The sequence below is a fragment of the Kribbella sp. C-35 genome (assembly GCF_046549195.1).
Lineage (GTDB): Bacteria > Actinomycetota > Actinomycetes > Propionibacteriales > Kribbellaceae > Kribbella.
Map to the genome: position 1 here is coordinate 1,558,399 of NZ_JAJPWG010000001.1, position 895,582 is coordinate 2,453,980.

890 protein-coding genes, 12 tRNA genes, 2 pseudogenes and 3 riboswitches (2 of these 907 running past the window's edge) are annotated in these 895,582 nt (G+C 68.3%); of the genes and pseudogenes, 411 read left to right on the forward strand and 493 right to left on the reverse strand.

What is annotated here, in order from left to right:
* Positions 1-496, forward strand: the 3' portion of a protein-coding gene (locus ACLJOO_RS07930; RefSeq protein WP_410786178.1) for a hypothetical protein. The gene continues 47 nt to the left of window position 1, outside the view; the window shows 496 of its 543 coding nt (coding positions 48-543); its start codon lies beyond the left edge, outside the window; its stop codon occupies positions 494-496.
* Positions 497-549: 53 nt separating this feature from the next.
* Here ACLJOO_RS07930 and ACLJOO_RS07935 read toward each other — a convergent pair whose 3' ends face one another.
* Positions 550-1,497, reverse strand: coding sequence for a hypothetical protein (locus ACLJOO_RS07935; protein WP_410786179.1), 948 nt, complete (start codon positions 1,495-1,497; stop codon positions 550-552).
* 188 nt (positions 1,498-1,685) lie between these two features.
* On the opposite strand from ACLJOO_RS07935, the gene ACLJOO_RS07940 reads away from it, so the two are divergent.
* Positions 1,686-2,129: a MarR family winged helix-turn-helix transcriptional regulator gene (locus tag ACLJOO_RS07940; protein WP_410786180.1), complete on the forward strand. Its 444-nt coding sequence runs from the start codon at positions 1,686-1,688 to the stop codon at positions 2,127-2,129.
* The gene (locus tag ACLJOO_RS07945) at positions 2,126-3,340 is read left to right on the forward strand and encodes an MFS transporter (protein WP_410786181.1); all 1,215 of its coding nucleotides are present in this window, start codon (positions 2,126-2,128) and stop codon (positions 3,338-3,340) included. Before ACLJOO_RS07940 ends, ACLJOO_RS07945 begins: the two co-directional genes overlap by 4 nt.
* Here ACLJOO_RS07945 and ACLJOO_RS07950 read toward each other — a convergent pair.
* From ACLJOO_RS07950 to ACLJOO_RS07965, 4 genes are all read right to left on the reverse strand, one after another.
* Complete coding sequence (locus ACLJOO_RS07950; protein WP_410786183.1) at positions 3,337-5,172, reverse strand: ABC transporter permease; 1,836 nt, start codon at positions 5,170-5,172, stop codon at positions 3,337-3,339. The genes ACLJOO_RS07945 and ACLJOO_RS07950 overlap by 4 nt on opposite strands.
* A gap of 69 nt (positions 5,173-5,241) precedes the next feature.
* Entirely contained in the window at positions 5,242-5,637 is a 396-nt protein-coding gene (locus tag ACLJOO_RS07955) for a hypothetical protein (RefSeq protein ID WP_410786184.1), read from the reverse strand.
* Positions 5,637-7,943 (reverse strand): CehA/McbA family metallohydrolase, encoded by a 2,307-nt coding sequence (locus ACLJOO_RS07960; RefSeq protein WP_410786185.1) that lies wholly within the window; start codon positions 7,941-7,943, stop codon positions 5,637-5,639. The genes ACLJOO_RS07955 and ACLJOO_RS07960 overlap by 1 nt, the downstream gene beginning before the upstream one ends.
* 49 nt (positions 7,944-7,992) lie before the next feature.
* Positions 7,993-8,547 carry a TetR/AcrR family transcriptional regulator gene (locus tag ACLJOO_RS07965; protein WP_327638263.1) on the reverse strand — a complete coding sequence of 185 codons (555 nt, stop codon included), beginning with the start codon at positions 8,545-8,547 and terminating at the stop codon, positions 7,993-7,995.
* A 115-nt stretch (positions 8,548-8,662) separates the two neighbouring features.
* On the opposite strand from ACLJOO_RS07965, the gene ACLJOO_RS07970 reads away from it, so the two are divergent.
* Positions 8,663-11,152 (forward strand): bifunctional FO biosynthesis protein CofGH, encoded by a 2,490-nt coding sequence (locus ACLJOO_RS07970; RefSeq protein WP_410787132.1) that lies wholly within the window; start codon positions 8,663-8,665, stop codon positions 11,150-11,152.
* Between the two features lie 31 nt (positions 11,153-11,183).
* Here the strand turns inward: ACLJOO_RS07970 and ACLJOO_RS07975 are convergent, their stop codons facing one another.
* Entirely contained in the window at positions 11,184-11,489 is a 306-nt protein-coding gene (locus tag ACLJOO_RS07975) for a hypothetical protein (RefSeq protein ID WP_410786186.1), read from the reverse strand.
* Between the two features lie 148 nt (positions 11,490-11,637).
* Between ACLJOO_RS07975 and ACLJOO_RS07980 the strand changes: the two genes are divergently transcribed.
* The gene (locus tag ACLJOO_RS07980) at positions 11,638-13,527 is read left to right on the forward strand and encodes a histidine kinase (protein ID WP_410786187.1); all 1,890 of its coding nucleotides are present in this window, start codon (positions 11,638-11,640) and stop codon (positions 13,525-13,527) included.
* Positions 13,515-14,168 (forward strand): LuxR C-terminal-related transcriptional regulator, encoded by a 654-nt coding sequence (locus ACLJOO_RS07985; RefSeq protein ID WP_410786188.1) that lies wholly within the window; start codon positions 13,515-13,517, stop codon positions 14,166-14,168. The genes ACLJOO_RS07980 and ACLJOO_RS07985 overlap by 13 nt, the downstream gene beginning before the upstream one ends.
* Before the next feature lie 442 nt (positions 14,169-14,610).
* On the opposite strand, the gene ACLJOO_RS07990 is transcribed toward ACLJOO_RS07985, so the two are convergent.
* Both ACLJOO_RS07990 and ACLJOO_RS07995 read right to left on the reverse strand, forming a co-directional pair.
* Positions 14,611-15,237, reverse strand: coding sequence for a hypothetical protein (locus tag ACLJOO_RS07990; RefSeq protein WP_410786189.1), 627 nt, complete (start codon positions 15,235-15,237; stop codon positions 14,611-14,613).
* Complete coding sequence (locus ACLJOO_RS07995) at positions 15,230-17,161, reverse strand: acyl-CoA dehydrogenase (RefSeq protein ID WP_410786191.1); 1,932 nt, start codon at positions 17,159-17,161, stop codon at positions 15,230-15,232. Before ACLJOO_RS07995 ends, ACLJOO_RS07990 begins: the two co-directional genes overlap by 8 nt.
* Before the next feature lie 100 nt (positions 17,162-17,261).
* Here ACLJOO_RS07995 and ACLJOO_RS08000 point away from each other — a divergent pair, with 100 nt between their 5' ends.
* The 9 genes from ACLJOO_RS08000 to ACLJOO_RS08040 all read left to right on the forward strand — a co-directional run bounded on the left by ACLJOO_RS08000 (position 17,262) and on the right by ACLJOO_RS08040 (position 28,527).
* Entirely contained in the window at positions 17,262-17,657 is a 396-nt protein-coding gene (locus ACLJOO_RS08000; RefSeq protein WP_131296616.1) for a molybdopterin-binding protein, read from the forward strand.
* Complete coding sequence (gene modA / locus ACLJOO_RS08005; RefSeq protein WP_410786192.1) at positions 17,657-18,433, forward strand: molybdate ABC transporter substrate-binding protein; 777 nt, start codon at positions 17,657-17,659, stop codon at positions 18,431-18,433. Before ACLJOO_RS08000 ends, modA begins: the two co-directional genes overlap by 1 nt.
* Positions 18,430-19,236 carry a molybdate ABC transporter permease subunit gene (modB, locus tag ACLJOO_RS08010; protein WP_410786193.1) on the forward strand — a complete coding sequence of 269 codons (807 nt, stop codon included), beginning with the start codon at positions 18,430-18,432 and terminating at the stop codon, positions 19,234-19,236. Before modA ends, modB begins: the two co-directional genes overlap by 4 nt.
* The gene (locus ACLJOO_RS08015) at positions 19,233-20,294 is read left to right on the forward strand and encodes an ABC transporter ATP-binding protein (protein ID WP_410786195.1); all 1,062 of its coding nucleotides are present in this window, start codon (positions 19,233-19,235) and stop codon (positions 20,292-20,294) included. The genes modB and ACLJOO_RS08015 overlap by 4 nt, the downstream gene beginning before the upstream one ends.
* A gap of 240 nt (positions 20,295-20,534) precedes the next feature.
* Complete coding sequence (gene lanKC / locus ACLJOO_RS08020) at positions 20,535-23,090, forward strand: class III lanthionine synthetase LanKC (RefSeq protein ID WP_410786196.1); 2,556 nt, start codon at positions 20,535-20,537, stop codon at positions 23,088-23,090.
* Between the two features lie 4 nt (positions 23,091-23,094).
* Entirely contained in the window at positions 23,095-23,232 is a 138-nt protein-coding gene (locus ACLJOO_RS08025) for a SapB/AmfS family lanthipeptide (RefSeq protein WP_130387812.1), read from the forward strand.
* A gap of 119 nt (positions 23,233-23,351) precedes the next feature.
* The gene (locus tag ACLJOO_RS08030; RefSeq protein WP_410786198.1) at positions 23,352-25,196 is read left to right on the forward strand and encodes a prolyl oligopeptidase family serine peptidase; all 1,845 of its coding nucleotides are present in this window, start codon (positions 23,352-23,354) and stop codon (positions 25,194-25,196) included.
* A 14-nt stretch (positions 25,197-25,210) separates the two neighbouring features.
* Positions 25,211-26,845, forward strand: coding sequence for an ABC transporter ATP-binding protein (locus ACLJOO_RS08035; RefSeq protein WP_410786199.1), 1,635 nt, complete (start codon positions 25,211-25,213; stop codon positions 26,843-26,845).
* Positions 26,842-28,527, forward strand: coding sequence for an ABC transporter ATP-binding protein (locus tag ACLJOO_RS08040; RefSeq protein WP_410786200.1), 1,686 nt, complete (start codon positions 26,842-26,844; stop codon positions 28,525-28,527). Before ACLJOO_RS08035 ends, ACLJOO_RS08040 begins: the two co-directional genes overlap by 4 nt.
* Here ACLJOO_RS08040 and ACLJOO_RS08045 read toward each other — a convergent pair.
* The gene (locus tag ACLJOO_RS08045) at positions 28,506-29,105 is read right to left on the reverse strand and encodes a response regulator transcription factor (RefSeq protein WP_410786201.1); all 600 of its coding nucleotides are present in this window, start codon (positions 29,103-29,105) and stop codon (positions 28,506-28,508) included. The two genes, ACLJOO_RS08040 and ACLJOO_RS08045, sit on opposite strands and share 22 nt — an antisense overlap.
* Positions 29,106-29,539: 434 nt before the next feature.
* Here ACLJOO_RS08045 and ACLJOO_RS08050 point away from each other — a divergent pair, with 434 nt between their 5' ends.
* A complete protein-coding gene (locus tag ACLJOO_RS08050; protein ID WP_410786202.1) occupies positions 29,540-30,166 on the forward strand; it encodes a transglycosylase family protein in 627 nt (208 codons plus the stop codon).
* A 129-nt stretch (positions 30,167-30,295) separates the two neighbouring features.
* Here ACLJOO_RS08050 and ACLJOO_RS08055 read toward each other — a convergent pair whose 3' ends face one another.
* The 3 genes from ACLJOO_RS08055 to ACLJOO_RS08065 all read right to left on the reverse strand — a co-directional run bounded on the left by ACLJOO_RS08055 (position 30,296) and on the right by ACLJOO_RS08065 (position 32,259).
* Positions 30,296-30,946, reverse strand: a complete 651-nt coding sequence (locus ACLJOO_RS08055; protein WP_410786203.1) for a hypothetical protein — start codon at positions 30,944-30,946, stop codon at positions 30,296-30,298.
* Between the two features lie 4 nt (positions 30,947-30,950).
* Positions 30,951-31,592: a Pr6Pr family membrane protein gene (locus ACLJOO_RS08060; protein WP_410786204.1), complete on the reverse strand. Its 642-nt coding sequence runs from the start codon at positions 31,590-31,592 to the stop codon at positions 30,951-30,953.
* A 118-nt stretch (positions 31,593-31,710) separates the two neighbouring features.
* Positions 31,711-32,259 (reverse strand): 2TM domain-containing protein, encoded by a 549-nt coding sequence (locus ACLJOO_RS08065; protein WP_410786205.1) that lies wholly within the window; start codon positions 32,257-32,259, stop codon positions 31,711-31,713.
* A 79-nt stretch (positions 32,260-32,338) separates the two neighbouring features.
* Here ACLJOO_RS08065 and ACLJOO_RS08070 point away from each other — a divergent pair, with 79 nt between their 5' ends.
* The 3 genes from ACLJOO_RS08070 to ACLJOO_RS08080 all read left to right on the forward strand — a co-directional run bounded on the left by ACLJOO_RS08070 (position 32,339) and on the right by ACLJOO_RS08080 (position 35,655).
* The gene (locus ACLJOO_RS08070) at positions 32,339-32,938 is read left to right on the forward strand and encodes a TetR/AcrR family transcriptional regulator (RefSeq protein ID WP_410786206.1); all 600 of its coding nucleotides are present in this window, start codon (positions 32,339-32,341) and stop codon (positions 32,936-32,938) included.
* An 82-nt stretch (positions 32,939-33,020) separates the two neighbouring features.
* The gene (locus tag ACLJOO_RS08075) at positions 33,021-33,533 is read left to right on the forward strand and encodes an AAA family ATPase (protein WP_131283438.1); all 513 of its coding nucleotides are present in this window, start codon (positions 33,021-33,023) and stop codon (positions 33,531-33,533) included.
* Between the two features lie 34 nt (positions 33,534-33,567).
* Positions 33,568-35,655, forward strand: coding sequence for a molybdopterin-dependent oxidoreductase (locus tag ACLJOO_RS08080; protein WP_410786207.1), 2,088 nt, complete (start codon positions 33,568-33,570; stop codon positions 35,653-35,655).
* Here the strand turns inward: ACLJOO_RS08080 and ACLJOO_RS08085 are convergent.
* A complete protein-coding gene (locus tag ACLJOO_RS08085) occupies positions 35,642-36,676 on the reverse strand; it encodes a LacI family DNA-binding transcriptional regulator (protein WP_410786209.1) in 1,035 nt (344 codons plus the stop codon). The two genes, ACLJOO_RS08080 and ACLJOO_RS08085, sit on opposite strands and share 14 nt — an antisense overlap.
* A 276-nt stretch (positions 36,677-36,952) precedes the next feature.
* On the opposite strand from ACLJOO_RS08085, the gene ACLJOO_RS08090 reads away from it, so the two are divergent.
* The 6 genes from ACLJOO_RS08090 (at position 36,953) to ACLJOO_RS08115 (ending at position 43,609) form a co-directional block, all read left to right on the forward strand.
* Positions 36,953-37,702, forward strand: coding sequence for a sugar phosphate isomerase/epimerase family protein (locus ACLJOO_RS08090; RefSeq protein WP_410786210.1), 750 nt, complete (start codon positions 36,953-36,955; stop codon positions 37,700-37,702).
* Positions 37,699-38,796 (forward strand): Gfo/Idh/MocA family protein, encoded by a 1,098-nt coding sequence (locus ACLJOO_RS08095; protein WP_410786211.1) that lies wholly within the window; start codon positions 37,699-37,701, stop codon positions 38,794-38,796. The genes ACLJOO_RS08090 and ACLJOO_RS08095 overlap by 4 nt, the downstream gene beginning before the upstream one ends.
* Positions 38,793-39,401, forward strand: coding sequence for an SGNH/GDSL hydrolase family protein (locus ACLJOO_RS08100; protein WP_410786213.1), 609 nt, complete (start codon positions 38,793-38,795; stop codon positions 39,399-39,401). The genes ACLJOO_RS08095 and ACLJOO_RS08100 overlap by 4 nt, the downstream gene beginning before the upstream one ends.
* Before the next feature lie 70 nt (positions 39,402-39,471).
* Positions 39,472-41,907 (forward strand): glycoside hydrolase family 2 protein, encoded by a 2,436-nt coding sequence (locus ACLJOO_RS08105; protein ID WP_410786214.1) that lies wholly within the window; start codon positions 39,472-39,474, stop codon positions 41,905-41,907.
* A 90-nt stretch (positions 41,908-41,997) separates the two neighbouring features.
* On the forward strand, positions 41,998-42,735 hold the full coding sequence (locus tag ACLJOO_RS08110) for a 3D domain-containing protein (RefSeq protein ID WP_410786215.1): 738 nt from the start codon (positions 41,998-42,000) through the stop codon (positions 42,733-42,735).
* A gap of 4 nt (positions 42,736-42,739) precedes the next feature.
* Positions 42,740-43,609: a polysaccharide deacetylase family protein gene (locus ACLJOO_RS08115; RefSeq protein WP_410786216.1), complete on the forward strand. Its 870-nt coding sequence runs from the start codon at positions 42,740-42,742 to the stop codon at positions 43,607-43,609.
* Here the strand turns inward: ACLJOO_RS08115 and ACLJOO_RS08120 are convergent.
* On the reverse strand, positions 43,596-45,056 hold the full coding sequence (locus tag ACLJOO_RS08120; protein WP_410786217.1) for an NAD-dependent succinate-semialdehyde dehydrogenase: 1,461 nt from the start codon (positions 45,054-45,056) through the stop codon (positions 43,596-43,598). The two genes, ACLJOO_RS08115 and ACLJOO_RS08120, sit on opposite strands and share 14 nt — an antisense overlap.
* A 34-nt stretch (positions 45,057-45,090) precedes the next feature.
* Positions 45,091-46,119: an MsnO8 family LLM class oxidoreductase gene (locus tag ACLJOO_RS08125; protein WP_410786218.1), complete on the reverse strand. Its 1,029-nt coding sequence runs from the start codon at positions 46,117-46,119 to the stop codon at positions 45,091-45,093.
* A gap of 303 nt (positions 46,120-46,422) precedes the next feature.
* Here ACLJOO_RS08125 and ACLJOO_RS08130 point away from each other — a divergent pair, with 303 nt between their 5' ends.
* The 4 genes from ACLJOO_RS08130 (at position 46,423) to ACLJOO_RS08145 (ending at position 54,004) form a co-directional block, all read left to right on the forward strand.
* Positions 46,423-49,374, forward strand: a complete 2,952-nt coding sequence (locus tag ACLJOO_RS08130; protein ID WP_410786219.1) for a type 2 lanthipeptide synthetase LanM family protein — start codon at positions 46,423-46,425, stop codon at positions 49,372-49,374.
* A gap of 40 nt (positions 49,375-49,414) precedes the next feature.
* Positions 49,415-49,624: a hypothetical protein gene (locus ACLJOO_RS08135; RefSeq protein WP_410786221.1), complete on the forward strand. Its 210-nt coding sequence runs from the start codon at positions 49,415-49,417 to the stop codon at positions 49,622-49,624.
* Between the two features lie 121 nt (positions 49,625-49,745).
* Positions 49,746-52,670, forward strand: coding sequence for an ATP-binding protein (locus ACLJOO_RS08140; protein ID WP_410786223.1), 2,925 nt, complete (start codon positions 49,746-49,748; stop codon positions 52,668-52,670).
* 104 nt (positions 52,671-52,774) lie between these two features.
* Positions 52,775-54,004 (forward strand): ROK family transcriptional regulator, encoded by a 1,230-nt coding sequence (locus ACLJOO_RS08145; protein WP_327638295.1) that lies wholly within the window; start codon positions 52,775-52,777, stop codon positions 54,002-54,004.
* Here the strand turns inward: ACLJOO_RS08145 and ACLJOO_RS08150 are convergent.
* Together ACLJOO_RS08150 and ACLJOO_RS08155 are read right to left on the reverse strand one after the other, a co-directional pair.
* Complete coding sequence (locus ACLJOO_RS08150) at positions 53,997-54,749, reverse strand: alpha/beta fold hydrolase (RefSeq protein ID WP_410786224.1); 753 nt, start codon at positions 54,747-54,749, stop codon at positions 53,997-53,999. The genes ACLJOO_RS08145 and ACLJOO_RS08150 overlap by 8 nt on opposite strands.
* The gene (locus ACLJOO_RS08155; protein ID WP_410786225.1) at positions 54,746-55,420 is read right to left on the reverse strand and encodes a DUF998 domain-containing protein; all 675 of its coding nucleotides are present in this window, start codon (positions 55,418-55,420) and stop codon (positions 54,746-54,748) included. Before ACLJOO_RS08155 ends, ACLJOO_RS08150 begins: the two co-directional genes overlap by 4 nt.
* A gap of 109 nt (positions 55,421-55,529) precedes the next feature.
* On the opposite strand from ACLJOO_RS08155, the gene lysX reads away from it, so the two are divergent.
* Together lysX and ACLJOO_RS08165 are read left to right on the forward strand one after the other, a co-directional pair.
* A complete protein-coding gene (gene lysX, locus ACLJOO_RS08160; RefSeq protein ID WP_410786226.1) occupies positions 55,530-58,886 on the forward strand; it encodes a bifunctional lysylphosphatidylglycerol synthetase/lysine--tRNA ligase LysX in 3,357 nt (1,118 codons plus the stop codon).
* A 176-nt stretch (positions 58,887-59,062) separates the two neighbouring features.
* Positions 59,063-59,854 carry a hypothetical protein gene (locus tag ACLJOO_RS08165; RefSeq protein ID WP_410786227.1) on the forward strand — a complete coding sequence of 264 codons (792 nt, stop codon included), beginning with the start codon at positions 59,063-59,065 and terminating at the stop codon, positions 59,852-59,854.
* On the opposite strand, the gene ACLJOO_RS08170 is transcribed toward ACLJOO_RS08165, so the two are convergent.
* On the reverse strand, positions 59,851-60,489 hold the full coding sequence (locus ACLJOO_RS08170; RefSeq protein WP_410786228.1) for a hypothetical protein: 639 nt from the start codon (positions 60,487-60,489) through the stop codon (positions 59,851-59,853). The genes ACLJOO_RS08165 and ACLJOO_RS08170 overlap by 4 nt on opposite strands.
* Positions 60,490-60,677: 188 nt before the next feature.
* On the opposite strand from ACLJOO_RS08170, the gene ACLJOO_RS08175 reads away from it, so the two are divergent.
* Positions 60,678-61,358: an alpha/beta fold hydrolase gene (locus tag ACLJOO_RS08175; protein ID WP_410786229.1), complete on the forward strand. Its 681-nt coding sequence runs from the start codon at positions 60,678-60,680 to the stop codon at positions 61,356-61,358.
* Here ACLJOO_RS08175 and ACLJOO_RS08180 read toward each other — a convergent pair.
* The 3 genes from ACLJOO_RS08180 to ACLJOO_RS08190 all read right to left on the reverse strand — a co-directional run bounded on the left by ACLJOO_RS08180 (position 61,351) and on the right by ACLJOO_RS08190 (position 64,243).
* Complete coding sequence (locus tag ACLJOO_RS08180) at positions 61,351-62,181, reverse strand: helix-turn-helix transcriptional regulator (protein ID WP_410786230.1); 831 nt, start codon at positions 62,179-62,181, stop codon at positions 61,351-61,353. The genes ACLJOO_RS08175 and ACLJOO_RS08180 overlap by 8 nt on opposite strands.
* Before the next feature lie 48 nt (positions 62,182-62,229).
* Positions 62,230-63,603, reverse strand: a complete 1,374-nt coding sequence (locus tag ACLJOO_RS08185) for an L-serine ammonia-lyase (RefSeq protein WP_410786231.1) — start codon at positions 63,601-63,603, stop codon at positions 62,230-62,232.
* 79 nt (positions 63,604-63,682) lie between these two features.
* Positions 63,683-63,787: riboswitch (glycine riboswitch) on the reverse strand.
* Positions 63,788-63,910: 123 nt separating this feature from the next.
* Complete coding sequence (locus ACLJOO_RS08190; protein ID WP_410786232.1) at positions 63,911-64,243, reverse strand: DUF3817 domain-containing protein; 333 nt, start codon at positions 64,241-64,243, stop codon at positions 63,911-63,913.
* Positions 64,244-64,341: 98 nt separating this feature from the next.
* On the opposite strand from ACLJOO_RS08190, the gene ACLJOO_RS08195 reads away from it, so the two are divergent.
* The gene (locus ACLJOO_RS08195) at positions 64,342-65,760 is read left to right on the forward strand and encodes an alpha/beta fold hydrolase (protein WP_410786234.1); all 1,419 of its coding nucleotides are present in this window, start codon (positions 64,342-64,344) and stop codon (positions 65,758-65,760) included.
* Between the two features lie 4 nt (positions 65,761-65,764).
* On the opposite strand, the gene ACLJOO_RS08200 is transcribed toward ACLJOO_RS08195, so the two are convergent.
* The 3 genes from ACLJOO_RS08200 to ACLJOO_RS08210 form a co-directional block, all read right to left on the reverse strand.
* Positions 65,765-65,992, reverse strand: coding sequence for a hypothetical protein (locus ACLJOO_RS08200; protein ID WP_410786235.1), 228 nt, complete (start codon positions 65,990-65,992; stop codon positions 65,765-65,767).
* A 181-nt stretch (positions 65,993-66,173) separates the two neighbouring features.
* Entirely contained in the window at positions 66,174-67,604 is a 1,431-nt protein-coding gene (locus ACLJOO_RS08205; RefSeq protein ID WP_410786237.1) for an aminopeptidase P family protein, read from the reverse strand.
* Between the two features lie 43 nt (positions 67,605-67,647).
* Positions 67,648-68,430 (reverse strand): GntR family transcriptional regulator, encoded by a 783-nt coding sequence (locus ACLJOO_RS08210; RefSeq protein ID WP_410786238.1) that lies wholly within the window; start codon positions 68,428-68,430, stop codon positions 67,648-67,650.
* Positions 68,431-68,520: 90 nt separating this feature from the next.
* Here ACLJOO_RS08210 and ACLJOO_RS08215 point away from each other — a divergent pair, with 90 nt between their 5' ends.
* The 3 genes from ACLJOO_RS08215 to ACLJOO_RS08225 are packed head-to-tail and all read left to right on the forward strand — an operon-like array spanning position 68,521 to position 70,714.
* Complete coding sequence (locus tag ACLJOO_RS08215) at positions 68,521-69,273, forward strand: LamB/YcsF family protein (protein WP_410786240.1); 753 nt, start codon at positions 68,521-68,523, stop codon at positions 69,271-69,273.
* Entirely contained in the window at positions 69,273-69,878 is a 606-nt protein-coding gene (locus ACLJOO_RS08220; RefSeq protein WP_410786241.1) for a 5-oxoprolinase subunit B family protein, read from the forward strand. Before ACLJOO_RS08215 ends, ACLJOO_RS08220 begins: the two co-directional genes overlap by 1 nt.
* Positions 69,875-70,714 carry a biotin-dependent carboxyltransferase family protein gene (locus ACLJOO_RS08225; protein WP_410786242.1) on the forward strand — a complete coding sequence of 280 codons (840 nt, stop codon included), beginning with the start codon at positions 69,875-69,877 and terminating at the stop codon, positions 70,712-70,714. The genes ACLJOO_RS08220 and ACLJOO_RS08225 overlap by 4 nt, the downstream gene beginning before the upstream one ends.
* Here ACLJOO_RS08225 and ACLJOO_RS08230 read toward each other — a convergent pair.
* On the reverse strand, positions 70,704-71,204 hold the full coding sequence (locus tag ACLJOO_RS08230) for a VOC family protein (protein ID WP_410786243.1): 501 nt from the start codon (positions 71,202-71,204) through the stop codon (positions 70,704-70,706). The genes ACLJOO_RS08225 and ACLJOO_RS08230 overlap by 11 nt on opposite strands.
* A gap of 111 nt (positions 71,205-71,315) precedes the next feature.
* Between ACLJOO_RS08230 and ACLJOO_RS08235 the strand changes: the two genes are divergently transcribed.
* Both ACLJOO_RS08235 and ACLJOO_RS08240 read left to right on the forward strand, forming a co-directional pair.
* The gene (locus tag ACLJOO_RS08235; protein ID WP_410786245.1) at positions 71,316-72,053 is read left to right on the forward strand and encodes a tetratricopeptide repeat protein; all 738 of its coding nucleotides are present in this window, start codon (positions 71,316-71,318) and stop codon (positions 72,051-72,053) included.
* A 106-nt stretch (positions 72,054-72,159) separates the two neighbouring features.
* Positions 72,160-72,513: a UBP-type zinc finger domain-containing protein gene (locus ACLJOO_RS08240; protein ID WP_410786247.1), complete on the forward strand. Its 354-nt coding sequence runs from the start codon at positions 72,160-72,162 to the stop codon at positions 72,511-72,513.
* A 16-nt stretch (positions 72,514-72,529) separates the two neighbouring features.
* Here ACLJOO_RS08240 and ACLJOO_RS08245 read toward each other — a convergent pair whose 3' ends face one another.
* From ACLJOO_RS08245 to ACLJOO_RS08265, 5 genes are all read right to left on the reverse strand, one after another.
* Positions 72,530-73,531, reverse strand: coding sequence for a proline racemase family protein (locus ACLJOO_RS08245; protein ID WP_410786248.1), 1,002 nt, complete (start codon positions 73,529-73,531; stop codon positions 72,530-72,532).
* Positions 73,528-74,445 carry a dihydrodipicolinate synthase family protein gene (locus ACLJOO_RS08250; RefSeq protein ID WP_410786249.1) on the reverse strand — a complete coding sequence of 306 codons (918 nt, stop codon included), beginning with the start codon at positions 74,443-74,445 and terminating at the stop codon, positions 73,528-73,530. Before ACLJOO_RS08250 ends, ACLJOO_RS08245 begins: the two co-directional genes overlap by 4 nt.
* Positions 74,442-76,235: an FAD-dependent oxidoreductase gene (locus ACLJOO_RS08255; protein WP_410786251.1), complete on the reverse strand. Its 1,794-nt coding sequence runs from the start codon at positions 76,233-76,235 to the stop codon at positions 74,442-74,444. The genes ACLJOO_RS08250 and ACLJOO_RS08255 overlap by 4 nt, the downstream gene beginning before the upstream one ends.
* Positions 76,232-77,392, reverse strand: a complete 1,161-nt coding sequence (locus tag ACLJOO_RS08260) for an NAD(P)/FAD-dependent oxidoreductase (protein ID WP_410786253.1) — start codon at positions 77,390-77,392, stop codon at positions 76,232-76,234. Before ACLJOO_RS08260 ends, ACLJOO_RS08255 begins: the two co-directional genes overlap by 4 nt.
* Positions 77,393-77,513: 121 nt before the next feature.
* The gene (locus ACLJOO_RS08265; RefSeq protein WP_410786254.1) at positions 77,514-78,119 is read right to left on the reverse strand and encodes a helix-turn-helix domain-containing protein; all 606 of its coding nucleotides are present in this window, start codon (positions 78,117-78,119) and stop codon (positions 77,514-77,516) included.
* Positions 78,120-78,247: 128 nt separating this feature from the next.
* On the opposite strand from ACLJOO_RS08265, the gene ACLJOO_RS08270 reads away from it, so the two are divergent.
* On the forward strand, positions 78,248-78,445 hold the full coding sequence (locus tag ACLJOO_RS08270) for a hypothetical protein (RefSeq protein WP_410786255.1): 198 nt from the start codon (positions 78,248-78,250) through the stop codon (positions 78,443-78,445).
* Here the strand turns inward: ACLJOO_RS08270 and ACLJOO_RS08275 are convergent, their stop codons facing one another.
* A complete protein-coding gene (locus ACLJOO_RS08275) occupies positions 78,446-79,498 on the reverse strand; it encodes an SDR family oxidoreductase (protein WP_410786257.1) in 1,053 nt (350 codons plus the stop codon).
* 70 nt (positions 79,499-79,568) lie between these two features.
* Here ACLJOO_RS08275 and ACLJOO_RS08280 point away from each other — a divergent pair, with 70 nt between their 5' ends.
* Positions 79,569-80,477, forward strand: a complete 909-nt coding sequence (locus ACLJOO_RS08280; protein ID WP_410786259.1) for a LysR substrate-binding domain-containing protein — start codon at positions 79,569-79,571, stop codon at positions 80,475-80,477.
* Here the strand turns inward: ACLJOO_RS08280 and ACLJOO_RS08285 are convergent.
* Entirely contained in the window at positions 80,427-80,615 is a 189-nt protein-coding gene (locus ACLJOO_RS08285; protein WP_410786260.1) for a DUF3099 domain-containing protein, read from the reverse strand. The genes ACLJOO_RS08280 and ACLJOO_RS08285 overlap by 51 nt on opposite strands.
* A gap of 1 nt (position 80,616) precedes the next feature.
* A complete protein-coding gene (locus ACLJOO_RS08290) occupies positions 80,617-81,066 on the reverse strand; it encodes a MarR family winged helix-turn-helix transcriptional regulator (RefSeq protein ID WP_410786261.1) in 450 nt (149 codons plus the stop codon).
* A gap of 118 nt (positions 81,067-81,184) precedes the next feature.
* Here ACLJOO_RS08290 and ACLJOO_RS08295 point away from each other — a divergent pair, with 118 nt between their 5' ends.
* Positions 81,185-82,360, forward strand: a complete 1,176-nt coding sequence (locus ACLJOO_RS08295) for an MFS transporter (RefSeq protein WP_410786262.1) — start codon at positions 81,185-81,187, stop codon at positions 82,358-82,360.
* The gene (locus ACLJOO_RS08300; protein ID WP_410786263.1) at positions 82,360-83,187 is read left to right on the forward strand and encodes an aldo/keto reductase; all 828 of its coding nucleotides are present in this window, start codon (positions 82,360-82,362) and stop codon (positions 83,185-83,187) included. The genes ACLJOO_RS08295 and ACLJOO_RS08300 overlap by 1 nt, the downstream gene beginning before the upstream one ends.
* Here ACLJOO_RS08300 and ACLJOO_RS08305 read toward each other — a convergent pair.
* Both ACLJOO_RS08305 and ACLJOO_RS08310 read right to left on the reverse strand, forming a co-directional pair.
* A complete protein-coding gene (locus ACLJOO_RS08305; protein ID WP_410786264.1) occupies positions 83,184-83,888 on the reverse strand; it encodes a class F sortase in 705 nt (234 codons plus the stop codon). The two genes, ACLJOO_RS08300 and ACLJOO_RS08305, sit on opposite strands and share 4 nt — an antisense overlap.
* A 46-nt stretch (positions 83,889-83,934) precedes the next feature.
* Positions 83,935-84,870, reverse strand: a complete 936-nt coding sequence (locus tag ACLJOO_RS08310; RefSeq protein WP_410786265.1) for a hypothetical protein — start codon at positions 84,868-84,870, stop codon at positions 83,935-83,937.
* A gap of 365 nt (positions 84,871-85,235) precedes the next feature.
* On the opposite strand from ACLJOO_RS08310, the gene ACLJOO_RS08315 reads away from it, so the two are divergent.
* Entirely contained in the window at positions 85,236-85,940 is a 705-nt protein-coding gene (locus ACLJOO_RS08315) for a TetR/AcrR family transcriptional regulator C-terminal domain-containing protein (protein ID WP_410786266.1), read from the forward strand.
* Here the strand turns inward: ACLJOO_RS08315 and ACLJOO_RS08320 are convergent.
* Genes ACLJOO_RS08320 through ACLJOO_RS08330 form a run of 3 tightly spaced genes read right to left on the reverse strand, consistent with a single transcriptional unit; the run spans position 85,937 to position 89,296 of the window.
* Positions 85,937-87,223 carry a dihydrolipoamide acetyltransferase family protein gene (locus ACLJOO_RS08320; protein WP_410786268.1) on the reverse strand — a complete coding sequence of 429 codons (1,287 nt, stop codon included), beginning with the start codon at positions 87,221-87,223 and terminating at the stop codon, positions 85,937-85,939. The genes ACLJOO_RS08315 and ACLJOO_RS08320 overlap by 4 nt on opposite strands.
* On the reverse strand, positions 87,220-88,206 hold the full coding sequence (locus tag ACLJOO_RS08325; RefSeq protein WP_410786269.1) for an alpha-ketoacid dehydrogenase subunit beta: 987 nt from the start codon (positions 88,204-88,206) through the stop codon (positions 87,220-87,222). The genes ACLJOO_RS08320 and ACLJOO_RS08325 overlap by 4 nt, the downstream gene beginning before the upstream one ends.
* 1 nt (position 88,207) lies before the next feature.
* Complete coding sequence (locus ACLJOO_RS08330; RefSeq protein WP_410786271.1) at positions 88,208-89,296, reverse strand: thiamine pyrophosphate-dependent dehydrogenase E1 component subunit alpha; 1,089 nt, start codon at positions 89,294-89,296, stop codon at positions 88,208-88,210.
* Between the two features lie 120 nt (positions 89,297-89,416).
* Between ACLJOO_RS08330 and ACLJOO_RS08335 the strand changes: the two genes are divergently transcribed.
* Positions 89,417-89,905 carry an Lrp/AsnC family transcriptional regulator gene (locus tag ACLJOO_RS08335; protein WP_131335678.1) on the forward strand — a complete coding sequence of 163 codons (489 nt, stop codon included), beginning with the start codon at positions 89,417-89,419 and terminating at the stop codon, positions 89,903-89,905.
* Here the strand turns inward: ACLJOO_RS08335 and ACLJOO_RS08340 are convergent.
* Entirely contained in the window at positions 89,902-90,864 is a 963-nt protein-coding gene (locus tag ACLJOO_RS08340) for a LacI family DNA-binding transcriptional regulator (protein WP_410786273.1), read from the reverse strand. The two genes, ACLJOO_RS08335 and ACLJOO_RS08340, sit on opposite strands and share 4 nt — an antisense overlap.
* A 241-nt stretch (positions 90,865-91,105) precedes the next feature.
* Here ACLJOO_RS08340 and ACLJOO_RS08345 point away from each other — a divergent pair, with 241 nt between their 5' ends.
* Entirely contained in the window at positions 91,106-92,422 is a 1,317-nt protein-coding gene (locus tag ACLJOO_RS08345) for a Gfo/Idh/MocA family protein (protein WP_410786274.1), read from the forward strand.
* On the opposite strand, the gene ACLJOO_RS08350 is transcribed toward ACLJOO_RS08345, so the two are convergent.
* The 4 genes from ACLJOO_RS08350 to ACLJOO_RS08365 all read right to left on the reverse strand — a co-directional run bounded on the left by ACLJOO_RS08350 (position 92,360) and on the right by ACLJOO_RS08365 (position 95,405).
* Positions 92,360-92,908 (reverse strand): AAA family ATPase, encoded by a 549-nt coding sequence (locus ACLJOO_RS08350; RefSeq protein ID WP_410786276.1) that lies wholly within the window; start codon positions 92,906-92,908, stop codon positions 92,360-92,362. The genes ACLJOO_RS08345 and ACLJOO_RS08350 overlap by 63 nt on opposite strands.
* A 10-nt stretch (positions 92,909-92,918) precedes the next feature.
* Entirely contained in the window at positions 92,919-93,335 is a 417-nt protein-coding gene (locus ACLJOO_RS08355; RefSeq protein WP_410786277.1) for a VOC family protein, read from the reverse strand.
* A 55-nt stretch (positions 93,336-93,390) separates the two neighbouring features.
* Positions 93,391-94,326, reverse strand: coding sequence for a hypothetical protein (locus tag ACLJOO_RS08360; protein ID WP_410786278.1), 936 nt, complete (start codon positions 94,324-94,326; stop codon positions 93,391-93,393).
* Between the two features lie 74 nt (positions 94,327-94,400).
* Positions 94,401-95,405, reverse strand: a complete 1,005-nt coding sequence (locus ACLJOO_RS08365) for a magnesium and cobalt transport protein CorA (protein WP_410786279.1) — start codon at positions 95,403-95,405, stop codon at positions 94,401-94,403.
* Between the two features lie 139 nt (positions 95,406-95,544).
* On the opposite strand from ACLJOO_RS08365, the gene ACLJOO_RS08370 reads away from it, so the two are divergent.
* On the forward strand, positions 95,545-96,510 hold the full coding sequence (locus ACLJOO_RS08370) for a 2-hydroxyacid dehydrogenase (RefSeq protein ID WP_410786280.1): 966 nt from the start codon (positions 95,545-95,547) through the stop codon (positions 96,508-96,510).
* Here the strand turns inward: ACLJOO_RS08370 and ACLJOO_RS08375 are convergent, their stop codons facing one another.
* Positions 96,511-97,134, reverse strand: a complete 624-nt coding sequence (locus ACLJOO_RS08375; RefSeq protein WP_410786281.1) for a hypothetical protein — start codon at positions 97,132-97,134, stop codon at positions 96,511-96,513.
* A 69-nt stretch (positions 97,135-97,203) separates the two neighbouring features.
* On the opposite strand from ACLJOO_RS08375, the gene ACLJOO_RS08380 reads away from it, so the two are divergent.
* Positions 97,204-98,619 carry a serine hydrolase domain-containing protein gene (locus ACLJOO_RS08380; protein ID WP_410786282.1) on the forward strand — a complete coding sequence of 472 codons (1,416 nt, stop codon included), beginning with the start codon at positions 97,204-97,206 and terminating at the stop codon, positions 98,617-98,619.
* 3 nt (positions 98,620-98,622) lie between these two features.
* Here the strand turns inward: ACLJOO_RS08380 and ACLJOO_RS08385 are convergent, their stop codons facing one another.
* Positions 98,623-99,507 carry an RNA polymerase sigma-70 factor gene (locus ACLJOO_RS08385; protein ID WP_410786284.1) on the reverse strand — a complete coding sequence of 295 codons (885 nt, stop codon included), beginning with the start codon at positions 99,505-99,507 and terminating at the stop codon, positions 98,623-98,625.
* Positions 99,508-99,674: 167 nt separating this feature from the next.
* On the opposite strand from ACLJOO_RS08385, the gene ACLJOO_RS08390 reads away from it, so the two are divergent.
* A complete protein-coding gene (locus tag ACLJOO_RS08390) occupies positions 99,675-100,163 on the forward strand; it encodes a carboxymuconolactone decarboxylase family protein (RefSeq protein ID WP_410786286.1) in 489 nt (162 codons plus the stop codon).
* Position 100,164: 1 nt separating this feature from the next.
* Here ACLJOO_RS08390 and ACLJOO_RS08395 read toward each other — a convergent pair whose 3' ends face one another.
* Both ACLJOO_RS08395 and ACLJOO_RS08400 read right to left on the reverse strand, forming a co-directional pair.
* Entirely contained in the window at positions 100,165-100,689 is a 525-nt protein-coding gene (locus ACLJOO_RS08395) for a DinB family protein (RefSeq protein ID WP_410786287.1), read from the reverse strand.
* A gap of 69 nt (positions 100,690-100,758) precedes the next feature.
* Complete coding sequence (locus tag ACLJOO_RS08400; RefSeq protein WP_410786288.1) at positions 100,759-101,169, reverse strand: VOC family protein; 411 nt, start codon at positions 101,167-101,169, stop codon at positions 100,759-100,761.
* 120 nt (positions 101,170-101,289) lie between these two features.
* On the opposite strand from ACLJOO_RS08400, the gene ACLJOO_RS08405 reads away from it, so the two are divergent.
* The 4 genes from ACLJOO_RS08405 (at position 101,290) to ACLJOO_RS08420 (ending at position 105,697) form a co-directional block, all read left to right on the forward strand.
* Positions 101,290-101,664, forward strand: a complete 375-nt coding sequence (locus ACLJOO_RS08405) for a VOC family protein (RefSeq protein ID WP_410786289.1) — start codon at positions 101,290-101,292, stop codon at positions 101,662-101,664.
* A 221-nt stretch (positions 101,665-101,885) separates the two neighbouring features.
* Positions 101,886-102,698 carry a GDSL-type esterase/lipase family protein gene (locus ACLJOO_RS08410; RefSeq protein WP_410786290.1) on the forward strand — a complete coding sequence of 271 codons (813 nt, stop codon included), beginning with the start codon at positions 101,886-101,888 and terminating at the stop codon, positions 102,696-102,698.
* A gap of 55 nt (positions 102,699-102,753) precedes the next feature.
* Positions 102,754-103,509: a hypothetical protein gene (locus tag ACLJOO_RS08415; protein WP_410786291.1), complete on the forward strand. Its 756-nt coding sequence runs from the start codon at positions 102,754-102,756 to the stop codon at positions 103,507-103,509.
* A gap of 295 nt (positions 103,510-103,804) precedes the next feature.
* A complete protein-coding gene (locus ACLJOO_RS08420) occupies positions 103,805-105,697 on the forward strand; it encodes a heparinase II/III family protein (protein WP_410786292.1) in 1,893 nt (630 codons plus the stop codon).
* A gap of 85 nt (positions 105,698-105,782) precedes the next feature.
* On the opposite strand, the gene ACLJOO_RS08425 is transcribed toward ACLJOO_RS08420, so the two are convergent.
* Complete coding sequence (locus ACLJOO_RS08425; protein WP_410786293.1) at positions 105,783-106,364, reverse strand: DUF664 domain-containing protein; 582 nt, start codon at positions 106,362-106,364, stop codon at positions 105,783-105,785.
* A gap of 60 nt (positions 106,365-106,424) precedes the next feature.
* Here ACLJOO_RS08425 and ACLJOO_RS08430 point away from each other — a divergent pair, with 60 nt between their 5' ends.
* Positions 106,425-106,895 (forward strand): NUDIX hydrolase, encoded by a 471-nt coding sequence (locus tag ACLJOO_RS08430; protein ID WP_410786294.1) that lies wholly within the window; start codon positions 106,425-106,427, stop codon positions 106,893-106,895.
* A 112-nt stretch (positions 106,896-107,007) separates the two neighbouring features.
* On the opposite strand, the gene ACLJOO_RS08435 is transcribed toward ACLJOO_RS08430, so the two are convergent.
* Positions 107,008-107,562, reverse strand: coding sequence for a GNAT family N-acetyltransferase (locus ACLJOO_RS08435; RefSeq protein ID WP_410786295.1), 555 nt, complete (start codon positions 107,560-107,562; stop codon positions 107,008-107,010).
* Positions 107,563-107,714: 152 nt separating this feature from the next.
* On the opposite strand from ACLJOO_RS08435, the gene ACLJOO_RS08440 reads away from it, so the two are divergent.
* The 7 genes from ACLJOO_RS08440 (at position 107,715) to ACLJOO_RS08470 (ending at position 111,466) form a co-directional block, all read left to right on the forward strand.
* Positions 107,715-108,074: a YciI family protein gene (locus ACLJOO_RS08440; protein WP_410786296.1), complete on the forward strand. Its 360-nt coding sequence runs from the start codon at positions 107,715-107,717 to the stop codon at positions 108,072-108,074.
* An 8-nt stretch (positions 108,075-108,082) separates the two neighbouring features.
* Positions 108,083-108,484: a hypothetical protein gene (locus tag ACLJOO_RS08445; RefSeq protein ID WP_410786297.1), complete on the forward strand. Its 402-nt coding sequence runs from the start codon at positions 108,083-108,085 to the stop codon at positions 108,482-108,484.
* Positions 108,485-108,506: 22 nt separating this feature from the next.
* Complete coding sequence (locus tag ACLJOO_RS08450; protein ID WP_410786298.1) at positions 108,507-109,052, forward strand: GNAT family N-acetyltransferase; 546 nt, start codon at positions 108,507-108,509, stop codon at positions 109,050-109,052.
* A 48-nt stretch (positions 109,053-109,100) separates the two neighbouring features.
* Complete coding sequence (locus ACLJOO_RS08455) at positions 109,101-109,670, forward strand: NUDIX domain-containing protein (RefSeq protein ID WP_410786299.1); 570 nt, start codon at positions 109,101-109,103, stop codon at positions 109,668-109,670.
* Positions 109,621-109,932, forward strand: a complete 312-nt coding sequence (locus tag ACLJOO_RS08460) for a hypothetical protein (protein WP_410786301.1) — start codon at positions 109,621-109,623, stop codon at positions 109,930-109,932. Before ACLJOO_RS08455 ends, ACLJOO_RS08460 begins: the two co-directional genes overlap by 50 nt.
* Positions 109,922-110,491, forward strand: a complete 570-nt coding sequence (locus ACLJOO_RS08465) for a DinB family protein (RefSeq protein ID WP_410786303.1) — start codon at positions 109,922-109,924, stop codon at positions 110,489-110,491. Before ACLJOO_RS08460 ends, ACLJOO_RS08465 begins: the two co-directional genes overlap by 11 nt.
* A gap of 261 nt (positions 110,492-110,752) precedes the next feature.
* Positions 110,753-111,466 carry a 2-phosphosulfolactate phosphatase gene (locus ACLJOO_RS08470; RefSeq protein ID WP_410786305.1) on the forward strand — a complete coding sequence of 238 codons (714 nt, stop codon included), beginning with the start codon at positions 110,753-110,755 and terminating at the stop codon, positions 111,464-111,466.
* A 505-nt stretch (positions 111,467-111,971) separates the two neighbouring features.
* Here the strand turns inward: ACLJOO_RS08470 and ACLJOO_RS08475 are convergent.
* From ACLJOO_RS08475 to ACLJOO_RS08490, 4 genes are all read right to left on the reverse strand, one after another.
* A complete protein-coding gene (locus ACLJOO_RS08475) occupies positions 111,972-112,436 on the reverse strand; it encodes a DUF4395 domain-containing protein (protein ID WP_410786306.1) in 465 nt (154 codons plus the stop codon).
* Positions 112,437-112,978: 542 nt separating this feature from the next.
* Positions 112,979-113,167 (reverse strand): hypothetical protein, encoded by a 189-nt coding sequence (locus tag ACLJOO_RS08480; RefSeq protein WP_410786307.1) that lies wholly within the window; start codon positions 113,165-113,167, stop codon positions 112,979-112,981.
* A gap of 15 nt (positions 113,168-113,182) precedes the next feature.
* Positions 113,183-113,362, reverse strand: coding sequence for a hypothetical protein (locus ACLJOO_RS08485; protein ID WP_410786308.1), 180 nt, complete (start codon positions 113,360-113,362; stop codon positions 113,183-113,185).
* 209 nt (positions 113,363-113,571) lie between these two features.
* Positions 113,572-113,647 (reverse strand) — tRNA-Thr (locus ACLJOO_RS08490).
* 723 nt (positions 113,648-114,370) lie between these two features.
* On the opposite strand from ACLJOO_RS08490, the gene ACLJOO_RS08495 reads away from it, so the two are divergent.
* The 5 genes from ACLJOO_RS08495 to ACLJOO_RS08515 all read left to right on the forward strand — a co-directional run bounded on the left by ACLJOO_RS08495 (position 114,371) and on the right by ACLJOO_RS08515 (position 115,710).
* Positions 114,371-114,443: transfer RNA gene (locus tag ACLJOO_RS08495), tRNA-Pro, on the forward strand.
* 260 nt (positions 114,444-114,703) lie between these two features.
* A tRNA-Arg gene (locus tag ACLJOO_RS08500) sits at positions 114,704-114,777 on the forward strand.
* Positions 114,778-114,893: 116 nt separating this feature from the next.
* Positions 114,894-114,967: transfer RNA gene (locus ACLJOO_RS08505), tRNA-Leu, on the forward strand.
* A gap of 72 nt (positions 114,968-115,039) precedes the next feature.
* Positions 115,040-115,486, forward strand: coding sequence for an HNH endonuclease (locus ACLJOO_RS08510; protein ID WP_410786309.1), 447 nt, complete (start codon positions 115,040-115,042; stop codon positions 115,484-115,486).
* A gap of 131 nt (positions 115,487-115,617) precedes the next feature.
* Positions 115,618-115,710, forward strand: a tRNA-Ser gene (locus ACLJOO_RS08515).
* Here the strand turns inward: ACLJOO_RS08515 and ACLJOO_RS08520 are convergent.
* Positions 115,685-116,491, reverse strand: coding sequence for a hypothetical protein (locus tag ACLJOO_RS08520; protein ID WP_410786310.1), 807 nt, complete (start codon positions 116,489-116,491; stop codon positions 115,685-115,687). The genes ACLJOO_RS08515 and ACLJOO_RS08520 overlap by 26 nt on opposite strands.
* Before the next feature lie 153 nt (positions 116,492-116,644).
* On the opposite strand from ACLJOO_RS08520, the gene ACLJOO_RS08525 reads away from it, so the two are divergent.
* The 5 genes from ACLJOO_RS08525 (at position 116,645) to ACLJOO_RS08545 (ending at position 118,421) form a co-directional block, all read left to right on the forward strand.
* Positions 116,645-116,735 (forward strand) — tRNA-Ser (locus tag ACLJOO_RS08525).
* A 119-nt stretch (positions 116,736-116,854) separates the two neighbouring features.
* Positions 116,855-117,682, forward strand: a complete 828-nt coding sequence (locus ACLJOO_RS08530) for an alpha/beta fold hydrolase (protein ID WP_410786311.1) — start codon at positions 116,855-116,857, stop codon at positions 117,680-117,682.
* A gap of 26 nt (positions 117,683-117,708) precedes the next feature.
* Positions 117,709-118,101 carry a methyltransferase family protein gene (locus ACLJOO_RS08535; RefSeq protein ID WP_410786313.1) on the forward strand — a complete coding sequence of 131 codons (393 nt, stop codon included), beginning with the start codon at positions 117,709-117,711 and terminating at the stop codon, positions 118,099-118,101.
* Positions 118,102-118,185: transfer RNA gene (locus ACLJOO_RS08540), tRNA-Tyr, on the forward strand.
* A gap of 113 nt (positions 118,186-118,298) precedes the next feature.
* A complete protein-coding gene (locus ACLJOO_RS08545) occupies positions 118,299-118,421 on the forward strand; it encodes a hypothetical protein (protein ID WP_272948948.1) in 123 nt (40 codons plus the stop codon).
* A gap of 86 nt (positions 118,422-118,507) precedes the next feature.
* On the opposite strand, the gene ACLJOO_RS08550 is transcribed toward ACLJOO_RS08545, so the two are convergent.
* The 8 genes from ACLJOO_RS08550 to ACLJOO_RS08585 all read right to left on the reverse strand — a co-directional run bounded on the left by ACLJOO_RS08550 (position 118,508) and on the right by ACLJOO_RS08585 (position 130,178).
* Positions 118,508-119,782, reverse strand: a complete 1,275-nt coding sequence (locus tag ACLJOO_RS08550) for an alpha-L-fucosidase (RefSeq protein WP_410787133.1) — start codon at positions 119,780-119,782, stop codon at positions 118,508-118,510.
* Entirely contained in the window at positions 119,782-121,140 is a 1,359-nt protein-coding gene (locus tag ACLJOO_RS08555; RefSeq protein WP_410786314.1) for an FAD-binding oxidoreductase, read from the reverse strand. Before ACLJOO_RS08555 ends, ACLJOO_RS08550 begins: the two co-directional genes overlap by 1 nt.
* 4 nt (positions 121,141-121,144) lie before the next feature.
* Positions 121,145-122,011, reverse strand: a complete 867-nt coding sequence (locus ACLJOO_RS08560; RefSeq protein ID WP_410786315.1) for a U32 family peptidase — start codon at positions 122,009-122,011, stop codon at positions 121,145-121,147.
* Positions 122,008-123,312 carry a DUF2088 domain-containing protein gene (locus ACLJOO_RS08565; protein WP_410786316.1) on the reverse strand — a complete coding sequence of 435 codons (1,305 nt, stop codon included), beginning with the start codon at positions 123,310-123,312 and terminating at the stop codon, positions 122,008-122,010. The genes ACLJOO_RS08560 and ACLJOO_RS08565 overlap by 4 nt, the downstream gene beginning before the upstream one ends.
* Complete coding sequence (locus ACLJOO_RS08570; RefSeq protein WP_410786317.1) at positions 123,312-125,114, reverse strand: IlvD/Edd family dehydratase; 1,803 nt, start codon at positions 125,112-125,114, stop codon at positions 123,312-123,314. The genes ACLJOO_RS08565 and ACLJOO_RS08570 overlap by 1 nt, the downstream gene beginning before the upstream one ends.
* Entirely contained in the window at positions 125,111-126,562 is a 1,452-nt protein-coding gene (locus ACLJOO_RS08575; RefSeq protein ID WP_410786319.1) for an aldehyde dehydrogenase (NADP(+)), read from the reverse strand. The genes ACLJOO_RS08570 and ACLJOO_RS08575 overlap by 4 nt, the downstream gene beginning before the upstream one ends.
* Positions 126,559-127,365, reverse strand: coding sequence for a fumarylacetoacetate hydrolase family protein (locus tag ACLJOO_RS08580; RefSeq protein ID WP_410786320.1), 807 nt, complete (start codon positions 127,363-127,365; stop codon positions 126,559-126,561). Before ACLJOO_RS08580 ends, ACLJOO_RS08575 begins: the two co-directional genes overlap by 4 nt.
* A 98-nt stretch (positions 127,366-127,463) precedes the next feature.
* Positions 127,464-130,178 (reverse strand): UxaA family hydrolase, encoded by a 2,715-nt coding sequence (locus ACLJOO_RS08585; RefSeq protein WP_410786321.1) that lies wholly within the window; start codon positions 130,176-130,178, stop codon positions 127,464-127,466.
* A gap of 144 nt (positions 130,179-130,322) precedes the next feature.
* On the opposite strand from ACLJOO_RS08585, the gene ACLJOO_RS08590 reads away from it, so the two are divergent.
* Both ACLJOO_RS08590 and ACLJOO_RS08595 read left to right on the forward strand, forming a co-directional pair.
* Entirely contained in the window at positions 130,323-131,003 is a 681-nt protein-coding gene (locus tag ACLJOO_RS08590) for a GntR family transcriptional regulator (protein WP_410786322.1), read from the forward strand.
* Complete coding sequence (locus tag ACLJOO_RS08595) at positions 131,000-131,404, forward strand: hypothetical protein (protein WP_410786323.1); 405 nt, start codon at positions 131,000-131,002, stop codon at positions 131,402-131,404. Before ACLJOO_RS08590 ends, ACLJOO_RS08595 begins: the two co-directional genes overlap by 4 nt.
* 2 nt (positions 131,405-131,406) lie before the next feature.
* Here ACLJOO_RS08595 and ACLJOO_RS08600 read toward each other — a convergent pair whose 3' ends face one another.
* Positions 131,407-131,745: a VOC family protein gene (locus ACLJOO_RS08600; protein ID WP_410786325.1), complete on the reverse strand. Its 339-nt coding sequence runs from the start codon at positions 131,743-131,745 to the stop codon at positions 131,407-131,409.
* A gap of 22 nt (positions 131,746-131,767) precedes the next feature.
* Between ACLJOO_RS08600 and ACLJOO_RS08605 the strand changes: the two genes are divergently transcribed.
* Positions 131,768-132,148, forward strand: coding sequence for a VOC family protein (locus ACLJOO_RS08605; RefSeq protein WP_410786326.1), 381 nt, complete (start codon positions 131,768-131,770; stop codon positions 132,146-132,148).
* Here ACLJOO_RS08605 and ACLJOO_RS08610 read toward each other — a convergent pair.
* From ACLJOO_RS08610 to ACLJOO_RS08655, 10 genes are all read right to left on the reverse strand, one after another.
* Positions 132,145-133,341: a Gfo/Idh/MocA family protein gene (locus ACLJOO_RS08610; protein ID WP_410786328.1), complete on the reverse strand. Its 1,197-nt coding sequence runs from the start codon at positions 133,339-133,341 to the stop codon at positions 132,145-132,147. The two genes, ACLJOO_RS08605 and ACLJOO_RS08610, sit on opposite strands and share 4 nt — an antisense overlap.
* Before the next feature lie 73 nt (positions 133,342-133,414).
* Positions 133,415-134,086 carry a glycerophosphodiester phosphodiesterase gene (locus ACLJOO_RS08615; RefSeq protein ID WP_410786330.1) on the reverse strand — a complete coding sequence of 224 codons (672 nt, stop codon included), beginning with the start codon at positions 134,084-134,086 and terminating at the stop codon, positions 133,415-133,417.
* 84 nt (positions 134,087-134,170) lie between these two features.
* Complete coding sequence (locus ACLJOO_RS08620) at positions 134,171-135,193, reverse strand: 2-hydroxyacid dehydrogenase (protein ID WP_410786331.1); 1,023 nt, start codon at positions 135,191-135,193, stop codon at positions 134,171-134,173.
* The gene (locus ACLJOO_RS08625) at positions 135,190-136,650 is read right to left on the reverse strand and encodes an FGGY family carbohydrate kinase (protein WP_410786332.1); all 1,461 of its coding nucleotides are present in this window, start codon (positions 136,648-136,650) and stop codon (positions 135,190-135,192) included. The genes ACLJOO_RS08620 and ACLJOO_RS08625 overlap by 4 nt, the downstream gene beginning before the upstream one ends.
* A 9-nt stretch (positions 136,651-136,659) precedes the next feature.
* Positions 136,660-137,460, reverse strand: coding sequence for a DeoR/GlpR family DNA-binding transcription regulator (locus tag ACLJOO_RS08630; protein WP_131283620.1), 801 nt, complete (start codon positions 137,458-137,460; stop codon positions 136,660-136,662).
* Positions 137,457-138,074 carry a histidine phosphatase family protein gene (locus ACLJOO_RS08635; protein WP_410786333.1) on the reverse strand — a complete coding sequence of 206 codons (618 nt, stop codon included), beginning with the start codon at positions 138,072-138,074 and terminating at the stop codon, positions 137,457-137,459. Before ACLJOO_RS08635 ends, ACLJOO_RS08630 begins: the two co-directional genes overlap by 4 nt.
* Positions 138,071-139,414, reverse strand: a complete 1,344-nt coding sequence (locus ACLJOO_RS08640) for an FGGY-family carbohydrate kinase (protein WP_410786334.1) — start codon at positions 139,412-139,414, stop codon at positions 138,071-138,073. The genes ACLJOO_RS08635 and ACLJOO_RS08640 overlap by 4 nt, the downstream gene beginning before the upstream one ends.
* A 139-nt stretch (positions 139,415-139,553) precedes the next feature.
* On the reverse strand, positions 139,554-139,787 hold the full coding sequence (locus tag ACLJOO_RS08645; protein WP_410786335.1) for a hypothetical protein: 234 nt from the start codon (positions 139,785-139,787) through the stop codon (positions 139,554-139,556).
* A gap of 299 nt (positions 139,788-140,086) precedes the next feature.
* A complete protein-coding gene (locus ACLJOO_RS08650; protein WP_410786336.1) occupies positions 140,087-142,729 on the reverse strand; it encodes a hypothetical protein in 2,643 nt (880 codons plus the stop codon).
* Positions 142,730-142,756: 27 nt separating this feature from the next.
* Positions 142,757-142,984: a hypothetical protein gene (locus ACLJOO_RS08655; RefSeq protein WP_410786337.1), complete on the reverse strand. Its 228-nt coding sequence runs from the start codon at positions 142,982-142,984 to the stop codon at positions 142,757-142,759.
* 119 nt (positions 142,985-143,103) lie between these two features.
* Between ACLJOO_RS08655 and ACLJOO_RS08660 the strand changes: the two genes are divergently transcribed.
* Complete coding sequence (locus ACLJOO_RS08660) at positions 143,104-144,507, forward strand: family 43 glycosylhydrolase (protein ID WP_410786338.1); 1,404 nt, start codon at positions 143,104-143,106, stop codon at positions 144,505-144,507.
* Here ACLJOO_RS08660 and ACLJOO_RS08665 read toward each other — a convergent pair.
* The 6 genes from ACLJOO_RS08665 to ACLJOO_RS08690 are packed head-to-tail and all read right to left on the reverse strand — an operon-like array spanning position 144,504 to position 149,960.
* Positions 144,504-145,274 carry a hypothetical protein gene (locus ACLJOO_RS08665; protein ID WP_410786339.1) on the reverse strand — a complete coding sequence of 257 codons (771 nt, stop codon included), beginning with the start codon at positions 145,272-145,274 and terminating at the stop codon, positions 144,504-144,506. The genes ACLJOO_RS08660 and ACLJOO_RS08665 overlap by 4 nt on opposite strands.
* Before the next feature lie 36 nt (positions 145,275-145,310).
* Positions 145,311-146,081, reverse strand: a complete 771-nt coding sequence (locus ACLJOO_RS08670) for a hypothetical protein (protein ID WP_410786340.1) — start codon at positions 146,079-146,081, stop codon at positions 145,311-145,313.
* A gap of 35 nt (positions 146,082-146,116) precedes the next feature.
* The gene (locus ACLJOO_RS08675; protein ID WP_410786341.1) at positions 146,117-146,887 is read right to left on the reverse strand and encodes a hypothetical protein; all 771 of its coding nucleotides are present in this window, start codon (positions 146,885-146,887) and stop codon (positions 146,117-146,119) included.
* Between the two features lie 51 nt (positions 146,888-146,938).
* Complete coding sequence (locus ACLJOO_RS08680; RefSeq protein WP_410786342.1) at positions 146,939-147,760, reverse strand: carbohydrate ABC transporter permease; 822 nt, start codon at positions 147,758-147,760, stop codon at positions 146,939-146,941.
* A complete protein-coding gene (locus tag ACLJOO_RS08685; protein WP_410786343.1) occupies positions 147,757-148,686 on the reverse strand; it encodes a carbohydrate ABC transporter permease in 930 nt (309 codons plus the stop codon). Before ACLJOO_RS08685 ends, ACLJOO_RS08680 begins: the two co-directional genes overlap by 4 nt.
* Complete coding sequence (locus tag ACLJOO_RS08690) at positions 148,683-149,960, reverse strand: ABC transporter substrate-binding protein (RefSeq protein WP_410786344.1); 1,278 nt, start codon at positions 149,958-149,960, stop codon at positions 148,683-148,685. The genes ACLJOO_RS08685 and ACLJOO_RS08690 overlap by 4 nt, the downstream gene beginning before the upstream one ends.
* A 275-nt stretch (positions 149,961-150,235) precedes the next feature.
* On the opposite strand from ACLJOO_RS08690, the gene ACLJOO_RS08695 reads away from it, so the two are divergent.
* The 3 genes from ACLJOO_RS08695 (at position 150,236) to ACLJOO_RS08705 (ending at position 152,881) form a co-directional block, all read left to right on the forward strand.
* The gene (locus ACLJOO_RS08695) at positions 150,236-150,952 is read left to right on the forward strand and encodes a hypothetical protein (RefSeq protein ID WP_410786345.1); all 717 of its coding nucleotides are present in this window, start codon (positions 150,236-150,238) and stop codon (positions 150,950-150,952) included.
* An 89-nt stretch (positions 150,953-151,041) separates the two neighbouring features.
* Complete coding sequence (locus tag ACLJOO_RS08700; protein WP_410786346.1) at positions 151,042-151,770, forward strand: hypothetical protein; 729 nt, start codon at positions 151,042-151,044, stop codon at positions 151,768-151,770.
* A 319-nt stretch (positions 151,771-152,089) separates the two neighbouring features.
* Complete coding sequence (locus tag ACLJOO_RS08705) at positions 152,090-152,881, forward strand: MFS transporter (protein ID WP_410786347.1); 792 nt, start codon at positions 152,090-152,092, stop codon at positions 152,879-152,881.
* Positions 152,882-153,026: 145 nt separating this feature from the next.
* On the opposite strand, the gene ACLJOO_RS08710 is transcribed toward ACLJOO_RS08705, so the two are convergent.
* Positions 153,027-154,607: a serine/threonine-protein kinase gene (locus ACLJOO_RS08710; RefSeq protein WP_410786348.1), complete on the reverse strand. Its 1,581-nt coding sequence runs from the start codon at positions 154,605-154,607 to the stop codon at positions 153,027-153,029.
* Positions 154,608-154,667: 60 nt separating this feature from the next.
* Between ACLJOO_RS08710 and ACLJOO_RS08715 the strand changes: the two genes are divergently transcribed.
* From ACLJOO_RS08715 to ACLJOO_RS08740, 6 genes and pseudogenes are all read left to right on the forward strand, one after another.
* Complete coding sequence (locus ACLJOO_RS08715; RefSeq protein WP_131464833.1) at positions 154,668-155,228, forward strand: RNA polymerase sigma factor; 561 nt, start codon at positions 154,668-154,670, stop codon at positions 155,226-155,228.
* Positions 155,229-155,254: 26 nt separating this feature from the next.
* On the forward strand, positions 155,255-156,484 hold the full coding sequence (locus ACLJOO_RS08720; protein WP_410786349.1) for an MFS transporter: 1,230 nt from the start codon (positions 155,255-155,257) through the stop codon (positions 156,482-156,484).
* Between the two features lie 45 nt (positions 156,485-156,529).
* Positions 156,530-157,534 (forward strand): dihydroxyacetone kinase subunit DhaK, encoded by a 1,005-nt coding sequence (gene dhaK / locus ACLJOO_RS08725; protein WP_410786351.1) that lies wholly within the window; start codon positions 156,530-156,532, stop codon positions 157,532-157,534.
* Between the two features lie 2 nt (positions 157,535-157,536).
* Positions 157,537-158,157 (forward strand): dihydroxyacetone kinase subunit DhaL, encoded by a 621-nt coding sequence (gene dhaL, locus ACLJOO_RS08730; protein ID WP_410787134.1) that lies wholly within the window; start codon positions 157,537-157,539, stop codon positions 158,155-158,157.
* Positions 158,154-158,555 (forward strand): annotated as a pseudogene (gene dhaM / locus ACLJOO_RS08735) (dihydroxyacetone kinase phosphoryl donor subunit DhaM); the annotation flags it as partial. The gene dhaL and the pseudogene dhaM, both read left to right, overlap by 4 nt.
* Positions 158,532-160,466 (forward strand): HPr family phosphocarrier protein, encoded by a 1,935-nt coding sequence (locus tag ACLJOO_RS08740; RefSeq protein ID WP_410787136.1) that lies wholly within the window; start codon positions 158,532-158,534, stop codon positions 160,464-160,466. The pseudogene dhaM and the gene ACLJOO_RS08740, both read left to right, overlap by 24 nt.
* Here ACLJOO_RS08740 and ACLJOO_RS08745 read toward each other — a convergent pair.
* Genes ACLJOO_RS08745 through ACLJOO_RS08755 form a run of 3 tightly spaced genes read right to left on the reverse strand, consistent with a single transcriptional unit; the run spans position 160,445 to position 162,413 of the window.
* The gene (locus ACLJOO_RS08745) at positions 160,445-161,095 is read right to left on the reverse strand and encodes a hypothetical protein (RefSeq protein ID WP_410786352.1); all 651 of its coding nucleotides are present in this window, start codon (positions 161,093-161,095) and stop codon (positions 160,445-160,447) included. The two genes, ACLJOO_RS08740 and ACLJOO_RS08745, sit on opposite strands and share 22 nt — an antisense overlap.
* Entirely contained in the window at positions 161,092-161,634 is a 543-nt protein-coding gene (locus ACLJOO_RS08750; protein ID WP_410786353.1) for a GNAT family N-acetyltransferase, read from the reverse strand. The genes ACLJOO_RS08745 and ACLJOO_RS08750 overlap by 4 nt, the downstream gene beginning before the upstream one ends.
* A 14-nt stretch (positions 161,635-161,648) precedes the next feature.
* Complete coding sequence (locus ACLJOO_RS08755) at positions 161,649-162,413, reverse strand: hypothetical protein (protein WP_410786355.1); 765 nt, start codon at positions 162,411-162,413, stop codon at positions 161,649-161,651.
* A gap of 170 nt (positions 162,414-162,583) precedes the next feature.
* Between ACLJOO_RS08755 and ACLJOO_RS08760 the strand changes: the two genes are divergently transcribed.
* Together ACLJOO_RS08760 and ACLJOO_RS08765 are read left to right on the forward strand one after the other, a co-directional pair.
* On the forward strand, positions 162,584-163,174 hold the full coding sequence (locus ACLJOO_RS08760) for an RNA polymerase sigma factor (protein ID WP_410786356.1): 591 nt from the start codon (positions 162,584-162,586) through the stop codon (positions 163,172-163,174).
* Complete coding sequence (locus tag ACLJOO_RS08765) at positions 163,161-163,994, forward strand: hypothetical protein (protein WP_410786357.1); 834 nt, start codon at positions 163,161-163,163, stop codon at positions 163,992-163,994. Before ACLJOO_RS08760 ends, ACLJOO_RS08765 begins: the two co-directional genes overlap by 14 nt.
* Here the strand turns inward: ACLJOO_RS08765 and ACLJOO_RS08770 are convergent.
* A complete protein-coding gene (locus ACLJOO_RS08770) occupies positions 163,987-166,392 on the reverse strand; it encodes a beta-L-arabinofuranosidase domain-containing protein (RefSeq protein ID WP_410786358.1) in 2,406 nt (801 codons plus the stop codon). The genes ACLJOO_RS08765 and ACLJOO_RS08770 overlap by 8 nt on opposite strands.
* A gap of 199 nt (positions 166,393-166,591) precedes the next feature.
* Here ACLJOO_RS08770 and ACLJOO_RS08775 point away from each other — a divergent pair, with 199 nt between their 5' ends.
* Positions 166,592-167,575 carry a LacI family DNA-binding transcriptional regulator gene (locus ACLJOO_RS08775; RefSeq protein WP_410786359.1) on the forward strand — a complete coding sequence of 328 codons (984 nt, stop codon included), beginning with the start codon at positions 166,592-166,594 and terminating at the stop codon, positions 167,573-167,575.
* Here ACLJOO_RS08775 and ACLJOO_RS08780 read toward each other — a convergent pair.
* Complete coding sequence (locus tag ACLJOO_RS08780) at positions 167,564-168,046, reverse strand: DUF1707 domain-containing protein (protein WP_410786360.1); 483 nt, start codon at positions 168,044-168,046, stop codon at positions 167,564-167,566. The two genes, ACLJOO_RS08775 and ACLJOO_RS08780, sit on opposite strands and share 12 nt — an antisense overlap.
* 197 nt (positions 168,047-168,243) lie before the next feature.
* On the opposite strand from ACLJOO_RS08780, the gene ACLJOO_RS08785 reads away from it, so the two are divergent.
* Positions 168,244-168,876: a hypothetical protein gene (locus ACLJOO_RS08785; RefSeq protein ID WP_410786361.1), complete on the forward strand. Its 633-nt coding sequence runs from the start codon at positions 168,244-168,246 to the stop codon at positions 168,874-168,876.
* A gap of 51 nt (positions 168,877-168,927) precedes the next feature.
* Here ACLJOO_RS08785 and purL read toward each other — a convergent pair whose 3' ends face one another.
* From purL to purS, 4 genes are read right to left on the reverse strand one after another with little or no spacing between them, the layout of a single operon-like run.
* Positions 168,928-171,189, reverse strand: coding sequence for a phosphoribosylformylglycinamidine synthase subunit PurL (gene purL / locus ACLJOO_RS08790; protein ID WP_410786362.1), 2,262 nt, complete (start codon positions 171,187-171,189; stop codon positions 168,928-168,930).
* Position 171,190: 1 nt separating this feature from the next.
* On the reverse strand, positions 171,191-173,221 hold the full coding sequence (locus ACLJOO_RS08795) for a hypothetical protein (protein WP_410786363.1): 2,031 nt from the start codon (positions 173,219-173,221) through the stop codon (positions 171,191-171,193).
* 50 nt (positions 173,222-173,271) lie between these two features.
* Complete coding sequence (gene purQ / locus ACLJOO_RS08800) at positions 173,272-173,940, reverse strand: phosphoribosylformylglycinamidine synthase subunit PurQ (protein ID WP_410786364.1); 669 nt, start codon at positions 173,938-173,940, stop codon at positions 173,272-173,274.
* Positions 173,937-174,206 (reverse strand): phosphoribosylformylglycinamidine synthase subunit PurS, encoded by a 270-nt coding sequence (purS, locus tag ACLJOO_RS08805; RefSeq protein WP_410786365.1) that lies wholly within the window; start codon positions 174,204-174,206, stop codon positions 173,937-173,939. The genes purQ and purS overlap by 4 nt, the downstream gene beginning before the upstream one ends.
* A gap of 112 nt (positions 174,207-174,318) precedes the next feature.
* Between purS and ACLJOO_RS08810 the strand changes: the two genes are divergently transcribed.
* From ACLJOO_RS08810 to ACLJOO_RS08830, 5 genes are all read left to right on the forward strand, one after another.
* Entirely contained in the window at positions 174,319-174,837 is a 519-nt protein-coding gene (locus tag ACLJOO_RS08810) for a PadR family transcriptional regulator (protein WP_410786366.1), read from the forward strand.
* Positions 174,837-175,511 carry an ABC transporter ATP-binding protein gene (locus tag ACLJOO_RS08815; protein ID WP_410786367.1) on the forward strand — a complete coding sequence of 225 codons (675 nt, stop codon included), beginning with the start codon at positions 174,837-174,839 and terminating at the stop codon, positions 175,509-175,511. The genes ACLJOO_RS08810 and ACLJOO_RS08815 overlap by 1 nt, the downstream gene beginning before the upstream one ends.
* Positions 175,511-176,836 carry a hypothetical protein gene (locus ACLJOO_RS08820; RefSeq protein WP_410786368.1) on the forward strand — a complete coding sequence of 442 codons (1,326 nt, stop codon included), beginning with the start codon at positions 175,511-175,513 and terminating at the stop codon, positions 176,834-176,836. The genes ACLJOO_RS08815 and ACLJOO_RS08820 overlap by 1 nt, the downstream gene beginning before the upstream one ends.
* Positions 176,836-177,456, forward strand: a complete 621-nt coding sequence (locus ACLJOO_RS08825; protein ID WP_410786369.1) for a CDP-alcohol phosphatidyltransferase family protein — start codon at positions 176,836-176,838, stop codon at positions 177,454-177,456. The genes ACLJOO_RS08820 and ACLJOO_RS08825 overlap by 1 nt, the downstream gene beginning before the upstream one ends.
* Positions 177,457-177,535: 79 nt before the next feature.
* Positions 177,536-178,024: a hypothetical protein gene (locus ACLJOO_RS08830; RefSeq protein ID WP_410786370.1), complete on the forward strand. Its 489-nt coding sequence runs from the start codon at positions 177,536-177,538 to the stop codon at positions 178,022-178,024.
* On the opposite strand, the gene ACLJOO_RS08835 is transcribed toward ACLJOO_RS08830, so the two are convergent.
* Entirely contained in the window at positions 178,021-178,896 is an 876-nt protein-coding gene (locus ACLJOO_RS08835; RefSeq protein WP_410786371.1) for a phosphoribosylaminoimidazolesuccinocarboxamide synthase, read from the reverse strand. The two genes, ACLJOO_RS08830 and ACLJOO_RS08835, sit on opposite strands and share 4 nt — an antisense overlap.
* Positions 178,897-178,941: 45 nt before the next feature.
* Positions 178,942-180,000, reverse strand: coding sequence for an FAD-dependent monooxygenase (locus ACLJOO_RS08840; protein WP_410786372.1), 1,059 nt, complete (start codon positions 179,998-180,000; stop codon positions 178,942-178,944).
* A gap of 53 nt (positions 180,001-180,053) precedes the next feature.
* Here ACLJOO_RS08840 and ACLJOO_RS08845 point away from each other — a divergent pair, with 53 nt between their 5' ends.
* On the forward strand, positions 180,054-180,632 hold the full coding sequence (locus ACLJOO_RS08845; RefSeq protein WP_410786373.1) for a TetR/AcrR family transcriptional regulator: 579 nt from the start codon (positions 180,054-180,056) through the stop codon (positions 180,630-180,632).
* Here the strand turns inward: ACLJOO_RS08845 and ACLJOO_RS08850 are convergent.
* From ACLJOO_RS08850 to ACLJOO_RS08940, 19 genes are all read right to left on the reverse strand, one after another.
* Positions 180,616-181,038, reverse strand: coding sequence for a hypothetical protein (locus ACLJOO_RS08850; RefSeq protein WP_410786374.1), 423 nt, complete (start codon positions 181,036-181,038; stop codon positions 180,616-180,618). The two genes, ACLJOO_RS08845 and ACLJOO_RS08850, sit on opposite strands and share 17 nt — an antisense overlap.
* A 139-nt stretch (positions 181,039-181,177) precedes the next feature.
* The gene (locus tag ACLJOO_RS08855; RefSeq protein ID WP_410786375.1) at positions 181,178-181,594 is read right to left on the reverse strand and encodes a hypothetical protein; all 417 of its coding nucleotides are present in this window, start codon (positions 181,592-181,594) and stop codon (positions 181,178-181,180) included.
* A gap of 2 nt (positions 181,595-181,596) precedes the next feature.
* Positions 181,597-183,618 carry a glycosyltransferase family 39 protein gene (locus ACLJOO_RS08860; RefSeq protein WP_410786376.1) on the reverse strand — a complete coding sequence of 674 codons (2,022 nt, stop codon included), beginning with the start codon at positions 183,616-183,618 and terminating at the stop codon, positions 181,597-181,599.
* A 1-nt stretch (position 183,619) separates the two neighbouring features.
* Positions 183,620-184,840 (reverse strand): glycosyltransferase, encoded by a 1,221-nt coding sequence (locus tag ACLJOO_RS08865; protein WP_410786378.1) that lies wholly within the window; start codon positions 184,838-184,840, stop codon positions 183,620-183,622.
* 63 nt (positions 184,841-184,903) lie between these two features.
* Positions 184,904-185,296: a hypothetical protein gene (locus tag ACLJOO_RS08870; RefSeq protein ID WP_410786379.1), complete on the reverse strand. Its 393-nt coding sequence runs from the start codon at positions 185,294-185,296 to the stop codon at positions 184,904-184,906.
* 1 nt (position 185,297) lies between these two features.
* Positions 185,298-185,654, reverse strand: a complete 357-nt coding sequence (locus ACLJOO_RS08875) for a hypothetical protein (RefSeq protein WP_410786380.1) — start codon at positions 185,652-185,654, stop codon at positions 185,298-185,300.
* Positions 185,655-185,657: 3 nt separating this feature from the next.
* Positions 185,658-187,085 carry an adenylosuccinate lyase gene (gene purB / locus ACLJOO_RS08880; protein ID WP_410786382.1) on the reverse strand — a complete coding sequence of 476 codons (1,428 nt, stop codon included), beginning with the start codon at positions 187,083-187,085 and terminating at the stop codon, positions 185,658-185,660.
* 24 nt (positions 187,086-187,109) lie between these two features.
* The gene (locus ACLJOO_RS08885; RefSeq protein WP_410786383.1) at positions 187,110-187,727 is read right to left on the reverse strand and encodes a hypothetical protein; all 618 of its coding nucleotides are present in this window, start codon (positions 187,725-187,727) and stop codon (positions 187,110-187,112) included.
* Positions 187,720-188,208, reverse strand: a complete 489-nt coding sequence (locus ACLJOO_RS08890; RefSeq protein ID WP_410786384.1) for a SigE family RNA polymerase sigma factor — start codon at positions 188,206-188,208, stop codon at positions 187,720-187,722. The genes ACLJOO_RS08885 and ACLJOO_RS08890 overlap by 8 nt, the downstream gene beginning before the upstream one ends.
* 78 nt (positions 188,209-188,286) lie before the next feature.
* Positions 188,287-189,564, reverse strand: coding sequence for a phosphoribosylamine--glycine ligase (gene purD / locus ACLJOO_RS08895; protein ID WP_410786385.1), 1,278 nt, complete (start codon positions 189,562-189,564; stop codon positions 188,287-188,289).
* Between the two features lie 289 nt (positions 189,565-189,853).
* A complete protein-coding gene (locus ACLJOO_RS08900) occupies positions 189,854-190,114 on the reverse strand; it encodes a hypothetical protein (RefSeq protein ID WP_410786386.1) in 261 nt (86 codons plus the stop codon).
* Complete coding sequence (locus ACLJOO_RS08905) at positions 190,093-190,368, reverse strand: hypothetical protein (RefSeq protein WP_410786387.1); 276 nt, start codon at positions 190,366-190,368, stop codon at positions 190,093-190,095. Before ACLJOO_RS08905 ends, ACLJOO_RS08900 begins: the two co-directional genes overlap by 22 nt.
* Positions 190,365-191,531 carry a hypothetical protein gene (locus tag ACLJOO_RS08910; RefSeq protein WP_410786388.1) on the reverse strand — a complete coding sequence of 389 codons (1,167 nt, stop codon included), beginning with the start codon at positions 191,529-191,531 and terminating at the stop codon, positions 190,365-190,367. The genes ACLJOO_RS08905 and ACLJOO_RS08910 overlap by 4 nt, the downstream gene beginning before the upstream one ends.
* A gap of 8 nt (positions 191,532-191,539) precedes the next feature.
* A complete protein-coding gene (locus ACLJOO_RS08915) occupies positions 191,540-192,214 on the reverse strand; it encodes a histidine phosphatase family protein (protein ID WP_410786389.1) in 675 nt (224 codons plus the stop codon).
* Positions 192,215-192,224: 10 nt separating this feature from the next.
* Positions 192,225-193,205, reverse strand: coding sequence for a hypothetical protein (locus tag ACLJOO_RS08920; RefSeq protein ID WP_410786390.1), 981 nt, complete (start codon positions 193,203-193,205; stop codon positions 192,225-192,227).
* A gap of 49 nt (positions 193,206-193,254) precedes the next feature.
* Positions 193,255-194,157: a phosphotransferase gene (locus ACLJOO_RS08925; protein ID WP_410786391.1), complete on the reverse strand. Its 903-nt coding sequence runs from the start codon at positions 194,155-194,157 to the stop codon at positions 193,255-193,257.
* A 312-nt stretch (positions 194,158-194,469) separates the two neighbouring features.
* Positions 194,470-194,658, reverse strand: coding sequence for a hypothetical protein (locus ACLJOO_RS08930; protein ID WP_410786392.1), 189 nt, complete (start codon positions 194,656-194,658; stop codon positions 194,470-194,472).
* Positions 194,659-195,001: 343 nt separating this feature from the next.
* Positions 195,002-195,925, reverse strand: a complete 924-nt coding sequence (locus ACLJOO_RS08935) for a hypothetical protein (RefSeq protein ID WP_410786393.1) — start codon at positions 195,923-195,925, stop codon at positions 195,002-195,004.
* 193 nt (positions 195,926-196,118) lie between these two features.
* On the reverse strand, positions 196,119-197,555 hold the full coding sequence (locus ACLJOO_RS08940) for a helix-turn-helix domain-containing protein (protein ID WP_410786394.1): 1,437 nt from the start codon (positions 197,553-197,555) through the stop codon (positions 196,119-196,121).
* A 124-nt stretch (positions 197,556-197,679) separates the two neighbouring features.
* Between ACLJOO_RS08940 and ACLJOO_RS08945 the strand changes: the two genes are divergently transcribed.
* A complete protein-coding gene (locus ACLJOO_RS08945) occupies positions 197,680-197,991 on the forward strand; it encodes an HD domain-containing protein (RefSeq protein ID WP_410786395.1) in 312 nt (103 codons plus the stop codon).
* Positions 197,992-198,285: 294 nt separating this feature from the next.
* Here the strand turns inward: ACLJOO_RS08945 and ACLJOO_RS08950 are convergent, their stop codons facing one another.
* The 3 genes from ACLJOO_RS08950 to ACLJOO_RS08960 are packed head-to-tail and all read right to left on the reverse strand — an operon-like array spanning position 198,286 to position 200,328.
* A complete protein-coding gene (locus ACLJOO_RS08950) occupies positions 198,286-198,726 on the reverse strand; it encodes an SgcJ/EcaC family oxidoreductase (protein WP_410786396.1) in 441 nt (146 codons plus the stop codon).
* A 43-nt stretch (positions 198,727-198,769) separates the two neighbouring features.
* A complete protein-coding gene (locus ACLJOO_RS08955; protein ID WP_410786397.1) occupies positions 198,770-199,414 on the reverse strand; it encodes a hypothetical protein in 645 nt (214 codons plus the stop codon).
* A gap of 53 nt (positions 199,415-199,467) precedes the next feature.
* A complete protein-coding gene (locus ACLJOO_RS08960) occupies positions 199,468-200,328 on the reverse strand; it encodes an alpha/beta fold hydrolase (RefSeq protein WP_410786398.1) in 861 nt (286 codons plus the stop codon).
* Positions 200,329-200,408: 80 nt separating this feature from the next.
* Here ACLJOO_RS08960 and ACLJOO_RS08965 point away from each other — a divergent pair, with 80 nt between their 5' ends.
* Entirely contained in the window at positions 200,409-200,780 is a 372-nt protein-coding gene (locus ACLJOO_RS08965) for an FKBP-type peptidyl-prolyl cis-trans isomerase (RefSeq protein ID WP_410786399.1), read from the forward strand.
* A gap of 59 nt (positions 200,781-200,839) precedes the next feature.
* Here ACLJOO_RS08965 and ACLJOO_RS08970 read toward each other — a convergent pair whose 3' ends face one another.
* The gene (locus ACLJOO_RS08970) at positions 200,840-204,523 is read right to left on the reverse strand and encodes a S8 family serine peptidase (RefSeq protein WP_410786400.1); all 3,684 of its coding nucleotides are present in this window, start codon (positions 204,521-204,523) and stop codon (positions 200,840-200,842) included.
* A 141-nt stretch (positions 204,524-204,664) separates the two neighbouring features.
* Between ACLJOO_RS08970 and ACLJOO_RS08975 the strand changes: the two genes are divergently transcribed.
* The 3 genes from ACLJOO_RS08975 to ACLJOO_RS08985 all read left to right on the forward strand — a co-directional run bounded on the left by ACLJOO_RS08975 (position 204,665) and on the right by ACLJOO_RS08985 (position 207,595).
* Positions 204,665-205,648 carry a transcriptional regulator TrmB gene (locus ACLJOO_RS08975; protein ID WP_410786401.1) on the forward strand — a complete coding sequence of 328 codons (984 nt, stop codon included), beginning with the start codon at positions 204,665-204,667 and terminating at the stop codon, positions 205,646-205,648.
* 54 nt (positions 205,649-205,702) lie between these two features.
* Complete coding sequence (locus ACLJOO_RS08980) at positions 205,703-206,287, forward strand: hypothetical protein (protein WP_410786402.1); 585 nt, start codon at positions 205,703-205,705, stop codon at positions 206,285-206,287.
* A gap of 129 nt (positions 206,288-206,416) precedes the next feature.
* Complete coding sequence (locus ACLJOO_RS08985) at positions 206,417-207,595, forward strand: glycosyltransferase (protein WP_410786403.1); 1,179 nt, start codon at positions 206,417-206,419, stop codon at positions 207,593-207,595.
* 9 nt (positions 207,596-207,604) lie between these two features.
* Here ACLJOO_RS08985 and ACLJOO_RS08990 read toward each other — a convergent pair whose 3' ends face one another.
* Positions 207,605-212,596, reverse strand: a complete 4,992-nt coding sequence (locus ACLJOO_RS08990) for an AAA domain-containing protein (protein ID WP_410786404.1) — start codon at positions 212,594-212,596, stop codon at positions 207,605-207,607.
* Positions 212,593-213,759, reverse strand: a complete 1,167-nt coding sequence (locus ACLJOO_RS08995; RefSeq protein ID WP_410786405.1) for a M48 family metalloprotease — start codon at positions 213,757-213,759, stop codon at positions 212,593-212,595. Before ACLJOO_RS08995 ends, ACLJOO_RS08990 begins: the two co-directional genes overlap by 4 nt.
* Positions 213,760-213,821: 62 nt before the next feature.
* Here ACLJOO_RS08995 and ACLJOO_RS09000 point away from each other — a divergent pair, with 62 nt between their 5' ends.
* A complete protein-coding gene (locus ACLJOO_RS09000) occupies positions 213,822-214,046 on the forward strand; it encodes a hypothetical protein (protein ID WP_410786406.1) in 225 nt (74 codons plus the stop codon).
* Positions 214,031-214,276 carry a hypothetical protein gene (locus ACLJOO_RS09005; RefSeq protein ID WP_410786407.1) on the forward strand — a complete coding sequence of 82 codons (246 nt, stop codon included), beginning with the start codon at positions 214,031-214,033 and terminating at the stop codon, positions 214,274-214,276. Before ACLJOO_RS09000 ends, ACLJOO_RS09005 begins: the two co-directional genes overlap by 16 nt.
* Before the next feature lie 93 nt (positions 214,277-214,369).
* Here ACLJOO_RS09005 and ACLJOO_RS09010 read toward each other — a convergent pair whose 3' ends face one another.
* From ACLJOO_RS09010 to ACLJOO_RS09020, 3 genes are read right to left on the reverse strand one after another with little or no spacing between them, the layout of a single operon-like run.
* The gene (locus ACLJOO_RS09010) at positions 214,370-215,260 is read right to left on the reverse strand and encodes an ABC transporter ATP-binding protein (RefSeq protein ID WP_410786408.1); all 891 of its coding nucleotides are present in this window, start codon (positions 215,258-215,260) and stop codon (positions 214,370-214,372) included.
* A gap of 4 nt (positions 215,261-215,264) precedes the next feature.
* Positions 215,265-216,302, reverse strand: a complete 1,038-nt coding sequence (locus tag ACLJOO_RS09015; RefSeq protein WP_410786409.1) for a FecCD family ABC transporter permease — start codon at positions 216,300-216,302, stop codon at positions 215,265-215,267.
* Positions 216,299-217,366, reverse strand: coding sequence for a FecCD family ABC transporter permease (locus ACLJOO_RS09020; RefSeq protein WP_410786410.1), 1,068 nt, complete (start codon positions 217,364-217,366; stop codon positions 216,299-216,301). Before ACLJOO_RS09020 ends, ACLJOO_RS09015 begins: the two co-directional genes overlap by 4 nt.
* Positions 217,367-217,482: 116 nt before the next feature.
* Between ACLJOO_RS09020 and ACLJOO_RS09025 the strand changes: the two genes are divergently transcribed.
* The gene (locus tag ACLJOO_RS09025; protein WP_410786411.1) at positions 217,483-218,286 is read left to right on the forward strand and encodes a siderophore-interacting protein; all 804 of its coding nucleotides are present in this window, start codon (positions 217,483-217,485) and stop codon (positions 218,284-218,286) included.
* A gap of 52 nt (positions 218,287-218,338) precedes the next feature.
* On the opposite strand, the gene ACLJOO_RS09030 is transcribed toward ACLJOO_RS09025, so the two are convergent.
* On the reverse strand, positions 218,339-219,526 hold the full coding sequence (locus ACLJOO_RS09030; protein ID WP_410786412.1) for an alginate lyase family protein: 1,188 nt from the start codon (positions 219,524-219,526) through the stop codon (positions 218,339-218,341).
* A 341-nt stretch (positions 219,527-219,867) separates the two neighbouring features.
* Here ACLJOO_RS09030 and ACLJOO_RS09035 point away from each other — a divergent pair, with 341 nt between their 5' ends.
* Positions 219,868-220,968, forward strand: coding sequence for a glycoside hydrolase family 88 protein (locus ACLJOO_RS09035; RefSeq protein WP_410786413.1), 1,101 nt, complete (start codon positions 219,868-219,870; stop codon positions 220,966-220,968).
* Here the strand turns inward: ACLJOO_RS09035 and ACLJOO_RS09040 are convergent.
* Together ACLJOO_RS09040 and ACLJOO_RS09045 are read right to left on the reverse strand one after the other, a co-directional pair.
* Entirely contained in the window at positions 220,962-221,357 is a 396-nt protein-coding gene (locus tag ACLJOO_RS09040; protein ID WP_410786414.1) for a PPOX class F420-dependent oxidoreductase, read from the reverse strand. The two genes, ACLJOO_RS09035 and ACLJOO_RS09040, sit on opposite strands and share 7 nt — an antisense overlap.
* 16 nt (positions 221,358-221,373) lie before the next feature.
* Positions 221,374-221,958, reverse strand: coding sequence for a TetR/AcrR family transcriptional regulator (locus ACLJOO_RS09045; RefSeq protein WP_410786415.1), 585 nt, complete (start codon positions 221,956-221,958; stop codon positions 221,374-221,376).
* A gap of 88 nt (positions 221,959-222,046) precedes the next feature.
* Between ACLJOO_RS09045 and ACLJOO_RS09050 the strand changes: the two genes are divergently transcribed.
* Positions 222,047-222,748: an SDR family oxidoreductase gene (locus tag ACLJOO_RS09050; RefSeq protein ID WP_410786416.1), complete on the forward strand. Its 702-nt coding sequence runs from the start codon at positions 222,047-222,049 to the stop codon at positions 222,746-222,748.
* Here ACLJOO_RS09050 and ACLJOO_RS09055 read toward each other — a convergent pair.
* A complete protein-coding gene (locus ACLJOO_RS09055) occupies positions 222,737-223,333 on the reverse strand; it encodes a DJ-1/PfpI family protein (protein WP_410786417.1) in 597 nt (198 codons plus the stop codon). The two genes, ACLJOO_RS09050 and ACLJOO_RS09055, sit on opposite strands and share 12 nt — an antisense overlap.
* Before the next feature lie 175 nt (positions 223,334-223,508).
* Between ACLJOO_RS09055 and ACLJOO_RS09060 the strand changes: the two genes are divergently transcribed.
* Positions 223,509-225,533: a sialate O-acetylesterase gene (locus tag ACLJOO_RS09060; RefSeq protein WP_410786418.1), complete on the forward strand. Its 2,025-nt coding sequence runs from the start codon at positions 223,509-223,511 to the stop codon at positions 225,531-225,533.
* A 5-nt stretch (positions 225,534-225,538) separates the two neighbouring features.
* Positions 225,539-227,380: a protein kinase domain-containing protein gene (locus tag ACLJOO_RS09065; RefSeq protein ID WP_410786419.1), complete on the forward strand. Its 1,842-nt coding sequence runs from the start codon at positions 225,539-225,541 to the stop codon at positions 227,378-227,380.
* Between the two features lie 27 nt (positions 227,381-227,407).
* Here ACLJOO_RS09065 and ACLJOO_RS09070 read toward each other — a convergent pair whose 3' ends face one another.
* On the reverse strand, positions 227,408-228,688 hold the full coding sequence (locus ACLJOO_RS09070; RefSeq protein ID WP_410786420.1) for an adenylosuccinate synthase: 1,281 nt from the start codon (positions 228,686-228,688) through the stop codon (positions 227,408-227,410).
* A 322-nt stretch (positions 228,689-229,010) separates the two neighbouring features.
* A complete protein-coding gene (locus ACLJOO_RS09075; protein ID WP_410786421.1) occupies positions 229,011-229,487 on the reverse strand; it encodes a VOC family protein in 477 nt (158 codons plus the stop codon).
* 56 nt (positions 229,488-229,543) lie between these two features.
* On the opposite strand from ACLJOO_RS09075, the gene ACLJOO_RS09080 reads away from it, so the two are divergent.
* On the forward strand, positions 229,544-230,362 hold the full coding sequence (locus ACLJOO_RS09080) for a DUF6597 domain-containing transcriptional factor (RefSeq protein ID WP_410786422.1): 819 nt from the start codon (positions 229,544-229,546) through the stop codon (positions 230,360-230,362).
* On the opposite strand, the gene ACLJOO_RS09085 is transcribed toward ACLJOO_RS09080, so the two are convergent.
* From ACLJOO_RS09085 to ACLJOO_RS09095, 3 genes are all read right to left on the reverse strand, one after another.
* Entirely contained in the window at positions 230,349-231,554 is a 1,206-nt protein-coding gene (locus ACLJOO_RS09085; protein WP_410786423.1) for an MFS transporter, read from the reverse strand. The genes ACLJOO_RS09080 and ACLJOO_RS09085 overlap by 14 nt on opposite strands.
* A 153-nt stretch (positions 231,555-231,707) precedes the next feature.
* Entirely contained in the window at positions 231,708-232,445 is a 738-nt protein-coding gene (locus ACLJOO_RS09090; RefSeq protein ID WP_410786424.1) for a 2-phosphosulfolactate phosphatase, read from the reverse strand.
* A 43-nt stretch (positions 232,446-232,488) separates the two neighbouring features.
* Entirely contained in the window at positions 232,489-232,896 is a 408-nt protein-coding gene (locus ACLJOO_RS09095; protein ID WP_410786425.1) for a DUF3151 domain-containing protein, read from the reverse strand.
* A gap of 143 nt (positions 232,897-233,039) precedes the next feature.
* Here ACLJOO_RS09095 and ACLJOO_RS09100 point away from each other — a divergent pair, with 143 nt between their 5' ends.
* The 3 genes from ACLJOO_RS09100 (at position 233,040) to ACLJOO_RS09110 (ending at position 235,262) form a co-directional block, all read left to right on the forward strand.
* Positions 233,040-233,489 carry an HNH endonuclease gene (locus ACLJOO_RS09100; protein ID WP_131335989.1) on the forward strand — a complete coding sequence of 150 codons (450 nt, stop codon included), beginning with the start codon at positions 233,040-233,042 and terminating at the stop codon, positions 233,487-233,489.
* Between the two features lie 105 nt (positions 233,490-233,594).
* Positions 233,595-234,245 carry a GNAT family N-acetyltransferase gene (locus ACLJOO_RS09105; RefSeq protein WP_410786426.1) on the forward strand — a complete coding sequence of 217 codons (651 nt, stop codon included), beginning with the start codon at positions 233,595-233,597 and terminating at the stop codon, positions 234,243-234,245.
* Positions 234,246-234,290: 45 nt separating this feature from the next.
* Entirely contained in the window at positions 234,291-235,262 is a 972-nt protein-coding gene (locus ACLJOO_RS09110) for a type IV toxin-antitoxin system AbiEi family antitoxin domain-containing protein (protein ID WP_410786427.1), read from the forward strand.
* Between the two features lie 65 nt (positions 235,263-235,327).
* Here ACLJOO_RS09110 and fbaA read toward each other — a convergent pair whose 3' ends face one another.
* Both fbaA and ACLJOO_RS09120 read right to left on the reverse strand, forming a co-directional pair.
* The gene (gene fbaA / locus ACLJOO_RS09115; RefSeq protein WP_410786428.1) at positions 235,328-236,353 is read right to left on the reverse strand and encodes a class II fructose-bisphosphate aldolase; all 1,026 of its coding nucleotides are present in this window, start codon (positions 236,351-236,353) and stop codon (positions 235,328-235,330) included.
* 192 nt (positions 236,354-236,545) lie between these two features.
* Positions 236,546-237,265 carry a GntR family transcriptional regulator gene (locus tag ACLJOO_RS09120; protein ID WP_130388014.1) on the reverse strand — a complete coding sequence of 240 codons (720 nt, stop codon included), beginning with the start codon at positions 237,263-237,265 and terminating at the stop codon, positions 236,546-236,548.
* Positions 237,266-237,404: 139 nt separating this feature from the next.
* On the opposite strand from ACLJOO_RS09120, the gene ACLJOO_RS09125 reads away from it, so the two are divergent.
* Both ACLJOO_RS09125 and ACLJOO_RS09130 read left to right on the forward strand, forming a co-directional pair.
* Positions 237,405-238,424 (forward strand): SIS domain-containing protein, encoded by a 1,020-nt coding sequence (locus ACLJOO_RS09125; RefSeq protein WP_410786429.1) that lies wholly within the window; start codon positions 237,405-237,407, stop codon positions 238,422-238,424.
* Between the two features lie 82 nt (positions 238,425-238,506).
* The gene (locus ACLJOO_RS09130) at positions 238,507-238,926 is read left to right on the forward strand and encodes a VOC family protein (RefSeq protein ID WP_410786430.1); all 420 of its coding nucleotides are present in this window, start codon (positions 238,507-238,509) and stop codon (positions 238,924-238,926) included.
* A 6-nt stretch (positions 238,927-238,932) separates the two neighbouring features.
* On the opposite strand, the gene ACLJOO_RS09135 is transcribed toward ACLJOO_RS09130, so the two are convergent.
* Entirely contained in the window at positions 238,933-239,868 is a 936-nt protein-coding gene (locus ACLJOO_RS09135; protein ID WP_410786431.1) for a GNAT family N-acetyltransferase, read from the reverse strand.
* Positions 239,869-239,933: 65 nt separating this feature from the next.
* On the reverse strand, positions 239,934-240,716 hold the full coding sequence (locus ACLJOO_RS09140; protein ID WP_410786432.1) for an IclR family transcriptional regulator C-terminal domain-containing protein: 783 nt from the start codon (positions 240,714-240,716) through the stop codon (positions 239,934-239,936).
* A 64-nt stretch (positions 240,717-240,780) separates the two neighbouring features.
* Here ACLJOO_RS09140 and ACLJOO_RS09145 point away from each other — a divergent pair, with 64 nt between their 5' ends.
* Genes ACLJOO_RS09145 through ACLJOO_RS09155 form a run of 3 tightly spaced genes read left to right on the forward strand, consistent with a single transcriptional unit; the run spans position 240,781 to position 244,485 of the window.
* Positions 240,781-241,869 carry a maleylacetate reductase gene (locus ACLJOO_RS09145; RefSeq protein WP_410786433.1) on the forward strand — a complete coding sequence of 363 codons (1,089 nt, stop codon included), beginning with the start codon at positions 240,781-240,783 and terminating at the stop codon, positions 241,867-241,869.
* Positions 241,870-241,885: 16 nt separating this feature from the next.
* Positions 241,886-242,758: an intradiol ring-cleavage dioxygenase gene (locus ACLJOO_RS09150; RefSeq protein WP_410786434.1), complete on the forward strand. Its 873-nt coding sequence runs from the start codon at positions 241,886-241,888 to the stop codon at positions 242,756-242,758.
* On the forward strand, positions 242,755-244,485 hold the full coding sequence (locus ACLJOO_RS09155) for an FAD-dependent monooxygenase (protein WP_410786435.1): 1,731 nt from the start codon (positions 242,755-242,757) through the stop codon (positions 244,483-244,485). Before ACLJOO_RS09150 ends, ACLJOO_RS09155 begins: the two co-directional genes overlap by 4 nt.
* Here the strand turns inward: ACLJOO_RS09155 and ACLJOO_RS09160 are convergent.
* The 3 genes from ACLJOO_RS09160 to ACLJOO_RS09170 form a co-directional block, all read right to left on the reverse strand.
* On the reverse strand, positions 244,474-244,662 hold the full coding sequence (locus ACLJOO_RS09160; protein ID WP_131336007.1) for a hypothetical protein: 189 nt from the start codon (positions 244,660-244,662) through the stop codon (positions 244,474-244,476). The two genes, ACLJOO_RS09155 and ACLJOO_RS09160, sit on opposite strands and share 12 nt — an antisense overlap.
* Before the next feature lie 93 nt (positions 244,663-244,755).
* A complete protein-coding gene (locus tag ACLJOO_RS09165; RefSeq protein ID WP_410786436.1) occupies positions 244,756-245,934 on the reverse strand; it encodes an alpha-amylase family protein in 1,179 nt (392 codons plus the stop codon).
* On the reverse strand, positions 245,924-246,589 hold the full coding sequence (locus tag ACLJOO_RS09170) for an FUSC family protein (protein ID WP_410786437.1): 666 nt from the start codon (positions 246,587-246,589) through the stop codon (positions 245,924-245,926). Before ACLJOO_RS09170 ends, ACLJOO_RS09165 begins: the two co-directional genes overlap by 11 nt.
* 494 nt (positions 246,590-247,083) lie before the next feature.
* Between ACLJOO_RS09170 and ACLJOO_RS09175 the strand changes: the two genes are divergently transcribed.
* On the forward strand, positions 247,084-247,512 hold the full coding sequence (locus ACLJOO_RS09175; RefSeq protein ID WP_410786438.1) for a MarR family winged helix-turn-helix transcriptional regulator: 429 nt from the start codon (positions 247,084-247,086) through the stop codon (positions 247,510-247,512).
* Here the strand turns inward: ACLJOO_RS09175 and ACLJOO_RS09180 are convergent.
* Complete coding sequence (locus ACLJOO_RS09180; RefSeq protein ID WP_410787137.1) at positions 247,509-248,129, reverse strand: TrmH family RNA methyltransferase; 621 nt, start codon at positions 248,127-248,129, stop codon at positions 247,509-247,511. The genes ACLJOO_RS09175 and ACLJOO_RS09180 overlap by 4 nt on opposite strands.
* Positions 248,130-248,189: 60 nt before the next feature.
* Between ACLJOO_RS09180 and ACLJOO_RS09185 the strand changes: the two genes are divergently transcribed.
* Positions 248,190-248,885 (forward strand): DedA family protein, encoded by a 696-nt coding sequence (locus ACLJOO_RS09185; RefSeq protein ID WP_410786439.1) that lies wholly within the window; start codon positions 248,190-248,192, stop codon positions 248,883-248,885.
* 16 nt (positions 248,886-248,901) lie between these two features.
* Here ACLJOO_RS09185 and ACLJOO_RS09190 read toward each other — a convergent pair whose 3' ends face one another.
* The 6 genes from ACLJOO_RS09190 to ACLJOO_RS09215 all read right to left on the reverse strand — a co-directional run bounded on the left by ACLJOO_RS09190 (position 248,902) and on the right by ACLJOO_RS09215 (position 255,410).
* Positions 248,902-249,312: a hypothetical protein gene (locus tag ACLJOO_RS09190; protein WP_410786440.1), complete on the reverse strand. Its 411-nt coding sequence runs from the start codon at positions 249,310-249,312 to the stop codon at positions 248,902-248,904.
* A gap of 92 nt (positions 249,313-249,404) precedes the next feature.
* A complete protein-coding gene (locus tag ACLJOO_RS09195; RefSeq protein WP_410786441.1) occupies positions 249,405-252,386 on the reverse strand; it encodes a BTAD domain-containing putative transcriptional regulator in 2,982 nt (993 codons plus the stop codon).
* A 217-nt stretch (positions 252,387-252,603) separates the two neighbouring features.
* Positions 252,604-253,452, reverse strand: a complete 849-nt coding sequence (locus ACLJOO_RS09200) for a LemA family protein (protein ID WP_410786442.1) — start codon at positions 253,450-253,452, stop codon at positions 252,604-252,606.
* Between the two features lie 37 nt (positions 253,453-253,489).
* Entirely contained in the window at positions 253,490-254,221 is a 732-nt protein-coding gene (locus tag ACLJOO_RS09205) for a DUF3137 domain-containing protein (protein WP_410786443.1), read from the reverse strand.
* Positions 254,221-254,763 carry an orotate phosphoribosyltransferase gene (pyrE, locus tag ACLJOO_RS09210; RefSeq protein WP_410786444.1) on the reverse strand — a complete coding sequence of 181 codons (543 nt, stop codon included), beginning with the start codon at positions 254,761-254,763 and terminating at the stop codon, positions 254,221-254,223. The genes ACLJOO_RS09205 and pyrE overlap by 1 nt, the downstream gene beginning before the upstream one ends.
* A gap of 32 nt (positions 254,764-254,795) precedes the next feature.
* Positions 254,796-255,410 carry a class E sortase gene (locus tag ACLJOO_RS09215; RefSeq protein WP_410786445.1) on the reverse strand — a complete coding sequence of 205 codons (615 nt, stop codon included), beginning with the start codon at positions 255,408-255,410 and terminating at the stop codon, positions 254,796-254,798.
* A 250-nt stretch (positions 255,411-255,660) separates the two neighbouring features.
* Here ACLJOO_RS09215 and tdh point away from each other — a divergent pair, with 250 nt between their 5' ends.
* The 7 genes from tdh to ACLJOO_RS09250 all read left to right on the forward strand — a co-directional run bounded on the left by tdh (position 255,661) and on the right by ACLJOO_RS09250 (position 261,261).
* A complete protein-coding gene (gene tdh / locus ACLJOO_RS09220; protein ID WP_410786446.1) occupies positions 255,661-256,710 on the forward strand; it encodes an L-threonine 3-dehydrogenase in 1,050 nt (349 codons plus the stop codon).
* A complete protein-coding gene (locus ACLJOO_RS09225) occupies positions 256,710-257,894 on the forward strand; it encodes a glycine C-acetyltransferase (RefSeq protein ID WP_410786447.1) in 1,185 nt (394 codons plus the stop codon). The genes tdh and ACLJOO_RS09225 overlap by 1 nt, the downstream gene beginning before the upstream one ends.
* 52 nt (positions 257,895-257,946) lie before the next feature.
* On the forward strand, positions 257,947-258,531 hold the full coding sequence (locus tag ACLJOO_RS09230) for a hypothetical protein (RefSeq protein ID WP_410786448.1): 585 nt from the start codon (positions 257,947-257,949) through the stop codon (positions 258,529-258,531).
* A gap of 39 nt (positions 258,532-258,570) precedes the next feature.
* A complete protein-coding gene (locus tag ACLJOO_RS09235) occupies positions 258,571-258,846 on the forward strand; it encodes a hypothetical protein (RefSeq protein ID WP_410786449.1) in 276 nt (91 codons plus the stop codon).
* Positions 258,846-259,256 carry a type II toxin-antitoxin system VapC family toxin gene (locus tag ACLJOO_RS09240; protein ID WP_410786450.1) on the forward strand — a complete coding sequence of 137 codons (411 nt, stop codon included), beginning with the start codon at positions 258,846-258,848 and terminating at the stop codon, positions 259,254-259,256. The genes ACLJOO_RS09235 and ACLJOO_RS09240 overlap by 1 nt, the downstream gene beginning before the upstream one ends.
* 32 nt (positions 259,257-259,288) lie before the next feature.
* Entirely contained in the window at positions 259,289-260,374 is a 1,086-nt protein-coding gene (locus tag ACLJOO_RS09245; protein ID WP_410786451.1) for a winged helix DNA-binding domain-containing protein, read from the forward strand.
* 62 nt (positions 260,375-260,436) lie between these two features.
* Positions 260,437-261,261, forward strand: coding sequence for an aldo/keto reductase (locus ACLJOO_RS09250; protein ID WP_410786452.1), 825 nt, complete (start codon positions 260,437-260,439; stop codon positions 261,259-261,261).
* Here the strand turns inward: ACLJOO_RS09250 and ACLJOO_RS09255 are convergent.
* The gene (locus ACLJOO_RS09255) at positions 261,258-262,151 is read right to left on the reverse strand and encodes a LysR family transcriptional regulator (protein ID WP_410786453.1); all 894 of its coding nucleotides are present in this window, start codon (positions 262,149-262,151) and stop codon (positions 261,258-261,260) included. The two genes, ACLJOO_RS09250 and ACLJOO_RS09255, sit on opposite strands and share 4 nt — an antisense overlap.
* A gap of 98 nt (positions 262,152-262,249) precedes the next feature.
* Between ACLJOO_RS09255 and ACLJOO_RS09260 the strand changes: the two genes are divergently transcribed.
* Both ACLJOO_RS09260 and ACLJOO_RS09265 read left to right on the forward strand, forming a co-directional pair.
* Positions 262,250-262,510 (forward strand): hypothetical protein, encoded by a 261-nt coding sequence (locus ACLJOO_RS09260; protein WP_410786454.1) that lies wholly within the window; start codon positions 262,250-262,252, stop codon positions 262,508-262,510.
* Complete coding sequence (locus ACLJOO_RS09265; protein ID WP_410786455.1) at positions 262,467-263,366, forward strand: LysR family transcriptional regulator; 900 nt, start codon at positions 262,467-262,469, stop codon at positions 263,364-263,366. Before ACLJOO_RS09260 ends, ACLJOO_RS09265 begins: the two co-directional genes overlap by 44 nt.
* Position 263,367: 1 nt before the next feature.
* Here the strand turns inward: ACLJOO_RS09265 and ACLJOO_RS09270 are convergent, their stop codons facing one another.
* Positions 263,368-265,578, reverse strand: a complete 2,211-nt coding sequence (locus ACLJOO_RS09270) for a N,N-dimethylformamidase beta subunit family domain-containing protein (protein WP_410787138.1) — start codon at positions 265,576-265,578, stop codon at positions 263,368-263,370.
* Positions 265,579-265,717: 139 nt separating this feature from the next.
* Positions 265,718-266,518 carry an SDR family NAD(P)-dependent oxidoreductase gene (locus ACLJOO_RS09275; RefSeq protein ID WP_410786456.1) on the reverse strand — a complete coding sequence of 267 codons (801 nt, stop codon included), beginning with the start codon at positions 266,516-266,518 and terminating at the stop codon, positions 265,718-265,720.
* Between the two features lie 52 nt (positions 266,519-266,570).
* Between ACLJOO_RS09275 and ACLJOO_RS09280 the strand changes: the two genes are divergently transcribed.
* The 4 genes from ACLJOO_RS09280 (at position 266,571) to ACLJOO_RS09295 (ending at position 270,473) form a co-directional block, all read left to right on the forward strand.
* Positions 266,571-267,209, forward strand: a complete 639-nt coding sequence (locus ACLJOO_RS09280) for a pyrimidine 5'-nucleotidase (protein ID WP_410786457.1) — start codon at positions 266,571-266,573, stop codon at positions 267,207-267,209.
* A gap of 94 nt (positions 267,210-267,303) precedes the next feature.
* A complete protein-coding gene (locus ACLJOO_RS09285; RefSeq protein WP_410786458.1) occupies positions 267,304-268,002 on the forward strand; it encodes a FadR/GntR family transcriptional regulator in 699 nt (232 codons plus the stop codon).
* Positions 267,999-268,448, forward strand: coding sequence for a GNAT family N-acetyltransferase (locus ACLJOO_RS09290; protein ID WP_410786459.1), 450 nt, complete (start codon positions 267,999-268,001; stop codon positions 268,446-268,448). The genes ACLJOO_RS09285 and ACLJOO_RS09290 overlap by 4 nt, the downstream gene beginning before the upstream one ends.
* Before the next feature lie 72 nt (positions 268,449-268,520).
* The gene (locus ACLJOO_RS09295) at positions 268,521-270,473 is read left to right on the forward strand and encodes a glycosyl hydrolase family 28-related protein (RefSeq protein WP_410786460.1); all 1,953 of its coding nucleotides are present in this window, start codon (positions 268,521-268,523) and stop codon (positions 270,471-270,473) included.
* A 21-nt stretch (positions 270,474-270,494) separates the two neighbouring features.
* On the opposite strand, the gene ACLJOO_RS09300 is transcribed toward ACLJOO_RS09295, so the two are convergent.
* Entirely contained in the window at positions 270,495-272,042 is a 1,548-nt protein-coding gene (locus tag ACLJOO_RS09300) for an MFS transporter (RefSeq protein WP_410786461.1), read from the reverse strand.
* Between the two features lie 122 nt (positions 272,043-272,164).
* On the opposite strand from ACLJOO_RS09300, the gene ACLJOO_RS09305 reads away from it, so the two are divergent.
* Both ACLJOO_RS09305 and ACLJOO_RS09310 read left to right on the forward strand, forming a co-directional pair.
* Positions 272,165-272,596, forward strand: coding sequence for a MarR family winged helix-turn-helix transcriptional regulator (locus ACLJOO_RS09305; RefSeq protein WP_410786462.1), 432 nt, complete (start codon positions 272,165-272,167; stop codon positions 272,594-272,596).
* Between the two features lie 10 nt (positions 272,597-272,606).
* Complete coding sequence (locus tag ACLJOO_RS09310) at positions 272,607-273,758, forward strand: pyridoxal phosphate-dependent aminotransferase (RefSeq protein ID WP_410786463.1); 1,152 nt, start codon at positions 272,607-272,609, stop codon at positions 273,756-273,758.
* On the opposite strand, the gene ACLJOO_RS09315 is transcribed toward ACLJOO_RS09310, so the two are convergent.
* The 10 genes from ACLJOO_RS09315 to dnaK form a co-directional block, all read right to left on the reverse strand.
* Entirely contained in the window at positions 273,755-274,219 is a 465-nt protein-coding gene (locus ACLJOO_RS09315) for a hypothetical protein (protein WP_410786464.1), read from the reverse strand. The two genes, ACLJOO_RS09310 and ACLJOO_RS09315, sit on opposite strands and share 4 nt — an antisense overlap.
* A 103-nt stretch (positions 274,220-274,322) precedes the next feature.
* Positions 274,323-276,944 carry a hypothetical protein gene (locus tag ACLJOO_RS09320; protein ID WP_410786465.1) on the reverse strand — a complete coding sequence of 874 codons (2,622 nt, stop codon included), beginning with the start codon at positions 276,942-276,944 and terminating at the stop codon, positions 274,323-274,325.
* The gene (locus ACLJOO_RS09325) at positions 276,941-277,495 is read right to left on the reverse strand and encodes a hypothetical protein (protein ID WP_410786466.1); all 555 of its coding nucleotides are present in this window, start codon (positions 277,493-277,495) and stop codon (positions 276,941-276,943) included. The genes ACLJOO_RS09320 and ACLJOO_RS09325 overlap by 4 nt, the downstream gene beginning before the upstream one ends.
* A 241-nt stretch (positions 277,496-277,736) precedes the next feature.
* On the reverse strand, positions 277,737-280,316 hold the full coding sequence (clpB, locus tag ACLJOO_RS09330) for an ATP-dependent chaperone ClpB (RefSeq protein ID WP_410786467.1): 2,580 nt from the start codon (positions 280,314-280,316) through the stop codon (positions 277,737-277,739).
* A 159-nt stretch (positions 280,317-280,475) separates the two neighbouring features.
* Complete coding sequence (locus ACLJOO_RS09335) at positions 280,476-280,655, reverse strand: hypothetical protein (protein ID WP_410786468.1); 180 nt, start codon at positions 280,653-280,655, stop codon at positions 280,476-280,478.
* Positions 280,656-280,692: 37 nt separating this feature from the next.
* Positions 280,693-281,229 (reverse strand): GNAT family N-acetyltransferase, encoded by a 537-nt coding sequence (locus ACLJOO_RS09340; RefSeq protein WP_410786469.1) that lies wholly within the window; start codon positions 281,227-281,229, stop codon positions 280,693-280,695.
* A 219-nt stretch (positions 281,230-281,448) separates the two neighbouring features.
* The gene (locus ACLJOO_RS09345) at positions 281,449-281,904 is read right to left on the reverse strand and encodes a heat shock protein transcriptional repressor HspR (protein WP_131464627.1); all 456 of its coding nucleotides are present in this window, start codon (positions 281,902-281,904) and stop codon (positions 281,449-281,451) included.
* On the reverse strand, positions 281,904-283,067 hold the full coding sequence (gene dnaJ, locus ACLJOO_RS09350) for a molecular chaperone DnaJ (RefSeq protein ID WP_410786470.1): 1,164 nt from the start codon (positions 283,065-283,067) through the stop codon (positions 281,904-281,906). The genes ACLJOO_RS09345 and dnaJ overlap by 1 nt, the downstream gene beginning before the upstream one ends.
* A 27-nt stretch (positions 283,068-283,094) precedes the next feature.
* Positions 283,095-283,790, reverse strand: a complete 696-nt coding sequence (gene grpE / locus ACLJOO_RS09355; protein ID WP_410786471.1) for a nucleotide exchange factor GrpE — start codon at positions 283,788-283,790, stop codon at positions 283,095-283,097.
* Positions 283,787-285,652 (reverse strand): molecular chaperone DnaK, encoded by a 1,866-nt coding sequence (gene dnaK, locus ACLJOO_RS09360; protein ID WP_410786472.1) that lies wholly within the window; start codon positions 285,650-285,652, stop codon positions 283,787-283,789. Before dnaK ends, grpE begins: the two co-directional genes overlap by 4 nt.
* Before the next feature lie 243 nt (positions 285,653-285,895).
* On the opposite strand from dnaK, the gene ACLJOO_RS09365 reads away from it, so the two are divergent.
* Both ACLJOO_RS09365 and ACLJOO_RS09370 read left to right on the forward strand, forming a co-directional pair.
* On the forward strand, positions 285,896-286,357 hold the full coding sequence (locus ACLJOO_RS09365) for a GNAT family N-acetyltransferase (protein WP_410786473.1): 462 nt from the start codon (positions 285,896-285,898) through the stop codon (positions 286,355-286,357).
* A 92-nt stretch (positions 286,358-286,449) separates the two neighbouring features.
* Positions 286,450-286,770, forward strand: a complete 321-nt coding sequence (locus tag ACLJOO_RS09370) for a hypothetical protein (RefSeq protein WP_410786474.1) — start codon at positions 286,450-286,452, stop codon at positions 286,768-286,770.
* A 182-nt stretch (positions 286,771-286,952) separates the two neighbouring features.
* Here ACLJOO_RS09370 and hutI read toward each other — a convergent pair whose 3' ends face one another.
* The 9 genes from hutI to hutH form a co-directional block, all read right to left on the reverse strand.
* A complete protein-coding gene (hutI, locus tag ACLJOO_RS09375) occupies positions 286,953-288,116 on the reverse strand; it encodes an imidazolonepropionase (protein WP_410786475.1) in 1,164 nt (387 codons plus the stop codon).
* Positions 288,113-289,492, reverse strand: a complete 1,380-nt coding sequence (locus ACLJOO_RS09380; protein ID WP_410786476.1) for a formimidoylglutamate deiminase — start codon at positions 289,490-289,492, stop codon at positions 288,113-288,115. Before ACLJOO_RS09380 ends, hutI begins: the two co-directional genes overlap by 4 nt.
* A complete protein-coding gene (locus ACLJOO_RS09385; protein WP_410786477.1) occupies positions 289,489-290,676 on the reverse strand; it encodes an allantoate amidohydrolase in 1,188 nt (395 codons plus the stop codon). Before ACLJOO_RS09385 ends, ACLJOO_RS09380 begins: the two co-directional genes overlap by 4 nt.
* A 7-nt stretch (positions 290,677-290,683) precedes the next feature.
* A complete protein-coding gene (locus ACLJOO_RS09390) occupies positions 290,684-291,607 on the reverse strand; it encodes an ABC transporter substrate-binding protein (protein ID WP_410786478.1) in 924 nt (307 codons plus the stop codon).
* A 79-nt stretch (positions 291,608-291,686) separates the two neighbouring features.
* Positions 291,687-292,337, reverse strand: a complete 651-nt coding sequence (locus ACLJOO_RS09395) for an ABC transporter permease (RefSeq protein ID WP_410786479.1) — start codon at positions 292,335-292,337, stop codon at positions 291,687-291,689.
* 1 nt (position 292,338) lies between these two features.
* On the reverse strand, positions 292,339-292,995 hold the full coding sequence (locus ACLJOO_RS09400) for an ABC transporter permease (RefSeq protein ID WP_410786480.1): 657 nt from the start codon (positions 292,993-292,995) through the stop codon (positions 292,339-292,341).
* A complete protein-coding gene (locus tag ACLJOO_RS09405) occupies positions 292,992-293,990 on the reverse strand; it encodes an ABC transporter ATP-binding protein (protein WP_410786481.1) in 999 nt (332 codons plus the stop codon). Before ACLJOO_RS09405 ends, ACLJOO_RS09400 begins: the two co-directional genes overlap by 4 nt.
* 128 nt (positions 293,991-294,118) lie before the next feature.
* Positions 294,119-295,774, reverse strand: a complete 1,656-nt coding sequence (gene hutU / locus ACLJOO_RS09410; protein ID WP_410786482.1) for a urocanate hydratase — start codon at positions 295,772-295,774, stop codon at positions 294,119-294,121.
* Positions 295,775-295,790: 16 nt separating this feature from the next.
* Positions 295,791-297,344, reverse strand: a complete 1,554-nt coding sequence (gene hutH, locus ACLJOO_RS09415) for a histidine ammonia-lyase (RefSeq protein WP_410786483.1) — start codon at positions 297,342-297,344, stop codon at positions 295,791-295,793.
* 107 nt (positions 297,345-297,451) lie between these two features.
* On the opposite strand from hutH, the gene ACLJOO_RS09420 reads away from it, so the two are divergent.
* Genes ACLJOO_RS09420 through ACLJOO_RS09430 form a run of 3 tightly spaced genes read left to right on the forward strand, consistent with a single transcriptional unit; the run spans position 297,452 to position 299,320 of the window.
* Entirely contained in the window at positions 297,452-298,348 is an 897-nt protein-coding gene (locus ACLJOO_RS09420; RefSeq protein ID WP_410786484.1) for a GNAT family N-acetyltransferase, read from the forward strand.
* Positions 298,345-298,536: a hypothetical protein gene (locus tag ACLJOO_RS09425; RefSeq protein ID WP_410786485.1), complete on the forward strand. Its 192-nt coding sequence runs from the start codon at positions 298,345-298,347 to the stop codon at positions 298,534-298,536. Before ACLJOO_RS09420 ends, ACLJOO_RS09425 begins: the two co-directional genes overlap by 4 nt.
* Before the next feature lie 25 nt (positions 298,537-298,561).
* Positions 298,562-299,320, forward strand: a complete 759-nt coding sequence (locus tag ACLJOO_RS09430) for an IclR family transcriptional regulator (protein ID WP_131283869.1) — start codon at positions 298,562-298,564, stop codon at positions 299,318-299,320.
* 9 nt (positions 299,321-299,329) lie between these two features.
* On the opposite strand, the gene rpsN is transcribed toward ACLJOO_RS09430, so the two are convergent.
* Entirely contained in the window at positions 299,330-299,635 is a 306-nt protein-coding gene (gene rpsN, locus ACLJOO_RS09435; RefSeq protein WP_410786486.1) for a 30S ribosomal protein S14, read from the reverse strand.
* The gene (gene rpmG / locus ACLJOO_RS09440; RefSeq protein ID WP_131283873.1) at positions 299,636-299,803 is read right to left on the reverse strand and encodes a 50S ribosomal protein L33; all 168 of its coding nucleotides are present in this window, start codon (positions 299,801-299,803) and stop codon (positions 299,636-299,638) included.
* A gap of 68 nt (positions 299,804-299,871) precedes the next feature.
* Between rpmG and ACLJOO_RS09445 the strand changes: the two genes are divergently transcribed.
* From ACLJOO_RS09445 to ACLJOO_RS09455, 3 genes are all read left to right on the forward strand, one after another.
* The gene (locus ACLJOO_RS09445) at positions 299,872-300,951 is read left to right on the forward strand and encodes a GTP-binding protein (RefSeq protein ID WP_410786487.1); all 1,080 of its coding nucleotides are present in this window, start codon (positions 299,872-299,874) and stop codon (positions 300,949-300,951) included.
* Complete coding sequence (locus ACLJOO_RS09450; RefSeq protein ID WP_130388072.1) at positions 300,948-301,193, forward strand: type B 50S ribosomal protein L31; 246 nt, start codon at positions 300,948-300,950, stop codon at positions 301,191-301,193. The genes ACLJOO_RS09445 and ACLJOO_RS09450 overlap by 4 nt, the downstream gene beginning before the upstream one ends.
* 193 nt (positions 301,194-301,386) lie before the next feature.
* Positions 301,387-302,808 carry an aromatic amino acid lyase gene (locus ACLJOO_RS09455; RefSeq protein WP_410786488.1) on the forward strand — a complete coding sequence of 474 codons (1,422 nt, stop codon included), beginning with the start codon at positions 301,387-301,389 and terminating at the stop codon, positions 302,806-302,808.
* Here the strand turns inward: ACLJOO_RS09455 and ACLJOO_RS09460 are convergent.
* The 7 genes from ACLJOO_RS09460 to kdpF form a co-directional block, all read right to left on the reverse strand.
* Entirely contained in the window at positions 302,805-303,647 is an 843-nt protein-coding gene (locus ACLJOO_RS09460; RefSeq protein ID WP_410786489.1) for a hypothetical protein, read from the reverse strand. The genes ACLJOO_RS09455 and ACLJOO_RS09460 overlap by 4 nt on opposite strands.
* Before the next feature lie 53 nt (positions 303,648-303,700).
* Entirely contained in the window at positions 303,701-304,378 is a 678-nt protein-coding gene (locus ACLJOO_RS09465; protein WP_410786490.1) for a response regulator, read from the reverse strand.
* Positions 304,356-306,935, reverse strand: coding sequence for a DUF4118 domain-containing protein (locus ACLJOO_RS09470; protein ID WP_410786491.1), 2,580 nt, complete (start codon positions 306,933-306,935; stop codon positions 304,356-304,358). The genes ACLJOO_RS09465 and ACLJOO_RS09470 overlap by 23 nt, the downstream gene beginning before the upstream one ends.
* Positions 306,936-306,952: 17 nt before the next feature.
* Positions 306,953-307,585 carry a K(+)-transporting ATPase subunit C gene (kdpC, locus tag ACLJOO_RS09475; RefSeq protein ID WP_410786492.1) on the reverse strand — a complete coding sequence of 211 codons (633 nt, stop codon included), beginning with the start codon at positions 307,583-307,585 and terminating at the stop codon, positions 306,953-306,955.
* A 15-nt stretch (positions 307,586-307,600) separates the two neighbouring features.
* Entirely contained in the window at positions 307,601-309,601 is a 2,001-nt protein-coding gene (gene kdpB, locus ACLJOO_RS09480; RefSeq protein WP_410787139.1) for a potassium-transporting ATPase subunit KdpB, read from the reverse strand.
* A gap of 77 nt (positions 309,602-309,678) precedes the next feature.
* Positions 309,679-311,340 (reverse strand): potassium-transporting ATPase subunit KdpA, encoded by a 1,662-nt coding sequence (kdpA, locus tag ACLJOO_RS09485; protein WP_410786493.1) that lies wholly within the window; start codon positions 311,338-311,340, stop codon positions 309,679-309,681.
* Positions 311,340-311,429: a K(+)-transporting ATPase subunit F gene (gene kdpF / locus ACLJOO_RS09490; RefSeq protein ID WP_327638555.1), complete on the reverse strand. Its 90-nt coding sequence runs from the start codon at positions 311,427-311,429 to the stop codon at positions 311,340-311,342. Before kdpF ends, kdpA begins: the two co-directional genes overlap by 1 nt.
* A gap of 280 nt (positions 311,430-311,709) precedes the next feature.
* On the opposite strand from kdpF, the gene ACLJOO_RS09495 reads away from it, so the two are divergent.
* The gene (locus ACLJOO_RS09495) at positions 311,710-312,333 is read left to right on the forward strand and encodes a hypothetical protein (RefSeq protein ID WP_410786494.1); all 624 of its coding nucleotides are present in this window, start codon (positions 311,710-311,712) and stop codon (positions 312,331-312,333) included.
* A 12-nt stretch (positions 312,334-312,345) separates the two neighbouring features.
* On the opposite strand, the gene ACLJOO_RS09500 is transcribed toward ACLJOO_RS09495, so the two are convergent.
* Positions 312,346-313,152 (reverse strand): PhzF family phenazine biosynthesis protein, encoded by an 807-nt coding sequence (locus ACLJOO_RS09500; protein ID WP_410786495.1) that lies wholly within the window; start codon positions 313,150-313,152, stop codon positions 312,346-312,348.
* Positions 313,153-313,278: 126 nt separating this feature from the next.
* Here ACLJOO_RS09500 and ACLJOO_RS09505 point away from each other — a divergent pair, with 126 nt between their 5' ends.
* Positions 313,279-314,373, forward strand: a complete 1,095-nt coding sequence (locus ACLJOO_RS09505) for a TIGR03118 family protein (RefSeq protein ID WP_410786496.1) — start codon at positions 313,279-313,281, stop codon at positions 314,371-314,373.
* 154 nt (positions 314,374-314,527) lie between these two features.
* Here ACLJOO_RS09505 and ACLJOO_RS09510 read toward each other — a convergent pair whose 3' ends face one another.
* Entirely contained in the window at positions 314,528-315,088 is a 561-nt protein-coding gene (locus tag ACLJOO_RS09510; RefSeq protein WP_134012000.1) for a cysteine dioxygenase, read from the reverse strand.
* Positions 315,085-315,987 carry an amidohydrolase family protein gene (locus ACLJOO_RS09515; RefSeq protein WP_410786497.1) on the reverse strand — a complete coding sequence of 301 codons (903 nt, stop codon included), beginning with the start codon at positions 315,985-315,987 and terminating at the stop codon, positions 315,085-315,087. Before ACLJOO_RS09515 ends, ACLJOO_RS09510 begins: the two co-directional genes overlap by 4 nt.
* A 116-nt stretch (positions 315,988-316,103) precedes the next feature.
* Between ACLJOO_RS09515 and ACLJOO_RS09520 the strand changes: the two genes are divergently transcribed.
* The 4 genes from ACLJOO_RS09520 (at position 316,104) to ACLJOO_RS09535 (ending at position 321,742) form a co-directional block, all read left to right on the forward strand.
* Entirely contained in the window at positions 316,104-317,114 is a 1,011-nt protein-coding gene (locus ACLJOO_RS09520) for a LacI family DNA-binding transcriptional regulator (protein WP_410786498.1), read from the forward strand.
* A gap of 170 nt (positions 317,115-317,284) precedes the next feature.
* Entirely contained in the window at positions 317,285-320,164 is a 2,880-nt protein-coding gene (locus ACLJOO_RS09525) for an ATP-binding protein (protein WP_410786499.1), read from the forward strand.
* A 48-nt stretch (positions 320,165-320,212) separates the two neighbouring features.
* Positions 320,213-321,217, forward strand: a complete 1,005-nt coding sequence (locus tag ACLJOO_RS09530; RefSeq protein ID WP_410786500.1) for a methyltransferase — start codon at positions 320,213-320,215, stop codon at positions 321,215-321,217.
* Between the two features lie 27 nt (positions 321,218-321,244).
* Positions 321,245-321,742: a hypothetical protein gene (locus ACLJOO_RS09535; protein WP_410786501.1), complete on the forward strand. Its 498-nt coding sequence runs from the start codon at positions 321,245-321,247 to the stop codon at positions 321,740-321,742.
* Positions 321,743-321,754: 12 nt separating this feature from the next.
* On the opposite strand, the gene ACLJOO_RS09540 is transcribed toward ACLJOO_RS09535, so the two are convergent.
* The gene (locus ACLJOO_RS09540) at positions 321,755-322,585 is read right to left on the reverse strand and encodes an SDR family NAD(P)-dependent oxidoreductase (RefSeq protein WP_410786502.1); all 831 of its coding nucleotides are present in this window, start codon (positions 322,583-322,585) and stop codon (positions 321,755-321,757) included.
* Between the two features lie 111 nt (positions 322,586-322,696).
* Here ACLJOO_RS09540 and ACLJOO_RS09545 point away from each other — a divergent pair, with 111 nt between their 5' ends.
* A complete protein-coding gene (locus ACLJOO_RS09545; RefSeq protein WP_410786503.1) occupies positions 322,697-323,245 on the forward strand; it encodes a helix-turn-helix transcriptional regulator in 549 nt (182 codons plus the stop codon).
* A 194-nt stretch (positions 323,246-323,439) separates the two neighbouring features.
* Here the strand turns inward: ACLJOO_RS09545 and ACLJOO_RS09550 are convergent, their stop codons facing one another.
* Positions 323,440-326,289 carry a M36 family metallopeptidase gene (locus tag ACLJOO_RS09550; protein ID WP_410786504.1) on the reverse strand — a complete coding sequence of 950 codons (2,850 nt, stop codon included), beginning with the start codon at positions 326,287-326,289 and terminating at the stop codon, positions 323,440-323,442.
* 279 nt (positions 326,290-326,568) lie between these two features.
* On the reverse strand, positions 326,569-327,780 hold the full coding sequence (locus ACLJOO_RS09555) for a hypothetical protein (RefSeq protein ID WP_410786505.1): 1,212 nt from the start codon (positions 327,778-327,780) through the stop codon (positions 326,569-326,571).
* 370 nt (positions 327,781-328,150) lie between these two features.
* Between ACLJOO_RS09555 and ACLJOO_RS09560 the strand changes: the two genes are divergently transcribed.
* Both ACLJOO_RS09560 and ACLJOO_RS09565 read left to right on the forward strand, forming a co-directional pair.
* Complete coding sequence (locus ACLJOO_RS09560; RefSeq protein ID WP_410786506.1) at positions 328,151-330,634, forward strand: GH116 family glycosyl-hydrolase; 2,484 nt, start codon at positions 328,151-328,153, stop codon at positions 330,632-330,634.
* A 16-nt stretch (positions 330,635-330,650) separates the two neighbouring features.
* Positions 330,651-331,136 carry a hypothetical protein gene (locus ACLJOO_RS09565; RefSeq protein ID WP_410786507.1) on the forward strand — a complete coding sequence of 162 codons (486 nt, stop codon included), beginning with the start codon at positions 330,651-330,653 and terminating at the stop codon, positions 331,134-331,136.
* Positions 331,137-331,182: 46 nt separating this feature from the next.
* On the opposite strand, the gene ACLJOO_RS09570 is transcribed toward ACLJOO_RS09565, so the two are convergent.
* Both ACLJOO_RS09570 and adh read right to left on the reverse strand, forming a co-directional pair.
* Positions 331,183-331,560 (reverse strand): DUF779 domain-containing protein, encoded by a 378-nt coding sequence (locus tag ACLJOO_RS09570; RefSeq protein WP_410786508.1) that lies wholly within the window; start codon positions 331,558-331,560, stop codon positions 331,183-331,185.
* A gap of 4 nt (positions 331,561-331,564) precedes the next feature.
* Positions 331,565-333,088, reverse strand: a complete 1,524-nt coding sequence (gene adh / locus ACLJOO_RS09575; protein ID WP_410786509.1) for an aldehyde dehydrogenase — start codon at positions 333,086-333,088, stop codon at positions 331,565-331,567.
* Between the two features lie 83 nt (positions 333,089-333,171).
* Here adh and ACLJOO_RS09580 point away from each other — a divergent pair, with 83 nt between their 5' ends.
* The gene (locus tag ACLJOO_RS09580) at positions 333,172-334,623 is read left to right on the forward strand and encodes a GAF domain-containing protein (protein WP_410786510.1); all 1,452 of its coding nucleotides are present in this window, start codon (positions 333,172-333,174) and stop codon (positions 334,621-334,623) included.
* A gap of 1 nt (position 334,624) precedes the next feature.
* On the opposite strand, the gene ACLJOO_RS09585 is transcribed toward ACLJOO_RS09580, so the two are convergent.
* On the reverse strand, positions 334,625-335,152 hold the full coding sequence (locus tag ACLJOO_RS09585) for a hypothetical protein (RefSeq protein ID WP_410786511.1): 528 nt from the start codon (positions 335,150-335,152) through the stop codon (positions 334,625-334,627).
* A gap of 189 nt (positions 335,153-335,341) precedes the next feature.
* Between ACLJOO_RS09585 and ACLJOO_RS09590 the strand changes: the two genes are divergently transcribed.
* From ACLJOO_RS09590 to ACLJOO_RS09610, 5 genes are all read left to right on the forward strand, one after another.
* Entirely contained in the window at positions 335,342-337,510 is a 2,169-nt protein-coding gene (locus ACLJOO_RS09590) for a (Fe-S)-binding protein (RefSeq protein WP_410786512.1), read from the forward strand.
* A gap of 87 nt (positions 337,511-337,597) precedes the next feature.
* A complete protein-coding gene (locus ACLJOO_RS09595; protein WP_410786513.1) occupies positions 337,598-338,395 on the forward strand; it encodes a hypothetical protein in 798 nt (265 codons plus the stop codon).
* Between the two features lie 97 nt (positions 338,396-338,492).
* The gene (locus ACLJOO_RS09600) at positions 338,493-340,064 is read left to right on the forward strand and encodes an alkaline phosphatase D family protein (protein WP_410786514.1); all 1,572 of its coding nucleotides are present in this window, start codon (positions 338,493-338,495) and stop codon (positions 340,062-340,064) included.
* Entirely contained in the window at positions 340,061-340,927 is an 867-nt protein-coding gene (locus tag ACLJOO_RS09605) for a hypothetical protein (RefSeq protein ID WP_410786515.1), read from the forward strand. Before ACLJOO_RS09600 ends, ACLJOO_RS09605 begins: the two co-directional genes overlap by 4 nt.
* A 16-nt stretch (positions 340,928-340,943) precedes the next feature.
* A complete protein-coding gene (locus ACLJOO_RS09610; RefSeq protein WP_410786516.1) occupies positions 340,944-341,906 on the forward strand; it encodes a phosphotransferase in 963 nt (320 codons plus the stop codon).
* On the opposite strand, the gene ACLJOO_RS09615 is transcribed toward ACLJOO_RS09610, so the two are convergent.
* Both ACLJOO_RS09615 and ACLJOO_RS09620 read right to left on the reverse strand, forming a co-directional pair.
* Positions 341,898-342,434 (reverse strand): hypothetical protein, encoded by a 537-nt coding sequence (locus tag ACLJOO_RS09615; RefSeq protein WP_410786517.1) that lies wholly within the window; start codon positions 342,432-342,434, stop codon positions 341,898-341,900. The genes ACLJOO_RS09610 and ACLJOO_RS09615 overlap by 9 nt on opposite strands.
* Before the next feature lie 58 nt (positions 342,435-342,492).
* Positions 342,493-342,566 (reverse strand) — tRNA-Gly (locus tag ACLJOO_RS09620).
* 357 nt (positions 342,567-342,923) lie between these two features.
* Between ACLJOO_RS09620 and ACLJOO_RS09625 the strand changes: the two genes are divergently transcribed.
* Both ACLJOO_RS09625 and dcd read left to right on the forward strand, forming a co-directional pair.
* Positions 342,924-343,364 carry a MarR family winged helix-turn-helix transcriptional regulator gene (locus ACLJOO_RS09625; RefSeq protein ID WP_130388106.1) on the forward strand — a complete coding sequence of 147 codons (441 nt, stop codon included), beginning with the start codon at positions 342,924-342,926 and terminating at the stop codon, positions 343,362-343,364.
* 144 nt (positions 343,365-343,508) lie between these two features.
* Positions 343,509-344,084: a dCTP deaminase gene (dcd, locus tag ACLJOO_RS09630; RefSeq protein WP_410786518.1), complete on the forward strand. Its 576-nt coding sequence runs from the start codon at positions 343,509-343,511 to the stop codon at positions 344,082-344,084.
* Positions 344,085-344,140: 56 nt separating this feature from the next.
* Here the strand turns inward: dcd and ACLJOO_RS09635 are convergent, their stop codons facing one another.
* The 4 genes from ACLJOO_RS09635 to ACLJOO_RS09650 form a co-directional block, all read right to left on the reverse strand.
* Positions 344,141-345,655 carry a hypothetical protein gene (locus tag ACLJOO_RS09635; RefSeq protein WP_410786519.1) on the reverse strand — a complete coding sequence of 505 codons (1,515 nt, stop codon included), beginning with the start codon at positions 345,653-345,655 and terminating at the stop codon, positions 344,141-344,143.
* Between the two features lie 207 nt (positions 345,656-345,862).
* Positions 345,863-346,108, reverse strand: a complete 246-nt coding sequence (locus tag ACLJOO_RS09640) for a hypothetical protein (protein WP_410786520.1) — start codon at positions 346,106-346,108, stop codon at positions 345,863-345,865.
* Positions 346,109-346,284: 176 nt separating this feature from the next.
* Positions 346,285-347,121 (reverse strand): DUF4097 family beta strand repeat-containing protein, encoded by an 837-nt coding sequence (locus ACLJOO_RS09645; protein WP_410786521.1) that lies wholly within the window; start codon positions 347,119-347,121, stop codon positions 346,285-346,287.
* Positions 347,118-347,894, reverse strand: coding sequence for a hypothetical protein (locus ACLJOO_RS09650; protein ID WP_410786522.1), 777 nt, complete (start codon positions 347,892-347,894; stop codon positions 347,118-347,120). The genes ACLJOO_RS09645 and ACLJOO_RS09650 overlap by 4 nt, the downstream gene beginning before the upstream one ends.
* Before the next feature lie 100 nt (positions 347,895-347,994).
* On the opposite strand from ACLJOO_RS09650, the gene ACLJOO_RS09655 reads away from it, so the two are divergent.
* The gene (locus ACLJOO_RS09655; RefSeq protein WP_410786523.1) at positions 347,995-348,789 is read left to right on the forward strand and encodes an SDR family NAD(P)-dependent oxidoreductase; all 795 of its coding nucleotides are present in this window, start codon (positions 347,995-347,997) and stop codon (positions 348,787-348,789) included.
* Here the strand turns inward: ACLJOO_RS09655 and ACLJOO_RS09660 are convergent.
* The gene (locus tag ACLJOO_RS09660) at positions 348,764-349,420 is read right to left on the reverse strand and encodes a TetR/AcrR family transcriptional regulator (RefSeq protein WP_410786524.1); all 657 of its coding nucleotides are present in this window, start codon (positions 349,418-349,420) and stop codon (positions 348,764-348,766) included. The two genes, ACLJOO_RS09655 and ACLJOO_RS09660, sit on opposite strands and share 26 nt — an antisense overlap.
* Positions 349,421-349,577: 157 nt before the next feature.
* Between ACLJOO_RS09660 and ACLJOO_RS09665 the strand changes: the two genes are divergently transcribed.
* Together ACLJOO_RS09665 and ACLJOO_RS09670 are read left to right on the forward strand one after the other, a co-directional pair.
* Positions 349,578-351,695, forward strand: coding sequence for a hypothetical protein (locus ACLJOO_RS09665; RefSeq protein WP_410786525.1), 2,118 nt, complete (start codon positions 349,578-349,580; stop codon positions 351,693-351,695).
* A 90-nt stretch (positions 351,696-351,785) separates the two neighbouring features.
* Positions 351,786-354,287, forward strand: a complete 2,502-nt coding sequence (locus ACLJOO_RS09670) for a polysaccharide lyase family 8 super-sandwich domain-containing protein (protein WP_410786526.1) — start codon at positions 351,786-351,788, stop codon at positions 354,285-354,287.
* Here ACLJOO_RS09670 and ACLJOO_RS09675 read toward each other — a convergent pair.
* Genes ACLJOO_RS09675 through ACLJOO_RS09710 form a run of 8 tightly spaced genes read right to left on the reverse strand, consistent with a single transcriptional unit; the run spans position 354,265 to position 359,996 of the window.
* On the reverse strand, positions 354,265-354,795 hold the full coding sequence (locus tag ACLJOO_RS09675; RefSeq protein WP_410786527.1) for a MarR family winged helix-turn-helix transcriptional regulator: 531 nt from the start codon (positions 354,793-354,795) through the stop codon (positions 354,265-354,267). The genes ACLJOO_RS09670 and ACLJOO_RS09675 overlap by 23 nt on opposite strands.
* A complete protein-coding gene (locus tag ACLJOO_RS09680; protein WP_410786528.1) occupies positions 354,792-355,391 on the reverse strand; it encodes a DJ-1/PfpI family protein in 600 nt (199 codons plus the stop codon). The genes ACLJOO_RS09675 and ACLJOO_RS09680 overlap by 4 nt, the downstream gene beginning before the upstream one ends.
* A gap of 45 nt (positions 355,392-355,436) precedes the next feature.
* Positions 355,437-355,826, reverse strand: a complete 390-nt coding sequence (locus ACLJOO_RS09685; RefSeq protein ID WP_410786529.1) for a type II toxin-antitoxin system VapC family toxin — start codon at positions 355,824-355,826, stop codon at positions 355,437-355,439.
* Positions 355,826-356,059, reverse strand: coding sequence for a hypothetical protein (locus tag ACLJOO_RS09690; RefSeq protein WP_133784356.1), 234 nt, complete (start codon positions 356,057-356,059; stop codon positions 355,826-355,828). Before ACLJOO_RS09690 ends, ACLJOO_RS09685 begins: the two co-directional genes overlap by 1 nt.
* A gap of 24 nt (positions 356,060-356,083) precedes the next feature.
* On the reverse strand, positions 356,084-357,256 hold the full coding sequence (locus tag ACLJOO_RS09695; protein WP_410786530.1) for an MFS transporter: 1,173 nt from the start codon (positions 357,254-357,256) through the stop codon (positions 356,084-356,086).
* Entirely contained in the window at positions 357,253-358,275 is a 1,023-nt protein-coding gene (locus tag ACLJOO_RS09700; protein ID WP_410786531.1) for a MerR family transcriptional regulator, read from the reverse strand. The genes ACLJOO_RS09695 and ACLJOO_RS09700 overlap by 4 nt, the downstream gene beginning before the upstream one ends.
* A gap of 34 nt (positions 358,276-358,309) precedes the next feature.
* On the reverse strand, positions 358,310-358,828 hold the full coding sequence (locus tag ACLJOO_RS09705; RefSeq protein ID WP_410786532.1) for an AAA family ATPase: 519 nt from the start codon (positions 358,826-358,828) through the stop codon (positions 358,310-358,312).
* A gap of 16 nt (positions 358,829-358,844) precedes the next feature.
* Entirely contained in the window at positions 358,845-359,996 is a 1,152-nt protein-coding gene (locus ACLJOO_RS09710; RefSeq protein ID WP_410786533.1) for an anhydro-N-acetylmuramic acid kinase, read from the reverse strand.
* 133 nt (positions 359,997-360,129) lie between these two features.
* Here ACLJOO_RS09710 and ACLJOO_RS09715 point away from each other — a divergent pair, with 133 nt between their 5' ends.
* The 3 genes from ACLJOO_RS09715 (at position 360,130) to ACLJOO_RS09725 (ending at position 362,526) form a co-directional block, all read left to right on the forward strand.
* Complete coding sequence (locus ACLJOO_RS09715) at positions 360,130-360,636, forward strand: SigE family RNA polymerase sigma factor (protein ID WP_410786534.1); 507 nt, start codon at positions 360,130-360,132, stop codon at positions 360,634-360,636.
* Positions 360,633-361,469, forward strand: a complete 837-nt coding sequence (locus ACLJOO_RS09720) for a hypothetical protein (RefSeq protein ID WP_410786535.1) — start codon at positions 360,633-360,635, stop codon at positions 361,467-361,469. The genes ACLJOO_RS09715 and ACLJOO_RS09720 overlap by 4 nt, the downstream gene beginning before the upstream one ends.
* 157 nt (positions 361,470-361,626) lie before the next feature.
* Entirely contained in the window at positions 361,627-362,526 is a 900-nt protein-coding gene (locus ACLJOO_RS09725) for an endo-beta-N-acetylglucosaminidase H (RefSeq protein ID WP_410786536.1), read from the forward strand.
* A 42-nt stretch (positions 362,527-362,568) separates the two neighbouring features.
* On the opposite strand, the gene ACLJOO_RS09730 is transcribed toward ACLJOO_RS09725, so the two are convergent.
* A complete protein-coding gene (locus tag ACLJOO_RS09730) occupies positions 362,569-362,787 on the reverse strand; it encodes a hypothetical protein (protein WP_410786537.1) in 219 nt (72 codons plus the stop codon).
* 61 nt (positions 362,788-362,848) lie between these two features.
* Positions 362,849-363,400 carry a histidine phosphatase family protein gene (locus ACLJOO_RS09735; RefSeq protein ID WP_410786538.1) on the reverse strand — a complete coding sequence of 184 codons (552 nt, stop codon included), beginning with the start codon at positions 363,398-363,400 and terminating at the stop codon, positions 362,849-362,851.
* 81 nt (positions 363,401-363,481) lie between these two features.
* Here ACLJOO_RS09735 and ACLJOO_RS09740 point away from each other — a divergent pair, with 81 nt between their 5' ends.
* The 5 genes from ACLJOO_RS09740 to ACLJOO_RS09760 all read left to right on the forward strand — a co-directional run bounded on the left by ACLJOO_RS09740 (position 363,482) and on the right by ACLJOO_RS09760 (position 369,542).
* Positions 363,482-365,341 (forward strand): acyl-CoA dehydrogenase, encoded by a 1,860-nt coding sequence (locus ACLJOO_RS09740; protein WP_410786539.1) that lies wholly within the window; start codon positions 363,482-363,484, stop codon positions 365,339-365,341.
* A 243-nt stretch (positions 365,342-365,584) separates the two neighbouring features.
* Entirely contained in the window at positions 365,585-366,799 is a 1,215-nt protein-coding gene (locus tag ACLJOO_RS09745) for a hypothetical protein (RefSeq protein WP_410786540.1), read from the forward strand.
* Positions 366,796-367,437: a hypothetical protein gene (locus ACLJOO_RS09750; protein WP_410786541.1), complete on the forward strand. Its 642-nt coding sequence runs from the start codon at positions 366,796-366,798 to the stop codon at positions 367,435-367,437. The genes ACLJOO_RS09745 and ACLJOO_RS09750 overlap by 4 nt, the downstream gene beginning before the upstream one ends.
* The gene (locus tag ACLJOO_RS09755; RefSeq protein ID WP_410786542.1) at positions 367,434-368,654 is read left to right on the forward strand and encodes a hypothetical protein; all 1,221 of its coding nucleotides are present in this window, start codon (positions 367,434-367,436) and stop codon (positions 368,652-368,654) included. The genes ACLJOO_RS09750 and ACLJOO_RS09755 overlap by 4 nt, the downstream gene beginning before the upstream one ends.
* A 117-nt stretch (positions 368,655-368,771) precedes the next feature.
* Positions 368,772-369,542 (forward strand): DUF4097 family beta strand repeat-containing protein, encoded by a 771-nt coding sequence (locus tag ACLJOO_RS09760; protein WP_410786543.1) that lies wholly within the window; start codon positions 368,772-368,774, stop codon positions 369,540-369,542.
* 8 nt (positions 369,543-369,550) lie between these two features.
* Here the strand turns inward: ACLJOO_RS09760 and ACLJOO_RS09765 are convergent, their stop codons facing one another.
* From ACLJOO_RS09765 to paaN, 10 genes are all read right to left on the reverse strand, one after another.
* Positions 369,551-369,799: a DUF6458 family protein gene (locus tag ACLJOO_RS09765; RefSeq protein WP_410786544.1), complete on the reverse strand. Its 249-nt coding sequence runs from the start codon at positions 369,797-369,799 to the stop codon at positions 369,551-369,553.
* 61 nt (positions 369,800-369,860) lie between these two features.
* Positions 369,861-371,648, reverse strand: coding sequence for an NHL domain-containing thioredoxin family protein (locus ACLJOO_RS09770; RefSeq protein ID WP_410786545.1), 1,788 nt, complete (start codon positions 371,646-371,648; stop codon positions 369,861-369,863).
* 47 nt (positions 371,649-371,695) lie between these two features.
* Positions 371,696-373,330 carry a hypothetical protein gene (locus ACLJOO_RS09775; RefSeq protein WP_410786546.1) on the reverse strand — a complete coding sequence of 545 codons (1,635 nt, stop codon included), beginning with the start codon at positions 373,328-373,330 and terminating at the stop codon, positions 371,696-371,698.
* Positions 373,331-373,480: 150 nt separating this feature from the next.
* Positions 373,481-374,380, reverse strand: coding sequence for a carbohydrate ABC transporter permease (locus tag ACLJOO_RS09780; RefSeq protein ID WP_410786547.1), 900 nt, complete (start codon positions 374,378-374,380; stop codon positions 373,481-373,483).
* Entirely contained in the window at positions 374,377-375,276 is a 900-nt protein-coding gene (locus tag ACLJOO_RS09785; protein WP_410786548.1) for a carbohydrate ABC transporter permease, read from the reverse strand. The genes ACLJOO_RS09780 and ACLJOO_RS09785 overlap by 4 nt, the downstream gene beginning before the upstream one ends.
* A 44-nt stretch (positions 375,277-375,320) precedes the next feature.
* Complete coding sequence (locus tag ACLJOO_RS09790; protein ID WP_410786549.1) at positions 375,321-376,598, reverse strand: ABC transporter substrate-binding protein; 1,278 nt, start codon at positions 376,596-376,598, stop codon at positions 375,321-375,323.
* A gap of 201 nt (positions 376,599-376,799) precedes the next feature.
* A complete protein-coding gene (locus ACLJOO_RS09795) occupies positions 376,800-377,831 on the reverse strand; it encodes a zinc-dependent alcohol dehydrogenase family protein (RefSeq protein ID WP_410786550.1) in 1,032 nt (343 codons plus the stop codon).
* Positions 377,832-377,841: 10 nt separating this feature from the next.
* Positions 377,842-378,360, reverse strand: a complete 519-nt coding sequence (locus ACLJOO_RS09800; RefSeq protein WP_410786551.1) for a flavin reductase family protein — start codon at positions 378,358-378,360, stop codon at positions 377,842-377,844.
* On the reverse strand, positions 378,357-379,739 hold the full coding sequence (locus ACLJOO_RS09805) for a serine hydrolase domain-containing protein (protein ID WP_410786552.1): 1,383 nt from the start codon (positions 379,737-379,739) through the stop codon (positions 378,357-378,359). Before ACLJOO_RS09805 ends, ACLJOO_RS09800 begins: the two co-directional genes overlap by 4 nt.
* The gene (gene paaN / locus ACLJOO_RS09810; RefSeq protein WP_410786553.1) at positions 379,732-381,402 is read right to left on the reverse strand and encodes a phenylacetic acid degradation protein PaaN; all 1,671 of its coding nucleotides are present in this window, start codon (positions 381,400-381,402) and stop codon (positions 379,732-379,734) included. The genes ACLJOO_RS09805 and paaN overlap by 8 nt, the downstream gene beginning before the upstream one ends.
* A 71-nt stretch (positions 381,403-381,473) precedes the next feature.
* Between paaN and paaI the strand changes: the two genes are divergently transcribed.
* From paaI to paaK, 3 genes are read left to right on the forward strand one after another with little or no spacing between them, the layout of a single operon-like run.
* Positions 381,474-381,893: a hydroxyphenylacetyl-CoA thioesterase PaaI gene (gene paaI / locus ACLJOO_RS09815; RefSeq protein WP_410786554.1), complete on the forward strand. Its 420-nt coding sequence runs from the start codon at positions 381,474-381,476 to the stop codon at positions 381,891-381,893.
* Entirely contained in the window at positions 381,890-383,092 is a 1,203-nt protein-coding gene (gene pcaF, locus ACLJOO_RS09820) for a 3-oxoadipyl-CoA thiolase (RefSeq protein ID WP_410786555.1), read from the forward strand. The genes paaI and pcaF overlap by 4 nt, the downstream gene beginning before the upstream one ends.
* Before the next feature lie 9 nt (positions 383,093-383,101).
* Complete coding sequence (paaK, locus tag ACLJOO_RS09825) at positions 383,102-384,400, forward strand: phenylacetate--CoA ligase PaaK (RefSeq protein ID WP_410786556.1); 1,299 nt, start codon at positions 383,102-383,104, stop codon at positions 384,398-384,400.
* A gap of 4 nt (positions 384,401-384,404) precedes the next feature.
* On the opposite strand, the gene ACLJOO_RS09830 is transcribed toward paaK, so the two are convergent.
* Positions 384,405-385,088 carry a hypothetical protein gene (locus ACLJOO_RS09830; protein ID WP_410786557.1) on the reverse strand — a complete coding sequence of 228 codons (684 nt, stop codon included), beginning with the start codon at positions 385,086-385,088 and terminating at the stop codon, positions 384,405-384,407.
* Positions 385,089-385,304: 216 nt separating this feature from the next.
* Here ACLJOO_RS09830 and ACLJOO_RS09835 point away from each other — a divergent pair, with 216 nt between their 5' ends.
* Positions 385,305-385,931, forward strand: coding sequence for a TetR/AcrR family transcriptional regulator (locus ACLJOO_RS09835; protein ID WP_410786558.1), 627 nt, complete (start codon positions 385,305-385,307; stop codon positions 385,929-385,931).
* Here the strand turns inward: ACLJOO_RS09835 and ACLJOO_RS09840 are convergent.
* A complete protein-coding gene (locus ACLJOO_RS09840; protein ID WP_410786559.1) occupies positions 385,928-389,176 on the reverse strand; it encodes an AfsR/SARP family transcriptional regulator in 3,249 nt (1,082 codons plus the stop codon). The genes ACLJOO_RS09835 and ACLJOO_RS09840 overlap by 4 nt on opposite strands.
* An 85-nt stretch (positions 389,177-389,261) precedes the next feature.
* Between ACLJOO_RS09840 and ACLJOO_RS09845 the strand changes: the two genes are divergently transcribed.
* On the forward strand, positions 389,262-390,614 hold the full coding sequence (locus tag ACLJOO_RS09845; protein ID WP_410786560.1) for a serine hydrolase domain-containing protein: 1,353 nt from the start codon (positions 389,262-389,264) through the stop codon (positions 390,612-390,614).
* 102 nt (positions 390,615-390,716) lie between these two features.
* Here ACLJOO_RS09845 and ACLJOO_RS09850 read toward each other — a convergent pair whose 3' ends face one another.
* The 6 genes from ACLJOO_RS09850 to ACLJOO_RS09875 form a co-directional block, all read right to left on the reverse strand.
* Positions 390,717-391,346, reverse strand: coding sequence for an NYN domain-containing protein (locus ACLJOO_RS09850; RefSeq protein ID WP_410786561.1), 630 nt, complete (start codon positions 391,344-391,346; stop codon positions 390,717-390,719).
* Positions 391,347-391,455: 109 nt separating this feature from the next.
* A complete protein-coding gene (locus ACLJOO_RS09855; protein WP_410786562.1) occupies positions 391,456-391,899 on the reverse strand; it encodes a VOC family protein in 444 nt (147 codons plus the stop codon).
* Between the two features lie 35 nt (positions 391,900-391,934).
* Positions 391,935-392,750 (reverse strand): ABC transporter permease, encoded by an 816-nt coding sequence (locus ACLJOO_RS09860; protein ID WP_410786563.1) that lies wholly within the window; start codon positions 392,748-392,750, stop codon positions 391,935-391,937.
* The gene (locus ACLJOO_RS09865; RefSeq protein WP_410786564.1) at positions 392,747-393,736 is read right to left on the reverse strand and encodes an ATP-binding cassette domain-containing protein; all 990 of its coding nucleotides are present in this window, start codon (positions 393,734-393,736) and stop codon (positions 392,747-392,749) included. The genes ACLJOO_RS09860 and ACLJOO_RS09865 overlap by 4 nt, the downstream gene beginning before the upstream one ends.
* Positions 393,737-393,832: 96 nt before the next feature.
* Positions 393,833-395,149 (reverse strand): MFS transporter, encoded by a 1,317-nt coding sequence (locus ACLJOO_RS09870; RefSeq protein WP_410786565.1) that lies wholly within the window; start codon positions 395,147-395,149, stop codon positions 393,833-393,835.
* The gene (locus tag ACLJOO_RS09875; RefSeq protein WP_410786566.1) at positions 395,146-395,877 is read right to left on the reverse strand and encodes a GntR family transcriptional regulator; all 732 of its coding nucleotides are present in this window, start codon (positions 395,875-395,877) and stop codon (positions 395,146-395,148) included. Before ACLJOO_RS09875 ends, ACLJOO_RS09870 begins: the two co-directional genes overlap by 4 nt.
* Positions 395,878-396,125: 248 nt before the next feature.
* Between ACLJOO_RS09875 and ACLJOO_RS09880 the strand changes: the two genes are divergently transcribed.
* The 3 genes from ACLJOO_RS09880 to ACLJOO_RS09890 all read left to right on the forward strand — a co-directional run bounded on the left by ACLJOO_RS09880 (position 396,126) and on the right by ACLJOO_RS09890 (position 399,162).
* The gene (locus tag ACLJOO_RS09880) at positions 396,126-397,511 is read left to right on the forward strand and encodes a S8 family peptidase (protein ID WP_410786567.1); all 1,386 of its coding nucleotides are present in this window, start codon (positions 396,126-396,128) and stop codon (positions 397,509-397,511) included.
* 216 nt (positions 397,512-397,727) lie between these two features.
* On the forward strand, positions 397,728-398,114 hold the full coding sequence (locus tag ACLJOO_RS09885) for a hypothetical protein (protein ID WP_410786568.1): 387 nt from the start codon (positions 397,728-397,730) through the stop codon (positions 398,112-398,114).
* A gap of 211 nt (positions 398,115-398,325) precedes the next feature.
* On the forward strand, positions 398,326-399,162 hold the full coding sequence (locus ACLJOO_RS09890; RefSeq protein WP_410786569.1) for a carbon-nitrogen hydrolase family protein: 837 nt from the start codon (positions 398,326-398,328) through the stop codon (positions 399,160-399,162).
* 106 nt (positions 399,163-399,268) lie between these two features.
* Here ACLJOO_RS09890 and ACLJOO_RS09895 read toward each other — a convergent pair whose 3' ends face one another.
* The 7 genes from ACLJOO_RS09895 to pdhA all read right to left on the reverse strand — a co-directional run bounded on the left by ACLJOO_RS09895 (position 399,269) and on the right by pdhA (position 405,858).
* Positions 399,269-400,099 carry an EamA family transporter gene (locus tag ACLJOO_RS09895; protein ID WP_410786570.1) on the reverse strand — a complete coding sequence of 277 codons (831 nt, stop codon included), beginning with the start codon at positions 400,097-400,099 and terminating at the stop codon, positions 399,269-399,271.
* Between the two features lie 279 nt (positions 400,100-400,378).
* On the reverse strand, positions 400,379-401,344 hold the full coding sequence (locus ACLJOO_RS09900; RefSeq protein WP_410786571.1) for an NAD-dependent epimerase/dehydratase family protein: 966 nt from the start codon (positions 401,342-401,344) through the stop codon (positions 400,379-400,381).
* Complete coding sequence (locus ACLJOO_RS09905) at positions 401,341-401,769, reverse strand: MerR family transcriptional regulator (protein WP_410786572.1); 429 nt, start codon at positions 401,767-401,769, stop codon at positions 401,341-401,343. Before ACLJOO_RS09905 ends, ACLJOO_RS09900 begins: the two co-directional genes overlap by 4 nt.
* A 34-nt stretch (positions 401,770-401,803) precedes the next feature.
* Positions 401,804-402,277, reverse strand: coding sequence for a hypothetical protein (locus ACLJOO_RS09910; protein WP_410786573.1), 474 nt, complete (start codon positions 402,275-402,277; stop codon positions 401,804-401,806).
* A 93-nt stretch (positions 402,278-402,370) separates the two neighbouring features.
* A complete protein-coding gene (locus ACLJOO_RS09915; RefSeq protein WP_410786574.1) occupies positions 402,371-403,714 on the reverse strand; it encodes a dihydrolipoamide acetyltransferase family protein in 1,344 nt (447 codons plus the stop codon).
* Positions 403,714-404,691 carry an alpha-ketoacid dehydrogenase subunit beta gene (locus ACLJOO_RS09920; RefSeq protein ID WP_410786575.1) on the reverse strand — a complete coding sequence of 326 codons (978 nt, stop codon included), beginning with the start codon at positions 404,689-404,691 and terminating at the stop codon, positions 403,714-403,716. The genes ACLJOO_RS09915 and ACLJOO_RS09920 overlap by 1 nt, the downstream gene beginning before the upstream one ends.
* Before the next feature lie 3 nt (positions 404,692-404,694).
* Complete coding sequence (gene pdhA, locus ACLJOO_RS09925; protein WP_410786576.1) at positions 404,695-405,858, reverse strand: pyruvate dehydrogenase (acetyl-transferring) E1 component subunit alpha; 1,164 nt, start codon at positions 405,856-405,858, stop codon at positions 404,695-404,697.
* Positions 405,859-406,316: 458 nt separating this feature from the next.
* Here pdhA and ACLJOO_RS09930 point away from each other — a divergent pair, with 458 nt between their 5' ends.
* Positions 406,317-407,255: an EamA family transporter gene (locus ACLJOO_RS09930; RefSeq protein ID WP_410786577.1), complete on the forward strand. Its 939-nt coding sequence runs from the start codon at positions 406,317-406,319 to the stop codon at positions 407,253-407,255.
* Positions 407,256-407,746: 491 nt separating this feature from the next.
* Complete coding sequence (locus ACLJOO_RS09935; protein ID WP_410786578.1) at positions 407,747-408,340, forward strand: hypothetical protein; 594 nt, start codon at positions 407,747-407,749, stop codon at positions 408,338-408,340.
* Between the two features lie 1,240 nt (positions 408,341-409,580).
* Here ACLJOO_RS09935 and ACLJOO_RS09940 read toward each other — a convergent pair.
* Positions 409,581-410,291, reverse strand: a complete 711-nt coding sequence (locus ACLJOO_RS09940) for an SDR family NAD(P)-dependent oxidoreductase (RefSeq protein ID WP_410786579.1) — start codon at positions 410,289-410,291, stop codon at positions 409,581-409,583.
* The gene (gene hisC / locus ACLJOO_RS09945) at positions 410,288-411,367 is read right to left on the reverse strand and encodes a histidinol-phosphate transaminase (RefSeq protein WP_410786580.1); all 1,080 of its coding nucleotides are present in this window, start codon (positions 411,365-411,367) and stop codon (positions 410,288-410,290) included. The genes ACLJOO_RS09940 and hisC overlap by 4 nt, the downstream gene beginning before the upstream one ends.
* Positions 411,368-411,523: 156 nt before the next feature.
* Between hisC and ACLJOO_RS09950 the strand changes: the two genes are divergently transcribed.
* Entirely contained in the window at positions 411,524-412,396 is an 873-nt protein-coding gene (locus ACLJOO_RS09950) for a dimethylarginine dimethylaminohydrolase family protein (protein WP_410786581.1), read from the forward strand.
* 13 nt (positions 412,397-412,409) lie between these two features.
* Here the strand turns inward: ACLJOO_RS09950 and ACLJOO_RS09955 are convergent, their stop codons facing one another.
* Positions 412,410-413,027: an S-layer protein gene (locus ACLJOO_RS09955; RefSeq protein WP_410786582.1), complete on the reverse strand. Its 618-nt coding sequence runs from the start codon at positions 413,025-413,027 to the stop codon at positions 412,410-412,412.
* Between the two features lie 19 nt (positions 413,028-413,046).
* Positions 413,047-414,663 (reverse strand): phage tail tip lysozyme, encoded by a 1,617-nt coding sequence (locus tag ACLJOO_RS09960; RefSeq protein WP_410786583.1) that lies wholly within the window; start codon positions 414,661-414,663, stop codon positions 413,047-413,049.
* Between the two features lie 173 nt (positions 414,664-414,836).
* Here ACLJOO_RS09960 and ACLJOO_RS09965 point away from each other — a divergent pair, with 173 nt between their 5' ends.
* Positions 414,837-415,505, forward strand: coding sequence for a GntR family transcriptional regulator (locus ACLJOO_RS09965; RefSeq protein ID WP_410786584.1), 669 nt, complete (start codon positions 414,837-414,839; stop codon positions 415,503-415,505).
* Between the two features lie 16 nt (positions 415,506-415,521).
* Here ACLJOO_RS09965 and ACLJOO_RS09970 read toward each other — a convergent pair whose 3' ends face one another.
* From ACLJOO_RS09970 to ACLJOO_RS10005, 8 genes are read right to left on the reverse strand one after another with little or no spacing between them, the layout of a single operon-like run.
* Positions 415,522-417,552, reverse strand: coding sequence for a hypothetical protein (locus ACLJOO_RS09970; RefSeq protein WP_410786585.1), 2,031 nt, complete (start codon positions 417,550-417,552; stop codon positions 415,522-415,524).
* Positions 417,549-418,763 carry an enolase C-terminal domain-like protein gene (locus tag ACLJOO_RS09975; protein ID WP_410786586.1) on the reverse strand — a complete coding sequence of 405 codons (1,215 nt, stop codon included), beginning with the start codon at positions 418,761-418,763 and terminating at the stop codon, positions 417,549-417,551. The genes ACLJOO_RS09970 and ACLJOO_RS09975 overlap by 4 nt, the downstream gene beginning before the upstream one ends.
* Positions 418,760-419,509 carry an SDR family NAD(P)-dependent oxidoreductase gene (locus tag ACLJOO_RS09980; protein WP_410786587.1) on the reverse strand — a complete coding sequence of 250 codons (750 nt, stop codon included), beginning with the start codon at positions 419,507-419,509 and terminating at the stop codon, positions 418,760-418,762. The genes ACLJOO_RS09975 and ACLJOO_RS09980 overlap by 4 nt, the downstream gene beginning before the upstream one ends.
* A gap of 10 nt (positions 419,510-419,519) precedes the next feature.
* Positions 419,520-420,329 carry a carbohydrate ABC transporter permease gene (locus ACLJOO_RS09985; RefSeq protein WP_410786588.1) on the reverse strand — a complete coding sequence of 270 codons (810 nt, stop codon included), beginning with the start codon at positions 420,327-420,329 and terminating at the stop codon, positions 419,520-419,522.
* A complete protein-coding gene (locus tag ACLJOO_RS09990; protein WP_134129831.1) occupies positions 420,316-421,203 on the reverse strand; it encodes a carbohydrate ABC transporter permease in 888 nt (295 codons plus the stop codon). The genes ACLJOO_RS09985 and ACLJOO_RS09990 overlap by 14 nt, the downstream gene beginning before the upstream one ends.
* Positions 421,200-422,471: an ABC transporter substrate-binding protein gene (locus tag ACLJOO_RS09995; protein ID WP_410786589.1), complete on the reverse strand. Its 1,272-nt coding sequence runs from the start codon at positions 422,469-422,471 to the stop codon at positions 421,200-421,202. Before ACLJOO_RS09995 ends, ACLJOO_RS09990 begins: the two co-directional genes overlap by 4 nt.
* 15 nt (positions 422,472-422,486) lie before the next feature.
* Positions 422,487-423,194: a FadR/GntR family transcriptional regulator gene (locus ACLJOO_RS10000; RefSeq protein WP_410786590.1), complete on the reverse strand. Its 708-nt coding sequence runs from the start codon at positions 423,192-423,194 to the stop codon at positions 422,487-422,489.
* Complete coding sequence (locus ACLJOO_RS10005) at positions 423,191-424,294, reverse strand: DUF4185 domain-containing protein (protein ID WP_410786591.1); 1,104 nt, start codon at positions 424,292-424,294, stop codon at positions 423,191-423,193. Before ACLJOO_RS10005 ends, ACLJOO_RS10000 begins: the two co-directional genes overlap by 4 nt.
* Positions 424,295-424,397: 103 nt before the next feature.
* Between ACLJOO_RS10005 and ACLJOO_RS10010 the strand changes: the two genes are divergently transcribed.
* Both ACLJOO_RS10010 and ACLJOO_RS10015 read left to right on the forward strand, forming a co-directional pair.
* Positions 424,398-424,784 (forward strand): phage holin family protein, encoded by a 387-nt coding sequence (locus ACLJOO_RS10010; protein WP_410786592.1) that lies wholly within the window; start codon positions 424,398-424,400, stop codon positions 424,782-424,784.
* Positions 424,784-425,200 (forward strand): low molecular weight protein-tyrosine-phosphatase, encoded by a 417-nt coding sequence (locus ACLJOO_RS10015; RefSeq protein ID WP_410786593.1) that lies wholly within the window; start codon positions 424,784-424,786, stop codon positions 425,198-425,200. The genes ACLJOO_RS10010 and ACLJOO_RS10015 overlap by 1 nt, the downstream gene beginning before the upstream one ends.
* On the opposite strand, the gene ACLJOO_RS10020 is transcribed toward ACLJOO_RS10015, so the two are convergent.
* Positions 425,191-426,402 (reverse strand): pyrophosphate--fructose-6-phosphate 1-phosphotransferase, encoded by a 1,212-nt coding sequence (locus tag ACLJOO_RS10020; protein ID WP_410786594.1) that lies wholly within the window; start codon positions 426,400-426,402, stop codon positions 425,191-425,193. The genes ACLJOO_RS10015 and ACLJOO_RS10020 overlap by 10 nt on opposite strands.
* Positions 426,403-426,474: 72 nt before the next feature.
* Positions 426,475-426,918: an Lrp/AsnC family transcriptional regulator gene (locus tag ACLJOO_RS10025; protein ID WP_410786595.1), complete on the reverse strand. Its 444-nt coding sequence runs from the start codon at positions 426,916-426,918 to the stop codon at positions 426,475-426,477.
* Positions 426,919-427,005: 87 nt separating this feature from the next.
* On the opposite strand from ACLJOO_RS10025, the gene ACLJOO_RS10030 reads away from it, so the two are divergent.
* Both ACLJOO_RS10030 and ACLJOO_RS10035 read left to right on the forward strand, forming a co-directional pair.
* On the forward strand, positions 427,006-427,902 hold the full coding sequence (locus ACLJOO_RS10030) for a DMT family transporter (protein ID WP_410786596.1): 897 nt from the start codon (positions 427,006-427,008) through the stop codon (positions 427,900-427,902).
* On the forward strand, positions 427,899-428,873 hold the full coding sequence (locus tag ACLJOO_RS10035) for a TIGR03560 family F420-dependent LLM class oxidoreductase (protein WP_410786597.1): 975 nt from the start codon (positions 427,899-427,901) through the stop codon (positions 428,871-428,873). The genes ACLJOO_RS10030 and ACLJOO_RS10035 overlap by 4 nt, the downstream gene beginning before the upstream one ends.
* On the opposite strand, the gene ACLJOO_RS10040 is transcribed toward ACLJOO_RS10035, so the two are convergent.
* The gene (locus ACLJOO_RS10040) at positions 428,832-429,845 is read right to left on the reverse strand and encodes an acetamidase/formamidase family protein (RefSeq protein WP_410786598.1); all 1,014 of its coding nucleotides are present in this window, start codon (positions 429,843-429,845) and stop codon (positions 428,832-428,834) included. The genes ACLJOO_RS10035 and ACLJOO_RS10040 overlap by 42 nt on opposite strands.
* A 120-nt stretch (positions 429,846-429,965) precedes the next feature.
* Here ACLJOO_RS10040 and ACLJOO_RS10045 point away from each other — a divergent pair, with 120 nt between their 5' ends.
* Positions 429,966-430,658 carry a response regulator transcription factor gene (locus tag ACLJOO_RS10045; protein WP_410786599.1) on the forward strand — a complete coding sequence of 231 codons (693 nt, stop codon included), beginning with the start codon at positions 429,966-429,968 and terminating at the stop codon, positions 430,656-430,658.
* Positions 430,655-432,253, forward strand: a complete 1,599-nt coding sequence (locus ACLJOO_RS10050; RefSeq protein ID WP_410786600.1) for a sensor histidine kinase — start codon at positions 430,655-430,657, stop codon at positions 432,251-432,253. The genes ACLJOO_RS10045 and ACLJOO_RS10050 overlap by 4 nt, the downstream gene beginning before the upstream one ends.
* Before the next feature lie 51 nt (positions 432,254-432,304).
* Here the strand turns inward: ACLJOO_RS10050 and ACLJOO_RS10055 are convergent, their stop codons facing one another.
* Positions 432,305-432,631, reverse strand: a complete 327-nt coding sequence (locus ACLJOO_RS10055; protein WP_410786601.1) for a MerR family transcriptional regulator — start codon at positions 432,629-432,631, stop codon at positions 432,305-432,307.
* Positions 432,632-433,281: 650 nt separating this feature from the next.
* Here ACLJOO_RS10055 and ACLJOO_RS10060 point away from each other — a divergent pair.
* The 3 genes from ACLJOO_RS10060 (at position 433,282) to ACLJOO_RS10070 (ending at position 436,005) form a co-directional block, all read left to right on the forward strand.
* Positions 433,282-434,685 (forward strand): S1C family serine protease, encoded by a 1,404-nt coding sequence (locus ACLJOO_RS10060; RefSeq protein ID WP_410786602.1) that lies wholly within the window; start codon positions 433,282-433,284, stop codon positions 434,683-434,685.
* Positions 434,686-434,786: 101 nt separating this feature from the next.
* Entirely contained in the window at positions 434,787-435,302 is a 516-nt protein-coding gene (locus ACLJOO_RS10065) for a DinB family protein (protein WP_410786603.1), read from the forward strand.
* Between the two features lie 4 nt (positions 435,303-435,306).
* Positions 435,307-436,005, forward strand: coding sequence for a pirin family protein (locus tag ACLJOO_RS10070; RefSeq protein ID WP_410786604.1), 699 nt, complete (start codon positions 435,307-435,309; stop codon positions 436,003-436,005).
* Here ACLJOO_RS10070 and ACLJOO_RS10075 read toward each other — a convergent pair.
* Positions 436,002-436,331 carry an L-rhamnose mutarotase gene (locus ACLJOO_RS10075; protein ID WP_410786605.1) on the reverse strand — a complete coding sequence of 110 codons (330 nt, stop codon included), beginning with the start codon at positions 436,329-436,331 and terminating at the stop codon, positions 436,002-436,004. The two genes, ACLJOO_RS10070 and ACLJOO_RS10075, sit on opposite strands and share 4 nt — an antisense overlap.
* A gap of 220 nt (positions 436,332-436,551) precedes the next feature.
* Here ACLJOO_RS10075 and ACLJOO_RS10080 point away from each other — a divergent pair, with 220 nt between their 5' ends.
* Both ACLJOO_RS10080 and ACLJOO_RS10085 read left to right on the forward strand, forming a co-directional pair.
* Positions 436,552-438,453, forward strand: coding sequence for a penicillin-binding transpeptidase domain-containing protein (locus tag ACLJOO_RS10080; protein ID WP_410786606.1), 1,902 nt, complete (start codon positions 436,552-436,554; stop codon positions 438,451-438,453).
* Between the two features lie 63 nt (positions 438,454-438,516).
* The gene (locus ACLJOO_RS10085; protein WP_410786607.1) at positions 438,517-438,846 is read left to right on the forward strand and encodes a zf-TFIIB domain-containing protein; all 330 of its coding nucleotides are present in this window, start codon (positions 438,517-438,519) and stop codon (positions 438,844-438,846) included.
* Here ACLJOO_RS10085 and ACLJOO_RS10090 read toward each other — a convergent pair.
* Positions 438,843-439,253 (reverse strand): PaaI family thioesterase, encoded by a 411-nt coding sequence (locus ACLJOO_RS10090; protein WP_410786608.1) that lies wholly within the window; start codon positions 439,251-439,253, stop codon positions 438,843-438,845. The two genes, ACLJOO_RS10085 and ACLJOO_RS10090, sit on opposite strands and share 4 nt — an antisense overlap.
* A 53-nt stretch (positions 439,254-439,306) precedes the next feature.
* On the opposite strand from ACLJOO_RS10090, the gene ACLJOO_RS10095 reads away from it, so the two are divergent.
* The 6 genes from ACLJOO_RS10095 (at position 439,307) to ACLJOO_RS10120 (ending at position 445,018) form a co-directional block, all read left to right on the forward strand.
* A complete protein-coding gene (locus ACLJOO_RS10095) occupies positions 439,307-439,771 on the forward strand; it encodes a GNAT family N-acetyltransferase (protein ID WP_410786609.1) in 465 nt (154 codons plus the stop codon).
* A 266-nt stretch (positions 439,772-440,037) separates the two neighbouring features.
* Complete coding sequence (locus ACLJOO_RS10100) at positions 440,038-441,042, forward strand: ATP-binding cassette domain-containing protein (protein WP_410786610.1); 1,005 nt, start codon at positions 440,038-440,040, stop codon at positions 441,040-441,042.
* Entirely contained in the window at positions 441,039-441,851 is an 813-nt protein-coding gene (locus ACLJOO_RS10105; protein WP_410786611.1) for an ABC transporter permease, read from the forward strand. Before ACLJOO_RS10100 ends, ACLJOO_RS10105 begins: the two co-directional genes overlap by 4 nt.
* Entirely contained in the window at positions 441,848-442,669 is an 822-nt protein-coding gene (locus ACLJOO_RS10110) for an ABC transporter permease (protein WP_410786612.1), read from the forward strand. Before ACLJOO_RS10105 ends, ACLJOO_RS10110 begins: the two co-directional genes overlap by 4 nt.
* A gap of 18 nt (positions 442,670-442,687) precedes the next feature.
* Complete coding sequence (locus ACLJOO_RS10115; protein ID WP_410786613.1) at positions 442,688-443,764, forward strand: DNA polymerase IV; 1,077 nt, start codon at positions 442,688-442,690, stop codon at positions 443,762-443,764.
* Positions 443,765-443,812: 48 nt separating this feature from the next.
* Positions 443,813-445,018 carry a Fic family protein gene (locus ACLJOO_RS10120; RefSeq protein ID WP_410786614.1) on the forward strand — a complete coding sequence of 402 codons (1,206 nt, stop codon included), beginning with the start codon at positions 443,813-443,815 and terminating at the stop codon, positions 445,016-445,018.
* 9 nt (positions 445,019-445,027) lie between these two features.
* Here ACLJOO_RS10120 and ACLJOO_RS10125 read toward each other — a convergent pair whose 3' ends face one another.
* Genes ACLJOO_RS10125 through ACLJOO_RS10155 form a run of 7 tightly spaced genes read right to left on the reverse strand, consistent with a single transcriptional unit; the run spans position 445,028 to position 452,624 of the window.
* The gene (locus ACLJOO_RS10125; protein WP_410786615.1) at positions 445,028-446,014 is read right to left on the reverse strand and encodes a phosphotransferase family protein; all 987 of its coding nucleotides are present in this window, start codon (positions 446,012-446,014) and stop codon (positions 445,028-445,030) included.
* Positions 446,015-446,884, reverse strand: coding sequence for an amidohydrolase family protein (locus tag ACLJOO_RS10130; RefSeq protein WP_410786616.1), 870 nt, complete (start codon positions 446,882-446,884; stop codon positions 446,015-446,017).
* Positions 446,881-448,398 carry a sugar ABC transporter ATP-binding protein gene (locus ACLJOO_RS10135; RefSeq protein ID WP_410786617.1) on the reverse strand — a complete coding sequence of 506 codons (1,518 nt, stop codon included), beginning with the start codon at positions 448,396-448,398 and terminating at the stop codon, positions 446,881-446,883. Before ACLJOO_RS10135 ends, ACLJOO_RS10130 begins: the two co-directional genes overlap by 4 nt.
* Positions 448,395-449,390, reverse strand: coding sequence for an ABC transporter permease (locus ACLJOO_RS10140; protein WP_410786618.1), 996 nt, complete (start codon positions 449,388-449,390; stop codon positions 448,395-448,397). Before ACLJOO_RS10140 ends, ACLJOO_RS10135 begins: the two co-directional genes overlap by 4 nt.
* A complete protein-coding gene (locus ACLJOO_RS10145; protein ID WP_410786619.1) occupies positions 449,387-450,457 on the reverse strand; it encodes an ABC transporter permease in 1,071 nt (356 codons plus the stop codon). The genes ACLJOO_RS10140 and ACLJOO_RS10145 overlap by 4 nt, the downstream gene beginning before the upstream one ends.
* Positions 450,454-451,542 carry a mandelate racemase/muconate lactonizing enzyme family protein gene (locus ACLJOO_RS10150; protein WP_410786620.1) on the reverse strand — a complete coding sequence of 363 codons (1,089 nt, stop codon included), beginning with the start codon at positions 451,540-451,542 and terminating at the stop codon, positions 450,454-450,456. The genes ACLJOO_RS10145 and ACLJOO_RS10150 overlap by 4 nt, the downstream gene beginning before the upstream one ends.
* The gene (locus ACLJOO_RS10155; RefSeq protein WP_410786621.1) at positions 451,539-452,624 is read right to left on the reverse strand and encodes a sugar ABC transporter substrate-binding protein; all 1,086 of its coding nucleotides are present in this window, start codon (positions 452,622-452,624) and stop codon (positions 451,539-451,541) included. The genes ACLJOO_RS10150 and ACLJOO_RS10155 overlap by 4 nt, the downstream gene beginning before the upstream one ends.
* 126 nt (positions 452,625-452,750) lie before the next feature.
* Here ACLJOO_RS10155 and ACLJOO_RS10160 point away from each other — a divergent pair, with 126 nt between their 5' ends.
* The 5 genes from ACLJOO_RS10160 to ACLJOO_RS10180 are packed head-to-tail and all read left to right on the forward strand — an operon-like array spanning position 452,751 to position 456,073.
* A complete protein-coding gene (locus ACLJOO_RS10160; RefSeq protein WP_410786622.1) occupies positions 452,751-453,455 on the forward strand; it encodes a GntR family transcriptional regulator in 705 nt (234 codons plus the stop codon).
* Positions 453,456-453,465: 10 nt separating this feature from the next.
* The gene (locus ACLJOO_RS10165; protein ID WP_410786623.1) at positions 453,466-454,314 is read left to right on the forward strand and encodes a fumarylacetoacetate hydrolase family protein; all 849 of its coding nucleotides are present in this window, start codon (positions 453,466-453,468) and stop codon (positions 454,312-454,314) included.
* A 34-nt stretch (positions 454,315-454,348) separates the two neighbouring features.
* Positions 454,349-454,951: a class I SAM-dependent methyltransferase gene (locus ACLJOO_RS10170; protein ID WP_410786624.1), complete on the forward strand. Its 603-nt coding sequence runs from the start codon at positions 454,349-454,351 to the stop codon at positions 454,949-454,951.
* A gap of 9 nt (positions 454,952-454,960) precedes the next feature.
* Complete coding sequence (locus tag ACLJOO_RS10175) at positions 454,961-455,338, forward strand: VOC family protein (RefSeq protein ID WP_410786625.1); 378 nt, start codon at positions 454,961-454,963, stop codon at positions 455,336-455,338.
* Positions 455,339-455,371: 33 nt separating this feature from the next.
* On the forward strand, positions 455,372-456,073 hold the full coding sequence (locus tag ACLJOO_RS10180; RefSeq protein WP_410786626.1) for a hypothetical protein: 702 nt from the start codon (positions 455,372-455,374) through the stop codon (positions 456,071-456,073).
* A gap of 3 nt (positions 456,074-456,076) precedes the next feature.
* Here ACLJOO_RS10180 and ACLJOO_RS10185 read toward each other — a convergent pair whose 3' ends face one another.
* From ACLJOO_RS10185 to ACLJOO_RS10210, 6 genes are all read right to left on the reverse strand, one after another.
* Positions 456,077-456,463, reverse strand: coding sequence for a hypothetical protein (locus ACLJOO_RS10185; protein WP_410786627.1), 387 nt, complete (start codon positions 456,461-456,463; stop codon positions 456,077-456,079).
* A 54-nt stretch (positions 456,464-456,517) separates the two neighbouring features.
* Complete coding sequence (locus ACLJOO_RS10190; protein WP_410786628.1) at positions 456,518-456,889, reverse strand: hypothetical protein; 372 nt, start codon at positions 456,887-456,889, stop codon at positions 456,518-456,520.
* The gene (locus ACLJOO_RS10195; protein WP_410786629.1) at positions 456,886-457,995 is read right to left on the reverse strand and encodes an alpha/beta hydrolase; all 1,110 of its coding nucleotides are present in this window, start codon (positions 457,993-457,995) and stop codon (positions 456,886-456,888) included. The genes ACLJOO_RS10190 and ACLJOO_RS10195 overlap by 4 nt, the downstream gene beginning before the upstream one ends.
* 63 nt (positions 457,996-458,058) lie before the next feature.
* The gene (locus ACLJOO_RS10200; RefSeq protein ID WP_410786630.1) at positions 458,059-458,622 is read right to left on the reverse strand and encodes a histidine phosphatase family protein; all 564 of its coding nucleotides are present in this window, start codon (positions 458,620-458,622) and stop codon (positions 458,059-458,061) included.
* Positions 458,619-459,374 (reverse strand): CbtA family protein, encoded by a 756-nt coding sequence (locus ACLJOO_RS10205; RefSeq protein ID WP_410786631.1) that lies wholly within the window; start codon positions 459,372-459,374, stop codon positions 458,619-458,621. Before ACLJOO_RS10205 ends, ACLJOO_RS10200 begins: the two co-directional genes overlap by 4 nt.
* 18 nt (positions 459,375-459,392) lie before the next feature.
* Entirely contained in the window at positions 459,393-459,590 is a 198-nt protein-coding gene (locus ACLJOO_RS10210) for a CbtB domain-containing protein (RefSeq protein ID WP_131284143.1), read from the reverse strand.
* Between the two features lie 36 nt (positions 459,591-459,626).
* Positions 459,627-459,758: riboswitch (cobalamin riboswitch) on the reverse strand.
* A gap of 181 nt (positions 459,759-459,939) precedes the next feature.
* On the opposite strand from ACLJOO_RS10210, the gene ACLJOO_RS10215 reads away from it, so the two are divergent.
* The gene (locus ACLJOO_RS10215; RefSeq protein WP_410786632.1) at positions 459,940-460,581 is read left to right on the forward strand and encodes a LysE family translocator; all 642 of its coding nucleotides are present in this window, start codon (positions 459,940-459,942) and stop codon (positions 460,579-460,581) included.
* Here the strand turns inward: ACLJOO_RS10215 and ACLJOO_RS10220 are convergent.
* The 4 genes from ACLJOO_RS10220 to ACLJOO_RS10235 all read right to left on the reverse strand — a co-directional run bounded on the left by ACLJOO_RS10220 (position 460,571) and on the right by ACLJOO_RS10235 (position 465,031).
* Complete coding sequence (locus ACLJOO_RS10220; RefSeq protein ID WP_410786633.1) at positions 460,571-461,935, reverse strand: MFS transporter; 1,365 nt, start codon at positions 461,933-461,935, stop codon at positions 460,571-460,573. The genes ACLJOO_RS10215 and ACLJOO_RS10220 overlap by 11 nt on opposite strands.
* Before the next feature lie 38 nt (positions 461,936-461,973).
* Positions 461,974-462,339 (reverse strand): DUF1304 domain-containing protein, encoded by a 366-nt coding sequence (locus ACLJOO_RS10225; protein ID WP_410786634.1) that lies wholly within the window; start codon positions 462,337-462,339, stop codon positions 461,974-461,976.
* Between the two features lie 15 nt (positions 462,340-462,354).
* A complete protein-coding gene (locus tag ACLJOO_RS10230) occupies positions 462,355-463,266 on the reverse strand; it encodes a phosphotriesterase (protein ID WP_410786635.1) in 912 nt (303 codons plus the stop codon).
* A 70-nt stretch (positions 463,267-463,336) separates the two neighbouring features.
* A complete protein-coding gene (locus ACLJOO_RS10235) occupies positions 463,337-465,031 on the reverse strand; it encodes a DEAD/DEAH box helicase (protein WP_410786636.1) in 1,695 nt (564 codons plus the stop codon).
* A gap of 192 nt (positions 465,032-465,223) precedes the next feature.
* Here ACLJOO_RS10235 and ACLJOO_RS10240 point away from each other — a divergent pair, with 192 nt between their 5' ends.
* Positions 465,224-465,733, forward strand: a complete 510-nt coding sequence (locus ACLJOO_RS10240) for a DinB family protein (protein ID WP_410786637.1) — start codon at positions 465,224-465,226, stop codon at positions 465,731-465,733.
* 3 nt (positions 465,734-465,736) lie between these two features.
* Here ACLJOO_RS10240 and ACLJOO_RS10245 read toward each other — a convergent pair whose 3' ends face one another.
* From ACLJOO_RS10245 to ACLJOO_RS10255, 3 genes are read right to left on the reverse strand one after another with little or no spacing between them, the layout of a single operon-like run.
* Entirely contained in the window at positions 465,737-466,405 is a 669-nt protein-coding gene (locus ACLJOO_RS10245; RefSeq protein ID WP_410786638.1) for a TetR family transcriptional regulator, read from the reverse strand.
* Positions 466,377-466,787, reverse strand: a complete 411-nt coding sequence (locus ACLJOO_RS10250) for a thiol-disulfide oxidoreductase DCC family protein (protein ID WP_410786639.1) — start codon at positions 466,785-466,787, stop codon at positions 466,377-466,379. Before ACLJOO_RS10250 ends, ACLJOO_RS10245 begins: the two co-directional genes overlap by 29 nt.
* Before the next feature lie 13 nt (positions 466,788-466,800).
* A complete protein-coding gene (locus ACLJOO_RS10255; protein ID WP_410786640.1) occupies positions 466,801-467,223 on the reverse strand; it encodes a hypothetical protein in 423 nt (140 codons plus the stop codon).
* A gap of 120 nt (positions 467,224-467,343) precedes the next feature.
* Here ACLJOO_RS10255 and ACLJOO_RS10260 point away from each other — a divergent pair, with 120 nt between their 5' ends.
* The 3 genes from ACLJOO_RS10260 (at position 467,344) to ACLJOO_RS10270 (ending at position 470,319) form a co-directional block, all read left to right on the forward strand.
* Complete coding sequence (locus ACLJOO_RS10260) at positions 467,344-468,378, forward strand: amidohydrolase family protein (RefSeq protein WP_410786641.1); 1,035 nt, start codon at positions 467,344-467,346, stop codon at positions 468,376-468,378.
* Entirely contained in the window at positions 468,375-468,734 is a 360-nt protein-coding gene (locus ACLJOO_RS10265) for a YybH family protein (RefSeq protein ID WP_410786642.1), read from the forward strand. Before ACLJOO_RS10260 ends, ACLJOO_RS10265 begins: the two co-directional genes overlap by 4 nt.
* 145 nt (positions 468,735-468,879) lie before the next feature.
* Positions 468,880-470,319 carry an ankyrin repeat domain-containing protein gene (locus ACLJOO_RS10270; protein ID WP_410786643.1) on the forward strand — a complete coding sequence of 480 codons (1,440 nt, stop codon included), beginning with the start codon at positions 468,880-468,882 and terminating at the stop codon, positions 470,317-470,319.
* On the opposite strand, the gene ACLJOO_RS10275 is transcribed toward ACLJOO_RS10270, so the two are convergent.
* Positions 470,285-471,388, reverse strand: a complete 1,104-nt coding sequence (locus ACLJOO_RS10275; protein WP_410786644.1) for a calcium:proton antiporter — start codon at positions 471,386-471,388, stop codon at positions 470,285-470,287. The genes ACLJOO_RS10270 and ACLJOO_RS10275 overlap by 35 nt on opposite strands.
* A 61-nt stretch (positions 471,389-471,449) precedes the next feature.
* Between ACLJOO_RS10275 and ACLJOO_RS10280 the strand changes: the two genes are divergently transcribed.
* Positions 471,450-471,950 (forward strand): GNAT family N-acetyltransferase, encoded by a 501-nt coding sequence (locus ACLJOO_RS10280; RefSeq protein ID WP_410786645.1) that lies wholly within the window; start codon positions 471,450-471,452, stop codon positions 471,948-471,950.
* Positions 471,947-472,786 (forward strand): SCO6745 family protein, encoded by an 840-nt coding sequence (locus tag ACLJOO_RS10285; protein WP_410786646.1) that lies wholly within the window; start codon positions 471,947-471,949, stop codon positions 472,784-472,786. The genes ACLJOO_RS10280 and ACLJOO_RS10285 overlap by 4 nt, the downstream gene beginning before the upstream one ends.
* Here ACLJOO_RS10285 and ACLJOO_RS10290 read toward each other — a convergent pair.
* Entirely contained in the window at positions 472,770-473,693 is a 924-nt protein-coding gene (locus tag ACLJOO_RS10290) for a LysR family transcriptional regulator ArgP (protein WP_410786647.1), read from the reverse strand. The two genes, ACLJOO_RS10285 and ACLJOO_RS10290, sit on opposite strands and share 17 nt — an antisense overlap.
* A 75-nt stretch (positions 473,694-473,768) precedes the next feature.
* On the opposite strand from ACLJOO_RS10290, the gene ACLJOO_RS10295 reads away from it, so the two are divergent.
* From ACLJOO_RS10295 to ACLJOO_RS10305, 3 genes are all read left to right on the forward strand, one after another.
* Complete coding sequence (locus tag ACLJOO_RS10295; RefSeq protein WP_410786648.1) at positions 473,769-474,365, forward strand: LysE/ArgO family amino acid transporter; 597 nt, start codon at positions 473,769-473,771, stop codon at positions 474,363-474,365.
* Positions 474,366-474,485: 120 nt separating this feature from the next.
* Positions 474,486-475,211 (forward strand): Abi family protein, encoded by a 726-nt coding sequence (locus ACLJOO_RS10300; protein WP_410786649.1) that lies wholly within the window; start codon positions 474,486-474,488, stop codon positions 475,209-475,211.
* Between the two features lie 95 nt (positions 475,212-475,306).
* On the forward strand, positions 475,307-476,002 hold the full coding sequence (locus ACLJOO_RS10305; RefSeq protein WP_410787140.1) for an MBL fold metallo-hydrolase: 696 nt from the start codon (positions 475,307-475,309) through the stop codon (positions 476,000-476,002).
* On the opposite strand, the gene ACLJOO_RS10310 is transcribed toward ACLJOO_RS10305, so the two are convergent.
* Positions 475,999-476,910 (reverse strand): SDR family oxidoreductase, encoded by a 912-nt coding sequence (locus ACLJOO_RS10310; RefSeq protein ID WP_410786650.1) that lies wholly within the window; start codon positions 476,908-476,910, stop codon positions 475,999-476,001. The two genes, ACLJOO_RS10305 and ACLJOO_RS10310, sit on opposite strands and share 4 nt — an antisense overlap.
* A 47-nt stretch (positions 476,911-476,957) precedes the next feature.
* On the opposite strand from ACLJOO_RS10310, the gene ACLJOO_RS10315 reads away from it, so the two are divergent.
* The gene (locus tag ACLJOO_RS10315) at positions 476,958-477,650 is read left to right on the forward strand and encodes a TetR/AcrR family transcriptional regulator (protein ID WP_410786651.1); all 693 of its coding nucleotides are present in this window, start codon (positions 476,958-476,960) and stop codon (positions 477,648-477,650) included.
* On the opposite strand, the gene ACLJOO_RS10320 is transcribed toward ACLJOO_RS10315, so the two are convergent.
* Both ACLJOO_RS10320 and ACLJOO_RS10325 read right to left on the reverse strand, forming a co-directional pair.
* Positions 477,572-478,492, reverse strand: a complete 921-nt coding sequence (locus ACLJOO_RS10320; protein ID WP_410786652.1) for a DMT family transporter — start codon at positions 478,490-478,492, stop codon at positions 477,572-477,574. The two genes, ACLJOO_RS10315 and ACLJOO_RS10320, sit on opposite strands and share 79 nt — an antisense overlap.
* Before the next feature lie 35 nt (positions 478,493-478,527).
* Entirely contained in the window at positions 478,528-479,730 is a 1,203-nt protein-coding gene (locus ACLJOO_RS10325) for an MFS transporter (RefSeq protein ID WP_410786653.1), read from the reverse strand.
* Positions 479,731-479,834: 104 nt separating this feature from the next.
* Here ACLJOO_RS10325 and ACLJOO_RS10330 point away from each other — a divergent pair, with 104 nt between their 5' ends.
* A complete protein-coding gene (locus ACLJOO_RS10330) occupies positions 479,835-480,710 on the forward strand; it encodes a hypothetical protein (RefSeq protein ID WP_410786654.1) in 876 nt (291 codons plus the stop codon).
* On the opposite strand, the gene ACLJOO_RS10335 is transcribed toward ACLJOO_RS10330, so the two are convergent.
* The 4 genes from ACLJOO_RS10335 to ACLJOO_RS10350 form a co-directional block, all read right to left on the reverse strand.
* A complete protein-coding gene (locus ACLJOO_RS10335; RefSeq protein WP_410786655.1) occupies positions 480,697-481,089 on the reverse strand; it encodes a GNAT family N-acetyltransferase in 393 nt (130 codons plus the stop codon). The genes ACLJOO_RS10330 and ACLJOO_RS10335 overlap by 14 nt on opposite strands.
* On the reverse strand, positions 481,086-481,838 hold the full coding sequence (locus ACLJOO_RS10340; RefSeq protein WP_410786656.1) for a phosphotransferase family protein: 753 nt from the start codon (positions 481,836-481,838) through the stop codon (positions 481,086-481,088). Before ACLJOO_RS10340 ends, ACLJOO_RS10335 begins: the two co-directional genes overlap by 4 nt.
* Positions 481,839-481,892: 54 nt before the next feature.
* Complete coding sequence (locus ACLJOO_RS10345) at positions 481,893-482,249, reverse strand: helix-turn-helix domain-containing protein (protein WP_410786657.1); 357 nt, start codon at positions 482,247-482,249, stop codon at positions 481,893-481,895.
* A gap of 183 nt (positions 482,250-482,432) precedes the next feature.
* On the reverse strand, positions 482,433-483,587 hold the full coding sequence (locus tag ACLJOO_RS10350) for a trans-sulfuration enzyme family protein (RefSeq protein WP_410786658.1): 1,155 nt from the start codon (positions 483,585-483,587) through the stop codon (positions 482,433-482,435).
* Positions 483,588-483,710: 123 nt separating this feature from the next.
* Between ACLJOO_RS10350 and ACLJOO_RS10355 the strand changes: the two genes are divergently transcribed.
* Positions 483,711-484,250, forward strand: coding sequence for an Lrp/AsnC family transcriptional regulator (locus tag ACLJOO_RS10355; RefSeq protein WP_410786659.1), 540 nt, complete (start codon positions 483,711-483,713; stop codon positions 484,248-484,250).
* Positions 484,251-484,296: 46 nt separating this feature from the next.
* Here ACLJOO_RS10355 and ACLJOO_RS10360 read toward each other — a convergent pair whose 3' ends face one another.
* From ACLJOO_RS10360 to ACLJOO_RS10375, 4 genes are all read right to left on the reverse strand, one after another.
* A complete protein-coding gene (locus tag ACLJOO_RS10360; protein ID WP_410786660.1) occupies positions 484,297-485,316 on the reverse strand; it encodes an LLM class flavin-dependent oxidoreductase in 1,020 nt (339 codons plus the stop codon).
* 133 nt (positions 485,317-485,449) lie between these two features.
* Positions 485,450-485,974, reverse strand: coding sequence for an NADPH-dependent FMN reductase (locus ACLJOO_RS10365; RefSeq protein ID WP_410786661.1), 525 nt, complete (start codon positions 485,972-485,974; stop codon positions 485,450-485,452).
* A gap of 45 nt (positions 485,975-486,019) precedes the next feature.
* Positions 486,020-486,406 carry a hypothetical protein gene (locus ACLJOO_RS10370; RefSeq protein WP_410786662.1) on the reverse strand — a complete coding sequence of 129 codons (387 nt, stop codon included), beginning with the start codon at positions 486,404-486,406 and terminating at the stop codon, positions 486,020-486,022.
* Positions 486,403-487,551 (reverse strand): M4 family metallopeptidase, encoded by a 1,149-nt coding sequence (locus ACLJOO_RS10375; protein WP_410786663.1) that lies wholly within the window; start codon positions 487,549-487,551, stop codon positions 486,403-486,405. The genes ACLJOO_RS10370 and ACLJOO_RS10375 overlap by 4 nt, the downstream gene beginning before the upstream one ends.
* A gap of 114 nt (positions 487,552-487,665) precedes the next feature.
* On the opposite strand from ACLJOO_RS10375, the gene ACLJOO_RS10380 reads away from it, so the two are divergent.
* Together ACLJOO_RS10380 and ACLJOO_RS10385 are read left to right on the forward strand one after the other, a co-directional pair.
* Complete coding sequence (locus ACLJOO_RS10380) at positions 487,666-489,912, forward strand: HelD family protein (protein ID WP_410786664.1); 2,247 nt, start codon at positions 487,666-487,668, stop codon at positions 489,910-489,912.
* A gap of 39 nt (positions 489,913-489,951) precedes the next feature.
* On the forward strand, positions 489,952-490,092 hold the full coding sequence (locus ACLJOO_RS10385) for a hypothetical protein (RefSeq protein ID WP_410786665.1): 141 nt from the start codon (positions 489,952-489,954) through the stop codon (positions 490,090-490,092).
* Here ACLJOO_RS10385 and ACLJOO_RS10390 read toward each other — a convergent pair.
* On the reverse strand, positions 490,089-490,661 hold the full coding sequence (locus ACLJOO_RS10390) for a hypothetical protein (protein ID WP_410786666.1): 573 nt from the start codon (positions 490,659-490,661) through the stop codon (positions 490,089-490,091). The genes ACLJOO_RS10385 and ACLJOO_RS10390 overlap by 4 nt on opposite strands.
* Entirely contained in the window at positions 490,658-492,277 is a 1,620-nt protein-coding gene (locus ACLJOO_RS10395; protein WP_410786667.1) for a histidinol-phosphatase, read from the reverse strand. The genes ACLJOO_RS10390 and ACLJOO_RS10395 overlap by 4 nt, the downstream gene beginning before the upstream one ends.
* Before the next feature lie 253 nt (positions 492,278-492,530).
* Here ACLJOO_RS10395 and ACLJOO_RS10400 point away from each other — a divergent pair, with 253 nt between their 5' ends.
* Positions 492,531-493,286, forward strand: a complete 756-nt coding sequence (locus ACLJOO_RS10400; protein ID WP_410786668.1) for a M23 family metallopeptidase — start codon at positions 492,531-492,533, stop codon at positions 493,284-493,286.
* A gap of 2 nt (positions 493,287-493,288) precedes the next feature.
* Here ACLJOO_RS10400 and ACLJOO_RS10405 read toward each other — a convergent pair whose 3' ends face one another.
* Entirely contained in the window at positions 493,289-493,738 is a 450-nt protein-coding gene (locus ACLJOO_RS10405) for a YdeI/OmpD-associated family protein (RefSeq protein WP_410786669.1), read from the reverse strand.
* 89 nt (positions 493,739-493,827) lie between these two features.
* Between ACLJOO_RS10405 and ACLJOO_RS10410 the strand changes: the two genes are divergently transcribed.
* A complete protein-coding gene (locus ACLJOO_RS10410; protein ID WP_410786670.1) occupies positions 493,828-494,184 on the forward strand; it encodes a VOC family protein in 357 nt (118 codons plus the stop codon).
* A gap of 226 nt (positions 494,185-494,410) precedes the next feature.
* On the opposite strand, the gene ACLJOO_RS10415 is transcribed toward ACLJOO_RS10410, so the two are convergent.
* Positions 494,411-494,599: a hypothetical protein gene (locus tag ACLJOO_RS10415; protein ID WP_410786671.1), complete on the reverse strand. Its 189-nt coding sequence runs from the start codon at positions 494,597-494,599 to the stop codon at positions 494,411-494,413.
* A gap of 246 nt (positions 494,600-494,845) precedes the next feature.
* Complete coding sequence (locus ACLJOO_RS10420; protein ID WP_410786672.1) at positions 494,846-495,601, reverse strand: SDR family NAD(P)-dependent oxidoreductase; 756 nt, start codon at positions 495,599-495,601, stop codon at positions 494,846-494,848.
* 95 nt (positions 495,602-495,696) lie between these two features.
* Here ACLJOO_RS10420 and ACLJOO_RS10425 point away from each other — a divergent pair, with 95 nt between their 5' ends.
* Both ACLJOO_RS10425 and ACLJOO_RS10430 read left to right on the forward strand, forming a co-directional pair.
* Positions 495,697-496,332, forward strand: a complete 636-nt coding sequence (locus ACLJOO_RS10425) for a MarR family transcriptional regulator (RefSeq protein WP_410786673.1) — start codon at positions 495,697-495,699, stop codon at positions 496,330-496,332.
* 61 nt (positions 496,333-496,393) lie between these two features.
* Complete coding sequence (locus ACLJOO_RS10430; protein ID WP_410786674.1) at positions 496,394-496,759, forward strand: VOC family protein; 366 nt, start codon at positions 496,394-496,396, stop codon at positions 496,757-496,759.
* On the opposite strand, the gene ACLJOO_RS10435 is transcribed toward ACLJOO_RS10430, so the two are convergent.
* Complete coding sequence (locus ACLJOO_RS10435) at positions 496,750-497,544, reverse strand: DUF3152 domain-containing protein (protein WP_410786675.1); 795 nt, start codon at positions 497,542-497,544, stop codon at positions 496,750-496,752. The genes ACLJOO_RS10430 and ACLJOO_RS10435 overlap by 10 nt on opposite strands.
* A 97-nt stretch (positions 497,545-497,641) precedes the next feature.
* On the reverse strand, positions 497,642-498,127 hold the full coding sequence (locus ACLJOO_RS10440; protein WP_410786676.1) for a GNAT family N-acetyltransferase: 486 nt from the start codon (positions 498,125-498,127) through the stop codon (positions 497,642-497,644).
* 48 nt (positions 498,128-498,175) lie between these two features.
* Between ACLJOO_RS10440 and ACLJOO_RS10445 the strand changes: the two genes are divergently transcribed.
* A complete protein-coding gene (locus tag ACLJOO_RS10445; protein WP_410786677.1) occupies positions 498,176-499,696 on the forward strand; it encodes an LCP family protein in 1,521 nt (506 codons plus the stop codon).
* A gap of 33 nt (positions 499,697-499,729) precedes the next feature.
* On the opposite strand, the gene ACLJOO_RS10450 is transcribed toward ACLJOO_RS10445, so the two are convergent.
* The 3 genes from ACLJOO_RS10450 to ACLJOO_RS10460 all read right to left on the reverse strand — a co-directional run bounded on the left by ACLJOO_RS10450 (position 499,730) and on the right by ACLJOO_RS10460 (position 501,900).
* Positions 499,730-500,497: an SDR family NAD(P)-dependent oxidoreductase gene (locus tag ACLJOO_RS10450; protein WP_410786678.1), complete on the reverse strand. Its 768-nt coding sequence runs from the start codon at positions 500,495-500,497 to the stop codon at positions 499,730-499,732.
* Positions 500,498-500,548: 51 nt separating this feature from the next.
* Complete coding sequence (locus tag ACLJOO_RS10455) at positions 500,549-501,265, reverse strand: VOC family protein (RefSeq protein WP_410786679.1); 717 nt, start codon at positions 501,263-501,265, stop codon at positions 500,549-500,551.
* A gap of 62 nt (positions 501,266-501,327) precedes the next feature.
* A complete protein-coding gene (locus ACLJOO_RS10460) occupies positions 501,328-501,900 on the reverse strand; it encodes a TetR/AcrR family transcriptional regulator (RefSeq protein ID WP_410786680.1) in 573 nt (190 codons plus the stop codon).
* Between the two features lie 103 nt (positions 501,901-502,003).
* On the opposite strand from ACLJOO_RS10460, the gene ACLJOO_RS10465 reads away from it, so the two are divergent.
* The 6 genes from ACLJOO_RS10465 (at position 502,004) to ACLJOO_RS10490 (ending at position 507,632) form a co-directional block, all read left to right on the forward strand.
* Complete coding sequence (locus ACLJOO_RS10465) at positions 502,004-503,581, forward strand: ABC-F family ATP-binding cassette domain-containing protein (RefSeq protein WP_410786681.1); 1,578 nt, start codon at positions 502,004-502,006, stop codon at positions 503,579-503,581.
* Positions 503,568-504,404 carry a virginiamycin B lyase gene (locus ACLJOO_RS10470; RefSeq protein WP_410786682.1) on the forward strand — a complete coding sequence of 279 codons (837 nt, stop codon included), beginning with the start codon at positions 503,568-503,570 and terminating at the stop codon, positions 504,402-504,404. The genes ACLJOO_RS10465 and ACLJOO_RS10470 overlap by 14 nt, the downstream gene beginning before the upstream one ends.
* 57 nt (positions 504,405-504,461) lie before the next feature.
* Positions 504,462-505,370: a UbiA prenyltransferase family protein gene (locus ACLJOO_RS10475; RefSeq protein WP_410786683.1), complete on the forward strand. Its 909-nt coding sequence runs from the start codon at positions 504,462-504,464 to the stop codon at positions 505,368-505,370.
* Positions 505,371-506,324: a prolyl aminopeptidase gene (pip, locus tag ACLJOO_RS10480; RefSeq protein WP_410786684.1), complete on the forward strand. Its 954-nt coding sequence runs from the start codon at positions 505,371-505,373 to the stop codon at positions 506,322-506,324.
* Positions 506,325-506,419: 95 nt separating this feature from the next.
* Entirely contained in the window at positions 506,420-507,229 is an 810-nt protein-coding gene (locus ACLJOO_RS10485) for a phytanoyl-CoA dioxygenase family protein (protein ID WP_410786685.1), read from the forward strand.
* Between the two features lie 67 nt (positions 507,230-507,296).
* The gene (locus ACLJOO_RS10490) at positions 507,297-507,632 is read left to right on the forward strand and encodes a cupin domain-containing protein (protein ID WP_410786686.1); all 336 of its coding nucleotides are present in this window, start codon (positions 507,297-507,299) and stop codon (positions 507,630-507,632) included.
* Here ACLJOO_RS10490 and ACLJOO_RS10495 read toward each other — a convergent pair.
* Both ACLJOO_RS10495 and ACLJOO_RS10500 read right to left on the reverse strand, forming a co-directional pair.
* Complete coding sequence (locus ACLJOO_RS10495; protein ID WP_410786687.1) at positions 507,629-508,213, reverse strand: YdeI/OmpD-associated family protein; 585 nt, start codon at positions 508,211-508,213, stop codon at positions 507,629-507,631. The two genes, ACLJOO_RS10490 and ACLJOO_RS10495, sit on opposite strands and share 4 nt — an antisense overlap.
* Entirely contained in the window at positions 508,210-509,175 is a 966-nt protein-coding gene (locus ACLJOO_RS10500) for a helix-turn-helix transcriptional regulator (protein ID WP_410786688.1), read from the reverse strand. The genes ACLJOO_RS10495 and ACLJOO_RS10500 overlap by 4 nt, the downstream gene beginning before the upstream one ends.
* Positions 509,176-509,262: 87 nt before the next feature.
* Between ACLJOO_RS10500 and ACLJOO_RS10505 the strand changes: the two genes are divergently transcribed.
* From ACLJOO_RS10505 to ACLJOO_RS10515, 3 genes are all read left to right on the forward strand, one after another.
* Positions 509,263-510,231 (forward strand): ATP-binding cassette domain-containing protein, encoded by a 969-nt coding sequence (locus ACLJOO_RS10505; protein ID WP_410786689.1) that lies wholly within the window; start codon positions 509,263-509,265, stop codon positions 510,229-510,231.
* Complete coding sequence (locus ACLJOO_RS10510; RefSeq protein ID WP_410786690.1) at positions 510,231-511,043, forward strand: ABC transporter permease; 813 nt, start codon at positions 510,231-510,233, stop codon at positions 511,041-511,043. Before ACLJOO_RS10505 ends, ACLJOO_RS10510 begins: the two co-directional genes overlap by 1 nt.
* Before the next feature lie 94 nt (positions 511,044-511,137).
* Positions 511,138-512,295: a zinc-dependent metalloprotease family protein gene (locus ACLJOO_RS10515; protein ID WP_410786691.1), complete on the forward strand. Its 1,158-nt coding sequence runs from the start codon at positions 511,138-511,140 to the stop codon at positions 512,293-512,295.
* Positions 512,296-512,306: 11 nt separating this feature from the next.
* Here the strand turns inward: ACLJOO_RS10515 and ACLJOO_RS10520 are convergent, their stop codons facing one another.
* The gene (locus tag ACLJOO_RS10520; protein ID WP_410786692.1) at positions 512,307-513,140 is read right to left on the reverse strand and encodes an NAD(P)H-binding protein; all 834 of its coding nucleotides are present in this window, start codon (positions 513,138-513,140) and stop codon (positions 512,307-512,309) included.
* A gap of 91 nt (positions 513,141-513,231) precedes the next feature.
* On the opposite strand from ACLJOO_RS10520, the gene ACLJOO_RS10525 reads away from it, so the two are divergent.
* Both ACLJOO_RS10525 and ACLJOO_RS10530 read left to right on the forward strand, forming a co-directional pair.
* Positions 513,232-514,164, forward strand: coding sequence for an AraC family transcriptional regulator (locus tag ACLJOO_RS10525; protein ID WP_410786693.1), 933 nt, complete (start codon positions 513,232-513,234; stop codon positions 514,162-514,164).
* A 92-nt stretch (positions 514,165-514,256) separates the two neighbouring features.
* A complete protein-coding gene (locus ACLJOO_RS10530; protein WP_410786694.1) occupies positions 514,257-514,436 on the forward strand; it encodes a hypothetical protein in 180 nt (59 codons plus the stop codon).
* On the opposite strand, the gene ACLJOO_RS10535 is transcribed toward ACLJOO_RS10530, so the two are convergent.
* From ACLJOO_RS10535 to ACLJOO_RS10545, 3 genes are read right to left on the reverse strand one after another with little or no spacing between them, the layout of a single operon-like run.
* The gene (locus ACLJOO_RS10535; protein ID WP_410786695.1) at positions 514,414-515,103 is read right to left on the reverse strand and encodes a dienelactone hydrolase family protein; all 690 of its coding nucleotides are present in this window, start codon (positions 515,101-515,103) and stop codon (positions 514,414-514,416) included. The two genes, ACLJOO_RS10530 and ACLJOO_RS10535, sit on opposite strands and share 23 nt — an antisense overlap.
* Positions 515,104-515,118: 15 nt before the next feature.
* Complete coding sequence (locus tag ACLJOO_RS10540) at positions 515,119-515,502, reverse strand: TIGR03618 family F420-dependent PPOX class oxidoreductase (protein WP_410786696.1); 384 nt, start codon at positions 515,500-515,502, stop codon at positions 515,119-515,121.
* A gap of 38 nt (positions 515,503-515,540) precedes the next feature.
* A complete protein-coding gene (locus tag ACLJOO_RS10545) occupies positions 515,541-516,131 on the reverse strand; it encodes a dihydrofolate reductase family protein (protein ID WP_410786697.1) in 591 nt (196 codons plus the stop codon).
* Between the two features lie 85 nt (positions 516,132-516,216).
* On the opposite strand from ACLJOO_RS10545, the gene ACLJOO_RS10550 reads away from it, so the two are divergent.
* Entirely contained in the window at positions 516,217-516,669 is a 453-nt protein-coding gene (locus ACLJOO_RS10550) for a winged helix-turn-helix transcriptional regulator (protein ID WP_410786698.1), read from the forward strand.
* On the opposite strand, the gene ACLJOO_RS10555 is transcribed toward ACLJOO_RS10550, so the two are convergent.
* Complete coding sequence (locus ACLJOO_RS10555; protein WP_410786699.1) at positions 516,666-517,478, reverse strand: phosphotransferase enzyme family protein; 813 nt, start codon at positions 517,476-517,478, stop codon at positions 516,666-516,668. The genes ACLJOO_RS10550 and ACLJOO_RS10555 overlap by 4 nt on opposite strands.
* 12 nt (positions 517,479-517,490) lie before the next feature.
* Positions 517,491-518,705: an MFS transporter gene (locus ACLJOO_RS10560; protein ID WP_410786700.1), complete on the reverse strand. Its 1,215-nt coding sequence runs from the start codon at positions 518,703-518,705 to the stop codon at positions 517,491-517,493.
* A gap of 91 nt (positions 518,706-518,796) precedes the next feature.
* Between ACLJOO_RS10560 and ACLJOO_RS10565 the strand changes: the two genes are divergently transcribed.
* The gene (locus ACLJOO_RS10565) at positions 518,797-519,699 is read left to right on the forward strand and encodes a LysR family transcriptional regulator (RefSeq protein WP_410786701.1); all 903 of its coding nucleotides are present in this window, start codon (positions 518,797-518,799) and stop codon (positions 519,697-519,699) included.
* Here the strand turns inward: ACLJOO_RS10565 and ACLJOO_RS10570 are convergent.
* Positions 519,696-520,526: an SRPBCC family protein gene (locus tag ACLJOO_RS10570; RefSeq protein WP_410786702.1), complete on the reverse strand. Its 831-nt coding sequence runs from the start codon at positions 520,524-520,526 to the stop codon at positions 519,696-519,698. The two genes, ACLJOO_RS10565 and ACLJOO_RS10570, sit on opposite strands and share 4 nt — an antisense overlap.
* Positions 520,519-521,082 (reverse strand): ArsR/SmtB family transcription factor, encoded by a 564-nt coding sequence (locus ACLJOO_RS10575; RefSeq protein ID WP_410786703.1) that lies wholly within the window; start codon positions 521,080-521,082, stop codon positions 520,519-520,521. Before ACLJOO_RS10575 ends, ACLJOO_RS10570 begins: the two co-directional genes overlap by 8 nt.
* Positions 521,083-521,274: 192 nt before the next feature.
* Here ACLJOO_RS10575 and ACLJOO_RS10580 point away from each other — a divergent pair, with 192 nt between their 5' ends.
* From ACLJOO_RS10580 to ACLJOO_RS10595, 4 genes are read left to right on the forward strand one after another with little or no spacing between them, the layout of a single operon-like run.
* Positions 521,275-522,345, forward strand: coding sequence for an ABC transporter ATP-binding protein (locus ACLJOO_RS10580; RefSeq protein WP_410786704.1), 1,071 nt, complete (start codon positions 521,275-521,277; stop codon positions 522,343-522,345).
* A gap of 9 nt (positions 522,346-522,354) precedes the next feature.
* Complete coding sequence (locus tag ACLJOO_RS10585; protein ID WP_410786705.1) at positions 522,355-522,792, forward strand: protein-tyrosine phosphatase family protein; 438 nt, start codon at positions 522,355-522,357, stop codon at positions 522,790-522,792.
* A 21-nt stretch (positions 522,793-522,813) separates the two neighbouring features.
* Complete coding sequence (locus ACLJOO_RS10590; protein ID WP_410786706.1) at positions 522,814-523,209, forward strand: RidA family protein; 396 nt, start codon at positions 522,814-522,816, stop codon at positions 523,207-523,209.
* On the forward strand, positions 523,206-523,742 hold the full coding sequence (locus tag ACLJOO_RS10595) for a GrpB family protein (RefSeq protein ID WP_410786707.1): 537 nt from the start codon (positions 523,206-523,208) through the stop codon (positions 523,740-523,742). The genes ACLJOO_RS10590 and ACLJOO_RS10595 overlap by 4 nt, the downstream gene beginning before the upstream one ends.
* Here ACLJOO_RS10595 and ACLJOO_RS10600 read toward each other — a convergent pair.
* Complete coding sequence (locus tag ACLJOO_RS10600; RefSeq protein ID WP_410786708.1) at positions 523,690-524,955, reverse strand: FAD-binding oxidoreductase; 1,266 nt, start codon at positions 524,953-524,955, stop codon at positions 523,690-523,692. The genes ACLJOO_RS10595 and ACLJOO_RS10600 overlap by 53 nt on opposite strands.
* A 57-nt stretch (positions 524,956-525,012) precedes the next feature.
* Here ACLJOO_RS10600 and ACLJOO_RS10605 point away from each other — a divergent pair, with 57 nt between their 5' ends.
* Positions 525,013-526,032: a helix-turn-helix transcriptional regulator gene (locus tag ACLJOO_RS10605; protein ID WP_410786709.1), complete on the forward strand. Its 1,020-nt coding sequence runs from the start codon at positions 525,013-525,015 to the stop codon at positions 526,030-526,032.
* Here ACLJOO_RS10605 and ACLJOO_RS10610 read toward each other — a convergent pair.
* Both ACLJOO_RS10610 and ACLJOO_RS10615 read right to left on the reverse strand, forming a co-directional pair.
* A complete protein-coding gene (locus ACLJOO_RS10610; protein ID WP_410786710.1) occupies positions 525,982-526,383 on the reverse strand; it encodes a hypothetical protein in 402 nt (133 codons plus the stop codon). The two genes, ACLJOO_RS10605 and ACLJOO_RS10610, sit on opposite strands and share 51 nt — an antisense overlap.
* Positions 526,380-526,874, reverse strand: a complete 495-nt coding sequence (locus ACLJOO_RS10615; protein WP_410786711.1) for a hypothetical protein — start codon at positions 526,872-526,874, stop codon at positions 526,380-526,382. The genes ACLJOO_RS10610 and ACLJOO_RS10615 overlap by 4 nt, the downstream gene beginning before the upstream one ends.
* Before the next feature lie 82 nt (positions 526,875-526,956).
* Here ACLJOO_RS10615 and ACLJOO_RS10620 point away from each other — a divergent pair, with 82 nt between their 5' ends.
* Complete coding sequence (locus tag ACLJOO_RS10620; RefSeq protein ID WP_410786712.1) at positions 526,957-527,589, forward strand: MerR family transcriptional regulator; 633 nt, start codon at positions 526,957-526,959, stop codon at positions 527,587-527,589.
* Here ACLJOO_RS10620 and ACLJOO_RS10625 read toward each other — a convergent pair.
* Complete coding sequence (locus tag ACLJOO_RS10625) at positions 527,586-528,059, reverse strand: MarR family winged helix-turn-helix transcriptional regulator (RefSeq protein ID WP_410786713.1); 474 nt, start codon at positions 528,057-528,059, stop codon at positions 527,586-527,588. The two genes, ACLJOO_RS10620 and ACLJOO_RS10625, sit on opposite strands and share 4 nt — an antisense overlap.
* Before the next feature lie 107 nt (positions 528,060-528,166).
* Between ACLJOO_RS10625 and ACLJOO_RS10630 the strand changes: the two genes are divergently transcribed.
* Positions 528,167-528,748 carry an NADPH-dependent FMN reductase gene (locus ACLJOO_RS10630; RefSeq protein ID WP_410786714.1) on the forward strand — a complete coding sequence of 194 codons (582 nt, stop codon included), beginning with the start codon at positions 528,167-528,169 and terminating at the stop codon, positions 528,746-528,748.
* The gene (locus tag ACLJOO_RS10635; RefSeq protein ID WP_410786715.1) at positions 528,745-529,107 is read left to right on the forward strand and encodes a DoxX family protein; all 363 of its coding nucleotides are present in this window, start codon (positions 528,745-528,747) and stop codon (positions 529,105-529,107) included. Before ACLJOO_RS10630 ends, ACLJOO_RS10635 begins: the two co-directional genes overlap by 4 nt.
* Positions 529,108-529,112: 5 nt before the next feature.
* Here ACLJOO_RS10635 and ACLJOO_RS10640 read toward each other — a convergent pair whose 3' ends face one another.
* Positions 529,113-532,247 (reverse strand): replicative DNA helicase, encoded by a 3,135-nt coding sequence (locus tag ACLJOO_RS10640; protein ID WP_410786716.1) that lies wholly within the window; start codon positions 532,245-532,247, stop codon positions 529,113-529,115.
* A gap of 345 nt (positions 532,248-532,592) precedes the next feature.
* Between ACLJOO_RS10640 and ACLJOO_RS10645 the strand changes: the two genes are divergently transcribed.
* Both ACLJOO_RS10645 and ACLJOO_RS10650 read left to right on the forward strand, forming a co-directional pair.
* Positions 532,593-533,915 carry an MATE family efflux transporter gene (locus ACLJOO_RS10645; RefSeq protein WP_410786717.1) on the forward strand — a complete coding sequence of 441 codons (1,323 nt, stop codon included), beginning with the start codon at positions 532,593-532,595 and terminating at the stop codon, positions 533,913-533,915.
* A 41-nt stretch (positions 533,916-533,956) separates the two neighbouring features.
* On the forward strand, positions 533,957-534,727 hold the full coding sequence (locus ACLJOO_RS10650) for a hypothetical protein (protein WP_410786718.1): 771 nt from the start codon (positions 533,957-533,959) through the stop codon (positions 534,725-534,727).
* Here the strand turns inward: ACLJOO_RS10650 and ACLJOO_RS10655 are convergent, their stop codons facing one another.
* The 10 genes from ACLJOO_RS10655 to ACLJOO_RS10700 are packed head-to-tail and all read right to left on the reverse strand — an operon-like array spanning position 534,728 to position 544,690.
* The gene (locus ACLJOO_RS10655; RefSeq protein WP_410786719.1) at positions 534,728-535,063 is read right to left on the reverse strand and encodes a YrdB family protein; all 336 of its coding nucleotides are present in this window, start codon (positions 535,061-535,063) and stop codon (positions 534,728-534,730) included. It abuts the gene before it with no gap.
* 2 nt (positions 535,064-535,065) lie between these two features.
* A complete protein-coding gene (locus tag ACLJOO_RS10660; RefSeq protein ID WP_130386388.1) occupies positions 535,066-535,443 on the reverse strand; it encodes a DUF4913 domain-containing protein in 378 nt (125 codons plus the stop codon).
* Positions 535,433-537,268 (reverse strand): type IV secretory system conjugative DNA transfer family protein, encoded by a 1,836-nt coding sequence (locus ACLJOO_RS10665; RefSeq protein WP_410786720.1) that lies wholly within the window; start codon positions 537,266-537,268, stop codon positions 535,433-535,435. The genes ACLJOO_RS10660 and ACLJOO_RS10665 overlap by 11 nt, the downstream gene beginning before the upstream one ends.
* Positions 537,269-537,274: 6 nt before the next feature.
* Positions 537,275-538,870, reverse strand: a complete 1,596-nt coding sequence (locus tag ACLJOO_RS10670) for an ATP/GTP-binding protein (RefSeq protein WP_410786721.1) — start codon at positions 538,868-538,870, stop codon at positions 537,275-537,277.
* A 34-nt stretch (positions 538,871-538,904) separates the two neighbouring features.
* Positions 538,905-540,413, reverse strand: a complete 1,509-nt coding sequence (locus ACLJOO_RS10675) for an SCO6880 family protein (RefSeq protein ID WP_410786722.1) — start codon at positions 540,411-540,413, stop codon at positions 538,905-538,907.
* The gene (locus ACLJOO_RS10680; protein ID WP_410786723.1) at positions 540,400-542,007 is read right to left on the reverse strand and encodes a hypothetical protein; all 1,608 of its coding nucleotides are present in this window, start codon (positions 542,005-542,007) and stop codon (positions 540,400-540,402) included. Before ACLJOO_RS10680 ends, ACLJOO_RS10675 begins: the two co-directional genes overlap by 14 nt.
* A gap of 1 nt (position 542,008) precedes the next feature.
* Positions 542,009-542,872, reverse strand: a complete 864-nt coding sequence (locus tag ACLJOO_RS10685) for a hypothetical protein (RefSeq protein ID WP_410786724.1) — start codon at positions 542,870-542,872, stop codon at positions 542,009-542,011.
* Positions 542,869-543,735 carry a hypothetical protein gene (locus ACLJOO_RS10690; RefSeq protein WP_410786725.1) on the reverse strand — a complete coding sequence of 289 codons (867 nt, stop codon included), beginning with the start codon at positions 543,733-543,735 and terminating at the stop codon, positions 542,869-542,871. The genes ACLJOO_RS10685 and ACLJOO_RS10690 overlap by 4 nt, the downstream gene beginning before the upstream one ends.
* A gap of 38 nt (positions 543,736-543,773) precedes the next feature.
* Complete coding sequence (locus tag ACLJOO_RS10695) at positions 543,774-544,052, reverse strand: TrbC/VirB2 family protein (protein WP_410786726.1); 279 nt, start codon at positions 544,050-544,052, stop codon at positions 543,774-543,776.
* A 14-nt stretch (positions 544,053-544,066) separates the two neighbouring features.
* Complete coding sequence (locus ACLJOO_RS10700) at positions 544,067-544,690, reverse strand: DUF6668 family protein (protein WP_410786727.1); 624 nt, start codon at positions 544,688-544,690, stop codon at positions 544,067-544,069.
* Between the two features lie 249 nt (positions 544,691-544,939).
* Between ACLJOO_RS10700 and ACLJOO_RS10705 the strand changes: the two genes are divergently transcribed.
* Together ACLJOO_RS10705 and ACLJOO_RS10710 are read left to right on the forward strand one after the other, a co-directional pair.
* A complete protein-coding gene (locus ACLJOO_RS10705; protein WP_410786728.1) occupies positions 544,940-546,355 on the forward strand; it encodes a hypothetical protein in 1,416 nt (471 codons plus the stop codon).
* A complete protein-coding gene (locus ACLJOO_RS10710) occupies positions 546,352-546,543 on the forward strand; it encodes a hypothetical protein (RefSeq protein ID WP_410786729.1) in 192 nt (63 codons plus the stop codon). Before ACLJOO_RS10705 ends, ACLJOO_RS10710 begins: the two co-directional genes overlap by 4 nt.
* 74 nt (positions 546,544-546,617) lie before the next feature.
* Here ACLJOO_RS10710 and rplI read toward each other — a convergent pair whose 3' ends face one another.
* The 5 genes from rplI to ACLJOO_RS10735 form a co-directional block, all read right to left on the reverse strand.
* Positions 546,618-547,064, reverse strand: a complete 447-nt coding sequence (gene rplI / locus ACLJOO_RS10715; protein ID WP_133784000.1) for a 50S ribosomal protein L9 — start codon at positions 547,062-547,064, stop codon at positions 546,618-546,620.
* 14 nt (positions 547,065-547,078) lie between these two features.
* Entirely contained in the window at positions 547,079-547,312 is a 234-nt protein-coding gene (rpsR, locus tag ACLJOO_RS10720) for a 30S ribosomal protein S18 (protein WP_012924539.1), read from the reverse strand.
* Between the two features lie 72 nt (positions 547,313-547,384).
* Positions 547,385-547,987, reverse strand: coding sequence for a single-stranded DNA-binding protein (locus ACLJOO_RS10725; RefSeq protein ID WP_410786730.1), 603 nt, complete (start codon positions 547,985-547,987; stop codon positions 547,385-547,387).
* Positions 547,988-548,051: 64 nt separating this feature from the next.
* Complete coding sequence (gene rpsF, locus ACLJOO_RS10730) at positions 548,052-548,342, reverse strand: 30S ribosomal protein S6 (RefSeq protein ID WP_130386399.1); 291 nt, start codon at positions 548,340-548,342, stop codon at positions 548,052-548,054.
* Positions 548,343-548,542: 200 nt separating this feature from the next.
* Positions 548,543-549,673 carry an MFS transporter gene (locus ACLJOO_RS10735; RefSeq protein WP_410786731.1) on the reverse strand — a complete coding sequence of 377 codons (1,131 nt, stop codon included), beginning with the start codon at positions 549,671-549,673 and terminating at the stop codon, positions 548,543-548,545.
* Positions 549,674-549,767: 94 nt separating this feature from the next.
* Between ACLJOO_RS10735 and ACLJOO_RS10740 the strand changes: the two genes are divergently transcribed.
* Complete coding sequence (locus ACLJOO_RS10740; RefSeq protein ID WP_410786732.1) at positions 549,768-550,277, forward strand: Lrp/AsnC family transcriptional regulator; 510 nt, start codon at positions 549,768-549,770, stop codon at positions 550,275-550,277.
* Positions 550,278-550,320: 43 nt separating this feature from the next.
* Positions 550,321-551,124 (forward strand): deoxyribonuclease IV, encoded by an 804-nt coding sequence (locus ACLJOO_RS10745; RefSeq protein ID WP_410786733.1) that lies wholly within the window; start codon positions 550,321-550,323, stop codon positions 551,122-551,124.
* On the opposite strand, the gene ACLJOO_RS10750 is transcribed toward ACLJOO_RS10745, so the two are convergent.
* The gene (locus tag ACLJOO_RS10750) at positions 551,117-551,686 is read right to left on the reverse strand and encodes a hypothetical protein (RefSeq protein WP_410786734.1); all 570 of its coding nucleotides are present in this window, start codon (positions 551,684-551,686) and stop codon (positions 551,117-551,119) included. The genes ACLJOO_RS10745 and ACLJOO_RS10750 overlap by 8 nt on opposite strands.
* Positions 551,687-551,714: 28 nt before the next feature.
* Between ACLJOO_RS10750 and ACLJOO_RS10755 the strand changes: the two genes are divergently transcribed.
* On the forward strand, positions 551,715-552,245 hold the full coding sequence (locus ACLJOO_RS10755) for an NUDIX hydrolase (protein WP_410786735.1): 531 nt from the start codon (positions 551,715-551,717) through the stop codon (positions 552,243-552,245).
* Here the strand turns inward: ACLJOO_RS10755 and ACLJOO_RS10760 are convergent.
* From ACLJOO_RS10760 to ACLJOO_RS10770, 3 genes are read right to left on the reverse strand one after another with little or no spacing between them, the layout of a single operon-like run.
* Entirely contained in the window at positions 552,214-553,422 is a 1,209-nt protein-coding gene (locus tag ACLJOO_RS10760; RefSeq protein ID WP_410786736.1) for an MFS transporter, read from the reverse strand. The two genes, ACLJOO_RS10755 and ACLJOO_RS10760, sit on opposite strands and share 32 nt — an antisense overlap.
* Positions 553,423-553,454: 32 nt before the next feature.
* Entirely contained in the window at positions 553,455-554,168 is a 714-nt protein-coding gene (locus ACLJOO_RS10765) for an SDR family NAD(P)-dependent oxidoreductase (protein ID WP_410786737.1), read from the reverse strand.
* Positions 554,165-554,731, reverse strand: coding sequence for a TetR/AcrR family transcriptional regulator (locus tag ACLJOO_RS10770; protein WP_131336563.1), 567 nt, complete (start codon positions 554,729-554,731; stop codon positions 554,165-554,167). Before ACLJOO_RS10770 ends, ACLJOO_RS10765 begins: the two co-directional genes overlap by 4 nt.
* Positions 554,732-554,854: 123 nt before the next feature.
* Between ACLJOO_RS10770 and ACLJOO_RS10775 the strand changes: the two genes are divergently transcribed.
* The 3 genes from ACLJOO_RS10775 to ACLJOO_RS10785 are packed head-to-tail and all read left to right on the forward strand — an operon-like array spanning position 554,855 to position 557,972.
* Positions 554,855-555,778, forward strand: coding sequence for an SDR family NAD(P)-dependent oxidoreductase (locus tag ACLJOO_RS10775; protein ID WP_410786738.1), 924 nt, complete (start codon positions 554,855-554,857; stop codon positions 555,776-555,778).
* A gap of 54 nt (positions 555,779-555,832) precedes the next feature.
* Positions 555,833-556,963: a lipid II:glycine glycyltransferase FemX gene (locus ACLJOO_RS10780; protein ID WP_410786739.1), complete on the forward strand. Its 1,131-nt coding sequence runs from the start codon at positions 555,833-555,835 to the stop codon at positions 556,961-556,963.
* 7 nt (positions 556,964-556,970) lie between these two features.
* On the forward strand, positions 556,971-557,972 hold the full coding sequence (locus ACLJOO_RS10785) for an alanine racemase (protein ID WP_130386410.1): 1,002 nt from the start codon (positions 556,971-556,973) through the stop codon (positions 557,970-557,972).
* On the opposite strand, the gene ACLJOO_RS10790 is transcribed toward ACLJOO_RS10785, so the two are convergent.
* Both ACLJOO_RS10790 and ACLJOO_RS10795 read right to left on the reverse strand, forming a co-directional pair.
* On the reverse strand, positions 557,969-558,616 hold the full coding sequence (locus ACLJOO_RS10790) for a LysM peptidoglycan-binding domain-containing protein (protein WP_410786740.1): 648 nt from the start codon (positions 558,614-558,616) through the stop codon (positions 557,969-557,971). The two genes, ACLJOO_RS10785 and ACLJOO_RS10790, sit on opposite strands and share 4 nt — an antisense overlap.
* 65 nt (positions 558,617-558,681) lie before the next feature.
* Positions 558,682-559,047, reverse strand: a complete 366-nt coding sequence (locus ACLJOO_RS10795; protein WP_410786741.1) for a helix-turn-helix transcriptional regulator — start codon at positions 559,045-559,047, stop codon at positions 558,682-558,684.
* A 134-nt stretch (positions 559,048-559,181) separates the two neighbouring features.
* Here ACLJOO_RS10795 and ACLJOO_RS10800 point away from each other — a divergent pair, with 134 nt between their 5' ends.
* The gene (locus tag ACLJOO_RS10800) at positions 559,182-559,904 is read left to right on the forward strand and encodes a methyltransferase domain-containing protein (protein WP_410786742.1); all 723 of its coding nucleotides are present in this window, start codon (positions 559,182-559,184) and stop codon (positions 559,902-559,904) included.
* Here the strand turns inward: ACLJOO_RS10800 and ACLJOO_RS10805 are convergent.
* The gene (locus ACLJOO_RS10805) at positions 559,901-561,058 is read right to left on the reverse strand and encodes an NAD-dependent epimerase/dehydratase family protein (protein ID WP_410786743.1); all 1,158 of its coding nucleotides are present in this window, start codon (positions 561,056-561,058) and stop codon (positions 559,901-559,903) included. The genes ACLJOO_RS10800 and ACLJOO_RS10805 overlap by 4 nt on opposite strands.
* 156 nt (positions 561,059-561,214) lie before the next feature.
* Here ACLJOO_RS10805 and ACLJOO_RS10810 point away from each other — a divergent pair, with 156 nt between their 5' ends.
* The gene (locus ACLJOO_RS10810) at positions 561,215-561,685 is read left to right on the forward strand and encodes a GtrA family protein (RefSeq protein ID WP_410786744.1); all 471 of its coding nucleotides are present in this window, start codon (positions 561,215-561,217) and stop codon (positions 561,683-561,685) included.
* On the opposite strand, the gene ACLJOO_RS10815 is transcribed toward ACLJOO_RS10810, so the two are convergent.
* The 8 genes from ACLJOO_RS10815 to ACLJOO_RS10850 form a co-directional block, all read right to left on the reverse strand.
* Positions 561,588-563,765: a glycosyltransferase gene (locus tag ACLJOO_RS10815; protein WP_410786745.1), complete on the reverse strand. Its 2,178-nt coding sequence runs from the start codon at positions 563,763-563,765 to the stop codon at positions 561,588-561,590. The two genes, ACLJOO_RS10810 and ACLJOO_RS10815, sit on opposite strands and share 98 nt — an antisense overlap.
* Entirely contained in the window at positions 563,762-564,661 is a 900-nt protein-coding gene (locus tag ACLJOO_RS10820) for an NAD-dependent epimerase/dehydratase family protein (protein ID WP_410786746.1), read from the reverse strand. The genes ACLJOO_RS10815 and ACLJOO_RS10820 overlap by 4 nt, the downstream gene beginning before the upstream one ends.
* Before the next feature lie 70 nt (positions 564,662-564,731).
* Entirely contained in the window at positions 564,732-565,076 is a 345-nt protein-coding gene (locus ACLJOO_RS10825) for a hypothetical protein (protein ID WP_410786747.1), read from the reverse strand.
* Positions 565,069-565,566 (reverse strand): hypothetical protein, encoded by a 498-nt coding sequence (locus ACLJOO_RS10830; protein ID WP_410786748.1) that lies wholly within the window; start codon positions 565,564-565,566, stop codon positions 565,069-565,071. Before ACLJOO_RS10830 ends, ACLJOO_RS10825 begins: the two co-directional genes overlap by 8 nt.
* A 556-nt stretch (positions 565,567-566,122) precedes the next feature.
* The gene (locus tag ACLJOO_RS10835; protein ID WP_410786749.1) at positions 566,123-567,142 is read right to left on the reverse strand and encodes an HD domain-containing protein; all 1,020 of its coding nucleotides are present in this window, start codon (positions 567,140-567,142) and stop codon (positions 566,123-566,125) included.
* Positions 567,139-569,595: an ATP-binding protein gene (locus tag ACLJOO_RS10840; RefSeq protein ID WP_410786750.1), complete on the reverse strand. Its 2,457-nt coding sequence runs from the start codon at positions 569,593-569,595 to the stop codon at positions 567,139-567,141. The genes ACLJOO_RS10835 and ACLJOO_RS10840 overlap by 4 nt, the downstream gene beginning before the upstream one ends.
* Positions 569,596-569,789: 194 nt before the next feature.
* Positions 569,790-571,613 carry a hypothetical protein gene (locus tag ACLJOO_RS10845; protein WP_410786751.1) on the reverse strand — a complete coding sequence of 608 codons (1,824 nt, stop codon included), beginning with the start codon at positions 571,611-571,613 and terminating at the stop codon, positions 569,790-569,792.
* Positions 571,606-572,229 carry a hypothetical protein gene (locus ACLJOO_RS10850; RefSeq protein WP_410786752.1) on the reverse strand — a complete coding sequence of 208 codons (624 nt, stop codon included), beginning with the start codon at positions 572,227-572,229 and terminating at the stop codon, positions 571,606-571,608. Before ACLJOO_RS10850 ends, ACLJOO_RS10845 begins: the two co-directional genes overlap by 8 nt.
* 335 nt (positions 572,230-572,564) lie before the next feature.
* On the opposite strand from ACLJOO_RS10850, the gene ACLJOO_RS10855 reads away from it, so the two are divergent.
* Positions 572,565-576,509, forward strand: a complete 3,945-nt coding sequence (locus ACLJOO_RS10855) for a GH92 family glycosyl hydrolase (protein WP_410786753.1) — start codon at positions 572,565-572,567, stop codon at positions 576,507-576,509.
* A 170-nt stretch (positions 576,510-576,679) separates the two neighbouring features.
* On the opposite strand, the gene ACLJOO_RS10860 is transcribed toward ACLJOO_RS10855, so the two are convergent.
* From ACLJOO_RS10860 to ACLJOO_RS10875, 4 genes are all read right to left on the reverse strand, one after another.
* Positions 576,680-576,994, reverse strand: coding sequence for a hypothetical protein (locus ACLJOO_RS10860; RefSeq protein WP_410786754.1), 315 nt, complete (start codon positions 576,992-576,994; stop codon positions 576,680-576,682).
* A gap of 48 nt (positions 576,995-577,042) precedes the next feature.
* Complete coding sequence (locus ACLJOO_RS10865) at positions 577,043-578,152, reverse strand: mannosyltransferase family protein (protein WP_410786755.1); 1,110 nt, start codon at positions 578,150-578,152, stop codon at positions 577,043-577,045.
* Positions 578,153-578,323: 171 nt separating this feature from the next.
* Positions 578,324-580,558: a transglycosylase domain-containing protein gene (locus tag ACLJOO_RS10870; RefSeq protein ID WP_410786756.1), complete on the reverse strand. Its 2,235-nt coding sequence runs from the start codon at positions 580,556-580,558 to the stop codon at positions 578,324-578,326.
* 126 nt (positions 580,559-580,684) lie between these two features.
* Positions 580,685-582,166: a short-chain fatty acid transporter gene (locus ACLJOO_RS10875; RefSeq protein WP_410786757.1), complete on the reverse strand. Its 1,482-nt coding sequence runs from the start codon at positions 582,164-582,166 to the stop codon at positions 580,685-580,687.
* A gap of 215 nt (positions 582,167-582,381) precedes the next feature.
* Between ACLJOO_RS10875 and ACLJOO_RS10880 the strand changes: the two genes are divergently transcribed.
* From ACLJOO_RS10880 to ACLJOO_RS10905, 6 genes are all read left to right on the forward strand, one after another.
* Positions 582,382-582,966 carry a PadR family transcriptional regulator gene (locus ACLJOO_RS10880; protein WP_130386421.1) on the forward strand — a complete coding sequence of 195 codons (585 nt, stop codon included), beginning with the start codon at positions 582,382-582,384 and terminating at the stop codon, positions 582,964-582,966.
* Positions 582,963-584,042 carry an inositol-3-phosphate synthase gene (locus ACLJOO_RS10885; protein WP_410786758.1) on the forward strand — a complete coding sequence of 360 codons (1,080 nt, stop codon included), beginning with the start codon at positions 582,963-582,965 and terminating at the stop codon, positions 584,040-584,042. Before ACLJOO_RS10880 ends, ACLJOO_RS10885 begins: the two co-directional genes overlap by 4 nt.
* A 67-nt stretch (positions 584,043-584,109) precedes the next feature.
* Complete coding sequence (locus tag ACLJOO_RS10890) at positions 584,110-584,652, forward strand: GNAT family N-acetyltransferase (protein WP_410786759.1); 543 nt, start codon at positions 584,110-584,112, stop codon at positions 584,650-584,652.
* 2 nt (positions 584,653-584,654) lie between these two features.
* Positions 584,655-585,485, forward strand: coding sequence for a DUF72 domain-containing protein (locus tag ACLJOO_RS10895; RefSeq protein WP_410787141.1), 831 nt, complete (start codon positions 584,655-584,657; stop codon positions 585,483-585,485).
* 245 nt (positions 585,486-585,730) lie between these two features.
* Positions 585,731-585,952 (forward strand): hypothetical protein, encoded by a 222-nt coding sequence (locus ACLJOO_RS10900; RefSeq protein WP_410786760.1) that lies wholly within the window; start codon positions 585,731-585,733, stop codon positions 585,950-585,952.
* On the forward strand, positions 585,949-587,010 hold the full coding sequence (locus tag ACLJOO_RS10905; RefSeq protein ID WP_410786761.1) for a hypothetical protein: 1,062 nt from the start codon (positions 585,949-585,951) through the stop codon (positions 587,008-587,010). The genes ACLJOO_RS10900 and ACLJOO_RS10905 overlap by 4 nt, the downstream gene beginning before the upstream one ends.
* On the opposite strand, the gene ACLJOO_RS10910 is transcribed toward ACLJOO_RS10905, so the two are convergent.
* The gene (locus ACLJOO_RS10910) at positions 586,970-588,022 is read right to left on the reverse strand and encodes an Lrp/AsnC family transcriptional regulator (protein ID WP_410786762.1); all 1,053 of its coding nucleotides are present in this window, start codon (positions 588,020-588,022) and stop codon (positions 586,970-586,972) included. The two genes, ACLJOO_RS10905 and ACLJOO_RS10910, sit on opposite strands and share 41 nt — an antisense overlap.
* Before the next feature lie 232 nt (positions 588,023-588,254).
* On the opposite strand from ACLJOO_RS10910, the gene ACLJOO_RS10915 reads away from it, so the two are divergent.
* Genes ACLJOO_RS10915 through ACLJOO_RS10940 form a run of 6 tightly spaced genes read left to right on the forward strand, consistent with a single transcriptional unit; the run spans position 588,255 to position 594,883 of the window.
* A complete protein-coding gene (locus ACLJOO_RS10915; protein ID WP_410786763.1) occupies positions 588,255-589,229 on the forward strand; it encodes an ABC transporter ATP-binding protein in 975 nt (324 codons plus the stop codon).
* Positions 589,226-590,230 (forward strand): ABC transporter ATP-binding protein, encoded by a 1,005-nt coding sequence (locus tag ACLJOO_RS10920; RefSeq protein WP_410786764.1) that lies wholly within the window; start codon positions 589,226-589,228, stop codon positions 590,228-590,230. The genes ACLJOO_RS10915 and ACLJOO_RS10920 overlap by 4 nt, the downstream gene beginning before the upstream one ends.
* Positions 590,230-591,180: an ABC transporter permease gene (locus tag ACLJOO_RS10925; protein ID WP_131284380.1), complete on the forward strand. Its 951-nt coding sequence runs from the start codon at positions 590,230-590,232 to the stop codon at positions 591,178-591,180. Before ACLJOO_RS10920 ends, ACLJOO_RS10925 begins: the two co-directional genes overlap by 1 nt.
* On the forward strand, positions 591,173-592,045 hold the full coding sequence (gene opp4C, locus ACLJOO_RS10930) for an oligopeptide ABC transporter permease (RefSeq protein WP_410786765.1): 873 nt from the start codon (positions 591,173-591,175) through the stop codon (positions 592,043-592,045). The genes ACLJOO_RS10925 and opp4C overlap by 8 nt, the downstream gene beginning before the upstream one ends.
* A gap of 28 nt (positions 592,046-592,073) precedes the next feature.
* Complete coding sequence (locus tag ACLJOO_RS10935; protein ID WP_410786766.1) at positions 592,074-593,696, forward strand: ABC transporter substrate-binding protein; 1,623 nt, start codon at positions 592,074-592,076, stop codon at positions 593,694-593,696.
* Positions 593,696-594,883, forward strand: a complete 1,188-nt coding sequence (locus ACLJOO_RS10940) for a M20 metallopeptidase family protein (RefSeq protein ID WP_410786767.1) — start codon at positions 593,696-593,698, stop codon at positions 594,881-594,883. The genes ACLJOO_RS10935 and ACLJOO_RS10940 overlap by 1 nt, the downstream gene beginning before the upstream one ends.
* On the opposite strand, the gene ACLJOO_RS10945 is transcribed toward ACLJOO_RS10940, so the two are convergent.
* Entirely contained in the window at positions 594,884-595,363 is a 480-nt protein-coding gene (locus ACLJOO_RS10945) for a MarR family winged helix-turn-helix transcriptional regulator (protein WP_410786768.1), read from the reverse strand. It abuts the gene before it with no gap.
* 95 nt (positions 595,364-595,458) lie between these two features.
* On the opposite strand from ACLJOO_RS10945, the gene ACLJOO_RS10950 reads away from it, so the two are divergent.
* Positions 595,459-595,893: a nuclear transport factor 2 family protein gene (locus ACLJOO_RS10950; protein ID WP_410786769.1), complete on the forward strand. Its 435-nt coding sequence runs from the start codon at positions 595,459-595,461 to the stop codon at positions 595,891-595,893.
* 77 nt (positions 595,894-595,970) lie between these two features.
* Here ACLJOO_RS10950 and ACLJOO_RS10955 read toward each other — a convergent pair whose 3' ends face one another.
* Together ACLJOO_RS10955 and ACLJOO_RS10960 are read right to left on the reverse strand one after the other, a co-directional pair.
* Positions 595,971-597,401, reverse strand: coding sequence for a pre-peptidase C-terminal domain-containing protein (locus tag ACLJOO_RS10955; protein WP_410786770.1), 1,431 nt, complete (start codon positions 597,399-597,401; stop codon positions 595,971-595,973).
* A gap of 101 nt (positions 597,402-597,502) precedes the next feature.
* Positions 597,503-598,960, reverse strand: coding sequence for a M12 family metallo-peptidase (locus tag ACLJOO_RS10960; RefSeq protein ID WP_410786771.1), 1,458 nt, complete (start codon positions 598,958-598,960; stop codon positions 597,503-597,505).
* Between the two features lie 157 nt (positions 598,961-599,117).
* On the opposite strand from ACLJOO_RS10960, the gene ACLJOO_RS10965 reads away from it, so the two are divergent.
* Positions 599,118-599,570, forward strand: a complete 453-nt coding sequence (locus ACLJOO_RS10965) for a YciI family protein (protein WP_410786772.1) — start codon at positions 599,118-599,120, stop codon at positions 599,568-599,570.
* Here ACLJOO_RS10965 and ACLJOO_RS10970 read toward each other — a convergent pair.
* From ACLJOO_RS10970 to ACLJOO_RS10985, 4 genes are all read right to left on the reverse strand, one after another.
* Positions 599,552-600,703, reverse strand: coding sequence for a zinc-dependent alcohol dehydrogenase family protein (locus ACLJOO_RS10970; RefSeq protein WP_410786773.1), 1,152 nt, complete (start codon positions 600,701-600,703; stop codon positions 599,552-599,554). The two genes, ACLJOO_RS10965 and ACLJOO_RS10970, sit on opposite strands and share 19 nt — an antisense overlap.
* Entirely contained in the window at positions 600,700-601,116 is a 417-nt protein-coding gene (locus tag ACLJOO_RS10975) for an acyl-CoA thioesterase (protein WP_410786774.1), read from the reverse strand. The genes ACLJOO_RS10970 and ACLJOO_RS10975 overlap by 4 nt, the downstream gene beginning before the upstream one ends.
* Positions 601,113-601,958 carry an SAM-dependent methyltransferase gene (locus tag ACLJOO_RS10980; RefSeq protein ID WP_410786775.1) on the reverse strand — a complete coding sequence of 282 codons (846 nt, stop codon included), beginning with the start codon at positions 601,956-601,958 and terminating at the stop codon, positions 601,113-601,115. The genes ACLJOO_RS10975 and ACLJOO_RS10980 overlap by 4 nt, the downstream gene beginning before the upstream one ends.
* Before the next feature lie 465 nt (positions 601,959-602,423).
* On the reverse strand, positions 602,424-602,810 hold the full coding sequence (locus tag ACLJOO_RS10985) for a VOC family protein (RefSeq protein WP_410786776.1): 387 nt from the start codon (positions 602,808-602,810) through the stop codon (positions 602,424-602,426).
* A 31-nt stretch (positions 602,811-602,841) separates the two neighbouring features.
* On the opposite strand from ACLJOO_RS10985, the gene ACLJOO_RS10990 reads away from it, so the two are divergent.
* A complete protein-coding gene (locus tag ACLJOO_RS10990; protein ID WP_410787142.1) occupies positions 602,842-604,170 on the forward strand; it encodes an MFS transporter in 1,329 nt (442 codons plus the stop codon).
* Here the strand turns inward: ACLJOO_RS10990 and ACLJOO_RS10995 are convergent.
* The 4 genes from ACLJOO_RS10995 to ACLJOO_RS11010 all read right to left on the reverse strand — a co-directional run bounded on the left by ACLJOO_RS10995 (position 604,072) and on the right by ACLJOO_RS11010 (position 608,394).
* On the reverse strand, positions 604,072-605,259 hold the full coding sequence (locus ACLJOO_RS10995; protein WP_410786777.1) for an ABC transporter permease: 1,188 nt from the start codon (positions 605,257-605,259) through the stop codon (positions 604,072-604,074). The genes ACLJOO_RS10990 and ACLJOO_RS10995 overlap by 99 nt on opposite strands.
* A 110-nt stretch (positions 605,260-605,369) precedes the next feature.
* Positions 605,370-606,059 carry an ABC transporter ATP-binding protein gene (locus ACLJOO_RS11000; protein ID WP_410786778.1) on the reverse strand — a complete coding sequence of 230 codons (690 nt, stop codon included), beginning with the start codon at positions 606,057-606,059 and terminating at the stop codon, positions 605,370-605,372.
* Positions 606,056-607,351, reverse strand: coding sequence for a peptidoglycan-binding protein (locus ACLJOO_RS11005; protein ID WP_410786779.1), 1,296 nt, complete (start codon positions 607,349-607,351; stop codon positions 606,056-606,058). The genes ACLJOO_RS11000 and ACLJOO_RS11005 overlap by 4 nt, the downstream gene beginning before the upstream one ends.
* A complete protein-coding gene (locus ACLJOO_RS11010) occupies positions 607,348-608,394 on the reverse strand; it encodes a hypothetical protein (RefSeq protein WP_410786780.1) in 1,047 nt (348 codons plus the stop codon). The genes ACLJOO_RS11005 and ACLJOO_RS11010 overlap by 4 nt, the downstream gene beginning before the upstream one ends.
* Positions 608,395-608,506: 112 nt before the next feature.
* On the opposite strand from ACLJOO_RS11010, the gene ACLJOO_RS11015 reads away from it, so the two are divergent.
* The 4 genes from ACLJOO_RS11015 to ACLJOO_RS11030 all read left to right on the forward strand — a co-directional run bounded on the left by ACLJOO_RS11015 (position 608,507) and on the right by ACLJOO_RS11030 (position 612,698).
* The gene (locus ACLJOO_RS11015) at positions 608,507-609,205 is read left to right on the forward strand and encodes a response regulator transcription factor (RefSeq protein ID WP_410786781.1); all 699 of its coding nucleotides are present in this window, start codon (positions 608,507-608,509) and stop codon (positions 609,203-609,205) included.
* Positions 609,195-611,084, forward strand: a complete 1,890-nt coding sequence (locus ACLJOO_RS11020; RefSeq protein ID WP_410786782.1) for a sensor histidine kinase — start codon at positions 609,195-609,197, stop codon at positions 611,082-611,084. Before ACLJOO_RS11015 ends, ACLJOO_RS11020 begins: the two co-directional genes overlap by 11 nt.
* 527 nt (positions 611,085-611,611) lie before the next feature.
* Positions 611,612-612,034: an MmcQ/YjbR family DNA-binding protein gene (locus ACLJOO_RS11025; protein ID WP_410786783.1), complete on the forward strand. Its 423-nt coding sequence runs from the start codon at positions 611,612-611,614 to the stop codon at positions 612,032-612,034.
* A gap of 22 nt (positions 612,035-612,056) precedes the next feature.
* Positions 612,057-612,698, forward strand: a complete 642-nt coding sequence (locus ACLJOO_RS11030; RefSeq protein ID WP_410786784.1) for a hypothetical protein — start codon at positions 612,057-612,059, stop codon at positions 612,696-612,698.
* On the opposite strand, the gene ACLJOO_RS11035 is transcribed toward ACLJOO_RS11030, so the two are convergent.
* The 6 genes from ACLJOO_RS11035 to ACLJOO_RS11060 are packed head-to-tail and all read right to left on the reverse strand — an operon-like array spanning position 612,695 to position 618,136.
* Positions 612,695-613,639 (reverse strand): LLM class F420-dependent oxidoreductase, encoded by a 945-nt coding sequence (locus ACLJOO_RS11035; protein WP_410786785.1) that lies wholly within the window; start codon positions 613,637-613,639, stop codon positions 612,695-612,697. The two genes, ACLJOO_RS11030 and ACLJOO_RS11035, sit on opposite strands and share 4 nt — an antisense overlap.
* A complete protein-coding gene (locus ACLJOO_RS11040; RefSeq protein ID WP_410786786.1) occupies positions 613,640-614,383 on the reverse strand; it encodes an SDR family oxidoreductase in 744 nt (247 codons plus the stop codon).
* An 8-nt stretch (positions 614,384-614,391) separates the two neighbouring features.
* Complete coding sequence (locus ACLJOO_RS11045) at positions 614,392-615,045, reverse strand: histidine phosphatase family protein (RefSeq protein ID WP_410786787.1); 654 nt, start codon at positions 615,043-615,045, stop codon at positions 614,392-614,394.
* Positions 615,046-616,095 carry a phosphotransferase family protein gene (locus ACLJOO_RS11050; RefSeq protein WP_410786788.1) on the reverse strand — a complete coding sequence of 350 codons (1,050 nt, stop codon included), beginning with the start codon at positions 616,093-616,095 and terminating at the stop codon, positions 615,046-615,048.
* Positions 616,096-616,100: 5 nt separating this feature from the next.
* The gene (locus ACLJOO_RS11055) at positions 616,101-616,898 is read right to left on the reverse strand and encodes an SDR family oxidoreductase (protein ID WP_410786789.1); all 798 of its coding nucleotides are present in this window, start codon (positions 616,896-616,898) and stop codon (positions 616,101-616,103) included.
* Entirely contained in the window at positions 616,895-618,136 is a 1,242-nt protein-coding gene (locus ACLJOO_RS11060) for an acyl-CoA dehydrogenase family protein (RefSeq protein ID WP_410786790.1), read from the reverse strand. Before ACLJOO_RS11060 ends, ACLJOO_RS11055 begins: the two co-directional genes overlap by 4 nt.
* A gap of 57 nt (positions 618,137-618,193) precedes the next feature.
* Here ACLJOO_RS11060 and ACLJOO_RS11065 point away from each other — a divergent pair, with 57 nt between their 5' ends.
* A complete protein-coding gene (locus ACLJOO_RS11065) occupies positions 618,194-618,781 on the forward strand; it encodes a TetR/AcrR family transcriptional regulator (protein ID WP_410786791.1) in 588 nt (195 codons plus the stop codon).
* Between the two features lie 42 nt (positions 618,782-618,823).
* Here ACLJOO_RS11065 and ACLJOO_RS11070 read toward each other — a convergent pair whose 3' ends face one another.
* Together ACLJOO_RS11070 and ACLJOO_RS11075 are read right to left on the reverse strand one after the other, a co-directional pair.
* On the reverse strand, positions 618,824-619,540 hold the full coding sequence (locus ACLJOO_RS11070) for a hypothetical protein (RefSeq protein ID WP_410786792.1): 717 nt from the start codon (positions 619,538-619,540) through the stop codon (positions 618,824-618,826).
* 26 nt (positions 619,541-619,566) lie between these two features.
* On the reverse strand, positions 619,567-621,018 hold the full coding sequence (locus ACLJOO_RS11075; RefSeq protein ID WP_410786793.1) for a M81 family metallopeptidase: 1,452 nt from the start codon (positions 621,016-621,018) through the stop codon (positions 619,567-619,569).
* Positions 621,019-621,149: 131 nt separating this feature from the next.
* Between ACLJOO_RS11075 and ACLJOO_RS11080 the strand changes: the two genes are divergently transcribed.
* Genes ACLJOO_RS11080 through ACLJOO_RS11090 form a run of 3 tightly spaced genes read left to right on the forward strand, consistent with a single transcriptional unit; the run spans position 621,150 to position 623,142 of the window.
* Positions 621,150-621,560, forward strand: coding sequence for a hypothetical protein (locus ACLJOO_RS11080; RefSeq protein WP_410786794.1), 411 nt, complete (start codon positions 621,150-621,152; stop codon positions 621,558-621,560).
* Positions 621,561-621,571: 11 nt separating this feature from the next.
* Positions 621,572-621,949: a YciI family protein gene (locus ACLJOO_RS11085; protein WP_410786795.1), complete on the forward strand. Its 378-nt coding sequence runs from the start codon at positions 621,572-621,574 to the stop codon at positions 621,947-621,949.
* Between the two features lie 2 nt (positions 621,950-621,951).
* Complete coding sequence (locus ACLJOO_RS11090) at positions 621,952-623,142, forward strand: RNA polymerase sigma factor (RefSeq protein ID WP_410786796.1); 1,191 nt, start codon at positions 621,952-621,954, stop codon at positions 623,140-623,142.
* Here ACLJOO_RS11090 and ACLJOO_RS11095 read toward each other — a convergent pair.
* Positions 623,139-624,155 carry a LacI family DNA-binding transcriptional regulator gene (locus ACLJOO_RS11095; RefSeq protein ID WP_410786797.1) on the reverse strand — a complete coding sequence of 339 codons (1,017 nt, stop codon included), beginning with the start codon at positions 624,153-624,155 and terminating at the stop codon, positions 623,139-623,141. The two genes, ACLJOO_RS11090 and ACLJOO_RS11095, sit on opposite strands and share 4 nt — an antisense overlap.
* A 114-nt stretch (positions 624,156-624,269) precedes the next feature.
* Here ACLJOO_RS11095 and ACLJOO_RS11100 point away from each other — a divergent pair, with 114 nt between their 5' ends.
* On the forward strand, positions 624,270-626,165 hold the full coding sequence (locus ACLJOO_RS11100) for a discoidin domain-containing protein (protein WP_410786798.1): 1,896 nt from the start codon (positions 624,270-624,272) through the stop codon (positions 626,163-626,165).
* Here the strand turns inward: ACLJOO_RS11100 and ACLJOO_RS11105 are convergent.
* A complete protein-coding gene (locus tag ACLJOO_RS11105; RefSeq protein ID WP_410786799.1) occupies positions 626,156-627,391 on the reverse strand; it encodes an amidase in 1,236 nt (411 codons plus the stop codon). The two genes, ACLJOO_RS11100 and ACLJOO_RS11105, sit on opposite strands and share 10 nt — an antisense overlap.
* A 68-nt stretch (positions 627,392-627,459) precedes the next feature.
* Here ACLJOO_RS11105 and ACLJOO_RS11110 point away from each other — a divergent pair, with 68 nt between their 5' ends.
* Positions 627,460-627,909, forward strand: coding sequence for a GNAT family N-acetyltransferase (locus ACLJOO_RS11110; protein ID WP_410786800.1), 450 nt, complete (start codon positions 627,460-627,462; stop codon positions 627,907-627,909).
* On the opposite strand, the gene ACLJOO_RS11115 is transcribed toward ACLJOO_RS11110, so the two are convergent.
* Positions 627,906-628,517: a hypothetical protein gene (locus ACLJOO_RS11115; RefSeq protein ID WP_410786801.1), complete on the reverse strand. Its 612-nt coding sequence runs from the start codon at positions 628,515-628,517 to the stop codon at positions 627,906-627,908. The two genes, ACLJOO_RS11110 and ACLJOO_RS11115, sit on opposite strands and share 4 nt — an antisense overlap.
* A gap of 19 nt (positions 628,518-628,536) precedes the next feature.
* Between ACLJOO_RS11115 and ACLJOO_RS11120 the strand changes: the two genes are divergently transcribed.
* On the forward strand, positions 628,537-629,298 hold the full coding sequence (locus ACLJOO_RS11120; RefSeq protein WP_410786802.1) for an aminotransferase class IV: 762 nt from the start codon (positions 628,537-628,539) through the stop codon (positions 629,296-629,298).
* Here ACLJOO_RS11120 and ACLJOO_RS11125 read toward each other — a convergent pair.
* Positions 629,295-629,777, reverse strand: a complete 483-nt coding sequence (locus ACLJOO_RS11125) for a hypothetical protein (protein WP_410786803.1) — start codon at positions 629,775-629,777, stop codon at positions 629,295-629,297. The two genes, ACLJOO_RS11120 and ACLJOO_RS11125, sit on opposite strands and share 4 nt — an antisense overlap.
* An 11-nt stretch (positions 629,778-629,788) precedes the next feature.
* The gene (locus ACLJOO_RS11130) at positions 629,789-631,213 is read right to left on the reverse strand and encodes a CCA tRNA nucleotidyltransferase (protein WP_410787144.1); all 1,425 of its coding nucleotides are present in this window, start codon (positions 631,211-631,213) and stop codon (positions 629,789-629,791) included.
* 63 nt (positions 631,214-631,276) lie between these two features.
* Between ACLJOO_RS11130 and ACLJOO_RS11135 the strand changes: the two genes are divergently transcribed.
* From ACLJOO_RS11135 to ACLJOO_RS11175, 9 genes are all read left to right on the forward strand, one after another.
* Positions 631,277-633,565 carry a hypothetical protein gene (locus ACLJOO_RS11135; RefSeq protein WP_410786804.1) on the forward strand — a complete coding sequence of 763 codons (2,289 nt, stop codon included), beginning with the start codon at positions 631,277-631,279 and terminating at the stop codon, positions 633,563-633,565.
* Positions 633,558-635,204: a murein biosynthesis integral membrane protein MurJ gene (gene murJ / locus ACLJOO_RS11140; RefSeq protein WP_410786805.1), complete on the forward strand. Its 1,647-nt coding sequence runs from the start codon at positions 633,558-633,560 to the stop codon at positions 635,202-635,204. The genes ACLJOO_RS11135 and murJ overlap by 8 nt, the downstream gene beginning before the upstream one ends.
* Before the next feature lie 102 nt (positions 635,205-635,306).
* Positions 635,307-636,968, forward strand: coding sequence for a protein kinase family protein (locus ACLJOO_RS11145; RefSeq protein ID WP_410786806.1), 1,662 nt, complete (start codon positions 635,307-635,309; stop codon positions 636,966-636,968).
* Positions 636,965-637,693 (forward strand): RNA polymerase sigma factor SigM, encoded by a 729-nt coding sequence (gene sigM, locus ACLJOO_RS11150; RefSeq protein ID WP_410786807.1) that lies wholly within the window; start codon positions 636,965-636,967, stop codon positions 637,691-637,693. Before ACLJOO_RS11145 ends, sigM begins: the two co-directional genes overlap by 4 nt.
* Positions 637,694-637,808: 115 nt before the next feature.
* Complete coding sequence (locus tag ACLJOO_RS11155; RefSeq protein ID WP_410786808.1) at positions 637,809-638,570, forward strand: anti-sigma factor family protein; 762 nt, start codon at positions 637,809-637,811, stop codon at positions 638,568-638,570.
* A gap of 119 nt (positions 638,571-638,689) precedes the next feature.
* A complete protein-coding gene (gene trxB, locus ACLJOO_RS11160; protein WP_410786809.1) occupies positions 638,690-639,673 on the forward strand; it encodes a thioredoxin-disulfide reductase in 984 nt (327 codons plus the stop codon).
* Positions 639,674-639,705: 32 nt separating this feature from the next.
* On the forward strand, positions 639,706-640,023 hold the full coding sequence (gene trxA / locus ACLJOO_RS11165) for a thioredoxin (protein ID WP_410786810.1): 318 nt from the start codon (positions 639,706-639,708) through the stop codon (positions 640,021-640,023).
* Between the two features lie 48 nt (positions 640,024-640,071).
* Complete coding sequence (locus ACLJOO_RS11170; protein WP_327638874.1) at positions 640,072-641,196, forward strand: N-acetylmuramoyl-L-alanine amidase; 1,125 nt, start codon at positions 640,072-640,074, stop codon at positions 641,194-641,196.
* Positions 641,197-641,272: 76 nt separating this feature from the next.
* Positions 641,273-641,623, forward strand: coding sequence for a VOC family protein (locus tag ACLJOO_RS11175; protein ID WP_410786811.1), 351 nt, complete (start codon positions 641,273-641,275; stop codon positions 641,621-641,623).
* Between the two features lie 4 nt (positions 641,624-641,627).
* Here ACLJOO_RS11175 and ACLJOO_RS11180 read toward each other — a convergent pair whose 3' ends face one another.
* Complete coding sequence (locus tag ACLJOO_RS11180; RefSeq protein WP_410786812.1) at positions 641,628-643,754, reverse strand: MMPL family transporter; 2,127 nt, start codon at positions 643,752-643,754, stop codon at positions 641,628-641,630.
* A 73-nt stretch (positions 643,755-643,827) separates the two neighbouring features.
* On the opposite strand from ACLJOO_RS11180, the gene ACLJOO_RS11185 reads away from it, so the two are divergent.
* Positions 643,828-644,154 carry a PadR family transcriptional regulator gene (locus ACLJOO_RS11185; protein ID WP_410786813.1) on the forward strand — a complete coding sequence of 109 codons (327 nt, stop codon included), beginning with the start codon at positions 643,828-643,830 and terminating at the stop codon, positions 644,152-644,154.
* On the opposite strand, the gene ACLJOO_RS11190 is transcribed toward ACLJOO_RS11185, so the two are convergent.
* From ACLJOO_RS11190 to ACLJOO_RS11205, 4 genes are read right to left on the reverse strand one after another with little or no spacing between them, the layout of a single operon-like run.
* The gene (locus ACLJOO_RS11190; protein ID WP_410786814.1) at positions 644,134-644,772 is read right to left on the reverse strand and encodes a permease prefix domain 1-containing protein; all 639 of its coding nucleotides are present in this window, start codon (positions 644,770-644,772) and stop codon (positions 644,134-644,136) included. The two genes, ACLJOO_RS11185 and ACLJOO_RS11190, sit on opposite strands and share 21 nt — an antisense overlap.
* A 29-nt stretch (positions 644,773-644,801) precedes the next feature.
* On the reverse strand, positions 644,802-645,188 hold the full coding sequence (locus ACLJOO_RS11195) for a DUF2784 domain-containing protein (protein ID WP_410786815.1): 387 nt from the start codon (positions 645,186-645,188) through the stop codon (positions 644,802-644,804).
* Between the two features lie 4 nt (positions 645,189-645,192).
* Positions 645,193-645,846: a GNAT family N-acetyltransferase gene (locus tag ACLJOO_RS11200; protein WP_410786816.1), complete on the reverse strand. Its 654-nt coding sequence runs from the start codon at positions 645,844-645,846 to the stop codon at positions 645,193-645,195.
* A 51-nt stretch (positions 645,847-645,897) separates the two neighbouring features.
* Positions 645,898-646,098 carry a hypothetical protein gene (locus tag ACLJOO_RS11205; protein ID WP_410786817.1) on the reverse strand — a complete coding sequence of 67 codons (201 nt, stop codon included), beginning with the start codon at positions 646,096-646,098 and terminating at the stop codon, positions 645,898-645,900.
* A gap of 193 nt (positions 646,099-646,291) precedes the next feature.
* Here ACLJOO_RS11205 and ACLJOO_RS11210 point away from each other — a divergent pair, with 193 nt between their 5' ends.
* The 4 genes from ACLJOO_RS11210 (at position 646,292) to ACLJOO_RS11225 (ending at position 649,971) form a co-directional block, all read left to right on the forward strand.
* Positions 646,292-647,602 (forward strand): PLP-dependent aminotransferase family protein, encoded by a 1,311-nt coding sequence (locus ACLJOO_RS11210; RefSeq protein WP_410786818.1) that lies wholly within the window; start codon positions 646,292-646,294, stop codon positions 647,600-647,602.
* 133 nt (positions 647,603-647,735) lie between these two features.
* Entirely contained in the window at positions 647,736-648,683 is a 948-nt protein-coding gene (locus ACLJOO_RS11215; protein ID WP_410786819.1) for a D-alanine--D-alanine ligase, read from the forward strand.
* Positions 648,684-648,817: 134 nt separating this feature from the next.
* Positions 648,818-649,621 (forward strand): SURF1 family protein, encoded by an 804-nt coding sequence (locus ACLJOO_RS11220; RefSeq protein WP_410786820.1) that lies wholly within the window; start codon positions 648,818-648,820, stop codon positions 649,619-649,621.
* Positions 649,618-649,971 (forward strand): DUF3817 domain-containing protein, encoded by a 354-nt coding sequence (locus ACLJOO_RS11225; protein WP_410786821.1) that lies wholly within the window; start codon positions 649,618-649,620, stop codon positions 649,969-649,971. The genes ACLJOO_RS11220 and ACLJOO_RS11225 overlap by 4 nt, the downstream gene beginning before the upstream one ends.
* A gap of 603 nt (positions 649,972-650,574) precedes the next feature.
* On the opposite strand, the gene ACLJOO_RS11230 is transcribed toward ACLJOO_RS11225, so the two are convergent.
* From ACLJOO_RS11230 to rpmH, 9 genes and pseudogenes are all read right to left on the reverse strand, one after another.
* Complete coding sequence (locus tag ACLJOO_RS11230) at positions 650,575-651,342, reverse strand: dihydrofolate reductase family protein (RefSeq protein ID WP_410786822.1); 768 nt, start codon at positions 651,340-651,342, stop codon at positions 650,575-650,577.
* A 225-nt stretch (positions 651,343-651,567) separates the two neighbouring features.
* Positions 651,568-652,533: a ParB/RepB/Spo0J family partition protein gene (locus ACLJOO_RS11235; RefSeq protein ID WP_410786823.1), complete on the reverse strand. Its 966-nt coding sequence runs from the start codon at positions 652,531-652,533 to the stop codon at positions 651,568-651,570.
* Positions 652,534-652,648: 115 nt separating this feature from the next.
* A complete protein-coding gene (locus ACLJOO_RS11240) occupies positions 652,649-653,584 on the reverse strand; it encodes a ParA family protein (RefSeq protein WP_410786824.1) in 936 nt (311 codons plus the stop codon).
* 500 nt (positions 653,585-654,084) lie between these two features.
* Positions 654,085-654,753: a 16S rRNA (guanine(527)-N(7))-methyltransferase RsmG gene (gene rsmG, locus ACLJOO_RS11245; RefSeq protein ID WP_410786825.1), complete on the reverse strand. Its 669-nt coding sequence runs from the start codon at positions 654,751-654,753 to the stop codon at positions 654,085-654,087.
* 10 nt (positions 654,754-654,763) lie between these two features.
* Positions 654,764-655,273 (reverse strand): protein jag, encoded by a 510-nt coding sequence (locus tag ACLJOO_RS11250; RefSeq protein WP_410787146.1) that lies wholly within the window; start codon positions 655,271-655,273, stop codon positions 654,764-654,766.
* Positions 655,274-655,594: 321 nt separating this feature from the next.
* A pseudogene (gene yidC, locus ACLJOO_RS11255) lies at positions 655,595-656,575 on the reverse strand (membrane protein insertase YidC); the annotation flags it as partial.
* A 9-nt stretch (positions 656,576-656,584) separates the two neighbouring features.
* The gene (gene yidD, locus ACLJOO_RS11260) at positions 656,585-656,899 is read right to left on the reverse strand and encodes a membrane protein insertion efficiency factor YidD (protein ID WP_311136377.1); all 315 of its coding nucleotides are present in this window, start codon (positions 656,897-656,899) and stop codon (positions 656,585-656,587) included.
* Positions 656,896-657,237, reverse strand: a complete 342-nt coding sequence (gene rnpA, locus ACLJOO_RS11265) for a ribonuclease P protein component (RefSeq protein WP_410786826.1) — start codon at positions 657,235-657,237, stop codon at positions 656,896-656,898. Before rnpA ends, yidD begins: the two co-directional genes overlap by 4 nt.
* A 26-nt stretch (positions 657,238-657,263) precedes the next feature.
* A complete protein-coding gene (gene rpmH, locus ACLJOO_RS11270) occupies positions 657,264-657,401 on the reverse strand; it encodes a 50S ribosomal protein L34 (RefSeq protein ID WP_130386492.1) in 138 nt (45 codons plus the stop codon).
* A gap of 1,728 nt (positions 657,402-659,129) precedes the next feature.
* Here rpmH and dnaA point away from each other — a divergent pair.
* The 6 genes from dnaA to ACLJOO_RS11300 all read left to right on the forward strand — a co-directional run bounded on the left by dnaA (position 659,130) and on the right by ACLJOO_RS11300 (position 666,360).
* Positions 659,130-660,725 carry a chromosomal replication initiator protein DnaA gene (dnaA, locus tag ACLJOO_RS11275; protein ID WP_410787148.1) on the forward strand — a complete coding sequence of 532 codons (1,596 nt, stop codon included), beginning with the start codon at positions 659,130-659,132 and terminating at the stop codon, positions 660,723-660,725.
* A gap of 463 nt (positions 660,726-661,188) precedes the next feature.
* On the forward strand, positions 661,189-662,334 hold the full coding sequence (dnaN, locus tag ACLJOO_RS11280) for a DNA polymerase III subunit beta (RefSeq protein ID WP_410786827.1): 1,146 nt from the start codon (positions 661,189-661,191) through the stop codon (positions 662,332-662,334).
* 25 nt (positions 662,335-662,359) lie between these two features.
* Entirely contained in the window at positions 662,360-663,283 is a 924-nt protein-coding gene (gene gnd / locus ACLJOO_RS11285) for a phosphogluconate dehydrogenase (NAD(+)-dependent, decarboxylating) (protein WP_410786828.1), read from the forward strand.
* Position 663,284: 1 nt separating this feature from the next.
* Positions 663,285-664,424: a DNA replication/repair protein RecF gene (recF, locus tag ACLJOO_RS11290; RefSeq protein ID WP_410786829.1), complete on the forward strand. Its 1,140-nt coding sequence runs from the start codon at positions 663,285-663,287 to the stop codon at positions 664,422-664,424.
* On the forward strand, positions 664,417-664,968 hold the full coding sequence (locus ACLJOO_RS11295; protein WP_410786830.1) for a DUF721 domain-containing protein: 552 nt from the start codon (positions 664,417-664,419) through the stop codon (positions 664,966-664,968). The genes recF and ACLJOO_RS11295 overlap by 8 nt, the downstream gene beginning before the upstream one ends.
* 48 nt (positions 664,969-665,016) lie before the next feature.
* Positions 665,017-666,360 carry a hypothetical protein gene (locus ACLJOO_RS11300; RefSeq protein WP_410786831.1) on the forward strand — a complete coding sequence of 448 codons (1,344 nt, stop codon included), beginning with the start codon at positions 665,017-665,019 and terminating at the stop codon, positions 666,358-666,360.
* A 10-nt stretch (positions 666,361-666,370) separates the two neighbouring features.
* On the opposite strand, the gene ACLJOO_RS11305 is transcribed toward ACLJOO_RS11300, so the two are convergent.
* The 3 genes from ACLJOO_RS11305 to ACLJOO_RS11315 are packed head-to-tail and all read right to left on the reverse strand — an operon-like array spanning position 666,371 to position 668,165.
* On the reverse strand, positions 666,371-666,928 hold the full coding sequence (locus tag ACLJOO_RS11305; protein ID WP_410786832.1) for a hypothetical protein: 558 nt from the start codon (positions 666,926-666,928) through the stop codon (positions 666,371-666,373).
* Positions 666,925-667,533, reverse strand: a complete 609-nt coding sequence (locus ACLJOO_RS11310; RefSeq protein WP_410786833.1) for a hypothetical protein — start codon at positions 667,531-667,533, stop codon at positions 666,925-666,927. The genes ACLJOO_RS11305 and ACLJOO_RS11310 overlap by 4 nt, the downstream gene beginning before the upstream one ends.
* Positions 667,530-668,165 carry a hypothetical protein gene (locus ACLJOO_RS11315; RefSeq protein ID WP_410786834.1) on the reverse strand — a complete coding sequence of 212 codons (636 nt, stop codon included), beginning with the start codon at positions 668,163-668,165 and terminating at the stop codon, positions 667,530-667,532. Before ACLJOO_RS11315 ends, ACLJOO_RS11310 begins: the two co-directional genes overlap by 4 nt.
* 353 nt (positions 668,166-668,518) lie before the next feature.
* On the opposite strand from ACLJOO_RS11315, the gene gyrB reads away from it, so the two are divergent.
* The 6 genes from gyrB (at position 668,519) to ACLJOO_RS11345 (ending at position 674,560) form a co-directional block, all read left to right on the forward strand.
* Entirely contained in the window at positions 668,519-670,579 is a 2,061-nt protein-coding gene (gene gyrB / locus ACLJOO_RS11320; protein ID WP_410786835.1) for a DNA topoisomerase (ATP-hydrolyzing) subunit B, read from the forward strand.
* A gap of 42 nt (positions 670,580-670,621) precedes the next feature.
* On the forward strand, positions 670,622-673,273 hold the full coding sequence (gene gyrA, locus ACLJOO_RS11325; RefSeq protein WP_410786836.1) for a DNA gyrase subunit A: 2,652 nt from the start codon (positions 670,622-670,624) through the stop codon (positions 673,271-673,273).
* Entirely contained in the window at positions 673,273-674,121 is an 849-nt protein-coding gene (locus tag ACLJOO_RS11330) for a DUF3566 domain-containing protein (RefSeq protein ID WP_410786837.1), read from the forward strand. Before gyrA ends, ACLJOO_RS11330 begins: the two co-directional genes overlap by 1 nt.
* A gap of 108 nt (positions 674,122-674,229) precedes the next feature.
* Positions 674,230-674,303: transfer RNA gene (locus tag ACLJOO_RS11335), tRNA-Ile, on the forward strand.
* A gap of 39 nt (positions 674,304-674,342) precedes the next feature.
* Positions 674,343-674,474, forward strand: coding sequence for a DLW-39 family protein (locus ACLJOO_RS11340; protein WP_238150739.1), 132 nt, complete (start codon positions 674,343-674,345; stop codon positions 674,472-674,474).
* Positions 674,475-674,484: 10 nt separating this feature from the next.
* A tRNA-Ala gene (locus ACLJOO_RS11345) sits at positions 674,485-674,560 on the forward strand.
* Between the two features lie 93 nt (positions 674,561-674,653).
* Here ACLJOO_RS11345 and ACLJOO_RS11350 read toward each other — a convergent pair.
* From ACLJOO_RS11350 to ACLJOO_RS11365, 4 genes are all read right to left on the reverse strand, one after another.
* Positions 674,654-675,256, reverse strand: coding sequence for a DUF664 domain-containing protein (locus tag ACLJOO_RS11350; RefSeq protein WP_410786838.1), 603 nt, complete (start codon positions 675,254-675,256; stop codon positions 674,654-674,656).
* 131 nt (positions 675,257-675,387) lie between these two features.
* On the reverse strand, positions 675,388-675,738 hold the full coding sequence (locus ACLJOO_RS11355; protein ID WP_410786839.1) for a hypothetical protein: 351 nt from the start codon (positions 675,736-675,738) through the stop codon (positions 675,388-675,390).
* 62 nt (positions 675,739-675,800) lie between these two features.
* The gene (locus ACLJOO_RS11360; protein ID WP_410786840.1) at positions 675,801-677,015 is read right to left on the reverse strand and encodes an RNA polymerase sigma factor; all 1,215 of its coding nucleotides are present in this window, start codon (positions 677,013-677,015) and stop codon (positions 675,801-675,803) included.
* A complete protein-coding gene (locus tag ACLJOO_RS11365; RefSeq protein ID WP_410786841.1) occupies positions 677,015-677,431 on the reverse strand; it encodes a YciI family protein in 417 nt (138 codons plus the stop codon). The genes ACLJOO_RS11360 and ACLJOO_RS11365 overlap by 1 nt, the downstream gene beginning before the upstream one ends.
* Before the next feature lie 215 nt (positions 677,432-677,646).
* Between ACLJOO_RS11365 and ACLJOO_RS11370 the strand changes: the two genes are divergently transcribed.
* A complete protein-coding gene (locus tag ACLJOO_RS11370) occupies positions 677,647-678,024 on the forward strand; it encodes a YciI family protein (RefSeq protein ID WP_410786842.1) in 378 nt (125 codons plus the stop codon).
* 70 nt (positions 678,025-678,094) lie between these two features.
* The gene (locus ACLJOO_RS11375; protein WP_410786843.1) at positions 678,095-678,598 is read left to right on the forward strand and encodes a DinB family protein; all 504 of its coding nucleotides are present in this window, start codon (positions 678,095-678,097) and stop codon (positions 678,596-678,598) included.
* Between the two features lie 3 nt (positions 678,599-678,601).
* Here the strand turns inward: ACLJOO_RS11375 and ACLJOO_RS11380 are convergent, their stop codons facing one another.
* Both ACLJOO_RS11380 and ACLJOO_RS11385 read right to left on the reverse strand, forming a co-directional pair.
* A complete protein-coding gene (locus tag ACLJOO_RS11380; protein ID WP_410786844.1) occupies positions 678,602-679,249 on the reverse strand; it encodes an alpha/beta hydrolase-fold protein in 648 nt (215 codons plus the stop codon).
* Positions 679,250-679,254: 5 nt separating this feature from the next.
* Positions 679,255-679,731, reverse strand: a complete 477-nt coding sequence (locus ACLJOO_RS11385) for an NUDIX hydrolase (RefSeq protein ID WP_410786845.1) — start codon at positions 679,729-679,731, stop codon at positions 679,255-679,257.
* A 38-nt stretch (positions 679,732-679,769) separates the two neighbouring features.
* Between ACLJOO_RS11385 and ACLJOO_RS11390 the strand changes: the two genes are divergently transcribed.
* The gene (locus tag ACLJOO_RS11390; protein ID WP_410787149.1) at positions 679,770-680,099 is read left to right on the forward strand and encodes a nucleoside triphosphate pyrophosphohydrolase family protein; all 330 of its coding nucleotides are present in this window, start codon (positions 679,770-679,772) and stop codon (positions 680,097-680,099) included.
* A gap of 3 nt (positions 680,100-680,102) precedes the next feature.
* Here the strand turns inward: ACLJOO_RS11390 and ACLJOO_RS11395 are convergent, their stop codons facing one another.
* Genes ACLJOO_RS11395 through ACLJOO_RS11405 form a run of 3 tightly spaced genes read right to left on the reverse strand, consistent with a single transcriptional unit; the run spans position 680,103 to position 681,875 of the window.
* Positions 680,103-680,666 carry a DinB family protein gene (locus ACLJOO_RS11395; RefSeq protein ID WP_410786846.1) on the reverse strand — a complete coding sequence of 188 codons (564 nt, stop codon included), beginning with the start codon at positions 680,664-680,666 and terminating at the stop codon, positions 680,103-680,105.
* Between the two features lie 10 nt (positions 680,667-680,676).
* Entirely contained in the window at positions 680,677-681,153 is a 477-nt protein-coding gene (locus tag ACLJOO_RS11400; protein ID WP_410786847.1) for an NUDIX hydrolase, read from the reverse strand.
* A gap of 20 nt (positions 681,154-681,173) precedes the next feature.
* On the reverse strand, positions 681,174-681,875 hold the full coding sequence (locus tag ACLJOO_RS11405; RefSeq protein WP_410786848.1) for a VOC family protein: 702 nt from the start codon (positions 681,873-681,875) through the stop codon (positions 681,174-681,176).
* Positions 681,876-682,049: 174 nt separating this feature from the next.
* Here ACLJOO_RS11405 and ACLJOO_RS11410 point away from each other — a divergent pair, with 174 nt between their 5' ends.
* The 5 genes from ACLJOO_RS11410 (at position 682,050) to ACLJOO_RS11430 (ending at position 685,823) form a co-directional block, all read left to right on the forward strand.
* A complete protein-coding gene (locus ACLJOO_RS11410; RefSeq protein WP_410786849.1) occupies positions 682,050-682,700 on the forward strand; it encodes a cutinase family protein in 651 nt (216 codons plus the stop codon).
* Positions 682,701-682,844: 144 nt separating this feature from the next.
* The gene (locus ACLJOO_RS11415; RefSeq protein ID WP_410786850.1) at positions 682,845-683,627 is read left to right on the forward strand and encodes an LLM class flavin-dependent oxidoreductase; all 783 of its coding nucleotides are present in this window, start codon (positions 682,845-682,847) and stop codon (positions 683,625-683,627) included.
* 68 nt (positions 683,628-683,695) lie between these two features.
* Positions 683,696-684,310 carry an FMN-binding negative transcriptional regulator gene (locus ACLJOO_RS11420; protein WP_410786851.1) on the forward strand — a complete coding sequence of 205 codons (615 nt, stop codon included), beginning with the start codon at positions 683,696-683,698 and terminating at the stop codon, positions 684,308-684,310.
* A gap of 35 nt (positions 684,311-684,345) precedes the next feature.
* Positions 684,346-684,984: an SDR family oxidoreductase gene (locus ACLJOO_RS11425; protein ID WP_410786852.1), complete on the forward strand. Its 639-nt coding sequence runs from the start codon at positions 684,346-684,348 to the stop codon at positions 684,982-684,984.
* A 56-nt stretch (positions 684,985-685,040) separates the two neighbouring features.
* Positions 685,041-685,823 carry a putative hydro-lyase gene (locus ACLJOO_RS11430; RefSeq protein ID WP_410786853.1) on the forward strand — a complete coding sequence of 261 codons (783 nt, stop codon included), beginning with the start codon at positions 685,041-685,043 and terminating at the stop codon, positions 685,821-685,823.
* 161 nt (positions 685,824-685,984) lie between these two features.
* Here ACLJOO_RS11430 and ACLJOO_RS11435 read toward each other — a convergent pair whose 3' ends face one another.
* The 3 genes from ACLJOO_RS11435 to ACLJOO_RS11445 are packed head-to-tail and all read right to left on the reverse strand — an operon-like array spanning position 685,985 to position 688,234.
* On the reverse strand, positions 685,985-686,605 hold the full coding sequence (locus tag ACLJOO_RS11435) for a response regulator (protein ID WP_410786854.1): 621 nt from the start codon (positions 686,603-686,605) through the stop codon (positions 685,985-685,987).
* Positions 686,602-687,819, reverse strand: coding sequence for a sensor histidine kinase (locus ACLJOO_RS11440; protein WP_410786855.1), 1,218 nt, complete (start codon positions 687,817-687,819; stop codon positions 686,602-686,604). The genes ACLJOO_RS11435 and ACLJOO_RS11440 overlap by 4 nt, the downstream gene beginning before the upstream one ends.
* Before the next feature lies 1 nt (position 687,820).
* Entirely contained in the window at positions 687,821-688,234 is a 414-nt protein-coding gene (locus tag ACLJOO_RS11445) for a hypothetical protein (protein WP_410786856.1), read from the reverse strand.
* 298 nt (positions 688,235-688,532) lie between these two features.
* Here ACLJOO_RS11445 and ACLJOO_RS11450 point away from each other — a divergent pair, with 298 nt between their 5' ends.
* Positions 688,533-689,177: a VanZ family protein gene (locus ACLJOO_RS11450; RefSeq protein ID WP_410786857.1), complete on the forward strand. Its 645-nt coding sequence runs from the start codon at positions 688,533-688,535 to the stop codon at positions 689,175-689,177.
* A gap of 62 nt (positions 689,178-689,239) precedes the next feature.
* Here ACLJOO_RS11450 and ACLJOO_RS11455 read toward each other — a convergent pair whose 3' ends face one another.
* Entirely contained in the window at positions 689,240-689,851 is a 612-nt protein-coding gene (locus tag ACLJOO_RS11455) for a pentapeptide repeat-containing protein (protein ID WP_410786858.1), read from the reverse strand.
* Between the two features lie 104 nt (positions 689,852-689,955).
* Here ACLJOO_RS11455 and ACLJOO_RS11460 point away from each other — a divergent pair, with 104 nt between their 5' ends.
* Together ACLJOO_RS11460 and ACLJOO_RS11465 are read left to right on the forward strand one after the other, a co-directional pair.
* Positions 689,956-690,846: an NAD-dependent epimerase/dehydratase family protein gene (locus ACLJOO_RS11460; RefSeq protein WP_410786859.1), complete on the forward strand. Its 891-nt coding sequence runs from the start codon at positions 689,956-689,958 to the stop codon at positions 690,844-690,846.
* A gap of 12 nt (positions 690,847-690,858) precedes the next feature.
* The gene (locus tag ACLJOO_RS11465; protein ID WP_410786860.1) at positions 690,859-691,614 is read left to right on the forward strand and encodes a protein phosphatase 2C domain-containing protein; all 756 of its coding nucleotides are present in this window, start codon (positions 690,859-690,861) and stop codon (positions 691,612-691,614) included.
* On the opposite strand, the gene ACLJOO_RS11470 is transcribed toward ACLJOO_RS11465, so the two are convergent.
* Genes ACLJOO_RS11470 through ACLJOO_RS11480 form a run of 3 tightly spaced genes read right to left on the reverse strand, consistent with a single transcriptional unit; the run spans position 691,602 to position 694,745 of the window.
* A complete protein-coding gene (locus tag ACLJOO_RS11470; protein WP_410786861.1) occupies positions 691,602-692,555 on the reverse strand; it encodes a DUF4328 domain-containing protein in 954 nt (317 codons plus the stop codon). The genes ACLJOO_RS11465 and ACLJOO_RS11470 overlap by 13 nt on opposite strands.
* Positions 692,556-692,595: 40 nt before the next feature.
* Positions 692,596-694,128 (reverse strand): glycerol-3-phosphate dehydrogenase/oxidase, encoded by a 1,533-nt coding sequence (locus tag ACLJOO_RS11475; protein ID WP_410786862.1) that lies wholly within the window; start codon positions 694,126-694,128, stop codon positions 692,596-692,598.
* Positions 694,125-694,745, reverse strand: a complete 621-nt coding sequence (locus tag ACLJOO_RS11480) for a TetR/AcrR family transcriptional regulator (protein WP_410786863.1) — start codon at positions 694,743-694,745, stop codon at positions 694,125-694,127. The genes ACLJOO_RS11475 and ACLJOO_RS11480 overlap by 4 nt, the downstream gene beginning before the upstream one ends.
* A 115-nt stretch (positions 694,746-694,860) precedes the next feature.
* Here ACLJOO_RS11480 and ACLJOO_RS11485 point away from each other — a divergent pair, with 115 nt between their 5' ends.
* On the forward strand, positions 694,861-696,441 hold the full coding sequence (locus tag ACLJOO_RS11485) for an FAD-binding oxidoreductase (RefSeq protein ID WP_410786864.1): 1,581 nt from the start codon (positions 694,861-694,863) through the stop codon (positions 696,439-696,441).
* A gap of 39 nt (positions 696,442-696,480) precedes the next feature.
* Here the strand turns inward: ACLJOO_RS11485 and ACLJOO_RS11490 are convergent, their stop codons facing one another.
* Entirely contained in the window at positions 696,481-696,672 is a 192-nt protein-coding gene (locus ACLJOO_RS11490) for a hypothetical protein (protein WP_410786865.1), read from the reverse strand.
* 124 nt (positions 696,673-696,796) lie between these two features.
* On the opposite strand from ACLJOO_RS11490, the gene ACLJOO_RS11495 reads away from it, so the two are divergent.
* Positions 696,797-697,516, forward strand: a complete 720-nt coding sequence (locus ACLJOO_RS11495) for an SDR family NAD(P)-dependent oxidoreductase (protein WP_410786866.1) — start codon at positions 696,797-696,799, stop codon at positions 697,514-697,516.
* Positions 697,513-698,517 (forward strand): S-adenosylmethionine:tRNA ribosyltransferase-isomerase, encoded by a 1,005-nt coding sequence (locus ACLJOO_RS11500; RefSeq protein ID WP_410786867.1) that lies wholly within the window; start codon positions 697,513-697,515, stop codon positions 698,515-698,517. The genes ACLJOO_RS11495 and ACLJOO_RS11500 overlap by 4 nt, the downstream gene beginning before the upstream one ends.
* A gap of 308 nt (positions 698,518-698,825) precedes the next feature.
* Here ACLJOO_RS11500 and ACLJOO_RS11505 read toward each other — a convergent pair whose 3' ends face one another.
* The 5 genes from ACLJOO_RS11505 to ACLJOO_RS11525 all read right to left on the reverse strand — a co-directional run bounded on the left by ACLJOO_RS11505 (position 698,826) and on the right by ACLJOO_RS11525 (position 702,509).
* The gene (locus ACLJOO_RS11505) at positions 698,826-700,001 is read right to left on the reverse strand and encodes a hypothetical protein (RefSeq protein WP_410786868.1); all 1,176 of its coding nucleotides are present in this window, start codon (positions 699,999-700,001) and stop codon (positions 698,826-698,828) included.
* The gene (locus ACLJOO_RS11510) at positions 699,994-700,503 is read right to left on the reverse strand and encodes an RNA polymerase sigma factor (protein WP_410786869.1); all 510 of its coding nucleotides are present in this window, start codon (positions 700,501-700,503) and stop codon (positions 699,994-699,996) included. The genes ACLJOO_RS11505 and ACLJOO_RS11510 overlap by 8 nt, the downstream gene beginning before the upstream one ends.
* Before the next feature lie 72 nt (positions 700,504-700,575).
* Positions 700,576-701,055 carry a GNAT family N-acetyltransferase gene (locus ACLJOO_RS11515; RefSeq protein WP_410786870.1) on the reverse strand — a complete coding sequence of 160 codons (480 nt, stop codon included), beginning with the start codon at positions 701,053-701,055 and terminating at the stop codon, positions 700,576-700,578.
* A 106-nt stretch (positions 701,056-701,161) separates the two neighbouring features.
* A complete protein-coding gene (locus ACLJOO_RS11520; protein ID WP_410786871.1) occupies positions 701,162-701,905 on the reverse strand; it encodes a rhomboid family intramembrane serine protease in 744 nt (247 codons plus the stop codon).
* A gap of 61 nt (positions 701,906-701,966) precedes the next feature.
* Positions 701,967-702,509, reverse strand: a complete 543-nt coding sequence (locus ACLJOO_RS11525; protein WP_410786872.1) for a peptidylprolyl isomerase — start codon at positions 702,507-702,509, stop codon at positions 701,967-701,969.
* A 239-nt stretch (positions 702,510-702,748) separates the two neighbouring features.
* Between ACLJOO_RS11525 and ACLJOO_RS11530 the strand changes: the two genes are divergently transcribed.
* On the forward strand, positions 702,749-703,624 hold the full coding sequence (locus tag ACLJOO_RS11530) for a hypothetical protein (RefSeq protein WP_410786873.1): 876 nt from the start codon (positions 702,749-702,751) through the stop codon (positions 703,622-703,624).
* Between the two features lie 83 nt (positions 703,625-703,707).
* Here the strand turns inward: ACLJOO_RS11530 and ACLJOO_RS11535 are convergent, their stop codons facing one another.
* Both ACLJOO_RS11535 and ACLJOO_RS11540 read right to left on the reverse strand, forming a co-directional pair.
* Positions 703,708-704,022 (reverse strand): hypothetical protein, encoded by a 315-nt coding sequence (locus tag ACLJOO_RS11535; protein ID WP_410786874.1) that lies wholly within the window; start codon positions 704,020-704,022, stop codon positions 703,708-703,710.
* A gap of 115 nt (positions 704,023-704,137) precedes the next feature.
* The gene (locus ACLJOO_RS11540; protein ID WP_410786875.1) at positions 704,138-704,611 is read right to left on the reverse strand and encodes a methylated-DNA--[protein]-cysteine S-methyltransferase; all 474 of its coding nucleotides are present in this window, start codon (positions 704,609-704,611) and stop codon (positions 704,138-704,140) included.
* A gap of 166 nt (positions 704,612-704,777) precedes the next feature.
* Between ACLJOO_RS11540 and ACLJOO_RS11545 the strand changes: the two genes are divergently transcribed.
* The 3 genes from ACLJOO_RS11545 to ACLJOO_RS11555 all read left to right on the forward strand — a co-directional run bounded on the left by ACLJOO_RS11545 (position 704,778) and on the right by ACLJOO_RS11555 (position 708,546).
* Positions 704,778-705,446 carry a DUF4328 domain-containing protein gene (locus ACLJOO_RS11545; protein WP_410786876.1) on the forward strand — a complete coding sequence of 223 codons (669 nt, stop codon included), beginning with the start codon at positions 704,778-704,780 and terminating at the stop codon, positions 705,444-705,446.
* A gap of 208 nt (positions 705,447-705,654) precedes the next feature.
* A complete protein-coding gene (locus ACLJOO_RS11550) occupies positions 705,655-707,751 on the forward strand; it encodes a DUF4328 domain-containing protein (RefSeq protein ID WP_410786877.1) in 2,097 nt (698 codons plus the stop codon).
* A gap of 12 nt (positions 707,752-707,763) precedes the next feature.
* Entirely contained in the window at positions 707,764-708,546 is a 783-nt protein-coding gene (locus ACLJOO_RS11555) for a sugar phosphate isomerase/epimerase family protein (RefSeq protein WP_410786878.1), read from the forward strand.
* Here ACLJOO_RS11555 and ACLJOO_RS11560 read toward each other — a convergent pair.
* Entirely contained in the window at positions 708,513-709,073 is a 561-nt protein-coding gene (locus tag ACLJOO_RS11560; protein ID WP_410786879.1) for a TetR family transcriptional regulator, read from the reverse strand. The genes ACLJOO_RS11555 and ACLJOO_RS11560 overlap by 34 nt on opposite strands.
* Positions 709,074-709,159: 86 nt before the next feature.
* On the opposite strand from ACLJOO_RS11560, the gene ACLJOO_RS11565 reads away from it, so the two are divergent.
* Positions 709,160-710,302, forward strand: coding sequence for an FAD-dependent oxidoreductase (locus ACLJOO_RS11565; protein WP_410786880.1), 1,143 nt, complete (start codon positions 709,160-709,162; stop codon positions 710,300-710,302).
* On the opposite strand, the gene ACLJOO_RS11570 is transcribed toward ACLJOO_RS11565, so the two are convergent.
* The gene (locus tag ACLJOO_RS11570) at positions 710,299-711,297 is read right to left on the reverse strand and encodes a LacI family DNA-binding transcriptional regulator (RefSeq protein ID WP_410786881.1); all 999 of its coding nucleotides are present in this window, start codon (positions 711,295-711,297) and stop codon (positions 710,299-710,301) included. The two genes, ACLJOO_RS11565 and ACLJOO_RS11570, sit on opposite strands and share 4 nt — an antisense overlap.
* Positions 711,298-711,563: 266 nt before the next feature.
* Here ACLJOO_RS11570 and ACLJOO_RS11575 point away from each other — a divergent pair, with 266 nt between their 5' ends.
* The 7 genes from ACLJOO_RS11575 to ACLJOO_RS11605 all read left to right on the forward strand — a co-directional run bounded on the left by ACLJOO_RS11575 (position 711,564) and on the right by ACLJOO_RS11605 (position 719,983).
* On the forward strand, positions 711,564-713,069 hold the full coding sequence (locus ACLJOO_RS11575) for an alpha-N-arabinofuranosidase (RefSeq protein WP_410786882.1): 1,506 nt from the start codon (positions 711,564-711,566) through the stop codon (positions 713,067-713,069).
* Between the two features lie 19 nt (positions 713,070-713,088).
* Complete coding sequence (locus ACLJOO_RS11580) at positions 713,089-715,299, forward strand: family 43 glycosylhydrolase (RefSeq protein ID WP_410786883.1); 2,211 nt, start codon at positions 713,089-713,091, stop codon at positions 715,297-715,299.
* Positions 715,296-716,189, forward strand: coding sequence for a glycoside hydrolase family 43 protein (locus ACLJOO_RS11585; protein ID WP_410786884.1), 894 nt, complete (start codon positions 715,296-715,298; stop codon positions 716,187-716,189). The genes ACLJOO_RS11580 and ACLJOO_RS11585 overlap by 4 nt, the downstream gene beginning before the upstream one ends.
* 67 nt (positions 716,190-716,256) lie before the next feature.
* On the forward strand, positions 716,257-717,183 hold the full coding sequence (locus ACLJOO_RS11590) for a hypothetical protein (protein ID WP_410786885.1): 927 nt from the start codon (positions 716,257-716,259) through the stop codon (positions 717,181-717,183).
* A 61-nt stretch (positions 717,184-717,244) separates the two neighbouring features.
* Positions 717,245-718,171, forward strand: coding sequence for a hypothetical protein (locus ACLJOO_RS11595; protein ID WP_410786886.1), 927 nt, complete (start codon positions 717,245-717,247; stop codon positions 718,169-718,171).
* An 80-nt stretch (positions 718,172-718,251) separates the two neighbouring features.
* Positions 718,252-719,121, forward strand: coding sequence for a hypothetical protein (locus ACLJOO_RS11600; protein ID WP_410786887.1), 870 nt, complete (start codon positions 718,252-718,254; stop codon positions 719,119-719,121).
* A 1-nt stretch (position 719,122) separates the two neighbouring features.
* The gene (locus ACLJOO_RS11605) at positions 719,123-719,983 is read left to right on the forward strand and encodes a hypothetical protein (RefSeq protein WP_410786888.1); all 861 of its coding nucleotides are present in this window, start codon (positions 719,123-719,125) and stop codon (positions 719,981-719,983) included.
* On the opposite strand, the gene ACLJOO_RS11610 is transcribed toward ACLJOO_RS11605, so the two are convergent.
* Positions 719,970-721,334 carry a PLP-dependent aminotransferase family protein gene (locus ACLJOO_RS11610; protein ID WP_410786889.1) on the reverse strand — a complete coding sequence of 455 codons (1,365 nt, stop codon included), beginning with the start codon at positions 721,332-721,334 and terminating at the stop codon, positions 719,970-719,972. The two genes, ACLJOO_RS11605 and ACLJOO_RS11610, sit on opposite strands and share 14 nt — an antisense overlap.
* A gap of 18 nt (positions 721,335-721,352) precedes the next feature.
* On the opposite strand from ACLJOO_RS11610, the gene sigJ reads away from it, so the two are divergent.
* From sigJ to ACLJOO_RS11625, 3 genes are all read left to right on the forward strand, one after another.
* Entirely contained in the window at positions 721,353-722,297 is a 945-nt protein-coding gene (gene sigJ, locus ACLJOO_RS11615; RefSeq protein WP_410786890.1) for an RNA polymerase sigma factor SigJ, read from the forward strand.
* 82 nt (positions 722,298-722,379) lie between these two features.
* Positions 722,380-723,555 carry an NAD(P)/FAD-dependent oxidoreductase gene (locus tag ACLJOO_RS11620; protein ID WP_410786891.1) on the forward strand — a complete coding sequence of 392 codons (1,176 nt, stop codon included), beginning with the start codon at positions 722,380-722,382 and terminating at the stop codon, positions 723,553-723,555.
* 53 nt (positions 723,556-723,608) lie between these two features.
* Positions 723,609-724,292 (forward strand): pyridoxamine 5'-phosphate oxidase family protein, encoded by a 684-nt coding sequence (locus ACLJOO_RS11625; RefSeq protein ID WP_410786892.1) that lies wholly within the window; start codon positions 723,609-723,611, stop codon positions 724,290-724,292.
* On the opposite strand, the gene ACLJOO_RS11630 is transcribed toward ACLJOO_RS11625, so the two are convergent.
* The 5 genes from ACLJOO_RS11630 to ACLJOO_RS11650 form a co-directional block, all read right to left on the reverse strand.
* Positions 724,289-725,089 (reverse strand): ABC transporter permease, encoded by an 801-nt coding sequence (locus ACLJOO_RS11630; protein WP_410786893.1) that lies wholly within the window; start codon positions 725,087-725,089, stop codon positions 724,289-724,291. The two genes, ACLJOO_RS11625 and ACLJOO_RS11630, sit on opposite strands and share 4 nt — an antisense overlap.
* The gene (locus ACLJOO_RS11635; RefSeq protein WP_410786894.1) at positions 725,086-726,030 is read right to left on the reverse strand and encodes an ABC transporter ATP-binding protein; all 945 of its coding nucleotides are present in this window, start codon (positions 726,028-726,030) and stop codon (positions 725,086-725,088) included. Before ACLJOO_RS11635 ends, ACLJOO_RS11630 begins: the two co-directional genes overlap by 4 nt.
* Positions 726,031-726,163: 133 nt before the next feature.
* Positions 726,164-726,688, reverse strand: a complete 525-nt coding sequence (locus ACLJOO_RS11640; RefSeq protein WP_410786895.1) for an EXLDI protein — start codon at positions 726,686-726,688, stop codon at positions 726,164-726,166.
* A 119-nt stretch (positions 726,689-726,807) separates the two neighbouring features.
* A complete protein-coding gene (locus ACLJOO_RS11645) occupies positions 726,808-727,416 on the reverse strand; it encodes a hypothetical protein (protein ID WP_410786896.1) in 609 nt (202 codons plus the stop codon).
* Between the two features lie 334 nt (positions 727,417-727,750).
* Complete coding sequence (locus tag ACLJOO_RS11650) at positions 727,751-728,011, reverse strand: cell division protein CrgA (RefSeq protein ID WP_410786897.1); 261 nt, start codon at positions 728,009-728,011, stop codon at positions 727,751-727,753.
* A gap of 102 nt (positions 728,012-728,113) precedes the next feature.
* On the opposite strand from ACLJOO_RS11650, the gene ACLJOO_RS11655 reads away from it, so the two are divergent.
* Together ACLJOO_RS11655 and ACLJOO_RS11660 are read left to right on the forward strand one after the other, a co-directional pair.
* Entirely contained in the window at positions 728,114-728,884 is a 771-nt protein-coding gene (locus ACLJOO_RS11655) for a DUF881 domain-containing protein (RefSeq protein ID WP_410786898.1), read from the forward strand.
* Between the two features lie 8 nt (positions 728,885-728,892).
* Positions 728,893-729,510, forward strand: a complete 618-nt coding sequence (locus ACLJOO_RS11660) for an aminodeoxychorismate/anthranilate synthase component II (RefSeq protein ID WP_410786899.1) — start codon at positions 728,893-728,895, stop codon at positions 729,508-729,510.
* A 62-nt stretch (positions 729,511-729,572) separates the two neighbouring features.
* Here the strand turns inward: ACLJOO_RS11660 and pknB are convergent, their stop codons facing one another.
* From pknB to ACLJOO_RS11690, 6 genes are all read right to left on the reverse strand, one after another.
* Positions 729,573-731,423 (reverse strand): Stk1 family PASTA domain-containing Ser/Thr kinase, encoded by a 1,851-nt coding sequence (pknB, locus tag ACLJOO_RS11665; protein ID WP_410786900.1) that lies wholly within the window; start codon positions 731,421-731,423, stop codon positions 729,573-729,575.
* A gap of 125 nt (positions 731,424-731,548) precedes the next feature.
* Positions 731,549-733,003: a peptidoglycan D,D-transpeptidase FtsI family protein gene (locus ACLJOO_RS11670; RefSeq protein WP_410786901.1), complete on the reverse strand. Its 1,455-nt coding sequence runs from the start codon at positions 733,001-733,003 to the stop codon at positions 731,549-731,551.
* A complete protein-coding gene (locus tag ACLJOO_RS11675; protein WP_410786902.1) occupies positions 733,000-734,397 on the reverse strand; it encodes an FtsW/RodA/SpoVE family cell cycle protein in 1,398 nt (465 codons plus the stop codon). Before ACLJOO_RS11675 ends, ACLJOO_RS11670 begins: the two co-directional genes overlap by 4 nt.
* Positions 734,394-735,797, reverse strand: coding sequence for a protein phosphatase 2C domain-containing protein (locus ACLJOO_RS11680; RefSeq protein WP_410786903.1), 1,404 nt, complete (start codon positions 735,795-735,797; stop codon positions 734,394-734,396). Before ACLJOO_RS11680 ends, ACLJOO_RS11675 begins: the two co-directional genes overlap by 4 nt.
* A 10-nt stretch (positions 735,798-735,807) precedes the next feature.
* The gene (locus tag ACLJOO_RS11685; protein ID WP_410786904.1) at positions 735,808-736,290 is read right to left on the reverse strand and encodes an FHA domain-containing protein; all 483 of its coding nucleotides are present in this window, start codon (positions 736,288-736,290) and stop codon (positions 735,808-735,810) included.
* A 10-nt stretch (positions 736,291-736,300) separates the two neighbouring features.
* Positions 736,301-737,143 (reverse strand): FhaA domain-containing protein, encoded by an 843-nt coding sequence (locus ACLJOO_RS11690; RefSeq protein WP_410786905.1) that lies wholly within the window; start codon positions 737,141-737,143, stop codon positions 736,301-736,303.
* Positions 737,144-737,312: 169 nt separating this feature from the next.
* On the opposite strand from ACLJOO_RS11690, the gene ACLJOO_RS11695 reads away from it, so the two are divergent.
* The 3 genes from ACLJOO_RS11695 (at position 737,313) to ACLJOO_RS11705 (ending at position 740,159) form a co-directional block, all read left to right on the forward strand.
* Positions 737,313-737,396: transfer RNA gene (locus ACLJOO_RS11695), tRNA-Leu, on the forward strand.
* 187 nt (positions 737,397-737,583) lie between these two features.
* A complete protein-coding gene (locus tag ACLJOO_RS11700) occupies positions 737,584-738,339 on the forward strand; it encodes an ABC transporter ATP-binding protein (protein WP_410786906.1) in 756 nt (251 codons plus the stop codon).
* Positions 738,324-740,159: a hypothetical protein gene (locus ACLJOO_RS11705; protein ID WP_410786907.1), complete on the forward strand. Its 1,836-nt coding sequence runs from the start codon at positions 738,324-738,326 to the stop codon at positions 740,157-740,159. Before ACLJOO_RS11700 ends, ACLJOO_RS11705 begins: the two co-directional genes overlap by 16 nt.
* Here ACLJOO_RS11705 and ACLJOO_RS11710 read toward each other — a convergent pair.
* Entirely contained in the window at positions 740,098-740,286 is a 189-nt protein-coding gene (locus tag ACLJOO_RS11710) for a hypothetical protein (RefSeq protein ID WP_410786908.1), read from the reverse strand. The genes ACLJOO_RS11705 and ACLJOO_RS11710 overlap by 62 nt on opposite strands.
* Before the next feature lie 186 nt (positions 740,287-740,472).
* On the opposite strand from ACLJOO_RS11710, the gene ACLJOO_RS11715 reads away from it, so the two are divergent.
* A complete protein-coding gene (locus ACLJOO_RS11715; RefSeq protein WP_410786909.1) occupies positions 740,473-741,450 on the forward strand; it encodes a helix-turn-helix domain-containing protein in 978 nt (325 codons plus the stop codon).
* 51 nt (positions 741,451-741,501) lie between these two features.
* On the opposite strand, the gene ACLJOO_RS11720 is transcribed toward ACLJOO_RS11715, so the two are convergent.
* Positions 741,502-745,104 carry a S8 family serine peptidase gene (locus ACLJOO_RS11720; protein WP_410786910.1) on the reverse strand — a complete coding sequence of 1,201 codons (3,603 nt, stop codon included), beginning with the start codon at positions 745,102-745,104 and terminating at the stop codon, positions 741,502-741,504.
* Positions 745,105-745,252: 148 nt separating this feature from the next.
* Here ACLJOO_RS11720 and ACLJOO_RS11725 point away from each other — a divergent pair, with 148 nt between their 5' ends.
* Positions 745,253-746,038 (forward strand): PrsW family intramembrane metalloprotease, encoded by a 786-nt coding sequence (locus ACLJOO_RS11725; protein WP_410786911.1) that lies wholly within the window; start codon positions 745,253-745,255, stop codon positions 746,036-746,038.
* Here the strand turns inward: ACLJOO_RS11725 and cysS are convergent, their stop codons facing one another.
* The gene (cysS, locus tag ACLJOO_RS11730) at positions 746,039-747,514 is read right to left on the reverse strand and encodes a cysteine--tRNA ligase (RefSeq protein WP_410786912.1); all 1,476 of its coding nucleotides are present in this window, start codon (positions 747,512-747,514) and stop codon (positions 746,039-746,041) included.
* A 335-nt stretch (positions 747,515-747,849) separates the two neighbouring features.
* On the opposite strand from cysS, the gene ACLJOO_RS11735 reads away from it, so the two are divergent.
* Positions 747,850-748,968 carry an endonuclease gene (locus tag ACLJOO_RS11735; RefSeq protein WP_410786913.1) on the forward strand — a complete coding sequence of 373 codons (1,119 nt, stop codon included), beginning with the start codon at positions 747,850-747,852 and terminating at the stop codon, positions 748,966-748,968.
* 3 nt (positions 748,969-748,971) lie between these two features.
* On the opposite strand, the gene ACLJOO_RS11740 is transcribed toward ACLJOO_RS11735, so the two are convergent.
* Positions 748,972-751,563, reverse strand: coding sequence for an AAA family ATPase (locus ACLJOO_RS11740; protein ID WP_410786914.1), 2,592 nt, complete (start codon positions 751,561-751,563; stop codon positions 748,972-748,974).
* 181 nt (positions 751,564-751,744) lie between these two features.
* Here ACLJOO_RS11740 and ACLJOO_RS11745 point away from each other — a divergent pair, with 181 nt between their 5' ends.
* The 3 genes from ACLJOO_RS11745 to ACLJOO_RS11755 all read left to right on the forward strand — a co-directional run bounded on the left by ACLJOO_RS11745 (position 751,745) and on the right by ACLJOO_RS11755 (position 754,732).
* Positions 751,745-752,791 carry a hypothetical protein gene (locus ACLJOO_RS11745; protein ID WP_410786915.1) on the forward strand — a complete coding sequence of 349 codons (1,047 nt, stop codon included), beginning with the start codon at positions 751,745-751,747 and terminating at the stop codon, positions 752,789-752,791.
* On the forward strand, positions 752,791-753,840 hold the full coding sequence (locus tag ACLJOO_RS11750; protein WP_410786916.1) for a hypothetical protein: 1,050 nt from the start codon (positions 752,791-752,793) through the stop codon (positions 753,838-753,840). The genes ACLJOO_RS11745 and ACLJOO_RS11750 overlap by 1 nt, the downstream gene beginning before the upstream one ends.
* A gap of 70 nt (positions 753,841-753,910) precedes the next feature.
* Positions 753,911-754,732: a siderophore-interacting protein gene (locus tag ACLJOO_RS11755; RefSeq protein ID WP_410786917.1), complete on the forward strand. Its 822-nt coding sequence runs from the start codon at positions 753,911-753,913 to the stop codon at positions 754,730-754,732.
* Here the strand turns inward: ACLJOO_RS11755 and ACLJOO_RS11760 are convergent.
* From ACLJOO_RS11760 to ACLJOO_RS11775, 4 genes are all read right to left on the reverse strand, one after another.
* Positions 754,729-755,676, reverse strand: coding sequence for a hypothetical protein (locus tag ACLJOO_RS11760; protein WP_410786918.1), 948 nt, complete (start codon positions 755,674-755,676; stop codon positions 754,729-754,731). The two genes, ACLJOO_RS11755 and ACLJOO_RS11760, sit on opposite strands and share 4 nt — an antisense overlap.
* A gap of 144 nt (positions 755,677-755,820) precedes the next feature.
* A complete protein-coding gene (locus ACLJOO_RS11765; RefSeq protein WP_410786919.1) occupies positions 755,821-756,528 on the reverse strand; it encodes a hypothetical protein in 708 nt (235 codons plus the stop codon).
* 60 nt (positions 756,529-756,588) lie between these two features.
* The gene (locus ACLJOO_RS11770; RefSeq protein WP_410786920.1) at positions 756,589-757,368 is read right to left on the reverse strand and encodes a Fic/DOC family protein; all 780 of its coding nucleotides are present in this window, start codon (positions 757,366-757,368) and stop codon (positions 756,589-756,591) included.
* Between the two features lie 8 nt (positions 757,369-757,376).
* On the reverse strand, positions 757,377-757,610 hold the full coding sequence (locus ACLJOO_RS11775) for a hypothetical protein (protein WP_410786921.1): 234 nt from the start codon (positions 757,608-757,610) through the stop codon (positions 757,377-757,379).
* A 27-nt stretch (positions 757,611-757,637) separates the two neighbouring features.
* On the opposite strand from ACLJOO_RS11775, the gene ACLJOO_RS11780 reads away from it, so the two are divergent.
* Together ACLJOO_RS11780 and ACLJOO_RS11785 are read left to right on the forward strand one after the other, a co-directional pair.
* The gene (locus tag ACLJOO_RS11780) at positions 757,638-758,558 is read left to right on the forward strand and encodes an aminoglycoside phosphotransferase family protein (protein WP_410787150.1); all 921 of its coding nucleotides are present in this window, start codon (positions 757,638-757,640) and stop codon (positions 758,556-758,558) included.
* Positions 758,559-758,570: 12 nt separating this feature from the next.
* On the forward strand, positions 758,571-759,029 hold the full coding sequence (locus ACLJOO_RS11785; RefSeq protein ID WP_410786922.1) for a group II truncated hemoglobin: 459 nt from the start codon (positions 758,571-758,573) through the stop codon (positions 759,027-759,029).
* On the opposite strand, the gene ACLJOO_RS11790 is transcribed toward ACLJOO_RS11785, so the two are convergent.
* Positions 759,026-759,673 (reverse strand): hypothetical protein, encoded by a 648-nt coding sequence (locus ACLJOO_RS11790; RefSeq protein ID WP_410786923.1) that lies wholly within the window; start codon positions 759,671-759,673, stop codon positions 759,026-759,028. The two genes, ACLJOO_RS11785 and ACLJOO_RS11790, sit on opposite strands and share 4 nt — an antisense overlap.
* Positions 759,674-759,802: 129 nt before the next feature.
* Between ACLJOO_RS11790 and ACLJOO_RS11795 the strand changes: the two genes are divergently transcribed.
* Genes ACLJOO_RS11795 through ACLJOO_RS11805 form a run of 3 tightly spaced genes read left to right on the forward strand, consistent with a single transcriptional unit; the run spans position 759,803 to position 763,760 of the window.
* The gene (locus ACLJOO_RS11795) at positions 759,803-760,858 is read left to right on the forward strand and encodes a quaternary amine ABC transporter ATP-binding protein (RefSeq protein ID WP_410786924.1); all 1,056 of its coding nucleotides are present in this window, start codon (positions 759,803-759,805) and stop codon (positions 760,856-760,858) included.
* Positions 760,858-762,810: an ABC transporter permease gene (locus tag ACLJOO_RS11800; RefSeq protein WP_410786925.1), complete on the forward strand. Its 1,953-nt coding sequence runs from the start codon at positions 760,858-760,860 to the stop codon at positions 762,808-762,810. The genes ACLJOO_RS11795 and ACLJOO_RS11800 overlap by 1 nt, the downstream gene beginning before the upstream one ends.
* On the forward strand, positions 762,807-763,760 hold the full coding sequence (locus ACLJOO_RS11805) for an ABC transporter substrate-binding protein (RefSeq protein ID WP_410786926.1): 954 nt from the start codon (positions 762,807-762,809) through the stop codon (positions 763,758-763,760). Before ACLJOO_RS11800 ends, ACLJOO_RS11805 begins: the two co-directional genes overlap by 4 nt.
* A gap of 458 nt (positions 763,761-764,218) precedes the next feature.
* Here ACLJOO_RS11805 and ACLJOO_RS11810 read toward each other — a convergent pair whose 3' ends face one another.
* Positions 764,219-767,047: a BTAD domain-containing putative transcriptional regulator gene (locus ACLJOO_RS11810; RefSeq protein WP_410786927.1), complete on the reverse strand. Its 2,829-nt coding sequence runs from the start codon at positions 767,045-767,047 to the stop codon at positions 764,219-764,221.
* Positions 767,048-767,089: 42 nt separating this feature from the next.
* On the opposite strand from ACLJOO_RS11810, the gene ACLJOO_RS11815 reads away from it, so the two are divergent.
* Positions 767,090-767,950 carry an NAD(P)-dependent oxidoreductase gene (locus ACLJOO_RS11815; protein ID WP_410786928.1) on the forward strand — a complete coding sequence of 287 codons (861 nt, stop codon included), beginning with the start codon at positions 767,090-767,092 and terminating at the stop codon, positions 767,948-767,950.
* On the opposite strand, the gene ACLJOO_RS11820 is transcribed toward ACLJOO_RS11815, so the two are convergent.
* Both ACLJOO_RS11820 and ACLJOO_RS11825 read right to left on the reverse strand, forming a co-directional pair.
* Entirely contained in the window at positions 767,934-768,185 is a 252-nt protein-coding gene (locus ACLJOO_RS11820) for a hypothetical protein (protein ID WP_410786929.1), read from the reverse strand. The two genes, ACLJOO_RS11815 and ACLJOO_RS11820, sit on opposite strands and share 17 nt — an antisense overlap.
* On the reverse strand, positions 768,182-768,703 hold the full coding sequence (locus ACLJOO_RS11825; protein ID WP_410786930.1) for an RNA polymerase sigma factor: 522 nt from the start codon (positions 768,701-768,703) through the stop codon (positions 768,182-768,184). Before ACLJOO_RS11825 ends, ACLJOO_RS11820 begins: the two co-directional genes overlap by 4 nt.
* A 259-nt stretch (positions 768,704-768,962) precedes the next feature.
* Here ACLJOO_RS11825 and ACLJOO_RS11830 point away from each other — a divergent pair, with 259 nt between their 5' ends.
* Complete coding sequence (locus ACLJOO_RS11830; protein ID WP_410786931.1) at positions 768,963-769,559, forward strand: ParA family protein; 597 nt, start codon at positions 768,963-768,965, stop codon at positions 769,557-769,559.
* Between the two features lie 6 nt (positions 769,560-769,565).
* On the opposite strand, the gene ACLJOO_RS11835 is transcribed toward ACLJOO_RS11830, so the two are convergent.
* From ACLJOO_RS11835 to ACLJOO_RS11855, 5 genes are read right to left on the reverse strand one after another with little or no spacing between them, the layout of a single operon-like run.
* Positions 769,566-770,774 carry an ROK family protein gene (locus ACLJOO_RS11835; protein ID WP_410786932.1) on the reverse strand — a complete coding sequence of 403 codons (1,209 nt, stop codon included), beginning with the start codon at positions 770,772-770,774 and terminating at the stop codon, positions 769,566-769,568.
* Between the two features lie 20 nt (positions 770,775-770,794).
* Positions 770,795-771,646 (reverse strand): oxygenase MpaB family protein, encoded by an 852-nt coding sequence (locus tag ACLJOO_RS11840; RefSeq protein WP_410786933.1) that lies wholly within the window; start codon positions 771,644-771,646, stop codon positions 770,795-770,797.
* Between the two features lie 52 nt (positions 771,647-771,698).
* Positions 771,699-773,348: a PHP domain-containing protein gene (locus ACLJOO_RS11845; protein WP_410786934.1), complete on the reverse strand. Its 1,650-nt coding sequence runs from the start codon at positions 773,346-773,348 to the stop codon at positions 771,699-771,701.
* Between the two features lie 33 nt (positions 773,349-773,381).
* Entirely contained in the window at positions 773,382-773,933 is a 552-nt protein-coding gene (locus tag ACLJOO_RS11850; protein WP_410786935.1) for a GNAT family N-acetyltransferase, read from the reverse strand.
* A gap of 9 nt (positions 773,934-773,942) precedes the next feature.
* Positions 773,943-775,238, reverse strand: a complete 1,296-nt coding sequence (locus ACLJOO_RS11855; protein ID WP_130386590.1) for an XRE family transcriptional regulator — start codon at positions 775,236-775,238, stop codon at positions 773,943-773,945.
* 228 nt (positions 775,239-775,466) lie between these two features.
* Here ACLJOO_RS11855 and ACLJOO_RS11860 point away from each other — a divergent pair, with 228 nt between their 5' ends.
* Complete coding sequence (locus tag ACLJOO_RS11860; protein ID WP_165546409.1) at positions 775,467-775,640, forward strand: hypothetical protein; 174 nt, start codon at positions 775,467-775,469, stop codon at positions 775,638-775,640.
* A gap of 374 nt (positions 775,641-776,014) precedes the next feature.
* Here ACLJOO_RS11860 and ACLJOO_RS11865 read toward each other — a convergent pair whose 3' ends face one another.
* Positions 776,015-776,413: a hypothetical protein gene (locus tag ACLJOO_RS11865; protein ID WP_410786936.1), complete on the reverse strand. Its 399-nt coding sequence runs from the start codon at positions 776,411-776,413 to the stop codon at positions 776,015-776,017.
* A gap of 28 nt (positions 776,414-776,441) precedes the next feature.
* On the opposite strand from ACLJOO_RS11865, the gene ACLJOO_RS11870 reads away from it, so the two are divergent.
* Positions 776,442-776,873, forward strand: a complete 432-nt coding sequence (locus tag ACLJOO_RS11870; RefSeq protein ID WP_410786937.1) for a MarR family winged helix-turn-helix transcriptional regulator — start codon at positions 776,442-776,444, stop codon at positions 776,871-776,873.
* On the opposite strand, the gene ACLJOO_RS11875 is transcribed toward ACLJOO_RS11870, so the two are convergent.
* Positions 776,870-777,883 (reverse strand): GNAT family N-acetyltransferase, encoded by a 1,014-nt coding sequence (locus tag ACLJOO_RS11875; protein WP_410786938.1) that lies wholly within the window; start codon positions 777,881-777,883, stop codon positions 776,870-776,872. The genes ACLJOO_RS11870 and ACLJOO_RS11875 overlap by 4 nt on opposite strands.
* Positions 777,884-777,900: 17 nt before the next feature.
* Positions 777,901-779,349, reverse strand: coding sequence for an MDR family MFS transporter (locus ACLJOO_RS11880; protein ID WP_410786939.1), 1,449 nt, complete (start codon positions 779,347-779,349; stop codon positions 777,901-777,903).
* A gap of 166 nt (positions 779,350-779,515) precedes the next feature.
* Here ACLJOO_RS11880 and ACLJOO_RS11885 point away from each other — a divergent pair, with 166 nt between their 5' ends.
* Positions 779,516-781,765: an NACHT domain-containing protein gene (locus ACLJOO_RS11885; RefSeq protein ID WP_410787152.1), complete on the forward strand. Its 2,250-nt coding sequence runs from the start codon at positions 779,516-779,518 to the stop codon at positions 781,763-781,765.
* Here the strand turns inward: ACLJOO_RS11885 and ACLJOO_RS11890 are convergent.
* Both ACLJOO_RS11890 and ACLJOO_RS11895 read right to left on the reverse strand, forming a co-directional pair.
* Complete coding sequence (locus ACLJOO_RS11890; protein ID WP_410786940.1) at positions 781,755-782,420, reverse strand: hypothetical protein; 666 nt, start codon at positions 782,418-782,420, stop codon at positions 781,755-781,757. The two genes, ACLJOO_RS11885 and ACLJOO_RS11890, sit on opposite strands and share 11 nt — an antisense overlap.
* A gap of 118 nt (positions 782,421-782,538) precedes the next feature.
* Positions 782,539-783,576: an MFS transporter gene (locus ACLJOO_RS11895; protein ID WP_410786941.1), complete on the reverse strand. Its 1,038-nt coding sequence runs from the start codon at positions 783,574-783,576 to the stop codon at positions 782,539-782,541.
* Between ACLJOO_RS11895 and ACLJOO_RS11900 the strand changes: the two genes are divergently transcribed.
* Positions 783,575-783,748: a helix-turn-helix domain-containing protein gene (locus ACLJOO_RS11900; RefSeq protein ID WP_410786942.1), complete on the forward strand. Its 174-nt coding sequence runs from the start codon at positions 783,575-783,577 to the stop codon at positions 783,746-783,748. The genes ACLJOO_RS11895 and ACLJOO_RS11900 overlap by 2 nt on opposite strands.
* Here the strand turns inward: ACLJOO_RS11900 and ACLJOO_RS11905 are convergent.
* Genes ACLJOO_RS11905 through ACLJOO_RS11940 form a run of 8 tightly spaced genes read right to left on the reverse strand, consistent with a single transcriptional unit; the run spans position 783,721 to position 794,190 of the window.
* The gene (locus ACLJOO_RS11905) at positions 783,721-784,332 is read right to left on the reverse strand and encodes a TetR/AcrR family transcriptional regulator (RefSeq protein WP_202871027.1); all 612 of its coding nucleotides are present in this window, start codon (positions 784,330-784,332) and stop codon (positions 783,721-783,723) included. The two genes, ACLJOO_RS11900 and ACLJOO_RS11905, sit on opposite strands and share 28 nt — an antisense overlap.
* The gene (locus ACLJOO_RS11910) at positions 784,325-785,881 is read right to left on the reverse strand and encodes an AMP-binding protein (RefSeq protein ID WP_410786943.1); all 1,557 of its coding nucleotides are present in this window, start codon (positions 785,879-785,881) and stop codon (positions 784,325-784,327) included. The genes ACLJOO_RS11905 and ACLJOO_RS11910 overlap by 8 nt, the downstream gene beginning before the upstream one ends.
* A gap of 13 nt (positions 785,882-785,894) precedes the next feature.
* Positions 785,895-787,052, reverse strand: a complete 1,158-nt coding sequence (locus ACLJOO_RS11915; protein ID WP_410786944.1) for an acyl-CoA dehydrogenase family protein — start codon at positions 787,050-787,052, stop codon at positions 785,895-785,897.
* Positions 787,049-789,022 (reverse strand): acetyl/propionyl/methylcrotonyl-CoA carboxylase subunit alpha, encoded by a 1,974-nt coding sequence (locus tag ACLJOO_RS11920; protein ID WP_410786945.1) that lies wholly within the window; start codon positions 789,020-789,022, stop codon positions 787,049-787,051. The genes ACLJOO_RS11915 and ACLJOO_RS11920 overlap by 4 nt, the downstream gene beginning before the upstream one ends.
* A gap of 5 nt (positions 789,023-789,027) precedes the next feature.
* Positions 789,028-790,581 (reverse strand): acyl-CoA carboxylase subunit beta, encoded by a 1,554-nt coding sequence (locus tag ACLJOO_RS11925; RefSeq protein ID WP_410786946.1) that lies wholly within the window; start codon positions 790,579-790,581, stop codon positions 789,028-789,030.
* Positions 790,578-791,699 (reverse strand): acyl-CoA dehydrogenase family protein, encoded by a 1,122-nt coding sequence (locus ACLJOO_RS11930; protein WP_410786947.1) that lies wholly within the window; start codon positions 791,697-791,699, stop codon positions 790,578-790,580. The genes ACLJOO_RS11925 and ACLJOO_RS11930 overlap by 4 nt, the downstream gene beginning before the upstream one ends.
* A complete protein-coding gene (locus ACLJOO_RS11935) occupies positions 791,696-793,405 on the reverse strand; it encodes an acyclic terpene utilization AtuA family protein (RefSeq protein WP_410786948.1) in 1,710 nt (569 codons plus the stop codon). Before ACLJOO_RS11935 ends, ACLJOO_RS11930 begins: the two co-directional genes overlap by 4 nt.
* Entirely contained in the window at positions 793,402-794,190 is a 789-nt protein-coding gene (locus tag ACLJOO_RS11940) for a TIGR03084 family metal-binding protein (RefSeq protein ID WP_410786949.1), read from the reverse strand. Before ACLJOO_RS11940 ends, ACLJOO_RS11935 begins: the two co-directional genes overlap by 4 nt.
* Positions 794,191-794,446: 256 nt before the next feature.
* On the opposite strand from ACLJOO_RS11940, the gene ACLJOO_RS11945 reads away from it, so the two are divergent.
* The 4 genes from ACLJOO_RS11945 to ACLJOO_RS11960 all read left to right on the forward strand — a co-directional run bounded on the left by ACLJOO_RS11945 (position 794,447) and on the right by ACLJOO_RS11960 (position 798,145).
* Positions 794,447-795,166, forward strand: a complete 720-nt coding sequence (locus ACLJOO_RS11945) for a GntR family transcriptional regulator (protein WP_410786950.1) — start codon at positions 794,447-794,449, stop codon at positions 795,164-795,166.
* 49 nt (positions 795,167-795,215) lie between these two features.
* Positions 795,216-795,854 carry a hypothetical protein gene (locus ACLJOO_RS11950; protein ID WP_410786951.1) on the forward strand — a complete coding sequence of 213 codons (639 nt, stop codon included), beginning with the start codon at positions 795,216-795,218 and terminating at the stop codon, positions 795,852-795,854.
* A 61-nt stretch (positions 795,855-795,915) separates the two neighbouring features.
* Positions 795,916-796,815 carry an N-acetylglucosamine kinase gene (locus tag ACLJOO_RS11955; RefSeq protein ID WP_410786952.1) on the forward strand — a complete coding sequence of 300 codons (900 nt, stop codon included), beginning with the start codon at positions 795,916-795,918 and terminating at the stop codon, positions 796,813-796,815.
* Positions 796,816-796,885: 70 nt separating this feature from the next.
* Positions 796,886-798,145: a hypothetical protein gene (locus ACLJOO_RS11960; protein ID WP_410786953.1), complete on the forward strand. Its 1,260-nt coding sequence runs from the start codon at positions 796,886-796,888 to the stop codon at positions 798,143-798,145.
* Here the strand turns inward: ACLJOO_RS11960 and ACLJOO_RS11965 are convergent.
* Complete coding sequence (locus tag ACLJOO_RS11965) at positions 798,142-800,205, reverse strand: YhgE/Pip family protein (RefSeq protein WP_410786954.1); 2,064 nt, start codon at positions 800,203-800,205, stop codon at positions 798,142-798,144. The genes ACLJOO_RS11960 and ACLJOO_RS11965 overlap by 4 nt on opposite strands.
* Complete coding sequence (locus tag ACLJOO_RS11970; protein ID WP_410786955.1) at positions 800,202-800,900, reverse strand: hypothetical protein; 699 nt, start codon at positions 800,898-800,900, stop codon at positions 800,202-800,204. Before ACLJOO_RS11970 ends, ACLJOO_RS11965 begins: the two co-directional genes overlap by 4 nt.
* A 56-nt stretch (positions 800,901-800,956) precedes the next feature.
* Here ACLJOO_RS11970 and ACLJOO_RS11975 point away from each other — a divergent pair, with 56 nt between their 5' ends.
* Positions 800,957-801,568: a TetR/AcrR family transcriptional regulator gene (locus ACLJOO_RS11975; RefSeq protein ID WP_410786956.1), complete on the forward strand. Its 612-nt coding sequence runs from the start codon at positions 800,957-800,959 to the stop codon at positions 801,566-801,568.
* Here ACLJOO_RS11975 and ACLJOO_RS11980 read toward each other — a convergent pair.
* A complete protein-coding gene (locus tag ACLJOO_RS11980) occupies positions 801,549-803,084 on the reverse strand; it encodes a molybdopterin-dependent oxidoreductase (protein WP_410786957.1) in 1,536 nt (511 codons plus the stop codon). The genes ACLJOO_RS11975 and ACLJOO_RS11980 overlap by 20 nt on opposite strands.
* A 91-nt stretch (positions 803,085-803,175) precedes the next feature.
* Positions 803,176-803,727, reverse strand: coding sequence for a MarR family winged helix-turn-helix transcriptional regulator (locus ACLJOO_RS11985; protein WP_327639027.1), 552 nt, complete (start codon positions 803,725-803,727; stop codon positions 803,176-803,178).
* A gap of 256 nt (positions 803,728-803,983) precedes the next feature.
* Here ACLJOO_RS11985 and ACLJOO_RS11990 point away from each other — a divergent pair, with 256 nt between their 5' ends.
* From ACLJOO_RS11990 to ACLJOO_RS12000, 3 genes are read left to right on the forward strand one after another with little or no spacing between them, the layout of a single operon-like run.
* Complete coding sequence (locus ACLJOO_RS11990) at positions 803,984-804,775, forward strand: hypothetical protein (protein ID WP_410786958.1); 792 nt, start codon at positions 803,984-803,986, stop codon at positions 804,773-804,775.
* Positions 804,776-804,786: 11 nt separating this feature from the next.
* Positions 804,787-806,109 carry a hypothetical protein gene (locus ACLJOO_RS11995; protein ID WP_410786959.1) on the forward strand — a complete coding sequence of 441 codons (1,323 nt, stop codon included), beginning with the start codon at positions 804,787-804,789 and terminating at the stop codon, positions 806,107-806,109.
* 57 nt (positions 806,110-806,166) lie between these two features.
* Positions 806,167-806,949, forward strand: a complete 783-nt coding sequence (locus tag ACLJOO_RS12000; protein WP_410786960.1) for a metallophosphoesterase family protein — start codon at positions 806,167-806,169, stop codon at positions 806,947-806,949.
* Positions 806,950-807,027: 78 nt separating this feature from the next.
* On the opposite strand, the gene ACLJOO_RS12005 is transcribed toward ACLJOO_RS12000, so the two are convergent.
* On the reverse strand, positions 807,028-807,660 hold the full coding sequence (locus ACLJOO_RS12005) for a GNAT family N-acetyltransferase (protein WP_410786961.1): 633 nt from the start codon (positions 807,658-807,660) through the stop codon (positions 807,028-807,030).
* A 52-nt stretch (positions 807,661-807,712) separates the two neighbouring features.
* Here ACLJOO_RS12005 and ACLJOO_RS12010 point away from each other — a divergent pair, with 52 nt between their 5' ends.
* Both ACLJOO_RS12010 and ACLJOO_RS12015 read left to right on the forward strand, forming a co-directional pair.
* Positions 807,713-808,639 (forward strand): hydroxymethylglutaryl-CoA lyase, encoded by a 927-nt coding sequence (locus ACLJOO_RS12010; RefSeq protein ID WP_410786962.1) that lies wholly within the window; start codon positions 807,713-807,715, stop codon positions 808,637-808,639.
* Between the two features lie 31 nt (positions 808,640-808,670).
* A complete protein-coding gene (locus ACLJOO_RS12015) occupies positions 808,671-809,504 on the forward strand; it encodes a helix-turn-helix transcriptional regulator (RefSeq protein ID WP_410786963.1) in 834 nt (277 codons plus the stop codon).
* Here the strand turns inward: ACLJOO_RS12015 and ACLJOO_RS12020 are convergent.
* On the reverse strand, positions 809,491-810,186 hold the full coding sequence (locus tag ACLJOO_RS12020; protein WP_410786964.1) for an EcsC family protein: 696 nt from the start codon (positions 810,184-810,186) through the stop codon (positions 809,491-809,493). The two genes, ACLJOO_RS12015 and ACLJOO_RS12020, sit on opposite strands and share 14 nt — an antisense overlap.
* Before the next feature lie 104 nt (positions 810,187-810,290).
* Between ACLJOO_RS12020 and aat the strand changes: the two genes are divergently transcribed.
* Complete coding sequence (gene aat / locus ACLJOO_RS12025) at positions 810,291-810,971, forward strand: leucyl/phenylalanyl-tRNA--protein transferase (protein WP_410786965.1); 681 nt, start codon at positions 810,291-810,293, stop codon at positions 810,969-810,971.
* Here the strand turns inward: aat and ACLJOO_RS12030 are convergent.
* Positions 810,964-811,650 (reverse strand): TetR/AcrR family transcriptional regulator, encoded by a 687-nt coding sequence (locus tag ACLJOO_RS12030; protein WP_410786966.1) that lies wholly within the window; start codon positions 811,648-811,650, stop codon positions 810,964-810,966. The genes aat and ACLJOO_RS12030 overlap by 8 nt on opposite strands.
* Before the next feature lie 111 nt (positions 811,651-811,761).
* Here ACLJOO_RS12030 and ACLJOO_RS12035 point away from each other — a divergent pair, with 111 nt between their 5' ends.
* Positions 811,762-812,229, forward strand: a complete 468-nt coding sequence (locus ACLJOO_RS12035; protein WP_410786967.1) for a nitroreductase family deazaflavin-dependent oxidoreductase — start codon at positions 811,762-811,764, stop codon at positions 812,227-812,229.
* On the opposite strand, the gene ACLJOO_RS12040 is transcribed toward ACLJOO_RS12035, so the two are convergent.
* Complete coding sequence (locus tag ACLJOO_RS12040) at positions 812,226-814,013, reverse strand: ABC transporter ATP-binding protein (RefSeq protein WP_410786968.1); 1,788 nt, start codon at positions 814,011-814,013, stop codon at positions 812,226-812,228. The genes ACLJOO_RS12035 and ACLJOO_RS12040 overlap by 4 nt on opposite strands.
* Complete coding sequence (locus ACLJOO_RS12045; RefSeq protein WP_410786969.1) at positions 814,000-815,622, reverse strand: ABC transporter ATP-binding protein; 1,623 nt, start codon at positions 815,620-815,622, stop codon at positions 814,000-814,002. Before ACLJOO_RS12045 ends, ACLJOO_RS12040 begins: the two co-directional genes overlap by 14 nt.
* Positions 815,623-816,359: 737 nt before the next feature.
* On the opposite strand from ACLJOO_RS12045, the gene ACLJOO_RS12050 reads away from it, so the two are divergent.
* Positions 816,360-817,424, forward strand: a complete 1,065-nt coding sequence (locus ACLJOO_RS12050; protein ID WP_410786970.1) for an adenosine deaminase — start codon at positions 816,360-816,362, stop codon at positions 817,422-817,424.
* Here ACLJOO_RS12050 and ACLJOO_RS12055 read toward each other — a convergent pair.
* The 5 genes from ACLJOO_RS12055 to ACLJOO_RS12075 all read right to left on the reverse strand — a co-directional run bounded on the left by ACLJOO_RS12055 (position 817,416) and on the right by ACLJOO_RS12075 (position 822,341).
* Positions 817,416-818,183 (reverse strand): ABC transporter permease, encoded by a 768-nt coding sequence (locus ACLJOO_RS12055; RefSeq protein ID WP_410786971.1) that lies wholly within the window; start codon positions 818,181-818,183, stop codon positions 817,416-817,418. The two genes, ACLJOO_RS12050 and ACLJOO_RS12055, sit on opposite strands and share 9 nt — an antisense overlap.
* Positions 818,180-819,160: an ATP-binding cassette domain-containing protein gene (locus ACLJOO_RS12060; protein ID WP_410786972.1), complete on the reverse strand. Its 981-nt coding sequence runs from the start codon at positions 819,158-819,160 to the stop codon at positions 818,180-818,182. The genes ACLJOO_RS12055 and ACLJOO_RS12060 overlap by 4 nt, the downstream gene beginning before the upstream one ends.
* Before the next feature lie 145 nt (positions 819,161-819,305).
* Complete coding sequence (locus tag ACLJOO_RS12065) at positions 819,306-820,001, reverse strand: PadR family transcriptional regulator (protein WP_410786973.1); 696 nt, start codon at positions 819,999-820,001, stop codon at positions 819,306-819,308.
* Positions 820,002-820,058: 57 nt separating this feature from the next.
* Complete coding sequence (locus ACLJOO_RS12070; RefSeq protein ID WP_410786974.1) at positions 820,059-821,108, reverse strand: acyltransferase family protein; 1,050 nt, start codon at positions 821,106-821,108, stop codon at positions 820,059-820,061.
* Positions 821,109-821,387: 279 nt separating this feature from the next.
* Entirely contained in the window at positions 821,388-822,341 is a 954-nt protein-coding gene (locus ACLJOO_RS12075) for a GlxA family transcriptional regulator (RefSeq protein ID WP_410786975.1), read from the reverse strand.
* Positions 822,342-822,423: 82 nt separating this feature from the next.
* Here ACLJOO_RS12075 and ACLJOO_RS12080 point away from each other — a divergent pair, with 82 nt between their 5' ends.
* The gene (locus ACLJOO_RS12080; RefSeq protein WP_410786976.1) at positions 822,424-822,687 is read left to right on the forward strand and encodes a hypothetical protein; all 264 of its coding nucleotides are present in this window, start codon (positions 822,424-822,426) and stop codon (positions 822,685-822,687) included.
* On the opposite strand, the gene ACLJOO_RS12085 is transcribed toward ACLJOO_RS12080, so the two are convergent.
* Positions 822,675-823,850: a DUF418 domain-containing protein gene (locus ACLJOO_RS12085; protein WP_410786977.1), complete on the reverse strand. Its 1,176-nt coding sequence runs from the start codon at positions 823,848-823,850 to the stop codon at positions 822,675-822,677. The two genes, ACLJOO_RS12080 and ACLJOO_RS12085, sit on opposite strands and share 13 nt — an antisense overlap.
* Positions 823,851-823,934: 84 nt before the next feature.
* On the opposite strand from ACLJOO_RS12085, the gene ACLJOO_RS12090 reads away from it, so the two are divergent.
* On the forward strand, positions 823,935-824,759 hold the full coding sequence (locus ACLJOO_RS12090) for a class I SAM-dependent methyltransferase (protein WP_410786978.1): 825 nt from the start codon (positions 823,935-823,937) through the stop codon (positions 824,757-824,759).
* On the opposite strand, the gene ACLJOO_RS12095 is transcribed toward ACLJOO_RS12090, so the two are convergent.
* Complete coding sequence (locus tag ACLJOO_RS12095; RefSeq protein ID WP_165546414.1) at positions 824,753-824,893, reverse strand: hypothetical protein; 141 nt, start codon at positions 824,891-824,893, stop codon at positions 824,753-824,755. The two genes, ACLJOO_RS12090 and ACLJOO_RS12095, sit on opposite strands and share 7 nt — an antisense overlap.
* A 102-nt stretch (positions 824,894-824,995) precedes the next feature.
* Here ACLJOO_RS12095 and ACLJOO_RS12100 point away from each other — a divergent pair, with 102 nt between their 5' ends.
* Both ACLJOO_RS12100 and ACLJOO_RS12105 read left to right on the forward strand, forming a co-directional pair.
* Positions 824,996-825,853, forward strand: coding sequence for a DNA-formamidopyrimidine glycosylase family protein (locus tag ACLJOO_RS12100; RefSeq protein ID WP_410786979.1), 858 nt, complete (start codon positions 824,996-824,998; stop codon positions 825,851-825,853).
* A 9-nt stretch (positions 825,854-825,862) separates the two neighbouring features.
* Entirely contained in the window at positions 825,863-826,306 is a 444-nt protein-coding gene (locus tag ACLJOO_RS12105) for a DUF2871 domain-containing protein (RefSeq protein ID WP_410786980.1), read from the forward strand.
* Here ACLJOO_RS12105 and ACLJOO_RS12110 read toward each other — a convergent pair.
* Positions 826,280-827,116 carry a hypothetical protein gene (locus ACLJOO_RS12110; RefSeq protein WP_410786981.1) on the reverse strand — a complete coding sequence of 279 codons (837 nt, stop codon included), beginning with the start codon at positions 827,114-827,116 and terminating at the stop codon, positions 826,280-826,282. The two genes, ACLJOO_RS12105 and ACLJOO_RS12110, sit on opposite strands and share 27 nt — an antisense overlap.
* A gap of 103 nt (positions 827,117-827,219) precedes the next feature.
* Here ACLJOO_RS12110 and ACLJOO_RS12115 point away from each other — a divergent pair, with 103 nt between their 5' ends.
* The 3 genes from ACLJOO_RS12115 (at position 827,220) to ACLJOO_RS12125 (ending at position 831,974) form a co-directional block, all read left to right on the forward strand.
* Positions 827,220-827,543, forward strand: a complete 324-nt coding sequence (locus ACLJOO_RS12115) for a rhodanese-like domain-containing protein (protein ID WP_131284789.1) — start codon at positions 827,220-827,222, stop codon at positions 827,541-827,543.
* Positions 827,544-827,680: 137 nt separating this feature from the next.
* Positions 827,681-831,055, forward strand: a complete 3,375-nt coding sequence (locus ACLJOO_RS12120) for a phosphodiester glycosidase family protein (RefSeq protein ID WP_410786982.1) — start codon at positions 827,681-827,683, stop codon at positions 831,053-831,055.
* 10 nt (positions 831,056-831,065) lie between these two features.
* A complete protein-coding gene (locus ACLJOO_RS12125) occupies positions 831,066-831,974 on the forward strand; it encodes an LD-carboxypeptidase (protein ID WP_410786983.1) in 909 nt (302 codons plus the stop codon).
* Here the strand turns inward: ACLJOO_RS12125 and ACLJOO_RS12130 are convergent.
* From ACLJOO_RS12130 to ACLJOO_RS12140, 3 genes are read right to left on the reverse strand one after another with little or no spacing between them, the layout of a single operon-like run.
* Entirely contained in the window at positions 831,946-833,724 is a 1,779-nt protein-coding gene (locus tag ACLJOO_RS12130; RefSeq protein ID WP_410786984.1) for an alpha/beta fold hydrolase, read from the reverse strand. The two genes, ACLJOO_RS12125 and ACLJOO_RS12130, sit on opposite strands and share 29 nt — an antisense overlap.
* Before the next feature lie 60 nt (positions 833,725-833,784).
* Positions 833,785-835,563 carry an ABC transporter ATP-binding protein gene (locus tag ACLJOO_RS12135; RefSeq protein WP_410786985.1) on the reverse strand — a complete coding sequence of 593 codons (1,779 nt, stop codon included), beginning with the start codon at positions 835,561-835,563 and terminating at the stop codon, positions 833,785-833,787.
* Complete coding sequence (locus ACLJOO_RS12140) at positions 835,560-837,320, reverse strand: ABC transporter transmembrane domain-containing protein (protein WP_410786986.1); 1,761 nt, start codon at positions 837,318-837,320, stop codon at positions 835,560-835,562. Before ACLJOO_RS12140 ends, ACLJOO_RS12135 begins: the two co-directional genes overlap by 4 nt.
* Before the next feature lie 164 nt (positions 837,321-837,484).
* Between ACLJOO_RS12140 and ACLJOO_RS12145 the strand changes: the two genes are divergently transcribed.
* Positions 837,485-838,894 (forward strand): MFS transporter, encoded by a 1,410-nt coding sequence (locus ACLJOO_RS12145; protein WP_410786987.1) that lies wholly within the window; start codon positions 837,485-837,487, stop codon positions 838,892-838,894.
* Here ACLJOO_RS12145 and ACLJOO_RS12150 read toward each other — a convergent pair.
* Positions 838,881-839,894 carry a GTP pyrophosphokinase family protein gene (locus ACLJOO_RS12150; RefSeq protein ID WP_410786988.1) on the reverse strand — a complete coding sequence of 338 codons (1,014 nt, stop codon included), beginning with the start codon at positions 839,892-839,894 and terminating at the stop codon, positions 838,881-838,883. The genes ACLJOO_RS12145 and ACLJOO_RS12150 overlap by 14 nt on opposite strands.
* 148 nt (positions 839,895-840,042) lie before the next feature.
* On the opposite strand from ACLJOO_RS12150, the gene ACLJOO_RS12155 reads away from it, so the two are divergent.
* The 5 genes from ACLJOO_RS12155 (at position 840,043) to ACLJOO_RS12175 (ending at position 845,098) form a co-directional block, all read left to right on the forward strand.
* Positions 840,043-841,236, forward strand: a complete 1,194-nt coding sequence (locus tag ACLJOO_RS12155; protein WP_410786989.1) for an ATP-binding protein — start codon at positions 840,043-840,045, stop codon at positions 841,234-841,236.
* Positions 841,237-841,284: 48 nt separating this feature from the next.
* Positions 841,285-842,148 (forward strand): DUF3152 domain-containing protein, encoded by an 864-nt coding sequence (locus ACLJOO_RS12160; RefSeq protein ID WP_410786990.1) that lies wholly within the window; start codon positions 841,285-841,287, stop codon positions 842,146-842,148.
* Between the two features lie 30 nt (positions 842,149-842,178).
* Positions 842,179-842,985 (forward strand): hypothetical protein, encoded by an 807-nt coding sequence (locus tag ACLJOO_RS12165; protein ID WP_410786991.1) that lies wholly within the window; start codon positions 842,179-842,181, stop codon positions 842,983-842,985.
* On the forward strand, positions 842,982-843,641 hold the full coding sequence (locus ACLJOO_RS12170; protein ID WP_410786992.1) for an alpha/beta fold hydrolase: 660 nt from the start codon (positions 842,982-842,984) through the stop codon (positions 843,639-843,641). Before ACLJOO_RS12165 ends, ACLJOO_RS12170 begins: the two co-directional genes overlap by 4 nt.
* Before the next feature lie 18 nt (positions 843,642-843,659).
* Positions 843,660-843,777: riboswitch (TPP riboswitch) on the forward strand.
* Entirely contained in the window at positions 843,773-845,098 is a 1,326-nt protein-coding gene (locus ACLJOO_RS12175; RefSeq protein ID WP_410786993.1) for a purine-cytosine permease family protein, read from the forward strand. It overlaps the preceding riboswitch by 5 nt.
* On the opposite strand, the gene ACLJOO_RS12180 is transcribed toward ACLJOO_RS12175, so the two are convergent.
* Positions 845,095-845,799 carry a flavodoxin family protein gene (locus ACLJOO_RS12180; RefSeq protein WP_410786994.1) on the reverse strand — a complete coding sequence of 235 codons (705 nt, stop codon included), beginning with the start codon at positions 845,797-845,799 and terminating at the stop codon, positions 845,095-845,097. The two genes, ACLJOO_RS12175 and ACLJOO_RS12180, sit on opposite strands and share 4 nt — an antisense overlap.
* Before the next feature lie 109 nt (positions 845,800-845,908).
* Here ACLJOO_RS12180 and ACLJOO_RS12185 point away from each other — a divergent pair, with 109 nt between their 5' ends.
* On the forward strand, positions 845,909-846,592 hold the full coding sequence (locus tag ACLJOO_RS12185; protein WP_410786995.1) for a class I SAM-dependent methyltransferase: 684 nt from the start codon (positions 845,909-845,911) through the stop codon (positions 846,590-846,592).
* A gap of 90 nt (positions 846,593-846,682) precedes the next feature.
* Here ACLJOO_RS12185 and ACLJOO_RS12190 read toward each other — a convergent pair whose 3' ends face one another.
* Positions 846,683-847,249, reverse strand: coding sequence for a methylated-DNA--[protein]-cysteine S-methyltransferase (locus ACLJOO_RS12190; protein WP_410786996.1), 567 nt, complete (start codon positions 847,247-847,249; stop codon positions 846,683-846,685).
* Entirely contained in the window at positions 847,242-847,733 is a 492-nt protein-coding gene (locus tag ACLJOO_RS12195) for an RNA polymerase sigma factor (protein WP_410786997.1), read from the reverse strand. The genes ACLJOO_RS12190 and ACLJOO_RS12195 overlap by 8 nt, the downstream gene beginning before the upstream one ends.
* Positions 847,734-848,048: 315 nt before the next feature.
* Between ACLJOO_RS12195 and ACLJOO_RS12200 the strand changes: the two genes are divergently transcribed.
* From ACLJOO_RS12200 to ACLJOO_RS12220, 5 genes are read left to right on the forward strand one after another with little or no spacing between them, the layout of a single operon-like run.
* Positions 848,049-848,591, forward strand: a complete 543-nt coding sequence (locus ACLJOO_RS12200) for a flavin reductase family protein (RefSeq protein WP_410786998.1) — start codon at positions 848,049-848,051, stop codon at positions 848,589-848,591.
* Positions 848,584-849,627, forward strand: coding sequence for an ABC transporter substrate-binding protein (locus ACLJOO_RS12205; protein WP_410786999.1), 1,044 nt, complete (start codon positions 848,584-848,586; stop codon positions 849,625-849,627). Before ACLJOO_RS12200 ends, ACLJOO_RS12205 begins: the two co-directional genes overlap by 8 nt.
* Positions 849,624-850,460, forward strand: coding sequence for an ABC transporter permease (locus tag ACLJOO_RS12210; RefSeq protein WP_410787000.1), 837 nt, complete (start codon positions 849,624-849,626; stop codon positions 850,458-850,460). Before ACLJOO_RS12205 ends, ACLJOO_RS12210 begins: the two co-directional genes overlap by 4 nt.
* Positions 850,436-851,146, forward strand: a complete 711-nt coding sequence (locus ACLJOO_RS12215) for an ABC transporter ATP-binding protein (protein WP_410787001.1) — start codon at positions 850,436-850,438, stop codon at positions 851,144-851,146. The genes ACLJOO_RS12210 and ACLJOO_RS12215 overlap by 25 nt, the downstream gene beginning before the upstream one ends.
* Positions 851,143-852,480, forward strand: a complete 1,338-nt coding sequence (locus tag ACLJOO_RS12220; RefSeq protein WP_410787002.1) for an LLM class flavin-dependent oxidoreductase — start codon at positions 851,143-851,145, stop codon at positions 852,478-852,480. The genes ACLJOO_RS12215 and ACLJOO_RS12220 overlap by 4 nt, the downstream gene beginning before the upstream one ends.
* Before the next feature lie 33 nt (positions 852,481-852,513).
* Here ACLJOO_RS12220 and ACLJOO_RS12225 read toward each other — a convergent pair whose 3' ends face one another.
* The gene (locus tag ACLJOO_RS12225) at positions 852,514-853,491 is read right to left on the reverse strand and encodes a zinc-binding alcohol dehydrogenase family protein (RefSeq protein ID WP_410787003.1); all 978 of its coding nucleotides are present in this window, start codon (positions 853,489-853,491) and stop codon (positions 852,514-852,516) included.
* A 39-nt stretch (positions 853,492-853,530) separates the two neighbouring features.
* Between ACLJOO_RS12225 and ACLJOO_RS12230 the strand changes: the two genes are divergently transcribed.
* From ACLJOO_RS12230 to ACLJOO_RS12240, 3 genes are all read left to right on the forward strand, one after another.
* On the forward strand, positions 853,531-854,355 hold the full coding sequence (locus ACLJOO_RS12230) for a glycerophosphodiester phosphodiesterase (protein ID WP_410787004.1): 825 nt from the start codon (positions 853,531-853,533) through the stop codon (positions 854,353-854,355).
* 240 nt (positions 854,356-854,595) lie between these two features.
* Entirely contained in the window at positions 854,596-855,012 is a 417-nt protein-coding gene (locus tag ACLJOO_RS12235; protein WP_410787005.1) for an ATP-binding protein, read from the forward strand.
* Positions 855,013-855,051: 39 nt separating this feature from the next.
* Positions 855,052-856,023, forward strand: a complete 972-nt coding sequence (locus ACLJOO_RS12240) for a DUF5926 family protein (RefSeq protein ID WP_410787006.1) — start codon at positions 855,052-855,054, stop codon at positions 856,021-856,023.
* A gap of 202 nt (positions 856,024-856,225) precedes the next feature.
* Here the strand turns inward: ACLJOO_RS12240 and ACLJOO_RS12245 are convergent, their stop codons facing one another.
* Positions 856,226-857,440, reverse strand: coding sequence for an arginine deiminase (locus tag ACLJOO_RS12245; protein ID WP_410787007.1), 1,215 nt, complete (start codon positions 857,438-857,440; stop codon positions 856,226-856,228).
* Between the two features lie 91 nt (positions 857,441-857,531).
* The gene (locus tag ACLJOO_RS12250; protein ID WP_410787008.1) at positions 857,532-858,122 is read right to left on the reverse strand and encodes a dihydrofolate reductase family protein; all 591 of its coding nucleotides are present in this window, start codon (positions 858,120-858,122) and stop codon (positions 857,532-857,534) included.
* Between the two features lie 249 nt (positions 858,123-858,371).
* On the opposite strand from ACLJOO_RS12250, the gene ACLJOO_RS12255 reads away from it, so the two are divergent.
* Together ACLJOO_RS12255 and ACLJOO_RS12260 are read left to right on the forward strand one after the other, a co-directional pair.
* Positions 858,372-859,169 (forward strand): glycosyltransferase, encoded by a 798-nt coding sequence (locus ACLJOO_RS12255; RefSeq protein ID WP_410787009.1) that lies wholly within the window; start codon positions 858,372-858,374, stop codon positions 859,167-859,169.
* Positions 859,159-860,697, forward strand: coding sequence for a DUF2029 domain-containing protein (locus ACLJOO_RS12260; RefSeq protein WP_410787010.1), 1,539 nt, complete (start codon positions 859,159-859,161; stop codon positions 860,695-860,697). Before ACLJOO_RS12255 ends, ACLJOO_RS12260 begins: the two co-directional genes overlap by 11 nt.
* On the opposite strand, the gene larC is transcribed toward ACLJOO_RS12260, so the two are convergent.
* Positions 860,694-861,959 carry a nickel pincer cofactor biosynthesis protein LarC gene (gene larC / locus ACLJOO_RS12265; RefSeq protein WP_410787011.1) on the reverse strand — a complete coding sequence of 422 codons (1,266 nt, stop codon included), beginning with the start codon at positions 861,957-861,959 and terminating at the stop codon, positions 860,694-860,696. The genes ACLJOO_RS12260 and larC overlap by 4 nt on opposite strands.
* On the reverse strand, positions 861,959-862,675 hold the full coding sequence (gene larB, locus ACLJOO_RS12270) for a nickel pincer cofactor biosynthesis protein LarB (protein ID WP_410787012.1): 717 nt from the start codon (positions 862,673-862,675) through the stop codon (positions 861,959-861,961). Before larB ends, larC begins: the two co-directional genes overlap by 1 nt.
* 113 nt (positions 862,676-862,788) lie before the next feature.
* On the opposite strand from larB, the gene ACLJOO_RS12275 reads away from it, so the two are divergent.
* Positions 862,789-863,268, forward strand: a complete 480-nt coding sequence (locus tag ACLJOO_RS12275) for a DUF4446 family protein (RefSeq protein ID WP_410787013.1) — start codon at positions 862,789-862,791, stop codon at positions 863,266-863,268.
* Between the two features lie 77 nt (positions 863,269-863,345).
* Here ACLJOO_RS12275 and ACLJOO_RS12280 read toward each other — a convergent pair whose 3' ends face one another.
* Positions 863,346-864,905, reverse strand: a complete 1,560-nt coding sequence (locus tag ACLJOO_RS12280; protein ID WP_410787014.1) for a diacylglycerol kinase family protein — start codon at positions 864,903-864,905, stop codon at positions 863,346-863,348.
* Between the two features lie 127 nt (positions 864,906-865,032).
* Between ACLJOO_RS12280 and serS the strand changes: the two genes are divergently transcribed.
* Positions 865,033-866,307 (forward strand): serine--tRNA ligase, encoded by a 1,275-nt coding sequence (gene serS, locus ACLJOO_RS12285; RefSeq protein WP_410787015.1) that lies wholly within the window; start codon positions 865,033-865,035, stop codon positions 866,305-866,307.
* 5 nt (positions 866,308-866,312) lie between these two features.
* Entirely contained in the window at positions 866,313-867,098 is a 786-nt protein-coding gene (locus tag ACLJOO_RS12290) for an HAD family hydrolase (protein ID WP_410787016.1), read from the forward strand.
* Between the two features lie 132 nt (positions 867,099-867,230).
* On the opposite strand, the gene ACLJOO_RS12295 is transcribed toward ACLJOO_RS12290, so the two are convergent.
* Complete coding sequence (locus ACLJOO_RS12295) at positions 867,231-867,785, reverse strand: WhiB family transcriptional regulator (protein ID WP_410787017.1); 555 nt, start codon at positions 867,783-867,785, stop codon at positions 867,231-867,233.
* A gap of 587 nt (positions 867,786-868,372) precedes the next feature.
* Here ACLJOO_RS12295 and ACLJOO_RS12300 point away from each other — a divergent pair.
* On the forward strand, positions 868,373-869,182 hold the full coding sequence (locus ACLJOO_RS12300) for an HAD family hydrolase (RefSeq protein ID WP_410787018.1): 810 nt from the start codon (positions 868,373-868,375) through the stop codon (positions 869,180-869,182).
* Positions 869,183-869,186: 4 nt separating this feature from the next.
* Here ACLJOO_RS12300 and ACLJOO_RS12305 read toward each other — a convergent pair whose 3' ends face one another.
* The 6 genes from ACLJOO_RS12305 to ACLJOO_RS12330 form a co-directional block, all read right to left on the reverse strand.
* Positions 869,187-869,795 carry a bacterial proteasome activator family protein gene (locus ACLJOO_RS12305; RefSeq protein WP_410787019.1) on the reverse strand — a complete coding sequence of 203 codons (609 nt, stop codon included), beginning with the start codon at positions 869,793-869,795 and terminating at the stop codon, positions 869,187-869,189.
* An 85-nt stretch (positions 869,796-869,880) separates the two neighbouring features.
* Entirely contained in the window at positions 869,881-870,411 is a 531-nt protein-coding gene (locus tag ACLJOO_RS12310; protein ID WP_410787020.1) for a CGNR zinc finger domain-containing protein, read from the reverse strand.
* Between the two features lie 169 nt (positions 870,412-870,580).
* The gene (locus ACLJOO_RS12315) at positions 870,581-873,193 is read right to left on the reverse strand and encodes an FtsX-like permease family protein (RefSeq protein ID WP_410787021.1); all 2,613 of its coding nucleotides are present in this window, start codon (positions 873,191-873,193) and stop codon (positions 870,581-870,583) included.
* A complete protein-coding gene (locus ACLJOO_RS12320) occupies positions 873,193-873,909 on the reverse strand; it encodes an ABC transporter ATP-binding protein (protein ID WP_410787022.1) in 717 nt (238 codons plus the stop codon). Before ACLJOO_RS12320 ends, ACLJOO_RS12315 begins: the two co-directional genes overlap by 1 nt.
* Complete coding sequence (locus ACLJOO_RS12325) at positions 873,906-874,493, reverse strand: PadR family transcriptional regulator (protein WP_410787023.1); 588 nt, start codon at positions 874,491-874,493, stop codon at positions 873,906-873,908. Before ACLJOO_RS12325 ends, ACLJOO_RS12320 begins: the two co-directional genes overlap by 4 nt.
* A 33-nt stretch (positions 874,494-874,526) precedes the next feature.
* Positions 874,527-875,099: a TetR/AcrR family transcriptional regulator gene (locus ACLJOO_RS12330; RefSeq protein WP_410787024.1), complete on the reverse strand. Its 573-nt coding sequence runs from the start codon at positions 875,097-875,099 to the stop codon at positions 874,527-874,529.
* Between the two features lie 73 nt (positions 875,100-875,172).
* Here ACLJOO_RS12330 and ACLJOO_RS12335 point away from each other — a divergent pair, with 73 nt between their 5' ends.
* The gene (locus ACLJOO_RS12335) at positions 875,173-875,589 is read left to right on the forward strand and encodes a VOC family protein (RefSeq protein ID WP_410787025.1); all 417 of its coding nucleotides are present in this window, start codon (positions 875,173-875,175) and stop codon (positions 875,587-875,589) included.
* Here ACLJOO_RS12335 and ACLJOO_RS12340 read toward each other — a convergent pair.
* From ACLJOO_RS12340 to ACLJOO_RS12350, 3 genes are read right to left on the reverse strand one after another with little or no spacing between them, the layout of a single operon-like run.
* Positions 875,579-876,556, reverse strand: a complete 978-nt coding sequence (locus tag ACLJOO_RS12340; protein WP_410787026.1) for an NAD(P)H-quinone oxidoreductase — start codon at positions 876,554-876,556, stop codon at positions 875,579-875,581. The genes ACLJOO_RS12335 and ACLJOO_RS12340 overlap by 11 nt on opposite strands.
* Before the next feature lie 16 nt (positions 876,557-876,572).
* Complete coding sequence (locus tag ACLJOO_RS12345) at positions 876,573-877,433, reverse strand: phosphotransferase family protein (protein WP_410787027.1); 861 nt, start codon at positions 877,431-877,433, stop codon at positions 876,573-876,575.
* Positions 877,434-877,465: 32 nt separating this feature from the next.
* Positions 877,466-878,005, reverse strand: a complete 540-nt coding sequence (locus ACLJOO_RS12350; RefSeq protein WP_410787028.1) for a molybdenum cofactor guanylyltransferase — start codon at positions 878,003-878,005, stop codon at positions 877,466-877,468.
* A gap of 60 nt (positions 878,006-878,065) precedes the next feature.
* On the opposite strand from ACLJOO_RS12350, the gene ACLJOO_RS12355 reads away from it, so the two are divergent.
* The 5 genes from ACLJOO_RS12355 to ACLJOO_RS12375 all read left to right on the forward strand — a co-directional run bounded on the left by ACLJOO_RS12355 (position 878,066) and on the right by ACLJOO_RS12375 (position 882,905).
* Positions 878,066-878,857, forward strand: a complete 792-nt coding sequence (locus ACLJOO_RS12355; RefSeq protein WP_410787029.1) for a carbon-nitrogen hydrolase family protein — start codon at positions 878,066-878,068, stop codon at positions 878,855-878,857.
* Between the two features lie 55 nt (positions 878,858-878,912).
* Positions 878,913-879,977, forward strand: a complete 1,065-nt coding sequence (cobC, locus tag ACLJOO_RS12360) for an Rv2231c family pyridoxal phosphate-dependent protein CobC (protein ID WP_410787030.1) — start codon at positions 878,913-878,915, stop codon at positions 879,975-879,977.
* An 88-nt stretch (positions 879,978-880,065) separates the two neighbouring features.
* Positions 880,066-880,641, forward strand: coding sequence for a BatC protein (locus tag ACLJOO_RS12365; protein ID WP_410787031.1), 576 nt, complete (start codon positions 880,066-880,068; stop codon positions 880,639-880,641).
* Complete coding sequence (locus ACLJOO_RS12370; RefSeq protein ID WP_410787032.1) at positions 880,638-881,939, forward strand: cupin domain-containing protein; 1,302 nt, start codon at positions 880,638-880,640, stop codon at positions 881,937-881,939. The genes ACLJOO_RS12365 and ACLJOO_RS12370 overlap by 4 nt, the downstream gene beginning before the upstream one ends.
* Before the next feature lie 54 nt (positions 881,940-881,993).
* Complete coding sequence (locus ACLJOO_RS12375) at positions 881,994-882,905, forward strand: sucrase ferredoxin (protein WP_410787033.1); 912 nt, start codon at positions 881,994-881,996, stop codon at positions 882,903-882,905.
* 60 nt (positions 882,906-882,965) lie between these two features.
* Here the strand turns inward: ACLJOO_RS12375 and ACLJOO_RS12380 are convergent, their stop codons facing one another.
* From ACLJOO_RS12380 to ACLJOO_RS12390, 3 genes are all read right to left on the reverse strand, one after another.
* A complete protein-coding gene (locus ACLJOO_RS12380; protein WP_410787034.1) occupies positions 882,966-883,565 on the reverse strand; it encodes a gamma carbonic anhydrase family protein in 600 nt (199 codons plus the stop codon).
* Between the two features lie 246 nt (positions 883,566-883,811).
* On the reverse strand, positions 883,812-885,029 hold the full coding sequence (locus tag ACLJOO_RS12385) for an MFS transporter (RefSeq protein WP_410787035.1): 1,218 nt from the start codon (positions 885,027-885,029) through the stop codon (positions 883,812-883,814).
* A 76-nt stretch (positions 885,030-885,105) separates the two neighbouring features.
* Positions 885,106-886,344, reverse strand: a complete 1,239-nt coding sequence (locus ACLJOO_RS12390) for an MFS transporter (protein WP_410787036.1) — start codon at positions 886,342-886,344, stop codon at positions 885,106-885,108.
* Between the two features lie 241 nt (positions 886,345-886,585).
* On the opposite strand from ACLJOO_RS12390, the gene ACLJOO_RS12395 reads away from it, so the two are divergent.
* Positions 886,586-886,674 (forward strand) — tRNA-Ser (locus ACLJOO_RS12395).
* A gap of 425 nt (positions 886,675-887,099) precedes the next feature.
* Here the strand turns inward: ACLJOO_RS12395 and ACLJOO_RS12400 are convergent.
* Positions 887,100-888,185 (reverse strand): hypothetical protein, encoded by a 1,086-nt coding sequence (locus ACLJOO_RS12400; RefSeq protein ID WP_410787037.1) that lies wholly within the window; start codon positions 888,183-888,185, stop codon positions 887,100-887,102.
* Positions 888,186-889,090: 905 nt separating this feature from the next.
* Positions 889,091-889,354, reverse strand: a complete 264-nt coding sequence (locus ACLJOO_RS12405) for a hypothetical protein (RefSeq protein ID WP_410787038.1) — start codon at positions 889,352-889,354, stop codon at positions 889,091-889,093.
* A 56-nt stretch (positions 889,355-889,410) separates the two neighbouring features.
* On the opposite strand from ACLJOO_RS12405, the gene ACLJOO_RS12410 reads away from it, so the two are divergent.
* Both ACLJOO_RS12410 and ACLJOO_RS12415 read left to right on the forward strand, forming a co-directional pair.
* Positions 889,411-889,638 (forward strand): hypothetical protein, encoded by a 228-nt coding sequence (locus tag ACLJOO_RS12410; RefSeq protein ID WP_410787039.1) that lies wholly within the window; start codon positions 889,411-889,413, stop codon positions 889,636-889,638.
* 229 nt (positions 889,639-889,867) lie between these two features.
* On the forward strand, positions 889,868-891,028 hold the full coding sequence (locus tag ACLJOO_RS12415; protein WP_410787040.1) for a helix-turn-helix domain-containing protein: 1,161 nt from the start codon (positions 889,868-889,870) through the stop codon (positions 891,026-891,028).
* Positions 891,029-891,349: 321 nt separating this feature from the next.
* On the opposite strand, the gene ACLJOO_RS12420 is transcribed toward ACLJOO_RS12415, so the two are convergent.
* Entirely contained in the window at positions 891,350-891,742 is a 393-nt protein-coding gene (locus ACLJOO_RS12420) for a hypothetical protein (RefSeq protein WP_410787041.1), read from the reverse strand.
* A 545-nt stretch (positions 891,743-892,287) separates the two neighbouring features.
* On the opposite strand from ACLJOO_RS12420, the gene ACLJOO_RS12425 reads away from it, so the two are divergent.
* Entirely contained in the window at positions 892,288-892,851 is a 564-nt protein-coding gene (locus tag ACLJOO_RS12425; protein WP_410787042.1) for a dihydrofolate reductase family protein, read from the forward strand.
* A gap of 40 nt (positions 892,852-892,891) precedes the next feature.
* On the opposite strand, the gene ACLJOO_RS12430 is transcribed toward ACLJOO_RS12425, so the two are convergent.
* Positions 892,892-893,680, reverse strand: coding sequence for a phosphotransferase (locus ACLJOO_RS12430; RefSeq protein ID WP_410787043.1), 789 nt, complete (start codon positions 893,678-893,680; stop codon positions 892,892-892,894).
* 232 nt (positions 893,681-893,912) lie between these two features.
* Between ACLJOO_RS12430 and ACLJOO_RS12435 the strand changes: the two genes are divergently transcribed.
* Positions 893,913-894,233: a hypothetical protein gene (locus ACLJOO_RS12435; protein WP_410787044.1), complete on the forward strand. Its 321-nt coding sequence runs from the start codon at positions 893,913-893,915 to the stop codon at positions 894,231-894,233.
* On the opposite strand, the gene ACLJOO_RS12440 is transcribed toward ACLJOO_RS12435, so the two are convergent.
* The gene (locus ACLJOO_RS12440) at positions 894,211-894,924 is read right to left on the reverse strand and encodes a DinB family protein (RefSeq protein ID WP_410787045.1); all 714 of its coding nucleotides are present in this window, start codon (positions 894,922-894,924) and stop codon (positions 894,211-894,213) included. The genes ACLJOO_RS12435 and ACLJOO_RS12440 overlap by 23 nt on opposite strands.
* Before the next feature lie 127 nt (positions 894,925-895,051).
* Here ACLJOO_RS12440 and ACLJOO_RS12445 point away from each other — a divergent pair, with 127 nt between their 5' ends.
* Positions 895,052-895,582, forward strand: partial view of an acyltransferase domain-containing protein gene (locus ACLJOO_RS12445; protein WP_410787046.1) — the 5' portion only. The gene runs 468 nt beyond the window's last position; the window shows 531 of its 999 coding nt (coding positions 1-531); it begins with the start codon at positions 895,052-895,054; its stop codon lies off the right edge, out of view.

An 895,582-nucleotide genomic window follows, 5' to 3' on the forward strand; every position in this document is an offset into this window, starting at 1 on the left:
CATCCTGCCGCTCAACCAGCTCCGTGTGCACTACCCCGACCTCTACGAGCGCCACTTCAAGAAATACGCGGATCGCCCGCACCGCGTGAGCGCTCCGGTGTATCCGCTGGACTGCACCTGGGCCGACGTGGTCTTCCTGTCACCCGTCCACCCGGCCCCGATCTTCGAGGCACTGCACGAGTCCGGACGGATCGGCCCGGCCGTGATCAACTACTGGACCCTCGACGCCGACCTCCTCGACCCGGCGAAAACCTGCATCCTGCTCAAACGCCACGACCCCGAACTCCGCCCGCAACCGGCCGAGGACTTCATTCCCTACACCCCCGAAGCGGCCGCCGCCCTCTCCACACCCTCCGAACGCGCCCTGCACCGCCTCCGCAACCTCAACGCCACCGAGCCCCTCTACCCCTGGGCCGACATCCCCCACATCCTGCACCGCGGCCCGATCCCACTCGCCGCGTTCCGCACCGCAGAAGGCAACCCGATCACCGGCTGAACGTGACAAAGCCCAGGACACCGATGGCGTCCTGGGCTTTGTCGTGGAGAGAGTTACTCGCCGACCAGCTGGTCGTAGTGGGTGGTGACCGACACGTGGCTCACACCGCCGTAGACCTCGGGGATCTTGCCGTACGACGTGATCGCGGTAGCGGAACCATTCGCCTTGCTCATGGCGTACTGGTAGCCGGAGTCCGTGTCGTGGTCGACGGCAACGATCAGCGAACCGCCGCGGCTGCCGCAGCCCTGGACGACCAGGGACTCGTAGGCCGACCAGCCCGAGGAGCGGATCAGCTTCATCACCGGCTTGGCCCCGGCCGCGACCGGGATGTGGGCGGTCCACAGCGCGCCGGCGTTCGTGGTCATCAGCAGCGTGTCGTACGTCGCGGTCTCGCTGATCACCGTCATCGCCTTGAAGCCACGGAAGCCCGGGATCGGGCCGAGCCCACGGAAGCCGGTGCCGACCATCTGGTACCGGTACAGGCTGCCGTTGGTGTTCAGGCCGTACAGGTACGCGTGCTTCGGGGAACCGACGCTGTAGTTCGAGGTGGCGATCGACTTGAAGCTCGTCCAGCCGGGTCCGACCTTCTTGAACGTCGGAACCCAGGTGCCGCTCTCACGCAGGTACGTCGTGTGCCGGTACAGGTTCCCGCCCTGCAGCAGCAGGCCGTAGTAGTAAACCTGGGTGCCAGAGGCGTTCACGGCGCCGTACCAGGTCGAGTCCGCGCGGGTGCCGACGAACTTGAACGGCGTGTCCGAGGCGGACTGGATGGGCCGCCCCGGCATGCTCAGGATCTCCTGAGAGTTGCCCGCCGCGTCCGGCGCCATGACGTCGCTGACACACGGCTCGTCGGCGGCGGCCGACTTGATCGTGTTCGGGGTCATGGACTTGGCAAAAGAGTGCGGCTTCGGGCTCGGCTGTGCGGAAGCCGGGGCGGAAGCAGCTGCGGCGGCGAGCAGGCCCGTGCCGGCCAGTGCAAGCGCAAGGCGCTGCAGTTTCATACGAGTTCCCCTCTGGAAGCGTCTCGAAGAGTTCGAGTGCGCGCTGATCATCGCCGAGCCCGCCAACGAGTGGCCGGGCCGGGCAGCAATGTGCACATCGTTGGCGGACGCCCGGCCGTTACAGATTCGGTGATCTGCTTCACTTTCGAGCAAGATGCATAGCTTTGCTATGTATATTGGTGCGTGTGATGGCAACTGATCTGACCGGTCTCGGAGAAGACATCGTGGTCGCGTCGACGCGGTTGGCGCGGCTGGCGACCCGGAACGTGAACACGCTGCCGCACGCCGCGATGCGCGTGCTGGGGCGACTGGACGAGCTCGGGCAGGCCCGGATCAGCGAGCTGGCGAAAGCCGATCGGTGTTCGCAGCCGACCATGTCCAACCTGGTGCAGCGCCTCGAGGAGCAGGGCTGGGTGCGCCGCGCCCAGGACCCCGCCGACTCGCGCGCCAGCCTGATCAGCCTCACCGACGCAGGCCTCGCCGAGCTGCGCAGCGCCCGCCACCAGGCCGGCGCCGCCTTGGCCGCGCACCTGAGTCAGCTCCCCGCGTCCGACCTCTCCACCTTGGAGGCCGCCGCCCACATCATCCACAAACTCCTCACCCTCGAGCCTTTGGAGGACACGCCCCGGTGAGTAAGTCGTCGTTTCTGAAGCAGCCCAAATCCGTTTGGGCGGTCGCGTTCGCCTGCGTGATCGCCTTCATGGGCATCGGCCTGGTGGATCCGATCCTCAAGCCGATCGCCGAACAACTGCACGCGAGCCCGTCCCAGGTGTCGCTGCTGTTCACCAGCTACATGGCGGTCATCGGTGTCGCGATGCTGATCACCGGCGCGGTCTCCAGCCGGATCGGCGCCAAGCGCACCCTGCTGATCGGCCTGGCCATCATCGTCGTGTTCAGCGCGCTGGCCGGCCTGTCCAACAGCATCGGCATGATCGTCGCCTTCCGGGCCGGCTGGGGCCTGGGCAACGCGCTGTTCATCGCGACCGCGCTCGCCACGATCGTGAACTCGGCCGCGGGTTCGGTCGCCGAGGCGATCATCCTCTACGAAGCCGCCCTGGGCGTCGGCATCGCGGCCGGCCCGCTGGTCGGCGGCGAACTCGGCACGATCTCCTGGCGCGGCCCGTTCTTCGGCGTCGCCGTCCTGATGACGATCGCCCTCGCCGCCACCGCGTTCCTGCTGCCCGCATCGCCGCCGGAAGCACGCCGTACGTCGGTCCTCGAGCCGTTGAAGGCACTACGGCACCGGTCGCTCGCGACCGTGGCGGTCACCGCGTTGCTGTACAACTTCGGGTTCTTCACGCTGCTCGCGTTCACCCCGTTCCCGCTGGCGATGTCGGCGCGGGAGATCGGGCTGATCTTCTTCGGCTGGGGTATCTGTCTCGCGTTCACCTCGGTGTTCGTGGCGCCGCGGCTGCAGCGGCGGTTCGGCACCCTCCCGGTGGCGATGACCGTGCTGCTGCTGTTCGGCGCGGACCTCGCGGTGATGGGTGTCTACGCGCACCACAAGCCCGTGCTCGCGGCCGGCGTCATCGTGGCCGGCCTGTTCCTGGGCATCAACAACACGCTGATCACCGAGGCCGTGATGGCGGCTGCTCCGGTCGAACGCGGTACGGCGTCCGCGGCGTACTCCTTCGTCCGCTTCTCCGGCGGCGCGGTCGCACCATGGCTGGCCGGCAAGCTCGGCGAGGAGTTCAACATCCAGCTCCCGTTCTACGTCGGCGCCGTCGCCGTCCTCCTCGCGGTCGGCGTCCTCGCCAGCGGTTGGAAGCCCCTCTCCCACCTCCGCGTCCCCACCACCCACTCCGAGTCCGAAGCCGAAGCCCTCACCACAGCCGACGCTTAGGCGACCGGCCCTCTGGACGTGAGCCGGTGAGACGCGCGACCGGCAGTTAGCGCCGCCGCGGCCCCGACGACCACCAGCGCCGAGGCGAAGATCAGTCCGAGCAGCCGCCACGGAATCGCCAACGCAGCAAGGCCGTAAGGCCCCGCTGCGACCCCGGCGAGGGCTGCCGCGGCGACCAGCGATCCCAGCAGTACGCCGACCACCACCACGGTCCCGGACTCCACGAGCGCGACCATGACGACCTGCGCCCGCGTCAGCCCGGCCAACCGTGACAAGTTGAACTCCTGCCGCCGGTCAGCCGTCGACATCACGACTGCGTTGACAACCGCGACCGCGGTGAAGATCCCGGCCAATCCAAGCAGCGCGGCGAACAGTCCCGAATTGCTGCGCTGCTGCGCCTCACCACGCGCCTCCGCCCACTGCTCGACGGTCTGACCGTCCAGCGTCGCACCAGGCGCCAGCTTCACCAGCGTCTCGGTCCGCCCACCGGCCGGCAGCAGACTCCTCGGAACGAAGAAGTTCTCGCTCACGTCGAGCGTCTCGGGCATGATCGCGACGACCTTCACGGCGATTGATCTGTTGCCCAGTGCAACCTTGAGAGTCGATCCGAGCTTGTACCCCTCGGCCGCCATTCCCGGTCCGATCGCGATCGTCCGCCCGGTCAGCCGATCCAGCGATCCTTTCCGCGGCCGCAGCTTGTGGGTCTGCTGGTACGCCACCGGATCGATCCCGATCGCCTCGGAGTACAGCGTTTTCCGTCCCCGCGTCACCGCGATCGGTACGGCGGTCTGCGCCGAGGCCGCCACGATCCCCGGCCCGGGCCGGACGACGTGATCGACTACGACATCCGCCGTGATCAACTGTTTCTGCTCGACCCCGACCGCTTTCGCCAGCGACCCGAACGTGCCCCACAGCCCGATGACCAGCCCGACCAGCACGATCAACGGCGCCGCGGTCGCCGCGCTCCTACGTACCGCATGCAGCACGCCGGCCCGGGCGAGATCCGCGATCAAGTTGCCCCGAACAACGATCGCGGGCAGCCGGCCGACCAGCGGTACGACGACGGGACTCAACTGGCTCAACGCCACGGACCCGCTGATCATCACGACCAACCCGATCATCAGCCCGGCCACGAGGTCCCGCGCCGCCTGCGCCACGATCACCAGCAGCACCGTGCCGAACGCCGCCGACAGTCCCCAGAACCACCGCCACCCCGTCATCACCCGCCGCGCCGCCTGCCCCTCGACGATCGCCTCGAGCGCATTGACCCGCGACGCCCGCCAGGCCGCGGCGAGTACGCCGGCCAACGCCGTACTCACGCCGACGATCATCGCCGCCCACACCGCGCCCTGATCCCACGGCGCCTCGAACCACTCGGGCAGCATCCCCAACCGGACGAGCAACCACGACTGCGCCCAGGTCGCCAGCACCCCCAACGGCAACCCGACCACACTGCCGACCATCCCGAGCAGACCGGCCTCCGTCACGACCATCAAGCACAGGTAACCCCGCTGCGCGCCGACCAGCCGAAGCAGTCCGAACTCGCGCCGCCGCCGCACCGTCATGAACCCGAACGTCGTACTGACGATGAACACGCTCAGGAAAACGGCCAGCATGACCGACATTCCGAGCAGCGTCGCGGCCCCGACGTACCCCTCCCGGACCTTGGCCCGGTCGTACGCCGACAGTCCCGCAGGCAACACCGGCATGTCGGTCGCGGCCAGCATCTGTAACCCGGACTGCACCAACCCGACCCCGAGTGCAACAGCAACCACCGCACCGGCGAACAGTTGCCACCTGGTCCGCAGCGCCCCGACAGACAACCTCAGCATGCACTCAGCCAACAGCCTGCGACTGCACCAGGCCCTGGCCTCAGCACCCGACCATAGGTAGCTCGCGCGCTACTGTGCTGACAGTAGAAGGCTGATCGTGCTGTGGTTGGCGAGCCCGCCGAGTGCGCCGAGAGCGCGGAAGGTCAGGGTCACGTCGACGACCGTGGGCGAGTCGAGCAGGACCCGGAACGCCGCCTCCTGACGATGCTCACCGCTCAGTTCGTGCACCGGCAGGTCCAACTGGAGTCCGCGGACCGGTTCGGCCTCGACGGCCAACGGCCCGGTGACGAAACCGTCGTTGACGACCGTCACGGCGAGCGTGTGCCACTCGCCTGGCTTCAGGGTCCCGATCGGCGCACCGCTGCGGGCAACGTTCACGCGCGCCTCCGGGTTGATCGTCACGGCGAGCGGCGCATCGGTGTCGACCGGTCCGCAACAGCCGATCGCGGGTGCCTGGTGCGTCATCAGTCGACCTCACATTCTTCGCCTCGCGAGCGGTACGCAGCCTGCGCCTCGTCGTACGCCTGCCGCGCGGCGTCCCGCTCGCTCTCCCGGATGAATCCCGACTTCACCTTCCACAGTTGGTCGACGGAGTCGTGCAGCCACTGAGCGCTGCGGCGGGACGCCCGGATCGGGCGGCCGCCGACCTCGAGGAAGATCGGCTGGGTGTGCACGCTGCGCAGGATCCGCAGCGCCAGCCAGGACGAGCGCTCGACCGGCAGGTCGAAGGAAACCTGCTGCTCGGTGCCGTCGGCAACCAATTCCTGCGTTGCCACCGGGACGCCGTTGAGCACGACCTCCAGCAGGACTTTCCGGGACGTTCCGATCCGGGCACGTTCGAGGTGCCAGCCCATCGGCGCGCTGTACACCAGCCGCCCCGGCGGCGCCGGCGGCGGCTCCTCGGGCAGCCACGCGGCGACGGTCGCGCTGACCCGCACCGGGCCGGGCCCGTCCATCGGGTGCTCACGGCTGACGTCACCGTCGACGGCCAGGTCGAACACGTGACTGCGGCCGTCACCGAAGTACGACGCGCCCTCCCGCAGACCGGTGTTCCACGCCTCGATCGCCTGTGGTCCGGTCGGCGGCTCGGCCAGTCGCACGTACGTCCGCCCGACTCCCGGGCCGTCGTCGTAGATGCACGGATAGTCGGTCTCGCCGAGCATCAGGGTGCGGTAGCCGACGCTGAGCAGGTGGTACCAGATGTTCAGCTCGGCCGCGGGTGCGAACTGGGTGCCGCACTGGAAGTCGGCCGTTCCGAGCGGTACGTCGACGACGATCTCGTTGGAGCCGATGCCCTGGAACGACGGGACGATGTAGTTCGGGAGTTCCTCGGTGCCGACGCCCAGCCCGATTCCACAGTGCGCGTATCCGACCAGTGCCCCCTGTTCCTTGGCCCAGCGCAGTACCGGCAGGTTCCAGGACGGCCAGTCCTCGATCAGATTCGTTCCGGGGTAGTCCTGGTCGGTGAGGCCGAGCAGAATCAGATGGCCGGAATGACTGGACGGAAACCCGGAAACTTCCACGTCGTACCGCAGGGTGCTTTCCCCGTCCCGATCGGTCGGCTGCGGGGCCCAGGTCATGCCCTGCGCGGCCTGCATCGCCGGATCTTCCAGGTCGGCCGGCGGGCTGATCGCCGCACCGGTGAAGAACTGTTTCTGGTGGTAGTAGCAGGGCGCCCAGGTGAGCACGCTGCCGAGCCACAGGCCCTCGCCGCGGACGTGCCGGATCATCGTTTCCGGCGTGACGCCTTCGCTCGGAACGTTGTAGTGCGAGCAGCCGCCGGCGTGGATGTGCGGGTCGCCCGAGTAGTAGCCGCGGCTCGCCGGATCGACCCAGCGGTCGAGCATGATCGGAATTTCCGACGTTTCCGCGTCGACGTCGGCGTCCAGCAGCACCGGCCGATACTCAGGCCCGCGGATCGCGGAAATCTCGTACCGCCCCGCGGGCAGCCGGATCATCTCGCCTGTCGCCCGGTACACGTGCTCGTGGAAGAACATGTCCGGCGCCAGCCGCATCGCCTTCGACGGGTACGTACGCCCTTGCGCGTCCCGGACCGTGATCGCGGCCATGCAACTCCGCCCGTCGGGCTCGCGGACGTCGATCCGGATCTCGTCTGCCGGCGCGCAGTCGAACTCGAACGACGCGGCGTACTCGCCCAACTCGAAGCTCGTCCGCTGGTAGGCGAGCCCCTGCGGCGTCCGGCTCAGACTGTGATGGTTGTGCTCGTCCTCGGCGACCAGCATCAACCCGCCCGACCGGACGCCGCCGTCGCGGCTGTAGAGGCTGATCACCTTGTATTCGACCTCGAATCCGGACAGCTCACCGGGCCCGGCGAGCTTCGCGTCCAACCACGCGTTCTTGATCCGCGGCACGACGGTCAGCGTGTCGGCCAGCGCGATCCGCGCGGAGTGGCTGTGGTAGTCGATCAGCCCGTACACCCCGCCGTTCCCCGTGCTCAGGTTGGCCTCGAGCCGATGCGGATTGGACACCCGCACCAGGAAGCTGCGCCAACCGTGCTGGACAAGTCGCGGCGGCGCGGCACCGGGCGCGCACAGCGCCGTCCCGCGCTCGTCGATCGACACGTCCAGCAGGACGAACGGCCGCAGCAGAGTCTCGAGCTGCGTACGGCGCTCCGCGTCGCTCAGCGAGCTGCTCTCCAGCTTGGACAGCTGAGTGACCGCCTCGGCGGGCAGCGGATCGCCGAGGTCCTGCAGTTTCCGGACGGCGCGGGCTGCGGATGCGAACAATGGCTGTACTGGGGGCTCTGACACCGAGGACCTCCCTGTTGGCGAGTTCCTTCGCGACCCTACTCGGCGTGGTCTACCTCAGCACCTCTAATAACGCGGCGACGTCGGCCTGGTCCAGGTCGCGGGCGCCGATCAGCGCCTGCATCAAGAGGCCGTCCAGGGCGGCCACCAACAGCCTCGCCTTCTGGGGATCCGCGGTGAACGCCCTGGCGATCTCGGTCAACGGCTCCAACCACGCGCCGGCCGTCTCCCGCAGGTCCGGCCGCCGAGCCGCGTACAGGTACAACTCGTAGAGCGCCAGCGTCCGGCCACGTCGCCGTACGACGCTGTGCTCGATCAGCCGCGCCAACTCGTCGGCGGGTCGCGCACCCAGCTCGCTCCCGCGACCGTGCAGCTCGACGGCGAGGTCCTCCGCGGCCGACTGGAGGGCCGCGACCAGGAGGTCGTCCAGTGTCGGAAAGTGATAGGTGATCGAGGCGACCGAGACATCGGCCACCGCAGCCACCGCGCGATGACTCACACCTGCGACTCCGTCGCGTTCGATCACGGTCAAGGTCGCCGCGAGCAGCTCGCTCCGGCGCTGCTCACCGCGCGCCCGGCGCCCGTCGACACCCCGCCTGACCTGCACGAACAGCAAACTATCAGGACATCTGTACGGATTGATTTTGCTGTCCGGAATCGCGGGATCCAGCGTTTTCCGCGACTTAGGCTCGGATTTCGTGGCCCCTGAACTGACGACAGCGATGCGGCGCGCCCTGAAGCGCGCGGACGACGGCAAGACCCTCGACCCGGTGGAGGTGGAGGTGCTGCTCGGCGCGACCGGCGACGCGCTGACCGCGCTGATGACCACCGCGGCAAGGGTCCGCGACCAAGGGCTGGCCGACGCCGGCCGGCCGGGGATCATCACGTACTCGAAGAAGGTCTTCATCCCGCTGACGCGGTTGTGCCGGGACAGGTGCCACTACTGCACGTTCGCGACCACGCCCGGCCGGGTGCACGCGCCGTACCTGTCGCCCGACGAGGTGCTGGAGATCGCGCGGCAGGGAGCGGCGCTGGGCTGCAAGGAGGCGCTGTTCACGCTGGGCGATGCGCCCGAGGAGCGGTGGGACGCGGCGCGGCAGTGGCTCGACGAGGCTGGGTACGACAGCACGCTCGACTACGTCCGGGCGATGGCGATCCGGGTCCTCGAGGAGACCGGTCTGCTGCCGCATCTGAACCCCGGCGTGATGTCGTGGCAGGACCTGCAGCGGCTGAAGCCGGTCGCGCCGAGCATGGGGATGATGCTGGAGACCACGTCGCGGCGGCTGTTCGAGGAGAAGGGCCAGCCGCACTTCGGGTCGCCCGACAAGGACCCGGCGGTCCGGCTCCGGGTGCTCGAGGACGCCGGGCGGTCGAACGTGCCGTTCACGACCGGGCTGCTGATCGGCATCGGGGAAACGCTGCCGGAACGTTCCGACTCGATTTTCGCGTTGCGGAAAATCGCCCGGCAGTACAACGGCATCCAGGAAGTCATCATCCAGGGTTTCCGGGTGAAGCCGGACACCGCGATGCGCAACGACGCCGACGTACCGCTGGACGAGTGGCTGGCCGCGATCGCCGTGACGCGGATCGTGCTCGGGCCGCGGGTCCGCGTCCAGGCGCCGCCGAACCTGGTCGACCTCTCCGAGTGCCGTGCGCTGCTCGACGCCGGCGTGGACGACTTCGGCGGGGTCTCGCCGCTCACCCCGGACCACGTGAACCCGGAGCGCCCGTGGCCGCAGATCGACGACCTCGCGAAGGTGACCGCCGACGCCGGGTTCACCCTTCGGGAGCGGCTGACGGCGCATCCCGAGTACCTCCGCGAGCCATGGCTCGACCCGCGACTCATCTCCCACGTGGAGGCTTTGGTCGATCCTGCCACGGGTCTCGCGAACGAGGAGGCGCGGCCGGTCGGCCTGCCGTGGCAGGAGCCCGACGGCGGCTGGGACAGCGTCGGCCGCACCGACCTCCACACCGCAATCGATACCGAGGGCCGGCGTACGGAAACGAGGTCCGACTTCGACGCGGCGTACGGCGACTGGGATGTACTGCGCGAGCAGGTCGCCGGTCGTTCGGCACCTGAACGGATCGAAGGTGATGTGAAAGAAGCTCTCGCCGCCGCTGAGCGTGACCCCGCCGGGCTTTCCGATTCCCAGGCGCTCACGTTGATGACTGCTACCGGGCCGGCGCTCGACCAGCTCGCGGAGATCGCGGACAACTTGCGGAAGGCAACAGTCGGGGACGACGTCACCTATGTGGTGAACCGGAACATCAACTTCACCAACGTCTGCTACACCGGCTGCCGGTTCTGCGCGTTCGCCCAGCGCCGTACCGACGCCGACGCCTACTCCCTGTCGATGGACGAGGTCGGCCAGCGCGCCGAGGAGGCGTGGGTGATCGGCGCGACCGAGGTCTGCATGCAGGGCGGCATCCACCCCGACCTTCCCGGTACGGCGTACGCCGACCTGGTCCGCGCGGTCAAGGACCGGGTCCCGGAGATGCACGTCCACGCGTACTCGCCGATGGAGATCGTGAACGGCTCGGTCCGCACCGGCCTGTCGATCGAGGAGTTCCTGATCTCGGTGAAGGAGGCCGGCCTGGACAGCATCCCCGGCACCGCGGCCGAGATCCTCGACGACGACGTGCGCTGGATCCTCACCAAGGGAAAGTTGCCGACGGCAAGCTGGATCGAGGTGATCAGCACCGCGCACAAGGTCGGCCTGCCGTCCAGCTCGACGATGATGTACGGCCACGTCGACGCGCCGCACCACTGGGTCCAGCACCTGCGCACGATCGCCGCGGTGCAGGACGAGACCGGCGGCTTCACCGAGTTCGTGCTGCTCCCGTTCATCCACCAGAACTCGCCGATCTACCTGGCCGGCGTCGCCCGGCCGGGCCCGACGTACGACGAGAACCGGGCGGTGCACGCGATGGCGCGGATCATGCTGCACGGGCGGATCGACAACATCCAGTGCTCGTGGGTGAAGCTCGGCGTGGACGGCTGCGTCGACGTACTGAACGGCGGCGTCAACGACATCGGCGGCACGCTGATGGAGGAGACCATCAGCCGGATGGCCGGCTCCAAGCACGGCAGCCGCAAGTCGATCGCCGAACTCACCGCGATGGCCACCGCCGCCGGCCGCCCGGCCCGCCAGCGAACCACGACGTACGGCGACGTCCCGGCCCGCCCGGCGACCGAGCTCGAACTCGCCTGACGCTCCTCCTCCGGGAGCGCCAGGCGACTGGTCACTTGACCGGGTCGAGGTCGACGGCCCGGTTACGGCGCTTGCTGCCGACCCGGTGCCCGAGCGCGACCAGCAGGTTGCCGACGACGTAGATGCTGCCCGTGACGACGAAGTACCCGAACGGCCAGGCGTTCGGATCCGCCGGGAACGCCTGGCTGTGGTCGCCGACCCAGCTGCGCATCAGGTACACCAACTGGAACGTGAAGCAGTAGCCGAAGATCGCGACGTACGCGACGTAGGCCGACAGCCGGTTGCGCAGGAAGAAGCCGAGCGGAAAGGCGAACAGGACGGTGGCGATGGCGATCACGGGAATCCCCTCCTCGAGTAGTTGACCCCCTCACGATCGCTTCGCCGCACTGCCTTCCACATCGGTGCTGTCGCCGGACTTCGGTCGTGGCCGGCCACTAAGTGCTGGCACTGGTGCGCGAGCGGCGCTCCGCCGTCATCATGTGGTTGTGCTCCGGACTCGGCGTCTGGTCGTTGCCGCGACGGCCCTGTTCGTCGCGGCCGCCGCCGTACGCGCGGTGCTCGCCTACGGCCCGCCCTCGATCGATTCGCCCGGGTACTGGCCGCTGACGACGGCTCTGTTGCTGCCGGCGCTGCTCCTCGGTTGGCTTGTCGCCGTTCGGGTACCGGCGAGTCCGATCGGGCCCGCGCTGACGCTGACGGCCACGACGCCCGCCCTGGTCTTCCTGGCCGAGGACTGGGGCGCGACAGCTCGAACCTCGACGCCGTGGCCGTCGGCCACCACTGTGGACGAGGTCGCGGTTGGCGCATGGCCGTGGCTCTTCGTCGGGTTCGTCACGTTGGTGCTGCTGTTTCCGGACGGTTTGCTGCCGGGGCGCCGGTGGCGGTGGATCTGGGCGGCGATGCCGGTCTCGGCCACGTTGGTGACCTACGTCGTCGGGCGTGAGGGCCCTCTGACCCCGGTGCCGGTGATCCTGATCGTCGTCGCCTTCGGGGGGTTCCTCGCGACGTTGCTCGCGGCCGCGTCCAGCCTTGTGGTGCGGTACCGGCGGGGCGATCAGCTCACCCGGGAACGGTTGCGTTGGTTGATGGCCGCGGCGCTCTCCGTGCCGATCCTGCTCGCCGCGAGTTGGCTGGCGACCGCGCTCGGCGTGCCCGGGACGTTGGCCTACACCTGGTTCCTGATCGCCATGCTCTTCCTCGTCCCGGCCGCGATCACCGTCGCGATCCTGCGGCACGACCTGTTCGACATCGACCGGCTGCTCGGCGCGACCGTCAGCTGGCTCGTCACCACCCTGATCTCGGCGAGCGTGTTCGCGGTCGTGGTCCTGGTGGTCGGCGGATACTTCCCCGACCGGGTCGGCATCACGACCGCGGCCTTCGTCACCGCACTTGTCCTGCTTCCGCTGTACCACTGGATCCACCGCGCGATCGGCAGGCTGGTCGACCCGGACCGGACCGTCGCGCTGGCTCGGATCCGCGCCTTCGTCCGGCGAGTCCGCGACGGGGAGGCCGAGCCGGAGCAGATCGAGTCCGTTCTGCGCTCCGCGCTCGACGACCCCGGGCTGCGGGTGCTGCTGCGTCGCCCCGGAGCGGAACTCGTCGTACCCGACGACGCGATCCCGTTGCAGACCGGCGACTCCGTGGTCGGCGCGTTGGTCCTCGGTACGACGTCTGCGCGGCGGGTCCGGCGGGCGCGCGAAGCGGTCGTGGAGGCCCGGCTGCCGATCGAGGTCAGCCGGTTGCGCCTGGAGCTCCGGGAAGCGCTGGCCGAGGTGCGGTCGAGTCGGGCCCGGCTGATGGACGAGGTCAACGCGGAGCGACAGCGGCTGGAGCGCGATCTGCACGACGGCGCGCAGCAGCGGCTGATCGCGATCGGGATGCGGCTACGGTCAGTGCAGTACCAGTTGTCGCCCGGCGTACCGGCGTACCGGGAGCTCGACGAGGTGGTGGAAACGCTCGAGCACACTGTCGCGGAGCTCCGGCGGATCGCGCACGGCGTACGGCCGAGTCGGCTCGACGACGGTCTTGCCGTCGCACTGCGGGAGCTGGTCGCGGACAGCACGCTGCCGGTCGATCTCGTCGTACCCGAACTGGAAGTCGGTGAGAGTGCGGCGACGACGATCTACTTCACGGTCGGCGAGGCGATCGCGAACGCGCTCAAGCACGCGCGGGCGACCCGGATCTCGATCTCTGTCGGCGTGACCGATCAGGTACTGCGGGCCGTCGTACGTGACGACGGTGTCGGCGGGGCCCGGGAGGGGTTCGGGCTGACGTCGATGCGAGACCGGGTCGCTTCGGTCGGCGGAGAGTTCACGGTCGACAGCCCGCCCGGGGCCGGGACCTCGATCACCGTGGAGATCCCGTGCGCATCGTGATCGGCGAGGATTCCGCCTTGTTCCGTGAGGGTCTGAGCCGGCTGCTGACCGAGAACGGGCACGACGTCGCCGGTACGGCGGAGACCGCGGACTCCCTCGTCGACGTCGTGAGAGCGGTGGATCCCGACCTGACCATCATCGACGTACGGATGCCGCCGACGATGACGGACGACGGAGCGCGGGCCGCGGTCACGCTGCGCGCGGAGCGGCCGGACCGCCCGATCCTGATGCTGTCGCAGCACATCGAGACGCGGCACGTGGTCGGACTCGTCGGCACCGGCGGGTTCGGGTACCTGCTCAAGGACCGGGTGCTGCGTGTCGGCGACTTCCTGGACGCGATGCGCCGGGTCGTGGACGGTGGATCGGCGCTCGATCCGGCGATCGTCGCCGCCCTCGTGACGCCGACGCGGGCCGACGACCCCCTGGCCGCGTTGTCCGCGCGGGAACGCGAGGTGCTCGCACTGGTGGCGGAGGGGCGCTCGAACGGCGCGATCGCCGCGCAGCTGGTGCTCGCCGAGCGGACCGTCGAGAGCCACATGCGGAGCATTTTCCAGAAGCTGCGCATCGACGACGCCCCGGACACCCACCGCCGCGTGCTCGCCGTCCTGACCCAGCTCGCCAATGAGCACAGGAAGTCTTGACGAGTGGTTAGTTGTTGCAGAAGGCAACATCTGCACGGAAAGTGAGGGAATTTTTACTGAGCGTTGCTTACTTCAAAGGCAATGCAAATGTTTGAACCGGAGGATTCCCGGTACGCGGGGCCGCGTGACAACGTTCTCTTGTCGGCGGCGGACGGGTCGCCGGCATCAGGTCCAGGTGGATTTCGCAGTACTCCCGTCCGCGACCGGACTGTACCTCCCCTGCCGGTCACGGAATGAGACGCGGGACCGCCCTCCTTCGGGCCACTGCCCTCTCGGGGCAACAGCAGGACGCCGGCCGTGCCGGTGGGGTGTTGGTCGCCAGTGAGGTGGCGACCAACGCCCGGCACGGTCGGCGTTTCTTACTGAAGACCGCCTCTCTGTACTGGTGCTGCTGGGGACCAGTACAGCGAGGCGGTTCTGTTTTCCGGGCCTGTTTTCCGGCCTAGTAGGGGTAGGTGTCGTCCCGCCGGGTGGGATCCAGATCCCACAGGGAGAACTCGACGATCTTGTGGGACTCCTCGCCGCCGCCGGGGATGAGCCCGAACGACTCGTACTCCTTCGAGCCCAGCCCGTCGAGGTAACAGAGCAGCTCGAACGCCGACTGGGCGTCCTCGATGTCGTCGATCACCTCGTCGTTCTGCGCCTCGTCCGCGCGGCTCCGCACGTACTGCACGAAGGCGTCCGGGTCCGTCACCACGTAGTCGTACCTCGCCTGGTAGCTGAGCCGGACCCCGCTCTCCGGCAGCAGCGGCTCCTCCAGCTCCTCGAGGTCGTCCAGGGACCCGCCCTCGACGATCTCCCGGTAGTCCGCGGGGTCGTCGAAGTCGTCCGGTCCCAGCGGCAGGTCGTCCAGCTCGTCGGGGTCGTACGAGTCGATCCCGAGGAAGATGTCGCCCCAGCCTCGTTCGTGCACGGCGTCCGCGAGCGCCCGGGCCTGGACCCGGACGTTCTCGATCGCGCCGGTGGCCCGCAGGTCGTGCAGGTCCAGAGCGTCAGCCTGCTCCAGCAGCACCCGGGCTAGTTCACGGGCGGCCTCGGCAGCCGACGCGGGTTCGATCGGCTCACTCATGCTGCGACGGTACAACCATGGGCACCTCCGTTGCCGAGCCCGGTACTCCGAACGCGTCGATGAGCTCCACCGCGGCCGGACGGACGACCGCGCACAGCTCGTTGACGAGCGCGGTGATCGCCTTCGATCGCCCGGGTGAGAGCCGCCCGTGCTCGAGGTACCAGGCGCGCTCCGCCTCGATCGTCGCCAGCGCGTGCAGGTCGTACACATCCTGCAACTGGGGCCGGATCTCCTCCGGCGCGTTCCGCACCGCGGACTGGAACGCCTCGAGAACGATCCGGTCCACATGCGCCCGGCCGGCCGCGATCACGTGGTCCTGGCACCGGTTGAACACGTCGAACGGATCGTCGCCGGCATCGATCCCACCCTTCAGCCGCCGCGCCACTCCCGACAGCATGTGCTCCTCCCGGAACCGCAACAGCCCCGAGTGGTACGCGTCGTCCCGCAACCCGGCATCCGGATCCCCTGTGTCACTCCGGTCGCTCCGATTCGGTACGACGTCCCGCAGCCGCTCGATCAGCGGACGCAAAGCCGCCTTCTCGACCGCGATCTCCACCGCCTGCGCCGTGACGAACCTCGCCATACCCAACGGGTCCAACTTGCCGAACGACTCGCGGTAGTCCGTCAGCAGTCCCTTCGCCACCAATTGCAGCAAGACCGTGTTGTCGCCCTCGAAGGTGGTGAACACGTCGGTGTCCGCCTTCAGCGTCGCCAACCGGTTCTCGGCCAGGTATCCCGCGCCGCCGCACGCCTCCCGGCACATCTGGATCGTCTCGGTCGCGTGCCACGTCCCGAGCGCCTTGGTCCCCGCTGCCTGCGCCTCCAACGCCCGCCGGTCGTGCTCGCCCTGGTCGTCGTCGAACACCCGGGCGAACTCCTCCACCAGCTCGGCCTGCGCGAAGTGCAGCGCATATGTCCGCGCGAGCAACGGCAGCAGCCTGCGCTGATGCATCCGGTAGTCGAGCAGGATCGCCTCCTCGTTGCTTCCCGGAGCACCGAACTGACGTCGCTGAGCGCCGTACCTGATCGCGATCGTCAGCGCCACCTTGCTCGCGTTGATCGCCGCGCCACCGACGGACACCCGGCCCTGCACCAGCGTGCCGAGCATGGTGAAGAACCGGCGGTCCGGGTTCTCGATCGCGCTGCTGTAGTTGCCGTCCGCATCGACCTGGGCGTAGCGGTCGAGCAACGCCTCCCGTGGCACCCGGACCTGGTCGAAGACGACCCGCCCGTTGTCGACCCCGTTCAGCCCGAGCTTCGGCCCGCAGTCCGACAAGGTCACGCCCGGGAGCGCGGCACCGTCCGCACCCCGGATCGGCACCATCAGGCAGTGCACACCGTGGCTCTCGCCGCCGACGATCAACTGCGCGAACACGGCCGCCATCCGCCCATGCCGTGCCGCGTTGCCGATGTAGTCCTTCCGCGCCGCCGCCGACGGGGTGTGGACGACGAACTCTCCCGCCGCCTCGTCGTACGTCGCCGTGGTGCCGAGCGCCTGCACGTTCGACCCGTGACCGGTCTCGGTCATCGCGAAGCAGCCGAGCAGCCGCCCGCTGATCGCATCCGCCAGATACCGCTCGTGATGCTTCTCGGTCCCGAGGTGCAGGATCGCGCCGGCGAACAGACCGAACTGCACACCGGCCTTCACCATCAGCGACAGGTCGCCGAAGGCCAGCGTCTCGAACGCCGCGATGAACCCGCCCAGGTCCGCCTCGCCGCCGTACTCCTTCGGATAGCCCCGCGCGGGCAGCCCGTCCGCGGCCGACTGCAGCAGCAGGTCGAGGATCCGGTCCCGGTACTCGTCCCGTGGCAGCCGGACCGCCAGGTCGCCCAAGTCAGCGTGTGCGCCCAGCCCTGCCCGCACGACGTCCCGCGCCGCCTTGTGCGGCCCGTCCAAGTAGTCCCGCATCGCCGATGTCCTCATGCCCTATAACTTACGAGGAATCGCCACTACTTTCCGTCACCGCTTCGCGACTGTGGAAAACCTGGCATCAATCCGCATCTGCGGCGGTAGGCTGTCTCTCGTGCCGAACTTGCGGATCAGTGAGGCGGCCGCGCTCCTGGGGGTCAGCGACGACACGGTGCGGCGCTGGATCGATCAGGGCCGATTGCGGTCGAAGCAGGAGAACGGACGGATGGCCGTCGACGGGCAAGCGCTCGCCGCGTTCGCCCAGGAGCTGGCGGACTCACCGGAGCCGGGGCATACCGCCGCGGCCTCGGCGCGCAACCGGATGCGGGGGATCGTCACCCGGGTGCTCAAGGACGGTGTGATGGCCCAGGTCGAGATGCAGGCCGGGCCGTTCCGCGTCGTGTCGCTGATGAGTCGCGAGGCCGCCGACGAGCTCGGCCTCGAGCCCGGCGTGGTGGCCGTCGCCTCCATCAAGTCCACCCATGTCGTCGTCGAGATCCCGGAGGCCTGATGTTCCGCCGTACCGCGTTGGCCGCCCTCGCCGCTGTCGCCGCGCTCGCCCTCGCGGCATGTGGCGACGAGACCCCGGCGGCATCGTCTCCGTCGAACAGCACGCCCGCCCTGTCGGGCACGGTGAACGTCTTCGCCGCCGCCTCGCTGACCGGCACGTTCACCCAGCTGGGCAAGGACTTCGAGGCCGCGCATCCCGGCGTGAAGGTGACCTTCAACTTCGCCGGCAGCTCGGCACTCGCGAAGCAGATCAACTCCGGCGCGCCCGCGGACGTCTTCGCGTCGGCGGCGCCGAAGAACATGGACGACGTCACGGACAAGGGCACTCCGACGAACTTCGTGAAGAACACGCTGGAGATCGCCGTACCGAAGGGCAACCCGGGCAAGATCACTGGGATCAAAGATTTCGCGGACAAGGACAAGAAGATCGCGATCTGCGCCGCACAGGTGCCGTGCGGCGCGGCGGCCGCGAAGGTGTTCGCGGCGGTCGGCATCACCGCGCAACCGGACAGCCTCGAGCAGGACGTGAAGGCAGCGCTCACCAAGGTCAGCCTCGGTGAAGTCGACGCGGCCCTCGTGTACAAGACCGACGTACTGTCCGCCAAGGACAAGGTCGAGGGCATCGAGTTCCCGGAGTCCAGCAAGGCCGTGAACGAGTACCCGATCGCCACGCTGACCAAGGCTCCGAACCCGGACGGCGCCAAGACGTTCGTCGACTACGTCTTGTCCGACAAGGGCAAGGCGGTCCTGACCGCCGCGGGATTCGACGCACCGTGAGTCGTCGTGGCAGGAGCACTAGCGGGCGGCTGCCCCTGGTACTCCTGCTGCCTGCTCTGCTCGGGCTGGCGTTCCTGCTCGTCCCCTTGGTCGGTCTGCTGATCAAGGCACCTTGGTCGACGTTGCCGGGGCGCCTGTTCAGTGCCGACGTGTGGCAGGCGCTGCGGTTGTCACTGGTGTGCGCGACTGCCGCTACTGCGCTGTGCTTGGTATTAGGTGTTCCGCTGGCGTGGTTGCTCGCCCGCGGCGGGCTGCCGGGGCGGAGTGTGATCCGCGCGTTCGTAACTGTTCCGCTGGTGCTGCCGCCGGTGGTTGGTGGCGTTGCGTTGTTGCTGGTACTCGGACGACGCGGTCTGGTCGGTCAGCACCTCGATACGTGGTTCGGCATCTCACTACCGTTCACGACTGCCGGTGTGATTGTTGCTGAGGCCTTTGTGGCTATGCCATTCCTGGTGATCTCCGTGGAGGGCGCACTGCGTGCCGCTGACCCACGGTACGAGGAGGCGGCCGCAACACTCGGTGCCGGACGGTGGCTGACGTTCCGGCGCGTGACACTGCCTTCGATCGCACCTGGCGTTGTCGCCGGGACAGTGCTCTGCTGGGCGCGTGCACTGGGTGAGTTCGGCGCCACCATCACCTTCGCCGGCAACTTCCCGGGCCGTACGACGACCATGCCGTTGGCCGTGTACCTGGCGTTGGAGACTGACCCCGACGTGGCCGTCGTACTGAGTCTGGTGCTCCTGCTGGTGTCTGTCGTCGTACTGGCATCTCTCCGCGAGCGCTGGATCGGTGGACTCCGATGACTCTGTACGCCGATGTTCAGGTGAGCCGCGGCTCCTTCGAGCTCGCACTGGACCTGACTGTCGAGCCAGGTGAGGTTGTCGCACTTCTCGGCCCCAACGGAGCCGGCAAGACCACAGCGCTCCGTGCCATCGCCGGACTGCTCGCAGTGGACCGCGGACGCATCGCGCTGGACGACACGGTGTGGGACGAGCCACCGCGCACGTTTCGTACGCCGGACCGCCGGCCGATCGGTGTGGTGTTCCAGGACTACCTGCTGTTCAACCACCTGAGCTGCTTGGAGAACGTAGCGTTCGGCCTTCGCGCCCGCGGTGTGGAGAAGCAGACCGCCCGGCTGGAGGCCACGCGCTGGCTGGAAACGGTCGGCTTGTCGGAATACGCCCGTACTCGTCCGCGCGCGCTGTCCGGCGGACAAGCGCAACGCGTGGCCCTGGCCCGGGCGCTGGCCACCGACCCCGAACTCCTGCTGCTCGACGAACCACTAGCCGCACTGGACGCCGGTACGACGCTTCACGTCCGAGCCGAACTGGGCCAGCACCTCAACCGCTTCGAAGGCCGCACCCTCCTGGTCACACACGACCCGCTGGACGCCATGGTGCTGGCCGACCGCCTGGTCATCATCGAGAACGGCCAGGTCGTCCAGGAAGGCAAACCCACCGAGGTGGCCCGCCGCCCCCGCACCGACTACGTGGCTCAGCTAGTAGGCCTCAACCTCTACCGCGGGGACGCTTCAGGCACAGCAGTCAGGCTGCCCGAGGGCGGCACAATCACCCTTGCCGAACCAGCCACCGGCCCAGTCCACGTAGCCTTCCCACCCACCGCCGTCAGCCTCTACGTAGAACCCCCGTCCGGCAGCCCCCGCAACACCTGGCCGGCTGTAGTCACCGGCATAGAGCAACACGCCCACACAGTCAGAGTCCGCCTAGACGCCTCCCCCACCGGCCCCGCCGACCTCCTAGCCGACATCACCCCCGCCGCAGTAGCCGACCTCCACCTAACCCCCGGCCAACCCCTCCACACCACCCTCAAAGCCACCGAGGTGCACACCTACCCGGTGTGAGTCGTCCCGGGCACGACGCATCCGCCTCGGAGTTACGGGCTGTGATGTTGTTGGGGTGGATTGACATGTTGTCTCGGGGGGATTCACGCTCGGGATTCGCGGTTCGGTAACGAAGAGTGTTTAGTTACTCACTCGTAGTGCGTGGGTTCTTCACACGAGAGTGATGACATCGTGCACTACGCCGACCCCGGTCGAGGCGCCCAAGATGTGGCGGGGCCACGAAAGGGGGGTCGGACAGTCATGCATGAGAGTTACGAGTTCTACTGCCTTGCGGATCGGCGGTTCTACGAGACGCCGGCCAACCGTGGTGCGCAGCATCCGGACTTCGCGATCACCCAGCGGCCCGTGCCGAGCGGGTGGCAGCACGTACCCGGTGAGCAGTGGATGCACTACGCGCCGGACGGTCTCCGGCTTCCCCAGCAGGGCTGGAAGATCCACGTCTCGGCCCGCCTCCAGGATGTCGAGCGGACCCTCGAGGCCGTGTGGGAGTACTGCGTCCCGCGCGGCATCGCGTTCAAGTTCCTGCGCAACGAGGCCGTCCTCGTGATGACGAACTCGAAGGCTGCTCCCCGCGGGTCGAGCGGCAAGCTGGTGACGATCTACCCGACCGACGACACGCAGCTCAAGCTCCTGCTCAAGGAGCTCGACGAAGTCCTCCAAGGTGTCGAAGGCCCTTATATCCTGAGCGATCTGCGCTACGCCGAAGGTCCGCTGTTCGTCCGGTACGGCGCCTTCGTCAGCAGGCACTGCCTCTCTCCGACCGGCGAACGCGTCCTGGCGATCGAGGACGCGCAGGGCAATCTCGTCCCGGACCACCGCGGCCCGACCTTCGTCCTGCCGCCCTGGGTCCAGCTCCCGGACTTCCTGCGGCCGCACCTCGACGCACGCAACGCGGTCACCACCAACGACCTCGCGTACACGATCGACGGCGTCATCCAGTTCTCCAACGGCGGCGGCGTGTACCTCGGCCACCACAACGAGACCGGCGACCGCGTCGTACTCAAGGAGGGCCGCCCGCACGCGGGTCTCGACATGGCCGGGCGGGACGCGGTCGCGCGGATCGCCCACGAGCGCGACATCCTCGAGCAGCTGGACGGCCTGGACGCCGTACCGAAGACGCACGACTACCTGCAACTGGGTGACCATCACTTCCTCGTGCAGGAGCACATCGACTCGGTGTCGCTGCAGCGCGAGCTGGTACGGCGTTATCCGCTGACGCATCCGGATGCATCCGAGGCCGACAAGGCGGCGTACGCCGAATGGGCGACCGCGATGATCGCCAAGGTCGGCGAGGCCGTCAGCCAGTTGCACGAGCGCGGTGTGGTGTTCTGCGACCTGCACCCGGACAACCTGCTGCTCGACGTGAACGGCAAGCTGACGCTGATCGACTTCGAGGTCGCGACCCGGGCCGAGGACCACGCCCGCTCGACGCTCGCCCATCCTGGGTACGCCGCTCCGCAGGACCGGCAAGGTGTCGACGTCGACCGGTACGCGCTCGCCTGTATCGCGCTCGGCGTTTATGCGCCGCAGGCAACGATCTTGCTGAATCTCCATCCCGGCAAGGCGTTCCAGCTCGCCGACATGATCGCCGACACCTTCCCGGTGCCACGGGCCGCGCTCGACGAGGCGGTCCGGACGATCGTCGGCGCCAACACCGCCAATGAGCTCGAAGACCTGGCGCTGCCCGGCAAGGCCGAGTGGACCGACGTACGCGCGGCGCTCACCAAGTCGATCGTCGCCGCAGCGACCCCGGAACGCACCGACCGCCTGTTCCCCGGCGACATCGCGCAGTTCCGCGACGGCGGCGGCATCAACCTCGCCACCGGCGCGGCCGGCGTCCTCTATGCGCTCGCCAAGACCGGCGCCGGACGCTTCCCGGAGTATGACGACTGGCTGCGCAAGCAAGCCCTCAACACGGCGACCGGCCCCGGTCTGTACGACGGTCTGCACGGTGTCGCCCACGTCCTCGACGAACTCGGCCACCGGCAGGACGCACTGGACCTGGTCGAACGCACTCTCGCCGACGACTGGAGCTCCCGCGAGCTCGGGCTGCACTCCGGCCTGGCCGGCATCGGCCTGAACCTCCTGCACTTCGACACCGAGCCGATGCTCCGCGCGAAGGCGGTCCGGGTCCTCGACCTGGTAGCAGACCGCCTCGACCAAGACGTACCGGAGATCAGCGGTGGTCAGCATGCCCGCGCCGGTCTGATGTACGGCGCCTCCGGGCCGGCGTTGCTGTTCCTCAACGCGTTCGAGCAGCTCGGAGACACCGGTCTGCTCGACCTTGCGGAGATCGCGATCCGGCAGGACCTCAAGCGCACCGTGCTCACCGAGGACGGGATGCGCCAGGTCAACCAGGGCTGGCGAACGCTGCCGTACCTCGAAGAGGGCTCGGCCGGCGTCGCCCTCGTCCTCGAGCGCTACCTGCGCCACCGCCCGTCCGAAGAGCTCGCCGTCACGCTGCAAGAGCTCAAGCGGGTCACGCACTGCTCCTATTACGTCCAGCCCGGGCTCTTCATGGGTCGCGCCGGCATTCTCCTCACCGCCGCCGCCCTCGACGATCAGGTCGATGACCTGGTGCACGGCCTGGGTTGGCACGCGATGCCGTTCGAGGGCGGCCTCGCGTACCCGGGCAACCAGCTGCTCCGTCTCTCGATGGACCTGGCCACCGGATCGGCCGGCGTCCTGCTGGCTCTGGGTACGGCGCTGCACGACGCGCCGGTGTCCCTCCCGTTCCTCGGACCTCCCCAGTGGTCCGAGTCTTCATCCCGACGATCTGCACCGAAGGAGGTGTAAAAACATGGCACTTCTCGACCTTCAGGGTCTGGAGACCCCGGGTTACGGCCACGGCGGCCACCACCACGGCGGCTCCACGCTGACCGTGCTGGGCTGCGCTTCGCAGACCCCGAGCAACCTGAGCCTGCTGCTCTGCCACTGATACGGCACCTGTATGTCAGGTAGTGAGGCCCTGGGTGGGCGTAGGCCTACCCAGGGCCGACCTGTCTCCGGGTAGCTCCGAGCCCGCGGGCTCGTTGTGTTGTTGGGAGAGAGAGTGAGGTGATCGACTCCGTGCAGGCTTATCCATGCGCCGAGCGTCTGACGCTCGTGGAGCAGGTGCACGGTTGTACCGTCGCGGACCCGTACCGCTGGCTCGAGAACGCTTCGGCGTCCGAGCACTGGCTGCGGGACCAGGACGACCTGTGGCTGACGTACGCCGCGTCACTGCCCGGCCGGTTCCGCTGGAAGAACCGCGTCCGGCAGTTGTCCGACGTCAGCAGCGTGTCCACGCCCGTGTGGCGTGGCGATCGCTGCTTCACCTTGCGCCGCGAGACCGGCCGGCAGTACGCCGTGCTGTACGTCGACGAGACACCGCTCATCGACCCGAAGCAACTCGATCCGAGCGGTCTGACCACGCTCGACGCCTGGCAGCCCTCTCCGGACGGCACCAAGCTGGCATACCAACTCTCCCGCGGCGGCGACGAGCGCTCGTCGCTCCACGTCCTCGACGTGCTGACGGGCGAGCTGATCGACGGCCCGATCGACGGCTGCCGCTACTCCCCCGTGGCTTGGCTCCCGGACGGCGACACCTTCTACTACGTGCGCTTCCGTCAGGTACGCCGCCACCGCCTGGGCGACCCCGACGACGCCACGATCCTCGCCGGCGAGGCGTCGTACGGACTGGAGATCAGCGCGGACGGTCGTTGGCTCGCGATCTGTACGACGACCGACGTGTGGCTCGCCGACCTGACGACGGACGCGCCGCCGCAGCACCTCCCGCAGGACGCGACCACGATCATGTCGGTCGGTCCGGACGGCCGTTTGTACGTCGTCACCACGCAGGACGCGCCCACCGGCCGGATCTGCGTCGGCGACCCGACCGAGCCGAGCGTCTGGCACGACTACATCCAGCCGAACGCGCCGCTGACCGGCCTCGCCGTACTCGACGACGTCGTCCTGGTGAGCACCGCAACCGAGATCACCATCCACGACCGGCCAACCGGCCGACGGCTCCGGACCCTCGAGCTCCCGGGCCACGGGTCCGTCGGATCGCTCACCGCGCACGGTAATCGCGCGTGGTTCAGTTACACAGACAGCGTCACGCCGCCGACGGTCTGCTCCCACGACGCGAGCACAGGGCAAACGACCCAGCCAACCAAATCCCAGGACCTTGAAACACACCAGCTGACCACCAACTCCGATGTCGAGTTGCGGGTGATCGGCCAGCCCGGACCGCGTCCAACGATTCTCTACGGGTACGGCGGGTTCGGGCAGTCGCTCACCCCGACGTACTCCGCCTTCGCGCTGGCCTGGGTCGAAGCGGGTGGCTCCTTTGTCACCGCGACCCTCCGCGGCGACGGCGCAGCGGGCACCCGCCACACCAAGCAGGACACCGTCGACGACTTCATCGCCGCCGCCGAGCACCTGATCGCCGACGGCTGGACCACCGCCGACCAGCTCGCCATCTGCGGCGAGTCGAACGGCGGTCTGCTCACCGCGGCCGCACTCACCCAACGCCCGGAGCTGTTCGCGGCCGCGGTCTGCTCGGCGCCGCTGACGGACATGATCCGCTACGAGCTCTCAGGTCTCGGCGAACGCTGGACCGCGGAGTACGGCTCGGTCAAGAACCCGGACGACTTCAAGACTCTGGCGAGCTACTCGCCGTACCACCGCGTCGCCGACGGCGTGAAGTACCCGGCCGTGCTGCTGACGGCGTTCGGGAACGACACTCGCGTGGACCCGCTGCACGCGAGGAAGCTGTGCGCGGCGCTGCAGCACGCGACGGCGAGCAGTCGGCCGGTGCTCCTGAGGTTCGAGCCGGACGCCGGACATACGACCGGCGGCATCAACCTCGCCGCCGACATGCTCGCCTTCCTCGCCAACGAGACGGGCCTGGGCCAATGATCACCTTCAATCAGGTGGCCAAGCACGGTCGGGGCTGGTTGCCGTTGATCGGGGTCAACGCGCTCATCGGCAGCGCCGTCACGCTCGCGCTCCCGACCATCCTCGGCCGTTCGGTCGACTCGATCGTGGCCGGCACCGGCTACACGCGCTGGCTGGTCGTCGCTGCCGCGCTCATCGGGCTCGGCATCGCGGCGAGCATCGTCGACGCGTTCGCCGGCGCGGCCTGTGTCGCCGAGACCACGGCCTGGCTGCGCCATCGACTGGTCCGGCACGTCGTCCGCGGCGGCCCCGGCGGTACGCGCGACTTCGAGACCGGCGACCTCGTCACCCGCGTCTCGGCCAACGCCACCGACGCCGCTCAGGCCGGACCGGCTGCGGTGACCGCGATCGCCGCCATCGCGCCCCCGCTCGGCAGCCTCGTCCTGCTGGCAGTGATCGACCCCTGGCTGGCCGCCGCGTTCTTCGGCGGCGTCCTGCTCGTGGTCCTCGTCCTCTGGACCTTCGCCAAGCGGACGGCCGACGTCAGCCTCGCCTACCAAGAAGCCCAGGGCCGCATCGCCGCCCTGCTGTCCGAGTCGCTCACCGGCATCCGCACGATCACGGCCGCCGGTACGACGGAACGCGAGGAGCGCCGCATCCTCGGCCTCCTCCCCGAACTGCACCGCAACGGCGTCGTAACCTGGCGGATCCTGGCTCGCTCCGGCGCACAGGCCGCGGTCGTCGGCCCGCTCGTCCTGGTCGCAGTCCTGGCCGTCGGCGGACTGCAGCTCGTGGCCGGCAACATCACCGCGGGCGAGCTGTTCGCCGCCTCGCAGTACGCCGTACTCGGCGCCGGGCTCGGCAACCTGACCGGTGTCCTCGGCGAGCTCGCCCGCGCCAAGGCCGGCGTCCAGCGGTCTGCCGAGGTGATCGCGGTCGAGCCCGTCGCGCACGGCACCTTGACGCTGCCGGCCGGTACCGGGCAGCTGACGTTCGACGGGGTCAGTGTGGTCGCGGACGGGAACGTCCTGCTGGACAACGTGAATCTCGATCTTCCGGGTGGAATCACGATCGCGGTCGTCGGCCCGAGCGGCGCCGGCAAGTCGGTCTTCGCGGCGGTTGCCGCGCGGCTGCGGGATCCGTCGACCGGCCAGGTCTCGCTGGACGGCGTACCGCTGCAGGCCGTCAGCCGGCGCGCGCTGCGCAGCGCGGTCGGGTGCGCGTTCGAGCGCCCGCAGCTGGTCGGCCGCACGGTCGGCGAGGCGCTCGACCCGCACGCGGTCAGCCCGATCCGGACCCTCGCCGCTGCCCGCGCCACGCACGCCCACGACTTCGTCAGCCGCCTGCCCGACGGGTACTTCACTTCGTTGCGCAAGGCACCGATGTCCGGCGGCGAACGGCAACGCCTCGGTCTGGCCCGCGCCTGGTCGGCCGGTCGCCTGCTGGTCCTCGACGACGCGACATCGAGCCTGGACACCGCGACCGAACGCCAGATCAGCCGCACCCTCACCGAGGACCGGCACCACCGCACCCGCCTGATCGTCACCCACCGCCCAGCCACGGCGGCGCGCGCAGACCTGGTCATCTGGCTCGACCACGGTCAGGTCCAAGCCATCGCCCCCCACGCCGACCTCTGGCACAACACGTCGTACCGAGCCGTGTTCGGATGAGGCGAGAGCTGTCGTACGGCGCTGCCGCGTTGCGGAAGCGGGCCACGGTCAAGTTGATCGGGTGGTCGGTTCCGGAGATCCTGCCGACGGCGGTGTACGGGATCGCGGTGGCGCGGGCGACGGACAGCTTTCTCGACGGGCATGCGTGGCAAGGAATCGCCTGGCTGGGCGGGCTCGTCGCGACGGCTGGCCTAGGGGCGGCCGGCGCGCGGCAGGTGTACGGGCGGCTCGGTGAGCTGGTCGAGCCGTTGCGGGACGATCTGGTACGCCGGGTTGTCGGCGGCACGCTCCGGTCCGGGGACGACGGGGCGGTTGCGCGGCTGAACCGGCAGGTGGAGATCGTCCGCGACACGTTCGCGGGGCTGGTCCTCGTACTGCGCAGTTTCGCGGTCACGCTATTCGGCGTACTGACCGGGTTGTTGTCACTCGCCCCGCTCGTCGCCGCGTTTGTCGTACCGCCGTTCTTGCTGGGGTTCGTGCTGTCGCTCGCGGTCCTCGGGATGGCGGCGGACCGGGTGCGCGCATCGCTGACCGCAGACGAGGAACTCGCGTCGTCGGCCGGCATGGTGTTCAGCGGGGTGCGCGACATCTCCGCGTCCGGGACCGAGGAGTACGCCGAGTGGCTGGCCGGCCAGCCGATCGAGGCGCACGCAGCGGCGGAGCGCGCGCTGGCGAAGGTGTCGGCGCTGCGGACGTTGTGTTTCGCGGTCGGCGGATGGCTGCCGCTGCTGATCCTGCTCGCGACCGGGCCGTGGCTGGTGGGGCGTGGAGTCAGCACGGGCACGCTCCTCGGCGGGCTCACCTATGTCCTGATCGGCTTGCAACCGGCGCTGAACACGGTGATGAACGCTCTGGGCGACAGCGGCCTGCGGTACGTGATCACGCTCGGCCGGATCCTCGACACCTCGGCACCGACCGAAGAACCGCGACCGGTCGACGAGCTGAACGGCTACCAGGTCCGGCTGCGCGGGCTGACGTTCGCGTACGGCCCCAAAGCCGAGCCGGTACTCGACAACCTCGAGCTGACGATCCCCGAAGGCGAACACCTCGCCGTCGTCGGCCCCAGCGGCATCGGCAAGTCGACGCTGGCCGGCCTGGTCTGCGGAATGCTGACACCGACTGGTGGGCGGGTGCTGGTCGGTGGTGCACCGCCGACGGACGTGACCACGGAGCGGCTCGCCGAGACGCGCGTGCTGATCCCGCAGGAGGCCTACGTCTTCAGCGGGACCGTGCGCGACAACCTCACGTATTTGTTGCCCGAAGCAACAGATCACCAGCTCGAGCTCGCCGTCAAAACCGTTGGCGCCGACCAGCTCGTCGAACGCATCGGCGGCCTGCACGCCGACCTCCGGCCGAACGCACTCTCCGCCGGCGAGAAGCAGCTGATCGCACTGGTGCGCGCGTACCTGTCCCCCGCTCCGCTCGTCGTACTCGACGAAGCGACCTGCTTCCTCGACCCCGAGGCCGAACGCCAGGCCGAGGAAGCCTTCGCCAAGCGCCCCGGCACGCTGATCGTGATCGCGCACCGGATCAGCTCGGCCCTGCGCGCCAAGCGGATCCTTGTCCTCGACGGCAGCCAGGCCGCCCTCGGCAGCCACACCAGGCTGATGCGCACGTCCCGCATGTACCGCGACCTGCACGGCAGTTGGACGCCCGCGACTCAGATCCAGCCGGCGTCCTGAGCCTTCCGGATCGCCTCGATCCGGCTGCGGGATCCGGTCTTGGCGAGGATCCGGGACAGGTAGTTCCGCACCGTGCCCGCACTGAGGCTGAGGGTGCGGGCGACCTCCTGCGCCGTCGCGCCGGTAGTGACGTGCCGCAGTACCTCGCACTCACGATCGGTCAGCGGGTTGTCACCGGCCTTCAACGCCGCCACAGCCAGCCGTACGTCGACCACGGGCAGCCCCTTCGCCACATCGCGCACCGCCTGCACGAGGAGGTCCGTGGTCGCATCGGTCGCGATCAACCCGATCCGCGGCGCCTGCTTCACCAGCGCCAGGCTGGTCGCCGCGATCGCCTCGTGGTCGATCAGCACCAGCACACCGCGCCCGGCGAGTTTGCGGCAGAGCTCCTCGATCCGGAGCCGGCCGGGCAAGTGCGGGTCGAGCAGGAACACGTCCGGACGCCGCCCGGCCACCTGGAGGACGTCCTCCGAGCGGTCCAGCTCGGCCACCACGTCCAGGTCGTTCTCCCTTGCCAGCACCGCGGCCAGTGCACCACGCACCAACGTGCCGCGATGGCCGAGAGCCACTCGGATCACCGCTTCTGCCCCCATCACATCCGTCGCCTCATCCGCCGGCTGCCGCGCCCCCGATCGCCAGGCGGCGGCACCCGTGTCTCGATCAACGAGCGAACTCTCCGGACGACACGGGAACACCCCGTCGAAGTGCTCCCGAAAGCCCGTTCCGGGCGGTGGTAAACCGATCGGTTCCATCCCTGTGGCTATCGGCGTGTCGAGCCCGGAAACCGTTCTGTTGTTGGGGTTTCGGAATGTCAGACCATGGAAAAAGTTCGGGGCAGATCCGAATCTGGGGTTGCGTTTCCGCCGAACCTCGCACAGGATGACTCAGGTCGCGCCGTTACCGGGGCGTGACCGTTCGGACGCCGTCCTGTGACCTGTCCGAGTGCCCCTCCCCCTGCACGGGGGGCCTGGTGCGTCCCACCATGCCCAAGCTCACAAGGAGCGCTTTTCAGATGTCCAAGGCCCGACATGCGCGCACCCGGCGAAGTACCCGCCGGGTGGCTCGAACCCTCTCCATCGCCGGTCTGGGAGCCGGCATCACCGCAGCCGGCGCCGGTGCGGCGTTCGCGACCGACTACCAGGTCAAGGCCGGTGACACCCTCTCCGAGATCGCCCAGGCCAACGGCGCCGACTGGCACGAACTGGCCCGGATCAACAACCTGAAGGACCCCAATCTCATTCTGATCGGGCAGACCCTCTCGCTGGACGGCGTGAAGAAGGCCGCCACCACAGCGCCGAAGAAGGTCACCAAGAAGTCCGAGGCGAAGAAGTCCGAGAAGACCGAGCGCAAGGCCCGGACCAGCCGGTCCGAGGACCGCCCGTCGACGAAGAGCGGCAAGGCCAACCTGAGCGGCGCCTGGGCCAAGGTCGCGAACTGCGAGTCCAGCGGCAACCCGCGCGCGGTGAACCCGGCCGGCTACTACGGGCTGTTCCAGTTCGACCTGCAGACCTGGCGCAGCGTCGGCGGTTCCGGCAACCCGGCGAAGGCCTCCGCGGCCGAGCAGCTGATGCGCGCGAAGAAGCTCTACGCGCAGCGCGGCGCCTCCCCGTGGCCGGTCTGCGGCAAGTACCTCCGCTGACCCGGCGGCCGGGCGGGTCGGTGGTAGACCGTCCTCCCGCCACCTGCCCGGCACCCCTGGATCGCTTCCCGCTCATCGTGACGGGTTAGTGCGCAACTCATCCGTAAGCGCGATGAGCGGGAAGCACCATCAGGCCCGAGTGATGACCAGCATCTCGTCGGCGCCGACCTGGAACTCGTAGGGCACCTTGCGGATCTCGTAGGTCACGCCCTCGAGCGACTCCAGCAGTTCCGGCAGCCAAGGGATCGGCTCGCCGGCTCCTTGCAGCACCAGCGGGAAGATCCGCACCTCGGCGTTGCTGACCCGGATCAGCTCACGCAACGCGGCCTCGTGCCAGCCCCGGTCGTACTTGTCGGCCCACGTGAACAGCAGGTGCGAGCACAGCACCAACTCGAACCGCCGATCGCCGAACGGCAGATCCGGCAGCCCCGCGGCGACGTACCGCTCCGGCGCGGCCGCGACATCCTGCAGGAACCGGTCGGCCGCCTCGATCCGGTACTGATCCTTCCGCTCCGGCGACCCGTACCAGTGCCAGACGAAACTTCCCTCGTGCTCGCCGATGATCCCCGACGTCGCCGGCAGGCTGCGCCGGACGCTGTCGACGAGTTCGGGATGATCCAGCTCGTACGCCGGATCGGCGGCGATCGCGTCCACGCCACGGGCCGCGGCCTCGGCGGTGAAGCCGGAGCCACCCGCGCAGCAGTCGAGCACGGAGTCGGGGAGTTCCTTCAGGTCGAACATCGCTTCGTACTCGGCGTACGAGCGCGAGGTCACCAGCACGGGTCTACCTTTCGACGGTTGTCTTCCGGCGCAGCCTGCCGTCGAGGGTGGTCGCCCCCGCCGCCAGAGCCAGGAACAGTACCGCCACCAGCAGACAGTTCAGTAGCACCCGTCCGTACCCGTGCTCGTCGACGTTCACGAACGGGTACGGGTAGAAGCCGACGAACGCGCCGCGGACCAGCGTGAACACGAGCCACAGCACCGGGTACACGATCGACCACCCGACGATGCCCCAGTCGGTCCGGCTGCGCGGCCCGAAGAGCAGCCACCCCAGGACGCCGACCACCGGCGCGGCGGTGTGCAGCAGCAGGTTCGCGACCGAGGCCCAGCCATGCAGGTCGTCCGTCCCGGCCAGTACGGCGTGGTAGACGATGCCGGTCACCGCGATACAGAGCACGCCGTTCAGCCGCAGCGTGTCGAACAGCCGGCTCCGCGGGCGATCCGGCTGCGCCGCCAGCAGCAGCGCGGTCCCGCCGAGCAGCAGGTTCGACTGGATCGTGAAGAACGCGAACACGTTGAACACCCGCTCCGGGTTGTCCGGGAAGAACCCCTCGTGCCCGTTCGCCGTCACCAGCAACTGGATGACGATCCCGCACACCACGACCGCCGCGGTCACCGCAGCCCAGACCCGCCCAACCACTGTCATGCCCGAAATCTACGACGCGCAGCCCCGTGATCCCGGGAGGTCAGCAACCCGACTTTGAGCCCCTACCAACCATTCTCCGGCCCGCGAAACGGTTGGTGGGGGCTCAAAGTGGAGTTCGTCAGACGGGCTCCTTCTCGCGAGGGGTGGGGGTGCTGCGGTCGAAGGAGTAGCTGAAGGAGATGACGGCGTCGATCGCGAGCACGAGCGTCCAGGTGCCGGCCGGGGCGAGCACTGCGTCGTACCCGCGACCGGAGAGCAGGCCGAGGCCGATCATGATGCCGACGCCGACGCCGTACGCGAGCAGATGCCGGAACCAGCCGGCGCGTTCGCGGCGGGCGCGCTCCGGGCCCTTCTTCGGCGGCTTCACCGGACGCGGCGCGCCGCCCATGAAGTGCGCGGCCCACTGGTCGGCCCACTTCAGCGTCTGATGCCCGAACCCGACGCTGACGCCGATGAAGATCGCTGCCAGCGAGTGCTTGAACGACGGCTCCGCTCCCCGCTGGATGTCCAGGACGCTCGCGACCAGCATCACGACATCGACCAGCGGTACGCCGGCCAGCAGCACGAGACCGGCCTTCGGCTGCCGCAGCAGGTAGCGCGTCACCAGGCCGGCGGCGAGCAGGACCCAGAATCCGATCTCACACGCGGCGATCACAGCGATCAGCACAGCGGTCCCCTCCCGAGAAAGTTTTCAGTACGACTGTGTTGTAAAACGAGCCTAACACAGCTGTGCTAAAAAGGACCACATGCCGAAGATCGTCGACCACACCGCCCGTCGCGAGGAGATCGCCGAGGCGCTCTGGCGGGTGGTCCGCCGGGACGGGATCCGGGCGGCGTCGGTGCGCACCATCGCCGCCGAGGCGGGCTGGTCCGCGGGCGCGGTCCGCTACTACTTCCCGGACCAGGACGGGCTGCTCAGCTTCGCGATGGATCTGGTGTCGCGCCGGGTGACCGAGCGGATCAGCGCGATCGAGCCGAAGGGCACCGCGACCACGATCGCGCTGCGGTACCTCGAGGAGGCGCTCCCACTGGACGCCGAGCGGCGCGCGGAGTTCGACGTCTGGATCGCGTTCATGGCCCAGGCCCAGGCCGAGACCGGCGCCGGCAGCCTGCACGAACACGTCGACACCGTGCACGACGGACTCCGCCGGCTGTGCGAGTCGCTGCTGAACGTCCTCGCCAACGACGGAGCTCTCAAAGACGGTCTCGATCTGCGCCGCGAGGCCGAACGTCTGCATGCCCTGATCGACGGCCTCGCCCTGCACGCCGCGATCCAGCCGGAACGCACCACCCCGACCCGCCTCCGGCAAGTACTGCGGCACCATCTCGAGACTCTGATGGTCTAGGTAACCCCTTACAAACCTGGGTTTTCGGAGAAGAATCGCCGAGACCGGACTAAAACGTCGCGGCACGTGGCACGATCACCGCATGGAGTCCGAGGGGGTGATCGTCGTCAGTGGAATCATGGCGGCGGGGAAGTCGTCGGTGTCCCAAATGCTCGCCGAGAGATTCCAGTACGGCGTGCATCTTCGGGGGGACGTTTTCCGGCGAATGATCGTCAGCGGTCAGGCCTCGATGGCCGACGATGTGCTCGAGGCGCAACGCCAATTGCAACTGCGTTACCGGCTGGCCTGTAAGGCCGCCGACGAATACGCGAACGCCGGGTTCACAGTGGTCCTGCAGGACGTGGTGATCGGTGAATTGCTGCGCGAATTCCTGGACGGCATCCAGACCCGGCCGCGGTACCTCGTCGTCCTGACGCCGCGCCCCGAGGTCATCTCGACCCGGCTCGGCGGCGCGCATCATCTGGTCGACGAGCTCGACTACGAACTGCACGCGTTCAGCCCGCGGCGCGGGTTGTGGCTGGACAACTCCGATCTGTCGGTCGGCGAGACCGTGGACGCGATCCTCGGACGTCTCGACGAGGCGCGCTTCGACTGATGCGGTAGTCGCTACCCGAGGGTAGTTTGAGTGGATGACCGTACGGCGGACGTCCTGCAATCTCTGTGAAGCGATCTGCGGTGTCCTGGTGACCGTCGAGGACGGGCGCGTCACCGACATCCGCGGCGACGAGTCCGACCCGCTGTCGCGCGGTCACATCTGCCCGAAGGCGGTCGCACTCCGCGATCTCCAGGACGACCCCGATCGACTGACCACGCCGGTACGACGTACTCCCGACGGCTGGCAGGAGATCGGGTGGGACGCGGCGTACGAGCTCGTCGTCGACAAGCTCACCGGGATCCAGCGCGAGCACGGGCGGAACGCGGTCGGGGTGTACCTGGGGAACCCGAACGTACACAGTCTCGGCGCGCTCACCCACATGCCGACGATGGTCCGGCAGTTGCGGACCCGGAACCGGTTCAGCGCGACCTCGATCGACCAGTTGCCGCACATGCTGGCGTCGTACCTGCTGTACGGGCACCAGTTGATGGTCGCGGTGCCGGACATCGACCGGACGTCGTACCTGTTGATGCTCGGCGCGAATCCGCTGGCGTCGAACGGGAGCATGATGACCGCGCCCGGATTCGGAAAACGGTTGAAGGAGTTGCGGAAACGCGGCGGAAAGCTGGTCGTCATCGATCCCCGCCGGACCGAGACTGCAGCGGTTTCCGACGAGCATCATTTCGTCCGTCCGGGCACGGATGCGGCGTTTCTGCTCGCGCTGATCCATGAGGTGATCACGCAGGGCTTCGCGCGGCCGGCGGCGTACGTCGACGGGTTCGAGGCGGTGGAGGCGGCGGTCGAGGCGTGGACGCCGGAGCGGGCGGCGGGGATCACCGGAATTCCGGCGGACGTGATCCGGCGGATCGCGCAGGAGTTCGCGGCGGCCGAGCGGGCGGCCTGTTACGGGCGGGTCGGGGTGTCGACGCAGCAGTTCGGGGCGATCTGCCAGTGGGCGATCCAGGTGCTGAACATCATCACCGGAAACCTCGACCGAGTCGGCGGGACGATGTTCCCGCGGCCGGCCGTGAACACGTTGCTCGGGCTGGGACGCGGGCATGTCGGCGTCTGGAAGAGCCGGGTGCGTGGGTTGCCGGAGTTCGGTGGTGAGCTGCCGGTGTCGACGATGGCCGAGGAGATCCTGACGCCGGGCGAGGGCCAGATCCGCGCGATGGTGACGGTCGCCGGGAACCCGGTGCTGTCGACACCGGACGGGCGGCGGCTGGACGAGGCGCTCGAGTCACTGGACTTCATGGTCGCGGTGGATCCGTACATCAACGAGACGACGCGGCACGCCGACGTGATCCTGCCGCCGGCGCCGCCCCTGGAGCGGGACCACTACGACATCGTGTTCCACCAGCTGGCCGTGCGGAACACGGCGCGGTGGAACGACGCCGTACTCCCGAAGCCCGCCGAGGCGCGGCACGACTGGGAGATCTTCCGGGATCTCGGGCTGGCCTTGGTACGGCGTACTCCGTGGAGCCGGCGTCGCGTCAGGACGACGGCACGGCTGCGGTTGTCCCCGCGGCGGATCGTGGACGCGGGGCTGCGGATCGGGCCTTATCGGTTGTCCGTCGGGAAGTTGCGGCGTTCGCAGGGCGGGATCGATCTGGGGCCGTTGCAGCCCGCGTTGCCCGGGGCGCTGCACAAGAAGTCGAAGCGGATCGACCTCGCGCAGCGGATGATCCTGGACGACCTGCCGCGGCTCGACGCGTTGACCACTGTTGCGGTCGACGAGCTCCTGCTGATCGGCCGGCGGCACCTGCGCAGCAACAACTCCTGGATGCACAACTCCGCGCGCCTGGTGAAAGGAAAGCCGCGCCACCAGCTCCTGATGCATCCGCACGACCTGGCCGACCGCGAGCTCGCCGACGGCCAGGTGGTGACTGTCACGTCCGCGGCCGGCTCGATCTCGGTAGAAGTTGCTTCTAGCAACGACATCATGCCGGGCGTGGTCAGCCTCCCGCACGGCTTCGGTCACAACCGCCCCGGCGCGAAGCTGTCGGTGGCGAACCAGGTGGCCGGCCCGAGCGCGAACGATCTCACCGACGCGGCATTTACCGACCACGTCGCCGGCACCGCCGCGGTCAACGGCGTACCGGTCACCGTCACCGCCCGATGACCCCCACCGCACCGAGCGGAGGAGCCGAGCTCTCGCGAATGATGAGCAGCGGCGTCGAGTACAGGTGGGGCTGGGGTTGGGCTCCTGCCAGGACGTCCAGCAGGCGATGCATCACCTCGGCGCCGTAGCCGACCACGTTGTGACTCAGAGCCGTGAGGGTCGGATGCGTGATCCGGCACAGCGGCGAGTCGTCCCAGGCGACCAGCGTGATGTCGTCGGGGATCCGGAGGCCGAGCGCCTGGATGACGGCCAGACCGGCCACCGCCATCAGGTCGTTGTCGTAGATGATCGCCGTGGGCCGTGGGATGGCGGCCAGTACGTCGCGGGTCGCATCGGCGCCCTGCGTCGCCGAGTAGTCGGTGTGATGGACCGAGGCCGTGAGCGCGAGCCGGCGGGCAGCCACGTCGTACGCCTGGTCACGGATCCAGACGTCGCCGAACTCGGGCGGACCGGCGACCCGCGCGACCACCCGGTGCCCGAGGGACTCCACGTGATCGAGCGCGGCGGTCATCGCCGCGGTGGCGTCGGTCCAGACGCACGTCATCCCGTCCGCGAGTGCGGGATCGCCGACCAGAACGGCCGGCAGACCGAGCTTGCGCAGTACCGGGATGCGGGGATCGGCGACCCGAAGGTCGACGACGATCACGCCGTCGACGCGGCGCTCGGCGGCCCATTTCCGGTACGTCGCGACCTCCTCGTCGAGGTCGGCCACGACCTGCAGGGCCAAGGCGAACGACTTCTCCGACAGGACCGATTCGACGCCGCCGACGAAGCCCATGAAGTACGGCTCCTCGATCAGCGTCTGCGCGGACCGCGCGAGCACCAGCCCGAACGTCTCACTGCGCGCGGCGGACAGCTGCCGCGCGGCCCGGTTCGGCACCCACTCCATTTCGGCCGCGACCTTCAGCACGCGCGCCCGGGTCGCCTCCGACACCCCGGGCTGATTGTTGAGCGCGTACGACACCGCTCCTTGGGAGACCCCACAACGCCGGGCGATCTCCTTGATGGTCACACGAGACACGACGACACCCTCCTCACGGGCGGCCGGATCGCTGACGGTCGATCCAGCACCCTTCAGTGTGACGCCGATTCAACCCTCTGTCATCACCTAAGCACACAAAGTGACCGTTTGATCAAACCCGGGGCAGGCGTCAGGTGACCGCCCAGTCGTTGGGCGGAGGGTGGTGTGGACGGGGCGGGTTGGGATACGGTTTCCTTCGTTACTTAACCGGTTCGGCTTATCAGTCGGCGTCAACCCCAGGGCAGCGGGTCACGGCGCCGCCGACAAGGAGAAACCATGGTCGCAAAAGACCACCTGTCCCTCCAGCTCTACACGGTCCGGGGCAAGCTCGAAGAGGACTTCGACGGCACCCTGGCCCGGATCGCGGAGATCGGCTACACCAAGGTCGAGCCCTTCGGTGTCACCGCCTTCGCGGACCGTCTGGCCGAGGCGCTGCCCAAGCACGGACTCTCGGCCCCGACAACGCACGCCGGCCTGCTCCGCGAGGACAGCGCCCCGATCTACGCCGCCGCCGAGCGGCTCGGCATCACCACGGTGATCGACCCGCACACCGACCCGGCGCGCTGGCAGTCGGCCGACGAGATCAAGGTCATCGCCGACGGCCTGAACAAGGCAGCGGTCGAGGCCGCCGGCCACGGCATCACGGTCGGGTACCACAACCACCACTTCGAACTCGAGTCGAAGATCGGCGGCGTGCACGCGCTCGAGATCCTCGTGGACAACCTGTCCGACGACGTGATCCTCGAGGTGGACACGTACTGGGCCGCGGTCGGCGGCGCCGACGTACCGGCACTGCTGAAGAAGTTCGGCGACCGGGTCACCGCGATCCACGTCAAGGACGGCGACGGCACCCTGGACAACAAGGCCCAGGTCGCGGTCGGCGACGGCAGCATCGCGGTCCGGGACATCCTGGCCGCGGCCCCGCAGGCGCTCCGGGTGGTCGAGCTGGACGACTTCTCCGGCGAGATCCTCGACGCGGTCGCCGGCAGCTACGCGTTCCTCACCGGAGAGGGTGCACCTGAATGAGCGCTGTCGGTGTTGGTGTGGTCGGCGCGGGAGTGATCTCCGACGCCTACATCAAGAGCATGCAGAGCTTCCCGGACCTGAAGGTCGTCGCGATCGGCGACCTCCGGCCGGAGGCCGCCAAGGAGAAGGCCGAGCAGTACGGTATCGAGACCCACGGGGGTCCCGAGGCGGTGCTGAGCAACCCGGACGTCGAGATCGTGGTCAACCTGACCATCCCGATCGCGCACGTCGAGGTGGCCCTCGCCGCGGTCGCCGCCGGTAAGCACGTCTGGAGCGAGAAGCCGTTCTCGCTCGACCAGGAGAGCGGCCTGAAACTGCTGGCGACGGCACAGGACGCGGGCGTGCGGCTGGGCTGCGCACCCGACACCATCCTGGGCCCGGGCCTGCAGGAGTCCCGCCGGATCATCGAGCGCGGTGACATCGGTACGCCGTTGACCGCGCTGACCCTGATGCAGTCCCCCGGCCCGGAGTCCTGGCACCCGAACCCGGCGTTCCTGTTCCAGGAAGGTGCAGGCCCGCTGTGGGACATCGGCCCGTACTACCTGACCACGCTGGTCCAGCTCTTCGGTCCGGTCGCCGCGGTCGCGGGGATCGGGTCGAAGTCGAAGGAGAAGCGCACCATCGGCTCCGGTCCACTGGCGGGGACCGACTTCGACGTGACCGTGCCGACGCATGTCAGCGCGATCGCCAAGTTCGAGTCGGGTCAGTCGTCGCAGAGCATCTTCAGCTTCGACTCGCCGCTGTCGCGGGGCGGGTTCGTCGAGATCACCGGATCCGACGCGACCCTCGCCGTACCGGACCCGAACGGGTTCGACGGTGCGATCAAGATCCGTCGGCGCGGTGCGGAGGACTGGGACACGATCGCCGACACGAAGGCGGTCGCGCAGCGCGGTACCGGCGTGCTCGAGATGGCGCGCGCCATCCGGGCCGACCGGCCGCACCGGGCGACCGGGGCGTTGGCGTTCCACATCGTCGACGTGATGGCCTCCATCACCGACTCGATCGACACCGGCGCGTTCGTGGACGTGCAGAGCACGGTCGAGGTCGCGGCGATCCTGCCGGACGACTGGGACGTGACCGCAGCAACGCTATGACCAGCCTCCTTCTCGATCCCCGGCGGACCGTGGTGTTCGCCGGGGACTCGGTCACCGACTGCGGCCGCCGTACCGACCCGGAGCGGTTGGGCGGCGGTTACGTCCGCACTCTGTACGACGACTTCGGTGAACGTCGGCCGAAGATCGTCAACGCCGGCATCAGCGGCAACCGGGCGGTCGATCTGGCCGCCCGGTGGGGCGCCGATGTGCTGGCCCACGACCCGTCGCTGGTGTCGATCCTGATCGGGATCAACGACACCTGGCGGCGGTACGACGAGGACGACCCGACGACAGCTGAGGACTTCGAGGCGTCGTACCGGGCCTTGCTCGATCCGCTCTCGTGTCCCGTGGTTCTCATGGAGCCGTTCCTGCTGCCGGTGAAGGACGGGCAGGAGGAGTGGCGGGAGGACCTGGACCCGAAGCTCGACGTAGTGCGGAAGCTGGCCGTCGAGTACGGCGCGATCCTGGTGCCGACCGATGTCGAGCTGACCAAGCAAGCAGTATCCGTCGGGCCGGCGGTGCTGGCCGGCGACGGCGTACACCCGTCCGCCGCCGGACATCGTGCCCTCGCCGAGCTGTGGCGACGGTACGTCCTGGACACCTGACCTCCCACCGCTTCCTTTCGTGCGGAGCGGCGCTGTTCTACTAAACCGGTTCACCTCCTGGAGTCCGACTGTGACCTCACTCAAGACGCTCGACCTGACCACCGACGGCGGGGCTGCCTGGACCGTGCAAGCGGTCGACGGTCCGGCACCTGACGGCCTGATCGGCCGCGCCGTCGCCGCGACCGTGCCGGGCGAGGTGCACACCGACCTGCTCGCCGCCGGCGAGATCCCGGACCCGTTCGACGGCGACAACGAGTCGGCGCTGCACTGGATCGGCCGCACCCGCTGGAGCTTCCGGACCGCGTTCAGCTGGGTCGCCGACGGCAACGAGCGGCAGGAACTGGTGGCCGAAGGTCTGGACACGGTCGCGACCGTCACGCTGAACGGCCAGGAGCTCGGCCGGACCGCGAACCAGCACCGCTCGTACCGGTTCGACGTCAGCAGCATCCTGGTTGCCGGGGACAACGAGCTGGTGATCGAGTTCGAGGGTCCGGTGGCGGCGGCCGAGGCGGAGCGGGCGAAGGTCGGCAGCTGGCCGCACACCAATCTGCACCCGTACAACGAGCTGCGGAAGATGGCCTCGAACTTCGGCTGGGACTGGGGACCGGACGTCGCCACCGCGGGGATCTGGCGGCCGATCCGGATCGAGTCCTGGTCCGGCGTACGCATCGACTCGGTTCGCCCGCTCGCGGGCGCCGACGGCATTCTGAACACCTTCGTCTCGCTGGTCTGGGCCGACACCGCCGCCGAACACGCCACCGTCACCGTCGACGTCGGCGGGACGACGCAGTCCGCGAGCGTCAAGCCCGGCACCGACACCGCCGTCGTCACCAACAGGGTCCCTGCGGTGGACCTCTGGTGGCCGCGCGGATACGGCGAGCAGCCGTTGTACGACGTGACAGTGACGCTGGCCGACGACGCGTGGACCGGCCGGGTCGGCTTCCGGGACATCAGCGTGAACGTTGCCCCGGACAACGACGGTACGCCGTTCGTGCTGTCCGTGAACGGCAAGCCGATCTACGTCCGCGGCGCGAACTGGATCCCGGACGACGCGTTCGTCACCCGCCTGAACGCCGACACGTACCGGACCAGCATCGAGGACGCGGTCGACGCCGGCATGAACCTGCTGCGCGTCTGGGGCGGCGGGATCTACGAGAGCGAAGACTTCTACGACGTCTGCGACGAGCTGGGAATCCTTGTCTGGCAGGACTTCCTGTTCGCGTGTGCGGCGTACTCCGAGGAAGAGCCGCTCTGGAGCGAGGTCGAGGCCGAGGCGCGTGAGGCCGTCACGCGGTTGAGCCGGCACGCCAGCCTCGCGGCGTGGAACGGCAACAACGAAAACATCTGGGGGTACGTCGAGTGGGGCTGGCGGGTCCCGCTCGCCGGGCGGCCGTGGGGCGCGGGGTACTACCTCGATCTGCTGCCGAAGATCGTCGCGGAGCTCGACCCGCGGACGCCGTACTCGCCCGGTAGCCCGTACTCGTTCGACCAGTTCATCCACCCGAACGACGACCGGCACGGGACGATGCACATCTGGGACGTCTGGAACCAGGTGGACTACACGACGTACCGAAAGTACAAGCCGCGGTTCGTGTCGGAGTTCGGCTTCCAGGGGCCGCCGGCGTGGTCGACGCTGACGTCGGTTGTGCACGACTCGCCGCTGGACCCGTACGGCCAGCAGATGCTCGTGCACCAGAAGGCGTTCGAGGGCAATCTGAAGCTGGAGCGAGGGCTCGGCGATCACCTGCCGGCCTGGAAGGACATCGACGACTGGCACTGGACGACGCAGCTGAACCAGGCGCGGGCGGTTGCCTATGGCATCGAGCACTTCCGTAGCCTGTTCCCGTTGAACACCGGCGCGGTCGTCTGGCAGCTGAACGACAACTGGCCGGTGGTCTCCTGGGCGGCCGTCGACGGGCACGGGATCCGGAAGCCGTTGTGGTACGCGTTGAAGCGCGTGTACGCCGACCGTCTGCTGACCGTGCAGCCGCGGGAGAACGCGCTGGTCGTTGCCGCACACAACGACACCGACTCGCTCTGGTCGACGGAGGTGACCGTCACGCGACGCTCGACTGCCGGCGATGAGGTGCTGGCCCGGGAGACGTTCGCGGTCGAGATCGCACCGCGGTCGGCGATCGTCAGCGAGCTTCCGGAGTCGGTTGCTGTCACCTCGAACCCGCGCGCCGAGTACCTGGAGGTGCGCGGCGCCGACGGCGTCACGGCGTACTGGTACTTCGTCGAGGACACCGAGTTGCAACTCGCGGGCAATGCCTACACGGCCGCGATCACGCCGACCGAGGGCGGGTACGACGTGACGGTGACCGCGACCGCACTGGCGAAGGACCTGGCGCTGTTCCCGGACCGGCTGGACGCGGCGGCACGGGTGGACTCGTGCCTCATCACCCTGTCCGCGGGCGAGAGCCACACGTTCCATGTGACGGGCGCCGCGACCCCGGAGGAGGTCGGCGTACCGGTGCTGCGTTCGGCGAACGACTTGCTGAACTGACTTACGTCGAGACCTTGACTAAAGGCGGGGCGGGACCGCTACTTGGCAGTGAAACCCCAGGTCCCGCCCCACCTCGGAGGTCTTGCTGTCATGCGCTTCCTCGCTGTCGTTCTCCTGAGTTTCACGTCGCTTCTGGTCGCTCCGGCGACCGCATCGGCCGCATTGCCGGCTTGTCAGCACTTCTACACCGGACCGATCCCCGACCGACCCATCTCCGGCGGTCACGGCAACGGCACAACAGCACCGCCGTACGACGTCAGCGGCCGGCTGCCTGCGCCGGGCGGGATCGACGGCGGTCTCGGTACGGACGGAAAGGTGACGTTCACGTTCAACCGGGTGGCCGGTGCCAAGGCGTACCGGGCGTTCCGGAACGGGCAGGCGCTGCAGTGGATCAGCGACTGGGGTCAGGCGACGCTGCAGGTCACTGACGCGAGCCCGTGCGACGGTGCGCACTACCAGGTGTATGCGATGACGGCCGAGGACACTGCGGCGTCGTCGATCGGTCAGCTCAGTACGTCGTACCGGCTGGACGCTTCGAACCGGTTGGCGGCGTACCGAGTGCCGGCCGGGACCTCGCTGAACTACCGCGTCTCGGCGTACAACGACGTCGCGCAGACCGCGCTCGGCTACAACGCGGGCACCGGTATCTGCGCTGTGGACGCCCGGATCGTCCCGTGGGGCACGCGGCTCTACGTGCCTGGCTACGGCCACTGCTACGCGGCGGACATCGGCAGCTGGATCAAGGACGACATCGTCGACGTGTGGTTCCCGCCAGGCCCGGACGCGGACAACTGGGGCATCCAGAGACTCACCCTGACCGTAGAGTGAGGACGTGACCTGGGGGAAGCGTGTAGTTGTCGGTGCGTTGCTGCTGGCAGTTGTCGTCGGATGCGGTGACACCAAGCCGACGGCCGGAGTGGTGAGCGAGACACCGCAGCTCCAGCCGACCACCCTCAGACCGTGGAAGCCGGGCAGGCCGACGGTGACGCCGGTCCAGGCGCGGCCAGGTGCGTCCAGCAACGCGAACCTGATGCCGGTGCTGGACCACGGGCCGCGGGACAAGAAGCAGGTCGCGTTGACGTTCGACGCCGACCTCACCGCGCTCATGCGGAAGCGGCTGGTGTCCGGGAAGGTCAAGTCCTACTACAACAAAGCACTGGTCGACAGGCTCCGGTCGCTGCAGGTGCCGGCGACCATGTTCCTCACCGGGATGTGGATGGAGCAGTACCCCGACATCACGCGACAGCTGGCCAAGGACCCGTTGTTCGAGCTGGGGACGCACACGTACGACCACCGCGGTTTCACCAAGCACTGCTACACCCTCGGGACAGTGCCGCGCGGCCAGATGCTGGCCGACGTACGGCGGGCCGTCGTACAACTGGACCAGCTGGATCCACACGCCACCAGGTGGTTCCGCTTCCCCGGCGGGTGCTACGACGCCACCGCACTGCACGAGCTGGCGCCGGCCGGTGTCACCGCCGTCGGGCTGGACGTGCCGGGCGCGGACGGGTTCGCCAAGTCAGCACAGCCGATCGTCAAGCAGGTCCTGGACCACGTGCAGAACGGGTCGATCGTCGTACTCCACATGCACGGCGGCGACAACGCGCCGTACACCGCCCAAGCCGTCGGTCCGATCGTGCGGGAACTCCGGGCGCGCGGCTACGAGCTGGTGACCGTGACCCAGTTGGTCAGTCGACGTTGACCGCGACGTACTTGACGTCCAGGTACTCGTCGATGCCGACGGTGCCGCCCTCGCGGCCGAGGCCGGACTGTTTTACGCCGCCGAACGGTGCGGCGGGGTTGGACACGATGCCCTGGTTGAGGCCGATCATCCCGGCCTCGAGCCGTTCGGACACCCGGAGCGCGCGGCTCAGGTCCTTGGTGAACACGTAGGACACCAGGCCGAACTCGGTGTCGTTCGCCATCCGCACGGCCTCGTCCTCGGTGTCGAACGCGGTCAGCGGCGCGACCGGCCCGAAGATCTCCTCCTTCTGCAGCCGGGCAGTCCGCGGTACGTCGGCCAGCACCGTCGGCTGGAAGAAGTACCCGTTGCCCTCGGCAACCGCTCCGCCGGTCAGCGTGCGAGCGCCCTGCGCGATCGCGTCGGCGACCAGATCGGCCACCTTGTCCCGCTGCTTCCCGTCGATCAGCGGGCCGACGTCGACGCCGTCCTCGGTGCCGCGGCCGACGTTCAGCGCGGACATCCGTTCGGTCAGCCGGGTCGCGAACTCGGCCATCACCGACGAGTGCACGTAGATCCGGTTGGCCGCCGTACAGGCCTCACCGCCGTTGCGCATCTTGGCCAGCATGGTGCCTTCGACGGCCTTGTCCAGGTCCGCGTCCTCGAACACCAGCAGCGGGGCGTTCCCGCCGAGCTCCATGCTGGTCCGCAGCACCTGTTCCGACGCCTGCTCGAGCAGCTTGCGGCCGACCGGGGTCGAGCCGGTGAACGAGAGCTTGCGGGCGCGACCGTCGCGGATCAGCGGTTCCATCACGCCGCCCGCGTCGTTCGTGGTGACCACGTTGAGTACGCCGGCCGGGAGACCGGCCTCGGTCATCAGCTCGGCCAGTTTGAGCATCGACAGCGGCGTCTGCGCGGCCGGCTTGATCACCATCGTGCAGCCGGCCGCGACCGCCGGGCCGATCTTTCGGGCGCCCATCGCCGCGGGGAAGTTCCACGGCGTGATCAGCAGGCACGGGCCGACCGGCTGTCGCATCACCAGGAAGCGGCTCGCACCGTTCGGCGCGATCTGGTAGCCGCCGTCGATCCGGACCGCTTCCTCGGCGAACCAGCGGAAGAACTCGGCCGCGTAGGCGATCTCGCCCTTCGACTCGGCGACCGGCTTGCCCATCTCGAGCGTCATCAGCAGCGCGAGGTCGTCGGCCCGCTCGGTCATCAGCTCATAGGTACGGCGGAGGATCTCGCCACGTTCCCGTGGTGCCGTCGCGGCCCATTCGGCCTGTGCGGCGACCGCGGCGTCCAGAGCAGCCAGGCCGTCCGCCGGGCTCGCGTCGGCCACGTCGCAGAGCGCCGTACCGGTGGCCGGGTCCTCGACAGCGAGGGTCCGGCCGCCCTCGGCCGCCACCCACTTGCCGCCGATGAACAACTCGGTCGGACACGCCTCGACGACTTCGCGCTCTCGTGACATGAGCCTGCCTCTCAACTAGATGGCAGTACCCAGATTAGGCCGTGGCGATGAGGGGTGGTGCGGACCTCGGGACCGTGCGGACGACCCGGGTCAGCGCGGCCGCGACGTTGCGGAGGATGGACGACCGGATCAGTCCGTCGAAGGCCAGTGGAACGAGCATGATCTCGTCGGCGGTGGTCTCGACGACCAGCTCGCCCAGCGCGGCCGCCACGGTCGCGCGGGAACCGACGATGTGCCCGGGATAGTCCAGCAGCCGTTCAGCTCGGCCGCGCTCGCGTCCGGTCAGCGGGGGCTCCAGCAGCGCCATCAGCTCCCCGGGCGTCGCGCGTGGTCCCGCAGCGGCGAGGCGCGTCTGCACCCGGACGTACTCGGCGAACCGGATGACCGCCTCCTCGTCCGAGTCCGCTGCCACCACTCCGACCGTGGCAGCGATGTACGGCCGCGTTTTCGGCCCGGTCGGCTCGAAGTGCTCGCGGTACGCCGCCATCGCGGCAGGTGTCGTCTCCGCCGCGCAGTGATGCGCCAAGAACACCGGCAACCCACGTGCGGCGGCCGTCATCGCACTAGCCGGGCGATCGGCCAGGACGAACACAGGCGGTGGCTGGCCGGCCAGCGACAGCCGTACGTCGCCTACCGGCGCACGGCCTGGCGTGCCGTCGCGCAGGAAGCCGCACAGGTCGTCCAGCCGCTGCGGAAACGTGTCGCGCGCACCACCGGCGAGTGCGGCCGCCGTACTAGGTGTAACGGTGCTTTGCTCTGCCACACCGAGGTCGATCCGACCCGGGTACGCCGCAGCGAGCGCAGCAAACTGTTCTGCCACGACCAGTGGCTGGTGATTGGTCAGTAGAATCCCGCCGGCTCCCAGCCGGATGCGGTCCGTTCGTGCAGCCAGGACGGCTGCCAGCACCGCCGGTGCTGCACCGCCGACGCCTCGGACACCATGCTGCTCCCCTATCCAGAACCGGCGGTACCCGAGGTCATCAGCGGCCAGTGCGACCTCCGCCGTTTCCCGGAGCGCGGCCGCAGCCGACTGACCGGGCAGCTGCGGTACGACGTCCAGCACAGAGTGAGCCGAGACAGGCAGACCGGGAACGGGTGGAGTGAGCACCAGCCCACGGTCGCAGCGACGGGACCGATCCGCATGGGTGTTCGGCCCCCAACTTCCGCGCCGCCTACCCCCATCCATACGGGGTGTTTCCGCAGCGTGAATATGGGTGTCCGGGGCTCTTGTTCCGGACGGTACTGCGCAGGCATCGTTCCGGTCTACCGGCCTGCGCCACCACAGGCCGGTAGGTGCTGATTACAGCGAAAATATGGGGGCTTACTACCCATGCCCGGGCACAGGGGGCGGTGGCAGCCTGAGCGCGTGCTCAACTCCGCGATCCGCACCGACCAGCCAGATGTCTGGTGGTCCGCGGGCCTGCGGCCGCACGAGCTGATCCACGCCCTCACCCGGTCCGCACCGGCCTGGGCCGAGTACGTGGAACGCAGCATCTCTCTCCCACCGAGCGCGCCTGCCGCCGGTCGAGACCCTGCAGGGACCGGTGTCACCGGCGGCCACACTTCAGGTGGGGCGGCCGCGGCAACGGATGGGTCCGGCACGGACTGGCGGCAGGCGCTTATGCGTTGCCTGGAGCCGCTACTCGACTCGGCTCGCCAGGACCTGACCGCGGCCGGTCACACCGGAGCCGTCGCCGAGGAGTTCCTGCACCGGCTGGGGCTCCGGCTGGTGCAGCTGGCCTCGCGGACGCTCGTCCTGGAGCTGGCCCGCGCCCGGGACCGCGGCGAACTGGCCGGTGACACCCCGGCCGCACGCTTCCTGGACTTCACCGACCGGCTCGTCGGAGGCAGCGAGCTGGCGGAGTTCCTGGCCGCCTACCCGGTGCTGGCCCGGGTCCTGAGCGAGTCGTGCAGGCAGAGCGTCGAGGGACACCTCGAGCTACTGGCACGGCTCGCCGAGGACCGCGAGTCACTCGTCACCGGACTGCTGGATGGCCGGGACCCTGGTGCCCTGACAGCGATCGAGCCCAGTGGCGATCCGCATCGCGGCGGACGCTGCACGGCGATCCTCACCTTCTCGGACGACCGGCGGGTGGTCTACAAGCCCCGGCCGCTCGAGTTGCACGGGCACTTCAACACCTTCGTGGACTGGCTGAACACCAAGGCGTCGCTGGGCATCCGCACGGTCCGGCTGCTCCCCCGTGACGGCTACGGCTGGTTGGAGTACGTCGTCCACGAGCCGTGTTCCGATCCGGCCGGGGTACGGCGGTTCTACCAGCGGCAGGGCGCCTTGCTGGCGTTGCTCTACGTGCTCGACGGCACGGACATGCACTTGGAGAACCTGATCGCCGCGGGCGACCAGCCGGTGCTGGTGGATGTCGAGACGCTGTTCCACCCCAGTCCGGTGCCGGTGTCCGCGTTGAACCTCGATCCGGCGCACCGATCGCTCGTCGGATCGGTGTACCGCACGGCGCTGCTGCCGCTGCTCGTGCCGGGTGAGCACGGTGTCTCGGACCTGTCCGGGCTGGGCGGGCACCCCGGCTCGGTAACACCCTCGAGTGTGGTCGACTGGGCCGACGCCGGTCTGGACTCGATGCACCTGGTACGGCGACCTGGGCAGACGCGGAGCGCCGCCAACCGTCCGATGCTCGACGGACAGCTGATGGAGCCACGGGATCACGAGACCGCCCTGCTCACCGGATTCCGGGCCGCGTATGAGGCGATTGCCCGGCACCGTGACGAGTTCCTGGGGCCGGACGGCTTGCTGGCGGCCTGTGCTGCCGACCAGATGCGGTTCGTGGCCCGCCCTACGAGCCTGTACCGGAGCCTGCTGGACGAGTCGACGCATCCGGACGCGCTGCGGGACGCGGCGGGCCGGAGTCAGCTGCTCGACCTGCTGTGGGACGCGGACGAGTCCCTGCAGGCGATCGTCCCGTTCGAGCTGGCCGACCTGTGGGCGGGCGACGTACCGCTGTTCACCGCTCGCCCGGACAGCCGGGACGTGTGGGCGTCCGACGGCACGCGGGTTGCCGATGTCCTCGCCACCGAAGGCCTGGCCGCGGTCGAGGCGAAGGTCGCGAGCCTCGGCGACATCGACGAACACCGCCAGACGTGGCTGATCTCCGCATCGCTCGCCACGCGCCCGGAGCCGATCACGCATGCCGCCGGTACCACCCGGCCACACGTCGGCGCCACCGCACCGGACCCCGAGCAACTCCTGGCCGCGGCCGTGGACATCGCCGACGAGGTCATGGCGCAGGTGATCAGCGAGCCGGGCGGGGCGGCCAACTGGCTCGGCCTCGAACTGCTCGACGACCACCATTGGGCCGTCCATCAGATGGGCGCCGGCCTGTCCAACGGCTACACGGGTACGGCGCTCTTCCTCGCGCAGGCCGGCGTACTGACCGGAGCGGACAAGTACTGCGAGCTGGCCCGGGACGCGATCCGGCCGCTCCCCCATCTGCTCGAAGCCCTGGCCGGCGACCCGGAGTCCGCCCGCCTGGTCGGCGCGGGCTTCCACGGGCTCGGAGGGATCAGCTACGGGCTCAACCGGCTGTCCGCGCTCCTCGCCGACCCCGAGCTCGCCAACTGGCTGGCCGCGTCGCTGGAGCTCAGCGAACGGCTCGAACCGGACCCCACCGAATTCCCGTCGTACGCCGAAGGCGCGGCGGGCGGGCTGGCCGCGATGCAAGCAGTGCAAGGCTTTCCGGCCGCCGGCCGGCTGGCCGAGCGCTACGCGAATCACCTGGTGACAACCGTCGAGAGCGGACTCCGTGGCCGAGTAGCAGCGGACCACGGCTTCGCTCGCGGCTTCCAGGGAATCGCGTGGTCGCTCGGCCAGTACGGCGAACCCGGCGACCGGTACCTGGACGCGGCGCGTACGGCGGCTGACCTGGACCGCCGCGACGGTCGCACAGGGCATGGTGGACCCGGCTGGTGCTCGGGTGACGCGGGAACCGCGCTGGCGCGGGCCGCGACCGGAGTACCCGCGGACCTCGACGCCTATCTGAGGGCCGCAACAGAACGACCGGTGCTCGCAGACCTGAGTCTGTGCCATGGCGAGCTCGGTGCGGTGGAGTCACTCGCGTGGCTCGCCGGACGTGAGCACCCGACCGCAGAGGCGGCACGGCGACGCCGTGCCGGGTTGGTGCTCGCGGCAGTACAGCAGTACGGACCGCAGTGCGGGACACCTCGTGCCATACCGTCTCCAGGCCTGCTGACCGGTCTGGCAGGGATCGGCTACGGGCTGCTCCGTCTTGCGTTCCCCGAACGGGTTCCGTCCGTGCTGCTGCTCGAACCAACCGCCGGGCCGCGGTGAGGCACAGCGCCAAAGCCCACATTGTGACAAGGGGAACAGCATGACCGCCCAGCACCACGATGTTCAGCACCACCATCCGGCTGACGAGCAGTCCGCGGCGCCGGACCGCACCGACCCGCTCGGCCCGATCGCGTTGCCGATGCGGCGCAAGGTCGGCGCCCGGGCGATGGCCCTCGTCGGGGTCGTCGGCCTGAGCGCGGCGGCGGCCGCCGTCGTGGTCCCCGACGGCCTCCCGTTCGGGACGACCTAGGCCCGACGACCTGCTGGACGACACCAGCGAGCGTTTGACGTAGTGGCCGGCCGCCCGTCAGTGGCCGGCCACCGGTCGAACTGCCTGCGGTGACAACCATCAGTCGTTACAGTTGGCAACCATGCAGACCCGTTCGCCTACGGTGGTCGGCAGAGACCTGGAGATCGAGAGCCTTCACCGCCTGCTGGCCGGAGCCCGCGACGGTCGCGGCGGTGCGATCTTCCTCGTCGGCGAGCCTGGCATCGGCAAGAGCCGACTGGCCGCGACCGCCACCGCCCAGGCCCTCGACGCCGGTATGACGATGCTGCGCGGACGCGTCGGCGCGATCGGGACCATGGTTGCGTTCCGCCCGTTCACCGAGGCGCTGCTCTCGTTGATCCGGCGCGGTGAGATGCCCACGACGGAGAGCCTCGGCCCGTACCGGCAGGTTCTCGGACGGCTGGTGCCGGACTGGGACGACGGCAGCGCACACGACACCGCTGCGTCACCGGTCGTACTCGGTGAGGCAGTGCTGCGGCTACTGGCTCTGGTGGCCCGGGACCACGGTTGCCTGCTGGTTCTCGAGGACCTGCACGGCTCCGACCCGGAAACACTGGCCGTGATCGAGTACCTGCTCGACAATCTGGACGAGCAACCGATCGCGCTGGTCGCGACGCTGCGGTCCGAGACCTGCGCGGCGTACGAACTGGCACAGTTGTCGGCACAGCGCGGTGCCGCCGAGCTGACCGAGCTGCACCCGCTGGGCCGGCGCGAAGTGGCGGAGCTCGCTGCGGGCTGTCTGGAGGTTTCGGTCAGCGGCGTGCCCGAACAGCTGGCGGACCAGTTGTGGAGCGACAGCGCCGGAATCCCTTTCATCGTCGAGGAACTGCTGCAGGAGGCAAACCGCAGCGGGCAGTTGGTGTCCGGGCCGGACGGCAGCGTGCAGGTGGTCGACGACCTGCAGACGAACGTCCCGCCCGCGGTGGTGCGCAGTATCAGCAGCCGTACGGCGCAGCTCGGGTCGCAGTCGCGGGACATTCTCGTGCTGGCGGCGGTGATCGGGCACCGGTTCCCGCTGAGCGTCGTACGCAAGGCGACCGGAACGGACGAACGGTTGCTGCTGGCAACGCTTCGGGCCGGCCTCGCCGCGCAGCTGGTGGGTCCGGACGAGCCGGCCCCGGACTGGTACGCGTTCCGGCATCCGCTGACCGCCGAATCGCTGCTCGCCGGCCTGACGCCGACCGAACGATCGACCTTGGCCAGTCGCTGCGCGGACGCGGTCGAGGAACTGCATCCCGGTCTGCCGGGCGAGTGGTGCCCGATGGTCGCCGAGCTGGCCGAATCCGGTGGCGACAGCATTCGCGCCGGGCGGTTGTTCGCACTGGCCGGGCGCCGGTCGTTCGACGACGGCTCGACCGGGTCGGCGGCCAACCTGCTCGAGCGCGCGAACACCCTGCTCGGTACCGATCCCGACATCGGCCACCGGGCCGACGTCCTCGGTGCGCTGCTGCTCGCGCTGAGCGCGACCGGCCGCTTCGAGCACATCGCCGCGCACGCCGCGACCGTCGACGAGCTGGCGGACCGCAACCTCGACAGCCGCAAGGTGGCCGCGCTGCACGTCCAGCTCGCGAACGCCGAGATGATGGCCGGTCGCTGGTCGGCCGCGCTGGCCCACGTCGCGACCGCCCGGTCCCTGCTCGGCAGCGATGCCGGGGACGCCGACCTCGCCCCGGTCGACGCGATCGCGGCGAACCTCGAGCTGGGCCGCACCAGCCCCGGCCGTCTCAAGGCCGCGACCGAGCTGGCCACCCGCGCGGCCGCGGCGGCCGAACGCGCAGAGCTGCCCGAGGTGGCCTGCGAAGCCCTGCAACTGCTGGGGATCCTGGCTCGCGAGCACGACCTGGACCGGTCGATCGACTACTTCCATCGGGCCCGGCAGATCGCCGAGGACCACGGGATGACGTACCAGCGGGTCGGCTCGCACTTCTTCCAGGCAGGCACCATCGTGCTCGCGAACGGCAGCACCGTCGAGCTCGAGCGGGCCCGCCAGCAGGCGCTGCGGATCGGCGCGATCCCGTTGATGTACGAGGTGGACGGCATCCTCGGCCAGCAGGCGGTCCTGCGGTCCGAGTACGCGCGGGCCGCCGAGATCATCGCCGAGTGTCTCGAGGTCACCCGGCGGCTGCGGATGGGCCGGGCGGCGACCTACTTCCTGGTGATCAAGGCGATCCTGGAGGCGCACCAGGGCCGCCGGGCCGCGATGGAGGCGACCCTGAGCGAGGTCGCGAACTGGGGTGGCGAGCGGGCGTCGTACGAGCTGCCGTACTCCTACGGGCTGGCGCGGGCGTTCTGCGCGTTGCTGGAGGAGAACCGCGAGCTGGCCGACTCCGATCTGGCGCAGGCGCTCGCGTACGACGCTCAGAACCCGACCACCCTGCACCTGACGGGCAAGAACGGGCTGGGCCTGCTGCTCGGCGTACTGTCCGGGCGGAACGGCTGGGCGCACTTCGAGGTGGTCACCGCGACCGCCGCGAGTGGCATGCGCTGGAACAAGCAGTTCGTCCAGCTGGCGCACGCCGTACTGCTCGGACGGGACGGGCAGGTCGAACAGGCCAACGCCAAGCTGCTGGAGGCGACGGAGACCGCGTCGCTGTACCCGATGGCGCACCACCTCGGTCTGCGTCTGGTCGCTGAGCCCGCCCACGCGGACGGGTGGGGTGAACCGGTCGCGTGGTTGCGGCGCGCCGAGGACTACTTCCACAACGCCGACATCCAGGCAGTGGCGAGTGCGTGTCGCAGCCTGATGCGGCAGCTCGGTGCGACAGTGTCACAACGGCGGAGCGGTTCGGAACAGGTTCCGGCGTACCTCAGGCAGATGGGCATCACCACCCGCGAGTACGAGGTCTGCCGGCTGCTGGTGGACCGGATCGGGAACAAGTCGATCGCCTCCCGGCTGCACATCTCGCCGCGAACCGTCGAGAAGCATGTGGCCAGCCTGATGACCAAGACGCAGCAACCGGACCGGGAGGCGCTGAGCAGTTTCGCCCGGACCGTACTTCAGGACTAGGTTGTCGACTCACGCACCGATATCCGCCAATCGGTGTGGTCAATGGACAGTATTTACGAACGCTCGCTATCTATACTGTGCGGGTGGCAGGCAAGGGGTCGGACATGAGCAAGGGAACGGTCGGCGGCGGCGGTACGACGATGCTGCGGCGGATCAACGTAGCCGCGGTCCTGGACGCGGTTCGCCGCTCCGCGCCCGCACCGTTGCGCGTCGCCGAGCTGGTCGAGCGCACCGGTCTGGCCAGGCCGACGGTCGCCCAGGCCGTCGACGAGCTGCTCGACGCCGGCTGGCTGCAGCAGCACGGCCCCGACTCGGCGGACCGCTCGCTCGGTCGCCCGGCCATCCGCGTCTCGCTGCGTGGCCGCGCCGCGCCGGTACTCGGACTCGACGTCGGCCCGCACCGGGTCACCGTCGGCGTCTCGGACCTGGCCGGCCGCAAGCTGTCGCTGGTACGTCGCTCCGGACCCGGATGGACCGCGCAGGAGCTGCTCGGCGTCATCGGTGAGGTCATCAACGAGGCCCTGGCCGAGGCCGAGGTGCCGGCCGAGGACATCGCCGCCGTGGTCGCCGCGAGCCCGGGCATCGTCGACGAGCACACCGGCCGGGTCCAGCTGGTCCCGAGTGTGCCGGGCTGGTCGGCGATCGACCTGATCAAGCACGTCCGCGGTCTGCTCGACTGCCCGGTCATGCTGGACAACGACGCCAACCTGGCCGCGCTGGCCATCGCCGCCGCACGCGGTGGGACCGGCACGCTACTCGCCGTCCAGTGGGGTGAGCGGCTCGGTGCGGGCATCGTCATCGACGGCCGGTTGCACCGTGGCACCGGGGCCGCCGGTGAGATCGGCTTCATCGCCACTGACACGGACGACGTGATCAACCCGGAGGACAGCCGCGGCCCCTTGGAGCGTGCGGTCGGTTCGGAGGCGATCGCGGCGCTGGGTCGTCAGGCCGCGTTGGACAACCCGCAGTCGCGGCTGGCCGAGCTGGGTGGTGAGCAGCTGGACACCGCGGACGTGTTCGCCGCTGCGGCAGAGCGGGACCCGGTGGCGCAGGCCGTCGTACAGCAGGTCGCCCGGACGTTCGCACGGGCACTGGCTCCGTCCGTGCTCGTGCTGGACCCGACTGCGGTGGTCATCGGTGGCGGTGTCGCTCGCGCCGGCGCCGTACTGCTGGACGCCATCTCGGACCAGTTGCGCCTACTGACGCTCAACCACCCGAAGCTGGAGCTCTCCGCCCTGGCTGAGGACGCCGTGGTCACCGGCGCCATGCGCATGGCCCTCGACGAGGTCTGGCAACGCAAGCTGCCGACTCCGGCGATGACCAGCACTACCTAGCCAGAACGGCCGCGGCGATGGCGTCGGGGCGGTCGAGGTGGACCAGGTGAGCGGAGTCGGACAGGACCTCGACCGTTCCGCCCAGCGCGTCAGCCAGGCGTTGCTGGCCGGCCAGCCAGCTGTTGGCGGTGAAGCGCGACGTACCGCCGGTCGCTACCAGGAGAGACGTCGGAGCGATTGCGCCGACCGGACCGGCGACGAGCTTGGCCACCTCTGCGGCCAGCTCCCAGCTGCCCGCGAGCTCGTCCCAGAACAGCAGCCACGACCGGTCCCCGCCGTACCGCGCCTTGGCCGTTGCTTTCGACAACAGGTCGTGGTTCGACGTGCTACCGAGCCGCACGATCAACCGTCGTACCGCAGGTCCGAACAGCTGCGGTACGCCGACCCGTCCGAGGAACCGCGCCACTGCGCGAACCACCCGGTCGCCACGCTTCCCGGGGTAGAACGCACGCAACCCCGTCTCCGACGTGAGGCTGCTGTCGACCAGCACCAACCGGGTGACCTCGAGCGGCCGCGTCAACGCCCAGCGCAGGGCGGCGAGTCCACCGATCGAGTGCCCGATCAGTCCGATCTCCGCATCGGGCCGTACGCCGACAGCCGCCCGCAACACGTCGACGTCCGACGTGATCGGCGTACACCACGGATCGATGACGCGAACATCCTCGCCCGGGAGCAACTCGACAAGCCGGCTGAACTCCTCCGGAGTCTCAGCCAGCCCAGGCACCACGATCCACGTCACGCTCATTGGGATAAAGCGTGCCTCAGAGCTGGTAACACTGTCCCCAGCATTAAGCAGACGAGCGCGATCGAGACGCGTTGCAGGATGCCTGGGGCGTCCAGTTCGTTGCCGGTGAGGACGTCGCTCCCGGTCTGTAGACCGAGCCACGTCTGCGTCAGTGCGACCGCTCCGGCCAGTACGGCGACCGCCTTGCCCCAGGGACCGCCCCAGCCGTTCTTGCGGAGTACGAGGACCGCGAAGACGCCCATGGCGATGCTGCCGAGACCTGCGAGGGTCGAGGTCACCTCATGGAGCACCAGCGCCACTCCGACCTGTCCGTTCGCCTCTGCCGCGCGGCACGCCGCACTGGCCGACGGTGCGCAGTCCATCGGTGAGAACGAGTCGAACAACGTGCCGAGGCCGAACACCGCCGTACTGATCAGCAGACCGGTCAGCTCCCGCTGCGCCCGCGCTGCGGGCCTGGCCAGCAGTACGGCGACCAGCAGCAACACGCCCGTGGCCAAGTCCATCCCACGCGCGTAGAGACTCGTGGACTGGTCCCGCGCCCCCAGCTCGCTCAGGAACGAGTTCTGGACGTCCAACGGATAGCCTGCCGCCGCCTCGAGCAGCAGGCTGCAGTAGAGCACGCCTGCGGCAAGCATCAGGTTGCGGATGAGGCGGTACGGGACGGCGGCCATACCCAACACCGTCGCATGTCAACCAAAGTATTGACTGTGGCGTCAGCTGTACTGTCGAGGTAGTGCTAGGTCGACCGAAGTCGCAGCGAACTAATGGGATGATCGGCTGGTGCGGTCGGAACAAGCAGCAGTGATCCCGGTGTGGCAGCACCGGGCCGCGGTCTGGGTGGGCCGCGTTGTCGTGCTCGCCTCGGTGTGGTCCTTCATCGCCATTCCGCTGCACGTGGGCGCGCCGAGGTTCGTCAAACACGTCGACCTGGCGTTCGACTTCGTCGGCATCCCGGCCGGGCACACGATCTTCTCCGCCGTCTACCTCGCGGTGGTCGGCAGCGCGCTGCTGCGCGGCAAGCGCGCCGCGCTGCTCTGGGTGCTGTGGGTCTTCGAAGCGCTCTGGTTCCTCGCCCAGGTCGCCGGGATCGCGTTCACCAGCGTCCGGCTGGCCAACCCGACGGACGCGGACCTGCTCCGCGACTTCGGGCCGGCGAGCGTCGAGGACCTGGAGTGGGGCATCGTCCAGGCGGTCGTGGTGGCTGCGATCGTCATCCTGCTGTGGAAGATCCGCGGCGCCTTCCCGGCCCGGCTCGCACCCGGTAGCCGCCGGCTCGCGGTCGGCGCGCTGGTGTTCGGCATGCTGATCTCGATCGCGGTCAGCGTCACGCTCACCCAGATCTTCCCGCGCACGCTCAGCGGGCAACGGCAGAAGATCGGCTGGGCCGTGATCGCCGCGCTCGGCCAGTCACGCAGCAAGATGGGCGGGCACGAGGGCCACGGCTGGATCGGCCTGACCGTCGGCGCGATCTCGGCCGCCTCGCTGGTACTGGCGTTCTGGATCTTCCTCCGCTCGGTCCAACGGGTCCGGTACCTGACTCAGCCCGAGGAACTCGAGGTACGGCGCCTGCTCCTGCTGCACGGCGAGCGGGACTCCCTCGGGTACTTCGCCACCCGCCGGGACAAGGCCGTCGTGTTCGCACCGGGCAACGACGCCGCGATCGCCTACCGGGTGGTGAACGGCGTCAGCCTGGCCAGTGGCGATCCGCTCGGCGACCCGGTCGCCTGGCCGGCCGCGATCCAGCGCTGGCTCGCCGAAGCCCGCCGGTACGGCTGGTCGCCGGCAGTCCTGTCGGCCAGCGAGGAGGCGGCACAGGCGTACGTCGACGCCGGCCTGCGCGCGCTGTCGATGGGCGACGAGGCGATCATCGACGTCGCGGACTTCACCCTCGAAGGCCGCACGATGCGACCGGTGCGGCAGGCCGTGACGCGCGTACAGCGGGCCGGGTACCACGCCGAGGTCGTGCGGCACGGAGACCTGTCCCCGGAGACGTTGGCGCAGTACGTCCACCTTGCGGAGAAATGGCGCGGGGCCCGGACCGAGCGCGGGTTCTCGATGGCGCTCGGGCGGCTCGGCGATCCGGCCGACGCGCGCTGTGTGATGGTGATCGCGCGGGACGCCGACGGCGTCGTCCGCGGGCTGCTGTCGTTCGCCCCGTGGGGTGTCCGGGGTGTGTCGCTGGACCTGATGCGACGCGATCCGGAGTCCGTGAACGGCTTGATGGAGTTCATGGTGACCTCGCTGATCGACGCCTGCGGCGATCTCGGCGTCCACCGGATCTCGCTGAACTTCGCGATGTTCCGGGAGATCTTCAGCGACGCGGAGCGGGTCGGCGCGGGACCGGTACTGCGGCTCACGAACGCGTTGCTGACCGCGGGATCGCGCTTCTGGCAGCTGGAGAGTCTGTACCAGTCGAACGAGAAGTACTTGCCGCGCTGGTCGCCGCGGTTGATGTGCTACTCGCGCGGCGCGTCGCTCGCGCAGGTGGTGCTGGCGGCCGGTACGGCGGAAGGCTTCCTGCCTGCGCCGCGGCCGTGGACCCGCGTCGACAGTGTCGAAACGGCGGAGCGGCACGCGATCATGGCCGCGGACGGCCGCGCGTTCGCCACCGCCGTCAACGAGCAGGAAGTGGAGTTGCTGCGGCCGGCGTTGCCGACGCGGAAGCTCACCGAGCAGGAGCAGATCCGGCGTACGAAGCTGGCCGAGCTCGTTGCTGCTGGCATCGATCCGTATCCGGTCGAGGTGCCGCGGACGGAGACGCTGGAACGGGTCCGGGAGCTGTACCCGAATCTGCCGCCGGACCATCACACCGGGCACACGGCGTCCGTGACCGGCCGGGTGCTGCGGATGCGGGGCCACGGCGGTCTGGCGTTCGCGCAGTTGCAGGACGGGCTCACGCAGTTGCAGGTGATGCTGACGGCCGATTCCTGCGGCGACGTACAGCTGGAGCAGTGGCAGCGACTTGTGGACATCGGCGACCACGTGAGCGTCACCGGCGAGGTTGTCACGAGCCGCCGGGGTGAGCTGTCGATCGCCGCGACGTCGTGGGTGATGGCGGCGAAGTGCCTGCACCCGCTGCCCGACAAGCGGAAGGGTTTCACCGACCCCGAGGCGCGCGTCCGGCAGCGGCACCTCGACCTGGTGATGAACCCGGACTCGCTGCGGATGATGCAGCAGCGCAGTGCCGCGGTCCGGGCCCTGCGCAACGGTTTCGAGACGCGTGGGTTCATCGAGGTCGAGACGCCGATGCTGCAGGCGGTGCACGGCGGTGCGAACGCGCGACCGTTCGTCACGCACATCAACGCCTACGACACCGAGCTGTTCCTGCGGATCGCGCCGGAGCTGTTCCTGAAGCGGCTGAGCGTCGGCGGGATGGGCAAGGTCTTCGAGCTGAACCGGAACTTCCGCAACGAGGGCGCCGACGCGACCCACAACCCGGAGTTCACGTCGGTCGAGGCCTACCAGCCGTACGCCGACTACCACGTGATGCGCGAACTCACCCGGGAGCTGCTGATCGAGGCCGCCACCGCGGTGTACGGCAAGCCCGTCGTACGGCGTGACGGCGAGGAGATCGACATCTCGGGCGAGTGGCCGGTCGTCACGGTCCACGACGCGGTCGGCCAGGCCGCCGGTACGGCGATCGACTCGGAGACTCCCGTCGACCAGCTCCGGGCGTTGTGCGCGGAGCACGGCGTCCATACGACGTTCGAGATGTCGGCCGGCGAACTCGTCCTGGAGCTGTACGACGAGCTCGTCGAACCGAACACCACGGTGCCGACGTTCTACACCGACTTCCCGCTCGAGACGTCCCCGCTGACCCGCAACCACCGCACGAATCCGCGGCTCGCCGAGCGCTGGGACCTGGTCGCGTTCGGGGCCGAGATCGGTACGGCGTACTCCGAGCTCGTCGACCCGATCGAGCAGCGTCGCCGGCTCACCGAACAGTCCCTGAAGGCCGCCGCCGGCGACCCCGAGGCGATGTCGCTGGACGAGGACTTCCTGTCGGCGCTCGAGTACGCGATGCCTCCGACCGGCGGCCTGGGCATCGGCGTCGACCGGGTCATGATGATGCTCACGGGCCAGAACATCCGCAGCACACTGGCCTTCCCCTTCGTCCGTCCCGCACCACGCGACTGATGCTTTACCCTTGACCCTCACGGGTTGGGGACCTGGGGGTTGGGGTGGGGATGAAGTGCTGGGTTGCGCTCTGTGCTGGGGTGGGTCTGGTGGCAGGTTGCGGTGGGGAGCCGGAGCCTGCGCCGAGTCCTGTCGCGACTTCTTCGAATAGTGCCGCGCCGGCGCCGACAGCATCGGTGCCGGTCGCGGGGCCGTTGGGTACGACGGCGTATCAGGCCGAGCTGAGCCGGATCGATCAGGTGCTGGCCGGTCCGACGCGCGCGCTGACCCGGGTCCGGACGGCCGAGGGTCTGAGCGAAGCGGTGAGCACGCTCGCGGAGTCGCTCAACACGGTCGCGGTCCGGCTGTCCGCGCTGACGGTGACGTCCCGGCTGACCGGCGTACACGCGCTGCTGCAGGAGCGCATCGGGGTGGCGGCGACGCGGCTGACGAGCTCGGCGGAGAAGACCGAGGAGGACGCGCGCTGCGGTGGGACGGCGTACACCTCTCAGCAGGTGCAACGGCAGTTGCGTACCGACCTCGGCCCCGCGCTGGTGCTGCAGCAGCAGCTCAAGCTGACGTTCGGCCGGACGCTTCCCGATCCCGGGCCCGCGCCGAAGCAGGTCCAGCCCGACAACGGCGAGGTCCTCGTACGGCGTGATCCGGAGGGGATGGGGCGGCTCAAGATCACCAACGGTACGACGAAGGACGTCGCGATCTCGATCGTCAGCGACGGCAAGCCACCCGGCACTCCACAGGTGATGGTGTATCTCCGGGCAACCCAATCCACGACCGTGAACCGGATCGGCGGCGCGTACCGCCTCTACTTCAAGAGCGGCGCGGACTGGGACGCGGACCGGCACAAGTTCCGTTCGGACTGCTCGTTCAAGAAGTTCGACCAGACGTTCGGCAAGAACCAGTCCTGGCAGGTCAACCTCCAACCCCGCCCAGGCGGCAACGCCGACACCACCGAGGTCGAGGCGTACTAGAGCCCCAGTTTGTCGAGCAGGTGGCCGAGGATGCCGCCGAGGCCTCCGGGCTGGTCCGGGTCGTCGGGATCATTGGGCGTCGTCGGCGGGGTGCTCGGGGTGGTGCTGGTGGGCGGCGCGGTCGGGGTGGTCGAGCTGGTGGGGCGGCTCGTCGGCGCGGTGGTGGGGTTCGTGGGAGGCACGGTCGGGGGTCGCTTGGTCGCGGGCGGGACCGTGGGTCCGGTGGTCTCGACGATCTGCGGCGTCGGCGTCCCCGGGACGATCGTCGGGTACGGCGTCGTGGTGACACCGACCGGGGGCTGCGTCTCGCCCGGCTTGGTTGCTGTCGGCAACGGCGTCACTACGGCGGTGGGAAGCACGCCGGGTGTCGCGGCCGGCGTCGGGGTGGTGGTCTGCGGCGGGAGTACGGCGACGTTCTGCGTCGGCTCGCCGGGCTGCGGGCCGGCGATCGGCGTGGCCGGCTCCGGTCCGCCGCCGGGCAGCGGCAGGAACCCGGCGCCGATCCGCGGGCCGCCGAGAAGGGCGACGACGACCAGCACGAGGTAGCCGAGCAACAGGATGCCGACAGTGGCGGCAGCCTGGCGGCGACGCCGCGGGTTCTGCCAGGGCGGGCGGCGGGAAGCCGTGGCAGACATCGGATTCACAAGTCCCGCAGGGTATCGGTAGATGAGTCGTTTCAAACAGCCCTTGGAAGAAATTCCACGCCAAACAGAAATGTTCCGGGAATTCTATGCCGCTTACGCGACCGTAGGAATGCAGTGCGTTAGCTGACAACGCGCCGACCGGCACGGCAGCATCCGCCTTCCTCTGCCAGCCTGCTCTCATGGCGAATCTGGTGCTGCTCCACGGTCTCGGAGCCAACGGCCGCGTCTGGGACACCTGGCCGGACGCCAACGACGCTCCGGATCTCCCCGGCCACGGCTCGGCCGCCCCGCTCCCGGCGTACACCTTCGCTGCCATGGCCGCGGCCGTCGCAGCAGATCTCGCGGTACGCCGGAACCTCGTCGTACTCGGCCATTCGCTGGGCGGCGTGATCGCCCTCGAACTGGCCAGCGGCCGGTACGACGTCACCGTGAGCCGGGTCGTCGCGCTCGGAGTCAAGGTGAGCTGGACCGCGGACGATCTGGGTCGAGCGAACGCGCTGGCCCAGAAGCCTGCCGCCTGGTTCGGCACCCGCGACGAAGCAGCCGCGAGGTTCCTCAAGGTCTCCGGCCTCCAGGGACTCGTCGACCCGGCCGACGCCGTCGTCGACCACGGCCTGCTCGAGCAGGACGGCCACTGGCGCCTTGCCATGGACCCCGGGACGTTCGGCGTCGGCGCACCGGACATGCCCGCGCTGATCGCGGCGAGTCAGGCCGACGTCGTGCTGGCGCGCGGCGAGCGGGATCCGATGAACACCGACGTCGAGCTGCACGCCCTGCACCACCAGGCCGTCACGCTGCCTGGCCTCGGGCACAACGCCCAGGTCGAGGACCCTGCGGCGGTCGCGGCGCTGCTCACGTGAGAGCCTGCAAGCCGATCACCGACAACAGCCGGAGCTTCTCGGCGGCCTCGGTGTTCGGGGCGGCGGTGTAGACGACCATGCGCAGGTCGCTGCCCGGGACCGCGAGCACGTCGCAGTCGATGTCGAAGGTGCCGACGTCCGGGTGCCGGATCGTCTTCCGCTCGGACTGATGGAAGCCGACGACCCGCTGGGACCACAGGTGCGCGAAGTCGTCGTGCCCGGCCCGGAGCTCCTCGATCAACGCCTTGAGGTCCGGGTCGTGCGGGTACCGGGCGAGGGACGCGCGCAGATCGGTGACCATCGCGTTCCGGAAGTTCTGTTGCTGCTCCGGCGTCATGACGACGCGATCGCCCGGCTCCACGAAATGCTTGTAGAGGATGTTCCGCCGGCGCCCCGGCCACTCCGACGGGTCGCCGATCAGGGCGGCGAACATCGGGTTCCAGGTGATCATCGTCCAGGCGGCGTCGGTGACGCACAGCGGCGCGCCCTCCAGCTGGTCGACGATCCTTTGCACGCCGGGCGGGATGTACGCCGACATTCGCCCGGGCGACGGCTCGACCTCGCCGGCGAGCACGAACAGATGGTTGCGCTCGGCATCGGACAACCGGAGCGCGCGGGCCAGCGCGGTCAGGACCTGGGCCGACGGCGAGTCCGACCGGCCCTGCTCGAGCCGGACGATGTAGTCGACCGACAGCCCGGCGAGATGCGCCAGCTCCTCGCGCCGCAGCCCGGGAGCCCGCCGCTTCCCACCGGCCGGCAGGCCGACCTCCGAGGGCGTGACGCGATCACGCCACGCGTGCAACGTCCGTCCGAGCTCGCCCATCTCCCCAGTATCCCGGGCGGAACACGAATCAGCCTGGTACTGCCGTTACTAGCATTCGATGACGTTGACGGCCAGGCCGCCGCGGGACGTCTCCTTGTACTTGACCTTCATGTCGGCGCCGGTCTCGCGCATGGTCTTGATGACCTTGTCGAGGGTGACCACGTGGACGCCGTCGCCGTGCATCGCCATCCGGGTCGCGTTGATCGCCTTCACCGACGCCATCGCGTTCCGCTCGATACACGGGATCTGCACCAGTCCGCCGACCGGGTCGCAGGTCAGGCCGAGGTTGTGCTCCATCGCGATCTCGGCGGCGTTCTCGACCTGTTCCGGCGTACCGCCGAGCACCTCGCAGAGCCCGGCGGCGGCCATCGAGCAGGCCGACCCGACCTCGCCCTGGCAGCCGACCTCGGCGCCGGAGATCGACGCGTTCTCCTTGTAGAGCACGCCGATCGCGCCGGCGGCCAGCAGGAACCGGACCACGCCGTCGTCGGTCGCCCCGGGCACGAAGCGCCGGTAGTAGTGCAGTACGGCGGGAATGATGCCGGCGGCACCGTTCGTCGGGGCGGTGACGATCCGGCCGCCGGACGCGTTCTGCTCGTTGACCGCGAGCGCGAACAGGTTCACCCAGTCCATCACCTTGAGCGGATCGACCGACCACGGGTCCTGGGTGAGCTTCTTGTGCAGGGCGTGCGCCCGCCGCGGCACCTTGAGGCCGCCGGGCAGGATGCCTTCGGTCTCGCAGCCCTCGCGGACGCAGTCCTGCATCACCTGCCAGATGTGCAGCAGCCCGTCCTTGACCTCCTCCTCGGTCCGCCAGGCGAGCTCGTTCGCGAGCATCACCTCGCTGATCGAGAGCTGCGACTCACGGCACCGGTCGAGCAGCTCCGCGCCGGTGGTGAACGGGTACTTCAGCGGGGTGGTGTCCGGCACGATCCGGTCACCCGCGGCGGCGGTCTCGTCGACGACGAATCCACCGCCGACCGAGTAGTAGGTGCGCTCCCGCAGTACTGCGTTATTCGCGTCGTGGGCGACGAAGATCATCCCGTTCGGGTGGTACGGGAGCGCCTTGCGGCGGTGCATGAGCAGGTCGGTGTTCTCGTCGAACGTGATCTCGTGGGTGCCGGCCAGCAGGATCCGGCCGCGTTCGCGGATCGTCTCGACGCGGGCGTCGACCGAGTGCGTGGCAACCGTTTCCGGGTCGGCCCCCTCGAGGCCCAGCAGGACGGCCTTGTTACTGCCGTGCCCGTGCCCGGTGGCACCGAGCGAGCCGAAGAGCTGGGCCTCGACGGTCGTCGTCGCGGCCAGCAGGCCGTCGTCCGCGAGCCCGCGTGCGAAAGTGCGGGCCGCGCGCATCGGTCCCACGGTGTGGGAGCTCGACGGGCCGATCCCGATACTGAACAGGTCGAAGACGCTGATCGCCATCGTGTGGAGGTTCCTTCCGGTCGCCGTTGACCGTTTGGTGTCCTCCCCGCTCTGTCAGGCGGATGCCTTCCAGAGGTGCCTCGCCCGTGCGGTGAAGGTGCCTGAGAGATTCTTGGGGAGAGTTGCTCCTACGGCGCCCGGCCTGCGGAAACGTTCCGGCCCGGGTCTCTCCCGCACGGGTTCATGCGGCTGTTGAATTGACCAGGTTGTGTCTCTCGACCCCACGCCGTAGCGAGCAGGTGCTCGGCGGAGTGCCTCGGTGCGCGCCGAGTGCCGCGCAGTAGGCGTGGGGTCGAGAGACACAACCTCACGTTGTGGACGGTACGGGGGTCTGCTGGGCGGCGTCAATCCGGCCCGTCCGGACCGCCCAGATCTCGAAGAACCAGGTGAACAGCGGGGGAATGCTGGCCGCCAGCGCGGCCAACGTCACCGGCCACGGCCACCGCAACGGGCCGCGCACCACCAGCACGGTGATCACGTACGCGATGAAGATGCCGCCGTGGATCGGCCCGAAGATCTTCACCCCGATCTCGTTGTCCGACAGCACGTATTTGAACAGCATCCCGATCAGCAGTCCGGTCCACGAGATCGCCTCGGCGATCGCCACCGTCCGGAACCACGCCGCATGTTTGGTACTCATCAAGGCCCGACCCTAACAAGTCCCCCAAGCCGCGCTCGGGGTCGCACGAGGGCGGCTCCCTGATGCCGGTAGCAAGCGATTGCCGAAGGATCGGCGGCATGACGTTCACCCAGCGCGCCGTCACCGGCGCTGTACTGCTCGGCGTCGCGGCCGCCGGGCTGTCCACGCTGCCCACAGCAACAGCCACCACGAGCCGCGTGCAGTGGACCGACTGCAAGCCCGAGGGCAAGGACGACCCGGCCGAGGTTCTCGGCTCGCAGTGCGCGACGCTCCGGTTGCCGGTCGATTGGCGCGACCCCGGCGGTCCCCCGTTCGACCTCGCGATCGCCCGCCGTACGGCGAAGGTCCCGAGCGAACGTGTCGGCGTCCTGGTGTTCGGCCCGGGCGGTCCAGGCGACTCGGGCGTCGACCGGATCAAGACCGGGATCGACCGGTTCAGCACCGACCTGCAGGACCGCTTCGACATCGTCAGCTTCGACCCGCGTGGTGTGGCGCGCAGCAACCCGGTGCGCTGCTCGGCGGAGCTGCTCAACAAGCAGCCGTCGCCGATCATCAAGAGCGCGGCGGAGTTCACCGCCACGATCACCTACAACCGGCAGCTCGCCACGGACTGCCGCGAGCACACCGGGCCGTTGTACGACCACATCGACACCTGGCAGACGGTGCGCGACGTCGACGCCGTACGGCGAGCTCTCGGCGAGTCCACGATCTCCTTCCACGGCAGCTCGTACGGGACGCTGCTCGGAGCGCAGTACGCCGAGACGTACCCGCATAGGGTCCGCGCGATGGTGCTGGAGAGCGTGAGCGACCACAGCTCGCCGACGACACGTGATTTCCTCGACGACCAGGCGGCCGCGGGCCAGGACTCGTTCGACGAGTTCGTGAAGTGGTGCGACGCCACAACGACCTGCGCACTGCACGGTCGCGACATCCAGGCGCTCTGGGCGGACCTGCTGGCGAAGTCGCCGGACCTGTTCACGCTGAGCTTCACTGTGTTCCGGCTGCTCTACGGACCGCAGTGGTCCGTGCTCGCCGACATGCTGAAGGCAGGCGGTACTCCGACCAAGCCCGTGCAGACCGGAGTCGCGCAGTACCCGCTGGCGGTGTTCTGTCAGGACTGGAACCTGCCGGTCCGCAGCTACCGCGAGTACGCCGGACATCTCCAGCGGCTCGCCCGGAACAACCAGGACCTGCGCTACCCCGGTCAGCTGATGGCTGTGTCCATCTGTCTCGGCTCACCGCCCGCGAACAACCCGCAGCACCAGCTGAAGGTCCGTGGGCTCAAGACGCCCGTACTGCTCGCCAACGCGATCCACGACCCGGCCACCGGCTACAGCTGGGCGCAGAGCGTGGAGCGTCAGCTCGGACGGTACGGCGTACTGCTGACGTACGAAGGCTGGGGACACGGGAGCTACGGAAAGAGCCCGTGCATGCAGAGCACGATCGACGACTACCTGATCGCGCGGGACGTACCGGAGCGCGGCAGCAGCTGTGCCGCCGTACTGCCCGCCGGGTGACGGGTCAGACCGGTACGCCGGTCACTTCGAGAACGCGGTCGAGGTGATCGCCGCGGACCAGCCGGCCCGCCATCAGCCGGAGCTCGGAGCAGGCGCTCTCCAGCGCCTGTGCCTGGGTCCGGCAGTTGTCGACGAACCAGAACGGGTCGTCCGGTTGCGGATCGTCGGCGTCGTCGATGTCGGCGTACCAGTGCCTGCTGCCGCAGTTCATGACTCGCACTCGTAGGTTCATGCTGACTACTCCCCGTACCCAGGGATCCTGGGTCCCCCCTGGCCCCAGTTCGAGGCCGACTCGGCCGGGCGCGTGATACGCGGCCCCCCACTTGCCACGCGCCGGGCCGAGTCGACCCTCCCCCCGCCCTGTACATCGTCGGGCAGCGACGAACGTTACTGCTTGTGACGGGTAATTTTGATTACTTAGCGTCGAGGTGGGAGCGGGTCCACTGCTCCAGGCCGTCGGTGGTGATCGGGAGGTCCTCGGTGAGGATCTCCAGCCGGTCCTGGTGGACGACGACGTTGTCCTCGATCCGGATGCCGATACCGCGCAGCTCCGGCGGAACGGTCTCGTCGTTCGGGTGGAAGTACAGCCCCGGCTCGACCGCGAGCGCCATACCGGCCTCGATGGTGCCGGCGAAGTACGCCTCCGGCCGGGACGCGTCGCAGTCGTGCACGTCGAGGCCGATGTAGTGACCGGTCCCGCACACGATGTACCGGCGGTGCTGCTGCCCGTCCGGGCCGAGCAGCTCGTCGAGCGAGACGTCGAGCACGCCCCAGTCCCGCAGCCCCTCGGCCAGCACCCGCAGCGCTTCGTACTGGAAGGCCCGGTACGGCGCTCCCACCTTGACCGCGTCCAGCGAAGCGAGCTGTGCCTTGTGCACCAGGTCGTGCACCTGCCGCTGCGCCGCGGTGTACTCGCCGCTGGCCGGGAAGGTACGGGTCACGTCGGCGGTGTAGAGCGTGCGGGTCTCGACGCCGGCGTCGAGCAGGATCACGTCGCCCTCGTTCACGGCGCCGTCGTTGCGGACCCAGTGCAGCACCGGCGCGTGGTTGCCAGCAGCAACGATCGACGCGTACCCGACGCCGTTGCCCGCGGTCCGCGCGCGCCGGTCGAAGGTGCCCTGCAGCCAGCGCTCACCGCCGCCGCGGATCGCCTCCGGCAGCTCCCGCGCCACATCGCCGAACGCGAGCACGCTGGCCGCGACCGCTTCCCGCAGCTGGTCGAGCTCCCAGTCGTCCTTGATCCGGCGCAGCTCGGCGAGCGTCTGCCGCAGTGCGTTGCCGTCGGTGGGGGACGTCCGTACCAAGGCGTCCAGCATCGGCTCGACACCGGGCACCGACAGCATGAACGGGACCGCGCCGCGGACCGCCGCCGGCAGCTCCTCGATCGGGCGGCAGGCGATCTGCAGCGCGTCCGACCAGTCCTTCAGCCCGGGCACCGGGCCGATCCACAGCTCACCGTCGCGGGCGTTCGAGAAGAAGTCCGCCTCGTCCGGCCCGGCGGTCTCGCGGAGGTAGAGCGTCGCATCGCCGTCCGCCGAGATGACCAGGACCGAACCCTCGGCCTGGCAACCGGTCAGCCAGACGAAGTCGCTGTCGGCGCGGAACTGGTAGTCGGTGTCGTTCGACCGGACCGGCGCACGACCGGCCGCGAGCGCGATCCGGCGGCCCGGCAGCGCGGCGGCGAGCTTGCGCCGGTGCTCCGCGGCGGCTTCCGCGAGCCCCTCCGGCACCGACACCGACCGGTCGACCGGCCCCCAGCCACGCGAGATGAACTCCCGGAATCCCTTGGCGTCGATAGGGCGGTAGGACTTCGGCGTCTGGTCGGTCCGGTCGTCATCGGTCATGAGCTGAGCTCCCCTTTGCAGCTGACGTTGTCAGTTCATCAACTCAGGTTGTCGCCTGGCCGCGCAAGCCCTTATCCCGGAACGCGGCGAGGATGCCCTGTTCGGAGTCGAGCAGGTACTGGTGCAGGTCGGCGGCGGCCTGCTCGTACTTGCGGGCCTCGAGCAGTTCGAACAGCCCGCGGTTCCGCGCGATGTACGGCTCGTGCAGCTCGCGCGGGGTCGCGATCACATGGAAAAGGAGCCGCAGCTCCGCGAGCAGCCGGCCGGTCATCGCGTCCATTCGCGCGCTGTCGGCGAGCCCGATCAGGTGCTGGTGGAAGCGCATGTTCGCCGTACCGACAGCCGGCCAGCGGTCTGCGCTGGCAGCCGCCTCGGCAGCTTCGACATCGTCGTGCAGGGGCTCCAGCCGGCCGGAAGGAAGCTCCGGATCACGCTCCGCCAGGCCGCGGACGACGTCCACCTCGAGGACGCGCCGCAGCCGGTACAGGTCGATCACGTCGTGCTCGTCGAGCTCCGGCACGAAGACACCACGGTGCAGCTTGTAGACGAGGAGGCCCTCATGGGTCAGCAGCCGGAAGGCCTCGCGCAGCGTGTTCCGGCTGACCTCCAGGACCTCGGTCAGCTCGACCTCGGAGAGCTGGGCGCCGGGCGGCAACGCGCCCTCGGTAATACTGCGGCGCAGGATGTCCGCGGCGCGCTCGGCCGAACTGCTCCGGTCCAGTCGCGCGACGTCGGCGGCGACGGTCCGCAACCAGGCCTGCCTGCCGGTGTCCGGCGCAGTGTCCGCTGCTGTGTCCTCGGCGTCCTCGGCCCCACCCGTGCTCATGGCGGCATCATCTCAGCTGGGCAGGAAAAGTGGAACAAGCCTCTTGCAGGATTGTTCAACAATCCCTACGCTCGGGCCAGGAGGTGGCAGATGGACCTCAACGCGGACATGGGTGAAGGATTCGGCTCCTGGTCGATGGGTGACGACTCGGCGCTGCTCGACGTCGTGACCAGCGCGAACGTGGCCTGCGGCTTCCACGCCGGCGACCCCTCGATCATGCGCCGGGTGACGGCCGAGGCGGTCGAGCGCGGTGTCGCGATCGGTGCACATGTCGGGTACGCCGACAAGGCCGGCTTCGGGCGCCGGTTCGTGGACATCGAGCCGGCCGCGCTGCGCGACGAGATCGTGTACCAGATCGGCGCGCTGGACGCGTTCGCGCGGATCGCGGGCGATCGGGTCAGGTACGTGAAGCCGCACGGGGCGCTGTACAACACGATCGGCCGTGATGTGGAGCAGGCGGGCGCGGTAGTCGCGGCCGTCGCGGAGTACGACAAGACCCTTCCCGTGCTGGGGCTTCCTGGCTCGGAGTGGCTCCGGCTCGCGGCCGAGGCCGGTCTGACCGCAGTGCATGAGGCCTTTGCGGACCGCGCGTACACGCCTGCCGGCACGTTGGTGTCCCGGCGCTCGCCCGGTGCGGTGTTGCACGACGCGGACGAGATCGCCTTGCGGTGTACGGCGATGGCGACCGGGCAGCCGATCCGCGACATCGAGGGCGGCTCGCTGGTGGTCGACGCAGCATCGATCTGTGTGCACGGTGATACTCCGGGAGCCGTGGAGATCGCCCGCCGGGTGCGTGGCGCGGTGGAGGGAGCGGGCGTGACCTTGCGCCCGTTCACCGGCTGATGCGTCTTCTCCCCTCGGGTGATCGGGCGTTGCTGGTCGAGCTCGACGATCTCGACGAGGTGCTCGGGTACTACACCGCGCTGACCGCGGATCCGCCGGCGGATGTCGTGGACGTCGTACCGGCCGCGCGGACCGTGCTGGTCACGACGTCGGGAAGTCTCGACGTACTGTCCCGAGCGCTGCGCGCGGTCACCCCGATCGCCGGGGCGCGGACGGCAGCAGACCTGATCGAGATCCCGGTTGTCTACGACGGCGAGGACCTGTCGGACGTGGCGGAGCTGCTCGGGTGTACGGCGGCCGAGGTGGTCGCCCGTCATACCGGGGACGAGTGGACGGTCGCGTTCTGCGGTTTCGCGCCCGGGTTCGGGTACCTGACGTCCGCCGGCTCGTGGGACATCCCGCGGCGCGAGTCGCCGCGGACGAAGGTGCCGACCGGCGCGGTCGCGCTGGCGGGAGAATTCAGCGGTGTGTATCCCCGTGAGTCGCCGGGCGGGTGGCAGTTGATCGGCCGTACGCCGGTGCGGATCTTCGACTCCTCCCGGGACCCCGCCGCGCTGTTCCACCCCGGGCGCCGGGTCCGGTTCGTCGACGCGGGTCGTGGATGAGCAGCCTGACCGTTCTCGAACCGGGGCCTTTGGCAACGATCCAGGACCGCGGACGATCCGGCCAGGCCGCGCTCGGCGTACCTGCGTCGGGCGCGTGCGATCAAGCGTCCTACTTGCTGGCGAATCGGCTGGTCGGCAATCCCCTCGGTGCGGCCGCGATCGAGGTGACGTACGGCGGCCTGGTGGTGCACGCCGACACCGATCTCGTCGTCGCGATCACGGGAGCGCCGTGCACCGGCGTACCGCTCAACGCGCCGACCATGCTGCGCGCGGGTCAGGTACTGCGTCTTGGCGCGCCGGCGGGCGGGCTACGGACGTACGTCGCTGTCCGCGGCGGGATCGACGTACCCCTGGTCCTCGGCTCCCGCTCCACTGACTTGCTGTCCGGCCTCGGACCGGCGCCACTCTTCGCGAATCAGACGCTGCCGGTCGGGTCGTCGGTCGAACCGATGCCCGGCGTGGACCTGGCTCCCGTCGCGCATCCTGCCGACGGGACGGTCGTACTGCGGGTTACGCCGGGGCCCCGACGCGACTGGTTCACCGATGCGGGATGGGCGTCGCTCGTGTCGCAGGTCTATGCGGTGAGCAGCAACAGCAACCGCGTCGGCGTACGGCTCGACGGGGAACCCCTCGAACGCGCCCGCACCGGCGAACTCGCCAGCGAAGGCATGGCCCGCGGCGCAATCCAGATCCCACCCTCCGGCACGCCAGTCATCTTCCTGGCCGATCATCCCGTGACCGGCGGCTACCCGGTCATCGCGTACGTCGCCTCGACGGACCTGGACGCGTGCGCCCAGGTCCGCCCCGGCCAGCCGGTGCGCCTGCTCAGTTCGTAGTGCGCCTGCGCATCTCGTCGGCGAAGGTGTCTTGGGCGTGGCGCATCTTGGCGGCCTCTTCGGGGTCGCCGAACAGGGCCGGGATGGTGCTCGGGTCGACGTCTTCGACGTGGGTCTGCAGCCACCAGATGTTGCCCAGCGGGTCCCTCACCCGGCCGCCGCGGTCGCCGGTGATCCCGGAGGACATCAGGTCGGTCACGACGGTCGCGCCGGCGTCGATCGCCCGCTGGAAGGTCCGCTCGACGTCGTCGACGTACACGCTCAGGAAGCTCGGGGTGTCCGGCCAGTCCGGTGCCGCGTCGAACGTCATCAGGACCGAGGCGCCGACGGTGATCTCGGCGTGGCCGATTGTGCCGTCCTGATTCGGGAACCGTCCGCTCGTCGTGACCTCGAACGTCTGCTCCACGAACTCAAGGAACTTGCCGGCGCCCTTCACCACGACGTACGGCGTGATGGTCGACTTACCGCCTGGGATCTGCTGTGTTGTCATGCATCCAGTCTGAACGAGGTAGCGGACAGGTTCTGTCCTCTTATCCGTCAGGCTCGTGGACGTTGATGGACGTTCGTCAACTGTTCGTCTTCGTCGGGTTGGGTCGACTGCGTGACTGACGATCTGGACCCGATGGCGCTGGTCGACCGTGCCGACGGGCTCGCCGAGGAGGGACGGGAGGACGAGGCCAGGGCACTGTTCGCGCAGGCGATCGCGTCCGGCGTACCGGCGGCGGTGTCGGAGTCGAAGGCGCTGCTCGGCGCGATGCTGATCTCGTCCGGCGACGTCGACGGCGGGCAAGCGCTGATCGCCGAGGGCGTCGCGGCCGCCCGGCCGCCGGACAACGGGCGGGCGCTGACCGTACGGGGCCGGGCGCTCCAGCACCTCGGCGACAACGCCGGTGCGGAGGTCGCTTGGCGGGCCGCTGCGGCGTCGGGCCATCCGGACCGGGCTCCTGAGGCGGGGATGCTGCTGGCCGAGCTTCTGGTCGAGCTCGACGACACCGACGGCGCGCGGGCCGCGTTCCAGCAGGTGATCGAGAGCGGGCACATCCTGTACGCGCCGAAGGCTGCGCACGACCTCGGGTTCGAGCTGCTCTACACCGCGCGCGACGCCCAGGGGGCTTACACCGCCTGGAAGTCGGCGGTGGACTCCGGTCACCCCGAGTACGGCCCGCTGGCCGGCGTACATCTGGGCAAGCTGCTGCACGAGGGTGGTGATCCCGAGAACGCGCGCGTGGTGTGGCAGTGGGTGGTCGACTCGCGGCACCCGGTCGTCGCGGCGGAGGCGGCGGAGAACTTGCGGCTCACCGCCCCACCGAAGAAAGGCTGGCGACGGCGCCGCTCCTGACCACGTTCTTGAAGCGCCGCAGCTACTCCGTTGGCGTCGCGACGAGGTGGCGGACAGTCCGGGGGTTGCTTGTCCAGGGGCCTGGGGACGGGACAGGATGGGCGGTATGACGGAGAGTTCTGGAACGCCAGGCATCGACAGCACAGTTCCCCCGAGCGGCACCGGATGCGTTGAGTGTCTGCAGGTCGACGGCTGGTGGTTCCACCTCCGCCGGTGCGCGCAGTGCGGTCACATCGGCTGCTGCGACTCCTCCCCCGCCCAGCACGCCTCCGGCCACGCGAGCGAGACCGGCCATCAGATCGTCCGCAGCTTCGAGCCCGGCGAGGACTGGTTCTGGCACTACGGCGAGTCCCAGTACTACGACGGCCCCACCCTCGCCCCACCAGCCTCCCGCCCCGAAACCCAACCCGTCCCCGGCGGCAAAGTCCCCACCAACTGGCAATCCCAACTCCACCGCTGACCCGCGCGAGCTGGGCCTAGAGGACGAAGCCGGTGGGGAACGGGTCGTCTGGGTCGAGCAAGTAGTTGGCGGTGCCGGTGATCCAGGCCCGGCCGGTGACTGTGGGGATGACGGCGGGGTGGGGGCCGACGGTGGTTTCTTCGATCAGGCGGCCGGTGAAGCGGGTGCCGATGAAGGACTCGTTGACGAAGTCGGTGTCGAGGGCGAGTTCGCCTCGGGCATGGAGTTGCGCCATCCGGGCCGACGTACCGGTGCCGCACGGCGAACGGTCGAACCAACCCGGGTGGATCGCCATCGCGTTCCGGGAGTCGGCGCCGTCGAGACCGGGTGCGGTGAACTGCACGTGCTTACAGCCGTTGATCCCGGGATCGAGCGGATGCACCGGACGATCGGTGGCGTTGATCGCGTCCATGATGTCCAGCCCGGCCTTCAGGATGCGGTCCTTCTCGGCGCGATCGAACGGGATCCCGAGCTGCTCCAGCGGCAGGATCGCGTAGAAGTTCCCGCCGTACGCCATGTCATAGGTGACCTCGCCCAAGCCGGGCACCTCGACCGAGGCGTCCAGAGCATGCGAGTACGACGGAACGTTGCGCAACGTCACGTGCTCGGCGCGACCGTTGCTCACGGCAACGTCCACGACGACGAGGCCGGCCGGCGTGTCCAACCGGACCTCCGTCACCGGCTCCGTCACCTCGACCATGCCGGACTCCACCAGAACGGTCGCAACGCCGATCGTGCCGTGCCCACACATCGGCAGCAGTCCGGAGACCTCGATGTACAGCACGCCCCAATCCGCGTCGGCCCGCGTCGGCGGCTGCAGGATCGCGCCGCTCATCGCCGGATGACCGCGCGGCTCGTTCATCAGGAACAACCGCAGGTCGTCCAGGTGCTTGATGAAGTACTCGCGCCGCTCGGCCATCGTCGCGCCGGGGACCACACCGACCCCGCCGGTGACGACGCGGGTCGGCATGCCCTCGGTGTGCGAGTCGATCGCGGTGATGGTCCGGACGGACCTCATCCCTGCGCTCCACCGCTCAGGGACTCCACTGCCTTCTTCATGTCCTGCTCCAACTGCGCGACGTGCTCGGGAACCAGCGGCCCGCGCGGCGGCCGGCACGGTCCACCGAACCGGCCGACGTAGTCCATGCCGTACTTGATCGCCTGGACGAACTCGGGGCGCGAGTCCCACCGGAACGCGGCGACCAACGGCTCGTACAACGCGCGGGCCTCCTCCAGCTTGCCCTGCGTGGCGAGCTCGAACAACTGAACGGATTCCTTCGGGAACACGTTCGGGAAGCCGGCGAACCAGCCGGTCGCGCCCATCAGCAGCGCTTCGAGGGTCAGGTCGTCGGCACCGGCGATCACCGCCAGGTCCGGCGCCAGCTCGCGGATCTCCAGGATCCGCCGTACGTCACCGGAGAACTCTTTCACCGCAACGATGTTCTCGATCTGCGCGATCTCCGCGAGCAGGTCGGGGGTCAGGTCGACCTTGGTGTCGAGCGGGTTGTTGTAGACCATCACCGGCAGCCCGGCCTTCGCGACCTCGGTGAAGTGCGCGATCACCTCGCCCCGGTTCGCGCGGTACATGGTCGGCGGCAGGCAGAGCACACCGTCCGCGCCGTCCTCGGCAGCCTTCTCCGCCCAGGCGCGGGCCTGGTGGGAGCCGACGCCGTGGACGCCGATCACCACGACGCCGTCGTCACCGACAGCCTCGATCGCGGTCTTCGCCACGGCGCGACGCTCGTCGTCGGAGAGCGACGAGTACTCACCGAGTGACCCGTTCGGCCCGACGCCGCGGCAGCCGTTGTCGACCAGCCAGCGGCAGTGCTCGGCAAACTTGTCCAGGTCCGGGCGCAATCCCGCCGGCGCCGACGCGTCCTCGGCGTACGGCAGCGCGGTCGCGACGATCACGCCTTCCAGCTTCTCGCTCATTGTTGTTCCTCCATGGTGTCCAGCACGGTTTCTGGTGATTCCGCGACCTCGGCGTCCGCCAGATCCCGCAGCCTCACTGGTACGGCGATCGGTCGTTTCATGCTTGGTTCCGGTACGTCGCCGGGCGCGGCCAGCAGGGCTGCGACGGTGCGCGAACACACCCGCCCCTGGCACATCCCGAGCCCTGCGCGACTGCTCAGCTTCATCGCCCGCCCGTCGTCCAGCCCGCGCTCCTGTGCGGCGGCTTCGATCTGTCCGCGCGTCACTTCTTCACACCGGCAGACGAGGGTGTCCGCAGTACTCCAGCTCTTCCACCCGTCCCGCACGGGATAAGCCCGAGCCAACGCGGCAGCAAACCTCCGGCCCCGCTCAACCGCTTCCCGAACAGCCTCAGTCCCAGATACTTCTGATCCGGTCAGGGCGTGGTGGGCGGCGGTGGTGCCGGCGAGGGTGCCTTCTGCGGTGGAGAGGGCGGCTCCCCCGATGCCGGTGAGTTCGCCGGCTGCGAAGACGCCGGGGGTGCTCGTCTGCTGGTTTGCGTCGACGGCCACGGCTGGCCCGCCGTCGGGGCCGGTGGTGATCGTGCAGCCTGCGGAGACGGCGAGCTCCAGGTTCGCGGTGAAGCCGAAGCCGACGCAGACGGCGTCGACCTCCACCCGGCGTTCGCTGCCACGGATCGGACGCCAATCGCTGTCCAGGCGGGCGATCGTGGCTGCCTCGACGCGGTTGGTGCCGTGTGCGGCGACCACGGTCCACCCGTGGCGGAGCGGGATGCGATGGCGGGCGAGCAGCGCGCCGTACCCGACGGCTTCCCGGAGCTTGCTCGGGGCAACTAACGGATCGCTGGACCAGCCCTTGCGGACGGTTGTGAGCGAGTTGGCTTCGAGGAGCGCGACGACGTGCGCACCGACGCCGACCAACGACTCGGCGACGGGCAGCAGGAACGGGCCGGTGCCGGCGACGAGGACGCGGCGGCCGACAGCGATCCGCTGGCCCTTCGCGAGCGCCTGCGCGGCACCGGCGGTGTAGACGCCCGGAAGATCCCAACCAGGGAAGGGAAGGACCCGATCGTAGGCACCGGCGGCCAGTACGACGGATTGTGCGTCGATCGGGAACGGTTGCCGGCCGCTGGCGTCTGCCGGACCGGTCTGGGCCCAGAGCCTGAGGCCTTCGATCGCCCAGACCGAGGTGTCGGGCAGGTACGTGATCCGCGGATGATTGAGGAGCCGGTCCCGCTGCTCAGCGAACACCTTCCACTCATGCTGCAGCCGATCCGGCCGCCGAGCCTCAAACTCCACCGGCAACTGCCGGTTGTATTGCCCCCCAACCCCCCGCCCGTTATCCACAACAAGCACCTCAACCCCCGCATCCCCCGCCGCAACCGCAGCCGCAACCCCCGCCGGCCCAGCCCCCACCACAACAACCTGAGAGACCCTGCCCACAACCTCCCCCACAGTTACTGCTGTGGAGGAGGTTGTGGGTAGGACTGCGCCTTTCTGGGTTGTTATTGCGTCGCCGGGGGTGATGGTGCGTTGGCAGGCTCGGATGTCAGGGAGGCCGTTGACTGTGATCAGGCAGTCTTGGCAGGCGCCGATTCCGCAGAAGATGCCTCGGGGGCGGTCGTGGACGCGGGTCGTCCGCCAGGTGTCGCGCCCGTTGGCCAGTAGTACGGCGGCCACCGTCTGACCCGCCTGTGCCGTGACCGCCTGCCCGTCGACGGTCACGTCCACTGCCGTCGGCGTACCGACCTCGGCCGGGTCACCGGAGCGCGGGCGAAGGTAGGCGCTCATGCGGCGATCACCGCCGGCCGGTCGACGCGGAACGGGGTCGGGTCAACGTGCGGAGTGAGGCCCAAGAACTGTTCAGTGATGAGGCGACCGGTAGAAGGAGCCAGACCGATGCCCGCACCTTCATGTCCTGTCGCGTGCCACAGCCCGGTCACGCGCGGATCCGCGCCGATCACCGGCAGATGATCAGGTGCATACGGACGAAACCCGCCGTACGTCCGCATCACCGGCACATCGCCGAGGAACGGAAACAAGCCGACAGCCTTCCGCGCCAGCTCCCTTAGCACCCGCACGCGGACCGCATCGTCGAACCCGATCCGCTCCCGGCTCGATCCGATCAATACCGTCCCGGCCCGCGTCGACTCGACCACAGTGGATGTCTGCAGGTCGGCGTCCCCGCTGCCGACCGCACCGACGTAGTCCGCGTCGTACACCTTGTGGCGCACGCACTCGGGCAGCGGCGCCGTCACGAGAATCATCCCGCGCCGGGGCAGGATCTCGATCGGCGCACCGGCCGCCGTACTGAATGCGCCCGCCCACGGCCCGCACGCGTTGAGCACCGCACCACACGCGATGTCGCCGTCCGACGTGTCCACACCGACAACGCGACCCCGCGACTGCCGGATCCCGAGCGCGGTGACCCCCGATCTCACCTCGCCGCCGCGCTCGCGAACTGCTGCCAGCAACGCCGTTGCCGCCAGCACCGGCTGCACCTGCGCGTCGTCCGGGTAATGGACCCCGACCGTCACCCGTGGCGTGACCAACGGCTCGAGCTCGAAGACCTCCGCGGGCGTGATCACCCGCGCGGTGACTCCGGCCGCGCGCTGCTTCGCCGCGAACGCGGTCAGCGGCTCCGGGTCCCCGGTCGCCACCACGACGCCGCCCTTCGCCTCCCACTCCACGTCGGCGACCCGCTCAGGCAGCCGGCCGCGGACGGTCTCCCACTCGACCCGGGACGCGACAGCGAGCTCCAGCTCCGGCCCCGGCTCCTTGTCCGACACCAGCACGTTGCCCTCGCCGGACGCCGTCGTCCCCGCGGCGGGGCCGTCGCGGTCGATCACCAGCACTCGCACGCCGGCCGCCGACAGCGCCTCCGCGCACGCGGCCCCGACCATGCCCGCGCCGACCACCACCACGTCGGGTGTCGCGGACCGGTGCATGGCAGGCCTCCTCGGCAGGCGTTCGCTAAAATGAACGATACCGAGCGTACGCGTGCTCCCGGCGACCGGTCAATGCACTCAACCCGACCTCATCCGGACCTTTTCCGGAACCAGCCCGGAACTATCCCGGCAGGTGCGGCCCGCCGGCCGCCGTCGGGTACACGTCCGGCGGGTACTCGAGCAGCAATACCGACCGGACCGGCCCGTCCACGGCCTCGTACGAGTGCGGCCCGGCCGCCCGGAACGCCAGGTAGTCGCCGGGCCCGAGTTCCTCGATCTGCCCGTGAGCGTTGATCCGCAGGCATCCGGACAGGACGATGTGGTGCTCGGTCCCCGGATGACCGTCGGAGTGCTGGACCGCGTCCGGCCGGATCTCCTGGTTGTAGATCTCGAACAGCCCGCCCGGATGCTCGAGCCGCCGCAGCATCCGCAGGTCGATCGCGTCACCGGACAGCACGTCGAGGTCCGCGGACCGCACGAGCACCACGTCGGAGGCCGGCGAATCCGCCAGCAGAGCCGATACCGGTACGCCGAGAGCGTTCGACAAACTGAACACTGTCTCGATCGTGGGGTTGCCCGCGCCGGACTCGAGCTGTGACAGCGTGCCCTTCGCGATCCCGGACCGCCGGGCGAGCTCGGACAGTGAGATGCCCTGTTCGTCCCGCCGCGCCCGCAGGTTCGTCCCGAGAAGTTTTCCCGCACCCATCGCCGTCACAGCCCGGAGCATGCCACATCTGCAAGGTAACTTCGGATCCGTTGCGCGCATCAACCCTCAGTGAGAGGAATGGTGACGATGCGACCGCCTGCACGATGGACCTCGACCGGGCAGACCGGCGGCTTCAGCGCCGTGGAGACGTGGGCATTGCTCGGCCAGTCGAGGTGAGCACGCTGCTGACCGCGATCGACAAGGACACCGGCGCTGCGTACCTGTATGCCATGAGCCACGCGAACGGCCCGTCGACGGTCATCAAACTGCTCGGCAAGCTCCCCGGCACGTACACCGACCCGATCTACTTCCTCCGCACCCACGGGACCGATCTGCGCGGCGAGTGATCACGGGATGATGCGGCGCCTGCGCAGGTCGGCGAAGATGCCGTAGAACATCTGCTCGGTGTCGACGTACTCGTGGAAGCCGGCCCGGCGCGACTTCGACGCGTCGGCGAAGAAGTCGTAGTCCCACCCGAACACGAAGTCGGCGAACGGCCAGGACGACACCTCGGCGAACGACGTCGAGGTCAGGTCATGAGACGCCTGCAACTGCTTCCAGGCCGGCTCCTTGTCCGCCATCACGTCCTGCAGGGACAGCTGCAGCGGCGGCGCGACCTCCAGGCCGAACCACGCGCCGAGCTTCGGCCACAACTCGCTCCAGCGGAACAGGTCGCCGTTCGTGATGTTGAACGCCTGATTCGCCGCCGCCGGCGCGGTCGCCGCCCAGACCGTTGCCTTCGCCAACAGTCCGGCGTCGGTCAGTTCGAGCAACGAGTGGTACGCACCGGGCTTGCCGGGGAAGCGCAGCGGTACGCCGAGTTCCTTCGACAGCGACGCGTAGACGGCGATCGCGACCGCGAGGTTCATCGGGTTGCCGAGCGCGGACCCACCCACCACGGACGGGCGCAGCGCCGACCACGTCCACGCCTTGCCCTGCTGACGTTCCTCCAGGAAGCGCTGCTGATCGACGTTGAACTCCGGCGGCAGATGCGGCGGATCGTCCTCCCGGGCGGGCGTCTTGAACGGCCCGAGGTGCGCGCCGTACACCTTGTAGCCCTGCATCAGGCTGATGTGCCGCAGTCCGCGCGCGACCGGCTCGATCGCGTCGACGACGTTGACCAGCATCGCGAGGTTCGGCGCGACCAGCTCGGCCCAGGTCGGCCGGTCCTGGTACGCGACATAGAAGACGTGCGTCACGTCGGTCAGCCCGGACAGCTTGTCCCGGGTGTCGTCCGGGTCGAGCAGATCGACGGCGACCTGTCGCACCCGTCCGGGTACGTCGGTGCCGCCGCGACGCGACAACCCGATCACCCGCCAGTCGGGCAGCGACGCCAGATGCTCGACCAGATTCGTCCCGATCACACCGCGGGAACCGACCACCAGCGCAACGTTCTCCATGCCGACAGCCTTGCTGACCTGCGGAGATAAAGCCAACGCATAGTTTTCACCGAACCCATAAGCTAAAGACATGGCAACGCTCAGGCAGCTCGAGTACCTCGTCACCGTGGTCGACCAGCGCTCGTTCACGAAGGCCGCCGAGCTCCTGCACGTCACCCAGCCCGCGCTCTCCCACCAGATCCGGGCCCTCGAACGTTCGGCCGGCGGACCGCTGCTCGAACGACTCCCCCGCGGCGTCCGCCTCACGCCGACAGGCCGCGCGATGCTCCCGCACGCCCGCGCCGCCCTGGCCGACGCGGAACGGGCTCGCTGCGCCGCCCGGCAAGCCGCCGGACTCGAGGTCGGCGAACTGCAGATCGCGACGCTCTACTCGATCACCTTGGGCGTGCTGCCTGCCGCGCTGCGCGAGTGGCGACGGACCCGCCCGAACGTCGGCATCCGATTGTTCGAGCACCGGCATACCGCCGAGCTCGTCGACGCGATGAACGCCGGGGAAGCCGACCTCGCCGTCGGCCCCGACCCCTCGAACTGGTCCGGCGTCACCCGCGTGCTCGGCACCGAAGAACTCGTCGTCGTGGTCGCCGCCGACGATCCCGCCGCCACCGGAGACACGGTGAAACTGCAGGACCTGGCGGACCGTTCCTGGGTCCACTACGCACCAGGTCACGGCCTCGCCGACGTCCTCGACAACGCTTGTGCACAAGCAGGATTCGAGCCGCGCATCGCCGTACGGACCGAACAGACCGCCGCCGCGCCCGCGTTGGCCGCGGCAGGCCTCGGCCCCGCACTCGTCCCCGACAACATCCTGCCGAAGGACTTCGACGGCCACATCCTGCACCCGGAGCCGGCGGTACGCCGGACGCTCACGGCGTACACGCGCGGCGAACCAGATCCCCTCGCCGCCGCCTTCATCGACGTACTGCTGCGGTCAGCGTTTGTCGTGGCCCCAGTTCGCGACGATGGCGGCGATCGGGGGTAGTACGGCGGCGACTGCGCTCATCCCGACGGCTACCGGTATCGAGAACAGGCGGACGACGAACCACGCCAGGATGATGAGCGTGAGGCAGCTGCCCATCAGCAGGATGTACAGCTTGCGGTTGTCGTAGCGGCGGGCCATGTCACACCGTCAGCGGGAGTTTCCCCAGCGCGGTGACCAGCGGGGACAGCTCAGGTAGCTCGGCGGCACGCTCCAACGCAGACGTCAGTACGGCGTCGTGGGTCGGCTGCGCCTGGTCGAGCAGCTCGCGGCCGGCCTCGGTGACCTCGGTGTAGATGCCCCGCCGGTCCGTCGGACACAGGTACCGCTGGAGCAACTTGCGGTCCTCCAGCCGGTTCACCAGGCGAGTAGTGGCGGACTGGCTGAGCACCACGGCGTTCGACAGCTGGTTCATCCGCAGGTGGTAGTCGTCCTGCCGCGCCAGCACGTCCAGCACGCTGTACTCACTCACCGACAGCCCGTGCTGCTTCTGCAGGGCGCGCTCCAGCTCGTCCTCGATCCGGGCGTGCAGCGCCGCCAGGGTTCGCCACCCCTGCGCCCGCGCCTCCGCGGCGTCATCCGGTAGTCCCACGACACCTCCACTTGAACTTCATGCTTGCATGCGCAATCATAGCGCTTGTGCAATAGCCCGCGTGTGCAACTATCGCGCACGCCGGTAATAGTCATCAGCTTACCTTCGAAGGAGCGTCATGCCAGCGGCTCTGCTCGCACTCGCCATCGGTGCGTTCGGGATCGGCACCACCGAATTCGTCATCATGGGGCTGCTGCCCGAGGTCGCCACCGACTTCGGCGTCAGCATCCCGTCCGCCGGACTGCTCATCTCCGGCTACGCGCTGGGCGTCGTGGTCGGCGCCCCGCTGCTCACCGCGATCGGCTCCAAGGTCTCCCGCAAGACCGTGCTGATCGCGCTGATGGGCGTCTTCATCGCCGGCAACCTGGTCTCCGCGCTCGCTCCGTCGTACGGCGTTCTGATGACCGGGCGGATCGTGGCGGCACTGTCCCACGGCGCGTTCTTCGGTGTCGGATCCGTGGTTGCGGCGTCGCTGGTCCCGAAGGCGAAGCAGGCGAGTGCGATCGCGTTGATGTTCACCGGGCTGACGGTCGCCAACGTGCTCGGTGTACCGGGTGGGACCGCGCTCGGTCAGCAGTTCGGCTGGCGGTCGACGTTCTGGGGGGTGACTGCGCTCGGTGTGATCGGGCTGCTCGGCATCGTGTTCCTGGTGCCGCGGCAGGACACCACGGAAGGCCCTGGGCTGCGTAGCGAGTTGGCGGTGTTCAAGAACCTGCAGGTGTGGCTGGCGTTGGCGATGACCGCACTGGGCTTCGCAGGGGTGTTCGCATCGTTCACCTACATCGCACCGATGATGACCGAGGTCGCGGGCTTCTCCTCCGGTGCGGTGACCTGGCTGCTCGTGCTCTTCGGCGGTGGGCTCGTGGTGGGCAACCTGCTGGGTGGCAAGGCAGCGGACCGGGCGCTGATGCCGAGTCTGTACCTGATCCTGGCGCTACTGGCCGCCGTACTGGTCGTCTTCGTGTTCACCGCGCACGCCAAGCTCCCCTCTGCTGTGACGATCGCGCTGTTCGGTGCTGCTGGGTTCGCCACTGTCGCTCCGCTGCAGAAGCGCGTGATGGATAAGGCGAAGGGCGCTCCGGCGCTGGCGTCCGCGGCCAACATCGCCGCGTTCAACCTGGGCAACGCTGCCGGCGCGTACCTCGGTGGACTCACCATCGAGCACGGCCTCGGCTACACCGCCCCTAACTGGGTCGGCGCTGCACTGGCTGTTGCCGGTCTGCTTGTCGCTCTCTTGTCCGGCCTGCTCGACCGCGGCCGGGTCCCCGCACTAGTACTTGAAGGAAGCCACTGATGATCCCCACCGTGAAGCTCAACAACGACATCGAGATGCCTCAGCTCGGGTACGGCGTCTTCCAGGTCCCGAACGACGAAACGGCTGCTGCCGTGACGCATGCGCTAGAGGCCGGCTACCGCAGTATCGACACTGCAGCGGCGTACCAGAACGAAGCAGGTGTCGGGCAGGCGCTCGCTGCGTCCGGAATCGGCCGGAGCGACCTGTTCATCACCACCAAGCTGTGGAACGCGGACCAGGGCCATGACTCCACCCTGGAGGCTTTCGACCAGAGCCTGTCCCTGCTGGGCCTGGAGTACCTGGACCTGTACCTCATCCACTGGCCGACCCCAGCACGCGACCTGTACGTCGACAGCTGGCGCGCACTGGAGCAGCTGTACGCCGACGGACGCGTCCGCGCGATCGGCGTCTCCAACTTCCAGCCGGAGCACCTGGACCGTCTCGCGCAGTCCTCCCGCATCACCCCGGCCGTCAACCAGGTCGAGCTGCATCCGTACCTGCGGCAGGACGAGGTCCGCGCGTACGGCGGTGACTTCGGCATCCGCACCGAGGCCTGGAGCCCGCTGGCGAAGGGCGGCGCACTGCTCGACGAGCCCGCGATCGCCAAGCTGGCCACACTTTACGACCGCACGCCGGCCCAGATCGTCCTCCGCTGGCACCTGCAGCTCGGCAACATCGTCATCCCGAAGTCCGTCACCCCGTCCCGCATCCGCGAGAACCTGGACGTCTTCGACTTCACCCTCACCGACGACGACCTCACCACCATCAGCACCCTCGACCGCAACGAACGCACCGGCCCGAACCCCGACACCTTCAACGCCGCCTAGTGAGTCTTGGGGACGGCAATCACCACGGCGTTGCTGAGGTAGCCCGTTCCGTCCCAGTCTTCGCAGGTGACGAGCACGAGTCGTCCCCGGACACCCTGGCTGAAGATCTGCTGGGCCTGCTTGGCCAGCGCCTTCTTGCGATAAATGGTCACCGCCGTGACGACGTACTCGATCGTCCCGTGCCGAGTCCTCACGGAGACTCTGTCACCCGCCCTTAGCCGGTCCAGGTCGTCGAATGCGCCTCCGCCGGTGTGCACGGTGTGACCGGTGATGACCGCGGAACCCTTGGTCGCTCCCGGCCGGGCACCATCGGACCACCAGCCGACCAACCGCGGGTTCGACGGCGGGATGAGTGAACCACCACGGGCGCGGATCGAGAGCACGCGCGCGGACACCCCGAGGCTGGGCACCGACAGCGAGATCGGGTCTCCGGACCGGACCGGCGCAGTACTCAGGACCTCCGCCGGGGGTGTGTCCTGCGGCGTCGTCGGCTGACTGGTCGGCTGACTCGTCGGCTGCGAGGTGGAGCCGGGTGATGACGACCGGCCCGGTACGACGGACGTCGTACCGGGCCGCTGCGTCGCTGAAGACGAGCCGGCAGCGGTCTGCTGCCGACCCTCGTCAGAGTTGTTCATCCTGACCTGGACGTATCCGCCGATCAGGAGGAGTACGACGCCGACCGCCAGAGCCGAGATCGTCAACCACGACGACCGGGCACGACCCTGGCGGCGGCGCTTGCCGGATACCTCAGGCAGAGTGCTGCCCGCGACGCTGCCGAGCCTTCAGGACACCGGCGAACACAAGCAGACCGCCGAGGGTCAGCAACGCAATACCCCAGATGCTCTGACTGCTGGTGGTCGCGGACGCGTTCTTCATCCCACCGGACAGACCAGCATCGACATCGGTCGGAACCCCGACGCCGGGAGTGCTCGACGTGCTGGTCGGGTTCACCGACGGCGTCTCGCTCGGGGACTCCGACGGAGACTCGCTCGGAGACTCGCTCGGGGACTCCGACGGGGTGGTGGTCGGCTCGGTGGTCGGCGGAGTCGTCGGCTCGGTCGTGGGCGGAGTCGTCGGCTCGGTGGTCGGCGGAGTCGTCGGTTCCGTGGTGGGCGGAGTCGTCGGCTCGGTGGTCGGCGGAGTCGTCGGTTCCGTGGTGGGCGGAGACGTCGGCTCGGTCGTGGGCGGAGTCGTCGGTTCCGTGGTCGGCGGAGTCGACGGCGTGGTGCCCTCTCCGACGCAGAAGTTGACGTGGCTCAGTCCGTAGAACGGATGCTGCTTGTTCTTCTCGTTCACCGGCGGGTGCAGGTTCACACCGGCGACCTGACCGCCCGGGCGGTAGTCGTAGAAGTTCGCGAAGTCGCCGCCCTTGACGATGGCACCAAGCACGGTGCCGCCGACGGCGGTGAAGTCGACAACCGTGTTGCCGGTCTGGTCACCCTCGTGGTCGGGGTCATCGACGAGCAACGGATGCACAGTGAGAGTCACCGTGACACCGTTCTTGATCTGGACACCCGAGTTCGGCGGGTCGAACTTGAACTCGGTTGAGCCCGGCACCAGTTCGGCGCACGTCGGGTTGTCCGGCTTCACGATGCCGTCGGCCGAGGCCGACGGGGCCATTGCGAGGGTGACGCCACCCAGGGCGAGCGCTACCGCGCCGGCTCCGCCGAGTAATGCGACCACGCGTGAGTTCTTGGAGCGTCCACGTGCGCCCGCCGAAATGTCTTTCACAGTCTCCCCTAGTTCTGAGGCCGGTCCTGCGCGACCAGCAGATCGCCGGTGGGCCCAGAGCGGTGTCCCGCAGCAGGACCGGGCGGTACAAGCCATTCGTCGTTCCTCGAGCCGGTCGAACCGGCCTCCCCCCAAAGGAACCTGACCTTCGAGAGTGTCGTGATCCACGCCACCAAGCGCAAGTCTCACCGCCGCGACTCGCCGTGTTCCTTACGTTTCGCGACACACCGTCGCCGATACGGACGAGGAGTAGTTGCCGGTTGCCACTAAAACGGCGTTTTAGGCTCTGAGACGCTGTATTCGCTATGCTCCGGCGGGTGGCGCGCGAAGCGGATCGGAAGACCGTGCTGGGGTCGGTGTGGCTGCGAGAGGAACCAGCACCCGTCCGGGCGCAACTGAGCCGGGACGACATCGTCCTGACGGCGATCAAGGTGCTGGACCGCGAAGGTCTGGACGCCTTCTCGATGCGGGTGATGGCGGCTGAGTTGGGTACTGCGGCGACGTCCGCGCTGTACTGGCGGATCGCGACCAAGAACGATCTGCTCGAGCTCGTCGTCGACACGGTGCTCGGCGACGCATTGATCCCTGCCGAGGGCGACTGGCGGGAACAGGTGACTGCTGTGGTGCAGGCGGCGTACCAGGCGCTGTGGGAACACCCATGGGCCGCGCAGTTGCTCCCGACGCACGCGGGGCTCGGGCCGAACTACCAGGCGCTGACCGAGCGGGTGCAGTCCATCCTCAACGACGCCGGTTTCAAGGGCACTCACCTGGATTCGGCGCTGTCGGCGATCTTCCACTACCTGATCGGGTCGGCGGTGACCGACTCGGCCTGGCTGTCGGTGGTGCGGCGAAGTGGGCTGAACGAACTGCGCTGGGCGGCCCGGTCGGCGGACCGGATGGGGGTCGACGCCGCACACCTCGCCGCGTACCTCAACCGCGAAAGCACCGCCGGCCCGGAGGCACGCTTCACCTCCGGGCTACGGGTAATCCTCGTCGGCCTCCGCCCACGCCAGATCTCTTAGAGGTCGGCGAAGGCTGAGGTGGGGTTTTCGAAGGCGTCGGCGACGAAGCGTAGGAAGGCGGCTGCCGTGCCGCCGTCGCAGACGCGGTGGTCGAACACCAGCGACAACTGGGTGAGCTTGCGGATGGCGAGCTCACCGTCGACGACCCACGGACGGTCGATGATCCGGCCGACGCCGAGGATCGCGACCTGCGGGTGGTTGATGATCGCCGCGCTGCCGTCGACCCCGAAGCTGCCGTAGTTGTTCAGCGTGAACGTCCCGCAGGTCAGCTCCTGCTGAGTCAGCCGGCCGTCGCGCGCCGACGCGGTCAGGCGACGGATCTCGGCGTCCAGACCACGCGTCGTCAGCGCATGAGCGCCCGCGACAGCCGGGACCATCAGACCCCGATCCGTCTGCGCCGCGAGGCCGAGGTTCACGCCGTCGTACTGGACGAGTTCCTCGCGCTCGGTGTCGACGTACCCGTTGAGCTCCGGATACTTCAGCAGTCCCGCGACCACGAAGCGCGCCATCAGCGCAAGCAGGCCGGGTCCGGGGTCCGTTGCTGATCGCAACGATTCGCGGAGTTCGACGAGGGCGGTCGCGTCCACGTCGACCCAGGTGGTCGCCTCGGGGATCTCCGCCCGACTCCGGCTGAGCGTGGCGATCACAGCCTTACGGAACCCACTCATAGGAGTACGCCGCAACTCAGGCAACCCGGTCCGCGCCTCAGCCGACTGCACTACGGAAGGCTGGGACAGGGCGGGCTGGGGCTCCGTCAGCGTGCGGTGAGCGATTGCGAGTTCGACGTCGCGGCGGACGATCAACCCGTCGGGGCCTGAGCCCGTCAGTGCGCGCAGATCCACCTCGGCGTCGCGTGCCAACCGGCGTACCAACGGGGAAACCACCAACGGAACGCGCCTTTCCGGAACTTTTTCCGCAGCAGGCGCAACATTTGTTCCGGAAAGCCGCGGTCGACGCCGCCTCCCAGCCCCGGAAGACTCGGAAGTCCCATACCCGACCAGCACGTTTCCCGATCCGGCCCGCTCCTCAGCGCGGTACGCCGCCCCGGCCGGATCGCCGACCGTGATCAGCGGCTTCCCGACCGGCACCGTAGTACCGGCCTCCCCGTGCAGCTCCTCGATCACCCCGGCATACGGACACGGCAGCTCAACGATCGACTTCGCGGTCTCGACCTCCGCAATCGGAGTGTCGACGGCAACCACATCACCGACCTTCACCAGCCACCGCACGATTTCCGCCTCGGTCAGCCCTTCACCGAGATCAGGAAGAAGGAACGTGTTCACGAGTCCTCCCACTGCAGATCGTCAACGGCGTCGAGGATCCGGTCGACGCTCGGGAGCTGGTACTTCTCCAGCTTCGGCGGCGGGAACGGGATGTCGAACGCCGTCACCCGCCGCACCGGCGCAGCCAGCGAATGGAAGCACTTCTCGGTCACCCGGGCAACGATCTCCGACGACACGCTCGCGAATCCGCTCGCCTCGGCCACCACGACAGCCCGTCCGGTACGCCGTACCGCCGCGCACACCGTCTCGTCGTCGAACGGCACCACCGACCGCAGATCCACCACGGTCAGCTGCCGCCCCTCGGCCGCGGCAACCTCGGCCGCCTCCAACGCGACCGGAACGGCCGGACCGTAAGCGATCAACGTCGCGTCCGCACCGTCCCGACGGACGACGGCCGTGCCGATCCCCGGCTGCGACTCGGTGAGGTCGACCTCTTCCTTGGCCCAGTAGAGCTTCTTCGGCTCCATGAACACGACCGGATCCGGAAATTCGATTGCCTTGCGCAACAACCCGTACGCGTCGGCGACCGTAGCCGGTGTCACCACGGTCAGCCCGGGCGTGTGCGCGAAGTAGCTCTCCGACGAGTCGCTGTGGTGTTCGACCCCGCCGATGCCTCCGCCGTACGGGATCCGGATCACCATCGGCAGCTGCACGCGGCCGCGGGTCCGGTTGCGCATCTTGGCGACGTGCGAGACGACCTGCTCGAACGCCGGGTACCCGAACGCGTCGAACTGCATCTCGACGACCGGGCGCATCCCGTTCATCGCCATGCCGACCGCCATACCGACGATGCCGGCCTCGGCCAGCGGGGTGTCGAAGCACCGCTTGTCGCCGAACTCCGCGGTCAGCCCGTCCGTGATCCGGAAGACACCACCGAGCGCGCCGACGTCCTCACCGAACATCACCACCGACTCGTCGGCCGTCATCGCGTCCCGCAGCGCCTGGTTGAGCGCCTGCGCCATCGAGATCTTCGTGTGCGTCATCTCAGGCCTCCTCGCGGGCGAGCTCGTCTCGGAGGAATGCGGCCTGCTCACGCAGTTGCTGGGTTTCCGAAGCGTAGAGATGCGCGAACAGGTCGGCCGGGTCGACGGATGGCTCCGGCATCAGCCCGTCACGCAACTGCGCGGCGACCTCCACTGCGCCGGCCTCAGCAGTCGCCCGAATGTCGTCGTCCAGCCAGCCCTGCTGCTCGAGGTACGTCGTGAGGCGCTCGATCGGATCGCGGTCCAGCCAAGGGGCGACCTCGGCGTCCTCGCGATACCGGGACGCGTCGTCGGCGTTGGTGTGCGCCTGCACGCGATAGGTGTGCGCCTCGATCAGCTGCGGGCCCTCACCGGCACGGGCCTTGTCGACGGCCTGTCCGAGTACGGCGAGCAGCCCGGCGAGATCGTTGCCGTCGGCGCGTTCGCCCGGGACGCCGTACCCGATGCCCTTGTGCGCGAGGGACGGTGCCGCGCTCTGCCTGGCGAGCGGCACGGAGATCGCGTACTCGTTGTTCTGGATGAAGAACACGACCGGCGCCTGGAAGACCGCCGCGAAGTTCAGCGCCTCGTGGAAGTCGCCCTCGCTGGTGCCGCCGTCGCCGACGAGCGCCATCACGACCGTGTCCTCGCCCTTCAGCCGGGCCGCGTGCGCGACACCGACCGCGTGCGGGAGCTGGGTCGCGAGCGGGGTCGCCTGCGGCGCGACCTTGTGTTCGTACGGGTCGTAGCCGCAGTGCCAGTCGCCCCGGAGCAGTGTCAGCGTTTCGACCGGGTCGACGCCACGACTCATGATCGAGACAGTGTCGCGGTACGTCGGGAACAGCCAGTCGCCGTCGCGCAGCACCATCGTCGCCGCGAGCTGACATGCCTCCTGACCGAAGGACGACGGGTAGACCGCGAGCCGACCCTGGCGGACCAAAGCGCTCGCCTGATCGTTGAACCGGCGACCCCGGATCAACTGTGTGTAGCCGTCGAGCAGGGCTTCCTTGGTGGGCAGCCGGTACGACGGATGGTCGTGCGGTACGCCGTTCTGATCGATCAGACAGACGGGTTCCGCGGACGGGAGCAATTGCTCCTCGACGGTGGTCATGGACCCTCCAGCGCAGGAGACGGACGGTAGCCACATCGTCGTCCCTCCTGGCCAAGTGGATCTAGAGCTGGAATTATTGAGAGACGTTTGGCCTGCACCCGAGCCGAGGAGATCGCACGAATGTCCGACGAGGTGATCGTCCACCGGGCCGGTCCTGGACAGATTGTCGTCGCTCCGGCGCTCGACGAGATCGATCGGCAGATCATCGAGGCGCTCGGGCGGGACGGACGGCTGTCGATCCGGGCCCTCGCGGACGAGGTGCACATCTCCCGCGCGAACGCGTACGCCCGCGTCGAGCGGCTCACGAACACCGGTGTGATCACCGGTTTCACGGTCACCGTCGACCCGCTCAGACTCGGCCTGGCAACGTCGGCGTACGTCACTCTGAGTCTCCGGCAGAGCTCCTGGCGCACCCTCCGCAAGCAGCTCCAGGCGATCCCGGAGATCAAGCACATGGCGCTGGTCGGCGGCGACTTCGACGCGATCCTCCTGGTCCGCGCCGCCGACAACGAGGGCCTCCGCCGCCTGGTCTTGGAGAAGCTTCAGGCGATCCCCGAGGTCCTGGCGACCCGTACTGCGCTGATCTTCGAGGACGTCGGGACCCTCTAACAGCCGCAGGACCTGCGCAGGATCAGTTCTGTCGGGACGGTCAGGGCCTCCATCGTGTCCTCACCGTCGATCAGCCGGCGGACGGCCTCGCGCGCCACCAGCTCGACAGGCTGGCGTACGACGGTCAACGGCGGCCAGGTGTACTCCGTCTCGGGAGTGCCGTCGAAGGCCACGACCGCGATGTCCTCCGGCACGCGCACACCGGCCTCGTGGAGCGCCCGCAGTACACCGATCGCTTGCAGGTCGGAGCTGGCGAAGATCGCGGTGGGCTCGGCCGGCAGCAGCGTTTGCGCTGCGCGATAACCGCCCTCGCGGGAGAACGTCGCCCGCGCGATCGGCCCCTCAGGGAGACCCGCGGCGGTCAGCGCGTCGCGCCAGCCGAGCTCGCGTTCCGGGTGGCCCGCGCCTCCGATCACCAGACCGATCGCGCGATGACCGTGCTCAATCAGGTGCTCTACTCCGCGGCGGGCGCCCTCGCGGTACGCCGGCCGCACCGAGCTGACCGTCGGCAGGACCCGGTTGATCGCGATCACCGGGACCTCGACGTCGTCCAGCGACGGATCCGCGGTCGGCGCGACCAGTACGAGTCCGCTGACCTGGCGCGTGAGCAGCTCGGCGAGCTTCGCGCGCTCGGTGGCCGGATCCCCGTCGGTGCTCGTCTGCAGTACGACGTACCCGCGCGCCGCCGCCTCCCGGTCGACCGCCTTCGCGAGCTCCGCGAACAGCGGATTGCCCCCGTCCGGGGTGATCAGCCCGAACGTCCGCGTCGTACCCATCCGCAACGCCCGCGCGGTCGCGTTCGGCCGGTACCCGAGCGCGCGGATCGCGTCGAGCACCCGCTCCCGGGTCTCCGGGGCGACCTTCCGCGGGCCTTCGTTCACGACGTAGCTGACGACGGCCGTGCTGACCCCGGCGTACTCCGCCACATCGTTGCGGGTCACCGGATCCTTAGAGGGCATCTGAGAACCCTGCGCCTACTGCGCGGCGCTCGGCGGGCACATCGCCGCGTTGGAGGACGAGGCACGGAGAACCCCACTCCGAGCCTCGTCCTCCGCCTTGCGCTGCACTCCGCCGAGCACCTGCTCGCGACGGCGCAGAGTTCTCAGACACCCTCTTTGGCATGCAGTGATGGTACGACGGTTGACCGTCCTGGAAAGCGATTGCTAGCGTCGGTGTCTACACGAGTAGAAGGAGTCCACCGTGGCCAGACGATATGCAGTCGCCGGGACCGGTTCGCGAGCGCAGTCGTACATCCGCGCGATCCTCCAGCAGCACCCCGAGGAGGCGGAGCTGGTCGCCCTGCTCGACCCGAACCCGGGCCGGCTGGCGTTCCACCAGGGCAAGCTGACCGAGCTCGGCGGCCCCGAGCTCCCGCAGTACGGCGCCGACGACCTGGAGCGGATGGTCAAGGAGCAGGCCGTCGACCGCGTCGTCGTGACCAGCCCCGACTACACGCACGCGGCGGTCGTGGCGCGACTGCTGCGGGCCGGCGCGGACGTCATCGTCGAGAAGCCGCTGACCATCGACGCGGACGGCACGCGGCAGATCGTCGACGCGATGCACGAGTCGGGCAAGTCCGTGGTCGTCACGTTCAACTACCGCTACTCGCCGCGGAACAGCGCGCTGCGGCAGCTGATCCAGGACGGCGAGATCGGGCAGGTCACCAGCGTCGAGTTCCAATGGGTGCTGGACACCCGGCACGGCGCGGACTACTTCCGCCGCTGGCACCGCGAGAAGAAGAACTCCGGCGGTCTGCTGGTCCACAAGGCGTCCCACCATTTCGACCTGGTGAACTGGTGGATCGCCTCGACGCCGACCCGTGTGTTCGCGTCCGGCGGGCTCGCCTTCTACGGGTCCGAGAACGCGGCGGCTCGCGGCCTCGGCGAGCGTCCGGCGCGCGGCACGATCGACGGGGCCGCCGACGACCCGTGGCTGCTCGATCTGCGCACCGACGACACGAACCGGCAGTTGTACTACGAGAGCGAGAAGTACGACGGGTACCTGCGCGACCAGGACGTTTTCGCTCCGGGGATCACGATCGAGGACAACATGTCCGTGATCGCGGAGTACGCGAACGGTGCGCGGCTGAGCTACTCGCTGAACGCGCACTCCCCGTGGGAGGGGTACCGCGTCTCCGTCAACGGCACGCTGGGCCGCGCCGAACTGGAAGTGGTCGAACGGGCCGCGGTCGTCGACGACCAGATCGACCCGAGCTACCCGTCCGACCGCGTCATCGCCGGCGACGTTCGCACCAACGGCGAGCGGCTCGTGCTGCAGAAGCACTGGGCGCCGGCCGTCGAGGTCGAGATCCCGCGCGGCGAAGGCGGCCACGGCGGCGGCGACAAGCTGATCTACACCGACCTTTTCGTTGGCCCTGACAACGATCCGCTGAAGCGCGCGGCCGACGTGCATGACGGCGTCCGTGCGGTGGCGGTCGGCATCGCGGCCAACCAGTCACTCGCTTCCGGTCAGCCGGTCGTCGTCGCCGACCTCAACCTCGGCGGCTGGGGCGCGTAACCCGGTCTCGGTCAGGATCTGCTGGACGGTCGCGTCGAGCGAACTCGACTCGTCGATCACCGTCTCGTGCGGCCGCTCCAGCAGATCCCTCGGCCGGTACCAGTCGGCCATGTCCTCGGCAGTCAAGGCGCTCGCCTTGTCGCGGGTCGCGTGCCGGCGGACGGTCTCCTCGAACGGGATGTCCAGGTAGTAGAAGTGCCCGCCGTGGTCACGGGCGAGTGCCGCGAGCATCCCGCCGTACCGGACCGTCGGCAGGATTCCCTCGATCACAGCGTGAAATCCGCGGGCGAGTGCGTACCGCGCCATCTGCCCGATGAGGTCGATGTTCGCGCCGTCGGGCTCAGCCAGCTCCTGGAAGACGGTACGGCGTACGTAGTCCTGCTCGATGTAGGCGATGCCGTGACCGTACTGCCCGCGGATCCCTTCCACGATGGAGCTCTTGCCCGATCCGGAGTTCCCTCTGATGACGATCAGCCGCGAATCCACACAGGCATTACTACCAGGCGGCGGGGAGGCCGGGGCGGTGTGTGCCGAAGGTCCATTCGTAGCCCTCGGGGTCGGCGACGCGGCAGCGGTAGTTGCCCCACTCGGTCAGTTCAGGTTTCCACACCACGTCTGCTCCCGCGGCGGTTGCCTTTGCGAAGATGGCGTCGACCTCGTCCTGCGTGTCGAAGGCGACGTACATCCCGTGGCCGACGGTTTCGCCTTTGCGGGCGGGCCGGTCGTAGCCCTCCTCGTCGGTGAACAGCGTGAACGAGACCCCGCCATACCGCATCTCGGAGTGCATGATCCCGCCCTGGTCGTCCGGGACCTCCATCGTGGTCTCGAACCCGAACGCCTTCTCGAGCCAGCGGAGTGCGCCGGGGGCATCGCGGTAGCCGAAGTACGCGTGGAACGTCGCTGTGTTGGTCATGCATCCAGCATCGACGGGGTAGCGGACAGGACGTGTCCGCTACCCCGGCCGGTGATTATTTCCGGAACTGGCCCGGGCCGAGCACCTGCCAGCCCTTGGCGGCCGGCGTCTGCAGCGAGCTCAACGGCATGCTGAACGTATGCACCAGCCGATTCGGCCGGCTGATCGCCCAGAAGGTCGGATGCCGCGGGTCCGAACGGTCCCACGCGATGCCCTGGCCCTGTACGTCGGGCAGCTCGACGGTCGCGATCCAGCGCAGCTCGGAGCCCGCGACCGGCAGTTCCATCACGTAGGCCTCACCCAGGTCGTGGCCGGTGAGCCAGAGCCGGCCGTCCGGTCCCCAGGAGCCGCCGGAGTTCGACATCGGCTTGAAGCGGTCCAGGATCGGCTTCGGGATCGTCCAGGACGCGAGCGGTTCGAACTTGTCGTTCAGCTTCACGATCTGCGTGTTGTACGTCTGACCGTACGGCTGGTTCGTCTCGTCCGAGATGTCGTCGTAGTTCGCGAACCCGGCCCACCACGCCCCGTCGTGCCGGTCCAGCCAGGTCAGCGAGCCACGGTAGATCCCGAACGAGTACGAGTCGACGTGGCGCATCGTCTTCGTGTCGAACACCTCGATCGAGCTCTCCATCGGCCACTCGGGGTAGTTCGAGTGCACGGCGTACAGCTTGGAGCCGACGACCGCTCCACTGTCCATGTGCACGAACGGGCCGTCGGTGTCGCCGGCGAACTGCAGCAGCGGCGCACCGGTGCGGCGGTCGTGCTTGGTGATCGTGCGGTTGTTGACGGCGTAGAAGTACTTCGCGTCAACAGCGACTGCCTGGTTCGCGTCGAAGGCCGGGTACGACGTGAGCGGGGTGGCGTCGTACGTCGGGGGCGTCGCGATCGTCGTACTGGCCTCAACGGTTCGCACCGGGACGGCCGACGCGGGGGACAGGGCGACTGCCGCTAACACTGCTGTCGCGAGGGCGAGGGCGGGGAGCTTTCGCATCACAACCTCCAGGGGACGTGGTTCTTGCTCCCGACCCTCGGTTCACCGTCGGAACACCGCGTGAATCCGATCCGTCAGGTAGCTTGCCGTCGGGCTGCTCGTTGACGGCGGAACCAGATCGCCAGAGCGATGCACGGAACCAGCAGTCCGCCGATGCCCAGGGCGAGGAAGTCCCATTCCGCGCCGATGTGGTCGACCAGCCAGCCGAAGTTCTGGCCGAAGAATCCGGTGACGAACGTCAGCGGGAGGAAGACCGTGGCGAGGATGGTGAGCTGCTCGATCGTCGCGTTCTGCCGGACGCTGACCTTGGTCTGCTCGACACCGATCACCGCCATGTTCGCCTCCAGGACGGTCGCGAGCAGGTCACGCTGAGCGGCGACCTCCTCGTTCACCAGGACGAGGTGGTCGTGCACATCGCGGAAGTACGGCAGGAGCGCGGTGTTGCGGGCGTCGCGCTCGAGCGTCGCGAGTACGGCGATCAACGGGTGTACGGCGCGGTAGAAGTCGGTCACCTCGCGGCGCAGGAAATAGATTCGCTCGGTCGGGGCGACCGAACCGGCGAACACCGTCCGCTCGACCTCCTCGATGTCCCGCTCCAGTTCCGCGACGACCGGTCCGTACCCGTCGACGACCTGGTCGAGGATTGCCCAGAGCACCGAACTCGTACCGCATTCCAGCAGCTCGGGCCGTTGCTCGAGCCGGATCCGCGCGCCGTGCAGGTCACTCGCCACACCCTGACGGACGGTGATCACGAACGCCGGCCCGACGAACACGCTGACCTCGCCGAAGTCCACTTCCTCACGTTCGTCGTCGTACCGGGCGGTGCGCAGGATGACGAGGCGGATGTCGCCCTCGTACGGCTCGACCTTGGGGCGGAGGTGAAACGTTTGCGCATCCTCGACGGCCAGCTCGTGCAGGCCGAAACTCTCCCGGACCTCGGTGAGTTCCTCGGCGGTGGGCTCGTACATGCCCAGCCAGACGAACCCGCCGGCCCGGCAACTCGCGGCGGCGTCCGCGACCGACATCGCCTCGACGTGCTGGCGGCGTCCGTCCCGGTAGTAAGCGCAGTCGATGATCATGGTGACCTCCTCCCCTGATCGTCGTCTTTTCAGCCGCCGGGGCAAGTGGCGTCGGGCGAAGCGGGGGTGAACTTCGGTTCTGGTTCAGATGCTGGTCGGGTTCCTGGCACGGGTCGCGGCCGTCGACAAAGATGAGGCCATGGGACTACCAGTCGTACTGATGCCAGGACCGATGCACGAAGCCGTCGCCCCCGGGCTGGACGGTCACTGCGAGCTGATCCGGCTCTGGGAGGAGAGCGACCCGGACGCCGTACTCGCGGCCCGCCGGGACGAGATCGTCGCCGTCGCCACGGGCGGTACGGCGATCGACGGCCCGTACCTCGACCGCCTGCCCGCGGTCCGCCTGGTCGCGAGCTTCGGCGTCGGCTACGACCGCATCGACGCGACCGCCGCCGCTGAGCGCGGGGTCATTGTCACCAACACGCCGGGCGTCCTGGACGACGAGGTCGCCGACACCGCGCTGGGCCTGCTGCTGATGACGGTCCGCGAGCTGGGGCAGGCCGAGCGCTATCTCCGCGACGGCAAGTGGGCCGGCGGCGGCCCGTACCCGTTGACCCGCGCAACCATGCACGGCCGCCGGATGGGCATCCTCGGCCTCGGCCGCATCGGTCAGGCGATCGCGGACCGCGTCCAGCCGTTCGGCATCACCGTTGCCTACCACAACCGCAGCCCGAAGGACGTCTCCTACCAGTACTATCCGTCGCTCGTCGAGATGGCCGCCGACGTCGACATCCTGATGATCGTCATCCCCGGCGGCGACACCACCCGCCACCTCGTCAACGCCGAAGTACTGAAGGCCCTAGGCCCCGACGGCATCGTCATCAACGTCGCCCGCGGCACCGTGGTCGACGAACAGGCCCTGGTCGACGCCCTCCGCACCAACACCATCCACGCCGCCGGCCTCGACGTCTTCGAACACGAACCCAAGGTCCACCCCGACCTCCTCACCCTCCCCAACACCGTCCTCCTCCCCCACGTAGGCTCCGCCACCATCCCCACCCGCGAGGCCATGGCCAACCTAGTAGTCCGAAACCTCACCACCTACCTAACCAAAGGCACTCCCGTAACCCCGGTCCCCGAATCCACCCACCTGAAACAGCTGTAGTCACAGCGAGATCGGGGGGCCGTACTGGGCGACGTACGACTGTTGGGTTGGGGTCAGTGGGGTTTTCTCGACGGCAACTTGGTAGAAGGTTTCGTTGTCCATCCACCAGCGCCAGGTGAATTCGGCGAAGGAGTTGGCGACTACGACGTACTCGTTGGGTTGCTGGCGGTCGTCGTCGGGGTCGGGGGTGAAGCCGGTGGGGGAGGTTGTGCCGAGTACGGCGGAGGTGCCGTCGTCGGCTAGGTAGAGGAGCCAGTGGTAGACCCATTGGGAGTCTGAGATCAGGTGCAGGAGGCGGCCGCCTTCGACGGCGACGGTGAAGTCGCCTAGGTCGAAGTACGAGTCGGTGGCGCTTCTCAGGCGGTCGCGGAGTCCTTCATCCAGGAATCGCGCGAAGTCGTCGGGCACGGTGGCGCGGTCCCCGAGCAGATCGGCCACAGCCTGCACCGACAGATCCCTGACGGCGTCGGAGGAAGCGCTCGCCAGGTAGTCCTCGGGATGGCGGGGCGCGTCGCGCAGCCATTGGAGGTCGGCGACGTCGGCGGGCGCGGGCGGGAGTTCGTCGTAGCCGACGTACGTGGCGAGGATTCGCTCCGTGGACGTGCCGGGAACCTGGATGGTCACCCACCGACGAGGCAACTGGGACAGAAAAAGCACAGGCCTACCGTCCCACAGCGTTGTTAGGGTTTCTGGATGCGTGCCCTGTTGCCGCGCTCGACGCCCGCCGCGTCAGGTGTGTCGGCCCGTTCGATCATCGAGCTGCTGGACGAGCTCGAAGCACAAGCCGTCGAGTGTCACTCGATCATGGTCGTACGTCGCGGTCACGTCGTCGCGGAAGGCTGGTGGGCGCCGTACTCCGCCGAACGCCCGCACCTGCTCTACTCGCTGACCAAGTCCTTCACCTCGATCGCGGTCGGCCTCGCGATCACTGACGGGCTGCTCGCGCTGGACGACCGGTTGGTCGACGTGCTGCCCGACCACGTTCCGGATGACGTCTCGGAGCAGGGACGCCGGATCACCGTTCACCACCTGCTGTCCATGACGGCCGGCCACGCCGAGGACAGCCTCGACGAAGCCTGGCGACTGGAACCGGGCGATCTGGTGAAGGGCTTCCTCCGTACGCCGTTTGCCGCGCCGGAGGGCACCCAACACACCTACGACAACTCGACCACGTTCATCCTGGCCCGGATGGTGGAACTCGTCACGGGCCGCGGTCTCCCGGAGCTGCTCGACGAACGCATCTTCCAGCCGATGGGCATCGACCACGCCGAATGGGACCGAGTGGCGAGCGGCGCCGCGTTCGGATTCCACGGACTGCACCTCACCACCGAGGCCGTCGCCGCGTTCGGTGAACTGCTGCTACGCGGCGGCGTCTGGCGCGACCGCCAACTCGTCCCGCGCGAATGGGTCGAGCTGGCCACCAGCCGGCACATCGACACCCTCCCCCTCCCGAACTGGAGGCGGAACCCCGACTTCCTGTACGGATACGGCTACCAGTTCTGGATGTCGCAGCACGGCTACCACGGCAACGGCGCGTTCGGTCAGTACTGCGTAGTTGCTCCGGCTCACGATCTGGTGATCGTCGTGACCGGCTCCATCGAGCAGGAACACGCGCTGCCCGGCCTGTTCTGGAATTGTCTGCTGCCCAGCCTGGATAAGGCGGGAAACGCCGAGGACGACGAACTACTCGCCGAGCGGCTGCGGCAGTTGTCCTTCACACCGGTACAGGGTTCGGCCGCCCCGGACCGTTCCGTCAAGGCGATGCTCGACGGCACCGCGGCGGACTCCCCGCTGCCCGACGGAACCACCGTGACCGTCGATCCCGTGGCCGGTGGATGGCGCCTGCGACTCGGGTCGCTCCTCGAATTCGAGGTCGGTCACGGCGAATGGCGGGAGAGTTCGCCGCTAGGTCGTCCTGTCGTTGCCGCCGGCGCCTGGCAGGGCGAGACGTTCGTCGCCGAGCTGTTCGTCATCACCACCCCGCACCGGGTCCGCCTGGTAGTAGAAGCAGGGACTGCGGTGGCGACGTGGAACACCCTGCCGCTGACCGGCCCGAACCTGGTGCTGCATGTGCAGTCACCACTGATGACCCGGCCCGACGTCTCCTAGGACTCAGCGAGTCAGGATCGTCTCTTCCGTGAGGTGCGCGAGCTTGGCCGGATTCCGTACGGCGTAGAGGCCGGCGATCTTGCCGTCCTCCACGTGGAGCACGGTCACGGTGTCCACCTCACCGGTGAAGCGGAGCAGCAACGCGGGTTGCCCGTTGATCTGGATGACTTCGAGGGAACCTTCCGCTAGGCGCTCGACAGCCAGGGCGAGGAGGCGGGCAACCTTCTCGGCGCCGACGACCGGGCGTGGAAGGGCCTGAACCACGCCGCCGCCGTCGCCCAGGAAGACCACGTCCGGGGCGAGGATGTCGACGAGGCCTTGGATGTCGCCGGTGTTGACCGCGCGCTGGAACGCTGCCAGGGCGTGGCGGGTCTCGTTGGCGGAGACGACGCCGCGCGGGCGGCGGGCGGCTACGTGGGAGCGGGCCCGGTGAGCGACCTGGCGGACGGCTTCGGGGGTCTTGTCGACGGCCTCGGCGATCTCGGCGTAGTCCAGGCCGAACACCTCGCGGAGCACGAACACGGCGCGTTCGGTCGGTTTGAGCGTTTCGAGGACCAGCAACATCGCCATCGAGACGCTGTCGGCGAGTTCGACGTCCTCGGCGACGTCCGGCGCGGTGAGCAGCGGTTCCGGAAGCCACGGGCCGACGTACGACTCCTTGCGGCGGCCGAGGGTGCGGAGGCGTTGGAGGGCCTGGCGGCTGGCGATCCGGACCAGGTACGCGCGGTGGTCCTGCACCGTGTCGAGGTCCACCTTGACCCAGCGCAGCCAGGTCTCCTGCAGGACGTCCTCGGCGTCCGCGGCCGAGCCGAGGAGTTCGTAGGCGACGGTGAACAGGAGGTTGCGATGGGCAACGAAGGCCTCGGTGGCCCGGTCCGTACCGGTCATGTGCTGGTCTCCTCGTCCGCGCGTAGGTCACCCACCAGATGCCGCTCGGCCGGATTCTGTGACACCTCTGGCGGTATGGCGCTCGTCACGTCGTCAGATCGTCACGGGAGTCGCGCCGGCGGCATCTCGTGTTCGTCCAGTAGATCCCATGAGTGAGGACGACGACGATGGAACCCCGTATCGACCTGATGCAGAACGAGCTCGGCACCAAGTTGGCGAAGCGGCTGTTCGCGGTCCACGCGCTGCTGCAGCAGACCGGCCTGCCGGCGGCGACCCAGAACCTGGTGATGCTCCGGGCCAGTCAGATCAACGGTTGCGGACACTGCATCGACATCCACGCGAAGGAGGCCGCCGCCGAGGGTGAGACCACGACTCGCCTGAACCTGGTCGCCGGCTGGCGCCACTCGACGGTGTTCACCGAGGAGGAGCAGGCCGCGCTGGCGATGACCGAGGAGGCGACCCGGCTCGCCGACGCGTCCGAAGGCGTCTCGGAGGAGACGTGGGCCCGCGCAGCGAAGTACTACGACGAGAACCAGCTGATCGGGCTGGTCACGCTGATCGCCATGATCAATGCGACCAATCGGATGGCCGTCACCCTCAACCAGCTCGGCGGCTCCTACGAACCCGGTCTGATGGCGGCCGCGGTCAACGGCTGACCTACTCCGACGCGGCGGCCGGGGCCGGAAGGTCCCAGATGCGCTCGGTCTCCCAGGCGTACTCCCAGGCCTGGATGTCGGGCGGCTCGATGTCCATGCCGGTGAGGATGGCGCAGACCTGTTCGCGGTGGTGGTTGGCGTGGTTGATCGCCTGGGCGACGAAAATGCCGGCGCGGGTGCCGCGGGTGTTGTCGTCGACGATGATCACGCGTTCGACGTCGAACGGCTGGGTGAGGAAGTACTCCCACAAGGCGCCGGCCTCGGCGTTCCAGGTGGCCAGCGTTTCCAGGTCGGTCGCCGGTTCGCTGTCGACGTACTCGAGAGGCCGGTCGGCGATCCGGCGCAGGTAGCTGCCGTCGCAGCGGACGATGTGGTCGAGGGTGGCGAGAATGCCGCCGTACGTGCCGACGCCGGTGACCTCGAGCTGCTCAGCGGTCAGGTTCTGGGCGAGGCAGAACCTGATCAGGCTCCCGGTCGCCCAGTTGTTGTGCCGGATGGGGTCGAAGAGCAGGTCGTTGAGTCCCATGCGGTCCAAGCTAGCCGCGTACGCCGTGCCCGGGGTACTGGATTTCGTCCCCGGGCACGACGTACGGCGTCAGCTCGCCTCGACGTTCACCATCCAGTTGATGCCGAACCTGTCGGTGACCATGCCGAACTCGTCGCCCCACACCTGCTTCTCGAGCGGGACCGTCACCTTGCCGCCGTCGGCGGACAGCTTCTCGTAGTAGCCGCGCAGCTCGTCGCCCCCGCCGCTGAGGCTGATCGCGATGTTCTCGCCCGGGTTGTAGGGCATGCCCTGCGGCGTGTCGGCGGCCATCAGCGTGAACCCACTCGGGGTCTCCAGCATGCTGTGCATCAGCTTCTCGTCGTCGTCCGGTCCGTGGCTGGCGCCGAACTCCTTGAAGGTGTTCGTGGACAGATCGCCGCCGAAGACCCCCTGGTAGAACTCCATCGCCGCACGCGCGTCGCCGTCGAACTGGATGTACGGATTGAGCCGAGATGCCATCGAACTGTCCTTCCCCCAATCGGCCGGACCCTCTGGCCCGGCGCCCATGTCCCGCACAGTAGACCCGGCCGCCGACAGTTCGCGACCCCTTGAAACCGACCGTCCGGTTAAGGTCTCCGAATGAATCTGCGACACATCACGATCGATGCCGGAGACCCCTACAAGCTCGCGCAGTTCTGGAGTACCGTGACCGGCTGGCCGGTGGCTGACGGCGACGTACCGGGAGACGACGAGGTCCTGGTGCAGGCGCCGGCGCCGATCCCTGGGCTGCTGTTCATCGCGGTCCCGGAAGGGAAGACCGTGAAGAACCGGGTGCACCTCGACTGGGGCCCGACGGAGCGTACCCGGGACCAGGAGGTCGAGCGGATCCTGTCGCTCGGCGGCACGATCCATGAGGACCACCGGGTCCCGGACGGCCGCGGCTGGGTCACGATGAAGGACCTCGAAGGCAACGAGTTCTGCGTCGAACGCAGCGACGCGGAGCGCGCCGGCTGAATTCTGCAACCTCCACCCGTCGTGATCGAACGCCCACGTCCCGTCACTCGCGGCCGCAACCTGTCCAGGGTTGGGGTCTTCGGGGATCCTGGTGTGGGGAACCGGGGGGTTCGCTCCGGGGTGTTGGGGGTAGGAGCATGCAGCGAAATCGGGGGTCACCGCGTCATGTCGGTGTAGGGACACGGCGACGGAGACTGGGGGGCGTCGAAATGTTGCAACAGGTGGGTCATGCGCATCACAGGAAGCCATCCGCGCTGCGGGCGTTCCTGGGGTCGGTCGTCGCGATCGTCGTGACGCTGCTCGTAGTGGCGTTGCTCGGCGGCGTGCTCGTCGTACTCGAGCCCCGGTCGACGAGCGCCGACACCACGGTCGGCGGGTCGTACAGCGTTCCGTCGAGCGGGCCCGGGCGCTACGGATCGGGCACACTCGGGCCGTGGCAGAAGCTGATCCACCGGATCAGTCCTGAGGACCAGATCCGCGAGGTGCTCGCGTTCGACGGGGTCTTCATGTTCGGCGACAGCATCGCAGTCCAGGACAGTGCGGCGCTCGAGCGATTGCTGGCGGATCGCACCGGCGACTCGATCGCCTTCCACGACTGGTCCGGGCAGTCGTCGTCGGCAGCGGTCGACGCGCTCGAAGAGTGGTCGCGCAGCTACGGTCTGCCGCGGCGGATCGTGATGGCGGCCGGTACGAACGACATCTTCGACCCGCCCGCGTTCGCGGCACAGGTCGAGCGCGCGCTGCGGATCGCCGGACCTGACCGGACGGTGTACTGGGTGAACGTGTACGTCGACCGCACCAAGCAGCCGGCCGCCGTACGGCAGGCCGATCTCGCCAACAGCGCGTGGATCAACCAGCAACTGCAGGACGCCGCGCTCCGGCACCCGAACCTGCGGATCATCGACTGGTCCGGGTTCCTCATGTCCCATCCGAACCGCCCGGCGCAGTACCTCCGCGACGGCGTCCACACCAGTCAGCCGGCCGGCGGATCCGCCCGCAACGAACTGATCGCGGACGCCATCAGAAATCGCTAACCGACGTGCCAACCTGAGGGCCGGCCTCCGCGTGAAGAGAGCTGAGGAGGTAGGCATGTTCATCAAGCGCTGGTCGACCTCGGCTGCCATCATCGTGGTCCTGACCGCGTTCCTCTTGGCTCTGCTGCATCTCGAAGCGCCGACCGCGCATGCGAAGGCCGCAGCCCCGGTCGTCAGTTCGGGAACCTACGGATCCGGTGCGCTGGGATCCTGGCAGGCCAACAACCGCGTGATCTCGAGCAGCACGGAGGTCCGCCATGTCGTCGCGTCCGACGGCGTGGTCCTCTTCGGGGACAGCATCGCCGTACAGGACGGTGCGGCTCTCGGCCGGCTCCTCGGACAACAGCTGGGTACGTCGTTCGCGCAGTACAGCTGGGCCGGCCAGCCGACGTCCGCCGCGGTCGACGCGATGGCAGCCTGGGCCGGCGAGTACGGCCTCCCGCGGCGGATCGTGATGGCGGTCGGGTCCAACGACATCTTCGACCCGCCCGCGTTCGCGGCACAGGTCGAGCGCGCGCTCCGGATCGCCGGCCCGCAGCGGACCGTGTACTGGGTCGACGTACAGGTCTCCCGGACCGATGAACCGACCGCGGTCCAGGTCGCCGACCAGCGCAACAGCGAATGGATCAACCTGCAACTGGCACAGGCGGCACTGCAGCATCCGAATCTGCGGATCGTCCATTGGGCCGAGTTCCTCGCGGCGAATCCCGAGCGACTGCACACCGACCTGCGCGACGGCCGGCACACAACCGTGCCGGCCGGCCAGAACGCGCGGAACGCCCTGATTCTGCAGGCGATCCGGCCCAACTGACGCTGCCCTTCCGGGCATCCGGAACCGAAGTCGCCGATCCGCGCAACTTTTCGGACCACTCACGACATCTATGAGGTAGAGGAAACAATCTGACCTCGGGGGGGGAACCGATGGCGACGTACCTGGCAGGAGCTGACCGGCAGAACTGATGCCGGGTGCAACCTTCGACGACTCGCTCCGCGTTTCTGAAGTACTCACCGACACAACCACTTGACTCTGTCACCGGGATCGCCCTACCCGAATTCAGGTCTAGGCCAGAATAGCCATGCCTTCGGGTATGCGGGGAGGACCAACGATGCCTGCGAGACATCTCCGCACGTCCAGTACGACGCTGCGACTCACGATCGCGTTGCTCGCGAGCGTCGCCGTACTGGGCGCCGTGCTGATGATCCCGTGGGGTGGCTCCGAGCCGGAGGCCGCTCCGGACCCGACCGTGAGCCACACGCCCGAGCCGCCGACCCCGCCGCCGGCACCGGTGCGGCAGAACGTCTACACGTGCCCGGCGTACAGCGGGATCGACCACGCGAACCCGGTCGCCAACCTCTACAAGGACACATTCACGTGGGGTACGACGCCGCCGACCAAGGTCGGTGACGGTAAGGGGAACATCAACTGGCGGATGAACCCGCCGAACAACCCCAGCTGGTACATGTGGCTGCACTCGCTTCGTTGGCTGGGGCAAGGAATCGACGCCGCCGCGGCCGGCGACAAGGCCGCGCTGCAGCGGGTCAGCGCGATCACGCGCGACTGGGTCAAGGACAACCCGTACTCGTGGAAGTCCGACGTCGGCGCGTACGAGTCCACGATGCACCGCACCAACGTGCTGATCTGTCTGCGGCAGGCGGTGCTGTCGGGGCTGCACGTGGCGCGACTGCCGCTGACGTACGCGTGGCTGGACAAGGCGCTGATGGAGCACGCGTGGTTCCTGCAGAAGAACTACAGCGGCGACTGGAACCACGGCACCGACGAGAGCCTGGCGTTGTTCGGGATCGGGTGCACGCTGCAGCGCGACGATCTGAAGAAGATCGCGTCCGACCGGCTGACGAGTGCGATCAAGACGTCGATCGACACGCAGGGGTCCACGAACGAGCAGTCGACGGCGTACGCGCAGTTCAACTACGTGCTCTGGGGGCGCGCGATCGACGTACTGCGGAAGTGCGGCGTCGACCCCGGTACGACGATCACGGCGCGCCGGCGGGAACTCGCGAAATGGCTCGCGCTGGCGACCAACTCGCTCGGGAACCTGCCGCAGCTCGGCGACTCCGAGGTGGTGCGGACGGTACCCGTCACCGGGACGGTCCTCGAGTACGCCGGTACGCTCGGCGAGCGCGGGATCCGGCCGACGCAGCGGATCGGGATCTTCGACGCCGGGTACATCTTCGGGCGGACCGGATGGGGCGAGAAGCGGCCGTTCACGCAGGAGTCGACGTACAGCATCCGGTTCGGGCCGTCGCAGAAGCTGCACGGGCACAACGACCACACGTCGATCACGTACACCTCGCGCGGGCGCGACATCCTGATCGACGGCGGGCACGCCGGGTACAAGGTGGACGACTGGCGGTTCTGGGCGAAGAGCCAGTTCGCACACAACGAGATGGTCGTGAAGTCGGCGACCGGGCACCCGGAGACCAAGCTGGTGCGGTCGTCGATCAAGGCGACGTCGGAGTTCTACGAGCTGCACGACTCGCCGGGCGCCGGGATCGACCGGACGCGGGACGTGCTGGTGCTGAAGGATCCCGATCTGATGGTGGTGCTGGATCGCGGGGCGTCGGCCGCGCAGCAGGAGTACTCGACGCTGTGGCATCTGCCCGCGGACCAGAAGGTGGTTGTCAGCGGCAACGACCGCGCGGTGGCCGCGCGGCCGGGTGACAAGGTGAAGACGACGCTGCTGCAGATCCCGTTCCAGCAGGCGGCGACGCCGATCGAGGTGACGACCGGGCAGCAGGATCCGATCCAGGGCTGGCACTACACGACGATCGACAAGCGCCTGCCGTCGCCGGTGGTGAAGTTCAACCGGTCCGGGCAGAACGCGAGCATCCTGTCCGTGATCGCTCCGACCCGCACGAACGCGACGGTCTCGTACACGACGTCCTGGCAGGGCTCGCGAATGGTCGTGAACCTGACGGTCGACGGGGTCACGACGGTGATCGGCGTCGCGGCGGACGGGACTCTGCAGCGGATCAAGTAGGTGGCGGTCCGCCGCGCAGGCAGAAGTCGGCTTTGAGCTTGGATTCCGCCGACTTTGACGGGTTCTGCCTGCGTGGCAGTCCGCTTCAGGACTTGGCGCCGACGGGTTTCCAGTCGCGGGGCGGGTCTTCGCCGACGCGGCCGTCGACGGCTTCGCGGATCAGGTCGGCGTGGCCGGTGTGGCGGCCGTACTCCTCGATGAGGTCGCAGACTAGGCGGCGAAGGCTCGCGTGCCGCCCGTCCGGCCAGGTGATGTCGGCCGGCTGGTCGAGCCCGCCGTCGGCGATCGCCGCCGTCAAGGTCTCCCGGGACCGGGCGACCGCGCCGTCCCACAACGCGTACAGCTCGGCCGGCGTGTTGTCGGCGGCGGAGTTGAACTCCCAGTCGTTGTCGTCCCGCCAGCCGTTCTCCAGCCACGGCCCGCTCATCGGCTTCCCCTGGAACTTCACGTCGAACAGGTAGTCCTCGTTCGCGGCGAGGTGCTTCAGCAACCCGCCGAGCGTGATCGACGACGCCCCGATCCGCGTGTTCAACCCGTCCGCGTCCAGTTCGTCGACCTTGTACCGGAACGTCGTACGCAACCGGTCCAGCGCCCCGACCAGATGCTCGACATCACTCCCCGCCAACGGCGGCTCCCACCACGGCGACACCCATGTACTTTCACTCATGGCAGCACGGTAGATCCGATTCCGGACGCTCTTCTTCCGGAACCTGAAATACTCGACCGCATGCAGCGATACGCGGGTGTGATCGCACGGTACGACGGGATGGTCGCGGTGGTCCGGGAGCAGTACGAGGCCTGGGATGCGCCGTACTGGAACCTGCCGAGCGGGGCCGTCGAGGACGGGGAGACTCCGGCAGACGGCGCGGTGCGAGAGCTGCGCGAGGAGTCGGGGCTGGTCGCCGCGGCGGAAGATCTCGAGCTGGTGTGGACGACGCGGACGACGGCCGACGGTCGCGTGACGTCGCGGTCGTGGAACTACGTCGTGGACGTGAGCGATCCCGCGTTCGCGGTCGATGACCCGGACGGGTCGGTGCTGGAGGTTCGGTGGGTTCCGGTCGAGGACGCCGTACTGCTCCTGGGCAAGATGCCGTACCCGCCGATCGCCGTACCCGCGGTCGACTACCTGGCGTACGGCATCCGCGGGCGGGACTGGGGATTCACTCTGTACGGCGAGACGTGGAGCTGGGACGAGTGAGCCAGCCGGTGCGTTCGTAAATGTTGCGATCGCCTAGCCAGTCGCGGTTGCGAACCCGTCCGCAGGCGGGCCTCGGCGCGAGCGGCGCGTTCGGCTCGGTGTTGGGCGGTGTTCACAGCGTTCGGCGTACGACGACGTTGCGTTTGGCCGTCGTACGGTCCTCGGCGTACGTCGTGAAACCGGCGGCGAGGAACGTGCTGAGTACGCCGCGGCCGGGGTCACCGGGCATCGCCTTCACCGGGTATGCCTCCACGATCCGCGCGCCCGAGTTCCTCGCGTACTCGACGGCCGCGTCGACCATCGGCGACGTCAGCCCTTGCCCGCGGTACCCGGCCTTCACGAACAGGCAGTTGATCGCCCAGATCGTCTCGTCCTCGGGCTCGTCGATCGGCAGCGTCCGCGAGTGGACGATCGCGTAGTACTCCGTCCGCGGGGCGACGGCGCACCAGACCGCCGGGCGCTCATCGACGTACCCGATGAGCCCGACCGGGACACCGGCGTCGACGAAACCCTCAAGTGCGGCGCGGTTCTCGGCGCTCCCGTTCGCGGCAACAGTTGATGCCGGCAGCCGGCGGGCCATGGACCAGCATCCCCGCGTCCCACCGCTCGGGCCGAACAGCTCGACCAGGTCGTCCCACCGCGCCTGGTCAACCGGGTGCGCCTCCATCCGCGCATTCAACCACGCAGTGCCGGCCTGGTTGACTGGGCTGTGGCCGACTTCGAGAGATTCTGCGGGTGTCCTGTCGGATCCTGGGTTGGCCGTTCGTTGCAGGGGTGAGCGGCGGCCCGAGGATGGGCGCCGAGACGAGGAGTGGTGAGATGCCCCGGTACCTGATCTCGTTCGAGAAGGGCGCGATGGACCACATCCCGGAGGAGGACTTCCCCGAGGTGGGCAAGGCCTCGCACGCGGTGTGTCAGGAGGCGAAGGACGCCGGCGTGTTCCGCTTCGGCGGCGGTTTGAGCTACGACGACGGCGACGTGGAACACGCGGTGGTCGGCACCGACGGACTGGTGACCGACGGCCCGTACCTGGAGGGCAAGGAACTCATCGGCGGCTTCATGACCGTCGACGTCCCGACCCGCGAAGAGGCCCTGCAGTGGGCCGCCAAAATCGCCGCCGCCTGCCGCTGCCCCCAGGACGTGCGTAAATTCCTGCACGACCCCGACCTGATCGAATGAGCTGAGAGATGCTTCCCGACCTCCACGAGGAAATCACCACCCAGGCCGGCCCAGAAGCTGTCGTCGACCTCGAGCTGTTCTTCGACGGGAACGACGATCCCGCCTCGATCGGCTGCAACCTGGCCGATCACCCGGGTCCCGCACGCTTCTACGAAGTGCTCAGCGCGATCCGGGACCGTCCCGAGGTCGAGAGCGTCTGGGTCGGCATCACCGAGGTGATGGACGCGGACGAGTGGCCGTTCAGCGATCACGTCTACGTCGTGACGACAGCGTCGCCGGACGACGTCCGTTCCTGGGCTGGTGCGCTGGATCCGGAAGAGCCGGGCGACAGCTGGTGGCACGGAGTACCTCCGCTGCGGGAGATCGACGTACCGCCATCGTCTCGCCTTGTCACACTCTGGTGGGACTGAACCGCAGATACTGTTGGCGGCGATGAAGACCGAACTCGAGTCCGTCGCCTGGCCGCCTGAGCCGATCAAGACCGAGCGCCTCGTGCTGCGCGAGCCCGAGGCGCGCGATCGTACGGCGATCATCGAGCTGCTCGCCTCTCCGGAGGTCGGCACGTACATCGGCGGCGCGCAGTCCCGCGACGATCTCGAGGGCACGATGCCGGAGGCACCACGACGCCGTACCGGCCTGTTCGTCGTCGACCTCGACGGAGCGACGATCGGCATGGTCACCCTCTACACGCGCGACCCGAACCACCCCGACCAGGTCCGCCCGGACCTCGCGTCGGTCGAACTCGGCTACCTCTTCCTACCGACCTCCTGGGGCCACGGCTACGCCACCGAAGCCTGCACCGCCGCCCTCACCTGGTTCACCACCGCCCGCCCCAACGAACCAGTAGTCCTCACCACCCAGTCCGCCAACCAAGCCTCGATGCGCCTCGCAACCAAACTAGGCTTCACCGAAGCAGCCCGCTACGAAGCCTGGGACGCCGAACAGTGGCTAGGCCTCTGGACCCCACCCCACGCCTGACAGACCCGGGCCAGCAGACGGGTACGCGAGCTGTGGTTGGCTGGCAGCGTGAGTGATGACGTTCATTTCACCGCCAGATTCGCCACCAAACGGATGGCGGCGGACTGCTTGTTCACGGATCAAGCGAACCGGCTGCTCGTGCTCAAGCCCCCTTACAAGCCGACCTGGGACATCCCCGGCGGAATGGTTGAACGCGACGAGTCACCGCGCCTCGCCGCTCAGCGCGAGGTCCAAGAGGAGATAGGCCTCTTGGTGGAGCCTGGCAGCCTCCTCGCCGTGGATTGGATACCGCAGGCAGGAGACTTCACTGAGATCGTCGCGTTCCTGTTCGACGGCGGGGTGTTGGCACCGGCCGACATCGACCGGATCGTGCTCCAGCCGACAGAGGTCACCTCCTCCAGGTTCGTCACACTCGACGAGGCCAGGCACCTCCTCGACCCAGAACAGTTCGCACGCGTCGCAGCCGGTGTCAGGAGCCGACGGACTCCGGAAGCCGTGTATCTGGAGAACGGCGTTCCACCCGGCGTTGCGAGTACCTCGGCACCCGTCGTACGCGAGGATCATGCTCATGGAGATCAGTCCGCGGTTAACCCGCTGGATCAACCGCCAGTTTCCTGAGGGCAGCGCGGAGAGGGTCCTGTCGGAACTTCGTGAGTTGCCCGAGCAGGTCATCGGCGGCCAAGACCCCGAACGCATCCACGCTGCACTCGTGATCCGCACAGCCGGCAACTGGTACCGGTTCCAGCAGTACGTCGCCCTCGCCAAGTCGGACTGGAGAGACGCCTTGATGGGCGCCGACCTGGGCCACGAAGACTGGCCGGATCGGCTCGACGCAGTGCTTGGAACCGACAAGAGGGATTCAGGACGGAATGAGCGCTGACGCTGAGAGATACCCAGACCTCGACGCCGATGAGCGCACCACGCTCAGCCAGTTCCTCGATCAGTACCGTCGCCGGGCGCTTTCGCGCCTCGAACGGCTGACGAACGCGCAGGCGCGAACGAAAAGCCTCCCGGCTACAGACCTGACGCCGGGTGGGATCGTGAAGCATCTCGCACACATGGAAGATCATTGGTTCATCGCACGAGTCGGAGGCGGCGAACTCCCTGACCCGTGGGCGTCGGCGCCGCTCGCCACCCAACCGCAGTGGACGTTCGAGTCCGCGGCCGACGACACAGTCGAAGAGATTGCCGCGCTGTACCGGGCGGCTTGCACCCGTAGCCGCCAGGTCACCAGCCGGCTTCCCACACTCGACACGACCGCGCCCCGCCCCTCATTCGGGAAGGGCCCCGTGACACTTCGCTGGGTCATGGTGCACATGCTCGAGGAGACGGCCTGCCACGTAGGCCACCTCGATCTACTCACCGACGCCCTCACCAAGCAGGCCCGCACCACGCACGACCTCGAAAGAGAACCCCCAGCGCCAGAAAGTAGCCTCTGACCTGGGGGTCTGGTGGAGCCGCCTGTCGGAATCGAACCGACGATCTTCTCATTGCGAGTGCCGCGACCGGCGTCCACGGCACGAGACGATTGGCTCCGGTGCGCCCGTCCCGGCGCGGTCCGGTCCACAGATGTCTACCCCCGTCTGCCGTCTTGTTAGCAAGGTTGTTAGCAGACGCGGAGGCCCGACAGGTACGGCAGGCGGAGCCTCCCCAAGCCAGATTTCGGGGCGGCGACCATCCCGATCCGGCATGATGTGTAGATGCGTTCGAACTTCATTGGGATCGCTGACGTGCATGAGGTCCCCAAGCTAGCTGTCGTCATCGACGTGATGAGGGCATTCACGGTGGCGGCCTGGGCGTTCGCGAGCGGTGCGCAGAGGATTGTCTTTGCGGAGACATTGGATTCCGCACGCGACTTGAAGGCTCGTCACCCGGACTGGCTGGCTTTGCAGGATGGAGCGCCGCTACCCGGCTTTGACCTAGTGAACTCCCCTGCGCTGCTGCGATCACGCGACTTGGGAGGGCGCACCATCGTGCAGAAGACGACGGCAGGGACTGTTGGCGCACTCTCGGTGGCCGATGCCGAAATGGTCCTATGCGCCAGCTTTGTCGTAGCCGAGGCCACGGCCGGCTTCCTTCTCGATCAGAAGCCGGACGAGGTGACGTTTGTTGTCACCGGTGACGACGGCAAAGCCGAGGAGGACCTGGCATGCGCCGAGTACATCGCCAAGCGAACTGCGGTTCCGGAACTGGATGCAGCTCCCTACATCGAGCGCGCGAGGAACTCGACCGCTGCTGGCAAGCTGGCCGAAGGCGCACGGCACGGATACCGCGGCATTCATCCAGACGACGTGGACCTTTGCCTAGATCTGAACAGGTTTCCATTCGTCATGTCGGCTACAAGGGAGCTCTCGCAGATGGTGCTACGGCCGACTCACCTGGACCTCGACGCCACACCTGCACCGTCCCCCTGATAGCTGCCAAACCCAGGCCAGCGCGGCGCACGTCAAGAGTCGGCTTGCCGATCCGTAGGACGCGAAGCGCTCTTGACGTGGGTCGTGGTGGCCGGACAATCGAGCGGCCAGGGGGCGGGGCTAACCGGCGATCAGACGCCAGGACTCGGACGTGCAGAGTGCCTCTGCGCACAAGATGTGCCGGGTCCGTCTCCGCGCGGGGTGGGCGAGGTTCGGCCGGCAGGCCGCATGGGCTCGCCCACCCCGCGCGGGAGGCGCGCCGAAGGCGCGCCCTTGATTTCTTAAGAGGTCAATCCGGCAGACGAGGCGCCGAGCTAGATGTCCTCCGTCGACTGATGTGCGACACCCATCCGCCAAGTGATCTGCGACAGTCACTGGTTCGGCCAGTCTGGGTTCGACGTCTCCGTGGGGCGTCGGTGACTCAGGAGGCCGGGATTGGCACTGGCTGTCTTGTCGGTGGTAGAGCAGCGCCTGGACATGTGGTGGGGTTCGCGGTCGACCAGACTCAGGCCGGTTTCGGTCGGCGGATCAGATGGTAGGCCTTGCAGCCCAAACACAGCCCGGTGGATGCGTTGAGGGCTGCCACGCCGAAGGCGAGACTGGTGAGGCCGTAGCCGGCGACATCGACGCCGAGTACAAAGGTGGTCAGCGCCAGACCGGTAAACACGAAGCCGACGAATTGGGCGAATCTCGGCGGCCGAGCATCCTCCAACTCGGCTGGCGCTCCGATCCGCGGCCAGATGACACGGGCGAAGATCTGCGCCCACAACGACCACTGAAAACTCACGAACGCGGTGAACGCAAACACGGCGACCTGGGAGGCGAGCAGGCCGAGACCCAATGGTCGAGCAACGTCAACGATGAGCAGCACGACGGCGAGCACGCTCGCTGTGGCCCCGGCGCTGAATCGCAAGAGGCGCGGATCGACATGGGCGCGGAGCGGGCACGCGCCATTACTGGTGCCGCGCATGTGGTTCTCCGGAGAGTGAGATGCCAGCTAGTCCGATGCAGGTCAGGATACTCGGCCCACACCTGCATCTGCTCGGACCAGTGTTTGAACCAGGGCGCCGCCGGATGCGAGCCCGCAAAAGGCAAGACCGCGGTGCAGGCGCCCGCTCTCGCACCGTGCTCGTGTCCGAGACGACCCTGGCCATCGAGCTGCCCGGCAACGACGACCTGGTCGTGCGCCACAGCACCACCCAAGCCGTGCGTAGCATCAACGGTCAGCGGCCACGGACCGCCAACCCCTCAGTTTCCTAGGCCATGTGTCGCACATCAGGTGCCGAACATGTGTCGCGGATCTGTTGTCGGATCACAAGGCGCCGAGCTAGACGTTCTCCGTCGGGTGATGCGCGACGATCGTCCGCCGTGATCTGCGACGGTCGAAGGCGCAGATCGCGGCAGATTCGGTAAGCGAAGGCCGGCAGTCCAGGTCGGACGTGTACGCGGCGGAATGACGCAGCTCATCCAGGCCGTGTTGCGGTATCCCTATGGCAGGCGGCGGCTCGAAGATCAGTTGCCGCTGCCGTACGGGCGGGTGAGGATCTCCAGCCAGTGCCCATCAGGGCCCTCCCAGTAGAGGCCGCGGCCACCGTCGCCGTGGTTGATCTCTTGCGGCTGGCGCTTGAAGGGGTCGGCCCACCACCGGCGGCCGTCGTCCCGCAGGCGACCCAGGATGAGGTCGAACTCCTCCTCACTCACAAGGAAGGCGTAGTGCTAGCCATGGATCTCGCCCTCCGTGTCCATGAAGTCCAGGCTCGCCGCGTTGTCCAACCTCAGCTCGGCGAACGGTCCGTACGCTCTCGCCTCCGGCAGACCGAGTACCTCGCCGACATCGCGAGCAGCGGCCCATCGGTCCTTCACGTGCACGATCGTGTGGTTCAGCTCGATACTCAACGGGCTCTCCTCGCGGATACCGGTACTCAACTGGCGCCTGGTCCCCAGGCTGCACCCCGAACCCGTTCCCGTGAAGACCTCCACGTTGTTCCACACCTAGGCGTTCAGGTCGTGTCCGAGCACGGTGAGGCGCATTACGGAGCGTGCGCATGGGGTCGACCGCGGTTCCCCGAGGACACGAGACCCCCAGGTCATGACCTGGGGGTTGGTGGAGCCGCCTGTCGGAATCGAACCGACGACCTTCTCATTACGAGTGAGACGCTCTGCCGACTGAGCTAAGGCGGCGGGTGCCGAGGCAAGAGTGTAGCGGGAGGAGGGGGAGGATTCCGAATCGGTTCCTTGGGGAGGCGTACGGCGGGGTGCGGGGCCGGGGTGGGGGTCACCGGGTGGACGGGTGTTTGCGGTGCGCCCGCGGCGAGCAGCGTCGTACGGCGGAACGGGCGCACGGCGGCGTACCGGAACCGGGGCGAGACGGGGCACGGCGCGGCGGCGTACCGGAACCTGTGTTGGCCGGTGTGCGTCGGAGGGGTGACGGAATTGTGGGGGAATGATTGTTTTGGGAAATGCGTTGACTTAGGCGTCGGTGGTGGGTGAGACTAATTCCCGCAAGACCAAGACCTTGAGGAGAAGATCGTGTACGGAACGGACATCTTGAACGAAGCCTGGCGGCCCGGCCGCGTGGCTTTGTCGGCGTGCCTGCGATCCGTGGGCGACGAGACCTACTACCACCAGCTCAGCCTGTGCATGGGCGGCCCGCCTGGGTGATCTCCGACTGGGAGACCTCCAGGAGCCGTCTGAGCCGGGTACCGGCAGCAGGCGGCTCTTTTCTTTTGCCCGAATACGGGCCATCGCCGGTGTGCAATGGTTGCGGACCGGATTCCAAACCCGCGTCATGAGGGTTCGATTCCCTCCATCGGTGCTTTCCGGTATTCACGGATATCGGCACGAACAATGACAACTGGACATTCATCGCATTTTCTCCCGGCCCGTCCAAGGGCTGGGAGAGGACCAGCTGTAGGCCAGTGGCCAGGCCGCCTCATTTGGGTTGAGGAGATCGGAGGTTCGAGTCCTCCCAGCTGGACTAGGGGGTGGCTGACGGTTCCGCGCCGTCGCGAGGAGGTGCTCGGTGCGGTGCATCGGCGTGCGGGGGCGAAGGTCTCGATGCGGAGCATCGTGGCCCTTGCACCCGTGCGGCGAGGTGCCGTGCCGAGTGCCCCGCAGTAGGCGGGGAACCGTCAGCCACCTCCTAGGCGCCCGCAGGATGCTCAGCTACCGGCCGAGCGGGCGCCGCAAGCGTGCCCTGCGGCGGAAATCCGCACTACATCCGGCGCAGGGCACCGAACGCCCGTGGCTCAACCGGACAGAGCGCCTGCCTACGAAGCAGGAGGGTGCAGGTTCGAATCCTGCCGGGCGTGCTGTGTCCGAAGCAGAAGGGGGCGATGCGCCGGGACGTGACCCCGGAGAAAGCGGGTTCGAGCCCCGCCGGACACCCTCGAGTACGAGGCGCTCACGGAGCGTACGTCGTACGCCCGCGGCTCTGGCCCAACTGGGAGAGGCGCCTGGCTTAGAACCAGGAGGTTCAGGGTTCGAATCCCTGGGGCCGCACGGACTGACCGACACCGAGATCGCCGACCTGCTGACCGTGGGTCGGGCACACTGGAAGGGAGGAGGAACCACATGAGCGGTGTGATCGTTCTGAACGCCTCGTACGAGCAGCTGCACGTCGTGTCGATCCCGCACGCCATCCGGATGCTCGTCCGGGAGGTCGCCGTCGTCGAGGAAGCGCACGACGGCGCCAGCATCGGTCCGTTCCCCCTCCCCCGCGTCCTGCGCCTCGTCCGGTACGTCGTGATGAAGTGGCGCTACGCCTCCGGCCGCCTGCAGTACACGCGGGCCGGCGTACTGAAGCGCGACAAGTACACGTGTGCGTACTGCGGCAAGCTCGGCGCCACCACGATGGACCACGTGATCCCACGATCACGCGGCGGCCGTGGAGAGTGGCTGAACGCCGTCGCCGCCCACGCGGAGTGCAACGAGAAGAAGGGCTCGCGAACACCGGAAGAGGCCGGCATGCCACTGCGTTGGCAGCCGTGGGTCCCTTCCCGTGCCGAGATAGCGCTCTGACGCGACACCCACCGGTGCCGCCGACGAGCGCGATGCCAGGTGGGCGCCGGTGACCCACCCTCGGTTCTGACCCGAGGCCCCGCAGGTTCGACCCCTGCCCTGGCAGCTCTACGCCGTCGCGGTGACGGCCTGGCAGAGTAAGCCGAGTTTCGGCCTAACGGCAACCGTCTCGAAAACGGTCTGTCCCTCAACGGGGCGTCAGGGTTCAAGACCCTGCTCTGCCGCTCGAAGGCGCCACTTGCGCACTGAAACACTGGAGACGCTTCGGCCGAGAATCCGCGCAGCCTCAGACTGGCCGTGCGTCAGGACGATCAGATCGTCGGCTCTCGTCCACGGCTTGCGAACGACTCCGTATCTGCCGGCCTTGTCCGCTGCGGGCCGCCACAAGGCCACCTGTTCAGCAGCCTCCTTCTTGCGCTCCAGGCCTAGCACGTCGGGGGAATACCAAGCCCAGGCTGCGAGGCGTGCCGCTGCAACGTTCAGCACAAGGATGTTGTAGACGCCGTCGCGCTTGTTGGGACGAGCAGTTCGGACTACTCCACACACTTTACGAACGGTGTCGCAAAGGAAGCCTGCAAGAGCAGGGCTCGCAGTCACCATGCTCACGTACGGCTCATCCTTCCGGGTGAATCCGACGGAGCCGTCTCCGTCCAGCAGTCCGCGCAGGTAGTCAGGAACTGCAAGCGGGCCGACTGGCGGAACTACGACGGCGGCCTTCCTACCCACCGGAATACCAGCGGCAGCCGCGGAGCGGCGAGTTGGCTGGTCGTAGAACCGCAGTATCGCCGTCTCGTAGTTGTCTGCGAAGTTCGTCGTCCGAGTTCGGTGCCCGATGGACGAGTAGCAGGGCAACAGAGATGCGACCTTGGCAAGGATGTCCTCATCTCGAACCGCGAGTTCGAGCGAGATGCGTCCCTTGCCGTCGAGACTTCCCGAGTGTGTGCCGTCCGTTTGGAGCAACCCGATCGCGTAGGCGACTTCGGGGCGCTCCAGATCATCGAACATGCGAGCAGTCAACCACCTGAGCAGGAGTACACCGCGCAGAACCAGGCCGTCATGCTCGCGCTGGTGATGCACGCGGTTGGTACGCCGTCCGCAGGCTCGGTGTGAAGGGGGACAGGTTCCTGCCGTGGTCAGGGGACACGGCAGGAACCTCGAGGTGAGGTCCGCCTGTTGGTAGAGGCAGCGGTTTGCTAAACCGTCGGTCGGCTGGCATGTCGGCCCGTGAGTTCGAATCTCACTCTCACCGCTGGGCGGTCGGGAAGGACCGGCCGCCCTGCCAGGTACGTGGTTGTTCGCAGTTCCGACGACAGCGTTTGGGTAGTTCTTCGGAAGCGGAAGCACGTCGCCGAGACCTACCTTGATGGGATGACGGTACGTGAGCGGCTGCTCCAAGGGCTGCCTGTGGACGAGCGGCGGATCGACGTCGGTGGCGTGTCCACAGTTGTGCTCGAGGGTGGGGACGGGGCGCCGCTCGTTCTTCTGCACGGCGGCATCGAGTGCGGCGGGGTCTATTGGGCGCCGGTGATTCCGGCGCTCGCGGAGCAGCATCGCCTCGTCGTACCTGATGTGCCGGGCCTCGGCCAGTCCGATCCGGTCGCTCGGTTGGACCAGGCGACCTTCGACCGCTGGCTGGAGGCACTGCTCGAGCTGACCTGCGATCGGCCCCCGATGGTGATCGCGCACTCGCTCGTCGGGACCTTGGCCGCACGGTTCGCGGCGACTCACGGCGAGCAACTGCAGCGGTTGGTGCTCTACGGCGTGCCTGGCATCGGGCCGTACCGGATGCCGATCGGCCTGCAGCTGATGGCTGTCAGGTTCGCACTCCATCCCTCCGAGGCGAACATGGAGCGGTTCGAGCGGTGGGCGTTCGCCGACCTCGATTCCGTACGACGCCGCGACCCGGACTGGATGCGCGCATTCACCACGTATACGCGGAGCCGCGCCCGCGTGCCGCACGTCAAGCGGACGATGCGCTATCTGGTCACCACCTGCACCAAACAGGTCCGCGACCAGATCGACGTACCCACAATGCTCCTCTGGGGCGCGAGGGACCGGTTCGTACCGCTGGCCCTTGCCGAGGAGGCCAGCAGCAGACTCGGCTGGCCGTTACAGGTGCTCGACAACGCCGGGCATGTCCCGCACATCGAACGGCCCGGCGCATTCCTCGAGGAAGTCACACGAACACCGCGCTGACGAACATCCCGATCCCCGAAGCGAGCGTGGCCGGGATCGCAGCCGGCCTCGCGCTCGAGCAGGTGCGTCCGTGGCGGGTCAGACGACGCTCGTCCGGGTGGGCGTTGATCGCTACCGGCGGCATCGTCATCGCCGGCGCGTTGCAGGCAGCAGCAGCCAACGATCTCGCCCGGCCCGAACGGCTCGTCACCAGCGGGCCGTATGCGCTGAGCCGGAATCCGATGTACGTCGGCTGGGTCCTGGCGCAACTGGGGATCGGGCTGATCACCGGCTCAGGCTGGATCCTCGCAACTGTGCCGGCCGTCGGGGCGGGGTTGCACCGGGACGTCGTACGCGAGGAGCGGCGACTGGCCCGGACCTTCGGGGACGAGTACGAACGCTACTCGGAAAGGGTCGGTCGCTACCTCCCCAGGCGATGAGCAGGAGCGCCGTCGTGGGAGGGGCGGGGCGGGCTGTAAACCCGTTGCCTTCGGGCCTAGCAGGTTCGAATCCTGCCTTCTGCACGTAAGACACCAACAAATATGAGAAGAGAGGAGGACCGGCCATGGCCGACCTCAGGAACAGGAAGCGAGTGCCTGGCGGCAGGACCGGTGCTCCGGTCCAGCAGGGTCACTCGATGCGACGCGTGCTGCTCGCCTGCGGGCATGTGCAGCGCGACCGGATCGCGCACCGCGGGGATCACGTGTGGTGCGAGGCCGAATGCTCCGACTGGATCCGCGTGGTCTCAGTCCAGGAGTAACGCACCCGAAGAAGTTCCCCCTGGTGACGGAATCTCGCCGGGCCCTCCGAAGGCTCGGTTCCTGGTTCGACTCCAGGCAGGGGGACTCAGCCGATGGTCGGGTCGTGGTGGACGGACAGCTCCACCGCGGCCTCGCCTCGGGTGGAAAGGATCCGGACGCGTACGTCGTCGACGGTCAGCGGCTCGCTCAGCGGCAGCAGACGTCGGTGGCCGATCGTCGTGCCGCGCGCGATCTCCCGCCAGGCACCTTCGACGAGTGCATCCACGGCGAAGGTTTCGACCTGTTGCCCAGACTCGATGTTCTCCCGGAGGTCGAGCACGTTGATCGTTGCCGGAAGCACCAGCTCCGTGGCGTAGTACTCCCGCACCGCCGCACCAAACGCAGCCAGCGCCTCCACATCCGGATCCGCGAACAGCCCTCGCCGATCAGGCGGGATGTTCAGCAGCAGTACGGCGTTCCGCCCGACCGACTTGCGATAGATGTCCAGGAGCTCCGGCACCGACTTCACCGCCGCGTCCTCGGACGCGTGGTAGAACCATCCGGGCCGGATCGACACGTCGACCTCAGCCGGATACCACCGCAACTCGTCAGCGCGAGCCAACTCATCAGGCCCGGCCACAGACGGCGCAGTTTGTGAGGCCACCATCTGCCCGTCGACGAACGGTACGACGCTCCACTCGGTCTCCCGCGCGAACCCGTCCTCGTTGCCGACCCATCGCACATCCGGCCCACCGATCGCAATCGTCGCGTCGGGCGCGAGCCGCCGGATCAGGTCGAACCACGCGTCGTACGCATAGCTCTGCGCACTGCTCGTCGGATTCGCCCCGTCCAGCCAGACCTCGGCGATCGGCCCGTACGACGTCAGCAGTTCGTGCAACTGGTTCAGGTAGAACCGGTTGTAGTCGTCCACGACGTACGAGAACTCGCCGATCTGCGAAGCCACCGCAGGACTGCCGTTCCCGTAGTACCCACCGGGTGCCTTCTCCTGATAGAGATCCGCCGGCGACAGGTACACCCCGAACCCGAGCCCACCGGCCTGGCAAGCAGCCGACAGCTCCGCGACGACATCACCCCGATACGGCGACGCGGCAACGGTATGCGGCAGGTACTTGCTCGGCCACAAACAGAATCCGTCGTGATGCTTGGCCGTTAAGATCACGCTCTTGAAACCCGCGGACGCCAACGCAGCAACCCATTTTGAGCAGTCCAACGCCGACGGATCGAACACCGCCGGATCGTCGACGCCGGTCCCCCACTCCAGGTCGGTGAACGTGTTCGGCCCGAAATGCACGAAGGCGGTCAGCTCCTGCCGCTGCCACGTGACCTGCCGCGGCGACGGGCGTACGGCGGAAGCATCCATCACAACAGCACCTTTCCAGGATTGAACAGGTTCCCAGGATCGAACGCGGCCTTGATCCGCCGATGCAGCTCCAGCCCCACCGGCCCGAGCTCGGTCTCCAGCCAACGCGCCTTCAACGTCCCGATGCCGTGCTCCCCGGTGATCGTCCCGCCGAGCCCCAGCCCCAGCTGCATCACCGCGCCGAACGCCTCCAGCGCCCGCGCCTCGGCCGCCGCGTCGGCGGGGTCGAAGACCACGGTCGGGTGCATGTTCCCGTCGCCTACATGCCCCGGGCAACAAATCAGTACGTCGTACTTCGCGCCGATCTCCGCGATCCCGCGCAGCAGCGTGATCAGCTGCGACCGCGGTACGGCGACGTCGTCGATCAGCGTCGTACCCAACGGCTCCAGCGCGGAGTTCACCAGCCTGCGCGCCTCGAGCAACATGCGGGACTCTTCCGCGTCGGAGGCCTCGGCGACCTCGATCGCGCCATGCGCCGTGCAGATCTCCGCGATCTGTGCGACGTCCTCGGCCGCCCGCGGACCCCGGTCGGACTGGGCGAGCAACATCGAGCCGACATCCTCCGGGAGACCCATGTCCCGGTAGTCCTGGATCGCCCGCAGTGTCGGCTGATCCAAGAACTCGAGCAACGACGGACGCAGACCCGACGCCATCACGGCGGCAGCGGCCGCGATCCCGTCCTCGATGGACCGGAAGGTCGCCGCCGCGGTCAAAGCCGCCTCGGGTGCCGGGCGCAACGCCAGCGTCGCCTCGGTCACCACCCCGAGCGTGCCCTCGGACCCGACGATCAGCCTGGTGAGGTCGTACCCGGCGACGCCTTTCGCCGACCGCCGCCCGGTGCGCACCACCTCACCGGACGCCAGCACCACTTCGAGTCCGCGCACGAAGTCCGAGGTCACGCCGTACTTCACACAACACAGACCGCCCGCGTTCGTCGCGATGTTCCCGCCGACCGTCGACATCTCCCACGACGACGGATCCGGCGGATAGAACAGGCCCTGGTCCAGCACAGCGCGCGACAACTGAGCGTTCACGACGCCCGGCTGGACCACGGCGACCTGGTCTTCGACCGAGATCTCCAGGATCTGCGACATCCGCGCAGTCGACAGCAACAAGCACCCGTCGATCGCGTTCGCCGCACCCGAGAGCCCCGTGCGAGCGCCCTGCGTCACGATCGGAACGCCGAGCTCACCAGCAGCCCGAACCACCTCGACGACCTCCGCCGTCGACGAAGGACGCACGAGCGCCCGCGGCATCCCAGCGGTGCAGAACTTGGCGTGATCGTTGCGATGACTGTCCAGTACGTCGGGATCGTCGACGACCGCATCGTCTCCGAGGACCGACCGCAGCCGGTCCACGAACTCATCCCTCATCTTGCTCGGCAAGCAACCGCAGGATCAGCTCGGCCCGGCGCACACGCTCCCGTCCGAGGGCTTCCGCAGTACCGATCAGATGCGCCCCGACCGGGTAGATGTTCGGTGCGTTCCGCAGGCCCATCTTGAGGTACACGGGCGCCGCGGTCCGGACGATCTCCGGTACGTCGTAGAAGCGGACGTGGCCGCCCTGGTCGTCGGGGACCTCGATGTACATGTCGATCGGGACCGTCGTCACCGAGCGGATCTCCGCGAGCACCGGCACCGGCAGGTCCGTCGACACGTTCAGACTGGTCGCGCCGAGCCGCTCGTACAGCCGGGCAGTCGGTGCGTTCGGCAACGGCATCAACACCGAGGTCTTCAGCACCAGATCCGCGGGCAGCTCACCCTCGATCTTCAACTGTCCCAGGATCTCGAGTACGCCGATGTCGCCGACCAGCAGGCTCCGTACGCCGAGCTCGACCGCGCGGAACGCGTCACACAACGACGCCGCCACCTGATCGTTGCCTCGCGCAACACCACCGACCGCGGCCGACACCTTGGCCTGACCGCCGATGTCCCAGGAACCCCGCGGCCCGAGGAACAGGCACACCTCGACGCCCGACGAGGCGCCGAGCGACAGCATCTCCTCGATCTCGCCGTCGGTCAGCATCATCACGCCGCTGCCCTGCGACACCCGGTCGATCGTGACGCCGCGGGACTTGGCCTCCTCCAGCACCGCGGTCATCACCCGCGGCCCTTCACAGGAAGGGATCTCGACCTTGTACGGCGACCCGTCGGAAAACGTTTTCGTCGACGTCTCGCCCGGCCGGAAACCGCGGTCGGCCAGCAGGGCACGTGCTTCGCGAAGGTTCATGTCTCGCTCCAAGGTCCGAGTCGCCCGGCCGGCGTCAGGTCCCGCGCCGTACCGGTGATCTCCAGGTCGAATCGTTCGGCCGCCTCGGTCAGCAGGGCCGGTGTCACCATCAGCTCGTTCGGCGACAGCGTGTCCTTGATCCGGGCCAGCCGGAGCTCAGACCAGTGCCGCCGTCCGCACATCGTCACGGCCGCGAGTACGGCGGCCTCGTCGTCCTCCATCACCATCGGCAACCGCGAACGGCGCGCACCGCCGGCGCCCGAGGTGAGCGCGTTCACGTAGCTCGCCCGGAGGTCGATCTGGTCCAGCAACCGCGCCGGAATCACGTCCGCGAGGCCGAGTCCCGAGGCGTTCCCGTGCGAGGCCGGCGACAGCGAATGCACGCTGATCGCGGCGATCGACGGCGACTCGAACTCGGGAATCCCGTGCACCCAGCACCGGCCGATCACGTTGGTGTCCATACCGGCACCGGACTTGTCCTTGCCCAGCTCGTCGACGACCAGGACGTCGAGCTCGTCGAACGGCAAACGTCCGAGGAAGCTGGAAGCCCTTTGGAGCAAGGCGATCTCGGCTGCTTCGGCGATCCCGTCGGCCTGGAGCAGTTCGACCGAGGCGGTCTGCTCTTGGGCGTTCTCCAGGATCGCCAGGCCGCCGAGGATCTTGCCTTGCGCAACTACCATCCGGGCGGCGGCCTCGATGTTGGCGCCGAGCGACGGGATGCCGCCGGCGTGCAGCGAGGCAGCGCCGAGGTGGTTGCCGAGTCCGATCGCGAGGATCTTCGCGATCCCGCTCTCGATCGGGCCGCGGAAGTCGGTGTGCGGCTTGACGCGGTTCACCAGGAGTACGCCGTCGGCCTTGGCGGCGATCGCGTCGTGGTGGACCTCGGTGCCGTCCGGCAGGGCGCCGACGACCACAGTCTCCATCGTGGCTTCGATGGGACAGCCAACTGTTTCCGGGGTGATGCCTAGGCCTTCGAGCATCTCCCGCTGGCCGTCGGCGGTCGCGCCCCCGTGCGATCCCATCGCGGGGATCACGAACGGCGCGGCACCGGCGTCCCGCAGCCAATCCACGGCCGCCTTCACCACGGGCACCAGGTCGTGAATCCCGCGGCTGCCCGCGGTCACCGCGATCCGGGCATCCGGCACGATCCGTTGCCGGAGTGGTTCGAGTGCCGCCCGCGCGTCGGCGTACGGATCGGCCGACACCGGCAGATCCGTGAGAATCCGCCGGATCGGCGTCACCTGCGGGAGGGTCCCCGACGGCCGAAGCCCCCGGATCGCCTCGAACGGTCCCCAGCTCATCAGTGGCTCTGGCGGCCGACTGCGGAGCCGGTGCGGCCGACCAGGAAGTCGAGGTCGCAGCCTTGGTTGGCCTGGGTTACGTGGTCGACGTACAGGCGGGCCCAGCCTCGGTTCGTCGGTGGTGTCGGCGGTTGCCAGTCGGCGCGGCGCTTCTCCAGCTCCTCGTCCGGTACGTCGAGATGCAGCCGCCGCGCTGGTACGTCGAGCTCGATCCAGTCACCCGTCCGCACGAGCGCCAACGGCCCACCGACCGCGGCCTCCGGCGTGACATGCAGTACGACGGTGCCGTACGCCGTACCGCTCATCCGCGCATCCGAGATCCGCACCATGTCGTCGACGCCGATCTCGGCGAGCTTGCGCGGGATCGTCATGTTGCCGACCTCGGGCATCCCCGGGTACCCGCGCGGCCCGGCGTTCTGCAGCACCAGCACGGTGTCCTCGTCGACGTCGAGATCCGGGTCCTCGACCGCCTTGTCGTACTCCTCGATGCTGCTGAACACCAGCGCCTTGCCACGATGCCGCGACAGCCGCTCGGACGCCGCCGACTGCTTGATGACCGCACCGTCCGGCGCGAGATTCCCCTTCAGTACGGCGGTTCCCGCGCCACTGCCGAGCGGATCGCCGACCGGCCGGATCACGGCGTACGTCTCGCTGCCGGGAGCGGCACCGGGATACGTCGCCTCGATCCGCTCGGCGTTCGCGACGTTCTCGCCGATCGTCTTGCCGGTGACCGTGATCGCGTCGGTCTTGAGCAGCGGCAGGATCTCCTTCAGCACCGCGGGCAGGCCGCCGGCGTAGTAGAAGTCCTCCATCAGGTACTTGCCCGACGGCTGCAGGTCGACCAGCCACGGGACGCCGCGCGCCCACTCGTCGATGTCGTCCAGCGTCACGTCGACGCCGACCCGGCCGGCGATCGCGAGCAGGTGGATGACGAAGTTCGTCGAGCCGCCGATCGCCGCGTTCGCGCGGACCGCGTTCGCGAACGCGTCGCGGGTGAGGATGTCGCTGATCTTCAGGTCTTCCTTGACCATCTCGACGATCCGCTGCCCGGTCTTCTGCGCGATCACGTACCGGCGGGAGTCGACTGCCGGGATCGCCGCGGACCCGGTCAGCTGCAGGCCGAGCGCCTCGGCCATACAGGCCATCGTGGACGCCGTACCCATCGTCATGCAGTGGCCGTTGCTGCGCGACTGGCCGGCCTCGGCCGCTGCGAAGTCCTCGGCGGACATCCGGCCGGCGTTCAGGTCCTGCGTGAAGCGCCAGACGGCCGTACCGGAGCCGATGTCGCAGCCGCGGAATTTACCGTTCAACATGGGACCGCCGGTGACGACGACGGTCGGCAGGTCGACGCTGGCGGCGCCCATGATGGAGCCGGGCGTCGTCTTGTCGCAGCCGGTCAGCAGGACGACGCCGTCGATCGGATTGCCGCGCAGCGACTCCTCGACGTCCATGCTGAGCAGGTTGCGGAACAGCATCGCGGTCGGCCGCAGCAGCGTCTCGCCGAGCGACATGACCGGGAACTCCAGCGGGAACCCGCCGGCCTGCCAGACCCCGCGCTTCACCGAGTCGGCGAGCCGGCGCAGGTGCGCGTTGCACGGGGTGAGCTCGGACCAGGTGTTGCAGATCCCGATCACCGGGCGCCCGTCGAACGCCTCCTCGGAGAACCCCTGCGACTTCATCCAGGACCGGTGAATGAACCCGTTCCGGCCCTTCTCGCCGAACCAGTGGTCGAAGCTCCGCAGCCCGATCGGCTGGTCCGGCTCGTCGACGGCGCGGTCGTCCGTCGGTGGCACCTCAGTCATCGCGACACCTCACCTGTCGTCACGGTTCCGTTCACCCGGCGGGTGATCCCGGCCGGGTTCGAGTCCTTCAGTACGTCGGGCAGCACCGCATCCGGAGCGTCCTGGTACACGACCGGACGCTGGAACCGCCGCGCCGCGGTCACCCCGACGCTGGTATGGATCGAGCCGACCGTCGACGGGAACGGCCCGCCGTGATGCTGGGCCCACGACACCGCGACCCCGGTCGGCCAGCCGTTCCACAGCACACGACCCGCACGGGCGGTCAGCAGCGGGAGCAGGTCGCGTGCGAGTCCGGCGTCGGCGTCCTCCGCGTGCAGCGTCGCGGTCAGGTTGCCGTCGAACGCCTCGACGGCTGCGCGCAGCTCGTCGAGCGAGGAGTACTCGACGACGATCGAGACCGGGCCGAAGCACTCCTCGAGAATCTCGTCACGCCGGGCGAGCAGCTCGGCCACCGTGGTCTGCAGCAGGGTCGCGCCGCCGGAGGCCCAGACGCGGATGCCGTCGACCTTCTCCAGCCGGTCGAGGCCGGAGCTGAAGCCGTCCTTGATGCGGTCGTTCAGCATCGGCGCCTCGGCGACGGCACCGGCCGCCTCGGACAGTTGCTCCTGCAGGCCGTGACCGGACGGGAGGAAGAGCAGGCCGGGCTTGGTGCAGAACTGCCCGACGCCGAGGGTGAACGAACCGACGTACCCGCTCGCGATGTCCTTGCCGCGGGCATCGATCGCGGCTTGCGTGACGAAGACCGGGTTGAGGCTGCCGAGCTCGCCGTAGAACGGGATCGGCTCCGGGCGCGTCACTGCGATCTCATGCAGTGCCTTGCCGGCCGGGACCGAACCGGTGAATCCGGCGGCGGTGATCCGCGGGTCCTTGAGCGCCGTGATGCCGATGTCGAAGCCGGCGATCAGGCCGAACGTCCCGTCCGGCGCACCGACTGTCTTCAGCGCCTCGATCATCACCTCGGCGGTGCGGGCGGAGAGTTCCGGGTGGCCCGGGTGCGCCTTGACGACGACCGGACAGCCGGCCGCGAGTGCGGACGCGGTGTCGCCACCGCAGACACTGAACGCGAACGGGAAGTTGCTGGCGGCAAACACCAGCACCGGGCCGAGCGGGACGAGTACGCGACGTAGATCCGGCCGTGGTACGGGCTTGGCCTGCGGGTCGTTCGTGTCGATGGTGACTTCCAGCAGCGAGCCCTCTTCGAGCGCGTCCGCGAACATCCGCAACTGCCCGGTACTACGGGCGACCTCACCGGTCAGCCGAGCCTGCGGCAGCGAGCTCTCACGCATCGCGATCGGCACCAGCTCAGCGGACGCCGCGTCCAGCGCGTCCGCGACGGCGCGGATCCATCCCGCCCGGACGGCTGGCTCGGAGGAGCCGAAGACGGGCGCAGCCGCAGCAGCCGCCGCAAGCACCTGCTCGAGCTGAGCAGGCGTGGTGTCCGGGGTCATCGGAGTCCCTCCAGGTTTTCGGTGGCCAGGAATGCGAATGGGTCCCGGCCGGTGGCTACGGGGTTGGTCAGGGTGCCGAGCTCGTCGATGGTGATGGTGATGACATCGCCTTCGGCCAGGGCGAAGTCCAGTTCGGGGACGATGCCGGTGCCGGTCGCGAGGATCACGCCGTCGGGGAAGTCGTTCGGCAGGAACAGTACGTCGATCAGGTCCTGGAGCTCGCGCACCAGCTTCTCGGTGGACGTCGTACCGCTGAACACCTCGTCGCCGCCGCGACGGATCACCAGGCTGATCCCCAGCTTCTTGGGGTCCGCTACCTCCCAGACCGGACGGATCCCCGACGCCAGTGCACAACCGCCCGCGAACAGCTTCGCCTGCGGCACGTACAGCGGGTTGACGCCCTCGATCGACCGCGAGCTCATGTCGTTGCAGACCGTGAACCCGACGATCTCACCGTGGCTGTTGGCAACGACCGCCAGCTCCGGCTCGGGTACGTCGTGACCGGAGTCGGTCCGAATCCCGACCGGCTCGCCGTCGACCACCACCCGCCAGGCCGGCGCCTTCTGGAACAGCTCGGGCCGGTCGGCCGTGTAGACCTTGTCGTAGACCGACTGCTCGCTGCTCTCCTCCATCCGGGCGCCGCGCGAGCGCTCGTACGTCACGCCCGCGCACCACACCTCGCCGCGTCCGTCGATCGGCGGCAGGAACTTCAGCCCTTCGACGGGCAACGCCTCACCGGCCTTGTCGACTTCCGCCCGCAGGTCCTCCAGGGACAGCCGGAGCAGTTCGGCGAAACTGTTCACCCCCGGCAGCGGAGCCACCGTCTCCCCGGTGCGTACACCGGGAACAGGTCGGCCGTCGACGGGAGACAGATAGCGGACCAAATGCATGGACAGGCCTTTCACATTGACGTACCGAGCAGACCACGGGTGATCTGGAAACCGACGTTGCCGGAGGCAACCGCCTTGGGGACGAGCCGGCGACCGGCGACCGCAGCGACGACGTCGAGCCCGATCTGCGCCTGCTCGGACGCGTCACCGGTGGCCACCGCGTCCAGGTCGTCGCCGTACGTCGCGACCGTCTCCGGGTCGTTGCTGAACTCGACGACCGGGACGAACCGCTGCGCCGACAAGGTGCCGCCCGCGACATGCGCCAGGATCTGCTGGACACCCGTCGCACCGAAGCCGGTCGCGGTCTCCATCCAGTCCGTTCCAGGCATCCGCATCACGTGCCACCCTGGCTCCGCGAACCGCTGCCCGTGCGCGATCGTCGGGCCCACCGGGTCCGCCGATCCGAACGCCGCAGTACGGAATCCGTCGTGTGCCAGCAACGGTCCACGCGACGACAGTACGACGGATCCGCCGGAGCCGACGATCTCGCGGCCGATCAGCGCGAGAGCCTCGGCGGTCTCGTCCGAGAACGAGCCGCGCGCCTCCAGCCCGATCGTCAGCGCGCCGAGATCACCGGACTGCGCGACCGGAGCCGGCAGGTCGAAGCTGCCGAACCAGTCCTTCACTCTGCTGCCGACGGCGTCGAGTCCGCCGTCGGCCTGGATGCTCGCCCAGCCGAAGCGGGACGGATCCGCACCGGCCTCGACCAGCCGGGACCGGAAGTAGTCGTTGTGCGTCTTCTCGCAGCCGTGCTCGAGCAGCAGGGCCATCCGCGTGTTCGGGTGCAGGAGGTAGCCGAGCATGATCCGCGCGAACGTCTCCTCGGACGCGCCGCCGCTGCTGCCACAGCCCTCGGTGTGCGGGAGCGCGACCATCCGGGTGACCGCGTCGCCGGCCCACCTCTCCAGCTCTGCCTGGGCTGCGATCCGCAGGGCGATCTGGCCGGAGCAGAGGCTCGTCGGCAGGATCAGGCCGACGGCCTCGGGGACCAGGCGGTTGTCGACCTTCAGCAGTTCGGCGAGCGTGCGGCCGTCGGACGTCAGGCCGCGGTGCGGCAGCCCGTCGAGCGGGGCGTCGCGGTCCTCGCTCGGGAGGTCGGCGAGCTTGCGGCTCATCCGGCCGTCGGTGGTGATCGAGATGCCCTCGCGCGGGCCGGTCTGCTTCCAGTTCCGCCAGATCGAGACCTGGCTGTGGCCGGCCCGCTCGCCCGCGCTCTTCGCACCGGATGCGACGCGCACCACGAGATCGAAGGTCTCCGCGGTCAGGTCCGCCATCGACGTACCGGTGAGGTACTTGCCGGCGTCGACGTCCATCTCGGCGTGCAACCGCTCGTACCTGGCGCTCGTGGTGACGAACTTCAGCGTCGGGACGAACGGGAAGTTGGTGATCGATCCGTTGCCGGTGGTGAAGAAGATCAGGTTGCAGCCGCTGCCGATCTGGCCGGCCACCGACTCGAGGTCGTTACCGGGGCTGTCCATGAAGATGTAGCCGTCGCCGGGCAGCGGTTCGCCGTAGTCGATCACGTGGTCGAGCCGGACCTCGCGCGGCAGCTTGCGGGCGGCGCCGATCGACTTCAGCACGATGTTGTAGAGCCCGCGGTACACGTTGCCGCCGGACGGGTTGCCCTCCGCCGTGTGCCCATGCCAGCCGACGCGTTCCTTGAACGACTTGATCGTGGCCAGAAAACGTTTCGCGGTCGCCAGGTCGCGGACGTTGTTCAGCACATACGGCTCGGCGCCGATCAGCTCGTCCGTTTCCGCGAGCACCGCCGTACCGCCGTGCCGGATGACCTCCGCGCTGACCTGGCCGGCCAGCGGGTTCGCGGAAATTCCGGAAAACGCGTCAGAGCCGCCGCACTGCAAGGCGATCTTGAGGCCCGCGAGCGGGACCTCCTCGCGCTGCTGCGCGTCGACGACCGGCAGCCAGGGCTCGATCAGCGCGCCGGCGGCCGTCAGGTCGTGCTCGAAGCCTGCGCTGCGGGTGAAGTACGCGTGCGGGACCTTGATCGACGGGTAGCCGTTCTCGGCCAGGAAGTTCTTGATGGCCTCGCCGGAGACCACATCGCCCTCGGTGTCGACGATCAGGACGGCGCCGACGTTCGGGTTCAGCGTGAAGCCGCCGAGCGTGGCGAGCAGGAAATGCAGGTTGTTCGGGACCTCGTCCTCGCCGCCCTCGGTGTGCGCGACCGGTACGACGCCGTCGCCCGCGGCCGCGCCGTCGAAACGCCGCGCCAACTCGGTGACGAACCCGCTGCTACGCGAACTGGTCGCCAGCAGTACGACGTGATTTCGCGTCCCGGCCGGGCCCTGCTCACGGGGATAGCCGAGGAACGTGCCGGGCTGCTCGACGCTGGTCACCTGGGCGCCGAAGTGCAGCGCCGACTCGTCCAGCTCGAACGGGTCGAGCGGCTCGTTGGTCGCACTCGGCTCCTCGGGCAAGCCGTCCACGCCGCGAGCGGTGACCGCCGCGAGGCTGGTCGGCGTACAGACGTAGTCGCCGGGGACCAGGTCACGGGAGGCGCGCGCGAACGCGGTGTTCCACGAGGTCAGCGCGTCGCCGGTAGCGACCGGTACGACCACGAAGCGGTGTCCTTCGAGCACGGTGTGCGGCAGCGTCATCGTCGTACCGTCGAGCTCGACCTCCGTGCCGGCCTCGAGCCGCCGCGAGGCGATCGCGACGTTGTCACCGGGCTCGGGCAGGACGCCGATCTGTTCGAACCGCACCATCGTTCGCGACCTTCCCATAGCTTGCCTGTGGCTCGACCATAGCTTGCACGGCCCCAAATCGTGCATGATGCATGATTGCCAGTGTTACCCTGCCGAAACCTGACCGGTGGGGTCAAGACCGCGACCAGAATCCGGAGACACCTGATGAGCGAGCCAGTGGCGCCGGTGGACCGGCGGCTGCTCCGGCGGCAGATGCTCGCCGACGACGTGTACGAGGCCATCAAGACGATGCTGATGGACCACGTCATCCGGCCCGGGGCGCGGATCTCGATCGACGGGCTCGCGCGGGAGTTCCAGGTGTCGTCGACGCCGGTGCGGGAGGCGCTGGCCCGGCTGGAGTCGGAAGGCCTCGCGGTCAAGGAGCCCCTGAAGGGTTATCGCGCGACTCCGCTCCTGTCGCTCGAAGAGTTCGACGATCTGTACCGGTTCCGGCTCCTGCTCGAGCCGTGGGCGGCCCGGCGGGCGGCCGAGCTGATCAGTGACGAGGGTCGCGAGCGGCTGCGGGCCGAGCTCGCGAACGCGGTCGAGCCGACCTCGATCGACTACGCCGGGTACAAGTCGCTCACTGTGCATGACAACCGGTTCCACTCGCTGATCGCGTCGCTGTCCGGGAGCGAGCAGGTTCGATCGGCTTTCGAGCGGACCCACTGCCACCTGCACATCTTCCGGTTGCACTACGACCGCGACATCGGCCCCGAGGTCCTCACCGAACACCGTGTACTGGTCGAGGCGATCACATCGGGCGATCCGGCCGCCGCCGAGACCGCGATGACCCGGCACATCGAGAACTCGATGACCCTGCGGTTGCGCCGCATCTACGAATGACCCGCCGCCCTTTCCCGCTGGCGGTGCCACCGGAACTCACGGCGTACATCCTCGACTTCCACTGGGACCTCGAACGGCTGCACGCCTTGGACCTGCCGACGGTCGATCTGCCGGTCGCCGACCTGGCTCACCATCTCGACCTGCCGTTCTGGGCGTACGACGGGCCCTTCCAGGTCACGCCCCGCCAGGTCGCCGCGGATCCGGTCACCTACCGGGCGCAGTACGAACGCACCCTCGCCGCCGACCTGCGCCACCCCATCGACGTCGTCCACCGCCCCGACGACCGCATCACCATCCTGGACGGCGTCCACCGACTACTCCGGGCAGAACTCGAACGCCGCACGACCATCAGCACACGAGTTCTCCGCTGGTCCGAGCTGGACCGCATCGCCGTACCGTAACGTCACTCGACCGGCGCGCCGCCGTACGAGACCTCGTTCCCGTCCGGATCGAAGAACGTCGCATGCCGTACGCCGTTCTCGTACGTCTCCCGCACCGCGGGCTCGAGGCCGCGCTCGGCGATCGCACCGAGCACAGCCTCGAAGTCCTCGACGAACAACGTGTGCTGCGCGTGGCCGGCATGCTCCGGGACGACCTCGATGTAGAGGTACTGGTGCTCGCCGACCTCCCACACCGCCTCGATGTCGTTGGGCAGAAAGCTCGGCGGCCCACCGAGAAGCTTCTCGTACCAGGCGACCGCGGTCTTGTAGTCGCTGACGGAGATCCCCGCAAACAGGTCCATACCCGATGGTATAGATGAGCGGGTGCATGTGAATCGGCTGGACCATCTCGTGCTCACGGTCGCTGATGTGGACGTGACCGTGGACTTCTATCAGCGCGTGCTGGGGATGGGGGCGGTGACGTTCAAGGGTGGGCGGCGGGCGCTCACCTTCGGGACGAGCAAGATCAACCTGCATCAGATCGGCCACGAGTTCGAGCCGAAAGCGGAGCATCCAGGAGCGGGGACCGCGGATCTGTGCTTCATCGTGGACGAGCCGATCGAGCAGGTGCAGGCCGAGTTGGTCGCGCACGGTGTCCAGATCGAGGAAGGCCCGGTCGAGCGCACTGGCGCAACCGGGCCGATCCTCAGCCTGTACTTCCGTGACCCCGACCGGAACCTGATCGAGCTCAGCAACTACCTCTAGACCGGGGCGTCGCCGTGGTCGGGGATTTCGAGTTGTACGCCGCCTTGGAGGGCGGACTGGTGGGCGTAGATGCCGGGGAGGGTGTAGCGGGCGGAGACCCAGGCGTTGATCGGCGGGAGGGTCTTGTCGGAGACCGCGCGGACGAAGTCGTCGGCGAGGAAGTGGTGCGAGCCCTCGTGGCCGTTGTGCAGCCCGGCGAACTCCTCCGGGAGGCGGGAGCGGTCGTGGACCGGCGACAGCCCGGACCGGAACGCGTCCCGCAGCGCCGGGTCGACGTTCGCGAGGTCCGCGTCGTCGAGTGAGCTGCTCGGCTTCGTCTCCATCAGGTGGCTGACGTCCTCGACGCCTTCCTTGTTCTGCCACAGCGTCGTCGTCGCGAGCTGCTCGAAGCTGCCCTCGGTGCCGAACACCCGCAGCCGGGACTCCCGGATGTGCGACGGGTACCCGACCCGGCGCATCTCGTTCGTCCGCATGATCCCGCCGTCGGCGAGCTTGAACAGCGCGGTCGCGTTCGAGAAGTCGTTGTCGAACTGGCTGATCTCCTTGTCGAAGACGCCGTCGCCGCGGTCGTCCTTGACTCCGATCGCCGACACGTGGGTGGCGTGCTGACCGGTCACCGAGAGCACGTTGCCGACGGCGTGCGTCGGGTAGAGCAGCGGCGGGAACGACGCGGTCTTCTTCCAGTCGTCGCCACCGGAGTACTGGTACGCCGCGTAGAACCCGAGGTCCATGTCGTGGACGTAGTCGCCCTCGCTGTAGAACACCCGGCCGAACGAGCCGTCGGCGAGCTTCTGCCGGCAGTACACCGACGACGGGTAGTAGTAGCTCGTCTCACCCATCATGTAGGTGAGCCCGGTCTCCTTCACCAGCTCGATGATCCGCGCGATCTGGTCCGCCTCGATCGCCATCGGGACCGTCGAGTACACGTGCTTGCCGGCTTCGAGTGCCTTGATCGCCATCTCGCCGTGCAGCCACCGCTGCGTGAAGATCGCGACCGCGTCGACGTCCGACTCGAGCATCTCCTCGAACGACGCCGTCGTCACCGCGATCCCCTGCTTGGCCGCCATCTCCGCTGTCCGCTCCGGGATGACGTCGGTCAGCCGCACATCGGACACGTCCGGGTGCGCGGACCACAGCCGCAGGAACGAAGGGGCGAACTGGCCGGCTCCGACCACACCGATGCTGATTCCCATGCGGAAGAGCCAATCACACATTTATGTTCCACGGAAGAACATATTCAGACGTTGGAACGTGTGACCTGCGCCGCTAGCCCTGGAGGAGGTGCGGGTTGTCGGTCGTGATGCCGTCTGCGGCGAGGGCGGTGGCTTTGGCGAGGGTGTTCGCGTCGGGGACGGGCCAGGCGGTCACGGAAAGGCCGGCTGCGTGGAGGTCGGTGACGGCTTGTGGGGTGAGGCCGGAGATGCCGCAGAGGGACCAGTTTGCGCCGGCTGTGCGGGTGCGGGTGATGACTTCGGCGGTGTCCGGCGTACGGCCGAAGATGTGGCCGGTGGTCACGTCCGGGAACGCCTCGCGGATGGCGAGCAGGATCTCCGGGTGGAACGACGTGACCAGGGTCCGCTCGGCCAGCGACGGGTCTGACTTCAACGACTGGGCGAGCAGCGGTACGGCGGCGTCGGCCTTGATCTCCGCCTGGAACCGTACGTCGATTGCCGCGACGGTCTCGGACCACGTCGGGACCTGCTCCCCGAGACCGGCATCCAACGCCCGCAGCTCCGTGAGCGTCAGCTCCTCGACCGCACCCGATCCCGACGTGGTGCGGTCGACGGTGGCGTCGTGCATGATCACGAGTTCGCCGTCCGCGCTGACGCGGAGGTCGAGCTCGATCTCGTCGCAGCCATCCGCGACCGCCCGCCGGAACGAGCGCACCGTGTTCTCCGGTTCGGTCCCGAGTGCGCCCCGATGGCCGGTGATGATCACAGCACCTTCTCCTCGTAGATCTACACCTTGAGCGCGCACCGATCATTTCGCGGCCTCGGAAACGGTTGATGGGTGCTCAAGGTCCTACTGCGCGGAGACGAGCCCCACAGGGTGCTTTCTGTTGAGGAAGGCGGCGACGGCCTCCGCCGCGATCGAGCCGGCGCGGTGGGCGGTCTGTCGCGTGGCGCCGGCGAGGTGCGGTGTCATGACGATGTTGGGCGCGGTCAGGAGCCGCGATCCCGCGGGCACCGGCTCGGACGGGAACACGTCGAACGCCGCCGCTCCCAGCTGCCCCGACTCCAACGCGTCCACCGTCGCGTCGTAGTCGAGCAAACCACCACGAGCAGTGTTCACCAGTACGGCGCCGCGCGGCATCGCGGCGATCTGCTGCGCACCGATCATCCCGCGGGTCTGATCGGTCAGCCGCGCATGCAGGCTGACCACGTCCGACTGCCGCAGCAACTCGTCGAGCTCGACGAGTTCGATGCCCTCGGGCGCTTGTTCGACGTACGGATCGGCGACCAGGACGCGGGCGCCGAACGCCAGCATCACCCGGGCGACCCGTTGCCCGATCGCGCCGTACCCGACCAGGCCCACGGTCGACCCGTCGAGCTCGAGCCCGCACTCGTCGTACGCGTAGAGATCGGAGCGCCACTCGCCCTGCTCGAGCGTCCGCTGCAACCGCGGAAGGTTGCGCAGGGCACCCATCATCAGTGCGACCGCATGCTCCGCGGCCGCGACCGCGTTCCGTCCGGGCGTCGAGGCCACGGCGATCCCCCGATCGGCCGCCGCGGCCACGTTCACGTTCACCGGACCGCCACGGCACACGACCAGGAACCGCAGGTCGGGGGCGGCGTCCAGGACCCGCTCGGTGAACGGCCCCATCTGCGTGACCGCGAGCTCGACCCCGGCCAGCGCCTCGATCAGCTGGTCCTCCGCATCACTCGCCTCGTCCACCTCGGCAACCCGCCCGTACGGCGTCAGCGGCCAGGGCAGCGTGACCTCACGGAACTCGAACGCGACGTCCGGAATCGTGCTCAAAGCAGCGGCCAGCAGATCGTTCCGCACGAAATGGTCACCGGCGAGCAGCGTCTTGACGGTTCTCATCGAACTCCTGTGAAGGTAGGTGCTGGGTCGGTCCAGCGCGGGCGGGCCGACTCGATGCGGCGCAGGTAGTGGGCGTAGCCCTCGGCGTAGAAGGCGGCGCGGGCCGGGTCCGGGTCGACCTGGCGGGTCTCCGCGATCCATTCGGCTCCGGCGCTGTCCGGGTCGATCGCGCGCCGCGCGCAGATCACCGCACCCCGCGCGGCGACCTGCTCGGCCTCGGCGGTGTGCAACGGCGCGTTCAGTACGTCGGCCAGGATCTGTGTCCACTCGCTACTCCGGGCGCCACCGCCGCACACGGTGACGCGACCGGTCCAGCCGGCTGCGTCGAGGCAGTGGCGTGCCGCGTACGCGATGCCTTCGCAGGTCGCACGGACCAGGTCGGCCGTCGTCGTGGACAGCGAGATGCCGTCGATTGTTCCGCGGGCGCGAGTGTCGACGAACGGTGCACGCTCGCCCGCCTCCGACAGGTAGGGCAGGACCGTGACACCGGACGCGCCGGGCGGGCTGTCGGCGAGCAGCGACGGCAGCTGGTCGGTGGTGACACCAACGAGCGCGAGCACCCGGTCGAGGGCCGCCGTACCGACCATCGCGGGCATCGCACGGAGCCAGACTCCCGGCGTCCACGTGCCGAGGAACAGGCCGGCGGGCTCGCCGTCGACGGGCAGTTCGCGGGTGATGACTTGGCAGGCCAACGTGGTACCGACGGTCAGCAGGGCGTCGCCGGGCTCGGTCACGCCGGCGCCTGCCGCGGCGGCCGGAAGATCGTACGGACCTGCGGAAACACGTGTTCCGGGCGCCATACCGGTCGAGTCGTCGCGCAGCTCACCGACCGGCCCGGCAGCGGCGACCGGCGCAAGCAACCCACGCGCGCCCGACAACCCCGTGGCTGCCAACGCTTCCTCGTCGTACTCACCGGTCCTGGGATCGAGGAACGGCGCCGAGGCATCGGAAACGTCCGTCGCCCGTACGCCGGTCAGCGCCTGCATCACCACGTCCTTGCAGTACGCCGCCGTACCGGCCCGCTCGATCACCTCGGGCTCTTCCGCGAGTACCGCGGCCAGCAGCGGACCGGATGCGCCCGGAAACATGCGGTTTCCGGAACGCCGGAACACGTGTTCCGCGACCCCGTCCGCGGTCCACCGCTCGAGGATCGTGCTGCTGCGGGCGTCCAGCCACGAGATCGCCGGGCGGACCGCCGTACCGTCTGGATCGACCAGCCAGAGGCCGTCGCCCTGGGCGGTGATCGCGAGGACGTCGGGACGGGTTCCGATTGCGGCAGCCAGCTCACCCACTACCTCGCGGACCGAAGCGACGACCTCGGCGGTCTCGTGCTCGAATCGCCCAGGGCTGTGATGCAGCAGGCGAGTCGGGCGGGAGGCCTCAGCGAGTGGACGGCCGGTGGCGTCGAACGCTACGGCCTTGGTGACGGTGGTGCCGACGTCGACGCCGACGTCCATAAGCCCCTCCTAGAGTTTGGCGACCTCCACGGTGGCGCCGTGGTCACGCAGCGGTTCGATCAGGTCCTTCGGGGTCTTCTCGTCGACGATCACGACGTCGAAGTCGGTCAGCGGCGCGAGCCGGTGCAGGGCCGTGCGCTGCAGTTTGGCGTGATCGACCAGCAGCACCTTGGTCCTCGCCGAGCGCAGCATCGCCCGCTTGACCAGGACGATCTCCTCCTCCTGGTGGAAGGCGTGCGTCGACGACACCGCGGACACCGAGCAGAACAGCAGGTCGGCGTGCAGCGCCTCGACGGCCTCCGCGCACGGCATGCCGCCGAACGAGTCATGGGTCGCCGAGTAGATCCCGCCTAGGGCCAGCAGCGTGACGTCCCGCAGTTGCGCCAGTTTGGTGATCGCCGGCAGGAAGTTCGTTGCCACGGTCAACGGAGCGATGTCCTCGAACAGGTCGACCAGGGCCAGCGCGCTGGTCGAGTCGTCGAGCATCACCGACATCCCCGGCTCGATCATCGCCCGCGCGTGCCGGGCGATCGCGGCCTTCTCCGCGTGTGCGGTGTTCAGCCGGTACGCGACGTTGCTCTCGAACACGCTGGTCGGCTGCGCGCTGACCCCGCCGCGGTACTTCCGGACCACGCCCTGCCGCTCGAGCTCGTCCAGGTCGCGGTGCACGGTCATCACGCTCACGCCGAACGCCTCGACCAGGTCGTTCGCCGACACCGAGCCGTGTTTCACGACGTACGCCGCGATCTCGGCCTGCCGGCGCGCGGGACGACTCAGTTCGGTGGTGTCGCCGTCGACATCCGTTGTCATGCCAGGGTCTCCATTCGCACAGGAGGAACGTTGTACGCCTCGAGACCCACTGTGCCGTCCTGCCAGCGCAAACGCACCAGCGCCGCGGGACCGAGCGCAGGTAGCAGTCTGCGGTAGTCGTTCAGTCGCAGACCGAGCACCCTGCACACGAGCAGCCGGATGAGCGTGTTGTGCGCGACGACAAGGACCTTCTTGCCCTGGTGCCGCTGCCCGATCTCGTCGAAGACCTCGCGGACCCGATCGGCCGCCGCGGCCGGGTCCTCGCCGCCCGGGAAGTGGTTCCGCACCGGGTCGAGCTCGAACGCCTTGCCCACCGCCGGCGGCAGCTCACTCAGCATCTTGCCCTCGGCCGAACCGAAGTCGACCTCGCGCAACCGGGCGTCGACGGTCGGCTGGATCTTCAGGGCCTCCGCGATCGGCGAGATGGTCTGACGGGCCCGGAGCATTGGGGAGCACCACAGCGCGTCCGGTGCGTAGCCGAGCGCCCAGTCCTTGACCTGTTGCGCCTGCCGGACGCCGACCTCGTCGATCGGGAGGTCCGTGGAACCGGTGTACCGGTTGCCGTGGTGCCATTCGGTCCGGCCGTGGCGGGCCAGCACGATCGTCGTTCTCATCCCCTGTACCCCCGGCGGTCGAGTTCGGCGACGAACTCGCCGTACAGATCGTCAAGTCGGTCGCCGCGCGGCTCCAAGACGTGGTCGACGCGGACCATCCGTCGCGCCGTCCCGGTGAGATCGGTCCCGCCGGACGCGGCCAGGACCGCCATGCCGTACGCCGGATCCGGGACAGCGGGGAGCTCTACCGGTACGCCGAGAACGTCCGCGCGGAGCTGGTTCCAGTACCCGGCCCGGGTGGCGCCGCCGGTGAGCGAGACCGAGCGGACCGGGTCGGCGCCGAGCGTCTCCAGGTGCTCGAACGCGAGTCGCTCGATGAACGCGACACCTTGCAGCACAGCGGCGTACGTCTGCAGGTCGTCGGAGGTGGTGCCGAGTGTGAACCGTTCTGCCTGCGGTGCCACGAAGGGGAACCGCTCACCGGTTTTGGTGAGCGGATAGGTGACGGCAGCGATCGGGCCCAAGGCACGGGCTGCGCTGTCGAACGCGTCGAGGTCGGCGCCGGGTAGCAGTTCGGTGAGTACGCCGGCGCCGGTGCTGGACGCGCCGCCCGGAAGCCAGCCGCCGTCGGGATGACGGTGGCTGTAGACGGCTCCGGTGGGGTCGGTCAGCAGCTCGGTGCTGACGCCTTTGAGGACGAGGGTCGTGCCGAGGACCGAGTTCCACGCGCCGGGAGCGAGGGCGCCGGCGGCGATCTGGGCCGCGCAGCCGTCTGTCATCCCGGCGTACACAGGCACGCCATCGGGTGTGCGGCCGAGCTCGGTGCCGGGCCGAACCACCTCGGGAAACGCGGCGAGCGGGAGACCGAGTTTGTCGAACGCGGCGGCCGGCCAGGCGTCGGCGATCAGGTCGTAGCCGGTCTTGAGGGCGTGGCTGGTGTCGGTCGCGACCGGGTGGCCGACGAGGTGCGCCGCGACGAAGTCAGCGCTGTGGACAATGCGGCGGTCAGTCAGATCGAGATCGAGGATCTTCGGGAGCGCCCAGGTGGGTTGCATGCTCGTCGCCCAGCGATCCGGGTCGGCGTCCACGATGTGGTCGCGACGGGCGGCTGCGCGCGCGTCGTCGTACATCAGGGCCGGTGTGACGGGGAGACCGGCGCGGTCGGTCAGGAGGAAGGTGCCGGAGGTGGAGCAGATCGCGATGCCGTCGAGCTCGGTTGCTCCGACCTCCGCGAGGACCGCGTCGACGGCGGTCAGCCAGGCCTGCGGGTCCTGCTCGTGACGGACGCCGTCACGGTGGCTGGCGAGCGGACGCGTTGCACGGGACAGAACCTGACCCTTGGCATCGGCCAGCACGGCACGCACACTTTGCGTGCCGAGGTCTAGCCCGATCCAGCCCACGAAGCGCCTCCCAGGTGAGTGTTATCTGCATTGATAACATAACACCAGAAGACGATAAGAACGCACCAGCCCTTGACCGAAGGCGGACATGAAACAGCTCCCGCAAGCCGGTCGGTCTGCGGGAGCCAGAAGCGTTGGATCAGGAGTGCATGAGCACCAGGGCGGGGTCGACCGTGGCCAGCTCGACCCGGCCGGCATCGACCGCGCCGTACGCGCCGATCGGGCCGCTGCTGCGGCGACCGTTCCGGTTGAGCCAGAAGCGCCAGCCCGCGGGAGCCTCGGGCCAGGTCGGGTCGGGGGTCCAGCCGAGCGGCGGACGCCAGCCGGCCGTCGGCGGCTGCGGCCACTCCGGTGGCGGGTTGAACTTGTGCACGGGCGGTCCCTCCGGATTCCCCAGCGATCCGCTGAGCGTGATCTGTCTGACAGATCAACGATCTGGCGCACCGATTGTCACGGATAAATCTTCGTAAAGTTTCATCTGCGTACGGGGACCTATCCCAGCACCGAAACAGCGCCTCGGCAACCGTTCTCTCAACCACCGGACTGCACGTGCATCGGCAGAGGCATTAGTTGCCTCCTCCACAACCAACACCCCAGTTGTCCACAGCAACCGCCTGCCTATCCACAGCTCAAGCTCGTTATCCACAGGCGAATCTGTGGACATCCGGCCTGTTACTCGTCGTACAGGCGGGCGTGCACGCGGTGATGGTCGGTCAGGGACTGGGCGAGGGTGTGGCCCAGGGAGCGGTAGGCCTCGAAGTCCCACTCGTCGTAGAACTGGTCGCCGGTGGTACGGCGGGGGAAGTCGGCGTGCTCGGCGGCGTACTGCTCGAGGTCCCAGTCGAGGTGGCCGGCGAGGACGGCCTTCACGAAGAAGATCTCGGTCTTGTACGGCTTCTCCTCACCTTCTTCCAACGGGTGCGTCGCGATGCCGTAGGCCCACGCCCGGTCCGCGCGGGACTTGCCGCCGCGGATCATCGGGGACGGGTCGAGGTTGATCTCGATGCCGTGGTCCATCCGGGCGGTGGCGATCGCCTCGGCGAGCGCGGTGAAGCGGTCCTCAGCATCGTTGGAGGCATCGATCACGATCACCTGCGCGGGCTTGCGCCGCAGTGCCTCGACCAGGCCGAGGTTGTCGTAGTGGCCGCCGTCGGTCACGTAGATCCGGCGTTCGTACATCGACGGCGACCCGACCGCTTCGTGCAGCAGCCGGTACGGTCCGGGCTTGTCGATCACACTGCCGACGTACCGCCGTACCTTCGGGACGAAGCCGGTCCGGTCCGGGAAGGCGGGCTCCGCGCGGTTGTTCCAATAGGGGTTCGGCAGCCACACGCCGAGCCGTGCGTTGAGTACGGCGAGCAGCAGGCGCACCGGCCGCGTCCGGGCGTTCACCCGGCCGGTCAACGGGCTGAACGCGGCGCCGCTGATCGCCATCGCGGCCGGCACCGTGACCTCACGCTTGAGTACGTCGGCCTCGCGCTCGTAGTCGGCCGTCTCGCGCCGGCCGCCGTCCGGCAGCGACCGGTCCCCGACGATCCCGATCTGCTCGGCGTCGAACACGAACGGCACGCAGTCGCGCTGCGTCGGCACGAAGTCCGGGTCGTCGACGTTCGCGACACCGGCGATGACGAGCTGCGGCCCGCCGTCGATCGGCTTCGCCCAGTCCGAGTACCGCAGCCGCAGGTGGTAGTCGAGTCCGACCGCGGCGCCGTTGTCCTGCCGCTTCACCAGGAACGCGCGCGACAGCCGCTCCCGGTAGAACGAGTGCAGCGAGGTCCGGTTCGCGTCGGTGAGCACCTTGATGGCGAGCGCGATCGCGACCAGGATCAGCGCGACGTTCCAGTCCTCCTGGTACGTCGTGTCGGTCGCGTAGCCGCCGGTCCAGCGCAGTAGCACGATGACGGCGGCGATCACGATGATCGCGCTACCGGCCCACGGCGCCAGCTTGGTGCGCGCGAACATCAGCAACCGCGCCCGCAGTCCGGTCGCCGCCTTGCCCTCGACGGTCAGTCCGTTCCAGACCGATTTGCCGAGGCCGATCAGTACGACGACCAGCGCGCTGAACGACGCGACACCCTGCTTCGTTGGGTCGACCAACGCCAGTAGTGCGGACGGCAGACTCGGCTGGTCGATGGATTCGCCGGGGACTTTCCCCAACAGATAAAGGCCTCCCGGCACACCGAGCAGCAGGACAGCAACAGGTACGCCGTACCGCAGGGTCACGTTGCCGATCGTGGTGAGGATCGTGCGAACCAGATCCGGCATCCGCGCCCAGCGGTCCCAGACCTTCTCGATCAGGAACGTCAGCGCGCTGACCGCGAGCAGGAACACGGACATGCCGACGAAGAACCAGGAGTCGTTCGGCCGCCAATCCACCTGCAGACCGGTCGTGATCACCTTCTGGTCGGCGAGGAACCACCCGAGGACCCAGGCGATCGCGCGCAGGGTGATCCCGATCAGCAGCAGGTTCACCACCAGACCGAACAGCACCGACAACGCCGCGCGGAACATCGCCCGACCGCCGGACAGCAGGTAGCGGGTCTGCCGGCGCAGGCGGGCCAGCTCGGGTGATCCCGGCGAGAACGGGTCGGCGCAGGTACGACGAAGTACGTGGAAGGCCGCGGCCATGTACCCGCCGCCGCTGACGCCGATCACGGTCGACGCCTTGTCGTACAGGCCGCGTTCGCGCAGCAGCTGCAGTGCGCCGAGGCAGAACGACGCCGAGCGGATCCCGCCGCCGGAACAGGTGATGACGAGGCGGCCGGAGTCCTTGTCGTCACGCTTCGCCCGGCGGAACGTCGCGGGCGCGGTCGGCTCCACGCCGTACCACCGCCGCTGACCGAAGCGGCTCGTCGCGAGCAGGCTGACGGCGAGGACCAGTACGCCGGCCAGGACGACGACCCGCGTCAACCAGGTGAACCAGCCCGTGGAGAGGTCGGCGCACGGGGCGGAACCGAAGTCGCCCCAGAGGGTCAGGTTCTCGGCGATGTCGAGGACGGCGGCGACCAGCACGGCCCAGGATCCGACGGCCGCGACCCGCTTCCAGGACTGGAGGTTCAGGAACTTGACGTACTTGTACGCCCGGTACGCCGCGTACACGCCGGCCACCACGAACGCCGAGTCGACGAGGATCGAGAGCCGCCCCGGCGCCTCACAGCCGGCCGCCGAACCGGCCGCCTCGTGGACCGCGGCGCGCATCGGCACCTGCACGATCGCGAGGACGACGGCGAGCTGGAGCGTCTTGGTGAAGGTCCGCCGGCGGCCGATCTGCTCGATCGTGGCTTCGCCTTTGGTGCCGTCCGAGTCCCCGAGCATCGCCCCATCATGCCGGGGCCTGAGGGTCTAGGCGGCGTTGGCGCGGGTCTCGCTGATTCGGGGCGGTGCGTCGCCGCCGGCGACCGCCTGGTCGAGCGCGGCGAGTTCGGTGCAGGCGAGGGCGATGGCCTCGGCCTGGGTACGGCAGCCGTCGGCGTACCAGAAGGGGTCGTCGGGCTGCCGATCATCGGCGTCGTCGATGTCGGCGTACCAGCAATCGTGCCGGTAGTGCACGACCCGAACCTTGAGCTTCATGTCCGGTGAGACGCCGGCCGGAGGGCGAAGGTTCCTACTCAAAGGGTTTACAACGTTGGAAGTTATCCGGTACAACCGAGAGCGAGACCGGTCCGCCCCCAGGTTTCGAGAGGTGTGTCATGAGGATCTTCCGTGCCGCCCTGGCCGCCGTAGTGCTCTGCGGCCTACTTGCTCCGACCGCATCCGCAGCCGATCAGCAGGAGAACGCAGTGGCCTCCCAGACGTTCCGGAATCCGCTGAACCCGTCCGCGGATCCGTCGCTGATGTTCTACAACGGCAGGTACTACGTCGCGACCACGCGTGGCGACCGGATCGGGATTTGGTCGTCGACCAGCGTGGCGACGCTGCTCGTGCAACCCGAGCAGGTGGTGTGGCGGGACTCGGACACGAGCCGCAACACGCAGATGTGGGCGCCGGCGTTCCGGCATGTCGGGAACCGCTGGTACATCTACTACACGGCCTCCGACGGCGTGGACGCCAACCACCGGATGTACGTGCTCGAGTCGGCCGGCGACGACCCGCTCGGCCCGTACAGCTTCAAGGCGAAGATCGCGGACTTCGGTGAGTACGCGATCGACGGCGAGCCGATCACGGTCAACGGCCAGCAGTACTTCGTCTGGACCGGTCCGGGCCGCGGACAGGGCGGACCGGCGCAGCTGTACATCGTCCGGATGAGCAACCCGTGGACCGCGACCGGCGACCGCGTCGCGATCCCGGCCGACGGCGGCTGCACCGAAGTACGCGAAGGGCCGACCCCGCTGTACGGCGCGACGCGCACCTTCCTGACCTACTCGACGTGCGACACCGGCAAGCCCGACTACCAACTGTGGATGAAGAGCATCGCGAACGGCGCCGACCCGATGGTCGCGGCGAACTGGGTGCAGCACCCCGGCCCGATCTTCTCCCGCAACGACGAGACCGGCGTGTGGGGTCCCGGACACCACTCGTTCTTCAAGTCACCGGACGGGACCGAGGACTGGATCGCCTACCACGGCAAGAACACCAGCACCTACACGTACTCGTACCGCACGACGCGGGTCCAGAAGATCACCTGGAACGCCGACGGTACGCCGAACCTCGGCCGGCCGCTCGCCGCGGGCGCGACCCAGAACCTGCCGTCGGGCGACCCGGGTTCGTCGAACTACTGGATCAACGACACCGACGCGGTCGTCGCCTACACCGGTGCGTGGAGCTCCGGATCCGGCTGCGGCAACCAGTGCTTCTGGGGCAACGACCACTGGAGCTGGGAGCCGAACGCGACCGCGACGATCCAGTTCACCGGCACCCGGGTGGCTCTGCTGAGCGTCGCGGACACCGGCAACGGGATCGCCGCCATCTCGGTCGACGGCGGACCCGAGCAGCGGATCGACTGCTACAGCTCGATCCGTGTCGGCGAGCAGCTGATGTACATCAGCCCGGCCTTGCCGTCCGGCCCGCACACCCTGAAGGTGCGCGTGACCGGCGACAAGAACCCCGCGTCGACCAGTGCGGTCATCAGCCTCGACCGCATCGAGGTGTATTAGAAGAACGTCTTGACGACGGTCTTCCCGTTCACCATCCGCAGGTGGCCGTCGTCAGTGAGCTGGAGGACGCTACCGGCGCGGCGGGTCTGATAGAAGAAGGTGAGGTCCCCGAAGCCGTTCACGGTGCCGAACGCGCCGTCCGGGCCGACCCATCCGTACGCGCCCGGGGCATTCTTCACGCCGGTACTCCAGAGCGTGGTGGTGCCGTTCTTCAGCAACACCAGATTGCCGGTGGTCAGGAACTTGAGCGTGTAGATCCGGTTCACCGAGTACATGATGACCTCGTCCCAGGCCGCGTCCGGACCGGCGAGTTTGCTCTGCGGCATCAGCGTCCCGATCACCATGTGCCGGTTCCAGTTCGCCTTGCCGCGGGCGTTGTAGATCGCCAAGTTCCCGTTGTCCGGCAGCACCAGCTTCGCGCCGGCGCTCCTGATGCTCATCGACCAGACCTTCGTCCGGCCGTAGATCACCTGGAGCGTCCCGTCCGTGCCCATCACCAGCACCGAGTTCGGCCGCCAGGTACCTGAGGCCCACAGCGGAGCCTTCACTCCGCGCTGGTACAGCTTGACGTCTCCGGCGGGCTGCACGATCAACGTGAACACCCCGCTCTTCGAACGGATGTACTGCCCGGGCAGGAGCTTCTGACCCGGCAGCAGGGTGTCCGATACCGCTACCGTCCGCGCCTCGGCCTGGGTGCTTCCCACGACCGCGGCCCCGCCCAGGAGTGCTCCGACTGCCACAACCCCGGCCAACAACCGACGTACCATGCCGATCCCCCTTCTGTTTGTTTGTGAGTGCACAGATTAGAAGAACGTCTTGACGACGGTCCTCCCGTTCACCATGCGGAGGTGGCCGTCGTCGGTGAGCTGGAGGACGCTGCCGGCGCGGCGGGTCTCGTACATCCAGGTGATGTCGCCGAATTTGTTGAACGTGTAGAACGTGCCGTCCGGTCCGACTGACGCGTGCGACTCCGGCGCGCCCTTCGGCCCGGTGCTCCACAGCTGGGTCGTGCCGTTCTTCAGCCCCACCAGAGCGCCGGTCGTCAGGAACTTCACCGTGTAGATCCGGTTGACCGAGTACAGAATCACTTCCCGGCCGGCCGGATCCGGGGCATGGAGCTGGCTCTGCGGCATCAGCGTGCCGATCACCATGTGCCGGTTCCAGTTCGCCTTGCCGCGGGCGTTGAGGATCGCCAGGTTCCCGGTGTCCGGCAGGACCAGCTTCGCGCCGGCGCTCTTGATGCTCATCGACCAGAACTTCGTCCGGCCGTAGATCATCTGGAGCGTCCCGTCCGTGCCCATGACCAGCACGGCACCCGGGCGGAAGGTCCCGGAGCTCCACAACCGCCACGACACCCCGCGCTGGAACAGCTTCGCCTCGCCACGCGTGTCCATGATCAACGTGAAGACCCCGCTCTTCGAGCGGATGTATTGCCCGGCCAGCAGCTTCTGACCCGGCAGCAGCGTGTCCGACACCGCCACCGTCTTCGCCTCGGCCGGTGCGCTTCCGACCAGGACTGCCCCACCCAGTAGCGTCCCGACGGCCAGGACCCCGGCCAGCAGACGACGTACCATTCATGCCCCCTTGGTTCGATTGTGAATGCTCAGTGTTAGACGAACGTCTTCACGATGGTGCGGCCGTTGATCAGCAGGAAGTGGCCGTCGTTGCGGATCTGGACGACAGTGCCCGGCCTGCGGGTCGAGAAGTCCCACGTCCCGTCACCGGCGCGATTGTAGGTGGCGAAGAGGCCGTTCGGGTCGATGTTCGCGAACGACTCCGGATACCCGGTCTTGCCGGTGCTCCACAGCACGGTCGTGCCGTTCTTCTGGAAGACCATGTTCCCGTTCGTCAGCAGCCTCAGCGTGTAGACGTGGTCCAGGGAGTACAACGTCACGTCGCGGCCGAGTGCGTCCGGTGCGTGCAGCATGGCGCCCACCATCAGCGTGCCGATCACCATGTGCCGGTTCCAGACCGCCTTGCCGCGGGTGTTGTAGATCGCCAGCAGACCTGTGTTCGGCAGTACCAGTTTCGCCTGCGGGCTGGCCGCGCCCATCGACCAGACCTGGGTCCGCCCGTAGATGATCCGCATCGTGCCGTCGGCCGCCATCACGAGCACGGACCCCGGCCAGTACGTTCCGGACATCCACAGCGCCTGCCCCACGCCGCGCTGGAGCAGCGTCACGTTCCCGTTGCGCTGCATGGTCAGCGTGAACACACCACTCGCCGACTTGATCGACTGCAGCGCCATCAGCTTCTGACCCGGCAGCAGGGTGTCCGACACCGCCACCGTCTTCGCCTCGGCCGGTGCGCTTCCGACCAGGACTGCCCCACCCAGTAGCGTCCCGACGGCCAGGACCCCGGCCAGCAGACGACGTACCATCCCACTCCCCCTCTGTTCGTTTGTGAGTGCTCAGTGTCCTAGGCGGAGAGGTCATCCCTTCAATCCGGAGGCGAATCCGCGGATCACGTAGCGCTGCAGGACGAGGAAGAGCAGCAGGATCGGCAGCGCCGCGAAGATCAGTCCGGCGGCGACCAGGCCGTAGTTCGACGTGTACTGGTTGACGAAGGCGAACACCCGCACCGGAACCGTCTCGTGACCGGAGCCGCCGAGGTACAGCAGCGGCGTGAAGAAGTCGTTCCAGATCTGTACGGCGTTGAGGATCAGGACCGTCCCGGTGATCGGCCGCAGCAGCGGGAAGATCACGTGCGCGAACGCCTGCAGATGCGACGCGCCGTCGATCAGCGCGGCGTTCGTGTAGTCGGCCGGCAACGAGCGGATGAAGCCGGTGTAGAGAAAGACCGTGAACGGCAACTGGATCCCCGTGTAGAACAGGATCATGCCCTGGTAGGTCCCGAGCAGCCCGAGATCGTCGACCAGTTGGTACAGCGGGATCATCCCGAGCTGGAACGGCAGGATGATCCCGACCAGGAACCCGATGTAGAGGCTGTAGCTCAGGCGGGTCGCCGTACGGGCCAGGAAGTACGCCGCCAGCGAGCCGAGCGCGATCAGCAACAGCACACTCACGACCGTGATCAGCGTGCTGTTCAGCAACGCCGATCCGAGCCCCGCCGATCGCCAGGCCTCGCCGAAGCTCCCGAGACTCGGCGGCGACGGCAGCGACAACGGCTTGTTCGCGATCTGCTGGGGATCCTTGAACGCCAGCGTGACCAGGACGTACACCGGGAACAGGAACCCGATCGCGACCGCGATCATCACCAGTTCCAGCACGAACGTCCGGGGGCGATATCTCATGCCGTCGTCTCCCTCGATCGCAGATACCCGATCTGGATGAACGACACCGCCGCGACGAAGATCGCCAGGACCAGCGCGACCGCGGTGCTGTACCCGAACTTCCCGTACACGAACGCCTGCTTGTACAGGACCGTCGACAACGTGTCGGTGGCGTACCCCGGCCCGCCGTTCGTCATCGCGATGATCTGGGTGAACAACGTCAACCCGCCCACCGTCGACAGCATCACGTTGATCGTCACGGCCGGCGCCAGCAACGGCCAGGTGATGTGCCGGAACCGCGCGAGCGTACCGGCGCCGTCGACCATCGCGGACTCGAGCAACTCGGCCGGGACGCCTTCGAGGCCGGCCAGGAAGATCACCATCGAATACCCGGCGCACTGCCAGATCACCGTGAACGCGACGGACCACAACGCGATCGACGGATCACCCAGCCAGTCCTGGCGCAACGATCCGAGGCCGACCGCGCCGAGGCCTGCGTTCAGACCCGCATCCGGCGCCGGGTTGTAGACGAACTTCCAAAGGAACGCGACCATCACCGGACTCACCACGACCGGCGCGAAGAACACCAGCCTGAGAATCATCCGGCTCTTGATCCGCGTGTGGACGCCGAGCGCCAGCAGCAGCCCGATCCCGTTCTGGATCACGACGATCGCGACCGTCAGCAGCAGCGTGTTCCGCAACGCCCCGAGCGCCTGGTCGTCGTGCAGCAACTGCTTGAAGTTGGCCGCGCCGACGAACGCCTTGGCGTTCCCGACCCCCGACCAGTCCGTGAACGCCGACCCCGCACCGGCAATGCTCGGATACAGCACCACCACCGCGTACACCACAACCGCCGGCACCGCGAACCACCACGGCGGCACAATCCCACCGCGCCGCCGGGTCCGTTTCACCGCTTCCGGCGCGACCGCCGCCACCGAAGCCGTCATGCGCCCTTCTTGTACGCGTCGTCCATCTTCTTCAGCGCGTCCTGCACTGTGGTCTTGCCGCCGAGGAGTTGCTGTACGACGGCGAAGTGGGTCGGTTGTACTTCGGCGTTCGGCCACCGCTGGTCCATGAACGGGACCGCCTTGTTCGCCTTCAATGCCGGGAGGAACGACGTCAGCGCGGGATCGACCTTCGCGTCGCCGTACAGCGGGACGCAGGAGACCGCCTCGGCCCAGGTGTTCAGGTTCTCCTGCTGACCGCAGAAGTCGAGGAATCCCTTGGCGCTGTCGGCCTGCTTGCTCTTGGCGCTGACCGCGATGCCGACCACCACACCGGCCGGGATCCAGTTGTCAGCGGCCACATCCGTCGCCGGGAACGGGAACATCGACAGGTCGTCCGGCGACGGCGCCGCCGCCCGGAACGCCGACAGCACGGCGGAGACCTGGACCGCCATCGCGGCCTTCCCGGTCCCGACCATCGAGGTCGCCTGCTCGTACGTCGTACCGTTCGGGTTGTCGTTGAAGTACCCCTTCTTCTGCAGTTCGAGGTACTTGTCCATCGCGTCGACCCAGCCGGAGTCCGCGAACGAGGCCTGCCCGGCGCTCATCTTGTCGTCGAAGTCGGGCGTCTTCGCATAGACCGTGCCGGGCACCAGCGCGTACGGAATCAGCTGCGTGATCCACGGCGTCTGCGCGCCGAGCGCGATCGGCACGATGCCCTTCGCCTTCAGCTTGTCGCAGACAGCCAGCAGCTCGGACCAGGTGGTCGGCGGCTGGACGCCCGCGGTCGCGAACGCCTTCTTGTTGTAGATCGCGCCGAGCATGCTCGAGCCGGGCGAGAAGATGTACGTCTTGCCGTCGTTCTGGAACGCGCCCTTGAACCCGGCCGGGACCTTCTGCGTCCAGGACTGGCTGCTCAGGTCGGTGAGCAGTCCGGCCTTGCTCAGCTGAGCCATCGACATCGCGCTGCCGTTTCCTGGATAGACCACGTGTACGTCGGGTGCGTTGCCGCCACCGAGCTGCGTCCGGAGCGCGGTCTGCACCTGGTCCGCGGGCGCGAACGAGAGGTTGAAGTCGAAGCCCGAGTGCGACGACTTGTAGGAGTCGAGCACCTTGCGCAGGCCTGCCTCCTGGTCGCCGACGCCGATCACCTTCAGCGTGCCGCCGGACGACGAGCTGCCGTTGCCGCCGCCGCAGGCCGACAAGGCGCCGGCCAAGGTCGCACCACCGGCGAGTTGCAGGAGCCGCCTTCGGCTGACGGACCGATCGAGTGCCATGGTTCCTCCTGAGCGCCGACGTACCGGCCAAGGATGTGAAGTAACCGCAAGATCGTGTTACTTTTGTCACGCGGGACGCTACGTACGGCCCGGGAGGGTGTCAAGACCTCGTTGAAAGGATTCAGTCGGGAGGGTGTGAAAAGGGCTCCACCGGGGTTTGGGGAGCGGCCCACCTGGCCTGAGAAGATGGGCCCCGTGCCCGTGACCGCCTTCCCGCATCCGGCCGGTACGACGTCTGTCGTGCCGCCCGCGTCGACGTGTGGACGGGTGCGAGCGTGAGACGAGTCCTCCTGGCCGGCCTCCTGCTGCTGGCCCTGGCGCTCGGCGCCGGCAGTGGCTACTACGCGGGCGACTACTTCGACACCCCGCAACCAACCGCCTCCGGCACCGCCGGTCCCCTCGGCGATGTCTCCCCGTCCCCCACGCCGACGCCGACCGAACCCTCACTTCCGGTGAAGACCCCGATCCCGAGCAATCTGGAACCCCTCGAGAACGGGCTGGACTACACCAACCGCACCTTCACCGTGACCCCGAAGGACGCGGAGCCCGTCCAGCTCTCGATCGAGATCCCGCAGGGCTGGAAGATCGCGCCCAGGGACCCGAAGCGCCCTGGCGAGGTCAAGTACCTCGACAAACTCAGGGAACGCGGCGTCCGGGTCGAGGCAGTCGCACCGGCCGAGGAGACCCCTGCGGACGAGATGGCCCAGCTCATCGTCGACCTCAAGAAGAGCCAGGCACCGGAGAACGACGTACGCATCGTCAGCAACACCACCGACGTGGTCACCGGCGACGACGGCGAGTCCCGTTCGGTCGCCACGCTGATCTACACCTTCATCCCGAACGAGACCCTGCGCTACGTGATCGTCCGCTGGATCGCGATCAACGGCGGACTCACCAACGTCGAGATGAGCATCACCGGCCTCCCCCAGGACGCCCAGGGCCTCGACGAGGTCCTCCAGCGGGCAACCGCCTCGGTCAGCGAGGTCGGCTGAGCCTTTTCACAGAATCGTTACTTATCCGGTGCAACCTCTGCGAGGGCTGAGGTGTCTTCTGTAAGTAGACCTGGGGAGGTGGTGGGGGCATGGCGAAAACGGTGAGCAGGCGCGCGATGCTCGGCGCCAGTCTGCTGACGCTCGCGGGGGTGGGCGGCGCCGGAGGCTACGGCGTCGGCCTGTTCCTCACCAAGGAACCAAGCCTGGCGGGTACGGCGGCACCGCTCGCGGTCCGCCCCACGCCAGGTACGACGCCTACCCCAACGCCGACACCGACCGGCCCGCCGCGCAAGGTCACGTATGACAAGTCGCCCGCTCTCGAGGCCGACGACCTGAACTACGCGACCCGGACCTTCACGGTGACCGACATGGTCAAGTCTCGGATCTCGGTCCGGGTGCCGTCGGACTGGGCGTACACCAAGCAGAATCCGCCGAAGAGCGGCCGGTTCACCGACCGGACCAAGAAGCGCTGGATCCGGGTCGAGGCCGGTTTCACGATCACGCGGCCGCCCGCCGACTCGCTGGCAGCCCGGCTCAAGCAGCTCGCCGGCATCTCCGAGCGCCAGATGGTGAAGATCCTTTCGCAGGACGTGGAAGAGAACTTCGCCACGCTCACCTACACCTACGTGCCGGACGAGGAACTCTCCCCCGAGGGCGTCCTCCGCTACGTCGTCGTGCGCTGGGTTGCCGACGACAGCGGCAACTGCGCCGTCGAGATGAGCTCCACCGGCCTTCCCCAGGACAAGGACGCGTTGCTCGACGTGCTGGACCACGCGACTGACAGCGTCGAACGCCGCGACACTCCGCTGTCGGGTTAGAGCAGTTCCGCGAGACCGCGGCGGCCCGCTCTGAGGCAGTTCCCGTCGTCAGCTGCGATGCCGGCGGCGCGTCGTGGAGATGGCTAACCGCAGGCGGGCAGGGTGTTGCGCGAGAAGTCGCGCACGTTCGCGACTCCACCCGCACCGAGGAGAACACCTCGGCTGGGTGCGGATTTTGTGCAGGTCGACAGTACGTATACGTCCACTGTCGGGCGATTCGGTCTGCCGCCCGGTGCGCGGTGGCGGGTAGTAGACATATACGTACTGTCGAGCTGCAGCCAGTCCACTCCCACGCTTCGGTGTTGGCCGAAGCAGTGGAATGGGAACTTGGCTTGCAGGGCTTGGGGTTTTCGGCTGCGCCTCGTTGGCTTGCGGGGTGGCGCCAACGATCGGGCTGCTCGTCGCGGCGCGGGCAGTTCAGGGTGTCGGCGCCGCGCTGCTGTTGCCAGGCACGTTCGCCGTCATCAGCGACCTGTACGTCGACAGCGCGGCCAGGGCTCGTGCTGTCGGCATCTGGTCGGGCGCCGGGGCGTTGGCGTTACCGTCCGGGCCGCTACTCGGTGGCGCGCTGGTGAGTGCACTGGGCTGGCGGGCGGTGTTCCTCATCAATCTGCCGATCATCGCCATCGCATTCCCGTTGGCCTGGCGGCTCGTACCGCAGCGGCAGGTCGAGCAGGAGCGCGCGAAGACCCGGCTGCGGATCGGTCCGAACTTCATCGGCCCCAACCTGATCGCGGGTCTGATGAACTTCGTCGGTCTCGGCACGGTCCTGGTGCTGACGCTCTATCTGCAGGAACACCTTTCACAGAAGGCGTTCCGGGCCGGGCTCGAACTCATCCCGCTCTTCCTCCCGCTAGCGGTGCTAGGACCCGTCTCCGGCCGCATCACAGCCCGCTACGGTCCCCGCCTCCCCATGTCCATCGGACTCGCACTCGGAGCCGTCGGGTCGGCGTTCCTGCTCGGCGTGAACGACCGGAGCGGCTACAGGCTGTCGGCGCACTCGGAGTCGGCGTGTACGGCGCTACGCTCGGCCACTCCCCCAGCTTCGTCAGGGGGCTCCACGTGCTCGGATGGCTCGGAGCCGCCCTGTGGGCTGTCGCCCTGGGCATGACCTGGCTGACCGTCGAGTGATCTCAGTCGGCCGGCCAGATGGTGCGGAAGATGGTGGAGCGCAGCCGGTAGAACCTGCGGCGGGCGGACTGGAGCAGCGCCGGCGACGGCCGGAGCCGTTCGGTCGGAAAACGCATGGGGACTTCCTAGGACGTGTATTGCACCGAATCGGCGATCTCCGTCGCCCGGAGGACATCCGATCCTGGTACGACCACCTGAACGAGTAGCGAGCCGCCGTCCCCGTGATCGACGACCCGTTGGAGGAGCACGATATCGGCACCGAAGCAGTCGGCGGACAACCGGTCGGTGACTGGGAATTCGCGGACCATGTGCGGCTGCAGCGTGCCTTCGTTGCCGCACTGCTTGCCGTCCGGAACCGCCAGCTTCGACTTCGACACCCCGATGAACACGCCTGGCGTCTTCCCCGACCAGTCCGGATCACGGCTGACCCGGAACGCCGGAGCGCTACCGGTGCCGCCAGGTGCGGTCCAGTCCGACTGAGCCATCGACTGCGCCCAGGCCTCGGGCAGCGTCACCGAGAATTGGCCCTCTGAGACCTGAATCATCTTGCGGCCCGTGAGGTACCAGTGGCCGCCGTACCCGACGCCGCCACCGACCAGCAGCGCCAGCAGAGCGGCCACCACCCATCGCCCGCGCCGCCGCTTCCTGGGCGCCGCCGTCTCGACCGCGACGGTCTCAGCCTCAGCAGCAACAGGCTCACTGGCACCAGCGTCACTGGCAGCAGGCTCCACCGCGGCGCTCTCGACCGCGACGGTCTCAGCCTCCGCGGTCTCCGACGGCTCGGAGGTTTTCACGAGCGTCGGCTGGTTCTCGTCGCTGAGCGCCGTCTTCGCGTCCAGGTCGTCGGACGCGACAACTACCGTCTCGCGGGTCGACAGCGGGAAGTCACGCGTGGTCTCGTCGAGCGCACCCACGAGCTGCCGCGTGAACGACTGCACGTCCGGCCAGCGCTTCTCCCGGTCCGGGTCCAGCGCCCGGACGATCGCCGCGTCGACCTGACCCGGCAGCTCGAATCCGAGCGAGCTCGGCGGCGGGGCCACCTTGACCCGGCTCGCGGCGCCCAGCCCGTCGACCTGGTGCGGGGACCGCCCGGTCAAAGCGGCGTACGCGACCGCGCCCAGCGAGTACTGGTCGGCGCGCTGGTCCAGCCGCTCCCCGAGCGCCTGTTCAGGAGCGACGTACGACGGGGTGCCACCGGGCATCGTGATGCGGGAGATCTCGTCGAGGGACTTGCCCAGCCCGAGGTCGGACAGCACCGCCCGCTCGCCGTCGTCGGTGCTGCGGAACAGGACGTTCGCCGGTTTCACGTCACGATGCAGCAGACCGCGCCGGTGCAGCGCCTGCAGGCCGCGACCGACCTGGACGACCACGTCGACGGCCTCGGGCAGCTCCAGCGGCGCCTTCTTCAGGCGGTCGGCGAGCGTGCCGCGGTCGGCGTACGTGAGCACCAGGAACGGCCGGCCGTCCTCGAGTTCGCCGACGTCGTGGACCTGGACGACGTGCTCGGACTCGACGCGGCGCAGGAACCGGCCCTCCTCGAGGAACCGTTTCCGGACCGAGTCGTCGTGCCCCCAGTTGTCGGCGAGCACCTTGATCGCCACCTCGGCGTCGAGCTGCTCGTCATGAGCCAGCCACACCGTGGCGAAACCGCCTGAGCCCAGGCGTCGGCGCACGACGTACCGACCGAGTCTGGTTGGGACCCCCATACAGGGCATTATGGGTCATTGGAGTGTCCCTACCGGGGCCGATCGAGAGCAAAGGCGCAGATGAGCGAGAGCACCAGTCCGACCGACGACCTCGCCACCCTCGCGGAGCAGGCGCAGGCGGGCGACAAGAACGCGATGGACGACCTGCTGCGGCAGGTGTATCCGCGCGTCCTGCGGATCTGCCGCAGCGTCCTGCCGTATTCGGCCGACGCGGAGGACGCGGCTCAGGAGGCGCTGCTCAACATCGCCACCAAGATCAACTCGTTCTCCGGCCGGAGCAGCTTCTCGACCTGGGTCCACTCCGTCGCGGCGAACTCCGCCCGCTCGACGTACCGCAAGCTGAAGCGCACCGCGCAGGCCGCGCACAACCCTGAGCAGATGGAGAAGCCGGACCCGCGCACCACGAGTGTGATCGCCGGCACCCGCCTAGACCTCCTGGAGGCCCTGGAGACCCTGGAGCGGGACCGCCCGCAGATGGTCACTCCGCTGGTACTGCGGGACGTCTACGGCCTCTCGTACGAGGAGATCGCCGCCGAGGTCGGCGCCCCGCTCGGCACCGTCAAGTCCCGGATCCACGACGCCCGCGAGGTCGTCCGCCCGCTGCTGCGCCCCAAGGACTGACCTGACACCGGCATACCCTCGCGGTTATGACCGCCCGGGGGTTGCTGCACAACGGTGACTACCTGAAGCTCCTCACCGGGCAGACGATCAGCTCGATCGGCTCCTCGATGAGCTCGTTCGTGTTCACGCTGCTCGGCCTGGCCATCACCGGCTCCCCGGTGCAGGCAGGTCTCGTCGGTACGTCGGCCGCGCTCGGCACGATGCTGGCGGCGCTGCCGGGCGGCGCGCTGGCGGACCGCTGGAGCCGGCGCAAGATCCTGATCGGGTACAGCCTGGTCGGCTCGGTCCTGTTCGGCTCGGTGGCCGTCGCGGGCTGGCTCGGCCACCTGACCCTCCCGCACCTGATGGCCGTCGCCCTGGTCAACGGAGCGGGCTACGGCCTGTTCATGCCCGCAGAGACGGGCGCGCTCCGGCAGATCGTCCTGCCTGAAGACCTAGGTACCGCGCTCGCCGCCGCCCACGGCCGGCAGAACCTGGCACAGTTGGCAGGAGCGCCGCTCGGCGGCCTGCTCTACTCGATCGGCCGGGCGATCCCGATCGCCGTCGACGCGGTCTCGTACCTGGTGATGGCGATCATGCTCACCACGATCCGTCATCCACTGCCCGCCACGAAGCCCGAGGGCGGCGCGCACGAGCCGATGCTGAAGGCGATCCGCACCGGGTTGACCTGGCTGTTCCGCCAGCGCGACCTGCGAACGATCGCGATCGTCGCGACGCTGCTCAACTTCGCGGCGAACGGGACGATCCTGGTGCTGATCCTGAGCATGCAGCAGCGCGGCGTACCGGCCTCCGTGATCGGCCTGCTGGAGACGGCGATGGGGGTGGGCGGCCTGGCGGGCGCGTTCGCGGCGCCCAAGCTGCTGGCCAGGTTCAGCACCGGCCGGATCACGATCGTCGGCGCCTGGATCATCACGGTCATGTTCGCGAGTACGGCGGCGAGCACACAACCCGTCGTACTGATCCTGCTCCCGGCGCTCGCGATCTTCCTGCTGCCCGCACTGAACTCCGGCCTGTTCGGCTACCAGATGCTGATCACGCCGAACCACATACAGGGTCGGGCGCAGAGCGCGTTCATGTTCATGGCCAACGGCGCGGCCCCGCTGGCGCCGTTCCTCGGCGGCCTGTTCCTGGAAACGCTCGGTGCGCGGGGTGCTCTGCTGATCTTCGGCGGGCTGCTCGCGATCGGCTCCGTACTGCTCACGATCAGCCGGTCGATCCGCTCGATCCCGTTGCTCTCCGAGGTCGAAGCGGCCTGATTCGGGGGCTCCCGTTCCGGGCCCGGGTGTGCTCAGATGGGGAGCATGAAGAAGCTCATCAACGACCCGGCCGATGTTGTGAGTGAAGCGCTGCAGGGGATGGCGGCGGCGCATCCGGACCGGCTCCGGGTGGACCTGGAGAACCGGATCGTCTACCGCAAGGACGCGCCGAGACCCGGCAAGGTCGGACTGATCTCCGGTGGCGGGTCGGGGCACGAGCCGATGCACGGCGGGTTCGTCGGGCTCGGGATGCTGGACGCGGCCTGCGCGGGTGAGGTGTTCACCTCCCCGGTGCCGGACCAGATGATGGCCGCGACGAAGGCGGTCGACGCCGGCGCCGGCGTACTGCACATCGTGAAGAACTACACCGGCGACGTGATGAACTTCGAGATGGCTGCCGAGCTGGCCGCCGCCGACGCCGGCACCGAGGTGCTGTCGGTCGTGACGAACGACGACGTCGCCGTCCAGGACAGCCTCTACACGGCCGGTCGCCGCGGCGTCGGCGTGACCGTACTGCTGGAGAAGATCGTCGGCGCGGCCGCCGAGGAGGGCCGTCCGCTGCAGGAGGTCGCGGACCTCGCTCGCAAGGTGAACGACAACGGTCGCAGCATGGGTATGGCGCTGACGTCGTGCACCGTCCCGGCCGCGGGCAAGCCGACGTTCGAGCTGGCTGAGAACGAGATGGAGGTTGGGATCGGCATCCACGGCGAGCCCGGCCGGCAGCGGCTGCCGCTGGCCCCGGCGCGCGACATCGCCGCGATGCTGGTCGACCCGGTGGTCTCGGATCTTCCTTACCAGCAAGGCGATTCGGTGATCGCGTTCGTCAACGGCATGGGCGGTACGCCGCTGCTCGAGCTGTACCTGATGTACAACGAGGTCGCCCAGCTCCTCGACCGCGCGGGCATCACGGTCGCCCGCTCGCTGGTCGGCAACTACATCACCTCACTGGAGATGGCCGGCTGCTCGGTCACCCTCCTGAAGGCGGACGACGAACTGGTACGTCTCTGGGACGCCCCGGTGAACACCCCCGGCCTACGCTGGGGCGCGTGAGCATGGGAGTCGATTCTTTCGTCAGCTGGTTGCGTGACAGCGCTCAGAGTCTGCACGAGCAGGCGGCGTACCTGACCGAGCTGGACTCGGCGATCGGGGATGCCGATCACGGCGCGAACATGGATCGCGGGTTCCAGGCGGTGGTCGGGATGCTCGACGAGACGTCGTTCGACGGCGCCGACGAGCTGCTGAAGAAGGCCGGGATGACGCTGGTCAGCAAGGTCGGCGGGGCGAGCGGGCCGCTGTACGGGACGTTCTTCCTGCGGTTCGGGACCGCGCTCGCCGGGGCCGATCTGACGCCGGAGGCGATCGGCAAGGGGCTGCACGCCGGGGTCGAAGGGGTGCTTGCCCGCGGCAAGGCGGAGCTCGGCGACAAGACCATGTACGACGCCTGGGCGCCGGCTTTGGAGGCGTACGACGGCGCGGTGGCGGGCGGATCGGATCTCGGTACGGCGCTGACCGCTGCCGCCGAGGCCGCCGCGAAGGGCCGGGACGCGACGATCCCGCTGGTCGCGCGGAAGGGCCGCGCGAGCTACCTGGGTGAGCGGAGCGCGGGGCATCAGGATCCGGGTGCGACCAGTACGACGCTGATCTTGGAGTCCGCGGCCCGAACGCTGTCATGATCGGGATCGTGGTGGTGTCGCACAGCCGGGCGCTGGCTGATGCGGCGGTCGGGCTCGCCGCGGAGATGGTTGCCGAGGACAAGCGTCCGGTGATCGCGGTCGCGGCGGGCCTCGATGCAACGACGTTCGGGACCGACGCGATGGCGGTCTCGGAGGCGATTGGTGCGGCGGATAGTCCGGACGGCGTACTGGTGCTGCTCGATCTGGGGAGCGCGGTGTTGAGCGCTGAGATGGCGCTGGAGTTCGTTGATCCCGAGGTGGCTGCGCGGGTGCGGCTGACTAGTGCGCCGTTGGTCGAGGGGCTGGTGGCGGCAGTTGTGACCGCCTCTACCGATGCGTCGTTGGATGCGGTTGCTGCGGAGGCTGAGCGGGGGTTGGTCGGTAAGCAGGATCATCTCGGCGTCGTCACGGCTGATGCTCCTCCGGTTGTTGAGGCCGATCGGAGCGTCGACGTTGTTGTCGGTAATGAGCATGGCCTGCATGCGCGGCCGGCGGCGCGGTTGGTGGGGCTGGTCAACGGGTTCGACGCGGTTGTGACGGTCACCGATCTGGACACCGGTAAGGGGCCTGTGGACGCGGGCAGTTTGAGCATGGTTGCGACGTTGAACGCGCAGCAGGGGCATCGGGTGCGGGTGGGGGCGAGCGGTCCGCAAGCGGCCGAGGCGCTGGCAGCAGTCGAGGAACTGGCGAAACAGAACTTCGGCGACGACCCGGGGCCCGCTCCGGCGGAGGCGGTCAGCTCGGCTTCGGGTGGGTCCGGCTTGGATGTGGCGATCGGGCCGGCGGTTGTCGCGGGGGCTCAGGTCGATCTGGATAATTATGTTGCTGGGGACAACGAACTTGGCCGGCTGGACGACGCGCTCGCGGTCGCGGGCGACCAGCTCCGCGAACTGCGGGACATGCACGGTGACATCTTCGCGGCGCATCTCGCCTTGCTGGACGATCGCAAGGTGCTCGACGACGTACGTGCTTCAATCGCCGCTGGTGCATCGGCCCCGGGCGCGTGGCAGCAGGTGTACGACGAGCTGGCTGCTGCCTTTGAAGGGCTTGACGACGAGTATCAGCGTGAGCGGGCGCAGGACGTCCGCGCAGTACGGGATCGGGTACTGCGACTGCTCGTCGGAGTGGCTGAAGAAGCACCGACGCACGGCATTCTCGTCGTACCGGAGCTGGATGCGGCGACTGCTGCCACCATCGACGCGACCCGGGTTGCGGGGATTGCCGTTCGGGCGGCTGGGACGACCGGGCATGGGGTGATCGTGGCTCGGTCGCGAGGGATCCCGTTGATCACCGGGATCGGGGACGTCGACGTGCCGCGGGGCGCGGTCGTGTCTTTCGACGCTCGGACCGGGTCGTTCGAGGTCGCGCCGGACGAGGAGCGGGTCCGCGCGACGATCACCGAGCGCATGGGCGAGCGGGCGCAGGCGATCGCGGACGCCGACCTGCCCGCCACCACCCGCGACGGCCGGACGATCGACGTACTCGTGAACGTGGGCGTCGTCCAGGACGCTGTCGACGCGCGCGGCGCGGACGGGTCCGGACTGGTGCGGACCGAAGTGCTGTTCGGGGATCGCCGTACGGCGCCGACCGTCGACGAACAGGTCGACGCGTTCCGCGCGATCGCACAGGCCCTCGGCGGCAAGCCGATCACGATCCGGACCTGGGACATCGGCGGCGACAAGCCGCTGCCGTTCCTCCCGCAGGACCGGGAGGCGAACCCGTTCCTCGGCGAGCGTGGCCTCCGCGTCTTCCACCGCCGCCCCGAACTGCTCCGCGATCAGCTCGAAGCGGTCCGGCGTACGGCGGCCGAAACGCCGGTGCACGTGATGTTCCCGATGGTGACCACCGCCGACGAGGTCGCGTGGGCGTTGCAGGAGCTCGGCCCGCGGGACGGTCTCGAGGTCGGGATCATGGTCGAGGTTCCCGCGGCCGCGTTGCGGGTCGGCAGTCTCGCCGCGGAGCTCGACTTCGTCAGCATCGGAACCAACGACCTCACGCAGTACACGACGGCTGCCGACCGGACCAACGCCGCGGTCGCACCGCTCGCCGACGGTCTCGATCCCGCCGTACTCCAGCTGATCGACCATGTCGTCCGCAACGCCGGCGTACGCGTCGCGGTCTGCGGTGACCTGGCCAGCGACCCGAAGGCCGCCGTACTGCTTGCTGCCCTTGGTGTGAGCGAGCTGAGCGCTGTCGGACCACAGGTGCCGTTGGTGAAGGCCCAGCTACGGCAGGCCGACCTGGGTCGGGTCAACACTGCCGCTGTGCTGGCGGCTCGGGACGCGGCTCAGGTGCGCGGGCTGCTGTAGTAGCGCAGCTCTACCAGATTGAAGCCGGAGGTGCGCTCTGGCTTGGCGGGGAGCGTGTAGGTCTCGCCGGGCTCGAGGTAGGTGACGTCCGGGCTGGCCAGGTCCAGGTCGACGACCAGAGCCGGGTAGGCGCCGGTGCGCCACGTGTACGACTCGCCTGCCTCAGGGGTGACGTGCTGGACGCGTACGTCGTCCTCGTCGACAACCACCTTGGCGGGGATCTCACCGGCCTGCTCGAAACCTGCCTTAGCTGTGTCAATCCCGAAGTACGGGTCGCCGGAGGCCTCCTCGCCCAGGTCGAGCACCTCGATGAGGCGGTTGAGGTACAGCGCGTCGCCGTCGTTGGTGAGCATGTGCACCGGCGACACGGGACGGTAGACCGAGCCGCCGACCGTCTCGCTCAGCTGCCGCGCCGGGCTGCCGTCCAGCCAGTCCATGTGGCAGGGCGACGTCGACAGGCACAGGACGACGTACGGGTTGTGGTGCAGGTGCCAGCCCTGGGCCTCGCCGGGCTGCAGCTCCACCTCCCAGACGCGGACGCGCGAGTTCTTCAGCAGCACGCGGGTCCCGATCTCGCCGAGGACGACCTCCGTGCCGTCAGGGGCGGTGACACTAGTACCGGCGGTCATGCGATCTCCTCAAGTGGTCGTTCCATAGCGACACCGGCCAGGGTGATGCCGTCGGGCATCGGTAGCTGGGCGGGCTCCACCTCGGTGAAGCCGAAGGCCTTGTAGAGCGGTACGCCGGGCAGGGTCGACATCAGTGCGAGCCGGGTGAACCCCTCCGCGCGGGCCGCGTCGGTGCACGCGGTCAGGATCGCCCGGCCGAGTCCACGCCGCGTCCAGTCCGCCCGGACGAACATCGCCCTGATGCGGGCCGGCTCCGTTGCAGGGTCGAGGAGCCGCTCGTCTGCTCCCGCCGTACTCGCATTGAACAACTTGTTCCGCCGGCTCCACCCACCGCAGGCGACGACCTCACCACCCGCCTCCAGCACGTAGTAGGTGCCGTCGTCAATCAAAGCGGTGTCCAGTGTCGTGATGTGCTTGGCCGCACTGGCCGTCTGCTCAGCGTCGTAGTACGCCGGGAACTGGGTCTCCACCGCGGCCCGAGCCAGCTCAGCCACCGCAGGCCCGTCCGCCGCCACCGCCAACCGCAACACAGCCTCCACGCCCACAGGCTAGTTCACTCCGAACGGCGCTTCTTGGCCCAGTCTCTATACGCCAAGAACATGTTGCCACCCGTCACCACGAGCAGAACCAGCAGCAACACCATGCTGGGGTTCGTGAAGATGATGACGCCCGCGAACACCACCCCGGCCCCGAAGATCTTCGCCAGGCTCACGACCAACTCACGGTCCAACCGTGCCGGCGCAGCCGCGAACTTCACCGCGGGCTCCGGACGGGGCTGTGGACGGGGCTGTGGACGCCGCCGTACCGCTGGTTGACCTCGCCTGCCGCTTCCGCCGAACTTCCAGGCCAAGGCGCCGACGGCAACGATGACGAACAGCACCGCAGTGGAGAGATCCGCATCCCCGGACGCGATGGATCCACCGATGATCAAGCCCACGATCAGAACCGGCAGCAGCATCCAGCCGATCAGCACCCAACCTGCCCGCCGCGCCTCCCCCGGGTCCGCCGACTGGGGTTGCCGGGGCCGGATCGTTTCGGCAACGGTCGCGGCGAACAGCTTTCCCATCGTTTTGAGTGGCGAGTTGGTGAGGTCGAGCATCACACCCAGGCGATCGGTGCCGGCCTGGGTCAGTTCGTAGTCTTCGGGGGCGCCGTCCTGCGGGCGCCGTACGACGAATGCCTCGCTGACCAGCGTGGCCAGGGTGGCCTGGACGCGTTGGTTGCTCGCACCGGTGCGGCGTACCAGCTCCGCGCGGGTCAACGGCGCGAACCGTAGGTGCTCCAGGAGCATGTTCTCCAACGCCGGATCGTTCCCCACAGATTTCCCCCTCAACTGGCCCCGGCCTGATTCTCGCAGGTACTCGTGGTCATCGAACCCACACAGAAAGCTGCAGGAAGCTGCAATCTCGGTGGGGTGAAATGGGTGGACGGGCTGGTGGACATCTACCGGGTATGACGCTGATACCGATCGAGGCTCGGAGTGGGCCGGTGAGTGAGGGAGTCGTGCACGACCCACCACCAAACGCGCGCCGGGAGCGGTTCGAGCAGGTCTTCGCGACGCATCGGGAGGCGGTGCTCGGGTACCTGCGCCGCCGGACCGACAGCGGCCACGACGCCGCCGACCTGCTCGCCGACACGTTCCTGGTCGCCTGGCGCCGGCTGGACGACGTACCGCTCGACCCACAGACCAGACCATGGCTGTACGGCGTAGCGCGCCGGGTACTCGCCAACCACCGCCGCGGTGAGGGCCGCCGGCACGCACTGGCCACCAAGCTGCGTGGCGAGCTCAGCGACGACGCACCGGCGCACCCGCTGCTGGAGGACACTCCCGCGGCACGTGCCTTCCGCGCCCTGCCGGAGCAGGACCGGGAGCTGCTGTCGCTGGTCGCGTGGGAGGAGCTCGACACAGGCCAGATAGCCACCGTCCTCGGCATCTCCCGCAACGCCGTACGCATCAGGCTGCACCGTGCCCGGAAGCGGTTCGCCAAGTTGCTCACCGCCCCACTCGCGAACCGCATCGTGGTCGCTCTCAGCACTGCGTCCACCCTGAAAGAAGGGGTTTCCCATGAAGACGCATGACATCGACGCCGCTGTCCGCGGCCTCAACCCGCAGCAGTCCACTGACAGCGTCTCGGACACCGCCTGGAGTGAACTGGCGGACGCCGTCACCACAGACGAGTCGACTCCGGTAGTACGCCCCCTACGCCGCTCACAACCCCGCCGTCTCGCGCTGGTCGCCGCGTGCACCCTGCTGATTGCCGGCGTGGTCGCCGCGACCGTGGTCAACCGCCCGGACCAGAGTCAGCCGCAGGCGCTGTCCTTCACCGAACGCGGCGACAAGTTGATCGTCCGGGTGGTCGACCCGAATGCGGACCCGAAGCGCTACAACGCCGAGTTCAAGAAGATGGGCCTGGATGTGACGGTCGAGAGCGTCGCGGTCAGCCCGCCGTGGGTCGGCAAGATGATCAGCTACACCGGCCGCAACGACAAGGACATGAGCCAGATCCGGATGCTGGAGCCGGGTGAGCTGTGCAACGGAACGCTGAACGCCTCGGACCCGGGCTGCCAGGAGGGCGTCGAGCTGCCGAAGAACTACGACGGCACGACCGAGATCCAGTTCGGCCGCGTGGCGAAGCAGGGCGAGATGTACATCCACACCTCGTCGTCGGCGACGGACAAGGGTGAGGTCTTGGCCGGGCTGACGGTGAAGAACAAGACCATCGACCAGGTCCTGCCGCTGGTCAGGTCCCGCGGCGTCCGCGAGATCGAGTACCTGACCAGCGACGGTCCCAACCAGGAGCCGGTGAAGTCCCCGCCCGGCAACTGGTACGTCGACGACGCCTCGACGTACGCAGAGGGCGAGGTCTCCTTATACGTCAGCCCGACACCGGTCAAGTAACCAGGAGCTGCAGCAAGCCTCCGGAGTACGTCGGACGCAGTACGGCCTCCACCCGGACGTACTGCGTCCGCACCGGTGTGAACGTCGTCGTATTGAGCCGATCCACCGCCACGTCGTACGGCGTGGTGTTCTGGACCGGCCGCCACGTCTCACCGTCCCGCCACAGCACCTGCCACGACTGCGGGACGCGACATTGACCGGAGCCGGTGTCGTCGAACCAGTACGCCGAGACCTCGGACAGCTCGCGTATCGAGCGCAGGTCGTACTCGATCCATTCCGTCGTACCGCGGCGGTCCCACCAGGTGAAGCGCGGAATCGACGTGTCTGCAGAGGATTCCGGCGTACGTCGGGAGTCCGGCGCCTCGAGCGAGTCACCGTCGTTCACGTGGGACGCGGTGATCCTGGTGCGGTAGGTCCACTCCTTGCCGTCTGGAGCGACCTGTGGGAACGAAGTGACCCGCAGGCGGGCCGCACCCATCGGAATGAGGGTCACGGTCTCCACAGGTTCGTCTGACAGCGCAGGCCCCGGCTGGAGCAGTCCGACCACGTCCTCGGTGTCTGTCTCCCACTGCGGGATCCGCCGGGCCAGTGTGGTCAGTGCGAGCGGCACACCGTCCGTGGTGAACGGGTTGTCGCCCACCTCCCGTCGTACGACATCGATCGGCGCGTCAGCGACCAGCCCGTAGTTCCACGGCGATTCCGGGTAGACGGAGAGCTCCGGCCACTCGTCCGTACCGCCGATGCGCTCGTAGCGCTCGTCGATCTGCAGCGAGTAGCTCAGCGGGCCGCGGTCGACGGACACCGAGTGCTGGTTGTCCTCCCACACCCGCGTCGTGGTGCGCATCGGCAGAGTGAGCTCGACGCGATCACCTGTGTGCCAGGTGCGGTCCAGCTTCATCCAGTCACCAGAGGTCTGCACCTGCTGTCCGTTGACCTTCACAGTGGCGCCGGTCGCCCAGCCAGGACGCCTTAGATAGAAGGGGAATCGGACCGGTCGCTGCGTCTGCACTGTGAACGTAATGGTGTCCGAGAACGGGTACTCCGTGTCCTGAACGACACTGACCGTCTCACCCGCTCCGACCGTCGCAGTAACCTTGCTGGCGGCGTACATCGACGCAGCGAGACCGTTGTCCGTCGTGGCGAGCCAGAGCTCCTGCACGTAGTACGGCCAGCCCATGCCGTAGTTGTGCGGGCAGCAGCGGTACTGGTGTACGCCGTACTTGTAAGACTGCATCGGGAACGGGTTCTGGAACTGCCCATGCTTCGGCCGGTCGTCGAGCTGCACGCTGTTGGCACAGGTGATGTAGTGCATGACCTGCTGCTGCGGGTCGTACGACGCCGACAGCGAGTTGAACGCCAGCTCCTCACATCTGTCCGTCCACGCTACGTCACCGGTGAAGCGGGTGAGCAGCTCGCAGCTGTGCATCAGCTCGACGATCCCGCACGTCTCGAACCCCTGTCGCGGGTCACCGAACCCGGGCCGCGAGTTCTCGTCGCCAGCGAACCCGCCACCCGGGAACTGGCCGTACAACCCCATGACCGTCGCATAGTTCCGGTACGTCGCCTCTCGGTGCTTGGCGTCTCCGGACAGCAGCCAGTACTGCAGCGGCTCCCGGAACCCCTGCGCCAGGTTGACGTTGTGCCAGTTGGGAATGCCGCTGACGTAGTCCGCGGACCCGTTGTGCATCTTCGTCACCAGGTCGAGCAGCCGCTGCTCTCCAGTGCGGTTGTAGAGCCAGTAGGCGCTGTCGATGTTGTCGCCCCAGCGGAACGCACCCCACGACCGGTTGAACACCTCCGGCGGCTGCGTGTTCTGGAACCGCAGGTACTTCGTCATGAACGGAATGACCCGCTCGTCACCGGAGTACTCGTACCAGGACCGGAACGCGGCCAGCAGCGGCATGCCCGGCCAGAAGTCCGGTCCGTTCTCCAGCGACGTCCGCAACCGCTCCGGACCGAACCACCCATCGGCTGCTTGTGTCGCGAGGATCCCGTCCATCCACCGCTGCGTCCGGGTCAGTACGCCGCTGTCGCCGGTGACGTACCCGAGGTCGCCGAAGCCACGCAGCCAGTACGGCAGCTCCTCCCACGCTCCCAGCGCCGGGTCGACCCAGCCGTTGGTCTCGTAGATCAGGAAGTCCGAGATCTCGTCGTACCGGCCGCAGAGCCCGTCGACCTGCAGCGCGAGTTGCTGCGCGAGCCAGCCGCGCGGCTCGATCGCACCGGGCGGGAGCTTCTGGAACGGGACCGGTCGGAGCGGGGCGCGCTGCGGGACGTAGTGCCCGCCGCGGCCGGCCGGCGGTCCGGACGGTCGGGCGGCCTCGGCAGGGGCTGGGTCGAGGGCAGTCACGACTGCCGCCGCGGCGAGGGAGACAGCAAGGAAGTCACGTCGGGGCATTCCTTCTGGAGTGGGTTCGGGCATGGCGAGGCCTTTCGAGTGACGGGGGCGGACATCACTGCGACGGAAAGACCGCACACGTTTTCCGTCGTTGACAACGTAGGACTGCCCGGCACGTCGGTCAAGATCAAAGCGCAGGTCAGAAAGGTCTCCAGGGCGATCCTGATAGGCTTCGCCGAACGACCGGAAGGAAACAATGATGAAGAGGCCAGGCGTGCGGATGGTCGATGTTGCCGCACTCGCCGGGGTGTCCGCCGGGACCGCGTCCAAGGCGCTCAGCAACACCGGCCAGCTGAGCCAGGAGACCAGGGACCGGGTACGCCGGGCCGCGGCGACGCTCGGGTTCACGCCAGATGCCCGCGGTCGTGCGCTCTCGTCCGGCCGGACGTACACCGTGGCGCTCCTGACCACCGACAGCTCGGGCCGCTTCAGCATCCCGATCATGCGCGGTGTCGAGGACGTGCTGAGCGCGGGCGAGCTGGCGACCGTCCTCTGCGACACCCGCGACGACCCGCTGCGCGAGCAGACCTACCTGCGTTCCCTCGTCGCGCGCGGCGTCGACGGCATCGTCGTCACCGGCCGCCGGACCGAGCCGCGGGCGCGCATCGACGTACCGCTGCCCGTTGTCTACGCACTCGCCGCCTCGACCGACCCGGCGGACGCCTCGGTCATCGTCGACGACGCCGGAGGCGCCGTCGCCACGATCACCCACCTGCTCCGCCTCGGCCGCTCCCGCATCGCCCACGTCACCGGCCCCGCCCACCACCGCTCCGCCGCCGAACGCGCCCAGGCCGTCACCACAACGGCCGGCACTGCCCTCTGCGGCGAGCCCCTCTACGGCGACTGGAGTGAACGCTGGGGCCGCCAGGCCACCGACCTGGTACTGCGTCAGAACCCGGACGCGATCAGCTGCGGCAGCGACCAGATCGCCCGCGGCGTCTGCGATCGCCTCCGCGAACTCGGCCACTCGGTACCCGAAGACATCGCGGTCACCGGCTACGACAACTGGCCCGTCATGGCGCTCGCCAGCCGCCCGCCGCTCACCACCGTCGACCTCCGCCTGGAAGACCTCGGCCGCCGCGCCGCCACGCTCCTCCTGGAAGCAATCGACGGCAAACCGCATCACGGCGTACTGGAACTCCCCACGCAGCTGATCACGCGCGAGTCGACCCTAGGAACCTGACTCCCGCCGCGGCTTGGACGCCCACCGATACGCGTACGCAACCCAGACAACCGCCGGTACGCCGAAGATCGCCGCCGCAATCTCCCGCCCGAACACCAGGAACAACAACCCCGCCAACACGAACGGCACCGCGAGCCACACAGCCCCGGCAAACGCCGCCCACCGCCACTTCCCCGGCTTCCGCGCCGGCGGCGCGTACAACGAGGACACCGGCAACCCAGCCAAGGCAGGCTCCAGCTCCCCATGGGTCGTCGCGGTGTTCAGCAGGTCGACCCGCCGATGCAGCTCCGCCTCGTCCAGCCGCCCGATCGCGAACTGCTCGGCCAATTCGTCCGCAACGACCCGCCGATCCTCGTCGGTCAACCGAATCGCAGCCATCCGCCGCCGAGCCGCGACCACCCGGGCTTCCTGCCCCGCAGCCGCAGCCATCCCCACCAGATCGGACGGCTTCACCGGTCGCCGCTCCACCATCCGCCTCACCTCACGCTCGTCCCTTCGAGTGTGCCAGACGCCCCGGAAGGCGTCTTCTGACGCTACGTCCCAGGTACTTGGTTGCCGGGTCCCGCAGAGACGCTGATCACAGATCCGGCACTCAACGCCGCAGCCGCACCAAGCCATCTCTGATCCCGACGGGCCGAACGGAGCCCCTGAGATTGGAGACGAGAACCATGAAGAAGACCCTCACCGCTCGCGTTCTGGCCGGCGCCGCGATCATCGGCGCCGCGGGCCTGTTCGTCGGGATCGCGCCGAGCGATGCAGCAGTACCGGCCCGGACGGCAGCCGTCAGCGCGCACGCCAAGCCCGCGCTCAAGCCGGCGAACCTGCGCTTCGCCTACAAGTGCTGGGGTAACGGCAGCCACTGCAACGTCGCGGTGTACGCGCCGACCGGGTGGAAGTTCACCCAGCTCAGCCGGCTGCAGGCGAAGTTCACCGACAGCTCGAACACCTGGATGCTGCGCGTCAACGGCGGCCTGGACGGCAAGGTCAGCACCAGCCGCGCCGCCGACCAGCGGGTCCACGCTCTGCACGGCGTGACCGGCTTCAAGCTGGTGTCCCGCAGCAACGGCAGCGCGCCGTCGAAGGTCGGCTGGGACGTGCCGCGGGTCGCCTACACGCAGATCACCTACACCTACCGCGACGGCGCCCGTGGTCAGCGGCTGGTCTCGACCCGCTTCGTCGACACGTTCGAGAACGGCCGGCGTGCGTACGTCGAGCTCACCGTCTCCGGTCGTACCCAGGACCGGGCCGGACTCGACAAGGTCCTGACCGTAGCGACTGAGCGGGTGGCGCTGGTCGGCTGACCAACCACAGCTCGCGGTGACCCGGGCAGCAGCGCCCGGGTCACTCACCGCTCAGTTCAGGACGGACGGGAGGGTTGCCGTCCAGGCCTCGCGGAGTTCGGTGAGCGGGACCTCGAACTGGTCCTGGACGTCGAGGGTGTCGCCGGTGATGACGCCGATCTTCGCGTGCGGGAAGCGGCGGGCGGTGCACATGTCGGTGAACCGCACCTCCTCGGTCCGCGGTACGGCGACGACCGCGCGGCCGGCCGACTCCGCGAACAGGAACAGGAACGGGTCGAGCCCGTCCGGCGCCCAGACCCGCGCGCCGACGCCGCCGCGCAGCGCGGACTCGACCAGCGTCTGGGCGACGCCGCCGTCGCTGATGTCGTGCGCCGCGTCGATCAGCCCGTCGCGGGACGCGTTGATCAGGATGTCGGCCAGCTGCTGCTCGGCCGCCAGGTCCACCGCCGGCGGCCGCCCGCCGAGGTGGCCGTGGACGACGTGCGCCCACTCGGACCCGGACAGTTCCTCCTCGGTCTCACCGAGCAGGTACAGCTGGTGGCCCTCCATCTCGGCCGTGAACCCGATCGGCGTACGGCGGGTGACGTCGTCGATCACGCCGAGCACACCGACCACCGGGGTCGGCAGGATCGCGGTCTCGCCGGTCTGGTTGTAGAACGACACGTTGCCACCGGTGACCGGGATGCCGAGCTCCTTGCACCCGTCGACCAGGCCGCGGATCGCCTCGGTGAACTGCCACATCACCGCCGGGTCCTCCGGCGAGCCGAAGTTCAGGCAGTCGGTGACCGCGACCGGGCGGGCGCCGGTGGTCGCGACGTTCCGGAACGACTCTGCGAGCGCGAGCTTGGCTCCGGTGTACGGGTCGAGCTTGGCGAACCGGCCGTTGCAGTCGGTCGACACCGCGACGCCAAGGCCGCTGGTCTCGTCGACCCGGATCATCCCGCTGTCCTCGGGCTGCGCGAGCACCGAGTTGCCGAGCACGTACCGGTCGTACTGGTCCGTCACCCAGGACTTGTCACACAGGTTCGGCGAGGCGACCAGCGTGAGCAGCGTGTCCCGCAGCTCCGCGCCGCTGCTTGCCCGCGGCAACTTCTCGGCGCCGTCGGCCTGCAGCTCGTCCTGCCAGGACGGCCGCTCGTACGGGCGGTTGTACACCGGACCTTCGTGCGCGACGGTCTCCGGCAGTACGTCGACGACCCGCTCGCCGTGCCAGTCGATCTCCAGCCGCCCGGTGTCGGTCACCTCACCGATCACATCGGCCTGGACGTCCCACTTCTCGCAGATCTTCAGGAACGCCTCGACGTTCTCCGGCGTGACGCAGGCCATCATCCGTTCCTGCGACTCGCTCATCAGGATCTCTTCGGGCGACAGCGAGGCATCCCGCAGCGGGACCTTGTCCAGCGACACCCGCATACCGCCGTCGCCCGCGCTGGCGAGCTCGGAGGTCGCACAGGACAGGCCGCCGCCGCCCAGGTCCTGGATGCCCTCGACGACGTTCGCGGCGAACAGCTCGAGCGTGCACTCGATCAGCAGCTTCTCCATGAACGGGTCGCCGACCTGGACCGCCGGCCGCTTGGTCGGGCCACCCTCCGCGAAGGTCTCCGACGCCAGCACCGACACTCCGCCGATACCGTCGCCGCCGGTCTTGGCGCCGTACAGGATCATCTGGTTGCCGACGCCGGTCGCGTTCGCGAGGTGCAGGTCCTCGTGCCGCATGACGCCGATGCAGAGCGCGTTCACCAGCGGGTTGCCCAGGTACGTCGGGTCGAAGACGACCTCACCGCCGATGTTCGGCAGGCCGAGGCTGTTCCCGTAGCCGCCGACGCCGGACACGATCCCCGGCAGCACGCGCTTGGTGTCCGGGGCGTCCAGCGGGCCGAACCGCAGCGGGTCCATCACCGCGACCGGGCGGGCGCCCATCGCGATGATGTCGCGGACGATGCCGCCGACCCCGGTCGCCGCGCCCTGATACGGCTCGACGTACGACGGGTGGTTGTGCGACTCGACCTTGAACGTGACGGCGTACCCCTCGCCGATGTCGATGACGCCGGCGTTCTCACCGATCCCGGCCAGCATCTTCCCGGCCGGCGTCTCCTGCGGGATCTCACCGAACCGCTTCAGGTGCACCTTGGACGACTTGTACGAGCAGTGCTCGCTCCACATCACCGAGTACATCGCCAGCTCGCAGCTGGTCGGGCGCCGCCCGAGGATGTCCCGGATCCGCTGGTACTCGTCCGGCTTCAGCCCAAGCTCAGCCCACGGCTGCTCGACGTCCGGGGTACTCGTGGCGTTGCTGACGGTGTCGGTGGACACGTTAGGACTCCTGCACTAGGTGGGACTCAGGTGAAACGGTAGCGGGCTGACGGGAGTCCATCAGATGGGCCACCAGCAGAGGGAGGGCGAAGCCGGTCATGATCGCGGGGAGGGCGACGCCGGCGTCGTTGAGGAGCATGCCGACGAGGCCGCAGGTGGAGAGCGCCAGCAGGGTGGGGCGGATCATCGGGAGGCTGTCGTAGAAGGTGCGGTACGCCTCGGACGGCACGCGGTGCGGCAGCAGCGTGGCCAGCATGCAGAGGAGGACCACGATGAGCATGAGCCATCCGGCCGGACCGCTGAAGAACTGCACTGCCATCTCCAGCTTGCGGATCAGTACGTCGCTGACGTCGCCGTCGAGGAGGCGGGCGACGAACGCGCCGAAGTGACTGCGCTGGTCCGGCGGACGCAGATAGTCGAGGAAGGCGACCGCGGACACAGCCAGTACGCCGGTCACACCCACACCGATCAGTGCGCGCAGTGAAATGCTCCCGCGCCACGTCAACCAGGCCATGAGCAGCACAGCCGGGGTCAGCGCGATGATGCCGCCGAAGTCCGTGCCCCAGCCCGGTCTGCCGTCCACAACGATCGCAGCGCCGCCGACGACCAGCACTGCGATCGCAGCCTGCACCCTGCTCTTGCTGATGAGCTTCTGCGCCGCGAAGCCCGCAGTGACGAGTGCCCCGACCGCCAGCGTCGCAAAGGTGGAGTTCCCGAAGCCGTAGAACCGTCCACCGATCACAGGCCCGTCAGCAAACATGCTGCCGACCTGCAGCGGCGTACCGAGCACGCCGTCGACCAGCAGGATCAGGTACGCCGCCATTGCGAGGCCGAGGTACGCGTACTTCTTCAGCACGACCTGTGCCGCCAAAGCGGCCAGCGCACTGATCCCCATGATCACGCAGTACAAGGAGAAACCGGGTGACGGCCAGCGCCACCAGACGGTCAGTGTGGACAGGAAGACCGCGAGGTAGAACCCGCCCTGCATCAGCAACGTGAACACCGCGGTACGCCGGGACGCGGGCGAGCGCCGGAACCAGAACCAGAGCAGCGCGAGCACCTCGGCCGCAACGATCGTCAGCGACACCGCGAACAGCATCGGCCGCGGCTGCTCGAACCGCTCGTTGGCGTCCAGCCGGTCCTCGATGACGGCCGCCGCGTCGGTGTGACGGTCTCCGGTGAAGTGGATCTCGTTACCGTCCAGCGGTCCCGCGTCGGCGGACCCTGCGGGATCGACGTTCGCCGGAGTCCGGCCCTTGAGGACGGTCGCCGTCACGTCGGTGAGCTGGATGAGCCCGGGGCGGCGGGTGCTGTCGCTGGTCAGCCAGCGCGGTCCGTTGTCCGGGGGCAGCTGCATGGCGACCAGCGACTCCTGGTGCGCGTTCGCGAGCTCCTGGCTGACACCGACCAGCAGGACCCAGCCGCCGGCCGCACGGGCCTGCGCCACCAGCTGAGCGACCTTCTGGCGCGCGTCCGCCCGTCCTTCCCGGGGCGGCAGCGCACCGGCGTCGACGATCGCGTCGCCACAGTCCGGCTTCGCCAACACGGAGGCATCGAACTCAGGCTGCCAGTTGGCCACAGAGCCGTCCGTCCGGGCCAGTGCGATCGCAGCACCCGGACCGAAGCCGCAGATGGGGTACCCGGTCTGGCCGAGGCGTCCGATCGGTGCGCCCGTGTGGTGCTCGGCCTGGCGGTCGACGTACGTCTGCCAGTCGCTCACCTTGCCGTTGGTCACCGCAGGCAGGTCACCGCACGGCTGGTCGGCCACACTCCCCCACGCCCGGGTGCCCGCACTGATCGTCAGCCACCCGTCGACCGGACAGGTGTGCGGACCGGCCGTCTTCACCGAGATCGAGCCCACGTGCGACTGGTTCACCAGCGCGGTCAGCTCCGGCGACGCCTTCACGTCGTTCCAGGTCAGCCCGGGTACGCCGATGACCACGACCTTCGCGAACAAGCTGGAGGGCGCCGCGTTCGCCGGCGCGACTGTCCCGATCACCGCGGCGGCGGTCGCGGCCAGCAGCACGGCCACCCGGAGAAGGGCCTGGTAGGGCCATGACCGCCCCACCCACAACCGCTTCATCAGGAGGCGACGACGGCCTTCAGCACCGAGGTGAAGAAGCCCAGGCCGTCCGTGGTCGGACCGGTGAGTGTCTCGACGGCGTGCTCCGGGTGCGGCATCAGGCCGACCACGTTGCCGCGCTCGTTGGTGATCCCGGCGATGTCGCGGTACGAGCCGTTCGGGTTGCCCAGGTAGCGCGCCACCACGCGGCCCTCGCCCTCCAGCCGGTCCAGCGTCGCCTCGTCGGCGACGAACGAACCGTCCTGGTTCTTCAGCACGATGGTGATCTCGTGGTTCGCGTCGTAGTCGCTGGTCCACGCGGTGCTGTTGTTCTCGATCCGCAGCACCTGGTCCTTGCAGACGAACTTGCGGTGGTGGTTCTTGATCAGCGCGCCGGGCAGCAGGTGCGACTCGCACAGCACCTGGAAGCCGTTGCAGATACCGAGCACCGGCATCCCCTCGCCCGCCCGCTTGATGATGGTCTCCATCACCGGCGCGAACCGGGAGATGGCACCGGCGCGCAGGTAGTCGCCGTACGAGAACCCGCCGGGCAGGACGACCGCGTCCACGCCGTGCAGGTCCTCGTCGCCGTGCCAGAGCGCGACCGCCTCGGCGCCGGCCACCGCGGCCGCGCGGCGGGCGTCGGCGTCGTCCAGCGAGCCCGGGAAGGTGACGACCCCGATCTTCACTGCCCAATCTCCGCGGTGTGGTCAGCCTCCACGTGCAGCGTGTAGTCCTCGATCACCGGGTTGGCCAGCAGCGTGTCGGCGGCCTTCCGGATCTCGGCGACCCGCTCCTCGGTCGCCTCACCGTCCAGGGTGATCTCGAAGCGCTTTCCCTGCCGGACGTCGGCCACGCCGTCGAAGCCGAGCCGGCCGAACGCGCCGTGCACCGCCTTGCCCTGCGGGTCGAGGATCTCGGGCTTGAGCATGACGTCGACGACAACGCGAGCCACTGACTACTCCAGGTTCGTTGCGGGGTGACGGCTGAATCCTACCGACCGACGCGAGGATTGCCGCATCCTGGACTATTCACTGAGTACATACACGCGATGTATAGTTCTGGCCATGGCCACTGCTGAGCTCGTCCTCGGGCTGCTGTCCGCCGGCCCGGCGCACGGGTACGACGTGAAGCGGGGCCATGACGCCTGGTTCCCGGACAGCCGGCCGCTCGCCTTCGGACAGGTGTACACGACACTTGGGCGACTGGAGCGGGACGGACTCGTCGAGGTGGTCGACAAGACCTCCGGCGGCGGACCGGACCGGACGGTCTACGCGTTGACGAGCAAGGGCCGCGATCACCTGAGCGACTGGCTCAACGACCCGGTGCCCCCGGCCTGGGGAAGCGCCGACGAGGTACTGCGGAAGCTCGTGGCAGCCATCCGGACCGGAGGCGACGCGGAGGGGTTCCTCGCCCGCCAGCGCGCCAGTCACCTGCGCCGGATCCGTGAGCTGCGGGAGACCCCGGCCGACAACGACCCGACCTCGCCCCTGGTGCGCGAGTACATCGTGGCTCACCTGGACGCTGATCTGCGCTGGCTGGACGGCGCACTGGACCGCATCTCCGAGCAGAGGGGGACTCGCTGATGAATGCTGCTCTGGAACTGGAACGAATCGAGTACGCCTACCGACGGAACACGGCCCTCCGCGGCGTCAGCCTGCAACTCAAGCCGGGTGAAGTCGTCGCGGTGACCGGTGCGAGCGGATGCGGCAAGTCGACGCTGCTGCACTGCGCGGCCGGCATCCTCACTCCGGACGCCGGTGCCGTGCACGTGGACGGCCAGGACCTGGCTGCTCTGCCGGAGGAGCAGCGTGCGGCGCTGCGCCGTACGAAGGTCGGCATCGTGCTGCAGTTCGGGCAGCTGGTGCCGGACCTGCCACTGGTCGACAACGTGGCGCTGCCGCTCTTGCTGGGTGGTCATGAGCGCGGTGAGGCCCACAAAGCCGCGATGAACTGGCTGGGCCAGGTGGGTATCGCTGACGACGCCGATGCGGTTCCGGGCGAGCTGTCCGGCGGCCAGACGCAGCGTGCTGCAGTAGCGCGCGCACTGGTCACCGGTCCGTCCGTAGTACTCGCCGACGAGCCCACCGGCAGCCTGGACAGTCGGGCCGGCCAGGAGCTCCTCGACGTACTGCTGGAGGCTGCCCGCTACCGCGGCGCTGCCCTGCTGATGGTGACCCACGACAACCTGGTGGCCGCGTCAGCAGACCGTGAGATCCGGCTGCGCGACGGCCTGATCCAGCACGAGGTGTCGCTCTGATGACGCTCGAGACGCTGGTACAGCTGGCGCGCTCACGGACGCCGGCGGACCGCAGCCGGGTCCAGCTGGCCACTGCAGCACTCGCACTCAGTGGAGCCCTGCTACTCGGCGCACTGCGCATCGCCCGACTGGGCAAGGGCGAGCTGAGCAACGATGTCTACAGCAACTACATCGCCGAGAGCGGCCTGCGCTCCGGGCTGATCGCGATCCTGATCATCCTGGCCGCACTCACCGGAGGCCTAGCGGTCCAAGCCTTACGACTGGGTACGGCGGCCCGCGAACGGCGACTGACTGCGCTACGGCTGGCAGGCGCCTCCAGGAAGCAGCTACGACAGCTGACCGTCACCGACGCGGCTATTGCCGGTCTGGCGGGTGGACTGCTGGCGGGGCCAGGGTACCTGGTCCTCAGCCTGCTGTTCGGTGCACTGCCGCTGATGGCGCGGGTCCTGCCCGGTGCACAGGCGATGGACGCGGTGCTGTGGATTCCCGTGGTGGTGATGATGACAGCGGCCGGTGCGGTGATCGGAAGCCTCCTGCACCGAGACGGGCCCATGTCCCGGCAACCACAGTCCGCGGCGCAGCGTCGTACCGGCATCATCGCTGGACCGGTACTGATCGCGCTCGGCCTGCTCGCCTCGCCGTGGATGGGGTACGTGGGCTCCACGATCGTGCTCGCGGGCCTGGCGCTGTTCTTCCTGAGCACCTCAGGGATCTGGATCCGCGGGTTGGGGCGGCGGCTGCAGCGGTCCGGCGACCCCGCCAACCTGCTCACCGGTCTCCGGCTGGTGACCGACTCCCGGCCCGCCACCCGGATCTGCATGCTGCTGGGCTGTTGCGGTTTCCTCGTCGGCACCTTGGCCAACGGGATCGCCAGCGTCCAGGTCGACGACCAGCTAGGCGGTACTACGGCGTTCTACACCACCGGTTTCGGACTGACGATCGCCGGACTCGTCCTGGTCGCCCTCACCGCGATGGCCGCGCTGATCGTCGGCGTCGCGGACCAACTGGTCGACCAGCGCCGCCAGTTCGCCAGCCTGACCGCTCTGGGTGTGGACCTGCCGTTCCTCCGCCGGGTCATTCGCCGCCAGCTGACCGTGGTCGCGGCTCCCGCACTGGCCGCCGGTCTGCTGTTCGGCACCGTGACCGGCATCAACCGGGTAGCCGGCGGCGCGGTCGGGCCGTTCGACCCGGGGACGCTGCTGCTCGCGGCGATCCTGACGATCGCAGGCTGGCTCCTCGGTCACCTCGGCGGCGCCGCCGCCGGTTTTCTGCTTCGCAACCAACTGCGGGACGCACTCGATCCCGAGAATCTAAGGGCGGCCTGATGACCTCGATACCTTTGGCGGTCCGACCCGCGATGCTGCTCGGGGTGCCGAACCGGATCACGCTGGTCCGGACCGTGATCGCGATGGCGCTCGCCACGTACGCGTTCGGCACCGGCGATCTGCTCTGGCTGGTGATCGGGTACGTCGCCTACTGGTTCGGCGACAGCCTCGACGGCTGGGTGGCTCGCATCCGGAACGAGGAGTCGCTGTCCGGTGCGGTGTTCGACGTCGTCTGCGACCGGGCGTGCTCGTTCCTGCTGGCGGCCGCGTTCATGGCGACATACCCGGACACGATCGGGCCGCTGGCGATCTACCTGGTGCAGTTCGGCGTACTGGACACCATGCTGACGTTCTCGTTCCTGCTCTGGCCGTGGGTGCTCAGCCCGAACTACTTCTACAAGGTCGACAAGCCGATCTACGTCTGGAACTGGTCCAAGCCCGCCAAGGCGCTGAACACCGGCGCCGTGGTGGTCTCGCTGGTCGTCGCCGGCCAGACCGGCGCCCACTGGCTGCCGTACGCCGTCGCGGTCGCGGCCCTCGCGGTCAAGGTCGTCTCGTCCTACCGGCTGGTCCAGATCCTGTGCGGCCGTCGCGCCGCCGCCCCGGGCGAGGCACGATGACAGGGTGGACCCTGGTCCACCCCTGGAAGGGGGCCTGAGTTCCGTGGCAATGGCCGGGATCGCACTTAGCCTCGGTGTCATGTGGGTGTGGCAACTGGTACTCGCGGTGGGCTACGGGATCGGGTCCGCCGTCGTACCGTTCGTGAACGCCGAGGCGTACGTGCTCGGCGTCGCTGCCACCCATGCCATGAACCCGCTGGTCGCCGCGAGCGGCGTCGCCGCCGGCCAGACGATCGGCAAGGTCGCGATGTTCCTCGCCGTCCGCTACCGCCCCGGCTACGCGGCGCGCAAGACCAAGGAACCGAGACCGGTCGACCTGGACACCCGCTGGGGCCGCTTCGTCCAGCGCAACCGCGACCTCAGCAAACGGCTCCTGGACGCGATGAGCGACAGCCGCTGGGGCATCCCGGTCACGTTGCTGAGCGCGTTCGCCGGCGTCCCGCCGCTGTACGGCGTCGCGCTGATCGGCGGCGCCTCGCGGATGAAGACCGTCGTGTTCACCCTGTCGGTCCTGGCCGGCCGCGGCGCCCGCTTCATCCTGCTCGCGCTGGGCATCGGCCTGCTCTAGGCGTCGAACTTCCGGCCGGTGAGCTGCTCGTACGCCGCGATGTACGACGACCTGGTCCGCTCGACGACCTCGTCGGTCAACGGCGGCGGCGCCTCACCCGACGTGCGGTCCCACCCGGACTCGAACTGCAGCCAGTCCCGGACGATCTGCTTGTCGTACGACGGCTGCGGCTTGCCCGGCGCCCACTGGTCGGCCGGCCAGAAGCGGCTCGAATCCGGTGTCAGCACCTCGTCGGCGAGAACGAGCGTCCCGTCCGCGCGGGCGCCGAACTCGAACTTCGTGTCCGCCAGGATGATCCCGCGCTCCTCGGCCATCGCCCGCGCCGTCGAGTAGATGTCGAGCGTGGTGTCCCGCAGGGCAGCCGCCGTCTCCGCGCCGACGGTCGCGACCACCACGTCGTACGACACGTTCTCGTCGTGCTCGCCGAGCTCGGCCTTCGTGGCCGGCGTGAAGATCGGGGTGTCGAAGCGCGAGCCCTCGACCAGGCCTCCCGGCAGCGGGATCCCGCAGACCGCGCCGGTGGCGTTGTAGTCGAGCAGGCCGGTGCCGCTCAGGTACCCGCGGGCCACACACTCCACCGGGTAGATCGCGAGCTTCTCGCAGACCACGGCCCGCCCGGCGACCTCGGCCGGCACGTCCGTGGAGATGATGTGGTTCGGCATGTCCAGCTGCTCGAACCACCACAGGCTCATCGCGGTGAGCACCTTCCCCTTGTCGGGGATCATCGACTCGAGGATCCAGTCGAACGCGCTCATCCGGTCACTCGCGACCATCAGCAGGTCGCCGGACTCGAGCTCGTACAGATCCCGGACCTTGCCGGAGTGGAGGTGCTTCGCACCAGGAATCTCGGGCGCCTGCGGAAGTGTGGTCACGCGGCCGATTCTTCCACCCGGCGCCCGAGGGCGGCAGGTACGCCCCTAGCGGCGCCGCAGCGCCAGCAGCTTGCCGGCCGTCGCGACCAGCCCGTCCCGGACCGTGCAGACCAGCGGATTCTCGGTCTGGGCGAGGCGGCCCAGCGTGCGGGAGCGCTTGACCAGCTTGGTCGTGGCAGGACGGCGCTCGGCGTCGTACGCCGCCAGCGCGAGCGCCAGGTCGCTCGTCCGGGTGAGGTGCCGCGCCAGCGCGCCGGCGTCCTCGATCGCCGAGCAGGCACCGCGACCCAGGTTCGGCGTCATCGCATGCGCCGCGTCGCCGAGCAGCACCACCCTCCCGTGCACGAACGGCACCAGCGGCAACGTCAGGTCGTAGATGTCGTTCTGCAGGATCTTCGCGCTACCCGCGATCAACCGCGGCAGCGGATCGTGCCAGCTCTCGAACACCGCCGGCTCGCTCTTTGTACCGGCCGGCTGGTTCGCGGTCGCGTACCAGTAGAACCGCCCGTCGATCAGCCGGGCGAACCCGAACAGTTGCCCATGGCCCCAGGTCTCCCCGCCGCCGTCGTCGAGATCGACCTCCGCGATTCCGCGGTACCCCGTGAACCCGGAGTACCGCGGGCCCGCGTACTGCGGATACACCGCGGTCCGTACCGCGCTCCGGATCCCGTCCGCGGCGACCAGCAGGTCGGCCCGCAGCTCGCCGTCGACCGTGACCCCGTCCGCATCTTGGGTCACCGTCCGTACGTCGTACCCGGTCCGCACCGTCACCGCCGGGCCGAACTCGGCCGTGATCAGGTCGTGCAGCTGCGCGCGGTGAATCATCACCGGGAGCTCCATACCGAGGTCGGGCGCACCGACCATCCAGCGGCCGTCGGGCTTGCGGATCCCGGCCGGCTTGGACTGCACGGACGACTTCTCGACGCCTTTGACCCCGAGCTCCTCGAGCACGGCGACCGCCGACGGCCAGACCGAGATCCCCGCCCCCACTTCGCCCAGCTCCGGCGCCCGCTCCAGCACTGTGACCTGCCAACCGCTGCGCTGCAGCGCGACAGCAGCGGTAACCCCTCCGATACCCGCCCCGACCACGATCGCCGTACTCATGACCTCGACTCTACATCTGTAGAGTTCGGCTGGGAAGTGCGAGACTGTGCGACGTGACGAAGGAAGCTCCGCGGGGTGCGGATCGGCAGGACGCGATCGCGGACGCGGCGATCCACCTCGTCGCGACCCGCGGGCTGCGCGGGCTGACGCACCGCGCCGTCGACGCCGAGGCGGGCCTGCCGCCGGGCTCCACGTCGTACTACCTGCGGACGCGGAACGCTCTGCTCACCGCGTGCGTGAGCCGGATGCTCACCCGGGACGTGGCCGGGATGCCGCCGCCCGGGGCGGATCCGGTCGAATTGATGGTGGCGATGACGGCGGGACTCGCGCAGGACCGGCCGGACGACCTGGTCGCGCGGTACGAGTTGTCGCTGGAGGCGAGCCGTCAACCGGAACTGCGGACCGCGATCGTCGAAGGCGGGCGGCAGTTGCGGGCGATGCTCGCGCACTTGCTGGCCGGACTCGGCATACCCGATCCGGAGGCAGCCGCGTGGCCGGTCGCCGCGATGCTCGACGGGCTCATGTACGACCGGGTCGCCGGGACCGGGACAACGCTCTCACCAGAAGCGTTCGAGTCCGCCGTACGACGCTCTGTCACGGCGCTGATCGCCGGACTCAGAGACGGTCCGTGACCGCGACGAAGGTGAAATAGCCGACGCCGAGCAGCATGCCCACGTGGCCGAGGACGGACAGGCCGGCGCCGGAACCCCAGGCGTCACTCTGCGCATCCTCGGAGTGCTTGCCGGCGCTCGGGAGCCAACGGGCCAGAAGCAACAATCCGATGACCGTCAGCAACCACCAGCCGGCCAGGATGACCAGCGCGATCTCCCGCCGACCGGTGATCAGGGCAACGACCCAGCCGATCAGCGTGATCACTCCGACCACGGTGTGCAGCCGCAACAGCGTTGCGGAGTACCCGTGCCGGCCGGCGCCGTGACCGGTGCCGTCGACAACAGTCCCTCCGAGCCGGACGCGCGTGATCAGTACGACGACCGCCCCGAGCGCGGTCAGGAACCAGGTGACGTTCGACCATTCCACGCACCGTTCCTACCCCACCCCACGGCCCGACGAACCATTCCGCGTGTCGTCCCACCGCTTGACGCTCGTCCAGAAAACAGCGCCCGGCGGGCCGAGTGTCCGCTCGGGGCCCGCCGGGCTGCCTTCGTTCAGGCGAGGTTCAACTGGTTCGGGTCTGTCCCTGCGTCGTCGTGCCTTGGCTCGGCTGCGTGCCCTGACCCTGCTGGGTTCCCTGGCCCTGTTGATTTCCCTGACCTTGCTGGGTTCCCTGGCCTTGACCCTGGCCCGGGAGTGTGCCTTGGCCGTTGCCCTGAGGGAATCCGCCGCGCATCCCGCCGCCGGGCCCGCCGAACTGGCCCTGCTGGTTGCTCGTGCCGTCCCACGAGTGCCCGACCGCCATGCCGCCGACGAAAGCCAGCACGGCAAGGATCGAACCGGCCCCAGCAAGCATCAGATTGCTAGGCCGCCCACCACCCTTCGCAACCTCCGGCTGCTGAGCCGGCGGGGCAGGTGGGGTGGCCGGGTTGTTCTGGGCGGCCTGTGCCGCCTGGAACTGGGCTTCTGGGGACTGTGTCATCTTCATGCTCCTGTTCCGGTGGAAAGGTCGTAGACGGTGGTGCTGCCGACGGTCTGGGCCGTGAAGTTCTCGCTGACCCAGGTGGCGATCTCGCTGGAGGTGCCGTTGCGGCCGCCCATCATCCCGCCGCCACTGCTCCCGATGAAGTAGTGGATCTTGCCCTGGGCAACCAGTCCCTTGAACTCGTCGAGCGACGGCGCCGGGTCGGTCCCGTTGAACCCGCCGATCGCCATGATCGGCTCGCCGGACGCGATCTGCAGCGGCGCGGCCCCGTTCGCGGTGACTGCCGCGGCGGCCCAGGTGTACCCCTTCGCGCCCTGCTGCAGCAGTGTCACCAGCTCACTGGAGACCCCACTGATCCCGCCACCACCGAGGAACCCGCCCATACCGCCACCACCAGGACCACCCTGCTGCTGCGTAGTACCGGTCCCCGGCTGTTGCGTCGTACCGGTGCCGGTCTGCCCAGGCGGCGTACCCATCCGGCCGTCACCACCGAAGCCACCACGTCCGCCACCCATGCCGCCCATGCCACCGGCACCCGAAGGTCCAGCGGACGGCAGTGCACCGGCATGCGCCGAATTGATCGTCGAGATCGAGTACGCCGTCGGTCCGGCCAGCGCGCTCACCGTGAGCAGTGTCGCCGCGAACAGCCCGGCCCGCCTGGCCGCCGTACGATGCAACTTCAACTCAGGCATGATCATCAGCAACCCGGCCGCCACCACACCGGTGGCCAGAACCGCCCAGCGCAGCCACGGCTGCCACGTCGGCGTCTGGTTCAGCAGCGCGAAGCTCCACCCACCCGTCAGCAGGATCCCGCCGGCCAACGTTGTCCGCGGCAACCATTCCGTACGGCGCTTCCAGAGCACCGCCATCGCCGCACCGATCAACGCACCGATCGCCGGCGCCAGCGCGATCATGTAGTAGCTGTGGATGATGCCCTGCATGTAGCTGAAGACCAGACCGGTGACAACCAGCCAGCCACCCCACAGCAGCGCGAACGCCCGCTTCCGATCGGTCCGCGGCGCCTTGCCCGAGGCGACAACCAGCACGATCGTCGCGAGCAGAGCCGCCGGCAGCAGCCAAGCGATCTGCGACGCGAACTCACCGCCGAACAGCCGCTGCACTCCGGCCGCGCCGCCCCAGCCCGCGCCGCCGGTCCCGCCGCCGACCGAGCCGGTCTCGTTGCCGTTCAACCGCCCGAGGCCGTTGTAGCCAAGGGTCAGCTCGAGGATGCTGTTCGTCGACGACCCGCCGATGTACGGTCGCGCCGACGCCGGAATCAGCTCGACGATCGCGACCCACCAACCGGCGCTCACGATCAGCGAAACAGTCGCCAGCACCAGGTGCAGGAGCCGCTTCCCCAGCGCCGGCTTCCCGGCGACCAGGTACGCAATCCCGAAGGCTGGCAGGATCAGGAACGCCTGCAGCATCTTCGTCAGGAACCCGAACCCGACCAGGGCACCGGCCAGGATCATCCATCGCGCCGAGTGCTTCACGGAGTCGATCGCCCGCGTCACCGCCCAAGCACCGGCGCAGAGCAGCAGGATCAGCAGCGCGTCCGGGTTGTTGAACCGGAACATCAGGACGGCGACCGGCGTCAGCGCGAGGATCGCTCCGGCCAGCAAGCCGGCGTTCGCGGAGAACCAGCGCCGTACGGACACGTACACGAAGCCGACGCTCGCGACGCCCATCAGCGCCTCGGGTACCAGCATGCTCCAGGTGTTGAAGCCGAAGATCCGCCCCGACAGCCCCATCACCCACAGCGAGGCGGGGGTCTTGTCGACGGTGATGAAGCTGGAGGAGTCGAACGACCCGAAGAACCAGGCCTTCCAGCTCGTCGACCCGGCCTGCGCCGCGGCGGCGTAGTACTCGTTCGCGTAGCCGTTCTTGGACAGGCCCCACAGGTACGCGATCGCGGTCAGCGCCAGCAGACCGCCGTACAGGACCTTGTCCTTTCCGAGGGTGTACTGCGTGCTGATCGCGCGAGGTCTGGTCGCCTCGACGGGATCGGTGAGCGTTGCCATATCAGTTGCTCCGGGTGTTTTCGAGAACCGCCGGGGGTTCGAAGGTGGGGATGGTGGGTGCGTCGTCGTCGAAGACCCAGGCCTGGAAGAGACTGAACCGGACGACGGTCGCGGCCAGGTTCGCGATGGTCAGGACGGTGATCTCCACCGCCTGGTGCGGCGCGGAGACCGCGGTGTGCAACAGCCAGAGCGACGCCGCGGTCAGGCTCCAGCCGATCCCGAAGGTGACCAGGCCGCGCAGGTGATGCCGCCAGCGGCCTTCCACACCGCGCACCCCGAACGTGATCCGCCGGTTGAGCGCGGTATTGCCGACCGCGGTGATCAGCAGCGCCAGCAGGTTCGCCACCTGGGCCGGCATGCCTTGGCGCAGCACGAGATAGAGCAGCGCGTACGCCGCCGTACTCAGCACCCCGACCGCGCAGAACCGCAGGACCCGCGCGGCCAGCGCGGTCCGGGGATCGAGAATGCGCGGCCGACCGTACTTCTGCCGGATCGGCTCCAGGTCGACGCGACTGCGCATCAGCCGGGCGATCCCCCGCAGGTCCTCGCCCACCGTCTTCGCGATCGCGACCCGGGAGTCCAGGTCGTCGACCCAGTCCACCGGTACCTCGTGGATCCGCAGCCCGGCCTGCTCCGCGAGCACCAGCAGTTCGGTGTCGAAGAACCAACTGGTGTCCTCCACGAGCGGCAGCAGCTCGCGCGCCACGTCGGCGCGGATCGCCTTGAACCCGCACTGCGCGTCGGAGAAGTGCGCGCTCAACGTTGCCCGTAGCAACAGGTTGTACGAGCGCGAGATGAACTCCCGCTTCGGCCGCCGGACCACCCGGGAGCTCTTCGCCAACCGGGTGCCGATGGCAACGTCACTGTGCCCGGCGAGCAGCGGCGCGACCAGTGGCAGCAGCGCGTTCAGGTTGGTGGACAGGTCGACGTCCATATAGGCGAGCACCTCGGCGGTGCTGGCGGACCAGACCTGTTTCAGCGCGCGGCCGCGCCCGGACTGCTCGAGCCGGACCACCCGGACCCCGGGCAGCTCGGCGGCGAGCAGCGTACCGATCTCATATGTCGCGTCCGTACTTCCGTTGTCCGCGATGCAGACCTCGGCCGGAAACGGGAAAGCGGTGTCGAGGAACTCCCGCAACCGTCTGATATTCGGTCCGAGGTCGTTTTCCTCGTTCTTGACGGGTACGACGATCTCGACCCGAGGATGACCTGGAATCTGCATGTCACCGATGCTGTCCGGTGAACCTGAGTCAGCCCCTGCGCGTGGCTGGCAGTTTCCTGGGACTCACCGCGTACGACGGAGCCAGAGCAGGCCGAGCACGGGGAGGACGAGCGGCACGAAGCCGTAGCCCTGGCCGAAGTGCGACCACACGGTCGCGTCAGGGAAGTCGTCCGGTACGGCGTAACTGAAGGCGCCGATCCCGATCACGCCCGCCAGCTCGATCGCGATCGCGGCCGTGGCGACCTTGCGCGACACCACGGTCGCCTTCGCCAGCGCGAACGTCGCGGCGCAATAGATGACCGCGGCAACGGCCGACAACAGGTACGCGATCGGGGCGTCGCCGAACTTGGTCGCGATCTGTACGCCGGCCCGCGCGGTCGCGGCCAGCGCGAACACGCCGTACACCGCGATCAGGATCCGCCCGGGCCCGTGCTTCGTGGCCGCTGGATCGGTCACCTCAGACCGCCCACAGGTCGTGCAGCCGCAGCTCGACGATCGGGATCACCAGACAGGCGATCGCCAGCGCACCGGCACCCCACCGGCTGCTCTCGGCCAGCGCCCAGAACGCCCCGATCGGCAGGATGATCAGCGACCCGATCAGGTACCCGATGAAGAACGGCCCGGACACGTCCCGGTCGGTGCCGGCGTACTGCGCGATCCCGACGACCAGTTGCGCGATCAGCCCGACCTCGAGAACCCCGACCGCGCCCAGCACGGTCCAGTCGATCCGCTTGTCCCGCGCCGTCAGCACGACGGCGTACACCATCGCAAGCAGCGCCAGCGCAACAAGACCCCAGGTGAGCGGTGCGAACACGAGTTAGAGGATGTCACCCGGTGTGTAGGCGGCTGCTTCGGGGTGTCGCTTGGCGAGTTCGTCGATCTTGGCGACGACCGTGGCGACCTGGGAGACGGCCGCGCCGGTGAAGGACAGCGGCTCGCCGACGATGCCGACGATCTGCTCCTCGGTGAGGCCGAGGCGGCCGTCGGCGCCGAGGCGGTGGAACAGGTCGTTCGCCGCGAGGCCCTTGCGCAGGTCGAGCGCGGTGGCGACCGCGTGCTCCTTGATCACCTCGTGCGCGGTCTCCCGGCCGACACCGTTCTTCACCGCGGCCATCAGCACCTTGGTCGTGGTCAGGAACGGCAGGTACCGCTCGAGCTCCCGCGACACGACCGCCGGATACACCCCGAACTCGTCCAGCACGGTCAGGAACGTCTCGAACAGCCCGTCCAGCGCGAAGAACGCGTCCGGCAGCGCGACGCGCCGTACGACGGAACAGAAAACGTCGCCCTCGTTCCACTGGTTGCCGGCCAGCTCGCCCGCCATCGACGCGTAGCCGCGGAGGATCACCGCGAGCCCGTTGACCCGCTCGCAGGACCGGGTGTTCATCTTGTGCGGCATCGCCGAGGAGCCGACCTGGCCCTCCTTGAAACCTTCGGTGACCAGCTCGTGCCCGGCCATCAGCCGGATCGTGGTCGCCAGGCTCGACGGCCCGGCGGCCAGCTGCACCAGCGCGGACACGACCTCGTAGTCGAGCGACCGCGGGTACACCTGGCCGACGCTCGTCAGCGTGTGGCTGAACCCGAGGTGCTGGGCGATGTCCTGCTCCAGCTCGTCCAGCTTGGCCGGGTCACCGCCGAACAGGTCCAGCATGTCCTGCGACGTACCCACCGGGCCCTTGATGCCGCGCAGCGGGTACCGCTCGATCAGCTCCTCGATCCGGGCGACCGCGACCAGCAGCTCGTCGGCGGCCGACGCGAACCGCTTGCCGAGCGTGGTCGCCTGCGCGGCCACGTTGTGCGAACGCCCGGTCAGCACCAGCGCCGCGTGGTCGGCCGCCAGCTGGCCCAGCCGGACGGCGGTCGCCACCGCACGGTCCCGGACCAGTTCCAGGCCGGCGCGGATCTGGAGCTGCTCGACGTTCTCGGTCAGGTCACGACTCGTCATCCCCTTGTGGATGTGTTCGTGCCCGGCGAGCGCGCTGAACTCCTCGATCCGCGCCTTCACGTCGTGCCGCGTGACCCGCTCGCGGTCCGCGATCGACGCCAGGTCGACCTGGTCGACCACTCGTTCGTAGTCCTCGACGACCCCGTCCGGAACCGCGACCCCGAGCCGGCTCTGGGCCTTCAGTACGGCGACCCAGAGCTTCCGCTCGAGCACGATCTTGTGCTCCGGTGACCACAGCTCCGCCATCGACAGACTGGCGTAGCGCGCGGCGAGAACGTTGGGGATCCGGGGTTTGGTCACGAACCCCATTCTCCCAGACGGCGACTACTGGACGGTCATCAGACCACAGAGCAGCGCACCGGACAGCGTGCACACCCGGTACGAGCCCGCGGGCAGGCCCTTCGGCATCGCCAGCGTGTACGGACCGGCGCTGCTGTACGACGGGATGGCGATACCCATCTCACCCGTCATCCGGATCGCGTACGGCGTGGTCGGGTCGCCGGGGATCTTCGCGACCAGCGTGTACAGCGCCACCTCCGGCTTGGACGCCGAGGACAGCGAGAACGTCACCGCGCGGACCTTCTTGTCCGGGAACGAGGCGACGAACTCTCCGCCGGCGAGCGTGGTCGCCGACTTCAGCGACTTCAGGCCCAGGATGCCGGCCTTCGGGAGCGTCGGCGCGGACGGCAGCGTCTCCACCTGCGGCGGAACCACCGCGTTCGTGGGCACCGGGCTGTCGGCCACGGGCGTGTTCGAGGCCGGGCGGAGCGTCGGGACGATCGCGACGGCGCCGACCACCGCGGCCGCGCCGATCACGGTCAGACCGGCGGTCCGGCGGCGCTTGCGGGTCTTGGCCGTGGTCAGAACGGAGTCGAAGTCTCCGGCGGACTCGGCGGCGCGGCGGTCGGCCAGCGCCTGCAGGTCCTCCTGCAGATCAGGCATGGTCGTCACTCCTCAACAGCAATGAATCGGACAGGGTGTCCCGGGCGCGGGACAGGCGCGACTTGACCGTGCCTTCCGCGATCCCGAGCGTGTCCGCCACCTGAGCCACGCTCAGGTCACAGACGTAATGGAGGACGACGACCTGCCGGGTCGGCATCGGCAGGCCGGCGAGAGCCTGCTCGAGGTCACCGGCATACCGGTCGGCGGGGTCCGGGACGTGCTCGGCCGGCAGCCGGTGGAACAGCTGCGTGAACCGGTTGCCGTCCCGGTGCCTGTTCGCGGCCAGGCGCAGGGCGACCAGGCGAACCCAGGCCTCCGGAGCGTCGTACCGCGACACCTTCTCCCAGCGGGGCACGAGCCGGACGAACGCCTCTTGGACGATGTCCTCGGCCTCGGCACGTGACCCGGTCAGCAGCGAGATCACACCCACCAGCCGCGGCTGGTGGGCGCCGTAGAACTCTCGCAGCCCCTCCGTCTCCATACCCACCAACACCCCCGACTTCCCTGTCCGGTTCCATCGAACTTCGACTTTATCCGGACCGGCGGCCGGGAGGGCCCGTCAGACGGTGATCTCGCCGCGCTCCGCCTTGAGGGCGATGTCGGTGCGGTGCTGGGAGCCCTTGATCCGGATCTGACCGACGGCGGCGTACGCGCGCTGCCGTGCCTCGGCGAGATCCTTGCCGACGGCGCTCACCGCGAGGACGCGACCGCCTGCCGTCACCAGTTCCTCGTCGTCGAGCGCCGTACCCGCGTGGAAGACGCGGACATGGTCGCTCTCTGCCTGCTCGACACCCGTGATCGCGTCGCCCTTGCGCGGGTTGGCCGGATACTTCTTCGCGGCGACCACCACTGCGACCGACGACGCGTTCCGCCAGCTCAGGTCGCCGTGGTCGGCGAGCTTGCCGGTCGCGGCGGCGTACAGCAGGCCACCCAGCGGGGTCTTCAGCATCGGCAGCAGCGCCTGCGTCTCCGGGTCACCGAAGCGGCAGTTGAACTCGATCACGCGGACACCACGCGACGTCAGCGCGAGACCGGCGTACAGCAGGCCGCTGAACGGCGTACCGCGGTGGCGGAGCTCGTCGACCGTCGGTTGCAGGACGTTCTCGGTGATGTCGGCGACCAGGTCGTCCGGCGCCCACGGGAGCGGCGTGTAGGCGCCCATGCCGCCGGTGTTCGGGCCCTCGTCGTTGTCACCGAGGCGCTTGAAGTCCTGCGCCGGCTGCATCGGCAACACGGTCGTACCGTCGGAGATCGCGAACAGCGACACCTCGGGGCCGTCCAGGAACTCCTCGATCAGCACCTGGTCGCACTCGGCCGCGTGCGCGAGCGCCGCCTCGCGGTCCGAGGTGACGACCACACCCTTACCCGCGGCGAGCCCGTCGTCCTTCACGACGTACGGCGGCCCGAACGCATCGATCGCCGTCGCGGCCTCCTCCGGCGTGGTGCAGACGTAGGCCCGCCCGGTCGGCACGCCCGCGGCGGCCATCACGTCCTTGGCGAACGCCTTCGAGCCCTCGATCTGCGCGGCCTCCCGGGACGGCCCGAAGACCGCGAACCCGGCGTCCCGCACCGGGTCGGCCAGGCCGGCCACCAGCGGCGCCTCCGGCCCGACGACCACCAGATCGACGTCCAGCTCCCGCGCCAGCGCGACGACCGCGTCGTGGTCGAAGATGTCCACCGGACGGCAAACGATCGTTTGCCCGTCGTACGCCGGACGCAACACGGCGATGCCAGGGTTGCCCGGGGCCGCCACGACCTGCTCGACCTCCGGATCCTGGGCCAGCGCCCAGGCCAGAGCATGTTCGCGGCCACCCGACCCGATCACCAAGACCTTCACGGGCGCTCAGCCTAGCGTGCCGGGGGAGACTGTTCCGCCGGAGGACTGCAGTCAGCCCCACGCGTGCTACGCAGGCGCTACTTCGTCGCTACGCTCCTCAACGCGCCCGCTACGCGCGCTCCCACCCACCCACCGGCTCAGCGCCGGCATTTGCGGCTACCGCCGCAGCGACCGCCCCGTCTTCTCGCCTGCACGCCTTACCAAGCCGGTCCGTGATGTGCGTGCTGCCGCCCCAGGGACTACTCGCGACGTCCCCAGGGAAATGAGGTCGGGTGCTGTCGTGGCCGAGCTAGGCAAGCAGCGTGAACTGGCTTGTCTCACCGTGGAACGCCGACGCCCGTGCCGCCGCCTCCGCGATGTTCACTTCACTGGCCAACAGAAAGAACAGGATGGTGACGAAGGCCAGGGCGTCCCGAAAGTCGGGGTAATCATCAGGCCCGATGTAGTGCTTGGCTCCGGCCGTTCTGAACGCCTCCGCGAACTCACGCGTCCCGCTCAAACAGGCCAAGCTGACCACGGTCTTCCCGCTCAGCCTGCCGATGTCGGCCACCTCCCCGGGCCCAAGCGGCGCCTCATCCGGAACCGGAAGCCGTCCATCCCGCCATGACCAGAGATCACCACCGTGTCCTCGGTCCGTAGCTCGCCCCGGAATATCTTCAACAGTTCCTCACGCGAGCCGATCCACTGAACTGTGACCAGATACCCGAACCCTTCCAGCATCGCGCGGACCGCAGGTGGTTCGATCGCATCACCGATAGCAAGCACCGTGACCGCCCGCTTCTCCACATAGGGAACCTTCGTCATTGCTCCAGCCTCGGGCCGTCGTGGTAGGTCGGTGGTGTGGGCTGCATGACGGGTTCCGACCGGGCGGCGATCACGTTCGCCAGCGACTGCCTGTTGGTGATCCAATCGGTGTCGCCGATCGAGACCCGGCGCCGTACGTCGTTCATGACAGCTTCGTTGACTTCGGCGGGCTGCGCCAGGTACGCACGCATATAGTGCTTGAAGAGCGCCACGAGCTGATCTGGTTTTGTCGCGGTCTTCGCCCGGAGTGAGAACAGTGGGAGGAACCACTTCTCGAAGTCGTCTTTGATTGTTTGCGTGACTCGGTACGCCGCATGCAGTGGTTCGAGGCTTGCCCGATCATCAAATGGAAGGTGTCCGTGGAGCGCGTACTTGAGTCTGATGCCATCGTGCTCGCGGAAGTGCTGACCGTGCGCGGCGACATGGTTGGCGGCATTCTGTGTGATGGTCATGACAGCCAGATCCGCGCGATGCCGCCGAGCTGCGGCAAGGACGGTGACATGAACACCGACCCGTGGGTCGAGGACGAGCCTGTCGAGGCCAAGAGGTGCGAGCTGTATGCCGTGGTCGCGTGTGCGGGAAAGGATCACTGGGCGGTCGACGCTGCCCGCGGTGTGTTGTAGGTGCCTGGGCTGCTGCCGGTGGCTCGCGTGGATGTCTGAGCGGTCAAGGACGGGACGGTTCGTTGCCGGTCTGGCGACGAGATGAAGGCCAGTACGGTCCTGAATGTCCGTGCTGCCACACGCGTTGCAGGGATGACCGCCATCACCCGTCATGTGACCGCACCGACGGCACGTGCGAACGGTTTCGCGGCTGATAGCCAAGAAACCTGTTCGGAGGTTGTGTTCGACCATCTCCAGCGCAAGGTCGGCGACCTCTGAGTCGGTGTCGGTCATGATTCCGCCCGCTGGGGACTGCAGCGGCGCGTACTTGCGCTCGATCAGGTCGGCGTCGAACCGCCGGCGCGAGACTCTCGGCCCATTGGCCGCGCGGTAGCGGAGATCTCCGGCGAGCGTGGCTGTGTTCCACAGATGGGGCACCGGCGGTTGCCCGAGGACGGCGTTGAGCGCCGCAGCTAGGCGGATACCGACACTTTTCCCGGGATGGCTGACGAACGTGAAGGGTCCGTTCTGCACGGGGCCGTTGAGAAACAGAGGTTTCACGCTGCCTCCTAGATCGGTGGAAAGATCGTTTCGGTGTGCGTGAACCGGCCGTCGCGCAGCGCGTAGTGGAGGATCGCGGCATTCGGCAATTTGCTTTTCCTCTCCTCGGCGAGGATCTCGGGCAGGGCACGGCACTCGAGCCAGGACCGGAGTGCCACAGCTGCCGTCTGGTGGGTGAACGCGACGACCGCGCCGGACGTTTGGAGTTCGGTCTGAGCCACGGCCGCGAACTCGGCAGCGCGGTGGAGTACGCCATCGGCGAGCGACTCGCCGCCTCCTGGTGCTGTCCAGATATGTTTACGAAGGCGACGGTCCTCTGCCAACTCTGGGAATGTCTCATACAACTCCCGCTTGGTCATGTAGGTGGCGTCGCCGTAGTGCTGTTCGTCGAGCAGCGGAGTTTCCCGCGGCCAGCCGTCCGGAAGATCCTGCACAGCGAGAGCGGCAGTGTCGATCGCGCGACGGTAGGTCGAGGTGTAAACCCGCGGCTCAGGGCCTGCGAGCGGCGGCAGCACCTCGGCGAGCCACTGCGTCTGCCGGAATCCGCGCGGAGTCAGACCGACAACACTGCGGGAGAGGGCGTGCGCGGCGGCTCCGCTGTACGGACGGGGATCCTGGTAGAACCCGTTGTACTTGTCGGCGTTCTCGATGGACTCGGCATGCCGGATGACGAGCAAGGTCACGTGGCCGGCCCTATCCGGCGAGGGCGGCGACGTAGGAGCTGCTCACGGCCCACGGGGTGAGTTCGATGCCGAATCCACTGCGGTCGCCGTCCTGCGTGTGGACAAGTTTCCCGGACAGGTGCACGGTGTCCCCCGACCTGAACGCGCCGGTATAAGCACCCAGATATGAGCGTACGTGGGTGATCCTGCGGGCAAAGGAGTCCGGCTCATCGATAGTCGAGTTGAGGATGGTCCTGACCTTGATCCCGTAAACAGCCGGGGTGGTCAGTCCCTCGGCGTGATCGGTGATCTTCGCGAGTAGCGAGATCTCGCCGATCTCCTTTGACGAGATGCGCGCGAAGGTCTTGTCGTGGTCGGAACGGATCGGCTCGCAATTGATGTGGGCGCCGGCCACGGTGGTGAGTCCTTGCAGCTTGCGACGCTCCTGCTTGATCAGGGCGTCGAAGGAACTGCCCTCCATGTACTTGGCCCGCCTGATGTACAACCGGGTCAGGTCGTCTCCGCCGTACGGGCGAACCAGATCGGTCTGCTGGAACAACTCCTGAGCGGCCCGATAGCCGTCCGGGCCATAGCAGACGAGGTCGATGTCCGAGCGTTCGTTGAAGCAGCCGACAAGGAACGATCCGGTAACGCCGAGGAGACCCTGGGCACCATTTGCCGTGATCCACTCGGCAATCGCAAGGAGATCTTTCCCGGTCTGGCTGTCCGCGACCGCGGCCGGTTCCTCATGGATAGCAACAAGTGCCTTACGGCAGGAATAGTGGACGGCGACATCCTCGCGAGGGATGCCCGTGATAACGCAGCCGAGCGTGTCCGAGTACACGTAGCACTCCGGCCGATCGGCGAGGATGCCGAAGGACTTCGACACGACGCTGTTCTGCCGGTAGGTCTGACCGAACAGCCGCCGGTCGCCCTTCAGATCGGGGTGATATTTGACGTAACCGAGGTAGTGGCTGCCGGGATGGCTGTCGCCGATGACCTTGAAGACCACTCCGTGGTGGTCCATCAGATAGTCGCGGTCGCGAACGGTCGGTACGACGCTACCGGTACTGAGCGGTGAACTGCTCCAGGGTGGGGAATGTACCGGTGTCGATTCTGGTGGTCGACTCATACTGATCAAGTCCGATCGTGAAGAGGGCCCGGCGGTACTGCCACTTGATGTGCTTGTCATGGCGCGACGGATCGCTGGGCCGCATGAGCGCGAGGAAGAAGAAGCATTTGACGAGCAGGAAGTCGCCCAGATATTGGCTGATCTGCCGCCCGATGAGAGGCACCGACGTCTCATCAAGTGCAGTGACGTAGGCGTCCCGCTGTTGAGGGGTGGTCGCGTAGCCCTTCCCTCCACCTTTGAAGGCCACGATGTCGAGCGCGGGGTAGATGTCGTATCCGAGGGGAACGGGCCCATGATGCTGCCAGTCGATGATGCCGGCCCGGAGCACATTGGGCAGGCCGTAATCCAGGTGCCCGTAGACCATCGGAAGTTCGGCCATTCGATGGAGCGCACGGTTGACGGTCGTGTGGATACGGGCGGTGTCGAAGTCCGGGTTCTCAGCGAACACGTCAGCCGCGAACGCCGCTCGATCGAACCACGGAGTCGTGGGTAGGGGATGCATTGCCTGGGCCTGCATCAGCCGTGAGGCAACGGCGCTCGCCGTACGGACCACACCGTCGCCGAGGTAGCCATGCTCCTTGGCATCCGCCAGGGCCTCCTCGTGCAGGGAGATGTCGCCGATCGCTCGCTCGACGACGAAAAAGCATCCGTTCTCGTTGCCGACGTCAACGATCTCGGGAACCGGATAACCCAGTCCAGCAACCACGCGCTGGAACTCAGCTTCTGCCTGCAGATCCGCATCGCCCGTTCGCTTGTAGAGCGATCCGTCGGTCGATCTCCACACCGCACCGTCGGCCGCGGTCCTGTCCTTCACATATTCCCAGTCACTCATCCATCCATCCTTACGCAGAACCGAGTTGGCGCGGGGCAGGTCAGCCCGTGTCCGCGCGAGAGAAGGAACGGGGCTGGCAACGGGTCTCTCCGATCTGATTTGTGTGCGGCTTCGGGGTGCGAGTCGATTGAATCGACTGAGAGGAGTCCGGCGAATCGGTGCCTTCTTGACGGTGCTTGCTAAGACCGGACGCCCTCTCGGCAGAGGTGAGGAGAACGTGAGGATTCGTCCTGACCGAGAGGGCACGGGTTGGAGGGCGCGACCGTCGCCGTCGCAGGGAACAGGACGACGGCCTCGCCTGATCAGGTCCCGCTAATCGCGGGGGTCATACCTGGAACCGCGCGGGTAAGCCAGATCCATCACGCTCGCGCGCTCACAGCCAATGTGACGGTTCGGCAAGCCCTGGATCCGCAGCCGGATCACGTCGGCATACCGCTCCGCCTGCGCAGCCGGCGCGACGTGCTCCTCGATCAGCATGTCGCCAAGCCAGAGTTGAACCATCCACAACTCCCCCTCACTCATCCGCTGTCCCGAACCACCCCTTCGATCGGATCGCCGTCGGGCTGATGCGTACCGCGCAACCAGCCCTCGAACGCCCTTGTCCTTCCTCGACCTGCCCACGTATGGACCGTGAGGTCGGCGCAGGGAGCAGCTGCGGCGATGCCGTGAAGCTGGACCCGTCGAAGTGGGAGCGGAGTTGTCGATCTGATCGCGGCACCGAACGCGCCGCCGCCCAATTGCCGCGGATCTGGAACCGCTGATCGTTGTTCACGCAGCCAGTAAAGAGCAGCAGTCCCCAGTGGTTCCAACAACTGGTTGTTTTACAACAATCAGTTGTACCGCGTCAGCCGAGCTGGTGATCCCACGCAAGTTGGAGGACGGCCGCACCCGCAGCCTGCATCGGCTTGCGATGCACGAACTCTTCAATAACCTCGGCGGTGAAGGGCTGAGGCGCAAGCACACGACCCTCGTCGTTTCGTTCGACAACTCGCCCGAAGAGCTCGTCGAACGTGATGGAATCGATCGAGAGAACGGTGAGTAGGTCGGTTGCGAAGGTCAGCGGATCGACGCCGAGACCGACGCAATACGCACGGACAGATCCGTCATCGAGCCCCGCGGCAAGACGTGCTGCGAACGGCCAGTCCTCGTAATTGATGGGCGCGCGGTTCCCGTAGTCTTCCGATTCGCCCAGCAACTCTTCGGCCAGTTCGCGTACGAGGTTCCTCCACAAGGAGAAGTCGTGCTGCTCGTTCCAGGAAGCATCCGTGCTCGGTTGGAAGATTCCAACGGGCACAACCTGGTAGAGGCCGCCCGCGTGTCCGACCTTGGCGGGATCACGCCAGTGAAGGTAGAAGGTGGATGTTCCAGTCTCGAGGTCGCGGCGGATGGTCAGCGTGCTGATAGCAACGTTGATCGGCCGCCGGGCCGCGTCCCACGGATCGCCAAGTGCGCCGCGGAGATCGGCCGGCGCGGACGGTGTCAGACAACGCGCCGCATACTCATGCGCGGCCGCCTCGCCGGTGTTGATGCTGTCAAAATACGATCCTCGCCCGAGGTGGATGAAAGGCGTCGGGCTCGTCAGATCGGCCGCGAGCAGTCGATAGGTCGTCCGGTTCTCGAAGGTTGCTGGTGGCGCCAGCTCTGCGATCGCGTCCGAATACGACCCGTAGTGGCTCCGATCGAGACGCAGCGGCAGGGACTCCCGAGCGAAGGCTTCGCGTCCCGTCACTCCTGTGAATCGCGCGTCGGAGTCGAAATCGAGCTTCACCGACATCAGCGGAATCGGTGCTGCTGGAAGCCAAGAGGCAGGTGCGAGGAGGGGAGTCCCGGCCACCCGCCAGTCGACAGGGTAAGCATCGGCTGCCTCGACTCCCAGGTCGTAGCGGTTGTCGATGAGGTACTGGCGCGTCCCGAGCCAGGAGCGCCGACTCCCGCCGACCTCGTCCGATTCGCTAGGCGTACTAGGCGATGAGTTCATGCCGATGCTTCCATGCCAGGGCCAGAACCGCCGCCCCTGGTGATGCCATGGGCTCAGATTCCAGCATGCGATCAACTGCCTGCCGCGTAAACGGTACGCCGTCGGCACCGCGGCCATCGCCGACGCCGACGATCTCACCTTCGTCGTTGAATCGAACTGCCTGGCCGAAGGCGCGGGTGAAGGTGTCGTCGTCGATGACGACCACGGTGAGGATGGTGGCTGCCAGCGTCAGTGCATCCAGTCCCATCCCAAGTATGAAGGCGGTCAGCCCACCCGAGTCCTTTGCTTCGCCCAGCATTTGGTACAGCGGCCAATCCACGTAGTCGATCGGCTCGCTGCGAGTTCCGTCGTGCTCTGGTTCTCCCAGTAATTCCTCGGCGTACTCTCGCACGATGTTCCGCCAGACCGAGAAGTCGTTTCGTCGGTCCCACAGCGCGACAGTCGACGGCTGGAATTCACCCGCCGGGATCACGTCGTACACGCCGGCTGCAGTCGCGACCTTGTCGGGATCCCGCCAGTGCAGCAGGAATGAGGGCTCGGCTGGATAGCGCCGGAGCCTGATTGTCAACGTGGTGATCGCGGGAATCAGCGACCGACGTACGGGATCGAACGGGTCACCGATGAGATCGCGGAACGGTAGCCGGCCGCCCAGTCTGGCGGCATCATCCGGAATACCATCGGCGCAGGCGATAGCCATCTCATGGCCGAGCGCCTCCGATACGTTCAGCTTGTCGAAGTATGCCCCCAACCCGAACTCGAGATTCCGCTGTGCCAGGGATCCGCCGAGCAGCCGGTAGCTCGGTCTGGATTCGAAGAGCCTCGGCGGATCGAGGTGCCGCACAGCAGACGTATACGTATCGAAGGCAGCCTCGGGCGTCCGTAGCGGACGCACGTGCAGTGTCTCTGCTTCCCGCCCGGTCACGTCTGCCGCATGCGCCTGCTCATCGAGTTTCAAAGCGACCGCGTCGACCTCGATCAGATCGTCCGGAATCCAGCCAGGAGCCGCGATCAGGGGACTACGCGGCAGGCGATGCTCGGCGGCGTACAGACTCGCCGCGCACTTGGCAAGTTCTGAGCGATGCCGATTGAGCCAGTTCCGCTGCGATCGCCACTGTCCACGACTGATTGCTACCGACCGTGCGAGATCCTCGTCGACGCCTGCAGAGACGACTTCCGCCAGGCCGAGGCTGGCCGCCGGGATCCCCAGTTCCTCGGCAAACCGCCGACGATGCTCCATCGACACACGACGTCTACCACTCTCCACCTGGCTCAGAAACTGCTGCGTGAACCCCATCGCATCGGCGAGAGACACCTGGCTGAGACGACGCGCTAAGCGATACTCACGAACGAGCTGTCCAACGGCATCATCCACCAACCCATCCGGGGTCCGCCTGAGCCAACTCTCCGACGAGTCAGTCATCAGCCGCTGCTTCCTGCACCGCTCCCACTTGCCCAGCGTAACGAACCTGGGCCTTCGGCGCTTAGCAATGCGCGACTCGAAGAACCCGCCGCTGTCTGATCACGTGGGCCCCTTCGCCTGAGAGATGGGCGTACGGTCGCGGCTTCGTCGGGCCGGATGGTGGCATGTCGGCGTCCGCGATCTCGAGTCGGTCGCGGAGCACAGTCTGCGTGTCGCTCAACTCACGGCGCTGATCGCCATCGAAGAGGGCGGTGACCCGTCGCGAGCGACGTACCTGGGGACGTGGTACGGCTCCCAGGAGACCCGCATCGGAGACGTCCCGCACAGCGTCAAGCCGTACATGGATGTCGCGAGCAACGAACGCATCACCGAGGACCAGCTCGCCGTCCTTCCCGAGTCGGCGGCGAAGAGCATCAGGGAAGCCGTCACTGAGTAGGAGACCGCCGAGACGACCGAAGCCCGGTGGGCGAAGGACGCCGATCGTCTCGAATGTCTCATGCAGGCCGTCGAGTACGGCGAAGCCGGCTACAAGCGCGTCGACCGCTAGATCGAGTCCTCCCGCGCCCGAGTCCAGACCGACTTCGGCCGCCGCCTCGCTGAGGCCGCTCTCAAAACCTCACCACTCGCCTGGCCCGACCGCTAACCGCACCGAGAAGGCTCGCGCCGCCCGGCTGTAGCTCACTAACAGAGGCCCGAGGACAAGCTCTTCGGGCGGGATGCGCCATGTCACTCATTCGCTCGGGCTGAAGACAGGCCTGCTTGCCACACCTGCAACCAGCTCGTCTTCGAGAACGCCGGTGTTCTGGCAGGCGGTCAGGAGCCACCGTCCATCTTCTTTCGTCATGACCCATAGCGGCGTGCCCACGTCCGGCCCATCGGGCGTCTGGTACACCTGGCGCACTTTGACCGCGGCGACGTCGGGGCGGAGGAAGAGCACGTGCTCCAACTCGAACGTGACGGTCGTGCCCTGCATCCCGCCGGGAAGCACCTGACGGGTGAAGGTCGAGATCGCCTCGAGGCCGAAGAGACGCTTGCCACCGCCCGTGGTCCAGATCGCATCCGCCCGGAACAGCCCGAGAAACTCGTCGGGGAGCTCCTTGTTCTGGGCGTGTTCGACCACAGCGATCACCTGCTCGATCGCCGCGATGTCGGCCTCACGTGAAGTGTTCATGAGCTTGATGGTTGAACATCAAGCACACTTGAGGTCAAGCTCCTCAGTAGTGCCAGTAGTAGCGGCCGTCGGCGTTCCAGGTCAGGGGTGCGGTGGTGCGGTTGGTGAAGGACATGCCTAGGCCGCGGGCGAGTTCGACTGTGCGGGTCAGTTGGAGCGCGTAGGGGTGTTGGTTGTCGTCCCACCACTGCTCGTACTGGGTGATGCAGGTTTGGTTCGAGTAGTACGGGTTGTTGCAGGGGTGCGGTGGGAGCCACTTCTGCAGGTGGCGGAAGTGGACGGTGGTGGAGCCGTTGGGGGGCTTGATGGTGCCGGTGGCGTCCAGGCAGTAGCCGGCCGCGGGGATGGTCCATTTGACGTAGTGCTGGCGGCCGGCCGCGGACGGGATGGGTTGCTGGTTAGTGCAGTTCGCGTCACCGATGGTTTCGGTGGTGACGCGTTGGACTTGCGTAAGCGGGCGGCCGGGGCCGTCGTTGTAACCGTCGAGGAGGACCCAGTCGCCGTCGTGGACGAAGCGTTCGGCGTACTTCGGTGGCCAATTCTGAGGGTCGCCCCAGGAGATGTCGGACTCCGTCGTACTCAACGGAGTCCACGCCCACTGCCCAGCCGCAGTCCCGCCGGCGAAGTACTGGCCGGCGGACTTCTCGAACATCAAGGAGTACTGCGCATACGTTTCCGGTGCAGGCACAGGGGTCAGCATGCTGACCACTAGAACGAGCACTCGGATCACAGAGCGTTACTCTAGCCGAGCACCTCACGCAGCGTGGCGGCGAACTCGACCGGCTTGCCCGGCTGCCCGTACTCGTTGCCGAGGAAGCCACCGTGCCCGCTCGGGAACACGACCGGCGTCAGCCCGAGCCGCTCGGCCACCGCCTTGCCGCCACGACCCGCAATCGCATTCGCCGACTCCTCGCCGACCCCGATGACGATCCGGTCCGCCGCCTTCTCGAGGGCGTCGAAGTCCGGCCGGTACGACGTACAGCCGCGAAGGTTCTGCCCGAGGAGCGCGTCGTCACGGGACCCGTCGTCCTCCACAGGCAGGCCGAACATCGCAGGATTCGGCGCGGGCTGCTGCGTGTAGTCGGCCGGGATCTCGCCGTCGTACGACACCAGCGTGATGAACTTCGCCATCCCAGGCCCCATGCCGTCGCGCTGGTACGTCTCGTACATGTCCGCGACCGCGGCCAGTGCGGCCTCGCTGTCCGCGAGGATCCCGGCGAGCGGCGGCTCGTGCGCGACCAGTGTGTGGATCAGATCCGGGCGACGAGCGGTCAGGGCCAGCGCGTTCACCGCGCCGCCGCTGCTGGCGAAGATGTCCACAGGCCCCGCGTCCAGGTGCTCGATGAGGGCGGCGAGGTCACCGGCGTGGTCGTCAGGCGACAGCTCACCCGGCTCACCGCTCGGGACGCTGCGCTCGACGCCCCGCGGGTCGTACGTCACCACGGTGCGGTCCTCGAAGTGCGACGCCAGTGTCGGGAATCCGCTGGCGCCCATCGGCGAGCCGATCATCAGCAGCACCGGCCGCTGCGCGAGGTCACCACGAACGTCGTACGTCAGCGTCGCCCCCGGTACGTCGAGCGTCTGCGTCACAGGCTCCGGCATCACAGCACCTCCAGATCCGGCCCACCCCCATTGGTCGGCCTCCTGACCGAGAGCCTAGGGCAGTCTGGTTAGCTGGTGACATGACTGAGAAGCCAGAGATCGACTTTCCGGATGGACCGCCGCCGGCGGATCTGGAGATCACCGACATCACCGTGGGCGACGGCGACGAGGCCAAGGCCGGTTCGCGGGTGAACGTGCACTACGTGGGCGTGGCCCACTCCACCGGCGAGGAGTTCGACGCGTCGTACAACCGCGGCGCCCCGCTGGCGTTCCAGCTCGGCGTGGGCCAGGTCATCCAGGGCTGGGACACCGGCGTCCAGGGTATGAAGGTCGGCGGCCGGCGCAAGCTCGTCATCCCGCCGCAACTCGGGTACGGCGACCGCGGCGCGGGCGGCGCGATCAAGCCCGGCGAGACCCTGATCTTCGTCGTGGACCTGATCAGCGTCAGCTGATGTAACAGACAGCCGGCGGTGACCACGAGCTCCTGGTCACCGCCGGCTGAGTCATTTCGTCACCGGATCGCGGCCGCCCGAATCACTTCCTGGCTGACCTTGTTCGCGGCGTCGTCGGTCGCCGTCGCGCGCAGCGAGAGGTACGACGCACCCTTCGGCAGCCGTACAACAGACGACCACTCGGCACCCGTCCGCGAGAGCGGAGCGGCCTGCCAGCTGGCGCCGTCGTCGTACGAGACCTCCAGCGTCGCGCCCTTGACCTTGCCCGCACCTTCGACGCCGGCGAGGTGGAACGCGGACAGCCCGATCCTCTGCCGACTGCCACCCGCGAACGCGCCGTTGAGGTCCGTCGCCAGGTGGTAGTCGAGCTGGATCAGCGGCAGGTAGACCCAGTCACTCGACTCGGTCGTCTGCGCCCGGAAGTCCCACGCGCTCGTCGTCTTCGTCCCGAGGCTCCAGACCTCCGGCCGGGTGGTGTCCATCTCGAACCGGTAGTCCGCCCATCCGGACGTCGCCGGTACGCCGGTCTGCACCGCCTGGAACGAACCCTTCCGCACGAGCGTCCCGTTCTGGAACAGCCGCGACTCCACCGTCGACTCGTCGTCCATCGACCCGGTGACACCCTGGTCGCCGCTGCTCGTCGTCGGCACGTTCACCGCGAAGAAGTCACCGCTGCGGCGCGGGTTCCAGTACCCCGAGCCGACCCGCGGCCGGGCGGCCGGAGCGAACCACGAGTTCGTCTGCAGACTCCCCGGCTTGTAGGTGTGCCGCTCGCCCCGCTGCTCCCAGCCTCGCGGGTGGTTCGTCTGCTCGTACCAGTCCGTCCCCGCCTGCGTGGACACGTAGTCGATCCGCTGGGTCCCGAGGTGGATCGGCTCGGTCACCTGCAGACACGGCGGCCAGAATCCGATCCGGCAGTCGGCGCGACTCTCGAACGCGAGCTCGCCGGTCGGCCCGACGAACCGGTTGACGACCGTGGCCAGGTCCCCGGACCGCGGCGCGTACCGCAGGTCGGCGGGAAGCGCACCGGTGTAGGCCTTCACCAGGTCATACAGGTACGGCGGCGCCTCGGTACCCATCACCCGCAGCTGAACGTTGCCCCCGGCACCGATCCGCGCAACCAGCGGACCACCTTCGGCGGCCGTCAGCGAGTACACGGGCAGATCGGTCCCACCGGCGAGGTCGTAGTACTTGCCCGCGCCGTTGTTCACCACAACGAGCAACCGAGCCCCGGCATCGCGAGCAGCCGTCGCCCGCGCGCTCGGCGTGACCGCATCGCTCGCCGTCACGAACACGACCTTTCCGCGAACGTCCTTGCCCACGTAGTCCGCGGCCGCACCAGCACCGACGTACGCCGCAGTCAGCGTCGCCTTGCCGTCCCAGCGCTTCGAACCGCGCTGCAGCAACGGGTGCAGCGCCTTGTAGTCGACGGTCATCGACACCAACGGCGACGTACGGCGCCAGCGGGACGAGAAGTCGTACACGCCGCCGGCCACCGCACCGGTCGGAGCAGCGTACACCTTCGTGACGACCGGCGTCGGCACGTACTGGGCGAGGAAGGTCGCGTAGTCACCGCCGATGCCGGAGTCGTGGTACCAGCCGGACCGGCGATAGACGTCCTCACCGGGCAGCGGCGTGCTGAGCGTGATCGGGTTCGCCTTCCGCGCGTCGAGTACGAGGTCGGTGTTCTTGCCGATCACGAGGTGCGGGTTGCCGACCAGCGCGACGCCTTCCTGCCCGTCGACCGGCAGCCAGGAGTACGCCGCGTACACACCGGGCTCGAGGCGCTGCTTGGCGACGGTCCCGGTAGCGGGGTCGATCTCGAGCGTGCTGACGAACTGGTCGCCGTACTTGTACAGCGTCAGGAACCCGCCAGCAGGCTTGCCGTCACGCCCGGTCGCGTGCACGTTGAGGTCGTACCGCTCGCCTTCCATGACGAGGCCGACCGCGGTCTGCGCGATCTGCTTGCCGTCCTGCTTGGCGATCACTGTGCCCGAGTAGGTCAGTCCCGGCGTGGCCAGGTTCGGCGTAGCGGTGACGGTGACCGAGGCGGTCCCGTTCGCGGGCACGGTGACCTGGGCCGATCCGAGCGTGAACAGTCCGGCCGGCGCCGGCGTCGTACCGTCGCTGGTCATGTCGGCCGACAGGTCGAGCGTGGCTGGGGTGTCGCCGAGGTTCGTGTAGGTGATCGTGCGCTCCACCGGCGCATCGTCACCGTGCGGCCAGGTGTGGAGGCCGAAGTCGCGGGTCGCGGTCGCGGTGATCTTCCCGAAGGCCGCGGCCGGTACGTCGAGCCGCCCGCCACCGACCTGGTACGCCGTCTCGCCCGCGAGGGGCTTCGCGGTGCTGACCAATGCGGCCTTGACCTGCTCGCCCGTCCAGTCGGGGTGCTTCTGGACGAGCAGCGCCGCGGCACCGGCCACGTGCGGCGTCGCCATCGACGTACCGCTGAGCGACTTGTAGTACCCGGTGCCGGAGGACTTCGCCGCGCGGGCCGCCAGCACGTCGACGCCCGGCGCCACGATCTCCGGCTTCACCGTGGCGTCGCCGAGGCGCGGACCCATGTCCTGGAAGTACGCCCGTACGTCGTTCTTGTCGACCGCGCCGACCGTGAGCGCGGAAGCGGCCGCACCAGGCGATCCGATGCCACTGATCCGGCCGTAGTTGCCTGCGGCAATCACGAACAGGGCGCCGGTCTCGGCACTCAGTTCGTCGACCGCGAGCGCCATCGGGTCGGTGCCGTCGCTGGCCTCGGTGCTGCCGAGGCTCATGCTGACCACCTTGGCGCGGTGCGCGGCCCACTCCATTCCTTCGATGATCCAGGACTCGGCACCGGAGCCGCCGTCGTTGAGGACCTTGCCGATGGCGAGCTGCGCGGCCGGCGCGACGCCCTTCTCGACGCCGTTCGACGCGGCGCCGGTCCCGGCGACGGTAGAGGCAACGTGGGTGCCGTGACCGTTCACGTCGTCGGTGGTCTCACCCGGGACGAAACTCTTGGTCTCGGCGATCCGCCCCGCTACGTCGGGGTGAGTCTGGTCGATGCCGGTGTCGAGGACGGCGACCGTCGTACCGGTGCCGTCGAGGCCCTGGGCCCAGGCGTCCGGCGCGCCGACCTGCGCGACACTCTCGGCCAGGCTGGCTTCGACCTTTCCGTCGAGGAACACCTTCTGGATCCCGGCGCCGAACTGACCCGGGATCGCAGACCTAGCAGTGCTAGCGGTGATGCCGGACCAGAACTGGGATGCCTCCGCCTTGTGCGCGGACAGGCCGAGACCGCCGATGCTCTCCAGCGTGGCGCCACGGTCGGCGTGCTGCGGCGTCGCCGCGGCGGCGCGCAGTCCCGGGCGGTACTGCACGATCAGCGGGATCGACTTGACCGACGCGTCGTCGTACCCCTGGTCGACGAGGGACGTGACGTTGAAGAGCTCGGGGTCGAGCCGGCCCGCGGCGAGGTACGGCAGGGCGACGTCCGGTACGACGTGCAGGTCATCGCCGACCTGTTGGATCTGGACACCGCCGGCGTTGCCGGCCGCCTGCTCGACGGCGGCGGTCGGCGGCCCGCCTGCCGTTTCGGTCAGGGTGACCACGTCGCCGGTGAGGAGCGTGACGCGGTGGGTCGACTGGGTGGGTGGTGCGGCATCAGGTACGGCGACGCCGTCGGCCTGCGATGGAGTCGTCGTCACCGCGGCGAAGGCCACGAGTACGGCGAGCCCACCGGCGACGGCGCGGGCGGATCGGGACATGGGCGGACCCTTCCTGGGGGACCTGGCGGAACAGATGGCATGAACATGCCATGCCGCCGTAGACTGCTCAATGGCGGGATTGCGGCATGACATTTGTCCGCCACGCCGGACGTCACCGAAGGGCCCTCGAAGGAGCGCACGATGCTCGACGTGCTGGGATTGGATGCGATCGAGGAAGGCGCCTACCGGCGGCTGATCGCGCTGCCGTCGGAGTCTCTGGAGACCTTGGCCACCTCGATGGAGGCGGAGGTCGCCGACGTCGCCGCTGCCCTCGACGGACTCGAGGAGAAGGGCCTGGTGGCGCGGTCGACCGCGACGCCGGGCCATTTCGTCGCGTCCCCGCCGACGCTCGCACTCGGCTCGCTGATCGTGCAACGCCAGGAGGAGATCCGGCGGGCGCAACTCGAGCTCGGGCGGCTCGCGGAGCAGTACCGGGGCGTGATGGCGGATCGTTCCGACACCGACGTGATCGAGGTGGTCCGCGGCGCGCAGGCCGTGGCGCAGCGGTTCGGTCAGATGCAGCGTGGGGCGTCGGAGGAAGTGCTGGCGCTGGTGAAGGCGTCGGTGGCAGTGGTGTCCGCGGACGAGAACGTGGACGAGGACGCGGCGCTGGCTCGCGGGGTGACCTACCGGGTCGTCGTCGAGCGGGCGGCGTTCGCCAAGCCTGGGTTCGTCGACCTGGTGGCCGAGTCGCTCAAGGCCGGTGAGCTGATCCGGGTCACCGGTGATCTTCCGCTCCGGCTGATCGTCGCCGACCGCTCACTCGCCTTGTTGCCCTTGGCCCCTACGGCGGCGAACGCCCCGGGCGGGGCGCTCCTTGTGCATCCGTCCGGGCTGCTGGACGCGCTCCTGCATTTGTTCGACCTGGTCTGGGCCAGTGCCAACGAGGTGCTACCCACCGCCGACGGCACCACCGAGCTCGCCGCCGAACGCCTCGACGACATCGACGCCCGCATCCTGACCCTGCTCCTCGCCGGCCTCACCGACCACGCCGTCGGCGGCCAGCTCGGTATGTCGCTGCGCACCGTCCAGCGCCGGGTCAGCCAGCTGATGGACCGGGCGCAGGTCGTCACCCGCTTCCAACTGGGCCACGAAGCCTCTCGCCGCGGCTGGCTGGGCGTCTGATGATCAGGTAGTTGTACGCATCCGCCGTACCCGGCGGGCCGATTGACTGGTGGTATGAGATTGACACGGTACGGCGCTCTGCTCGCGAAGGCACTGCTGCTCGGGTTGTTGCTGTCGGCCCTGATCTGGCCGGACCTCAGCGGCATCAAGGGCAAGGCGTCGACCGCCCGCCTGATCGTGTACCCACTCGGCGGGATGATCCTGCCGCTGTGGTGGTGGGCCTACGGACGAACGCGGAACAAACTGCATCGCACCTTCCCGTGGCCGGCGGATCTGCTGATGACGTTGCCCTGGCTGATCGACCTGATCGGCAACCGGCTCAACCTCTTCGACACCGTCAACTGGTGGGACGACGCGATGCACTTCATCCTGTGGGGCTTCCTCACGGCCGGCGTACTGCTCGCGTTCGCACCGCGCGACCTGTCCCGAGCCCTCACCGTCTTCGTCGCCCTCGGCTTCGGCACCACCGCCGCGGTCGTCTGGGAGGTCGGCGAGTACGTCACCTTCGTCCGCAACTCCCCCGAACTCCAGACGGCCTACACCGACACCCTCGGCGACCTGGCGCTGGGAACGCTCGGCGCCTTCCTGGCCGGCCTGATCGTCCACCAGCTCCGAACTCCCTCTACTTCCAACGTATAGCGGGTCGGGGGACTTGCCGCAAGCCCCGGTTCGTCTCGCAGAATTGTGGGTCGATCAGCTCGCGGGGAGCTGGGGGAACGGAGATGATCAGTGCGTTTTGTGTTGGCAACCTGGGGATCACGCGGAGATGTGGAGCCGTTGGCGGGCCTCGCGGTCGCACTGCAGGAACTCGGCGCCGAGGCGACGGTGTGCGCCCCACCGGATGACGATTTCGAGGCGTTGCTGGAGCGGGCCGGCGTGCCGATGGTGCCGCTCGGACCGTCGGTGAAGTCGGTGGTCGCAGCGCCGAAGCCGCCATCAGGGCATGCTGCGTTCGAGCTGGCCCCACGGCTCGTCGCCGCACGGTTCGAGACGCTCTCCGCCGTAGCGCCAGGATGTGACGCGATCGTGGCGACCGGTCTGATGCCGGCTGGTGCACGGGACGTCGCCGACAAGCTCGGCATCGGCTACGTGCTCGCGGGGTTTCACCTGGGCGGGATTCCGTCGCAGCATTTCTCGCCCGGAGCACGACCGGGTACGCCGTCGCCGGTCGGCGAGACCGATCGGCGCGTGCTGTGGGAGCACGATGCTCAGCGGGTGAACGAGTTGTACGGACTGGCGCTGAACAGCCAGCGGGCCGCGATCGGTCTGCCGCCGATCGACAACGTCCGGGACTACGTGTTCACCGAGCACCCGTGGCTCGCCGCGGATCCGACGCTGTGCCCGTCGAAGGGTATGACCGACTTGGACGTCGTACAGACCGGTGCGTGGATCTTGCGTGACGACCGGCCGCTGGCCGACGATCTGGAGGCGTTCCTGGCCGCCGGCGAGCCGCCGGTGTACGTCGGCTTCGGCAGCATGGCCGCGCACGCCCCGAAGGAAATCGCCCGGACGACCATCGAGGCGTGCCGCATACACGGGCGCCGCATACTGCTCAGCCGCGGCTGGGCCGACCTCGCCGGCGACGGCGAGGACTGCTTCGTTGTCGGAGAGGTCAACCAACAGGCGCTCTTCCCCCGGGTCGCGACGGTCGTGCATCACGGCGGTGCGGGTACGACGACGACTGCTGCGCGAGCGGGCGTGCCACAGGTCGTCGTACCGCTGATTGCGGATCAGCCGTACTGGGCATCCCGAGTCGAGGCGTTGGGCATCGGCGTCGGACATGAGCGCTCGGCGCCAACCGTCGAATCACTGTCCACCGCGCTCGGCGTCGCCCTGGCTGCGGAAACACAGGCCCAGGCCGAGACGGTGGGCGCAGCGGTCAAGACTGACGGTGCATTGGTCGCCGCCAAGCTGCTCCTCGACGGTCCGCCGTACTCCGGGACGTAGCCCGCGAGGTCAGTCGACCGGGCGGTGAAGCGCGTCGAGAAGATGTGAGACGACGGTCTCCGGTGAGCGAGTCCAGTCCGTGGTGAGCACGTGGTGGACTCGCCAGCCGGTGGTGGTCAGGGCGGTGGGATGTGTGGTGAGGCGTTCGAGGAGAGTGTCGGCGGCGACCCGATCGGGCGTGTCCACGAGAACCGCTAGCCGGTACCCGGTGTCTTCGGGAAGCTTCAACGCGAGATCGCAGCGGAACACCGACTCGCCCACCGCGAGATCGACCTCCACACCGCGAGCCTCCAGCGCGGCAGCGAGCTGTTCGACAACCGGGGTCGGACGGATGCCGGCCGCGCGCGTCGCCCTCAGGTTGTACGACGTGAGCGCGGACTTGGCGGCAACCTGATCTCCTCGGGACACAGCAGCGGCGTACCCGAGGAATCGGCGCAGTGTGTTCGCGCCGTCGTTGTAGGTGTTGGTGATGGCATCAGGCTCGATGCTGCTCACGATGACCATGTGTTCGCGCGCCCGGCTGAAGATCACGTTCAGCCGCTTCTCGCCGCCTGACGTGTTGATCGGGCCGAAGTTCATCAGCATCCGGCCGTCGGGTCCGGCCGCGTAGCAGACGCTCATCAGGATGATGTCGCGCTCGTCGCCCTGCACGTTCTCCAGGTTCTTCACGAACAACCCGGCGTCCTGCTCGCCGTGCGTCCGCACCTGCTCCGCCTCGTACAGCGCCGCGAACGACGGATCGCGCTCCGCGAGCTCGTCCAGCGCCCGCTCGATCTCGCCCTGCTGCGCCTCCGAGAACGCCACGATCCCGACACTCTTGCCGGTCCCACGCGTCAGCAACTCCTGCACCAGCGAGGCGATCCACCGCGCCTCAGCAGGGTTCGTGCGCCGGACGTACACCCCGTCGACGAGCCGGACCGCCGTGATGCTCCCGGCCAGCACGCTGTCGCACACCTCGGCCACCGGTGAGTCGGCCCGCACGGTCCACGGCGGCGCGGTATTCGGCGGCAACCGGTCGGGAATCGTGGCCAGCTTCCCGTGGTAGAACGCCGCGTTGCTGAACGAGATCAACGCCTCCGACCGGCTCCGGTAATGCCAGGTCAGCATCGTCGACGCCAGCCGCAACGCACTGATCGAGAGGAAGCTGTCCTCGGTCAACGCGATCCCGACCTGTTCGGCGGCCTCGTCGTCGGCCTGGAGATCCGCCTGGAGATCATCGGTCTCGCTCCGCACCCGGAAGTACTGCGTCGGCGGCAGCTGCATCTGATCGCCGACGACGATCACCTGCGGCGCACGATGCAGCGCCGGAATCGCCTCCTCCACAGGGATCTGACTCGCCTCGTCGTACACCACGACGTCGAACGAGGTGGTCAACGGCAACGTGTCGGACACCGAGGACGGGCTCATCAACCACACCGGCCGCAGGACGGACACCACCTCGCCGGGGGCACCGGACGCGACGTCGCGGATCGACCGGTACCTCATGACCTTGCCGAACTCGTGTTCCAGCTCGCGCCGCCCGGTCGCGAACGTCTTCTTGCGTTCACGGTCCTCCGGCGACATGCCGGTCACGCTGCGCTCGGAGTGGTCGACCTCGGCGAGGAACCGGCGCCGGACCTGGGCGACGACGACCTCGGCGTTGAGCGCGGTGAGGTCGTCGTACACCATGCTCAGCTCGCCGACGATCGCATCGACGCGGTCCGAGGACAGCTGCAACGGCGCAGCCGAGCGGGCACGCTCCCATTCCGCAGCGCATACGGCGTACTCGAGCTGGTCCGGCGTCGCATCCAGCCGACGGAGCGCGGTGAGCGCGGAAGGCGTCAGCTCCCGAAGTTTGGGGCCGACGGCGCGTACGACGGGACCCTCGGACGTCAGCCGATCGGCGAGGTCGCGGAGACCGTCGACTGTCAACGTGTCCCAATGATCGGCCAACAGGTTGCTGGTGACTTCCGAGGCGTCGTCGAGGGCGTCCGCCAAGCGCGCGAGCTCAGCCGGGGCTCCGTCGTCGAGGACGAAACGCCAGTCGGGGATGCTCTTCCGGGCTGCAGCGAGTTGATCGATCAGCTCGCGCGGATCGTCGGTCGCCCAGTCGTGCCGGGTCTGCTCGGTGTGTTCCGCGACGGCGGCCGAGGCGGCTTGGGCGGCGACCAGGTCGGTGAGGATCTCGGTGACGGACGGCTGCACGGAGCGCGACGTACTGTCGAAGCGGCTGCGGACGAGGTTCTTCACGCGGCGCCAGTCGCCGCTGAGGAACGAGAACGCGCCGCCTTCCTTGCTCTGGGCAACCTTCAACGCGGATCGTGCGTCGGCCGGCGCGAGCGGCTCCTGCCAGCCCGCGGCCTCCTTCCACGCGGCCTGCTCGGCGGCGACGAGCTTCTTCCGTTCGGCGCCGGCGGCCGACAGTTCGCGAGCCGTCGCCGACCGCGGGACGATCGCCTCCACCTGGTCCAGCGCAGCCAACGGCTCAAGCAACCGTCCGAGCTGAGCCAGCCCACGCACCTCCCGCACGGCCGCATCACCCGACCCAGACAGGGCGACCTCGACCGCATCCCACCTCGCGCGGAGCTCCCGGGCGGACGCTGTCATCTCGGAGTCCCACCGTGCGAGGAACGCCAGCGGGCTCCGCGCCAACACTCCACCCGTCGACGGGTCAGCCGCCGACAGCGCCTGCGCAACCTCCCGCACAGCAGCCTCGGCCGCAAACCACTCATCAACAGCAGGCAACTCGGATCCCTCAGGCGGAATCCACGCGTGATCGTGCAGCGAAGCGAGCCGGTTGACGAGGTCCCGGAGCCGGGGACTGCCGGTCGCCAACTGTTTCTCGAAGGCATCCACAGTGGCCAGCAAGCGATCGACCCGCGAGACCAGCTCAACACGCCGCTCGGTCAACGCGTCGAGATCGTCCTCACCCGACAGCCACGACTCGTACGTCTCCCGAAGACCGTGGATGAACGCCTTCTTGTCGCCCTGCGAGTCATGGATCAGCGCACACAATCCGTCCAAGCGCCGACTCGCCAACCGCGCGTGCACGACGTCGAGCGCCGCCCGCTTCTGGCAGACGAACAGCACCCGCTTCCCGCGCGCGACGAAGTCCGCGATCAGGTTGGTGATCGTCTGCGACTTCCCCGTCCCCGGCGGTCCCTGGATCACAAAGCTCTCGCCCCGCCGCGCCCGAGCGATCGCCGCCACCTGCGACCCGTCAGCAGGTACGACGAGATGCCGGTCGGCAGGAGGCAGCTCCGGCAGTGCACTCCCCACCGGTCGCGGCCGGTCCGAGAACAGGTGGTCGAACGACGCCGCCGAGTCCCCGGTCGTCAGCAGCTCGTCATAGTCCCGAACCAGGCCCAGCGTCCGGTAGTTGAAGTTCGCCAGCGACACCGCGCAGAGGTCGACGTCCCACGAGTACGGCCCGCCCTCGGTGTCGAGCGAGTACACGTCGGTCTCGAGCGCCCCCGGCCGCCGCGGCTCCGCACCAAGCGCGATCCCGAGCGGCAGCGACTGCTGCGCGATCTGGGCCCGGAAGATCTGCACCCCGAGCGGCTGATAGTCCGTACGCCGATACGAGTACGGGTACTGCTTCCCGCCGAACCCGGTCGCCACGTTCCCGTGCCGCCGCCGGTTGTACGTCCGCAAGCGCGTCATCGCCCGCTGCCGCACCAGATCGATCCGCGGCTTCTCCCGCAGATGCAGCTGCAGACCCGGCTCGGTCGCCTGGATATCCTTCGCCAGCCGCTCGTGCAACTCCCGCAGCGCACCAGGAGCCGACAAGTCGACAGTCTCCGGCAACGAGATCCCGTACAGCTGCCGCAGACTGTGCCGCAGCGTCGGGTTGACCTCCGCGATCGGATCCGTGACCCGCAACGTGTACGAGTCCCGCACGCCGCGCTTCTTCGTCAGCTCCACCTTCGCCAGCACCAACGGCGACGCGAGCCGCGTGTCCCGGTCGTTCTTCAGGTCGTGCCAGCGCAAGAACGCCGGCACCAGCCGCAGCTGGTCCTGCCCGTAGTCGGCCCGATCCCGGCGCGCCGTGGAGATCAGCTTGTCCAGCGTGTTCGCGGCGTACGGCGCCTCGTCGTACCGGATCCACTTGCCCAGCGGCTGGGCCTTCTTCAGCAGGTGTTCCGCGATGTCGTCGCGCCAGGTGAACAGCTGCTCCGACCGGATCGTCCGGACGTCGAGCATCAGCGGCACCGAGACCTCGGTGAGGTTCAGCGTCTGGGCGGTCGGGCGGAAGTTGATCAGCCGGTTCCGCCGGGAGAGGTCGAAAAGCCGGTCGCGGAGCGCGCCGAGCACCGCCGTACGCCGGTCCGCGGCGCCCCGGACGATCGCCTCGACGTCGAAGTCGAGCGGCTGGTCGCGATAGTTCTCCAACTGCTCGATCAGCGAATGCAGATCCTGCGCGCGCCGGTGCCGGTCCGGCTCGACCATCTGCGCGGCGACCGAGACGATCACCGGGTGCAGATCCGGATCCAGCCGATACAAGTTGCCTCGGGCATCGATCAGTGTCGCGACGTCCGCCGTCCGTGACAGGTCGAGACCGCAGCCGAGCGCGAGCAGCAACTGCCCGAGACTGAAGATGTCGGTGAGCTGATCGTGGTGCCCGACCACGTGCTCCCAGCTCTGCCACCCGGCCACCAGCGTCGGCGCCGCGATCGCATCCGGAACCGGCTCGGGTACGACGGTGGTCTCCTGGCCGCCGCTCTCCCCCAGATCGAAGTCGGCCTGTCGATGCGCCACAACCTCAACAGCAGAAGGGCGTTTCCCCTGGCGCGCCTCGATCTCAGCGGCGGCCAGAGTCGGCCGTCCCGCATCCTCGGGCGCGAACCCCAGCCGGTTCTGCTCGTCGACCAGGATCCGATCCAGACCGCGCAACGGCGCGACCAGCCCACGCTCGTGCACCGCCGCCGTCTCGTGGAACAGCGGCAGCACCGCCGCCAGCAACGCGTCGTTGCCCAGACCGCCCTGCGAGACGGCCAGCGCGACGAGATCCTCCGCGCTCATCCGACCACCTCCGCGGCGGCCTGCACGAAGCGTGCCCGTTCTTTGTCGCTCCACCCGAGCTCGTCGTCCGCGACATCGACGTACCCAGGCAAACCGGAACGTCGCGCGACAGCCAGTGATGCCACCAGCCCGGCATCGCCGGCCTCGGGATCAGCGGTGGCGAGATCGAGCAGCAAATAACACAGATAGCGTTTCGTGGCCGCGGTCAACGGGCGTGGGCGCGGCAGTGGCGCTCCATCCACCGGACGCACCGCCAACGGCTCGTCGAAGCGCACTGCTCCTCCGGGCACGCCAAGAGGTCCAGGCGGATCCGCGAAGCCGGCGGCCGCGGTGGCGATCGCATCGGTCCGCAATCCGTCCGTGTGCGCGACCGCCGCGGCGAAGTCTCTACTCAATTCACGCAACAGCACGGCGTCGAGCAGGTCCGGCGCGTCCACGTCGAGCGGACCCGTCACCAGGACCTCGACGTCCTCGCCGTCGAGCCAGTTCTTCAACGCCCACGCTCGTCCCACGGCCTCCGGGTGTGACGTCCCTCGGCTGCCGGAGCGGAGATCCAGCGACTCGGCCTGGCGCAGGTACGCCGCGGGGTCCGCCGTACTCAGGCCCGTCTCCAGCTTCAGCAACGCACGGATCGCTGTACTCAGATCACCGCACGCCGTCACCGCTCCCCGGTCCGCGAACAGCTCCGTCGCCAGCGACCAGCGCCGATGCGTCTCGAGGTACTGCGACGGCGTCCGAGCGTCACCTGCCGCCGCGTCGAGCAGCCGATCGACGGCGAGATACCCGCCGTCCTCGGCCTGCCACAACAGCCGGTGCGCCAACTCGTGCCCGATCACGGCCGTCAACTCGTCCTCGTCCAGCCGGTCGAGCAACGCCCCCTGGAAGACGATCACCGCCTTGCCGGCCTGATGGAGGTACGCCGCATTCGGCTCGCCACTCACCTGGTAGAAGTCGACGCCCCCGTCCAGCTCCAACGCACGAGCCGCCCGCTCCCCCGCCCGGAAGACATCCGGATGTACGTCGGCCTCCAACCGGTACGCGTTCCGCAACAAGAGCTCGTCGAGCGACCCCTCCGGCCCACGGTGCAACGCCGCCCAGGCACGCTCATCCACCTGACGGACAACCGCCAGGACGGACCGGTGATACCCGAGCGCCGACAACATGCTCGCCACCATAACCACCCCGACCGACGAAATCCGACCCCGATCTCTGCAACTGTGGACAAATGGACCGGCTGGACCGTCGCCTACGACGGCTTGCGGCTGCCGCGCCGAGCTCGGCAGGCTTCAGCGCCTCGACCAAGATCAGCGGTTCGTGGACGTTCAAGTCCTCCGCGGTCGGCGCCGACAAGTGGACGTACCTGCCACTGTCGTCGTTCTCCTTCGCTCCAGCCGTAGACCTGGCCAAAGCGCGCCGGGCGGTAAGCCGTACCTGGTGCCGCTCAGTCTGAAGACACAGCCAGGGTCGACTCCGTCGGCCACCCGCAAGATCACTGTCGCCGTCTCCTACGACGAGGGCACCACCTGGCGGCCGGTCAACCTGATCCGGACCGGTACGGACACCTTGCTCGCCGCCCTGCGCCACCCGTCGAAGGGATCAGTTTCCTTCCGCGCCAGTGCGGAACGTGCCGATGGCGGAACCGTCGACTACACAGTGATCCGGGCGTACAACCTGAGGTAATTGCTGTAAGGACAGGAGGTAGTCGGCCCGGCACGCCTGAGTCGGGTGGCGGGCGACCCCGTCACCCGACTACCTCCTGTCCTTAGGATCCGATCAGCTGGATGCCGGGCGGCAAATGCCGTTGGCGGCAGCGCTGGCTGCGAGCGCCTGGGCCGCCGGAGAGCTCGTGGTGTCCTGGGGACGGGTTGTGTGCCGGCCGATCGGGACCACCATCGGCGTGCCGGCGACAGGATCCGGGACGACCTTGACCGCCAGGCCGAACACGTCCTGGACCACCTCCTCGGTGATCACCTGCGAGGGGTTGCCCTCGGCAACGATCGCGCCGTCCTTCATCGCGATCAGGTGGTCGCCGAACCGGCAGGCCTGGTTCAGGTCGTGCAGCACCAGCACGATCGTCCGGTCCTCCGACTTGTTCAGGTCGACCAGTAGATCGAGCACCTCGAACTGGTGCGTCAGGTCGAGGAACGTCGTCGGCTCGTCCAGCAACAGGATGTCGGTCTCCTGCGCCAATGCCATCGCGATCCACACCCGCTGCCGCTGACCGCCGGACAGTTCGTCGATCGGCCGGTCTGCGATCGACAGTACGTCGGTCGAGGTCATCGCTTCCGCAACCGCTTCGTCGTCGGCCCGCGACCACTGCCGGATCCACCGCGTCCGCGGGTACCGCCCGCGCCCGACCAGGTCGGCAACCGTGATCCCTTCCGGCGCGGTCGGCGACTGCGGCAGCAGGCCGAGCTTGGTCGCCACCTCACGTGTCGGGATCTGCTGGATGCTCTTCCCGTCCAGCAGCACCGTCCCGCGCGATGGCTTCAGCAACCGCGCCAGGGTCTTCAGCAGCGTCGACTTGCCGCAGGCGTTGGCGCCGACGATGACCGTGATCTTCCCGGTCGGGATCCGCACCGACAGGTCATGGATGATCTCCCGCTGGTCGTACCCGACCGCGAGACCGTCGGCTGCCAAGCTGTGTTCCACAGGGTTCTCCATCTTTTCAGCCACCACTCCCGACACGGTTGGCCCGCGCCAGCAGGAACATCAGGTACGGCGCGCCGACCACACCGGTCACCACTCCGACCGGCAACTGCGTCTCTCCGAACGCGTGCTGCGCGACCAGGTCCGACAGCCCGACCACGAGCGCCCCGAGCAGACCGGACGTGATCATCGCCGGCCCCGGCGACCGGGTCAGCCGGCGCGCGATCGGCGGCGCGACGAACGCCACGAACCCGATCGGCCCGGCCGCCGCCGTCGCCACCGCCGCCAGCAGTACAGCGACCACGATCAACCCGAGCCGCGCCACCTCGACCCGCAGCCCGAGCCCGTACGCCGTCTCGTCGCCGAGCTGCAGGATCCGCAGCTGCCGCACCAGGAACACCATCAACGGCAGCAGCACGACGAACGTGATCGCCAGCGACCGTACGTTCGACCAGTCCCGCCCGTTCAGGCTCCCGGTCAGCCAGATCAGCGCCTGCTGCGCGATCTCCACCCGAGCCTTGGTGAGCAGGTACGACGTGATGCTGGTGGCGATCGCGCCGATGCCGATCCCGATCAGGATCAACCGGTAACTCGACACCCCGTGCCGCCACGCCAGCACGTACATGATGAAGGCGGTCAGCACCGCGCCGACGATCGCGAACGCCGACACCACGACCCCGGTCACCCCGAGGGTGATGATCGCGAACACGGCGAACGCGCTGGCGCCATACGTCACGCCGATGATGTCCGGGCTCGCCAGCGGGTTGCGGGCGATGCTCTGGAAGATCGCTCCCGACAGGCCCAGCGCCGTACCGACCAGCAGCCCGGTGAGTGCCCTGGGCAACCGCAGCCGGTTGACGATGAACTCGGTCGCCCGGTCGCCGCCCCCGAACAGGGTCTTCACCACGTCGATCACCGGGATCTTGAAGTCACCCAGCGACAGCGAGACGCAGAACGTCGCGAACACCAGGACGGCGAGGACCGCGATGACGACCAGTGAACGAGTCTGCCGGACGGCGCGCGCCCGCGCGATGACGTGGACCGCTTCGGCCGTCACAGGTCGGCCAGCTTCCGGCGTCGTACCAGGATGATGAAGAACGGAGCGCCCAGGACCGCGGTCACGATGCCGACCTGCAGTTCACCGGGCAGCGCCACGACGCGGCCGATCACGTCGGACCCGAGCAGCAGGATCGGCGCCAGCAGCATCGAGTACGGCAGGATCCACCGGTAGTCCGGCCCGGTCACGAGCCGCGCCACATGCGGGATCGTCAACCCGATGAACCCGATCGGCCCCGCCGCCGCGGTCGCCGCGCCACAGAGCAGGACGACGACCACGGCGACGAACACGCGGGCGAGTCCCACCCGCTGACCGAGTGACTTGGCCACGTCATCCCCCAGCGACAACGCGTTCAGCACTCGCCCGCAGAACAAAGCCAGCACGATCCCGACCAGGATGAACGGCGCCACCTGTTCCGCGATGTCGGATCCGCGGCCGGCGAACGATCCCACCGACCAGAACCGGAACTGGTCGAACGTGTCGACGTCACCGATCAGCAAGGCCGTCGTCAGCGACCCGAGCATCGCGGTCAGCGCCGCACCGGCGAGCGCGAGCTTCACCGGCGTCGCGCCCTCGCGCCCGAGCGAACCGAGCAGGTAGACGGCGACCGACGCCGCGGCCGCGCCGAGAAAGGCCAGCCAGACGTACGCCGTCAGCGACGACAAACCGAACCAGTAGATGCCCCCGACAACGAACAACGCCGCGCCGCCGTTCACGCCGAGGATGCCCGGATCGGCCAGCGGGTTCCGGGTCACGCCCTGCATCAGGGCTCCGGACAGACCGAGCGCGGCGCCGACCATCAGACCGATCAGCGTCCGCGGCACCCGCAGCGACCGGACGATCACGTGATCGGTGTCGGACTCGTTGTAGTGCCGGAGCGCATCGATCACCGTCGACAACGGGATCTGCTTGGACCCGATCGCGATGCTGAGCAGCGACACGAGGACCAGCAGGACGACGCAACCGACCAGCCCGAGGACGAGGATGGTCCGCCGGGTTCGGCGCGGGCGCGACGGGACAGCGGTCTCCGGGCCGGCTTCGACCATGGCACTGGGCGGGGGCATTGGACTTTCGGGATCCTCTTAGGTAAGGCTAACCTCTAGATGCCTCAGAATAACCCGGCCGTCCTCGGGTCCGCACCTGAGCCCTCCCCTGCCAGAGTTTATGGAGAAACCACAGCATGACGACTGTGCTCGAGCGACCGATCGTTTTCGACTCGCTCCTGGCCACCGTGGCGGCCGTTGAGGACCTCAGCCCGCACCTGCGCCGCGTGACGTTCGTCGCACCGCGGATCGCGGAGGCGGTCACCGCCGGACCGGACCAGCGCATCAAGGTCCTGCTCGCCCCGCCCAATGGCAGTGCGATCAGACTGCCCTCCGGACCCGAGTGGTACACCGAGTGGTGCGCCCAGCCGGTCGAAAAGCGTTTCATCATGCGCACTTACACCGTGCGAGCACTCCGGCCTGATGTGGCCGAGCTGGACGTCGAGTTCGTCCTGCACGGAGTCAACGGACCTGCGTCGGCCTGGGTGAGTGAAGCCGAGCTGGGCGACCAGGTGGGCCTGCTGCTGCCGTTCGCGGTCGACACGACCAGCACGAAGGGTCTGCTGCACTCGGGCGTCGACTACGTCCCGCCGGCGACCAGCGTGCGCCGGGTCCTGGTCGCGGACGAGACCGCACTGCCGGCGGTGGCAGGCATCCTCGAGGAGCTCCCGGCCGGAGTACATGCCACGGTGTTCATCGCCGTACCGGACGCTGCAGACATGCGCCCGCTGGCAGGCTCTGCTGATGTCACGTGGGTGACGGACGGCTCGCTGCTGGATGCGGTGAAGTCAGCCGAGCTGTTCGCCCCTGACTACGCATGGGTCGCTGGAGAGTCCTCGATGATCAAGGCGGTACGCCGCCACCTCGTGAACGCTGTCGGGATGCCGAAGTCGGCGATCTCCTTCCAGGGCTACTGGAAGCGCGGCGAAGCACACTGCTGAAGGAATCCGGGAGAGCTGGAGGGCAGAGGTTCCAGCCCTCCCGGAAGACTTGCTAGGACGGGTTCTCCGCATGGGTCAGGGTCTCCCACGCGACGAACAGGTTGTTGGAGCCCGCCGGCCGGCGGGACTCCGTCAGCGCCTGGGTGTTCGCCATCGCGATCCCGAGGCGGGTGTGCAAGGCGTTGTAGCCGACCTCGGTGATCGGTCCCAGGCCGCGGTTGAGCGTGCCCTTGCAGAGCCACGACGGCACCGGCTCCAGGTTGCGCTCCCACTTGGACTGGAATCCAAGGGCCTGACGGAGCCGCTCACCGAACTCGGGGTACATGTCGATGCCCTGGATCCGCGCCGTCTCCAGCACGTGGGAGATCGACGAGATGCCGTAGCCGGTGTGGGTGAAGTCGCGGCAGGTCTCCTGAGTCAAGCCTGTCACGAACGTCCCCTGGCCCTGCCAGTAGCTGACGATCTTGTCGCGGGTGTTGAGGTTCTGGCTCGGCACTGTCTTCGGCAGCGCGCCGTCGGACTCCAGATACACGTACGCCGGCACGCGCAGCCGGTAGAGCGCGATCGCCTTGTCGTAGATCGCCTTGTCCTCGAGGAACACCCCGATGCCCTGCAGCGCCTCGATCATGCTCAACTCCCAGTTCCCGTTGGAGTTGGAGCCGTTGATGATCTCGGGGACGTAGACGTTGCGGAGCATGGTGGCGAAGCGGCCGGAGTTCGGCCAGTTGCCGTACACGTGTTTGATGATCTCCGCAGCCTTCGGCCACGAGGACGCGGACCAGGCGGTCTGCAGTGGCGCGTTGCTGTTGGTGTGGTCGCGGATCGTCGCCGACCACGCATCCATCAGCTGGATGGACTTCTGGGCGTAGCGGTCGTCGCGGGTGAGGTACCAGAGCAGTGCGTCGGTGTACGCCGCGATGGCGTCCTCACGTTCGTCGGTGCAGCCGTAGTTCGGGTTCGAGTACGGACCGCACTCCACGACCGCGCGTGGTTTCGGCGTACGAGAAAGCGAGGCGTACGCGCTGTTCTTCGCCTGGTTGAAGGCGTTGGTCCACGGCTGCGCGCCGGCCTGCACCTTGGCCCGGACGAAGTCGAGCTGGGCCACGCTCGACCCGACGCCAGGGTGCGTGAACGTGGCCGGGGCGTCGACTGCTTGTGAGGACGCGACAGCTGGGGTGGAGAGGGTCCCGGCAACCAGCGCCGCACAGGCGGCAGCCAGGACCAGGGGTTTCTTTCTCATGGGCGGTGTCCTGTCTTTCGGGGCGGTAGGACAACTGCGCTTCCCCCAAGTGCCCTGTGCCGGGTGTCACTCGAGTGATTGCGGTGTTCAGGTGCGTGCATCGCGGTGCCGGAGTGAAGGCCTCGATGTGGTTCATCGTGGCCTTTGCTCCGGTGCCGCGAGGTGCGTGCCTGGGCGCCGCAAGCGCCGAGTGCCACCCGGCACAGGGCACAAGCGCAGGGTCTTTTCGAAAGTTTGACGACGGACCGTGAGGGCGTCAACATCTCAGCAGGAAGAAAATTCACCGCAGAACAAAACAGGAGACTTTCCCAGCTCAGTGGAACAAAGTGAGGATCTGTCCCATGAAACGACGCCAGTTCCTGACCGTCGGAACCGCAGTCATGGCCGCCCCGGCACTACCCTCCGTCACCGCCCACGCAGCACCGCCAGCCGGCACGTTGCCGTCCCGGGCCGCGATCTTCGCCACCGTCCGCCGCGTCGCCGACCAGTGGATCGGCTCGCACGCCGACCCCGGCGACAACGGCTGGGCCCGAGCGACGTTCTTCAGCGGTCTGATGGCCGCGTACCGGTTGACCGGTGAGACGCGGTACCTGAACTACACCCGCACGTGGGCCGAGAAGCACGCGTACGGTATCCCCGGCGGGGTCACCACCCGTCACGCCGACAACCACAACTGCATCCAGACGTACCTCGACCTGTACGAACTCGAGCCGTCCGCGAACAAGCTGGCTGCCGCGACGGACACGCTCCAGCGGATGGTCGACAGCACGAAGATCGACGACTGGTGGTGGTGCGACGCCCTCCACATGGCGATGCCGCCCTTCGCGCGGCTCGGGAAGCTCCGCGGCGACCCGGCGTACGCGACGAAGCTCTACCAGCTCTACAACCACACCAAACGGACGCGGCAGCTGTGGATCCCGTCGAGCGGCCTCTGGTACCGCGACGAGCGCTTCCGCCCCGGCGGCATCACGTCGCCCAACGGCAAGCCGGTCGTCTGGTCGCGCGGCAACGGCTGGGTCGCGGCGGCCCACGTCAAGACCCTCAAAACCCTTGCACATCAGGAGTACTCCGACACGCTCAAGCAGCTCGTCACTGCGCTACGACCGATCCAACGCACCGACGGCTTCTGGAACGTGAACCTCACCGACGCCCAGCATCTACCAGGCCCGGAAACCAGCGGCACGGCGTTCTTCGCGTACGCCGTCGGGTACGCCGCCCGTACCGGATTGTTGCCCAGCGCAACCTATCTCCCGGTCGCCGCCCGCGCCTGGAACGGAATGGTCGCCACCGCCGTACAACCGGACGGCTTCCTCGGCTACGTGCAGAAGGTCGGCGACCGACCCGAGTCCAGCCAACCCATCACCTACAACTCGACAGCCGACTTCGGCGTCGGCGCCTTCTTGCTCGCGGGCGCCGAACTGGCAGGTCTCGCGAGTCAGTGACCTAGCTGGCTGGTGATGCGGTCGACGACGATGCTCGTCGCGTAGCGCGTCGTACCCGGCGGCTCGACATCGGTCCAGCCGCCGGTGTACTTCCGCGCGACCGCCTGCTCCAGCGCCAGCTCCGGATCCGGAACCAGGTCGTCGATCCGGCCCCGCAGCTCGACGTAGTACGTCGGCCGGGCCGGGTCGACGATCACCAGCGAGATCAGCGGATTCCGCTGCAGGTTCCGCAGCTTCTGCCGCCCGTCCACCAGGCTGATGCGCACCCGCTCGCCGTCCCACAAGAACCACAGCGGCGTCACCTGCGGTTCGCCTCGCCGGCCGATCGTCCCCACCATCGCGATCGCCGTCGAAGCCAGCAGGTCATGAAACTCGCCAGGAATCTCCACGGAGGCGAGAATATGCTCAGCTGAGGGCGAGCTCGCCGGCGTGGATACCGGCCGCGTCGAGCAGCGCGGCGGCGGTGATCGCACCGATACCGCCGAGCGGCTGGGCGCGAACGACCGCACGCGCGGCCGCGCCGTCGAAGATCATCGTGAGCTGGACGGCCAGCGTGGACGGATCCTCCGCGCCTGCCTTCACCAGCTCGCGGTGGAAGAAATCGGTGAGCTGCTGCTTGAAGTGCCGCGCCACCACGGACCCCGGGTGCTCGGGGTTCTTCAGCTCCACCGCCGTACTCACATACGGGCAGCCGAGGTAGTTGCCCGCCGCAACCATGGCGTCCTGCCGGTCGAACACGGTGAGGATCCGCTCCCGCGGCGGGCGGTCGTCCTCGGCGCCCGGGTGCAGCATCGTCTGGTACGCCGGACCGCGGCTGGCCAGGCTCTCCGCGATCAGCTCGTCCTTCGACCGGAACAGCTGGTACATGGACTTCTTCGACACCCCCGCCGCCTTGCAGAGCGCGTCCACGCCGATGTTGACGCCGTCGCGGTAGAAGAGTTCGCCCGCGGCGTCCAGGAGCCGCTCACGGGGAGTTGCGGAAGTGCTCATGCCATCGAGGGTACCGGCTGGATTTGAAATCAGAAACCGATCGGTTTACGGTGATGGAAACAGATCAGTTTCCCCTGAGGAGTTCCAGATGACCACACTCGAAGGCGCCGTCGTCCTCGTCACCGGCGGGCAGCGCGGGATCGGTAAGGCGATCGTCGACGACCTGCTCACCCGCGGCGCGGCGAAGGTCTACGCGACCGCCCGTACGCCGAAGCCGAGCACCGACCCGCGCGTCGTGCCGCTGCCGCTCGAGATCACCGACCAGGCCTCGATCGACGCCCTCGCCGCGGCCGCGCCGGACGTCACGGTGCTGATCAACAACGCCGGCGCGAGCTCGCCGGACAGCTACCTCGACGCCCCGGTCGAGGACGTCCGCGCGGTCTTCGAGGCGAACTTCTTCGGCCCGCTCCAGCTCACCCGGGCGTTCGTCCCGATCATCGAGCGCAACGGCGGCGGCCACCTCCTGAACGCCCACTCGGCCTTGTCCTGGGTCGCCCGGCACGGCGCGTACTCCGCCACGAAGGCCGCGTTCTGGCTGCAGACCAACGCGATCCGGCTCGAACTGCTGAACCGCGGCATCGGCGTCACCGGCCTGCACATGGGGTACGTCGACACCGACATGACGACCGCCGTGACCGCGCCGAAGTCCCGCCCTGAGGACATCGCCAAGCACGCGCTCGACGGCATCGAGTCCGGAGCGTACGAGGTCCTCGCCGACGACACCGCCCGCGGCGCGAAGGCCGCGACAGCGCTCGACCTGACTGCCGTCTATCCCGAGCTAGCCGGCTGACACGTAGACGTCACGGTCGCGGGTGTACTCCATGGCACCCGCGATCCCGTCGGCCACGTCGGCGCCGAGTTCGCGCTCGACGACGTACAGAGCCAGATCGATCCCCGCGGTGATGCCGCCCGCGGTGACCAGCGTGCCGTCGTCGACGACGCGGTTGGTCTTCAACTCGGCGCCGAATGCCTCCAGCTCGGCCCACGCGCCGCGGTTGGTCGTCGCCGCGCGGCCCTTCACCAGACCGGCCTCGGCGAGCAGCATCGAGCCGGTGCACACCGAACCGATCCACTGCAGGGACGGCGCCAGCTCGGCGATCCGCGCCGGCATCACGCCGCGACGCGCCTCGGCCCACGCGCCCTTCTCCGCGCGGTTCATCCAGCCACCACCCGGAACGAACAGCGCGTCCGGCCGGCCGAGACCCTGAGGCGCCTTGAACTGCAGCCCGTGCAGCCCGGTCACCTCGACCGGGCCGTCCAGCCCCACCAGCGCCATCTCGAACCCGGGCCGCCGCGACGCGTGACTCCACACCTCGAACGGCCCCATCACGTCCATCTCGTCCACACCGTCGAACACCAGAATCTCGATCCGCATACCCCTACCCAACTGGGGCGCGCGGACCGGAGCCAGTGGCCAGCGGGCCGTGGTTCGCAAGATTCTGGCCACCTCTCGGCGCACGGTTGGCACCGTTGGGCGATCCGGGCTGGCACTCGAGGTGATCGGTTGACTACATCTGGTGGAGACACCCCGCCGCCCACGGAGGTTCGCCATGCGACGTTCGGCCGCTGTTGTCCTGACTCTGCTCGCCGCATCCCTTGTCGTCCTACCGACACCCGCCAGTGCTGCCACGGCGTGTGATGCCGCGGCTGCCGGGTTCACCCCCGTCCTCCAACTGGATCTGCCCGAACGGGCCAACTACCTGAACACCACTCCTCCGTACAGCCTCGACCGGACCGCGGAGATCGGGTCCAACTTCGACCGTGTCGGGTACTGCCTGGAACTCGACGGGCAGTGGGTGTGGACGGCGATGGAACCGTTCAGCACCGACGCGCGGCGGATCGGTCTGCCGACCCGGCCGGGCGAGATCGTGCGCCAACGCGTCGGCGATCTCGACGTGCGATCCAACGTGCCCGGCGTGACCGAGGGCACGGGTCAGTCCGGGTACGTGGAGATGTGGCCGAACCAGTACGCGAAGACAGCCAGTGCCCAAGTGGCGAACGCATCGGCGACCACGTACGACGCCGACGACAGCCCGACCACGCCTCTCGGCTACGGCTCGTTCCAGGTCTCGCAGGTCGGGCCGACTCGGCCGTCGACCGTGCCTGCGAAGCCGGTGTTCGCGATCAACACCTTCACGCAGTCGGACACCGGTCTGCTGTCGCTCGGCATCGGCGCGAGGCCCATAGCCGACCCGGACTGGACGTTCGCCGACAACGCAGCGCAGTACACCCAGCGTCGGCTGACGGCGTACGTGCGCACCTCGATCGTCACACTGACCGAGTCGCCTCAGGACCGTCAGTTGATCCCCCGGGACGCTTCCGGCGGCGCGGTAGCGCCCGTCGCCGGCCGGATCACCGATCCGCGGGTGAAGAGCGTGCAACTGAAGGTGATCGGCAACGGCAAGACCGACGTCTACACGTCAGCGTCGAGGGAGTTCCGGTTCACGCCGCGGATCCGGGCGGGGTTGCACGAGTACACGTTCGAACTGCAGGCGCTCGGCCGGGTGGTGGCTCGTCGCGAGGGCATCGTGTCCGGTGACACGTACGTCGTCCAAGGGCAGTCGAATGCGGAAGCGTCGATGTACAACGGCGCCGCGAGCGGCGAGGAATCGCCGTACCTGCGCAGTTTCGGCAGCCCTGTCTCCGATCCGACGATCTCCGCCGCGGACCGCGTCTGGGGCTACGCGACCGGCGACGTGTCCCGGCAGACGGGCTCGATCGGGCAGTGGGCGATCCGGATGGGCCGGCAGCTCGTCGACAAGTACAAGGTTCCCATCGCCCTCATCAACGGCGCGCATGGTGGTCAGCCGATCGGCTTCTTCCAGCGCAATGACACGAACCCCGACGACATCGCCACCAACTACGGCCGGCTTCGGCAGCGGCTGGCGGCCGCAGGCGTCATGGGACACCTCCGCGGCGTTCTCTGGTACCAGGGCGAGTCCGACAACGACAACGCGGCCGTGCACGTCAGCGGCTTCACGTCGCTCCTACAGGACTGGCGCTCGGACTTCGGGACGACACCGAAGTACTACGTCTACCAAGTCCGTACGTCGCCCTGTAGCAACTCGACGCTTACTAACCTGCGTGAGGCGCAGCGTGAGATGGGTGACACGCTCGGCGTCACCGTGCTGTCGACCACCGGGCTCTCCGGCCACGACGGCTGCCACTACGCGTACGCCGGTGGCTACCGCGACATGGGTGACCACGCGTACGCCGTACTCGCTCGTGACCTGTACGGCGGGCCGTCCGCGGGCGTGGCTCCGCCGAACCCACTTGATGTCACGGCCAGCGGTTCGCAGCTGACTGTGCGCCTGCGGTCCAACGACACGCTCACCGTGGAGGACGGCGTGGCTGCTGACTTCCGTGTCGACGGCGCTGCGGTGGCGGTGACATCCGTCGCCTACCAGCCGGGCAAGCTGGTGCTGCAGCTGTCCGGTCCACCAACCGGAGCGACTGCCCTCACCTACCAGGCCCATCTGCGTGCGGGGCCGTGGATCACGAACGCCGTCGGAGCGGGTCTGCTGACCTTCACCCTGCCGATCGGGATGAATTGGTCTGCTGTCGACGTACCGTAGAAGGCATGTCAGTGACAGGGGGGCCGCCTTCCACCCGCGAAGAGGAGGTGGAAGAGCGGGTCGGGCCGTATCGGCTGATCCGACGGCTCGGACAGGGTGGCATGGGTGTCGTCTACCTGGCCGAGGGGCCCGAACACCAAGAGGTCGCGCTGAAGGTGCTGCGGTCGCACGTGGCGCACGACCCGATCGCGCGGGCCCGGTTGCAGCGCGAAGCGACCACACTGCAGAAGGTGAACCACCCTGGTGTGGCAGGCATCCTCGACCACGACTTGGAGGGTGAGCGGCCCTACCTCGTGACCCGCTTCGTTCCTGGTCGCCCGCTGGACGAACAGGTGGACGAGCGCGGACCGCTGACCCCGCGCAAGTGGCTCCCACTGGCCGGCTGCCTCGCAGAGTCACTGCAGGCGATCCACGCGGCCGGAGTGATCCACCGCGACCTCAAGCCCGGCAACGTGATGATGTGCAACGGCAAGCCGGTGATGATCGACTTCGGCATCGCACAGGCCGCCGACGACCTGCGACTCACCCAGACCGGTCTGGTGATCGGTACGCCGGGCTACCTGGCACCTGAGCTCATCGAGGGCGAGATGGTGTCGCAGTCCGCGGACTGGTGGGGCTGGGCGGCCACTGCGGCGTTCGCCGCGACCGGACGCCGGCCGTTCGGCAAGGGACCGTTCGAGGCGGTGCTGGCCCGGGTGCATTCGGGGCAGGCCGACCTGGACGGGCTGGACCCGCGACTGAAGTCACTGCTCGCCGCGGCGCTCTCACCCAACAAGGCCGACCGGCCGACGCAGGAAGAGATCATGACCGGCCTCAGCCGGTACGCCGAGGGTCGCGACGCGCTCCCCCCACGTGAAGCTCAGACCGTGGCCGCCGTACCGCCGACTAAGTTGGTGACGAAGCTCATGCCGACGGAGGAACCCGCGGTCGAGGAGCCGACGGGCCCGACGCCGACCCAGGTGGCGCAGCTGGTTCCGCCGGTGATTCCGCCGCTGTCCGCGTTCGCTCCGATGCGGGACAAGATCCGCGACGCCGCCACGAAGAAGCCGGTGGCTGAGGCACCTCCTGTCTACAACCCGTATGCACCAGCGCCGTACCAGAGTGCGCCGCCGTACCAGAGCGGTCCTCCGGTGCCCTATCAGCAGCCTGCTCAGCCGGTGCCTGTCCCAGCTCAACCAGCCCGACCGGTCAAGACTCCACCGACCGGTCGACGTACAGCGGTCATCGTCGGCTGCATGCTCGCGCTCACCGGGCTGGTCGCCCTGACTCCGGGCCTCGGCACAGTGGTGGCCATCCTGCTGCTGGTGCTCGCCCGGACGGTGGACCGCTCGAGTACGGCGCTCATGCGGCGCCGTCAGGTCCGCGGCCGGTCCGGGAAGTCGGACGGCGTTGTCGCGCTGGCCGCCAGCCCCGTGCAACTCGCCACTGCTGTCCTGATCACCCTGCCGTGCCTGATCCTCCCGCTCCTCACAGCGGTTGTTGTCGGCGGCATCGTCACCGGCGTCGCCGCCTCGGCATACGGGCTCGAGTGGCCGCCGCTGTCGGCCGTCGGCTTCGGTACGGCGGCACTCACCGCGCTGTTCTGCTGCTGGTGGGGACCTGGCGGCAGCTCACTGCGCCGCGGTGCGCACATCGCAGCACGCAACACGTTCCGGCCGCACTGGTTCTCCGGCCTGATGGCCGTCGTACTGCTGGCGATCGGTGGCGTGACCTTCTACCTGGCCACGCAGGGCGAGGGGGCCGGGTGGGCGCGAAGCCCGATCCAGACGCCGAACATCGAGCGCCCGACGCTCGGGGACCTGCGCCACGCGCCGTTCATCCGGGACCTCCCCATCGTCGGCAACTGACGACGGGGAGGCTCGCGGCTCGTCGGCTCAGAGCTGGACGATCTGGCTGCGCTCCGGACCCACGCCGATGGCGGAGATGCGGGCGCCGCTGAGCGACTCGACCGCGCGGACGTAGGACTGCGCTTCCTTCGGCAGGTCCTCGAACGAGCGGCAGCCGGAGATGTCGTCCGACCAGCCGTCGAACTCTTCGTAGACCGGGACCGCGTGGTGGAAGTCGGTCTGGGTCATCGGCATCTCGTCGTGCCGGACGCCGCTCACCTCGTACGCGACGCAGACCGGGATCTTGTCGCGCCCGGTCAACGTGTCCAGCTTGGTGAGGACGAAGTCGGAGACGCCGTTCACCCGTGCGGCGTACCGGGCGATGACCGAGTCGTACCAACCACACCGGCGCGGCCGGCCGGTCGTCGTACCGAACTCGAAGCCCTGCTGCCGCAGCCACTCGCCGTCCGCGTCCAGCAGCTCGGTCGGGAACGGCCCCTCGCCGACGCGGGTGGTGTACGCCTTCACGACGGCCATCACGCGGTCGATCCGGGTCGGCGGGATGCCGGTGCCGGTGCAGGCGCCCGCCGAGATCGCGTTCGAGGAGGTGACGAACGGGTACGTGCCGTGGTCGACGTCGAGCAGCGTGGCCTGACCGGCCTCCATCAGCACGGTCTTGCCGTCGTCGAGCGCCTTGTTCAGCAGCAGGCTGGTGTCGGCGACCATCGGCTTCAGGCGGTCCGCGTACGCGAGCAGCTCGTCGAGGACCTCACGGATCTCGACAGCGCGCCGGTTGTACACCTTCACCAGCAGCTGGTTCTTCTGCTCCAGCGCACCGGTGACCTTCTGCTCGAGGATCTTCTCGTCGTACAGGTCCTGGATCCGGATCCCGATCCGGTTCATCTTGTCGGCGTACGTCGGACCGATACCACGGCCCGTCGTACCGATCCGGCGGCTGCCGAGGAACCGCTCGGTGACCTTGTCGAGGGTCCGGTTGTACGGCGGGATCACGTGCGCGCTCGCACTGACCACCAGCCGGGAGGTGTCCACTCCGCGCGCCTGCAGCGCGTCGAGCTCCTCGAACAGCACGCTGAGGTCGACCACGACCCCGTTGCCGATCACCGGCGTGACGCCCGGCGTGAGGATGCCGCTCGGGAGCAGGTGCAGCGCGTACTTCTCGGACCCGATCACGACCGTGTGGCCGGCGTTGTTACCGCCGTTGAACTTCACCACGTAGTCGATGACCTCGCCCGTGTTGCCGAGCAGATCGGTCGCCTTGCCTTTGCCCTCATCGCCCCACTGGGCGCCGACGAGCACGATTGCGGGCATCTCAGCCCTCCTCTTCACGCACCGGCCTCACGCCCCGTGGCGGCCGGTGCTGGAAACGGTGAAGCCCGGAGACGTTCACCGGACATTCATCCGGCAACGCATCCAGGCTCTTGCGACCAAAGCCTACCGGACCGGAGCTCACTCGTTTCGGGCTTGTCCACAACCCTCCAGCGATCGTTTCAAGTCGCTGTTTCATCAGGTGACGGGTTGCCATTTTCCGTGATCGCGTGCACACTCTTAGTCAGCGGCCCGCCGAAACTGCCGCAGGGGACGGTTCCGGCGGGCCGCTTCCTCGTTTCCCTGGAAACGCAGCCTTATGCGCTCACTGCGCGCCGGCCGCCAGCCACTCGTTGATCCGCCGCTCGGCCTCCTCACGGGAGACGTCCTCGACCCGGGTCATGATCGCCCAGCGGTGCCCGAACGGGTCGATGACGGTGCCGAACCGGTCGCCGGTCAGGAAGGTCTGCACCTCTTCCACGGACGTCGCGCCCGCCTCGATCGCCTTCGCGTACGTCGCGTCCACGTCCGGCACGTAGTGCACCAGCGACGAGTGCACCCAGTCGCCGGCCGGCGCCCGCAGCCCGATCTGCGGCATCGCGTCACTCATCTGGAGCATCGAGTTGCCGAACTTCAGCTCGGCGTGCGCGACCTTTCCGTCCGGCAGGTCCTGCCGGCTGATCACCTCGGCGCCGAACACCGACGTGTAGAACTCGATCGCCTTCGGCCCGTCGGCGACGGCGAGGTAGGGGGTCAGCGAGTGATAACTGTCGGGGATGGGGTTTACGGTGTTCGTCGTCATGACTCACAGTCAATCTGCTGAGCCCCCGAGGGTCTTGTAAGAAAGCGACAGCCAGCTTGACGGAACCGTCCAGCAGCGAGAAGGGGATCCTGCACCCCCGCGAGCAGGCCCGGCACCGCTCGCTGAACCGGCTCGCCGCAGGGCCGGAGGCAGGGCGGTTCGTGGAGTGGTACTGGATCGTCGAGTGGGATCTCGACGAGCCGTACACGGCCGAGGTGCTGCCGTTCCCGTCGGTGAACGTGACGTTCGAGCAGCCGGGCGGCGCCTTCGTGAACGGCGTCTGCACGCGCAAGTTCGAGCGTGAGCTGCGCGGGCGCGGGCGTGCGTTCGGGGTGAAGTTCTGGGCCGGCGGCTTCGGCGCGATCACCGGTCTCGACGTCGGCTCGTTCCGCGACGAGGTGCTGCCGATCACCGCGGTCTTCCCCGACGGCGATCGGCTCGCGGACCTGATGTTCGAGGCCGAGTCCGACGTACGGCGTCGCGCGGTGTTCGAGGCGTTCCTGCGCGATCACCTGGCGCCGCCCGATCCGTCGTACGAGCTGGTCCGGGAGATCGTGTCGACGATGGCCTCCGATCGCTCGGTCGCCCGCGTGGACGAGATCACCGAGCGTTTCGACGTACCGATCCGCACGCTGCAACGGCTCTTCCGGCGGTACGTCGGCGTGGGTCCGAAGTGGGTGCTCCGGCGCTATCGGCTGCACGACGGCGCGGAGCTGCTCGCCCAGGGCGAAGTCGCCGAGCTTGCGGAACTGTCCGCGTCACTCGGCTACTTCGACCAGGCCCATTTCTCCAAGGAGTTCAAGCAGCAGATCGGGCTGACGCCGGCCGAGTACGCGGCACGCGCCGCGGCCGAACGCCAGATCACCTACCGCTGACCTTCACGATCACCGCCATCGCCGTTGCCGTCAGCGCCGCTCCGAGTGCTACCGCGAAGCCGCACTGCGGGCTGTGCCCGTCGACGACCCAGCCGGCAAACGCCGAGCCCAGCGCCATACCTGCCGCGCCGCCTGAGTTCACCCAGGTGAAGGCCTGGGTCAGGACCGCGGAGTCGACGGCCGACTCGGTCAGCACCGCCGACAGGGTCTGGAACGGCGCGATCGCCAGGCCGGGAAGGGCCAACGCGAAAGCTGCGGTCAGCGGGCTGTGCGCCGCGATCAAGGGCAAACAGCTCAGGGCCAGCCAGACGAAGGCGATGACGAACTGCGTCTCCGGGGCGGTCCGCCAGCGCTTCGCGCCGTACAGGAGGCCAGCGAAGAGACTCACCAGGCTGGTGATGCTGTAGAGCGGTCCGGCGAGGCCCGGCGTACCTCGTGAGACTGCGAACGCCGTGACGGAGACCTGCATGCTGCCGAAGAACAGGCCGATGCCCACGTTCGTGCCGACGAGGCCGACGAATCGCTTGTGCAGCAAGCGTTTCGGACTCTCGTGCTGACCAGGTCTGCTCGGCGGCGGTGCCGTGCCACGTTGCGCTGCGAGCAGGAAGCCTCCCGCCAGCAGCAGACTGGCTGCGAGTGTGGATCCTGTTGCCGGACCACTCGACGAGCTCACCATGCCGATCAGCACCGGACCGACCATGAAGGCGACGCCGACGCTCAGCGACTCCAAGGCGAAGGCCGTCGACAGGAGCGGCGTTTGCCGGAGAGCATGCGACCATCTCGCGCCGGTCTGCGCACTGATCTGCGGCAGTGAACCGCCTGCCAGCACGCCAGCGGCGATCAGAACCGCGATCGGCGCACCCGACAGGGTCAATCCGATCAGTACGGCCACGGCGGCTGCATGGGCGAGGAGGGTGATCGGCAACATCCGGGTCTGACCGAAACGGTCGATGAGCCGGGCGACCTGCGGTCCGGCGACCGCTTCGGCAACGGCGAATCCGCCGGTGACGCTACCGGCCGCGGCGTACGAGCCAGTTGATCCGTGGACGAGCCAGACGATGCCGAGGCCCGTCATGGCGATCCCGATCCGGGCCGGGGCCGCCGCTAGGTAGAACTTCCACGCGCCAGGAGTTTGCAGTACCGCTGCGTAGGTGTTGGAGGGCGCGTCGATCCGTCCGGTGAGAGCCGGCACGGTGTGACCTTCCGCTGCCCGATGGGGCGGGGACCCGACCGTGGGCGTCCAGCTTCGCCGGTCTGTCCGTCCGCCTAGAACCGTCCATGTTCGGCAGACAACGGGGACGCTCACCGCCTGCCGGCACTGTCAACGGGCAGAAACCTTGATGGTTCAGGTTGACCGGAACATCGTACCGCCCTCGAGCACCGGCACCGAGTCACTTTCGTCGACCTCGGCCGCGATCGCGACATCGTCCGGGTATCCGTACTGCGTGAGCTCGCGCCCACCGGCGCACTCCCGCAGCAGTTGCGGCAGGTCGTCTGCCACCGCGTCGTACGCCGCCACCGCCGCTCGTGCCTCCGGGGAGAGGTTCTCTCCCTGAAGTGCACTCAGGAACCCACCGGCCCCCCAAAGATCCTCAACCGCCGGCCGAAGCGACCCGTCCTTCCACCGCTCCCCCGCCGCGATCGCAACGACCTTGCGGCCGTCTCCATGCTGCTTGACCCAGTCCGCGGCTGCCCGCCGGTTGCGCAACGACACCGCGATCACGGTCGCTCCGCTGTCGCTGAGCAGCTTGGCGATCGTCGAACCGTTCGGCGAGGGCAGCACGAGCTTGGTGATTCCGGTCACTCGCCTGATGGACACCGGCGACAGGCTGACGTCGTCCGGGCCCGCCTCGGAACGGCCGACGGCCAGCTTCGCGCCGTACTGTTCGGCGTACGCGACGGCCGTCTCGTCCCGCCATCGGTAGGGGTAGACGTCGATCCCGAGATCGGCCGCAACGGTCACCGCTGTGGTGAACGACAGCACGTCGACGACCGCGACGATGTCGCCGGCAACAACCCCGGCGCCGACCGGCCCCCACTCGAACCCGACGCCGAATCCGTCCTGCGCATAGGGGCTGGTCACCCGGCAGATCATTCCGCCGGGCGCCCAACCCCACAAGCAGGTTTCAGCTCAAAGCGTCGGCAGCAGCCGGCGACGAGTCCCGCAGGAACGTGACGCAGCGCTCGGCCTCGTCCTTCTCGTCGATGAGCGCCGCAGCCTTCCCGAGCGCCGCCAGCGCGCGCAGGAACCCACGGTTCGGCTCGTGCTCCCACGGGACCGGCCCGTGGCCCTTCCAGCCGTTCCGGCGGAGGAGGTCGAGGGCTCGGTGGTAGCCGGTGCGCGCGTACGCGTACCCCTCGATCGTGCGCCCGTCCGCGAGCGCCCCCTCGGCGAGCACGGCCCAGGCCAGCGACGACGTCGGGTACTTGGCCGCGACGTCCGCTGGAGCGGCCCCGTCGGCGAGTTCCGCCGCGGCCGGGTCGACCGGTAGTAGTGTCTCGGGTGGACCGGACAGCAGATTGTTCAATTCCATAAGCACATCTTCGCCGATCACGCAGCCGTACCGGCACGTGACCGTCTGGCGAAATCCGTTGACCGTTCACCCAGCGGCCACGGATGCTTGAGACCCTGCATCAACCGCCGTGGTTCCCAGCTACGGCCGGAAGGAGGCACCGGATGAGCGTCATAGTCCTGAACGCGTCGTACGAACCGCTGCACACCGTCTCGATCCAGCACGCCATCCGGATGCTGGTGCGGGAGGTCGCAGTGGTGGAAGAGTCGCACGGAGAGCGAACGATCGGCCCGTTTCCGGTTCCTCGAGTCCTCCGCCTGGTCCGGTACGTCGTGACGCACTGGCGCTACGCGGCCGGCCGGATGAAGTACAGCAAGCATGGCGTCCTGCGACGGGACAAGTTCCGGTGCGCGTACTGCGGTCTCGAGAACGCCGACACCATGGACCACGTCCAACCCAGATCAAGGGGCGGCCGCACCGAGTGGCTGAACGCCGTGGCCGCCCATGCCTCCTGCAACGAGCGGAAAGGCAACCGCACCCCGTCCGAGGCCGGCATGCCCCTCCTCTGGCAACCCTGGGTACCAACCCGCGCAGAGCTCGTCATAGACACATGACGGGCCTTTTTTATGCCCTGTGCCCGGAACATCGAGATCACAACTGTCGCTGATCGTCCCGACCTCGCCCACGCCGATATCGACGTGGGCGACTGGCCTGCCTTCATGCGCCACAACCGGGTCTCCGAGGCGTACTTCGCGCAGACCGTCGAGGTCTTCCCCACCACCTGCCTGATAGCCACCTCGGACGGCAGACCAGTCGGCGACGCCCACGCCGTCCAACTCGCCGGCGGCAACTTCCCGGCCGGAGGCTGGGAACAGTCGGTCGTTCGCGCATTCACCGACGCCCGGCGCGGCGTCCAGCCCGACACCGCCTGCGCCCTGAACATCAGCGTTGCCCGAGATTTCCAGGGCGAGGGTGTCGCCGCCCTCCTCCTCGCCGCGCTCCGCCAGGCAGCCGCAGACCTCGGCCTCAACACCCTCGATGCGCCCGTACGCCCGACGCGCAAACATCTCGAGCCCTTGGTCTCAATGGACGACTACGCCGCCCGCACCCGCCCCGACGGCCTCCCCTTCGACCCTTGGCTTCGCACCCACGTCCGCGCCGGCGGCCGAATCGTTTCCGTCGCGCCGACATCGTGGGTGATCGCAGGATCCCTTGCCGAATGGCGTACCTGGACCGGGCTTCCGTTCGACCGCAGCGGTCCCGTCGAGGTCTCGGGCGCGCTCGTTCCGGTGGAGTGTGACGTCGTCGCCGATCGAGCGGTGTACGTCGAGCCGAACGTCTGGGTGCGGCACGAGTTCTCCACAGATTGAAAATCGTGGGTCCGGGCGGGGTCGGATCGCGGCACGTTCTTGGGCATGAATCCTCAACTTGCCGTGATGGCGTCGATCCGGGGTGGCGTGTTCACCCGGGCCGACGCACGTGCCTCCGGCTACCACGACGCTGACATCGACTCCCTCCTGCACTCCGGCTCCTGGCGACGGATCCGGCGCGGGACCTATGCCGCTCACCGTTCACTCATGCTCGTCACCGACGAGGTCCTGTACCTGCGCCGGATCTACGAGGTCCTGCGCGCCGGCGGACCCGGCGTGTTCGCCAGCCATCAGTCGGCGGCAGCCCTGCATGCCTTGCCTGTCTGGGGTCTCGACCTGACCCGCGTCCACGTGACCGCGTCGGACGGTCGCTCCGGACGGCTCCGCGGCGTCCACCGCCACATCCGCGACCCAGTGGGACCTGGCCTCCAACTGTGGAACAGGCTGCGCATGGCCTCGCCCGCCCGCGCGATCGCCGAGGTGGCCGCGACCGCACCACCCGCGCCCGCCGTCGTGCTCGCCGACGCCGCGATGTACGCCGGACTCGTCAACCGGCGCACGTTGAACCGTGCGGTCACGCTGCTCGACCACGGCACCAAGCGGGCTACCCGAGTCCTCGACCAGCTCACCGGATCGGCCTCGATCGCCGAGTCCCGGCTGCGCTTCATCCTCGCCGACGCCGGCCTCCCCGCACCCAGCCCGTCACCGCCACCGGACTGCGAACCAACTGATCCCGACGTCTCCCCAGCTGAAGGACTGTGGTTCCCCGACGAGCGCACTGTCGTCGAGTTCGAACCGCGCTTTCCCTTCTGGTGCGAGGAATTCGAGCCTTCCGTCGACGAGCCGATCCCCGAGCCGGCCGTCGCCGACCCCGACGGGCCGCAACCCGTCGAGCACTGCTGGATCTCCTGGACCGACCTCGCCGACCCACCGACCGTGGCCGACCGCATCCGAACCACGTTCACCCGAGCCGCCCGCCGCACCGGAATCCGCCACTTCGACCTAGCCCGGATGTGACAGAAGGGCCCACCGCCGGTGGCGGTGAGCCCTTCGCAGCCCCCCTACAGGAGGACCAGATGATGTCAGGCGTTCAGCGACGTGCCCGTCGAGCGAAGGTCCTCGCAGGCCTCCGCGACGCGCTTCGCCATACCTTCCTCGGCCGCCTTGCCCCACGCGCGCGGGTCGTAGGCCTTCTTGTTGCCGACCTCGCCGTCGACCTTCAGTACGCCGTCGTAGTTGGCGAACATGTGCCCCGCCGCCGGCCGGGTGAACGCGTACTGCGTGTCGGTGTCGACGTTCATCTTGATGACGCCGTTGTCGACCGCCGCCCGGATCTCCTCGAGCGTCGAGCCGGACCCGCCGTGGAACACCAGGTCGAACGGGCGCTCCTTGCCGACCTTGGCGCCGACCGCGTCCTGGATCTCCGCGAGGATCTCCGGCCGCAGCTTGACGGCGCCCGGCTTGTAGACGCCGTGCACGTTGCCGAAGGTCAGCGCGGTCAGGTAGCGGCCGTTGTCACCGGTGCCGAGCGCCTCGACCGTGGCCAGGCCGTCCTCGACGGTGGTGTACAGCTTCTCGTTGATCTCGTTGGCGACGCCGTCCTCTTCGCCGCCGACGACGCCGACCTCGATCTCCAGGACGATCTTCGCCGCGGCCGTCTGGGCCAGCAGCTCCTTGGCGATCTCCAGGTTCTCGGTCAGCGGCACCGCCGAGCCGTCCCACATGTGCGACTGGAACAGCGGGTTCTCGCCCCGGGCGACGCGCTCGGCGGAGATCGCCAGCAGCGGCCGGACGAAACCGTCCAGCTTGTCCTTCGGGCAGTGGTCGGTGTGCAGCGCGATGTTCACCGGATAGTTCTTGGCGACCTCGTGCGCGTAGGCGGCCAGGGCGACCGAGCCGGTCACCATGTTCTTCACGGTGGAACCGGACAGGTAGTCGGCGCCGCCGGTGGAGACCTGGACGATGCCGTCCGAGCCCGCCTCGGCGAAACCGCGGATCGCGGCGATCAGCGTCTGCGAGGAGCTGACGTTGATGGCCGGGTAGGCGAAGCGGTTCTGCTTGGCCTTGTCCAGCATCTCGGCGTAGACCTCAGGGGTTGCAATAGGCATGTCTCGCGGTACTCCTCACAACACAGTTCTTGTGGGTTCGGCTCCAGTATTGCTGCCGGGCACTTCGTCGGATCCGGCGGCCCACCTGCCGAACCGGCCCGGTGGCCGGGGAGCGATCGGCAGGGATGTAGACCAGTTGATGAACAGGACAGGTCCAGTTCGTTGCGGCCCGATGACGACCGCGCGTCGGGCTCAGGCCGACCCGGTGCGCGGGCCGCGGGGGGTCAGGGCCATGTGCAGCCGGTAGCGGTCGGCGCGGTAGGCCGACCAGGACAGTTCGACGACCTTGCGGCCGGCGAAGGTGGTGCGCTCGAGGACCAGCAGGGGTGCCCGCCGGGCCACGCCGAGCACCCGGGCGACATGACCGTCGGCGTTGTCCGCCCGGACGGTCTGCTCACCGGAGGTGACGACGACGTCGTACTCACTGGCAAAGACGTCGTAGAGAGTGCCGAGCTCGCGGCCGAGCAGGCCGGGGAAGAGCGCGGACGGGTAGTAGCCGACCTCGTAGGCCATCGGCGACGCATCGGCCGTGCGGAGCCGCTCGACCCGGATCACCTTGGTGCCCTTGGCGACCCGCAGGCCCTTCGCGGTCTCGTCGGAGGCCTCGATCTCGCTGGCCGACAGCACCACGGTTCCGGGCTCGAGCCCACGGGCCCGCATCTCCCGGGAGAACGAGGTCAGGTGCAGCTGCGAGTCGACCTGTGGACCGGTGACGAAGGTCCCCTTGCCGTGCACCCGTTCGAGGGCGCCGGACTCGACCAGGTCGCTGATCGCCTGCCGGACGGTCACCCGGGAGACGTTCAGCTTGTCCACCAGGGCACGTTCGGAGGGGATCGGGTCCCCGGGATGCAGCTCGACGTCGATCAGCCGTTCCAGCACCGATCGGACCTGGGCCCGCTTCGTCGCCACCATGGAATCTCGATCCTCCAGACCTGGGCGGGTCTCGGGGGTGCCCCGGGACGCCGCTCACTGCTATCGTGCGCAGCATACCTGTTAAGACCAGATAGGACCAGTGATCGCAGTGGTGTCTGTCCCCGCCCAAGAGACCCGGATGGCGGCCGAGATTGCCGAGCAGCCGGCCGCGCTCGCCGCGACCTTCGAGCATGTTCTGCCGCTGCGGCACGACATCACCCGGCTGGCCGCCGGGCGCCGGAACGTGATCTTCGTGGCGCGCGGATCGTCCGACAACGCGAGCGTCTACGGCCGCTATCTGACCGAGATCCACGCCGGCCGACAGGCGTCGCTGGCCGCTCCGTCGGTTGCCACGCTGTACGGCGCGAACCTGGACCTGTCGAACTCGCTCGTGGTCGCGGTCAGCCAGTCGGGCGCGACCCAGGAGATCGTCGACACTGCCGAGTGGGCGAAGCGGAACGGCGCGGCGATCGTCGGCATCACGAACGACGGCAACAGCCCGCTGGCCTCGACGGCCGACGTCGCCCTGATCACGCAGGCGGGCCAGGAGCTCGCCGTACCGGCCACGAAGACGTACACGACGCAACTGGCCGCGATCACCGTCGCCGTGGACGCGCTCGCGCCGCGGCCGGGGACACTCGACGCCGACATCGCGCGGGTTCCGGACGCCGCGACCAAGATGCTGTCCGGGTCGGTCGAGGCGGCAGCGGACCTGCTGGCGGCGGCGCACGACGTGCTCGCGAGTGGTCGCGGACTGACGTTCGGCACGACGCTCGAGGTCGCACTGAAGCTCGAGGAGACCTGCTTGCAGCCGGTCCGCGGACTCTCGTACGCCGACCTGAAGCACGGCCCGATCGCGGTCGTCGACTCCGACCTGGTGACGATCCTGGTCGCGGCGGGCGAGGGCCCCGCCCTCCCTGGCATGACCGAACTGGCGGGCATCGTCCGCGAGAAGGGCAGCAAGATCCTCGGCATCGGCGGCGACCCCACGTTCGCCTCCCGCTGCGACGTGAACCTGGCCGGCCCCGACCTCCCTGAAACGCTGGCCCCGCTCGCGCTGGTCATCCCGGCCCAACGCGCCATCGAGCTCCTCGCCCGCAAACTCGGCCTGGATCCCGACGCCCCTCGCGGCCTCCGCAAGGTCACCCAAACCGACTGAACAAAGTGCTCACTCGGTGAGCACTTTGGGTGGAATCGTGGTGGTCATCAACCGGGGCAACACCTGAGAGAGGACCACCACGATGTTGCGAGGGCTTGCGACTGTCAGCTTCTACGCGGGCGACGTGAAGGCGGCGCGGCGCTGGTACGAGGAGTTGCTGGGGATCGAGGCGTACTACGCCGTGCCGACCGCGGAGGAGCCGGCGTACGTCGAGTTCCGGTTCGGGGACTTCCAGTGCGAGCTGGGAATCATCGACGCGAGGTACGCGACGCACCAGGTCGGGCCGACGGCGGCCGGGGCGATCGTCAACTGGCACGTCGACGACCTGGAGGGCACGCTCGCGCGGCTGCTCGAGCTCGGGGCGACGCTGAACGAGGGAATCGTTGAGCGAGGCAACAACACGGGCTTCCGCACCGCGTCGGTCGTCGACCCGTTCGGCAACCTGATCGGCATCATGAACAACCCGCACTACCTGCAGATCCTCGAAGAACTGAAGGCCTGAGGCTGTTCAGAAGTCGATCCGCATGACCGCGCGGCGTTTGCCCGGCCGGCTCACCTCGGCGAATCCGGCGTCGGCGAACGTGCCGAGCGTGCCGACCGATCCGCCGTCGACGAAGTCGGGATAGCCCTCCACGGCGCGGGCGCCGCGTTCCCGGGCGAAGTCGGCGGCGGCGCGGGCGAGTGCACGACTGATACCGCGGCGCCGGTAGCCGACGCGGGTGACGAAGCAGGTCACGGCCCAAACCGTCGTGTCCGCCTTGTCCTCGTTGCGGTCCATCCAAGGGACGCGATTGTCGCGGCGCAGCCTCGGATGGTCGGCTCGCGACGCGACGGCGCACCAGCCGACGGGTTCGCCGTCGAGGTACGCGACCAGGCCGCTCGTGGTCTTGGCCTTCGGGTTTCCGCAGGCGGTCTGGTCACGGAGCCGGGCGGCGAGCTCTTCGGGTCCTTCCGAGGCCCAGGACTCCTTGGGCAGCATCCGGAACCGCTGGCACGAGCAGCGGGAGGTGTCTCCGCTGGTACCGAAGACCGCCTCGAGATCCTCGGCGGTCGCCTGGTTCGCGGGGACGATCGTGAGCTGTTCCGCGGCGACTGGTTCTCGGGAGCCTGATGGGCGAGGCGTCCGCGGAGGTGCGGGACGTTTCTCCCTCTCGGGCAGCGCGTCCAACATCAGCCGGACATCCACCGTGTCGCCTGCGTCCAGTCTTTGCGGCTTGCGCACGGCATCCTTCAGCGGGAGCAGGTAGCTGCCGTCCTTCGGGTACAGGGACGTCTTCCACTCGGTGCTGCCGATCCGAGCGCGAATCGGCAGCATTCCCCAGCCGTAACTGGCAGCCGAGGCAACGGCTCGCAACGCGTCGCCCTCCTCGTCGGGCACGGGGACGAAGTAGTACGGCGCGGGGCCGCGCCACTCGATGACTTCGCCGCTGAACGACTGATCCATGCGTCCGATGCTAGGCCGGGTTCCGGACAGACCACTTCCGGATTCGGCGTCGACTTTCTAGCCGATCAGAAGTTGCCGCGGTGGGTGAGGGCGGTGGTGATCTGAGCGGCGGCTTCCTGAAGGTGCGGGAGGAACTCTTCGCAGAGCGAAGTCGGGGTCGAGCGGGAGGCGTGAGCGGAGACATTGAGCGCGGCGATGATGCGGCCGCGGGAGTTGTGAATGGGGGCGGCGATGGAGCGGAGGCCGAGTTCGAGTTCCTGGTCCACGAGGGCGTAACCGTCGGCGCGTGCCTGGGTGATGCTCGCGCGCAGGTCGTCTGGGGCAGTGAGCGTGCGATCGGTGAGCGGCTCAGCCTGCAGGGTTTCGAGGTACGCCGTGAGGTCGTCGTCGGGCAGCGCGGAGAGCAGGACCCGGCCCATCGAGGTCGGGTACGCCGGGAGCCGGGCGCCGACCCCGAGGGCGACGGTCATGATCCGGCTGGTTGGCACGCGGGCGACGTACACGATGTCGGGGAGGTCGAGGGTCGCGATCGAGCAGGACTCGCGGGTCTTGGCGCTCAGCTCCTCCATGAACGGGCCGGCGAGTTCGCCGAGGTCCAGGGAGGACAGGTAGGCCCAGCCGAGGGCGAGGACGCGCGGGGTGAGGGAGAAGCGGCGGTTGTCGCTGCGTACATAGCCGAGTTCCTCCAGCGTGAGGAGGATCCGGCGCGCGGTCGCGGGCGTGATGCCGACCGCGCGTGCCACTTCGCTGAGGGTCAGCGAGGGCGCTTCGGTGGAGAACGCGCGGATCACCGCGAGGCCGCGCTCCAGACCTTGCAGAAACGTGCCTGTAGACGCGTCACTCGGCATCGGCTAGCCTGCTCTTCGTTGAAAGAAAAACTATTCGCTGAGCGAAATCCTAGCGGAGCTGCCGATGCCACGTCCAGTCGAGCCTGATGCGGCGCTGTTCGGCGCTGGGTTCGTGCATAGGTTCCTGCCCGGGCGGGTGGTGTTCGGTGCCGGCTCGCTCGACCGGGTTGCGATCGAGGTCGAAGCGCTCGGCGTACGGCGGGCGCTCGTGGTGGCGACGAACTCCGCGCGCGCCGCGGCCGACGTGGTCGAGGCGCAATTGGGCGACCTGTTCGCGAGCCGGATCGACGGAGTCGCCCAACACGTGCCGACCGAGGTCGCCGAGAACGCCCGCACCAAGGCGCGAGAGGTCGACGCCGACGCAGTCGTAGCCATCGGAGGCGGCTCAGCAATCGGCCTAGCAAAAGCAATCGCTCTAACGGGTGCTGGGGTTGTGGTTGTTGCTGTGCCTACTACGTACGCCGGGTCTGAGATGACGCCTGTGTGGGGTGAGACGACGGGTGGGCGCAAGAGCACTGGGACCGATGTGCGGGTGTTGCCCCGGGTGGTTGTTTACGACCCGGTGTTGAGCCGTGGGTTGCCGTTGAAGGTGACTGCGGCGAGTGTGGCGAACGCCATCGCGCATTGTGTCGAGGCAGTCTGGACGCCGAAGGCCGATCCGATCACGGAGCTGAGCGCGGTTGAAGGGCTACGGGCGTTGAGTAACGGCTTACGGGACGTACTGCGAGACCCCGGCGACTTAGATGCTCGAAGCAACCTTCTGTACGGCGCCTGCTTGGCGGGGTCGGCGTTGGCGACGGCGGGGACCGGCCTGCATCACAAGCTGTGCCATCTGCTGGGCGGCACCTACAACCTGCCGCACGCAGAGACGCACGCGGCGGTGCTTCCTCAGGTGGCCCGCGTCAACGCTTCCTCAGTTCCACAAGCGAAAACACGACTGGAAGCCGCCCTGGGCACAACAGACCTGGCAGGCGGACTGTTCGACCTGTTCCAGGCAGCGGGGGTGCCAACAACTTTGCGGGAGCTGGGCTTGACCGAGGCGCAGGTCGCGGAAGCAGCCGCGGCGTTCGCGCCGACGGACAACCCGATCCCGGTGACGGAGGACCTGGTGCGGGAGATTCTGACCCGCGCCTGGTCCGGTACGCGACCTTGACGAGCGAGGAGACCGGATGGACCTGCAAGGAGATGATCTGACCGCAGCCGTGGTGGCCAGCTTCGGGGACAGCCCGAGCGGCCGCTACCGGGAGGTGATGAGCGCGCTCGTGCGCCACCTGCACGCGTTCGCACGCGAGGTGGACCTCACCGAGGACGAGTACTTCACCGCGATCGACTTCCTGACCCGGACCGGTCAGATCTCGACCGGCACGCGACAGGAGTTCGTGCTGCTGGCCGACGTACTCGGGCTGTCCATGCTCACGGTCGGTCTGGGCAATCGGAAGCCGCCCGCGGCCACGCAGTCCACTGTGTTCGGCCCGTTCTTCGTCGAGGGATCTCCCGAGGTGCAACTCGGTGGCGATATCTCGAACGGCGCCCCTGGACAGCCGTGCCTGGTGAGCGGGCGTGTCCTCAACACCAACGGCGAACCGATCCCGCAGGCGCTCGTCGAGACCTGGCAGGCCGACGAGGACGGGTTCTACGACGTACAGAAGGAACTCGACGGTCCGCAGAACCGCGCCCATCTGACGACCGATGCCGACGGCAACTACCGGTTCTGGGCGGTCAAGCCGGTCGCCTACCCGATCCCCGATGACGGTCCGGTCGGCGAACTGCTCCGCGCGGGCGGTCGCGGTCCGATGCGCCCGGCGCACATTCATTTCATGGTCACGGCCCCCGGGTACAGCCGCCTGATCACGCATGTCTTCGCGGCAGGCGACGAGTACCTCGACACCGATGCGGTGTTCGGCGTCAAGCAGTCGCTCATCGCCGACTTCACCGAACACCCGGCCGGCACCGAGGCCCCCGACGGCAGTACGCCGGAGCAGCCGTACTACACCGTCGACTACGACCTGGTGCTCGCCACCACCGAGGAGGTCCAGCAATGATCACCACAGACGTTCTCATCGTCGGTAGTGGCCCGGCCGGCGGCGCCGCCTCCCTCTTCCTGTCCACGTACGGCGTCGACAACATCGTCCTCACCCGGTACGGCTGGACCGCCAACACGCCACGCGCGCACATCACGAACCAACGCACGATCGAGTTGATGCGCGACGTGGGCATCGAGGACCAGGTCGTCGACAAGGGCACCGCCCACGACCTGATGGGCCAGACCGCGTTCTGCACCAGCCTGGCCGGCGAGGAGATCGGCCGGATCCGGACGTGGGGCACGCATCCACGCCGCCTGGCCGACTACACGGAGGCTAGTCCCTGCCTGCCCATGGATCTCCCCCAGACGCTCTTCGAGCCGATCCTGGTCAGTACCGCGGCTGCCCGCGGTGCCCGGCTCCGGTTCAACACGGAGTACGAGAAGCTCGAGCAGGACGACGACGGGGTCACCGCCACGGTGCGGGACCGGCTGAGCGACACGACGTACCAGATCCGCGCCAAATACCTGATCGGCGCGGACGGCGGGCGGAGCAAGGTTGCCCAGGACATCGATCTGCCGATGGCCGGCGCGATGGACATCGAGGGTTCGATGAACATCGTGTTCGAGGCCGACCTGAGCCGGTACGTCGCGCATCGCCCGAGCGTTCTGTACTGGGTCCTGCAGCCCGGCGCGCAGATCGGCGGGATCGGCGCGGGCCTCGTCCGCATGGTCCGCCCGTGGAACGAGTGGCTGATCGTCTGGGGCTACGACATCAACCAGCCGGCCCCGGTGGTCGACGAGGCGATGGCGACCGAGATCGTGCACAACCTGGTCGGCGACGACACCATCGACGTGAAGCTGAAGGGTACGTCGGTCTGGAGCGTCAACCACATGTACGCCGAGAAGATCTCGAAGGGCCGCGTCTTCTGTATGGGTGACGCGATCCACCGGCACCCGCCGAGCAACGGCCTCGGCTCGAACACCTCGATCCAGGACGCGTACAACCTGTCCTGGAAACTCGCGCTGGTCCTCAAGGGTCAGGCCGCGCCCGAGCTGTTGCAGACCTACGACGCCGAGCGCGCCCCGATCGCGCGGCAGATCGTTGACCGCGCCAACAAGAGCCGCGGCCAGTTCGGCCAGATCTTCCGGGCACTCGGCATGACGCCGGACGCGCCGGCCGGACGGACGATCGAGTCGCGCAAGGACAACACCGCGGAGGGCGCCGCGCAGCGTGAGGAGCTGCGGAAGGCGATCGAGCTGAAGGACTACGAGTTCAACGCGCACGGTGTCGAGCTCGGTCAGCGGTACCGGTCGTCAGCCGTGGTCGACGACGGTACGCCCGAGCCGCCGTACGAGCGGGACCACGAGCTGTACTACCACCCGACAACGTGGCCCGGTGCGCGGATCCCGCACTGCTGGCTGACGCGTGGATCGGACACCGTGAGCACGCTCGACGTGGTTGGGAAGGGCCGGTTCACCTTGCTCACCGGCATCGGCGGGGACGCATGGGTGAAGGCGGCACAGTCCGTGTCCGAGCAGCTCGGCGTACCGATCGAGCCGTTCGTGATCGGGCCGGGTCGTGAGCTGGACGACCTGTACGGCGACTGGGCGCGCGTGCGCGAGATCCCGGACGAAGGCTGTCTGCTCGTCCGGCCCGATGCGCACATCGCCTACCGCGCGTTCGACCAGCCCGACGATCCGACGGAAGCGCTCCGTCTGGCAGTCGGTGCAGTGTTAGGCCGCTGAGGAGGCGGCGGCCTCGCGGAGGATGCGGTCGAGGATCGCCGAGATCTCCGCGGTCTCGGCGTCCAGCAGGGTGATCAGCGCGACCCGCGAGGTCTCCGACCGCGCCTCCAGAGCTGCCGCGCTCAACGCGCGCACGGTGCCCAGCTCGTGTATCAGTTCGTCCCACAGAGTGTTCATCAGCAAACCCCCATGTGCCCCGTCACCAAACCCAGCGCGACGAGAAGCCTCACTTCTGTCTCACCGAGAACAACGGGCGCAAGTGGAGGAAGGTTACGGACCTGTCAACAATTCCCAGCTGTGAGCCGGGACGGGCGGGGTGTCCGCGAGCGGGAAGCGCTGCTCCTGGTCCGAGATGTTCAGCAGCAGGAGGACCGATTCCTCACCGTGGGTGCTCCGGAGCGCGAGCGACTCGTTGGTCAGATGCTCGACGGTCGTCCGCGCCCGGGTCAGCCACGGATGACGGCGCCGTACGCCGATGAGTTCCTGGTGCAAGCGGTACGTCGGCCGGCCGTACGGCGCCAGCTCGTCGGGCGACCCCGGGAACGCCGGCCGGATCGCATCGTCCCCGCCGGCGCGATCCTCCTTGAGACCGCGGAACGCCTGCTCGTCACCCGAGTAGACGCTCGGTACACCGGCGACCGTGAACAGGATCGCCAGCGCGTGGCCGAGGTGGCGTTCGTCCTCGAGCCGGGTCGCGAGACGAGTCACGTCGTGGTTGCCGACGAACGTCTGCGGGACGAACGTGTCGAGCAGCGCGTTGTGCCGGCCGAGCGCGTGCGAGAGCTCGTAGAAGTTGCGATCGTTGAGCGAACTCCAGATCGCCTTCCACAGCTCGTACTGCGTGACGGAATCGAGCCCGCTCTTCTCGACGTACGCGGCGTAGTCGCCGTGGATCACCTCACCGAAGTACCAGGTGTCGCGGTCCCGCGGCAGCGCGTCGCGCCAGAACTCGGGCGGTACGGCGTACGCCGCGTCCAGGCGCCACGCATCGACACCACGGTCGATCCAGAACCGAACCACATCACCGACGTACTGCGCGACGTCGGGGTTGCTGTGGTCGAGCGCCACCAGATGTTCGTGACCCTCAAAGGTGTCGAGGCCACCGCGGCGGAACCAGTCCGGATGCGCGAAGGAACGCGCGACGTGGTTGAAGACGCCGTCGAGCGCGACCCGGAGACCGCGGGCGTGGGCCTGGGCGATCAGGCGGTCGAAGTCGGCGTCGTCGCCCAGACGCGGGTCGATGCGGAAATGGTCGACGGTGTCGTAGCCGTGGGTCTCGGAGGCGAAGACAGGACCGAGCAGGAGCCCGTTGCAGCCCAGGTTGATCGCGTAGTCGAGCCAGTTCTCGAGCTGTGGCAGGCGATGCACGACCGCCTGTTGAGCCGTCGCCTCAGCCGAAGTGAAGCCGAGCGGGTAGATCTGCCACCAGATCGCGTGGTCAGGCCACATGTCGCCTCCTCAGAACCAGAGTAGGAAGGATCGCGATCAGGCAGCCGATCACGGTGTCGATCAGGCGGTACCCGATCGTCGAGAGGCCCGGCGTACGACCCAGGTCCATCAGGAGGACGACGAGCGGGGTCATGACGGTGGCGTAGGCCGCGTAGTTGCGTTCCTTCAGCAGCGGTCGCAGTCCGGCGAGAACGCTGACCACCGCCACGATCGCCCAGGACGGCGGGACCCAGAGGACGAGGGCGCCACCGATGAGTACGCCGGCGCACGTACCAAGGCAGCGTTGCGTTGCCCGAAGCAACGATCCACCGCGGCGCCGGATCACGATCACCACGGCGAGCGCGATCCAGTACCCCTTCTCCTGATGCCACAGCACACCGATCACCTCGGCCACCGCGAGTGCGGGCACCAGGCATACGACGTACTGCCATCCCTCGAAGCGATGCAGGTTCCCCCACCACCGTCGCCACAACTGCCGGTACGTCGGCACGCCGCCGGCCGGGGCAATCGGGGCCGAGACCGCGGCACCCGCGAGCCCCAGCAGGATCGCCCACGCAACCCCGCCCGCGAACCAATACGCAACCTCCCAGGCGGCCCCATTCAGCCCGGTCGCCATCACCAGGAACGCGGTGAACCGCGCCGTCGCGTCAGCCATCCACCGACTGAACCCACCAACCACCGCCGCAACCGCAGCCAGCCCCACGACACCCGCCGCGCCGACCCATCCACGACCCCCCAACCACGCCCCAAGGAGCGCAGCCACCATCACGACCCCCGCAACGCGACCTTGTGCCCCGGCCAACCACAAGAGGCGACTTTGAGCACCGGCCAACCACGAAAACGGTCCGCGAATGGTTGGTGGGTGCACAAAGTTGACGGCCAGGGCGCCTAGAGCGGCGAACGAGGCGTGGGTGAGGTGGCCGGTGGTTACGCCGTACGTGATTGGTGCGGCCATTGCGAGGGCCGCGGTAACCAGTTGCGCGAGGTGGACGCGCGCTGCCCGCGACCAGCGAACCATGTCGCGGGCCGCGAAGCTCTGATCGGCGTACATGGCTGCTCTCTGATGGATTGAAAGTAAGCCGAGCTTATCATCGCTGACCGTGCATACAAGCGAATCTGACACGAATAGTAAGTGTTAGCGTAGTGTTCGTGAACGATGTGAGAGAGACCGCAACCCAGCTTCGGAGGGCGAGTACGCGGCTCGCTCTGCGGATGCGGGTCGAGCGCCCGGCCGACGGTACGAGCGGCGCCGGGCTCACAGTGCTCGGCCTGCTCCACCTGCGCGGGCAGCTGACGGCGACCGAACTCGCAGCCGCCGAGCGGGTTCAGCCACAGTCGCTGACCCGAGTACTCGCGACCCTCGACCAGAACGGGCTGATCAGCCGCTCACCTGACACACGGGATCGCCGCCGCCAGACCATCGATCTCACCGAGCGCGGCCTGCAGGTGCTGATCGAACACGTCCGCCAATCCGACGACTGGCTCACCCGCGCGATGACCGAACGACTCACTCCGACTGAGCTGGACGTACTGCGGCTGGCCGCGAACCTGATCGAGCAACTCCTCCAGGAAACCTAAGGCTGCTGACCGAACGTGTGCCGGCGGATCCAGGCGTGCATCGCGATCGCGGCCGCCGCGCTGGCGTTGATGGAGCGGGTCGAGCCGAACTGAGCGATGGAGAGAACGGACGTGCAGATCTGGTGCGCGTCCTCGGTGAGCCCGGGCCCCTCCTGACCGAAGAGCAGGATGCACTCGCGGGGCAGGTCGTAGGTCTCCAACGGCACCGATCCCGGCAGGTTGTCGATACCGATCACGGCCAACGAACGCTCAGCGGCGTACGTCGCGAGGTCGGACAGCGCCGGCTGGTGTCGGACATGCTGGTAGCGGTCGGTGACCATCGCGCCCCGACGGTTCCACTTGCGGTTGCCGACGATGTGGACCTCGGACGCCAGGAATGCGTTCGCCGTCCGGACGACCGAGCCGATGTTCAGATCGTGCTGCCAGTTCTCGATCGCGACGTGGAACGGGTTCCGCTGCCGGTCCAGGTCCTCGACGATCGCCTCGAGCTTCCAGTACCGGTACCGGTCCACGACATTGCGCCGGTCCCCGGCCACGAGCAGCTCCGGATCCAGGCGCGGGTCGTCGGGCCAGTCACCCTCCCAGGGGCCGACTCCGACCTCGCTCGGGCCCACCATGTCCGCTCCCCGTACGTCGCTGCTCAGCTCATGCACAGGTTGGGACGCTACCCTGTCCGCGTGCTTCCTCTTGTCGCGATGCTGATGCCCAACTGGATGGACCCGGAGTACCTCCTGCACTGGATGGGTAACTGGGCCCTCTGGGGCACGCTGCTGGTGGTGTTCATCGAGTGCGGGGTGCTGTTCCCGATCCTGCCCGGTGACTCACTGCTGTTCGCCGTCGGCCTGTTCATCGCGCAAGGCTCCATCGACGTACCGCTCTGGCTGGCCTGTGTGCTGCTGACCGTCGCCGCGTTCCTCGGCAACGTCTCCGGCTACTACATCGGCCGGGCCCTGGGTACGTCGTTGTTCCGCAACCCGAACGCCCGGTTCCTGAAACCGAAGTACATCGAGCAAACGCATGAATTCTTCGAGCGGTTCGGTCCGCGCGCCCTGGTGATGGCGCGCTTCGTGCCGATCGTCCGGACGTTCATCACGATCGTGGCCGGCGCCGGGAAGATGGACCCGAAGAAGTTCTTCCTGTGGACCGGGGTCGGCGCGGTGATCTGGGCGCCGGGGATCACGCTGCTCGGCCACGCGCTCGGCAACGTGCAGTTCATCCACGACCACCTCGAGTCCGCGCTGATCCTGCTGGTGCTGGTCTCGCTGATCCCGATGGTCGTCGAGTACGTCCTGGCCCGCCGCCGCAACCGCAACAACAAGTCCGGCGACGCCCCGAAGCACGCCGCGCCCAAGCATGTCGTCGGCAGCGACTGACAGCCGGACGCCCGACTCAGTGCCCGAACGGGAAATGCGGCTCCGACCAGACCCAGTCGGTGCTCAGTAGTGACAGCTCGGCAGCGTCGACCGGTCCGGTCGGCAGCGGGCCGACCACCTGACCGGAGCCGAGTGAACAAGCCACCCGGATCCGGTCTGCCGCCTGGTACCAGACCAGCGCCCCCCGTGGCGCCGCCCCTTCACGGAGCAGGGCGTGGTGGTCGAGCCACCGAACCGCGTCGGCCGCGTCGTGCCAGCCGCTGTCGTGCGCGTACCCGAAAGCCATCCGCTGGAACTTCAGCGGCCAGTCCAGCCAGGCCGCCGATCCGACGCGCTCCAACTGCCAGTTGAGCGCCGCCTCGGTGTCCCGCGGGTTTGCCGCCCGCGGGACGTTCCGGCGTTCCACGACTACGTCCCCCCAGGCCATAGGTCCTCCCCGATCCCCCGTCCTCGGCCTGCGTGCCGTGGCATGGTGAGAATCCTGCCGAACCCGAATACACCCGCCGTACATTCGCGGCGTCAGCCGGCCGCGGCCCCTGCTTCGAAGCCGGCGAGCAGGCGGCGGCACTCGGCCGCTGCGCCGTCGTTCCCGGCCTGCTGCCACACGCGAGCAGCGCGTTCGAGGGTACGGCGGGCGTTGTCCAGGCTGCCCGTGGACAGGTAGAGCTCGCCGAGGTGTTGCGCCGCCTCGCCCTCGACGCTGCGATCGCCGAGCCGGTGACCGATGTCGATCGCGTCCAGCAGGATCTTGCGCGCCGCGGCCACCTCACCACGCTCCATCAGCGCCTGTCCGAGGAGCGCCCGGGTGTACGCCGCACAGTGGTCGTCACCCATCCCGTCGAAGATCGCCAGCGCCTTCCGCAACTGCCGGACCGCCTCGTCGTGGCGCCCTTGATGGACGCGGAGGTCCGCGATCCGCCGGCGTACCTTCGCTTCCCGGTGGGCGTCGGCCCGCCGTACGGCGATCAGGAACGCCTGGGCCAGCAGACGTCGGGAGGTGACCAGGTCGCCGCGGACCATGTAGATGTTCGCGGCCGCGGTCCGCGCCAGAGCTTCGGCGTTGGCGTTCCCGTCCTCGACGAACGCCTCGATCGCCTTCTCGTACTGCTCCAGGCCCTTGTCGCGCTCGCCGCGTTCGCGCAGCCAGGTGCCGAGCCCGACGGCGGCGACACCCTCACCGAGCCGGTCGCCGACCTCCGCGAACGCCTCCGCGGCGGCGTCGAAATGCCGGCGCGCGGCCTCCCAGTCGTCCTGGTAGACGGCGAGCTGGCCGAGGTTCCGGTGCATGATCGCCTCGCCGCGCCGATCCCCGCACGCGATCGCGCTGAGCAGTCCCTGCTGGTGCGAGCCGTTCCAGTCATCGAACCCGGCCCGCAGGTCGAGGTACGGCCCCCAGGCCGCGGCGATCCGCCAGGCGTGCTCGTGCAGTCCGTTCTGCGCCGCGGCGCGGATGGCCGGAACGAACGTACTGCGCTCGCTGTCGAACCACGCGATCGCGTCGGTCTCGGTGAACGGCGACGGGTCCGGCGCGGTCAACGGCCCGGTGTGCTCCAGTACGCCGAAGTACTCGAAGGACAGCCCGTTGTTGGCGCGCCGGATCTTGTTCAGGATCGCGTCGACCACGGCCTCGACGTCGCGGACCGCCTGGGCCTTCTGCTCGTCGTCGCCGACGCCGAGCGCGTGCAACCGCAGGAGGTCGTGGACGCGGTAGCGCGCCGTACCGCGCTGGTCGACCGAGCTGATCCGGACCAGGTTGACCTCGATCAGCCGATCCAGACTGCGCCGTACGGCGGCCGGTGACGCGACGGTCTCGAGCGCACGCGCGGAGAAGACACCGACCGCGAAGTGACCGATCAGCCGGTACAGCCGGGCTTCCTCGGGGCTCAGCGCGCCGTAGCTCAGGTCCGCGCTGGACCGTACGGCGAGCTCGCCGATGCTCAGCTCGTCCAGCCGAGACGTCTCGTCCCGCAACCGCCGAGCCAGCTCACGTGCACTCAGATCAGGCCGCTGCGCCAGGCGGCTGCCGACGATCCGGATCGCCAGGGGCAGGTTCGCGCACGCCGCCAGGATCTCCTCGGCCTCGGGCGAGGACGGGTCGATCCGGCCGGCGCCGGCGACCGACGACAGCAGGAGCGCCGCCTCGCGGTCGTCGAACGTGTCGAGCGGCGTACTGTCCGCGCCGGCCAGGTCCATCAGCCGGTTGCGACTTGTCACGACCACGGCCGATGCGCCGGTACCGGGCATCAGCGGCGTCACCTGACCTGCGGTGGCCACGTCGTCGAGGATGATCAGCACGCGGCGGCTCGCCAGCTCGGAGCGCAGCATCGCGGACCGCCGCTCCGGGTCGGTCGGGATCGCGTAGTCGGGCAGGTTCAGGCTGAGCAGCAGATCCGTCAGCGCGGCGGCCGGGTCGCGCGGGTGCGTCGCTCCGTGCATGTCCAGGTAGATCTGCCCGTCGGGGAAGTACTCCCGGACCAGGTGCCCGAGCCGGACGGCCAGCGAGGTCTTCCCCGTCCCCGGCGCACCGGAGATGACTGCGATCGGCGGCCGCACCGGATCGCGGCCACAGACCAGGTCGCGCAGCTGCTCCAGGAGCTCCTGCCGGCCGCTGAAGTCGGCCAGGTCGAGTGGGAGCTGGCTTGGTGGCCGCAGCGGATCGGTGAGCTCGGGCGCGGCCATCGGTCCGGGTTGTGCGGTCGGTCCCGGGCGGTCCGCCGTACGGTCCGCGGGGATACCTGGGTTGGGCCAGTTGGCCGAGCGGCCGTTCTCGGCGCGGGCGCCGGCGGCCTCCAGTTCCGGACCGGGCTTGATGTCCAGTTCGTCGGCCAGTGTCTGCACTGCCTTCGCGTACGCCGCTCGCGCTTCACCCACTCGCCCCGCAGCAACCAGCGCGTCGACGAGCCGCCGCCAGAGCTGCTCGTCGTACGGGTCCTCGGTGAGGCGTGCGCTCAGCAGTACGGCGGCGCCACTCGCGTCGCCGTACTCGAGCCGCAGGTCCAGCAGGCTGTCGACGAGCCCGCGGTGCTGCGCCTCCAGACGGGCGATCGAGCCCTCCCACGCCGCGGGCATCGGCAGGTCCTCGAGCGGGCGGCCGCGCCAGAGCGAGTACGCACGGGACAGCACCTGCATCGCCTGTCGGCCGTCACCCTGGTCGCGGAGGTGGCCACCCTCCGCGAGGAGCGACTCGAACAGGCTGGCGTCGAGCTCGTCGACACCGACCTCGATGCTGTAGCCGGCGGCCGAGGTGTCGATCGGCGCGGGCAGCCCGGCGTCCTGCAGCACTCCGCGGAGCGCACGCACGTAAGTCCGGATGTTCGCGGTCGCGGACCGCGGTGGGGTGTTCTCCCAGAGCGCGTCCGCGATCAGGTCGGTCGAGACGAACCGGTTCGGGTGCAGCAGGAGCGTGGCGAGCAGCTGGCGCGGTTTGGCGGCCTTGAGCGGCTGGCCCGGGACGTGCACGAGGCGCAGAGGTCCGAGGATCCCGTACCTCAGACTGTCCACTCGTCCGACCTCTCCACTCTTGAACCGACCTATCGTGGCATCCGGTTGTACGTGGCGGGAAGGCCGATGTACGCCGGATGTATCTCAGTCCGGCACTGTAGTCACAGGTACCGGGGGGAGGGCAGGCCCGGAGGTGGCGACTTGACCGCCGTCACACCGGGCCTGGCACTGGGAGAGAGTTCGGGATCGGGGGTCCTGGACTACGGGGAACCGGTGCCTACTGGCCACCGGTGAATGGCGGCTGTCCGTCCTGTGGCGCGGGGGAACCCGCAGGCGGCCCGCCCACCGGTGGCTCTCCCTGGTACTGCCCCGGCGCGGGGTACTGCCCCGGCTGGCCCTGGTACGGCGGCTGCTGCGCGGGCTGCTGGTAACCGCCCGGGATCTGCTGCGGCGGCGGGTAGTTGCCCTGGTCCCCCGGCATCTGCGGGTGGATCTGCCCCGAGGACTGCGGCCCCGGCTGCATCTGCGGCGGCGCCTGCTCCCCGGCGACCGAGCCGATGGTGCCGAACGAGACCTGCGGCACCGCGCGGACCTGCTCGTCCTTGACCTCGAAGTACCCGGCCTTCTCGAACTTGAAGCCGCCCGCGATCAGGTTCGACGGGAACGCCTCGATCCGGGTGTTGTAGTCGCCGACGTTCGCGTTGTAGAACCGGCGGCCGGCCGCGATCCGGTCCTCGGTGTCGGTCAGCTCGCGCTGCAGACCGAGGAAGTTCTGGTTCGACTGCAGCTGCGGGTACTGCTCGACCGAGATCATCATCTGACGCAGCGCGCCGGACAGCTGACCCTCCGCAGCGGCCCGCTGCTCCGGGTTGGAGCCCTGCACGTTCACCGCCTGGGTGCGCAGCCGGGCGACCTCCTCGAACACGTGCCGCTCGTGCGCGGCGTACGCGCGCACGGTCTCGACCAGGTTCGGGATCAGGTCGTACCGGCGGTGCAGCTCGACGTCGATCTGCCGCCACGACTCCTGGATCAGGTTCCGCTGCTTGACGAACCGGTTGTACGACGTGATCAGCATGATCGCCAGAATGACGATCACCGCGACGATCACGATGATGACCCAAACCATGACGAGCTCCCGAGAGTTGGCAGTGCTGGGAGCGACTCTACGGGTACCCGGGTCCGCCCGGAGGGGGCTGCTGGCCACGGGGGTCGACGCCTGCGTAGTCGCGCCAGACGTACGGCGGGACGTTCAGCGCCACCTGTTCGAGCAGCGCGAGGCGGTTCAGCACCTCGTTCGGGTTGTGCGCGCCGTTGTCCCAGCCGACCAGCGAGTTCCCCTCGAAGCGCCAGCCGATCTCACCGCGGGCGAGCAGCATCTCCATCATCCGCGGCGTCACCACCGCGTGCCCGAACCGCTCGTCGTCGGCCTTGACCCGGAACGCGCGGTTGAACTGCTCGCTCTCGAACTGGATGTCCCGGAAACCGAGCACGTTGGCCACCGCGCCGCCGAAGATTCCCTCGTGCGTCACCTCGAGGTGCGGCAGCGCGCCCGGCAGTTGCAGCACGACAACACCGAAGTTGTGCGTGGTGGTCCGTCGCTGACCTTTCCCGTTCGTGGTGTGGGTCTGGTAGCTGTAGTCGAAGGCAACCATCTGGTGACCGTTGAACGGTCCCGACAGCACGTTCTTCACGCGCCAGTTGTCGCCGGTGCGGAACGGCGTACCGGCCCATTGACCGGCGAGCGAGTTGTTGGCCGGCACGTACGACCAGCCGTACTGGTTGGCGAGACCGGCGAACATCTCCCGGCGCTTCTTCGCCCGGTAGTAGTTGAAGTAGGCGAGACCGCCGACAAGCACCAGCGCCAGTAGGACGAACAGGAGAGTGCTGCTCTGCATCAGAGCCCCAGGTCCTCGAGACCGAACACGGACCGGTACTCCAGGCCTTCCGCCTCGACGCGCTCCTGCGCCCCGGTCGCCCGGTCCACGATCACCGCGACCGCGACCACCTCGGCCCCGGCCTCGCGCAACGCCTCGACCGCGGTCAGCACAGATCCCCCGGTCGTCGAGGTGTCCTCGACCGCGAGCACCCGGCGACCCTTCACGTCCGGACCCTCGATCCGCCGCTGCAGACCGTGCGTCTTCTCGGCCTTCCGTACGACGAACGCGTCGAGCGTCCGCCCCTCCTGGGCCGCCGCGTGCAGCATCGACATCGCGACCGGGTCCGCGCCGAGTGTCAGTCCGCCGACAGCGTCGTACTCCAGGTCCTTGGTGAGCTCGAGCATCGCCGGGCCGATCAGCGGCGCCGCGGCCGCGTCGAGCGTGATCCGGCGCAGGTCGACGTAGTAGTCAGCTTCCTTACCCGACGCCAGCGTCACGCGACCATGCACGATCGCCTTGCCCTTGACCTGCTCCAGCAGTCCGTCCCGGTCGTAGCTCATGAGCCTTGAGCTTAGATCACCGGTGGGCCCACCTATTTCTTAGTCACCTTCACCAGTTGGCCGAAGGCGACCGAGCGGTCGGTGGAGTGGAAGAGGTCCTGGCAGGTGGTCAGAGTGATGATCGACTGGGTGGGTGCCTGGCGTTTGCCGGGGACGGGGTCGAGGACCCAGGTGTCGGTCGGCTTGACAGTCAGGTCGCGGGGCGAGCCGTCCAGCTCGTACGTGTAGACGGCCTCCGCGGTTTCTACGACGACCTGGTCGCCTTTCTGCAGCTCGAGCAGCTTGCGGAACGGCGAGCCGTGCGTGACCCGGTGCCCGGCGATCGCGAAGTTTCCCGGCTGTCCGGGCAGCTGCGTCTGCGGGTAGTGCCCGATCCCGCGGGCCAGGTCGTCGGCGTCGACACCCTCCACCACCGGCTTCTCCCAGCCTGCGCCGAACTTCGGGATGCGGATCAGCACGAACGGCTTGCCCGTCGACGGCTTCACCGCCGCAGGCGTCTTCCACTCGTCCCGGAGCGCGCTCTCCGCCTTGTCCATCTGCTGGTTCGAGACCACACCAGTCCCGAAGTACTGCCAGCCGACCCACCCGAGCAGCCCGACCCCGACCACGAGGAACACGATCCCGGCTCCCCTGACTACTCCCCGCATGCGTCCAGGGTATGTCTCCCGATCCCACGCCGTAGCGAGCAGGTGCTCGGTGCGGTGGCTCGGCGTGCTGGAGCGAAGGCGTCGATGTGGTTTCATCGTCGCCTTTGCTCCAGTGCGGCGAGGTGCCGTGCCGGGTGCCGCGCAGTAGGCGTGGGATCGGGAGACATACCCTCGGTATGCAGTTGGGCTGTAAAGGCTGTGTACGACGTGTCGATGGACGGCGATGGTTGCCCGGGACGACGATGTGGGCATGAAGGCGCTCGTGAAGGCCGAGGCCAAGCCCGGTCTGTGGTTGCAGGAGGTCCCGGAGCCGAAGATCGAGGCTGACGAGGTCCTGATCAAGGTGCTGCGCACCGGGTTGTGCGGCACCGATCTGCACATCCAGAGCTGGGACCACTGGGCGCAGAAGAACGTGCCGGTGCCGATGGTGACCGGGCACGAGTTCTGCGGCGAGGTGGTCGAGGTCGGTGTCGGCGTCCGTGACGTCGCGGTCGGCGACCTGGTCAGCGGCGAGGGACATCTGGTGTGCGGCCGCTGCCGCAACTGCCGGGCCGGGCGCCGCCATCTGTGCATCAAGACGCGCGGTCTCGGCGTCCACGTGCCGGGTGCGTTCGCGGAGTACGTCGCCCTGCCGGCCATGAACGCGTGGGTGCACAAGGACCCGGTAGACCTCGACGTCGCCGCGATCTTCGACCCGTTCGGCAACGCCGTACACACGGCCTTGTCGTTCCCGCTGGTCGGCGAGGACGTGCTGATCACCGGCGCCGGCCCGATCGGCGTGATGGCCGCGGCGGTCGCCCTGCACGCCGGCGCACGGAACGTGGTGATCACCGACCTGTCGGAGTACCGCCTGGACCTGGCGCGGAAGATCGGCGTGACCCGCGCGGTGAACGTGGCCGACGAGACCATCGCGCAGGCGCAGCAGAGCCTCGGGATGCGCGAGGGGTTCGACGTCGGGATGGAGATGTCCGGGCAGCCGGCCGCGCTGCGGGAGCTGCTCGCGAACATGACGCACGGCGGGAAGGTCGCGATGCTCGGCCTGCCGTCGGACGAGATCGCGATCGACTGGAGCACGGTGGTGCTCAACATGCTGACCATCAAGGGCATCTACGGCCGGGAGATGTTCGAGACCTGGTACTCGATGTCGGTGATGCTGGAGCGCGGCCTGGACCTGACCCCGGTGATCACCCACCGGTTCGGGTACGGCGACTTCGAGCGGGCCTTCGACGTGGCGCGCCAGGGGCAGTGCGGCAAGGTGATCATGGACTGGACGATCGAGACGCTGGAGGAGAAGCACTGATGTTCGGGCGGATGCGGGACGACCTGACGACGACCATCGGCGAGATCCGGGGCGCCGGGCTCTACAAGTCCGAGCGGGTGATCACCTCACCCCAGCAGGCCTTGATCTCGGTTGCGTCGGGCAACGAGGTGCTGAACTTCTGCGCGAACAACTACCTCGGGCTGTCCGACCACCCGGAGGTTGTCGCCGCGGCCAAGGAAGCCCTCGACCGGTGGGGTTTCGGGCTGTCCTCGGTGCGCTTCATCTGCGGCACCCAGCAGATCCACAAGGACCTTGAAGGTGCGCTGAGCAACTTCCTTGGGACCGAGGACACGATCCTCTACAGCTCCTGCTTCGACGCGAACGGCGGCCTCTTCGAGACGCTGCTCGGCGCCGAGGACGCGATCATCTCCGACGAGCTGAACCACGCCAGCATCATCGACGGCGTCCGGCTCTCGAAGGCCCGTCGGTACCGGTACAAGAACCGGGACATGGCCGACCTCGAGACCCAGCTGAAGGACGCCGCCGACGCGCGGTACCGGCTGATCGCCACCGACGGCGTGTTCTCGATGGACGGGTACGTCGCCCCGCTCGACGAGATCTGCGACCTGGCCGAGCGGTACGACGCCCTGGTGATGGTCGACGACTCGCACGCGGTCGGTTTCGTCGGACCGGACGGCGCCGGCACCCCGTCGCTGTTCGGCGTGAAGGACCGCGTCGACATCGTCACCGGCACCCTCGGCAAGGCCCTCGGCGGCGCGTCCGGCGGCTACGTCTCCGCCCGTCGCGAGATCGTCGAGTTGCTCCGCCAGCGCTCCCGCCCGTACCTGTTCTCGAACTCGCTGGCGCCGTCCGTCACCGCCGCTTCGCTGAAGGCGCTGGAGTTGATCGGCACGTCGAGCGACCTGCGCGACAAGCTCGCCGCCAACACCGCGCTCTTCCGCACCAAGATGACCGAGGCCGGCTTCGACGTACTCCCCGGCGACCACCCGATCTCCCCCGTGATGATCGGCGACGCCGCCGAGGCCGGCCGCCTGGCCGACAAGCTCCTCGACCTCGGCATCTACGTCATCGGCTTCTCGTACCCCGTCGTACCCCAGGGCAAGGCCCGCATCCGGGTCCAGCTCTCCGCGGCCCACTCCACCGAGGACGTGGAGCGCGCCATCGCGGCCTTCGCCGAGGCTCGCGCCGCCCTCGCGAACTAGTCCGGCGCGGACGCCGTTAGGGTTGTCCGGTTCGCACTGGGTGAGGAGCTTTATGCGCCAGATGCTGGCGGTTGTCGGAGTACTGGGTGTGGCGTGCGTTGCCGGGTGCGGGGCGGACGGGCCGGTGGCTACGGCGCCGTCGCCTGCCTCCTCGAGTGCGCCGTCGGTGACTGCATCGGAGCCCGCCGGGGCGTATGCGCCGCCGTCGCCGGCGCGGAGTGCTCCGGTCGTACGGACGACCCCGACGATGCTGAGTCTTTCGGCTGCGGGAACGAAGTACCTGCAGATCACCCGGCCGTACAACGTCGCGCTCGAGCGCTTCGAGAAGGCGGCCAACGAGAACATGTCACTGACGACCCTGCAGGCCAGGGCCAAGGCGGTGGCCGCGGCGAACCTCGCCGAGTACGGCGCACTGAGGTCGATCGTCTGGCCCGCCAAAGTCTCGACCCAGATGCGGGCGCTCGCGAAGGCAGACGCCGCCGCCCGACCGCACTGGCTCCGCGTCGCGGCCAGCGACAGCAAGTCCGAGATGGCCGACCACCTCGAACTCGCCACCGCCGCCGGCAGCAAAGCGCCGTCTGCACAGATCCGCCAACTCCTCGGCCTCCCGAAGTACGACGAGAAGGACTACAGCTGACGGTACCGTTCGTGGTACCAACCTGGTACCGTGAACTGTATGGCCATGAACCTGCGACTTCCTGCCGACGTGGAGACTGCTCTGCGCGCGGAGGCGGAGCGCACCGGCCGGTCGCAGCAGGAGATCGTTCGCGACGCGCTCGGTCGTCGTCTGCACCTGATCGACCACGAAGACCCGAGCGGTGATCGCGAACGCGCGCGGGCCGCGCAGGTGGTGCAACCGGCCCGGGTCCCCTACCGCAGGGTGAAGCCGCGCATCCGGTTGCCGAAGGGAACCAGCAGCCTCGACGCGCTCGACCGCGGCGACCGCTTCTGATGCGCGTCTACTTCGACAGCAGTGCGCTGATCAAGCGCGTCGTCGCCGAGGACGAGTCCGACGCACTGGTCGACTTCCTCGACGCACGCTACGAGCAGGGTGATGTGCTGGCATCGTCCTCGCTCGCGTGGGTCGAGGTCTCGCGCGTCGTGCTCGCCCGGGTGCGGAAGCCGGGTGACGCCGGCGAGCTGATCGACGGCGCGATGTCCGGTATCGACGAACGCGCGATGTCGGCCGAGGTGGTCAGCGTCGCGCGGCGGATCGAGCCGCTCATCCTGCGCAGCCTCGACGCACTGCATCTCGCCACGGCCGTGCTGATCGACGCCGACCTCGTTGTCACGTACGACGAACGCCTCGCGACCGCGTGCCGCCGCAACGCACTCGCCGTCGCATCACCGGGACGCAGCTGACATTTGTCGGTGCAGCCGGGCAGGATGCGTGCATGGTGGTGATGAGTGGGCGGGCGGTCAATCGGGCGACGTTGGCGCGGCAGGTTCTGCTGGCGCGGGAAGCGGTGCCGGCGGTGGACGTGGTCGGCCGGTTGGTGGGGATGCAAGGGCAGGAGGCCAAGCATCCGTACGTCGGGTTGTGGTCGCGGATCGACGGGTTCGCGGAGGCCGAGCTGGATCAGGCGGTCCGGGAGCACGACGTCGTACGGGCAACGCTGTTTCGGGGGACGTTGCATCTGGTGACTGCGGCGGACTACCTGCGGTTCCGGGTGACGGTGGCGCCGGTGCTCGAGGCCGGGTTGAAGGTGCTGGGGGAACGCGGCGCGGGGCTGGAGCCGGGGAAGGTGGTGGCCGCGGCGAAGAAGTTGCTGGCGAAGGAGCCGTTGACGTTCACGGAGGTGCGGGACGCGCTGCAGCAGCAGTTCCCGGACGTGAACGAGCGGGCGCTCGGGTTCTGCACGCGGATGCTGGTGCCGTTGGTGGTCTACCCGACAGACGTCCGCTGGTCCTGGACAGCCAACTCGCGCTTCACCCCGGCCGAGGAGTGGATCGGGAAGAAGCTTCACCAGCGTTCGGAGACCAAGGAGTTGGTCACCCGCTACCTGCAGGCGTTCGGTCCCGCGACGCCGGCGGACTTCCAGACCTGGTCCGGTTTGCAGAAGGCGAAGCCGTTGTTCGACGAGCTGGAGCTCGAGGCGTTCACGGATGAGGCCGGCAAGACGCTGTATGACGTACCGGATGCGCCTCGCCCCGATCCGGACACACCGGCGCCGGTGCGCTTCCTGCCGGAGTTCGACAACGTGCTGCTGTCGCACGCGAAACGGGAACGGATCATCGCCGACGAGCACAAGCCGGCCGTGTTCACGAAGAACCTCCGGGTCAAGGCGACGTACACCGTCGACGGCCTGGTCGCCGGGCTGTGGACGACCGAGAAGAAGCGTGGTGTGGCCACTCTCACGCTGACGCCGTTCGGCCGGACGCTGAAGAAGACGCAGGCGGAGCTGGAGCGTGAGGGCGACGGTCTGCTTCGGTTCCTGGAGCCCGATGCCAAGTCCTACGAAATGGTTACTACCGGTTAATGAGGTTGTTGTCACACGTCGGATGACTGGGCCAGAAACCCTTTGCCGGGTGGAATGGGTAGATGAGCACAGTCCCCTCCATCACTCTGGACAACGGCGTCGAGATCCCGCAGCTGGGCCTGGGGGTCTGGCAGGTCGAGGACTCGACCGTCACCGATGTCGTGGCGTCGGCGTTCGAGACCGGCTACCGGCACATCGACACCGCCGCGATCTACGGCAACGAGACCGGCGTCGGCCGGGCGATCGCGGCGTCGGGCCTCCCGCGTGACGACCTGTTCATCACCACCAAGCTGTGGAACTCCGAGCAGGGGTACGACAGCACGCTGAAGGCCTTCGACGCGAGCCTGGACAAGCTCGGCCTCGAGTACGTCGACCTGTACCTGATCCACTGGCAGTCGTTGCAGCGGGACCTGTACGTCGACACCTGGAAGGCGTTCGAGCAGCTGTACGCCGACAAGCGGGTGCGTGCGATCGGCGTCTCGAACTTCCACGAGCCCGCGCTGCGGCGGATCTTCGAGGAGACCACGATCCGCCCGGCGGTGAACCAGATCGAGCTGCACCCGGCGCTGCCGCAGGACGAGCTGCGCGCCTTCAACGCCGAGAACGACATCGTCACCGAGGCATGGAGCCCGCTGGCCGCCGGCGAACTGCTGGCGAACCCGGCGCTCGCGACGATCGGCGCGAAGTACGGCAAGTCGCCGGCCCAGGTGATGATCCGCTGGCACCTGCAGCTCGGCAACGTGGTGATCCCGAAGACCGTCACGCCGAGCCGGATCAAGGAGAACTTCGAGGTCTTCGACTTCCGGCTGGACAACGACGACATGGCCGCGATCGCGGACCTGGAGACCGGCGTCCGCACCGGCGGCGACCCGGACGTCTTCGGCTAAACCAGTTCGAGAAAGCGCGCCAGGACAGGCGAACGGTTGTCCGGGGACCAGGCTACGGAGAGTGGCCAGAGTGGTAGGTCGTCGGACAACTCGCGATAGACGACCGTGTCGGGGTTGGACGGCGGGGTCGGGCTGATCAGCAACGAGACCCCGAGTCCGGCCGCGACCAACGACACGATCGTCTGTACGTCGGCGGCCTCCTGCTCGATCCGCGGTGTGAACCCGACCGCCCGGCAGTACCCGACGAGCGTGTCGTGCACCGCCGGCCCGCTCGGCCGCGAGTAGAACACGAACGGCTCCTCCGCCAGCTCGGCCAGCTGCAGCCGTTTCCGACGCGCCAGCCGATGCCCGGCCGGCAGCACAGCCACCAACGAGTCCTCGGCCACCACCCGCGATGTCAGCTTGGGCGCGAGCTGTACGACGGCACTCGCACCGGCCGGCGTACTGGGCCGAAGTAGCCCGACGTCGATCCGCCCGTCCCGCAGGGCCTCGGTCTGCCGCAGCGTCGTCCACGACTCCAGGTCCAGCACCACCTCGGGATACGCCTGCCGGAACGCACCCAGCAGCCGCGGCAGCGCGTCGAACGTTGCCGACTGCACGAATCGCAGCCGCAACGTCCCCAGCTCACCGCGCTGCGTCCGTTGCGCCGTACGGACCGCCTCGTCCGACCGCCGCAGCAGGTCCTGCGCGTCGGCGAGGAACGTCGCGCCGGCGGCCGTCAGCACGAATCGGCGCTTCACGCGGGCGAACAACTCGACGCCCAGATCGTGTTCGAGCGCCGCGATCTGGCGACTCAGCGACGGCTGGGTCAGGTGCAGCCGCGTGGCCGCACGCCCGACGTTCATCTCCTCAGCCACCACCACGAACGACCTCAGCTGGCGCAGTTCCATACCGATATCATGCACCAGACACATCAACTCCGCGCAGAACTTTCATTGGACGTATCAACGTCCGGGTTCCTACTGTCGAAGGGTCGAAAGGAACCACCGTGCACTACGTACCGTTCTCCGTGATCAAGTCGATCCACGAACAGACCCACTCCGCGATGCCGAACGCCCCGGTCCGCCCCTATGTCCCGCGACGCCACCCGATCCGCGACGCCGTCCGCCGGTGGCGCGAGCGTCGTACGCCGGACCACCGTCCGGCCGTCGAACTGAAGCTGCTCCCCGGCGAGCTCAAGGCCGACCTGTGCCAAGCTGAGCTTCGTGATCGAGGTACGACGCCTGCGGGTGTTGCGCGCGCTTGCTGACCACGGGACTGTGACCGCGGCCGCCGAGGTGCTGCATCTGACGCCCTCGGCGGTCTCGCAGCAACTGGCCGCGCTCGAGTCCGAGGTCGGCCAGGAACTGCTCGAACGCCGCGGCCGCCGGGTCGCGATCACCTCGGCGGGCCGGCTGCTCCTCGCCCACGCCGACACCATCCTCGCCGAGGTCGAACGCGCCGAGGACGCGATGCGGCTGCACGCGAACGGCGCGAACGGCGAGGTCCGCGTCGTCGCCTTCGCGACCGCGATCACCCTGCTGGTCGCACCGGCGCTGACCAGGCTCCGCGAGACCAACCCCGGCCTGTCCCTGGTCGTCCGCGACGCCGAGGGCCACCAGGGCATCACCCACCTGCTCGACGGCGACGCCGACCTCGCGATCGCGGTCGAGCACCGCGGCTCCCCGCGGCACGACGATCAGCGGCTGGTCCGGATCCCGTTGTACGCCGAGCCGTTCGTCGCCGTTCTGCCGCCGACGCACCCGGGCGCCGATCACGACACGATCGAGCTGGGCATGCTCGCGAACGACGACTGGGTGATGACCGCACCCGGCAATCCGATCCGCGACGTCGTACTGCTCGCCTGTGAGCAGGCCGGGTTCCAGCCGCGGATCGTCCACCAGTCCGACGACTTCCGAGCCGTCGCAGCCCTGGTCGCGGGTGGCGGCGGCGTGTCTCTCGTCCCACGCCTCGCCGTACCCGAACCAACCCTCGCCCTGATCCGCCCCCTCCCGGACCCAGCGCCAACCCGCCGCGTCTACGCCGCCGTCCGGAACAGCCGCGCCGACCATCCCCTGATCACCGCAACCCTCGCAGTCCTCACCGAGGTTGCCGAGAAGCTGTGAGTCAGTCGTCGGTCGCCAACTCGTGATTGGGCACGGCCACCCGTAGCTCGGGAGCTCCTTCGGTGACGCCGATCGTCCCGCGGCCGACCCAGTTGGTGATGTTGGTGACCATCGTGGTCACCACCCGTCGCGACTCCACCGACTGCGCCGGCATCCCCAGGTTCGACGGACAGCGGCGTACCAGGAAGCAGCCGTAGGTGAACGTCGATCCGTTGAACACCCGCGCTCCCGATGGCGCGACGAACGCGGTCGAGTGCATCGGGGTCGACGTACCGGTCGAACGGCACTTGGCGCTGCCGCTCGCGACGATGCCCAGTCCCGGGTGCTTGTACAACCCCGGCCAGACGTAGTCGGCCTCGCCCGCAAGGAAGCCTGGTACGACGGTGCCGACCGGGATACCGCGGAACAGCCAGCCACTTCCGGTCCTGAGATTGGCCGCGAAGATGCCGCAGCTGTACTCGGCACCCAGCAGCGGCTGCGATGCGTACGCGTCACCGAGGTACCGCCAAAGGGTCGAGCTCCCGCCTGCGATGTACCGGTCGACATCCCAGCTCCGCCGGGTGCTGTCGGTGAAGGTGATGCGCCGGTACGTCGCGTTGGCCCCGAAGCTGGCCACGTTGACGCCGCGCTTGATCGCCTGACTGATCGATGCGCGCATCCGCAACGAGTAATACTCGTCGTGCCCGGGCAGGAAGATCGTCCCGGCCCGCGCCGCCAGTTGTCCGCCGTACACGTCCAGGTCGTTGTCGGTCCAGTACGTGACGTCCAGCCCCTTCGACTCCGCCCACACGACCAGTCCCTGCTCCAACGGCAGGAACTGCCCGGAGCCTTGGCCCTCGGCGTACGGACGGTCGAACGTCAGCCGACCGGAACCGGTCGTCGCACTGCTGTAGAAGCTCCGGCCGCCGTACCAGTTGTAGGCCTCCCAGGTCGTCGTCGCCTGCTGGATGAGGAGGCTGTGCTTCCGGCCGGTGTCGTCGCGAACCGTCAGCGGGGCGTACGCAGCGTACCTGCCGTCGCTCACCTTGATCAGGTAGGTGCCCGGCACCCAGTTCCGGTCCACCACGATGGTCAGCGTCTTCGACCAGTTCGCCGCGGACGCCATCCGCAGTGGGTGACCGTTGGCGGTACCACCGATCGTCGGCGTCGGTTGCACGACAGTCGGTACGCCGTCCCGCCGCCACACCTCGCGCCCTCCGAGGCCCTGGTAGTACCCCACCCGATACGCCACGACGCTGACCGGTCTGCCGGACGTGACCTTGAGGTCGACCGCGCTGCCGCAGGTCGCGGAGACCTTGGTCAGGTACGCGGCCAGCGGACCGTTCATCGTGGTCGGGATGACCCACGCCCCGGTGCCCGGTTTCGCGTTCTCGGCGGCCGTCGTCGGCCACGCGGTCGGGCATCCTGCAGGTCTCACAGGGAACGAGCCGGCCAGGATCGTCGGCATCGGCGCGGGTGGCGCGATGAGCGCGAGGGTTCCCGTTCCCGCCATCAGTTGGGCGCCAGTCGATGTGGTCGCCACCATCCCCAGTCTCATGATGCCGCCGTACTTGGACAGCGCGACGCCGTAGATCGGGATCGCCAGTCGTACGCCGCCGCGGACGCTGAGCGGGGAGCGCGGGCGCCAGGTCGCATAACCACTCGCAACCGTCAGGGTCCCGTTGACACTCGTCAACGATCCTGTCGCGCCGGTGGGCAACTTCATCCGGACAGCGGTCAGGATGCCGGGGCGGCCAACTGTTCCGGCGTAGGTGAGCGTTGTCTTCTGGCCGGGGATCGGTTTGGTCGCGGTGATGCGCACGTTGGCCGGGCGGACCAGCGTGCCAGTGCCGGCGGACAGTGCGGCTCCCGTGGTGCCGATCGCCCGGAAGCTCAACGACCACGGGCCTCCGCTCGGCAGGAGTACGCCGTAGAACGGAATCGAGAAGCGGGCGCCGACGGCAACGGTCAGTGTCCTCGTCGGTCGCCACTGCAGCACACCCGGCGAGACCGTGCGTACGGCGCCGTTGACCGACGTGATCCGCCCACCTGAGCCCGGCGGGATCGACACCAGGATGTAGCGCAGCGTTCCCGGTCGGGTCGCCGTACCTCCGTAGCTCAAGGTCGTGGTGCCGTTCGACGCCACGGTCGCCGAGATCGCGACATTGGCCACCACCGCTCTCGCCGGTGTGGCAGCAACCGTCAGCGTCGCCGGCGCCAGCAGAAGCGCCATCACCGCGGCGGCGTACCTTCTGCACCTAACCGATGGCATGCCCATGATGTCTCCCCCCGCCGGCACCTGCCCGCCTCGGCGGCCCCTTCAAGTGCCAACTAGCAGCAAGATCGCACAGCGACGGCGATGCGCCTAGAGGTCAGTTGGACTCTCTGCGAGTCTTTGCAGCCGACGACGCGGGACGGCGGCCGTCCAGGCCCACGGTCGACACGCGGGAGATGAGCGCTCGGGGCGTGAAGCGGGCCGCGATCACCAGGAGTTTGTAGCGGCGGCTCGGGATCGAGATCGCCTTCCCGCGCATGAGGTCCTTCCAGGCCGCGGCGACGAGCTCGTCCGCGTCCAGCCACATGAACGACGGGATGAGCGTCTTGTCCATCTCCATCCGCTCGTGGAACTCGGTGTGCACGAACCCCGGGCACAGCGCCATCACCGCGACACCCTGCGCGTGCAGCCCGGTCGCCAACCCGGCGGAGAAGCTCGTCACCCAGGCCTTGTGCGCGCTGTAGATGTTGCGCTGCAGGAATCCGGCCACCGAGGACACGTTGATCACCGCACCCGAGCCGCGCTCGATCATCGGAAGTACGGCGGCATGCGTCAGCCGCAGTACGACGCGAACCAGCAGATCGAGCTGCTTCTCCTCGACCTCGACCGGGTTCTCCCAGAACGGCTTCTTCTGCCCGAAGCCGGCGTTGTTCACCAGCAGCTCGATCGGCCCGGTCCGGAACCGCTCCTCGACGCGCGCCAGATCGGCCGCGTCGGTCAGGTCGGCGGCCAGCACCTCGCACTCGACACCGTGCAGCCGCGTGATGTCGGCGGCAACCTCCTTGAGGCGCGCCTCGTCCCGCGACACCAGCACCAGGTCGTACCCCTCGAGCGCGAGCTTGTCCGCGAACGCCCGGCCGATCCCGGTCGCCGGCCCGGTGACGAGCGCAGTCGGCATCGTGCAGTCCTCCCGTCGGTGACGCACCCAGTGTGTCACCTACTCTGATCAGGTGCTGGCGGACATCGACACCTGGGTTCTGGACCTCGACAACACCCTGTACCCCGCCGACTCGGCGCTGGCCGGACAGCTGACCCACGGCATCCTCTCGACGATCGCCGAGTACTACGGCACCGATCTCGCCGGCGCCCGGCGCATTCAGGCCGACCTGGTCGCGGCGTACGGCACGTCGCTCCGCGGCGCGATGGTGACCGGGACCATCGACCCGCATGACTTCCTCGGCTTCGAGCGCCGGCTCGACTACTCGACGATCGGTCCCGATCCTGTGCTGACGGAGGTGCTCGAAGAGTTGCCCGGGCGGCGGTACGTGTACACGAACGGCTCGGCGTACCACGCGGAGCAGGTGCTCGACCGCCTCGGACTGACCGGGTGCATCGACGGCGTCTTCGACATCCTCGCCGCCGACCTCGTCCCGAAGCCGTACGACGAGAGCCTGGACGCGTTCCTCGCGTCGTTCGGGATCGACCCGGCGCGGGCCGCGATGTTCGACGATCTCGAGGTGAACCTGACCGGGCCGCACGAGCGCGGGATGACGACGGTCTGGGTGACCGGCGGAACGCCGTACGAGCAGCTCGCGGCCCGGCGCTGGCGGGCGGCCGACCTGCCCGGCTTCCTCCGCGCAAACATCTGATGAATCGCCGATAAAGTCACGGGGGGCAGGCTGAGCATGAACAGATGTGACCAGAAGTGGTCTGAGGACTTACGCTTCGGGAGGAGGTGAGGGGATGGCTGCTACGGACAAGGCACTGGCCGGGTTGCGGCAGATGATCGCGTCCGGGGAGCTCGGGCCGGGGGCGAAGTTCCCGCCGGAGCCCGAGTTGTGCGACCACCTGGGCGTGTCCCGGAGCTCGCTGCGGGAGGCCGTGCGGTCGCTCGGCGCGCTCGGGGTGATCGAGTCCCGGCACGGCTCGGGCACTTACGTCACCGCGCTCGATCCGGCCGCGATCATCGGCCGGTTCTCGCTGTCGGTCGAGCTGATCCCGCTCGAAGGCGTGCTCGAACTGCTGGAGGTACGCCGGGTGCTCGAGGCGCACGCCACCGCCGCCGCGGCCGCCCGCCAGGACCCGGAGCTCGCGGCGCGACTGAGCACAGTCCTCGACCAGCTCGAGTCGACCACCGACGCGACCGAGATCCAGCACCTGGACGCCGAGTTCCACGGCCTGATCTGCGCGGCCGGCGGCAACCCGACCGTCACCGCGCTCACCGACGTGATCCGCGGCCGCGGCGGCCACTACCGGATCTTCGAGCCCGGCGCCGACTTCGACGCGATCAAGCAGACCAGCGACCGCGGCCACCGCGCGATCCTGGCCGCGATCACCACCCGCGACCCCGCGGCCGCCGCCACCGCCGCGTCCGCCCACATCGCCCAGACCGAACTCTGGCTCCGCGCCCTCCGCCCCGTCCCACAACCGGCGCTGCCGTGAACTGGACCCTTCGCCCCGCATCCACTGCCGACCTCGACCAACTCGTCGAGCTCCGTGCTGTTGTCATGCGCCCCGACCTGGAACGCCTCGGGCGGTACGACGAGCACCGGGTCCGCCAGCGTTTGCGCGATTCGTTCGCCGCGGAGCACACCCAGATCATCGAGGTCAACGGTGAACCGGCGGGCTCGGTCACGCTCCGCCCGACCAAGACGGCAGGCGGTGGGCAGTGGTGGCTCGAGCACTTCTACCTGGACCCGCGGCACCAGGGCCAGGGCCTCGGGACCGCGGTTCTGCGGAGTGTTCTGGGTCGCGCGGATGCCGACGGCGCGACCGTCTGGCTGAACGTCCTGCAGGGCAGCCCGGCGCGGAAGCTGTACGAACGCCACGGCTTCGTGGTCGACGACGAGGATCCGGTCGACGTCTTCATGGTTCGGAAATTTCTCTGACCTGTCGAGATCTTGCGCGCCGCTCGTCGGGTGCATAACCTCCAGACACTTCGTCCGGGAGGGGATCCGCCGATGTCCCGTTCGCACTTGATCGCGGTCGCCGTGACGACCGCGCTCCTCGGTGCCGTACTCACGTCCCAACCAGCCGCCGCAGGCCCCGCGCCGCGGATCACCCGCGCGGGCCTCGATCCCGCCTTGGTGACCGGCCGCGGCGCCGACGTACCGTTCGTCGAGCAGGAGGCGGAGAACGCCGCCTTCACCGGCGAGCAGCTCGGCCCGGGGCGGGAGGCATACACGCTCCCGGCTGAGGCTTCCGGGCGGACCGCCGTGCGGCTCCAGCCCAAGCAGTACGCCGAATTCACGCTGACGCAGCCCGCGAACGCGTTCACGTTGCGGTACAGCATCCCGGACGCTCCGGCCGGCGGCGGGATCACCGCGCCACTCGACGTGAGCGTCAACGGGAAGCACCGGCGGACGATGACGCTGACGTCGCAGTACGCCTGGCTGTACGGCATGTATCCGTTCTCCAACGACCCGAACGTCGACCCCATCCCGGGCTGGTGGAAGCCGGAACCGGATCCGGTCGCGAAACCGTTCCGGCCGAACCACTTCTACGACGAGCAGCGCATGATGCTGGACCGGACGTACCAGGCCGGCTCGCGGATCCGGTTCGCGGTACCTCGTGCGACTGCGGCGGCGTGGACCGTGCTCGACGTCGCGGACTTCGAGCTGGTCGGAGCGCCCCTGAAGCAACCCAAGCGCTCATTGGACGTGCGGCTCTTCGGCGCCGACCCGACCGGGCGACGGGACTCCGCGCCGGCGATCGAGCGCACGATCGCGGCCGCGCAACGGATCGGCTGGTCGGTGTTCATCCCCGCGGGCACGTTCCAGGTGAACCGGCACATCGTCGTCGACCGGGTGACGATCCGCGGCGCCGGCAACTGGCGGACGATCATCAAGGGCAAGGTGCTCCCACTCGCGGAGCCAGCGCCAGACAAGTCGGTGCACAGCGCACCCGGCTTCTACGGCAAGTACGCCGCCGACGGCGGGAGCACCGGCGTACATCTGTCGGACTTCGCCCTCGAGAGCGACGTCCGCGAACGCATCGACACCGACCAGGTGAACGGGATCGGCGGCGCGATCGGCGGCGGCTCCACGATCGAGAACCTGTACCTGCACCACACCAAGGTCGGCATCTGGCTCGACGGCCCGATGGACGGCCTGCTGATCCGCAACAACGTCATCACCGACGCCGTTGCCGACGGCATGAACCTGCATCTTGGTGCCTCCAACGTTCGTGCGACCAACAACTTCGTCCGCAACAGCGGCGACGACGGCCTCGCGATGTGGTCGGAGGCGAACCCTGCCGGTCTGGTCAATCACGACAACGTCTACGACCACAACACCGTCCAGACACCCGTGCTCGCGAACAACATCGCGATCTACGGCGGCCGCGACAACGCGGTCACCGACAACCTGGTCGCCGATCCGATCCGCGAGGGCAGCACGTTGCACGCCGGCTCGCGATTCAACGCGACGCCGTTCGAGGGCACGCTGAGGTTCGCCCGCAACACCACGGTCCGCGGCGGTCCGCGCGATCTCAACTGGAACATCGGCCTCGGCGCGATCTGGCTGTACGCGCTGCAGTCCACGATGTCGGCTCCGATCGAGATCACCGACAGCTCGTTCCTGGACTCGACGTACAACGCGATGATGTTCGTCGTCGACTGGCCGGTGAAGGACGACTACGCGATCACGGGAGTCGCCGTACGCAACATCAAGGTCGACGGCACCGGGACCAACGTGGTCAACGCCCGGGTCGGCGGCTGGGCGACGTTCGAGAACGTCGACGCCCGCAACGTGGGAGTCCCATTCGTCAACAACTGCGGCACATTCCACTTCAACGGCCCGCCCGAGTTCGACGTACGGCTGCTGAGTGGCAACGACGGCGGCTGGACCGGCGCGACGTGGTGCGAGGACCGCCCCGCCGTCGTACCACCCCCGCCGCCGTCTCCGTGGAACTGACGGTTCCCCAGGCCATCACAATCAGCCGATGCCGGCGCGCTCCGGCGTGGTCGCTTCGTGATCCGGTGATTGTGATGGCCTGGAGGTCCGGAAGGCGGCCGTGAGGACGATCGCGCCGAGGAGGACGATGCCCGCGGCGACGCCCGCCGCGAGGTGCATGGCGTGGACGAAGGCGTCGTTCGCGAGTTGCACCAGGTCGGGGCGGTGCAGTGCGCCGGCCGCGTGGCGGGTCGCCTCAGCCGACGTACCGATCGCCTCCTCGTTCGGCAGGCCTGTCAACGCGGGCGCGATCCGGTGCTGGTACGTCGACGACACAACGGTCCCGAGTACGGCGACACCGAGAACGCTGCCCACCTGGCGGAGGGCGTTGCTGACCGCGGACCCGGCCCCGATCCGATCCATCGGGAGCGTCGCCATCACGGCCGCGGTCGTCGGCGCGACGGTCATGCCGATCGCGAGTCCGGCGATGCCGCCGATGATCCCGATCACCACGAGCGACGTGCTGACGTCGTACGTGAGGTTGAGTGCGAAGCACACCGCGAGGGTGAGGATCGCCGTACCCGACACCTTCGCGACACCGAAGCGGGCGGCCAGCCGGGCACCGAGCGGGGCGCCCACGATCACGCCCATTGCCCCGGGCAACGACATCAGGCCGGCGTCCAGCGCGCTCATGCCGCGGGCACCCTGGAGGTAGAAGGCGAGGTAGAAGCCCTGTCCGGTGATGGTGAGGAAGACCGCCGCCAGCGAGAGGTTGCCCGCCGCAAACCGGCGATTGCGGAACAGGCGCGGGTCGAAGCTCGGCTCGGGTTCGCGCCATTCGGAGTAGAGGAAGCCGGCGAGCAGCACGAGGCCGGCGCCGATGCTCGCCCAGACCTGCCAGCGATCCCAGCCGCCTTGGTGACCGCCCTCGATCAGCCCGTACGACAAGCCGAGCAGTCCGAGCGTGGACAGGCCGAGGCCGAGCGGATCGAGCCGGCGGCGCTGCGGGCTACGCGGATTCGGGAGTACGACGGCGGCGCCGATCAGGCCGAACACGACGATCGGCAGGTTGATCGTGAAGACCGAACCCCACCAGAAGTGATCGATCAGTACGCCGCCGAGCACCGGTCCGACGGCGACGCCGACACCGGCCGACGACGACCAGACCGCGATCGCACCGGCCCGGCGCTCCGGCGGGAAGGTCCACCCGATGATCGCCATCGACGTGGGCATGATCAGGGCACCGCCGAGCCCCATGGTGGCGCGGGCGAGGATCAGGCCGACCGGGTCGGTGGCCCACGCGGCCCACGCGGAGGCGATGCCGAAGATCAGCAGGCCGAGCATCAGGATGGTCCGGTGGCCGTAGCGGTCCCCGAGGGCGCCGGCCAGGAACAGGGCGGTGGCGAACAACAGCGAATAGATGCCGACGGCCCACTGCAGTTGGCCGGGCGTGGCGCCGAGACCCTGCACGGGGTCGGCGAGGCGTTCGAGAGCGATACCGAGGACGGTCGAGTCGATCCAGATCAGGACAGCCGAGACGACCAGGATCGCGAGAATGCGGCGCTGCCGCGGGGGGTCGATCGCAGACACGAAGTCTCCTATGATTGACAGGACCCTGACGAGGTTTCCCATCGTCCTCGATTGACAGGAACCTGTCAATCTCCTTTTCGCGATACCGCGTGCTCTGGCGCGCGCCCGGCAGAATGTGGTGCATGGATCCCGACGACCCGACCGGCTGCGTCACCTTCCTCGTCCGGCACGCCTGGCTGAGCATGCGCTCGGCCCTGGCCGCCGCCCTGGACGAGCACGGGCTCTCGGTGCAGCAGTACGGCACGCTGCTCCTGGTGCGGGAACTGCCCGGCCGCACCGTCGCCGAGGTCGGCCGCGAGGTCGGAACGGCGCGGCAGTCCGCGAACGAACTGATCGCAGGGATGGAGCGAGCCGGCCTGGTCGAGCGCCGCCCGAACCCGAAGGACCGGCGGACCCAGCAGGTCCACCTCACCCCGGCCGGCGAACAACGACTGGCCGACGCGGCACCCGCCGTACGCAAGGTCGAAGGCGAGCTCGAGGCGTCGTTCAGCGCGGCCGATCGGGCTGCGGTACGGACCTGGCTCGGGCACATGATCGAGGCCGGTGAGGGTTAGGGTCGAGGGCATGCGCGCACACGCTGAGCGGCTCACCGGCCTCGGTACGACGATCTTCGCGGAGATGTCCGCGCTGGCGGTGGCGACCGGGTCGGTCAACCTCGGCCAGGGGTTCCCGGACCGCGACGGGCCGGACTCGCTGCTCGAGGACGCGATCGCGGCGATCCGGGCCGGCGCGAACCAGTACCCGCCGGGTCGCGGCGTACCCGCGCTGCGGCAGGCGATCGTCGACCACCAGAAGCGGTTCTACGACCTCTCGTACGACCCGGACACGCAGGTCCTGGTCACCACCGGCGCGACCGAGGCGATCGCGGCCGCGCTGCTCGCGTTCGTCGAACCCGGTGACGAGGTGATCGCGCTGGAGCCGTACTACGACTCGTACGCGGCCGGGATCGCCTTCGCCGGCGGACGGCGCGTACCCGTGACGCTGCGCGCACCGTCGTACCGCCTGGACCTCGACGAACTGCGCGCCGCCGTCACGCCGCGGACGAAGGTGCTGCTGATCAACTCACCGCACAACCCGACCGGCATGGTCCTCAACGACGAGGAACTGCGCGGCATCCGCGACGTCGCCCTCGAACACGACCTGATCGTGATCACGGACGAGGTCTACGAACACCTGGTGTACGACGGGACGCACCGGCCGCTCGCGACGTACGACGGAATGGCCGACCGGACCGTGTCGATCAGCAGCGCCGGGAAGACGTTCGCGGTCACGGGCTGGAAGATCGGGTGGGTCACCGGTTCCCCCGAGGTGGTGACCGCCGTGACCACAGCCAAACAGTTCCTGACCTTCACCTCCGGCGCCCCCTTCCAGCCCGCCGTAGCCAACGCCCTTGCCCTAGGCAACGACTACTACGACGCCCTCCGCGCCGACCTCCAGTCCCGCCGGGACCTCCTGGCAACCGGCCTGGCCGACCTAGGCTTCGAGGTCCACCTCCCCGCCGCCACCTACTTCATCACCACCGACATCCGCCCCCTCGGCCACACCGACGGCATCGACTTCTGCCGAATGCTCCCCGAACGAGCCGGCGTAGTAGCCATCCCCCACCAAGTCTTCTACGACAACCCAGAACCAGGCCGCCCCCTAGTCCGCTGGGCCTTCTGCAAACAACCCGAAGTACTAAAAGAAGCCCTAACCCGCCTCCAGAAACTGCGTTAGCGGGGGTGGAACCAGAGTTTGGTGGGGCGTTGGAGCATGAGGGTTAGGAGGGTGACGTGGATGGCTAGGCCTAGGAGGCTGGCTGGTAGGGCCATTGCGCCGCCTGCTATGCCTAGGGCTGCTACGGCGATCAGGACGTAGCGGGACCAGGGGCGGCGTTTGCGGAGGTAGAGGGCGGGGACCAGGTAGACGACGGCGCAGACTAGTGCGGCCGCTACGGCGACTGGGGTGTTGCCTCGGGAGCCTGTGAGTACCTCGGAGATCTGGCCGCCTGCGGACGTGAGCGCCAGCGCCGCCAGCAGCAGGCACATCGCGCCCAGTCCGGCGGAGATGACCGCGGCGACCGTCACTTGCTTGGGCGGCGTTGACTGGTCGCCGTGCGTGTCCGGCACCGCGCCGAACAGTCCGCTGTACGGCCCCGGCCCGCCATCAACCGGCTCGTCACCATGCCGCCCAGTCATCCGAACTTCCTTCCACGCGACCCCCGCACCCCGATCCTCGCAGATCGTCCAAACAACGCTGCCCGAGCCGGGCCCATGACCGGCCCGGCTCGGGCAGCGAACCTCAGGAGGTGGCGCGCCTGCGGAAGAGGCTGGTGGCGCCGATGGCGACACCGAAGACGGCCAGGCCGGCGAGAAGGCGGATCCAGCTGCGGTCGCCTTCACCGGTAGCTCCAGCCAGCTTGAGCGAGTACGCCGTTGCGCCGGTCGCACCCTCGGGAGCACCGAACGGCATCGACTCGGTCTTGGCGCGGTCGGCGGCGGCGGAGAGCAGGCTGTACCGGCGGCCGAAGTCGCGTGCGGTGTCGGCGCCGTTCTTGGTCAGCACCTTCGCACCTTCCTTCGAGAGCCGGCCGGCGCCGTCGGGGATAGCGGGCGCCTGTTCGGTGGCAGTGCTGAGACCATCCGCCAGCTTGCCCGAACCCTCGGCCGCGGAGCCGATTCCGGTGGCCAGATCCTTGGAACCCTGCGCCAGCTGGTCCGAGCCGGTCTTGGCCTGACCGACACCGTCGGCCAGCTTGCCTGTACCGCCGGCCAGCAACCCGAGCCCGTTGTCGAGCCGCCCGGTGCCGTTCACCAGCACACCGGCACCCGCCTTGAGCTTGCCAGTACCGGTGGACAGCGCACCCGCACCGGTGTCGAGCTGGTCAGCGCCGTCCGACAGCTGGTTGAGGCCGGCCAGCAGCGTTTTGCCACCTGCCTGGATCTGTCCGACGCCACCCTGCAGCCCGTTGACCCCACCACGCAGAGTCTTGTTGGCCGGTGTGTCCTTCGAGGTGCCGATGCCGCCCTGGACGCTGGCAACCACGCCAGACACCAACTTGGTGACGCCGGCATCCAAGGCCGCGAGCCCCTGCATCAGGCCAGGCTCCGAGTCGGGACAGCCCGAGACCCGGTTGTCGAGCCCGCACTGCAGCTGCGCAATCCCTGGTACGGCGCGCTGGGTCAGCCGGCCCTTCAGGTAAGCGAGCGCAACCTGCAGTTTGGCGGAATCCGGCAGCGGCTTGTCCAGATCGGGCACCGGGTCACCCATCGAGCCCATCTGGGCGATCACCGAGTCGAGGATCATCTTCTTGACCGGGTTGGTCTCCGGCCCGACGTTCAGCGCCCCGGCAGGCCCGTTCAGCTGCGCGGCCGCGGCGCCGTAGCAGGTCTCGTCGTACTTTCCGTCCGGCTTGCCGTTGCTGACCGCATCGAGCGCATCCGCCGCGCAGTGCACGCCACCGCGCATCTTGTCGATTCCCGGACCGGAGGCAGCGAGCTGCTTCTTCAGGCTCTCCAGTCCGCCGAGCAGCGTTCCCTCGGCTCCGACCGAGCCGATCCCCGCGCGGAGCTGCGCCACGCCGTCGTGCAGGGCTTTCGCTTTGGCGGGCAGTTGGCCGATGCCGCCGTACATCTGACCGAGCCCGTCCTCGACGCTCTTCAGGCCGCCGCTGACCTGGTTCAGTCCGTCGATCAGGGCAGGTGCCTTGCCGGTGGCCTGGTCCAGGCCGGAGGCGAGTTTGCCGGTGCCGGTCTTCAGCTTGCCGGCACCCGCGGCGAGGTCCTTCGCGCCTTTCTGCAGCTCGCCGGCGCCCTTGTCCAGCTTGTCCGCACCCTTGGCGGCCTCGCCGGTCTTCGCACGCAGTCGGGATGCACCGGACTCGAGCTCATCCAGGCCGTCCGCCAGCTTCGACGCGCCGCTCGAGAGCTTCGTCGCACCGGGCGCGGCCTGGTTGGCGAGGCCTTCGTTCAGCGTCTTCGCACCGGCGTTCAGTTGCAGCAGGCCGCCGAGCAGCTTCTGCGCGCCGTCCCGCAGCCGGATCAGGTTCGAGTCGAGCGTCGTACCGCCCTCGACCAGGTCGGCGCCTTTCTCGGCACCGCTCTGGTATCCGGAGACCGCGGTCTTGAACGTCGGGCTCTCCAGCGGGCTGACCGGCAACGCGGTCAGCTCGGCCTCGGGGACGATCGCGTCCTTGACCTCAGCCGCCCAACCGAACTCCGCCTTCGCCGCACCGACGGGCGGGAACAGCGTGGCGGTGAAGCTCAGCTTCGTACCGCCCTTGCCGTCGCCGGCCTTGTTCGCCTCGGCCGAGGTGACGTCACCGAATTCGGGCGGCAGCACAGTCGTGAGCTGACCGACCATCGGAATGACGACCTCGGCCTCCTCGACGACCTGCTTGCCGTACCCATCGGTGATCGGCACCGACTCGGTCTTGGCCGAGGTGTTCTCCACGACGTAGTGCGCCTCCAGCCGGCCCTTCTTGCCGACGACGTCACTGGGCTTGGACAGCTTCTTGCCGTTCAGCGTGTAGGTGACAGAGACCTTGATCGGCAGCTTCTTCTTGTCGAAGTCGCTGACGGTGCGAATCCGCTGCTCGCCGTCCACCGACAGATCGACGGCCATCTTGCCGTCCTTGACCGAGAATCCGCCGAAGCTGTCCAGGTTGCGCAGGCTGTCGGTCGACACCGGGTTGGCGACCTTCACCTTTCCGGTGCCGACAAACGCGAGCTGCTCGTAGACCCGGGCGCCTTGGACCTTGCCGCTGGGGTCGAGTCTGGCCTGGACGGTCTCGGTGTTGGTGACGGTGACAGGTCCGGCGGACAGTGCGCTCGACGTCGCCAGCGCCGGGGACGTCGACAGGACGAGAGCGGACGGGACGGCGACGGCGACAGCCAGTCCCCGGGTAATGCGTCGGGCGGTCACGCACGGTCTCCTTCGGTCGAGGCAAGCTCACGGGTGTCGTCAGCGGGAACTTCTGCCGCCGGCACCGGTCGCGGTCGCTGGAGCGAGGTCGCCAGGAACCCGATCCCGGCCGCCAGCAGTACGCCGGTGGCCGCCGACGGCGACTGGGCCAGGAAGGCCGGGCTGTCCGCGGTATAGGTCTCCTCGTACACGGCGACCATCGCGGCCGCGCCGAGCAGCAAGGTCCACAACGGGATCCGATCGGCCGAGCCGGCCGTGAACGCCACGCACACGGCCACCACGGCAACCGCCGCGACGGCCCGGCCGGATGCCGAGTCGGGCAGATAGAGCGCCCGTACGGCGAATCCGAGCCAGGCGACGAACAGCCCGATCAAGAAGCCGGTCGCGCGCATCGCCGGAGTGCGATCCTGCACCAGCCCCACGACACCTCCCAGGGCCCCGCCGACCAGTGCCACGTGCTGCGTGTCCAGACCGAGAGCTTCCCCGACCAGACACAACAGACCCGCGACCACGGCCAGCAGCGCACCGGATAGCAAGGTACTGCGCTGCATTGAGTCCTCCACCTCACCTGTGGGACTCCGGGGACCCCCCGCCGGAAAATCCAAGTTTCAGGTACTTGAACTACTGTTCAGTACTTGGCTGACGGACGTTCCTACCAAGCAGTAACCACTGGTTTCAAGAGCGGAGAGATACCGACTGTCAACGGGCCGAAGTTCAAGTGTTTGAAGGCATTCCCGGCCAATACAAAAGCCGGGCCGGTCAGAGAGACCGGCCCGGCTTGAGCAGTGATCGTCAGGCAGCGACGTCCAGCGCGTCCTTCGACTCGTTGAGGGTTACCTTGACGGTTTCGCCGTCGCGGATGGTGCCGTTGAGCAGGCCGCGGGCCAGTTCGTCGCCGATCGCGGACTGGACCAGGCGGCGGAGCGGGCGGGCGCCGTACACCGGGTCGTACCCGGTCATCGCCAGCCACTCCATCGCGCCCTCGTCGACGTCCAGCGTGATCCGCCGGTCGGTCAGCCGCCGCTGCAGCGCGGCGATCTGCAGTCCGACGATCTGCGTCAGCTCCTCGCTGCCGAGCGCATCGAACAGCACGATCTCGTCGAGCCGGTTGATGAACTCCGGCTTGAACGACTGCCGCACCACGGCCATCACCTGGTCGCGCTTGGCCTTGTCGTCCAGCGCCATGTCGGCCAGGTACGCCGAACCCAGGTTGCTGGTGAGGATCAGGATCACGTTGCGGAAGTCGACCGTACGACCCTGGCCGTCGGTCAGCCGGCCGTCGTCCAGCACCTGCAGCAGGATGTCGAAGACCTCGGGGTGCGCCTTCTCCACCTCGTCCAGCAGGATCACCGAGTACGGACGTCGCCGCACTGCCTCGGTGAGCTGGCCGCCCTCTTCGTACCCGACGTACCCGGGCGGGGCGCCGACGAGCCGCGCGACGCTGTGCTTCTCGCCGTACTCCGACATGTCGATCCGGACCATCGCCCGCTCGTCGTCGAACAGGAAGTCCGCGAGCGCCTTCGCCAGCTCGGTCTTACCCACACCGGTCGGGCCGAGGAACAGGAACGAACCGGTCGGCCGGTCCGGGTCGGAGATGCCCGCGCGCGCCCGCCGTACGGCGTCGCTCACGGCCTTGACCGCCTCGCGCTGACCGATCAGCCGGTGCCCGAGCTCGTCCTCCATCCGGAGCAGCTTGCCGGTCTCGCCCTCGAGCAGCCGGCCGGTCGGGATGCCGGTCCACATCGCGATCACCTCGGCGATCTCGGTCGGCCCGACCTCCTCGTTCACCATCGCTTCGGGGCCTTCGGCAACCTCTGGCTGGGCGTCGGCCTCCTCGAGCTCCTTGGTCAGCTGCGGAATCTCGCCGTACAGGATCCGGGCCGCGGTCTCCAGGTCACCCTCGCGCTGGGCGCGCTCGGCCTGACCGCGCAGCTCGTCGATGCGCTCCTTGATCTCACCGACCCGGTTCAGGCCGGTCTTCTCCCGCTCCCAGCGGGCCTCGAGCGCGCGCAGCTCCTCCTCGCGGTCGGCGAGGTCGGCGCGCAGCCGCTCCAGCCGTTCCTGCGACGAGGCGTCGTCCTCGCGGGACAGGGCGAGCTCCTCCATCTTCAGCCGGTCGACGGTACGGCGCAGCGAGTCGATCTCGACCGGGGACGAGTCGATCTCCATCCGCAGCCGGGACGCGGCCTCGTCGACCAGGTCGATCGCCTTGTCGGGCAGCTGGCGACCGGTGATGTACCGGTTGGACAGCGTCGCCGCGGCGACCAGCGCGGAGTCGGAGATCGCGACCTTGTGGTGCGCCTCGTAGCGCTCCTTCAGACCGCGCAGGATGGCGATCGAGTCTTCGACCGACGGCTCGCCGACGAACACCTGCTGGAAACGGCGCTCCAGCGCCGGGTCCTTCTCGATGCGCGTCCGGTACTCGTCCAGGGTGGTTGCGCCGATCATCCGCAGCTCACCACGCGCCAGCATCGGCTTCAGCATGTTGCCGGCGTCCATCGCGCCCTCGCCGGACGCACCGGCGCCGACGACGGTGTGCAGCTCGTCGATGAACGTGATGATCTGACCGTCGGACTCCTTGATCTCGGTCAGCACGGCCTTCAGCCGCTCCTCGAACTCGCCGCGATACTTCGCACCCGCGACCATCGCGCCGAGGTCCAGGCTGATCAGCCGGCGGCCACGCAGCGACTCGGGCACGTCACCGGCCACGATCCGCTGGGCCAGTCCCTCGACGACGGCGGTCTTGCCGACGCCGGGCTCACCGATCAGGACCGGGTTGTTCTTGGTACGCCGGGACAGCACCTGGACCACACGCCGGATCTCGGAGTCCCGCCCGATCACCGGGTCGAGCTTCCCGTCCTTGGCGCGCTCGGTCAGGTCGACGCCGTACTTCTCCAGCGTCTTGGTTGTGCCTTCGGCCTCCGGGGAGGTGATCCGGCGGTTGCCGCGCATCTGGTCGAACGCCTGCAGCAACGCGTCTGCCGTCACACCGAGCGCCGACTTCGCAGGAGTGTCCACAGTCGCGAGTGAGATCAGCAGGTGCTCGGTGGAGACGTACTCGTCCCCGAGCCCGAGGGCCCGTTGCTCCGCCTGGTTCAGCACGTCACCGGTCTTCGGCGACAGGCTCGGCGCCTGCACGCTGCCGCCGCTCGCCTTCGGGAGCCGGCTCGCCTGCTCGGCGGTCTTCCGGCGTACGGCGTCGAGGTCGCCTCCGGCCGCTTCGAGCAGGCCGATCGTGGTGCCCTCGGGCTGCGCGAGCAGCGCGGACAGCAGGTGAATCGGTTCCACGGTCGGGTTGCCCGCCGCGGAGGTCTGACGGATCGCGACCGACAGGGTTTCGCGTGCAAGGGTCGTCAACCGCTGAACGTCCATCTAGTTCCAGCCTTCCAACTCAAGTAACAGGTCTTACCAGATACAACTTATCGAAACTTGAGTCCATTCCACTCAACTCTGGAAAATCCCAGGGACAAGTCAGGGTTCAGCAGCGTCCGGCGGTCACCAGACCGGCGTCAACGGCGCCAACGCGAGCACCTACAGCATCCAGCTCGGGGCGCTCCACCAGTTCCCCGACTGACGATCCGCGGCCAGCAGGTCCTCGACCCATCGCCCAGGGCTACGGCGCTGCGCGACGACGCCCTGTCGACGGCGCAGGAACATCACCGCGACGGCGTACAGCACGATGGCGACGGACAACCACCAGGGCCGGTGCACGGCATCGAGCCGGTCGTCCTTGCCAGCGGCAACGAGGTCAGGTGGTGAACTCCGACGCGCGGATCCGGTACACCTGCAGGTTCAGGTCGTAGTACTTGTCGGTCTCGCCGACCCACTCCATCCCGATCCGTCGCGCGGTCGCGATCGCGCGCTTGTTGGCCGGCCGCGCCACGGCGAACAGTTCGTCGACCTCGCCGTCGGTGAACGCCCAGCCCATCAACGCCCGGCTGGCCTCGGTCGCGTACCCGAAACCCCAAGCGCTCGGCCGCAACTGCCAGCCGATCTCGAGATCCTCCTCGTACGGCGGGAGCAGGCGGATCAGCAGCGCGCCGACGACCTCACCGTCGTCCCGGCGCGCGACCGCCCAGCGGCCCGCGGGGACGACGAAGTTCGGCTGGGCCTCGATCCAGGACTGCAGGATCAACCGCATGGTTGCGGCATCCGGCACCTTGTCGATGGCCGGTGACAGCCAGGGCGCCACGTCGGCGGAGCCAAAGATCTCCAGCGCGGCGTCGGCGTCGTCTTCCTCCCAGTCCCGGATCAGCAGCCGGTCCGTCTCCAGCTTCAGCGTCACCTCGCCAGAGTATGCGCTGCCCGCCGGAAGACAACAGGAACAACGAGAACCGCAGGGCGGTCCTGGAACGGACCACCCTGCGGTGGCCGAAGGGCGCAGGGGGGATTGCGCACCTTCGACTTGCGGAGGCGTCGTGGGGGACGACAACCTCCACCGGGGGCCGGAGGCTCCGAGGGGGATCAGAGCACTCCGGTGGCCAATGAGGTGTACGGCGGGGGATCAGCGGGGGCCGAGTTCCAGGGGCTGGGTGCGGATCCATCGCGTCGTGGTCTGCTGCCGGCCCATGGCGATCACATCGCCGGCGGGACCGGCCGAGAAGACCCGGCTGGCGGCGGGGCGCCGAGAGGCGCCGACACCGCGCTGGACTTCGGCCAGGAGCTGGTTAACCCGCTTCCGCAGGTCCTCCACCTCCGACTGTAGCGCGAGGATATGCCGAATCCCCGCGAGGTTGACGCCCTCTTCCTGGGACAGGTGCTGCACATAACGCAGCCTCGCCACGTCGTACGCCGAGTACCGCCGGCCGCGGCCGGACGCCCGGCTCGGCACCACGAGGCCGAGCCGGTCGTACTGGCGCAACGTCTGCGGATGCATGCCGGCCAGCTGGGCCGCCACCGAGATCACGTAGATCGGGGTGCGGTCGTCCCAGGTCGGCACCTGGCTGAACGGGATACCCATCACGAGCTCCCGAACAACCCGGCCCGCAGATCAGGCTGATCCGACGCGGAGCTGAACTCCTGCAGCTTCTCTTTCTGCTCGTCGGTCAGTTCGTGCGGGACCTGCACTTCGAGCGTGAGCATCAGGTCGCCCTTGGTCCCGTCCCGCCGGACCGAACCCTTACCGCGGACGCGCAGCTTGCTCCCGTTCGCCGTACCTGCTGGGATCCGGACCGTGACGGGCAGGCCGTCCAGGGTCGGAACCTTGATCTCGGCACCCAGCGCCGCCTCGGTGAAACTCACCGGGACGTTGAGCGTCAGGTGCTCGCCCTGCCGGCCGAAGATCCGGTGCGGCTTGACGTGCACGGTGACGTAGAGGTCGCCCGCGGGGCCACCCCGTTCGCCGGCCGCGCCCTTGCCCTTCAACCGGATCCGCTGACCGTCCTGCACGCCCGCGGGGATGCGGACCTGCATGGTCTTGCTCGACTGGCCGCGGCCGGAGCCGTGGCAGGTCTCGCACGGCTGGTCGACGACCAGGCCGCGACCCTTGCATTCGGTGCACGGCTCGGTCATCGCGAAGACGCCGCCTTGGACCGAGGTCTGCATCCCCGTGCCTTCGCACTTCAGGCAGACCTTCGGCACAGTGCCGTACTTCGCACCGGTGCCGCGACACGTCGCGCACGGCTCGTCGCTGGTCATCCGGAGCCCGACCGTGACACCGTTCACGGCCTCGGCGAACTCGATCGTCGCCTCGGTCTCGATGTCCTGGCCGCGCCGCGGACGCGCCGTCGTGGTGGTCGTGGTCCGGCCGCCACCGCCGAACATGCCGCCCAGGATGTCGCCGAGCCCGCTCCCGCCGCCTTGACCGCCGCGGTTGAACAGGTCACCGACGTTGAAGTCGAAGCCCCCGCCCTGACCGCTGCCGCTCGGCATCCGGAAACCGCCGCTGCCGAACAGCCGGCGTGCCTCGTCGTACTCCTTGCGCTTCTTCGGGTCGCCGACGACGTCGTACGCCTCGGAGACCTCCTTGAACTTGGCCTCCGCCTTGGTGTCCCCGGCGTTGGAGTCCGGGTGGTACTGCCGGGCCAGCTTGCGGTATGCCTTCTTGATCTCGTCGGCCTCGGCGGTCTTGGAGACGCCGAGAACCTTGTAGAAGTCCTTCTCGATCCAGTCCTTCGTGCTCATCTGGCGCCTCCCCTCCCGTCGTACCGATTACTCCGCGGACTCGTCCGCGGCCTTGTCGTCATCAGTGCTCTCCACCGGCGCCTCGGCCTTCGCAGCCTCGCCCGGCAGTTGTTCGGTCGGCTCCGACACGGCCACCCGGGCCGCCCGCAGGATCCGCTCACCGTGCCGGTAGCCCGGTTGCATGATCATCGTCGCGGTCGGACCGTCGACCTCGTCGGAGTAGTTGTGCAGCAGGGCCTCGTGGATCCGCGGGTCGAAGGGGTCGCCCTTCTCGCCGAACTTCACCAGGCCGAGCTTCTCGGTCACCCGCTCCAGTGACTCGGCGACGGCCTTGAACGCGCCCTCGAGCTCACCGGCTTCGCGAGCCCGGCCGACGTCGTCCAGGATCCCGAGCAGTTCGGACAGCACCGTGCCGATCACCAGCTCCCGGGACGCTTCCCGCTCCCGGTCCACGCGGCGCTTGTAGTTCACGTACTCGGCCTGCAGTCGCTGCAGGTCCGCCGTACGCTCCGCGAGCGCCTCGGTCAGCAGGGCTTCCTGGGCGGACGGACCGATCAGGTCGGACGGGTCCCGCGGCGGCTGGCCGCTCGGGCCCCCCGGCGCGGGAGCCGCGGACTGGTCCGCAGGCTCCCGCAGCTTGCCGGTTTCCGGGTCGATCCGGCGCTTGTCCCGGATGACGGGCTCGCCGTCACCGAACTCGCTGCCTGTCGGTCGATCCGTCACTTGTCCTCCGTCTTGTCCTGCGGCCGGTCCTCGTCCACGATCTCGGCGTCCACGACGTCGTCGTCGTTGCTGCTGCTGCTCGTGTCGTCGGCGGTGGCGCTGTCGTCGGTCGAGCCGCCGGCGGCCTGGGCGTTCGCGTACATCGCGGCGCCCATCTTCTGGCTGGACTGGGCGAGCTTCTCCGAGGCGGCCTTGACCGCGTCGGCGGCGTCACCCTCGAGGGCCTTCTTCAGCTCCGCCACGCCGTCCTTGACCTCGGTCTTGACGTCGTCCGGGATCTTGTCCTCGTTCTCCTGCAGGAACTTCTCGGTCTGGTAGACCAGCGACTCCGCCTGGTTGCGGTTCTCCACCGCCTCGCGGCGCTGCCGGTCCTCCTCGGCGTACTGCTCGGCGTCGCGGACCATCTGGTCGATGTCGGTCTTCGGCAGCGCGGAGCCGCCGGTCACCGTCATCCGCTGCTCCTTGCCGGTGGCCAGGTCCTTGGCGTTCACGTGCACGATGCCGTTCGCGTCGATGTCGAAGGTGACCTCGATCTGCGGCACGTTCCGCGGCGCCGGCGGCAGGCCGGTCAGCTCGAAGTTGCCGAGCGACTTGTTGTCGCGGGCCATCTCGCGCTCGCCCTGGTACACCTGGATCATCACCGACGGCTGGTTGTCCTCGGCCGTGGTGAAGATCTCCGAGCCCTTGGTCGGGATCGTGGTGTTGCGCTCGATGATCTTGGTGAACACGCCGCCCTTGGTCTCGATACCGAGGCTCAGCGGGGTCACGTCGAGCAGCAGGACGTCCTTGACCTCACCCTTCAGCACACCGGCCTGCAGGGAGGCGCCGACCGCGACGACCTCGTCCGGGTTCACACCCTTGTTCGGGTCCTTGCCGCCGGTCAGCTCCTTGACGAGCTCGGCGACCGCGGGCATCCGGGTCGAACCGCCGACCAGGATCACGTGGTCGATCTTGGCCACGTCGATGCCGGCGTCCTTGATGACGGCCTTGAACGGGGCGCGGGCGCGCTCCAACAGGTCGTTGGTCATCTTCTGGAACTCGGCCCGGGAGAGCTTCTCCTCCAGGTGCAGCGGGCCCGCGTCGGTGAGGCTCAGGTACGGCAGGTGGACGGTGGTCTCGGCCGCGGCGGACAGCTCGATCTTCGCCTTCTCGGCGGCCTCGCTGAGTCGCTGCATGGCCATCTTGTCGCCGGACAGGTCGGTGCCGTTCTTGTTCTTGAACTGGGTCACCAGCCACTGGACGATCCGGTTGTCCCAGTCGTCACCACCGAGGTGGTTGTCACCGCTGGTCGCCTTCACCTCGAAGACGCCGTCGCCGATCTCCAGCAGCGAGACGTCGAACGTGCCGCCACCGAGGTCGAAGACCAGGATGGTCTGCTCGGTGCCCTTGTCCAGGCCGTAGGCGAGCGCGGCCGCGGTCGGCTCGTTGACGATCCGGTGCACCTTCAGGCCCGCGATCTCGCCGGCCTCCTTGGTCGCCTGGCGCTGCGCGTCGGAGAAGTACGCCGGCACGGTGATGACCGCGTCGGTGACCTGCTCCCCGAGGTACGCCTCGGCGTCCCGCTTCAGCTTCTGCAGCACGAACGCGCTGATCTGCTGCGGCGTGAACTTCTTGCCGTCGATGTCGACGCTCCAGGCCTCGCCCATGTGGCGCTTGACCGAGCGGATGGTGCGGTCGACGTTCGTGGTGGCCTGGCGCTTCGCCACCTCGCCGACCAGGACCTCGCCGTTCTTGGCGAAAGCAACCACCGAGGGCGTCGTGCGCGCTCCCTCGGCGTTGGGGATGACGGTGGGCTCGCCACCTTCCAGTACGGCGATGACGGAGTTCGTCGTACCGAGATCGATACCGACCGCGCGGGCCATGTGTTTACCTCCACGAAGTTGAGTGATGCAGACTCAATGTTGCCGTTCGTCCGCCTCGGTTTCAAATCCGTGACTGAACAAACTTGAGTTCACTAGGCTCAACATTGCACGACGGTCAGGTCATTCCCAAGGGCAGCCCCCGATTTCGGGGTCCCGGCCAGGGTGCGGCCAGGGGACACCAGGGAGACCCCTCCCGATGCAAACGTTTACCGTGCGATCCTGATCACTGTGAAACTCCGCCCGATGACCGCAGCCGACCTCGGCGCGGTCCTCGCGCTGAACGGCACCGCGGAAGGTCTTGTCGAACCCCTGAGCCCCGACCGCCTCGACTGGCTCCGGCTGATCGCCGCACACGCCGTCGTCGTCGACCTGGACGACGTACCCGCCGGCTTCGTCCTCACGTTCACTCCCGGCTCGGCGTACGACGGGCTGGCCTACGAAGCGTTCACCAAAACGTATGCCGACCGCTTCCTGCTGATCGAACGCATCGTGATCGCCCCCGAACACCGCCGTACCGGCATCGCGACCCAGGTCTACCGAGCCATCGAACGCGCCGCCAAACCCTTCGACCGCACAGTCGCCTCCGTCCCCCCTGCCACCCCGGCCATCACCTTCCACAAGACCCGCGGCTACGCAGAGATAGGCAAACAACGCCTCCCCGACGGCACCACGACCGCCCTGCTCTCCAAGGAGCTGTCGGAGTAGCGACCGCCAGGCCATCACAATTGGATGGCTCTCGTCTCGTCACGCGGGCGAGGCCAGCCAGCCGTCGATTGTGATGGCGTGGGGATCCGCCTGTGGACAACGGACGACGCGACGTGCGCGAGCTGCGCCACCATGAAGACATGCCCGAGGTCGTCGATGTGCTGCTGCGACGGGAGGGCGTGGCGACGTTCGGTCAACTACGGGCGATCGTGTCCGGGCACGCGATTCGCGCCGCCTTGGCCGGCGGATCGATCCGCCGGATCGCGAAGCGCGTCTACGCGCTGCCGACTGCGCCCGATCCGATCGCGGCTGCCCGTGCCCAGGGCGGGCTGGTGTCGCATCTCAGCGCCGCGGTGCTGCACGGACTCGACGTACTGGAGTCGCCCGCGACTGCCGTCGGCACGTCAGCCTGACGGTTCGCGGCTGGCGGCTCCTGCGGTTCTCCTGGGAGGACGTGATGTTCGACCGCGAGTGGGTGGTCGGCGCGGTCCCCGCTGCGGTGGCCGGATCTCCAGGCCATCACAATGCTCGGGATTCGCGCCTGGCCACGCTGGGAGCGGTCGGCCAAGGGCAATTGTGATGGCTTGGGGGTCGCCTACACCAGTCGCCCAGCTATGAACGTTTGGGTGACCAGTGGGACGCCCGGGCGGTACGCGAGGTGTAGGTACGACGGGGCGTCTAGGACGGCTAGGTTGGCTTGGGCGCCGGGGGTTAGGTGGCCTAGGTCGGGGCGGCGGAGAGAGGTGGCTCCGCCGGCGGTGGCTGACCAGAAGGCTTCGGCGGGGGTCATGTGCATTTCGCGGACTGCTAGCGCGACGCAGAAGGGCATGGAGGATGAGTAGCCGGAGCCGGGGTTGCAGTCGGTGGCTAGGGCTACGGTGACGCCGGCGTCCAGGAGGCGGCGCGCGTTCGGGTACGGCGACCTCGTGGAGAACTCGATCGCGGGGAGGAGGCCGGCGACGACGCCGCTGGAGGCGAGCGCGTCGACGTCGGCATCGGTGAGATAGGTGCAGTGATCGGCCGAGGCGGCGCCGACCTCGGCGGCTAGTTGGACGCCGGGGCCTTCGCCGAGCTGGTTGGCGTGCACTCGCGCTTGGAGGCCGCGCGCGATCCCGGCCTGGAGGATCGCCCGGCCTTGGTCCGCGTCGAACGCGCCGCGCTCCACGAAAACGTCGACCCATTTCGAGTGCTTGGCCGCCGCGTCGAGCATCGGCCCGGTCACGAGCGACACATAACCCGCCGGGTCGTCGGCGTAGTCGGCCGGTACGACGTGCGCGCCCAGGTACGTCGTTTCGTCGGTGAACTGCCGTGCGATCTGCAGTCCCCGCGCCTCGTCCGCGACCGTCAGCCCGTACCCGGACTTGATCTCGACGGTGGTCGTCCCCTGGCGGCGCATCTCGGCGACCAGCCGGGACACGTTCGCGGTCAGCTGTTCGTCGGTGGCCTCGCGGGTCGCCGCCACCGTGGTGCGGATGCCGCCGGCGGAGTACGGCGTACCGGTCATGCGGGCCGCGAACTCCTCGGCGCGGTCGCCCGCGAACACCAGGTGCGAGTGCGAGTCGACGAACCCCGGGATCACCGCCCGCCCGCCGAGGTCGACCGCACTGTCGGCCTCCGGCGCCTCGCGTCGCGATCCGACCCACGCGACGGTGCTCCCGTCGATCACAATCGCCGCGTCGTGAAGCTCGCCGAGCAACCCGCCGTGCGTCGGGTCGTTGGTCACCAGCGACCCGATACCGGTCAGCAGGAGGGAGCTCACGAGGTCACCGCCGCGATCGAGGTGGACAGGGCAGACGGTACGTCGATCGCCACATGCTTGCCCGCAGCAACTACACGTCGGCCCGAGACGACTACGTCGGTGACGTCCGCGGCCGTCGCGGCGAACACCGCTGTCTCCACGGTCCCGCCGGTGCCCGCCGTACGGACGCTGTCGAGGCGGATCGCGACGAGATCGGCGCGGGCTCCGGGTGTGATCACCCCGGCGTCCTCGAAGCCGATCGAGCGGTGGCCGTCGGCGGTGGCCGCCTTGAGGAGCTCCGTCGCGGACCAGTGACCGCGCTCCTGGGACGCCAGCCGTTCGTCCAGCTCGACGGCTCGCATCTCCTCGAACAGGTCGATCACCGCATGGCTGTCCGAGCCGAGAGTCAACGGCGAGCCCGCATCCCGCAGCTGCACCGACGGGCCGATCCCGTCCGCGAGATCGCGCTCGGTGGTCGGGCAGAAGCAGGAGTACGTCGCGGAGCTCCCGAGCAGCCCGATGTCGACCGAGGTCAGATGCGTCGCATGCACCGCACTCGTCCGCCCGGACAGGAAACCGGCCTCGTCGAGCACCTGCGTCGGGGTCCGGCCGTACGCCGCGAGGCAGGCCTCGTTCTCGGCGACCTGCTCGGACAGGTGGATATGAAGCGGTACGTCGGGAAACGCCGACGCGACCGCACCGAGCTGATCCTGCGGAACGCCCCGCACCGAATGCGCCGCCGCACCGATCACGACATCGTCCACACCGGCGACACCATCCGCCCCGGCGACGTCGTGCGCGCCGGTGACGTCGTGCGCGCCGGCGAGCTGTGCGACCCGGGATGCCCAGGCCGTGGCGTCGCCGTCGCTGAAGCGTTGCTGGACCTCGTTGAGCGGCTGGTCGATCCCACCGGCGATGTAGCAGGTGTCGAGCAGCGCGATCCGGAGGCCGGCGTCACGCGCCGCCGCGATCAGCGCCGTACCCATGGCGTTCGCGTCGTCGTACCGTCGACCGCCGGGTGCGTGGTGCAGGTAGTGGAACTCGCCGACCGCGGTGATCCCGGCGAGCAGCATCTCGGCGTACACGGCCTTTGCGAGCTCGTAGTACGTGTCCGGGGTGAGCGCGGCGGCGACGGCGTACATCTGCTCGCGCCAGGTCCAGAACGTGCCGCGCTCGGTCTGCGTGCGGCCGCGGAGCGCGCGGTGGAACGCGTGACTGTGGCAGTTCGCGAGGCCGGGGACGACGAGGCCGTTCAGCACCTGGGCGTCGCCGGGGTCGACACCGGCCGTCACCGAGGCGAAGCGACCGTCGACCACTGACACCAGGACTCGTTCAGTAAGACCTTCGGGGAGAAGAGCGGTCTCGCACCAGTACGACGTCCCTGCTCGAGATGTCACTGTGCGAGATCCTTCAGTACGGCGGCCAGCGCGTCGACGCCGGCCAGGCAGTCGTCCATCTCGGCGTACTCGGCCGGGGAATGCGAGATGCCCGTCGGGTTGCGGACGAACAGCATCGCGGTGGGGATGCCGGCGTCCGAGAAGACGCCCGCGTCGTGCCCGGCGCCGGTCGGCAGGACGGGTGCGCCGTCGAGCACGTTCACCAACCGGTCCCGCAGCCCGGCTGGGAAGTCGACGATCGGCGAGACGGACTCAGGGGTCACCTCGAGCGTCGTACCGTCCCGCTCGGCGCGTTCCGTCGCCTGTTTGGTGATTGCTGCGAGCAACGATTCGAGGGTTGCGGTGTCGGCGGCGCGGGCGTCGAGCCAGGCGGTGACCTGGGACGGTACGGCGTTGGTCCCGTTGGGCTCCACCGAGAGCCGGCCGAATGTCGCGCGGGCACCGGCGAGCCGGGCCTGCTTGTTGGCGGCGAGGGCGGTCATCGCGTACGTGAGCATCGGGTCGTGCCGGTCCTCCATCAACGTGGTGCCGGCATGGTTGGCCTCACCGCCGAACGTGAACCGGAACCGCCCGTGCGGCCAGATCGAGCTGGCCACACCCACCGGAGCGGTCAGACCACGCCCCTGCTCCACGTGCAGCTCGACGAACGTCCCCATCCGCCGCAGCAACGGCGAAGGTCCCACGCCGGCCGGGTCAAGACCGGCCTTCTCCAAGGCCTCCCCCAACCCGACGCCGGCCCGATCCTTCAACTGCAGAGCCTTCTCCGCGGACAAGACCCCGGCCGCGACCCGAGACCCCAAACAGGGCATCCCGAACCGCGACCCTTCCTCTTCCACAAACGCACCCACCCCGATAGGCACACTCGGCTCGAATCCCTCAGCCCGCAACCGATCCACAGCCGCCAGAGCCGACACAACCCCAAGCGGCCCGTCGAACGCCCCACCATCAATCACCGAGTCGAGATGACTACCGGTAACCACGCCAGGTCCGTCGGCGGCACCCCACCAGGCGATCAGGTTGCCGATGCCGTCGGATTCGACGGTGAGGTTGCGGGCGGCGCACTGGTCGAGGAACCAGTGCGTCGCCTCGCGTTCGGTGGGAGACCAGCCGCCACGGGTGTAGCCGCCGGTGTCGGGGCTACGGCCGATGGCGGACTCGTCGGCCCAGAGGGATTCGAAGCTCAAGACAGACTCACGACAGGGGGTTCTTCGACAGCCAGTCCTTCGCGACCGCGTCCGCGCTCTCCTTGCCGACGTCGATCCGCTTGACCAGGTCGGTCAGGGCGTCCGTGGTCAGCTTGGCGTCGACGGCGTTCAGCGTCGCCACGACGTCGTCGGACTTGTGGTCGGTCCGGATCAACGGAACGATGTTGTTCGGCGGCAGGATGTTCTCCGGGTCGTCGAGCTGCACCAGGCCCTGGTCCTTGATCACCGCCTGGGTGGTGAACAGGTTCGTCACCTGGATCTGGTTGTCCAGCAGCGCCTTGATGCTCAGCGGACCGCCGGCGTCCAGCGTCTTGTACTCCTTGAACTCGACGCCGTACTTCTCCTTCAGGCCCTTCAGACCCGCCGACCGGACCTTGAACTCGGAGCTACCACCCGCTACCAGGTTCTTGCCCTTGAGGTCACCCAGCGACTTCAGGCTGTACTTGTCCGCGGTCGCCTTGGTGACGACGATCGTGTCCTCGTCGGCGGCCGGCGACTTGTCCAGCACCTCGAGCCCGGGCGTCAGCGCCTTCTTCAGCGCGTCGTACGCCTTGTCGGGGTCGGTCTCGGTGGAGCTCTTGTCGAAGTACGCCAGCGCGGCGCCGGTGTACTCCGGCACCAGGTCGACGGACCCGTCCTTGATGGCGGCCATATAGGTCTCGCGGTTGCCGATGTTCGGCTTCTTCTTCACCTCGATGCCCTTGGCGGCCAGCGCCTGGCCGTAGATCTCCGCCAGCAGCTGGCTCTCGGAGAAGTCCGCGGACCCGACGGTGATGCTCGTCACCTTGGACGGCGCGGGCGAGTCCCCGGCGTTGCTGCCGCCGAGCTGGTCGCCCCCGCCTCCACAGCCGGCCAGGCCGAGCACGGCCACTCCGGCGATCGCAGTACGGATGAGCGTGGATCTCAACACGAGAGCCTCCAGTGTTCTCGTTCAGCCATCGACCGGTGCCGATGGATGTATCTCAAGTTCAGCAGGTTCGTCGGACAGTTCAGCCGATCTTCAAGCCCGGCGAGACGGTGAACCGCCCGATCAGCGCGAAGAGCGCGTCGAGGGCGATGGCGAGCAGGGCCACCAGCAGTGCGCCGGTGAACATCTGCGGGAAGTCACGGAGCTTCAGGCCGTCGACCACGTAGCGGCCGAGGCCGCCGAGTGACACCAGTGCGGCGATCGTCGCCGTGGACACGATCTGCAGGGTGGCGCTGCGGATACCGGAGATGATCAGCGGCATCCCGATCGGGATCTCCACCTTGGTGAGGATCTCGCGGCCGGTCATCCCCATCCCGCGCGCGGCGTCGATCGTGGCCGGATCGACCCCCGACAGACCGGCGTACGTCGAGGCCAGGATCGGCGGGATGCCCAGCGCGACCAGCGCGATCAGCACCGGCAGGAAGCCGATCTGATCGGTCAGCAGCACCGCGATCATCAGCAGGCCGAGGCTCGGCAGGGCGCGCGCGGCGTTGCCCAGGTTGATGGCGAGGAACGCGCCGCGCCGCGTGTGCCCGATCCGCAGACCGATCGGCAAGGCGATCACCACGGACAGGCCCAGCGCGGCGAACGTGTACCAGAGGTGCTCGACGATCCGCGCCCAGATCCCCTCGTTGCCGGACCAGTTGAACGAGTCGGTCAGGTATTCCCACATGTCACGCCACCTCTCCGACGGGCGTCGCAACCCGCGCCCAAGGAGTCAGGACCCGTTGCAAATTGACCAGGATGAGGTCCGCGACCAGCGCGAGGGCCAGCGAGAGCACCACGCCGACCACGACCGGGGTGAGGAAGTCCTTCTGGAAGCCCAGTGTGAACAGTTCCCCCAGCCCGCCGATCCCGATCACCGCGCCGACGCTCACCATCGAGATGTTCGCGACCGTGACGACCCGCAGCCCGGTGAAGATGACCGGTACGGCGATCGGCAGATCCACCGCGACCACCCGGTGCAAGGCGCCGTACCCGACGGCGATCGCCGACTGCCGTACGTCGGGAGGCACGGAGCGGAGTCCGTCGATCACGTTCCGGATCAGCAGGGACACGGTATAGATGGTCAGCGCCACGATGATGTTGACCGTGGACAGCACCTTGGTGCCGAGGACTGCCGGGATCACGATGAACAACGCGATCGACGGCAGCGAGTACAGGATGCCGCCGAACGCGATCAGCGGGTTCGCCAACCAGGAGTAGCGCGTCGCGACGTACCCCAACGGCACCGAGATGATCAGCCCGAGGATGACCGGAACGATCGCCAGGTAGAGGTGCTCGCGCAACTGTTCCCAGATCAGGCCCAGGTTGTCGCCGATCCAGGTCATGAGCGCAAAGCTTCCGCGACGGTCGCTTGGTCGATGACGCCGACCGCCTTGCCGTCGTCGTCCACGCAGACCCCGCAGCCCGTCGGCGAGGTGAGTACGGCGTCCAGTGCCGCCCGCAGCGAATCACCGCGCTTGAACACAGCGCCGACCGGCAGCAGCTCCTCGGACCCGTTCCGCCATCCGACCGGTACACCGTCCTGCAACGCCAGCTCGTCAGGCAACGGCTTCACGGGCAGCTCGTCCGGGTGCACGAACGTCAGCGCCCGGTAACCCCGGTCCTGCCCGACGAACCCGCGGACGAACTCGTCGGCCGGGTTGGCGAGCAGCTCGGCCGGCGGCGCGAACTGGGCGAGCTTGCCGCCGACCCGCAGTACGGCGACGTTGTCCCCGAGCTTGATCGCCTCGTCGATGTCGTGGGTGACGAACACGATCGTCTTGCCGATGTCGCGCTGCAGCCGGAGCAGTTCCTCCTGCAACTGGTGGCGGACGATCGGGTCGACCGCGCTGAACGGCTCGTCCATCAGCATGATCGCCGGATCGGCCGCCAGCGCACGGGCGACGCCGACTCGTTGCTGCTGGCCCCCAGACAGCTGCGCCGGGTACCGCTCGGCCAGCTTGACGTCGAGGCCGACGCGTTCGAGCAGCTCCATCGCCGTACCGTGCGCCTTGCGCTTGTCCCAGCCGATCAGCTTCGGCACGGTGGCGATGTTCTCCACGACCGTCTTGTGCGGGAACAGGCCGGCGTTCTGGATCACGTACCCGATCCCGCGGCGCAGCGTCACGGCGTCGTGGGAGTTGATGTCGTCGCCGTCGATCGAGATGGACCCGCTGGTCCGTTCGATCGTGCGGTTGATCATCCGCAGCGACGTGGTCTTGCCGCAGCCGGACGGGCCGACGAACACGGTGATCTGGTTGCTCGGGATCCGCAGGGACAGTTTGTCGACGGCGACGGTGCCGTCCGGATACCGCTTGGTGACGTCCTCGAACTCGATCATGGCGCCCCTTCGCGCTTGTCGTCGGTCGCCCGAAAGACCCTAGCGGACCGCGAGACTGAAGCCACGCGATCGGACGGTTTCTCGGTTCGTGGGAAAGTGCACTGTAACGGTAGAGATACTCAGGGTGGTCAGGACTCCTGCATCGGGATCCTGACGCCCTTGTCCTCCGCCACCTCGACAGCCTTGTCGTAGCCGGCGTCGACGTGCCGGATGACACCCATCGCCGGGTCGTTGGTGAGCACCCGCTCCAGCTTCTGCCGGGCCAGATCGGTGCCGTCGGCAACCGAGACCTGGCCGGCGTGGATGGACCGGCCGATGCCGACGCCGCCGCCGTGGTGGATCGACACCCAGGACGCGCCGCTGGCCACGTTCACCATCGCGTTCAGCAACGGCCAGTCCGCGATCGCGTCCGAGCCGTCGAGCATGCCTTCGGTCTCCCGGTACGGCGATGCGACGCTGCCGGTGTCCAGGTGGTCGCGACCGATCACGATCGGCGCCTCGAGTTCACCGGAGGCCACCATGTCGTTGAACCGCAGTCCGGCCTTGTCGCGCTCGCCCTGGCCGAGCCAGCAGATCCTTGCCGGCAGCCCCTGGAACGCGACCCGCTCGCCGGCCAGCTTGATCCACCGGCTGAGGTGCTCGTTGTCCGGGAACAGATCCAGGATCGCCTGGTCCGTCTTCGCGATGTCCGCCGGGTTGCCGGACAGCGCGGCCCACCGGAACGGGCCCTTTCCTTCACAGAACAACGGCCGGATGTACGCCGGCACGAAGCCGGGGAACTCGAACGCGCGGCTGTACCCCGCCTTCCGCGCCTCGTCCCGGATCGAGTTGCCGTAGTCGAACACCTCGGCGCCCGCGTCCTGGAACCCGACCATCGCCTCGACGTGCCGGGCCATCGACTCCTGCGCCTGCTGGGTGAACCCGGCCGGGTCCTTCTCCCGCGCGGTCGCCCAGTCCTCGAACTCGACCCCGACCGGCAGGTACATCAACGGATCGTGCGCCGACGTCTGGTCGGTGACGATGTCGATCGGCGCACCGCGCTTCAGCAGATCGGGCACGATGGTCGCCGCGTTGCCGAGCACACCGATCGACAACGGCCGCCGCGCCGCCTTCGCCTCCTCCGCCAGCCGCAGCGCCTCGTCCACGGACGACGCCCGTACGTCGAGGTAGCGGTGCTCGATGCGCCGGTCGATCCGCGAGGAGTCGACGTCGATACAGATCGCGACGCCGTCGTTCATCGTGACGGCCAGCGGCTGCGCGCCACCCATGCCGCCGAGGCCCGCGGTCAGCGTGATCGTGCCGGCCAGCGAGCCGCCGAACTTCTTCTCGGCGACCGCGCCGAACGTCTCGTACGTGCCCTGCAGGATGCCCTGCGTGCCGATGTAGATCCACGACCCGGCCGTCATCTGGCCGTACATCGTGAGCCCCATCGCCTCGAGCTTGCGGAACTCCTCCCAGGTGGCCCAGTCGCCGACCAGGTTCGAGTTCGCGATCAGCACCCGCGGCGCCCACTCGTGCGTCTGCATGACGCCGACCGGGCGGCCGGACTGGACGAGCATCGTCTCGTCGTCCTTCAGCGTGGTCAGGGTGCGCACCATCGCGTCGAACGAGTTCCAGTCGCGGGCGGCCTTGCCGGAACCGCCGTACACGACGAGTTCGTCAGGGTGCTCCGCGACCTCGGGGTCGAGGTTGTTCTGCAGCATCCGCAGCGCGGCTTCCTGCTGCCAGCCACGGGCGGTCAGAGTGGTTCCGCGAGGCGCGCGTACGGGACGTGGTCCGGACATGGGTGATCCAGCCTTTCTAGGAGAGCGGGCCGGTGACGGCCTCGGCGGCGGTGACATAGGTGCCGTCGGCAACGAGCCGGACGGAGTGCTCGAGTTCGGGAGCGAGGTGCCGGTCGGTACCCGGACCCTCGACGTACTCCCGCAGGGCGGCCCGGACGGCGGCGGTGGCCGGTGCCGGGTCCAGCGGCGCGCGCAGGTCGAGCGCCCGCGCGGCCGTGAGGATCTCGATCGCCAGCACCCGCTGCAGGCCGTCGACCGACTTCCGCAGCTTGCGCGCGGCGGACCAGCCCATCGAGACGTGGTCCTCCTGCATCGCGCTGCTCGGGATCGAGTCGACGCTGGCGGGTACGGCGAGGCGCTTCAGCTCGGAGACGATCGCGGCCTGCGTGTACTGCGCGATCATGTGGCCGCTGTCGACGCCCGGATCGTCGGCCAGGAACGCGTTCAGGCCGTGGTTGCGGGCGACGTCCAGGAAACGGTCGGTACGTCGTTCGCTGATGCTGGCGAGGTCCGCGACGGCGATCGCGAGGAAGTCGAGCACGTACCCGATCGGGGCGCCGTGGAAGTTGCCGTTGGACTCGACCCGACCGTCCGGCAGGACGACCGGGTTGTCGATCGCGGCGGCGAGCTCACGGCCGGCGACGCTCGCCGCGTGCGCGGCGGTGTCGCGGGCGGCACCGTGGACCTGGGGTGAACACCTGAGGGAATAGGCGTCCTGCACCCGGTTGCAGTCCGGGCCGCGATGGCTGGCGACGATCGCGCTGTCCTTGAGGATCGCGCGCAGGTTGGCGGCGGATGCGGCCTGGCCGGGGTGCGGACGAAGCGCCTGCAGGTCCTCGGCGAATACCCGGTCGGTCCCGAGCTGCGCCTCGACGCTCATCGCCGCGGCGAGGTCGGCGGACTTGAACAGCCGGTCGAGATCGGCGAGCGCGAGGAGCAGCATGCCGAGCATGCCGTCGGTCCCGTTGATCAGCGCGAGACCTTCCTTCTCCGCGAGCACGACCGGCGTGAGGCCGTGCTTCTGGAGGGCTTCGCCGGCGTCGAGAAGGTTGCCGTCGGCATCGCGGACCTTGCCTTCGCCCAGGATCGCGAGAGCGACATGGGACAGCGGGGCGAGGTCGCCCGAGCATCCGAGGCTGCCGTACTCGTGGACCACCGGCGTCAGGTGCGCGTTGAGCAGACCGGCGTACGCCTGGGCCGTCTCGACCTTCACACCGGTGCGGCCGGTGGCCAGCGTCGACAGCCGGAGCATGGCCAGCGCCCGGACGACCTCGGTCTCCACCTCGGGACCGGAGCCGGCCGCATGCGAGCGGATCAGGCTGCGCTGCAGCTGCGCCCGGAGGTCCGGTGCGATGTGCCGCGTGGCGAGCGCGCCGAACCCGGTCGAGACCCCGTAGTGCGGGGTGTCCGCGTGGGCCAGCGCCTCGATCGCGGCGCGCGACTTCGCGATCTCCTCGAGCGCCTGGTCGTCGATCCGTACCTGCGCGCCGTACCGTGCGACCGCGACCACTTCGGCCGGGGTCAGCGGTCCGACCCCTATATTCACCGTGCCATCCACTGTGTACTCCACCCGAACATTGCACCGCGCCGGATCGCTCCTGGACAGCAGCGCCGTACCACTATCCGTCTCGGATCTGAGACAGCTGTCGCGACCCTCAGTAGCCGTAGAGTCCTGCCATGGTGTTCGAGATCCGGACGGCGCGTCCGGAGGATGCGGTGGGGATCGCCCGGGTCTGGGCCGCGGCGGTGCCACATCTGGTGAAGAGCGCGCGGGCCGTCGAGCTGGACCTGAAGCACGGCCGGAGCCGTGAGGTGCGGATCGCCGTCGACGGCGCGGACGTGGTCGGGTACGCGAACATCTACCTGCCGCCGGCGGACGCCGAGGCGCCGCGGGTGCGGGTCACGATCCAGGTGCCGCCGGAGTACCGCGGACGCGGGATCGGGAGTGCGTTGACGACCGCGGTCACGGAGCGGTGCGCGGAGCTCGGCGCCGGGCGGCTGCTGGTGGTCGTGGGTGACGACTCGGCCTCGCAGACGTTCGCGACGAAGCGCGGGTTCACGATCGGTCGGCGGATGTCGCACTCCGCTGCCGACCTGACCGCGGCGCCCGAGCCGGTCGCCCCGCCGGAGGGGTTGCGCGTGGCGACGTACGACGAACTGGATCCGCGGCAGTTGTACGACGCCGAGATCCAGGTGCGCGACGACGACCCGAGCGGGCTGTCGGGCGGACCGGCGTACGAGGAATGGGTGCGTACGTCGTGGTCGAACCCGGACAACCGGTACGACCTGAGCGTCGCCGTACTGGACGGGGACCGGGTGCTGTCGTTCGTGACCACGACGGCGGATCCGGACCGGAAGCTGATCTGGTCGAATCTGACCGGCACGATCCCCTCGGCGCGTGGCCGCGGGCTGGCGAAGGTGGTGAAGTCCGTGGCGCTCGCCCGCTCAGGGGAAGCCGGGTTCACGGTCGCGTCGACCGGGAACGACGCGGCGAACGAGCCGATGCTCGCGGTGAACCGGTGGCTCGGCTACCAGGAGACCGGGGGCGCCTGGACCGCGGAGAAGGCACTGTGAAGCGGCTCGCGATCTCGCTGACGTTCTTCCTGGTGCTGGCGCTCGTCATCGGGTACCTGGTGTCCGGGCCGACCTTCATGGACTGGAGCGTGACCGCAGGGCTGTTCGCGGTCGCGGTCGCGGGTGAGGGCTTCCGGTTCTGGCTGCGCCGGAGCCGCGCGAAGAAACGTCAATCGACCGGGATCTGAGGCGGGGCGGGGTTAAAGTGCCGTTGTGAGCGGCAACGTTCCCGCCTCGACCCGTACCCTGCGGGTCCTGACGTTCCTGGCCACGCAGCCCGGTCCTGTACCGATGGAGCGCATCGCCTCCGCGGTCGGGTTGCCACGCTCGTCGACGTACCACTTGCTGCGAGCAATGATCGACGAGGGATTCGTCGTGCATCTGCCCGAGGAGAAGCGGTACGGGCTCGGAGTGGCGGCCTTCGAGATCGGGTCCGCGTACCTGCGGCACGATCCACTCGAGCGGTTGGCGCGGCCACTGCTCGTGCAGTTGGTGCACGAGGTGGGGCAGACGGCGCATCTCGGCGTACTGCATGGTCGGGAGCTGGTGTATCTGCTGAAGGAGCAGCCGCCGCGACCCGTCACCTTGGTGACGGACGTCGGCGTACGGCTCCCTGCGACGCTCACGGCGTCAGGTCGCGCGTTGCTGGCCGAGCTGCCGCCGGCTCAGGTACGGGCGTTGTTCCCGGCGCCGGAGTCCTTCGTACGGCGTACCGATCTGGGACCGCAGACGCTGACCCAACTGCGCCGCATCCTCGCCGACGAGAAACGCCAGGGCTTCGCCGTAGAGGACTCCTTCATCACCCCCGGCGTCGCCTCGGTAGCCAGCGCAGCCGTAGACCACGCCGGCCACCCGGTAGCCGCCATCAGCGTCACCTTCCGCACCGACGCAGTCCCCACCACCGACCGCCCCCACCTGGCCCACAAAATCCGCCAAGCCGCCAAAGCCCTAACCCGCCGCCTCCACGGCTGAACGCGTGCGCTACCAGGAGGACTTGGTGATGCCGGGGAGTTCGCCTCGGTGGGCTAGTTCTCGGAAGTGGATTCGGGAGAGGCCGGCTTTGCCGATGTAGCCGCGGGGGCGGCCGTCGGTGATGTCGCGGTTGCGGATGCGGGTGGGGCTGGCGTCTCTGGGGAGCTTCTGGAGCTTTAGTTGCGCCTCGGTGCGGTCACCGGCCGACGTACCCGGGTCGGCGATGACCGCCTTCAGGGCGGCTCGTCGCTCGGAGTAGCGGGCGACGGTTCGGCGGCGGTGGTTGTTGCGGGCGATCTTCGCCGTGGTGGCCACTTATCGCTCTTCGCGGAAGTCGACGTGGGCGCGGAGCTTCGGGTCGTACTTGCGAATCACCAGGCGGTCGGGATTGTTCCGGCGGTTCTTGCGGGTTACATAGGTGAAGCCGGTACCCGCCGTACTGCGGAGCTTGACGATGGGGCGGAGGTCGTTGCGCTTGGCCATGCTGTCCTCTCTGTCGGTCGACAGTGTACTTTGTACTGGTTATCATTTTCAACAAGACAGGAGAGCAGATGATTCCGGTGACCTTGCTGACGGGCCTCGACGAGAGGTTCCGCGGCGCCGTCGCGGGGAGTCTGCTGGCCGCCGCCGGCCCGCGGGGCGTCCTGGTGGAGTACGACGTGAGCGCCCTGACCACCGGCTCCGTCGTACGGATCGCCCGCACCGCCACCGGCGTCATCGACCGCGAGGTGATCACGATGGACCACCCGTGCGTCTCCTGCGCGATGCGCGGATCGCTCGTCCAACTCCTGGCGAGCATCGCCGCCGTCGAGCAGTACGACGTCGCGATCGTCAACGTCCCCACCGCCGGCGACACGCACGCGATCGCGACCGAGATCGACCACGACACCGACCTCCGCGTCGACACGGTCATCACCACCATCGACACGACCACGGCGATCACCGACCTCACCGGCGAAGAGCTGATCCGCGAACGCGGCATCCCGACCGCAGCAGAGGACGGCCGCGCGATCGCCGAGGTCGTAGTAAGGCAGCTCGAGTACGCCGACGCAGCCGTCCTCACCACCGACGACGACACCACCCGCGCGCTGATCGAGGCGATCAACCCGAGACTCCTGATCAAGACCAGTCCGGCCGGCCTCCTCGGCGTACGGCGGCATGTTCCCGGCGCCACCCTCGAGCCCGGCTCGATCGCCGCATCATCAGAACGCACCTTCGTCTGGCAGTCGGGTCGGCCATTCCATCCGGAGCGGCTGTATGACGCCCTAGAAGACCTCGTCGCCGGCACGGCCCGCGGTCGCGGCACGCTCTGGATCGCGACCCAGCACCGCAGCCGACTCAGCTGGGACAGCTTCGGCACGAACATCTCGATCGGCGTCCTCGGTCCGTGGCTGGCCGACCTCCCGGCGGATCGCTGGGCTGCCGTCGGGCAGCAGCACCAGGCGCGGTCGGCCCTCGAGTGGCACCCCGAGTACGGCGACCGCGCGTCGTACCTCTCACTCACCGGCGTCGACCTGGACGTCCGGGAATTACGCGAGCGCCTCGACGGTTGTGTCCTGCGTGCGGACGAAGCGGTCCACCCCCTGACCGATCCGTTCGCCCCCTACTTGGAAGGAAGTACAGCAGCATGAAGAAGGACATCCACCCCGACTACCGCCGGGTCGTCTTCCGGGACAAGTCCGGCAACTTCAGCTTCCTCACCGGTTCGACCCGCGAGAGCAACGAGACCATCGAGTGGCACGACGGGAACACCTACCCGGTCGTCGACGTCGAGATCTCGTCCGCGAGCCACCCGTTCTACACGGGCCAGCAGCGCGTGATGGACACCCAGGGCCGCGTGGAGAAGTTCCGCAAGCGCTACGGGCAGAAGTAAGCCCTCTTTCAACGGCCCGCTCGACCCCTCGAGCGGGCCGTTCGCATGCCCAGGACATCTTTGAGCTCCCACCAACCGTTTCGGGCCGCCGAGAATGGTTGGTGGGTGCCCAAAGAGCTTCCGTCTCGGATTCGAGACGGGAAGGGGCGTGGGGTGCTGGGTGTGAGCGGGTGGGGCGGATCACACTGTGCGCATGGAGCCGGTTGAACTCACGGGTGCGGGGTTGTCGCCGTTGGAGGCGGTGGCGCTCGGGCAGCGGCGTACGGCGGTGCGGTTGAGTGACGACGCCCGGAAGCGGATGTACGAGTCGGCGCAGGTGGTGGCCGAGGTCGCGGGGCGGCGGCCGGTGTACGGGCGGACCACGGGCGTCGGGGCGAACCGGGACGTGCTGACGTCCGACCCGGAGCACGGCGCGCGGTTGCTCGGATCGCATTCCACCACCGGTACGACGTCGTACCCGAAGGACGTCGTACGGCTCGGGCTCCTGATCCGGGTCAACCAGCTCGCGGCGGGCGGGTCCGGGCTCGACCCGGCGGTGGCCGACGCGATCGTCGGACTGCTCAACGACGACGACCTGCCCGACCTGCACCGCGGCGGCGCGATCGGCACCGGTGACCTCGGTCCGCTCGCCGAACTCGGGCTCGCGCTCGGCGACGTCATCGACGGGACGAGTGCGCTCCCCCTGCTGTCCAGCAACGCGCTCACGCTCGCGGAGTGCTGCCTCGCGTACGTCGAGGCCGCCACGCTGATCAACGTCGTACCACTCGTCGGCGCCCTCTCCCACGTCGCGCTGCGCGGCAACGCCGAGGTGTACGACGTACGCGTCCAAGAAGCCCGCCCGCAGCCGGGCCAGGTCCGGGTCGCCCGCCGGATGCGCGAGCTGCTCGACGAACTGCCGCTCCAGCCTGCGCGGGTCCAGGACCCCTTCGGATTAAGGGCTTTCGCGCAAGTTCTCGGCCCCGCGGTCGACCACGCCGATGCCTTGGGCAACAGTGTGCGGATCGATATCAACGCGGCCGCGGAGAACCCGCTGGTGAGCGGCGGCACCGTGCTGCACAACGGCAACTGGCACGCGATGCCGATCGCGCTCGCGCTGGACTCACTGCGGCTCAGCCTGCACAGCGTCGCCACCCTCTCGACCACCCGGGTCGCGAACCTGGTCGACCCGGACTACACCGGCCTCAGCCGGTTCCTGGCCAGCGGCGCCGAGGCGAGCTCGGGCGTGATGATGATCGAGTACGTCGCCCACGACGCCCTCGCCGCGGTTCGTTCGTCCGCGCAACCCGCGACTCTCGGTACGGCGACGCTGTCCCGTGGCGCCGAGTTGCACGCCAGCTTCGCGCCGCAAGCCGCCGTACTGACCAAGCAACTCCTGGACGCCCTCCGCGAGGTCCTCGCCAGCGAACTCGTCACCGCCGTCCGCGCGATCCGCCTGGCCGGTCTGACCCCCGTCGATCTCGCCCCGGCGGCCGTCGGACCGTGGCTGGCCGATGCCTTGGCAACCCTGCCGGACGACCTCGCCGACCGATCGCTCCGCGAGGACCTGGAGATCGCCCGCGGAGTGCTCACGCAGTGGGGCGACCGCCAGGTCGAACACCCCGCCGAATCCGGTTAGAGGCGGTTGTACGCCTTCAAGGTCCGAAGTGCGCCGACCGTGACGATGCCGCGGTACTCGAGGGTGGCGGCCGGGCCTGGCGGTTCCCAGGTGATGGCCCAGCCGCCGTCGTCCTGCTGGTCCTGGATCAGGCGGTCGAGGTGGGCGTCGAGCTGTTCGTCGGTGAACAGCTGCTTCCAGAAGCTGTCCGGCGTCGACGCGAGGTGCAGCGGCGTGACGCCGTACGTCGGGTCGGCCGCGTCGGCCCGGAACCACTGGAGCTTGGGCAGCCAGTCGCGGATGCGGTCGAGGTCCACATCCTCGGTGTGCTCCAGGAACTCGAGCGCCTCGTGCATCCCGTGGGCGTCCTCGGGAAAGGCCTTCGCCAGTTCGGCCGCGCACCAGGCGCCGGCCTTGTCGCGCCACGGGTGCTCGATGCCGAGCTTGTGCAGGCGGCCGACGAGACCCGCGGTGGGGTTGATGCCGGGTTGGTAGGTCCACTCGGTGATGTGCTCGGCCCGGGGATACTGCTCGACGGCCGGGCCGCAGAGCGGGACCGCGCCATCAGCGTTCGCCACCTGTGCCAGCCAATCCGTCGCCCGCCGGACCATCTCCTCGTCCCGGGCATCCGCCGCGAGCAGCGTGTCGAACGCGACCTCGACGTCCAGCGGCAGACTGTCCGGACACCGCTTGTCCGGTTCCAGTCCCTGCCCGAACCCGCCGTCGGCGTTCTGGAACCCACGCAGTGCGTCGACCACCCCTTGCGGATCAGCTCCTTCGAAAACCGTCGCGAAGAGCCGCCGCTCGAGCACCCGAGCGTCCCGCCGTACAAAGTCCCGACCTGCCGTGAAGATGTCCATACCCCCACCTTTACCCATCCCCACCGACAGGTCTTGAACGAATCGGACAGGTCCTACGGCTCGAAGCGGTAGCCCATTCCTGGTTCCGTGAGGAGGTGCTTGGGCCGGGCGGGGTCGGGCTCGAGTTTGCGGCGGAGTTGGCCCATGTAGAAGCGGAGGTTGCCGCTGGCGGACTCGTAGCCGGGACCCCAGACCTCGGTGAGGAGCTGGCGTTGGGACATCAGCTTGCCGGGGTTGCGGACCAGGACCTCCAGCAGGTGCCACTCGGTCGGTGTCAGGCGGATGTCCTCGCCGTTCTCCAGGGTGACGCGCTTCGCGGCCAGGTCGACGACGGCGCCGCCGACGGTCACGACCGGCTGGTCCTGGGCGAGGTTGCTACGGCGCAGTACGGCGCGCATCCGGGCCAGCAGCTCGTCGATGCCGAACGGCTTCGTCACATAGTCGTCCGCGCCGGCGTCCAGCGCCTCGACCTTGTCGGTCTGGTCGGTCCGCCCGGACAGCACCAGGATCGGCGCGTCGGTCCAGCCGCGCAGTCCGCGGATCACGTCCACGCCGTCGAAGTCCGGCAGCCCGAGGTCGAGGATCACCAGCTCCGGCGGATGCTGCGCGGCGACCTTCAACGCCGACGTACCGGTGCCGGCCAGATGCACCTCGTACCCGCGCGCCTTCAGGTTGATCTGCAACGCCCGCACGATCTGCGGCTCGTCGTCAACTACCAATACCCGAGTCACGTTGCTCCGATCGTTCGCGTGCGCCGGGAACCGGCGTATCAGTCGGGGCGGTTGGGATCGCGACCACCATGGTCAGTCCACCACCCGGGGTGTCCTCGGGCTGCAAGGTGCCGTGCATCGCCTCGGCGAGTCCTCGCGCCAGGGCGAGCCCGAGCCCGACGCCGACCGTGTTGTCGGTGTCGCCGAGCCGCTGGAACGGTGCGAACACCCGGTCCCGGTCCTGCCGCGGGATCCCAGGCCCGCGGTCGATCACCCGGATCTCCACGGTGTCGCCGAGCGCGCTCCCGGTGACGAGCGGCGCCCGGTCCGCCGGCGAGTAGCGGACCGCGTTCGCCAGTAGGTTCGCGACCACGCGCTCCAGCAGCGCCGGATCCGCCTCGACCAGCGGCAGCGTGTGCGGGATGTCGACCGTCACCCGATCGGCGTCGTCGCCCAGCTCGGACAGTGCGCCGGGGAGGATCTCGTCGAGCGCCATCGGACGGGTGAACACCGGGAGTACGCCGGCCTGCAGGCGACTGAGGTCGAGCAGGTTGTCCACCAACCGCGACAACCGGTCGAGCGACTCGTCCGCAGTCTCCAGCAGCTCGGCCCGCTCGGATTCGCTCCACTCCACGTCGTCGCTGCGCAGCGAAGTCACTGAGGCCTTCGCCGACGCCAGCGGGGATCTCAGGTCATGACCGACGGCGCGAAGCAACGCCGTACGCAACTTGTCGGCCTCGGCGAGCGGCTTCGCCTCGGCGGCGGCCTCGCTCAGCCGGCCTCGGTCCACCAGGGCGGCAGCGTGGGCCGCGAAGGCCCCGACCAGCCGCCGCTCGTCCGCCTGCAGCTGATGACCCTGCAGCACCAGCACCAGGTTGTCGCGAGCCGGGATCTCCGCGTCGGCTTCCTCCGGCCGGGTGCAGGTGAGCGACCCGGCAGACGCCACCGGTCGCCAGACCTCGGTCAGCTCGTCGTCGTCCACACGCTCCATCAGACACGCCCCGGTCATCCCGAACGCCTCGCGGACCCGCTCCAGCAGGGCGGGCAGCGCTGTCTCACCCCGCAGTACCGATCCGGCCAAGGTCGCCAGCGTCTCCGATTCCGCGGCCGCCCGGGCCGCTTGTCTGGTACGTCGTGCCGCGCGGTCGACGACCGTACTGACCATGGCCGCGACCAGGATGAAGATCAGCAACGCCAGCGCGTTGTTGAGCTCGGCGATCGTGAACGTCCGCTTCGGCGGCGTGAAGAAGTAGTTGAGCACCAGCGACCCGGCGATCGCGGTCACCATCGCCGGCCACAACCCGCCGACCAGCGCCACGACGACCACCGCGAGCAGGAACGCCAGCACGTTGCTGGTCAGGTTCAGCGTGTCGCCGCCGAGCCCGAGGATCAGGGCCAGCACGGGCGGGAGCACCACCGACAGGACGAAGCCCTGGATCTTCCGCCGCCGCGACAGCGCTCCTCGGAGTCGCGGTAGCCGGCCGCGGCCCATCAGCGAGTGCGTGACGAGGTGTACGTCGATGTCGCCGGAGTCGCGGATCGTCGTCGACCCGATGCCCGGTCCGGTGAGCAACGTCGACAACCGGCTCCGGCGCGAGCCGCCCAGCACGAGCTGCGTGGCGTTCTCCGCCCGCGCGAAGGTCAGCAACGCGGCCGGGATGTCGTCGCCGATCACCTGGTGGTAGGTCCCGCCGAGCTTCTCGACCAGGTTCCGTTGTTCGGCGAGCTTGCTCGGGTTCGCGCCGGTCAGCCCGTCGGACCGCGCGACGTGGACGGCGAGCAGATCTCCCCCGGACGACCGCGCCGCGATCCGCGCGGCACGCCGGATCAGTGTCTCGCCCTCGGGACCGCCGGTCAGCGCGACCACGACGCGCTCCCGGGCTTCCCAGGTGGAGTCGATGTCGTGCTCCGCGCGGTACTGTTGCAGACCGGCGTCCACCCGGTCCGCCAGCCAGAGCAGCGCGAGCTCCCGCAGCGCGGACAGGTTGCCGACCCGGAAATAGTTGCCGAGGGCAGCGTCGATCTTGTCGGCGGTGTACACGTTCCCGTGCGCCATCCGCCGGCGCAGCGCCTCCGGCGTCATGTCGACGAGCTCGATCTGGTCCGCGGCCCGCACCACCCGGTCCGGGACCGTCTCCTGCTGCGGTACGCCGGTGATCTTCTCGACCACGTCGTTGATCGACTCGAGGTGCTGGATGTTCAGCGTCGAGATCACGTCGATCCCGGCGTTCAGCAGCTCGTCGATGTCCTGCCAGCGCTTCTCGTGCCGGCTGCCCGGCACGTTGGTGTGCGCCATCTCGTCGATCAGCGCGACGTCCGGCCGCCGGGCCAGGACCGCGTCGAGGTCCATCTCGGTGAAACTGGCGCCGCGGTAGTCGACGATCCGCCGCGGTACCGTTTCCAGGCCGTCGAGCATCTCGTCGGTTTGCCTGCGGCCGTGGGTCTCCACGAAACCGACCGCGACGTCGGTTCCCCGGGCGCGCCGGCGGCGGCCCTCGCCCAGCATCTTGTAGGTCTTCCCAACGCCGGGCGCGGCCCCCAAGTAGATCCGCAGATGCCCGCGGCCGCGCTTGCTCATGCCTCCATGCTCTCAGCTCAGCCCAGCGCAGCCAGGGAGGCGTTGAGCTTGACCACGTTCACCCGGGGCTCCCCGAGGAACCCCAGGGTCCGGCCCTCCGTGCTGTCCTTCACCAGCTTCTGGACCTGTTCGACGCTCAGGCCCCGCTCACGGGCGACCCGGTTGACCTGCAGAGCGGCGTACGCCGGGCTGATGTTCGGATCGAGACCGCTTCCGCTGGCCGTGACCGCGTCCGGCGGGACCTGGGACGGGTCGACGCCCTCCAGCGCCGCGACCGCCTTGCGCCGCTCGTCGATCGCGGCGAGCAGGTCGGCATTGTTCGGCCCGAGGTTCGAGCCGCCGCTGGCCTTCGCGTCGTAGTCGCTCGCGGACGGGCGGGTCTGGAACCACTTCGGGTCGGCGACCATGATCGCCTTGCCGTCGGAGTCCTTCTTGCCGCTGTCCATGGTGTACGCCTGGCCGATCAGGTCGGAGGCGACCTCCTTGCCGTTCACCTTGATGATCGACCCGTTCGCGTTGCCGTGGAACAGCGCCTGGGCGACTCCGGTCATCACCAGCGGGTAGACGATCCCGAGGACCGCCGTGAAGACGAGCAGCGCCCTGAGCGCCACTCCGAACTGCCGGACCGAGCCGGGCAGATTGCTTGCCATGAACAACTACCTCTCTTACCGCAGCCCGGGGATCAAGGAGATCACCAGGTCCAGGAGTTTGATGCCGACGAACGGGGTGATCAGACCGCCGACGCCGTAGATGAGCAGGTTGCGCCGCAACATCGCTGAGGCCGACGACGGCTTGTACCGGACACCCCGCAGCGCCAGCGGTACGAGGGCCACGATGACGAGCGCGTTGAACACGATGGCGGAAACGATCGCCGACTCCGGCGAGTGCAGCCCCATGATGTTCAGCTTGTCCAGCCCCGGGTACGCCGCCGCGAACAACGCCGGCAGGATCGCGAAGTACTTCGCCACGTCGTTCGCGATCGAGAACGTGGTCAGCGAACCGCGGGTGATCAGCAACTGCTTGCCGATCTCGACGATCTCGATCAGCTTGGTCGGGTTGGAGTCGAGGTCGACCATGTTGCCGGCCTCCTTGGCGGCCGACGTACCGCTGTTCATCGCCACGCCGACATCGGCCTGCGCCAGCGCCGGAGCGTCGTTGGTGCCGTCACCGGTCATCGCGACCAGCCGGCCGCCCTCCTGCTCCTTCTTGATCAGCGCCATCTTGTCCTCGGGCGTCGCCTCGGCCAGGAAGTCGTCGACCCCGGCCTCCTCGGCGATCGCCTTCGCGGTCAGCGCGTTGTCACCGGTGATCATCACGGTCCGGATGCCCATCGCGCGCATCTGGTCGAACCGCTCCCGCATCCCCGCCTTCACCACGTCCTTCAGGTGGATCACGCCGAGCGCACGCGCCGTACCATCGATGCTCTCGGCAACGACCAGCGGCGTACCGCCGGAGGCCGAGATCCCGTCGACGATCTGGCCGAGCCGCGCATCCGTCGTACCGCCGTGCTCGCCGATCCACGCGTTCACCGCACCCGCGGCGCCCTTGCGGACCTGCCGGTTGTCGACGTCCACGCCACTCATCCGGGTCTGCGCGGTGAACTCCACGAACGTTGCGTGCGGCAACTCTCCGGTGTGCCGCTCGCGCAGCCCGTAGCCGGTCTTCGCCAGTACGACGATCGACCGGCCCTCCGGCGTCTCGTCGGCGAGGCTGGACAGCTGCGCCGCGTCCGCGAGTTCGGTGTCGCTGACGCCCTCTACCGGGATGAGCTCCGACGCCTGCCGGTTGCCCAGCGTGATGGTTCCGGTCTTGTCCAGCAGCAGGGTGTTCACGTCGCCCGCGGCCTCGACCGCGCGGCCGGACATCGCCAGCACGTTGCGCTGCACCAGCCGGTCCATGCCGGCGATACCGATCGCTGACAGCAGCGCGCCGATCGTGGTCGGGATCAGGCAGACGAGCAGGGCCACCAGGATCACGATGCTCAGGTTCGTGTGCGCGTACGCCGCGAACGTCGGCAGCGTCACGGTCGCGATCAGGAACACGATCGTCAGGCTCGCCAGCAGGATGTTCAGCGCGATCTCGTTCGGCGTCTTCTGCCGCGATGCGCCTTCGACCAGCGCGATCATCCGGTCGATGAAGCTCTCACCGGGCTTGGTGGTGATCTTCACGACGATCCGGTCGGACAGCACCTTCGTACCGCCGGTGACCGCACTGCGGTCACCGCCGGACTCGCGGATGACCGGAGCGGATTCGCCGGTGATCGCCGACTCGTCGACACTCGCGACACCCTCGACGACGTCACCGTCGCCGGGGATGATCTGACCGGCCTCGACGACGACCAGGTCGCCGAGCCGCAACTGGGTGGCCGGCACCTCTTCCTCGTCGCCGTCCGCGGTCAGCCGGCGCGCGGTGGTCTCGGTCTTGGCCCGGCGCAGCGTCTCGGCCTGGGCCTTGCCGCGGCCTTCGGCGACGGCCTCCGCGAGGTTCGCGAAGATCACCGTGAGCCAGAGCCAGACCACGATCCACCAGACGAACACACTGGAGTCGGTGAAGGCCAAGATCGTGGATCCGGCCGCGCCCACCTCGACCACGAACATGACCGGGTTCTTCCACATCACCCGCGGATCGAGCTTGCGCAGCGCGTCCGGCAGCGAGGTGAGCAACATCTTCGGGTCGAACAGACCCGACGACGTCTTCTTCGAGGGTGCCGCCGATTTCTGGACGGGCGGCTTCGTCAGCGTGGTCACAGTCCCTCCGCGAGGGGTCCGAGAGTCAGTGCGGGGAAGTAGGTCAGGCCGGTCACGATCAGGACGACACCGACGAGCATCGTGACGAACAGGGCCTTGTGGGTGGGCAGCGTGCCCTGGGTCACCGGGACCGGGTGCTGCCGCGCGAGCGAGCCGGCCAGGGCCAGCGCGAACACGATCGGCACGAACCGGCCGAGGAGCATCACCAGCCCGAGAGCCGTGTTGTAGAACGGGATGTTCGCGCTGATACCCGCGAACGCGCTCCCGTTGTTGTTACCGGCCGACGTGAAGGCGTACAGCACCTCCGAGAAGCCGTGCGGGCTGTCGGTGTTGAGGATCGAGGCGCGCGCCGTCGCCAGGCCCATCGCGATCGAGGTCCCGACGAGGACCAGGGTCGGCGTGGTGAGGATGTAGAGCGAGACCAGCTTCATCTCGCGCGCGGTGATCTTCTTCTTCAGGTACTCCGGCGTACGGCCGACCATCAGGCCCGCGACGAACACCGCGAGCACGGCCAGGATCAACATGCCGTACAGGCCGGTCCCGGTACCGCCGGGCGTCACTTCGCCGAGCATCATGTGGAACAACGGCACGCCACCGCCGAGCGGCGTGAACGAGTCGTGCATCGAGTTGACCGCGCCCGTCGACGTACCCGTGGTGGAAACCGCGAACAGGGTCGACGCCCACTCACCGAAGCGGGTCTCCTTGCCCTCCATCGCGGCACCGGCGGCCTGGGTCGCGGAACCCGCGCCCTGGACCTCGAAGAGCGTCGCGAGTACGACGAACGCCGACCAGATGGTCCCCATCACGCCGAGGATCGCGTAGCCCTGCCGCTTGTCCTTCACCATCAGGCCGAAGGTCCGGGTCAGGCAGACCGGGATGACCAGCAGCAGGAAGATCTCGAACAGGTTCGACAACGGGTTCGGGTTCTCGAACGGGTGCGCGGAGTTGGCGTTGTAGTAGCCGCCGCCGTTGGTGCCCAGCTCCTTGATGACCTCCTGGCTGGCGACCGTGCCGCCCGGGAGGGTCTGTGTCTGGCCGACCACCGAGGTGACCTCGTGGCCGCCGGAGAAGTTCTGTACGACGCCCATCGCGACCAGCGCCAAAGTCCCGATCACGGCGATCGGCAGCAGCACCCGCAGTACGGTCCGGGTCAGGTCGACCCAGAAGTTGCCGAGCCGGTCCGTCTTCGACCGGGAGAAGCCGCGGATCAGGGCGATCGCGACCACGATGCCGACGGCCGCGGACAGGAAGTTCTGCACCGCGAGACCGGCGAACTGGACCAGGTGACCCATGACCGCCTCGGGCACGTAGCTCTGCCAGTTCGTGTTCGACACGAACGATGCGGCGGTGTTGAAGGCGAGCCCGGACTCCACGTTCGGTAGGCCGAGCGAGAGCGGCAGCCAGTGCTGCAGCCGCTGGAGTAGGTAGAGCAGGACGACGCTGAGCGCGGAGAACGCGATCAGCGAACGGGCATAGACTGCCCAGGTCTGATCGGCCTTCGAGTCGACGCCGAACAGCTTGTACGTCGCGCGCTCGATCCGCAGGTCCTTGTCGGACGTGTAGACCCTGGCCATGTAGCCGCCGAACGGGCGGTAGACGGCCGCCAGGCACGCGAGGAGAAGGCCGACCTGCAACAGGCCGGCTGCGGTGTCGGACATCAGAACCTCTCGGGAAAGACCAGGGCGGCGATCAGATAGAGGACCAGAGCAGCGGCCACGACCAGGCCGGCGATGTTCTCGGCGCTCACAACTTCTCCACTCCACGCAACGCGAGCCAGACGGCCGCGAAGACGACGACGGTGACGGCGAGATAGATGACGTCAGACACGACGGCACGACCTCACAACGAACGGTGTTTGATGATGAACTCGCTTCGCTCGTTCATGGCACATGTCTTCACTGCACACCGTTGGCTGCCTGGTCAGGAGGGTTCTCGCAGGCCTCTCACACCCGCCGACACAGCTCTCACAGGCTTCTCACATACTTACGCCTGGCATTCCCACCTACAGATAAGGGAAGAACACGCACGTGACTGAACTGGACACCCCCGCCCCCGCCGAGCAGTTCTTCTCCGCGGAGACCCGGACCGCCCTCGCCGAGGCGAGCCGCAAGCTCGCCGAACGGCTCCAGGCGCACACCGACGCCCTGCTCGCGATGACGGGCGACGAGGATCACACCACGCTGTTCGAGCACAACGCCGCGCTCGAAGGCGTGGTCGAGGACTGGAACGACGCGGTCTTCGAGCACACCGGTACGTCGCCGTTGCTGCTGGACGACGCGGCCGACGACGAGGAGGACGAAGAGGCCGAGCAGGACCAGGTGATCAGCGTCGTGTCGCGGTTCGACCTGCGCGTGTTCGACCTGGACGCACTGCTCGAGGCCGGCCGCGCCGCCCAGGAGCGGCACCCGGCCGAACTGGACGAGTCCGGCGACCGTGAGCCGGTCGACTCCGCCGAGCAGGCGATCTACGAGATCAGCCGTGAGGTCGGCGAGGCGTGGTTCGAGCTGCCCGGTATCGAGATGGTGGCCGGCGCCCGCGCATACGTCGTACCCGAGCTGCCCTTCGAGCCGCTCGACGCCGACGCCGAGGACGTCGTCACCGAACTCATCGCCCCGAACGGCGTCGCCACCCACGCCGAGACCTGGGCCTAGGGGGACACCCCCTCAGACCAGTAGCTCCCCGTCCAGCACCGTGATCGCCTGGCCCTTCAGGTAGACGCGGTCGCCGGCTGGCACGACCTGGACGACACCGCCTCGGGCGGACGCCTGGTATCCGACCAGTTCGTCCCGCCCGAGGCGCTCGGCCCAGTACGGCGCCAGGCTCGTGTGCGCGCTCCCCGTCACCGGGTCCTCCGGGATCCCGCTCCCAGGCGCGAAGAACCGCGAGACGAAGTCGTACGCCGAACCCTGCGCCGTCACGATCACGCCGCGAAGGTTCTCCCGCTGCGTGATCGCGGCGATCGCGTCGTAGTCCGGCGCCACCCCGAGCACCGTCGCCTCGTCGCGGACGACGACCAGCAGGTCACGGAGTTCGCCGGTGACGTAGACCTCCGTCGGCTCCACCGCCAGCGCGGCGCCGAGCCCGTCCGGAGCCGGTACCTCGATCGGCCGGTTGACCGGAAAGTCCAGCGTGATCCCGTCGTCCGCAACGTCCGCCACCAGCACCCCGCTCAGCGTCGCGAACGACGCCTTCCCGGACACCTTTCCGTCCGCTGCCAGCACATGGGCGGTCGCCAGCGTCGCGTGCCCGCAGAGCACCACTTCCTTCGTCGGCGTGAACCACCGCAGGTCCCAGTCCGCCTCGGCGCCCGCCGACGGCCGGACGAACGCGGTCTCCGCGTGCTTCATCTCGGCGGCCACCGCGCGCATCCAGCCCTCGTCCGGCCAGTCACCGGCCTCGAGCACACAGACGCCCGCCGGATTCCCGGTAAAGGCCTGTTCGGCGAACGCGTCGACTACCCGGATTCTCATGCCCTTGACGCTAACGACCGCCGTGGATCGGTTCCATATCCACTTCTCTCGCCAGTGGCCTTGAACCACCCGGCCGAACGGGCCGTATCGAGAGTGTTCCCGCACTCCGACCGACAGGAAAGTGACATGCCGTTCCGCTCGAAGGGCCGTCCACTCGCAGTCGCGACCGCACTCGTCGGCAGCCTCGCCCTGGTCGCACCGGCGACCGCCGACGCACACAGTCCGTCGCACGCACTCGCCGTACAGCAGGTCAACCTGGTCTCCGACGAGCCCGGAAAGGCCGTGCTCCAGGATCCGGATCTGGTGAATCCGTGGGGGCTGTCGCTGGGCGCGACGACCCCGCTGTGGGTGTCGAACCAAGGTACGTCGACGTCCACGCTGTACTCGTCCGCGCCCGGCTCGGCCACCGTGACCAAGGTGCCGACCGTCCGCGTCACAGTGCCGCTGCCGACCGGGCAGGTGTCCAACGCGAGCACCTCGTTCGTGGTCAGCAACGCGACCGCGAGCGCGCCGGCCCGATTCATCTTCGCCACCCTGACCGGGCAGATCGCGGCCTGGAACCCGACGATCAACCCGCTGCTCGGGCCGGCCGACATCAAGGCGACCACGCCCGGCGCGGTGTACACCGGGCTGGCGATCGCCGCGATGCCGGACCGGTTGTTCGCCGCCGACTTCGCCCGTGGGCGGATCGACGTGTTCGACGGCGCGTTCCAGCAGGTGAAGCTGCCGTGGTGGGCGTTCCGCGACTTCTCACTGCCCAAGGGGTACGCGCCGTACAACGTGCAGGCGCTGGCCGGGCGGATCTTCGTCACCTACGCCAAGCCCGACCCGACGACCGGCCGAGCCACCCGCGGACGAGGCGTCGGATTCGTCGACGAGTTCACCACCGACGGCAAGCTGGTCGCCCGGGTCGCGTCGCGGAGCAGCCTGAACGCCCCGTGGGCCCTCGCCCTCGCCCCCGCCGCCTGGGGTGCGCCGGCCGGCACACTCCTGGTCGGCAACTTCGGCGACGGCCGGATCAACATCCTCGAGCCCAGGTCCCACAACCGCTACAAGCTGACCGGCCAGGTCCGCGCCACCACCGGCAAACCCCTCGCCATCGAAGGCCTCTGGGCCCTCCTCCCCGGCACGGCCACCACCGGCGGCCCGGACGTCCTCTGGTTCTCGGCCGGCCCAGCCGACGAGACCCACGGTCTCCTCGGCCAACTCCGCAAACCGTAGAAGTGCTTCTCGAACCAGTGGTGGGCGTAGGGCTCGGCGTCCGCCGAGATGCTCCGAGACCTGTCGAAACCGAACCTCTCCTCGAGCTCAGCGAAGTACGACTCCAAGCAGTACTGCGCTACCAGCAGCCGCGGGTCAACCGCTCCCCTCGGGCTCAGTCGATCGGGCGGAGTTCGTCGGCGTACGAGACGGAGACCCGCCGGAGTACGCCGTCCTTGACCGAGTACTGGCCCATGCGCCACAGGGGCGGGCTGTAGGCGTGGACGGTGACGCTGCCCTTGTCGAGGCCGGTGAGGCGGTGGATGTGGTCGGGGCCGAAGCCGTAGACGTCACCGGCCTCCACCTCGGTCTCGATGGACTCGGTGCCGATCGCGAGGTTGTGTTCGACGAGCTTGCCGCGGGCAACGGCCACCGCTCCGGACGAGACGTCGTGATCGTGCCAGCCGGTGTCGTTCACGGGCGTCCAGCAGATCAGCCAGACATCGACGTTCGCGTCCCGGTGGAGCGAGGCGAAGACCCGCTCCTCGTCGCTGTACGCGACCTGGTCCTCCCACAGGTGCGGCTGCGCGGCGATCGATGCTGCCAGCTCGGACAGCTCGGCGGGTGTCAGGTCGCGGCCCGGAAGGTCGTCCAGCGACAGACAGTTGTTGAGCTCCACGAGCCGGCTGGCCTGGCGCGCCGGGACGTTGGGTACGTCGATTGGCTGAGCAGTCATTGCACTCCCCTCTCAGGAGTAGATGTACCGGAGCCGAAGAGCAGCCGGTGTGGATTGTCGTGGCGGATCACCGCAGTCGCGGCATCGCCTTGGCGGAGTTCGGTGGTGTCGGCGTACGGCCGGTCGGTGCCGTGCACGACCTGGTCGATGCCGAGGACCCGCGCGACCGCGTCGATCCCTTGCGGGCCGTAGCTCGACGTGTCGACGTACAGATTCGGGTCGATGGTCCCGAGCCGGCCGCCCCGCGCGGCCAGCCGCTCGTGGTGAACCGGCGCGAGCCCGGCGGCGGCGACGAAGCACAGCCGGAGATCCGGGTACGAGCGTCGCCCGCCGAACGCATGCCACGCCCACCAGGCCGCCTGCAACTGCGACGTGTAGTCGACGACGGGCGCCCACCACCCCGGCGCCTCGGTCGGTCGCGCCGTACCGGGGTGCACGAGGATCGGCCTGCCCGCCCGCTCGGCGACGCGCAGCAGTTCCGCCTGCGCCTCCCAACCTTTCGGTGTGCCTAGGACGTGCGCGGGCAGCTGCAGTCCCAGAAACCCCTTGTTCAGCAGGGATTCCAGCCCGGCAACGTCAGGTTCGAGCAGATCGACGGAAGCCCACGCGCGGAACGGCTTCGGGAACTCGGCGGCCCCCTCGTGCCAGGCAGCGAGCAGCTCCGCATCCCCGAGTTCCTCGACGCCGAGCGGGCTCGACAGCGACACCGCGGCCAGCGTCGTACCGGAGTCCTGCTCCAGCGCGACCCGCTTGCCGAGCTCGTGCGCCGCCGGATCCACGTCGTACGGCGCCTCGCACGTGGTGTGCAGCGTCCAGCCGTCGAGGAACGGCGGCTCGCGGCGGGCCCGGAGCCGGTCGACGAAAGCTTCCGGCCAGAGATGCTGGTGGACGTCGATCATCGGCCCCTCCCCTCGCCTGTTTGATCAGATTGAAGCGCTTCAGGATGATTAGAGTGAAGCGCTTCAAAGTCCGGTCTGTCAAGTTTCTGTCCACGGCGGCGGCTAGGGTCGTGGACATGTCCGGAAACAACCGGAGGCCGACCCTCAAGGACATCGCCGCCGAGACCGGGCTCTCGATGGCCGCTGTGTCGTACGCGCTGCGCGGTCTGCACGGCACGCCTGAGACTCGGCAGCGGGTCCAGGACGCCGCCGACCGCCTCGGCTACCAGGCCGATCCGGTCGCCCGCGCGCTCGCCTCCGGTCGCAGCGGGTCCATCGGCGTACTCTGCGCCTCGCTCGAGGATCTCTGGCAGCAACGCGTCGCGGCCGCGCTCGGTCGCGAGCTCCTGGCCCCGGACCGGAACGCCTGGATCATCGACTCGGCCGGCGACGCCGACCGCCAGCTCGAGCTCGCCCAGCACCTGGTCGACCACCGCGCCGACGCGATCGTGGTGATCCCGATCGACCCGGCCGCGAAGGCCTGGGCCGAGATCACCCGGCAGGCGCCGGTGATCGCGATCGGCGACGCACTGCCGGGCGCGAAGGCGAAGTCCGAGGTGATCCTCGACAACGAGACCGGCGTCAGTACGGCGCTGCGCCGCCTGTCGGACGCCGGCCACCGCGACATCGCCGTACTGAGCCCGACCCGCCGCCTCGAAGTCGAGCGCCCCGCCGAGGAGATCGCGCAGCGCGTCGCGGACGATCTCGGCCTGAAGATCCGTCTGCTGCAGTGCCCGCACGACCTGGCCGGCGCGACCGCCGTCGCCCGCACGCTGCTCTCCGACACCGGGCGCCCGACCGGCATCCTCGCGCTCGCCGACTCGATGGCCTTCGGGGTGTACGCCGCTTCCCGCGAGCTCGGCCTGCGTATCCCGGAAGACCTGTCGCTGCTCGGGTACGACGACCAGCCGATGTCCCAGCTGCTCACGCCGCCACTGTCGACGTTCCACTGGCCTCTCGACGAACTGGTCAGCCACGTCGTCGCCCGCGTGACGTCCGCCGTAGACACCAACCGCCGAGTCCGCCGGACCACACTCACGCCAACCCTGATCGAACGCGGCTCGGTCGCCGCCCCACCCAGCAAGTAGGCGAAGCGGCGACTGAGGCGCGACAGGTTCCACGCCCTCGAAACTAGACTAATCCACTGTACTTACTGCCTCTTGTCCATGATCCGGACGTCGGCGAGCGCCTCGGTCCCCGCGACCCCCAGCCTGCTGTGGTGCACTGGAGGCAACTGGTGGATCGCCGGGGGGTGATCATGACAAACGGCCTCGTCGGGAGGGACCGAGAGCTCGCCACCCTGTCGGGCTGCCTCGACGCCGCTGGGACGGGCCGGCCACAGCTCGTCATCTGTCGCGGCGAGCCCGGCGTCGGCAAGACCCGGCTGGCCCGGGAGCTGGTGGTGCGCGCCCGCGGGGAAGGGTTCCTCACCGGCTTCGGTGCTGCACTCGAGGCCTCCGGGGCTCCGCCGTACTGGTGCTGGTGGCAGGCACTGCGCGAAATCGACGAGGTCGTCAGTCTGGACGAGCTGGCGCGGGAACGCGGCCTGGAGGCCCAGCTGTCGGGTCTGCGCGACACCGGTGCTCCCCAGCTGGGGACGACTCCCGAGGACCGGTTCCGGCTCTTCGACGGCGTCGCGCGGCTGGTGCGGGAGGTGGCCCGGCGGTCGTCCCTGCTGCTGGTGCTCGATGACATGCACTGGGCCGACGAGGCCAGCCTTCGACTGCTCCAACACGTGGTGAAGGCGCTGCAGGACGAGCGGCTGCTGCTGGTAGTCAATGCGCGCCGACAGGCAGGAGGCCCGGAGATCGACGTCCTTGCCACCCTGCTGAGCGAGCCGGTGGCCACAGACCTGGCGCTCGGCGGGCTGGACGGTACGGCGGTACGCCGGCACCTGCTCGAGCTCACCGGACGGGCCGTCGACGACGCCCTGGTCGAGCGGGTCCGGACCTCGACTGGCGGCAACCCGTTCTTCGTGGGGGAGGTCGGCCGCGCGCTCGCGGCCGGACCGGATCCGGGTCGGGTACCGGTGACCGCTGCGTTGCGTGCGGCAATCGCCGAGCGCCTGCGCATCCTGGCACCCGCCGCCGCGGAGGTGGTCCGGGCTGCGGCTGTCCTGGGCGAGGAGGTGTCGGTCCCGGAACTCGCCAGGCTGGCCGACGCCGATCCGACGGAGGTTGTGCGGCTGCTCGGTGAGGCACAGGACGCCGCGCTGCTCCAGCCTGCGGAGGACGCCACCGGCCGGTGGCGCTTCGCCCACGCGATCGTGCGCGACGCCATACTTGACGCGCTACCGGTGCAGACGCGCGGCGCGCTCCACCGGGCGGCGGCCGAAGCACTGGAAGCGCGCGTGGGCGTGTCGCCTGGTGCCCACGTCTTCGACATCGCCCACCACCGCGCCGAGGCGGCGATCGTCGGGGACGATCGCCTGGTCGCTGCGGGTTGGCTCGAGCGCGCGGCCGTGCGGGCGATGGGCCAGCTGGCGTTCGAGGACGCGGCCCTGCTGCTCTGTCGTGCACTGGCGCTAGGGGAGGCGGAGCTGGCGCCCGTCGACCGGGTTCGGCTGCTGCTGCTGGTCGGTCGTGCCGACCACCTGGCGGGGAACCTCGCCGGCCGGCTCCGGGCCTGCCTGGACGCCGCGGACGTCGCCCGCGAACTCGGGCGGGCAGACCTCCTCGCCGAGGCGGCACTCGTGATGGAGGTGACCGCGAGCGCGCCGGGCTTCGAGGTCGTGACCCGGAGGCTGTGCAAGGAGGCCCTGGCGGCGCTCGGCCCGGAGCCCACGTCGCTGCGGGCGCGACTTCTCGCCCGGGTGGTGGACACCCACATGTTCGGCAGCGACCTTGAGAGGGTCGCCCCCGAGAGCGATGAGGCGCTCGCCATCGCGACGGCCTGCGACGACCCGGTGGCGCTGGGCGCGGCGATGGCGGCCCGCCGGATCGTCTGCGCCGGCCCCGGCGGACTGGCTGAGCGGGAGTTCCTGGCCGCGCGGATGCTCGAGCTGGCCGCGCGGGATGGCGATGCGCCCACCGAGCTGGCGGCTCACCTGTGGCAGATCGATGCCTCGAGCGAGCGCGGTGACCTCCAGCGGGTGGCCGACGAGGTCGACGCCCTGGCCCGGTGCGCCTCGTCGCTCGGCTGGCTCACCGCGCGCTTCGAGGTAGTGCGGTGCCGTGCGGTGCTGGCGCAGGCGCAGGGCCGGTACGCCGACGCGGTACGGCTCGAGGACACGGCATACGAACTGATGGAGGCGCGGGGCCTGGCGTCCACCCTCGTGCTCAGGTCGGGGCTGCTGCCCGTGGTCGGCCGCCACGTCGGGCCGGACCGGCGGTCGATGGACGCCAGCGCGATGATGTCGGGCGACACGGAGGTCCTGCGCCGCTTCGGGCTGATCGCGCACGTGGCCGCCGCGCACGCCCAGGCGACGGCGGGCGAGCTCGGAGAGGCAGAGCGGCTGTACCGAGCGTTCGGTCCGGTCGAGTCCTGGCGTCCGCCGCCGCACGTGGTGCTGCTCGTCGACGCTTTCGGTATCGCGGTGTCGGACGTCCTCGGCGACGTCGGGGATCTGTCCTACCTGCGCGATCGTCTCGCCGCCCATCGCGGCCACCATGTCGTGAGTGGCATTGCCCAGGTCTGCTACTTCGGGCCGGTCGAGCTGTGGCTCGGCGTGGCCGCGCACCGGCTCGGGCTCTTGGACGAGGCCGTGGCCGACCTCGAGCAGGCCGATGCCCGCTGTGAGCGCGCCGGCGCCGCGGGCTTCCGGGTGGAGGCCCAGATCCGCCTCGTCGCCGCGCTGGCCGACCGCCGCGGTCACGGCGACCTGGCCCGGGCACGCGTCCTCCTCGGTGAGACGGCTCCAGCAGCGCGCCGGCTCGGCATGACGCCGTACGTCGCGACGGCCGCGGCGGTCCAGGCCGAGGTGGACCGGCTCGCCGGCGTCGTCGCACTGTCGCCGCGGGAGACGGAGGTGGCACGACTGGTGGCGGACGGGCTCACCAACCGCGAGATCGCGGCGCGCCTGGTGCTTTCGGAGCGCACCGTCGAGCAGCACGTGCGGAGCGTGCTGGCTAAGCTGGGGCTGGCCAACCGCGCGCAGGTGGCGGCCTGGGCTGCGCATCGGGTTGAGTACCACGCCTGAGTGGATCCACGGATCCCACGGATGGGAACGCGCTCCTACGGTGCGGTCATGACCACCGACACCGCTTCCGCTCCCACGCTCGCCCACGAGACCGTCTGGTCACTGACCAACGCCGCCATTCCGGCGCATTGCCTGCAGCTGGTCGCCGACCTCGGGGTGGCCGACCAGGTAGAGGGGGAGACCGACATCGCCGCGCTGGCCGAGCGTTGCGCGGTGGACCCCGACTCGCTCGACCGTGTGCTCAGGCTGCTGGTCAGCCACGGAGTCTTCACGCGCCGCGGGTCGACGTACAGCCATAACGACGCGTCCGCGCTGCTCCGCGCCGACCACCCCAGGTCGATGCGCGCGTTCGCGCAGATGATGGGCCTTGCGGTCTTCGGCGAGACCTTCGCCCGGCTCCGTCACACGCTCGCGACTGGCGCACCGGCGATCGAGAGCGTCTCCCCGGGCGGCCTATGGACCTACCTGCGGTCCCACCCGGAACAGGCCGAGACCTTCAACCGGGCCATGGAGGCGAAGGCCCAGGCCGACATCGGCGCCGTGCTGTCCGCCTACGACTTCCAGCCGTTCGCCACGGTCGCGGACATCGCGGGCGGGCGCGGTCACCTGCTGCGGGCCGTCCTCGATGCGGCTCCGGATGCGCGGGGCATCCTGTTCGAGCTGCCCGGCGTGGTGGACTCGTTGCCGGAGCCCGGCCCGGGCCTCAGCTACCACCGCGGCGACTTCTTCGTGGACCCCTTGCCGCGTGCCGACTGCTACGTGCTGATGGAAATCATCCACGACTGGGACGACGCCGAGGCGACCACGATCCTGCGCGCGATCCGCAGTGCAGCCTCGCCCGGTGCGACCGTGCTGATCGTCGAGGGCATCCGCGACGATGACGTCGACGACCCGCGCGCGGCCACGCTCGACGTGATCATGCTGGCGGTCACCGGGGGCCGTGAGCGTGCTCCGGCGCAACTCGGCGTACTCCTCGGCGACGCCGGGTTCCGCACCACCACCGTCATCGAGACCGCCGGCGCCATGCGGGTGCTCGAGGCCGTGGCGGTCTGACCACATCTACCGACTCGAGGAGGAGTCATGGCAACCGAATCTGCGGCCGGTGTCCGCCTCGTACCACCGCCCCCACGCTGGGTGCTGCGGACGATGAACCACGTGATGCGGCCGCTGCTCGCCTCATCGCTCGGCAGGCGAATGGACGGCGTCATGTTGCTGGAGTTCCAGGGCCGGCGTTCGGGCCGCACGATCCGGGTCCCCGTCAACCTGAACCGCGTGGACGGGGTCTTGATGGCCTTCACCGAGGGGCCGTGGCGGCACAACTTCGCGACCCGGATTCCCTTAACTGTGACCTACCGCGGCCGGACGCACCACACCCACGGCACGCTCGTGCGCCTCACCCCGGAGGAGATGGGTGCGGCCGTCCGCAAGTCGCTGGACAGCGGTGGCTCGGCGCAGCGGATGGGGATCCGCAGTCCGAAAGGGCACGAGCCGACCGCCGCCGAACTTGCCGCACTGGGTGCGGCCCTGGGCAGGTGCGTCATCCGCCTCGAGCTGGAGTCTGCGTCCCTCGACGAATGACCGGGACAGTGCTCAGGGTTTGATGCCGTTCAGTCCCACAGCACCGGCGAGCACGCGATCCCTCAACCCCGCTGGGAGTTTCGGGAGGATTCCACCGAGCGTGCGGGCCTCGGCGACGGCGTACCGGCGCTTGGGGCGGCCGGCTTCTACCGCTCGGACGATGGCCTCGGCGACTTTCTCCACCGGCCCCGGCTTGAACCGGCCCATCGCCTTCTCGTAGGCGGCCAGGTGCGCCTGGTAAAGATTCACGCGCGACGGGTCGGTGTGCTGCATCGCTGCGTCCGCGGCTGCTCCGGCACGCGCGAAGATCTCCGTCGCGGTCGTCCCGGGCTCGATCACGACGACCGGGATCTTCCATGCCGCCAACTCGAGCCGCAGTGCATTCGACATCGCCTCGAGCCCGGCCTTGCTCGCCGACAACGCACCGAGCATCGGCATCGCAACCCGTCCCGTCGGCGCGCTGACGTTCACTATCCGTCCACGCGCACTGCGAATCAGCGGCAGGAACTCGCGGATGACCGACGCCGGACCCAGCGTGTTGACCTCCAGCTGGCGTTGCCACTCGTCTGCCGGGACCAGTTCGAGTGGGCCCTGCACGATCACGCCGGCGTTGTTGATCACCGCCCACAACCCGTCGACCTCACCCGCGACCCGCTTGGCCGCCGCCGCGACGCTCTCCGGATCCGTCACATCCAACGGCAGCACGCGCACCTCCGGCCCGAAATCAGCCCGTCCGCGCGCCCCGGCGTACACCGTGAAGCCGCGCTGTCGCAGCAGCCCGACCGTCGCCGTACCGATGCCGCCGGTCGATCCGGTGACGAGAACCGCTCGCCCCTCCGCCATATCGACTCCCTCTGAGATGTTCTCTAGGACATGTCCCTAGGGACATATATGAGAATGCACATGTCCGTGGGGACATGTCAAGATGGCGTACGACGTCAGCGAGGAGGCGGTATGTCGTTGCGGCACGGGCTGCTCGGGCTGCTCGCCGAGGGGCCGGCCAGCGGGTATGACCTGGCTCGGCGGTTCACCGAGGTACTCGGTTCGATCTGGCCGGCGCAGCACCCGAAGATCTACGCCGAGCTGAACAAGCTCGCCGTCGAAGGGCTGGTCGAGGTCGAGAGCGAGGGACCGCGGCGGCGGAAGGCGTACCGGATCACCGATGCCGGTGTGGCGGAGGTGAAGCGCTGGCTGACCGAGGTCGACGTCGACCACACCATGCGGCTGCAGCCGCTGCTGCGGTCACTGTTCTTCTGGATGATGGACACCGACGAACTGCAGCGGCACCTCGAGTCGGAAGCGCAGTACTACCGCCAACTGGCCGACCAGTACCGCGACTACGCCGCCCGCAAAGACCGCGGCGAATTCGGCTACAGCGAACAGACCCAGTCCATGCGCGTCACCATCGAAGCAGGCGTCCGCCTCTACACAGCCCTGGCCGACTGGGCCGACTGGGCCCAAACAGTTCCCCCCGCCAACCCCACCCCACCCCCCAAAACCTGACCCGCCCACGCCGGCAGGCGGATACGCGAGTGGATATCCCCTCGCGTTGTGGGTTCTCCCCTCGTACACCAGCAGAGAACCCACCACGCCAGGGGATATCCACTCGTACGGCGAGTGCGTGGTGGGCGGGGGTGGGATGCCGGAAGGCCGGTCGAGTGGGTGCTCGGCCGGCCTTCGCGGGGGGGGTGCTGCGGTTACTTGGTGCCGAAGACCTGGAGTTCGGTCATGTCGGTGTACTGGCAGCCGCCGAAGGCACCGGCGGGGCAGTTCGTTTCGAAGTCCGGGACCTGCGGGCTGAGCATCCAGAACCGCACGTACTGGACACCGGTGGCGTTTCCGGTCGGGCTGACCAGGTTGTACTTGCCCCGGTTCGTGGCGTCGAACGTGCCCTCCGCCGCGGTCGCCCAGGTGGTGCCGTCGGCCGAGGTCTCGATCCGGTACTTGCCGGTCGAGGCGCTGCCCGGGTCACCGCAGGTGTTCGACGGGTCGACGTTGAAGGCGCTGATGTTGACCTTCGCCGGCAGCTTCACGTCGATGTGCTTGTCGATCATCTTATTGGTCGGCGTGCCGTTGTCGTCGCCGGTTGTGCTGCCCCAGCCGGTGCCCTGGGCGTTGTCGATCGCGCCCGCGGGGCCACAGTTGAAGGAGCTGAGGTCCGGACCGTTGAAGTCGGCGACCGTACCGCCGCCGGACGACGCCGCCCAGTTGCGACGCGGGACGAAGTTCGCCTGCGTGTTCGGGGCGACCTTGACCGACTGGACGATCAGCTCGTAGCCCGGAGCGGACACGACGACCTTCGGGTAGGTGCCTGGGGCAACACCCGTGATGGTGTACTTGCCGGTCGCGTCGGTCGAGCCGGCGTAGTCACCTGCGTACCCGGAGGAGTGACCACCGACGTACACGAGCGCACCGGCCACCGGAGCACCGGTGTCCTTGTCCTTCACGATTCCGCTGAGCGTGGTGGTGGCACCCGTCGGCGGCTTGTGGAAGTCCTCGGCCGGGAAGGCGTCGCCACCGTCGACGACACCGGCGTACCAGCCCATGCCGCGGTTGGCGAACACGGTCCAGATGACGTCGGCGTTCTTGCCGCCGCTGGCAACCAGGTCGGCCTGGACGATCGCGTTGCGCATGTCGAGCATCGTCGGGTCGGCCGGCGACAGCTCCATCGCGCGGGTGATGATGCTCAGCGCGTAGGCGCGACCGAAGCGCTCACGCAGGTCCCACAGCGTCTGCGCCCAGACCTCACCGGACGCGTGCACCTCGGGCGCACCGCCGATGGTCGGGAAGTCGCCGTACGTGTAGCCGCCCTTCGAGCCGTCCGGCTGGACGCAGTTCGGGCTGACCGCCTTCACGCGGCAGTCGATCGCCTGGGTCCGGAACAGCTCGCCGTGCGTGACGTACTTGCCCTCGAGGACCTCACCCGCGGCGGTGGTGTCCTTCTCCAGGCCGTGCGAGACCAGGTAGTCCATCGCGTAGAAGTCGCTCCACGCCTCGCCCATCGAGCCGGCCTGGATGCTGTTCAGCGTCGAGTTGCCGGTCGCGTCGACGACCAGGCGGTTCGACAGACCGTGGGTGTACTCGTGGTACAGGATGCTGGCGTCGTTGCCCGAGCTGCTCGGCACGTAGCCGTCCTGCTCGTCGGTCGCGCCGGCCTGGTGGAACAGGTACATCTGCATGGTCGGCGGGGTGCCGTCCGGCGGGGTGGACATGTTCGCGTTGTCGACGTGGTTGGCGTCCGGGCCGCCGTTCGCGGCGGTGGCCGCGCCGTCCAGCGCGTTCAGCTGCACCGGGTCGCCGCCCGACGCGTCGAACGAACCGGCCGCCGGGGTGAAGCTGATCGGCGCCTTCGCCAGCCAGTCGTGGAAGTTGCTGGCCAGGTAGAACGCGTTGGTGACGTCCTGGTTCATGTTCGTCTTCCAGGAGTCCGGCTTGGCCGGGTCCCAGGTGCAGATGAACGAGGTCGAGCAGAACGACGAGCTCTGGAACGGGGTCAGCTTGTACTCGGCGCCGGTCTTGGTGCCGGGCACCTTGACCGTCTCACCGGCGTTCGGCTTGTTGTCGTCGTTGACGTCTGCGAAGGCGGCGACCGACGTACCCTCCAGGAGGGTCTTGGCGTTCTTCGGCAGCCACTTGTTGTAGATCAGGTTCTCGACCCGCTGCGTGCCGCCCTTCGCGGCGCCCGGGTAGTAGTCCTGCACCAGCGCGTCGCCGTTGCCCTCGCTGACCAGGTCCTTGCGGTACAGCGTGGCACCGGTCTGGGCGTCGACGACGTGGCTGTAGATCTTGGTGCCACCGGAGTTGGTGTAGGTCAGCCAGCCCTTGCGGAGCCCGTCGGCGGTGTGGAACCACACCTGCTTGGCGGTGTCGCCGTTGCTCCACTTGGTGCTCACGCCGGACGTGGTCGCGGTCGCGGTCTTCGTCGTACCGCCCGCGTCCTGGATCGCGGCGCTGCGGGCGCCGGCGGCGGTGACCTTCGGCTCCGCGGCGGCGGACCGGGTCTGCGCGGCGGTGGCGAGGCCGGAGACCGGCGAGCCCATCACCGAGATCAGCTGGCCGTTCTTGGTGACGTTGGCCTTCAGGCCGTTGCCGAACACCTCGACGCCGTCGACGACCTGCGACCAGAAGACGTGGTGGGTGCCGAGATCGTCGACGTAGTCCTTGCGCAGCTTCAGCGTGCCGAGGTCGGCGTCGGACAGCTTGAAGATCTCCGGGTGCGCCTTCACGTAGCCGAGGGCAACGTCCGTGGCCTTCTTCGCGCTCTTGCCGGTGAGGAAGCCGTTCAGCTTGGTGACCTGGGCCGGCGTACCGGTGTTCGGGTCGACCGAGACGACGCCCTGGGCGCCGAGTGAGTCGCGGAACTTCTTCGCGGCGGCCGTTTCCTTGCCTTCGACCTTCGCGGAGCGGGCATAGGTGGTGCGGGCGTTCGGCGTCCGGGCGTCGAAGTTGCCCTTGCGGTCCTTGGCTGCACTCTGCTCGGCCTGCGCGGGCTTCTTGCCCTCGGCACCGGAGTTCTGAGCAGCGTCCGCGCCACCGCCGGCCGTCATGGCCAGCACAGTGGCGGCCGCGGAGACGGCTGAGACTGCTATGAGCCCCCGCCCTCTGCGTGATGTTGTCACAGAAAATCTCCATCAAGTTCGTGTTCGCGGGTCGCCCTCCACGCCCCGTCTCCGGGGGCCGACCCTAAGCCTGCGGAAGGGTCCGGGGAAGAGAAATCACCGGAATGTCGCGGAGTCGAGGGTTGTCCTTCGTGCTCGGAACAGTACCGCTAGTGACCGGAAGGTTGCACGTAGCCACGGACCGGTCACTAGCGGTATCTCAAAAGGTCAGAACGCCGCGGCGCCGTTCGGCGTACCGAGGCCGGTCGGACCGTCCCAACCGGCGCGGGCGTTGCACCACTGGGTTGTCGGGCAGGTGCCGTTGCTGCCGCTCGTCACGTCGAACAGCGAGCCTGGGTGGGCGTACGGCAACGCGTTCGCGTACCCGGCCGTGTTGCCGGACAGCGCGTAGACCGACGCGATGATCGGCGCGGCCTCACTCGTACCGCCGAACTGCGCCCAGGTCGACGCCGTCTTGCTCGTCGGGTAGTAGATCGCCATACCGCCCTTGGACGGGTCGGCGGCCGCGGAGACGTCCGCCATCGCGCGCTTCGAGCAGCCGGTGCTGAACGACGCGGCACCCGGCAGTGCGGTGTTGTACGTCGAGCAGCCCGAGCCGGCGCCGTCCCAGACGCTCTCGCTCCAACCGCGAGTGTTGCTAGCGGCAACCAACGACGTACCGCCGACGGCCGTCGTGTACGACGAGGACGCCGGGTAGCTGCCGCCCTGGTAGCCGTCGTCACCGGTGGAGGCGGTGACCGCGATACCCGGGTGGTTGTAGTAGCTGCCGTACGTCGCGTCGGACGCGTCGCCACCGCCGTAGCTGTTGGAGATGGCAACGACTCCCGCCTGCTTGGACGCCGTCACGACTGCGGCGCCGAGGTCGGCGAAGCTCGCCGACTTGGCCTGTACGACGATGATCTTGGCGTCCGGCGCCGCGGCCGAGACCGCGTCGACGTCGAGCGCCTGCTCGCCGGCCCAGCCCACGTTGAAGTTCGGCAGCGTCGTACCGCCGGTCTGGTTGATGATCTTCAGGCAGCCGTTGGCCGTCGTACACGCGGAAAGGCCGAACTGCGAGCGGTAGACGCCGAGGTCGCGCTCCAGGTTCGGGTACCCGTAGGCGTCGACGATCGCGACCGTCCGGCCACCGGCGCTGAGACCGTTCAGCTTATAGGCGTCGCGCAGGCCGCTCGGGGTCAGACCGGTTGCCGGCGGTGCGGTGGCGGCCGGCGTCCGGCCGTCCGGGCTCACCAGTTTCACCGCGTTGCAACTCGCGGTGTGCTTGGCCTTCGCGTCCGAGCAGACGCGGGCGGCGTGTTTGCCGGCGGTGTAGGGGGACGGGGCCGCGGTAGCGCCCGACGCCGTCAGTGCTTGGGCGGTCAGTCCTGCGACGGCCAGTGCGCCGACACCCAGGGCGGACACGAGAATCCGTTGCCTCAACTGGACTCCTCGAGGTTGGGCAGGCCTCCGCACGCGGGTCCCGTTGGGCCGGAGGGCGGAGGCCGGCTTGATTTGGGGGTGTTGGCATCGTGCGTCCGCCGGAGCACCGGAAGCCAGCGATCGGACCGCTGACAAATGTCATGGGCGGACCCATGACAACCACCCCGGCTGGACCGGAATTCGCGCGTGATCAGGGCGCTACCGAGGGTGCGTCGGGTGGTGAAGGTTTCCCCCTGAGTTTCCTCAGACCCGACCCTTGACACGGTTTCAGCCTTCCCGACTATGCTGCCGAGATCTCGGAGCAATCGATTTCCTCCTCGAGGCTCCGTCAGGTGGCGTTGTTCGCCTGCCGGTACATGGACGGAGAAACATGCACTACACCGGTGAGAACCTTCGACACTTCGCACTGCCGCTGGGAGGTCTCGGCACCGGCACCGTAGCGCTGGCCGGCAACGGCGCGCTGCGGCAGTGGCAGCTGCACAACATCGGCAACCACGAAGGACATGTGCCGGACAGCTTCTTCGCGCTCCGCCTCTCCCAGGTCGAGCCGCCGCTCGACGAGATCCGCCTCCTGCAGGGTCCGCCGCTGGAACCCACCGACACCCCGCTGGTCACCGATGACGTGGTGCCGGCGGGCGAGCGGCGACTGCACGATGTCATCCCGTCGATCGGTACGACGAAGGTGACCGCCACCTATCCCCGCGCGCATGTGGAGTACGAGACGGATCTGCCGATCGAGATCAGCCTGGACGTGTTCAACCCGTTGGTGCCATCGGATGCCGCGGCCAGCTCGCAGCCGGTCGTCGGGTTCACGTTCACGCTGCACAACCCGGGCGAGATCGCGGTGCACGGCAAGCTGGCCGGTGCGCTGCAGAACTCGGTCGGGTGGGACGGTGTCTCCCCGATCGACGGCACAGCCTGCAGCTCGTACGGCGGCAACACGAACCGCGTTCGCCGGACCGGGAGCGCGGACGGCTGGACCTCTCTCGTCCTCGAGAACACCACACTGCCCATCGACCACCCCGGCGCTGGGCAACTGGAGCTTTCCGCAGACACGGTTGATTCGCTCGTTCACCCGCAATGGACCCGGCCCGAGGAGTTCGTTGCCTTTCTCAACGGTCCCGTGACACCGGTGAGCGGGTCGAGCGCGCCTGGGACAACGTGGAACGGCGGGGTGGCCGTCCCGTTCAACCTCCAACCGGGTGCGACGATCCAGGTCCGATTCCTGATCGCGTGGCACTTCCCGAACCGATATGTCGACTTCAACCAGTTCGGCCCGCACCCGGAGTACGGTCACACCCGCTTCTGGCTCGGCAACGCGTACACCCGTCGTACGCCGGACGCGGTCGCCGCAGCCGACCACGTCATCGAGCACTGGTCCGAGCTGGAAACACTGACGACTGCCTGGACGAAGGCGTTCGAGGAGAGCAGCCTGCCTGGCGAGGCCGGTGCACGGCTAGCAGCGCTAGCGGCCGACGTACGGAGCCCAACCGTGTTCCAGACCGCGGACGGCGACGTACTGGGGTTCGAAGGCGTTCTCGGTGCGTCCACCGCGATGTGGGGCGGCCGGTACGGCGGCTCGTGTCCGCTCAACTGCACGCACGTGTGGAACTACGAGCAGACGCTGTCGCGCCTCTTCCCGTCGCTGGAGCAGAACATGCGTGACACGGAGTACGACGTCATGCAGGCACCGGAGGGGTATATCCCGCACCGCGTACGCGCACCGCTCTACGTGAAGCAACTGTGGGACGTGGTGATCGGCGGACCGGAAGAGCCGGCACTGGACGGGATGCTGGGCAGTGTGTTGAAGACGTACCGCGAGGTGCGCCACGGCGCCGGTCTGGACTGGCTGAGGCGACGCTGGCCTCAGGTGGTCCGGTTGCTCGACCACATCCACAGCAAGTGGCTGCGGGACGGCGTACTGCGTGGCATCCAGCCCAGTACGCACGACATCGACCTGTGTGGCGTCAACTCGTTCATGGGCACGCTCTGGCTCGCTGCATTGCGTGCGGCGGAGGAGATGGCGCTACTGCTCGGTGAGGACGCCAAGCAGTACCGCAGCCTGTTCGACACGGGCAGCACGGCGTACGACGAACTGCTGTTCACAGGCGAGTACTACCGGCAGGTACTGGACCCGGACGAGACCCGTGACTTCCAGTGGGGTGATGGTTGTCTGGCCGACCAGTTGATCGGGCAGTGGTGGGCACATCAGCTTGACCTCGGTTACGTGCTTCCGGAGGACCACGTGCGTACGGCGCTGCGCAACGTCGTACGGCACAACCTGCGGACCGGTTTCCGCGACTTCGACCACCCGTACCGCGTGTTCGCCGACGGAGACGACACCGGGCTCCTCATGTGCACCTGGCCGCACGGCGGTCGCCCCGACGTCCCCACGCGCTACTGCGACGAGGTCTGGACCGGCTCGGAGTACCAGGTCGCCGCCCACTGCCTGTACGAAGGCCTCACCGACGAGGCCATGTCCATCCTCCAAGGCCTCTGGACCAGGTACGACGGCACCCGCCGCAACCCCTTCAACCCGATCGAATGCGGCGACCACTACATCCGCAACGCCGCCGGCTGGTCCGTCCTGGAAGCCCTCACCGGCTACCACCACAACGCCCTCACCAAAACCATCACCTTCGCCCCACTCGACGTGGCCCGCTCGTCCGACACCTGGAGCACCCCCTTCGTCACCAATACCGGCTGGGCCACCGCCACCCACACCGCAACCACCCTCACCATCACCTGCAAAGCCGGCCACCTCGACCTCCGAGCAGTCCACGTCGACGGCACGGCGTACCCGATCGACACCCCGATCCACCCCGGAAAACCCTTGGTGATCACAACAACCTGACGCCTACCGTCGAGGCATGTCTCTCGTCGACCGAGCCCAGGCGTTGCAGGCCGAGGCCCAGCAACTCTTCACCCAACTGGACCTCGGCAGCGCCTTCCCGTGGGAGCCCGTGCTGATCGGGAGTGCGCTGTCGGGGTTGATGGTGGACCGCGACCTCGACGTCATGTTCGACGCACCGGATGCGACCACCGCCACCATCCTCACTGGCGTCACCACCCTCGCCCGACACGTAGAACTCGAGGCAGTCGACTTCCGAGACGAACGAGCCGACCGACGCCCCACACCAGCAATCACGGACGAGCGGTTCTACGCGGTGCTGCACACCGATACCTGGAAGATCGATCTGACCTTCTGGCTGCATGTGGTGGAGCGGCCGCATGTGGCTGACGCGTTGCGGTTGCGGGATGCGACCGACGAGCAGCGGCGGCGGATCCTGGAGTTGAAGGACGGGGACAGCGACCGGGACAGTTCCGCGATCTACGCCGCCGTACTCGGGACATAGAAGAGTGCCGGCCGCCCGGCAACGCCACCGGACGGTCGGCACTCGCTTAGAGGAGTCCTAGTTCTGCGGACTCTTTGTCGGTGAAGAGGCGGGAGCGGATCAGGAAGCGGACGCCTTCGGGGGCTTCCACCGAGAAGCCGCTGCCTCGGCCTTTCACCACGTCGACGGTGAGTTGGGTGTGTTTCCAGTACTCGTACTGGTTCGCGGACATCCAGAAGCCGATCGGATCGTCTACCCCGTCGACGACCAGATCACCGAGGTGCACGTCCGCCGACCCCGTTCTGAATTCCCCGTCCGGGTAGCACATCGGCGAGCTGCCGTCGCAGCAGCCACCGGACTGGTGGAACATCAGCGGACCGTGCATCCCGGTGAGGCGGCGGAGCCAGTCCGCCGCCTCGTCGGTGAGCATCACCTTGTCGACCATGCGCTCAGAAGAACCCCAGCTTGGAGGGGCTGTAGCTGACCAGCAGGTTCTTGGTCTGCTGGTAGTGGTCGAGCATCATCTTGTGGTTCTCCCGGCCGATGCCGGAGTTCTTGTACCCGCCGAACGCCGCGTGCGCGGGGTACGCGTGGTAGTTGTTCGTCCAGACCCGCCCGGCCTGGATCTCCCGGCCGGCCCGGTACGCCGTGTTGATGTCCCGCGACCAGACGCCCGCCCCGAGTCCGTACAGCGTGTCGTTGGCGATCTTCATCGCGTCGGCGTAGTCGTCGAACCTGGTCACCGCGACGACCGGACCGAAGATCTCCTCCTGGAAGATCCGCATCTTGTTGTCGCCCTCGAAGACCGTCGGCTGGATGTAGTACCCACCGCTCAGGTCGCCGTCGAGCTCGGCGCGCGCTCCGCCGGTGACCACGCGAGCGCCCTCGGCGCGACCGATCTCGATGTAGGCGAGGATCTTCTCGTACTGGTCGTTGCTGGCCTGCGCGCCCATCATCGTGTCGGTGTCGAGCGGGTTGCCGAGCTTGATCGCCTGCGTCCGGGCCACCGCGTCGTCGAGGAAGGAGTCGTAGATGGACGACTGGATCAGCGCCCGCGAAGGGCAGGTGCACACCTCGCCCTGGTTCAGCGCGAACATCGTGAAGCCCTCGAGCGCCTTGTCGTAGAAGTCGTCCCGGGACGACGCGACGTCGGCGAAGAACACGTTCGGGCTCTTGCCGCCGAGCTCGAGGGTTACCGGGATGATGTTCTCGGACGCGTACTGCATGATCAGCCGGCCGGTCGTGGTCTCACCAGTGAACGCGACCTTGGCGACTCTGTTGCTCGAGGCAAGCGGTTTGCCGGCCTCGACGCCGAACCCGTTGACGACGTTCAGCACACCCGGCGGCAGCAGGTCGTGGATCAGTTCGATCAGCACGTGGATCGAGGCCGGGGTCTGCTCGGCCGGCTTGAGTACGACGGCGTTGCCGGCCGCCAGCGCGGGCGCCAGCTTCCAGACCGCCATCAGGATCGGGAAGTTCCACGGGATGATCTGCGCGACGACGCCGAGCGGCTCGTGGAAGTGGTAGGCGATCGTGTCGTCGTCGATCACCGACACCGAGCCCTCCTGGGCCCGCAGCGCGCCGGCGAAGTACCGGAAGTGGTCGATCGCCAGCGGCAGGTCGGCGGCCAGCGTCTCGCGGACGGCCTTGCCGTTGTCCCAGGACTCGGCGACCGCGAGCAGTTCGAGGTTGGCCTCGATCCGGTCGGCGATCTTGTTCAGGATGTTGGCCCGCTCGGCCGGTGACGTCCGTCCCCAGCCCGGCGCGGCACCGTGGGCGGCGTCGAGGGCGCGCTCGACGTCGTCCGCCGTACCGCGAGCGATCTCGGTGAAGTTCTCACCGGTGACCGGAGTGGGGTTCTCGAAGTACGCACCCTTGACCGGCGGCACCCACTCGCCGCCGATGTAGTGCTCGTAGCGCGACTTGTACGTGACCGGGCTGCCATCCTGCCCCGGAGCTGCGAAGATCGTCATTGGTTCTCCTTCGGATACCCGACGTTGAACCGAAGGTAGGAGAATGAACGTTGCACCGACGTTGCAGCGCGGAGTGAGGCGGCATGGACCCAGCGGATCAGGCCCGCCGGTTGAGTGAGATGTACGACGAGGTGCTCGGCGGCGGCCGGGCCACCGGCGACCCGCGCCCGCTGGTCGCCGCTTCCTGGGAGCGCTCTCTCGCGGCCGCGGTGGATCCCGAGCTGGACGCGCCGCCGGTGATCGTCGACCCGGACGTGGTCGCGGCGCTCCGCGAGAACCACCCGCTGCAGGCTGTCCTTCCGGTGCTCCGGCAGACGCTGACCACGATCGCCGACGAGGCGTCGCACATCATGATCATCACCGACGCCCAGGGGACGATCCTGTGGCGCGAGGGTTCGTCGGAGGTGAAACGCCAGGCCGACCGGATCGCGCTGTCCGAGGGTGCGGTCTGGTCGGAGGAGAAGATCGGGACGAACGGCATGGGTACGTCGCTCGCCGTCGGCCAACCGGTCCAGATCCACTCGGCCGAACACCTGGTCCGCCGGATCCACGAATGGACCTGTGCCGCCGCGCCGGTCCACGATCCCGACACCGGCAAGCTGCTCGGCGCGGTCGACGTCTCCGGACCGCTGCGCACGGTCCACCCCGCGATGGTCGCCCTGGTGACCGCGGCGGCGCAGCTCGCCGAGGGACAGCTGAAGGTCCGGATGGCCGCCGCCGACGAGATGCTGCGCGCCCGCAACATGCGGCACCTGATGGCGCTCGGCGATGCGCCCGGCGCCTTGCTGACCCCGACGGGTCGTGTGCTCGCGGTCCAGCCGCTCGAATGGTTGCCCGACCGCCTCGTCGTACCGGACGGCGCCGACCGCATCGACCTCGGCGACGGCCGGGAAGGATTGGTGGAGCGTCTCGACGAGGGCTTCCTGCTTCGCATGCCCGGTACGCCGGTACGCCGTACGCGACCGTCGTTGCGGTTGAAGCTGCTCGGTTCGGGGCAGCCGACCGCGGTCGTCGGCGGCCGCGAGATCGCGCTGACGTTGCGGCGCGCCGAAGTACTCGCACTGTTATTACTGCAGCCGACCGGACTCACGGCCGAGCAGCTGATGCTCCAGTTGTACGGCGACGAGGGCAACCCGACCACGGTGCGCGCCGAGATGCACCGGCTGCGGAACCTGCTCGGCGGCGGAGTCCTCGACACCAAGCCGTACCGCATCATCGCGGACGTCACCGGCGACGTGACCGAAGTACAGGCAGCCCTCCGCAGCGGCGACCTGCGGACGGCCCTCGAGCTGTACGCCGGTCCGCTGCTCGCCCGCTCCGACGCCCCGGCACTGCGCTCCGAACGCGACGAACTCGACGCCACCCTCCGCCGCGCGACGCTCGACGCGCGCAACGCCGACCTGCTGTGGCAGTTCGCGCAGACCAGCACCGGCGCCGAGGACCTGGAAATCTTCGAGGCCCTCGCCGCCGGCCTGCCGACGGACGACCCGCGCCGCGCCGCCGTCTCCGCCCGCCTCACCAGACTGCTCGACTGACTTACTCGCGGCCGACGAGGATCCACATGTAGTCGCGGTTCTTGGTCGGGAACGTGGCGGTCTTGTTGCTGACTTCCTTGGTCTTCTTGCAGTCGCTGGTGGTGTACTTCCAGCGCACCACCTGGACCCGCCAGGACTGCTTGAGCTGGTGCAGACGGCGTACCTTGCCGGCCGGTACCTCAGCCGTATACGACCAGCTGTCGGTGACCGCGTGGGACTTCCCGACCGTCTTGGAGTACTTGTTCTGGATCTCGGCGATCACCAGCGGGATGCTCACCCCGAGGTCACCGGACCAGGACGAGTTCGACTCCGAGGTGGCGGTCTTCTGGTAGGTGATCCGGCCCGGACCCTCCATCCAGTCGCTGTAGAGGTTCGTGCCGACGTACACCTCGTGACCGCCGCGTTCGTACCAGTAGACCGCTTTGGTGTCGCACTTCTTGGCCGCGGCCGGTGCCGCATTCGCGGCGGCCGGCACCACCAGACCGGTCGCGATCAGTACTCCAGCAGCGATTCCCCGACGAAGACGCATGGTTCTCTCCCACCGAAACCGATTGACAGGTACTGCGGTTGCAGTGGTTGGAAATTTACGGATTGGTCTACTTCGGGCGCAACGAACCTTCTGTAACGCTGTGTGTCGATTTCGTGACAGCCGAATTGGCGGCGTGACGAGGCCTACACAGACATGACTGACGGGTAACCGACCAATAACATCGCTGGTATGCAGATCCTCGCCATCGTCGTCTCGCTCGCGATCGCCGCTGTCGGTGTCGCGTTGTTCGGCAAGACGATCGGGCACATCGTGTCCGTCATCAAGCTGGGCCAGCCGGTCAGCCGGACCGACCAGCCCGGCCAGCGCTCCGTCACGCTCGCCAAGGAGACGCTTCTCCACACCCGGATGCTGCAGTGGAGCCATATCGGCGTCCTGCACTGGTTCGTCGCGTTCGGTTTCATCGGGCTGTTCCTCAGCCTGGTGACGGCGTTCGGGCAGTTGTTCGACCCGCACTGGGTGCTGCCGGTGATCGGTCACTGGTTCGTGTTCGAGTGGGTCAGCGAGTTCCTCACCTGGACCGGCCTGGTGTCGATCATCGGGCTGATGGCGATCCGGTTGCGCAACCTGCCACGAGGCTCCGAGGGGCGTTACAGCCGGTTCTTCGGGTCGCGAGCCTGGCAGGCGTACTACGTCGAGTACACGATCCTCGGCGTACTGATCTGCATCCTGCTGCTCCGCGGCCTCGAGTACGAGCTCGGCGGCGGGACCAAGTTCCACTTCCCCAGCACGTTCTTCGTCGGCACCGGTCTGTTCGGCGGCCTGTCCGAGCACGCGCTGGAGAACACGGTCTACCTGGTCGCGATGGTCAAGATCCTGATCTCGTTCGCGTGGATGATCACGATCTCGCTGAACGCGACGATGGGCGTGGCCTGGCACCGGTTCACCGCCTGGCCGAATATCTGGTTCAAGCGCAAGGCCGACGGCGGTACGGCGCTCGGCGCGCTGCAGCCGATCATGGTCAACGGTGCCCCGATCGACTTCGAGAACATCGACGAACTCGACGAGGACGCGGCTCTCGGGGTCGGCAAGGTCGAGGACTTCACCTGGAAGGGCCTGCTCGACTTCACCACCTGCACCGAGTGCGGGCGATGCCAGTCGCAGTGCCCGGCGTGGAACACCGACAAGCCGCTGTCGCCGAAGCTGATCATGATGGGTCTGCGCGAGCACGCGTACGCCAAGGCGCCGTACCTGCTCGCCGCCGATGACGACACCCGCAAGTCGCTGCCGGAGCTCGTCCTCGCCGAGCAGGAGAAGCCGTTGGTCGGACCCGCGGACGTCGCGGTCATCGACGAGGAGGCGCTGTGGGCGTGCACCTCGTGCGGTGCGTGCGTGCAGCAGTGCCCGGTCGACATCGAGCACGTCGACGCGATCATGGACATGCGCCGGTACCAGGTGCTGATCGAGTCGTCGTTCCCCTCCGAGCTCAACGGGCTGTTCAAGGGCCTGGAGAACAAGGGCAACCCGTGGAACATGAACCCGTCCGGCCGGATGGACTGGGCCAAGGACCTGCCGTTCGAGGTGAAGCAGGTCGGTTCGGACGTCGAGTCGCTGGACGAGGTCGAGTACCTGTTCTGGGTCGGCTGCGCCGGCGCGTTCGAGGACCGCGCGAAGAAGACCACGCAGGCAGTCGCCGAACTGCTGAACATCGCGGGTGTGAGCTTCGCCGTACTGGGTGATGGTGAGACGTGTACGGGCGACCCGGCGCGGCGGTCCGGCAACGAGTTCGTGTTCCAGCAGCTGGCGATGCAGAACGCCGAGGTCTTCAAGGAGACAGGAGTGCGTAAGGTCGTCTCCACCTGCGCGCACTGCTTCAACACGCTGAAGAACGAGTACTCCCAGCTCGGCGTCGAGCTCGACGTCATCCACCACACGCAGCTGCTGAACCGGCTGGTCCGCGACGGCAAGCTGACCCCGGTCGCGCCGGCCGACAGTTCGCTCAACGGCCAGAAGATCACGTACCACGACCCGTGCTACCTCGGCCGCCACAACCAGGTGTACGACGCCCCGCGCGAGCTGCTCGACATCATCCCGGGCGCGGAGTACGCCGAGATGCCGCGGAACCAGACGAAGTCGTTCTGCTGCGGCGCCGGCGGCGCGCGGATGTGGATGGAGGAGAAGCTCGGCACCCGCATCAACCTGAACCGCACCACCGAGGCGGTCGAGACCGGCGCCGACAAGATCGCCACCGGCTGCCCATTCTGCCGGGTGATGCTGTCCGACGGCCTCACCGCCAAGCAGGCCGACGGATCGGCCCGCGAGTCGGTCGAGGTCCAGGATGTCGCTCAGCTCCTGCTCGCTTCTGTACGGCGCAGTTCGGGGTTGGGTGGCGAAAGCTGACCTGCAACTAGCTGCAAACCTCTTCCTCCTCAGGTGGTCCAGACCATAAGATCCACCGTCTGCATCATCTGGGGAGGAAAACGCATCATGAAGTTCCGCGCCGCCGTGGCCACCGCAGCCGCCGTACCACTCGCCCTCGGCCTGGCCGCCTGCGGCGGAGAGCCGAAGGCCACCGGCTACAAGCCGACGACTCCGGCCACCACAACTGCCGCACCCAAGCCGGTCGCCACCAACACTGCGCCGGCCAAGCCCGCGCCGGTCGCCCACCTGAACCGCGTGACGTTCGTCCCGGCGATGACGTCGGCGGTCAGCAAGCAGAAGGCCTGGCACACGGTCGGCACGGTCACCGCCAACGGCTCGACCCTGATGACGATGGACGGCGTCCAGACCACGAACCCCGTCGCGATGTCCATGGAGATGTCCGGAGCGGCATTCCAGGGCAAGACCGCGAAGATCGTCGTGATCGGCAAGACCGCCTACCTCTCGATCCCTGGGCTCACGCCGGCGGGCAAGTACAAGAAGGTCGCGTCCGGCCTGAACGACCAGCTGACCGAGCTGATCGAAGGCGGCGACCCGACCAAGATCTACAAGTCCTTCGACAAGAGCATGGTCGACCTCAAGTTCGTCCGCACCGAGACGATCGGCGGGCAGCAGCTCGACCGGTACGCCGTGACGGTGAACACCGCGAAGGCGCTGGCCCTCCAGGGCAAGAAGGTCCCGGCCCAGTTGCCGAAGACACTGACCTACTCGATGTGGCTGGACAAGGCTCACCTGGTCCGGCGGATGACGTTCGACCTCAGCGGCGTCTCGATGGTGATGAACATGACCGACTACAACAAGCCGGTGAACATCACCGCGCCGCCGGCGAGCAGGATCGTGAAATAGGCCGGAATCGGTCATTTTCCCACCCCGTTGTGTGAACTTCTCGTAATCTCCCGTTACGGATGTGATCACCTCAGGATGATCGGGTGGGTGGGTGCCGATGCCGACTACACGACGCAACTTCCTTACCGTCAGCGGAGCAGCGGCGGCGCTCGCGCTGAGCGGCAGTCTTCCGGAGATCAAGACGGCCGCAGCGGGCTGGACCGGCCGGGTGGACCGGCGGGATCCGTTCACGCTCGGTGTCGCGTCCGGCGATCCGTTGCCGGACGCGGTGGTGATCTGGACCCGGCTGGCCCCCGATCCACTCGCGCCGTTCGGCGGGATGGATCGGCGGCCGGTCGAGGTGCAGTGGCAGGTCGCGGAGGACGAGCGGTTCCGCCGGATCGTCCGCTCCGGCACGGCCCGGACCGGACCCGAGGCGAGTCACTCGGTGCACGTCGACGTACGCGGACTGCAGCCTTGGCGGCACTACTGGTACCGCTTCCGCGTGAACGGGCAGCTCAGCCCGGTCGGGCGGACCAAGACCGCGCCGGCGTACAACGCTGTCGTTCCTGAACTGTCGTTGGCGTTCGCGTCCTGCCAGGCGTGGTGGGAAGGCTGGTACACGGCGTACGCCGATATGGCGAAGCGCGACCACGACGTGGTGTTCTTCCTCGGCGACTACATCTACGAGTTCGGCATCGACCGCGGCATCCGGCCGCATTCGAACGAGCCGTACATCACCCAGCAGACCGTGACGCTGGACGAGTACCGGCAGCGGTACGCGGCGTACAAGCTGGATCCCGATCTGCAGAGCGCGCACGCAAGCGCGCCGTGGATCGTGACGCTCGACGACCACGAGGTGGTCGACAACTGGGCCGACGAGGCGCATCCGAGTGCGCCGCCGGCGCAGTTCCGGGTACGCCGGGCCAACGCGTTCCGCGCGTACTGGGAACACATGCCGCTGCGGCTCGCGCAACTGCCGAAGGGGCCGGACATGCAGCTGTACCGGCGGATCCGGTACGGGCGGCTCGCGGAGTTCAACGTGCTCGACACGCGCCAGTACAGATCGGACCAGGCGTACGGCGACGGCACCAAAGCGCCCGGCCCGGAGACCAAAGACCCGGCGCGCACGATCACCGGTGACGCGCAGGAGAAGTGGCTGCTCGACGGATGGGCCGCGTCGCAAACGCGCTGGAACGTGCTGGCGCACCAGACCGCGATCGCTCGGCTGGACACGAAGGACGGGCCGGATGTACTGGTCCCGATGGACACCTGGGACGGGTACGAGGCGTCGCGGAACCGGATCCTCGGCGGCGCGGCGCAGCGCAAGGTCCGCAACCTGGTGTCGATCGCGGGCGACCTGCACCGCAGCGTGGCGTCGGACCTGAAACTGGACTTCAACGACCCCGCGTCGGCGACGGTCGGCGCCGAGTTCGTCGGTACGTCGATCACGTCCGGGATCGACGGTCAGGACCTCGACGCCGGCGGCGCGACCCTGCTGCGGGAGAACCCGCACATGAAGTTCGGCAACTTCCAGCGCGGGTACGTCAGCTGCTCCATCACGCCGCAGCGATGGATCTCCGACTACCGCGTCGTCGACAAGGTGTCCGTCCAGGGCGGCACCGTGAGCACTCGCGCCAAACTCCTCGTCGAGGACGGCCGCCCCGGCATCGCGGAGGTACAGAAATGAGGATCCCCCGACAGACCGTCGTCGCGGCCGGCACGCTCGTCGCCGCCGCCCTGCTCGGCTCCAGCTCGATGCCTGCGGCAACCTCCCCTGGGACGACGCCCGCCGTGGCGGTGAGCGTCGCGCCGGCACAACTCAGCGTGGTCGGACTCCCGTGCTTCCCCGGTACGCTCAACCTGACGATGACCAACAACGGCAGCCAGGACCGGTACGCCGACCTGACGCTCGAGCCGACCGGCCCACTGCAACTGTCCCGGACCCTGTTCTCGTCGTGGCTGCCCGCACTCGATCCCGACCAGCCCGTGACCGCGCCGGTCGAGGTCCGCGTACCGCGCCACACCAAGCCCGGTCCGTACAAGATCGGCGTCGAGGTCGACCGTACGCGGGTGAACGTCCCGGTGACCGTCGAGCCGCTGCCGTCGAAGGGCCCCGGCGACAACCTCGCGCTCGGCGAGCAGGCGACGGCGTCGTCGACCCACGGCAACTTCACCCTCTGCGGCGCCGTCGACGGCGACAAGGACCCGGAGCACTGGGACACGCTGACCGGCTGGAACGACGGCACCCGCGCGGTCTTCCCCGACACGTACGACGTCGCCCTGTCGGTGCCTGCCACGGTGAACCGGGTGGAGCTCTACACACTCGACTCGGTCAAGTACCCGGCCCGGCTCAACGGCCTCCGCGACTGGGACGTCCAGGCGAAGGTGGGCGGCGCGTGGCAGACCGTCGCCCAGGTCCGCGGCAACACCCTGGGCCACGTCACCTCCACCTTTGACCCGGTCCAGGCGGAAGCTGTACGCATCCTCTGCCTCGACGGCAACGACCACACGTACTCGCGCATCGTCGAACTCGAGGTCTACGGAACCTAGGTCAACCATTTGAACCATGCCTCGTTCAGAAGAAGTCGCGCGCGCATTCGATCTGGGCACACCGGACGGCGCCCTCATCCATGTCCGACGCGGCGACGCGGACACCTGGCGACTCGACACCTCAACCGGAAGCTACTTCGTCAAGGGGTACTTTCCTGCCACGGATGTGCACCAGATGGCGGTCGCGATGGCATTCGAGCGTCAGGCACTCGCGTCCGGCGTGGCCATGCCGGAACCGATCACGCCGGCCGATCCTCTCCTCGGTTGGGTAGCCCGCATCGACGATCGTCTGTTTCGGGTCTACCGATGGATCGAGCAATCTCAGCCCGACCAGGACGTCTCGGCCTGGCTCGGCCGGACGATGGCGCAGGTCCATCAGCTGCAGCCGCTCGGTCGGGTCGGCTTGCCTGAGTGGTGGCGGCAAGCGATCCATTCGCCGGGGACCTGGGAGGACTGGTTCGCCAGCGCCCGGGACCGTGACGCCGCATGGGCATTGGGACGTGACAGCCTTCCGCACATCCTCGCGGTCAGCGCACGGATCGCGGAACTCTGCGACGCCGTACCGGACCTCGTGACAACGCACGGCGACTTCAAGACCCACAATATCGTCACGTCTCCAACCGGCCCCGTTCTGGTGGACTGGGACAGCGTCCGAACCGACAGCGCAGCCCTCGAGGCGGGCCGGTCGGCGTACCTCTTCGGAGGCGGCGAACCCAAGCAGATCAAGAGAATCCTCACCGCGTACGTCGCAGCAGGCGGCGAACTCGGATGGGCCGGGGCGGATCTCTTCCTCAGTGTGGCGAGAAATGTCATCCAGGTTCTCGGCGAGCACATCCGCGTCTCACTCGGAGAGACCACCGCAGCCCGATGGATGGGCGACCGCACGACGATCGAGACCGCCATCGGCACCACTCTGCGAGACCTTCCCGGCAAACTCGACCAATTGCACCGAGCAACGCAAACGATCGATTTACTCTGAGCTGTCCAGCAGACCGAAGTGGCGCAAGGTGCGCCCAGCCACCTCATGCGACCCAAGCCTGCTGGTGTCGATGATCAATTCATCCAGATCCGCAGCCTCAAGGCGCGCAGCAATCTCGTCGCAACGCTCCAGATGCCACTCCAACGCCGTCCTCTGGCTGGCGCTGTACCGCCCCCGCAGTCGTTTCCTGGTGACCTCGGCATCAGCAGTCAGCCGAACCATCCGAACAGGCAGCTCAACCGCGGCCGCATAACGCTCCCGAGCATCCGGGGTACTGATCACTCCACACATCACCAACTGCCGCGGCCCCGCCGACCGATAACACGTCCAGACCGCGGCGATGTTGTGCGCCTCGATCAGAGCATTGTCCGGATCAGCAGGCGGCCAGGAGCGGTGGAACCAATCGACGTCCATCAGGCTGAACGGCCTGCCCGCATTCGCAAGCAGATCCCCAACATGCTCGAGCGTCGACGACTTCCCGACGCCGTACCCACCGTTCAGAAAGATCGCGTAACCGGACTGCGGCACGGTGAATCCTCCCGGGACGACAAAACCCGCAGGTCATGGCGCTGACCTGCGGGGTTGGTGGAGCGGGTGACGGGAATCGAACCCGCACTGTCAGCTTGGGAAGCTGATGTTCTGCCATTGAACTACACCCGCGCGGCCGGTCTCCCGGCGGCGGAGAAGAGCATAGCCGATCTCGGTGCCCGCAACCACGCCGGGTCCGCGTGCCGGGCGGTCCGTGCGGGCCTACCGTGGAACAGCCGGGTTGTTGCGCCGTCAGCAGCTCAGTCCCGGAATTCGGTGCCGAACGCATCGAAAAGAGGGGGTGGACGGTTTGCCGCGGGGGTTCTTGGGCAGTTTTTCACAAAGGGCACGTTCAGGACTGGGCAGGTTCGTCATCTTCTGGCAGATTAGAACGCGTTGCCGGGGGCAACATTCGACGCAACGTGAGGATGCGGTCCTCGCCGGGACCGGACAAGATGGTTGCGGGGCAACTGGATGAAGGGGTGAACGGTGGCAACAGACACAACTGACGCGGTGGACAACCTGGAGAAGGAGCTCGTCACGTTGGCACGGCGGCTGCGCGGTCTGCAGCGGACGCTGTCCGACGAGGCGCACCCGGACCTGGAGCCGGCGCAGTACGCGTTGCTGAACCACGTGGAGGAGCTGGCACCGGTGCGGATGGCCGACCTGGTGGCAGCGCTCGAGGTGGACAAGGGACCGGTCAGCCGGGCCTGCGCGCGACTCGAGGAGGAGGGCCTGCTGAAGCGGGCCGCCGACAAGTCGGACGCGCGTGCGACCCTGCTGACGCTGACCGCGGCCGGGAAGCGCAAGCTGACCGCGGCCCGGAAGAAGCGGCACAAGGTGATCGAGGACCTGCTCAAGGACTGGTCGCCGGCGCAGGTGAAGACCTTCGCCACCCAGGTGTCGAAGTTCAACAAGCTGGCCAACTGACGATAGTTGCCTCAGGCCCACGGTCTGGTGGTGTGCTCCCACCGGGGAGCTGAGGGCTCCGGACGACTCACCACCAGGCACGGGAACGGGCCTGACCGGCAACTCGAGCTGTGCGGACGAGCAGCACGCTGCTAACGTGCGACCGTGCTGCTCTCCGACCGTGACATCTTGGCCGAGCTCGACGCGAAGCGGGTCCAGCTGGATCCGTTCGATGCTGCGATGGTGCAGCCGTCGAGTGTCGACGTACGGCTGGACCGGTTCTTCCGGGTCTTCGAGAACCACCGGTATCCGCATATCGATCCGGCCGAGGAACAGCCCGATCTGACCCGGCTGGTCGAGCCCGAGGGCGGCGAGCCGTTCATCCTGCATCCCGGTGAGTTCGTCCTGGGATCGACGTACGAGCTCGTCACGCTCCCCGACGACGTCGCCGCCCGGCTCGAGGGCAAGTCCTCGCTGGGCCGTCTCGGCCTGCTGACCCACTCCACCGCCGGCTTCATCGACCCCGGCTTCTCCGGCCACGTGACGCTCGAACTCTCGAACGTCGCGACGCTGCCGATCAAGCTGTGGCCCGGCATGAAGATCGGCCAGCTCTGCTTCTTCCGGCTGTCCTCCCCCGCCGAGCACCCGTACGGCTCGTCGAAGTACGGCTCCCGCTACCAGGGCCAGCGCGGCCCGACGCCGTCCCGCTCCTACAAGAACTTCCACCGCACCGACGTCTGACGTCAGAACACAGAAGGACCCCGGGAACCTGTCCCGGGGTCCATTGCTGTCGAACGTCAGGCGCTCGGCTTGAGGTAGATGCAGATCGATTCGACCTGCACCGTGGCGCCGTAGTCCTCGCCCGTCGGCAGCTGCCGGTAGACACCGCCGTACGGCGAGACGGCCTGCGGCGACCGCACCTTGCCGTTGAAGAGGCCCATGTCACCGTTTCCGGGGGACTCGTTGCCGGAGCTCTCGGACGGCGTGTCACTGGACGAGGGCGTATCGCTGGACGACGGGCTGTCGCTGGAGGACGGGCTGTCGCTCGAGCTCGGGCTGCTCGATCCGCTCGGCAGGTCCTCACCGCTCTTCGCGTCCAGCAGCACCGGCTGCGCATCGGTCTGCGCGTAGATGACGCCGTGGAACGCCGCGGTCACCTGGGGTACGACGCGCCCTCCGGACTTGTCCGAGAAGCCCCAGGTCTTCTTGCCGGTCTCGTCGTCGAAACCGATGAGCTCCCGGGCGCCCTGGCGAATCGTCTTGTTGGTGCAGACGACCGTGGTCGCCTGGTCCGGGACACACTCGATCGTGCTGTCGGACTCCATCGGGATCGTCGTCACCGTCTGCGCCGCGGCACCGGTCGTCAGATCGACCGTGAAGATCGCCTCGGCCTTCGTCCCCTGGCCGTAGTTCGTGTACTTGCTGCCGTAGAAGTAGCCGTGCTTGGCGCCGCCGCCGAGCGGCGTCAGGACGCCCTGCTTCAGCGGGACCTGCTTGGTGACCTTCCCGCTCGCGCCGTCGACGATCAGGACCCCGGCGTCGTCGGCGTTCTCCTTGCTCTCGGCCTTGGCGCCCGCGACCACGCCGCCGTGCACCGCGGCCGGGCTGATTCCCGGGACGACGGTCGCCTTCTGCGTCTTGGGGTCCGCGTACACCGTCTGGACCGTCGCGCCCACGGTCAGGTTGCCGGTGGTGGTCGCGCCGATGGCGACCTGGCCGGTCTCCGGGTCGTACGCCTGGGCCTTGATGCTCGGGGCGCCGAGCGAGCTGGAGTCGGAGCCTTCCACCGTGCTGACCTTCTGGGACACCTCGGCGATCTTCTTGCCGGTCATCACGTCGATCCACTGGATGACGACCAGCCCGGCCGGCTTCTGCGTTCCCTGGCCCTTGTCGGATTCGGCGTACGCGACCACCGCCACGTCCTTGCCGTCGACCTTCGCCGCCATCGGCTTGGCCGCGTCGTAGACGTCGGTGGTCTCCGCCTCCGCGGACTTGACCGTCCAGGTGTTCTTCGGGTCGGCGACGTCGTAGCCCTTGAGGCCCGCCCAGCTACCGACCAGCGCGACCTGGCCCGCGATGCCCATCTGGGACTCGTCCAGCGTGGACCGTCCCTTTTCCTCGATCGCCGGGTACGCCGCCGTGGGGCTGAACACCTTGGGCGGGTCGAAGGACGGGACGGTCGGGGTGGACGGTGTGGCCGAGGTGGTGGACTCGCCGCCCTTGTTCTCCGAGCCCGATTCGGACTTCTTGTCGTTGCCGCCGCAACCGGCTACCAGGATCAGGGCTGCGGTGACAGCTGTGGTTGCCACCATCGGACGCAACATCGTTGGTATCTCTCCCAGGTCGCCGAGAATGATCGACTGAACGCTAGCAGTGTCCGCGGGTCCGTCCGGCAGTTATCCACAGGCGTTGCACCAACCTGCAGCTCGGGAGTTGCTAGCGGCGGCCGATGCCGACGAGCCCGAGCTTTTCGAGTACGGCGCAGATCGCGGCGGCCCCGCCGTTCAGCGGTACGCCGATCATCGGACGATCGAGAGCCCGGTCCCGCGGTGGCGGGGCTGCGGCTCGGTCAGCGGCCGGGTGGCCGGCTCGGTCAGGCGGCGGGAGGCGGGCTCCAGCCGGTCGGCCAGCTTGCGCAGCGCACCCGCCAGGCCCTCCCGCGGGCTGGTCCGGCTCGTGTCCTGGCGCCGCAGCGCCCGGGCCTCGGCGGCCTGCACCCGCTCGGCGATGCGGTAACGGGCAACTTCCTCTTGCTGAGTGATCATGGTCGTGCTCCCCTCGCGTAATCCCCGTGCTGTCAATCCCCGTGCTGTCAATCCCCGTGCTGGTTTTCGGCAATGCTTCGCCCAGGTCCCGCCCGGAGGCGGGACCTCTGGCTCCCCTACATCAACCCAACGAACCCGACAGCGCCGATCCGACGCGTGCGGTCGTCGTATTTGGGTCAGACCTTGACGACGGTGATGTCGCCGGAGACGGTGCGGGCCCGCAGCATCAGGGCGCGGTCCCCCTCGGCCGGCTTCTGGCCGGGCTCGAGATCGCACCGGATCCGCCCGGTGACCGTCTTCAGGTCCAGGTACGTCGGAAGTCCGTCCGGGACCCCGATCTGTACGTCGCCGCGGGCCGTCTCGGCCTGGACGCTCGGCCCGTCGGCGATCTCGACCTTGACGTCGCCGGAACCGGAGGTGGCGACCGAGTGGTCGCGGATCCGCTCGATGGTGATGTCACCCGAGCCGACCTTCACGGAGGTGGGACCGGCCACGTCGCCGATCGTGACGTCGCCGGAGCCGGTGCTCAGGCCGAGCGCGTCACCGGCCTCCTCGATGTCGATCGAGCCCGAGCCGGTGCCGGCCCGGACCGCGCCGGCGGCCGACTCGACCTTGACGTCGCCGCTGCCGGTGTTGACGCCGAGCTCGTGCTCGACCCGGGTCAGCCGGACGTCGCCGGAGCCGGTCGCGAGTCGCGCGGAGCCGAGCGGCACCTGCGACACGATGTCGCCCGAGCCGGTCTTGACCCGGGCGTCGAGGACCGTGGAGGTGGCGATCCGGAGCGTGATCTCCGGGCCGCGGCGGACGTTGCGCGGGCTCTCGACGACGAGCTCGCCGTCGGTGACCTCGAAGACGATGCCCTCGTCGTCGCCTTCGACCTCCATCGAGACCACGGTGCCCTCACCGTCGGGGTGCGGCCCGAGCTCGACCAGGCCGGAGCCGATCTCGATCCGGATCCGGTCGATCCGCTCGTGCTCGTCGTCGATGAACTGGGTCGCACTGCGCTCGCTCATTCTGCCCATCCCGTCAGTCGCTGGCCCGGGCCATGTCCGCCCCGGTTCCGGTCCTTGTTCTCGCGGCGCCGCTCCTTGTCTTCCCGGCGGCGGTCCCGGTCGTCACGGCGCCGGTCGCGCTCGAACCGGCCGCGGTCCTGGCCGAAGACGCCCTCCTCGCCGAACGGGCCGTTCGGACCGAACACGCCGTTCGGGCCGAAGACGCCGTCGGGGCCGAGCGGTCCGTTCGGACCCAGCGGGCCCTCCGGGCCGAACACCGGGCCACGCGGCGGGCGCGGCGGCCGGGGCGGGCGCGGGCCGCCGCGGCGGCGCTCGCTGAGCTCGGTCATCACGGTGCGCATCAGCCACGCGTTCGAGGAGATGCCCTCGGCGTTGGCGGCCTCGTCGACCTTGTTCTTGATCGACATCGGCAGCCGCAGCGTGATCCGCGCGGTCGGCTCGTCGGCGTCGAACACGAACTGCTCGTCGGCCTCGGCGTCGGTCTCGTCGTCGATGTCTTCGTCGGTCTCGTCCGGACCGGTCAGCTGGCTGGGCGCCGGCGTGACCACGAACTCCGGGCGGCCGCCGGCCATCCGGAGCTCGACCGAACCCGGGGACAGCTCACGGCTGATCTCCCCGGCGGCGTCGGACAGGGCTGAGATGAGGGCCAGGCGGCCCGCGTCATCCAGCGTTGCCCCGAGGCGCTGAGCCACGGAGCGCGTTTGCTCGTCGGCCAGGGCGGTGGCGTTCTCGACGCTCCGCCGGACCGACTCGAGGTAGTGGTCAAGTTCCATGACAGCAAGCATGACGTCACGATGACGTCACTGTCAACCCCTGCTGATGTCATGGTGCCGCCACGTGCATGATGTGGTGCAGTCATCGACAGGAGGAAACGTGTCCAGAGGAGTTCTCGTCACCGGTGCGTCGAGGGGTGTCGGCGCGGCCGCCGCGCGGGCATTCGCCGAGGCCGGCGACCGGGTCGTGCTGCACTGCCGGGGCGCCGTCGATCGCGCCGAGGAGGTCCGCGCCGGACTGCCCGGCGAGGGCCATGCGGTGATCGCCGCGGACCTCGGCGATGCCGCCGCAATCCCTTCCCTGGTTGCGGAATCGGCCGCCGCGCTCGGTCGCGTCGACGTGCTGGTGAACAACGCCGCGATGTTCGTCGACGAGCCGGTCGCGGGCTCCCGGCGGGTCGGTCACCCGCTGGCGGAGACGTCGTACGACGAATGGGTCGCGACGTGGCGTCGTACCCTAGCCGTCAACCTCGAGGGCGCGGCGCACGTGACCTGGTGCGTGGCGCGGCAGATGCTCGACAAGGAGCCCGCGGACGGTGTCCGGCGGGGCGCGATCGTCAACGTCGGGTCCCGCGGCGCGTACCGCGGTGAGCCCGACGTCCCGGCGTACGGCGCCTCGAAGGCCGGATTGCACTCGCTCGGGCAGTCGTTGGCGGCGTCGTTGGCGCCACATGACATCACCGTGACGTCAATCGCGCCCGGTTTCATCGCGACCGACATGACCGAGACGTTCCTCGCGGGTCCCAACGGCGATGCGATCCGGGCGCAGAGCCCGTTCGGCCGGGTCGCGACCGCCGAGGAGGTCGGGAACGCGATCTACTGGCTCGCCTCAGCCCAGGCGAACTGGGCGAGCGGCGCGGTCCTCGACTTCAACGGCGCGTCGTACCTGCACTGAACAGCCCGCCACCGTCGGTCCTGAGATAGGGGGCGATCATCAGGTCGAGCTGCTCGGTCAGGAACTCGGACAGCGAGCCCCAGCCGTTCACCGCCCAGACCTGGAGCGCGCCATTGAAACAGACAAGGGTGTGCCGAGCCAGCGCCGGTACGTCGGTGTCCTCGCGGAGCTCACCGACTTCCACGGCGGCTCGGTAGAACGTGTCGCAGCTGTCGACGACCGCCGCGGAGTGCGCCAGCGCGTGCTGCCGGAACTCCGGATCCGCGACGTCGAGCTGGACGAAGCCGAGACCGTTGCCGAGCTCCTCGCGGCGCTTGATGTGCGCGACCGCCGACAGGGCGAAGTCGCGCAGCGTCGCGAGCGGGGAGGTGTTCCGTGCCGCGGCCTCCTCGGCCGCAAGCTTGACCATCAGCGGCGACCGGGCCGCGGAAGCGAGCAGCAGACCGCGCTTGGACCCGAACCGCTGCATCAGCGTCGGCGGCGCCAGTCCGACCCGGGAACCGACCGCCGCGAGGGTCAGTTTCACCGGTCCGAGCTCGGCCAGGACCTGGCGTGTGGCATCCAGGATCACGTCGTCGCTCACCAGCCGGGGCCGGGCCATGTCGGCGCCTCCGAGTTTGTGAATGGCCATTCGTTAATACACGAAATCGTAACAGATCCTTGTTGGCTCAGTTATTCAGTGACAACGGGTGAGCTTCCGGACACCTGGAGAGGGGTCCGGACCAGTGCACCCGCCGTCCGGTGCACCCGTCCGTGGGCCGGGCTCGTCGGACAACGGGAGCCTCTTCATGCGTTTCGCCCGCATCACCCTGGGTCTGCTGCTGGCGCTGTCAGGCCTGCTCGCCGCCATCGCCGGAGCCGTCGCCGCCTTCTGGCTGGTCGGCCCGGACAACACGATCTCGACACCCCGCCGCGAGCTCGCCAGTACGGGCCTCGCGGTCGTCACCGCACCGTCCCTGCTGGACCGGCACGGCCCGACGCTGCACGTGAGCGCGTCGGGCGACAAGCCGCTGTTCATCGGCGTCGGGCAGGACCTGGACGTGCGCGACTACCTCTCGGGGACCGCGCACACCCAGCTGACCCAGTTCGACCCGCCGGCCACGTTCGGCACGCAGGAGCTGCGCGGCGACACCAAGAAGCTGACGCCACCCGGCCAGCTGGACTGGTGGGTCGCGCAGTCCGCGCCCGGCTCGCAGGCCGTCACCTGGCCGATCCAGGACGGGCTGTACGACGTGGTCGTGATGAACGCGGACGGTACGCCGGCGGTCGGCGCGCAGGTCACGTTCGGGGTCCAGGTGCACCGGCTGTTCGGCATCTGTCTGCTGGTGCTCGGGGCCGGCGTTCTGGTGCTCGCGCTCGGCCTGGCCCTGGTGCTGCGCCGCCGCCCGGTGGTGAAGGAGATTGCGGACACGACCGAGATCCCGGTCATCACGAACACGCGGATTCCGGTCCTGGTGTCGACGGCCCCGGTCCAGCGCGACGAGGAGGAGCACGCCCCGGCGTACCGCGTCTCCCCCTTCGCCCCCGACCGCGTCAGCCCGTTCGCCCCGCTCGCCGCCAAGAACGAGCAGGCCGCCGAGCCTGCACCGGCCGCTGCCGCCCCGACTCCGGCGCAGGTCACCCCGGCTCCGGCCGAAGTCCGCCCGGCTCCGGCACCGGCTAAGGCGCCGGTTCGGCAGATGCCTGTGCGGCCCGCGGTTCGGCCGGCGGCTGCTGTGCCGGCGGCGCCGATGTTCATGTCGCCTGCTGCGGTCGCGCGGGCCAAGTCGCCCGCGCTCATCGGGGCGGGCGCCTCCCAGCGGTACGAGGAGCCCGCGCAGACGACGTACGCCGAACCTGTCGAGGAGCCCGTCGACAGTGTCGCGGAGGAGATCGTCCCGCTGGCGGCGTCGCCGGAGTTCGTGAAGAGCGACGAGGCGGTCCGCCGTACGGCGGCGCTCCTGGCCAGCGGCGCGATGTTGCTGACGGCAACCAGCTGCGGGCTGATGCCGCCGAAGAACACGATGACCGCGGCGGACTCCCGCCCGGCTGTCACGCTCGCCGACGCGCAGGCCGTCGTCCAGCGGTACAACCAGCTCAATAACCAGGCGAACAAGACCCGCGACGGGAAGCTGTCGGAGACGATCGAGGGCAACCCGACCCTCGCACAGACCCAGGCGGGTTTCCTGATCGGCCGGAAGCTCGACGCAGCGGGCAAGGACGTGTCGAAGCCGTTCAGCTACACCGACCCGGAGATCGGCGCGCCGCAGTTCGCGTCGTACCCGATGCGGTTCGTGGTCAGCTCCGGCGTCTCGGACGCGCCTGGGAACCGTCAGCTCGGCGTCTGGCAGCGGGAGAACGCCGGCAGCCCGTGGCTGCTGACGCACTCGGTCTACCCGCCGAAGGCCGCGGACCTGCCGTCCGTCGACGGACTCCGCACCCCGACCGCGGCTGACCTGGCCAAGCTCCAGGGCCGGCCCGAGGCGGTCGCTAAGGACCTCGCGGCGTACCTCACCGGCGGTAAGAACGCGCCGCAGTCGAAGCTGTTCACGCCGACCCCCGGCCTGACCACGATGCTCGATCTGCGGGCGAAGTCCAGGGCCGCCGACACCGCGGAGCCGTACATCGCCGACGTCACCGACGCGTTCGCGCCGTCCGGCGTCCCGCTGACGTTCATCACGGAGTCCGGCGACGCGCTGGTGTTCCTGTCGCTCACCGAGCAGTACCGGCAGCGCGTCGAGCCGGGCTCGAACGCTTACTGGACCAGCGGCGAGGCAACCGCATTCAGCAGCATGGTCAAGTACACCCAGACGCTGTACCAGAACTACCTCCACCAGGTCGCTGTAGTCATCCCAGCCAAGTCGACCGGCAACGCCGTACAGGTGCTGTCGATCGATCCGCAATTGGTAGGCGCTGGCGGCAACTGACACACCTTCTGACGAGTCAGCGGTTGTCGAAGGATAGTTCCGACTGATTGACTTCACTGGTTAGGTTTTCCCATCCGCCCGGGAGTACCAGTGGATCTCACCCGCCGTCGTCTGCTGTCCTTTGTCCCCGCGACCGCGTTGCTCACTGCGGTCAATCCGGCCCCGGCCGCCCGTGCCACCGTGGGGGCGATGACCGCCGACCCGAGCCAACTGCTGGCCAACGCGATCGCGATCTATGTCGGTACGGCGGAATCCAACGCGCGGCCCGAGGTCGCCGCGAAGGTCGCCGCGATCGACACCACGGCCCGCACCTGGTTGGCCGCCCTCGACCGCGCCGGTACTGGCGAACTGTTCGCGGGCCTCCCGCTCGGAACCAGCGATCCGAACCTGAGTTCGTCGTACCAGCACCTCTACGAGATCGCCCTCGCGTACCGGCGGCCCGGACCGGCCTCGGACCTGCAGTGCAACGAGCAGGTCCGCGCGCGGATCGCGGAGAAGCTCGTCTGGCTGCACGACAACTACTACGGCGACCAGTCGAAGGGGTACTACGGCAACTGGTTCACCTGGGAGATCGGTATCTCGACGTTCGTCTCGAAGACGCTCGCCCTGATCGACGCCCCGGCCGACCTGATCACGCGGTACGTCGCCTCGATGGACGCGTACCTGCGCAACGGCAAGGACGGCGACGTCGACCTCGACTCGCGCTTCCACACCGGCGCGAACCTCGTCGACATCACCGCGAACCGGGTGCTCCAGGGCTCCCTGCTGAACGACGACGCGCGGATCCGGAAAGCGCTGCAGGACCAGTTCACGGTGTTCGCGACCGTCGACCCGTACAACTTGCAGCACGGCGTCACCGACGGGTACTACGCGGACGGCTCATTCGTCCAGCACGCATCGGTCGCCTACACGGGCTCGTACGGAAAGGCCCTGCTCAGCAGGGTTGTGCAGACCATCAAGGTGCTCGCCGGGACGGAGTACGCGCAGAGCGACGTCCTGGTCGGCGTGGTGCAGGGCTGGGTCGAGCACGGGTTCGCGCCGCTGATCTTCGAGGGCTGGATGATGGAGATCGTCAAGGGTCGCGCGGTGTCCCGGACGGCGACCGGGTACGACGACGTCGCAGTCGTCGTGGAGGCGATCGTCGACCTCGCGGACTACGCGACTCCGGCTGATGCGGTGCGACTGAAGGCGTTCGCGAAGTTCACGGCGCGGCCGACGATCAACGTGAATTCCTTCGTCTCACCAGTGAGCATCGGGCGTTTCGCGGACCTCAAGAACGATCCTGCGATCGTCCCGGCCGACCTCAACCCGGCGGCGGGTACGACGGCGTTCAACGCGATGGACCGGACGGTGCATCGCAGGCCCGGGTACGCGTTCGCGCTGGCGCGGAACTCGTCGCGGATCAGCAAGTACGAGTACATGAGCGGCGAGAACCTGCTGCCGTGGTTCCAGGGCGACGGCGCGCACTACCTGTACCTCGCCGGTCAGGATCAGACGCAGTCCTTCGGTATCGACTACTTCACCACGGTCTCGCCGTACGCGCTGGGCGGTGTGACGGCGCCGGTCGAGACCCGCAAGTCGATCCCGGAGCTGTACGGAACGGCGTACTACGACAATCCGCCGACGTTCACCCCGTCGTCGGAGGCCCAGAACACCTACGTCTACTTCCCGGTCGGGACCAACGCGTACTCCGGCGGCGCGACGCTCGATGCGTACGGCGCGGTCGGCTGGGTGCAATCGGACGACTTCGCGTACGCGTCGCGGGCGAGCCTGCCGGACGATTTCGTGGTCTACCAGAACGCGTCAGCGACCAAGTCGTGGTTCCTGCTCGACGACGAGATCGTCGTACTGGCAGCCGGTGTCGGCGACGCGACCCGCGCGGTGACAACCACCCTCGACACCCGCATCGCCGGCGCCGCCGACCCGGTCACCATCACCGGCGCACAGCGCGACGGCCGCCCGTGGACCGGGACCGGCCAGATCACCCCTCGTTGGCTCCGCTACACGAACGGCTCAGCCTCAGTGGGCTACCACTTCCTGGAACCAACCGCCCTCTCAGTGGATCTGCAGGCAATCACGCGAAGCCGCCGAGTGGTGCGTACGTCCAACCCGGACACCCCGGTCACCAAGCAGGTGTTCGCGCTCACCGCCACCCAACCTGCGGACTCGAAGCGCTCGCTCGCCTACGCATTGGTGCCCAACGCAACAGAATCCGCGCTGAAGTCCTATCAGCACGGCCGCATCGCCCTGCTCGCCAACACCACGAGGCTCCAGGCGATCCAGCATCTCGGCTTACGCCTCATCGCGGTCAACACCTTCGGACCCGGTTCGCACAACCTTCCTGGTCTGACCGTCGACGGCCCGGCGTCGTTGATCATCCGCCGCGCCGCCTCGAGCGTGCAGGTCGCCGTCTCCGATCCGACCACGCAGCGCGACACGATCACGGTCAATCTGCAGGCGCAGTACCTCAAGCCCGCGGCTCCCGTCGACGGGGTTCAGGTGACGCGCACGGTCACCGGGACGCGGCTGACGTTCAGCACGCGGCACACCTACGGACGGAGCCTCGCGATCAAGCTTCTTCCAGCTTGGTGATCAGGGTCTGCAGGGTGCTGAGCGTCGTACGGAGATCGTCGAGGTCGACGGCCTGGGCGAGTTCGGTGGTCCACGGGCCCTGAGCGACTGAGATCTGCCTGATCGCCCAGTAGCCGGCCTCGGTGCAGGCGAGGAGCTTGGCGCGGCGGTGCGCCGGGTTGGGCCGGTACTCGGCGAGACCACGTTCGACCAGCAGGTCCGCGATCCGCTGCACGGCTTGTCTACTGACACCCATGATCCGGCCGGCGTCGGCGACCGACCGCGGCTCGTCGAGGACGCCGCCCAGCACCTGCCACCAGGCCGCCGTGATCCCGCCGTTCGCCGCCAGGCCCTGCGCGGCTTCCATCAGCCGCGCGTTCAGCCGGAAGGTGGCGAGTACGACGTCCGTCAACACCACACCACCTTCGGACCGCTTCCCGACCTCCGGCCATTCCGCACGGGGCGGAACGGCCGCCGGCTCCGCGCCCACCGCGCGCTCGGCCGGTCCCAACTGATCCTTCGACGTCATCCGACCAGCGTTGCGTACGCCGCCGGGTCGGCGCGATGGAACACGCCCTCGTACGCCTCGCGCTTCCGCTCGTCCGCGAGTTCGAGCCGCTCCATCACGGCCCGCGCGAACTGCACCGGCGAGTCCGGTCCCGCCGTGATCAGATCCCCGTCGACGACCGCGCGCGCATCGACGTACCGCTCCGAACCCTGATACCCGGTCGCCTGCAGGTACTCCTTGGCCGCGCTCGTGTGCTTCCGCTCATCGAGCAGCCCCGCGCGAGCCAGCCCCGCGGTCGCTCCACAGATCGCCGCAACCGGTACGCCGGCATCGAGGAACTGCCCCGCCAACTTCGCGAACGCCTCGCCGCCACCCACATCCCACTGCGCCGACCCGGCCAGCACGAGCAGGCCCCCCGCCTCAGGCGCCACGTCCGCGATCGTCACGTCCGGCACGACCCGCATCCCACCCATGGTCACCACCGACTCCAACGACTCACCAACCGTCACCACGTTCCACGGCACCCCGGTGAACCGCCCAGTCCGCAGTTCCACCACCAGGTGCCCGATCTCCCAGTCCGCCAACGTCTCGTACACCGCCACGTATGCTGTGCTCATAGACAACATGCTGTCATAACGACAGCATGTTGTCAATGAGTGAGATCAGGCGGGCGCATCAACGGTCAGCCCGGCGATGCGGGCCGCGTCGGCGAGGCGTTTGTCGTAGGTGACGAACGACGTGAGCGGCCGGACGCGCAACGCGGTCGCCAGGTGGATGGCATCCAAGCTCCGTACCGTCGCCGGCCGCACGGTCTGCGCGAGCATCCGGGCACCGGCATCCAGTTCGAGGAGTTCGATCAGGTCGAGGACGCGGGTCAGCCGCGACACCGACTCCGGAACATGCCGCGCGAGGGCACGGAACGATTCGATCTCCGCGAGCACCGAACTCACCCACCCCACCTCTGCCCGCTCGTCGAGCCAGAGCCGCAGGGCGTGCGACTCGGACTCCGCATGCACCAGCTTCACGATCGCGGCCGAGTCGAGATAGATCATCAGCGCTCGCCGTCCCGCTCCCGGGAGAGTTCGGCACCCACGTCGATCCCGTCCGGATCGCCGATGTGCATCCGCAGTACTTCGCGACGCATTGCCGCTGCCCGCTCGCGGCGAACTGCGGCTTCGAGGACCGCCTGTCTGATGACCGCCGACCGCGAGCTGCCGTCGTGCGTCAGCACATCCAGCGCGTGCTCGGTTTCCGCGTCGGTGCGAATCGTGATCGTGTCAGCCATGACGCCATTGTAAGACGAATCGTCTTACAACACCACGAGGCGGTCGGATGGCTTGACTTTGAGGAGGATGAGGCCGGCCAGGGCTGTTGTGGTGGCGGTGAGGGTTAGGGCTTGGTGGATTTTGAGGGAGGCCAGGAGGTTGGTCGAGGCGATGAGGGGGACGGTTTGGGCTAGGGAGAGGAGGGATTGGAGGCGGGTCAGGTGGGATCTTGGGGTGCTGCGGGTGAAGAGGGGCGCTAGGTGTGAGGTGAAGAGGCCGATGCCTACGCCTTGGGTGAGGGTTGCTCCGATTGCGGCTGGGACTGACGGGGCTAGGGCGAGAGCTGCGATCCCGAGTGCGGCTAGTAGGCAGCCGAGACCTCCGGTGAGTTCGGCGCGGGTGAAGGTGCCGAAGCGTGCGACGAGGATCGTTACGAGCAGTCCGCCGGCGATGTTGCCGGCCACGACGAAGCCTGCCTGTTTGGCTTCCCAGCCTTGTGAGCGGGCTAGCAGCGGGACGCAGAGCGAGGTGACCGGTAGTACGAAGGCTGCGACCAGCGCGACGACCGCGAGGATCATCCGTAGTACGGGATCAGCTACAGCCACCCGGAGCCCGTCGACTGCCTCCCGTACGACCGACGGACGGTCGCGTTGCGGCGTCACGTCGTACGGCGGTTTGAGTATCAGGAGGATTGCGAACTGGATGGCGAATGTCAGGCCGTCGAGTGTGAGTGCTCCGACCAGCCCGACCGTCGCGACGAGCAGGCCGCTGATCGGTCCGCCGGCGAGGGTCATGAGCTGGGTGGCCGACGTACGCAAAGCCATTGCCCTGGGCAACTGATCGTCGGGGACGAACAGTCGCGGGAGTGCGCCGGCGGCCGGGAGCGCGAACGCATCCACGGTGCCGACGACGACCGACGTGGTCAGCAACAGTCCGGCCGAGACTCCGCGGATCCCGACAGCGACGGCCAGTAGGAAGCAGCACGAGCCGACGATCGCGGTGCAGGCGAGGAGGAGGCGGCGTGGACCGATACGGTCACCGAGTACGCCGCCGAGCAGGAGGAGTACGGCGCGCGGCAGGGTGAACCCGGTCAGCACGAACGCGGCGACCCGCGGGCCGATGCCCGTCGCGGCCCAGCCGAGCGCGAAGAACAGCGCCGTGTCGCCGAGAACCGAGAGTGTCGAACCTGCCAGCCAGCCGTAGTAGGACCGGTTCACCCGTCCAGCCGGACGGGCATGACGAGGGTGGTGAACGTGCCCTGGTCGGCCGACCGTACGACGACCGGTCGCGCCGGCTCGCAGATCTCGAGCAGCACGTCCGGCCCGACACTCGCCTCGAGCGCGGCCGCCAGCAGGCTCGCGGTGAACCCGATCCGCACCGACCCGGTCCCGATCGCGTCGAGTTTCACCTCGTCGCCGATCCGCAGACTGTGCTGATCGATGTCAAAGGCAACGACATCGCGCCCGGCGAGCACGTCCAGCAAGCCCACGCGATCGACGACCACCCGGCACGCGGGCGGCGTCAGCCCGTCGAGGATCTGCCCGTACGCCGGATACTCCGCATCAACCGTCTGCAACTCACGCGACTCGTCGCCCCGCACCAGGACCAGACCGCCGTTCACCTCCACCCGTACGACGTCCCCCGCCGCAGCCCACCGACTCACCTCAGCCAACTCGTCGGCCCGCACCAGCACCCGCGCCGCCACCCCGTCGAACTCCACCGGCCGCACCGTCCGCACAGCCAGCCGATACCGATCCGTCGCAACAAACGTGACCTCATCCGCCCCCAACTCAAGCAACACACAGCTCAACACCATCCCGAGGTCGTCGTCCTCTGGTCGGGCTGCGGTGGGGGCTACTTGGCGGATTGCGCTGGCTAGTTCGGGGCCGCCTAGGAGGGCTGTTGTTTTCTGGGAGAGGAGGTTGGTGAGGAGGCGGGTTGCGGCTGTGCGGGTGGCGGTGGACTTGGCTTCCAGGGTGCGGAGGTGGGCGCGGACAAGGTCGGCGATCTCCGACGGAGAGGCGTCCAGGGCGAGGCGGACGTCGGGAAGTGGGAGGTCGATCTCGCGCAGGTCGCGGAGTAACTGGGCTCGGGGTTGTTGCGACTTGTCGTAGTACCGGTAGCCGTTCGTCGCGTCGACCTCGGCGGGTGGGAGCAGACCGCAGTCGTCGTAGAACCGCAGCGCACTCGGCGCCAGTCCCACCAGCCGTGCGAACTCACTGATCGTCAGCCTCATGGCACCGACCTTCATCCCTGCACCAACTCGAAGGTCAACTCCGGAACCGGCCCCACAGGCTGAGGGTCTTGCCGAACCGTTCGCCGCGGATCCAGTCCAGGATGCTCTTCGCGACCCGCTCCGGCGAGACGTCCCCGCGCACCGACCGCGGTACGAGCTTGCGGATCTCGGCCGCGTCCGCGAGCGCCTCGTCGATCTGCGACTCGGGCCAGCCGCGTCGCGCCAGCCGCTTCCGCCGTACGGCGTCCGGGCAGTCCAGGTGCAGCCACCGGCCCTCTGGCAGCTCGGCCGGCTGCGCCGGGGACAGCAGCAGGACCGGTATGCCGGAGCGCCTGATCAGCTCGGTGATCCGCTGCCACAGCGCGTTGTACGCCGGCCAGATCGGCGCCGCCATCGGACTCGCGATGTCGAGCCCGAGCAGCCGGCCATTGTCGTCCAGCAGCTCGTCCATGTCCATCACGACCAGGTTCCCAGGACTCAGCCGGACCAGCTCCGGCACGACCGTGGACTTCCCCGAACCAGGTGCCCCAGTCACCACGAACAACCTCGTCATAAGGACTAGTGTGCGGTCACTCGACCAGGAGGCGCATGGGTGGTCGGGCCTCGCACGAGATCGTCGGTAGTCCGCTCAGGCCGGGGGTGACCGAGCCGAGGACGCTGGAGTGCCCGGCGCCGGTGCAGCTCGGCACCGTTCCGCCGAGGCCGTGCACGGTGAGGAATCCGAGGACGGCGAACGCGTACGCCTCCTTCGCCGCCGACGGCAACCCCAGCTCGTCGGTGGTCCGGACCGGAACGTCCAACTCGTCCGCCAGCAGATGCATCAGCGCCGGGTTCCGGATCCCGCCACCCGATGCGACCACCTCGGTCCCGCCGTACCGCCGTACGGCGTCGGCCACGGTCCGCGCCGTCAGCGTGGTCACCGTCGCGACCAGGTCCTCCGCCGGGATCACCGGCAGCCCCTCCATCGCCCGCGCCAGGTACGCGAGGTTGAAGAGCTCTTTCCCCGTCGACTTCGGCGCCAGCCGCGCGTAGAACGGCTCGGCCAGCAGCCGCCCGAGCAGCTCCTCGTGCACCTGCCCGCGCGCCGCCATCACGCCATCCGCGTCGAACGGCCGCCCGGTCAGCTCCGTTACGACCGCATCGATCAGCGCATTCGCCGGACCGGTGTCGAAGGCAACCGGTTCGTCCTGGACGACGGTGATGTTCGCGATCCCGCCGAGATTCAGCGCCACTGGTACGCCGGGACGCCCGCGCAACCACAGCACGTCGATGATGCTGACCAGCGGCGCCCCCTGCCCGCCCGCCGCGACGTCCCGCGCCCGCAGATCCGACACCACCGGTACGCCGGTCGCCTCCGCGATCCAGGCCGGCTGCCCGAGCTGCAGCGTCCCGCGCACCGACCCGTTGTCGACCCAGTGGAACACTGTCTGCCCGTGCGACACGATCAGGTCTGCGTACCCGCCGCAGAGCTGCTCGACCGCCTGCCGCGCCACCGCCGCGAACGACTGCCCGATCCCGGTGTCGAGCTTGCACACCTGCTCGACCGAAGTGGACGCCGGCGGCAACGCCGCCGCGACGGCCGCGCGCAGCTCCTCCGGGTACGGCTGACTCAGCATCCCCAACGGCGTCAGCACCAACTGGTCGCCGTCCAGCCGCAGATCCGCTGCCGCGGCGTCGATCGCGTCGTACGACGTCCCGGACATCAGCCCGATCACTCGCATATCACTCCCGTCGGTGGCCGGTCGCAGCCTCCAGTTTCGTCCATGACCACCCGGCTCCGCGAACCCGGGGAAGCAACCATCCGCACACCGGCGGTGTTCTTCTTGGTAGAGAGACCATGGACGGGGAGGGTGGATGGGTACGCGGGGCGACGACTTCGACGACTTCGTCCGCGGCAGCGCGACCCGGCTGCTGCGGACCGCGGTACTGCTCACCGGCGACCGGGGAGCGGGCGAGGACCTGCTCCAGGAGACGTACGAGCGGATCTATGTGCACTGGCCGCGGATCCGGGACGGCGCACCCGAGGCGTACGCCCGCAAGACCCTCACCAACCTGTCGGCGAACCGCTGGCGCACCCGACTGCGCCGACCCCTGGAGGTCGCCCTGGCCGACGACCACCATCGGCTGGAGCCGGACGGCAGCGAGCGGTACGCCCTACGCCATGAACTGCTGACCGCATTACGAGCACTGCCACCGCGGCAGCGCGCCGTGATCGTGCTCCGGTACTACGACGACCTCAGCGAGGCGCAGACCGCCGAGCTGCTCGGCTGCTCGGTCGGCACCGTGAAGAGCCAGACGTCCCGCGGTCTGGACCGCCTCCGAATGCTCACCGAACCCGCGATTCTGGGGGGACTGCGATGACCGAAACCGAACTCAAGCGCCGGCTGACTGCCGACGTCGACGACATCGAAGCTTCGCCGGAGTTCCTCGCCCGCGCCCGGGGCGGCGGCGCGCGCCGACTGCGGCGACGCCGGCTCACGGCCGTCGGCGCGGGCTCGCTGACCGTCGCCGCGATCACTGCTGCCGTCTTCGCCCTACCCGCTGTTCGCGACCGGGCCGACCAGGCCCCGGTGGCGACGCCGACCCCAGCGTGGGTGGATCCGATCGCAGCGCAGCCGCACGACCACTACGCGGCCCTGATGAAGCCCGACACCGGAGGTGACCTGGCCGGGAACCGCGCCTATCTCGACCAGGTCCTCGCGACCTGGGACGACGCGCAGCGCACGGAGCACTTCGTCGATCCCGTCGCCGGAGACCTCTGGGCCGTACTGCGCGGGGAGCCGCGGATCTACTGGGCGGGGAACACCCCGGCCGGCCGGATCGCGATCGTGGTGCAGCACTATCAAGGGCCGCGGCCGAAGCCAGGTAGCTGGCCTACGAAACGCGGGCCGAGCCCCGCTGTCACTTCCAACGGCATCAGCACCACCGTCGGCATCGTGCGCGACGATGCCCGGGGCCGGCCGAGGTTCCAGGAGTTCGTCGTCGCGTACGACGACTTCATGGTCCCGTACTTCAAGATCCGCGAGGCCGGGCAACCCGACCTGATCGTCGTCGTGGGCATGGGGAAGCGGCTCGGCTGGGGTCTGGCGCGTGACAAACTCACGCCGCTCATGTTCAAGGACGGCGTCGCTGCAGTGCAGGTTCCAGCCGCTTTCGCCAAGCACGGGTACATCGGGCCGCTCCCCGCGCGGTAGCCCGCCGATCTCTTGACACCGCTGGACGGCCGATCGATGATCGGGGTTGCTATACCGGTTTACCTCGCCTCGCCGCCTGGACTTTCGGTCAGGCGGCGAGGACTACTTAACCGATATAGCGACACCGCCCATCGTGTGACGAGGAGTCGATCAGCTCATGAAGCGAAGGACCCTGTTGTCAGCCCTGGCCGCCGGTACCGCCGCGGCCGCCACCGGTGCCGCGCTGCCCGCCGAGGCCGCGGACAAGCGCCGCCCCTGCGCGAAGACCGGACCGGTCACCGTCGCGTACATCGAGGTCAACGACCACAGCATGCTGAACGCCGGCAAGTACACGCTGGCGAACGGCGGCGCGCAGGTGATCGACGTCGCGGTGATCTTCGCGGCGAACATCAACTACGACGGCACGAACGCGTACCTGCACTTCAACGACCAGGTGACGAACGTGCTGGACAACGTCGCCACCCAGGTCCGCCCGCTGCAGCAGAAGGGCATCAAGGTCCTGCTCTCGATCCTCGGCAACCACCAGGGCGCCGGGTTCGCGAACTTCCCGACCCAGGCCGCCGCCGACGCGTTCGCGCAGCAGCTCGCGGACGCGGTCAACGAGTACGGCCTGGACGGCATCGACTTCGACGACGAGTACGTCGAGTACGGCAACAACGGCACCGGCCAGCCGAACGACTTCTCGTTCGTCTACCTGGTCCAGGCGCTCCGCGCGAAGCTCCCGAACAAGCTCATCACGCTCTACGACATCGGCCCGTCCGCCGAGCGCCTGACCTACAACGGCCAGAGCATCGTCGACACCTTCGACTACGGCTGGAACCCGTACTACGGCACCTGGGGCGTCCCGTCCGCCCCGAGCGCCAAGTCGCGCATGTCCCCAGCCGCGGTCTCGTACACCGCCACCAGCTCCTCGACCGCCGCAAGCCTCGCGCAGCGCACGGTCAACGAGGGGTACGGCGTCTTCCTCACATACAACCTCACCGAGTCCGACACGTCGTCGTACATGACCGCCTTCACCCAGAAGCTGTACGGCAGCGCAACGGTCTACAAGCCTTAGAAACAACGGGATGGCCGGCCACCGGCCGGCCATCCCTTCCCGCTAGCGCTCGTTGCCTTCCCGCCTGTCACGGGCGGCCTCGACGCGCCTGTTCAACTCCTCGGGCGAGTCACCCCGGCCGGCGCCGTTGATGACATTGTTCGCGGCCTTGGTCTGGCCATTCGTCTGGAGCCGGTCGACAACCGCGCCGAAACGCCGTTGGTTGGTCTCCGCCTGGTCTCCCGCAAGCTCATCCTTCGCGGGCTTGTCTCGCCACCCCATGCCAGCTCCCTCTATGACGTGCGTGAGGCCGTGCTCGACCTCGTGCTTGGTAGTTGTGATCCTAGGACGCGAAGAGGTCGTTGCCGGTTCCTCCCAAGTTCAACTCGTATTCCCAGCCTGGTTGCCAGTTGAACGGAGCAACTATCTGCTCGGCCATCGACTTCCCGCTGCCGAGCAGGTGCTCGAAGGCCCAGAGGTTGGCCGAATGCGCAACCACAAGCACCGTGGCGGCGTCATACCAGCGCTTCAGATCGGCAAGGAACGATCGGGTCAGTTCGGCGACATCGGCGTACGACTGACCGCCCGGAAACGGGGTGTGGACGCGCTCGACCCTGGGGGCGAGCGCGTCCCGGGGCGCGCCGTTCAGTTCGCCGTAGTTGCACTCGCGCAGCCGCCAGTCCTGGAAGTGCGGCACGGTCAGCCCGGACAGCTCGACCGTCTGCACCGCCCGCCGCAGATCCGAACTGAACACGACGTCGACCTCCCGCCGGCGCTCCCCGAGTTTCCGCGCCTCCTCCCGCCCCGCAGCTGACAGCTCACCCGGCAGCCAGCCGGTGGCGATCCCGCGTTCGTTGTCGACCGTGGTCGCATGCGTCTCGTAAATCAACTTCATACGTCACAGTCAATCTCCCTTTGCCCTCGTTACCGGCGGGTATATACTCAAGTTACTGGCGAGTAAAGTTGGGGAGTGTCTGTGAGCCACTACAAGTCGAATCTGCGGGACATCGAGTTCAACCTGCTCGAGGTCCTGGGCCGAGGCGACGTGCTCGGTCAGGGCCCGTACGCCGAGATGGACGTCGACACCGCCCGCGAGGTGCTTGCGGAGGTCGACCGGCTGGCCAAGCACGAGCTGGCCGAGTCCTTCGCGGAGGCCGACCGGAACCCGCCGGTCTTCGACCCGGAAGCCCACGAGGTCCGGATGCCGGAGGCGTTCAAGAAGAGCTACCACGCCTACATGGACGCCGAGTGGTTCAAGCTCGAGCTGCCGGCCGAGCTGGGCGGTCAGCCGACCCCGCCGTCGCTGCGCTGGGCCGCCGCCGAGCTGGTGCTGGGCGCCAACCCGGCGGTGCACATGTACGCCGCCGGCCCGAACTTCGCGCACGTGCTCTGGCGCAACGGGACCGAGCGGGACCAGAAGATCGCTCACCACATCATCGAGCGCGGCTGGGGCGCCACCATGGTGCTGACCGAGCCGGACGCCGGCTCCGACGTCGGCGCCGGGCGGACCAAGGCCACGCTGCAGGACGACGGCTCCTGGCACATCGAGGGCGTCAAGCGGTTCATCACCTCGGGCGAGCACGACATGACCGAGAACATCATTCACCTGGTGCTCGCGCGACCACAGGGCATCGAGGGTGTCGGCGGTCCGGGGACCAAGGGCCTCAGCCTCTTCGTGGTTCCGAAGTACGACTTCGACCTCGAGACCGGCGAGCTGACCGGCGAGCGCAACGGCGCCTTCGTCACGAACGTCGAGAAGAAGATGGGCATCAAGGTCTCCACGACCTGCGAGATCACCTTCGGCGACGGCGTGCCCGCGAAGGGCTGGCTGCTCGGCGAGGTGCACGACGGCATCGCGCAGATGTTCCAGGTGATCGAGTACGCGCGGATGATGGTCGGCACCAAGGCGATCGCGACGCTGTCGACGGGCTACCTGAACGCGCTCGAGTACGCCAAGGAGCGGGTCCAGGGCGCCGACATGACGAACCCGGCCAAGGACGCGCCGCGGGTCACGATCACCCACCACCCCGACGTACGGCGTTCGCTGCTGACGCAGAAGGCGTACGCCGAGGCGCTGCGGGCGCTCGTGCTGTTCACGGCGACGTACCAGGACCGGGCCGAGCAGGCGCGGTACGCCGGTGAGCACGACAAGCTCGCCGAGGGTGTCAACGACCTGCTGCTGCCGCTGGTGAAGGGCTACGGCTCGGAGAAGTCCTGGACGCTGCTCGGCACCGAGTCGCTGCAGACGTTCGGCGGCTCCGGCTTCCTGCAGGACTACCCGATCGAGCAGTACGTGCGGGACGCGAAGATCGACACGCTCTACGAGGGCACGACCGCCATCCAGGGCCAGGACCTGTTCTTCCGCAAGATCATCAAGGACCAGGGCAAGGCGCTCGGCCACCTCGCCGAGCAGGTGCAGGCGTTCGTCGCCTCCGAGGCCGGCAACGGGCGGCTGAAGGAAGAGCGCGGGCTGCTCGCGAAGGGCCTCGAGGACACCCAGAAGATCCTGGGCATCATGGGGCAGGCCCTGATGGCCGCCAACCCGCAGGCCGAGAACGGCGACCCGCGGAACGTCTACAAGGTCGGCCTGAACACCTCCCGGCTGCTGTTCGTCCTCGGTGACGTGGTCTGCTCGTGGCTGATGCTCCGGCAGGCCGAGGTCGCACTGGAGAAGCTGGGCGGCGAGCTGTCCCCGGCCGACCAGGACTTCTACACCGGCAAGATCGCCGCGGCCCAGTGGTTCGTCCGCTCGACGATGCCGTCGGTCCGCGCCGAGCGGATCAAGGCCGAACTCACCGACCTCGACGTGATGGACCTCCCGGAGTCCGCGTTCTGATCCCGTACTCCTCCGGCTCGGCCACTTGCGCGGGTCGAGCCGGAGGTTCGGGGCCCAGGGCAAGAATGCTCAGGACAAAGCTCGGGGCATGAAATCGGCTGATCTGCCCCGGGTTGCCCCACGATCTGCCCTGTTGCGGAGCGTGTCGGTGTAGCAACGTTTCTGCCCTGAAACACCGTGACCCTGGCTTGGTCTCCCCTGTCCGAGCCAGGGTCGCGCCCAACTCCCCGTAGGCTGTTCGCGATGCCCGTCCGATTTCTCACCGCCCTGCTCGCGGCACTCGCGTTCCTCCCCGCCCTGCCGGCGCGTGCGGAGACGCCCGAGCTGCCCGACCGGATCGCCGCCGCGTGGCGCACCGATCACCTGTCCGTCGACGGCCGGTTGGCGATCCCCGCGACCGAGCTGGACCGGATCCGCGGCGCGATGCGTACGGCGGGCGTTCCCGTGTACGTCGCGCTCGTGCCGCGGACGCCGTACCTGGCGAAGAACCGGCTCGACTGGCCGACCTTGCTGCACGCGCGGATCGGTGAACCAGGGCTGTACCTGGTCGCGCTCGTGGACGACAACTACTGGTCGACGACCGCGGAGCTGTACCGGCAGGGCGGGCTCCGGGGCCGCGACCTGACCAGCGTGCGGGCCGAGGACAAGCAGCGCCTCGACGTCGTCTCGGATCGTCCGGCGCCCCAGATCGTCCGCACGATCCAGTACGCGTCGACGGCGTACGACGATCGTCCGCTGCCGGCCATGCCTGCCGCCGATCTCGAGCCGGAGCGCCCGCACCGCGGCCTCTCGGTGACCGACAAGTCGGACCGGGCCGTGTACGTCGGCCTCAGTGTCGGCGGGCTCCTCGGGTTCATGCTGACGCTGGTGCTCGGGCTGCGGCGCCGTGGCAAGCCGAAGCGTTCGGGGTCGAGTAAGTCGGCGATCGAGCCGAAGAACGTCCAGCTCAAGGCGGGCGGGAAGATCAAGCAGGCCGAGAAGGCCCTTGCGCGACTGGACCGGCGTCGCAACAAGACGACCCAATTGCTGGATCAGCGCGACGACGCGTTCCGCCGGCTCGACGCGGCGCGGACGCTGCGCGCGGACCAGCCGGAAGACCTCCTCGCTTCGGCCGGTGCGCTCGTGCTCGCCCGGCAGGCCGAGCGGATCGCCTCCGGTGCGGCCCTCCAGCCGCCGTGCTTCTTCAACCCGACACACAACCCCGGTACGGCGAAGGTCGACTGGTCGGACGACGTCGAAGTACCCGCATGCGAGTGGTGTGCGAGCGTTGTACGCCGGGGCGATACGCCGAGCGGTCTGCTGGTGCCGGCCAAGTCCGGGCTGCTCGGTCACGACCGCAAGCCGGTGCCGTACTGGACGCTCGACCCGGAGGACAGCCCGATGGTCGCGACCGGCTTCGGCGCGCTCTCCGACGACCTCGCCGACCGCATCACCGGCCGGAAGGAGGACGCGCGATGAGACGGCTCGTCCTGTTGCTAGCGGCAACTGCCTGCCTCCTGACCGGCACCGCGTCGGCGGCCACGCCGACCGATCCGCGGATCACCGCCGCGATCGCGGCCTGGGCGCAGGAGAACCTGTACGTCGATCCGGACTTCACGTCGATTGCCGATCGCAACGAGACGCTGCAGGTGATCTCGAACGCGAAGGTGCCGGTGTTCGTGGCCGTCGTACCGTCCGGCGAATGGTTCCCGGAGAAGGGTGACACCACGCTGCTCGCCGGCCGGCTGGCCGCCGCGAACGGCAAGCCGGGCGTGTACGTCGTGATGGACGGCGACCGGTCGTACGGCGTCGCGCACCAGCTCGGTGTGTACGCGCCGACGTGGACCTACGCGGACGGGAAAGAGGCGCTGAGCAAGCAGCTCTCGGAGTACCTCGACGGCTTGCGGGAGAGGTACAGCACACCGAAGCCGGCCCGGACCGAGCCGCTGCCTCCCGAGCCGGAGGACTCGGCCCCGGTGGAGAAGTTCACCGTGGGCAAGGCGATCGGGAACGGCGCCGGCGGCGCGGTGCTCGGCCTGATGGGCGGCGGCTTGCTCGGCGGCATTGTGTTGATCGTGGCGGCGCTCGCCCGCCCACGACGGAAGGGACGCGCGTGAAGGCCCGTTTGCTCCTCATCAGTCTCACGGCGGCGTTGACGCTGCTCGTTGCGGCTCCGGCCGAGGCCGGTACCGCGCGGACCCCGGCGGAGCGGGCACAAGCGATCGCGACCGCGTTGAAGAAGGACCCGGTCTACATTGACCCGGCGTACAAGACGGCACTGCCCGCGAAGCTGCTGGACGACGTGCGCACGAAAGCGAAGGCGCTCGGGTACCCGGTCTACACCGTCGTCCTGCCGCTGACCCCGAGCGACGAGTTCCAGGGCGAGGAGAGCACGGCGCTCACTCTGATCATGGATGCGCTCCGACTGCCGGGGCTGTACGTCGTGGTGGACGGCGGCAGCCGCTTCCCGTGGTACGAGACGCGGGACGTGTCGCAGGTCAGCGAGGAGAAGCTGGAGGCCGCGCGGACGCGCGCGCTGGCCGACTCGGGGTACGACGCGGGGCCGACCGAGGTGCTGGCCCGGATGTACGAGCTGCTCGCCCAACCGGGCATCCCGAAGACCTCGAACCGACCGCAGTCGAGTCGGCCGTCCCGGGCCATCTCGGAGCCGGGCGGTCACGGGTGGATCGTCGCCCTGTCGATCGTCGGCGGTCTCGTCGTCCTGGTCGGTCTCGGTCTGCTGATCGGGCGCAGCCGGGGTTCGGGGTCCAAGACGTTCCGGATCCCGCCGCACGTCGCCGCGACGGTGGCGGCCGAGCGACGCCGACGCTTGACCCAGGAGACGAACGCCGAGCTCACCCGGCTCGGTTCGGAACTGGCCGCGCTCCCGACCACCGAAGGCGCGGGGCTGGTCCACCAGCAGGCCGCGCTCGACGACCACGCCGCCGCATCGAAGGTTCTCGACTCGTCGCCCGGCCTTGTCGACCTGGTCGGTGCGATGGTGCTGCTCGACAAGGCACGGCGGGAGTACGACGCCGCGGTCGCGATCGCAGCCGATCGCAAGGTGGACGCCGTACCGGATCTGTGCGCGTTCAACCCGCTGCACGGTCGCTCGTCCGGTCGGCCGACCAAGGTGGAGTCCGACGGCACCACGCTGACGCTGCCGCTGTGCAACGAGTGCCGACAGGCCCTCAAGCGTCACTCGGCGCCGGCGTCGCTGCCCGGCGAGGACGGGCCGTACTGGTACGAGGACTCACTCTGGGCGCGAACCTTCTTCGGCACCACCGGCGACGACCTGGCCACGGCCGTGTCCCGGGGCGAGCTGCGTCGGTGAGAGGGCTTCCCTGAGAGCGGTTCAGGGGCGCGTCGGGGGATCTGCCGGATCCTGGGGCCCGGCCCCGGAGCCTACTGTCGTTGCGACAACGTGGGTGGGCTCGAGAAGAGGCGGACGATGGCGGAGAACAAGCAGCTCGGCGTGATCCTGCTGGTGGCGGCGGCCGGGCTGGCGTTCTGGCAGTTCGGGGATCGGGACTCCGACGACACGCACAAGATCGACGACAAGATCACCACGGTCCAGCTCGCCGCCGGCCACGCCGACATCACGATCAACGTGTCCGACGACGACCAGGCCAGCGTCCGGGAGAAGCGCAAGTTCTGGTTCTGGAAGCACGGCGACGCGTACTCGGTGAACGACGGCGTGCTCAAGCTGGACGGCGACTGCGGCTGGCAGTGCACCGCCGACTTCGAGGTGACCGTGCCGCGCGGCACCAAGGTCACCGGTGAGAACGGCAGCGGCGACCTCGAGATCACGGGAGTGGCCGGGGTCGACGCGAAGTCCACCTCCGGCAAGGTCGAGCTCCGCGAGGTCAAGGGCGACGTCAACCTCGACGTGACGTCCGGGGACGTGTCCGTGCAGGACCTGACCGGAAAACTCGACGTCAAGGCCAACTCCGGCGACATCGAGGCCAAGGACCTGAGCGGCGGCGCCGTGGACGTCGAGACCACGTCCGGCGATATCGAACTCGACCTCTCCGAGGCCAACGACGTCCGCGCCAAAGGCACCAGCGGCGATATCGAGGTCAGCGCCCCGACCGGCGCCTACAAAGTCACGACCGAGAGCAAGCACGGCGAGGTCGAGGACGGCCTCGGCAACACCACGACCGCCGGCCACACCCTGACCGCTACCACCACCTCAGGCGACATCGAACTCCACAGCCGCTGAGGACCGACCTACTCCTTGATGTCGCGGTGGTGTTCCTCGACGACGCGGTACTCCTCTTCGATGGCGGGGTCGATGGCGTCGGTCTCCACACGCCGGCGGCGGTTGGTGATGTAGAAGGAGAGCAGGATGCCGGCCAGGCCGGCGAGTAGCAGGATGTAGCCGACGACCTGCAGGTTCACGACGTCCCAGGTGTCGCGGACGGCGAACGCGAAAATGCCGCCCACCACCATCAAAAAGATCCCCACACCGATGCTCATCCGAGCCTCCCAGGCGAGTCCTTGGTCCTACACCTTCGACGGTACCCCTCCGTCAAACAAGTTACTTACTACCGGAGAGGACGAGTTCGACACGGTTCGGGCCGTCGGGGGTGATCTGGACGGGGACGCCCCAGTCCTGGCGGTGCATGTGGCAGGCGGGGAACTCCACCTCGGCGGAGTCGTCGCACGACGCGGCCTGGACGGCGACGTGGAGGACGCCGGAGCCGGCGTGCGGGTCGATGACGAGCCGGCGTACGAGATCGGTGGAGTCGCCCGCACCTTCGCGGAGCAGGTTGTCCGGGGTGGAGGAAACCAGCAGCCGCGTGGACGGGCCGTAGCGGTCGTCCAGCTTCTGCCCCGGCGGCGGATTGAATACCACCTCGAGCGTGACCTCGCCAGCAGCAAGATCCATCGGCGGGCGCTGCGTCCGCGTGCTGAACTCGTCGGCAGTCGCGGAGGCGCCGAGGGGGATCCGGGTCAGGCGGTGCGCAGCAGACTCGACGACGAGCAGCTCGTTGCCCACGACAACCGCCCCGCTCGGCTCAGCCAGCCCGGTGGCCATCGTCTCGACGGTCTCGGTCCGCGGGTCATAACGACGTACGGCGCCGTTGTATGTGTCGGCGATCGCGACAGATCCGTCCGGGAGGACGGTCACACCGAGCGGATGCTGCAACAACGCCTCGCTCGCCTTGCCGTCGCGCAGCCCGAAGTCGAACAGCCCGGTGCCGACGGCGGTGTGCACCTCGGTGTCGATCCACCGCAGGGCCGAGATCTCCGAATCGGCCAGCCACAGTCGATCGCCGTCCGCCGCGAGCCCACTCGTCTGCGCGAACCACGCCTCGCCGAGCGGCCCGTCCTTCAGCCCTTCGTTGGTCGTGCCGGCCGCGACCGCGGTCTCCCCGCTGAACGGATCGAACGTCCACAACTGGTGCACGCCGGCCATCGCGATCCACACCTTGTCGCCCCACCAGGCGACATCCCACGGCGAACTCAGTACGTCGCTCCCGTCGCCGTCCATCCATTGCTTGCCGGTGCCAACCAACGTCTGCACCTCGCCGGTGGCCAACGAGATCCCCCGCAGCGCATGGTTGACGGTGTCCGCGACCACCACGTCGTACCCAAGGCGGTCGGCGGCATCGGCCGGGAGTACCACCAGACCGTTGGGCTCGGAGAACCGAGCCTCGGCCGCCGGGCCGTCGACGAAGCCACGGTCACCGGTCCCGATCCGGCGTACGACGGTGGTCGCGTCAGCGGCGAGCTCGACGATGCTGTGGTTGCCCGCATCCGCGACCAGGAACCCGTTGTCCACCGCAACGACCTTCGCGGGGAAGCGCAGATCCGTCGGCTCGGGCGTCGGCGCGACGTACGGCGACCGGCCGTGGGTGAGGGTACCGGCTTCTTCGTGCTGCACGATCAGCTCGGCGAGCAGGGCGTCCAGGGCGTGCTCGTGGCCTTCACCGGAGTACTGCGCGACGACGTACCCGTTGGGATCCACCAGGACCAGTGTCGGCCAGGCGCGGGCGGTGTAGTTCTGCCAGGTGATCAGCTCCGGGTCGTCCAGCACCGGATGCCCCACCTCGTACCGCTCGACAGCAGCCCGTACGGCGGCTTCCTCACCCTCGTGCGCGAACTTCGGCGAGTGCACCCCCACGATCACCAGCGCGTCCCCGTACTTCTCCTCCAACGGCCGCAACTCGTCCAGCACATGCAGACAGTTGATGCAGCAGAAGGTCCAAAAATCCAACAACAAAAAGCGTCCACGGAAGTCCCCGAGCGACAACTCCTGTCCCCCGGTGTTCAACCACCCACGACCCTTGAGCTCCGGCGCACGCACATGCATGTTCACCATTGTCCGTCGCGGCTCAACAGCTGCGGGCACAGGCCCGGCGGGTGAGATCAGCGGGGCAGGATCAACGTGTCGGTGAGGAGTTTTGCGGTTTTTCGCAAGGTTGCTGGAGAGGACGAGAGGTCGGTGGCGAGGGTGTAGGGGGTGAGGGTTTCGCCGGGGCCTACCAGGCGGTGGCGGTGGGCGAGGAGCCAGACGATGGCTCGGGGCCAGGTGGAGAGGCGGGCCTTGGCCAGGAGGTCGGGGGCGTCGCGGACCAGGCGTTCGGCGATGTCGAAGGCGTCCGGTGCGTACGACGTACCGAGGGTTTCGCCGGCCATCAGCCAGGCGTGCGGTGCGAGGACCGAGAGGGTGGCGGCTTGCTGGTTGTCCAGGCCGCGGAGGTCGGGTTGCGGCGGGGAACCGAGGCCGGCCAGGGCTCGGTAAGCGTCTTCCAGGTCGTTGGTCGCGTCGTCGAGGAAGACCCGCTCGCCAGGCTTCGAGCCGACCGGGTCGATCATCGCGGCGGCTTCCAGGGCCGGCTGCCAGACGTCGACGGCGTCGACCGCCTCGTCGACGGTGTCCAGCGGCAGGTGGGTCCGCTCGCCGGCGAACTCGAGCCAGGCCTTCACGACCAGCGGGACCGCGTCGAAATAGGTGCTGTCAGCAAGGACCTTGCGCGGCAACCAGTGCGCGAGGAAGAGCTCCACCAGTACGCCGCTGACGCGCTGCGGACCGCCGACGGTGTGGTCGACCGCGTGATCGATCCACAGCCGGGCGATGTCCGCGGCGTCGTCGGGCAGACCAACGGCGTACCGCGACTCGAGGAACTCCTCGACCAGCTGCTCGCGCTGTCGCGGGGTCATCAGCGGGCGGATCGGCGGCCGGACCGGGCGCTCCGGCATCTGGGTCAGCCGGTTCACCAGCAGGCCGGTGAAGAACTCGAAGTCCTCGCTGACCGGCGGATCGTCGTAGTCGCGGGTCTCGCCCAGCGCCTGCAGGATGATGCCGGCCGCGATCGGCGGGCGCACGGTCCGGATGGTCACCCGGCCGCCGCGCTCGTACGCCTCCAGGACGCGGTCCACCGGCGGGCCGACGAACACGTCCTTGATGATCGCGCCGAGATTGTTGTCGATGAACACCACCACGGTGTGCGGATGCTGCTCGTCGTCGTAGTCGAGCACGACGCTCAGCCCGTCACCGGTGATGTCCTCGGACACGATCGCGCTGGTCAGCCGGAAGCCGGCGATCCGGGTCACCCATTCCGGTACTTCGTCCTGCGTCCGCAACCGGGACACATGCGCCCGCTGCAGCGGCAACCGCCCGGCCGGGCCGACCGTCCGGGCCAGACTCGTCAGCAGGACGAAGGACTCGAGGTCACGGCGCTCACCGAGCACCCGCGCCGCGTCGGCCCAGAAGAACCGCTCCACCTCGCCGATCTCGTCCGGGAGCCCGGCCGGCCACAGCTGGTCGGCGAGCATCGCCGCCGAACGAGCCACCGACGCCTCGGCGATCACCGGATGCAGAGCGGCCGGCACCGCGGCCATGTCGAGGGCAAGCGTTTCCAGCAGGGTCTCCAGCACGGCGACGCTCGGCGTCGTGTCGACATCCACAGCCGCCGCCGGCGCGGGCGGCTCGCCCGGGTCGGAGCCGACGAGCCGCAGATGGCTGCGCCGTCCGTCCCGTCCACTCGGAGACTTGGTCACCTCCGTGAGATTACCGCCCGCACCCCCTCCCCCGCAGTCCGGTCAGCGCGCCCTGTGGACAACCCCGCCGTCCGTCCTTGAGTACCCGCCAACCGTTTCGCGAGTGGAAATGTGGTTGGTGGGTGCTCAAAGACGCGTTGCGGGGTGGGGTCAGCCCTTGAGGGCGCCGGCCATCAGGCCGCCGATGAACCAGCGGCCGAGGAGGATGTAGACGATGAGGGTCGGGAACGACGTGATCAGCGCGCCCGCCATACTCGCCGCGTAGTCGACCTTCTGGCCGCCGGCCAGTGCCGCCAGGCCCAGCGTCACGGGCCCGTTGTTCTGCTGGGTGAGGAACAACGCGAACAGGAAGTCGTTCCAGACCGAGGTGAACTGCCAGATCAGCGTCACCACGAACCCGGAGATCGAGATCGGCAGGATGATCCGGAGGTAGGTCTGGATCAACCCGGCGCCGTCCACCCGGGCCGACTCGATGATCTCGTTCGGCACGATCGTGGCGTAGTAGTTCCGGAAGATCAGCGTGCAGATCGGCAGACCGTAAATGCAGTGCGCGAGGATCAGCGTCGGCACGCCCCGGGTGACGTCCAGCTCGGTGAACGTCGTCCGCAGCGGCAGCATCACCGCCTGGTAGGGGATGAACATCCCGAACAGGATGAACGCGAACACGATGTTCGCACCGGGGAACCGCCACCGGGCCAGCACGAACCCGTTCGCGGACCCGATCAGCGACGAGATGATCGCGGCCGGGATCGCCAGCGACAGCGACCGGATCATGTACGGCTGCAGCACGTCCCAGGCCTTGCGCCACGGCTCCAGCGTCCATTCCTTCGGCAGGTTCCACTGCGAGGCCGCGGTGGTGTCGCCGGAGGTCTTGAAGCTCGTGACCAGTACGACGTACACCGGGGTCAGCACGAACAGCAGGAACAAGAGCAGCAGGACGTAACGGATCGTCCGGCTGCGCCGGGTCGTCCCGTCGGCGGTTGCCCCGCGTCGCGGCTTCTGCCGGATCGCTGCGGCGGTGTGGCCGGTCGCGGCCTCTACGGCGGTCATTCCTCGTTCTCCTGCCGAACGGTCCACGCGAGATACGGGATGACGAGTACGGCGACGACCGCGAGCATCACGATCCCGATCGCTGCCGCCTTGGCCTGGTCACTGCGCAACAAGGTGTTCCACATCAAGACGGCCGGCACCTCGGTGCGGAACTGGTTCGGCCCGGTGATCGCGTAGATCAGGTCGAACAGCTTCAGCGAGATGTGGCCGAGGATGATCAGCGCGGACAACGCGATCGGCGACAGCTGCGGGAACAGCACGTGCCGGTACAGCTTGAACTCCGACGCGCCGTCCACCCGGGCCGCCTCCCGCAACTCCGGCGGGATCCCCCGGAAGCCGGCCAGGAACAGCGCCATGATGTAACCGGACATCTGCCAGACCGCCGGCAACGCGATGGACGCCATCGTCGTCCATCTACTGCCGGCGGTCCACCAGGGATTCTCCAGGAAGTTCAGATGGAGGATCTGGAACAGCCGGTTCAGCCCACGGGCGTCATCGCCCTGGGACGGGTTCAGCAACCAGCCCCAGACCACGCCCGAGGCGATCATCGAGATCGCCATCGGGAACAGGTACACGGACCGGAAGATCGACTCGCCGGGCACGCCCTTCTCCAGCAGCAGCGCCCAGAGCAGGCCGAAGATCAGCGTGCCCACGATGAACGCCACCGTGAGCACGCCGAGGTTCTTCAGCGAGTTGAGGAACCGGTCCTCACCGAACAGGTGCCCGTAGTTCTCGAGCCCGACGTAGTCGGCCGGGCCCTTGCGGGCCGTGTGCCGGTTCGTCAGCGAGGTGTTGACGGACCATGCGATCAGCCCGTAGACGAAGTACCCGAGCAGGAGCACGGTCGGCAGCAGCACCAGGGCTCCAGGTCCCCAGGTGCGAATTCTTCCGTGCACCGCTCAGTCCTCCAACTCGAGATCGGTCCTCAACTCGACCTTCATCAGCTCTTCTTCATCGCGGCGCCGATCGCCGACTGCAGCTTGGCGACGTCCTGACTACCGCTGAACTGGCTGAGCGCGGACAGGATGTCGTTGTTCTGTCCGGCGGTGCACGCGGCACCGTGCGCGCAGGACGGGACGATCGTGTCCTTCTTCCAGTCCGCCATCGCACCCTGCTGGTACTTCGGGTAGTCGGCCGGGTCGGCGTCCGAGCGGGCCGGGATCGAGCCCTTCTTGGTGTTGAACGCCTTCTGGCCCTCGGCCGAGCCGACGACCTTCAGCCAGCACTTCGCACCGTCGGGGTCCGCGCCGTTGGTCGGCAGCGTGAACGAGTCGGCGAGGAACTGGAACGAGTCCCCGGTCCCCGGCGCCGGCCAGTAGGTGTACGCCGAGTCCGGAATCTTGTTGGACAACTGCTGCGCGGCGACCCAGTCACCCATCAGCGTGTAGCCGGCCTTGCCGGCGTTGACGTAGCCGAGCGCGTCCGACCAGTCGATCGCCTCGCGGTCGGCGTTGCTGAAGGACAGCAGCGTCTTGTACTTGTTCAGCGCCGCGGTCACGTCGCCGCCGGCCCAGTCCGTCTTGCCGTCCCACAGACCCTTGAACTTGTCCGGACCGAGCTCCGCCAGCAGCACGGCCTCGACCAGCATCTCCTGCGCGAAGCCCTTGGAGAGCCCCAGCGGCGCCGCCACACCGGCGGCCTTCAGCTTGGTCAGGTCGGCGATCCACGCGTCCACGTTCGCCGGCGCCTTGGTGGCGTCGATGTTCGCCTTCTTCAACACCGTCGGGTTCGTCCAGACCACGTTCGCCCGGTGGATGTTCGCCGGGATCGAGTAGATCTTGCCGTCGACGGTCAGGTTGTCGAGCAGGTTCTGCGGGAAAGCCTTGTCCAGCCCGTAGTCCTTGTACAGCTGGCTGACGTCGTCGACCTGGCCGGCGTCGATGTAGTCCTTCAGCTCGGCACCGGCGTGCGCCTGGAACGTCGACGGCGGCTTGCCCGCCTGCAGGTCGTTGGCCAGCACCTGCTTCGCGTTCGCGCCCGCGCCACCGGCGACGGCGGAGTTGACGAACTTGTAGTCCTTGCATTCGGTGTTGAACACCGACACCATGCCGTCCAGTCCAGCCTTCTCGCCACCGTCGGCCCACCAGGTGAAGACAGTGACGTCCTTGTTCGCGGACGAGTCTCCGCCGCCGCTGTCGTCGCTGTTTCCGCAGGCGCTCACCGCGAGAAGACCCGCCGCGCCCACCAGCGCCAGGGTCTTACTCAGACCACCACGCATGATTCACTCTCCGATCAATAGATGGAGCCGCCTGTGACAACGATGCCCCCTTGACGGTGCAACTCTGGGACGGCACGCACCGGGTGTCAACGTTCCGCGCAGGCGCGTTGCGCAGCCGTGACCCCGCGCACCTTGACAGTGTGAGAGCGCGCACATTCCTTGTTCGAACGGCCTTAACGCGCACTCACGTTGCGCAAACGCTCAGGGCCGCAACAGCACCTTGATCGCTCGCCGTTCGTGCATCGCCGTGTACCCCTCAGTGACGTCGGCAAGCGGAATCTGCGAGTCGAACACCTTGCCCGGATCGATCTCACCGGCCAGAACGTCGGCCATCAGGTCCGGCAGGTACGCACGGCACGGCGCCGCCCCGCCGTTCAGGCCGACATTCCGCCCGAACATCGTCCCGATCGGCACCTCGACCCCGTGCGGTACGCCGACGAACCCGACCGTGGCCCCGGCGCGCGCGACCTCGAACGCGGTCGTCATCGACTGCTTCGTCCCGACACATTCGAGGACGGCGTCCGCCCCGACGCCCTTGGTCAGTTCGAGTACGGCGTCCCGCGCCGCGTCGCCACGCTCGGAAATGATGTCCGTGGCCCCGAACTCCTTCGCCAACTTCTGCCGTGGTTCATGCCGCGACAGGGCAACAACCCGCTCCGCACCCATCCGCGAAGCCGCGAGTACGCCGCACAGCCCGACCGCACCGTCGCCCACGACAACTACCGTGTCGCCGGCCTTCACGCGCGCCGACCGCGCCGCGTGCCACCCGGTGCCCATCACGTCGGACAGTGTGAGCAGCGACGGGACGAGCGAGTCGTCGGGTACCTCCGGCGTCGCGACGAGCGTGCCGTCGGCGTACGGAAGCTTCACGTACTCGCCCTGACCGCCGTCCGCCTTGTCACTGCCGTAGCCGACCAGGTTCTGGCAGGCGGTCTGGTAGCCCGCCAGACAGTGCGGGCAGGTGCCGTCGCTCACGACGAACGGCGCGACGACGAAGTCACCCGGTTTGACCGTGCGGACCTCGGACCCGATCTCCTCGACGATGCCGACGAACTCGTGCCCGATCGGCCGCGGCTGCTTGACCGGGTTCTCGCCGCGGTACGGCCACAGGTCGGATCCACAGATGCATGAGGCAACGACCTTGACCACCGCGTCCCCCGGCCCGTCGATCTTCGGGTCCGGACGATCTTCCAGCCGTACGTCGAACGCTCCATGGATCACTGTGGCTCGCATGCAGCTCACATTAGATGGTCACGTACCGTCCTCGGCGGTGGACCAGGGTTGGTACGTCGTCGGCGGCGAACTCGACGTGGGCGATCTCGAGTTGCACTTGCAGACCCCATCCCACTTCGGGCGGGTTGGGGTCGACGAGGGTGCAGCCGGCCCAGGTGCTGACGCCAACGGGCGCCGGGCCCCAGGCGGTGTCCGTCCAGTCGATCATCCGGAACGGGCCGCCCGGAGCGGGTGCGACGTACCCGAAGGCGTCGGCCAGTTGGCGGTGCGGTTCGCCGAGCAGCGACACCACCGCGGTCCTTGCCTCGCGCAACGTTTCCCACAGGTCGGACTCCGCGTCGAGCAGCCCGATCACGTACCCGGGCTCGCCGTCCGCCACCAGCATCGACGACACCGTGAGCCCGGCCCGCTTCCCGTCGTACGCCGTCGTCCACAACCCGACCGGCGACGGCAGCCGGCCGCGCAACCGCCGTACCGGACTCCGCTCGGACTCGGGCGGGAGGAACGGGTGGTCGCCGTGAATGGTCACGGGGCCACGGTAACTCGCTCCGGGAGGGTGAAGGTGTCGATGGGGTGCAGCGTGAGGCCGCTGGAGCCGTGGACTGTCTCGACTGCGCCGTTGTGGTCGAACGTGAAGCGGTACGACTCGCCGTACGAGCCGTAGCCGTTCCCACCGGTGACGCGGAGCGTGTCGCCGTCCGCCTCGAGCGGCTGCGGCTCGTCGGCCGGGTTCGGGCTGGACGGGTCGGTCGCGTACAGGCGGCCGCCGATCACGACGAAGTCGGTGACGCCCCAGAGGTTCGCGAAACGGCCGGTGAAGCGGGCGAGGTCGCCTGCACCGCGGTCCTTCGACTCGGCGAGGTCGAGGAGCCGGAACAACCCCTCCGCGAGCTGCGACGCAGGCCCGTCGATCGCATTGGTCAGCACCGAGACGACGATCCGCTTCTCGGGGTCGACGAGCGTCCTGGTGATGTGGCCCGGGTACCCGCCGCCGTGCCCGAACACCTCCCGGTCGCCGACCTTGTTCACCGCCAGACCGAGGCCGTACCGCGCCTTCTCGTCCGAACCGGTCGTCCACAGCGGGTGCTGCATCTCGCGCTTGGACTTGTCCGAGAGCAGCCGGTTGTCGCCGGGCAGGTGCGCGGAGAAGTACGTCACCAGATCGCGTGCGTTACCGAAGAACCCGGTCGCCGAGGCCAGCGCGCGGGTGTCGATGTGCTCGATCGGGACGCGGGTGTCGGCGTACGTCAGCGCGCTGTACCCGGCGGCGTACTCGTTCAGCCGGGCCGGATCCAGCTCGGGGCCGAGACCCGACAGCCCGAGCTTGCCCACGATCGCGGTCTGGACATACGAGTTGTACGGCGTACCGCTCGCCGCCTCGACGACGAGTCCGAGCAGGCCGTAGCCGATGTTCGAGTACTTGAAGCGCTCGTTCTCCGCGATCACGGCCGACGTCTCGTCACGCAGTACGGCGAGCAACTGGTCGCGATCCGGGAAGGCTGTGGACAACTGCCACCAGCCCGCGTCCAGGCTGTCCCGGGTGATGCCGCCGGCGTGCGCGAGCAGCTCCCGGACGGTCCGCTCGCCGATCGGCGTACCGACGATCTCGGTGACGTGCTGGGACACCTTGTCGTCCAGCCGCAGCCGGCCCTGCTCGATCAGCTGGAAGATGGCGGTCCCGGTGAACGTCTTCGAATGCGAGGCGATCCGGAACAGATGCTGGTCGGTCAGCGGTACGTCGTTCTCCACATCCGCCAGCCCGTACGCCGCCGAGAACGCGATCGCGTCCTCGGCGTACACCGCGACCTGGACGCCCGGCACCCGCTGGTACCGCTGGTTGAACGCCAGCCAGCTGTCGTAGTAGGCGAGTACCTCGTTCAGGTTCGTGGAATCCGGCGCATTAGACATGTCGCCTAGATTGAATGACGCGGAAGCGACTCGCAACGTATGCGCCGTCGGTGTATGTCGCATTGGCCGCCGGATTCGCGCCGGTGCCGTGGAAATCGCTGAAAGCAGCCGATTGATTGACGAACACTTGGCCGGTCAGATTCTCGGACAGCGCGACGCCCGCGTCGAGGGCCGCGTCCCGGGCCTCGTCCAGGACCTTGGAGTCGGTCGAGTAGATCCCGGCGGTCATCGCGCCGCCCTCGGCGACGGTCTTCCGGAACAGGTCGATCGATTGCGCGGTGTCGGCCGTCTTGACCAGGAACGACACCGGGCCGAAGCACTCGCGCCCGTACACGTCGGCGTCGTCGGCGTCGATCGCCACGAGCAGCGGCGTACGGACAACCGCGTCCGGGAACGCCGGGTGCTGGATCGCGCGGGACTCCAGCACCACGTCGCCGTACTCCGGGGCGAGCTCGAGGCGGCTGATCACGGCCTGGTTCACGATGCCGCCGAGGATCTCGACCGCGCGGGCGTCGTCGCCGAGCAGCTTGCCGATCGCTGTCGCGAGCGCGGCGCCAACCTCCTCGAAGGACTTGTGCCCCTCGTCGGTCTCGATCCCGCCGACCGGGACGAACAGGTTCTGGGTGGTGGTGCACATCTGGCCGGAATACAGGGAGAGCGTGAAAGCGAGGTTGCCGGTCAGCGCCTTGAAGGAGTCGGTCGAGTCGATGATGACCGCGTTCACGCCGGCCTTCTCGGTGAAGACGGTCGCCTGGGTCGCGTTCTGCTCCAGCCACTCGCCGAACTCGCTGCCGCCGGTGAAGTCGATCAGCTTCACCTCGGGCCGGGTCGCCAGCGGCTTGGCCAGGCCGTCGCCGGCGCGCTCGGTCGCCAGGGTGACGAGGTTCGGGTCGAAACCGGCTTCGGCGAGCACCTCACGGCAGACGTCGACGGTGATCGCCAGCGGCAGCACGGCCAACGGGTGCGGCTTGACGACGACCGCGTTGCCGGTCACCAGCGAGGCGAACAGACCGGGCCAGGAGTTCCAGGTCGGGAATGTGTTGCAGCCGATCACCAGCGCGACGCCGCGGCCGGTGACCGTGAACGTCTTCTCCATCCGGATCGGGTCGCCCTTGGCCGGCTTCTCCCAGGTCGCGGTCGCCGGGTAGCGGTTCATCTCCTCGTGCGCGTACGCGACCGCCTCCAGCGCGCGGTCCAGCGCGTGCGCGCCGCCGGCCTGGAACGCCATCACGAACGCCTGACCGCTGGTGTGCTGGACCGCGTTGGCGAGCTCGAAGATCCGCTTGTGCAACCGCTCGAGAATCTCGAGCGCGACCCCGGTCCGCCCGTCGATCCCAGCCCGGCGCCAGTCCGCGAGCCCTTGCTGGGCCGCGGTCAGCAGCTCGTCCAGACCGTCCTCGACCACCCGCGGGTACGAGACGTCCATCGCGATCCCGTACGGCGACTGCTCGGTGACGACGGTGCCGCGCGATCCGGGGATCTCGAGCGCGTACGTCGTACCCAGATGAGCCTCGAAGGCCGCCTTGCCGTCGGCCGCCGCGGTCTCGCCGTACACCCGAGGGCTCGGTGACTCCGGGAACGCGGAGTGGTAGCCGCGGTCGTGGATCGCCTTCAGCGCACCGTTGAGGCGCTCGCGGTGGGAAGAGAGCAGGTCTGCGGTCATGAGGGCGATGTTACAGTCGTTGACGCGATTCGTACTAGGGTGTCACAAGCCTCTTCTCGATTGGGCAACGTATGGACGACTTGGCGGCGCGCGTGGCGGCGGCGATGTGGGCGGAGGACACCGCCAGCGCCGGGCTGGGGATGCGGCTGGTGGCGGTCGGCGAGGGTACGGCGCGGCTCGAGATGCCGGTGCGCGAGGACATGGTCAACGGGCACGGGATCGCGCATGGTGGATTCGTGTTCAGTCTGGCCGACTCGGCGTTCGCGTTCGCCTGCAACTCGCGCAACCAGGTGACGGTCGCGCAGGCCTGCGACATCGTGTTCGTCGCCCCGGCGCACCGCGGCGATCTGCTGGTCGCCGACGCCCGGGAGCGGACCCGGTTCGGCCGGAACGCGATCTACGACATCACGGTCACCCGCGACGACGAGGTGATCGCCGAGTTCCGCGGCCGCAGCCGCCAACTGTCCGGAAACATTGTGGAGGAGTCATGACGCGCGAGGCGTTTCTGGTCGACGGGGTCCGCACTCCGATCGGGCGGTACGGCGGTGCGCTCGCCATGGTCCGCCCGGACGATCTCGCCGCGCACGCGATCTCGTCGCTGCTGAACCGGACCGCGCTGGACCCGGCCCGGATCGACGACGTGATCCTCGGCTGCGCGAACCAGGCCGGCGAGGACAACCGGAACGTCGCGCGGATGGCGGTGCTGCTCAGCGGGCTGCCGGACTCGGTTCCCGGGACGACGATCAACCGGCTCTGCGGATCTGGCCTGGACGCGGTCGCGTCCGCCGCCCGGTCGATCATTGCCGGGGACAACGACATCGTGGTGGCCGGCGGCGTCGAGTCGATGTCGCGGGCGCCGTTCGTGATGCCGAAGGCAACGACCGCGTTCGCCCGGCAGGCGGAGGTCTTCGACACCACGATCGGGTGGCGGTTCGTCAATCCGGCGCTGAAGGCGCAGTACGGGATCGACTCGATGCCGGAGACGGCCGAGAACGTCGCCGCGGAGTTCTCGATCTCTCGCGAGGACCAGGATCTGTTCGCGTTGCGGTCGCAGCAGCGAGCCGCCAAGGCACAGGCCAACGGGCGGCTGGCCGAGGAGATCGTCGCAGTCGACGTACCGGGTAAGCGCGGGGCGGTCACTGTCGTCGATGTGGATGAGCATCCGCGCGAGACGTCGCTCGAAGCTCTTGCCGGTTTGAAGACTCCGTTCCGATCGCCCGGGACCGTGACCGCGGGGAATGCGTCGGGAGTGAACGACGGAGCGGCGGCCTTGCTCGTGATGAGCGGTGAGGCCGTGGAGCAGTACGGCGTGACGCCGTTGGCGCGGGTCGTCGGGACGGCGGCAGCCGGCGTACCGCCTCGGATCATGGGCATCGGACCGGCGCCCGCGACGCGGAAGCTGCTCGATCGCACAGGGGTCGCGTTGTCCGACATCGACGTGATCGAGCTGAACGAGGCGTTCGCGGCGCAGTCCCTCGCCGTACTGCGGGAACTCGGCCTCCCCGACGACGCCGAACACGTCAACCCGAACGGCGGCGCCATCGCCCTCGGCCACCCGCTGGGGATGTCCGGAGCCCGCCTCGCACTCACCGCGGCCCTGGAGCTTCGCCACCGCGACGCCCGGTACGCGCTGGCCACCATGTGCATCGGCGTCGGCCAGGGCATCGCGACCCTGCTCGCCCGTCCTTAGGGGTTCTTCATGCTCGGTGATGCTTGTCCTACGGAGCTGCGTGATGCCGGCGAGCAGTTGTCGATCGACGAGCTGCGGGCCCGGCAGTTGTCGTTGCTTCAGGCAACCGTACGACGGGCTTACGAGAACGTCCCGCACTACCGGGCCGCGTTGGACTCGGTCGGCTTCAAACCTGGCGACCTTACTGATCTGAGCGATCTGAGCCGATTGCCGTTCACCGCGAAGAAGGATCTGCGCGACAACTATCCGTTCGGAATGTTCGCGGTGCCCAGGACCGAGGTGGTTCGGGTCCATGCCTCATCGGGCACGACGGGGCGGCCGACGGTGGTCGGGTACACACGGCGGGACCTCGACAACTGGGCCGACCTGATGGCGCGATCGATCCGCGCGGCCGGTGGGCGCGCGGGTGATGTCTGCCATGTCGCCTACGGGTACGGCCTGTTCACCGGCGGACTGGGTGCGCACTACGGCGCCGAGCGGCTCGGGTGCACCGTCGTACCGGTCTCCGGCGGGATGACCGAACGGCAGGTGGACCTGATCCGCGACTTCGGCGCCCGGATCATCATGGTCACCCCGTCGTACTTCCTCTCGATCGTCGACGAGATGGAGGCCCGCGGCCTCGACCCGCGGGACACGTCGCTGCGGATCGGGATCTTCGGCGCCGAACCGTGGACCGAGCAGATGCGCACCGAGGTCGAGGAACGCACCGGCATCCACGCCGTCGACATCTACGGCCTGTCCGAGGTGATGGGGCCCGGCGTCGCGCAGGAATGCGTGGAGACGAAGGACGGCCTGCACATCTGGGAGGACCACTTCTACCCGGAGATCATCGACCCGGTCACCGGCGAAGTACTCCCCGACGGCTCCGAAGGCGAACTGGTCTTCACCACGCTCACCAAGGAAGCCTTCCCGGTACTGCGCTACCGCACCCGGGACCTGACCCGGCTGCTGCCCGGAACCGCCCGCCCCGCCCTCCGCCGCATGGAGAAGATCACCGGCCGCACCGACGACATGATGATCGTCCGCGGCGTCAACGTCTTCCCCACCCAGATCGAAGAACAAATCCTCCTGGTAGAAGGCCTGACCCCGCACTACCTCTGCATCCTCACCCGCCCCCACCGCCTGGACGAACTGACCGTCCAGGTCGAAGCCGCCCCCACCCTCACCGACCACAGCACCGCAGCCACCACCCTCGCCCACCGAATCAAAGACCGAGTAGGCGTCACCGCCACCGTAGAAGTCCTACCTCCCCACGCCCTAGAACGCTCCCTAGGCAAAGCCAAACGCATCCGCGACGACCGCAAGTAGATCGTCAGAGCAGAGAGTCTGGTTGGGTTTCGTGGGGGCGGGTTTTGTGGAAGGCGGGTGTGCGGATGTGGGGGCGGACCAGGGCTTCTACTTCGAAGTCCTCGAGGTTGAACTTGGTGGCGATGTCTCGGTAGGGGGTGCCGGTGCGGACTTGGGTGATGACGTCTTCTACCTGGACGTCGTCGACCATCGGGCGGCCGTGGGAGCGTTCGGGGTTCACGATGACGTCGATGTCGTGGTAGATCACCAGCCGTAGCGTTCCGGCGTACCCGTCGTCCGACCAGCCGATCGCGGCTGAGCCGCGGCGGAGGACGCCGGGGAAGCCGCCTTGGCTGTCGCGGATCCGTTCCCAGCCCTGTTCGCGGCCCTCGGCGGCGATCTCGACCAGGAGGTCGCGGCCGTCGTGGGCGAGGCCCGACCAGGCCAGTGGATAGCGTCGGCCGGCCCGAGAGCGCAGGGCGACCGCGGCCTCGCCGATCGCGTGCAGGGACAGGCCGGTACGACGCAGGTGCCGGAGCATGTGCGTCTCGACCAGGCCGGCGAACGTGATCGTCGGCTCGCCGCGGCTCCCGCTGCCCGCCTCCAGGGCACCGGACCGCAACCAGTCCCCGAGCGTCGTAGCCGGCAGCCCAAGGTGCAGTGCGGCCTCAGCCCGGGTGTACAGGGGCAAGTCGAACCGTGGATCCACGTCTCACCTCTCAGCGAAGGCGGTCGCCGAACACCCCGAGCATGCCATCCCCCGAGCCGACTTTGGGCGCCCACCAACCACTTCCGGCCGCGGAAAATGGTTGGTGCGCACCCAAAGTCGCGTTGAAGAGGCTCGATGGCGGTAACCCGGTTACGCCCGGGCCGAGGGGTGGATAGTATGTCCGGGATCTGGCACGGGGTAGCGACAAGAGGTGTGATGAGGGAACCCTCCGTACGCCGTTATTCCGGGCGGTCAGTCGAGGAGTGGAAGGCCGCGCGCCGGGAACGGCTACTGGCTGCTGCGCTCGAACTCTTCGGGACCGAAGGATATCCGGCGACATCCGTGGAACGCCTGTGTACACAGGCGAAAGTGTCCACGCGGCACTTCTATCACGAGTTCCAGAACAAGGAAGCGGTGCTCCTCGCGGTGCACGCGCAGGTCATCGAGCTGGCGGTCCGGACCACCGGGGACGCGCTCCGCCGGACGGCCGACCGGCCGGTGCGGGAGCGGATCGCGGCGGCCGTCGACTCGTACCTGCGCACCATCATGGCCGACCTCCGGCAGGCCCGGATCTCGTTCGTCGAGGTGGTCGGCACCAGCCCGGCGGTCGAGGAGCAGCGGATCGCGTTCCGGGAGTTGCTGATCGGCAACGTGCAGGCCCTCGGCGACTCCGCGGTCGAGCGCGGCGAGATCAAACGCAAGGACTTCCGCTTCCTCGCGCTCGCGTTCTTCGGCGCGGTGAACACCGTCGTCTACGACTGGATGCTCACCGACCCCCGGCCACCGGAGCAGAAGGTCCAGCAGTCTCTCCGCGACCTAGCGGTCCAACTAATCACGGCTTAGTCGGTGCTGTAGCGCTTCCGGAGTTCGGCGACCGCGTCGGTGCGGGTCAGGGCCGCGCCTTCGCCGTACGCCGTCTCGTACGATTCGTTGCCCAGGGCATCGCGCAGTCCGTCGACGAGACGTTGTACGTCGGCGTCCGGGATCGCCCGCGTGCCCTTGATCGCGGCCGCGAGACCGAGCGTCCGGGCGGCCGCAGTCAGCTCGGCGGTGCGGTTCCCGGCGGCCACGACCAGCGCGTCCGTCGACGTCTCGACGACAGCTGCCGCGACCGGCATGTCCTCGGTGCTGAGCGCCAGCACGACCGCCTCGCGGCCGCACCGCTGCGCTTCCTCGACATTGCCGGTGGACGCGTACACCCGGCTCAGCTGCGAGAGCAGTGCCGCTTGCCCGTGCGGTGCCACACGCTCCGCCTCTTGGTCGAGCATCGAGTAGCCGAGCTCCGCGAGCTCCTTCGCCTCGTCGAAGCGACCGGTGCGGTGCGCCAGCCGCGCCAGTCCCATGTTGGCCATCGCCTGGCCGCCACGAGACCCGGTCTCCTCCGACAGTCGCATGGCCCGCTCGAGATCGGCGCGTGCGCCGTCGTAGTCGCCGAGCTCGATCCGGCTCATCGCGCAGCCGCCGAGCAGTTGCGCGACGCCGTCCGTCGTACCGAGCTCCTCGACCAGCCGGAGCGCCTCGGTCAGCGCCTCCAGAGCCTGCGCGTGCTCACCGTGGCTCGCCTGGTAGCCGGCGAGTCCGCGCAGCGCCATCGACATACCGAAGCGGTCGCCCAGCTCGCGGAAACCCTCGAGCGCGATCGTCAGGTTGGCCGCCATCTCGTCGACCTCCCCTTCGTTCTCGCGGAACATCGCGCTCGTCATCACGCCCATGTTCCGGATCCAGGGATCCGGGTGCCGGCCCGCGGCCTCGAGCTCGGCGAAGCAGGTCGCCTTGTCCCGCCGGATCGCCGCCCAGATCGCATTGGTGAACAGGCCGATCCCGGAGTCGACGAGGATCCGGTGCCGCCGGGTCATCCAGCGGACCGTGGCGATTCCACGGATCATCTGCCGGAACGACGTAGACGGTTCCTCCTCGGTGGACATCCGGCCGAGCGCGAGCAGGTACAGCGCCTCGGCCCTGTCCAGCGAAACGCTCTTACCCGGTACGGCGAGGGCGGCCTGCATCCAGCTCACCGCTTCGGCCGGGCGGCCGCTCATCGACCAGTACTCACCCAGTACGGCGACCATCTGGACGGCGACCCGCGCCGACCCGATGTCGATCGCCGTCCGGAGCGCGTCGATCAGGTTCTCGTTGTCGGCGGTCAGCCGGGCGATCCACTCGATCTGCTCACCGGTCCGCAGCTTCGGCCGCGCCTTGCGCAGCATGCGGCTGAAGTACATGGTGTGCGCGTGCCGGAACCGGTCGTACTCACCCGAGGCCTTCAGCTGCTCACCGCCGTACGCACGGACCGTCTCCAGCATCCGGTAGCGCACGGACCGTTCGTCGGCCGCGGCCTCGACGAGTGACTTGTCCACAAGGGACGCGAGTACGCCGAGCACGGACTCGGGCGGGATGCTCTCGTCGCTGCAGATCTGCTCGGCCGCGTCGAGTGTTGCGCCGCCGGAGAACAGTGAGAGTCGCCGGGCGACCGCCTGCTCGTCCGGGTCCAGCAGGTCCCAGCTCCACTCCACTACTGCCCGCAGCGTCTGGTGGCGGGGCAGTGCGGTCCGGGAGCCGCTGGTGAGCAGCCGGAACCGATCCGCGAGCCGGTCCACGATCTGCGGCGGGTTGAGCGCCCGCAGCCGAGCTGCCGCGAGCTCGATCGCCAGGGGCATCCCGTCGAGTCGCCTGCAGATCTCGGCGACCGCCTCACGATTGGTGTCGGTCAGCTGGAAGTCAGGACGTACGGCGCGGGCGCGGTCGACGAACAGCTGCATCGCCGGGTACTCGTCGGTGACGGAGTCCACTGGAGGCAGACCGAGCGGACCGACCGGATGCAGGTGCTCACCGGGGATGCTCAACGGCTCGCGGCTGGTGGTGAGTACGCGGAGCCGCGGGCAGGAGGCCAGCAGCGAGTCGACCATGCCGGCGACCTCTTGGACGAGGTGCTCGCAGTTGTCGAGGACGAGCAGGATCCGGCGGTCGCCGATGACCTCGACAAGTCGCAGGGTTGCGGCGCGGCTCGTGGGAAGGTGTTTCGGCCCGCCGAACGGTGACGCCGGCAGGTCGACGTACTCGCTGGCGCCGAGCGTGGACAGGACCGCAGGCGCCACGTCGGCCGAGTCACCGAGTGGTGCGAGCTCTACGAACCAGATGCCGTCGCCGGACTGACCTACCAGCGTCCTGCCGGTCTCAGTGGCCAGTCTGGTCTTGCCAGCACCACCTGGTCCGACCATGGTCACCAGACGGGTCCCGTTGCTCAGGAGGCGCGTCAGCTCCGCCACGTCCTCTCGGCGACCGACGAAGCTGGTCATCGGCGCGCGTAGGTTGCTGCGGGGCGCTGCTGGCGCTGGTACGGCGACTGTCTTGGCAGTCGGGTCTACTGCGTCGCCACGCAGTACCGAGACATGCAGGTCGCGGAGGCGGGTGCCGGGGTCGGCTCCCAGCTCGTCAGCCAGTGTGGTCCGGAGACGTTCGTACGCCGCCAACGCTTCCGCCTGGCGACCGTCGGCGTACAGGGAGCGGATGAGGAGCTCGTGTACGCGCTCGCGGAGCGGGTGGGTGACGGCGAGGTGTTCGAGGTCTGTGATCAGGTCGCGGGCGTGACCGCAGCTGACGGCCGCCTCGGCCTGGTCCTCCGCTGCAGCGAGGCGCAGCTCGGCCAGTCGGTCCGCCTCCACTGCGGCGAACGGGAGGTCGCGCAGGTCGGTGAGGGCGTCGCCACGCCACAGCTTCTCGGCCTGCGTGAGGAGCGTGTGCGCCTGCTCCGGGTCGGACGTGAGGAGCGCACGCCCTCGCCGTACCAGCTCCTCGAACTGGAGGGCGTCGACGCAGTCCGGGCCGATCGTCAGCGTGTAGCCCGCCGGACCGGACTGGACGGAGATGCTCGACTCGGTGGCCGGCAGGCTCGCCCGCAGCCGGGACACGAGCGACTGCAGCGCGTTCGCACTCGGCGCCTCACTGCCCCACAGCCCGTCGACCAAGGTCTCGACGCTGACCGGCCGGCCCGCGCTCAACGCGAGGCGCGCGAGTAGTCCGCGCAGGCGGACGCCCCGGATGTCGAGCGGAGTCCCATCGGCCGCCCACATCGCGAGAGGCCCAAGCACCGCTATGCGCACCCCACCAGCCTCGCACATCCGCCCGACCAAACACCCTGCCTTTTGTCACTCTCCTGCCTTAAGGTCGGAAGGCGTGACAGAAATCGCCGCGCAGACGCAGGTCGCGCTCTCCCGAATCGTCGCCGAACGTCAATCCAAGGGCCGGGTTCCCGGGGTGGTGGGCGCCGTCGCCCGCGCCGGGTCGCTCGCCTGGTCGACCGGGGTCGGGTCCGCCGACCTGGAGAGTCCCGGCGTACCGCCGACCGCGGACTCCCAGTTCCTGATCGCGTCGCAGAGCAAGACGCTGACCGCGGTCGCGATCATGGCGCTGCGCGACGAGGGCAAGCTCAGCCTCGACGATCCGATCGAGAAGCTGATTCCGGACAGCAAGCACGAGGGCATCACGGTCCGGCAGATGCTCAGCCACGCCAGCGGGATGCAGCGCGAACTGGTCGGCGACGTGTGGGACCTGATGAAGTTCCCGTCCCGTGAGGAACTGGTGCCCGGCTGGAACGCGGCGGAGCGGATCGGCAAGCCGCACCACCGGTTCCACTACTCGAACCTGGTGTTCTCGCTGCTCGGCGAGATCGTCGCGCGGATCGACGGCCGGTCCTGGTACGACGCGGTCAAGGCGCGAATCCTGGACCCGCTGGAGATGCGCCGTACGACGGTCGGGATGGACGGCGGGCCGGCGCAGACCGGGTACTACGTGCCGCCGTGGTCCGACGTACCGGTGCGGGAGCCGCTGCTCGACATCGGCGCGATGGACGCGTGCGGCGGGCTCGCGTCGACCGCGGAGGACCTGGCGAAGTGGGCGATGTTCGTCGCGGACCCGGTCGACGAGGTGCTGTCGAAGGACACGCTGGACGAGATGTGCCAGGTGCAGATCATGGCCGACGTCGACCGTTGGCAGCTCGCGTTCGGGCTCGGGTTCATGCTGCTGCGCCGCGGCGACCGGCTGTTCGTCGGCCACGACGGCGGCATGCCCGGCCACATCACGTCGACCTTCGTCGACCGCGCGTCCGGTACGGCGGGAATCGCGCTGTTCGGCGCCACGTCGTCGCCGGCCCCCAGCGCGCTGGCCACCGACCTGATCATCAAGGTCCTCGAGGACGACCCGCTCCCGCCGGACGCCTGGGTCCCCGGCACCGAGGTCCCCACCGAACTCGCCGGCGTCCTCGGCACCTGGTTCACCGAAGGCTCGCCGTTCGTGTTCTCGGTGAAGAACGGCGTACTCGAGGCCAAGTCCCCGGCCGCCGCCGAATACCAGTCCCCCGCCGTCTTCGAACGCCTCTCCGAAGACACCTACCGCACCATCTCCGGCCGCGAAACCGGCGAACTCCTCCACATCACCCGCGACCCCTCCGGCACCCCCACAAAGTTGCACTGGGCAACCTACCTCTGCACCCGCCAACCCTTGTCCTTCGGCGAGATCAACCCCGGCTGAGTCGTGTTGCCCGGAACGCAATCGTCGGCTAGCCTGTGAGCATTCCCCCAGTCGCTTCGGTGGCTGGGTGCGAGGCCCCACCTCTGGTGGGGCTTCTGCTTTTCACCACCCGGTCGGCTTGTGGATCACGGATCCTGCGCCGTGTTGCACCCGCTCGGGGAACTGGCTGGCGCCCAGGACTCCCGAACGGATCTGCTTCGCGAAGGTCGGGCGGCAGGTCAGCAGCCGCTGGCTGGGCACCGGCTGTGGGTTGAGCAACCCCACCACCTTTCCGAGCTCGTGCCGAACGATCCGGATCGGCTCGGTCAGGTCGGAGTCGTTGCTGACAACCGCGAAAGCGTCTGCGTCGTTCCGGAAGGCATCCACCAGGAGATAGGTCGCGAGGTTGACGTCGGATCCCTTCTCCTCGGTCTTGATCACCTCGACCGTCCGCGGGCCGGCACTGGGCGGATTCGCCAGCATCATCCGCGTCGGTTTGGTGAGGAAGCTGCCGAGGTGCACCTCGACGGTCGACAGCGTGCCGAGGGCCCTCAGATACGCCTGCTGCCGGACCGGCGCCTGCAGATCGTCCGGGCGTTCCTTGACCAGCGCGGTGAAATACCGGATGCGCCCGATCTCGAACCGCTGCAACAAGAACCCGCACATCTTCTCGAGGTTCAACCACTTGTACGGCCGGCCCTTGAGGGAGCCGTAGTACAGGTTGAAACCGTCGATATACACATTGATCCGCACCGAGTCAGGCTATCCACGGCGAGAGCGAATTCCCGTGCCCGAAACTGCGCTTGTGGACAACGCGTCTCGATCTGCCCCGGGATGCCCCGGGATGCCCCGGTTGTTGGGGTCAGACGACGCAGAAGTCGTTGCCTTCGGGGTCTTGGAGCCAGAGGTGGTCGAGGGTGGTGGAGTTGTCCATGGGGACTTCTCGGACCAGGGTGGCGCCGGCTTGGACGAGGGTTTCGGCGGTGGCGCGGATGCGTTGTTCGCGGAGGGGCTGGGGTACGGCGCGGCCGCCGGCTACCTGGAGGTCCAGGTGCAGGCGGTTCTTGACCGTGCGGGGCTCGGGGACCTTGAGGAACGAGATGTTCGGGAGTACGCCGTTCGGGTCGGAGATCGACGCGCCGTCGTCCCACTCGTCCTTGGGGACGTTCAGCTCGGTGAGCCAGTCCTCCCAGGTGTTCCAGCCCTTCGGCGGATCCGCCTTCGTGTAGCCGAGCGCCGTACACCAGAAGCGTGCGACGAGGGCCGGATCCGCGCAGTCGATGGTGAGCGTCCAGTTGGTCGTCATACCGACCACTGTGCCGCTCACCACCGACAATTTGCTCAGGTACGGCGGCGGTAGGCACGGATCGCCAGCGGCGCGAAGACCGCGACGAGACCGACCATCCAGGCCAGCGTGATCAGGAGCGGCTTCTGGAGCGCACCGCCGCCCATCAAGGCGCGCTCGGTGTCGACCAGGTACGTGATCGGACTGACCTTGGTGAAGGCCTGCAGGAAACCCGGCAGCGTACTGGTCGGGACGAAGATGTTGCTGCCGAAGGTCAGCGGGAACATCACCAGGAACGCGACGCCCTGCACGCCTTGGGCGGTCTTCATGACCAGGCCGAGCCAGACCCAGATCCAGCACATCGACAGCGCGAACAGCAGCACGATCAGCATGCCCAGGAGGCCGTTGCCGACCCCGTTGTCGAAGCGGAAACCGAGTACGAAGCCGCTCACCATCAGGACCATGATCGACAGCGAGTACCGGACCGCATCGCCGAGGACCGCCCCGATCAGCGGGGAGATCCGGGCGATCGGCAGGCTGCGGAACCGGTCGAAGACGCCCTTGGCGAAGTCGTCGTTCAGGCCGACCCCGGTGCCCATCGTCGCGAACACCACGGTCTGCACGAGCAGGCCGGGCAGCAGCTGCGGCAGGTAGCCGCGCCAGCCGCCACCCTGCGAGATCGCTCCGCCGAACACGAACAGGAACAGCGCCAGGAAGATGATCGGCTGGAACGTCACGTCCGCCAGGGCTTCCGGGTTCTGCCGGATCCGGACGATGTTCCGCCAGGCGAGTGTCAGGCTCTGCTGTACCCAGGCGAACGGCCGTGACCGGTGGCCCAGGTGGGCAGCTGGTTCAAGAGTTGCGGTGCTCATCGGCTCGCTCCTTCCAGTACGGCGTCGGACTTCTTCTCTTCGGCGGTGTGCCCGGTCAGCGCCAGGAACACCTCGTCCAGGCTGGGCAGCCGCAGCGACAGCTCGGTCACCGCGATCCCCGCCTCGTCCAGCCGCCGTACGACGACCGGCATCGACGAACCGTCGCTGACCGGAACGCTGACGAGCGTGTTCACCACGTCGACGCTCGGACGTGTCCCGGTCGACTCCGCCACGATCGCGGCGACCCGCTCGAGGTGGGCCGGCTCGGCCGGGCGGACGTCCAGAGACTGCTTGCCCGCCTGCGCCTTCAGCTCGGCGGGCCGCCCGTTCGCGACCACGGAACCCTTGTCGAACACCACGATCGAGTCGGCCAGCGCGTCAGCCTCTTCCAGGTACTGCGTGGTGAGCAGCACCGTGGTCCCGTCGAGCACCAGGTTGCGGATCGTCTCCCAGACGCCGTTCCGGGCGTGCGGGTCGAGACCGGTCGTGGGCTCGTCCAGGTACAGGATGCTCGGGTTGCCGACCAGGCTCGAGGCCAGGTCGAGCCGGCGGCGCATACCGCCGGAGTACGTCTTCGCGATCCGGTCACCGGCGTCGACCAGCTCGAACCGCTCCAGCAGCTCGTCCGCCCTGGCGCGGGCCTGCGGCCGCGAGTAGCCGAGCAGGCGGCCGATCATGATCAGGTTCCGGCGGCCGGACATGTCCTCGTCGACACTCGCGTACTGCCCGGTCAGCCCGATGATGCTCCGGACCTTGCCGGCCTCCCGGACGACGTCGTACCCGCCGACCGTGGCGTGGCCGCTGTCCGGGCGGAGCAGCGTGCCGAGGATGCGGACCGCGCTCGTCTTGCCGGCGCCGTTCGGGCCGAGGACTCCGAGGACCGTGCCGGTGGGCACGCTCAGGTCGACGCCGGCAAGCGCGGTCGTACTGCCATATTTCTTGACCAGACCGACCGCCTCGATGGCGACCTGGTTCGTTGTGGTCATCGGTTCCTCCCAGTCACTGAACTACTGGGACTACCGTGCCGCGTTGCCCTGTCACCGCCCTGGCACTTCCCTGACACCCCGTGCCAGCGTGCTGTCTCAGCCCTTCAGCGGGACGATCTCGTTGGCGAGCAGGGCCTGGTACGCCTCGGGGTTGTACCGCGCCAGGTTGCCGCGGGCCTTCCGCCGGTACTTGAGGATCTGCCGGGTGCCGATCGCCCACAGCACGTACTGGAACGCCAGCGCGTACTTGAAGTCGTCGATCACCATCGGTGCACCACCTGACGACGCGTCGAGCAGTACGCCGACCATGCCGATGCAGATCAGGGTGGCGATGAACCCGCCGGTGTTGACCATGCCGTTGGCCGCACCGAAGCGCGTCGTGGGGTTGAACGTCCGCGCGTAGTCCAGCCCGAGCATCGAGCCCGGTCCGCCGGCCGCCTGTACGACGATGAGCGCCAGGAGCACCGGCAACGGCGCACGACCCGGCCAGAGCAGTACGACGGTCCACATCACGACCGAGCCCGCGATCACCGCCAGCACGATCCACGAGCGGTAGAACGGGAACTTGGCGGCGTACCGTCCGACCAGCGGGCCGTAGCAGAGCCCTGCCAGCACAGGAATGATCAGCATGGCCGCAGCGGTCGTCGGAGCGAGTCCCTGTCCCTGTACGAGGAACGGGTAGCCCCAGAGCAGGCCGAACGTGCTGCCGGAGAAACTGGTGGTGAAGTGCGTCCACAGACCGAGTCGCGTACCCGGCTCCTGCCAGGCGCGGCGCAGGTTCTTCTTGACCTCGTGCAGCGGCTGCTTGGCGCGGCGGAGCGGTTCGTCGTACGGCGAGTCCTTGATGAGGAACAGCACGAGCACACCGGCCAAGAGGCTCAGCACGCTCGCGCTGGCGAACGTGGTCGTCCAGCCGAAGGCGTGGAAGGCAGCGGCCATCGGCACGGTCGACATGATCGCTCCGAGGCCACCGAGCATTCCGGTCGCCTGCGACATCACCGGCTGCCGTAGCGCGGGGAACCAGGACATGACCACACGCAGCACGCTGATGAAGACCAGTGCGTCGCCGACACCCAGTACGGCGCGTGCGGCGAGCGCAGCGGGGTACGAGTCGACCAGGCTGAACGCCGACTGCGCTAGGAACAGCAGTCCGGACGCGGTGATCAGCAGGCGCTTGGAGCCGTACCTGTCGAGTAGTACGCCAACGGGGACCTGCATAGCGGCGTACACCGTGAGCTGTACGACGGTGAAGCTCGCTAGAGCGGATGCGGAGATGTCGAAGCGTTCTGCGGCTTGGAGGCCGGCGACGCTCATCGAGCCGCGGTGCAGCACGGTCACGAGGTACGTCAGGACAGCAGTGGCCCACACCGCCCAGGCTCGCCGACCGCCCAGGGGGAAGAGGAGTTCGGTCACCGAGTCCCCCGCAGATCGCTTGAGGCTTCGGCGATGTGTGCGATGACGAGTTCACGGAAGCGCTTGACACTGTTGCCGCCGAGCGCGTCGATCATCTCCTGGTGCGCGGTGATGGACTTGTCCATCCGGACCGGCTGGACCTGGATCCCCGGCACGCCCATCCGGACCTGACGGTCGCGCAGGCTGTTGTAGAGCTTCGCCAGGATTTGGTTGCCGGCGGCATCGACGATGGCCTCGTGGAAGGCCCGGTCGGCCTCCAGGAAGCTCTTCGCGTCACCGGCCTTGCGGTGTGCGCGCATCTCGTCGACGCGCGCGGTCAGGGTCTCGACCAGCTGCTTGCGCCGCGGCCAGACCTTGGCGGCGGCGTGCGTCTCGATGAGCTCGCGGGCCTCGAGGACGTCGTCGATCTCCTGCGGCAGCACCGGAAGGACGAGCGCACCGCGCTTCGGGTACAGCTTGACGAGGCCGGACTCCTCGAGGCGGAGCAGCGCCTCGCGCACCGGCGTACGGGAAACGCCGACGGCGGTCGCCAGCTCACCCTCGGTGAGCAGCTCGCCTCCGGGGTAGGCCCGGTCCAGGATCGCGGCCTTCACGTACGCGTACACGCGCTCGGCCGCGGGGATCTTCTCCACCCCCGGCGCCGCCTCGACGACCACGCGAGCGATCTCCGCGGTCTCGTCACCCAATATCAACGCATCCGGCGCCTGCGCCGGGTCCCCGCCTACCACTGAACTCCCACCCATACGGCTCGTATCTCTGTTGTATCTATCTTACACACACACTCAATCCACCGATGCGGCCGGGTATTCCCCAGCTTGTCCACGAGTTATCCACAGGCCGATCCACAGGATGTGGGGAACTGAGCGTGATGCAGGGTTTCCCCTGTGTTGTGGATGAAGGACTCCGTGTGTCGCGAATCCGTCCTAGAGTCTCGGCGTACCGGGCCCGTCCGCCCGGCCAGCCCTGAGGAGGCATCTTGTCCCGAACGTTCCGTCCCCGCCGACTGGCGGCCGGCCTCTCCGCCATCGCCCTGGCATGTGTGTCGCTGGGTGCCGCGACCACGGCGCAAGCCGACCCAGCTCCCGGCCCGCTGATGAACTACGTGGTGAACACGAAGGCCACGCCCGGTCACGTCCGGAAGACCGAGAACGCGGTGAAAGCGGCCGGCGGGACCGTCCTGGTCTCGTACCGGCAGCTCGGCGTGGTGATCGCGCAGTCGACGAACCCGGACTTCAAGACCGAAGTCCGCTTTTCGCGTGATGTGCAGTCGGTCGGAGCCACGCGGACCGCGGCGGTCAGCGAAGGCCCCGGCGGGCTGAACACGAACGACCTCGCCGAGGCGACCCCGGTCGCCGACCCGGACGAGGGCCAGCAGTGGGACATGGTCCAGATCAAGGCGGACCAGGCGCACGCGGTGACCGACGGCTCCCGCAAGGTGCTCGTCGGCATCAACGACAGCGGCGTCGACGACACCCATCCCGACCTCGCACCGAACTTCGACGCGGCGGACTCGGTCAGCTGCGTCAACAACGGCGTACCGGACACCACCGCAGGCGCGTGGCGGCCGACGACGAGTGCGCACGGCACGCACGTGGCTGGGACGGTCGCGGCGGCCCGGAACGGCATCGGGATCGTCGGGGTCGCGCCCGGCGTACGGATCGCGTCCGTCAAGGTCGTGAACGACGCCGGCTTCATCTTCCCGGAGTACTCGATCTGCGGGATCGTGTGGGCCGCCCAGCACCGCATGGCCGTCACGAACCACAGCTACTTCATCGACCCGTACGAGTTCTGGTGCAAGGACAACGGGGACCAGGGCGCGGTGCAGGAAGCCGTACGGCGCGCGTACGCGTGGGCGACCGACCAGGGCACACTCTCGGTCGCGGCCGCGGGTAACTCGAATTACGACCTGTCCAACAAGACCACGGACACCAACAGCCCGAACGACTCGACCCCCGTCACGCGGACGATCAACAACGACTGCCTCGACATGCCGACCGAGCTGCCCGGCGTCATCACCGTCGCCAGCACCACCCAGGCCCGCGTGAAGAGCAGCTTCTCCAACTTCGGCCTGAACAAGATCGACGTCGCCGCCCCCGGCAGCTCCATCCTGTCCACAGTCCCCGGCGGCTACGCCAAGTTCAGCGGTACGTCGATGGCGTCGCCGCACGTCGCCGGCATCGCGGCCCTGATGAAGTCCACCCACCCGTGGTGGGGCCCCCGCGACATCGAACGCGCCCTCCACCGCGAAGCCGACGACACCGCCTGCCCCACCACCCCCGACCCCCGCTGCACCGGCACCACCACCAACAACGCCTTCTACGGCGAAGGAATCGCCGACGCCCTGGACGCCGTAACCCGCTAACCCGAGTGGGGGTCCCACCCGGGACCCCCACTCACAGCACGATCAGCCCACGCCCGCCTTCTGCTCGCTAGCGCTCGCACGCGACTGCGCACTCCGCGCCCGCGGCAAAGTCGGCTGTTGTCCGAGCCACTGCGGCGTACCGCCGTTGATGACTGGTGGACCGCTCTGGCGTGTTCTCCTTGGGACACGCAGAGGGCACGGCGCGATGATGAGGCCATGGCCGACGACGACCCTCGAGTCGTGTTTCTGTTCGATGACATGGATCTCTCCATGTTTCCGTCACTCGAGTCCGCCGAGGACTGGATGGAAGCAGTTGACGTTGACGAAGGCGAGTACACCGCCGCGATGACAGAGACCGGGCGGGTGATCAGATTGCGCACAGAGAACGGACTCGTCGTCCTGGAGCTGACCGGGGAGGAGGACCTGGCCAAGCTCCGAGGGCTCCTGCGCGAGTACGGCGAGCTGATCGGACAACGAGGTATTGAGCTGGACCCTGTCGGCTTCGCCAATCGGTCGTGGCAACTCGACTGGGAGAACCGCTGGCCGAAGTGGCCTCGATGGCTGGACAGACGACTCCACCCATATGGCCCGGTCCAGGCGTAGAGCCGGCCTCCCAACCCCGAGCTGGTTGACGCCGGGCTTGGAGAGCGGGCAGCATGTGTCGCGGCGTGGCCTGCGCCTAACCTTCGGTGGTCGTCTCCAGCGCGGTCTGTTGTGAAGGCAAAGGGACTTCGGGTCTCAGGTCGTTGTCGCTGGTCCGACTGTCTCGGGCGTGGTTGCTGGAGGGCTGTGCGCCGGGGCATGAAGGACGACAGTGACTACACGCAAGCAATCTCTTCGTATCGCGGTCGCTCAGACGATTGCCACCGCCGACGTACGTCGCAACGGCGGCACGGTGCGGCGGCTGATGCGGGAGGCCGCCGGTGAACGCGCTCGGCTGGTGCAGTTTCCGGAAGGGTTCCTATCCGGGTACGCCAAGGAGCAGATCCAGGACTGGGACGACGTCGACTGGTCAGCAGTGCGCGACGAGCTCGAGCAGATCGCCGTACTGGCCGCGGAGCTGGGCATCTGGGTTGTACTGGGCTCCGCGCACCCGCTGACCCCGCCGCATCGGCCGCACAACAGCCTGTACGTGATCTCGGACGAGGGGAGGGTTGTCGATCGCTACGACAAGCGGTTCTGCTCGCACACCGAGATCACGCAGTTCTACAGCCCGGGGTTCGATCCGGTCGTCTTCGAGGTCGACGGGTTCCGGTTCGGGTGCGCGATCTGTATCGAGATCAATTTCCCCGACCTGTTCTCGCAGTACCGCGAACTCGGTGTCGACTGCCTGCTCCTGTCGGCCTATCCCGTCGACGAGGTCTTCGAGGCCAAGGCCCGCACCCACGCCTCGATCAATACCTACTGGGTCGCGATGGCCTTGCCTTCGCAGACCGCGCACCTGATGAACTCCGGTGTGATCGGTCCCGACGGTCGCTACCTCGCACAGCTCGACGGCGGTGAGGGCGTGGTGTACGCCGACCTGAACCGGCCCGACTTCGCGATGTGGTTCGAGAAGGCCCGACCGTGGCGCGACGCGGCCATGGCCGGCGAGATCTACCGCAGCCGCGCCGTCGACGACCCGCGCAGCACCGACCGCACCTGCCGATAACCCCGAACCTCGTCGAGTCGTGGCGATTGGCTCCGACCCCGATCGCCGAGTCGTGGATCGAGGCTCGGATCTCCAGCCACATCGCACGACTCGACGATCGAGAGGGCTAGCCGGTGGTGATGAGGATGATGCCGGCTACTACGACCGTGGCGGCGGCGGCTCGTTTGGGGCCGAAGCGTTCGTGGAAGAAGATTGCGCCGATGATGGCGCCGAAGATGATGCTGGTTTCGCGGAGGGCGGCGATGGCGGCGAGGGTGCCGCGGGTTTGGGCCCAGAGGACCAGTCCGTAGGCGGCCATGGAGACGACGCCGCCGGTGAGGCCGGAGAGGATCGCGGGGCGGGGCAGGTTGAAGACTCGCGGGCCGCGCCAGCACACGACCGCCAGCGGGACCGCGAACCCTTGCAGCATGAACACCCAGCCCATGTACGTCGCCACCGGCATCTTGTGTACGGCGAGCCCGTCGACGACCGTGTACGACGCGATCATCAGCCCCGTCCCGATCGCGGCGAACAGCGCCGGGACCTGGCCCCGCCCCGGACGCCCGATGAACACGAGCGCGATCAGTCCGGCCGACACGAGCAGTACGCCGGCCAACTCGAGTACGGCCAGGGTCTGGTGCAGTACGACGATGGACACCACAGCCACGACCCACGGCGACGTACCGCGGGCCAATGGGTACATCTGGCTGAACTGACCCAGCTGGTACGACGCCAGCAATCCACCGAGATACGCGAGATGCAGCAACGCGGACGCGATGATGTACCACCACGTCCCGGCCGGCGGCAGCCCCATCACCAGCACCGCGACGAGCCCGATCACGCCCGCCGCAAGCTCGAACAACGCCAGCCCGGCGACCCGATCCGGCGCCCCGTGAGCCATCGCATTCCACGTCGCGTGCAGCACCGCCGCCCCGAGCACCACCAAGATCACCAGCACCGCACCACCCTCTCACCGCCGGGCCGAGCCAGTCAGGCGGATTAGGCACCGGTGAGACGTCGTACATGTGCAGCTCGACAGGAGGTGTCGGGTGGCCTGGTAGTGCACCTGAGCGTGAACGTGTCCGTGCGTACACCGTCTCGCCGGTGCTCTACCTGTCGAGCGTGCAGATCGCACGTGCTGCGAACGATCCACCAGCCGCCGCGGAGTTGGCATGCCACTTTCCACTCATTGACGGTCGGCGCGGGCGGGCCGTCCAGGGCGGGGTGGCGCTGGCGTTCAGAGGATGCCTGGGGGTAGTAGACCGAGGTTGTGGAGGCTCTGGGCGGTTTCGAGGATGGTTGTTTCGGGAGGTCGGGGGGACCAGTTGAGGAGTTTGCGGGCGCGGTCGTTGTGGATGACGGGGTGGGGGAGGTCGGGGCCCGGGGCCTCCTCGGTCGGGGTGTTCGTGCCTAGATTGCGGTGGAGGAGTTGGGCGATCTCGAGGAAGCTGGTTGTCGGGCCGTTGGCGACGGCGAGGAAACGGTTGCCTGCGGCATCGGGTTCGGCCATCGCACGGACGTGCAGGTCGGCGACGTCGCGGACGTCGACCAATCCGAAGCGTGCGCGTGGCGCGACCTGCATCGTGCCGTCGAGCATCATTTTGATCAGTTGGGTCGAGGAGCGCAGGTCCGTGATGAGCGTCGGGCCGAAGATCCCGGTCGGATTGACGACCACGAGTTCCGTGGCGGCGTCGCGCATCAGGTCCCAGGCGGCGCGTTCGGCGATCGCCTTCGAGTGTGGGTACGGCGCGAGTCCGGGCGTATCCGGATCCGTCCAATCGTCCTCGGTGAACTCGGCCCCGGCCTTCGGCGTGTACCCGACCGCCGCGAACGACGACGTCAGTACGACGCGCCGCGCACCCGCAGCCTCTGCGGCCCGCAGTACCCGCAGCGTCCCCTCACGAGCGGGAACGATGAGCTCATCGGGATCCTCCGGCTGTACGACGGGAATCGGCGAAGCGACATGGTGAATCTCGAGACAGCCATCCACTGCCCCGGACCAGCCGTCATCCGTCATCAGGTCCGCCTCGACGATCTCGAGGCGCGCGTCGTCCGCACCACCACGACGTACGGCGGCCCGCAGTTCGGCGGAGCGTGCTGTCGAGCGCACCGTCGTACGCACCTCTTGTCCGTCCCGCAGGAGCCGAGCGATCAAATGGGTACCCAAGTATCCGGACCCGCCGGTGACCAGAACCGGGCTCATCGCAGCTCCCCAACCACGCTGATCAGCCGCTCGATCGCCGCGGCCTCGGCGGTGTCGTCGCCGCGATCCCGGGCGTCCCAGAGCTCGGCCTTGCCGCGGAGATACGCGAGACGCACGTGCTGGGCGGCGATCTCGGCCTCGATCCGCTCGGCGTGCCGCAGCAGCAGGTCACGTTGCTCGGCTGCCGCCTCCCGTCCACGCAAGCGGTTGGCGAGGTACGTGCGCATGTCGTCGATGCTGACGCCGGCCGCCCGCAGACAAGCCAGCGCTTCGAGGGTGTCGACGTCCGTACTGCGGTACCGGCGATGCCCGCTGCTCGTATCGCGGTCGATCGGACCGACAAGCCCGACGTCCTCGTAGTACCGCAGCGTCGGCTCGCTCAGCCCGCTCCGCCGCGAGACCTCTTGAATGGTGAAGCTCGTCATGCCCACCACGCTCACACACTTCAAGCGCTTGAGGTCAAACCTCAGTGTTGTCCGGCAACACCAGCCGGTGCACCGGGTGTCCTGACGACGAGAGGCCGGGCCCGATGAACCCGAAGTAGTCGTCGGCAAGCCCGATTGCCGTCAGTCCGAGGAACAAGGCGCCAACACCACCGCCGATCCAAACGCCTGCTCGGTCGACTGAGCCGAAGATCCCGACAAGGATCGCCGCGACGCCGAGCAGCGCGATGACGCCGCCGACGGAGTTCCAGATCCTGAGGACTCGCCTGGTCGCGGCAACGCTGTAGACGCGGTAGGTGGGCGGGTTGCTGCACACGGCGCAGTCGCCGACCCAGCGGTACACCGAGTCGCCGTCCTGCGGTCGCCGTACATGGTGCACGTAGCCGACGTAGTCCCAGGCGACCGTGTTCCATCCGGCGTACCGGCCGAAGGTGTTCTTGCGGTGCATCAGCCGGACCGTCTGCACGGGGGCGATCTTCTGACTGGGCATCACACCGACGGTACGGATGCTCACCGGGCGTGATTCCTGCGTGGCAGGTATCTGCCACGCAGGCCCGGGTTGATTCACCCGGGCCTGGGGTGGTCAGAACATCAGTGCGCGGGCTGGGTCTTCGAGGATGCCTGCTACGTCGGCGAGGAAGGTGGAACCCTTTTCGCCGTCGATCAGGCGGTGGTCGAAGGACAGCGCGAGCGTGGTGATCCAGCGTGGGACGATCTCGTCGTCCACCACCCACGGCTGCTTGCGGACCGCGCCGAAGGCGAGGATCGCGGCCTCGCCCGGGTTGATGATCGGCGTACCGGCGTCGACACCGAACACGCCGACGTTGGTGATCGTGAACGAACCGCCGGCCTGGTCCGCCGGCTGGGTCTTGCCCTCGCGGGCGGTGGCGACCAGGTCGTTCAGCGCCTTGCACAGGTCGGGCAGAGTGAGCGAGTCGGCGCCCTTGATGTTCGGGACGATCAGCCCACGCGGAGTGGCCGCGGCGATGCCGAGGTTGACCGCGCCCTTGTAGACGATCTCCTGCGCCTGCTCGTCCCAGGCCGCGTTGACGATCGGCGTACGACGGGCCGCCAGCGTGACCGCCTTCGCGACGATCAGCAACGGGGAGACTCGCAGGTCCTTGAACGCCTTGTCCGACTTCAACCGTTCGACCAGTTCCATCGTGGCGCTGACGTCGACGGTGATCCACTCGGTCACGTGCGGCGCGGTGAACGCACTGGCAACCATTGCCTGCGCCATCACCTTCTGCACACCCTTGACCGGAACGCGGGTGTCTTCGCGACCGCTGACAACCGGAGCAGGCTCGTACGCCGGAACGTCCGCAACCGCAGGCGCCGCCACGTAACCCTCGACGTCGGCCCGCGTGATCACCCCACCCGGCCCGGTCGCCGTCACCACCGCCAGATCAACCCCGAGATCCTTGGCCAACTTCCGCACCGGCGGCTTCGCCAACACGTGAACAGACCCGTTGCCCCCAGCAACCGGCGCAACAACCGGCTCAGGAACCGGTGCGGACACAGGAACTGGTGGAGCGAGAACCTCGGCCGCCGGAGTAGAAGGCTTGCGCTGGCGGCGTTTGGCTTCGGTGGTTTTGGGGCCGTAGCCGACCAGGACCGCGGTGCGGCCGCCGGTTTCCTCGGGCTCGGGGATCGTGGGGACCAGGTCCTCCGGCGAGGCTTCGGCGGACTCGGTCTGCACCGAGATGATCGGCGTACCGACCGGGACCGTCTCGCCCTCCGGCACGAGCAACTCGCTGACGACGCCCGCGAACGGAACCGGAAGCTCGACCAGCGACTTTGCGGTTTCGATCTCGACGACGGTGTCGTTGAGCTTGACCGTGTCGCCGGGTTTGACCTTCCAGCTGACGATCTCGGCCTCGACGAGTCCTTCGCCGACGTCGGGGAGGCGGAACTGCTGGATGCCCATCAGTACCCCATCACCTTGTCGACGCCGTCCAGCACCCGGTCGAGGTCCGGAAGGTAGTCGTCCTCCATCCGCGACGGCGGGTACGGAGTGTCGTACCCAGTGACACGCAGCACCGGTGCCTCGAGGTGGTAGAAGCACTCCTCGGTCACCCGCGCCGCGATCTCCGACCCCGGGCCGAACGAGTACGGCGCCTCGTGCACCACAACCGCGCGCCGTGTCTTCTTAACGGACGCGAAGATCGTCGCCAGGTCGAACGGCGCGATCGTCCGCAGGTCGATGACCTCCAGGTTGCGGCCGTCCTCGACCGCGGCCTCGGCCGCCTGCAGACACGTCTTCACCATCGGGCCGTAGCAGAGCAGCGTCGCATCGGTGCCCTCCCGGACCACCTTGGCCTTGTGCAGCGGCAGCGTCGGCGGCGTCGCCTCGTCCAGCTCGGCCTTCTCGTGGTACCGGCGCTTCGGCTCGAAGAACACGATCGGGTCGTCGGACGTGATCGCCTGCTGAATCATCCAGTACGCGTCGACCGGGTCGCCGCAGGAGATCACCTTGAGCCCCGGCACGTGCGCGAACAGCGTCTCCGGCGACTCCGAGTGGTGCTCGACCGCACCGATACCGCCGCCGTACGGGATCCGGATGACGATCGGCATCCTGATCTTGCCCATCGACCGGTAGTGCATCTTCGCGACCTGGTTGATGATCTGGTCGTACGCCGGGAACACGAAGCCGTCGAACTGGATCTCGCAGACCGGCCGGTATCCGCGCAGCGCGAGGCCGACCGCGGTGCCGATGATCCCGGACTCGGCGAGCGGGGTGTCGATCACCCGGTCCTCGCCGAAGTCCTTCTGCAGGCCTTCGGTGACCCGGAACACGCCGCCGAGCTTGCCGATGTCCTCGCCCATCACGACGACCTTCGGGTCCTTCTCCATCGCGGCCCGGAGTCCGGCGTTGATGGCCTTGCCGAGAGTGATCTTGGTCATCGCTCAGCCCTCGCCTTCGAACGAAGCGGCGTACGCGATGAACTGGTCCCGCTGCTCGGCCAGTTGCGGAGTCTCCTCGACGTACACGTTCTGGAAGAAGTCCGTGAGCACCGGGTCCGGCAGCGCGAGGCAGCCGGCCCGCAGTTCGGCGGCGATCTTGTCGCCCTCCGCCTCGATCTCGTCGAAGAAGTCGTGATCGACGGCGGCATGCCGGCTCAGGTACGCGTGCACACGCTCGATCGGGTCCTTGAGCTTCCAGTGCTCGAGGTCCTCGTTCAGCCGGTACTTCGTCGGGTCGTCGGACGTGGTGTGCGCGCCCATCCGGTACGTGTACGCCTCGATCAGCGTCGGGCCGCTGCCCTCGCGGGCCCGCTTCAGGGCCTGCTGCGTGACGGCGTACGTCGCGAGTACGTCGTTGCCGTCGACGCGGACGCCGGGGAAGCCGAAGCCGGCGGCGCGCTGGTACAGCGGGATCCGGGTCTGCCGGTCGATCGGCTCCGAGATCGCCCACTGGTTGTTCTGGCAGAAGAACACCACCGGGGCGTTGAACACCGAGGCCCAGATGAACGCCTCGTTGACATCGCCCTGGCTGCTGGCGCCGTCGCCGAAGTACGCGATCGTGGCCTCGCCGTTCTCGGCGTCGCCGATCGCGTGGTCGCGCTGCTGGCCCATCGCGTACCCGGTCGCGTGCAGCGTCTGCGCGCCGATCACGATCGTGTAGAGGTGGAAGTTGTTGTCCTTCGGGTCCCACGCGCCCTGGTCGACCCCGCGGAACAGGCCGAGCAGGTTCAGCGGGTTGACGCCCTGACAGAACGCGACGCCGTGCTCGCGGTACGTCGGGAAGACCATGTCCTTCTTGTTCAACGCGCGGCCGGAGCCGATCTGCGCGGCCTCCTGGCCGAGCAGCGACGCCCACAGCCCGAGCTCACCCTGGCGCTGCAGGGCGGTCGCCTCGGTGTCGATCCGGCGAACCAGGACCATGTCCCGGTAGAAGCCCTTGATCGTCTCGTCGTCCAGGTCGAACGTGTAGTCCGGATGCTCGACGCGCTCGCCTTCGGGCGTCAGGAGCTGGACGAACTCGACCTCCTCGGAGGCCTGGGGCGGACTGACCGGCGCCTCATGGGGCGCGAACACTTCCGGGGCAGGGCCCGGCACCGACTCACTCACATGCACTCCTCGGGTTCGAGCGCGGGATCGCCGCGACCGCAACGTTGCACGGGGCCGGCCCGGTGCGCCGGATGAGGCTTTCGCAGGCTGGTCCGCGTGATTCCAGGGGTTGATGCACTGCTGGCAGTGGACCTCCTCACTGGTCTCACTCCCATCTTGCCGGACACCGTACCGACGAGGTGCCTGATTCGCTAACTGTCTGGACTCCGGCGGGTACGGCGGTACCGAAATCGGTCCTGCGGTGAGACACCAGTCCAACCACTGGTCCTATCGTCACGCTCATATTACAGAGATCGGGCGCCTCGACGGCAAGTGTCACAAATGGATCTCGACAGACCGCCGCTTGGCGGGAATCCGTGGATCGGTGGCCGGATACCGCCTTGCGCCGGAGTCACCGCGAGCCATAGCGTAAGCATCGTTCTTGCAAAACACCCCTGACATGCTCGAGGAGGCTCCCGATGGCCGCGTCTGCTCCCGCCAGAGTGGTCGAGACCGGTTCCCGGACGGCCTCGGGCGCGATGATCTGGACCGCCCTCGCGGTCGTGTACGTCGTCTGGGGTTCGACGTACCTGGCGATCCGGGTCGTGGTGGAGGCGGAGATCCCGCCGATGCTCGGGATGGCCACCCGCTTCCTCACCGCCGCGTTACTGATGGCCGCCGGCCTGGCCCTGAAGTCGGGTTGGCCGCGGCTGCGGATCACCCGCCGCGAGGCGATCGGCGCGGCCACAGTTGGGATCCTGCTCCTTGCCTTCGGCAACGGCGCGGTGGCGATCGCAGAGCAGACGGTGCCGTCCGGACTGGCTGCGTTGCTGGTCGCGGCGATCCCGTTGTGGTTGATGCTGCTGCGGGTCGGCGGCGGTGAGCGGCCACGGTCGATGACCTGGGTCGGCGTACTGATCGGGTTCGGCGGGGCGGCGCTGCTCGCGTTGTCAGGTGGCAACACGAGCGCGAAGCCGCTGTCGGTGGCGATCCTGGTGGTCGGCACGATCTGCTGGGCGATCGGCTCGCGGTACGCGCCGCGGCTCGGGCTGCCGCGGGATCCCCTGGTGACCGCGCTCTACGAAATGGTCTTCGGCGGTACGGCGATGGTGTTGCTCGGCGTACTGCGGGGAGAGCCGGGGCGGCTGCACCTCGACCGGATCCACGGGAGCGGATGGATCGCACTCGGCTACCTGGTGGTGTTCGGGTCGCTGCTCGCGTACACGGCGTACTCGTATCTGCTGGCGAACGCTCCGATCTCGCTGGTGGGCACGTACGCGTATGTGAACCCAGCCGTCGCGGTGTTCCTCGGCTGGCTGATCCTGAGCGAGAGCCTGACCTGGCAGATCCTGCTCGGCGGCGCGGTGATCATCGTCGGCGTCGCGCTCGTCGTCACCTCGGAGCGCCGGCGGTCGTAGTCCTCATACCGCTGCTCGGGCAAAGGAAAGACCCGGGCCCCAAGGGACCCGGGTCTCCCACCGCTGCCGATGCGCGCGGCAGCGGGTCTGGCCGCCGGTCGCGCCGTGGCCCGAAAAACACGGCGCGAAACTCCGGCAATGGTTCCAACATATTCCGACGAATCGTGCTATTGCCAATTCGGCAGCCACCGAGCCCACCGAAACAATCTCCCGATTCACCGGGCTTCCGTCACCCGCGCTGACTCAACGACGTACCGGGAGCTCGGTTACGGGACTTTCCGTCTCAACTTCCGCTCACTCTCCCGACCGCCTGATTACCGGCAAGTTGCCTGGTCAGCACGAGATTCGCTGCTTCGTCAGGGAACTCATCACCGGACTACTATGCGCACCGGTACCCGGAAAAAAGTTGACGAAAAAGTTTGTAACCGCCTGTGCCAGGTGTCGTTACCACTAAGACGAATCCGTCAAAACCCGAAAGGAAACCTGGCATAATGCAGGTAACTCGCAAGATCGTCGCCGCTGCAGCGGTGGCGACTGTCGCCACCCTCGGTCTGGCCACCGTCGTGAGCGCCAACGTTCTCGACGACGCCCAGCAGAAGGCTCAGGTCACCGACCTGGCCGACCAGGTGTCCTCTGCCAGCAAGGGCTACGACGCGGGCCACGCTCGCTGGTGGGGCGCCAAGAAGGACGGCTCGCTGGTCGCCATCGACCGCAACGACCTCGGCGCGTTCCAGGCCTGCCACAACCTCGGTGCCGGCACCGGCATCGGCGGCACCGTGCCGGCCAACGACATCACCGGCATCGTGGGCTGGGACAACGACGGCAACAGCGTGACCGCCGTCAAGACCTGCGAGCAGGACAACGAGCAGAACCGCAAGTGGTACAAGGCCGACGGCAACGGTGTCGTCTCCGTGTCCGACAACAAGGTCGGTCCGTGGCAGGTCTGCCACAACCAGGTCGACATCACCGGCATCGGCGGCACTGTCCCGCTGTCGAACCCGACCGGCATCCTGGGCTTCAACAACGACGGCAACTCCGTCGACTCGCTCAAGACCTGCGAGCAGAGCAACGAGCAGAACAACTGACCCTCCCTGGTCAGTGATGCAGGACCCGAACCAGTCACCTCGGTGGATTGACTGACTCGGAGCAACACAACGCGGCGCCGGGAGCAAGCCTCACTCCTCCCGGCGCCGCCTCTTTGCGTCTGCAAGTGATCAGCCCCGCGTGCTACGCAGGCGCCCACTTCGTCGCTACGCTCCTCAACGCGCCCGCTGCGCGCACTCCCACCCACCGTCCGGCTAGCGCCGGCGCATCCGTTTCCAGCTCACGCCGGGAGTTGCGAGCTACCGCTCGCGAGCGAGTACGGCAGCGACCCATACCCGCCTGACGTGATTGCCCGCACCGGTGCGCCCGCCACAACCTGAACCGCCGCAGGATTCCGGTTGTGCCCCACCCGCTGCAACTGCAGTGCGGCTGGCGTGCGCAGCACCGGTGGATCGTCTGGGCCAACGTGCCGCGACGCAGCAGAGTCCGCGATACCGGAGGGCAGTCGCTTGGCGGCGCTAGCCGCACGCGGAGCGGCGCCAGCCGCGCGCAACCGGGTGGTGGGAGCGGCGCGTAGCACGGCGACGGAGGAGCCGCGCGTAGCACCGCGTGGGGCTGACCACAGTCCGCCGGGCATCGGCCGACGGTCCGGACAGTTTCTGGGGGTGGGGGACAGGAAATTGCGGTTCTTGTGACTGATGTGTGGGTGGTCGATGGGGGTCTGCGGTGGTGCCAGGCTTGGTGTGATGTGCAAGCTCGACAGGATGTGTCGGTCGGCTGGGTAGTGCACCTGAGCGTGAACGTGTCCGTGCGTACACCGTCTCACCGGTGCTCTACCTGTCGAGCTTGCACATCCCACGACCCGCGAGCAGCCGTGCCGCCACCAGCCCGATCACCCAGCCGGCACCACAACACCCACCCATCCGGCAGGAGGACGGATATCCCCTGGTGTTGTGGGTTCTCCCCTCTAATACCAACGGAGAAGCCACAACACCGTCGGATATCCCCTCGTGTGCGGGCTCTCGTCGCGCTCGGTCCAGGGCCGGCCAGCGGCACGGACCGGACGGTGCACGCCGGACGGTGGTGTGGTGCGTGCCTGCGAGCGGTGGTGTGGTGCGGTGGGGACTGGAGATAGGAGCTGGTGGGCGGAGACAGGAAATGTCGGGTTCCAGCCCGCCACGGCCTGTCATAAGTCCTCGGGTGCCCCCACCGACACCCACACATCGGACCGGAGAGCCGAAATTGCCTGTTCAGTGGGACCGGTTGGGGCGCACAGGTGGGTTAGAGGGTGCGGAGGTCTGTGCAGGTGCCGTTGGGGAGGTCTCGGGGTAGGAGGGACCAGATGCCGGTGGCTGCTGTTTCGGGGGTGGTGAGGGCGCCGGTGGATTTGAGGTTGTGGAAGCGGGGTACGGCGGGGAAGTCGGTCTCGGGGGTGGATCGGATTTCGGATTGCATGGCGGTGTCTACTACGCCGGGGGCCACGGCGAGGATGCGGCACCCATCGGGTGGTTGTTCCTGGCCTACCGTGCGTACCCAGTGTTCGACCGCGGCTTTGCCGGCGTTGTACGACGACCAGCCGGAGTACGCCGTGGTTGCGGCGCCGGAGGAGAGCATGATCAGGTGGCGCTCGCAGGTGAGGTGCGCGGACGCCCGGAGGAACGCGGCGCCGAGGACCTGCGGTGCGGCCGAGTTCAGCAGGACCGCTCGGGTGTAGGCGTCCGGGTCTGCTCCGGCCGCTGGGCCGATCGGTGTGATCGTGCCGGCGTTGTGGATGAAGATCACGCGGTCGCCGTCGTACGTCGACAGCTCGGCGGTGAAGTGCTCCGCAACGCGGGACCAGTCGGCGGGATCCGCTAGGTCCGCCTTGAAGTGTTCCGCCGTACCACCGCGGCGTGAGATGTCGACGACCCGGGCGTTCGGGTACGGCACCCTCGCAGCGAGCGCAGCGCCGATCCCGGCCGAAGCACCCGAGATCCAAACAAGAGCACTCACTGGCGCCAGGCGCTGGCGACGGTGAGGAACAGGTTGTTGGCTTCGGGTTCGCCGATGGTTACGCGGACGCCTTCGCCGGGGAACGGGCGGACCGAGACGCCCTCGGCCTGGACAGCCTCGGCGAAGCGGACCGTGTCCTCGCCGAGCTCGAGCCAGACGAAGTTCGTCTGCGACTCCGGGACGTCCCAGCCGGCGGCCTGTAGCGCGGAGACGACCCGCTGACGCTCCTCGACCAGGGCGTCGACCCGCTCCAGCAGCTCCTCCTCGACCGCGAGGGATGCGATCGCGGCCGCCTGGGCCACGTAGCTGACGCCGAACGGGAGCGCGCACTTCCGGATCGCCGCGACGACAGCCGGGTGACCGATCGCGTACCCGACCCGGAACCCGGCCAGCCCGTACGCCTTCGAGAACGTCCGCAGGACCAGCACGTTCGGCCGGTCGCGGTACAGGTCGACCCCGTCCACGACGTCGGTCTCCCGGACGAATTCGCGGTACGCCTCGTCGATCACGACCAGCACGTTCGACGGTACGGCGTCGAGGAACGCGAGCAGCTCGTCGCGTCGTACCACCGGGCCGGTCGGGTTGTTCGGCGTGCAGACCAGCACGACCTTGGTGCGATCGGTGATCGCGGCCTCGATCGCCTTGAAGTCGTGGCGGGCCTCGGCGGTCAGCGGCACCTTGACCGACGTCGCGCCGGTCAGCTGGACCGCGATCGGGTACGCCTCGAACGAGCGCCACGCGTACACGACCTCGTCGCCCTCCGCGACCGTCGCCTGCAGCAAGTGGTACAGCAGCGCGACCGACCCGGTCCCGACCGCGAGATCGCTCACCGGTACCCCGAACCGGTCCGACAGCGCCTCGAGCAGGTCGACGGCACCCATGTCCGGGTACCGGTTCATCTGCGCGGCGGCCTCGGTGGCCGCGGCGAGCACGCCCGGAAGCGGCGGGTACGGGTTCTCGTTGCTGGAGAGTTTGTACGTCGGGCGACCGTCGGAGCGCTCCGGCGGACGGCCCGGCTTGTAAGCCGCGACATCGTCCAGGCAGGCGCGAAAGCGAACCTCGTTGTCAGGGGTCATGCCCGCAGGTTAGTCCTTACCCAACCCCGGAACCACCCTCTCCGAAGCGACCTCGCGCACACCGTTTGACTAGCGGTACGGCGAGCCTCAAACTGACTGATTGTCGGACAATCAGGGGATCTGGCAATCAGGTCTCAACGGAGTCAGGAGGGTGTCATGGGGCAGCCGCTGGAGTGGGGTCGTCGCTATCTGATGGTCCGGCCGGACCACTTCCGGATCGACTACGTGATCAACCCGTACATGTCGACGCAGGACCAGCCGGACCCGGCGCTGACGCTGAAGCAGTGGGACTCGCTGCGGCAGGCGATCGTGGACGCCGGCGGCGAGGTCGAGGTACTGGCGCAGCGCGCCGACTCACCCGACATGGTGTACGCGATGAACCTCGGGCTGGCCACCGCGGACGGCCGCGCGATGCTCTCGCACATGCGGTTCGAGCCGCGCCGGAAGGAGTCGCTGACCGCGGCCGGCTGGTTCACCGAGGCGGGCTTCCGGCTCGACCGGACCGGCGGTGAGGGCGTCGGGCCGCACTTCGAGTCCGGGGACGCGTTCGTGTTCGGCGACAGCCTGGTCGTCGGGTACGGGCCGCGGACCGAGGAAGCGGCGCTCAAGCACCTGGCGACCGAGTGGAACGTCCGGGTCCGCGGGCTGCGGATCGCCCACGAGGGGATGTACCACCTCGACCTGCCGTTCTGCCCGGTGGACAGCACGCACGCGATGATCTACCCGCCGGCGTTCGACGCCGCGAGCCAGGCGGAGTTGTCCGGGATCGTGCCGGACCCGATCGTGCTCACCGACGAGGAGGCGTTCGCGTTCAGCGCGAACTCGATCGTCGTCGGCGAGACGATCATCATGCCGGCCTGCTCACCGCGGCTGTACGACGTCTTCACGGGCCTCGGGCTGCGCGTCGTCGTACTGGACCTGTCGGAGTTCCACAAGGGCGGCGGTTCGATCCGGTGCCTGACGAACCCGCTGGACTTCCCGCTGTCCCCGATCGGCACGCCGGGCGGGGAGCTCATCCTCCCCGCCTGACCGGCGGGGCGGACTACTTGCCGGTGGTCCAGATGACGTCGAGGGTGTTGATGTCCCAGCCGTAGCCCTTGATCCACTGGAGGGCCTTCTTCCTGCCCTGGGAGCCGAAGACCTCGATGACGATCGAGATCGCCTCCGGGTTCGTCGGGTCGGTCTTGGACTTGGTGTACGTCGCCTGGAAGCCGTCGCCGACGTACGGGAGCTGGCTGATGATCGGATACCGTTGCTTGATCCGGTCCTGGAACTGGTCGTACTTCCGGCCGGCTTCCTCCTCGAGCTTGTGCTCCTGCTCGGGGTTGTTCTTGGTCCACTCCCGGCCCTCGGCGCTGTTGGCGTACAGGTACATCTTGTAGCTCAGCGCGTCGTTGCCCGAGGTGAAGGTCTGGGTGTAGCTCTGGAAGCCGCGCCGCGAACCCTCGAGGGTGTGCGTGCCTGCCTTGATCTTGACGTCGCCGTTCGCCGGGATCTCGTGGCCGTCCAGCTTCAGGGTCAGGTCGTTCGGGATCGACTGCACGGTCAGCGTCGTCTGCGATCCGCCGCCGCGGAACAGCACGACGCCGCCGACCAGAATCAGGACCACCGCCAGCACGACGACGCCGATCATGAAGGGCCGCCGGTTCTCGTCCAGCATTCGCTGCTCCTGTCCTTGCTCAGCTCGCCGGTTGCGGCGCGTTCTTCAGCCGGAAGACCCAGAACTGGCCGCCGACGTCGTACAGGTGACCTGCCTCCGGCACGTGGTCTCCCAGGGAACCCGAGGCGGAGTCGTACCCGCCGCCCTCCTTGCCCCACGGCCCGACGTACAGGTACGTGTGACCGGGACCGTTCAGGATGTCACCCGGTTTCATGCCGCCTGGCGGCACGGCATGCCAGTAGTCGTACTTCCCGGAGTCCTTCATGTAGTCGAACTGGACCCCGGTCGACACCTTCGGGAAGTCCTTGTCTGCGCCGCTCATCCGCATCACGGTCGCGACGAAGCGCCCGCAGTCGCTGTAGGGAACGTAGCCGCTGGAGCCGTCGTTGAACTTCTCCATCGCGTCGACGTACTCCGGCTTCGCGATGCTCGCGTCGGTGCCGTCGTGCCCGTCCTCGGGCCAGGCCAGGTTCTTCGCGACCTCGGCGATGTTGCCGCTGCCGGCGCCGCACCCACCACCGGTGGAGGCGTTCTGCGCGCCCCCTCCGGACGCCGGCGCCGAACCGGCGAACTGGTCGAACACGTGCCGCGCGTTCGCCTTGCGATCGGCGTACGTCGGGTGGTTCGGGTTCTCGTGCCCGCCGAACCGCTCGAACTTGTCGCCGAACTCGTACGCCGCCTGCTCGACCGTTGTCGCCGCCTTGATCGCCTGCCCTGCCGCGCCTTCCGCGACCGGCCCTTCGCCGTTGAGCTGCTTGATCAGGAATTCCAGCTGGTAGCCCAGGGAGGCGATCTTGTCGTCCGGGACGCCGGCGTCGCGGGACGGGTTGACCATCTTGCGGGCCGGTGTCCACTGCACGATGCCCCAGCCGAGCTCGGTGTCGAGCACCTCGGACGCCGGCGTCACGACGCCCGGGTCCGTGTTCTGCAGGCGAGCCGGCTCGACGCTGGACTCGGCGATCATGTTGCCGACGATGCCCGCGGCCTGCTCCTTGGAGTAGCCGTTCTGGACGAAGAAGTTGAAGGCCTTCTGCTGGTTGTTGGCCCCGGAGAGGTTGCCGTCGACGCAGCTGCACCCGCTGCCGGACGTCGAGTCGAGCTCGAAGACGTTCTCCTCCGGCTTCGGAACGATCTTCCACTTGTTGTTGTTCTCCTGGTCGGCCCACATCTCCCAGTGCAGGTGCGCGCCGCCGATTCCGATCGGGGCGCCCTCGGTGTCGCGGCCCTCGTCGCCGGTGCCGGCGGTGCCGATCTGGTCGCCGCGCTTGACGTCGGCGCCGTTGCTGACGGTGATGGTCTTCATGAACTTGTAGCGCGTCTCGACGCTCTCGAGGCGGATCCGGACCTCGTTGTCCTTGGCGTAGACGACCTTGCCGTCCTGGGACGCGTAGACCTTGGCGTCCTCGGCCACCTGGAAGTCGTAGCCCTGGTGGAAGATGGTCCACTCGCCGTCGATCTGGTGCCGGTCGGTCGGCCACCCCATCAGAGGCTTGTCCTGGGCGTGCTGCGCGCACTGCGCTTCGGCCGAGGACAACCCGGAAAACACGCTGAGCAGCATGAGCAGCACAATGCCCAGCCCCAGCACCACCGCCATCACGAATCCGGCGGCGGCCTGCAGCGTCTTGCCAGCATCCACGCTGTGCTCCTCGCTCCTCCGAGTGGGCTTCCTGCGTCGGTCCGCGGGAAGGGGCGGCCACTAGAGGGAAATGCTGCCCGAAAACCGGGTCATCCGTCGGGAGTTATCCACAGGCGACCGTCCGGAGCCGGGTCGGGCGCGACAACGGACCGGGTCTGGACGAGAATCACACCATGTACGAACGGCTGCGGGTGGACCGCTCGACCACGGTGGACCGGGTGGTCGACGCGCTGCGCGCCGCCCTGTTCGCCGGTGATCTGGAGCCGGGTACGCCGTTGCGTGAGCAGCCGCTCGCCGAGGCGCTCGGGGTCGCCCGAAGCACCATCCGCGAGGCGATGACGATGCTGGTCAACGAGGGCCTGGCGGTCCGCGAGCCGAACAAGGGCGTCAGCGTCGCGATCCTGCACCCCGACGCGGTGGCCGACATCTGCCGCGCCCGGTTCGTGCTCGAGTCCGCCGGGATCCGGGCCTGGTACGACGCCGACGAGGCGGCCCGGGAGCGGGTCCGGGAGGCGATGCGGGTGTTCGCCGCGACCGCCAAGGACGGTGCCGACCCGGAAGCCCTGACCGAGACCCACCTGGCCATCCACCGCAGCTTGGTAGCGCTCACCGGCAGCGAGCGGCTGATCGCGACCGCCGACTCGGTCACCGGCGAGGCGCGGCTCGCGCTGGCCCGGGTGGACGCGCTGCGGCAGGACGCGCGCCAGCAGGTCGCGTCCCACCGCAAACTCGTCCGGTTGCTCGAGCGGGGCGAGCTCGACGAGTGCGTCGAGGAGCTCCGCCGGCACCTGGCCGGTGCCGAGGAGTCCCTCCTCGAGGCGATCGCGATGCCCCCGGGCTGAGCGGTCCCGCGACGTCTCAGACCAGTCCGTCCGCCGTCACGTCGTACGTCTTCGAGCCGACCCGGAGGCCGGTCAGGCGGGCGTCCGGGTCGAGCGCCGCGACCTGCGGGCTGGCGGTCACGGTGCCGTCCAGGGCGACCTCGATGCCGAAGATGCCCTCCAGGACCAGGCTGACCCAGGCGCCGGATGACGAGCAGGACCAGTCGATCAGGTACGGGAACTGCGGCGGCGACTTCCGCGCACCACCGGCCATCGGCGGCTGTGCCTCCTCGACGAAGTGCGCCTGACCGCACGGGCCCTGGTTCGCGGACTTGGCCAGACCCGGCAGCCAGTCCAGCAGTACGTCGCCGCGCCCGAGCGCGAACAGTGCGCGCCCCGCGTCCGCCGGCCACGCCGGGTACGCACCGTTCCACTGGTGGTCCGGACGGACGCTGAACGCGGCATCCGCGTCGTACGGCGACAGCGCGCGCATCCACGTGGGCGTCTGCAGCTCCCGCTGGAAGAACGACACCATCTCGGCGCACTGCGACTCGGACAGGTCGTCCGGGATCGTCGTACCGATGATGTTGAAGTCGTAGCAGTGCCGGACCGGGACGAGCGAGCCGTCCGGCTGCCGCGCGTGCCAGAACCCCTTGCCCTCGACGTACAGCTCGTTGACGTGGCCTGCCTGCGCAGACGCCTCCTTGCGGAGCAGAACCGCACGGTCCGTTTCACCGGAGCGGTCCGCGATCTCAGCCGCCACCCGCATGCACCAGACGTTGGCCGCGTTGAAACTGGCCACCTCGTGCACGTAGCTGCTCACGCACTCCAGCAGGTTGTCGATGCCGCCGTAGTCGGCGAGAGCGTGCTCACCGCGCAGTCCGCGCCAGGCGGTCGCCCAGTCGTGGACATGTTCCCCGACCGGCTTCGGACCAACCTCTGAATCGAGGAACGCCGAGTCCCCGGTGAAGCGCACGTAGTCGCGCACCAGCCGGGTCATGGCGAAGTCGTTCACCGAGTACCACTGCCCGACCGGTCCCCCGGTCAGCCACTCGGTGCCGAAGTGCTCGTGGATGTCCAGGTCGATCCAGTGCTCGATGTGCTTCCGCATCGGCTCCGGATCCAGCAGCGCATGCGTCAGCGAGGACAGGCTGTAGTCCCAGATGAACGTCGTGGTCTGCCAGTACCGCGGCATCAATGTGTCGTACGTCCGCCCGAGCACACTGGCCGGGTTGTCCCGCCGGAACCAGATGACCCCGAGCACACCCCACCAGTACAGCTTCCGCAACGCCTCGTTGGACGTCTCCAGCACGGGCAGCGACCCGCTGAAGCCGTCGCTGGACGGGTCGAACGCGTCGGCGATCGCCACGTCCCACATGCTCTCCGCCACCGAGATCACGGCCGGTACGTCGGCCACGCACACGTCGAAGTGCTCCGTCGCTGCGTCCAATGTCTCGGCCAGCACGTGCACGTACGACAGCTGGGCATGTCCGGAGGCATCCAGTACGACGGTGGCCTCCAGCATCGACCTGTCCACGACAGCAGGGACATCCACGCCCTGCAGGCTGACCGCCGAGCCCGACTCCCCCGTCCCGACCACTCGATCGCCCAGGGCAGTCAGTGTGTTCGGTTCGGAGGGCGGCTCCGGGCGCAACCAGCCTGATGACGAGCGGGTCGCAGTACTTGCCAACAACAGGCCCAGACGCACGGAGCGCCCCGGTTGCCCCGTCACCTCCAGGTGTACGACGACGGCCGGACGGCCCGGAGCGCAGGCGGTTGTGGTGCGGAGGTGGAGACCGTCGACGGTCGTGGACCGGACGACGCAGTCCGGGCGCCACACCACCTCCACCGTCCCGCCGTACGAGCGCGCCAGGCGCCCGTCGACGTACAGCTGTCCGGTGATGGTGTCGCCGTGCGAATACGGCGGGAAGTTGACGCTCCTGATCGCCACGACGTCGTGGTCGACCTGCGCCGTACCCAGGAAGTTCGTCAGCCCGGGCGGGTTGAACATGTCGTCGTACGTGTGCGTGAGAACGTCGCTCGCCAGGTCGGCGCTGCGAGGAATCATGACGGGTCTGCCCAATCGGTGTTCGGTAGCAGGGGGTACCAGTCCGGGCGGGCCGGATCGCGGTCGTAGGGGTACGGGCCGAGTTCGCGGAACAGCTCGGCGTACTCGGCCAGCTTGTCGCGGTCCAGCTCGACGCCCAGGCCGGGCGCGTCCGGGACCGCGATCGCGCCGTCGGCGTACGGAAGCTTGCCGCCGGCAATGATGTCGTCGCGCAGATGGTGGTAGTGCGCGTCCGCGGCGAACGACAGGTTCGGTACGACGGCGCCGAGGTGCAGCATCGTCGCGAGCTGGATGCCGAGCTCGCCGGACGAGTGCACCGCGACCCCGAGCTGGAACGTCTCGCAGACGCCGGCCGCCTTGATACACGGCCGGATACCGCCCCAGAACGTGGTGTCCAGCAGGATCACGTCGACCGCGGGGTCGCGGACGTTGGCGGCGAGCTGCTCGAAGTTCACCACGACGGTGTTGGTGGCGAGCGGGATCGGGGTGTTCTCGCGGACCCGGCGCATCCCGTTCAGGCCCCAGGTCGGGTCCTCGAGGTAGTCGTTGTCGAGATCCTCGATCCCGCGGGCGAACCGGATCGCCTCCTCGACACTGAACGCGCCGTTCGGGTCGAACCGCACGCGGTGCCCCGGGAACGCCTCGGCCAGCGCACGGAAGCACTCGCGTTCGTAGTCCGGCGGGAACACGCCGCCCTTCAGCTTGTGCACGCTGAACCCGTGCTGGTCGACCAGCTCGCGGGCGTTGGCAATCAGCTGGTCCGCCGTACGGATCTCGCCCGTGCCGTCCTCAGCGGGGTGCCGGAAGAACAGGTAGCTCGCGAAGGGCACGTGCGAGCGGACCTTTCCGCCCAGCAACGCATGCACGGGTACGCCGAGCTCACGACCCTGCAGGTCCAGGCAGGCGAATTCGATTGCTGCCAGCAACTGGGTTCGGTTGTTGTACAAGCTCGCCGTCGGGTTGGCGAGCATCCAGCGCAGGGCCTCGGTGCGGGCCGGGTCATGACCGAAGAGGTACGGTTTGAGCCCGGCGACCGCGGCCTCGGCGCTCTGCCCGCCGCCGCCCATCTCACCGAGGCCGATCAACCCGTTGTCGGCCTCGACCTCCACGACGGTCCGCACGAAACGTCCCCAGTGCGCTCCGTTGCTGTGTCGCAGCGGCGCCTCCAACGGCATCGTCACCGTGGTCGCGCGTACGTCGACGATCTTCACTTCGCGTCCTCCGGAATGACGACGGCCAGTCCGGCGGTCAACCCGCCGTCGACCTTCACGTCCGCTCCGGTCACGAACGACGCGGCCGGGGAGGACAGGAAGTAGATGACCTCGGCAACCTCTCCCGGTGTCGCGACCCGCCCGAGCGGGTGTGAGCGGCCCCATTCGGCGACCACGTCGTCCGTCGTACGGTCGCCGGCGAACTGCGCGGCCGACGTACGCAACATCGGCGTGTCCACCGAACCTGGGCAGACCGCGTTGACGCGGATCCCGTCCGGAGCGTGATCCACCGCCATCGCCCGGACGAGGCTGAGCAAGGCGCCCTTACCCATCGAGTACGCCGCGACGCCTGTCTGCGCCGCATACGCCTGCACGGACGACACCACCACGACACTGCTGCCGCGCGACATCCGAGGGACGAACGCCTGGCACGCGAAGAACACGCCGCCGACGTTCACTGCCATCACCTCGTCGTAGACAGAGGAGGGTGTGTCGACCACGGTCCCGTACCGCTGGACTCCCGCGGCACAGACGAGCGCGTCCACCGCACCGATCTCCTCCGCGACGGATGCGAGCACGGCCCGGTCCGAAACATCCACTTGCACACCAGTGACGCCGCTCAGGCCCGCCAGCGCTTCCGCATCACGGTCCAGGGCTATCACCCGGTCTCCGGCGGCTACGAAGCGTTCGACCGCACCGCGGCCGATGCCGGCTGCGCCGCCTGTGACGACGACTGTGCGACTCATATGTGTCCTCTCAGAACTGGCCCAGGGCGAGGCCCCGGGAGAAGAAGCGTTGGGCGGCGAGGAAGAGGATGACCGTGGGCAGCGAGACGAGCAGGCCACCTGCCAGTACGGTCGGCAGCGACGCCCCGCCGTACGTGCTCTGCAGGCCGGTGAGGGCCGGCATGATCGGACGGACCGAGTCGGACTGGCTCAGGGTTAGACCGAGCAGCAGGTCGTTCCAGACGAACGTCGCCTGCAGGATGAAGATCGCGGCCAGCGCCGACCCCGCCATCGGCAGGTAGATGCTGCGGAAGATCCGGAACAGCCCGCCGCCGTCGACCACCGCGGCCTCGAACACGCTGCGCGCGATCCCGGTGAAGAAGTTCCGCATCACGAACGCCGAGAACGGCACGCTGATCGCGGTGTAGACGATGATCATCCCGGTCCGGGTGTCGTACAGCCCGGAGTTCGCGTACCCGGAGAACAACGGCATCAGGATCATCTGCAGCGGAAAGATCGTCCCGCCGAAGATGAACACGAACCACAGGAAGCCGCGCTTCAACCGCAGTACGACGATCGCGTACCCGGCCGCCGAGCCGATCAGTACCGCGAGTACCGGCGCGATCACGCTGTACATCGTGGTCGCCACCAACGTGTCCCCGAGCGCCGCCTTGCTCCACGCGTCACCGAAGTTCGCGAACAAGGAGAAGCCAGCCGGCTTCCACACGGTCTTCGCGTCGTACCCGTCGACGGACTTGGACGCGTTCACGACCAGCAGGTAGACCGGCGCGAGCCAGATCAGCCCGAGTACGACGAGGACCGCGGTCTTAACCCTGCTCACGGGCGTCCCCCAACTGGTAACGGAGGTAGAGGATCGAGGCGGCGAAGGTGACCAGGCTCAGGAACAGCGCGATCGCCGCGCCCTGTCCGTAGTCGTTCAGCACGAACGTCTCCTTGTACATGGACAGTGCCAGCGTCTCGGACGACGTACCCGGGCCGCCTTGCGTCATCACCCACACCACGTCGAACGTCTTCAGGCTGCCGACGATCGAGAGCCCGATGACCACTGTGGTGATCGGGCGGAGCTGCGGCCAGAGGTGGTGGCGGAACAGGCTGAACCCCTCCGCGCCGTCCAGCCTCGCAGCCTCCAACGGCTCAGCAGGGATCGACTGCAGGCCGACCACGAACAGCAGCGCGTTCACGCCCGCCGCCTGCCAGGTGACCGCCACGATCATCATCAGCGTGTTGCCGGGACCTGCCTGCAGCCAGCCGGTGTGAGCACCCGGGAGCCCGAAGAACCCGAGTGCCTGACCCAGTGCGCCGTCCGGCTGCAGTACGAAGCCCCAGATGACACCAACGGCCACACCGGAGATCGCGTACGGCAGCAGGAACGGCAGCCGCAACCACGTGCCCCACTTGTGCCCGTAGGTCAGTACGGCGATCAGTAGGCCGAGTGCCACGGGCAGTGTCACCATGCCGACCACCCACAGCAGCGTGTTGACGAGGGCCCCGATCAGATCGGGGTCACTGAACATCGCCTTGTAGTTGGCCAGCCCCGACCACACCGGTGACGCCAGCCCGTCGTAGTCGGTGAAGCTGACGTACGTCGTCCACAGGAACGGCAGGTACAACAGGAGTGCGACAACCGCTACAGCTGGTAGGCCGAACAGGGGCGCCTTACGCGCCCCCGTCCGGTCAAGGGCCTGATTGCTCACTTCTGCTTGGCCCAGTACGCGTCCGCCTCGGCCTGGATCTTCTGCAGGCCCGGCATCGGGTCACCCGGCTTGGTCACGAACGCGCCGAACACCTCGAGTGCCTTGTTCGCAACCGGTACGGGCGTCGCCTCGAACCACCGGTTGATCAGCCGGTACCCGTTGACCTCCTTGTTGAGCTGAGCCAGCCCCGCGTCCTTGACCTCGGCCTTCGGGTTGAACGACAGGTCGCCGCGGGAGTTCGCCCACGCGGTCTGCGCCTGCGGCGTGACCCACCAGTCAGTCCACTTCTTCACCGTCGACGCGTGGTCACTGGCCGCGGCCGAGCAGACCGGTCCGGTCTCGAAGATCATCGAGGTCTTCGGCAGGGCCGGGTTCACGTTCGGGATCACGAAGAAGTCGTAGTCGGTGCCGGCCTTCATCTTCAGGGTGTTCAGGTTGCCGCTGAACCAGGTGCCGAAGTTGATCATCGCGACGTCGCCGTTCTTCAGCTGCGCCTGCGGCTCGGTCTTCGAGCCCGGGTCGCTGAAGTACCCGGCGTCGATCATCTTCTTCCACTCGTTCATCACCTCGACCACACCCGGGTCGGTGTACTTCGCCTTACCGGCGGCGAGCGCGTCGTACAGGTCCGGGTCCTTGCCGGCCAGCAGCGTCTCGAACCAGACGAACGAGAACAGGATGTTGGTCTGGTAGAACGGCTTCACCCCGGCGGCCTTGACCTTGTCCGCCACCTGGGTCAGCTCGGCCCAGGTCTTCGGGGTCTGCGTGATGCCGGCCTTCTTGAAGACGGCCTTGTTGTAGTACATCACCCAGTAGCCGGCGTTCAGCGGGACGCAGTATTGCTTGCCGTCGAAGGTGAAGTACTGCTTGAGCTGCTCAGGGATGTTGCCGTCAGCAACCGCCTTGGTCCACTGGTCGGTGGTCTCGGCAACGAGCTTCTGGTCCACCAGGTCCTGAAGTTCCTTGCCGGTGTGCCACGTGAACAGGTCCGCCTTCTCCTTGGTCCGGAACGAGGACCGGATGAACGCGGTGTACGTGTTCGAGTCGGAGTAGCCGACCGGCTCCATGCCGACGCCGATGTCCTTCTTGCTGGCCGCCCCGACCTGGGTGAACGCGTCCTTCCAGCCGCCCTTGTCGTTGTAGAACTTCAGCGAGTCGACCGGCTTGTCCTCGCCCTTCTTCGGGGCCGCGGCTCCGCCACCGCCTCCACAGGCGGACAGAGCCAGCGCTCCGGCCACGGCCAACGCAGTCAGCGCCTTCCGGTGAATCATGGTGCTCCTCTCAGCTCAGGGATGCTGAAGACGTTCGTTGATGACGGCCAGTACGCCGTCCAGGTGCTCGCGGGTGAGCAGTTCGGCCAGGTCCGCGTCGCCGGACCGGACCGCGTCGTAGATCGCGCGGTGCTCGTCCAGGTCGGCCTGCCGGTCGCCGTGGATGTGGAGGATCTCCAGCTGCTCCCGGGCGTTCACGACCGTGACCGACTCGACCACCTCGGCCAGCGTCGCGTTCCCGGACGCCTGTGCCAGTGAGCGGTGGAAGTCCATGTTCACTTCGGCCAGCTGCGCATGGTCGCCGGAAGCGATCAGCTCGGCCGCAGTGTCCAGGTCCTTGGCCATCTGCTCCAGCGCGGCCTCCCCACGCGTCTGCGCCGCCAGTGCCGCAACAGGTGGCTCGATGAGGGCACGTGCCTGCAGGAGCTCCACCAACCGGTCCGGACTCGGTGCCAGCGCCAGGGGGTTGGCCAGAACCAGCCGGCCGACGTTCGGACCGACGTACACCCCAGAGCCGTGCCGGAGCTCGACAGCTCCAGTTGCCTCCAGTCGGCGCAGCGCCTCCCGGACAGTGGGTACGGCGACCTTGAACCGCTCCGCCAGCGACCGCACGGCCTCGAACTGATCACCCGGCGCCAGCTTCCGCTCCGCGATCAGGGCGAGCATGGACGTCGCCAGATCGTCCAGCAGACTCCGCCGTACGACGCCTCCCGTGGCGCTCACTTGGCCGCCGCCAGGGTGACCGAGACGAACCGCGGGCGGTAGATGCTCACGTCGCCGTACAGCTCGTCGCTGACCAGACTGTTCACGTTGTAGCTCACCAGCAGCGAAGTACCGCGTCGCAGGTCCGGGTGGTCGTGGGAGTTGTACGTGATGAGGTTCCCGCCCGTCTCGGGGGTCTCGTACAGCTCGACCGGCTTCACCCACGGACCGGTCGGCGAGCAGGAGAAGTACCCGAGGACGCGCTTGCTGAACAGCTCGTTGGTGTCGTGCGTGACGAGCAGGTAGCCATCGCTCCAGCGGGTCACACTGTGCTCGTTGGCGACTCCTTGGAGCACGCGGGCCGACGCAGCCTCGTCCGAAGACCAGCCCGAGCCGGTCCAGTACTCCCACGGCTTCGCGGTCAGGTCGTCGCCACGCACCCGGGCTACGTGCTGGTACTTCGCTGCGCCCAGGTCCTCGACGCCGTAGACGTATGTGTACCCACTGTCGCGCAGCAGCCAGCCGGACCACTGCACGTTCGCACCCGACGGAATCGGGGTGAGGCTCTTCAGCTTGAACGTGGTGCTGTCGAACCGCGCCAGGTAGTTGCTGGCCCAGCGCCAGTCCCACTGACCCGTCCCGGTCTTCTCGAAGCGCAGTGCGACCACGTCGAGGTCACGGCCGGCGTGGCTCGTCTGAGCTGCCCCGAACCAGTACCAGCCGTTCGACGGCGGCGGAACGAGTGCCGTCGGGTTGGTCGCCGTACCGCCGGTGACCGTCTTCAGTTTCGTGCCCTGCTGGATCACGAACGAGTTGTTGATGAACGGCGTGGTGGTCGGACGGCTGCCGTCCGGGTTCACCGGGCCGAGGAATGTGTCGGAGAAGACCCACGCCGTACGTCCACCGGGGAGCAGCACGGAGTAGGTGCTGTCCGCACCCGTCCAGCCCTTCCCGGTGTTGCTGTAGTCGTTGAGCAACCCCTCGGGCGCGGCGTGGGGTGTCGTCTGAGCGGTCCAGTTCGTCTGGACCGCGCTGCAACTCGACGGGCTCGCAGCGGCGGGGACAGCAAGGCCTGCTGCCGTAAGTGACAACGCAACTACCGCAACCAGTGGACGGGGCATGAAAATGATCAGATCACTTGGTCATTTTCGCTGTCAAGAGTCAGGGACGGATCAGGGCGCGTACCGAGAGTGGTGTTACCCGTCGGGTGGGAGGATCGAGGGCATGAAGAACTTGATCATCAGGTTGCTGGTCAACGCGATCGCGTTGGCGGCGGCGAGCTGGCTCGTCTCCGGAATCACCCTGCAGGGCGCGACCACCGGCAAGCGCGTGCTGACGCTGCTGATCGTGGCCGCGATCTTCGGTGTCGTGAACGCGATCGTGAAGCCCGTGGTGAAGGTGCTTTCCTTCCCACTGCTGATCCTCACCCTCGGTCTGCTGACCTTCGTGATCAACGCGGCGATGCTGCTGCTGACGTCCTGGATCACCGGCAAGCTCGACGTCCAGTTCCACGTCGACGGCTTCTGGTCAGCGCTCTTCGGCGCCCTGATCATCAGCGTCGTCGGCATGATCCTCAACGCGTTCCTGCCGGACAAGGCCGAAGTCCACTAGTGCACGTCGAGATCGTCTGCACCGGGAACATCTGCCGGTCGCCGATGGGCGAGGTGGTGCTGCGCGCCAAGCTCGTCGAGGCCGGCCTCGACGACGTCGAGGTGACCAGCTCGGGGACCGGTGGCTGGCATGTCGGCGACTGGATGGACCCGCGTGCGGCGGCCGCCCTCCGGCGTCGCGGGTACGACGGCAGCGCGCATCGGGCCCGCCGGTTCGAGCGCGCCTGGGACCGGGACCTGATCCTCGCGATGGACTCGGGGCATCTCGCGGAACTGCGCGGAACCGAGGCACAGCTGTTCGCGCGCGACGACGTACCCGATCCGTACTACGGCGAGGACGACGGCTTCGACGAGGTCCTCGCCCAGATCGAGAAGGCGGCCGACCAGTGGGTCGACCGCCTCCGCGATCAGGCCTGACCGATCTCCGACTTCAGCGTCACGAACCAGTCGGCGGTCGGGTCGAACTCCTTGCCGCCGGCGATCCGCGGGAACTCGATCGCGCGCAGCTCGTCGCCGCGCTCCTCGTCGTGGCCGACGACCCCGGACTCACCGCGCAGCGCCGCGTCGACCGCGTAGTCGGTGCACTCCTTGATCAGCGCGAGGTCGCGGTCGTTGGCCGCGGCCGAGCGGCTGAAGTAGCCGCTCTTCTGCACCATCGTCTTCTCCGCGCCGATCCGCTCGGCGAACTGCTTCGCGAACCAGGCGCCCGGGTTGATGGTGTCCAGCTTGACGTGCCCGAACGGGTCTCGGCCGACCTCCTCGCCGCGGGCCTCCATCTCCGCCACGATCGACGGCACACCGGCGCCCTCGGACAGGAAGATGTTGACGCAGTCCTCCTCGTCCATCACCTTCCGCAGCCGCTCCGCCTCGGCATCCAGATCGATCGTTGCCTCCGGCACATACACGGCGTGCACCGACCAGCCGGCCTTCTCCAGGCCGATACCCGGGTTCCACTCCTGCTCGTCGACCCACTGCTGGTACGCCTGCGCCGTTGCCGCGGTCAACCAGCCGCAGTTCCGCCCCATCACCTCGTGGACGATCAGCATCCGCGGGTTCGAGGTGTGCTCGGCGATGATGTTGCGGGCGAACAGCGCGCCCTGCTCGGCCGCGGTCCACGCCCCCAGGCTCTGCCGGATGGGGATCACGTCGTTGTCGATGGTCTTAGGCAGACCGACCACGGTCAGGTCGTAGTCGTGCTCGTGCAGGTACGCCGCGAGGTCGGCGGCCGTGGTGTTGGTGTCGTCACCGCCGATGGTGTGCAGTACGTCGACACCGTCCGCGACGAGCCGCTCGGCCGCGACCTGGAGGGCGTTCTGCCCGTCCTGGATCAGGCCGCGCTTCACCAGGTCGGCGGTATTCGTCAGCTTCACCCGGCTGTTGCCGATCGGGCTGCCGCCGAACTTGTGCAGCACCGACGCCTTCTCCCGCACCTCCGGCGTCACGGTGAGGAACCGGCCGCTGAGCAGGCCGTGGTACCCGTTCAAGTAGGCGATGATCTCCACGTCGGGCGCTACCTCGGTGTAGCGCTCGATCAGCCCGCCGACGGCGGACGACAGGCAGGGCGCGAGCCCGCCGGCGGTGAGCAGGGCAACTCTGCGGACAGACTTGTCGGCAGCCATGGTCCAGGTCCTTCCGGAGACGAAATCGCCACCAGACTAGTGATGCAGACCACTCTCAGCGGTGGTTGGGGTTCACCCAGCGGACAGCGGCACGCTGCGTGGCGGGACCGGGGTGGAGACGACGAACGAACTCGTGGTCTGGCCGTGCACCAGGAACTTGTCCAGCACGTCCTCCAGCGCGGCGATCTCGGCGACCTGGACGCGCATCAGGAAGCAGTCCTCGCCGGAGATCCGGTGGCACTCGACGACCTCCGGCGTACGGCTCGCCAGCTCGATGATCTTCGGGATCTGGTTGGGGCCGGGGCGCAGCCGCACCCAGGCGGCGACCGGACGGCCGAGCGCGGCCGGGTCGATGTCGATGCGGTACCCGCGGATCACGCCTGACTCCTCCAGCCGCGCGACCCGCTCGCGCACCGTCGGCGTCGAAACGCCCAGCCGGCGGGCGAGCTCGGTGGTCCGTAACCGGGGATCGGCTGTGAGCTCGTTCAGGATCCGCGTATTGAGCTCATCCAGCACCGAACTTCTCGTTTCGGTAAGCAAAACCGCCTCCTAGGCTCCGATCTGCCATGGATCTTCGCAGACCTCGTTCCTACTGTAGTGAGAGTGACAACTCTTACCGACGCTCCGCCGCGGGCCGGTCGCCTCGCGGCCGGCGCCGCCGCCGTCACGGTCGTCCTGTGGGCGTCGTCGTTCGTCGCCATCCGGCATGTCGGCACCGAGATCTCCGCCGGCGCCCTGTCGCTGGCCCGGCTCGGGCTGGGCAGCATCTTCCTCGGCGCCCTCCTACTGAAGCGGCCACCGCCCGCCGTACGTCGGTGGCCGGCGCAGCGCGACTGGCTGCCGCTGATCGCCTGTGGCGTGCTCTGGTTCGGCGTCTACAACCTGGCGCTCAACGAGGCCGAGCGACGGCTCGATGCCGGGACGGCGGCCATGCTCGTGCACATCGCCCCGCTGCTGATCGCCGTACTCGCCGGTGTCGGTCTGGGTGAAGGCTTCCCGCGGCAGCTGGTGATTGGCGGCTTGGTTGCGTTCGCCGGCATCGTCGTGATCGGTACGTCGACCTCCAGCGGCCGCGCCGAGACCTGGGGCGTCGTGCTCTGCGTCGTCGCCGCTATCTCGTACGCCGTCGGCGTGGTCACGCAGAAGCCGCTCCTGAGCCGGCTACCTGCCGCTGAGGTCACCTGGCTCGCCTGCACGATCGGAGCGGTCGTGTGCCTGCCGTTCGCGCCCACGCTGCTTGACGAGGTCCGCTCTGCCGACGCGTCGACCATCTGGTGGATCGTCTACCTGGCGGCGTTCCCGACCGCGCTCGGCTTCACCACGTGGGCCTTTGCGCTCCGGCGTACGAGTGCTGGACGGATGGGGGTCACCGTGTACGCCGTGCCGGTGGTCGCGATCGTGCTGGGCTGGCTGCTACTCGGTGAGGCGCCCACCGTACTGGCGTTGGCCGGTGGGGCGCTGTGCCTGGCCGGGGTCGCTATCTCAAGGAGAACTGCATGAAGTTCGGTGTGTTCGTTCCGCAAGGCTGGCGGATGGATCTGGTGGAGCTGGCGGACCCGGTCGAGCAGTGGGAGGCCATGACCGCGGTAGCCAAGGCAGCCGACGCAGGTCCGTGGGACTCGATCTGGCTCTTCGACCACTTCCACACCGTCCCTGAGCCTGCCCGCGAGACTGTCTTCGAGATGTGGACGACCACGGCCGCGCTGGCGCGTGACACCTCGCGGGTGAACCTGGGTCAGCTCGTAGGCTGCAACGGGTACCGCAACCCGGCCCTGCTCGCCAAGATGGCCGCCACCGTCGACGTCGCCAGCCACGGCCGCATGTACGCCGGAATCGGTGCCGGCTGGTCGGAAGACGAGTGGAAGGCATACGGCTACCCCTGGACGAGCCAGAAGGAGCGGATGGGCTCGTTCGTCGAGTCGGTCGAGCTGCTGCACCGGCTGTGGACCGAGGACGACGTGGTGTTCCAGGGCCAGTACCACTCGGTCGACAAGCCGTACGTCGTCCCGCGGCGCAAACCCAAGCTCTGGATCGGCGGCGGGGGTGAACGCGTCACATTGCGACTAGTTGCAAAGTACGGCGACGCCTGCAACTTCGGCACCGGACGCGTCGACGTCATCGAGCAGAAGCTGGCGATCCTCCGGAAGCACTGCGAGGAGGTCGGCCGCGACTACGACGAGATCATCAAGTCGACCAGTCTGAACGTCTTCCCGATCGAGACCGGTGCAGACCCGGTGGCCGCGACAGCCAAGGCACGTGGACGGTACAGCCTGGAGGAGTTCCTGGAGATCGGCGCCGGCGGGACATCCGGTGCGCTGGCAGATGTGGTCACGACGAAGCAGCTCAGCGAACACGTCGAGCAGCTGGCCGAGGCAGGCATCGACTACGTGATCTCGTACATCCCGGGCGTCGCCTACGACCACGAGCCGCTACAGCGGTTCGCCGAGGAGGTCGTGCCGCAGTTCAGCTAGGTGCTGGTGAATTCCGTCGTACGCCGTGACTTGTGGGAGTAGGCGCTTCGGGACCTTGGTGACCACGCTGTAGTTGGCGTCGACCACGTTCGCCAGCGGGACCTCGCTGACCTGGCTGAGCAGCTGGTACGCGTCCAGCTTGTCCAGTCCGTACAGGTCACCGAGCCAGCGCACCATGTCCACCTGACCGGCCCGCCACGCGTCCTCGAGCGGCCTGCTCGATCCGACGACGGCGAGGTACTCGTCGTTCTCCAGCCGCGGCCAGACCGGTCCGGGCGTCTTGAGCAGGTCGACGATCAGTACGACGTTCATCGCGCCCTCGACTGCGGTGCCGCAGGACTCGCCCTCACCCTGCCGGTAGTGGCCATCACCGACCGAGAACAGTGCGCCCTCGACGTTGACGTTCAGATAGCAGGTGGTCCCGGCCCGCATCTCCGGCGTGTCCATGTTCCCGCCGAACATGTCCGGCACCAGCGCCGAGCGCACCTCACCGCCGGCCGGCGCGACGCCGACCGTGCCGAGCATCGGCTCGAGCGGCAGCGCGATGTCCAGCTCGCTCCCCTGCGCCTGGAACCCAACCGTCTGGCGAGCGCTGTCCACCTCGTAGATCCAGGTCCGCTCCGGCAGCGGGTCCTGCAGCGTCGCGGTCCGGTCGGTGCTGGTCAGGCCACCGAAGAACGGGATGGTCGCCGAGGCGCCCCAGCTCCGCGCAGGCGTCAGCTCGACGAAGTGCAGGACCAGCGTGTCGCCAGGCTCGGCGCCTTCGACGTAGAACGGTCCGGTCTGCGGGTTGACGAACGGCATCGTCAGCGAGGCGCTCGCGAGGTCCGCCGTACTGCGGAGACTCCCGGCGAACGCGTCCTCGGTCCACAGACGGAGGGCGGTGCCGGGCGTGACCCGGCGTACCGGAGGCACCCCGCCGAAGGTCCAGGCGAAATCGGCGGGCTCGGGCGTGAATTCCAGGACGTCCACGTCAAGCAACTTAAGGTGTCCAGGAGGTGTTGTGCGAGCGATCAGCGGGTTCTCAGGCGATTCTCAAAGAAGCGACCTACTCTCGGCAGAGCGGAACTTCGAGCGGAGCGGGGCAAGACGATGCGGGTACTGGTGGTGGACGACGACCGGGCGGTCCGGGACTCGTTGCGCCGTTCGCTGGAGTTCAACGACTTCGAGGTGGTGACCGCGTCCGACGGCGCCGAGGCGCTCGCGGTGATCGGCAACGTCGAGCCGGACGTCGTCGTGATGGACGTGATGATGCCGCGGCTGGACGGGCTGGAGACCACCAAGGCCTTGCGGGCCGCGGGCAACAATGTTCCGATCCTGGTGCTGACCGCGCGGGACGCGGTCGCGGACCGGGTGGACGGCCTGGACGCCGGCGGCGACGACTACCTGACCAAGCCCTTCGCGCTGGAGGAGCTGCTGGCCCGGCTGCGTGCGCTCCTGCGCCGCAGCAGCACCCCCAGCGAGGGCGGCCAGCGCGGCGAGGTGCTGCAGTACGCCGACCTCGTGGTCGACGTCGACGCGCACGAGGTGCACCGCGGCGAGGTGGCGATCCAGCTCACCCGGACCGAGTTCTCGCTGCTCGAACTGCTGATCCGCAACCCGCGCCGGGTGCTGGAGCGCGCGGTCATCCTGGACGCGGTCTGGGGCTACGACTTCCCCACCACCGCGAACTCGCTCGAGGTCTACGTCGGCTATCTGCGCCGTAAGACCGAGGTCAACGGTCTGCCTCGCCTGATCCACACCGTCCGCGGCATCGGGTACGTGCTGAGGGACACCCCGCCGTGAGTGAGCAACACCCCGAGCAGTTCCCCTCGTACGCCGACCGTCCGCAGCAACCGCAGCAGCAGCCGACGCAATCCGCGCGGCCCGTTGCCAGTAGCAACGGCAATCGCGTCGCGGCGACCGCTGCCCGGACCCAGACCTGGTGGAACGAGACGCTCCACAAGCTCACGCTGCATGCCCGCGTGACACTGCTCGCGGCGGTCGCGGTCGGCCTCGCGGTGGCGATCGTCAGCATCGCGGCGTACATCACCGTGCGCCAGCAGATGTACCAGAACCTGGACGACAGCCTGATCCAGCGGGCCGGCCAGGCCGCGCAGAAGGGGGTCCTGACCAACCTCGACAACCTGCAGAAGGCCTCCGCCGACGCGTTCGGCCTCAGCGACATCCGCGTCGGAGTGCTGAGCGCGACCGGCGACAAGTACGCGCCGGTGAACAGTCCGCTGCCGCCGATGGGCGACGACGAGCTCCAGATCGCCCAGAACCAGGGCGATCAGGCCAGCCTGCGAACAGTCGGCGTGCGCAACGGCGGCTCGCATTTCCGCGTGGTCGCCGTACCCGCTCGTTTCTGCCCGGTTCGCGAGCCCTGCAACTACGACGACGGCCTGTACCAGCCCGGCGCACTGGTAGTGGCGCAGTCGTTGGGGCCGATCGATCAGACCCTGCACAACCTCGGGATCGTGCTGTGGGCGTTCGGGCTGATCGGCGTGATCGGCGCGGCTCTCGCGGGCAACGCGGTCGCACGGTCCGGTCTGCGGCCGCTGGCGCGGCTGACCGGAGCTGCGGAGCACGTCGCGCGGACCGAGGACCTGAAGCCGATCCCGGTGACCGGGACCGACGAGATCTCCCGGCTGGCGATGGCGTTCAACGCAATGCTCGGCGCGCTCGCGCAATCCCGCGACCGGCAGCGCAGGCTCGTCGGCGACGCGGGCCACGAACTGCGTACGCCGCTCACCAGCGTCCGCACGAACCTCGATCTGCTCGCCCAGGCGGACAAGCGCGGCGGTCTCCGGCCCGAGGACAGGCAGCAACTGCTGGACGACGTACGCGCCCAGATGGACGAGCTGACGCAGCTGATCGGCGACCTGACCGAGCTGGCCCGCGACACCCCGCAGGTGCGGAACGCGGAGCTGATCGAGCTGTCCAACGTGGTCGAGGACGCCGTCATCAAGGTACGGCGACGCGCGCCCGGGCTGGAGTGGCACGTGCAGCTCACGCCGTTCCCGGTCTGGGGTGACGAGCGGCTGCTCGGGCGAGCGGTCACCAATCTGCTGGACAACGCGGCGAAGTACAGCATTCCTGAAGGTACGGAGCAGCGCAGCGACGGACAGCCGGTCGGACACGTGACAGTCCGGCTGCTGGACGGCGTACTGACGGTGACCGACTCCGGGCCGGGGATCGCCGAGGCGGACCTGCCTCACGTGTTCGACCGGTTCTATCGCTCCAGTGAGGCCCGTGGCCGTCCTGGATCGGGCCTGGGCCTGGCGATCGTGAAGCACGCAGCAGAGCAGCACGGCGGCATGATCTACGCCCGCAACGTGCCTGGAGCAGGCGCACAATTCACCCTCTGGCTGCCGCACGCAGCCACCCAGACCCGATAGGACAACTGCAGCCCACGGACGGGACGCCGCTCGGAGACTTGAGTCCTCGAGTCAGCCTTCCTCGTCCGATGCGCTGAGCTCGGCGTTGATTCGCATCGCCTCGGCCAGCTGATCTTCCAGGATGATGATCCGGCAGGCAGATTCCAGTGACGTCCCGTTGTCGACCAGCTCGCGAGCGCGGGCGGCCAGTCGGAGCTGGTAGCGGGAATAGCGGCGATGTCCGCCGTCGGAGCGCTGCGGCGTGATCAGCTTCGCCTCGTCCAGGCTGCGCAGGAATCCAGGCGTGGCGCCGAGGATCTCGGCGGCCCGTCCCATCGTGTAGGCGGGGAAGTCCTCGTCGTCCAAGTTGGTCGCTGGTGTTTCAGGGTCTTCTGACATCATCTGCTCCGCTGGCTGGCCTGGGCTCATCGCACCTCCGTGTCGAGGGCCCCGGTGCCGAAGCACCGGGGCCCTGGGTTTGGATTGTCACCATCTACTGACCCTCGAGTCAGTTCTACTTCCGCGGTCCGCCTTGAAGGCCGGACGTCGCCGGGATCGCACAATGCGTAACCGAGAACCACCTTCCAATCACGATGGGACTGCGGTACCCGCCCGGCGAAACACAGCCACAGCGGGCGATCCTGATGATGTAATCCACTCCTCTTCCTCAGTGTTCCGACTTCTTGTCACACCGGCCGATTACTGCGCCATACCACTTCACTCTTACTGGTACTGCGGTTACTGCACTACTTGACTGCGAACTACCGGTACTGCACTACGAACTCGTCGGCCGGGTTCCGCTGATCCTGCTCGTACTGCTGGGCGGTCGTTGGCCGCCCACATCGGCTTCTCTTGTTCTCTCTTGGCAACACCAGAGACACTAGCCAGTCGATCGGTGAATGTCTACTCTCGCCACCGCACTATTTTGTAAGCGGCGAGTCAAGACTTTTGCTGGCGGCGCTCCCCTTCAGTGGATCTTCATGGAGTTCTTCGGTCACTCCGAGGGGATCTTCAGGGCCCTCTCAGGTCCGGCCGACAAAGTACTTGCCATGACCGAGAACCAGCCGCAGCAGCCGCAGAACCAGCCCGGCCAGAACGCACAGGGACCGCAGGGGCCGGAGCGGACGCAGCAGCTGCCGATGTACGGGCAGCATCAGCAGCAGCAGTCTGCGCCGCAAGGTGGGCAGCCGCGGCTGGACTCGGGGCCGCAAGGGCAGCGGCCGGGACAGTACCCCGCAGGTGGGAGTACTTATCCGCAGTTCGGGGCGCCGGGGACGCATCAGGGGACGTCTCCGGGCCCGAACTGGCCCATCGGACCGCAGCCGGCCACCGCCACCGCGGTGAAGCCGAAGCGCCGGGCCGGACTGGCCGCGGTGGCGCTGACCGCGCTGCTGGTCGGCGCCGCGAGCGGCGTCGGCGGCGCGGCCGTCTACTCGGCGACCAACGACCACACCACGAACGCGCCGTCGGTGACCTCCCCGCTGAACGGCAACCAGGCGGCGCCCGTGTCGGCGCCGGACGGCTCGGTGCAGAGCGCCGCCACGAAGGTGCTGCCGAGCGTGGTGAAGATCGCGGTCGCGACCTCGCAGGGCGAGGCGACCGGGTCCGGCATCGTGATCAGCAAGGACGGCCTGATCGTCACCAACAACCACGTGGTGGCCGGCGCCGGGCAGGGCGCGACGATCTCCGTGATGCTGAACGACGGCCGCACTGTATCGGCCACGATCAAGGGCACCGACCCGCTCACGGACCTGGCGGTGATCCACGCCGACGCGACCGACCTGACCCCGGCGACCCTCGGCCAGAGCGGAAAGCTCGCGGTCGGGCAGGGCGTGGTGGCGATCGGCTCGCCGTTCGGCCTGGAGGCGACCGTGACCAGTGGCATCGTGTCGGCGCTGAACCGCCCGGTGACGTCGGGCGACGAGCAGCAGGACAGTACGACGGTCTTCCCAGCAATCCAGACGGACGCCGCGATCAATCCGGGGAACTCCGGCGGCGCCCTCATCGACCTCGCCGGCCAGGTGGTCGGTATCAACAGCGCGATCAAAACCGCCGGCGGATCGGGACAATCCGAAGGCGGGAACATCGGCCTGGGGTTCGCGATCCCGATCGACCAGGCCAAGCCGATCATCGACGAGCTGGTGGCCAAGGGCAAGGCCACTCATGCGCGGCTCGGTGTGACGGTCGGCGACGCGCAGTCCTCCGACGGGCTCACGAACGGAGCACGCCTCGGCGAGGTTACGTCCGGCGGTGCGGCGGACAAGGCCGGTCTGCAGTCAGGTGACGTCGTCACCGCTGTGGACGGTAAGGCGATCGCGTCAGGGGACGCGTTGGTCGCCGCGGTCCGTTCGCACCGCCCGGGCGATCAGGTGACGCTCACCGTCACCCGCAACGGCAAGCCCCAGTCCATCAAGGCCACCCTCGGCTCCGACAACGGGAACCCGACCGGCTGACCGGACGTCTCACCAGTAGACCGGACTGCGCCGCCCACCGAGCGGCGCAGTCCGTTTTTTAATGCGCTGCGCCGATCGAGTGGATTGGCTACCGTCCCGCCATGACACTTTCGCGGGAGAGACCGCCCCTGGTTGCGGACGAGCGGACGCAGCTGGTGGGCTGGCTGGATCAACAGCGGGCGCTGGTGCGGTGGAAGCTGGAAGGGCTGGCCGAAGCCGACGAGTACCGGGTCGCGCTGCCGGACTCCCCGTTGATGACGCCGGCCGGGCTGGTGTCGCACATGCGGTGGACCGAGCACTGCTGGTTCAACGTGCTGTTCCTGGGTGAGTCGTACGCGGACAATCCGCAGTTCCAGGAGGAGCCCGAGGACGCCGACATGCTGGTGACCGGCGTACCGCTGGCGCAGCTGCTGGACGAGTTCGAGGCGCAGTGCGCGCAGTCGAACGAGATCGTCGCCACACATTCGCTCGACGACGTAGGCAAGCATCCGGACTTCAAGTCGGCCCAGGCGACGCTGCGGTGGATGCTGCTCCACATGGTCGAGGAAACCGCCCGCCACGTCGGGCACCTCGATGCGATCCGCGAGCTGCTGGACGGCCACAAGGGGTATTACTAGACCCGTGGCGATCCATCGGGCGGACGACAGGTTCCGGACCGCGAGCGAGTGGCTGGACTCGCGGCACTCGTTCTCGTTCGGGCCGCACTACGACCCGGCGAACGTCGGGTTCGGCTTCCTGCTCGCGCACAACGACGAGACAGTTGCCCCCGGCACCGGGTTCGGCACGCATCCACATCAGGACCTGGAGATCGTCACCTGGGTACTGCGGGGCGCGCTGGCGCACCGTGACTCGCACGGGAACAGCGGCGAGGTGCACCCGGGGCTCGCGCAACGGATGACCGCCGGTAGCGGCATCCAGCACTCGGAGTGGAACGACGGCCCGGACCCGGTGCACTACGTCCAGATGTGGGTCCGCCCCGATCGCCTCGACCTTCCTCCGTCGTACGAACAGACCGAGCTCGACTTGACCACCGGCGAACTCGTCCCGGTCGCGTCCGGCCTCGCCAAGCACGCATCGTCAACCGCCATCCACCTCAACCAGCAGTCCGCCGGTATGTCGGTAGCCCGCCTCACCCCCGGACAGACGCTCGAGCTACCCGCCGCCCCGCACGTCCACCTGTTCGTGACAACAGGCACAGCAACCCTCGAAAGCGCCGGCGAGCTGGGGACAGCGGACGCCGTACGCCTGACCAACGCAGACGGTGAGCGCCTCACCGCGGGGCCGGACGGCGCGGAGTTGCTGTTGTGGGAGATGTACTAGTCGGTTTGCTCGCTCATCGTCCAGACGTGGCGCAGCGACTGGCCGGCCACGCCCTCCGGGTTCTCGGCGAAGCCCTCGACGAACTGGCTCATGTGCTGCTGCCAGCGCTGGTCGGTCGGGTCGGTCCGCAGGTACGCGACCGCGGCCTCGAAGTCGTCGGTCACCACCAGATGGAAGAGGTCGCGGCCGCTGCGCCAGATCGACCAGTCGCTGATCCCGGCGGTGTGCATCGCGGTGATCAGCTCCGGCCAGACGCGAGCGTGCTCGATCTCGTAGGCCTCTTCGGTACCGGGAATCAGGCGGCTGTGCAGAGCAAGGCGGGTCACAAAGGAGCAGAATACGCCCGGCGCCGCGACTCTGGAACGCGGTTCCAGAATCCGGTTCCGCCGATTCGCGCAGCGATTCGCTCCCGATTCACCGATCCTCTGCTGCCAACTCCTGAGCGGGTGCGGGCGTCGTACTTGAGTAGGTTGAGTAGGTTCCGAGGTAGTCACACGCCGAAGACTGTGCCCGGTGTCCACCCGTCGTCGTGCGAGAGTTGGGAAAGTGAAGCGAACCACTGCCATTGTCTGCCTGAGTAGTCTGCTGATCACCGCTGGTTGTTCGGACAGCAAGTCCGGCGGCGGCGGGAAGTCCGGGAGCGACGAGCAGCAGGCGTCCGGCGCGGTCATCAAGCAGTTCGCCGACGCCTGGGTGAAGGCGTGGGCGCCGAACGGGAAGCCGGACGCCGCCGGGGCGCTCACCGACAACCCGACGGTGTTCGCGAAGCGGCTCGACGACGTCGACAGCGCGCTGGTCGCGAGCACCGTGACGGTCACCCCGCAGGGCGAGCCGAAGTGCACCGACGGCAGCTGCACCCAGGAGCTGGCCGTCGAGGCGCAGTTGCGCGGTATCGGCGCGATGAAGTGGACCAGTACGGCGACCGCGGCGAAGACCGGCGACGCCTGGAAGGTCAAAGCCTCGGGCGACACGATCTACCCCGGTCTCGGCGACGGCAACTACCTCAAGCGGGTCCGCGCGCTGCCGGCCCGGGCCTCGATCCTGGACCGCAACGGCGTCGCCCTGACCGCGAACCGGCCGGTCGTGATCGTCGGCGTCGCCGCGGGCACCAAGGCCACGGCGGCGACGTACGCCGCGTTCACGAAGTACCTCGACGTCGACGGCGCGAAGCTCGCCGCGCGGGCGAAGGCCGCACCGGCCGGGCAGTTCGTGGACGCGATCACGATCCGGGCCGAGGAGTGGGAGGCGCTCCGGCCGACGATGAGCAAGCTGCCCGGGGTGCTGACGATGGGCGGCACGCAGTCGCTGCCGCCGACCTCGACGTTCGCCCGGTCGATCATCGGCACCATGAAGACCGCGACCGACGAGACCCTGAAGAACGCGGGCCCGACCGCGTCGGCGCAGGACCAGGTCGGCACGACCGGCCTGCAGTATGCGTTCCAGCAGCAGCTCGCCGGTACGCCGGGCGGCACGGTCGCGCTGCGGGACGGCAAGACCAAGCTGACGATCAAGAATGTGTTCAGCCAGAAGGGCACCGCCGGCAAGCAGGTGAAGACCACCCTGGACACGAACATGCAGAAGGCCGCCGAGGCCGCGCTGGCGACCAGCAAGCTGCCGGCGTCGCTGGTCGCCGTCCAGGCGTCGACGGGACAGATCCTCGCTGCGGCGAACGGCCCGCAGGTGGCCAGCTACAACCGCGCCTTCCAGGGCCGGTATGCGCCGGGCTCGACGTTCAAGATCGTCACCTCGGCGGCGCTCCTGGGTAGCGGGCTGACCGCTGCGACGCCGCTGCCGTGCACGGACACGATCAACGTGTTCGGCAAGACGTTCAAGAACTACGACGCGCTGGCGGCGTACGGCAACGGCACCATGCAGCAGGCGTTCAACCAGTCCTGCAACACCGCCTTCATCTCGCAGCACGCGCGGCTGCCGAAGGACGGGATGACGAAGGCCGCGGCGATGTTCGGGATCGGGCGGGACCTGAACCTGTCGATCTCGGCGTACGGCGGCCAGGTACCGGCGCCCAAGGACGACGTCGAAGAGGCCGCGTCGATGATCGGCCAGGGCACGGTCACGGCGAGCCCGCTGGCGATCGCACTGGTCGCAGCGACAGTCGACCACGGTACGGCGATGAAGCCGGTTCTCGTACCGGGCAAGGACGCCGCCGGCGTGGCCGCCTCCCCGTTGCCCGCGGCAACTGTTGCGGCGCTGCGGACGTTCATGCGCACCACGGTCACCGGCGGTACGGCGAAGGTGCTCGCCGGCAACGGCGCGGTCGCTGCCAAGACAGGTACCGCCGAGGTCGTCGCGAACGGCAAGGTGACCACCAACGCCTGGATGGCCGGTTACCGCGGTGACGTGGCGTTCGCGGTCATCGTGGAAGGCGGCGAGTCCGGCTCGCACACCGCCGGCCCGATCTTGAAGACCTTCCTCGGCAGTTTCAAATGAGGACTTCCTGAGAGTTCGCTGAAAGCGCGCCGTGACGGGGAAATCGTCACTTAGAGTTGCTGGATGGAGAGCTTGGTTTGCCCGAAGTGCCACGGCGCGATGCGGACGTACGAGCGCAGTGGGATCACCGTCGACCAGTGCGGTGACTGCCGCGGGATCTTCCTCGACCGGGGCGAGCTGGAGCGGCTCGTCGACGCCGAGGCGCGGTTCAACAACCCGCAGCAGTCGCAGCCATCGCAGCAGCCTCGGTACGAGGAGAAGAAGCGGTACGACGACGACCGCCGCTATGACAACGACCGGCGCGACGACGACCGGCGGTACGACCCGCGGTACGGGAACCAATACCCGCACAAGAAGAAAAAGAAGTCGTTCCTCGAAGATCTCTTCGACTAGCGGGCGACGATCGTGCCCTGGGCGATCGCACACAGGGTCGACGTACCTGCGTCGTCAAGCGTCGTGAGCTCACAGGTGCACGTCGCCTGCCGTTTGCTCGCATAGGCAACCTTCGCCTCGGCCCGGAGCAACGCGCCCCGAGCCGGGCGGAGGTAACTGATCGTGAATCCACCGGTCAGGACCTCCGGGCCGAGCGCCGTACCGCCGGCGAACGTGAGGGCGTTGTCGGCCGCGTAACCGAGTACGCCGCCGTGCAGGAAACCGTTCTGCTGCAGGAGATCCGGCCGGATGCCGAGCTCGAGCGTCGCGCCGCCGTCGCCGAACGCCGTCACCCGGGCCCCGAGCAGCACGCTGAACGGCTGCGCGGCCAACAGCTTCTGAGCCACCTCTAACGTCAGATCCGCCACCCGTGCACGATATCCGGTGCTCACAGGTGCGGGCGGAAGCTATCGTCAGCCTCGTGACCACGCCGCCGGTGCTCCTGCGCCCCATCACTGACAACGAGTACCCGCGCTGGATGGAGCGCGCCGCCGCCTCGTTCGCGGCCGGAGTCGGGCCGTCCCGCGGGCTGACCCCGGACGAAGCGCTCGCGCTCGCCTACGAGAAGACCGAGCGGTTGCTGCCGGAAGGCCCGGCCACCGATCAGCAACTGATCTGGATCGCGGTCGCGGACGACGAGCCGGTCGGCAGCCTCTGGATCAGCACCAAGTCGAACGTGCCGTTCATCTACGGCATCGAGGTGGACCACCCGCATCGCGGGAAAGGCTACGGCCGGGCGATCATGCTGGCCGGCGAGGAGGAGTGCCGTCGGCTCGGCCACACCCAGCTGGACCTGAACGTCTTCGGTGACAACACCACCGCGATCGCCCTGTACGACTCACTCGGCTACACAGTCATCTCACAGCAGATGCGCAAGGCACTCTGAAAGCGGGTGGACGGCGCTTTCCGGGACGGCATACCGTGGTCGGTGGCAGCCGCACGTCGGAAGGACCCACAGGGAGCGATGTCGACACGTCGTCGAGATAAGGGTTGATATCCGTTCAACCCCCGCGGTCGGACCGGATCGCGTAGCCGGGACGGACCTTAGTGTCCACCTGGCCGATCTCACCTGGCGTGAGTGGCCTGCGCTCTGCGCGTTTACGCGTTGACGCTGCCCGGTCCCGACACTCTCTCGAAAGCGGTGCATTGCACGTGACGTCTGTCATCGCGGCACACGATCTGACCAAGACCTACACCTTCCACCAGCAGCGCGCCGGACTCGGCGGCGCGCTGAAGAGCCTGGTACGACGCAAGTACGAGACCCGGCTCGCCGTCGACCGGGTCACCTTCTCCATCGGCCGCGGCGAGGTCGTCGGCCTGCTCGGCCCGAACGGCGCCGGCAAGACGACCACGCTGAAGATGCTGTCCGGCCTGCTCTACACCACCTCCGGCGACCTGCAGGTGCTCGACCACACGCCGTCGGACCGCAAGCACGACTACCTGCGCCGGATCGCGCTCGTCATGGGTCAGAAGACGATGCTGTGGTGGGACGTTCCGGCGATGGAGAGTCTCCTGCTGCACAAGGACATGTACGGCCTGTCCACCGCGGAGTTCGACCGCAACGTCGCCGAACTGGCCGAGCTGCTCGAGGTCGAGCACCTGCTGAACGTGCAGGTCCGCAAGACCTCGCTCGGTGAACGCATGAAGCTCGAACTGATGGCCGCGCTCGTCCACGGCCCGGAAATCCTGTTCCTGGACGAGCCGACGATCGGTCTCGACGTGGTCGCGAAGGCCCGGGTCCGCGCGTTCCTGGCCGACGTCAACCGGCTGCGCGGTACGACGATCCTGATCACCAGCCACGACATGGACGACATCGAGGCGCTCTGCTCGCGGGTGATGATCATCGACCACGGCCGGCTGCAGTTCGACGGCGGTCTCGACGACCTCGTCCGTACGGCGCAACCGCGCAAGCTCGTGCGCGCGACATACGCGACGCCGATCGAGGCCGACCGGCTGACCGGGCTGGAGGGCGTGAGCGCGGTCGAGGTGTCCGGGCCGACGGTGAAGCTCGAGGCGGACCGGGAGCGCGCCGGATTCGTGATGGAGCAGCTGACCCGGCTCGGTCCGCTGGTCGACCTCGACGTCGCGGACGCCGACATCGAGGACATCATGCGCGACCTGTTCCTGCGCCGCAGCACCCTCGGGGACGCGTCGTGAACGCCTTCGTCCGCAACCTCCGCGTCGTACGGCGGATGACGGCGGCCGATATCGCGCAACAGTCCGTGTACCGCGGCGCGTGGGTCATCTTCATGCTGGCGAACATCTGCATGCCGGTCATCTCGTTGCTGATCTGGCGGACGGCGCTCGCGAGCGGGGCCCAGTTGCCGGTCGACGAGCAGTACGTGACGACGTACTTCGTGCTGCTCGGATTCGTCACGATGGCGACGTCGTCCTGGATGGCGGGATTCCTCGCGCAGGACATCCGGATGGGGAAGCTGTCCAGCTGGATGATCAGGCCGGCGTCGTTGCTGGCCGGGTTCGTCGCGAACAACCTGTCGGAGAAGTTCCTGAAGCTGTTCGCACTGGTGCCGATGATCGGCATCGTGTGGTGGATCTTCCGCGACTCGATGAACATCCCGGCCGGCCCGGGCCGCTGGGCGCTGTTCGCGGTCAGCATCCTGCTCGGGGCGATGCTGGTGTTCACGATCGACATCCTGATCGCGTCGCTGGCGTTCTGGATGGACGACGTGAGCGCGCTCGTGCAGGCGCGCGTGATCATCGCGAGCGTGCTGTCCGGTGCCGTCGTACCGCTGGCGTTGATGCCGGAGTGGTCGCGGGGGTTCGTCGACCACCAGCCGTTCCGCTACACGGTGTCGTTCCCGGTCGAGATCGTCGCGGGTCAGCTGACCGGGCGCGAACTCCTTGCAGGGCTGGGATTCCAGCTCGGGTACGTCGTGGTGTTCGCGGCGATCGCCCGACTCGTCTGGTCCGCGGGGATCCGCGCGTACTCGGCGGTGGGCGCATGAGCACGCTCGATCGGACCTGGTGGCACAAGCAGTGGCGGCATCTGCGTCTGTGGCGGCGGTTCTTCGCGCAGGCGGTGGTTCGGGAAACTCATTTCCGTGCGCATTTCCTGACCACGCTGCTCGTCGGGCTCGTGCAGCTCGGGCTGGGGATCGTGCCGACGTTGCTGCTGTTCGGGTTCACGGCCGAGGTGCACGGGTGGTCCCGCGCGGAGGTGATCGCGCTGGTCGGTGTGTTCCAGATCGTCACCGGGCTGATGGCGACGTTCATCGCGCCGAACCTGACCCGGATGACGACGTACCTGACCGAAGGTGAGCTGGACAGTGTCCTGCTGCGGCCGGTGTCGAGCCAGTTCTACCTGACACTGCGGTGGATCAACGTCGCGGAACTCACCAACGTCGCCAGCGGCATCGTGGTCCTGGTGATCGGGCTGGTGCAGGCCGACCTCAGCCCTGGCCCCGGGCAGGTCGTGCAGGCTGTCGTGCTCGTCGGCACCGGATTGGTGCTGCTGACCGCGGTGTGGTCGGCGATGTCGTTCCTGGCGTTCTGGCTGCAGTCGGTGAACGGGATCGGGTATGTGTTCCTGAGTCTGGTCGAGGCCGGGCGGTACCCGCTGGTGTTCTTCCCGGTCGCGGTGCGGACGTTCCTGACGTTCGCGTTTCCGGTCGCGTTCGCTACGACGTTCCCGGTGCGGGCGCTGGCCGGCGATCTCGGCTGGGGAACGGTGGCCGTCGGGGTCGGGCTCGCCATCGTGGCGATGCTGCTGGTCCGGTTGGTGTGGCGGCGCGGGCTGCTGACCTACTCCAGCGCGTCCAGCTGATGTGGTTACCTGTCAGCTATGAGCTGGTGGCTCCTGCACGTGGACATGGATCAGTTCATCGCGGCCGTCGAGATCCGGCGGCGGCCTGAGCTCCGTGGGCTGCCTGTCGTGGTGGGCGGGTCCGGCGACCCGACCCAACCACGGCAGGTGGTCGCCACCGCGTCGTACGAGGCACGCTCGTTCGGCGTGCATTCCGGGATGCCGGTGCGGGCGGCGTACAAGAAATGCCCGGACGCCGTTTTCCTTCCGTCGGATCCGGCGGCGTACGACGCGGCGTCGGCCGAGGTGATGGACACGCTGCGCTCCTTCCCGGTCGTCGTCGAGGTCTGGGGCTGGGACGAGTGCATGGTCGGCGCGGAGACCGACGACCCGGAGTCGTTGGCTGCCGAGCTGCGCGCGGCCGTCGAGTCTCAGACCTCGCTGACCTGCGCGGTCGGTATCGGTGACAACAAGACTCGCGCCAAACTCGCGACTGGGTTTGCCAAGCATGAACGCTCGCACGCGGAGCCTTTCGAGGGCGCCGGCCCCGCCACCGGGATCTACCGCCTCACCGCGGCCAACTGGCGCGAGGTGATGGACCACCGCCCCGTCCGCGACCTCTGGGGCATCGGGCCGCGGATGGAACGCAACCTCAGCGAGCTAGGCGTGCTGACGGTCGCCGAACTGGCCGCCGCCGACCTGGACGTACTGAAGAAACGCTTCGGCCCCAAAATGGGCACCTGGTACGCCGCCCTGGGCCGAGGCCTCGGCGACACCGAGGTCACCGACGTACCCCGCGAACCGGTCTCCCGCAGCCACGAGGAAACCTTCCCCGAAGACCTCGCGGACCGCGCGGGCGTCGAACGCGAACTCCGCCGCATCGCCCTCGAGGTCACCCGCGAGGTCGTCGCCGAGGGCCGCACCATCCAACGCGTCTCGGTCAAGGTCCGCTTCATCAACTTCTACACCCCCATCAAGAGCCGCAAACTCAAAACCCCCACCCAAGACCCCGAACTCATAGCCACCACGGCCCTGTCCATCCTCGAAAAGTTCACCCTCAACCGCCCCATCCGCCTCCTCGGCGTCCGCGTCGAGTTCGTCCCAACCGATGCCTGAACGAGCCTCTATATAACTTTATTCGAAGAAAGTTATATAGTGGGAGGTGTGAACCAACCCGAAGATCTTCAGCTGGCGGTCGGCTGGGAGCCGTCCGAGTGGGACGCGGGCGACACCCCGATGTCTCGTCGTGAGCGGGCGGAGTCGACGGGTTCCTACCTGGCGGCCGTCCCGCCGGCGATCGCGGAGCTGGATTTCGACGTCCCGTCGGAGGTTGCTGCTGGAGCGGAGGATGCGCTGGTCGAGATCTCCCGCTTCGACGCCGAGCTCGCCGCGTCGCTCCCGCATGCTGATGGTGAGCTCGCGCCGCTCGCTGTCGTCTTGCTCCGCACCGAGTCGGCGTCCTCCTCGCAGATCGAAGGTGTCACCGCAGGGGCGAAAGCGCTGGCCATCGCCACCCTGAACGAGGCGTCGGGTCAGAACGCCCGGATGGTCGCCGCCAACGTCGAGGCCATGCAGAAAGCGATCGACCTGGCCGATGACCTCAGCACCGACTCGATCCTGGCCGCCCACCGCGCACTGATGCACGACCAGGCCTATGCCCATCCCGGACGGCTGCGAGACGGTCAGGTCTGGATCGGGGGCGGGCCGACCCCACACACCGCGACGTTCGTCCCACCCCGGCACGAGCGGGTACCCGCCTTGATGGACGACCTCGTCGCGTTCTGCCGGCGTACCGACATCCCGGTCCTGACCCAGGTCTCGATCGCACATGCTCAGTTCGAGACGATCCATCCGTTCAACGACGGGAACGGCCGCACCGGCCGGACTCTCGTCCACGCGATGCTGCGCCGGTCCGGCGTGACCCGGCGGCTGACCGTCCCGGTCTCAGCCGGCCTGCTCACCGACACCGACGCGTACTTCGCGGCGCTCGGCTCGTACCGCGACGGCAACCCCATCCCGATCATCACGCAGTTCGGCCGAGCCTCGTTCGCTGCCGTCGGCAACGGCCGCCACCTGGTCAGCGATCTCACCGGAATCTACGCCGACTGGCAGCAAGTCCTCCCGTCACGGAAGGGCTCGGCGGCCCGCCGCCTCCTGCCGCACCTCTTGAGCCAACCAGCGATCACGGTCGCGTACGTCCAGCAGCATCTGGACGTGTCACAGCCGGCCGCCCAGCGCGCCGTCGACCAGCTTGTCGAAGCAGGGGTTCTGAAGCAGATCTCGACGGGAAAGCGCGACCGGGCATGGATCGCACGCGAGGTGATCACCGTGCTGGACGAGTTCGCAACCCGCTCCGGCCGCCGCGGCTGATCGCGTCGCTCAGCCGAACTGGGCAAGAACCTTCGCCATGGCGTCGTAGCTTTCGTGGACGGCTTTGGGGTTGTTCAGGCGGTGGCGTTCGAGGCGGATTGCGGCTAAGTGACGGGCCTCGTAGATGTTTGCTCTCCAGAGTGCGGCGGGTGTTCGGTTCAAGGCGCCGTACGACTGCCAGAAGGACTCGCGTTCGTCGTGCTTTGCCTGGGCCATGCGGATGGTCCAGTCGGCGGCGGGGTCGCCGAACTCGGTGCGGTCGAAGTCCAGTACGCCGGAGATCAACGGCTCGGGCGCCTCGGCGTCGAGGAGGCAGTTGACCGTCCACAGGTCGCCCGTCAGCAGCCGCGGCTCGCGTATTTCGTCCAGCGTCGCGCGGCCATGGGCAGCAAGCTCGGTGGCCTTGCGTACGTCGGCGCCGTCGAGGCCTGCTTGCTCCAGGTCGTCGGCGATCTGGGTGAGTGATGCGATCACTGCCTCGCTCCAGGACGCGTACGACGGGTCGGCCACGCGGCCGAAGTGCGGTCCGCGTACGTCGTGCACAGTCCGGGTGATCGCGCCGAGTTGGTGGAAGAACGTCGTACGGCCGGATCGCGGATACGTGCCGAGGTGTTCCGGAGCCGGGACGCCGGGCAGATGGGTCTGGATCATCCAGTCGCGGTCGACGATGTCGTGCGACCAGTCCGCGGCCAGCACCTGCGGTATCAAAGGCGCAATCGCCGCCAGCCAAGGAACGCTCGCATGCTCGTTCCGCATCAGGTGCAGCTCGGACCCGAACTGCACCGCCTCCTCCGGCGCCACCCGCAGGATCACCGCGTCGTTCCCGCCGGCCAGCTCCACCCGGTACACGCTGTTGTAGCCGCCGTACCCCAACTCAACGGCCCTCACCGCCGTCACGCCAGGACCGAACGCCCGCCGGCAGATCGCCTCGATCTGCGCTGCGGTCAGGCCCCGCTGAAACGCCTCCGGCTCGCGCTCGACCTCCCGAAGGTCCACCTATCCGCCGATGGCTGACTGGACTGCTGGGAGCAGGCGGTAGGTGCGGGTGGCTGTGGTGCTGAAGACGGCCTCCTGGTCGGCTGCGGAAAGTGTTGAGGTGAGGGTTTCCGCGGTGGTGACGACGTCGGCGTACGACGCGGCGAGGAGGCAGACGGGCCAGTCGGAGCCGAACATGACTCTGTCGGGGCCGAAGGCTTCCAGGACTACGTCGGCGTACGGCTGGAGGTCTTTGGGGGTCCAGGTGGCCCAGTCGGCCTCGGTGACCATGCCGGAGAGTTTGCAGGTGACGTTGGGGAGGGCGGCCAGCTCACGGAGTTGGGTGGCCCACGGGTCCAGCGGCTCGCCGATGACCGGTTTGGAGATGTGGTCGACGACGAACGTGAGTTGCGGGAGGTTGCGGACGGTTTGGATCGCGGCTGGGAGGTGCGGCGTCTTTGTGAGGAGGTCGTACGCGAGGCCGGCGTCCGCAACGGCAGCAAGACCACGCTGTACGTCGGGACGCAGCAGCCAGTCGACATCGGGCTCGTCATGCACCTGGTGACGGATCGCCTTCAGATACGCGCCGTCCGGACGGGCCTGGAGCGACGCCAGCGTGTCAGCGACGTCGGGCGCAGTCAGGTCGACCCAGCCGACCACACCCGCCACGAGATCGTTGCCAGCGGCAATCTCCAGGAATTCGACCGTTTCCGCAACCACGCCGACGGTCTGCACGAGTACGGTCGCGCTGATGTCTGCGGCGGCTGCGAGCGGTGCCAGGTCGGCGATCGAGAAGTTGCGGCGGATCGGATCCAGCTCCGGCCCGACCATCCACGACTGCTCGCGGACGGTGAGATCCCAGACGTGGTGGTGGGCGTCAACTCTGCTCATGCGGCGGTGGTCCCCTCGGCGTGGATGAGACGAATGACTTGCTGGCTCATCCGGTCGTAGTCGTGGTCGTTCGCGAGCTCTCCCTGGACGGCGTGGTCGCGCATCACCACGACCCGGTCGGCGAGCGTGATCATCTCCGGGAGGTCGGACGTGATCAGCAGAATCGCCAGCCCGTTGGCCGCGAGGTCCCAGATCAACGTGTGGAAGGCGTCCTTGGTCCGTACGTCGATCCCGACCGTCGGCTCGTCGATGATCAGGATCTCGGTCTGCGCCGCCAGCCATTTCGCCAAGGAAACTTTCTGCTGGTTTCCGCCGGACAGCGTTCCGGCGGACTGCTCGGGCGAAGCGATCCGGATCCCGAGCTGGTCGACGTACGATGCGACGGTCGCGACCTCGGCCTTCGCCGGCACGTAGCCGAGCGCTTTCCGCAACCGGTCCCAGATCGTCACGGCGATGTTCCGGCTGACCGACTGTTCGAGGAAAACGCCTTCTTCCTTGCGGTTCTCGGTGACGTACCCGATCTTGTGGTTCCGCAGCGCGTCCCGCACGTTCCGGATCCGTACCACCGTACCGCGAACGCGGACCTCGCCACCGGTGATCCGGTCCAGCCCGAGCAAGGCCTTCGCCAGCTCGCTCCGCCCGGCGCCGACCAGACCGTACAGTCCGACGATTTCTCCCGGACGTACGGCGAGATCCACGCCGACATGCCCGGTCGCCGTACTCACGCCTCGTAGCTCCAGCAGCGGGTCAGCAGCAGCGTCCACCGTCCGTGGAGGCAGTGACAGCGCTTCGTGGGTGCGGCCAACCATCAGGTCGACGACCTCGTCCCGGGTGAGGTCGGCCAACGCGCCGCCGGACAGCACGGAGGCACCGTCGCGGAGGACGGTCACCGTGTCGCAGATCTGGAAGACCTCTTCGAGTTTGTGACTCACGAACAGCACCGCGCGCCCGTCGTTCTTCAGCTTCTCGACGACGCGGAACAGCAGCGCCGCCTCGTTCGGCGTGATCGACGCAGTCGGCTCGTCCAGCAGCAGCACGCGGCTCTCGATCGACAACGCCTTGGCGATCTCCACGAGTTGCGCCTGCGCGACGGAAAGCTCGGTGACCGGCTGCTCCGGATCGATGTCGAGCTCGAGCTCAGCCAGCCAACGCGACGCCTCCGACCGGATCGCGGCGCGATCGACCAGGCCGCGGGACGTCGGCAGGTTCTGCAACAGGATGTTCTCGCCCACGGTGAACCCGGGGATGAGGTTGCGTTCCTGATGTACGACGCCGATGCCCGCCGAGGCAGACTCGTGCGGCGACCCGAACGACACCTCGCGGCCGTCGAGCAGCAACCGGCCGCCGTCGGGCCGGTACAACCCGGTGACGACCTTGATCAGCGTCGACTTTCCGGCCCCGTTCTCGCCGAGCAGTGCGTGCACCGAACCCGCTTCGAGGGCGAGGTCGACGCCGTCCAGCGCCCGTACGCCGGGAAAGACCTTCACCACGTTTTCCGCCTGGAACAACGTCATACCGCACCTCCCGCCACCGTCGCGTCCGGCGTTTTCACGACCGTACTCCGTTGTTGCCGACGGCTCCGGACCTGCCCGAGTACGACCGATCCGAGGACGACCGCGCCGACGACGAAGTTCACCCAGGACGGCTCGAGCGAGAACTCCGCCCGCGCCGTGTCGACGAACCGGACGATGAACGCGGCCAGCACGGTCCCGAGGACGACGGCCGAGCCGCCGGTGAGCAGCGCGCCGCCGATGATCGGCGCCGCGAACGACGGCAGCAGCCAGTCGCCGCCGATGCTCTTGTTCACGCCCGGCGAGGACGCGACGGTGAGGATCGCGGCGACGCCGAGCACCGCGCCGGAAAGCGTGTGCGCGATGATCACCGATCGGTCGTTGGAAATCCCGGAAAGACGCGCGGCAATCGGGTTTCCGCCGGAGGCGAGCAGCTGTCGGCCGGGGACGGTACGACGCAACAGAACGGACAGCCCGCCCGCGACGATCAGCGCGACGATGAAGATCCACGGGAGTACGCCGAACAGGGCGGACGCCCCGAAGTCCTTCAATCCTTGGGGATACGCGTCGACAGTGCGCGTGCCGACGAGGCGGTACTGCACGCCGAGCAGGATGGTCATCGTCGCGAGCGTGACGATGAAACCGTTGATCCGGGTAAGCACCACGAGCACGCCGTTCACCAGACCGGCGGCCGCCGCGAGCAGGAACCCGATCAGCAGCGCGAGCGGAGCCGGTACGCCGTGATCGGCCATCAGCACGCCCGTCGCGACCGCGGCGAAACCACCGATCGCGCCGACGGCCAGGTTGAGCTGTCCCACGGCCAGAACGACCATCTGAGCCAGCCCGATCAGCACAGGCACCGCAAGAAACTGCAGCAACACCCGCAACGAGTTCGCCGACAGCAGGTCCCCGTTCGACGCAATCACCAGAAACACGAAGAACACAACCCCGATGGCCAGCAAGGTCATCTCGGTGGAACGCGCGAAGCGTCTCATCGTTGTCGCACCTCCCGTCGCTCGGACAACACCGTTCGCACCCGGTCGGTGGAGAGGGCGATCAGGAGGATCAGGCCGAGGTAGATGTTGAGGCTTTCGAGGCCTACGCCGAGGAGGTCCAGGCCTTTGCGGATGACCGTGGTGAGGGCGGTGCCGATGAGCGTGCCCCAGATGGAGACGAAACCACCGGCCAGCAGGGTGCCGCCGAGGATCGGGCCGAGGAACGACGGGAGCATGAACTCCTCGCCGATCGTCGCCTTGATCGACCCCGTGGAGACGGCGAGCATGAATCCGGCCAACGCCGCCAGGCATCCCGACATCGCGTGCGCGACGATCACCCGTCGCGCCGTCGGAATCCCGGACAACTCAGCGGCCCGCACCGACGAGCCCGTCATCAGCAGCTCACGACCGAGCCGCGTCCGCGCATAGATCCACCCGACGACGGCCATCGCGACGACCGCGAAGATCGCCAGCTGCGGCACTGCCGGCGACCCGCACACGTTCCCGACGCAGACGTCGGCGAGCGAGTAGTTGCGCAGCTCCCGCATCCCCGCCGGCTTGGTTACAAATGCAGCGTTGTCCGTCAACGCCGTGTACACCAGCGGAATCAGCCCGAGCAGCAGGAAGTCGAGCGCCAGCGTCACCACGAACGAGTTCACCCCGGTCCGCGCGATCACCCATCCCGCCAACGCGCCGATCGCCGTACCGGCAACGAGTCCGACCAGCAATCCGGCGTACAACCCGAAGTGCCACAGGTCGTACGAGATTCCGGTGATCATCATCGAGAACGCGGCCATCCGCCCGACAGCAAGGTTCATGTGGCCGATCGACAACACGCACAACTGCGCCAGCCCGACCACGGTGAACATCGCGATGTCCCGCAGCAGCGGGAACACCACCAGTTGCTGGTTGAAGAACGCCGGCCGCAGTACGCCGAACAGCGTGGACAGCAGGACCACCAGGATCAGCAGACCGATCCGCTGGTTGGCCCACCACGGCGCACGGCGTACCTCGGCAGGCGGCGCGTCCTCTTGCAGCGCCTCGGTGGCGGTGGACGAGACGCTCATCCGACCCGCCGATCGTCGATGGCGTCCGGGTTCCAGTCGATCCCCAGACCCGGTACGTCGGGCGCTACCGCATGCCCGTCGACTACAGCCATCTCAGAACGGGTGATCGCCCGCAGCTGCGGGATGTGCTCGACGTACCGCCCGTTCGGCACCGCAGCGGTCAGGCTGACGTGCAGTTCCATGAGGAAGTGCGGACACACCTCCAGGTTGAACGTCTCCGCCAGATGCGCGACCTTCAACCACGGCGTGATCCCACCGACACGCGCCACGTCCACCTGCACGATCCCGGCACCACCAGAAGCGACGTACTCCCGGAACTGCGAGACGGAGTACAGCGACTCCCCCACGGCGATCGGAATCGACGTCGACGCGGCCAAACGGACATGGCCCGTCACATCGTCAGCCGGCAACGGTTCCTCGAACCACGAGAGATCCACCGCCTCGAACGCCGCAGCACGACGACGAGCCTCGGGATACGTCATGGACTGGTTCGCGTCGACCATGATGTCCAGCGACGGACCCACTGCGTCGCGCACTGCCCGCAACCGCTCCACATCCTCGTGGAGACGCGGTTTGCCGACCTTGAGCTTCACACCGGGCCAGCCGGCCTTCTGCGACGCGAGAGCACCCGCCACCAGCTCATCCGTTGTCAGATGCAACCAGCCGCCCTCTGTGTCGTACAGCGGGACCTGCTGCCGGTACCCACCAGCCAGCCGCCACAACGGCTCACCGGCCCGCAGACACCGCAGGTCCCACAACGCAGTGTCCACGGCCGCAAGAGCGAGTGAAGTGATCGCACCGACCGTCGTAGCGTGCGTGGACCAGAACAGGTCCGACCAGAGCCCCTCGATGTTCCGCGCATCCTTACCGACGAGTCGCGGCAACAGGTGGTCCCGCAACAACGCCAGTACGGCGGTGCCGCCCGTGCCGATCGTGTACGAGTACCCGAGCCCGGTCAGCCCGTCAGATGTCGACAAAGAGACGAAGATCGTCTCCTGCTTCAGGAACGCTTGTACGGCGTCGGTCCGGACCGTCTCGACCTCGAGGTCAACCAGATACGTGTCGGCCGCGGTGATCGTGCTCACTGGCAGCTCAGGTGGCTGACGAACTCGGTTTGGAGCTCCTTGGTCTTCGCCTTGCGCTCGTCGTCGTACGTGTCGACGTTCGCCTTCGTGACCACGAACGACCCGGAGTCCACGATCACGCCCGGGTCCTTCATCGTGCACTGCTTCGACTGCAGCAGCGCGAGCAGCCAGCCGCCGACGTACGCCTGACCGACCGGGTTCTGGGTGACGGTGGCGGCGACCCCGCCGGACTTGATGCCGGCCAGGATCTTCGCGTCGTCGTCGATCGCCACCACCTTGATCGGAAGCTTGCTGCTGGCAACACCGTCGGCCGCGGCCACGGCCGGGTTGTACGCCGTGGTGACGATGCCCTTGATCTCCTTGCCCTTGGACGCGAGCAGGTCGGCGACCGCCTTCTGCGCGGTGGACAGGTCCTTGTCGATATCGGTGATCACCGGCAGCTCGGTGACCTTGCCGCCGGTCTCGGCGATCGCCTTCTTGACGCCGGCGATCCGGCGCTGCGTGTTCGAGTCGACGTTGTTGCCGGTCAGGTGCACGATCGTGCCCTGGCCGCCGATCGCCTCGATGGTCGCCTTCGCCGCCTTGTACGCCGCGGTCTCGACGTCCGTGGACAGGCAGAAGTCGGCCGAGTTGGTGTCACCGGCCGGGCAGGACGCCAGCGAACCGACCGCGAAACCCTTCGCCTTCAGGTCCTCGAACGTCGAGTTGATGTCGGTCGGCGACACGCCGAAGATGCCGAACGCGTTGTACCCCTGCGCGGCCAGCGAGTTGATCACGTTGTTCTGCTTGCCCTGATCCCACTCACCGGTCTCGTTGAACGTCACGCCGCCGAGCTTGAACTCGGTCTTGTCCTGGTCGGCGGTGGTCTTCCACGGCTGGAAGTACGGGTGCGCGCCGCCGGGGATCAGCGCCAGCTTGACCTGGGATCCGTCCTTCAGCGTCACCGGTCCGGAGGACGCCGACGTCGACGCGTCGTCACCTGTTCCGGTGCCGCTGGACTCGTTGGAGCTCTTCGTCGTACATCCGGCGGCCAGGGCGACCGTGGCCAGACACAACACTGTCCTACGCAACGTGACGTTCATGGGGCGGCTCCAAGATCCTATAGGATATTGCGAATCCGATGCTGCCCCGTCACACTGGAGCCGTCAAGACTCGTCGAGGTAACGATGACGTCCGGCAGAATGGGGAGCTTCCCGGGAGGAGCGACAGTGACGGATGCGCATGTGGGCCTGGCGGGGCAGCTCGCCCGCCTGCCGCAGCGACAGGTGCTGAGTGACGACGTCTACGAGACCGTCAAAGGCCTGATCATGGACAGCGTGGTCGAGCCGGGCACCCGGTTGAACATCGATGCACTGACCCGTGAGCTGGGCATTTCGCAGACCCCGATCCGGGAGTCGCTGGCCCGGCTGGAGTCCGACGGACTGGTGATCAAGGAGCCGCTGCGCGGGTACCGGGTGTCGTCCCGGCTGACCCGCGACGAGTTCGAGGACCTGTTCGAGTACCGCCTGCACATCGAGCCATGGGCGGCCGGGCGTGCCGCCGAGCGGTCGGGCGCCGACGACCTGGCCCGGCTCAAGGCGGAGATGCTCAGCTACACCGACGTACCGGATCGTCCGTCGTACGAGAGCTACCGGGCGATGGCCGCGCACGACCAGCGGTTCCACGACCTCGTTCTGGAATTGTCCGGCAACGAAACCGCACGGCTGTCCTTCCAGCGGACACACTGCCACCTGCACCTGTTCCGGCTGTACTACGGTGGCGGCATCGCGACGAAGGCGTTGCGAGAGCACAAGTCGGTGGTGACCGCCGTCCGAAAGGGCGACCCGGAGGAGGCGGCCGCGGCGATGCGGTCGCACATCGAGGCCTCCCGCGCCCGGCTGCGGCCCATCTTCGACAAGAACGATCCGTCCTAGGGAGATACCTGTGGAATTGCTGCGCCTCGGCGCGGTCGGCGAGGAGCGCCCGTACGTGCGCGCCGCCGACGGCACCGTTCACGACCTGAGCCCGCTCACCGCCGACATCGACGGAGCGTTCCTCGCCGCCGACGGCATCGCCCGGACCCGCGCCGCACTCGAGGCCGGTGAGCTGCCGGTCGCGGACACCGAGGGCCTGCGGGTCGGCGCGCCGGTCGCCCGTCCGGGCGCCGTGGTCTGCATCGGCCAGAACTACGCGGCGCACGCCGCCGAGTCGGGCGCCGAGCCGCCGAAGCAGCCGATCGTCTTCTTCAAGCACCCGAACACCGTCGTCGGCGCGTACGACGACGTACTGGTGCCGCGCGGCTCCGCGAAGACCGACTGGGAGGTCGAGCTCGCGGTCGTCATCGGCAAGGAGGCACGGTACGTCGAGACCGACGAGGACGCGCTCGCGTGCATCGCCGGGTACGCCGTCTCGAACGACGTGTCGGAGCGCGCTTTCCAGATCGAGGTCTCCGGCGGCCAGTGGTCGAAGGGGAAGTGCTGCGAGACGTTCAACCCGCTCGGGCCGGCCCTGGTCCCCGCCGACGAGGTCGATCCGACCAACCTCAACCTCCGCTCCTGGGTGAACGGCGAAGCACGCCAGGACTCCAACACGCAGGACATGATCTTCTCGGTGGCGGCGCTCATCCGCGACCTGTCGCAGTACATGGTGCTGAGCCCCGGCGACATCCTGAACACCGGTACGCCGGAGGGCGTCGCGCTCTCCGGCCGGTTCCCGTACCTGTCGCCCGGCGACACGATGGAACTCGAGATCGAGGGCCTCGGCCGCCAGAAGCAGTCCCTCGGCAAGGCCTGAAAAACTGTCCCCGGCCGGCCTTAGGGTCGGCCGGGTGACCGATTTTCTCGCCGATATCAGCAGCTCGTACGACAACGTCGCTTTGTCGTACGCCGAACTCGTCGCGACCGGCGCCGACTGGGAAGACGCGGCCTTCGACCTCCTCGCTGACCTCCTGCCCGGCGACTCCAAGGTCGTGCTCGATGTCGGGTGTGGACCGGGGCGGACGACCGGTCTGCTGGCTGCGCGCGAGCTGCAGGTCGTCGGGATCGACCTCTCGCCCGGGATGATCGAGGTCGCCCGCCGCGACCATCCGGAGCTCGACTTCCGCGTCGGTTCGATGACCGCGCTCGACGTACCGGACGACTCGGTAGCCGGCGTCGTTTCGTGGTGGTCGATCATTCACCTGCCCCGCGACGTCGTACCGCAGGTGTTCGCCGAGTTCCACCGCGTGCTCACCCCCGGCGGCGTCCTGCTGATGGGTTTCCACGTCGGCGAGGAATCGACCCACAAGACGTCCGGCTACGGCGGCCATCCGATGAACATCTACGTGCACCGCTGGACCGCCGCCGCCCTCACCGAGATCGCAGTCGCCGCGGGCTTCACGCCGTACCTGGACCGCGAAATTCCCGAGGACCGAGTGGTCTTCCGAAAGTAGCCTCTGCGCATGACTTCTCGCGTGCGTACGGTGACGTTCGATGCCCACGACCCCTACGAGATTGCCAGCTTCTGGCTGCAGGTCCTGAAGGCCGAGCGCCCCGACGACGACCACCCCGGCGACCCGTACGCCTCGGTCCCGACCGACGGCCTCACCGTGCTCTTCGAGCAGAACAACGACGAGAAGGTCGTGAAGAACCGCGGCCACCTGGACCTCGAACCCGACACCACCCGCGACGAGGAAGTCGCCTGGCTCCTCACCCTCGGCGCGACCATCGCCCACGACCACCGCAACCCCGACGGCACCGGCTGGGTCGTCATGCACGACCCCGAAGGCAACGAGTTCTGCGTCCTCCGCAGCGCCGCCGAACGCGCCGTCACCAGCTGAACTGTGACCCCGGGTTCTGTCACGATCTGGCGGATGTATCCCGAATGGTTGATGACAGGGCTCGAGTTTCCTTCGGCCGATCCTCGCGGACACCTGAGCCGGGCCGGCGAGTTGGTGCCGGCCGAAGTACTGGCGGGCAGTGGTCAGGCCGAGGAACTGGCGGAGGTCGTCGAGGAAGGCGCGAATCACTTCTGGATGGACACCCTGCACTACGTGGGTGTGTGGGCCGAGGCGAACGGGCTGGACGAGCAGCTGCCGGTGGAGTTTTGGTTGCACGTCGCGAGTGCGGCGGATGCGATGGAGTTCCCGGAGTTCGTCCCGTACTGCCTGGGAAAGGCGCGCCGCCTACCCAACCAGGACCCGGGCGACCTGGTAGCCGCCGTCAGCACATTGCCCGCCGTCGTCGAGGTGGAGGACGCGGTGCGGTCGAGCTGCTCAGCAGTGGCTGACCTGCTCCGCAACCACGATCCGGCGACGACCGCGATGATCGAGGCGGTCGACCTCGACGCGATCGCCACCCACCTTCGCGGCGGTGCGTACGACGCGCTCGGGCCGGACGTCAGCCCGATCCTGTCCGACAGTTTCGACGACTTGTTCGGCGTCGCGGCGCGCAAGGACTTCCCCGCCGAGCACAGCCGGCATGCCTGGGCGATCATCGGCCCGAACCCGTTCAGGGTCGCTGTGGGCGCGGGCCTCTACCCCAGCACGCACGCTGAGGTCTGGTGGCGGGCCTGAGCTCTACAGATCGTCGACGTACGGCGTCTGGCCGGTGAGGGTCAGCCGCCAGTCGGTGGTCTGGGCGGTGACGGTGAGGTCGTAGCCCTGGCGGCGGGCGGTCAGTTCGTGGCGGCCTTCGGCGGGCTCGGAGATGGTGACTTTCCAGCCCCTGGATTCGAGGGTTTCGGCGGCGAAGCCGATCTGAGCCTCGGGGTCGGGCGTGGTGGTGGGGTCGCCGGTCTCGACGGTGATCGTGCAGACCGACTCCGGGCCGCTCTCGTCGGACAACGCGCCCTGGCCGACAGGGCCGACGTCCTGGGTCACCGTCGGTGCCTGGTCGGGCACGACAGTCGCCGCCACCGCGAGGAGCTCCGAGCGGAGGTAATTGCGTGCTTCGGTCAAGGTCACGCTTCCGTGATACACCGTGCAGCCAAGCCTTGCGAGGACACGCCGCGTTTTGCCTCAAGAAACGACGGGAGTCTCCCCGGTGAACGTTATCCGCCAGTCCGCCGACCACGCGTGGACGGCGACGTCGAAGCCGTCGCGGCTGGCGACGACCCGATAATGACCGTTCTCCGGAGGTACGACGTCCGCGGTCCAGCCCCGGGCCCGCAACGCCACGGCCGCAGCGTCGACGGCAGCCACCGGGTCCGGCGACCGCGGGTTGCCGGTCTCGACGGTGACCCTGGAGACGGTGGCCGTCCCGCGCCCGTCGAACAGTACGCCGGGATTCACCGGCCCCAGGTCATGCGTCACAACCGGCCGCTGATCAGGTACGACGGCCTCCGCCACCGCCAGCAACTCGCTCCGCAGGAACTCCCGCTCGCCTGTCATCGCCGCCGCCCTTCCGAGCCCCGTCCCGCACCGTTCGCCGGCCGGCCCGCCGCAGCCTGCCCGGCGGCGGCTCCGGCCGACTCCTTCGACGGTTTGGTGAGGGCCACGACACCGTCGTACACCTTGGATGCCGCCTTGGCGACAGCGTGCAGCGGGCCGCCCCACGACGTACCGAGGAAGAGCTTGGTCTCGGCGGACCGGCTGGTGTTCGTGGTCGTGATGGACGTCAGGTCGCCGCGAACCACGCGCCCGATGTTGCGGAGCGCCTCACTGTTCGGCCGGTAGTACTCGTTGTGCCAGTGCACCGACACCGGGTCGTCGTCGACCCGTGGATCGCTGGTCGCCATCCGGATCGCGTCCGAGAAGTTCGCCGGATCCGGTCCGAACCACTCGGTGTACGAGACGTAGTCTCCTGGCGCACGCTCGGTGTACATCCGGGTCGGCGGCTGGACGACGTCGGCGGCCTCGTCGACGTACTTCTCGATACCCGGCGAGCCCGTCGTCACCAGCCGCTTCGGCCGGGCGCCCGCCATCACCGCCTCAACGGCTACCTTGGTGCCGTACGAATGCGCGACCAGCGTGACGTCCGCGTCGTCCGCCTTCAGTTCGTCGACCTCGTTCAGGAACTCCGCGAGCCGTGGCCCGGCCTCGATCGCCGCGTCCTGACTCGCGGCCTCCACCAGGCCCTGCGGCGAGTCGTAGTCGAGCCACACGACAACCGCCGTACCCGGGCCGGCCTCCTGCTTGATGACTTCGCCGCGGTCCGCCTGACCGTTGAACGTGTCCAGGCTGTTCCCCATCCCGGGAACCAGCACCGCGATGTTCTTCGCCGTCTGGAGATCACCGAGGACCTCGACCGCGCGACCTTGCCCCTCGGGATCCACCGAGTAGAACTGCCGCGGCCGCTCGACCTCGACGACGTTGCCATCGGCATCCACCGACGTCGTCTTGACGGGCGTCAGCAGTTCCTTGACAGTGTCCAGCCGCTTCAGCTGGTCGTCACTCGCCGTGCCGGCGTCGGCGGCGGCCTGCAGGCGGCCGCGAGCCGCGACGAGCACGGCATGGCTGGCACGGAACCGTTCGGCAAGCTGGTCGACCTCGGTCATCGTGACTCCCCGTGACAGCCGGTCACCTGGGCGTGCAACCGGGCCAACCGCAGTTTGTCAGTCCTAAGGTCTCAAGGCCAGCGACCAGTTGCCGGAGTGGTACGAGAGGTTGACCGTGGCCAGGGGACGTACGTCGACGTGTCGCAGCGACTCCGCCGGAGCGTCCACGACGTACAGAACGATCGCGCGGACGACCGCCGGATGGACGACCGCCAGCGTGAAGCCGTGCTCTCGCGCCGCCAGATCGCCCAGCCAATCGGCGACCCGGGCGAGTACGTCGTTCTCGGTCTCGCCGCCGCCGGGCGTGGCGGTGTGCGGCCGCTCGAGCCATGCCGCCACCCGTGCAGGCTCGGACGCGAGCAGTTCCTCCAGCCCGCGTCCGGTCCACTCGCCGTACTCACGGTCCCGCAGCGCCGGCTCCACCACCGGGTCGAACCCGAGTACGGCGGCCGTGCGTACGGCGGCCTGCTCCGGCCCGGCGTACACAGCATCCGCGGACAGCTTCAGCTCGCGCGCCGTCTCGACACTCGCCGGATCCGGCTCGGCGTCACCACCGAGTACGAGTCCGCGCAGCGCGGGGGTCAGGGCGTGCGCGACCAGGGTCAGCGCCTGGGGTGGTGCGGTCAAGCGGCAGCCACCTTCGATCGGATCGGCCGGCGGTCCACCGCGACCGCATACCCGAATCCGAGCAGGAGCCACAGCGTCGCCTGCGTACCGAGCGAGGCGAACCGGAACTGCCACAGCAGCGTAGCGGGGAACGTCTCCGGAACCTCGTTGATTCGCGGCAGAATCAGGTACGCCGCCACCACAGTGACGACCAGCCCGACGACACCGCCTGCGAGCCGGGCGATTTCGCCGTACCGCGCGGCCCACCGGGACAGCGCGACGCCGGCCCAGACCGCGAGCAGGCCGATCACCAGCGTCAGGAGATAGGTGACCGTACGGCGGGTGATCGTGTCCGGATCACCGACCGCGGGCGGGTTCGGCGGGTACTTGAGGAATGGGACCAGCACGATGCCGACGAAACCCGCCGCGGCGAGCCCGAGCGCGGCGTACGCGTCGTTCTCTGTCCGGAGCTTGCGGCGGAGCAGCGTGAACGCGACGGCGAACAGTCCGCCGAGCGCAACGCCGTACAGGCTGGTGGCGAGGAACAGCCCCGCTTTCTGGCCTTCACGGCTGACCAGCGGCTCTTCTTCCTCCGCCTGGTCAGCCTGGTCGGCATGGTCATGATCATGGGTGTGCGCGGCGCCGGCCTCTTCGATCGCGATCGCCGCGTCGACACGCGGCTCGCCCAGCACGTAGGCGAACGTTCCGGCCAGCAGGCCGGCGAAGAGTCCGACGATCAATCCGCGCACCAGGAGCGATCCGAAGGTGCGCATGTCGTCTAGTGGCTGTTCTTAATGACAGGGCACGCCGAGAAGGTGGCGACCGTCGTGCATCAGCTCGTGCAGGTACATCCCGGACCGGGACACCGCACCCTGGTCGAACCCGACCAGATACGCGAGCAGCAACATCAGGCCGACGCTGAGCAGCGCGGCAGCAAGAAGCTTGGGCGAGAGAGCCGGTACGGCGACCGACTGGGCAGGAGCTGCCATCTGAACTGAACCTCCTGGGGAAGTGCGCGTCCCCTTCGAAAGGCTGCGAGTGCCCGAGCGTCCTGACTTACGAGCCGAAACTCGATCACAGTGGCGCGGCCGCGCCGGCTTCTCACCGGCTTCCCTCATGGCACCGCAGGTTGACCCTCGAACCGTAGGGTCCCACCCACCCCCCGGTCAACGCACCACGGCACACCGGTGACCTATCCCACCCCAGGTGAGACAGCAGACGAGGGGTTATCCGCTGGTCTTGTGCCTTCTCCCCTGGTGTACGAGGGGAGAACCCCCAACGCGAGGGGATATCCAATTCTGTGTAGGCGGTGTGCGGCTCTCCGTCTACTCTGAGGAGATGCCGTCCGCTCATCACTTGTTTGCGTTTGCGATCACTGCGTTCATCATCATCGTCGTGCCGGGGCCGAGTGTGTTGTTCATTGTGGGGCGGGCGCTGGCGGTTGGGCGGCGCGAGGCCGTGTTGACGATGGTGGGGAACACGCTTGGCGCGGCGGTTTTGCTGGGTGGGATCTCGGTTGGGCTTGGGACGTTGATTGCTGCGAGTGCGGTGGCGCTGACCGTGGTGAAGCTCGTTGGGGCGGCGTACCTGATCTATCTCGGGGTGCAGGCGTTTCGGTCGCGGAAGTCGTTGGTCGAGGCGATGCGGGGTACCGCGAAACCGAGCAGTACCCGGCGGACCATCCGGCAGGGGTTCCTGGTGGGGGTGACGAATGCGAAGACGGCGGTGTTCTTTGCTGCTGTGCTGCCGCAGTTCGTCGACAAGGGGGCCAGTGCGCCGGCGTGGGCGCAGATCCTGGTGCTCGGGCTGATCTTCATCCTGATCGCGCTCTGCTCGGACAGCGTCTGGGCGTTCGTGGCCGGTACGGCGCGCGAGTGGTTCGCTCGCTCACCACGCCGGCTCGAGCTGGTCGGCGGCACCGGCGGCCTGATGATCATCGGCCTCGGCGCCAGCATCGCGGTGACAGGCTCTAAGGAGTAGCGGTACGGCGGCCTGCGGGTACTCCGAGGAGTGCGAGCAAGGCCGGGAGGCCGAAGGCGATCAGGTAGGCCAGCACGGCGGAGTGCGGTTCCATGGCTGCGAACAGCGAGCCGCCGATCGCGAGGATTGTTGCGGTTGACAACGAGTCGCTCAGCTGGAGGGCGGAGCTGTTGGCGCCCTGCTCGTCGCGTTCGGAGTACTCCAGGACCAGGACCGACAGCGTCGGGAACACGGTTCCCATGCCCAGGCCGGTGAGGCTCCAGCCGAGGATGCCGACCAGGATCGGGACGTCCGGGTTGAGCGTCAGCGCTGCCGTGACGATGCCGACCAGGATCGCGAGCATGCCGGCCTGCAGGAAGACCGCGTGGGAGAACGGCTGGTTCGGCCGACCGCGGTACCAGGACGCAGCGGACCAGCTCAGCGCGCTGACCGTCAGCACGAGCCCGGCGAGTGCCGGCGACAGACCGCGTTCCCGGGTGAGCATCAACGGCAGGAACACCTCCGCGCCGAACCCGGAGGCCGCCACCAGCCCGCGCAGTGCGATCACCGACGGCAGCCCGCGGCCGAACGCGAACGTCCCGGATGGCAACAGCCGCGGCGCAAACGCGACCACCCCGGCCAGACCGATCACGAGCAGCACGATCTGTACGACGCCGCGCTGCTGCCCGCCGTAGTGCAGCAGCCCGACACCTACCGCGGCCGCGACTGCCCACAGCGCCCGCTTGTCCCACAGCTTCCCCGGACGTACGTCGTACGCGCTACCGCGAGCCAGACCGGGTCGCATCACGAGCGCGGCCGGGATCGCGATCGCCGGTACGGCGAGGAACACGAGCCGCCAGCTCGAGTGCTCCACGATCAGGCCGGCGATCGCGGGACCGACGAGGGACGGTACGACCCAGCCGGTCGCGAACGCGGCGAAGATCCGCGGGCGGAGACGGGCCGGGTACAGCTGACCCACGACGACGTACAGCGCGACCGTGAGCAGGCCGGAGCCGAAGCCTTGGATGATCCGGCCCGCGACGAGGATCTCCATCGACGGCGCCAGGCCCGCGATCAACAGCCCGGCCAGGAACCACGCCGTACCGTGCCAGAGCGGCCGGGTCGGGCCCTTCAGGTCGCTCCAGGTGCCGGAGACAACCATCGCGACAACCCCAGAGGCAAGCGGGCCGCCGAACGCGAGCGCGTACAGCGGAAGGCCGTCGAGCGCCTGCGCGACGGTCGGCATCGCGGTCGCGACCGCCAGGGACTCGAACGCGACCAGGGTGATCAGCGCGACCATCCCGACGGTCAATGCGCGGTACTGCGGTGAAAGGACGCCGCCTGTCTCAACAGTTGGCTCGGCAACGATGGTCATGCCGACGACCATCGTTGCTCAAGTGCACTTTAAGTCAACTAGACAACCGCGGCGAGAACCAGAGCGAGGATCGGCGGCACGGCCTGGGCGGCGGCGGCGCGGAGCATGCGACGGTCGGACGCAATGAGCACGATCCCGGCGCCGGCCATGCACGCGCAGGCGAACAGGGCGATGGCGTGGCCCTTGTCGCCACCCCAGACCAGGCCGCCGAGCGCACCGATCGCCAGGAACAGGTTGTAGAAGCCCTGGTTGAACGCCCACGGCCGAGCAGTCTCGACCTCGGTGTCCTTCACCAGGAACCGCCGGTAGGTGCTCGGCTTCCGGAACAGCACGCTTTCCATGGCGAAAACGACCACATGGAACACGCCCGCGACAACAACGAAGATCTGCGCGATCACGCTCATGCGGGGAACGTACCGCTACGCCCGCCAATCCGTCGCGAAGGCGCGCGCTGGGTTGTTCCGGAACACCGCGTCGGCGACATCCGCACCGAAGTACCGCGTGATCCGCGGCCTGAGGTGGGTCAGCAGGTACGGCATCCCCGGCCCCTCGCCGGTCGCGGCCCGGGCGCGGGCCGTCGTGGTGTCGCCGCCGAGCAGCAGGCGGTCCGCGTACCCCGCGTCGATCAGCGCCGCGAGGCAATCGGTCAGCCGTGGATCGGTCGCGTTGTTGGCCCGCGACGGCCCGTCGAACGCCAACCACGCTCCCCGCTGCGCCAGTTCGAGATGCACGCGGTGATCCGGAAACCGGTTGAGATGCCCGAGAATCACCGCGCCCGGGTGTACGTCGAGCTTGTCGACGAGCAGATCGAGTACGGCGTCCGCGGCGGAACCGAGCTCGTGATGGATGGCGATCGGCGCGTTGGTCGCGTGATGAGCCTCGGCCGCTGCCCGCATCACGAGCTCGGCATGTACGTCGAGGACGTGGAACCCGCCGGCCACCTTGATCAGCCCGGCGCGGACCTGGGTGTCGCCGATACCGGTCGTCAGCTCGCGGACGAAGATCTCGGCCAGCTGGTCCTGCACCTTGTCGACGTACCCGTCCGGGTAGTGCTCACGCCGGTGCATTCCGGTCGCCGCGACGATCGAAACGCCTGTGCTGGTTGAGATTCCGGGCAGGAGGCCGGCTTGCCGGTTCAGCCCGTGCGGGGTCCATTGCACGATCGCCTGGCCGCCCGCATCCGCGAACGCCCGCACCTCGGCAACCGCTGCCGCCTCGTCGTCCAACTCCTGCCCTGGGAGGACCACAGAGCGGAAGAACAGGTGGTCGTGCGAGTCGGTCACGCCGAGCGCTTCCGGCACGAGGTCGTTCAGGACCGTACGGATCCGCATCAGAACCTCTCTGTCAGGTCACGGCACCAGCAGTGGAAACCGTAACCCGACAGAGGTGCCTGTCAGCGAGTCAGCGGCCTCGGCGGGAGCCGCCGGCGCGCGAGCCTGCGGAGAACGCAGCGGCTCCGGCGGGACGAGCCGCCGATCCCGGAGTGCTCGTGCTGTAGCTCCTCGGGCCGCCCGAGCCGGCGCGGGACTTGGAGCGGCCGGAGCCCCGCGAGCCACCGGCCGCGCGGGTCGCCTGGCCAGAACCCGTTTGGCCTGACCGCTTGCCAGTCGCCTGCTGAGCCGGGCCCGCAGCGCGCCGACGGCGATTGCCGCGGCCCGATCCGCTGCCGCCCGAGCCCGCGACGCGTTCCTGCTGGACCGGCCTGGCCGTCGGCTCGACGAAGGTTCGTTCGCCCGGGGCCAGCTCGGACAGCAGCGGGTGGTCGGCGCCGAGCTTGGTGACCTTCGGGGCGATGCCGGCCTTGCGGGTCAGGTCGCGGACGTCGCGAACCTGCTCGTCGGTCATGAGGGTGACCACGGTCCCCTCGGCACCGGCGCGCGCCGTGCGGCCGGAGCGGTGCAGGTACGCCTTGTGTTCGATCGGCGGGTCGGCGTGGATCACGAGCGTCACGTTGTCGACGTGGATGCCACGGGCTGCGATGTCGGTGGCAACCAGCGTCTTCGCCGTACCTTCGGAGAAGGCCTCCAGGTTGCGTGTACGGGCGCCCTGGGACAGGTTGCCGTGCAACTCGACAGCGGGGACGCCTTGGGCGATCAGCTTCTTCGTGAGCGACTTGGCGCCGTACTTCGTCCTGGTGAACACCAGCGATCGGCCCGGCGCGGCGGTCAGGTCGACGAGGACCGGGAGCCGGGTGTCGGGCTGGACGTGCAGGACGTGGTGCGTCATCTGGGAGACCGGCGAGCGGGCCGAGTCGACGCTGTGCGTGACCGGGTCGGTCATGAAGCGCCGGACGAGAACGTCGACGCCGGCGTCCAGCGTGGCGGAGAACAGCAGCCGCTGCGCCGTGGCAGGCGTTGCCTCGAGAATCCGGCGTACGGCGGGAAGGAACCCGAGGTCGGCCATGTGGTCGGCCTCGTCGAGCACGGTGATCTCGACCGCGCCGAGCTTCGCGTGACCGGCCTGGACGTGGTCCTCGAGCCGTCCCGGGCAGGCGACGACGATGTCGGCGCCCTTGCGCAGACCGGTGATCTGCGGGCCGTGACCGACCCCGCCGAAGATCGTCATCGAGCGCAGGCCGAGCGCGTCGGCGAGCGGCGTGATCGAGGCCTGGATCTGGGTCGCGAGCTCACGGGTCGGAGCGAGGATCAGCGCACGCGGGTAGTTGGGGCGGCGCTTGGTGCCGCTGGTCGCGAGCCGCGCGAGGACCGGCAGGACGAACGCGTAGGTCTTGCCCGAGCCGGTCCGTCCGCGACCGAGGACATCCTTGCCGGCCAGCGAATCCGGCAACGTGGCTGCCTGGATCGGAAACGGCTTCTCTACCCCGGCCGCGGCCAAGGTGGCCACCAGCCGATCGGGTACGCCGAGCTCCGCGAAGCTGCGGTTGTCGGGGGCAACCGTTTCGGTCGCCTCGTCATCGTTGCTGATGGCAACTTCGAACTGCTGCTCGGTGGCAGCGGACTGCTGGTTGCGGGCGGCACCTGAACGGCGCCGACGACGCGGCCGTGACTGCCCGGCCGGCTTGTCGCCGGCGGGCGTGCGGGACGCGGAGGTGGATTGGTTGGACGTGGTTGTAGACGTGAGGCGGCGGGCCGCCATAGTGGTACTCCAAAAGTTCGGGGGTCGTCCTGCCCGGCGCGGCCCTGGCCGCGGCGCGTGGTGGTCGACTGCTGGCGCACAGTAATTGCGCTCACCGGCCCGAGGCAGAACTGGGCGGGCCGTCGGAACTAGTTTACGGCACAGCGGGGCCGTTTCTTACGGGACGCTCGTCACACGGGTTAGGTTCTGCCTGTGACGGAACAGTTTCGGGTTGATCCACCGACCACCGCCGACGAGCGGGCGCTGCTGCAAGGGTTCCTCGACTTCCATCGCGGGACGCTGCTCTGGAAGCTCTCCGGGCTCACCGGCGAGCAGCTCGTCCAGCGCGCCGTGGACCCGTCCAGCATGTCGTTGATCGGACTCGTCCGGCACTTGAGCGAGGTCGAGAAGTACTGGTTCCATCGGGCGCTGGCGGGCCACGACTCGCCGCCGAAGCACTGGTCCGCCGAGTACCCGGACGGTGATTTCGACCTCGCCGATCCCGCCGCGGTCGAGCAGGATCTCGAGGAGTTCCGCGAGATCATCAAGACCTCGGACGCCCTGGCCGCGAACTACGCGCTGGACGACACGTTCCTCCGCCCCGGCCACGAACCGCCGTACTCGCTCCGCTACCTCTACATCCACATGATCGAGGAGTACGCCCGCCACAACGGCCACGCCGACCTGCTCCGCGAACGCCTGGACGGCTCCACCGGCGAGTAGGTCCTACGGCTTGATCGAGTTGATCAGGGCGACGATGTCGTTGGTCACGCCTCGGACGCCGGGGATGCGGGTCAGGCGGAGCAGGCGATCCACGAGCGGCACCGCGCGGTCGATCAGGGCGCGGGTTCGGCGGACGTCCTCGGACCGGTCGTGGACCCAGAACAGGACCACGCCCATCTGGAGCAGCCAGAGCAGTTCGGGCAGTTCGGTCTTGAGGTCGGCGGCCAACTTCAGGTCGGAGCCGTCGATGACCCGGCGGAAGATCTCGACACTCGCATCCCTCGCCGGGCGCGATTCCTCGCTGAACGGCGACAACGGGCTGCGCGGATCGGCCGCCGTCTTGAAGAACGTGCCGGCGAACTCGTGGTACGGCGCGGACACGTCCAGCCACGTCCGCAGTACGCCGGCCAACCGCGGCACGAACGCCTTCTCGGTCGCGAGAATCGGCTCGACCGCCTCGCGGTGCTGGTCCTGCAGCAGGTCGTAGTACGCCTGCATCAGGTGGTCCTTGGAACCGTAGTAGTAGTACGCGTTCCCCACCGACACGCCCGCCTCGTTGGCGATCGCGCGCATCGTGGTCTTCCCGTACCCCTGCTCCCGGAACAACCGCAGCGCGGTCGACAGGATCAGCTCACGCGTCTGTTCACCCTTCGCGGTCGCACTGTCCGTCACACCCGTCAGCGTAATCACCTCCACTCAACCGCCGCAGCCCCGCCGCCGCTTGGACGATCGCCCGCGCCACCGGCCGCATCGCCGGACTCGCCAGTCGTACGGCGGTGTGCCGGTGCTCCCCCGTGGCCCACAGACACACGATCCAGGCGCGATCGCCGACGTACACGGACCCGTCGTCGGCGACCACGGTCACGTCCCGCAGCGTCGCGTCATGATCCAGCGCGGGGTAGAGCGTCCGCGCATCCGTCGACCCCGCCGCGACGAACCGCAGACGCACCACCCCGCCGTACTCGTCCGGCGCCGGGTGCTGTGCCGCCAGCCAGTCCTTGAAGCGGCGGCACATTCCGCAATGGGCGTCGTACAGAACCGTCAACTCACGCACGCTTCGGCGGCCTTCAGTACCCGTACCGCTCGGTCATCGCGGCCGGCTGAATGTTGTCGTTCGGGGGCACCGGCGGCCGGGTCATGCTGTCGAGCCGGCTGCGGGTGCGGATCTTGTTGAAGATCCACACATTCGTCAGGTGCACCACCCCGAGCACCAGCATCACGATCCCGAGTTTCACGCTGAGCTGCTCGAAGACCCCGCTCGCGTCCAGCACCGGGCTCCCGCTGCGCAGGAACAGCGTCACGAACCCGAGGTTGATCAGGTAGAACCCGACCACCAGCAGCCGGTTCACCGCGTCGGCGAACTCCGCGTTGCCGTGGAACACGTCGACCAGGAAGATCCGCCCGTTCCGGCTCAGCGTCCGCGCCACCCAGATCGTCAGCGGTACCGCGATCAGCAGGTAGGCCAGGTACGTCGTGACTGTCATGTCCATCTCTCGTCCCCACTCTTGAACACGTTCAACTCTTCTGGTCCTGACCGTACGCCGCTCTTTTGAACATGTTCAAGTCAGGCTGGACGTGATCTGGGTCTCTGCTGAGGCAGGATGATGTTCATGACTTGGGTCTTCGAAGGAACCATCCTTCCCTCCGGTGACACCGCCCGCCTGACGTTCGGCGAGGACCCGTCCGGCGAGCGGTTGCCCGGGCGGTACGCCGTACCGGGTCTGGTCGACTCGCACTGTCACCTGACGCTGGCGGACGGCCCGAACGGGCCGGTCCTCCGCGGCGCGGACTTCGCCGCCGAGCGGCTCGACGAACTCGCCGACGCCGGGGTGAGCGCCGTCCGGGACGTCGGCGGCAACCGCGAGGTCACCCTCGAGCTCGCCCGGACCGCGGACCCCGACCGCCCGCTCGTCCTCGCGGCCGGCCGGTTCCTCGCCCCGAACGGCCGATACTTCCCGGACGCGTACGAACCGGTCGCTCCGGAGGACCTGCTCACCGCGGTCGAGGCCGAGATCGCCGACGGCGCGACCTGGCTGAAACTGGTCGGCGACTTCCCCGAGGTCGGCCCGGACGGCCCGATCCGCGGCAGCAAGGTCGGCCCGTCGTACGAGATCGAGGTGGTCGAGGCGATGGTCGAGCTGGCCCACGCGCGCAACGTCCGCGTCGCGGCCCACGTCAACACCGACCACGTCAGCGAGCTGATCCGGGTCGGCATCGACTCGGTCGAGCACGGTACGGCGCTCACCGAGCAGGACCTGCAGGCGCTCGGCGCGCGGGGCGGCGCGTGGACGCCGACGCTTTGCGCCTCCGTCAGGCCGAGCCCGGACGAGACCCCGGAGCGCAAGATCCGGCGCGAAGAGCGGTCGGCGTACCTCGCGTCGGTCCTCCCGCTCGCCGAGCGGTACGGCGTCCGCGTACTGACCGGGTCCGACGCGGTCGGCACCGTCGCCGCCGAGATCGATCAGCTCGTCAAGCACGGGCTGACCGTGGCGCAGGCGATCACCGCGGCCTCGACCGGCGCGCAGGACTTCCTCGGTCTGAACGGCGCCGGCAACCTCGTCACGTACGAGGCGGATCCGCGCGAGCATCCTGGCGTACTCGCGAAGCCTGCCGCGGTCGTCCTCAACCACGGGCGGATCTCGTGAAGGAGAAGGATCTCGACCGCTGGGTCGATCGGTACCGGAAGGCGTGGGAGAGCAACGATCCCAAGGACATCGCGGCGCTCTGGACCGAGGACGCCGCCTGGTACCGGCGGCCAGACGAACCCCCGGTGACCGGCCGGGACGCGATCGTCGCGGCCTGGCTCGAGATCGCCGACGCACCCGGCGAGACGACGTTCGAGTACGAGATCCTCGGGTTCGGCGACGGCGTCGCGTTCGTCCGCGGCTGGACGACGTACCTGACCAATCCGCCAGGCGAGTTCAGCAACCTCTGGGTGATCCGGCTGGAGAAGGATCGCGCCTACGAGTTCACGGAGTGGTGGATGGAGAAGGCGCGCTGAGTTACGCTGCCGGTAGGCGCTTCAGGGTGCCACCGGTCCGCGGGAAGGGCTCAGCCCACCTGAATGATTGCTGTGGTGTGGCACCAGTTCACCTCCTTTCTCGCCTGACGATGCGGACAGCAGGCTCGTAGAGAGGAGGTCGGCGATGCCGACCCGGAATCTTCCGAACGACCCGCATCTGGACCACTTGCGCGGTCAGGCCAAGACCCTGCTCAAAGGGGTCCGCGCCGGTGAGAGCGCAGCGCTCGCACTGGCTGCTGAGTTCCATCCCGTCGTGGAGACGCTGGCGGACGCGCAGCTAGTGATCGCGCGCAGCTACGGATTCCCCAGCTGGCCGCGGATCGTGCGGCACCTCGAGCTCGTGGACCGCTACAGCCGCTCGCCCCACCGGCAGTCGGTCGGCGGCCCGCTCGACACTCCCGAGCAACGTGCCGACGAGTTCCTCCGCCTCGCGACCTTGCACTACGGACAGGACGATCCGGCCCGGCAACAGTCCGCGCGCGACCTCCTGGAGCGTTACCCGGAGATTGCCCAGAGCAACATCTATACGCAGGTGGTGGCCGGCGATCTCAACGGGATCGACTTCACTCAAGCGAGCACCGAAGGCGGACCGTACCGCTGGGAGCCGCTCCTCTACCTCACGTACAACCGCCTCGACGCACCGAACCAGGTCGAGATCGCCCGCCTGCTGATCGAAAACGGCGCCGACGCCAACGCCGGCTACCTCTGGCAGGGCATGCCGTCACCGTTCACCGCGCTCACCGGCGTCTTCGGCCGCGGCGAAGGCGACCAGCCACCGCACGCGCAGCGCGTCGAGCTGGCCCGGCTCCTCCTCGAGGCCGGCGCCGACCCGAACGACAGCCAGACGATGTACAACTGCGGTCCCGGTTGTCCCCCGCCGTACGACGACGTGCACCTGGAACTCCTGCTGGAGTACGGATTGGGCCGCGGCGACGGCGGCCCGTGGCACGAACGGATGACGACCGCGCACCCGACCCCGCAGCAGCTGCTCGAGGACGAACTCGTGTTCGCATCCTCGGCCGGCCTACTGCACAGGGCCGAACTGGTACTTGCCCAAGGCACCGATCCCGAAGGCCGCGGCACCAGGCACCCGGGGTTCGGCGGCCAGCGCCCGTACGAACTGGCCGCTGTGCAAGGGCACACCGAGATCGCCGAACTGCTCCGCGCGCGAGGCGCCGCGCCGCTGGACGAGATCCACGAGGTGTACGCCGCGGCGATGCGCGGTGAGACACCCGACGTCGACGCCGACCTGGCCGCTCGCGCGGTCGCCCGGATACCGCACTTGCCCGTGCGCGCCGCCGAGGTCGGGCGGGCGGTGGCGATGGAACCGTTGCAGCGACTGGGGTTCGACCTGAACCGGATCTCCGGCGGCGCCGCGCCGATCCACCGGGCCGCACTCAACGGTCACCTGGAGACGGTCAAGAAACTGATCGAACTGGGCGCCGACCCGGGCGTACGCGACCCCAACTACAACGGCAACGCACTGGGTTGGGCCGAGCACAATCACCAGCAAGCGGTGATCGACTACCTCAAGGGCTTACCGCAAGGAACAGGAACGCGCTGAACACCGCGAGGTGAACGGCGCCCTGCAGCAACGTCGCCCGACCGGTCGAGAGGGTGAACATGCCGGTCACGACGGTCAGCGCGAACAGCACCAGCTCCTTGCCGCCCAGCCCGAGGATCAGCGGTCCGTCGAGCCAGATCGAGGCGACCGCGATCGCAGGGATGGTCAGACCGATACTGGCGAGCGCTGAGCCGAGTGCCAGGTTGACGCTGGTCTGGAGACGGTTCCGCAGTGCCGCGCGTACTGCGGCAACTGTCTCCGGCAGCAGCACGAGCAGCGCGATCACAACACCGACGACGGCGAGCGGCGCGCCGGCCGACTCCACCGCGGACTCGAGCCTCGGCGACACGGTCTTGGCGAGCCCGACCACCGAGATCAGGCAGACGAACAGCAGCCCGAGGCTCAGCAGCGCGGTCTTCCCGCTCGGCGCGGCCGCATGGTGGTCCTCGTCCTCGTCGACATCGCCGTCCGGAGCGACCGGCAGGAAGTAGTCCCGGTGCCGGATCGTCTGGATGAACACGAACACGCCGTACAGCACCAACGACGTCACGCCCGCGAACGCCAGCTGCGCCGAACTGAACCGCGGCCCCTCCGCACTCGTCGTGAACGTTGGCAGCACCAAGCTCAGCGTGACCAACGCAGTCGTCACCGAAAGCGCGGAGTACGACGCCTGCACCCGGAACTCCTGCACGCGGTGCCGCAACGAGCCGACGACGAGCGCCAGCCCGAGGATCCCGTTGCAGGTGATCATCACCGCGGCGAACACGGTGTCACGGGCCAGCGACGCGGCCTTGTCGCCACCCGACGCCATCAGCGTGACGATCAGCGCGACCTCGATGATCGTCACGGCGAGCGCGAGGATCAGCGTGCCGAACGGTTCACCGACGCGATGCGCGACGACCTCCGCGTGGTGCACGGCGGCGATCACCGCGGCACCGAGACCGAGACAGACCAGGATCAGCAGGACCGCGCCCAGGTCGCGGTGCCAGGTCCCGAGCAGGACGACGAAGGCGAGCGGCGGCACGGCCAACGTCCAGCGCGGCAGCCCTTGGATCACGGAGTTTGTCATCCTCAGACAGCCTATCGGGAATCCTCTTGGCATCTGGCGGACCTCGGGTGATGCTTCTCTCGTGCAGATCAGGAACGCGACCGCGGACGACTGGCCGGCCATCTGGCCGTTCTTCCATGAGATCGTCACCGCGCGCGAGACGTACACCTACGACCCGAACCTCACCGAGGAGCAGGCCCGCGGGCTCTGGATGTCGCCGTCCAGCTCGCCGCTCGCCCGGACCACCGTCGCGGTCGATGCCGACGGCACCGTTCTCGGCAGCGCGAACATGTACCCGAACCGGCCCGGCCCCGGCGCGCACGTGGCCAGCGCTAGCTTCATGGTCGACGGCAAGGCCCGCGGCAGGGGCGTCGGCCGGCTGCTCTGCGAGGACATGATCGCGTGGGCCGGCCGTTCCGGATTCCGCTCGATCCAGTTCAACGCGGTCGTCGAGACCAACGAACCCGCCGTACGCCTCTGGCAGTCCCTCGGCTTCCGGATCGCCGGCACCGTCCCGGAAGCCTTCGACCACCCCAGGCTCGGGTACGTCGGCCTGCACGTGATGTACCGCCCGCTGCCATGAATCGCGCGCGCCGGATGTGGAAGGTCCTGGAGCCGTACCACGCGATCACGTACTTCTCCCCCGAGACGCGGAAGGCGACCGACGCGCTCGGGCTGAAGGGCGGGTGGATGAGCTACTTCGGCTGCCGTGCCGCGCCTCTCGGCCCGGTCGGTCCGGAGATCGTGGCCGCCGTGTTCTACAACTTCCACCCGGCGATGGTCGCGCGATCACTGCCCGACGCGTGGAGCTACGCCACCCCGGCCCAGCTCCTCGAAGCACGCCTGACGGCTGTGGACAACGCCGTACGCCGGCTGTTCCCGGACTCTGATGTCACGCGGGCGGCCGAGTTGGGGCGGCGGGCGGCGGAGCTCGCGCCGGTTGCGGGGCGGCCGATCGCGGCGGCCAACGCTGCGCTGGAGTGGCCGGACGAGCCGCACCTGGTGCTCTGGCAGGCGACCACGATTCTGCGGGAATCCCGAGGTGACGGGCATGTCGCGGCGCTCGTCGCCGCCGGCCTCAGCCCGTGCCAGGCGCTGGTGACGCTTTCCGCGGCCGGCGGACCGTCGAAGGAGGTCTTCCAGCTCAACCGGCGGTGGAGCGACGAGGAATGGTCGGCCGCCTCAGCAGACCTGCAAAGTCGTGGACTGCTGGACGCCGACGGAACGCTCACCGAGAGCGGGCGGACGTTGCGGCAGCAGGTGGAGGACACCACAGACTCGTTGGCGGATCAGGGCTGGCAAGCGTTGGGCGACGAGCTGTCCACCGAGTTGCACGACCTCGTCCGGCCGCTGAGCGCCGTACTGATGTCCGACGGCCTGATCCCGCCCGACAACCCGATGTCTATGCGCTGGGACTGACCCGAAGGCCTGCCTCCGCAGCACGGAGCACCGCGGCCGTGAGTGCGTCGAGGACGTCGGACTCGAGCTTCCAGTGCTGCCAGTACAGCGGTACGTCGATGTACTTGCCCGGAGCAACTTCCACCAGGCGGCCGGCGGCAATCTCAGGTCCGGCGACCTGGTCCTCGATCATCCCCCAGCCGAGCCCGATCCGGACCGCTTCGTGGAACGGCGCGGACGCCGGGATCGCGTGCGACGGCGGATCCAGTTTCCGCCGGGTCACCTTGCGGACCAGCCGGTGCTGCAGCACGTCCTTCTCGTTGAACACCACCATCGGAGCCTCGGCAAGCGCCTCCGGCAGCGGCTTCCCGGCCAGCCAGCGTTCGGCGTACTCCGGAGTTGCAAGTGGCAGGTACCGCATCTTCCCGAGCCGTACGACGCGGCAGCCCTGGACCGGTCGCGGATCCGCGGTCACCGCGGCCAGGACTGTGCCGTTGCGAAGGTACTCCGCCGAGTGCTCCTCGTCCTCCTGGTGCACCAGGAACCGGGCGTGATGGGTCCGGGACAGGTCGAGCATCGCGGGCAGGAACCAGTTGTTGAGCGAGTCCGCGTTCACCGCGATCGGGATCCGTTGCGCATCGATCGTGCCGCGAACGGCGGCGATCGCCTCGAGTTCGAGCAGCGAAACCTGGCGGGCGAGCCGAAGCAGAGCGGCACCCGCCGCGGTCGCTCGGGCCGGCTTGCCGCGCATGACCACGACCTGACCGAGCCGGCTCTCCAACGCCTTGATCCGTTGGCTGACCGCTGACGGGGTGACGCGCAGCCGCCTGGCGGCCGCGTCGAAGCTGCCTTCGTCGAGGACCGCCACGAACGTCTCGAGCTGCACGGAGTCGAACTGCACAATCTCCCCCACCTCGTCGTCCGCCACGCGATGAAGCAATCCTAATGGTGCATCAGAATCTTTAGCTGGTTTGAAGGCCGCTATCTGCTTACGGTCGAAGACATGCCCCTCCTCGCCGGTTTCGCCACGGCACTGTCGCTGATCGTGGCGATCGGCGCCCAGAACGTGTTCATCCTCCGCCAAGGTCTGCGCCGCGAGCACGTCCTCCCGGTGGTCCTGACGTGTGCGCTCTCCGACGCGATCCTGATCTCCAGCGGCATCCTCGGCCTCGGCGCACTCCTCACCCGCAGCCAGTTGGCCCTCGACATCGCCAAGTTCGGCGGAGCCGCCTTCCTCTACACGTACGCGTTCCTCGCCGCGAAACGCGCTTTCAACCCCGGCGCGATCACGGCCGCCGACCACGGTCCGGCCGCCCTACGCAGCGTCGTACTCGCCTGCCTGGGCTTCACGTACCTCAACCCACACGTCTATCTCGACACCGTCGTACTCCTGGGCTCACTGGCAAACCAACGAGGCACCGACGGCCGCTGGCTCTACGGCCTGGGAGCCGTCACCGCCAGCTTCACCTGGTTCTTCTCCCTAGGCTTCTTCTCCCGCAAACTCTCAACTCTCTTCGCCCGCCCCCGAGCCTGGCAACTCCTCGACTCGTCCATAGCCCTCCTCATGACCACCCTCGCCACCTGGATGCTCCTCGCCTGATATCCACAACCCCAGAATTCGCCTTGGTCGCTACCCGCGCATCCGGATAGACTGTGAGTAGCAAGACCAGCCCCTCTGCCCACTCGGGCACGGGCTGGTCGTCTTTTCCGGGGGATTCACGTGCTGCCCTACACGAAGCCACACCTGTCCTTCGACGACCAAGTCCAGCTCCTGAAGAGCCGAGGCATGGTCGTCGACGACCCCGCCGCAGCAGCCGAACTGCTGAGCGTGGTCGGCTACTACCGATTGAGCGGCTACGGGTACCCGTACCGTCGCCAGCTCGGCAACAGACAACGCGACGACCAATTCGTCGCCGGTACGAACTTCAGCACGGTGGTTCGGCTGTACGACGCCGACCGCCGGCTCAAGCTGCATGTCCTGGACGACGTTGAACGAGTGGAGATCCTCGACCTCGGCTCCGCCGCACACCTGTACCGCGGGCTGAAGGCGGTCGACCGCACCGCGATCGCGCAGGACCTGGACATCGTCGACGGCCTCGGTCGCGGCAACGGCCACACGCTGGGCAACTGGCTGCGCGTCCTGAACTATGTCCGCAACATCTGCGCGCATCACTCCCGGCTGTGGAACCGGCACATGGTCAACAAGATCGGTGCGCGGCAACTGGCCACCATCCCCGAACTGCAGCACCTCAGCGCCCCGGAGGTGAGCCATCACCGGATCTACTCGACGCTATGCGTCCTGGCGTTCTTGCTCCAGCGGATCGGTCAGGGGGACTGGGCTTCGGGGGTGCGTGAGTTGATCACCGTGGAGATTCCGGCGTGTGGTCGGGGGTTGTCGGAGATGGGGTTTCCTGCTGGGTGGGAGGGGCGTTGGCCGTGGATGTGACGGTGTTGTGTGATGCGGTGGCGGTGTTTCCGGAGGGGGTTTCGGAGGCGTTGCCTGGGTGGGGGTTGGAGGAGGCGGCGTGGACGGGGCGGGTGATGCCGGGGAATGTTCGGGGGGATGGGTGGTTGCTGCATTTTCATAGCTATTTGGTGGTGTCTGACGCGGGTGTGGTGTTGGTGGATGCGGGGGTTGGGCCGGCTGGTGGGGATGCGGCCGAGTGGTTGGGGGTTGCGGGGCGGTTGCCTCAGTTGATGGGGCAGGTGGGGGTAGAGGCGGGGGACGTGGATGCGGTCGTGTTGACGCATGTGCACTCGGATCATGTGGGGTGGGTGTCGGACGGGGTGCGAGCGGGGTTTCCGCGGGCGGAGTACGTCGTACAGCGGGATGAGCTCGAGCATGTGCGGGGTGGGTCGACGTACTCGAAGCGGATCCGGCCGATCGAGGAGGCCGGGCAGCTGCGGGTGGTCGACGGGGAGGTCGCGCTGCGCGGGATGCGGTTGGTGCCCACGCCGGGGCATACGCCCGGGCATCAGTCGGTGGTGACGGAGCGCGCGATCCTCGGTGGTGATGTGCTCGTGCATCCGGCGCAGGCGCGCTGGCCGGAGCTGACGTACGTGTACGAGCGCGACCCCGCCGTCGCCATCACCTCACGCCGCGAACTCCTCGCGATGGCAGCCGCAACAGGCATTCCCATCGCCGCCGCCCACCCTCACGCCCCACTGTCCGCCGACGCCTCGCCGGTAGCAGTTGGGTCGGGTGGCGACGATGTCTGCCCGCCGTACAAGATTTAGCGGTAGCCGGTGGTGTTGGCGGGTTTGCCGGGTTGTTCGACCTCGACGATGTAGCGCCAGGCGTCGGGGCGGGAGCCGTCCAGGTCGGTGAAGCTGTAGATCTGGGCCAGTTCGCCGCTCGACGTGGACTTGCCGTTCCAGCGTCGTACGTCGGGGTCCGCCGCGAGGGCTGCCACCGCGCGGCCGACGTACGACGGGCTTTCGGAGATCGCGAAGTGCGGGATCCGTTCGGTCGCGTCCCGCCAGTTCTCCTCGCGGACGCCGAATCCTTCGAGCATCGCCTCGGACCGCAACCAGCCGGGCGTGAGCAGTACGGCGGTCGCGTCGTACTTGTCCAACTCGTGCGCCAACGCGAACGCGATCCGCCCGACCGCGCCCTTCGCGACGTCGTAGAAGAACGAGACGCGGTAGTTGTCGGCGTTGTACTCGCTCGTCCCGTCGGTCATCTCGATCACCAGCCCGCCGGGTGACTTGATCAGCAACGGCAACGCATAGTGGCTGGTGATCACATGCGTGTTCACGCCCAGCTGCAGCAGCCGGAGACCGCCCTCGAGATCGCTCTCCCACACGGTCTTGTCCCACTCGGGCTCGCCGTGCTGACCCCAGATGTCGTTCACCAGGATGTGCAGCGCGCCCTGCTCGCGGTCGATCCGCTCGACCAGCGCACGGACCTGTTCCGGATCCAGATGATCCACAGGTACGGCGATGCCGTGGCCGCCTGCCTTGTCGACCAGTTCGGCGGTCTCCTCGATCGTCTCCGGCCGATTCATCTCGGACCGCCGGTCCCGCGTGCTGCGCCCGGTCACGTACACGGTCGCGCCGGCCGCGCCGAGCTCGACCGCGATTCCGCGCCCGGCTGCCCGGGTCGCACCGGTGACCAGCGCCACCTTTCCCGCCAACGGCTGCATGCCGCCCTCCTTATCCATACGTTGTACGATTATGTACCATACGTCGTATGGTTAATGGCGGCAAGCGCTCCGGCCGACCCCGCGCCGGGGAGGAGCGGCTGAGCCGGGACGCGATCCTGACCGCCGCGCTCGGGATCGTCGACGACGAGGGCATCGACGCGCTGACCATGCGCCGGTTGGCGGCCATGCTGAAGGTCAACCCGATGTCGCTGTACCACCACCTGCCGAACAAGGCCGCCGTCCTCGCCGGCCTCGCGGAGCTCGTGTTCGCCGGCCTGGAACTCCCCGACCCAGGCGACGCCGTTCCGTGGGACGAGCAGCTCAAGCAGGCCGCCCGCGCGTACCGCGACGGCCTCCGCCAGCACCCGAACCTCGCGCTCCAGGTCCTGTCGGACACGTCCGCGGTGTCGGATGTCGTCGTGGTCACGATGGAGCCGTTCTACCGGGCCCTCGACCGGGCCGGCCTTACACCGCGGGAGATTTTCGAGGCCGCGAACACCCTGATCGACTTCATCCACGGCTTCAGCCTCGGCGAGGCGTCGGTGCGCGCGGAGACGTTCGAGCTCGCCCCCGACCTGCTCACCCGGGTCCGCGCGCTGCCCGCGCACAAGGCCCCGACCCTGACCCGGATCGTCAACGACCTCGGCGCGGACGGCCTGGCCTACGACTTCGACAGCGGCTTCGAGTCCGGACTGTCGACTTTGACCGCAGGTATCGCGGCGACAGTCCGCCGCCGGTAGCGCGAGACCGCTACCCCGAGCAGGCACAGCACGCCACCGGCGTACGCGAGCGGTGCCGGACCCTCGCCGAGCAGCAGCCAGCCCAGGAAGATCGTGATCGGCGGGACGAGGTACGTCGTGGCGCCCATCCGTCCCGCTGTCGTTCGAGCCAACGCGTAAGCCCAAGTGGTAAAGGCGATCGCCGTCGGGAACGCGCCGAGGAACACCACCCACCAGATCGTCGAAGGCCGCACCTCGCGGACCAGCGCGGGCCCGAACGGCAGGCAGGCAACGGCGCCGATCACGCACGACAACCAGGTCACCTCCAGCGCGGGCAGTCGTGCGAGCAGCGGCTTCTGCGACACGACCCCGATCGCGTACGCCGCCGCGGCCGCCAGGCAGAGCACAACACCCCACGCCTCGGCATCACCATCCGCAGATGACAGGCCGATCAACACGACACCGCCGAACGCAACAGCACTCCCGATCACCAACTGCCGCGGGAAGCCCTCCCTCAGGAACACCCCAGCCAGCAACGCGATCAGCAGCGGCCCGATGTTCACGAGCATCGCCGTCGTCCCCGCGTCCAGGTGCCGCTCCGCCGCGTTCAAGGCGAGGTTGTACGCCCCGAACCAGAGCAACCCGCACATCAGCAGGAGCTTCCAATCTTCACGAGCCGGCCAACGCCGCGGCCGCGTGAACACGAGAATCCCCAGAAGCACACTGCCGACCAGGAGCCGCCCGAGCGACAGCGCACCGGCCGACATCTCCTGGCCGACATGGCGGATCGCGACGAACGCCGACGCCCACAACACCACCGTCACCGCGGCCGCGCCGGCGGCCAGCACACCCTGCTTCCTCATACTGATTGAACGCTCTCGATGCTCATGGTGTGAGGCTAGGTATCGGACGCTTCGGCGCTCACCGAACTACGCGGTGACGGCAGCGCGAACGGTACGACGAACGCCGTCAACAGCACCGGGATCGTCAACGCCGCCACGAGGATCGACATCGTGAACCACACCGATCCGAGCGCGAACCCGCCGTACACCGCGATCGCGGAGACTTCGGCGAACAGTCCGGACACCGACGTCACGGTTGCCCGCGCCGGGCCGGTGATCGCGTCCTGCAGCCGCGACTCGGACACCACGATCACCAGCTGCATGAGCCCGTAGCCGAGCGCGATCGGCAGGAATCCCCACGCCGAACGGCTCAGCGATCCGGTCGCGATCAGCACCGCGGTCGCCGCGAGCGCCGTCGCGAAGATTGCTGCAGGCAACTTGTATGCCGGTCCCGCGAGCGCACTGCCGATCGCCTGCGCTGCCACGGTTCCCGCGATCAGCAACGGGATCACGCTCGTCGCCGCGCCGGTCTCCCGGGCAAGCAACGGGAAGTACTCGTCGAACGCGAGGAAGCCGCCGAGTAACGCGACCAGCGCAACGGACCGCCGGACCAGCCGGCGCGTCAGCACCTCCGTCACGCCGGACCTCAACATGTGGAGGTAGGCGGCGAAGGCCGCTCGGGCGCCCGGTTCGTCCGACTCCCGCGCAGCCTCTACCGCGCGCGCCTCGGGCAACGACCACGCGACGACCGCCTGCAGCAGGCAGCTGAGCACGCTGACGATTCCGGCCAGCGTGTAGCCACCGAGCGCGAACAGCGGAGTGGCGAGCGCCGTCGCCGCGAGGTTCATGACGAACGAGGCGGAGCGAGCGCGTCCGAGCACAGTCGGGAAACGATCGGCGCGGTCCCGGGCCGCGAGTTCGTCGTACACGAACGCCTCGTAGGTCCCGGAGATCAGCGCCGACGACGTACCCCAGAGGACGAAGCCCAGCGCGAATCCGGCGTACGACGGGAGCGTGATCCAGGCGGCGTACCCGAGGGCGCTGAGCAGCGCGCCGAGAATCAGCAGCTTGCGGCGTGAGTACGAGTCCGCCCAGGCGCCGGACGGCACCTCGAGAACGAATCCGGTCGCCGACCAGATGACGAACAGCGTCGAGATCTGGGTAGCCGACAGCCCATGGTCGGCGAAGAGCAGCTGGTACAGCGGGTAGAGCGGGATGAAGTCCTGCAACGCCTCGAAGGCGATGATCCGGACCGACAACCCTCGGTCAGTGCGTCAAAGATGCGGGCTCGGAAGTCTCATGCCGACGACGATACGGCATAAATCAGGCGCGGCTCAGGGGAAATATCGGTCAGAGTAGAGCGATGGGAGACGTCAGCGAACGATTCTGGGCGAAGCTGCCGGACGGCAGCCGGGACGCCCTCGTGGACCGGTTGAGCCAGTCCGAGTTGCAGTCCGTCCTGCTGGACGTGACGCGTCAGCGCGCGGCCAAGGTGACGCCGGCGCGGCTCCTGCAGCGCTGGCAGCAGGACCGGTTCGTGCGGCCGTCGACCATCGATCCGCGGGAGCTGGTGCAGACGCAGCAACGGTTGTGGGAGCTGCTCCCGGAGAAGTTCGACGGCGTGCAGCTGTCTCCGGTCACCCCGCTGGGTACGTGTTCGGCGATCGCGACGATCAACCAGCACCAGGTGGTCAGCACGATCCGCGGCACCGAGGTCGCGAGCGATCCGACCAACGAGCTGGCGATCGAGGCGGCCGTACGACGTCGCGCCGGGCAGGACCGCGTACACCTGGCGGCCTGTCAGCGGGTAGTTCGCGCGCAGCCGTTCGACGGTCCGGGGATGTCCGCGCACTTCGAGCTGTTCGTGCTGGTATCGAGCGCGCGGGACACCGGATCGTGCCGGACCGAGGCCGAGCTGCTGATCGACCACCTGAACTTCTGGCACGCCGTACTCGGCGACAAGGCCGAGCTCACGTTCACCGCCTTCACGGAGTCGGCGCTGCGCGACCGGATCGAGGACACGGTCCGCCCGGCGCTCGATGTCGCGTTCACCGAGGACACCGAGCGGACCAAGAGCGCGGGCTACTACGCCGGCACCGGGCTCGGCATCGACCGCGGCGGCGAAGGGCTGGGCGACGGCGGTTTCACCACGTGGACCGCCGACCTGCTCGGCGACGCGAAGGAGCGTTGCTTGACGTCGTGCATCTCGACCGAGCGCCTGACTGTCATCGGAGCTTGAGGAGACCCGCATCCGTCGGACGGAAGCCGCACGCATCTTCGTAAAAGGCTTTGAGGTGCGGCTCGTAGTCGACATGCAGCCATTCGCACCCGGCCTTGCGTGCCTCGTCGGCCGCGGTCAGCACGAGCTGCTTGCCGATCCCCTGCCGCCCGTGATCCGGATGTACGGCGGTGTCCAGCACGAACGCGTGGGCACCGCCGTCCCAGCACACCTGCACGAACCCGACCAGCTGATCGTTGCTAAAGGCCCCCACCCAGGTCAGCGCCCATCGCTCCAGCCGCTCCGCCCACGGCTGCACGTCCAGCTCCCCCTCGAACGCAGCAGCGTGCAACGCCGACAACTCCGGATCATCCACCGGAAAACGTACGACGTACCTCACAGCATCACCACCGCAGCTTCGAGACGAGCGTTCCACTCTCCACCCTCACCGTCGGGCAGATCGGACATGCTCAGGTACCCCTGCACCATCACCGACGGCAGGACCACGTCGAGCCCGTCGACCGCGCCGTACGCCGCCAGCGCTTCCGGCCATCGCAACGGTTCGACGGACGACACCAGGAACCACGCGAGATCGAGTACGCCGGGCGCCGCCGACACGTCCTCCCAGTCGAGCAACGCGACCTGCCCGTCGGGGCCGGTCCGCATGTTCTGCGCCGACGCGTCGCCGTGAGCCAACGTCAGCTCCCCCGCCCGCGCTACGTCAGCCTCGGCCTGCAGCACGCTCCCGACCATGCGCTCGCCGTACGCACGCACCGACGCGGACAGATCGGACCGCCGCGCCAAGGCCGGCCACGTGCGGTCGTAGAGCGCTGCCACCAGCTCGTCGCCGGCACCGGGCGCTCGCAGCCATGCCCACTCGCTGTGCGCTCGTCCCCGCCAGCGGTCGTGGAGCTCGCGGAGCGCCCGCGCGCCAGCGGCCGGCTCCGCGCCCGGTGTCCAGGCGGAGAGGTCCTCCAGGACGAGCAGCGTTCCCTCCGCGCCCGACTCCGCCTGGTAGCACTCCGGCACGCGGACGCCGATGACCGGCGCGATCTCGCGGTAGAAGCGGACCTCGGACTCGAACATCTGCAGGACAGCCGGGATCGACCCTGGTACGGCGGGCGCACGGCGCTTCACATGGTTCGGCACTAGGTCAGGCTAGGTACATCCGCTGCCGGGCGTGACTGATTTTCCAGGCTGTTGCTAGGCGACGAGCGTGTACGCCGTGGGGATGGAGGAGTACGCACGTGGGCCGGACGGGATGCGGCGCGCCGCGGCGTCCTCGACGCGGATCGCGGCGGTCTGGAGGTGGATCGGCAGCGTCGAGCGGACCGCGGTGGTCAGGTCGAACTGCACCTCGGCGAGCAGGTCGGACAGCTCGAGATCGAGGGCCCGGCAGATCGCGGCGAGGATCTCCGAGGACGGCTCCTTGCGACCGCGCTCGATCTCGGACAAGTACGGCACCGACACCTGGGCCAGCTCCGCGAGCTCACGCAGGGTGATTCCCCGCTCGCGCCGCAGCCGGCGGAAAACGCTTCCGATCACCTGGCGTAGCAACACGTCTGGCCCTCCTCGCCTCCGGATCTCCTGTACCGAGTGTGCCACCCCACGAAGGTCCACCGCCCCGAATCTGCCCTGAGCAGACTCCCCCCACCGTTCTGCCCTGCGCAGAATCCAACTTTGAGAAGCCACCAACCACTTTCGCGGCCGAAATCTGGTTGGTGGGTTCTCAAAGTTGGGGCTTCAGGGGAGGGCGAGAGCTTGGGCTAGGTCGGCGGTTAGGTCTTCGGGGTCTTCTAGGCCGAGGCTCAGGCGGAGTAGGGCGTCGGTTGGTTTGGCCTCTGATGCGACCAGGCGGTGGGTCAGGGCGGCGGGGTGCTGGATGAGGGTGTCGACGCCGCCCAGCGAGACGGCGTGGGTGATGAGCTTCAGGCTGCTCGCCACGCGGGACGCCGCTTCGTAGCCGCCGCTGAGTGTGAACGCGAGCACCGCGCCCGGCCCCGCCTGCTGCCGTCCGATCAGACCGGCCGGATCGGTCAGGCCCGGGTAGTGGACCCGCTCGACGCTCGGCTGTGCGGACAGCCAGTCCGCGACCTTGATGGCGGTCGCCTGCTGCGCCCGTACTCGAACCGGCAGCGTCTGCAGTCCCCGGTGCAGTTCGTACGCCGCCAACGGGTGCAGCAGGCCACCTGTCACAGCGCGGATCTGCCGAAGCCGGCCGACCCACTCCACGTCGGCCGCGACGACGCCACCCATCACGTCGCCATGACCGCCGAGGTACTTGGTTGCCGAGTGCAACACCAGGCTCGCCCCGTGCCGAGCCGGCTGCTGCAGGACCGGCGTCGCGAAGGTGTTGTCGACCAGGACCGGTACGTCGCCGGCCGCAGTGGCGACGTACGCGATGTCGACGAGGTCGACGGTCGGGTTCGCCGGGGTCTCGACGATCACGAGGCCGGTGTCCGCGCGGATCGCTCCGGCGACCTCGCTCGGCTCGGCGTACGTGACAGTTGTCCCCAGGAGGCCTGTGGACAACAGGTGGTCGGTGCCGCCGTACAGGGGACGTACGGCGACGACATGTGGACGGCCCGCGGCAACGGTCGCGAGCAGGCACGCGGTGAGCGCGGCCATGCCGGACCCGAACGCGACCGCGCCGTCGCTGTGCTCGAGCTCCGCGAGCGCGTCCTCGAAGCGCGCGACCGTCGGATTCCACAGGCGCTGGTAGACGAGGCTCCCGCCGTCGGGCCCGCGGCCCTGCGCGAGTTCGTCGTACGACGCTCCGCCGGTGTGGACGTCGGGGAGCGGATAGGTGGTGGACAGATCGATCGGGGGGACGTGGACGCCGAGGGCGGCCAGGTCGTCGCGGCCGGCGTGTACGGACCGGGTGTCGAGCTGGGTCATCGCTGCCTCCTCGACCCAGAGCTTGGAATCTTCTGCGAGATTGCCGCAATAGTTCCGAAGAAAATTCGTCCACAGGGTCATCCACATGCTGTGGATTCTGTGGACGAGCCCTACAGTGGTGGCATGCCGAAGGATCGTCGGAGCCCTGGGCCGGCTCCGAGACCGGTGCCCGAAGGGCTCGACGACGTCGATCGGAAGCTGGTGCAGTTGCTCACCGCCGACGGGCGGATGGCCAACAACGCACTTGCCGAGGCGACCGGAGTCGCGCCGTCGACGTGTCTCACACGTGTGCGGTCACTGCGCGAGCGTGGAGTGATCCGCGGCTTCCACGCCGACGTGGACCTGGCCGCGCTGGGTCAACCGCTGCAGGCGCTGATCGCGATTCGGATCGGCGCTCACTCCCGCGACGAGATCGACCGCTTCCGCACGAAGGTCCCGACGCTCCCGGGCGTCCTGGCGCTGTTCCACGTGAGCGGCGCCAACGACTACCTACTCCACGTCAGCGCCGCGAACCCCGACGTGCTCCGCGAGTTCGTGCTCGACCATCTGACCGCCGATCCAGCGGTCAGCCACGCGGAAACGAGCCTCATCTTCGAACACGTCCGGGGCGTGCCGGACGCGCAGCACTCACCAACCTCGCGCAAACCGCAGCGGTCAGGCTGACGCCGGCCGGCGGTTGGGGTGTTGATGAGTGGCGCAGGTCCGCGGATCAGCGCGGCTTCAGGCCCCAGGCTTCGCCGAGGAGCTGGAACGAGCGGCGGCGTTCCGCTGGGTTGTGGATGTTGGTGGTGATGATGAGTTCGTCGGCGCCGGCCGCGTTGGCTCGGTGGCGCAGGTCGGCCGCCACCTGGTCGGGCGTGCCGACGGAGACCAGGCCGGCCCATTCCTCGACGGCGGCCTCTTCCGCCTCGGACCACGGATACTCCGCGGCTTCCTCTGGCGACGGGAGCGGGCCCGGGCGGCCGGTGCGGAGGCGGAGCATGGAGAGGGCGTTCGCGCGAGCGAGCTGCTGCGCGCGCTCCTCGGTCTCGGCGACGATCGCGGCCAGCGCGAGGATCGCGTGCGGCCCACCATCGTGCTCGAGCCGCTGGTAGTTCGCCTTGTACGCCGAGATCACGCCGGCCGGATCGAGAGTCCCGAAGTGCCCGGCGTACGCGAACCCTGTCCCGAGCGCGGCAGCCGCCTGACCGCCGTACGTGCTGGACCCGAGGATCCACACGGGCGGCAGCGGTACGTCGGACGGTTGCGCGCTGATCGGCTCAAACGGATGCCCCGCCGGGAACCCTTCGGCGTACGCACGGAGTTCGGCGTACTGCTCGGTGAAGTCGTCGGCCCCGAGTGCTTCACGGCTGCGACGCAACGCGAGCGCGGTGCGCTGGTCGGTGCCTGGTGCGCGCCCGAGGCCGAGGTCGATGCGGTCCGGGTACAGCCCGCCGAGGACCCGGAACGTCTCCGCGACCTTGAGCGGGGAGTGGTTCGGCAGCATGATCCCGCCGGATCCGACCCGGATCGTCGACGTCGCGGCCGCAACCGCCGCGATCATCACCTCGGGGGTCGAGCTCGCCACGCTGGGGATGTTGTGGTGCTCCGCCAGCCAGAACCGGTGATACCCGGCGGCCTCGGCGGTGCGGGCCAGTTCCAGCGTCTCGTGCAGCGCCTCCGACGGCCGCGTACCCGTCGGCACCGGCGAGAGATCGAGCACGGACAGGGGCATCGCTTCAGCACTCACGTAGAACTGCCAACCACCGCCGCGGGCGACCTATTCCGGAGGCGGATCCCCAGCACTCATCAATTGACCGGACGAGCGCCGGCTGAGCGTGGAGCGGGCGGCCGAAGCGCAATTGTGGAGTGCTGGAGATCCGCTAGCCCGGGTACGGCTGGTTGGCGCGGGCGTCGCGGAGGGAGCGGGCCCACCAGGCGAGTTGGCGGAGGAGGGCGGCCGCGGCGGCGGTCGTCGTCGGGTCGGTCGGTTCGCCGTCGGTGAAGTCTTCTTCGCGGAAGCCGAGGCTGTCGCGGATCGTCACCGCGTGCAGTTCGCCGAAGACGAGCCGGAGCTGCTCGGCCGCGCGCAGTCCGCCCGAGCGTCCGCCGTACACCACGAAACCGACCGGCTTCGCGTACCAAGGCCGGCGTACGGCGTCGATCGCGGTCTTCACGTCCCCCGGGTACGCGTGGTTGTACTCGGCCGTGACGATCATCACCGCGTCCGCGTCCTCGATCCGCCCCGACAACTCGGTGAGCGGCACCACGCTCAAGTCGATCAGGTCGAGCTTGAACTCGTCCGCGCGCTCGACCTCTCGCGCGAACCACCGCGTGACCGCCGTCCCGAACCGCCCGGAGTCGAGGTTGCGCGTCAGCACGACGAGCCGCAGCGGATGAACTGTCACGACCAACGACGCTAATACCTCAACGAGACTTGAGGTCAAACCGTCTCATCTGGAGGCCGGTACCGGTGCGGACCGCAACCCCTCGATCGCGAGGCCGGCGACCACCAGCGTCACCGCTCCGAGCGGCCAGCGCACCGGCCCGATCAGGACCTCGCCGAACAGCACGAGCATTCCGGCGCACGCCGCGGCCGCGCCGAGCGCCACACCGAACCCGGACCGCCTACGACCGTTGATCATGCCAAGTGCGATCAGCGCGACGATGACCACGAACGCCGTCGGGAAGACGCTGAAGATCGCCACGTAGCCGTGCGGATCACAGGTCGGCGCGTCGCACGGCATCGACAGCATCGTCACCGGCTGCAGGATCGCCGCGACGGCGATTGCCAGCATCCCGATCGCATTGGCCGGCCAGAGCCAGGGCTTCGTCTTCACTCGACAGGCGATTGCTGGTCGGACGGCAGCTGGTCGGACGGCGGATCGGACGGCTGCACGTCGGGTGGCGCGGCGGGTGGGGTGCTGGTTTCGAGTTTGGTCTGGGCGGCGTTCATGAGTGGGGTCTGGTCGCCCAGTACACCGACGGTTTGCCACGCCTTGGTGACCGCGGCGAGTTGCGGCGACTCGTCGCCGAAGAGATCGCGCGCAGCCGTCTGAGTCGCGGCGGCGAAGTCCTTGAAACTGGTCGACGGCGAGAGGTTCCCCGACGTCAGCGTGGAGTACCAGATCTTGCCGGCGTCGTCGTACGCGTTCCCGCCGAGCTCCGCCGCGACCAGGTAGAACGCGCGGTTCGGGATCCCCGAGTTGATGTGTACGCCGCCGTTGTCGTCGGCCGTGTCGACGTACCCGGACATGTCGGCCGGCTGCGGATCCTTCCCCAGCCGCGGATCGTCGTACGCCGTCCCGGGCGCCTTCATCGACCGCAGCGCGACCCCTTGCACACCGGGCTGGAACAGTCCCGCCCCGATCAGCCAGTCGGCGTCCGCGGCACTCTGACCGAGCGCGTACTGCTTCGCGAGCGACCCGAAGACGTCCGACATGCTCTCGTTCAGCGCGCCGGACTGGCCTTCGTACGCGAGATTCGCCGTGTACTGCGTAACGCCGTGGGTCAACTCGTGGCCGGTGACATCGATCGACGACGTGAAGTTCCCGAAGATCTCCCCGTCCCCGTCGCCGAACACCATCTGCGCGCCGTCCCAGAACGCGTTCGCGTACCCCCGGTCGTAGTGCACCGTCGACGTGAGCACCAGGCCGGCGCCGTCGATCGAGTCGCGCCCGTAGCACTCCTTGAACAACGTCCAGGTCGCGCCGGTGCCGTCGTACGCCTGGTTCGTCGCCTGGTCCTGGACGGGGTCGTCGCCCTCGGAGCGGGCCAGCGTGCCCGGCAGATCAGTCCCGTTCTCGGCGTCGTACACCTCGCGCTGCCGGCCGGCCGCTACTACAGGTTCCCGGCCGGCCGCGGGCCGCGTTCGCAGTACGGCGTCGTGCTGCAACGACTGCCTGATCCGGGCCCGAACGCTGGGGTCATCCGCGGATCGCTCGAGCTGCTCGAGCAGGTACGGCGGGACGATGGCGTGGAACACCACTACAGGAAAACCCGGGCACCGGATAAACTCAAGGATTTGTGGCTGCCGCCGGGAGAATTCCACAAATGCGGCTTGTACCAACGGCACGGATTTTAACACAAGGGACAGGAATTGCCGAATCCAGTCGACACCGAACAGGCCAACCTGATCACGTTCTACGCTGCGCTGGACGCCGAGCGGGAGCGCACCGACGCACGCGCCGACGACGAGCAGCTGGTCCATACCCGCAACGCCCAGGCCCTGCACCAGCGCGACGGGCGGATCCGTGACCTCAAGCTCCGGCAGGCCCGGCTGAACGCCGCCGAGGAGGGCCTCTACTTCGGCCGCCTGGACGCCGCCGACGGCGAGATCCTGCACCTCGGCCGGATCGGTCTGCACGACGACGACTACGAACCCCTGCTGGTGGACTGGCGTGCACCGGCGGCGCGGCCGTTCTACATCGCGACCGCGGTGGCCAACCACGACGTCGTCCGCCGCCGGCACATCCAGACCCGGCTACGGCGCGTGGTCGACGTCCAGGACGAGCAGCTCGATCTCGGACGGGAGGCCGCCGACGCGTCCAAGCCGGGCACCGGCGTGATCGGCGAGGCCGTGCTGATGAAGGCGCTGGAGGCTCGCCGGACCGGCCGGATGGAGTCGATCGTGCAGACGATCCAGGCCGATCAGGACCGGATCATCCGCTCCGAACTGCCCGGAATCCTGGTCGTCCAAGGCGGCCCGGGCACCGGAAAGACGGCAATCGCACTGCACCGCGCGGCATTTCTGTTGTACACGCATCGTGAACAGCTGGAAAAGCGCGGAATTCTCGTTGTCGGACCGAATGCGGCGTTCCTGCGGTTCATCGGCCAGGTACTTCCGTCACTCGGTGAGGACGGCGTACGGCTGGTCACGATCTCCGAGCTGTTCCCGGGCGTGCACGCGACCCGCCCGGAGTCTCCGGAGAGCGCCGAGGTGAAGGGCCGGACGGTGATGGCCGACGTGATCGCGAAGGCGGTCACCGATCGGCAGTGGATCCCGGACGGCCCGGTCCGCGTGACCGTCGAACGCACCGAGCTCACCCTCGACCCTTCCGTGTGCGAGACAGTCCACGCACGAGTCCGTAACCGCAACCTGACTCATAATCAGGCGCGGCCCTTCGTCCTGAACGAGATCACGGACCACCTCACCAATCAGTACGCCGAACTGATCGGCACCGACCCGCTCGACGGGGAGCAGTTGCTCGACGAGTACGACCTCGCCGAACTGCGCAGCGAGGTGCTCGCCGAGCCCGCCGTACAGGCGTTGCTCGAGCAGCTCTGGCCGTTACTCAGCCCGCAGCGGTTGCTGGAGGGTCTGTACGGCGACGAGGACCGGCTCGCGTCCGCGGCACCGCAGTTGTCCGCGCTGGATCGCGAACACCTGCTGCGGTACGGCGACGACTGGAGTCAGTCCGACGTACCGCTGCTGGACGAGGCGGCGGAGCTGCTCGGTGACGACGGGTCCGAGGCCGCGCGGGAGCGGGCCGCCCGGGCGCGCGCGATCGCTTATGCACAAGGGGCTTTGGACGTGCTCTCCGGTTCGGGGTCGACCGACTTCGACGAGGACGACGAGGCGGAAATCCTGACGGCCAAGGACATTCTCGACGCCGAGGCGTTCGCCGAGCGGTACGAGGCGGACGACGACCGGACGCTCGCGGATCGCGCGGCCGCGGACCGGCGGTGGACGTACGGTCACGTGATCGTCGACGAGGCGCAGGAGCTGTCGCCGATGGCGTGGCGGGCGATCGCGCGGCGGTGCCCGCTGCGGTCGATGACGGTGGTCGGAGACGTGGCGCAGACGAGCTCGATCGGCGGCGGTACGTCGTGGTCGTCCGCGCTCGGCGAGACGTTCGGCGATCGTTGGCGGCTGGCGGAGCTGACATTGAACTACCGCACTCCGGCCGAAGTGATGGAGCTCGCGCACGCCGTACTGCGCGAGGTCGACCCGTCGGCGCGGGCGCCGCAATCGGTCCGCTCCACGGGCGTGCAACCGTGGCACGTCGACGTACCGGCAGCCGAACAGGCCTTGTACGTCTACAAGATGGCGGCCGAGGAGACGGCGTACGGCGAGGTCGATGTGATCACGTCCCGCAGCCGGCTCGAGCTGATCCAGGAGGCCGTCGACGGACTCACCGGCGTCACGGTCCTCACCGCCCGCGAAGCCAACGGCCTCGAGTTCGACTCCGTCCTGGTCGTCGACCCGGACGGCATCGTCATCGAATCCCCTCGCGGCCTCCGCGACCTGTACGTCGCCCTGACCCGCTGCACCCAACGCCTAGGAGTGGTCGGCGAGCTACCCGACGTACTCGAGAACTCGTCCGCCTGGAACGCCGACCGCTGACGACTGTTGGCGGCGGGCCGACCGGCCTACCGTCGAAGGATGAAGAAGCCGCTTCGGTGTCGGCTCCACCTGCACACGTGGAAGACCGAGCACAACGAGGAAGGTCAGCGCTACGAGCGCTGTCTCGGCTGCGGCACGACCCGCGACAAGCTCACGCTGAACGATTTCAGCGGGAACTAGTGGTCGGAGCAGCACTTCTGTTGGTGCTGGAGTTCGAAGGGGATGAGGAGGTCGCCTGCGGACGGTTGGACCTGGAGGATCAGGCGGCCGTCGCGGCGGAGAGGGCGGAGGAAGTCGAGGGTGTCGATCAAGGTGTCGTCCGCGATCGGGACGCCGCCGATGGCTTCCAGGTGGTCGATCCCGCAGCGGACGCGGAGTTCGGCGGCGGGCAGTACGCCGTGCGCCTGCTCGTGACCGGGCCAGCGGACCACGCGTCCCGCCGTACCGAGGGCTGCCTCGACCGCCGCGACGTACGCGCCGCGGACCAGGCGGCTCGGCCCGGCCAGCTCCGGTTCGGACGCGCCGGGTCGCGTGACCGCGAGCCCGACGTTGCGGTCGGCAACCATCGCGCGGATCGGTTCCGCGAGGTCCGCCGTACTCGTGAGGGATACCGCGACATGCGGACGGTCGTCGCCCGACACCATGTGGGTGAGGGCGACGACCGGCTGGTCGACAGCATCGACGAGGGCGTAGACCAGGTGATCTGCCGCGGCCGTGTCCAAGCTGTCGGCGTCGACCGCGACGATCACTTCGGCAGCACCCAGATCGGGTTGGTGTAGAACCACAGGTCGACCCACGGATCCGCGTCGCCGACCACGTCGAGCTTGGGGCCGGCGGGGTCGACCGCCGCGCCCAGGTACCCGGGCTGGCTCCGGTTGCCGTCGGTGCCGCGGACCCGCACGTACTGCGCTTCCTCGGCGCGACCGAGCGGATACACGAGCTCGAACGTCCCGCGCTTGCCCGCGGTGTCCCACTGCTTGACGACCTTGGTGTTCGGCGCGGTCATCGTGTCCTTTTCGCCGACCGGTCCGGTGACCGAGCCCCGGATCACGTCGACGCGGTTGAGCGCCGGCACGAAGTTCGCCCAGTTCGGCAGGGTCTGCGTGGTGATCCGTACGACGAGTTCGATCGCGCGGCCCTTCTGCACGATCAACGCGCCGCCGAGCGGTTCGCCGTACCGCTTGCCGACCTCGCGGACCTCGACCTCGACGCCCTTCACCAGTGCACCGTGGTCGACCCAGACGCGGCCGTGGCGCAGGCCCTCCATCACCGCGAGGTAGTCGCGGCGGTCGGCGCCGACGTGGGTGCGGCTGTAGAAGCCCGGCCAGAAGTCGCTCGCGGTCGAGTTGACCGTGTTGCCGTAGACCGGGTCCATGTACCGGCCGTCGCGGTCGAACTGCTCCTGCGACGAGCCGTCCGGGCGGCGGGACGTCTCGTTCCAGTTCACGTGCGAGTCGGAGTTCGCGGTGATCCACCACGGCTTGCCCTCGGCGAGCAGGCTGTCCCACAGGCCGCCGACGGTCGCGGTCATCCAGTCGAAGCCGCCCCAGGTGCGGTAGCTCTCGGCCGGGTAGCCGGGGAACGAGTTCGGGTTCGGGGCGTTGCCGTAGATACCGCGGGCGTTGCCGGCGCCGATGCCCTTCGGGAGGCCGCCCGCCTGGTGACCGGGCGCACCCTCGAAGCCGATCGCGATCCGCGGGTCGGCGTCCCGCCAGTTGCGGATCTCGTGCGGGCTGTCGATGCCGTTGCGGGCCGGGTGGTTGGCGAGGAACAGCGCGTCCGCGACCCGGCGCTTGTCGACCTGCTGACCGAGCCACTGGATACCGGACACCGCGAGCGCCTCGTTGGCCGGCGAGTTCGCACCCGCGTTGTTCACGCTGCCGTCGTACCCGTTCTCGAACTGCTTCAGTACCTCGACCTCGCGGCTGCCCGGCGCCACGAACACCGTGCCGTGCTCGGCGGCCGGGATGTTCCACTCCAGCCCCTGGAAGATCAGCGTGTCGCGCAGTTCGGCGCGAGCCGCCTTGATCTGCGGGTTGACCAGGTCGACACCGATCCGCGCATGCGTCGCGCCACCGTGGTCCGTGATGACAAGCCAGTCCAGCCCGTACGCCGTCGCGTGGCGAGCCTGATCGATGACGCGATACAAGCCGTCGGAGCTCAACTGCGTATGGATGTGGTGATCGCCGGCCAGCCACACGTTGGGCCGATTGCCGTGCCGGAAGATCCACCCGTCCTTGGGCGCCGTCGCCGCCGCGAACTGCGCCCCCGTCACGGCGAGCGCCGCCGTACCCCCGAGAATCCCGGCCGACCGCAACAACCCCCGCCGCGAAACCTCCGCCGGCGACAGGTCACTGTCCGGCACCGAGACGTCCAACGCAGCTAACGTCCCCTGATCCAACTCGACATTCGGCTCATGGTGCCCATCCCCATGACTGTGCGAGTGCCCGTGCCCGTGACCATGCGAGTGCGAATGCGAGTGCCCCATCAACAGTCCTCTCCTGACGGATTTCGCCGCGATCATCGCGTTCCCCCATGACCAAGAGATGTGCACCGAATGAACAGAACCGGGAACGGCGCGCCGTGCGAGACGGTGTACTCCGCCGCGGCTGGCAACCATGGTGGTACCTGTGACGCGACGAGCTTGGGTTGTCCTGCTGCCAGCGGTGGTGATCGCCGGCGGCGCTGGGCTGTTCGGTTTGTCGGCGGCGGGCGTCTTCGACCGCGGACAACTGTCCACCGCAACCTCAAGCACGCCGCGATCTACGCCACCACCAGAAACGCCGGCCTTGGCGACGCGACCGAGTGCTCCGGCGGTTGCGAGCAGTCCGTCGCGGGCTGTGGTCGTGCGGCGGTATGTGTTTCCCGTGGGTGGTTGCCGAGCGGACGCCTCACAAAGTCACCATGACTATCCGGCGTCGGACATCTTTGCGCGGGTTGGGTGTTTGTTTGTTGCGCCGGTTGATGGGCGGGTGGACGAGGTGACGCGGGTTGACTCGTGGGATCCGAAGACGAACCGCGGTGCTGACCGGGGTGGGCTGTCGGTTTCGGTGGTGGGGGTGGATGGGGTTCGGTACTACGGCTCGCACTTGTCGGCGATCCAACCCGGGATCGCGCCAGGTGTGCAGGTGCGGGCGGGGCAGCTTCTAGGAAAGACAGGGAAGACGGGAAGCGCCCGAGGGACACCGCCACACCTGCACTTCGGGATCAGTTGGCCGACTGGGCCCGACATGTGGTGGATTCGGCGTGGGGCGGTTGCGCCGCAGCAGTTCCTGAACAGTTGGCATGACGGTGGGCAGTTGTCCCCCGTGGCGTTGGTCGCTGCGGGCCGCCGGGCGTACGGCGTGGACCACGGTTGCCGCTCGTACTGCTGACTTCAGCGGGCGCGGCCCTCGTGGAGGGCGGCGATTGATTTCTCGATGCGGCGGGTTCGGGTGGCTTCGATTTTGGCTGACGTCACCTGGAGCGTGTGCCACTGGCGGTTGCTGTAGCTGAGGGTGTCCCAGAACGCTTTGGCCTCTGGGTCTGCGGCGAGGGCGGTCGCCAGCGGTTCGGGGATGTCGAGTTCGCGGGGAGCTGTGTCGAGTTCGACGTCGACCTCCAGTACGTCGCCGGGCGTGACGCCGGCCTCGGTACGTCGGTCCGCGCTGAACCCGAGCAGGTACCGTCCGCCCATCCGCGCGATCGACGTACGGAACGTGTACCCGTTGACCGTGACGCTCACCTTCGGACGGCCGCCGCCACCGAGCGACTCCACGACCGTGTCGGGCACCTCGAAGCCTGCGGTGTTCTTGCCGGTGGACAGCAGTTCGGCGGTGAACTTCATCTGTTCATCATCCGAGCCGACCAGGTCATGTCGAGAGCCGGGCACCTGTTCCGACGTACCGAGGTCAGTGTCAGCGGAGAGGAAAGATCGTGATTCTCAACAGCATGCTGCTCGGCAGCGCGGACGCGGAGCGATTGAAGGCGTGGTACCGGGACGGGTTCCGGGCGGAGGTCGACGGGCACGGGAACCTGGACCTCGGCGGATTCGGGCTGGTGATCGAGCAGCGCGACGACGTCGCGGTCAAGAACGCCGAACCGGGGCGGCACATCGTGAACTTCGCCGTCGACGACATCGAGGCGGCGGCCGCGCACCTGCGGACGCTCGACGTCGACTGGCTGGTGCACCCGGAGGACCGCGGGATCGGCTGGTTCGCGACGCTGATCGACCCGGACGGCAATTACGTGCAGCTCATCCAGATGAAACCGGAGTACTACGCGCAGAAATGAAAAACGTTCGCACCGGAGCTGGGGGATCCGGTGCGAACGAGGTTTGTTTGTCAGGCGCATTACAGGGGAGAAAATGGCGGCAAGCGAGGGGCAGAACGCCCGCACTCGCTTGCCGCCCAATCACCGGTTCCTTTGGTGGTCGAGGTGAGGCGACTCGACCTGGCCACGTTCCGCGTGGGTTGTCTGGTGAGTACGGAACGCGAAAAGGAACCGGAGGTTCATTTTCTCAGCGGGGTGCTACGTCCCACATACGCTCGCCGGGCAGGGGGTCGGGGAGCTTGTCGACGTTGGGCATCGGGTCGTTGGTGACCCGAAGACCCGCGAACCGACGGCTCATGGCGTCTGCGTACCGCTCGGCCAACGCCGGCTCGGCGTTGTAGTCGGCGATCACGTGCTCACCGAACCAGACACGCACGCGACGACGCGAAATGGTCTGGGTGGCGGTGGCGGTTGTCACTGGTCCTCCTGGCTGATACTTCGAGGGTGGACGGCCTGGAAAACGCGGGCGAGCGCGGTGTCGGTGCGCCGTGTTGTGTTCACCGTCACGTCACTTCCAACGGAGGACGGCGAGCCGAGGTCACGCCCGGATTCGGATTTTCTGGCCGACCGCCAAAACTTTTTCGGACCCGCCAGGATCCAATTCTTTCGACAATCTGTTCGATTACCCGAACGGCCCGCGCACGGAGACGCCGCCGTCCAGCACGAGCTGCTGTCCGGTGATGTACGACGCCGCGTCGGACGCCAGGTAGACCACCGCCTGGGCCACCTCTTCCGAACGACCGAACCGGCCGACCGGGATCTCCTCGACGACATCGGCGGAGACCACCTCGTTGGCGACGGCGGTCGCGATCGCGCCGGCCGCGGCGACGTTCATCCGGATCCCGTCCCGCGCATACTCGGCGGCGACCGTGCGCGCCAGGCTGAGCAGGCCGGCCTTCATCACGCCGTACGCCGCCTGCTCGGGCGCGGCCATGAACCCGGTGACGGATCCGACGCTCACGATCGCGCCGCTGGTGCCCTGGCCGAGGAAGACGCGGAGCGCGGCCCGGACGGCGCGGGCGACGTACCGGAGGTTGACCTCGTAGATCGTGTCCCAGTCCTCGTCGGCCATCTCGTGCAGCTTCACCGCGGGCACGAACGCGACCTGCCCGCCGACCACGGTGACGAGTACGTCGAGTCCGCCGAGTCTCTCGACCGCGCCCGCGACCATCGCCTCGATGTCGGTCGCCGAGCGGACGTCACCGGAGATCGGGTACGCCGTACCGCCGGCTGCTCGCACCGCCTCCGCGGCTTCCGCGGCACGGTGCGGATCGAGGTCCGCGACCACCACCGCGGCCCCTTCGTTGCCGAAGGCGTCAGTCGTCGCCCGCCCGATCCCGCCTCCGCCGCCACCGATCACCAGTACTCGTTTCTGCATGCCCGGAGCGTAAGTCACCGATGTCGTGAGATTCACAGGGATTCCTCAGGAAAGACACGCCGAAGCTGTCGGAACGGCTCCGTACGCTGGGAGACGTGACCATCGAAGACGCTGGTATCAGGCCGCTCACCAACGGATCCACAGAGAGGGGATCCGAGGACAAGCCGGTCGTGGCGAATGCCCTCGTGGTGCCCGAGCGGGTCATCGGCGGCGTCGTACCGTCCCCCGTGCGACCAGGTCCGACGGGGATCGCGGCCGTCCAGACCGAGCACCTGATCAGTGACGTCGGTGACGCACTCCGGCTGCTCGACGCGGTGGAACGCGTGCGTGGTCACGCGCACCCGCTGATCCTGGGTCTGCAGGAAGCGATCGGGATCAAGATGCCTGCCGCACTGGTGCTGAGCGCGATCGCGAACGGCCGCACGTCGGCGCCCGAGGTCGCGAAGCAGGTCGGCATCACGGCCGGCGAGGCGGAGCTGGCGATCGCCGACCTGGAAGCGCTCGGCATGGTCCGGACCACGCCCGACCTGACCGTCACAGGGATGGGTCAGGCCCGCCTCTCCCAGCTCGACGGCCTCACCGTCCGGGTCCTCGATGTCGTCACCGGCATCCTCGGCCCGACCGACGCCGCCCACCTGGTCCGCCTCCTGCACACCGTCGCCGACGGCCTCGAATCCGCCTCGGTCGCCGCCGCCGTCAACCCCACCCTCCCCCAGGTCGTCCATAACTAGTGTCGAAATGCTGGCGACGGTCTCGACGTAGCTGGTGTCGGACGAGCCAGGAGGGCATCAGATGTTGAAGGACAGCAAGGCGTTCAGTGGGTTCTCGGTGGACGACGTGCCGCGGGCGAAGGAGTTCTACGGCGCGACGCTGGGGATCGACGTCGGCGAAGAGAACGGGTTGTTGTACCTGCGAACCGCGGGTGGGAACACGGTTCTCGTGTACCCGAAGGACAATCACGTGCCGGCGGAGTACACCGTGCTCAACTTCCCGGTCGACGATGTCGAGGCGACGGTGCGGGAGCTGACCGCGCAGGGCATCGTGTTCGAGAAGTACACCGACGAGCAGGACGAGCTCGGGATCAACCGCGGTCCGGGGCCGTTGATTGCCTGGTTCAAGGATCCGGCGGGGAACGTGCTGTCGATCATTCAGTTGTGAGGGATCGGATCGTCGTACTGACCTAGGCGACCCGTGTAGCGGGCGCCGTTCAGGTACGGCCACGCGTACGCGGTGCAGCCGTGCAGGCCGAGGGTTTGTTGTTGCATGACCGGTGCCGGTTGGCCGGGGCCCGGGCACAGCTCGTGGCCGCGGCCGAGCCGGTGGCCGGTCTCGTGGTTGACCATGTACTGCCGGTACGTCGTCAGCGACGCCTGATAATTCGGTGCGCCGTGCGCCCACCGCGCCACGTTCAGCACGACCCGGTTCCCGATCCGGCAGCTCGTGTACCGGTCCGGCGCCGCGCCGCAGATCAGGTCCCGCGTCGCGGGCGTGACCAGCAGCAACGTGAAGTCGGGACTCGTCCCCGGCCCGACCTGCTGGAACCGCCACAGCCCGTGCGACGCCCACCCCTGCGCCCCGCCGTACGTCGCCCGCACGGACCGCGCGAACCCGCCGCGGTCGACGCCGGTGATCCCGCCCTCGATCGCGATCTGGAACCGCATCAGCTTCCCCGCCCGCCCGATCACCGCGGGATCCCCGGGCAGTACGGCGTACGACCGCGTCCCGGCCACCGGGTACGAGATCGCCTCCGGAGGCCGCTGCGAAACCACGGACCGTGCCGGCGATTCCACCGGCTGCGCCGCCTGCGCAGGCTGGTCCGACTGAACCGAGGCCGGTACGACGCCACGCCCCGGGGACCCGTGCCGGCCGAACGGGCTGGCAGGTAACAGCACCCCGCCCGCGATCACAACGGCGATCGCGACGGCAACAGTCCAGCGGCGCATCCGGTGAGCTCCTCACAGCACGCCCAGGCGGGCGTGTCCTCACTCCTTCTTGCCACTGTGCCCCGAAACCCTTCTCGGTCAACGGACCGAGCAGTTGCTAGGCCTTGGTGGTCCGGAAGCGCAGGGTCGGGAACTTCGCCTCGGTGAACCCGAGCCCACGGTAGAGGTCGATGCCGTAGTCGGTCGCGTGCAGTTCGACCTGGCCGACGCCAGTCTCGTCGCGGAACCAGTCCATCAACGCGACCACGCAGGCTCGCGCGAGACCGCGCCGCCGGAAGTCCGGCTCGGTGCTGACGTTGAACAGGTGACCGCGAACCGTGGTCAGGTCGTGCGGGCCCGGCGCGTGCACGGACACGTTGCCGGCCGCGCCCGCCACCACGCCGGCGCTCGGGTCGTCGACGACGTACGCCGCGAACGTGTCCGGGGAGGCCAACTGTCCGGTGAACCACTCGAGTGCGGTCGTCCGCCACGGGGCGTCCAGTCCGCCGATGTCGTTGCCCATCGCGGCGAGCATCAACCCGCGTAAACGGACCAAGGACTCCGCGTCATCGGGCTTGGCTCGTCGTACCTGAATGTCGGTCACTTGGTCGATCATGCCAACTTTTTGCCGCGTCAGTGAATCGTAGGAGTCATGGCCCCGAGCAGAGCGACGCGCGGTACCCGCGCACGTCGGCTGAGCCCACGACGGCGGTCCGCCTTCGCCGCACTGACGATCGCGGTACTGGGCGTGCTGCTCCCCGGTACGGCGTACCTCGCCGCTCGCCGGATCAAGCTCGGCTCGACGCTGATCGTGCTGAGCCTCGCGCTGTACGGCGGCGCGGCGTACGTCGGGCTGCGGAAACGGGACTCGGTGATCTCGTGGGCGCTGAATCCGTCGGTGCTGAACTGGATGATCGTCGGCCTCGCCGTGGTCGCGCTCGTGTGGGTCGTCGTCCTGGTCACGTCGTACAAGATGCTCCGGCCGCTGACCACCGGGCCGGGATCCCGGATGCTCGGGGCGCTGGTGATCGGCGTGATCTGCTTCGCGATGACGGTGAGTACGGCGACCGGGGCGCAGACGTTGATGGCGCAGCGGGACCTGGTGACGAAGGTCTTCGGGGGTGATGAGTCGAAGAGCCAGACGCGGCCGACGATCACCCCGAAGAAGGACATCTGGGAGCAGCTGCCGCGGCTGAACATCCTGCTGCTCGGCGCGGACGACGGCGCAGGCCGCCAGGACACGCGGACCGACACCGTGATGGTCGCGAGCATCGACACCAAGACCGGCAACACCTCGCTGATCTCGCTGACCCGGAACTTCATGCGGATGCCGTTCCCGGAGAACTCGCCGCTGCACAAGATCTACCCGACCGGATTCTGGGACCCGAACGGCGACAAGGAACAGTCGGAGTTCTACCTGGACGCCATGTACCGCAACATCCCGAAGCTGCATCCCGGCATCCTCGGCCCCTCGGACAACGAGGGCGCGGATGTCCTCAAGGTGTCCGTCGGCGAGGCGCTGGGGCTGCAGATCCACTACTACGTGCAGATCAACCTGGCCGGGTTCGCGCAACTGGTCGAGGCGCTCGGCGGGATCACGGTGAACATCAACTACCCGGTCCCGGTCGGCGGCAACGACGACAAGAAGATCCCGCCGAGCCGGTACCTCGAGCCCGGCCCGAACCGGCAGCTGAACGGCACCGACGCGCTGTGGTTCGCGCGCGGCCGGTACAAGGTCCCGACCGCGGACCTCGCCCGCCAGGCCCGGCAGCGCTGCACGATCAAGGCGATCGTCGAGCGCGCCACCCCGCAGAACGTGCTGACGAACTACGACGCGATCGCGAAGGCCGGCGAGCAGCTGATCCGCACCGACATCCCGCGGAACCAGCTGGGCGCGTTCGCCACCTTGGGAGCGCGGGTGAAGACGGCGAAGATCACCAACGTCGACCTCGACAAGCAGAAGAACTTCCCGACCGGCCGCAACCCGAACTACGCCGGCATGCGCGAGATCGTGGCCAAGGCGCTCAACCCGGTCCGCCGTACGACGACTGCGCCGCGCAAGACCACCACGGCGCCGCCGTCCGCCGCGGTCCAGCCGCGCACCACGATCAAACCCGACAAAACCGGCGACCTGACCTCGGCCTGCGCCTACAACCCGGGCCCGCCGAGCTGATCGCTGCCCGCCCGGATCAGCGCCGAGATCCCGTCAGGCGCAGCGGACGCCGAGGCCGCCGTCGACGGCCCAGTTGGCGCCGGTGACGAAGGCGGCGGCTTCGGAGGCGAGGAAGCAGACCACCTCGGCAACGTTCTCCGGCGTACCGATCCGGCCGAGCGGGTGGACGCCGAGTGCCTTCTCGCGTTCGCCGGGGATGGTGTCGAAGAACTCCTCGAGCAGGTCGGTGGAGATGTAGCCGGGGCTGACCGCGTTCACCCGGACGTCGTACTGCGCGACGTCGAGGGCGAGCGACCGGGTCATCCCGACCAGCCCGGACTTCGCGGCGGCGTACGGGAACATGCCGGCCGTGGTCAGCTTCGAGTGGATCGAGGCGATGTTGACGATCGAGCCGTGCCGGGCGTCGATCATCGGCTGCAGGACCTGGCGGGACATCAGGAACGCGCCCTTCAGGTCGACGTCGAACACGTCGTCCCACTCGGACACGGACATCTTCGCCGGGTCCGCGTACGAGTTCTTGCCGGCGTTGTTCACCAGCACGGTGATCTGCTGGCCGAGGTCGTCGGTCAGCTTGCCGACCGCCTGCCGGACCGACACCTCATCGGTGATGTCGCCGACGGCCGCGGCCACCGTCGCGCCGGACTCGGCCAGTTCCGCGGTCGTCGCGGTCAGTTCGTCGGTCAGGATGTCGACGAGCGCGACCGCTGCGCCTTCTTCCGCCGCCTTGACCGCGACGGCCCGCCCGATCCCGCGGGCGGCACCCGTCACCAGCACAACCTCGTTCGCCAACCGACCAGTCACCAACGCCTCCTTGAACCAGTGCCTCGGTGACGACCCTAGTCGGAGGTGACCTCACCCTCGCGGAGTAGTGAGGATGCAGAACTCGTTGCCGTCCAGGTCGGCCATCGGGATCGCGTCCGCGCCCTCCTGACCGCTCTCCAGCCGAGTCGCACCGAGCGCGATCAGCCGCTCGACCTCGGCGTCGACGTCACCGTCGGCGGGTACGACCAGGTCGAAGTGCATCCGGTTCTTCGGCGGCTTCGGGCTGACGGGCCCTCCGCCCCAGGCGATCTTCGGTCCGCCGGACGGCGCCTGGATCGCGGTCTCCTCGTCCTGGTCCCAGACCAGTGGGTAGTCGAGCACCTTGCTCCAGAAGTACCCGACCGCCCGGGTGCCGTCCGAGGCCAGCTCGCCGAGGAACGCGGTGTCCGCGAGGAACTTGTTCCCCGCCTCGATCACACAGAGCTCGTTGCCTTCCGGATCCGCGAGGACGATATGTCCTTCCTCCGGCAGCTGCCCGACGTCGAGATGCCGGCCGCCGAGCTCGACGGCCCGCGCCACCGTCTCCTGCTGTTGCTCGGGCGTCTCGCTGGTCAGGTGGAAGTGGATCTGGTTCGGGCGATCCTTCTCGACGTCGCTCTGCAGGAACCGCATCCGGAACCCGGTCTTGGCGTCGGGGAGCAACTCGTTCCCGTCGGCCTGCCCCCACCCGAGAAGGCCGGCCCAGAACCGCGCCAGCCCGGCGGGATCCTTCGCGTCGATCGACAGCGCATAGAGGTTGATGCTCATCGGATCTCCCAATCGGCCGGGGCTATCACCGTATGGCGGGGCGGATCGGCGCCGCAAAGCAATTAGCGTCCCGCCGCGACCCGCGCATAGTGATCGGCCTGGGATCGCGACATCGGCTGCCGGAGCAGGACCAGCTGGTGATAGAGCGGCGCGGTCGCCGTCAACAGGATCGGATGCGGATCCGTGCCGGCCGGGAGTTCGCCTCGCGCGATCGCCCGGTCGATCACGAGAGCTGTGCGCGCGTAGCGGTCCTCCCAGAAGCGGGTGAGTGCGTCGGCGGCATCCGCCGTACGAAAAGAGGCTGCGATCACCGCCTGGGTGATGGATGATCGGGCGGTCAGCGCGGCGTGGACCTCGCGGTTGACGGCGATCAGATCTCCTTCGAGCGAACCCGTGTCGGCCGGCTCCCACGAGTCGTCGGCACCGGCTTCGAGCAGGTCGACCAGCAGGCCGGGCACGGTCTTCCAGCGTCGGTACAGCGTCGTCCGGTGTACGCCGGAACGCGCCGCGACCGCGTCGATCGTGAGCCCGTCGTACCCGTGCTCGGCCAGCTCGGACTCCACCGCCGCGAGCACGTCGGAACGCACTCGGGCCGTCCGTCCTCCCGGCCTACTTGCGCGAACCTCAGCGATCATGGCATCATCCTAACGCAACGTTCGTCGCATTTAGGGAGTAGCCAGTGATCTTCTGACCCGCCGTTCGCCAACCACGAACCCGCGAGAGGTCAGGAGGATCCTCATGTCTACACAGCTGTCCCTGCACGACGTCACCAAGTCCTACGACCACCGCCCGGTGCTCGACCAGATCACCTGCGCCTTCCCGCCCGGGCAGGTCAGCGGCCTGATCGGCGAGAACGGCTCCGGCAAGTCGACGCTGCTGCGGATCCTGGCCGGTCTCGAGCCGGCCACGGACGGCACGGCTCAGGCCGCTGGGAGCGTCGGCTTCCTGGCGCAGGACAACCCGTTGCCGCTCGACCTCGACGTACAGGCGCTGGCCGATCATGCGCTCGCCGACCTGCGCCGGATCGAGGCGCGGATGCGTTCGCTGGAAGGCTTGCTCGCCGAGGGACGGGTTGACGTCCTGGGCGAGTACGGCGAACTCCAGACCGTCTTCGAGATTCGCGAGGGATACGACGCGGACGCGCGGTTCGCCCGCGCGACGTACGGCCTCGGACTGTCCACACTGCCCGGTGATCGCCGGTTGTCGGAGCTGTCCGGTGGCGAGTTGGCGCGGTTGCACCTGGCCGCCGTACTCGCGTCGTCGCCGGAGGTGCTGCTGCTCGACGAGCCGACCAACCACTTGGACGTGTCGGCCGCCACTTGGCTGGAGGACCACCTGCGATCTCGGCGCGGTACGACGGTTGTCGTCTCGCACGACCGTGCGTTCCTGGAGCGGGTCGCGTCGACGCTGTTCGAGGTCGACGGCGATACGCACCGGATCACGCGGTACGGCAACGGCTTCCACGGCTACCTGCACGAGAAGGCGGCCGAGCGGGCGCGACTCGAACAGGCCCGGCAGCAGTGGGAGGACGAGGTCGCGGAGATGCGCGTCCTCGTCCGGACGACTGCCGATCGGGTCGCGTACGGGCGACCGATGAAGGACAACAACAAGCCCGCCTACGACCGGGCGACGGGTCGCGTCAACGAGGCGGAGCGGAGCAAGATCCGCAACGCCAAGGAACGCCTGCGCCGCCTGGAGGAAGACCCGCCGCCGGTGCCGGCGAAGCCGCTCCGGTTCAAGGCGTCGATCCGCACGACCGGCGCTCCGGCCGGGCTGGATGCAGTCGGCGTCACGGTCGCGGACCGGCTGCTGCCGACATCGCTCGACGTACCCGCTGGTGGTCGTGTCCTGATCACCGGACCGAACGGCGCCGGCAAGTCGACACTCCTCGACGTTCTGGCCGGGGCGCTCCCGCCGGACTCCGGGTACGTCGATCGCCACGGACGGATCGGCTACCTGCAGCAGGAGGTGACCGAGGCGCGACCGGACGAAACGTTGCGCGAGGCACTCGCACGGCAACCCGGCGCGGCGGCACTGGGACTGTTCCGACAGGACCAGTTGCAGACGCGGGTCGGCGCATTGTCGACCGGGCAACGCCGCCGGCTCGCGTTGGCACGAGTGCTGACCACGCCGTACGACGTACTGCTGCTGGACGAGCCGACCAACCACTTGTCCCTCGTGCTGGTGGAGGAACTGGAGGCGGCGCTCGACCGGTACGCCGGCGCGCTCGTCGTGGTCAGCCACGACCGCCGCTTCGTCTCCCGCTGGCGCGGGACCGTCATCGACCTTGAGGAGAACTCCTATGTCAGTCAGTGAATTCACGGTCGATGGCGCGCCGTACGGCGTGGTCGCGGCAGGCGGTGAGGTGTGGACGACGCTCGTCCACACCGGCCGCGTCGCGACCGTCTCGGGCCGGGTGTTCGACCTCGACGCGCCCGAGTCGCGCCCGAGCGTGATCGTTGAAGGTCCTGACGACGCCGTGTGGTTTACGCGCAACGGCGACGACCGGATCGGACGGATCCGGTACGACGGTGCGGTGTCGGCGATCGAGCTTGCGGGCGCTCCGTACGGCCTGTGCGTCGGTCCCGACGGCGCCTTGTGGTGCACGTTGATGAGCATCGACGCGATCGGGCGGATCACAGTGGACGGCGAGGTGTCGACGTACCCGATCGGTACGGCGGGCGCGTTTCCGGGGATGATCACGACGTACGAAGGCGACCTGTGGTTCACGCTCAACCAGGCCAATGCGATCGGCCGGATGACCACTGGCGGCGAAGTCACCACCTATCCCCTGCCCACACCTGCCGCGGGTCCGGTCGGCATCAGCGCGGGGCTGGATGGCGTCTGGTTCACCGAACTGCTCGCGAGTAAGGCTGGCCGGATCAGCGCCGACGGGTCGATCTTCGAGTTCGCCCTTCCGGCCGACTCCAAGCCGCATGCCGCGGCGGCGACAGCTGATGGTGGTTGCTGGCTCACCTTGTGGGCAAGCGCTGAGGTGGTTCACGTCGATGCCAAGGGCAACATCACTCATCAGGTCGCGTTCGGGGACGGGGCCGAACCACACGGCCTGTACGCCGACACGTCGGTGTGGGTCGCGCTGGAGAAGGGTTCCGTGGCTCACATCCAACCGGGCGGGTGAGCAGGTTCACTCGGCGGAGGGAGGACGCGATGTACCGCGGAGGTGGACAGTGGTGATGTGAGCACGGTGGTGCAGGTTCGAGGGCCGGCGGCCCGGGTACGGGACGTCGTCGCGATCGGTCGCCCGGCGTTCTGGGTGGTGTCGATCGTGCCTTACTACACGGGGATTCTGCTCGCGACGCATCGGCTGATCCCGCCCGTCGAGGAGTGGCCGCGGCTGATCGTCGGGGCGGTCGTGATGGGTCCGTTGGTTTGGCTAGCGGTGCTAGCGGTCAACGACGCGTACGACCTGCCGAGCGATCGGCTCAACCCGCGGAAGGCCAAGTCGCCGCTGCTCGACGGGCGGATCACGCTCCGAGCGGCGAAGCGGCTGGCCTTCGCGGCGGCCGTGGCGGCGGTCGGATTGAGCCTGCACGTCGGGATCGTGTTCGCGCTGGGCGTCCTGCTCGCCGTACTCCTCGGCTACGCGTACTCCGTCCCACCAGTGCGGTTGAAGACCCGCGCCGGCTTCGACGTCGCGGTCAACGCCCTCGCTCTGGGCGCCTTCGGCCCGCTGGCCGGGTGGGCCGCGATCAACCCGGACCTCAGCGACTTCCCGTGGCTGATGGGCCTGCAGGGAACCCTCGCCGCGATCGGCCTCTACCTCCCCACCACCCTCGCCGACCTGGAAGCGGATCGAGCCGCCGGCTACCAGACCATCGCAGTCCGCTTCGGCGCACGCACGACGTACCTGATCGGGTACGCCGCCTGGATCGCAGCAGCCGCCCTGTCCGTAATCCTCGCCGCCACCAACACCATCATCCCCCGCAGCATGCTGCGCCTCGAGCTAGTCATGGTCCCGGTCCTGGTCGCGGCCTACCGCAAACTCATCGGCCCCCACCAATCCTTCAAAGCCATCATCACCCTCGCCACCCTCTTCCTCCTCCCCTGCACCACCTTCGCCCTCACCTACACCGGAGTCCTGTAGATGCATCCGGACATCGAGCCCTACGACCACGGCATGCTCGATGTCGGCGACGGACACCACATCTACTGGGAAACCTGTGGCAACCCGAAGGGCAAGCCTGCGCTCGTCATCCACGGCGGGCCGGGATCCGGCGCCGGCGCCTCGTGGCGCAGGTACTTCGATCCCACCAGATACAAGATGGTTCTCGTCGACCAGCGCAACTGCGGCCGCAGTACGCCGGATGCCGCCGAGCCGACCGTCGATCTGAGTACCAACACGACCGCCCACCTGATCGCCGACTTCGAGCAGCTCCGACGCACATTCGGTGTCGAGAAGTGGCTGCTCCTTGGCGCGTCCTGGGGCGCGACGCTCGGGCTCGCGTACGCCGAGCAGCACCCGGAGGCGATCTCCGAGGTCGTCCTGTTCAGCGTCACGAACACCTCCCGCCGCGAAGTCGAGTGGGTCACCCGCGACATGGGCCGGATCTTCCCCGCGGAATGGGCGCGGTTCCGGGACGGCGTACCGGAAGACCAACGGGACGGGAATCTCGCGCTGGCGTACAGCCGCCTTCTGCACGACCCAGACCCAGCCGTCCGCGAGAAGGCCGCACGCGACTGGTGCGACTGGGAGGACACCCATGTCCGCACGCACCCCGACTGGAGGCCGGACTCGGCGTACGACGACCCTCTCTTCCGGCTGCGCTTCGCGCGACTCGTGACGCACTACTGGGCCCACGCGGCCTGGCTGCAAGAGGACGTCCTCGTGCGGGAGGCGTGGAGGCTCAACGGGATCCCCGGAGTGCTGATCCATGGCAAGCTCGACATCAGCGGCCCGCCTGACATCGCCTGGCGGATGGCTCAGGCCTGGCCGGACGCCGAACTGCATCTGGTCGACCGGGAAGGTCATGGTGCCGGCGGGTCCCGGACGCAGGAGCTGATTCTCCAAGCGTTGGAGCGTTTCGGCTTACGGGCCTGACCGCTATGTGGGGGATGCAGGTGCACGTGCATGGTGGGCAAAGATTTGATCACTGATCTTTACAGCGATGAAACGTTCATGAACTCTTGGGTCCCATGACTCTGACCCGCCCGGAGCTCGAGACCGACTACGCCCTCGGTCGGTCCGATATCGCACACTTCAAGCAGCACGGGTTCGTGAAGCTGAAGAACGTGCTGAGTGAGGAGACGATCGCGGAGTACGAGCCGGAGATCACCGGCAAGGTGATCGAGCTGAACACGCAGGAACAGCCGCTGGACGAGCGCGACACGTACGGTAAGGCGTTCCTGCAGGTCACGAACCTCTGGCAGGACAGCGAGCAGGTGCTGGAGTTCGTGTCGTCGCCGCGGCTCGCGCGGATCGCGGCGCAGTTGCTCGGCGTGCAGTCGGTGCGGCTGTACCACGACCAGGCGCTCTACAAGGAGTCCGGCGGCGGCGTCACCCCGTGGCACGCGGACCAGTACTACTGGCCGTTCGCGACCGATCGGTGCGTGACGATCTGGATCCCGCTGCAGGAGACCCCGATGGAGATGGGGCCGCTGTCGTTCGCGGCCGGCAGTCACACGTTCGAGCACGGGCGGGACCTGCCGATCAGTGACGAGTCGGAGCGGGTGCTGCAGGACGCGCTGGCCGAGCAGAACTTCCCGGAGATCTCCGAGCCGTACGAGCTCGGTGAGGTCAGCTACCACCTCGGCTGGACGTTCCATCACGCGCCGCCGAACACCACCGACATCCCGCGCCGGGTGATGACGGTGATCTACGTCGACGCCGCGATGGAGATCTCGCCGCCGGCGAACGCGAACCAGGTGCTCGACCTGGCCAGCTGGATGCCCGGCAACCAGCCCGGCGAGACCATCTCCTCCCCGCTCAACCCGGTCCTCTACTGAGCCGCTCCGCCCCGCCGCCGTCGACACTCGCGGGCGCTCTGTACCTATTGGTATGTACGATACGACCATGAACGAATCGATCAGCCGTGTAGTCGTCCTGGATCAGCACCTGCCGGAGGCGCTCCCGGTGCAGCGTGTCGAGGTCCGCCGGATCACGATCGACCCGCACACCGCGCTCGGCGCCCACGTCCACAACGGCCCGGTGTTCGGCAACATCGTGTCGGGGTCGGCCGTCTACCAGCAGGCCGAGGACACCGAGCCGCAGGTCCTGCACCCCGGCGACGTGTTCTACGAGCCCGCCGTCGAACGTATCGCCCGCTTCGACACCGAAGACGAAGGCGTCACCTTCCTCGCCTACTTCCCACTCACCGCCGGCCAGGACGCAACCCTCGATCTGGTCTAAAGAGTCCGCTTCTGCGGGTAGATCGTCTCGCCGCGGGACAGTTGCTCGACGTACAGCGCGACCCGCTTGGCTCGGGTTTCGGTGCGTTTGGCGTTGGTGACGCGGTGGACGACGGCGAACCGGTTGGCGCTGGTCAGGATCTCGAACATCGCCTGGGCCTTCGGCTCGGCGGCCAGCGCGGCCGCGAGATCGTCCGGGATCTCGAGTGCGCCCGCCCCGCCGTACGCGTTGTCCCAGCGGCCGTCGGCCTGCGCGCGCTCGACCTCGGCGCGTCCGGCCGGACGCATCCGCCCTTCCTGTTCGAGGCGAGCGATCAGGCCGACGTTCCGCTTCGACCACAGGCTCCGCGCGCGCCGCGGCGTGTACCGCTGCATGAACGTCTGCTCGTCGCGTCCCCGCCGTTGCCCGTCGATCCACCCGTGACACAGGGCTTCCTCGAGCGCCTCGTCGTACGTCAAGCTCGTCGGCGTCGTCACGTTCTTCTTGGCCAGCACGAGCCAGACGCCATCCGACTCCTCGTGATTCTCGTGCAGCCACCTCAGCCAGGCGGCAGCATCCACGACGATCAGTTCTGCGGTCACGAAGCAGCCTCCCGATAGCGTGCGGCCAGCTGTGTCGCCGCATCCTTCAACTCTTGCGGCCCGACAAACTCCAGGTCGCACTCGAACATCCCGAACGTCGCGGCCAAACCGGTCCACGACCACCCGCTGAGCGCGAGCCGGCAACTCGTCGGCGTGAGCTCCTCGACCACGGCCCCGTGGCCGGCCCATTGCGCGATGTCCGACGCCTTCGCCTGCAGGATCGCCTCACCACGGCAGGGATTGCGGTCCTGCCCGCGGAACTTGCTGGAGATGTACGTCGCCACGTCGGGCGCCGGCAGCTCACGCGGCGTGAACCGCGGCCCGGTCGGCGACTTCGGCGTCATCCGATCCACCCGGAACGTCCGCCAGTCGTTGCGATCCAGGTCCCAGCCGACGAGATACCACCGCCCGCCCCACGTCACCAGATGATGCGGCTCGACCTTCCGCGGCGGCACCCACTCCTCTTCCGACGCACCGGGCGCGGCGTAGTCGAACCGCAGTACCTCGTTCGCGCGAAGCGCCGTACCGATCGCGATCAATTGGTCCGAGTCGACCGTCGTACGGCGGTTGGCGTAGCGGTCGACCGTGGTCACCTGCAGGGCGTCGACCCGTTGCCGCAGCCGCGCCGGCATCACCTGACGAACGGTGGCCAGCGCCCGCAGCGCGCCCTCTTCGATCCCGGTGACCGTGGTCGTCGCCGTCTGCAGGGCGACCGCGACCGCGATCGCCTGATCGTCGTCGAAAAGCAGCGGCGGCAGATCGGCCCCCGCGTCCAGGCGGTAGCCGCCGTCGGGTCCCTTGGTCGCGCGCACGGGATACCCGAGGTCGCGCAACCGGTCCACGTCCCGGCGGACGGTCCGCGGGCTGACCTCCAGGCGGTCGGCCAGCAGCTGGCCGGGCCAGTCGCGGCGGGCCTGAAGCAAGGAGAGCAGCGCGAGCAGTCGGGCTGAGGTCTCGGACATGACTTCAGATTGCCATGAGTAGCGGCCAGAACCTGTCCTCTTTCCCTGGAAATGTCTGAGGCAGAGACCTTGACCGAAGGAGAGATCGTGATCAGCACCCGAGCGCTCACCCGGGACTTCGTGGTGAGCCGTACCGAGACCGTGCACGCGGTCCGCGGCATCAGCCTGGACGTCGAACCCGGTGAACTGGTCGCCGTCCTCGGCCCGAACGGCGCCGGCAAGACGACCACTTTGCGCATGCTCACCACCTTGATCACGCCGACCTCGGGCACCGCGACGGTCGCCGGGTACGACGTGACCACGCAACCCAGCCAGGTCCGGCGCCGGATCGGGTACGTCGGACAGGGCAACGGCGCCGGCCACTCGCAACGGGTCGGCGACGAGCTCGTAGGGCAGGGCGTGATCTACGGCCTCGACCGCCGTACGGCGAAGCTGCGAGCCGGCGAACTGCTCGAGGCCCTGGAACTGAAGGACCTGGCGCGGCGCAAGGTGTCGGATCTGTCGGGCGGGCAGCGCCGGCGGCTCGACGTCGCGATGGGGCTCGTGCACGCGCCGTCGCTGCTGTTCCTGGACGAGCCGTCGACCGGCCTCGACCCGCAGAACCGGGCGAACCTGTGGGACCACATCCTGCGGATGCGCGAGCAGTACGCGATGACGATCGTCCTCACCACGCACTACCTGGACGAGGCCGACTCGATGGCCGAGCGCGTGGTCGTCGTGGACCACGGTGAGGTGATCGCCGACGACACCGCCGACGGACTGAAGGCGACCCTGGCCGGCGACCGGCTCGCGGTGACGGTTGCTCCTAGCAACATCGCGCGGCTGAGCGAGCTGGCCGGGAAGTTGCCCGGGGCCCGCGAAGTGATTGCCGTCGGCGACGAGGTGAGCGTTCGGGTCGCGGACGGACCGGCGGCGCTTCCCGAACTGGTCGCGGCCGCCCAGCTCAGCGGCGTACCGATCGCGGCGGCGCAGGTGCACCGCCCGACCCTCGACGACGTGTTCCTCAACCTCACCGGCCGCAGCCTGCGTGAAGACTCGAACGGAAAGGCAGCCTGATGACCACCCTGACCCTGTCGGCAACTTCGACCGCGACCTCGACCCAGCCCTCCCGGAACCTGCTCCGCGACATCCGGATCGTGATGACGCGGGAACTCAAGCCGGTGCTGCGGGACCCGTTCAGCCTGCTGTTCGGGATGATCCAGCCGCTGGTGTTCCTCGCCCTGTTCGGCCCGCTGCTGTCCGGATCGATGGGCGGCACGTTCGGCGACGGCGTCTGGCAGTGGTTCGTCCCGTCGATCCTGGTGATGACCACGCTCTTCGGTACGTCGACGACCGGCGCGAACCTCCTGTTCGAGTTCCAGACCGGTGCGCACGAGCGGATGCTGGTCACGCCGTTGTCCCGCTCCTCGTTGCTGATCGGCCGGGCACTGAAGGAGATGGTCCCGCTGTTCGGGCAGGCCGTGATCGTGATCGCGGTGATGACACCGTTCGCGTTCGACCTGCACCTCGGCGGCGCGCTGATCGGGCTAGCACTGCTAGCGGTGTTCGGCGTCGGGCTCGGCTCGTTCAGCTACGCGCTGGCGATCGCCGTACGCAAGCAGGACTGGATGTTCTGGGTGGTGCAGCAGACGTTCCTGTTCCCGTTGATGATCCTGTCCGGGATGCTGCTGCCGCTCGAGACCGGTCCCGGCTGGATGCGGGTCGCCGCGAAGTTCAACCCGCTGTCGTACGTCGTCGACGCCGAGCGGACCCTGTTCTCGGGCGACGTACTGTCCAGCGCGGTGCTGTGGGGCTGGGTCGCGGCGATCGTGACCGCGGCACTCGGGCTGACCGTCGGCATCCGCACGATGCTCCGCTCGGCCGACTGACCCAATTGCGTCACTGTCCCCGCTGGGCCGTTCTCAACGATGGAATTCACCTACGGTAGCGCTCAGATCACCCACCGCCCCCGAAGGAGATCTGATGAGGCCCCGCCCCGCCTTGTTCGCCGTACTGACCTCTCTTGCCGCCGCCGCGCTCGCAGCCTCGAGCGCGGTGGCGGCGCCCTTCCCGCACGCCGACACCGAGAAGCGGGTGGTGGCTGCGACCGATACTGACGGCGACTCGTTGCCGGACACCTGGGAGACGAACGGGTACGACGCGAACGGTGACGGCGTCGTCGACGTGGACCTGCCCGGGATGGGCGCGAACCCGAAGAAGAAGGACCTCTTCGTCGAGATGGACTACATGGCCGGCCGGCTCACCACCACGGCGGGCCTCGACCGGATCGTCCAGGTCTTCGCGTCCGCCCCGGTCAGCAACCCGGACGGCAGCACCGGTATCAAGATCCACCTCGACGCCGGCTCCGCTCGCGGTACGGCGTACAACCTCGGCGGTGGGAACGAGGTCGCGTACGACGCAGACCTGAACCCGTCGGCCACCCAGACGAACGCGATCAAGGCGGCCAACTTCGCGTCGGCGCGCAAGGCCGTCTTCCACTACATGCTCTGGGGCGACAGCTACGACGGCGGTTGCAGCAGCGGCCAGGCCTTCAACATCCCGAACGACACGTTCATCGTCACGGTCGGCCCGAAGTGCAACTGGAACGCGACCGACGACACCAACGTGGGCACGTTCATCCACGAACTCGGCCACAACATCGGCCTGAAGCACGGCGGCACCGACAACCTGAACTACAAGCCGAACTACCTGAGCGTGATGAACTACTCGTTCCAGCTCGGTGGCGTGCTCAAGGCCGACGGCACCAAGTACTGGGGGTACTCGAGTGTCCAGCCGACCTCGATCAACGAGGCCCGGCCGGACGAGACGGTCGGCCTCGGCAGCCTGGGCGCCGGGTACCGGACGAGCTGGAAGTGCCCGAACGGCTCGACCAAGACGACGGCCGGCGCCGCGAACCAGCCGATCGACTGGAACTGCGACGGCGACACCACCGACACCACCACGGCTGCCGACATCAACGGCGACAAGACCACGTCGATCCTGATCGCCCAGAACAACTGGGCCAACATCGTCTTCGGCGGCGGCGCCGTCGGCGGAGGCAGCCAACTCCAGTCCAAGACCCCCTCCGCGGAGCTCCAGGAACTCACCCACGACGAGTGGACCGAGATGCAACACCGCTGACCGATCCGCAATCACCCCGCCCACACTCCGGTCTTCGCGGTTTCGCGCGCCCAGGTGGTGAAGTCTCGGGGTGAGCGGCCGAGGACTTCGTCTACTCCGGTGGAGACGTACTCGGAGCGGTGGTTGCGGATCACGGCGAACAGGTCGCGGACCGCGTCGGCGTCCTCCGGCGTCAGGCCCTGCTCGATCAGTTCCGCGACGTGGCTCTCCGTGTCGAGGTCGACGTACGTGATCGGGCGGCCGGTTGCGACGGTGAGTTCGTCGGCGATCTCGGTCATCGTGAGGGTGCGCGGGCCGGAGATCGCGAGGGTCTGGCCGACGTACGACTCGTCGAGGAGGGCGGTGGTCATCACGTCGCCGACGTCGTCGGTGTCGATCCACGCCTCCGCGCCGGTGCCGGCGGACAGCCGGATCTCGCCGGCCAGCACGTGGTAGCGCAGGAAGTCTTCACTGAAGCCCTGCGCGAACCAGGCCGGCTGCACGATCGTCCAATCCCGGCCGCTCGCCTTCACCACGTTCTCCAGGTCGAGCTGCCCGTCGTACACGGCGAAGTCGCGGCCCGGGCTGCCGACGCCGCGGCCCGACAACAGGACCACGCGCCGCAGCCCGTCGGCCTGCTCGACGAACTTGCCGGCCTGCGCGAGTCCGGTCGGCCCGACCGGCGGCGCGAGGTACGCCGTATCGGTGCCGCGGATCGCCTCCGCCCAGGTGCTCTCGTCGTACCAGTCGAACCGCCGCTCGCTGGAGCGGGACGCCAGCCGGTACGGGACGCCCCGCGCCTCGAGCTGCGCCGCGACGCGACGGCCGGTCTTGCCTTTGCCACTGAGGATCAGAATCGGGTTCATGGCTCTAGTCCACCGGAGCGCGGTGAGACAAACCATGGCCGTATGCCGCAATTCGATGTTCGGAACGCTCAGCCTGACGTAGGCTCGTCGTATGGACGTGCTCGACGAACTGCTGGCCGGGACCCGCGCGCAGGACGGGGTGTTCAACCTGACGATCCTGGATCTGCCCTGGGCGCTGGAGATCCGGGACGAGGCGACGCTGGCGCTCGCGACCCTGATCCGCGGCTCCGGCTGGGTGACCCGCGAGGGTCTCGAGCCGCAGCGGATGGAGCAGGGCGACGTCGCGATCGTCACCGGCCCGGAGCCGTACGTCGTCAGCGACAGCCTGAGCACCGCGCCGCAGCTGCGGATCCACCCCGGCGGCATCTGCGAACCATTGCCCGGGGCACCGATCGACTACTCGGCCCGGCTCGGCGTGCGGACGTACGGCGCCCGCAAGTCGGGTGAAGTGATGGTTGCCAGCGGCACCTACCAGGTGGCCGGCGACGTCAACCGGAGACTCGTCACCGCACTCCCCTCGGTGCTCGTCGTACCGGCCGCCGAGGTGGCGGGGTCGGTGATGGACATGATCACCAGCGAGATCCAGCGGGACGCGCCCGGTCAGCAAAGCGTGCTGGACCGGTGGCTCGACCTGGCGCTGATCACCACGCTGCGGGCGTGGTTCGCCCGGCCGGATTCGCACGCGCCGGGGTGGTACCAGGCGCAGACCGATCCGGTGGCGGGTACGGCGTTGCGGTTGCTGCACGAGGATCCGGCGTACCCGTGGAACGTCTCCGAGCTCGCGGACCGGGTCGGGATCTCGCGCGCATCGCTGGCCCGGCGATTCTCCGCGGTCGTTGGTGAGGCGCCGATGAGTTACCTGACCGGGTGGCGGATCACGCTCGCCGCAGATCAGCTGCGCTCGACCCGGGACACCGTCGAGACGATCGCCCGGCGGGTCGGATACGCGAACGCTTTCGCGTTGAGCGTTGCGTTCAAGCGGGTCCGCGGCGTCACGCCTACCGCGCATCGTCGGGCGGCGTGAAAGCTTCAAGCGGCGAGTTCAACGACACGATTGAGGCTCATGGGTCATGACGAGATTCCGCTGAGCCTCGACGAGCTTCGGCAGCTGAGCCTGTGGACCGCACAGTGCGCCGAGTAGCGGCCGATGCGGTGATCAGGTGGGCGGTCGAACGCGTGCCGCCCACGGTCCGCGAGGTTCTCGCGCGCTATCCCGACGGCGCTCCCGGCCGCAGTCGGCTCGGCGAACTGCACCGCCAGCTGGAGGCTGAGCTCAGGCGACCGTCGACTTCATGAACGCGAGCGCCTGCGGCCACGCCAGCCGGAACGCGTCCGCGTTGACGTCCTTGCCGTGCCGGGACTTGTCCGAGAACCCGTGGTCCGCACCCGGGAAGTACTGTGCGAACGTCGCGCCGGCGGTCCGCGCCTGCAACACGGTCTGCAACGTCTCGAAGTCCGCATTCGGTACGGCGGCGTCCGCGCTCGGGTAGCTCACCAGCACCGGCGCCGTGACCCCAGCGGCCTCGGCAATCGCGTCGTACGTGTGATGCGGCGGCCGGTTCGACGGCACGGTCGGGTGGAAGGCGACGACGTTCGCGACCCGCTGGTCGCGCGCCCCGAGCAGGAAGGCGAACCGTCCCCCGAGGCACCATCCGATGACGCCGACCTTGCTGCACCCGAGGTCGTCGAACAGGTAGTCCAGCAACGCGCTCTGCTCGGCGAGTGCGGCGTCGTCGTCCATCTCCCGCACCATCCCGCTGAGCTCTTCCCGGGTGGCGTTGTCGGTACTGCGTCCTTTGAACGGATCCCACGCCAGCGCGGTGATCCCTTCCCCGGCCAGCTCGTCGGCCCACTCCCGGATCTGCTCACCGATCCCGGTGATCATCGGGAGCAGCAACATCCCGGCCCGCCCGACCCGCGCGAGATACGCGTCCTGCTCCCCAACCGTCACAGTCACACCCATGCGGGAATCTTAAGGTCAGCTGACGCCGACCGTCTGGTGGTCGACCTCGATGACGCCGATGACGCGTTCTGCGTCGCGGCCGTAGGGCTGGCCGATGTACTTCTGGGCGATCTGGTCGACGAGTTCCCAGCCGGCGTCGCCGTCGATCCACTCGACGACGCGGCCGCGGACGATGACTGGCTCATACGGGTTGTCGACCGGAGCCAGGGACAGCGCGACGCGGGGGTCGCGGCGGAGGTTGTGGGCCTTCTGGGAGTTCGGGCCGGTCAGGAAGATGATCTTGTCGTCGAGCAAGCTCACCCAGAGCGGGATGGAGTGCGGCGACCCGTCCGGCAGAACGGTGGCCAGGTGGGCGATGGACGTGCTCTCGACGGCGCTACGTACGGCGGGGTTCAGCATGGCGATACTCCTTCGGCGGACGGTTTCAGTGGACGATTTCAGCGGACGATCTCGTAGTGGAGGTGGGTGACGCCGGGCGCCGGCACGGCCTCGATCAGGTTCAGGCGAACATGCTCCGGCAGCTCCTGGAAGAACGGCCGGCCGCCACCGAGCAGGATCGGCACCTGATGCAGCACGAGCTCGTCGACGAGCCCCGCCTGGAGTGCCGCGGTCGCGACACCGCCGCCCATCAGACCGACATCTTTCCCGCCGGCCAGGTCACGCGCCGCGGCGATCGCGTCCTCGATGGTGTTCGCGAGAGTCTGCTTCTCGCTGATCTCCGCCACCGGACCGTGACTCAGCACGACCAGAGAAGCCTTCGGGTGCGGGCTGCCGCCGCCGAAGTGGCCCGAGTCGTCGTACGTCTTGTGCCCGGCGACCATCGCGCCGACCCGGCCTGCGACCGCGTCGAAGACCCGTGCGCTCGGTGCGCTCAGCTTGAACCCGTCGAACACCTGGCTCGGGGTGTCGCCGTCGAAGTACCAGTCGAACAGCATCGGCGCGTCGCCGAGGCCGTGATCCGGACCGGAGCCGCGTCCGGTGATGTACCCGTCGACCGAGACGGAGAGACCGCAGACCACCTTGCTCATCGTGTTCACCTTCCCTTGGGGTTCCTTGAAGGAACGCTAACATGTCGGAGTTCCTTTAGGGAACCCCAAACGCTAGACTTGTGCCATGCAGCGAACGAACTTCAGTGAGATGGCGTGCTCGATCGCGCGCACGCTGGACGTGATCGGCGAGCCGTGGTCGCCGTTGATCCTGCGCGACATCTGGGTCGGGTTCTCCCGGTTCGAGCAACTCCAGGCGGACCTCGGGATCTCTCGCAAGGTGCTCACCGAGCGGCTGAACCACCTGGTCGACCGGGACGTACTGGAACGCCGGCCGTACGACAATCGGCCGCGGTACGAGTACGTGCTGACCGACCGGGGCCGCGAACTGCTCGACGTCCTGATGGTGATGGTTGCCTGGGGCGACAAATGGCTGGCCGGCACGGCCGGACCGCCGGTCCTCTACCGGCACCACGCCTGCGGGGAGATCAGCCACGTCGACCTCACCTGCGCCCACTGCGGCAAGCCGATGCACGCCGACGACATCGACCTCCTCCCCGGCCCAGGCGCCGCGGCCTAGCTGCAGTACTGGCGGAACACGTCGAGGTCGCTGTCGACGCGGGCGATCCGGTCGAAGCCCCAGGTGTCTACGCCGGGTCGATCGACCTCGGACATCACTCGGGCGGACATGTCCCGCAGGCCGCGGGCGAGGAGGGCGAACTCGAGATGGTCGGCGTCCAGGTCGTCGGCGCCGTACTCGTCGAGGAACTCCGCGAGCCGATCACCGTCGGCCCCGACCCACACGTCGTACTCACGAGGCCCGATCACGGCGTTCTCCCAGTCGAGGATCGCCGCCACCTCACCGTGGTTGTCGATCAAGACGTTCAGCCCGTGCAAGTCCGTGTGACACACGACGTCGCGCACCGGCTTGAGTCGCGTTCGTACGTCGTCCAACCGCGCGATCGCCGTCGCGACCACGTCCGCCCGGTCCGCGATCCACGGATGCTGCAGGTGCCGCCCAAGGGCGGAGATGTGCGGCTCGCTGACGTCTGCGGTTGGCAGTGTGACTCGCAGCGGCGCCTCATGCACCTGCCGCAACGCCCGGGCCACCGCACGCCGGTCGCTCCAGGCCGCCGTACGCCCTTCGATATAAGGGAAAACGGCGACGTTCGTTGCGGACAGCTCACCCTTCAGCGTCCGCAACGGCTCTACTACAGGCAGCCCGAGCGCGGCCAACTCAGCCAACTGCGTGAGCCCCGACGGCTCTTCGCCTTCTTTCCACACCTTTACGAACCATCGACCGTCCGCCACCCAACCGTCGGTCGCGAAGCCGCCGGGGTGCGGCTCCAGCGAGGAGACGGTCAGTCCGTAGTCGCGTTCAAGGTCCACACCCGCATCACATCATCTGCGCTGGGCGGCCAGCATCCGGATTACGGCGGCATTGACCAGGATCAGGATCAAACCCGAGAAGAGCAGCAGCGCGACCTCGGCCGGAAGGAGGGCGATGCCCAGGCCGATCGCGAGGACCGGGATCGCGAGTCCGGCGTACGCGATCAGGAAGAGGGCGGCCAGGACCTCGCCGCGGGAGGACGGGTCGGCGAGCGATGCTGCGGTCGCGACCGCGCCGCGGAAGACGAGGCCTACACCCGCGCCGGCGACGATGCCGCCGATGACGAAGAGGTAGAGGTTCGGAATGAGACCGCCGACCGCGACGCCCACCAGACCGACGGACATCGCGACCAGTCCGAGGCGGAGCTGAGCCGGGCGGCTGAGGCGGACGAAGACGGCCTGGCTCGCGGCGCCGGCGATGAAGACGGCGAAGGTGACCACCCCGGCGAGCAGGCGAGACGTGTGATGCAGGACGCCGGCCAGGAACGTCGGCGCCAGCGACGTGAAGAGACCGAAGATCGCGAACGCCGCGAAGGCACCGATCGCGGACGCGAAGAAGAGCGGACGTGCCGCCGAGGGCAGCGCCACCCGCTGCGGCCGGTACGCCGGACGCTCCTCCAACCGCTCCACGGTCTCCGGCACCAACGCGATCCCCACTGCGCTGATCAGCAACAGCACCAGGAAGATCTCGTACGGGCGCTCCAACGGCGACGACACGTACTGGGCCAGCAGCCCACCCACGAGCGGACCGAACGCCAGCCCGCCGAGGTTCACCATGCTCGAGATCAGCGCGGACCGACTCGGGTCCTCACCCGGACGCGCGATCTGCCGCAGCTCGGACAGGTGCGCAGTCGCGGTCGCTGTCAGTACGCCGACTCCGACGCCGCAGATGAACCGCGCCAGCAGCAGTCCGGGGACCTCCGGCCAGATCAGGAAGATCGCCGCCGACACCGCCTCCGCGAGTACGGCGAGCAACGCGACCCGCCGCCGCCCGAGCCAGTCGCTGACATGCCCCGCCAGGTACAGCGACGCCATCACCCCGACCGCGTAGCTGGCGAAGATCACCGTGATCACGTACGTCGGGAAACCGTCGCGCTGCTGGTAGATCGCATAGAGCGGCGTCGGGATCGTCGAGAAGGCCATCGTGGTGAGGAAGGCCGCCGCGATCACCCAGAACCCCGGAGCATGAGCGAACCGGATCCGTACGCCGGCTCGCGAAGACGTCATGGTGGACATGTTTCCAGCGTGCCGCGCGGCATCTATCGAGTCCAACGAAAGTTCTTGCACGCTCTTATCGTCAAATCCGATAATTGAGCCTGTGGACAGTCGCCAGCTGGAGTACTTCGTCGCCGTCGCTGAGGAACTGAGTTTCACCCGCGCCGCACACCGGCTGTTCACGGTGCAGTCCACGGTCTCGGCCGCCGTACGCGCTCTGGAGACCGACCTGAAGACGACCCTCTTCGATCGCTCGACCCGGCGCGTCGTGCTGTCGGCGGCCGGTCAGGCGTTGCTGCCCGAGGCGAAGGCCGCGCTGGAGGCGTTGGACCGGGCGCGGGCCGCGGTCGAGGAAGCGTCGTCGGGGTTGCGCGGCAGCATCCGGATCGGGACGCTGGCCCGGCTCAGCCTGGTGAACATGGCCGAGCTGCTCGGGGCGTTCCATCGCAAGTACCCGCTGGTCGAGGTGCAGGTCGCGACGTCGCCGACCGGGTCCACCGGCCTCGCGGACGACGTACGCCACGGTCGTCTGGACATTGCGTTGCTCGGGCTGCCGCGTCCGGAGTTGTCCGGTCTCGAAGTCCGCGACATCGCCACGGTTCCATTCGTGGCGCTGGTCCCGTCGTCGCATCCGCTCGCCGAGCGCACCGGTATCGGACTCGACGAGCTCGCCGGCGAGCGGTTCGTGGACATGCCGGCCGGTTTCGGGAACCGGAAGATGGTCGACCGGGCCTTCGACACGATCGGGAGGCCCCGGCGGATCCAGGTCGAGGTGCCGGAACTGACCACGATCCCGGACTACGTGAAGGCAGGTCTGGGCGTCGGCGTCGTACCGGATCTCGAACTGGCCGCGGAGCCTGGCGTCGCCAAGCTGGCGATCACCGGCGCCGAACTCACCTGGACGTTGTCCGTGGTGACGATCGCCGGGCGGCGACCGAGCAGAGCGGTGACCGCCCTGCTCGATCTGATCGGCGACTCGACCCGCCCGGAAGGTCCGTACTTCTAAGCGGCCCAGATCTTCCAGTCGGGCAGTTCGTTGAACCGGCGGAGTGCGGCGACGCCGCTGAGCCAGCCGAGCCAGGCGCCGTACGGCGGGTTGGACTCGTCGAACCCGCTCATCACGAAGGTGAGCCGGGTCTTCCCGCCGGACTCGGCGAGCTCCCAGGTGCTGATCCCGGCCGGACCCCAGTCCATCGACATCTTCTGGCCCTCGACCAAGTCGACGATCTCCACACCCGGGCCGGCGTCGAACCCGCCCATCGCGAACCGGCCGCCCTTCCGGAGGTCGATCTCGACCGGGTACCCGAACCAGGCCGACGCCTTCTCGGACTCGGTCAATGACGAGTACACCTGCGCGACCGGCGCATCGATCAGCGCCTCACCCGCCAAGACCGGTGAGGTGAAGTCCGGCCTGGTGGTGAGCTCGCGACCGTCGAGATGGTCGACGAGGTTCGCGAGCGCCAGCGACCAGAAGGTCTGCAGTACGCCGCGGATGTTCGCGCCGCTGATCGCGTCCGCGTAGTCGAAGCCGGTCTGCGACAGCTTGACCACGGTGGCGTCGTCGCCGTCAGGGGTCAGCGTGATCTCGGTGGTGGTCTCCTCGCCGCCGAGCGTCCACGCCAGCGTCAGCGTGCTTCCGTCGTACCCGAGGACTCGCTGGTGCGGCGCGTCGCCCTCGGGGATGTAGCGGCCCCAGAACTCGAACGTGCCGGGCAGGTCGACGGTCGAGTGCTCGCCGAGCCAGAGGTTCAGGGCCTTCGGATCGGTCAGCGCCTGCCGGACGTCGTCGATGCCGGCCTTGGCACGGACTTGCAGGACAAGTGGTTCAGTCATTGGTTCGGTCTCCCTTGGGGTAGCAGGCCACCGCGAGCTTGAAGGCGTCGCCCTCACTGCCGCCGTAGCGCTCGAAGAGGTCCTGCAGCGTGCCGCGCAGGTCCTCGAAGAACTCCCGCCGTCGGTCCGGTGGAACCCGGATCTCACCGGACACCCCGATGGACGGCAGCTCCGGAGCCGACCGATCCAGCGCGGCGATGTCGGTCTGGACCTCTTCCATCAGGTCCAGTACGTAGCCGAGGCTCAGCTCGTCGCGGGTCCGGCGAAGTCCGCCGATCCGGCCGACGAGCGTCGGGGACAGCCAGTAGGAACGGGCCGTCGCCTGGTAGATGCCCTCGCGGATCCCGCGCACCTTGCGCTCGTCCACCTGGGTCACCAGTCCCGCCTCGACGAGGCGTTTCACGTGGTAGTAGACGCGCTGCGAAGTCTGACCGAGCTGCTCGGCCACGTCGCCGCAGGTCGCCGGCTCCGCCAGCCGGCGCAGCACCTCGATCCGCTGCGGCTTGAACAGGGCCTCGGCCTGCTCGAGCTGCTCCAGATGCATCACGTCTTTCATCACACAAAACAATTTGTACGTAAAAATCGCTTTTGTCAATCGCGAGACTTACATCACCCGGGAATGTAAGTGGGCTGTCGTTCGTTGTCAGAAGTGCTTGGTGATACATCACCAACCAGACACCCAAGACCTGGGGGCCTTTGCTACGGATCGTCCGGCACGTTCCTGCCGGCGAAGGAAAGGAAGCGCGACATGGCAACTGTCTCGTTCAAGGGAGCCACCCGGGTCTACCCGGGCACCGACATCGCCGCGGTCGACAAGCTCGACCTGGACATCGAGGACGGCGAGTTCATGGTGCTCGTCGGCCCGTCCGGATCCGGGAAGTCGACGGCGCTGCGGATGCTCGCCGGGCTCGAAGAGGTGAACGAGGGCGCGATCTTCATCGGCGACCGGGACGTGACCAACGCCCCGCCGAAGGAACGCGACATCGCGATGGTGTTCCAGAACTATGCGCTGTACCCGCACATGTCGGTGGCCGACAACATGGGCTTCGCCCTGAAGATGCAGGGCATCCACAAGGACGACCGCGCCAAGCGAGTGATGGAAGCCGCCAAGCTGCTCGGTCTGGAGGAGTACCTGGACCGCAAGCCGAAGGCCCTGTCGGGTGGTCAGCGCCAGCGCGTCGCGATGGGCCGCGCGATCGTGCGTAACCCGCAGGTCTTCCTGATGGACGAGCCGCTGTCGAACCTCGACGCCAAGCTACGGGTCCAGACCCGTACTCAGATCGCCGAGCTGCAGCACCGCCTCGGTGTCACGACCGTGTACGTCACCCACGACCAGGTCGAGGCGATGACGATGGGCGACCGGGTCGCGGTGCTCAAGGACGGCGTACTGCAGCAGGTCGACACTCCGCTGAACCTCTACGACCGGCCGCGGAACAAGTTCGTGGCCGGCTTCATCGGCTCGCCCGCGATGAACCTGATCGAGGCCGAGATCGTCGAGGGCGGCGCGAAGGTCGGCGACTACGTGGTCCCGATCGCGCGCGACGTACTCGCCAAGGCCGGTGACGACAAGACGCTGACGCTCGGCGTCCGTCCGGAGGCGCTGCACCTCGCGGACGACGGTCTGCCGGTGAAGGTGTCGGTGATCGAGGAGCTGGGGTCGGACGCGTTCCTGTACGGGACCGCCGAGCACACCAGTGACCAGATCATCGCCCGGATCGGCACCCGGCTGCACAACGACAAGGGCACCGTCGTCCACCTGGCGCCGGACCCCGAGAAGCTGCACCTCTTCTCCACGTCGACCGAGGAGCGGCTTGTGTAGTTTGGCCCTGTGGGCCTTTGGATCAAAGACGCACCAGGAGTGATGGAGCTGCCGTCGGGTCGGCTCGTCCGCGGACGCGGTCTGCGGCACGGCCCGGCGGCAGAGCCGTTTCCGACGTACGGCGTGTATCTGCTCGGCAAGGAGCCGCCGCCGGACGTGCCGTGGGAGACGCACTGGATCAAGTGGCCGGACTTCCGGCTGCCCGTGGATCGCGCGCAGGCGTTGACGACCTTTCGCGAGGCATTGGAGCGCACCGGGACCGGGCGGGTCGAGTTCGCCTGCAGCGGCGGTCGGGGGCGGACCGGGACGGCGCTCGCGTGTCTCGCCGTACTGGACGGGCTGCCCGCGGATCAGGCGGTCGACTATGTACGCCGGCAGTACGACAAGCGCGCGGTGGAGACGCCGTGGCAGAAGCGGTACGTGCTAAATCTGTTGACCCGGAGCTGAGGGATCGCGTTGGGTCGAGGCGTGACGATCGAGCGGAGCAACCCCGACGGACTGCATGCGACGCCTGGGTATCACCACGTGACGCGAGTGCAGGCGGACACCTTGGTCTACCTGGCCGGGCAGTGCCCGTTGCAGGCGTCCGGTGAGTTGGCACCGGGCGGTCTCCAAGGGCAGACGGCGCAGGTGATCGCGAACATTCTCAGCGCGCTGAAGTCGGCGGGCGCTACGCCGGAAAACGTCGTACGCACGGTGATCTACGTGGCCAGCTCGGACCGCGACGAGTTGGGCGCAGTGTGGACACAGCTCAACGAGTCACCACTCGCGCCGGCCTTCACGACCGCGAGCACGCTGCTCGGCGTCGCACAGCTCGGCTTCACCGGTCAACTCGTCGAGATTGATGTGACGGCAGCCCTGTGATCGTTCCCGCCGAGGTTGTGGACTACGACCCGCGGTGGCCGCTCTGGTTCGAGGAGATCCGCGCGCGACTCACGCCGTACGTCACCGGCTTTGTGGTCGAGCACGTCGGCAGCACCGCCGTACCCGGTCTGGCGGCGAAGCCGATCATCGACGTCGACATCGTCGTCCCGTCTCCCGAGCTGGTGCCGCAGGTGATCGGACGGCTCACGGAAGCCGGTTATCGCCACGAAGGCGACCAAGGGATCCCGGGCCGGCAGGCGTTCACGCTGCCGCCCGACGCGGTCCACTACCACCATCTATACGTCGTTGTTGAAGGCAACAAGGCCCATCTCGACCATGTGGTGCTGCGGGATCACCTGCGCGCGGACGCGGCCGATCGCGAGCGGTACGCGGCCCGCAAACGCGAGCTGGCGCACCTGCTCACCACCGACCGCACCGCCTACGTTTCAGGAAAAGGCGCTCTGGTCGAGGAGCTGCTCGCTAGAGCTGGTGGTTCGCGTGCAGCCGACGGGTCGGGTCGTAGCGGCGCCTGAGGGCGACGAGCCGCTCGTAGTCGTCGTACGCCTCGGCGACCTCTTCGTCGGTGAGCTTCGCGAAGGAGAAGTTGAGGGCGCGGCCAACGGTTGACGGGGCCCAGGGTTCGAGCACCTCTCGGCCCGCGTCACCCTTGCCCGGGGTGAGGACGGTCAGCGAGTACGCCGCATCGCGGTGACCGACCGCGTTCGGGATCTCCGGCTGCCGGGCTAGTGCGCCGCCGAGGTGCCGGATGCCGATCACATGCATCCTCGAGGCGCCCGGACCGGCGAGCTCGGGCAGCGTTTCGAGCGCGTCGAGGTCCTTCAGCAGCATGTTGCGGGAGCTGTAGCTGTCGGGGTGTTCCGGCTCCGCGAAGATCTGCCCGGAGTCGACGTACGGCAGCTCCCCCACGGTGTCGAGGACCGGCTTGCCGATCGCTCGGAGCGGTTCGATCAGCTCCTCGCCGCGGTCGCCGAGGATCGCGAGCTGCACCTGCCCGATGTATTTGCCGCGCAACGGCGTCGGCACCTGCGGGATGTTCGGTATCGGCAGGATCGCGATCGCCGACGTCACCTCCTCCGGCACGGACCTGGTCCACTCCCGCCATGCCTCGGGCACCGTCGGGTGCTCGGCGAGATCGAAGTACAGGCTGCCGCCGTACAGCCTCGGTACGTCGAAGAGGTCGATCTCGATCCCCGTCACGGCCCCGAAGTTCCCGCCACCGCCGCGCAGCGCCCAGAACAAGTCAGGGTCCTCCTCAGCGTTGCGTCGTACGCCGTCCGCGGTCACCACCTCGATCCGGCGGACGTGATCCGCGGCGTACCCGAACCGTCGTGCCATCAGCCCGAGCCCACCGCCGAGCGTGTACGAGATCGCGCCGACGCCGGGTGCGCTGCCGGAGAGCGGAGCGAGACCGTACGGCGCGGTCGCGTCGAGCACATTCCGCCACGTCGCGCCCGCCTCGATCCACGCCGTCTTGGCCTCCGCGTCGATCGTCACGCCGTTGAACCCACCGGTCGCGATCAGCACGCCGCCGTCCATCCCCTGCGTCAGACCGTGCCCGGATGCCTGGACTGCGATCCGCAGGTCGTGATCGATCGCGTACCGCACCGCCTCCTCGACCTCGGCCGTACTCGTCACCGGAAAGATCGCCGCCGGCCGATGCGAGTCCCGCCGCTGGAACCCGAGCCGCGCCTCGTCGTACCCCGTACTAGTCGTCGTCAACATCATGCAGATCACGCTAGACACCCTTGCGGACACATGTTGTCCTCAAGGCATGATTTGTGGATGAGTGCTCGCAAGGAGATGCCTGGCCGGATGCTGCGGCTGTTGTCGCTGCTGCAGAGCCGGCGCGAGTGGTCCGGTCACGAGCTCGCCGACCGGCTCGGCGTCACCGAGCGCACGGTACGGCGGGATGTCGAACGGCTCCGGTCCCTCGACTACCCGGTGACCGGGACGACCGGCACCGCGGGCGGATACCGACTCGGCTCCGGGACGCACCTGCCACCGCTGCAGCTGGACGACGAGGAGGCGATCGCCGTCGCGCTCGGGCTGGTCGGCGCGGCCGGCGGCGGTGTAAGCGGGATGGCGGAGAGCTCGATGAGTGCGCTGGCCAAGCTGGAGCAGGTGCTGCCCGTGCGTCTCCGACCCCAGCTCGCGGCAGTGGGTTCGGTAGCGGAGGCGATCCCGCGACCCGGCGTACCGCAGGTCGATCCAGGAGTTCTCGCCGTACTCGCGCGCTGCTGCCGGAACCACGAGATCGTTGCCTTCGACTACCACGGCCGTCAGCGCGGTACGACGCGACGCCGGGTGGAGCCGCATCAGCTGCTGACGTTGTCGTGGCGGTGGTACCTGCTCGCGTTCGACCCCGAGCGCGACGACTGGCGGATCTTCCGCGTCGACCGGATCGCTTCCGTGACTCCTGTGTTGCACCGCTTCACGCCCCGGGTGCTGGACGGGCCCTCGTACCTGCTCGAGTCGTTCGTGTCGGCGCAGTACGAGCACACGGTGGTTTTGACGGTCGAGGCGTCGTCGGTCGACGTGACCTCGACCTTCGAAGGCGTCGTCCGCGGCATCGTCGAACCGCTCAGCCCTTCATCGTGCAAGGTCCGCTTCAGCGCAGACACCCCCGCCCTGCTGCTGACCCAGGTAGCCGCGATCGCGCACCTCGGGCCGTTCACCGTCGACCAGGCGACCCCGGAGACCGCCGCACTCATCACCTCAGCCGGCGAACGCCTCGCACAGGCGTTCGCCGGATTAGGCAACAATCAGGCCGATGCCGAGGGTCAGTACGCCGACCGCCAGTGACAGCGCGCCGAGCCAGAGGATCCACAGGAACTGGTTCGGCGTGGTGCGGTCCTTGCCGGCGGACGAGGCGAAGAAGCCGCCGGACATCAGGATCGCGGCGACCGGGAGCCCGAGCCGGCCGACCCACAACCAGAAGCCGGTCAGACCGGTCTGGTCGACGTACAGCAGTCCGACCAGGCTGAAGATCACGAGGACGCCGGCGTGCGCGTGGCCGGCGCGCGCGAACGACTTCTGGAACCCGGTCATCGGGACCTGGCCGCGGACGATCTTGGTCATGAAATAGCCGCCGAACTCGATCGTCACGACGGTGAGCAGGATGACGCCGGCGATGATGCGGGACGTCTCGGTCATGCGTACACGCTCTCTTTGACGGTGGTGGTGGTTGCTGTCCGCGCTACCCAGAGGGCAACGGCGAGGTACAGGAGCTGTTCGGGGATGCGCTGCCAGAGCGGGGTCGCCTCACCACCCGCGAACGGCACGTCCGCGACGGCGGCGTGGATGTTGGCCGGCAGCAGTCCGACGAAGAGCGCGGCCAGCGCGTATCCGGCCGGCTTCCGGGTCCGGGCGATCACCAGGCCGGCGGCGCCGAGCAGTTCGAGTACGCCGGTGAGGTAGACGAGCGCGTCGGCGTACGGCAGGAACGGCGGGACCATCCGCACCATGTCGGCGTGGTTGGGCATCACCGTCACGCTCGCCGGGACGAAGTGTGCGCTCGCGGTCAGCACGAGCATCACGGCCATCGCGTGCGCCGCGGCGACCGGCCAGGTCGTGAACCGCCGGACGCCGAGCGCGCCCAGGGCCCGGAAGCCGACGGTGCCCAGGATCAGTACGAGCGGGATCATCCGACTCGCCTCCTTATGGATAGTTCAGGTATCCGCTTATGGATACTGATACTATCCATCACGGACAACAGGAAGGCAAGCGATGCGAATCGGGGAACTCAGCAAGGCCACCGGCGTCCCGGTGCCGACGATCAAGTACTACCTCCGCGAAGGCCTGCTACCCGCCGGCGAACTCAGCAGCCCCAACCAGGCGTCGTACGGCGACACCCACGTCCGCCGGCTCCGGCTGATCCGCGCACTGATCGAACTCGCACAGGTCCCGGTCGCCACGGTGAAGGAGATCCTCGAGTCACTCGACGCGAACACCGAACCGTTGCACGAACAGATCGGCCGTGCCCACCGCGCTCTCACTCCGACCCGCCGCCTGTCCGCCACCGACGACGCCCGCGCCGCCGCCACCGCGCAGGTCACGAGCCTGATCGCAGACCGCGGGTGGTCCGTCGAACCCAAGGCCCCCGCCCTCGCGACGCTGATCGAGACGGTCGCCGCGCTCCGCAGTCTCGGCCAGGACAACCTGGTCGCCCACCTCGATACCTACGCCGACGCGGTCGAACGCTTCACCCGACTCGAGATCGAAGCCGTCACCGCGAACCCCACCCGCGACCAGCTGGCCGAATCCGTTGTCATCGGCACCATCCTCGGCGAAACCCTGATCGCCTCGCTGCGCCTGCTCGCCCAGGAGTCGATCTCCGCGGACCGCTGGAAGAACCGCTAGCAGTCGCCGAGCAGTCCCGGGAGCAGCTTCGCCATCGCCTTGTGCAGAGCACGGCGGTCGGTCTCGGTCAGCGGATCGAAGACCAATTTTCGGACCAGTTCGACATGTCCTGGCGCGGCCTTCTCGAGCTCCGCGTAGCCGTCGCACGTGAGGATCGCGTTGGTGAACCGCCCATCGTCGGGGTCGGGCTCACGCCGTACCAGGCCGCGGTTCTCGAGGCGGCGGATCAGGTGGGAGAGCCGGGAGAGCTCGGAGTTGGCCAGAACCGCGAGGTGACTCAGGCGCATCGTGTGATCGGGTTGATCGGAGAGGCCGGCGAGGACGTAGTACTCCAGAAAGCTCAGGTTGGAGTCGCGCTGCAACTGCTCGCCCAGCTCCCCCGTCAGCAGAGCCATGACGAGCTGCAGGGTCTTCCAGGTCTCCAACTCGTCGGCTGTCAGCCAGCGCGGCTCGGCAGTCTCCTTCCCCATGCCTGCAGCATAGCCACCGAGGCAATGACTTGAACGTTCATGTCAATCGCCCTATCGTAGCTGATGACATGAACATTCAAGTCAACCCCTCTGAAGGAGCCGTCGCCATGAGCGACCTGAAGATCGCGATCATCCTCGGCAGCACCCGCCCCGGACGGAACGGGAAGGCCGTGGCCGACTGGGTGCTGACCCAGGCCGAGCGCCGGACCGACGCGACCTACGAGTTGATCGACCTGCTCGACTACCCGCTGCCGCACCTGGACGAGGCGATCCCGCCGTCGGCCGGGCAGTACGCCGGTGAGCACACGAAAGCCTGGGCCTCGACGATCGCGGCGTACGACGGGTTCGTCTTCGTCACGCCGGAGTACAACCACTCCACGTCCGCCGTGCTGAAGAACGCGATCGACTACCTGTACGGCGAGTGGAACAACAAGGCCGCTGCGTTCGTGTCGTACGGGTCGCTCGGCGGGGCGCGCGCGATCGAGCATCTGCGCGCCATCAGCGCGGAGCTCCAGATCGCCGACGTACGTCAGCAGTTGTCGTTCTCGCTCTTCACCGACTTCGAGAACTTCTCCGACTTCCGGCCCGGACCGCAGTACGCCGACCAGGCGAGCACCCTGTTCGACCAGCTCGAGTCGTGGGCGGCCGCCCTCAAGCAGGTCCGCGTCGGTCAGCCGGTGGCGGCATGAACGTCGTCGTCTGGATCGTCTCCGGGCTGCTCGCAGCGCTGTTCCTGCTGTCCGGCGTCATGAAGGTGCCGGCCACGAAGGCGTCGCTGGCCGGCAATCCGCGGATGGGCTGGACGGCCCCGTTCCCGATCGAACTGATCAAGGTCATCGGCGTCGCGGAGATCGCCGGCGCCGCGGGCCTGATCCTCCCCCGCGCCTTCGACCTCGCCACCTGGCTCGTCCCCACCGCAGCCATCGGCTTGGCCGCCGTCATGATCGGCGCCATCATCACCCACGCCCGCCGCGCCGAGTACTCCAGCGTCGCGGTGAACGCCGTACTCCTCGCCCTGTCAGTCTTCGTCGCGATCCAGCGCTTCTGACCCACTCACCCGTCGTGGGCCATGTCCACAAACCGTGAGTAGTGCCCCTGAAACGCCACCACCACATCCGCAGTCGGCCCGTTCCGGTGCTTGGCCACAATAAAGTCCGCCTCACCGGGCCGGGTCGACTCCCGCTCGTACGCATCCTCCCGATGCAGCAGGATCACGACGTCGGCGTCCTGCTCAAGACTGTTATGCAGGGCGACTCCGTTTGCCACGAAGTTGTGGGTTCCTAGGACTGTTGCGTCGTACACCTCTCGGTCGCCGAGGCTTTCGACCGAGGTGATGGTGTCCCAGAAGATGTCGTTGGTGGCGAGGACCTCGAGGTCGGCGTCGTCGAGGATGTCCGCGACCTTGGCGAGACGTTGCCGGCTCGGGGCGTGTTTCCACATCGTCGAGCCGGAGAACTGGTTGCCCATGGCAGCCGCGAACTCGCGGTGTGTGACGTTGCGGTCGGCAAGCACCTCGCGAACGTGCGACCAGACCTCCTGCGGAACCGTGTCCAGGTTGGTGTTCGACTTGATGTCCCGCAGAGCCGTCGCGACCTCCAGCGCCTTCAAACCACGCATGCCGTGTACGCCGATGCCATCGCAGAACCGCAACTGGTTCTCAGCACCGTAGATGTGCAGGTGATAGCTGTCGCGGTAGCCCGCCTTCTTCGCCGTCTTGATGCGGCTGAAGATGTTGTGGCGGAGGAGCAGGCGAGCCAGGTCGTCGACCAGACGGCGGCTGGTGCTGGCGTAGTAGATGCGCGCCTGGCCAGTCTTCTCGTCCCAGCGGACCGAGCCGTCCGTGGCCCACAGGTGGCGGATGAACTGCGCCACCTGTTCCTTCGGGAGGCCGAACACACCGTCAGGCACGAACTTCTCGTGGCTGCGCAAGCCGAACAGGCCGAGGCCGTCGAGCCAGGCGGCAATCGGGTTCCGCTTGCCACGAGAGAGCCGGTACGGCGCGGGCAGGCGAAGCGTGGTCACCCGGGCGGCGGCGTACTCGTCGCGGATGGCGTTGATGCCGAAGCGCCGGTGAGCCGCCTCGGCCACTGCGGTCAGGTTTGCCTCGTCGATACTCGCGTACCGGATCGGCTGTCGCTTCACGAACGAGCCGTCGCCCAGCAGGTGAGCGAGCAGGGTGATCTCGTCCTCGTCCCACGGCTTGACCTCGAGCGGAGCCGGAACGTGCCGGAGCGAACCCACGCGAGCACCCGGTGACAGCTCACCCAGCGGCTTCCATCCGTCGTAGGTCAGGAACGGATGGTTCGCGGTGGCCTTGATCTCCCGGCCGGACGCCAGCTTTACCCGGAACGCCTCCTTCACCCCACTCGGGAAGGCGTGCGTCAACGTGCGCGGCACCAGCTTCAGCCGGTCGTCGAGCGACCAGACCGGAATGTCACGCGCATCCGTGGCGAGCAGCTCACCTAGCGAGATCTCCGCACCGGTATCAGCCCGCATCAGCCGGGTATCCGCGGTCAAGCAGCCCGATTCGCGGAGGTCGGAGGCCATGGGGCGTTTGTCGGAGCGTTGTTCGGAGCCTCGGTTCAGCTGGCAGATGGCTACTACCGGGAGCTCCAGTTCCTTGGCGAGGAGCTTGATGGAGCGGGAGAACTCGGAGACTTCCAGCTGGCGGGACTCGACCTTCTTGCCCGACGTCATCAGCTGGAGGTAGTCGATGACGATCAGTTTGAGGTCGTGGCGCTGTTTCAGGCGGCGGGCCTTGGCGCGGATCTCCATCATCGTCAGGTTCGGCGAGTCGTCGATGAACAGCGGGGCCTCGGAGACCTCGCCCATCTTGCGGGCCAGGCGGGCCCAGTCCTCGTCGGTCATCTTGCCGTTGCGCATGTGGTGCAGCGGGACCTTCGCCTCCGCCGACAGCAGTCGCATGGTGATCTCGTTGCGGCTCATCTCCAGCGAGAAGATGCACGAGGTCAGGCCGTGCTTGATCGAGCAGGACCGGGCGAAGTCCAGGCCGAGGGTGGAGTTGTGGGTCGGGATCATCGTCTTGCCGGCCAGGTACAGGTGCTCGGCGTTGTCGACCTCGACGCACCGGACCGGCACGCTGTCGACCGGGTCGACCCACTCGAGCCGCCGCTCGCCCTCGCCGTGCAGCGCGGCCGGGAAGCCGTGCCCGGTGATCTGCCGCGGCGCCGACCCGGGGATCGGCGGTGTCAGCCCGGGACTCGCCGACATCGCCGTGTACAGGTCGGCGGTCGTGCAGACCACCGGGCGGCCGCCGTCCTCGACGCGCCACTGGTGCTCGGCGTCGGCGACGATCGTGCTGCCGTCGGAGAACGACAGCCGGAAGCACGGCCGGTCCACCATCACCTCGGTCGCCGCGACCACCGTGGTCGGCAGCCCGTCGGCGTCCAGCAGTTGGTCGCCGACCGCGACCTCGGCCATCGTGGTCCAGCCGGCCGGCGTCGGCAGCGGGGTGTCCAGCGCGAGCGCCTTCCCCATCGCGGGACGGGCGGCGACGATGATCATCTGGCCGGGGTGCAGGCCGTTGGTCAGCTCGTCCAGGTCGGTGAACCCGGTCGGTACGCCGACCATCGCGTCACCGCGGGAGTCGATCGCCTCGATCTCGTCGAGGGCGCCCTCCATGATGTCCTTCAGCGGCGCGTAGTCCTCGGCGGTGCGCTTCTCGGTGACCGAGTAGATCTCCGCCTGCGCCTCGTCGACGACGTCGTCGACCTCGCCCTCACCGGCGTACCCGAGCTGGACGATCTTCGTGCCGGCCTCGACCAGGCGGCGCAGGATCGCCTTCTCCCGGACGATGTGCGCGTAGTAGCTGGCGTTGGCCGCGAGCGGGACGGACGCGACCAGGGTGTGCACATACGGCGCGCCGCCGATCCGGGTCATCTCGCCGCGCTTGTTCAGCTCGGCCGCGACCGTGATCGCGTCGGCCGGCTCACCCCGCGCATACAGGTCGGTGATCGCGTCGAAAACAGCCTCGTGCGCCGGCCGGTAGAAGTCCGTGCTGCGCAGATTCTCGATCACGTCGGCGATCGCATCCTTGCTCAGCATCATCGCGCCGAGCACACACTGCTCGGCCGCGAGATCCTGGGGAGGGGTGCGGTCGAAGCCCATCTCCGGACGCCGCTCTTCGTGGCCGCCGTCCTGGCCCCCGCGGAACTCCGCCACGCTCACTTCGTCCGACCTCCTCGTCCGCCCGCTACACCAGCCACCGCCGGCCGGTTTCGAACACCTGCTCGAACCATAGCCAGGCCCACCGACAGTCTTCGGCGACAGGCCTCGCGACCGTACGCCGGTCGCGAGGCCGATGGCCACTCGATCGTCCACACCCCCTGTGGACGATCCGTGGATAACCCCCGGAAGGGGTGTGCACAGGTTGGGCACAACCCTGTGGATATCTGCGGACAAGAATCCACAACAGGCCCGTGACCTGCGGTTTCTCTAGTTCACAACTGTGGAGAAGAAAAAGTCTGAGACCAATTTCCGACGCGCCCGCGCGTCGTGGGTAACCTCGCTCCGGTGAGAGGTCGACGATGGGTGCGCGAACCGGACCGGGAGATCCTCCGGCTCGCCGTCCCGGCGTTCTTCGCCCTGGTGTCCGAGCCGCTGATGCTGCTCGCGGACTCCGCGATCGTCGGACACCTGGGCACCCCGCAGCTCGCCGCACTCGGCGTCGCCGGCACCATCCTGCAGACCCTCGTCGGCATCTGCGTCTTCCTCGCATACGGCACAACGTCCGCGGTCGCTCGCCGGATCGGCGCCGGCGACCACAAGGGCGCGCTTGCCCAGGGCATCGACGGACTCTGGCTGGCGTTGCTGCTGGGCGTCGTACTCGCGCTCCTCGGGCTGGCGCTCGCGCCGCAGGCCATCGCGGCGTTCGACCCGTCGCCGGAGGTGGCCGACCACGCGGTGACGTACCTGCGGATCTCCTGCTTCGGCATCCCGTCGATGCTGCTCCTGCTCGCCGCCACCGGCGTACTGCGGGGTCTGCAGGACACGAAGACCCCGATGGTCGTCGCGATCACCGCCAACCTCGCCAACATCGGGCTGAACGTCCTGCTCGTGTACGGCCTCCGTCTGGACATCGCGGGCTCCGCTCTGGGTACGGCGCTCGCGCAGACCGGCGCCGGTGTCGCACTGGTCGTGGTGGTGGTCCGTGGCGCCCGCCGCGACGGCGCCAAGCTCCGCCCAGATCGTCCCGGGATCCTGGCCTCCGCGCAGATGGGCGTGCCGCTCGTCGTCCGCACGCTGACGCTTCGCGCGGCGATCATCCTGCTCACGTTCGTCGCCACGGCCCTAGGTACGACGTCCGTCGCGGCCCACCAGGTCGCCTTCACGCTGTGGTCGTTCCTCGCGCTCGCTCTGGACGCCATCGCGATCGCCGCGCAGGCGCTGACCGGTCGCGCGCTGGGCGCCGGCGACGTCGCGGGGACCCGCGCGATCACCCGCCGGATGATGTGGTGGGGCCTGTTCTCCGGGTTGATCGGCGGCCTCGCGCTCTGGGGACTGCGTGACGTCTACGTCCCGTGGTTCACCACCGACCCCGAGGTACGTCGTACGCTCGCCGCCATCCTGATCGTGTCCGCGCTGTGGCAGCCGATCAACGGGGTCGTGTTCGTGCTGGACGGTGTGCTCATCGGCGCCGGGGACGGACGGTACCTCGCAGCGGCCGGGATCGTCGCGCTCGTGCTGTACGTCCCGCTGGCGCTGGCTGTGCTCTGGCTCGGCGGTGGGATCGTGGCGCTGTGGTGGGCGTTCGGCGGGTACATGCTGCTGCGATTCCTCACCTTGACCACGCGTGAGCGCCGCGACGGCTGGCTGGTCACCGGGGCTACTCGCTGACCCTGCGGTGCGGCATCGTGGAACAGAAGGAAAGGAGCGGCATGCCCGACACCGACGACGACCAGTCCGTCGAGCTCGTACCCGACCAGCGGGAGCAGGGCGACGACGACACCGAGGCCGCGAGTGAGCGGCGGGCCGCCCGTGCACGGACCCAGGCCGACAAGAATCCGATCCACGACCTGGCCGAGGAGAAAGCCGAACGCCAGGAAGCGGAGGACGAGCAGGCCCGGCTGGACGAAGACGCGGAGGCCCGCGCGGAGAAGCTCGACGAGCGTGCCGCCAAGGATCAGCAGGTGCTCGATGAGCGCCGCAGCCGCGAGGAGTTGCTCGACGCCACCGCTGAGACCACTCGGGCGATGCAGCTCGCGTACGCCGACGAGGAAGGCCGCGATCGGTACCGGCAGTTGGACACGAACGACGTACAGCGTGGTATCAGCGACCGGGCACACGGTCGACACGAGCTGGACGAGGCAGCGGCGCACCGCGACGAGGTCGGATCGGCCGGGCTGGTCGCTGAAGGCCGTCGGTTCCAGAACTCCGCGACCATCGAGGAACGCAAGGCCGTCGCCGACGACGACATCTCCCGGGAGTACGCCGCCTCCGCGCGGGAGCACCGCCGCGAGGCGCAGCCGAACCCGAGCGAGGCCGTCCGCAACCCGCCGGAGGACACGCCCGAGGCTCAGCTCCCCCAGGAACGCCTGCATGTGCGTGGACACGGACAGGTCCGGGACAAGCAGGGCAAGGTCGTGAAGCCGAGCCCGAGTCGCGCCGGCACGCCCGACCTCAGTATCGACAAGCCCCGGGAGCGCTGACTAGGGCTGCAGGTTCTGGGTGTGGATGATTGCCAGGTTCGCCGCGACCAGCACGACGAACCCGACACCGAGCCGCGGGTGCCCCAGGCTCCACAGGGCGGCGCCCGCCAGGCCGAACACGAGGACCTTCACGGTCCAACCCAGTGCCGGAGTCGTGTGCGTTGCGGTCGGTGCCGCGAACAGGCCCCATACGATCGCGGTGGCCAATGGCAGCGCCACCGCGAGCAGCCAGCGCACAAGCGTCGTACTGCCTGTGCGCCAACCCCAGTAGGCGAAGATGCCTAGGGCAACCAGCTCGACGAGGAACGCCAGGAGCAGGTTTCCCCACTTCCACATTCCTAGATCCCGCGGATGTTCGGCTGCCGCTGGTCGAAGAAGAGGCCGGCCGGCGGCTCCTGCACCGGGAGCGGCGGGATCGGGTAGTCGGTGTGCTGGTTGTTCCGGCAGGCCGCGAACGGGCCGTCCGGGTCCAGGAGCGACATCATGTGCGGGTCCGCGTGGTCACGCCACCAGACCGACATACCGGTCGCCGGGTCCAGTCGCAGGTGCTCCCACGCACGCCAGATCGAGTCCAGCCGGCTCAGTGCCTCCGCGTGCCGGTACCACTCGGGGCACCAGATGAACTGCTGCCCGAGCCGGCGCGTGTAGAGGTAGATGAGCCGGTCTTCCACGAACGCCGCGACGTGCGGGTAGAACAGCTCCTGCTCACCATCCACCGCGGTTGTCTCCCTCGTTCTGCTCCCAGACCGGGCGGTCCGGGCCACGCTGCGGCATCGCTGCCTGCTGGGAGGCAACCCACGGGTTGTTGCTCACCGGCACGTTCGCAGCCGCTCCCGGATCGTACTTCGCCAGCGACGCCTTCACCGCACCGGCGTCCGGCCGGGTGAACCACGGCACCGTCTTCACCAGCGTGGCCGGGATACCCGACGGGAACACGACCGCGCGCCCGGGCGGCATCGAGGCGAGGTCGGAGACCTCCATGATGTTGTGCCGCTGGACCTGCTGGCTGGTACCGCGCTTGCCCTCGTTGTAGGACACCGAGTTCGAGCTGATGTCGTAGTCGCCGATCATCTTGCTCAGGTTCTCCAGGAAGGACGCGTCGGCCGCGCCACCGCCGTACACCCGGATGTTGGCCGAGCCCCAGAGCTTCTGCATGCCGTGGTCGCCCCAGCACTCCTGGCCCTGCGCCCAGGACTGCAGGATCGTCATCAGCACGATGCCGCGGGACCCGAAGTGCGAGTACAGGTCGGGGAGGTTCTTCCACCGGCACACGTTGGCGGCCTCGTCGAGTACGCCGACCAGCGGGCTGGGCATCCGCCCCATCGGGCAACCGCGGGCGTACTGCTCGGCGGCCTCCACGACGGCGACGGTCAGCGCGGTGACCAGCGGCCCCGCCGTACCGGCGCCCTCCTTGGAGAGGCTGTACAGCGTGCCGCCCTGGCGGACGAACTCGTGCGGGTTGAACTGCGGCCGGTTGTCGTTCGGGCCGTTCGGGATCACCCAGCGGGTGACCTTGCGGTTGACCAGGAACTGGGCGCTCTGCTGCGCCGTGCCGTAGACACCGGCGCGCTGCTTGTCCGGCGCGTTGATGACACCGGACAGGGCGTCTGCGGACAGCTGCAGACCGGGGGTGTTGCGCAGGATCCGCTCTGGCTCGTCGTTCCGCTGGTCGGCCAGCCAGCTGTAGACCTGCGTGATCGGCCGCTTGGCGACCGCGGCCGCGAGCAGCAGGCCGGCCAGCAGGTCCGTACCGGCGGCGTCGAAGAACGCGTCGGTCTGGGCACCGACCTGGCGCTGCGAGGCGACGAAGTGCTCGGCCAGCTCACGCGCCTTGGTCTCGTCGGTGATGTAGGTCAGCGGGTTCCACCACCAGTTCGGCGGCTCCTCGCAGACCTCCTGCGGGTCGAACACCCACAGCGGGCCCTTCTCCGACCGCGGCCCGCGGGTCGCGTCGACGATGTCCCGCTTGTTCGAGGTGGCGACGACGCAGCCGGGCGCGTCCAGGATCGCCGGCACCGCGCGCGACGTGGTCTTACCGGTTCGGGGACCCCAGATGTCGACGTGCATGTCTTCCCAGTTGCCGAAGACCTCGACGTTGTCCCGGACCGTCCGGCCGATCAGGATGCCCGGACCCGCGTGCCCGGCGCCGAGCTGGTTCGCCTTCTCCTGCGCGCCTTCGCGGGTGAGCTTGTAGATCTCGGACCGCTTCGACATCAGCTGCGCCTGCCGGTCGACCCGGCCGATCGAGCGCTCCCGGTTCCGGAACAGCATCCACCCGCCGCCGGCCAGGCCGAGCAGCACCACGATCTCGACGACCAGGATGCCGGTGGCCGCGCCGGACCACTCCAGGTTTCCCTTCGACAGGTCGACGATCGCGTCGAACGGGTTCCCCGGCGTCCGCGAGCCGTTGATCGCGGACGCGATCTTCAGCGCGCCCCACATCGAGAAGACCACCAGCGCGACCACGCCGATGATCACGAAGATGAGGACGGCCTCGGGTGAGATGCCACCCGGGCCGGTGCTCTTCCTGCCCTGCGCCATGCTTCGTCAGCTCCCCACGCGCGTGCTCGGATCGGGCGGCGGCAGCAACATCGGGTCGTCCAGGCTGTACTCACCGACGACCTGCTCGGTGCCGTCCGGCGCGACCTCGACCTTCTGGGGCTTGCCGTCGGCAGCCGTCGTCCACAGCTTGTTGGTGTCGTTGATCTCGCGCTCGACCGAGGTGAGGCCGACGTGCACCGGGATGCCCGGGCGGCCACCGACCTTGATCAGGAAGTTGCCTCGGCCCGGAGGCGCGGCCTCTTTGCCGGTGGACGGGTCCCAGGCGGGCGGGTCCTGCCAGCCGACGAGCATGTTCTGCTCCTCCATGGACATCGACACGACCTCGGTCAGGTTTTCCATCTCGGCGCGCGGCAGACCCCCGCAGATGACCATGCCGGACCGCTCGACGAAACCCTTCGCCTTCATCCGGTCCTCGGGGTTCGGCAGTGCGAGCAGGTCGGACATGGTGTGCGAGATCATCGCCATGCCGACACCGCGCTGCCGGTTCAGACGGGTCAGCGCGTCGACGCGGTCGACCAGACCGCTGCCGGCCCGCAGCACCCGCCACAGCTCGTCCAGGATGACGAAGTAGTGCCGCCGCGGCTCCAGTCCGGCGTCCGCAAGCGCCTGCGAGACCGCGACCGCGCCGAACCCGTACGACCAGCAGGCCAGCAGTACGGCGGCCTGCAGGCTGGTCTCGGAGTCGTCGACGTTGGACACGTCGAACACCACCGGGCGGTCCATCTGGATCGGGTTGTCGGTCGGCGCGGAGAAGATCTCACCCAGCCGTCCGCCGCCGACCAGACCGATCAGCGATGCTTCCAGGCCCTCGGTGATCTGCCGGTAGCGGTCCAGGCTGCCGCGGTCCAGGGCGACGTTGCGGACCCGGTCCGGGGCGTCCTGGACGACCTGGAGCAGGTCTTTGAGCACCGGCGTCCCTTGGAACCGCTCGTCGAGGACCTTGAGCGCCTCGTCGAGGATGGTCTCCTCGCGGTCGTTCGGGTTCTGGTTACGCATGATCGCGATCAGCGCCGAGACCATCGTCTGCCGGCGGCCGTGCGCGTCGGCCTGGATCGCCTCGCGGGCCTTGCCGGTCAGCCGGAGCGCGGCCTCCCGGGACTCGCCCGGGTCGAGCACGTTCAGGTGACCACGACCGCGGCCGAGCTGGATGACCTGACCGCCGAGGGCCTCGATGAGGTCCTTGTAGTCCGGCTTCAGGTCACCGAGCACCAGTGGCATCACGCCGTACCCGGCCATGCCGAGCGCCATCCGCCGGGTGATCGTCGACTTGCCCAGACCCGGCTTGCCGAGCACGAACATCGACGGGTTCGAGATCAGCTTGGCCCGCATGAACCAGCTGATCGGGTCGCAGCACATGGTCGCGCCGGAGAGGATGTTCCGGCCGATCGGTACGCCGACCATCGGGCTGCCGGTGCCGGCCGAGAACGGCCACATTCCGCAGACCTGGACCGTCGTACCGCGCCATTCCTGCGGAGCCTGCAGGTACGTCGAGTAGCCGCCACCCATACCGGGCCAGCCACGGGGCATCGGCCGCCGGCCGCGGCGGCTCGGGTCGACCGGCTTCTTCTGCTTCTTGCTCACTGTGACCCCCCAGATGTCACTGTGCGAAGTCTCATCATAGAGATTCCCGCAGCCCCGCCGGTACCGCGAGGTGATTCTGTACGACGATTCCCAGCGGCAGCGCGGCGACGAACGCGGAGTCCTGCGAGCCGTACACCGGCCGGAGCAGAACACGTGCGGTGGCGCCGAGGTTGTCGATCGCGGCGATCATGTCCGGGATCTGCTCGGCAGTCATCACGGTGCCGGTGACGGCCATGCCGAAGTTGACCAGGCCGGCGCCCCGCGCCTCCTCCTGCGCGGAACGGTCAGCGGCCCGTGCCTCCGCCAGGTTGCGCGCGGACGGCCGGGCGGACGCCGTGGCGCGGAACGACGCGTTGCGCTTGTCCGCCTCCACCATCCGGGCCGCCGTACCGGCGTCGAGTGGGCGGTAGAGCAGCGTCACGCGCTTGCGGTCGATGTCGGGGTGCGGCGCGACCAACTGCGAGAGCACCGACGAGAACACCTCGCCACGAGGAGCCTGCGACATCTGCCAGGTCACGGACCAGGCCGAGTCGTGCCGGTACTTGTCCCAGAACGCCTGGGTGGCGGCCGGGCCGACATCGGTCCACTGCAGCTCGGGCGGCATGCCCTGGCCGCGTGCCTCGTCGATCAGGGAGGCGGACGCCGGGTCGTACGCGATCCGGATCGCCTCGCACAGCTCCTGCGCGCTGACCGGACGAGCGGCGCCCGCACCGGTCGCGTTCAGGCTCTGGGTCAGCGCGGGCAGCCGGGCCGCGAGCTCGCGGCCCATGTCCTCTTCCTTGCGCCGCTTGCCGCTCCGGTCCGTGCCCTTGAAGGTCAGCGCGACCCGGGCCGAGACCAGCGCGGAGCCCTCCGGGTACGTCTGCACGACCTCGGTCAGCATGGCCCGGGCGATCGCCGGCGTACCGTCCACCATGTTGTTGCCGACCTCGCGGCGCAGCCGGATGCCGGTGTCGGGCGCGCTCTCCACGGTCACCGACGCGGCGACGATGCCCGGCTCGTGGCCGAGCGAGGCCAGCCACTGGCCCCAGTGCGCCACCCAGATGTCCACCTGCTCCTCGTCGACGAGCGAGGCGCCGTCGGGCTCGGCGTTGATCACGACGGTGAAGTGCCGGGTGCTCGGGTAGTAGAGCAGCGCGAACGGCCGCCCGTACGAGTCCTGGTACTCGCTCAGCTGGGAGGCTGCGGCGAGACCCGGAAGCTGGAACTTGCCCCAGGCGGTCCGGCCGAGCGGGCCGGAGCGGTAAACGTTGTGCTTAGCCATCTTTGCTCGTTGCCATCCAATGTGGGTCGAGAGCCGTTGCAGCGTGGAGTACCCGTGCTTGTCCTTCGTGATCAGCAGCCCGAGCGCCGCGCCCACAATCAGCAAGGTGACGAGCGCGGCCTTGATGCCGCCCGCCATCGTTGCGATGACGACCAGCAGCAGGCCGCCCATCATGATGCCGGTGCCGAGCATGCCCAGACCGGCGATGCCCGCGGACGCGGGCCTCCGCCAGTTGCCGTAGGTGCGAGGTGCGCGTCGTACGTTCTCAGCCGCTGCCACTTGGTCCGTCCGGTGGTGGTGGGGGTGGTTGGTTGTTTCGGTCGTCGTCACGGTAGTCGCGGGCACGGTCTCGCTCGCGGTTCGGGTCGCGGCCACCGCTGCTGCCGCTGGGGCCGCCGCCGTCATCGCCCCCGCCACCGCCGCCGCTGCTTTGGGCGCCTGACTCGCCGCCGTCTCCCATGGCCTCGTTGCCGACCTCCTTGGCACCGTCCGCAGCCGCCTTGCCCATCTTGACTGCGACGATCGCGGCTGCGACCGGGATGCCCACCCCGGTGGCTGCGGCACCACCGGCCGCCGCACCAGCGCCGGCACCGCCCGCGGCACCGCCCGCCGCACCACCGGCCGCCCCGCTGGCACCGCCGGCCGCCGCACCCTCGCCACCGGCCGCGGCGCCTTCGGCTCCACCTGTCGCGCCACCGCCCCCGCTCGGGGCATGCTGCGACGCCCGTCCGACGTTCTGTGCACCGGACGGACCGTCGCCGCCGCCACCGCCGCCGTCGTCCGACCCTTGTTCGGCGCCTTTGCTCACCATGTCACCGACCTTGTCGGCCCCGACCATCTTGGCCGCCAGCATGCCGGCGCCGGCCGCCCCTGCCGTCGCCCCGACCATCGGCACGATGAAGCGCATCAGCGCGGGCATCGCGAACAGCGCGAGCACCAGCATCGTGAGACCGGTGACCACGTTCATCACCAGGCTGCCGATGTTCTCCGGGTCGGTGATGTCGAAGTGCAGGTCGCCGTTGTTCGAGACCAGCCGGATCGCCGTCGCGTAGATGATCGCCGCCACCGGTTTGTACAGGATGAAGGCGAGCAGCCAGGAGATGATCCGTTTGAACCAGTTCCGGCCCATCTCGGTGTTCGTCGCGGCGGCCGCGATCGGCAGGACGCCGACCAGCAGGATCAGCATGGCGCTGCGGACGACCATCAGCACGATCTGGATCAGGCTGGCGAGCACGCAGAGGATTCCGACCGCGATCATGATGCCGATCAGCAGCGGTGAACCGGCGAGGGCGGCGACCGCACCGAAGCCGAGCACCGTCGCCATCGTCGTACCGAACGCTGTCGCGTCGCCCGAGCCTATGTTCTGGCAACCGGTGACCCAACTGCCGTCGCTCGAGTTCGTTTCCAGTGCGGTGCTGACGATGCAGCTCGAGAACATGTCGCCGGCGCTGATCAGCGCCTGCGCGACGGCGATCGAGAACGCCGTGGCAACGGCGAGCGTGATCAGCGAGCGGAGAAGCTCGCGGGCCGACTCACCGCGCTGGGTCCAGGCCATCTGGATGGCGCCGACGATCAGCGCGACGGCGGCGATGAAGAGGGCGATGAACTGCGTGTGGTCCCAGACCCAGCTGATCGTGCCGCTGGCCGGCTTGCCGCTGGTGTTCGGATCGCCCTCGTTCCCGATCGGGATGGTCGGAACATAGACCCAGAAGGTGGCGATCGTGCTCATGAGGGTTCCGACCGCCGAGGCGATCGCATCAAGGATCGGCTTGAACACGAACCTCATCACCACTTCCATGATGGGGGCGAGGACGACCCCGAGAATGTCTTTCATCAGGTCGATCGCCCAGTCGAGGACGGAGAGCGGCATCATGTCAGGACGTCCTCGGGGAGACGAAGCGAAGAATGGCCGGCAGCGCGACGATGGCCACGATCATCAGCGTCACGCCCATGATGACCTGGAGGATGTTCGAGGCGCCGTCTCCCTGTTCGCCCATCAGACTGATCGCGGTGGCGTAGATGATCGCCGCGACCGGTTTATAGATGATGAACGAGGCCAGCCAGGCGAGCGCGCGCTTGAACCACATCATCCCCATCTCGGTGTTGGTCGCCGCCGCGGTCAGCGGAAGCATGCCGACCAGCAGCACCAGCATCCCGTAACGGACGATCATCAGCGCCAGCTGGATGATGGCCGCGATCACCATCAGGATGCCGACGAAGATCACCAGCAACCAGCCGAACGGTTCGTCCAGCACGTCGAGCAGGTTCTTCGCGTAGGCGTGGTCGTCCTTCTTCAGGGCCTCGTCGACGATCCAGGCCGAGAACCCGTCCGCGGCCTGGATCAGCGTGCTCGCGAAAAGCGCCGCGGAGCCCGTCACCACGACCAGCGTGATCAGCGATTTGAGGATGTCGCGAGCCGGCTCACCACGGTGCGAGATCGCCATCTGGATCGCACCGACGATGACCGCGAGCGCGGCGATGAACAGCGTGATGAACTGGATGTGTCCCTGGACCCACAGCGCTGGGGTGTTCTCCGCGATGTTCGGGGTGGGGATGTAGACCCAGAGCAGGCCGACGGCCTTCAGGACCGAGTCGACGGCATCGATGACGACCTTGGCGATCGCCTCGAAGATGAAGTCGAAGAAGGTGCCGAAGGCCCACTCGATCGCGGCCTGCAGGCCCTCCTTGAAGCAGTCGTCCCAGTCCCACGGCCACCCGGAGCATCCGAGGACAATCATGATGAACCACTGAACCTAACGTAGCCGCTGAGACTGGACAGGATGTCCGGCTCGACCGAGCCGTTGAGCGTGCCGTCCTCCTGCAGCTCGACGTACCAGTCGCCCTTGTACCACCGCAGGGTGACCGGCATCGCGCCGTACGCCTTGTTGTTGAGATCGGCAACGACCTGGATGATCGTCCGGGTCGCGTTCGGCGGATAGTCGAGCACCTTGAAGGCGGCGAACTGCACCTCGCCGTTCGCGGTCTTCGGTGTCTTGGCCGCCTGCTGGGACGCAGCGATCGCCGCGTCGCGGCCCGGGCCGGGCACGACCCGGGCTTTCAGTGCGGAGATGCCGACAGCTTGGTTCTGGAGCTGGCCGAGCAGGACCATCGCCGCGAGCACCGCGCCGGTCGGTGAGTGCGCGAAGCAGGAGCGCACGCCCGACGGACTGGTGGACGCCGGCCCCGCTGCCACCTGCAGCGGGATCAGCATCGCGCCTTCGAACTGCCAGGTGACCGCCGTGGGTGCGGCGATCCGCGGGATCGCCTGATTCGGGTTCGGGTCGTGGCAGCCGCCGGTGCGACTGTTCGGCGGTGGCGGCGGCGTCCGCGTGGACGTCGGCCGTGCGGTCGGCGTCGCCACGGGCGGCTCGGTCGACTCTTCTTCGGTGGGCTGTCCGGTAGGAGCGCTCGTGCTCGGCGTCTGGCTCGGGTTGGCCGTCGGATTGTCCGAACGGCCACCCAGCATGAACCAGACCACCAGGCAGATCAGCACTGCTCCGACGACGATCGCCGACGCGATGAAGCCACGCTCCTCGAGGAAGCTGTTCTTCGCGCCGTCGGAATCGCCGTCGGAGTCCGTGTTCCTGCTGAACAGTCCCACCTACGATCAGCCTCCGAGCAGCTCGTCGTGCGCCCGGGTCACTGCTTCAGGGCGTCGACGAGGGCGGTCGCCGCACCGATCACGATGCAGGCCGCCAGGACCCAGCCGAGCCGGGCAGCGTGCTCGCCGCCTTCGCCGCGACGCTGACCGATCGCCATCATGCCGCCGGCGATGATGATGCCGAGGCCACAGATCAGGTACGCGATCCACTTGACCCAGCCGAGGACCTTGTTCAGGCCGCCGGTTACCTCGACGGGCGGCGCCTCCATCGGCAGCGCGTTCGGAAGCTCGGTAACCAGGTGGTGAAGCAACATCATTGTCTTGGTGCCTTTCAGTAAGGGGCGGGGTAGTCCGCTGGGTTTGACGCGCGAAGAGCGTAGATGGATTCAAGTACTTCGAAAACCTCGTCCGGAGTGTTGTCAGGCGTGGGAGCCTCCCCTCTGCGCCACTCCTCGATCCACGGGATGTCCCAGACTCTCGGAACACCTCCGCCGACGATGTCCGCGAAGTCGTCGAGCACTCGGGGCAGCCGGCCGGGAGCGTCCGCGATCAGCACCAGGCCGAGCACGGCGACACCCTGGACGACACCCGAGGCCCACTCGATCGCGGCTCGCTGCGCGGCGCGCAGACCGGACCCGTGGGTCCGGGCAACCAAAATCACCGGCGTCGGCACCGGCGGCGGCGGAATCGGCCACCGATGGTTGGACGCCCGGGTCCCCGGCAGCAGAACCGACATCGTGGTCTCGCCGGAGCCGCCGTGGACACCGACCCACCACAGGGTGTCGGCCGCCGGAATCGCGAACTTGGGCAGGCGCTGATCCTCCGCGGGCGCCGGCACCCCGTGCTGGGGCGCGGACGGCCCCCGCGGGGTGATGTCCGGCTGAGGTCCGGGGCCTGGCGGCGGCTGTTGCTGCGGGCCCGGAGACTGGTCTCGTGTCCACGGGTTCTGCGTCATGGCCCCTCCTCTCGCGGTCCGTCACAGGCTGTTGCCCACCGTATTCTCTCGCTTTCCGGGTGTACTTGCGTGACCCATCCACAGGCGAGGATGTTTCTACCCCCTTGTCGGGGTCAGTCGAGCCGACCGGCCCGCGTGGTTTCTGCATGCCCGGAATCCCCGGCATGCCCTCATGCGGGGGACATGCTAGAACGAGGACGCCGGAACCTGATGAACGAGGGAGACCTGTGGCGGGAATGAGAGGACATCGTGGCTGAGAAGATCCCCTCCTGGCCGAAGGTCACGATCCGGCTGTACGACGACCACAACGCCGAGGTGAAGATCGCCGGGCGTAGTCACCCCGTCAACCACCACGATCCGCGAGCGGCCGCGATCCAGCTCGTCAGCGAGCAGGCCGCCCAGCTGGGCCGCGCTGTGAAGGCGACCGCCGTCGAGGCCGACGGCGCCTCCTGGCCGCTGGTCATCCACCCGGACGGCCAGGTCGAGGCGATCGAGACCGACCCCCGCAAGGGCAAGAAGCCGATCTGGCCGATCGTGCTTGCGATGGCGGTGGCTGTCGTCCTGATCGCCGGTACGACGTTGTACATCACCGTCTTCAGCAAGCTCGGCGACGCCAAGCCGCAGGTGACCGAGTCACCCAAGCTGCCCGAGCTCCCAGGCCCGAACGTGCACCCGGACGAGTTCGCCCCCAGGACCCAGCCGACCGGCTACTCGACGCACGCGAGCTGGACGGTCGACATCGCGGAGGACAGCACGCCGGCGATCAAGCCGGACGGCACCGAGGTCGCCATCCTGACGACGGACGAGAAGGTCGCCGTGTTCGACAGCAACGGCAAGGTGCTGTGGCAGGACAAGGTTCCCAAGGACGCCGAGAGCCCGGTCTATACCACTATCGACGGCAAGCAGGTACTGGCGATCGCGACGCCGACCACCCTGTACTACTGGGCAGGCGACGGCGCCGAGGCGAAGACGATCGAGTTGCCGGACAGCGCCAAGGTGCAGTTCTTCGGCAAGTCGCCGCTGGTCTTGCTGTCCGACGAGTCCGGGGCGATGGTGATCTCGGGCGGCGAGCTCAAGGCGGCACCGGATCAGCCGCGAAGCTCCACGATCCTGCTCGCCGAGGGCGACCGCACGCTGATGGCGCAGTACCTCGGCCCGCTCTACTGGACGCAACCGGGCAAGCCGATGCTCACCGTGAATCTGCAGCCGCCAGGTGGCGCGGGCCAAATCATCCAGGTGGTCTCGGCGAGCCCGGACTACGTCCGGGCCCTGTGGACCAATGCCAAGAACCCGGAAGAGACGATCCCCGCGGTGCACTCGACCGCGAGCGGCAAGGTGGTCGCGAGCTGCGGATTGGTTCGGAACGGCGACACCGACGGCTGGGACTGGGTCCCCGACCCGAACCGCAAGTTCGCTGCCTGGGGTGAGTGCCTCGTCAATCTCACCCTGACCAAGGGCAACACCAGGCGGCTCCCAGGCTTCCATCCCATGTCGGTCAGCGGATCGATGCTCTACGGCACGATCAGCAGCAAGCTGTACGCCGTGTCGCCGAACTGGAACACGTACCCGATGAAGGAAGGCACGACGCGGCCGTGGGGTGTCGCGGGCAAGCGGGCTCTCATCGTGTACAACTCGGTTCTCTACGCATTGGACCCGGCGAAGTGAGCGGGCGAACGCGCCGCGCGGCGCGGATCACCGCCGCAGTGCTTGCCCTCGGCATGCTTCTGGTGCCCGCCCAGGCGCTCGCGGACAGCGTCGAGCCGCAGCCGGTCGAGTACCCCAAGGTCAACCCGCCCGGTGATCAGGTGCTGGAGCCGCAGCCCGTCGAGTGGCCGGCTCCTAAGCAGACCTGAGGCCCGTGCCGGCCAACGACAAGGCCCGCGTCCCCCTCATCGGGGAACGCGGGCCTTGAACGTTCAGGCAGAAATCAGCCGGCCGCGACCTCGAGGCGGACCGTGGCGGCCACCTCCGGGTGCAGCTGGACGGCCACCTGGTGCTTGCCGGTGGTCTTGATCGGCGACGCGATCGCGATCGCGCGCTTCTCGACCAGCGGGCCGCCGGCGGACTTGATCGCCGTGGCGATGTCGGCCGGGGTGACCGAGCCGAACAGGCGGCCGGTGTCGCCGGCCTTGACGGCCAGGGTGACGGAGAGCTGCTCGAGCTGGTTCTTGACCTCGCTCGCGTGCTCCTTGCCCTGGATCGCCCGGGCGTCACGCGCCCGCTTGATCGACTGGATCTGCTTCTCGGCGCCGCGGGTCCAGCCGATGGCCAGGCCGCGCGGGACCAGGTAGTTACGGCCGTAGCCGTCCTTGACCTCGACGATGTCGCCGGGAGCCCCGAGGCCCTCGACCTCCTGAGACAGGATGAGCTTCATGGTCCGCGCCTCCCTCAGCGAGCGGTGCTCGTGTACGGCAGCAGGGCCACCTCACGAGCGTTCTTGATAGCGGTCGCGACATCGCGCTGGTGCTGCACGCAGTTCCCGGTCACCCGGCGGGCGCGGATCTTGCCGCGGTCCGAGATGAACTTGCGCAGCAGCGCGGTGTCCTTGTAATCGACGTACGTCGCCTTGTCCTTGCAGAAGCCGCAGACCTTCTTCTTCGGCTTCCGAATGATCTTGGCCATTGTGGTGCTCTCTTCCTACTTCCAGAGCCCGGCACGGATGCCGGAATGGTCACTAACGGAATTGCGGGCCGATCAGAACGGGGGCTCCTCCATCGAGCCGCCGCCCTGGCTGGCCCAGGGGTCGTTCTGCGGGGCGGCCTGGCCGCCACCGCCTTGTCCTGCACCTTGCGGGGTCGCCCAGGGGTCGTTCTGCGGGGCGCCGCCCTGGCCGCCGCCGTAGTTACCACCCTGGTTGCCGCCCTGGCCGCCGCCACCCTGGTAGCCACCGCCACCCTGGTTGCCGCCGCCACCGAAACCACCGCCGTCGGAGCGCGAGGTCTTCGAGATCTTCAGCGTCGCGTAGCGCATGCTGGCGCCGATCTCTTCGACATCACACTCGAACACGGTGCGCTTGTTCCCGTCGCGGTCGTCGTAGCTGCGCGCCTTCAGGCGCCCGTGCACGACGACCCGGGAACCGCGGGTCAGCGACTCGGCGACGTTCTCGGCCACCTGCCGCCACACGGCACACGAGATGAAGAGGGTTTCGCCGTCTTTCCACTCGTTGCTCTGCCGGTCCAGCGTCCGCGGAGTAGAGGCGATCGTGAAGTTCGCGACCGCGGCCCCGGACGGCGTGAACCGCAGCTCCGGATCACCTGTCAGGTTTCCGATCAGAGTGATAGGTGGTTCACCGGCCATGACAACTTCCTCCTGTACTGCAGACGATGGGTGGTGTGACGCCAGACCACCTGACGCCCGAGGTTCAGTGCTGGTCCGGCCGGATGACCTTGGTGCGCAGGATCGACTCGTTCAGCGTGAGCTGACGGTCGAGCTCCTTCACCACCGCCGGCTCGGCGGTCAGGTCGACGACGGCGTAAATGCCTTCGGACTTCTTCTTCACGTCATAGGCAAGCTTGCGACGACCCCAGATGTCGAGCTTCTCGACCGTGCCACCTTCCTTGCGGACGATGTTCAGGTACTGGTCGATGGACGGCTCCACGGTGCGCTCATCGAGCTCCGGGTCGAGGATCACCATGACTTCATAACGACGCATGCGCGAACTCCACCTCCTTCGGACTTGGCGGCCACGGTCTCTCCGTGGCAGGAGGGCGATGCGGTCTGCTCCACGCCGGCACTTGCCGCCGACGCCAAGCAACGAGCCCGGTCGATGGACCGGGCCACATCAAAGAGAGTACCAGCGTTCGGACTCCCGACTGACCATATCCACAGGCCTGTTCCGGTGACTCTGCGTCACTACCCGGCGATCCGCGGAGCGGTACGCCGGAGCACGAGCAGCACCAGCGGTACGGCGAGGACCACCGAGATCACCGTCAACAGCGGGTATCCGCCGAGTGTGTAGAGCCAGGGTGAACTGGCGGCCGCCAGCGCCGAGATCGCCCAGATGGACGACTCGACCTTGCTCTCGAACGGAGTGCCGAGCAGCCGGGCACTGCCGCCCAGGTAGCACAGGTTCCACGCGTAGCCGAGCAGGAAGAGCGCCGGGGTGAATGCCGGTCCGGACTGCGTGGTCAGGACGGCCGCCCCGATCAGCAGCAGCAGACCGGCGAGCATCACCGGTCGCGGACCGGAGCGGTCGATCCACCAACCGGTCAGCGGCGACAGCGCGAACATCCCGAGCGTGTGCGCGGACAGCATCACGCCCAGAACGCCGAGTCCGTCGCCGTGCTGGTGAGTGTGCACCGGGACCGCCGACATGAGCGCGACCATCACCAGGTGCCCGGCGATCATCACGCCGGCGGCGAGGAGAACCGACGTACGACGGGACGCTGCAGGCTGTTCGAGCCGGGTCTGTGCCGGCTGCTCGGCGACGTGGACGGTCCGGATGTACGTCGACGCGACCAGTGCGCCGAAGACAGCCGCCACGGCCAGCAGGAACGGACCGGCGACCTCGGGTAGCCCGAGCCCCGACGCCAAGGACTGGGACGGCGCCAGCAGGAACGGCCCGCCGGCGGCGCCAGCCGTGCTGGCCCACACGACGGCGCTCATCGCCGACGCCCGCCGGGAGTCGGGCACCGCCTCGCCGGCGGCGTACCTGGACAGGAGGCTGGCGGCGTTCCCGACGCCGAGCAGGAACATCCCGGCGAAGAGCAGTACGACCGGCGCACCCACCGCGGCCAGAACCGTCAACGCTCCGCCGGCGACGCCCACGCCGTACCCGAGACGGAGGGCCTGCGCGCGTCCGAGCCGCGTGGTCCACCGGCCGACGGCGATCGCTCCTGCCGCGGTGCCCAGTACACCGGCTGTGTTCGGCACGCCGGCCAGGCTGGAGCCGAGTTCGTCGGCGGTCAGGATGGTGCTGACCGCGCTCGCGGCGATCATCGCCGCGTTCATCAACGCGGCGGCGAGAACGACAGGAACGAGCATGGCCAACACGTTAGAAAGGTGCCCGTTCTCGCTGAATACATGATGTAAAGCATTCGGCCTTGCGGACGACCGGGATGAAAGGTGTTCTGGGGCGATGACCTTTCAGGAGCGCGAACTGGACTCGACCGACTGGCAGATCCTGGGTGCGCTGCAGTCCGACGGTCGGCTGTCGTTCAACCAGCTCGGCAAACGGGTCAACCTCTCGCCGCCCGCGGTGGCAGACCGGGTACGACGCCTGGAGGAGGCCGGTGTGATCACCGGCTACCGCGCCGAGGTGGACCCGTCGAAGGCCGGCCAGCCGCTGTCCGCGTTCGTCCAGATGCGCTGTACGACGGGCCGCTGCCTGCTCAAGACGACCCGCGCCGAAGACTTCCCCGAGGTTCTGGAGATCCACAAGCTGAGCGGCAACTCCTGTTCGATGCTGCGCGTCCGCGTCACCTCGATGCGCCACCTCGAGGGCCTCTTCGAACGCCTCGGCGAACACGGCGAGATGAACACCCACATCGTCCTGTCCACAGAATTCGAAGGCCGCCCCGTCCAGCCCCCACCCCCCGACCAACGCCGAATAACCCGCTCCGCCGGCTGGTCGACCGACGCGGGTTGAGCTGCTGAGGAGATTGTCGGTGGGCGGTTCTAGGGTGGTGGGTATGACTGTGAAGCTTGGTGCGCATGTGGACCAGGAGGACCCGTTGGCCGAGGCGGCCGATCGGGGGGCTGATCTGGTGCAGTTCTTCCTGGGGAATCCGCAGGACTACAAGGCGCCCAAGCTTGCGTACGCCGATGGTGAGGAGGCGCTGAAGGAGCGGTCCGCGGCCGCGGGCGTCGACCTCTACGTGCATGCGCCGTACCGGTTGAACGTGGCGAACACGAACAACCGGATCCGGATCCCGAGCCGCAAGTTGTTGCAGCAGACGCTGGACAAGGCGGCGGAGATCGCCGTCAAGGGCGTGATCGTGCACGGCGGGCACGTCGGCGACGAGGACGACCCGGAGGCCGGGTTCGACAACTGGCGGAAGTGCATCGAGCGCGCCGAGTTGCCGGTGCCGCTGCTGATCGAGAACACGGCCGGCGGCGAGAACGCGATGGCCCGGCAGCTGGACCGGATCGCGCGGCTCTGGGAGGCGGTGCAGGCGTCCGGCAACGACCGGCTGGAGAACGTCGGGTTCTGCCTGGACACGTGCCACTTCCACGCGGCCGGCGAGGAGCTGCCGTCGATCGTCGAGCGGGTGCTGGCGATCACCGGGCGGATCGACCTGGTGCATGCGAACGGCTCCCGCGACGAGTTCGGCTCCGGCGCGGACCGGCACAGCAACTTCGAGGACGGGCACATCGACCCGGCCGACATCGTCGCGGTCGTGCAGGCCGCCGGCGCCCCGGTCGTCGTCGAGACCCCGAACGCCGACAACGGTCAGAAGGCCGACCTCGACTACCTGCGGGCGCACCTCACGTAGTCGGGGCCTTCGTCAGGCCGTGCAGCCAGTACGTCACGGCCCACGGGAGCAGGATCGCGAGCGCGGCGCTGTTGTTGGTCGGTACGAGCAGGCCGCAGATCACGACGATCGCGACGACGAGTGTGCTGGCCTGGAACAGGTCGGCGCGGCCGAGGACCTTGGTTCGCAGCGTGATGCGGTTCAGCGCGCAACCGAGGTACGCCGCGATGAGTGCGAGCAGGCCGAGGATCGCCACGACCGCGCCGAGCCAGCCAAGGACGGTGTAAGCGCGGTCGGCCTGGAACATGCCGGACAGCAGGAACACACCGACCAGGACTGTCAGCCAGGCGCTCGTCCACAGCAGGCGGTCGACCGCGCTCCGGGCCTTCTTCGGATCCGCCTCCTCCTCGTCGCCGTCGTCCTCGTCCGCAGCCTCCTTCTCGGCCTCGGGCTCTGCGACCGCCTCGGGCTCTGCGACCACCTTGGGCTTCGCGACCGCCTCGACCCGTGCGGCCGCCTCGGTTTCTGCGACCGGCTCGGAGTCGCCGGTCGCGGCGGGCTTGGGGTCGGGGTCTGACTGCATGGCAGCGACGGTAGCGCAGAATGAGGTTATGCAGACCTGGGCGGAGCGGTTCCCCGACCTGTTCGGACCGGGCTACTGGGAGTGGGGCGACCTCGACGTCCGGTACACCGTCGAGCAGCCGCCGGACGAGCTGATCAGCAACGTCCACGTCGTCGGCCGCACCACCGGCGGAATCGTTGTCTGCACCAACGATCTGGGCTGGCGCTTCCTGCCCGGCGGAACCCGCGAACCGGGCGAGACGATCGATGAGCTCGTCCACCGCGAGCTGCTCGAAGAGGCCGGCGCCCGGCTCACCGGTCCGCTCACCTGGCTGGGCGCCCACCGCGCCGACCACCGCCGCGAGGCGCCGTACCGCCCACATCTCCCGCACCCGGTCTCGTACTGGGCGAACTACGTCGCGGACGTCGTCATCGAGCATGAGCCGACGAACCCCGCGGACGGCGAACAGGTCACCGACGTACTGGTGCTGCCGCCGGACGAAGCGGCGGCGTACCTGGACGGACAGCCCGAAGAGGTGGGCTCGATCGTCAGACTGGCTCAGGCAATGCAGCTGGTTTAGCCGCCCGCCAAGGAAGCAGTACGGCGCTCAGCGTGCAGCAGATGCCCGCGACCCACAGCGCCCCGCGCATCCCGACCACCGTCGCGAGTACGCCGCCGAGCGCCATGAACGCCGGCTGCACGCACCGCGAGCTGATCGACCACGACCCCACCACCCGCGCCATGAACCCGTCCTCGGTCACTTCCATGCGGTACGTCGCGAACGACGGGTTGAACGCACCCGCTCCCACCAGCAGCCCCGTCTCCGCCAAGGTGAGCAGCACGAACCCGCCCCATCCGTGCGGCGCCAGCGGGAAGAGGAGCAGCCACGGCGCCCGCAGTACGCCGAACACCAGCAGCATCCACTGCAGCCCGAATCGCCTGGTGAGCCGCGGCGCCACCCGCGCGCCGATCACCCCGCCGATGCAGGAGACACCGAGCATCCCCCCGTAGCTCCACGCGGACAGCCCGAGGTCCCGCAGCATGAAGACCGCCAGCAACGGCGACGTCATCATCACCGGCCCGCCGAACAGCTGCGAGTTCCAGAACAGGATGCGCAGCCCGCGATGCCGCAGGATGTACCGCCACCCTGCGGTGATGTCCCGCTTGCCTTCCCGCTTCGCCGGCTCCGGCTCGGGCTGCTGGATCCGCCGGATACCGAGCGCCGATCCGAGGAACGAGACCGCGTCGACGGCCAGCGTGACGGTCGCACCAACCAGACTGACCAGCACACCGCCGATCGCCGGGCCGACGCTCAGCGAGACCCAGTTCGTCTGCTCGAACCGGCTGTTCGCCCCAGCGCGCCCGTCGGCCGGCACGAGCGCCTTCAGATGCGCGCCACTCGCCGATTGGAACGCGATCGTCCCGGCCGCCTGAAGGACGCCCGCGACGCACAGATGCGTATAGGTCAGTACGCCGAACGCCGCCGCGACCGGCACCGAGACCAGTGCGACGAACCGCACCAGGTCGGACGCGATCATCACCGGCCGCTTCCGCCGCTGCTCGATGAAGTCGCCCATCGGCAGTGCGAGCGCCGCGCCGGCCACCGCGGACAAGGCGGCGAGCATCGAGACCTGGAGGGTGCTGGAGTCCAAGGCGAGTACGGCGACCAACGGCAACGCGCCCAGCCCCACCGCCGATCCGAACGCACTGACCGTGAACGCAACCCACAACCGACGGAAGTCTCGACCCAAAGACATCCCGCGAGCGTAGAAGCAGCCGCCGACAGAAATCAGCGGAGGTTCAGGCCGCCGTCGAGGAGGATGACTTCGCCGGTCAGGTAGGTGTTGTGGACAACTGCCGAGATGAGGTCAGCGACATCCGTCGGCTGGGCGGCGCGACGCATCGGGCTCGAGGTTTTCCACAGGTCCCGGGCCTCGGTCCACGACTCGGTGAGTGGCGTGTCGACGAGACCAGGTGCGACCGCGTTGACCCGTACGTCGGGTCCGAGCGCGGCGGCCAGCAACTTCGTCACGTGGTTCAGCGCTGCCTTCGAAGCGGCGTACGCGATCGAACTGCCTTTCGGACGGACGCCGGCATGACTGGTGACGTTGACGATGCACCCGCCGGACGAGCGCAGCGCCGGGAGTGCCGCCGTACACAGCAGCCAGGGTGCGATCAGGTTCACGTCGAGCAGCTGCCGCCAGTCGGATGCGGTCAGTCCGTCGAGGTCTGCGTGCGGGACCGGCCAGCTGATGCCCGCGTTGTTCACGAGTACGTCGAGACGCCCGTGCTCGGCCACCACCTCCGGCACCAGAGCCTGAGCGGCCGCGTCGTCGGCGAGGTCGGCCTGGTGGTACGAGCCGCCGAGCTCCGCGGCCAACGACTCTCCGGCGGACCGGCTGGAGCGCGAGTGCACCGCGACGGTCATCCCGTCCGCGGCCAGGCGCCGTACGGTCGCCGCTCCGATGCCGGACGCGGATCCGGTCACCAAAGCAACCTTCATGCGCGGTACCGAAGGCCGTCCATCAGCAGGTCGAGCAGACGGCCCGCCTGCTCGCGGTCATCTGCTGCGGCACCGCCGACACCACCGATGCTGACCAGCATGTCCGAGGCAGAGATGTCCGACCGGATCTGGCCGGCCGCAGCGCCCGCGTCGAGCAACGGCTGCACTGCACCGACAAGGAGCTCCAGGCTCTGCGCGTACGGGTTCGCACCGGAGGCGAAGACCGCTCGTAGTGCGTCCGCCATGCCGCGTTTGCGGGCCATGTAGTCGATGAAGCGATCCATCCACGCCCGCAGCGCCTGGTCCGGTGGCAGCTGCTCCAGCAGTTCCACGGACGCGTCGCAGACCGCGGCCAGCTCGTTCCGGTACGCCGCCTCGATCAGCAGCTCGCGGGTCGGGAAGTGCCGGTAGAGGGTGCCGATGCCGACCCCGGCGTCCTTCGCGATCCCTTCGAGCGTCGCCTCCAGACCGCACTTCGTGAACGCGCGGGCCGCCGCAGCCACGATCAGGTCCCGGTTGCGCTGGGCGTCCGCGCGCAGCGGACGCTCGCTGATGCCGGTCATCTCCCCCACCTCCCGTGACCCCACAACCTAGCCGACTTGATAACCGGAGGTGCCTCCGCTTAACTGGAGATTACCGGAGGATCCTCCGGTTAAAGCGTAGCTCGTAGAACAGGAACCGACCTGATGAGCAGGATCACCACTCCTTTCACGCATGACTCCACGGCGGCCGAGGTCATCGCCGGCGTCGACCTGACCGGTCGCCGGGCGGTCGTCACCGGCGGCGCCTCCGGCATCGGCGTCGAGACCGTCCGCGCCTTGGCCGCGGCCGGCGCCGAGGTCACCCTCGCCGTCCGGAACACCGCCGCCGGTGAACGCGTCGCCGCCCAGATCATCGAGAGCACCGGCAACAACCACGTGTTCGTCGCACCGATCGAACTTGCCGACCGCGCCTCGGTGCGCGCCTTCGCCGCCAACTGGGACGGGCCGCTGCACATTCTGGTGAACAACGCCGGCGTGATGGCCGAGCCGCTGAACCGTACGCCAGAAGGCTGGGAGCACCAGTTCGCGACCAACCACCTCGGGCATTTCGGCCTTGCCCTCGATCTGTACGACGCACTCGCGGCGGCCGGCTCTGCGCGGATCGTGTCCGTCAGCTCCAGTGCGCATCACTACTCGGACGTCGTGTTCGAGGACATCCACTTCGAGAACAGGCAGTACGACGAGTGGGCGTCGTACGGGCAATCCAAGACGGCCAACATCCTGTTTGCCGTCGAGGCGGCCAAGCGCTGGGCGAGTGACGGCATCGTCGCCAACGCCTTGATGCCGGGCGGGATCCGGACCGCGTTGCAGCGGCACGTGCCTGAGGACCTGCAGCGGGAGTGGGACCGCTTCGAGTGGAAGACCGTCGAACAGGGCGCGTCGACGTCGGTCCTGCTGGCCGCTTCGCCACTCGTCGACGGCGTCACCGGCCGCTACTTCGAGGACAACAACGAGGCGCTGCCGTTGACCGAGGGCGATCCGATGCACGGCGTCGCCGAGTACGCGCTCGATCCGGAGTCAGCCACTCGGTTGTGGGACCTGTCGGAGAAGCTGCTCGCACAGGTTTGATCAGAAACCGGCTCAGCTACGGATCGCGTGGCTGGGCCGGTAACCTGACCCACCGTGAGTGACTTGAGCATTCGGACCATCTCCGCGGACGAGCACGCCGCCTACATCGCGGCGCAGCCGTCGGCGAGCTTCCTGCAGACCCCGGGGTGGGCAGCGGTGAAGAGCGAGTGGAAGGCGGAGTCACTCGGCTGGTACGAATCGGGAAACCCCGGCAACCTCGTCGGCGTCGGCCTGGTGCTGTACCGGCAGATGCCGAAGGTGAAGCGGTACCTCGCCTACCTGCCGGAAGGCCCGGTGATCGACTGGGACGCGATCGACCTCGGCAGCTACCTGCGCCCGCTGGCCGCGCACCTGGCGGAGCGCGGCGCGTTCGGAATCCGGATGGGTCCGCCGGTGGCGACCCGGCGCTGGACCGCGCAGACGATCAAGGACGCCATCGCCGGCGGTCAGCAGCCGCGCCTCGGCGACGTCCGCCCGGACGTGATCGAGCCGTCCGGCGCCACCGTCGCCGACAAGCTCCGCAAGCTGGGCTGGAAACCGCCCCGGATCGCGGAAGGGTTCGCGGCCGGACAACCGCAGTACGTCTTCCAGGTGCCGCTGGCCGGCCGCACCCCGGAGGACCTGCTCAAGGGCATGAACCAGCTCTGGCGGCGCAATATCAAGAAGGCCGACAAGGCCGGCGTCGAGGTGACGCAGGGCGGAACCGAGGACATCAAGGCCTTCCACGGCCTGTACGTCGAGACCGCCGAGCGCGACCACTTCACGCCGCGGCCGCTGCCGTACTTCGAGAAGATGTACGCCGCGATGGCCAACCAGCCGGCCGATTGCTGTGACTTCCGGATCTACAACGCCCATCACGAGGGCGACCTGGTCGCGTCGACGATCTGGGTCCGGGTCGGCGGTCATTCCTGGTACTCCTACGGTGCCAGCTCGACCGCCAAACGAGACGTCCGCGGATCGAACGCGATCCAGTGGCGCATGATGTCGGACGCGCTCGCGGCGGGCGCGTCCATGTACGACCTACGGGGCATCACCGACACCTTGGACCCGAACGACCCGCACGTCGGGCTGATCCAGTTCAAGACCGGGACCGGCGGCGAGGCCGTCGAGTACGTCGGTGAGTGGGATCTGCCGTTGAACAAGGCGCTCTACACCGCATTCGACCTCTACATGAGACGGCGTTGACACAACCATGCCCCTAGTCCTGCACGTCGATTCCGATCGCTGGCGTGATCACCTGCGTTCCACGTGGAACCCCGACATCGTCCCGGTCGCCAAGGGCAACGGGTACGGGTTCGGCAACCACCGGTTGTTCGCCGAGGCCCGCGCGCTCGGCGCCCGGACGGTCGCGGTCGGCACGTACTTCGAGGTCCCCGCGGATCCACGCGAGGACGTCGTGGTCCTGTCGCCGTGGCGGCCGTTCCTCGAGGTGCCGCAGAGCAAGAACGTGATCCATACGGTCAGCCGGCTGGCCGACCTGGTCTCGATCCCGGCCGGCAGCCGGGTGCTGATCGAGGTGATGACCTCGATGCGCCGGCACGGCATCGGCGCCCGCGAACTACGGCACACGATGCTGCTGAACGCGCTCGACCGGATCCGGTTCGAGGGCTGGTCGCTGCACTTCCCGATGGGCGCCGGCGGTACGTCGGCCAACCTCCGAGAGGCTCAGCAACTGGCGAAGGCCGCCCTCGACGTCCGCAAGGGAACGCTGTGGGTGTCGCACGTACCGGCCCAGAAGCTGGCCGACATCGGTCCGGACGTGAAGCTCCGGATGGGCACCGGGCTGTGGCTCGGTGACCGCGGCGCGCTGTCGGTCCGGGCGACCGTCCTCGACGTGCACTCGGTCCGCCGCGGTGAGCGCGTCGGCTACCGGCAGCGCCGGGTCAGCGGTGACGGACACATCCTGATCGTCTCCGGCGGTACGGCGCACGGCGTCGGCCTGGAGGCACCGACCGCGGCAGCGAGCGTCCGGCAACGCGCGATCGCGATGGCCAAGGGCAGCCTCGACGCGGCCGGCATGGCGCTGTCGCCGTTCACCATCGAAGGCAAGCAGCGCTGGTTCGCCGAACCGCCGCACATGCAGGCCAGCATGCTGTTCTTGCCGTCGTCGGTCGCCCCGCCCGCAGTAGGCGACGAGGTCGACCTCGACGTCCGCTACACCACCACCACCTTCGACAAGGTGTCGATGGACTAGGGAATGGTGAGTTTCTGGCCGACTTTGAGCTTGTTCGGGTCCTTGCCGATGACCGGCTTGTTGGCGGCGTACAGCTTCCGCCACAGGCCGGCGTTGCCGTAGAACCTGGCCGCGATCTTTCCGAGTGAGTCGCCGGAGACGACCTTGTAGACGCGCGCTACCGGTGCCTGTTGCGCGATCGCCGGCGTGGGGTCAGGCGCCTTCGGCAACGTGCGGCATTGGAAGGCCAGGACGAAGACGTCACCCGGATCGGTGGTGGTGACCACCGGCGGGTTCGGGACCGGCTGCGGACCGGGTTTCCAGATGATCGGCGGACCCTCGCGGACCTCCACGGAGCGGCGAATGGCGGGGACCGGCACCACCCCGGAGACCGGGGCGTCGGTGACCCGCGCCGACAGTGGGGCAGTCATCATCTCGGCGGCGCTGTTCGTCTGCACCGGGACGAAGCCAAAGCTCCCATCCGGCGGAGTGCCACCGACCGTGCGACGCTGCACAGTGACATTGCGCGCGAGCACCAGCCCGCTCACGTACGCCGTACATTCGCCCTTCGGCGGACTGCCCCCGTCGGACAGGATCCGGGACGCGTCGGCGAAGCGCCACGCGTGCGACGCGAATACCTCCGGCGCGAACCACGGCCTGGTCACGGTGACCAACGAGTACGCTCCCAGAACACTGTGCGGTCGGGCGAATGCCGTTGGTATCCCTGATTTCAGGTATTCAGCCGACCGGACGCGACGAGCGCCGCGAGCTCTGCCCGCGAGGACAGTCCGAGCTTCACGAAGATGCGCTTGAGATGGGTCTCCACGGTGAAACGAGAGAGGAACAACTGCGCGGCGATGCTGCGATTGGACAGTCCGCGTGCGACCAAACCCGCAACCGCCGTCTCGGCAGGGGACAGCTCGACGAGTGGCGCCGGATCGGCTCTCAACTCCGTCGCGAGGGCAGCAGGCAGCACCACGACGACCAGTGGTTCCTCGCCTGGCGTGCCGTTGTCCTCGAAGACCACCGCCTGGCGACCCAGCAGGTCGCGCAGTCTGGTGACAAGCCGCGTTGCTGACGCGTCGTCCACATGCATGGTTCCCCCCGAAACCCCGAAAATTGGCCTTCACAGTGTGTTTCCGTGACCACGCAGTGTCAACGGACTTGTACAGGACGTGCCCTTTCGTCCCTGGTTGACTTCAGGTGGACCTGAAGTTGCAGCGTGGAGGTATGAGCTTTCTGGAGCGGATCGAGGAGCGGCCCGGGGCGGCGGAGTTGCGTACGGCGTCGTACCGGATGCTGGGGCTGAAACGCGGCGCGACCTGCGTCGATGTCGCGTGCGGAGCGGGTCATGCGGTCGCCGAACTGTCCCGAAAGGGCCTCAAGGTGACCGGAGTCGACGCCGATCCCGACGCCATCGAGGCGGCCCGGGAACGGGCGCCGGGGGCGATGTTCCACGTCGCACATTCCGACGACCTGCCGCTCGAGGACGAGTCGATGGATGGCTACCGCGCGTTACGGCTGTTCCACCTGCTCGAGGAGTCCGCTCCAACGGTGGCCGAGGCCTATCGGGTACTGCGTCCCGGCGGGCGGATCGTGCTCGGCGGGCAGGACTACGGCTTCGTCCTGATCGACAGCTCCGACCAGGACCTGACCGACGTGATCCGCCTCGGCCTCGAGTCCCGCACGGTCTCCCCGCGAGCCACCCGCACCCTGCGCGACGTCCTCCTCGACACCGGCTTCACCGACGTCGAGGTCGCCGTACACACCGAGGTCGTCACCGACTACCAACAGATGGCTCCGCAGTTGAACAGCGCCGCGGAAGCCGCCGTCGACAAGGCACTGATCACTCAGGAAGACGCCGCCGGCTGGCTCAGGGAACAGGCCGGCCGCGGCCGCCGAGACCGCTTCCTCGCCGTCCTCCCGACCCTTCTTGTCGGCGGCCGCCGCTAGTGCTGTTTGAGGTGGCCCTGCCAGCGGACCGTCGGCAGTAGCGCGGCTGCGTCGACTCGGTCCTTGTTGGCGGAGACGATGTCGAACATCGACTCGATCAGCGTGTCCGAGAGCAGGTGCGGCTGGAGGCCGAGGCCGACCAGACCGGTGTGCTTGACGTTGTAGTAGTGCTCAGCCTGCTCGACGCGTGGGTTGTCCAGGTGCTCGACCTGGACCGGGCCGGGGAAGCACTCGGCGACCAGGCCGGCGAGCTGCGACACCGAGTAGCTCTCGGCCATCTGGTTGAAGACCCGGAACTCGCCCGCGTCCGCCGGGTTCTCCACCGCGAGCCGGATGCACTCGACCGTGTCCCGGATGTCCAGGAACCCGCGGGTCTGCCCGCCGCTGCCGTAGACGGTCAGCGGCTCCCCGAGGACCGCCTGGATGACGAACCGGTTGAGCACCGTGCCGAACACGGCGTCGTAGTCGAACCGCGTCGCCAGCCGCTCGTCCCGCACGGTCTGGTCGGTCTGCTGCCCGTACACCACGCCCTGGTTGAGGTCGGTGACGCGCATACCCCAGATCCGGCAGCCGAACTCGAGGTTGTGCGAGTCGTGCACCTTGCTGAGGTGGTAGAACGAGCCCGGCTTCTTCGGGTAGAGCATCCGGTCCTTGCGGCCGTTGTGCTCGACCTCCAGCCAGCCTTCCTCGATGTCGATGTTCGGCGTGCCGTACTCACCCATCGTGCCGAGCTTCACCAGGTGGATGTCCGGGTTGGTCTCGGCGATGGCGTACATCAGGTTCAGCGTGCCGACCACGTTGTTGTGCTGGGTGTAGACCGCGTGTTCGCGGTCGATCATCGAGTACGGTGCGGCCCGCTGCTCGGCGAAGTGCACGATCGCGTCCGGCGCGAACTCCCGCACCACTCGGTAGACGAAGTCGGCGTCGAGCAGATCACCGACGTACGCCGGGATCCGCCGGCCGGAGACCTCCTCCCAGGCCGCGACCCGGCTCTCGAGATCCTCGATCGGGACCAGACTCTGGACGCCCAGCTCGCGGTCGTAACCACGGCGGGCCATGTTGTCGAGCACGGCCGTGTCATGGCCACGGTCGGAGAGGTGCAGTGCAGTCGGCCACCCCAGGTAGCCGTCACCGCCCAGGACGAGTACGCGCACGGCTCGGCCGCCTTCCGTCGGGAAACGTCGTCACCATCCTTCCTATCCCGAGTACCCACTCCAGTAACGTGACCAGCCCCACCTATTCGCTGGCAATCGGCTGAGAATTCCCGGCGTACTGCCGCGGGTTGGTGCGGGGGTGCAGAATAGGCGGCGATGCGCGTACACACCAAGGCCTATCTCTCCCGCAGCCGATTGTTGCTGTGGGCGAAGTACTCTGCATCCTCCGTGATCGCCACCGTGATCAGCCAGGTGGCATTCGCTCTGTGTTACTGGTTCGGTACGGCGGCGATCGTCGCCACGGTGGTCGCGTGGATCTCCGGCGCGGTCCCGGCCTACCTGCTGAACCGCCGCTGGACCTGGGGCCGCAGCGGGCAGAAGTTGCCGTACACAATCATCGTGGTCGGGTCGGCGGTCGCGGCCGCGGTGGTCACGTCGGTGACCGATCACCTGGTGCAACCTCTCGAGTCGCATCTGTGGAAGACCGTGCTGGTGACCGGCTCGTACCTCGGGACCTATGCGCTGCTGTTCATTGTGAAGTTCGTGCTGTTCGACCGGCTGGTGTTCGCCAAGACCGGTGCCGCCCCCGTCGAAGCACGTACTCCCGTAGCCACGTCGTCGTCATGACCCGCCCGTAGTTCGCGCCGTACACGACACCCGGGCCTTTCTTGCTACTCCCGTCGCCACGGCGGCGCATCGTCATCGGCAGCTCGACCACGCGGGCGCCGAGCGCGAGCGCGCCGAGCAGTAGCTCCGACGACTGGTATTGCGGTTCACGCAACGTCACCGCCGTCGCGAGCTCGGCCCGCATCGCGCGGAACCCGAACGACGTATCGGTGAGCTTCTTGCGCGTCAGGATCGACGCGAGTACGGCGAACACCCGGACGCCGACCCAGCGCAGCCGGCTGTCCGCGTCCTCGGCTCCGAGGCGGCGCGACCCGGTGACGAAGTCGGCCCGGTCGAGCAGGATCGGCTCCAGGAGGGTCTCCAGCTCGTCGTTGTCGTACTGACCGTCCGCGTCCGTTGTGACGACGTACCGTGCTCCGCCTTGTGCTGCCAGGTGATACCCGAGGCGGAGCGCCGCGCCCTGACCGCGGTTGCTCGGGGCAACACACACGTACGCCCCGTGTGCACGGGCAATTTCGGCGGTGTTGTCGGTGGCGCCGTCCACGACGACCAGGACGTCGACGGGGAGGCCGGCACAGGTTTTTGGCATGTTCGTGAGTACTGCCCCGATGCCGCTGGCCTCGTTGTAGGCGGCAATGACTACTACGACTGGAGCGAAGTCCTTGGTCGTGAAGTCCTTTGCCGCCTTGGAATCAACGGCATCCGGGTAGTCCGCCATCGCAGGGCGTGCCTGGTCCTTGCCGAGCAGGGCCCGGAGGCCGATGGCTCCTGCGAGCGGGAAGAAGACCAGTCCGGGCAGTTGGTAGCGCCAGGAGAACTCGAACGCAGCTGAGCCGAGCAGGAGGATCACACCGGCCGCTACAGGGAACAGTGCGGCTGACCGGAGCTCTTTAGCCCTTGCTACCGCAGCAAGAGCGATCAGCACGCACAGTGCGAGCAGTGTGCCGGACGTATAGCCGCCGTGGAGCTGGTAAGTGCGCAGAATGACCGCAGGTACGTGGGAGACGTGTGGCTCGGTCCCTCCCCATTTCACTGCAGCCTTTGCGGTGTTGGGGTCATTGAGGTTCGGGTAGGTCAGCTGGAACTGCCAGCGGTCGAGCGGTACGTCGTTCGGCTCGCTGGTGCGAGTGGGCGCGAAACCTTTCGCGAAGTCCTTCAACGCCGCCCCGGTGACGTCCAGCGGCTGGTGCTTGATGACTTCGTGGGCGAACTCGGTCGCGAGTTGCCGCTTCGTGGTGCCCGGTGGAAGTGGACCGGGCCAGTTGGGGTCGCCGTAGTGGTTGTGGGCGTAGCTGTCCACGCCGAGACGCTGACCGAGCGGCTCCTTGGGACAGAACAGCCGCGTGCCCTCGTTGAGCGGGAGCTTGTCGCAGTTGGCGACCGTGGCGGTCCGCCCGTACAGGACCTGGTTCTCGGCACCGGTGAAGCCCCAGCGGCCCGTTTCCGCGTGGTAGTACCCGGCGTACGCGGCGAAGACGACACCGAATCCTGCGACGGCGGCAGCGGTACGGCGTACGCGCTGCTTGCCGCTCACGATCAGGTAGAGCACGACTGCGATCAGCAGAACGATGCCGATCGCGCGCACCGTGAACGCGGCGCCGACGAGTACGCCGACGATGCCGGCGCGGCGCCAGCCCGGCGCGCCCTTCGCGCCCTTCGCGCCTTTCGCGATGAGCAGCCAGAGGATCGCCACCAGGATCACGTCGAACGTGGTCTCGGCCATGATGTTCTGCTCGATCTGGACCTGGTACGCGTCGAGCAGGATCGGAGCGGCGGCGAACGCGGCCAGCCAGCGGTAGACGGTGAGCTTGCGCGCCAGTGCGTAGATCGCGACACCGAGAAGCAGGCCGGCGAGGTGCTGCACGATCACGACGAAGGTCAGTCCGCCGATCGCCACCAGCGGGCCGAGTACGAAGTCGTACCCGATCGGGTTCAGCTGATCCGGGCTCAGCTTGCCCATGTTGGTCAGGTACTGGACGGAGTCGGTGTAAATGATCGCGGGCCGGTACGCGACGGTCGCGAGAACACGCAGTACCAGACCTGCCGCTAGGAAAACGGCGAGCAGCCAGTGCTTCCTCACTGCTGCTTGAAGTACTGCCACGTCCGCGCCAGACCGTCCTCCAACGAAACCGTCGGCTGGTACCCAAGATCGTTGGTGATGTCCACGACCACAGCCGGCATCTCGCCCGCCGGCGCCTCGACATGCTCGGCCGGCACCGGGCATCCGGTCACCGTCCGCACCGCGTCGATCATCTCGAGCACCGACACCGACCGCCCGGATCCGATGATCGCGCGCCCGTCGTACTTGCTGTCGAGCGCGAGCAGTACGCCGTTCACCACGTCGTCGATGAAGACCAGATCGCGCCGCTGCTTCCCGTCGCCGTACACCCGGACGCCGGTACCGCTCAACGCCGCCCGCATCATCCGCGGCACGAAGCTGTCCTTGTGCGACATCCCCGGCCCGTACACATTGGTGAACCGCAGCGCCGCGGTCGCCATCCCGTAACTCCCGGAGTACGCCGACAGCAACATCTCACCCGCCGCCTTCGTCGCGCCGTACGGCGTCAACGGCCGCAGCGGAAGGTCCGCGGTGATGGTCGACGTACCCACATCCCCCACGACCGCATTGGTCGACGCCAGCACGAACCGGTCCACGCCACTACCGCGACTCAACTCCAGCAGCACCTGCGTAATCGTCACGTTCTGCGCAAAGGTCTGCATCGGCGCATCCACCGACCGCAACACCGACGTCAACGCCGCCAGATGCACCACCGCCGTAGGCCGAGTCTCAAACGCCGCAACACAGGTCTCCTGCTCCGCAAGATCCCCCGTCACCACATGCACCCCGTCATCCCAAGCGGAATCCGGCGGCTCCCGATCCACCGCAGTAACCAACACCCCCCGCCCCCGCAAAGCCCCCACAACAGCCCGCCCCACAAACCCCGACGCCCCCGTGACCAGCACACGTTCGTCCATACCCTCAACCTACCCGCGCCCCCACACCCCCGCCCAGCCTCCTCCTACCCCGTCACCACGCGGCGACAGGTCAGCCTTTGGACGTCTGCGCCAGCGTCGAGCCCGCGAGCTCTGAGAGCTCGCGAATGCGCCCGATCCCATCGTTGGGATCGGCCGGATCAAACTGAATCCTCTGCTCGGCATAGGGCAGGAGGCCGTCACGCAGCAGAGTCAGGATCCGGATGCGCTGAGCAACCTCGAACCGATCGACGCCGACCCAGCCCAGATTGTTCTCGTCGATTTCCTTCAGCACCTCGACTGCCGGATCACCGGCCAGCGTCTCGATGAGGTACTCGACCGCTACGTTGAACGCCCAGGAAGGGACGGACCATCTGATCCCAGCCGTCAACTCGATCGTTCCAGCCAATTTACTCATCTCCCACTACGAATACTCGATCGTCGAACCGGTCGACGAACTCTCGGACCAGCGAACGCTGGTCCCGGGTGAACTGCGAAATGTCGACCGGCACGAACTGGGCCTTCTCCAGATGGTCGACGACGCGGAGCTGCAGGTTCTCCCACTCAGCCTCGAAGAACCGCGCGGGGAAGTTGCCAACTGCGTCATAGGTCCTGCCATCGCCGTCTACCCAGTCGCAGTCGTCCGGCCGGGTAGCACGTGCGAGAGTCACTCCACGGTCGGCTTCCACGCGAAGCGCCGTCTCAGCTTCAGTTTCTCTGAACTTGCCGACCGCCGGGTCGTACCCAAGGCTGTAGCGACGGCTTTCGAGGTCGTCGACACTGGGTAACTGCCCGTCTGGATCGGTGGGCCGTTGCAGTGCTGGTGTGTCGGGGCCTGGTGCGTCTGGCCGTGGTGTGGCCAGTAGATGTACGCCGTCGGTTGCCGCTTCGAACGATTCCTCGCGCACCGGATCAACAGCTTGTTCGTCGGCTGCCGCGTGCCCTTCGGTCTCGGAGACGATCTCGTCGTCTTGGTCAGAGGCATCCCGAACGGTCGGGGTCGCATCGTCACTCGTGGTGGTGCTGTCTTGATCCGCGGCGGTGGTGGGATCGGCTGAGTCTCCGGTTGGCTGTGCGTGGTCCAGGGCTGGTTCATCGGCGGGTGCGTCGCCCCAGCCGTCGCGGGTGAAGACGGGGTTGGTTGCGATCCGGTTGCGGAGGTCTGGTGATTTCTCCGCGTCGGAGGGTTCGCGGTCCAGATCCGCGGTGCCGGGTTGAGGTTCGCGGTTGGGCTCGGTGCTGTCGGGTGCCTTTCGCGTTTCTGCCGGCGTCGCAGGGTGAGCGTCCATGGGCGGCTCGTCTGCCGGTTCACGCGGTCGAGGCGGCTCGGGGTTCTCGGATTTGCGGGGCTCGTTGGATGTGGGTTTGTTGTGGTCCGGCGTGCTGGGGGAATCGCCGGTTGAGTCTGGCGTCGGCGGGGGTGGTGCCTCGTCGGTAGGGTTGTCCGGGCCTCGAGGTGAGCGTCTATCCATCGGCGTCGAGGACTTCTACGGCGTGGACGTACTTCTGGCGCAGGCGCTTCTGTGTCGCTGGATCGAGTTGGCTCAGGCGGGCGGGGCTGCTGTTGTGTTCGACGTCTGCTCTCTTGACGAGGACTGCGGCGGGAGTCTGCACGAGACGAGTCAGATAGGTGTCGTGGTCCTCGTCGGGACGGCGGGTGAGCGCGTCGACCATTTCCACGACGGCCGCAGGCACGCCCAGGTCGTGGAGTTGGGCGAGTGTGCAGCTCGTGTCTTCGACCGAATCGTGGAGCAGCGCCGCCATCTGTTGGTACGGATCGGCACCGTTGCGGCGCGCAATGTCCGCCGCGCCACGGACGTGGTCGACGTACGGTTGCCCGCTCTTGTCCACCTGCTCCCGGTGCAGCGCAGCCGCCAGTTTGTCGGCGGTGGGCACTGTGTCGACCGGTCCCGTCAGGTACGAGTACGCGTCCGCCCAACGAGTGAACAGTGCGTCCAGACGCGAATCCACAGTCGCCAACGGAACGAAGTGCTCGACAGTCTCCGCATAGTACGAACGCTGCTTCGCTACCCGTGGATGCGTGTGCAGTCGTTGCACGTTGCTGTAGCGATCCGACAGCTTCAGCAGCAGTACGTCGGGAGGTGCCGCCGCAAGCTTCGCCAGGTACGCCGCCCGTTCCTCACCCTCCTGCATTGTCACGGCTTGAACCAGTTCAGCCGTACGACCACCGAACCGGCGTCCTAGCTCGCCGACAGTCCCTGAGGTGTCCTCAACAACGTCATGGAGCAACCCGGCGCGCAAGAGATCGACGTCTTCGACCCCAAGCCCCACAGCCAGAACATTCACCACTTGCAGCAGGTGCTGCCAGTAGGGCTCGCCGGCGGGTCGGGTCTGGCCGTCATGCCATTCGCACGCGGCGGCAAACGCGACGCCGAGATCGGCCAGCACCTCGCGCGAGACCAGGTCGCTCAACGAGGACTCCGCCGCGGTCCAATCCGTCCAGCCGCCGTAGATCTCAGTCATGTGGTCTCGCGGAAGATGTGGTGATGCCAGTTGCCGGGGATGGTGAGGGGCTCAGCCGCCTCGATGATTTGTCGGTGGCGTTCGGTGCTCGTGGACAGTCGCGCCGCGGCCGCGACCAAGCTGCCGTCCCCGAACAGTAAGGATTCCGGTGGTGGGCCTGGCCAGGCGCTCAGGAAGCTCTCGATCTGAACGTCGATCGAGCGTCCAGCCAGATCCAGCCCGCGGGCGCGCCAGCCACCGGTCGCAGGATGCGGTGCGTTGCGTGGACCGACGTAGCTCCGCAGCTCGTCCGCGACATCGGCAAAGCGGTAGAGGCCCGCCTGCCATTCGATCTCCTGCCGCCCGCAGACAGGCTCGCGCCGGGCAAGCGCCGCTGCCGCGACCTCGGACAGGTGTTTGGCCAGGCGTCGCGGATCGAGGTCGGTGGTGATGGCGTCGGCTCGACCTGCGACAGCTCTGGTGATTGCTTCGGCGACGGCACATTCCAGTTCGCGAGTGGGCACACCATCGGCCAGCAGGTCCCAGGCCGGCGTCGGTCTCGCCAGACCTGCGACGTGCGCGACTGTGAGGAGCTCGATCCACAGAGTCAACGAGGGACTGTCTGCGACGGTCCGTGCAGCGTTCGCGATGTCGCGGGTCGTGCACGGCCGGGTCAGGCAGCTGGCCCCACACGCGGCGGTCCGGCGACCTTGCGCCGCGACGGTTGGTGGTGAGGCCAGGCGGCGTTCGCGGGATTCACCGTGGGGGATTTGGAGGAGGATGGGGCGGTCCATGCCGTCGGTGAAGGTGGCGGCTTGGCCGGGTGGGAGGGAGACTACGGCTCGGGATTGGGGGGTGTCGAGGTTCATGGTGGCGCCGACGGTTTCGCGGTCGTCGGCGGCGGGGAGGCGGTGGAGGATTTTCAGGGCGGAGTTCTTGACTACGTCGGGGATGACTTTGCTGGGGATCTGTTCGGCTACGACGATGCCTTCGCCGTAGGCGCGGATCTCGGCGAGGAGGCCGGCGAACATTTCTACCGCGTGGCCGGCGGTGCCGTCGGTGCTTGCCTTGAGCAACCGGTGGGCCTCTTCGACGACCGTGACGTGGCGCAGGCCGGAGGCCGGTCCGCGGCGGACGCGGAGGTGTTCGATCAGGCGGATCAGGACGACGCCCATGCAGAACGCCTTGTCCTGGTCGTCGCCGACGTCCTCGAGTTCGAGTACGACGTTCCGGCCGAGCAGGTCCGCGACGTCGAGCGGGTGGCCGCCGCCCAGGAATCGACCGGGCGTCCCGAGCAGCAGCGAGGTGAGGCGGACGTCGACGAAGCCGCGGACATCGGCGGCGAGTTCAGCGCCGTACCCGATGTCGTCGACCACGGCCCGTGCGGTGAGCTGCAGATCCGCGAGCGTCGGGTACTGCGGGCCGCCCTGGCTCAGTGCGAGGTCCCAGCCGTACGACGTGTAGCACCGGGTCAGCGCCTGACTGAGCACCTGTGGAAAAGGTTCGTTCGCCTCGAAAGCAGCGAGGAAGAGCGCGCGTACGAGGTCGAGGTGCGTCTGCAGCGGGAACCCGGCCTCCGGCTCCAGCGGATTCAGGCTCAGCGGTACGGCGTCCGGATCGCCGAGCCGAACGACCGCGAGACTGGATGCCGAACCCAGCCGGCCGGCCATCCCGGCGTACTCCGCCTTCGCCGGCTCGATCACCAGCCACGGTACGGCGGCCGCCGTCAGGCCCTCGAGCAGGTGACGGATCGTTTGCGACTTGCCCGAACCGGTGGCGCCGGCAACGAACGCGTGCCGGTTCAACGTGTCCCGCGAAACGGTCATGGTCCCGACTGCCCGCCCCGAGGCGTCGATGACGTCCCCGAGCGGGATCCCGTCCGCCGGCGTCTCGGGCGTCAGGTCGAAACGCACCTGTTCGACCACGCGAACACCGGCGATCTCCCGCACCGGCGGCCGCGCGACCGCCGCCAGCAACTCCCCAGTCGCCTCGAAGGCACGGACCTCACCCTGAGCCGTCAAGGAGTACGGCGTGGCGTGCAAGTCAGCCGCCCCGGACAAGGTCTGCGCCACCAGCATCGCGCTGGCTTCATCAACCCCACCAGCCAGAATCTCCACCGACCACAAGCCGCCCTGCGCCGCCGAGAAATCCCGGTAGCGCGCCCGACTCCGCTCGAGCTCCAGCGCATCCCGACCTGAGATCTTCTCCCGGTCCAGCCCGATCGTCATCCGCAGATGGAGATCGTCGAGCAACTCGCCCCGCTCCTGCGCACCAAGGGGCGAAGCCCGCACGAACCAGGCGAACGCAGGCAACGCCTCCGCAAGATCCTCCAGCGTCCCCGCCGGCTCGACCTCGGCCTCGGACAGCGCCGTGAGTACGTCGTGCACGCCGTCCACACCCACCCAGCACGGAAACTCGACCGCGCCCGCAGCGACCGCCCGCGCACCCACCGGATACGAAACCGCGCCGTCCACCGGCTCGATCCCGACCCGAACCTCGATCGACCCACCGTCTACCGTGCGAATCCAGCAGCAACTGAACGGACGTCCCGCCGACGCCTGCAACCTCAACGCAGGCAGCAACCCGCGCCGCAATGCCGTCAGCCGCCCAGCCGCGTCCGTATCCGGCCCACCGGCCAACGGCACTGAGGTAACGCGCCACCGCGGAATCACGAGGCACCCAACCGCGGATCGCAATCCCCGAGCCGGGGACTCGCTGGATCGAGCGGATCCACCATCACAAAGGCAGTCGGCGACAACCCCTGCAGCACCGTCGGCTCGACGGAGTACTCGTACGTGCGCTGATACCCGACCGACGTACTCTCCGTCGTCCCGCTCGACGCCGAAGTCGACGTCGACTCCGACCAGGACGTACCGCCCGTGGTCGACGACGAGGACTGCTCGCCCGAGGTCTTGGACCCGGACCGATGCCGCCGACTGAACAGCAGCCCGAACGTCGCCTGCCGGCTGTCCGACGTCTGTACGCCGACCGAATCGCTCGTCGACGAACTGTTGCCGCGCGTCGTGCTGTCCGAGGTCGACGTGGACGTGTTCGTCCCGTGTGAATAGGTGAACTGGCTCGCCACCAACCTATGCTGCCGCCCGATGAACGTCGCGGCCTGCTCCGCTTCCTTCGCGTTCCCGAGGCGCATGAACAGTACGGCGTCCCCGCCACCGAGGAGCTCCACCGCGCTGTCCCGCAGATGCGCGAACAGCAGCACGACGCGGATCCCGTTGCGTCGGCAGATGCTGTCGAACCGCTCGAGCTCCGGCCGTGCCACCGCGTCGGCCCCGGCGATCACCACGATCCGCTCGCCCCGCCCCGACAGTTGACCGCGCTGGATCCGAACCATCGTGATCTGGAACAGCAGGTGCCTGAGCAACGACGCGGTCAGCTCGGGCTCGCGATGCGACAGTTCGAACACCCGTAGCGAGACGTCGTCGTCCTCCCACCCGTCCATCGGCGCATCGCCTGTGACCGCGGACAGCCGCTGCACGCCCGCAGCCAGCCGGAACAGCCGCGCCTCCGCCGTACGCCGAGCAGACTCGCTCAGCAGATCGGACAGCTTCGTGTACTCGGCCCGCGTCAACGGAGCCCGCTGATCCGGTGTGAGCTGTCGCAGCAGCACCTGGAACGCCAGGTGCAGTCTCGTGAAGGTCACCGGAGCATCCGTCAGGCACTCGACGACCTGCTGCACCAGCGTCGCGTCGACACCACGTGACTCGGTCTGCTCAGGCTCCGCCGCGCGCAACCCTTCGGCGACCACGACACCGATCTCATCAGCGCTCAGACCGGTGAGGGGGTTCAGCGAGCGCCCCTCGTCCGGTACGACGGCCGACCGGATCGGCGCACCGTGTTCAGATGCCAGCTGGCGCAGCGGCTCGATCACGGCGTCCTGTGTGAGGTCGAGAACGACGAGCCGCCCGCCCGCGCTCATCAACGAGCTCCCCATCGCGAGCAACGCAGCACGCCAGCCCGCGGCAGTCCCGCCGTACAGGTCGACGCGCTCCTTCGTCACCGGGCCGACCGGTACCCATGGGCGTACGGCGCTGACCTGCAGGGACTTGGTCTGCTCCCGATCGCTCAGGTCCTGCTGCCACGCCTGTACGTCGCGCTCGAACCGGGCCATCGTGCTGACGCAGTGGGCCAACCACAGCTGATGCTCCTTGACGGTCGCCCGTCGGAGCAGCTCCGGCCATCCCCAGCACAACCAGCCGAGACCGATCGCCACCGCGGCAGGCACCAGCGCCACCAACGGATCGACGACGACACCGACCACGCCGGTGGCCACGACGGCCGCGACCATCGTCCAGGTCAGGAAGGGGCGCATCCGTACGGCGGCAGCCCGCTTGGTCTCGAGCGTCGCAAGCTCCGACGGCGGCGGTACGGCGGGAACGGGCGGGTCCTGCTGCTCGACGACCACGATCTCTCGCCCGCGGTACTCCCAGCCCCACTGCTCGGCCTCACGGGTCGCGACTGCCGGCTCAGCCATGCGCCACACCGTTCAGCCGGTCCAGGACCACGCCACGCGCCAGATCCGCCAGGATCGCCTCGGCCTCCTGGACAGTTGCCGAGGCACGGCTCACCGTCGAGTCCCGCTCCGCGTCATCAGCTGTGGTGAACCGCCGACGACATCCGGCACAGTGCGTCGCGGACAGGTCGGACCACGCTCCGCAGTACGAGCAACGCCGGGCCTGGAGGAGGCGTTCGGCTGTGGATAACCGGCGACGTTCCAAAAGCGCACGCTGCCAGCGCGCCTGTGCCTGCGGCAGGTACTCGACCAGTTGCCGGTCCGTGAAGCTCTTCCCGCCGCCGGCCAGCACCGCCGAGGTCAGCCTCGCGGCTGCGTCCCGGTGGACTCCCGTTGCCTTCCCCATCGGTCCTACGGTCACCAGCAGCGGGAACCAGCCGAGCGTCTGCAGTCGCAGCGCCGCGTCGCCACGGTTCCAGCGCAGGGACATGGTCGACGTGTCGTCCGGATCCGCGGTCCAGCCGGCCGGGCGCAGCGCCACCTCGAACAGGGCTCGCTGCGGGGCGTCCAGCGCGGCATGCGGCAGGAGCAGGTGGGTGTGCTGCCGACGGACCAGCCCGGCACGTTCGACAGCCACTACGTCCTCCCGAGACCGTGCGGTCTCCCCAGCGGACCGCGCAAGGTAACTGTAGTTACCGCCTGTGCCTGTCGCAGCCCGATCGCGTTGCCACTTGTGGAAAACTCCGACCCCGATGCGGACCGAACGCGACGAAGTCTTGACCGCGCGTGATCGGCGGGAGACGATTCCGGCCGGGCGTGGGCTGACAACCTTGTCATCGGGGCCGCGTACCTACACCGGCGGACGGGGGCGTCCCGTGGTGCCGGCCGGAAGTGCAAGGAGCGTCGATGAATCTCCGCCGCCCACTGGGGCTCGTCACGTCTCTCGGGCTCGTTGTGACAATGTCTACTGCCATGACGTCAGCTGATGCCGTCCCGACCTCCGCGCAGGAGGTGGTGAGCGGCTCGTCGTACTTCACCTCCTTCGAACCCGGCCAGCCACAGCCGGGCTACACCGACGCCGTCGAGACCGGCCCGGACGGGAAGCCACGCACTGACGGGGTGCGCGGCCCGACGCCGACCGGGATCGGCGGCAGCGAGATGGACAAGGTCACCAAGGTGACCGCGAACGGCGAGAACACCGGCGGCGGCGAGATCGCCACGAACGCCGCCGACGGCGACAAGTTCACCAAGTGGCTGGTGTTCGAGCCGACCGGCTGGCTGGTCTACCAGACCTCGGCCCCGGTGGTGATCAAGAAGTACGCGCTGACCTCGGCGAACGACGCGGACGGCCGCGACCCGCAGAACTGGACCATCTCCGGTTCGAACGACGGCACCACCTGGACAACGCTGGACACCCAGACCGGTCAGAGCTTCGAGAACCGGTTCCAGACCAAGGAGTACAGCTTCGCCAACGACACGGCGTACACGTACTTCAAGCTGGACATCACGCTGAACCACGGCGAGAACATCGTCCAGCTCGCCGACTGGTACCTGTCCAACGGCGCCCCGCTGCCGCCACCCGGCCCGGTCGCCGAGTCGCGGCTCGACTCCGGCCCGACCAGCGCCTACAACGCTCGCGCCCGCGTCGGCTTCACCGGCGTCAAGTCCTTCCGGTACGCCGGGCACCAGGACACCGAGGGCCGCGGCTACACGTGGAACAAGGTGTCCGACGTCGACCTGAAGGTGGGCAAGGACACCCGCCTCTCGTACAAGATCTTCCCGGAGCACGTCGAGGGCGACCTCAGCTACCCGAGCACGTACGCCGCGCTCGACCTGGCGTTCTCCGACGGCACCTACCTGAGCGATCTGAAGGCCAAGGACCACCACGGCTTCGAGCTCAGCCCACGCGGCCAGGGTGACTCCAAGGCGCTCTACACGAACCAGTGGAACAACGTCGAGGCCGACCTCGGCAAGGTTGCCGCCGGCAAGACGATCACGCGGATCCTGGTCGGGTACGACAAGCCGTCCGGCCCGGCCGACTTCCGCGGCTGGATCGACGACGTCCGGATCGCCGCGGCGATCAACCCGGATCGCGCGGCGCAGAAGACCGCGGCCAAGCACCCGTCGGATCTCGCGCTGACCACCCGCGGCACGAACGCGACCGGCGGTTTCTCGCGGGGCAACAACTTCCCGGCAACCGCCGTACCGCACGGCTTCAACTTCTGGACACCGGTGACGAACGCCGGGTCGACGTCCTGGCTGTACGACTACGCCAAGGGCAACAACGAGGCGAACAAGCCGACCGTGCAGGCGCTGTCGATCAGCCACGAGCCGAGCCCGTGGATGGGTGACCGGCAGACCTTCCAGGTGATGCCGTCGACGGCGGCCACCCCGACCGCGGACCGGAAGGCGCGCGCCTGGTCGTTCAGCCACGACAACGAGATCGCGCGTCCGTACTACTACGGCGTCACGTTCGACAACGGCAACGCGGCCGAGATCGCGCCGACCGACCACGCCGCGATGCTGCGGTTCAGCTTCCCGGCCGGCAAGGCGTCACTGGTCTTCGACAACGTCAACAACAGCGGCGGGCTGACGCTCGACCCGGCGACCGGTGTGGTCACGGGGTACAGCGACATCAAGAGCGGCCTGTCCACCGGCGCCGGCCGGCTCTTCGTGTACGGCGTCGTGGACCAGAAGGTGATTGCCTCGGGCAAGCTGTCCGACGGCGGCGGCGCGAACGTCGGCGGCTACTTCATGTTCGACGCCAAGACCACCCAGGTGCAGCTGCGGCTCGCCACGTCGCTGATCGGCACCGAGCAGGCCCGGAAGAACCTGGAAATGGAGCTTCCCGCGGGCTCGAAGTTCGGCAAGGTCAAGGACGCCGCGCAGGCCGCGTGGGACGCCAAGCTGCGGACGATCGAGGTCGAGGGCGCGACAGCAGACCAACTCACCACGCTGTACTCGAACCTCTACCGGCTGTTCCTCTACCCGAACAACGGCTCCGAGAACACCGGGACCACCAAGGACCCGGTGATCAAGTACGCGTCGCCGACCTCGCCGAAGGTGGGCACCGACACCCCGACCACGACCGGTTCGAAGATCGTGGCCGGGCAGACGTTCGTGAACAACGGGTTCTGGGACACGTACCGCACGGTGTGGCCGGCGTACTCGCTGTTCGCGCAGGACGAGGCGGCGGATCTGGTCAACGGATTCGTCCAGCAGTACAAGGACGGCGGCTGGATCTCCCGCTGGTCCTCCCCCGGCTACGCGAACCTGATGGTCGGTACGTCGTCCGACGTCGCCTTCGCGGACGCCTACCTCAAGGGCATCAAGGGGATCGACGTCCAGGCGGCGTACGACGCGGCGGTCAAGAACGCGTCCGTCGTACCGCCGTCGCAGAACGTCGGCCGCAAGGGCATGGACCTGTCCACGTTCAACGGCTACACGGCCAACACCACCGGTGAGGGCTTCAGCTGGTCGATGGACGGCTACATCAACGACTTCGGCATCGCGAACATGTCGAAGGCCCTGTACGACAAGGCGAAGAAGAACGACCCGCGCAAGCAGGAGTACCTGGACAACTACAAGTACTTCCTGAACCGGGCCCGCAACTACGTCACGCTCTACGATCCGACGGTCGGCTTCTTCCAGGGCAAGGGTCCGGACGGTGTCTGGGGCAACTCCCCGAGCACCTTCGACCCGCGGGACTGGGGCCACGACTACACCGAGACGAACGCGTGGAACATGGCGTTCTCCACCCCGCAGGACGGCGCCGGCCTGGCCGCGATCTACGGCGGGCGGGACGGTCTGGCGAAGAAGCTCGACGAGTTCTTCAGTACGCCGGAAGACGCGCTCCACACCGGCGGGTACGGCGGCACGATCCACGAGATGCTCGAGGCGCGTGACGTCCGGATGGGGCAGTACGGCCACAGCAACCAGCCGTCGCATCACATCACCTACATGTACGACGTGGCAGGGCAGCCGTGGAAGACGCAGGCTCTCGTGCGTGAGGCGTTGTCGCGGTTGTACACCGGCTCGGAGATCGGGCAGGGGTACCCGGGTGACGAGGACAACGGCGAGATGTCGGCGTGGTACCTGTTCAGCGCACTCGGCTTCTACCCGCTGCAGGTCGGCTCACCGTCGTACGCGATCGGCTCGCCGCTGTTCACCAAGGCGACGGTCCGGCTGGCCGGCGGCAAGAAGCTGGTGATCAGCGCACCGCAGAACTCCTCTCGCAACACCTATGTGAAGAGCGTGAAGGTCAACGGCAAGAACTGGACGTCGACCGCCCTGCCCCACGACCTGATCGGAGGAGGCGGCAAGATCGAGTTCGAGATGACCGACCAGCCGACCAAGTGGGGCACCGGCCGGAACGACGCCCCGCCGTCGATCACCAAGCCGGGCGAGGACCCGACGACGTGGCGGGACTCGACCTCCGACACCGGCGCGGTGATCGGTGCGGGTGGCGCTGACGTCTCCGCACTCATCGACAACGACTCGAAGACACAGGTCACGCTGACCGGTGCCCAGCCGGCCGTCACGGTCGCCCTGCCGCAGGGTCGTCCGGTCGGCATGTACACGCTCACAAGCGGTGCGACTGGCACTGCTCCGTCAGCGTGGACACTGGAGGGCTCGAACGACGGTACGACGTGGACGACAGTCGACCGCCGTACCGGGGAGAGCTGGGCGTGGGCGTCGTACACGAGGTCGTTCAGCATCAGCTCGCCCAAGGCGTACACGCAGTACCGGCTGGTGCTCACCCCGGCGGCGGGCGCCGACGGCGTGACGCTGTCCGAGATCGAACTGCTCGGCACCTTGAAGGGCGTCGAGACCGGCACGCACCCGAGCGACAAGCGCGTCGCCGAGACGAAGCCGAGCCCGACCCCGTCCCAGTCGATCGACCGCAACTACGGCTGATCAGGACGCGAGGGCGACGGCTGATGCCGTCGCCCTCGATTCGTCCACCCGGCGGAGCCTGCCCCTGAGAGGTTCCGCCGGAAATCCGGAAGTTAAGGAGGGGTGGCGGTCCCCGCCCGGACTGCCACCCCTTCACCCCTATCGACGCTCGAACCCTCCCGAGGGTTGCCTCACCCCAGAACTGTCCACATGCCGGACAATGACAGGAACCAGACCAGGTTCACGGCCAGCACTCCGGCCGTCGCAACGACCGCGAACACCCACCCCAGACCGGCCCGCAGCGCCAGCACGGGCAGCGCCAGAGCCGTCGCCACGCCCCCGAGCTGTACGGCGAACAGCGCGCCACCGCTCTCCACGGCGCAACTCACCCCGGTCGGCGGGCACAGCGGCGCACCGAACTGACGCATCAGCGCGTACGCGCTGCCTGCCATCACGCCGACGAAGACCGCCTGCAAGGCGACCCTGCCGATCGTCCGGGCTTCCATGGGACCACGGTAAGTACGTGACGGGTCCAGCCGCCTGAGCAGAACTACTCAGCCGGACCAGCGGCCGGTGAAGAAGCCGGCTGCCCAGATGGCCGCCAGGGGTATCGCCACGGCCAGGTAGAGGCGGCCGATCCACGGTCTGCGTCTGGCCAGGACCGCGAGGCCGATCCACAGCGGCCACATGAGCAGGGTGGCTCGGGTGAGTGAGTAGATCCAGAACGACGTACAGAACGCGCCGATCGTGGCGGCGACCCAGGCTGCCTCGCCCCAGGACCTGCGCCAGAACAGCCAGGCGAGGAGCACCAGCGCGACGAACAGCGTGACCAGCTCGGCCCGAAACATCCAGGTCCAGTCGCTGCGGTCAGCCGGGAAGTGGCCCTTGCTCGCGGCCTCGAACGTGTGCATCAGCGAGATCCACGGCCAGGTGAACTCCCGCGCCCAGCCCTTCTCCTGTGCGTCCTGCCAGGCGAACCAGGAGCCGTGGATCTGCTTCAGGTACACCATGAAGCCGAGCACCGGTACGACGGGCAGCGCGAGCCACGGCAGCGACAACCAGTCACGCTTCTTCGAGGTGACGAACTCGACGAGCAGCGCGAAGATCAGGAAGAGCCCGGACACCCGCACCGTGGACGCCAGCGCGACGAAGACGGCGGCGCGTGCCCAGCGTCCCTGCCGAGCGGCCAGCCAGGCGGGGAAGGCGAAGGCACAGAACAGGGCTTCGGTGTACCCGGCGGCGAGGAACACCCCGACCGGAGCGCCGTACCAGATCATGGCGGCGTTCGGGCCGATGCCCTTCAGCTCCGGGAACTCGTACTGCGCCAGGCGCGCGAGGTACACGCCCGCCACGGCGCTGGCGACTGCCGACACCACGATGCCGGCGGCAACGTAGCCGATGCCGGTGTAGCTGACCAGCCGGACCAGCAACGGGAAGCCCGGGAAGAACGCGGCCAGCGGCGCACCGGACGGTTCACCGTTGTTGTAGCCGAACTCGGCGACCGCCTTCAGATGCCAGACGTCCCACTGGAGCCAGGCCTTCCACACGTTCGGGTAGTCGCTGCCGCGGTTGAACATGAGCGGCGCGGAGACCGACAGCACGAACAGCGCCACCCGGGTGACCAGCCACCACCCGAGCACCTCCCGAGCCGGCGGCGTCGGCATCCACCGCTGCCAGCCAACCCTGTCGACCCGAGCACGCCGAGCCCGCCCCGGCCTGGGCTCCCCAGCAGCAGAGCGCTCAAACACGCCACCACCGCCGCACACCACAGTCCGCCCGAGTCACGCCCCCATCGTCCCTTATGCGGGTACCAGGCACCGGCGAGCCGACCGCGACTACTGACCGCCGCCGGGTGTTTGCGGCGTGTCGGTGGGTTTGGTCGGGCCACCGGTCGGCAGTGTCGGGATGACCGGGGTAGTAGTCGTCTGCGTCGGCTTGGTCTTCGTCGGCCTGCCGGTCGGCGTGCTCGTCGGCGGCGGGGTACTCGGCGGGGGCGTGCTCGGGGGCGGCGTGCTGGGCGGCGGGGTGCTGGGCGGCGGCGTACTCGGCGGCGGGGTGTACGTCGGGGTCGACGTGTCCTTGATTGTGTCCTCGCTCGGTTCCGGGAATTCCGCGTCGGGCACGCCGTCGAGGGCCGGCTTCATGAACGCCAGCCAGGTCTTCAGTGGCCAGTTCCCACCGAAGAACGCCTTGTCGTCGGAGTACGGGTCGAGGTCGGACTCACCGGTCTTGCCGGCTCTGTACACCACGGCTGTGGACAATTCCGGCGTGTACCCGGTCCACCACGAGGTCAGCGTCGCCGAACCCTCCTTGCAGCCGTCACACGCCTTGTTCTCCGCACGGTCCTCGACCGCCACACCACCCGCCGTACCCGTCTTGCCGGCGACCGCACGGTCCAGATCCTTGGCGCCGGTTCCGGTGCCCTTCGTGACTACGTCCTGCAGGACGTAGTTCACGGTCCGCGCGATGTTCTGGTCGAAGGCCTGCTTCTTCTGCTTGTCCAGGCTCTTCTCGCTCCACAGCACCTTGCCGTCCGGGCCCTTGACCTCCTTGATGACGTGCAGCGGCGCATACACGCCGTCGGCCGCGAACGTCGCGTAGGCCTCCGCCATGTCGACCGCGGACGCGTACGGGTCCGGACCGAGCACTGTCGACGGATTGTGCCGCCCGGTTTCGAGGGCCTTCGTCTTCGGGATGCCGGCTGCTTCAGCGGCGTCGACGACCTTGTTCGGACCGTCGTCCATCTGGTTGTCGACCAGGTCGTAGAAGGCGGTGTTGATCGACTGCTCGGTGGCCTTCAGCAGGGTGACATCGCCGTAGTCGCGGTTGAACTCGTTGCCGAGCTTCTGGCCCTGGATCTTGATCGGGCTGTCACCTTGGAAGATGTCGTAGATGCCCTTGCCGTCCTTGAGCGCCGCGGCCAGCGCGAACGGCTTGAACCCGGAGCCTGGCCGGGCCTTCGCCGTTGCCCAGTTGAGCTGACTCTTCAGGTAGTCCGGTCCGCCGTACATCGCCAGCAGCGCGCCGGTACCCGGCTGCACCGTGGCCATCCCGACGTGCAGGTTGTCGCGTTTCTCCGGCAGCTCCTGCTGGGCCGCGACGGTCATCTTCTTCTGCTGGCTGTAGTTGAAGGTGGTGGTGACCTTCAGACCGCCGCCGCTGATCTGGTCCTCGGTGAAGCCCCGCTGCAGCAGCTCCTTGCGGGCCATGTCGAGCAGGTAGCCCTTGGGGCCCGCGTATCGGCTGTCCTTCTTCTTCGGGTTCAGCGGGGGCAGCTTGTTGGCGTACTTCGCCTCCAGCGCCGGGGAGATCGTGCCCATCTGCTGCATGCCGTCCAGGACGTACCGATACCTCTCGATGATCCGCTTCTGGGTTCGCGGATCGTCGTCGTCGACGTCGAAGAGCGAGGGGTTGTTCAGCACTGTCGCCAGCAGCGCCGCCTGCGGGACGCTCAGCTTCCGCGGATCCGACACCTGGAAGTAGGCCTCGCCGGCGGCGGAGACGCCGTACGCGCCCTTACCGAAGTAGATCGTGTTGAGGTAGCCCTCGAGCGTCTGGCTCTTGTCCTGCTGCCGGCCGAGCTTGGTCGCGATGAACAGTTCCTGGAGCTTCCGGGAGACGGTCCGCTCCTGGGTCAGGTACATGACCTTCACATACTGCTGGGTGATCGTGGAGCCACCTTGCAGTTGCTCGCCCTGCGCGATGTTCCAGGCCGCGCGCACCATGCCCTGCGGCGAGATGCCGGGGTTGGTCCAGAACGTGCGGTCCTCGGCCGCGATCACCGAGTCCTGGACATACTTGGGGATCTGGGCCAACGGCACCGAGTGCCGGTTCTGCTCGAAGAAGGAGCCGAGCGGCTGACCACCGTCGGAGTACGTCACCGTGGTCGTGTTGGTCGCGAACTCCTTGTTCGGGTCCGGGATCTTGGTCGTCTGGTAGACGACGAAGAAGGCGGCGACCGCGCCGATGACGCCGAGGAAGAAGAGAGCGGCGAGCCAGCCGAGAACCCGGAGCGCCCAGTGCTTCTTGCGCCGGGGCGGCGGGGCGGCCTTCCTACGAGCTTCACTCACTGTGCAATCCTCGACGATCTCGCTGAAGTCATTGCCCCACAGACTACGGTGGGTGTGGTAACAGGCCCGAATCCGCTCCGGATGCTAGCAAGCAGGTCATACCGGACCCAAAGTCGGTGCAAACGGTTACCCCGTGACGTGCGGTGCGAGCAATGTCACGGCGATCAGCGCGGCCGGGAAGCAGGCCAGGAACATCGTGAACGTGTAGCCCATGATGTCGCGCGCCTTGAGGCCGAGGATGGCGAGCGTCGGCAGCATCCAGAACGGTTGCAGCAGGTTCGCACTCGCCTCACCGAGGTCGTACACGACGACCATCCAGCCCGCGTCGACCTTCAACTCGTTGGCGGCCTGCAGCACGTACGGCGCCTCGATCACCCACTTGCTGCCGCCGCTCGGGACGAAGATGCCCAGGATGCACGAGTAGATCGCGACCAGCGGCGGGAACAGGAACTGGTTGCTCGCCTGCACCAGCCATCCGGCGAGGCGCGCGGAGATCCCGGTGTACGCGATCATCCCGAAAATCCCGCCGTACAAGGGGAACTGGAGCAGTACGCCGGCCGCCGCGGGCGCGCCGTCGCGCACCGCACGCGCCATCCGCCACGGCCGCCAGTGCAGGAGCATCGCGAGCAGGAACAGGATCAGGTTGACCGTGTTGAGGTCGAGCGCGTTGAAGAAACTCTTCCCGCTGAAGTAGCGGACCAGGTACACGGCACCGAGCAATACGATCAGCAGACTGAACAGCGGTGAATGCTCGAGCCAGTCGCCGGGCCTACGCGTCTCTTGGCGTTGACCGTTGTACGCCGATCCGCGGCCGATGAGCGGTTTGAGCTCGATCCCGATCTGCTCCGCGGTTCGCGCGTTGCCCTCGCCGGGCGCGATGAGCCACGCCATCCCGACGCCGACGGCGTACACGATCAACGTCGCCACGATCGCCTGCCACGTGAAGATCGTGTCGCTGAGCGGGATCAGGCCGCTGGCGTGACCGCCGGCCTTGATCACCTCCTGCACCGGCGCTGGGCTGCTGCTCGCACTCGCCACCTGCAGTGCCGCGGAGCCGGACAACCCTTGCGCCCACACGGTCCCGAGCCCGAGGAACGCCATCGCACCGAGCGCGCGGTAGTCCGCCTTCGGCACGTTGCGCGCCACCTCGCGCGCCAGGATCGCCGCGAAGATCAGGCTGAAGGCCCAGTTCAGGTACGACGCCAGCATCGCGACCGCGGCGACGAAAGCGACTGCGGTCCGCGGGCTCTTCGGGATCCGGGCCAGCCGCGTGATCAACCGCGCGATCGGTCCGCTCGTGGCGACGGCGTACCCGCCGATGATGATCATCGCCATCTGCAGCGTGAACGTGATCAGGGACCAGAACCCGATGCCCCAGGCATCGATCAATCCGAAGCCCTTGGTCGCGGCCGGGTCGTCGGGGCGCTTCAGCAGCGGCTCACCGGTGACGAGCCCGAACAGCAGCACCACGAACGTGCCGACCAGGACGAACCCGAACGCGTCCGGCAACCACTTCTCGGTGAACGCGGTGAACCTCAGCGCCAGCCGGGCGAGTGCGCCCTCGGCTTCCACGTCGGACTTGGCGTGCTTCCCATGACTGTCGGTCATTACCGTCCGCTCCCGGGCTACGACGCTGAGTGTCATTCGATTAACGCAGATCGGCGTCTGACGTAACAGGTTTCCTGGGCGTGCCGCCCGACTGAGGTGACAAAGGTCGGGTTTGTCAAGAGTTGTCCACAGCCGCCGGGTCTGCTTACAGTGGCAGCACGATGTATCGAACCGATACATCACGTCATGACAAACTAGACCGAGGGAGGTGGCTCATGGGAAACCGCAGTGGGGTCCTGGAGCTCGCCGTACTCGGTCTGCTGCACGAAGCGCCGATGCACGGTTACGAGCTCCGCAAGCGCGTCAACGCCCAGTTCGGCTGGGGACGCGTGCTGTCGTTCGGTTCGCTGTACCCGTGTCTGAAGGCGATGCTCCGCAACGGGCTGATCACGGCCGACCCCGGAACGCCGGAGTCGGGTCGCAGGCCCAAGATCGTGTACACGATCACCGCCGACGGCAAGGACTACTTCGCGCACGCGATGCACGAAGCCGGCCCGTCGGCCTGGGAGGACGACACGTTCGGCGTCCGCTTCTCGTTCTTCGGCCGGACCGATCCGGCCACCCGGTTGCGCATCCTCGAGGGCCGCAGGGCCCGGATGGAGGAGCGGCTGGCCAACTTCCGGGCGGCGATGAGCCGGACGGCGGAGCGGGTCGACGCCTACACCCTCGAGCTGCAACGGCACGGCCTGGAGTCGGCCGAGCGCGAGGTCCGCTGGCTGAACGAGCTGATCGACGGCGAGCGGCGGCAACAGCGGCCCCCTGACCAGCACTACCCGCCTACCCAAGGAGATTCCAGATGACCTCGATTCGCGTAGCGATCGTCGGCGTCGGCAACTGCGCAAGCTCGCTCGTCCAGGGCGTGCACTACTACCGTGACGCCAAGCCCGAAGAGCGCGTCCCCGGTCTGATGCACGTCCAGTTCGGCGACTACCACGTCCGGGACGTGGAGTTCGTGGCCGCGTTCGACGTCGACGGCAAGAAGGTCGGCCTGGACCTCGCCGACGCGATCGGCGCCAGCGAGAACAACACGATCAAGATCTGCGACGTGCCGCCGACCGGCGTCACCGTCCAGCGCGGTCACACCCTCGACGGCCTCGGCAAGTACTACCGGGAGACCATCACCGAGTCCGACGCCGACCCGGTCGACGTCGTTGCGACCCTGCGTGAGGCGCAGGTCGACGTTCTGGTCTGCTACCTGCCGGTGGGTTCGGAGCAGGCGGCGAAGTTCTACGCGCAGTGCGCGATCGACGCGGGTGTCGCGTTCGTGAACGCGCTGCCGGTGTTCATCGCCGGCACCAAGGAGTGGGCCGACAAGTTCACCGCCGCCGGGGTGCCGATCGTCGGCGACGACATCAAGTCGCAGCTCGGTGCGACCATCACGCACCGGGTGCTGACCAAGCTGTTCGAGGACCGCGGCGTGACCGTGGACCGGACGTACCAGCTGAACGTCGGCGGCAACATGGACTTCAAGAACATGCTCGAGCGGGACCGCCTGGAGTCCAAGAAGATCAGCAAGACCCAGTCCGTCACGTCGCAGCTGCGCGACGAGATCGACCCCCGCAACGTGCACATCGGCCCGTCGGACTACGTGGCCTGGCTGGACGACCGCAAGTGGGCGTTCATCCGGCTCGAGGGCCGCAACTTCGGCGACGTACCGCTGTCGCTGGAGTACAAGCTCGAGGTCTGGGACTCGCCGAACTCGGCCGGCATCATCATCGACGCGATCCGCGCCGTGAAGATCGCCAAGGACCGCGGCATCGGCGGCCCGATCCTGTCCGCGTCGTCGTACTTCATGAAGTCGCCGCCGGAGCAGTACGCCGACGACGTCTGCCGCGACCTGGTGGAGAAGTTCATCCGCGGCGAAGTCGAACGCTGACCCAAGCAGTAGAAGCCGCCCCGACACCCATCCCGGGTGTCGGGGCGGCATGCCATCATGGCGCCGGATGACCGAGATCCGCGAGTACCGCGACACCGACGCCGCCGGGTGGCTGCGCTGCCGCCTGCTGAGCTTCTTCGGCACCGAGTACTACGACGACGTCGCGGTCCAACGGAAGACCTTCGAGAACCCGGCTCATCGGCTCGTAGCCGTCGACGACGACACAGTGGTCGGCCTGATGGACGTCGAGATCTTCACGGACCGCGCCACGATCGACGTACTCGCCGTGCACCCCGATCACCAACGCCAAGGCCTGGCCACGCAGCTGCTGGAGACGGTTCTTCCTCGGCTCGAGGTCGACGTACTGGACGCGTGGACGCGCGGGGATTCATCCGCGAACGAGTGGTACCAGCGATCGGGCTTCACGGAGAACTTCCGTTATCTCCATGTCTACAAGTCCTGGCAGGACGACGCTTCTGGTTTCGAGACCCCCGAGGGTCTCGGCGCACCGGTGACAGCGTTCATGCATGCGCCGATCGCACTCGAGGCCGCGATGCGTAAGCGGTTCTCGCGCGTGCACGTCTGCAGGCAGTACGTTCGATCGCTGTGAGCATGCAGCTGTACGTCGGTTGCGCGCAGTGGACTCATGCCGTGTGGCCGCAACCCTCGCGGGACAAGCTGCGTTCGTACGCCTCGTGGTGCAACGCGGTGGAGAGCAACACGACGTTCTATGCGACGCCGTCCGCGTCGACGGTGGCTTCGTGGGCCGCGCAAACGCCGCCCGACTTCCGGTTCGTGGTGAAGTTGCCGCAGGTCATCACGCATGAGCGCCGGCTCAACAACGTCGACGCCGAACTCCGCGCGTTCCTCGCCGCGATCGAGCCGCTCGGCCCGCGCAACCACGCGGTCTGGATCCAGCTCCCGGCCGCGTTCGCGCCGACCGACCTGGGTGCCCTCGCCGCGTTCCTCCACCAGGCGCCCCGCGAACACCAGTACGCCGTGGAGGTCCGGCACCGCGACTTCTTCGACGATCCCCGCGCCGCGACCAACCTCGAACGCGTACTCGCGCGAGCGAACGCGGAGTGGATCCCGTTCGACACCGGCACGCTGTTCGCCCACCGCCCGACCAGCCTCGCCGAGCGCGACGCCTGGATGAAGAAGCCGCGGGTAGCCCGCCGGACCCGAGCCCTGACCAGCCATCCGATCGTCCGCTACATCGGTCGCGACTCCGTCGACGAGACCGTCACCGGCTGGACGTACCTCGTCGACCTGGTCATCAACTGGCTGGCCGAGGGCCGCTCCCCCACGATCTTCCTGCACACCCCAGACAACGCCGAAGCCCTCAACCTCGCCCGCCGTTTCCACACAACGGTCGCCGCAGCCGTCCCCACACTCGCACCCCTCCCCGAGCCCATCGAACCCGAACCACCAACGCTCTTCTAGTCCCCCAACCAACCCACCCACCATTCGAGGAGTTATCCCCTCGAATGGTGGGTTCTCTGCTCGTACACAGGGGAGAACCCCCAACACGAGGGGATAACCACCCTTCTGTGCCGCGGTGTCGGCCGTTCTGCCTGGGGGGTGCTGCGCCCCGGCGCTGAGTTATCCACAGTTCCAAAGTGGCCTGCAGATTCGGGGGCTGATCTCCGTATGTTCTCCGCCGACTTCACGACTCGGGAGGACATCTCATGGAGCATTCGATCGGTACGCCGACCAACGCCACCCCGCACGCACCACTCGACCCGCCGCCCGCCGCGACGCAGGCGCGAGCCGAGCGGCAGGCCCGCGCCGACTGGCTGATCACCGAGCTCAGCCGGCTCGCGGCGCAGGCCGAGGACCCGAACGATCGGGTGCGATTTCGCCGCACCGCCGACTCTCTCACCCGGCTCGCGACCGCGTTCCGCCCGTGACGACGACAGCGGTGGGACCGCACCCGACCTCGGTCCTCGAACTGCTGGCGATGAGCGGTGAAACAGCTCGAGCGATAGCCGGCGCGGACCGCTCCGCGTGGAACGGTCACATCATCGAGTCCTCCAGCGCGATGCTCGGCCTCGCCCACTGGGACGGCACCCTGTACCTCGATCGCGAGTCGATCGTCGACCCACTCCGCCACCTCTACGAACACGCAGGCGCCAGGCGTCCGACTCAGACGCTCGTCGCCTACCGCGAATCCTTGGCCACCTTGCTCCACGAGCATGCGCACTTCCTCGGCCCGGAGGACGCCACCCAGGAAGCAGCCCGCGAAGCCTTCACGAAACTCGGCAGCCGCCAACTGGAGGAAGGCGTCACCGAGGCCTGGGCCCAGGACCATCTCGACGACTTCATCCACCGACTAGGCATCGACAAGGTTGCCCCAGGCATCGATTCCGTCCGCTCCGACGGGTACTACGCAGCCTTCGTCCCTGCCATCCGCGAACTCACCACCGACCTGGACACCCGCAACGGCTTCCCACCCGGCGAAACCCTGACCCTTCTCAACCGCCAAACCGCCGCCGGCCAGTTCCCGCTCCTGGTCGACCTCGCCTACAACTCCACCCGTCTCCCCGACCACGAACCACCCGGCGCCGATACCCGCTCCCGCCTGGAGTCGATCCTCCGCTCCGGCCTCGCCCACCTGGAAACCTACGAACTCTCTCCCCCAGACCTGGCCACCACCAACTCCCTTGCCACCGCCAACCAACTCCTGGCCCACCTCCGCCACGAAACCCACACCGCAGAAGCCACCTACGCCCTCAGTCCCGTAGAGGCCGATCCCTGCGTCCTCCCACCACCCGTTCCATCCCGCTGCGCACCTGCTCCCCACCAGACAGCCCTGTCCGGCGTGGCGCCGCCAACTGCAACTCCGCTCGACCACCGCAACCCACAACAGCTGACCGACTTCAAGACTCGGAGGCCGCATCATGCCAACCCCGTCCACCTGCAGAACATCAGAAGCGCGGCGCGGTCAGCGGGTGGGTTGGCGGGATGAAGGTGGCGTGGTGGCCGCTAGGAGTAAGGGTGTGGCCCAGGCGCTTGGCGAAGCGTGGAAGGAGCCAGCGTTCCTCGGTTCGCGCAGTCGGAAAGGCGCGGGCGATCTTGGATTCGACGGCGTCGAGATCACGCAGGCTGCGGAGCCAGAAGGTGACCGCCAGGTTGGCCCGGTTGACCACCGAGCAGCACATCCGCGTCTCCGGCATCAGCGCGAGACCGGCACCGACCATCTCCAGTTGATGATGCGGCACGCTGAACCACACCATCACAGACGCGTTGTACCCGACGAGGTTGTGCGCGAAGTCGACCCGCGTGCGCGCCCACGGCGCGTGCAGGATCTGCCCGATCGCACGAGTGACCGTGGCGACGCTCCGGCCGATCTCCTCGGCGATCGAGGTTGCGGATCGGCGGACGTCACCGGCCAGAGCGTTGATGACGAGCTCATGCAGACGGGTAGGCACCGCGGGTGCGTCGATACCAGTAGCAGGAAACGCCTGCAGAGCCTTGACCTGACGTTCGCTGAGGATGCCGGGCCGCCAGCTCGTTCCTTCCTTGAAGAACGTGCGGGTGAAGTGGGTCCGGGTCCGCCGTACGCCGGGATCCGCGGCCAGCTCCGTGGCGACGTAGGCATCGACCTCGGCGACCGACGGACAGGACAAGGTCAGGATCAGATCAGGCCCGCCGGACGTGCATTCGACGGTCAGCACCGACGGCGTCTTCGCGATACCGGCGATGACGCTCTCGCGGCTGCCCGCGGTGCAGTACACCTCGACCAGTGCGAGGACACCGGTCAACGGGTGCACCGCGGAGTCGAGGCGCCCGTCCGGGCGATCCGGATCGCCTGGGCTCACCGCGAAGCACGAGCTCCAGACCAGGCCGCTGTCGACGAGCCGGCTCCAGCGGCGCGACAGGGTCGACGCATCACCGCCGACGATCGCCTCGAGCTGGGACCAACTCGCGCGCGGGCGGTGCTGTAAGGCGTTAACCAGCAGGAAATCTACGTCGTCCACAACTCAAAATCTGCGCATGCGTCACGGCGGTCACGCAAGTTCCCTGCGATGTCATGACAAGGATTTGATCGATTACGCGGAGGGAGGAGCATCCTGAGTGCCCGGATGACAGTATCCAATGTCCAGAGCCAGAAGTTCCGGCTCCGGCCAGTGAGTTCTTCGACGCCCCACGGAGGATCGCTTGTCAGTTACGCCTGCTGTCTCTGCTTCCACCCTGCTCCGGGTCGACGGCTTGAGGACCGAGTTCACGACCGACCAGGGTCCGGTCACGCCGGTGGACGGAGTCGGATTCACCGTGGCGGCCGGGGAGACGTTGTGTCTGGTCGGCGAGTCCGGCAGCGGGAAGTCGGTCTCCGCGCTGTCGATCATGGGCCTGCTGGCCGCGAACGGCCGGGTCACCGAGGGCTCCGTGCTGTTCGAGGGTCAGGATCTCGCCGGTCTGCCGGAGCCGGAGTTACGCCGGATTCGCGGGCATGCGATCGCGATGATCTTCCAGGAGCCGATGACATCGCTGAACCCGGTGCTGACCATCGGCGACCAGTTGGCCGAGACGATGATCCTGCATCTCGGGCTGACCAAGGCGGAGGCCCGCCAACGGGCGATCGAGCTGCTGGAGAAGGTCGGCATCCCGCGGGCGGGTGCGGTCGTCGACGACCATCCGCACCGGCTGTCCGGCGGAATGCGGCAGCGGGTGATGATTGCGATGGCGCTGAGCTGCCGGCCCAAGCTGATCATCGCGGACGAGCCGACGACGGCGCTGGACGTGACGATCCAGGCGCAGATCCTGCGGTTGATGCGGGAGCTGAGCGCGGAAACCGGTACGGCGACGATCTTCATCACCCACGACCTCGGCGTGGTCGCGGAGATGGCCGACCGGGTCGCGGTGATGTACGCCGGGCAGGTCGTCGAGGAGACCGACGTCTACACGCTGTTCGACCAGCCCAAGCATCCGTACACGGTCGCCCTGCTGAAGTCGATCCCGCACATCACCACCCCGGCCGGGGACCGGCTCACCCCGATCTCCGGCTCCGTCCCGAGCTTGCTGCACCTACCGGAGGGCTGCCGCTTCCGCGAGCGATGTCCACAGGCAATGGACCGGTGTGCGACGGATCTGCCGGCGCTCCGCCCGCTAGCCGGCGTCGGCGAGGGCGCGCACTCGGTCCGCTGCTGGCTGTACGACGAAACCGGAACGGCGGTCCCCGCATGACGGCCGTGGAGGACGTCGGCCCCTTGCTGCAGGTGCGAGACCTCCGGCGGTACTACCCGATTCGCAAAGGTGTCATCGCCCGGACGGTCGGGCACGTACGTGCCGTCGACGGGGTGAGCTTCGACGTGTACCCGGGTGAGACGGTGGGCATCGTCGGCGAGTCCGGATGCGGGAAGAGCACCACCGGGCGTGCCGTCGTACGGCTGGAGCCGCCGACGTCAGGCTCGGTGCTCTTCGACGGGACCGACATCGCGACACTGTCGACCGCGAGGATGCGGCGGTTGCGGACCGAACTGCAGATGGTGTTTCAGGATCCGTACTCGTCGCTGAATCCGCAGATCCGGATCGGCGATCTGCTGGCCGAGCCGTTGATCGCGCACAAGCGTCTCGATCGCGCCGGCGCGCGGGCGAAGGCTGCCGAGATGCTGGCCACCGTCGGGCTCCCGAAGCTCTCCCTGGACCGCTACCCGCACGAGCTCTCCGGCGGGATGCGGCAACGGGTCGGCATCGCGCGGGCGCTGATGCTCGAACCGAGGCTGATCGTCTGCGACGAGCCGGTGTCCGCGCTCGACGTCTCGATCCAGGCCCAGGTCCTGAACCTGCTCAAGGATCTGCAGGGCGAGTTCGGCCTGACCTACGTGTTCATCAGCCACGGGCTCGGCGCGATCAAGTACATCAGCGACCGGATCGTGGTGATGTACCTCGGCAAGGTGATGGAGACCGCGACCACCGCGGAGATCTTCGCCCGGCCGAAGCATCCCTACACCGAGATCCTCCTCGACGCCTACCCCGAACCGGACCCGCGGCTGCGCGACCGGGAGCGGATCATCGTCGAGGGCGACGTGCCGAGCCCAGCGAATCCGCCTCCCGGCTGCGTGTTCCACACCCGCTGCCCGTACGCACAGGACATCTGCCGGACCGAGGCTCCGGCCCTGAACGCCGCGGGAGGTGCCAGGCATCAGGTGGCCTGCCACTTCCCGCTGGTCCAGGAGGCGAGCTGATGGTCTCCTACCTCATCCGGCGCATCCTGATCGGAATCCCGGTCCTGCTCGGCGTGACCCTGATCAACTTCCTGATCATCAACCTCGCGCCCGGCAGCCCGGCCGACCTGTATCTCTCCCCGACCGCGACTCCCGAGGACGTCGCCCGCACCGAAGCCGCGCTCGGGCTGGACAAGCCGGTCTTCGTCCAATACCTCAACTGGCTCACCCAACTGCTGCACGGGAACCTCGGCGTCTCGTTCCAGAACCGCGAGCCGGTCACCCAGCTGATCGCCGACCGGATCGGCCCGACTCTGCTGTTGATGGGTACGTCGCTCGTCGTCGCCTACCTGGTCGCGATCCCGATCGGGATCTTCGCGGCCCGGCGGCGCAATACGGCCGCCGACTACGGGGTCGTCGGGGCGTCGTTCCTCGGCATCTCGGTGCCGCACTTCTTCCTCGGCCTGGCGATGATCTACGTGTTCGCGCTCACGCTGGGCTGGTTCCCAACCGGCGGCATGGTGACCCTGGGACGCGGAGGCGGGTTCGCCGACCGGGTCTCGCATCTCGTCCTGCCGGTCGTCGTGCTCGCCACCGCGGTCGCGGCCGGCATGGTCAGATACGTCCGGTCGAGCATGATCGACGCCTTCGGCCAGGACTACATCCGGACCGCGAAGGCGAAGGGTCTGGCCGCGTCGGTCATCACCAACAAGCACGCCCTGCGGAACGCGCTGATCCCGGTCGTGACGGTGATCGGGATCGATCTGTCCGCGCTGATCGGCGGCGCGATCGTGACCGAGCAGATCTTCCAGTGGCCCGGGATCGGGCTGCTCACCATCCAGTCGATCGGCGCCCGCGACTACGCCGTACTGATGGGCATCAACCTGATCGCGGCGATCGCCGTGTTCGCCGCCAACCTGCTCACCGACATCGCGTACGCGGTGGTGGACCCGAGGGTTGCCTATGCATAAGCGGCTCGAGCCCGAGACCGGCCAGTCGTCCACGCGGCTGATGATCCGGCGGTTCCGGCGACACCGGCTGGCCGTCGCCGGGCTGGCGATCGTCGTCCTGATGGTGCTGATGGCCGCGCTGGCGCCGCTCCTGGCGCCGCACGACCCGAACCGGATCTTCGACAAGTTCGAGTCGTCGCCGTCGGGCGCGCATCTGCTGGGCACCGACTCGGTCGGGCGGGACGTGCTCAGCCGGCTGATCTACGGCGCCCGGGTGTCGATGAGCGTCGGCGTCGGAGCAGTCGTCGTGTACGTCGTGATCGGCGTCCTGCTCGGTCTGCTCGCCGGGTACTACGGCGGCTGGGTGGACCAGGTGCTGATGCGGATCACCGACGTGTTCATGTCGTTCCCGTACTTCATGGTGATCCTGATCCTGGTCAGCGTGCTCGGGCCGAGCCTGCTCACCATCATCGTGGTGATAGGTGCGCTGGCCTGGCCGATGATCGGCCGGCTGGTCCGCGGCAGCGTGCTCTCGATCAAGGGCAGCGACTACGTGCAGGCCGCGGTCGCGCTGGGGTACCGCACGCCGCGGATCCTGTTCCGGCACATCCTGCCGAACGCGTTGTCCCCGATCGTCGTGAACGCGACGTTCGGCGTCGCGCAGGCGATCATCCTCGAGTCGGGCCTGAGCTTCCTAGGGATGGGTGTCCGCCCGCCGGCGGCCAGCTGGGGCAACATGCTCAGCGAGGCGCAGTCGATCACCGTGCTGTCCAGCCAGCCGTGGATCTGGATCCCGCCGGGCCTGATGATCCTGCTCGCCGTACTCGCGATCAACTTCGTCGGCGACGGCCTACGTGACTCGATGGAGTCCCGCTCCGAGACCTGAACCCCATCCTTTCGAGAAGGGACCCGCTATGTCTGCACGGACCACCTACCGGCTCAGCGCCGGATTGGCCGCCATCGGCCTGTTGCTGATACCGACTGCATGCACCGGCAACGCCGGCAGTGGCGGGGGCGGTGGGGACACGCTGTACGTCGGCACAGTGAACCCGCCGGCCAGCTTCAACCCGATCAACCAGTCCGACGTCGGCGGCCAGTTCGCCGTACGGTTCGCGATGGACACGCTGCTGGATCAGCCGGAGCCGCTGAAGTTCGTCCCGAAGCTGGCCGAGTCGATGGAGAGCAAGGACAACAAGACCTTCACGGTGAAGCTGCACGCCGGCGCCAAGTGGAGCGACGGGCAGCCGATCACCGCGAAGGACGTGGTGTACACGATCAACCTGATCGCCAACCGGGACTCGCTCACCACGCTCGGCGGCAACGTCACCGCGCTCACCGGGGTCGATGCCACCGGCAAGCTTCCGAAGGGGCAGACCGCCGTACCGGGGCTGACCGCGCCGGACGACACGACGGTCGTGTTCACCACGAAGACCGCGGTGGACCCGAACTACATCAAGGAGATGATCGGCACCAAGGTGGTGATCATGCCCGAGCACGTGCTGGCGAAGACGGCACCGGCGCAGATCGACGACAGCAAGTTCGCGCAGCTTCCCGACGTCACGAGTGGTCCGTACAAGTTCACGAAGTACACCCAGAACGCGAGCATCGAGTACGCCGCCAACCCGGACTACTACGGCGGTGCGCCGAAGATCGCTAAGCTGATCATGAAGATCATGCCGGCCTCGAACCTGGCCGGTGAGCTGCAGACCGGGTCGATCATGATGAACTCCGGCGGCGGGATCGGGAACATCCCGTTCCAGGACCTGAAGACGATCCAGGCGTTCAAGGACGTCAACACCAAGGTCAACCCGACGATCGGGTTCCAGACCATCCAGTTCAACGTGAAGACATTCGCGGACCCGCGACTGCGGGCCGGGCTCGCGCACGCGATCAACCGCAAGCAGATCGTCGACGAGCTGCTGCTCGGCAACGGCGAGGTGATCGACGGCCCGTACACCAGCCAGAGCCCGTTCCTGGACAAGAGCCTGAAGACCCTCAGCTACGACCCGGCGCTGGCCAAGAAGCTGCTCACCGAGGCGGGCTGGGACTTCAGCCGGAAGATCAACTTCGTCGTACCGACCGGGAACAAGATCCGGGAGCGGTCGGCCGACATCCTGCTGCAGAACTTCAAGGCGATCGGTCTGAACGTCGTCCAGACCAACTACGACTTCCCGACCACGCTGGCCAAGGCGCGGGCGAAGGACCACGACATGGTGCTGATGGGCCTGACCTTCAACATCGACCCGGACGTGTCGAACATGTACTCCTCGACCGGTTCCTTCAACCTGACCGGGTACAACTCGCCGGAGAGCGACAAGCTGCTGCTGGCCGGCAAGTCCGAGGCGAAGCCGGAGGCCCGGCACAAGATCTACAACCAGTTGCAGGCGCTGTGGCAGGCTGACATGCCGGTCCTGACGCTGTACTCCGACCACGCCGTCGCCGCGACCAACAAGTCCGTGGCGGTGGGCGGGGCGACCGCGTTCTGGCCGGGGACCGTGGCCAACGTCGGCCAATGGGCATTCGAAGGAGCAAACTGATGAGTCTCGTCGAGGAAGCCACCGCGATCGCGCCCGGGCTGATCGAGCTGCGGCGGGAGCTGCACCAGGTTCCCGAGGTCGGCCTCGAGCTGCCGAAGACTCAGGCCCTGGTGCTCGACGCGCTGGCCGGGTTGCCGCTGGAGGTCACCACCGGCAAGGAGCTGACCTCCGTGGTCGGCGTACTGCGCGGCGGTCAGCCCGGGCCTACCGTGCTACTGCGGGGCGACATGGATGCGTTGCCGGTGGTGGAGGAGACCGGGCTCGCGTACGCGGCCGAGAACGGGAACATGCACGCCTGCGGCCACGATCTGCACACCACGGGACTGGTGGGAGCGGCGCAGTTGCTAAGTGCGCATCGCGACGAGCTGAACGGGAACGTGATCTTCATGTTCCAGCCAGGCGAGGAAGGCCTCGGCGGCGCCGGATACATGCTGCGGGAGGGCCTGCTGAGCGCCACCGGCGACAAGCCGATCGCGGCGTTCGCGTTGCACGTCTGGTCGCAGGCGGCGAAGGGGACGTTCCAGCTGCGTCCGGGCACGATCATGGCCAGTTCGAACCAGCTGCACATCACGGTGCACGGCAAGGGCGGCCACGGGTCGTCGCCGGACCGGACGATCGACCCGGTGCCGGTGGTGGCGGAGCTTGTGCTCGCGCTGCAGACGTACGCGACGCGGCGGGTGAACGTGTTCGACCCGGTGGTGATCACGGTGACACAGCTCGAGGCGGGCGTCGCGATCAACGTCATCCCGAACACGGCCCGGCTCGGCGCGACCGTGCGGACGCTGTCGGACGCGATGCTGGAGCAACTGACCCGCGAGCTGCCGGCGCTGGCGGAGCGGATAGCGGCCGCCCACGGATGCACGGTCGACGCGCGGCTCGACCCGCAGTATCCGGTGACGGTGAACGACGCTGGGCGTACGGCGGAGACCGCGGACCTCCTCACCGGCCTGTTCGGCGCGGAGCGGGTGCAGCAGCTGGACAACCCGCTGATGGGCGCCGAGGACTTCTCGATGGTGCTGCGTGAGGTGCCGGGCACGTTCGTGATGGTCGGCGCCCGGCCGGACGACGTCTCGGAGGAGGAAGCGCCCTCGAACCATTCGAGCCTCGTCCGGTTCGACGACGCGGTCCTCGCCGACCAGGCGGCCGCGCTGGCTCAGCTGGCCGCCAAGCACCTGCTCAAAGCCTGATCAGGCGGGCGGGCCCGCGAGGTGGGTGTTGACCCGGTTGAGGAGCGCGAACAACTGGTCGCGCTCCTCGCGGGTCAGCGGCGCCGTGATGTGGGCGTGCACACCGGCGAGCACCTGATCCAGCTCGGCGAGCCGCTGTACTCCGGTGTCCGTGATCGTGATGACATTGCGGCGTTTGTCGGCGGGGTCCGGCGTACGGCGGATCCAGCCGCCGTCCGCGAGTTCGTTCAGGACCGCGACGAGATCGCTCTTGTAGACGCGGGCGCGGCCGGCGAGCGCGGACTGGCTCGCCGGGCCGAACTCGGCGAGCGCCGCGAGCACCACGAAGTGATCCTTGTGGGCGCCGACTGCCCGGAGCGCGTCGCCGGAGGCCCGGGCAGTCTGGGCCGCCGTCAGCCCGACCAGCCGTGACAGCTGCGCCTTGATGCGTTCCGGCGTCTCCGCGCCACGGTCGAAGCGCAGCTCCTCGCCGTCCTCCATGGCGCCAGCATACGCCGCTTGCGTTAGTCGGACTAACGATCTACATTCATTGGTAGAGCCAACGTTAGTAAGACTAATCATTCAAGGAGCACGTTATGACCGCGACCGAAGCCCTGATCCGCGAGCTCGCCGACCGCAGCGAACTGGCCGACCTGGTCGCCCGCCACAGCCTGTGGATCGACGAGCACCGGTACGACGAGAGCGACCGCCTCTTCACCGAGGACGTAGTCGTCGAGTCCCGCCGCGGCGAGGTCGCGGGCATCGACGCGCTCGTCGACCTGGTGCGGGCGGGACACGACGATAACGCCCGCACGCTGCACAACAAGTCGAACCTCGTGATCGACATCCAGGGCGACACCGCGACCGTGCGCGCGCACGACATCGCGGTCTACGTTCTCGACGACAAGACGGAGGCCATCGCGGCCGCCGTCCACCAGTACCGTGCGCGCCGGACCGAGAAGGGCTGGCGCTTCGACCGGCTCGAGGTCAGCCCGATCGCACTGACCGGGGCGCTCGAGCGCGCGCTCTAGAAAGGGCGCTCTAGAAACGGCGCTCTAGAAGAGGCCTGTGGCTGGTCGGTCCGCCAGAGGCCGACCAGCCACAGGGTTCAGGAGGGCGAAACTCCGAGGGTGTAGGCGCCGCGACTGCCGTACGTCGAGTAGCCCGTGTTCAGCGGGTCGCCGTAGCCCACGTTGTCGATCCGCAGGTAATACGTACCCGGCTGAAGGCTGCCGCTAACACTCGCGCCGAGACCCGTCGGCGTACCGGCGTCGCTCTGTCCGGAGGCCGGGTCGTTCGAGGCAACGACCGCGCCGGCGCTGTCCAGCAGGTCGAGCTTGAGGTCGAGGTTGCCGCCGCTTGGAGCGGAGCTCGCCGTCGCGGTGTAGTTGCCGGCGGCACTCACGTCGACGCGGTAGACGTCGGTGTCGTTCTCGGCCGCGATGACGCCCGACGCCGGCGTACCGACGGTCAGCGCCGCAGCGTCTCCGACGGTGTCACCGGCCTCGTCCGTACGCAGTGCGAGTCCGTGCGAGCCGACGACCGCGTAGTCGTCTTCCTTGTTGTTCGCGTCGGCGTACTCGCCCTTGCTCCACTGGCTGATGCCGCGGTAGTACCCGACGCCCATGATCGGCGCCCACGCGCCGTGGCCCTGGTAGTACCCGACCGTCGACGTCCCGTCGTGCGAGAGGCCGACGTTGTGCCCGGCCTCGTGCGACGCCGCCTCGGCGAGGTTCTTCGCACCGGTGCCGACGCCCTTCGTGAACACGAGGGCCGGCTGGTAGTAGTCGTGCTGGCTCGTGCTGTCGTACACGCCGACGTACGCGACGCCGCCGCAACCGCATCCGGACTGGTACCAGGTGTCCGGATCGATCAGTACGCGCGTCCCGTACTGCTCGTCGGACGCGCCCGACCGGTCGATCGCGGACTGCGCCGGCTCCTGCGTCGTCACGTCCACGTCGAAGGTCGCGTAATCCTCCGCGACTCGAGCCCACACCTCGTGGACGACGTCCTGCTCGGCAGTGCTCCAACCAGCCGGATCGCCATCGGTGTCGTACGCCGAGACGTTGACGGGATCGACGCCCTTCGACGCGTTCCATGCCGTACCGGTGATGGTGTGGCCGTCGAAGTCCAGGTAGATGACCCGGTTCGAGCCCGGCTTGCTGTGCAGCTCGAACGCCGGGCCGGTCGCAGCGGCGGCCGCCGTACTCGCCCAGCGCGGTGACGCCTCGGGAGCCTTCTGCGCGGCGGTCAGACCGGGCTCGCGGAAGAACAGTTTGCTGTCGGCATCGAGCCATGCGGTCTTGTCGGTGGCAAGGATCTGCCGCAACTGGTCCGTCGGCAGGCCGTTGTGCGCGGCAACCTCGGCCAGCCGCGACTGAACCTTGCCGAGCGCCGAGCCGCCGGCCAGCGGCTGCGACAACAACTGGTCGATCGGTGTCTGTTGCGCATCGGCCTGGGTGCCGAGCGCGACAGCCAGCCCTCCGAAAACAACAGCACCAGCACACGCAAGTGCGCCGGTGCGGCGAATTCTGTTCACTACGGGTTCCTCCTCACGTCCCCCCCGCGGGCGGTCCCCCCAAGACCCCCGGGGCCGTCGATCTCGGTGGGATCGGCGGCCCCGGGGTGGTCAAAGAGGTATCAGCCGGCGGTGACGCGGACGGTGTAGGCGCCGCGGCTGCCGTACGTCGAGTAGCCGGTGTTCAGCGGGCTGCCGTACCCGGTGTTCTCGATCCGCAGGTAGTAGCGGCCGGCCGCGACCTGGCGGCTGATGCTCGCGCTCAGCCCGGTCGGGGTGGCCGAGTTGGACTGCCCGGCTGCTGGGTCCGCGGTGGCGACGACACCACCCGACGAGTTCAGCAACTGGAGCTTGATGTCCAGGTCAGCGCCGGACGCGGCCGCAGCGGCTGCGAAGTTGAAGGTGCCGGCCGCCAGGTCGATCCGGAAGGTGTCGACGTCGGAGTCGTTGGCGTACACACCCTTCACGCTCGTCCCGAGCGTCAACGCGGTGGCATCCGACGTGCCGTTGCCGTGGTCGTCGGCCCGCAGCGCCAGCCCGTTCTGGCCCACCACCGCGAAGTCGTCTTCCTTGTTGTTCGCTCCGGTGTACTCGCCCTTGCTCCACTGGCTGATCGCCTTCGAGTACCCGACGCCCATGATCGGCGCCCAGGCGCCGTGGCCGGCGTAGTACCCGACGGACGCGGTGCCGTCATGCGAGAGGCCGACGTTGTGGCCCGCTTCGTGCGACGCGGCCTCGGCGATGTTCTTCGCACCGGTCCCGACGCCCTTGGTGAAGACCAGCGCGGGCTGGTAGTACGAGTGGTTGCTGGTGTTGTCGTACACGCCGACGTACGCGACCCCGCCGCACCCACACCCGGACTGGTACCAGGTGGTCGGGTCGATCAGCACCCGCGTCCCGTACTGCTGGTCGGACGCACCGGACCGCGTGATCGCGGCGGCAGCCGGCTGCTGCGTCGTCACGTCCACGTCGAACGGCGCGTAGTCCTCCGCGACGCGAGCCCAGACATCGCGTACGACGTCCTGCTCTGCCGTACTCCAGTTACTGGTGTTCCCATCGGTGTCGTACGGCGTGACGTTCACGGTGGACGGCTTGCCGTTGGTGTTCCACGCCGTACCGGTGATCGTGTGGCCGTCGAAGTCGAGGTAGATGACGCGGTTGGACCCGGGCTTGCTGTGCAGCTCGAACGCCGGACCGGTCGCGGCAGCGACCGCCTGCGTGGCCCAGCGGGGCGATGCCGCGGCTCCGGTCTTCCGCTCGGCCGCGGTGGCGACCGGCTCGCGGTAGAACAGCTTGCCGCCACGGTCCAGCCAGGCGGTGCGGTCACTCGCCAGGATCTGGCGCAGCTTGTCTGTGGACAACTTGTTCTGGTCGGCGATCTCGGCGAGCCGGGACTGGACGCGGCCGAGCGCGGCCTTGCCCTGCAGCTCCTGGCCGAGCAGTTGGTCGATGGGGAGCGGAGCGGGCTGCTGGGCGTCGGCCTGGTTACCGACGACGACGGCCAGGGCTCCGAAGACGACGGCACCGGCACAGGCCAGGCCGGCGATGCGGCGGGTCTTGGGGCGGGGGCGGTGTGGCATGGGGCGGGAACTCCTCAGGTACCTCGGCGTGCCTCACTTGACATACTCACGAACGGTGTACGCGAACTCGCTGTGCGTAGCCTGCCCGAAAGGCCGCACCGCTGTATAGATTCGTCTCGGGATTTAACGTCGACTTGGGAGGGTCCCGATGCGGTTCATGATGATTTTCAAGGCCAACGAAGAGTCCGAGGCCGGGCAGCTGCCGAGCGAGGAGAGCCTGACCGCGATGGGCCTGGTGATGGCCGAGATGGCGGAGAAGGGCGTGCTGCTCGCGGGCGACGGGCTGCTGCCGAGCTCGCACGGGTTCCGGCTGCAGCTGGACGAGGGCAAGCAGCGGGTGATCGACGGTCCGTTCACCGAGACCAAGGAGCTCATCGCCGGGTTCTGCCTGATCGAGGTCGCGTCTCGCGAGGAGGCGGTCGAGTGGGGCTGGCGCTGTATCGCGGCGGACACTCGCGGCTCCGACGATCCCGAGACCTCGGGGCTGCTGGAGATCCGGCAGGTCCCGACCGCCGAGTTCTTCGGTGACAACTACACGGACGAGGCCCGGGACCGTAACGAACACACGTTCCAGAAGGCCGCCGAGAACCTTCAGAAGAGCAATACCTGACGGATCGACGCGCCGGCGGCCAGGTCGTCGAAGGCCTGATTGAGGTCGTCGAGTCCGACCGTCGCGGTCAGCAGCCGGTCGACGGGTAGGCGGCCGGCTTGGTACAGGGCGACGTACCGCGGGATGTCGCGCGACGGCACCGACGAGCCGAGGTACGAGCCCTTCACCGTGCGCTCCTCCGCGACCAGGCTGACCGCGGGCACGCTGAACGTCTGCGACGGATGCGGCAGTCCGACGGTGACCGTGGTCCCGCCGCGGCGCGTGGCGGCGTACGCCTGCTCGAGCACCTTCGCGCTCCCGACCGTCTCGAACGCGTAGTCGGCGCCGCCTGACGTCGCCGCGCGCACCTGCTCGATCGCGTCCAGGTCGCGGGCGTCCACGATCGCGGTGGCACCCAGCTCCTGGGCGAGAGCGAGCTTCGACGGTACGACGTCCACGGCGACGATCGGATGCGCTCCGACGAGGACGGCGCCGAGGAGGGCGGACAGGCCGACGCCGCCGAGGCCGAAGACCACCGCGCTGCGGCCGGCCCGGACCTGTGCCGTGTTCACGACCGCGCCGACGCCGGTCATCACGGCACAACCGAAGAGCGCGGCGATCTCCGGTGGGAGTGATGGATCGATCTTCACTGCCGAATGTGCGGAGATCACAGCATGATCCGCAAACCCAGAAACGCCCAGATGGTGATGCACGCTGTCGGAAGGGCTGGTCAGGCGGTGCCCGTCGGCGAGGCGGGTGCTGGTGAGGCGGCGGGTGCCGCTCAGGAGCGTGCCGGCGGTATTGGCGGCTGCGCCGGGCTCGCAGAGGGCGGGGCGGCCTTCGGCGCAGGGGGCGCAGGCTCCGCAGGCAGGGACGAAGGCGCACGCGATGATGTCGCCTGGCGCGAAGCCGGGTGCCTCGGACACGACCACCTCGCCGGTGGCCTCGTGGCCGAGGAGCATCGGCATCACGCGCGGCCGCGACCCGTCGATCACCGAGAGGTCCGAGTGGCACAACCCGGCCGCGCGGATCCGGACGAGCAACTCCCCCGGCCCCGGCGGCGCGAGCTCCAGCTCCTCCACGTGCAGCGGCCGCGATTCGGCGTACGGCGCCGGCAGGCCCATCTCCCGCAGTACGGCGCCGCGCACGATCATCCCGTGATCCCTTCGAGGGCCGCGCGGATCTCGTCCGGTACCGGGACCGGGACGCGGTCGTGCCGCCCGACGAAGACGTGGACGAACCGACCGGTCGCGGCCGGCTCGTCCGAGCCCTCACGGAACAAGGCGATCTCGTAGCGCACGCTGGAGTTGCCCAGCTGCCCGCACCGCAACCCGGCGTCGACGACGCCCGGGAACTCGAGCGATTGCTTGAACGTGCACTGCGAATCCACGCAGAGCCCGATCACGTCACCGCCGTGAATGTCGAGACCACCCGACCGGATCAGGAAGTCGTTGATCACGGTGTCGAAGAAGCTGTAGTACTCGACGTTGTTGACGTGCCCGTAGACGTCGTTGTCCTTCCACCGCAGCGTGATCGCCAGGTGGTGCGGATACGCGCTCCGGATCACGGCTTGCGGCCGACACCCACCCACAGGCTGCACATGATGTCGGTGAACTCACCCTTGTCGACCAGGCGCTGGGTCTCCTCGTCGGGATACCAGCGGAACGGCGACACGACGCCGGGCTCGACCAGCTCGGTGCCCTCGAAGAACTCGGTGACTTCTTCCTTGCTGCGGACCTGCGCGTCACCGCCGTCGGCCTTGTAGACCACCATCGCCCGCTCCCACAGGTCCGGCGCGAAGTCCGGGGTGCAGTGCGAGAAGATCAGCAGCGAGCCCGGGGCGAGCGGCTCGACCAGCTGGCGGACCAGGTCGTACGGCTTCAGGGCGTCCGGCAGGTAGTGGAAGACACCGACGATGCTCAGCGCGACCGGCTTGCTGAAGTCGATGAGTTCCTTGACCTCGTCGGACTGCAGGATCGCCTGCGGATCGGTGACATCGGCCTCGAGGTACGCCGTCTTGCCCGCCGGGTCGCTCACCAGTAGGGCCCGGGAGTGCGCGAGCACGATCGGGTCGTTGTCGGCGTACACCACGTGCGCCGAGGGGATGATCTTCTGGACGACCTCGTGCAGGTTCGGGCTGGTCGGGATGCCGGTGCCGACGTCGAGGTACTGCGTGATGCCCTGCTCGGCGGCGTACTTCGCGGCGCGGTGCATCCACATCCGGTTCGACAGGGCGGCGGTGCGGAAGCCCGGGAACGCCTGCAGGAGGTGCTCGGCGGCCTGCCGGTCGATCGCGAAGTTGTCCTTCCCGCCGAGGAAGTAGTCGTACACCCGAGCGCCGTGCGGCCGGTCGAGCTTCAACTGCTCGTACATCCGCGGGTCGACGTCGGCGTCCTGCGATTCAGTCATGAAATTCCCATCCGCGCTGCGGCCCCAGAACTGAGTAAGGGGGTGTCTGATGGTTCCACGCCGTCGCGAGGAGGTGCTCGGTGCGGTGCATCGGCGTGCGGGGGCGAAGGTCTCGATGCGGAGCATCGTGGCCTTTGCACCCGTGCGGCGAGGTGCCGTGCCGAGTGCCCCGCAGTAGGCGTGGAACCATCAGACACTCCCTTAGCCATCGTAACCGGTACACAACGGACTGTGACACCGGCAGAACGACCCTACCCCTCCTGACCGCCCATGCCATCAGCTCCGGCGCGTCCGTCGTCGGCCTTTACAGAGGATTGAATTCCCGCCCTCGTTCTAAGGAGAGCGGGCTGCTCGGGTTCCGGACGCTGCCGACGTGGCGCGGGATCACGCTGTTCGCGAACGACACCGGCCGCACGCAGTCGGCAAACGAGGAGACACCGCCGCCCAGCGCCTGCACCAGACTGATTAGTCCTGCCAGAGGCCGACGCGGTTGCCGTCCGGGTCGAGGATGACGGCCATCTTTCCCAGACCGGGCACGGTCCACGGCGGGGTCGCGACCTGCGCGCCCAGGGCAGTGGCCCGGATCAGCGTCAGCTCGACGTCCGCCACGGAGAAGTACGTCGTGATGCCCGCCGGGCGGGTCTCGTCCGCTGACCCGATGCCGCCCGGCAACGTGCCGGGCCCGGGCTCGACGAGCGCGTAGTCGAGCTCCTCGACCAACCGGAGGCGCCAGCCGAACAGCTCGGCGTAGAAGCTCCTGGAGGCCGGAGCGTCGGTGGCGGAGATGTCGATCCATGCTGGGTGGTTACTGTCCATACCGCTACGTCGGATCAGGCCCGCGGATCTCGACATGTGCGGCGGTTACAGTGCAGGCGTGCGGTTCATGCGGGATTTGCGGGCGCTGTTGCGGCGGCGTGATTTCCGTCGTCTGTTCGCGGTTCGGCTGACTTCGCAGTGTGGGGACGGGGTCTTCCAGGTCGCGCTGGCGTCGTACGTGCTGTTCTCGCCGGAGCGGGCGCCGGATGCCGCGGCGATCGCGGGGCTGTTCGCGGTCTCGCTGCTGCCGTACTCGATCCTCGGGCCGTTCACCGGCGTACTGCTGGACCGCTGGTCGCGCCGGCAGATCCTGTTCGCCGCGAACCTGACCCGGGCCGCGCTCGTCATCGGTGTCGGCGTGATTGTCGCGGCCGACAACGCGGGCGTGCCGTTCTACCTCGCCGTACTCCTCACCCTCGGCGTCAACCGCTTCCTGCTCTCCGGGCTCTCCGCCGGCCTCCCGCACGTGGTCGAGCGCGACGAACTGGTGATGGCCAACGCGGTCACGCCAACGAGCGGTACGGCGTTCTTCCTGATCGGCGGCGGGATCGGCGCCGGGGTGAAGCTGCTCGTCGACTCCGACCTGGTCGTCCTCGGGCTGACCGTCGTCATCTACACGGCCGCCGCCCTTCTCGCTCTCCGGCTGCGGCGCGACCAGCTCGGCCCAGACCTGAACGGCGACGAGCCAGGCATCACCGAAGCACTCCGCACGATCGCGACCGGTCTCGTCGACGGTGGCCGGCACCTCCGCGAACGCAAACAGGCTGCGCTCGGCCTCGCCGCGATCGGGTCGCTGCGGTTCTTCTTCGGGCTGATGACGGTCGCGATGATCCTGCTGTACCGCAACTACTTCTACGGGCCAGGCCAGCTGAACCAAGCGTTCGGCGGGCTCGCGGTCGCGACCGGCGCGGTCGGCGCCGGTCTGTTCGTCGCCGCACTCGTCACGCCGTGGGGCACTCGGGTGATGGCACTGCGGCAGTGGATCACCGTGCTGTTCGTGGCGGCGGCAGTGGTGAGCGCCGTACCGATCGGGCTCTACACCAAGCCCGCGATGGTGGTGGGCGGGTTCCTGACCGGGTTCTGCGCGCAGGGCATCAAGATCAGCGTCGACACGCTCGTGCAGACGCGTGTCGACGACGTGTACCGCGGTCGGGTGTTCTCGCTGTACGACATGATCTTCAACGTCGGGCAGGTCTCCGCGGCCGCACTCGGCGCGGCGATCCTGCCCGACAGCGGGAAGTCCTACCCGGTGCTCGCGCTGATCGTGGTCGGATTCGCGATCACCGCCGTTGTTTACTCACGTGCCTCGCAGGGCGGTGATCGGCTGGATGGCGGAGGCCTTCCAGGCGGGATAGGTGCCGGCGACCAGACCGATGAACGCACCCAGCAGGGGTGAACCGAACGCCAGCCGGTTGTCCAGGATCGGCGTCCAGTCGCGGACCCAGGACACGCCGACGGTCAGGATGACGCCCACCGCCGTACCGAGCAACCCGCCGAGGAAGCCGACGATCACGCTCTCCACCAGGAACTGAACCGCGATGTGTCTTCGGGCCGCGCCGAGTGCTCTGCGCAGACCGATCTCCGAGATGCGTTCCAGGACGGACAGCAGCGTCACGTTCGCGATGCCGAGTCCGCCGACGAGTAACGCGACTGCGCCGAGCAGCAGGAACAACGCGTTCAGGTCGGACTCCACACCCTTGCGTACGGCGCCCTGCTTCGGCGGAGCGTCCACGGTCAAGGTGCTCGGGTTGTTCGGCTCGATCGCGATCGGGGCCTGCTCCGCGATCAGTTGTGCGGCGCCGACCGCCGTACGGATCTCGACCGCGTCCGGCGACTCGAGGTTGTAGGCCTGCTTCGCCGTACCGTTCGGCATGATCACCGCGTCGTTCAGGTCGGCGCGGCCGGTGACCGAGTCGAGGATCCCGATCACCGTGTACGGCTCGTCGCCGATGAACACGGCCGGCTGCGAGTCGACCCGGTTGATGCCGAGCCGCTCCGCCGCATGTTTGCCCAGGACAACCACCTTGTCGGCGCGCTGGTCGTGACCGTCGTCGAAGAACCGGCCGGTTTTGAGCACCGCGCGTACGGCGTCCCAGAGGCCTGAGGATCCGGCCATCACCTGGAGGGCCTTGCCCTGACCGCCGTCCAGGCCGGTGACGTTCTCGACCAGGTCGTCACCGATCTCCAGGCTGCTGACCGTGCCGACCGCTTCCACGCCGTTCAGCCGCTTGATCCGCTCCGGCGCGTCCCACGGCAGTTGCGCCGCCGCCTCCCCTTCCTGCCCGCCTTTGTCATCCGGCTGCACGACCACCCTGGTTGCCGCGGCCAGATCGAACCGCTGCGTGATCTGCCCGGCCGCCGTCTGCCCCAGCCCGACCGTTCCCACCAGCGCAGCGACTCCGAGCACGGTGCCGAGCGTGGTGAGAATCAGCCGAGTCGGCCGGGCGGCGACGCCGGCCAGCGCCTCGTCGAGCAGGTCCCGCACGGCGGGACGAGACCTGAGCCGGCGACGCCGGGAGCGGGTCGGGGTGGAGGACGACGCCGCTCCCGGCGACATGGACGGCCCGCCGGCGGGATCCGGGGGGCCTGCTTGGGTTACCACTGGAGGGTTCCGTCGACGATGCGGACCTGGCGTTGCGCCCGGCGGCTGACGTTGTCGTCGTGGGTGATGACAGCGAGCGTCATGCCCTCGGAATGCAGTTCGTCGAACACCTGCAGGATCGCCTCCGCGTTCGCACTGTCCAGGTTTCCGGTCGGCTCGTCCGCGAGCAGCAGGCTGGGTTCCGCCACGAGTGCTCGGGCGATCGCGACCCGTTGCCGCTCACCGCCGGAGAGCGTGGTCGGCGCGAACTCCATCCGGTGCGACAGCCCGACCCGATCCAGCGCGACCCGCGCCCGCGCCATCCGTTGCCGTCGCGGCACTCCGACGTACACCATCGAGAGCGCCACGTTCTCCAGCACGGTCCGATGGTCGAGCAGATGGAACGACTGGAACACGAACCCGATCCGCTCCCCCCGCAGTACGGCGCGCCGCCGCTCGCGCAGGCTCATCGTGTCCACGCCGTCGAGCCGGTAGACCCCACCCGTTGGGTTGTCCAACAACCCGAGCAGGTGCAGCAACGTCGACTTCCCGGACCCGGACGGCCCGACGATCGACAGGTACTCCCCCTGCCCGATGATCAGATCGATCCCGTTGATCGCCTGTACTTCGGGCGGCCCTGGAAAGATTCGCCGTACGCCGATCATCTCGACGACCGGCGCCGGCAACGCAACCGCGGTACTCATCGCCCGACCACCACCTGGTCGCCGTCGGACAACTTCGCATCGCCCTTCGGCGTGACCTGCGCGAACCCGTCCGCGGTCAGCCCGACCGTGACCGGGATCAGCTCCACCTTCCCGTTCCGCAGTACCTCGACCCGCGAGGCGCCATCGGATCCGGACGACAGGGCAGCCACCGGTACGGCGAGAACCTTGCCGCTGGTGCTCTTGATCGGGATTGTCACCCGCACGTTCGCGTCCCGCAGCAGCGCCAACTGGCTCGCGGTCAACGCGTTCGGCGCGACCACCACGTCGTACTGGTTCCCGTTCTTCGTGACCCGGCGGACCTTTCCGGCGACGGACACACTGTCACCGAGATCGAGCGTTGCCGCCATGCCTGCCTTCAGCCGCTGCGCGGTCTCCGCGTCGACCTTGACCGTGACCACCAGCGACGCACCGCTGGCCGACATCACCACGCCGTTCACGGTCCCGCCGCGCTCGACCTTCACGTCGTCGACGCGGCGCGGCAGCGTCTTCACGTAGACCACTTCGGACACCGGCAGCGGCGTACCGGCCTTGAACTCGGCCTCGTTCTGCGCTTCCTGAGCGTCCGCGAGATTCTCCTCCGCATCGTCCACAGCGCCCTGCTGCACGGAGGTGTCCTTCGCCTTCGCGTCCTTGGCCGCCTTGAGCTGCGACTGAGCCTGACGGAGTTGCTTCTTCGCGGCGTCGACCTGATTCTTCGACTGGTCGACGGCCTGCGTGAACTTCTCGTCCGGCTCGGGGGCCTCGTATCCGGCGTTCTCGTACAACTCCTCGATCGCGGCCGACGTGTCGAGCGTGTACTCGTCGTCAACCGTTCCCGGGTCGTATCCGAGCCGGTCGAGCGTCTGTTCCAACTGCAGCACATCCGGTCCCTTGGACCCGGGCGACAACGTCCGATACATCGGCAGTACGCCGGCCAACCCGATCACCGGCCGCCCGGTGATCTCGAGCAGCGCCTTCCCCTCGGTGATCGTCGACCCGACCGCCGGCACCTTCCCGGTGACGATCGGCGGTGTCGTCAGCCCGCTGGTCTCGACCCGGATGTTCACCGCGCCGTCGAACGACGCGTCACCCCGACCGACCACCTTGCTGGACAGCGCCTTCTTCGCCACCGGCACGGTGATCTGGGACGCCTTCGGTGCCGCGGTCTTCGCGGCGGCGTCCTCCGGCGAGCTGATCCGGCTGCCCGCGGCGACACCGACTCCGAGCGAGACGGTGGCCACCGCGGACACCCCGACCAGCACCCGGCGGCGGGACTTGGGCGAAGCGGTCACCGGTTCGCCGTCTCGTCGCGGTACGCCTCGAGCTCGGCCTTGTGCTGGTCGACGAACTCCTTCTCGGCCGCGTACTGCACCTTCTTGTACGCGTCGTCGTACCCGCCGGCCTTGCACTTCTGGTCCGCGACCGCGAGGGCGATCTCGGACTTGCGCAGCTCGGACAGCTTCGCCGAGTCGACCTTGTCGAACGACGGCGGGCCGGTGATCGTCTTGGACGGACCGCCCTTCGTCGGCGGCTTGTTCCCGGTCAGCGTGTCGAGTTTCTGCTGGATCTGCTCCCGCGGGTCGTCGACCTTCTTGAGATTGGAGTGCCCGGCGTCGGCCATGCAGTCGGACCAGGCGCTGGTGGCGTCCACCACGCGCTGGTCGGTGTCGATCCGCTTCTGCAGCGCCTGGATGTCCTTGAACAGGCTGTCGAACTTCTTGAAGTCGATGCTCCGGTCCGCGCCGTCGCCGTACACCTGCTTGACCGCCTTGCCACGACAGCCCAGGTCCTGCTGACCGCTCGAACTCGGCCCGTCCTTGCCGCCCTCGATCACGACCGCGCCGCTCCCGTTCGCGTTCGGTCCGTTGAGCGCCTTGTCGTACGCCTTCTGCGCGGCCGCCGACAGTGCACTGCGGATCTTGGTGTTCGGGTTCGAGTCGTCTTCGCCGGCCTTGGACCAGTCGATCGTGCTGATGCCGTAGCCGTACTGCTCGGCGAACTTGTCCGGCGGCAGGTTGAACGCTTCGCTGAACTTGCTCTTCGCGTTCTGCTCCGGCGGTACGGCGACGTACTCGAAACCGGCCGCCTTCATGCAGGTCGCGGTGGCGTCCTCGACCTTGCGCTGCTTGGCCAGTTCCTCCTCGGTCGGTTGCTGAGCGCCGCCGGCCCGGACCGCCATCTTGAACCCGCCGCCGGACGAACTGACGAAGCCGTCGCCCATGTACTCCGCGAGCGGACTCTTGTCGCTCTGCTGATCGGACGCGACCGGCGCCTTGTCGTTCCCACAGGCGGCCAATGCCAGGACCGCCATCACGGCGAGTGCTGTTCTCTTCATGGCGTGGAGCGTGCCGCCGCGGCCGTGAAGAACCTGTGAAGGTCCCGTTTGCACCTGATGCTCTCAGCCGATCTTCATCGGATTCTCATCAACTTCGGGGACATTGAGGGGTATGCCAGCCCGGATCCTGGTCGCCGAAGACGACCTCAAGCAGGCGGAGCTGATCCGGCGGTACCTCGAACGGGAAGGGCACCTGACCGTCGTCGTCCACGACGGCCGGGAGGCTATCGACGAGGCCCGCCGGCGCAGCCCGGACCTGCTGGTGCTCGACGTGATGATGCCCAAGGTCGACGGTCTCGACGTGTGCCGGGTGCTGCGGGCCGACGGCGACGTCCCGATCATCATGCTCACCGCCCGCTCGACCGAGGACGACCTGCTGCTCGGCCTCGATCTGGGCGCGGACGACTACCTGACGAAGCCGTACAACCCGCGCGAACTGGTAGCGCGGGTCCGGTCGGTACTGCGCCGTACCCGGAGCCGCGCCGAGGGCGAGGTGTACCGGGTCGGCGACCTCGAGATCGATCCAAGCCGGCACGAGGTCCGCCTGGCCGGGGAGCTGATCGAGCTGACACCGGCCGAGTTCAAGATCCTCGCCTGTCTCGCGGCCTCGCCCGGGCGGGCGTTCTCGCGGCAGCAGTTGCTCGAGCACGCGTTCGGCTTCGACCACTACGTGTTCGACCGGACTGTCGACGTACATGTGATGAACCTGCGGAAGAAGATCGAGCCGTCCGCGGGCGCACCGGCGTACCTGAAGACCGTGTACGGCGTGGGGTACAAACTCGCGGACCAGGCGGTGAGCCATGCGTCGTAGCGTGCTGGTCCGGTTCCTCGGGCTGTCGCTCGCGGTCGCGCTCGGGGCCGTGATCGCCACCGCGGTGATCGCGACGTACAGCACGACAGAGAAGTTGCAAGGCGAGATCGACGCGAACACGGGGCAACTGCAGGTCGACGGCGTGATCTACGGCCAGCTGTCGAAGTACGCCGCGGATCATCCGACCTGGTCCGGTGTGGACAAACTGGTGCACGAGCTGGCCGACAAACTCGGCCGCCGGGTCGCGGTCACCGCCGACGACGGCTCGGTGATCGCGGACTCGGCCCGGATGCTCGGCGCGGCGCCGGACCTCCCGTCGGTGCCGGCGGCAACCATCGACGTCCGGAACTCCGGTGGCGCGAAGCTGGCCGGGATCTCGGGCCTGACGAACGTGTACGCGGCCCGCAAGACCGTGGCGGCCGGCGCGGCGGGCGGGTTCGTCACGACCGCGACCGCGATCCCGCCGTTCGTGGGCGCCGCCGACTGGGGGTTGACCGAGGAGGAGCAGCGGAACCAGGCAAAGCTCGCCCAGCAGGTCGCCGACTGCTACACGGCGAAGGGCAGGCCCGCGAGCGTCGCGCAGACCGGCGGGGCGGTCCCGCAGGTGATGATCGAGTCGACCGAGTCGCTCGCCGGCGCGCGCGTGATGGAGAAGCCCGGAGTCGCTTCCAAGGACGACACCTGTTACTCGCCCGGACTGTACGCCCCGAGCGCCAAGGCCAAGATCGTCAACGACGACGAGGTCCGGCGCGCGGTCGCCTGCCTCGATGCCGCGAGCCTCAAGTACCAGATCAACGACTTCGGGGGTCTGAAGTCCGTCGAGCCGATCGCCAAGGGCGATTTCACGGACAAGTTCGTCGACTGCACCACCCAGGCCCGCGTCCAGGCGTTGACGCCGTACGTCGCTCCGCCCGCGAAGCTGTACCTCGGGGCGAAGAGCACGTTCAACGTCTTCTCCGGTGAGGGACTGCTCCGGACCGCGGCGACCGCGCTCGGTGTGCTGCTGATCGCGGCGCTGGTGATGGTCTTCGCCGGGCGTCGGCTGGTCCGGCCGATCGTCGCGTTGACGGGTGCGACGCAGCGGATGCGGAACGGGGACCACGCGGCGCGCGTGCCCGTCAGCGGGAAGGACGAGGTGGCGCGGCTCGGGCATGCGTTCAACGACATGGCGGAGTCGATCCAGCGGCACGACTTCCAGCGCAAGGCGATGGTGAGTGATGTGGCGCATGAGCTTCGGACGCCGCTCGCGAACATCAAGGGCTATCTGGTTGCGTCCGAGGACGGCGTCGTACCGCTTGACCAGTCGCTCGTGACGTCTCTGCTCGAAGAGACGGGGTTACTTGAGCACCTGGTCGCCGACCTTCAGGACCTCGCCCTCGCGGACGCGGGCATGCTCCGCCTACACGCGGCCTCACGCGACCTGTCCGAGTTGGTCCAGCAAGTCGTCTCCGCGCACGGGCCTGCCGCGGACACGGCCGGGGTCACGCTGTCCGCCGCGGTCGCCGGCCCCTCGCCCGCGGTCGTCGACGGCTCGCGAATCCGGCAGGCGCTGGGGAACCTGGTGTCGAACGCGATCCGCTACACGCCGACGGGCGGGCACGTCGTGGTCGGCGTACGGCCTGTGGAGTCTGAGGGCAGGCCTGGTTTCAACCTGACGGTCACCGACAACGGCGCCGGCATCGCGCCTGAGCACCTTCCGCATTTGTTCGACCGCTTCTACCGGGCCGACGTCTCCCGCACCCGCACCACCGGCGGCAGCGGCCTGGGCCTGGCCATCACCAAGCACCTCACCGAAGCCCACCAAGGCCACATCACCGTCACCAGCAACCCCGGCACCGGCTCCACCTTCACCATCTGGCTCCCCGCAACCTCCGGCTAACAGGTGCGTTGCACCCGAGCTGGGGGCGGTGCACGGGAACCAACGGCTCTCCGGCCCGATGTGTAGGTGTTGGCGGCGGCACCACCGCACCACCGCATGCACCGCCCGAGCCGCCCCACCGGCCGGCCCCGACCGAGCACGACGAGAGCCCTCGCACACGAGGGGATATCCCACGGCGTTGTGGGTTCTCCCTTGGCATACGAAGGGAGAACCCACAACGCCAGGGGATATCCGGCTCTCTGCCGGAGGTGTGAGAGTTGCCCGCCGGTGGTGACCTGCCGAAGGGGCTGGTATGAGGCTGCTCCACCCGGGTGGCCGGCTGGAGGATCGGGTTGGTGGCGGCTCGTCTCCTCGCGGTGGTGTGAGGTGCAAGCTCGACAGGTAGAGCACCGGCGAGACGCTGTACGCACGGACACGTTCACGCTCAGGTGCACTACCCGGCCAACCGACACATCCTGTCCAGCTGCCGATCACACCAAGCCCAGCGCCGCCCGCCCCCGACAGGTGGCGACCCTAGACTCGGGGGCATGGCGGCGCGGAGGGCTCGGGTGGCGGATGTGCACGAGGTCGCCTCGGGGATGCCGTACGTCACCAAGTGGGAGCGCGACGACGGGACGGATCGGCCTGTGTATCAGGTCGGCGGGAAGTCCTTCGTGTTCTTCCGTACGCCGCGACCCGACGCGGTGGATCCGGTGAGCGGGGACAAGTACGACGACGTGATCATGATCTGGGTCGAGTCCGAGAACGAGAAGCTCGCGCTGCTGTCCGACGACTCGAATCCGTTCTTCTCGACACCGCATTTCGATGGTCACCCGTCGGTCCTCGTCCGGGCCAGCCAATTGGGCGAACTCACCAAGCAGGAACTCACCGAGGTCATCCAGGACGCGTGGCTGTCCCGAGCCTCCAACCGTCGCGCAACGATGTGGCTGCGAGAGCACCGCTTGAGCTGATCTCGCTGCCACACTTGAGTCTGTGAGCTCACCGCCTTCCGGCCCGAACTACAGCTGGCAGCCGCAGCCGGGCGACTACAAGTCGGCGCCAACGTACGGGCAGCCGCCTCGGAAGAACCGCGGCGGGCTGATCATCGCGCTGATCGTCGTGCTCGCGTTGGTTGCCCTGGGCGCGGTCGGCGTACTCGCCTACCGCCTCGTGAGCGACCACCGCACCACCGACCGCGATCCCGGCGGCGCCGCCGCCAACCCGAAGCCCACCACAACCACCCGCCCAACCACAGCTCGCCCAACTGCCGTGCGCCCAACTGCGCGCCCGACGACTGCGCGACCGACGACTGCGCGACCGAGCGCGACCGGGACCGGGGCAGCAGGTGCGACCAACCTCGCCCGCCGCTTCGTCACCCAACTCAACGCCAACAACTCCGCAGCGGCGACCGCACTGGCCTGTGAGAGCTCCCGGCAGGTGATCCCGACGCTGATGAAGACGTTCCTCACCCCGCCCACAAGACTCACCGCCGGCAAACTGGTCGGCCAGCAGACGACATTCGTCATTCCTCTGACCGGTACCACCAAGGGCTCCACGGTCAACGGCGTCATCGTCATCCACGAGATCGCGCCAGAACCGCTCTGCGTCCGCGCCTTCCAGCTCAGCGCCCGCTAACCACCCAGTGAGCGGGCGGTTTCCAGGAGGTCGGTGCCGGTGGGGAGGGTGGCGATGATGGGGGTGTCGAGGCCGTTTTCCACGTAGCGGTTGATGTGGGCGCGGCATTCGGCCGGGGTGCCGTGGACTATCAGGGCGTCGATGAGGTCTTCGGGGATGGCGGCCATCGCGGCGTTGCGGTCGCCGGTCGCCCAGGCATCACGCATCGGCTTCATGACCTCGGCGCGGCCGAGCCAGTCGTGGAAGGCGGCGTACCCGGGCACGGTCAGGTACGTCGCGATCAGGAAGCGGCCGATGTTGCGGGCCATCTCGGCGTCCTCGGTGACGCAGACGAAGATGCGGGCGGCGAGTTCCTTGTCCGGACCGAGCTCCTCGCGAACCCGGCGTACGTCGTCCGCGGACAACCAGTTCGTGATCGCACCATCCGCCTCGCGCGCGGCCAGGCGCAGCATCTGCGGACGGAGCGCGGCGAGCATGATCGCGGGCGGTACGTCGGGCGCCTTCTCCAGCCGGAACCGCCGGATCGTGAAGCTGTCGAACTCCCCGTCGACCTTCTCGCCCGCGAACGCCTGCCGCAGGAACCGCAGTACGTCGCGGGTCCGCGCCAGCGGCGGGTCGTACGCGATCCCGTTCCACCCGGTCACGATCGTCTCCGACGACGCCCCGATCCCGAGCACGAACCGTCCCGGCGCGAGATCCGCCAACGCCGCCGCACTCATCGCCAGCGCCGCCGGCCCACGGGTGTGCACCGGTACGACAGCCGTCCCCAACCGCAACGAAGAGTCCCACTCGGACGCGAGCACCAGCGGCGTGAACGCATCCGCACCGGCGACCTCCGCCGACCACAGATCCGTGTACCCCAACTCGTGCAGCTCCGAGATCAGCGCGCGGTGATCACGCAGCGGTACGCCGGTCAGCGGGACGGTCAGACCCCAGCGCATTCAGATCATCCTCTTCAGCAACGGCAGCGGCGCGAACCGCATGACCTGGGCGAGCGGCCACCACGGCCGCGCCGGGACGTACGCCTTCGCCTTCTCCGCCTCGATCGCGGCGACCATCGCGCGCACTCCCGGCTCGGTGTCGACGATGAACGGCGCGTTCGCCACCCGCTCGTTCATCTCGGACCGGATGTACCCGGGGTAGATCGTGCTGACCTTGATCGGCTTGCCCAGCAGCTCCAGCCGCAACCCTTCCCCGAGCGAGGCGAGCCCGGCTTTCGTCGCGGCGTACGTCGTGACCGTCTTCGGGAACCCGCGCAGCGCGGAGATCGAGGCGATCAGCACCAGATGGCCGGCGTTCCGCGCCCGGAACAACTCCATCGCCGCCTCGACCTGGGCGAGCGCGCCGACGAAGTTGGTCAGCGCGGTGTCGCGGTTGGCGTCGAACCGGCCGGTGCCGAGCGGCGCGCCCTTGCCGAGTCCGGCATTCACGACGATCCGGTCCAGCGGCAGCTCGGCGTCGATCTCCCGGAACACCTTGAACACCTGGTCGTGATCGGTCACATCCAGGCTGTGGGTAACTACCGTGACCTGTGGATAACGCTCGGTCAGCTCGGCGCGCAGCGTCTCCAGCCGGTCGGTACGTCGGGCGGTCAGCGCCAGGTTGTGGCCCTTCGCCGCGAACTGCCGGGCCATCTCGGCACCGAGGCCGGAGCTGGCGCCGGTGATCAGGATGTTCCGTCGCATCGGGAGTCCTATCTGTACGTGAGCAGGTCGGCACCGACGTGGACATGCTCGTTGTAGCTCACCACAGTCAGCCCGCCGCGGCCGGACACGACCTTGGTGATCGCGGTGTTGATCGTCACCGGGTTCAGCTTCGCCCACAGCCCGTCGCCACCGGACAGCAGCCGGCTCACCACGGCCGCGATCGGCCCGCCGGACGTGAAGACGAGCGCCGCCTCACCCTTCCCGAGCCGCTCGGCAGTACGTCGTACCGCAGCCTCGGACCGGTCGCAGAACGCCTGGAATGTCTCGGCGTACCCGTCGCCGCCGTCGATCCAGCGCTGGGTCGCCGCGGAGAAGACGTCCTGGAAGGTACGCTTCGGGTTTCCGGTACGGGCAAGGTCGGCCACCATCACCGCGTGCCGCCTGTACGCCGGTTTGTGCGCGACGAGCACCTCCTGGTGATCGAACTCGTCGAACCCCGGATCCACCTCCGCGGTGAACCCCGCCAACGAAGCCGTCTGCTGATGCCGGTGCATCGAACCGGACATCACCAGCTGCGGCTTGACCTCCGCAAGCGTGTGCCCGAGCCGCTTCGCCTGCTGTTCGCCCAACTCCGACAGCTTGTCGTAGTCACGCGCACCGAACGACGCCTGCGCGTGCCGGACCAGATAGATGACCGCCACTCACGCCTGCCGGATGATCCGGCGGCAGCGCCGCTCGAGCAGATTGACCGGCAGCCAGAAGTTCTTGAACCGCGGGTTGCGGGTCTGCTTGTGGTGGTAGCGGTAGTAGATCTGCTGCGCAATCACTGCTAGCCGGAACAGCCCGAACACCTCGTAGAACGCCCAGTTGTCCACAGGCACACCTGACTGCTTCACGTAGTACTCCACGATCTCGTCGCGCGTGAGCATGCCGGGCGCGTCCGACGGCTGCAGCCGGAACCGGCGGAACGCCCAGTCGTCGTCGGCCTGCACCCAGTACGCGAGCGCACCCCCGAGATCCATCAACGGATCCCCTAGCGTTGCCAGCTCCCAGTCCAGTACGCCGACCACACGCAGCGGATCGTCCGGCGCCAGTACGACGTTGTCGAGCCGGAAGTCGTTGTGGATAACGCACGTCCGCACCTCGGCCGGCTGATGAGCAGCGAGCCACGCCATCACGCGCTCGTAGCTCGGCACGTTCCACGTCTTCGCCTTGCGATACCGCTCGGACCAGCCGGTGACCTGACGTTCGACGTACCCCGCACCGCGGCCGAGATCGCCCAGACCGGCCGCCTCGGGGTCGACCGCGTGCAGCTCGGCGAGCGTGTCGATCAATGTGAAGCCGAGTTGCCGGGTCTGCGCCGGAGTGAGGTCGACGCCCAGCGTGTGATGCCCGGGGATCGTCCCGGCCACCCGCTCCATCACGTAGAACTCGGAGCCGACGATCGTTTCGTCCTTGCAGTGGGCAACCATCTCCGGGACGTACCGGAACACCGGCTTGAGGCCGGCCTGGATGCGGTACTCGCGGCCCATGTCGTGCGCGCTCTTCGCCTTCGTGCCCGCCGGCGGACGGCGCAGGATCAGGTCGTGGCCCGGATAGCTCAACAGATAGGTGAGGTTCGAGGCGCCACCGGAGAACTGCTTCACCTCAGGCAATCCGGCCGGTAGCGAGACCTGTTCCCGCAGCCACGCGTCGACGGCGGGTACGTCGAACGCGTCCTCGTCCCGTACTGGTCGAGCGCCCTCCGGCACTCCCGTCACCGTCCGTCCGGCGAACGGGTCTCGCCCGCCCGTTCGTGGGCGCGAGTGGCGATCCTGCGCATCTGGCGGTCGTACAGCGGGCGGGCGAACCGCTTGGTCAGCCAGGCGAGCTGCGCCGGCCGGTCCGGGACGATCAGGAACCGCTGCTTCTTGATCCCGTCGAGGACGGCGGCCGCGATGTCGTCGGCGGTCCGCGGCGACTTCTCGATCAGCTGCCGCGCGGTCGCGCCCATCGCACTGTCCGCGCCCCGGATCGAGTCCGCGAGGTTGGTCCGGAAGAACGACGGGCAGACCACCGACACGTTCACGCCGTACGGATGCAGCTCATGCGAGAGCGTCTCGGAGAGCGCGACGACGCCGGCCTTCACCGTGTTGTACGAGCTCATCATCGGCGGGTGGACGAGCCCGGCCGCGGATGCGGTGTTGACGATCCGGCCGGAATGCTGCCGTTTGAAGAGCGGGACGAACGCGCGGCAACCGCGGACCACGCCCATCAGGTTGATGTCGACGACCCGGTCCCATTCGTCCAGCGTCTCGACGTCGATCCGCCCGCCGGTCGCGATCCCGGCGTTGTTCACCAGGATGTCCAGTCCGCCCCAGTTCTCCTCGCACCACGCGACCGCGGCATCCCAGTCCTCCGGGCTACGGACATCAAGCTTCAGGTACGCCGTACCGTCGCCTGGACTGTCCTCCGACACGTCGGTGCCGAGCACCTGGTGGCCGTCGGCAACGAACCGCGCCACCAGCGCCGCGCCCAGACCGCTCGCGGCGCCGGTGACAAGAACCCGACTCACTTGGCCTCCTGAACCGCCGCGAGGTAGGACGCGAGTTCGATCCTCGCGATCACCCCACGATGCACCTCGTCGGGCCCGTCGGCCAGCCGCAACGCGCGGGCGCTCGTCCACGCGGCCGCGAGCGGGAAGTCGTCGGACAGCCCACCGCCGCCGTGCAACTGGATCGCCATGTCGATGACATCCTGCGCCATCCGCGGTACGGCGACCTTGATCTGGCTGACCTCGCTCAACGCGCCCACGAGCCCCTGCGTGTCCAGCAGGTACGCCGTCTGCAGCACGAGCAACCGTGCCTGGTTGATCGCGATCCGCGCGTCCGCGATCCGCTCGCGGTTGCCGCCGAGGTTGACGAGCGGCTTGCCGAACGCGGTCCGGCTGGTGCCGCGCTGCAGGGCGAGCTCGAGTGCCTTCTCGGCCAGACCGATCAGCCGCATGCAGTGGTGCACGCGGCCCGGTCCGAGCCGGCCCTGGGCGATCTCGAACGCCTTGCCCGGTCCGACCAGGATGTTCGCGGCCGGTACGCGGACCTCGGTGAACGACACCTCGCCGTGGCCGTGCGGTTCGTCGTACCTGCTCATCGCGGGAAGCAGGCGCTCGACCTTCACGCCCGGGGTGTCGCGCGGAACGAGGACCATGGTGTGACGCTCGTACCGGTGGGCCTCCGGCTCGGTGAGCCCCATGAAGATCAGCAGCTCGCAGTCCGGGTGGCCGACGCCGGTGCTCCACCACTTGCGGCCGTTCAGGACGACCTCGTCGCCGTCCACGACCGCGGTCGCCTGCATGTTGGTGGCGTCGGAGGACGCGACGTCCGGCTCGGTCATGCAGAACGCGGACCGGATCGTCCCGTCCAGCAGCGGTTCGAGCCAGCGCTTCTTCTGGTCGTCGTTGCCGTACCGGAGCAGGACCTCCATGTTCCCGGTGTCCGGCGCGTTGCAGTTGAAGATGTACGGCGCGATGAACGACCGGCCGGTCAGCTCCGCGATCGGGGCGTAGTCGAGGTTGCTGAGGCCTTCGCCGTACTGCTCGTTGCCTGGTTCCGCGGGCGGGAGGAACAGGTTCCACAGGCCTGCGTCACGGGCTTTCGCCTGCAGGTCCTTGATCATCGGTTGCGGCTGCCACGGGTCACCGGCGGTGCGGATCGCAGTGTGCAGTTCTGCCTCGACCGGCTCGATCTCGCTGCGCAGGAAGCTCTCCACGCGGGCGACCAGATCTTGAGCCCGGGCCGAAGGTTCGAACCCCATCAAGACTCCTCTCCCTCGGGTTGACCGTAGCTCAGCCTCTAAGCAATGCTCAATAGCATGGATCACCGACTGTCAGCGGAGGACCGCAAGAAGCAACTGGTCAAAATCGGCCTGATGATGCTTCGCGACAAACCGATCCACGAGCTGTCCATCGACGAGATCGCCGGCGAGGCCGGAATCTCCCGCGGGCTGCTGTTCCACTACTTCCCGAGCAAACGCGACTACTACCTCGCCGTCATCTCCGCGGCCGGCCGCCGCCTGCTCCGGGTCACGAAACCGGACGAGAACCTGGCGCCGGAGCAGCAGCTCCGCGAGATGCTGGTCCAATTCGTCGCCTTCATCACACGTCGGCGTACCGCCTATATCTCCTTCGTCCGCGGCGCCGCCGGCGGTGACGACTTCGCCGTCAAGGTGTACGACGAGACGCGCGCCGGCCTGACCAAGCGCATCCTCACCTACCTCGGCACCCCCGAGGTCGCCGACGAGCCCGAGTCCCGCGAGTACCTCCGCATCCACGCGTGGCTCTCGTACACCGAGGACCTAGCTATCGAATGGTCCGGCCTCCCCGAAAAGGCCCGCCCCTACACCCCCGAAGACCTCATCAACCACGCAATCGAGGCCCTGCACCTCCTGCGCAAGCTCTAGTCCCTCCCACGCGTGCCACGCAGGCCTACCTCATCGCTCCGCTCAGTTGGAGCCGAGATGGGGGCCGGTGGGTCGGGTCTTGACTGTGCGATGGCCCGACCTGGCGCCGTCACCGCTGACCGCCTTCGCGGCGTCACCACTGACGCCCTTCGCGGCCGGTGCCGCGTTGCCTATGCCGATGCCGGAGTGTCGCATCGCCTCCATTGCCGCGTATTGACTGCGGTGGTCGGCCAGCACGCTGCCGTATTCCGCGGCGAGCCCTTCGATTTTCTCCTGCACCCAGTCCGGGGCGGGATTGTCGGGCGCAGGGTACTGCGGGCCTGGCAGCCGGCCCGAGCTGTCCAGGCCTCCACGGATGTCGTGCATCGTGATCCCCGTGACGGCGAGCCCGCCGGCATTCAACGCCCGGTCCGCGAAGTACTTGCCGTCCGCGAACAGTGGTTGCATGCCGTGCTCCGCCGGTTCCTGCAGAGCGCGGGCCATCTCCAGGCTCGTGAACTCCACCTCGGCCGACCTGCTGACCTCGTCGGGGACGTACTGCATCCCGTTGTCCGCCGCGCGTCGTGCCGAGTTCTCCACGAGCGCCTCCGCCATCACCTGGAGCCGGCGGCCGGGGTCGGCCTCGCTCATCTGGCCGGCCAGCTCGGGCTGCTCGTCGCCGAACCGCTGCGCGACGGCCTCGGTGAGTCTCTCGACAACGGCGCCGGGCAGGGCGCGATCGATTCTCGCGATGAATTCTTCACGTTCGGCAACGGACATGGGGAAGAGCCTATTGATCGCCTAGGTCACCAGGTTTCTGGAGTTAGGTCCGGGTCCGGCATGTCGGGGTCGAAGGGGAAGAGGGGGCGGAGTACGGCGTGGTGGCCGAGGCGGAGGAGGTCTTGGTCTACGCCGCCGGGGGTTAGGGCCAGGAGCCAGTCGGCGGCGAGGTTGTAGAGCTCTGGTTCCAGGTAGCCGATCTTGACGATGACCAGGTCGGTGGCCGCGGGGTCGAGGCCGAGGAGGGTGAAGTCGGCGAGGTGGTGGTACGGCTTGCGGCGGGTCGTGAGGATCGAGTGCAGCCCACCGACCTGCACGACCGCGACCGTGCCGCCGACGGGATCCTCGGAGATCGAGAACACGGTGCCGGACAGGGCGACCGGACCGGCGGGACCGGAGTCGACCTTGCCGCCGGCGGTGACCTCGACCGGATTCCCGACACCGGCCGCGACACACGCGGCGACCGCCTCGGCGTCCGCGATGCTCGCGTGGATCGCAGTGGCCTTGCCGGCCGTCAGTTCCTCGATCGTGAGCAGCCGACCAAGAGTCCAGGATGTGTCACCGGCACCACCGGCGGTCGGGTTGTCACCCGAATCGCTGATCAGGAACGGACGGGCTGTGCTGGCAAGCCCAGCTGTAACGCATTCCTGCAGCGTCCCGGTCGGCGCCACGAACGCGAACCCGTCGCGCGCATCCCAGTACGCCTTCGCCAACTCAGTGGCGCGCTCGGTGATCAACGCGTGATCGTCGCCCGTGACAACCACGGCCGCACGACACCGCGGCTCGTCGGCCCACGCGTACCCGACCCACACAGCCGCATCCAGTACGCCGGGCTCGTCCGCGATCTCGCCCACGCGCCGGTAGATCGACTTGGCCGGCTCGAGCCGCGTCGACGTCTTCTCGCCCGGTAGCAGCACCGGCACCTGGACCCACGCTTTCCCCGGCTTCCCGAGCCCGGACCGCAGCCGCTCCACCAGGTTCCGCAGGGCACGCTCGCGGCTCTCCATCGCGTCCTCGTGCGGCGCCATCCGGTAGCACGTGATCAGATCGACCGCCGTACCGAGTTCGCGGGACACGTTCCCGTGCAGGTCCATCGACGCCGACACGAGTACGTCGGGACCGAGCACGGAACGGATCCGCGTCGCCAGGTCAGCCTCCGCGTCCTGCCGCCCGACCACGCTCATCGCGCCGTGGATGTCGAAGAACAACCCGTCCAACGGGCCGGCGTCCTCGAGGCGCGTGATGATCTCCGCGGACAGGTCGTCGTACACCTCCGGCAGCACCGCACCGCCGGGAAGAGACCGCGCGTGCAGCAGCGGCACCCACTCGATGCCCTGCGCCCAGTCCTTGCCGAGGAAGTCGTACCGCTCCAGCAGGTGGTCCCCACGCCGTACGTCGAAATCGGCCAGGCCGGCCCGGTGAGGCGAGAACGTGCTGGACTCGATAGCGATCCCGGCAATGCCGATCCGAAGGTTCATGCCCAAAACCTGCCACAACCGAGCCCTTTCGCGCATCAGCCAACTCCAGATCTGGACACCCCGGACCTGTCGAAAGCCGTCCGGCAGCTTCGAGGTAGCAGCACAAGCAGGAACCAGAGAGGACAATGGACATGAGCAACGAACTGCAGCAACTCGCCCGCCTGGTCGGCACCTGGGCCGTCTCCGGCGGCGTGACCGGAACGACCAGCTTCGAGTGGATGGACGGCGGCCACTTCCTGATCCAGCGCGGTGCGCTCGACCACGACGGTCATCAGGTCCGGATCACCGAGATCATCGGTTACGAGCACCCGTTCGGCGGCGAGCGCGGTACCGAGGTGAAGTCGCGGGTGTACGACGCCGACGGCAATACCCTCGACTACGTGTACGAGTTGGCCGGCGACGAGCTGACCATCTGGGGTGGCTTCAAAGGATCGCCCGGGTACTTCAAAGGCGTCTTCTCCGACGGCGGCGACCGCCTCACCGGAGACTGGGTGTACCCGGGCGGCGGATACCACGCCACCATGGTCCGGACTGCGGTCTGAGGGAGAGTCGGATGAAGTACCTACTTCTCGCCTATGGCGACCAGAGTGGCTGGGACACGGTCGACGTGACCAGCCCGGAGTACGTCGCGATGTGCAAGTTCTACGAAGATCTGGCCGCGGAGTTGACCGCCACCGGAGAGCTGATCGGCACCGAAGGGCTCGCGCATCCCGCTCTGAGCCGCACCGTACGCCGTACCGACGCCGGCCCCATTTCCAGTGAGGGGCCGTTCGCCGAGTCCAAGGAAGTCCTGGCCAGCTTCGCGATCGTGGACTGCGACAGCCACGACCGGGTGATGGCGATCGCGGCCCGGATTGTCAACGCCGTCGGCGACATCGTCGAGGTACGGCCCATCATGGCCGGCCCGGGAGACATCCGGCCGGACAGTTGACGATGGAGGAGCTGTGGCGGAGCCTCACACCACAGGTGCTCGGCGCACTCGTCCGCCGGTACGGGCACTTCGAGACGTGTGAGGACGCGGTCCAGGAAGCTCTCCTGGTCGCAGCGCAGCAATGGCCCGAACAGGGTGTCCCGGATGAGCCGCGCACTTGGCTCATCCGGGTCGCCTCGCGCCGGCTGATCGACCTGCTGCGCAACGAGGAGTCCCGTCGGCGGCGGGAGGACGTCGTCCGAACGCCGGATGTCGCGCCGGCGCAGATCAGCGCGTCCGACGACTCACTGACCCTCTTGTTCCTCTGCTGCCACCCGGCGTTGCCGATCGCGTCCCAGATCCCCTTGACGCTCCGCGCTGTCGGCGGTCTCACCACCAGTGAGGTCGCCAAGGCTCTGCTCGCTCCCGAGGCGACGATCGGGCAACGGATCAGCCGCGCCAAGCAGAAGCTGCGCGGGCAGCCGTTCCGTCCGCCCGACGAGCATGCGGAGCGGCTGACCGCAGTACTGCAGGTGCTGTACCTGATCTTCAACGAGGGCTACACGAGTACGGCGGGTGACGAGCTGGGCCGGGTCGAGCTCGCGCGCGAGGCGATCCGGCTCACCCGGATGCTGTCTGACGTACAGCCCGGCGACGGTGAGGTGGCCGGGCTGCTCGCACTGATGCTCCTGACCGACGCTCGCCGTTCTGCGCGGACGACGGCCGACGGTGCACTGGTACCGCTCCACGAGCAGGACCGGTCGCGCTGGGATCGGGATGCGATTGCCGAGGGCACCGAGTTGATCACCTGGGCGATGCGTACGACCGCACTCGGGCCGTACCAGTTGCAGGCTGCGATCGCCGCCGTCCACAGCGAGGCCAAAACAGCCGCGGAGACCGACTGGCGGCAGATCCTCGCCCTGTACAACTTGCTGGAGCCGTTGCTGGACGGTCCGGTCGTCCGTCTGAACCGCGCAGTCGCGACCGCGATGGTGCACGGGCCCGACGCCGGCCTGGCACTGCTCGACACGTTGTCAGCCGACCCACGCGCGACTCGTGGCCACCGGTACCACGCCGTCCGCGCGCACCTGCTCGAGCTCCGCGGTGATCACGCGACGGCCTCCGACACCTACCTGACGGCGGCCAAGCTCGCTACCAACACGTCCGAGCAGCGCTACCTCCGCACCCGCGCGACACGCCTCCGGATCCCCTAGCCCGGAGCGAACCCGGTCGAGCCGCGGACGATCAACTCCGTCGCGAGCTCGACGTGCAGGGCCTCGACCTCGTGGCGCTCCAGCAGGCGGATCAACAAGCTGACGGCCATTCGGCCCATCTCCTGCAACGGCTGGCGGACGGTGGTGAGTTGCGGGGTCGTCGCACGCGAAAGGTCGAGATCGTCGAAGCCGGCGATCGACACATCGCCGGGAACGGACAGGCCGCGTTCCGCAGCAGCCTGGAGCGCGCCGATTGCGGCCTTGTCGTTGAAGGCGACCAAGGCGGTCGGCCGCGGATCGAGGTCGAGCAGCGACGCCGCGGCTCGGTACCCATGCTCCGTGGTCGGCTGGTCGTGCCGGACCAGCGACGGGTCGGGGAGGATGCCGACGTCCGCGAGCGCAGCCGAATGACCGCTCAGCCGCGCGTCGGCGGCGAGCCACTCCCGCGGACCCGCGATCACACCGATCCGCGTGTGCCCGAGCCCGGTCAGGTACGACGTAAGTTGCCGCGCGCCGGAGTGGTGAGCCGCGGACACGGACGGGATGTCACGAGGCAGCGCCGTACGAGGATCGACGACGACGAACGGGAACCGCCGCGAACTCAGCCGGACCAGGTCCTCGCTCGGCTCCGGCGGAAGGATCAGGATCGCGCCGCCGATCCCCCGGCGGGACGCCAGGCTCGAGAGCGCCGGATCCTGCTGCGTGGCCTCGCCGGCGTTGAGGACGACCTGCCGACCATGACGGTTCAGCGTCTCCGCGATCGACGACACGATCAGCCCGAAGTAGTCCGTCAGCACGTACGGGCAGCGCACGTAGACGGCGCCGTCGACGGGTTTCGCCGTACCTCCGCGCGGGGCGGGCGCGCGCAGCCCAAGCTCCTCGACCGCCTGCTCGACGAGCTGCCGCGTCTCGGGCGCCACGCTGCCCTGCTGGTTGAGCACGCGGGACACCGTCGCGATCGACACTCCGGTCGCGGCCGCGACGTCCCGCACGGTCGCTCTACCGCGCGGCATTTGTTACATCCCGATGTTTCACGCTCAGCACTCTAGCGTCACGCTCCCAGACCTTGACAGGCCTGGACGGCGAGCGTTCGCTGAGGACGTTTGTTTCATCCAGAGGAGTGTGCGATGAGAACACCCGCCCTCGGCGTCGCCCTTGCTCTCACGGTGGCGTCACTCACCGGCCCCGCTCAGGCCCATCCCCCGACGACTCAAGTCAACGTCTGGGTCACCACGCCCGACCGCACCGAGCTGCTCCACGAGCGCGCACCCGTCTCGTTCCACGACGGCGCGAGTGATCGGACCACGATCACGGTCGACCCGCGGACGACGTACCAGACGATGGACGGCTTCGGCGCCTCGATCACCGACTCGTCGGCGAGTGTCCTGTACCGCCTCAGCCCGGCCGACCGCGAGCAGACGCTGCGCAAACTGTTCGACCCGCGGCAGGGCATCGGCGTCAGCTTCCTGCGGCAGCCGGTCGGCTCGTCCGACTTCACGGCCGCGGCCGAGCACTACACGTACGACGACGTACCTGCCGGCCAGACCGACTTCGGGCTGCGGAACTTCAGCATCGCGCACGACGAGGAGCAGGTGCTGCCACTGCTCCGCCGCGCCAAGCAGCTCAACCCGGCGCTCAAGGTGATGGCGACGCCGTGGAGCCCGCCGGCGTGGATGAAGACCGGCGACTCTCTCGTCGGCGGCCGCCTGAAGGACGACCCCAAGGTGTACGACGCGTACGCGCGCTACCTGGTGAAGTTCGTTCAGGCCTACACGCGGGCCGGCGTACCGGTCGACTTCCTCTCGATCCAGAACGAGCCGCAGAACCGCAAGCCGAGCGCATATCCGGGCACCGACCTGCCCGTCCGGCAGGAAGCCGCGGTGATCACCGCCCTGGGTCCGCTGCTGCAGAAGGTCAGCCCGCGGACGAAGATCCTCGGGTACGACCACAACTGGACCACGCACCCCGGCGACGTCGCCTCCACCCCGCCTGGTGAGGACCCGGAGACCGACTACCCGTACAAACTGCTGCAGACCTCGGCGGCGAAGTGGATCGCTGGTACGGCGTACCACTGCTACTCCGGCGACCCGTCGAAGCAGACGGACCTGCACAAGGCGTTCCCGTCGAAGGGGATCTGGTTCACCGAGTGCTCCGGCTCGCACGGGCCGAATGACACTCCGCCGCAGATCTTCCGCGGCACGCTCACCTGGCACGCGCGGACGCTGATGCTCGGTACGACGCGCAACTGGGCGAAGTCGGTCGTCAACTGGAACATCGCACTCGACTCGACGGGCGGCCCGCACCTCGGCGGCTGCGACACCTGCACCGGCCTCGTCACGCTGCAGCCGGACGGGTCGGTGTCGACGGACGCGGAGTACTACACGATCGGTCACCTGTCGAAGTTCGTGAAGCCGGGCGCGGTGCGGATCGGGAGTACGTCGTACGGGACGACCGGATGGAACGGGCAACTGATGTCGGCCGCGTTCCGCAACCCCGACGGTACGACGGCGCTCCTGGTACACAACGAAAACGACGAGCCGCGGTCGTTCGCGGTGGCGGTCGGCGACGAGTCCTTCGAGTACGAGCTGCCGGGTGGGTCGATCGCGACGTACACCTGGGGGCCTGTGACCACGGACGTCCCGCAGGAGCTGACAGCTCGGAGCGCGACAGCGAGCGTCAACGGAGCCGATGCCGGGCTGCTGATCGACGCGGACGGATCGACTGTGTGGCAGAGCAAGACTGCGCAGGCTCCTGGCCAGTGGGTGCAGGTCGACCTGGGTAGGACGCAGACGTTCCGGCAGGTCGCGTTGGACAGCGGTGGGAACCTCGGCGACTACGCACACGGCCAGTCGGTTGCCGTCAGCAACGACGGGAGCAACTGGCGGACGGTAGCCAGCGGTACGTCGAACAGTCAGTTGACGACAATCGACCTACCACCGACGCGAGCGCGCTACATCCGGATCACGCAGAACGGTACGGCCGGCAACTGGTGGAGCCTGGCCGATGTACGCATCTACCGCTGAGCCTCGATCCAGCACGCGACCGCGGCGGCCCGTTCGTTGCTCGCAGCAATGACCTGGAGGCCGACCGGGAGGCCGTCAGCCGGAATCGGCAGGCTGACGGCCGCGTGCCGGGTGAGGTTCGCGAGGCGCGTGTTGTTCATCAGCTGCCTGCGTATGTCGAGGCCGCCGTCGGCCGCTGCGGTGATGAGCGGTGCGGTTGTCAGGACGGTCGGGGTCACTACCGCGTCGACGTCGGCGAGGACTGCGTCCAGTTCGGCGGTGATGCGTGCCGCGTCCGCCTTTGCTCGCTCGTAGTCCGCGGGCTCCACCTGTGCGGCTTCGAGCAGTCGCAGGCGGACGTCAGGCTGGTACAGGTCCTGTGATCGGCCGCGGTGGCTGGCGACTGCCTCAGGTCCTTGGATGTTCGCTGCGGTCGAATAGCTGGTGGACCAGTCGGGCAGCTGCACCTCGACGGCTTCGAGCGTCTGCAAGGCAGCAGACCAAGCAGTACTGACCTCGGGGCTGAGCTGGAGATACTCCGGGTTGGTCACGACCCCGAGGCGGGGTTTACGCGGCGGCCGGACAGCAACGCCTGCCAGCACGTTGAGCGCGTAAGCGGCATCCGACGCGGTTCTCGTCAGTACGCCGACGTGGTCGAGGCTCTTGGACAACGGGAAGACCCGATCGGTCGGCAACGTGTCGTACGACGGTTTGAAGCCGACGACCCCGCACAACGCGGCCGGGATCCGCACCGAGCCCGCCGTGTCCGTGCCGATTGCCAACGGCACCACACCGGCCGCCACTGCAGCAGCTGATCCGGAGCTGGAGCCACCAGTCATCCGCGACGGGTCGTGCGGGTTCCGGCACGGTCCGACGCGGTTCGACGTACCAAAGCAGCCGTAGGCGAACTCGTGCGTGTGCGACAGCCCGATCACGATCGCACCGGCTGCGCGCAACCGCCGTACGACCTCAGCGTCCTGTTGCCCGACCTCGTCCATGGACGCGGAACCGCAGCGGTACGGCAGGCCTTCGACCTCGATGATCTCCTTCACCAGCACGGGTACGCCGGCCAGCGCACCGGTCCGGTCGTGAGCCGCGGCTGCCTTCCGCGCACCGTCGACGTCCAGGTGCACGATCGCGTTCAGGTCCGCCGCAGCGGCGGCCCGCGTCAGCGCGTCCTCGACCAACCGCACCGGATCCAGCGCGCCGTCCCGTACTCCGGCGGCGATCTCCTCCAACGTCCTCACTCGCACATCAGACCACGGAGAGGAAACGGAAACAGGAGCGTCATGCCATCTTGCTACCGTCCGATGGCATGGTGATCGAGGGAGTGGAACTGCGAACGGCGCCGCCGACCGACGCGGAGGTGCTGGCGCTGACCACCGCGCAACAGGCCGAGCTGGCAGCGATGTACGGCGAGGACCAGCCGCTCGTCGGCCTGCACCCCGACATCGCGTTCACGGTGCTGACGCTGGAAGCAACGCCGGTCGGCTGCGTCGGACTGCAGCCGGTCGCGCCGGGGCTCGGCGAGATCAAGCGGATGTACGTCGTCCCGTCCGCCCGCGGCTGGGGCCTGTCCCGCATGCTCCTCGAGGTCGTCGAGGAACAGGCCCGGACAGCGGGGCTCAGCAAACTCCGTCTCGAGACCGGCACCAAGCAGATCGAGGCGATCGCGCTCTACACCAACCACGGCTACCGTCCCACCCCGCCGTACCCGCCGTTCGAGAACGAAGTCGCGTCCCTCTGCTACGCCAAGGACCTCTAGAGGTTCAGCACCAGGTCTTCGCCCTCGCGGTGGAAGCCTAGGTTCTTCAGGTACGGCGTGGAGTCGCGCATTCGGGGTGGGGCTATGACCTGGTGGAATCCATGGTCCGTGAAGACGTCGCTGCGGCGGTAGACGAACTCGCCTGGCGTGAAGTCGCGGTACTTCGGCACCACGTAGTCGAGGTCGATCTGTGCTCGGCCGGTGCCGGCGTCGTGGGCCAGGACGACGCCGACGGTGCGGTCGCCGTGCTGGACCAGGAACGCGTACGGGCTCGCCGCGAGTGTGAAGCCGGGGTTGAACCGGGTGATGTCCTTCTGGTGCCGCTCGAGGACGTACCCGAGGTACGCGTCAGCCGAGTTCACCGGGAGCACCTGGTACTCCGCCTCGTCGTGCCGGTGCCGGAGCAGTCGCCAGAGATGTACGACGTTGATGACCGCGAGGACCGCGTTCATACCGACCATCGGCCACACGCCGACGACCGCGTTGAACCCGACCAGGATCACGCAGCCGATCAGGTTCAGGAGCCGTAGCCGCAGGATCCGCGTCTGCAACAACGACCACACGACCAACGCGGATCCGCCCCACCCGATGATGCTCCAAACGTCCACACCGCGAGACTAGGGTGTTGTGAGCGATTTGTTGCTGCTGGACGGCGCCCCGTTACCGATGGTCGACGCGATGTTGCTGCGAGCAACGTCGTACGGTCACTTCACCTCGATGCAGGTTCGTGACGGTCACGTCGACGGGCTGGACCTGCACTTCAAGCGGCTGGACCGCAGTACGCGGGAGGTTTTCGGCCGACCGCTCCCCGAGGACCGCGTCCGCGCCGATCTCCGCGCGGCGCTCGACCAGGCGGGCTCCGGCGACCTCTCGATCCGCATGAACGTCTTCGCCGACGACGACCTCCACCTGCTGACCCGAGTCGGCCCTCCGGTCGCCGCCGGCACCGGTTCGCTCCGTCTGCTCGCCTACCAGCACGAACGCGCCGTCCCGCACCTCAAGCACACCGGCACGTTCGGCCTCACCTACTACGCCCGCGCCGCCAAACAGGCCGGGTACGACGACGCGGTCTTCCACACCGCAACGGGCGAGCTCTCCGAAGCCTCCATCTGGAACATCTGCTTCGCCCGCGGCACCTCGATCGTGTTCCCGGCCGCGCCCGTCCTCAACGGCATCCGGCAGCAGGTGCTGCAGCGCGGGCTGGCGGCGTTCGAGACGACTCCGATCCGCCTTGCCGACCTGTCGACGTACGACGCGGCCTACCTGACGAACTCGATCGACCCGGCGCTCCCGGTGGCGGCCATCGGGTCCGTTACCTACCTGCCGCACCCGGAGTCGGCCGAGACGATCGCCACCGCGTACACCTCGCAAGAGGCGCAGCCGATCTAGCCGCGTTTCTTCTTCAAGGCGCGGGCCGCGGTGAGGGCGTCCTCGTAGCTCTCCCAGCCCGGCGAAACGTACACGATCGGATCGCTGACCAGGAAGGTCTGGTTGCTGAACCCATCGGTGGTGAAGATCAGCCACTCCTCGTACGGCGTGACCTGGAAGGCCCTGAAGGCGTCCGCGGTATGCCGTGGAAAGCCCGGGGGCAGGTCCTCGTTGTGGTAGTCCGCCAGGAGTTCGCGGGCGCGTTCTTCGATGCGTCCGGCGAGATAGTCCGCCCAGGACGGCAGCGGGTACGGCGGTTCGTCCGGATAGACGTCTCGGCTCGAGAACTGGGCAGGCAGTTTGCATTGCTTGAATGCCTCAGTGACGGCGCGATCGTAGGCCTGGTGGTCCGGGTAGTCCCGGCCATCGATCACGGCGACCCCGCGCCACCGGTCGTCCATCCGGACCTGCACCACCGTCATCTGCACGCGTTCCGCCATGCCTCAGCCTCTCAGGAGCTGCGCTCGGACCACCAGCGGAGGAGTTCTTCGCGGGCTTGGTCTTCGCCGAGGGGGCCCTGGTCGAGGCGGAGCTCCATCAGGAATTTATAGGCCTCGCCAACCTCGCGGCCCGGGGAGATTCCGAGGATCTGCATGATCTGGTTGCCGTCCAGGTCGGGGCGGAGGGAGTCCAGTTCTTCCTGTTCCTGGAGGCGCTCGATGCGGGTTTCCAGGTCGTCGTAGGCAGCCCGGAGCGACTCGGCCTTGCGGCGGTTGCGGGTGGTGCAGTCGGCGCGGGTCAGGATGTGGAGCCGCTCGAGCTGGTCGCCGGCGTCCCGGACGTAGCGGCGTACGGCGGAGTCCGTCCACTCGCCGTCGCCGTACCCGTGGAACCGCAGGTGCAGCTCGATCAGCTTGCTGACCTGCTCGATCTGCTCGTTGCTGAACCGCAGCGCCTTCATCCGCTTCCGGGCCAGCTTCGCCCCGACCACGTCGTGGTGGTGGAACGTCACCTTCCGCGCGCCCTCGAACCTCAGCGTCTTCGGTTTCCCGATGTCGTGGATGAGTGCCGCGAACCGAACGACGAAATCGGGCGTCGGAACAGACAGACGAGATTCCAGATCGATGGCCTGATCGAGGACGGTGAGTGAGTGCTCGTACACATCCTTGTGCCGCTGGTGCTCGTCCTTCATCAGCTGCAGCGCCGGCAGCTCCGGCAGCACGTGCTCGGCCAGCCCGGTCGAGACCAGCAGATCGAGCCCGATCCGCGGGTGGTCGGCGCAGATCAGCTTCTCCAGCTCGTCGCGGACCCGCTCGGCGGACACGATCGTGATCCGGTCGGCCATCGCGGTCATCGCGGTCACCACGGCCGGGTCGGGCGTGAACCCGAGCTGCGCCGCGAACCGGGCTGCCCGCATCATCCGCAGCGGGTCGTCCGAGAACGAGTCCTCCGGCGTACCGGGAGTCCGGATCCGCTGGTGCGCGACGTCCTCCATCCCGCCGTACGGGTCGACGAACTGCCGCGACGGGAGCCGGACCGCCATCGCGTTCATCGCGAAGTCCCGGCGGGCCAGGTCGCCTTCCAGACTGTCGCCGTACGACACCTCCGGCTTGCGCGAGGTGGGATCGTAGGTCTCCGACCTGTACGTCGTGACTTCCAGGACCCACTCGCCCTTCCGACAACCGATGGTGCCGAACGCCTTGCCGATGTCCCAGACATGGTCCGCCCAGCCGGACAGCAACCGCTCGATCACGTCCGGGTGCGCTGACGTGGTGAAGTCCAGATCCTTGCTCCCCCGGCCGAGGAGAATGTCCCGGACAGGACCGCCGACCAGGGCGATCTCGTGGCCTGCGTCGGCGAACCGGTGGCCCAGTTCGTCGACCACTGGAGCGAGTTCCAGCAGGGCCTGGACGGCTCGCCGCTGTGCGGCGGGCAACGATCCGGCGGAGGCTGACTGGTCGGCAAAGGGTGACACGGGGAACTAGGTTACGGTGACGGCGTGTTCAGACGGCGACTGAGGCTCTCCGCGGTGGCGGGAGCTTGCCTTGTGGTTGCTGCCTCGGCAGCGACTCTAGGCGCTCCGGCGGAGGCCGAGGCGGCGCCTGCCGACGAGCCCGCCGTCCAGGTCACCATCGACTCGTTCGGCCCCACGGCTCCGAAGCCCGGCCAGCAGGTCGTGATCAAGGGCCGGGTGACCAACACCAGTTCGGTGACGTTCGAGGAGCCCCAGGCCCTCGCCTGTATCGACCGGACCCGCCTGGCCAGTACGGCGGCGCTGGACGCGATCTCCACCGAGCAGAACATCCCGATGAGCGACCGCGACAGCTGCCGCAACCTGGCCAACGACGAGCAGACCTTCCAGCCGTTCGAACAGCCGTTGGCGCCGAAGGAAACGGTTGAGTTCACGCTCACGGTGCCGTGGAAGGAATGGCGGATCAACGACCAGACCGGCGTGTACGTCGTCGGCGTCGCGTTCCGGGGCCAGCCGCCGAACAGCTCGCGGATCATGGCCGGCCGGGCCCGCACCCTGATGCCGGTGCTTGGCAAGGAGCCGCTGACCCGTCCGGTCAACACCGCTCTCGTCGTCCCGCTGCGGCACCGCCCGACCCAGCTCGGCGGCAAGAACTTCGCGAACGAGTCGCTGGCCACGTCGCTGGCTCCGACCGGATCGCTCGGCCGGCTGCTCGCGCTCGGCCGGCAGCACCTGGTCACCTGGCTCGTCGACCCGGCGATGCTCGACGAGATCCGGCAGCTGGCCAAGGGGTACGTCGTCGTCGGCGAGAACGGCCAGACGACGACCGGCACCGGACAGTCCGTCGCAACCAACTGGCTCAGGGAGTTCGACGCCGGCCGGACCCGAGGCAACCAGGTCGTGCTGCTGCCGTACGGCGACCCTGACGTGGCAAGCCTGCTGGACTCGGGCGATCCGCTGAAGAAGCTCGTCGGGCGGGCCCGCACGAAGACCGAGCGGTCCGGTGGCGAACTGGCCCCGGGCTTCACCAACGGCCTGTCGCTCGAGGGCGGTGCCGCCGCCGGCCGCTACCTGGGCGCTGCATCCGTCGGTTTCGCCGGTGCCACCCCCGACGACCTGAACCTGGTCAGCAGCTCGTCGTGGTCGCCCGCGACCCGCCCGGTGCTGACCACCAGCCCTGTGTACGACGTACTCACGCCGGAAGGCCCCGATCAGGCCGTCCGCACGGTGATCGCGAACTCGTCCCTGACGACCGGCGGTCCGGATCCGGAGACCGCCGAGAGCCCGCTCCAGGTCCGGCAACGGTTCGCGGCCGTCACCGCGCTGATCGCAGCCGGCGGCAAGGGCACCGCGTCCGTGGTCGTCGCGCCGCCCCGCGGCTGGGACAGCGACGGCCGCGCGACCGCTGCGCTCGCGGGCAGCCTGTCGCTGCCGTGGATCAAGGCCACCGACGTGGCCGGCGTGGTCGCGGCCAACCCGAGACCGCTGACCACCAGGGCACCGGTCGCGGGTAAGACGAACGGCGTACTGACCGAAACCCAGCTGGACAGCATCAGGCAGCTCGACGACGCGACCACCACGATGCAGGACCTGCTCGTCGACGGGAACGCGTTGCCGGAGGTGATGACGCAGGCGCTGCTGCGGTCCACCTCGTCCGGCTGGAACGGCTACGCCGAGGAGGCCCGGCACTTCACCGCGATCGAGCTCGGCTCGGCCAACCAGCAGCTCGGCAAGGTGCACCTCGTGAACGCGAGCGTGGACCGCGGGCTGCGCAAGGAGATCAAGGTCAACCTGGCCGGCAGCAAGGGCACGTTCCCGCTGACAATCACCAACGGCACCGACTGGTCGGTCCGGGTCGGCATCGTGGTCAGCTCGGCGAACCGGTCCGACCTGAAGATCAAGCCGCTGCAGACCGCTGTCCTCGGCCCGGGGCAGAAGTGGACGCCGCGGATCACCGCGAGCGCCGAGCAGAACGGTCTGATCCGCGCCAACGCCCAGGTGACCAACGCGGACGGCAGGCCGGTCGGCAAGCCCCAGGAGCTGCTGATCCAGGCCAGCCAGTACGGCAGCGTCGGCTGGATCCTGGTCGGCGCCGCCTGCGCCCTGCTGTTCGGTACGTCGTTCGTCCGCATCTACCGCCGCGTCCGCACCGAGCGCCGCAACACGGCCGCCGCGACCACCGGCGCCACCGCCGACACCACGGACGCCGACGGCGCCGACACCTCTGATCCCGCCCACGATCGCCCCGAGGCGAACGGCGTACCCGAAGCTCCGGATGCGTCCCTGAAAGAAGGAGTCGGTTCGAAGGATGGCTGACCGCACCCTGCGCTCCGCGGCGGTGATGGCAGCCGGAACGGTGCTGTCCCGCCTGCTCGGATTCATCCGGATCGCCCTGCTCGCGGCCGCCATCGGTACGGCGCTGCGCGGCGACATCTTCACCGCCGCGAACACCATCCCGAACAGCCTCTACATCCTGCTGGCCGGCGGCGTCTTCAACACCGTGCTGGTCCCGCAGTTGGTGCGCGCGATCAAGAACCACGAGGACGGCGGCCAGGACTTCACGAACCGGATCCTGACGTTCGGCTTCGTCGTACTCGCGATCGTCACGGTGGCATGTGTGCTGCTGGCGCCGGCGATCGCCGAGCTGTACCTGCCGAAGGAGCTGCACGACCCGTCCCGGCTGACCGAGAAGGCGAACATGATCATGTTCGTCCGGCTCTGCCTGCCGCAGATCTTCTTCTACGGCGCGTTCGTCCTGGTCGGGCAGGTGCTGAATGCGCGCCGCCGGTTCGGTCCGATGATGTGGGCGCCGATCGCGAACAACATCGTCGCGTGCGCGTCGATCGTGGTGTTCCTGCTGATCTACCGGGTCGGCGACAACCCGCCGACGTACAGCCACGGCGAGGAGCTGCTGCTCGGTCTCGGGCACACGGTGGGCATCGCCGTACAGCTGCTGGTGCTCCTGCCCTATCTGAAGGCGAGCGGACACACCTACCGGCCGAAGTTCGGCCTCCGCGGAACTGGTCTGGGACACACTGCCCGATTGGGCATCTGGACCGTTCTTTTCGTCGCCGTGAACCAGGTGACGCTGGTCGTCGTCACCCAGCTCGCCATCGCCGGTAGCGCCTCCAGCGACCCGGGCGCGAAGGCCGGTCTGTTCGCGTACAGCACCGCGATGCTGATCATCCTGGTGCCGCACGGCATCGTCACGGTCTCGCTCGCGACCGCGGCCCTGCCGCAGATGTCCGCGCTGGCGGCCGACGGGGACACCGCCGAGGTGGGGCGGATGTCCGCCCGGTCGATCCGGCAGACGCTCGCGATCGTCGTACCGGCCGCGGCCGCGATGATCGCGTTCGCCTATCCGATCGTGACGATCATCGCCGGGTACGGATCGGGTAAGAACAACCTGACGCTGATGTCGTACACGTTGATGACGCTCGCGCTCGGGATCGTGCCGTTCACCGTGCAGTACTTCCAGCTCCGCACGTTCTACGCCTTCGAGGACACCCGTACGCCGTTCTTCCTGCAGTGCGTGATCGCGGCGACGAACATCGCGGCGGCCGTCATCGGAGTCCGGGTGCTGCTGGACCAGACGCACCTCCGGTTCAGCGGTGTGGTCCTCGGCGGGGCGTACGCGCTGGCGTACCTGGTCGCCGTACTGATCTCCCGGCCGGTCCTGCGGCGCAGGGTGCCGCGGGTCCCGGGCGCCGGGATCGGGCTCCCGCTGCTCGCGATGGTCATCGCAGCGGTCGCCGGCGCGGGCGCGGGCCGCGTGGTGCTCTGGCTGCTGAGCCTCGCGATCGACTGGTCCGGACCCCTCGGCGCGATCCTTCAACTGGCCGTCGCGGCGATCGTGATGCTGCCGGTGTACGCCGCCGTGTCGCGGGTACTCCGTATCCACGAGGTCAACGACGTGGTGTCCATGGTCACATCGAAGTTGCCGATCCGCCGCTGATCCGGACCGCTTGTGCATTAGTGCACCACCTGTCCGGTCAGCGGGGCACTAACATGGGGCCTGCGATCAGGCCGCTGGGTATCAAGGAGGGCGAGAGACACCGTGTCGAACCAGACCGTGAGCCCTGGTGCCCTCCTGGCCGGGCGGTACCGGATCGCCGAGTTGCTCGCGGAGATCGACGGCGCCCGGGTGTGGCGTGCCGTGGACGAGGTCCTCAGCCGCGCGGTCGTCGTCGACGTCCTGCCGGTCGGTGATCCCCGGACCAATCTGCTCTTCGACGCCGCCCGCCGGGCCGCCGCGGCGAACGACCCGCGGTTCCTGCGGGTGCTCGACTGCGACATGCACGACGGCGTGACGTACTGCGTTCGCGAGTGGGCGGGCGGCCGGACGCTGGAGCGGATGCTCGGCAGCGGACCGCTCACCGGGCAGCAGGCGGGCTGGCTGGCCCGTGAGGTGTCCGAGGCCCTCGAGAACCTGCACCGCACCGGCTACGCGCACGGAGCGATCAGCCCGGCAACCGTGGTGATCACGGACGCGGGCGCGATCAAGGTCATCGGCGTGGCCACCGAGGCGGCACTGCGGTCGTCCGGTGCCGGTTCGCCGGAGGAGGACGTCCACTCCCTCGGCCAACTGCTCTTCGCGTCGCTGACCGGCCGCTGGCCCGGTCCGGCGCCGGCCTGGGGCATGCAGCCCGCGCCCGTCGAGCACGGCCGGCTGCTGAGCCCGCGCCAGGTGCGCGCCGGCGTACCCCGCTCGCTGGACGACATCTGCGACCGCCTGCTCGGTGACCCGCCGCGGCACCACGCGCCGCCGATCACGAGCGCGGCCGGTCTGTCCGCGGCGCTGTCCGGCGTAGTCGGCAGCTCGCACGAGCCGCCGAACCAGATGGACGAGACCGTCCAGGTCGCCCGGCAGAACGGCAGCGTCGACGACGCCACCCAGGTGGTGCCGCAGGCCCCGCCGCCGGCGATCGACCCGACCCCGCAACCGGCGTACGACCCGGAGCCGAACGGATACCGCCCGCCGCAAGCGGCGTACAACCCGTCCACCGACACCCGTCCGGTACGCCGTCAGCCACCGCCGCCGTCGAACGGGAACGGCCGGCGCCGGCACGAGGAGCCGAAGGCCAAGGGCGGCTGGGGCGGCCGGATCCTGATCCTGCTCGCGATCCTCGCCCTGCTGTCGGTGATCGCGATGGCGCAGTTCCTGCTCAAGGGCGCGATGAACAACGACCAGGGCAGCGGCGACGGCGGCACGAAGAGCAGTGCCCCGCCGCAGACCAGCACCACCCCGTCGGCGACCACCGGCGGGAAGGCGGTCATTGCGAGCGCCAAGGACTTCGACCCGGACGGCGACGACGTCGAGCACCCCAAGGACGTGAAGAACACCTACGACGGCGACCCGTCCACGAACTGGAAGACGCAGTCCTACCGGAACAAGCCGAACCTCGGCGGCCTGAAGCCGGGCGTCGGCATCTACTACAACCTCGGCGCGAAGACCTCCGTCTCGAGCGTCGCGATCGCCCTCGAGGGTGACGACACCAGCCTCCAGGTGCTGATCCCGAACGGTGACACCACCAAGCCGCCGTCGTCGATCGACGGCTGGAAGGCCGTGGCGTCCAAGGAGGACCAGCCCGAGGGTACGGTGAACGTGGCCCTGCCGGCCGGGACTCAGTCGCAGTACGTGCTGGTGTGGCTGACCAAGCTGCCGAAGGTGTCCGACGGTTATCAGGGCATCATCTCGGAGGTCACGATCCAGAAATGACCGCTCACGTGGACTCGGGCAATCCGCCGCCCCGGCCGGACGTCCCGCGGATCGGCGCGGACGAGCCGGTCCCGCAGGGCGCGGCGCAGCCTGCCCCGGCGAGCGGACCGGTGAGCTACGACCAGCTGGACGACCACGAGCTGCTGCGGATGCACGTGTCCGGCAACCCGGACTCGTTCGGGTTCCTGGTCAAGCGGCACCGGGACCGGATGTGGGCGGTCGCGATCCGCACCCTCGGTGAGCCCGAGGAGGCCGCGGACGCGCTCCAGGAGGCGTTCATCTCGGCGTTCCGGCGGGCGGACTCGTTCCGCGGGGACGCGAAGGTGACCACGTGGCTGCACCGGATCGTGGTGAACGCCTGTCTGGACCGGATCCGCCGCCGCCAGGTGCGCGCCGCGGACCCGCTGCCCGAGGACGAGGACCGGGCCGCCGAGCTGGCCGGGCCAACCGAGGAAGACCCGGCCGAGGTCCGGGAACGCAGACTCGACGTGCTGAACGCACTGAAGCAGATCAACGAGGACCAGCGCGCTGCGCTGGTCCTGGTCGACATGGAGGGCTACTCGATCGAGGAGGCGGCCGCGATCCTCGACTGCGCCCCCGGCACGGTCAAGTCGCGCTGCGCCCGCGGTCGCGCCAAGCTGCTCCCGCTGCTGCGGCACTGGCAGACGACCCGGCAGTCCGACGTACCCGAGAAATCCGCCGCGGAAGCGGTGGGAACCGAATGACCCGGTTACCCGTCCTAGCGAAGTCGCCTGCCTCTGGCGACCGGACGACAGACACCTCCGACCGGAGTTTTCCTATGACCACGCCGCTGACCTCCCGTGAGGAGGCGAGCCCCCGATGACCGATCCCGGTCTGCCGACCAGTGAGCACCTCGAGCACCTGGACACGGACACGATCGCCGACCTGATCGAGAACCTGCTGCCTGCCCCCGAGGCGCACCGCGCTCGTGAGCATGTGAAGGCATGCCCCGACTGTCAGCAGACGTACGACGCACTTCTGCAACTGACCACCGACCTGGCCGAGGAAGGCCGCAGCGACATTCCGATGCCGGCCGACGTCGCCGAGCACCTGGACTCGGTGATCGTGTCCGAGTCGGTGCTGCGCGCGTCCACGGTCGGCGTGCACTCGCTGGCCCAGATCCGCGAGGAGCCGCGCCGGCACCTGCCGAAGCTGCTCGGCGCCGCGGCCGGTGTGGTGCTGATCGCCGCCCTCGGTGTCGGCGTGGTGATCGCCACCAAGGACCAGGCGAACGACGGCGCGGCCGCCGCCGACCCGAACACCCCTCCGGCCGACGCGGTGGCAGTCAACACCAAGGACATCGGTTCGTCGACGAAGCGGTGGCTGGACAACACCCCGAATTCGATCCTGCACGGCTCGACCGACGAGCAGTCGTGCGCCCGGTCGTTCGCGGCCGGCGAGGCGAATTCGAACGTCCGGCTGGTCCAGCCCGCCAAGATCGACGGTAAGCGGGCCACGATCATCGGGCTGCAAGGTGCGCAGCCGCGGGAGATCCAGGTCTTCGCGGTCACCGGATGTAGCGTCCCCGGCGGCGTACCCACCTCGTTCTTCGAGACCACGGTCACCCTGCGCAACCGCTGAATTCACAAACCGTACGGCGATGCGGTACGGCGGCCCGGCGATGGGTACCGTGGGAATGGTCGGCCTCTAGGATCCGTTGAGTACGACGTCACTGTCTCGACGACACGAGGAACGCCTGAATGAGCGACTCCACCACAGTTCGCAACGTCATCATCGTCGGCTCCGGCCCCGCCGGTTACACCGCCGCGGTGTACGCCGCCCGCGCGGCACTGGAGCCGTTGGTCTTCGAGGGCTCCGTCACCGCCGGCGGCGCGCTGATGAACACCACCGAGGTGGAGAACTTCCCCGGCTTCTCGCAGGGCATCATGGGCCCGGCGCTGATGGACGAGATGCGCACCCAGGCCGAGCGCTTCGGCGCCGAACTGGTGGCCGACGACGTGACCAAGGTCGACCTGACCGGCGACATCAAGGTGGTCACCGACTCGGCCGGTACCGAGCACCGCGCCAAGGCCGTCATCCTGGCGATGGGTTCGGGCTACCGCAAGCTCGGCCTGTCCGACGAGGACCGGATGTCCGGCCACGGTGTGTCCTGGTGTGCGACCTGCGACGGCTTCTTCTTCCGTGACCACGAGATCGCGGTCGTCGGCGGCGGTGACTCCGCCGTCGAGGAGGCCACCTTCCTGACCAAGTTCGCGAAGAAGGTGCACCTCGTGCACCGCCGCGACGAGCTGCGGGCCTCGAAGATCATGGCCGACCGGGCGTACGCCAACGACAAGATCGAGTTCCAGTGGAACTCCGCGGTCGACAAGATCCACGGTGACGACAAGCTGACCCACCTGACGCTGAAGGACACCGTCACCGGCGAGACCCGGGAGCTGCCGGCCACCGGCCTGTTCATCGCGATCGGCCACGACCCGCGCTCCGAGCTGGTCAAGGGCCAGGTCGACCTGGACGACGAGGGCTACGTGCTGGTCAAGGAGGGCAGCACCGAGACCAACCTGCGCGGCGTGTTCGCGGCCGGCGACCTCGTGGACCACACCTACCGGCAGGCGATCACCGCCGCCGGCACCGGCTGTGCGGCCGCCCTGGACGCCGAGCGCTACCTGGCCGCCCTGGAGGACGCCGAGCACGCGGCGGCCACCACCGAGCCTGTCTCCGTCTGAACCTCACAACCATCCCTGAAGGAGCTACCTACATGAAGGCCGTCACCGACGCCGAGTTCGACCAGACCGTCCTGAAGAGCGACAAGCCCGTGCTCGTCGACTTCTGGGCCGAGTGGTGCGGACCGTGCCGCCAGGTTTCCCCGATTCTGGAAGAGCTGTCCCAGGACCACAGCGACAAGATCACGTTCCTGAAGATGAACGTGGACGAGAACCCGGTTACCCCGAGCAACTACAGGGTTACCGGTATCCCTACCATCAACGTCTACGTGAACGGTGAGCTCGCCAAGTCCATCGTCGGCGCCAAGCCGAAGGCCGCGCTGCTCAAGGAGCTCGCTGCCTTCACTGAATAGGCACAGAACCGCCTGAAGTTCCGCCACACCGGCAAGGAGTCACACCTGATGGAATCCCCGCACGGCGTGTACCGCATCGGCGACAGCGGTGAGGCGGTCGCTGAGATCGTCGGCAAACTGCAAAGACTCGGGCTGCTGACCGGCGGCCACGACGTCTACGACGAAGCGACCGCGCACGCCGTCCGGGGATTCCAGCAGCAACGTGGGCTGATGATCGACGGGGTCGTCGGCCCGCAGACGTACCGGGCGATCGACGACGCGCGCTGGCGGCTGGGTGACCGGCTGTTGACGTACGTCCCGTCGCACCCGATGAGCGGCGACGACGTACTGAGCCTTCAGGCGAAACTGCAGGAGCTCGGGTTCGCGGTCGCCCGGATCGACGGGATCTTCGCCGCAGACACGCAGCGCGCGGTGACCGAGTTCCAGCGGAACATGGGTCTGCCGGCCGACGGCACCTGTGGACCGTCGACGTTCAAGGCATTGCAGCGGATCCGGCCGATGGCGACCGGCGGCCGCCCCGACGCGTTGCGCGCGCGGGAAGCCGTCCGCGCCGCTGGGCCGCGGTTGTCCGGCAAGACCGTGGTGATCGACCCGGGTCACGGCGGCTTCGACTACGGCTGGGAGGGCTACGGCCTGCGCGAGTCCGACATCGCGTACGACCTGGCTGCCCGGATCGAGGGTCGGCTCGGCGCCACCGGCGTACGGGCGTATTTGTCGCGTGGCCGCGATCAAGGTCCGGACGAGCTGGCGCGGGCCGCGTTCGCGAACGAGACGGACGCGAACCTGTGCGTCTCGCTGCACACCGACGGCTCGATGAACCCGGCCGCGCAGGGCGTCGCGACGTACTTCTACGGCAACGACTTGCACGGCGCCACGTCGAGCGTCGGCGAGCAGTTCGCCGGCCTCGTGCAGCGCGAGATCGTCGCCCGCACCGACCTGCTGAACTGCCACACCCACGCCAAGACCTGGGACCTGCTCCGCCGCACCAAGATGCCCGCGGTGCGCCTGGAGATCGGCTACGTCACGAACCCGCACGACTCCGCCCGCCTGGCCGACCCAGCCTTCCGCGACGTCATCGCCGAGGCCATCGTGGTGGCCATCCAGCGCGTCTATCTCCCCCCGGACCAGGACGCCGCCACCGGCATGCTCCGCTTCGGCCAACTCACCGTTTAGCCGGTCGATTTCTGGTTGAGCTGTTCGTCATCTGAATGAGCCGGGTGATTACACCGGGCCTGTTCAGGGAGGGTTCATGGCGCATCCAGTTGTTCATGCCGAGATCAGGTCGGCCGACCCCGACAAGACCCGGGAGTTCTTCGCGGAGTTGTTCGGGTGGAAGGTCGCGTCCGAGGGCGGGCTTCCGGGGTATACGTTCATCGACACCGGAGCCGAGGGCGGCCCGTACGTCGCCATCAGCCCGCGGCAGGGCGCTGAGGACGAGGTGCTGTTCTTCGTGGCCGTCGAGGACGTCGCAGCTACTCTTGCGCGCGCCGAGGGGCTGGGCGGACACATCGTCCAGCCGGCCCAGCACGTACCGGGCACCAGCTTCGGTGTGTTCGCCGACGCGCAAGGTCACAAGATCGGAGTGGCCGCGACCGAGTGACGGCCTATTCCTTGTCCAGGGCGATCCGCGGGAGGACGCGCTCGAGGCTGCTCGGTAGCCACCAGGCGTGGTTGCCGAGTAGGCGGAGTACGGCTGGGACGATGATGCAGCGGATCAGGAGAGCGTCGAGGAGGACGGCGGTTGCCAGGCCGAGGCCGAACTGTTTGAGCATTCGGTCCGGGCTCAGCAGGAACGCGCCGAACACCACGATCATGATCGCGGCCGCCGCCGTGATCACGCTGCCTGTCGTCGCCAGCCCTTCCCGGACCGCGACCCGCGCGTCTCCGGTCCGCCGCCATTCCTCGTGGATCCGGGACACCAGGAAGACCTCGTAGTCCATCGACAACCCGAACACGATCGCGAAGATCATCACCGGCACGAACGCCTCGATCGGCCCGGCCTGCGCACCGAACCAGCCCTGCTGGAACACCAGCGTGATCACCCCGAGCGAGGCGCCGATGCTGAGCAGGTTGAGTACGGCGGCCTTCAACGGGATCAGCACCGACCGGAACACCGCCATCAGCAGCAACGCCGACAAGCCCACCACGACCAGTACGAAGATCGGCAGCCGCTTGCTCACCGCCGCCGCGAAGTCGTCCGCGGCTGCAGTCGACCCACCGACCAGGTACGTCGCTCTGGTCTGCGACTCCAACGCCGGCAAGGTGTCGTCGCGCAACCGCTGCACGAGGTCGCTCGTGGCCGCGTCCTGCGGCGCCGACTTCGGGAACGCCAGCACGGTGGCGATCTTGCCGTCCGGGGTCACCTGCGGCGGCGTCACCGCGGCGATCCCGGGATCAGCCGCCAACGTCTGCCCGAGCGCCTGCGCCGCAGCCTGATCCCCCTCCGACACCACGACCAGCGGACCGTTGAACCCGGGCCCGAACCCGTCCGCCAACAGGTCGTACGCCTTCCGGCTCGTCTTCGCCGGATCATCCGTCCCCGCGTCCGCGAAACCGAGGCGCATCCCCAACGCCGGAAGCGACAACGCCACCAGCGCGAGCACCCCGAGCACCAACGGCACCCACGGCCCACGCTGTACGACGCCGGCCAACTTCCGCCAGCCGTCCCCAGGCGTACGCCGCTGCTTCGCGGCATGCTTCCGCACGCTCCGCTCGATCCGCTTCCCGAACAGCGTCAGCAACGACGGCAGCAACGTCACCGCCGCGAGCATCGTCATCAGCACGGTCAACGTGACACCGAGCGCAACGCCTTGCAACGAACCGAGTCCCAACGCCAGCAGGCCGAGCAACGCGATGACGACGGTGCAACCGGCAAACATCACCGACCGCCCCGCGGTGTCCAAGGCAACGACCTTCGGGTCGGCCTCGCCCTTCAGCAACTCGTGGCGATAGCGCGAGAAGATCAGCAACGCGTAGTCGATGCCGACACCGAGCCCGACCAGCATCATCACCGGCGTCGTGTACTCCGGCACCGTGAACAGGTGCGACGCGAGCATCAGCAACGCGACCGTGCTGCCGACCGCGAACACCGCGGTCAACAGCGGAAGAGTTGCCGCCAGCAACGACCCGAAGAGGAACACCAGGATCACCAACGCGGCCAGGATCCCCGCGCCCTCGGACGCGCCGCCCGAACTCTCGGCAGCGTTCCGCGCCAGATCCCCGCCGGCCTCGACCTGGAACCCAGGCCGCACGAAGTCCTGCGCCCGATGAATGATCGTCCGTACGTCGTCCACCGGCATGTCCGCCACCGAGACATCCAGTCCGACCGTGGCGTACGCCGTACGTCGATCTGTCGACATAGCGCCGGGACCGGCGAACGGGTCGGCGACCGAGGCGACATGCGGGAGCCCGCGGACCACCGCCAGCATCGACGCGACCCGCGACTTCTCGGCGTCGAGGCCGCCGTCGGCCCGGAAGACGAGCTGCACCGAGGCCGTGTCGCCCTGGGGCTGGTGCTCCTTGAAGATGTCCGTCACCCGCTGGGAGTCGGTGCCCGGCAACGAGGTGTCGTTCTTGTAGTTGGCGCCGACCACCGTCGCCGCGGCGATGACCGCGGCCAGCACCAGCACCCAGAGCAGGAGCGCGAGGCCGGCGTGCCGCATCGCCCACCCGGAGACGCGGTGCAGCAGACCGGGCCGGGTGGCGGGTCGGATCTCGGTGTCCACGGTCATGGCGAGTCCTTGATAAGTAGAATGGCTACATGTTGCCTCTCGACAGTAACAGACATATGAGTAGACTGGCTACATGAAGGCGGATGCGCTGCGTGGACACCTCGACCCGATGATCCTGGCGGTCGTCGAGAACGAACCGCTGCACGGCTACGCGATCATGGAGGCGTTGCTGGAGCGCAGCGGCGGCGAGCTCGACCTGCCCACCGGCACGCTCTACCCGGCGCTCCGGCGACTCGAGCGGGCCGGCTACCTGGCCAGCGAGTGGAGCACGGTCGGCGGGCGGAAGCGCCGTACGTATCAGCTCACCAGTGCCGGCGAGAAGATGCTTGCCTCAGGCAAACAGGAGTGGGTGACGTTCCGCGCTGTGGTGGAAGGTGTCTTACGCCCGGGCCAGGCGTAGCCCGCGGGCGGCCTGCTGCCCGACGAACACGAGCGGCAGCACCACGAACGCCCCGACGACGGTGAAGTCGAGCAAGCCGTTCGGATGCGGGCTGGTCAACGCCATCAGGATGCCGATCCCGCCGATCGCCACGGCGTTCGCGAGTGCGAAGAGCGTGGTCACCCGCGTCACGTGAGTCCGTACGAACGGGCTCCGCAGACCGATGCCGGCAGCAACGACCGCGAGGACCGCACCGGCGATCGCGATCGTGCCGACGTTCCGGACCAGCGCCTGCAGGAGGTCGTTCAGCGGGTTCGGATCGTCCGGGCCGCTGTTCCAGCTCCAGGCGCCTTCCCGCCACACGATCGGCTGGATGATCAACGCCGCGAACAGCAACACCGCCGTACGCCGGCTCTGGCTGACGGCGAGGTCCGCGCGATAGCCCGGCGCGACCTCCTCGAGCGTCCCGAACTCGGCCACCGCGTGCTTCTCCGCGTCGTACCTGTCCAGCCCGTCCGCCTCGAAGGCCTCGGTCGCGTCGGTCAGGTGATCGCGGGCCTCGGCCAGTAGGTCCGCCTTGCGGCGCCGAGGGCCCCAGAGCTCCTTGCTCAGGGCAGCGAGGTACTCGTCGATGGGCACGTGTCCAGTATGAGGAGCCCGACGCCCCCTCACGTCCGGGGTCCCACTGACTCACCCCTGAGCTTCGTACGCCGCCGTACGACGAAGAAGCCGACGTACCCGATCACCACGAGGACGAAGCCGACCTTCTCCGCGATCGGAGTCGCACCGTCAGGCCACAGGTGGCCGTTGAGGTAGTGCTGGATGTATCCGCCCGTGTACACGCTCTCACCGCCTTCCCGGCGGAAGAACTTCTCGGTCGCGGTCACCGGGCAGCCGAAATCGACCAGAACGATCACGAGATTCCACACCACGATGCCGAGGTGGACCCAGATCAGCTTCGGCCACCGCCACGCGAGGAACGCGCCGATCGCGAAGAACAGCAGCAAAGCGCCGTGCACGATCATCACCACGTCGGCCAGCGCCCGCCAGACCATCGGGCTACTCCGGGCCTGATCTCAGGGCGTCGCGAACCGTCACCGGCCCGGACGGAGCCTGTTCCGGCCGGATGGCGCCCATCAAGCGCTCGACGGCGGCCTCCATCTCGCTGCGCCAGGTGATCGCCGAACGCAGGTCCAGCCGCAGCCGCGGATTGCGGGGGTGCTCACGCACCACCCCGAAGCCCACCGCACGCAGGAACTCCGTCGGCCAGACACAGCCCGGCCCGTCCCACCGCGAGTCCCCGAACGCCTCCACGGCCCGGAAACCACGCTTCAGCACGTCCTTGGCGACCGCCTGGACCAAGATCTTCCCGAGCCCGAGTCCCAGGTACCGCGGCAAGATCCGGCCGGTCGCGAGGACGACGGCGTCCGGGCTGACGGGTGCGGTCGGAAACGCCTGGATCCGGGGCAGGTACGTCGCCGGCGCGTACACCGCGAACCCGGCCGGCTCGTCGTCGACGTACAGCACGATTCCGGCGGTCCCCCAGTCGAGCAGCAGCTGGGACAGCCAGGCTTCCTTCTCCAGCCCGGTGTCACCGTTGCGGTTCGCCTGGCGCGCGGCCACCGGATCCAGCTCCCAGAACACGCAGTCACGGCAGGGCACCGGAAGCTCGCCGAGATTGGCGAGCGTCAGCGGTTCCAGCCGTCGGGCCATCAGCGCATCCGATCGGCCGTACAGGCTGTTAGGTTCGTCACGGTCCGTAGGTCATCGGGCGGCCGGTTGGGCCGCTGGTTCGGGGACGTCGGACGGGGTCCGCGCGTCCGTGGTGCGAGTCGCCTCGGGAGCGACGTACCGCTGCTGCACCTTCCCTGCGGGTTGCCGCCGGAACAGCTCACCGGCGAACCCGGCCAGCACACCCAGCACCAAACCGCCGAGCGTCCAGCCGGCTGTCCTGCCCACGCTCATCCTGATCCGCCTTCCCAGTCCACCTCTCAGGCCGCACCACCCCGGCCGGCTGTCTCAGCAGCCAGATTCCGGCATGGTCGAACCTGCCCCTATAAGGCATGGTAGTGAGAGGTCACGCCGATCCCCAGTCCCGACTGGGGTCTGTCGACGTAACCTGGTGACTTCCCCCTCGATCACCGTTGGAGTGGCCCCCGTGAGTGCTGACGTGCCCGATGTCCGGCAGACCCGACTCGACAACTACGTCGAGGCGTATGCAGCCCGGACCAAGGGCATGACCGCATCGGAGATCAGAGCCCTGTTCTCGGTCGCCAGCCGGCCGGAGGTGGTGTCGCTCGCCGGCGGCATGCCGAACATCGGCGGTCTGCCGCTCGACGTGGTCGGCGGCGCGGTCCGCGACCTGGTGATCGACAACGGCGCGACCGCGATGCAGTACGGCTCCGGCCAGGGCGATCCGACGCTGCGCGACCAGATCTGCGACATCATGCGGCTCGAGGGCATCGAGGCCCATCCGGACGACGTCGTGGTCACGGTCGGCAGCCAGCAGGCCGTCGACCTGGTGACGCGGGTGTTCTGCGACCCCGGCGACGTGGTCATCTGCGAGGCGCCGTCGTACGTCGGAGCGCTCGGCGTCTTCCGTGCGTACCAGTGCGAGGTCGTGCACGTCGCGATGGACGACGACGGCGTCGTACCGGAGGCGCTGGAGCAGGCGATCGCGTCGGTGCGCGCGGCCGGGAAGCGGATCAAGTTCTTCTACACGATCCCGAACTTCCACAACCCGGCCGGGGTTTCGCTGTCCGACGAACGGCGCGCGCGGGTCCTGGAGATCTGTCAGCAGGCGTCGGTGCTGGTGCTGGAGGACAACCCGTACGGGTTGCTCGGGTTCGAAGGTGAGCCGCAGAAGGCGCTGCGCGCGGCGGATCGCGAAGGGGTCATCTACCTCGGCTCGTTCTCGAAGACGTTCGCCCCCGGGTTCCGGGTCGGCTGGGCGGTCGCGCCGCACGCCGTCCGGGAGAAACTCGTGCTGGCGCAGGAGTCCGCGACCCTGTGCCCGCCGACGTTCAGTCAGCTCGCGATCTCGTCGTACCTGGTCCGGCACGACTGGATGGGGCAGGTGAAGCAGTTCCGCGAGATGTACCGCGAGCGCCGGGACGCGATGCTCGCGGCGTTGACGGAAAAGATGCCAGCGGCAACCACCTGGACGCGGCCGGGCGGCGGGTTCTACGTCTGGCTGACGTTGCCGGAAGGGCTGGACGCGAAGGCTATGCTGCCCCGGGCGGTCACGGCGCGGGTCGCGTACGTGCCCGGAACGGCGTTCTTCGCCGACGGTTTCGGCTCCCAGTGCATGCGGCTGTCGTACTGTCACCCGACGCCGGAGCGCATCACCGAGGGCGTCGGCAGGCTCGCCGCGGTGATCAACGAGGAGCTTGAGCTCCGGCAGACGTTCGGCCCGCTGCCCCCAGGCGCCGGCCACGGATACGACGCTCCGGGGCCTGAGCTTTCGTAGCTCTGGTTCGCAAAGGTTGCGCAAGGGACCTACGGGCGGGCGGGGGTCCAGGATTCGGTAGGGGTACCGTTCGAGTGGGCCTCGGGACCGGCGACCGTGCCGGAGTCGCCCACGAGTGATCGGGATATTTGTGATGAGTGATCTGGGTCGAGTGCTGGTACTGGCAGGTGGACTGTCGCACGAGCGGGACGTCTCGCTGCGGTCCGGCCGCCGAGTGGCGGACGCCCTGCGCAGTGTCGGCGTGGAGGTCGAACAGCGCGACGTCGACGCGTCCCTGGTCGATCGTCTGCGCCAGGATCCCCCGGACGCGGTCTTCCCCGTCCTGCACGGCGTCACCGGCGAGGACGGCGCACTCCGCCAGGTCCTCGACCTGTACGGCGTTCCGTACGTCGGAGCCGACGCGGCCGCGTGCCGTACGGCGTTCGACAAGCCCGTCGCCGCGACGGTCGTCGGCGCCGCGGGACTGCACACGCCCGCTTCGGTCGTGCTCGGGCATGACACGTTCCGCGAGCTGGGTGCCGCTGCGCTGATGGAGGCAGTGATCAAGCAGGTCGGACTGCCGCTGGTCGTGAAGCCGGCGCGCGGCGGTTCGGCGCTGGGTGCGTCGATCGTGCGGTCGGCCGAGGAGCTGCCGTCGGCGATGGTGAACTGCTACGCGTACGGTCCGGTCGCGTTGATCGAGCAGTACATCGACGGGACCGAGGTGGCCGTGACGGTCGTCGACGTCGGCGACGGGCCGCGGGCGTTGCCTGCTGTGGAGATCCGCCCGGACTCGGGGTTCTACGACTACGAGGCGCGCTACACAGCCGGGGCGACGCAGTTCATCGTGCCCGCGCGACTGGAGCCTGAGGCCGCCGGCGCGTGCGCCGCAGCCGCTGTCCAGGCACACCAGGCGCTGGGCCTGCGCGACCTGTCCAGGACGGACCTCGTAGTTGACGCGGCCGGCGTGCCGTGGTTCCTCGAGGTGAACGTGGCCCCCGGAATGACCGAAACGTCCCTCGTCCCCCTGGCCGCCGAAGCAGCCGGCATCGAACTAGGCGTCCTCTGCCGCGACCTCCTCGCCACCGCAGCAGCCCGCTAACCCCCAATCCCCCCATGCCTGACCCGACCCCCGCCGACCCGACACATTCCGAGAGTTCCACCGCGACAGGTGGTGGGAGGTCTGCTCGGCCGTTGTGGCGGACGGCTGTGGCGCCTCGGTGGTCCGGTCTTCTCGTGCTCGCCCTGGCGATCGCGTCGGTCATGACGATCATGGGCGTGTGGCAACTGGGCGTCTATCGGTCGAAGACGGCCGACGCGACCGCCCAACGCGCCGCCGCACCTCCGGTCGCACTGCAGTCGCTGTTCTCGATCGACGAGGGCCTCCCGTCGAAAGCTGTCGGCCGCCGAGTAACCGTCGACGGCACCTGGGGCCCAGCCACGGACCAGGTCCTGGTCACCGACCGCCTGCAGAACGGACAAGCCGGACTCTGGGTCGTCTCACCGCTGAAGCTGTCCGACACCGACGCGGTGATGATCGTCCGTGGATGGGTAGCTTCGCCCTCTGACCCGGCCGTCACGCCCCCCTCCGGCCCAGTGCGGTTGAGCGGATCGGTAGTGGCATCCGAGGCCGAGGACTCATCAGACGACGCCGCCAAGGGACGAGTGCTGTCGTCACTCCGGATCCCGACAATCGTGCACCTGGTGAACTACCGGGTGTACGACGCATTCGTCGTACAGTCCGCCGTCGACGCAGGCGCCGTACCGTCCCCCGCACCCGCGATCGTCGCACCACCCCCGCCGCCCACCGACCACGCCGGCCTCCGAAACGTCGCGTACGCAGTCCAATGGTGGATCTTCGCCGCCTTCACCCTCTGGATGTGGGCCCGCATGGTCCTGGACGCCCACCGCGAACCCGACGACCCAACAACCACCGCCGGCCCAGGCGACCCCGGGACAGGTGGTTCCGAGCGAGGTGACTCCGGGACGGGTGACCGTGTCGGGGAGGCTGTGGAGTCAAGCGGTACCGTTTCAGCGTGACTTCCTCTGCCGACCCCGCCACCTCCGCCGGCGCGCAGCCGCTCACCCCGGCCGTCCGCGGCGCGCTGACCCGCTATCGCGTGATCGCGTACGTCGTCGGCGTGATGCTGCTCCTGCTGCTCTTCGTCGCGATGCCGCTGAAGTACCTGGGCGACAACCCCGGCGCAATGAACGTGATCGGCCCCCTCCACGGCTTCCTGTACGTCGTGTACCTCCTCGGCACGTTCGACCTCTTCCGCCGAGTCCGCTGGTCCCTCCCGCGCCTGTTGCTGATGGCAGTCGCCGGCACGATCCCCTTCCTCTCGTTCTACGCCGAACGCAAAACCACCCACGAACTCCTCGGCCGCTAACCCGACCGCAGGCGAACCGGCACAGCACGTCGCCGGGGTTGGACATGAACCGGGGCGAGACACGGGACCTGGACGCGCGGGACACGAAACGGACGCCAACGACCGGCCCGGCATCGACACCCGCCTACACGACGGCGACTGAACACAGGAAACGGTTGCTGAAGACCTGCTATTTCAGGTCTCCAGCAACCGTTTCCTGTCTCCACCCCCAACAAGTGCCCCGTCCAACCACACCGCCGCAACCGAGCCGGCGACTCGCTCCCTCGGTAGCCCGCGTGCCGCGCAAGACACCTCACCCGTGGACCTGACGAAGAACTCCGCACCGCAGGCTCCGGAGCCTGCGCACCGCCCGCGGAGTGGCCGTCAGCCACCGCATCTGCGCCGGGTCGCGCGCAATGTTTCACATGAAACATTGGGGCGAGTGCCGACGTTGATTTGTCGACATATCTCCCTGGTGATCTATCACGCTACTTCGTACTACGAACTAGCTCTGTGAGCGCGATCCTAAGCGCCCTCCGCGAACTTACATCCCTGTGATTCAAGACCCCAGGCCGCCTGAAAGCGCCACTCAGCACCCCAGGTCACGCCCCGGAGGACCCCGAGTCAGCTCCGCCGTACGACGTAGTGGAGGCGAACCACGCCGGCCGAGTCCGTCTGCGCCGAGAGCAACTGCACTCGCGTCGGAGGCTGGCCAACCGCGAGTGGCGACCCGTCCATGATCGACGGCGTCCCGAGTCCCCCGACAAGCGCCGGCGCCAATGTCAAGTGCAGTTCGTCGATCAGATCTGCCCGCAACAGCGCACCGTTCAAGCCGCCGCCCGCGGTCGACACGATGCACCTGATGCCTAGTTCGCTGCCCATCGCCGCCACCGCTCGGCTCAGGTCAACACGCTCTTCGCCGACGACGAGGTAGCAGATCCCCTCCCGACGGAGATACCCGAGATAGTCCGCCGGCGTCGACCGCGCCACCAGGACCAGTGCGTCCCAGCCCTCATGTCTCTCCGTCCAGCGCACTCGTCCACGACTGTCGACGACGGTGAACCACATGTGCGACGGCGACCGTTGCTCGATGACATCCGGCGGAAGGAAGTGCTCGTAAAGCCCAGCCGGGTCGCCGTCGTAGCTGGGCAGTTCACCCGGGATCTCTTCCTCGCTCACCAGACTGCCGCTGCCCTCGAGGAGCGCATTGCAGCCGTACTGCTGCCTGACCACCTCGATGACGTCGATCGCGACGGAGTCCGGCGCCTCCGGGGTCATCGATCCCCACAGCTCCGAACTCGGCGGATGCATCAAAAGCGCGTTCCGGGTCAGCGCGACCTTGCCGTCGACACTCGCCCCCACGCTGACCACCACGCGCGGTCGCTTCTGCACTGTGCCCTCCCACCGGTTCGCTGGACGATGCACACCAGATCCAACCAGCGCCCACCGACAGTTCGCGGCGCCCCGGAGATCACGGACCAGCTCGGCGACGGACGGAGCCGGCGCTTCCGAGTCGGCGAGATCACTGGCCTGCCCCAGGCCATGGACCTACCGCAGGCCATGGACCTACCGCAGGAGACGGGACCTCGCAGGTCGGCGGGTGGACCCCAGGTGATGTCAGGCGTCGGTGGACTTGTTCGGGTCCATCAGCGTGACGATGCGCTCCAGGTCGTCGAGCGACGCGAACTCGACCGTGATCTTGCCCTTGGTCTTGCCGAGGTCGACCTTGACGCGGGTCTCGAACCGATCGGAGAGCCGGTCCGCCAAATCGACCAACCGCGGCGCGACCGGCTTGTTCCGGCGGCGCGCCGGGGTGGGGTCCTCGGCGTTCATGTCGCCGAGCGCAACGATCTCCTCGACCGTCCGCACCGAGAGGCCCTCGGCAACGATCCGCTGCGCGAGCCGCTCGATCGCGTCCCCGCTCGGCAGACCGAGCAAGGCCCGCGCGTGGCCGGCCGAGAGGACACCCGCGGCAACCCGCCGCTGAACAGAAGCCGGCAGTTTCAGTAGACGCAGCGTGTTGGAGATCTGTGGCCGCGACCGCCCGATCCGCGTCGCGAGGACCTCCTGCGTGCACCCGAAGTCGTCGAGCATCTGCTGGTACGCGGCCGCTTCTTCCAGCGGGTTCAGCTGGCTCCGGTGCAGGTTCTCCAGGAGCGCGTCCCGCAGCATCGCGTCGTCCGACGTCTCCCGCACGATCGCCGGGATGGTCGTGAGCCCGGCCTGCTGCGTCGCCCGCCAGCGCCGCTCGCCCATGACGAGCTCGTACGAGTCGCCCTCGAGCCGCCGTACGACGATCGGCTGCAGGAGCCCGATCTCCTTGACGGAGTGGACGAGCTCCTCCATCGCCTCTTCGTCGAAGACGGTCCGCGGCTGCTTCGGGTTCGGCGTGATCTTGTCGACGTCGATCTCCGCGAACGAGGCCCCCGGTACGGCGGCCAGCTCCGGCCCTTGCGGCTCCGTCGACATCGTCACCGGGGGTGCGCCCGGGATCGAGTTCGACTTGCTGCCGAGGGTCGTGGTGCCAGGCGCCGGCGAGCTGGGGATCAGCGCACCAAGTCCGCGTCCGAGTCGGGTGTTCATCGCGCTCCCTCGAGGTCGACATCCTGCTGAGCTACTGCTGGCCTACCACAACGCACACCGGACTCCGCTACTCCCGTACCGGCCCCCGTGTCCCGTTTCACGTGAAACGGCACCGTCAGGCGTTGTTCCGCATCGCGATCTCGCGGGATGCCTCCAGGTACGACAGTGCACCGGCCGACGCCGGGTCGTACGCGAGCACGGTCTGCCCGTGGCTCGGAGCCTCCGAGATTCGCACCGAGCGCGGTACGGCGGTCCGCAGTACGGCGTCCTTGAAGTGCCCACGCACCTCGGCCGCGACCTCGCCGGCCAGCTTGGTGCGGGCGTCGTACATGGTCAGCAGGATCGTCGACACGTCGAGCCCGGGGTTCAGGTGCGACTTCACCATGTTGATGTGGCGGAGCAGCTGCGACAGTCCCTCGAGCGCGTAGTACTCGCTCTGGATCGGGACCAGCACTTCGCGCGCCGCGGTCAGCGCGTTCACCGTCAGCAGCCCGAGCGACGGCGGGCAGTCGATGAACACGTAGTCGTACTTCTCCCCCGCGGCCTCGGTCTCGGCCAGGTACGCCTCGAGCACGGTCTTCAGCCGGCTCTCCCGCGCCACCAGGCTGACGAGCTCGATCTCCGCGCCGGCCAGGTCGATCGTCGCCGGGATCACCTGGATCCCGGGGTGTTCCGCGCACGGCTGGATCAGCTTGCCGAGCGGCTCACCTTCGATGACCGCCTCGTACACCCCCGGCGTACCTTCGGCATGCTCGATCCCTAGGGCCGTCGACGCGTTGCCCTGCGGGTCGAGATCGATGACCAGGATCTTCGCGCCGTACAGAGCGAGGCCGGCGGCGACGTTCACCGTCGTCGTGGTCTTGCCGACGCCACCCTTCTGGTTGGCGACGACGAAGACTCGGGTCTGGTCGGGCAGCGGGAACTCGCGGCCCATCGTGCGTCCTTCATTCACCAGCAGGGTCCGTTCGGTCGCGGCGGCGATCGGAGTCTCGAGGAGTCGTCGCTGAAGCTCGTCCGACGTGGCCCGCGCGGCGATCTGTGCGGCAGTCATAGCGCCCATTCCAATAGGTGCGGGACTTGGCCCGAAGAGGATGTCTGTAGGGGTCGGGGCGGGTCTGCCCCCAGCTCCGTCCACAGGCTTCTGTGGACGAATTCCCGTCTGCGGGGGCAGTTTCATGCGGTCGTCATCCACAGGCGGTGGAGACTCCGAAAGGTCCGGCTCGACGTCCACCAGTGACGCCGAATCGGGCCCGGAACCATCATCCCGCATGTCCGGCGTTTCACGTGAAACGGACGCCGGATCGTCGGTCACCGGATCGCCGAGACCGGCCGCCGCAGCGGCCTGGAGTCCCGAGGTGTCGATCGGCGGCGACAGGAGCGGCTGCTCGGCAGCCGGTGTCGAAGAGGTCTGTGCTGGGGCGGCAGGAGCGGGTTCTTGACTCACCACACGAACGGCGGAATCCGGCTCGGTCGGCCAGCCGATGCCCTGTGACGACGTCGGCACGCCGGTGCTCTTCTCGGGCCATCCGAGGGCACGACTCACCAACCCGCTCACCTCCCGTGTCTTCCGTGCCGGGATCCCCCTGCAGCACGTCCGGCCACAATACTCACCACAGTCGTGGGGTTGGCCAGTTCATCGCCGCCGAGTTGATGAATATGACAAAGCTCTGCGCCGAGCTTCATCAATTCGCGCTCTGAGGCGTCCAGTTCCTCCTCTGCAGACGCCCCTTTCATCGCCAGCATGAGTCCGCCCTCGACACACAACGGCAGACACCACCGGGCCAACTTGGCCAACGGAGCGACGGCCCGCGAGGTCACCACGTCGTACGTCGCCGGCGGCAGATCCTCGGCCCTCGCCCGCACGACGGTCGCGTTCTCGAGCTCGAGTGCGTCGACCGCTTCCTGGAGGAAGGTGGTACGTCGCAGCAGTGGCTCGACGAGATCCACCTGGAGATCGGGCCGGACGATCGCGAGCACGATGCCGGGCAGGCCCGCACCGGTGCCGACGTCGGCGACCGACAACTCCTCCGGGATCAGCCGCTCGACGACAGCACAGTTCAGCAGGTGCCGATCCCAGAGCCGCGGGACCTCCCGCGGACCGATCAGTCCTCGGAGCGTGCCCTCGGTCGCCAGCAACTCGGCGTACGCCGAAAGCGGCACCGCCGCCCGTGGAAACAGCTTGTCCACGAGCGGCGGTGTTTCACGTGAAACGTCGTTCACAGCATCACGGTCATGGCTGGACCACCACGCGGCGGCGGGGCTCCTCGCCCTCGGACTCCGACGTCAGGCCGGCGGCCGCGACGACGTCGTGCACGACCTTGCGCTCGAACGGCGTCATCGGGTCCAGCCGCACCGGAGTGCCGGTCGCCTTCGCCTCCTCGACCGCCTTGCGGCCGACCTCTTCGAGCTCCGCCTTCCGGTTGGCCCGGTAGTTCGACACGTCGAGCATCAGCCGCGACCGCTCACCGGTCTCCCGGTACACGGCCAAACGAGTCAGCTCCTGGAGCGCCTCCAGCACCTTGCCGTTCTCGCCGACCAGGTTGTTCAGCTCGGCGCCGACGATGGAGACAGCAGCACGGTCCCCATCGATGTCCATGTCGATATCGCCGTCGAGATCGGCGATGTCGAGCAACTCCTCGAGGTAGTCCGCCGCGATATCGCTCTCGGCCTCGAGCGCCTTCAGGCGGTCGTCGGCGGAGCTCGTGCCGGCGGACTGCTCCGCCGTGTCGGTGTTCTGCATGCCGTCGGTCACGGCTACTCCTTCACAATGTCGGGATCCGCCTCACGGGGACCCGGGGCATTCACAAGCAAGAGGGGACTCGGGGTTCGCGGGTCAGCGCGAGCCGCCGGAGCGTTTCTGCGCCGCCTTCTTCTGCGCGGCCGACTTCGCCGCGGGCTGGCGCTTCGCTCCCGTACCCTTCTTGCCGGCCGGCTGCTTCTTGGCAGCACCGGCCTGAGTCTTCTTCGGCGTGTCCTGCGGCCGCGGAGTGTCCTCCGGCGCCGACGAGGACGTCTGGCCGTTGTTCGACGCGGCCGCGCCGCCAGCAGCCGGACCACCGGTCTTCCGGTCGCTACGAGACTGCCGCTTCGGCTGCTGGCGCTGCGCCGGACGACGGTCCGTCGTCTCGGTGTCGGTCTCCGCGTCCGCCGTACCCGGAACGCCCTCGTCGGCCGAGCGGCCGTGACGCAGGTTGCTCTCGCGCTTCCGGGCCTGCATGGCGTCGTACGCCGGAGTGCCCGGAGCGGGGTTGCGGCGGATCACGTAGAACTGCTGACCCATCGTCCACACGTTGGAGACGAACCAGTAGATCAGCACACCGATCGGGAAGTTGAAGCCACCGATGAGGAAGAAGATCGGGAAGACGTACAGCATGATCTTCTGCATCTGCGCGGCCTGGCCGGTGAGGGCCTCCTTCGGCATGTTCTTGCGCATCAGCTGCAGCTGCGTCGTGAACATGGTCGCCGTCATCAGGATGATCAGCACGATCGCGACGACCTTGACGTTGCCGGCGCCGTCGCCGTTCGCCTTCAGGAAGGTCTGCGAGATCTCGGCGCCGAAGATCTTCGCGTGCTGCAGCGACTGGACGTGCGGGTCCATGATGCTGCTGTGCGTCTTGCCCTTCGACGCGTAGTCGAGCACGCGGAACAGGGCCAGGAAGATCGGCGACTGCAGGAGCAGCGGCAGGCACGAGGAGAACGGGTTGGTCCCGGTCTCCTTGTACAGCTTCATCATTTCCTGACCGAGCTTCTCCCGGTCGTGGCCGTACTTCTTCTGCAGCTCCTTCATCTTCGGCTGCAGCAGCTGCATGTTCCGGCTGGAGCGGATCTGCCGGACGAACAGCGGAATCAGCAGGGTCCGGATGACGATCGTCAGGCCGGCGATCGAGAGCGCCCAGGCCCAACCGCCGTTCGGGTCGAGCACCTGGCTGAGCAGCCAGTGCCACCCGACCAGCAGTGCCGATACGGCCCAGTACAGCGGCGTCATCACCGTGTTGAACAGGTCTACGATCCCGTCCCACACCGCGAGCCCGGGGATGGCCAGAAGAGTCACTCACACACCTCGCTGCACAGGCCCGGCGTCGGCTGACGGTCCGGGCTGGTTGGCGGAGAGAGACTCTCCGCGCTGGTCGACATCTCTGGGAGGAACGGGGTCGTAGCCTCCGGGGTTCCACGGGTGGCAGCGAAGGAGTCGTCTCCCCGCCAGCCAGCTACCGCGCACCGCACCGTGGCGTTCGACCGCTTCCAAGGCATACGCCGAACAACTCGGGTAGAACCTGCAGACCTGCCCGTACAGCGGACTGATCAGCAGCCGGTACAACTTCAGGAAACCGATGATCCCGCTGCGCACGGGATTGACGCGCATCATGGTCGCAGCACCCGGCTCAGGGCGCCATCGACATCGGCCGCGAGCTCGTCGTACGACGCCGTGGCGGACGACGGAAGCGCGCGGACGACAGTCAGACTGCCGGCCGGAAGATCGGCGAGCCGCGAGTTCATGACAGCACGCAGACGGCGGTGGACCCGGTTCCGCAGAACCGCGTTGCCCACCGCCTTGTTCACAACGAATCCGACGCGCGCGGGGCCGGCTTCACCGGCCTGCGCCAGCACATGCAGAACCACCACGCGTCGCGCCGCGCGCCGTCCGGATCGGACGGCGCGACGGAAGTCGTCGGACCGGCGCAACCGGTTCGACGCGGGCAACACGAGGTGGTCACCGTCACAGAGGTCGCTCAGGCCGCGAGGCGCTGACGACCCTTGCCACGGCGGGCGGCGATGATCGCGCGACCCGCACGGGTACGCATCCGAAGACGGAAGCCGTGCTTCTTGTGCCGACGACGGTTGTTCGGCTGGAACGTCCGCTTGCTCACTGGAATGACTCCGGTTACTCGAGAACACAAAATGTCGACAAATCCACTGATTGAATCTGTCCAAGGTGCCTGTCCTGCACACCGTCGGAGAACCAGAGAACAGGTCCCGCAGGGAGCGCAGCACGAAACGGCCGGCTCAACAGCCGACCGATCCACGGTACGTGGCTCCTTGTGGACAGGTCAAACCAGGTATCCCCAGACTTTTCCACAGGCTTGTGGACAGGATAGTGGGCAACCGATCGGGCCGGGATTCGTCACTGTCCGACCGGATCGACGACAGAGAGCGATTTCGAACCACGACTACGCTCCGGCGTCCACCCGACACGCCGAAGGTTGCCCCCAATTTGCTGTTCATAGCCTGTGGATGACGGCTTGTAGGTGCCTGCTCGGACTTGTTAGCGTCACTCCCTCACACCAGAGGTCCCACACCCCGCGATCGGTAACCAACCTGCTCCGGCGGTCGTTCACAACTGTGGACAACCGTGTGGACAGACACCGCACGGTGGTCGGGTCGAACGGTCGCGCAGCCCGGGATCAACTCCGGATCGCGCCGGCCACCGCAGCGACGAAATCGGGGAGCAACGCGTGGTCGAGGACCATTCCGCCAGTGCGGAATTCACACCGGTGGAATTCACGGCCGAGTACCGGGCGGAGTACGGCGCCGACGGCCGGCAGGATCTGCGACCCGAGCCCGACGCCGACATCCGTCCGGAGCCCGAGGCGAACTTCCGCACCGAGGTCCGGCCCGTGCCGGAGCCGATGCCTCGCGCCGAGACCGCACCGGTGACGCCACTGCAGCCACCAGCACCAACACCAACCCAGGGGCCGACCCAAAGGCCGACCCAGCCGCCGACACCGCGGATGGACCCGGGTGACTATCTGAGCCCGTCGCTCCCGATCCCGATGCCCGAGCCGCCGACCGCGGGGTACCGCCCCGCGCCGCCCGCGTCTCCCTACGGCTACCGCTCCGAACTGGAGCGCGCGGCCACTGATCTTCCGTCCGGCCCAGCTCAGTCCACGGCAGGTACGACGTACTTCGGTGCGGCGCCGGCCGTCAACCAGTACCCCGGTGCGGGCAACGCCTGGGGTACGGCGGATTGGGGTACTGGCGGCGGCAATGCACCAGGCGCGGTACCGATCGAGGGGGAGGCACGTGTGGACGACGCAGCCACCAACCAGTGGTCACCCGACAGCAGGCCGACACAGGAGGGCGCTGCCGTGCATCCACCGGCCGAGCTCCCACTAGCTGAGTCGGCAGCTCCAGAGCCGGCCGCTGAGCCACTCTTCCCCGAGGCGCAGCTCCCGGAGCAGCACACACCGGACCACCAGGTACCCGAGCTCCAGGTGCCGACTCAGCAGGCCGAGCACACGCCTCACCAGCAGCCGGTTGACCAGCCGCAGGTGGCCGAGCAGGAGCACGCGACACAGCAGCACGCTCCGCAGCAGCCTGTGCCCCCGCAGATCCCACAACAGCAGCTGCCGCAGCCCTCAGCTCAGCAGACACCTCAGCAGCCCACGTTCCAGCAGCCGGTCCAGCACGCTCCCCAGCAACCGCAGTACACCCAGCACCAGCCGAGCTCGCAGCAGCCAGCGCCGCATCAACATGCCCCGCAGCAGCAAGCTCCCCAGCAGCCGGCACCTCAGCAGCAAGCACCGCAACAGCAGGCGGCTCAGCCGCAGCAGGGGCGAGGGCCGGCGGTTACGGATCTTGGGGAGGCTTGGGCTCGGGTGCTTGCCGGTCTGCCGCCGAACCAGCGGGCCTGGCTGACCAACTCGCGTCCGGTGACGCTGCACGAGAGCACCGCGATCGTCGCCGTACCCGACGACTTCACTCGCGGTCAGCTGGAGACGCGCCTCCGCCCGGACCTGGAGCGGATCCTCACCGAGAGCTTCGGCCGTGACATCCGGATCGCCGTCACCGTCGACCCGTCCCTCGACCCGGAGCTCCGCGAGCAGCAGGCTCCCCAGCAACCGCAGTACACCCAGCAGCCGGTGCAGCACCCGCAACAGCACTCGCAGCACGCACCACAACAACCGATGCAGCAGCAACCCATGCAGCAGCCGGTTCAGCAGCAACCCGCCGTACGCGAACCGCTTCGCACCGACGGCGCGTTCCAGCCCACGATCCAGTCCGCCCTGACCGACCCGGACAACCAGTTCAGCCAGCCGGCCCAAGCGCCGCAGCGGTACGAGCAGCAGCCGCAGCAGTCCTCGTTCGGCCAACCGCTCGGATCGGTCGCCCCGCCACCGAACGGTTCGACGCAGCCGGCCACCGAGGCGCAGGGTGAAGCTCGGCTGAACCCGAAGTACACCTTCGAGACCTTCGTCATCGGTAGCTCGAACCGGTTCGCGCACGCGGCCGCGGTCGCGGTCGCCGAGGCGCCGGGCAAGGCGTACAACCCGCAGCTGATCTACGGCGACTCCGGTCTGGGCAAGACCCACCTGCTGCACGCTATCGGGCACTACGTCCGCAGTCTCTACACCGGGGCCCGTGTGCGGTACGTGTCGAGCGAAGAGTTCACCAACGACTTCATCAACGCGATCCGCGACGACAAGGCGTCCCAGTTCCAGCGCCGGTACCGCGACGTCGACGTACTACTGATCGACGACATCCAGTTCCTGGAAGGCAAGATCCAGACCCAGGAAGAGTTCTTCCACACCTTCAACACGCTGCACAACGCGAACAAGCAGATCGTGATCAGCTCCGACCGCGCGCCGAAACGCCTGGAGGCGTTGGAGGACCGGCTACGGAACCGGTTCGAGTGGGGCCTGATCACCGACATCCAGCCGCCGGACCTCGAGACCCGGATCGCGATCCTGCGGAAGAAGGCCGCCACCGAGCGGCTGACGGCGCCGCCGGAGGTGCTGGAGTTCATCGCGTCGAAGGTGCAAACGAACATCCGGGAGCTCGAGGGCGCGCTGATCCGTGTCACCGCGTTCGCCAGCCTCAACAGGCAGCCGGTCGACCTGAGCCTCGCCGAGATCGTGCTGAAGGACCTGATCCCCGAAGGCAGCAAGCCCGAGGTGACCGCGAGCATGATCATGGGCCAGACCGCGTCGTACTTCGGTCTCTCGATCGACGACCTGTGCGGTTCGAGCCGCAGCCGGGTGCTCGTGACGGCCCGTCAGATCGCGATGTACCTGTGCCGCGAGCTGACCGATCTGTCGCTGCCGAAGATCGGCCAGCAGTTCGGCGGCCGCGACCACACGACGGTGATGCACGCCGAACGGAAGATCCGGCAACTGATGTCGGAACGGCGCAGCGTCTTCAATCAGGTCACCGAACTGACCAACCGGATCAAGCACCAAGCCAAGCAGCAATAACCACACAGGCTGGGGACACAGCTGTGGAAAACTGTGGGTATCGCCGTGGAAAGGTCCGGTTGGGGTGTGGATGCCCTGTGGGGACAGAATTCGCCGTCCACGGCCGTCCCCAGCACAAGCGAGCGCCGTCCACACGGCGTCCCCAGGCCAAAATGGTGTCTGACCTGGGAAGTCGGCGCTTTTCCACAGTATCCACCGGTGCGAAGAACACTATGGAATCTGTAGAGAGATCGAAGGCCACAAAACGATCGAGCGGCCCGATCTGGGGAAAACCCCGATCTCGCGCCGGCTGGCAGGACCTGTCAGGCTGTCTTCAGAACGACAGCAACGCTGTCTTCTCAGCAGCACAGGACCATGGCGACGCGACCCGCCCGAAGCGCCACGTCAGGCCCGATGGGCGCACAGCACCTTTGTCCGTGGCAGGATCTGCCTGGCACACAGCCGAAACAGGAGGCACCCAGCGGTGAAGTTTCGCGTCGAGCGCGACGTACTGGCCGAGTCGGTGGCCTGGGCCGCGCGCAGTTTGCCCAGTCGTCCCAGCGTCCCGATCCTTGCCGGCCTTCTGGTCGAGGCCGAGGACGGGCAGATCACCCTGTCCGGCTTCGACTACGAGACCTCGGTCCGGGTGACGGTGCCCGCGCAGGTCGCCGACGCCGGTAAGTGCCTGATCTCCGGCCGGCTCGTCGCCGACATCTCCAAGAGTCTTCCGAACCAGCCCGTGGACATCGCGGTGGACGGCGCGAAGGCCCAGGTCACCTGTGGCAGCTCGCGCTTCACCCTCCAGACGCTTCCCACAGAGGAATATCCGGCCCTTCCGGAGCTTCCGGCGGCCAGCGGCACCGTGAAGGCCGATGTCTTCGCCCAGGCCGTCTCGCAGGTCGTCACCGCGGCCGGCCGTGAGGACACGCTGCCGGTGCTGACCGGTGTCCGGGTCGAGATCGAGGGCTCCACGATCTCGCTGCTGGCCACCGACCGCTACCGGTTGGCGATCCGCGAGCTGGAGTGGAACCCGCAGTCCCCCGATGCCTCGGCCGCCGCGCTGATTCCGGCGCGGGTGCTGTCCGAGACCGCGAAGGCGATGACCGGCTCGGACGTGATCGTCTCGCTGGCCGCGCCCGGCACCGGTGACGGCATCGTCGGCTTCGAGGGTGAGGTGGCCGGCGGCAGTCGCCGCGCGACCACCCGGCTGCTGGACGGCGAGTTCCCGAAGGTCCGCGGCATCATCCCGACCGACGCGGCGATCGCCACCCGGGTCCGGATCGACACCGCGACCCTCGTCGAGGCGGTCAAGCGCGTCGCGCTCGTTGCGGAGCGCAACGCTCCGGTGCGGCTGACCTTCGAGGACGACACCGTGACGCTGGACGCCGGCAGTGGTGACGAGGCGCAGGCGTCCGAGTCGCTCGAGGCGCGGGTCGTCGGCGAGCCGGTGACCGTAGGCTTCAACCCGACGTACCTGCTCGACGGTCTCGGCGCGATAGGTACGCCGGTTGCGCACCTGGCCTTCACGCAGGCGACGAAGCCGGCCGAACTGACCGGTGTGCGGGACTTCGACGGCGAACCGATCAGCGAATTCCGGTACGTGCTGATGCCGGTCCGCCTGAACAGCTGAAAGCCAACAAAACAAGGGGATTCAGATGGAGCTCGGCCTTGTCGGTCTCGGCAAGATGGGCGGCAACATGCGCCAGCGGATTCGCAACGCGGGCCACACCGTGGTCGGGTTCGACCACAACCAGGACATCTCCGACTCCAAGGACCTGGCCGACATGGTCGGCAAGCTCACCGCGACCGACCAGCCCAAGGTGGTCTGGATCATGGTCCCGGTGCAGGCGATCGACCCGGTCGTCACCGAGCTGGCCGAGCTGCTGTCCCCCGGCGACATCGTCATCGACGGCGGCAACAGCCGCTGGACCGACGACACCCGTCGCGCCGCCCAGCTCGCCGAGAAGGACATCCGCTTCGTCGACTGCGGCGTCTCCGGCGGTGTCTGGGGTCTGGAGAACGGCTACGCGCTGATGTGCGGCGGCGACCAGGCCACCGTCGAGACCGTGATGCCGATCTTCGAGGCGCTGAAGCCCGGGGGCGAGTTCGGTTTCGTGCACGCCGGCAAGGTCGGCGCCGGGCACTTCTCGAAGATGGTCCACAACGGCATCGAGTACGGGATCATGCAGGCGTACGCCGAGGGCTACGAGCTGCTCGAGGCGTCGGACATCGTGGACAACGTGCCGCAGGCGTTCCAGTCGTGGCGTGAGGGCACCGTGATCCGGTCCTGGCTGCTCGACCTGCTGGTGAACGCGCTCGACGACGACAACCACCTGGAGAAGATCAAGGGGTACGCCGACGACTCCGGTGAGGGCCGCTGGACCGTCGAGGCCGCGATCGACCTCGCCGTACCGACGCCGGCCATCGCCGCCGCGCTGTTCGCCCGGTTCTCGTCCCGGCAGGACGACTCGCCGGCGATGAAGGCGATCGCCGCGATGCGGAACCAGTTCGGCGGGCACGCGGTGAAGGGCGCCGAGGCAGCCGACCCGTCGTACGCGACACCGCCGATCAAGCACTGAGGTGTACGTCACCGCCCTGGGTCTGCTCGACTTCCGGTCCTACCAGCAGGCGGAGGTCCAGCTCACTCCGGGCGTGACGTCCTTCGTCGGGCCGAACGGTCACGGCAAGACGAACCTGGTCGAGGCGATCCACTACACCGCGACCCTCGGTTCGCACCGGGTGGCGAACGACGCACCGCTGGTGCGGGCCGGCGCCACCCGCGCGATCGTGCGCACGGAGATCCGCAGCCAGTACGACCGCGACGTGGTGGTCGAGCTGGAAATCAATCCTGGGAAGGCAAATCGGGCCCGGGTCAACCGCTCGCCGGTGCCACGGCCACGCGAAGTGCTCGGACTGCTCCGCACGGTGCTGTTCGCCCCGGAGGATCTCGCGCTGGTGAAGGGCGATCCGTCCGAGCGGCGACGGTTCCTGGATGAGCTGCTGACGCTGCGGTCACCGCGGATGGCCGGCGTACGGCAGGACTACGACCGGGTGCTCAAGCAACGGAACTCGTTGCTCCGGAGCGCCTCGCAGGCCCGCCGGCAGAACCGCTCGAGTACCGCCGAGAGCCAGTTGCGCACACTCGAGGTCTGGGACTCGAACCTCGCGCGCGCCGGCTCCGAGCTGCTGGCGACCCGCCTGGAGTTGCTGGAGGCGCTGCGCCCGTTGGTCTCCAGCGCGTACGACGCTGTTGCCCGGGGCAAGGGTGATGCGCGGCTCGAGTACAAGTCGTCGGTGGTGCTCGAGCCCGGTGTGGTGTCGCGGGAGCAGCTCGAGGAGGTGCTGCTCGCGACGGTGCGGGAGAAGCGGCAGGACGAGCTCGACCGCGGTGTGTCGTTGGTCGGTCCGCACCGCGACGACGTCGTACTCGGGCTCGGGGACTTGCCCGCGAAGGGGTACGCGAGTCACGGTGAGTCCTGGTCGTTCGCGCTCGCGCTGCGGCTGGCGTCGTACGACCTGCTGCGCGCGGACGGAGGTGAACCGGTGCTGATCCTCGACGACGTGTTCGCCGAGCTCGACTCGCAGCGCCGGGACCGGCTGGCCGAGCTGGTCGCGCCGGCCGAGCAGGTGCTGGTGACCGCGGCGGTCGGCGCGGATGTGCCCACTGAGCTCCGCGGGGCGCGCTTCGAGGTGGGTGAGGGGGTGGTTCAGCGTGCCTGAACCCCCAGATTCCTCTGAGAGCGGCGCTGAGAGCGAGGCCGAGCACGACAAGCAAGGCCTGGAGCTCGCGAAATCGCTGGCGGCCCGGCTCAAGCAGCAGGCGGCCAAGGGCGGCATCATGCCGGTCAAACGCCGCCGGCGGCCGCGGATCGGCGGCGCCCAGATCAGCAGCGCCCGCCCCGACGACCGCGACCCGCAGCGACTGACCAACACCCTCGGCCGGCTGATGCGCGACCAGGGCTGGGAGGTCGACGTCGCCGTCCACGGCGTGATGGCCCGCTGGCCGTCGATCGTCGGCCCGGAGATGGCCGAACACTGCAAACCGGAGTCGTACGACGACACAGTGCTGACCGTCCGTACGTCGTCGACGGCGTGGAAGGTCCAACTCGACCTGCTGGTCCCGCAACTCCTCTTCCGGCTGAACGCCGAACTCGGCGAAGGAACCGTCTCCCAGGTCAAGGTCCTCGGCCCCAACACGTACTCCTGGCGCAAGGGCCCCCGCACCGTCCGCGGCGGCCGCGGCCCCCGGGACACCTACGGATAGCGGCCTGAGTTGCTGGGAGGACCCGGCCCTCCCCTAGGATCAGGCGCGATGCGTACGCTCGTTGACGGCTTTCGCGAGATGGTCCACCTGATCGGAGATACCTTCCGGCTCTGGTGGAAGAACCTCCTGCCCATGACCACCTGGTGGCTTGCCGGGTTCGTCGGCTTCACGGTGTGTGCGCAGGGCGCGATCTGGCTGGCACAGCACCTGCACTCGAGTATGGGCACCGGCCTGTTCGCGGTCGGCGTACTGCTGCAGATCACCGCGTCGGTCGGCATGATCCGGACCTGCGCGATGTCGCTCTACCGCTGGCGGGACGCGGCGAGCAACGAGGCCGAGGAGACGTCGGACCCGACGCAGCGTGGCCTTCTCGAGTTGCTGGCGGTCACGCTGCTGCCGCTGGTCGCGGTCTGGTCGGCGTGGGGCTTTTTCGACAAGCAGGTCAGCCAGTTGAGCGCTACGTTCCTGGTCCAGAACGGGGCGCAGCCGGGCTCCTCGTTCTTCAAGCTTGGAAATCACAACTGGCACGGGTACCTGCCCGCGCTCGCCGTGCTGCTGGTGCTGCGCCGGGTGTTCCAGGCCATCGACGACCGGTGGCCGAGCCGTCCGGTGAAGTTCGCCCAGGTCTGGGCCGAGGCCTTCTTCGTGCTGCTCACGTTCGTGATCACGCCGTTCGCGATCAGCCAGGGCAAGGCGTGGTTCAAGGACCGCAGTTTCTGGTACTGGTCGCTGGACTGGTGGGACGGCCTGAAGGGCTTCTTCGACAAGATCCACATCCCGATCCCGGCCGGTATCGAGTTCCTCTGGGGCTTCTTCTGGGAGTCGCTCTGGCCGCTGTTCAAGCTGGGCGTCGCCGAGCCGCTGACATGGCTGGCCATCACCACCGTGGTCTTCGGCCACCGAGTGCTGTCGAGCGGCGGTGTCCTGCGGGGCACGCGGCTGGAGCGGCGTCTCGGCGCGCACGTCGAGCAGCAGCAGGCGCCGCAGCGAGGCCGGCTGGTCGGCCTGACCTACAAGGCCCCGGACCTGCTGCTGGCGGGCGTGCGGGAGAAGTTCTACCCAGCGATCAACGCGTTCCGCCTGCTGGTCCGGGTCGGACCGGTGTTCCTCGGTGTGGTCTGCCTCGTCTACACGTTCTGGCTGCTCGGCAACGACTGGGCGTTCGTGGTGTTCCAGCGGACGCTAGGCATCCACGGGCAGCACTGGGGCTTGATGAACCACGAGATCGCCAACTTGATCCAGGGGCTGCTCTTCGAGCCGCTGCGGATCGCCCTCCTGGCAGCCGCCTTCGACCTGTGTATCTCGGTCGGCAACGAGCGGCGCGCCGAAGCGGCGGCGATCGCAGAGGCCAAGGCGCCGCCGGCCAGGCAGCCGGCTCCCGCCAACGCCTGACCGCTCCCCGTCAGGGCGTGATCAGCACCCGTCGGTGGATGTAGAAGTCCTCGACGGTCAGGCCGATCAGGTTCGGTACGTCGCTCTTCGGGACGATGTAGACCTTGGCGACCTTGCCCGGCTTGTCCATCGTGAACGGGTGGTCGTCGTCGCCGCAGAAGGTCGGCAGCGGATAACCGGTCGCCTGCGTGTCGTCCCAGGTGTTGCCCTTGCTGTCCCGCAGCTTCGCGTCACAGCTGAATCCCCGGTCGTCGAGCTGGAGCCCCTTCCGGGGCGTCACCGTGAGCGTGGCCAGCACGAAGATCGATCCGGCCGGTGCATCGAGCTTGATCGCCTCGCCGTCCTCGTTCAGGATCGCGGTGTAGGCCTTCATCGAGTCCAGCTTCCACTCGATGTCCTGGACCGTCACCGGGCCCTGGCTGACGACCTCGTCGATCCGGCCCTGTTTGTACAGGTCCTCGTCGTCGCTCAGATACGGATGGACCACGCTGAACGCCCCCACGCCCAGCAGGGCGATCAGCAGCGGGACCTGAACCAGCAACCGGCTCGCCCGGCTCGCGAGCTTCACGATGCCACCCGGGTGACGTCGTCGGGGACGACGTACTGGTCGACGGCGCCGTCGACCATCTGCTGGGCGATGGCCTCGGTCGGGACTCCGAGATCGACGCGGATCTCGGAGTTGTACACGTTGAAGAACATGGACGGCCTCAGGCGCAGGGTCAGGCCCTTGAGGTCGGTCGGGTTGACCTCGAAGACGACGGACCCGGTGCTCGCGAAGCCGGCGTCGGGGAAGGCGATCCTGCTCTCGCTCGGGTCGCTCACCTTCTCGTACACACTGTCCCCGTCGGTGATCAGCGTCGGGTTGAGCGTATCGGGGTCCTTCACGCCGCGGACCGCATCCCACTCGACCGCAACGAAGACGCCGTTGGTCTCGATCGGCTTGTCGTCGTCACTCGCATCGGCGCTGACAATCGTCCTGGCGAACTTGATCCGGGTCACCTTCATCGTCGACCCGCTGCCCGCGTACTGGAGCGCTTCACCGATGGTGCCGTGCACGACCTTCAGGTTCTGGTCCTCGCCCAGCACGCTCTCGGGGCCGGCCAGCCGGGTCACCCCGCCGAGCAGGACGAACAGGATGCCGACCAGGATGGTCGCGGGGCGGTAGAGCTTCATCCGTTCTTCCCGTCGTCGACAACAACGGTCGGCTTGAGCCGGACGACGGCGGCCGGGGTCTCGCTCTGCCAGTACGGCGTCTCGCTCAGTCCGAGAGATCCGTTGTCGGCCTTGAACTGCTCCCCCAGGACTCCGATCTCGACCATGTCCGCGGTGAAGTCCGGCGCGACCTTGAACTTGGTGCTGCACTCTTCCGGCGGCAGACCGTAGACCAGCACCCAGTTCAGGCCGCCCTTGCAGTCACCGCCGTTGGAGTCGACCAGGTCCTCGCCCCCGCCCGGAACGAACACGAGCAGGTCGCCGTGCACCGACTCACTCGTGTATTGCTCGGAATCGATGTTCTTCGCGGTGAAGTACACCTTCAGGCTGGTCTCGGCCTCGCTGTACTCGCCCTTCGGCTTCCGGACGATCTCAGCCTTGGTGAAGTTGAACTCGAACCGGCCGGCCGTAACCGTCGCCGGAGCCTCCAGGGTCGGGACCGTGCGCCCCTTCTTCTCCTTCCAGCCGCCGGTGGCCAGCACCACCAGGGCCGCAGCCACGATGAGGGCGATCAGCAGCAACCAGATCCGCCGGTGCCGGTGAATCACCCGGTCGGCGATCATCGCATCGATGACCTCGTCGAGACTTTCCACGGCTGCGATCCTAAGGGGCGGTGGGTGCGCGCCGGGCAGCACCGCCGGTGCCCGCCCCGAATCAGCTTCAGTGGTCTGGACCGGTGAGTGCCGGAAAGGTCAGTGGCGAAACAGCCGGAGGCCACTGAGTGCCCGTGAGCGCTTTCCGGCCCCCCACCCGCGAGAGGGGACATGGAGATGAGGGAGAAAAGACGCCCTGAGGTGAGTTTCGGGCGGCTGGTGGCCGGTTCTGCTTCGCTCGACAGGTAGAATGGACGGAGTAGAGCGAGCCGCGCCTTTGCCATCACCGTAGAGGGCGGCTCAACTGTGCCGCGATGCCTCGCGAACGCGGGGTCCGAGGAGGACAACAGCCGGTGACCGACGAGCCGACCGAGATCGACGCCAACCAGTCCGCCGACCCCATCGGCACCGCCGCATCCAGCGAGGAACTCCCCGCGATGCTCGACGCCATCCCGTCGAACGTCGTCGAGCGCGAGTACGACGCGAGCGCGATCCAGGTGCTCGAGGGTCTGGACGCGGTGCGCAAGCGTCCGGGGATGTACATCGGGTCCACCGGTGAGCGCGGTCTGCACCACCTCGTCACCGAGGTGGTCGACAACGCAGTCGACGAGGCGATGGCCGGGTACGGCGACCGCATCGTCGTCACCCTGCTGCCCGACGGCGCCGTCCGCGTCGAGGACAACGGCCGCGGTATCCCGGTCGACATCGTCGAGTCCGAGGGCAAGCCGGCCGTCACCGTCGTACTGACGGTCCTGCACGCCGGCGGCAAGTTCGGCGGCGGCGGGTACAAGGTGTCCGGTGGTCTGCACGGCGTCGGCGTGTCCGTCGTCAACGCGCTCTCCACCCGGCTCAAGGTCGACGTGAAGCTGAAGGGCAAGCTGTACACGCAGACCTTCACACACGGCGTCCCGGACGAGGACCTCGCCGAGGTCGGTACGTCGGAGGCCAACGGGACCACCGTGACGTTCTGGGCGGACCCGGACGTCTTCGAGACCACGACGTACTCCTACGAGACGCTGGCGACCCGGTTCCGCGAGATGGCCTTCCTGAACAAGGGCCTCGAGATCGTGATCCGCGACGAGCGTCCGGACCACACCGAGGACGGTCACCCGGTCGAGCAGGCGTTCAAGGCCGAGAACGGCCTGGTCGACTACGTGAAGTACCTGACCGGCATCCGCGAGACCGTGCACCGTGACGTGATCTCGTTCGAGGCCGCGGCCAACGGCGAGAACAGCATGAGCCTCGAGGTCGCGCTGCAGTGGAGCGGCTCGTTCCAGGAGTCCGTGCACACCTTCGCGAACGCGATCAACACGCACGAGGGCGGCACCCACGAAGAGGGCTTCCGGGCCGCGCTCACCTCACTGGTCAACTCGTTCGGCGAGGACCAGGGCATGATCAAGAAGAAAGAGGACCGGCTCACCGGTGACGACATCCGGGAGGGCCTGACCGCGATCATCTCGGTCAAGCTCGCCGAGCCGCAGTTCGAGGGCCAGACCAAGACCAAGCTCGGCAACACCGAGGTGAAGGGCTTCGTCCAGCGGGTCGTGAACGACAAGCTGGGCGCCTGGTTCGAGCAGAACCCGGCCGAGGGCCGCGAGATCATCCGCAAGGCGACCGCGGCCGCGAGCGCCCGGATCGCGGCCCGCAAGGCCCGCGACCTGGCCCGCAACCGCAAGGGCCTGCTGGGCGGCGGCGGCCTGCCGGGCAAGCTGGCCGACTGCCAGTCGACCAACCCGGAGGAGTGCGAGGTCTACATCGTCGAGGGTGACTCGGCGGGTGGCTCCGCGAAGGGCGGCCGGGACCCGAAGTTCCAGGCCATCCTGCCGATCCGGGGCAAGATCCTGAACGTCGAGAAGGCCCGGATCGACAAGGTCCTGCAGAACAACGAGGTCCAGGCGATCATCTCCGCGCTCGGCACCGGGATCCACGAGGACTTCGACGAGGAGAAGCTGCGGTACCACAAGATCGTGATCATGGCCGACGCCGACGTCGACGGCCAGCACATCCGGACGCTGCTGCTGACCCTGCTGTTCCGCTTCATGCGCCCGCTGATCGAGCGCGGCCACGTGTACGCCGCGCAGCCGCCGCTGTACAAGATCCGCTGGAGCAACCAGCCCGACGAGCTCGCGTACACCGACCGGGAGCGCGACGGACTGCTCGAGGCGGGCTACGAGGCGGGCAAGAAGCTGCCCAAGGAGAACCCGATCCAGCGCTACAAGGGTCTGGGCGAGATGAACGCGAACGAGCTGTGGGACACCACGATGGACCCGGCCAACCGGGTGCTGCTGCAGATCACGCTGGACGACGCGATCCGCGCCGACGAGACGTTCCAGACGCTGATGGGCGACGACATCGAGGCGCGGCGCAGTTTCATCCAGCGCAACGCCAAGGACGTCCGCTTCCTCGACATCTGATCTCGCTGCTCACCGACGTACTGATCTGAACGGGACTTTTTCATGACCGAGACCCCCACTGGCCACGACCGTGTCGAGCCGCTCGACCTGCAGACCGAGATGCAGCAGTCGTACCTCGACTACGCGATGGCGGTCATCGTCGGCCGCGCGCTGCCCGAGGTTCGTGACGGCCTCAAGCCGGTGCACCGCCGCATCCTCTATGCGATGTACGACGGCGGTTACCGGCCGGACCGCGGCTTCAACAAGTGCTCCCGCGTCGTCGGTGACGTCATGGGTCAGTACCACCCGCACGGCGACTCGGCGATCTACGACACCCTGGTCCGGCTGGCGCAGCCGTGGGTGATGCGGGCGCCGCTGATCCAGGGCCAGGGCAACTTCGGGTCGCCAGGCAACGACCCGGCCGCCGCCATGCGGTACACCGAGTGCCGGATGGCGCCGCTGGCGATGGAGATGGTCCGCGACATCGACCAGGAGACGGTCGACTTCCGGCCCAACTACGACGGCAAGTCGCAGGAACCGGTGATCCTGCCGGCCCGCTTCCCGAACCTCCTGGTCAACGGCTCGTCCGGGATCGCGGTCGGGATGGCGACGAACATCCCGCCGCACAACCTGCGTGAGGTCGCGGCTGCGGTCGACTGGGCGCTGGAGCACCCGGACGCGACCCGCGAGGAGCTGCTCGACGCCTGCCTGCAGTACATCAAGGGCCCGGACTTCCCGAACGGCGCTTTGATCGTCGGCTACAAGGGCATCGACGACGCCTACCGCACCGGCCGGGGCTCGGTCACCATGCGCGCGGTCGTCGACATCGAGGAAGACGCCAAGGGCCGGACCAGCCTGGTCGTCACCGAGCTGCCCTACATGGTCAACCCGGACAACCTGGCGCTGAAGATCGCCGAACTGGTGAACACCGGCAAGATGAGCGGCATCGCCGATATCCGGGACGACAGCTCGTCGCGGACCGGTCAGCGACTCGTCATCGTGCTGAAGCGAGACGCTCAGCCGCGCGTCGTACTGAACAACCTCTACAAGCACACGCCGCTGCAGGACACCTTCGGCTGCAACATGCTCGCGCTCGTCGACGGCGTACCGCGCACGCTCAGCGTGGACCTGTTCATCAGCCACTGGATCGACCACCAGATCGAGGTCATCCAGCGGCGGACCCGCTTCCGCCTGCGTGAGGCGGAGAAGAACGCGCACATCTACCGCGGGTACGTGAAGGCGCTCGACGCCCTCGACGAGGTGATCGCGCTGATCCGGCGCAGCCCCGACGTGGACGAGGCGCGCACCGGCCTGATCCAGCTGCTCGAGATCGACGAGATCCAGGCGCAGGCGATTCTGGACATGCAGCTGCGCCGGCTGGCGGCCCTGGAGCGGCAGAAGATCATCGAGCGGTTGCAGGAGCTCGAGGCGATCATCGCCGACCTCGAGGACATCCTGGCCAGCCCGGAGCGGCAGCGGTCGATCGTCAAGGACGAGCTCGCCGAGATCGTCGACAAGTACGGCAACGACCGGCGGACCGAGATCATCGCCGCCGACGGCGACCTGTCGGTGCAGGACCTGGTGCCGGACGAGGACGTGGTCGTCACGATCTCCCGCGGCGGGTACGCGAAGCGGACCAAGACCGACCTGTACCGGACCCAGAACCGCGGCGGCAAGGGCGTCCGCGGCGCCGCACTGCGGGCCGAGGACGAGATCAACCACTTCTTCGCCACCACGAACCATCACTGGATGCTGTTCTTCACCACCAAGGGCCGGGTCTACCGGGCCAAGGTCTGGCAGCTGCCGGAGTCGGCTCGTGACGCCAAGGGCTCGCATGTCGCCGGTCTGCTCTCGTTCCAGCCGGACGAGGAGATCGCCCAGGTGCTGACGCTGCGGGACTACGACCAGTCCGACTACCTGGTGCTCGCGACCAAGAAGGGCCTGGTCAAGAAGACGGCCCTGCGCGACTATGACTCGGCGCGGCAGAGCGGCATCATCGCGGTCAACTTCCGCGAGGAGGACGACGAGCTGATCGGCGCCGACCTGGCCACCGCCGAGGACGACCTGCTGCTGGTGTCCCGGAAGGGTCAGTCGATCCGCTTCACCGCGAACGACGAGCAGCTGCGGCCGATGGGCCGGGCCACCTCCGGCGTCACCGGGATGAAGTTCCGGGCCGGCGACGAGGTGCTGTCGATGTCGGTGATCCGGGCCGGCTCGGAGGAGGACGCACAGTTCGTCTTCACGGTGACCGATGCCGGGTACGCGAAGCGGTCGAGGGTGTCGGAGTACCGGCAGCAGGGCCGTGGCGGACTCGGCATCAAGGCGGTCAAGCTGAACGACGAGCGCGGCTCGCTGGTCGGCGCGATCATCGTCGTCGACGAGGACCAGGTGCTGGCGATCAAGGCCAGCGGGCAGGTCGTCCGCAGCCGGGTCGACAGCGTCCCGGTCAAGGGCCGCGACACGATGGGCGTCCGGTTCGCCGGCGTCGGCGAGTCCGACGCGGTCGTCGCGATCGCCCGGAACACCGATCTGACCGTCGCAGGGGAGGAATCGGAAGCGGCCGAGGAGGGTACTGTCGCTGAAGGTGCCCAGAATGTGGACGGATCGACAACCGAATCCACCTCTGAGAGCGTCCAGAATGATGAAGAGCGTTCGACGGACGTGGACGGCGCGGCTACCGTCGAAGACGACGAAGCCGGCCAGGAGGGTGACTGATGACCAACCGCGCGAGGCCGACATGGCCTGAAGGTGCGGCCGACAGCTCCAACTCCCAGCGCACCGCGCAGGGCGGGAAGCCGTCAGCTGCTCCGGCCAACCCGGCTTCCAACGGTCGTTCCAACGGCGTTCCCGGCGCCAACGGCCAGCAGAGGACAGGTACGCCGAACGGCCAGCGGCCGTCCGAGTACCGCCCGCAGGCCCCAGGGTCCGCACCGGCGCGGCCGCAGCAGCCGGCCCCGAGTACACCCGGTCGCCCGGAGCCGTGGACGCCCCCGTCGGTCGTCACGCCCGTCGGCGGCGCCCCGTCGTACGGCGGGAACGAGGCGAAGACCGAGTCCTTCGGTGACCGGATGAGCTCGGCACGACAGGCCGTCCTGGACAAGGCCGCCGCGGTGAAGGCCGACAAGGCCGAGCGGGCCGGGGCCAAGCAGGAGCGGCTCGCCGAGAAGGACGCCAAGACATCCGGCCGGCCGCAGACGCGGAAGGCGCGCCTGCGGATGTCCCGGATCGACCCGTGGTCGGTGATGAAGACGGCGTTCCTGCTGGCGATCGCTTTCGGGATCGTAACCTGGGTCGCGGTCTTCATCGTCTGGTCCGCGATCGGCGCGGCCGGGGTGTTCGACAACATCAACTCGACCGTCCAGGAAGTCCTCGGGACGCCGGCGGGCGAACCGTTCCGGGTCGAGAACTACGTCAACACCGGCAAGGTGATGGGCTTCACCACGCTGCTGGCATGCGCCGACGTGCTGATCATCACGGCGCTCGCGACCCTCGGATCGTTCCTCTACAACATCGCCGCCACGCTCCTCGGCGGCCTCGAAGTCACGCTGGCGTCGGAGGACTGACCCGGCACCTCCCGTTCCGGCCGGACCTGCTCCAGGCCCGGCCGGAACCGGTTTGGGAGTAGGGCACTTGGTGCGGTAATCTCTCCCGGGTTCGACACCGCAGTACGCGGGCCTATAGCTCAGACGGTTAGAGCGCTGCCCTGATAAGGCAGAGGTCACTGGTTCAAGTCCAGTTAGGCCCACCCTCACGTTGTTTCGAAGCCACATCCGAGGAGTCTCCAGTGCTGAGAAAGATCCTGCTGGTGCTGCTGGCCGGCGTCGGTGGATACTTCGTGTACAAGAAGACCCAGCAGTCCCGCGCCGAGAAGGACCTCTGGGCCGAGGTCGCCGACCCGGTAACCCCGGGCCACTGACCACCCCAACGGGGGCGTAGCTCAACTGGCAGAGCACTGCCTTTGCAAGGCAGGGGTTAGGGGTTCAAGTCCCCTCGTCTCCACCAACCGCCGGTTGCTCCTGAGCAACCGGCGTTCGTGCGTACGGCACTTGTCGAAGCAGCCCCTGAAGCCCGGCGTCGCCCCCTGTTAGCCCCGGGCTAGGGAACGGGGAACTCGCCGGGTGGCCCCTCGCCGGTGGACCCGTCGACCGCCTCGCGCAACAAGTCGGCGTGACCGGTGTGGCGGGCGTACTCCTCGATCGTGTCGCTGATGAGCCGCCGCAGACTCATCCCGCCTTCGGGGGCGTAGTCAAGACCCGACTCGGAGAGGACACCGGCGACCGCTGCCCGAGAGCGATGTACCGCCCGCAACCAGCGGTCGCGGAGCGCCTCGGGATCGTCGTCCTTGGCCGACTCCCAAGCCCAGGTCTCCCAGGTGGAGTCGTGGTCGACGTCCCGGAACTCGGGCAGGAGGGGCGCACCGATCAGGTCGTTCTGAAACTTCAACTCCTCACAGAGCGCCAGGTGCTTGAGAAGTCCGCCGAGGGTGAGCGCGGACCTACCGACATGCAACTGCAGACCGTCCGCATCCACCCCCCAACACTTCCAGGCGAACGTACGACGATTGCGCTCCAGAGTAATGAGGGCGGTCTGGATCTCGTTGCCGTGCATGAAAACGGCAACGTCCCACTCTGGAGGTTGTCCGGGCGTGAACCCGGTCGCGCTCGTCAGCGATGAAGCTGGGACTGAGTTCGTATCCATGCTGGGAGCGTAGAACCGGAAGCGGACGAGTTACTTCCGGAATTACCGCCAACCTCGTCTATCCGATTGCGATCCGCCACCGGACGGGTGCCGCGTTCTGCACGACCCCGAGAATCTCTTCGGCGGCGCCCTCAGGTCCATTCGTAGTAGTCGGGGGCTGGGTCGGCCGTGAAGCGGACGGCGTTGATGGTTGTCTGGCCGTTGATCCAGGCTTTTGAGATTCGGTGTCCGCCGTCCATCAGCCGGCCGTCCGCCGAGAGGATCACTGGGTAGCTGAGGTCGGCCTTTTGGATGCGGTCGGCGTGGCTGGCGACCATTCGGCACGTGACGGGCGCGCCTCCGAACCAGCAGTCCTCGTCGAACTCGCGGATTGCGTCGATCGGTACGGATTCGACAGGGAGACCTTCGGACAACTTCCAGAGGCGTTCGGTCAGGTAGAAAGCCCGACCGCCGGGCACGGCACGCGAGTGCTTCTCAGGCATCGGGTGATTATCGAAAGCAGCCGGCGGAGCTGTCCACAGGATTCCCCACAGGGGTGAACAAGTCAGTCCAGTGCGGCGGCTTTGCGTAGGAGGATTGAGCGTTCGGGTTGGTTGGTGCACAGGCGGGCGGCTAGTTCCAGTTCGGCGCGGGCCTCGGATTGTCGGCCGAGCCGGGTCAGGAGTTCACCTCGTACGGTCGGGACCAGGTGTGAGCCGGGGAGTCGGTCCAAGGCGACCAGCTCGTCCACGATGGCCAGGGCCTGGGCCGGACCTGAGGCCATGGCTACGGCGACGGCTCGGTTGAGTTCGACCACCGGCGAGGGCGCGACCCGGCCGAGCGCTTCGTACAGTACGACGATCCGGTCCCAGTCCGTCTCCTCGACCGAGGGTGCCGACGCGTGGGCGGCGGCGATCGCTGCCTGCAGTCCGTAGGGGCCGAGGCCGCGGGGCGATGCCTTGACCAGCGCGGCCAGCCCACGGCGAATCGCCGACAAGTCCCACCGGCTCCGATCCTGGTCCTCCAGCAGGATCGGCGTACCGTCTGGGCTCGTCCGCGCCGGGAAGCGCGCGGCTGTCAGCTCGAACAACGCCAGCAGGCCGTGCACCTCCGGCTCGTCCGGCTGCAGCGCGGCCAGGGTGCGGGCGAGTCGGATCGCCTCGTACGCGACGTCGGGCCGCACCAGCCGCTCGCCCGACGTGGCCGTCGACCCCTCGGCGAAGATCACGTAGAGCACACTGAGCACGCCGCCCAATCGCTCCCGGCGCTCGGCAGCCGCCGGCAGTTCGAACGGCACCCCGGCCGCGGCGATCGTCTTCTTGCCCCGGGTGATGCGGGCCTGCACGGTCGGCACGGGTACGAGGAATGCGCGAGCGATCTCTTCGCTGGTCAGGCCGCCGACCACGCGCAGAGTCAGCGCCACCTGGGCCTCGCGGGAGAGCACCGGGTGGCAACTGATGAACATCAGCGCCAGGACGTCGTCGTCGATCCTGTCCGGGTCGATCTCGTCGTCGACGGCCGCGGTGGATGCCAGCAATGCGTACCGGTCTTTCAGGGCGGTACGGCGGCGGATCGCGTCGATCGCCCGCCGCCGGGCCGTGGCCATCAGCCAGCCGGCCGGACTGGCCGGGGCGGCAACCGGCCACGACACCAGTGCCTCGGCCACCGCCTCCTGAGCCGCGTCCTCGGCCAAGCCGAAATCGCCGGTGAACCGGGTCAGCGCGGCGACGATCCGCGCCGACTCGATCCGCCAGACGGCCTCGACGCCGGCCGCATCCATCAGCTCTCGCCGTTGCTCTCGCGGTAGGCGTCCGCCTTGACGAACTTCGCGCTGTCCTGCGGGACCTCGTCCTCGCCCGGCACCCGCCGGACCTCGATCTTGGACCCGGGCACCGCCGGGACCCGCTTGGCCCACTCGACCGCCTCCTGCTTCGAGGCGACGTCGAGCAGGAAGTAGCCTCCGAACAGTTCCTTGGTCTCGCCGTACGGCCCGTCCGTGACGACCGGCGCCTCGCCGGTGAAGTGCACCACGACGCCCTGCGCCGGATCGTCCAGCCCCTCGGCCGCGACGTACACGCCGGCCTTGTCCAGCTCTTCGATGAACTGGCGGGTCGTGGTCATCATCTCGTCGATGTTGGCCATCATGGCCGCGTTCGTCTCGTCGGTGCCCCGCATGATCAGCATGTACTGCGCCATCACGTACTCCTTGTCCGACGGGGCCGCCTTTCGGCCCGCGCACCCCCAGGTCGAACGGGCGGCCCACGGATCGACACGGCCCCGAAAAAACTTCCCGACGCCGTTCCCCAAGCATGCCGCACAGATTGGTTGTGGGATGGTGTCGGATCAGGGCGTCGGCGTTCGTGGAGTTGGTGTGGCGGCCGTTCGGGTCGTCGCGCCGAGAGGAGACGACAGTGGCTGAGTATCTGATCTCGTTCAACGACGAGTGGGTGCCGGATCAGACGGAGGATGACCTGCGCACCAAGGCTGCCGGTGGGAGGGCGGTGATCGCGGAGATGGAGGAGGCCGGAATCTTCATTTTCAGCAACGGCGCGCTCGACGCCTCCACCGCGATCTGCAGCGTCGAGGCGAAGGACGGAGAGCCGATCTTCAGCGACGGCCCGTACGCCGAGACCAAGGAGCACCTCGGTGGTTTCGCGGTCATCGACGTACCGGACGACGAGACGGCGCGCTACTGGGCCGGCCGGCTCGCCGTCGTACTCAACTGGCCGCAGGAGGTCCACCGCTTCCCCAACCCGATCCGCCACAACCCCCCAACCGAATCCGCCTGAACCCCCGGGTGGGCGAGCCACATCCGCTCGCCCACCCCGCGCAGGACAGCCAAACGGTAGGGTCGGCGGAATGTCGACCTGGAGCGTGCCTGAGCGGGTTGAGCCGCCGAACAATCCGATCGACGAGCGGGCCGCGCTCGAAGATCGCCTCGAGTTCCAGCGGACGACGTTGCTGATGAAGTGCGGCGGGCTGACGCCGGAGCAACTGGTACTGCGGTCGGTGCCGCCGTCAACGATGTCCCTGCTCGGTCTGGTGCGGCATCTGTCCGGTGTCGAGGCCTGGTTCCATACGTACGACGGCCAACCGGATCACCTGTACTTCTGGGACTACGTGCCGGGGGCGGCCAAGGGATTCGCCGCCGACGTCGCACATGCGGCCGACGACCTGGCCAGCTATCAAGCCAGTGTCGCCCGGTCGCGTGCCGCCGTGGCAGGTCTCGGGCTCGATGCGATCAGCCCGGGTGACGACTACACGCTGCGGTGGATCTACCTGCACCTGATCGAGGAGTACGCGCGGCACAACGGGCACGCGGATCTCCTCCGGGAGCGCATCGACGGCGCCACGGGTGAATAGGTTTCAGTTGCTGAAGGCCCAGGACGCCATCAGCGGGAACTCGGCCTGCCAGAAGGGGTCGCCGTGGTCTCCCTCGCGTTCGGTGAGGACCACGTCGGCGTCGGCGTCGCGGAGGGCGTCGGCCCAGCGGGCGGCGTTCTCCATGAACCATGGTTCGAGGGTTCCGGCGACCAGGTAGGCGCGCGGGAGCGAGCCCGGCATGACCTCCGGCGGCCGGTAGCCGCCACCAGGTGAGGCGGCGAAGATCGAGCCGAAGATGTCAGGGTGGCGAATGCCCATGGCCAGGGCGAGTTCCGCGCTCGCCGATACGCCGCACACCGCGGTCCGTTCGGCTGGCAGGTCCACACCGAAGCGGGACCGTACCCAGTCGCGGACGTCCTCGACGAAGAACTTCTCGTGCGCCGCGAACCGTTCCTCGTTGAACGACGGCGAGTACTCCTCGATCCGCACCATCTCGTCCGGGTCGTCCGTACGGTACGCACCGACCACCATCGTCGACGGTACGTCGGCCTGCTCGAGATCCGCGCCCCACTGGGTGATCAGTTGGCCGTCACCCGCGAACACGATGGCTTCCGGTGGATCCGCGGGCACGTAGACGGCCACCTGCCGCCCACCGTCGTACTCGAACGTCTCGGTGACGAGTTCTCCCATTGATCTCACCGTTCCAGTGGGCAAAGCATCGCGAGGGCTGCGTCGATCGGGTACAGATCGGTCAGCGGCCCGCCTGGACTCCACCAGACAGCCTCCGACATCTCGTCGTTCGGCGCGAACGGCCGGGGCGTGTCGACGTACCCGCGGTAGATGGCCAGGAACTCCAGCCGATCGTCAGGAGCGACCCGGATCTTCACCACCCCGGCGAAGTCGAGTGAGTCCGCCCGCTGACCGCTCTCTTCATCAAGCTCCCGTACGGCGGCCTCACGAGCCGACTCACCCGGATCGATCATGCCGCCGGGCAGCTCCCAGCCATGATGGAACCGATTGAAGACCATCAAGCACTTCGCACCCCACCAGAGAACAACGAGTGAGGCGGTCAGCGGCACGGAGGGATCCAGCTCGCCGAGGTCCTCCTCATGGAGGCGGTCGAAGGTGAGGAGGACTGAGCCGTCGGTGTTCTGGACCGGGAGGTCGTACATGGGGCATGAGTGTTGCAAGACTGGTGGGTGTGAGTGAAATGGATTTCAGTGGTTATCAGCAGGCGGCGGCGCGGACCGGAGGGCTGGTCGCGACCGATCATCCGATCGTGTACCCGACCTTGGGGCTGGTGAACGAGGCGGGCGAGGTTGCGGGCAAGGTGAAGAAGATCTTCCGGGATCGGCAGGGCGTGATCACCGACGCGGACCGGCACGCGCTGACGCTCGAGCTGGGTGACGTGCTCTGGTACCTGTCCGAGCTGTGCACCAGGCTCGAGATCCGGCTCGAGGACGTTGCCGAACACAACATCGCCAAACTCGCCGACCGGGCGTCCCGCGGTGTCCTCGGAGGCGATGGCGACCTGCGCTGAGCTTCAGGGCCGGAAGCGGTCGGCGACCGCCTGGATCTGTGCTCTCCTGTCGTCCCAAAACGCCGCGTCAACGGTCGTGTTCTCGCTGCCGATTCGGCCGTCGAGCTGTTCGCGGAGTATGTCGGCATGCCCGGCGTGCTGCGACGTTTCGGCAACCATCCTGATCAGCAGCACACCAAGCGTCGTCTCGCGGTGCCCGTCGGCCCAGTGCGCGACGTACCCCGGACTGTTCAGCTCGAGCGAGGCGACAGTGATGTCGGCGTGAGCGCACGCCTTTCGATACACGTCGACGACGTACTCTCGCGACTCGTCCGGCGTCGCCCACATGTCGATCTCGGTGGACGGGTCATCCCGAAACCACGAGGGCCGCTCCACCGGCGGCCGCCCGAACGACTCACCGAGGTACCCGTACTCCAGCCCGGCCAGATGCTTGACCAACCCGAGCAGATTCGTCCCGGTCGGAGCCAACGGCCGCCGTACGTCGTACTCCGACAGCCCGTCCAACTTGGCGGTCACCACCGCCCGACTCACCTGCAGAACCCGCAACAACTCCGCCTGAGAATCCACGAACCGAAACCTAGTGCTCGATCAGCCCCTCGGCTTTCACCGGTGCGACGTGGCCGGTGGGCGGGCGCGACTGGGCCAGGGTGACCCCGATGTCGACCAGGGCAGCGCGACGGAGCGTCGGTACCTCCGCGATCGGGGTCCAGACGGACTCCGCGGTCTCGCCGTTGGGCTCGGGCCGGGTCGTCCCGGCGGTGATGCGGACGGCGTAGAAGATGCCGATGTTCTGATGGTCATCGGCCCCTGGACGACGCCGTACCGCGGCCGGCACGATCCGCGAGTCGACCCCCAGCAGCCGCTCGACGACCGACTCGTACCCGGTTTCCTCGGCGACCTCGCGCGTCACGGCGTCGAACGGATCCTCACACGGCTCGACACCACCGCCCGGCAGAGTCCACCAACTCCCATCGCCGTACGGCGAGACGTACCGCGCCAGCAGCACCCGCCCGTCCTTGACACACACCGCATACGCCGCCACCCGTCGACTCATCCCGCGACCCTAACCCGGGGTCAGATGCAGAACGGGTGCCCGGCCGGGTCGGCGTACACGTAGTGGTCCGGTCCGCTGGTTTGCAGCGGTTGAGCGCCGACCGCCACTGCATGATCGCGCGCAGCAGGCACATCGTCCGTGGAGAGATCCAGGTGGACCTGCTGCGGGTACGCCGGGTCGGGCCATCGCGGAGCCGCGGCACTGGAACGCTGGAAGGCAACCCCCGGTGAGCCGGCCAGCTCGACCCGGTCGGGGGTATCGAGCTCGCGCTCGGGCAGATCGAGGAGCGCGCTGTAGAACGCGGCCAGCGCCTGCGGTTCAGGGCAGTCGATGACGATCCGAGCGACCTCCGCACGCTCCGTCGGTGATTCGTAGAGGCAGAACGGATGGCCGATCGGATCGGCGTACACCTGCCATGCCTGTGAGTCGTCGAGCAGCGTCGCACCGGGAATCTCAACCTGCGCAAGATCAGGTACGGCGATGTCGAGGTGCATCTGCTGTGGGTACGCCGGATCCGGCCACCGTGGCGCGCCGTAGTCGATCGGCCCGTCGCCGAAGGCGAGGTTGAGTCGATCATCGCCGATCAGGAACCAGTCCTCGCGGATCACGCGCATTCCCAGCAGTTCCGCGTAGAACCCTGCAATCGGCCGAGCCCCGCGGTCGTAGCTCTCAGGCGTGTTCCCGGGGCATGCGAACACGACGTTCTGAATCCCGAGCCTCACTCTCCAGCCTCCTGCATGTCGACGTTGTGCCTCCAACACCTACCGGTTGGTGGACGTATCCGGCCAGGGGATGGCCGGATCTGTTCACGTCACGGGGATGCGATCGGGCGCTGTTAGCGTCGGCCCGGCGTGATCGATTGATTGCGCTCAGCAACCATTACTCGGGAGGATTCGATGAGGAAGATTGCGGCCTTGGTGGCCGGTCTGGGCGCGGCCGCCGGCGGCGTCTATGTCGTGGCGGCACCGGCGGCGCAGGCGGCCGACTGTGGAGGCACCTACACGATCGTGGTCGGCGGCACCGGCGACAACGACTCCAACGCGCCGTACTGGCAGGGGAACATCAGCCAGCGCGTCGGGTACCCGGCCCAGCCGATCGGCTACAACGCCCGGCAGGGTGTCAACGAGCTGAACCGGCTGATCCGGGACCACCGGAACGCGTGCCCGGACCAGCATGTGAAGGCGGTCGGGTTCTCGCTCGGCGCCGCGGTGGTGCACACGTGGGTCACCGAGAACTGGCAGACGATCGACAACGTCAACGCGGTATTGATCGCCGACCCGAAGCGGGCCGCGGGTCCGGAGAACGCCGGAGTCGCGGCGCACCCGGCCGTCGCCCCGCTCATCGGCGCCCCGCTGGCCGGCGCCGACACCTTCTTCGGCGACATCCCGGTCCTGACCCTGTGCACCGACGACATCATCTGCAACCTGGACGCGAAGTCCGGGGTCCCCGGCTACATCTGGGGAGCCCACGGAAACTACAACTTCAACGTCGACGCCTACTCCGACGACGCCCGCGGCCAGTGGTTCAACGGGGTCTACATCCCCTGAGACGTACCTAACGACAGGTAGTGCACCTGCGAGACGCCGTACGCGCGGTCTCGACCACGCTCAGGTGCACTACCTCACCGCCTGATACCTCCTGTCCATGGCGCACACCGGAATGGTTCGGTGCGGCGCGAGGTTGGGCCGGGTATGACAGTTGAGATCGGGGTCATTCTGCCGACGTCGTCGCCGGATCCGGCGCGGGCGATTCTCGGGGATGTGCGGGAGAGCGCGCGGTACGCCGAGGAGGTCGGGCTGGACTCGGTGTGGTCGACGGATCATCTGGTCGCGAGTGCGCCGATGCTGGACAGTTCCGTCGTACTGGCGACTGCGGCTGCCGTGACCGAGCGGATCACGGTCGGGTACAACGTGATGCTGCTGGCGTTACGGCCGGTTGCGTGGGCGGCGAAGCAGATCAGCACGTTGCAACTGGTGTCGAACAACCGGCTCGTGCTCGGTGTCGGGACCGGCAATCCCGCGCACGGCGACATCGGCTGGCGGGCGGCCGGTGTCGAGTTCGCGGACCGCGGCCGGCTGACGGACGAGGCGCTCGCCGTACTCCCGGATCTCATCGCAGGCAAACCCGCGACGCTCGCGACGGACCTCGACGTGACGATCGCTCCCGGATCGCCGGTACCGCCGATCTTCGTGGCCGGGAACGGCGTACGGGCGTATCGACGAGCGGCGGCGTACGCCGATGGGTGGGCGACGATCGCGGCGTCGCCGACGGAAGTACGGACGAGCCTGGAGCGGATCAACGAACTTGCCGACGGCAAGCAGTTGAAGGCGACCGTGGTCGCACCCCAGCTCGACGGCGATCCGCTCGAGCAACTCGCCGCGTACGAGGCGGCCGGCGTCGAGCGCGTCATCCTCCCGCCCACCGGCGACTGGCACGACGACTACGACCGAGCCGCCGCCCTCCGTCACAGCTGAAATGGGCTGACGAAACGCAAACGGATTGGACCTGTCCGCTGCCTCGCCTGGGTGTGGAGACTGGATCCATGTACGTTCCTGCGCACTTCGCCCCTGATGACGAGGCCGTTCTCGAGTTGCTCGCCCAGCACGGAGCAGCGGATCTGGTGACGATGACGCCCGACGGGCTGACAGCGACGATGCTGCCGTTCGTCCACGATCGCGAGCGGAACGTCCTGCTCGGACACCTGGCGCGGAACAACGAGCACTGGCGCCTCCCCGTGATCGGCGATGCGCTGGTGATCATGCGCGGACCGGACGCCTACGTCTCCCCGACCTGGTACGCCTCCAAGCGCGACCACGGCCGCGTCGTCCCGACCTGGAACTACATCACCGCCCACGTGCACGGAACGATGACCGTGCGCGACGACCCTGCCTGGGTCGAGAACGTTGTACGGGGCTTGTCCGACCATCACGAGACCGGCCGGGCGGAGCCGTGGTCCGTGGACGATGCGCCGGCGAAGTACGTCGCCGGCCAACTGCGGGCGATCGTCGGCGTGGAGATCGCGATCAAGCGGATCGAAGCCGAGTTCAAGCTCAGCCAGAACCGCCCGGCCGCGGACATCGACGGGGTGATCGACGGCCTCCGGGCCGACGGCGACGAGCGGTCCGCCACAGCAGTCGCCCAGCACCGCCGCGCTTGACCTTGACCTGGAGGGCAAGGTTTACGATTCCCGCCATGTCTGGAGTTGTCGTGGTGGGAGTAGGTCCTGGGATCGGGCTCGCGGTGGCGCGGCGGTTCGTCCGGGAGGGGATGAGCGCCGGGTTGATCGCGCGCTCGGAGGCGACGGTGAAGGCCGCGGCCAAGGAGCTCGGGAGTGCCGGCGTACTGCCGATCACGGCCGACGTGACGGACGAAGCCGGCCTCCGCTCCGCGCTCGATCAGGTGGTCGAGGCGTACGGCGTACCTGAGGTGGTCGTCTACAACGCCGCGCTGATCCAGCCGGACCGGATCGGCGACCTCAGCGCGCAGCAGCATCTCGACGCGTTGGCGGTGAACGTGGTCGGCGCGATCACCACCGCAGCCCACCTCGCGCCGGCGATGGCCGAGCGTGGCAGCGGATCGTTCCTGATCACCGGCGGCATGCCCCTGCCGAAGCCTGACTACGCGAGCCTCTCCCTCGGGAAGGCCGGCGTCCGCGCCGTCGTCACCCTCCTCGATCAGCAGTACGGCGCGGCCGGCGTCCACGCCGCGAGCGTCACGGTCAGCGGCGGCGTCTCCCCCGGCAGCGGCTGGGACCCGGACGACATCGCGAACCACTACTGGCGCCTGCACACCCAGACTCCGGCCGAATGGATCCACGAGATCGTCATCTGACCTCTTGTCGTATTGTTCAACAATCTCTATCGTGAGATCACCTGAGAGGGGGTCTCATGACGACGACTGCAACGCTCACTCCGGCCCAGGCACGGTCACTGTTCCGGGACGACTACAGCGGGCCGACCACCGGTTGGGCCGGCGGGTACACGCAGACCAACCTGATCGCAGTCCCCGCCGACTGGGCGTACGACGTGTTGCTCTTCTGCACGCGCAACCCGCAGGCCTGCCCGGTGCTCGACGTGAGTGATCCGGGCGACCCGACGACGCGGCTTGCCCGTGGCGCGGACCTCCGGACCGATCTCCCGCAGTACCGGATCTGGCAGGACGGCGAGTTGGTGGCCGAGGTGGCGGATGCGACCGAGGTGTGGCGGGACGACCTGGTCGCGTTCTCGCTCGGGTGCAGTTTCACGTTCGAGAGTGCGCTCGCGGCCGAGGGGGTTCCGCTGCGGCACGTCGATCAGGGGCGGAACGTGGCGATGTACGTGACCGACCGCGAGTGCGAGCCCGCTGGGCGGTTGCACGGTCCGCTAGTGGTGTCGATGCGCCAGATTCCGGCGGACCGGGTCGACGACGCCGTACGGATCACGCGAGCGATGCCCGCCGTGCACGGCGGGCCGGTGCACATCGGAGACCCGAGCGAGTTGGGGATCACCGACCTCGCGCGGCCCGACTTCGGCGATCCGGTCGACGCGGCCGACGGCGACGTACCGGTGTTCTGGGCGTGCGGGGTGACTCCGCAGGCGGCACTGATGGCGTCCCGGCCGCCGTACGCGATCACGCACGCGCCGGGCTACATGTTCATCACCGACCGCCGCGACAGCGACTACCGCGTCTAGGTCCTGTCTGGCAATCCATCGCCTACTGCGGGGCACTCGGCACGGCACCTCGCCGCACGGGTGCAAAGGGAACGATGCTCCGCATCGACCCCTTCGCCCCCGCGCGCCGATGCACCGCACCGAGCACCTCCTCGCTACGGCGCTGGATCACCAGACAGGACCTAGAGCAGCTTGCGCTTGAAGCCTTCGGCCACGGCGGCGGCGCGGTCGGAGACGTCGAGTTTGGCGTAGATGTTGAGCAGGTGCGTCTTGACCGTCGCCTCGCTGATGAAGAGATGCCTGGCGGCCTCGCGGTTGGTGTTGCCGGCAGCAACCAGTTGGAGGACCTCGAGTTCCCGTGGGCTGAGCAGGTCGGCGGCCGGTGGGGTGCGGACGTGGTTCATCAGCGTATTGGCGACCGAGGGCGCGAGGACCGACTGGCCGTCGGCGGCGGCTCGGACGGCGCGGAGGAGCTCGTCGCGCGGGGCATCCTTGAGCAGGTACCCGGTGGCGCCGGCCTCGATCGCGGGTACGACGTACCCGTCGGTGTCGTACGTCGTCAGCACGAGCACCCTGGACCGTACGCCGCGTTCTGCCAGCCGGCTGATCGCCGCGAGGCCGTTGACGCCGGGCATCTGCAGGTCCATCAGGATCACGTCCGGCTGCAGCGCCTCGGCCAGCCGGATCGCCTCGGCGCCGTCGCCCGCCTCACCGACCACCTCGAACCCGGGATCGGCGGCGAACATCGCGCTCAGGCCGTCGCGGACGATCGGATGGTCGTCGGCGATCACCAGCCGAATCACGCCCTTGCTCCCGTCATCGGCACCGTCGCCGAGATCGCCGTACCGAAGCCCGGCTCGGACTCGATCTCCAGCGTCCCGTTCAACGCCTCGACCCGCTCGCGCATTGCGACCAAGCCGAACCCACCCGCCTCCGACGAGGTGATCCGGCCCGGGTCGAAGCCGGCGCCGTCGTCCCGGACATCCAGCGCGACCTGCTTCTCCATGTAGGACAACGTCACCCCCACGCGAGTTGCCTGCGCGTACTTCGCCACGTTCGCCAACGCCTCCTGAGTAGCCCGAAGCAGAGTCGACTCCGCCTCGGGCGTCAGCACCCGCGGCGTGCCGGTAGTGGTCAGCTGTACGTCGATCCCATGCACCGCGGACCATCGCCGTACGACGTCCGCGATCGCTTCGCTCAACGTCGCCGACTGCAGCGGTTGGGGACGAAGCGCATGCACCGAGCGGCGTGCCTCGGTCAGGCTCTCGCGGGCGAGCCCTACCGCGGTCGTCACGTGCCGGCGCCAGTCGGCGGCGTTCTCCGCAGCCTGGAGTTGGGTGACGATCCCGGTCAGCCCCTGCGCGAGGGTGTCGTGGATCTCGCGGGCCATCCGCTGCCGTTCGTCGATCATGCCGGCGTCGCGGGCCTGGGTGAGCAGCTGCTCGTGCAGGATCGCGTTCTCGGCGAGCGTGGCCTCGAGCCGACGATTGGTCTCGGTGAGCGCGTCGACGGCTTCCTGGCGTTGCTGGCTGAGCTCCTCGCCGCGGTGGCCGAGCCATGCGGCGAGACACATCCCGACCACGTTCACCCCGACCACGGCCGCGAAGCCGAACAGTCCGAGCACGTTCGTCTTCGGGATGTCGTACGCCTGCGCCGTACCGGCGATCACCGCGACGGCGCCGATGCCGAGCAGTTTGCCGGGCCAGGGCAGCAGGACGAACGTGTAGAAGTAGCCGGCCGGGGTGAGGAAGCCGAACCACGGATCACGCACCACGAGGACCGCGAGCAGCACCACGAAGCCGGCTACGAAGATCGCCATCGCGCGGACGTCGGTCCGCCGGGCCGGGCGGAGTGTGAACATACCGAGCGTCCACAGCGCGATCAGCGCGCACAGCCCCAAGTCGACGGCCAGTGACCCGGGCTGATCCCGCTTGATCGGGATGGTGACGGCAGCCAGGCACGCGAGCAGCACGTACGGCACCACCGTCACCCGCAGCGGCCAAACCTGCTCACCCATGTCACCCAGTGAACACCGAGCGAAGGTGCTTGCCGTTGACCAGCAGCGCGACGCCGAGCAGCAGCAGCCCGCAGATGGCCTGCTCCCCCTTCATCCACAGCGGGAACGTGCCGGGCAGCGCGATGATCACCACGATCGCGACGAGCATCACCGCGGAGACGATCCGCAGCCGGAGGAAGCCCCTCCGCGAACCTCGAGCCGCGCTGCGTGCGAACAGGACGGTCAGCAGGGCACTGGCGACCACGATCGTCCCGCGCACCCAGACCGCGTCGTTGACCAAGGTCGCGTGGTGCCGCAGGGCGATGACGGCGATCAGCGTCAGCACGCTGATCGCGAGATAGCCGGCCACCAGCAGTTGCACGCTCCGCAATGCGGCTGTGCTGCGCGGGTGGCCAATGTTCACCGGGGATGTCATGTGGGTGTCCTTTCTCGGTACGACGACTCTCCCGCCCGGCCCCGGGTCCACACATCGCCCGGTCAGCCCGACCTGCCTCCACCGATCGGTTGATGCAGGCACACGATCGTTGCCCTGAGCACCTTTCTTCCGTGTCAGTTTGTGCACGGACTGTCACAGACTGTCACGGCAGGTTTACGGCTGCGTGCAGATGTCCGGACAGGGCTGGCGGCGGTGGGAGTGGGCGGCAGATCGTCGATTGAGGAACACGCAGGCCAGCAGAGTTCGAGTCAGGTCGACCACGGGAGGGTCCGGACACGTGCTCGAGACTTATCGCGGAATCCCACACCTGTTGGACACCTGGCTCGTACTGACCGGCATGACGCTGCCGGTCGCCCTTTCCTCATTCCGACGCCGGGGCGACCTGGTCCCCCGGCTGGCCGCGTTCTGCCTGCCGGCCGCGTTCGCGCTGGTGATCGCGGCGACGCTCAGCCCGACGACGCATCGTCTCGGCCAGATCGGCGAATGCGGCACGCACCTGACCACGACCGGCGGACTGACGTCGCTCCAAGGTCTGCTCAACGTCGTGCTGTTCGTGCCGGCCGCGGGCATGCTGACGCTGGCCAGCGGCCGCCCGGGCGACGGCATCGCGGCCGGGATCGGGATGTCGGCCGCGGTCGAGGCGGTGCAGGCGCTGCTGCCGCAACTCGGCAGGTCGTGCCAGCTGCACGACCTGATCGCGAACTCGCTCGGCGCCTTCTGCGGAGTAGGGCTCGCCGCCGGCCTCCAAACCCTGACTCGGAGCCTGGCAGTGCGCCCGCTCGTCAGCCCGGCAGTGGTCGAGCACGCCGCGATGCTCGTCGTACGGCGGCCGCGGCATCCGGCCCGGCATCGGCGCGGAACCCTGGTCCCGGCCGGTCGCCCGGCGAGATATCACAGTACGAATACACAGTTATCCGGATAGTTATCCACAGGCTGTGGATGGGACCGTGGATGACCGCGTGATTACCTGGGGATATCCACAGGTCACGGTCTGACGTCGAGTCCGAGCGCGGCGGCGACGACCATCGCCTGGGTGACGTCGATGCGGGCGTCCTTGAGGGTGACGGTCAGCGGATCGAGCGTCGACAGATCGGATCCGCGCAGGTCCGCGCCGGTGAAATCGGCTTTCTGCAGGGACGCGCCGGACAGGTCGAGGTCCCGGAGCACGGCCTTCTGGGCCCGCAGGCCGGTCAGATCCGCCTCGCGCATCTTCACCCCGGTGAACTCGGCGGCCTTCAGATCCGCTCCGGGCAGCCCGGTGAACGACCAGTCGCCGCCGACGACCTTCATGAGGCTGTGGGCGCAGTCGTCGAACAGGCTGCCGACCATCTTGCACCGGGTGAACGTCGTGTCGAACAGCGAACACCGGACGAACGTGCAGTTCACGAACGCGGCGTCGGTGTGCGTCGACGCGTTGAACCGGACCCCGCGGAAGGTGCACTCCTCGAACACCCCGGCGCGGTTCTCCACCTCGGTCAGGTCGGAATCCACGAAGAGCACCCGGCGGTACGTCTGCCCGGACGGGTCCGCGTCGTCCCAGTCCCGGATCGTCGACTCGGTCTGCGCCGCCGGACGCCCGCCCACTCGATCAGCCATGCGCCCACAGTGCCACGCCGTACCGACACAGTGCCGACAGAGTTGTGATGCTGACGACGGAGAACGTACGGCGGACCGACAAATAACGACCGCACGATGGAGGAGTGACCGGAACTGAGCGGGTGATGGTGTTCGGCGCGGGAGGTTTCCTCGGCGCCAGGATCTGCGCGCTGCTCGCCGACCGGGGGATCGAGTACCGCGGGCTGAGCCGGAGCAGGAGCGAGCCGTACCGGCGCTGCGACCTGACCGTGATGCACCCGTACGCGCTGGACACCCAGATCGGGATGTACAAGCCGACCGTGATCGTCAACGCCGTCGGCGCCACGTTCGGCGAGCCGGCCGACCTGGTCCGGGCGAACGTGATCGCCGTCGAGGCCCTGCTCGGCTCGGTCCGCGACCACGCCGGCCATGCCCGGTTCGTCCAGCTCGGCTCCGCGGCGGAGTACGGCGGGGGTCCGCACGGCACCAGCCTGTCCGAGGACAGCGCGGCGCGGCCGCTCGGTCCGTACGGGCTCACCAAGCTCGCCGGGTCGGAGCTCGTCCTCCGGGCGCAGCGGGCCGGCGCGGATGCCGTCGTACTGCGGATCTTCGATGTGATCGGGCCGGGGGCGCCGGACAGTACGCTCACCGGCCGGGTGATCCGGGATCTGCGGTCGCGGCAGCTGATCGAGGTCGGGTCGCTGGACGTGTGGCGCGACTTCGTCGACGTACGGGACGTGGCCGAGGCGGTGCTCGCGGTAGCGCTCGCGGACGGGAAGCTGCCGCCGGTGCTGAACGTCGGAACCGGCCGGGCGACGCTCGCGCGGGACCTCGCTGGGCAGCTGTTCGAGCTCAGCGGTCAGCCGGCGACGATCGTCGACGACACCGAGCAGGAGACCGCACTCGGCGCGCCGTGGCAGCAGGCCGACACCACCTTGATCGGCAACGCGCTCGGCTGGTCGCCCAAGATCGCCCTCGAGCAGTCCCTCGCCGACAGTTGGGCCGAACCTGTCTAGGACAATCGCCCTGTGGAAATCCGAGCTCTCAGTGAGGCAGCGCCGGATCGGCGACCGCCCGCCGTCAACGAGGATCTCGTCCTGACCGGGCCTGACTTCGCCGTCGTACTGGACGGCGCCACCGCTCCGGCGGGCGTCGAGTCCGGCTGCCGGCACGACGTCCCCTGGCTGGTCAAGCAGCTCGCGCAGCACTTGGCGCCGCCGCTGCTCACACAGTCGTCCGCGTCGCTGCCCGACCTGCTCGCCGACGCGATCGTCGCGGTCCGTGCGAGCCACGCGGACACCTGCGACGTCAGCAATCCCGACAGCCCGTCGTCCACGGTCTCGACGGTTCGGCTCCACCCGGACCACGTCGAGCATCTCGTCCTGGCGGACTCACCCGTCGTCATGCGCGCGCCGGACGGAAAGGTCACCGTCCACAGCGACGACCGGATCGAGCTCCTCCCGGAGCGCACCCTCGAGGCCGTACGCCGGTTGCGCAACCAGCCGGGCGGCTTCTGGGCCGCGAGTACCGAACCGCAAGCGGCGTACGAGGCGGTCGTCGGGACCACGGACCGGGCCGACGTCGACGTGATCGCGATCCTGTCCGACGGCGCGTCCCGCTTCACCGAGCGCTACGGGCACTCGTGGGAGGAGCTGCTCGACGTACTCACGACCGACGGCCCGCGACGGCTGATCGACCTGGTGCGGGAGCACGACGCCGCGTCCACCAAACCAGGCTGGAAGCGGTACGACGATGCGAGCGTCGTACTGCTTCAGGGGCCGTAGGTCGGAAAGCCCGGGCCGGGGTGCTGCCGGCGCGGTGCGTACTGCGGTGTCTGGGGCGGCGGCTGCACGAAATCCTGGACCGGCGGCCGCGGAGCGAGCCGCGTCTGCTGCCAGCTGCCGATCTGCAGCATCAGGAGTGACGCCGTGACCGCCGCGACGATCAGCAGGACCGTCGCGACCGTGAAGCCGATGTCGACGGCCAGCGCGACCCGGACCATGTAGTCCTGCAGGTCGTAGATGTCGACGTACCCACCTTCTGGATCGCTGCTGTCAGCCACCTCGACCAGCCGGACGATCCAGATGATCATTCCGATGACCGCGGCCGATCCGCCGCCGACGATGATGACCCAGAAGCCGGTCCAGGACACCCACCACGTGTACAGCAAGGCGCGGATCCGGCCGGATCGGGCGACGCCTGGTTGGCCGGGCGGCTCGCTGGCGCGGGCGACGTCCTCGACGACCTGCAACGGGTACCAGAACTGCACGATCGGGCAGATCCAGGAGCCGACGACCCACCCGGGCGCCCGGCGGTGCGCGCCGTGGGTCGGGACGGTCGGGTTCGGGGCGAACGGCGAGTAGAGGAAGTCGACGTTGTCCCGGGCGCGCCACAGCCAGATCAGGTATGCGATCCCGGTCCCGATCAGCAGGTAGCTGATCAGGTTGAGCAGCGGGCCGGTGCCGGTGATCGACTCGATGCCGCGCTCGATCTCCTCGTCGGAGAGCAGCCCGTACACGAACCGCTTGACCTCGGAGTACGACCGCCAGAGCAGCACGCACTGGATCACGGCACCGAGCGCGGTCACCCCCATCAGCGCGATGCTGACGATCGCGAGCGCCCGCAACGGCCGATACTGCGGCACCACCGGCATCGGCTGGTACGGCATCGGCTGGTAAGGCCCCGGCCCCTGATACGGCCCTGGCCCTTGGTACGGCTGCGTCACCTTCGACCTCCCCGCAGCCAAGTTAACCCCAAGACCGGAGTCACGCTGCGGCGAAAGCCTCCCGTACGGCGGGCAGCGCCAGTTCCCGATCCGCCGCCGACAACCCGATCCGCGTCCGCCGATCCAGTACGTCGTCCTCGGTCAGCGCCCCCTCGTGCCGGACGGCGAACTTCACCTCGGCGTACGTCGTCCGCAGCCCGGGCGCGATCGGATCCTGCAACTCGGGCGGGCCTGCGATCACCTGCGGCGCCTCCACGCCGTACCGCTGGACGAACCGCGCCGGCGCCCGGACCGCGGCCAGGTGCACGCGGTCGGCCGCACCCACGAGCGGGATCCGATGCGTCTCACAGGAGCGCCGTACCTCGAGCGACGACTGTGCGAGCGCCTTGTCGAGCGCGTCCTGCGCCATCCGGCGATAGGTCGTGAGCTTGCCGCCGACGATCGTCACCACACCGTCCGGGCTGGTGATCACCGCGTGCCGCCGGGAGATGTCGGCGGTCTTGTTCTCGCCGTTGTGGTGGCCTGTGTCGAGCAGCGGCCGGAGCCCGGCGTACGTGCCGAGCAGGTCCGCGCGGGTCACCGGCTGCTGCACCGCGGCACTGATCGTGTTGAGCAGGAAGTCGATCTCCGCGTCGGTCGCATGCGGTACGTCGCTCACCGGGCCGGGCGCTTCCTCGTCGGTGAGGCCGACGTACACCCGGTCGTCGGGCGCCGGGATCGCCATCACCACGCGCCGCAGCTCCCCCGGCACCGGCACGGTCAGTACGGCGGACAGCCCGCCGAACACGGACTGCGGCATCACCAGGTGGGTGCCGCGGCTCGGCCGGAGCTTGATGCCGGAGGCAACTTGATCCGCCCAGATCCCGGCCGCGTTGATCACCACCCGCGCATCCACCGACCGCCGGTCACCGGTCAGCTGGTCGACCAGGACCGCGCCACGGCCGGTGACCTCGGTGGCGGCGACGTGGGTCAGGATGCGAGCGCCGTACTGCGCGGCAGTCCGGGCGATCGCGACGACCAGGCGTGCGTCGTCGTACAACTGCCCGTCCCAGGTCAGAAACCCGCCGCGCAGGCCCTCCGGCTTGAGCGTCGGCGCGTAGCGCAGGATCTCGGCCGAGCTGACCCGGCGGGAGTGCGGCAGGTAGTCGTCACTGGTCCGCGCGAACGTGCGCAGTACGTCGCCGCCGAGGAAGGCCGACCGCAGCAGCGCAGCCTGCACGAACCTTGCCTGTGGCAACCACGGCGCGATCTGCGGGATCGGGTGCACCAGGTGGGGCGCGGTGGTCTTCATCAGGATGCCGCGCTCGACGGCGCTCTCGTACGCGATCCCGATGTGCCCGGACGCCAGGTACCGCAGGCCGCCGTGCACGAGCTTGGAGCTCCACCGGCTGGTCCCGAACGCCAGGTCGTGCTTCTCCACCAGGGCAACGGTCAGTCCGCGCGCGGCCGCGTCCAGCGCCACGCCGGCGCCGGTGACGCCGCCGCCGATGACGAGCACGTCGACCGCTCGCAGCGCCTCGAGCTCACGAGAACGCCGTACCGCGTTGAGGCTCGCGTTGCCCACGCTGATCATGGCGTCAGGTACCTGGTGAGCATCACCCGCAGCTCCTCGTCGAGCTTCGGGTACTCGTCCTTCTCCGCCATCACCGGACCCGACACCGCCGACGCCAGCGAGACCAGGATGATCTGCCGCGCCAGCCACACCGGGTCGCCGTCGCGGATCGAGCCGTCGGCCTGCCCCTGGCGAAGGCCTTCCTCGACCAGCGCGAGGTGGGCGACGGTGCTGCTGCCGCGGCGCTCCAGCAGGTACGGCGTGAGGAACTCGGGGTCGAGCTCGATGATCTTCCGCATCAACGGGTGCACCCGGGTCTTCGCGACCACCTCGACGACACCCTCGACCAGGCGCGCCCGGCCGTCCACGGCATCCGGCTGGAACGCGGACACCAGCGCGATCGTCCACTCCCGGGTCATCAGCGCGGCGACCACGGCCTGCACGTTCGGCCAGCGCCGGTAGAGGGTCGCGCGGGAGACCTCGGCGTGCCGGGCGATGTCGGCCATCGTCATCCGGCGCATCCCGATCGCGAGCAGCAGCTCGTACGCCGCGTCCAGGATCCGCTCTTCGCCGATCGCGTTCGCCGGCGTGGGACGGGTGCTGGTTTCCTGATCCGATTCGCTGCTACGCTGAGACATCACACGTCAGAGTGTATCAGCGACTTTGCCATCCCGGAACTGTCGATGGGAGGTGGAAGCCAGGGGGTTCCACCTCCCATCGACGCTACCTCGCCGGACCACCCAAGGGGAGCCAGTGACCAACGAATCCGACCTCCCGGTGGTGCAACTCACGCCCGGCCGCTGGGGCGACCCAGCCCACCCGGTCGACCTTCCGTCCGCCGCGGTCGACGCCCTGAAGCATTTGGGCGTACGCCGGCCTGCGACCGATCCTGCAGAAGCCGGACCGCCGTCCGCTGCGGCGGATCGCCCCGGGCTGACCGCATCGCAGTCGGCGTTCCTCGCCGGGGTCGTCGGTTCGGAGCATGTGGCGAGCGACCTGGACTCTCGCTGGGCGCACACCCGCGGCTACTCGACGACCGACTTGCTGAAGGACCGCGCAGGCGACACCTCCGACATGCCGGATGCGGTCGTCTACCCCGCCTCCCACGACGAAGTGCAGGAACTGCTGACCGGCTGCGCCGCGCAGGAGCTCGCCGTCGTTCCGTACTCAGGCGGTACGTCGGTCGTCGGCGGCCTCGCCCCGTCCCGCCGGTTCGTCACCGTGGACCTGCGGCGCCTCGATCAACTGGTCGACCTTGACGAGGTCTCGCGAACAGCCACACTCCAGGCCGGCGTCCGCGGTCCGGCAGCCGAGGCGTTACTGGCCGAGCGCGGGTACACGCTGGGGCATTTCCCGCAGTCCTACGAGGGCGCCTCGATCGGCGGCTACGCGGCAGCGCGATCGAGCGGTCAGTCCTCAGCCGGGTACGGCCGGTTCGACCAAATGGTCGTCGGGCTGACCCTCGCCACTCCGCGCGGCACGATCGAGCTCGGACGCGCCCCGATGTCCGCGGCCGGCCCAGACCTGCGCCAGCTCGTACTCGGGTCCGAGGGCGCGTTCGGGATCATCACATCGGTCGTCGTACGGATCCGTCCGCGACCGACCGAGCGGCACTTCGAGGGCTGGCGGTTCGAGAACTTCGACACCGGGCTGGCCGCCGTACGACGGCTCGCACAGGACGGCCCGTTGCCGACGGTGCTCCGGCTGTCGGACGAGGTCGAGACCGCCGTGAACCTCGCCGACCCGGACGTCCTCGGCGGCGGATCCGGCGGCGTGCTCGCGATCATCGGCTTCGACGGCCCGTACAACCAGGCGACCGCGGATGTGCTCACAGCCGCCGGCGGGAAGAACATCGGCGCCGACCCGGGTGAGACGTGGCGGGTCGGTCGCTACCGGGCGCCGTACCTCCGCGATCCCCTGCTCGACGAAGGCGCGCTGGTCGAGACCCTCGAGACGGCCGCGTTCTGGTCGCGTATCCCGGCTCTGAAGACCGCCGTCACCGAAGCGCTCGTCGGCGCGCTGGGTGCCACGCCGCCGCTGGTCCTCTGCCACATCTCCCATGTGTACGAGACCGGCGCCTCGCTCTACTTCACGGTGATCTGCGCACAGTCCGACGATCCGATCGAGCAGTGGCGGACGGCGAAACGCGCCGCCAACCAGGCGATCGCCGACGCCGGCGGCACGATCTCCCACCACCACGGCGTCGGCACCGACCACCGCGAGTCGTACGCCGCGGAGATCGGTCCGCTGGCCGTCGAGAGCCTCCGCGCCGTCAAACAAACCCTCGACCCGGACAACATCATGAACCCCGGCATCCTGCTCCCCGAGGCCTGAGCCGGCCGGGGAGGGGCGGCTCCCGGATCCGGCCGGACGCTAGCGGTCCTTGCCGTCCAGCGCGCTGCCGATGTCCCGCAGCGCGCCGGTCTTCGGCTTCTCGCCCTTGCTCTCGGTGCTCGCCTCGCCGTCGCCCTTGGAGACGCCGTCCAGCGCCGCACTGAAATTCTTGGCGTCGAACCGGCTCCAGGAGCCGTCCTTCTGCTCGCCGCTCTCCTGCGTGTTCGCCATGCTGTTTCCTCCCGTGAAGTTTCCGACTCGTGCAGCGTAGGCACGGAGTGGGGCCACCCCGCGACCCTTCGATGCCACTGGCAACGCTTGACTTCAAGTTTGGTTGAGGTATGACGGTAGCGGCATGACTCCTGAACCGTCCGACCGTCCTGTTGCTCTCATCACCGGCGCGTCCGCCGGGCTCGGGCTCGCACTCGCGCACGGGCTGGCCGATCGCGGCTGGGCGCTCGTGATCGACGCGCGTGGCGCCGAAGCGCTCAAGGACGCCGCCGACGCACTGGCTGACCGCACCGACGTCGTACCGCTGGCCGGCGACGTCACCGACCCCGAGCACCGCTCCGACCTGGTGGAGGCGATCACCGAGCTCGGCCGGCTCGACCTGCTCATCAACAACGCCAGCTACCTCGGACAGAGCCCGCTGCAAGCACTGGCGACAGCCGACCTCGACGAGCTCCGTCGCGTATACGAGGTCGACGTACTCGCACCGATCGCACTCACACAGGCCCTGCTCCCAGCACTCACCACAGCGTCCGGTGTGCTGATCAACATCAGCTCCGACGCCGCAGTGGAGGCCTACGAGACCTGGGGTGGCTACGGCTCCGCCAAGGCCGCACTGGATCACGCAACTCGGGTCCTGGCCGCTGAGCACCCAGCACTGGCGGTGTACGCCGTTGACCCGGGTGATCTGCGTACTGCGATGCACCAGGCCGCCTTCCCCGGTGAGGACATCTCCGACCGGCCTGAGCCCGCGACCGTCGTACCAGCGTTCCTGCAGTTGCTGGACAGCCGGCCGGCGAGTGGTAGGTACCGGGCGGCGGAGTTCGCACCAGCGGTGGCCCCATGATGGTGCACCCACACACCAGGTTCGACCTGCCGGAGGCGCTGAACGCCGGCGAACCACCGGAAGCCCGCGGGCTCTCGCGGGACCACGTGAAGCTGCTGGTCGCGGAGGGGTCGACCGTCACGCACACCCGCTTCGACCGCATCGGTGAACACTTGCGGCCAGGCGACCTGCTGCTGGTGAACACCTCCACCACGTTGCCCGCGGCCGTCGACAGTTCGTCGTACACCGTGCACTTCTCCACACCGCTCGACGACGGCACCTGGGTCGTCGAGCTACGCGACGGCGGCGCACCGATGTTCCACGGTACGGCGGGCGACCGCGTGGTGCTGCCGGGAGGCGCACTGACGTTGCTGGCGCCGTACCAAGGCTCAAATCGCCTGTGGATCGCCAAGCCGCCGGTGGCCGACGTACTCGGGTACCTGCAGAGGCACGGGCGGCCGATCACCTACAACTACGTCGGCAAGCGGTGGCCGCTGGCGTCGTACCAGACCGTCTTTGCACGCGACCCGGGCAGTGCGGAGATGCCGAGCGCGGCCAGACCGTTCAGCTTCGAGCTGGTGAGCCACCTGGCGTCTCAGGGCGTACTGATCGCACCGATCCTGTTGCACTGCGGCGTGTCCTCACTGGAGAGCCACGAGCCACCTCAACCCGAGCGGTACGACGTACCCGCGCACACGGCCCGCCTCGTCAACTGGGTCAAGGCCAACGGCGGACGGGTGATCGCTGTCGGGACGACCGCCGTACGCGCGATCGAGTCAGCCACGACCCCGGACGGCACCGTCTCGCCAGCGCACGGCTGGACCGACCTGATCCTCGGCCCGGAACGCCCGCCGTACGTAGTCGACGGCCTGATCACCGGCTGGCACGCCCCCGAGGCCTCCCACCTACTCCTCCTCGAGTCAGTAGCCGGCCCCGACGAGGTCCAACGCGCCTACGACGCAGCCGTACAGAACCACTACCTCTGGCACGAATTCGGCGACAGCTGCCTCATGCTGCGCTGAGGTCAGGAGGCCTTGGCCGGCTGCTTCTGCTGAGAGATGCGGTTGGTGGTCTGCAAGGCAGTTACCGCACTCGGTGATTCCGGTGCGGCTGGGCGCACGACCTGATGTTCATTGCCGGGGCGGGCTCGCTTGTCCACAGCGCGTGGGCTCATACCGATGTCCTAACCACTCGGTCCCCCGTCGGGACGTCACTTGATTAGACGAGCCCGCCACCCGGGTTGTCACCAGCTTTTATCCAACTGAGCAAAAGTTGTGGCCTAGGCCGCTTGTCACTGCAGCCCCATCCGCACCACCCGCACCCCGGACGCTCAGCGAGGGTCGAAGTACCTCCAGGTCTTGCCGTGATCGGCGCTGGTGATGGCCTGGTTGCCGTTGTACTGCGCCCCGTAGACGAACTCGCCTACCCGTTCCAGCTCGCCCAGGTCGGTCGGCGGTGTGAGCGGCCCGCCGGCACCGGGCCGGAGGAGTTCGCGTTTCTTGCCCTGGTAGAGCGCAAGCCCGGTGCCGTTGTCGAAGGCAACGGGAGACTGCAGGTACGGCGCGTTCCGGTTGGCCACCGTCGTCCAGTGTTCGCCGCGGTCGGTGGACAACCGCAGCGGCAACAGGTCATCCCTCGTGCCGGGCTTTCTGCCTGGGATCAGCACCAGCGTCTTGCCGTTGGGGCTGACACTCAGCTGGCCACCGGTCCGGCCCGGGCTGATGACGGAGCGCTCCCAGGTCTTGCCGTGGTCATCGGTCCAGAGAATGTTGCCGACACCGCTGTTCTTGGCGCCGGTCAGCCACCATCTTCCGGTGGTGTCGCGTTGCGGCTGGTAGGCGTTGTCGATCCCGGGGATCTTCACCTCCCGCAGGACGCCGGTTTCCGGATTCAGCGCCCGGAGGGTGCCGTACGCCAGCAGCACGTCGCCGTCGCCGAACTCGCTGGTCGGCGGAGCCCAGCGCAGCTTCTTCTCGACCCGGCCCTTATCGGTGAGGCGGACCATTACGGACTGGCCCCAGGTCGGATCGCTGCCCTTCATGCTCGTCGGCATCGACAGCGCCAGTACGTCGTCACCGGCCGACAGCACGACGTACTGGTTCTGGCGCACCGGCGCGGTGGTCCGCACCCCGTCACGGCTCAGCACCGCGGCGTAGTTCCAGGTGTTTCTCGGCTGAAGTGACATCCACCCCGAGGCCCATCGGGTCGGTGTGGCGAACGCGATGCCGGCCATGCCCGACTTCTTGTCGCGGACCAGTTTCTCGGCCGCCTGGTCGACCGGGATCGACGCAGGGGTGCCGGCGGCCGGCGGCTTCTCGGTACCGGTCACATTCCCGAGCGGCAGAACAGCAGCAACTACTGCGATCGTCACCGCCGCAACGACGCCCGCGCCGGTCAGCGCCTGGCGACGGTGACGGCGGCGGATGCCACGGCGCTCCAGAGCCTCGAAGGGCAACGGCTGGACGGTCTCCTGGACCTCCCAGGACAGCTCTTTCAGCTCAGACATGGTTGACCTCCTCGGCGTCGTCGGCGAACTCGTGGAGCAGCGGTGCCAGGCGGGACCTGCCTCGCGAGAGGCGAGCCTTGACCGTCCCTTCCGGCACACGCAGCTGTACGGCGATCTCACCCACCGGCAGATCGACGATGTGGTGCAGCACGATCGCCTCGCGCTGTTCGTACGGGAGCTGCCGCAAGGCATCGACCAGAGCGACCCGGTCCGCGGACAGCCCGGCCGTCGTGGTCTCGGGGAGACCTGCGCGGGAGAACAACCCGTGGAATCGGGTCGCGCGGCGGTAGCGCAGGCGTACGGCGTTCAGCGCGACGGTGCGCAGCCACGCCTCCGGGTTGTCGAGCCGGGCGAGCCGTTGGGGTTTCTCCACCGCCCGGACGAACGCCTCCTGGACGGCGTCCTCGGCCTCGCCCAGATTCCCGCAGATCGCGAACAACTGCCCGACCAGCCGCCGGTAACACCCCTCGTACAGCTCGCGCACCGTGTCGCCGTCAGCCATCACCACTCCCCAGATCGGACCCTTTCCCTGCACGAGTCCTGGCGGAAGGATCCGGTTGCATCAACCAACGTGTCAGCGGCTGGGACGATCGAAGATGAGCTCCAGGCCGTCTTCCTCGTCCCACTGTTCGCCGTTCTCGGCGAAACCGAACCCGGAGATGGTGGCCAGCGACGCCTGGTTGTCGGGGCTGATCGTGGCCCGGACAGTCCGTACGGCGGGTTCGGCCGCCGCACGTTCCAGAAGCGCGGCCACGATCGCCTTCGCGAAACCCTGTCGCCGGTACGGCGGGTCGACCGTGTAGCCGATCTCCACCATGCCGGCCTCGTCGGGCGGACCGTGGAATCCGGCGTACCCGACCACGACCCCGTCGGCCACGACAAGCTTGACCAGCCACCCGAAGGTGTCGGGATCCCGAGCCAGCTGATCGAGCCGGTACTGCCAGAGCCACTTGGCCCGGTCACTGAGGAACTCGTCGCCAAGTGGGAAGCCGAGCTCGGTCTGCGCCGCAGGACGGTCGTCGGCCAGCAACGCACTCATAGCGCTGCCAGTCATCTCAACAAAGCGAACCACGCGTGGGGAAGTAGTAGTCATCCCCCACATCCTCAGCCCCAACACCCCACTAGACGAACCATTAATCCGTTCGGCCGGTGCGACGTACCTAGGCGGACTGTTTGTTGCGGCGGTGGTCTGAGAGGCGTAGGTAGATCCAGGCGACTGCGGCGCCCACGACGAAGCCGCCTAGGTGGCCTTGCCAGGAGACGTTGGGGATGGCGAAGGACAGGAACGCGGTGACGGCGACGTACATGATGATCCAGGTGATGTCCAAGCCTCGGGCACGGCTGATCACGAGGAGGGCGCCGACCAGGCCTAGGACTGCACCGGAGGCACCGAGGGTTGCGCCGCCGGGAGACGACAGGAACCAGACCGCGACACTGCCGCCCAGCGCGGACAGCAGGTACAGGACCGTGAAGCGGAGCCGGCCGAGCATCTGTTCCAGTGGCGGGCCCAGCTGCCAGAGCATGAACAGGTTCGAGAAGATGTGGAAGATCTGCACGTGCGTGAACGCCGACGTGAGCAGTCGCCACGGCTCGCTCTCGGTCAGCACCGGGACCATCACCAGGTCGCTGAGGAGCTGTGGGCTGCCGGTGCGGACCGCGATGAAGACCAGCACGTTCAGCGCCAGCAGCGTGTAGGTGACGACCTGCTGGCTGCCGGCGCGCTGGATGCCGCCGAGCGACGTGCGGGTCCGCGGGACCGAGCGGACGCCCTCGTTGAAACAGTTCGGGCACTGGAAGCCGACGGCGGCACTGTTCATACAGGCCGGGCAGATCGGCCGTTCGCAGCGCTGGCAGCGCACCCCGGCCGGCCGATCCGGGTGCCGGTAGCAGACGGTCTCGGTCACGCGGGTTGCGTCCCTCCAATGGGAGAGCGGGACCGGGTGCGACCCGGCCCCGCTCGGAAAATCAGGCGTTCTTGCGCTCGACGACGACCTTGTTGATCACGATCGGCTCGAGCGGCTTGTCGCCGGGCGCCGTGTCGGCGGTGGCGATCGCGTCCACGACCTTCTTCGAGTCGTCGTCGACGACCTCACCGAAGATCGTGTGCTTGCGGTTCAGGTGCGGCGTCGGGACCACGGTCACGAAGAACTGCGAACCGTTGGTGCCGTGGCCGAACTGGATGCCGGCGTTCGCCATCGCGAGCAGGTACGGCCGGTCGAACTGGAGCTCCGGGTGGATCTCGTCGTCGAACTGGTACCCGGGCGTGCCGGTGCCGGTGCCGAGCGGGCAACCGCCCTGGATCATGAACCCGTCGATCACCCGGTGGAAACCGAGGCCGTCGTAGAACGGCTTGGTGACCTGCTGCCCGGTCTCCGGGTCGGTCCACTCCTTGGTGCCCTCGGCCAGGCCGACGAAGTTGCTCACCGTCTTCGGCGCGTGGTTGGGGAACAACCTGATGACGACGTCGCCCTTGTTCGTCTGCAGGGTCGCGTACAGCTCTTCGGCCACGGGAGTCACTCCTAGTCGGATTACTACGGCTTACCCCTCGATCCTGTCATGTCGGTCCAAGAACCCTGGCATCGACGCGGATGTGTACAGAGAGTGCGGTGGGGGCACAGGGTTATCGGCTGGAGACGTCGTACGATGCAGATGAAGCCGGGTTTGTCCAGAGTCGTCACCAGAAAGAGCCCATGTCGCCGATGGGCGGGAGAGCTGTCCGCGGGGCGGGCGGCACCGAGGAGGGAACCGTGGGTTTGAGGAAGTCCAAGGGCCGGGTCGAGGTCGCGAAGGACCGGGTCAGGCCACTCGCCGAGTCGGCGTCGGAGAAGTTCGGACCGGCCGTCGGCCAGGTCCGTGACCACCTCGGGCCGGCTGTGGGCACCGCACGGGAGAAGGTGTCGCCGTACGCCGAGAAGGCTGTCGAGCGGGGCGCGCACCTTGCCCACCAGGCGGTGGAGAAGGCCGGTCCGGTGCTCGACGACGCGCTCGCCAAGGTCGGTCCGGCCACCGAGCACGCGGCCGAGAGGGCCCGTGAGCGGCTGAACGACGACGTACTGCCGAAGGTGACCGCCGCGCTGGCGACCCTGGCAGCCGCCGCCGAACCGGTCGTCGAGGAGACCGCCCGCCGGGGCAAGGCCACCAAGGCCGCGCTGAAGGGTGAGCTCGACGTGCCGAAGAAGAGCCACAAGCTCCGCAAGGTGGTGCTGTTCCTGGGCCTCGGCGCGCTGGCCGCGGCAGCGGTGAAGAAGCTGCTGACGCCGCCGGAGCCGGCCTGGCAGTCCACCCCGACCAGCGGTCGCGACTACAGCTCCGCCCCGGCGGGTACGTCGTCGCGCCCGACCGACACCACGTCGTCCAACGGCCAGTCCGACGCCAAGCCGGACGCCGACGCCGCGAAGAGCGACACCGCGAAGGCCGACACCGCAGAGGCTGACACGCCCAAGACCGACGGCCCGAAGCCGGACGGTCCGAAGGCCGATGGTCACAAGGCCGAGGCGCCGAAGGCGGAGGCCAAGCCGGAAGCGGCCAAGGACGAGGTCAAGGCCGCCTCGAACGGCGCCACGAAGAGGACCACCACCAGGAAGTCGACGGGCTCGGGAGAGTCCAAGCCCAGCGACTCCTGACACCACCGCAACGGCGAAGGTCCCGAACCCCGGCTGGGGTTCGGGACCTTCGTCTGTCCGGACGTCGCCTTGCGCGAACGACGTCAGTTGACCTGCGGGTCCGGGTCGTCGGACTTCGCGATCGTGTAACGGCCGGCTGACAGCAGCTGGGTGGCGTACCGGTGCGTGATGCACGGGTAGGTACCGCCGCAGCTCAGGCAGACCGCGTCGTTGCGGTGCAGCCAGGGGACGACCTTGAGCCGCTTGGTCCAGGTCAACGGTTCCCGGTCCGGAGCGTGCATCTTCAGCGCCGCGCGCGCGGCGTCCTGGATCTCGGGGGCAGACCATTCCTCGGCGCTCTTGTTCATCAGGGCACTGAGGTCGGGGTGGTGGTGGTCAGTGGTGCGGGCTTTGTTCATTTATATGTGTCTTCCAAGGCAGGTGGGAGGACGCCTGAATCACTCGCTTCAAACGTTAGTGCCCCGCCATGTCAGCCGCGCCTTGAGCAGGCCCACTCGGGTGTCAGATCTTCGTTTAGTTCCACATCGTCTCGAGGGTGACCCGTGCCTCGAGTTCGAGCAGGTGCCGCTTGGTCGGGATGCCGCCGCCGAAGCCGACCATCTTGCCGCCGGCGCCGACCACCCGGTGGCAGGGCACGACGATCGCGATCGGGTTCCGGTTGCACGCCGTACCGACGGCGCGGGCGGCGCCGGTGTCACCGACGATCTTCGCGACGTCGCCGTATGTCTGCATCTCGCCGTACGGGATCCGGGTGAGCTGGGCCCAGACCGCGCGCTCGAAGTCGGAGCCGTTCCGGACCGACAGCGGCAGGGTGAACTCCTGGAGCTCGCCGGCGAAGTACGCCTTCAGTTGCTCGGCGGCCTCGGTCAGCAGCGGGTCGCTGCCGAGCGGCCGGTCGGTGGCCCCGAAGTGCAGCCGGCAGAGCCCGGTCTCGTCGACCGCGAGCGTGAGGTCACCGATCGGCGAGTCGACCACGGACCATTCCATACGACCATCCTCCACATCCCCACCGACACTTTCTGGCAGAAATGCGCCACGGAGCGGCCGCAACGTCATGTTCTCGCTCGGTCACGCCCTGTTGTGCTATGTCTGATCCATGCCGAGCCGGGCGTCGCAAGTACCGCAGGACCGGTGGTTCAGTTCCGAGCGGGCCATGGGGATCGCTGCGTCGGTCCTGATCGGACTCGTCACCGTCACCGCGTGGTCGACCGCATGGTCGGACTGGAACCTGTACCGGACCCGCAAGGTGTACGGCGGTGACCCGGACAAACTGGCCGAGGCGGACCTGATCTCCGGCTCGCTCGGGATCGTCGCCGCGCTGGCGCTGCTCGCGGCCGCGGTGGTGTTCATCGTCTGGCTGTGGCGGGTCCGCTGGAACGCGGAGATGTTCTGCCGCGGCGAGCACCGGTTCACTCGCGGCTGGGTGCTCGGGTGCTGGCTCGTGCCCGTGGTGAACCTCTGGTACCCGAAGCAGGTCGTCGACGACGTCGTCGCGGCCAGCGACCCGCGGACCGATCCGTTGACCCCGCAGCTCAAGGACGTTCCGGGCACGCATCTGGTCTGGGCCTGGTGGCTGACCTGGGTGGCCGGCCTGGTCACCGGGAACATCGTGCAAAGAGGCGTTCTCGTCGGCGCGTCGCAGCTGGGAGACCTCCGGACGAACGTCATACTGTCCTCCGTCTCGGCGCTGTTCACCACCGGCGCGGCGGTGCTCGCAGTCATCCTGATCCAGCGGATCGACGAGCTTCAGAGCATGCGTCCGTGGGTGCCGTGGTGGGCGGTCGGGACACCGCACAGTGGCTTCCAACCCCCTGCGCGGTAAACCAAACCGTCACGCCCCGTCTTTTCCCTCGTTACCAATGGTGATGGGCGTACGAAAAGAACACGTTAAGTCGACACCCTCTGTGCTGGGGCCGACTGCCCTGGCGTACCTACTTCGTGGTATCAATGTGGCTCGGTCACGCGGGGGCAGGGCCAGGCAGAGACGCCGAACAGACGACGGAGTTCCAGCAACGCGAGGGACGCGAGACGTGAGCCACCCGCAGGCATTGATGACTGCTGTCGAGGATCAGGAAGAGTGGCAGCCGCACGCGGCTGAAGAGTTCCAGCAGGTCGGGACGGTCGGCAAGATCGCGATCGGACTGCTGGGCGCATCAACGGTCACCCACCTGCTGTCCACCTGGTCCGACTGGAACACGTACTCGGTTGTGCACCGCTATCTCGGCGGGATGCCGAACGTCGACGACGCGGACCTGAACCGCGCCGACGCGATCGCCAAGGCCACTGCGGTTCCGAACGTGATCATCTCGGTCGCCGCCGCGGTCGTCTTCGTCATCTGGTTGTGGCGGGCCCGGGTCAACTCCGAGGTGTTCTGCCAGGCCGACCACCGCCGCAGCCACGGCTGGGTGCTGGCGAGCTGGTTCTGCCCCGGTCCGAACCTCTGGTACCCGAAACAGATCGTCGACGACGTCTGGCTCGCCAGTGACCCGAAGACCCCTGTGTACAGCGACGACCTGCGCCGGTTCAGGACGCCGACCCTCACCTCTGTGTGGTGGGTCGCCTGGATCGGCGCTCTCGCGTTCGACGTGGTGGTCCGCCGGTTCCTGATGTGGATGGAAGCCACCGTCGGCTCGCTGCGCGGTATCGCCCTGGCCGGTACGGCGTCGCTCGTGCTGACGGTCGTCTCCGCGGTCGCCGCGACGATGGTGATCCGCAAGATCAACCACATGCAGACCACGCGCCAGTGGGTGCCGTGGTGGGATCAGGGCCCGAAGCTCAGCGCCGTCCCGTCGTACGAGGTGACGCAGGTTCCGTCGTACGCGAACGATGACACCGACGAGCAGCCGGCGATCTCCGAGCCGATCGCCGCCGGGCCCTCACTGGGTCTGGTCCGCGAGCCGCAGCTGGAGATGGCCGGTGCCCCGCAGGTAGGCAGCCCGTTCGCTCCGACCCCGGCACCGCAAGCACCGGCCGCCTACGCGCAGAACCCGCAGGCGCCCGCGCCGTACGCTCCGGCTGCCGAGCAGGCGCCCGTACAGAGCCCGTTCGCGCCGCAGAGCTTCCCGGGTGACGGCGCTGCCGCCCCGGCCGCGTACGCCGGCGGTCCGGCCGACGACGCGCCGAAGTGGAGCCCGTTCGCCCCGGTCGCCGAGAACTGGCAGGACGACGAGGCCGGTCCGGCCACCGAGCAGTTCAACCCGATCGAGACCTGGCGGGACGAGAAGCCGGTCGAGGAGACGACGTACGAGGCGCCGCAGCAGAGCTGGGAGGACTACCGGAGCTCGGTCACCGCGGACGTGCTCGGTACGACGAGCAGCTGGCGTGACGAGGTCGCTCCGATGACCGTCGTACAGCCCGACCCGTACGCCTACCAGCCGGAGCCGCAGCCCCAGCCGGCCGAGGAGCCGTGGGCCGCGCGCTACTCTGCCGAGCCGTACTCGTACGAGTCCGACTACCTCACCTCGACGGCCTCCCCTGTGGAGGCGCAGACCGCACCCGAGCCTGAGCCCGCGCCTGTTGCGCGCGCCGGCCGCCGGGCCGCTCGGGTCGCGGTCGACAGCCCGTCGGCGATCCAGCCGGCGGTGCCGAACCACTCGACGCACACCACCCAGGACGAGACGTATTCGTCGTACTCGGACCACAGTGTCTACGGGCAGTCCGAGCACACGCAGCCGTCGTCGCACGTGTCCGCGTCGTCCGGGTACTACGAGCCGGCGCCGGCCCCGAGCTACCAAGAGCAGGACGACTTCCTGACCCCGTCGAAGCCGCTCCCGCCGGTGCCGTCGTACGGTCCGGAGCCGACGTACTCCTCCGGTGACAGCTACTCGAGCCAGGAGACGTCGTACACCTCGGACTACTCCTCGTCGTACAGCTCCGAGTCCTACAGCTCGAGCAACTACGAGTACGACGCGTACGGCAACAACAGCGGCTCGGAGTACCCCAGCACCGAGTCCTACGAGACCTACAGCCCGAACTACGCCACCGAGTCGTACGGGTCGCAGTACTCGCCGGAGCCGGAGCAGACCGAGTACCAGCAGCAGACGCCGTACGCCGACGAGCAGCAGCCGACCGACCCCGAGCAGCCGACCAGTCCGCGGACCCAGCCGCGCCGTGGCCGCTGGATCTGATCAGATAGCTGTATGCGTCTAGGTTTCGCCACCCTCGGTTGCCCCGGAGCCCCGCTCGACGACGTCCTGGCACTTGCCCAGGGCAACAAGTTCACCGGTCTGGAACTACGGGCCGCGCCGGACGAGTTCACGAACACCGACCTGTCGGCGAAGCATCGTCGTGAGCTGCGGACCCGGATCGAGGACGCCGGCCTGGAGATCTTCGCGGTCAACAGCTACGTGAAGCTCTGCGCGGTCGAGGAACAGCCGCTCGAAGAGCACTTGGAACTCGCGGCGGACCTCGGCGCACGCGGCGTCCGCGTGTTCCCCGGTGACGATCCCGGTGAGGGTACGGCGGAAGGCCCGAGCGCCGGTGAGATCCGCGCGCTCGACCGCGTGACGACCGCACCGAAGGACGTCCCGATCCTGCTGGAGACGCACGACTCGCACTCGACCGCCCGGCAGGTCGCCGCGCTCTGTGCGCTGCTCGACACCAACGTCCCCGGCCACAACGTGAAGGCCCTCTGGGACACGTCGCACACCTGGTCGCACGGCGAGACCCTGGACGAGGCATTCGCCCTGCTGCGGCCGTGGCTCGAGTTGGTCCAGTTCAAGCAGGCCGACTCGCAGCAGGACTACCGCCCGGTCGCGATCGACGCCGGCGACTTCCCGATCCAGGAACTGCTGACGGTGCTCGACGGCACCGACTACCCGCTCTCACTCGAGTGGGAGCTCAAGTGGCATCCGCAGCTCCCGTCGCTGGCGGAGACGCTGCCCGCCGTTCACACCTGGCTGGGATCCGGCGCGGTCAAGTAGCGCGTGATGGTCGGGCCCAGCCACGCGACCGCATGGTCCGTGGACAGGTTCGCGATCGGCTCGAACGCGAGGATGTAGCGGCACAGCGCGAACCCGAGCGCTTGCGTGGCGATCAGCCCCGCCCGCACGGCCGGCTGGTCCACTGCGGCGCGCTCGAACGCGGGCGCGAGCTGCCCGACGAACACCTGTCGCATCCGCTCGGCAGCGGTCTCGTTGGTCACGGCCGTCCGGAGCAGCACCCGGAGCGTGTCGTCCTCCTCCCACCGCTCGACCAAGTGCCGGACGAGCACCTCTCCCGCCTGCTCGCGCGGGACGCCGCTCAGGTCCGGTAGCCGTACGTCGAACTCTGCTGCCGCCGCGAACAGCTTCTCCTTGCTGCCGTAGTACCGCATAACCATCGCCGGGTCGATCGCCGCGTCCGCTGCAATCGCCCGGATCGTCGCCCGCTCGTACCCGTCTGCGCCGAACCGCTCGCGAGCCGCCGCGAGGATCGCCGCCCGCGTCCGGTCGGACTTCTTCTCCACCATGCCCCCAGCATATGCCAACACCTGTTGACTTTTGCCAACGCCAGGCCTACCTTAAAAGTCAACAGGTGTTGACAAAGGGAGCGACGATGATTCCGATGCAGGCAGAGGTCGTAGTGGTGGGTGCCGGTCCGGTGGGGCTTGCGGTGGCGGTCGGGCTTCGGCTGCACGGGCATGACGTGGTGGTCGTCGACCAGCAGGCCGCGGGGGCGAACACCTCACGGGCCTGCGTCATCCACCCGCGGACGCTGGAGGTGCTGGAGCAGCTCGGCGTCACCAAGCGGCTCGTCGACCTCGGCCTGGAGCTCGAGGACTTCGCGATCCGCGCCGGCGACCGCAAGCTGATCCCCGTCGGCTTCGCGGACCTGCCGACCGACTACCCGTTCGTGACGATGATCCCCCAGCCGGTCACCGAGCAGGTGCTGCTCGAACGGCTCGAGGAGCTCGGCGGCTCGGTGTTCCGTCCGTACGCCGCAACCGGCCTCACCCAGACCGCCGACGGTGCCGAGGTCACGCTCGACAGCGGCGACGTGATCAAGGCGCAGTACGTCGTGGCAGCCGACGGCATGAACAGCACGATCCGCGAACTCGCCGGCCTGCGGATGCCGGGCAACACCCTGCAGATCTCGTGCAGCCTGGTCGACGTCCGCGTCGACAGCGGCCTCCCGGTCGACGAGGTCGCGCTGTACTTCGCCTCCGCCGGGCTCCTCGTGGTCGCGCCGCTGCCGGACGGAAGCTTCCGGCTGGTGGCGGAGATGCACGACGCACCGGAGCACCCCGATCTCGCGTACGCGCAGCAGTTGCTGGCCGACCGCGGTCCGCGGAAGTCGCACCCCAAGGTCACCGAGGTCGTGTGGGGTTCGCGGTTCCGGATCCACGAGCGGGTCGCCGACGCGTACCGCGCGGGCCGGGTACTGCTGGCCGGCGACGCCGCCCACACCCACAGCCCGGCCGGCGGCCAGGGCATGAACCTCGGCCTTCGCGACGCGGTCACCTTGGCGGACGCGCTGTCGACTGCACTGGCTGGAGACGAATCGAGCCTCGACGCGTACGCCACGAACAGCCGCGCAGAAGCGGTCCGGGTGATCGGCCTCGCGCACCGCCTGACCCGGCTCGCGAACGTCCCGCGCGCGATCCGCCCGGTGCGCAACGCCGTACTCACCCTCGTCGGCCGAGTGAGCAAGACCCAGAACGGCCTGGCCAAGCAGCTCGCCGGCTTCCCGGAACGCTAACCGCCGGTCGACTCGCGGATCTCCAAGGTGTACGGGACGGTGAGGTCGCGGTGGGTGGATCCGCCGTTCCCGGCGATGCGATCGAGGAGCAGGGCGACCGCGTTGTCGGCCAGCCACTCCTTGTCCGGTGAGATCGTGGTCAGCGACGGCGAGTGGTACCGGCCGTCCTCGATGTCGTCGAAGCCCACCACGGCGACGTCCTGCGGCACGCGCAGGCCCGCGTCGGCCAGCGTCCGCAGTGCGCCCAGGGCGAGCAGGTCGTTGAAGCAGAACACCGCGTCGGGCGGCTCCGGCAACGCCAGCAGTTCACTCATCGACGCTGCCCCGTCGAGCCGGTGGTACCCGGTCCCGGCGAGCTCGAGCGCAGGGTCGTGCGGCATCCCAGCCGCCTTGAGCGCCTTCCGGTACCCCTTCCGCCGGACAGCGCCGGTCCCCGTCCCGCCGACGCCGATCGCCGCGATCCGGTGCCGGCCGAGTGAGATCAGATGCGTGGTGGCGTCGTACGACGCAAGCACCGAGTCGACTGCGATGCGGTCGAACTGACCGCCGGCCGGTCGTTCGCCGAGCAGGACGAGCGGCTTCCCGGTGTCCGCCGAGGTGAGCTTGGCCGGGGCGGTGGCGAGCGGGGAGAAGATGATGCCGTCAATCAACTGTCCGCGCATGCCGTCCAGGACGAACCGTTCGGCGGTGGACTCGCCTTCGGTCTGGTCGATCAGGACCGTGATCCCGCGACGCTTCGCGGCCCGGCTGATCGCGGCTCCGAGTTCGGCGAAGTACGGCGAACCCATCTCCGGGATGGCGAGTGCGATGAAGTCCGAGCGGCCCTTGCGCAGCGAGCGGGCGCTGACGTTCGGCTTGTAGTCCAGGGCGGCGATCGCGGCCTCGACCTTGGCCCGGGTGCGCGCGGTGATGTGCGGGTAGTCGTTGATCACGTTCGAGACGGTCTTCACCGACACACCGGCTCGCGCGGCCACGTCGCTAAGCCTGGTCGCCATCGGAGAACCTCCTGTCGCCGTCCCGTCGCCCGAGTGTGCCATTGCTCAGCCCTTTACACCGATTGTCAATCGTTGTAGACATCCACGTTAAACGTTGTAAACACTTCCAGGGAGGTGGAGGTCGTGTCTGCTCATCACACGCCTACTGCGCGGCACTCGGCACGGCACCTCGCCGCACGGGGGCAAAGGCCACGATGCTCCGCATCGAGACCTTCGCCCCCGCACGCCGATGCACCGCACCGAGCACCTGCTCGCGACGGCGTGTGATGAGCAGACACGACCTGGTGGCGCGCCTTGTCGTGGATCCGGCGTTCGTGGTCGGTGCGCTGGACCGCCGGCTGTTCGGCTCGTTCGTCGAGCACATGGGGCGTTGCGTCTACACCGGGATCTACGAGCCGGGGCATCCCGCCGCCGACGCGGACGGGTTCCGGCAGGACGTGCTCGCGCTGGTCCGGGAGCTCGGCGTGACCGCGATCCGCTACCCCGGCGGCAACTTCGTCTCGAACTACGACTGGGAGGACGGTGTCGGGCCGAAGGACGAGCGGCCGCGGCGGCTCGACCTGGCCTGGCGGGCGATCGAGCCGAACCAGTTCGGCACCGACGAGTTCGTCGCCTGGTCACGCAAGGCCGGCGTACAGCCGATCTGGGCGGTCAATCTCGGTACCCGCGGGATCCGCGAGGCCGTCGACCTGCTGGAGTACTGCAACCTGCCGGCCGGCACGGCGCTCGGCGATCGCCGGGTCGCGAACGGCAGCCCCGAGCCGCACGACATCCGGATCTGGTGCCTGGGCAACGAAATGGACGGTCCCTGGCAGATCGGGCACAAGACCGCCGAGGAGTACGCGCGGCTCGCCGAGGAGACCGCGAACGCGATGCGCCGCGTCGATCCCGGCCTCGAACTGGTCGCCTGCGGATCGAGCAACGCCGGGATGCCGACGTTCGGCGACTGGGAACGCGTCGTCCTGGAGCGCACCTACGACCTGGTCGACCACATCAGCCTGCACGCGTACTACGAGCCGCGCGACGGCGACCAGGCGAGTTTCCTGGCGGCCGCCGAGGAGATGGACCGGATGATCTCCGCGGTGATCGCGACCGCCGACCACGTGAAGGCGCTCAAGCGCAGCGACAAGGAGCTGACGCTGTCCTTCGACGAGTGGAACGTCTGGTATCAGCAGCACTTCCCCGGCGAACTCGGCCTGCCGATCCGCGAGGTCGGCCCACTGATCGAGGACACCTACACGGTCGACGACGCGGTGGTCGTCGGCAGCCTGCTGATCACGCTGCTCCGGCACGCCGACCGGGTGAAGATCGCTTGCCTCGCGCAACTGGTGAACGTGATCGGCCCGATCCGCACCGAGCCCGGTGGGCGCGCGTGGCGGCAGACGATCTTCTACCCGTTCGCGCTGACCGCGCAGTACGCCGGTCCGACCGTGCTGCGGACCGCGATCACCGGCGGACCCGAGCTCGACACCTCGGCCTTCGGCCGCATCCCGGCCCTCTGGAGCACAGCGACGTACGACGAGAACACCGGGGAGACCGCGATCTTCGTGGTGAACCGGAGCGAGACCGACAAGATCGACCTGGAAATCCCGGTGTCCGGAATCGTGATCCGGCACCTGGCTCTCTATGACGAGGACCGTTCCGCCGTCAACACGGCGGACGATCCGGACCGGGTTCAGCCCCGGACCGTCGACGCCACCGAAGTCGTCGACGGTGTCTGCCGTGCCACGCTGCCGCCCGCATCGTGGCATCTGATCCAGCTCAGCAGTTGATTCGAGAGGGGACCCGCCCGTGCCTTCGAAACGACTCCTTGCCGCAGTCCTGACTGTGGCCGCTGTCGCAGCCGGCACTTCTGCTGCGACAGCCGCACCAGTAGTGACCACGACCAACGCGATCAGCTCCAGCTTCGCCGACACCTTCGCCGACCCGTCGATCATCCAGGGCCGTGACGGCTACTGGTACGCGTACGCCACCTCCGACCCACTCGTGGCGAACGGCCCGTTCGGCCTGATGCACATGGCCCGGACCAAGGACTTCAGCTCCTGGGAGTACCTCGGCACGGTCTTCAACGACCAGACCAAGCCGGCCTGGGCCGCGCCGGGCTCGTTCTTCTGGGCGCCGGACATCCGGTACTTCGACGGTCACTACGTCATGTACTTCACCGTCACCGATACCGCGGCCAACCCCGGCGGCGATCCCGCGATCGGTGTGGCCACCGCCCCGACCCCAGCGGGACCGTGGACCGCCACCAGCGGCCCGGTCGTCGCCCCGAAACCGGACGGCAACGGCGGCTTCTTCGGCACCATCGACCCGGCGATGCTCACCGCCGCGGACGGCAAGCGCTACCTGTACTACGGCGGCTTCTACGGCGGCATCTCCGTCACCGAACTGAGCCCCGACGGCATGCACGCGGTCGGTGAGCCGACCCAGGTCACGATCGGCGACCGCTACGAGGGCTCGTACGTCGTCTACCGCGACGGCTGGTACTACTTCATGGGCTCGTCGATGAACTGCTGCGCCGGCCCGACCACCGGGTACTCCGTGTTCGCCGGACGCTCGCGTTCCCCACGCGGCCCGTTCGTCGACGCCGACGGCGCCGCGCTCACCGACTCCCGGGTCGGCGGTACGACGGTCATCACACAGAACGGCAACAAGTGGATCGGCCCCGGCCACCACGCGTTCATCACCGACGCGGCCGGACAGGACCACATCGTCTACCACGCGATCGATCGCGGTACGCCGTGGCTGACCGACCCGTTCGGGATCAACCGGCGCCCGATGCTGATCGACAAGATCGACTGGATCAACGGCTGGCCCCGTACTCGCGCCGGCCTCGGCCCGTCCGAGGGCCCGGTCCCGGCGCCGACCACCGGTTCGTCCCTCGGCATCGACTCCACCGACCCGGCGTCGGGTGTCCAAGGCGCCACCAGACAACCCGGCGACTCGCTCGGCGGTCCCACCGCCGCCATCAAGGGCGCAGCGCAAACCCGCGCCGCGGCACCAGCCGGCTCGCTTCGGGTAGAGGCGGATGTCCGACTCGGTAGCTCCTTCACCACAGTTCTGGGCAATCAGGTGGTGGCGACTGTTGCCAACAACCGTCTGACGGTGACGGTTGGCCGCCGTACGACGTCTGCGAATCTGCCGGCCGACTTCGACCGCACCCAGTGGAACAAGCTGTCCGTGCAGGTCTCCGGATCCAGCGTGATCGCACGACTCAATGACGCAGGCTTAGGAGACGTGTATGCGGAGGCGCAGCTGGCCGTGCCTGGGTTGAGGCTGGGGTCGGCGCCGGTGCGGTGGCTCGGGTCGGCGGAGGTGGACAACCTGACCGTCCGCCCGGTAGCGCCGCCGGTGACGAAGTTGGCCGACGTACCGCGGACCGGTGACCTGCTGTCCGGCGACGACTTCAACGGTCCGCTCGGTGCGGACTGGTCGTGGGTCCGCCCGGACGCCAAGGCGACCGTTGCCGACGGCAAGTTGTCGTGGCCGCTGGAGAACGCCGACCTGACCGGCTCGTCGAACAACGCCGGGTTGCTGTTCCACACCGCACCGCCCGGGAAGAGCTGGATCGCGGAGACCAAACTGCACCTCGACACCGGGCAGGGTGACGTCCGCAACTACCAGCAGGCCGGCATGATCGCGTACCTGAACGACAGCGACTTCGCCCGGCTCGGCAGCGTGGCGATCTGGAAGACCCGCCAGACGGAGTACGGGCGGGAGCTCGTGGCCCGTCCGTCGGATGGAGCGACGTCGTACGGCGCGGCCGCGATCGGACGCTCGGCGCCGACGCTGTGGATGCGGCTCGCGTACCACCAGAACGCCGCCGGTGAGCACGTCTACCGCGCCGGTACGTCGGTGGACGGGAAGAACTGGACCTGGGGCGCGTCCTGGGTGCTCCCGGCCGCGGCTCGCATCGGTCTCTATGCACACGGCGAGTTCACCGGCGCAAACCCGCCGCCGGTCGCCACCTTCGACTACCTGAGGTTCTACGAGAGCAGATGATGGGATTCTCCAATCCGGTGTACGACGGCAGCTTCGCCGATCCGCAGATCATTGCGGTCGGCAACGACTACTACGCCTTCGCGACCAACGGTCCGCTGGGCAACGTGCAGACGCTGACCTCCCGCGACCTGGTGTCGTGGGAGGCGGTGGGCGACGCGCTGCCGTCGTTACCGGAGTGGACGTCTCCTGGACGGGTGTGGGCGCCCGAGGTCGCGGTGCACGCGGCCGACCGGTACGTCATGTACTACACGTCGCGCGACACCGCGGCGGATCGGCAGGCCGTCGGCGTCGCGGTGGCGTCGACCCCCACAGGTCCATATGTCGACAAATCGATGAAGCCGCTGATCAGTCAGGCCGACGAGGGCGGATCGATCGACGCGTCGCCCTTCCAGGACTCGACCGGCCGGCGCTGGCTGTACTGGAAGAACGACGGCAACGCGATCGACGTCGACACCTGGATCTACGTGTCCGAGCTGTCCGCGGACGGTCTCACGCTGGTCGGTCCGGTGCATCGGCTGATCAAGCAGGACCTGCCATGGGAGGGCAACCTGGTCGAGGCGCCGTACATGGTCGAACGGGACGGCAAGTTCCACCTGTTCTACTCCGGCAACGCGTTCGACGAGGCGTCGTACGCCGTCGGCCACGCACTGTGCGAGTCGCCGACCGGCCCGTGTGTGAAGTCCGGCGACCCGATCCTGTCCACCTCCCCCGACGCCGCAGGTCCCGGACACAACATGGTCCTCGGCGACTGGTTCGTCTACCACGCCTGGAACCCAGCACAAGTCGGCACCGACCCGAAGGGCCGCACGATGTGGCTCTCGCACCTCACCTGGAACGGCAACACCCCGATCGTCCAACCACCGCTCCGCAACAATCCGACGGATCCCTGATCTTCTCGGACATCACTTTTCCTGCCTTCTCCGTATCGTGCTTTATGGGGAGAGAGGGGGAGGGCAGATGTCCCGACCAAGCACCAAGGGGGCCGGCCTGCTGGCCGGCGTGGCAGTTCTTCTCACGACGGCGATCACGCCGCCTGCGCAAGGCCGAGTAGTGACTGCGGAGAGAGCTGCGGTCACCTGCACCATGGACGTCGGATCGGTGACCGCGGGTGGAGACCACACGTACCGCCGCATCACCGCCGGTACGCCGCCGACGATGAGTACGGTTCTGAACCGCGCAGGTACCGGGCTGTACCCAGCCGGGAACGTCCGGGCCAGCACCACGTTCGTCAACCAGACCGAGAGCACGGTGACGTACGTCGGCGGGTGGGTTCTCCAGGGCGACTCGTTGTATCGCAGCACCTACGACCTGGCCGGCGGCGTGATGGGCGATCCGGTGCTGACCCGGGTCGGTGGCGGGTGGACGGACTTCAAGCTCATCGAGGAGGCGCAGTACCGGCCGGTGCAGCACGGGCAGACCCTGCGGACGTACGAGTACGCGCTCACCGACGACGGATTCCTGGTCCGGTGGGTGAACACGAACGGCGTGTGGCGCCGTACCGCGGGTGGGGTCGGGTTCGAATCGGTCAAGACGATGGCCCTGATCAGCAAGACCGCGAAGTACGACACGTTCCTGGCCAACACCCGGGGCGGAGCGCTCTACACGATCCGGATCGGCAGCGGCATACCGGCGACGTTCGACATACGACGGGTGCGCACCGCGACCTGGCAGGTGTTCGAGACGTTGCTGGCCGTGAAGTGCGGCGTCTACGGCACGTTGCTGCTCGGGATCGACAAGGGCACCAAGTCCGGCTACCTGTACGCCGTCGGGCACGCCAACGGCCTGTCGACGGTGATCAAGGGACTCGGCAAGGTGCAAGGCACGTTCCCGGATCCGATCGACTTCCGCTGGCGCAACGAATTCGACCCGCTGAACGGCGACTGACACAACCTTCCTCGCCGGCCCCGCATCACGGTCTACGGGAGAACCAGATCCGGGAGGAACCATGAAGCGACGTACAGCTGTCTTCGGGCTGGCTGGGGCGATGATGTTGACGGCCGCGGCGCTCGGACCGGCGGCGCAAGCCGCGAAAACCGGAGCGAGTGCTGCGGCCGTGGCGGCTGCGGTGCCTTGTTCGCTTGCGCCGGGGTCCGTGCTCGCCTCCGGGACTCAGAACAATGGCGGGATCACCGTGGGCTACCCGCCGCGCAACGTAGGGCTGCCCGGTCCGATCTTCGGAGTCTTCGAGCCCGGCGTGGTTCGGCTCAGTACGTCGTTCACGAGCGACGCCTACAACTCGGGCGCCACCAACCACGGCTGGGTGGTGGCGGGATCGTCGCTGTTCTACCGCGAGTACTCCATCGACACCATGAACGAGATCCGCACCGACCAGCCGAACGAGATGCGCTGGGTCGGCGGCGGCTGGTCGAACTTCACCGCGGTCGAGGTCTCCGAGGTCACCACGCGGACCACGGCGTACGGGCTGCGCAGCGACGGCGTGCTGTTCCGCTGGGGAGTCAACAGCTGGACGTGGAAGGCGACCGGATCGGCACCCGGGTTCGCCGCGGTGAAGTCGATGGCGTTGATCAGCAAGACGGCCACGTACGACACCTTCCTGGCGAACACGCGCGGCGGGGCGCTGTACACGATCCACATCCCGACCGCGTCGCCGATGAAGCCGATCGTGAAACCGGTGCGGACGAGGACCTGGCAAGGATTCGAGAAGCTGCTGGCGAGCAAGTGCGGCAACTACGGGACGTTCCTCGTCGTCATCGACAAGGACACCAGAACGGCGCACACCTACGCCGTCGGTCGCGCGAACGGTACGGCGACGGTGATCGACCACCTGGCCGCGTCCGGGGTCAGCTACGACAGTCCGGTCTACTTCCGGTGGGGCGGCGTACCGTCGATCGATCCGCTCAACGGCGCATAACTTTCCCGAGCTGTCCTGCATCAGGCTCTACGGAGTCCTCAAGACCTGGGAGAACGATGAAGCGACGGAGCCTTACCGGGATGATTGGTGCGGTGGCGCTGACGGCCGTCGCGTTCATACCACCGGCCCAAGCCACCGACAGTACGGCACAGGCCGCGACCGAGGCGTGCACGCTGTGGACCGGCTCGGTCGCCCCTGAGGGCTACCAGAAGTCTGCCGTCGTGACAGCCGGCAAGCCGCCGACGATGACCCCGCCTGGTGGGGTCGGGCCGGTGGTCTTCCCGGCCGGCCAGGTCCGCCTGAGCTCTACGTTCGAGGCCGAGCCCAACGTCGCCGGCGTCGACCGCTCCGGCTATGTGGTGCAGGGCGGCGCGTTGTACTCCCGGTCCTACAACTTCAACGCGGGCATCGACGTGACGACCCGGATCGGCGGCGGCTGGTCGAACTTCGCCGCGCTGGAGGTCTCGCACTTCGAGCAGGGCAAGGCCTCGCACTGGATGGCGTACGGGCTGCGCAGCGACGGGACGCTCTTCCGCTGGACCAGCGGCTGGCGTGGCGCCGGGTCGGCGACCGGGTTCGCATCGGTGAAGGCGATGGCGCTGATCAGCAAGACGCCGACCTACGACACCTTCCTCGCGACGACCCGCAGCGGTGCGCTGTACACGATCCGGATCCCGATCAGTGCGCCGATGAAGCCGATCGTCACCAAGGTTCGCGCCGGCACCTGGCAGGGCTTCGAGACCCTGCTCGCGAGCAAGTGCGGCAACTACGGGACGCTGCTGCTCGGCATCGACAAGGACACCGGGTCCGGCTACCTGTACGCCGTCGGTCACGCGAACGGGACGTCGACGGTGATCAACAGCCTCGGCAAGGTCAGCGGCACGTTCCCGGATCCGGTCTACTTCCGCTGGGGCGTCGTCTGGTACCTCGACCCTCTCAACGGAGACTGACATGAAGAGTTGGGCAGTGCTGCCGGCGGCGGTGGTGTTGCTCGCCGGCGTCGGTGTCGCGCCGGCGAACGCGACCGGCACGACCACCGAGCGAGCGACCGCGACGTGTGACGTCGCTCTGGGTTCCTTCGGGGCGGAGGGTGACCCGACCACTGGGCTCGGTCCGGTTCGGTTGGCTTCGACCTCGACCCAAGTGCCGAACGGGTACGGTCTCGACATCTCCGGTTGGGCGATCTCGGGCGACAAGGCCTACAACTGGTACTACTCACTCACCAACGAGGCCGAAATCGACCCCGGCATGCCGCGCGGCTCCCAGCCGGTCGGCTCCGGCTGGTCGGCGTACAAGGCGCTGGAGGTGTCGCAGTTCGCGGCGAAGGGCGCGACCGCCCGGAGCACGGCGTACGGACTGGCCGGCGACGGGACCCTGCGGCGGTGGAGCTTCGATCTCAACACCCCGTCGAGGTTCAAGGCCACCGGGTCGGCGCCGGGATTCGCATCCGTGAAGTCGATGGCGCTGATCAGCAAGACCGCCACCTACGACACGTTCCTGGCCAACACCCGCGGTGGCGCGCTCTACACCATCCGCATCCCGGCCACCTCGCCGATGAAGCCGATCGTCAGGCCGGTCCGGACCCGCACGTGGCAAGGCTTCGAGAAGCTCGTCGCGACGAAGTGCGGCCAGTACGGCACGTTCCTGGTCGGCATCGACTTCGACACCAGGACGGCTCATCAGTACGCCGTTGGCCACACCAACGGTACGTCCACCGTGATCGTCGGACTCGGCCGCCGCAGCGGCACGTTCCCGCCGCGTGCGTACTTCCGGTGGGCCACCAGTCCCTACGAGGCGCTCAACGGCGACTGAGGATTTCGGTCAGGATTGTCAGGGCTCGGTGCAGGTCGGTCGTCGACGGGGTCGCGTAGCCGATTACGAGCCCTGGCGGTCCTGGCACGGTACGGCGGTACTCGGACAGCGGCGCGATCACGACGCCGGCCTCGCGGGCCGCGGCAGCGATCCGCAGATCGTCGGCGTCGTCGGGAAGCAGCAGCGTGATGTGCAGCCCCGCGTCCTGTCCGACGATCTGACCGTACGGCGACAGCACGGCGCACGTGTGGGTACGACGGTCCGCGTACAGCCGACGTCCGCGACGAACGGCCTGGTCGAGGTACCCGTCGCGGAGCATCGCGAGTGTCGCGGCCTGCATGGGCCAGCCGGGCCAGTCGCCGGCGTCGGCCCGGAACGTGGCAAGCCGATCCACCATCGCCTCGGACGCGACCAGCCAGCCGAGACGGAGCGCGGGACTCAGCGTCTTCGACAACGTCCCGAGATGGACGACTCGCTCCAGGTCCAGCTGGGCGAGGGCGGGCAGCGGCGCGACGTCGTACCGGAACTCGCTGTCGTAGTCGTCCTCGATCAGCAGGCTCCCGGTGCGGCGGGCCCAGCGGACCAGCTCGTTGCGTCGGGCAACGGGCAGCCGGCCGCCGAGCGGGTACTGGTGCGACGGGGTGACGTAGACGGCGGCGGCGTCGGTCAGCGCGCCGACCTGCAGGCCGTCCTCGTCGACCGGGACGTCGACGATCTCGAGCCGGTGGTCGCGGGCGGCGACGACCGCGTTCAGGTACCCGGGGTCCTCGATCGCGATCCGGTCGCCGGGCTGCCGCGTGACCGTGAGCAGAAGCCGCAGTCCGTGGACGGTGCCGTTGGTGACGAGCACGTTCTCCGGGCCGCAGGCGATTCCGCGGACCCGGGCGACGTGGTCCGCGAGGGCTGCCCGCAGGGCGGGGATCCCGGCCGCGTCGTCGTACCCGCCCGGCGGTGACTGGGTGGACACCTCACGCCACGCTCGCCGCCAGCCCGGGTCAGGCGTCGGGGCGATGTACGGGATGCCGGGGCGCAGCGTCAGGAGTTTCGCGTCGGCGTCGGGCCGGTGCTGCGTGCGTCGTCGTACGGCGGGTTGCAACGGCACGACGTCCGTGACGAAGGTGCCGGCGCCGGTGCGCCCCTCGATCCAGCCCTCGGCGTGCAGCTGGTCGTACGCCGCCTGCGTCACGGACCGCGAGACCTCGAGCTCCCGTGCGAGGTCGCGCGTCGACGGCAGCCGATGACCAGCCTGGAGCCGTCCGTCCAGCACCGCCGCGCGGAACTGTTCCGCGAGCTGCAGGTGCAACGGCAGTCCGGCGGCCCGGTCGATCGTCAGCGGCAGCGAACTCTGCACGAGCACTAGGATCGCAGCATGGCCATGACCGCGGAGGACGTGTCTCGGTTCGAGGGGTCCCGGCGTCGGCTCGAGGCCATCGCGTACCGTCTGCTCGGCTCGGCGAGCGAGGCCGAGGACGCCGTACAGGAGACCTTCCTGCGCTGGCAGGCCACGGACATCGCGCGGATCGAGGTCCCCGAGGCCTGGCTGACGAAGGTGCTCACCAACCTCTGTCTCAACCAGCTCTCCTCCGCACGCGCGCGGCGCGAGACGTACGTCGGCCAATGGCTGCCCGAGCCGCTGCTCGACGGCGACCCGATGCTCGGCCCGGCGGACACCGCGGAACAGCGCGAGTCGGTGTCGTACGCCGTACTCACGCTGATGGAGCGCCTGACGCCGAACGAGCGGGCGGTCTACGTACTGCGGGAGGCGTTCGACTACGCGCACCGGGAGATCGCCGAGATCCTCGAGATCAGCGAATCCTCCAGCCAGCAGATCTTCCGCCGCGCGAAGCAGCACCTCGCGGACGGCAAGGCACGCACCGAGGTCGACGAGGCCGTGGCGCGGCGGATCGTGGACGAGTTCCTCGCCGCCGCCACCAGCGGACAGACCGACTCGATCGTCCGGCTGCTCACCTCCGACGCCGTCTCGATCGGCGACGGCGGCGGCAAGGTCCCGGCCCGGACCACCGCGGTCGAGGGCACACTCGCGGTCGCCCGCTTCCTGCGCGGCCTGTTCAAACCGACCGAGGCGAAGCGCCTGTACGTCGGGGGTCGGGCGGAGGTCTACGCCTGGCCGGCCAACAGCGAACCCGCGCTCGTGGTGGTCGTGAACGGCGAGGTCATCGGTGTCATGTGCCTCGAGATCACTGCCGACGGTGTGACCGCCGTCCGCACCCAGGCGAACCCGGACAAGCTGGCGCGCGCGACCGAACTGTTCGCCGCCTCCGATCACGGGGAACCGCTGACGACCATCCTGTGACCTGCTTCACATCGCAGACCTGTCATGAAACGGCGAGCTGCCCGGTTCAAAGGGCGACACCGCATCAGACAGGAGTACGAATATGAAGCACCGCATCGTAGTTCTCGGCGCCGGGTACTCCGGAGCCGTCGCCGCCGGGCGTCTCGCCGCCCGGCTGTACCGCGACGAGGTCAGCATCACGCTCGTGAACGGCGAAGCCGACTTCGTAGAGCGGGTCCGCATGCACGAGGTGGCCACCGGCCGGGACCTCAAGCTGCGTCCGTTCGAGAAGATGTACGCCGGGACAGGCGTCGAACTGAAGCTCGCGAAGGTCACCGGGGTGGACGTCGACCGCAAGACGGTCGCGCTGGACTCGGAGGAGTTGGAGTACGACACCCTCGTGTACGCGCTCGGCAGCCGCTGGAACCCGCAGGGCGTTCCGGGTGTCGCGGAGCACGCGTACGAGATCGCGAGTCGGCCCGGTGCACTTCGGCTGCGTGAGCGCCTGACGTCGCTGACTGCCGGACAGACCGTGACGGTTGTCGGTGGCGGCCTCACGGGCGTCGAGTTCGTGACCGAGCTCGCCGAGTCGCGGCCGGATCTCGACGTGGCGTTCGTCGTCCGCGGCGAGCTGGGCGACTGGCTGTCGCCGAAGGGACGCCGGCACCTCCGGAAGGTCGTCGACCGGCTCGGCATCACCGTGTACGAGAACGCCGCGGTGACGCGGGTCGACGCGGATCAGCTGACGACGGCCCAGGGCGGAGCGATCCCCGCCGCGGTCACGGTGTGGACAGCCGGGTTCGCCGTACACCCGATCGTGGCGGCGACGTCGCTGGAGGTCAGCGACACCGGGCGGATCGTGGTCGACGAGACCATGCGGTCCGTCTCGCACCCGGACGTCTACGCCGTCGGCGACGCGGCGTACGCGATGGGCTCGAAGAGCAAGCCGCTGCGGATGTCCTGCGCCTCGGGCCAGCCGATGGCGTGGCAGGCGGCGGACTCCATCGCAGCCCGGTTGACCGGTGGCAAGCTCTCGCACGCGCCGCTGTTCTACTTCAACCAGTGCATCTCGCTGGGGCGCAAGAACGGGCTGATCCAGTACGTCACCACCGACGACCGCGCGATCAACGCGACCTTGACGGGCCGAGTGGCGGCGGTCTACAAGGAGCTGATCTGCAAGGGCGCCGCCTGGGGCACGGAGAACCCGACGATGGGCCTGCCGACCCGGCGCCGCCACGTGATCAGCCAGCCGGTTCCGCTGCACGAATGGACTAGCTGATTCGAGCCGGAATGGCCCGTGCCACCAGTCCACTCGCAGGCGAACCTAGTGACATGACCACTACGCCGTTGCAGCCGACCGCCCGGACCTCGTTGCGTCGCTCGAAGGAACGCGCCGCCACCGAGCGGCAGGCGCTGTACGACGTACTGCTCGACGGCATGTTCTGCCACCTCGGCGTAGTGGTCGACGGCGATCCGCTCGTGCTGCCGACGGCGTACGGCGTGGACCTGGACCGCGGACCGGACGGGGAGCTGTACCTGCACGGCTCGGTCGCGGCCAGGAGCGTGGTGGCGGCCCCGCAGCAGACCGTGTGCGTCACCATCACGCACACCGACGGCCTGGTGCTGGCCCGGTCCGCGTTCCACCACTCGGTGAACTACCGGTCCGCGGTCATCTTCGGCGTACCGCGGCTGGTCACGGATCCGGACGAGAAGCTGCACGCGCTCAACCGGATCGTCGACCACCTCGTCCCCGGCCGGTCGGCCGCCGTCCGCCCACCGAACCGCAAGGAGCTGGCGAAGACCTCGGTGCTGGCGCTCTCCCTCACCGAGGCCTCGGTGAAGACCCGCTCCGGACCTGCCAACGACGACGAGGAGGACCTCGACCTGCCGTACTGGACAGGCGTGATCCCCCTCCAAGTCGTCGCCGGCGAACCGGAGAACAACCCCGACTGCGACCTGATGGTCCCCGCCCACATCCGCAGCCGTGCGAACATCCTGGGCGCACCGTCGTTCTAGGCCACGGTCCCCTTGTTGTAGCTGGACTGGGCCCAGAAGTACCCGACCACCGCGATCGCCACGCACCAGGCGGCGGCGAGCCAGCCGCTGCTGGCGTCCATCGACGTACCCAGCAGCAGATGGCGCAGGCTGTCGATGATCGGGGTGAACGGCTGGTACTCGGCGAACCAGCGGATGCCGCTCGGCATCGCCTCCAGCGGGATGAACGTGTTGCTCAGGAAGGGCAGCAGCAAGCTGATCGGCAGTACGACGTTGCTCGCGCCTTCCGGCGTCTTACTGGTCAGCCCCAGCGCGATCGCGAACCAGGTCAGGCCGATGGTCAACCCGATCAGCAGCACGGCCGCCAGCAGCCAGTCCCCGACCGACGCGTTCGGGCGGAACCCGATCAGGACGGCGAAGCCGACCACCAGGGTCAGGCTGACGATCGTCACGAGCACGTTGCCGAGCACGTGTCCGGTCAGCACGGCCGGCCGGAAGATCGCCATCGTCCGGAACCGGGCCACGATGCCCTCGGACATGTCCATGCAGACGGCGACCGCGGGCGACATCGTCCCGGACGCGATCGACATCAGCAGGATGCCCGGGGTCAGGAAGTCGATGTAGTCGAACCCACCTGCGCCCCCGCCGAGCCCGGCCGAGAAGGTGTCGCCGAAGACCAGACCGAACAGCAGGATCATGATCACCGGCATCCCGAGGGCGCCGAGCGACAGCCCAGGGTACCGCTGGGCGTGCCGCAGGTTGCGGCGCAGCATGGTGCCGATGTCGGCCATCGGGCGGACGGTTGCGGTGGTGCTCATCGTGCGGTCACCTCTTCGGACTTGGGCTGACCGGTGACGGCGAAGAACACGTCGTCCAGGTCGGGGGTGTGGACAGTCAGTTCGTCGACCTCGAGCGAGGCGTCGTCGATCTTGGCCAGCAGGTCGCGCAGCGCGTGCACGCTGCCGTCGTTCGGCACCTGCAGAACCAGCGCTTCGGGATTCGGCACGGCGGTCGGCAGCACCTGACCGGCGAGCGTGAACTCCTCCGGCGACGTGAACCGCAGCCGGATGTGCCCGCCCGGCGCGAGCCGCTTGAGTTCTTCCGCCGTACCCTGAGCGACCAGTCGGCCGTGGTCGAGGACGGCGATCCGGTCGGCGAGCTGATCGGCCTCCTCCAGGTACTGCGTGGTGAGCAGGACCGTCACGCCGCCGGCAACCAGTTCGCGGATCAACGTCCACATGCGGTGCCGGCTACGCGGGTCGAGACCGGTGGTCGGCTCGTCCAGGAAGATGATCTGCGGGCTTCCGACCAGCGTCATGGCCAGGTCGAGCCGGCGCTTCATGCCGCCGGAGTACGTCGACGCGAGCTTCTTGCCCGCGTCCGCCAGGTCGAACTGTTCGAGCAGTTCGTCCGCCCGGCGGCGGGCCTCCTGCTTGCCGAGGTGGTGCAGATCGGCCATCAGGATGAGGTTCTCGCGGCCGGTCATCAGGCCGTCGACCGCGGAGAACTGGCCGGTGACGCCGATCGCGGCGCGGACCGCCTCGGGCGACTGGTGCAGGTCGTGGCCGGCCACCCGGATCTCGCCGGCGTCAGCGGCGACCAGGGTGGACAGGATCTGCACCGCGGTGGTCTTGCCGGCGCCGTTCGGGCCGAGCAGGGAAAAGATGGTGCCTTCGGCAACGTTCAGGTCGATGCCGTCGAGCACGAGTTTCTCGCCGTAGGACTTGCGCAGTCCGCGGACGTCGATCGCTGCTGACATGAGGGATCCTTGGGTGATTTCGGGCAGGGTGAACCTGACCCGGGGTGGTTGACGGGTCTGCTGGAGGAGGATTCGGGCGTGCCTCACCAGCCGGACGGCCAGCTGTCGGCGTCCGGTGGTGGGGTGGGTTCAGTTAGATGTCGAGATCCTCGACCGCCGGCTGATCGGCGGCCTCCTCGACGAGTTGGTAGAGGTCCTCGGGGATCAGGTCGCGGAGCTCGTCGACCGTGTCCACGACGTGCAGCGTGGCCTCGCCTTGCGCCATGCTCCAGGACTGGTCGCTGCTCCAGTTGCCGACCCAGGAGCGCCACCCGGTCAGGAAGCGCTCGTCGTCGGCGTTCTGCTTGAACTGGCTGCGGCGGTCCGCGTGCAGGACGAACTTGCCGGTCCGGCTGCGGTAGACCTTGAAGGCCTCGTACCCGGAACTGCTCGACCGGCCGCCTTCCGCGAGCAGTACGCCGGAGAACCGCTGCTTGCGGCCGGTGCCCCGGCCCACCCGCACGGTGATCTCCTCGTACCCCTCGAACCGGCCCTCTTCCATCTCGACGTACTTGCGCAGTGCGATCGAGATCGCCGAGGACAGGTTCCCGGCCAGCTCCTGGGCCCGCTTGTACAGCGGCAGGTCGTCGTCGGACACGTAGATCGTCTTGTTCGGCATCGCTTGTCTCCTCCTACGTAGAACTATACGCACACGGGTGCGCACATGTCTACGTATATCCCTACGTAGAAGGAGGCGGCCGCGACGGAAATCCGTCGCAGCCGCCTCGGGTCGGCTGTCTACTTGGGTGAGTACAGCCAGGGGTGCTCGAGGTCGTAGAACGCCGGCGGGCCGGAGGCGAGGCTGTTCATCTCGTCCATTTCCGCCTTCAGTTCGGTCGGCACCTCTTTCCGCTCGCCTTCGCGGGCGTCGGCCTCGGTGGTGAAGTACATCGCCATCGTGTAGTCGCCGTCGTCGTACATGGCGACTTCACTGCCGAGGACCTCGGGCCGGAACGCGGCCCATTCGTCGCGGTGCTGACCCATCAGCTCCCGCGCACGCTCCGGGTTACTGCCGCTGCCCTGCATCACCTGGACGAATCCGGCGGCATCCGGGTCGCCGTGCGTGTCGAGGACCACGTCCTCCGTGTCGTGGAAGGTGGCTCCGTCGCTGAGCAGCGACGAGAACTCGTGCCACCACTTGTCCTGTGCGGGCTTGTCGCTGTTCCGCCGCGCGGCGTCGGCGGAGTCGAAACGAGCCAGCGCGATGAACTTGCCGTCCGCGGTGACACCGGCGGTGGTCCCCAGCCAGCCGGACGCCTCGGGCGCCAGTTCTTCCATCCACCGATCCATCGCCGTGTGTGCCTGCTCGGCGTCGGTGACCTGTCCTTGAATGACCTGAACGAACATCTGAGAGCCCTCCCCGTCTCGTGGATCGTTCACTGGCGATCTCGACGTTACGCCCGGCCGTTCCCGGCGTCGACGGGGTCATTCGTGACGGTTCGCTGACGGCTCGTAGCGCGCGCCCGCACGAGCATCAGCAGGCTCGCGGTCCAGAGGAAGAAGGTCGTGGACAACCGGCCGCTGCCAACATGAACGATGTGGAAACTGCCTCGCTCAAACCTGACTTATCCACAGATTTGAGCGAGTTTCGGTCGCTTTCAGTGGAGAACTATCACTCGACCTGGGGATAACTCACCGGAATCGGTGTGCACAACTGGGGATACGGGTGTGGATAACTCGGTCAGACCCACTGGGTGGAGACGACGAAGCCGACCGCGATCAGGCCCATGCCGATCAGCAGGTTCCAGTTGTTCAGGTCCTTCATCACCGGGACGTCCTGGCCGGCCACGTAGAAGACGACCAGCCAGGCGAGTCCGAGCAGCCAGCACGCCAGCATCAGCGGCGCGACCCACACGCGACTGGTGGTGCGCGGCCTCTTCGGGGTCTTCTCGGCCTTGACCTTCTCGGTCTTCTTCTTGTTGCGACTGCTCGACTCGGGCACGACTGAACTCCTTGTAAGGACGGACGCATAAGCTGACCGCGAGGACCTGGTGCGGGTCCGGTCCGGGTTAGCGTAGTGCAGAGAGCAATATGGAGATCACGGGTGCGTAGGTTGAGGCGGATTTCGCTGTGGCGCGCGGGTGCGCCGCTGGCGCTGCTGTGCGCCGGTCTGCTGTTCGCGACCAGCGCTACCAACGCCCGGGGAACCGACCTCCGGCCCAGCCGTAACACTACGCTCGCGGGCCTCGTCGAGGAACAGAGCCGGCGCAGCGCCAGCCTGGTCCGGCAGCACGCGGCCCTCACCCAGGACATCGAGAAGCTCCAGGCGCAGCAGGGGTCGATCGACCCGGCACTGGCCAAGCAGCTGAAGGACCTGTCCGACGCGGTCGGCACCACGCCGGTCACCGGGCCCGGGCTTACCGTGACGCTGAAGGACGCGCCGTCCGAGGTCGTCAAGGAGAACCCGGACGTCGACGCCGACTGGCTGGTGATCCACCAGCAGGACATCCAGGCGGTGGTGAACGCGCTCTGGGCCGGCGGCGCGGACGCGATCTCGATCCAGAACCACCGGGTCATCTCCACCACCGGGATCAAGTGCGTCGGCAACTCCGTCGTACTGCACGGCGTCCCGTACCTCCCGCCGTACAAGATCACCGCGATCGGGGACCGGCGGAAGTTGCAGAAGGCGCTCGACGACTCGCAGTACATCGAGAACCTGCAGGACTACGTGGTGAAGTTCCAGCTCGGGTACGACGTGAAGAACGAGTCGTCGATCTCGATGCCGGCGTACGAGGGCACCCTGGACCTGCAGAGCGCGACCGTTCCCGGCTTCCCGCGGACTCCGTCGACAAGCCCGACCGTCACCGGGCGATAATGGACCGCATGCCGCGGATCCTCGTCGTCGACAACTACGACTCCTTCGTCTACAACCTGGTGCAGTACCTGCAGCAACTGCAGGCCGACACCACCGTGCTGCGCAACGACGAGGTCACCCCTGACCAGGCCGGTGAGTACGACGGTGTGCTGCTCTCCCCCGGCCCTGGTACGCCGGAAGAGGCCGGCGCCTGCGTCGACATCGTGAAGGAGAAAGGCCGCGACGTCCCGATCTTCGGGGTGTGTCTCGGCCTGCAGGCGATCGGCGTCGCGTACGGCGGGGTCGTCGGCCGCGCGGACGAACTGCTGCACGGCAAGACCAGCCAGGTATTCCACGAGGGCGCCGGCGTACTGTCCGGGCTCCCGTCGCCGTTCACCGCGACCCGGTACCACTCGCTGGCGATCGCGCAGGACAGCGTGCCGGACGAGCTCCAGGTGACCGCGCGGACCGAGGCGGGCGTGATCATGGCCGCCCGGCACCGTGACTTCCCGGTCGAGGGCGTGCAGTTCCACCCGGAGTCGGTGCTGACCGAGGGCGGCCACCGGATGCTCGCGAACTGGCTCGAGATCTGCGGCGACCCGGACGCGGTCGCCCGCTCCGCCGGCCTGGCGCCGGTCGTCAGCTAGTCCGCAGAACTGAAGAACCCCCGGAGCGGCCGCTCCGGGGGTTCTGTCGTCTTAGCCAGGGATCAGCCGCCAGGGATCGTGATGGCCGGTGACGTCGGTGTCGACGACGGCGTCTCGGTCGGAGTGCTCGTCGGCGGCGGCGTCGGCGGCTCCTCCAGCTTGTTCACGGTCAGCGTGATCAGCGAGCCCTTCGGCGCCTTGGTGCCGGCCTTCACGGACTGGTTGAGGACGGTCCCCTCGGCCTGGTTCTGGTCGTTGCCGAACGTCTGCCCGACCCGGAAGCCGGCCTGCTCGAGGGTCAGCTTCGCGTCGTCGAACGTCTGAGTGACGACATTCGGTACGTCGACGTTCGTCTTGCCGCTGGAGACGGTCAGGGTGAACTCCTGACCCGACGGATACTGCCCGTTCGGGTCCGGGCTGACCGCGAGCACGATGCCCTTCTTCTGGTCGCTGTCCTGCTCGATCGTCTTGTCCTTGACCTCGAAGTTCGCGGACGTGCCTTCGAGCGCCTTGCGGGCCGCGGACTCCGACTTGCCGATCACATCCGGCACCGGGAACGCACTTCGCCCGGACGAGAACACCACGGTGACCGTCGAACCCTGCTCGGCCTCGGTCCCCGCTGTAGGGGTCTGCCGGATCGCGGAGCCGCGGCCGACCGTGTCGCTGGTCTCCGACGGCCCCTGCGCGAACTTCAGGCCCTTGTCGGCCAGCAGCGCGGTCGCGGCGGCGACCGACTTGCCGCTGACATCCGGTACGGCGACCTTGGCCGGCGGGGTGGCGGACGTCCCGCCCCCACCGGCCTTGTCGTCCTTGTTCATGTTCGAGAACAGCGCGTACGCGCCGACCGCGACCGCGACGATCGCCAGGCCGAGCAGGAAGTAGGCCAGGCCGCGGTTGCGGCGGGACCGCGCGTCCTGCGCCTCGTCCAGGTCGTCGTCGCCGGGCGGCAACAGGTCGTTCGCCGAGGTCTGGTGGTACTGCTGGGTCGCGGCCGTCGGCGCTACCGCGGTCGGCGCCATCGACCGGGTCTCCGCGACCGCCGCCATCGGCGCGGTCACCTGCTGGCCGGCCAGCACCCGGTGGATGTCGGCGCGCATCTCGGACGCGCTCTGGTACCGCTCCTCGCGGCTCTTCGCCAGCGCCTTCAGGACGACCGCGTCGACCTCCGGCGGGATGTCCGGGTCGAACGAGGACGGCGGCAGCGGCTGCTCCCGGACGTGCTGGTACGCCACCGACACCGGCGACTCACCGACGAACGGCGGCCGGCCGGTGAGCAGTTCGTACAGCAGGCAGCCGGTCGAGTACAGGTCGGAGCGGGCATCCACGGTCTCGCCGCGGGCCTGCTCCGGGGACAGGTACTGCGCGGTGCCGATCACGGCCGCGGTCTGGGTCATCGTGGAGGACGTGTCGGCGACCGCGCGGGCGATACCGAAGTCCATCACCTTGACCTGGCCCTGCGGGGTCAGCATCACGTTCCCGGGCTTGATGTCGCGGTGCACGATGCCGGCCCGGTGGCTGTAGTCGAGCGCCTCGAGGACGCCGGAGGTGATCTCCAGCGCCCGCTCCGGCATGATCTTGCGGCCCTCGCGGATCAGATCGCGCAGCGTCTTACCGGTCACCAGCTCCATCACGATGTACGGAATGGTGACGCCGGAGCCGTTCGGGTCCGGCTCCTCGCCGGTGTCGTACACCGAGACGATCGTCGGGTGGTTCAGCGACGCGGCCGACTGGGCCTCGCGCCGGAACCGCGCCTGGAAGGTCGCGTCGCTGGCCAGGTCGACCCGCAGCCGTTTGATCGCGACCGACCGGCCCAGCCGGTTGTCCACGCCCCTACGCACCTCGGCCATGCCGCCGCGGCCGAGCGGTTCGCCTTCTTCATACCGGCCGCCGACGAGACGTGCCTGCGATGTCATGACCTCAGCCTTCCAACCTGTCCGGAAACACACTCAACTTGCCCACGGTAGCGGCAGCCACACGCGGATCCCCGTTGGAAAGACGCGCTGTCATCGCATCATTCCGTATGGTGCTCATCGGCTGTTCATTGGCCTAGCACCGCCTCCATCACCTTCTTGGCGATCGGCGCCGCCAAGGTGCCGCCGGCCACGTCGGTGCGCGGGACGTTTGCGTCCTCGATCAGCACCGCCACGGCCACCTTCGGGTCGTTGGCCGGCGCGAACGCGGTGAACCACGCGAACGGCGGGCGCTCCTTCGTGGTCTGCGCCGTACCGGTCTTGCCGGCCACCTGGACGCCGGTGATCCGTCCCGGCCTGCCGGTGCCGTTGTTGACGACGTCGACCATCATCGCGGTCAGCTGGGCCGCGACCTGCGGGGTGACCGCCTGGTGCAGCGACTCCGGCTTGGTCTCCGAGACCGTCTTCAGGTCCGGGGTCTTCACGTTCTGGACCAGGTACGGCTTCATCACCTCGCCCTTGTTCGCGATCCCGGCCGCCACCATCGCCATCTGCAGCGGGGTGGCGCGGACGTCGAACTGACCGATCGCGGACTGCGCGGTCTGCGGCTCGTTCGGGTCGCCGGGGAACTGGCTGGTGGCGACGCTCGGCAGCTCGGCCAGCGGCTTGGCGCCGAAGCCGAACTTCGCGGCCTGCTCGTTCAGCGCGTCCGCGCCGAGGGCCATGCCGACGGTGCCGAACGCGGTGTTGCAGGAGTAGCGCAGCGCGATCGTCAGCGTCGCGCTGTTGCTGCCGCCGCAGTTCTTGCCGTCCTCGTTCACCAGCGGGACCGTGGTCTGCGGGAGCGGCAGCTCGGCCGGCGAGTTCACCTTGCTCTCCGGCGTGTACTTGCCGCTGGACAGCGCGGCCGCCGCGGTCACCAGCTTGAACGTCGACCCCGGCGGGTACAGCTCCTGCACCGCGCGGTTCGACAGCGGCTTGCCCTTGTCGGCGTTCAGGCTCTTCCAGGCCGAGCCGACCTTCTCGGTGTCGTGCGAGGCGAGCCGGTTCGGGTCGTACGACGGCCGGCTGGCCATCGCCAGGATCCGCCCGGTCTTCGGCTCGATCGCGACCACGGCACCGGTCTTCCCGGCCAGGCCGTCGTACGCCGCCTGCTGGGCCGCGGCGTTCAGCGTCAGGGTCACACTGCCGCCCTGCTGCGGGCGGTTGCTGATCACGTCGATGATCCGGCGGAACGCCATCGACGGGTCCGAGCCGTTGAGTTCGGCGTTCATCGTGAGCTCGATACCGCCGCGGCCGTACAGGTACGAGTAGAACCCGGTCACCGGCGCATACACCTGGCCGTTCGCGTACGTCCGCTGGTACTTGAACCGGTCTTCGGACGGCTTGCTCTGCGCGACCGGCGTACTGCCGATCAGGATCGGGCCGCGGTTCACCGAGAACTGCGAGTCGCGGACCCGGTTGTTGTCGTTGCGGCCGTTGATCTCGTTCGCGCGGAAGGCCTGCAGGTACGTCGAGTTCGCCATCAGCGCGAGCATCAGGATGATCGCCGCCACAGCCAGTCGCCGGATCGCTGAGTTCATGCCTTCTGCACCGCCATCGCGATCGTCTCGTCGGAAACCGGAGCGGCCGGGGTCTGCGGCCGCCGGGCCTGGTCGCTGATCCGGAGCAGCAGCGCGATGATCGCCCAGTTGGCGACCAGCGACGTACCGCCGAGGGCCATGAACGGGGTGGCCAGACCGGTCAGGGGGATCAGCCCGGTGACGCCGCCGACGATCACGAACACCTGCAGTGCGAACGACATCGCCAGACCGGTCGCGATCAGCTTGCCGAAGATGTCCCGGCAGCCGAGCGCCGTCCGCAGGCCGCGCTCGATGATGAGGGTGTAGACCAGCAGGATCGCGATCAGCCCGGTCAGCCCGAGCTCCTCGGCGAACGAGGAGATGATCATGTCGCTGTTGGCGTACAGGGTGGCCTCCGGGTGGCCCTGGCCGAGGCCGCGGCCGAGGATGCCGCCCCAGGACTGACCCATCAGCCCGAGCTTCACCTGGCCGCCGTCGATCGCCCACGGGTCCAGCCAGTCGGTGACGCGGCGGTGCACATGGCCGAAGGTCGTGTACGCGAAGAACGCGCCGCCGGCGAACAGGAGGCCACCGATGATCAACCAGCCCGCCCGCTCGGTGGACACGTACAGCAGGAACAGGAACAGGCCGAAGAACAGCAACGACGACCCGAGGTCGCTCTCGAACACCAGGACACCAAGGCTGACCGCCCAGGCGATCCCGATCGGCCCGAGGTCGCGCGCTCGCGGCAGGTCGAGGCCGAGGAACCGATGGCCCGCCAGCGTCAGGACGTCGCGTTTCACCACCAGGTAGCCGGCGAAGAAGACAACCAGACAGATCTTCGCGAACTCACCGGGCTGGAAGGACATGCCCGCCAGCCGGATCCAGATCCGGGCGCCGTTCAGGTTCACACCGAGGCCGGGGATCAGCGGCAGCACGAGCAGCACCAGACCGGCCAGGCCGGCGGTGTAGGTGAGCGCCTGCAGCCGGCGGTGATCTCTGATCACGAGGATGACGACCAGGAACAGCACGACGCCGACCGCGGTCCAGGTGATCTGCTGCGGGGCCGCAGGCCCTTTCGGGACCTTGCCCTTCGCCTCGGCGACGATGGCCAGGCCCAGGTCGATCCGGTGGATCATCGCGACGCCGAGGCCGTTCAGCAGCACGGCGCAGGGCAGCAGCACCGGGTCGGCGTACGGCGCCCGGTAGCGGAGCGCGAGGTGCGCGATCAGCGCGAGCAGTCCGATCCCGGCCGCGTAGTACCCGGTGCTGGCCGGTACGGCGTTCTGCACGGTGATGCCGATGTTCACGTACGCGCCGACCGAAACCGCGATCGCGATCACGAGCAGCAGCAACTCCACCCCGCGCCGGGTACGCGGGATGATCTGGATGACGGACGTGGAAGCGATGCTCATCGGACCCCGTCGCAGTCGTCGGGGTCGACCGGCGTGCTCGGCGACGCCGTACCGGTCGGGGCCGTCGACGCGGGCGGCGAGGAAGCCGGCGGCTTCGAAACGGGGGTCGACACCGGAGGCTTCGAGACGGGCGGCTTGCTGGATGGGACCGGCGTGGACGGTTTGGGGGTCGGCTTGGCGGCGCACTCGGCAGCGGTGTGCTGCAGCTCGGCGACGATCGAACGGGCGCCGGCCAGGTTGTCCGCCTGAATGTTGCCCTCGACCTGCTCCCGGCTGTACGTCGGAAGCTTGTCGACCTGCAGGGTCTGCCGCTCGTACACCTTCGACAACGACAACCCGGGCAGATCCGCCTCGATGCCCTTGAAGATCGCCACGTAGTCGCCGTCGGTGCCGACGTAGTACTGCTTCTGGGTCCAGCTGTACGCGAACCAGCCGCCACCGCCGATCAGGCCGAGGACGACGATCAGTACGGCGATCCGCCGCAGCCACGCGAACCGCTTCGGCGGGCGCGGCGCGTACCGCAGCTCCTCCGGGTCGAGCGCGCCGCCGTGACCACCGCCGCCGTGCCCGTCACCGCCGGCGGTGCGGACCGCGACCGTCGGCTCGCCGCGCCCGGTGCTGCCTTGCGCCAGCTCGGCGGCGGCACCGACCAGCTGCGGCTGGACGCCACTCGCGGGCTCGGTCTCGACCACGTCCGCGACGAGGACGGTGACGTTGTCGTTCGAGCCGGCCTCGAGCGCGTGTGTGATCAGGTCGACGACGACCGAGTCCGGCGTACCGGAGGCCATCGAGGCCGCGATCACCTCGTCGCTCACGTAGTCGGGCAGGCCGTCGCTGCACAGCATCAGCCGGTCGCCGGCCTGGACGTCGAGCATCTCCAGGTCCGGGTCGGAGTCCGGGCGGCCGTCGAGGACGCGGAGGATCAGGTTCCGGTGCGGGTGGGTGAAGGCCTCCTCCTGGGAGATCCGGCCCTCGTCGACCAGCGACTGCACGAAGGTGTGGTCGTGGCTCAGTTGGTAGAGCAGCCCGTCCCGCAGCCGGTACGCGCGGGAGTCGCCGAGGTGCGCCAGACCGAGCTGCTTGCCGTCGAACATCAGCGCGGTGACGGTCGAGCCCATGCCCTCGCGCTCGGGGTCCTCCTCGACCAACTCGGACAGGCGCTCGTTGGCCCGGTGCACCGCGCCGGCCAGTGCCTCGATCATGTCCTCGCCGCTGATCTCCGCGGTGTCCAGCCGCCGGATCACCTGGACCGCCGCCGCGCTGGCCACCTCACCGGCCGCCGCACCGCCCATCCCGTCGGCGAGCAGCAGCAGGTGCGGACCGGCGTACGCCGAGTCCTCGTTGTTGCGGCGCACTCGTCCGACGTCGGAGAGGGTTGCGTAGTCGAGCGACAGGGTCATCGAGGCAGGCCTACTTCGCGATGTTCAGCGTCGTCCGGCCGATCCGGATCGAACCGCCGATCTCGGCCGGGACCGGGCGGGTCACCCGCTGGCCGTCAAGGTACGTGCCGTTGGTGGAGCCGAGATCCTCGACCCACCACTGGCCCTCGGACAGGAACAACCGGGCGTGCCGCGTGGAGGAGTAGTCGTCGTCGAGCCGGATCTGGCAGTCCGACCCGCGGCCGATGATCACCGGCTCCTCGCCCAGCGACGCACCGACCCCGGCCTGCGGACCGTCGGCGATCGTCACCGACCCGGGCAGGCCCTTGCGCTTCTTGGCCGGCTTCGCGGGCTTCGGCGTACGGGAGTTCTGCGGGACGGCGGCAGCCGCGGCCCGGCTGTCCACCTTCGCGCCGAACAGGTCGGACCTGATCACGGACAGCACCGCGAGGACGAACATCCACAACAGGGCCAGGAACCCCAGTTTGATCAGGGTCAGGGTCAGTTCCGACATGGAAGGTCAGTCACCACCCGCTGCTCGGCGGCTGGGCCATCGGCTCGTCCGCGAGACGCAGCGTCATCGTCGTGTTGCCGATCCGGACCGTCGAGCCGTCCACCAGCTCGGCCTCGGTGGTCCGGCGGCCGTTCACCAGCGTGCCGTTGGTGGAGCCGAGGTCGACCATCACCACCCGGATACCGCCCGGGCCCTCCGGCATCAGGCGGATCTCGGCGTGCCGCCGGGAGACGCCCGGGTCGTTGATCTGGATGTCCGCGTCGGTGCCGCGGCCGAGCACCACACCGGGCGGGTTCACCGGGCGGCGGCGGCCGTTCACCTCGAGCATCACCTGTGGGTGCCCGCGGCGCGGCGGCTGCTGTGCTGGCGGCTGCGGTTGCTGGTACTGCGGAACAACCGGCGGCGGGTTCGGCGGCACGTAGGGCTCCTGCTGGTAGGGCTGGGGCTCGGGCTGCTGGTACGGGTCCGGGCGCCGCTGGGGCGTCCCGAGCGTCTCGCTGACCACCCGGAACTTACCGGTCGGGAGCTCATCCTGCTGGACCAGCTCGATGTCGATGGGCCCGGAGAACGTGTAGCGCTGGATGTCGGCGTGGTCCCGCAGCTCGTTGGCGAGCTCGTGGTTCAGGGTCCGGCCGTACGCGTTCAGCCGCTCGAAGTCGTCCGGACCGAGCTCGATGGTGAAGTGGTTCGGCACCAGCCGGCGGTCCCGGGACAGGATCCGCGCGGTGTTGTCGATCTCACGCTTGAGGGCGGCGGCCAGTTCGATCGGCTCGACGTCACCCTTGAAAGCGCGCGCGAAGACACCGCTCACAATGCCTTCCAGGCGTCGCTCGAAGCGCTGTAGCGGTCGCACGCCTCCTCCTCCACGGTCGGTACGCCAACAGATGTCCACCGGTCAGGCGGACACACCGGGTACGACGATCGATCGTATCGGGAGGTTCGACCGAACCCGCAATGTGAAGCACCGGCAGAACCCGTGCTACTGTTCCTTCTCGTCGCCAAGAGATGTATCAGGCGGCTGCGCGCGGGTGGCGGAATAGGCAGACGCGCACGGTTCAGGTCCGTGTGCCCGAAAGGGCGTGGGGGTTCAACTCCCCCCTCGCGCACAACGAAGTCCCGGTCGAGTCGACCGGGACTTTTGCGTTGCCGGGGAACTTTTCGTCCTTTCGGATGATCCTGCCGGGCAGAAAATTGCCTGATCCTCACCTGCGTCCGCTCAGCCGGTCAGGTGACGGGGCGGGTCCGCCGTCAGGGTGACGCGGGCGCACGGCTCCCGGTGGCAGGGTTCTTCGCATGGAGCAAGCGCTGGAGCTCGATGGGCTGACCAAGGTGTTCGGGGAGCAGCGGGCGGTGGACGATCTCAGCCTGCAGGTGCCGGCCGGATCGTTCTTCGGGATGCTGGGGCCGAACGGGGCCGGGAAGACGACGTCGTTGTCGATGGCGGTCGGGCTGCTGCGTCCGGACGGCGGTACGGCACGGATCTTCGGGGTGGATGTCTGGCGGGAGCCGACGCAGGCCAAGGCGCTCGTGGGGGTGCTGCCGGACGGGCTCGGGATGCCGGAGCGGCTCACCGGGCGCGAGGTGCTGACGTACCTCGGTCTGTTGCGTGGACTGCCCGAGGACGAGGTCGCACGACGCGCCGCCGAGTTGCTGGAGGTGCTCGAGCTCGACCACGAGGACGACAAGCAGGTGATCGGCTACTCGACCGGGATGCGGAAGAAGCTCGGGCTCGCGGTCGCGCTGCTGCACGCGCCGCGGTTGCTGGTGCTGGACGAGCCGTTCGAGGCCGTCGATCCGGTGTCGGCGGCAACCATCCGGATCATTCTGCACCGGTTCATCGCGGGCGGCGGGTCGGTGGTGATGTCGAGCCACGTGATGGCGCTGGTCGAGCAGTTGTGTGATCGCGTCGCGGTGGTCGCGGACGGGAAGGTCGTTGCCGCAGGCACCGTTGCCGAGGTACAGGCCGGCGGCAGTCTGGAGGACGCGTTCGTGTCGCTGGTCGGTGCGTCGACCCGTGGTGCGGAGGGGCTGACGTGGCTCTCGCACTGACGTACGGGACGTCGCGCACGCTGGTCCGGATGCGGCTGGCCGCGTTCCGGCACGGGCTCGAGGACCAGTTCCGGCGGTCGTGGATCGTCACAGGCGGGTTCGTCGGCCTGGCGCTCGCGGGCGGCACGCTCTGGGTCGCGGCGCGGGGCGATCACGACGTGCTGGTCGTCGTCCTCGCGGTCTGGATGCTGGGCTGGGTGGTCGGCCCACTGTTCGCCGGTGGTGGCGACGAGACGCTGAAGCCCGAGTACTTCACGATGATGCCGCTGCCGCCGCGCACGCTCTCCACCGGTCTGCTGGTGGCTGCACTGGCCGGCGTGGCACCTGTCATCAATCTGATCGCGTTGCTCAGCCTGGTTGTAGTGAGCCCGGGCATCGTCGCGGCGCTTGTTGCGGTGCCCGCATTGTTGCTGCAGCTGCTCTGCTTCATCCTGGCGTCCCGGCTCGCTGTCGCGGTGTACGGCGTACTGCTGCAGGTGCGGGCCGGTGCGGTGATCGCAGCGCTGGTCAACGCGTTCATCCTGGCGTTCACCGCACAGGGGTGGGCGTTGATCGTCGCGTTCGTGTCCACCGACGTGCAGGGCACTGTCGCGAAGGCGGCGCGCATTGCGCCGTCCGGCTGGGGTCTGGTGGCTGTGGAAGCGGCTGGACGTGGCGACTGGCTCGAGGTGCTTGCTGCACTGGCAGGGCTTGTGGTGCTCGCTGTGGTGATGCTTCTGGCATGGTCATCCCTGCTGGTACGACGTACGACGGTCACTCGGGCCGGCCGGAAGCCAAGGCGACTCCTGACGGCAGGAACACCTGAAGGTGCTGCAGCGGCCAAGGAGCTCCGGTCGTGGACACGGGACCTGCTCTACGGACACCGAGCTGTGTTCGCCGTCGCCTACGGACTGTTCTTCTGCATGATGCCGCTGGCGATCGGGATGAAGTCGATGCTGCCATGGGCCGGTCCGGCGGCTGTGGTGATGGCGGGCTCGATGGCGGCCAACCTCTACGGCTCGGACGGTACGGCGTTCTGGACCACCCTCATGACGCCCGGCTCGAGCCGGGCGGATGTGCGGGCGCGGCAGCGCGCGTTCCTGCTGGTCTTCGGTTCATCGACGCTGCTGATCACCCTGCTGCTCACCTGGTGGTCCGGCGACACCAGGGCTTGGCCGCTGGTGCTGAGCGTGCTGCCCGCGCTGCTCGGTGGTGCAGCGGGTCTGGTGGTGGCGTGCTCGGTGTACGCCGCCGTACCGACGACCGATGCGCACAAGCGGTCCGGTAACCCGCTCAACTCGGGTGAGAACGAGGGCGAGACGATGGGCATCGTCTACGTGATGCTCGTGCTGGTCGCGACCACCTGTGCCCCGGCGCTGATCCTGTCGCTCTACACCGGCTGGTGGGGCGTGCCGGTCGGCGTCCTGTCCGGCGTACTCGCTTGGTGGTACTTCGGTCGCGTGGCAGCCCGGCGGCTCGACGCGCGCGGTCCTGAGCTGCTCACTCTGCTCAGGCATGGCAGATCGCCCGCGGAGCAGGCCAAGAAGACCGCGGGGTTCGATGCGCTTCCCAAGTGGCGGCGTACGTTGGCCGGCTTCTGCCTCGGGTTCGGGGCGATCCCGTTGTTCCCGCAGGCCGTCGTACCGGCGATCTTCAAGCTCACCGGCAATCACGACGCCAAGTCATGGTTCCTGGCCCTCTACCAGGACGGCCCGTGGCAGTGGGTCGTGATCGTGCTGATGGCCGCGTTGGGGTTGTCGATGTACGCCTACGGCGGGCTCACCTACTACCGCGCGAAGAAGCGCGCTCCGGATGGGTCGGTCGCGGCAGTCGCAGGGTAGGCGCGCCGCGATGTCGCGCGGCCCGGGCGGTGGGCGCGACGGTGCGGTGGTTGCGCAGCATCCAGATCGCGACGGCGGCCGCGGCGATCAGGCCGGCGATGCCGGCGTAGTCGGTCAAGCTCATCATCGGGTCTCTTCTCCAGGGCGGTGGCGCTGGGCGGCTGGCGAGTTCCGCGTGCTTCTGACCGGAAGGTGACGGGGCTTCACGTGTTCCGTGATGACACAACCGTGCCGTGGCTGATGAGTGCCAGATAGAAAATGCTCGCTTCCACGTTGGAACGCCTGCTTAGGTGGTGCCCGGGAGGTGGGGCGGATGCAGAACGGCATGCTGCTGGACGAACGGGAAGAACAGGCCTACCGACTGCTCGTCGGGCTGTCGGCGGCCAAGGCGGCCGACCTGGCCGAGGTCGCCAAGTTCACGCAGCCGGAGGCCGACGAAGTGCTGCAGCGGTTGCAGGCCAAGGGTCTGGTGACGGCGCAGCCGGCCGACGATCCGGTGTTCCGGCCGTTGCCGCCGGACGTCGCCTTCGGTACGACGCTGCTGCGCCGCCAGGAGTCGCTCGAGGCGGCTCGCAAGACGGTGAGCGCGCTCAGCGAGGAGTTCCGGGCCAGCGTGAGCCGGCGCGACGCACACCACCTGGTCGAGGTGATCGTCGGCGCCGCCACCCTCCGCGAACGGCTGCGCGACCTGCAGAACTCGGCCCGCGAGGAGATCCTCTGGTTCTGCCGTGCGAACCCGCTGGCGATGCAAGGCGCCGAGAACACCGAGGAGTACGGCGCTTTGTCCCGCGGCGTCCGGTACCGCGCCATCTACGAGCGCGCACTGATCGAGACACCAGGTGAGCTGGACTCGATCGCCGAAGGTGTCAGCTGGGGCGAGGAGGCACGGGTGGTGCCGACACTGCCCGTGCGGATCGCGATCGTGGACCGATCGACAGCCATCTGCCCCCTGGTCCGCGACGACGAGCAGAGCATCGGTGAGCCGTCCGCCGCGATCATCAGCCGCGGCCAACTCCTAGACGCGCTCCTGGCGCTCTTCGAGAGCTACTGGGAGCTGGCAACACCAGTGCGCCTACAGCCCGAGGAGAAGCACGAAGACGAGGGCCTGGACGACTCCGAGCGTCTCCTGCTCTCCCTGCTCGTAGGCGGCGTACCGGACAAGTCCATCGCCAACCAGCTAGGCATCAGCCGCCGCACAGTCCAACGCCGCCTAGACCGCCTCATGGCCCTAGCCGGCGTCGACACCCGCACAGGCCTGGCGTTTCAGGCAGCGAAGCGCGACTGGCTCTAGGCGGACCGGGCCGGCGACGGACGGGGGAACCGCCGCCGACCCGGTGGAATCTCAGCGGACGCCGTACGCGCGGATCACGGTCTGGGTGACCTTCGAGCCGTTGACGCCCGTTGCCTGGACCTTCAGGGAGACGGTGTTGTGGGCATTCGGGACGACGGCCAGGTAGTGGCCGGCGGCACCGATGACTACGAGGCGCTGCCAGGTCGTGCCCTCGTCGAACGAGGACCAGGCCTGTAGTCCGGTTGCCCGGGGCGACTCGAAGCCGACTACGTGCGTCCGGGCGTTCACCCGGCCGGTCAGGTCGACCGGGACCTTGTAGTCGACCTGCTGCAGTGCGAGCGGCGTTGCCTTGTCGTCCGCCTGCTTGGCCGAGCGGAACTCCCAGGAGGTCTGCGTGCGCGTCCCCCAGTTCCACTCGCCTTCTGTGTCGATGCGCTCGGTGGACACGTCGAGCTTGTACGCCGCGTTGTCGCTGGAGGTGATGACGTCCTCCCACGTGTCCGGAAGCTCGGCCACGACCTGACCGTTGCGGGACAGCGTCGCCGAGTCCTTCGTGGCCTCACCGACCGTGTAGTGCCCGGCCGCGTCCACGAACGACGGGATGCGGAACGAGAGCCGGTCACCGGTGCGCGTGGACTGGACGCCAGGCGCAGCCGCGGGTCGTACGACCGGACCGAACCACGTCTCGTCCGACTGACCGGTCCGGTAGCTACGCGGTACGGACGTCATACCGCCGGCCAGCGGGTTCATGGTGTCCCACGTGTACAGGTGGTGCACCCGGTGCTGCCAGAGCGAGTCGCCCGACGTCACCCACTCCTCCCGGACCTTCGGCGTCTCGACGAACCGCTGGGAGTCGTTCCACGAGTACTCCTGCCACGGACGCCACCCGAACCGCTGCTCCTTGGCCCAGTTGAACCCGCCGTTGTCGGCGTACCGCGTGGTGATGCGGGCGCTGTTCGCCGCCGTCACCTTGTAGACGATCTTCGCCGGGATGAACCCGGTCGAGACCTGCTGTACGTCGTACAGGTACGGGCTGGATGTGGTGAGCGTGAGGTCGATCGTGGCGTTGCCGCGCCGTACCCGGTCGATGAGCTTCTGACCGTCCTTGAAGATCGTCACCATCGCCGGAATCGGCTCCCGGTCACCGACCGGACGCCAGACCGTCCACGCGCCCCAGTCGGCCGGCCGGATCAGGATGACCGCCGCTGCACCGGCTGCCGCGGCCGCCTTGATCTGCTCCTCCTCGTCGTCGGAGTCGAGCACCACGAGGGCGCCCTTCGCGTCCTGCAGCGAGGTCACGAGCCGGAAGCGCTTCTTGCCTTCGTACGACGGCGACCGGTGCAGCAGGTTGATGTCGAGCGGACCGGACACTCCGGGGATCGACGCCTGGACCAGCGGCGCGACCAGCTGCCAGCGGGACGAGAACTCGAACGTGCCGTCCTTGACCGGCTTGGTCGGTGTCACGTTGACCTGCTTGACCGTGCTGAAGTGCATGACCCCGTGGCTGATCGAACGCCCGTTGCCGTACTCACGGTGCACGTAGTAGCTCAGGATCGCCTGCTGCTCCGACGGCTTCGGCGTCTCGATCTGGATCGGGACCGCCTTCCGCGCGTCGATGACGATCTCGGTGTCCTTGCTGACCACGATGTTCGGGTCGGTGAACAGACTCACCTGCTCGTCCTGCGGGTCGTTGTTCTCGACCAGCGAGTGCAGCAGGTACGTACCCTCCTCGACCTCGGCCGTGTACGTCGCACCGTTCGGGATCCACGCCAGTACGTCGGAGCGCGAGTTGTCGCCGAACAGCGAGATCACCGGGACACCGGTCGGCTGACCGTCCTGCCCGACCGCCCGTAGCGTGACCTTGTGCTTCGGGCCGGCTAGCAGCGCGCCGACCGCGGTGTGCGTGACGACACCGTCGGGGCCGGTGGCAACGATCCAGCCGCTGTACTGGCCGCGGCCGAGCTTGGCCGGGTCCAGCGTCAGCGGTACGTCGGCGGTGCCGTTGGCCGGGACCGTGACGGTCGCCGGCAGGCCGAAGCCGTCGGTCTCCGGCTGCTTGTCGTCGAGGTTCGTCACCTGGACGGACAGGTTCAGCGTGACCGCGCTGCCTGAGTCGTTCCGGTAGGTGATGGTCCGGGTGCCCGCCTCCGCGGTCTGCAGGCCGAAGTCCGCGACACCGCTGGCGGTCACCTTCTGCGCGACGGCCCGGGTCAGGTCGACCCGGCCGGCGCCCTGCTGATAAACGGTCTGCTGCGGTTGGGTCTTCGCGGTGCTGACCAGCGCGTTCTTCAGCTGGTCGGCCTTCCAGTCTGGGTGCTGCTGCGCGAGCAGGGCCGCCGCACCGGCGACGTGCGGCGTCGCCATCGACGTACCGGACGCGGCTGTGTACAAGTTGTCCACAGGCTGGCCCATCGCCGTGCCGGTCGCCCGGGCGGCGATGATGTCCACGCCCGGCGCGGTGATCTCCGGCTTCAGGCCCGCGTCACCGAGCCGCGGTCCGCGACTGGAGAAGTCGGCGAGCTTGTCCTCGCGGTCGACGGCGCCGACCGTCAGCGCGGACGCCGCGGCGCCCGGCGTACCGACCGTCTCGTCCTGGCCCTCGTTGCCGGCCGCAACCACGAACAGGGTGCCGGTCTGCGCGGTGATGTCGTTGACCGCCTGGCTGAGCGGGTCGGTGCCGTCGGTGGCCTCGCCGCCGAGGCTCATGTTCACGACCTTCGCGCCCTCGGTCGCGGCCCATTCCATCCCGGCGATGATCCAGGAGTCGTAGCCGTACCCGTCGTCGCCGAGCACCTTGCCGACCAGCAGGTCCGCCTTGGGCGCCACGCCCTTCCGGGTGCCGCCGGCGGCCGCGCCCGTGCCGGCGATGGTCGCGGCGACGTGCGTGCCGTGGCCGAAGTGGTCCTCGGTGCCGGTCGGGCTGCCGGAGAAGTCCTGGCTCTCCTTGACCTTGCCGTCCAGGTCCGGGTGCGTCGCGTCGACACCGGTGTCCAGTACGGCGACCTGCACGCCGGCGCCCTCGTACCCCGCCTTCCAGGCGTCCGGTGCACCGATCTGCGGGACACTTTTGTCGAGCACCGGGCGGACCTTGCCGTCCAGCCAGATCTTGGTGACACCGCTGCTCAGCGAGCGGGCGCCGACGCCGGGGTTCAGCGATTTCCACAGCTCCGGCAGCTGGTCCTTCGCGGCGGTCAGGGCACGGCCGCCGATCGACGGGAGCTGCCGCGTCGTCGTCGTACCGGCGAGGTTCTGCGCGGACCGGACGCCGGGGGTGTCCTTGACGATGAGCGGGAGGCTCGCGGCTGCGCCGTACCCGTCGGCGATCAGCTCGTCGATGTCGAACAGGTCCACGTCCAGGACGCCGCTCGACACGAACGGTACGGCGTCGCTCGGCAGCACGCGGAGTCCGCCGTCGGCCTCGATGGTGTGGAACGAGACGCCTTCGCGGCCGGCCGCCGGGCGGACCGTGGCGGCCTTCTTGCCGGCGCCGGCATCCGTCAGTTCGACGACGTCACCGGTGATCAGCGTGACCGAGGACGTCGTGATCGCGGTGGATCCCGTGGGAGGGGCGGCGGCGGACGGGATCACCGTCGCCGCGCCGAGAGCAAGCACCGCCGCGGTGGTGAGCGCGGCGGCACGTCGGGGGGAGGACATAGGCGGAATTCTCCTTCGAGAGGTTTGGGGCAGGCACACCTCTTCTTCCGACTGAGTTTGCAATCACGTCACAGGAATCCGCCCTGTCCATCACTGCCGTCCCTGCGACATGGCGCAACCACGCCATGAACCTGGCACCATCTGAGGCATGAGCGCGAAGGCGGTTCGCAGGTGGGGATGGATCGGCACGTTCTTGATCGGGGCCGGGCTGTATCTCGCCGTCCTGGCCGTGCTGACCGACACCGGGAACCCGAACCTGTTCCCGACGATGATCCTGCTGGGTGCGCTCGTCGTACCGCTGACCTTCGTGACGTTCGCTGCCGGGCGGTCCGGGCGCTGGCTGATCGACGGGCCGACGCTCGGCGGTTGCCTGCTGTTCGGCGGGGTGGTCGGGGTCGCTGTCGCGGGCCTGCTCGAGTACGACGCGATGCGTCGGCTCGGGACGCTGCCGATGGTCGGGGTGGGGTTGATCGAGGAGGCGGCCAAGCTCGTCGTACCGGCGATCCTCGTGGTGTTCTTCGGGCACCGCTACCGGACGTCGATCGGGCGCGGGATCGTCATCGGCGTCGCGGTCGGCACCGGATTCGCCGTACTGGAGACGATGGGCTACGCGTTCGTCGCGCTGCTGCAGTCCAACGGGAACGTCGGTGCGGCCGAGCAGACGCTGTTCATCCGCGGTCTGCTCTCCCCGGCCGGGCACGCGGCCTGGACCGGCCTGACCTGCTGGGGCCTGTGGCGGTTCGTGCTCGAGCCGACCGGCAAGCGCTTCGCCGGCTTCCTCGGCATGTACGCGCTGGCCGTCGCGCTGCACTCGACCTGGGACGGGATCGGCGGCCGCATCACGTACGCCGTCGTCGGCGCGATCTCGATCGGCCTCCTGCTGTACGGCCTCAAGCGCGCACAGCGGTTCGACGCGGTCGCCGTACCGGCGTGATCAGGCCCTGGTCCAGGTCGGGCCGTCCGCGGTGTCGGTGACCTGAACACCCAGCTCGGTCAGCTCCGCACGCAACGCGTCGGCGCGGGCCCAGTCCCGGGCGACCCGCGCGGCCTCCCGGTCCGCGACCAACTGCTCGACCGCGGCCTCGTCCAGCTCCGGCAGGTCGGCCGCCTGCTCGACGTCAGCCGGGGTGAGCCGGCCGAAGGGCAGCCCGAGTACGGCGGCGCACGCGGCCACGATCGCCCGCAGCCCCGGCTCGGACAGCGCCTGATCACGCAGCGAGTCCTGTAGCAACGCGAGGACGCGCGGTGTGTTCAGGTCCGAGCTGATCGCGTCGTCGAGCTGGTCGATCACCGTGAGTGCCGCGGCGTCGTCACCGGCCGCGGCACGAGCCTCGTCGGCTGTGGTCACCAGGGGCAGCTCACCGAGTGACGACGTACGGCGGACCAATCGGCGCAGCGTGGACTGGGCGCTCTCGAGACCCCCCATGGTGAACTCGAGCTGAGCGCGGTAGTGCCCGCCGAGCAGGAACAACCTGTACGCGAGCGGATGGAACCCCTGCTTCGCCAGATCGCTGACGGTCAAGATATGACCCAAAGACTTCGAGATCTTCGCCGAGCCGAGCTGCAGGAACTCGTTGTGCAGCCAGAACTTCACCCACGGCTGCCCGTCGCCGAGGTACGCCTCGCTCTGGGCGATCTCGTTCACGTGGTGCAGCTGGCGGTGGTCCACGCCGCCGGTGTGGATGTCGAAGTGCTCGCCGAGCAGCAGCATGCTCATCACCGAGCACTCGAGGTGCCAGCCGGGCGCACCCCAGCCCCACGGCGAGTCCCAGCGCATCGCCCGCAACTGCCCCGGAGCCTCCGCGCGCCACAACGCGAAATCGGTCTTGGCTCGCCGGCCAGGCACCTCCTCGACCCGGGCGCCCTCGAGCTGACCGCTCACGTCGATCAGGCCGAGCTGCCCGTACGTCGGATCCTTCGACGTGTCGAAGTACAGCCCGGACTCGATCTCGTAGGTGAACCCGCGCTCCACCAGGCGTTCCGCGAACGCGATCATCTGCTCGACGTACTGCGTGGCGCGCGGATAGTGGTGTGCGGGCAGGATGTTCAGCGCGGCCAGGTCGGCGAAGAACGCCTCGGTGTACATCGCCGCGATCTCCTCGACCGACCGGCGTTCCCGGGCGGCCGCGACCTCGAGCTTGTCCTCGCCGAGCTCGGCCTCCGCGACCGCGTGGCCGACGTCGGTGATGTTGATGACGTGCTCGACCTGCAGGCCCTTCCAGAGCAGCGCCCGGCGCAAGGTGTCGGCGAAGGTGTAGGCGCGCAGGTTGCCGATGTGCGCGTAGCTGTAGACCGTCGGGCCACAGCTGTACAGCCGCACCACGTCGTCAGGGCCGTCCGCAGCCGGCGTGAAGTCCTCAACCCGGCGCCCGAGTGAATTGAAGAGCCGCAACGGGCTCGAGACGCTCACCCGCTGGATGCTACCGGTCTGGAGAGTGAGATGGCTGCGAGGACCCATGGACATTGCGTGCTGGAGTGAGTACGGTCCGTAAACGGCGTCCGCACCACGCCGACCTCGACGGTGAGGTGCTGCCCGCCAGTAGCGCCTCGCTGGTGTGTGGGCAGAGCAGGCTGCGGCTGTGCGTCTCGGCCTGATGGGGGCCCGTACACCCAGGTGGGGTGGTGATCGGCACTCACTCGTTCACCGCCCCACCGGTTCAACTCTTCACCTGCTGTTTGTTAGGTGGCCCGGGAAGCTGGGCAGACTGACCTGCGTTCGGTCCCCAACCGCCCCTGGGAGTAGCCGTGTCCCGATTCTTCCGTCCGGCGCTGCTCGTCACCGCCGTACTCGCACTCCTCGGCTTCGGCATCACGCCGTCGAATGCCGCCACCACGATCACGGTCGCGACCGCGATCGGCCGCCAGGACAACTCCACGGCGTCCGTGACCGGGTACGTGGTCGGTCAGCCGACCGCCACCAGCACCGTTGTCCGCAGCAACTTCCCGAACGACTACGCGCTGGCGCTCGCCGATTCGGCCTCGCAGACCAGTACGTCGTCGATGCTCTACGTCCAGATCCCGACCGCGTTCCGCGCGTCGTACGGACTGCAGAGCAACCCGAGCCTGCTCGGCAAGCAGATCACCGTCACCGGCACGCTGGCGGCGTACTTCTCGCACCCCGGCCTGAAGAACGCGACCGCCTTCACCGGCGGTGGCGGCTCGGACCCGGGGCCGGATCCGGGTGACTACTACGCCGGCGCCGAGGGCAAGACCGGGGCTGCCCTGAAGTCCGCGCTGCACACGATCATCTCGAGCCAGACCAAGCTCACCTACGACCAGGTCTGGGACGCGCTGAAGGTCACCGACCAGGACCCGAACAACAGCAGCAACGTCATCGAGATCTACTCCGGCCGCTCGATCAGCAAGAGCCTCAACGGCGGCGACGCCGACGACTGGAACCGTGAGCACGTCTGGGCCAAGTCGCACGGCGACTTCGGGACGGCGACCGGCCCGGGCACCGACGTCCACCACCTCCGCCCCGAGGACGTGACGGTGAACTCGGCCCGCGGCAACCTCGACTTCGACAACGGCGGTACGTCGGTCGCCCAGTGCTCCGGCTGTACGGCGGACTCGGACTCGTTCGCGCCCCGCGCCGCGGTCCGCGGTGACGTCGCCCGGATGATCTTCTACATGGCCGTGCGGTACGAGGGCGACGACGGCTTCGCGAACCTGGAGCTGAACAACTCGGTCGGCAACGGCACCGCGCCGTACATCGGCAAGCTCACGGTGCTCAAGGCCTGGGCCGCCGCCGACCCGCCGGACGCGTTCGAGAAGAACCGCAACGAGGTCATCTACAGCCAGTTCCAGCACAACCGGAACCCGTTCATCGACCACCCGGAGTGGGTCGCGTCGATCTGGCCGTAAGGCTCAGCGGTTGTGCTGCACGTCTTGCTTGGTGCCGAGGGCGGGCCGGTGTTCTCCGGCCCGCCCTCCGCTTGCCGTGAGCTGCGCCTGGGACTTGGCCGGTGCGGCGATGCCGGACAGCGCAGTCGACGTGCCGAGCCGGGTCTGTACCCAGTCCTGGAAGCCCGGGTCGGTGACGTGGATCTGGAAATCGGTGCGGGTCAGCAGGCCGCGTGAGATCAGCGCCTTGGACGCGTCGTCGAGGTTCCAGCGATCCGGACTCGCCGTCCGGGACGGGATCGGTACTCCCTGGGATCCGTGGGCGGCGGTCTTCGCGAGCAACGCCATCTCGTGGTTCGAACAGTTGGCCCAGGCAGCGGCGTACAGGGCCTGGGATCGCGTGTTCAGCCGGGCGGCTGCGGTGACGGCGATGTCGGCGGTGATGGTGTTCTCGCCGGGCTGAACGAGCTCGAGGGCCGCGCCGGCCAGCGTCCGCAACCGGCTCGGGTGACCTTGTGCGTCCCCGACCAGTTTGTCCACAGCACCCGGATCGCACTGGATACCGGCCTTGGACAGCGGCTTGACGAGTGCCCTTTGCATCTCGTCGGCGCTCAGCGGCTGCAGCGAGCGGACGTCGAGCTTCAGTTCGGTCTCCGTCCCGGAACGGCCACCTGACGCCGAGAGCAGCCGGGACTCCATCTGGTTGCCGCCCGCCGCGATCAGGAACGCCGGTTTCCGGTTCTCGTGCAAGGTGGCCGACAGTCCGGTCAGAGCGTTGAGATCGTCGCGCGACGCGGCGTCCAGGTTGTCGACCATCAGCACGATCGGCTCGCGACGTGGCCCGGCCATCTTGCCGAGCTGTTCGCCGAGCTCGCTCAAGGTGCGACCGACCGAGTCCTTCGTGACGCCTTCCCAGGCCTTGTGGACGCCGATCTTCGGTCCTGGCGCGAGGCCGGCCCGGATCTGCGCGGTGTTCATCGAATTCTTGGTCCGGACCGCCATCCGGTTCAGGATCTCTTTCAGTTCCTTGACCTGGTCGGCCGGATACCGCCGCTTGAAGGTGTCCAGCTCGCCCTGGACAGCGCGAATGATCCTGGCCTCCACCGACTCGCGTTTGGAGGCGCTGAAGCGGATCGAGATCCAGCCCTCCCGGTCGGCCAGCGCCTTGGTCCGGTTCAGCTCCTGGCTGGTGCCGATGCCAGGAGGTCCGGTGAACAGCACCGTGGTTCCGATCGGGAGTCGCTGGTCCAGCGAGATCGCCCGGCCGTGCTTGTCCTTGCGGTCGATCTGCTCGACGAGCTGATCGGACGTGCCGAACACCCTGTTGACCGCAGCCCGGTCCCCGGCCAGGTGGACCGGCGCAAGGTTGGCGGAAGGCCGGCCCACTTCGGGCCCGCGGGCCGGTGCCGGTGTCTGGTCGAGGTGCTGGTTGAGCCAGTCGCGGAGTCCCTTGTCGGGGATCGTCACGAGTTGGCCGTCGTGCTCCCGGAGCATTCCGCGGGCGACGAGTTCTTGGCGCGCCCTGTCGACCTGCTGCCACTCGTCCGACAGATCCGGACGGGTCTCGGGCGGCATGTACAGACCGTTCGTACCCTGCGCCGCGACTCTGGCGAGGAGATCCTTCTGGGCGTGCGTGGTCTCCGGCTGGTTCCACTTGCTCTGGTAGCTGTGCTCCGAGTCCGTCCAGACCTTGGTGGTCGCTGCTTCCGCGGCCGCCGCCGTGATCCCACGCTCCGGGTCCCGCATCGCGACAGCGGCCAGCGCGAACTTCCGCAACTGGCTCGGGTTGCCGTTGGCGGCGCGGACCAGTACGTCGATGCCGGCGTACTCGTACGGAATCTCCGCGTCGTCGAGCGGCTCGGTCAGCGATACGGCCAGCTCCGCGTCGGACAGCGGCTCGAGCTCGCGGACACTGAACTGGTTGGTGATCGTGGTGGCGATACCGGACATCCGGCGGGACGCGTGCATCAGCGAACTCGTCGACTTCGTGCCGCCGGCGATGACCAGCCAGACGGGGCGATCCATTTCTTCGAGATGGATCGCCAGGTCGTTCACGCCCGCCTGGTCCAGTTCCGACGCCGCATCGATCTTGTCGATCAGCAGCAGGATCGGCTCGTTCTCGTGACCGGCGAGGCGGCCGAGCTCGTCGGCGAAGTCGTTCAGCGTGGTGCCGAGCTTGTCGTGTGCGGTCGTGTCCTTCTCGTGCTTACCGACGAACTCGACCGGTACGGGGCCGCCGCCGAGCCGCGCTTCCCATCCCCACCGGGTGTTGCGACCGCTCGCGGTCAGGTCCCGGACCGTCTTGCTGAGGCCGCGGACCTGGCGCTTGCCGAACCTGTCCTGCAGGTCGTCGAGCTTCTGCCGGAACGCGGTGGTCAGGTGGTGCTCGAGCGGGATGTTCTCGGACGCCGTCACCCTGATCGTGGTCCAGCCGTGGACTTCGGCCAGATCTTCCACCCGGTTCAGTTCGGTGGTCTTGCCCATGCCCGGCGCGCCCTGGAAGAGGATCGCCCTGCTCTCCGGCAGTACGCCGCTCAACGAGAGCGGCGTCCCGAGCTGGTCCCGGCGCGTGATCAAGTACGCCGGGTGCCCGTCTGCTCCGAAGACCTGGCTCATTGGGACAGCGTGCGGACCGTAGCCGTCGCCGACACGGTCGGTGAGTTACTTACCGGTTAACAGTGGGCTCCCGGAAGTTGAATCACGGGCTCGCGGCAACCGGTCTACACACTGCGACCCGATCGCGCACATCTGCGCCGAAATACTTGGAACCGTCCTGGACCACTGTCACCCTCAGTGCATGAGAATCGGACGAGTGCTCGCGGCGCTACTCGCCGTACCCTTGGCCGGCATCCTGCCCGTCGGTGCTGCGCAGGCCGACCCAGATCCGAACCTGACGATCTCTCAGGTCGTCCTGGACCGCACCTCGGTCGCGGTCTCGGGCCTGAACACGTACCCGATCAACGTCACCGTCAAGGGCGGCTACAACTCCAGTGAGCCCGGAGACGCCGGCCTGGTGCTGAACGTCGTCCTGACGCGCACCGGCGGCACCGGGCCGCGGGACAGCATCGTGTCCGCCGACCTGAAGCGGACCAGCGGAACGGTGCAGAACGGCACCTGGACCGGCCGGCTCAACGTCGCGTCCACCGCGAACGGCACGTTCAAGGTCACCGGCGTGATGACCGGTCCGTACGGCGCTCCGGACCCGGGCACCCCGGTCGACCCGACGCCGTACTCGGGCCAGACGATCACGGTGAAGGGCACGAACCTGCCGAAGATCACCGCGTCCGTGAACCCGCGCGTGGTGCCGTGGGACAAGCCGTACTCGATCATCTGGGCGGTCACGAACACCGCGACCGGCAAGCCGTACGGCACCCGGATCCCGATCGGCCTCGGCGTCGACACGCCGTGCGCCGAGGGCGGCAGCCCGATGTACAAGACCGGGACGAACGGCCTGATCACCAAGTCGTACACCGCGTACGACGGCGGCGCGATGAACTGCGCGCACATCTACGCCGACCCGTACTACATCGTCGGCCAATGGCTGTTCGTCGCCCACCCGGCGATCGTGTCGGCCGTGCCGTCGAAGACCAGCGTGCCGGTCGGGACCGTCGTCCCGGTCAACGGCTCGGTCTACCGCGTGGGTAGTTGCTCCGTGCAACTACAGCGGCTGTACGGCGCCTCGCAGTGGCGGACCGTCAGCTCCGCGGCGGTGCGGCAGTCCGGCCGGTTCACGGTCAACGCGCAACCGTCGTACCAGGGCCTGATTCCGTACCGGGCCTACTTCCCGACCTGCCACAACATCGTCGCGGGCGTCAGCAAGACGTTCTACATCCGAGGAACCTGATGAAGAGAAACCGAGTTCTCGCTGCGCTGCTCGCGGCACCGCTGCTGCTGGCCGTCTTCCCGGCCGCGGCCCAGGCTGCCCCCGACCCCGACCTGAAGATCGACTCGATCACGCTGAACAAGACCAGCGTCGCCGTCAGCGGGCTCAACACCGCGCCGGTCACGGTGACGGTCAAGGGCGTCTTCGACACCGGCTCGTCGACCGACGAGAAGGTCCCGGTGAACGTGCTCCTCGAACGGACCGGTGGCACTGGCCAGCAGCGGTACTTGTGGTCCACGAACCTGGCCCGCAACACGCAGGCCGGCACCTGGAGCGGACCGCTGCAGGTCCCGTCGACGGCGAACGGCACGTTCAAGGTGACCGGTGTGATGACCGGCCCGTTCTTCCCGGGGAGCGGGAGCATGACGGAACCGACGCCGTACGCCGGTCCGTCGCTCGCGGTCACCGGGACGCATCAGCCGAAGATCACCGCGTCGGTGTCCCCGAAGGTGGTGCCGTTCGGCTCGAAGTTCTCGATCACGTGGGCGGTCACCGACGCGCAGACCGGCAAGCCGTACGGTAGCAAGGTCCGCGTCGTCCTCGGGACCGACAACATCTGCGCCGAGTACTTCGGTCCCGGCTACACGAACCTCACCAACACCAGCGGCGTGGTGACCAAGGCCTACGCGGCGTCGGACGCCCAATGGGTCAACTGCCTGCTGCTGCCCGGTAATCCGGCGTCGGTCGGCGGTCAGGGACTCGTCGTCGCGCGGCCCGGCATTGTGACCGCGGCGCCGTCCAAGGCCAGTGCACCGGTCGGCACGATCGTCCCGGTGAACGGTGTCGTCGCAGGGGCCCCGTCCGCCTGCAAGGTGTACCTGCAGCGGCTGTACGGAGCCACGCAGTGGAAGACGGTCAGCCCCGCGGGCAACATCCGGTCCTACAGCGGAAAGTTCACGCTGAACGCGCAACCGGCGTACAAGGGCCTGATCCCGTACCGCGTCTACTTCCCGAAGTGCTACAACTACCAGGCCGGCGTCAGCAAGGCCTTCTACATCCGGGGAACCTGACCTGTTCGGGCGGGTGGGCTAGGCTTACTTAGGTTGACCTAACTTACCCGCCCGAGAGGACTGTGGTCGCGTGACCAGCCCCGCACCCCGCCGTAATCGCGTCTGCAAGCGCGCCGTCGTGATGAGGACCGAGCGGATCACTCCGCACATGATCCGGGTCGTGCTCAGCTCCGACGACTTCGCCGACAACGGCTTCACCGACCACTACGTGAAGCTGCTGTTCTGCAAGGACGGCGTCGAGTACCCCGAGCCACTGGACATGGGCGTGGTGCGGGAGACGTACCCGGCCGAGCACTGGCCGACCATGCGGACCTACACCGTCCGGAGCTGGGACGAGGCGTCGCGGGAACTGACCATCGACTTCGTCCACCACGGCGACGAGGGCGTGGCGGGTCCGTGGGCGGCGTCGGCGCAGCCGGGTGACGTGCTGTGGTTCAACGGCCCCGGCGGTGCGTACACGCCGGACGAGGCGGCCGACTGGCACCTGCTCGTGGGTGACGAGAGCGCTCTGCCGGCGATCGGCGCCGCGGTCGAGCAGCTGCCGCCGGGTGCGCGCGCGACTGTCCTGATCGAGGTGGCGGACGAGACCGAGGAGCAGAAGTTCGGCGGCTCGGGCGAGGCCGACGTGCAATGGTTCCACCGTGCGACCGCGGACGGTGAGCGTGGCGACGGTCTGGTCGCGGCCGTCGAGGCCCTCGACTTCCCGGACGGTACGCCGCACGTGTTCGTGCACGGCGAAGCCGGATTCGTGTTCCGGATCCGCAAGAACCTGTTCCAGGATCGCGGACTCAGCCGGGACCAGGTTTCGCTGTCCGGCTACTGGCGGCTCGGCAAGAACGAGGACGGCTGGCAGGCGGAGAAGGCCGAAACCGCCCGCCGGCAGTCTTCCTAGAGCCCTCGGATGTAGAACACCTTGCTGACGCCGGTCAGGTAGCGCCCGCACGCCGGGAAGTAGACGCGGTACGGGATCAGACCCTTGTACGCCGGTTGCGCGGACACCGTGTAGCGCCCGCTCTGCCGCGTCTTCGCGGTGCTGACCTGGCGCCACTGCGATGCGCCGTACAAGCGCTGCAGCAGGACCGGGCAGAAGGCCGCCGGGCCGAGCACGCTGCCGTTGACCGGCACGATGGTGCCGACGGGCGCGCTCGCCTTGGACGGCGCGGCCGACACGACGCCGGGCCGGATGACGGCGAGACCGAGACCGGTGATGTCGAGTGGAGTGCTCTTGATCCGCAGGCAGTTCAGCCACTCGCCGGCACTGGACGGGTACGAGTGGGTGATGAGACCGGCGGTGGTCGTCAGTACGTTGACCCCACCGGCTTCCTCGGCGCACTGGTTGTCGACGCCGAGCATGGCCCGGACGCGGGTGCCGTAAGGCTTACCGGTCGTCCGGTCGGTGATCGCCCAGGTGATCGTGTAGTTCGGACCGAACGGCACCACTGGCGGAGTCACCTTGGCGGTGACCTTCGGCTGGTGCGTGCCGGTGATGGTCAGCGTCGGGCCGTCGACCGGTGTCGGATCGGGCAGCATCCCGCCCGCCTGCCAGGTGAAGTACGGGCCGTACGAGACGCCGTACACCTTGTAGGATCCGTTCGCGGTGGACGCGATGTGCACCGGGCCGGACCAGACCCCGTCCTGCACGGTGCCGGCGGTGCGTGGCAGATCGGTCGAGAGCAGCTCGGTCATCGGGCCGGTCCCACTGATCCGCTTGATGTACACGAGTAGTACCAGGTTGTTGTCGTCCGGGTTGGTCGTGTCGTATTTCGCCGCGACGGTCAGCTTCACCGGGACGGTGTTCAGCCCCGATACCGCAATCGTCGTTCGGTCAGCCGTCACGCTCGTGACCGTCAATTTAGGGTCTACCGCAGCATCAGCTGCTGTGATCCCAGTCCCTACCACTGCCGACGCCAGAAGCGCCGCAACCACTCTGAGCCCCCACATACCAGCAGCGTGACACTCTGCTACGTACCTGACTAGACCTCAACTAACCCGGCGTTCCGTGAGTACGTCGATCAGCGTTCCGGCCTGATTCGTGGGGAGGACCCAGTCCTCGCCGTTCGCCTGCAGAATCACGGCCGGCCCCTCGCTGGCGACTGCGTGGGTCACGGCGATCGGGAACTTGAGCCGTTCCGCGCCGCTCAGCGAGAACTCGTACGTGCCGGTGATCGCGGTCAGCGGATACGTGCGGAACTGGTGGTCGGCGCGCGGAACCGGGTGCGACTGCACAGTGACCGAGTCCGCGCCGACGAGGACGGCGGCGAGCGGGATGCCACGGAGCCGGAAGACCAGTTCGTACGGCGTACCGGCGAGCTCGGGGACGAACGGGACCAGGAGCGCACGGTCGGCCGCCCGCGCCAGCGCCAGTCCGCCGATGATCCCGAGGATCAGGCCGGGCAGCGCGAGGATCGCCGGCCACCAGACCCCGACCGCCAACGGGAACAGCGTCACCATCAGACCGGTGAGACCGCCGAACAACCCGGCGACACCGAGCCACCACCGCGGCTGGTACCGGTGCCGCCGTCGCAGCACGAACCCGATCACCAGCATCGCGACCGGCACAACACACCCGATCCACGCCGCCACCGGACCGGTCACCGCGATCAACGCGACCACCACCAGCAGCACGAGAGGAATCCCCAAGTACGCCGCCGCCACGATCCGCTGAACCCGCCGAAGCCTGCTCTCCACGGCAAGACCCAAGCACATCCCCGCCGAAGCGCCTACCGGCGACCCGGGTTGCCGGTTGCCTCAGCCCAGCTCGGGGGACTGCCCGGAGCGACCTCGGGACGAGCTTCCGCGCCGGGCGGCGGTGGTGCTTCCTGCCTGCGTGGTCCGGGTCGGCGCCTCGCTCGGATCGAGCCCGGCGACCCGCCGGGCCTCCTTCAACTCCGACGAAATCATGGTCCTGGCCGGTCCGCCGGGCCGCGGCTCGGCGACGTGCTTGAACACCGGCACCATCATCTCGGGCACCGGCTCGTACTTGCCGAGGTCCGGGTCTGTCAGCATCGACCGCTGGTTCCACACGTCGGGCGGGCACTTGGTGAAGTCGAGCTGGTACGGCGACAGCTCGGAGACCTGCTGCATGAACTCCTTCGCCGCCCGCCCGTTGCCCTCGCGCTGCGGATGGGCCTGGTTCACGTAGGCGTGCACCTCCGCCGCCTTCTCCGCGAACTGGTCCAGGTCCATCGACGCCCAGTCGGCGGACTCGATCAGCTTGGCGGCGTCGTCCAGGTAGCGGTCGATCTGGTCCAGAGCCGCGAAGCCGCCCGGGCCGCTCTTGGTGAGCGGGACCGTACGGCGTTGGCCGGCCCACTCGTAGACGTCCTGGAAGAGGTGCGCGTGGATCGCCTCCACGTGCCGGCCGTCGTACGTCCGCGGCACGTCGGCCTCGCCGGACTGCAGTTGGCGCTGACGCTCCGCCGCGGCCGCGTACTCCAGGTCCTTCAGCTTGTCCTTGTCACGCTCGCCGAACTTGTTCTTCAGCGTCTCCTGGTGCGGCGGTGGGTAGGCGTACGGGTCCTCTGCCATCGACGCCCTCAGCCCTGGTCGCCGGCGCGCCGGTCGGCGGCCTCGCGGGCACGGCGCAGGTACTCGTCCATGTCGATGACGCCGCGGGCGCGGTCGGCGAGGTTCTCGACGTCCTCGCGGTTCGGCTCCCAGCCTTCGTGCCACGCGTTGGCGAGGGATTGCAGAACGGCACGGCGCTGCACGTCGTCGAGCGGTGCGAACAGCTCGGGCCAGCGCTCTTCGATGTCCAGTTCCTCTGCCATGCCCACAGCCTACGAAAATCCAGGCGCATCCTCCTCGAATCACCTACTGTGCCGAGGGTGATCGACATTCCCGCGAAGCTTGTCCGGAATCACAGCGAGAGTGCGCCCGAGTGGCTGGCCGGGCTGCCCGGGGCGGTCGAGCGGTACGTCGGTGAGTGGCAGCTGACCGTGTCCGGCGACCCGTTGAGCGGCGAGGCGTCGCTCATCCTCCCCGTCGTACGGCGGGACGGGACACCGGCGATGCTCAAACTGCAGAGCGTCAACGACGAATCGGAGAGCGAGGCGCTCGCGCTGCGGACCTGGAACCACGACGACGTCGTCGAGGTGTACGAGGACGACCCGGAGACGTCGACGCTGCTGCTGGAACGGCTCGAACCGCGAACGCTCGACGACCTACCGGACGACGTCGAGGCGACCCGGATCCTCGCCGAGCTCCTGAACCGCCTGAGCGCCGTACCCGCCCCGCCCGGCATCCGCCACCTCTCGGATATCGCCGCCGGAATGATCGAGGACGCGCCCCGCGTGCTCCCGAAGCTGGCGGACCCGGCCGAACAGGCGTTGGCCTGGCGGTTCGTCGCGCAGGTGACCGAGTTGCTGCCGGAACCCGGTGACCGCCTGCTGCACTGGGACCTGCACTACTACAACGTGATGGCTGCCAAGCGGCAGCCGTGGTTGGTGATCGACCCGAAGCCGCTGGCCGGCGACCCGGCCTTCGAACTCATGCCGGCAACGTGGAATCGATGGGACGACATGGTGGCGACCGGCGACCTCTCGCAAGCGATCCGCGACCGATTCGACCTCATGCTCGAGGTGACCGGCATCGACCGGGACCGTGCGCTGGGGTGGACCGCCGGCCGGATCCTGCAGAACGTGCTGTGGTTCACCGAGGGCGGCGACACCCGGATCGAGGACGAACTCGCGGCGGTGTCCGATGCCCTGTTCGTGTGATTACATGATTACGTGACTACTCCGACGCTGTACGAGTGGGCCGGCGGGCACGAGGCGCTGCGCCGGCTGACCGAGGTGTTCTACAACAAGGTGCTCGAGGACCCGATCCTCGCACCGGTCTTCGCGCACATGAGCGAGAACCATCGCGAGCACGTGGCGATCTGGCTCGGCGAGGTGTTCCGCGGCCACAGCCGGTACACCGACGAGCTCGGCGGCTACCCGGCGATGCTCTCGCACCACATGAACCTCGAGCTGACCGAGGAACAGCGGTCGCGCTGGGCCGCCCTGATCGCCGGCAGCGCCGACCCGGCCGGCCTCCCGGACGACCCGGAGTTCCGCTCGGCCTTCGTCGCGTACGTCGAGTGGGGCACCCGGATCGCGCTAGCGAACTCCCAGCCCGGCGCAACCCCGCCGCCGAAGGCACCGGTTCCGCACTGGGGCTGGGGCGAGGCCCCGCCGTACCAGTCTTAGCGATCCCAGGTCCGGCGGGCGTGGCGGACGATCATCAGGACGACGGTCGCCAGTGCCGCGATGCCCGCAACGATCCCGACGACGACGGCCACGGTGCGTCCGGCGCCGAACGTGTCCGCGACGAGGCCGGCCAGTACACCGACGAGGACCGCCACGATCACGCTGACCAGCAGTGCGATACTCGACACGTACTGCGTGGCCGGAATCCGCGTTCGGCGGGTGCCGTAGGTCTGCATGATCCCGGCGATGTCCTCGCGGTGCCCGGTGACGAAGTACTCCTCGAGCTCGGGCGCGATGGCGAGATAGCCGCGCCGCAATCGGTTCATCCCGATCACCAGCTCGACGTCCTCGCCGTTGAGCTGCACCAGGCGGATCACGGTGGCCACGCCGATGACGATCAGCAATGGGATGACCAGCAGCGCGAAGATCTGGAACCCGACGCCGAAGTCGGTGCTCTGCGCCACCAGGGCGAGCGCGACCATCGTTGCCGAGACCACCGTCACGAACCAACTGGCGCGGCTGAAGCTCTCACTCCAGGCCAGACTCCGGGTGGCCAGCAGGCTCCAGTGCTCGGTGGACAGGATCTGTGCCCGGACACCGGGCGGAGCGGGTCCGTCGGGCTGAATGGGCTCCTCGTCGGGCATATCAGGTTCCTCGGGCTGCGGCGGTCCGATCGTGCCAGTGTCGCGGACGGGCGGTGCTTCGGCGAACTGCCGGTTGGGTAGAGTCCCGGTTCACGTTGTGTCTGCCAGCGGGGATGCGAGGGTTTACCTGTGACCGCTCAGCTCGAGTACCCCGACATCCAGGATTCCGACGCCCTGCTGTCCGTCCAGGACCTGTGGAAAGTGTTCGGACCGAAGGCGCAGCGCGTCCCCCGCCGGCCCGACCTCGCCGCACTCGACCGCACCGCGCTGTACGCCAAGACCGGCTGTACGGCGGCCGTTCGCGACCTGAGTTTCGACGTGGCCCCCGGTGAGGTGTTCGTCGTGATGGGGCTGTCCGGTTCGGGCAAGTCCACGCTGGTCCGGTGCCTGACCCGGCTGATCGAGCCGACCGCCGGGCGGCTGGTCTTCGAGGGCGAGGACCTGCGCGCGGCCGACGAGAAGCGGCTGCGCGCGCTCCGGCGGAGCAAGTTCTCGATGGTGTTCCAGCACTTCGGGCTGCTGCCGCACCGCAAGGTGATCGACAACGTCTCGTACGGCCTGGAGATCCGCGGCGAGAGCAAACCGGACCGGCGGCGCCGCGCCCAGGAGGTCATCGACCTGGTCGGGCTGGCCGGCAACGAGCATCTGTACCCCGAGCAGCTGTCCGGCGGCATGCAGCAGCGGGTCGGCCTGGCGCGGGCGCTCGCGAACGATCCCGACGTACTGCTCTTCGACGAGCCGTTCTCCGCGCTCGACCCGCTGATCCGGCGCGAGATGCAGACCGAGGTCGTCCGGCTGCACCGCGAGGTCGGCAAGACGATGGTGTTCATCACCCACGACCTGTCCGAAGCCCTGAAGCTGGGCGACCGGATCCTGTTGATGCGCGACGGCGCCGCGGTCCAGCTCGGCACCGGCGACGAACTGGTCGGGGCGCCGGCCGACGACTACGTGCGCGAGTTCGTCCGCGACGTCCAGCGGGCCGACGTACTGACTCTGCGATGGATCGCCCGGCGACCGCGCGACGGCGAGCCGTTGGACGGACCCGAGCTCGGTCCGGACGTCCTGGTCCGCGAGGCGACCCGCCTCGTGCTGGAGGCCGACCGGCCGGTCAAGGTCGTCTCGAACGGCACACTGCTCGGTGTGATCGGTGACGAGGAGATCCTCGCCGTCGTCGCGGACAACTGATGGCCGCCATCACGAGCGACATGGAAGTCGAGGTACGTCGGCCGCGGCGCAGCGTGGTCGTCGGCGTATTGCTCGTCGTCTGGGTCGCGGCGTACTTCGTCCTGCGGGGAATCGACACGCTCGTCCTCGGCGGGCAGGAGACCACCCCGCTGCATCGCTGGCTGACCGAGCACCGCGACGATGTCGGTCAGGGCAACGTGTTCTTCGACGCGATCCGGATCGTCGTCGACCACTTCGTCGTACTGCTGCAGAACGTCATCTCGCAGCCGTCGTTCGACCGGCCGGTCCCGGTGATCGGGTGGCTCGGGGTGGTCGCGATCTCGGCGTACTGCGCCTGGGCGTTCGGCAACTGGAAGGTCGCCGTACTGACCGCCGCGGGCCTCGGCTTCGTCGGGTTGCAGGGGTTGTGGCAGGAGAGCATGGACACGCTCGCGCTGACGATCGCAGCCGTGTTGCTGTCGTTGCTGGTCGCGATCCCGCTCGGCATCTGGGCCGGCCTGTCGAACCGGGCGTTCCGGGTCGCGACGCTGGTGCTCGACCTGATGCAGACGCTGCCGACGTTCGTGTACCTCGCGCCGTTGACGCTGTTCTTCGCGATCGGGCCGGCCGCGGCGACGATCGCCACCTTGATCTACGCGGCGCCGCCCGCGGTCCGGCTGACCGCGCACGCGATCCGCTCGGTGCCGCCGGAGAGTGTCGAGGCGGCGCGTTCGCTCGGCTCGACCCGCGGTCAGACCCTGCTGAAGGTGCTGCTGCCGATGTCGCGGTCGACCGTTGTCGTCGGCATCAACCAGACCATCATGGCGGCGCTCTCGATGGTGACCGTGGCCGCGCTGATCGACGCACCGGGCCTCGGCCAGACCGTGCTGAAGGCGCTGCAGACGCTCGACGTCGGCGTCGCGTTCAACGCCGGGCTGGCGATCGTGGTGATCGCGATCGTTCTCGACCGGGTGACGACGGCGGCGGGCGACCGGCCCTGGCGTACGGCGAGTGTGCGGCGGAAGGTCCTACTCGGCGCAGGCGCTCTTGCGGTGCTCGTCGCGGTCTGGTTCTCCCGCACCTACGTGTGGGCGGCCGAGTTCCCGTCGGACGTCAACGTGGGTTCGCGGATCGCCGTGGTCGCGTCTGATGTGACGGTGTGGGTCCAGGACGTGTTCGGCGGGTTCACGTACGGCGTGCGGGACGCGGTCACCATCGGTCTGCTGAACCCGCTCGAGGCGCTCCTGACCGGGTCGCCCTGGTGGCTCGTCAGTGTGGTCATCGTTGCGTTGGCCGGCGTACTCGGAGGTTTGCGGGGCGCCATACCCGCGGCGGTGTGCCTCTTGTTGCTGGTGGCGACCGGCGTGTGGCAGGACAGCATGGTCACGCTGGCGTCTACGTTGCTCGCGACCGTCGTGGTCGTGGCCGTTGGGCTCGCGCTCGGTGTGTGGGCCGGGCGGAACCACCGGGTCGACACCTGGATCCGGCCGGTGCTGGACGCGGGGCAGACGATGCCGCCGTTCGTGTATCTGGTGCCGTTCCTGGCGTTGTTCGGGACGAGCCGGTTCACCGCGATCGCGGCGGCGGTGGTCTTCGCCGTACCGGTGACAACCAAGATCGTTGCGGACGGCATCAAGGCGGTGCCGGTCGCGACCGTCGAGGCGGCGAACTCGGTCGGGTCGAGCGCCTGGCAGGTGATCAGCAAGGTGCAACTGCCGGTGGCGCGGCGGGCGATCACACTCGCCGTCAACCAGGGGCTGATCTACGTGTTGTCGATGGTGGTCGTCGGTGGCCTGGTCGGTGCGGGTGCGCTGGGGTACGACGTCGCGGCCGGCTTCGCGCAGAGCGAGCTGTACGGCAAGGGTCTGGCCGCGGGGCTGGCTATTGTCCTGCTGGGCGTCATGCTCGACCGCATCACCCAGGCGGCGGCCCGCCGTACTCAGAACTTCCAAAACAGAGGAGACAAGCGGTGAAGAAGCTCCGGTACGCCGGTGTGCTGACGGCGGTGGCGCTCGCGTTGACCGGGTGCGGCGGGGAGAAGATCGGTTCCCAGCCGCAGCCGAGCGCCGGCAAGGAGTGCGGCACCTTCAACCTCACGGTCAGTCCGTGGGTCGGGTACGAGGCGAACGCGGCCGTGGTGGCGTACGTGGCCACCAAGGACCTCGGCTGCAAGGTGGTGAAGAAGAACCTCAAGGAGGAGATCGCCTGGCAGGGCTTCGCCACCGGCGAGGTGGACGTGAACCTGGAGAACTGGGGCCACGAGGACCTGAAGAAGAAGTACATCACCACCGACAAGGTCGCGGTCGAGGCCGGCTCCACCGGCGTCAAGGGCGTGATCGGCTGGTACGTGCCGCCGTGGATGGCCGCGAAGTACCCGGACATCACCGACTGGAAGAACCTCAACAAGTACGCCGCGCTCTTCAAGACGTCGGAGTCCGGCGGCAAGGGGCAGCTGCTCGACGGCGACCCGTCGTACGTGACGAACGACGAGGCGCTGGTCAAGAACCTGGCGCTGAACTACAAGGTCGTGCAGAGCGGCAGCGAGACCGCGCTGATCCAGGCGTTCCGGGACGCGGAGAAGAACAAGAAGCCGCTGCTCGCGTATTTCTACGAGCCGCAATGGTTCTTCAACGAGGTCAAGCTGGTGAAGATCAACCTGCCCGCGTACAAGGCCGGCTGCGACGCGGTCCCGGCGAAGATCGCCTGCGACTACCCGCCGTACGACCTCGACAAGATCGTCTCGAAGAAGTTCGCCGACTCCGGCAGCCCGGCGTACGACCTGGTCAAGAACTTCAAGTGGACCAACGAGGACCAGAACGCCGTCGCCCGGATGATCGCCGTCGACAAGCTGACCCCCGACCAGGCCGCCGAGAAGTGGGTCAAGGACAACCAGTCCAAGGTCAACGCCTGGCTCGGCAAGTAGCAACGAAGTGTAGTTTCAAGCGGATATCCGGCCCAGCGATCGGATGTGTGGGTGTTGGTGGCGGCATCCGGGGACTTGAGCGAGGGGAGAACCCACAACACCAGGGGAGATCCCTTTCCGGCCGGATGTGTGGGTGTTGTGGTGCCGGCTGGGTGATCGGGCTGATGGCGGCACGGCTGCTCGCGGCGGGGTGATGTGCAAGCTCGACAGGTAGTACACCGGCGAGACGCTGTACGCGCGGACACGGTCACGCTCAGGTGCACTACCCCACCAGCCGACACATCCTGTCGAGCTGCAGATCAGACCCGAGCCGGCACCGCCCGAGAATCCGTCGACCATCCACACATTAGTCACAGGAGCCGGTTGTCCCCTCGCGTTCAGGGTTCTCCCGTCGCATACCAACCAGAACCCCTACCGCGAGGAGACAATCGGTCTTGCGAAACTGTTTGTCGGAGCTGTCAGGCCGGTGAGCTGGCGTTGATTCTGGTTTTGATCCGATCCACGTCGAACCGTTCGGCCGGCGGCAGCGGGGCGCCGATTTGCCGGCGTAACGCTGCTGCTTCGGCGAGTAGTTCGAGGGCGCGGCCGGGGTCCTCGGTCGCGCCGGCCAGGCCTTCGAGGGCGAGCGCGATCGCCCGCTGATCACCGAACTGGCGGGCGAGCTCCAGGGCGCGCTGGTGCAGCGTGCGGGCCGTCGCGAGGTCGCCGCGTTGTTCGGCGATGTAGCCGAGTTGGTTGGTGATGAAGGCGATGCCGGGGGTGCCGTCGATCTGGGTCAGCCACGTGAGCCATTTGGTGAAGTGCCTCTCGGCGTCGTCGAGGCGGCCCTGACGGCGGGCGGTCAGGCCGAGACCGACCTCGGCGTACTCCTCGGCCGACTTGTTGGACTGCTCGATGGCCAGCAGCCGGGCCTGCTCGTGCAGCTCGTCGGCCCGCGCGTAGTCGCCGGTCAGCAGCGCGATCCGGCCGAGGCCCGCGGTGCGGAACGAGACCTCCGCCCACAGCCCGAGATCCTCCGCGTGCCGGACCGCATCCTCCAGGTACGCCGTCGCGGTCGGATAGTCACCGCTGATCTCGGCGGCCACGATCAGCGCGTACGTCGCCTGCAACCGGCCCCAGTCGTCGTCGAGCGCGTCGAACAGCTCGAGGCTGCGCAGGCTGTCCCGGCGCATGGCGCCCAGATCCGCGCGCACGATGCTCAGCTGCGACCGGGTGCTCAGTGCGGCCGCGAGACCCCAGCGGTCGCCGCGCTCGGTGAACGCCTCGATCGCCCGGTCGATCCGGGTGAACAGCACATCCGCGTCGCCGTACGCCCAGCGGGTCATGGTCAGGAACCAGAGCGCGTGCGGGTCGTCGCCGACGGCTCGCAACGCTTCCTCACCGGCCTCTGCGACATCGGTGGCCTGGGCGTCGGTCGCCGCCATGCCCGCCAGCCAGACCATGGCCTGTGCCCGGAGCGCGGGCTCCTGGTCGGGCAGAGCAAGGGCGGCGGCGAGCGTACGGCGTGCTTCGCCGAGTCGGCCGCGCAGGTACCGGTACCAGGCGAGCGCCGTCGCGAGCTCGAGTGAGGTCGGGGCGGCCCGGAAGTTCGCTGCCTCCTGGTCGAGCCGCTGAAGCCACTCCCGCTGGCCCGGCCCGCGTAGATCGGCCTGGCGCGCGAGCGCGAGGTAGTAGGCCGCATGCCGGTTCCGGACCGCTGCCTCCTCGCCGGCCTCGCTCAGCCGCTCCAGACTGTAGGCAGCGACCGACTCGAGCAGTCGATACCGGCCGTTGCTCGCCACCACCAGCGACTTGTCGACCAGCGCCAGCAGGAGGTGCTCGGGCAGGTCGCTCACCTCAGCCGCAGCCTCCAGTGAGAACGTGCCGGCCTGGACCGCGAGTCTCCGGAGCATCTGGCGCTCCTCCTCGTCCAGCAGGTCCCAGCTCCAGTCGATGGTGGCCCGCAGCGTGCGCTGACGTTCCGGACCACCCTTGCCGCCGGTCAGCAACCGGAAGCGGTCGTCCAGACGCTCGGCGAGCCCTTGGACACCCAGTGCGCGCACACGGGTCGCCGCCAGCTCCAGTGCGAGCGGAATGCCGTCGAGCCGTTCGCAGATCGCGGTCACGTCGTCAGTGACACCGGCCCGGGCCCGGAACAGCTCTCCTGCGGATGCTGGTGTCAGGGGCGGTACGTCGAGCACTCGCTCACCAGTCAGGCCGAGAGGCTCCCGGCTGGTCGCGAGTACCCGTAGACCGGGAGCTGCTGCGAGCAACCGACGTACCAAGTCGGCCAGGTCCAGGTGCTCGCAGTTGTCGAGGATGAGCAGGAGCTGCCTGCTGCTGAGTGAATCGAGCAGCCGCGGCAGGAGGTCGGTTGACTCGTCGCGGAGGCCCAGAGCGGTGGCCAGCGCGTCCAGTACGTCGTCCTGCTGCAACGGAGCGAGCTCGACCAGACGCGCGTTGGTGGCGCTGCGGCCGAGCTCCAACGCCAGCCGCGTCTTTCCGACTCCACCGGGACCGACCAGCGTCAGGAGCCGGTTGCCGACCAGTTGCTCCTGCGCCTCGGCCAGCGTCTCGTCTCGGCCGATCAAGTCGTTGAGTGGCTCCGGGAGTGCGGTGGGGCGTCGGAGCGACGGCTCGTGCCGGAGGATCGCCTGATGCAGCTCGGTCAGCTCGGGTCCGGGGTCGGCGCCGAGCTCCTCGGCCAGTGCCTTGCGAAGCTCGGCGTACTGGTCTAGCGCCTCATGCTGCCGCCCCGCGCGGTAGAGCGCCTTGAGGTGTACTGCGTGCAGCCGCTCGTCGAGAGGGCGCTGCCGGATCAGCGCGGTCGTCTGTCGCAGTACGTCGTCGCCGCGGTCGGACAGTTGCTCAAGTGCAGTCAGGTAGAGGTCCTCCAGGTGCTCACGGGTCGCCCGGGCGAACTCCTGGTCGGCGTACGGCTGTCCACGCCAAAGTGCGAGCGCGTCCTGTAGTCGGCCTGTCCGCACGTGCTGCTCGAAGAGGTTGCTGTCGACAACGTCTGCGGTCAGCGTGTAGCCGGCCGGACCGTGCTTGACGAGGCTGCGCGCGCCAGGCTCGGCACGGTCCAGTGCGGTGCGCAGTTGGGACACGCGGGCCTGCAGCGTGCCGGTCGCGTTGCGAGGCGGCCGGGTGCCCCACAGGTCGTCGATCAGCCGGTCCGCGCTGACCGGGCGGCCCTGGTTCGCCAGCAGGTCGAGGAGCAGCGTCCGGACCTTCGTGTCGGGTACGGCGACCGGGTCGCCGGCGTCTGTCCGCACGAGCAGCGGACCGAGCACCCCGAAGTACATACCCGTAGTAAACCCGTAGCGCGTCCTTCGAGCATCGGGTGCATGAGTTCACGTGAAGCAGTGACAGTGATCGGGCTTGGTTCGATGGGGTCCACGATGGCCAGGACGTTCGTCGCGGCCGGCCATCCGACCACCGTCTGGAACCGGACGCCCGGCAAGGCCGACGGTCTGGGAGCGGTACCGGCGGCGACCGCGGCCGAGGCGGTGGCCGCGAGCAAGGTTGTGGTGATCAGTCAGGTCGACTATCCCGCGATGTTCGAGTCGCTGGCCGACGCGGACCTGCGGGGACGGGTCCTGTTCAACCTCAGCTCGGACAGTCCGGAGCGGTTGCGACAGGCGACCGAATGGGTGACCGAGCGCGGCGGGACGCTGGTGACCGGCGGCATCATGGTGCCGCCGCCGGGTATCGGGCAGCCCGGTTCGTACGTGTTCTACGCCGGGTCCGAGGAAGCGGTCGCCGCGCACCAGGCGACGCTGGAGGTGCTGGGCCGGGTCGACCACGTCGGCACCGACCCCGGGCAGGCGATGCTCTACTACCAGGCCATGCTGAACATCTTCTGGGCCACGTTGATCAGCTACTTCTACTCGGCGAGCCTGGTCGGCAATGCCGAACAACTACGCCCGTACGTCGCGACGATGCTGACCGACCTGGCCGAGGACGGGCCGATGGGCTTCCTCCGCATCATGACCACCGAACTCGACTCCGGTCAGCACCCTGGCGGCGACAACAACCTCCACATGCAGGCCGTCGGAGCCGAGCACGTCGTCCAGGCGTTCACCGAGGCAGGCCTCGACGTGACCGTGCCCAGCGCGGTGGCCGCACTGTTCGCCCGCGCAGACGCCGCTGGGTACGGGGCGGACGGCCTGAGCGCCCTGGTCGAGCTGGTCAAGAAGGGCGACTAGCCAACGTGCACTGACCGTCCACGCAGTCGCGCTGGAGTCTGCCGCGGGAGATCGTTTCGATCAGGCCGATCACCCAGCAGGTCGGGCAGCCGCGGAAGGCCAGGAGGGTCACGGGAAGGAGCAGGAGGCTGGCTGGGCCTACTGACGGCAGCAGGGCGAAGGCGGCGATCAGGCTGCCGAAGCCGATGACGCCGCGAACCAGGTGCCGGGGTAGTGAGGTGCTGGCGAAAGTCATGTGGAGGCTCCCAGGGATTCGCGCACGGTGCTGCGGGCGCGGTGCAGACGGGACTTCATGGCGGGGACCGTGAGGCCAAGGGCCTTGGCGACCATCGGGCCGCTGTAGCCCTGGACGTCGCGGAGGATCAGGACGCTGCGCTGGTCGGCAGGCAGTTGTGCGATGGCCGCGGCAACTGCCTGCGCCTCCAGTTGGCGCAGTGCCTCGTCCTCCGCGGACGGTGCTGTCTCCGGTGCCAGTTGCTGGTCCCGGAGTACGGCGCGTGCTCGGCGGAGGCACTCGTTGCGGATGATGCGGAACATCCACGACGTGAGAGCGCTGGTCGCGCGGAGCATGCCGATCTTGCGGTACAGGATGATCAGCGCCTCCTGTGCCGCGTCCTCGGCGTCCTCCGGCGTCGCGCACAGCGTCCGGGCGAACCGCCGTACGGTCGGATGCGAGTCCGCGACGAGCGCCGTGAGCGCGTCGACGTCGCCGTGCTGGGCGGCGCGGATCAGCTGTTCGTCGAGGTCAGCCACGGGCCCTCCGGCGCAGCACGACAACGCTGCAGGTGCCGAGCAGCAGGACCGCGACGGCCGCGGCGACGATGATCCAGGTCATGAGGTGCTCCTTCATCGGGGTGCGATTTCGGGAGTAAGAGGCACCGGGCGGACAAAAGGATTCACGGCTGAAGTCGGCTTGAGCTTGTACACACGGGCCAGCGGCAACTATCACGATGTGGGCGGGCAACGCCGATGACACGCCGGATTTCGGACAAAACCGGGTAAGTTCTCTCTCATGATCATCGTGACAGCTGCACTGAAGGGCGGGGTCGGTAAGACAACCACGTCGGTGTACTTGGCCGCGCTGGCATCTTCCAACCGTCGCACAGCCACTCTGATCGACGCCGATCCGCAGGGTAGCGCCGCGGACTGGATCGCGGAGTCCGAGGACGAACACCTGAACCGGATCGAGATCGCGGAGGCGCCGACCGAGCGCCTGCTGAGCAAGGCGGTGGACAAGGTCCCGCCGGAGGGTATCGGCATCGTCGACATGCCCCCGTCCCACGAGCGGATGCTCAACAAGGCGCTCGAACGGGCCCGGATCGTGATCCTGCCGACGCGGGTCGGCGGGGTCGAGACTCCTCGGGTCAAGGCGGTGCTGGAGCTGGTTCCCGACCACATCCCGGTCGGCCTGGTGATCTGCTCGGCGCGGACCTACACGCGGTCGTACCAGGAAGCCATGCAGCAGTACGCGCAGGAGAACATCCCGGTCTGGGGCACCATCCCCGAGCGGGTCTCCATCACCGCCGGACCGACCGGACCACTCGCGGCCGACGGCCTCGAGTCCTACAAGAAGGTCTGGCGCAAGATCCTCGCCGCAGCCCGCAGTTAGCTGCTGCTAGCTGCTTCCTCGGGCAAGGGGTGGCTCGCCGCGGACGTACGAGCGGATGACCGTGGCGGCCGCCCCGCGGGCCCAGTCGTCGAAGGTGTGGGAACGGAGCATCAGCCGGCAGTCCCCGGCCGCTCCGAACGCGTGCTCGGCGAACGCGCGCCGCATCCGCTCCTCGTACAGGTCGTACTCCGCGACGCCCTCGCCGGCGATCATCACCAGCTCCGGCCCGACCAGGTTCACCATCGCGGCCAGGGCGGCGCCGATCACCTCACCGGCCCGGTCGAACGCCTCGCGCGCCTGCTCGTTGCCCTCGTGCGCCAACTTGATCGCACCGGCCAGATCCAGGTCCGCCCGCCCGGTGGTTTCGCGCGTGCGCGTCAGGATCGCGTCCGACGACGCCACGGTCTCCACGCAACCGCGCCGGCCGCAGGTACACACCAGGTCGCCCGGCGCGAGTGGCAGGTGACCGAGTTCGCCCGAGACGCCGTACGCGCCGGACACCACCTCGCCGTTGATGTAGAGCCCGCACCCGATGCCGGAGCCGATCGTCACGACGGCGAACGAGTCCGCGTTCACGCCGGCCCCGAACCAGTGCTCGGCCACGGTCAGCGCGCGGACGTCGTTCGACACCACGATCGGCACGCGGACCCGTTTGCCGAGCAGCTCCGCGACCGGGACGCTGCGCCAGCCCATCAGCGGCGAGTCCCGCACCACGCCGTGCGCTGCGTCGACATCGCCCGACACCGCGATCCCGATCCCGGCGAGCGGACCGGCCACCGCCGTACCGGACTTGAGAGACGCGATCAGCGCCTTCACGTGCCCGGCGAGCTGCTCGATCACCGCCTCGGGGTCGGTGCTGTCCAGGTCCTCGTGCCGCACGTTGAGGATGCCCGCGGTGAAGTCGGTCGTGACACCGATCAGGCTCGTCGGCGTGACCTTGACGCCGATCACCGAGACGCTGCTCGGTACGACGGTCAGCGGGCTCACCGGCCGCCCGATCCCGAGCTGGCCGTCGCCCTCCGCCGGGGCGGCCTGGTCGGTGACGAACCCGGTCTCGATCAGCGGCGCGACTGCCTTCGTCACGGCCGCCTGCGACAGCCCGGTCCGGCGCGCGATCTCCACCCGCGGGATCGGCCCTTGGGTCAGGATCTTGGTCAGCACCTCGACTCCCGCCGGAGTGGCCAGCGGGAGTGGACGATGAGGACGCAGCGGCACGAGGACAACTTACCGGCGTGTCATGCCTCCGCGCCGGTTTCTTTCTGTGTGGGTGAGGCGAGTGTTGGTGAGGCGAGGGCCCAGCGGATGGTTCGGGTGAGTCCGTCGCCCGCCGCCCGTACGACGGTCTGCTCGGCCAGCGGGAGGTACGGGAGCCGCAGCGGCAGTCTGGTCCACCACGGCAGCAGTCCGACCGCAGCCGCCGTCAGTACGCCGTACGCGGGTCGCACGGCCCACGGCACGGGCGGGTGCACCAGCATGAAGCGGGCGGCCTGGCGAGCTTCCGTCGTACCGCGTAGCTCCGGCTGGTACTGCTTCAGCAGCTGGTGCAGCTCGGCCACCGTGGTCGGCGGGTCGACCACCCCGAGTTTGCCGGCCACGAGCGCCGCATCCTCGACGTACTCGTCCTGTTCCGCCGCGGTGAGCGGATGCGCGCCGTACCGCTGGTGTGCCGCGAGGAAGCTGTCCACCTCGGCCACGTGCACCCACTTGAGCAGATGCGGGTCCGACGCCCGGTACTTCACCCCGTCCGGACTGGTCCCGCGGACACGCTCGTGCACGGACCTGACGTGTGCGATCGCCTCCTCGGCGTCCGGGATCGCGCCGTACGTCGTGATCGCCAGGAAGTAGCTGGTACGCCGCAGACGCCCCCACGGATCGCCCCGGTACCCGGAGTGCGCCGCCACGGCAGCCATCGCCAGCGGGTGCAGCGACTGCAGCAGCAACGCACGCAGTCCCCCGGCGAACATCGACGCGTCCCCATGCACCCGCCGGATCGGGCGCTCCGGGGCGAACCACCGCGGACCCGGGGTGTCGTGCACCCGGCCGCGCTCGGCATACGGGTCCGGTCCGGCGACCTTCGTCAGAATCATCCGCGCCAGACCATCCCGCAGCGGGTTCAGTTGGCTGCCTACCACACCACCACTAGACCACGTCGACGAAAATCGGGTTGGTGTAGAGCCAGGTATCGAGCCAGGGGTCACCGTCGTTGTCCGGGTGCTGAATCGGGCCCGTCGGGTCGATCGCGCTCCCCAGGTACCCAGGCCCGTTCCGCCGACCGTCGCTGCCACGCACCCGTAGGTAGTGCGACCGCTCCGCACGCCCCAGCGGGATGCGGAGCTCATAGGTGCCCTTGCGGTTCCGGACATCCACCTGCTCGACCACTCTGGTGTCTGGCGCTTTCCAGGTGTCTTTAGCCGTGACCGGACCGGTCACCACACCGCGGATGACATCCACATGCGCCAGCTTCGGCAGCACACCGTGGTAGTTCGGCCGGGACGCACTGGTCACAGTGACGCGCAGCTCGAGCCGCTGCGACCTGTGTACGCGCAGCCGCCCGCCCAACGTCGCACCACGCTGCCGTGAACCCACAGGTGCCAGTCGTACCTCGATGCCATCCACAAGCTGCCCGTGGTCCACCCAGACGCGTCCAGCCCGCAGAGCGGCCATCACCTCGAGGTAGCCGTACTTGGTGACGCCGACGTGCGTCCTGCTGAACTGACCGGGCCAGAAGTCACTGCCCGGCTGCGGTACGCCGGAGTCCGTCGGCGACGGCTTCCACCCGAGGCTGTCGAAGTTCTGCCCCGCCGGGAACTCCCCGTCCTTCCAGGTGTCCCAAATGGTCCGGTGGTTGTCGCTGTTGGAGGTGATCGAGAACAGCCGGCCCTCGGCGAGCATGCTGTCCCACAGCCCGCCGACGGTCGCGGTCGCCCAGTCGAAGCCGCCGTACGTCCGGTACGCGTCAGCCGGGTAGCCGGCGTAGCTGCCGGTGCCTGGTGCGTTGACGTACTCACCGCGCTGCGCACGCGTCGACCCGCGGTACGCGACCCAGGCCGGGTCCGCGTCGCCCTGCGAACCAGGTGCGCCTTCCATCCCGATACAGACACCGCTGTCCCGCCAGGCGCGCAGCTCGTGCGGCGCGTCGATGCCGAGGCGCATCGGGTGGTTGGCCAGCACCAGTACGTCGTCGACGTACCGCGCCTGCTTCTGCGAGGCCAGCCACTGCAGTGCCTTGACCGCGTGCAGTTCGTTGTCCGGTGTGTCCGCGGAACGGCTCGTCAGCTTGCCGTCGTACTCGCGCTCGAATTGCTGGAGCAACGAGACGTTGTTGGCGCCGGGGGCAACGAGGACGGTGCCGTGCTCGGCGGCGGGTATGTACCACTCGAGCCCTTGGAAGATCAGCATCCGCGGGTTCTCGGCCCGAGCCTTCAGGACCTCGGCGTTCTCGGCTGCCGCGCCCTTGTCGGCGTGCCCGAAGTTGCTGTGCTCGGTGAACGCCATCCAGTCCAGCCCGTACTGCGCACCGCGCTGCGCGAGCTGGCTGAAGTTGTACTTCGCGTCGTGGCTGTACCTGCTGTGGACGTGATGGTCCCCGACCAGATAGACGAGCTCAGGATCGCTGTCCGAGTACGCCGTACTCGCAGCCGCCTCCTGTGTCGTCACAGCGGCCGCCGCGAACCCTGCCCCGAGTAGCCCAGCCCCGCGCATCAGGGTCCGCCGCGACACCCCCTGCGGATCCAGCTCCCGATCCGGAATCTTCGGGTCCGCCCACTCCGGCACCTGTTGCCTCACCATGAAGCGCAACCTTGCTGGTCCTGACAAACCAGGTCAAGGCTCCGAGTGACTCCTGGGTGAATGTTCGGCTTCGAGGAGGGAGTAGAGCAGGGAGTCGCGCCAGGCGCCGTTGGTGAAGACGTGGTCGCGGAGGTGGCCCTCGTATGTGAAGCCGAGGCGCTTGACGACCGCGATGGACGCCTCGTTCTCGGGGCCGATCGCGGCCGTGACCCGGTGCCTGCTCAGGGTGCCGAAGGCGAACCCCAGCAGCACGCGGGCGGCGTCCGTCGCGTATCCGCGACCCCAGTGGTCCGCGCCGATCGCGTAGCCGAGCTTGGCCGCCCACGGCCCGCTCGGCGCGATCCGGCCGAACCCGATCACGCGATCGTCGTCCGGCCGGGTCACGGCGAGCATGTAGTCGGGACGGTCCTCCTGCTCGGACCGCGCCACGAGGGCGGCCAGGCTCTGCTCGGCCTTGGCGCGGTCGTAGCTGTCGAACGCCATCCAGGTGGTGACCCGGTCGTCACCGGCGATGGCCAGGTAGTCGTCGAGGTCGGTTGTCCGGAATTCCCGCAGTACAGTCAGCCGTCCGCTGAGCGCCTCCATCCGCGCAGGCTACCGGGGGTAGGTCTGCATCGGCGTCCGGGTGAACGTCTCGATTTCCTCCTGGAGCTCCCGGGCGTCGTCGGCGCGACCGGACTGCCGCAGCGCCTGGTGGACCCGGCGGGCCGAGTGCACCACGCCGTTGATCCGGCGCTCGGTCGGCAGCGTCAGCACCGGGGCCAGCGCGTCCGCCGCGCCGTCCAGCTCACCGCTCGCGATCCGGGTGATCGCCATCGCGGCGTGGCTGCCGGCGGCGTCGCCGAAGGCCCACTCCGGGTGGTTCTGGTCGGTGTACGCGTCGACGGCCTGGCTCGAGTACCGCTGGGCCTGCTCGACCTCACCGGGCAGCTGAGCGAGCGCGTCGGCGGCGTAGTACAGCTGGCGGTTGCGACCGAAGGTGCACAGGCCGCCCATGTCGTCCAGGTCGTCGTTGTGAACCGAGTTCCACGCCTCTTCGGCGCGCTCCAAGGCGGCCCGGGTGGCCTCCGGGTTGCCGAGCGCGGCCCAGGCGCGAGCTTCGCTGACCGGGAGCCAGACGCTGGTGGTGCTGTTGGCCTGCTCCGCGTACCCGGCGCCCAGCTGCGCGTACCGCACCGAGTCGTGCGGGTTGCCGGCCCAGTAGGAGACCAGGGACTGCAAGCCGCGCACCCAGGCGCGCAGGCCGTGGTGGTCGGCGTTGTCGGCGCACATGAACGCGGTCCGCGCCTGGGTCAGCGCGGCGTGCGGGTTGCCGAGGTCGTGGGAGGCCTTGGCGAGCAGACCGCCGGTGACACCGGCCAGGAAGTACAGCTGGCGGTGGTGGTCCGGGCGCTGGCGGCTCTCCAGCAGGCCGAACACCAGGTCCTGGGTCTCGACCAGTTGGCCGAGGATCTCCGGCAGTGGGCGCTGCGGGTACGCCTGGGCGGCGTGGCGTACGTCGTCGTACACCTGTTCCATGGCCTCGCTTCCGAGACCGGACTGGGCCGCGAGGGCAAACGCCCTCGCGCGGCTGGCAGCCATGTCGAGAACCTCCATCTCATTACCTGTCGTGATCCGTCCACTCGCGGCAGGTGCCGGCACCACCTGGGCGGCCTGCTCGGGCACGTACGGCGCGAGGAGTTCCTCGACCGGCTTGCCGAACAGACGTTGCAGGGTGCGCCGGGTCTGAGGAGTGGTCCCTGCGCGCTCGCCCGATGCGAGGCGACGCAGGTGCCGCTCGGTGATGGTTCCACCCAGCTCGACGAACTCGGCGACGATCTCGGAGTAGGTCTGGTTCCGGCGCTGGATCAGGTGCGCCAGGACCGTCTTTGGCGCATACCTACTCGCCATCGTTCCTCCCGTTCACGTCAGTCAGACGTTGTCTCGACTTGTGCCCCACGACAAGGTGCTGTCCCCCAGATGTCCGCGAGAGGACCGGAAGAGGTCCGGCAAAGGTCCGGTCCAGGTCCTAGAGCGGTCACGTTGGGCTCGTGCACCATTACTGCCATGACAACCAGTAAGTCCAACTGGTTGCAAGGCCTGAGAGTTACGGGGTGAGAGGTTGTGACCATCGCGGAAATGACGTCGAGACAGCATCGGCGCAGAGTCCGGGTCTGGTTCGGCGAGCACGTGATCGCGCAGTACGTCGCGGAGGCGCCGCTCGCGGCCCGCTACGAACAGGCGATGCGGCGCCGTTTCGCCGGTCTCAAGGTCACCAACGACCTGCTCGGCCCGCTCGACCCGACCGACTGAAAGACCGCAGAATTCCGGGTCCTCCTCAGACCCGGTCTGCTGACCCTGGAGTCTCCTCACGTTCAGGGTCGGCGCTTGGAAGGTCCGTGGCACTCCTCAGTCCCGGACGAAACCCAAGGTGCGGTCCGGAGCACTCCTCAGCTCCGGACCGCACCGCCCTCCCGACCCGGCTGGGCTTGGCGGCTGAGTTCCCTGTATCGCCGCCGCCCAGCCGTTCCAACCCACCTCCTGGCCGACACCTCGGGCCAGGCAGGGCCGAGTGTCCTGGGCGGTAGGACACCGGAGGCTCCCGACACCTCACCGGGAACCTCCCCCTTGAGGTGGCCGGCTCCGAGTGTGAGCGCCGCGCCTGGGCGGTCACACTCGGAGCCTTTTCACGCCAGGTTGGCGGCCATCCGGCGGAGTACGCCGACCGTCGTCAGGTACTCCGAGTCCGAGACGCCGGCCGTGACCCGCCGCCGCTGCGCCTGAACCTTCGTGCTCAGCGCCTGCAGCGCCCGCTCACCGTCAGGCGTGAGCGTCTCGCCCGTCAGCCAGCCGCGCTCGATCAGCGGCCCGGTCACCCCGGCCAGCTCTTCCGCACGGGACAGGAACGGCGACAGCGCCTCGGCGATCGTGTGTCCTGCGCTGTGGCCGGCCGCAGCGTTCAGCGCCTGCCACTGGCGCCGGGTGAGCCCGTCGTCGGCGAGGACCCGCTCGAACGACTCCTCGAGCAGGCGGTCGACCTCTTTCAGCCACCACCCGATAGGCTTGTTGTCATCCGACATATACATGTCAATGAGCATATAGTTGGAGCCAGGCATGGACAAGACCGACCCGGTCGCCGAGGTCGAGGCCGCGATGATCGCGATCCGCCGCCGGCAAACCCGCCGTACCTTCGCTGTCCAGTCCGGCGGACCTGACCCGGTCCAAGAGGTCCTGGACGCCGTCGAGGCAGCCGAACCCGATCCCCTCGGCGTCAACGGCATCGCCACCGCCCTAGGCGTGGATCAGCCCCGCGCCAGCAAACTCGTCGCCGCCGCAGTCACCGCAGGCCTGGTCCGCCGAGAAGCCGACCAGGCCGACGGCCGCCGTACCAACCTTGTCCTCACCCCCGCAGGCCAAGCCCGACTCGACACCGTCCACACCCACCGCCAAGCCCACTTCACCGCCGCCATGGCCGACTGGACAGCCGACGAACGCACAACATTCGCCACCCTCCTGACCCGCTTCGTAACCGCCCTGGACCGCTAGATGTCCGCTCCAGGTCCGGTCGTGTAGACGGCGAACGGGGCGTCTGGCTGTACGGCGGGTTCGCCGGCGGCCCAGCCTTCCGCGTGGATTTCTCCGGCGTACTGCATGCCGAGGCGCTTCATCACAGCCTGGGAAGCGGTGTTGACCTGTTCGGTGAAGGCGATGACTGAGGTGGCGTTGAGGGTGGTGAAGGCGTAATCCAGGCCGGCGCGGCCGAGTTCGGTGGCGAGGCCGCGGCCGCGGGCGGACTCGACGAGGGCCCAGCCGAGTTCGAGGCCTGTCCACTCGGGTCCTACCAGCGCGGCGATGGCCTCGGCCGTTGGCGTACCAGCAGGAATCCGGGACAGGCCGCCCCGCCCGGCCAGTTCGCCGGTCGAGCGCTCGTAGGCGATCCACTTCCCGGCGCCGTCGCGTTCCCAGCCTGCTTGATGCTCCGCGACCCGCTCGGCCGCCTGGTCCGGTGACAGCGTTCCGTCGTACCAGCGGGCCACCCATGGGTCCGCGAAGACGCGCTGCAGGTCCGGTGCATGTCCGGGGAGGACGCCGTTCGGTCCGCTGATCGGCTCCAGCCAGAGGCGATCCGTGAACCGCGTCCGGACCACATGAGCCACCAGGTCCCGCAGCCGCCGGTCCCCGTCGGTCCGGTTCACCATCAGCAGATCCAGGTCGCCCGGTCCGGCCCACGCTGACGCATCGTGCTTACCGTCCTCGAGGCGCGGACGGGTCAGGTCCCCGTCGACGGTGACGAGGTAGTCGACCTCCCGCCGTACCCGGCCCTCCCACTCCCATTCCCAATCCGCGACAGTCCGGACGATGTCGCGTACCTTCCAGCCGGTCTCCTCCTCGACCTCCCGGACCAGTGCCTCCTCAGGCGTCTCCCCCGCCTCCAGATGCCCCCCGACGATGTCCCAGATCCCCGGCAACAACCGCCGCTCCGCCGTCCGCCGCTGCAGATAGACGCGATGTTCCGCGTCCTGGATCAAGGCACCAACACAGTCGACCGCACGCATAGCCCCAACCTACTGAGCTAGCGGACCGGGTGTTCGGTGATTCGGTTGGGCATGAAGAGGACGGCTACTACGAGGAGCAGAGCGGCGGCGGCGGCGCCGTAGTAGACGTCGTGGATGGCGGGGGCCAGGATTCCGGCGGGTACCTTCTCCAGGTCCGCGTGGTCGTCTCCCAGGCGGGCGGCGACGACGCCGTTCGCTACTGCGCCGAAGACCGCGACTCCGACCGCACTGCCGACCGACCGAGCGAACATGTTGGCCCCGGTCACCACACCGCGCGTCTGCCATTCAACGGACGACTGCGCCGCCACGACCGACGGTGATGCGGAGAACCCGAGCCCGATCCCGATGATGAAGCAGGCCGCGGCGAGGTGCAGTACGGCGCTCGTGGCGTTCACGGTGAGCAGCACACCGGCTCCGATTACGACGATCACTGCGCCCATCGACATCGTCGTACGGAAGCCCACGCGCAGGTAGATCCGACCGGCGAGCGACGCCGCGATCGGCCAGCCGAGGGTCATCGCGGCGAGCGTGAACCCGGCGACGAGGGCCGACGTACCGAGGACGCTCTGGGCGAACAGCGGCACGTACGTCGACAGTCCGATCATCAGCAAACCGATCAGCAACGCGGCCGAGTTCGCCGAGTTCAGCACCCGCTGGCCGAGCACCCACAACGGCAGGATCGGCTCGGCCGCGCGCCGCTCGACCAGCACGAACGCGATCAGCAGTACGACGGCAGCTGCCAGGATCACGATGCTCGTCGGCGAGTCCCAGGCCCACATCACGCCGCCCTCGAGCAACCCGAGCAGCAGCAGCGAACCGCCGACCGCGAGCAGGATCGCGCCGCCGTAGTCGATCCGGTGGCTGGTCTTCTCCGCCACCTTCTCCTCGAACCGGCGGACCAGGACCCACGCGGCGGCCATCCCGAGCGGGATGTTCACGAAGAAGATCCACCGCCAGGAGATGAAGTCCGAGAACACGCCGCCGAGCGTCGGGCCGACGAACGACGAGATCCCCCAGACGCTGGCGATGTAGCCCTGCACCTTGGCCCGCTCCGCGACCGTGTAGATGTCGCCGACGATCGTCATCCCGATCGGCTGGATCGCGCCCGCGCCGAGCCCCTGGATCAGCCGGAACGCGATCAGCGCCGGCATGCTCCAGGCGAACCCGCACAGCACCGATCCGAGCAGGAACAGCCCGACGCCGAGCAGCATGATCGGCTTCCGCCCGCGCTGGTCCGCGAGCTTGCCGTAGATCGGCACCGACACGGCCTGCGCGAGCAGGTAGATCGAGAACAGCCACGGGAACTGGGTGAATCCGCCGAGGTCGGCGACCACGGACGGTACGGCGGTCGCGAGGATCGTCGCGTCGATCGCGACCAGCCCCACGCTCAGCATCACCGCGAGCAGGATCGGGCCTCGCTCCGACCGAAGCCCCACACCCGTCCGGTCGATCCGCTCCGTAGTCATATCACCAACCAATGTATGTGAACCGACAACTATTCCCCCACCCGCAGCCCGCCCACTGGACGTCCCCTGGGTACGACGAGGCAGGACGGTCGAGTGCAAGAGAGGAGGTGCGACGCGCCCGGCGGGGACGGTGGGCTCACAGGCGGTTACGCTCCGAGGGGTGAGGATGCGGGCACTGCTGCGTGGCGTCGTGCTCGTGGTGACTGTCTCGCTCGCACTGGTGCTGCTGCCGATCGCGATCAACGTCGGCACCGGCGGCACCGCACCGGCCTTCCTCGAGCCGTACGTCGGCTGGGTCTGGCCGGCGATCGGGGTGCTCTGGGTCGTCGCGGTCCTGACCGCACTGTTCGAGCTCCGCGACCGTCGCCTGCCGACCATCTCCAACCGCGGCGCCGACCAGCCGCGCAACCGCCCCAACGCACTCGCCCGCATCGACCGCTACTTCTCCGAGCGTCGCGCCGGCTCACTCGCCGAGCGCACCCGCGTCGCGCTGGCTCTGGACGAGCATCCCGGCGTAGTGGTCCGCCCGTACGACCTCGTCGTCCAGCCGCTCGACAGCGCACCGCGGCGCGTCCCGAACGAGGCGGACATCGCAGGTGTCTTCGACGAGCTCCAGGACTCGATGCTGATCCTCGGCGCACCTGGTGCCGGCAAGACCACCCTGCTGCTCGACCTCGCCCGGAACCTCGCCAAGCAAGCACATGCCACCAAGGACCAGCCCATCCCTGTCCTGGTCGACCTAGCCGGCTGGACCGCGCAGTCGTCGCACCAAAACGACGACGACCCTAGCGACAGCCCACTGGTCGCGGGTTTCGTCCGCTGGCTGCTGTACGAGCTGAACGACCGCTACGGCATCCCACCCGCTGTCGGCCGCACCTGGCTGAGCAACGGCGAGCTGACCCTGCTGCTCGACGGACTGGACGAGATCGCCGAGCCGAGCCGTGCCAAGCTCGCACCGGTCCTCGAGGAGCTCCGCCGCAACTACCGGATCGGCCAGCTCGCAGTCACGTGCCGAACCAACGACTACGAACGCCTCCCCAACAAGCTGCAGCTGTTCGGCGCCGTACACATCAGACCGCTCACGAGAGAACAGGTCCTCGACTACTTCACCACTGTCGGACCAGCCCTCGACGGTGCGCGCGCTGCGATCGAGCAGGACGACGCGCTCTGGGAGCTGGTCAACTCGCCGCTGATGCTCAACGTGATGGTCCTGGCGTACCAAGGGCGAGCGCCGGAGGAGGTGGTTGCCCGCGGCGTCGCGGACCTACGCCGGGAGCTCTTCGACACCTACATCTGCGAGGTCCTCGCCCGAAACCGCCAGACCGCGCGACAGTACGACGCGAAGACCGCCGTACGGCGTCTGTGGTGTCTGGCCTGGTGGACTCGACGTCGTGCCGGTGACCGGACCGCCGTACCGCGGTGGATGGTGCCTGACGGGTGGTACGGGCTGTCGCTGCCTGAGGTGGACTATCTGACACACGCGGTGTGCCTGCCTGCACTGTTCGCTGCACTGACCGCCGGCGTGACGCTGGTGATGCTCGCGCAGTACGGCGTACTCGCCGGACTCGCCGTGGCGGGTGCCGCGCTGTTGCTCGTCCACCTCCTGCCGCACCCCTGGCAGAAGCGTGAAGGGAGCGGACCGGACCGCGTACCGCTCTTCACCCTCATCCTGTTCGCAGGTACGGCGATGACTGTCGCGGTGACTGTTGCAGCACTGGGACTGGTCGAACTGCTCACCGCCAAGCCCGCACTGGTTGTCGAGGCCGCTGTGATCGCAGGTGCCTATGGTCTCGAGCTGATCGTGTTCCACGACAACCGGCGGCGGCTGCTGCTCGGCGTACGGCTGGCTGTGGTCGTCGTCGCGAGCTGGATCACCCTGAGCCTCGGCGACGCCACTGCCTTCGCCTGTGGGGTGGCGATCGGGCTGCTGGTTGCTCAGGCGATCCGGATGGTGAAGTCGCTGCCGACCGACCACCTCCCCACCACAGCCGACAAGGGGTGGCGGATGGACCCCTGGGTCGCTGGTGGAGCTGTTGCCGCGTTCCTGGTCGCACTGGTCCTTGGAGCCGACCTGGCGTCGCCGCAACTGGAGGCGGTCGCCGGCATCGTGGTGGGCACGGTCGCAGCGAAGGCCTGGCGTCGTCGTCCACCTGTCCTGGCAGGACCACTCTCGAGGCTGCTGCACGACTCGCTACTCCGCTGGACCGGGTACCTGCCGTGGCACCGCCGAGCCTTCTTGCAGTACGCCGCAGACCGCCACGTACTGGCCCGCACCGGACGTGCGCAGTACTCGTTCATCCACCTCCTCGTCCGCGACCACCTGGCCGAGTGCTCACCGGACGAGCTCGCAGCGAAGGTCGACCGCCGCATCACAGAACGCGCGGCGCGCACTCAAGCCGGTTCGTTCAGGGCATAGCTTGGTGATCCTGGTTGATCCGATTCAACCGCGCGGAACAGCGGCTGCCGGCGGCACCGCCCACCACCGCGCTCACCAGCGTGACGAGCAGAATCGCGACGAGTCCGACCAGGGCTGCAGGCGTACGATCGGTCTCGGCGATCGGCAGGGACGTCCAGTCGATCCTCGCGACGAGGTCGTATTCGCGGCTGGCGACGTACCCCAGACCGACGATCAGGGCGGTGGCGCCCCAACTGAGCAGCCACACGTCCAATCCTTGCCGTCCACCATGCGCCGGCACCATCCGTCCGCCGGCGTAGCCGCCCGAGAACGCACCGATTCCCAGCAACACGACGATGACGATCCAAGCGGTGACATAGGCCCACTCCCAGCCGGCAAGCCTGTTCCAGCCGATCTGGGTGCCGACAGCACCGACCGACGCCAGCAGCAGTACGACGATGCCGCCGGCAACCAACCAGCCGAAGAAGGCGACGCCGAACGACACGCCCGCGTCGTCCGCTCGCCACTCGTCAACGACGCGCTGATCAGCATCGTCCTCATCGCTGTCAGGGTCGGGATCGCGCTCCGCACGCTTGTAGCCGGCCTGCAACAACTCGTCCAGTCCGACCTCGATGACCTTGGGGTCCCTGTGGACCGCGCCTCGCTGACGCATCATGGTCACTCCCTGACAAGACCGCCTGTACCGACGGTGTGCTGTCAGCTACTGCAGCCGCATCCCGCGGCGCTTCCGCTGTATCTCCCGGTACCCGCAACGAATCGCACTCAGCCTCAGTTCAGGCCGGTTCGTTCAGGGCGTAGCCGATCAGGGTGCTGCACAGGACCAGTGCGATCAGGGTGCTGAGGGCGAGGCGCAGTGAGGTGTGCTCCGCGATGGTGCCGAGGAGCGGGGTGGCGACGCCGCCGATGCTGACGGCGAGGCCGAGGGTCATGCCGCCCGCGGTGCCGACGCGGCCGGGGAGGAAGTCCTGGCCGAGCGTCACGTGCAGCGAGAAGGGGATCGACATCACGATCGCGGTCGCGGCGAGGAAGAGGAAGAACGCAGGGCCGGGTACGAATACCAGGCAGGCGATCGCGGGTACGGCGACGGCGTACGACGTCCTGAGCGTGCGAATCCGTCCGTAGCGAGTGGCGAGGCGGCCGCCGAGGAGCGTGCCGAGTGCGCCCGCGGCGAAGAGGATGAACAGTGCGACGCCGCCGGTCGTTGTGCCGCCGCCGACGCGCTGACCGGCGTACAGCGCGATGAAGGTACCGAGGCCGACGAACACGATCGATCGGCAGATCATGATCAGCGACAACCGCAGGAACGACGGCCAGTCGTCCGTCCCTTCACTGCGCCCGCGGGTGACTGCGACGGCGCCACGCGAGCGGACTGCCCACGTGGTGATCGCGGCGCCGAACAGGGCGGGTACGACGAGCAGTGGCGTCAGCGACAATCCGCCTGCGGCGATGATCGGTGTGACGAGAACCGGTGCGAGCGCGAACCCGACGTTCCCGCCGACCGAGAACCAGCTCATGCCGACGTGGCTGCCACCGCTGACGACGCGGGCCATGCGTGCGGCCTCCGGGTGGTACGCCGCGACGCCGAGCCCGGACAGCGCGGCCGCCAACCACATGAGCCAGTAGGTCTGCCCAACGCCGGTGAGGGCGATGCCGAGCCCGGCGGTGGTCATCGCGACCGGGATCAGCCAGGTGAGCCGGCCACCGGCCGATCCACGCCGGTGGCGGCATCGAGCCGCACTGGCACGACCGGAACCAGCGGTCGGGGCGAGTGAGCGGACGTTGAGTCGGCTGTGCAAGGTCGAGCTCGGCATGACGTTTCCGCAGTGGCGGACTCAGCTCAGGTTGCATGAGGCGTTGAGGTTGCTGGCGGAGGGGGCTGCTGTGACTCAGGTAGCGCACGCCTGCGGCTGGGCGTCGACCAGTGCGTTCATCGACACGTTTCGGCGCGCCTTCGGTCACACGCCCGGCTCACGCAGGGCCTGATCGAGGATTCGGCTCCACTGGCGCACGATGCCGCGCCGCCGCGCACTGTCATCGGTCAGCAGGTCAGCCAGCCCGAGACCTCGCGCCATGTCCAGCACCCCCTGCACGGTCTCCCGCACACCAGGAGTCCGCTCACTGATGTCCAGCACCTCCAGCAGTGCCCGGTGCGCCTGCCGCCCCACATGTGACTCCAGCCGAACGATCTGCTGCCGCAGCGCCTCCTCTGTCGACGCCGCCACCCACAGGTGCAGCGCGGCGCGGAACAGCGGACCGGTGTACACGTCCGCCAACATCCCCACGATCGCCTCAGTACGCCCCGCCCCGCTCGGCAACGCAGCGGCCTGCGCGCGGATCTCCGCCAACCGCACCTCGGTCATGTACTCGACCGCCGCCGCGAACAGGTCCGCCCGCGTCGGGAAGTGATGCTGCGCAGCGCCCCGCGACACCCCGGCCCGCGCCGCGACGACCGACACCGTCGTCGCGGCGTACCCGACCTCGGCCAGCGACTCGACCGAGGCCTCCAGCAATCGCTGCCGCGTCGCCCGCGACCGGTCCTGCTGGGGTGCCTTCAGAACTTCACTCACGCGCAGCCTCGCGAGCTCGCAGTTCCCGCCGCAGGATCTTCCCGGACGCGGCCTTCGGTACGGCGTCGATGAACTCCACCTGCCGGATCTTCTTGTACGGCGCCACCCGCGCAGCGACGTACTCCATGACCTCGTCCGCCGTCAGCGAGACTCCCGGCATCGGCACCACGAACGCCTTCGGTACTTCGTTGCCGTCCGCATCGACCCCGATGACGGCCGCGTCCGCGATCCGGTCGTCGGTGAGCAGCACGGCCTCCAGTTCCGCGGGGGGCACCTGGTACCCGTGGTACTTGATGAGCTCCTTCACCCGGTCCACGACGTACAGGTAGCCGCGCGCGTCGACCCGCCCGATGTCGCCGGTGTGCAGCCAGCCCTCGCGGTCGATGGTCGCGTCGGTCTCCGCCTGCCGTCCGAGGTACCCCTTCATCACCTGCGGCCCGCGGATCCAGATCTCGCCCTCGTCCGCATCGTTGCCGTCGGCCCCGACCAGCCGCATCTCGGTCGACGGGAACAGCTTCCCGACCGCGCCCGGCGGCGGCTCCGGGTCGTCCTGCGGTACGGCGTGCGTGCCCGGCGACAACTCCGTCATCCCGTAGGCCTGCAGTACGGCGTGCAACCCGAGCCGCTTGGCGCACGCCTCGGCCAGCTCACCGTCCAACGGCGCCGCCGCGGACGTGACGTGCTTCAAAGCAGACAGGTCGACGCCGTCCACGGCCGGATGCTTCGCCAACGCCAGGACGATCGGCGGCGCGACGAACGCCCGCGTGATCCGCTGCTCGTCCAGCGTGGTGAGGAACTGCTGCAGGTCGAACTTCGGCAGTACGACGACCGTGGCGCCGAGTCGCAGCGGCAGATTCATCAACACCGACAGCCCGTAGATGTGGAAGAACGGCAGGATCGCGATGATCCGCTCCTCCTCGGCGAGCGTGATCATCACCTCCGCCTGGGAGATGTTCGTCGCGATGTTCCGGTGCGTCAGCATCACGCCCTTGGCCGCGCCGGTCGTCCCGCTCGAGTACGGAAGTACCGCGACGTCCACCGCCGGGTCGATCGTCACCACCGGCTCCGGCCCTGTGGACGCGAACAGCTCCTGCACCGAGCGGTACCCCTCGGCCTGGTCGCAGACGAAGATCTGCTCGACGTCGGTGCCTTCGATCGCCGCGGTCGCGACCGGCAGGAACAGCGAAATCGTCACCAGCAACTTCGCCTTCGAGTCGATCAACTGCTTGTGCAGCTCGTCCGCGGTGTAGAGCGCGTTCACCGTGGTCACGGTCGCGCCGGCCCGGGTGGCGCCGTAGAACACCACCGGGTACAGGATCGTGTTCGGGCTGTACAACGCGATCACGTCGCCGTGCCGGATGCCGAGCTCGGCCAGACCGGCCGCGACCCGCCGGGTCAGGTGGTCCAGCTGGGCGTAACTCAGCTCTTTACCGGTGACACCGTCGACCATCGCCGGCCGGTCGCCGTACTCCTGGGCTCTGCCGAGCACGGCGTCGTGGATCGGTACGTCGAGCACCTCGACAGGCGGGAACTCACTGGTGATGATCATTGCCCCACTCCTTCTAGTACGACTTGGGCAGTCCGAGGCTGTGCTGTGCGACAAAGTTGAGGATCATCTCCCGGCTGACCGGCGCGATCCGGGTGGCCCGGGCCGCGGCGACCAACGACGCGACGCCGTACTCGACTGTCATACCGTTCCCACCGAGCGATTGCACTGCCTGATCAGTGGCCCGTACGGCGACCTCTCCGGCGGCGTACTTCGCCATGTTGGCGGCCTCACCCGCCGCGAGATCCTCGCCCGCGTCGTACAGCGCGGCGGCCTTCTGCATCATCAGGCGGGCCAGTTCGAGCTCGATCTTGATCTGCGCGAGCGGGTGCGCGAGACCCTGGTGAGCGCCGATCGGAGCCTTCCAGACCTGCCGTTCCTTGACGTACGCCGTGGCCTTGTCCAGCGCGTGCCGCGCGATGCCGATCGCGAACGCCGACGCCATGATCCGCTCCGGGTTGAGGCCGGCGAACAACTGCATCAGCGCCGCGTCCTCGGATCCGACGAGCGCTTCCGGCGGCAGTTGTACGTCGTCCAGGAACAGCGCGTACTGCTTGTCCGGGCTGATCAGGTCCATCTCGATCTGCCGGAACTCCACGCCCGGCGCATCGATCGGGACGATGAAGAGCGCCGGCTTGAGCTTCCCGGTCCGGGCGTCCTCGGTGCGTCCGACGACCAGGATCGCCATCGCGCCGTCGAGTCCGGAGATGAACACCTTGCGCCCGGTCAGCGACCAGCCGTTCTCGGTACGGCGGGCCGTGGTGGTGATCTGGTGCGAGTTCGAGCCGGCGTCGGGTTCGGTGATCGCGAACGCCATGATCGTCGTACCGTCGGCGAGACCGGGGAGCCAGTGCTGCTTCTGCTCGTCGGTGCCGAAACGGGAGATCACGGTGCCGCAGATCGACGGTGACACGACCATCATCAGCAACGGGCAGCCGGCCGCGCCGAGCTCCTCGAGCACGATCGACAGGTCGGCCATGCCGCCGCCTCCACCGCCGTACTGCTCGGGGAGGTTCACGCCGAGGAACCCGAGCTTGCCGGCCTCCAGCCACAGCTCGGTGGTGTGACCGCCGGTACGAGCCTGCCGATTGAACCACTCATAGCCGTACTTCTTGCCGAGCTCGCTGACGACCTTCCGCAGCTCCCGACGCTCTTCGGACTCGGTGAAACTCATGCGTCCTCCCCAACCACGGCCAGTACGGCGCCGACCTCGACTTGTTGTCCTGCTTCCACCTTCAACGCACCGACGACCCCGTCCGCCGGGGCCGCGATCGTGTGCTCCATCTTCATCGCCTCCAGCCACACCAGCGGCTGCCCTTGTTTCACCACGTCACCGACCGCGACGCCGACCCGGATCACGGTCCCCGGCATTGGCGCCACCAACGACCCGGCCGCGACCTGATCGGCCGGATCCACAAACCGCTCCACCGGGACGAGACGCACGCTCCCGAGCGACGAGTCCACACACACGAGCCCGTCGTACGCCGCGACGTCGAAGGACCGCCGTACGCCGTCGACCTCCAGCACCACCCGCTCCGCTGTGCTGTCCAGAAGCGTGACGTTGCCGTCGACAACCAACCCGTCACGGGTCAGCCGGTACGCGACCTCATGCACCACGTCGCCCACGCGATAGCTCTTCCGCTGCGGCTGCGACGCGAGATTCCGCCACCCGCTCGGCACCCGCACCGGAGTGCTCGCCGAACGCCCCGCTTGTCGTCCCGCCGCATCCGCCAGCGCGGCCGCGAGCGCCGACACCCGCACCACCGCCTCGTCCGTCCCCGGCCCCACCCCGTACTTCTCGAAGAACGCGGTGTCGGTGTCGCCCGCCAGGAACGCCGGGTGCCGCAGGATCCACGCCAGCAGATCCCGGTTGGTCCCCACCCCGTGAATCCGCGCCCGCTCCAGCACCCCAGCCAACCGCCGCGCCACAGTCGCCCGGTCGGCCCCGTACGCGATCGCCTTCGCCAGCATCGCGTCGTAGTACGGCGAAACCTCAGCCCCGTCCTCAACGCCGGAGTCCACCCGCAGCCCGCTTTCCGGAACATTTCCGTCACCAGCTGACGATTTTGTTCCGGAAAGACCCCGCGCACCGACCTCGAACGCATGCAGACGACCCGTCTGCGGTTGCCAGTCCTGCAACGGATCCTCGGCGTACAACCGCACCTCGATCGCATGCCCAACCGTCGGCGGCGGATCCACCGGCAGCCGCTCGCCCGCCGCGACAGCGAACTGCAGTTCCACCAGGTCCAGCCCGGTCGTCTCCTCCGTCACCGGGTGCTCCACCTGGAGCCGCGTATTCATCTCGAGGAAGTAGAAGTTCCCGTCCTCGTCCGCCAGGAACTCGACAGTCCCCGCCCCCACGTAGTTGATCGCTGCAGCCGCCTTCCGCGCCGCGTCGAACAGCTCCGCCCGCATCGACGGAATCCGCTCGACCAGCGGCGACGGCGCCTCCTCGACGACCTTCTGGTGCCGTCGCTGGATCGAGCACTCACGTTCCCCGACGGCCCAGATCGTCCCGTGCTGGTCAGCCATCACCTGCACCTCAATGTGCCGCCCGGTCGCCAGGTACCGCTCGCAGAACACGGTCCCGTCGCCGAACGCCGACAACGCCTCCGCCGACGCCGCGTCGATCTCGGCGGCGAGATCCTCGAGCCGCGACACGACCCGCATCCCACGCCCGCCACCACCGGCCGATGCCTTGACCAGCACGGGCAGATCGGAAGCCGATACCTCGGCCGGTGTCAGCTCGGCGAGGACCGGCACCCCGGCCGCCGCCATCAGCTTCTTGGCCTCGATCTTCGACCCCATCGACGAGATCGCATCCGCCGGCGGCCCGATCCACGTCAGCCCCGCGTCGATCACCGCCTGTGCGAACCCCGCGTTCTCCGACAAGAACCCATACCCCGGATGGACTGCGTCCGCCCCCGCCCGCAACGCCGCCTCGACGATCAGCTCGGCCCGCAGATAGGTGTCCCCCGGGGTGTTCCCGGGCAGGTGTACGGCCGCGTCCGCCTCGTCGACGAACGGCATCCGGGCGTCCGCGGTCGAGTAGACAGCGGCCGTGGACAAACCGAGGGACCGGGCGGTGCGGAAGATCCGCCGAGCGATCTCGCCCCGGTTGGCGACCAGTACGGAAGAAATCATCTGCATCACATCCTGAAGACGCCGAAGGACGACGTACCTTCGACCGGGGCGGAGTGGATGGCGGACAGGCAGATGCCGAGGACGGTCCGGGTGTCACGGGGGTCGATCACGCCGTCGTCGTACAGGCGGCCGGACAGGAACATCGGCAGCGATTCCGCCTCGATCTGCCCCTCGACGTACGCGCGCATCTGCTGGTCGGCCTGCTCGTCGTACGGCTGCCCCTTCGCGTCGGCGGCCGCCCGCGCGACGATCGACAGGACGCCGGCGAGCTGCTGCGGACCCATCACCGCCGACTTCGCCGACGGCCACGCGAACAGGAACCGCGGATCGAACGCCCGCCCGCACATCCCGTAGTGCCCGGCGCCGTACGACGCCCCCATCAGGATCGAGAGGTGCGGCACGCGCGAGTTGGAGACCGCGTTGATCATCTGCGCGCCGTGCTTGATGATCCCGCCCTGCTCGTACTCCTGCCCGACCATGTACCCGGTCGTGTTGTGCAGAAAGATCAGCGGCGTGTTCGCGCGATTCGCCAGCTGGATGAACTGCGCCGCCTTCTGCGACTCCTCGCTGAACAGCACCCCGCGCGCGTTCGCAAGAATCCCCACCGGGTACCCGTGCACCGACGCCCATCCGGTCGCCAGCGACGACCCGTACAGCGGCTTGAACTCGTCGAACACCGACCCGTCCACCACGCGAGCGACCACGTCCCGCGGATCGAACGGGATCTTCAGGTCCCCCGGCACGATGTCGAGCAGATCGTCCGCGTCATAGACAGGCTCGTCGTACGACGGTTTGGGGGCAGGACCCTGCTTGCGCCAGTTCAGCCGCGACACGATCTGCCGCCCGAGCCGGATCGCGTCCGGCTCGTCCACGGCGAAGTAGTCGGCCAGACCGGACTTCCGTGCGTGCATCGACGCGCCGCCGAGCGATTCGTCGTCGGCGTCCTCGCCGGTCGCCATCTTGACCAGCGGCGGCCCGGCCAGGAAGACCTTCGCGCCGCCGTCGACCATCACCACGTAGTCGCTCATGCCGGGGATGTACGCGCCGCCCGCGGTCGAGTTGCCGAACACGAGCGCGATCGTCGGGATCCCTTCGGCGGACAACCGCGTCAGGTTCCGGAACATCGCCCCGCCGGGGATGAAGATCTCCTTCTGCGTCGGCAGGTCGGCACCGCCGGACTCGACCAGGCTGATCACCGGCAGCCGGTTCGCCCGGGCGATCTCGTCCGCTCGCAACGCCTTCTTCAAGGTCCACGGGTTGCTGGCGCCTCCCTTGACCGTCGGGTCGTTCGCGGTGATCAGGCACTCGACGCCCTCGACCACGCCGATCCCTGTCACCAGGCTGGCGCCGACGGTGAAGTCGGAACCCCAGCCGGCCAGCGGCGAGAGTTCGAGGAAGTACGAGTCCGGGTCGAGCAGCAGCTCGATCCGCTCCCGCACGAGCAGTTTGCCGCGTTTGTGGTGCCGCTCGACGTACTTCTCGCCACCGCCTGCCAGCGCCTTCGCGTGCTCGGCATCCAGAGCGGCAAGCTTCTCCAGCATCGCTGAACGGTTACTCATGCAGTGAACCCCAGTCGTTTGGAGGCGAGGCCGGTCAGGATTTCGGTGGTGCCGCCGCCGATGGCGAGGATCCTCTGGTCCCGGTACTGGCGTTCCACCTCGGCCTCCCGCATGTACCCGAGACCGCCGTGCAACTGCAGCGCCTGGTCGCACACCCACTGCCCGGCCTCGACCGCGGTGTTCTTGGCGAAACACGTCTCGGCGATCACGTCATCGCCCGCCTCAGCCCGCCGCGCCACCTCGTGTACGTAGACCCGCGCCACCGAGATCCGCCGGGCCATCTCGGTCAACGTGTGCTGCACGCTCGGCCGCGAAATCAACGGCCGCCCGAACGTGTCCCGTTGACGACACCACTCGACGGTCAGATCGAGCGCCCGCTGCGCACCGGCGTACGCCTGCACCGCCAGCGTCAGCCGCTCGGCCACGAAGTTCACCGCGAGCTGCACGAAACCGGAGTCCTGGGCTCCCACCAGATTCTCGGCCGGCACCCGAACCTCGGTGAACGACAGCTCAGCCGTGTCCGAACAAAGCCACCCCATCTTCTCCAGCCGCCGCGACACCACGAACCCCGGCGTACCGCGCTCGATCACCAGCAAGCTGATCCCGTGCGCCCCGGGCCCACCCGTACGAACCGCCGTCGTCACGAAGTCCGCCCGGCATCCCGACGTGATGTACGTCTTCGCACCGTTCACCACGAACACCTCACCCTCGCGTCGGGCCGTCGTACGAATCGACGCCACATCGGACCCGCCGCCCGGCTCCGTGATCGCCAGCGCCCCGATCAACTCACCGTCCAACGTCGGCCGAACCCACCGCTCGACGTGCTGCTCGTTGCCGCCAGCAATGATATGCGGAAGGGCGATCCCGCAGGTCAGCAACGAGGCGACGAGTCCACCGGACCCGCCGGCGTAGTGCATCTCCTCGACCGCTCCGAGCATGTCGAGCAACGACCCGCCCCCACCGCCGACCGCCTCCGGGAACCCGACGCCCAGCAGCCCCAGTGCGCCCGCCTTCTTGTGCAGCTCCCGCGGCAGCTCGCCGCCCCGCTCCCACTGATCCAGATGCGGCAACACTTCAGCCGTCATGAACCGCCGTACAGACTCGCGGAAGTCGCTCACAAAAGCACCTCCGGTACGTCGACGTACCGCGACCGCAGCCATTCGCCGAGCGCCTTCGCCTGCGGATCGAACCGTGCCTGCGCGGCGACACCCTCACCCAGCAGACCCTCGACGACGAAGTTCATCGCCCACAGGTTCGGCAGCAGGTACCGCGTGACGATCAGCGGCTGCGTCTCCGGGAGGAGCGTCTCGAAGAGTTCGATCGTGAGGGTGTGCGCGAGCCAGCGCCATGTCTTCTCGTCGCGAGCCCACACGCCGACGTTCGCGTCGCCGCCCTTGTCACCCGAGCGTGCGCCGGCGATCCGGCCGAGCGGGACCTCGCGGGTCCGCGGCGGTCCGCTCGAGAGCTGCAGCAACGGCATCGGCGCCTCGATGTCGTCGACGGGCTGCAGTGGTTGAGTTTCCCGAGCAGGTTCGATCACCTGCCGCGAGCCGTCCGGCAGTACGACGACATGCTCCACCTCGTGGATGTCGACGTACCCGGCGCGGAAGACGCCGTACGGCGAACCGTCGCCGGGCGGCGCGGTGACGTGGAATCCCGGGTAGCTCGCGAGCGCCAGCTCGACCGCGGCGTTGCTGAACGCGCGGCCGACGACCTTCGGATCCGGATCCTTCGCCGCGCACCGGAGGAAGACGCTCGCCTCCTCCTCGGTCTCGGCGTTCGGCTTCTCGGTCCAGGCCAGCGTCCACTTCAGCTCGGCCGGCCGTTTCGGCAACGCCTGCTCGAGCTGCCGCTGCACCAGCTCGGCCTTCTGCTCCAGCTGCAGTCCGGTGAGCACGAAGTCGACCTCGTTGCGGAACCCGCCGACGCTGTTCAGCGAGACCTTGTACGTCGGCGGCGGGGCCTCACCGCGGACGCCGGAGATCCTGACGCGGTCGGGACCGTCGTCGTCGAGCTCGATCGAATCGAGGCGCGTGGTCACGTCGGGACCGGCGTACCGGGCGCCGGTGATCTCGTACAGGAGTTGCGCCTTGACCGTGTCGATCGTGACCGCGCCGCCGGTGTTGTCGTGCTTGGTGATCACGCTGCTGCCGTCCGCGTGGATCTCCGCGATCGGGAACCCGGGACGCCCGAAGTCCCGGATCTCGGTGAAGAACGCGTAGTTCCCGCCGGTCGCCTGGCACCCGCACTCGATCACGTGCCCGGCGACGACGGCCCCGGCGAGTTCGTCGTACTGCGTCCGCTTCCACCCGTGATGCGCCGCGGCCGGTCCGACAATCACCGAAGCGTCGGTCACCCGACCGGTCACCACGACATCGGCGCCGGCCTGCAATGCCTCGGCGATCCCCCAGGCACCCAGATAGGCGTTGGCTGTCATCGGCTTCCCGAGGTTGAGCTCGTCGACCCGGTCCAGCAGGTCGTCGCCCTCGACGTACGCGATCTTCGGCTGCAAGCCGAACTTGTCCGCAAGCTCGGCGATCGCCTTCGCCAGCCCGGCCGGGTTGAGCCCACCCGCGTTGCTGACGATCTTCACGCCGCGGTCGAGCGCCTCACCCAGCCCGCTCTCCAGCTGCTTGAGAAACGTCCGGGCATAGCCCAGTCCTGGATCCTTCAGCCGATCCCGCCCGAGGATGAGCATCGTCAACTCGGCCAGATAGTCCCCCGTCAACACATCCAACGGCCCACCGGTCAACATCTCCTGCACCGCACTGAACCGATCCCCGTAGAACCCGGACGCGTTCCCGATACGGATCGGCTCCGTCATGAGAACTGCCCCGCTGCGCGGCCCTTCCCCGGCAACCCTGCGAAGGCCTGGATGATCCCCAACCACTCCTCAACGTCCGCACCCTCGGCCCGCACAGCCAGGTCGTCCCGGTGCCGCCGTTGGGTGGCGAGCAGACAGAAGTCGACCGCCGGCGCAGTCACCTGCTGGGCGGCGTCCTCCGGACCCCAGGTCCACAGGTCTCCGTCCGGCCCGGTCAGCTCGACGCGGAACGGTTCGGCGGGCGGCTTGCGGTTGTTGAGCAGGTACGCGAAGTCGCGCGTGCGGACCGCGAGGTGGGCGACGTGCCGCAGTCGGTTGCTCGGCTGCCGTCGTACGCCGAGTGCGTCGAACACGTCCTGCCCGTGGGCCCAGGTCTCCATCAGCCGCGCGGTCGCCATCGACGTCGGGCTCATCGGCGGTCCGTACCACAGCACCTTCTCGCCGGCTGGCACCTTCTTCAGCGCCTCGGCAACCTCGGCCCGGGTCTCCCGCCAGTACGTGAGCAACTGGTCTGGCGGCAGCGCGGCAGTCTCCGCGGCGCCGTCATCGACGTACGTCGTCGGACTCGCGGCCGCTGTCTGCAGGGACTCCTTGAACGCCTCGGGATCGGTCGCGGCCAGCTGCGTCGCCTCGTCGGTCCAGGCCAGGTGGGCGATCTGATGCGCGATCGTCCAGCCCTCAGCCGGCGTCGGCGTCGACCACTCCCCGGCGGCCAACCCACCGACCAGCCGATCCAGCTCCGCACTCTCGGCCCACAGATCCGCCAGCACTTCGTCCAATTGCACGCTGCACTCCCTCGCGAGGGGCTCGTCCAGCCGAGCGTCCCACGCCCACGAAAAAGAATCAAGCGTGCTTGTTTTTGTGGTGTGGGACCGCCACGCAGGCAGAACCACGGTTTTGGCCGCGGAAACCGGCGGTTGCGGGACTTATGCCTGCGTTGGCGTCCGCTGGTTACCTCTTGCCGGCCGACCGAACGATCCGGGGTGTTCAACAGGTATGGAAAGGCTTTTGCAGGTCGCCGGTCGGTGTTACCCAGGACCAATGCATGGTTCGTTGCCCGGGAAGGCCGCCGAGATTCGGGCGCTGTTGCTGCATCTGATCGACACCTTGCCGGAGGGTGCGGCGTTGCCCGCGGAGCGCGAGCTGGCGGCCCGTTGGGACGTCGCGCGGATGACCTTGCGGCGCGCGGTCGACGAGCTCGTGATCGCGGAGTTGCTGGTACGCCGGCACGGCAGCGGCACGTATACGACCCGGCCGAAGGTGGCGCGCCGGCTCGAGCTGACCGGGTTGTCCGAGGACATTCGCCGACGCGGGATGCGGCTGGGCACCACGATGCTGGAGTTCCGGCACCAAAAGGCCGACCGGGCCGCGGCGCGGCGGCTGCGGATCCCGGTCGGTGATCCGATCATCACGTTCACCCGGCTGCGCCTGGCCGACGACCTTCCGATGGTGGTCGAGCACACGACACTGCCGGCGGCGTACGTCCCCGGTCTGGAACCCGCGGACCTGAACGACTCGCTCTATGACCTGCTCACCAGCCGTTACGACATCGACGTCGCCAGCGGTACGTCGCGACTCGAACCGGTCCTGCCCGACGCGCGGACGGCGGGCTGGTTGGACGTCCCGATCACACAGCCCTGCCTCGCGGTGCACGGCATCAGCTTCGACGGCCGTGACCGTGTCGTCGAGTACACGTCCGCGGTCTATCGCGGCGACCGCTACTCCTTCACCACCGCCCTCCGCAGGGGTCCGGGTAGCTGACTCGTCACGGTGATTACTGGCGTAGTCGGGTGATCACTAGGGTCGGGTCATGGATCTGAACAGCCCGATCAGCACGGTGGTTCCGTCGTTGGACGGACCGGTGCTGCAGGTGCTGGCCCAGGCCGAGGAAGGCCTGTCGGGACGGCAGATCCACAAGCTCGCCGGCTCCGGCAGCGTCGCAGGTGTGCGGCTCGTACTGCAGCGGCTGGCCGCGACCGGGCTGGTGCACGTCGACGACCTGGGCAACTCGTTGCTCTATCGCCTCAACCGCAAGCACCTGGTCGCCTCGATCGTCGAGCAGCTCGCGAACCTCCGCAGTACGTTGATCGCCCGGCTCGCCGACGAGATCAGCGGCTGGCGGATCCCGCCCGTGCACACGAGCGTGTACGGCGCGGTCGCGCGCGGCGACGGTGATCTCGACAGCGACGTCGACCTGCTGCTGATCCGCCCGGACCAGCACGAGTTCGAAGACGTGCTGTGGGAGGACCAGGTCGGCCGGCTGATGCAGACCGTCGTCGACCTCACCGGCAACCCCGCCCATGTCTTCGAACTGAGCCAGACCGAGTTCTCGGACCACCTGGCCACCGAGGACCCGATCCTCAACGACTGGATGCAGCCGAGCATCCAGCTCACCGGCGTCCCGCTGGACGTGCTCCTGAAAGACCTCGAGGCAGCCCTTCCCCGGTAACCGGAGCCTGTGGGTACGCTGCCTTTCATCATTGTCAGGACTATCCACCCGGGACCACTCAATGACCCGCATCGCCATCGACGGCGGCCAGTCGGCCCTCCGCCTTCGTGTCCTCCCGTCCCGACGTACCGGCAACGGCCCCGGCTACACACACGGACCGGACGCCGTCTCCAACCTCCTCGAGGCGATTCGCGCTGCCGCGTCCGAGGCCGGGCTGACCGATGCGGTGGAGGTCGTTGCTCTCGGGCTCACCGGCTACCCACAGGCGCACGGCGCCGCGGAACGGTTCGCGGCCGACGTCGGTGAGGTGCTGAACGCCGACGAAGTACGCCTCACCCAGGACATGGTCACGGCGCACGCCGGGGCGTTGCCGGACGGGTACGGCGTCGTAGTTGCCGCGGGCACTGGGCTCGTCTGTCTCGCGGTGGATCGCGACGGCACGTGGCGCAAGCTCGACGGGCACGGGTACTTGTTCGGCGATGCCGGGAGCGCGTTCGCGATCGGCCGCGCCGGGCTGGTCGCCGTACAGCGTGCTCGGGACGGCCGTGGTCCGGTGACGAAACTCGCGGACACCGCGCTCGATCCGGTTGCGCTGTACCGGTCGTCCACGCTGGTCGACGACGTGGCCCGTTTCGCACCCGAAGTACTGCGGTGTGCGGCCGAAGGCGATCCGGTCGCGCTCGACCTCTTGGTCCGCGCGGCCGGCGACATCGCCGAGACGATCGGCGCCGCGGTCGCCCAACTGGCCGGTGAGGGGCCCGTCCCGGTCGCGTGTGTCGGCGGGCTGTTCGACGGCGCTGGTGAGCAGTTGCTGACACCTGTCCGCGAGGCGCTGCCGTCGCGAGCCAAGCTGACGCCGGCGGCGGGCAACTCGCTCGACGGCGCCGAACGTCTCGCCACCGGACCAGCCGGAACGTACGCCGATCTGATCATCACGCACCGTCGAGCGCGACCTCGATAATTACGGTGTAGGCCGTTATCTTGGCCATGCAGCGTCCGATCTGTGCCGGTACGACAGCTGGAGATTTCACGTGACCGAACTCCTCCTGGCCGCGACGTCCCTGGACGTCACCCCGCCGCCCGGCCACCGGCTCGACGGGTACGCCGCCCGCGCCGGGCTCTCGACCGGTGCCGCGGACCCGCTCCGCGCCACCCTGATCTGGTTGTCCACCGAGGACGATCCGGGCGTCCTGTGGCTCACGCTGGACGCGATCGCGGCCGGGAGCGCGCTCTCATCGGAGCTCGCGGCGGCCGCCGGTGCCGCCGCCGGCATCCCGCCGTCGCACGTCGTGGTGTCCGCGTCGCACACCCACTCCGGGCCGTCCGGATGGACCGGTGAGATCCATCCCATCATTCCGGCCGAGCGCGAACCGTCGCTGGTCGACTCGCTGGTCGGTGCCGTACGGGCGGCTGCGCTCGAGCGGCAGCCGGTGACGGCGAGCTGGCACTCGATCGAGGTGATCGGCGTCGGTACGAACCGGCACCGCAAGAACGGTCCGCACGACAACACCGCCGGCATCCTCGCGCTGCATGGAGTGGACGGCTCCCTCGAGGCGGTGCTGCTGGACTTCGCGTGCCACCCGACGACGTACGGGCCAGAGAACCTGCGGTACTCGGCTGACTGGCCCGGAGCCGCGCGAGCTGCTCTTGCTCCCGCTGTGGTCGGTTTTCTCCAAGGGGCTGCGGGTGACGTCAGCCCTCGCTTCACTCGCCAGGGTCGCGGTGCCGCCGAGGTCACCCGGTTGGGCGGTCTGCTGGCCGCCCGGGTCCGTGAGGCGTTGGCCACGCCGGGCTTGGAACTACCGCGGTCCGCGCCGACCATCCGCCGTACGACTCTGACCTTGCCGGTGCGATCCGTCCCACCCGCCGACGAGTCCGAGAAACTCGTGTCCGCCGTGGAGAGTCGCGTCGACGCCGAGTCCCGCACCAACGGCGCCGGCGACCCGTCCGGCCGCATCTCCCAAACCCGCCTGGAGGGCGCCCGTGGCCAGGCCCTGATGGCCGCCGCCGACCTCCCACCGGCCCTGGACCTGCCTGTCAGCACTGTGACGATGGGCGACGTCTGCTGGATCAACCTCCCGGTAGAACTCTTCGCCGTCCACGGCGCCTGCCTCCAGGCCGACAGCACGCACCCCGTCACCCGAGTCATCGGCTACACCGACGGCTACTACGGCTACGTGGTCGACCCATCCGCCGCCGAAGCCGGCACCTACGAAGCCCTCATCACCTTCTTCGACCAACCCACCACCAACACCCTCCTCACCCAAACCGCCGCCTTCGTCAACAGCTAGAGCACCAGCTCTGGTTGGAGTTTCTTGGCCGGCCAGACGCGTTGTTTGCGGGCGGCGAGGGTTGAGGCGGCCAGGGCTACTGCGAACCAGGCTGCTAGGGCGAGGAGGTCTCTGCCGAGGGAGGTGCCGGGGCCGCCGTACATGAGGTGGCGGACGCCGTCGATGGCGTAGCTCATGGGGAGGGCGTGGTGGAAGAAGTACAGGGGCTCGGGGATGGTCTGCCACGGGAACGTGCCGCCGGCACTCACCAGTTGGACAACCATCAGGACCAAGCCCAGGAACTTGCCCACCGCGCCGAACCACGCCGACAGCGCGTGCAGGATCGCGACGAAGGTGAACGACGTCAGGATCAGGAAGCCGACGGTCAGCCACGGGTGGGCGGCGTGGATACCCAGCCCCAGGACGACCGCGACGAAGACGAGCGTGGCCTGGATGGCGCCGAAGAGCGCCGGGGGCAACCAACCGCCGAGCGCGACGCGGAACGGCGACTGCAGTGCGGCGAGCGCTCGCGGTGACAACGGCCGGACCAGCAGGAACAGCACGTACGCCCCGATCCAGCACGCCAGGCTGAGGAAGAACGGGGCCAGGCCGGCGCCGTAGCTGTCGGCCGTGGCCTGCGAGACGTTCTGCAGCGTGACGGGTGCACCCAGTGTCTCGGCGACCGCTTTGCGCTGGTCGGCGGACGGGTTCGGGATCTGTTTCACGCCGTTCTGCAGGCCGGTGTTCAGCTGCGTCGCTCCGGTCTTCAGCTGACCCACACCGGTCGCGAGGCTGTTCACACCGGTCAGCAACTGCCCCTGCCCAGTGACAGCCTGCTTCTCGCCCGCAGCAAGCTTCTGCGCACCAGTCTGCAGCGTGCCCAGTCCGGTCTTCAGCTGCCCAGCACCTGTGCTGAGCTGATGCGCCCCACTGGACGCAGTACTGATTCCACTCGTCAGAGCCGGTGTCGCCTTCGCCAGCGCAGACGCGCCGTTCGACACCTTCCGCGCACCTGTCGCCAGCTGGTTGAGCTGCTTGGACGTCGACTGGATCTTCGTGTTCGCCCGTACGACGGGAGCCCGCAACTTCGCCGTCTCGAGCAGAATCACCCTGATCTGGTGCTGGCTCAGACCCTGCTGCTTCAACCGTGCAGCCAGCTGCGTGTCGAACGTCTTGAGGTCCTTCACCAACGTGCTGGACGCGGTCGCTACCTGCCGCCCCGTGCTGGCGATCTTCTCGTTGCCATCAGCAACCTGATCCGCTCCGGCCGCCAGCTGCTTCGTCTGGCTCGGCAGCGACGCAGTCTTCTCCTCCAACGTACCCAGACCGTTGTCGAGCTTCGCAGCACCGGTCGCCAACGACGACGCACCTTGCGACGCCTGTGCAGTACCGGCGGCTAGTTGTGTCGCTCCTGCTGACAACTGCTTCTGCGCGGTGTTGAGCTGCGAGGCACCAGACTGCAGCTTCGTGACTCCAGTAGCGGCTGACGTCAGCCCGCTCTGCAGCTGAGCAGCACCAGCAGCCGCGGAACTCACCTGCTTGTGGATGGTGTTGTAACCGGCCAACAGCTGCGACGCCGCGGTCTCACTGACCTGCGACGCGACAGTCTTCGTCACCTGCGCCACGACCTGATTGGCGATCGTGTGCGCGATGTAGTTGTTGGCGTCGTTCGTCAGGAGTTCCAGCTCCGCCTGCCGCGGCGTGAAGTCCGCACTCGACGCCAGGTCGGAGGAGAACGACTTCGGCAGCACGAGCGCGAACTCGTACTTCCCGTCCGACACGCCTTTCGTCGCGTCCGCGCGGTTCACCTGATGCCAGTCGAAGCTCTTCGACTTCACCAGTTCGTCCGCGACCTGCGGTCCGACGTCGAGTTTCTCGCCGGTCGCTAGCGTCGTACCCTCGTCCTCCACGACGACTGCAGTCGGGATCTTGTTCAGTCGCCCGTACGGGTCGTGGTTCGCGTAGAGGTACAGACCGCCGTACAGCACCGGCACCAGCAGCAGCGCGACCACGGCCAGCTTGGGCAGCCTCCCAGCCGTCAAGCGCCGCAACTCACTCAGGGCCATCCGCAGCGCGGTCACGCCTCTGTCTCCTCTTCTTCCTCAATTGCAGTAATAGGCTCAACAGGAGCTATCGGTGCGACCTGCACCGGGTCAGGCTGGTCGGTGTCGCCCATTCGCGCAGCCTTGATGTCCAGCAACCGCGCTGACGCGTCAGCGCATGTGATGATCACGCCATACCCCTGCGCCGCCAGCCCGCTCCCCAGCTCGAACCACTCGTGCGGATCACCACCGTGCCGATCAGGCATCGTCAGAATGACCACCTGTACGTCGGGACGCGCCACAGTGAGCTCAGTGAGCAGCCTGGTCCGGACGGCGACCGGCAGGTGCTCGAACCGCTTGTCGGCGTGCTCTGCCGCGTCATGCTCGTTCAGCCACTCCAGCACGGCCTTACGCCCCGCCTTGCGGCCGGCGATCGCCAGCTCCTCGCCCACCACCGTCTGAACGGGCAGCGCGTCGTCCGGCTCAGTGATGCCGGGTGCGTCGACCACGGCGACGCGGCGTCGCAGCAGGGCCGGATCAGACTTGCCGTCGAACCGGACCCTCCCGGTGCCGGGCTTCAGCCGGCCGGACAGGCCCAGCGCCGCGGCGACGTGCCCTGCGCCCGGGTACCCGGTCAGGAGCACCACCTGGTGATCCGCGACCGACACCGACGTGACGTGCAGCATCGGTGCGTGCGGACCACGCACACTGATCCCGGCGGCCTCGAGCTCCATCCTGCATCCCCGTTCAATACGGTTGTGTATTCAATACAGAACTGTATCCTACTCGTATGGAACCGCCCAAGCGCCGCCGCTCCAACACCCGGGCCCGACTTCTCGAGGGGGCGCTGGAGGTGTTCGCCGAGCGCGGGTTCCACGGCGCGTCGGTGGAGGACATCTGCGAGCGGGCCGGGTTCACCCGCGGCGCCTTCTACTCGAACTTCGCGTCCAAGGACGAGTTGGTCCTCGCGCTGTTCCAGGCCACGACCGACCGGCTACTGGAGCAGATCGAGGCACTCCTCCCCGAGTTGGCGAATCAGCCCGGCACGCTGCTGGACGCCGTACTAGGACTGCTCGACGAGACCGCGCCGGACCAGCGGCAATGGCATCTGATCTCGGCCGAGTTCACGCTGCACGCGCTGCGCGACCCGGACGCTGCGAAGGCTTTGAACGAGCAACGGGCGATGTTCCGCGAGAGCCTGACCCGGCTGGTCGAGCAGATCGCGGAGGCCGGCGGGCTGGAGCTCACCGTGCCGGCGGAGCAGTTCGTGCGCATGGTGATGGCGCTGCACGAGGGCGCGCGCTCACAGAGCCTGCTCGAGCCACGAGAGGTTCCGGCCGGTTCGCTCGAGCACACGTTCCTGCCGATGGTGCTGGAAGCGGTCAGCCGACCTTCACGCTGACCGTGTGCAGGCCGGTCGCGCCGTTCGGAGCAGGTGGCGCCGAGGACTCGACCTGTGGATTGCCCTTCGCGTCGAACGCCCGTACCTGCAACACATGGGTGCCGCGCGACGCGTCCCATGTCCAGTGCCACTGCCGCCAGGTGTCGATCGACGGATCGGCGGCCAATGTCGCTTGTTGCCAAGGGCCCCCGTCGACGCGGACCTCGACCTTGGACACCCCGACATGCTGGTCCCAGGCCACGCCGGCGACGGTCACTCGCCCCGGTTCGACCTTCTTCCCCAGCGGGGTGTCGATCCGCGACGACAACTTGATCGGGCCGAGCGCCGACCAGCCGCGCGGCGTCCAGTACCCCTCGAACTGGTCGAACCGCGTCACCTCGATGTCCACCAGCCACTTCGTCGCCGACACGTAGCCGTACAGCCCGGGTACGACGATGCGCACCGGGAACCCGTGCTCCACCGGCAGCGGCTCCCCGTTCATCGCGAATGCGAGCATCGCCTGCCGGTCGTCGAGCAGCGTCGGCAGCGGCGTACCGGCGGTGAATCCGTCCTTCGACGTCGACTGGATCGCGTCCGCGTCCTGTGCGGGACCAGCCTCCTCGAGCAGGTCCTTCAGCAGTACGCCGGACCACAGCGCGTTCCCGATCAGGTCGCCGCCGACCTCGTTGCTCACACAGGTGAGGGTGACCCACTTGTGGATGACCTGGCGTTTCAGGAGATCGTCGAAGGACAGGTTGAGCTCGCGGTCGACCATGCCGTGAACGCGCAGCTTCCACTCCGCGGGCACGATCTGCGGCACCGAGAGCGCGGTGTCAATGCGGTAGAAGTCGTCGTTCGCCGTGGCCCACGGTACGGCGCCATCGGCCTGGACGCCGGCGGGTGGGTCGAGGGTCGGCGGCTGCGGAAGGTTGAGCTGCTTGCGCGCGTCCGCCACGGCAGCGCGGTTCCCGCCGACGACCTTGCCCAGTGCGCCGATCGCGGCCGAGCCGATGGCGACTCCGGCCGACAACTGCAGGAAGCCGCGGCGGCTTACTCCGTCGTCCGGGAAGTCGAGCAGCGGTTCGAGCCGGCGGCTGAACAGGCGCAGAATGATGAGTGCGGTGACGCCGGCGAGTGCCGACGGGAGGAACCCGGTCTGGCCGGAGTCGGCGCGCGTCATGGCTGCGGCGACGGCGACGCCGGCCAACGCGATCGTGATCAGGGCGCCGGCCCAATAGCGTCGTACGGCGAGGATCCCGCCGACTGCGGCGAGGGCCACGACGACGATCAGGATGCCGACTCGGAGCGCGGTCTTGTCGTGCGTCCCGAACCAGGAGATTGCCAGGTCCTTCAGCCACGGGGGTACTCGGTCGATGAACGCGGACCCGATCGCGACTACAGGCGTCTGCGGCGTACCGAGGATGCCGGCTGCCACGCTGCCCACCGCCAGTCCGGCAAGGGCGGCGAGCACACCACCGGCTGCCGCACGCCAACGGATCGCCTGACGCGCTTGCGGCTGGTCCGAGTCTTGCTTCACTTCTCAACCATTGCGCGATGGGGCGCCCGACACCAGTCGGGCGCCCCATCCGTTAGTCGCGGGTAATGCTCTTGTGTAGTTGTGAGGTTGGTCAGATCCGGTCGGGCGTGATGGGCCCGAGCCCCGGGCGGCCGTTCGGCCAGCGGCGGGCGTTGTCCCGCACTCGACGGAGCTTGCCGAGAACGACGTCCTGCTCGTCAGCCAACTGGGACATCCAGAGGCTGTCGATCTCGAGCAGGTGGTCCGGCAGTGCGTCGCGCAGCCGCCGTTTTCCCTCCTCGGTCAGGACCGCGAACGAGCCGCGGGCGTCGTCGGGACAAGGCTCCCGGCGGACCAGTCCGAGGTTCTCGGCACGGTCGACCAGCCGGGTGATGCCGCCGGTGGTGACGGTCAACTCCCGGGCGAGGGAGGTAAGACGCTGCTTCTCCCCGTTGCTGCGGGCAAGCCGCAGCAACAGTTCGAACATTGCCATTTGCAGTCCACTGCGCTTCAGGGAATGGCGCATCAGGTGATCCAGCTCGGCTGCTGCTTCTCGCAGCAGGCCGTACGCCGTCAGCACGTTGCTTTCCCAGGGTTCGGCAGCGCGGGTGGGTTCTGCATCGGCGAGCGCTAGGGGCGAGCAAAGCGAAGGCGCGATGGTCATGCGCGGACTCTATTAGCTGACTAGGTCACTTCGCTACACGGGGTGACCTTTCGGCTACAGATCGACCCAGAAACGCAAGACCCTGAGCGTAACCGGGCGACCTGCGACAGATCCGGTCTAGAACGGTGAATTTCAGACTGCGGTGTCGCCGATTCGGTGGGAGGATGACCGGGCCTGTGGATAACTTCCGCGGCGGTCCGGCGATTTTTGCGAGCCTTGATCCGTGAGGTTGTAGACCTTCGGAGCGGGGAGTCGGATGAGCAAGGACAAGGACGAGAAGTCGCCGTACGGCGCTGGTTTCATCGCGGCCTGCATCGTCGTGGGAGCGGTCCTGATCTGCGGGATCGTCATCATCTTCGCGGGCGGGGGCCGCTCGACGCAGGCGACCGCCGCGGCCCAGCAGCCGGTCGGCACCGCCTCGGTTCAGCCCACGGACGAGGCGCCTGCCACACCCGACGGCGGCCCGGCGCCGACCAACAACGCCAACAGTTCGGGGAGCGAGCGGCGGACGGGTTCGTGCGGTCTTCCGGCCGGTGACCAGGCCGTTCCTGCCGAGGCGCCGGCGGTCGACGGTTGGGACGTCAGCCGGCGGGTCGTCGTACCGCGCTCCTCGAAGTACGGACCGGGCACGACCGATTCCGACGGGTTCCGGCACTGCTTCGCGCATTCGCCGACCGGCGCGGTGTACGCGGCGTACAGCGCGATCGCGGCGATCGCCGACCAGAGCAAGCTCGTCCCCACCGTCAAGAAGCTCATGGTGCCTGGTTCGGCAACTGACAGCCTGCTCCGCCAAGCCGGCACGGACGCGTCTTCGAGTGGCGACTCGACGGTCCAGGTCGTCGGCTACCGGGTCCTCGACGCCGGACCGGACCGAGTGACCTTGATGCTCGCCATGCCCGTCGAGTCCGTGTACATGAGCGCCAACCTGACCCTGGTCTGGCACCAGGGCGACTGGCGGCTCCAGCCACCGCCACCCGGCGAGGCCGTCGGAGCCCCCTTCTCCCAGCACCGCGACCTGAGCGACTTCGTGAAGTGGAGTGGTATCTGATGTGCTCACCAATGGACATGAAGTGCCACGTCGTCGAAGGCGTCCAGTCCGTCACCAGCAACGGAATCGCGAACGCCGAGCGGATCACAACGGACTTCCTTTCGACGATCCTGAACTCGCTGGCGACGTTCTGGGTCAAGCCGGACACTCCCGTCACGCTGGCGAGTTCCTCCGACGGCGGGCAGACCTGGACGGACAGCAAGACCGTCGCATTCGTGCATGAGAAGACCCTCGGTTTGACCTTGACGATCTTCGCTCTCGCCATCGTCATCGCGGGAATCCGGATGGCCTGGGAGCAACGAGCCAAGCCGGTCCAGGACCTGCTGAAGGCGATGCTGACCTTCGTGGTCGTCTGTGGGGCAGGAACGGCTGCGATGCAACTCCTGATCGCGTGGTCGGACGAGTTCGCTGTGAGCGTCGTACGGGAAGCCATCGGAGGCCACTCCTTCGCGGACGCCATGAAGAACATGGTCACCGAACCATCTGACACCGGTGCCGGCACTGGGAACGTGGTCAAATCACTGCTGATGCTGTTGCTTCTCGGACAGCTGTCCGCGTGGGCTTCGCTGATCCAGATCGTCTTGATGCTGATCCGGTCGGCGATGCTGGTGCTGCTCGGTTCGACGCTGCCCCTCGCAGCGGCGGCGACCAACACTGAGGTCGGCAAGGCGTGGTTCAAGAAATACTGCGCGTGGAGCTTGGGCTTCATCGCCTACAAACCCGCAGCGGCTCTGATCTACGCGGCAGCGATCAAGCTCAAGCAGGAGAAGATGCTCGGCTCGGAGAGCGCGGGCCTGCTGCAGTCCCTCACCGGCGTGATGATGATGATGCTCGCGATTCTTGCCCTGCCGGCGTTGCTGCGCTTCGCAGTACCTCTCACCGCGGCCGTCGGTGGCGGCTCGGCCGGGATGGGAAGCGTTGGGCCTGATGTCGGGTCGTTGGCGTCGGGCGCGGTCACTGTCGGTCCTACCTCCCGCAGCGGTAGTAAAGCTGGGGCATCCGGCGGGGGAGCGTCTGGGGCGGGTGCGTCAAGTGCGGGTGCGAGTGGTGCTGCGACGACTGGGGCCAAGGCGGCGGGGCTTGGGCCGGCGGGTATCGCGGCGACCGCGGCGCGCAAGGCTGCGGGGGCGTTCGCCGGGGCGGCGGCGCATTCCGCGGGCGAAGCGGGTGGTGGCAGTTCGGGGGCGTCTATGCCCCGGTCGAGTGGCAGCAGGTCGAGCGGCGGGCGCGCGAACAGCCGAAGCTCCGGCGGACGGACCGGCCCAAGCCCCAGCCCCAAGGTTCCGGCGGGTTCCACTGCCGGTGGAGACACGGGCCCCTCCGGCAACTGGTAGTCACCGCACTCCGGTCCGCGCCGGAGTGCGGTCCGGCGGGATGAAAGCATCGCGGGCATGGGGCTGGAGCGGATTGCGCTGATTTCGGATGTGCACGGGAACCTGACGGCGTTGGAGGCGGTGCTCGCGGATATTGCGGGACGCGGGATCGAGCGGGTCTTCAATCTCGGCGACTACGTGGGGAAGGGACCGCGCGGACAGGCAGTAGTGGACCGTTGCCGCGAGGCCTGCGAGGTGAACATCCTCGGGAACTGGGACGACTTCCTGCCCGATCCCGAGCGTTCCGAGGACAGCGAAGGTCTGCGATGGTGGAAGAACGAGCTCCGCGAGGACCAGTGGGCGTGGTTGCGAGGGCTGCCGTTCTGCCACGACTTCCTGTTGAGCGGGCGGCAGGTGCGGCTGTTCCACGCCTCGTCGACGAGTGTTCATCACCGGATCGTTTTCGATCACGACGAAGCGCAGTACGGGAGCTTCTTCGAGAACACGCCGGCGACCGGGGACGGGCCGGTGCCGACGATCGTCGGGTACGCCGACATTCACGACCCGTTCTACGAGGAGGATCGCGGGCGGACGCTCTTCAACACCGGCTCGGTCGGCAACAGCCTCGGTGATCCGACGCCCGGATACGTGATCCTCGAAGGGGTCATGGATTCACCCGATCCGGCGCCGCACTCGATCCAGTTCGTCCATGTCCCGTACGACGCGCAGGCCGAGTTGGCGATCGCCCGCGACCTCGGGATGCCCGAACTCGACGGGTACGAGGCCGAGATCATCCGCGGCGTCTACCGCACGACCTTCTACGCCGGGCGGGATCCGCGGTACCACCGGCGTACGGCCTGATCGCGGTTGTCCCCAGGGTTTTCCACAGCTGTGCATTGGGGGCCGTCAGCAACAATCTGCGTTGCGTTCACCTGCCGGTCACTTGACCAGCAGGGCCTCGGACCCGACCGGCTTGTAGCCGACCGCCAGGAACGTCCGCAGCGAGGCCGCGTTCCCCGGCGTGACCTGCGCCCAGATCGAGGCATCCGGAGGGATCAACGCCCGGGCCGCCATCGCCAGCCGGCGGCCGTTCCCTTGACCGCGGGCCTCCGGCGGCACCTCGATCGCGCACTCCAGCCGCCCGGCCAGGCCACGGCCGATCACCACGAGCCCGCCGTGCGCGTCGCCGTACACCCGGACGTCGTCGCGATACCGCAACGCGCGATCGACCCGCGGATGGTTGTGGCCGGTGAGTTCGGTCAGGCCTGCAAGCGGCGCCGGGTCCTTGAGAGCCGGGGCGAGCACCATCGCGTCGATCGAGATGACCTGGCGGCCGGTGAACTCCTCCAGCGCGCCGAGGAACGGCGGGTTCGTCGGCGCGCACAGATCGCCGTCCGGGACCCGCTCCGCGACCCACGCCGGGTCGACGTCCGCGGCGATCACGATGTGGCCGGTGAACGCGACCACGCACGACTCCCGCTCGGACGGCGCGGGTACGACGGTGAGCCCGAGATCCGGGGGCGGGAACACGCCGCGCTCGACGCCCCGCAGAATGGCAGCAAGAGATGTCATCACGAGCATTGTCGCGGAGACCCCGTGTCACGCTCGCAGAGGAGGCAGCAGGATGCGCGAACCGCAGCTGGTGAAGGCCGACGGGCTGCCCGACCGGGTCACGATCTACGAGGTCGGGCCCCGTGACGGACTGCAGAACGAGTCGGCGATCGTCGACGTCGCGGTCAAGGCCGAGTTCATCCGGCGACTGCTCGAGGCGGGTCTGACGACGGTCGAGACGACGAGTTTCGTGCACCCGAAGTGGGTCCCGCAGCTGGCCGATGCGGCCGAGTTGCTCGAGCAGCTGCAGCTGCCGGACGGCGTACGCGCCCCGGTCCTGGTCCCGAACGAGCGTGGTCTCGACCGCGCCCTCGCGGCCGGTGTCCGGGAGATCGCGATCTTCGCCAGCGCGACCGAGACGTTCGCGGCGAAGAACCTCAACTCCACGCTCGACGACCAGTTCGCGATGTTCACGCCGACGATCCAGCGTGCGCTCGCCAAGGGCTTGTCGGTGCGCGGGTACGTGTCGATGTGTTACGGCGACCCGTGGGAGGGCGACGTACCGATCGACCAGGTGGTCAAGGTCGGCGCGCGACTGGTCGATCTCGGCTGCCACGAACTCTCGCTCGGCGACACGATCGGCGTCGCGACGCCGGGCCAGGTAGGTGCGCTGATCGCCGCGTTCGGTGCGGCCGGGGTGGGTGTGGACAAGCTGGCGGTGCATTTCCACGACACCTACGGGCAGGCGCTCGCGAACACGCTCACCGCGCTGCGCGACGGCGTGACCACGGTCGACAGCTCCGCCGGCGGACTGGGCGGTTGCCCGTACGCCGAGAGCGCGACCGGCAACCTCGCCACCGAGGACCTCCTCTGGCAACTCAACGGTCTCGGCATCGAAACCGGCGTCGACCTGGAGAAACTCGTCACCACCAGCACCTGGATGGCCGAACAACTCGGCAAACCGTCTCCGAGTCGAGTGGTCCAAGCCCTGGCCGGCTGAAACTGTCGGTAGCGCCTGCCACGCTGGTCAGGTGAGTGCGCAGCGAGCGGAGCTTGGCGAGTTCTTGAAGGCTCGGAGGGCCCGGGTGTCGCCGGAGGACGTCGGCCTGCCGAGTGGCGGAAGGCGGCGTACGCCGGGGTTGCGGCGCGAAGAGTTGGCGCTGCTCGCCGGTGTCGGCGTGACTTGGTACACGTGGCTGGAGCAGGGGCGGCCGATCAACGCCAGCGGGCAGGTGCTGGACGCGGTCGCGACGACGCTGCAGCTGACGCCGGTCGAGCGCGAGCATCTGTACCGGTTGGCCGAGGCGACGCCGGTGCGGTTGCCGCGGACGACGGACTGCGCGAGCGAGGCCGTGTTCGACGAGATCGTCGAGGCGCTCGACCCGCTGCCTGCGGTGATCACGAACACCCGCTTCGACATCATCCGCGCGAACCGTGCGTACCACGACCTGTTCCACGACTGGCACCAGCTGCCCTGCATCCACAAGAACCTGCTGTGGTGCATCATCACCGAGCCTGCCGCCCGCGAGCAGCTGCTGAACTACGACACCGAGGTCCCGTATCTCGTCGGCCGCCTGCGCTCGGCGTACGGCGAACACGTCGGCGACCCGGACTGGGAGACCGACCTCGAGCGGCTGTGCTCGATCTGCCCCGAGTTCGCCCAGCTGTGGTCACGCCACGAGGTCGCCGCCTGTACGCCGCGCCTGCGCCGAATCCTCAACCCGATCGCCGGCGAACTACACCTCACCGTCACCGAACTGGCCGTGTCGGCCCACCCGGACCTGGTCCTCTACGTCGAGACCCCGGCCGACGACGAAACCCGAGCCAAACTCCAGCTCACCCGCAGGGAGGCTACTGCTCGATAGGCCGGCGAATGCGGCGGACCAGGCTCTTGTCCGCGAATTGGCCGACGCGGTACGTCGTCCAGCCGTCGACGCCGGCGCCCACGGCACCGCCGAGCAGCGGGATGCGGCGGGTGAAGGTCACTGCCATTCGCTTACCGCTGATCCGCCCGATCAGTTCCGCGACGACCTCGCCGGAGACCTGTCGGTCCAGCTCGGGGTCAAAGACCGGCGCTGTCGCAATCGCCAACGGAGAGGAGACCAGGCTCGACTTCCGCAAGCGAGCCGTCACGCCGTCCTCACCGAGCAGGCAGGTGATGACTGCCGTGCGGACCCGCGGGTCGTCGAGGTCGTACCCGCGCAGGTGCGCGATCGCCGCGACCATCCGGCACTGGACGACCGCGAGACCGGTCAGGTTGGCCGGCAAGGCGACGGGCAGGGTGACCAGACCGCCGATGCTGGTGACGAACCCCTGCACGCCGGCGAGCCGGATGTGCTGATCGATGACTGCCTCGATCGCGTCCGTGACATCGCCGTCGCACCGCGCGAGCTTGTTGTCCGCGATCCGCTCCGCGCCCGGGAACCGCTGGTACCCGTCGATCGCGATCTCGAGGATCTGGCGCAACACACCGCCCGCTGCCGTCGGGGCGAACCGCTGGGCGGCGGGCGCGAGACTACTGGCGACGAACCTGGCTACTCCGGCCACGGTGCTCCTTCCCGCCCGGCCCCACGCGTCAGAACCCGGACGTGCTTCAACTGTACGTGGCTCCCCGCCCCCCGGCACTCGGGACAAACCCTAGGTGTGCCCTGGTGCAGGATGGTGATGTGCCGATCGAACCTGCTCCGTCCCCGTGGGAGTTCCCGCCGGTCGGTGTGGCCGGGGCGAGTGATGTGGTCGCGGGCGGCGCTGACCTGGCGCCGGGGACGGTACTGGCGGCGTACCGGCAGGGGCTGTTCCCGATGCCGGACCATCGCGGCTCGGTGCTGTGGTGGTCGCCGGTCGACCGCGGCGTGATCGAGGTCGCCAAGTACAACCCGTCGCGGTCGCTGCGGCGGGCGCGCGGGAAGTTCGAGATCCGGGTCGACACCGCGTTCGACCAGGTCATTCGCGCGTGTGCGGACCCACGCCGCCCGGGTTCGTGGATCGACTCCGAGATCATCGCGTCGTACACCGAACTGCACCGACTCGGCTGGGTGCACTCGGTCGAGGCGTGGGACGGCGACGAGCTGGCCGGCGGGCTGTACGGCGTCGCGGTCGGCGGACTGTTCGCGGGTGAGTCGATGTTCCACCACAAGACCGACGGCTCGAAGGCGGCCGTCGCCGGGGCGATCGAGCTGCTGAACGACGAGTACGCCGCCGACCGGGTCTTCGACATCCAATGGGTGACCGATCACCTGGCCACGCTCGGCGCGGTGTCGATCCCGCGCGAAACCTACGTACGCCGTGTCACGAAGGCGCTCGAGGTCCCGCTGCCGAAGGCGTTCAGCTGAGCCCGACGAACGTCGCCATCTGCCGCGAGGCGGACGCGAAGAACTCGTCCGCCGGATCCATCGACCCGACCAGCTGACCGAACAGCTCGAAGCTGAGCATCCCGAAGAGCTGCGTCCACACGATGATCGTCCGCACGAGCACCGCCGGGGGTACCTCGGGCGCCAGCGCCACCAGCACTTCCGTCTGCTGGGCGAGCAGTCCGGTCGGCGTCGGTGCGTCGGGCGGCGTCACCAGCCGCCCGGAGGCCTGAGCGCGCTGCAACAACCCCAGCAACAGCAGCGGGACCCGCACAGCCGGTTGAACCGTGGTCTGCGGCGCCTTGTAGCCGCTGATCGGGGAGCCGTAGATGAGCGCGTACTCCTGTGGGTTCGCCCGCGCCCAGGAACGCACCGCTGCGTAGATCGCGACCCACTCCTCGACCAGATCGTCGCCCCCGGCCGCCGCCTCGGCCGCCTCGCCGAGCGCGTCGTACGCGTCGATGATGAGCGCGGTGAGCAGCTCGTCGCGGCTCGCGAAGTACCGGTACAGCGCCGACGACACCATCCCGAGTTCGCGGGAGATCGCCCGGAGCGACAGCGCCTCGGCGCCGACGGTGGCCAGCTGCTGCCGGGCAGCGGTCTTGATCTCCTCGGTCAGCTCGGCCCGGGCTCGTTCACGGGCAGTACGTCCGGCGTTCATGGAGCCAGTGTGCCACAGAAACGAGAGCAGTGCTCTTGACAGTGAGCGGCGATCTGATGTTCACTGATCACAACAGAGAGCACCGCTCTCGCAGAACAGTGAGGAAGCGCCGTGACCGAGTACAAGCAGACCTACGACAGCAAGCGCGTGATCACCGCCAACGAGGGCAGCATGCGGGTCTTCAACCGGATCGTCGCGCGGCTGACGAAGCTCGGTCTCAGCCTGATGGGCAGCCGGGTGCTCTCGGTCCAGGGGCGCAAGTCCGGCGAATGGCGCAGTACGCCGGTGAACCTGCTGGTGATCGACGGTCAGCGCTACCTGGTCGCGCCGCGCGGCCACACCCAGTGGGTGAAGAACCTCCGTGCGAGTGGCGAGGGCCGGCTGCAGCTCGGCGGGAAGATCGAGACGTTCCGCGCCGCGGAGCTCGCCGACGCCGACAAGCTCCCCGCGCTCCGGCTGTACCTGAAGAAGTGGGCCTGGGAGGTCGGCGCGTTCTTCGAGGGCGACGTCTCGAAGAACTCTGCCGACGAGGTCCTGCACCACATCGCCCCCGGCGTCCCGGTCTTCAAGATCAGCTAGTGATAGGCGGCCGCCTGGATCCGGTACAGGTCCGCGTAGTGACCGTCGAGTGCCATCAGGTCCTCGTGCGTCCCGGTCTCGACGACGTGAGCACCGTCCAGTACGACGATCAGGTCGGCCATCCGCACCGTCGAGAACCGATGTGAGACCAGGATCGTGATCCGTCCGTCCGAGCTGTCGCGAGCCGCCGCGGCGTACCGCTCGAAGAGTGCGTGCTCGGTCTCGGCGTCCAAGGCGGCGGTCGGCTCGTCGAGCACCAGCAGCAGCGGGCGGTCCCGCATGAACCCGCGGGCCAGCGCCAGCTTCTGCCACTGCCCGAAGCTGATCTCCGCCCCGTCCGGCCAGGTCGAACCGAGCTGCGTGTCCAACCCCGACTCGAGCCGCTCCAGTACATCCTCCGCACCGGCCCGTCCGACAGCAGTGGTCACAGCCGGTACGTCGTCCAGTCGCGGCAGGTCGCCGAGTCCGACGCTGTGCGCCGCGCGGAACTCGAACCGGAAGAAGTCCTGGAACGCTCCCGCGATCTTCGAGCGCCACGCCTCGGCCGGGATCCGGTCCAACGGCCGATCGTCCAGCAGCACCCGCCCGCTGCTCGGCTCGTACAGCTTGCAGATCAGCTTCACCAACGTGGACTTGCCTGCGCCGTTCTCACCGACGACCGCGATCACCTTGCCGGCCGGCAGCGAGAGGTCGACGTCTTCCAGTGCGGGACGCGAAGCACCGGCGTACGAGAACGACACGCGCTCCAGGCGGATGCCGTCGACGAGCCGCTCGGGCGCAGGCTGATCCGCTGTGCTGTCGAACGCGGCCGCGTAGTTCTCCAGCCAGACCAGCCGCCGCGACCCGTCCAGCCAGATCCCGCGCAGGAACCCGATCTCGCCGACCGTCGCTCCGACGTACGACGACAGCCGCGCACCGGCCGCCAGGATCAGCAGCACCTGACCGACCGAACCGTGCAATCCCGCGGCGACGAACAGCACCGCGCCGACGTACGCCGCACCGAACAGCGCCCACGCGATCCCGTGCCACACCGCACTCACCCAGCGGGCGGCGGCGATCGGTCCGTACCACTGCTCCCACTCGCGGCGACGCCCCGCGACGAGATCGGACCCGATCCCGATGACGCGGACCTCCTTGCCCGGGGCGGGTGTGGTCGCGATCTTGAACAAGTGCTGGGAGAGGCGATAGTGAGCGGCGTACCGCTCTTCGACCTCGCGTTCGACGCCCGGTCGCCAACTGGAACTGACGACCGTCGGCAGCGCGAAGAGCAGCAGGAACGCGAGAGCCGGATGGATCGACATGAGCAGGGCGACCGTCACGCCGAGCCGCAGGATCCAGCCGCAGGTGGAGAACAGCGACATGTACATGTGGTCGAGCACGAAGACCTGTTTGCGAAGTACGGACAGACGATCCAGGTAGTCGCGGCGTTCGTGATGCTCGATTGTGGCGACGGACGCCTGCAGCCGGGCGACATGTGCCTCCAGCATGATCGTCACGCGATCCCGGAACCGGCGCGATATCCGCGTCGACAGCGTCCTCAGGACCCAGGTCGCCGTCACCGACAACGCCAATCCGCCCGCGGCAAGTAGTGCGGTCCGCCGATCGCCGTCCAGTACGCCGTCTGCGAGGATCTTGAGCCAGAGCGCGAGCAACGCGTCCGGCACGGCCGCCAGCAGCGTCATCAGGAACGCGGCGACGAGCAGCCAGGGCTCGTGCTGGTACCCGAGCTTGCACAGGCGCCACATCGCCGGCAGTGCGCGCGGCAGGTCGTCAGAGCGTGTCATAGCTGAGCCCTTCCTCGTCGACCTCGGCCGTGAAGCGCTGCGCCTGCAGGTCGAACATCGTCCGGTACCGCCCGCCGAGCGCCATCAGTTCGTCGTGACTACCGAGCTCGACGACCCGGCCGTGTTCCAGGACACAGATGCGCTCGGCGTGCCGGACTGTGGAGAACCGGTGCGAGATGAGGATCGTGGTGACGTCGCGGGTCGCGGTCAGGATCCGGTCGAAGATCGCCGCCTCACCGCGAACGTCCAGCTGGGCGGTCGGCTCGTCGAGCAGTACGAGGCCCGCTCCCTGCCGGACCGCGCACAGCGCCCGCGCCAGGGCGACGCGTTGCCACTGTCCACCTGAGAGATCGGTGCCGTCGCCGTACCCCGTGGCCAACCGGGTATCGAGATCCGCCAAGTCGTCGGCGCCCGCGTCCACCAGTGCGGCACGTATGTCCGCCTCGGGCGCGCCTGCCGGTGCGACGTTGTCCCGCAACGGCAGCTCGAGCTTGAGGAAGTCCTGGAAGACGGCGGCGACGCGCGTCCGCCAGGCGTCGACGTCGAGCTCCCGCAGGTCGCTGCCGTCGACCCGGATCGTCCCGGAATCAGGGTCGTACAGCCGGCACAGCAGCTTGGCCAGCGTGGTCTTGCCCGCGCCGTTCTGACCGACGACCGCGAGCGACGACCCGGCCGGGATCGTCAGATCCAGCCCGTCGAAGACCTGCCGATCGCCCTGTGGATAACTGAATCTCAGCCCGCGAAGCTCGATCTCTACAGGACCGCGGCCGGTCGAACCGTGCCCGGTGCTCAACGCCCCGGCCGGCGCCATCGCGGGCTCCAGGCGCTGTACGGCGACGACCGGGGCGGCTGCTCCGTCCATTGCCCAGTTCAGGCCGCCGAAGGCGATCATGCCGACCCCGATCGCGACCTGGGCGAACACCACCAGCCGGTCGAGCTGAAGTTGTCCGTCGATCGCCGCCGACCCGAGCGCCCAGAACACGAGACCGTTGGCCACCACCACGATCAGCAGACTCCAGATCATTGGGCGTTCCCGCAAACGCGTTGCGGCGTACTGCAGTTCGAAGAGTCGTCGGCGGCGGTCGGTGAAGCGCCGTACGGTCCAGTCGGCGAGGCCGAACAGGCGCAGCTCCTTCGCCGCGTCCGGCTCGACCGCCAACTCGTACGCGTAGTTCGCGTGCCGCTGCGCCGAACGGACCTCGGCCGTGTTCCGGTCCTTCCAGACGCCGCTCTCCCGGAGCAGCCAATGCGTTGCGGACCAGGCCGCGACGAGCACCAGCGGCGCCCACCAGGTGAACCCGAACAGCACCACCGCGGACGCGATCCCGCCGACCAGCTCGACCAGACTCCCCGCGACAAAGTCGACGTTCAGATACATCGGCGGCCCGGTCTGCCCATGGTCGAACTCCCGCGCCACCGTCAGATCCTCACTCAGCTCCGGATCCTCGAGATGCCCGATCCCCGGCGGCCCGACACAAGCCTTCGCCAGCGCGTCATTCAGGTACGCCGAGACGCGACTCCCCAGGTTGGCGCTGACAGCCTGATGCACCGGAGTAAGCACCTGCAGCAAGACAAACGTCGTACCCATCAACCCCAGCGGCGCGCCCAACGACCCACCCCGCTGCACCGCCCCAACCAGCCACCCCATAGCCACCGCAAACACCGCCGGCAACGCCCCCCGCGCCACCAAAAGCACCCACCAGGCGGTAGCCAGCCCCCGATCCGCCCGCGGCAACACCCCAAAGAACCGCCACTCAGGTCTGTCCCGCAGCCGCCTCACCATCCCCTCACGATGACACCCCCACCACCACAAGTCTTGAACGTTTGCCGGATGCAGTACGCCCGCACGGGCCACTCAGTCGTCTGCCGGGCCCTGGAGACAACCGCAGGGGGCTGTGAACAGGCAATTGCCTGTTCACAGCCCCCACCGAGTGTGCCCAGTCGTGGCGGTGTGGTGGCACCCCACCCTCATGCCCGCGCGTGTCCTCGCCCGCGTCCGGAGACAGATACGCGAGTGGATGTCCCCTCGTGTTGTGGGTTCTCCCCTCGTACACCAGCAGAGAACCCACCACACCAGGGGATATCCGCGCGCATGAATGAATCCGTGGTGGCCTGGCCTCCCAAGGCCTGCGCGCGCGCCTGGAGGTGGGTTGGGGAGGATTTTCGACCCGGATCGGGCAGGAATCCTCCCCAACCTCACCTCATCCGCTGCACAACACCCGCTCACCCACAGGTGCCCGGGCCCGCACACGCAGGTGAGTGGGGTGGTGGGGAGATTGGGGTGGAACGCGGGGCATCTCGGGGCAGATGGGGGCGGATTTGCGAGGCGGCTGGGAAGATGGCGGCATGATCAGCCCCGAGCAGCTCAACGCGGCGCCCAAGGTACTTCTGCATGACCATCTGGATGGTGGGTTGCGGCCTGGGACGGTGGTTGAGTTGGCGGGGGAGATTGGGCATGTGTTGCCGCGGTCGGATGCGGCGGAGCTTGGGGCCTGGTTTGTGGAGTCGGCGGATTCGGGGTCGTTGGAGCGGTATCTGGAGACGTTTGATCACACGGTTGCGGTGATGCAGACCGCTGAGGCGATCAAGCGTGTGGCCAGTGAGTGTGTGCAGGATCTTGCGGCGGACGGTGTGGTGTACGCCGAGGTTCGCTACGCACCCGAGCAGCACCTGAACAAGGGGCTCACGCTCGAGCAGGTCGTGGATGCGGTGCGGGCAGGGTTCGAGCACGGGATGGCGGTTGCCGAGCGGCCGATCGTGGCGCGGCAGTTGCTGACCGCTATGCGTCACAAGGCGCGTTCGATGGAGATCGCCGAGTTGGCGGTCGCGTACCGCGACGCGGGTGTGGTCGGGTTCGACATCGCCGGTGCCGAGGCGGGCTTCCCACCCACCCGGCACCTGGACGCGTTCGAGTACCTGCAGCGCGAGAACGCGCATTTCACCATTCACGCCGGCGAGGCGTTCGGGCTGCCGTCGATCTGGCAGGCGATCCAGTGGTGCGGCGCGGACCGGCTCGGTCACGGCGTACGGATCATCGACGACATCACGTACGACGAGGCAGGCGAGAAGGCTGAGCTCGGGCGGCTCGCGGCGTACGTCCGGGACCGGCGGATCCCGTTGGAGATGTGCCCGAGCTCCAACCTGCAGACCGGCGCGGCCGACTCGATCGCCAACCACCCGATCGGTCTGCTCGCCAAGCTCCGTTTCCGGGTGACCGTGAACACCGACAACCGGTTGATGAGCGGTACGTCGATGAGCCGCGAGCTCGCCCTGCTCTCGGAAGCCTTCGGCTACGGCCTCCCCGACCTGCGCTGGTTCGCGATCAACGCGATGAAGTCCGCCTTCATCCCCTTCGACGAACGCCTCGCGTTGATCGACAACGTCATCAAGCCCTGGTACGCCTCAAACTGACCGTTGATAGGTGCGGAAAGCTCGGGTGGAGAGCCAGCCGACGATCAGTGTGAAGGCCAGTAGATACGAGCAGTGCCGTAGGACCGACGACCAGTCTGGGTCGGCGGCGAGGGCTTGGCGGGCGGCGATGGTGGCCCAGTCGACTGGGTTGTAGCGGGCCGCGACGTTCACCCAGTGGGGTGCGACGGTCGGGTCGATCATGATCGACGACATGAATGTCAGCGGCAGTGACACGAACTGCGAGATCCCGATCAACGCCTCCTGCTGGCGGGTGAGCAGCGCGACCGCGTTCGAGAGCGAGCCGAACGCCGTACCGACGAGCATCGACGCGACGACCGTGACCAGGTAGCCGAAGATCCCGCCGTCGTACCGCGCGCCGGCGGCGATCCCGATCGCGAACACCAGGATCGTCTGGATCAAGGTGGTCGTCGCATTGCTGAGCAACTGCCCCGCCATCAACCCGCCGCGGCTGACCGGGGACGCGAGCATCCGGTCCATCACGCCGCGCTCCATGTCCTGCACGAACGACGTACCGCTCCAGCCGCTCGTCATCAAAGCCGTCATCATCACGATCCCGGGCGTCAGGAACGCGATGTAGGACGAGTCGCCGAACCCCGGGAGCCGTACGACGCCCTGGAACAGCTGCCCGAACAACAGCAACCAGATCGCCGGCTGCACCAACGTGAACGCGATCAACGCCGGCTGCCGGTACGACGCCCGCGTCCACCGCCCGAAGATGAGGCCCGTGTGCGCAATCATGCTGCCTCCTCCGCCACGCGGAACGAACGACCGGTGTGCTGCAGATACACGTCGTCCAGCGACGGCCGCGACACCGTGACCGCAACCACCGGAATCGCCTTGTCCTCAAGGGCTCCCAGCACAGCCGGTACGGCGGTTGCGCCGTGATCGACCCGTGCGCGGAGAGTGTTGCCTTCGACAACGATCTCGCCGATGCCGGGCAACTGACCAAGCAGCACTTGCACCGAGCCGTCGATGTCCGGATCGACGAGCTCGACGTGTACGGAGTCGCCACGCAACGAGGCCTTGAGAGCCTCAGGCGTGCCTTCGGCCACGATCCGGCCGTGGTCGACGATCGCGAGTTGCCCCGCCAGCCGGTCGGCCTCTTCGAGGTAATGCGTGGTCAGCAGCACGGTCAGGCCTTCCTGGCCGGACAGCCGTACTACTTCGTTCCACAGGTCGGCGCGCGCCTCGGGATCGAGTCCAGTGGTGGGCTCGTCGAGGAACAGCACCTTCGGCCGGTGGACCAGGCCGAGCGCGACGTCCAGCTTGCGCTGCATGCCGCCGGAGTACGTCTTCACCGGTCGGTCGCCGTGCTCGGCGAGGCCGAAACGATCCAGCAGCTCACGAGCGCGCTGCTGGGACTCCTGGCGGGACAGACCGAAGATGCGCCCGCTCAGCACCAGGTTCTCCAGACCGGTCGCCATCGGGTCCGAGCTGGACTTCTGCGGTACGTAGCCGATTGAGCGCCGTACCTGGTCCGGCGAACGATTCACGTCGTACCCGGCGACCAAGGCGCTGCCGGAGTCGGCCCGGGACAGTGTGGTGAGGATCTTGACGGTGGTGGACTTGCCCGCGCCGTTCGGCCCGAGAAGGCCGAGGACGACGCCCTCTCCGACGCTGACGGTCAGGCCGTCGAGCGCGCGGAGCGGTGGGTTCTTGCGGCCGGCCGGGTACGTCTTGACCAGATCGACCGCTTCGACGGCATGCGTAGCCATCACATGACTCCCTAGTGTGCTGGGAGCCGGTCGTCAGCTGGCTATCCTGATGGTTGTGGCCTTGGGTGCCAGGTCTTCGGACCGACTCGAGGAACTGCGGCCCTTGACCCTGGTGTTGCCGCACCTCGGGTCGAGGGCCGTCTGATTACTTGGCTTCCGGCGGTAGCGCCTGCATCCAGGCGAACTCCTGCCCGAAGTACTTCACGGGATCCTTCAGTTGCTCGGCCGGACTGATGCCCTCCTCCAGGTAGAGCTTCCAGGCCTGACGCCAGAACCCGGCGCCGCTGAGCGTGTCCGTGCGGATCTCCTCGGCCAGCCGGTGGACGTACGCCGACTCAGCCTGCAGCAGCGCCAGCCGGAACTCCGACTCGACCCAGAAGATCCGCGGGAACTCCATCGAGGCCATGTGGTCGTGCGCCGCGATGATCTCCGAGATCTCTGTGTCGACCGCCTTGAGCCGCTGCTCGAGCAACTCGACGGCGCGGTCGGGTGGCAGACCGGGGAGGTAGGCGAGACCTGCCTCCAGCGGGTGGAACTCCCGCGCCGGCGTACCGACGAGCTCGCTCAGCCAGTCGCCGAACTCCGCGGAGCCGGCCTCGGTGATCTGGTAGACGGTCCGCTCCGGCCGGTTGCCCTCCCGAACCGTCTCCAGCGCCTCGATGAAGCCATGCTTCTCCAGCGCCGCGACGATCGAGTAGAGCGAGCCGTAGTTCACCTTGATGCTCTGGTCCTTGCCGCGGGCCCGGAGCATCGTCGAGATCTCGTACGGGTGCATCGGGCGCTCGCTCAGACTCCCGAGCACCGCGAACGCGAGCGGATTCGCCACCTTGCGCCGCGCCATGGGCCCTCCTCGATCTCGATTACTCGAAATCGAGTATTAGTTCATGAGTATCCGATGTCAAGTATTCAGCCAGGCGAACGCCCGAGCCCCGAGCCCGCGGACGCGGAGGCTCGCGAGCGCGCGGTACGCCGGTTCCTCGACGTACTTCGTGAGCAGCCAGGCGAGTCCGATCACGCCGATCACCGCCCCCGCGATCTGGGTGAGCCGGCCCGCGCCGAGCTCCATCAAGCGGTACGCGATCAGGTAGCCGACCACCTGGTTGAGCAGGTACAGCCCGAACGAGATCCGCGCCAGGAACTGGATCGGCCGCCGGAGCCGGGCGAGCACCGTCCAGTCCGGACCGCGGGCCGCCAGTGCGACGAACACCAGCAACACCCCGATGCCCAGCGACGACGGCAGGTCCGAGGTGTGCGCGTGCTGCGCGAAGACGGTCGCCGCGAGCAGGGCGGCGAGATGCACCACGCCGATGCGTCGCTGCGCCCAGAGCCAGATCGCGATGCCGATCGCGAACAGTTGCAGGCGATGCAGTCCGAGACCGTTCCACGCCTGCTGCACCCAGAACGGGCTGTGGCCGATGCGGTCGTTCCACTGCAGTACGACCGGCGCGATGATCATGATCCAGAGCAGCGTGCTGATCCGCTGCCCGAGGCCGCGCGGCCAGAGCAGTGCCGCGGCGCCGAACGCCATCAACTGGAGCGGCAGCGTCCAGTACGAGCCGTCGATGAGCTGGACGCCCGGGTCGAACGAGGCGGCCAGCGTCAGGTTGCTCCAGAGGTCGCGCCGCGTCGGCAGGATCCAGTTGCTGGGCGCGAGCAGCACCACGACCAGGTAGGTGAACACGACAGCGATCAGGTACGGCGGGAGCACCCGACACACCCGCCGCCACATCCAGCGGTACGTCGAGCCCTTCCGGACCGTCACGCAGACGAAGTACGCGCTGATCACCAGCAGGATGCTGGCGCCGACCTGGAACGGGTACGGCCCGAGCGGTGCGCCGAGCTCAGGGTGCAGGAACGGGCCCATGTACGTCGTGTGCGTGAAAATCACTGCCAGTACCGCCAGGACACGCACCACGTCCCAGCTCAGCCGGCGGTCCGGCTTCGTCACAACCACTCCATCTACATCGCTGTTACCCCTCTGTGACCTTAGACAGAGCGAGGGGTGGCGATGCAAATCCGCACGGTGACGGATAGCTCACATCACAGAGGTTTCACCCATCGCGACCACTGGGGCTGCGGCGCGTAGCCGGCGGTGGACCAGACACCGTGCGCGGGGGCGTTGTCGTCGAGCACCATCGCGTCGGCGCGACCGCGAGCCGGTACAGGTGGCAGCGCCAGCCGTCCCAGCCGACGATGATCGAGCCGACGGCGTTGCGGTAGGCAACCATTATCCGGCGGTCCGGAAGGTGCGGCGATAATCCTGTGGTGGCACGCCCACCACCCTACGGAAGTGGTGCCGCAGCAACGCGGCCGTCCCGAATCCGGATTCGGTGGCGATCTGCTCGATGCCCATCCGGGTCTGTTCGAGCAGCGTGCGGGCGCGCAGGACGCGCTGGGTGGTGACCCACTTGAGTGGCGTCGTACCGGTCTCGGCGACGAAGCGGCGGGCGAAGGTGCGCTCGGACATCTGCGCGCGCCGGGCGAGTGCGGGCACGGTGTGCTCGATGGTCAGGTTGTCGACCATCCAGTCGAGGACCGCCTGCAGGCTCTCCCCTGACGACTCCGGCACCGGTACTTCGACGTACTGGCGCTGGCCGCCGTCGCGCTGCGGCGGGACCACCATCCGGCGGGCGATCCGGGTCGCGACCGCGCTGCCGAGCTCACGGCGTACCAGGTGCAGGGCCGCGTCGATCCCGGCCGCGGTGCCGGCGCTGGTGATGATGTTGCCGTCGTCGACGAACAGCACGTCCGGGTCGAGCTTCGCGGACGGGAACTGGTCGTGGAACTTGTCGATGTAGCGCCAGTGCGTGGTGCAGGCCCGGCCCTCGAGCAAGCCGGCGGCGCCGAGCACGAACGCGCCCGAGCAGACCGTGAGCAGGATCGCTCCGCGCGCCTCGGCACGCCGGAGCGCGTCCAGGATCCGCTCGTCGTACTCGTGCCGCCAGGTGGTGGCCGGGATGCCGATCAGGTCGGCGTCCTCGAGTTCCTCCAGCCCGTACGGCGCGACCACCTGGGAGTGGCTGCTGGTCTCCATCGGGACCCCCGGCGTGGTCGAGCACACCTTGAAGTCGAACGGCGGCACACCGTCGTCGGTGCGGTCGATTCCGAAGACCTCAGCCAGGACGCCGAACTCGAACAGGGCGACGTCCTCCATCAGGACGACTGCGATCTTCTCTAGCATCTCGCCAGTATGGCAGTAATTTGTCGGACTATGTCAATAGTGCCACTAGTGGCAGGATCTAATAGGTAGCAGTATTACTGCCATGACCGGATACATCGTTCTCGTAGTCATCGTGCTAGCCGTGATCGCGGCTCTGGAGTTCGGCAACAGGCGCCACTCGACCGGTCTGACCGGTCGTCTGCACGGCTCCTGGGACGTCGAAGACCGCGACCTGGCCCGGACCAAGCTCGACCTGCTCGCCCTCGGCGCGGCGGCTGAGCCCTTCAACCACAAGCCTGCTTCGACCACCGGGACCGTGCACAAGATCCGCACGGCCCGCCTGCACCACGGCCGTCACGCGGCCTGAGTGAGTTTGCGCCAGCTGGGGGCGGTCCCATTGGTGACCGCCCGCAGCGCGCCTTCGACAGGGCCGTAGCGGTAGCTGCTCAGCCACAGGTGGCTCAGGAGCAGCTGCAGCGTGAAGATGCCGACCGCGAAGCCGAGCGTCTCCAGCGGAGACACCTGACCCGCCAGTCCGAAGCCGACGCCGGTGAAGATGAGCATGGTCGCCACTGACTGCCCCAGGTAGTTCGACAGCGCCATCCGCCCGGCCGGCGCGAGAAGTGCACGGATGTCCTCCCCGCGGTCGGAGTGCATGATGCGCAGCAGTGAAGCGACGTACGCCGCAGTCAGGAACGGTGCTGTCATCACACTCATCAGCACCGCCCTGGTGTCGCCATTGCCGCCGGCCGCGTAGACGAGCCCGCCGGTGATACCGATCGCGAAGCCGACCAGTTGGATGAGCCGCAGTAGCGCATCGGCACCGTGGGTGTTCTGCAGCAGCCGCCGTCGACCGGCCACCATGCCGACGAGGAACGCGGCCAGTGTGGTCGGGCCTTGCACTGTCAGCAGCGACAGGCCGTACGTCGGGAGCGCGCGAACGTGCTCGCCGATGACGTCGCTGAACGAGCCCGCCAGGTTCGCAGTCGTCTCCTGTGCGGCTGCTACCGCCGTGGTGGGGTCCATGAACTGAGTGCTGTCTACGAAGAGCGCAGCGACGGCCAGGGTGACGAAGAGGTACACGTAGATGCCTCCTGCGACCAGGAGCGCCGTACGGTCCTTCACTCGGCGCATGGCGAGCAGGACCAGGCCGATGATCGCGTAGACGCTCAGGATGTCGCCGGTGATCAGGAAGACGCCGTGCAGCGCGCCGAGTACGAGCAGGCCGCCGAGGCGCCGCAGCATCCGCGGCTTGAACGCTGCACCGGCTCGCTGAGCTGCCTCCATCTGCAGCTGGAAGCTGTACCCGAACAAGAACGAGAACAGCAGGTAGAACTTCATGTCCACGAACGCCGACGACAGCCAGTGCACCGAGTGGTCGAGCCAGGAGTCGTACGCCGGGTTCTCCGCCAAGTGGATCGGGAAGCCGGAGGCGGCGAAGGTGATGTTCACGATCAAGATGCCCAGGAGGGCGAAACCACGCAGCGCGTCGATGTCCTGAATGCGCGTTCGATCGAGTACCTGGCTCATGCACTCCAGCACATCAGGGCAACCCTGAGTGCACAGTCACGCTGAAACCTCCTCGAAGGTGGAGTTTCCCCTACCCTCGACGCTGTGGCTGACTACCTGGAAGTGAATCGGGCGAACTGGGACGAGCGGGTGCCGGCGCACGTGGCGTCGCCCAGCTATCACGTGGACGACTTCCTGTCCGATCCGTCGTACCTCAGTGAGGTGGTCCGGTTCGACCGGCCGCGGCTGGGTGACGTCAGTGGGCTGCGCGGCGTACACCTGCAGTGCCACATCGGGACCGACACCGTGTCGCTGGCACGGCTCGGGGCGCGGATGAGTGGGTTGGACTTCTCGGAGCCGGCCGTCGAGGAGGCCCGGTCGCTGGCGTCGCGGCTCGGGTTGTCGGTCGATTTCCACGTGGCAGATGCGTACGACGCGGTGCGGGTGCTGGGCGCGTCGGCGTACGACTTCGTCTACACCGGGATCGGTGCGCTGTGCTGGCTGCCTGACATCGACCGGTGGGCGCAGGTCGTCGCCGGGCTGCTGAAGCCGGGCGGGCGGCTGTTCGTCCGCGAGGGCCATCCGATGCTGTGGGCGCTGGACGCCGGACCGGAGGTCCCCGAGGTGCGCTTCCCGTACTTCGAGACTGCCGAGCCGATCGTGTGGGACGAGGGCGGGACCTACGTCCAGACCGAGGCCGAGTTCAGCACCACGGTCACGCACGAGTGGAACCACGGCCTCGGCGAGACCATCACCGCCGTACAGAAGGCCGGGCTCGTGTTCGACTCACTCACCGACCACGACAGCGCACCGTGGAACGCCCTCCCCGGTCTGATGACCGAGGATGCCGAGGGTGAGTGGCGGCTGACGGCGAGTCCGCACCACCTGGCCGCCACCTACACCCTGCAGGCGCACAAGCCCACTCAGTGAGCCCGGCGCTGCTGCACCTTCTGAACCGCCTGCTTGATCTTCTGCTGGTTCTCCGGCTTGCTCAACTCGCGCTGTGCGACCTGCACCAGCTTGGCCACGACAGCACCCTTGAGCATCGTCTTCACAAACCCCATCAGGGCCTCCCTACTCCGTTGCCCCCGAAACTACCGCCCCCCACAACCATCCTCCATGGGTGATCCACCGGAAGTGTCCCTGGCGTCAGGCACACTAGGAGGGTGCCTGAGTTGCCGGAGGTCGAGTCGCTGGCCGTGTTCTTGCGGGAGCGGGCGGTCGGGCATGCCTTCGTGCGGGCCGACATCACGGCGATCAGCGCGCTGAAGACCTACGACCCGCCGATCTCGGCGATGGTGGGGTTGCTGATCGACGACGTGCAGCGGCACGGGAAGTTCCTGGACATCTCCGCGCAGGGCGTGCATCTGGTCATCCACCTGGCGCGGGCCGGGTGGCTGCGGTGGAAAGAGGAGCAGAACACCGGCCTCGTCCGTCCGGGCAAGGGGCCGATCGCGCTCCGGACCGTGCTGGACGACGGTGCCGGGTTCGACCTGACCGAGGCCGGGACCCAGAAGAAACTCGCGGTGTACGTCGTCCGCGACGTCGCCGAGGTTCCGGGGATCGCGCGCCTCGGACCGGACCCGTTCACGCTGTCGCTCGAGGACTTCGGCGAGATCCTGAAACGCCAGGGCCGGGTGCAGCTCAAGGGCGTCCTCCGGAGCCAGTCCGTGATCGCCGGCATCGGCAACGCGTACTCCGACGAGATCCTGCACGTCGCGAAGATGAGCCCGTTCAAACCGGCGTCCAACCTGTCCGACGACGAGCTCAAGACCCTGTACGACGCGATGCGCGAAACCCTCAAGGACGCGGTCGACCGCTCCGCCGGCCTCGCCGTCCAGGACCTGAAGTCGGAGAAGAAGTCCGGTCTGCGCGTGCACGGCCGTAAGGGCCAGAAGTGCCCGGTCTGCGGTGACATCGTCCGCGAGGTGAGCTTCGCCGACTCCTCCCTGCAGTACTGCGCGACCTGTCAGACCGGCGGCAAGCCGCTGGCCGACCGGAGGTTGTCGAAGCTGCTCAAGTAGGTTCCCGCCATGCGGAAGATCTACGTGACAGCAGACATCTACATGATTCTCGGGTTGCTCAGCGGGCTGTACTACCGCGAGTTCACCAAGCTGAACGACTTCACCGGCGACACGCAGCTCAGCGTCGTGCACACCCACATCCTTGCGTTGGGCATGCTGTTCTTCCTGATCGTGCTCGCGCTCGAGAAGCTCTTCACCCTGACCGCGGGCAAGCTGTTCACCGCGTTCTTCTGGGTCTACAACGCAGGTCTCGCGCTCACCGTCGGGTTGATGATTGTCCGCGGCTCGATGACCGTGCTCGGCCACCAGCCCGGCGCCGCCCTCGACGGCATCTCCGGCCTGGGCCACATCACCATCACCCTGGGCCTGATCTTCTTCTTCATCAACCTCGGCAAGTGCGTCCACGCCCAGGAGAAGGCGTCCAGCTCAGAGGCGCACGACGTACGGCGATGACGCCGATCGCCGGCCTGCCTCCAGGCGAACTCGCAGTTCGCGCGCACCTGCAGGTCCGGCGATCCGTGTCGCCCATCCGATCGAACGGCCCGGGTCGAGACCGTCGAACGTCCAGGTCTGCTCGCTCGCGGACCAGCCCGGCGGTAAAGGGAGTTCGACCTCGCCGCGGGCCGGGGTGCGGCCGAAGTTCGTCACGACCACGGTGATCTCGTCGCGGCCGGGGTGGATCGAGGCCAGCACCGTGCCGACCGGTGCGACGAGCACCCGCCGTACGCCGGCCGGCACCGTCAGCGGAACGACGCGGAGCTCCGGCATCGGGAACGGGCCGATCGTGGACCGGGTCAGCTCGTGACCGGTCACGCCGTACCTGCGACCGGCCAGCCGGATCTGGTGCTGGCTGTCGGGATCGGCCAGGCCGATGAACCGCACGGCGACATCGGCGGCGCGGCGGGCGACGAGGTGGGCCGGCGTACCGGTCGGAGTCAGGTCCCAGACGCCGTCCGCGTTCGCGGTGACAGTGTCCGGCGGGACGATCCGCAACTTGCCCTGCAGCGCGACGCGGACCACCGGCGGCTCACCGATCTCCGGCAGCCGGACGACCAGGTCGTCACCGTCGCGGCGCCAGGTCAGTGCCCTCCCGGTGTGATCCTCGACGACGTGCCGTGGCGTGGTGGCGAGGCCCGGCAGGCGCACCTCGTGGTCAGGTGGGCGGCACGCGATGCGGAGCAGGAGCAGCTCACGACTCCGCAGGATCGCCTCACCCCAGGGTTGCGGCTCGAACTCCCCCGGGATCCCCTGAATCAGTGCCACCGCAGCCTCCTCCGAGCCACGGTCCGAAATCCGCCGTCCGCTGTCAACGCCTTATCCGGACTCCGGGCAGCCGCCTACCCCCGGGTCTGACATGCTTGGGGGCATGTTCCGGAACCAGGAGATTCCTTCGGTCGTGGTGGCTGAGCTCGACGACGACCTGCTGACGGAGGCGTTCGTGCTCGACGTGCGGGAGCCGGACGAGTGGGACCGTGGGCACATCGAGGGCGCCACGCACATCCCGCTCGGTGAGCTGCAGGAGCGGGTCGGCGAGGTGCCGCTGGACCAGAAGGTGCTCTGCGTGTGCGCGGTCGGCGGCCGTTCCGGCATGGCCACCCAGTTCCTGAACCAGCTCGGCCGCGAGGCGATCAACCTCGACGGCGGCATGCACGCCTGGCAGACCTCCGGCCGCCCGGTGGCCACGAACTGAGAAGAAAACCTTCCACACGGTGACCGCAGGCGTTACTTTGTCACCGGTCGGTTGACCGGCGTACACCTGCGGCTCATGAGGCGGTAGCGCGCGCGGCGTCGGATGACCACGTCCATCCGTCCGTTGGGGAGGCTCCTGTGTCGCTCATCCGTCCCTTGACCACAGCGATCGGGGTAGGTGGCCTGCTGGCCGGCGTCCTGGTCAGCCCGGCTGTCGCGCGGACCGCGACCACGGGGATCGCTGGGATCACTGACGCCGCGATCGCCGAGACCGGCGTACTGACGTCACGCGACGACAGCCCGGTGGCGCCCGGCGTGAACTACACCTCGTTCGAGCGTCTCGACGCGAAGGGCTGGCAGCGCGGCGACATCCTCGACACCGACCTGGACAAGCACGGCGTGACCGTCGACCTGGTCAACACCGGCAAGGTGTCCGGAGGACAGCCGCTCAGCCAGCAGTTGGCCGGCAAGGGTGCGATCGCGGGAGTCAACGGTGACTTCTTCGACATCAACGACACGACCGCCCCACTGGGCGTCGGAGTGGAATCCGGCAAGCTGCTCAACGCACCCGCCGCCGGCCACAACGACACCGCGGTGATCGGCAAGGACGGGCTCGGCAAGATCGCGCAACTGTTCCTCCAGGGAACAGCTGTTGACGGTGCGACGAAGCTCGAGCTGACCAACCTCAACTCGCCGACCGTCAACACCGGCGGTATCGGCCTCTACACCCCGGAGTGGGGCGATGCGGCCCGGACCCGGACCGTGGACGGCCTGCCGACCGTGCGCGAGGTGATCCTTCGCGACGGTGTGGTCGTCTCCACCGCCACCACTCCGGCCACCACCCCGTTGGCAGCGAACGAGCAGGCGCTGATCGGCCGCGAGGCCGGCGCCGACGCGCTCACCGCGTTCGCGGTGGGCGACAAGGTCGACGTCGCGTACGGCCTGCGCCCGGACGCAGGTCAGGTGGCGGCCGCGGTCAGCGGCAACTACCAGCTCGCGAAGGACGGCAAGGTCCCGGACACCGTGCCGGACGCCGACCTCGCGCCGCGGACCGCGATCGGTTTCGACGCCGACGGCAGCCGGATGATCCTGCTCACCGTCGACGGCCGGGCCACCGGTTCGCGGGGTCTGTCGCTGAAGGAGATGGGCCAGCTGATGATCAGCCTCGGGGCTGACGACGCGCTCAACCTGGACGGCGGCGGTTCCTCGACGATGCTCGCCCGGACCCCGGGCAAGGCCGCGCCGGAGGTCGTGAACGACCCGTCCGACGGCGGCGAGCGGATGGTCCCGAACGGACTCGGCCTGGTCCCGGCCAAGGGCTCCGGCAAGCTCAAGGGCTTCCGCGTCGAGTCGACCGGCACCTCCGAGGCCGATCAGGACGCCGACCACTCCCGCAGCTCGCGGGTCCTCACCGGACTCAGCCGAGTCCTCAAAGCCACCGGGTACGACGAGACCTACGCGCCCGCGATCGGTACGCCGTTCTGGTACGCCGGCAGCAACGTCCGCGTCGACCAGCAGGGTGTGGTCACCGGCCGCCGCGCCGGCGACGCGATCGTCACCGCGACCCGGGGTGCGGCGAACGGAAGGTTCCCGATGACAGTCCTCGGTACGCCGACCCGCCTGGCGCCCTCGACCCGCCAGGTGTCGCTCGCCGACTCCGCCGCCAAGGGCTTCTTCGAGGTCGACGGGTACGACGCCGACGGGTTCTCCACCTGGATCGAGCCGCGCGACGTCAAGCTCAGCTACGACCCGGCGCTGGTGAAGGTCGTCGCTACACGCAATGGATTCGAAGTCAATGCCTTGAGCAACGATGCTGTGTCGGCCGTGGTGACCGCAACCGTTGGCGGGTTGAGCACGCAGCTCAGCATCACGTCCGGTCTGGCCAGCACGGTCGTCGACGAACTCGACGACGTCACCAAGTGGGCAGCGAACGCCGTACCGGCCGGTGCCGCGACGGCGACTCGGTCTGCTGCGGAAGGGCATGACGGCGGGCAGGCGATCGCGCTCGACTACTCGCTGACGGGCAGCACTGCCACGCGAGCGGCGTACCTCTCGCAGACGCCGCAGCAGACGTTGCCGGGGCAGCCGCAGAAGCTCGGCGCCTGGGTGTACGGCGACGGTAAGGGCGCGTGGCTGCGCGCCAACGCGTACGACGCTGCCGGTGGTACGGCGCAGACGCTCAACCTGGCGCCGACGGTCGACTGGACCGGGTGGAAGTACGTCGAGGCAGACATCCCGCCCGGGCTGACTATGCCGCTGCGTTTCTGGCGGATCTACGTCGTCGAGACCTCGCCGACCCGGCAGTACTCGGGCCGGATCGTCGTCGACGACCTGACCGTCCGCAGCGCGCCGCCGGTGACGATGGATCCGCCGGCGAAGGTGATCGACCCGATGGTCGTGACCGACGGGACCGTGACCACAAGCGGCCGCTGGCGGTTCGCAGTGATGTCGGACGCGCAGTTCACCTCCGACGACCCGAACTCGGACTATGTGAAGCAGGCCCGCCGGACAATCCGCGAGGTGCTCGCGCAGAAGCCCGAGTTCCTGGTGATCAACGGCGACTTCGTGGACCGCGCGTTCGGTCCGGATATCGCCCTGGCCAAGCAGATCATCGACGAGGAGGTCGCAGGCAAGGTGCCGGTGCACTACGTGCCGGGCAACCACGAGACCTACGGACCGGGCGACCTGTCCGAATGGAAGAAGGTCTTCGGCAACGCGACCAGCACGTTCGACCACCTGGGCACTCGGTTCGTACTGCGGGACTCGTCACTCGGATCGCTGCGGGCAGGCGGGTTCGACCAGATCCTCGATCTCCGCAAGCAGCTCGACTCCGCGGCTCAGGATCGCTCGATCAAGAACGTCGTGGTGATGGCGCACCACCCGATCGACGATCCGTCGCCGACGCAGAACTCGCAGCTCGGTGACCGCAAGGAAGCCGCGATGATCGTGAAATGGCTGGCCGACTTCCGCGCCTCGACCGGCAAGGGCGCGGCCTACATGGCGGCGCACGCGGGCACGTTCGCCGCGACCCGTACCGACGGCGTACTGCTCCCGCTGACCGGCAACTCCGGCAAGAGCCCGGCTGCGGCACCAGACGCGGGCGGTTTCACCGGCTGGGCTCTCGTCGGCATCGCACGGAACGCGCCGGCGGCTCCAGCCGGCGAGCGCGCGTGGTCGGCGCCGGAGCGGTCTTGGCTCCAGGTTGAGCTGCGGCCGCACGTCGACTCCCTCGAGCTGGCCGCGCCGACTTCCCTGCGCCGCGGCCAGACCGGCACGGCAGCAGCGACCGTCGTACAGGAGAACCGGCGGATCCCAGTGGCGTTCCCGGTGTCGGCTGACTGGTGGGGCTCGACCACCCTGCACATCGGGTCCGTGAAGACCGCGCCGTTCTGGGCAGTCGCGGCGTACGACCCGGCGACAGGTCAGCTGACCGCACTACGCCCCGGCACGGCCCAGCTGGGTGTCACGGTGAATGGGGTCTCCAAGAGCACGACGCTGCAGGTCGGTTGGTAGCGTCGGCGGGGTGACTCACTTGGTGGTGCCGCAGCGGCTGCGGAGCGGGGACCGGGTCGCTGTGGTGGCGCCGTCGGGGCGGGTGGATACGTCACGGCTCGACGCCGGCGTGGTCCACCTCAGGTCCTGGGGACTCGAGGTGGACGTGATGCCGTCGGTGCTGGCCGGGCACGAGCGGTTCCAGTACCTGGCGGCCGACGACAAGGCACGTGCCGAGGACCTGCGGAACGCCTGGCTGGACCCGCAGTACGCCGCGGTGTTCTGTGCACGTGGCGGGTACGGCGTGCAGCGGATGCTCGAGTACGTCGACGTCGACGAGCTGGTCGCCGTACCGAAGTGGTTCGTCGGGTTCAGTGACATCACCGCGCTGCACGAGCCGCTGAACGCACGTGGTCTCGTGACTCTCCACGGGCCGATGGCTGCTGCTGTAGAGCAGCTGGAGACGGCTGACGGTCGTGAGCGGCTACGAGCCTTGCTGTTCGAGCCGGAGACGGTGACGGACCTGCTCGCACCAGTGGGGGCGCGCACGGTGGTGGACGGTGTCGCCGAGGGGCCACTGCGCGGTGGCAACCTGGCGATGCTGGCTTCGAGCGTCGGGACGCCGACGTACACGCCGCCGGCCGGCGTTGTCGTACTGGAGGACGTCGATGAAGCCGGCTACCGAGTCGATCGGTTGCTCACCCAGTTGCTGCGGGCCGGGTGGTTCGACGACGTCACCGGTGTGGTGGTCGGCGACTTCAGCGGAACTCAGGACCCGGGTGACGTCATCCGCGAGCGGCTCGAGCCACTCGGCGTACCGATGGTGGAGGGTGCGGCGATCGGGCATGAGGCGCTGAACCTCGCCGTACCGCTCGGACTCCCGGTACGGCTCGACGCGACCGCCGTCACGCTCATCCCAGGTGGTCTAGCAGGAAGCTGAACGCCTGCGGGTACGCGTCCAGGCGGTTCGTGAGCTTGGCCAGACCGTGTCCCTCGTCCGGGTACACGAGCAGCTGGCACGGTACGCCGCGCTTCGTGAGAGCGTCCGTGATCTGCTCTGCCTCCGACAACGGCACCCGTGGGTCGTTGGCGCCGTGGATGACGAACAGCGGCGCCCGGATGTCGTCGACACGGCTGAGCGGACTCGCCGACTCCAGGAACTCCCGGTCCGTCGCCAGATACCCGTACTCGCGCTCCCGCATCGACCGCCGGTAGTCCGAGGTGTTCTCCAGGAACGTCACCAGCGAAGCGATTCCGACGATGTCCACGCCGGCCGCCCACAGGTCCGGCTGGAACGCGACACCGGCGAGCACCATGTACCCGCCGTACGAACCGCCCCAGAGCGCGGCGCGCTGCGGGTCGCCGTCGATCGTCGGCAGCCACGCGTTGATCGCGGCCAGGTCCTTCACCGAGTCCATCCGCAACTGGCGGTCGTCGAGCGAGTACCAGCGTTTGCCGTAGCCGGCCGAGCCGCGGACGTTCGGTACGACGACTGTGTGGCCCTCAGCGGCCAGCGCCGAGATGATCGGGCTCCAGATCCGCATGGCGGCGCCTTCCGGACCGCCGTGCACGTGGACGACCGTGGACCCCAGGCTCGGACCGGTCGGCCGGAACACGAACACCGGCACCTGCTCGCCGTCGAACGACGGAACGCGCAGGCTCTCCGGGTGCTGCAGCTCGGCCGGAACCTCCACCGAGCGGATCGCCGTCAGTTCACCGCCCGGCACGAACCGGTACACGGTCGGCGGGATGACCGGGGAGTTGTAGGTGATCGCCGCGAACGAGCCGTCCGGCGACCAGATCGGATTCGGGGTGGCGTACAACAGGCCCGCGCAACCACCGGCGGGCAGGTCGATCGGAGCGATCGCCGACCCGTCCTCCAACCGGTGCAGCGCCAGCGCGACCTCCCCGTCCTCCAGTACGCCGACCAACAGGTGCTCGCCGTCCGGTGAGGGCCACCCGGCGAGGTCGCGGGCGTCGTCCACCAGCAGATCGCTCCACGCCGCGGTACTCACGTCGTACCGGCGGATTGCCATCCGGTCGCGGTCGGCGTTGCTCGACACCAGGAACGCGGACGAGTCGGGCAGCCACGCAACCGGACCCTGGTCGTTGTGCGCGTCCTCCGCGGTGAGCTCGGTGACGGACCGGCTCGACGTGTCGAGCAGGAGCAGCTGCATCGAGTTGGCCGGGCTGCTGGCCTTCGAGAGCACGACCCACTTGTCGTCCGGTGATGGGTCGACGCCCATCACCCAGCCGCCGCCGTCGTACAGAACGGTCTCGCGGCCGGTGGCCAGGTCGTGGGTGACCAGGTCGAAGTCGACGCCGTTGCGGCGGTTCGTCGTGTAGAGAACGCTGCCGGCGCGAGCTGCGACCAGGTGGTGGATGTACTCGGCGTCGTGGACCAGTGGGGTCAGTGCGGGCAGACCGGGCTCGTCGAGGTCGAGCAGCGAGAGCTGGCCGCGCTCGTCGCCGCCGGTGTCGAGCTCGACGACCACGCGGCTGCTCCCCGGAACGAACTGGGCGCCGCGGCAGGTGTCGTCGAGATCGGTCAGTGCACGCCAGGTCCCGTCCGGGTCGACCTCGTTGACCTGACGGGTGCCGGTGCCGTCGTACAGGACCAGCATGCGGCCCTTGTCGTCGACGTCCAGGGCCATGGTGGTGGGCAGAGAGAAGAGCGTCGTCAGCAGCACACGTTCATCCTCACACGACCAGGGGGTGCCCGACGGTGCTTCGTCGGACACCCCCACCCGTCATCGGTCGCCGTGCCAGGAGTGCCAGAGCGCGGCGTACGCGCCCTGGGCGTCGACCAGTTCGTCGTGGCCGCCCAGCTCGACGATCCTGCCGTCCTCTACGACCGCGATGACGTCCGCGTCGTGCGCGGTGTGCAACCGGTGCGCGATCGCCACCACGGTCCGGCCCTCCAGCACGGTCGCCAGCGACCGCTCCAGGTGCCGGGCCGCACGCGGGTCCATCAACGACGTCGCCTCGTCCAGGACCAGCGTGTGCGGGTCAGCAAGGACCAGACGCGCCAGCGCGACCTGCTGCGCCTGGGCAGGCGTCAGTGAGACCCCACCGGAGCCCACCTCGGTGTCCAGTCCGTCGTCGAACCCTGCCACCCAGCCGTCGGCGTCCACCGACCGCAGCGCCGCCCACAGGTCCGCGTCGGACGCGTCCTGCTTGGCCAGCCGCAGGTTGTCCCGCACGCTGCCCACGAACACGTGGTGCTCTTGGTTGACCAGGGCAACGTGACTACGCACCTGCTCGGCAGACATCCGGTCCAGCGCCGCACCACCCAAGGTGATGTCACCGACGCGTGGCGAGTAGATGCCGGCCAGCAAACGGCCCAGCGTCGACTTGCCGGCACCAGACGGCCCGACGAGCGCCACGCGGGCACCCGGCTCGACCGTCAACGTGACACCGTGCAGTACGTCGCGACCCTCCAGGTACCCGAACCGCACCTCGTCTGCGAGCACCGTCCGCCCGTCCGGCTCGTCCTCGCTCGCCGTCGCGGCGGTCTCCACCTCACGGACGCCGACCAGCCGCGCCAACGACACCTGTGCCACCTGCAACTCGTCGTACCAGCGGATCATCATGTTGACCGGCTCGACGAGCATCTGGATGTACAGCGCACCTGTGGTCAGCGCACCGACCGTCAGCCAGCCCTGGATCGCGAAACCGCCACCGATGACCAGTACGGCGGCCAACGCGACCGTGTGGGTCATGTTGATCACCGGGAACAGGACCATCCGCAGGTACAGCGTGTACCGCTCCCAGGCGACCCACTGACCGATCCGGGTGTCGCCCAGGGCGATCCGGCGACCACCGAGCCGGTGCGACTCGACGGTCCGGCCGGCGTCGACCGTCTCGGCCAGCGCCGAGGCGACCGCGGCGTACCCGGCCGCTTCCGACCGGTACCCGGCTGGCGCGCGGCGGAAGTACCACCGGCCGCCGATGATCAGGATCGGCGCCGCGATCACCACGGCCACGGCCAGCGCCGGTGCGGTCACGATCAGCGCGCCGATCAGCAGCGACGCCCAGATGATCGCGATCGTCAGCTGCGGTACGGCGTCCCGCATCGCGTGCGACAGCCGGTCGATGTCCGTGGTGATCCGGGACAGCAGGTCACCCGTCCCGGCGCGCTCGAGCACGCCCGGGGGCAGCCCGACCGCACGGACCAGGAAGTCCTCACGGAGATCCGCGAGCATCTCCTCACCGAGCACCGCCCCACGCAGGCGGGTCAGCCGCACGAACACGGTCTGCACCGCGAGCGCGATGACGAAGCCGATCACGACGTACGGCAGGTCCACGTCGGTGTGGCCCTCGGACAGCTTCTGCACCACGTTGCCGAGCAGCCACGGACCGATCATGCCGCTCAGCGCTGCCACCGTGTTCACCAGCGTCAGCCACAGGAACTGGCGCCGGTGCCGGCGGAACAGCTCCTTGATGTAGGCACGGACGGTTGCGCCACTTGCCACCGGGAGCCGCACTACCTCTTGCGGCGCTGCCGGGTCGTACTGCGGGCGCTTCACGCGAACTCCTCGAACGTCGGTTCTTCTTCACGGGTCACAACGGCGCGGTACCGCGCGTTGGTGTGCAGCAGCTCGTGGTGCGTGCCGACCGCGTCGACGCGGCCCTCCGGCACGAACACGACCCGCTCCGCGCGGTCCAGCATCAGCGGGCTGGACGTGAACACCACCGTGGTCCGGCCCGCGCGCAGCAACTGCAGACCGTCCGCGATCCGCGCCTCGGTGTGCGCGTCGACCGCACTGGTCGGCTCGTCGAGCACCAGCACCTGCGGGTCGACGTACAGCGAGCGCGCCAGCGCCACTCGCTGTCGCTGGCCACCGGACAGGGACCTGCCGCGCTCGGTCAGCACCGCGTTCATCGCGTCGGACTCACCGGCAGGCAGCGTCTGCCGCAGTACGTCGAGGATGTCCTCGCACTGCGCCGCGTCCAGCGCCGTCTCGGGTGAGACCGCACCACTGGCCGGTACGTCGAACAGCTCGCGCACCGTCCCCGACAACAGCACCGGGTCCTTGTCCTGCACGAGTACGACGGTGCGTGCCGACTCGAGCGGGATGTCGTCCAGTGCAACGCCGTCGAGCAGCACGGACGCCTCGTCGGTAGCTGACGGGCTGTGGCCACCCAGCCGGTCGGCCAGCAGACCGCCTTCGTCGGGGTTGCCGCAGACGACCGCGGTGAAGCTTCCGGCCGGGACATGCAGCCCGGTGACCGGGTCGAGCACGTCGCCCTCCGGCAGCTGGGCCGCAGCGGTCCCCTTGGTCTCGTCGGTCCGCTGCAACGACAGCACGCGCGCGGCCCGGCGCGCCGACACCTTCGAGAAGATGAACGCGCTCGCGGTCTCCTCGAACGTGTGCAGCGGCACCAGCATGAACGTGATGAAGCCGTACGTCGTGACCAGCTCGCCGACCGAGATATGGCCGGACGTCACCAGCCGCACCCCCATCCACACGACGAGCACCAGGAACAGCCCGAACAGCAGCACCTGCAGGGCCGCGATCAGCGACCACATCCGGGCACTGCGGACCGCACTGCTCCGGTACTCCTGTGAGGCGTCCCGGTACCGCTCCAGGAACAGCTGCTCACCGCCGATACCGCGCAGCACGCGCAGACCGGCAACGGTGTCGGCGGCCAGCTCGGTCGCCCGGCCGCCCTTGGCCCGCTGCTCGTCCGCGCGGCGCTCCGCGGGACCCATCAGCGGGACGATCGAGAACGCGAGCACAGGTACGGCGACAGCGACCACCAGACCGAGCTGCGGTTCGTAGAACAACAGGCCGATCACGACCGCGAAGCAGGTCAGCAGCGCGGCCACGAACCGGCCGAGGACCTCGACGAACCAGCCGATCTTCTCGACGTCGCCGCTGCTCACGGCGACCACCTCACCGGCGGCGATCCGGCGGGTCAGCAGCGAGCCCAGCTCCGCGGCCTTGCGGAACAGCAGCTGCTGCAGGCGGGACGCCGTACTGATCCAGTTGGTCACCACGGCCTTGTGGAAGTACGAGTCGGCGCCGGCCTTGGCCGCGCCGAACGCGAGCAGGAGGGCACCGGCCAGCATCAGCTTGGGCCAGGACAGGTCGATCGCTGCCTGAACAGCGAGACCGACGGCGACCGGGGCGGCTGCGATGCCGCCGAAATACACGAGGCCCCAGAACACCGCGAGGGCCTGCCCACGGAGTTGCTGGTGCTCCAGCCAGAGGATGAGTCGGAGGCCGGAACGGGTGTCGGGCACACCCGGATCGGCGAACGGGACAAGGCGCAAAGACATGACGTCTCACAAGGAGGCATAGAAGGGTGGAAAGAAGGCACCTGACCAGGCGAATAGATCAAGCCTAGGCGTCCCCGCCGACAGTCCGTCAAACCGTTTTCCCGGACACCCGGGAACCGTTTCCAGACCGGGTAGTAAAGTCTTCAACGGACGGAGGGAGCCGGGTGGAGGAGCTGACGCGGGGGCGGCGGCTGCTGGTGCTGGGGATCTGTTGCTCCAGTCTGTTCATCGTCGGGCTCGACTCGACGATCGTGAACCTGGCGCTGCCGGCGATCCGGTCCGAGTTCGGGGCCTCGGTCGCGAAGCTGCAGTGGACGATCGACGCCTACACGCTGGTGCTGGCCAGTCTGCTGATGGTCTCCGGGTCGACCGCGGACCGGGTCGGGCGACGGCGGACGTTCCAGGTCGGGCTGGTGCTCTTCGGGATCGGGTCGTTGCTGTGCGGGGTCGCGTCGAGCGTCGACCTGCTGATCGCGTTCCGGGTGCTGCAGGCCGTCGGCGGATCGATGCTGAACCCGGTGGCGATGTCGATCATCACCAACACCTTCACGGACCCGCGCGAGCGTGCGCAGGCGATCGGTGTGTGGGGCGGTGTGGTCGGGCTGAGCATGGCGGTCGGTCCGGTCGTCGGCGGGTCCCTCGTGGACGCGGCCGGCTGGCGGTTCATCTTCTGGATCAATGTGCCGGTGGCGGTGGCCGCCGTACTGATGACTGCCTTCTTCGTGCCCGAGTCGCGGGCCGCCGTGCCGCGGCGGATGGATCCGGTCGGGCAGGTGCTCGTCGTACTGCTGCTGGGCGGTCTGACGTACGGGATCATCGAGGGCCGGTCCGCCGGGTGGGGGTCGCCGCTGATCATCGGGTGCTTCACCGTGTGCGTGGTGGCGCTGGTGACGCTCGTGTACTACGAACGTCGTCGGGAGCAGCCGCTGCTGGAGCCACGGTTCTTCCGGAGCGCGCCGTTCTCCGGTGCCACGCTGATCGCGGTGTGCGGGTTCTCGGCGCTGTCGGCGTTCCTGTTCCTCAACTCGCTCTACCTGCAGTCGGTGCGTGGTTTCACTGCGCTGCATGCCGGTCTGCTCACGCTGCCGATGGCTGCGATGACCGTGGTGTTCGCGCCGGTGTCCGGTTGGCTGGTCGGCCACAGAGGTCCACGGGTGCCACTAGTGGTGGCCGGCGCCATGCTGACCGTGTCCGGGCTGCTGCTGTCGTTCCTGACCGCTACTACTGGCACTGTGCATTTGCTGGCGGCCTACCTGGTCTTCGGACTCGGCTTCGGCATGCTGAACGCACCTATTACTAATGCAGCAGTCTCCGGCATGCCCCGAGCCCAGGCAGGCGTCGCAGCAGCCATCGCCTCCACCAGCCGCCAAGTCGGCGCCTCACTGGGCGTCGCCGTCGCCGGCACTGTCCTTACTGCGCGGCTGGTCGGCTCGTTCGAGACCGGCTTCGTCGACGCGGCTCAGCTGTGCTGGTACATCATCGCGGGCTGCGGAGTATTGGTACTGGCGCTGGGCCTGATCACCACGTCCCGGTGGGCCCGTCGTACCGCGGAGGACCTCGTCAGGGTTGGATGATCTCGGCGCGGACCAGGGCTTTCAGGCGGCCGCGGAGGATCTTTTGGCGGCGCTCCTCGTCGGGGAACAGTTCTAGGTAGGCAGGGCCCTTGGCGGCGAGCAGGTCGTCGTCCAGGCGTCGTACCGTGCCCGCTGGGGCCCGGTGCGTCATGGCTGCCTGTACTGCTTCGCTGTCGATTCCTGTGAGGAGTTCGGTGAGCTGCTCCTCTGTGGTGACGCCGAGGCGGTGCAGGATGCCCAGGATCCAGGCGTAGTGCGTGGTCTTCGCGTGCGGCGCGTCCGGGTAGCGGCGGGTCAGGTACGTCGTCAGCGTGGCCGTCGTGAGGTCCAGCGGGGCCTTGTCCGATGCCGTCGCGGCCAGCTCGCGGTACAGCCGGTCGATCTCGGTGAACTCGTTGTCGGCGAGCTCCATCAACGCCGCGGCCAGCAGGAACCGCCGGTCGAACTCGGGCTTGCGGTCCGGCGGGATGTCCAGCTTGTACCGGATGTCGTGCTCGAACTCGGCCCACGCGTGCTGGACCGCCGTCCGGACCTGGATCTCCATCACCAGGTTCTTCAGTACGGCGTACTCCGGCAGCTCGCGGCGGTGATCGTTCAGCCGGACCAGGTAGTGCTTGCTGGCGTACCCGAAGACGCCCTGCGCCCGGGTGTGAGCGCCCATGTCGGTGTGCTCGACGATCTCGAACTCTTCCTCGATCACCTCACAGACCCGGTCCACCGCCTCGACCAGGAACGTGATGACGCGGGCCGCGACCAGGTCGGTGATCTGGTTCAGCGGATCGTCGTACTTCGGTCGCGTGGGGTCGTCGGGATGCGGCTTCGACGCCTTCGCGAGGAACGACTCGGGGTCCTTGGCCCGCGCCGTGGCGGTCAGGTAGTTGATGCCTTCCTCTTCGCCGATCAGCTCGTTGATCAGCGCCTCGAGCTTGCGCGCGCCGCCGACGTACTGCTGATGCACCCGCTCGTACAACGCACCAGCCTGCGGAACCCACTCCACCATGGGCGGAACCCTAGGGCATGAGGTCGCTCGTGGTGTCTATCGGTTTCTAGTGATTTCACTAGAGAGTCGTAGAGACCTGTCGCGACACGCTCTCGTCGTTGATCGGTCAATCTACGGAAAACGCTAGACGGCCTCATACAGTGAAAGCATGGATCCGATCCGGAATCCCTATGCGCCCGGCGCCGGTCAGCGGCCGCCTGAGCTGGCCGGACGCGACACCGAGGTGCGGCAGTTCGAGGTGGTCCTCGAACGGGTCGCGGCAGGCAGGCCGGAGCGGAGCCTGGTGCTCAGCGGACTCCGGGGCGTCGGTAAGACGGTGCTGCTCAACACACTGCGTTCGCAGGCGATCAAGCGGGCGTGGGGCACCGGGAAGATCGAGGCGCGACCCGACCAGAGCATCCGGTTGCCGATCGCGCAGGCGCTGCACACCGCGATGCGGGAGCTGGGACACCGGCACCGCGACGACGAGAAGGTCGACCAGTTCAGCGCCGTACTGAAGGCCTTCGCGTTGCGTACGGCGGCGAACGACCGGAAGGGGATCCGCTGGCATCCGCCGGTGGACGTGGCCGCCGCGAAGGGCCGGGCCGACTCCGGTGACCTGGAGATGGACCTGATCGAGCTGTTCGCCGACGCCGCGGACCTGGCGGGTGATCTGACCGTCGGGGTCGGGCTGTTCATCGACGAGATGCAGGACATCAGTGCGGATGACCTGTCCGCACTGTGCGCGGCTTGTCACGAGATCTCGCAGCAGAGCGCGCCGCTGGTCGTCGTCGGCGCGGGCCTGCCGCATCTGCCCGCCGTACTGTCGGCCAGCAAGTCGTACTCCGAGCGACTGTTCCGCTACATCCGCGTGGACCGCCTGGCGCGGGAGGCATGCGACCGGGCGCTGATGGTGCCGGCGGAGAGCGAAGGCGTGCAGTACGACGAGGAGGCGCTGGACGAGCTGTACGCGCAGACGGACGGGTACCCGTACTTCGTCCAGGCCTTCGCCCACTCGACCTGGGACCACGCGCCGACCTCACCCATCACCATCAAGGACGTCGCCGTCGCAGGCCCCGAGGCGTCCGCCGAACTGACCGTCGGCTTCTTCGGCTCCCGCTACGAACGCGCCACCCCCGCGGAGCGCGAGTACATGCGCGCCATGGCCGAACTAGGCATCGGCGTAGACGACGGCTCCGTCCCCACCGCCGAGGTAGCCAACACCCTCAACCGCAAACCCCAGTCCCTCTCCCCCGCCCGCGACGGCCTGATCAAGAAGGGCTTGGTCTTCTCCGCCGAACGCGGCACAGTCGCCTTCACCGTCCCCCACTTCGGAAAATTCCTGCGCACTCGCACGGCTTAACGAAACCGGGCTTTCGTGCGGTCGCAGGTATCGGTAGGGTCACGGGTTATGACCACCCGGCGGAGCGGCCAGCGCGGACACACGTCTGGGCGGCGGGGTGGGCGGCATAGTCGGCGGAAGTCGTACAAGGGGCAGTGGCTTGTGGTGACTGCGTTGGCGGTGCTGGGGACTGTGGTGGTGGCGCATCCGGATGTCGCGCACCGGAACAGTTTGGCGGCGCAGGCGGTTGCGGGGGTCAACGATGTCGCCAAGGAGGAGCCGGTGACGTCGGTCACGCCCTCGGTGACGCCGGTTCCGATTGCCACGCCGACGCAGAAGTTCACCACTCCGTTGCGACCGGCACCGACCCTGACGCGCAAGCCGAAGGGTGCGAAGCCGAACGTTCTGGTGTCGACCGGGAAGCTCGGCGTGGTGCCTGGGTCCAACAAGGCGACCGGTGTGCGCGGCAAGATGACGTACCGCGTGGAGATCGAGCAAGGGGTGTCGGTGAACGGCGCCGCGGTCGCGGCAGCCATCCACAAGACCCTGACGGACCCGCGCGGCTGGCAGGCGGTGCACCCGGTGAGTTTCGAGCGGACGGACCGTGTCGACGCCGACCTCCGGATCATCCTGGCCACGCCGACCCTGACCGACAAGCTCTGTCTGCCGCTCGACACCGGCGGTGAGGTCTCCTGCCGGGTCGAGGACCGCGTGGTGCTCAACGCGAAGCGGTGGCTCTACGGGATCCCGGCGTACAACGGGAAGGTCGACCTGTACCGCAGCTACCTGGTCAACCACGAGGTCGGGCACGCGCTCGGCCACGGGCACTCGACCTGCACCACTCCGAAGACCCCCGCGCCGGTGATGATGCAGCAGACCAAGGGTCTGGCCGGCTGCCTGCCGAACGCCTGGCCGACGGTCAAGGCGACCTGAGAAACTGGGTACGACGGGAGGGAGTAAGCGATGTCGTCACAGGACTTCCCGACGTACGGCAGGGACGATCAGCCCGAGCAGCAGGGGCCTGGCGAGGATCAGCACTACGCGCCACCCACGCCGTACGGCGGCGGCACGTACGGCGCCGGCCACGCGCCTCAGCCCGATCAGTTCCCGTATGCGCAGCCCCAGCCCTACGGAACGCAGCCCCCGGCGCAGGGCAACCCGGCGTACCACCAGCCCCCGGCCTATCGCCCTGGCGCACCGTACGGCGCCCCAGCGAGCCCTGAGCCACATGAGCTCCCGACGTACGGCCGCGAGGAGCACTCGCGTGACCCACGCGCCGCTCGGGTTGTAGGCCTGGCCGCGTTCATCGCCGCGATCTACGGGCTGCTGGTCGTCTCTGTGCAGCGCGTCGCGCTCCGGGAGATCTCACAGGCGCCAGGCTCGCCGCTGAACCACCCGCTCCGCACGGACGTACTCGACGCGGTCGGCCAGCTGTTGCTCGTGGTAGTCGGCACAGCCGCGCTGGTGATGTGGGTCCGCGACGTACTGGCCCGCTACAAGGCCGGTCGCCGGCCCGACCCGTCCGAGCTGGCCGGTCTGCTCCTGGTCGCGGTCTCCATCGTCCCGATCCTGGTCTGGCTGATCATGGTGCTGTCCACAGGTCTAGGTGCCAGCGACGGCACGGTCCACCGGCTGCCCACGGCGTACGGCTGGGGTGGTTTCGGCCTGCTCGTCCTCGCCGTCGGGCTCTTCCTCGGGTACCGCGAGCTCAAGCCCGACGTAGCGAACCCGGTCGTCAAAGGCGCCCCGGCGAAGGCTCCCTGGGAGTGAACGCACCTGTCGTCCTCGTGCCCGGCCTGGGCCTCGGCCCGGAGTCGTACGCGCGGACGGTCGAGCACCTCGTCTCGCCGTACCACGTGGTCACCCTGCCCGGGTACGGCGAACCGGCGGGCTCCCGTGAGGACCTGCACCCTCGTGCCCTCGCGGTAGCGCTGGCCGGGAAGATCCGCGAGCGGTCTGTGCTGGTCGGCCACTCGGCGAGCTGTCAGATCGTCGTCGAGCTGGCGATCCGCTACCCCGAGCTGGCCCACGCGCTCGTGCTCGCCGCGCCGACCGGCGACGTCCGGCTGTCGAGTTGGGTCGACCGCGCGGTCCGGCTCGTCGGCTCCGCGATCCCGGACGCGCCGAAGCTGGTCCGGATCAGTCCGCAATACGCCCGTACGACGCTGCCGTCGATCGCCCGCGCCAGCGAAGCGTCGAGGCACCACGACCTGGCTGCAGTCATGCCCCACGTCCAAGCGCCGGTGATCCTCGTCCGCGGCCGGCATGACCTCTTGTGTACGGCGGAATGGGTCGAACGGCTCGCCGAACTCAGCCACGGCGAGGCCCGCACGCTGGACTCCGGGGCCCACATGCCGGTCGTCACGAACGGCCCGGAGCTGGCCGCTCTCATAGAACGAGCAGTCACTCTTCCGGAAAGTAGCTGACGAGTTAAACTCAGGAACACAAACCTATGCGGGAGCTCGCACCGAGGATGCGCGGGCTGAGAGGGCGACAGCTGGGTCGCCGACCGCCTGAACCTGACCGGGTAATGCCGGCGTAGGGATTGGGGTCACTCATGACCGATACAGCTGTTCGTCCTGCCGGCACCACCGAGGCGCCGCTCGTCCTCACCACCGATGCGCCGCGCACGCTCGGGTTCTTCGACCAGTTCACGCTCTGGGGCAACTTCGGCATCTCCCTGTTCGGCCCGGTGACCGGTGCGCTCGTGGCGGCGTACACGGGCTCGCTCTGGCAGGGGCTGCTCGCTGTGGTCGTCGGCTGCGGCATCGGTGCCCTCGTGCTCGGCGGCGCGGCCGTCTTCGGGTCGCAGACCGGTGCGCCCGCGATGGCGAGCCTGCGCGGTCTGTTCGGCCGCCGCGGCTCGATCGCGCCGACCGTGCTGAACATCGCGCAGAACGTCGGCTGGGCGACGATGGAGATCATCGTGATCTCACAGGCCGCGGTCGCGGTCACGAGCGAGCGGTGGCGCTGGCTGTTCGTCGTACTCGCCGGAATCATCGCGACCGCGATGGCGGTCCGTCCGCTCGGCAGCGTGAAGATCCTGCGGAAGTTCATGGTCTGGCTGGTGCTGCTCGCGTCGGTGTACCTGTTCGTGCAGGTGCTCAGCAAGCCGGTGCACGCGTTGCCGCAGGACAGCGTGTTCGGCTTCTGGCCGGCCGTCGACCTGGCCGCTGCCGGCGTCGTGTCCTTCGCGCCGCTGGCCGCGGACTACACGCGGCACTCGCGGACCAACAAGGCCGCGTTCAGTGGTTCCGCACTCGGCTACGGTCTGGCCGCGATCGCGTACTACGCGCTCGGTGTCGTCGCTGTGGCGACGCTGCAGACCAACAGCGAGGACGTGATCACCGCACTGGTCACACTGCCTGCCGGTGCGATCGCGCTGCTCGTGCTGCTGGTGGACGAGGTCGACGAGGCGTACGCGAACGTCTACTCGACCACGATGGCCGCGCACAACCTGATCGGCCACATCGACCGGCGGTGGATCTCGGTCGCGATCGGCGTACTCGCCACCGGTATCGCCCTGTTCGTCGACCTGGGCAACTACACCCAGTTCCTGTACCTGATCGGCTCGGTCTTCATCCCGCTGTTCGCGGTCGCGATCGCGGACTTCTTCGTGGTCAGCAAGATGAAGTGGGACGTCTCCGATACGGCGAAGTTCCGCTGGCAACCGACCGCCGCCTGGCTGATCGGCTTCGTCGCCTACCAGTTGGTGAACCCCGGCACCGTCTCCGCCTGGTCCCCCTTCTGGGCCAAGATCCAGCAGGCCCTCTTCAACCACCAGCCGGTGCCGGGCTGGCTCGGCGCGACGTACACCTCGATCATCGTCTCGATGCTGGCCGCCGTGCTACTCGGCCGCATCGGCCGCAGGCCCGCCGCCTAGCGGTACTCGGGGTTCTCGAAGTCGAAGCGGCAGCCGGCGTCCCACTCGGAGCGCTGGTTGCCGTGGGCAGGGATCCCGCCGGCGTCCTTCAGAATCCTTGCCAGGTGCAACAGGTTCCAGGTCATGAACGTGGTGTTCCGGTTCGTGAAGTCGTTCTCCGGACCGCCGGATCCGACGTCGAGGTACGACGGACCGGGGCCGGCCTCACCGATCCAGCCGGCGTCCGCCTGCGGCGGGACCGTGTACCCGAGGTGCTGCAGCGAGTAGAGGACGTTCATCGCGCAGTGCTTCACGCCGTCCTCGTTCCCGGTGATCAGGCAGCCGCCGACGCGCCCGTAGTACGCGTACTGCCCGTGTTCGTTGAGGATCGACGAGCTGCCGTACAAGCGTTCGATCACCTGCTTGGTGACCGAGCTGTTGTCGCCCAGCCAGATCGGGCCGGCGATCACCAGGATGTCGGCGGCCATCACCTGCTGCTGGATCGCGGGCCAGGCGTCCGTCACCCAGCCGTGCTCGGTCATGTCGGGCCAGACACCGGTCGCGATGTCGTGGTCCACGGCGCGGATCACGTCGACCCGTACACCTTGTTTCTCCAGGATCTTCCGGCTCACGTCCACCAGGCCCTCGGTATTGCTGCGCTCCGGTGACCGTTTCAGCGTGCAGTTGATGAAAAGCGCTCGCAGGTCGTCGTACGTCGTCATGTTTGCAGTGTGCGTAGGCACGCGGCGGCGGCGCGAGAGTACGGCGATTACCGCTCGCTTTCCGAACCGTGACTGGAACTGACCCGTGATCCCCGTGATACTTGCGGTCATGCTGAACTCCGCACTGCGTAGTCGGGCCGAATATGCGGAACTCGGGGCCGATGGGTTGGCCGCGCGTACTTCGCCTGAGCGGGACGCGTTGATCGTCAAGGCGGTCGAGGAGCTGCTCGAGGGGCGGGAGTCGGTGCTCGACCTGTGCTGCGGGTACGGGCGGATCGCGCTGCCGCTGCGTCGCGCCGGCAAGGTGGTGCGTGGGCTGGACATCTCGCCGAACCTGCTCGAGGCCGGCCGCGCCCGGGCTGCCGAGGAAGAGCTCGCGATCGACTGGGCGATCGGCTCGATGACCGATCTGCCGTACAAATGGGACTCGTTCGACGCGGTGATCTGCCTGTGGACGGCGTTCCACGAGCTGTTCGCCGAGGACGAGCAGATCTCCACGATCTGCGAGATCTCCCGGGTGCTGAAGCCGGGCGGGATCGCGATCATCGAGGGCCCGGTCTGGGGACCGGCGACCGCGGCCGAGATCGCCAACGGGATGCGGCAGGGCCCGGAGCACCGGATCGTCACCACCGAGCACGACGACGACCGCAGCAGCGTGCACTTCATCCACGACGAGATCAGCTACGGCCGGCTCTGCGCGGCCGCCGGAATCGACGACTACAAGGTCTACAAACGCGACTGGGGCGGTCGCCGCCGGCTGATCCTGGAGATCCACCAGCCGGCAACTTCCTGACATGTCAACAGGAGCAGATCCCCACTCCACATTGGGGATCTGCTCCTTATTTCACCGAGTGTAAATCCATTCCCGGCAATTCCGGAAAACTCAGCTTTTTGCTTCGAGATTCAGCAAGAATCGTTTTGCGTCGAGCCCCCCGGCGTACCCGGTGAGCGCCCCGTTCGCGCCGACCACCCGGTGGCACGGCAGGACGACGCAGACCGGGTTCGCGCCCAGCGCCGTACCGACCGCGCGGGCCGCCTTGGGCTTGTCGATGTCGGCGGCAACGGTTCCGTACGTCGTCGTCGCGCCGTAGCTCGTGTGCGCCGGCAGGTCGTTCAGCACGAGCCGCTGGAACGGCGTCGCGAGCACCAGGTCCACCTCGACGTCGAAGGCCCGGCGGTCACCGGACAGGTACTCGTCGAGCTGCCGTCGTACGTCGTCCAGCGGCCGAGGCTGCCGTAGTACCCGCGGGGACACGGCCTGGGCGAGCCGGTTGGTCATCGTCTCCTCGTCGCCGAACGAGCTGGCGACGACGCGGCCGCCGGCCACCGCGAGCAGCAAAGTCCCGATCGGGGTGTCGTGCAGTGTGTAGGCAACGTCGGCGTCCGGGAAGAGGGGTGGTTTCGGGTCGGGGGTGGTGAGCCGGGTCAGCCGGCTCTCGAGATCAGTCATCGTGTACTCCGAGTTTCGTGCGCAGGGTCGCCAGCGCGTCGCTGACGAGCCGGCGCGACGCGGCGGGCGTGGTGTCCAGAGCGGCGGCCACGCCGTGGTGGTCCAGGTCGCCGACGTACTTGAGCGTGATCGCGAGGCGTTGCCGCTCCGGGAGTTCGTTGACCGCCCGCCACAGGTCGGGGTCCGGCCAGGCCGCGGCCTCCGGCCCGTCGACCGCGACCGGCGGCGCCTCGTCCAGCGGGCGCTGCGGTTTCCGCGCCCGGTGGACGTCGGTCGCGCACCGGGCGGTGATGGTGAGGAGCCAGCTGCGCAGGTTCTTCGCCGAGGTCAGCTCCGGGTACGCCGCATACGCCTTCTCCCAGGCGCGCTGCGCGACGTCGTCGCCGTCCTGCCCGGCCATCGCCCACGCCAACCTGGCGACGTCCCGCCAGTGTGCGTCGATCAATGCCTGGAACGGCGGCAACCCGACCTTCTCCCGAACCATCACGTCAGTAGAACGCACCGACCGCCGAACGTGTGAGGGCAAGCCGACGGCGTGTCGTCCCACCGGCTGGTCGGTTTCGGACACCCGTCCCGGATGGCGAGATTGTCTAGTTTCTAGGTAGACATTGATGTGAAGATAGCTGACATGACGACGACACTCCTCACCCGCCGTCGCGTCATCGATCTGCTGCGGACGGCGAGCGCCACCTGTTAGAGGGCATCTGGGAACCCTGCTCTCGCTGCTGCCTGCATGAGGCCTGTCTGATCACGCCTCTCACACATCACCTGTGGTCCCTGCCCCGTCCGAGGGAGAGACATGTCTTTACCTGCCCTGAATCGTCCTGCCCTGGCCGTAGTCCCTGACCGCTCCGAGGAACGGATCGTGGACGCCGACGTCTACAAATCCGTGTTCCGTCGCCACGCCGCCGGCGTCGTGGTGATCACCGCGGACTCCGGGCACGGCCCCGTCGGCTTCACCGCGACCTCGCTGGTCTCGATCAGCCTGCTGCCGCCGCTGGTCTCGTTCGCGATCGCGACCAGCGCCTCCAGTTGGCCGACCGTGAGTACGGCGAGCAGCGTGGTGATCAACTTCCTGTCCGCCGACCAGCACGCGATCGCCGGCCGGTTCGCCACCAGCGGCATCGACCGGTTCGCCGAACCGACCCGCTGGTCGCGGCTGGCCACCGGCGAGCCCGCGCTCGACGACGCCCCGAGCTTCCTGCGCGCGCAGATCGCGCACCGTTTCGCCGTCGGCGACCACTACCTGGTCGTCGCCCGCCTCGCCACCCATACCGAACGTCGTGAGCACGAGCCGCTGCTCTACCACGACGGCCGCTACGCGAAAGCACACCATGTCTAGAAAACGCCTCTTCTCCGCCCTCGCCCTGCTCGCGCTCGTCACCGGCTGCGGCAGTAACGCAGCCGCCGACGACGCCGCGAAACTGTCGCTCGACGCCCCGCTCCCGACCACGGTCCCCGACGGCGCCAAGATCGTCGTCGGCGATCCCGCCACCGAGGTCGCGCTGAAGCTGTCGGGCCAGTACGACACAGTCTCGAAGTACGTCCAGTTCGCCAACCTGAGCGGCGGTCCGCAGACCACCGAGGCGTTCCGGGCGCACGCTCTCGACCTCGGTTCGGTCGCCGAGATCCCGTCGATCCACGCAACCTGGACCGGCCTGCACGTCAAGATCGTCGCCTCCAAGTTCCGCCAGGACCCGATCGGCCACCCGATCTACAAGCTCGGCATCGCGCCCGGGGTGTCGGTGAAGACGCTCGGCGACCTGCGCGGCAAGAAGATCGCCTACAGCCCGGGGCAGGCGCAGGGCGCGCTGATCCTGAAGGTGCTGAAGAAGGCGGGCCTCACCAAGGAGGACGTCAAGCTGATCGAGATCCCCAGCACCGGTGACGTGTACACGCAGGCGCTGGCCGGCAAGCAGGTCGACGTCGCCCCGATCGGCGGCGTACAGATCAAGCGCTACCTGACCAAGTACGGCAAGGACGGCGCCAGCACGATCGACCACGGCCTGCGCGACGACGCCGGCCACCTGTACGGCCCGGTCGAGTCCCTCGAGGACCCGGCGAAGGCCGCGGCCATCCGCGCGTATGTCGCTGCCTGGGGCGTCGCCCAGGAGTGGATCGACAAGCACCCCAAGGAATGGATCCAGGGGTACTACGTCAAGGACCAGGGCCTGAGCGCCGCCGACGGGCAGTGGCTGGTCGACAACGCCGGTCACCCGGACATCCCGGCGGACTGGAGCGACGCGATCCAGCGGCAGCAGGAAACCATCGAGCTGCTCGCCAAGGAGACCGGCAACAAGGTCATCCAGGCCAAGGACCTGTACGACCTGCGGTTCCAGACCGTCGCCGCGGACGCGATCAAGGGAGGCGCCAAATGAGTGCGACCACGCTGCCCGGACTGCGGCCGCGCACGGCTTCGACCCCCGTCGTACGGCGCCGGCGTCTCGGACCCGGGAAGCCGATCAAGTTCGGCGCCGCGATCGGGCCGGTCCTGCTGCTGGTGATCTGGAGCATCGGATCCGCCACCGGTTGGATCGACCAACGAGTACTGTCCGCGCCGTGGACCGTGGTGACCACGGCCGGCGACCTGATCGCGGACGGCCGTCTCCAGTCGAACCTGTGGACGTCCGCGCAGCGAGCACTGATCGGACTCGCGCTCGGCATCGTGCTGGGCGTGGTCCTCGCGCTGATCTCCGGCCTGTCCCGGCTCGGTGAAGCGGTCCTCGACGGGCCGATCCAGATCAAGCGCGCGATCCCGTCGCTGGCGCTGCTGCCGTTGCTGATCCTCTGGCTCGGCATCGGCGAGTCGATGAAGATCGTCACCATCCTGCTCGGGGTGTTCGTGCCGATCTACATCCACACCCACAACGGCCTGCGCACCATCGACAGCCGGTACGTCGAACTCGCGCAGACCGTCGGGTTGTCGCAGTGGGAGTTCATCCGGCGCGTGGTCCTGCCGGGCGCACTGCCCGGCTTCCTGCTCGGGCTGCGGTTCGCGGTCACCGGCGCGTGGCTGTCGCTGGTCGTCGTCGAGCAGATCAACTCCACCAGCGGCATCGGCTACATGATGGAACTGGCCCGCACGTACGGGCAGACCGACATCATCATCGTCGGCCTGGTCGTCTACGGCATCCTCGGCCTGCTGTCCGACGCGGTCGTCCGCCTGATCCAGAGGAAGGCCTTGTCATGGCGACGAACGTTGGCCTCGTAACCGTCCAGGTCCGCGACCTGGTACGCCGGTACGACGAACGCGCCGTCCTGGACGGAGTGGACCTAGACATCGAACCGGGTGAGTTCGTCGCCCTGCTGGGCAAGAGCGGATCCGGTAAGAGCACGTTGTTGCGCGCCCTGGCCGGTCTGGATCACGACGTCGACGGATCCGGTGAGCTCGCCGTACCGGAGAACGTCTCGGTCGTCTTCCAGGACTCGCGGTTGTTGCCGTGGGCAAGAGTTCTCGAGAACGTCGTGCTCGGTCTGGGCGGCGCGGACGAGCGCGGGCGGCAGAGCCTCGAAGAGGTCGGGCTGGCCGGCCGGGAGAAGGCCTGGCCGAACGAGTTGTCCGGTGGTGAGCAGCAGCGGGTCGCGTTGGCGCGGTCGCTGGTGCGGGAGCCGGAGCTGTTGCTCGCCGACGAGCCGTTCGGTGCGCTGGACGCGCTGACCCGGTTGAAGATGCACGTGTTGCTGCGGAAGTTGTGCGCCGCGCACCAACCCGCCGTACTACTGGTGACGCACGACGTCGACGAGGCGATCGTGCTGGCCGACCGGGTGATCGTGCTCGACGCCGGCCGGATCGTCGCCGAGGAGACCATCACGTTGCCGGCGCCGCGGAGTGCGGCCGATCCAGGATTCGCCGCGGTCCGTTCGCGGCTTCTCGACGCCTTGGGAGTTTCGGTATGAGTAGGCAGTTGCACCTGAACGCGTTCCTGATGAGCACCGGGCACCACGAGGCGTCCTGGCGGCTGCCGGAGAGCGATCCGTTCGCGAACACCTCGGTGGCGCACTACCAGGCCCTGGCGCAGTTGGCCGAGCGCGGCAAGTTCGACTCGATCTTCTTCGCGGACTCGCCGGTGCTGTTCGGCAACGTCGGGCGGCGTCCGGCCGGTTCGCTGGAGCCGACCGTGTTGCTCACCGCGATCGCGGCCGCCACGTCGCGGATCGGGCTGATCGCCACGGCGTCCACGACGTACAACGATCCGTTCAACCTGGCGCGGCGGTTCGCCAGCGTGGACCACGTGAGCGGTGGGCGCGCAGGCTGGAACGTGGTGACCACCGCGGGTCCGGAGGCGGCGCGCAACTTCAATCTCACCGATCAGCCGGCGCACGCGGAGCGGTACGACCGCGCGGCGGAGTTCCTCGAGGTCGCGTACAAGCTCTGGGACTCGTGGCAGGACGATGCCGCGATCGCGGACAAGGCCGAAGGCGTCTGGGCGGTGCAGGAGCGGGTGCAGCCGATCGACCACGTCGGGCGGCATTTCCAGGTCCGCGGGCCGCTGAACCTGCCGCGGTCGCCGCAGGGGCATCCGCTGATCGTCCAGGCCGGGTCGTCCGAGGACGGCAAGGGCTTGGCGGCGCGGTACGCCGAGGCGGTCTTCACCGCGCAGCAGACGCTGGAGGACGCGCAGGACTTCTACCGGGACCTGAAGGCGCGTACGGCGGCGCTCGGCCGGGATCCGGAGACGATCAAGATCCTCCCGGGGATCGTGCCGGTGATCGGCTCCACGGTCGAGGAGGCTCAGCGCTTGGAGCGGCAGCTGGACGAGCTGATCCGGCCGGAGTACGCACGGTTGCAGCTGGCGAAGACGCTGCGAGTCGACCCCGAGGACCTGCCGTTCGACCAGCAGCTCCCCGCGGATCTCCCCGACGAGGACGAGATCGAGGGCGCGAAGAGCCGGTACACGCTGATCGTGACGCTCGCCCGGCGCGAGAACCTGACCGTTCGCGAGCTGATCGGCCGGCTCGGCGGCGGGCGCGGGCACCGTACGTTCACCGGTACGCCGGAGCAGGTCGCGGACGCGATCCAGCACTGGTTCGAGGCCGGTGCGGCCGACGGCTTCAACGTGATGCCGCCGGTGCTCCCGTCCGGCCTCAGGACGTTCGTGGACGAGGTGATCCCGATCCTGCAGGCCCGCGGCCTGTTCCGGACCGAGTACACCGGCACGACGCTGCGCGAGCACTACGGTCTGGCCCGGCCCGCCGGACGGACTCCTCAGCTGCAGGAGGCGACTGCCTGAGGTCGTTGAGGGTCCCGTCAGGTGGCGGGACCCTCAACTCACGCGTACGACGAGCTTCCCGACCGCCTTGCCGTCCTGCATGATGCGGTGCGCCTCGCCGATCTCGTCCATCGTGAAGACACGGTCGATCCGGATCGGGAGCTTGCCGGCCGCGACCAGGTCGACGTACCGCTGGAACGCGTCCGCGGGCAGATCCGAGCTCTCGCCGCCGTACGCCGTCAGCCGGACACCGTTCGGGAGGTATCCGATCGGGTAGAAGTCCGGAATCGTCCAGCTGTCGCTGAGCATTCCGGTGAAACACACCGTCCCGTGCACTGCGGTCGCCTTCAACGTGTCCGGCAGCACATTCGTGCCGACGAGTTCGAGCGCCGCGTTCACCCCGTCCGGCCGGATTTCCCGGACCTTCTCCGCAACGTTGCCGTCGTCAACGATCGGGTGATCGACACCGAGTTCGCGCAACACCTGCATTCGTTGGGGATTCCGCGTGGTCGAGAACACGGTCAGCCCGTGTTCCTTCGCCAGTACTGCGGCCGCGACGCCGACCGACGACGTACCGCCGCGGACCAGCAGTGCCTGCCCCGGCTCGATCCCGAGACCGGTGTGGAGCGAGCCGTGCGCCGTCTGCAGCATCTCCGGCAGCGCGCCGAGCGTCGCCCAGTCCAGGTCGGTCGTCACCGGGATCACCGACGCCGCCGGTACGACGGTGTACTCGGCGTACCCGCCGTCGTACTCGCGGCCCATCCCGCCCATCATCGCCACCACCTGCTGCCCCGGCGCGAACTCACCGCCCGGCGCCAGGTCGATCGTCCCGGCCGCCTCGATCCCGGGGATCACCGGGAACCGCGCGTTCGTCGCGAGGCCCGCGCGGAGGTGATACTCCGACCGGTTCAGGCCGAACGCCTCCACCTTGATCCGCACCCACCCGGCCGGCGGCTCCGGCACCGCGACCCGCCGTACCCGAAGCTCCTCCGGCTCCACCGGCCCGTCCAGCACGATCGCCCGCATGTCCATGTCGGCAATCCTGCCTGACCGTGTGAAAGAGTTTCTTCCATGGGGAAGCTCCCACGGGTGGTCGCGCACCGCGGTGCCAGCGACGTGAACCCCGAGCACACACTGGCGGCGTACCAGCGAGCGATCGATGTCGGCGCGGACGGGCTCGAGTGCGACGTCCGGCTGACCGCCGACGGCCATCTGGTCTGCGTCCACGACCGCCGGATCGAGCGCACTTCGAACGGCCGTGGCGTGCTGTCCACGATGAGCCTCGAAGAGCTGGAGAAGTACGACTGGGGCTCGTGGAAGCGCCCGTGGGCCGAGCTGGACGACGAGGCCGAGTTGCCCGGTCTCGACGTCCGGAAGGTGCTCACGCTCGACACGCTGCTCGCGACCGTGCGGGACGCGGGCCGGCCGGTCGAGCTGGCGATCGAGACCAAGCACCCGACCCGGTACGCCGGGCTCGTCGAGCGGCGCCTGATCGAGGCCCTCGACCGCTTCGGTTGGGCGCACCCGAAGGTCGGAACGGAGTCCCCGGCCCGGGTGATGAGCTTCTCCTGGCTCTCCCTGCGCCGGATGCGGACGTTGGCGCCCGGCCTGCGCACCGTCCTGCTGATGGACCGCGTCCCATTGCGCTTCCGCGACGGCTCGCTACCGACCGGTGTCTCGTACGCCGGACCGAGCCTGGAGATCGTCACAGCGCACCCGGAGTACGTCGATCGCGCGCACAAGCACGGACATCAAGTCCACGTTTGGACCGTGAACGCCGAGAACGACATCAGGCACTGCCGCGAGATCGGCGTCGACGCCGTGATCAGCGACCGCCCGGACGTCGCCTTGCGGGTCCTCGCGGAAGGGTCGGAAGGAGTAGGACGTCGTACCTGACCTGCGAGTTTGTGACACGCCGGAACGAATTGGTGTGGCTTGTGTCACGCGGTCCGGATACGTAGCGAGGCGAATGCGGGCGGTTATTGCAACGTTCAATTCCGGCGATTTCGTCACGGTTTCCCGGGGTTTAGGCGTGATCTCCGCTCGGCTATGTAACGGAATATCCATCGGTGTTTTCCGGGGCGGGATCGTGGGGAGAAGTCCTTGTGGCTGAACCGATCATCGAGGAGACCCTGCTTGTCCTCTGCGACCCTGCCCGCCGACGTGAGCGTTGTGGACGTCGTACTGCCGCACGAAGTGTCCGCGGTAGCGGACGCCCGCCGCCGTCTGGCCGCCTACCTGAAGCGCCACCGGGTCACCGACGCCGCCTGTGACGACGCGCAGTTGGTGCTCTCGGAGCTGCTCTCCAACGCGATCCGGTACGCGCCCCCGCTGCCGGCCGGTGAGGTACGCGCCGCGTGGTGGATCGACCGGGCCGGGATCCATGTCGAGGTCACCGACGGGCGCGGCGACACCGAGCCGCAGCGGATCAGCGACACGCACCCGGAATCGGTCGGCGGCCGCGGCCTGGCCATCGTCGACGTTCTCACCTCCAGCTGGGACGTCCGCACCGCCGCCCGCCACCGCACAGTGCACGCGGTCGTCCCGAGCTAGTTCGCTCTCGGGTACTCGGGGCTGCAAGACTGCGGGGTTATGGGAAAGAAGTCGCGGCAGCGCGCGAAGAACACGACGACGACCGTCACGCTCGACCCGGCCGATCTGGTGGATGTCGGGCCGCGGGAACCTTGCCCGTGCGGTTCGGGCAAGCGGTTCAAGCAGTGCCACGGCAAGGACCGGGCGCAGGCCGCCGACACCTTCGTGGTGCGGCCGTTCGAAGGGCTGCCGTCGGAGTGCGACCTGATCGCGTTCCGCGAGATCGTGCCGTCCGGCACGGTGCAGGTCGAGCTGACCGGTGAGAACGCCGGCAAGATCGTCAACCTCGTCACCCTGTTGCCGATGGCGATGCCGGGTGTGGTGCGCGACGACGAGACGATCTGGATCGGCATGCAGACGCACGCCTCGTCCGGCGACCCGAGCCGCGACCTCGGCCACGCGATCACCACCGCGCTGCAGACCGAGCCGGGGAACCCGGTCCAGGTCGGCGACCTGATGAAGGACGGCCCGCGGCTGCAGGACCTGATCGACACCGGCAAGCCGATCGAGATCAAGGTCCACGAAGGCTTCGAGTACTGGGTCGGCGAGAACGTCGAGGACCCGACCGGTGAGGTCGCGGCCGGCCTGGAGCGCGCGAACGCCGCGGCGGCTCCGACGGTCCGGCTGGAGTCGGTCGAGGCGGCGTACTGGACGAAGATCGGCGACCGCATCTACCTGCGCTGGGTCATGCCGCACACCGAGGACACGCTGCTCGACGCGCTCGCCCGGCTGCACGCCGCCGGTGGCTCCGCGCTCATCGACGGCAGCCGCCTGATCGGCTCGTTCCGCGCCCTCGGCGTCCTCGCACCGGTCTGGGAGCTGCCGGCCGGCACGGAGGCCGCTGACGTCGAGAAGCCCGCCGCCGACTTCGCCACCGCCCTGGAGAAGGCTCTCGCCACCGACGCCCCGCTGAGCACCGAGGAGCGCGCCGCCCGCGCCGGCCTCGCCAGCCGCCAGCTCACCATCCGCTGAACAGCAGAACGCCCGGCTGAATCATCAGCCGGGCGTTCTGTTCACTCAGAGTGGTCTAGGCCGTGATCGTTAAAATCAGCCCAGTACGTGGACGGCCCAAGTCCTGCTGACGGGGGAGCAACAGGGCCTGGGCCTAGGCATGAAGAGTACTCAGGATGGTGGTCGGCCACAAGCCCCGATTTCACTCCGCGTGTCGTAGGGCTCACGTAGTCGCCGGTGCCCGCAGCACCGGGCACGACATACACCGCGGTCCGCCCCGCCCGGAGCCGAGCTCGGAGCCGGAGATCCGGATGACCTCGATCCCGGACTCCTCGAGGCGTGCATTGGTCTCCACGGTCCGCTCGTACGCGATGCAGACCCGCGGCGCCAGGGCCAGGGTGTTGTTCCCGTCGTCCCACTGCTCCCGCTCGGCCGTCACCGGGTCCAGGCCGGTGTCGATCCGCCGGAGCGTGTCGATGCCGAGCGCCTTCGCCGCCGCGACCAGGAACGGTTCGGGTTCCGCGATGTGCAGCTGGTCGCCGTCGGTGGTGACCGCGAGCGCCCGCATCTCCTCCGCCATGTTCGGGTACATCAGCACGGCGTCGGTGTCGACCATCGTGCAGACGGTGTCCAGGTGCATCGTCGCCCGCTGCTGAGCGATCGGTACGGCGAGAACGGTGTGCGCGAGGCCCTTCGTGAAGACCCGGCGCGCCAGCCGCTCCACACCGGCCGGTGTGGTCCGCTCCCCGACGCCGACTGCGAGTACGCCGGGACCGAGCGCGAGGACGTCGCCGCCCTCGACATGCTCCAACTGGTGGTCGTACACCTTGTCGGCGCCCGCGAACCGCGGGTGGAACGTGTAGATCAGCTCAGTCAGCTGCGTCTCGCGCATCCGGGCCGGCATCGCCAGCGAGGTGACGGCCACCGAGTCCCGGATCCAGACGCTCGAGTCGCGGGTGAACAGCAAGTTCGGCAGGGGGTCGATCAGGAAGTCCTCGTGCGCCAGCAGCGAGGTGACCAACCCGCCCGCGTGCACCTCGTCGTTGCGGACGCCGGCCATCAGGGCCTCCGCCAGCCCGGCCGCATCCAGATCGCCGAGCGACGCCCGCAGGTAGTCGCGGAGGGTGTCACCCAGGCGAAGATCCTCGGTCGCGCCGGCGACCGCCTGGGCCCGGGCCTCGGGGTTGTTGAGGGACTCGGTCAGCAGTTCACCGAGGTACAGCACCTCGACGTCGCGGTCGCGGAGCGCCTGGGCGAACGCGTCGTGCTCGTCCTGCGCCCGGCCGACCCAGGGGATGCCGTCGAACAGCAGCTTGTCGTTGTTGCGCGGGGTGAGCCGCCGGAGCTCGTTGCCCGGCCGGTGCAGCATCACCGTCCGCAGCGGACCGACCTCACTGTCGACGCCGTACGCCGCACTGCCCTGTCGCGTCTCGGTCATCCGTCCGCCCTTCGCTTGGCCGTACCCACCACGCTACGACAACCCGATCAATCTGTCTGATTGTCCGACAATATCCTGGTTGGCCAATCGGTCAGGAGCGGACCCGGTCGTAGAGCAGGCAGAGGGCGCCGGACTCGGTCGGGGTCGAGTCGGTCAGCTTCCACGACGTGGCCGGCAGGCCGTCCTCGAACAGCCGGGACCCGCCGCCGACCAGCTCGGGGTCGAGGGTGATGCTCAGCCGGTCGATCTCGTCGGCCGCCAGCAGCGCGCGGATCACGCTCGAGCTGGCCAGCACGATGATGTCGCCGCCGTCCTGGTCGCGCAGGTGCTTGACCACGTCCGCGGGCTCGCCGTCGGCGATCCGGGAGTTCTGCCAGGGCGCCTCGGTCAGCGTCGACGAGAAGACCACCTTCTCGGTCTCGTTCAGCCAGCGGGAGAAGGCCCGATCCTGCGGCGCCGCGTTCTCGTCGTCGGCCACCGCCGGCCAGAAGCCGCCGAAGCCCTCGTAGTTCTTCCGGCCGAGCAGTGCCGTGGTGGCCGGCTCGGTCACCCGGATCATGTGATCGCGGGCACCGTCGGTGATCGCATGCGGAACGATCCAGCTCATGTCGTAGTCGCCGCCGGCGCCGTTCACGCGGCCGTCGAGCGAGAGCGAGATGTTCGCGGTCACTGTGCGGGTCATGTCCTTACCTCTTTCTGATCGGTCCTGCCTGACACCTGAAATCCTGCCGCCGCGCCCACTCCGGAACATCTGCCACCTGGCCGATATCGGGACGCCGCCGGCCGATGCCGCGATCTGTCGACAGAGAAGATGCCGTGATCCGGACCCCTTCCGGCGGTTATCCACAGGCTCGTTCGAAAGAACGAGAAATCCACAGGCAGTGGATGCTGACGCGGTCGATCGGCTGGGGAGGAACTAGGCTGCGGTGCTGTGCCCGATGAAGACCTGTCCCCCGAACCGTTCGAGCGTGCCGTCGCCTGCGTGATCCCGGCGAAGGACGAGGCCGACCGGATCGCGGCGACCGTCGACGCGGTGCACAAGCTCATCGGCGTCGACCTCGTCGTGGTCGTCGACGACGGCTCCACGGACGGTACGACGGAAGCGGCCGAGCGGGCCGGTGCGGTCGTCGTACGGCACGAGCGCAACCGCGGGAAGGCCGCCGCGATGGAGACCGGCGCGGCCGCCGTCGCGGAGCGGGACGGCGCCCGGCCGCGGCACCTGCTGTTCCTCGACGCCGACCTGACCGACACCGCGGCCGGGGCGGGTCCGCTGATCGAGCCGGTGCAGACCGGCCGCGCGGACATGACCATCGGGACGTTGCCGGCGCAGATCCGGGCCGACGGGTCGAAGGCCGGCGGCCACGGGTTCGTGGTCAGGCTGGCGCGGGCCGGGATCCAGGAGGCGACCGGCTGGGCCCCGGAGCAGCCGTTGTCCGGGCAGCGCTGCATCACCCGCGCTGCGTTCGACTCCGCCGTACCGCTGGCTGCCGGGTTCGGTGTCGAGACCGCGCTGACGATCGACCTCGGCCGGAAGGGGTTCCGGATCCTGGAGGTGCCGATCGAGGTCCGGCACCGCGCGACCGGGACGGATCTGCGCGGTCAGCTGCACCGCGCGAAGCAGTACCTGCACGTCCGGCGTGCGCTCGCCGCTCGCAGTGCGCTGCCCGCGGACGGTGGTGGGCCGTCGCTGCGCAGTCTGTTTCCGCGGAGACTGCGCAATGAGCACTGAGCTGGGCCTGAAGTACGGCCGCCGGGCTGTCGCTCTCTATCTGGCCTGTACGGCGCTGATCGTGGCGGTCGGTCTGCTCGGTCCGTCCGTGGTCGTGCTGACGCTGACGAACCGGCACGCGTGGCTCCCGTCGTACTGGTTCGACACCAAGCCGAACGACTGGCTGGTGTCGGTGATGATCTACGTCGCGATCGCACTCGGCGGGTACGGCGTTTTCCTTGCCACCAAGGCGTTGAAGCACGGCTGGGCGCCGCGCGTCGACCGGTTGATTGCCTTGGGCATCGGTACGACGGCGGCGATCACGCTCGTACCGCCGATGGCGTCGGGCGATGTGCTGATCTATGCGGCGTACGGGCGGATCATGGCGCTCGGCGGCGACCCGTACACGGCCTCGCCGGCGGACACCATCCGCCTCGGGTACGACCCGGTGATCACCGCGACCGAGCGTCCGTGGCAGGGCGCGCGCAGCGTGTACGGGCCGATCGCGACGTGGATCCAGTGGCTGTCCTCGGTGATCGGCGGCAACTCCGCGCAGCTCACCGTGTGGATGCTGCAGTTGTCGGTCGCGATCAGCCTGGTCGTCACCGGGCTGCTGCTGGTCAAGCTCGTCGGGAAGGATCTGCCGGCCAAGCGGCGCGTGATCATGCTCAGCCTCGCCAACCCGCTGCTGCTGTGGTCGGTGCTGGCCGGTGCGCACAACGACGCGATCGCGGTGATGTTCGCGGTGATCGCGCTGGTGCTGTTCCGGCGGCACGTGTTCCTGGCCGGTATCCTGATCGGCGTCGCGGGCTGCACGAAGCTTTCGATCGGCCTGGTCGGGGTCGCGATGCTGTGGGCGCTGCGTGCCGACCGTCGGAAGTGCCTGTACTTCTGCGGCGGCGGCGCGATCGCGATGGGCGGGCTGTACGCGATCGTCGGGCTCCAGGCGTTCCAGCAGGCGCGGTCGCAGACGTCGTTCATCTCCACCGGTACGCCGCACAAGGTGCTGCTGAGCTTCTTCACCCTGTTCCTGCCGAACGGCCTGGTGCGGACCGTCCTGGCGATCCTCGCCTGGGTCGGCCTGATCGTCGTCGCGATCCTGCTGACGCAGGTGTTCCCGAAGTCGTTGGTGCCGCAAACGCATCCGGACGACCCGACGCCGGCCGCGATCCGCTACACCGCGATCTACGCGATCGCCTGGGTGCTGACCGCGATGTACTCGCTGCCCTGGTACGACGTGATCGCCTGGGTCGCCCTCGCCGCAGTCGCCGCATCCAAGGTCGACGGCCTGATGGTCGTCCGTACGACGATGCTCGCGATCGCGTACGTCCCAGGGCGAGATCCGCACGCGCGCCAGGTCGCCGCGAGCCTGTCCGACTCCCTCGAGTTCTTCAGCGCGCGCCTCCGCGACACCCTCTGCCCGGCGATCGAGCTGGCCGTCCTGATCGGCCTGATCGTCTGGGCCCGCCGCAACGGCGCCCAATGGTGGCCGTACGACTGGCCCCGCCGCAAACAGAAGTCCGTCGCGGAGAACGCCGAAGCTCACTAACTCCAGAGGTCGTGACCGGCTGCGATTGCCTTGGCGAGGATCGTTTTCACGGGCTTCTTCAGGACGTCCGCGGCTGCGGCCACGTCGTCGTACTCCGGCTGCACGTTGATCACCTGACCGCCGTACCGCGCGATCTTCACGTGGATCGACTGGCCCTCGACGTCGACGGTGGCGAACTCGCGGTCCGCGGCGTGCTTGCGGATCGCGAACTCCCGCAGTCCGATCGCCGACGTCTCGGCCAGGATCACCGCCCGGACCGTCTCGGCGTTCGCGCTGCCGACCAGGACCGACAGCGTGTGCGCCGGACGGCCCTTCTTCATCAGGATCGGGGTCAGCCACGCGTCGGCGGCGCCGGCCTCCATCAGCCGGGAGAGGACCTGCGGCCAGATCCGCGGGTCGAGGTCGTCGACATTGGTCTCGTACACGAGCTCGGTGGCCGAACTGTCGGCCGACGCACCGATCACGACGCGCAAGATGTTCGGCACCTCGACGGGATCCCGGCCGCCCGCGCCGACACCGGTCTGCTCGATCCGCATCGGCGGCAGCGGGCCGAACTCGTCCGCCAGCGTCGCCAGGAGAGCCGCGCCGGTCGGAGTCGTCATCTCGTACGGCGCTGGGCCGCCGGTGACCGGCGCTTCGGCCTCGGACACGAGATGAAGCACTGCGGGACCCGGGATCGGGATGCCGCCGTGCTGACCGCGCACCTGACCTCCACCGCCCAGCACGATCGTCGAGACGACGATGCGATCGAGGTCGAGCGAGACCGACGCGGCGGCTACTCCGACGATGTCCGCGATCGCGTCCAGTGCGCCGACTTCGTGGAAGTGCACGGTGTCCGGCTCGACGCCGTGAGCGGCAGCCTCCGCGCGAGCGAGACGCCCGAACGTATCCAGCGCCCGAGCCCGCACCGCGTCATCCAGCCGAGCCTCCTCCAGCAACCGCCGAACCTCAGCCCATGCCCGAGTAGGCCCATGCCCCCCGCCGCCATGCCCATGCCCATGACCGTGCCCGGCGTTGTCGTGCCCGTGTCCGTGGCCGGCGTCTGGGATGTTCTCTGGGTGGGGTTCGCCGTTGACCTCGACGGTGGCCTTGGTGGCGGCGATCTGGTGCCGAGCTGTCTGCGTGACGGTGACGGACAACGACGGGTCCACGGCCCTGACCGCCGCGTTCACCGCGTTCAGGTCGGCACCGGCCGAGATGAACGCCCCCAGGAGCATGTCACCAGAGGCGCCGGCCGAGCAGTCGATCCAAGCGACCCTCATCACGCCTCCTTCGTCTCACGAGGAGCCGACTGCCGCGCCACACGCGCCGCGAACACCCCGGCCCCGAACCCGTTGTCGATGTTCACAACCGTCACCCCGGGCGCGCACGAGTTCAACATCCCGAGCAGCGCAGCCAGTCCACCGAACGAGGCGCCGTACCCGACCGACGTAGGCACCGCCACCAGCGGCACCCCGACCAGCCCGCCGACCACACTCGGCAGTGCGCCCTCCATCCCCGCGACCACGATCAGGCAGTCCGCCGCATCGAGCCGCTCCCGCACCCCGAGGATCCGGTGCAGCCCGGCGACGCCGACATCCGTGATGACATCCACCCCGGCCCCGAACACGCGGGCGGTCGTCGCCGCCTCAGCAGCCACCGGAGCGTCCGACGTACCAGCCGCCACGACAGCGACAGTTCCGCGCTGCGCGGGCGGTTCACCGAGCACCGCCGTACGGCCGACCGGGTCCACCACCGCATCCGGCAGCGCCGTGGTCACGGCCGCCTGCGCCTCGTCCGTCAACCGGGTCGCCAATACGGCGTGACCGGGGTGTGTGGCGTGCAGGGTCCGCAGCAATTCCACGACCTGAGACGGTGTCTTGCCCGCGCCGTAGACGACTTCGGCGTCCCCGGTGCGCTCGAGCCGGTCGGTGTCGAGGCGCGCGTATCCGAGGTCGTGGACGCCCGGTTGTGGGCCCTGATCAGGCAAATGTGTCACGCGGCGAATCTACGTTGCCCCGGCCTGAGGTACCGCATCCGTCCCCGGCTGTGCACGCTGTGCGATCACCTGAATACTCAGGCATAACACGCGATGCCTTAGGCTCTCGTGCTGTGTCTTCGACGTTAGCCGGTGCCTTCGGGGTCGCCGCCCTCTTCGTGGCGGTGCTTGCCCTGGTGTTCGCGATCCAGGCCCTCCGGGCCCGGACGGTCTCGTCGGACCAGGTCTCGCCCGCAGCACTCCCCGAGCCGGAACCCCAACCGGCCCAGCCGGAAGCCAAGCCCGGCACCGTGAAGTCGGAGCTGCGCAAGCTGGGCAAGGACCTCGAAGTCACCCGCGGCGAACTCAAGGAAACCCTGCAGCACCTCGCCGTCGTCCGGTACGACGCCTTCGGCGAAACCGGCGGCAAGCTCTCCTGGTCGATGGCGATCCTCGACGACAACGGCGACGGCGTGGTCCTCACCTCGATCAACAGCCGCGCCGACGCCCGCACCTACGCGAAGGAAATCAAATCCTTCACCAGCGAATCCAAACTCTCCCCAGAGGAAGAAGAAGCTCTGGAAACGCTCCGCAAGGAATCTGAGCAACCCTAGAGCGTTGCACCCCAAGCGGTGGGTGGGCACAGGTCATCTCCTGTGCGGCGGCACCGTAGGGGGTGCACCGGCACCCGCTAGCGGCGTTTGGGGACTCGGGCGGTGAGGGCGCCGGGTTCGATCTCCGTGGCTAGGGAGCGGCCGGAGCCGATGGGGTCGCCGTCGAGTTGGCGTTGGACGTCTACGGCGGCGACGATCTCGACCTTGCGGCCGGTGAAGCGTTCCAGGTACATGTCGGTGCGGTTGGTGCGGGTCAGGAGTCGCCAGACGACGATCGGCCACTGGGTCACGCGCCGAGGGGCGATCACCACGACGTCCAGCAGCCCGTCGTCGGGGCGGGCGTCGGGCAGTAGCGGGATGTTGGCCTGCAGCATGCCGACGTTGCCGATCACGACCGTCCGGACGCGGCGTTCGATCGTCTCGGCGTCGTCGATGGTGATCTGGACCCGGACCGACGGGTGATTGATGTTCTTCGCCGCCGACACCAGGTACGCGGTCCAGCCGATCTGCTTCTTCAGGTGCGGCGGCGCGTCGGACATGATCGCGGCGTCCAGCCCGAGCCCAGCCATCACCGCGAACCGGTCGGTGTCGAGCCCGTCACCGTGGACCCGGACCAGGTCGATCCGCCGGTCGCGGCCCTCGAGGATCCGCTCCAGCGCGTCGTCCAGGTCGAGCGGGATGTGCAGGTTGCGCGCCAGCAGGTTCCCGGTGCCGGCCGGGATCACCCCGACCGGGATCCCGGTGTGCGCGAGCGCCGAGCACACCACCCGGACCGTACCGTCGCCGCCCGCGACCAGCACCAGATCCGACTCGTTCTCGATCGCCTGCTTCGCCATCGCGTTCCCGGCGTCGTCCTCGCGGGTCTCCAGCCAGAGCGGGTCGTCGTACCCGCGGACCGCGAGTGCCCGCGTCACCTTCCGCCGGAACGCCACGCCGTCGCCGACCTTGATCGGGTTCACGATGACGGCGGCCCGTGGCGGAGCCGTCGTACCGTCACCGTCCGACGGGGTACGCCGACGGCGCCGCCGCAGCCCCGGCCGGAGGCCGAACCCGATCGACGTCGCGGTCAGGATCGCCAGCCCGAGCGCCCAGCCGCCGAGGACGTCGGACACGTAGTGGACGTTCAGCGCGATCCGGTCGGCCGACGCGATCCACACCACCGCAATCACCGGCAGCAACACCAGCAGCCGGAACCGCCGCCGCCAGCCCCGCACCGACGGCAGCACGACCCCGAGCGCCCCGGCCATCACGAACGCGGCTGTCGCGTGACCGGACACGTACGAGAAGCCGCCGTTCTCGACCAGCATCAGCGCCGGCCGTTCCCGCTCGAAGATCGCCTTGACCGCCTGCACCAGGCCCAGTTCGGCGCCGGCGGAAGTGAGCAGCCAGACGGTCAGCAGCCGTGCCCGGCGATGCCACAGGTACGCCGCGACGACCAGGATCACCGCCCGTGACGTCCACGGCACCACGACTGCCCCGACCACCTGCCAGAAGTCGACGACGCTCTCGTGCGCGGCGCCGTACGACGCGGCGCGCGCGGCGACCGACTGGTCCCAGCGGGCCAGCGGCGGCCACTGCCCGAACACGAGCACCGTGATCACCGTGAACGGCAGCGCACCCAGCACGACTGTGAGCACACGGCCGACCGGACTGGGTGGGTGGTGGTTCATGGCCCGCTCAGATCCCCCTAGATGGTCACGTGTACCTAGACCATCATCCCGAATAGACTTCGCCGGTTCTGACACGCCCCGATACCCTCAGGGTGTGATTGACGCGAAACTGCTCCGTGAGACCCCTGATGTCGTGCGTGCCGCCCTGACCAAGCGCGGCGAGAGTACGGACCTGGTCGACCAGATCCTGGTCGCCGACGGGGAGCGTCGATCGTCCATCTCCGCCTTCGAGGCGCTCCGGGCCGAGCAGAAGTCGCTCGGCAAGCAGGTCGCCCAGGCCAAGGGCGACGAGCGCACCGCGCTGCTGGAGCGCACCAAGACGCTGGCCGCCGAGGTGAAGGCCAACGAAGCCGCCGCGAACGACGCCGGCCGCCGCTTCGACGAGCTCGCCGCCGCCCTGCCGAACCTGGTGTCCGACGAGGCCCCGGTCGGCGGCGAGGACGACTACGTGGTGGTGGAGGAGGTCGGCAAGCCGCGCGACTTCGCCGCCGAGGGCTTCGAGCCCCGCGACCACCTGGCGCTGGGCGAGCTGCTCGGCGCGATCGACATGGAGCGCGGCGCGAAGATCAGCGGATCCCGGTTCTACTTCCTCAAGGGCGTCGGGATGCTGCTCCAGCTCGGCATGCTGCAGCTGGCCGTCCAGCAGGCGGTGGAGAACGGCTTCACCCCGATGATCACGCCGACGCTGGTCAAGCCCGAGGTGATGGGCGGCACCGGCTACCTGTCGGCGCATGACGACGTCTACCGGCTCGAGGACCCCGAGCTGTACCTGACCGGTACGTCGGAGGTCGCGCTGGCCGGATACCACATGGAAGAGATCCTCGATCTGTCCAACGGCCCGATCCGGTACGCCGGCTGGTCGTCCTGCTACCGCAAGGAAGCCGGGTCGCACGGGAAGGACACCCGCGGGATCATCCGTGTCCACCAGTTCGACAAGGTCGAGATGTTCTCCTACTGCAGCCTGGAGGATGCGGCCGCGGAGCACCTGCGGCTGCTGGCCTGGGAGAAGGAGATGCTCGACAAGATGGAGCTGAGCTACCGGGTGATCGACACCGCGACCGGTGACCTCGGCGTCTCGGCGTACCGGAAGTTCGACTGCGAGGCGTGGGTGCCGACGCAGGGCCGGTACCGCGAGCTGACCTCGACGTCGAACTGCACGGACTTCCAGGCCCGCCGCCTGAACATCCGGCACCGCGACGCCGACGGGAAGACGCAACCGGTCGCGACGCTGAACGGGACGCTGGCGACCACCCGCTGGATCGTCGCGATCCTCGAGACGCATCAGCTGGCCGACGGCTCGGTCCGGGTGCCGACCGCGCTGCAGCCGTACGTCGGCGGCCGCGAGGTCCTCGAACCGGTCGCCAAATGATCGAAATGCCGCGGCCGACGGCCGTTGCCCTGGACATCGACGGTACGTTGATCGACCACGACGAGGGGATGTCGCCCGCGGTCCTCGACGCGGTACGCCGTACCTCCGAGCAGGTGCCCGTGATCCTGGCGACCGGCCGGGCCTGGTCCACCACCAGGCCCGTGGCCGAGCGGCTCGGTCTGCGGGCCGGCGGATTCGTTGTCTGTAGCAACGGTGCGCGCACGCTGCGCTACCCGGACGGTGAGGTCGTCGACGAGCGGACCTTCGACCCAACGACGGTGATCGCGTCGGTGCGGAGGTACGCGCCGAACGCCCGGATGGCGGTCGAGGACTACGACGGCAGCTACCTGGTCACCGCGCCGTTCCCGGACGGCGACCTCGGCGCGGACGCGCGGATCCGGGTGGTCGGCGACGACGAGCTCGCACCGCAACCCGTGACCCGGTTGATCATCCGGGACCCGGACCAGTCCGAGAGCGATTTCGTCCACCTGGCGGAACGCCTCGGCCTGCACGGGGTCAGCTACTTCGTCGGCTGGACCGCGTGGCTGGACATCGCGCCCGAGGGTGTGGACAAGTCGACCGGCCTGAAGGTGGCGCTCGCGCAGCTCGACCTGGATCCGGCCGGCCTGCTGGCGATCGGTGACGGACGCAACGATATCGAGATGCTCACGTATGCGCGTCTCGGCATCGCGATGGACTCCGCCCCGGACGAGGTCAAGGTTGCCGCCGACGAGGTGACCAAGTCGGTCCAGGACGACGGTGTGGCCGCCGTACTGAATCGCTGGTTCTAGTCAAACCTTTCGGTCAGAACCGAAACCACTTGACAAGCCACGTGCCATAGGCAAGCGAAAGGCCCGGACCCCCTGTAATTACAGGGCGTCCGGGCCAGTGTCCGATAGTCCGCTGGCGGGCCGAGTATCGGATCAGGCGACTCGGCTGCTGCCGGTACGGCGTGGCTGGTGCTGCTGGTCCACGACGGTGTCGAACGCGTCCAGCACGGCGTCGACCTCGGGCCGCGGCCGCGGCGTCTTGGCTGCCGGGCTCTGGCCGCGACGGGCCCGCCGGAGGTGCCGCTTGACCGTCGACAGCGAGCAGCCCAGCCGCATGGCCAGGGACTCCAGGCTGTCGTTCGGGTACTGCGTGCGCAGCCGCAGGACTTCTTCGTGGCTGACCGGACGGCGGGTGCCCCGCGCGCCGGCAAGCTGGTCGAAGTCGTCCGCCTGCACCTCGACGTCGAGCAGGTTGCGGATCGAACGCCGTTGTACAGCAGTGGTTCCGGCGACGAAGCCGCTCACGTCGTGCTCGGCGACGGCGCTGTACAGACAGTCCGTGAAGAGCGGGCACGACGCGCAGAGCGTCTTGGCCTCGCGGACAAGCTGCTCGTACCGCTCCCTCGTACGACGGGTCGCGGACGCCGGCGGCGGCTCCTCCATCAGGCGGTGCTGAAAGATGTCGGAACGCGCGATGCAGCCGGTCATTGCCCCCTCCCCGTTGGAACATGTGTCGACAGCCGCTCGAGAGCTACTGCCCCCCGGCCCCGCTAGATTGGCGCTGTTGACGATCATCAAGGCTCCCCAAGTATCAAGATCCGTATGAACGAACGATGAACGACGTTCGCCCGCACGGCTCCGCTAGCTGATGGACCCGCGCTTTGTTGCCGGCCCACCGTGTCGTCCCGGGCGCGGGACGCACCGATCCATAACTGTTGACGTCACTGCCGCGGTTTTGGTTGCAGCCAATCCCACAACAGTTCTTCGACGTTTGTGTGTTGTTCCGAGGGTGGGGCGGCATCAGTCGCGCTGATCCAGAACACGCATATGACGCGGCCGAACAGCCCCCGGTTCCCCGCCAGACCTCCGCATGAAATCACGCGCCCACCGGGTGGCGCAGGGGAACTTGCTGCCTTTGCAGCATCCTGCCGTAACGGTCTGATGACGTTGTCAAAAGCTCAACGAGAAACCTCAAAAAGGTCTCAATCCGCTGGCTGACCGCTTGCGCCCGGGGCACTTGGAAGGGTAGTGCGCGACCGGCTCGCACCAACGCACTGTGGCGATATCGTTACCCGGTGACGGCCCCGCGAAACCCCCGCCTGATAGCCACCGATCTCGACGGAACGCTCGTCCGCAGCGACGGCACCGTGTCGGACCGGACCCGCGCCGCGGTTCTCGCGGCGCAGCAGGCCGGAAGTGTTTTCGTGATGGTCACCGCCCGGCCACCTCGCTGGCTGCACGACCTGTCGTACCTGGTCGGCGACCACGGTGTCGCGATTGTTGCCAACGGCTCCATTTTGTACGACGTCCTGCGCCGTAAGGCGATTCGGACCCGATTGATCCAGCCCGCGGTCGCACTCGAGGTGGCGCAGGCGATCCGCGCGGCGATTCCGGACGTACAGTTCGCCATCGAGCGACCGGACCGCTACGGACAGGAACCGGTCTACCTGAATCGCTGGCCGAAACCGGACGACACCTTGATCGCCGCGGTGGAGGAACTGCTTTCGGAGCCGGCCGCAAAACTGCTGGTCCGGCATCCGAGCATGCACGCCGACGAACTACTCGGCCTCGTGAATCCGTTGGTGGGCCAACGAGTGACGGCCAGTCACAGCGGAGGTCACGGTTTGGTGGAGATTTCGGCGAGCGGGGTCTCGAAGGCCTCGATGCTGGCCGATTTCGCTGCCACACAAGGGATCTCGGCTGCTGAGACGATCGCGTTCGGTGACTCGGTCAACGATCTGCCGATGCTCGCCTGGGCCGGAACGTCGTACGGCGTCGCGAACGCGCATCCCGAAGTTCTCGCAGTGGTGGACAAAACTGCCCCGTCAAACGACGAGGACGGCGTCGCCGCCGTCCTCGAAGAGTTCTTCCAGCCTTTGAAATAAGGCGTTACAGATACATCCCGCCGCTGCCCGGGCCGTCGGTGTTGCCGGCCTGCGGTGCGCCGGGGAAGCCGGGGTGCTCTTCGCCGGGCAGCTGCTGGCCGCCCGGCAGTGCGCGGCGCATCTGCTCCAGCTGCTGACGCGCGGCCATCTGCTGCGCGAACAACGCCGTCTGGATGCCGTGGAACAAGCCTTCCAGCCAGCCGACCAGCTGCGCCTGCGCGATCCGGAGCTCGGCCTCGGTCGGCGTGCTGTCGTCGGTGAAGTCGAGGCTGAGACGCTCCAGCTCCTCGACCAGTTCCGGTGCGAGGCCGCTCTCGAGTTCCTTGATCGACGCCTCGTGGATCGCCCGCAGCTGTGCCCGGGAGGCCTCGTCGAGAGGCGCCGACTTCACCTCTTCCAGCAGCTGCCGGATCATGTTGGCGACCCGCATCACCTTGGCCGGCTGCTCGACCAGCTCGGTCACCGAGCGCGGTTCGTCGTCGCGCTCGTCGTCGTCGGAGCGCGGCGGTCCCTCGACGGCCATGCCGTCCGGGCCGACGATCAGCACCTTGCCGTCCTCGGTCTGCGCCCCCGCCATCGGAACTTCCCGATCCTCGCTGCTGCTCTCACTCATCTGCCCATCCTAGGCCGGGGTCAACTTTGAGAACCCACCAACCATCTGCGGTCCCGATTTCTGGTTGGTGGGTTCTCAAAGTTGGTCATGAGGTGCGGGCGCGGTGGCGGCGTACGGCGTCCCGGTTGGCGCAGGCGGGGCTGCAATAGCGCTGGCGTCCGGTGCGGGAGAGGTCGGCGTACACGTTGTCGCAGCCTTCGGTGGCGCAGCGGCCGAGCCGGGTGATGCCACGGCCGGCCAGGTGCAACGCCGTACCGGTGCTGATCAGTGTCGCGACCAGCCGACCGACAGGGACGTGGTCCGGGCGGTAGTGCATGTGCCAGCCGTCGCCGGCGTGATTGGTGAGGCGCGGATGCTCGGTGTACTTCGCGAGCATCGCGTTCACCAGGTCGACCCGCGCCTGCTCGTCCGGTGCGTCCACCACCAGCAGCCATTCGTCGAGCGCCGTGCGTACGGCGGCCAGGTCCGCGGCGGTCACGTGCCGCTCGCGCACCAGGCGACTCTCGACGCCGCTCTCCTCGCACCGCTCGGCCAACTCGTCCGGGGTGTTCGCCGGGCGGGTCACCAGGTTCACCGCGAGCAGGACCGCGTCCGCGCCGTAAGGGTTGAGATGCATAATGCCATTACATCACGATGGATCCATGACTGACCTCCACCGTCATCGCTGGTCCGCGATCTCGAGCCACCACGTGAGCGAAGGGCTGGTCGTGTACCAGCGGTGTGCTTGCGGTCAATGGCGCATCACAAGCACACCGCCGTACCCAGTCGCCTACCCGGAGATCGCCTTAGTCGATGCGGCTGACCATCGGTAGGCGGGATCGCGTCAGCAGCCAGGCGAGGAGACCGGCGAAGAGTGGTACGACGACCACGATGCCGCCGATCTCCGCCCACGGGACCACGAAGTGCGGTGACCCGAACGCGGCGTGCGCCGTGTAGCCGTACAGCGCGCCGACCCCCACGCCCAGCACGCAGCCCAGCTGTCCGAGTACCCACGCCTGCGCTGCCGCGAGCGACCGCCGTCGCCTCGGGGGCGCACCGATCGCCGCCAGCGTGGCCAGATCGGCCCGTCCCTCGGCCGCTGACAACGACACCGAGATCGCGACGCCGAGCAGCGTGACCACCGTCGCCGCGAGCACGATCCCGATCAGGAAGAGCCGCGCCGGACTCTGGTACCCCTTCTCGACCTGCAGCGCCTGGTCTGTCCCGAGCGTCCGCGCGACTGCGGCGAGTTCGTCCTTGGTCGGCTCCCTGGTCAGCTCGAAATGCACCTCGCTGACGTTGATCGTGCCCAGTTGGCGGGCCGTGTCCGGACTGATCAATGCGGTGTCGCGGAAGAACTGGACCCTGGGCGGCGGACCGAACGACACCGCGTCCAGGTTCTTGAGGTACTTGTCCTCGTCATCGTTGTGCATGGCAACCTTTTGCCCAAGCGCCAGCTTGACGTCCGGAACCACCACCTTGCCGTCGCGCATCGCCGCCGCCACCTTGGCGCCGTATTCACCGAAGCGTTCGACGAAGGCGGGGTCAGCTGCCTGCAGCGGCATCCCGGTCATACCCGATCCGTTCTCCGGGGTGGCGACGGCCAGGACCGGCGTATAGCCGTACTGGTTGGCTTTCGTGTTCGCCAACTGAACGTATCCGAGCTCGTACTGTTTCCGGACCGGAAGCGACCCGGCCAGCTGCGAGGCGAGTTGCGGCGTATACGTGATCCCACCGGATTCGTCGCCGGTGAACCGGACGACAGCATCGCCCTGGTGACCGGCTGCCGTGTACTGCGCCGCGTCGGCCGCAATCGAGTTGGACGCGGCGAACGCGACCGCGGCGGTGCCGGCGACGGCCATCATGATCGCGGCCGTCGCGGGACCTGTCCGATGGCGGTGCCGCGCGGCGTCGCGCATCGCCATCCGGCCGCTCAACGGCAGCGACCGCGCCAGGCCGGCGACCTTGACGACAAGACTCGGCAACATCCACACCAGTGCGATGACCGACGCGGTGATCCCGAGCAGCACCAACGCGACCGGACCGCTCGGCGTGGCCGTCGCCTCCTGACCCAGCGGCGAGTGCCGCGCCGACCTCAACGCCGCGGCGATCATCGCGCTGCCCGCGAACACGCACACCAGCCCGCCTGCCAGCAGGACGATCGCGGCGATCCGGATCCGCGCCGCCTTCGCAGTCACGGTGAACCGGCCGGACAACGCAGCCATCGGCGCCTGTCGTCCTGCAGTGATCGCCGGTACGACGGCAGCGGCGAGTCCGGCGCCGAGACCGAGGAGCGCGATCGCCACGATCGTGCCCCAGGGGATCTGCCACGCCGTGAAGATCGAATCCGTCATCCGTTCCCAGACCGGTTTCGCGCTGAACGCCGCGATGCCGGCGATCGCCAGTCCGCCGGCCACGCCGACCAATCCGGCGAACAGACCCTGCATCACGACGATCCGTCGGACGTCGCCCGGCGTACCCCCGGCGGCCATCACCAGCCCGAGTTCGCGGGTTTGGCGGCGGGCGCCGACTGCGAACGCCGTACCGGCGAGCAGGACGATCTCCAGGATGCCGAAGCCGATCACCAGCGCCATCGCGGCGTACGGGCCGATGTCGTCGGCGGTGGTGCCGTACGGGTCCGGCGGCGGATCGATGATGGTTGCTCGCGGCAAGAGAAACAGACCCTGGTTGACCAGGTCGGTGCTGAGTTGGTTGGCATCGGCCGAGTCCGGCAGGTCGACCAGGTACTGGACCGTGCGCGTCGGATCGACCTCGTTTAGCGTGGAGTCCGGCGTCGCGAAGATCGCCGGCGTGCTCTGCGTGGTGAGCATCCGCGCGATGCCGACGACGGCGTAGCTCTTGCCGTTGGTGCTCTCGACTGTGTTGGTTTGGCCAAGCTTATCGGCCAGCGAAGGCGAGATCGCGACCTCGTCAGCCTTCGCCGGCAGCCGGCCCTTGTCGAGCTTGACGGTCCCGGTCGTCAGCGGGTTCGCGCCGTCGCCCGTGAGCAGCGTGACCGTGGTCTTCGAGTCCGGGACACGGACCTCCACCATGCCGGAGTCGACGAACAGACGGGCCAGCTTCGTCCCGGCCGGGAGCAGCGGGCTCGGGTCGAACGTCGACGGTGTCCGGACCGCCTTGTCGTGACCCGCGGCCGGCGGAGGTTCGCCGTACAGCATCTCCTGGCCCGGCGGCACCTGAAGCTTGCCGTACTGCGTGACATCGAGCCGGCCGTCCGCGCGTCCGATGGTGTTGTTGGCCAGCGTTTCGCCGCTCGGGCTTGCGGATTTCAAGACGATGCCCAGCCAGGTCGCAGCCAGCACCGGCAGGCCGATCAGCGCCGCGACCAGCAGCGTGCGGCCGAGGGATCTTCGCGCCGTACGCCGGGCGATCCGCAGCGGCGCAGCCCACTGGCCCATCAGCGGCTCTCCTGCAGCAACGCATCCGCATCCGGAAGCGGGCCTGCCTGTCCGACCAGTACGCCGTCGCGCAGGTAGACCACGCGGTCGGCCCACGCGGCGTGCCGGGCGTCGTGGGTGACGAGGACGCCGCCGATTCCGTGCTGGTCGCAGCGATCCCGGAGCAGACGCAGTACGGCCTCACCGGTGTCGGAGTCGAGCGCGCCGGTCGGCTCGTCCGCGAGCAGCAGGCGGCGCTCGCCGACGATCGCGCGGGCGATCGCCACTCGTTGCCGTTGGCCACCGGACATGTCGTCGGGGAAGCGGTCGGCGAGCTCCTCGATACCCACTTCCTGCAATGCGGTGACGGCGTGCTTGTGGGCAGACCGACTCCGGGTGCCGTCCAGCTCCAGCGGAAGCGCGACGTTCTCGGCCGCGGTCAACGCCGGGATCAGGTTGAAGTCCTGGAACACGTAGCCGATCCGGCGCCGACGCAGCGCCGCCACGGCGTTCCGGCTGAGTGTGGTGAGATCGTTGCCGTCGACAAGTACCTCACCCGCGGTCGGCTGGTCGAGACCGCCGGCGCAGGTGAGCAACGTCGACTTGCCGGACCCGGACGGGCCCATCACGGCAACCAGTTCCCCTGGCGCAACCGCCAGATCCACGCCCCGCAAGGCATGCACAGCCTGCTCACCCTGACCGTGCGTCCGCGTTAGCTGGCGAATGTCGAGAATCATGAGCGCGCCTCCTGCTCATCCGGTACGTCGTACCTCTGGGGAGCCGGCCGTGGTTTGCCGCGGTGGCGTAACAGCATCGCCTCGCAGTGATCGAGCCAGCGGATCTCCGCTTCGGCGCCGAAGATCATCGATTCGATGACCAGTTGCCAGGAGATCTCGCCCTCCGCGCTGTTGCGCTTCTGCCGGGTGAGCTCCTGCAGTGACTGCATGGTCGACATCCGCTGCCGTTGGACCACGGCGCTGACGTCCACGCCCGGCACCGCGAGCGCCAGGGCGAGCTTGATCGCGAGCTCGTCCCGCGGGCGCGACTCCCGGGCGACCGGGGTCTGGAACCAGTTCGCCAGCTCGCTCCGGCCGGCGTCGGTGATCTCGTACATCGACCGGCCGTCGCCCTCACTGGTAGCCGCCCGGACGGCCGCGGGCCGGACGAGGCCGTCGCGCTCGAGGCGCGTCAGTGTCGTGTACACCTGCCCGATGTTCAGCGGCCAGGTCGCCCCGGTGGCGGCCTCGAACTCACCGCGCAGCTGGTAGCCGTACTTCGGCTCGTCCTGGAGCAGCGCCAGCAATCCATGCTTGATCGACATGGATACTGAGTATGCATACTGGGTATGCGGTCGTCAATCCTCGCGGGTCAGGCGGCGTACCAGGCGGGCGGTGATCGCCTCCACGTCGTACGGGCGTCCGGTCCCCGGGGTCAGCTGGTCGAGGACAAGCCCGTCGATGGCGAAATGGAGCAGGCGGATCTCCTCGGCGCCGCCCGGGAGGCCGGCGTTCGCGTTGAAGGCGACGTCGGCGTCGAAGCCCTGGCGGAGCGTGCGCGACAGGATCTCGTGCAGGCCGGGGCGCCGGGCAGCTTCGAGGCGGAGCTCGAGCAGGGCAAGCGTGAGCTCCGGGCGGCCGAGGAGGCGCTCGACGATGTAGTGCACGTAGTCCGTCATCAGTTCGAGGCCCGGCTCGCGCGTGGCGAGCGGTGCGAGGACGGCCTCGTCCGGGGCGAGGCGCTCGAAGATCCGCTCGCCGAGCGCGCCGAGCAGGGCGTCGCGGGTCTTGAAGTAGTTGGACGCCGTACCGGCCGGGAACCCGGCGGCGGCGTCGACGGCTCGGTGCGTCAGGCCGCGGGCGCCGGCCTCCGCGAGCACGGCCAGGCCGGCGTCGGCCAGCTGGGTACGGCGTTCCGGATTCCGGGGCATATTGACAAGGCTAGCAGAGTTCCACTACAACTGTCGTACACAACAACAACAGCTGTAGTAGTCAGGAGACCAGATGCAACCCGCGGCATTCGGCGCGACCGTCGTCACCGACCACCCCTCGGAGGTCGCCGCCTTCTACACGCAGTACCTCGACCTGCAGATCGGGATCGATCTCGGCTGGTTCATCACGGTTCGCCGCGGCACGGCGGACTGGGAGCTCGCGATCATGGAGCGCGGCCACCCGACGATCCCGGCCGCCGTGTCGGCGCAGACCGAGAGCACGAACGTCTTCGGCTTCATCGTCGACGACGCCGACAAGACGGCCGCCGTGCTGCGTGCGGGCGGCGTCGAGCTGGAGGGCGACCCGAAGACCGAGGTCTTCGGCCAACGGCACTTCTTCGTCCGCGACCCAGCCGGCACCTGGATCGACGTGATCCAACTGGTCGAACCCGACCCGGAATGGGTCGCCGCCAACCTGCCTACAGAGTGAGGAGGACCTTGCCGAGCTGGGTCGAGTTCTCGAGGGTTTCGTGCGCCTTCGCGACCTCGGCGAGTGGGAACGTGGAGTGCACGATCGGACGGACCTTCTTCTCCGCGATCAGCGGCCAGACGTGGCCGACGACCTCGGCGATGATCCGGCCCTTGTCCGCGACCGAACGGAACCGCAGGCCGGTGGCGATCACCGATCCGCGCCGGCTCATCAGCCGCCCGAGGTCCAGTTCGCCCTTCGCCCCGCCCTGCATCCCGATCACCACGAGCCGCCCGTCGTACGCGAGCGACTTCACGTTGTCGGTCAGGTACTTCGCGCCCATGATGTCGAGGATCACGTCGGCGCCCGCGCCGTGCGTCGCCTCGTTCACCACCGACGCCCACTCGGCTTCCTTGTAGTTGATCGCGACGTCCGCGCCGAGCCGGGTGCAGAACTCCATCTTCTCCTTGGAGCCGACCGTGGTCAGCACCCGCGCGCCGTGCGCGACGCCGAGCTGGATCGCCATCGTGCCGATCCCGGACGAGCCGCCGTGCACCAGCAGGGTCTCGCCCTCTTTGAGATGCGCGGTCATGAAGATGTTCGACCAGACAGTCGCGACGACCTCGGGCAGTGCGGCCGCGCTGACCAGGTCGAGACCGTCCGGCACGGGCATCACCTGCGGAGCGGGTACGACGACCTTCTCGGCGTACCCGCCGCCGGCGAGCAGCGCGCAGCACTCGTCACCGACGGACCAGCCCTCGACCTCGGCGCCGACCGCGGCGATCCGGCCGGACACCTCGAGGCCGATCGTGCCGGGAGCGCCCGGCGGCGGCGGGTAGAAGCCCTGCCGCTGGAGCAGGTCGGCGCGGTTCACGCCGGCGGCGACGACGTCGATGACGACCTCGTCGACGGCCGGTTCCGGGTCCGGGATCTCGCCGATCCCCAGGAGGTCGATTCCACCGGCACCATCCACCACGACAGCTCGCATGCTGCCCAACCTACCCTCAGCGCTCGACCAGCTTCGCCAGGTCTTGCGCGATGGAGTCGAGGTAAGTGGTCTCGCCTATCGACTGGAACCAGTCCCATAGCTCGAGCGAGTGATAGAGCCGGTAGAGGTCGATCCGGTCCTCGGGCACGGCGCCATACCCGGCGGTGAGGCCCGCGAGCTTCTCGGGGTTGTCGTGGGCGGAGTACTGGATCGTCTTCGCCAGGTCGATCAGCGGATCGGCGGCGATCGCGTTCTCCACGTCGATGAACCCGTTCACGCGCCAGGTCGTCGGGTCCACGAGGATGTTGCCTTCGTGGAAGTCGTTGTGACACAGGACGGCTGCCGGGTTGTCCGCGAACAGGTGCGCGTGCTGTTCGACGTGGGCGGTGATCTCGGCGTGCAGCTTAGGGTCGCCGCCGAGCTGCTCGAACTCCTGCAGCTTCTTCGCGAACTGTCGTCGCATGTACTGATCGTTGTCCGGCAGCGGATCGAGGATCTGATCGGTCAGATAGCCGTACGCCGGTTGCGCGATGCGGTGAACGCGCTGCAACAGCTCGCCGAGTTGCGTGTACATCGCCCGCCAGTCCGGCGGCTCAGCCTCGGACAGCGGAACGCCGTCGAGCTTCGACAGCATCGTGACACCGTCGCCGACATGCAGCACCCGTGGGATCGAGCCGGCGAGCTCCTGCTCCAGCATCCCGTAGACGTGCACTTCCTTGGCCTGCTTCCAGAGCCAGTCCGGCGCGTAGACCTTCACGATCACTGGGTCGGCGGACGTACGCACCTCGTACACGGTGCTCAACTGCCCGCCGGTGCGCTCCACGACCTCGCTGACCTCGAGCCCGACGACGTCCCTCACCAGCTGCGCGACATCCATGCGTCGAACCTACGGACACCGTCCAGCGGTTTTCAGTCGTCGAGGTCTGCCCAGGTGTCGACGTCGTCACCTGCGTGGGTCGGTTCGGTCCACGCGAGGTCGAGGCCGGCGAGTGTACGGCGTACCGACTTGTCCCTCGGGTCGCCGACGTCGTGGATCGCCTTCGCCAACGCGGTACGCCGGTACGCGGTCGCGAGCTGCTGCTCCTGGCCGTCGGTGTCGCGCAGACCGAACCCGGCGTGGTTGCCAAGCCCCGCAACGAGCCCGGTCACGTCCTCTTCGGTGATCCACGGCAGATCGCAGCTCACCACCACGACAATCGGCGCGCTCCCGTGGGCCAGTCCAGCCGCCAGCCCCGCAACCGGTCCGCCCGACGGCGGGTCCTCCACCGTCCAGTCCACCTCTCGGTACGTCGTACGCACCGGCCCCACCACAACAGTCGAGGCGGCCCCTGCCGTCGCCGTCAACACCCGATCCAGCAAGGACATCCCGTCGAGCACGAGCATCGCCTTGTCCACCCCACCGAACCGAGTGGACCCTCCCCCCGCCAGCACTATCGCATCGAACTCCACTCCTGCAGTCTCGCATCTGCCCCGGTCGTGGGCCTGCCGCTTCTGCGGCACCATGGAGAGATGAGGATCGCCGTGGTGCAGACCGCCAGCAGCTACGACAAGGCCGCCAACCGGGACGCGGTCAGCCGTCTGGTCGCGGACGCCGCTTTGGGCGGGCCTGACGTTGTCGTGCTGCCGGAAGCGATGATGTCCGACTTCGCGGTCGAGGGGGAGTCGGTGGCGGAGGCAGCCGAGGCGCTCGACGGCGAGTTCGTCACAACGCTCCGGAAGGCTGCGGTCGAGAACGGCGTGGCGATCGTGGCCGGGATGTTCGAACGCAGCTGCGACCAGCATCGTCCGTACAACACACTCCTTGCTGTCGGCGCGGACGGCGTACTGCTCGGCGCCTACCGCAAGATCCACCTGTACGACGCGTTCGGGTACAAGGAGTCCGACCAGCTGACACCTGGTGACGTAGCTCCGGTAGTGGTCCAGGTCGGCAAGCACTCGCTCGGTCTGATGACTTGCTACGACCTGCGCTTCCCAGAGCTCTCCCGCGCGCTCATCGACGCCGGCGCCGAGGTGCTCGTCGTTCCGGCCGCCTGGGTCCGCGGACCGCTCAAGGAACACCACTGGACCACACTGCTCACCGCACGCGCTGTCGAGAACACCTGCTACGTCGCAGCGGCTGCACAGAACGGCAAGAAGTACTGCGGTCTCAGCCAGGTCATCGACCCGCAGGGCATCGCACTGGCGTCTGTGGGTGAGGCAGACGGACATGTGTTCGCTGAGATCACAGCCGAGCGGCTGGCCGACGTACGCAAGCGCAACCCGTCCCTGCAGAACCGCCGGTACTCCGTCACGCCGCGCTGACCAGTGCGCGGACCGGCTGGTCCGAAAAACTGGCTGACCCGTTAGCCTCCAGGGCGTGGCGGATGGGTTTGATCTGGAGCATCACGGCGATCTCGAAGTCGGTGAGGGGCTGGTCGACCTCGCCGTCAACGTCCGCGCGGGCACACCCCCGCCCTGGTTGCTCGACGCGATCACGGCGAGCCTGACCGAACTGGCGGCGTACCCGCGGCAGGACGCAGCCGTTGCCGCGGTCGCGCACCGACATGGTGTCGCCCCGGACCGGGTGCTGTTGACTGCGGGGGCCGCAGAGGCGTTCGTCCTGATCGCGCGGGCGTTCCGGCCGCGGCATCCGGTCGTGGTTCATCCACAGTTCACCGAGCCCGAGGCGGCGCTGCGCTCGGCCGGGCACCTGGTCGACCGGGTGATCCTGCGGCCCGAGGACGGGTTCACGCTGGACCCGTCCGCCGTACCGGCCGATGCTGATCTCGTTGTCATTGGTAACCCCACCAACCCGACATCGGTGCTGCACCGCGCCGACGACCTGCGCGAGCTGGCGCGACCCGACCGGATCCTGGTCGTCGACGAGGCGTTCATGGACGCCGTACCCGGTGAGCCCGAGTCGCTCGCCGGCGCGTCGATCCCTGGCCTCGTGGTGGTGCGGAGCTTGACGAAGACGTGGGGACTCGCGGGGTTGCGGGTCGGGTACGTCATCGCCGGCGCGGGTCTGATCGAGCAGTTGGCCGCGGTACAGCCGCACTGGCCGGTGTCCACTCCTGCACTTGCGGCGGCAATTGCCTGCAGCAACGAGCGTGCCGTCGCGGAAGCGGCCCAGGCTGCACTCGACATCGAACGCCAACGTGTCCATCTGCTTGACAGTCTCGGAACGGTGCACGGACTTTCGACGTACGGCGTGGCGCGGGCGCCGTTCGTTCTCTTGCATGTTCCTGGGGCGGCCGAGGTGCGGGAATCTCTGCGTGTGCAGGGGTTTGCGGTGCGGCGTGGGGATACGTTCCCGGGTCTCGGGACGGACTGGTTGCGGGTCGCCGTACGGCCTGAGGATGTGACCGACGGATTCGTGAAGGTGCTGTCGGATCTGCTGCCGCGTAATCGAGTTGGCGCTGTAACGCGCAGGGGGGTTTAGCTGAGGTCCACTTTGCGCACAAGATGACCAGTGCCCCGGTTGGTATGCCCTGGGCAACGTTCTGGCCGTTCGCGAAGGGAGCAGCACAATGGGTCTCAACGATGACGACATGAACACCTCGTCCGAAGGTGGCGCCGGCGAGTACGGAGGCTCGGGCGGCGGCGACTCGAGCGAAGGCAACGACACCACAGCCGGCGGCTCGACCGCTGCTCCCGGTGGCGGGAGCGCCGGGTACGGCGAGGAGTCCTCGGACGGCGGCGCCGACGGTGGAGCAGATGGTGGTGCCGGCGGCGAAGGCACCGCAGACGGCGGCGCGAACCCGGGCGGGACCGACGGAGGAGCTGACGGCGGGGCCGGTGGCTACGGCGAAGGTACCGCGGACGGCGGCGCGAATGCTGGCGGGACCGATGGCGGTGCTGACGGTGGCGCTGGTGGCGGCTACGGCGAAGGCTCGGGGTCCGGTGGCTCTGAGGGTGGTGACGGCGAAGGTCTTGCGGACGGCGGGGCGAACGCTGGCGGGTCCGATGGCGGTGCCGACGGTGGCGCTGGTGGCGGTGAAGGCTCGGGTTCTGGTGGGTCCGAGGGTGGCGCTGCGGGTGGTTCTGATGGTGGGGCCGATGGAGGCGCGGACGGCGGCGCCGGCGGGAACTCCGGGAGCTGGTGACCACCGTGCCGGAGGCCGGGCCGTTCCCGCAGAGCAACCATCCGGCCGAGCAGTCGGCCGCCGATGGCGGTGAGCAGTTGCGAGACGAACGCCCGGCACTCCGGCGCTGTGTAGCAGGAGATCTGGACGAGTTCGCCAACATCTACTGGGGTTCGCAGGCACTCCTGTCCCACGGCCCCGACCTGCCCGCGCCGTACGACGACCTGTTCAGTCTCGACGCCGCAGATGAACTCCTGTCCCGCCGCGGCCTACGGACGCCGTTCCTACGCATCGCCAAGAACGGGTCAGTAGTCGGAGACAACCAGTTCACCGGACCAGCCGGTGCCGGTGCGGAGATCCCAGACCAGGTACGAGACGACAAGGTAGCCGCCCTGTTCGCCAGCGGCCACACCGTCGTACTGCAGGCACTCCACCGGACCTGGCCGGCACTCGTCGACTTCTCCACCCAGTTATCCGCCGACGCGGGCCACCCGGTACAAGTCAACGCCTACATCACCCCGGCCGAGTCCCAGGGGTTCTCCGCGCACTACGACGTACACGACGTGTTCGTACTCCAAGTAGCCGGCGAGAAGCACTGGACCGTACACGAGCCAGTCCACCTCGACCCGCTCCGCAACCAGCCGTGGACCGACCACGCGCGAGCGGTTGAAGCTGCGGCGCGCGACCAGGCACCGGTGATCGACGAGGTCCTCCGTCCTGGCGATGCGCTATACGTGCCCCGTGGCTTCCTGCACTCGGCGAAGGCCCTGGGTGGTGTGAGCGCACACCTGACCGTCGGACTGCACACACTGACGCGCTACCTGCTCGTCCAGGAGTTGGCCGCACTCGCTGCGAATCAGCCTTCCCTGCGCACCGCGCTACCTCTCGGCTTCGACCCCGGCGACCCGGAGCAACTAGCCCAGGTCCTGCCGCAGGTGATCGAACTCTTCACGCAGGAGCTCCGTACGGCGACCCCCGACGCACTGGCCAACCGCCTCCGCCGCCGTACCTGGTCCAGCAACCGCCCAGCTCCACTCCCACCACTGGCACACGCCGCGTCCATCGCCTCCCTGTACGTCGGTACGACGGTCCGCCTCCGCGCCGGCCTCCGCTGCCGCCTCATCCCCGGCGACCCGCTCGTCCTCCAACTCCCCGACCGAACCATCACCTTCCCGCCCGCCACGACCGCAGCCGTCACGGAACTCGTCTCGGGCGCCGACTGCAAGGTAGGAAACCTCCCCGGCCTCGACGACGCCGACCAACTCGTACTGGTCCGCCGCCTCCTCACCGAGGCAGTCTTAGTCGCCACCACCCAGTGACCGCCGCGGGCGATCACCCGGTAGGGGAAGTCGGCAACCGTATCGTGAGGTGGCGTGGACGTCGGTGATGTCAGATACCGTCCGGAGACCGGCTGCGCGGCGCAAGCCGACCGCCGTCACGACGCCCTGACTGCGACCGCCCCACCCGCCGAGCGCTGGCTCCTCATCGAGTCCCGCTCCGCCTGGCCCCGCCAAGCCCTGACCTCCCTTCGAAACAGCTCGTCCGGTGCCGAACTGGGCGATGTGATTGCGCAGCGATGCCGCGAGTTGAAGACCCGGCCGGTCCTCATCCGCCGCTACGGCCGCATCGATCAAACTGCTCCCCGGCGGTGGGCACTCGTGGACTGCCGCCCCGGGCGCGAACTCATTCGCTGGGGCGACCTGCCGACAGACGAACACCTACTGCAGGTCCTCGCCGGCAACGACTCGGGACTGATGAGCAATGAGCCCGTCTACCTCGTGTGTACGCACGGACGGCACGACGCATGCTGCGCCGTACGCGGACGTCCGGTCGCTGCGACGCTGACCGCCGCATACCCAGAACGCACCTGGGAATGCAGCCACATCGGTGGTGACCGATTCGCCGCGAACGTGGTCGTGCTGCCGCACGGCCTGTTCTACGGGCAGGTCGCAGCAGCCCGCGCCGTCGAACTCGCCGAGCAGTACGACGAGGGTTCCGTCGTACCCGATCTCCTCCGTGGATCAGGTGCGTTCGTTCCGCCCGTCCAAGCCGCCCAGCACTTCGCTCGCGCCGCCGGTCACTCACCCGCGGTCGACAACCTCCTCCCGCATGCCGTTGAAGTCCTCGGCGAGCACCGCTGGCGAATCCTCCTCGCATCCACCAACGGCCTGATCGCCGTCGAAGTCTCGGCCCGCCTCGCCACGGTCGACGCCCGCCTGACCTGCGCAGGTTCCTCTCCCGCCCAGATCCGTCACTTCGAACTCCACAGCCTGACCGCCGCCTGACCGCAGCGCGACTACTGCCTGAACCGCGGCCCGACTACTGCCTGACCGTCACCTGAGGGATCAGGTCGGGTCTGCCGGGCGGTCCGAAGCGTGTTCGCCGAAGAACGCTGACTGGCGCGCCATGATGTCGCGCATGGGCGTACCGCGAGGGACGCCGTACACCGTGCCCGGGAAGTCCAGGTCGCGCTGGATCTGCCACAGCTCCTCGTGCCGGTCGGGGGAGAAGAGCTGGGCCGGGTCGCCGGCGGCGATCCATCCGATCGGGAGGACCGTGCCTGCTTCCAGCCGCGAGTTCACGTGCAGCACGCTGTTGATCCGGAGTTCCGCGCCTGCGCCGGCGACAGAACCGGGAAACAACGCGGCGCCCGTGGCGATGAAGACTTCGTCCTCGACCGTGGCGCCGTTGACATGTGCATGGGGACCTACCAGGACCGCGTCGCCGATGAGCGCGGGATGGTTGGCCCGGCCGCGCACCAGGGCGTTCTCCATCACCACACTGTTCTCACCGAGCCGGATCTCGCCGTTCTCCGCCGTCAGCACCGCACCGTGCAGGACCCTGCTGCATTCGCCGAGGACGACGGCACCGCAGAGCACGGCCGATGGGGCGACGTACGCGGATTCGGGCACGACCGGTCGACGGCCGCGATGTTCCAGCAGCATCTGCTGTCCTCTCGTCGCGTGATCACCTCGCTCCAGTTTGTACCAAGATGGGTTGTGCGGACTCTCCACTGCCCGGGTCCTCACAACCCGGGCGGCGGTGTCCTCCGGGCCGTCCACGTCGGAGGTGGCAGGCTCGGTCCGGCGGACAATCCGGGTGGAGAACCGCGAACTGAGCCAACATTAGAACAGATGTTCGATCAGATGCAACGCATCCTGACAGGTCAGGAATCAGCCGCTCAGGTCCGCTCAGATGCGCTCGGAGCTCAACCGCGGAGCCACCCGGGCGAGCACATAGATCGTCAGACTCGCCACCAGCGCGAGCACCGCGAGCGCCACCCACGGCAGCTCGTGATCCACCTCGAAGAGCTGCGCGAAGAACGCCGGCGCCAGCACGCTCGAGAAGGTGAACGAGTACTGCCAGTACGACAGGTACTTCCCCCGCCCGACTGTAGGCGCGATCACGGCCGACAGCGCGTTGTTCGTCGCCGCGTGCAGTACGTCGGCGAACGCGTAGCAGGCCGTGGCGAGCACCAGCACCGGCACAACCCATCCGGCAGCGATGTGCACCTGCAGAGCCATCAGCAACGCCCACGCGGCGTACGTGATCCCAGCGACCACCATGACGTTCGTACGACGCCGCTGCTCGGTATGCCGCACGACGAGCGTCTGACCGGTCGCCAACACAACAGCCGTTGCCGCGATCAGTACGCCGACCAGCCACTTCGGCACTGTCAGCGCCTCAGTGACGTACACCGGTACGCCGACGCCGAGCATCATTGTGCAGAGCGCCAGCAAGGTGTTGGCGCCGATCAGTGCCAGGAACGTCTTGTCCTTGCGCAGCAACGGCGCCGGACCGGTGTCCTGGTGGGTCCGCTCGTGGTGCGACGGGTGCAGCCGCAGGAGCAGCAGCCCGGCGACGTAGAACGTCACCGCGTTGAGGGCCATCGCGAACAGGAACGGTGCGTCCCCGCCGATCGCCAGCAGCCAGCCGGCCACCAGCGCACCCAGAGCGAGGCCACCGGCCTGCATCATCCCGCCCAGGCCGAACCACTTGTCCCGCTCGCCCTCGTCGGCCACGTCCGCAAGCAGGCTGAAGATCGCCGACCAGAACACCCGCTGGCCGGTCGTCGTGACCAGCGCGCACAGGAAGAGCAGCCACATCGACCGCCCGAAGAAGAAGCCCGTGAAGGCCAGGCCTTGAGCGAACTGCGCAGCCACGACAAGGTTCCGCGGTCCGACGCGGTCGATAACCAGACCCACCGCGGCGGGCGCCGCGATGGAGAACAGCGTCGCGACCGTCAGCATCACGCCGGCGGTCCCGAGCGGGATGCCGGCGACCTTGTTGAAGAACAGCAACAGCAGCGGCCCGGCGCAGCCGCCACCGAACGAGTCGATCGCCAGACCGGCCAGCAGTGGGACCCGGCCGCGGACGTTCGGGAGGCCGAGTGACGCGGCTGCGGGCATGGCGGAGCGCTCCCATCGGGTCTTTTCGGCGGCTGGCGAACCGTAGCAAGCGCTCGCCAGCCCATTCCATCCGATTTCAGTCGGTCGCGCCCACGCGCCGTACCGAGACGTTCCGCAGTGGTCGCCAGGCGACCGCCGTCATCACCACCATTGCGACGAAGGCGATCGCGAACGGCGCGGCCAGACCGTACTGCTGCGCCAGTACGCCGCCTAGCGCGGAGCCGATCGCGGCACCGCCCACTGAGGCCAGCAGGTACACGCTGTTCACCCTGCCCATCAGAGCGTCCGGTGTGGCCAGTTGACGCGCTGTAGTCGACACGATGCCCCACACCACCGCGTGGACGCCGAACACCGCCATGGTCACGCCGGCGACCCACGGGTTCCTGGTGAGCGCCAGGATCAGGTGGACCGTCGTCTCGATGACCAGTCCGGCGCGGAGGAGGGTCACGGGCCCCACACGTGGCTCCAGGACGTGGTACGTCGGCATACCGAGAACACCGCCCACGGCACCGACAGACATGAGCAGGCCGAACTGCGTCTCGCTCAGCCCCAGCTGCTCGCGCGCGAACAACACCCAGGTCGCGAAGGCGGCGCAGAAGGTGATGTTCATGACCAGGATCGATAGCGCGAGCGTCCGTACGCCGGAGTGATGCCAGAGCCAGCGCACTCCCTCACGCACCTCATGCAACAGGGCTGCGCGAGTGGAGTGGTCGGGCAGCGGCGGACGAACGGCGACGCGAGCGATCAGGGTCGCTGCGGCGGCGAAGGTGACGGCGTCGAACACCAAGGGAATGCCGGCGCCCGCAGCGAACAGCAGCGCGCCCAACGGCGGTCCGCCGAGTTGCTGGAGGACGGTGCCGCTGGCGAACAGTCGAGCGTTGGCCTTGCCGAGGTGATCCTTCGGTACGGCGCTGACCAGCAACGCGCCGGATGCGTTATCTGCCAGCGTCTCCGCCGTACCGAGAAGGAACAGTGCGAGGTAGACCGCCCAGAGCGGCGCGGTGTCGAGCAGTACGGCGAGACCGAGCGCGGCCAGGACGATCGCGCGAAAGGTGTCCGCGGCAACGATCATCAACCGGCGGTCGAGCCGATCGACGAGAACGCCGCTGAACAGAGCGAAGAGGAGCCACGGCAGTTGCTGAACGAAGGCGGCGGCACCGACCGCTGCAGGTTGAGCGGTGATCGAGGCGACGAGCAACGGGCCGGCGGCGGCCAGGGCGCCGTCGCCGAGGTTGGAGATGATCGCGGCCGGGAAGATCTTGCGGAAGTCAGGTCCGAGCTCGGACGGGAACGCGTACGCACCGAGGGAACGCATGGGAACTCCTGAGGGCATGACGAAGCGATGGACGCCGGCTGTCCAGCCGGCCGGTTCGCCCGGTCAGCGCGTCAGCGCGCCGACCGGACGGTGTGTGCGATGCCCTCGAACGACCCAGACATTGCTCCCACCTCCGTCCATACCCTCAGCGGCGCCTGCCGCTGCGCCGACCATACCGGCCCCTCCCCACCCCCGCACTCCGTTTCCACCCGGTATCCTCAACCCTCGGCGGCAACCGCCAGGAGGGTTCGCATAGCGGCCGAGTGCGCTGGTCTTGAAAACCGGTATGGCGGGTGACCGTCATCGTGGGTTCGAATCCCACACCCTCCGCTCCGACGGCCTCGAATGCAGCTCTGACCTGCGCAAACACGTCACCGCACGTCCCCGACATCTGAGTCCGGCTGTGTCCGGTTGTATCCGGCGATGTGCGGTTGGTTTCGGTTGATCGTGCAGAATGCGTGCCGCGATCCCGTATGTTCCAGCCCTCCTTAAGTGGAGCGGTGAGGGCTGGAACATACGGGGACAGCGCGGTCCGCGCAGGCTGCTGCTCGACACACCTCCGGGGCCGTAGCGGGGCTGGGTGGTGACGCGAGCTGAGCCGGGGCGCATCCTGATGGTGTGGCCGGCGCGCGGCGGTGCGGGAAATGCGAAGGGGCGAGGGTTCCTGAGCATAAACGGAATGGGATGCATGGCCGCATCGATATGCATGTGCGGTCGGCGCCACCAATAGCTGCGCGGTATCAAGCCACGGAACTTCAGCCGACCTTGGCGTGCAAGCCCATGCTGGCCAGCGCGTCGAGTGCGTTGACCGCGTAGCCGTACGGGAAAGAAAGCGCGCAGGAGTACTCTTGGCGCTTGTTCGTGTTGTCGCAGAAGGGTGCGTATCCACCGAACGAGGCAGACAAGAAGCCGAACACTTCCTTTTGGCCGTTGCTGGTGTAACGGAAGACGGGGGAACCCGAGTCGCCTCTCTGGAAGACACCGCCACAGCCGCCGGTGCCGCACCCAGTGCCGGTGACACTTTCCATGAATATGAAGGCTGGTCCGACTCGTGGTTGGTAATTGCCGAGGGAGTAGTAGCGGTTCAGGTATCTGATGTAGCGTTGGTAGACGGCTATTCCGGAGATTCCTCCGCTGAGCCAGATGCGCATGTTGAGCACCGGCAGTGCGGCGCGGTACACCGACGATGCGGAGCCGCTATTCCACGCGCCGTTCCAGATGAAGTAGTTACTACTCGCCGGAATGACTTGGATGTCGTGGGCAGGGTTGCGCCCCGTTGTGACTGTGCCAACGGTCGCGCGGGGAGAGTCGTAGTTGTAGAACGTCCCTGCGCCGCAGTGGTAGGCGGTCGTGATGTAGCTGTAGGGCCCGGCGTATGCAGCGATGCCAGTCGTACAGGTTTGAGGGCCGGTTATCAGACTGCCGCCGAACCAGGGAGCGTAGTCATTGTTTCGATTTGCCGGCTGGGGTTCGTCGGACCCGAGAGATGTGATCGGTGTGGCGGTGACGGAACCGAGCAGCGTCATCGCATTGGCTGGTGGACTCGATTTGAAAGTGACGACGACGCCCGACCAGTCCTGTGTCGGTCCGGCGGACGTGACCATGCCTGGAAAGTAGTCGATGAGCATCTGTGATGTCGCCGTCAGTTCGTCGTTCGAGTATGTGGCTGAACGGAAGGCGACCGGCGCTGGCTGAGCCGCTCCGAGGGTTTGTAGGTCGGGTGGGACTGTTCCTTTCCAGTAGACATTGACCTTCGCGAGGTCGTCGGAGATCGCGACTCCGCCGGCGCCGGCGCCGGCCGAAGATAGGGCGGCGTAGTCTGAATTGACAGAGCTCGGCATTGCAGCTTCATGCAACTTCGGGAGTGGATTTGACGTGACCGGTGCAGCCCCTCCTCCGAGACCCGATAGGCGAGCGTCGCCGGACCGCGAGGCGGTCCAGGGTTGGATCGAGCGCAATCCGGGTGCTGAGGCGCGGTTCAGCACAGTCGTCGATGGTGAAACTGGCCAGGAGATCCTGGTCGTCAACATCCCGGACAGAACGGACATGCATCGAGCAAGACAAGAACTGCTGAAGCTGGTTCGCCAACCCGATCACTTACGCGTTCGTCGCTGGCGACCCCCGGACGATGAAGTCGACCGGATCATGCGCTGGGCACTTGACACCCTGCTCCCCGTCGATGGTTCCAGTACGCCTGTGACGTCGGTCGGTCCGGACCCGGAATCTGGCCTTGTCATGATCACGCTCCGCAGGGCCGACGCCGCTTATGCGGCGGACCTGGAGGCCAGAACCGATGGTTTAGCTTTCGCGGCCGTCGAACCCGACGTGCCCGAAGCCCCAGTAGGGCCCCCTAAGCCTTCCGTTTAGGCGGCTGAACGGTCGACTGATGGCCGATGGCCCTCGGGGAGTGTGGGTCGCCTCTGCTGCGGATGGCTTGTAGGTGGGTCACCGGTGCCGCGCCCGTCTGGCTCGAGCGTGTGCCGTCGGTGTGCACCCGAGCTCGCACGCAATCCGTACTGATCGGATGGGTCGAGCACAACGTCTTTCGGTTCGACCACGATCACGGCGGCGACAGAGGTGGATGGACGTCCCCGAAGCTACACCCGGCAGCGTTCGGCGCCGCGTCTGTGGCTAGCTGCGCTCAGCCCACAACCGACGAATAGCGCACACTTCCAATATGCACTCGTTGCCAGTCGAACCGGATGAATTGCCCTTGATGCAACGTTGCTCGTTGGCCCGGATCGGCTTAGTGGGAGCAGCTCAACTCGGTCACCTGGCAGGCGTAGATCTCACGCATGATGCCGTGCGGCTGCAGGATCGCGTCCAGCTCCCCGACCGTGCTCATGAGGGCCTGGAGGTAGTCCTCGTGTGAGTTGGTGTTGTTGAACGTGTAGTGGCCTGTCTTCTGCGGGACGGGGCGCACGCGTGCCCGGGCTAGATGCGAGTCAGCCTCCTGGTTGAGGCTGCCTCTCGTGAGGGTGAACTCGACGATGCAAGACCAGTCCTTCATTTCGCTCCGCAGTCGGTGTCAGGCACGAGTGGGCCGACTGGAACGGTCAGTGGGCCATGCTCCCTGCGGAGCTCGGCCGCAAGTTCCTGCACCTCATAGCGGGCGATCGTGGGCCCGAAGCGCTCGGACAGGAGATCGTCAACGCGGGTGACGGCTATCGAGATCCCGCTGTCGAAACCTTCGTCGTACCCGCGTCGCCAGGGCGAGTGCTGGTCGAGGAGGCGGCGGATGTGTCGGCGCATCAGTCGTCGAGCCACTCCGCGCCGGTCTCGTCTCGGTGGTAGCCCTGGTGATGACCAAGGATGCAACTCCGGCCGCTCGTGGGGTTCTTCCCGTCGCAGTCGATGTCTTGTGCAGCCCGCAGAATCGGCCATCCTGCCGCGTCCCGTTCTAGTCCCCGCGTTGCCTCGTTCATGTTCGGAGCATCGCCGATGCAGCGCGCCGGATCGATCATTCCCGCGTATCCCTCGGCATCGGGAGACAGGGATACAAAGCCTGGGTGACACTGGGGTTATGTCGTTCGGGAGCCGCCTTCGGGAGTACCGCGACCATCGCGGGTGGTCGCTTGGCGACCTGGCACGAGCAACGCATTTCAGTCGGTCCTACCTGTCGAACGTCGAGAACGGCCGGAAGCCAGCGACCGACGACATCGCACGGGCCTGTGACGCGGCGCTGCGGGCGAAGGGCGAGCTGATCGCGGCAGCCCGTCAGGATGCGACGGCGAAGCTCAACGACACGCCTTGGCAGACGGCCGAGCTTGTCTCACGGCTGCAGTCATCGGACACGACGCCGAACACCATCGAGGCGCTTCACTCGACGGTCGAAGAGCTGTGCTGCCAGTACAACCGGCGCGACGCGCTAGAACTCCGCCAGGAGGCCCACGAGTGGCTTCAGTGCGTCGGCAGTCTGCTCCGCCGCCCAGTTGGTCTCAGAGCGCATACGGACCTGTTGGTGGCCGGCGGTTGGCTCGCGCTGCTTGCCGGGTGCGTTGAGTACGACCTCGGCATGGGCACAGCCGCGGAATCCACACGCGTGGCAGCGGCGCAGCTCGGCACGGAGGCAGGCCATCCGGAGATTGTTGGGTGGGGACACGAGATGACCGCGTGGTTCGCCCTGACGCAAGGACGACTCAAGCAGGCTGTCGACGCATCGCGGCGGGGGCAGGCAGTTGCCCAGGGCACCAGTGTGCAGGTCCAGCTCATCGCTCAGGAGGCAAAGGCGAGAGCACGGCTCGGGGAGTCCGGGTTGACCACGCTGCTTGAGTCCGGCCGCGATCTCCTCGCGGAGCTGCCATATCCGGACCGACCCGACAACCATTTCAAGGTTGATCCGGCGAAGTGGGACTACTACTCGATGGACATTCACCGCATGGCGCAGGACAACGCGCAGGCGAGTGAGTACGCCGAATCCGTCATCGGCGACAACATCGCTCCTGACGGCACCGAACTAAGCCCGATGCGGATCGCCGAATGCAGGCTGACGCTGGCGTTCGTCGCTGGACGTGAAGGCGACCTAGAGCAGGCTGTCGGCCTCGGCGTCCTAGGTCTGAAGGACGGTCGACAGAGCAAGGTGCACTTGCGGATGATCGCAAGCGAACTGGACCAGGAGCTACTCCAACGCTTCCCTGGGGAAGGGGCTGTGATCGGCTTGGATGATGCGCTCCGGGCCGTCTGAAATGCCGGGCGCTCAAGAAATGAACGATTGTGCTAGTCAGGTACTCCCAGTTCGACTCGCACAGCACCGCGCCACTCCTGGGCGGCGAGCGTAAACCGTTCATCTACGGTGTAGAACCGGTCGGCATGGTGATCAAAGTCGAAGCCCCCGCGTGGTCGCGTGGGGAGGGCACAGCGTTGACGTCTTGCCGAGGGTCTACGCGAAGTTCCTTAGACGGTCAGGAGGAGGTGGCATGCAAGCGGATTGAAGCGGCGCTGAGGGCCTGATCTCCACCGCATCTGACCGGGTTGCCGGCCACTGTGGGAATGGTCATGCTGAGTGTTAATAAGTCACGTCGTAGTTAAATTTCTCTTCTTGCGAATCCAAGGTCACCGTTCCACGCGAATTACTGTAGCCTCCAGTTCCTCCGACGACGGAGAAAGCCGGATGCCCGTCGCTGAATCGGAACGAACCTTGAACTGAGATCACGCCGGCTCTCGCAGGATGCTTCACGCTGTCATCTAGGTGATGTTCAGCGATACCTAGGACCAAGGCATCGTTAGGGGGAATAATCTTCATGAAGGTGAGGGCGGCGGTTATCGTGCCTACTTTTTGGCGTGTGGTCGGGTCCAGTAACTCTCGCTCCACTATGAGCAGATGATCGCCCGGCACTGGATTCGCAGGAGCGAATATATGGCCTGTCTCGTCGCCCTCGATCAGGCTGAACTTCGGCATGACTGTCCTTCCCTGTGGAGCCGGACGCACCCAAGTGTCGAGTATCAGGGTCGGCGGGCTGCACCGACAAGGTCGAGGACACGCCGGCGTCGCCCCTGCGGATCTCGACAATGCGCATCGTCCCAGGTCAGGAGCACCTTTCTACGCTGGTCGCTGCTTTGTGCGGGCAGAATCGGTACCTGTGTCCGCAGGTCATGGCCCATATGTAACCCGCCAGGCCACCCGGTCTTGAAAACCGGTATGGCGGGTGACCGTCATCGTGGGTTCGAATCCCACACCCTCCGCTCATCTCGTCCCGAAAGTTGCTCTGACCTGCGGAAACACGCGACTGGAGTCGTCCTCTAGACTCCCGAGACCGGCCCATACTCGGAGTCCAAAGAGCTCATCGGCGCCGGCCTAGCAAGTGCCACTGCCGTACAGGCGCCGACGGGGAAGCCTTGTGAGAATTTCTGCCGATGGCCTGTCGGATCCGGGGTGCGGCGTTCGTTGTAGGGGTGACGGGCAGCCGGAGGACGGCCGCCGGACCGACAGAAAGGCGTGGCGCCATGCGGAAGCTGATCTACGGCATGAACCTGACCCTGGACGGCTACGTCGCCGCGCCTGGCGACGACATCGGCTGGGGCGTGCCGAGCGACGAGCTGTTTCAGTTCTGGCTCGACCGGGAGTTGGCGATCGGGCTGTTGCTGTACGGGCGCAAGCTGTGGGAAGGGATGAGTTCCCACTGGCCGACCGGCGACCAGCAGCCCGACGCCACCCCGGCGCAGATCGAGTTCGCGCGGAACTGGCGGGACACGCCGAAGGTGGTGTTCTCCTCGACGATCGACAAGGTCGACTGGAACGCCCGCCTGTTCACCGGCGACGCGGTAGCGGAGATCACCCGGCTCAAGGCCGACGACGGCGAGCCGATGCGGGTCGGTGGCGCCACGCTCGCCGCGGCGGCCATGCGGGCCGGGCTGGTCGACGAGTACGAGATCGTCACCCATCCGGTGCTGGTGGGCGGCGGCAGACCGTTCTTCACCGCGTTGGACAGCTGGGTGAACCTGAACCTGGTGGAAACGCGAACATTCCCCGGCGGCGTGCACCTGACCAGGTACGAAACGAGGCGCTGAGCATCGTGGGTTCGAATCCCACGCCCCTCCGCTCATCTCGTTAGCGGAGGGCTGCCGCGAACTCGTCGTAGTGAGTGGTCCACCAGCGGCGCCGGCGGTCGTACTTCTCGATGCCTCCCGCCCGGTTCATCCTCGCGACGGCGTCCGGGCCGCCCGCATCGATGCTGCGACGCGCGGCTGCTTCGATGCGGTCGAGGGCATCGTTCATGGCGGTGAGCAGTTCTGCCCGGCCGTCCCGGTCCAGTCCGTAGGCGTCGGCGACGAGTCGTAGCCGTGCCGGCCGGTCGGCGGGCAGCCAGCCGATCCGGTCCTGGTCGAAGTCGTCCTCGATCGGTACGCAGAGGCGGGCGAGCTGGGCGACGTCGTAGACAGGGCGGCCAGGGGCCGCGAACTCGAAGTCGAGCAGCGCAACGGCGATGCCGTCACGGAAGACGACGTTCGAGGGCTCCACGTCGTTGTGGCACACCAGCGTCCCGCCCGCAGGGTCAGCCAGATTGGCGTTCCAGGTGAGACCCTGAGGGTCGAACTCGCGGGCGGCGTCGTGCAACCCGCGCAGCAACCTGGCGATCGAAGCCAGCGCGGTGTCGGACTGGCTCCAGTCCGGATAGGGCGCCACAGGGACCTCGCCGTCGATGAACACGAGACGCTCGCGGCCGTCCTCGTCGATGCCGACAGGCATCGGGGCACCCTCGAATCCGGCGTCTTTCACGGCCCGCAGGAAGGCGTGAATCGAACCCGAGTGCGGACTCGAGGGGCGAAGCACATGCGGACCGACGCGGACGACCTGGCCCGCGTTCGCGATCCCGCCATCGAGCTGCTGCTCCGACACACCTCCACCTTCACAGACGGGTGGTGAAGCCATCAGTCCCACACCCTCCGCTCAGGGGTCCGAGTTGTTGGCTCGGACCCCTTGGTTGGTTCGGCTGGGTTTGGTCAGCCCACCAGCACGATCTCTCGAATCCGCTGTTCCCCGTTCTCAGCGTGCCGACGTCGCCACACTCACCGGTGACGTCGACGAAGACATCCGAGATCCCAGGTCGATCGCCCAACCGGTGCTCGTCATGGGCGACACACTGAAGCTCGCGCTCAAGAAGGAAGACAACCGTGGCAGGGTCATCACCGTCCTGCTGGGCATCTTCGGCCTGGCGATCGCCGGGACCGTCGTCGCTTCCTTCCGTCTACCGGCCGACCAGGGCGTCAAGCAGCTGAACGATCTCAGCAACACGCTCCTGGTGGTTGTGGTGGGCGCGATCGCGTACTACTTCGGCGCAAGAAGACCTAGCGCTCCTCCGCGTGAAGAAGCACGGCCCCTTCGCCAGGCGAGTGACGAAGGGGCCTTTCGCTGTCCTGGGGCCGCTGTTAGCGGGTCTCGATGGTGTTGAGGTCGCGGGTAGCGAAGCGGTAGTGCTCCCAGCCTTCCTCGAGGATTACCCGTAGGCAGGAGCGGGTGGTCTCGGGGTTGGGGCCGTGCGGGTTCTTGCGGGGAGTGTCCAGTTCGGCCGGGGTGACGGTGGCGATGAAGTCGCGGACCATGGCGAAGCGGCCGGCGTGGGCTTCCAGTACGTCGGCGTACGGCGGGTTGTCGGTCGCGGTGGTGCCGTAGCTGAGGCCGAGCGGATGGAACTCCTCGCGTTCGAGGATCGAGCGGCCGAACCACAGGTCGATCGCGTGCACCAGGTGCCGCAGCGTTTGCGCGAACGACCACTCACCGTCGACGGACACGTCGGCGGTGCCTTCCGGCATGCCCGCGACGCGTTCGACAGCCGCCGCCCAGGTCTTCTCGAGGACGGCCCAGGCGGCGCGGAGACCTTCGGGGTCCTCGGCCCGCCGGTCCGCTCGGCCGGGAAAGCGGGCGTTCAGTTCGGCTTCGACGTACCCCGCGACCTCGACACCGTTCACCGTCAGGCTGCCCCCGGGCTCGACCAGCCACGGCGCGTCGATGTCCGCGCCCTGGATGTCGACTCCGCGCATCACCGCGCCGGACAGATCGGACTCGACGAACCGAGCCCCGCGCAGGTTCGCCTCGAAGAACTCCGCCCCTTGCAAGTCGTCGGACTGCCCGAATTTCGTCATGCCATCTCCCTGGTTCGCTTGCTGTCCGCCGAGCCTAACCGTGACGTCGGACACAAAAGTCGTGCGCGCGACGGGCGGCCCGTGGTGAGGTCGAGGGACAGACCGAGCGCGGCGGAGGGAACAGGTTGTGGACGTTCTGAGTGCGGCGGAACGAGTGGGCTTCACCGAGCGGGACCAGACGCGGTTCGAGGGCCTGGAGGTCGGCACCGACCCGCAGTTGCCCGAGGACGCCGAGGAGTTGCTGGCGTACTGCGGTGTGCACCCGGCTGATCGTCAAGCGATGCTGGCGGCGCGTCCGGACCCGGACCGCGACCCGGAGTGGTGGGCGATCACGTGGGCGCTGGCAGGTGAGGTCGAACAGCACCTGGATCTGGCACTGCCTCCCACCGGGTTCAGAGGCTGGCCGGCGGTGCCACGGGATGCGTCGGCGGTGGGACTGTTCGCCGCGGCGTGGGCGTTGCTGGCCAACCTGCAACGTGTGCGTGAGCTGCACGCGCAGCGGGGCGTGCCGGAGTCGGTGACCGTGTCTACCGTGGCGGCACTCGGCGGGGTGATGCAGACGCATCGGCACATCTTCGGTTGTGCAGGTGTTGGGCTGATGCCGCTGTGGAGTCCACCGCTGCGCTTCCGCGGTACTGACTACGAGATCGGGCGGCAC

Coding starts and splice junctions, on each gene's coding strand:
- ACLJOO_RS07935 (WP_410786179.1), bottom strand. CDS start 1,497: ATGAAACTGCAGCGCCTTGCGCTTGCACTGGCCGGCACGGGCCTGCTC.
- ACLJOO_RS07940 (WP_410786180.1), top strand. CDS start 1,686: ATGGCAACTGATCTGACCGGTCTCGGAGAAGACATCGTGGTCGCGTCG.
- ACLJOO_RS07950 (WP_410786183.1), bottom strand. CDS start 5,172: ATGCTGAGGTTGTCTGTCGGGGCGCTGCGGACCAGGTGGCAACTGTTC.
- ACLJOO_RS07955 (WP_410786184.1), bottom strand. CDS start 5,637: ATGACGCACCAGGCACCCGCGATCGGCTGTTGCGGACCGGTCGACACC.
- ACLJOO_RS07970 (WP_410787132.1), top strand. CDS start 8,663: ATGCGGCGCGCCCTGAAGCGCGCGGACGACGGCAAGACCCTCGACCCG.
- ACLJOO_RS07990 (WP_410786189.1), bottom strand. CDS start 15,237: ATGAGTGAGCCGATCGAACCCGCGTCGGCTGCCGAGGCCGCCCGTGAA.
- ACLJOO_RS07995 (WP_410786191.1), bottom strand. CDS start 17,161: ATGAGGACATCGGCGATGCGGGACTACTTGGACGGGCCGCACAAGGCG.
- modA (WP_410786192.1), top strand. CDS start 17,657: ATGTTCCGCCGTACCGCGTTGGCCGCCCTCGCCGCTGTCGCCGCGCTC.
- ACLJOO_RS08015 (WP_410786195.1), top strand. CDS start 19,233: ATGACTCTGTACGCCGATGTTCAGGTGAGCCGCGGCTCCTTCGAGCTC.
- lanKC (WP_410786196.1), top strand. CDS start 20,535: ATGCATGAGAGTTACGAGTTCTACTGCCTTGCGGATCGGCGGTTCTAC.
- ACLJOO_RS08025 (WP_130387812.1), top strand. CDS start 23,095: ATGGCACTTCTCGACCTTCAGGGTCTGGAGACCCCGGGTTACGGCCAC.
- ACLJOO_RS08040 (WP_410786200.1), top strand. CDS start 26,842: ATGAGGCGAGAGCTGTCGTACGGCGCTGCCGCGTTGCGGAAGCGGGCC.
- ACLJOO_RS08050 (WP_410786202.1), top strand. CDS start 29,540: ATGTCCAAGGCCCGACATGCGCGCACCCGGCGAAGTACCCGCCGGGTG.
- ACLJOO_RS08060 (WP_410786204.1), bottom strand. CDS start 31,592: ATGACAGTGGTTGGGCGGGTCTGGGCTGCGGTGACCGCGGCGGTCGTG.
- ACLJOO_RS08070 (WP_410786206.1), top strand. CDS start 32,339: ATGCCGAAGATCGTCGACCACACCGCCCGTCGCGAGGAGATCGCCGAG.
- ACLJOO_RS08075 (WP_131283438.1), top strand. CDS start 33,021: ATGGAGTCCGAGGGGGTGATCGTCGTCAGTGGAATCATGGCGGCGGGG.
- ACLJOO_RS08080 (WP_410786207.1), top strand. CDS start 33,568: ATGACCGTACGGCGGACGTCCTGCAATCTCTGTGAAGCGATCTGCGGT.
- ACLJOO_RS08090 (WP_410786210.1), top strand. CDS start 36,953: ATGGTCGCAAAAGACCACCTGTCCCTCCAGCTCTACACGGTCCGGGGC.
- ACLJOO_RS08095 (WP_410786211.1), top strand. CDS start 37,699: ATGAGCGCTGTCGGTGTTGGTGTGGTCGGCGCGGGAGTGATCTCCGAC.
- ACLJOO_RS08100 (WP_410786213.1), top strand. CDS start 38,793: ATGACCAGCCTCCTTCTCGATCCCCGGCGGACCGTGGTGTTCGCCGGG.
- ACLJOO_RS08110 (WP_410786215.1), top strand. CDS start 41,998: ATGCGCTTCCTCGCTGTCGTTCTCCTGAGTTTCACGTCGCTTCTGGTC.
- ACLJOO_RS08120 (WP_410786217.1), bottom strand. CDS start 45,056: ATGTCACGAGAGCGCGAAGTCGTCGAGGCGTGTCCGACCGAGTTGTTC.
- ACLJOO_RS08135 (WP_410786221.1), top strand. CDS start 49,415: ATGACCGCCCAGCACCACGATGTTCAGCACCACCATCCGGCTGACGAG.
- ACLJOO_RS08140 (WP_410786223.1), top strand. CDS start 49,746: ATGCAGACCCGTTCGCCTACGGTGGTCGGCAGAGACCTGGAGATCGAG.
- ACLJOO_RS08145 (WP_327638295.1), top strand. CDS start 52,775: ATGAGCAAGGGAACGGTCGGCGGCGGCGGTACGACGATGCTGCGGCGG.
- ACLJOO_RS08150 (WP_410786224.1), bottom strand. CDS start 54,749: ATGAGCGTGACGTGGATCGTGGTGCCTGGGCTGGCTGAGACTCCGGAG.
- ACLJOO_RS08155 (WP_410786225.1), bottom strand. CDS start 55,420: ATGGCCGCCGTCCCGTACCGCCTCATCCGCAACCTGATGCTTGCCGCA.
- ACLJOO_RS08170 (WP_410786228.1), bottom strand. CDS start 60,489: ATGTCTGCCACGGCTTCCCGCCGCCCGCCCTGGCAGAACCCGCGGCGT.
- ACLJOO_RS08175 (WP_410786229.1), top strand. CDS start 60,678: ATGGCGAATCTGGTGCTGCTCCACGGTCTCGGAGCCAACGGCCGCGTC.
- ACLJOO_RS08180 (WP_410786230.1), bottom strand. CDS start 62,181: ATGGGCGAGCTCGGACGGACGTTGCACGCGTGGCGTGATCGCGTCACG.
- ACLJOO_RS08185 (WP_410786231.1), bottom strand. CDS start 63,603: ATGGCGATCAGCGTCTTCGACCTGTTCAGTATCGGGATCGGCCCGTCG.
- ACLJOO_RS08190 (WP_410786232.1), bottom strand. CDS start 64,243: ATGAGTACCAAACATGCGGCGTGGTTCCGGACGGTGGCGATCGCCGAG.
- ACLJOO_RS08195 (WP_410786234.1), top strand. CDS start 64,342: ATGACGTTCACCCAGCGCGCCGTCACCGGCGCTGTACTGCTCGGCGTC.
- ACLJOO_RS08200 (WP_410786235.1), bottom strand. CDS start 65,992: ATGAACCTACGAGTGCGAGTCATGAACTGCGGCAGCAGGCACTGGTAC.
- ACLJOO_RS08205 (WP_410786237.1), bottom strand. CDS start 67,604: ATGACCGATGACGACCGGACCGACCAGACGCCGAAGTCCTACCGCCCT.
- ACLJOO_RS08210 (WP_410786238.1), bottom strand. CDS start 68,430: ATGAGCACGGGTGGGGCCGAGGACGCCGAGGACACAGCAGCGGACACT.
- ACLJOO_RS08215 (WP_410786240.1), top strand. CDS start 68,521: ATGGACCTCAACGCGGACATGGGTGAAGGATTCGGCTCCTGGTCGATG.
- ACLJOO_RS08220 (WP_410786241.1), top strand. CDS start 69,273: ATGCGTCTTCTCCCCTCGGGTGATCGGGCGTTGCTGGTCGAGCTCGAC.
- ACLJOO_RS08225 (WP_410786242.1), top strand. CDS start 69,875: ATGAGCAGCCTGACCGTTCTCGAACCGGGGCCTTTGGCAACGATCCAG.
- ACLJOO_RS08230 (WP_410786243.1), bottom strand. CDS start 71,204: ATGACAACACAGCAGATCCCAGGCGGTAAGTCGACCATCACGCCGTAC.
- ACLJOO_RS08240 (WP_410786247.1), top strand. CDS start 72,160: ATGACGGAGAGTTCTGGAACGCCAGGCATCGACAGCACAGTTCCCCCG.
- ACLJOO_RS08245 (WP_410786248.1), bottom strand. CDS start 73,531: ATGAGGTCCGTCCGGACCATCACCGCGATCGACTCGCACACCGAGGGC.
- ACLJOO_RS08250 (WP_410786249.1), bottom strand. CDS start 74,445: ATGAGCGAGAAGCTGGAAGGCGTGATCGTCGCGACCGCGCTGCCGTAC.
- ACLJOO_RS08255 (WP_410786251.1), bottom strand. CDS start 76,235: ATGAGCGCCTACCTTCGCCCGCGCTCCGGTGACCCGGCCGAGGTCGGT.
- ACLJOO_RS08260 (WP_410786253.1), bottom strand. CDS start 77,392: ATGCACCGGTCCGCGACACCCGACGTGGTGGTGGTCGGCGCGGGCATG.
- ACLJOO_RS08265 (WP_410786254.1), bottom strand. CDS start 78,119: ATGCTCCGGGCTGTGACGGCGATGGGTGCGGGAAAACTTCTCGGGACG.
- ACLJOO_RS08275 (WP_410786257.1), bottom strand. CDS start 79,498: ATGGAGAACGTTGCGCTGGTGGTCGGTTCCCGCGGTGTGATCGGGACG.
- ACLJOO_RS08280 (WP_410786259.1), top strand. CDS start 79,569: ATGGCAACGCTCAGGCAGCTCGAGTACCTCGTCACCGTGGTCGACCAG.
- ACLJOO_RS08285 (WP_410786260.1), bottom strand. CDS start 80,615: ATGGCCCGCCGCTACGACAACCGCAAGCTGTACATCCTGCTGATGGGC.
- ACLJOO_RS08295 (WP_410786262.1), top strand. CDS start 81,185: ATGCCAGCGGCTCTGCTCGCACTCGCCATCGGTGCGTTCGGGATCGGC.
- ACLJOO_RS08300 (WP_410786263.1), top strand. CDS start 82,360: ATGATCCCCACCGTGAAGCTCAACAACGACATCGAGATGCCTCAGCTC.
- ACLJOO_RS08325 (WP_410786269.1), bottom strand. CDS start 88,206: ATGACGCACACGAAGATCTCGATGGCGCAGGCGCTCAACCAGGCGCTG.
- ACLJOO_RS08330 (WP_410786271.1), bottom strand. CDS start 89,296: ATGACCACCGTCGAGGAGCAATTGCTCCCGTCCGCGGAACCCGTCTGT.
- ACLJOO_RS08335 (WP_131335678.1), top strand. CDS start 89,417: ATGTCCGACGAGGTGATCGTCCACCGGGCCGGTCCTGGACAGATTGTC.
- ACLJOO_RS08340 (WP_410786273.1), bottom strand. CDS start 90,864: ATGCCCTCTAAGGATCCGGTGACCCGCAACGATGTGGCGGAGTACGCC.
- ACLJOO_RS08355 (WP_410786277.1), bottom strand. CDS start 93,335: ATGACCAACACAGCGACGTTCCACGCGTACTTCGGCTACCGCGATGCC.
- ACLJOO_RS08360 (WP_410786278.1), bottom strand. CDS start 94,326: ATGCGAAAGCTCCCCGCCCTCGCCCTCGCGACAGCAGTGTTAGCGGCA.
- ACLJOO_RS08365 (WP_410786279.1), bottom strand. CDS start 95,405: ATGATCATCGACTGCGCTTACTACCGGGACGGACGCCGCCAGCACGTC.
- ACLJOO_RS08370 (WP_410786280.1), top strand. CDS start 95,545: ATGGGACTACCAGTCGTACTGATGCCAGGACCGATGCACGAAGCCGTC.
- ACLJOO_RS08380 (WP_410786282.1), top strand. CDS start 97,204: ATGCGTGCCCTGTTGCCGCGCTCGACGCCCGCCGCGTCAGGTGTGTCG.
- ACLJOO_RS08385 (WP_410786284.1), bottom strand. CDS start 99,507: ATGACCGGTACGGACCGGGCCACCGAGGCCTTCGTTGCCCATCGCAAC.
- ACLJOO_RS08390 (WP_410786286.1), top strand. CDS start 99,675: ATGGAACCCCGTATCGACCTGATGCAGAACGAGCTCGGCACCAAGTTG.
- ACLJOO_RS08395 (WP_410786287.1), bottom strand. CDS start 100,689: ATGGGACTCAACGACCTGCTCTTCGACCCCATCCGGCACAACAACTGG.
- ACLJOO_RS08400 (WP_410786288.1), bottom strand. CDS start 101,169: ATGGCATCTCGGCTCAATCCGTACATCCAGTTCGACGGCGACGCGCGT.
- ACLJOO_RS08405 (WP_410786289.1), top strand. CDS start 101,290: ATGAATCTGCGACACATCACGATCGATGCCGGAGACCCCTACAAGCTC.
- ACLJOO_RS08415 (WP_410786291.1), top strand. CDS start 102,754: ATGTTCATCAAGCGCTGGTCGACCTCGGCTGCCATCATCGTGGTCCTG.
- ACLJOO_RS08420 (WP_410786292.1), top strand. CDS start 103,805: ATGCCTGCGAGACATCTCCGCACGTCCAGTACGACGCTGCGACTCACG.
- ACLJOO_RS08425 (WP_410786293.1), bottom strand. CDS start 106,364: ATGAGTGAAAGTACATGGGTGTCGCCGTGGTGGGAGCCGCCGTTGGCG.
- ACLJOO_RS08430 (WP_410786294.1), top strand. CDS start 106,425: ATGCAGCGATACGCGGGTGTGATCGCACGGTACGACGGGATGGTCGCG.
- ACLJOO_RS08435 (WP_410786295.1), bottom strand. CDS start 107,562: ATGGAGGCGCACCCGGTTGACCAGGCGCGGTGGGACGACCTGGTCGAG.
- ACLJOO_RS08440 (WP_410786296.1), top strand. CDS start 107,715: ATGCCCCGGTACCTGATCTCGTTCGAGAAGGGCGCGATGGACCACATC.
- ACLJOO_RS08445 (WP_410786297.1), top strand. CDS start 108,083: ATGCTTCCCGACCTCCACGAGGAAATCACCACCCAGGCCGGCCCAGAA.
- ACLJOO_RS08450 (WP_410786298.1), top strand. CDS start 108,507: ATGAAGACCGAACTCGAGTCCGTCGCCTGGCCGCCTGAGCCGATCAAG.
- ACLJOO_RS08460 (WP_410786301.1), top strand. CDS start 109,621: ATGGAGATCAGTCCGCGGTTAACCCGCTGGATCAACCGCCAGTTTCCT.
- ACLJOO_RS08465 (WP_410786303.1), top strand. CDS start 109,922: ATGAGCGCTGACGCTGAGAGATACCCAGACCTCGACGCCGATGAGCGC.
- ACLJOO_RS08470 (WP_410786305.1), top strand. CDS start 110,753: ATGCGTTCGAACTTCATTGGGATCGCTGACGTGCATGAGGTCCCCAAG.
- ACLJOO_RS08475 (WP_410786306.1), bottom strand. CDS start 112,436: ATGCGCGGCACCAGTAATGGCGCGTGCCCGCTCCGCGCCCATGTCGAT.
- ACLJOO_RS08510 (WP_410786309.1), top strand. CDS start 115,040: ATGAGCGGTGTGATCGTTCTGAACGCCTCGTACGAGCAGCTGCACGTC.
- ACLJOO_RS08520 (WP_410786310.1), bottom strand. CDS start 116,491: ATGTTCGATGATCTGGAGCGCCCCGAAGTCGCCTACGCGATCGGGTTG.
- ACLJOO_RS08530 (WP_410786311.1), top strand. CDS start 116,855: ATGACGGTACGTGAGCGGCTGCTCCAAGGGCTGCCTGTGGACGAGCGG.
- ACLJOO_RS08545 (WP_272948948.1), top strand. CDS start 118,299: ATGCGACGCGTGCTGCTCGCCTGCGGGCATGTGCAGCGCGACCGGATC.
- ACLJOO_RS08550 (WP_410787133.1), bottom strand. CDS start 119,782: ATGGATGCTTCCGCCGTACGCCCGTCGCCGCGGCAGGTCACGTGGCAG.
- ACLJOO_RS08560 (WP_410786315.1), bottom strand. CDS start 122,011: ATGAACCTTCGCGAAGCACGTGCCCTGCTGGCCGACCGCGGTTTCCGG.
- ACLJOO_RS08565 (WP_410786316.1), bottom strand. CDS start 123,312: ATGAGCTGGGGACCGTTCGAGGCGATCCGGGGGCTTCGGCCGTCGGGG.
- ACLJOO_RS08570 (WP_410786317.1), bottom strand. CDS start 125,114: ATGACTGAGGTGCCACCGACGGACGACCGCGCCGTCGACGAGCCGGAC.
- ACLJOO_RS08575 (WP_410786319.1), bottom strand. CDS start 126,562: ATGACCCCGGACACCACGCCTGCTCAGCTCGAGCAGGTGCTTGCGGCG.
- ACLJOO_RS08585 (WP_410786321.1), bottom strand. CDS start 130,178: ATGGTGCGGTTCGAACAGATCGGCGTCCTGCCCGAGCCCGGTGACAAC.
- ACLJOO_RS08590 (WP_410786322.1), top strand. CDS start 130,323: ATGAGCGAGCCAGTGGCGCCGGTGGACCGGCGGCTGCTCCGGCGGCAG.
- ACLJOO_RS08595 (WP_410786323.1), top strand. CDS start 131,000: ATGACCCGCCGCCCTTTCCCGCTGGCGGTGCCACCGGAACTCACGGCG.
- ACLJOO_RS08600 (WP_410786325.1), bottom strand. CDS start 131,745: ATGGACCTGTTTGCGGGGATCTCCGTCAGCGACTACAAGACCGCGGTC.
- ACLJOO_RS08610 (WP_410786328.1), bottom strand. CDS start 133,341: ATGGGAATCAGCATCGGTGTGGTCGGAGCCGGCCAGTTCGCCCCTTCG.
- ACLJOO_RS08620 (WP_410786331.1), bottom strand. CDS start 135,193: ATGAGAACCGTCAAGACGCTGCTCGCCGGTGACCATTTCGTGCGGAAC.
- ACLJOO_RS08625 (WP_410786332.1), bottom strand. CDS start 136,650: ATGGACGTCGGCGTCGACGTCGGCACCACCGTCACCAAGGCCGTAGCG.
- ACLJOO_RS08630 (WP_131283620.1), bottom strand. CDS start 137,460: ATGACAACGGATGTCGACGGCGACACCACCGAACTGAGTCGTCCCGCG.
- ACLJOO_RS08635 (WP_410786333.1), bottom strand. CDS start 138,074: ATGAGAACGACGATCGTGCTGGCCCGCCACGGCCGGACCGAATGGCAC.
- ACLJOO_RS08650 (WP_410786336.1), bottom strand. CDS start 142,729: ATGCTCGGGGACTCGGACGGCACCAAAGGCGAAGCCACGATCGAGCAG.
- ACLJOO_RS08655 (WP_410786337.1), bottom strand. CDS start 142,984: ATGAAGCTCAAGGTTCGGGTCGTGCACTACCGGCACGATTGCTGGTAC.
- ACLJOO_RS08660 (WP_410786338.1), top strand. CDS start 143,104: ATGAGGATCTTCCGTGCCGCCCTGGCCGCCGTAGTGCTCTGCGGCCTA.
- ACLJOO_RS08665 (WP_410786339.1), bottom strand. CDS start 145,274: ATGGTACGTCGGTTGTTGGCCGGGGTTGTGGCAGTCGGAGCACTCCTG.
- ACLJOO_RS08670 (WP_410786340.1), bottom strand. CDS start 146,081: ATGGTACGTCGTCTGCTGGCCGGGGTCCTGGCCGTCGGGACGCTACTG.
- ACLJOO_RS08675 (WP_410786341.1), bottom strand. CDS start 146,887: ATGGTACGTCGTCTGCTGGCCGGGGTCCTGGCCGTCGGGACGCTACTG.
- ACLJOO_RS08680 (WP_410786342.1), bottom strand. CDS start 147,760: ATGAGATATCGCCCCCGGACGTTCGTGCTGGAACTGGTGATGATCGCG.
- ACLJOO_RS08685 (WP_410786343.1), bottom strand. CDS start 148,686: ATGACGGCTTCGGTGGCGGCGGTCGCGCCGGAAGCGGTGAAACGGACC.
- ACLJOO_RS08690 (WP_410786344.1), bottom strand. CDS start 149,960: ATGGCACTCGATCGGTCCGTCAGCCGAAGGCGGCTCCTGCAACTCGCC.
- ACLJOO_RS08700 (WP_410786346.1), top strand. CDS start 151,042: ATGGCGAAAACGGTGAGCAGGCGCGCGATGCTCGGCGCCAGTCTGCTG.
- ACLJOO_RS08705 (WP_410786347.1), top strand. CDS start 152,090: ATGGGAACTTGGCTTGCAGGGCTTGGGGTTTTCGGCTGCGCCTCGTTG.
- ACLJOO_RS08710 (WP_410786348.1), bottom strand. CDS start 154,607: ATGGGGGTCCCAACCAGACTCGGTCGGTACGTCGTGCGCCGACGCCTG.
- ACLJOO_RS08715 (WP_131464833.1), top strand. CDS start 154,668: ATGAGCGAGAGCACCAGTCCGACCGACGACCTCGCCACCCTCGCGGAG.
- ACLJOO_RS08720 (WP_410786349.1), top strand. CDS start 155,255: ATGACCGCCCGGGGGTTGCTGCACAACGGTGACTACCTGAAGCTCCTC.
- dhaK (WP_410786351.1), top strand. CDS start 156,530: ATGAAGAAGCTCATCAACGACCCGGCCGATGTTGTGAGTGAAGCGCTG.
- dhaL (WP_410787134.1), top strand. CDS start 157,537: ATGGGAGTCGATTCTTTCGTCAGCTGGTTGCGTGACAGCGCTCAGAGT.
- ACLJOO_RS08745 (WP_410786352.1), bottom strand. CDS start 161,095: ATGACCGCCGGTACTAGTGTCACCGCCCCTGACGGCACGGAGGTCGTC.
- ACLJOO_RS08765 (WP_410786357.1), top strand. CDS start 163,161: ATGAAGACGCATGACATCGACGCCGCTGTCCGCGGCCTCAACCCGCAG.
- ACLJOO_RS08770 (WP_410786358.1), bottom strand. CDS start 166,392: ATGCCCCGACGTGACTTCCTTGCTGTCTCCCTCGCCGCGGCGGCAGTC.
- ACLJOO_RS08775 (WP_410786359.1), top strand. CDS start 166,592: ATGAAGAGGCCAGGCGTGCGGATGGTCGATGTTGCCGCACTCGCCGGG.
- ACLJOO_RS08780 (WP_410786360.1), bottom strand. CDS start 168,046: ATGGTGGAGCGGCGACCGGTGAAGCCGTCCGATCTGGTGGGGATGGCT.
- ACLJOO_RS08785 (WP_410786361.1), top strand. CDS start 168,244: ATGAAGAAGACCCTCACCGCTCGCGTTCTGGCCGGCGCCGCGATCATC.
- ACLJOO_RS08810 (WP_410786366.1), top strand. CDS start 174,319: ATGGCCACTGCTGAGCTCGTCCTCGGGCTGCTGTCCGCCGGCCCGGCG.
- ACLJOO_RS08815 (WP_410786367.1), top strand. CDS start 174,837: ATGAATGCTGCTCTGGAACTGGAACGAATCGAGTACGCCTACCGACGG.
- ACLJOO_RS08820 (WP_410786368.1), top strand. CDS start 175,511: ATGACGCTCGAGACGCTGGTACAGCTGGCGCGCTCACGGACGCCGGCG.
- ACLJOO_RS08825 (WP_410786369.1), top strand. CDS start 176,836: ATGACCTCGATACCTTTGGCGGTCCGACCCGCGATGCTGCTCGGGGTG.
- ACLJOO_RS08830 (WP_410786370.1), top strand. CDS start 177,536: ATGTGGGTGTGGCAACTGGTACTCGCGGTGGGCTACGGGATCGGGTCC.
- ACLJOO_RS08840 (WP_410786372.1), bottom strand. CDS start 180,000: ATGAGTACGGCGATCGTGGTCGGGGCGGGTATCGGAGGGGTTACCGCT.
- ACLJOO_RS08855 (WP_410786375.1), bottom strand. CDS start 181,594: ATGACACAGTCCCCAGAAGCCCAGTTCCAGGCGGCACAGGCCGCCCAG.
- ACLJOO_RS08860 (WP_410786376.1), bottom strand. CDS start 183,618: ATGGCAACGCTCACCGATCCCGTCGAGGCGACCAGACCTCGCGCGATC.
- ACLJOO_RS08865 (WP_410786378.1), bottom strand. CDS start 184,840: ATGCAGATTCCAGGTCATCCTCGGGTCGAGATCGTCGTACCCGTCAAG.
- ACLJOO_RS08885 (WP_410786383.1), bottom strand. CDS start 187,727: ATGCCTGATCTGCAGGAGGACCTGCAGGCGCTGGCCGACCGCCGCGCC.
- ACLJOO_RS08890 (WP_410786384.1), bottom strand. CDS start 188,208: ATGGAGACGGAGGGGCTGCGAGAGTTCTACGGCGCCCACCAGCCGCGG.
- ACLJOO_RS08905 (WP_410786387.1), bottom strand. CDS start 190,368: ATGACGAAGGTTCCCTATGTGGAGAAGCGGGCGGTCACGGTGCTTGCT.
- ACLJOO_RS08925 (WP_410786391.1), bottom strand. CDS start 194,157: ATGAGTGACTGGGAATATGTGAAGGACAGGACCGCGGCCGACGGTGCG.
- ACLJOO_RS08930 (WP_410786392.1), bottom strand. CDS start 194,658: ATGGTTCAACTCTGGCTTGGCGACATGCTGATCGAGGAGCACGTCGCG.
- ACLJOO_RS08940 (WP_410786394.1), bottom strand. CDS start 197,555: ATGACTGACTCGTCGGAGAGTTGGCTCAGGCGGACCCCGGATGGGTTG.
- ACLJOO_RS08945 (WP_410786395.1), top strand. CDS start 197,680: ATGGGCGTACGGTCGCGGCTTCGTCGGGCCGGATGGTGGCATGTCGGC.
- ACLJOO_RS08950 (WP_410786396.1), bottom strand. CDS start 198,726: ATGAACACTTCACGTGAGGCCGACATCGCGGCGATCGAGCAGGTGATC.
- ACLJOO_RS08960 (WP_410786398.1), bottom strand. CDS start 200,328: ATGCCGGAGCCTGTGACGCAGACGCTCGACGTACCGGGGGCGACGCTG.
- ACLJOO_RS08965 (WP_410786399.1), top strand. CDS start 200,409: ATGACTGAGAAGCCAGAGATCGACTTTCCGGATGGACCGCCGCCGGCG.
- ACLJOO_RS08970 (WP_410786400.1), bottom strand. CDS start 204,523: ATGTCCCGATCCGCCCGCGCCGTCGCCGGTGGGCTCGCCGTACTCGTG.
- ACLJOO_RS08975 (WP_410786401.1), top strand. CDS start 204,665: ATGCTCGACGTGCTGGGATTGGATGCGATCGAGGAAGGCGCCTACCGG.
- ACLJOO_RS08980 (WP_410786402.1), top strand. CDS start 205,703: ATGAGATTGACACGGTACGGCGCTCTGCTCGCGAAGGCACTGCTGCTC.
- ACLJOO_RS08990 (WP_410786404.1), bottom strand. CDS start 212,596: ATGAGCGCGGAGGATCTCGTCGCGCTGGCCGTCTCGCAGGGCGGTCTG.
- ACLJOO_RS08995 (WP_410786405.1), bottom strand. CDS start 213,759: ATGTTGTCGGCGCTCGGGTATCACCGGTCCGTCCTGGCGGTTGTCCGT.
- ACLJOO_RS09000 (WP_410786406.1), top strand. CDS start 213,822: ATGGACCGGCTGGACCGTCGCCTACGACGGCTTGCGGCTGCCGCGCCG.
- ACLJOO_RS09010 (WP_410786408.1), bottom strand. CDS start 215,260: ATGGAGAACCCTGTGGAACACAGCTTGGCAGCCGACGGTCTCGCGGTC.
- ACLJOO_RS09020 (WP_410786410.1), bottom strand. CDS start 217,366: ATGCCCCCGCCCAGTGCCATGGTCGAAGCCGGCCCGGAGACCGCTGTC.
- ACLJOO_RS09025 (WP_410786411.1), top strand. CDS start 217,483: ATGACGACTGTGCTCGAGCGACCGATCGTTTTCGACTCGCTCCTGGCC.
- ACLJOO_RS09030 (WP_410786412.1), bottom strand. CDS start 219,526: ATGAGAAAGAAACCCCTGGTCCTGGCTGCCGCCTGTGCGGCGCTGGTT.
- ACLJOO_RS09035 (WP_410786413.1), top strand. CDS start 219,868: ATGAAACGACGCCAGTTCCTGACCGTCGGAACCGCAGTCATGGCCGCC.
- ACLJOO_RS09045 (WP_410786415.1), bottom strand. CDS start 221,958: ATGAGCACTTCCGCAACTCCCCGTGAGCGGCTCCTGGACGCCGCGGGC.
- ACLJOO_RS09050 (WP_410786416.1), top strand. CDS start 222,047: ATGACCACACTCGAAGGCGCCGTCGTCCTCGTCACCGGCGGGCAGCGC.
- ACLJOO_RS09055 (WP_410786417.1), bottom strand. CDS start 223,333: ATGCGGATCGAGATTCTGGTGTTCGACGGTGTGGACGAGATGGACGTG.
- ACLJOO_RS09060 (WP_410786418.1), top strand. CDS start 223,509: ATGCGACGTTCGGCCGCTGTTGTCCTGACTCTGCTCGCCGCATCCCTT.
- ACLJOO_RS09065 (WP_410786419.1), top strand. CDS start 225,539: ATGTCAGTGACAGGGGGGCCGCCTTCCACCCGCGAAGAGGAGGTGGAA.
- ACLJOO_RS09070 (WP_410786420.1), bottom strand. CDS start 228,688: ATGCCCGCAATCGTGCTCGTCGGCGCCCAGTGGGGCGATGAGGGCAAA.
- ACLJOO_RS09075 (WP_410786421.1), bottom strand. CDS start 229,487: ATGACGACGAACACCGTAAACCCCATCCCCGACAGTTATCACTCGCTG.
- ACLJOO_RS09095 (WP_410786425.1), bottom strand. CDS start 232,896: ATGGAATTGAACAATCTGCTGTCCGGTCCACCCGAGACACTACTACCG.
- ACLJOO_RS09100 (WP_131335989.1), top strand. CDS start 233,040: ATGAGCGTCATAGTCCTGAACGCGTCGTACGAACCGCTGCACACCGTC.
- ACLJOO_RS09105 (WP_410786426.1), top strand. CDS start 233,595: ATGCGCCACAACCGGGTCTCCGAGGCGTACTTCGCGCAGACCGTCGAG.
- ACLJOO_RS09110 (WP_410786427.1), top strand. CDS start 234,291: ATGAATCCTCAACTTGCCGTGATGGCGTCGATCCGGGGTGGCGTGTTC.
- fbaA (WP_410786428.1), bottom strand. CDS start 236,353: ATGCCTATTGCAACCCCTGAGGTCTACGCCGAGATGCTGGACAAGGCC.
- ACLJOO_RS09120 (WP_130388014.1), bottom strand. CDS start 237,265: ATGGTGGCGACGAAGCGGGCCCAGGTCCGATCGGTGCTGGAACGGCTG.
- ACLJOO_RS09125 (WP_410786429.1), top strand. CDS start 237,405: ATGGCGGCCGAGATTGCCGAGCAGCCGGCCGCGCTCGCCGCGACCTTC.
- ACLJOO_RS09130 (WP_410786430.1), top strand. CDS start 238,507: ATGTTGCGAGGGCTTGCGACTGTCAGCTTCTACGCGGGCGACGTGAAG.
- ACLJOO_RS09135 (WP_410786431.1), bottom strand. CDS start 239,868: ATGGATCAGTCGTTCAGCGGCGAAGTCATCGAGTGGCGCGGCCCCGCG.
- ACLJOO_RS09140 (WP_410786432.1), bottom strand. CDS start 240,716: ATGCCGAGTGACGCGTCTACAGGCACGTTTCTGCAAGGTCTGGAGCGC.
- ACLJOO_RS09145 (WP_410786433.1), top strand. CDS start 240,781: ATGCCACGTCCAGTCGAGCCTGATGCGGCGCTGTTCGGCGCTGGGTTC.
- ACLJOO_RS09150 (WP_410786434.1), top strand. CDS start 241,886: ATGGACCTGCAAGGAGATGATCTGACCGCAGCCGTGGTGGCCAGCTTC.
- ACLJOO_RS09155 (WP_410786435.1), top strand. CDS start 242,755: ATGATCACCACAGACGTTCTCATCGTCGGTAGTGGCCCGGCCGGCGGC.
- ACLJOO_RS09160 (WP_131336007.1), bottom strand. CDS start 244,662: ATGAACACTCTGTGGGACGAACTGATACACGAGCTGGGCACCGTGCGC.
- ACLJOO_RS09165 (WP_410786436.1), bottom strand. CDS start 245,934: ATGTGGCCTGACCACGCGATCTGGTGGCAGATCTACCCGCTCGGCTTC.
- ACLJOO_RS09170 (WP_410786437.1), bottom strand. CDS start 246,589: ATGGCTGACGCGACGGCGCGGTTCACCGCGTTCCTGGTGATGGCGACC.
- ACLJOO_RS09180 (WP_410787137.1), bottom strand. CDS start 248,129: ATGGTGGGCCCGAGCGAGGTCGGAGTCGGCCCCTGGGAGGGTGACTGG.
- ACLJOO_RS09190 (WP_410786440.1), bottom strand. CDS start 249,312: ATGGCCTGGGGGGACGTAGTCGTGGAACGCCGGAACGTCCCGCGGGCG.
- ACLJOO_RS09200 (WP_410786442.1), bottom strand. CDS start 253,452: ATGGTTTGGGTCATCATCGTGATCGTCGCGGTGATCGTCATTCTGGCG.
- ACLJOO_RS09205 (WP_410786443.1), bottom strand. CDS start 254,221: ATGCAGAGCAGCACTCTCCTGTTCGTCCTACTGGCGCTGGTGCTTGTC.
- pyrE (WP_410786444.1), bottom strand. CDS start 254,763: ATGAGCTACGACCGGGACGGACTGCTGGAGCAGGTCAAGGGCAAGGCG.
- ACLJOO_RS09215 (WP_410786445.1), bottom strand. CDS start 255,410: ATGCGGGGAGTAGTCAGGGGAGCCGGGATCGTGTTCCTCGTGGTCGGG.
- tdh (WP_410786446.1), top strand. CDS start 255,661: ATGAAGGCGCTCGTGAAGGCCGAGGCCAAGCCCGGTCTGTGGTTGCAG.
- ACLJOO_RS09225 (WP_410786447.1), top strand. CDS start 256,710: ATGTTCGGGCGGATGCGGGACGACCTGACGACGACCATCGGCGAGATC.
- ACLJOO_RS09230 (WP_410786448.1), top strand. CDS start 257,947: ATGCGCCAGATGCTGGCGGTTGTCGGAGTACTGGGTGTGGCGTGCGTT.
- ACLJOO_RS09235 (WP_410786449.1), top strand. CDS start 258,571: ATGGCCATGAACCTGCGACTTCCTGCCGACGTGGAGACTGCTCTGCGC.
- ACLJOO_RS09240 (WP_410786450.1), top strand. CDS start 258,846: ATGCGCGTCTACTTCGACAGCAGTGCGCTGATCAAGCGCGTCGTCGCC.
- ACLJOO_RS09245 (WP_410786451.1), top strand. CDS start 259,289: ATGGTGGTGATGAGTGGGCGGGCGGTCAATCGGGCGACGTTGGCGCGG.
- ACLJOO_RS09250 (WP_410786452.1), top strand. CDS start 260,437: ATGAGCACAGTCCCCTCCATCACTCTGGACAACGGCGTCGAGATCCCG.
- ACLJOO_RS09255 (WP_410786453.1), bottom strand. CDS start 262,151: ATGGAACTGCGCCAGCTGAGGTCGTTCGTGGTGGTGGCTGAGGAGATG.
- ACLJOO_RS09270 (WP_410787138.1), bottom strand. CDS start 265,578: ATGGCGCTTCTGCTGGCGCCGGCGACGCTGACGGTTGCTGCCACACCG.
- ACLJOO_RS09275 (WP_410786456.1), bottom strand. CDS start 266,518: ATGCCGACTGCGCTCGTCACCGGGCCGGCGACCGGGATCGGCCGGGCG.
- ACLJOO_RS09285 (WP_410786458.1), top strand. CDS start 267,304: ATGGCTGCTACGGACAAGGCACTGGCCGGGTTGCGGCAGATGATCGCG.
- ACLJOO_RS09295 (WP_410786460.1), top strand. CDS start 268,521: ATGTCCCGTTCGCACTTGATCGCGGTCGCCGTGACGACCGCGCTCCTC.
- ACLJOO_RS09305 (WP_410786462.1), top strand. CDS start 272,165: ATGGATCCCGACGACCCGACCGGCTGCGTCACCTTCCTCGTCCGGCAC.
- ACLJOO_RS09310 (WP_410786463.1), top strand. CDS start 272,607: ATGCGCGCACACGCTGAGCGGCTCACCGGCCTCGGTACGACGATCTTC.
- ACLJOO_RS09315 (WP_410786464.1), bottom strand. CDS start 274,219: ATGACTGGGCGGCATGGTGACGAGCCGGTTGATGGCGGGCCGGGGCCG.
- ACLJOO_RS09325 (WP_410786466.1), bottom strand. CDS start 277,495: ATGCAGCGCAGTACCTTGCTATCCGGTGCGCTGCTGGCCGTGGTCGCG.
- clpB (WP_410786467.1), bottom strand. CDS start 280,316: ATGGACGTTCAGCGGTTGACGACCCTTGCACGCGAAACCCTGTCGGTC.
- ACLJOO_RS09345 (WP_131464627.1), bottom strand. CDS start 281,904: ATGGGTATCCCGTTCAGCCAGGTGCCGACCTGGGACGACCGCACCCCG.
- dnaJ (WP_410786470.1), bottom strand. CDS start 283,067: ATGAGCACGAAGGACTGGATCGAGAAGGACTTCTACAAGGTTCTCGGC.
- dnaK (WP_410786472.1), bottom strand. CDS start 285,652: ATGGCCCGCGCGGTCGGTATCGATCTCGGTACGACGAACTCCGTCATC.
- ACLJOO_RS09365 (WP_410786473.1), top strand. CDS start 285,896: ATGACCGCAGCCGACCTCGGCGCGGTCCTCGCGCTGAACGGCACCGCG.
- ACLJOO_RS09395 (WP_410786479.1), bottom strand. CDS start 292,337: ATGTGGGAATACCTGACCGACTCGTTCAACTGGTCCGGCAACGAGGGG.
- ACLJOO_RS09400 (WP_410786480.1), bottom strand. CDS start 292,995: ATGACCTGGATCGGCGACAACCTGGGCCTGATCTGGGAACAGTTGCGC.
- ACLJOO_RS09405 (WP_410786481.1), bottom strand. CDS start 293,990: ATGATCGAGTTCGAGGACGTCACCAAGCGGTATCCGGACGGCACCGTC.
- hutU (WP_410786482.1), bottom strand. CDS start 295,774: ATGTCCGGACCACGTCCCGTACGCGCGCCTCGCGGAACCACTCTGACC.
- ACLJOO_RS09420 (WP_410786484.1), top strand. CDS start 297,452: ATGGTGTTCGAGATCCGGACGGCGCGTCCGGAGGATGCGGTGGGGATC.
- rpmG (WP_131283873.1), bottom strand. CDS start 299,803: ATGGCCAAGCGCAACGACCTCCGCCCCATCGTCAAGCTCCGCAGTACG.
- ACLJOO_RS09445 (WP_410786487.1), top strand. CDS start 299,872: ATGATTCCGGTGACCTTGCTGACGGGCCTCGACGAGAGGTTCCGCGGC.
- ACLJOO_RS09450 (WP_130388072.1), top strand. CDS start 300,948: ATGAAGAAGGACATCCACCCCGACTACCGCCGGGTCGTCTTCCGGGAC.
- ACLJOO_RS09455 (WP_410786488.1), top strand. CDS start 301,387: ATGGAGCCGGTTGAACTCACGGGTGCGGGGTTGTCGCCGTTGGAGGCG.
- ACLJOO_RS09460 (WP_410786489.1), bottom strand. CDS start 303,647: ATGGACATCTTCACGGCAGGTCGGGACTTTGTACGGCGGGACGCTCGG.
- ACLJOO_RS09470 (WP_410786491.1), bottom strand. CDS start 306,935: ATGAGCAAGCGCGGCCGCGGGCATCTGCGGATCTACTTGGGGGCCGCG.
- kdpC (WP_410786492.1), bottom strand. CDS start 307,585: ATGGCAAGCAATCTGCCCGGCTCGGTCCGGCAGTTCGGAGTGGCGCTC.
- kdpB (WP_410787139.1), bottom strand. CDS start 309,601: ATGTTGCTCACCTCGCTGCCGGACGCGCTGCGCAAGCTCGATCCGCGG.
- kdpA (WP_410786493.1), bottom strand. CDS start 311,340: ATGTCCGACACCGCAGCCGGCCTGTTGCAGGTCGGCCTTCTCCTCGCG.
- ACLJOO_RS09500 (WP_410786495.1), bottom strand. CDS start 313,152: ATGAGAATCCGGGTAGTCGACGCGTTCGCCGAACAGGCCTTTACCGGG.
- ACLJOO_RS09505 (WP_410786496.1), top strand. CDS start 313,279: ATGCCGTTCCGCTCGAAGGGCCGTCCACTCGCAGTCGCGACCGCACTC.
- ACLJOO_RS09510 (WP_134012000.1), bottom strand. CDS start 315,088: ATGACTGCTCAGCCAATCGACGTACCCAACGTCCCGGCGCGCCAGGCC.
- ACLJOO_RS09515 (WP_410786497.1), bottom strand. CDS start 315,987: ATGATCGACGTCCACCAGCATCTCTGGCCGGAAGCTTTCGTCGACCGG.
- ACLJOO_RS09520 (WP_410786498.1), top strand. CDS start 316,104: ATGTCCGGAAACAACCGGAGGCCGACCCTCAAGGACATCGCCGCCGAG.
- ACLJOO_RS09525 (WP_410786499.1), top strand. CDS start 317,285: ATGACAAACGGCCTCGTCGGGAGGGACCGAGAGCTCGCCACCCTGTCG.
- ACLJOO_RS09530 (WP_410786500.1), top strand. CDS start 320,213: ATGACCACCGACACCGCTTCCGCTCCCACGCTCGCCCACGAGACCGTC.
- ACLJOO_RS09535 (WP_410786501.1), top strand. CDS start 321,245: ATGGCAACCGAATCTGCGGCCGGTGTCCGCCTCGTACCACCGCCCCCA.
- ACLJOO_RS09540 (WP_410786502.1), bottom strand. CDS start 322,585: ATGGCGGAGGGGCGAGCGGTTCTCGTCACCGGATCGACCGGCGGCATC.
- ACLJOO_RS09545 (WP_410786503.1), top strand. CDS start 322,697: ATGTCGTTGCGGCACGGGCTGCTCGGGCTGCTCGCCGAGGGGCCGGCC.
- ACLJOO_RS09550 (WP_410786504.1), bottom strand. CDS start 326,289: ATGACGGCCGGCGGTGGCGCGGACGCTGCTCAGAACTCCGGTGCCGAG.
- ACLJOO_RS09560 (WP_410786506.1), top strand. CDS start 328,151: ATGCACTACACCGGTGAGAACCTTCGACACTTCGCACTGCCGCTGGGA.
- ACLJOO_RS09565 (WP_410786507.1), top strand. CDS start 330,651: ATGTCTCTCGTCGACCGAGCCCAGGCGTTGCAGGCCGAGGCCCAGCAA.
- ACLJOO_RS09570 (WP_410786508.1), bottom strand. CDS start 331,560: ATGGTCGACAAGGTGATGCTCACCGACGAGGCGGCGGACTGGCTCCGC.
- adh (WP_410786509.1), bottom strand. CDS start 333,088: ATGACGATCTTCGCAGCTCCGGGGCAGGATGGCAGCCCGGTCACGTAC.
- ACLJOO_RS09580 (WP_410786510.1), top strand. CDS start 333,172: ATGGACCCAGCGGATCAGGCCCGCCGGTTGAGTGAGATGTACGACGAG.
- ACLJOO_RS09585 (WP_410786511.1), bottom strand. CDS start 335,152: ATGCGTCTTCGTCGGGGAATCGCTGCTGGAGTACTGATCGCGACCGGT.
- ACLJOO_RS09590 (WP_410786512.1), top strand. CDS start 335,342: ATGCAGATCCTCGCCATCGTCGTCTCGCTCGCGATCGCCGCTGTCGGT.
- ACLJOO_RS09595 (WP_410786513.1), top strand. CDS start 337,598: ATGAAGTTCCGCGCCGCCGTGGCCACCGCAGCCGCCGTACCACTCGCC.
- ACLJOO_RS09600 (WP_410786514.1), top strand. CDS start 338,493: ATGCCGACTACACGACGCAACTTCCTTACCGTCAGCGGAGCAGCGGCG.
- ACLJOO_RS09605 (WP_410786515.1), top strand. CDS start 340,061: ATGAGGATCCCCCGACAGACCGTCGTCGCGGCCGGCACGCTCGTCGCC.
- ACLJOO_RS09610 (WP_410786516.1), top strand. CDS start 340,944: ATGCCTCGTTCAGAAGAAGTCGCGCGCGCATTCGATCTGGGCACACCG.
- ACLJOO_RS09635 (WP_410786519.1), bottom strand. CDS start 345,655: ATGGTGGCAACCACAGCTGTCACCGCAGCCCTGATCCTGGTAGCCGGT.
- ACLJOO_RS09640 (WP_410786520.1), bottom strand. CDS start 346,108: ATGATCACTCAGCAAGAGGAAGTTGCCCGTTACCGCATCGCCGAGCGG.
- ACLJOO_RS09645 (WP_410786521.1), bottom strand. CDS start 347,121: ATGAGCGAGCGCAGTGCGACCCAGTTCATCGACGACGAGCACGAGCGG.
- ACLJOO_RS09650 (WP_410786522.1), bottom strand. CDS start 347,894: ATGGAACTTGACCACTACCTCGAGTCGGTCCGGCGGAGCGTCGAGAAC.
- ACLJOO_RS09660 (WP_410786524.1), bottom strand. CDS start 349,420: ATGGCCATTCACAAACTCGGAGGCGCCGACATGGCCCGGCCCCGGCTG.
- ACLJOO_RS09665 (WP_410786525.1), top strand. CDS start 349,578: ATGCGTTTCGCCCGCATCACCCTGGGTCTGCTGCTGGCGCTGTCAGGC.
- ACLJOO_RS09675 (WP_410786527.1), bottom strand. CDS start 354,795: ATGACGTCGAAGGATCAGTTGGGACCGGCCGAGCGCGCGGTGGGCGCG.
- ACLJOO_RS09680 (WP_410786528.1), bottom strand. CDS start 355,391: ATGAGCACAGCATACGTGGCGGTGTACGAGACGTTGGCGGACTGGGAG.
- ACLJOO_RS09685 (WP_410786529.1), bottom strand. CDS start 355,826: ATGATCTATCTCGACTCGGCCGCGATCGTGAAGCTGGTGCATGCGGAG.
- ACLJOO_RS09690 (WP_133784356.1), bottom strand. CDS start 356,059: ATGGCTGACACGATCACGATTCGCACCGACGCGGAAACCGAGCACGCG.
- ACLJOO_RS09700 (WP_410786531.1), bottom strand. CDS start 358,275: ATGAGGCTGACGATCAGTGAGTTCGCACGGCTGGTGGGACTGGCGCCG.
- ACLJOO_RS09705 (WP_410786532.1), bottom strand. CDS start 358,828: ATGACGAGGTTGTTCGTGGTGACTGGGGCACCTGGTTCGGGGAAGTCC.
- ACLJOO_RS09710 (WP_410786533.1), bottom strand. CDS start 359,996: ATGCGAGTGATCGGGCTGATGTCCGGGACGTCGTACGACGCGATCGAC.
- ACLJOO_RS09715 (WP_410786534.1), top strand. CDS start 360,130: ATGGGTACGCGGGGCGACGACTTCGACGACTTCGTCCGCGGCAGCGCG.
- ACLJOO_RS09720 (WP_410786535.1), top strand. CDS start 360,633: ATGACCGAAACCGAACTCAAGCGCCGGCTGACTGCCGACGTCGACGAC.
- ACLJOO_RS09725 (WP_410786536.1), top strand. CDS start 361,627: ATGAAGCGAAGGACCCTGTTGTCAGCCCTGGCCGCCGGTACCGCCGCG.
- ACLJOO_RS09730 (WP_410786537.1), bottom strand. CDS start 362,787: ATGGGGTGGCGAGACAAGCCCGCGAAGGATGAGCTTGCGGGAGACCAG.
- ACLJOO_RS09735 (WP_410786538.1), bottom strand. CDS start 363,400: ATGAAGTTGATTTACGAGACGCATGCGACCACGGTCGACAACGAACGC.
- ACLJOO_RS09745 (WP_410786540.1), top strand. CDS start 365,585: ATGCCCGTCCGATTTCTCACCGCCCTGCTCGCGGCACTCGCGTTCCTC.
- ACLJOO_RS09750 (WP_410786541.1), top strand. CDS start 366,796: ATGAGACGGCTCGTCCTGTTGCTAGCGGCAACTGCCTGCCTCCTGACC.
- ACLJOO_RS09760 (WP_410786543.1), top strand. CDS start 368,772: ATGGCGGAGAACAAGCAGCTCGGCGTGATCCTGCTGGTGGCGGCGGCC.
- ACLJOO_RS09765 (WP_410786544.1), bottom strand. CDS start 369,799: ATGAGCATCGGTGTGGGGATCTTTTTGATGGTGGTGGGCGGCATTTTC.
- ACLJOO_RS09770 (WP_410786545.1), bottom strand. CDS start 371,648: ATGGTGAACATGCATGTGCGTGCGCCGGAGCTCAAGGGTCGTGGGTGG.
- ACLJOO_RS09780 (WP_410786547.1), bottom strand. CDS start 374,380: ATGACCGCCGTAGAGGCCGCGACCGGCCACACCGCCGCAGCGATCCGG.
- ACLJOO_RS09790 (WP_410786549.1), bottom strand. CDS start 376,598: ATGCGTGGTGGTCTGAGTAAGACCCTGGCGCTGGTGGGCGCGGCGGGT.
- ACLJOO_RS09795 (WP_410786550.1), bottom strand. CDS start 377,831: ATGCGAGCCACAGTGATCCATGGAGCGTTCGACGTACGGCTGGAAGAT.
- ACLJOO_RS09805 (WP_410786552.1), bottom strand. CDS start 379,739: ATGTCTAATGCGCCGGATTCCACGAACCTGAACGAGGTACTCGCCTAC.
- paaN (WP_410786553.1), bottom strand. CDS start 381,402: ATGACCGCAGACCTGCTCTCTTCCCACCGCGAGCGCCTCAACGGTGCG.
- paaI (WP_410786554.1), top strand. CDS start 381,474: ATGGACGACTTGGCGGCGCGCGTGGCGGCGGCGATGTGGGCGGAGGAC.
- pcaF (WP_410786555.1), top strand. CDS start 381,890: ATGACGCGCGAGGCGTTTCTGGTCGACGGGGTCCGCACTCCGATCGGG.
- paaK (WP_410786556.1), top strand. CDS start 383,102: ATGCTCGGTGATGCTTGTCCTACGGAGCTGCGTGATGCCGGCGAGCAG.
- ACLJOO_RS09835 (WP_410786558.1), top strand. CDS start 385,305: ATGAGGGAACCCTCCGTACGCCGTTATTCCGGGCGGTCAGTCGAGGAG.
- ACLJOO_RS09855 (WP_410786562.1), bottom strand. CDS start 391,899: ATGACGACCAACTGGACGCTCACCATCGACTGCGCGGATCCGGCCCTC.
- ACLJOO_RS09860 (WP_410786563.1), bottom strand. CDS start 392,750: ATGAGCACCGCAACTCTTGAACCAGCTGCCCACCTGGGCCACCGGTCA.
- ACLJOO_RS09865 (WP_410786564.1), bottom strand. CDS start 393,736: ATGACCACAACGAACCAGGTCGCCATCGAGGCGGTCGGTCTGGTCAAG.
- ACLJOO_RS09885 (WP_410786568.1), top strand. CDS start 397,728: ATGGCCGACGACGACCCTCGAGTCGTGTTTCTGTTCGATGACATGGAT.
- ACLJOO_RS09900 (WP_410786571.1), bottom strand. CDS start 401,344: ATGAGCCCGGTTCTGGTCACCGGCGGGTCCGGATACTTGGGTACCCAT.
- ACLJOO_RS09905 (WP_410786572.1), bottom strand. CDS start 401,769: ATGACGAGCTTCACCATTCAAGAGGTCTCGCGGCGGAGCGGGCTGAGC.
- ACLJOO_RS09910 (WP_410786573.1), bottom strand. CDS start 402,277: ATGCCCAGTCAGAAGATCGCCCCCGTGCAGACGGTCCGGCTGATGCAC.
- ACLJOO_RS09915 (WP_410786574.1), bottom strand. CDS start 403,714: ATGGGCATCCAGCAGTTCCGCCTCCCCGACGTCGGCGAAGGACTCGTC.
- ACLJOO_RS09920 (WP_410786575.1), bottom strand. CDS start 404,691: ATGACCAAGATCACTCTCGGCAAGGCCATCAACGCCGGACTCCGGGCC.
- ACLJOO_RS09930 (WP_410786577.1), top strand. CDS start 406,317: ATGGCCGCGTCTGCTCCCGCCAGAGTGGTCGAGACCGGTTCCCGGACG.
- ACLJOO_RS09935 (WP_410786578.1), top strand. CDS start 407,747: ATGCAGGTAACTCGCAAGATCGTCGCCGCTGCAGCGGTGGCGACTGTC.
- hisC (WP_410786580.1), bottom strand. CDS start 411,367: ATGACCCCTGACAACGAGGTTCGCTTTCGCGCCTGCCTGGACGATGTC.
- ACLJOO_RS09950 (WP_410786581.1), top strand. CDS start 411,524: ATGGGGCAGCCGCTGGAGTGGGGTCGTCGCTATCTGATGGTCCGGCCG.
- ACLJOO_RS09955 (WP_410786582.1), bottom strand. CDS start 413,027: ATGCTGGACGAGAACCGGCGGCCCTTCATGATCGGCGTCGTCGTGCTG.
- ACLJOO_RS09965 (WP_410786584.1), top strand. CDS start 414,837: ATGTACGAACGGCTGCGGGTGGACCGCTCGACCACGGTGGACCGGGTG.
- ACLJOO_RS09970 (WP_410786585.1), bottom strand. CDS start 417,552: ATGATTCCTCGCAGCGCCGACCTGGCGAGCGACGTTCTCACGCACACG.
- ACLJOO_RS09980 (WP_410786587.1), bottom strand. CDS start 419,509: ATGAGTCGCACAGTCGTCGTCACAGGCGGCGCAGCCGGCATCGGCCGC.
- ACLJOO_RS09995 (WP_410786589.1), bottom strand. CDS start 422,471: ATGATTCACCGGAAGGCGCTGACTGCGTTGGCCGTGGCCGGAGCGCTG.
- ACLJOO_RS10005 (WP_410786591.1), bottom strand. CDS start 424,294: ATGCCCCGTCCACTGGTTGCGGTAGTTGCGTTGTCACTTACGGCAGCA.
- ACLJOO_RS10010 (WP_410786592.1), top strand. CDS start 424,398: ATGAAGAACTTGATCATCAGGTTGCTGGTCAACGCGATCGCGTTGGCG.
- ACLJOO_RS10020 (WP_410786594.1), bottom strand. CDS start 426,402: ATGGCTGCCGACAAGTCTGTCCGCAGAGTTGCCCTGCTCACCGCCGGC.
- ACLJOO_RS10035 (WP_410786597.1), top strand. CDS start 427,899: ATGAAGTTCGGTGTGTTCGTTCCGCAAGGCTGGCGGATGGATCTGGTG.
- ACLJOO_RS10045 (WP_410786599.1), top strand. CDS start 429,966: ATGCGGGTACTGGTGGTGGACGACGACCGGGCGGTCCGGGACTCGTTG.
- ACLJOO_RS10055 (WP_410786601.1), bottom strand. CDS start 432,631: ATGTCAGAAGACCCTGAAACACCAGCGACCAACTTGGACGACGAGGAC.
- ACLJOO_RS10060 (WP_410786602.1), top strand. CDS start 433,282: ATGACCGAGAACCAGCCGCAGCAGCCGCAGAACCAGCCCGGCCAGAAC.
- ACLJOO_RS10065 (WP_410786603.1), top strand. CDS start 434,787: ATGACACTTTCGCGGGAGAGACCGCCCCTGGTTGCGGACGAGCGGACG.
- ACLJOO_RS10085 (WP_410786607.1), top strand. CDS start 438,517: ATGGAGAGCTTGGTTTGCCCGAAGTGCCACGGCGCGATGCGGACGTAC.
- ACLJOO_RS10110 (WP_410786612.1), top strand. CDS start 441,848: ATGAGCACGCTCGATCGGACCTGGTGGCACAAGCAGTGGCGGCATCTG.
- ACLJOO_RS10115 (WP_410786613.1), top strand. CDS start 442,688: ATGAGCTGGTGGCTCCTGCACGTGGACATGGATCAGTTCATCGCGGCC.
- ACLJOO_RS10130 (WP_410786616.1), bottom strand. CDS start 446,884: ATGAGCAGAGTTGACGCCCACCACCACGTCTGGGATCTCACCGTCCGC.
- ACLJOO_RS10135 (WP_410786617.1), bottom strand. CDS start 448,398: ATGACGTTGTTCCAGGCGGAAAACGTGGTGAAGGTCTTTCCCGGCGTA.
- ACLJOO_RS10140 (WP_410786618.1), bottom strand. CDS start 449,390: ATGAGACGCTTCGCGCGTTCCACCGAGATGACCTTGCTGGCCATCGGG.
- ACLJOO_RS10145 (WP_410786619.1), bottom strand. CDS start 450,457: ATGAGCGTCTCGTCCACCGCCACCGAGGCGCTGCAAGAGGACGCGCCG.
- ACLJOO_RS10155 (WP_410786621.1), bottom strand. CDS start 452,624: ATGAACGTCACGTTGCGTAGGACAGTGTTGTGTCTGGCCACGGTCGCC.
- ACLJOO_RS10175 (WP_410786625.1), top strand. CDS start 454,961: ATGACTTCTCGCGTGCGTACGGTGACGTTCGATGCCCACGACCCCTAC.
- ACLJOO_RS10180 (WP_410786626.1), top strand. CDS start 455,372: ATGTATCCCGAATGGTTGATGACAGGGCTCGAGTTTCCTTCGGCCGAT.
- ACLJOO_RS10190 (WP_410786628.1), bottom strand. CDS start 456,889: ATGACAGGCGAGCGGGAGTTCCTGCGGAGCGAGTTGCTGGCGGTGGCG.
- ACLJOO_RS10195 (WP_410786629.1), bottom strand. CDS start 457,995: ATGACCGAGGTCGACCAGCTTGCCGAACGGTTCCGTGCCAGCCATGCC.
- ACLJOO_RS10205 (WP_410786631.1), bottom strand. CDS start 459,374: ATGCGCACCTTCGGATCGCTCCTGGTGCGCGGATTGATCGTCGGACTC.
- ACLJOO_RS10210 (WP_131284143.1), bottom strand. CDS start 459,590: ATGGCAGCTCCTGCCCAGTCGGTCGCCGTACCGGCTCTCTCGCCCAAG.
- ACLJOO_RS10215 (WP_410786632.1), top strand. CDS start 459,940: ATGCCGTCCGCTCATCACTTGTTTGCGTTTGCGATCACTGCGTTCATC.
- ACLJOO_RS10220 (WP_410786633.1), bottom strand. CDS start 461,935: ATGACCATCGTTGCCGAGCCAACTGTTGAGACAGGCGGCGTCCTTTCA.
- ACLJOO_RS10225 (WP_410786634.1), bottom strand. CDS start 462,339: ATGAGCGTGATCGCGCAGATCTTCGTTGTTGTCGCGGGCGTGTTCCAT.
- ACLJOO_RS10230 (WP_410786635.1), bottom strand. CDS start 463,266: ATGCGGATCCGTACGGTCCTGAACGACCTCGTGCCGGAAGCGCTCGGC.
- ACLJOO_RS10235 (WP_410786636.1), bottom strand. CDS start 465,031: ATGGCGGCCCGCCGCCTCACGTCTACAACCACGTCCAACCAATCCACC.
- ACLJOO_RS10255 (WP_410786640.1), bottom strand. CDS start 467,223: ATGGACATGACAGTCACGACGTACCTGGCCTACCTGCTGATCGCGGTA.
- ACLJOO_RS10260 (WP_410786641.1), top strand. CDS start 467,344: ATGACTTGGGTCTTCGAAGGAACCATCCTTCCCTCCGGTGACACCGCC.
- ACLJOO_RS10270 (WP_410786643.1), top strand. CDS start 468,880: ATGCCGACCCGGAATCTTCCGAACGACCCGCATCTGGACCACTTGCGC.
- ACLJOO_RS10275 (WP_410786644.1), bottom strand. CDS start 471,388: ATGACAAACTCCGTGATCCAAGGGCTGCCGCGCTGGACGTTGGCCGTG.
- ACLJOO_RS10285 (WP_410786646.1), top strand. CDS start 471,947: ATGAATCGCGCGCGCCGGATGTGGAAGGTCCTGGAGCCGTACCACGCG.
- ACLJOO_RS10295 (WP_410786648.1), top strand. CDS start 473,769: ATGCCCCTCCTCGCCGGTTTCGCCACGGCACTGTCGCTGATCGTGGCG.
- ACLJOO_RS10305 (WP_410787140.1), top strand. CDS start 475,307: ATGCCGGGGAATGTTCGGGGGGATGGGTGGTTGCTGCATTTTCATAGC.
- ACLJOO_RS10310 (WP_410786650.1), bottom strand. CDS start 476,910: ATGCAGCCGTTGGCGGGAAAGGTGGCGCTGGTCACCGGTGCGACCCGG.
- ACLJOO_RS10315 (WP_410786651.1), top strand. CDS start 476,958: ATGGTTAATGGCGGCAAGCGCTCCGGCCGACCCCGCGCCGGGGAGGAG.
- ACLJOO_RS10320 (WP_410786652.1), bottom strand. CDS start 478,492: ATGAGGAAGCAGGGTGTGCTGGCCGCCGGCGCGGCCGCGGTGACGGTG.
- ACLJOO_RS10330 (WP_410786654.1), top strand. CDS start 479,835: ATGGGAGACGTCAGCGAACGATTCTGGGCGAAGCTGCCGGACGGCAGC.
- ACLJOO_RS10350 (WP_410786658.1), bottom strand. CDS start 483,587: ATGACCCAGCTCGACACCCGGTCCGTACACGCCGGCCGCGACGACCTG.
- ACLJOO_RS10355 (WP_410786659.1), top strand. CDS start 483,711: ATGCCGAAGGATCGTCGGAGCCCTGGGCCGGCTCCGAGACCGGTGCCC.
- ACLJOO_RS10385 (WP_410786665.1), top strand. CDS start 489,952: ATGAAGAAGCCGCTTCGGTGTCGGCTCCACCTGCACACGTGGAAGACC.
- ACLJOO_RS10400 (WP_410786668.1), top strand. CDS start 492,531: ATGGTGGTACCTGTGACGCGACGAGCTTGGGTTGTCCTGCTGCCAGCG.
- ACLJOO_RS10405 (WP_410786669.1), bottom strand. CDS start 493,738: ATGAAGTTCACCGCCGAACTGCTGTCCACCGGCAAGAACACCGCAGGC.
- ACLJOO_RS10420 (WP_410786672.1), bottom strand. CDS start 495,601: ATGCAGAAACGAGTACTGGTGATCGGTGGCGGCGGAGGCGGGATCGGG.
- ACLJOO_RS10430 (WP_410786674.1), top strand. CDS start 496,394: ATGTTGAAGGACAGCAAGGCGTTCAGTGGGTTCTCGGTGGACGACGTG.
- ACLJOO_RS10435 (WP_410786675.1), bottom strand. CDS start 497,544: ATGCGCCGCTGGACTGTTGCCGTCGCGATCGCCGTTGTGATCGCGGGC.
- ACLJOO_RS10445 (WP_410786677.1), top strand. CDS start 498,176: ATGGCCCCGAGCAGAGCGACGCGCGGTACCCGCGCACGTCGGCTGAGC.
- ACLJOO_RS10455 (WP_410786679.1), bottom strand. CDS start 501,265: ATGAGCATCAACCTCTATGCGCTGTCGATCGACGCGAAGGATCCCGCC.
- ACLJOO_RS10460 (WP_410786680.1), bottom strand. CDS start 501,900: ATGATCGCTGAGGTTCGCGCAAGTAGGCCGGGAGGACGGACGGCCCGA.
- ACLJOO_RS10465 (WP_410786681.1), top strand. CDS start 502,004: ATGTCTACACAGCTGTCCCTGCACGACGTCACCAAGTCCTACGACCAC.
- ACLJOO_RS10470 (WP_410786682.1), top strand. CDS start 503,568: ATGTCAGTCAGTGAATTCACGGTCGATGGCGCGCCGTACGGCGTGGTC.
- pip (WP_410786684.1), top strand. CDS start 505,371: ATGCATCCGGACATCGAGCCCTACGACCACGGCATGCTCGATGTCGGC.
- ACLJOO_RS10485 (WP_410786685.1), top strand. CDS start 506,420: ATGACTCTGACCCGCCCGGAGCTCGAGACCGACTACGCCCTCGGTCGG.
- ACLJOO_RS10490 (WP_410786686.1), top strand. CDS start 507,297: ATGAACGAATCGATCAGCCGTGTAGTCGTCCTGGATCAGCACCTGCCG.
- ACLJOO_RS10500 (WP_410786688.1), bottom strand. CDS start 509,175: ATGTCCGAGACCTCAGCCCGACTGCTCGCGCTGCTCTCCTTGCTTCAG.
- ACLJOO_RS10510 (WP_410786690.1), top strand. CDS start 510,231: ATGACCACCCTGACCCTGTCGGCAACTTCGACCGCGACCTCGACCCAG.
- ACLJOO_RS10515 (WP_410786691.1), top strand. CDS start 511,138: ATGAGGCCCCGCCCCGCCTTGTTCGCCGTACTGACCTCTCTTGCCGCC.
- ACLJOO_RS10520 (WP_410786692.1), bottom strand. CDS start 513,140: ATGAACCCGATTCTGATCCTCAGTGGCAAAGGCAAGACCGGCCGTCGC.
- ACLJOO_RS10525 (WP_410786693.1), top strand. CDS start 513,232: ATGGACGTGCTCGACGAACTGCTGGCCGGGACCCGCGCGCAGGACGGG.
- ACLJOO_RS10535 (WP_410786695.1), bottom strand. CDS start 515,103: ATGGGTGTGACTGTGACGGTTGGGGAGCAGGACGCGTATCTCGCGCGG.
- ACLJOO_RS10540 (WP_410786696.1), bottom strand. CDS start 515,502: ATGCTGAACCCCGCCGTACGTAGCGCCGTCGAGAGCACGTCCATCGCC.
- ACLJOO_RS10545 (WP_410786697.1), bottom strand. CDS start 516,131: ATGAGCAAGGTGGTCTGCGGTCTCTCCGTCTCGGTCGACGGGTACATC.
- ACLJOO_RS10550 (WP_410786698.1), top strand. CDS start 516,217: ATGCAGCGAACGAACTTCAGTGAGATGGCGTGCTCGATCGCGCGCACG.
- ACLJOO_RS10560 (WP_410786700.1), bottom strand. CDS start 518,705: ATGACGTCTTCGCGAGCCGGCGTACGGATCCGGTTCGCTCATGCTCCG.
- ACLJOO_RS10570 (WP_410786702.1), bottom strand. CDS start 520,526: ATGACTGAACCACTTGTCCTGCAAGTCCGTGCCAAGGCCGGCATCGAC.
- ACLJOO_RS10575 (WP_410786703.1), bottom strand. CDS start 521,082: ATGAAAGACGTGATGCATCTGGAGCAGCTCGAGCAGGCCGAGGCCCTG.
- ACLJOO_RS10580 (WP_410786704.1), top strand. CDS start 521,275: ATGGCAACTGTCTCGTTCAAGGGAGCCACCCGGGTCTACCCGGGCACC.
- ACLJOO_RS10600 (WP_410786708.1), bottom strand. CDS start 524,955: ATGATGTTGACGACGACTAGTACGGGGTACGACGAGGCGCGGCTCGGG.
- ACLJOO_RS10605 (WP_410786709.1), top strand. CDS start 525,013: ATGAGTGCTCGCAAGGAGATGCCTGGCCGGATGCTGCGGCTGTTGTCG.
- ACLJOO_RS10610 (WP_410786710.1), bottom strand. CDS start 526,383: ATGACCGAGACGTCCCGCATCATCGCCGGCGTCATCCTGCTCACCGTC.
- ACLJOO_RS10615 (WP_410786711.1), bottom strand. CDS start 526,874: ATGATCCCGCTCGTACTGATCCTGGGCACCGTCGGCTTCCGGGCCCTG.
- ACLJOO_RS10620 (WP_410786712.1), top strand. CDS start 526,957: ATGCGAATCGGGGAACTCAGCAAGGCCACCGGCGTCCCGGTGCCGACG.
- ACLJOO_RS10625 (WP_410786713.1), bottom strand. CDS start 528,059: ATGGGGAAGGAGACTGCCGAGCCGCGCTGGCTGACAGCCGACGAGTTG.
- ACLJOO_RS10630 (WP_410786714.1), top strand. CDS start 528,167: ATGAGCGACCTGAAGATCGCGATCATCCTCGGCAGCACCCGCCCCGGA.
- ACLJOO_RS10635 (WP_410786715.1), top strand. CDS start 528,745: ATGAACGTCGTCGTCTGGATCGTCTCCGGGCTGCTCGCAGCGCTGTTC.
- ACLJOO_RS10650 (WP_410786718.1), top strand. CDS start 533,957: ATGCCCGACACCGACGACGACCAGTCCGTCGAGCTCGTACCCGACCAG.
- ACLJOO_RS10655 (WP_410786719.1), bottom strand. CDS start 535,063: ATGTGGAAGTGGGGAAACCTGCTCCTGGCGTTCCTCGTCGAGCTGGTT.
- ACLJOO_RS10665 (WP_410786720.1), bottom strand. CDS start 537,268: ATGGCGCAGGGCAGGAAGAGCACCGGCCCGGGTGGCATCTCACCCGAG.
- ACLJOO_RS10680 (WP_410786723.1), bottom strand. CDS start 542,007: ATGATGCCGCTCTCCGTCCTCGACTGGGCGATCGACCTGATGAAAGAC.
- ACLJOO_RS10685 (WP_410786724.1), bottom strand. CDS start 542,872: ATGATTGTCCTCGGATGCTCCGGGTGGCCGTGGGACTGGGACGACTGC.
- ACLJOO_RS10695 (WP_410786726.1), bottom strand. CDS start 544,052: ATGATGTTGCTTCACCACCTGGTTACCGAGCTTCCGAACGCGCTGCCG.
- ACLJOO_RS10700 (WP_410786727.1), bottom strand. CDS start 544,690: ATGACGCAGAACCCGTGGACACGAGACCAGTCTCCGGGCCCGCAGCAA.
- rplI (WP_133784000.1), bottom strand. CDS start 547,064: ATGAAGCTCATCCTGTCTCAGGAGGTCGAGGGCCTCGGGGCTCCCGGC.
- rpsR (WP_012924539.1), bottom strand. CDS start 547,312: ATGGCCAAGATCATTCGGAAGCCGAAGAAGAAGGTCTGCGGCTTCTGC.
- ACLJOO_RS10725 (WP_410786730.1), bottom strand. CDS start 547,987: ATGGCCGGTGAACCACCTATCACTCTGATCGGAAACCTGACAGGTGAT.
- rpsF (WP_130386399.1), bottom strand. CDS start 548,342: ATGCGTCGTTATGAAGTCATGGTGATCCTCGACCCGGAGCTCGATGAG.
- ACLJOO_RS10735 (WP_410786731.1), bottom strand. CDS start 549,673: ATGCTCGTTCCTGTCGTTCTCGCCGCCGCGTTGATGAACGCGGCGATG.
- ACLJOO_RS10740 (WP_410786732.1), top strand. CDS start 549,768: ATGACCTTTCAGGAGCGCGAACTGGACTCGACCGACTGGCAGATCCTG.
- ACLJOO_RS10745 (WP_410786733.1), top strand. CDS start 550,321: ATGACTGTGAAGCTTGGTGCGCATGTGGACCAGGAGGACCCGTTGGCC.
- ACLJOO_RS10750 (WP_410786734.1), bottom strand. CDS start 551,686: ATGCAGTCAGACCCCGACCCCAAGCCCGCCGCGACCGGCGACTCCGAG.
- ACLJOO_RS10755 (WP_410786735.1), top strand. CDS start 551,715: ATGCAGACCTGGGCGGAGCGGTTCCCCGACCTGTTCGGACCGGGCTAC.
- ACLJOO_RS10760 (WP_410786736.1), bottom strand. CDS start 553,422: ATGTCTTTGGGTCGAGACTTCCGTCGGTTGTGGGTTGCGTTCACGGTC.
- ACLJOO_RS10765 (WP_410786737.1), bottom strand. CDS start 554,168: ATGAAGGTTGCTTTGGTGACCGGATCCGCGTCCGGCATCGGAGCGGCG.
- ACLJOO_RS10770 (WP_131336563.1), bottom strand. CDS start 554,731: ATGACCGGCATCAGCGAGCGTCCGCTGCGCGCGGACGCCCAGCGCAAC.
- ACLJOO_RS10775 (WP_410786738.1), top strand. CDS start 554,855: ATGAGCAGGATCACCACTCCTTTCACGCATGACTCCACGGCGGCCGAG.
- ACLJOO_RS10785 (WP_130386410.1), top strand. CDS start 556,971: ATGCCCCTAGTCCTGCACGTCGATTCCGATCGCTGGCGTGATCACCTG.
- ACLJOO_RS10795 (WP_410786741.1), bottom strand. CDS start 559,047: ATGCATGTGGACGACGCGTCAGCAACGCGGCTTGTCACCAGACTGCGC.
- ACLJOO_RS10800 (WP_410786742.1), top strand. CDS start 559,182: ATGAGCTTTCTGGAGCGGATCGAGGAGCGGCCCGGGGCGGCGGAGTTG.
- ACLJOO_RS10810 (WP_410786744.1), top strand. CDS start 561,215: ATGCGCGTACACACCAAGGCCTATCTCTCCCGCAGCCGATTGTTGCTG.
- ACLJOO_RS10820 (WP_410786746.1), bottom strand. CDS start 564,661: ATGGACGAACGTGTGCTGGTCACGGGGGCGTCGGGGTTTGTGGGGCGG.
- ACLJOO_RS10825 (WP_410786747.1), bottom strand. CDS start 565,076: ATGAGTAAATTGGCTGGAACGATCGAGTTGACGGCTGGGATCAGATGG.
- ACLJOO_RS10835 (WP_410786749.1), bottom strand. CDS start 567,142: ATGACTGAGATCTACGGCGGCTGGACGGATTGGACCGCGGCGGAGTCC.
- ACLJOO_RS10845 (WP_410786751.1), bottom strand. CDS start 571,613: ATGGCTGAGCCGGCAGTCGCGACCCGTGAGGCCGAGCAGTGGGGCTGG.
- ACLJOO_RS10855 (WP_410786753.1), top strand. CDS start 572,565: ATGACGTCAGCTGATGCCGTCCCGACCTCCGCGCAGGAGGTGGTGAGC.
- ACLJOO_RS10860 (WP_410786754.1), bottom strand. CDS start 576,994: ATGGAAGCCCGGACGATCGGCAGGGTCGCCTTGCAGGCGGTCTTCGTC.
- ACLJOO_RS10865 (WP_410786755.1), bottom strand. CDS start 578,152: ATGCCGACGCCGCCGGCTCGGGAGGTGCTCGGGTGGTGGCTGGTCACC.
- ACLJOO_RS10875 (WP_410786757.1), bottom strand. CDS start 582,166: ATGACCGACAGTCATGGGAAGCACGCCAAGTCCGACGTGGAAGCCGAG.
- ACLJOO_RS10880 (WP_130386421.1), top strand. CDS start 582,382: ATGGGAAACCGCAGTGGGGTCCTGGAGCTCGCCGTACTCGGTCTGCTG.
- ACLJOO_RS10885 (WP_410786758.1), top strand. CDS start 582,963: ATGACCTCGATTCGCGTAGCGATCGTCGGCGTCGGCAACTGCGCAAGC.
- ACLJOO_RS10890 (WP_410786759.1), top strand. CDS start 584,110: ATGACCGAGATCCGCGAGTACCGCGACACCGACGCCGCCGGGTGGCTG.
- ACLJOO_RS10895 (WP_410787141.1), top strand. CDS start 584,655: ATGCAGCTGTACGTCGGTTGCGCGCAGTGGACTCATGCCGTGTGGCCG.
- ACLJOO_RS10900 (WP_410786760.1), top strand. CDS start 585,731: ATGGAGCATTCGATCGGTACGCCGACCAACGCCACCCCGCACGCACCA.
- ACLJOO_RS10920 (WP_410786764.1), top strand. CDS start 589,226: ATGACGGCCGTGGAGGACGTCGGCCCCTTGCTGCAGGTGCGAGACCTC.
- ACLJOO_RS10925 (WP_131284380.1), top strand. CDS start 590,230: ATGGTCTCCTACCTCATCCGGCGCATCCTGATCGGAATCCCGGTCCTG.
- opp4C (WP_410786765.1), top strand. CDS start 591,173: ATGCATAAGCGGCTCGAGCCCGAGACCGGCCAGTCGTCCACGCGGCTG.
- ACLJOO_RS10935 (WP_410786766.1), top strand. CDS start 592,074: ATGTCTGCACGGACCACCTACCGGCTCAGCGCCGGATTGGCCGCCATC.
- ACLJOO_RS10940 (WP_410786767.1), top strand. CDS start 593,696: ATGAGTCTCGTCGAGGAAGCCACCGCGATCGCGCCCGGGCTGATCGAG.
- ACLJOO_RS10945 (WP_410786768.1), bottom strand. CDS start 595,363: ATGGAGGACGGCGAGGAGCTGCGCTTCGACCGTGGCGCGGAGACGCCG.
- ACLJOO_RS10950 (WP_410786769.1), top strand. CDS start 595,459: ATGACCGCGACCGAAGCCCTGATCCGCGAGCTCGCCGACCGCAGCGAA.
- ACLJOO_RS10960 (WP_410786771.1), bottom strand. CDS start 598,960: ATGCCACACCGCCCCCGCCCCAAGACCCGCCGCATCGCCGGCCTGGCC.
- ACLJOO_RS10965 (WP_410786772.1), top strand. CDS start 599,118: ATGATGATTTTCAAGGCCAACGAAGAGTCCGAGGCCGGGCAGCTGCCG.
- ACLJOO_RS10970 (WP_410786773.1), bottom strand. CDS start 600,703: ATGATCGTGCGCGGCGCCGTACTGCGGGAGATGGGCCTGCCGGCGCCG.
- ACLJOO_RS10980 (WP_410786775.1), bottom strand. CDS start 601,958: ATGACTGAATCGCAGGACGCCGACGTCGACCCGCGGATGTACGAGCAG.
- ACLJOO_RS10985 (WP_410786776.1), bottom strand. CDS start 602,810: ATGTCGAGATCCGCGGGCCTGATCCGACGTAGCGGTATGGACAGTAAC.
- ACLJOO_RS10990 (WP_410787142.1), top strand. CDS start 602,842: ATGCGGGATTTGCGGGCGCTGTTGCGGCGGCGTGATTTCCGTCGTCTG.
- ACLJOO_RS11000 (WP_410786778.1), bottom strand. CDS start 606,059: ATGAGTACCGCGGTTGCGTTGCCGGCGCCGGTCGTCGAGATGATCGGC.
- ACLJOO_RS11010 (WP_410786780.1), bottom strand. CDS start 608,394: ATGAAGAGAACAGCACTCGCCGTGATGGCGGTCCTGGCATTGGCCGCC.
- ACLJOO_RS11015 (WP_410786781.1), top strand. CDS start 608,507: ATGCCAGCCCGGATCCTGGTCGCCGAAGACGACCTCAAGCAGGCGGAG.
- ACLJOO_RS11020 (WP_410786782.1), top strand. CDS start 609,195: ATGCGTCGTAGCGTGCTGGTCCGGTTCCTCGGGCTGTCGCTCGCGGTC.
- ACLJOO_RS11025 (WP_410786783.1), top strand. CDS start 611,612: ATGGCGGCGCGGAGGGCTCGGGTGGCGGATGTGCACGAGGTCGCCTCG.
- ACLJOO_RS11035 (WP_410786785.1), bottom strand. CDS start 613,639: ATGCGCTGGGGTCTGACCGTCCCGCTGACCGGCGTACCGCTGCGTGAT.
- ACLJOO_RS11040 (WP_410786786.1), bottom strand. CDS start 614,383: ATGCGACGGAACATCCTGATCACCGGCGCCAGCTCCGGCCTCGGTGCC.
- ACLJOO_RS11060 (WP_410786790.1), bottom strand. CDS start 618,136: ATGGGGTTCGAACCTTCGGCCCGGGCTCAAGATCTGGTCGCCCGCGTG.
- ACLJOO_RS11065 (WP_410786791.1), top strand. CDS start 618,194: ATGGATCACCGACTGTCAGCGGAGGACCGCAAGAAGCAACTGGTCAAA.
- ACLJOO_RS11070 (WP_410786792.1), bottom strand. CDS start 619,540: ATGTCCGTTGCCGAACGTGAAGAATTCATCGCGAGAATCGATCGCGCC.
- ACLJOO_RS11075 (WP_410786793.1), bottom strand. CDS start 621,018: ATGAACCTTCGGATCGGCATTGCCGGGATCGCTATCGAGTCCAGCACG.
- ACLJOO_RS11080 (WP_410786794.1), top strand. CDS start 621,150: ATGAGCAACGAACTGCAGCAACTCGCCCGCCTGGTCGGCACCTGGGCC.
- ACLJOO_RS11085 (WP_410786795.1), top strand. CDS start 621,572: ATGAAGTACCTACTTCTCGCCTATGGCGACCAGAGTGGCTGGGACACG.
- ACLJOO_RS11090 (WP_410786796.1), top strand. CDS start 621,952: ATGGAGGAGCTGTGGCGGAGCCTCACACCACAGGTGCTCGGCGCACTC.
- ACLJOO_RS11095 (WP_410786797.1), bottom strand. CDS start 624,155: ATGCCGCGCGGTAGAGCGACCGTGCGGGACGTCGCGGCCGCGACCGGA.
- ACLJOO_RS11100 (WP_410786798.1), top strand. CDS start 624,270: ATGAGAACACCCGCCCTCGGCGTCGCCCTTGCTCTCACGGTGGCGTCA.
- ACLJOO_RS11110 (WP_410786800.1), top strand. CDS start 627,460: ATGGTGATCGAGGGAGTGGAACTGCGAACGGCGCCGCCGACCGACGCG.
- ACLJOO_RS11125 (WP_410786803.1), bottom strand. CDS start 629,777: ATGGCGGAACGCGTGCAGATGACGGTGGTGCAGGTCCGGATGGACGAC.
- murJ (WP_410786805.1), top strand. CDS start 633,558: ATGGCTGACCGCACCCTGCGCTCCGCGGCGGTGATGGCAGCCGGAACG.
- sigM (WP_410786807.1), top strand. CDS start 636,965: ATGACCGCTCACGTGGACTCGGGCAATCCGCCGCCCCGGCCGGACGTC.
- ACLJOO_RS11155 (WP_410786808.1), top strand. CDS start 637,809: ATGACCGATCCCGGTCTGCCGACCAGTGAGCACCTCGAGCACCTGGAC.
- trxB (WP_410786809.1), top strand. CDS start 638,690: ATGAGCGACTCCACCACAGTTCGCAACGTCATCATCGTCGGCTCCGGC.
- trxA (WP_410786810.1), top strand. CDS start 639,706: ATGAAGGCCGTCACCGACGCCGAGTTCGACCAGACCGTCCTGAAGAGC.
- ACLJOO_RS11170 (WP_327638874.1), top strand. CDS start 640,072: ATGGAATCCCCGCACGGCGTGTACCGCATCGGCGACAGCGGTGAGGCG.
- ACLJOO_RS11175 (WP_410786811.1), top strand. CDS start 641,273: ATGGCGCATCCAGTTGTTCATGCCGAGATCAGGTCGGCCGACCCCGAC.
- ACLJOO_RS11180 (WP_410786812.1), bottom strand. CDS start 643,754: ATGACCGTGGACACCGAGATCCGACCCGCCACCCGGCCCGGTCTGCTG.
- ACLJOO_RS11185 (WP_410786813.1), top strand. CDS start 643,828: ATGAAGGCGGATGCGCTGCGTGGACACCTCGACCCGATGATCCTGGCG.
- ACLJOO_RS11195 (WP_410786815.1), bottom strand. CDS start 645,188: ATGGTCTGGCGGGCGCTGGCCGACGTGGTGATGATCGTGCACGGCGCT.
- ACLJOO_RS11200 (WP_410786816.1), bottom strand. CDS start 645,846: ATGGCCCGACGGCTGGAACCGCTGACGCTCGCCAATCTCGGCGAGCTT.
- ACLJOO_RS11205 (WP_410786817.1), bottom strand. CDS start 646,098: ATGAGCGTGGGCAGGACAGCCGGCTGGACGCTCGGCGGTTTGGTGCTG.
- ACLJOO_RS11215 (WP_410786819.1), top strand. CDS start 647,736: ATGAGTGATCTGGGTCGAGTGCTGGTACTGGCAGGTGGACTGTCGCAC.
- ACLJOO_RS11235 (WP_410786823.1), bottom strand. CDS start 652,533: ATGAACACCCGACTCGGACGCGGACTTGGTGCGCTGATCCCCAGCTCG.
- ACLJOO_RS11240 (WP_410786824.1), bottom strand. CDS start 653,584: ATGACTGCCGCACAGATCGCCGCGCGGGCCACGTCGGACGAGCTTCAG.
- ACLJOO_RS11250 (WP_410787146.1), bottom strand. CDS start 655,273: ATGCAGAACACCGACACGGCGGAGCAGTCCGCCGGCACGAGCTCCGCC.
- yidD (WP_311136377.1), bottom strand. CDS start 656,899: ATGATGCGCGTCAATCCCGTGCGCAGCGGGATCATCGGTTTCCTGAAG.
- gnd (WP_410786828.1), top strand. CDS start 662,360: ATGGAGCTCGGCCTTGTCGGTCTCGGCAAGATGGGCGGCAACATGCGC.
- ACLJOO_RS11300 (WP_410786831.1), top strand. CDS start 665,017: ATGCGTACGCTCGTTGACGGCTTTCGCGAGATGGTCCACCTGATCGGA.
- ACLJOO_RS11310 (WP_410786833.1), bottom strand. CDS start 667,533: ATGAAGCTCTACCGCCCCGCGACCATCCTGGTCGGCATCCTGTTCGTC.
- gyrA (WP_410786836.1), top strand. CDS start 670,622: ATGACCGAGACCCCCACTGGCCACGACCGTGTCGAGCCGCTCGACCTG.
- ACLJOO_RS11330 (WP_410786837.1), top strand. CDS start 673,273: ATGACCAACCGCGCGAGGCCGACATGGCCTGAAGGTGCGGCCGACAGC.
- ACLJOO_RS11350 (WP_410786838.1), bottom strand. CDS start 675,256: ATGGATACGAACTCAGTCCCAGCTTCATCGCTGACGAGCGCGACCGGG.
- ACLJOO_RS11355 (WP_410786839.1), bottom strand. CDS start 675,738: ATGCCTGAGAAGCACTCGCGTGCCGTGCCCGGCGGTCGGGCTTTCTAC.
- ACLJOO_RS11360 (WP_410786840.1), bottom strand. CDS start 677,015: ATGGATGCGGCCGGCGTCGAGGCCGTCTGGCGGATCGAGTCGGCGCGG.
- ACLJOO_RS11365 (WP_410786841.1), bottom strand. CDS start 677,431: ATGGCGCAGTACATGCTGATCATGCGGGGCACCGACGAGACGAACGCG.
- ACLJOO_RS11375 (WP_410786843.1), top strand. CDS start 678,095: ATGTCGACCTGGAGCGTGCCTGAGCGGGTTGAGCCGCCGAACAATCCG.
- ACLJOO_RS11380 (WP_410786844.1), bottom strand. CDS start 679,249: ATGGGAGAACTCGTCACCGAGACGTTCGAGTACGACGGTGGGCGGCAG.
- ACLJOO_RS11385 (WP_410786845.1), bottom strand. CDS start 679,731: ATGTACGACCTCCCGGTCCAGAACACCGACGGCTCAGTCCTCCTCACC.
- ACLJOO_RS11390 (WP_410787149.1), top strand. CDS start 679,770: ATGGATTTCAGTGGTTATCAGCAGGCGGCGGCGCGGACCGGAGGGCTG.
- ACLJOO_RS11400 (WP_410786847.1), bottom strand. CDS start 681,153: ATGAGTCGACGGGTGGCGGCGTATGCGGTGTGTGTCAAGGACGGGCGG.
- ACLJOO_RS11410 (WP_410786849.1), top strand. CDS start 682,050: ATGAGGAAGATTGCGGCCTTGGTGGCCGGTCTGGGCGCGGCCGCCGGC.
- ACLJOO_RS11415 (WP_410786850.1), top strand. CDS start 682,845: ATGACAGTTGAGATCGGGGTCATTCTGCCGACGTCGTCGCCGGATCCG.
- ACLJOO_RS11420 (WP_410786851.1), top strand. CDS start 683,696: ATGTACGTTCCTGCGCACTTCGCCCCTGATGACGAGGCCGTTCTCGAG.
- ACLJOO_RS11425 (WP_410786852.1), top strand. CDS start 684,346: ATGTCTGGAGTTGTCGTGGTGGGAGTAGGTCCTGGGATCGGGCTCGCG.
- ACLJOO_RS11430 (WP_410786853.1), top strand. CDS start 685,041: ATGACGACGACTGCAACGCTCACTCCGGCCCAGGCACGGTCACTGTTC.
- ACLJOO_RS11440 (WP_410786855.1), bottom strand. CDS start 687,819: ATGGGTGAGCAGGTTTGGCCGCTGCGGGTGACGGTGGTGCCGTACGTG.
- ACLJOO_RS11445 (WP_410786856.1), bottom strand. CDS start 688,234: ATGACATCCCCGGTGAACATTGGCCACCCGCGCAGCACAGCCGCATTG.
- ACLJOO_RS11455 (WP_410786858.1), bottom strand. CDS start 689,851: ATGGCTGATCGAGTGGGCGGGCGTCCGGCGGCGCAGACCGAGTCGACG.
- ACLJOO_RS11475 (WP_410786862.1), bottom strand. CDS start 694,128: ATGATCAGCGTGGGCAACGCGAGCCTCAACGCGGTACGGCGTTCTCGT.
- ACLJOO_RS11480 (WP_410786863.1), bottom strand. CDS start 694,745: ATGTCTCAGCGTAGCAGCGAATCGGATCAGGAAACCAGCACCCGTCCC.
- ACLJOO_RS11490 (WP_410786865.1), bottom strand. CDS start 696,672: ATGGCGAACACGCAGGAGAGCGGCGAGCAGAAGGACGGCTCCTGGAGC.
- ACLJOO_RS11495 (WP_410786866.1), top strand. CDS start 696,797: ATGACTCCTGAACCGTCCGACCGTCCTGTTGCTCTCATCACCGGCGCG.
- ACLJOO_RS11500 (WP_410786867.1), top strand. CDS start 697,513: ATGATGGTGCACCCACACACCAGGTTCGACCTGCCGGAGGCGCTGAAC.
- ACLJOO_RS11505 (WP_410786868.1), bottom strand. CDS start 700,001: ATGTCTGAGCTGAAAGAGCTGTCCTGGGAGGTCCAGGAGACCGTCCAG.
- ACLJOO_RS11510 (WP_410786869.1), bottom strand. CDS start 700,503: ATGGCTGACGGCGACACGGTGCGCGAGCTGTACGAGGGGTGTTACCGG.
- ACLJOO_RS11515 (WP_410786870.1), bottom strand. CDS start 701,055: ATGACTGGCAGCGCTATGAGTGCGTTGCTGGCCGACGACCGTCCTGCG.
- ACLJOO_RS11535 (WP_410786874.1), bottom strand. CDS start 704,022: ATGAACAAAGCCCGCACCACTGACCACCACCACCCCGACCTCAGTGCC.
- ACLJOO_RS11540 (WP_410786875.1), bottom strand. CDS start 704,611: ATGGAATGGTCCGTGGTCGACTCGCCGATCGGTGACCTCACGCTCGCG.
- ACLJOO_RS11545 (WP_410786876.1), top strand. CDS start 704,778: ATGGGGATCGCTGCGTCGGTCCTGATCGGACTCGTCACCGTCACCGCG.
- ACLJOO_RS11555 (WP_410786878.1), top strand. CDS start 707,764: ATGCGTCTAGGTTTCGCCACCCTCGGTTGCCCCGGAGCCCCGCTCGAC.
- ACLJOO_RS11560 (WP_410786879.1), bottom strand. CDS start 709,073: ATGGTGGAGAAGAAGTCCGACCGGACGCGGGCGGCGATCCTCGCGGCG.
- ACLJOO_RS11565 (WP_410786880.1), top strand. CDS start 709,160: ATGATTCCGATGCAGGCAGAGGTCGTAGTGGTGGGTGCCGGTCCGGTG.
- ACLJOO_RS11570 (WP_410786881.1), bottom strand. CDS start 711,297: ATGGCGACCAGGCTTAGCGACGTGGCCGCGCGAGCCGGTGTGTCGGTG.
- ACLJOO_RS11575 (WP_410786882.1), top strand. CDS start 711,564: ATGAGCAGACACGACCTGGTGGCGCGCCTTGTCGTGGATCCGGCGTTC.
- ACLJOO_RS11585 (WP_410786884.1), top strand. CDS start 715,296: ATGATGGGATTCTCCAATCCGGTGTACGACGGCAGCTTCGCCGATCCG.
- ACLJOO_RS11590 (WP_410786885.1), top strand. CDS start 716,257: ATGTCCCGACCAAGCACCAAGGGGGCCGGCCTGCTGGCCGGCGTGGCA.
- ACLJOO_RS11595 (WP_410786886.1), top strand. CDS start 717,245: ATGAAGCGACGTACAGCTGTCTTCGGGCTGGCTGGGGCGATGATGTTG.
- ACLJOO_RS11600 (WP_410786887.1), top strand. CDS start 718,252: ATGATTGGTGCGGTGGCGCTGACGGCCGTCGCGTTCATACCACCGGCC.
- ACLJOO_RS11605 (WP_410786888.1), top strand. CDS start 719,123: ATGAAGAGTTGGGCAGTGCTGCCGGCGGCGGTGGTGTTGCTCGCCGGC.
- sigJ (WP_410786890.1), top strand. CDS start 721,353: ATGGCCATGACCGCGGAGGACGTGTCTCGGTTCGAGGGGTCCCGGCGT.
- ACLJOO_RS11620 (WP_410786891.1), top strand. CDS start 722,380: ATGAAGCACCGCATCGTAGTTCTCGGCGCCGGGTACTCCGGAGCCGTC.
- ACLJOO_RS11625 (WP_410786892.1), top strand. CDS start 723,609: ATGACCACTACGCCGTTGCAGCCGACCGCCCGGACCTCGTTGCGTCGC.
- ACLJOO_RS11630 (WP_410786893.1), bottom strand. CDS start 725,089: ATGAGCACCACCGCAACCGTCCGCCCGATGGCCGACATCGGCACCATG.
- ACLJOO_RS11635 (WP_410786894.1), bottom strand. CDS start 726,030: ATGTCAGCAGCGATCGACGTCCGCGGACTGCGCAAGTCCTACGGCGAG.
- ACLJOO_RS11640 (WP_410786895.1), bottom strand. CDS start 726,688: ATGCCGAACAAGACGATCTACGTGTCCGACGACGACCTGCCGCTGTAC.
- ACLJOO_RS11645 (WP_410786896.1), bottom strand. CDS start 727,416: ATGTTCGTTCAGGTCATTCAAGGACAGGTCACCGACGCCGAGCAGGCA.
- ACLJOO_RS11660 (WP_410786899.1), top strand. CDS start 728,893: ATGCCGCGGATCCTCGTCGTCGACAACTACGACTCCTTCGTCTACAAC.
- pknB (WP_410786900.1), bottom strand. CDS start 731,423: ATGACATCGCAGGCACGTCTCGTCGGCGGCCGGTATGAAGAAGGCGAA.
- ACLJOO_RS11670 (WP_410786901.1), bottom strand. CDS start 733,003: ATGAACTCAGCGATCCGGCGACTGGCTGTGGCGGCGATCATCCTGATG.
- ACLJOO_RS11675 (WP_410786902.1), bottom strand. CDS start 734,397: ATGAGCATCGCTTCCACGTCCGTCATCCAGATCATCCCGCGTACCCGG.
- ACLJOO_RS11680 (WP_410786903.1), bottom strand. CDS start 735,797: ATGACCCTGTCGCTCGACTACGCAACCCTCTCCGACGTCGGACGAGTG.
- ACLJOO_RS11685 (WP_410786904.1), bottom strand. CDS start 736,290: ATGTCGGAACTGACCCTGACCCTGATCAAACTGGGGTTCCTGGCCCTG.
- ACLJOO_RS11700 (WP_410786906.1), top strand. CDS start 737,584: ATGGAGCAAGCGCTGGAGCTCGATGGGCTGACCAAGGTGTTCGGGGAG.
- ACLJOO_RS11710 (WP_410786908.1), bottom strand. CDS start 740,286: ATGATGAGCTTGACCGACTACGCCGGCATCGCCGGCCTGATCGCCGCG.
- ACLJOO_RS11715 (WP_410786909.1), top strand. CDS start 740,473: ATGCAGAACGGCATGCTGCTGGACGAACGGGAAGAACAGGCCTACCGA.
- ACLJOO_RS11720 (WP_410786910.1), bottom strand. CDS start 745,104: ATGTCCTCCCCCCGACGTGCCGCCGCGCTCACCACCGCGGCGGTGCTT.
- ACLJOO_RS11725 (WP_410786911.1), top strand. CDS start 745,253: ATGAGCGCGAAGGCGGTTCGCAGGTGGGGATGGATCGGCACGTTCTTG.
- ACLJOO_RS11740 (WP_410786914.1), bottom strand. CDS start 751,563: ATGAGCCAGGTCTTCGGAGCAGACGGGCACCCGGCGTACTTGATCACG.
- ACLJOO_RS11745 (WP_410786915.1), top strand. CDS start 751,745: ATGAGAATCGGACGAGTGCTCGCGGCGCTACTCGCCGTACCCTTGGCC.
- ACLJOO_RS11750 (WP_410786916.1), top strand. CDS start 752,791: ATGAAGAGAAACCGAGTTCTCGCTGCGCTGCTCGCGGCACCGCTGCTG.
- ACLJOO_RS11770 (WP_410786920.1), bottom strand. CDS start 757,368: ATGGCAGAGGACCCGTACGCCTACCCACCGCCGCACCAGGAGACGCTG.
- ACLJOO_RS11775 (WP_410786921.1), bottom strand. CDS start 757,610: ATGGCAGAGGAACTGGACATCGAAGAGCGCTGGCCCGAGCTGTTCGCA.
- ACLJOO_RS11790 (WP_410786923.1), bottom strand. CDS start 759,673: ATGCCCGACGAGGAGCCCATTCAGCCCGACGGACCCGCTCCGCCCGGT.
- ACLJOO_RS11800 (WP_410786925.1), top strand. CDS start 760,858: ATGGCCGCCATCACGAGCGACATGGAAGTCGAGGTACGTCGGCCGCGG.
- ACLJOO_RS11810 (WP_410786927.1), bottom strand. CDS start 767,047: ATGTACTTCGGGGTGCTCGGTCCGCTGCTCGTGCGGACAGACGCCGGC.
- ACLJOO_RS11815 (WP_410786928.1), top strand. CDS start 767,090: ATGAGTTCACGTGAAGCAGTGACAGTGATCGGGCTTGGTTCGATGGGG.
- ACLJOO_RS11820 (WP_410786929.1), bottom strand. CDS start 768,185: ATGACTTTCGCCAGCACCTCACTACCCCGGCACCTGGTTCGCGGCGTC.
- ACLJOO_RS11830 (WP_410786931.1), top strand. CDS start 768,963: ATGATCATCGTGACAGCTGCACTGAAGGGCGGGGTCGGTAAGACAACC.
- ACLJOO_RS11840 (WP_410786933.1), bottom strand. CDS start 771,646: ATGATTCTGACGAAGGTCGCCGGACCGGACCCGTATGCCGAGCGCGGC.
- ACLJOO_RS11845 (WP_410786934.1), bottom strand. CDS start 773,348: ATGGTGAGGCAACAGGTGCCGGAGTGGGCGGACCCGAAGATTCCGGAT.
- ACLJOO_RS11850 (WP_410786935.1), bottom strand. CDS start 773,933: ATGGAGGCGCTCAGCGGACGGCTGACTGTACTGCGGGAATTCCGGACA.
- ACLJOO_RS11855 (WP_130386590.1), bottom strand. CDS start 775,238: ATGGCGAGTAGGTATGCGCCAAAGACGGTCCTGGCGCACCTGATCCAG.
- ACLJOO_RS11860 (WP_165546409.1), top strand. CDS start 775,467: ATGACGTCGAGACAGCATCGGCGCAGAGTCCGGGTCTGGTTCGGCGAG.
- ACLJOO_RS11865 (WP_410786936.1), bottom strand. CDS start 776,413: ATGTATATGTCGGATGACAACAAGCCTATCGGGTGGTGGCTGAAAGAG.
- ACLJOO_RS11870 (WP_410786937.1), top strand. CDS start 776,442: ATGGACAAGACCGACCCGGTCGCCGAGGTCGAGGCCGCGATGATCGCG.
- ACLJOO_RS11875 (WP_410786938.1), bottom strand. CDS start 777,883: ATGCGTGCGGTCGACTGTGTTGGTGCCTTGATCCAGGACGCGGAACAT.
- ACLJOO_RS11880 (WP_410786939.1), bottom strand. CDS start 779,349: ATGACTACGGAGCGGATCGACCGGACGGGTGTGGGGCTTCGGTCGGAG.
- ACLJOO_RS11885 (WP_410787152.1), top strand. CDS start 779,516: ATGCGGGCACTGCTGCGTGGCGTCGTGCTCGTGGTGACTGTCTCGCTC.
- ACLJOO_RS11890 (WP_410786940.1), bottom strand. CDS start 782,420: ATGATGCGTCAGCGAGGCGCGGTCCACAGGGACCCCAAGGTCATCGAG.
- ACLJOO_RS11900 (WP_410786942.1), top strand. CDS start 783,575: ATGACGTTTCCGCAGTGGCGGACTCAGCTCAGGTTGCATGAGGCGTTG.
- ACLJOO_RS11895 (WP_410786941.1), bottom strand. CDS start 783,576: ATGCCGAGCTCGACCTTGCACAGCCGACTCAACGTCCGCTCACTCGCC.
- ACLJOO_RS11910 (WP_410786943.1), bottom strand. CDS start 785,881: ATGATCATCACCAGTGAGTTCCCGCCTGTCGAGGTGCTCGACGTACCG.
- ACLJOO_RS11915 (WP_410786944.1), bottom strand. CDS start 787,052: ATGAGTTTCACCGAGTCCGAAGAGCGTCGGGAGCTGCGGAAGGTCGTC.
- ACLJOO_RS11920 (WP_410786945.1), bottom strand. CDS start 789,022: ATGATTTCTTCCGTACTGGTCGCCAACCGGGGCGAGATCGCTCGGCGG.
- ACLJOO_RS11925 (WP_410786946.1), bottom strand. CDS start 790,581: ATGAGTAACCGTTCAGCGATGCTGGAGAAGCTTGCCGCTCTGGATGCC.
- ACLJOO_RS11935 (WP_410786948.1), bottom strand. CDS start 793,405: ATGACGGAGCCGATCCGTATCGGGAACGCGTCCGGGTTCTACGGGGAT.
- ACLJOO_RS11945 (WP_410786950.1), top strand. CDS start 794,447: ATGCATGGTTCGTTGCCCGGGAAGGCCGCCGAGATTCGGGCGCTGTTG.
- ACLJOO_RS11950 (WP_410786951.1), top strand. CDS start 795,216: ATGGATCTGAACAGCCCGATCAGCACGGTGGTTCCGTCGTTGGACGGA.
- ACLJOO_RS11955 (WP_410786952.1), top strand. CDS start 795,916: ATGACCCGCATCGCCATCGACGGCGGCCAGTCGGCCCTCCGCCTTCGT.
- ACLJOO_RS11970 (WP_410786955.1), bottom strand. CDS start 800,900: ATGGAGCTCGAGGCCGCCGGGATCAGTGTGCGTGGTCCGCACGCACCG.
- ACLJOO_RS11975 (WP_410786956.1), top strand. CDS start 800,957: ATGGAACCGCCCAAGCGCCGCCGCTCCAACACCCGGGCCCGACTTCTC.
- ACLJOO_RS11985 (WP_327639027.1), bottom strand. CDS start 803,727: ATGACCATCGCGCCTTCGCTTTGCTCGCCCCTAGCGCTCGCCGATGCA.
- ACLJOO_RS11990 (WP_410786958.1), top strand. CDS start 803,984: ATGAGCAAGGACAAGGACGAGAAGTCGCCGTACGGCGCTGGTTTCATC.
- ACLJOO_RS11995 (WP_410786959.1), top strand. CDS start 804,787: ATGGACATGAAGTGCCACGTCGTCGAAGGCGTCCAGTCCGTCACCAGC.
- ACLJOO_RS12000 (WP_410786960.1), top strand. CDS start 806,167: ATGGGGCTGGAGCGGATTGCGCTGATTTCGGATGTGCACGGGAACCTG.
- ACLJOO_RS12005 (WP_410786961.1), bottom strand. CDS start 807,660: ATGACATCTCTTGCTGCCATTCTGCGGGGCGTCGAGCGCGGCGTGTTC.
- ACLJOO_RS12010 (WP_410786962.1), top strand. CDS start 807,713: ATGCGCGAACCGCAGCTGGTGAAGGCCGACGGGCTGCCCGACCGGGTC.
- ACLJOO_RS12030 (WP_410786966.1), bottom strand. CDS start 811,650: ATGAACGCCGGACGTACTGCCCGTGAACGAGCCCGGGCCGAGCTGACC.
- ACLJOO_RS12040 (WP_410786968.1), bottom strand. CDS start 814,013: ATGACACGCTCTGACGACCTGCCGCGCGCACTGCCGGCGATGTGGCGC.
- ACLJOO_RS12050 (WP_410786970.1), top strand. CDS start 816,360: ATGATCAGCCCCGAGCAGCTCAACGCGGCGCCCAAGGTACTTCTGCAT.
- ACLJOO_RS12055 (WP_410786971.1), bottom strand. CDS start 818,183: ATGATTGCGCACACGGGCCTCATCTTCGGGCGGTGGACGCGGGCGTCG.
- ACLJOO_RS12060 (WP_410786972.1), bottom strand. CDS start 819,160: ATGGCTACGCATGCCGTCGAAGCGGTCGATCTGGTCAAGACGTACCCG.
- ACLJOO_RS12065 (WP_410786973.1), bottom strand. CDS start 820,001: ATGGCGCGGCGCAAGGTGGCGAATCCGCTCGCGTTCGCGGTGCTCGGG.
- ACLJOO_RS12075 (WP_410786975.1), bottom strand. CDS start 822,341: ATGCTAGAGAAGATCGCAGTCGTCCTGATGGAGGACGTCGCCCTGTTC.
- ACLJOO_RS12080 (WP_410786976.1), top strand. CDS start 822,424: ATGACCGGATACATCGTTCTCGTAGTCATCGTGCTAGCCGTGATCGCG.
- ACLJOO_RS12085 (WP_410786977.1), bottom strand. CDS start 823,850: ATGAGCCAGGTACTCGATCGAACGCGCATTCAGGACATCGACGCGCTG.
- ACLJOO_RS12095 (WP_165546414.1), bottom strand. CDS start 824,893: ATGGGGTTTGTGAAGACGATGCTCAAGGGTGCTGTCGTGGCCAAGCTG.
- ACLJOO_RS12105 (WP_410786980.1), top strand. CDS start 825,863: ATGCGGAAGATCTACGTGACAGCAGACATCTACATGATTCTCGGGTTG.
- ACLJOO_RS12115 (WP_131284789.1), top strand. CDS start 827,220: ATGTTCCGGAACCAGGAGATTCCTTCGGTCGTGGTGGCTGAGCTCGAC.
- ACLJOO_RS12140 (WP_410786986.1), bottom strand. CDS start 837,320: ATGTCTTTGCGCCTTGTCCCGTTCGCCGATCCGGGTGTGCCCGACACC.
- ACLJOO_RS12150 (WP_410786988.1), bottom strand. CDS start 839,894: ATGGTGGAGTGGGTTCCGCAGGCTGGTGCGTTGTACGAGCGGGTGCAT.
- ACLJOO_RS12155 (WP_410786989.1), top strand. CDS start 840,043: ATGGATCCGATCCGGAATCCCTATGCGCCCGGCGCCGGTCAGCGGCCG.
- ACLJOO_RS12160 (WP_410786990.1), top strand. CDS start 841,285: ATGACCACCCGGCGGAGCGGCCAGCGCGGACACACGTCTGGGCGGCGG.
- ACLJOO_RS12165 (WP_410786991.1), top strand. CDS start 842,179: ATGTCGTCACAGGACTTCCCGACGTACGGCAGGGACGATCAGCCCGAG.
- ACLJOO_RS12175 (WP_410786993.1), top strand. CDS start 843,773: ATGACCGATACAGCTGTTCGTCCTGCCGGCACCACCGAGGCGCCGCTC.
- ACLJOO_RS12180 (WP_410786994.1), bottom strand. CDS start 845,799: ATGACGACGTACGACGACCTGCGAGCGCTTTTCATCAACTGCACGCTG.
- ACLJOO_RS12185 (WP_410786995.1), top strand. CDS start 845,909: ATGCTGAACTCCGCACTGCGTAGTCGGGCCGAATATGCGGAACTCGGG.
- ACLJOO_RS12190 (WP_410786996.1), bottom strand. CDS start 847,249: ATGACTGATCTCGAGAGCCGGCTGACCCGGCTCACCACCCCCGACCCG.
- ACLJOO_RS12195 (WP_410786997.1), bottom strand. CDS start 847,733: ATGGTTCGGGAGAAGGTCGGGTTGCCGCCGTTCCAGGCATTGATCGAC.
- ACLJOO_RS12200 (WP_410786998.1), top strand. CDS start 848,049: ATGTCTTTACCTGCCCTGAATCGTCCTGCCCTGGCCGTAGTCCCTGAC.
- ACLJOO_RS12205 (WP_410786999.1), top strand. CDS start 848,584: ATGTCTAGAAAACGCCTCTTCTCCGCCCTCGCCCTGCTCGCGCTCGTC.
- ACLJOO_RS12210 (WP_410787000.1), top strand. CDS start 849,624: ATGAGTGCGACCACGCTGCCCGGACTGCGGCCGCGCACGGCTTCGACC.
- ACLJOO_RS12215 (WP_410787001.1), top strand. CDS start 850,436: ATGGCGACGAACGTTGGCCTCGTAACCGTCCAGGTCCGCGACCTGGTA.
- ACLJOO_RS12220 (WP_410787002.1), top strand. CDS start 851,143: ATGAGTAGGCAGTTGCACCTGAACGCGTTCCTGATGAGCACCGGGCAC.
- ACLJOO_RS12225 (WP_410787003.1), bottom strand. CDS start 853,491: ATGGACATGCGGGCGATCGTGCTGGACGGGCCGGTGGAGCCGGAGGAG.
- ACLJOO_RS12230 (WP_410787004.1), top strand. CDS start 853,531: ATGGGGAAGCTCCCACGGGTGGTCGCGCACCGCGGTGCCAGCGACGTG.
- ACLJOO_RS12240 (WP_410787006.1), top strand. CDS start 855,052: ATGGGAAAGAAGTCGCGGCAGCGCGCGAAGAACACGACGACGACCGTC.
- ACLJOO_RS12245 (WP_410787007.1), bottom strand. CDS start 857,440: ATGACCGAGACGCGACAGGGCAGTGCGGCGTACGGCGTCGACAGTGAG.
- ACLJOO_RS12250 (WP_410787008.1), bottom strand. CDS start 858,122: ATGACCCGCACAGTGACCGCGAACATCTCGCTCTCGCTCGACGGCCGC.
- ACLJOO_RS12260 (WP_410787010.1), top strand. CDS start 859,159: ATGAGCACTGAGCTGGGCCTGAAGTACGGCCGCCGGGCTGTCGCTCTC.
- larC (WP_410787011.1), bottom strand. CDS start 861,959: ATGAGGGTCGCTTGGATCGACTGCTCGGCCGGCGCCTCTGGTGACATG.
- ACLJOO_RS12290 (WP_410787016.1), top strand. CDS start 866,313: ATGCCGCGGCCGACGGCCGTTGCCCTGGACATCGACGGTACGTTGATC.
- ACLJOO_RS12295 (WP_410787017.1), bottom strand. CDS start 867,785: ATGACCGGCTGCATCGCGCGTTCCGACATCTTTCAGCACCGCCTGATG.
- ACLJOO_RS12305 (WP_410787019.1), bottom strand. CDS start 869,795: ATGAGTGAGAGCAGCAGCGAGGATCGGGAAGTTCCGATGGCGGGGGCG.
- ACLJOO_RS12310 (WP_410787020.1), bottom strand. CDS start 870,411: ATGCATCTCAACCCTTACGGCGCGGACGCGGTCCTGCTCGCGGTGAAC.
- ACLJOO_RS12315 (WP_410787021.1), bottom strand. CDS start 873,193: ATGGGCCAGTGGGCTGCGCCGCTGCGGATCGCCCGGCGTACGGCGCGA.
- ACLJOO_RS12320 (WP_410787022.1), bottom strand. CDS start 873,909: ATGATTCTCGACATTCGCCAGCTAACGCGGACGCACGGTCAGGGTGAG.
- ACLJOO_RS12325 (WP_410787023.1), bottom strand. CDS start 874,493: ATGTCGATCAAGCATGGATTGCTGGCGCTGCTCCAGGACGAGCCGAAG.
- ACLJOO_RS12330 (WP_410787024.1), bottom strand. CDS start 875,099: ATGCCCCGGAATCCGGAACGCCGTACCCAGCTGGCCGACGCCGGCCTG.
- ACLJOO_RS12335 (WP_410787025.1), top strand. CDS start 875,173: ATGCAACCCGCGGCATTCGGCGCGACCGTCGTCACCGACCACCCCTCG.
- ACLJOO_RS12340 (WP_410787026.1), bottom strand. CDS start 876,556: ATGCGAGCTGTCGTGGTGGATGGTGCCGGTGGAATCGACCTCCTGGGG.
- ACLJOO_RS12345 (WP_410787027.1), bottom strand. CDS start 877,433: ATGGATGTCGCGCAGCTGGTGAGGGACGTCGTCGGGCTCGAGGTCAGC.
- ACLJOO_RS12355 (WP_410787029.1), top strand. CDS start 878,066: ATGAGGATCGCCGTGGTGCAGACCGCCAGCAGCTACGACAAGGCCGCC.
- ACLJOO_RS12365 (WP_410787031.1), top strand. CDS start 880,066: ATGGGTCTCAACGATGACGACATGAACACCTCGTCCGAAGGTGGCGCC.
- ACLJOO_RS12380 (WP_410787034.1), bottom strand. CDS start 883,565: ATGCTGCTGGAACATCGCGGCCGTCGACCGGTCGTGCCCGAATCCGCG.
- ACLJOO_RS12385 (WP_410787035.1), bottom strand. CDS start 885,029: ATGCCCGCAGCCGCGTCACTCGGCCTCCCGAACGTCCGCGGCCGGGTC.
- ACLJOO_RS12390 (WP_410787036.1), bottom strand. CDS start 886,344: ATGCGTTCCCTCGGTGCGTACGCGTTCCCGTCCGAGCTCGGACCTGAC.
- ACLJOO_RS12400 (WP_410787037.1), bottom strand. CDS start 888,185: ATGCCGAGCTCTGTCAATTCAGACTACGCCGCCCTATCTTCGGCCGGC.
- ACLJOO_RS12405 (WP_410787038.1), bottom strand. CDS start 889,354: ATGAAGGACTGGTCTTGCATCGTCGAGTTCACCCTCACGAGAGGCAGC.
- ACLJOO_RS12410 (WP_410787039.1), top strand. CDS start 889,411: ATGCTCCCTGCGGAGCTCGGCCGCAAGTTCCTGCACCTCATAGCGGGC.
- ACLJOO_RS12415 (WP_410787040.1), top strand. CDS start 889,868: ATGTCGTTCGGGAGCCGCCTTCGGGAGTACCGCGACCATCGCGGGTGG.
- ACLJOO_RS12420 (WP_410787041.1), bottom strand. CDS start 891,742: ATGCCGAAGTTCAGCCTGATCGAGGGCGACGAGACAGGCCATATATTC.
- ACLJOO_RS12425 (WP_410787042.1), top strand. CDS start 892,288: ATGCGGAAGCTGATCTACGGCATGAACCTGACCCTGGACGGCTACGTC.
- ACLJOO_RS12435 (WP_410787044.1), top strand. CDS start 893,913: ATGGGCGACACACTGAAGCTCGCGCTCAAGAAGGAAGACAACCGTGGC.
- ACLJOO_RS12440 (WP_410787045.1), bottom strand. CDS start 894,924: ATGACGAAATTCGGGCAGTCCGACGACTTGCAAGGGGCGGAGTTCTTC.